This window comes from Pedobacter puniceum, from assembly GCF_009674685.1.
Lineage (GTDB): Bacteria > Bacteroidota > Bacteroidia > Sphingobacteriales > Sphingobacteriaceae > Pseudopedobacter > Pseudopedobacter puniceum.
Window position 1 is genome coordinate 1 of record NZ_WKJI01000001.1, and the last position, 922746, is coordinate 922746.

Consider the following 922746-nt stretch of genomic DNA (forward strand, 5'->3'; position numbering starts at 1 on the left):
CAGGTGTCTATATCGATGGTGTCCACCTCTTCCCATTCCGAACAGAGAAGTTAAGCCCATCAGAGCCAATGGTACTGCAGTAAAATGTGGGAGAGTAGGTCGATGCCGACTTTTATTAAATAAATAAACATAAAGCTCTTGATAGAAATATCAAGAGCTTTTGTGTTTGTATAGGCGATGCTTACGATACCGTAATATACTATACTATACTACTCTATACTAAGGGTATACATAAATCTAAGCAACCATCCTAAATATATCACCCTTAAAGCTTCAAACTTCTGAAAGCTGTGAAGCTTTTACTGTTCATGAAACTTGATTATAATAATATCAAGGCTCTTAATAAGATTAGCTGTGTGATATCCTTATCAATAGGAATAAGAGAACTCGCTTTTATAGGGATTTAACTTGATATAGTATTAAGATTATATATAAATCAAAAGCCAGTACTTTTTTGAGATACTGGCTTTATTCATAAGTAGATATAAGTATTTTGAAATGGCTATAAAATCCAACTAAATTTATATTCTAAAGATGGAGCTTTGATTCTATCAGCTATTCTTAAAAGTCTATCAGGTAATTTCATGAGGTATTCTCTTGCTTTCTCTCCGGCTTCATTTAAGTCTGTAACTTCTTCAATTTTCCAATCAACAATAAGTTCTTTAAGTATATCAACATAATCTATAGCTGTATATACTCCTAGTCTTTGTGCTGCATCAGTAAAATGACCGAATGTTTGCCCCATTTTAACGCCTATCTCTCTTAAAAAATGAGCTGGCATTACAATTTTCTTCTTCATCATGTCTTCAAAAGCAATCATTACCTCACTAGCATCTACTTCAAATGCTTTGCTTATGAAAGCTTTGTAAGCTTTTGCGTGTCTTGCTTCATCTGACGCAATTACTCCACACATTTTAGACAATAATTTATCACCAGCTTGTTTTGCTAAACTAGCGACTCTTCTATGAGAGACGTTAGTCGCCATTTCTTGAAAGGATGTATAAATAAAGTTTCTGTAAGGATCGTTACCAGTTCCAATATCAAAGCCATCTTGAATTAAATATTGGGTTGAAGCTTCCATCATTCTCATGTTAACGCGGCCTGATAAATAAAGGTATTTATTTAATAAGTCTCCGTGTCTGTTTTCTTCAGCTGTCCAAGCTCTTACCCATTTCATCCAACCTCCTTGTTCATTTCTAGAAACATCGTCTACCATAGTTAACCATGATTCGTAGGTTGGTAATGCTTCTTCAGTAATGGTATCGCCAATTAAAACAGCTAATAAGTCGTAAGAAATTTCTTTTGTATTGCGTTGTAGTTCTTTTACTTCATCAAAAAAAGTCTCTTTACTAGAGTCTGGCAAAAAGTCTGCGGGTTGCCACATCTCTTCAACAGGTTTTAAATATTCAGACATTTCATTTAACATGAAAGGTTCTAAATATGTCATTACTTCTTTTCTTGATCCTACTGGTAATTCTAGCATAAAAAATATTGATATTATATTCAAATATAAGCATCTAGCTTAAGATAATAGATAAGAAGTTTAATTTATTAAAGTAATGAATTGATTACATCGGTAAACTAATAAAATTGTATAAAAAAGGCTACTAAAAATAGTAGCCTTTAAAATTTATTTAAGAGGAATTAAGCTCCCATATTTTTTCTGATGATGTTTAATGCACCACCTGCTTTAAACCACTCTATTTGTTGTTCATTATACGTGTGGTTTACTTCTAATGTATCTGTAGTCCCATTCGAATGATTTAATACTATTTGAAGTGGTTTGCCTGGAATAAAATCATTTAAGCCAATGATATCAATTGAATCATCTTCTTGAACTTTATCGTAATCAGCAGGATTAGCAAATGTTAAAGCTAACATTCCTTGCTTTTTAAGGTTAGTTTCATGTATACGAGCAAAAGATTTAACCAATATAGCTCTTACGCCTAAGTGACGAGGTTCCATAGCTGCATGTTCTCTTGACGAACCTTCGCCATAATTTTCATCACCAACTACGATAGAACCGATACCAGCAGCTTTATATGCTCTTTGTGTAGCTGGAACTGGACCATATTCTCCTGTTAATTGATTTTTAACTGTATCAGCTTTATCATTAAAGAAGTTGATAGCACCGATAAGCATATTGTTAGAAATATTATCTAAGTGACCACGGAATTTTAACCAAGGACCAGCCATAGAAATATGATCTGTGGTACATTTTCCTTTAGCCTTTATTAAAAGTTTTAAAGCTTTAAGATCTGTACCTTCCCAAGCTTTAAAAGGATCTAATAATTGTAGTCTTGATGATTTTGGATCTACAAGTACTTCAACTTTACTTCCATCTTCTGCTGGAGCTTGGTAACCTGCGTCTTCAACTGCAAATCCTTTAGTTGGTAGTTCCCATCCTTTAGGTTCGTCAAGTTTAACTTGCTCACCTTTTTCGTTTGTTAAAGTATCAGTTAAGGGGTTGAATGTTAAATCACCGGCAATTGCTAATGCAGTAACCATTTCTGGAGAGGCAACAAAAGCATGAGTATTTGGGTTACCATCAGCTCTTTTTGCGAAGTTACGGTTGAAGGAAGTGATTATAGAGTTTTTTTCTTGTTTTTCTGCGCCATGGCGAGCCCATTGACCAATACAAGGACCACAAGCGTTTGCTAAAACAACTCCACCCATTTTGCCGAATGTATCTAAGAAACCATCACGATCTACTGTATATCTTACTTGTTCTGAACCTGGAGTGATTGTATATTCTGATTTAGCAATTAAGTTTTTATCAATTGCTTGTTGCGCAAGAGATGCTGCTCTAGAAATATCTTCGTAAGAAGAGTTCGTACAAGATCCAATTAAACCAACATCTAATTTTGCTGGCCATCCGTTTTCTTTAACGGCTGCTGCAAATTTAGAAATAGGCCAAGCCAAATCAGGAGTGAAAGGACCATTGATGTGTGGTTCTAATTCTGATAAATTAATTTCAATTACTTGATCAAAATATTGCTCAGGATTGTTGTAAACTTCGTCATCACCAGTTAAATGTTCTTTAACTGCATTTGCTAATTCGGCGATATCAGCTCTAGCTGTATTTCTTAAATAAGCTTCTGATTTTTCATCATAACCAAAAATTGAAGTTGTTGCGCCAATTTCTGCACCCATGTTACAGATAGTACCTTTACCTGTTGCAGATAAAGAGCGGGCACCTTCTCCAAAATATTCAACAATATAACCTGTACCACCTTTTACAGTTAAGATTCCTGCTACTTTAAGAATAACGTCTTTAGCAGAAGTCCAACCAGAAAGTTTTCCAGTTAATTTAATACCTATTAATTTAGGGAATTTAAGCTCCCAAGCTAAACCTGCCATTACATCACATGCATCTGCACCACCAACACCAATAGCAATCATTCCTAAACCGCCAGCATTAGGTGTGTGAGAATCTGTACCAATCATCATACCACCAGGGAAAGCATAGTTTTCTAGAACTACTTGGTGAATAATACCAGCACCTGGTTTCCAAAATCCTAAACCATATTTATTAGAAACAGAAGAAAGGAAATCGTAAACTTCTTTATTTTGGATATTGGCAGTTGCTAAGTCTTTATCAGCACCAACTTCTGCTTGTATTAAGTGGTCACAATGAACGGTTGAAGGAACTGCAACTTTTGGTCTGCCTGCTTGCATAAATTGCAATAATGCCATTTGTGCGGTAGCATCTTGCATAGCCACACGGTCTGGTGCAAAATCAACGTAATCTGTACCTCTTTTAAAGGCTGTACTAGCGTTTCCGTCCCAAAGGTGAGCGTAAAGAATTTTCTCTGTTAAAGTTAAAGGTTTGCCTACAACTTTACGGGCAGCATCAACTTTGCTTCCGTAGTTGCTGTAAACCTTTTTGATCATGTCTAAATCAAATGCCATGTTATTGAATTGATTATAAGTTTAATATACGTTTCTATGTTGGGCGGCTAATTTACAAAAAAAAGCACTTTAGAATGCCATTTATATGTACTTTTATTATTTATATAGAGTCTAAATAGGGGATATTTCAAATATTAGAGCAGATTTTTTGAAAACTCTAAAAATAATTTATTGATACGGTGAGAATTTAGTGGATTGAGTGAAATTCATATCCTTGAGCCTGCCAATGTGCTAAAGCTTTTGGTAGGGTGTATTTAAGTCTGTCAAATGCTTTTAAACTATCATGAAAAACCACTATAGAACCGTTTTTTGTGTGTTTTAAAACATTATTAAGGCATTTTTCTGGAGATAGTTGTGTATCAAAATCTCCACTTAAAACATCCCACATGATAATTTTTTGATTTTTGATTTTTGATTCTAGATTTTTGATTTGAGATTTTTTAATTCTTCCATAAGGAGGTCTGAATAAATCTGTTTGAGTTAACTCTTGGCATTTTAGAATATTATCAAGGTATTTTTTGTTGTCTGATTTCCAGCCGTTGAGATGGTTGTAAGTGTGATTTCCTATAGCATGTCCATCAGCTTTAAGCTGAAAAAATATATCTTGATGTTTGTTGATATTATCTCCAATACAAAAGAATGTGGCTTTTGCATTAAACTTTTTTAAAATTTCTAGTACAAATGGTGTAACAATAGGTATGGGTCCGTCGTCAAACGTGAGATAAATGATTTTTTTATCTCTGGATTTATTCCAAATTAAATTTTGGGGATAGAACTTTTTTAATAACCACGGTGTTTTTACCAGATACATTGCTTAAGATTGTTAAGTAATTGCAAGCAAAGATGAAAATATAAATATGAAATATATCAATCAGATTTCTGTTCATTCTAAAAACTTATTCATATTAGTTTTAGCGTTGACAATAGGATATTATAATTCGAATGCACAAGAGTCACCACAGAAAGTAGATTTGAAAGCTGTTTTAGAATCAGCCTTAGCTAATAATCTTCAAATTAAACAAGCACAATTTCAAGAAGCTGTGACAGACGAGAATTTTAAACAAAGCAGGTATCAATTATTGCCTAATTTAAATGGAAGTGTATCTGCTAATAAACAATACGGTTTATTTTTTGACCAAACTGCTGGTACTTTAATAAACGGTAGTACAGATGCTGCAAATGCTAGTTTATCCTCAAATTTATTGGTGTTTAATGGTTTTAGGCTGCAAAATCAAATAAAGCAGAATAAGAATTTATTAATGGCAGATAAGAGTAATGTAGAAAAAGTGAAGAATGATTTGACTTTAACTGTTATTAATACTTATTTACAAGCACTTACAAACAGAGATTTAATAACTGCATCGCAACAACAAGTAGATTTATCGAAAGCACAGTTAAATGTTGAGCAGCGAAATTTTGATGTTGGAAATAAAACCTTAGCAGATTTGTCTCAAGCTAAGGCACAATTAGCAACTAATGAGCTCAATTTAACTAATGCCCAAAATGCTTATGATTTATCAATCCTAGATTTAAAGCAGTTGATGGAGATTAATCCAGAAACACAAATAGAGCTTGTTGTACCAACACTACCAGAACTTTCGAGTGTAACTAAGAATTACACGGGTAAAGAAGTATTTGATCAAGCTATTAATAACTATCCAGATATAAAGTTAGCCAAGTATAATTCTGAAGCCTTTAAGTATGGGGTAAAAGCAGCAAAGGGAGGTTTATATCCATCTTTAGGTGTTGGGGGGCAGCTGTTTAATAGCTATTCTAGTAATGCTGTTGACTTCACAACTAGGAGAAGACTAGGTTTTTCAGATCAAATAGATCGAAATTTTTTACAGGTTATAGGTCTGAATCTTCAAATTCCAATATTTGATAATTACAGGAATAGATCATCATTAAACATCGCCAAAATAAGATATCAAGATGCTTTAGTAACAGAACAACTTGCTAAAAACAATTTGAATAAAATCATTAACCAAGCAGTTTTAGATTTACGATCGGCAGAGAAAAGATATGTTTCTACACAATCAAGTTTAACTTCTTCTCAGGATGCATTTGAAGTTATCAAGAAAAGATATGATGTAGGTTTGGCTAATGCTATAGAATTAAATACATCTCAAACTAACTATAATAAAGCTCAGTTTGATTTTATACAAGCAAAATACGATTTACTTTTTAGAGCAAAGGTTATCGACTTTTATTTAGGAAATCCTATCAACTTATAAGATAAATAGAAATGAATAAAAAATTAAGAAATATACTAATTGCTTTAGGTGTAGTAGCCATAGCATTAATTGTAAGTAAGAAAATGGGCTGGATAGGTAAGCCTAAAACAGTACAGGTAGCAGTTACAAAAGTAGAAGTTAAAGATGTTATTGAGACAGTTTCTGCAAGTGGAAAAATACAGCCAGAAGTAGAAGTAAAGCTTAGTCCAGAAGTTTCAGGCGAAATTGTTGAACTCAATGTTAAAGAAGGAGATATTGTAAAAAAAGGGCAGCTTTTATGTAAAATAAAGCCTGATATTTTAGCTTCTGGTTACGAGCGTACCGTAGCTTCTTACAATGCACAAAAAGCTACAGTTGCCAGTGCACAGCAGCAAATTGTACAAGCACAGGCTAATTTCAAAAATATTGAAGCCAGATATAAGAGAAATCAAACTCTTTATAAAGAAAAAGTAATATCAGCAGCAGAATTTGATGCTGTACAAGCAGAATATTTGACTGCAAAATCTAACTTAGAGACGGCTAAACAAAATCTTATTGGAGCAAAATTTGGCTTAGAGCAGTCAGGAGCAGTTGTGAAAGAAGCTAGTGATAACTTAGCCCGTACTAATATTTATGCACCCGTTGATGGAGTGGTTTCTAAACTTTCTGTAGAAAGAGGAGAGCGTGTTGTTGGAACTGCACAAATGACAGGTACTGAGATTATGACCATAGCTAACCTAAATAGCATGGAAGTTAATGTTGATGTAAATGAGAATGATATTAACAGACTAAGTTTGGGAGATACCGCTATCATTGAGGTAGATGCTTTTTTAGATAAAAAATTTAAAGGTATTGTAACAGAAATTGCAAGTTCTGCAAATGTGGTTGGTGAAACGGCAGATCAAGTAACTAATTTTAAAGTTAAGATTAGAATTCTTAAAGAATCTTATCAGAATTTAGGTCAACAAAATGCAGATGTTTCTCCTTTTAGACCTGGTTTATCCGCAACGGTAGATATCCAAACAGAAAAAACTAAAGGTTTGGTTATTCCTATACAAAGTGTAACGGTAAGGCAAGAAGAAAATAAAGATGACAAGGAGGATGGACCAAGTAATAACGATGAGAAAAAGGAAAAAAGTAAAGAAAAACCTAAGGAATATGTTTTTATTGTAGAGAATGGTTTAGCTAAACAAATAGCTGTTAAAACCAGTATTCAGGATGATCAAAATATAATTGTTTTGTCTGGCTTAAAAGCTGGTCAACAAGTTATTAGCGCTCCTTACTCGGCTATTTCAAAAACATTGAAAGATAAAACAGAAGTTGAGGTAGTTGATAAATCTAAGCTTTTTAATACCGAAAAGAAGTAGTAACAAATAAATGACTTGCAGTTAGCGATGATTTGATTATCGAGGAAAATCTGTAATTTGTCCCGTTCTGATTAAAGAGCGGGACATTTTTATTTATAAACCATTTATTCAGCAATGCAGGATAAGTTAAACAGAATAGCAGTTATAGGTGGAGGTAGTTGGGCAACAGCAATAGTGAAGATGCTGAGCGACAATTTCTTAGAAAAAGAAATCTATTGGTGGATGAGAAGTGAAGATGCTGCTGAGCATATTCGTAAATACAAGCATAATCCTAACTATTTATCATCTGTAGAAATTAAAGTTGATGCAGCTCATATCCATACTGATATTAGAAAGGCCATTAAAAACGCACAAATCTTATTGTTAAATGTGCCAGCCGCATTTCTTAAAGACGCTTTCGCTGATTTAACCCCTAAAGATTTAAAAGGTAAGAAAATTATATCGGCAATAAAGGGGATTGTTCCTGATGAAAATCAAATCATTGCTGAGTTTATTCATCATAAATACGAAATTCCTTTTCAGGATATTGTTGTCATAAGTGGCCCTTGCCATGCAGAAGAAGTTGCTTTAGAGAAATTGTCTTATCTAACTATTGCTTCTCCGGATTTGCAATTGGCAGAATTGTTTGCTTCTCAAATTAAAAACCGATATATCAAAACTATTGTTTCTGATGATATTTACGGAACAGAATACGCTGCTGTTTTAAAGAATATTTATGCCGTAGCTAGCGGTATTTGCCATGGAATAGGGTATGGAGATAACTTCCAAGCGGTATTAATATCTAATGCTATAAGAGAAATCGGAAGGTTTGTTGCTGCCATTCATCCAATTGATAGAGACATTAAAGAATCTGCTTATTTAGGAGACCTGATGGTAACCGCCTACTCTCAGTTTAGTAGAAACAGAACTTTTGGAAATATGATAGGGAAGGGGTATACTGTAAAATCTGCTCAGCTAGAAATGAATATGATAGCAGAGGGTTATTATGCAGTTAACTCTATTCATCAAATTAATAAAACCTATAAAGTGAATATGCCTATTGCTAGGGCTGTTTACGCTATTCTTTATGAAAAACATTCACCTCATATAGAAATGAAATTACTAACAGAGGTTTTAACTTGATGAATTTGAATAGAAAGTAAAAATTACAAAGTTTAAAGACTATTAAATTGTGTTTTTAAGCTGTTTTATCTGTGAAATGCCACAAATTATTTTTTTATAAAGTTATTTGTCAAATCTTTTGTGGTTTTAGCCGATTATCTTAGTTTTGCGATACAAAAAATTGACCATGAGTGTACTTGTAAATAAAAATTCGAAAGTTATTGTTCAAGGTTTTACCGGAAATGAGGGTACTTACCACGCTATCCAAATGATTGAGTACGGAACTAACGTTGTTGGAGGTGTTACACCAGGAAAAGGTGGACAAACTCATTTAGATAAACCAGTATTTAATACTGTTAAAGAGGCAGTAGAAAAAGCTGGTGCAGATGTGTCTATCATTTTCGTACCGCCTGCATTTGCGGCAGATGCTATTATGGAAGCTGCTGAAGCAGGAATTAAAGTTATTGTTTGTATTACTGAAGGTATCCCAACCAAGGATATGATTCAGGTGAAAGAATATATTGCAGATAAAGATTGCCGTTTAATTGGCCCTAACTGTCCAGGTATCATCACTGCTGATGAAGCTAAAATAGGTATCATGCCAGGTTTTATCTTCAAAAAAGGTAATGTTGGTGTAGTTTCTAAATCTGGTACTTTAACTTATGAGGCAGTAGACCAAGTAGTAAAAGCAGGTTTAGGTATTACAACTGCAATTGGTATAGGTGGTGATCCTATCATTGGTACACCAACCAAAGAAGCTGTTGAGTTATTAATGAATGATCCAGATACCCACGGTATCATTATGATTGGTGAAATTGGTGGTGGAATGGAAGCAGAGGCAGCTCGTTGGATTAAAGAACATGGAACAAAGCCAGTAGTTGGTTTTATAGCAGGCCAAACAGCGCCTCCAGGGCGTAGAATGGGCCACGCTGGTGCTATTGTTGGTGGTGCAGAAGATACTGCCGCTGCTAAAATGAAAATCATGAGAGAGTGCGGTATCAGAGTAGTTGAGTCTCCTGCTGGTATTGGTGCTGCAATGGCAGAAGAATTAGCAAAACTTGCATAAACAATAATAATCTAAAATAAACTTTAAAGGCTGGAATCTCATTCCGGCCTTTTTTGTTAAGATTTACCTTATATGCTTTTTGATAAACTTTCGTTATAAATAGTTGTTACATTAATGATGAATTACAATAAACTTACGCCAGAAGAAGAATACATTATTTTACATAAGGGTACCGAAATGCCTTTTACCGGAGTGTATACTAATTTAAAAGATGCAGGAACATATATCTGCAAAAGATGTAATACACCTTTGTATAAATCTGAAGATAAATTTGAATCGCATTGCGGTTGGCCAAGTTTTGATGATGAAATACCCGGAGCTGTAAAAAGAGTAATGGATAGAGATGGTAGAAGGGTAGAAATTGTTTGTGCAAATTGCGAAGGGCATTTAGGTCACGTTTTTGAAGGAGAGCGTTTTACGGCTAAAAATACTCGTCATTGTGTAAATTCTCTAAGTATGATTTTTGTGCCTAAAGAGGGTTAGATTTTTATTTTCGAACTAATTCTTCTATCTTCGGGTAATTTCTAATTATCTGTTAATCAATAAGTATGAAAGTTTTACTTCTTTTAAGTACGTTTTTGCTGATGAATTTCAATAATTCATTTAGTAATGATAAAGAGAAAAATCTAGTACAAAAACAGGTTAGAGCTACCTATTATGCAAGCAAATTTGTTGGCAGAAAAACCAGCAGCGGCCAAGTTTACACGCATGATAAATTTACCGCAGCACATAAAACTTTACCTTTTGGTACCGAGGTAACTGTCGTAAATCCAAAAAACGGAAAATCTGTTGTTGTTGTTGTAAATGATAGAGGTCCTTTTGGAAAAGGTTTGGCTATTGATTTGTCACAATCTGCAGCAAAAGAGATAGGTATAATGGGGCAAGGTATTGCAACGGTAGAAATTTCATACTCTCTTCCAGAGGTAGAATAGAAATCTATAAAAACATGAGGTTATTAAAATTTGTATACTGCTCAAGTGTGCTTAGTTTACTATATGCTTGTTCTCCAAAAGTTTCTCAAACGGGTAAAGCATCTTATTACGCTGATAAGTTTGATGGAAGAAAAACTGCAAGTGGAGAAATATTTAGAAATCAAAAATTAACAGCAGCTCATAAAACACTACCCTTCGGAACAAAAGTTAAAGTAACTAACCTAAATAATGGAAAAACTGTTAAGGTAAGGGTTAATGATAGAGGGCCATTTGTAGCAGGACGTATTATAGATTTATCTAAAAAAGCAGCTAAAAAAATTAAGTTGGATGAAGAAGGGATAGCGAGAGTTAAAATAACCTATAAGAAATAACTATTTAATCTCAATACCGCTAGAGTTAAATTGTAAATCGTAAAGATTTTTATAATAGCCATTTAGTCTAAGTAATTCTTGGTGAGTACCCATTTCTTTAATTTCGCCATGGTCTAAAACAATAATTCTATCGGCATTTTGTATAGTTGATAAACGATGAGCAATAACGATAGAAGTTCTGCCTTGCATCAGTTTCTCTATAGCTTGTTGAATTAGAATTTCTGTTTCTGTGTCTACAGAGGAAGTGGCTTCATCTAAAACCAAAATTTTAGGGTCGTAAACTAAGGCCCTAATAAAAGAAATTAATTGTGCTTGTCCAGAAGATAAAGTAGCACCTCTTTCTTGTACCTGATAATCATAATCGCCAGGTAGGCGCATAATAAAATCATGCGCACCAACATCTTTTGCGGCAGCTATAATTTTTTGTCTACTAATAGCCGGATTTTTTAGGGTAATGTTATTAGCGATGGTATCAGAAAATAAAAACACATCTTGTAAAACCGTAGCTATTTGGTTTCTTAAATAAGTAAGCTCAAAATCTTTAATGTTAATACCATCTATTTTAACGCTTCCTTTACTAATTTCATAAAACCTATTCAAGATATTGATGGTTGATGATTTTCCTGCTCCTGTGGCACCAACAAGTGCTAAAGTTTCTCCTTCTTTAACTTCAAAAGAAATGTTTTTTAATATCCAATCTTCATCATCAATAGTAGATTGATTTTGTTGATAAGAAAACCAAACATTTGTGAACTCAATTTCTCCTTTTAAACTCTGTGGTGCTAACTTACCTTCATTAACCGTTTGTTCTTGGGTATCCAAAACTTTAAAAATTCTGTCTGCACCAACCATACCCATTTGTAAGGTGTTAAACTTATCAGCCAGTTCTCTGATAGGCCTAAACAACATATTAACATACATGATAAAGGCTACTACAACTCCGGCAGAAATCTCATTATTAAGAATACTTTTAGAGCCGTACCAAACCAATAAACCAATAGAAAGAGCAGAAATAATCTCTACCACTGGGAAAAATATTGAATAATACCAATTAGAACGGATATGAGCATCGCGGTGCACCGCATTTATAGCTTTAAATTTTTTATATTCTTGATCTTCTCTGGCAAAATATCTGATGATACTAATACCGCTTATATGTTCTTGTAAAAAAGTATTGAGTTGCGCTACCTGAGTTCTAACATCCTGAAAAGCAGATTTTATAGCTTCTTTAAAGATATAAGTAGCTAACATTAACAAAGGCATCGGGATTAAAACAATCAAAGTAAGTTTCCAATCGGTGTATAACATCACCCCGATAATGGTAACCAGTTGTAAAATATCTCCAATAATAACAATTAAACCTTCAGAAAAAATATCGGCAATGGTTTCTAAATCAGATACGGTGCGGGTTATAAGTTGCCCTAATGGAGTTTTATCAAAATATTTTAATCTGAGTTGGGTTAGATGATTAAATACATCCTTTCTCAAATCTTTAATTACTGATTGCCCAAGCGTATTAGTTAAAAAAGTATGGTAATATTGAATAATGGTTTGAAGGATTAATAAACCAATCAGAATGATGGTCATGTTTATCAATCCCGATTTATTATTGAAAAGGATAAAATCATCAACAGTTTTCTGAATGAGTAGGGGTCTTAGTGGAGCAACCACGGCCAAACTAAGTGTCAGGAAAATAGCTAGATAAAAAAGTCTTTTATAAGGGTTGGTGTATTTGAAAAGCCTCCTAAGTAAGCTCCAGTCGTAAGTTTTTCCAGTTATTTCTGCCATTATTTTTCTTCTTCTATTGCCCTCATGATGTATGGATAATTAACCTCGGTTAAGAAAAGTCCGCAAGCAGGAACAGAAGCACCAGCGGCAGATCTGTTTTTACTTTCTATAACTTCACGCATATAATCAGGTGAGAATTTTTCTCTTCCGATATCGGTTAAAGTGCCTACGATGGCCCTAACCATATTTCTTAAAAATCTATTTGCTGTAATATGGAAGATAATTCCGTCTGCAGTTACTTCCCATTCTGCTCTTGAAACTAAACAGTTATTAGTGAAATTATCGGCATTAGCCTTGCAAAAAGCGCCAAAATCCTCGTATTCTAAAAGATATGACGCTGCAATATTCATTGCTTTAACATCTAAATTTTCTTTTACAAGCCAACTGGTGTATGTTTTGAACGGATTTTTATTAAAATGAATGTGGTATTGATAAGATCTAAAAGTTGCATCAAAACGAGCATGAGCATCTGGCGCAACCGGGTAAATGTGATGAATGGCAATATCATAAGGAAGAAGTGCATTTAAACTTCTCAGGAATTTAAGTTCTTGGTTTTCTAACTCTGTTATATCACAATCAAAATGTGCGAAAAATTGAGAAGCATGTACGCCCGTATCTGTTCTGCCACAGCCTAAAGTTTCTATTTTGCTTTTAAAGTAGATGCTTAAAGCTTCGTCAATTTTTTGCTGAACAGTAATGGCGTTTGGTTGCGTTTGCCAACCATGGTAGTTCATTCCATGGTAGCTTAACTCTAGAAAATATCTATTAACTTGATGCACTTTACAAATTTAATCTAAATAGACGTATCATTTTAGTTGAACTGGCAACATTTATGTAATTTCTTTTATAAACAATTTTAATAAGGCCAGATGTTTTTACATTTGTTTAATTATTTACTTTAAAAAGGTATCATGATACAAAGAATACAAACCGTTTACTTTTTTTTGGCGTCTTTAGCTCTTGCAGCTTTATTTTTATTTCCAATAGCTACCGTTTTTGAAACAGGCGGAGCAAAAAAAATAAGTGTTACTGGGATAACTCAAACCATTGATGGTAATGTGGTGCAAACAGAAAATTTTTTATTGCTTACCATCATTACTGCTTTATTAGCTTTAAACTCATTAGTATTGATATTCCTTTATAAAAACAGAAAGCAGCAAATGATATTTACTTATGTTCATATTGTTGTTGTTATTGCTTATAGTTTTTGGTTATCTCAGACGGTTAAGAATGCAACTAATGCTATATTAGAGATAGGGGATTATGGTATAGGGGTAGGCTTGTCGTCTATAGCGGTTTTATTTTTGGTATTAGCCGCAAAGGGGATTAGAAGAGATGAAAAACTTATAAAGTCTGCAGACAGATTAAGATAGTTTTCATAGATAAAGATTTAAAAGCTGACTCTTGAATATAGAGCCAGCTTTTTTGTTTTAAAGATTTTCTGCAACTAAAACAGGTTCAGGTCCTTTTGGCTCATGTTCAAGCTTTTCTGAAATGGCACAATAACCAGATACACCTCTGTTAAGCAAAGTATAACCTAATGTTAATTCTGTAGCAGCAATAAGTGGATGAGAAAATATATTTCTTAAACCTTTTAGGGCGATATATGTTCCCCCGGCTATAGAAAGTATTCTTTCTGTTTTACTCAAGTTTGTATTAATGTTTTCTTTTAGTAAAGAATCTTCTAAAGTATTCTTTAACTGTTCTACGCTGTTTATCATAAGAAGATGTGTTTTACTTTAGAAATACAATTATAATGCCTAAGACGATTTGCCAAATAGGATGATTTTAATAGAAATAATCAGAGGTTATAAGTTATATAATAGTACTTTTTGTAAAAATAGCGGTTTAATTTTGTTGAGATTAAATATTTAGTGATAAATTATTGAAAATTTTATATAAAATTAATGTTTTCTCTTTATATTTAGCGTCAACTACTCAAACTCTCAAATTTTAAACAAATGAAGAAAATTTTACTCTTTTTTTTAATGTTCTTTAGTGTTAAAGCCATGTCCCAAATATTGGATGATTTTTCGGATGGCAATTTTACATCGAACCCGACTTGGGCTGGTACTACAACTAAGTGGACTATTAGTGCTAATAGCACTGTTTCTATTGGGGCAACAGGCTCAAATACTTTAAGATTAAATGCAGATTCAGAAACATTAGATTATCTAAGCGTACAGAATACATTTTTATGGGGTAGCCAGCAGACATGGGCCTTTTGGTTAGGAAGGAGAGCTCAAGCAGCTACTTCTACCAATAGAACCTTTGTTTGGCTTTACAGTAGCGAATCAGATGTTACCTCAGCAACTATGGATGGTTACAGGATATCCTTCGGCGATAACTCTGGAGCCGATGAAATTGTTTTAGAGAGAGTTGATAATGGTACGGCTACAGTGATTTTAACTAGTACCGGAGGTACAACAAATGGTATAACTGACTTTGGTTTTCAAGTTAGAGTAACTAGAAGTATCAGTGGTGTTTGGAATGTTTATACCTCGACACTTCCAACCATTAATGGTAGTGGAGCTACAGCTTCAGATCCATTAACTACCATAACAACAAATATTTTTCAAGGTTCTACTAACGATAATACTTATTCATCTTTTAATGGCGGATATATCGTACTTGCAGCGCAGCATACTTCTGGAGTGGATGCAATAACAGGTTATGAATTTGATAACTTAAAATTTGAATCAAACGAAAATTCCACTCTTCCCATCCAACTATCCTCTTTTACAGCTCAAGCTATTGATAAAACCATTTTATTAAACTGGGAAACTTTATCAGAAACTAATAATTCAGGTTTTGAGATTGAAAGATCAATAGATGGAAAAAGCTTTATTAAAATTGGCTCAAAAGAAGGCTCTGGAACTACAACAACCTTAACCAAATACCGTTTTGTAGATGAAAATCCTCTGCCTGGTACTAATTATTACAGACTAAAGCAAATAGATTTTGACGGAAAAAGTGAAATATCAGCTATTAAATCAGCAATATCCAATATACCTTTCGCTACTTTAAGTGTTTTACAAAGCGCTAGTGCAGTAACAGCTCAAGTTATATCTCCCGTAAAAGAAAAGGCAAAACTAAGTTTGTTTGATATAAGCGGTAAAGTTTTGGCTCAGCAAGATGTTTTTTTAGAGAGAGGTTTAAACCAGTTTGATTTTAGTCAAAATCTTGTCAGCGGGATATATTTCTTTAAGCTCACAAGCGCTTCAAATCAAGTTAATACAAAGTTTGTGAAGCCATAAAAGTCTTACTTCTGCCTGATACATAAAAGCTATATCAGGCAGAAGTTGCATTTCAGTTATTTAAATTGTATCTTTGCGCCCTATTTGGCAATGTTGCCATATTTTATAAATTATCATGAACCCATTCAATGAATTGGGGATACGACATGATATTGTTAATGCGATAACTGAGTTAGGTTTTACCAACCCAACTCCAATCCAGGAAAGTGCCATTCCAGTTTTGTTATCAGGCAGCAACGATTTTGTCGGATTAGCCCAAACAGGAACAGGAAAGACAGCCGCATTTGGCCTTCCATTATTAGAACTGATCGACTACAGCAAAAATCACCCACAAGCACTTATTCTTTGCCCAACACGTGAACTTTGCTTACAAATCAGTAACGATTTAAAAAATTATTCTAAAAACCTTCCTAATGTTAATGTAGTTGCAGTATACGGTGGTGCAAATATCGTAAACCAATTAAGAGACATTAAAAGAGGCGTACAAATTGTGGTGGCAACACCAGGTCGTATGCTAGACATCCTTAACAGAAAAGCTATAGATTTCTCTCAAGTGAAATATGTAGTTTTAGACGAGGCTGATGAGATGTTAAACATGGGTTTTCAGGATGATATTAACGATATCCTTTCTACTACCCCAGACACAAAGAAAACTTGGTTGTTTTCTGCTACCATGCCTAAAGAGGTAAGAGCTATTGCAAATAATTACATGACCAATCCACATGAGTTAACCATGGGGACAAAAAATACCGGTAATGTTAATATTGAGCATGAGTACTATATTGTAAAAGCTAGAGACAAATACGCAGCTTTTAAACGCATTGTAGATTTTAACCCAGAGATTTTTGGTATTGTATTTTGCCGTACTAAAATAGAAACACAGGAAATTGCAGAGTCTTTAGTAAAAGATGGTTACAATGCCGATTCTTTACACGGAGATTTATCGCAACAACAACGTGATAAAGTAATGAAGCGTTACCGCGATAGAAGTTTGCAATTATTAATTGCTACTGATGTTGCAGCTCGTGGTATTGATGTTAGCGATGTTACCCACGTAATTAATTACTCTTTACCTGATGAGATAGAAAACTATACTCATAGAAGTGGTAGAACAGGAAGAGCTGGAAAAACCGGTGTTTCTATAGCCATTATCAATTCAAAAGAATTATACAAAATACGCCAAATAGAAAAAGTAATTGGTAAGCAATTTACAAAAGCAGAAATTCCAACTGGTTTTGATGTTGTTGAGAAACAATTATTTGGTTTAGTACATAAAGTTCATAATGTAGAGGTTAATGATTCTCAGATAGAACAGTACCTTCCTAGAATTATGGATGAATTTAAGGATATGGATAAAGAAGAAGTCATCAAAAGATTTGCTTCTTTAGAATTTAACCGTTTCTTAGATTATTACAAAAATGCTCCAGATTTAAATACTGTTTCTGATGAGCGTGGCGGTAGAGAAAGAGATGGCGGCAGAGCAGGACAAAGTGGATTTACGCGTTTGTTTATCAATCTTGGTTCTGTTGATGATTTTACCAGAGGAGATCTTTTAGGTTACATCTGCAATAATGCAGGTATTAGCGGTAAATCTGTTGGTAAAATAGACATGAAAGGTGTTTTCTCTTTCTTTGAAGTAGAAAATGAAATTGCAGAAAAAGTAATTGAAGGCTTCAAAAAAGTAGATTTTCACGGTAGAGCAGTAAGAATTGAAGTTTCTGGAGAAGGAAGAAGTGAGAGAAGAGGTGGCGGCGGTCCTAATCGTGGTGGAGATAGAAGAAGCTATGGTGGTGGCAACAGCAGAAGCGCCGGTGGCGAGCGAAGAGAAAGAAACGATAGAGGCGGAGATAGAAATGGTGGTGGATTTAGAGATTTTTCTGGTAAAAGAAAAGAAGGTGGAAGCGGTAGTGGCGAAAGAAGATCTTCTGGTGGAGAAAGAAAAAGAAGATATTAAATTAATATCATCACATAAAATCTAAAATTTAATAACAAAAGGTATTCTTCAATAAGAATGCCTTTTGCTTTTTATATGGTTTGTATGCTTATCAAAAAAAAATGATAATTTCACGCCTTTATCTTAATCAAATAAAATGAAGTTATTACAAGGAAAAACCGCATTAATTACTGGTGCATCTAAAGGAATAGGAAAAAGAATTGCAGAGAAATTTGCAGAGCAAGGTGCAAATGTTGCATTCACATATCTATCATCAGTAGAAAAAGGCGAAGCTTTAGAAAAAGAATTGCAACAATATGGTACGCAAGTAAAAGGTTACCGTTCTGATGCTTCTAAGTTTGCCGAGGCAGAGCAATTGATTAATGCTATTGTTACTGATTTTGGTACCATAGATATTGTTGTTAACAATGCTGGTATTACTAAAGATGGTTTATTAATGCGTATGTCTGAGGAAAATTGGGATGATGTATTGGAAGTAAACTTAAAATCAATTTTTAATACCACAAAAGCAGCATCAAAAATTATGATGAAAAACCGTAGTGGTGTATTCATTAATATGAGTTCTGTAGTTGGTGTGCAAGGAAATGCTGGTCAGTCTAATTATGCAGCATCTAAAGCTGGTATTATAGGTTTCTCTAAATCAATAGCTAAAGAATTAGGTTCTAGAAATATCAGAACCAATGTGGTAGCTCCAGGTTTTATCAGAACAGAAATGACAGCTGTTTTAGATCCAAAAGTTGTAGAAGGGTGGGAAAAGGATATTCCTTTAAAGAGAGCAGGAGAAACAGACGATGTAGCTAATGTTTGTGTTTTCTTAGCTTCTGATATGAGTGCTTACGTAAACGGACAGGTAATTTCTGTTTGTGGTGGTATGTTATAGAAAGTTATAAGTAGAAAGTCAAAGTTATAAGTATTAAGCCGTTATAAGCTTTCAGAAAAATCCCTAGCTAATTGCTAGGGATTTTTTTGTTTAAAATTTGAGCCTAAGTGACTTATGTCACCAAAATACTAATACCATTATTTCATATTTGTTATAAGAATTAAAGAAACAGTTTATGAGAAGTTTATTGCTAAATAATTGGAATGTTATGCGAATCATAAAAACCCTAGCTGGTATTTATATCGCTTATGAAGCTGTTGCTCGTGAAGAAGTGATGATAGGTGTTTTAGCAGCAATTTTACTTTATCAAGGACTTTTTAATGTTTCTGCTTGTGGTATTGGCGGGTGTAATTTACCAAATAGAAATAACCATTAAAATTCAACAATATGAAAAAGAATATGGGAGGCTTAGATAGAAGCCTTAGAGTAATTATAGCCTTAATAATTACGTTATTATACTTTAATGAAATCATAAGCGGTGCTTTAGGTATTGTATTGTTGGTACTAGCTGTAGTTTTTGTTCTAACAAGTTTAGTGAGTTTTTGTCCCTTATACGTACTTTTTAAATTTAATACTTGCAAGCGAGACTAAATGAGAATATAATGGTGGAGAAAGAGAATAATGATAAGAAGTTATTAAGCTGGTCTAATATTTCAACAGCTTTGTTAATTCTTTTCGCTTTAGCGATGGTATTTAGTCCGCAAGTTAAAGGTAAGGTGATAGAAGGCTTAATGAAAGTAGGTTTATTTCAGCCTGATTTACCTAAAGATCAAGAAATTAAGGCTCCTTTAATTGTAGAAAATGAAGTTGTTTTTATAGATAAAACAGGTAATGAAGTAAGATTGTCTGGTTTAAGAGGTAAAGTAGTGTTCATTAATTTTTGGGCTACTTGGTGCCCGCCTTGTATTGCAGAAATGCCGTCTATCCATCAACTGGCGAAGCAATTTAAGGGAAATGATAAGCTTGTTGTTTTAACTGTTGATGTGGATCAAGATTTACAGAAATCGTTAAAGTTTATGCAAAAAAGAAAATTTGATTTACCGGTGTATACACTTGCTAGTGCTGTGCCAAGTACCTATCTCGGTAATAGCATACCTACAACTATTGTTTTAAATAAACAAGGTAAATTGGTGTTCAAGCATGAAGGTGGCGCTGACTATACCAATAAAGAATTTATTGGATTTTTGAATAAGCTAAGTAGAGAATAGTTTTAAAAAAGAGCGGAGTTGAGGATTATTTTTACTTCAACTCCGCACATAACACCTTTACCCTAATTATTTTAAAAAATCTACCTGAGCTTTTATTTTTTCTTTTGTTATTGAGCTAACAGGCACTAAAGGTAAGCGTAAGTAATCTTCGCATATACCAAGTTCTTTCATGGCAGCTTTTACACCACCCGGATTACCTTCTGCAAAACATAATCTTGTAAATTCCAAAAAGTCAGAATGACTTTTTCTAGCACCTTTAAAATCATTTTTTAAGCAAGTACGCACCATTTCAGAGAACTTCAGTGGAAAAGCATTTGCAACAACAGAAATAACACCTACGGCACCTAAAGCAATCATTGGTAGCGTTACTGGGTCGTCTCCAGAAATCAAATCAAAACCTTCTGGTTTATGAGCAGCTATTTCATTAAACTGGTCAAAATTTCCTGAAGCCTCTTTAATCCCGATAATATTTTTAACTTCTTTAGCTAATCTTAAAGAAGTTTCTGCACTCATATTAGAGCCTGTTCTACCCGGTACGTTGTATAAAATAATAGGTAATTTAGACGCTTCTGCAACGGCTTTATAGTGCTGAAAAAAACCTTCTTGTATAGGTTTATTATAATAAGGTGCTACAGAAAGTATAGCTTCATATCCTTTTATAGAAAAGTTACTAACTTCAGCTACTACTTCTGCGGTGTTGTTACCGCCAATACCAGCAACTAAAGGAATTCTACCGTTTACCTTCTCAGATACAAATTCAAAAACTTTTTTCTTTTCTTCTTTAGTTAATGTAGCAGATTCTGCGGTTGTGCCTAAAACCACTATATACTCAACTTTACCATCTATTAAATGGTTAATGATTTTTTCTAAGGCGTTAAAATCAATTGTGTAATCAGCATGAAAAGGTGTAATCATGGCTACACCAGTCCCCAAAAATCTACTCATTTTATTTTCTCTAAATAATATCTCAACTCTGTAGAAAAGCCTGCAATGCTTTCCTGTTGTGTTTCAATCATGAAATCAAAAAAAGGTGCTTGCTTAGGGTTGTAAGCAGCAACTTTAAAAACCGATTTTGAAACCGCAGCTATATAAACAAGCGGGAAACATAAATCAGTACAAAGGTTTATCAAAATATCAAATTCATGATTAATGAAATTGCCTATTTTTTCTTTTTTAGGAATATAATTCCAATCAATATCCTCAACAGAAATAAGTTCTATATTGGTTTTAGATTTTAGCTGCAAGCCTTTATCTAGTACAAAACCTAGCAATTTTACCTTTTTATTGCCGGTTTGCAAAGTTTTTGCAAAATGTTCTGCTTCAACAATCTGTTCAGCATCTTTTATAGGCACTAAAATACCAATATTTTGTGCATCTTTTAATGATATAGAATGATTGTTACGTTTAAGTTTCTTGAGTTCATGCTTTAATTTTGCAAAACCAGATCTTAATCTTAAACTATTGAAGAATTTCTTCATCTCTTTCCCTTTTTTATTCCTCCAACATCTTTAAAAGAGCCGCATCAGTAATGATAGGAATGTTTAATTTATTAGCTTTTTCTAATTTAGAAGGCCCCATATTATCACCGGCTACTAAGTAATTTAACTTACCAGATATCCCGCTCAATATTTTACCTCCATTACTTTCAATAATGTCTTTAAGCTCATCTCGGCTATATTGTTCAAATACACCCGATATAACGAAAGTTTGACCAGCTAATTTTGAACTTTGTAAAATTACTTCCTTTTCTTCAATTTCAAACTGTAAACCTATTTCTTTTAAACGATTTATTTCTTGTTGATGTTTTTCATCAGCAAAATATTCTAAAATACTTTGTGCAATACGTTCTCCAATTTCATCTGCAGCAATGAGCTCTTCAAAAGAAGCGCCTTGCAAAGCCTGGATATTTTTAAAATGAAAGGCTAATTTTTTAGCAACCGTTTCTCCAATATATCTGATTCCTAAGCCAAAAAGCACTTTCTCAAAAGGCATTTGCTTAGATCTTTCTATACCTTCCAGCATGTTATTAACAGATTTCTCTCCAAACCTATCTATACTTTTTAAGGTAGCTTCGTGGTTTTTTAATAAGTAAATATCACTAATATGCCTAATTAAGCCTTTTTGATAAAGCGCTTCTATAGTTTCAGAACCTATTCCATCAATATTCATCGCCTTACGGCTGATGAAATGCTGCATTTTACCTACAATTTGTGGCGGACAACCTTCGTCATTAGGGCAGTAATGAACAGCTTCTCCCTCTTTTCTGATGAGCTGTGTGCCACACTCTGGACAATGTTCTAGATAATTGATTTTTGCAGCATCGGCTTTTCTTTTTTCTAGATTTACACGAATAACTTTCGGGATAATTTCTCCACCTTTCTCTACTAAAACGGTATCGTTTTCATGTAAATCAAGTCTTGAAATCTCGTTAGCATTATGCAAAGTTGCTCTTTTTACTGTAGTACCTGCCAATAAAACAGGTTTTAAATTAGCTACAGGAGTTACAGCCCCGGTTCTACCCACTTGGTAAGTTACTTTTTCTAAAGTAGTTTCTACTTCTTGCGCTTTATATTTATAACTGATTGCCCAACGCGGAGATTTCGCGGTAAAGCCTAACTCTTGCTGTTGTGCATAGCTATTTACTTTGATAACGATGCCATCTATATCGTAACTTAAGTTAAATCTTTTAGTTTCCCAGCTTTCTATAAAGAGTAAAACATCTTCTATGGTATTGCATAGTTTACTTTCCTCAGAAACATGAAAGCCCCAATTTTTTACAGCTTGTAAACTTTCCCAATGTGTTTTAAACGGATTTTGGTCTGCATAAAGGAAATATAAAAAACAGTCTAGCGGGCGTTTAGCAACTTCAGCAGAATCTTGCATTTTTACAGTTCCTGATGCAAAGTTTCTTGGATTTGCATAAGCTTGTTCGCCCTGTTCTATACGTTCTTGGTTAAGTTTTTCAAAAGCAGCTTTATGCATAAAAACTTCGCCACGTATCTCAAAATGTTCTGGAACATTTTGATGAGGAATACTTAGAGGGATGCTTCTTAATGTCTTGATATTAGCAGTTACATCATCGCCCTTGGTGCCATCTCCACGTGTAACGGCTCTTAGTAACTTTCCGTTTTCGTAAGTTAGACTGATAGATAAGCCATCAAATTTTAACTCACAAACGTATTGAAAATTATCGCCTATGGCTTTCTTAATTCTTTGGTCAAAGTCTATTAAATCTTGTGCATTATAAGTGTTTCCTAAGGAAAGCATAGGCCACTTGTGTACAACAGTTTTAAAAGTTTTAGTAATTTCTCCGCCAACTTTTAAAGTAGGAGAATCTGGATGTACAAATTCTGGATACTGTTTTTCAAGAGCTTCTAATTCTTTTAGTTTGATGTCAAAATCATAATCAGAAATGGTTGGCATCGCTAAAACATAATAGTTGTAATTATGTTGTTTTAGCTCTTTTACTAATGCTGCTATTTGCTCTTTTATTTGTACCGTTGACATATTGCGAAGATACTATTTTAGAGAAATATTAGAACAGACTTCTTTAACAGAACATTAAGAGTTTTCTATGATTACATCCCTAATGCAGCTCTTAATTTTGGATAACCATTTTTACTAACTGGTAGTTTTTGTCCATTTCTAAGTAAGACAATGTGGCTATCTTTTTCGTAGTTTTCTATTTTAGTGATTTGATCTAGCTTTACGATATACGAGCGATGAATCCTGATGAATTCTTTTTCAGATAAGTTTTTCTCGAAGAAGCTCATGGTTTTATTCTTAAGAAAAGCACCCTCTGTAGTATGGATGTTCACATAATCATCGTCAGCTTCTAAATAAATAATATCATAAACAGGGATGATTTTAATTTTATTTCCTGTTTTAACCACAACACGTTCATTTTGAACAGGGGTTAAAGAAGCTTCTTCTAAAACAGTTTTAAAATTTGGGGTTACCTGTTCTGATAAGCATTTTGTTATGGCTTTATTAAAACGCTGTTGATCAAAAGGTTTTAATAAATAATCTATGGCGTTTGCTTCAAAAGCTTTGATGGCATATTCTTCAAAAGCAGTGGTAAATATTACTTGAGGCTTTTGATCTAGCAGTTCAAGCATCTCAAAACCAGTTATTTTAGGCATTTGTATGTCTAGAAAAATCAAATCAGGTTCGTGTTCTTTGATAGCTTTTAAGCCTTCAAAACCATTGTTGCATTCTTCTAAAACAGTAATGTTTGGATGCGCTGCCAGATATTCTAGAATAATACTTCTAGCTAGCGGTTCATCATCAATAATTAATGCCTTTTTCATGTTTGTGGGATAGTGAGTGTAGTTATAAATTCATGATTAAGCGCTCTTGCTTCTAATAAATCTTTTCTGTTGTATATGATAGAGAGCCTTCTTTTGATACTAGCCAAACCAAAGCCTGTTCCTTTATGAGGATAAGCCGTATTAGGGTCAAACGGATTATGAATACTTATATAAAGCGTGTTTTCATGCGAGCTACAATTTATGGTTATGGTTACATCTTCTAAAGTATCATATAAACCAAATTTTATAGCGTTTTCTAGTAAAGGCTGTAATATCATTGGAGGAACTTTTAGCTCTTTATTCTCTGTATTACAGTTTATAATGGTGTTAAGCCTATGTCCAAATCTAACTTTTTCTATATCTAAATAAAGTTTCAGGTGCAATATTTCTGCTTCTAGCGTAGTTAATTCATCGTCTCTTTTGATAGTGCCTCGTAAAAAATCAGAAAGTTGCTGTATCATTTTTCTTGCTTCCTGAGGTTTTGAAAAAGTAAGTGCACTTATAGAGTTAAGGCTGTTAAACAGAAAATGAGGTTGTAATTTTTCTCTCAAAGTAGAAAGCTCTGCTTCTTTACTTAGTCTATCGGCTTCTTGCCTTCTTCTCTCTAATTCTTCTTTTTCTTGTTGATTATACCAAAGGACACCAATCATAGCCATCCACCCAATCAGTAAAAAAGAAAATCCAAAACGGATGAGGATAGAAGAGTGTAAAAAATTATGATATTCTTCTGTATCTGATGCTAGTTGAGGTAAGATAAATAACAACACCGTGGTTGATAGAAATGCTAAGACCAAGCACCAAACAATTATAAAAATGTATTTATTTTCTTTTGGTTGATAGTAGGCTAAGTTGTTTGCAATTAACCAGCAGAATAAGGCTATAATAACTAAAGAACATAAACTATCTTTAATGGCAACCATTAAGTTAATACCTAAAGAGTACAAAGTATATGTACTTAAGGCAAACCAAATGGTCCATAAAATAAAGAATGCTTTTCTGAAACTTCTATTAGAAAAAGGTAAAATAGCCAAACTAGAAATGGATTAAATTTTCTTGTGTTATCTTTTTTAAATTTAGTGCTTTTTCTTCTACTCTTTTCAAGTAAAGCTCAACATTATCAGGCTCTTCAATATGGTAATGTATTTCTTTACCCTGTTCTATTTCTCCAACATATTCTGATTCTGTTACGGCAATAAACTTCCAATTTAAAGTATGTCCGTTTTGGCTGATGATATTTTCTTGTGCCATTAAACCCACCTGATGAGCCATTTCTAAAGCATGTTCTTTACTTAATGCTTGAACAAGTCTTAGTTGTTCATCAAATTGAAAATGCTTGTTATTATCATTCACAATTTGAAAAATTAATTTTACAGCAAACCATTTCATAAGTAGTAATATTTAAAAGCTTTTAATTTCTATTCCTCCAAATACTGATGTTCCTTTAATCACAAGTACTTTACTTTTATCAGTTACTTGATTTTGGAAGACTCTTTTATCATCAATTCCGGCAAAAATTGCTGCCATCTCTGTGCTCACTTCCCATCCGTGAGGGATGATGATTTTTGTGCCTCCAAAAATTTGTACTACCTCTAGTACGGCAACACCTTGTATATCAGCATGGGTAAGATTAATCTCTGTACCACCCATAATGGTTACAATCTCGCCACCTTTAAAATTTTTAGAAAGTACATGTTTTTTAGCGCCTCCAAATACAGCAACAGAATCTATCACATCATCACCGGTGTTTAAATTATCTTTATGACTAAAATTAGCTTTCCCTTCATTTTCATCAGTTAAAGGCTGATAATCTTTTTTTTTAAATCCACCTTTGAACTCATGCATATCACATTTTTTATGCCTGCCAAAAATGAACCATAAACCCAAACCAATTAATACAACTGGCCATGTATATTCCGTAACTATTAAATCGGGGTTAATTCTTTCTGCTAAGAAAACACCACCAACTAAAATCATAAATAACCATCCCGAGTTTCTGAAGTTGTTTTTGATGCCACTTGCAAGACCAATCACAATCAGAAGCATAGGCCAGCTTATTAACCATGATGGTAAATCGGCTCCCATTTGTTTAGCTAATAAAGCCGAGCCTATTACCAGAAAGGCGCCTCCTACAACTTGTTTATTATAATTTTTTTTATTTTTTATTTCTTGATTTTCCATGACTTTAATGATTATGGTTCAAAGATGCCATACAAAGTATTAAACATTAATATGAAAATGGGGAGTCAGGGTGTTTTCTCGGTAAAGTGAGGTGAAAAGTCGGTGAAAATTTTAAGCTTAATATTTTTTAGCTTGCTTTTGGCCGATGTAGACCAAAGAAAAACTACAAATAATACAAAAAGCCATAACACCTGTCATAGGTAAAGCTGTGCCGTCATGTAAAAAACTTACAGCAAAGGATGCTAAAGCACTAAATAGCATCTGGAAACATCCTAACAAAGCAGATGCTATCCCTGCTTTTTTATCAAAAGGAGCCATGGATAGCGCTGAAGTATTAGGAGAAAAGAACCCTAATGCCGACATAAATATCCATATTAAAATTAGAGTGCTGTAAACATTTAAGAATTGTGCAGCTGATAGTATAGCGAGTAATAGAACTGCAGTTAGTTGTACCCAACTTGAGTTCTTTATAATAATCCCGATAGGATATTTCTTAAGTAATTTACTGTTTAATTGGCTAGCACTTATCAAACCAATGGCATTTAATGCGAATAACCAACCATATTGTTTTTCTGTAAAACCAAACAGTTCAATAAAAACAAATGTAGAACCTGCTATATAAGCAAACATAGCCGCTGATGCTATACCTCCGGCCAACGCATAATAGATAAAACATGGCTCAGAAAAAGCAAACCAAAAATCACTTAACACTGCTTTTGGTTTTAAAGACATGGTTTTATCTGCAGGTTTACTCTCAGGTAAATATCTATAGCACATATAAATGGTAAAGACAGCTAAAATTATTAAGAAAATAAAGATAGAGCGCCAGCCTAAGCCGCTACTCATGTAACCGCCTAATGTTGGTGCAAGAATAGGTGATACACCAATAACCAACATCAACAAAGAAAAAATTCTTGCATTTTCACTAACCGGGAAGATATCTCTTACCATAGCTCTAGAAATCACCATGCCTGCACAACTTCCTAAAGCTTGAAAAAAGCGCATTACAATTAAAGTATCAGCAGTGTTTGCAAAGGCGCATGCAACACAAGTAAGTAGGTATATAAATAGGCCAGTAAAAAGAGGTATTAATCTGCCAAACCTATCTATTAAAGGACCGTAAATAAGTTGGCCTAAAGAAATACCGATAAAATAGCTACTTAAAGATAGTTGTATATGCGGTACAGTGGTGTTTAAATCCTCTGCCATTACCGGGAAAGCCGGTAAATACATATCAATGCTAAACGGACCTAAAGCAGATAAAATTCCAAGTGATAAAATGATGTAGAACCTGTTTTTTTCTGCCATAGCTGCAAAAATAAGAGAATCAGATTTAAGCCTGAGTATTATTTCTGCTATAATTATAATGCCACTTAGATGATTTTAATATTATGATAAAACCAAGGCTGCTTAGTGAAAGCCGTTAACAAACCTTCATTTTTGATATTCTCTTTAAGTATTTTTTTAAAGGTAATCTTTATCTCAAAAGGTTTTTCAAATAGGTTGCTATTAAATTTTATAATGTTTTTATCTTGATAATTTGCAGAGACTCTTTGCTCTCCGTTATCATGAAAAAATTCAGAGTTATTAAAACCATCTCTAAAAAGAGGATGCTCATTTTTCTTATCAACCCCCGGGTTATTCATGCAAGCATAAAGAGATAAATCATCGCAAAGTTGTAATATCTTAAGTTGATAATTTAAAAAAGTAGATGTTTGTATTTTTAAGCGTTGTATTAAATGCTTTTGCCTTAAAGTTTCTCTTTCGTAAAAAGATTTTCCATACTCGGTTTCTGAGTTTGCAAAAAAACTACTGTAATGCATGCTACAAATTAGTGCAGCATAAGAGTTTGCTTGGTCTACTTGCTCAATCCCGAGCTTGTAAAAGTGTAGTTTTATATTTTCAGGATATTCTATAAAATCATAAGGTTTTTGAAGTTTATCGTTCCAAATAGGTTCAGAGTCTGGGATAATCCAAGCTCTATCATGTTGATATATAGCAAATTTTAAAGATTCAAAATGTTCTGTAGGTATAAACTCTTTCTTTAAGTTTACAAAAAATTCTCCTGAAATAGTAGCATGTTCATGCTGTGTTATAAAAATAAATGAATCTTTTGTTTCCCGCGTAATCATAGATATAATAAAGCTCAAAATTACACTTTCTTTAAAATTTAAAAAATTATAATTTGTATTATATTGATGTATTTTAAAAAAATTACAATCAAATAAAAAAAAGTTTAAACAAATAGCTGTTTTGTTAATGATTTTTTATTTATTTGTTTAAAACTTTGATAAAATGATTATAGGTGTACCTCGTGAAATAAAAAATAATGAAAATAGAGTAGGTCTAACGCCCGCTGGTGTACATGAATTAGTAAAAAGAGGGCATGAAGTTTTAATAGAAACGCATTCTGGCGCTGCAAGTGGTTTTAGAAATGATGATTATGAGGAGGCTGGGGCGAAAATTATCTTAACTGGAGATGAGGTTTGGGGTAGGGCCGATATGATTGTTAAAGTTAAAGAGCCTGAAGAACGCGAGTATAAATTGGCTAGGAAAGATCAATTGATTTTTTGTTTCTTCCATTTTTCTTCTCATCGTAAACTCACCTATGCCATGATGGATAGTGGTGCCGTATGTTTAGCTTATGAAACAGTAGAGTGTACAGATAAATCTTTGCCTATTTTAGTCCCTATGTCTGAGGTTGCTGGGAGAATGGCTATACAACAAGGAGCTAGATACCTAGAAAAACCTGTAATGGGTAGAGGTGTATTGTTAGGCGGTGTACCAGGCGTAACACCCGGAAAAGTTTTAATTATTGGTGCTGGCGTAGTTGGGGTACAAGCTGCAAAAATGGCTTCTGGTTTAGGTGCTCACGTTACCATTGTTGATACTAATATAGAACGATTAAGGTATGTAAATGATATCCTTCCGCCTCATGTGGTTACCATGTTTAGTAGCGAGTATAACATCAGAAAATTAATCACAAATCATGATTTAATTGTTGGAGCTGTTTTAGTTCCTGGTGCAAAGTGCCCAACAGTTGTTACAAGAGATATGTTAAAGTTGATGAGACCTGGTACAGTTATCGTTGATGTTTCTGTAGATCAAGGTGGGTGTATAGAGACTTGTAAGCCTACTACGCATGAAAATCCAACATACATTGTAGATGGTATTTTACATTATTGTGTAACCAATATGCCAGGTGCTGTGCCTTACACTTCAACCATTGCACTTACAAATAGCACATTCCCTTACATTTTACAACTAGCAGATAAAGGCTGGAAAAAAGCATGTTTAGATAATTACGAACTTCTTAAAGGATTAAATATTATTAACGGGGAAGTAGTTTATCGTGAAGTTGCAGCTACTTTTGATTTACACTACAAACCTGTACATCAGTTTCTAGATACCAAAGAAGAATACTAATCAATATAAAAATAACAAATTTCAATATCAGCTGTTAAATATTTAGCTTCGTAGGTAAGTTTAATATAATATGACTGTTAAAGTATTTGGTATTCCTAACTGTGGGTCTGTAAAAAAAGCAAGAACATGGTTAGAAGAAAATAACATTGATGTAGATTTCCATGATTTTAAAAAGCTTGGGATAGATGAAGAACATCTAAACAAATGGTGTAATACCCTAGGTTGGGAAAAGGTAGTTAATAAAAAAGGTTTAACTTGGCGTGGATTAGACGAAAAAGTTAAAGAAACCATAAGTGACCAACAGACTGCTGTAAAGCTGATGTTAACACACACTAGTGTTATAAAAAGACCAGTTATAGAAACCTCAAAGGCCATAATTATTGGTTACGATGAAGCAGAACTAGAAAAATTGTTCTCCTAATCAAGCGTTAAATAATGTTAATAAGTTGTTTTCTAAGGTTTATTAACAGATTTTTGACATTGTAGGATACAAAATGGTTGTTAATTTGTCAATACAACTAAACATAATTTATGAAAGGCTTCTGGTTAATTCTGTTTCTTTTAGCACCTAGTTTTTTATGCGCACAAAGCATATTAACAGGTACTGCATATGATGCTGATACAAGAAGTAAATTAAAATTGGTTTTTGTAAATAATCTTACCCAAAGGGAGGTAGACCATACAGGGCAAAAAGGAGATTTCAAAGTTAAAGCGGAGATTGGTGACTTAGTTGTTTTTTCTTGTCCAGGTTATCAAAGTGACACTTTGATAGTAGAAAGTTTAGAACCACGTATTGTTTTATTAAGAACCAGAATGATTGTCTTAAACGAAGTTATTGTATCTGCTCAAGCTAATAAAACCGATGCTCAAATTAGAGCAGCTTACTCTTCTGCTTATTCTGCTGCCAATACAACTATTTTAACCAAAGATGGTAGCTTAAGTTTATACAATGCTTTTAGTAAACAATCTCAGCAAAAGAGAGAATTTCAGAAATTTATGGATACCGAACTTAACGAACGTTTAATTGATAGACGTTTTAATAGAGAATTGGTAACCGAGCTCACTAAAGTGCGAGGGCAATTATTAGAGGATTTTATGTCTTATTATCGTCCAACATACTCACAAATTAAAGATATGAGTGATGTAGAGTTACGAACCTATATCATTAAATCTTACAATGAATACATCAAACTGCCTGCAGAAATGAGAATATACCCTCCTCTGCCTAAAACATCATTTGGTGATGGAATGTAATCATCGTTATATCAAATTTAAAATTACAAAAGCCTTATGATTTATTGTTTTGGAGAAATATTGTGGGATGTTTTTCCTCAAAAAGCCTTGCCAGGCGGAGCGTTAATGAATGTCTGTATTCATCTTCACAAATTAGGCTCCCAAACAAAGTTGATAAGTGCTATCGGTAATGATAAGGCTGGTGCTGATTTAAAAGCTTATCTACATCAAGAGCTAAAAGATGTTTCACTTATTCAAATAAAAAATCATTTAGCTACAGGTAAAGTTCTGGTAAATCTTGATGACCCTTTAAATGCTAGATATGAGATTGTAAAACCTGTAGCTTATGATGAAATAGATAATCCAACAGTTTCTTTAAAAGAGGATGATGCTCTTGTTTTTGGCAGCTTAGCATCCAGAGGAAGATATACAAAAAATACTTTGTTAAAACTTTTAGAAAAATCTTGTTTAAAGATTTTTGATATTAATCTAAGAGCGCCACACTACACAGAAGCATCATTAAAACAATTTTTAAAATTAGCAGATTGGGTTAAGCTCAATGATGATGAATTTGAATTGGTTTGTTCTTGGTATCAATTAAATCCTCAGGATGAATCAATACTTCAAATATTAGCTGCTTTGTGGGATGTTAAATTAATCTGCGTGACTATGGGAGGTAAAGGAGCTGTCTTATATATTGATGGTCAAACTTTTCAGCATTCAGGTTTTCAAGTTGAAGTTGTTGATACTGTTGGTGCAGGGGATGCCTTCTTAGCAGCACTCATCCATTCTTATCAAATAGGCTATACTCCAGAAATTATGCTAAACAATGCATGCGCTTTAGGTGCATTTGTTGCAGGTAAAAGTGGGGCCAACCCTCAATATCAAATAGATGATGTAAACTTTTTTAAATTATAACTTTGAAAGTAATTAATTCAGAAATTAAGGTATAACAGAGATTTTATTAAGTGTTTAACTTATGAAATCCCTGTTTTTTTATTGAGTTCTTGGATAAAACATCAATCCCAAATAGTTTGTACTATTATTTAGAGATTTACTAAAAAGTAGCTCTTAGGCCTAAACCGCTAGCTCCAATCATACTTTCTAATCTAACTTTTCTATAGCTTAATTTTTGTAAACCTTCATTATAAGCTTTTACTGCTGTAGAAGTGTTTTTGTTATATGCAGAAGAAAAAGGTATAGATATAACTGTTAATGCAGCCCCAACACCTAAAAGAGTCCAATTCATATCAGAGCCAGAAATAGCTGCGCCTAAAGGATATCCTATACAAAAGCCGCCTATGCTGCCAAATATGGCTGCAGGAACTTGATTCTTTTTTGCTTTTAACATAGCCTCATAAGCAACAGGATTACTTTTTGTTAATTCTAAAAGCTGTTTGGGCTTTAGCATTTTTCCATTTTGAATGTAATAAGTGCCTAAGCCTTTTTTGATGGTTATGGTGTCTTGTTTGGATTGTGAGAATCCGTAACTCATAAAAAGAGTTAAGATAAAAGATAGTAATAATTTTTTCATACTGATTATTGTTAGTACCACTAAAAGTAGGAGATTATCAACTTAATCAAAAAAATAAATGCTTTTTGTTTACTAATCTTCAGTTGAATGATATTGGTTGCTTACTTACTAATGAATAGTATCAGGTACTTAAAGTGAGATAGAACTTAAAACTTTTATTCTTTTACCTTTGCTTCTTAATTTTTATTTGATGAGTAATAACAATAACTGTCCACAATGTGGATCCGAATTTACCTACCCAGAACAAGACTACATGGTTTGTTCTCAGTGTTTTTATGAATGGAATCCGGAAGCAGAAGAAATTGAAACTAATGTTATTGATAAAGTATTAGATGCTAATGGGAATGAATTAGTAGATGGAGATACTGTAATTTTAATAAAAGATTTGCCTATAAAAGGCTCTCCTAAGCCTATGAAGATAGGTACCAAAGTGAAAAATATACGCCTTACTTCTGGTGATCATAATATTTCTTGTAAGGTGGATGGTTTTGGAGCTATGTATTTAAAATCAGAGTTTGTAAAGAAGGCTTAGATAATAAAAAAGGTTTGGCTTACAGAAGCCAAACCTCAAACAAATGTTACTGTTTTTTCTTTTTAGAGCTGCCCAATTCTTTTGCAGCTTCACTTTTCTGTGTTTTACTTGTTTTTGGGTCTTTTAACTCTTTAGAAGCCTGGCTCTTAGAGTTGCTTTTTGATGTAGGCATATTTTTCAGTTTTAAATAAATGTAAATAAGACTTTACAACAAGTTTGCCAAAAGATTATTCATACAATAATGATTATAATACTTAATAAGAGCTTTAAAAAATGCCTCAGAATTTGCCACCTAAACCCGATTGAAGCATTTGTTTGAGCTCTTTAGCAATTGGGAAATTGCTAAAAGCGAGTGCGGAAAGCGGGACAGCCTTTAATAGTAGTACTAAATGTGCTTTTCTAATTTTTAAATACATCCTAGGCTTTTAAATTAGACTTCCGGCATCGGGGTCATCGGATATTTAAACTTTTTTCACTCAACCTATTGAATATCAAAAAATAAAAACCTACTTTTGCAGTCCTTTTAAATGGGCATGGTATGCCGTGTTCAAATTTGAGGGTAGTTAAAAGAAATTTTTAAACATAAATTCATTAAATGCCAACCATTCAACAATTAGTTAGGAAAGGTAGAGTAGCTCTGGAGGATAAGAGTAAATCCCCAGCGTTGGACAGCTGTCCACAGCGAAGAGGAGTATGTACCCGTGTATATACAACTACCCCTAAAAAACCAAACTCAGCAATGCGTAAAGTTGCCCGTGTACGTTTAACCAATGGTAAAGAGGTTAACGCTTACATTCCGGGTGAAGGTCACAACTTACAAGAGCACTCTATTGTGTTAGTAAGAGGTGGAAGAGTAAAAGATTTACCAGGTGTTCGTTATCACATCGTTCGTGGTGCTTTAGATACTGCAGGTGTTGCAGGTCGTAATCAGCGTCGTTCTAAATATGGTACTAAGAGACCAAAACCAGGACAAGCAGCAGCAGCTCCAGCAAAAGGTAAAAAGAAATAATTAAACGGAGGAAAAGAACATGAGAAAGTCGAAACCAAAAAAGAGAATTATTCTTCCTGATCCAAAGTTTAACGACGTTATGGTTACCAGGTTTGTGAATAATATGATGTACGATGGAAAAAAATCTATCGCTTACGATATATTTTATAAAGCTATTGATTTAGTTGAGTCTAAAACTAGTGAAAACGGTTTAGAGCAATGGAAAAAAGCTTTAAATAATGTAATGCCAGGAGTAGAGGTAAAATCACGCCGTGTGGGTGGTGCTAACTTCCAGGTACCAACAGAAGTTCGTCCTGAGCGTAAAATTGCTTTAGGTATGAAATGGTTAATTAGCTATTCAAGAAAACGTGGTGAAAAAACCATGATGGAAAAATTAGCTGGTGAAATTATTTCTGCTGCTAAAGGTGAAGGTGCTGCAGTGAAGAAAAAAGAAGATACACATAAAATGGCAGAAGCTAACAAAGCTTTCTCTCATTTCAGATTCTAGAAACACAGATTACATAGATTAACATGATTACACCGATTTTTAGCAACTAACTGGAAATCGGTGTAATCATTTAAAAATCCTATAAATCATTTATAATGTCAAGAGATTTAAAATTCACAAGAAACATTGGAATTGCTGCTCACATTGATGCTGGTAAAACTACCACTACAGAGCGTATTCTATATTATGCAGGTGTGAACCACAAAATTGGTGAGGTACACGATGGTGCTTCTACTATGGACTGGATGGTTCAAGAGGCTGAAAGAGGTATAACAATTACTTCTGCTGCTACAACTGTAAACTGGAAATACAGAGGAAATAACTACCATATCAATATTATTGATACCCCAGGTCACGTTGACTTTACCGTAGAGGTAAACCGTTCTTTACGTGTTTTGGATGGTTTAGTTTTCTTGTTTTCTGCGGTTGATGGTGTTGAGCCTCAATCTGAAACTAACTGGCGTTTAGCTAACAATTATAATGTATCACGTATTGGTTTTGTTAACAAAATGGATAGAGCTGGTGCTGATTTCTTAAAAGTTGTTAAGCAAGTAAAGGATATGTTAGGTTCTAACGCTATTCCTTTACAAATTCCTATTGGTGCAGAAGATTCTTTCAAAGGTGTGGTAGATTTAATCAACTGGAGAGGTATTGTTTGGAATGAAGCTGATAAAGGTATGACTTTTACAGAAGTTCCAATTCCTGATGATTTAGTTGATGAAGCAACTGAGTGGAGAGAGAAATTATTAGAAGCTGTTGCTGAATATGATGAGTCTTTAATGGAGAAATTCTTTGATGACCCTTCTACCATTACAGAGCGTGAGATTTTAGACGCTTTACGTCAGGCAGTATTAGATGCTAAAATTGTTCCTATGGTTTGTGGTTCATCTTTCAAAAATAAAGGGGTACAAACTATGCTTGATTATGTGATGGAATTATTGCCTTCACCACTAGATCAAGAAGGTATCAAAGGTACGAATCCTAATACTGGCGAAGATGTAACTCGTAAGCCAGATATTAAAGAGCCTTTTTCTGCATTAGCATTTAAAATTGCTACCGATCCTTTTGTTGGTCGTTTATGCTTTATCCGTGTTTACTCAGGTAATTTAGAGGCTGGTTCTTATGTTTACAATGCTCGTTCAGAAAATAAAGAACGTATTTCTCGTATTTTCCAAATGCATGCAAATAAGCAAAACCCAATTCCTAATGTTGGAGCTGGAGATATAGCTGCTGTTGTAGGTTTCAAGGATATTAAAACCGGAGATACGCTTTGCGATGAGAAGAGCCCTATCGTTCTAGAGTCAATGCAGTTCCCAGAGCCAGTTATTGGATTAGCAATTGAGCCAAAAACTCAAGCTGATGTTGATAAATTAGGTATGGCTTTAGGTAAATTAGCTGAGGAAGATCCAACTTTCCGTGTTCATACTGATGAAGATTCTGGACAAACCATCATTCAAGGTATGGGTGAGCTTCACTTAGATATCTTAATGGACCGTTTAAAACGTGAGTTTAAAGTAGAGGTTAACCAAGGTGCGCCACAAGTAGCATACAAAGAAGCTATTACTGGTACTGTTCAACACCGCGAGACATACAAAAAACAAACTGGTGGTCGTGGTAAATTTGCTGATATACAAGTTGTTATTTCTCCTGCTGATGATGAAACTAAAGTTGGTCTTCAGTTTGAAAATGAGATTTCAGGTGGTGCTATCCCTCGTGAATTTATCCCATCTGTACAAAAAGGTTTTGAAGCTTCATTACCAAACGGTGTGTTAGCAGGTTTCCCTGTAACTTCAATGAAAGTTCGTTTAATTGATGGTTCTTTCCACCCAGTGGATTCAGATGCATTATCATTCGAATTAGCAGCTCGTAACGCTTTCCGCGAAGCGCTTCCAAAATGTAAACCGGTATTAATGGAGCCAATCATGAAAATTGAGGTATTAACTCCAGAAGAAAACATGGGTGATGTAATGGGAGACTTAAACCGTCGTCGTGGTCAGTTACAAGGTATGGATACAAGAGCTGGTGCTCAAGTTATCAAAGCCTTAGTGCCACTTTCTGAGATGTTTGGTTATGTTACCCAACTACGTACAATTACATCTGGTAGAGCAACTTCTACAATGGAATTTGACCATTATGAGCCAGCTCCAAGAAACGTACAAGAAGAAGTAGTAGCTAAAGCTAAAGGTGCTAAAGCAAACGCATAATAAGTAGAAAGTTAAAAGTAGAAAGTAAAAAGACTTGAAACCTTAAGCTTTCTACTTTTAACCTTAATAAAATAAACCCGATTATCGTTACAAATAGCTCTAACGATTAATCTTAAAACAAAAACAATGAGCCAAAGAATTAGAATTAAATTAAAATCTTACGATTACAATTTGGTAGATAAGTCTGCTGAGAAAATCGTTAAAACTGTTAAACCTACGGGTGCAGTAGTTAGTGGTCCAATTCCTCTTCCAACTGAGAAGAAAATTTACACTGTATTACGTTCTCCACACGTTAACAAAAAAGCAAGAGAGCAATTTCAATTATGCTCTTACAAAAGATTATTAGATATCTACAGTGCTTCTGCAAAAACTGTAGATGCTTTAATGAAACTTGAATTACCTTCAGGTGTTGAAGTAGAAATTAAAGTCTGATAGTCCAAATACATCGATTTTAAAGCCCTTTCCTTTCATTAGAAATGGGCTTTTTTTATCTCAAAAATAATGACCATTTTTGTCATGAATTAATTTGTCACAAAATGAACTCCCAAATTAAAGCAGCTAGAATTAATAAAGGACTAAAAGTGAGGGAACTTGCTCAGTTGCTAAAAATTGATTCTTCTTTAGTAAGTAAATTTGAGTCTGGAGTAAGAAAACCTACTAGAGAGCAAGTTATTCAAATAGCTCAGATTTTAGATTTAGATGCGCATGAATTACTCATAGATTGGTTAAGCGAGCAAGTTGTTGATCAAGTGGGTTATGGTAATTTCGCTTTGGAAGTTCTTTCTCTTGCCGAAGAGAAGATAAGATACTATAAAAAAAGCGAGTTAATCGCCTTAAAGAAATTAACAGATATTTTAGCTGAAATTGATGAGTTAAAACAAAAATTAGCACAGCATAGGGCTTTAGAAAGTTTTAAAATTATTAAAGCCTTAGAGTTAGAATATACTTTTGAAAGTAATAGGATAGAAGGAAATACGCTTACGCTTAAAGAAACAGATTTGGTAATTAATGAGGGGATTACTATTTCAGGTAAAAGTATGCAAGAACATTTAGAAGCTATAAATCATAAAGAGGCTTTAGATTTTCTTAAAGATTTAGTAAGCAGTAATAATGATTTTTCTGAAAGGCATTTATTATTGTTGCATTCGCTTATCCTTAAAGGGATTGATTCTAAATATGCAGGTGTTTATAGGGACGTACAAGTTATGATAAGCGGAAGCAGACATTTGCCTCCACAACCATACTTGATAAAGAAGCAAATGGAAGATTTGTTTTTTTGGTATCAGGCTCATAAAAAATATTTACATCCGGTTGTTTTAGCTGCAGAACTATCTGAAAGATTAGTTACCATTCATCCTTTTTTAGATGGTAATGGCAGAACTTCTAGACTTATCATGAATCTTATTTTGTTAAAAAACGGTTATGTAATTGCAAACATTAAAGGTGATGCCGAAAACCGTATGAAATATTATGAAGCTTTAGAAAATGCTCAAGTAGATAATCAAAAGGAGGGTTTCCATCTTTTTGTAGCCCAAGTAGAGTTAGAGGCTATGAAAAGATATTGCTCAATTTTAGGGGTTTAAAATCTATATCTTTTAATATCTTAGCAACGATGAATATAGGATTAATAGGTCTTGGCGATATGGGGAAGCTATATGCAAAGAAATTTGCAGCTGCAGGGCTTTCTGTTTTTGGATGTGATTTGCCAGACCGTACGCTAGAACTACAAGAAGAATTAGGTCCTTTAGGAATAATAGTTCTGAATAATGGTTTGGAAGTATCTGCAAAATGCGATTTTATTTTTTATGCGGTAGAGGCAGAAAAGATTAAAGAAGTTGTAGCTGCTTGTGCTTTTTCTACAAAAAAGGGAGCTATTGTAACAGGTATGACATCGGTTAAAACTCCAGAAGTAGAAGCATTTGAGCGTTATTTATCAAAAGATATAGAGTTAATCATAACCCATTCTTTACATGGTCCAGGTTTTAGTACTAAAGGTCAGAAACTAATTGTTGCCCCGCATCGGATATCTGCTGAGTCTTATGCAAGGGCTATTCAAGTTTTACAACTTCTAGAATCTGAAATTATTGAGCTTAATGATTATCATCAGCATGATCAAATCATGGCAGATACACAAGCGGTAACACACATGGGTTTTGAAAGCATGGGTACCGCTTGGAAAAATGCAGGAACTTATCCTTGGGAAAGTGGCGCTTATGTTTCTGGAATAGATAATGTTAAGATTTTAACCACTCTGAGAATCTTTAGTTATAAAGCTCATATTTATGCAGGTTTAGCTATTTTAAATCCATACGCCACTGCTCAGATTATTGCTTACGCTCAATCAGAATCAACTTTATTTAAAATGATGATTCAAGAGGATGAGGCTAATTTTAGGAAAAGAATTTATAAAGCAAGGGATTTTGTTTTTCATGAACAAACCAATCTTATTTTATTTGATGATAAGATTATGCAAGAATTTAGTATAGGTGATAATCAAGAATTGGCTAAACATAATTCTCACCTTAGTTTACTTGCTATGGTTGATGCCTGGCATCAATTAGGTATTAATCCATATGATAATATGATTTGCCAAACACCTCCTTTTAAACTCAGATTAGGAATTGTAGAGTATCTCTTTAAGAATGAAGCCTTATTAGAAGATACTATTCAAACAGCTTTATACGATAAGAGTATAAGAGGAGATGATTTAGAGTTTCATACAGCAGTACGAGAATGGGCTTCTATAATCAGATATAAAGATATGGAAGGTTATAAAACTCATTTTAAAGAAGCGAAAGACTTTTTTGAACCTCTTCTAGAAAAGGGGCGTATACAAAGTGCTTTATTGATTAAGCGTTTATCAACGCCTATATAACTCGTCTAATTTGTTTCTTTCGTCTTGTAAAGCTCTGGCAAGTTTTTTCTCATTATCATTAGCTTTTATTTTAAAGTTTTTGAATTCATCATTTAAATCATTAAAAAGCTTAGTTCTATATACAGCCTCATTTCTAAAGCCTTTTGTTCTAAATATTAAAAAGACAGATAAACTTGCTAAAAGAATAATTTAGGCCCACATAGTAGTTTGGTAGCTAGTTTTAGAAAGTGGAATAAATCCCAATAGTAGTATTTCATCTTTAGCATTTAATGCTGAAGTTAAGTTATCATCTTTTTCTACTAAAAGCTTTTTAAGCTGGTTTATTTCTGATTGTTGGTTCTTAAGTTGGCTTTGAGCTTGATTTAGCTTTGCTTGTTTATATTTTAAAGTATCTGTTGTGTTTTTCCAAAGATTTTTTATCTGATTTTGATTAATGACTTTATACTCTTGATAATTATTTGCCTTTTCCACTATATTTTGGTACTGAGTATCTAAACTCGTTTGTGCTTTTGAATAATTAATCGTTCCAAAGGTCAAAAGCATAAAACTATTTAAGAGATATAATTTACTTTTCATGTGTTTTAGGATTTTACATCCAATAAAACAGTGAAAACGTAAGATTATTATATTTTAACTGGTATGAGCTGAAAAATATTAAGTGAATTATTTCTGTTTTTGTCTAAATAAAATTCAAAAAGTAAATTATTAGAGCTATCTATGGCGAATCCAGTTAAAGAATCAGCAATAATTTTTATTCTTTCGCCTGAGTTTAAATTATAGTAGTGTCCGCTTTTTATAATTGGCTTTTCGAGTAACTTTCCTGTTTTCGAGGTATCAGTTGTATGGTCATCTTTAGAAGATATTCTATAACAAGCTGCTAAAGTAATTATGAAAAGAGTAATTGTTGATTTAAATACAAGTAATTTCATAATAATGAGATAGGTCAAATGTTAATACAATAATTAGTCCCACTTTCTTATGTGCCTCTTAATCTTTAAAAGAGAGATGAAATTTTAGGTGATTGGAGTCTTAAGAAAAAATATGAAAAATAAACTTATAACTGTTTGATTATTAATAAGTGTTTCTTATCTTTGCCGTCCCTTTTGGGAATATTGTATCCACCTTGAACGAAGCCCTACTGCTTCGATGGGTGTTAATTTAATTATAGAAATGTCAGGAATTATTGGAAAAAAAGTAGGAATGACCAGCATTTTCGACGCAGAAGGTAAGAATATACCTTGTACTGTTATCGAAGCTGGGCCTTGTGTGGTAACACAAGTGAGAACCGTCGAGAAAGATGGCTATGCTGCTGTTCAGTTAGCTTACGACGAGAAGAAAGAAAAAAACACCACTGCTTCATTAAAAGGTCATTTTGAGAAAGCTGGAACTACTCCTAAGCGTAAGCTTGTTGAGTTTAAGTATTTTACAGAAGAAAAATCTTTAGGTGATGTTGTTGATGTTAATCTTTTCTTAGAAGGTGATTACGTTGATGTAGTTGGTACTTCTAAAGGTAAAGGTTTTCAGGGTGTTGTAAAACGCCACGGTTTTAGCGGGGTGGGTATGCAAACTCACGGTCAGCACAATCGTTTAAGAGCTCCAGGTTCATTAGGTGCTTCTTCATTCCCTTCAAGAGTATTTAAAGGGATGAGAATGGCTGGAAGAACTGGTGGTTCTAGAGTGAAAATTCAAAACCTTCAAATCGTTAAAGTTTTTGCTGAGCAAAATTTATTAGTTGTTAGTGGTTCTATACCAGGAGCAAAGGGTTCGTACGTATTAATCGAGAAGTAAGATGGAAGTTAAAGTATTAAACATCTCAGGTAAAGAAACAGGTGCCAAGGTGCAACTTCCTGAGGGAATCTTCGGTATTGAGCCTAATGACCATGCGATTTATTTAGACGTAAAACAGTATTTGGCAAATCAACGTCAAGGTACTCACAAGTCTAAACAACGTAATGAAATTGCCGGATCAACTAGAAAATTGTACAAGCAAAAAGGTACAGGTGGTGCTAGAGCAGGAAGTATTAAATCTCCATTATTTAATGGTGGTGGTAGAATTTTCGGTCCTCAACCACGTGACTACAGCTTTAAATTGAACAAAAAGTTAAAAGAAGTTGCTCGTAGATCTGCGCTTTCTTATAAAGCTCAAGACAACAGCGTTTTAGTATTAGAGGATTTTACTTTTGAATCTCCAAAAACTAAAGACTTCATCAGCTTACTAAATGCATTAAATTTTGCAAACGAGAAAACATTAGTTGTTTTAGCAGAAGCAAATCAAAACGTTTATTTAGCAAGCAGAAATCTTCAAAAAGCTAAAGTTATTACAGCAGATCAGTTAAATACATATGATGTATTAAACGCAGGAAAATTAGTATTAACTACCGGTTCGGTAAAAACATTAGAGGAGGCACTAGCTAAGTAATATGGAAATTTTAAAAAAACCCGTTCTTACAGAAAAAGCTGCTGTGTTAACTGAGAAATTGAACCGTTATATTTTCCAGTGTGATCACAGAGCTAACAAATTGCAAATTAAATCTGCAATTGAAGCCATGTATGGTGTTACTGTTGATGCAGTAAATACTATGGTTGTGGTAGGTAAAAACAAAACCAGATCTACAAAGACTGGTATAGTACAAGGTAGAGTAGCTAAATACAAGAAAGCTATTATTACTTTAAAAGAAGGTGAAACTATTGACTTTTATAGCAATATATAATTAAAAAATGGGCTTAAGAAAATTTAAACCAGTAACCCCAGGAACACGTTTCAGAGTTGGAGCTGATTTCACTGAAATCACTACAAGAACTCCTGAAAAGACTCTTGTTGTAAAAAGCAAGAAATCTGGTGGTCGTAACAATACTGGTAAAATGACTATGCGTTATCTCGGTGGGGGTCACAAGCAATTGTACCGATTGATAGATTTTAAACGCGATAAAAAAGATATCCCCGCAACTGTAGCAACAATCGAGTACGATCCAAATCGTACTGCCCGTATCGCCCTGTTACATTACGCTGATGGAGAGAAGAGATATATCATCGCTCCAGAAGGTTTACAGGTTGGACAGAAAGTTGTTTCTGGTGACAATGTAGCTCCTGAAATAGGAAATACAACAACATTAGCGAGCATTCCATTGGGTTCAATTATTCATAATATTGAATTAAACCCTGGAAGAGGAGCTCAAATTGCAAGAAGTGCTGGTTCTTATGCTCAGTTAGCAGCAAGAGACGGTAAATATGCAACTATCAAAATGCCTTCTGGTGAAACTCGTCTGATTTTAGTTACCTGTACAGCAACTATTGGTACAGTATCTAATTCAGAACATGCAAATGAAGTTTTAGGTAAAGCCGGTAGAAAACGTTGGTTAGGCCGTCGTCCAAGAGTTAGAGGTGTTGCAATGAACCCTGTTGATCACCCTATGGGTGGTGGTGAAGGTAGATCTTCTGGAGGTCACCCACGTTCAAGAAAAGGTTTATTGGCGAAAGGTTACAAAACTCGCGACAAAAAGAAATATTCAGATCGTTTCATCATTGAGAGGAGGAAAAAATAATGGCTCGTTCAATTAAAAAAGGACCATATATAGACCATAATGTAGAAAGAAAAGTTTCTGCAATGAATGATTCAGGTAAGAAAACTGTAATCAAAACTTGGTCAAGAAGATCAATGATATCTCCGGATTTCGTAGGTCATACATTCGCTGTACACAACGGAAATAAATTCATTCCGGTTTATGTAACCGAGAACATGGTTGGTCATAAGCTTGGAGAGTTTGCTCCAACCAGAACATTTAGAGGTCACTCTGAAAAGAAAAGATAATAAGAAATGGAAGCAATAGCAAAATTAAATAATTGCCCTACTTCTCCTCGTAAAATGAGACTGGTTGTTGATTTAATCAGAGGTGAACGCGTAGAAAAGGCACTTTATATCTTAAAATATACCAATAAAGAAGCAGCAATAAGAGTTGAGAAATTATTATTATCTGCAATTAAAAATTGGGAGTTAAAAAATGAGGGTCAACGTCCTGAAGATGCACAACTATTTGTGAAAACAATTATGGTTGATGGTGGTCGTCAGTTGAAACGTTTAAGACCTGCACCTCAGGGTCGTGGTTATAGAATACGTAAGCGTTCTAACCATGTAACTTTGGTAGTAGATAGCAAAAATATAGAACCTCAAAACTAATTAAGAAGAAATGGGACAAAAGGCTAATCCAATAGGAAACAGATTAGGAATCATCAGAGGATGGGATTCTAACTGGTATGGTGGTAATAACTATTCTGATAAATTAGTTGAGGATGAAAAGATTCGTAAATACCTTTCAGTGCGTATAGCAAAAGGTGGCGTATCTAAAGTTGTTATCGAAAGAACATTAAAACGTATTACTGTTACTATTCACACTGCTCGTCCGGGTATTGTAATCGGTAAAGGTGGTTCAGAAGTTGATAAAATCAAAGAAGAGTTAAAGAAATTAACTAAGAAAGATGTTCAAATCAACATTTTTGAAATCAAAAGACCTGAACTAGATGCGAAATTGGTTGCAGATGGTGTTGCGAAACAACTAGAAGCTCGTATCTCTTTCAGAAGAGCTATGAAAACTTCTATCGCATCAACGATGAGAATGGGAGCAGAAGGAATTAAAATTATGTGCTCTGGCCGTTTAGGTGGTGCAGAGATGGCTCGTTCTGAACAATATAAAGACGGTAGAATTCCTCTACACACTTTCAGAGCTGATATTGATTATGCTTTAGGTGAAGCATTAACTACCTATGGTAAAATCGGTATCAAAGTATGGATTTGTAAAGGTGAAGTTTACGGTAAGAGAGATTTATCTCCAAATATCGGAGCTAGCGCAGGTAAAGGTGGAAAAACTGAAGGTTCTTCAAACTTTGCTCCAAGAGGTGGTGAACGTGGTGATAGAAAAGGTGGTAACAACCGTGGTGGAAATCGTGGTGGTGCCGGAGCTAATAGAGGTAAAAGATAATTCAGTTAGAAACTATCGTTTAACGATTAAAGAATAAAGTAATGTTACAGCCAAAAAGAACGAAGTTCAGAAAAATGCAGAAGGGCAGAATGAAAGGCCTAGCCACTCGTGGTGCTGAGCTTGCATTCGGTTCATTCGGAATAAAATCACTGGAAGAGTGCTGGATTACCAGCCGCCAGATAGAAGCAGCCCGTATCGCGGTAACACGTTTTATGAAACGTGAAGGCCAAGTATGGATTCGTATTTTCCCAGACAAACCAGTTACCAAAAAACCTGCTGAAGTACGTATGGGTAAAGGTAAAGGTGCGCCTGAGTACTGGGTTGCAGTTGTAAGACCGGGTAGAATCCTTTTCGAAGCAGAAGGTGTACCTTTTGAAGTTGCTAAAGAAGCTATGCGTCTTGCAGCTCAGAAATTACCGGTTCAAACTAAGTTTGTAGTACGTAGAGATTACGTAGAAGCATAAAATCAGTTTTTAGTTTTTTTTGTTGGCCGTTACCTAACAAAGACAGCTTAAACTAAACTAATTACTAATAGTAAAATGAAATACGCAGAAATTAAAGCGCTGGCTACAGACGAAATTGTTGCCAGAATTCAGGAAGAAAAAGCGACTATTACCAAGTTGAAATTTGCTCATGCAGTTTCATCAATAGAAAATCCTACTAGAATTTATAAATCTAGAAAGACTATTGCTCGCTTAAGTACAGAATTAACTCAGCGCCAAGCGCAAGCTAAGGCAGCTTCTGAAAGTAACTCATAATTTTTAGAGTCGAAATGGAAAGAAAATTAAGAAAAACAAGAATTGGGTTAGTGGTGAGCAATAAGATGGATAAATCTATTGTAGTGAGTGTGGAAAGAAAAGTTAAGCACCCAATTTATGGTAAGTTCGTAAAGACGACTACCAAATTTATGGCTCATGACGAGAAAAATGATTGCGGTATTGGAGATACCGTTTTGATCATGGAGACACGTCCTCTGAGTAAGAACAAAAACTGGAGATTAGTTGAAATTTTAGAAAGGGCTAAGTAAGATGGTACAACAGGAATCACGATTAAACGTAGCCGACAATTCTGGAGCTAAAGAAGTTTTAGTTATCAGAGTGTTAGGTGGTACCGGTAAAAGATATGCTTCTATTGGTGATAAAGTGGTAGTAACTGTGAAAGCAGCACTTCCATCAGGAAACATCAAAAAAGGAACAGTATCTAAAGCTGTAGTAGTTAGAACGAAAAAAGAAATCAGAAGAAAAGATGGTTCTTACATTCGTTTTGACGATAACGCGGCAGTATTATTAAATAACCAGGATGAACCAAGAGGTACTCGTATCTTTGGCCCGGTTGCAAGAGAACTGCGTGAAAAACAATTCATGAAAATTGTATCATTAGCACCGGAGGTTTTGTAAAATGGAAAATAAGAAAAAATCACAACCTAAATTAAATATCCGTAAAGGAGATTTAGTAACGGTTATCGCCGGAGACTCTAAAGGTCAGCAAGGTAAAGTAGTTGAAGTAAGAATTAAAGAAAACAGAGCAATCGTTGAAGGTGCTAATATGGTTTCTAAACATTCTAAGCCAAGCGCTACCAACCCTAATGGTGGTATAAGTAAAAAAGAAGCTCCTATTCATATCTCTAACTTAGCATTAGTTGATCCTAAAACAGGTAAAGCTACAAGAGTTTCAAGGAAGAGAACTGAGGACGGAAAAGTTGTTAGAATAGCTAAAAAATCTGGGGAGGAAATTAAGTAATGGCTTACGTACCAAGATTAAAAGATAAATATAAGGCAGAAATTGTTGATGCTCTTAAGGATAAATTCCAGTACAAGAGTGTTATGCAAGTGCCTAAGTTAAAGAAAATAGCAATCAACCAAGGTGTTGGTGCTGGCGTAACTGATAAAAAGATAGTTGAAGCTGCAATAGCAGAATTAACTACCATCACCGGACAACAAGCTGTTGCAGCAAAGTCTAAAAAAGATATCTCTAACTTTAAATTACGTAAAGGTATGCCAGTAGGTGTACGTGTAACTTTACGTGATAATAAAATGTACGAGTTTTTAGACCGTTTAATCGCAGTTGCTTTACCACGTATCCGTGACTTCAAAGGTATCAACGATAAAGGCTTTGATGGAAATGGAAACTATACTTTAGGTGTATCAGAGCAAATTATCTTCCCAGAGATTAATATTGATAAAATCAATAAAATCCAAGGTATGGATATCACTTTTGTAACTAGTGCAGGAACAGATGTTGAAGCCTTAGAGTTACTTAAACAATTCGGGTTACCATTTAAAAATCAAAATAAAGTTAACAATGGCTAAAGAAGGTGTAAAAGCTCGCGAAATTAAGCGTCAAAAATTAGTAGCAAAATTTGCTGCTAAAAGAGAAGAATTAAAAGCTGCTGGAGATTTTGCGGGATTAGATAAATTACCAAAAAACTCTTCACCTGTTCGTTTACACAATCGTTGTAAATTAACTGGTCGTCCAAGAGGTTACATGCGTCAGTTCGGTATTTCAAGGGTTACTTTCCGCGAAATGGCACTTGCAGGTAAGATTCCGGGAGTTAGAAAAGCAAGCTGGTAATTAAATTAAAAGAATAAAGAATTTTTTTGTACTTTTGCGGTCCAAAAAAATTCTTTTTATTTATATAACAATAAAATGTATACAGATCCAATAGCAGATTATCTTACAAGAGTAAGGAATGCCATCAAGGCCAACCATAGGGTTGTTGAAATTCCTGCATCGAACCTGAAAAAAGAAATTACAAAAGTTCTTTTTGATAAAGGTTATATCACGAACTATAAGTTTGAGGATAACGATGCGCAAGGCACAATTAAAGTTGCATTAAAGTATCATCCAATTACTAAAGTTCCTGCTATTCGCACCATAACAAGAGCGAGTAAACCAGGTTTGAGAAAGTATGCAGGTGTTAGTACTATGCCACGAGTATTAAACGGTTTAGGCGTTGCTATCATGTCAACTTCAAAAGGAGTAATGACTGATAAAGAAGCTAGACAGTTAAATGTAGGTGGTGAAGTTTTATGTTACGTTTATTAATTAGGAGGAGAAAGAGATGTCAAGAATAGGAAAAGCCCCGATTTCAATCCCTAGCGGAGTAACGGTTACAGTTTCTTCAAGCAATTTAGTTTCTGTAAAAGGACCTAAAGGAGAATTAAGTCAACAAGTTGATGCTGATATCATCGTTGAACAAGAAGATAATACTTTATTAGTAAAACGTCCTTCAGATCAAAAACGTCATAAAGCTTTACATGGCTTATACAGAGCCTTACTTAACAACATGGTTGTTGGTGTAACAGAAGGTTACAAATTAGAGCAAGAATTGGTAGGTGTTGGTTACAAAGCGTCTAACCAAGGAAATACACTAGATTTAGTTCTAGGTTATTCTCACCATATTGTTTTTGCTTTACCTCAAGAGATCAAAGTTTCAACAACTTCAGAAAAAGGTAAAAACCCAACTATCATTTTAGAATCTATAGATAAGCAATTGCTTGGTCAAGTTGCAGCTAAGATTCGTTCATTCAGAACTCCAGAGCCTTACAAAGGTAAAGGTATTAAGTTCGTAGGTGAGCAGTTAAGAAGAAAAGCAGGTAAGTCAGCAGCTAAAAAATAATTGTTATGGCAGGAAAAGTAAAATTATCCCGTAGGGAAAGAATAAAAAAAGGTATCAGAAAAAGAGTTTCTGGTTCTACAGAGCGCCCTCGTTTATCTGTTTTCAGAAGTAACAAAGGTATTTATGCTCAAATTATTGATGATATAGCTGGTAAAACTATCGTTTCGGCTTCATCAGTAGAGAAGGATTTCAGTGCAAATGGTAATAAAGTTGATCAATCAAAAGAGGTTGGTAAAAAAGTTGCAGAGAAGGCTATTGCTGCTGGAATTAAACAAGTAGTTTTTGATAGAAACGGTTACTTATACCACGGACGTATTAAGTCTTTGGCTGAAGGTGCCCGTGAAGCAGGTTTAATATTTTAATTTCAGAAGCAGATGTCAACTATCAATATAAAAAGAGTAAAAGCAAACGAGATTGAATTAAAAGATCGTTTGGTTAGCATCCAGCGTGTTGCTAAAGTTACCAAAGGTGGTCGTACTTTCAGCTTTTCAGCTATCGTAGTTGTTGGTGATGAAAACGGCGTTGTAGGTTATGGTTTAGGTAAAGCAAAAGAGGTTACTGAAGCAATTGCTAAAGGAATTGATGATGCGAAAAAGAACTTAGTTAAAGTTCCTATTATTAATTCTACTATACCTCATGAGCAAATAGGTAAATTTTCTGGAGGTTTCGTTTTCTTGAAGCCTGCTTCAAATGGTACCGGTGTTATTGCTGGTGGTGCGATGAGAGCAGTTTTAGAATCTGCAGGAATCCATAACGTACTTGCAAAATCAAAAGGTTCTTCAAATCCACATAACGTGGTTAAAGCTACAATTTCAGCATTATCTCAATTAAGAGACGCTCATACAGTAGCTCATAACAGAGGTGTTTCATTAAGTAAAGTATTTAACGGTTAATACGATGGCTAAGATCAAAATAACTCAAATTAAGAGCGTGATCGATAGAAGTGAACGCCAAAAAAGAACTATCCAAGCTTTAGGATTAACTAAAATTAATCAAAGTGTAGAGGTAGAAGCTACTCCGGCAATCATCGGAATGGTTAAAGCAGTAAATCATTTGGTAGCAATCGAAAAAGTTTAATTACCATGAATTTAAGTAATTTAAAACCTGCAGAAGGTTCAGTAAAAAATAGAAAAAGAATTGGTCGTGGTACTGGTTCTGGACGTGGAGGAACATCTACACGTGGTCATAAAGGAGCTGGTTCACGTTCTGGCTATTCTTCAAAAGTTGGTTTTGAAGGTGGACAAATGCCTTTACAACGTCGTGTTCCTAAAGTTGGATTCAAAAATCCTAACCGTGTTGAGTTTGTAGGTATTAATCTTGATGTTTTACAAGGTTTAACAGAGAAGTTTAATCTTTCTCTAATTGACTTTGATGTAATGAAAGAACATGGATTAGTATCTAAGAATGATTTGGTGAAGATTTTGGGTAGAGGCGAATTAAAAGCTAAATTAGAAGTAAAAGCACATGCATTTACAGCTGCCGCATCTAAGGCAATTGAAGCTGCCGGTGGTTCTGTTGTTAAATTATAATTAATGAAGAAGCTATTCACAACTTTATCCAATATTTGGAAAATTGAAGAATTAAGAGTGCGTATTTTATACACACTCTTAATTCTTTTAGTTTATAGAATTGGCTCATTTATCGTATTGCCAGGGGTAGATCCTGCGTCTTTAGATACAGGTGAGGCCAAGGAAGGTTTATTAGGTTTACTTAATATGTTTGCAGGAGGTTCTTTTTCTAGAGCTTCTATTTTTGCATTAGGAGTAATGCCTTATATTTCTGCATCTATCGTGATTCAATTATTAGGAATTGCGGTTCCTTATTTTCAGAAATTGCAAAAGGAAGGTGAAAGTGGAAGAAAGAAGATTAATCAAATCACTCGTTATTTAACAATTGTAATCACTGCTTTACAAGCTATAGGATACGTTAAATCTCAAATTACACCTGATGCAAGACTAATTGCAGAGCCACTTTTTAGCATTACCTCAATGGTAGTACTAACAGCTGGAACTATGTTTGTAATGTGGATGGGCGAGAAAATAACGGATAAAGGTATTGGTAATGGTATTTCATTATTAATCATGGTGGGTATTATTGCTCAGCTTCCTTATGGTATTTCAGCAGAGTTTTTAAGCAGACAAAATGGTCAAGGAGGGTTAATTGCTTTCTTTATCGAGTTTGTAGCTTTATTTGCAGTTGTAATGTTTACAGTGTTAATCATTCAAGGAACTAGAAAAGTACCGGTACAATACGCTAAAAAAATTGTTGGTAATAAACAATATGGAGGTGTAAGACAATACATCCCATTGAAGCTTAATGCTGCGGGCGTTATGCCGATTATCTTTGCTCAAGCTATTATGTTTATTCCTTCTACTATCGGACAGTTTTTTCCAGAAGCTCAATCTTCTTTATTAACTTCTTTTAGTGATTATACATCTTTAGCTTATAATTTAACTTTTGCTATTTTAATCATCCTATTCACTTTCTTTTATACAGCCATTACGATTAATCCAAATCAAATGTCTGATGATATGAAAAAGAATGGTGGTTTTGTTCCTGGTGTTAAACCTGGTAAAACAACATCAGATTATATAGACGGAGTTATTTCTAAGATTACTTTACCTGGTTCTATATTCTTAGCTATCATAGCAATTTTACCTTCTATAGCAATTATTGCTGGTGTTAACTCGCAGTTTGCACATTTTTTTGGAGGTACATCATTGTTGATTTTAGTTGCCGTAGTTTTAGATACTTTACAGCAAGTAGAAAGTCATTTATTAATGCGTCATTATGATGGATTAATGAAAACTGGTAGAATTAAAGGTCGTAATCCAGTAGGAGCAGCAACTACCGGTCCTGCAATTTAATATTCCATGCCTAGAGTTATTTTAAAGACAGCAGAAGAGATAGAGCTGATTAGGGAGAGTTCTTTATTAGTGGCCAAAACTCATGGCGAGATTGCTAAGATAATTGGGCCTGGAGTTACTACTCAGAAGTTAAATGACTTAGCAGAAGAATTTATTAGAGATAATGGAGGCGTACCAGCTTTTTTAAACTATAATGGATTTCCTTATTCTCTTTGTATTTCTTTAAATGACCAGGTAGTTCACGGTTTTCCAGGAAAGTATATTCTTAAAGAAGGAGATATTGTTTCTGTTGATTGTGGTGTAGTTAAAAATAATTTTTACGGTGATTCTGCTTATACTTTCGCTATAGGTGATATAAATGATGAAGCTAAGAAATTATTAAAGGTAACAAAAGAGTGTCTTCAAAAAGGAATAGAGAAAGCTGTAGCTGGGAATAGAATAGGTGATTTAGCTTTTGCCATTCAAGAACATGCGGAAAGCCATGGTTTTGGTGTTGTAAGAGAGTTAGTAGGGCATGGTGTTGGCCATAAATTACATGAAAAGCCTGAGGTTCCTAACTACGGTAAAAGAGGCGCAGGGATAAAATTAGAAGAAGGTATGGTTCTAGCAATAGAACCAATGATAAATGCAGGAAGAGCTGGAGTGAAATTTTGGGATGATGGATGGACCGTATCTACTGTAGATAAGAAACCATCAGCACATTTTGAACATACTGTAGCGGTAAAAAAGGGCAAGGCAGATGTCTTATCCTCATTTGCATATATTGAAGAAGTTTTAAATAATAAAATTTAAATATTAAAATTATTTTATTTAATTTTGCAGCCCGCTTTAGTGGGTAAAATTAAATACACAAAGATTATTATATGGCTAAACAATCCTCTATTGAGCAAGACGGAGTAATAAAAGAAGCATTATCTAATGCGATGTTTCGTGTTGAATTAGAGAATGGTCATGAGATCATAGCACATATTTCTGGTAAGATGAGAATGCACTACATCAAAATTTTACCTGGAGATAGAGTGAAGTTGGAGATGTCTCCTTATGATCTTACTAAAGGTAGAATTACTTATAGATATAAATAAGAAAATGAAAGTTAGAGCATCCATTAAGAAGCGCAGCGCTGATTGTAAGGTGATCCGTAGAAAAGGAAAATTATACGTGATCAACAAAAAGAACCCTAAGTACAAGCAGCGTCAAGGTTAATCGAAATTTTTAAACTATCAACAAATAATAAATGGCAAGGATAGCAGGTATAGATTTACCAAAAAACAAAAGAGGAGAGATCGGCCTTACTTATATTTTTGGAATCGGTAGAAGTACAGCACAGTCAATTTTGGCTCAAGCTGGAATCGATTTCAATAAAAAAGTTCAAGATTGGACCGATGAAGAATTAACAGCCATCCGTAACATCATTTCAGAATCAATTAAAGTTGAAGGACAACTGCGTTCTGAAGTACAATTAAACATTAAACGTTTAATGGATATTGGATGTTACAGAGGATTACGCCACAGAAAAGGCTTACCATTACGCGGACAGAGAACTAAAAACAATTCTCGTACTCGTAAAGGAAAGAGAAAAACTGTTGCTAATAAGAAAAAGGCTACTAAATAATAATTGATAGTAAAAAATGGCTAAGTCAAAAAAAGTTACTAAAAAACGTGTTGTTGTTATTGAGCCAGTTGGTCAAGCACACATCAACGCTACCTTTAATAACATAATCATTACTCTTACCAATAATCAAGGACAAACTATTTCTTGGTCTTCAGCAGGTAAGCAAGGTTTTAAAGGTTCTAAAAAGAATACACCTTACGCAGCTTCACAAGCAGCAATTGATTGTGGTAAAGCAGCACACGATTTAGGTTTACGTAAAGTTGAGGTTTTTGTAAAAGGTCCAGGTTCAGGTCGTGAGTCTGCAATTCGTACATTACAAAATTCAGGTTTGGAAGTTACAACTATAAAAGATATAACTCCTCTACCTCATAATGGATGTCGTCCTCCTAAAAGAAGAAGAGTTTAATAAATTTTAAAGCTAAGATTCTCCTAGCACTTGGTTAGGATGATACTTTAAACACAATAAAATGGCAAGATATACCGGACCAAAGTCCAAAATCGCTCGTAAATTCAGAGAGCCAATATTTGGCCCTGATAAGGCATTAGAAAGAAAAAATTATCCTCCTGGGCAACATGGTGCTTCAAAAAGAAGAGGAAAACAATCTGAATATGCTGTTCAGTTAATGGAGAAACAAAAAGTAAAATACACTTATGGTGTATTAGAAAAGCAATTCTCTAATTTATTTAAGAAAGCATCTTCAAGAGAAGGTATTACAGGTACGAACTTATTACAACTTTTAGAAGCTCGTTTAGATAACACTGTATATCGTTTAGGCATCGCTCCAACAAGATCAGGTGCTCGTCAATTAGTTTCTCACAGACACATCATGGTTAATGGTGAAGTTGTTAATATCCCATCTTATACTTTAAGAGCAGGTGATGTTATTGAAGTTCGTGAGAAGTCAAAATCACTAGAAGCAATTAGTAACTCGGTAGCTGGCCGTACTATTAATAAACATAACTGGTTAGAATGGGATGCAAAAACCTTAACTGGTAAATTATTACAGTATCCAGATCGTGATAGTATTCCTGAAAATATTAAGGAAAACTTAATCGTCGAGTTGTACTCTAAATAATGATAAAATGATTAATTGCCAATTTCTAACGAAGTTGGCAATTAGTTGTTTATCTAAGAATTAACGATAAAACATAAGGCAAATAAATGGCAATTTTAGCATTTCAGAAACCTGACAAGGTAATTATGCAGAAATCTACAGATTTTGATGGTACGTTTGAATTTCGTCCATTAGAACCTGGTTTTGGTGTTACTATAGGTAACGCTTTAAGAAGAATCCTGTTATCTTCATTAGAAGGTTACGCAATTACCTCAGTTCGTTTTTCAGGTGTATCACATGAGTTTTCTACCATCAAAGGTGTGGCAGAAGATGTTGTAGATATCATCTTAAATTTAAAACAAGTTCGTTTTAAGAAAACAGGCGAGTCTGGTGATTCAGAAAAAATCTTTGTGATTATCAATGGTCAGGAAAGTTTCAAAGCTGGAGATATTTCTAAGTTCTCTAACAATTTTGAGGTTTTAAACCCTGATTTTGTTATTTGCAACATGGAAGACTCTGTTACCTTAGAGATTGAATTAACAATCAACAAAGGTAGAGGATATGTTTCTGCAGAGGAGAATAAAAATGCTGACGCTGTGGTAGGTGTAATTGCAATTGATTCAATTTATACTCCTATCAAGAACGTTAAGTACACTATAGAAAACTATCGTGTAGAGCAAAAGACTGACTACGAGAAATTACTTTTAGATATTTCTACTGATGGTTCTATCCATCCTGAAGAAGCACTTAAAGAGGCTGCTAAAATTTTAATTCAGCACTTTATGTTATTCTCTGATGAGAATTTAGTATTAGAGTCTCAAGCAAAAGAAGAAACTAAAGAAGTTGATGAGGAAGTTTTACACATGCGTAAAATCTTAAAAACTGAATTGGTTGATTTAGATCTTTCTGTAAGAGCTTTAAATTGCTTAAAAGCGGCTGATATTCGTTCATTAGCAGAATTGGTTTCTTATGATGTTGCTGATATGTTAAAATTCAGAAACTTTGGTAAGAAATCATTAACAGAGATTCAAGAACTAGTAAAATCAAAAGGTTTATCTTTTGGTATGAACTTGTCTAAATTTAAATTAGACGAAGAATAATCTTTCAAAGATTATATAAAAGCGAAAATCTCGCATAATTCCCGGCTCGCCATAGGGGCTTGAGCTGACGGTATGCGAAAATTAATATAGTAATGAGACACGGAAAAAAAATTAATCATTTAGGTCGTACAGATAGTCACCGTAAGGCGATGTTATCTAACATGGCATCTTCGCTTATTTTACACAAGCGTATTACTACAACCTTAGCAAAAGCAAAAGCTTTACGTACTTATGTAGAGCCTATCTTAACTAAGTCTAAAAATGATACTACTCACTCTCGTCGTACAGTATTTCAATTGCTACAAAACAAAGAAGTTGTTACAACTTTATTCCGCGAGGTAGCTGAGAAAATTGCATCAAGACCAGGTGGTTACACTCGTATCATTAAATTGGGTAATCGTTTAGGTGATAACGCTTCAATGGCTATTGTAGAATTGGTAGACTTTAATGAGGTTTACGGTGCAGAAGCTAAAGTTGAGAAAAAATCAACTCGTAGAAGAGGTTCTGGTAGTAAAGCTAAAAAAGCTACTCCTGCTGCGGAGGCAGCGACAGAGGAAGTTGTTGAAGCGCCAGCACAAGAAGAAACTTCTAGCGATTCTTCTGAAGAAGAAAAAGCATAATTATCCAAATAAGATAAACAAAAAGCCCTAACCCTTTGGTTAGGGCTTTTTGTTTATAGGGCTAAGTAAGATTGTTTACAGTGTTTGAGGTAATTATAAATTGACTAGTATAGTAGAGTTAAGCAGATTAATAGTAGCAATACCTCATGTAAAATAGACCGGATAGCAATGGTATTGGCGTAGTTTACGAAGCCAATAAGAATGGATAGCCGGACTAGCGAAAGTGATAAAATACTGCTTTTGCTCTTCAAAATAAAATCTGACAACATGTCATTCAAGGGATGTGTATTTGTCTCAAAAATGTATAGGTTTTAAAATAATATATATAAAATCCTGTCAAAATTCTATTGGCATAGGCATTGATAATGTTGGTTTATTAAAGATTTGTAAATAATAAATTTATATAGTATGTCAAAAATTATTGGTATAGACTTAGGAACAACAAACTCTTGTGTTGCAGTAATGGAGGGTAATGAGCCTGTAGTTATAGCAAACAGCGAGGGAAAGCGTACAACACCATCAATTGTAGCATTTGTTGAAGGTGGTGAGCGTAAAGTTGGTGATCCTGCAAAACGCCAGGCTATTACTAACCCTACTAAGACTATTTATTCTGTAAAGCGTTTTATGGGTAACAGCTTTGATGAAGTTACTAAAGAGGTTGGACGTGTTCCTTACAAAGTTGTAAAAGGAGATAACAACACTCCACGTGTGGAGATTGATGATAGAAAATATACGCCTCAAGAAATTTCTGCTATGACACTTCAGAAAATGAAGAAGACAGCTGAAGATTTCTTAGGTACTGAAGTTACTGAAGCCGTTATTACAGTTCCTGCTTATTTCAATGATGCACAAAGACAAGCTACTAAAGAGGCTGGTGAAATTGCAGGATTGAAAGTAAGAAGAATTATTAATGAGCCTACCGCTGCGGCTTTAGCTTATGGTTTAGATAAAACCAATAAGGATATGAAAATTGTTGTGTTTGACTGCGGTGGTGGTACACACGACGTTTCTATCTTAGAGTTGGGTGATGGTGTGTTTGAAGTAAAATCTACTGATGGTGATACCCATTTAGGTGGTGATGATTTTGATCAAGTAATTATTGATTGGTTAGCAGAAGAGTTTAAAGCTGAAAATGGAATGGATTTAACTAAAGATCCTATGGCTTTACAACGTTTGAAAGAAGCTGCTGAAAAAGCGAAAATTGAGCTTTCTAGTGGTACTTCAACTGAGATAAATTTACCTTATATTACTGCTGATGCTACCGGACCTAAGCACTTGGTACGCAACTTATCTAGAGCAAAATTCGAATCGTTAGCTAGCGATTTAATTAAGCGTACTATTGAGCCTTGTAAGTCGGCTTTGAAAAATGCTGGTTTATCAACTTCTGATATTGATGAAATTATCTTAGTAGGAGGTTCTACTCGTATCCCGGCCATACAGGAAGCGGTTGAGAAGTTTTTTGGTAAAGCACCTTCTAAAGGTGTTAACCCAGATGAGGTTGTAGCGATTGGTGCAGCTATCCAAGGTGGCGTTTTAACTGGTGAGGTTAAAGATGTATTGTTATTAGATGTTACTCCGCTTTCTTTAGGTATTGAAACTATGGGTGGTGTGATGACAAAACTAATTGAAGCTAATACAACCATCCCTACTAAAAAATCAGAGACTTTCTCTACTGCATCAGACAATCAGCCTTCTGTAGAGATTCATATTTTACAGGGTGAGCGTCCAATGGCAAAAGATAACAGAACTATAGGGCGTTTCCATTTGGATGGTATACCACCAGCGCCAAGAGGAGTTCCTCAAATTGAAGTAACTTTTGATATTGATGCTAATGGTATTTTACACGTAGGCGCTAAAGATAAAGCAACAGGTAAAGAGCAAAAAATAAGAATTGAAGCATCTTCTGGATTATCTGACGAGGAAATCAAGAAAATGAAAGAAGAGGCAGAAAGAAATGCGGAAGCAGATAAACAAGCAAAAGAAGAAGCAGATAAGATTAATGCCGCTGATGCACTTGTATTCTCTACAGAGAAACAATTGAAAGAGTATGGTGATAAAATCCCTGCTGATAAAAAAGGAGCTATTGAAGATGCTCTGAAAGCACTTAAGGATGCTTACGCAGCTAAGAACTTTGCTGATATAGATGCCGCTTCTGAGAAATTAAATACAGCTTGGGCTGCTGCTTCTGAGGATATGTATAAAGCAGGGGCTGGAGCAGAAGGACAAGCACAAGGTGCGCCTCAAGACAATGCTTCAGCTGGTGCTGATGATGTTACTGATGTAGACTTTGAAGAAGTAAAAGACGAGGATAAGAAGTAATAGTTTACTGATGAAGAGAAAAGCCTGATTGAATTTCAATCAGGCTTTTCTTTTTTATATTATTTGATATTATTACTACCAAAGTTTGCTAGGATAAACACCAGTTGCAACTAGTTTATTGATGCTTTCTTGTACAATAGGTTTATCTTCTTTATAAGTAACACCAAACCATTTTTCATCAGTTGGGATAACTTTAAAAGATGCTTCTTTAGATTTGATGAGATAATCTGCAATTAAAGGGATAAAGAATTCTGCTTTTGGTTTATCTTGATTCTCCTCAACAAATTGTTTGAAAAGTTTTTCTGCAATAGGAAAAACAGAAGGAGTAAATCCCCAAAAATTCATAGAAACTGGAGTAGAAGCTGAAAGCTCTACTTTCTCATCGTTTTCTTCGTAATAAATTTTGCCATTTTCTGGATAAACTTTAGTACGCTCATTAATAGCTGCAAGTTCGCCGCTATCGTTGGTTTGGCAAACACCTCTAGAAACAGCACCGTTTTCTGATAAAGTGTTTCCAATTTTGTAACCTACCATACAATATTTATCTTCAGCAGATTCGTTATTTAAGAATTGAACCATTTTTTCAAATGCTTCAAAACCATAGTAGTCATCTGCGTTAATTACGCAAAATGGTTCATTAATTTGATTTTTAGATTCTAAGATAGCATGACCGGTTCCCCAAGGCTTTTCTCTATAGATGTCTTTATCTATACCGTATTTTTTTAAATCAAAAGTTTGAAAAACATAATCGGTTTCTACTTTTCCTTTTAGTTTAGGTTCAAAAATAGCCTTGAAGTTCTCTGCAAACTCTTCACGAATGATGAAAGAGATTTTGCCAAATCCAGCATTTATAGCATCGTAAATAGAATAGTCAATAATGGTTTCTCCATTAGGACCAAATCCATCAATTTGTTTCATACTGCCATAACGGCTGGCCATCCCTGCGGCTAAGATTAATAAAGTAGGTTTTTTCATATAAATTATAGTTCTTACCCATCTTTTCTGGGTAGCTTAAAAATTGCTCTAAATTAAAAAATTATTCTATGTTAAAGGCAAAACTTCTTGAAAGCGTTCATGTTAAATTCAACGTTCTATAGCTTTGCAATTCTCTTGCCTAAAATTGAAAAATAAGTTGGAAAATTATTTTTTTAAAGAGCTGTTGATTTGTTTAATACTTTCTCTTTTGTCCTTAACATAAGTTTTTAACCAAGTATCCATTTCCCATAACATATGTAGTACAGATTCTTTGGCTCTATAACTATGCGCCTCATTAGGTAATAAAACAAACCTACTTGTAGCACCATGACCTTTTAATGCACTAAAAAATCTTTCACTTTGTATAGGAAATGTACCCGAATTATCATCCGCTTCGCCGTGTATAAGAAGTAAAGGTGTTTTAAGTTTATCAGCATAAGAAAAAGGAGACATTTTATAATAAACATCTGGGCTTTCCCAATAGGTTCTTTCCTCTGCTTGGAAACCAAAAGGGGTAAGGGTTCTATTGTAAGCACCACTTCTAGCAATGCCAGCTGCAAATAAATTGGTATGGGCCAGTAAATTTGCGGTCATAAACGCTCCGTATGAATGACCGCCAATAGCTACTCTTTTAGGATCTCCGATGCCTAAATCATTTAATTTCTGAATAGCCGCTTGTGCATTTTCTTTTAATTGTTCAATGAAAGTATCATTTGGCTGGTCGTTACTTTCGCCAACAATAGGCATATCTGCATTATCTAAAACGGCAAAGCCTTGTGTAACCCAAAATATAGGAGAGGCCCAAGATATACGGGTAAATTGATAGGGAGAGCCTTTAACCTGACCTGCAGCAGCAGCCGTTTTAAATTCACGAGGGTAAGCCCACATCAATACGGGTAGTCTGCCTTGCGAAACCTGATAGTCTTTAGGTAAATATAAAGTAGCATTTAAATTCAATCCATCTGCTCTTTTATAGCTGATAGGTTTTTTTATTACACCAAAAAGCTCAGGATTTGGATTTGGAAAAAAAGTTAGTTGTGTTTGGTTTCTTCTATTTAAATCAATGCTGTAATAGTTTGCAGGTTCTATATTAGATTCTCTACTGATGATGAGCTTATTTTGATTGGTAAAATAAATAGGCCTTTCATAAAAGGGTGCTTTAGATCTAAAAAGCGTATCTGTAACTTTAGTTTTAACATTAAATTTTAATAGAAATGGTCTGTTTCCGATAGATGAAGCGCCTTCTGATATAGAAAAGATATTGATATTGCTAGGATCTGTAACTCTTTTAAGAGAATTATATTCTAGTAATAATACGTTCTTGTTAAACTCATTTTTAACTGTCACAAATTGTCCAGGGTCACTATATGCATCTTCGTAATACCTATCCCAAAGGTTAACACGATAGCTTAGATTTCCAGGTTTAATAAAAACACGACGCTCTGCTCTGGTTTTCCACCATCTTTCTGTAACAATAGCAATTTGATCATCTCCCCAAACAATATCATTAAATCTTAAATAGCAGGAGGTTAATTTTACAGGTTTATCATCGCTCATTAAATTTTGCATATACACAATATCTCTGATAGAAACCCGCTCTGACGGGTCTCCTTGGTCTTGTGCTTCTACCCAAATATAAGTTTGGGGCTTATCTGCTCTCCATTGAAATTCCCGTGGACCTTTTATTACAGCGTCAAAGCCAGAAGGTAATTTATCTGCTAGAGGTACCTGAGCAAGTTTTTTTGTGAGCTTGCCATATTTGTCGAAAATTTCAACATCGTAAGGGAATCTGCTTACAGGTACATAATAAGAATAAGGTTTGTTAACGGTCCAAACCATCACCATATTACCATCTGGCGAGAAGCTAAAGTTCTTGTAAATGCCAGGTCTATTAAAATTTACGGCTTGCCCGTTAAGGTAAACCATTTTAATTTGCGATGTTAAATAATAATCAAACAGCAATTCGTCATATTGATTTTTAAGTAAATCTTGATAAGTTCTGGCTGGAGATTTTTCACCTAAATTTTCTGTGATGATTGGACCATCTGGTGTGAAATCTTGTTCTGGAAGTGCTTTGCGGTTGTCTAAATTAAATTTAGCTAAGATGGCAGTACCATCTGGCGTCCATTCCATTAGTTTTCCGTAAGTGTCATTTAAAGAAAAGTTAGTTAATCTTTGTGCTATACCAGTGCTGGTAGATGCTGTCCAGAGTTGTGTTTCATTATCTAAAAATACTGCAAATGCTAGCTGATTTTCTATTGGAGAGAATACTAAATGACCAACCTGTGCATCTTTTGGAAGTCCTGTAATAGGAAACTCCTTAGAAGATTCAATGTTTTTAATTGTTACTGAAGAATATTTTGAAGTACCATTATTACTGCTATTAGTTGCGTTGATACGTAAACCTGCAAGTTTTAATAAAGGTTGAGAAATTTCTTTGATGGAAGGATAGCCTGGTTCTTGTAAAATAGCCATGTATTTGCCTTTACCACTAATCACGATATTTCTGTTTACCGTATTCTCTATGATGCTAGCAATTTCTTTTGGTGGTTTTTGGTAGCCACTAATATTTTGGGCTACTGCTTTAAAAGCAAACAAAGCCGAAATAATAAATATTCCGGCTGTAGTTAAATTTTTTTTGGCTCTAATGTTCATTACTTGATGTATCTGAAATCTTGATTCTTTTTAATATTTAACAACGATTGATAGATGAGTTTAATTACATTGTCTACATCATCTTTGTGAACCATTTCTACCGTTGTATGCATATACCTTAAGGGTAAAGAAATTAAAGCTGATACCACACCATCATTAGAATAAGCAAAGGCATCTGTATCTGTACCAGTAGAGCGAGACGAAGCTTGTCTTTGGAAAGGAATATCGTTTTTAACAGCGCTATCAATTAAAAGCTTGTTAAGGTTGTTATGTACCGCAGGGGCATAAGAAATAACAGGCCCTTTTCCGCAGGCCAATTCACCTTGAGTAATTTTACTAATCATAGGTGTAGTGGTATCATGCGTTACATCGGTAATTATAGCCACGTTTGGTTTTATTTTATGTGCTATCATTTCTGCGCCTCTTAAACCAATTTCTTCTTGTACAGCGTTTACGATATATAATCCAAACGGTAATTTAACTTTGTTTTCATGTAAAAGTCTTGCAACTTCAGCAATCATAAAGCCACCAACGCGGTTATCTAGTGCTCTTCCAACATAATAACGGTCGTTAAGCACCATAAATTCATCTTCATAAGTGATTACACAACCTACATGTATGCCTAATTTCTCAACTTCTTCTTTTGAAGTACAGCCACAATCAAGAAAAATATTTTTTAGTTGAGGAGTTTCTTCTTTCTCACCACCATGACGAGTATGTATTGCCGGCCATCCAAAAACAGCTTTTACTATTCCTTTTTCTGTATGGATATTCACTCTTTTAGAAGGCGCTATTTGATGATCTGAACCCCCATTTCTGATAACATAAATTAAACCATCACTAGTGATATAGTTTACAAACCAAGAAATCTCATCGGCATGAGCTTCTATAACCACTTTATAGTCTGCTTTAGGATTAATTACACCAACTGCAGTACCATAATTATCTACATAATGCTCGTCTATATATGGTTTTAGGTAGTCTAACCATATTTTTTGTCCTTCCCACTCAAAACCTGTAGGAGATGGGTTATTGATATATTGTTCTAAAAATGCTAGTGATTTTTTATTTACTACTTCTACTTTCTTCTGCTCTTTTTTCTTAGCCATATTGATATAAAAATGTTTAAAGCAAATATATTATTTACTTATTTGTATTAGTTTAATCTTTTTTCCATGATAATGTAATCAATACCTTTTCTGGTAAAAGCCTCCTCAGTTTCAGTAAAACCAAATTGTTTGTAGAAACTAATAGCACTTAATCTTGCATTACACCAAATTAAAGTTTTGCCTTGGCTTTTTGCTAAATCTATGGTAAAGTTCATTAATGCTTTTCCAAATCCCTTCCCTTGATACTCCTTTAAAGTGGCAAATTTCCTGAACTGTACAGATGAACCCTTATCAAAAACAGATAGTATAGAAACCAATTTATTATCCGTGAAAACGCCAAAATGTAGTCCGTAATAATCTTCTTTAAGTTTAATGTCTGATATAGGACTGCCTGGATAAAGTTCTTTTTGTCTGATATCCCAAGTAAGTTCTGGGGTAATTTGTTCAATGGTAAAGTTTGGTGTCATAATTCTGAGCTTAAAATATCACATGAGTTTAAAATTATTTATAGCGGGATGTTGCCGTGTTTTTTACGTGGCTTTTGCACCACTTTGTTTTCTAACATTTTAAAAGATTTTATCAATTTTATTCTGGTTTCTGCTGGTTCTATAACTTCATCGATAAAACCTCTTTCTGCTGCCCGATAAGGGTTGGCAAATAAATCAGAATATTCTTTTTCTTTCTCTAGCCATTTTTCTTGCGGATTTTCTGCCGTACTGATTTCTTTTTTAAAGATAATCTCTGCTGCTCCTTTAGCTCCCATAACAGCAATTTCAGCACTTGGCCAAGCAAAATTCATGTCTGCGGCAATGTGTTTAGAATTCATCACATCGTAAGCACCACCATAAGCTTTTCTGAGAATAACGGTTATACGCGGAACGGTGGCCTCGCTAAAAGCAAACAATAATTTAGCTCCATTAGTGATGATAGCATTCCATTCTTGGTCTGTACCGGGTAAAAAGCCAGGTACATCTTCAAAAACCAGAAGTGGGATATTAAAACAATCACAAAAACGAACAAAGCGAGCCGCTTTTTTTGATGAATTGATATCTAAAACACCCGCAAGAAATGCTGGCTGATTAGCAATGATACCTATGCTTTTTCCTGCTAGCCTAGCAAAACCTACCACAATGTTTTCTGCATAATCTTTATGAACTTCCATAAAGGATTGTTCATCTATAACTTCATCTATAATGGTTCTTACATCGTATGGCTGTTGTATGTTTTCTGGAAGTATGGTGTTGAGTTTCTCTCTTCTTTCGTTTCCAGCCTGATAATTTAAAGAGGGTGCAGGCTCCTCGCAGTTTTGAGGAATGTAAGAAAGAACTTTTTTGAGATGTTGGATAGCCTCAATCTCATTTGCGCAAGCAAAATGGGTAACACCAGATTTTGTTGCATGCGTTTGGGCACCACCTAATTCTTCTGAGCTTACCTCTTCATGGGTAACTGTCTTCACTACATTTGGCCCTGTCACAAACATATAGGAGGTGTTTTCTACCATGAAAATAAAATCTGTGATGGCCGGAGAGTAAACTGCCCCACCCGCACAAGGTCCCATAATAGCAGATAATTGTGGAATGACACCAGAAGCTAAGGTATTCCTGTAAAAAATATCGGCATAGCCACCTAAAGAAACTACTCCTTCTTGTATTCTTGCTCCTCCAGAATCGTTTAAACCAATAACTGGAGCTCCGTTTTGCATTGCTAAATCCATAATTCTACAGATTTTTTCGGCATGTGTTTCAGATAAAGAGCCTCCAAAAACAGTAAAATCTTGTGCGTACACATAAACTAAGCGATTGTTAATAGTGCCATAACCTGTTACCACACCGTCGCCAAGGTATTGCTCTTTATCCATCCCAAAATCGGTAGAACGATGCGTAACCATCATGCCTATTTCTTCGAAAGAGTTTTCATCTAGTAAGAAATGAAGTCTTTCTCTGGCTGTTAACTTGCCTTTTTTATGCTGTGCGGCAATTCTTTCTGGGCCTCCACCGTTTAGCGCTTCAGCTTTTTTATTATTTAGAAGATCTAATTTTTTATTCACTTGAGCTGTATTTACGATTTAAAATGAATGTATAAATTTTTACGTTAATAGTTGCGATATAAAGAGCTAAATTTATATTTGTAGCGTTATCAATCGTAAGCTTTACAATTTATTGATTTTGTGACACTAAAAAAAGTTTATTTTGAAACCAGTATCAAACATAAATGTTTGATGATAATGTTAAATGAAAAGGGCTTTATATCTTAATTTAATCAGTACATTATTCTTATTCATCTTTGCAGTGAAGATGGGTATTTCTGTAGCGCCCTTAGTTTATAGTATAGATAAAGGAACTGTAAATGCAGCTATTCTTCAATTAGAGTTAGAGAGCAATACAAAAGATCATAACTCTGATCATTCTAAAGACATTAATAAACTTTTAAAATACGGTTCAGAACTTAATCACATCTATGAGTTTTGCTTAAATCCTATACCAACGAATGGCAATCTTAAGTATTTTGTAAAACCTAGGAATTATATCAATTCATTTTACCCATCGGTGCTTACACCGCCTCCAAACCATTTGATTTAAATTATTATACGTACATTGATGATAATCAGTGTATAAGGGGGATATTTAAATCAAAAAAATAACAACATTTATTTATAATTTTTTATGGAAAAAGATAACAAGTCTTTATTTCCGGGGTTTAATGCGGCTAAATACTTTAATCCGCAAACACTAAAAAAAGATCTACCTTCTAGTATCGTAGTGTTTTTAGTGGCTTTACCTTTATGTTTAGGTATTGCATTAGCATCCGGGGCACCTTTATTTGCAGGTTTATTAACAGGTATAATAGGAGGTGTTGTTGTAGCAAGTTTTAGTGGGTCGCAACTAAGTGTGAGTGGGCCTGCTGCTGGCTTAACAGTGATTGTTTTGAATGCAATTACACAGTTAGGAAGCTATGATATTTTTATTCTTGCAGTTTTAATTGCAGGTATCATTCAAATCATTTTAGGAATAGCCAAAGCAGGTACTATTGGTAATTATTTTCCATCAGCTGTTATAGAGGGGATGCTTGCAGCTATTGGTATCATCTTAATTTTAAAGCAATTACCACATGCTTTAGGCTATGATAAAAGTTACGAAGGCGAAGAGTCTTTTAAACAAGTAAATGATGATAACACTTTTACAGCTATTATAACCGCTGTAGAGAATATGCAGTTAGGTGCAGTTATCATCTCTGTACTTTCTTTGGCTATTTTAATCTTGTGGCCAAAAATTAAGCAAGTTGCTGCTGTTCCTGCTGCTTTGGTGGTAGTGTTAACAGGTATTGGTTTAACTTTTGCTTTTCAAGAGACAGGTTTAGCACTAACTGGTGAACATATGGTGCAAATACCTATGGTAGCTAGTTTTGCAGAGTTTCAAAATTTATTTTTATTTCCAGATTTTACCGCTATAACAAATCCGAAAGTTTGGACAGTAGCAGTAACGATAGCTATAGTAGCTTCTTTAGAAACCTTATTAAGCTTAGAAGCTATTGATAAAATTGACCCGCAGAAACGCGTTTCTCCAACAAACAGAGAGCTTGTTGCCCAAGGTGTTGGGAATACAGTAAGTGGTTTATTAGGTGGTTTACCTATGACTTCTGTTATCGTAAGGTCATCAGCTAATGTTAATTCTGGGGCCAAAACTAAAATGTCGGCTATTTTTCACGGCATATGGTTGCTAGCGGCTTTATTAGTTATTCCGGGGCTTATCAATAAAATTCCTTTAGCTGCTTTGGCTGCTATTTTATTATTTACAGGTTATAAGCTTGCTAATGCCACTTTGTTTTCTAAAATGTGGCGTCATGGTAAAAATCAGTTTATTCCTTTTATAGTTACTGTTCTTGCAGTTGTATTTACAGATTTACTTACAGGTGTTGCAGTTGGTATGTTAATAGGTGTTTTCTATCTGTTAAGAGCCAATATGAGAAATCCTTATTTCTATAAGCTAGAGAAAGATGGTAAACAAAAAACGCTACGTTTAAAACTCTCAGAAGAGGTTTCCTTCTTAAACAAAGGAGCTATTTTATACACTTTAACACATATCCCTAAAGGAGCTAAAGTTATTATTGATGGTTCTAACTCTAAGTATATAGATAGAGATGTTTTAGAAATTATCGAGAATTTCCACGAGCATGCTTACACAAAGCAAATAGACGTAGAGTTGGTTAATATTCATCCTAAATACGAGCTTCCTAAGCTTCAGGATTTGATTATACAGCCTGGTGATATTGAGGAAATTGTAGATATTAACAAAGTAAATAACGAAAAGGAGTTACAAAAAAATAACTAATTTAAGATCATGATTGAAACTAAGCATATAACATACGAGTCTTTAATAGAAGGCAATAAAGAGTGGGTAGCAGAAACTTTGAAGCAAGATGCTGACTATTTTAATAGATTGGCATCCGGACAAAAACCTCCGGTTTTATGGATAGGTTGCGCCGATAGCCGTGTTCCCGCTAATCAAATAACAGGTACTCTACCTGGAGAAATTTTTGTACATAGAAATATTGCAAATGTTATTGTTCATAATGATATGAGTATGTTATCGGTACTAGATTACGCCGTTAACGTATTAAAAGTTGAGCATGTTATTATTGCCGGACATTATGGCTGTGGTGGTGTTGCTGCCGCGATGACTGATAAGCAGTATGGATTAATTGACAACTGGTTGCGTAATATCAAAGATGTTTATCGTTTACACAAAGCAGAGATTGATGCTATTGCAGACCAAGAAGAAAAGGTTAGAAAAATGGTACATCTAAACGTAATAGAAGGCGTAAATAAACTTTGCGGAACTTCTATCATTCAAAATGCCTGGGCTCGCGGGCAAGAGTTAGAAGTACATGGCTGGGTAATTGATATCGAGACAGGTTTCATCAAAGACCTAGAAGTTACTTGTAATAGTAATGACGATTTTGATCATATATTTAAATTAGCTTAATTAGAACTAAATACCAATACAGCAGCATGTTTCTTGCTGCTGTATTATTTTTTGTAAAATGAAAAAGCTTAGGTCTTTTAAATTTGACAGCTTCATATTTTACATCATTGCAGCTATTGTATTTAACTTTAGCTATGACACTCCTGATACGCTACATACCAAACGCTTGACCAATTTGGGTTTTCAAGATAATCTTCAATTAAATGATTATGAATCTTACTATGAATTCTTCTCAGAATTTATATTAGGGTTAGATAATCATATAGAAGAGCAACAAGAATCAGAACAAGAACAAACCAACATTAAATTAAAGTTGTATATCACGCTATTTACAACTCTCGAACTTTTTTATATACCGATGTTTTTATCTGATTTGATTGATTTTAACATCCAAAAGCTACCTAAAGGCAAATTACTCTCCATATTTCTTCCGCCAGAATTATCATCCTTCTTAGCAACAACTCCGTAAAGAGAATTTTTTAAAATTATTTTAATAAAAAAAAGACTGATGATAAAATATGTAATCAGGCTAATGGCATTCTTTTGCTTTTTAGCTTTATTTAATCAAGCCACTGCCAAACAAGACAGTACAAAATTCATTAAACTAGAACATGCAGAACCTCTTTATATTGATTTGATTAGAGATTTAGGAGCAAGAAAAGGAGAGAAAGAATGGAACGTGGGTTTAGGCATCCAAGATAATCTTAATTACGATGAGATAGAGCTTTTGGTAGAATATGAATGGGCAATAGCTAATCGTTTAGGTTTAGAGATAGAAGTACCTGTAAGTTTGTATAGTAAAAATGGCAAGGAAACTATTATTAAACAACCTTCTCATGCTTTTGAAGGTTTAAAAACAGCTTTTCAATGGACGTTTCTGGTGAATCCAAAGCTAAGAACCTCAATGGCTTTTGGCTATATCAATAAAGTAAAATTTACTGAGTTAAATAATATCACAACCAGAAATATGTTTGTAGGAAATAGCTTCAATCCATTTTTAGTAATAGCTAAGAGGATAGGAGCTAATTTCCATAGTTTGGTGTATACCGGGCCACAGTTTTACAAACCTTTTGTGAAGAAAAGTTGGGAGAATAGCTACGATGTAAATACAAACTTTCATTATATGATAACTAGCTCAAGAAATTTTATAGGGATAGAATTCAACAAGACCTTTAGAAATGAGGATTTTGATATGATGATAAGACCCCAAATGCGAGTAAGTATTGCTGATAATTTAATGGTTGGAATTGTTTCTGGTATTCCTGTAAATCGGGAAAATAAAAGGTTCCAAAGTTTTTTAAGGCTTATTTATGAGCCGGGCCACAAGCACTAACCATAAACAGCTTTGCAGAATTACCGCTGCAAAGCTGTTTCTTTTACCTCTAAAAGGTTATAATTACTTACAGATAATTTTATCCAGCCATAGCTGATGCTGGCGTCTTGTTTTTCTAATCTGAGGCCTATATAGTAGTCTGTTTTTGAATTCCATGTGCCAGATATAGAATCTCTTACTGCACTTGAAGGAGACCTTTCATAATAAGCCATTAAAAATTCACCACTTTCCCAGCGTTCTTTTTCTTCAATTAAATCCTTATAAGAAAAGGTTTTAGGGAAAGCCAAACTATTTATCAATGCTACTTTAAGTTTGCCGTTTAAGGTCTTTGTTTTTAAGCTTTTGATGGTTTGGCTAGTGGTATTATTCTGGCTAGCTGTAAAACTAATGTCTGCTAAAGCGTCTTCATTAATATCAATGGTAATGGTTTTATTTTCAATAGCATTTGAAAGTTTAATATCCTTAACAGGATCAAATTTTTGATAAAAAAGTAAATCGGTTCTTAAGCTATCTATCACCACATAATTGGTACGTCTGCTAAAGTTTTCATCCTCAGAACAAGCATAAAGTGCTATACAAGCAAGAAATAATACAAAATAGCCTAATCTCATTTCATAGAAATATTTCACTAAATGTATAAAAAAGCTGTCGTTTTAAATAATCAATTCTATGTCTTTTCTCTTTATGCGTTATAAGCTCTTTTCATCTTTGCATATTTTCCAAAGCAAATATCCGCCAGATAAATTGCTGATGTTTTCAAAGCCATGTTGTGTTAAAATCCTTTGAGCCAAATATCCTCGCATACCTTGTTGGCAAAAGATGTAAACAGATTTGTCTTTTGGCACTTGATGTAATTTGGTCCTAATTTCATCTAAAGGAATATTCATAGCATTTACCATACTTCCTTGCTCAAATTCTTGAGGGGTTCTTACATCAATCAATACATATTCATCTTTTAAAGCCATAAATTCATCAATACTTATGGTTTTTAACCGACCTAATAATATATTTTCTGCCGTAAAACCAGCCATATTTACAGGGTCTTTGGCCGATGAATAGGGTGGGGCATAAGCATGCTCAATCTCCATCAAATCGTAAATAGTACCTTCATTTTTGATAACTTGAGCCAGTAAATCAATTCTCTTATCAACGCCTTCTTTTCCAATAATTTGGGCGCTTAACAATTTGCCATCATCAGGAGAGAATGCAATTTGTATAGTCATCAGTTGGGCATCAGGATAATAACCCGCATGAGAATTACCATGTATAATTGATGTAAGATGTGGTATTTTAAGTTTTTGAAGATGTTTAACTGCTATTCCGGCTGTAGCTACTGTTAAATCAAATAGTTTAACAATGGCTGTTTGTATTGAACCCCTATAGAGCTGATGATTACCCAAAACAATATTATTTGCGCATATCCGACCTTGTTTATTAGCTGGTCCGGCTAGTAAGCTTAAGCTTGCTTGTTGCGATATTGGATTTTCAAATTCGACAGCATCACCAACCGCATAAATATCAGGATCAGAAGTTTGCAGATACTCATTCACCCAAATACCTTTAGCATCGCCAATTCTTAGTTGAGCAGTTTCTGCAAGCTGTGTATCGGGTTTAACCCCGATAGCTAAAATCACAATATCTGCTATTAAAGGAGCTTTGTCTTTAAGGTGTACATGAATGTTTTGATTTACTTTTTCAAAGCCAGTTACCTGTGTATTTAAAAAAAGATGCAAGCCTTTTTCTCGTAGATGTTTTTGTACAATGGCTGCAATTGGGAAATCTACAGGAGCAAGAATTTGATTTCCCATCTCCACAATACTCACTTCCAGTCCTAATTCATGAAAGTTTTCGGCCATCTCTAAGCCAATAAATCCTGCCCCAATTACTACTGCTGTTTTGGCTTTTTTAGCTGTGATGTAATGCTTGATGCGGTCTGTATCCTGAACGTTTCTAACAGTGAAAATCCCTTCTTCATGGATGCCGCTTAAAGGCGGGACGATGGGATTGGCACCAGGCGATAAAATTAGTTTATCATACGTTTCCTGATATGTTTTTCCGCTAATGAGGTTAGTTACTGTAATGTTTTTTTCTGTTGCAGAGATAGCATTAACCAAGCTGTTGGTTCTTACATCTACTTTAAAACGGATAGCAAAAGAAGCCGGACTTTGTACAAATAGTTTGTCTCTGTCTTTGATGATATTGCCAATGTAATAAGGCAAACCGCAATTAGCATAAGAGATATATTCGCCTTTTTCAAACATGATGATTTCAGCATGTTCATCCAGTCTTCTTAACCTGGCTGCAGTACTAGCACCCCCGGCTACTGCACCTATTATAATATATTTCACAATCTTGATTTTTCTTCAAAATTGCCAATGTTAGGTCTTTGCTATGGTGACAATAGTCACATAAGGAAAGTGATTGTTGTCATAAATGAGTACGGCTTAAAGTAATATTGAATTTTGAAATTTATAATGCCACGATTTCTAATTCATCTATACGTTCGAAATGCTTTTTATTTAGTGTTAAGATTGGAAGTTCATGTACAATACAAGTAGCAGCAATAAATAAATCTCTAAATTCAATCATCTTATTAGTCAATCTAAGATGATGGTATACCATTGCGGCTCTTGTTGCTATAAAATCAGTAAACGAAAGAATTGTGAAATTATCAATAATTAATTTAACATCTCTTTGCTTAGCATCTGTTGTAGCGCCCATGTAAAGCTCATAAAGTGTTACAGAGGAGATGAATAGATTATTGTTTTCTGAAATTTTATAAAGAGTAGTGGATAGCTTGTTTTTAGAGCGAAGATGCTCTATGAAAATTCCAGTATCTGCTACCGTTGTTGGGGTTTTAGATTGTCAAAAGCTGATTTGGTGTCGTCAAAAACTTTTAAATCTTCATCAGACCATACAGAAACATTCGTTAAGTTTTTTTTGAAATCTGATTGACTGATTTTTTGCTCAGCTTGAATAACAACTCCAAGTTCTTTTAAGATTTGCTTTACAAGAGTGCTTTTTGTTTCTGGGATATTGATAATCAGCCTTTCCATAATTAAATTTACTAATATTGAAGTATTAATACAATTTAAAAATCAGCTTAAACAAAAAAAGCTTTCATTTCTGAAAGCTTCTTTTTGTGCACCCACCTGGGCTCGAACCAGGGACCAAAAGATTATGAGTCTTCTACTCTAACCAACTGAGCTATAGGTGCTGAAAATCATTACTGATTTGCGGATGCAATGTTACGAATTTGCCATCAAATTCTAAAAAATAAATTTAAAATACTTGCAAAATATTCATTACGAAAACTTTACAAGCTTCCATTCTTGATTTTTGCTTTCTCCTGTTCGTCTAATTCATGGTATTTCTCAAAGCTGATGATGCTCTCGGCAGGTAAAATACGCTTGAAAGATAATTTCCGCTCTGCAATTGGAAGCTTTAATTCTTCGTAAATAAATTCATCTCCAAAACCTGCCCAATCTGCATCTGTGCGGGTGTTGCCATAATAAACTTCTGTAATATTTGCCCAATAAATAGCACTCAAACACATAGGGCATGGCTCGGCACTGGTATATAAAATTGCTCCCTTTAAATCGGCTTGTTTAAGATTCTTACAGGCCAGCCTAATGGCATTAACCTCTGCATGTGCAGTAGGGTCGTTATCTTTATTTACGCTGTTGGCAGCAGAGGCTATTATTTTACCATTTTTAACAATCACACAACCAAATGGTCCGCCGTACAATGTTTTAAGGTTTCCTTCTGCTAAGGCAATGGCCTTTCTCATCATTTCTTCGTGTATGTTACTCATGCTAGATACGCTTATTTTTGTTCTTGACGCAAAAATCTATCCATAATCAAATGAAAGATTAATACCTTTGACACATCATGAAGGCAGTAAAAACAATCATTTTCGACTACGGTAACGTTATCTTCAACATAGATTTTAAAAGAACACAGCAAGCTTTTATAGATTTAGGTATCCAAAATATTGAAGAATTTTTTGCGCATAAAGGTCACGACCCGTTGTTTGATGAGTTTGAAAAAGGAAATATTTCGGCAGCCGAGTGGCGAGAAGGTATCAGACGTAAGGCAAAACAACCGCAACTAACCGACCAGCAGATTGATGATGCTTGGAATACTTTATTGCTAGGTGTTCCCGATGGAAATCATGATTTATTGTTGAAAATAAAAGCCCAGTATCCAACTTTTTTACTGAGTAATAACAACGAAATCCATTACGATTGGATTATGAAGTATCTAAAAGCAGATTTTGGTTTAGCAGATAATTCCTCTTTCTTCATTAAAGATTATTACTCTCATTTGTTAAGGATGCGTAAGCCTAATGCCGATATCTTCGAATATGTATTAGATACACACGGACTAAAGCCTGAAGAAACATTATTTATAGATGATAGTCCGCAGCATCTTAAAACCGCCCAAGAATTGGGTTTACAAACCTATTTGATGACAGCTCCAGATAATTTACAGCTGTATTTTAGTAAAAACGGACTGTTAAGAGACCTATAAATTGTAGATGATTTTTGTAAGTTTGCGCAAATGATTGAATTTAAACTAGAAGGCGAGTTTATCCCGCTGATACAGCTCCTAAAAGCAACAGACTTAGTTTCCTCTGGGGGCGAAGCACAAGCGGTAGTGATGGATGGCTTGGTACAATACAACGGCGTTACCGATTACCGTAAGCGCTTAAAAGTGCGTAAAGGCGATACCGTAAAATTCAATAATAAAACCATTAAAATTGTATGAATCCTATCCAAAGCAGTACTTATCAGGTATATTTCGATAATAGTTTACAGGTTTTACAAGACCTTCTTCAACAAGGTAATTACTCTAAAGTATTTATCATTACTGATGAAAATACCGGACAGTTTTGCCTGCCTGTTTTACAAGAGAAATTATCAGCGTTAGATAATTTTGATATTATAGAAATCCCTTACGGGGAGGAAAATAAAAATATTGATTATTGCATAGGTATCTGGAGGATGTTATTGGATTTTGAAGCCGATAGAAATGCAGTAGTGATAAATTTAGGTGGCGGTGTAGTTACCGATATGGGAAGCTTTGCTGCATCAACCTATAAAAGAGGGATAGATTTTATTCAGATTCCTACTACGCTACTTTCCCAAGTAGATGCTTCTGTTGGTGGTAAAACAGGTATCGATATCGAAAATGTAAAAAATATCATCGGCACTTTTGCTTTGCCACAAGCAGTTATCATTTGTGCAGATTTTTTACAAACCCTGCCAGAAAGACAAATCATATCAGGTTTTGCAGAAGTTATCAAACATGGTATCATCGCTGATGCTGCTTATTATCAAGATATCATCAGCTTGGCTCATGCAAAAGATATCAGTACAGCGCAAATACATGCATCCGTAGCAATTAAAAATAAAGTTGTTTTGGAGGATCCTTTTGAAAAAGGCTTAAGAAAAATCTTAAATTTTGGACATACTATTGGGCATGCCGTAGAATCTTGGTCTTTAGAACATGATAGCAGTCCGCTTTTACACGGCGAAGCCATTGCCGTAGGGATGATATGTGAGTCGTATCTAGCTCACATGACAGGCATTTTAGAAGAAGAAGATTTTAAAGCCATTGTTCAAGATGTGTTAAAATTCTTCCCAAAATATAAGCTTAAAGAAGGCATCGAAAATGATTTACTCGCGATTATGCAGCATGATAAAAAGAACAGTGCTGGTAATATCAATTTCTCTCTACCAAATAAAATCGGGAATTGCTTGTACAATCAGGTAGTTTCTAAAGATTTGATTATAGAAAGTTTAGCTTATTATAGAAGTTTAAATAGTTAAACTTTCATTTCTAAAAATATAATCTTATTCTATTTGTAAGGTGTCTTTTTTTAGAAGGGGTGCAGGGGAAGGTCTTTCTACTCAGTACTTTTTACTTACTACTTTTTAAAAACCCATTTGCAAAGTATTCCCCTCATTGAGGGGGTGCAGGGGGAGGCTTTATTGTATTTAATTAGTAATTCCTCCCTCTTTCATTCTCCCTCCAAAGGGAGACACTGGTGGCATACCTAGTAAGTGTGTTAAATAGAATTTTATTTTCATTATAAAGTATAATCCTAGCCCATATGCAAGGTGTCCCCCTCATCGAGGGGGTGCAGGGGGAGGCTTTATTGTATTTAATTAGTAATTCCTCCCTCTTTCATTCTCCCTCCAGAGGGAGATATTGGTGGCATACCTAGTAAGTGTGTTAAATAGAATTTTATTTTCATTATAAAGTATAATCCTAGCCCATTTGCAAAGTATCCCCCTCATTGAGGGGGTGCAGGGGGAGGCTTTATTGTATTTAATTAGTAATTCCTCCCTCTTTCATTCCTCCCTCCAGAGGGAGACACTGGTAGCATACCTAGTAAGTGTGTTAAAAAGAATTTTATTTTCATTATAAAGTATAATCCTAGCCCATATGCAAGGTGTCCCCCTCATTGAGGGGGTGCAGGGGGAGGAAAACAATTAGAGCTCTCTCTTTTTCATTCTCTCTCCAGAGGGAGACATTGGCGGCATACCCTTCAAGCGAATTAAATTATTTTTTACTAACTTATGTCTTAACCCAACTGCAAGGTGTCTCCCTCATCGAGGGGGTGCAGGGAGAGGATAACATTATGATAGTATTAAATTGCTATACATTATACTTTCCATTATTAATCTTTTAAAACTTACCCAACTGCAAAGTATTCCCTCATTTGAGGAGGAGATAACGCGATACCATACAAACTCAAGTATGAATATTCTGGTATATTACTATTTTTATTAATCAATCAGCTACACTATGGACAAAGCAAATAAAGAAAATCATTTTCTGTACAACATAAATCTACGAGATTATGCAAAAGTCAACCGTAAGGAAATGACCAAGGCTGAGGCCTGTATATGGAAATTTGTATTATCTGGTAAACAAATGATGGGTTATCAGTTCCGAAGACAGAGACCCATTTTGAATTATATCGCGGATTTCATGTGTAAAGAGTTAATGCTGATTATTGAAGTAGACGGTTTAACACATCATTGGGATGAGGTGTCAAAAAAAGATGCCATTAGAGATTGGGATTTAAAATCAGTTGGTTTTCATATTATTCGTTTTTCAGATGAGGAAGTATTATCGGATATAGAAAACGTAAAAAGAGCTATCGAAAATTTCATCTTTAATCTAAAGAAATGAGGGCATAGTGATGTTCTTCCTCCCTCTTTCATTCTCCCTCTAGAGGGAGACACTGGTGGCATACCTAGTAAGTGTGTTAAAAAGAATTTTATTTTCATTATAAAGTATAATCCTAGCCCATATGCAAGGTGTCCCCCTCATTGAGGGGGTGCAGGGGGAGGCTTTATTGTATTTAATTAGTAATTCCTCCCTCTTTCATTCTCCCTCCAAAGGGAGATACTGGTGGCATACCTAGTAAGTGTGTTAAATAGAATTTTATTTTCATTATAAAGTATAATTCTAACTCATATGCAAGGTGTCCCCCTCATCGAGGGGGTGCAGGGGGAGGCTTTATTGTATTTAATTAGTAATTCCTCCCTCTTTAATTCTCCCTCTAGAGGGAGACACTGGTGGCATACCTAGTAAGTGTGTTAAAAAGAATTTTATTTTTATTGTAAAGTATAATCCTAGCCCATATGCAAGGTGTCCCCCTCATTGAGGGGGTGCAGGGGGAGGAGATTCATTAGATCATGAATTAAAATCCCATTACTTCAGAAAAAATGTAAAAAAATATTGCATAAGAAAAATAAGTATGTACATTTGCATCCAACAAACAAAAAATGAAATTCAACGCTACATATTACTTCGGTTACTTTTATTATTCAAATAAGAGCCGGGCATAGTATGTTGTAATAGACTATAAAAATACAAAGACCCGGTCTATTTAGGCCGGGTCTTTTTTTTTAATCAGCATGAGCGCAAAAAAGAGAGTTGCAATACAGGGAATTAAAGCTTCTTTTCACGAAGAAGCCGCATTTAAGTTTTTTGGAGAGGATATAGACACTATCGAGTGCAACTCTTTTAAAGAAACTTTTCAGAAGCTTAAAGCAGGTGAGGCTGACTATGTGGTGATGGCTATTGAGAATAGCATTGCCGGAAGTTTATTGCCTAATTATACTTTATTAAGAGAGTATAATTTTCCAGTTATAGGCGAAGTTTACTTGCATATTCAATTGCATTTAATGGCGCTTCCAGGAGTTAAGTTCGAGGATATTAAAACTGTAACCTCGCATCCTATTGCTATCCGTCAGTGTAATGATTTTCTGGATGATTTCCCTCATCTTAAAGTAGTAGAAAGTAGCGATACTGCTGCCTGTGCTAAGAAAATCAAAGAAGAGCAATTAACAGATACGGTTGCTATTGCCAATAATTTAGCAGCAAAGCTTTATGGCTTAGAAATTTTAGAACGTAGGATAGAATCTAATAAGAAAAACTATACCCGTTTTTTAATTCTTACAGATAAGCAGGTAGATATTAAAGATAGCAACAAAGCTTCTTTGTGTTTTCAGGTAAATAATAATGTAGGCTCTTTAGCTGCTGTATTAAATATCTTCGCCGAGAATAATATCAATATGAGTAAAATCCAATCGATGCCGGTATTGGGTAAAAGAAATGAATATAATTTTTATGTAGATGTAGAGTGGAAAGATACGAAGCAGTATGATAGAGCCATCCGCGATTCATTAAAACATACCAGCAACTTTAGCATTTTGGGCGAGTATAAAAAGAACGATAAGGTTTAAAGTCGGAAGACCGATGTCGGAAGTCAGCAAAGTCTAACAACCGACAACTATTAATCATTAACAAAAACGAACAGAATAAAATAAAATAGATATGAAACTTAACTTAAACATACAACCACTAAGCAGCTGGATGAAGGTATCTAGCGAGCCATTAATCATCTCTGGACCATGTAGTGCAGAAACAGAAGAGCAATTATTAGCAACCGCTCATTTAGTAAAAAACACAGGTAAAGTAAGTGTTTTAAGAGCAGGTATCTGGAAACCAAGAACTCGTCCGGGAGAATTTGAAGGTATCGGAAGCATTGGTTTACAATGGTTAAAAAGAGCTAAAGAAGAAACTGGTTTACCTACAGCAGTAGAGGTAGCAACCGCAAAACACGTTGAAGAAGCTTTAGCAGCAGGTGTTGATATCCTTTGGATTGGTGCTCGTTCTACCGTAAACCCTTTTACAGTACAAGAAATTGCTGATGCTTTACAAGGTGTTGATGTACCGGTAATGGTTAAAAACCCTATCAACCCAGATTTAGCTTTATGGATTGGTGCTTTAGAGCGTATCAACAGAGCTGGAATCACTAAATTAGCAGCTATCCACCGTGGATTTTCTTCTTTCGAGAAATCAGCTTACAGAAACGAGCCTATGTGGGATTTAGCTATCCATCTTAAAACATTAGCACCAGAATTACCTATCTTGAACGACCCAAGTCATATTTGTGGTACAAGAGATTTAATTCCTTACATCTCTCAACAAGCATTAGACTTAGATATGCAAGGATTAATGATTGAATCGCACATAGACCCTTCTGTGGCATGGACAGATGCTAAACAACAAGTTACCCCAGCTGCTCTAGCTGAAATCGTTAATAACTTAACCATCAGAAAAGCAGATTCTTCAAATCCAGAGTTTACCGATAAATTACAAGGTTTAAGAGATTCAATTGATAGAATTGATGATCAAATCTTACAAAAACTAGGCGAGCGTATGGCTTTGGTAGAGAAAATTGGTGAGTACAAAAGAGATAACGATGTAACCATCTTACAGGTTAACCGTTGGGAAGAAATTTTAGAGAAAAGAACCGCTTTAGCAAGTGCTTTAAAATTAGAAAAAGATTTCACAGAGAAGGTTTTAGAATTGATACACGGCGAGTCTATTCGTAAACAAACCGAAATCATGAACGCTAAAACAGAACTAAACTAATGAGCGGAAATATCCTCATCAGTAAAGCTCCAAAACAAATACAGGAGACGATTAGGTTAACAGGTTCTAAAAGCGAAAGTAATAGAGCGCTTATTATACAGGCATTAAGTGGCGGAAAGGTTAAAGTAGAAAACCTTTCGGCTGCTGCCGATACCGTAACGCTAAATCAAATCTTAAATAGTTTAGCCCAAGAACCAGCAGAAGTAAATGTTGGTCCGGCTGGTACAGCTATGCGTTTCTTGGCTTCTTACCTAACTGTTAAAGGTGTTCAGACTGTATTAACCGGTACAGAGCGGATGAAACAACGTCCTATTGGTATTTTAGTTGATGCGCTTAATAAAATTGGCGGACAAATTACTTATGTAGAAAACGAAGGTTTTCCGCCTTTAAAGATAGCTCCTGCTTTTAAACAAACGCAAAATAAGGTAAGTATCAAGGGAGATATCAGCTCTCAATACATTACTTCTCTATTATTGGTAGCAGCCGCTTTAGAAGAGGGTTTAACTTTAGACATTGAAGGCGAGTTAACCTCCAAACCTTATGTAGAGATGACTTTAGGTTTCCTAACTCAGTGTGGTATACAACATACTTGGGAGGGTAATCAAATTACTATAGCACATCAAGAGTTTGAGCGTAGTACCCTTGTGGTAGAGCCAGATTGGAGCGCAGCATCTTATTGGTATGCTTTTGCTGCTTTGGCAGATGAAGCAACCATTACTTTACCTTATTTAAGGCAAAACAGCTTACAAGGAGATAGTGTTATTGCTACTATCATGGCGCATTTTGGTATTGCTACCGCTTACAGCGAAGAAGGTATCATCATTAAAAAAGTTCCTCATCAGCTCAGCGAAAAATTCTTTGATTTAAAAGATTGTCCGGATTTAGCTCAAACTGTTATTGTTTGTAGTGCTGCACTAGGGCATGAAGCTACTTTTACAGGTTTGGAAACTTTAAAAATTAAAGAAACAGACCGCGTTGCCGCTTTACAAAACGAATTGGCTAAAATAGGAGTAAAACTTATTGAGGAAAATCTGAACTATACTTTAGACTGTAGCGGATTACATTTTCCGGATAAAATCAGTATTGCTACATATGAAGATCACCGTATGGCGATGGCCTTTGCGCCTTTAGCAAGCTTGGTTAAAGAGGTTGAAGTAGAAGAAGCAAACGTGGTAGAGAAATCATATCCAAGCTATTGGGAGGATGTAAAGAAAATTGGATTCAGTCTAGAAAGTAAAAAGTAGAAAGTAAAAAGTAGCTGGGTGTCTCTTGCGCTCGTTTGCAATACGTTTGTCTTGCGCTCGTTTGTAACGAGTGCTTAACATGGTTTAGCGATTCAATCGCTTCTTTCTTGCGCTCGTTTGTAACGAGTGCTTAATATGGTTTAGCGATTCAATCGCTTAATGATATGCAATAATAGCCTAAGATTTTAACCTTGGGCTATAAGATAAAATAGATTTTGCGCTCGTTTGTAACGAGTGCTTAACATGGTTTAGCGATTCAATCGCTTCAAAGAGATAACTAGCAACCGTCAACTGACAACCAATAACTGATAATAAATAAAAACATGGCAGGAAATTCATTCGGACAAGTATTTAGAATTACCACTTTTGGCGAGTCGCATGGAGCGGCTATAGGCGTCATCATAGATGGTTGTCCGCCCAATATAGCGTTAGACCTAGACTTTATTCAGTACGAGCTGGATAAACGTAAACCCGGGCAATCTAAAATTACCACCCAAAGAAAAGAATCAGATACTTGTCAGATACTTTCTGGGGTTTTTGAAGGTAAAACAACAGGAACACCTATTGCTATTGTTATCCCAAATGAAGATCAGAAATCAAAAGATTACGATCATAATAAGGATACCTTCAGACCATCGCATGCAGATTATACCTATCAACATAAATATGGAATAAGAGACCATAGAGGAGGAGGTAGGTCATCAGCTCGTGAAACCGCAGCTCGTGTAGCAGCAGGTGCTATTGCTAAGTTGGCTTTAAAAAAGGTAGGAATAGAGGTGGTAGCACACGTTTCTTCTGTAGGCACTATTGATGCTCCGCATATCGATTTTACTTCAGTAGAAGATTTTGAAGCATTAAGAGAAAGTAATATTGTAAGATGTGCAGACCCTGCAACGGCAAAGGAAATGATAAACCTGATTGATCAAATCAGAAAAGAAGGTGATACTATAGGAGGTAAAGTAAGCTGTATCATTAAAAATTGTCCTGTAGGATTAGGAGAGCCCGTTTTTGATAAGCTACATGCAGATTTAGGTAAAGCCATGTTGAGTATTAATGCCGTACATGGTTTTGATTATGGTTCTGGCTTTGATGGTTCTACCATGCGTGGCTCAGAGCATAATGACATTTTTGAAAAGAACCATTTGGGAAATGTCATTACCAGAACCAATTTTTCTGGCGGTATACAAGGTGGTATTTCTAATGGTATGGATATCAATTTCAGGGTTGCTTTTAAGCCTGTTGCTACCATCATGACCAATCAGCAAACCGTTAATAAGGATGGTGATGCTGCAGAAATTAAAGGAAAAGGTAGGCATGACCCATGTGTTGTTCCCAGAGCTGTTGCCATTGTAGAAGCCATGGCTGCACTGGTCATCATTGACCATTATCTGAGAAATAATTTGTATCAATAGCATAAAAAAAGCTCCAATTTGGAGCTTTTTTTATTTAGAAGAAGAATAACCTGAACTATCAAAAAGTATAATCCTATTCTATTTGTAAGGTGTCTTTTTATAGAAGGGGTGCAGGAGGAAGGTCTTTTTACTCTATACTTTTTACTTACTACTTTTTAAAAACCCATTTGCAAGGTATCCCCCTTTAGAGGGGGTGCAGGGGGAGGAAAAAAGGCAGTCTGTATTCCTCCCTCTTTGATTCTCCCTCCAGAGGGAGACACTAGCGGCATAGTTACAAAGTTGATGAATCTTCCTACTCCGTACTTTTTACTTACTACTTTTTAAAAACCCATTTGCAAGGTATCCCCCTTTAGAGGGGGTGCAGGGGGAGGAAAAGGCAGTCTGTATTCCTCCCTCTTTGATTCTCCCTCCAGAGGGAGACACTAGCGGCACAATTACAAAGTTGATGAATCTTCCTACTCTGTACTTTTTACGTACTACTTTTAAAAACCCATTTGCAAGGTATCCCCCTTTAGAGGGGGCGAAGGGGGAGGAAAAAAGGCAGTCTGTATTCCTCCCTCTTTGATTCTCCCTCTAGAGGGAGACACTAGCGGCATAATTACAAAGTTGATGAATCTTCCTACTCCGTACTTTTTACTTACTACTTTTTAAAAACCCATTTGCAAGGTATCCCCCTTTAGAGGGGGTGCAGGGGGAGGAAAAAAGGCAGTCTGTATTCCTCCCTCTTTGATTCTTTCTCCAGAGGGAGACACTAGCGGCATAATTACAAAGTTGATGAATCTTTCTACTCCGTACTTTTTACTTTTAAAAACCCATTTGCAAGGTATCCCCCTTTAGAGGGGGTGTAGGGGGAGGCAGATAAAATTAATAGTAAGCGATATTTTATCTTTCTACTAGGTACTTTTTACTTGCTACTTAACATATCTTCCCTCTTTGATTCTCCCTCCAGAGGGAGACACTAGCGGCATAATTACAAAGTTGATGAATCTTTCTACTCCGTACTTTTTACTTACTACTTTAAAAACCCATTTGCAAGGTATCCCCCTTTAGAGGGGGTGCAGGGGGAGGAAAAAAGACAGTCAGTATTCCTCCCTCTTTGATTCTCCCTCCAGAGGGAGACACTAGCGGCATAATTACAAAGTTGATGAATCTTCCTACTCCGTACTTTTTACTTACTACTTTTTAAAAACCCATTTGCAAGGTATCCCCCTTTAGAGGGGGTGCAGGGGGAGGAAAAAAGACAGTCAGTATTCCTCCCTCTTTGATTCTCCCTCCAGAGGGAGACACTAGCGGCATAATTACAAAGTTGATGAATCTTCCTACTCTGTACTTTTTACTTTTAAAAACCTATTTGTAAGGTGTCTTTTTTAGAAGGGGTGCAGGGGGAAGGTAGATAAAACTGCGTCTGGCTGAGTGGAATCGAAGAATAACAAAAAAGTTTGCTCTATGAAATATGTTGTATTTTAAGATAATCTCTCTAACCACCTAACCAACTAATACCTAACCAACTAACCAACTAACTACATCATCACCCTCTCTTTAATTTTCACAGCAGGAGCGCCCTGATAAATACTATATGCTTCTAAATCATGATGAGCTACAGAAGCCATACTCAAAACAGCATGACTTTTACAAGTAACGCCAGGGCACACAATAGCTTTTGCGCCAATCCATACACCATCTTCAAGTTTAATAGGCTTGGTAAGCAAATCAAAATTTTTGCTTTTATAGTCATGATTTCCTGTCATCAACATAGCGCCTTGGGAAACACAGCAATTAGCACCAATATGCACATGGTCCAGATTTTCAATAAAACATTCTGCCAACCAAGAATGGTCTCCTAATGTTAATTTCCAGGGGAATTTAATATGTACATAAGGTTTAACACGAACATCTTTTCCGATTTTAGCCCCAAATAATCTTAAGATCCATACTAAAACGATGCTGAAAGGAATCAATCCAGACCTAAAGAACAAGGCACTGCAAAAATACCAAAGAACTTGTTTGAGTACCGAAGCTCCATGGTCAAACTTACCTGTATCAAATTTCTTTTTAAGTTGTACTTTCTCCGACATGTGATTTTTTATTAGGTGCATTTTTTTTGTTCATCCAAAAATACATCCCTGTAAAGATGATGATATAACATATCCAATTGAATATATCATGATGGTCTACACGCATACCTGCCACTGTCTTTGCATAAAAAGCTACAACAAATAATCTCAACATATTAAATAAAGAAAATAATAAGACACTGCTTAAGATGAAAATTAGCCTGTTTTTAAACTTCTTATCAGGTACAGCTAAACCAAAAGCAATGAGTAAGCTGATGATGCCATAGCCCAAACAGCTATATACAATTTTAACTCCGCCATGCCCAATCAATAGCATAGCTGTGGCATTACTAATACTTGTTATATCAAATAGAGAAGCAATGATTTGAGACCCCGAGATTAAAAGATTCCTATACCAAGCAATAAAGTTTAGATGTTGATGTGCAAAAGGCCAATATAATCCGCCTGGAGCACAGATACCTATCCAAAACTCAAAAAAATAGTCTAAAGCAAAATAAATTAGCAGTAGCGTGAAGATAAATTTTGTTAGTTTTTGATTATAGGCCATCTTGTTGTTTTTTAAGCTCATAAATTTTGGCATCTATCAAAAATCTAAACCAGAAACACTGTAAAAAATGAAATATCAATCCTTCTTTGCCATCCAGAAATCCTAATCTAAAAAAATATCTGATGAAAAAGTAAACAAAAGGTCTTACAAATAAAGGAAAACGCTCGTATAAATTTTTCATATACCTTCTTCTAGCAATAGGATTATTATCTTGTAAAGAGCCTTTTATAACTGATCCTTGGTGTTGTGGATGAAATTGTTCGAAGGCTTCTAAATTAGACCATTTATCGTGTCTTAAAGTAAAGGTGCTTAAAGATTCTGTAATTAAATCAATAATATCTCCTTTAAGTTTTTGGGTTTTACCATCCACTTTAAAATGCTGGTCATAAAGTTTTTCTTCACATAAACCTTTGCCTTTCCTAAATAGCACAGCATGGTAGGTAGGGTAGTGGCCACCATATTTAATCCATTTATTCATAAAGATGGTTTTCCTACTGGCTAAAAATCCGTTGATATCATCGGCTATCTGCTTGTTAAAAATGCTACTTACTTCTGCTCTAAACTCTTCTGTAAGCCGATGGTCTGCATCCATATTCAAAATCCAAGGGGTATTGATAGGTAAATGTTGAATAGCCCAATTTCTTTGTTCGCTATAATTTTCAAAAGGATGCTGAACAACTTGTACTGGATAATTTTTTAGTATTTCTAAAGTAGCATCGGTAGAACCAGAGTCTACAACAAATATTTCCTCAGCAAAATCTAGAGCACTCTCTACACAAGCTTTGATATTCTTTTCCTCATTAAAGGTTAAGATGATGATACTAATAGGGATTGGTTTGGTATTCATCGTTTATGTATTTGAATGAGTTGTGATATAATGATACATTGCTTGATAATGTTGAAGAATATTGCCTTCTTTAAAGTCGTTTCTTATGGAGTTTTGCAAGCTTTCAGGCTGTATTTTATTATTTAAGATAGCCTCATAAGCTTTTTGTAAGCTAACCTTTATATCGGGAGCTGTTCTTTTACAAACCCATCCTAAATCCTTCTCTTTTACATAATCACTCAAACCTACGTTTTCGGTAATAAGTACTGGAGTTCCGCCATACAAGCTTTCAATAACTACGTTAGCAAAATTCTCATCGTAAGAAGGCAAAACAAATAAATCATGTGATGCCAATAAGTCAAACTTCTCGTCCCCATAAACAGGGCCTAACCAATGGACACGCTTAGCAAAGTCCTTCTTCTTAATTCTATATTCACTTATCCCTTCTATCTGCTCTCCACCCAGCCTACGGTCTGCGGACTTCGGTCCTCTTTCCCAACTTTCACCTTCACTCACAACTTCCTGCCGCTCTCCACCCAGTCTTCCGTCTGCGGACTTCGGTCCTCGGTCTTCTTCCAACTTCAACCTTTCAACATCACTTATCACTTCCTGCCGCTCTCCACCCAGTCTTCCGTCTGCGGACCTCAGACCTCGGTCTCCAGTCTTCGGTCCTCGGTCTCCAGTCTTCGGACCTCGGTCTCCAGTCTTCGTTCCTCGGTCTCCAGTCTTCGGTCCTCGGTCTTCTTCCAACTTCAATCTTTCAACATATTCCATTTCACCATCTCCAACAACACTCAATTCCCAAGGGAAATCTAACTCATTCAAAACTTCAAATAACAGTTCAAGTCCTTTTTTCTCCTCTATGCGAGATAAAAATATCAGTTTTAATGTGTGATCTGTTTTTTCTTTTTTGTTTAGCTTTTTCTCCCATGGGAGCTTTACAAAGTTTGGGATATTAAAAATAGACTTTGGTTTTAGTAAAGCTTGCGTATCTCCAGCCTCTTTAGTACTGGTGGTATGAAAATAACAGGCATTCAACAAATTTTTACCCAATAATTGATGAAATACCTTTTTTAATAAACTTTTATCTTTTTCGAAAGAGTATAAGCTTAGAGTACCTCTTGGACTTAAAATCACCTTTACCCCTCTAAATAAAGCTATTAAACATGAAGGCATGGTTATCAAATTCCACCAAGCATGAATATGTACCACATCAAACTGTTTTACAGTTTTCCATAAATGCCATAAAAGAGCAGGCGAAAAGTGACTATGATCTTTGGTAATACGCTTAAAGTAAGTTACTTCAATACCTTCTACAATTTTAGTTTCCCCATTCTGGTAGGGCAATTCCTCTTTCCCATTGGCTAAAGTAGTATAAACGCATACAGTTGTCGGTTGCCAGTTCTCGGTTGCCAGTTCTGAGTTATCAGTCGCCAGACTGCGGTCCTCGGTCTTCGGACTTATAGTCATCGGTTGCCAGTTCTCGGTTGCCAGTTCTTGGTTATCAGTCGCCAGACTGCGGTCCTCGGTCTTCGAACTTATAGCTGTCGGTTGCCAGTTGTCAGTGGTGTGTTCTGAGTTATGAGTCGTCAGACTGCGGTCCTCGGTCTTCGGACTATTATTATCTGTTTCCAGTTCCCTGTTTCCAGTTTTCAGTTTTACATTTATACCACTATTATCTCGCGGTCTTCGGTCCTCGGTCGTCGGACTCCCAACATCTAGCCTTCCGCTTTCCGCCTGAATTTCCTCACATAGCTTCGCTACAGACATTACTGGCCCACCGTAAACGTATGCAGGTTTATAAGAAGCTGTAATATGAAGGATTTTCATGGTTTAGGAAATAATGTAGAGTTGTTTCAGGAATTTTTTGAAATTCAACACGTTTATTCTTGTAGGGGCTTCCCTCGCTAGTCTATAAGATTTTATATTATTAAAGTATTCGTCCTCGCAATATGCTAAATACTTCAAATTTAACTGATTAGATATTGCCCAGTAATCTGTAACAACGAAGTCTGCTCCAAATATCTCAATAACGGTTGTATTAGGTTTGCAAAAGAATAAATTAACGAGACCAGCTCCATGAAAACCTATTATAGTTTTAGCATTATTAAATATGTTTGCTTGCTGCGATACATTGTAATCTTCTAGAAAAATTTCTTTAAAACCATAATTAGTAAGTTCTTTTACCAATTCATGTTCATCAGGAGAAGATCTTGATGATTTACGTCTTGAGAGGTAAATCCTCTCGTACATTAATTCTACATCATCATATCCTTTTAAAAAAAGTTCCTTTAAAAATAAATCTTCTTGTTTATCAAAAGAGGTTGAATCGCAATTTAATGCTCTAATAGAATAAGGAGGTATAATCAATTTTTTAGCATTTAAGTGCTTTATATCTTGAGTTAAATTCCAACTTTTAAAATTAAAACCATTTTTTATCAGGACTTCTTTACTAAAATCTTGATATGAATGTTTTCCTCCAGTATGTATAATATCATATTTAGAGAAATCTATATCAAGTTTTGTTAACCATAAGAATCTAGTCATATGGTCCCTGAGCCAATGACAGTAATTGTTATCAGCATATCTTGTGTCTAATAAAACTACCTTATCAAATTTTTTTAAACTTGGTAGTTTTAAAAGGTATAAAGATTGGTGCTTTTTATAGTTATTTTCATTTTTTAAAGGAGAGCATGGTAAAAATATTTTATCGTCATTAGTTATTACAGTTCCACCAGTGCTATTTGTGTACAAGTATCTTCCATTTTTTATTATCCAAGCAACTTTTGAAATAATAATAGAATTTAAGTTTATGCTAAATTTTTGTTTAACAAAGACCGAATTTGTTTCCGGCATCGCTCTTTTAAGAGTTTCTTGTTCGTAAAGTTTAGTTTCGATAATAGGAAGGTTTGTTTTTTTTTGATTATAATCAGCACTATCTTTATAAATCCCTCTTGGAGGTCCAAAATATAAAGATGAACCAGGTAGTAGATGTAAAAAATTAAAAAGAGATTTTAGATATTTTACAATTATAAATCTATTTTTTACAAAAGGTATATATTTTATTATAAAGGCTTTATAATTCACAAAAATAACAAGGTAAATATATGATTAGTATGTTAAAAAAAGTAGTATAATTAAGTAATACTATTTAGAATATTTGACCACATACTGGTATAACTCCATTTACTCAATACTTCCTTATTCTTGAATTCTTTTTTTAAAATGTCAAGTTTAAATGATGCGTCCATTGCGGCTTTTAATTCCTGATGATGTCCAAAAGTATAAGTAAATCCGTTGATGTTATTTTCAATTAAGTCTTTAGCTGCACCAACTTTATCCGAGCATATGACAGTACATCCTGCAGCCAATGCTTCTTGCACAGATACTCCCCAGGGTTCGTTTTGTGCAGCATGAATAAAAATATCACTTAACTGATAATAAGCTGGAAGCTCAGTATAGTTAACATATCCTGTAAAAATAATAGTCAAATGTGGATGTGCTTTAGCGAAATTTTTAAGATTTAACCTTTCTTCTCCGTCACCTATTAAGATTAAGCAATATTCTGGGTTATTCATTAAAACAAAGGCTTTAAGAATATCCCAGGGGCTCTCTCTTTTCATAAATTTAGCTACGGATAGCATCACTTTTTTATCTTGGATTTGATATTTTGCTATCAGTTGATTTTTCAATGGATGCGGCCTACCAAATAAATCGTTATCTGTACAATAGGAAAAGGTATGTATTTTGCTTAAAGGCACACCCATTTTTAATAAATATGCTGCACTTACTTTGCCTGTAACAAATAGCTTATCGTATCTATGATAGATAGGTCTCAATAAAAGTTGACGTAAAATAATCTGCCACCATTTTAAGTTAAATAAAACGGTATCCATTTTCAAAGCAGTAATAATTCCTTTACTTTTACAAAGTTCCTGAAATCCTTTATATTGGTTTTTATAACCATTGATAATCACTAAATCAAAGTCTAGTTTGTTTAAAAAGCTTTCAAAAGATGATAAATTATCTTCAGGCTCTAAAAAGTAAAAAGGATAACCTTCGTATAAATCAAAACCCCAACTGATTTCTTTTTTCAGTTCCCTGTCATAGTGCAGCTTATCTCGGTTCTGTAAATAAAACACAACAAATTCATGTTCAGTATCATGCTGGTAAATCCATTGATAAAAGGGGACTTCAAATTGCGTAGGGTGATTGACAATGAAAGCAATTTTCATGATTTAGGAAAGTAGAGGTTTAAAGAAATTATAGATCCGTTGGTCGTAGTCATCCCAGCGCATAATTTGGGCATGTTGCTTAACATCTTTAATCAGTATGAAGCGCTCTTCATCATTTAAAGCTAAAAACTGTAATATGCAAGCCAACAGACTATTTTCATCCAAAACTTCCATGATATAACCATTTTTTTGATGATGAATCATTTCACCTGCACCTACATAAGGCGATAGAATGTTGGGTATTCCTAAGGCCATAGTTTCTGGAACTACCATTCCAAAAGAATCGAACCTACTTGGTAAAATATGCAAATGAATGTCTTCCTGTTTTAAATATATAGCAAGGCTTTGTTGAGATAGCGGACCAGTAAAAATCACACTTTTTAAGTTTATTCCATGCTCTTTAGCAAAATCTTCTACCCATGTCTTGCTAATCTTACCAATCAAATAAAGCTTTTTATTGGGATGTTCCAATCTTTCAAAAGCAGAGAGTAAAATATCTAAACCTTTTCTTTTTTCTGTATTTGCTATGCAGGCTATATTTAGTATATTTCTATTGTAGGTAAAGTTTTCATTAATCAGCTCCTTAAAGTCTGTACCTAACCAAATTGCTTCATGTTTGATAGCGCTTGTTTTTCCTAAATAAGTTTTTTTGGCGAATTCAGAGCAATTAATACCATAGTCTATATATTGCCTCTCTAAAGTTTTAATCTTTTTGCCATAAGGCGTTTCCATAATTCCGGCATCTTCAGCAGCTTCATGGCTGATGGAAGGAAAATCCATGATGACTGGGATGTCCCATTTTTTAGCGAATTTTGCTATAGGCCAGGCTGCAGTTTCTGTAAGTACTAAGATGCAATCTTTACGCTTCCTAAATACCATAGGTAATAAAAACCAAGCAAATAGAACCTGCCATTGGTAGCGTGGGGTATGGCCTTTTTGAATACCTAAAATTTTATACAATTTAAGATGCAGTAACAATAGCAGTTCAAAGCATGGATAATGATGAACTTTGATATTTTTCGCAATGGGTTTTACCCTCTTTTTTAAGAAAGATAAATTTGAAAAGAAGCTATCTTCTTTTAGTAAAAACCAAGTATATAAGCTTATACTATTACTAGGAAAATATTTAGCTAAGGCATTAGCTGTTCTGTAAGTGTGTTGAATGCCAGGATGGATGAATAAGATATGTTTATGTGTTTTGTTCAATTTTTGTAGTTTCAGTTTCTTTGGCATGGCTTAATAACATTAGGCCAATAGCAAGATAAATAGCGCTGTAAATGTTAAATACAATAGAGCAATATAAACCTATAATAAAGAATAGGTAAATCTTAAAGCCTATACTAAAATTCAAATCTTTAATTAATGCAAATAGTAAAATAAATCTTAATAATAGTAAAAGATATCCACCTTCAATAACTGTCCTAAAAAGTTCTCCTTCATAGAAAATACTGGCTGCTTGTGGGGATTGTCCAAACAGAATATTAGCTCCCTGGTAGGTGGAACCTAGACCTATTCCAGTTAAACCATATTCATATTTACCGTCAATTGCTTCATAAATATCTTCTGTTAAACGACTTTCTCCTTCTTCACTGCTATTATCAAATCTTTTAATAAAGTTATCATAACTTTTTTCAACTCTGACATAAATATCAAGTGGGTCGCCAATTAGGGTGTTTGCAAATAAAAAAATAACACCAGCAATAAAAGTATTGAATATTGCCTTACTATTAAAAAAAGACTTTGTTTCAAATAAAAAAAACATGATAATGGTTAAGCCTACAAAACCAACTGTACCTCTTGACCCACTTAATAAAGCACCATAAAACACACTCAATAAGATTAGAAAGTTATATTTAGGATAGATTTCTTTTTTTATTAAATAAAAGCTAATAAATAAAGCTAAGAGTATAAAGGCACCATAACCGGCAATATAACTAAAGGTTCCGGTAACTCTTACTGCATCACCTACTAATGCGGCACCCGCTGTAGATTCTTCATCTACTGCATATCTATTAATGAAACTATCACCAGGCGAACTATATTGAATACTTCCAATGATAACTTGTATGGCTAATAAAACTAAAGTTGTAGAAATAAATTTTTTATCAATAAACGAAGCTTTATTTTTTTGGTAAGCCCATAAAATTCCAAAAAAGAGAAGGTGAATTAGAATCCCAAATAAACCGTGATATAGTGTATGATTCAAAGGATTCGTTGCCATAATAGCTAAGAAAAATAAATAGGTATAAAATATTCCCTTCGACAAATAATATTCATGTTTATGCTCGGATTTTAAAAAAATGAGTAGCGTTGGAATCAGTATGATTAATCCTACAAAAATATTATTTAAGGCAGAAGGTAAAGTAAGCCACTTTCTTAGAGCTCCTGAAAAAGTAGTTACATAAAGCAAGATAAATAATCCTTTATTAAAATCTAATTTAAACAATTTTCAATTAATTTATGATAACGCTCTATTACTGCATTCTGTGAATAAATTCTTAAGTGTTTTTCTGAAGATGATTCAAGTATATGATGATAATCTTGATAATTTTCCATACAATTTATCATCTTTTGCACCAAATCAGTTTGGTTGTTAGAATCAAAAGCAATACCCAAATTTCCACAAGCTTCAGTTAAACCACCTTTATTACTATAAATGGGTATACAGCCGCAAGCTATAGCTTCTAAAGCTACTACACCAAAGGGCTCTTGCCATATAGAAGGTATAACAGCTATTTGGTGTTCATTCAATTTAGCTGCTAGCTTATCGCCCTTCAAAATATCTGTAAAAGATACTTCTTTTTCTAAATGGTGTTTATTTACCAAAGCTAAAAGCTTTGGCTTATCTGGTCCATCGCCAACAATAGTTAAAGTTGCATCAGCATGCTCTTGCTTAAGCTTTGCAAAAGCTTCTATAAGGATATCACAGCCCTTATCAGAAACTAAGCGCCCAACAAAAATGAAACTCTTGTCTTTTCTTTTCAGGTGTTGGTTGTAGAATGTTTTATCATCATAAGAATTCCAAACAACATGTCCTTTTTTAGGTAATGTACCATTTACAAAATGCGAACAAGAAATATTAATGGCTAACCTACTTAAATTTCTTTTTAGCCATTCCAAAGGTTTTAATGTACCATCCCTATTAAAATAAGTAAGATGATGGATAACCATCCATTTTTTAGGAAAAAGTAATAATGGCCAAATTCCTTTTAAGCTTACGTTATGATGTATAAATAAATCACATTTTATATAAACGCTCCAAAATTCTAATGTCGAGATTTTCCTCAATATAGTATAATCAGCTTCTAGCTCCTGAACATCATTTAAATCCGTAGAGGTTATGATATAAACTTTATGTCCTTTTTTACATAAGCCTTCTGCCAGAATTTGTGCTACAGTTTCTAAGCCTCCAGTTTTAGGATAAAAGGATAAGCAATAAAAAAGGATTTTCATAGATGTAGTTAGGGCTTCTAAGGTTTAATTCTTTTAGATAGGACTTTATATCACTTGCTAATACAATGCATTTCCCCATGTAAGCCTAAATAATTAAAAGATTGTTTCTTAACAAAGCTGTTAAATATTTCTTTCGCTTCGTTGTCATGTAATTCAACGCATAAGAAACTGACCGATTTTGTCCAATTCAAGTTTTCGTTTAGAACTATTTTTTCCGTACCTTCAATATCCATTTTTAAAAAGTATCTGTATTGAGGTTCAATAATATCATTTAGCGAAATAGCTTCAATACCTTTATCAAGAGAGCATTCTAAAACTTGAAGTGCCCATTTTCCGCCATCCCCATAGTTACCAGGCACTACTTGAACATTTGTATTCTTAGACCATATTGCCATATTCAGAATCTCTACTTGCTCTTTATAGTAGGCTAAATTTTTTAATGCCATCAGGTAATTAGATTCATCTGGCTCAATACCTATAAAGCTCATGTGATGGTGCTTTTCAATTAAATATCTGATGGTATAGCCAACATTAGTCCCACAATCAATCATTTTATCCACAGTTTTATCAATCAGTTGATGAATTGCATGAAACTCTTCTTGAATAAAAATTAAATGGAAACAAGCATAATCAGAAGTGCCACATCTCATCCATATGGGATATTTATAACCATGAACTCTTACACTTACAAGATACTCAAAATTTGGAAATATACTTTTACAAATTTCTACGATATGATGTAGGAGTGTAATTTTAATATAATTATACAAACCTAAAACTTTTAGTTTTTTTTTGTCCATTAGGATTATAGTGTTTTTAATATATTGATGAGGTGTCTTCTAGATGAGAATTTATCTTTTAATATGTCTACAGAAAACTTGTATTTACCAAAAACGGAGAGAAAGAATAGTTCTACATACAACCTTATTTTTATAAGAGTTTTAATCATTTTCTCGTTCTTAACCTTATTGTGATTTCTCAATAATTTTAGTCTATTTTCATAAAACCTAATCACTCTTTTAGAAGTTAGCTGTGGGCTGCCTCCTCCTTTATGAAAAATATGTATATCATCGCAAACAGCAATATCCCATTCATTTCTAGTCATTCTCATACTGAAATCATGGTCGGCATCTAAAAAATCAAAACTTTCATCAAAGCCACCTATAGCTTCAAAAGCTTTTTTTCTAATAGCTATACCGCAAGAGTAAAGTGTCATATACTTGCTTCTTTTGGGAAACAATTTCCTGAAGCTTCTTTCTAATTGCTGCCCTAATACCAAACTCCAAACATCTGGTTCTGGTCCTCCTCTCCCAGTAGACTTCCCATGCTCATCCACCAAATTAAACCCCAATATTCCTAAACCTTTTTGTTCTTCAAAAATCTTAGGAATTAGTGCAATATCACTGATTAAATAAGCGTCAGAATCTAATAATAAACAAATGGATTGTGTAGCTTCAGCAAAGGCTTTATTTACACTTTTAACATAACCTAGATTATCCTCATTTTTAATGATTTTAACTAATGGATGTTCTTGGAAATAAACAGGTGCGTTCTGTGTAGAGCAATCATCTACCACAATAATCTCCTGAATCACTTTGGAAGGATCCGCATATTCTACAGAGCGGATACATCTTTCTGTAAGCTCCCAGGTATTATAATTGGTAATCAATAAGGAAATCATGCGTTAGCTAAGATTTGTTCTATTTTTTTTTGGATAAAAAGACTATGGTTTATTTGATTATGCTCTTCATACCATAGCTGTATGTTTTTACTGATGGTTTTATCATCACATAAAGGACTATCCAAGCTATTTTCGCTTAAATAATGTTTACCATCTACCAAGTCTTGGACGATTTTATCAGAAGAATCTGTATTGTAGGTAATTAAACCATAAGCTGCATAAGCCGCAAATATGCCCGATTTTTCCATCAAAGACGGAGGATAGTCTATCAAAGCCCAAGTATGTTTAGCAAACTCAGCAGCAATTTCTGAAGCACTTAATTTCCCTAAGATACGTTTAGGACATCTTATATAGCCTATTACTGATTTTACATCTCCAGGTCCTATATCTACAATTTCCTTAATATTTCTACTAGCTATAAAAGCATTTAATTCTTTAGCGTTTTCATAAACCTTTTTTCTTCTGTTTAAAGTACCAAAGACAATTGCGCTCCGGCTTCTTTGCTCAAAAACAATGGGTTCTACAGATTCCGGAATATTTGCAAAAACAGCTTTTTTATAAAGATTTGGATGTTGATGCTTTGCTAGAATTTTTCTTACCCTTTCATTACTGCAAAATGCTAGATCTGCAATGTTAAGCAAGTGTTTATAAATATATTGCTGTAAGGGCTTGGTCCAAAATACCAATTGCCAAGGCTTATGAGAACTTGCATTCAATTCATGAAAAAATATACAAAGCTTATAACCTTTGCTTTTGATTAATTGTAGCTCTCTTAAAAGTTTAAAAGGTAATCCTTTAGGATGATAAGCAAAATTAACGTAGTTTAAAAAGATAATATCTATTTGATGATGGCTTAAAATTTCTTGAAGGGAAGAAAAAGACCTTATACAAATATAAGGAGCTACCTCTACTGGTTCTGGCTGTTTAAAGCCAACATAAATAACTTTAAATTCTTTCTTGAAATATTCTCCAATAATACTACTGTAATCTCCTAAACCATTAGTGGCAGAAGGATATTGTGGAGAAATGATTAAAATTGATTTGTTAACCAAAGTATTTCTTAAGCTGCTTCTTTAGCATTAAATAATTGTATAATCCTAAAATTTTTTGTGACCAAATTGAATGTTTAGAACCAATGAATGAGAACTGAGATTTATATTCATTTAGAATTTTGTTTTTAATAAATAAGCCATTGATTTTATCATCAAAAAAGATATGGTAATTTAAAGTATACCTATATACAACTGAGTCTATTAATTTAAGATTTTTTGGATAAAAGGATTTAATAACTTTTTCATAAGATTCAGTACATTTTAAACTCGATAATATCGATACATGGTCTCTTCTATGACTTAATGATTGTGTATTACCTCTTCTATAAAAAGCATAACAATTTGGTGTATAAAGTAATCCATTTGCTAAGGGGATGATTCTATTCATAAATTCACCGTCATCTCCTAAAGTAATTGTTTCGTCCCAACCTGTTGATTTGTCTATTATTTTTTTAGGTATCAAATAACTATGTATAGGCATCATTCTATTAAAATAATTGTTTAACTCATACAAATAATCAGCAGAATCAAAATTTCGCCTAAAGTATTTATTTTCATTAATGTTCTTTGACTCATTATTATTAATAAAGTAGGCCCAATCACCAAAAGCTATACCATCTAAATTATTTTCTAATTTTTTTACTTGCTCGTAAATTTTATTAGGAGATATGATATCATCTGCATCTAGGAATTGAATAAAATCTCCCTTTGCATAACTGAGACCTATGTTACGAGAAGCAGAAGCGCCATAATTTTTTTGATTTCTTTTATAGAATATATTTAAATGATTAAAATTATCTAAGTTAGGTATGTCTAAATCAGAGTTATCATCAATGATTAAGATTTCAATGTTTTTATAAACTTGATTATCTAAGCTTTTGAGAGTGCTTTTAATCGTTTTACTATTGTTATAGTAAGGAATAATAATACTTACTAATCGATTAAAGCTTTCATTTGTGGTGTTATATGTTAAGGCTATAGACAAGATTAGATATAATTAACTTTTTTGCCGAGTTTAAATAAAATATTGGCAATAGAAGAGTTAAATCTACTAATGATAATAATTAACTCTTCATAGGGGTTTATTGATATGTTTTTGAATATAGCATGAGTAAATAAAGACGATATATTTTTATAAGCAGATTTATTTTTAGATTTATGTGCCTCCATCAAATCTTTAAGAATTAACTTTTTTAATTCCATTTTTAATAAAAAATCATCTTTTTTTTCTATAAGTTGAGTCATATCTAATAAAACATCATACGAATAATCCGAAATATTATATTTTGATGTATTAGAAATTCTATGTGTACTCTCATGAATCCTAATTCTACAACTATTTATATTTTTATCAAAACCAAATTTAAAATCTAGAGTATAGAGATGAAATAATAATAAAAATTCTTGTCCCCTTTTTATACCCTCGTTCCAACTTAAATTGTTTAGACAGGTCTTTTTTAATAAAAAGTTTGAAGTGGTTGGGAAATTTTTCATAAATGAGGAAGGATTATCATTGCTAATTATACCACCTCTCACTTTCAAAGGAGGACTATTATATACATCGTTATTAAAATAGTATTCTTTCCCAAAAACAATATCATGATTATTCAGAGTTAAAAAATCTATTTGTTTCTGTAAAACAAAGTTGTCGTAAAGAACATCATCTGAATCTAAAAATTTAATGTATTTTCCTTTAGAATAATAAACCCCCGTATTTCTTGCTGCACAAGCTCCAAATCCTCCATTTGCTATTATTTTAATTTTATGATTTAGATAAGGCTTAACGATTTCTAAAGTAGCGTCCTGACTATGATCATCAATGATTAGGCATTCCCAATTTTGATAAGACTGACAAATTATAGAATCTATAGTTTCTCTAATAAATTTTTCAGAGTTGTATACCGGTATTATTATAGAAATCATAACATTAAGTTCTCTTAATTTAAAAAGGAGGTAGCCCTCGTAAGCGATTGATGATAAACCTCATTCTTTTTGCATTTTTTAAGCCTATATAATAAGAAAGCTTCTGAACAAAGCGGTCACCTATCTCATGGCAGGCTTTTTTATTGTAGAGCTCTTTTTTACAAAGAAGTGCTATGTTTTCATCTCTTAGTAGCATTTTAAAGTAGAGGTAATAAAAGAACTTATCTGAAGCTTCTCTACCTTTAATACCATATTTTTCGGTAACTATATTTTTATATGTTAATGCAGAGATATACCAGGAGTACAAATGAGCTTGATCTCCAGATTTTGATAAACTAGGCAAATCATGTCTTCTATAAAAGCTTAAAACTTTTGGTATAATAACTACTTGGTCAGTTTTAGAAATTATACGATAAAAGAAATCTCCATCATCATTTCTTGTTAAACTTTCATTCCAACCATCAGTTTCTTTTATGAGCGCTCTATTTACTAACCATGTTATTGGCGGCATTTCTACTCTGGAAAGTAGCCATTCCTCTTCAGAATGATTTAACTTATTTAAAAATGGTTGGATAGGGCCAATTTTATAATCTAATGAATTAGAAAATCGCTGCCAATAGCATCCAATAAGTGTTCTTTTTGTAATTTTATTTTGTTTGATAAAATCAATTTGAGTAGCAATTTTTTCAGGAGAAATGATATCATCCGCATCTAAGTATTGTATAAATTCTCCTTTAGATAATTGAAAACCATAGTTTCTAGCTGCCGCAGCTCCTTTTCCTTTATTCCTTTTAAGAATTATATTTGAATGTAAGCTTTGATATTTATAAGCAATGCTCCAACTTTTGTCGGTTGAGTGGTCATCAATAAGGATAAGCTCAATTTTTTTGTATACTTGGTTAATTGCACACTCTAATGTATCCTGTAAAAAAGACTCTGCATTATAGATAGGTATGATGATAGAAACTAAAGGAAAGTTATTTAACTCCATAAGTCTTTAATGATATATTTTAATTTTTGTTTCCAAGGTAAGCCAGAGTTTTTCAAGGATAAGAGTCTCTCAATTAATCTAATTTTACCGCTATTGTTTTTACAAAAACTTTTATAGAATTCATTTATTTCAATTTGTAAATTATTCTTAGTGATATCTAAAGCCCCTTTTTCATCTAAATAGCCTTTATAGATATTAGTTACACCAATTAACTCTGCCCACATAACATTTTCAATAGTGTGGGTTTTCGCTTCTTGATGTTGTCTAAATAAAGAGAATAATTCATTTATACGAATTACTTTATAATTGTTCTTTATCAATTGAAGCCAAAATTCAAAATCCATACAAAATCGAAGTTGTTCGTAGAATTTTAAGTTATGGTGTCTCATTGTCCAAAACATACTGGCCTGAGGTGCTATCATTTTTTTTAATAGCGCAGCTTTTAAATCTTTTGGAAAACTTGGAATATCTAATTTTCCATCAACATCATCAAAATTAGCAGCCCAGTAACAATTTCCTATAAATAACAAGTCGGCTTCACTATCTTCTTCTAAAAAAGAATTTGCTACCTTAAATAAGGTTTTAGGATAATAACAATCATCACTATTTAAATAGGCAAATATTTCACCTGTTGCTTTACTGAAACCTTTATTTAAAGCATGACTTTGTCCTCTATCAGTTTCACTTACCCAGTATGTAATTTTATCTTGATATTTTTTTAAAATATGAACAGTATTATCTGTACTTCCCCCGTCAATAATAATATATTCTAAATTGGGATAGCCTTGATTTAGAACTGACAGGATGGTTTCTTCTATATATTGGCCTTGATTAAAGCTTGGTGTAACTATTGAGATTTTAGGCCAATATGTTCTAATAGCGTATAAGTCTTCGTTAGGTTCATGCCTCCAAGGCCAACGATTTAATGCTATCATAAATATTAGTTCGGATTTATGTACTTACTAAATACGCAATCCATTGATTTACAATAATGTTCTATTGTAAATTCTTTTTTAAAACTATTCTTCATTTTTATTTGTAACTCTCTTAGATAGTTTTTATCAATAGATATTTTTAATAAAATAGAATATAGGGCATTGAAATCGTTAAATAGTAAGCCTGTTACTTCGTTTTCTATCAACTCAGCGTTTCCACTATGATTATAACCTATAGGGATTTTTCCATAACTCATGGCTTCAACAGTTACTCTACCAAAACCTTCGTATATACTACCATTTATTAAAATATCAAATAAAGCATAAATTCTTTCAGTTTCTTTAATATGACCAGTTAATATAACATTTTCTTCTAATCGTTGTGAGTTTATATATTGAAGAATGGTTTCGTAATACTCGCCAGATCCTTCACCGATTAGGTATAATTTACAATTTTTAAAACATTTATCTTTACTCTCTAGTAGTAAATGAAAAGCTTTAATAATCTCTAACTGATTTTTATAAGGTACAATAACACCTACTACACCAAAATTGAGGTCTGTTTTAAAGTTACTGTACTCAAACTTTTTTGTTAATTCATCTTCCTTCACTACTCCATTATAAACTGTTTCACTGTTCTTATTTTTTAAGTTATAGTGATGCGTTATTGATTGTGATATGGCAATATTAAATGTATTTATACTTAAAAGTTTTTTTTGAAAATTTAACCCAAAATCTGGGATAAGTTGATAGTCCAGAGTTCCAAACTCTCTTAAGTGCCATATGTGTGGTATTCTAAGCAGTTTAGAAATGAAAAATCCGTAGTAAAGAACAGAGCTATTACTGTATATTAGTCGAGGTTCTAGATTTTTAATTAGTTTATATAGTTGGAAAATATATCTAATTTTCTTAATCGCACTTTTAAATCGAGTGTAAGCAGCGTACTCAGAATTGTTGACATTTAGAGGGTACCAATAGTATATATATTTAATATTAAGTTTGTCCAACTCAAGGCTCAATTCTCCGTTATTGGGTAAAATAACTATGAAGTTAGTTAAACAAATAGAAGTGTTTTTTAAAAAAGTTAATAATGACAGGTTAGCACCATATAATGATGTGTAATGAGTGAGGATGATTATTTTGTTTGGAGGCAAGTTTATATGGGGCTATTAACTAATTTAGAAAAGCTTTTTTCCCTTTCGATTTTTTTAAATTTAAGGCTAAAGTTTCATAATCTAATTTTGTTAAAAAAATAAGTTTCTGTAGAGATATTTTAAAGGTTTTTCTTTTAAATAATATGTTTTTTAAACATGTAAAAATTAAGCTTCTAGACTCTCTAGCAATTGAAAAGTATAGATTCGGATTTGATGTTTTTTCTATAATAGAACGTTTATAATCGTTTATTTCATTAAAATACTCATTATTACCTCTATCTTCTCTGTCATGATTTATAAATACTGTAGGGACTATGCCAATTTTTAAATTATGAAAATGAACCCTATGAACATAATTATTATCTTCTCCATAGTGAAAAAAAGAAGGATTAAAGCCGCCAACTATCTCTAAACATTCTCTTGTTATCAACCAAGCGGCTGCATTAGTAAATTTAATTGGATAGATATCTTTTAAATTATCAGAATTTAATATAAAGTCGGAAATAAGACCCGGACAATCTTCGGAATTAATATGATGAGAAAAATTTTTATCAAGCGCAGTCCCTTTACCATTTAAGTGAATTGGACTTAAAATCCCATATGATTTATCTTTATAACTCGTTGATATTAAAACTTCAATGGTATCTGGATGTACCCAAGCATCTTGATTAAGTAGAAATACATAATCTGTATTGGAATTGAGAGCATATTGTATCCCTAAATTATTGGCAGCTCCGAAACCTAAATTTTCTTTTTTCTCTAATAATTTTACTGAAGGGTATTTATTTTCTATTATGTTTAGTGTATTGTCTTTTGATCCATTATCTATGACTATTATTTCAATTTTTTTTGAAGATTTAATAAGACTATTAATACATCTTTCAATCCATTGTTCTCCATTATAGGTAACTATTATAGTAGCTACTTTCATGTTATTTATTTTCAGTTTCTTTCAATGCTTCTAGTGTTGCTTCTAGGTATTGTCTACCCCATTTTATACAGGGCTCTAAGTGGTTTCCTTCAGCCCATTCATTCCAAGCATTAATAAAAATAAAGTTTTCATCCTTTGAAAATGGCTTAAACATATTTAATTTACCTTTTAGCCATTTTTTATAAATCTTAGGGGTTGAATTCTTGAAGATTAAAGCATTAGAGCCTTTCCTCGCAGTATTGTCCCACATAGGTGAAACACAAGGATAAATCTTATAATCTTTAATAGGTGGATTATTTAAATCATAATCAATATATTGTTCTAAATCATGTGTATTTAATTGAAGTATTGGGCTATTGTAACGAGCAATTAATTTTTTAAACAGTCGAGATAATCTATTGTTTTTTTGATATTTATTAGCTTTATTTTTGATATAACTCTTAAAGTTAGCACTCATAGGCTGAAATTCTACAGCGGCATCAAATTTATTTAAAGCATTCTTGCCATTAGAACCCGTCCAACGCTCAATTCTACACCAATAAATTTCTAGATTTACTTTTTTTAATTCAGTATTCCAAAGTTCAATTGTATCATCCAAGTTGGGTATATCATCGCTTTTGTAAATGATAAACACAGGTTTATTATATACCTTGATATATCTTTTATCTTGAAAAAACGGAATTAAATAGTTAATATGTTGTATATAGTCAGCTTCAGAATAGTTTTGTTTAACTAAAACATCTTTTTCATTTCCATCCCAAGTTCTTGTCCAATTTTCATTTGCCCAACAAAACATAAATGGGAAATCTTCTTTAGGATTAGCTAGCATTCTTTCTATTGGTTCGTACATCATTGGTTTTCCATTAAACCAATAATGATAGTAACAAAAACCATATATGCCATATTGCTTCGCTAGTTCTATTTGTGCAATTCTAGCTTCTTCTAATCTTAAATCATAAAACCCTAAATCTGTAGGTAAATGAGGCTGGTAATGGCCTTCAAATAAAGGCTTAGCTTTGGTTACATTGGTCCACTCAGTAAATCCTTTACCCCACCATTCATCATTTTCTGGTATCGGATGAAATTGAGGGAGGTGAATGGCAATAGGTTTAATCTTTTTTAACATTTGCTGCCTTTTTCAAAATTTCACTTACATTGCTGAGGTATCTTGCTGAGCTAAAATGCTCTCTTGCTTTTTGATAGCCGTTTCTAGTTATATTAATATAATTGTCTTTGGAATGAAAAAGCTCTAATAGATTTGTCAAAAGGGATTGGTCGGACTTTTCATACAGATAACCATTAACTTGATGATTAATAATTTCTGGCAACCCCCCACTGTTGTTTCCAATTACTGGTTTGCTATTCATCATTGCCTCTATTACAGATCTTCCGAACCCTTCATGTTCAGAGCAATTTAGAATCACGTCTAATTGGCTATAAATATTCTCATTCTCAACAAATCCATGAAATATAACTTTTGATTCAATCTTAAAGTCTAATATCAGCTGTTTTAAAGCCCTAAAATAATCATTATCTATAACTCCACCATAGAAATGTAAATTAGCATTGGGGTAGATATCTAGAAATTTTACATAAGCTTGAAGCGCTATTAACTGACCTTTTCCAGGTGTAATTGCTCCCAAAAGACCAAGATTAATTTTTCCTTCTTGAGGGTAATTAATGGTCTTCGGTTCTAATATATCAATTCCGTTGTGAATTATTGTTGCATCAATTTGTGTATTGTTAAACCAATTTTGTTTCAACTTTTGAGAAACAAAGATACATTTGCTTTTTGCTATATACCGTTTAATAGTGTGTTTAGATGGTAAGTAAGTAAAACCATAATCAATATCTCCAAATTCTCTGATGTGCCATACGTGAGGAATTTTAAGTTTATTAGCTATATAATATCCTGTACTAACAACAGAAGTATTAGTGTAAATTACATCTGGAGCAAAAATACTTGTTAAAATCTTAAGTTGTTGCAGTGCCTTATAGTTTTTCCATAAATATCTCAAACGTATACGAAGCTTAGCAATTTGGTTTTCATTTGCTTTAAACGAAGATACACATCTAGGAAAATATATAATCTTGTATGGTATATTTTTAGCATTCAAGAATTTCTCTATTGGGCCACCATAAGGTAATAACACCATAATCTTGAACCGATTTGTATTTACTAAATGTTCTACAATACTCAGTAAAGATTGAGAAGCTCCATACAGGCCAGCGTCATGGGCGAAAATTAGTATTTTCAATATATTTTATTTAAATAATATAATTTGATTATCAAAATATTTGTTTAAAACTATCTAAAAAAATAAAATATATGTATCTGTTAATTCTTAACTGTATTTATCAATTGCTTTTTTAATTGCTTCTTCTAAACAACTTAAATGTTTCTCGATACTGAAATTTTCTTTAATATGTATTGTAGCATTTTCACCATATAATCGACATAGTTCAGGGTTCTCTATTATTTTTAGCATATTATTTGCCATCGTTTCTATATCCATCTCTTCACAAAGTAAACCTGTTTTTTCATGAATTACTACATCAGGAATTCCTGCATGATATGTAGAAATAACAGGCAATGCGGCAGCCTGAGCTTCTAGAATAGAAACCGGTGTACCCTCTGCATCTCCATTGTCAGCAACAATTGAATGTTGTACAAATGCTATAGATTCGGTAAATAATGTTTTTACTTCTTGAGGTTTTAACACACCAAGAAAAGATACATTATTTTGAAGTCCCAATATCTTCACTAAATTTTTGCAAGTATTTAAAAGTGGCCCATCACCTCCAAAAACTAATCTTGTATCTGGATGCTTATTTACAATTTTTTGGAAAGCCATAATTAATAAATAAGGAGCTTTTTTGTCTACAAACCTACCTACGGCAACAAATTGTTGTTTCTTAAGCTGTTTAGGAATTTCAAAAAAAGAGGAATGTGGTCCATATGTATTTAAGAGTACTTTCTCTTCTGGGCATCCTAACTCAATTAATGCAGATTTCATTCTTTTAGAAACGACTACAATTCTTTTTGCATAAGAGAAAACTTCTAAATACTTGTCTCGGTATTCGTCTAAAAGTTTGTATTCACTAGCGTCTGCTCCATGAAAATGAGTAATTAAAGGGATGTTTAAACTTTTAATAACATTCAAAGAATCTGCAGCAGTAACACCAAACTCTGCAAGAACTAACTGTATTCTATTTTTAGCAAGCGAATGCTTCAACGCAAGTTCCGGGATACTTAATGATTTATCAAACACATATTTTAATCTATTAATTAAATTAGTGATTTGATTTTTTACTAAATAGCCTTCGCCCTCCAAATGAGAAGGAACTGTGCCCCCATAATAAAATTTGATATGGAAAGGTAGCGTTTTGTGTGCCTTAATAAATGTCTCTGAATAAGCAGTGTTATTTGTTGATAGAATTGCAACGTTAATAATGTTAGCCAATGAGTTTTTTAATTTTATATTATTCAAAATACTTAATTATTAAATGTAAAAAGTATTTTATGTCTTCTAGTAGGGAGGTTAACTTTATATTTTGAAATTTTTCAATTTGTTTCTTAGAAATCAAGCAATTAGTAAAATATTCATTGGATATTACATCATTTTTCATTACAGTAAGCTCAGTTAATTCATTTTGAGTATTATTTTTTTTTATGATGTTCAAAGGATGTGTTCTATATAATACTGTTTTGGAGTCCAAATAATAAAAGTTATAGTTTTTGGCCAATTTTAACCAAAGAGCCCAATCGCAAAAGTATATTGTATCTTGATTAAAAAGACCATTTTCAAATAAAAGTGATTTTTTAACCAAAACAGTTGGCATTGAAATAAAATTCCACATGTAAAATAGACATTGGAAATTGTATTTCTTCATAGTTATACCGTTTCTTAATATTTTATCTCTGATCTTTTTTTTCTTATATCTATTCTTATTCCAATGTTCTTTATTGACTATTAAACCGTCAGAATTAATGATTGATATATCCGAATGTATGAGTGAAATGTCATCGTTATTATTAATGATTTCAATTTTTTTTGATAAACAATCAGGTAACATTATATCATCATCACTGAAAATATGGATATATTCTCCGCAGCAGTGCCTTAATGCAATATTGTGATTTTCTACTACACCAAGATTTTCTTGATTTTGAAAGTATTTAATTCTTTTATCTGTGAAATTTTTAACAATTTCTTCGGTATTATCCGTTGAGGCATTATCTGTGATGATAATTTCAAAATCCTTAAAAGATTGTGACAAAATGCTTTCAATTGCTTCTTTTAAATAACTAGAACGATTATAAGTGGGTATTATAACACTTACTTTTGGCATAATTTAGATATTTTTTCCTCTCAAAATACAATCATCTGTCCAGTAATATTTCCATTCTGCAAACCGTCCGGCTAAATATAAATCAGCTTCTTTAGGTGCTTTATAATTGGTCCAATCTGTCATAGGTAGTAAATCTTGTTCATTTCTTTGTAAACCATATTGGTTTAAGTAGTCTAATATTTCGTTTAAAGCATCTCGTCTTTCGTGGTCAAAAATAACATTTGCCCATTTTACCCATTTAGTATGGTAATCAATTACGGTAACTTTATTCTTAAGAATCCCCATTTCTATCAGTTCTGCCATAACTTTTTCTGCAATGGTATCAAAACTTTGGTTTATAGGTTTATACTTAGAGAAATAAACCTCTACTTGAATGCCCGTTTTACCTATAGGTGCATTCTCTGGCGAAAGTAATTCGGTGCAGTTAATTCTTGTACTCAATTTATCTTCATCATATACGTACATCCAATTATAAGATTTTAAAGTTTTATGATTAGCTGTAATATTAATCAGCAGTACCGAACTGCAAGATAGTTTCTCACTAACTTCCTTAATTTCTGTTGGTGCATCGCTTTTTTTAATTAAAAAAGGTAGTGGAATTGTTGAAATTAGCTTTTTATAGTGATGTACGCTACCATCTTTAAAACTTAGCTTTTTATCCTTAAAACTGATGTTAGTTAATTCTTTATTCAGCTTCACATTTAAACCTACTCTTAGTTTATTAGTGTATGCGAAATAGCCTCCTTTTTTAGGATAGCGTATTTTAGATATGTAATGTGTTTGATTGCTTAATGGGCCTATAGCCCCATTTTTAACATCTTCAATATTCGGATAAAAAACTCTTTCACCCACCCAATCTGTACTCAGAAGTGCAGGCCTTACTGTCCAATATTTCTCGGTATAGGCTCTGGAGAATTCTTGATAAAATTTTTCGCCAAATGCAAGCTTTAGCCATTCTTCATAATTTTTAGGGATAGCATTATTCAGTTGATTTCTTGTTTTTAAAAAATCACTTAGGCATTCTGCTCTCAGTTTTTCAGGTAGGGCGAATAAATTAGATTGAGACGGATGAGGAATCCAATTTCCGTGATAATAGTTTGCAATTTCTACTGGGTATTCTAAAAATTCTTGAGACACATTATCTGCCAATAATTCTCTTACATACTCATCTTTGGTAAAAGACACATGCGGACCTTCATCCCAAGTAAAGCCATTTATTTTTTCAGAATAAATATGCCCTCCCAGATAATTGTTTTTTTCGAAAACAATGCAATCTTCATGACCTAAATGATAGGATGCACTAATACCTGATAAACCCGCCCCTAGTATAGTGTACATTATTTTAATTTGGCTACAAAACTTTCAATTTTTGCTATCATATAATCATAGTGACTTTCATTAAGGCCCGGCCAAACACCCAACCAAAAAGCATCATTCATTACCTTATCGGTGTTCTCTAAACCACCTACTAAACGATGTTTTAAGTTTACATAAGCAGGTTGTTTTAATAAATTTCCAGCAAATAATAAACGGGTACCAATTTTATTGTTTTCTAGGTATTGTACCAATTCGTTTCTTTTAATAGGGCTTCCCTCTCTTATGGTAATCAAAAAACCAAACCAACTTGGATTACTATTTTCAGTAGATTCGGGCAATATAAAATGTTCTTCAAATGGCTTTAATTTTTTATACAGTAAAGCGTAATTCTCTCGCCTTTTAGTAACAAAAATATCTGCCTTTTGTAATTGGCTCAAACCGATAGCCGCCTGGGTATCGGTTACTTTTAAATTGAAGCCAATGTGTGAATAGGTATATTTGTGGTCGTAACCATTAGGCAATTTTCCTAAGCATTGGTCAAAACGTTTGCCGCAGGTATTATCTTTTCCTGGTTCACACCAGCAATCTCTTCCCCAGTCTCTAAAACTTTCGGTGATTTTTTTGAGGGCAGTATTATTAATCAAAACTGCACCGCCTTCTCCCATGGTAATATGATGTGCTGGATAAAAAGATAAAGTAGCTAAATCTCCAAAAGTACCTGTTTTTTGTCCATGATAAGTAGCGCCTAAACTGTCACAATCATCTTCAATTAACCATAAATTATATTTCCTGCATAAAGCAGTAACAGTAGCTAAATCAAACGGATTACCTAGCGTATGGGCCAACATAATGGCTTTGGTTTTAGGTCCAATAGCATCTTCAATCAGTTCTGATTTGATATTGTAGGTAGGGATAGCAATATCTATAAATACAGGTACACAGCCAAACTGAATCATTGGGTTTACTGTGGTTGGAAAACCCGCAGCAACGGTTATTACCTCATCACCTGGTTTTATAGCCCTTTCGCCTAGTTTAGGGCTAGTTAAGGCATAAAAAGCGGCTAAATTCGCAGATGAGCCAGAATTAACTAATAAAGAAAAACGACTGCCAAAATACCTAGCCAATTCTCGCTCAAAATCTGCTGCATATCTTCCAGTAGTTAACCATCCATCTAAAACAGCATCTACACCAGCTAATAAATCTTGTTCATCAATTACTTTCCCCGTAACGGGGATATAATCAATACCTGGAGTAATAATTTTATTGATATTTAAGGATAAAGCGCTATTTAAACCTCCCTTTAGATCTTCGTTTATATTTTTAAAATTCATAAATTCCAGTAATAGGATATGGTTTCTTTAAGTTTGGTTTTTAAATCACTAGCCTCAAACCCTAATTTTTTACCAGTTGAAGAAGCATTAAGAAATTCTTCTGTTTCACCCTCTCTATTAGCTAGTAAGCCCCATTTCCAAAATGAGGTTTGAAAGCTGGGTAGCTGAGGAGCTAAATATTCTGCAATTTCTTTAATGGAAATACTACTACCTGTACCTATATTTATACATTTTGGAAGAGTGTTCAAATCGGTTTTTTTTAATAAGTTATTGATGAAATTTGCCAAATCAACAATGTGAAAATAGTCTCTTTTTTGTAAACCGTTGCTTAATTTCAATTCTCTTTTTTCTTTTTGAGCTAAAATTAATGCAGGAATTATTTTACTAATATCTTCAAAGCTTCCGAACATACTAAAAGGTCGTAAAATTAGATAATTGTTTGAAGTAAATTTATGAAGTAAATAGTTTGAGGCTAAAAATTTACTCATCCCATAATGAGTGAGAGGTGTATTTGTACTATTTTCATATAGTTCTTTTTGTGTTAAATCATACTCAAATGCTGTCCCTATATGGATGATAAAGGTGCTAGGAGATTTGAGACCTAAATATTCATAAAAAGCAATGGTATTAATATAGTTTGTATTAAAAACTTCTTTAATATCTTGTTCTTCTTTTACAACACCATAGCCTATACAATTAATGATGATATCAACATCTAGCTGATTTATATTACGCCAAGTTTCTTTTTGTGATAGGTCAAAATAAATACTACCAATGGGTTCTTGCTTTCTAGAACTCGTAAGTACATCATAATCTTTAATCAAAGTAAGCGCAATGTTTTTTCCTACAAAACCATTTCCGCCTAACACCAATACTTTTTTTTTAAGATCAGGCATCTTCAAATAATTTAATGTCTCTAATTAATGTAGAAACTATGTCTTCCTGTTTGTTTATACTGTTTTTAAACCAATCTAAAGTTAATTTAATAGCTTTTTTGGCGCTAATTTTAGGGTGCCAATCTAACTCCTTTTTTGCTTTGGAAATATTTAATTGTAATAGTTGGGCTTCGTGATGTCCGTTATTTTCAAGTGCAAAACTAGCTTTGCCTTTTCCCCATATATCAATGGCAAAGTTTACCAATTCTTTTACTGTTAAGTTGTCGCTAGGTTCAGGTCCAAAATTAAATGCATCTGCAAATTGAATTGGATCTTCTGTTTGTTTAGCCGCTAAAGTTAGATAACCGCTTAAGGGTTCTAAAACATGTTGCCATGGTCTTACTGCATTTGGGTTTCTTACCTCGATCTCTTGCTCAGCCTGTAATGCCCTTACAATATCAGGAATAATTCGGTCTTTAGCCCAATCGCCACCGCCAATTACATTTCCTGCTCTGGCCACAGAAATTGATTTTTGATGGGTAGCATAATTTAAAGGATTAAAGAAAGATTTTCGATAAGAGTCTATCACCAATTCTGCCGCTGCTTTGCTGGCACTATAAGGGTCATATCCGCCCAAGCGATCAGTCTCTTGATAAGCGTAGTTCTTTTCTTGATTATGATAAACTTTATCTGTAGTTACCATTACTGCAATACAGGGTTTGTCTAAAAAACGCAAAGCATCTAATACATTTGCAGTACCGTTAACATTAATAGAGAAAGTTTCTAAAGGTACTTTGTAAGAAAGTCTTACTAAAGGTTGTGCAGCTAAATGAAAAATAAAATCAGGTTGAAAATCTAGAATAGATTTTTTTAATGTTTCGGCATCTCTGATATCTGCTATCTCAGATTGGCATAGTTCATCTCCTTTAATATTAGGGTACAAGTCAAAATCATTCTCTGGGTCTAAAGCATAACCTTTAACTTTTGCACCCAACAAATAAAGCCAACAAATTAACCAGCTTCCTTTAAATCCAGTATGCCCGGTTACAAATACTTTTTTATTTTGATAGATATTTTTGAAATCGTTTTTCATTAATAAAAATTCACCAGATTTTCCAAGGCGCATGGCCACTTTGCCATTCTTGCTCTAACTCATGTCTATCTCTTAGGGTATCCATAGGTTTCCAATAGCCATAATGTTTAAAAGCATTCATCTCTCCTTTGGCTGCTATTTGCTCCATAGGTTCTTTTTCCCAAACAGTTAAATCAGTTGCTATAAAGTCAAAAATTGCTGACTCACAAACAAAAAAACCACCATTTATCCATGCTCCATCACCTTTGGGTTTTTCTAAAAATGAAGTGACGGTATCTTCATTATTTAAATTGAGCGCACCAAACCTTCCTGATGGTTGTACCGCAGTTACCGTAACCATTTTTTTGTTTTCTTGATGATGCGCTACCAATTCTTTGATATTAACATTCCCAACACCGTCCCCATAGGTCAATAAAAAAGGTTCGTTTCCAATGTATTTTTGAATACGTTTAATTCTGCCTCCTGTCATGCTGTTTTTTCCTGTATCTACCAAGGTAATTTTCCAGGGTTCTGCTTCACTTTGATGAGTTTCTAAACTGTTGTTTCTTAAATCAATGGTTACATCAGACTGGTGAAGAAAATAGTTTGCAAAGTATTCTTTGATAATATAGCCCTTATAGCCTAAGCAAATGATAAAATCATTAAAGCCATAAGAAGAATAAATTTTCATGATATGCCAAAGAATAGGTTTATCACCAATATCTACCATAGGTTTAGGTCGTAGAGAAGTCTCTTCACTTAAACGTGTACCTAAACCACCAGCTAATATCACAACTTTCATAGATTTTAGTTTTGTGTAATTTCAATGTTTTGGAAATTAATGTTTCCCCATGAACTATGCCAAATAGGAATCATTTGTTTACTTTCTATATCACTATATGCTATTTCAAAAAAAATAGTCTTGTGAATAATATCAAAGTCCTTAAATCCTTCGATTTGATTTCCTTTTCCAATAGAAAAATCGAAATAATATTTGCCTTTAGCGAGTTGATGGTCTTTAAATATAACCTTTAACTTTTGAACTTCATTTGCTTTAACCTCAATGTTTTGCTCACTAAAATGAACGCCACATGGGGTGTCATTAATATTATTAACACCAACAGCTATTCTACAACCATCAATATCTTTTACTGATTTAATTTTAATTTCTAATATGATGTCTTCATTGGTTGCAAGGGCATTATTTAATGATTTATTTAGTATTTCTACTGATAAAAAATCTATATTTCTTTCATGAGAGGCAAAAAATCTTCTATAACTATCGTCAATGATAACATGCTTTTTATTGTAGTCACCATTCTCTATATCAAGTTTCGTGTAATCCTCAATGCAATTTTCAATATTACCTGAGTAACGCACCATCCCATTTTGTAAGATTATTCCACTTGAACAAAGATTTCTAATAGATGCCATATTATGGCTCACAAATAACACCGTTCTCCCTTCTCCTTTACTCACATCATTCATCTTTCCCAAACATTTCTTTTGAAATTCCGCATCACCTACAGCTAAGACCTCATCTACAATTAAAATTTCAGACTCTAAATGGGCAGCAACAGCAAAAGCTAGTCTTACATACATTCCGCTGCTGTAGCGTTTTACAGGGGTATCTATATAGCGCTCAACACCAGCAAAATCTACAATAGTATCAAAATGTTTCTTAATTTCTGCTTTACGCATACCTAATATGGCGCCATTGAGAAAAATATTTTCTCTGCCAGAAAGTTCAGGATGAAAACCCGTCCCTACTTCTAGTAGAGATGCAATACGACCTTTAACCTTTACGGAACCTGTACTTGGCCCTGTTACCCGGCTTAAGATTTTTAAGAGAGTACTTTTGCCTGCACCATTACGACCAATGATACCAACGGCATCTCCTTGTTCAATCTCAAAATTGATATCTTTTAAGCTCCAGACATAATCGCTATTGCCTTTGGTACTGCGGTCATTAGTTTCCCCAATTTTAAGGTAAGGATTCTCTTTACCTCTTACGGTATGCCACCATTTATTAAGATCATGAGCAATAGAACCTGTGCCAATTTTACCTAAGCGGTATTGTTTAGATAGGTTCTCTACTTTTATGGCTACTCCCATTTAAAAAAAAATTAAGCTGTGTTTAAGAAAAATTGTTCGAACTAAATATGTTATGATGAATCTATCTCTTAAGAGCAATTAGTATATTAAGAAAGTAGAAATGTTCTTAAACTTACCGCCTTTATACCTTCTATACTATTGCCAGTGTAAGCGTCTAAAGTAACCACTTCTTTAGGGTAGTTATCTTGGATAAGTTTCAAATTTCCAAACTCTCTATCAAACGTTTTTTGTTCGTTTAAAGATAATGCTACTTGTACATATTTTTTTTCGCCATTTCTCTCACAAAAAAAATCAATTTCTTGAGTTCCTATGATACCTATTTTTACATGATATCCGGAAGATATAAGATGATTGTAAACAACATTTTCAATGATTTTTCCTTTATCTTCTAAGCGATATCCCCAAATGCCATTTCTAATTCCTAGATTTTCAAAGTAAAATTTTTCTCCTATTTCAAATATTCGCTTTCCTAGAAGATCAAATCTGGAAACTTTATGAATTAAGAACGCATTTACCAGATGCTGAATATAAATTTGAACCTGGTTAGGGGGGATATTGGTTTTTTGGGATTTTAAAAAGTCACTTATTTTTTTTGCAGAAAATAGGCTACCCGTATGGGCAGCTAAGAAAATAACAAGCTGCTCTAAAAAAACAGTATTTCGTATAGCATATCGGTTGATAATGTCTCTATATACTATGGTATTGTAAATATTTTTTAAATATTCAAAAATCACCATGTCTGTTAAAGGCAAATTTTTAAGATAGGGTAAACCACCATATTTGATATATAAGTCTAAAGAATTATCTGTATCTGTTAAATGATGAAATTGTAAAAATTCTTCATAAGATAAACTATAAACGGTAAACTCTATATATCTACCACTTAATTTACCTGCAATATCGCCTGACAATAAATTGGCATTGCTTCCTGTACAATATAGGTCTAAATCTTGATGTAATAAAAGTGAGCGTAGTGCGTCTTGGAAATCTATAATATCCTGTATTTCATCTATGAAAACAAAAGTCTTTTTGCTAGCATGTTTCTTCGCTAATACATATTGATGTAAATCTTCTGCTGTTTTAATAAACGAAAAAGATAAATCTTCTTTATTGATGTATAAGATATTAGCATCTTCATGTTCTTTTTGAAGGAAATCAATAATTTGGAAAATTAAATAACTTTTACCAACCCTACGCTGTCCAGTAAATACTTTAATGATTGATTTTCCAATAAATGGTATTACCCGATTTAAATAATCAGTTCTTATTTCCAAATCAGCAGGAATATTCATTGTAGTTATAGCTATAATTTGAGGTAAAAATACAGTAAGTTTTAGATATAACTAAAACTTTAATATGTATTTTATAAGAACTTTCTCTTTAAATAAAAAATCAATCTTCAAAAATATAATCACCCCCTAATGAACTAGTTACTAATGAACTATTGACCAATGAACTAATGACTAAATCAAAACTAACTCCATCAAAAATAACCAAAGGGCTTCGACTCCCACTTCGACTCCGCTCAGTGTGACAATTCTTAATAATGACATCTTAGCACTCACTATAGATTACTGACCATTGTCCATCGACCATTGCTCATTGACCATTAACCATTGTCCATTGACTCCCTAACAACCTAACTCCCGATAGCTATCGGGACTAACCACCTAACTCCCGATAGCTATCGGGACTAACCACCTAACAAACTAACCACCTACACCGTATCCATAAAGCTTTTCTCCACCCTGTTAAAGATGATATAGCCTATACCAACAGAAAGAAGCATGAAAATAATACTGTATAGCATATGCAGAGGATCTACGTAACCTTTGGAAAAAAGAACATATTTAAAACTCTCTACAACGGGAGATAGCGGATTGATATCTACCAGCCAACGAAAACTTTTACCTTGTAAATAGGAGAGGGGATAAATCACTGGGGTAGCATACATGAGTAGTTGTACTGCGAAAGAAAGCAAAACAGCAAAATCCCGATATTTTGTAGTGACCGAAGAAATGATGATGCCTAAACCTAAACCGATACCTGCCATCAATAAAACAATAAAGGGTATGAACAATAAATTTGCACTCAACTGTATAGGATACCCATTAAAGTGGTAATAAACCATGACAATTATCAATAAGGCAAATTGGATAGCAAATTTCACCATATTAGAAATCACGACAGATAAAGGCATAACAATTCTGGGGAAGTAGACTTTACCAAAGATAGAAGCATTGGCAGTAAAGGTACCGGAAGTACCAGTTAAACAAGCTGCAAAATAATTCCAAATTGTCAATCCGGCCATGTAAAAAGCAGCAGGAGCAATACCATCCGTAGGAATACGAGCGATTTTACCAAAAACAAGTAAAAACATCATGGTCGTTAAAGCAGGCTGAATCACATGCCATAATGGGCCCAAGATGGTTTGCTTAAACTGCGCCACAAAGTCACGCTTTACAAACAGCCACATCAGGTCGCGGTAATGCCAAACCTCTTTGAGCTGTAAATCAAAAAGTTTGTTTTTCGGTTGTATTTCTAAATCCCACTCTTCTTGGGCTTGTACCTTCATGTTTTATTCCGTTGTTTTATCTAATTTGGTCCATCAAAAATATCATTATCTACCAATAAACTAATGACTAATGAACCAATGACTAATCCCTAAATCAAAACTCACTCCATCAAAAATATCATCATCCACTGTTATTTGCATCAAAAAATAATCTGACTATTTATCATAATGACCTAGTGCAGAAATTACGAACACAGTTACAATATCTTCTTGTACTTTGTATATTAGTCTGTCTTTTTGATTTATTCTTCTGGACCAGAAATCGGATAGTTCATATTTTAGGGGTTCTGGATTTCCAATTCCATGATAAGGAGTTTGGGCAAGCTCAATAAATATTTGCTCTATTTTTTTAATATTAGATTTATTGCCTGATTTGAAGTGTTTTTTGAGGGTTCTTCTGCAATTTTTTCTACTTTAATTGTAAACTTTCCCATAGGTTATTTGGGTCAACAGTTTTATAGCTAGGATTTTTTTTAGCCTTTTTTATCATATCTACAAATTCTGGATTATAAGGTGATTCCCCTAACTTTTTTTCAAAATTGATTTTAAGAGCCTTCATAAAAGCTTTTATAGCTGCCAATTGCTCTTTGTTCTCAGGATGTACGATTAAGGTTTCCATATGGCACAATTTTCTCTTACAAATTTACAGAAATATTTTTATTCACTATCGACCATTAACTACCATTCCAATCACTCCATCAAAACTCACTTCATCAAAAAGAATTGAAAGGCTTCGACTCCCACTTCGACTCCGCTCAGTGTGACAATTCTTAAAAAGACTATTTACTAATGACACTTTACTATCCACTAATCACTTTTAACTCATGAACCAATGAACTAATTACTAATGAACCAATGACTCCCTACTAACCAACTAACCAACCAACAAACTAACCAACTAACCCCTAACAAACTAATGAACTAATCTCCAATCCCTAAATCAAAAATCACTCCATCAAAAATATCATCATCCACTAATCCCTAATCAACTAACCACCTAATCAACTAACCACCTAACCAACTAACCACCTAACCAACTAACCACCTAACAAACCAATCCCTCAACCTCTCTCGAAAACTTTTTATATGCAAACTTCTCCAAACAAGCTCTTTGAATAGCTTTCTTTTCTTGCATGGATAATTTATGTTGACTTAAACTATTCAACGCCTCTTTAATCGCTTTGAAATCCTGAGGGTTTATTAAAATACCAGCATCAGGGTTTTGTACAGCATCAATAGAGCCATCTTGATTTCCCGCTATTACTCGCAACCCACAAGCTTGCGCTTCAATAAACACCAGCCCGAAGCCTTCCTTTTCACTAGGTAAAACAAAAGCATCAGCAGCCTGGTAATAGTTGCTAATAGCTTCATCAGCAATAAATCCTGTGAGTATAATTTGTTTTTGTACGTTTAAGCTTATAGCTAAATCTTGTATACGTTGGTATTCCGTATCCTCGTATTTGCCACCTAGTATATAATAAGCCGCTATACCTTCATCCTTTAGTGCAGCAATGGCTTGGATAACCAAATCATAATTCTTTTGTTGTTCGCTATTTTTTAAGCGAGTTAAAGCAAAAAACAAAGGAGCATCAGCCGGGATGTCATAAAATTTACGGATAGCATGTTCATCATCTTCCTTGATTTCTGGAATAACAAAATAAGGATCAAGTGCATTAGGAATCACTTTAATTCTTTCCGCAACTATATCATGTCTTTTTACTAGCTCACTTTTGGTAAAGGCGCTTACCGCAATAATTTCATCTGCAACTTCTACTAACCTTTTTTTTAATCCCTTTAACGGACGCCATACCTCAATACCATGTGTCCATAAAATAATTCTGCATTGTGGTTTTAAGAATTTAACAAAGCAGGCAATAGGAGCTAGGTTAACATGACTTAAAATGATGGTATCATATTTGATAGCTGTAAAACAAGAAAGTATAGCCCCTAATTTTGGGTATAAACCATAAGAATTAAAAAGTGATTTTTGTACATATCGTTCGTCCGGAAATTCATCGTAAAGAGAAATCATGCTAAAATGAATTTTCCTTTCCTTTTGGAAATTCTGAAGTGCAAAAGCAATGCCTTTGCATACCTTTTCTATGCCGCCAGTTAAACTAAAAGTACGAAGAGTTAGGAAAAGAACTTTTTGAGGTTTGGTAATCAAGAATTTAGGTTAATTCAAGCGGTTTAGATAAGCCCCAAAAATAAAAGAGGAAATTACAGTTGTTATGTGTGTATGAGTTAAAACTTTTAGCATGATGCACAGCTTCGCTTCCTCAGTCCCATTTTATTTAGTGCTAAGTGCTTTCGTCTGTAAAATTATCATTATTTATGAAAGCCAAAATAGGTTTTTTTAAATTTTTAATTTATTCATAGCGCCTAGTTGTTAAACCATTTGATTCTCTGCTGAGAACCCCATCTTAATCACCAATCTTTCCACTATTTTTTATATTTTATTTTCTTGCTTATCACTTAAAACAGCTCGTTGAGAATCGTTTATTTATCTTTTTGTGTTTAACGTTATTGGTAAGCGATTAAACCATCTTTTTTTACTCGTTTCAAAGTATATTCAAAAATATAGCTAACAGGGTATTAACAGGGTGCTAACAGGGTTATAACAGGGTACAAACTATATTTTAAACCCTATAAAAAACCTGTAACATACCCGTGATAACATATTAAGTATCGAATATGAAAAGCAATTACTACGGTTTAGTGTTATTTTCAGTCCAAGCGAGTCGTTGATGGAGTTTACAACTCCCCCCTTTCCCTTCCGTCTTGTTAAACAAAGTGAAACATCTCACGATAAAAGTCTACATCTTGCAAGTAACCACCCAGATCGGTGTCCTCTGGGTTCTCAGCGGTTAAAACATAACAAACACAGCGAAGCTATCTTTTCATGCAAGGCTATCCCCTCATGCAGGCTGTAAGAGACTGCCACGTACCTCGCAGTGACAAACTATGCGAACGCAGTGAAGCTATCCCATCATCCAAGGTTAAAAAGGGACTGTTTCATTCTTCGCTTGACAAGCGTATCGAAAGGAGTGAGTCAATTTCACCACCCAGCTTAGAGCACTTTGCGCCCTTTGTGATTAAAAACATGAAACTTTAGAGGTTAAAAAAAGCGATACAATCGCCACCCCATAATAAGCACTCGTTACAAACGAGCGCAAGAGGAAAAACTCATCATCACCACCCAGCTCAGAGAACTTTGCGCCCTTTGTGGTTAAAAACATGGAACTTTGGAGGTAAAAAAAGCGATGCAATCGCCACCCCATAATAAGCACTCGTTACAAACGAGCGCAAGAGGAAAAACTCACCATTACCACCCAGCTCAGAGAACTTTGCGCCCTTTGTGGTTAAAAACATGGAACTTTGGAGGTAAAAAAGCGATGCAATCGCCACCCCATAATAAGCACTCGTTACAAACGAGCGCAAGAGGAAAAACTCACCATCACCACCCAGCTTAGAGCACTTTGCGCCCTTTGTAGTTAAAAACATGGAACTTTGGAGGTTAAAAAAAGTGATACAATCGCCACCCCAAGTTAAGACCTCGTTGCAAACGAGCTCAAGAGGAAACTTCCTAAATATCCGCCTTTGAGGTTCTTTTTACTCCGTACTTTGTCTACTCTTAGGAAGGAACAAACTTTGATAAAAAACAGACTATTCCGAAGTACATGAGCAATCCCCAAGAGCCGGAAAAAAATCAAAAACAGGAGCATCAACAAAAAAGTTAGCACAACCAAGCCTATAGCGTATGCGGTTTTGCGTTCGAATTTACACTAACATTCATAAACCACAAGCGAGCAAAAATAAGTGCTCATTGTTTTTGAATTGCGGGTAAGGCATATGCGGCAAAGGCTCCTGCGGGATTGATCAAGGGTTTTGATTACTTTTGCCCTCACAAAAGTAATGGGCCCCGCCGGCTCATGAGGCGGATAATTGTTATTATTAAGATATTATAAACTAAAGTGCAATTCCGCTGTGGTTAAAAACCTAGAACCTCAGAAGTTAAAAAAGCGATGCAATCGCCACACCAATGTAAGACCTCGTTACAAACGAGCTCAAGAGGAAACTTCCTAAATATCCGCCTTTCAGGCTTTTTTTACTTTTAACTTTCCAAACTTCCAAGCTATCACAACATTTAGGAAGTCTTTCTACTCCAAAGCCCTCCCTCTTTGATTCTCCCTCCAGAGGGAGACACAGGCGGCATACCTTTCAAGTGTATGAAATAGAAAGTCTTTTTTCTTTATAAATATAGTCCTAATCCAAATGCAAAGTATCCCCCTCATTGAGGGGGTGCAGGGGGAGGCAAATAAAATTTACAAATGATATTTAATCTTTCCACCTTCCAACCTTTCAAGCTATCACAACATTTAGGCAATCTTCTAACTCCGTACTTACGCTATCTCTCACCCTTTCCACTTTAAAATCTTCTTCCACCATTGCTGTGGTCTATCATCCGTATAATAACCAGCGCCATCATAAGAACCATCGGTATAATAATAACCATAATAGTTGTCGCTATACTTGGTACTATAGTAATTAGAGTATAAAGCCTCTGTCCGGTAATCATTTAAAATGATAAAAGTATTTTCTAACTCATACTCGCTAGCTATACGATTAGGAATGGTAGCCGCAGAAGGTTTGGATTTACCTGTTCTAATGACAAAAAGGTTGATATCGCTCACACGAATGAGTGGCAAAGCATCAGAGACCAAGCCGATAGGAGCGGTATCAAATAAGATATAGTCATATTGTTGTTTCAGTTGTTCTAACAACTGCGTTAAGCGAGGGCTATACATCAGTTCTGCTGGGTTAGGAGGTACTTGCCCAGCAATGATGATATCTAAATTCTCTTGCCCGCTCTGGTGGATGATATCTTGAAGTTCATGTTGATTGGCCAGATAAGTGCTTAAGCCGGCCTGTTGTTTCAATCCAAAAGTTTTATGAATCTTAGAACGCCTTAAATCGGCTGCAATAAAAATAACTTTTTTATCAATCAAAGCTAGGGAGCTAGCCAAATTTAAACTCACGAAAGATTTACCTTCTCCAGCCACTTCGGAAGTAACACAAATTACTTTAGATTGCTTTTCTCCAGCTACAAAGCTTAAATTGGTTCTTACAGAACGTACCGATTCTGCGAACAAAGATTTGGGTTTAGAAAGGGTAAGTAATTGCTTGCTATCAGCATCTAATTTTTCAGGATAATTTCTAATCAAACCTATAATAGGGATATTCGTTAAGCTTTCGATGGTTTCCTTATCATAGATATAAGGGTTTAATAGGCGAGCTAAAAAGATTAAGCCAATACCGCTACCGATACCAATGATCCAGGCAAAGCGCCAGATAGCAGTTGGGACAGGCGTTACCGGGTATAAATTAGGTCTAGCAGGGTCAATAGATTTAGCATCTGGTAGGATAGACGCTTTCGAAATCTGAGCTTCTAATTTCTTTTCAGAAAGATAGCTAAAGATCTTTTCATTGATATTATAATCACGTTGCAAGCCAAATAATTGGCGTTCTTGAGTAGGGAGATTTTTTAAACTGTTATAAGCCTCATTAAGTTTTTCTTGATTGAATTTTTTGGTGAGCTTTATCCTATTGATGGTAGCCTGGATATTATCAGCAGCAGCTTCGCGTAAGATGTTCAATTTAGCATCTAATTCTTCGATTGGTTTGGCACCATCCCTAAAAGAATTAGATAAGGCTACACGTTCTTGAATGAGGCTATTCCATTGTCCAATTAAATTATTTAATAAAGGGTCCAAAGAACCATCTAAGTTAAAATTAAGGCTAATACTTTGGTTATTCTTTTGAAATTGTTTTTGTAATTGGCTAAGTTGCAAAAGTTGAAGGTCAATGTTTCTATTTTCGGCTTCAAAACGGGTAACTTCACTCAAAACCTGCGAAGCTTCTGCGCCTAGTTCTAAGAAATTATTGCTTTGTTTGAATTCTTTTAAGCGCTCTCCAGAATTGGTTACAGCAGTATTGAGATTAGCCAATTGTTCATCAATAAAATCAATAATCTGCTTGGCAGACTGTGTTTTGTCGCCTAGATCATTTTCGATATAAACTTTAATGATGGCATTCAAGGCGTCAGCAGCAAAATAAGGATTGCTATCGCTCTTGCTTAATACAGCTATCGAAGCAAACCGAGCGGCTTCTCCAATATTAAGACCAGCTCTCATACGTCCGTAAAAATCGCTTTTTAGGTTGAACTTAAAAAGGTATTGTGACCCCGATACAAGGGTATAGTTTTTTTTGATATAGAAGCTAATACCTGGGAGTTGGATGATATCATTATACCTTTTTTGGATTTCTTTTTCCTTACCATGATATTTATAGGTGATAAGAAACCCTTTAGAATTAGGGGTAAGGCGAATGAGAGACTTATAAAAATTTGCACTGTCTTTCTTGAGTATATAAATCAAAAAAGGTTTTTGCGGATATAAATCACTAGTTCTTACTCTGCCATCGATGAAATAGCTCACCTCCCAATCAATGTAATCTACGGCCTTCTGAAGTGTTCGATTACTCTTTAATGTCCAAGTTTCGGAAAGTATTTTATTTGTAAAACTTCTAGTTGAAGATGATAAAGTTACTGAGTTGCTTAAATTAGCCTGTTTTTCTTCGAATTTAAGAAAAGTGGAAGTGCTATAAGTTTTAGGAGTGTACCATAGATAAATATAAGCGCTCAATAAAGCAATCAAGAGCGTAAAGATAATCCAATACCACCTGCTAATGATGATATTAAAGAACTTTTTATAATCGATTTCTTGATTTATAGTATCTGTTTTTTTGTTTTGCATTCTATCGATTTAGCCGATCTATTATAATGTAAGCACTTAGTAAACTCATTCCAATTCCTAATAATGTTCTAGTAGAGGTCAGATTTTCGAGTATCCTAACATCACTTCTACTTTCTGCATATATAATGTCATTATTTTGAAGATAAATATTATTATCTGATAGACTCCTAATATCTTCTAAATTTACAAGGATTACAGTTGGATTAGATAAATCACCACGTATAATTTTGAGTTTTTTTGCATTAGCTCTTTGATTAAGCCCACCATTAGCACCTATTGCTTCTATCAAATGGGTTCTTTCATTATTCAAAGTTATATTTCCTTGTCTCGAAAACTCACCTAAGAAGATAACTTTTAAATTGGTTAAACTAACTTTTATGAGAGGATCTTTCAATAATCTTTTTGAATATTCTTTATTTAAGTATTTTTCCGTATCAGATAAGCTCATTCCTGTTAGTGAAACTTTCCCTAGATAGGGTAACGTAACACTAGTATCTGTATCCACAATATAATCTAAACCTTGTCCTTGAACTCTTAGCTCATTTTCTAGATAGCCTAGTATTGCGGTTTCATTCTGAATATTCCTTAAATTTAATCTATCCCCTGGAGAGATTAAATATTCTTTTCTATATAGGGAATCTTTATTGAAAATTAGAGTTGGCGTTTTTAAAGTCTTTATTTCATTTGGTAGTTTAAATAATATATTTCTATTTGATCTACAAGAATAAAATAAAAAGATTATGAAAATGTATAAGTATTTATGTTTAAGATAAATCATTCATTTATTTAATTTATCTTCAATAGTAATAAAAACTTTTGTTTTTAAAAAGTATGTTTTGAACTATAATTTGATTAAGTTTGTGTCAATCAGAAGATATTACAGTAACTTCCTTGATAATTAGGAGATTAATATGAGTGCCTATTTACACTTAAAGTCATTTGTAACAATACTATTTAATGTGTTGTTAAGTTCTTATGTTTTTGCGTCCTCAAGTACTGATTTTTTTAGAACTAGACAAAGTGGTTTATGGAATGATGTAGGTAGTTGGCAAAGCTCAAATGATAATGTTAATTGGATAGATGCAGATCTAGTGCCTAATTCTAATTCCAAAAGTATCACTATAAGAGCTGGTCATACGATAGAAACAACTACTAATTTGACATTAGATGATGTTTTTGTGTTAAGTGGGGGACAATTAAATGTTAAATCTACTATAACAATTGCAAATGGAGCTGCGAATAATGATTTTACCGTTTCTGGGATTCTAGAAAACTCAGGAGTTATCAATCCTACAGGGCGTTTAGTATTTAATAATGGAGGTATTTATAGGCATGCCTATACAACAACTGCAGGTTCTATTCCTTTTGCAACATGGAACAATGGTTCGGAATGTCAAGTTGTAGGATTTACAACTAATTCAGCTAGTATTATTTTATCAGGGTCTAATCATAATTTTTTTAATTTTACTTGGAACTGCCCAAATCAGCAATTAAATACAGCTCCTACGCTCTCTCATGAAATCACCGTAAGAAATAATTTTTCTATTGTTAATACAGGATTAGGGAATTTTAGGATGATTGTTAGTACTGCTAATGGAGTAACAAGAATTAGAAATTATGTTCAATCTGGTGGGACATTCTGCATAATGACTACTAATGATCCAATCAAATTAAGTCAACTGTATGTGTCTGGTGATTTTATTATGACAGGTGGAATACTCAGTAAAGGTATAGGAGTAGGTAGAGGAAAATTGGTTTTTTCCGGTTCAACAGAGCAGCAATTTCAGTATCAAGGAGGTTCTTTTGATGGAAGTCTTGAAGTAGAGATTAATCCAAATGCAATATTAAATTTCTCAAATTTTATTCTACCGTCTTATCCAGGGATCTTTCTTGCGCATTCTGGCTCCACCCTCATCACCGCTAATCCTCAGGGTTTTGCTGCTACAGGTGCAACAGGCTCTATTCAAAATACGGGTACAAGAACTTTTAGTACAGGGGCTAATTATACCTATAATGGTAGTACTGCACAACAAACGGGTACAGGATTACCCGCATCAGTAAATAATTTAACGATAAATAATCCTGCCGGCGTAAGCATGCGTAGTGGAGCTTTAGCTGTAAATGGTACTTTAGCTATACCAAATGGTTTCTTAGATATGGAGACCAATGCTTTAACCGTAGCTGCTGCCAATGGTTTTACAGGTACAGGTACTTTAAGAACGCAAAATACTTCTGCTAATCCTATATCGGCAGGGAAAAATTGGCCAGGTACGGTAGAGTTTAATGCTAGCGGCAATCAAACCATTGTTTCAGGAACTTTTAATAACTTGACAGCCAGTACCGGTGGTACAAAAACAGTTTCTGGCGCAGCAAATGTGACCAATACGCTTAGTGTAAATTCTCCGGCAATTTTAAATGCTAATGGTAATTTAACCTTACTGGCCAATGCAAATAGCAATGCTAACTTAGCCGCGTTGAGCGGTTCTGCAGATGTTACAGGCGATGTAAATGTTCAGGTGTACTTATATGGTGTGCCTAGTGGCAGAACCAGAGGCACTAAAACCATGTCTTCACCTATTAACGATAATTTAATTGCTGGGGCAAAAACCTTTGCGCAGCTTAAAAATTATATACCTATTACAGGACCCGGAAATACCGCCAATGGTTTTGATTTAGGAGGTGCAGTAGATTTAAATGCGGTAACGCTCAATTTCTATAATGAACCAGCTGCACCAACAGTCTCTGCATTTACACCTGTACCAACATTGGCTACTGCGGTAAGCCCAGGCACTGGTTTTTTAACTTTTTTTAGAGGGAATCGTGATAACATGTATACGAATCCTGGAAAATTGAATGCTCCTTTCCCTCCTGCAGAAGATGTATTGTTAACCTTTACTGGCCCTATTAATAAAGGAAACATAGATGTTCCAATTGGTTTTACCAATTTTAGTCATAGTACTGATGGTTATTATGTGGCAGGTAATCCTTATCCTGCTACCATAGACTGGCATGAAGTAAGAAATGCTTCTTCTAATTTAAGCAGTACTATTCTTATTGTAACAGGTGGTAAACCCAATGCTACTTACAATGCCGTAGGGAATGTTTCTATAAATGGTGGCTCTAGGTATATACAGCCCGGTCAAGGTTTTTATGTACAAGCTTTAAGTGGTGGTGGTACTTTAAGATTCAGAGAGAATCAAAAGAATACCACAGAAGCACCAGCAAGGTTATTGTCTCAACCAAATGAAATTGTATATACCGATTTCGGAAACTTTAAGTTACCAAGTTCTACGCAAAACTTAAGTAAACAATTGAGATTTAGTTTGTCAAGTGCAGAATTCTCAGAAGAGGCCTTGGTTGTTTTTGATGATGCTTTCACCAAACATGTAGATGAATATGATTCTAAGTACTTAGAAGGCTATAATATAAATTTAGCTACTTTATCTCCTAAGCATGAGCTTTTAGCCATTAATTCAACTTCTAGCGTGGATACTTTAAACCTTTGGGTAAATGCTGAGGAAAGCAGTAAGATGACCCTCAAGTTTGGGAACTTAGAGGCTTTTGCAAAGCAAGATATCATATTATGGGATAAGTTGTTAAATAAAAGGCTTGCAATCCATAGCGGTTATAACTATGCTTTTACAATAGATAAAACCAATCCTGCTAGCTACGGATCTGACAGGTTAGCCTTATTATTTAAGGATGCCGGAAGTTTAGCTGAAGCTGTTAAGACCATAAAAGTTTTTCCTAATCCGGTAAAAGAAGAATTAAGCGTAGATTTGGGTGGGCATCCCGCATTGGAAATATCTGTTCTTGATTTGAACGGAAGAACGATAAAAAATCTTACTTTTGTAGAAAACCAGGAAATAAAAGTTAACGTATCTGATTTAAATAACGCACTTTATATCCTGCAAATTAAAAACAGAGATACCAAAGAAGTTATTTCTCATGTGAAGTTTGTGAAGAACTAATATTTTATGATCAAAAAGGCTCTCAACACTATTTTAACACTTGCTTTATTAGCAATGCCTTTATGGTCTTTTGCTCAGGATGACCCCTGTAACGACCCTTTTAATCCAAATCCAGATGACCCCGCCTGTGATCCAGATATTTATGTTCCAATAGATGGTGGTGTTTCTGCATTGCTTGTTGGTGGAATACTTTTGGGTGTTAGGGCTTACCGTAATAAGAAGACTAAAGATGAATAGTCTTTAAATTAATTATTAACTGTGTTGCTGAATCTACAATCTCATAGCGAGCAAAGCGAAGCTATAACAATCGCTTTGTCATAGCGAACACAGTAAAGCTATCACGATTGTTTTGTCATAGCGAGCAAAGCGAAGCTATCTCTTCACGCAAGGCTTTCCTATAAGTATAATAAGAGAAGCCACGTTCCTCGCAGTGACAAACGCTTTGTCATATCGAGCAAAGCGAAGCTATCACGATCGCTTTGTCATAGCGAACCTAGTGAAGCTATCCCTTCATGCAAAGCTTTCCTATAAGTATAATAAGAGAAGCCACGTTCCTCGTAACGTTTTGTCATAGCGAACGTAGTGAAGCTATCTCTTCATGCAAGGCTATCCCTATAAGCATAATAAGAGAAGCAACGTTTTGTCATAGCGAACCTAATGAAGCTATCCCTTCATGCAAGGCTATCCCTATAGCATTATAAGAGAAGCCACGTTCCTCGCAGTGACAAAGGCTTTGTCATAGCGAACGTAGTGAAGCTATCTCTTCATACAAGACTATCCCTATAGCATTATAATAGACTGCCACGTTCCTCGCAGTGACAAACGTTTTGTCATAGCGAGCAAAGCGAAGCTATCACGATCGCTTTGTCATATCGAGCAAAGCGAAGCTATCTCTTCACGCAAGGCTTTCCTATAAGTATAATAAGAGAAGCCACGTTCCTCGTAACGTTTTGTCATAGCGAATGTAATGAAGCTATCCCTTCATGCAAGGCTATCCCTATAGCATTATAAGAGAAGCCACGTTCCTCGCAACGTTTTGTCATAGCGAACACAGTAAAGCTATCACGATTGTTTTGTCATAGCGAACGTAGTGAAGCTATCTCTTCATACAAGACTATCCCTATAGCATTATAAGAGAAGCCACGTTCCTCGCAGTGACAAACGTTTTGTCATAGCGAACGTAGTGAAGCTATCCCTTCATGCAAGGCTATCCCTATAGCATTATAAGAGAAGCCACGTTCCTCGCAACGTTTTGTCATAGCGAACACAGTAAAGCTATCACGATTGTTTTGTCATAGCGAACATAGTGAAGCTATCTCTTCATACAAGAATATCCCTATAGCATTATAATAGACTGCCACGTTCCTCGCAGTGACAAACGCTTTGTCATATCGAGCAAAGCGAAGCTATCTCTTCATACAAGACTATCCCTATAGCATTATAATAGACTGCCACGTTCCTCGCAGTGACAAACGCTTTGTCATAGCGAATGTAATGAAGCTATCCCTTCATGCAAAGCTATCCCTATAAGCATTACGAGAGAAGCCACGTTCCTCGCAGTGACAAACGCTTTGTCATATCGAGTAAAGCGAAGCTATCACGATTATTTTGTCATAGCGAACGTAGTGAAGCTATCTCTTCATGCAAGGCTATCCCTATAGCATTATAATAGACTGCCACGTTCCTCGCAGTGACAAACGCTTTGTCATAGCGAACACAGTAAAGCTATCACGATTGTTTTGTCATAGCGAACATAGTGAAGCTATCTCTTCATACAAGACTATCCCTATAGCATTATAATAGACTGCCACGTTTCTCGCAGTGACAAACGCTTTGTCATATCGAGCAAAGCGAAGCTATCACGATTATTTTGTCATAGCGAACGTAGTGAAGCTATCCCTTCATGCAAAGCTTTCCTATAAGTATAATAAGAGAAGCCACGTTCCTCGCAGTGACAAACACTTTGTTATAGCAAACACAATGAAGCTATCTCACCACATAAGTTATAGCTGTTGCATTTGTGTAAATCATGAGCAAAATATAGGTTAGATATTGATTATTGAAATTAAAATCCTTTGCTTTGAGCTAAATTGTTAATACACATGCTCATCAGTATCCTAACATCCACATATAATTCTGCTACTCATATTGAAGATGCATTAAATTCTTTTTTAATACAATCGTATCAAGAAAAAGAGTTGGTGGTGATTGATGGCGCTTCTCAAGATGATACCTGTGCAAAGGTAAAGGCTCTGGTGGAGGGACAAGTCTTTCAATTAATTTCTGAACCCGATCAAGGAATTTACGATGCACTTAATAAGGGGATCCAAATAGCAAAGGGGGATGTTATCGGAATTTTGCATTCTGATGATGTTTTTGCAAGTACCGATGTTTTGAGAAAAGTAGCTATAGCATTTGAACAAGATGAAACACTTATGGCTGTTTATGGTGATTTGCAGTACGTAAAAAGAGAAAATAAAGATGAAGTCATCAGAAATTGGATTGCAGGAACCTCTAGTATGGAAAAATTAAACTGGGGTTGGATGCCACCTCATCCAACTTTATTTATCCGTAAGACATGTTTTCTAAAATATGGAGCTTATGATTTGCAATACCGTTCAGCAGCTGATTATGATTTAATTTTAAGATTCTTATATCGGTATCAAATAAAAACAGCTTATCTTCCTGAGGTTATGGTTAAAATGAGGGTAGGAGGAACCAGTAATGTTTCCTTTAAAAATCGGTGGAGAGCTAATCAGGAAGACAGGCGAGCTATGAAAGTAAATGGCATTTCATTTCCATTCTTTGCATCATTATGGAAACCTTTGCGAAAATTAAGACAGTTTTTATAATATTGATTATATTTATATCGCTTTAATACATGATGTTTTGATTCTGGATATCCACAACTTTTATTTTATAGCTATTATTTTAATGTCAGGATTTGTGAGCCTTGCAGCAATTCCGTCTATTATGTTTATAGCCAGAGAGCGTAAGCTTTATGATGATTTTCATCAGGAACGTAAAACGCATGAAACGGGTATATCAAGATTGGGCGGGGTTGGTATTTTTTGTAGTTTTACGATTATCTCACTTTTATTTGCTAAACATGATGCTGTTTTACCTACCAATATTTTATTAACAGCCTGTATCATGTTATTTGCTGTAGGTTTAAAAGATGACCTAGCAGGTGCTGGTCCAAGTACCAAGTTTTTCATCCAATTTTTAGTAGCTGCTATTCTTGTGTTTCTAGGCGATGTGCGTTTAACCAGTATGTATGGTATTTTAGGTATTCAAGAAATCGACTTTTTTACCAGTTCTGTATTATCCATTACTACCATTATGTTTATGGTAAATGCTTTTAATTTGATAGATGGCATAGATGGTTTGGCAGGCACCTTGGGTTTAATTGTGAATTTAACTTTCGGTATCATGTTTCTTCATATGGAACAAAAAGAATTAGCTACCCTTGCTTTTAGTATGGTAGGGGCTTTAGCAGGTTTTCTTTACTTTAATTATACACCTTCACGCATTTTCATGGGAGATACTGGTAGCTTACTGATTGGATTAATCTCGGTGGTTTTAGGAATTAAATTTATCGAATTGAATAAGATTGGTTATGAGCAGATTTCACCTGTATTTATATCAGCACCTGCTACCGCAGTAGCTGTTTTAATTATTCCCTTGTTTGATACAGTTAGAGTTTTTACTTTAAGAGTCATTCAAAGAAAATCGCCATTTCAGGCAGATAGAAACCATATTCACCATCGTATCCTATCTTTAGGTTTTACACATTTGCAAGCCACATTTATCATCGTGTTAACCAATTTATTATTTATCTACCTCGTTTTAATATTAAGAGAATGGGGTAATTTTACTTTGATTTTTGTTTTCCTAGGGATTTGTATTTTAATCAATTGGATAACGACTGTTCTAATACGCATCAAGTTTAGAAGAGATTTTAAACTAGACTATTTCTGGAAGTAGGAGGTTTTTTCTCTTTATATTTTACTTGTTACGCTTCCAAATTTTGAAATAGGTATATATTATTTTAAAAATTGTAGTTAATGCATTTGCAAGGTGTCCCCCTTTAGAGGGGGCGAAGGGGGAGGCTCTTACCACTATTCAGGCATCTTTCTACTTGGTACTTTTTACTTTCTACTCAGAATATCCTCCCTCTTTGATTCTCCCTCCAGAGGGAGACACTAGCGGCATAATTACAAAGTTGATGAATCTTCCTACTCCGTACTTTTTACTTACTACTTTTAAAAACCCATTTGCAAGGTATCCCCTTTAGAGGGGGCGAAGGGGGAGGAAGAAAGACAGTCTGTATTCCTCCCTCTTTGATTCTCCCTCCAGAGGGAGACACTAGCGGCATAATTACAAAGTTGATGAATCTTCCTACTCTGTACTTTTTACTTACTACTTTTAAAAACCCATTTGCAAGGTGTCCCCCTTTAGAGGGGGCGAAGGGGGAGGCTCTTACCACTATTCAGGCATCTTTCTACTTGGTACTTTTTACTTTCTACTCAGAATATCCTCCCTCTTTGATTCTCCCTCCAGAGGGAGACACTAGCGGCATAATTACAAAGTTGATGAATCTTCCTACTCCGTACTTTTTACTTACTACTTTAAAAACCCGTTTGGAAGGTGTCCCCCTTTAGAGGGGGTGCAGGGGGAGGAAGAAAGACAGTCAGTATTCCTCCCTCTTTGATTCTCCCTCCAGAGGGAGACACTAGCGGCATAGTTACAAAGTTGATGAATCTTCCTACTCTGTACTTTTTACTTTTAAAAACCCATTTGCAAGGTATCCCCCTTTAGAGGGGGTGCAGGGGGAGGAAGAAAGACAGTCTGTATTCCTCCCTCTTTGATTCTCCCTCCAGAGGGAGACACTAGCGGCATAATTACAAAGTTGATGAATCTTTCTACTCCGTACTTTTTACTTACTACTTTAAAAACCCGTTTGGAAGGTGTCCCCCTTTAGAGGGGGTGCAGGGGGAGGAAGAAAGACAGTCAGTATTCCTCCCTCTTTGATTCTCCCTCCAGAGGGAGACACTAGCGGCATAGTTACAAAGTTGATGAATCTTCCTACTCTGTACTTTTTACTTTTAAAAACCCATTTGCAAGGTATCCCCCTCATTGAGGGGGTGAAGGGGGAGGGAAATTAAAATAGCCGATACAATCGTTACCCCATTCTAAGCCCTCGTTACAAACGAGCGCAAGATGAACTATTATATTCCATTTTGATAAATAGGCCTAAATATCCAGCTCCTTTCAACTTATAACTTTCCACTTTTAACCTTCCACTTATAACCTTCCACTTTCAACTTTCCATTCTCCATCCCCATAATCCATTCTTTTCTATTATCTTTAACACCTATTATTCCATAGCCTAGTATGTCTAAATTAGATGAACTTTATCGTTGGTATCCAGTGTATACTCATCCAAGAAGTGAGAAGAAAACAGCGGATAGCCTTATTAAAAGAGGAATTCAGGTATACTTACCTTTACAAAAAACTTTAAAGCAGTGGAGTGATAGGAAGAAGTGGGTAGAGGAGCCGCTGTTTAAGTCTTATTTATTTGTTCACATATCTAATAAAGAGTACGACCAAGTTATTCAAACCTATGGTGTGGTTAGATTCATTTATTTCTCGAGACAAATTGCCAGTATCCCTGATAAGCAAATCCAAATGTTGCAAAATTATTTAAGTGGACAAGCAGATCCTGAAATTACCTTTGAGCAATTAGAAAAAGGACAAAAAGTTAAGATTATCTCAGGAAAGCTAAAAGGGTATGAAGCAGAACTGATATCGTGGAAACAACAACAAAGAGTGATATTACGCTTGGATGCTTTAGGTCAGTCTTTAATTCTGAAGATAAGTGCCGCCGATGTTATTCCTGTTTTTGATTGAGATTTCTAATCTATAGCCCAAGGTTTAAACTTGGGCTATAAAATATTATTATTTTAAAGGTTACTCAATCTATCTACGCTGTACTTTTTACTTAAAAATCCTCCCTCTTTGATTCTCCCTCCAGAGGGAGACACTAGCGGCATAATTACAAACGTGATGAATCTTCCTACTCTGTACTTTTTACTTACTACTTTTTAAAAAAAACCATTTGCAAGGTGTCCCCCTTTAGAGGGGGTGCAGGGGGAGGAAAAAAGACAGTCTGTATTCCTCCCTCTTTGATTCTCCCTCCAGAGGGAGACACTAGCGGCATAATTACAAAGTTGATGAATCTTTCTACTCCGTACTTTTTACTTACTACTTTTAAAAACCCATTTGCAAGGTATCCCCCTTTAGAGGGGTGCAGGGGGAGGAAAAAAGACAGTCTGTATTCCTCTCTCTTTGATTCTCCCTCTAGAGGGAGACACTAGCGGCATAATTACAAAGTTGATGAATCTTCCTACTCTGTACTTTTTACTTACTACTTTTTAAAAACCCATTTGCAAGGTATCCCCCTTTAGAGGGGGCGAAGGGGGAGGGAAAGGCAGTCTGTATTCCTCCCTCTTTGATTCTCCCTCCAGAGGGAGACACTAGCGGCATAATTACAAAGTTGATGAATCTTCCTACTCTGTACTTTTTACTTACTACTTTTTAAAAACCCATTTGCAAGGTATCCCCCTTTAGAGGGGGTGCAGGGGGAGGAAAAAAGACAGTCAGTATTCCTCCCTCTTTGATTCTCCCTCCAGAGGGAGACACTAGCGGCATAATTACAAAGTTGATGAATCTTCCTACTCTGTACTTTTTACTTACTACTTTTAAAAACCCATTTGCAAGGTATCCCCCTTTAGAGGGGGTGCAGGGGGAGGCTCTTACCACTATTCAGGCATCTTTCTACTTGGTACTTTTTACTTTCTACTCAGAATATCCTCCCTCTTTGATTCTCCCTCCAGAGGGAGACACTAGTGGCATAATTACAAAGTTGATGAATCTTCCTACTCTGTACTTTTTACTTACTACTTTTAAAAAAAAAACATTTGCAAGGTGTCTCCCTTTAGAGGGGGTGCAGGGGGAGGAAGAAAGACAGTCTGTATTCCTCCCTCTTTGATTCTCCCTCTAGAGGGAGACACTAGCGGCATAATTACAAAGTTGATGAATCTTTCTACTCCGTACTTTTTACTTACTACTTTTTAAAAAACCATTTGCAAGGTATCCCCCTTTAGAGGGGGCGAAGGGGGAGGAAAATAAAATAACCGATACAATCGTTACCCCATTCTAAGCCCTCGTTACAAACGAGCGCAAGATGACCACTATTCAGGCATCTTTCTACTTGGTACTTTTTACTTTCTACTCAGAATATCCTCCCTCTTTGATTCTCCCTCCAGAGGGAGACACTAGTGGCATAATTACAAAGTTGATGAATCTTCCTACTCTGTACTTTTTACTTACTACTTTTAAAAACCCATTTGCAAGGTATCCCCCTTTAGAGGGGGCGAAGGGGGAGGAAAATAAAATAACCGATACAATCGTTACCCCATTCTAAGCCCTCGTTACAAACGAGCGCAAGATGACCACTATTCAGGCATCTTTCTACTTGGTACTTTTTACTTTCTACTCAGAATATCCTCCCTCTTTGATTCTCCCTCCAGTGGGAGACACTAGCGGCATAATTACAAAGTTGATGAACCTTCCTACTCTGTACTTTTTACTTACTACTTTTAAAAACCCATTTGCAAGGTATCCCCCTTTAGAGGGGGTGCAGGGGGAGGCTCTTACCACTATTCAGGCATCTTTCTACTTGGTACTTTTTACTTTCTACTCAGAATATCCTCCCTCTTTGATTCTCCCTCCAGAGGGAGACACTAGCGGCATAATTACAAAGTTGATGAATCTTCCTACTCTGTACTTTTTACTTACTACTTTTAAAAACCCATTTGCAAGGTATACCCCTTTAGAGGGGGCGAAGAGGGGGGGGGAAATTAAAATAGCCGATACAATCGTCCTCCCATATGAAGCCCTCGTTGCAACTAGCGCAAGAGGCAGAAAAAGCTTTCCGCTTTAAGCCTTCAGCTTCTCTAAATCCTATCCCATTCTGAAGTATCGTGGAAACTGATTTCCGGAAATTGTTTAGCTGTATATTCTAAATCCCATTGTGAAGAAGAGAAGAAAACAGGTCTGTTTTCTTTATCATAGCCAATTCTGGAAGCTTGAGCTTTTAAAAACTGTTGCATCGCGGCAGGTGTGGTGGCAGAAACCCAACTCGACTTAGAGAAGTTCAAAGGTCTGAAAATACAAGAAGCACCATATTCCTGCTTCAACCTGAATTGAATGACCTCAAATTGTAGCTCACCAACAGTACCTATAATTTTCCTGTTTCCCGGATTTACTGTAAATAGCTGTGCAACCCCTTCATCACTCAATTGGTTGATACCTTTTTCAAGTTGTTTAGTCTTCATCGGGTCTGTATTTTCTAACTCTCTGAAGATTTCTGGTGAAAAACTAGGTATACCTAAGAATTGTAATTTTTCACCCTCTGTAAGGGTATCGCCAATTTTGAAGTTTCCGGCATCGTATAAACCAATCACATCGCCTGGATAGGCTTCTTCAACCAAGCTCTTATTGTCAGCCATAAAGCTAGTAGGAGAGGCAAATTTTAGCTTCTTATCTAAACGGGTATGGTAATAAAAGGTGTTTCTTAAGAAAGTACCCGAGGTAATTCTGCAAAAGGCAATCCTATCGCGGTGGTTAGGGTCTAAGTTGGCATGTATCTTAAATACAAAGCCAGTAAATTTAGCTTCTTGAGGTTCTATTTGTCTGAGGTTAGCTTCTCTTCCTTGTGGTGTAGGTGCAATTTCAATAAAAGTATCTAAGAGCTCCTGCACACCAAAATTATTGATGGCACTACCAAAGAAAACAGGAGCTAGATAACCCGAACGGTATAAACCTAAATCAAAAGGCTCTGCTACTTCTTCAATCAGCTCTGCTTCTTCCCTTAGCTTATGAGCTGCATGCTCACCTAACATTTGGTCTAATTCTGGCTGATTTAAATCGTTGATAGCGATAACATCATCAGCAATTTCTTTTTTATTAGGACTATAAAGGTTTAAAGATTTTTTGTGGAGTTGATAAACGCCTTTAAAAGTATGCCCTATACCAATAGGCCAGCTTAATGGTCGGGTAGAGATATTTAATTCTTTTTCTAATTCTTCCAGTAAATCAAAAGGGTCTTTACCTTCTCTATCCATTTTATTGATGAAGATAATCACAGGGGTATGTCTCATCCTGCACACCTGCATTAATTTTCGTGTTTGCTCTTCAACCCCTTTCACACAGTCAACGACTAAGATTACCGAGTCTACAGCTGTTAAAGTACGGTAAGTGTCTTCAGCGAAATCTTTGTGACCTGGAGTATCTAAGATGTTGATTTTGATGTCTTTGTATTCAAAACCCATTACCGAAGTAGCAACAGAAATACCACGTTGCTTTTCTATCTCCATAAAATCGGAGGTAGCGGTTTTTTCAGCTTTGTTACGTTTTACGGTTCCTGCTTTTTGTATAGCACCTCCAAATAAAAGGAGTTTTTCTGTTAGTGTAGTTTTACCGGCATCGGGGTGACTGATAATTCCAAAGGTTCTTCTTTTGTTGATTTCTTTCTCTAACATTTTTTGAGGTGCTATTAATAGGGCGCAAAAATAAGGAATTTATTGGATGCTGAGGTAGATTGTCTTAAAACATAATTTTGGGTAAGTTAAGATTTAATGCCTACCTACCTTAAGTAAGCATTTCAATAAATCAATATGGAACGGTGTGTTTAGATGGTTTTTGGCATCTCTATAGTCGGCGAGGCTTGTTCCTTTTGTGAGGCCAAAAGAAATCAAAGGAAGCTTCGGCGAATTTATGAATGCTTTAAATCAATTAGAACTAATGAATAAAGTTTTATAAAGTGTTGCTCATGTACTTCAGCTAGCGTGTTTTTGATAAATAAAAAAATGCAAAATTTATGTTTCACTTTAGAGCAACTTTAGTAGCTTTGTAATGTGAGCAAAAATCAGAAGCACAGAAGTATAACATTTTATAAGAACTACTTTCAAGACTTCTTTATTAAACAAAACAAAAAAGTAAAAGCAAAAATTGTTTGGACTTTTGAATTGCTTGAAGATTTACAAAGAGTTCCAGAAACTTATCTTAAACATATTGAAAATACTGATGGACTTTATGAAATACGGGTTCAAATAGGTAGTGATATTTTTAGAATTTTTTGCTTTTTTGATGAAGGGAAACTGGTTGTTTTAGCTAACGGTTTCCAAAAGAAAACGCAAAAGACTCCAAAGAAAGAAATAGAAATAGCACTTAAAATAAAAGCAGAATATGAAAGCGAAAAATAAAAGCTTAACAACTCTTGAAGAGTTCAAAGAAACAAACTACGGAAAACGTGGAACAAAAGAGCGTGATGAACTTGAAGCAGGTTATGAAGTATTTAAAATTGGTGCTTTGATTCACGATACAAGAATTGAATTAGGAATGACACAAGAGCAACTTGCCGAAAAAGTAGGGACAACCAAATCTTATATTTCAAAAATTGAGAACAACATCAAAGAAGCTCGTATTTCTACACTTCAAAAAATTATTGAACTTGGTTTTGGTGGCCGACTTGAACTGAATGTAAAAATTTAGTAAAAAGGATTAGTTTCTAAATCAATCTTAACTAATACGATGAAATATCCTACTAAGCCTTATCCGTCATTACCGGATAATCCGGATCCTCCAGAATATTTACATCAATGATACCTTTGGCATTGGCTAATAAACGTCTACAATCTTCACTCAAATGTTTCAAGTGCAAGATTTTTCCTGCTTGTTGATACCTTTCTGTTAGTTTATGTAGGGCGTCTATCCCAGACATATCTGCAACCCTGCTTTCCTTGAAATCAATGATGACTACTTGAGGATCGTTTTGGATATCGAATTTTTCTGTGAAATGACTTACTGAAGCAAAGAACAAAGGCCCATATATTTCATAATGTTTGATGCCTTGTTCATCTATATATTTCTTTGCTCTAATTCTCTTTGCACTTTCCCAGGCAAATACCAAAGCAGATATCACCACGCCTATAAGCACTGCTAAAGCTAGATTATGTAGCCAAATGGTAATAAGGGCAACTAAAATACCTGTTAAAATATCTTGTTTAGGCATTTTATTGATGATGCGAAAACTTATCCATTCAAAAGTACCAATGGCCACCATAAACATGACACCCACTAAAGCGGCAATGGGAACTTTTTCTATCACAGGTGCACCTATCAAAACAATCAATAAAATGGTAAAGGCAGCAATAATCCCTGATAAACGGGCTCTTGCACCAGCAGAAAGGTTAATAAAGGTCTGGGCTATCATGGCACAACCACCCATGCCGTAAAAGAAACCATTTAAGAGGTTTGCGCTACCTAAAGCCAAGCATTCTTTATTCCCTTTTCCTTTGGTATGGGTAATTTCATCAACCAGATTGAGGGTTAACAAGCTTTCTGTTAAGCCAACACCAGCCATAATTAAAGCGTAAGGGAAAATTACTTTTAATGTTTCCAGATTAAAAGGTATCTGTGGAATATGAAAAGGAGGGAATCCGCCACTTACTGAGGCGATATCCTGTACCGTTTTGGTATCAATACCTAATGCTAAAACCAAAATAAATACAATAATTATAGCCACCAAGGAGGCAGGAATGGCTTTCGTGATTTTAGGAAAGCTTATAACTATTGCAACGGTGAGGGCTATTAAACCCAACATGGTATATAGGGCTTGTCCGCTTAGCCATACTTCTTGTCCGTTTACAACCGTTCTAAGTTGTTGAAACTGAGAGGTGAAAATAATTACTGCTAAACCATTCACAAAACCATACATCACAGGTTGAGGTACTAACCTAATAAATTTACCTAATTTGAATAAGCCCACTAGAATTTGGATTAATCCGGCCAGAGCTACTGCGGCAAGGACATAATCTAAGCCATGATCCTGCATTAATGCAATAAGCACAACAGCTGTAGCACCCGCCCCGCCAGAAACCATACCGGGTCTGCCGCCAAAAACAGCAGTTACCAAACCCATCATAAAAGCAGCATATAAACCTACCAAAGGAGGGAAACCTGCTAATATGGCAAAGGATAAAGATTCTGGAACCATGGTCATGGCTACTGTTAAACCTGCTAGTATTTCTATCTTATAATCTATTTTTTGTTTAAAATCAAAGAGTTGCAATGTGGCTTTCAAGTGGTGGGTTATTAGTTAGTTGGTAGTCAATTGTCTATGGTTCATTGTCCATAGTTTATTGTTAATTTAAATAGCTATTATAGTGGATTTTATCAGGCTTTCCGCTTTTTTAAGCCTTCATCCAATAATACAAGGCTATAAAAATAAGACTTACCAAAATGGAAAGTATCCAGAATAAGCGTTTTTCATTGCCGCTATTATCGCTTTTAAAGTGATATTTTCTTTTGTTTCCTAACATAATGTTAATTTTTATTCGTGATGATAAGGTTCTCCTTTTAGGATAGTAAAAGCTCTGTAAACTTGTTCAACAAAGAAAAGGCGTACCATTTGATGCGAAAAAGTCATTTTAGAGAGCGATAATTTGTCTTGTGCTCTTTGGTATAAACTAGCATCAAAACCATAAGGGCCGCCAACAATAAAAACCAACTGTTGTACACTACCAATCATTTTTTTATTCATAAAATCGGCAAAATGCATAGAGCTCAATTCTTTTCCTCTTTCATCTAATAACACCACATGATCGGTATGGTTTAATTGTTTAAAAATCATTTCAGCTTCCTTACTTTTTTGCTGGTCCTCGCTTAAACTCTTCGTTTTTTTTAATTCTGGTATTTCAATAATTTCAAATTTGATATAATGCTTAAGCCTCTTGAGGTATTTTTCTATCCCCTCAAGAATATATTTATCCTCGGTTTTACCAACGGTTAAGAGTGTAATTTTCATCTATGAATATTTATTTAAGACGATGATTGCCTTTCTATATTTTGAGGGCATAATATGGTAAAATGTTTTAATATCTTGCTTCAAATTTTTCATCATGTTATCAACTGATATTCTAGAAGATTATCAATCGCAAATTTCGGACCTTAAAGTGCAAAATAAAGCACTTAAAAAGTTAATCAATAAATACTCTTTTGCTCGGTTAGGTTTATTTTTATTGGCCATTATCCTCATCAAGCTCTTTTTTAATGTTGGCTTAACAGCTGTAGCTTTTATCGCCACATTTCTTTTATTGGGTTTCTTGATATTAGTTAAAATACAACAAAAAAAGGTGGATTTACTGCGCTTTCAAGAAACTAAATTAAGACTTTTAGAAAATGAAGTAAACGTGTTAGCAGGAGGCGAAAATATTTACGATGATGGTTCTGATTTCATCGATGCTCAACACCCTTATACGGATGACTTGGATATTTTTGGAGCTCAATCTTTGTATCATTACCTCAATAGATGTGTTTCTTCTCAGGCTACTGAAATTTTGGCTAGCTGGTTAAAAACACCAGCAGAGCTAGCCACCATTCAAGAGCGACAAGCAGCTGTACAAGAGCTAAAAAATGTCCAAAAAGATGGACTAGAATTTAGAACACGTTTGTTTTTATTAGAGCCAAAGCTTTTAACAACTCTAGGACATTTTATATCCAAAGATTTGGGCGTTTTATTAAAGTTCCTGAATCATAAAGGACTGAAAAATATTGTCCGTGTTTTACCATTCATCAATTTATCTGTTTTAGCTATAGCGATATTTTTAGGGAGTTTTTGGTGGAGTGTTTTAGGTTTAATTCTATTAGGAAACGGCCTGTTCTACTCTTTTTTTAAGCAAAAGATAGATGTGGTGCATCTGCAAGTTGAAAAAGCAGCAAATGCGCTAGATGCCTATGCCCGCAATGTGAAATGGATTGAAGATAAGTATTGGAAAAATAGTTTGATGAATGATTTGCTTGAAGGTATAAAGCCAGAAATACCGCTAAGCGAAAAAATAAGCAGCCTAAGAAAAATTGTTGTAAGGCTCAACTATCGTTTAAATATGTTGGTGAGTTCTTTCTTGAATCTCTTTTTCCAGTGGGACTTGCATACCCTTTTTATCCTAAAAGATTGGCATCAGCAACACCAACATAGTATGGTTTCTGGTTTTGGAGTTATGGCACAGGTAGAAGCTTTATTAAGCTTAGCTAACTTAGATTATAATCATCCTGAATGGGTTTATCCGCAATTAGAGCAAGATTTTAGTTTTAGTACCAGAGCGTTAGGGCATCCTCTTATTCCTCAAAAACAGCGAGTAAATAACCATTTTCATTTAGTTGTGCAGCCTACAACAGATGTAATTACAGGATCAAACATGGCCGGTAAATCAACATTTTTAAGAACTGTTGGAGTAAACATGGTTTTGGCTTTTGCAGGAGCTAAAGTTTGTGCTTCTAGTTTTAAAACATCCATTTTTAAATTGGTAAGCTATATGCGCATAAAAGACTCCTTACAAAATCAAACTTCAACTTTTAAGGCCGAAATAGATAGGTTAAAAATGATTTTAGATTATACCAAGCAAGAAAAACAGGCTTTTGTATTGATAGATGAAATGCTGAGAGGAACAAATAGTAAAGACAAATATTTAGGTACGAAAGTGTTTATAAAAAAGTTAATAGCACAAAAAACGCCAGGCTTTATTGCTACACATGATTTACAAATAGCTGATTTGGTAGAGGAATATCCAGAACAATTGCGGAACTTCCATTTTGATATACAAATACAAGAAAATGAAATGTATTTCGATTATCAAATTAAAGCAGGGAAGTGTGAAAGCTTTAATGCCTCTTTACTTTTAAAAGCTATTGGCTTAGATATTGATTCGGAATATAAGTTAAAATAAGCTTTACATGTTTGGGTTTATTTGTTAATTTCGAAAATTAACGCGAAAAAAATATGAATATTAGAGTGACTATGATGGCTTTATTAGCCGTTACAATTTTTTACAGCTCGTGTAAATCTAAAAAAGTAGTACCACCACCACCGCCAGAACCTGTAGCTGCAGCACCTGCTCCAGCTCCGGCACCAGCGCCTGTAGTGAAAGATACCGACAATGATGGTATTCCTGATGATAAAGACGCTTGTCCGGAACAAAAAGGAACATCTGCTAATGGTTGCCCAGAAGTGGTTGAGCAGGTATTTAACTACAAAAACATTCAGTTTGAGTTTAATTCATCAGTATTAAAAACTTCTTCTTACGAAGTGTTAGATGAGGTTGCTAGAATGATGAAAACTAAACCTGAGGCTAAATTTCAATTAAACGGACATTCATCGGCAGAAGGTACAGAACAAAGAAATATGATGCTTTCTGTTGATAGAGCTAACGCCGTAAAAGCTTATTTAGTAAACAATGGAATTAAATCAAGTAATTTAATCACTAAAGGTTTTGGAGAATCATCTCCTTTAGTAGCTAATGATACTGAAGCTGGAAGAGCAAAGAACAGAAGAGTAGAGATTAAGCCTTTATAAGATTAGTTGACGGTTATCAGTTACCAGTTATCTGTTAACAGTTTTAATAAGCTTTATAACTAAAGAAGCGAACTTTTAAAAGTTCGCTTCTTTTGTATAGGGATGTTTTAGGTGTCAGTTATCAGTTGCCAGTTCTGGGTTGTCAGTTAATAGTTGTCGATCTTATAGCCCAAGGTTTAAACCTTCGGTTATGGTATTCGTATTATTTAGAGATTAAATCGCTAAGCCAGTTAAGCACTCGTTACAAACAATCGCAAAATAATATTCTACAATACAAACCATCGCAAGAGACACCCAGCTGCTTATAACCTATAACTTTGAACTTATAACCTTCAACCCTTAATCCAAATCCACTACCGCTTTAATAACGCCATTTTCTGGATTTAGCCAAGTATGAAACTGGTCTTTAACCTCATCAAATTTTACACGATGTGTGATATAAGTAGTTGGGTCTACTTCTTTATTTTCCATAGCCTTTATCACATGCTCAAAATCTTCACGAGTAGCATTTCTACTGCTCATTAAAGTAGCCTCTCTCTTGTGGAACTCTGGGTGACTAAAGCTGATATCACCTTTTTGTAAACCTATCAAAACAAATCTTGCTCCATGCGCCATATACTGAAAAGCATTGTTGATAGCTTTTAAATTTCCGGTAGCATCAATCACCACGGTTGGCATATCGCCATTAGTTATTTTTTTTAGTTCTTCGGTAACATCTGCCTCTAAGGCATTAATGGTATAATCAACTTTTAAGCGCTCTTTACAAAAAGAAAGGCGGTTTTCATTAATATCTAAAGCAATTACTTTTGCCCCGGCTATACGAGCAAATTCCATAGTGCCTAAGCCAATAGGGCCAGCACCAATTACTAAAACAAATTCTCCTGGTGTAACTTGGGCTCTTCTTACGCCATGGGCACCAATAGCCAAGGGTTCTACCAAAGCCAAAGCATCAAAGCCTAATTGATTACCATGTAAAAGCGCATAAGATGGTACCGATACATATTCTGCCATGCCACCATCAATATGAACACCAAAAACTTGTATAGCAGCACAACAGTTTGGCTTCTGATTTCTACAAGCCACACATTTACCACAATTGAAATAAGGGATGAAACTTACTGATTCTCCAACTTTAAAATCAGGAGCGCCATCTACAGCTATAAGTTCTCCAGCCAATTCATGTCCCAATATTCTAGGATAGCTAAAGAAAGGTTGCGTACCTTCAAAAGCATGTAAATCTGTGCCGCAAATGCCTATTCTTTTTATTTTAATGATGGCTTGTCCTTTTTCTAAAACAGGTTCTGTAGCTGTTCTATAGGCAAATTTTCCAGGCTCCAGGCATTCTAATACTTTCATGAATAATCTTTGTTATATGTTATAAAATTTGGCAGCGTTTTCTCCCATCACCTTAGCTTGCTCTATACTAGATAAAGATTGGATATAGGTTTTAAAAATCTCTAAAACCTGCTTATAATCGGCAGCAACGCGGCAAACTGGCCAATCACTACCATACATCAATCTATCTGTACCAAATGCATTAAAAACAATATCCAGATAAGGCTCAAAATCTTCTTGTTTCCAATTTTTCCAGTCTGCCTCCGTTACCATACCAGAAACTTTGCAATATACATTCTCATGTTCTGCAAGTTTTCGGATGGCTTTCTCCCAATCTGTAATTTTTTGATTTTTAATATCTGGTTTAGCAATATGGTCTAGTACGAAAGCTTGGTTAGGAAAGGTTTCAACCAAAGTGCTAGAGAAGTTAATTTGGTCTTCAAAAATCAGGATATCATAAGTAAAACCAAATTGTTGAAGCTTAGAAATACCATTCATGAACTCCTTTTTCAGCATCAGCGCTCTATCTTGCTCGCCTTGTAAAACATGGCGGAAACCTTTCATGATAGGAAACTGTTGGTAATAGGCCAAACGTTCTTCTATATTATCAGCTTGTAAATCAACCCAACCTACTACGCCTTTAATAAAATTATTTTTAGACGCATTATTTAGCTGGAAATCATTTTCCTCTTCTGATTGATGAGATTGTACTGTGATACAGCCGTCTAAACCATTTTCTTTTAAAATAGGGTGTAAGTCTTCAGGTAAATGGTTTTGCCTGATGACTGACATGTCATCAGAAATCCAATCGTATTTTATAGGGTCGTATACCCAGAAATGTTGATGTGCATCTATTTTCATATCCTTAAGAAATGCTTAAACTAGGTTTTAAGGTAATTAAATTTTCTTCTTCAAGTTTTTGCCAAAAAGCGTCGCAAATGTAATCATTTGCCATGGCTATATTACCTTCAACACGTTTTGGATTGCTGGTATTAAGTGCAATACTTTTTACACCAGGTGCCGATAAGCCAAACTGTACACAAGCGCTCGCTGGTTTAACGTCAAATTCTGTACAAATTTTATAAAACTTGTCTCGCCATTTAAATAGCTCCTGATGCTGTGGCTTATCTCTACTTACCGGAACGTAGTTGTAAAAATCTCCGCCAGTTAAAAAGCCAGCGTTAAACACTGCCGAATTGATAATGCTTACACCTTTTTGGCTTAAAGCAGTCATAAAATCTAGTAATTCTTTCGGGTGACTATAAACTGTCATGCTGTTGGCTATCATCACCCAATCAAAATCTAAATCAGCACTAAGCTCTTTAATAATTTTCCAATCTTTAGCACCTACACCTATGACTTTAACTTTACCTTGTCTTTTTAAATCAAACAAAGCTTTATAAGCATCCAAAATGTTTTGATATCTTTTAGAACGATCTTCTGCAGAGCTTGCTGCAATTAAATACTCGTCTGGGTCATGTACAGAAACCATTTGTGGGATATATGGACCCAATAATTGGTTGCCTTGTTCAAAGCATTCTAAAATACCATCATAACTTATTTTTTGTACCGCATCGTTTTTAAGATTTTTCCAAACATAGGGCTCAAAAGTAGGTTCGTCGGTTTTAAGCTCGGTACGTAACCAACCTAGTTTATTACTGATGATTACTTCTTCTGGTTTAACGTTTAGCTTCTTCAGACAATCTCCTAAAGCTTCTAAAGCTAAACCAGCACCATATTTACCCGCACTATCAAATACCACAGGCTTGTCAGAATGTAGAAAGCATTGTTTAACAATTTCTAGTTTGGTGTCATCATCTAATGCTGTAAATAAATTACCTAAGCTGCTGGTTCCAAAAATTACTTTTGGTATTTGTAACCCTTCGCTACTGTTTGTACTATTCATAAAAAATTAATGAGCTGCTGTAAGTTTTAAGTTTTCTATTTTAATGTTTTTAATGGCGAAATATAAGACCATCAATAGGCAAACTGCTGGTATGGTATAAGCTATTTGTATATTGCTGATATCTGATACTGCCCCCATGATCACTGGGAAAACTGCACCCCCTACAATAGACATAATCACCAATGATGAGCCGTCTTTTGTTTTGCTTCCTAAGCCTCTTACGCTTAAAGCAAAAATGGTAGGGAACATGATAGATAGGAAGAATTGAACGGCTGTAAGAGCATAAATGGTAAACATACCGGATGTAAATACCGCTACTAATAAAAGTAAAATGACAATGATAGTATAAGCAGCAAGTAGTTTTGGTGGAGCAATAAACCTCATGAAGAAAGTGCCAGCAAACCTGCCAATCATAAAGCCTAATAAAGCACCAGATAAGTAATAAGCTGCTGATACTTCATTGATACCTACAACATAACCACAAAAGCGTATAAAGAAACTACTGATACAAACTTGTGCACCAACATAGAAAAATTGAGCTAGAACGCCTTGTATTAAGTTTTTTTCTTTAAAGATAGAACCCTTAGTTTCTAAAGAATCATCTTCTTTTATTTCTGGAAGATGGGTTCTCCACAAAAATATAGCTACCAGCAATACTACTATCCCGATTACAATAAAAGGTAATTGTACAGATTCTGCTTCCCGTTGTAAGAAGCTGTCTATTTCAGCAGGGGATAAGCCACTTTGGGTATCGGTATTAAATTCTTTTCCTGAAAGGATGAAGCGCCCACCTATGGCAGGAGCTAAGAAAGCTGCTAAGCCATTAAAAGATTGGGCAAAATTAAGACGCTGTGTACCAGTAGCAGGATCGCCCAAAACCGTCATATAAGGGTTTGCCGCAGTTTCTAGAAAGGTTAAGCCACTGGCTATGATAAATAATGCTGCTAAAAAGAATACAAAAGAACGAGTTTCTGCTGCAGGGTAAAATAAGAATGCCCCAATAGCAAACATCATTAAACCGAATATGATGCCGCCTTTATAACCAAAGCGTTTCATGAATTTTCCTGCTGGGATAGCAAATAGGAAATAAGCGATGTAAGAAGCAGAGTCTATAAAAGCAGATTGTGTATCTGTTAGCTGACACGCTTTTTTTAAATGAGGGATAAGAATAGGGTTAAGGTTTAAAGCAAATCCCCATAAAAAGAATAAGGAGGTAATTAAAATTACCGCAAATAAAGGCTTGTTATTTGATTTCATTTTTTTTGAAGGTTATAATAGGTTATGGAACAAATATAACTTATTGGAAATCGATTTCTAAAATATTATTTAATTTTTTTTAAACTGTTTTATGTAGTTTTATGGCTATTGTTCACATGGCTAAAAGAGAAAAGAGAATAACCATTTATGATTTAGCAAAATCATTAAACATTGCACCATCGTCTGTATCGAAGGCGTTAAACAATTCGCATGCTATTAGTAGTAAGATTAAAAAGATGGTGGAAGATAAAGCTAAAGAGCTTAATTATATCCATAATACCAATGCTGCTAATTTAAGAAGAGGTTTTACCCGTATTATAGGGGTTATTGTACCCAAAATAAATGAATCTTTTTTTGCCAATATCATTGCCGGTATAGAGAAGGTTTGTGTGCAGTATCAATACAGTTTAATTATTTGCCAAACAGAAGAATCGCTAGAAAAAGAAGTAAATGCGGTAAAAACTTTAATTAGGCAAAATGTGGATTGTATTTTAATTTCTTTATCTCTAGAGACACAAACTACAGCACATTTAGAAGAAATTAAAAATAACCATATTCATTTTATACAGTTTGATAGGGTATCGCCAGCCGTAGATAGCTATACTGTAGTAAACGACAATGCAGCGGCCTCTTATCAAGCAGTAAAACATTTAGCTGAACAAGGGTATCAAAAAATAGCTTATTTTGGTGGTCCTGCTCATTTAAACCTTTATCAGGAAAGAAAAAAGGGATATAAAAATGCTCTTAAAGATTTAGGTTTAACCTTTAACGAAGCTTTTGTTAAAGATGAGATTATTTCTACCGAAAATGGTAGGCAAGAAGCTTTAAGCCTGCTTCAGGCTGATGTTAAACCAGATGCTTTTTTGTGTACCTCAGATTATGTTTCTTTGGGTGTATTAGAAGCCTTAAAGACGCTAAATTTAACATCTCCTAAAGATATTGGTATCATCGGTTTTGCCAATGAGATGTTTACCCAATTGATACAGCCTTCCTTATCCTCTGTAAATCAATTTAGTTATGAAATGGGCGAGCAAATTGCTAAGCTTTATTTTGATGAGGTGATGAAAAATAAAGAAAATGATAAGGTAAAATCTGTTAAAGTAAAAACAGAAATTGTTGAGCGATCATCATCAAGCAGGTAATACACAAAAGTCTATAAAAATGTTAAGCCCCAAACCGGGGAGGAATGGAGCTTAAACTAACCAATTATAAACCTAATTTTTATGATAGGACAACCTAAAAATGTAATAATTCTTTGTTTATTACGATGGTGTAAAATTAACACTAACAGCTGGGTTTATTGTCATGCTAACGTCATGAGCATATAATGCTTTTGTTACATAAATGTGTTTTTATGGTTAAAAAAGCGATTTTTACACCTAAACATTCCTTAAAATTTATAAATTAGAGCCTCACTTTAAACCATTTTATGAAAGGAAGTTCTTCATTGTTAGTTGTTTTTCTGTTTCTGAGTGTTTTTACTGCTCTAGCAGATGATCAGTCGAAGAAGAGAAAATTTAAACTTCCTGTGGGTGTAAGTTCTAAAGATTATATTCCTAATAGTATAATTATAAAATATAAAAACATCAGTACCACAACCAGTCGTTCTGTAGAGAACAAGCTGATGGTAGGTAAACAAAAGGTGCAATTTGTAAAGCATCAGCCTATTTTAAAGGTAAATTACCTTTATGATCTTCCTTTACAAAAGCAGCTAGCTCTAGATAAGGCTGGGGTAAATAAAATTTTTGAGTTAGAATACCGTTCCTCAGCACCTATAGAAGAGGTTATTAATGCCCTATTAGAACAGGAGGAGGTAGAATACGCTGAGCCTAGATATATCTACCGTACAACTAATGCTCCTAATGATCCTTTTTTTCTACAAGGTTTTCAAAATAGTCTTTCACAAGTGAAGGCATTAGAAGCCTGGGGTATTCAGAGTTCTGCCAACGGTCAAATTATTGCCGTTATAGATTCTGGAGCCGATTTGGAACATGAAGATTTAGCTGCTAATATCTATCTAAATACCAACGACCCTATTAATGGTATAGATGATGACGGGGATGGTTATACTGATAATTACAGGGGGTGGGATTTTGTAGGTGCTTCTTTTACCGGAGGTACACCTGATAATAATCCAGATATTCCGGCAGATAGCTTAGACCATGGAATGCATGTAGCGGGTATAGCCGCTGCCGTTACCAATAATGCTAAAGGAGTGGCTAGTGTTTCCAGAGATGCCAAATTAATGATACTAAAAGCAGGTTCTGATGATAATGCTTCCGCCATTTACAGAGGCTACGAAGCTATTTTATATGCGGTAAATAAAGGTGTTAAAATTATCAATTGCTCTTGGGGAGGGCCAGGGTTTAGCTCTTTTGGGCAAGATATCATCAATTTTGCAGTGAGTAATGGTGCTTTAGTTGTTGCTGCAGCAGGTAATAGCGGAAGAGATGGTTTGGATTATCCTGCTGCTTATAAGGGTGTTTTGGCAGTAGCAAATGTAAATGCTAATGATGTTAAAGCGGGCAGCTCTAGCTATGGCTTTGATGTAGATATTGCTGCTCCGGGGCAGAATATTTTTAGCACTATTAATGGAGGAGCTTATGGCACTAAATCAGGTACCTCCATGGCTACACCTTTGGTATCAAGTGCGGCAGCTCTTGTTGCTGCAAAATATCCTAATTTATCCGGAGTTGCTATTGGTGAAATATTAAGGTTAAGTGCTGATGATATCAGTAACATTGGCGATAATGCCGCTTACCAAAATAAGTTAGGGAAAGGCAGGCTCAACGTTTTTAAAGCACTGCAAAATAATTCTTTTGTCGCTATAAGAAGACAAAATATTATTATTGAAGATAATTCTAATGGTGTTTTAGCGGCCGGAGATACAGTAAATTTAGCTGTTGATTTAAAAAGTATTCTGGGTAATGTTAATAACCTGAGCGTTACTTTACAAACAAATAATTCTGATGTTGAAGTTATTACCCCAACCTTAGTTTTAAATAGCTTAAATGAGTTAGAAGTAAAGCGTTTAGGGTTTTTTAAGATATTCTTATCACCTCAAACACAAGAAAACAGAGAAATAATTTTTACCCTAACTTATCAGTCATCCAACTATCAAGATCAGGAGTTTTTCTCTTTAAGGGTTAACCTAGATTATCTGAATATTATTAACAATCAAATTGCTACTACTTTAACCAGTAATGGAAGAGTAGGTTTTAGTTCAAATGATGCAGAAAATGGTTTGGGCTTTATCTATCAAAACAAAAATCTGCTTTATGAATCTTCTCTCATGATAGGCAATAGCGCTACCAGAATTTCCAATAATACGCGTTCGCCGCAAATTGGCAGTTCTGAAGAAGATTTTATAAAAATATCAAGACCTATAAAAAACAATGCTAATACAACGGCCTTAGAAGCCTCGGCTACTTTTAATGATTATGGCTCAAACAGTCCTTTAGATGTAGAGGTTACAAATCGGCATATTGCATATCCTAATTCTCCGGATGATAAATATGTGCTGATAGATTATATCATCAAGAATAAAAGTATTGTGCCCTTAAATGGGATTTATATTGGTTTATTTTGCGATTGGGATGTAGAAGCTAGTGATAAAAACGTAGTAAAATATCAGCCTGCTGAAACTTTAGCTTACACTTACTCTTTAAATCCGGGTAACCCTTATACTGCGGTTAAGGTGTTAAATACTGATGGGGCTATTCAGTTTTATCCGATGTCATATCAATTGGTAGGTGATGTTCTGGAGGATGATGTTTTTACGAGGGCAGAGAAATTTACAACACTTAGCAGTGGTGTCTTTAAAACAGAGTTGGGAGAAAGTTTAGGAGGCTTGGATGTGATGTATACCATTGGCGCAGGTCCTTATAATATTGCTTCAGGAGATTCTGTTCAAGTAGCTTTTGCTTTTATTGCAGGAGATAATTTAAATGACATCATAGTTTCTGCTAATGCCGCCGAGCAAAAGTTTAAGAACATTCAGTTGGTTGTTCCAGAACCTATTGATAGGTTTAAAGTATCTCAGAATTATCCTAACCCTACAAGAAGAAATACCTATTTTGATATGTTTTTGCCAGAGGCGGGTGCTGTAAGTGCAGATTTGTTTGATATTGGTGGTAGGAAACTCAAAAATATATACAATAGCACTCAGCTAGATGCAGGTAAACATACTATAGCAACGCAAGTAGATGATTTAAGTACCGGTATCTATTATGTAGAGTTTCGTTATCAAGAAAGCAGAGAAATCGTGAAAATTATTGTGACAAGATAATTTATTCAGAAGTATGGTAGCAAACTCGGCAACGTGGTTCGTAACTTTCTTTTTCTCCTAAAAGTACTTTATTGGTGTTTTCAATCAGCCTATAGCTGTAAAGTGCTGGACCTCCACATTTTACACAAACCGCTTGTACTTTAGTAACTTCTTCTGCTATAGCCATTAAAGCAGGCATAGGGCCAAAGGGTTTACCTGTAAAATCCATATCTAGGCCTGCTACAATTACCCTAATACCTTTATTGGCCAGTTTAACGCAAACATCTGGCAACTCATCATCAAAGAATTGGGCTTCATCAATACCAACTACTTGTGTATTGCTACCATAAAGTAAAATTGCTGATGAATGATCAACCGGGGTAGAGTGGATAGAATTTAAATCATGAGATACAACTGCAACTTCATCATATCTGGTATCGGTTTTAGGCTTAAAAATTTCTACTTGTAATTTAGCTATTTCGGCCCTTCTTAGCCTTCTAATTAACTCTTCTGTTTTACCAGAAAACATAGAACCACAAATAACTTCTATGCTTCCTCCCAATTCGCTTTTTCTTTTCAAGATACCGTTTTTAATGATATAATTATTTGCTTCTGAAAACGTTCAGAGAAACGAATATCAGAATTTTAATGTTATTTTTGAATGAGTATTTACCAACATCGTTGAGCCCGAGAAATATAAATCAATATGATGAATAAGCAGGAGATTTTAAAGAAAATAGGAAATATTATTCAAGAGTTAAATGAACAGCATCAATACCTAAGTCATGTTCAAAAGATAAATATTCTTGAGTTAGAGTTGTTTACTGCAAATGCCGATTTTTTAATAGATCATATAGAAATATTAAAAAAGCTAAACGATACAAAAGGTTGGCAAGAAGATACATTAGCGGCTAAGCCTATTTTAGCAGAGGTAGTTCCTGTTCAAGAAAATAAACCTATAGAAGTTGTTTTTGAGCAGGAGGCCGAAGAAGAAAATCTTATTGAAGAAGTTGCTTCTATAGAGGAAGAACCTGCTTTACCAGAGTTTAAATTTTCTTTTGATGAGCCTGAGCCTACAGAAATGATTTTTGATTTTGAAAAGAAATTGGCTGTAGAAGAAGTTTTTGATAGAGAGCTTACTCAAGAGGAGCAACGCGTTTTAGCAGAAAAGCAGCAAGCTTTAAAAGCTGTTGCAGCGCCAGAAGTACCGCCTATGGATGAAGTAGAGGAAGATACTGAAGTAGAAGAGCCGTTCATCATTCATCGTGAAGAATCAAAAGAAGTACAAGAAATGCCTTTATCAGCAGCGCCTATTGAGATTTTTCAACCTTCAACTCCGGTAGATAAAATTACACCATCCGATACAGAGAAACCTAAGTCTTTAAATGAAGTTTTATCGGCCAGTAGAGAGGGGGCTGGTTCTCATTTATACAGCAAGCCTGTTACTGATTTAAAAGCTTCTATATCTCTTAACGATAAAATGATGTTTATAAAAGAACTTTTTAATGGCTATAATTTAGCTTATAGCGAGGCTATTGAGATTTTAAACAGGTTTGATACTTTTGATGCAGCGGATAATTTTTTATTAAAGAATTATGCTGATAAAAATAATTGGGCACAAAAACAAGAAGTTGTAGACCGTTTATACGAGATTCTAAGTAGAAAATTTAAGAGTTAATACCCATACGGTTGGCATCAAGTTTTAACAAGATAAAAAGAAGTATTGTAAAACTGATTAAAGAAGAGCCTCCATAGCTTAAAAATGGTAGAGGTATACCTATTACAGGCATCAAACCAATCGTCATGGCGATGTTGATAAAGAAATGGCAAAATAGAATACAAGCTACAGAATAGCCATAAATCCTATTAAAAGAAGAGCGCTGTCTTTCTGCCAACACAACTATCCTAAGCAATAGGATGAGGTAAATAAGAATAACCGTAAAACTGCCAATAAAGCCCCATTCTTCACCTACGGTACAAAAAATAAAATCTGTACTTTGCTCTGGTACGAAGTTAAATTTAGTTTGGGTACCTTGTAAATAACCTTTCCCTAACAAACCGCCTGAGCCAATAGCTATTTTAGATTGGTTAACGTTATAGCCAGCGCCTCTTAAATCTGTTGAGATACCTAAAAGAATATCGATCCTGCCTTTTTGGTGTGATTTCAAAACGTTATTATAAACGAAATCTACACTAAACATAAAAATAATAGAGAGTATAAAGCCCGCTATAAAAGTGGTAACTAGCTTTCTGTTTTTTTGATAGTTATAAATGAGTAAACCAGTAAGGGCAATTAAAACTAAACTTACTGCCAGCTTTCCAAATAATAAGGTAGTGATGAATAAAATAATCATCAATACTCCGGAAATGAGGTAATAAGGAGAAAGTCCTTCGCGGTACAATACCAAGATGAGCGACCCAAATACCATAGCAGAGCCCGTGTCTGGCTGCAGCATAATGAGAAACATCGGAAGTCCTAAGATGGCGGCACACATTACCTGTGTTTTAAAATCGGTTAGCTTAAAATTACCAGAACTAAGGTATTTAGCTAACAGTAAGCAAGATGACCATTTAGCAAACTCAGACGGTTGAAGTCTAAAACTACCAATAGGTATCCATGCTTGGTTACCACCTACATTTCTTCCTATCACTAAAACAATGATTAAAAGAATAATGGTTATTCCGTAAAAAACAGGCGAAAAGGTACTAAAAAATTTTGCATCCATTAAAAGAATGGCAGTCCCCGTCATGATAGCTACAATAATAAATATCAGCTGTTTACCAAAATTGGTATTCATATCAAAAATAGATATGGTTTCATCAGTAAATACAGCAGCGTAGATATTAAACCAGCCAATAGCCATCAATAGCAAGAAAAGTAGGATAGTAAAACCATCTACATTGAAGAAAAAGCTGCGGTTATGGTTATTGTTCATCTTTCTTACTACTTATTTGGGCATTTACTGGTAAAGCATTGCTTGTAGCGGGTTTACTGTTTGTGCTATCTTTTTTTACCCCGGGTCTAATAACTTTCTTTTGACCGGGTAATAAATTGGCTTTTAAAATTCTTTCTGTATAATATTTTGGTCTGGTGATAGAATCTCTAAGGTATTTCTCTATCATTAAACTGGCAATAGGTGCAGACCATGTAGAGCCAAAGCCTGCATTTTCTACCACTACCGCAATTGCAATTTTAGGATTTTGTCGTGGCGCAAACGCCACAAATACCGAGTGATCTGCTCCGTGAGGATTTTGTACAGTACCTGTTTTACCACAAATTTCTATATCAGCAATCTTTGAAAAATAACCGGTACCTCCTGGGGCATTCACAACCCGGCTCATTCCTTCTATGACAGGTTCAAAATATTTAGCATCTATGCCTGCGCTATTTTTTATAGTGTATTCCTCTTTGATAATTTTTTTATCGCCAATAGCTTTTATTAGGTGTGGTTTATAGTAAAAACCTCTGTTAGCAACAATAGCCATAACATTTGCCATTTGAAGTGGTGTAATTCCTAGCTCTCCTTGCCCTATGGATAAAGAAATATTAAAGCCCGAACCCCATTTATTGCTTCCCCATCTTTTAGTGAAATAATCTGCCGTAGGTATAAGGCCATCTCTTTCGGCAGGTAAATCAATACCTAACTCTGCTCCAATTCCAAATTTCATAACAGCTTCACGCCATCTGGTATAGGCTTTGAATGGTTTTAAACCAGTTTTGTCTATCATTCGGTTATAAGCATAACCATAATAGGTATTACAAGAACCTTCAATTGATTTTTCTAAGGCAATGGTACCATGTACGTGGGTACATCCCATAAAACCTCTGGCTCCATAACGGTAACCACCTGGGCAATGGAATGTGGTTTGAGCGGTAATAGCCCCCATTTGCTGGGCAACTAGGGCATTAATAACTTTAAAAATAGAGCCTGGAGGGTATTCTGCTTGTGTAGGCCTGATGAACATGGGTTTGAAAGGATCTTTCAAGAGTTTCATGTAATTATTTCCTCTTTGACGGCCTACCATTAAGTTTGGATCGTATTTTGGACTACTTACAAAAGCTAGAATCTCACCTGTGGCAGGTTCAATAGCTACCACGCTACCAATTTTATTATTCATCAATTGTTCGCCATACAATTGCAACTCTTTGTCTAAAGAAGAAATAAGCTTATCTCCGGCAACAGCTAAAGTATCATATTTACCTTCAAAAAAGCTTCCCTGTTCTCGGTTATGTACATCAACCATGATGTTTCTAACGCCTCTTTGTCCTCTTAGTAAATCCTCGTAAGATTTCTCTATACCCGATTTTCCTATATAATCACCTTGAGTGTAAAAGCCATCATACTTTTCAATCTCTTTATCGTTAACCTCACCAATATAGCCTAAGAATTGTGCAGCGGTAGAGTCTGGATAATAACGTACAGACCTAGCTAAAACATAAAAACCTGGAAACTGGAATTGTTTTTCTTGAAAAGCAGCATAAGTTTTGGCAGAAAGCTGTTTTTCAAACAACGACGCCCGGTAAGGAGAGTAGTTATTAGCTTTTTTATATTTTTTATCAAACTCCTTTTTGGTGATATCAATTAATCGGCAAAATTCAATAGTGTCAAAAGGTTTTACCTGTTTAGGTATAATCATTAAATCGTAAACCGGTTCGTTTTGAACCAATACTTTCTCATTTCTGTCTAAGATGATACCCCGGGCAGGGTAAATGATGAGTTTTCTGAGTACGTTGTTATCTGCAGATAATTTATAACGGTCATCAATAACTTGAATGTAAAACAGGCGAGCCAATAAAACCAAAGCGGTAACAATAAATAGGCCTTGGATAATGTATCTACGAGTAAAAAAACTATTCATTTACGCTGTTTTTTTCTATAAAACAGAACTTCTGTAATTAAAATTAACGTTACTGTAAACGTTGAACTTACCAGAACCCTGCTGAAGGTATTGAGTATTTCTGCAAATTTAAAAACCTCCAGATTAAACAGAAAAAAGTGGTGAGTTATTGTGAGGATAAGTGTATAAAAGAAAAACCATCTGAAACCCATAATACCTAAAGTGGGCTCGGGGTCGCTATCATAATTATCTTTTTGTACAGTAATACTTATAAAAAACACCCTCATTAATGCTAAAACCGTACAAGCAGCAGCATGCAGACCTAAAGTATCGCTAAACAAATCTATACTAAAACCCATTAAAAAAGATAGGGTGAATAGTAGGATGTTAGGCGTTTCAAAAGGTAATAGCAGGATAAAAAGAATGTACAAAAAAGGCACATTAAGGTTATAAAACACCATATTCTTCAACAGGAAAACCTGTACAAAAAGCAAGATGATAAACCTTAAAATGTTATAAAGCAGAATTCTACTCATTTATAATTCTTTATTTTGTGCCTCTAACTGTAATTGTTCTGAAGCGAAATTATTTTTAATAATATACACATGCTGTAAAGCATAAAAATTGGTTGATAACTTCACACTGATATCTAAAAAGCTACCCCCACCCTTAACGCCAGATTTTAAAACTGTACCCACCACTATCCCTTTAGGGAATATTACACCTAAGCCAGAAGTAACTACTCTTGATTTAGGTTTTATATTAAGTTGATTTGGGATATCTGTTAAGGTAACAATTTGTGCATCCTCTCCGTTCCAGATTAATGGGCCAAAATATGGGGTTCCTTCTATAGATGAAGTGATGCGTGTATCTTCATGTAAAATAGACTGTATAGAAGAAAAATTCTCGGATACGTTCCAAATGATGCCTACCACACCCGAAGGACCAATAACGCCCATACCTTTTTTAATGCCGTGTTTACTGCCACGGTTAATGGTTAAGTAGTTATTTCTTGAAGTAATAGATTTATTAATAACCTCAGCTTCTATATACTCGTATTGTACTTTATTAATAGTATCTATTACCTTTTTGTTTATCAAACTATCGTTAAAATATGCAGATGGTAATTTACTTCTTAAGAGTGCGTTTTCGCGAGCTAAGCTATTATTTACAGCTTCTAGATTTAAATATTTACTGATATTGTTATAACGCTGGTAAAAGTTACCAATGATTTGGCTGGAAGAATTTAAAGTGCTTGAGCGCTGAAAATCATTGTTTCTAACCAGTAAAATGATGGAAGTAGTAAAGAATATGACAAATAAAAAGAGGGCATTATAATTACTAATAAACCTCCAAAGATTGCGCATATTATATTTGATTTATGATTGTTGATTTTAGATTTACGATTTTATCTGCTATAACCTATCTAAAATCGTAAATCTGAAATCGTATGTTTTGACTATTGCATTAAGAACTTAAAGTTCTGGATATTTTTTAGAGAAATGCCTGTACCTCTAACAACTGCTCTCAATGGATCATCAGCTACGTGAACAGGTAATTTAGTTTTTGAGCTGATACGTTTGTCTAAACCTCTTAGTAAAGCACCACCACCTGTTAAATAAATACCTGTTTGGTAAATATCAGCAGAAAGTTCTGGAGGTGTAATCTCTAAAGCTTTTAAAATAGCTTCCTCTATTTTAGAGATGGATTTATCTAGACAATGTGCAATTTCTGTGTAAGAAACTGTGATTTGTTTAGGTACACCCGTCATTAAATCTCTACCTTGAACTGCAAAATCAGCAGGTGGGTCTTGTAGCTCTGGTAGGGCAGAACCTACTTCAATTTTAATTCTTTCTGCAGTACGTTCACCAATCATAATGTTGTGTTGGCGGCGAATATAATTTACAATATCAGAGTCGAAATTGTCTCCAGCTGTACGGATAGATTGATCACAAACAATACCTGAAAGTGCAATAACTGCAATTTCTGTAGTACCGCCGCCAATATCAATAATCATATTACCCATTGGTTCTTCTACATCTATACCAATACCAACAGCAGCAGCCATAGGTTCGTGAATAAGATAAACCTCTTTAGCACCTGCAATTTCTGCAGAGTCTCTTACAGCTCTTTTCTCAACTTCAGTAATACCTGAAGGGATACAAATGACCATTCTTAAAGATGGGAAAAACCAGCCTTTACCACCATTAATCATTTTTATCATTCCTCTAATCATGTGTTCAGCTGCGTTAAAATCAGCAATTACACCGTCTTTAAGCGGACGAACAGTTTTGATGTTTTCGTGAGTTTTACCTTCCATTTGCATGGCTTGTCTGCCTATGGCGATAACTTTATTGGTAGTTCTATCAAAAGCAACTATAGATGGCTCATCTACAACTACTTTGTCATTATGTATAATTAGCGTGTTAGCAGTACCTAAATCGATTGCTATTTCCTGTGTAAACCAGTTGAATAAACCCATTTATTGTTTTAATATAAAGATGCAAAGGTGCAAAAAAAATAGTATTAATAATAAGTCTAATTTGACTATTTTATTGTAAACGACCTAAATTTTTTTTGCGTACATTTTGTAATGGTTGATGAATGGTTATTTGTAGTTTTTAAGAATGGTAATGGTGTAGCAGCCAGTCTTAGGTGTTTTTTTCTTAAAAAGTTCTCAGAAATCATCGATACAATCGAAAATCCATTTTAAGCACTCGTTACAAACGAGCTTAAAGAGTTTTTTACTACTATTTAGGCTCTTTTTAATTTTGAATTTTTAATTTTGAATTTTTACTTTCCACCCTCTTTCGATAAAAAAAATCTTCTAAAATAAAAAAAGCCATCCTTTAACAGATAGCTTTCTTCTTATGAAAGGATTAATCATTAATGCTTGAAATGGCGAACTCCGGTAGTTACCATGGCGATACCTTTTTCATTAGCTTTATCTATAGAATCTTGATCTTTAATAGAACCTCCAGGTTGTAAAACTGCAGTAATACCAGCTTCAGCAGCTAGTTCAACACAGTCAGGGAAAGGGAAAAAAGCATCTGATGCCATAACAGCGCCTTGTAAAGAAAAGCCAAAGCTTTCGGCTTTAATAACAGCTTGTTTCAAAGAGTCTACCCTAGAAGTTTGCCCCACACCACTAGCAATTAATGTGTTGTTTTTAGCAAAAACAATAGTATTAGATTTAGTATGTTTTACTACTTTATTAGCGAAGAAAAGGTCTTTTAATTCTTGCGCTGTTGGTTTTTGTGTAGTAACGGCAGTCATTAGCTCAGGGCCTTCAACCGTATTATCTTTGTCTTGCTCTATAACTCCGTTTAATAAAGTTTTAAATAGTTTTCCAGGTAAGGCAACATCTTTTCTGCGTAAGATGATTCTGTTTTTCTTACTTGTTAAAACCTGTTCTGCAGCAGCAGAATAAGCTGGTGCTATTAAAACCTCGAAGAATAATTTGTTGATTTCTAAAGCTGTAGCTTCATCAACCTCGCCATTACAAATCAATACACCACCAAAAGCAGAAACTGGGTCGCAGGCTAAAGCATCATTCCATGCCTCTAGTAAATTTGGTCTGCTAGCAACACCGCAAGCATTGGTATGTTTTAAGATGGCAAAAGTAGGTTCTGTAAACTCATCAATTAAAGCTACAGCAGCATCAACATCTACCAAGTTATTATAAGAAAGCTCTTTACCATTTAATTTATCAAACATAGCATCCAAATCGCCATAGAAGTAACCTTTTTGGTGAGGGTTTTCTCCATAACGTAAAACAGTTGCCTTTTGCTCACTTTGTTTAAATACAGTTAACGCATCGTCACCTTGGTTAAACCAGTTGAAAATTGCGCTGTCATAATGAGAAGAAACATTAAAAGCATTTCTTGCAAAAGCCTTACGTTGTTCTAAGCTAGTTTCTCCATTTTGTGCTTCTAAGATGTTATTTAGTGTAGTATAGTCATCTTTAGATGCGATGATGACAACATCTTTATGGTTTTTTGCAGCAGCTCTGATTAAGGAAATACCACCGATGTCTATTTTCTCAATAATATCTTGCTCTGGAGCACCAGATTTCACAGTTTCCTCGAAAGGATATAAATCAACAATTACTAAATCTATCTCTGGGATTTCGTATTGAGCAATTTGCTCTTGATCGCCACTGTGCGCTCTTCTGGTTAAAATACCTCCAAACACTTTTGGATGCAAAGTTTTAACTCTACCACCTAATATAGAAGGGTAAGAAGTTAGGTCTTCTACCGGGATAACATCCACACCTAAGTTCTTGATAAAGGTTTCTGTACCTCCGGTAGAGTAAATGTTTACTCCTAATTTTTGTAATTGTAAAATTACCGGTTCTAAATTGTCTTTATAAAAAACTGAAATTAAGGCGTTTTTGATTTTTACTGGGTGGTTCATGAATTTAAATTTTTGAAGGCGCAAAGATAGAAAAATCAATAAGTTTTAGGAAGTAAAATTCAATATTGATGAACGATGAAATAAAGCTATTTTATTTACCCATTTCTGCTCTACGCATAGGCATCACATCAATGATTTTATAAAGCGTATTTAGACTGGTTAATTGGTAAGAGCGGTATTTCTCTCCACCATCTTTGCCTACAAGAATAAGGGTAAAAGTATTGGGTTTTGTGATGAGCCTGAGTTTATCTTTTGGTAAGCCTTCATCAAAAAAATAAGTACTCAATTTAATGTCTCTCTCTGCTAAACCTTTTTCATCTGCTTTTAATACTTGTAATTGATTGATATACTTTGGGTCTTCCTTATGGGATGCTAATAAAATTATTTCTCTATAATCTCTAAATTGAAGAGGATAGTAACCGAGGCTAAGAGCAACAATAAGTAAGTTTAGAATATACATCCTTTTGTTTATGAGAGTGTTGTAGAAATAACATCCACAAGTGTGAATTGTTTATATAACATCGGTAAATAAAACAATCTTAAAAATTACAATTCTATTTCATTAGGTAATTAGGTGTATACCTTTATTTAGTTATTTTTGCCGCTTATTTTAGTAAGAGAGCTGTGGAATTTATCTTATACGTATTCGATTTTATCATTAATATAGACAAGCATTTAAGTGAGATTATCGCTAATTATCAGTTCTGGACTTACCTTATTTTATTCATTATCATTTTTGCTGAAACAGGTTTTGTAGTGACGCCTTTTTTACCAGGCGACCCCTTGTTGTTTGCCGCAGGGGCTTTAATTGCTGGTGGCGGAACCGGATTGAATATTTACCTGTTAGCATTATTACTCATTATAGCAGCTATAGCGGGTAATCAGGTGAATTATTTTTTAGGTAATTACTTTGGTCCTAAGGTATTTAAGCCAGAAAACAGGATTTTAAAATATAGCTATTATGAAAAAACACAAGTTTTTTTTCTAAAGCATGGCGGTAAATCTGTGGTATTTAGCAGGTTTTTTCCGGTATTAAGAACATTTGTACCTTTTGTAGCAGGTGTTATAAAAATGCCAATAAGCAAATTCTCTTACTATAATGTTACCGGAGCTTTAATCTGGATTATTGGATTTTTGTTTCTAGGCTATCTTTTTGGAAATTTAGATTTTGTAAAAAACAATTTCAGTTGGGTGATTTTAATAATCAGTTTATTTACCACTTTACCACCTATTATAGGGGCTATATACGCTAAAAAATCAGATAATAAGGCTGCATAATTAGGCTGGTACTAATTTTGACCATCTCAGGCATGGATAAATACCTGATGATGTTAATAGTGATAGGGGCTGCGGCTTTTATCATGACTTTTATGCCCGCCATCACAACAAAAACTAAAATTTCATATTCTCTTTATTTTTTAGTTTTTGGAGTTATTATTTACTATTTCTGGCCACAATATTTACCCTTTACCAATCCCAAAATTTATCCTGATATAAGTTTACACCTTTCAGAAATGGTTGTTATCATTTCTTTAATGGGTACAGGTATAAAAATAGATAGGCCTTTCAATCTCAAAAACTGGGCTTCCCCCTTGCGCTTGGTTACCATTGCTATGTTGCTTTGTATGCTTGGAGTAACTTTTTTGGCATATTATGTTTTAAATTTTGATTTAGCTTCCGCAATTTTACTAGCCGCTGTTTTAGCACCAACAGACCCTGTTTTGGCTTCAGATGTACAGGTTGGTCCGCCTAATGAGGAATATAAATCAGAAACTAAATTTGCTTTAACAGCAGAAGCAGGTTTAAATGATGGCTTGGCTTTCCCTTTTACCTGGTTAGCCGTTACGGTAGCTTTCATGCAGATAGGAGAGAAAGATAATTTAATAGAATGGTTTTATTTTATGCTTATATATAAAATTTTGGCAGGTATTGCCATAGGGTATTTAGCGGGTAAGTTTACCGGATATTTAATTTTTAACTTAAGTAAGCGTTTTAAATTTTTAAAAACGCAAGATGGTTTTTTAGCCTTGGCACTTACACTGTTGGTTTATGGTATTACAGAAGCTTTTCATGCTTATGGCTTTGTGGCTGTTTTTATAAGTGCCATAACATTTAGACATTCAGAAAAAAAAGATGATTATCATGATCATTTACACAGTTTTATAGACCAAACAGAACGGGTATTAATTGCCATTGTACTCTTATTATTAGGCGGTTCTTTGGTTCAACAAGGTTTACAATACCTTAGCTGGGAGATAGCTATTTGTATCCTTGCCTTTTTATTCCTCATTAGGCCGCTTTCAGCTTATATAAGTTTATATAACATGAAATTTCATGTAAAAGAGAAAACGGCTATTAGTTTTTTAGGTATCAGAGGAATAGGCTCTATATTTTATTTGTCTTTTGCCCTCAAAGAAGCAGATTTTAGCTTTGAAAATCAAATATGGTCAGCCGTGTTTTTTACCATCTTACTATCCATTGTAGTGCATGGTTTTACCGCCCCGCATATTATCAATCATCTTGGAGAAAATATTAAAAAAGAAAAAGTACCCGAATAATTTAAACCCTTTATTTTAATTTCAGATATTTGAAATCAAAATTCACAACTGGATATGGCCAACAGCTTCATAAAGCTTCTAGAAGAGAACGATTTAAAGAAAACCCAACCTCGCATAAGCGTATTAAAGGTTTTAACTTCTCGTGAGATGGCTACTTCGCAGCCAGATTTAGAGGCCATATTAGGTAAAGAAATAGATCGCGTTACGCTATACAGAACACTTAAAACTTTTGAAGACAAAGGTATCATCCACAAAGTAATTGATAATAAAGGTACAGCTAATTATGCCATGTGCTCACACCAGTGTAATGCAAAGGAACACCATCATGATCATTTGCATTTTAACTGTACCCAGTGCAATCATTTATATTGTTTAGATGAGTGTATTTTACCTCAAATTACAGTGCCAAGTGGATATCAAGTAGAAAATCTGCAATTGATAGCCACTGGTATTTGTGCTAAGTGCAAACAAGGCTAAGCAGCCATTTTTTCACATTCATCAGCACAAATTCGACAAGCTTCAGCACAAATGCGGCAATGCTCCATCCCCATTGCTGCGTGTTTTTCACATTCTTGAGCGCAGTTATCACAAGCATCGGCACAGATATTACAGATAATAGTGCTGTAAGAGCTGTTTAGGCTCATCAACTCTGCTGCCGACCGGCAAATAGCCGCACACTCTAAATCTGTTTGTATACAATTTCCCATCATATCTACATCTTCTTCTTTTAAGCATGAAGTAGCACATTGGTTGCAAGCAACAGCACAAGCCAAGCAGGCTTCTATGCATTTTCTATATTTTTCTGGTGTCATAGTTAAATGTTTTGGGTATGATGTATCAGCTATTGTGCCAAATGTGATACGGTAATGATAAAGCCATTTTGTTTTTTTGAAAAATATTACCGTAACTTTGAGGCGTGAAAAAACTATTTACGCTTACGCTGATATTTCTTTACTCGCTTTCTGTTTTAGGAGTAGCGGTAAATAAATTTTATTGCTGTGGCGAGCTAGAATCTGTTACTTTCACAACCTCGGAGAAATACTTAAAAGCCAGTAAGGCCAGTAAAGATGCTGGTTGCTGCCAAAATGAAGTAGAAACATTTAAAGTTAAAGACAGTCACTTATCAAGCTCTGCAAAATTTTTAGAGGCTAAAATTTTCGCTACGCTTTTATCACCAATCCCTGTATTTGATTTTAAAGTTGTAAACACTCAAGAAGTGGTATTGGCTTATCAAAGTCATGCACCCCCATTAGGAGCTGTATCTCCCATCTATCTACAAAACTGCAATTTCAGAATCTGATCTTTCTTCCCTTTTGCTTTACACTTATGGAGGCTATTTATTTTATAGTCTTCAAGTAAGTTTTGGTTTATTACCAATTTAAGCATATCCCCAACTTATACAATTCAATTTTTTGTTTACCAATAATATCCCTGTAAAGGGTTGATTTTAAATTTTTTAATGATGAAAAAGATAGCTTTAATTTTAATGATTTTAGGTGTTATGGTTGTAACTGCATGTAGCAATAATACTAAAAGTAATGATGCTGCCGCAGATAAAAACACTGTTTATACTTGCCCAATGGATCCAGAAGTAATTGCTAATGAGCCTGGTACATGTCCAAAATGTAAAATGGATTTAGTAGCTCAGGCTGATGTAGAAACTGATACCACACATATGCATACCGATACTACTCATCATAACCATAATCACTAAAAAAGATGATACCAGCAATTATAGATTTTTCTTTAAAAAACAGGCTCTTCGTTTTACTGATAACGGCAGGTTTGTTTGGCTGGGGGATATATGCTGTACAAGAAAATCCGATAGATGCCATCCCTGATTTATCAGAAAATCAGGTGATTGTATTTACCGAATGGATGGGTAGAAGTCCGCAAGTAATAGAAGACCAAATTACCTATCCTCTGGTAAGTAATTTACAAGGTATTCCTCAGGTTAAAGATGTTAGAGCAAGTTCTATGTTTGGGATGAGCTTTGTTTACATCATTTTTGATGATAAAACGGATATTTATTGGGCTCGTACTCGGGTATTAGAGCGATTAAACTATGCACAGCGATTATTACCAGAAGGAGTTAGCCCAACACTAGGCCCTGATGGAACAGGTGTTGGTCATATATTTTGGTATACACTAGATGCCGGTAAAATGGACCTTGGCGAGCAACGGGCACTACAAGATTGGTATATCAAACTGGCTTTACAAACCGTACCTGGTGTTGCAGAAGTAGCCTCTTTTGGTGGTTTCGAGAAGCAATACCAATTGGTGATAGACCCCTTAAAATTACAGTTCTACAACCTTTCTTTAATGGATGTGATGAATAAGGTAAAGGCAAATAATAATGATGTTGGAGGGAGGAAGTTCGAGATGAGCGATATGGCTTACATCATTAGAGGTTTAGGTTATGTAAAGAATAAGCAGGATTTAGAGAACATCGCTATAGCCAATAACAAAGGTATCCCTGTAAGGGTAAAAGACATTGGTACAGTGCAAATGGGAGGCGATTTAAGACTCGGTATTTTTGATGAAAATGGCGAGGGCGAAGCTGTTGGAGGTATTGTGGTGATGCGTTATGGAGAAAATGCCGATAAAGTTATTGCTGCTGTTAAAACCAAAATGGAAGAAGTAGAAAGGGGTTTGCCAAAGGGTGTGAAGTTTAATATTGCCTATGATAGAAGTTCTTTAATAGAAGCGGCTATTTATACCATCAAAGTAAAATTGTTAGAAGAAATTATAGTGGTGTGTATTATCGTTATTATTTTCTTGATGCATTGGAGAAGTGCTTTAAGTATTATTCTACAAATACCGGTAACTATCGCTCTTAGCTTTTTATTACTTAATGCTTTTGGTATTTCATCTAACATCATGTCTTTAACAGGTATTGCTTTGGCTATTGGTGTTATTGTGGATAATGGAATCATCATGTCTGAAAACGCTTATCGCCGATTGTCTGAATGGCAAAACAATCCAAAACATCAAAAATCATGATAAGATTCATCAAAAATATATTCAATAAGAAAAAGGAAGATTTAGGTTACACGCCTATTCCTGAAGCTACCCGCTTGCAAATTATTGCCGATGCTTGTAAGCAAGTATCAAGAGGGGTGTTTTTTTCTACCGTTATCATCATCGCATCTTTTTTGCCCGTTTTTCTATTAACAGGACAAGAAGGGAAACTATTTGGCCCCTTAGCCTATACCAAAACTTTCATTTTAGTGATAGATGCTATTTTGGTGCTCACTTTAGCGCCGGTACTCATCTCTTATTTTATGAAAGGTAGGTTCAGAAGCGAAAATGAAAACCCGGTTAACAGGAAGTTAGAAGCTTGGTACGAACCCTTGATTACCAAGTGTATACACTGGCGAAAAACTACACTAGGTGTTAATATTCTGGCTTTATTAATTAGTGTGCCGATGTTATGGAGCTTAGGTAGAGAGTTTATGCCTCCGCTAGATGAAGGCTCTATTTTATTTATGCCTGTAACGCTACCTGATGTTTCTAATGGCGAAGCCAAACGTATCCTACAAGTTCAGGATAAGATTATCAAATCTGTGCCAGAGGTTAGCTATGTTTTAGGAAAAGCCGGAAGAGCCGAAACAGCAACAGATAATTCGCCTATCAGTATGATAGAAACGATTATCCTACTTAAACCTAAACACGAATGGCGTTCTGGTATTACCAAAGATGATATCATCAACGAGTTGAATACGAAGTTGCAAATACCCGGAGTTACTAACGGTTGGACGCAGCCTATCATCAACCGTATCAATATGCTTTCTACAGGTATCAGAACAGATGTAGGTGTAAAAGTTTACGGTCAAAATTTAGATACTATTGATGCTTTCTCTCAAAAAATACGTAGCTATTTGCAAGGTATAGAAGGGGTTAAAGATTTATACGTTGAGCCTATTACTGGTGGTAAATATATTGATATAACCATTAAAAGGGATGAAATAAGCAGATACAATTTAAGTGTGGATGATGTAAATACCGTAGTTGAAAGTGCTTTGGGTGGTATGCAATTAACAACTACTATTGAAGGCCGACAAAGATTTTCTGTAAATGCCCGTTATGGCCAAGATTTTAGAGATAACTTGCAAGATTTAAAACGTTTGCAAGTACAAACCATGGATTTTGGTCCAATTCCTTTAGAAGCTGTAGCTGATATTGGGATTTCTGAAGGCCCACCCATGATTAATTCAGAAAATGCTTTACTACGCGGGACTGTTTTATTTAATGTAAGAGATAGAGATTTAGCAGGTACGGTAGAAGAAGCTCGCGAGAAGCTAGATGTCATGATAGGGCAATTACCTAAAGGTTATTTTATAGAATGGAGTGGGCAGTATGAAAACCTTATCCGTAGCGAGCGTACCATGAAATTGATTATTCCTATCGTGTTAATCATCATCTTTTTATGTATGTATTTCGCTTTCCACTCGGTAAGAGAAGCGTTTTTTAGCTTGATATCTATTCCATTTGCCCTTATTGGTGGTGCTTTTATGGTTTATTTTTGGGGTGTTAATCTTTCTGTGGCGGTGGCCGTAGGTTTTATAGCACTTTTTGGTTTAGCAGTAGAAACAGGTATTGTGATGGTAATTTATCTGAATGATGCCATGCAGCAATTGGTTGCACTAAAAGGAAACTCTAGAGAAACCATTACCAAAGAAGATTTAAGAACTTACGTGATAGCTGGCGCAGCAAAACGCTTAAGACCAAAGCTCATGACCGTTTGCGTTTCTCTGTTTGGTTTAATCCCCATCCTATGGAGCACTGGTGTAGGTAGCGATGTGATGATTCCTATTGTGCTACCTATGGTCGGTGGGGTGTTAACATCATCAACACATATATTATTAGTTACACCATTAATATTTCTGATGACTAAAGAGTACGAGTTGAAGAAGTATGGTAAAATAGAAGTTTTAGATGCTAAACACTAGATTTTAATAAGATGAAAACAAGATTAATGATGCTAGTGCTGCTTTTACAGGTGATTGTTGTAAAAGCACAAGAAAAGTTAGACTTAGCAACTATTTTGAAGCAGATAGAGCAGCAAAACCCACAGTTGAAGATGTACGATGCCGAAATCAAATCTATGGATGAGATGGCAAAAGGCGCTAAAGATTGGGAAAGTCCGCAGTTAGGAACCGGCTTATGGATGGTGCCTTACAATACTTCTATGTGGAGAAGAGGAATGGATGGAAGCACAGGAATGGGCCAATATGCCATCAGTTTAGAGCAAATGTTTCCTAATAAAAGTAACCTTAACGCCAATGCAAAACTGATGGAAACAGCATCTTCTGTAGAGCTAGAAAACAAAAAAGGTGTTGCTTTTAATTTGTTTAGCTTGGCAAAGCAAAACTTTGTGGAGTGGAAATTAGCAAAAGAAAAAGCTAAGGTTCTGGAGCAAAATCAGCAATTGCTAAGCTTTATGATTAGGAGTACCGAAATCAGATATAAAAATGGTTTAGAAAAGTTAAATACTTATTATAAAGCAAAAGCCGCTTTGGCCAATATAGAAAATATGCAGTTGATGTTGCAGAACGATATCAAGCAGAATAGAATTATGCTGAACACCTTAATGAACCGCAATAAGCTATCTAATTTTGATATCGATACGGTTTATCCTCAAAAGCAATATCAATCATCCCTTTATGATAGCACAACCTTAGCCAACCATAGAAGTGATATCAAAGCTATAGAGCAAAGTATTGTATTGAATGGTTTAGAGCAAGCCGTAGAGAAAAGTATGTTGAAGCCCGAGTTTGGTGTACGCTACGAACATATGTTTGGTTTTGGCGGCATGCCTATGCAATATTCTTTAATGGGGATGATTAAAATACCTGTGGCTTGGTCTACCAAATCTGAAAGGGCAAATATTGAAGGTTTAAAATGGCGCTCTGAGGCTTTAAGGCAAGAAAAAGATATGCTTTTAAGTGAGATAAGAGGAAGAGCTTTTGGAAAAGTAAACGATTTGCAAACCAAAGAAAAACAGCTTAAACTTTTTGAACAGCAAATAATTCCTGCTTTAAAGAAAAACTACCAAAGTTTACAACTGGCTTATGAGCAAAATACAGCAGAACTATTTATGTTGTTTGATGCCTGGGAAAGCTTAAACATGACTCAGCTTAACTATATCGATTTGCAAAAGGAGTACCTCATGATGCAAATAGAGTTAGATAGGATTTTAGAGTTAAAATAAACCATTAAACATATGAAAGATTTTAAAATGGTGAATTTAAAAGATAAAAAAGGTGTTTATGTGTTGATGATTTTGCTTTTAGCATTTTTTTCTTCTTGTGAATTTTTTGCAGATAAAAAAGCACATGAACATACCACGCAATATACTTGCCCTATGCATCCAGAAATTATTGAGGATGAATTTGGAAGTTGCCCAATTTGCAAAATGGATTTGGTGCCTAAACTTACCGAGGCAGAGCAGGTAAAAGATGTAAGTTTAGAAAGCTTATTACAGCCTACCAATAATTTGGTAGTTTCTAAAATAGGCTTAACTAAAATCAGCGAAAGTGAAGAAGAAATAACTATTGATGCTTTAGGCTTTACAGCTTATAATGATAATTATACAGGTACCGTAGCAGCAAGATTTGGCGGTAGAATTGAGAAAATGTATTTGAAATATAATTATCAAGATGTAAATAATGGGCAAAAAGTACTAGAACTTTACAGTCCGGAGATGCTTACCGCACAAGAAGAACTACTATTCTTAGTGAAAAATGATGCCGGAAATGATATCTTAATTCAAGCTGCTAAACAAAAATTACAGCTATTAGGTGTATCTGCACAGCAAATTAATCAAATCATTAAAACAAAGAAAAGCAATTTTACATTGCCGGTTTATAGTTCTTATACAGGGCATATCCATGATGTTAATGAGGAAGAGCAAGGTATGCAGCTTAATATGAATACCACTCAGCTACAGCTTAGAGAGGGTATGTATGTTAATAAAGGAGATATACTTTTTAAGGTTTATAATCCAGAGCATTTATGGGTGTTGGTTGATGTTTATACGCATCAGCAAAAGATGGTGAAAGTAGGTTCGCAAGTAAGCCTCACGGTAGAAACACATCCTGATAAGGAAATCCAAGCTAAGATAAATTTTATTGAGCCCTTTTTTAGAGAAGGAGCTAAAACTATCAAAGCGAGGATAAATATCGATAACCCTAATCAACATTTACCTGTAGGAGCGCAGGTGAAGGCTAAAATTAAAGCAGAAACTTTATCTGGTAATTGGTTGCCAGAAAGTGCTGTGATTAGTTTAGGGCTACATGAGGTTGTAATGTTGAAAACAGCCGCTGGTTTTAAAGTGCATCAAGTGGAAACTGGTTATCGTGGGAATGCTAAAGTTCAGGTTTTAAAAGGCTTAAGTGCTAAGGATGAGGTAGCAGTAAATGCTCAATATTTAATAGATAGTGAAAGTTTTATCGCAATTAAACCATAAGATGAAAATATTAAAATTGATTTCGCTAGCTGTTTTGCTTGTGGTAAATGCCTGTAGTGGCGATAAAAAAACTACAGCAGACAGCAATACTTATTATACCTGCTCTATGCATCCGCAGATTATGGAGCCAGAACCTGGTACTTGTGCCATTTGTAAAATGGATTTAATTGCAGTACAAAAGAATTCAAGTAAGAAAGTGAACGAGTTGATGTTGAGCGACCAACAAATTCAGTTGGGAAATATCCAAACCGATACTGTTAAAGCTGGTGGCGTTAATGCAGAGTTTACAGTTACTGCAACTTTAAGTACCGACGAAAATTTACAAGAAGCAATAAGTGCCAGAGTTGGAGGTAGGATAGAACGTTTGTATGTTAAGAATATGGGCGATTTTGTTTCTGCTGGATCTAAATTAATGGATATTTATAGTGAAGAGTTAAATAGTGCTAAACAAGAATATCTGGCAGCTTTAGAGAAGCAACAAGAGTTTAAAAATGGCTTGATAGATTATGGTCGTTTGTTGCAAAGCGCAAAGCAAAAACTAGTACTATGGGGGATGACAGAGCAACAGATTAAAACCTTGGCCCAACAAAAGAAGATAGATAAGTTTACTTCTTTTTATAGTAAAAAATCAGGCTACATTACAGAGCTTATGGTAACAGAGGGAGATTATGTAATGGAAGGCTCTTTGATTTTGAAACTAGCAGATTTATCTAATTTATGGGCAGAAGCTCAATTATATTCATCACAATTAGCACAAGTTAATTTACAACAAGCAGTAAAAGTGAATATTCCTGATTTTCCTGAAAAAGAAATTATAGGTCGTGTTGATTTTCAAAACCCAGAAATTAGTGCCAGTAGCAGGGTGAATTTGATTAGGATTAATGTAGCTAACAAAGATTTGCAACTGAAACCAGGAATGCTAGCTTATGTAAAGTTCAAAGGGAAAGCATCAGCAAATATATCAGTACCTATAAAAGCTGTGATAAGAAACGGTAAAACAAATGTAGTTTGGTTAAAAACCGGAAAAAACACTTATACCCAAAAAGAAGTAATTACCGGAGTAGAAAACAATAGTCAGATTGAAATTAAAGAAGGCCTAGAAATAGGCGATTTGCTAGTTACCTCTGGTGCTTATTTATTAAACAGCGAATTAGAATTTAAACAAGGGAGTTAGCTTAGGCTAACTCTTTTGCTTTTATATCTATCTCTTTTATCCTATCTTCTTAAATAGGATTCGTATTTATGATTCTTTAATTGGTAAGTTCTTGATGATAAAGATGTTAAAATGAGCTAATCCTTTGCTAAGATGACTGATTTTTTTCGAGATAATATGTCTCATATTTGAGAAAAGCCGAACCAAATTACATTTCATTTCTCCTAAATTAAGACACTCTTGATATGTGTTTGATGGCTGTTATTAGCAAACCAATTAATCATTATATGAAATCAATTTTTACTACAGTTTTAGCCTTGATGTTAGGTTTAACATTGAAAGCACAACCCTGGAGCTACAACTTTGGCAGTCAGAAAGGTGTTTTTAATGCTACGGCAGTATCAACATCTTCAAAAAGTAATCTATTAAAACCTGAATCTGGTGGAGTAGCCCGTTTTAGGTACATAGATAGTATAGGTTACGGAGAATATGTTCAAAATGCTGGTGGCTCTGCCCTAAGAATTAATGGGTCAGCAATAGGCGCTGGCACCAAGTTTTCAATCTATGATTTCCCAGGAACTAATGTTCTAGATTTAAGTTTCAAGCTGAGATTTGAGTCTGGTACAAGCGGTAATTTTTTTATTGGAATTGGAAATCATATGGCGGAGGGATCATTCTTTTCTAATAATAGCAATGTAAATCAAGAAAAGGATAAAGTATTTACTGGTTTTAGGTTTGATTTGAAAGCAAGCCCCATAAACCATTCAGTACGTTACTTAGAAGGTACATCCTATTTGGGTGTTAATGCTAAGTTGAATCCAGTTCTAGCATTAGAAAATGGTAAAGATTATCAGGTACAAATATTATGTAATAATAGCTCTAATACCACCACTTATAAGAAAAATGGTTCAAGCTATACCATAGAGCCACAAAAATATCATGTATGGATAAATGGTACGCAAATTTTGAAGGCAGCTACTGATGGTAATTTCGGAGCTTACCAAGCAAGCTCTAAAGAAGTAGTCTTAAATGCTTTTGGTTTATTCTTTAACAATGCAAAAGATAAAGCAGCTGTTATTGTTGATGATTTTATTTATAGTAATAAACTTCCTTGATTATAAACTTACATTTAAACTCAATTTTATGAAGAAAATTTTACTTTTTATTTTATTGCTAGGTTTTTTAGCTAGTGCTCATGCACAGCCATGGACTTATGATTTTGGTACTGCTACGGGTACTACTACGGCAACCATTACATCCAATACCACAAACTCTTTTCTACCAAGACCCAATCCTAGTGATAATAATACTACTACTTTTATTGCAAGATTAAGGCATGTGGCAAACCCATTGGGATATTTTGAAATGGTGAACTCTGGGGCAAGTTTTATTTCAGGATCTGCTTTACGAACTTACAGTGCAGGCAGTGGTTCTGGAACTAAATTTAGTATTTACGGAATTCCATCTCAGTCTCGCTATTTTGATTTAGCATTTGATTTCCAAGTTATATCTGGTGCAACTGGAAACTTTTTCGTTTGCGTTGGTGCAGATGGCGTTGCACCTTCATTAGTGGATAATTTTTTTAGTGACAATTCAAATACTGATATTGCTGATACTATTTTTACTTATGTTAGATTAAATTTTGCCTCACCCAATCATTCTTTAAGAGTTTCTAATTATCCTTCAGGTGGTGGAGCTATAGCACAAACTACTTTAAGTACCAGCTTAAACCCTAGCATAAGTGCTATTAATAATAGTACAGTCGGTAGACTAAGATTATTGTGTAATGCTTCTAATAATAGTGTTCAATATACTATTGCTAACACTAATTATACCATTGCTCCTCGTTCTTACCATATTTGGTTTGGTAATAATCAGCTACTTTTAGCTGCTGATAATCCAAACTTTGGTCAAACCAATCCTGATTTTCCTGCTCTAAATAGGTTAAATGCTTTTGCAATTTTTAGTAATGGTACTACAGATAATGCTAATTTTATTATAGATAATTTCGCTTATAACAATACCTTACCTAGTTTAGTAGTATTACCAGTATCCTTAACATCATTTACTGCTAGAAAAAGCAATAATCAAATACAATTAGCTTGGTCTACTGCTTCAGAAAGTAATAACTCGCATTTTGAGATAGAGCGTTCTGTAAACGGAACCGATTTTGTTAAAATTGGTGAGAGAAAAGGAGCAGGTAATAGTTCTTCTGTCTTAAACTACAGTTTTATTGATAACAATCCTGCAAGTGGCACTAACTACTACCGTTTAAAACAAGTAGATTTTGACGGTAAGTTTGAGTACTCTGATATTCAAGCAGCTTCTTTAGCTTCTACCGAAGAATTAGCACTTAAATATTTAGGTGGTCAAGATACTCATCAGGTTAAGTTTGAAATAAATACTCAGAAAAATACTAATGGTTCTTTAATCATTTATGATTTATCTGGCAGAAGAGTAGCTAAACAAGATTTGCTGCTTAAAGAGGGTTCAAATCTTGTGCCTTTATCTATGCTGAACTTAAACTCGGGGGTATATTTCGCTGCTTGCCAAGTAGATGGTAAAGTTGTAACCCAAAAATTTGTAAAATAAAATCCATAATAGTTAGTGTATACAAGGCCTTTGTAGAAATGCAAAGGCCTTTATTACTAAAATTTAAATTAAAATTTGGTTAACCAATTTTAAAAACTATATTTGGTTAACCAATTTTTTGTAAATGAGTCAGCTTACAGAAACCAAAAAAAGCATAAAATTAGAATCCCCGGTTGATAAAATCATCGGGCAGTTAAAGCACTTGATAACCTCTGGTCAGTTAAAACCTGGAGATAGGTTACCAGCAGAAAGAGTTTTATCAGAAAGTTTTGGTGTAGGCAGAAGTTATGTAAGAGAGGCTATTTTAAAACTAGAATTTTATGGGCTTTTAAAAACTAATCCGCAAAGCGGTACTTATGTTTCTGGGCTCAGCATCAACGTTATTGATAATATCATTTCTGATATCATCAAATTTAATAAGGATGATTTTAATGCCTTAATAGAAGCTAGATATCATTTAGAACTAACTGCGGTAAAATTAGCTGCGGAAAGAAGAAGCGAAGAAGATGTAGAGGAAATTAAATCGGCTTTAGAAGATTATGAAAATAAACTAAGCAGTGGTGCAGATAATGCAGTGGAGGAGGATATGATTTTTCATATCAAGATAGCTAAAGCTTCTAAAAATTCCGTTGTAGAATCTATGATATTAATTCTTATTCCTGATTTGATTAAGAATATCGTAGAAAGCAAAATTTGTGGAGAAAACCGAGGCAAAAAAGCTATAGCAGAACATCGGAAAGTGTTAGAAGCTATAGAAAAGCAGGATGTTGGTATGGCAGAACAGGCTATGGCAGCGCATTTAGATGAGATTTGGCAGATTAGCAAGGCTGGTTTTGCAACGCAACATATCATGAAGCAAGCAGCATTATAACCTGTTATAAGGATAAAACCAATAATAAATTAACATATTGATTTTCATTTATGAACTACTTAAAAACAGTGGTAATTGTAATTTTTTGCCTCATTTTTAGCCTAAATAGCTTTGCGCAAAAGCACCCTTCTTTAATGCTTACAGAGGCTCAATTACCAGAAATAAGAAATGGCGTTCAGCAATATCCATTACTTCAAACATCTTATGAAGCACTTAAAACCGAGGCAGATTTAGCTCTGAAATCGCCGTTAAACGTACCTATTCCAACTGATGGAGGGGGCGGAGTTACACATGAGCAGCATAAAAGAAATTATATCAATATTTTAAACTGCGGAGTTGCTTATCAAATCTCTCAGGATAAAAAATATGCCAATTATGTGAGAGATATCTTGCTCAATTATGCTTCACAATACCAGAAATGGCCTTTACATCCAAAGAGGAAGCCAAATCATCCGGCAGGGAAAATATTTTGGCAAGGTTTAAATGATTGTGTTTGGCAGGTGTATGTGATACAAGGCTATGATTTGGTTTACAATGCCTTAACAACAAAAGAACGCCAGCAAATAGAGCAAAATCTTTTCATGCCTATCCTTAAATTTTTAACGGTAGATAGCTATGAAACTTTCAATAAAATTCATAACCATGGCACTTGGAATGTTGCTGCGGTAGGGATGACCGGTTATGTCTTAAATCAGCCTGATTATGTAGAAATGGCAATAAAAGGTTCTAAAAAAGATGGTAAAACCGGCTATTTAGCACAAATCAATCAATTGTTCTCTCCAGATGGTTATTATATGGAAGGGCCTTATTATCAGCGCTATGCTTTGTTGCCGTTTATCCTTTTTGCAAAAGCGATTAATAATTATCAGCCTCAGCTAAATATTTTTGAGTACCGAGATAAATTGCTAGCAAAAGCCATCAATACATCTTTACAGCTTACTTATACCAACGGCGTTTTATTCCCTTTTAACGATGCTATTAAAGATAAAACTTATGAATCTATAGAGTTGGTTTATGGCTTAAATCTCGCTTACGCGGATATAAAAGAAGAAAATCATCTGTTAGAAATTGCTCAAAAACAAGGAAAAGTAATTGTTTCTGATGCAGGTTTAAAAGTAGCTAAAGCTATAACAGCTGGTAAAACCGAGCCGTTCAAATACCAATCTCAGTGGATAAGAGATGGTGGCAACGGTAATGAAGGGGGCGTTGGTATTTTAAGAGTCGGTGAGAATAAAGACCAACAAGCTTTAGTTTTAAGGCAGCATCACAGGGTATGGGACATGGCCATTTTGATAGGCTAAATATTTTGTATTACGATAATAATGCCGAAGTTTTTAATGATTATGGAGCTGCTAGGTTTATCAATATCGAATCTAAAAGAGGCGGGCATTATTTGCCAGAAAACACCAGTTGGGCAAAGCAAACGGTAGCGCATAATACTTTAGTAGTTGATGAAACTTCACACTATCAAGCCAAAGAAGAATTGGGAGAAAAACAGCATCCAGAGCTTTTATATTTTAGTAATCAGCCTCAATTACAAGTGGTAAGCGCTAAAGAAACACATGCTTACGCTGATGTTGATTTGTATAGAACTACCGCTTTGGTAAAACTTCCAGAGCTTCATAAAGCTCTTTTGATTGATGTATACCGAGCGAATTCTGCTAACAATCATCAGTACGATTTACCTTTTTGGTATAACGGTCATTTGGTAAATGCTTCATTTAAAATAAACGCAATTACCGATAATTTAAGAGCTTTAGGCAAGGCAAATGGCTATCAACATATCTGGAAAACTGCTGAAAATAACCTTGATGCTAAAGGTGGTTTTATCACTATTTTGAATAATAAAAGATTTTACACCACGCATTTCACAAGTGGGCAGGCACTTGTGGTAAAGCAATTAGCCATTGGCGCTAACGATCCAGAGATGAGCCTTTTCCCTGGCAAAGGTTTTATGCTATCACAAGAAGCTGTAAAAAATCAAACTTTTGTGAGTATTACCGAAGCCCATGGCGGGGTAGATCCTATAAATGAAACTATCACGGCAGCAGGTAGTGGCATTAGCAATTTAACCTTGATAAATAGCGATGAAAGACAAACGCAAATAAGCTTTCAGTTAAAAGGGAAAACTTATATCTATACCATTAACTATCTGGATAAGAATAATTATATCACATTTAAATAAACCAATTAATTACAAAAAAAACAATGCAAAGCAATTCATTTCAATTTGAAAACGAAACCCCTTGGGAAGATTTAGGAAATGGCATACAAAGAAAAATGTATGGTTACGATAAGCAAGTTATGATGGTAAAAGTAAAGTTTGAGGTAGGTGCAGTAGGCGCTTTACACCAGCATTACCATGCGCAAGTAACTTATGTAGAAAGCGGTGCTTTCGAAATGACCATAGGCGATGAGAAAAAGATCATTAGAACAGGCGATGGTTATTACGTAAAACCACATACCATACATGGTTGCGTATGTTTAGAGCCTGGTGTGTTGATAGATGTATTTAGTCCGCACAGAGAAGATTTTTTAGTTTAAAAAAATCAGAATAAATGAAAAAAATAATAGCCTTTTACTGCTTGATATTGATGGGGTTAACTTCAAAAGCACAAGAAACGCCAGAATTCAAAAAAGTAGAATATCCACTAGGATATACAGAGCAACTTAATGTTGTGTATACCATAGCCAATGGCTGGGAAGGTAAAATGGATTTATATCTGCCACCAAAAGATAAAGGCCCAAGTCCGGTTGTTATCAATATTCATGGTGGCGGTTGGAATAAAGGTTCTAAAGAATCTCAGACCGGTTTCAATACTTTTTTTAAGAAGGGATATGCCGTTGCGAATATTGCCTATCGCTTATCGCAAGTTGCACCAGCACCTGCTGCTGTTGAAGATACAAGATGTGCCTTGATTTATTTGATTAAGAATGCCAAGGCTTTAAATATCGATATCAACAAAATTGTAATCATGGGCGGTTCTGCCGGAGGCCATTTGGCTTTAATGGGTGGTTTATTAGGTAATGATACCCGTTTTGATACCAATTGCAAAGGGCTTAAAGATGTTAAAGTTGCGGCTATTATTAATAAATATGGTATAGCAGAACTAGGAGATTGGCCAAGCAAATCATTAAACATGTGGCTAGGAGATCAGATAAAAAATCCAGTATTTGTTCAGTCTGTTTCACCCATTTATCATGTTAAAAGGAATAGTCCGCCAGTATTTATTGTACACGGCGATGCAGACCCCGTTGTTAGCTATCAGCAATCTGTAAACCTTAAGAAAAAATTAGATGAAATGGGTGTAAAAAATACCTTTATCACGGTAGAAGGGGGCGAACATGGTAAATTCTCTAAAGAGAAAAACGCCGAAGTTAATACTGCTATCATGAATTTTCTTAAAGAATTAGGTATCCATCAGTAAAATAAAATAATATGAAAGTAAAAGGATTGCGGTGGTATATCATAGCCTTAATTGGGCTTGCAACCATTATTAATTATGTAGATAGAAGTGCTATAAACATTTTATGGCCATACATTTATGAAGAATTTGGTATTGCCGAGGCTGATAATAAAAGTGCTTTGGCACTTATTACTACCTTTTTTATGATAGCCTATGCATTAGGGCAAACTTTTACGGGCAAGCTTATGGATGCTATTGGTACGCGTTTAGGGATGACTATTTCTATCATCGGATGGAGTATTTCAATAGCCTTACATGCTTTTGCTAAATCTTTGATGTCTTTTAACATCTTTAGGTTTATGTTAGGTTTTAGCGAGGCAGGAAACTGGCCAGGTGCTACAAAAAGTAATGCCGAATGGTTTCCGGCTAAAGAAAGAGCCATAGCACAGGGTATATTTAATGCAGGAGCTGCTTTAGGCTCGGTAGTATCTGCGCCTATTATTGCGCTACTTTATATTGCTTTTGGCTGGAAATTAACTTTTGTATTAATAGCAGGTTTAGGTATTATATGGGTAGTGCCTTGGTTGGTAGTTAATAAGGCAACACCAGACAAACACCCATGGTTAACAGAAGAAGAAAGAGCACATATATTGGCGCAGCCAGAAACTTCAAAAGCAGAGCTTAGCGTAGCAGAAGCTCCTGTTTTAACATGGAGAGAGTTACTGAAATACAGAAGTACCTGGGGCATAATTATGGCTAGGTTCTTCATAGACCCTGTATGGTGGCTATTTGTAACATGGCTTCCAACCTTTTTAAAAGAACAATTTATGTTTGATATTAAGCAAATAGGGGCTTTTACTTGGTTACCTTATTTGTTTGCTGCTATAGGTAGTTTGGTAGGTGGATATTACTCCTCTCAATTGATTAAGAAAGGTTTAAGGGCAGAAAATGCTCGTAAATATGCCATTGCCATAGGCTGTTTCGTGATGATTATTTCTTTATCTGCTATTTTATATTTCTTAGGCAGTTTAAAAGATATGCCAACATTGGCTATGCTCTTAATAGGTACTACCTTATTTGGTTTTCAATTTCTCATAGGCAATTTACAAACCTTACCTAGTGATTATTTCAATGGTAAAAATGTAGGGGTAGTTGCCGGTATGGGGGGGACAGCAGCCGTTGCTGGTACTTTGTTAACCACCTGGGCAGTTCCAGTAATTACACAAACAAGTTATGTTTCATTCTTTGTCTTGGCAGCAGTTTTAGTTCCACTTTCGTGGATAAGCATTAAATACATCACAACAAAAAAATAAAATCTTAAATAAATTATATCATGCGTTTAAAAAATAAAGTAGCCATTATCACAGGCGGTTCAAGAGATATTGGAAGAGCAGTTTCTGTACAATTAGCAAAAGAGGGAGCAAAAGTTGTTATCAATTATTTAGGTAATGAAGATAATGCCAACGAAACTTTAAGATTAGTTAAAGAAGTAGGTGGCGAAGGTATCATTGTAAAAGCAGATATGACAAAAGCTGCCGAAGTAGAGCAATTAGTAGCAGAAACAAAAGCCACCTATGGCGATGAAATTCATGTCTTAGTTAATGTTGCTGGTGGTTTGGTAGCCAGAAAAACTACCCTAGAAATGGATGAAGATTTCTGGGATTTTGTAATGAGTTTAAATCTAAAATCGGTGTTTTTAGCAGTTAAAAACGTGATTCCTTTTATGCCGGCAGGTTCTGCTATCATTAATTTTTCCTCTTTAGCCGGAAGAGATGGCGGCGGCCCAGGAGCAAGTGCTTATGCAACTTCTAAAGGTGCTATCATGACCTATACCAGAGCATTAGCAAAAGAGTTAGGCCCTAAAGGTATTCGTGTAAACGCTGTAGCACCTGGTATGATAGCTACTGCTTTTCATGATAGTTTCACTAAGCCAGAAGTTAGGGCTAATGTTGCAGCAGCAACAGCTGTTAAAAGAGAAGGTAGGGCAGAAGAAGTGGCAGATTTGGTAGCTTATCTAGCTTCAGATGAGTCTTCTTACATTACAGGTAACAACATAGATATCAATGGAGGTATAAGTTTCTCTTAAATATTTATCGCTTTGAGGGAAAAACAAGCCCTCAAAGCATTCTAGGATATAAGCTTGAAGCCAATATATCCTTACCATTTCCTAAACCTTTCCATCATGAAGATTATTTTATACTTGTTAATACTGTTTTACAGCCCTTTCATTTGGGCACAAAATAAAATAGTTAAAGATGCAAATGCCTTAGAAAAGGCTGTTAAACAAGCTAAACCAGGCGATACCATATTCTTAGTCAATCAAGAATGGAAGAATGTTGCTTTAACTGTCTTTGGAAAAGGAACTACCTTAAAGCCTATTGTGATTATGCCTAAGGATACAAAAAAAATTATCATTAGCGGACAATCTTTTTTACGTATTGCGGGCGAACATTTAATCCTAAAAGGTTTACATTTCAAAAATGGTTATAGCCCACAAAGAGAGGTGGTAACTTTTAGAATTAATCATGATTTATTGGCTAATCACTGCCGACTAACAGAATCTGTGATAGAAGATTTTAGTCAGCCAGAGCGTTTTAAAAATGATGTTTGGGTAGTTTTTTGGGGAAAGCATAATCGTGTAGACCATTGTACTTTTGTGGATAAACTAAGTGCCGGACCTGTTATAATTGCCGAGTTGAATGATGAACGCAGTCAGGAAAATTGCCATTTTATTGATGCTAATTATTTTAAGGGCAGGCAACGTTTTGGATCTAATGGCGGCGAAACCATTAGGATAGGTGTTTCGCGATATTCTTTAACGGCATCTCGCACTCAAATCATCAATAACTATTTTGAAAGGTGCAATGGAGAAGTAGAAATTGTTTCTATCAAATCGGGTGAGAATAACATCAGTTTTAATACTTTTTACGAGTGTGAGGGCTCATTGGTATTAAGACATGGCTCAAATAATACAGTTGAGGGGAACTTATTTTTAGGTAATAACAAACCTTTTACTGGCGGAGTTAGGGTGATTAATCCTGGACATAAAGTTTTTAATAATGTATTTAAAGATTTAAGAGGAACAGCTTTTCGCTCTGCTTTAGCTGTCATGAACGGTGTTCCTAATTCTTTAATCAACAGATATTATCAGGTTAAAGATGCCAGTATAGAGCGTAATACTTTTATCAATTGTGGTCCGGTTTTGTTTGGTGCAGGTAAAGATGCTGAGCGGACTTTATCGCCTCAAAATGTTGCGTTTTCTAGTAATTTAATGGTAAATCCTACAGGGAATTTAATAGATGATACTAATAAAGATGGGGGTATCAGTCTTAAAAATAACGCTGTTGTAAACCTGTACAAAGCCTCATTAACAGATGGTTTTACCCTTATAAAAGTAAATCAACATAAAAAGGATGCCTTATCCATTCCTTATCATAAAAATTATGGTGCCGATATTAAAAAGCTACCATTTGTACAAAAATCACAAGCAGGAGCTAGCTGGTATGTTGAAGAAGTGTTTAGGCCATCAAGAGCTAATAAGACTTTTAATTTAGCATCGGCTCAAAGCCAACAAATTCATAAAATTATTGAAAATGCCATTTCGGGTGATACCATTTGCTTTACAGAAGCTACTTTTTATAAGGTAGACAAAGAAATAGTTTTAGATAAAATGCTGCATTTAATAGCTGATAAGATTTTAAAAGGCAAACCAATTTTAGTAAGCAGCAGCTTTAAAACCCTTCCGGCTTTTATTACCATTGCTAACGGGGGCTCTTTAGCTGTAAAGGGTTTAGCTTTTAAAGGAAATTTTGAAAGCTATGGCGATGTACAATGTGGTATACGCTCTACAGACCAAGCCATGAATAAGCATTACAACGTAAAAATAGATGGTTGTGAGTTTTATGATTATAACGAGAGCACTTTTTCTGGCTTTAAAGCAAGTAAAAGTACCTTTGCTGATACCTTATTAATAACCAACTCTTTGTTTAGAAACATTTCTGGAATGGGTATTAATTTGGCCGAGGAGAAAGAAGACAAAGGGATATATGGTGTAGAAAATACCATCATCAAAAACTGTGTGTTTACCAATATTTTAGGCTCTGCCATAAATGTATACCGTGGCGGAAATGATGAAAGTACTTTAGGGCCATTTGTAACTATAGATTATTGCACTTTTAATGAAGTAGAAAATAGAGAGCAAGGTACTGTTGTTCGTTTATCTGGTGCGCAACAGGCTGTGGTTACCAATAGTATTTTCATGAATAGCGGGCAAGGCGGTCGCTCTCTAGAGTTTAGAGAATTTAGGTGGGATGATATTAAAGTAGATTATTGTAATTTCTATAATTCTGGTAGGATAGACTCTTTTTACGGCACAGTGGCAGGTAAAAATATCTATCAAATTAAACCCGATTTTATAGACAGCTCTTCTTTTAATTTCAATCTTAAGCCAGGGTCTGGCTTGTCAGATAAATCAACAACAGGGAGAACTTTAGGCGCCAAATTATAATAAACCTCAACAACATGAAAACTAAAAATATCATCAAAATCTTATTCATCATTGGCTTAAGCAATGCTATTATGGTTCATGCTAGTACACCTAAATTGGGCTCTGACATAGAAAAGAAAACGGTTTTACAAGGGAAGGTTTATAAAATTAAATCTGTTGCCGAGTTAAGTGCCTTGATATTAAAACCGGGCGATAAAGTAGTAATGCAAGCGGGCGATTGGTCTAACCAACAATTAAATTTCAAAGGAAAGGGCACCAAAGAGCAACCTATAATTTTAACCACAGCAAGCCCAGGCAAAATAAAATTAACAGGAAGTTCTAATTTAAAAATTGATGGTGAATGGCTAGTTGTAGACGGTTTGGCTTTTGCCGATGGTTACCTAGACAAAGGCCATGTAGTACAATTTTCGGCAACATCATCTAATTGTAGATTAACCAATAGCAGTATCATCAACTATAACCCGCCTTCAAAAGAAACCGATTATAAATGGGTTTCTTTATATGGAAACCACAACAGGGTAGACCATTGCGATTTTACAGGTAAAAACCATATGGGTACAACGCTGGTAGTTTGGTTGGCAGATAAGCCTAATTATCACCAAATAGACCATAATTATTTTGGTCCTCGTCCGCCTTTAGATGCTAACGGCGGCGAAACCATTAGAATAGGAACCAGCGATTGGTCTATGCATGACTCTTATACATTAGTATCTAATAATATTTTTGATAAATGTGATGGTGAGACAGAGATTATCTCAATAAAATCTGGTCATAATACCATAAAAAATAACCTTTTTTACGAGTGCGATGGCACCCTAACCTTCAGACATGGTAATTTTTCTGAAGTGTTAGATAACTATTTCATCGGTAATAAAAAGAAAAATACAGGAGGTATCAGAATCATCGGTGAAAACCAAAAAGTAGAAGGTAATTACCTACATGGCTTAACAGGAACAGGTTTAAGAGCAGCCATTTCTGTGATGAATGCTGTTGAGAACCCAAAGCTTAACGAATATTGGCAAGTTAAAAATGCCCTTATCAGTAAGAATATGATTTTAGACTGTACAGAGGCTTTTTCCTTAGGTTCTGGAAAAAACAGTACGCGTGTTCTAGTACCTGATGGGGTTAAAATTGTAGATAATTATATTTCTAATACACCAAAGTTAACCACATTTGAGGATCAACCTAAAAACTTACAAATAGAAAATAATCAACTTGTTGGTGCTACTTTAACTAACGGTTTTATTAAAAAAACACAAGAACTGGTAAAGTCTGATGGTGTATGGCAATTTAAAAATGCGCTCAAAAAACCATTTTGGTTGACGGAGAAAATAGGGCCAGCTTGGGGAGAAGCTAGAAATAACTATTAAAGATTTTAACACTTATTTGAAAGGGATTATCGTGATGTTAATCCCTTTTTTTATTGCTCAGGTTTTCTATTAAGATTTATAATCATTAGATTGCGATATATAACCAATTTTAAAACCAATTTTCTAAACCATTAATCTCAGCATGTCAGATAATCATCTGGATAATATCGATTTTAATGCTGGCTCGCATCAAGATGAGGAAGAGCTATTTAAAACCATTTACCTAGAGTTTTATCCCTCGCTTATTGTTTTCGCTAAAGGATTTCTAAAGGAAATTGCTACTGCAGAGGATATTGTAGAGGATGTTTTATTAAAGTTATGGCATAATAGAAGCGCTATTTACGCTATCAAAAATTTAAAATTATACCTTTTTGTTGCTACAAAAAATGCTTGTTTAAACCATTTAGCTAAAAATAAAAGAATGGATTACGAAAGTTTAGAGGATTTAGAAGTTGCGATTTTAAAGGTATCTCATTCTCCAGAAGAGGCTTTTATTTCTAATGAGCAATTACACAAAATACAAGAAGAAATAAATAAGCTACCTACCAAATGCCGAGCTATTTTTATGCTGATTAAAGAAGAAGGCTTAAAATACAGCGAAGTTGCAGAACTTTTAAATTTATCTGTAAAAACAATAGAAGCGCAGATGTCTATTGCTTTAAAACGGCTTTCTGAAGCTATACAGCATGATTTTCCAAGTTTTGTGGTAAAAAAACAAAATAAATCTAGTTAAAATAAAAAAAGCTTTAGGGGTATTAAGGTCATCAGCTGTCTTTATAGTAAGATGACAGACAGGGACCGTTTTTTTGAGCTTTTAGCTAAAAAGAAGTTAAACAATTGTACACTGAGTGATATTGCAGAAATTAATCGCTTAGCAAAGGAATATGATATTGATTTGGATAATCTAAGCCAGTTAGATCATATTTTCAACTTACAATTTGTTGCTGCTGAACGTCCGTCTGTTACATCCGCAGAAAATAGCTGGTTAAAATTTAAAGAGAAACTAAAAGAAGATAAGCAGATTTACATACCAGCTGATACTGATGATAAAAAGCCAAAATATCGTATCATGAGGTATTATATGGCAGCATCTGTAGCAGTAATTTTTGTTCTGTTAGGTATTTATGTTTTTGTTTTTCAGAATCATGATGCAGATAAACTTAATATCATCAGCACCCAATACGGCTCAAAATCTAAGGTAGAAATGCCTGATGGTACACAAATTTGGCTAAATGCGGGTAGTAAAATTACCTACGATAACCAATATGGTAAAAAAACTAGAAGTATAAGTTTGGAGGGTGAAGCCTTTTTTGATGTGCATCATGATCCAAAACATCCATTCATTATTCACACCAAAAATCTAACTCTTAAAGTTTTAGGCACTGCTTTTAATGTTAGAGACTTTAAAGAAGAAAATAATAGCATCGCTACACTTATAAGAGGCTCTTTAGAAGTGTCTTTTCCTTCTAAGCCAGAGCAAAAAATCATCCTAAAACCTAAGGAAAAACTTGTTATCAGTAATAAAAATGCAACTAGAAAAGTTACAGCAGATAAAGAGCATATAGAAATGGCATTATCTCATGTTAATGATGTTGCCACCATAGATCATATGATTGAAGAGATAGCTTGGACAGAAAATAAGCTGATTTTTAGAAGTAAAACTTTTGAAGAATTGGTATTGGATTTGGAGCGCTGGTACAATATTAAAATTGAGATACAAGACGAAGCTATAAAATCTAAAAAATTTACTGGCGCTTTTAAAAATGAAACCTTTTTTGAAGCCTTAGATGCATTAAAAGAAACTTATGCTTTTGATTATAAGTTTAACAAAGCTACCAATACAGTAACCATTAAAACCCAATTATAAACTAATTACGAATCAAAAAATGAAACAATCAAACAAAAAGAAACGGGAAATACTGATATAGTATCCCCCGTAAATCGATTAAACAGCTGAAAAATTTCACATGATAAGCGACCAAACCCTCATGTGATTAACAACTAATTATTTAACCTAACATTCAAAAGTATGAAAAAAAATGTTTGGGATGACACCCCTATTCCAAAAAAACAATTAATTAAAGCCCTAGTTTACATGAAATTAACTTTTGCCTTGGTTATTGCTTTGAGCTTGCAGTTGTCTGCAAAGGTACACTCTCAGAGTATAACCTTAAGTGTTAAAAATGCTACTTTAAACAAGTTATTTCTTGAAATCGAGAAGAAGTCTCCGTATAGAATTGTTTTTAATGATGATATGCTGCCTAAAGGAAAAAACTTTAGTGTAGAAGCTGATAATGAGGATGTAAAAGAAGTGGTAGATGAATTATTAAGCAATACTAACCTAACTTTTAAGATTACGCAAAGTAATTTGATGGTTATTGTCTTGAAAGAAAGTGCCCAAAACATACAAGTAAGTGGTAAAGTTGTTGATAAGGATAATCAAGCTTTAATTGGCGTTGCTGTAAAAATAAAAGGTACTAACAGAGGCACAACAACTGATGCTAGCGGAAATTTTCGTTTAACGGTTGATAATAGTCAAACTGTTTTAGTGTTTAATTATTTAGGTTTTCAATCTAAAGAAGTAACTGTTGGCAACCAAAAGGTTATAAATGTTACCCTACAAACAGATGATAAAGCCTTAAGTGAAGTTGTTGTTATTGGTTACGGTGGTGTAAAGAAAAGCGATTTAACAGGTTCTGTAAGCTCTATCAAAAGTAAAGAATTAACAGCTTTTCCATCAGCCGGTGTACAACAGGCCATCCAAGGAAGAGCTGCTGGTGTTACCGTACAATCTAATAACGGTGAGCCCGGTGGTGGTTTTAAAATCAGAATTAGAGGTGGTACTTCTGTTAATGCTAGTAGTGATCCAATTTTCGTGGTAGATGGTTTTGCTGGTGCAGTCTTGCCTCCGCCAGAGGATATAGAATCTATGGAGATTTTAAAAGATGCTTCAGCAACAGCAATTTATGGTTCTAGAGGTGCTAATGGGGTAATATTAATTACTACTAAAAGAGGTAAGTCTGGAAAACCTCGTATAGAATTTAATACTTCTTACTCTGGCCAACAAGAAATCAATAGGTTAGATTTATTAAATGCCAATCAGTTTGCAGACTATATTAAAGAAGTAAATGCCTCTTATGTACCAGGTACTGCCAATACAGATTGGCAAGATTTAATCTTCAGACAAGGAAATATTAAAAACTCACAACTATCTTTTGCGGGTGGTAACGAGTCGGTTAAATACTATGTTTCTGGTGCGATGTATGATCAACAAGGTGTTATCATCAACTCATCATTTAAAAGATTCTCGGTAACCAGTAATCTTGATTTTCAAGCCTCCAAATGGTTAAAAATGGGCTTAAACTTCTTTGCAAGGTCTAGCCAGACAGATGGTGTTAGAACCCAAGAAGGTAGCGGTGGGGCTAATGGTACGGGTGTTATTGCCAGTGCTTTTAAATTTGGTCCAGATCAACCTGTATTTACCCCTACTGGTGTTTATACCACTGCTATTATCGGAGACCCACATGATAACCCGGTTGCTGTTGCCAGAGAGTTACAAAATAATACTAAAGGTGGTTTATATCAGTATAATTTATATGCTGAAGCCGATTTATTGAAGAACTTAAAATTTAAAACAACTTTTGGTTCTTTCTCTACATCAGAAAGAACGGGAGTATTTACACCAACTACTTTAAATGCAGGTAGATTAAATGGCGGAGAGGCAAGTATCAATCAATCTACCAATTTAAGTTACATCAATGAGAATTTCTTAACCTACAGCAAAACTTTTAATGAGAAGCATACAGTATCTGCTTTAGGTGGTTTTTCATATCAAAAATTTGTGAATGAAGATTTTGGTGCTGCTAGTCAATCTTTCTTATCTAACTCGGTTTCTTTCCAAGATTTAGATGGAGGGTCAGTTGTTTTAGCGCCCAACTCAGGTATATCAGATTCTAAATTGGCTTCTTATTACGGAAGGTTAAATTATAATTATGCAGACCGTTATTTGTTAACTTTTAATGCTAGGTATGATGGTTCGTCTAATTTCAGTATCAATAATAAATGGGCATTTTTCCCATCAGCTGCTTTTGCTTGGAATATGCATAACGAGTCTTTTATGCAAGATATCGAGTTCATCAGTAGTTTAAAATGGCGTTTAAGTTATGGTTTAACAGGTAATCAGGCGATTAGCCCTTACCAAACCTTAGCCAGATTTTCATCGGTATTTAGTGTAATAGGAAACGTACCTGTAAACGCAGTAAGACCAACCACAATAGCTAATAACGAGTTGAAATGGGAAACTACTGCTCAGCAAAACTTAGGTGTTGATATAGGTTTAATAAATAACAGAATAAATTTTACGGCAGATTATTATAAATCTGTTACCTCAGATTTGTTATTTAATGTTCCATTGCCACAGTATTCTGGTTATTCTACTCAGTTACAAAATATCGGTAAAATCCAGAATACAGGTTTAGAGCTAAGCTTAAATACCAGAAATCTTACCGGAGCATTTACTTGGAGTACAGATTTTAACATCTCTTTTAATAGAAATAAAGTGTTAGAATTGCCAAATGGTAATGATATCATTTATGCTAATGCACCAGGCCATTTAGTGGGTATTGGTAGTACATCGCAAATATTACGTGTTGGTTATCCTGTTGGTAGTTTCTTTGGTTGGGTATATGATGGTGTTTACCAAACCGGAGAGACTTTTTTACCAGGAGCAGGTTTTGAGCAAGCAGCAGGTGGAGAGAAGTTTAGAGATATAAGCGGTAAAAAAGATGCTAATGGTGTTCCCTTAAATCAACCTGATGGATTATTAAATAATGATGATAGAACTATTATTGGTAATCCAAATCCTAAATTTACTTGGGGTTTCAATAACGATTTTTCTTATAAAAACTTTGATTTAAACTTGTTTTTCCAAGGCTCTGAGGGGAATGATATGTTAAGCTATACTTTATTAGAGCTAGAAACACTTTCTGCAGGTAATAATGCTACTACAGAAGCTTTAAGAAGATGGACACCAACCAATACCAACACAGATGTACCAAGAGCTTTCACAGGAAGATCTAGAAGAGTTTCATCAAGATGGATTTTTGATGGTAGCTATATTAGACTTAAAAACATTGCTCTAGGTTATACTTTACCAAAAAGCGCTTTAAGTCAACTCAAAATTCAAAGAATGAGAGTTTTTGTAAGTGCTCAAAACCTATTTACTTCTACAAATTACAGAGGTTTTGATCCAGAAGTAAATTATCGTAGCTCAAACTTAAATGCTGGGGTAGATTATGCAAGTTATCCTAATGCTAAATCTATTACAGCTGGCTTAAACATTGGTTTCTAATTTAAATTGATAAACATGAAAAAGATATATATAGTTACTCTTGCAATCATCTCGTCTTTATTAGGAGTTAGTTGCACTAAGTTGCTAGAAGAAAAACCAGTAGGTTTATTAGCTCCCGAAGGATTCTTTAAAACAAAGAAAGATGTAGAATCTGCCATATTTGGAGCTTACGGGAGAGTGGCGTCTGAGCCTTTATTTGGAAGGCAATTTACTTGTGCCTTAATGTTTAGAAGTGATATGGTTGATATTGGCAACCGTGGTACAGGTGTAGAGCGTATCCAAGTAAATGATTTTAATATGGATGCCAGTAATGGTATGGTTGCTGCTTTTTGGCCGGTTTGGTATCAAGTAGTGTCTGCCGCAAATTCTGCTGAGGATGGTGCTAAAAAGATTGGTTTATCCGAGACCGAGACAAATCCATTAATTGCAGAGGCTAAATTTGTTAGGGCATTTGCATATTACCATTTGGTTAGAAATTTTGGCGATATACCTTATATAGACAAATTTATCTCAGACCCTGCTATTTTAAAAACCATTTCTAAAACTAAAGAAGCAGATGTATACGCTAAAATCATTGCCGATTTACAGTTTGCAAAACAATGGTTGCCAGACAGACAGCCTAATGATGTTAGAACAAGACCAACCAAAGCAACAGCTGCGGCTTATTTAGCATCTGTTTATCTTACCAATGCAAATTATCAGGCAGCTTATACAGAAGCTAAATGGGTGATAGATAATAGAGCGACCTACAACTACATCTTAGAACCAGACTTTCAAAATCTATTCAGAGCTAATCTGGGTAATAACATGAAAGAGCATATTTTTGCTGTTGATTTTATGGGGCAGTTAAGTAGAGGCTCAGAAAATGATGATTTATTGGGCCCAATGGTTGGTATTAGAGGTAGTAATATCCCAGAAAATGGATTTGGTGTTTGTGTACCTGCTTTAAGAGTTTTTACCACTTGGGATGCTAATGATTACAGAAGAAAAGTGAGTTTTAATGATAGCATTACCACTACTAGCGGAGTTAAAATTCCTTATACTGCTTATCCAAACGAGAAAAGACCACATATAGCAAAATGGATTCGTTTTCCAGGAAATTCAATTGCCAATGGTAGATATTCTGATTTTAATTATCCAGATATGCGTTATGCCGAAATTTTATTGATAGCGGCTGAAGCTGCTACAGAACTTAATGGGCCAACGCAAGAAGCTATTAATTACATAAATGAAGTAAGAACCAGAGCTAGAAACTGGCCAGGGCGTGTAACTACAGCTCCTGCTAATTTAATATTGACCAATTTCACTTCTAAGCAACAATTAATTGATGCTATTTTAGAGGAGAGAAGGTTAGAATTAGCGTTTGAATTTAAGCGTTGGTATGATATTAAGAGAAGAAGATTAGGCGATGAAGTGTTTAAAGGACCTAATGCTTTAGAACCACGCTCTAATTTTTCTAGCGATAGAGATTACTTAATGCCTATACCGCTTACAGAAATTCAAATCAATCCTAATTTAAAACCACAAAATCCTGGTTATTAATAAGGTACTGTTAACAGAAAAGACTAGCAATTGCTGGTCTTTTCTGTTTTAAATGATATTTTAGCTTAAATATTAAACCAAAATGAACCGTATTTTAATCTTTATTTGCCTTTTCTTCTTAGGCTTTAGTACTAATGCTGCTCCTCAGTTAGAAAAACAAATTACCCACGTATTAAAAAAGCAAATACTTCAAGAAGCTACTTGGGCTTTAAAAGAGCAACCTGTTACCATAACAGCAAGCATATCACCAAGAAGTGCTGGTGGCAAAAATGATTTTTATTCTGAAGGCGATTATTGGTGGCCAGACCCACAGAATCCTAATGGACCCTATATACAAAAGGATGGTTTAACCAATCCAGATAATTTTGTGGCGCACCGTTTTGCGGTGATTAGGTTAGGTAAAATTATTGGCTCTTTAGCATCAGCTTACAAGCTAACCGGAGATAAAAAATATATTAATCATGCTGTAAAACATTTAAAAGCTTGGTTTATAAATGCTGATACAAAGATGAATCCTCATCTTTTATATGCACAGGCCATAAAAGGCCGTTTTACAGGCAGAGGAATCGGTATTATTGATACCATTCACCTCATGGATGTTGCACAAGGTGTAATCGTAATGGAAAAAGGAATTTTACCAGAAGATTTAAAAGCCATAAAAAATTGGTTTACCCAATATTTGAACTGGCTAATGACACATCCATATGGTAATGCAGAAATGGAAGCTAAAAATAATCATGGTACTTGCTTTACCATGCAGGTAGCTTCTTTTGCTAAACTAACTGGCGATGAAAAGCTTCTAGAATTTTGTAGAAATAGATATAAAACTGTTTTATTACCTAATCAAATGGCGTTAGATGGAAGTTTTCCTTTAGAAATGGCTCGTACCAAACCTTATGGTTATTCGCTATTTAATTTAGATGCTATGGCCACGCTTTGCCAAATATTATCAACCCCTCAAGATAATTTATGGGCTTATAAAACAGAGGATGGAAAATCTATCCAAAAAGGTATCACTTTTTTATATCCTTACCTAACTGATAAAAGTAAATGGCCATTAAAACCCGATGTGATGTACTGGAACGAGTGGCCTGTGGCGCAACCAGCACTAGTTTTTGGGGCAAATGCTTTTAAACAAATACAGTGGTTTAAAACTTGGGCGGGCTTAAATCATCAACCTCAGGTAGAAGAAGTTATTAGAAATTTAGTTATCAAATATCCCATTATTTGGCTTTAAGCCGATGTTGGTTTGTTAAATCATCATCATAAATGTTTAAAAACTCAATATCAAAAAGGTAAAAGCTTTATCTTAGAAAAAAATCATTTTATAAATAATGGCAAGCCTTTCTGCAAACGATTATCTAAATAAATATTTCCCTCAGTTTGAACTGGCTTTAAAAGAGAAGCTAGCTCAGCACACCAGTATCAAAACATTTGAAACTGGCGAGTTGATGATGCAGCCAGGGCAATATTTTCGTTCTACCATGCTGGTAGTGGAGGGAAAGGTGAAACTTTATAGACAAGGCGAAGATGGTGGCGAATTTTTTATGTACTATCTAGAACCAGGTAATGCCTGTGCTTTGTCTTTAATTTGTGCCACTAAGCAAGAAACCAGCGAGGTAATGGCTAAAGCCGTAGAAAAGACTACGGTTTTATCTATCCCGATAGAAATTATGGACGATTTGGTTCGTAATTACAAAACCTGGTATTATTTTACACTCGAAACCTATAGAAATCGTTTTGAAGAACTTTTACAAGTGATAGATAGTGTAGCATTTAAAGGTTTAGATGAACGCTTGATGTTCTACCTCAAAAAACAAACAGAAAAACTCAATACCAAGCAATTACCCTTAACACATCAAGAAATTGCGGCCGATTTAAACTCATCCAGAGAAGTAATCTCAAGGCTACTTAAAAAAATAGAGCAAAGAGGCGATGTTATTTTGCATCGTAACTATGTAGAGTGGTTAAAATAATTTTTTTGATGTTTTTTTAACGATGTGACAAAAGTCACCAATAAGCAGTAGCCATTGCAGCATCTTTGTTGTAAATTACAATAAATGGAAATAGCAGGTTACTTAGCTTCGGCTCTTATTGGAATATCATTAGGATTAATTGGTGGCGGTGGTTCTATTTTAACAGTGCCCGTACTAGTTTATTTATTTGGGATACATCCTTTATTAGCCACTTCTTATTCTTTGTTTATAGTAGGTTTAACTAGCTTAATTGGCTCTTACAATAATTTTAAAAATAATTTGGTAAGCGTTAAAACCGCTATCTATTTTGGTGCAGCATCTATCATCACTGTTTTTTTAACAAGAAAATTTTTGGTGCCTAGTATTCCTCATCATTTATTTACGGTAGCAGGTTTTGAGTTTACTTCATCTGTTTTTACCATGGTTTTGTTTGCCATTTTAATGCTGGCAGCATCTGTAAGTATGATAAAAAACGGAAATCTAGCAGCTCCTGATAAAGAATGTACAGATTGTATTAAATTTTTAAAGCTGTTAGGGTATGGTGTAACTATTGGTATTATAACCGGTCTTTTAGGTGCCGGAGGTGGCTTTTTATTAATACCTGCACTAGTGTTCTTGGTTAAACTACCCATGAAGAAAGCTATCGGCACATCTTTACTCATTATTGCTTTAAACTCTTTAATAGGCTTTGCCGGAGACTTAGGTCATTTTAAAATCGATTGGATTTTCTTGTTAACCATAAGTACGATAGCGATAGCAGGGATTTTTATGGGAGGAATTTTAGGGAAGAAGATAACTGGAGATAAACTTAAAAAAGGTTTTGGTTGGTTTGTATTGTTGATGGGGATATATATACTGATTAAAGAAATATATCTGTAAAGTGATAAAAGTCACCAAATAAATCACAAACGAAGTCGAAATTTGAATACATAAAATAGAAAAATTAAAAAATTATATATATGACAATTGAGCAAATTTATACCGGATGTTTAGCACAAGGTGCATACTACATTCAATCAGGTAATGAAGCCGCCATTATAGATCCTTTAAGAGAAGTTGGTCCTTACATTGAAAAAGCTAAAGCTAATGGCGCTACCATCAAATACATTTTTGAGACCCATTTTCATGCAGATTTTGTATCCGGTCACGTTGATTTAAGTAAGCAAACAGGTGCAAAAATCATTTATGGGCCACAAGCAAATCCAAGTTTTGATGCTTATATCGCTACAGACGGAGAAATTTTTAAACTTGGTGATATTAGCTTCAAAGTATTACACACGCCAGGCCATACCATGGAGTCTAGCTGTTATTTACTATTAGATAAAAATGGTAAAGAAACGGCTCTTTTCTCTGGCGATACCTTGTTTATTGGTGATGTTGGTCGGCCAGATTTAGCCCAAAAAGCAGCACACATGACACAAGAAGAACTAGCAGCTACTTTGTTTAACTCGTTAAGAAATAAAGTGATGACTTTGCCAGATGAGGTAATTGTTTACCCAGCACATGGTGCAGGTTCTGCTTGTGGTAAAAATATGAGTAAAGAAACTACTGATACTTTAGGCAATCAGAAAAAATATAACTATGCTTTAAGAGCCAACATGACACAAGAGGAGTTTGTAAAAGAAGTAACAGATGGTTTAACTCCGCCGCCAGCCTACTTCCCTGAAAACGTGAAAATGAATAAAGAAGGTTATGAAAGTTTTGAGAAAGTTTTGGAAAAAGGTACACAGGCTTTATCTCCGGATGCTTTTGAAGCGGCCGCTAATGAAACAGGTGCTGTTTTACTAGATACCAGAGATGCGCAAACTTTTGCGGCAGGTTTTATCCCTAACGCTATTAATATCGGTATCGATGGAAATTTTGCACCTTGGGTTGGTTCTTTAATTCCGGATATTAAACAAGAAATATTATTAATAACCGATGAAGGTAGAGAAGAAGAAGTTGTAACCCGTTTAGCGAGAGTAGGTTATGATGCTGCTATTGGTTATTTAGCAGGCGGTATGAAAGCTTGGGAAGCAGCTGGTAAAGAAATAGATAAAATAGCATCTGTTTCTGCTGAGGAGTTAGCTGAAAAAGTAGCAACAGGCGAAGCTGTAAATATTGTTGACGTTAGAAAGGATACCGAGTATTTTGCTGAGCATATTATTGATGCCGAAAACGTAGCTTTAGATTATATTAATAACCATATGAGTACTTTAGATAAGGATAAAACTTATTATATACACTGTGCAGGTGGTTATCGTTCAATGATTTTTAATTCGATATTAAGAGCCCGTGGATTTGATAAATTAATAGATGTAAAAGGCGGCTTTAAAGCAATTAAAGAAACCGGAAAATTTAACATCAGTGCTTACGTTTGTCCAAGCACCATGAAATCTTAATAAAATGGAAACTTTAAAAATTTTAGTGCCAACAGATTTTTCTGGCACTTTTAACGCAGCAGATGCTGTAGTTAACTTACTTCAAAATAAGGTAAATACTCAGGTCACTTTATTACATGTTATACCTGCAAGTGGGAATATTTTAGATGAAGAAGCTGCAGAAAAAAAGGTATTGGCCCAAATAGAAGAAGCAAAACAAAAGTTTAAAGCTTTACAGTTAAACTGGAAGTTTGATTACATCTTGAAGAAAGGATCTATAACCTCTACCATTAACGAAATGGCAGAAGAGTTGGGTGTAGATGTTATCATTATGGGAACAAAAGGTTCATCTGGTTTGATGGAGCATTTAGTAGGTTCTGAAGCGCAACATGTTGCAAGAGGCGCTGCTGTGCCTATCATTACGGTAAACCAATATAGTACCCCAACCAAACTTCAGCAGGTTTTATTATTGTTAGATTTTGAAAAGCCAAGTACGCATCATCAATTACAGTTTATTAAAAAAATTGTAGATAAAGATGCTTGTATAAATCTCTTACACATACTAAAACCTAATGAAATAGCTTATACTGAAGATATTGAACACAATATGCGAGAGTTTGCAGCCATCAATAATTTAGAAAACTATAACGTTTTTCTTCATTCTGATGATCAGGTTGATGAAGGGGTGTACAATTTCAATAAAGACCATGAGATGGATTTGGTGTGTATAGGAACACACGGACGTAAAGGGTTTAATCATTTACTGTTTGGTAGTGTAGCAGAGCGTATCATAAACCATTGTGCAAAACCGGTTCTTACTTATCATTTAAATAGTTAATTATGTTAGAAATATTACAACAGCCATGGCCATGGTATGTATCTGGTGCGGCCATAGCTTTTATTATGATTTTATTATTGTTTTACGGAAAATCATTTGGTTTTTCATCAAATCTAAGGGCTATGTGTAGCATGGCTGGTGCAGGTAAAAAAGTTAAGTTTTTTGATTTTGATTGGAGAACTCAAAAATGGAATTTACTATTCTTATTAGGAGCAATTATTGGCGGTACTATAGCATCCACCATCTTAAGAAATGATGAGCCATTAGCGCTTTCAGCATCAACCATACAAGATTTGAAAGAACTGGGGGTAGCATTTGACGGGCAACTAAATCCGTCTCATATTTTTGGGCTAGAGTTTGCCACTTCTTTTAAAGGCATATTGGTATTATTGATAGGTGGTTTATTAGTAGGTTTTGGATCAAGATACGCTGGTGGTTGTACCTCTGGCCATGCTATAAGTGGTTTGTCAAATTTACAAATACCTTCTTTAGTAGCAGTAATAGGCTTTTTTATTGGAGGCTTAGCCATGACATATTTTATTTTACCATTAATATTCTAAGACATGAAAGGATTAAAATTTATACTAGCAGGTGTTATTTTTGGAATCATTATGGCTAAATCAGAAGCTATATCTTGGTATCGTATCCAAGAAATGTTTCGCTTTCAATCTTTCCATATGTATGGTATTATTGGTACCGCAGTAACCTTAGGTGTATTAGCCGTTTTCTTGATTAAAAAGTTAGGTTTAAGAGATACAGAAGGTAATCCAATAGTTTTTTTGGATAAAGATAAAAGCTGGAAAAAGTATATCCTCGGAGGGACTATTTTTGGCTTAGGCTGGGCTTTAACAGGTGCTTGCCCTGGGCCAATGTTCGTAAATGTTGGCTATGGATATTTTGCTATGCTTATTGTAATAGCAGGTGCCTTAGGCGGAACATATCTTTATGGCGTCATAAAAGATAAATTACCACATTAACATCTAAAACGCTTTCCAAACATCTCGAAGCTTTTGCTTCGGGATGTTTCTTTTTAATATTCATAATATTTCATGACTAAACCAATAAAATTTGGGCTTAAAGCCAACTGGAAGCAATTTACCCTATTGATTATTGTAAATGCTTTTGTAGGTGGAATGGTAGGTTTAGAAAGAAGCATACTACCCAATTTTGCTCAAGAAATATTTGGGATAGCATCTAAAACAGCTATCCTATCTTTTATTATAGCTTTTGGCATCTCTAAAGCTTTTACCAATTATTTTACAGGTAAACTAGTTAATTGGTACGGTCGTAAATCTATACTTTTAATAGGATGGCTTATAGCTATACCTATTCCTTTCTTACTCATTTATGCCCCTAATTGGAATTGGGTGATTTTTGCAAATGTTTTATTGGGTATTAGTCAAGGAATAACATGGAGTACAACCATTCTCATGAAAATTGATTTGGTTGGCGAGAAAGATAGGGGCTTGGCTATGGGGCTAAATGAGTTTGCAGGTTATTTAGCAGTTGGTTTAGCTTCCTTTCTATCATCTTATTTAGCCGGTAAATACGGTTTTACACCATATATTTTTTATTTAGGTGTTTTGATATCTATTACAGGTTTTATAATAAGTTTATGGGGTGTAAACGATACTCAAGACTTTGTAAATGCAGAAAGTAGACTGGTAGCATCTAAGAGCAGTAATAATTCTCATCATATATTTTTAGAGACAACCTTTAAGAATAAAACCTTAAGTGCTGTAACACAAGCAGGTTTGGTTAATAATTTAAATGATGGTATGATGTGGGGAATTCTACCCGTTTTTTTATTTTCTATTAAATTCTCAGCTTATGATGTAGGACTTATCACAGCAATTTATCCTATGGTATGGGGTATTAGTCAGGTTTTTACGGGTAAACTAGCCGATATCTATCATAAAAAACATATTTTGTTTTTAGGGATGTTGCTACAAGGTTTAGTGATTTTGGTAATGCCATTTATGGATGATTTTATCTCTTTATTTAGTCTTGCCGCACTATTGGGTTTAGGTACCGCATTAGTTTATCCAACTTTTATCGCAACCATTGCACAAGTAAACCATCCCCAAGATAGGGCAGAAAGTATTGGCACTTTTAGGCTTTGGAGAGATTTGGGTTATGCTTTTGGGGCTATCATTTCTGGTTTAATAGCAGATTTATTGGGTATACATGATGCAATTATTGCTGTAGGGGCTTTAACTCTTTTATCGGCTATAATCATTGGTGTTAGGATGAAAAAGTAATTTTTAGTCATCCATTTCAGCAAGTAGTTTTTTAAGGGAGACTTATTTAATGTTAAATAGCATTAGATGAGTCTCTTTTTTATTTTAATCGTGATTTCTATTTTTTTAGAACCCTAATACATAAACCAAATTATGAGTTTTGGTTTGGATTACTGAGTTCTAATTTTATATACAGTAAAATCTTTATCTGTTCATTTTTGAGTGATTAAGATAGGTTTTATAAAAATCATCCTAAAAATTTAAAATAATCACCAATCTGATTATTGCTTTAAGCATTAATTTGTTTCAACCAATTATTGTGGACGCCTAGATGTGGAACATTGCTTCTTAACTCTTCGCATCCTTTCATAAAACTTAAATAAATCATTCATGAAAACTATTACCTGGTTTTATCCATCAATAAAATCATTCAAATGAAAACAAAGACTCCTATTTCTAAACTTAAATTATTGGTATGAATAAACTTAAACTTAGTTATCGTGAGAAAATTATAACCTGCGTTAGGGTTGTGTTTTTCTTTCATCTTTTCATTATTAATGCTTATGCACAAAAAATAACCGTTAGTGGGGTTGTTTTAGATAATCAGGGAGAAACACTTCCTGGCGTAAGTGTGAAAGTTAAAAATGCTACACAAGGTACTATCACAGATAGTGATGGTAAATATTCTATTGTAGTACCAGCGCCTTCTTCAATATTAGTATTTACTTATTTAGGTTTTACCTCGCAAGAAGTTGCAGTCAATAATAGAACTAAAATCAATATTAATTTAAAACCTTCAACATCATCTCTAGAAGAAGTAGTTGTAGTTGGTTACGGAACCTTAAAACGTAAAGATGTAACAGGTTCTGTTGCATCTGTTAATATTGCTGATTTTGAAAAAGCTCCTATAACTTCTTTTGATCAAGCACTAGCAGGACGTATTGCAGGTGTACAAGTTTCTGGTAATGATGGGCAACCAGGCTCTGTTAATAACATTATTATAAGAGGGGCAGGATCTATAACGCAAGATAATTCTCCACTTTATGTAGTAGATGGTTTCCCTTTAGAAGATGCCAATAATAATGCAATAAATCCGGCAGATATAGAATCTATAGAAGTACTAAAAGACGCATCTGCAACGGCTATTTATGGTGCCAGAGGTTCTAACGGTGTTATCATGATAACTACCAAAAAGGGCAAAGTAGGCGATCCGGTAATAGGAATTAACAGCTACTATGGTTTTCAGGAAGTAATACGCACCATGAAGTTGATGAATGCCTATGAATTTGTGAGTTATCAAAATGATTTAAATCCAAGTGCAACTGCTGCTACTTATTTTACAGGTGGGAAAAACTTAGAATCTTACCGTAATGCGCCTACCTTAAACTTGCAGCAAAGTCTTTATAGAAACTCGCCTATGCAGAATTATGATTTATCTGTAAGAGGTGGAACAGAAAAAACTAAGTATTCTATTTCTGGAAATATCATAGACCAAGAAGGGATTATTATCAATTCTGGGTTTAAGCGTTATCAAGGTAGGTTGTCTTTAGACCAAACGATTAATAAAAAACTAAAGGTTGGTACAAATATTAACATCAGTAATTCTGTAAATAATGGTACCATTGTAGCGCAATCAAACTTTTCTGCTACATTAAGTTTAATGTCTTCTGTTTGGGGCTACAGGCCTATAACAAATTCTAACGTTGACCTCTTAGATGAACCGTACGACCCAGAGATAGATCCACTTTTAGCAGGTGATTATCGCTTTAACCCTATATTGAGTGCTAAGAACGAGTTAAGAGAGCTTATTAATAATAACCTAAACGTTAATGCTTATGCACAATACGAAATTACACCACATTTAACCCTACGTATTACAGGAGGTATTACAAAAATAGGTCAGGAGAATAATCAGTTTAATAATTCTAGAACCAGTTTAGGAAATCCAAGAAATATTAATGGCGTATTTGGCTCTATTAACAATAATTTATCTAATACTTGGCTAAACGAAAACACACTTACTTATAACAAAAGTTTTAATAAGAAACATAATTTAAACGCTGTTATTGGTTTTTCATCGCAGCAAAATAATAGTAAATTTTACGGTTTTCAATCTATAACAGTTCCTAATGAAGATGCAGGCTTAGATGGCTTAGATGAAGCTCCGTTTGGAAGTACCACACCAACAAGTAGAAGTAGTAGATGGACATTGGCTTCTTTCTTAGGCCGTATAAATTATAATATCAATTACAAATATCTTTTCACAGCATCTTTAAGATCTGATGGTTCTTCTAAATTTTTAGGAAACAATCAATGGAGCTATTTTCCGTCGGGCTCATTTGCATGGAGGTTCAATAAAGAGAAATTCATGAAGAATATCAAAGTTATTGATGATGCCAAATTAAGGATGAGTTACGGGTTAACTGGTAATAACCGTGTAACAGATTTTGCCGGATACTCTCAGTTAGCTTATTTGATAAATTCTGGATATACGTTTAACAATAGTTCTGTTTTAGGGGCAACATTTACTGCTTATGGTAACCGTTCTTTAAAATGGGAAACAACAGCTCAAGCAAATATAGGTTTAGACTTAGCCATGTTTAAACAACGCTTACTATTTACTGCGGATGTTTATAGAAAAACCACCAAAGATTTGCTCTTAAGAGCAGATATTCCTGCTACAACGGGTTTAACAAATGCCTTTAAAAATATCGGAAAAGTAGAAAATAGTGGTTTAGAATTATCATTAACCTCTACCAATATAAAAAGCAAAAATTTCTCTTGGGTAAGTAATTTTAATATCAGTTTTAATAGAAATAAAATTCTTCAGTTAACTGAGGGCCAAGATGCTTTGCTATCATCTGTAAGTTTTGATATTCTTTATAATAATAACCCTACTTATATAGCGCAAATAGGGCAGCCAATAGCGCAAATGTTCGGTTTAATTTGGGATGGTGTTTATCAATACGAAGATTTTGATATTACACCTTCTGGTGGATATACTTTAAAGTCTAATTTGCCAGATAATGGAGGAACAAGAGGAGGTGTAGCACCAGGTTCTATTAAATATAAAGACATTAATTTAGATGGAACTATAAATTCTAAAGATTTTGCCATCATTGGTAGGGCAACTCCTATACATGTAGGTGGGTTTTCAAATAATTTCACTTATAAAGGTTTTGATCTTAATGTTTTCTTCCAGTGGTCTTATGGCAACGATATTTTAAATGCTAATCGTTTAATTTTTGAAGGAAACGGAAACAATAGGATTAATTTAAATCAGTTTGCATCTTTTAATAATAGATGGACACCTACAAATCCTAGTAACACTTTATTTAGGGCTGGCGGACAAGGGCCTGCATTCTACTCATCCAGAGTAATAGAAGATGGCTCTTTTTTAAGGTTAAAAACGGTCTCTTTCGGTTATAACTTATCAAATAGCTTGTTAAAACAGTTTAAACTTAAAGGATTAAGAGTTTATGCTTCTGCACAAAATCTTTACACCTGGACAAATTATACAGGTTCAGATCCGGATGTTTCAGCTAGAAACTCTAACCTAACTCCTGGATTTGATTTTTCAAGTTATCCGCAAGCAAGAACATTAATATTTGGCTTAAATGTCTCTTTATAATTTATCGATATGAAACAGTTAAAAACATTAATATTTACAATTCTGGTTTTGGTAACCAGCTCTTGTGAGAAATTTTTAGATACAAAACCTACTGATTTTATAAGTCCAGAGGCTTATTACAATACACCTCAACAATTAGAAATTGCTTTAAACGGTGTTTATGACCAGTTAGGTGCAAATGATTTTTATGGCAGCTTATATATAGATTATCTGAACTGGAGCACCGATGAAAGTTGTGATAAAAATGCCTTGCCATCTATAAGAACATACAATTATGCAGCTTCTGAACCTAATATTTTTAATTTATGGAGGGGATTGTATAGCGCTATTAATAGGGCAAATAATTTATTAGCCAATATAGATAAAGTAGAAATGAATGAAGCTAGAAAAAAGGCTATTAAAGGCGAAGCACTTTTTTTACGAGCTTACTACTATTTTATTCTGGTAAGTAATTGGGGCGATGTACCTCTAATTCTTGAACCTATAAAAGAGATAAGTCCGGATGTTTCTACAGATGTTGCAAGGGCAGAAACCAGAGTGGTATACGAACAAATTCTGAAGGATATGAAGGAGGCAGAAGTATTATTAGACCGTCAAACAGCTACTTCATTAGGTGCTGGAGGCAGGGTTTCTAAAACTGCTGTACAAGGTATTATAGGCAGAGTTTGTTTATATATGGCTAGCTATCCTTTAAGAGATTTATCAAAATATACAGAAGCTATTACTTATTTAAATAAAGTAATAAATTCTCAGGAGCATGCCCTAAATCCTGATTATAAACAAATTTTCATCAATTATGCTCAAGATAAATATGACGTTAAAGAATCTATCTGGGAAGTAGAGTTCATGAGAACCTCATCAAATATTGGTGGTGATGGCGGTAGAGTAGGTAATAATGGAGGTATATTATGTAATGATCCTCAAATAGGCACATCTTACTCGCTAGCTAATGCTTCAGGTAAATTATTTAAACTATATCAGCAAGATCCTAACAGCGTAGTAACACCTTTTAAAGCTTCTTTTGATATTAGAAGAGATTGGAATTGCGCCAATTATAATTACACAACGGCAACGCCAGGGGTATTTACCAGAATTACCGATCCTTATGCCATGAGTATGGGTAAATACAGAAGAGAATATGAGTTGGTTTTTCCGAAAAATAGAAACTCCACACCTATTAATTTCCCTATTCTTAGATATGCTGATATTTTGTTAATGCTTGCAGAAGCAGAAAATGAGGTGAATAATGGACCTACAGCAGCAGCATATGATGCCATAAACCAAGTAAGAAGAAGAGGTTATGGTATATTAGAAGGTAATGTTCTAAAATCTATCACCGTAACAGCAGGTGGTTCTGGCTACAGTGCAGCCAACCCTCCAAGAGTATTAATTACCGGAGGTGGAGGCAGTGGTGCGGAAGGTACTGCAATTATTTCAAATGGTAGAATTATAGGGGTAGACATTACAAGCAGAGGAAGCTTAAGACCTGGTACTTATTTTACCTCGGCACCAACTGTTACTTTCATAGGTGGTGCAGGTTCTGGTGCAACTGCTACAGCAACTATTACACAAAGTACTGATGCAGATTTAACCCCTGGCTTAGGATATCAACAGTTTTTCCAAGCTATTCAAGATGAAAGAGCGAGAGAACTGTGCTTTGAATCTTTACGAAGGTCTGACTTAATCAGATGGAAACTGCTTATACCGGTAATGAAAGATTTAATCATCGATATTACTTCTTCATCAACAACAACAGCATTAAAGAGTAGCTTATCTACAGCCGCAAGAAATGTTGATACCAGACATTATCTTTTCCCAATCCCTATTAAAGAGATTTCTTTAAATAAGCTATTAACTCAAAATCCAGAATGGTAATTCTCTAAGCAATAATTAAAAAATGAAAAAAATAATAATATTAGCTGTAATTGCTTTTTATTTTACGGCTTGTGAAAAAACTTTAGAAGTAGAAGCACCTAGTTTTGATGCTACCTTACCCAAGTTAACTTATCGGGTAGGAGAGCAGGTAAAATTCAACTTCACAGGAAATGCTAATAATATCTCTTTTTATTCTGGTGAGACAGGATCAGAATATATCCACCGAGAAAGAACCATAGCAGAAGGTGTGCCTCAGTTACAATTTCTTTCTTTCGGACGATTTTTGGGGCAAACCAATACTTTAAGGTTATTGGCTACAACAGATCTTCAAAGAATAGATTCTACAGCTGTAGTTAATGCTAATTGGATTGATATTACAGACAGGGCAACTTTATCTACAGGTGCAGATAATACATCATCAGGTATTGTAAGTTTGGCAGATTTACTTGCAACAGGTAAACCGGTAAGCTTTGCTTTCAGGTTTACTACCAGTACAGGCTCTGTACAGCCACAGTGGACAATCAGGTCTTTTGATATTGATAATATATTGGCTAATGGTCAGGCATATCCAGTTATGAGATTAAGTTCTGGAAGTTGGGTAAGAATAAATGTGAATAATCCAACAGTTAATTGGACAGTTGGTACTACTTTATTTATAAATGGAGGTGGCTCCACATCGGCAGGAAATTTAGACTATGTGGTTTCTAGAGCTGTAAAATTAAATGAAGTTGCTCCAGATAAGGCTTTATCTATCAAAGATTTAAGTGGCAATGCTTTAAAAGAATATAACCACGTTTATAATACACCAGGCACTTATAAAGCCACTTTTTTAGCTATTAACCAAACAACTGATGAAAGGAAAACAGTTGTTAAAGAATTTGAAATTACTGTTACACCTTAGTTATCTGATACTTTAAATGAAAACAAAATTTATCAAAATCTGCGTATTGTTTATTCTTTGCAATCTAAGTTCATGGTCTAAACCCAACGAAACACCTTCTATTTATTCTAAAAATTATATAGAAAGTATGATGCAAAAAGTTTTTACATGGCAAGTAAAAAATCCATTAGAAGTTAATTTAGGAGAAGATTGGGCAAGAGCAGTTTTATACTCTGGCGCCATGAGAGCTTTTGAACATACACAAAACAAAAAATATTTAAAAGCTGCAATGAAATATGCAGATAGCGTAAATTATGTAGCGGGCAAAAGATTTAGACATGCTGATGATATGACACGTGGGCAAGCTTTTATTAAAATATATCAGGTTAAGAAAAAGCCTAAGATGTTAAACGGCATTAAAGGAAGAATAGATTCTTTAATACAAGACCCAAAACCTGGACGTGAAGATTGGTGGTGGTGCGATGCTTTATTTATGGAGCCACCTGTGCTTGTTTTATTAAGTAAAGAAACTAAAGACCCAAAATATAATAACTACCTTAATAAGATGTGGTGGGATGCTACAGATTTTCTTTTTGATAAAGAGGAAAACTTGTATTACCGAGATAAAAACTTCTTTAATAAACGTAGTGTAAATGGAAAAAAGGTTTTTTGGTCTAGAGGCAATGGTTGGGTAATGGGTGGTTTGGTGCAAGTTTTAGAGCATTTACCTAAAACAGATACTTATTACTCGCAGTACGAAAAGCAATTTACAAGTATGGCTAAAAAAATAGCTACGTTACAACAACCAGATGGTTTGTGGCGAGCTAGTTTACTAGATCCTCAAGAAATTCCTGTAAAAGAAACTAGTGGCTCTGCCTTTTATACTTTTGCATTGGCCTGGGGTATAAATAATGGGTATTTACCTAGAGAAACTTATTTACCTGTTGTTAAAAAAGCTTGGAAAGCACTAACAGATGCTGTTGAGCCTAGCGGAAAACTAACTTGGGTACAACAAATAGGAGCCAAACCAGAAAAGGTACAGCAAAGTGATAATCAGGAATATGGTACCGGAGCATTTTTAATGGCCTCTACTGAAATTATTAAATTAAAGATTAACTAGCTTAAAAGCTATTTTCCTTTAAGGCTATATGAGTTTGCTTATAATTGTTTTTTTGTTATTTTAGATATGTTACTATTCTCAATTTAAACCAAACTTGTATAGCCAATTATGAAATTAAATAGGCAATTAATAAGCCCGATATGGAAGGCTATTAAGGTTGTATTTTTAAGCTTTTTATTGGTAATAAAGATACAGGCACAACCTAACAAATTACAATTTAGTCATCTAACAGTAGAAAAAGGTCTATCGCAAAGTGGTGTAATATCTATAGTGCAAGACCGCATGGGGTTTATGTGGTTTGGCACAAGAGATGGGCTCAATAAATATGATACTCAAAAAATTGAAATCTTTAAGCATAAAGCTAATGATACAAGCTCTTTAAGTTCAAGTCTAAATATTTATGCTTTATTGAGTGATCGTAAAGGTAGATTATGGGTAGGCACTATGAGGGGGCTTAACTTATATCAGCCAGAAACCAATAATTTTAAAAGATTTATCCATCATCCTAAAAATCCTCGAAGTATTAGTAATGATGTTATAAGATGTTTATTTGAAGATCGCCAAGGTCAATTATGGATAGGTACCGATAGTGGTTTAAATATATTAAACAGTAAAGGAGAATTTAGCCGGATATTTAAGAAACAGCATCAGCATAATAGCCTTCCCGATAATAGTATCAAGGTAATTTTTCAGGATACATTCTCTAATATTTGGGTAGGTACCGGAAACGGTTTAAGCAAAATTTCTAAAAAAGGAAACAGCCTTTTATATCAAAATTTTTATGCCAATCCTCAAATAAAAGGAAGCTTAATTGATGACCATATCACCTCTATTGCTGCCGATAAAAATGGAAACCTATGGTTAGGTACGCATTCTGGGGGTATATCATCTTTTAACTACAAAACTCAAAAATTCAATAACCTAACCCATCAAGATGGTCCTAATAGTTTAGTAAGTAATATTGTTAGGAAAGTATTTTTTGATAGAAATAATAAACTTTGGATTGCCACTATACAAGGCTTAAATATTTATAATCCGGATACTAAAAAGTTCCAGCTCTACCAGAACGATTCTAACGATAGTAAAAGTTTAAATCAAAATTCTGTTTATGATATTTATCAAGACAAAACTGGTAGCATCTGGATAGGAACTTATTTTGGAGGCGTAAATGTTTATGATGCAAATTCTACTCCTTTCAAAGTTTTTAATTATAAAACATCTAGTAATAGTGTAAGTAGTAATATTGTTAGGTCTATTGTTGAAGACAGAGATAGAAACCTCTGGATAGGTACAGAAGGTGAAGGTTTAAATAAATACAATGTAAAAACAGGTAAATTTACTACCTATAAGAGTATTCCGGGTAAGTCAAATTCTTTAAGTTCTAACCTTATAAAAGCTATTTGTATTGATAAGGATAATAAGATTTGGATAGGCTCTCATGATGGAGGATTAGATATTTTCGACCCTGATAAAGAAATTTTTACTCCTTATAAAGCAAACCCTAATGATCCACTAGATTTAAAATCCAGAGATATTCAAACAATTTTTTATGATAGTAAAGGAAGATTTTGGGTAGGTACCTTTAATCAAGGGCTTTTTTTGTTTAACAAACAAACAGGAAAGTTTAAATCATTATTACTATCAAATGATGCCTTAAAATTTAAAGTAAAGTTTATTAAGAATTTATTTGAGGATAATCAAAACAATATTTGGGTTTCTACAGATAAAGGAGCTTTTCTATTAGAAAATCAATCATCAAAGTTTAAAAACATTAGTGATTTATTAAAGATTAAGCTTACGGATGTTAATCTGGTACAGCAAGATTCTAAAAACACTATTTGGATTGGCACATACAATGATGGGTTGTTTGCTTATCATCCAAAAACAAAAAAAATTACCCAATATACACAAGAGAATGGTTTACCAAGCAATAATGTATTAGGTATTTTAGAAGATAATTCTGGTTTTTTATGGCTAAGTACCGATAACGGTTTAAGTAAATTTAAGGGTAATAATTTTAAAAGTTATACGGCAAGAGATGGTTTGCCGGGCAATGTATTCAACAATAATTCTTATTTAAAAGATAAAAACGGAAGATTATATTTTGGTGGTTACATGGGCTTGGTAAGTTTTATGCCAGCAGAAATTAAGGAGAATTTTAATACTTCGTCTATAGTTTTTACAGGTTTAAAACTGTTTAATAAGCCTGTTTCCATCAATGATGAAAGCGCACTTTTAACTAAAAACATCAATCTTACAAAAGAAATCACCTTCTCTCATGATCAAAATATTTTTACTGTAGAGTTTGCACTTTTAAATTTTATAAAATCAGAAAAAAATCAATATGCCTACAAGTTAGAGGGCTTTGAGGGTGATTGGAATTATGTAAATAATCCTACTGCTACTTTTACAAATTTACCTTCCGGTACTTATCAACTCATGGTAAAAGGTAAAAATAATGATGGGTATTGGAGTAAAACTCCGGCTATATTAGAAATTAAAATAAACCCACCTTTCTGGAAAACGTGGTGGGCATTTATCTTGTATGTTTTAATATTTGCTGGTGTATTATTTCTGTTTATAAGATACTTAATTATAAGAGAGCGTTTAAAAAAGGAAAGTGAAGTTCATCAAATGAAATTAGACTTTTTTACCAACGTTTCTCATGAAATTCGTACGCCCCTAACCTTAATCATGGGCCCATTAGAAAACTTGTTAGATTATACTCAGGGTAATCAATTTGTGAATAAACAATTGCTATTGGTAAGAAATAACGCTAACAGGTTATCAAGATTAATAAATGAATTATTAGATTTTAGAAAGGCAGAATCTGGAAAACTTAAATTAAACATTACTGCTTCTAACATTGTAGACTTTACTAAAGAGATATTTCTATCTTTTCAGCATTTAGCTGCTGAGCATCAAATTACCTACAATTTTGAAACTAGTGATGAAGATATTGAGCTTTACTTTGATAAAGAGCAGTTAGAAAAGGTTTTTTTTAACCTACTTTCAAATGCTTTTAAATTTACACCAGATAAAGGTAAAATTACAGTTACTGTATCTACTGATGATGAATATACCTATATCAATTTTGAAGATAACGGGAAAGGTATTTCTGTACAAGACAAAGAAAAGCTCTTCACTAATTTTTTTCAGGTAGAAGATTTAAGTAAGCGTAATATTGGTACTGGTATAGGTTTAGCTTTGTCAAAAAAAATAGCGTTACTGCATCATGGTGATATTTTTGTAAGTACAGAAGGTTTAAATAAAGGCTCTGTTTTTACATTAAAACTAAAAAAAGGGATTAAGCATTTCCGAAAAGACGAAATCAATTTACGCTATAGAAATAGTGATGACCTTTCGCATTATACCTTAGTAGATACAACAGTTCTTCCTGAAGAGGAAATTTTTACTAAAACTGATATTAAAGATAAACCTACCATCTTAATTGTAGAAGATAATCAAGATGTAAGAAATTTTATTTTACAATCTTTAAATGGCTATCATGTTTTAGAAGCAGAGCATGGTCTTTTAGGTTGGGATTTAGCTGTAGAACATATTCCTGATGTTATTGTGAGTGATGTAATGATGCCAGAATTAGATGGTTTAGAACTTTGTAGAAGGTTAAAAACCGATGATAGAACAAGCCATATTCCGGTAATTTTGTTGACAGCTCGTTCTGGTAATATTCATCAAGTTTCGGGCTTAAAAACTGGGGCTGATGTTTATTTAACAAAACCATTTAGTGTACAGATTTTGCTATTAAATATCAACAACCTCTTGTCTTCAAGAGAGCAAATGCGCAAAAAATTTATCAGGCAAATGACATTAGAGCCAACCAATGTTTTGATAGAGTCTAATGATCAAGAATTCTTAAATAAAGTTTTAACACATATAGAAGATAATTTAAGTAATCCAGATTTTGGGGTAAACGAGCTAGCTACAAAAATTGGCATGAGTACACCAGTTTTTTATAAAAAAATTAAATCTCTAACAGATATGTCTGTTAACAATTTTATAAAAAGTATCAGGTTAAAAAGGGCAGCCCAACTTCTAGAGCAAAATGTTTTAACGGTATATCAAGTTTCTTATGAAGTAGGTTTTAATGATACCCGGTATTTTGCCAAAGAGTTTAAAAAGCAATATGGTAAATCACCCTCCTTGTATGCAGAGAAATTAACTGATGAAAAAGAGGAAGACTTATAATTATCGCCATAAAAATTTAAGATTTTCTTCTTCTTAAACTTTTTGATAAGGATACTTTTGATCATCAATAATTAAACCTTACATGCAATATTTTCTTACTTTATTATTCTGCTGTGTTTTTACTGTGGTAAATGCACAACAATCTCTTTTTAGCATTTTAGAAAAAAATGTTAAAAGTTATTATTTGATGAATGATGATAACTATAAAGAGCTAAATGAAATTATCAAAAGTCTAGATCAAGACCCCAAAGCTGTAGACCAAGTTACTGTAGAAGTTTATCAAAAAAAGAAGAGCGATTCTGTTATGGTAAACACTGCATTAAAATTGTTAAATAATGATGGTAGCTGGAGCGATATTAATTATAAAGACGACAAACTCTCCGGATGGTCGCCAAAAATACATGCTGATAGAATTCTTGCTTTGACTTTGCTTTACAGCAACTCAGAATCCGGATTTTATAAAAATCCTGATATAAAAATTGCGCTTCATAAAGCTATGGACTTTTGGTTTAAAGCTAAGCTAGTATGCCGTAATTGGTGGTATAATGAAATAGGAATACCTAAAACTTTAGGTCCTGCATTTATATTTTTAAAGAATGAGTTATCCGTAGAAGAGATGCAGCAAGCTATTGTTGTACTTAATAAATCCGGATTCAAGCAAACCGGGCAAAACAAAGTATGGCAAGCAGGAAATGTTTTATTTAAAGCTATTTTATTAGAAGATGAAAAGCTTGCTAAAAGAGCAAGAGATACTATTTTTTCAGAGCTTAGAATTACTACAGAAGAAGGTATACAGCCAGATTTTAGCTTTCATCAACATGGTCCACAACAGCAATTTGGTAATTATGGGCTCAGTTTTGTAACATCCATGAGTTTTTGGGCTCGTGTGTTATCTGGTACCACTCTAAAACTTCCCGAAGAAAGTTTAAATATTATCAGAAATTTAATTTTAGAAGGTTTTAGCTGGGTAAATTGGAAAGGTACAATGGATGTTAATGCTTTGGGAAGGCAGTTTTTTAAAGGTGCTCAAAGGTCAAAATCTTTAGCATTAGCTTACGCTGTTATTGATATGATTTATGTAGATGAAAAGTTTAAAGACAGTTACAAAGCTTATATAAGTAGCAATTATGCACCTTCAAAAGCACCTCATATTACAGGAACCAAGCATTTTTGGCGTTCAGATATGACAATTCATCGTTCTTTAAATTGGTCTTCCTCTGTTAAACTATCTTCAAACAGAATACAAGCCACAGAAGCATTAAACAGAGAGAATTTAAAAGGTTACCATGTAGGGAATGGAACAACATTTTTATATGTAGATGGAACAGAATATGATGATATTTCACCTGTTTGGAATTGGAAAAAATTACCTGGTGTTACAAATTTCCAAAAATCTGGCCCATTACCTATTTTAACAATAGAAGGGTATCGTAATAAAGGAGACTTTACAGGCGGAGTAACCAATGGTAAATTTGGAATAACTGCTTTTCAATTAAACAGAGATTCTTTAACAGCTAATAAAGCTTGGTTTTATTTAAACGATAAACTTATCTGTTTAGGCTCAGATATTAGAACAAATCTTCCAGATTCTGTTTTTACAACAATAAATCAAACTTATGCTAATGGCGATGTTTTAGTATTTGATAAAAGTCTTAAAACGTTATCAAAAGGCGAATTAAGCTCATCAAACTTTAAATGGATTTATCATAATAAAATTGGATATTATCCGCTGTCATCAACCAAGTTAAAAATAACTAAGCAATTACAAAGCGGAAGTTGGGGTGAAATAGCTTTTGTTTATGATAAAGAAAAAGAGTTAAAGAAAGATATTTTTACTTTAGAGATTGAGCATGGCAAGCAAGTTAAAGGGGCCAGCTATGCTTATGTTGTTTTGCCAGGTGTCGCTAAAGCAGAAATTATGAATTACCAACCAGATTTTTTACTGCTTGATAATAGTAAAACCGTACAATCAATCATTAATAAAGATAAAACCTTATGTATGTTAGCTGTATATCAACCTACAAAACTTAATGTTGCGGGTATTGGTGCTATTGATTTTAAACAAGCCGGTTTATATATGTTTGAGAAAAGCTTGAACGGTTGGATGCTTTACGTAGCAGATCCTACTCATAAATTATTAAAAATTGATATGAGTTTTATGGGCAAAAAAATATCTTTAAATATGCCTCAAGGGGCTGATGCAGGTAAAACAACTAGCCTCAAGATTTAAAAATTATAGCACTTTAACAGATAGCTACTCGGTAAATTAAAATCAATATTTATAGGTGTATTTCAAAGCTTCGGTTTAATCTGCCGGAGCTTTTTTATTTAGAAGCTTGTCAAAAAAAGCGTTTTAAAATTTTCAGCCTATTTAGATAAGATTTTCCTCGATACATTTTTTTGAAGCTACTTAATATTGGTTAATCAATTAATTATAAAACCTTAATTCTTCAAAAAAATGAAAAGACTTTTATTTAGTACTTTAATGGCAATCTCTTGCTTTCAACTGAAGGCGCAAACAATTTTTATGACAGAGTATGTAGAAGGCGATAAAAACCAGCATGCTATAGAAATTGTAAATAATTCTGGTGCTCCTATAGATATTTCAAGTCTAAGAATTTGCACTTATTACAATGGTGGTTTAACACATTCTAGCCCTAGTTTTGCTACCCTAGCAGATGATGGCGTTACCAATAAAATTCCTCATCAAGGTGTTTTTGTTTTCTATTTTACAGGGCAAGACGGCTTTCAAGATGCTGATGCTACATTTCCTAATGCAAAGAAATCTCAAAGAGCAGGGATTTCTAAAGGAGGCAGTTTAGGTTTTAATGGTAATGATGCCATAGAGTTACAGTACAATAATGGTAGCGGATGGAAGAGAGTTGATTTGTTTGGTAAAATAGGTGATAATCCTGATATGCAAGCTTGGAAAGTTAGTGGAACAAAACTAACAGCATCTAATAGGGCATTGTACAGAATTTCATCAGTTAAAACCGGAGTAGTAGAAAATCCTGAGGTATTTGATTTAGCTAAAGAATGGGCTTTAGTAAATAATGAAATTCCTGCTGCACCTATAAATTCTTTAGGTCAAGCTGGTCCTCCGATGAAATAATAGAACTACTACTATTATATAAACCAATTTTTATCATTTCATAATCAAGTTCCATGAGAAAATATATACTATTTTTTATGCTATCGGCTATAGCTAAGATTACTTTAGCGCAGGTTCCAAATATTTATATAACAGAGTATTTTGATGGAAGTAGTTCGCAAAATGCAATTGAAATTATCAATGCCTCTGGTGCAGCAGTAGATCTTTCTAAAATTAGAATTAGAAGTTACTATAATGGCTCCACCACATCCGCAACAGCTTCTACTACTTCTATTGCAGATGACGGAACTACATCTCAAATCCCTGCAGGAGGTCTTTTTGTCTATTATTTTACTGGTACTAATGGCTTTTTAACAAGCGAGGTAGCTACAAATTTGCCAAATGCCACAGCTTCTAAAAGAGCTGGTTTATCTACAGGCGGTGCACTTGGTTTTGGTGGAGATGATGCTGTAGAGCTAGAATATAATACTACTGGTACCACTTGGGAAAGAGTAGATTTAATAGGTTGTATAGGTGAAGACCCAGGTACCTCTTGGAGTAAAACTGTTAATGGTGTTTTTATATCAACTGCTAGCCGTTCTTTATACCGTAAGTTAAGTGTAACTACAGGTGTAAAAGTCAATCCGGCGATAGGCACATTTGATATTTCATTGGAGTGGGGGCTTAACTATGGAGCTGCACCCGTTGCTCCTTATACTTCTTTAGGTGTACTAGGAGAAACTTTACCAGTAGAGCTTGATAAATTTGAAGCAAAAGCTGGTACAGATGGTAATTATTTAAGTTGGGTAACTTTATCAGAGCAAAACAACTCCTATTTTGAAATCTCTAGCGCTAAAGACGGTAAAAGTTTTAATCCAATTGCTAAAATAAACGGAGCTATTAATTCTTCATCTTTAAAACGTTATGATTTTACAGATAAAAATGCTTCTCCAGGTGTAACATATTATATTTTAAAACAGGTTGATTTAGATGGAGTATCTAAAATATATGGTCCCATTTATGTAAATAATGCCCTTAATGGTGCTGTTTCCGATATTAAAATTATTCCTAGCCAAGAACAAGTAAAGCTTCATATATCTGCTTTGCAAAAAGAAGAAGTAAGCGTTAAAATATTTAGTATCCAAGGCCAAAATATTTTTACAAAAAGGGTTTTGCTAAATAATGGATATAATGAAACTGTTCTTCCATTATCATTAAATAAGGGTATATACCTATTAACGTTAGAAGGTAGCCACACACGTTATGGTGGTAAATTTTTGATGAATTAAAGTTAGTGCTCTCCTCATTTATTCACCTAAAATTTTAAATCAAATGAAACTAAGAATTTTCTTCGGATTGCTGTTTTGTTTTTGGGTTAATGTCTTATTTGCCCAAACAGAAACTCCCGCTTTTACTGAGTTTAAAACTCAAAGCTCAACAAATATTTTACCCGATTTTTCTTTTGCAGGTTATCATCATGGAGAAAAGAGAATACCTCGGGTAAATTTCCCTGTTTTTGATGTAACGGCTTATGGTGCCATTGCAGATGATACTGTTTCAGATAAAACAGCAATACAAAATGCTATCAACGCGGCAGCTTCAACTAATCAGCCTGCTATTGTGTTTTTTCCAAAAGGAAAATTTATCATAGCTTCTGCTACAGATGATAAATACACTCCTATTAAAGTTAATGCTTCAAACATTGTATTAAGAGGTAGTGGTTCTGGTCCAGGAGGTACAGAATTATTTATGAAAACATTTAATGTTCCGCAAGTTGTAGGCTCTAATCCTCCGGCTCCAGATACTTTAAATAACCAATGGAAAATTAATCCTGGTATTTTTCTGGGATATGATGATGGAACAAATGCCGAGACTTTTATCACCAATACCACAGCAGCATCTGCCAAAGGTAGCTTTACTATTACGGTTTCTAATGCTTCATCTTCTTTACTACAACCTGGTAAATGGGTTTTATTAACTTATTTTGATAATGATATTAATGCTATTAATGCAGAGCTTACACCTCATACTAAACAAAGCTCAATGACAAATCTTACGGCGTTAAGAATTAGCGTGTATCATCAAATTGTTGCAGTATCTGGTAATCAGATAACTTTTAAAGAACCCTTAATTTATGATATATCTGCATCTAAAAGTTGGTCTGTTAGAAAAGCTAATTACATAGAAGAAGTAGGTGTAGAAGATATTGCTTTTAGTGGAAATTGGAAAAGAACATTTTCCCATCATCGTACTTGGCAAGATGATTCTGGTTGGGTAATTTTTGATTTGAACAGAATAACAAATTCTTGGATATCTAACTGTGTTTTCAAAGATGTCAACAGAATTGGAATTACGAAAAATTCTGGATGTGTATCTTTTATTAATAATAAGCTTATTGGAAATGCTGGGCATGAAGCTTTTTCTTCAGGCGGTAGCTGGACATTAATAGGTAATAACACTGATGAAACTTATAAAGGAACTGTGTTATCTGGTCAGCAGCATTCTTATGGTATGGTAGAAAGATCCGTAGGAGCAGTTCTGTGGCGTAATACCTTTCCTGCAGCAACAGGTTTTGAGTGCCACGCTGGGCAACCCCGTAATTCGTTACTAGATGTAAACAAAGGAGGATTATATTACAATAAGGTTGGTGGGGCCGCAGAGAATTTGCCTCATCATATGCAAAATCTTGTACTTTGGAACTATAATAGAACAAACTCAAATTCTAGTGCTGCTCCAACCTCTAATTTTAGTTTCTGGAATCCTGATAATAGTGTGAATTTCAAATCAGCACCTGTAACCATTATAGGTTTAAACGGTGTAGCAACAACATTTGTATCTAATACGGTTAAAAGGTTAGAATCAAACGGAACCAAAGTTTTTCCAGAATCTTTATATGAAGCACAATTAAAATTAAGATTAGGTTATCAACCAGGATGGTTAAATGAACTTTATCAAACTAACTTAAACCAAGTTTTGGTTTATGATAAAAGTAATTTTAACGGTATAGTAGTAAACCTTTCAGAAGGTAATTATTTACAAGCAGACTTAGCAGCGCTAGGATTGTTAAATGATTCTATTTCATCTGTTAAAATACCTTTAGGATATAGTATAGAACTATACGTAGGAGACAATTTAAGCGGTACTTCTTTTGTTTATACTGGTGAAGCAAATGTTTCGGTGCTAGATGTATCAATCTTAAAGCAAGTATCATCATTAAAAATAAGTAGGGTTGCTATAGGTTACGATGAATTGAATGGTTTAGGAACTGTTAAAATGAGTTTTTTACCCGGAAATTATAGTTCTTTTCCATCAGGTTTTGATAATAAATTTTCCTCATTTTATATCCCCTCAGGGTATAAATTAACCATATTTTCAAACGCTAATTTTTCAGGTAATAGTCAAATTATTGATGGAAATAACAGTCATGTTAATTTGAATTCTCAACTCAGTAACTGGGCTAGTTCGTTAAGATTAGAACCCATTGCTACACAGCAAGCCTTACCGGTAACTCTAAACAAATTTGAAGTAAAAACTTTAGGTGATATGAATGTGCTAAGCTGGACTACTTCAGCAGAGCCAAATCACTCTCATTTTGATGTTTTAAGATATGATGATTTTAAAAGAGAAACTTTCTTAAAAAGGATAGAGAGCGATAACAGACCAGAAGACAATAAGGAATATTTTTATCTTGATAAACAACCATTAAAAGGAAATAATTACTACGTCCTGAAACAGGTAGATTTTGATGGAAAATTTAAGCTTTATGGACCAAAAGTAACAGAAAATGCTTTACAAGATATAGATAGATTAAGTGCGTATGTTAATGGCGATAATTTAATTATAAAAATTAATGCCTCTTCTCATTTAAATAAGCAAGCTACCTTAGCTCTTTTCGATATTGGCGGAAAAAGGCTTTATGAAGAATCACTTCAAATGAGGGAAGTTTTAAATCAGGTAGTTATCAAAAAGCCAGTTGCAGGTTTATATTTTGTAATGGTTAACGGGCAAGGTTTTAAAGACTATCAAAAGGTTTTGATAAACTAGATTTTAATTTATTAAATAATTAAGATTGATAGCTTAATAAAAGCTTGAAATCAAAAAAGCCACTTTTAAAGTGGCTTTTTTTGTTGTGGTAGCGGGGAGCAGGATCGAACTGCCGACCTCAGGGTTATGAATCCTGCGCTCTAACCATCTGAGCTACCCCGCCAAATGATGGTCTTTTTTAAAAGGTTTGCAAATATAAAGTAAAATACCTTTCTTTAGAAAAGTTTGTGAAAAAAACTTTAATATATTTTTACCCTAGCAATTTATAAATCTTATACATGGCTGATAAAGTTAAGTTTACATTAGAATACGAGATTAAATGCTCACCAAAAATTTTATATAGTTTCATAAGCGAACCTAATGGTTTATCGCAATGGTTTGCTGATGATGTGTTCATAAAGGACCATGTGTATACTTTTGTTTGGGATGATGGGGAAGAGCAAAAAGCTAAAATGCTTTCTTCTAAAGAGGCTAAATCAGTAAAATTTGCCTGGATAGATGATGAACCCTATACTTTTTTTGAGTTAGAAATTATCAAAGATGAGTTAACCAATGATGTAGCCTTGGTTATCACAGATTTTGCACTCCAAGAAAATCTAAAAGACCGTCAATTAATCTGGAATATCCAAATAGAAAACCTTTTAAGTGTAATAGGCGCCTGATTTTTGCTACTTTTGCAAAGTGAAAAAGGTACACCTACTCATAATTAAAGCTTTTATTAGGCCTTTTATCGTCACATTTTTTATTGTGATGTTTGTGCTATTGATGCTTTTTCTATTTAAATATATTGATGATTTAATAGGTAAAGGTTTCGAATGGTATGTAATTCTACAGCTACTTATGTATGCCGCAGCTACCAATGTGGCTATGGCACTACCTTTAGCTGTTTTGCTATCCTCCATCATGACTTTTGGTAACCTTGGAGAAAATTATGAATTGGTTGCCATAAAATCAGCAGGTATTTCTTTACAAAAAGCTATGGCACCATTGGTAGCTATGGTTGTTGGGCTTAGCATAGCTGCTTTCCTTTTTTCTGATTTTATGTTGCCAGTAGCGAATCTAAAAATGGGTTCTTTGCTTTATGATGTCAGAAATCAAAAGGCAGCTTTTTTAATAGAAGAAGGTATTTTTAATAATAGCATACCAGGATATTCTATCCGTGTTAAACAAAAACTTCAAACAGATAGTGGCGATGTTTTAAAAGATATTGTGATTTACGACCAATCTAAAGGCACAGGAAACACCAATGTTTTGATGGCGAACGAAGGAGAGATGTATAAAACTGAGGATAAAAAGTTCCTGATTTTAAAATTAAAAGACGGTGTACGCTATGAAGAGAGCAATGGAAAAGGCTATGACCCCAGAGAGCGTTTAACACGTTTCAATTTTAAGGAGACAGAGCAGCGTTTTGATTTATCATCATTTAACTTCAAAAGGGAAGATGAAAATTTGTTTAAAAACAACTTCCAAATGATGAATTTAAAAGAATTAGATTCTGCGGAGAAAGATACCCGAGTAAGGTACGATAGCATCAGAATGGTAGGTGCAAAATCCTTAGAATCTTATTATAAAATATTTTATGGCACTGCCAAGTATAACACAGCGGTTGGTAAATCGGGTTTAAACTTTAAAAAAGATGGCGTTTTTGCAGGTTTAGACAGTACACAATATGCTTCTGCTGTAACATCTGCTTTAGATAATGTAAGATATGCTAAAGATGGTTTAGAACCTCATATATTTCAAGCAGATGAATTTATGAAAACTATCAGGAGGTATTTGGTAGAATACAATCGTAAGTTTACCCTCTCTGTTTCTTGTTTAGTACTTTTCTTCATTGGCGCTCCATTAGGTGCAATTATTAGAAAAGGAGGTTTAGGTTTACCTGTAGTGGTTTCAGTAATTTTCTTTTTAATTTATCATATCATCAGTACGGTTGGTGAAAAATCGGTAAAAGAGGGCGGACTTTCTCCGGTTGTTGGAATGTGGATTGCCATAATTGTACTTACACCTCTTGGTTTATTTCTTACCTATAAAGCAACTGTAGATTCGGCCTTATTTGATGCAGATTTCTACAAAAACTTTTTTAAAAGATTTTTTAAGAAGAAAGAAAAAAGTACCTTATAATTATTGCATAGGCCTGACTTTACAATGAGTTAAAAATCAAAAGGCGTATTAAAAATCATTAAATTTGTCTGTATCAAAAACTAAAATGAGTAGCCAATTTGTTTACGTTTTAGATATTTAAATAATAAAACATGCTTAATACAATAGAAGAAGCAATTGAGGATATTAAAGCGGGTAAAATTATCATAGTTGTAGATGATGAAGACCGCGAAAATGAGGGTGATTTTTTAACAGCTGCTCGTAACGCCACACCAGAAGTTATCAACTTTATGGCTAAGCATGGAAGAGGTTTAATTTGTGCCCCCATCACTACAGACAGAAGTAGAGAGTTAAATTTAGATTTGATGGTGGGTAAAAATACTGCCACTTACGAAACCAATTTTACTGTTTCTATAGATTTAATTGGTCATGGTTGTACTACTGGTATCTCAGCATCAGACCGTTCTAAAACCATTATGGCACTTATAGATCCTAAAATTAAAGCAGAGGATTTAGGCAGACCAGGCCATATTTTTCCTTTAATTTCTAAAAATGGCGGTGTTATTAGAAGAGCCGGACATACAGAAGCTGCTGTTGATTTAGCAGAATTAGCTGGCTTTGAACCTGCCGGAGTGATTTGCGAAATCATGAACGAAGAAGGAGAAATGGCTCGTTTACCAGAACTGCTAGAAATGGCAAAAAAACTGGATATGAAGATTGTTTCTATTCAGGATTTAATTACCTATCGTTTAAGAACAGAATCGCTAATTAAGAAAGAAGTTTCTGTAAAATTACCAACCGAGTGGGGCGATTTTGAAATGGTTGCTTTTACACAGGTAAACACCGGAGAAAACCATTTAGCTCTCGTAAAAGGTAGTTGGGAAGAAGATGAACCTATCTTGGTAAGAGTCCATAGTTCTTGTATAACAGGAGATATTTTTGGCTCTTGCCGATGCGATTGTGGTCCGCAGTTACATAAAGCCATGGAGATGATAGAGAAAGAAGGGAAAGGCTTAATTGTTTATATGAACCAAGAAGGTAGAGGAATTGGTTTAGTAAACAAACTAAAGAGCTATAACCTTCAAGAAAATGGGATGGATACTTTTGAAGCCAACATAGCTTTAGGTTTTGGTATGGATGAGAGAGATTATGGAGTTGGAGCTCAGATTATTAGAAGCTTAGGCGTTAGAAAGATGAAATTAATGTCTAACAACCCTACAAAAAGAGCTGGTTTAATAGGTTATGGTTTAGAAGTAGTTGATAATGTGCCTATAGAAATTGAATCTAACAAGCATAACGAACTTTATTTAAAAGCTAAAAGAGATAAAATGGGGCATACCATTATGAAAGAAAGATAATTTAGATTGAAAGAGGAAGGTTAAGAAATTAATTTTCCTCTTCTTCTTTTGGGGTAACTATAATAGGTTTGCTAAGTGTTTTTCTTCTGTCCTCAGCATTTTCCTTGCTTTCTGCTTCTCGTTTTCCTCTGGCAAAAGTATTTCTAATAAATTCTTTAAATGTATCGTATTCTTGGGTATAAACCAATCCAAAGCCGTTTACATATAAATCTGTATTCAAGTTAAATAAATCCTGATTGGTTGGCCTCTGGAAAGATTTAGCTACAAAGCTTCCATCCTTATTAATATTAAAAGACATTTCCACATCTCTGGTTAAATCATTCAAATTAGAATTTAACAAGTTGTTGTTTAACACGTCATTAGAGTATCTGTTATTAACGAAGTTTCCTGTAATTCTTAACCTGTTATTGAAAAAGCTATAACTACCACCAATTTCATTTTGTGAACGTACGTTAATATCTAAGTTTTTAATATTTAAAGATTGGGAGATGATATTATTGATTTTACTAAAAGCAAGCTCTAAACCAGATCCCAATAAATCATTATTAGTAAAGCCAATACCTGCACCAGAATTACCGTTAAAACTGTTTCTTACTACCAAGTTAATTACTTGTTGCGCTTCATTATCTTCGTTATCTAGATAGCCTTGTAAACGTGTTTTAATATCTGTATTATTTGGGAAAGCTAAGTTGAAAGTAATATCAGGATTTAATAAAGAGCCTTTAAGCATCATCTCAGCCTCAGCTAAAACACGTAAATTTCTTTGGTCATCCGGAAGGGTAGTTCCGGCAGCTTGGTAAAGTGGTAAAAGGCTAGTTCTGGTACTATAAACTGCATTTAAATTGATGTTTGCATCGCTAGGGTCGCCAGTCCAGCGTATGGTACCACCTTTTCTAATGTCAAAGGTTTTATTAATAACGTTATTGGCCGTAAAATCAAATTTACCTTCGTTAATGATATAATCACCAAACATTTCAAAATCACCTAAACTGGTAATTCTTAGTCTTAACTGCCCATCGCCTTTACCAGAGAGGTTTCCTACCTCGGTTAAAATATTGGTTACAGAGCTTTGCCCTACTTCAAGCTCAAACTCCATGGTTAAACCATTAAAGAAGTTCTCTTTTTTAGTTTTATTTAATGAAGTGTCTTTTGCTACATAAGTAATAAAATCATTATTTCCTACGGTTGATGCATTGTTTAGCGGAATGGTAAATACAGTACCTTCTTCTGTTTTAGCTTTGATATTGATGTTCATGGCATCTGTACGGCCTTTGAAAGTAAAAGTACCCGTTCCAAATGCAGTACCATAATAAATTCCATTATCCTTAGAGGTGGTGTTAAGTGCCATAAAATTATTGGCTTTCACACTTATATCAAGCAATGGATTTGATGGATTTTTTAAATCTACACTGCCATTTGCTATGGCTTTATTTTTAAAAGCATCAACAATTTCTAAATCTTCTATTTGTATAAGGCTATTATCTATACTAACATCGTCATTAATGGTATAAGCTGTTTTTAGATAATTAACCATAAACCCGGCATTAATTAACTTCACATCTCCATCAATTTGTGGATTGCTAAACTTGCCGGTGATTTTTAAATCTGATGATATATTTCCTTTAAGTTTGGTGATTAAGCTTTTCACAAAGGGTTCAAACAAAATAAGTTCTGTTTGGTCTAAGCTCATTACCAAGTCTAAGTTATTGGTCTCGCTTTTAAAATCGATAATGCCAGTAATGTCTGTGGTTTTCTTTTCGTTTTTTTCTACACTTGCTTTGATATTGATATTATTTTCTTCATTATCATAAGCAGAAGTCAAGTTTACAAATCCTATTTCTGTTCTGTTGTAACGTAAAGAATCTACTGTAATATCTGCTCCAATATTGGGGTTGCCCAAAATGGCCGACATGTTAGCTGTACCATTCATCACACCTTTTAACTCTACTCCAAAGTTTTTGGTAAGCTGGCTCAAAGAAGACATTTGTAGATTTTCTATAACTACTTCTAATAAATCATCTTCTGAGGCTGATATAGCACCATTAACGGCTACCAATTGGGTGCTGTTAGATAGCTCAAAACCTTCTATAATGGTTTTATTTTCTTCAAATTTAATACTGGCTTTATCTTCAACTTTCCATATCTGATTATCAATAATAATATCAGATGGTAATACGCTAACTTTAGCTAAAGTATCACTACCAAATTCTACTAAACCGTACAAGTCTAACTGGTTAACAGCATCTTTATCAGATAATTTAACGTTAAAAGTTAAGCTGTCACTCTTTAATGTATTCTGAAGAACAATGTTTTGAACAAATAAGCCATTTTCAGAAAACTCTACTTTATCTAATGATAAAATAGCCTCAAAAGATTTAGGATTAGTATTTTGGTCGATAATCAAATTATTAAAAACCATATTGTTGTACTTAATGGTTTTTACATATCCGTTTAAATTAACCAAGTTGTTTTTTGAATCGAATTTTCCGTTAAAAACACCTCTTTCCGGAATTTTAAGTTGTGGAAAGAAGATATTAGAAACATAATCGAAATTCTTTAAATCAATATTAAACTCAAAATTTTGATCTTTTGGAGGTACAATTTTAGTTTTTAAAGATGGGATATACTTTTTGATTACTGTTTTAAATGCCGATGGTAGTGTTGCCAAATCATACTGACCTTTTATGCTGGCATCACCAATATCAGAACTAAGTGCGAGCAATCTATCTTTACCAATTCCTCTAGCTCTTAAATAAACAGAATCTATTACAAAAGAACTGTCTTTTGTAGTGGCTTTAACTTGGCTAAGTTCTAAGTTTCCTTGTATATTATCTAAGCTGTTACCTGTAAAATCTGTGGTAAAGTCTGCATCAATTTGTATGGTGTCTTTATAAAGGTTAAGCTTATGAAGATTTGCTTGTCTTATTTGAGCTTTGAATTTAAACTCGGGTAAGCTTGGGTTAAGATTAGCTATACCATTAAAATCAAGCTTTAAATTTTTATCATTAACTTTTACTTTACCGTCAAAAAGTTGCTTGTTAATGGTGCCATCAACCTTAATATTGCTGTAACGATAACCTTTAAAATCAAAATATTTTACAGATGCTGCAACTTCTTCATAAAGGTTATTCAGCTCAAAATCTCTTCCTTTTACATCAACCGTAAAGCTTGTACGATTTAAAGTAGACTGGTTTGTGAGCTCCCCAATATTAAAATCAAAAGCTTGTAAGTTACCCGTATAAGAAGGAATACCAGCTTTGTCAATTTTCATGTTGATGTCTGATTTTAATCTGCCTAGTTTAGTTTTAAACTCTCCATAGGCAATAAAATCATTTTGGAAACCGGTAAACTGTCCATTGAAATTGATGTTACCAAATTTATCAATAATAGCAGGGATTGCTTTTACTTTATGAGCAGTAGCTTTTCCTAAGATATAATCAATATCTTTTTTATTGCTATAAACTTGGTCAAACCTGAGGTCTAAGAAAGTGTTATCCCAATCTGGTAAACCTCGTAAATTAAAGTCTCCTTTTATATAAGTTGCTTGCCCGGCTTTTATGGTTAAATCTCTGGCCTTTAGATTATTAATGCGCCCTTTTATATTTCCAGTTACATCTAAAACTAATTCCATTTTAGCCAACTGTGGGGCAAAATAGGCGATATCTTTAGCTACAACTTTTGCGTTTTTAAAATGTGCTTCAACAGTTACTTTATTATTAAAATCCTGAAAATCTTTAAAGCTTTTAAAACGCATACTATAATAATCAGTTAGCGTGGTGCTTGGCGTTTGTAAAAGCATATTTTCTACCGTAATGCTATTGGTATCAATAGTTAAAGCGCCAGTAAGATTATTTAAAACAAAACCTGTTTTCTCCTTAAATCGGAGTTTATTGATTTGAGCTTTGAAAAGATGGTTTTTGGTGTCTAAATCATTAATATCTGCACTAAAATTCCATAAATGTATATTGTTATAATCAATACCTTCTTTATAAACTATTTGAGATAGGTAGTTGATATACCTAAAGTCTAAATTTTTGATGATAATGTTGTTTAGACTAAAGTTGAAGGGGCGTTTTTTAGTGGTGTCAACTTTGCCAGAATCAAAGTAATTGATGATAAAGGTTAAGTTAGTAGTGCTATCTTTATAAGATTTCAAGAAGAACTTAGCATCGGTAAGTTCTACATAGTCTAAATCAATTTTTCTTTCAGAAAATGGAGCAAAATAATCTATATCAACTTCTAGTTCTGGCGCTAGTAAAAGTGTATCACCTTCTAAATCCTCAACCAATAGCCCCTCTAATACTAAAGATTTGAAGGGCTTTAAATACAAAGAATTAATTTCTATACGGGTTTTAAGCTCATCAGCTAAGAAAGAAGCGGCTTTTTTTGCTGCCCAAGTTTGTACAGGTTTAAATTGCAAAGAAAAAATAAGTGTTCCTATCATCAAGATGATAGTTAATAACACATAAAGCGATATTTTGAATACTTTTTTAATAATTTTGCTTTTAAACTTTATCTAATAACTTGTGGCAATAATTCTCGGAATAGAATCTTCTTGTGATGAAACCTCGGCATCTGTATGTATAGACGGCGTAATAGCATCTAATATTATAGCAAACCAAACTATTCATCATCAATATGGTGGTGTAGTACCAGAATTAGCTTCCAGAGTACATCAACAAAATATTATTCCGGCTGTTCACCAGGCCATAGTTGAAGCAAAAATAAATAAAAATCAGATAGATGCAGTAGCTTTTACACGCGGCCCTGGTTTATTAGGCTCTTTATTAGTGGGAACCTCTTTTGCCAAGGCTTTTGCTCTAGCAAATGAAATACCATTAGTAGAGGTAAACCATATGCAGGCACATATTTTAGCTCATTTTATCCCCAACCAAAGAGAGGATAAAAAGCTTCCTGAGTTTCCTTTTATTTGCTTAACAGTTTCTGGAGGGCACACCCAAATTGTTTTGGTTAAAGATTATTTTGAGATGGAGATTCTAGGAGAAACTACAGATGATGCCGCAGGCGAAGCTTTTGATAAAACAGCAAAAATTCTTGAACTGCCTTATCCAGGAGGGCCTTTAATAGACCAATATGCTAAAACGGGTAATCCACACGCTTATCAATTTCCAGAACCACAAATACCGGGCTTAAATTTTAGTTTTAGCGGCTTAAAAACTTCTATTCTGTATTTTGTTAGAGATAACGTAAAGCAAAACCCCAATTTTATTCAAGAAAATCTAGCCGATATTTGTGCTTCAGTACAGCATCGTATTGTCTCTATCTTGTTAAACAAGCTTAAAAAAGCTGCTCAAGAACATCAAATTAAAGATATTGCCATTGCTGGCGGAGTATCAGCAAATTCTGGCCTACGTACCGCTTTAACAGCCTTGGCGCAGCAAAAAGGCTGGAATGTTTTTATCCCAAAATTTGAATATTGTACAGACAATGCGGCCATGATTGCCATTGCTGGTTATTATAAGTTTTTGAAAAAAGATTTTGTTGGCCAAGATGTTGCGCCTTTAGCTCGTATGCCTATCGTATGAGGTATTTTACCCATAAAAGAAAACTAAGCGGGCTTGCTATTATTTTAGCTGGATTTTTTCTTTTGGTTTTTCAGCACTTATTTGCTTACACCGGACATTTTGGTTTTGATGATTTAAATTATGCAGAGCTAGCTCATGCTTTTTTTCAAAAGCAGCCTATCTGGGATAATACTTTTACATTTCGATTTGGTATTGTCGTTCCTTTAGGGATTTTATACTGGCTTTTTGGTGTTTCTGATGGTGTTTCTATCATTTTTCCCATGTTGGTTTCCTTGGGTTTATTGCTATTAGTTTATGATCATCTAAAAGGAGAAACCTATAAAACTTGGATAGCCACAGCTATTTTACTTTCAAACCCTTGGATAACTTTTTATAGCGACAAAATTGGAGTAGATATTCCGATTACCTTTTTCATATTGCTAGCTATTACTTTCTTATATAAAGTAAAATATAGTGTTTATTGGCAAAGAAAGCAGGTTTTAAGTGGTCTCCTGTTTACAAGTACTATTTTCTTAGGTTTATTAACCAAAGAAACTATTTGGTTTATATTTCCGCTAATTGTTTTTTTCTTTATTGTTGATTTAGTAAGACTTCAGCGAGTAAAATTTTGGTTTAGCGCTATACTTTCGTTGAGCTTATTATTGGCTGTTTATTTTTATTGGCAATATTTACAATTTGGTAATTGGTTTTATAGGTTCGAACTCATCCAAAAATATGATAATACCAATTTATGCTCTTACGATAGACAACCTTTAGAGGTGGTTTTAAATCGTGTTAGTTACGAGTTATTTCTTCACTTTTTTAAAGAAGCTGCTTTTATATTGCCTGTTTTAGCGGTGTTTTTATGCTTAACCAAACACACTTTTACCAATAGCAGAACTAAAGAGAACTTTTGGCTTTTAAGCGCTATCATTCTTATTTTAACTGCTAATTTTTGGAGTATTTCTTATCATTCTTACCATCCGTTATGCGTTGATATCAGACATTATTTATTCATTATGCCTGTATCTGCTATAGCTATTGCTCATCATTATAAAAAGCTGTTTAGATTTTGGCCAATTATTTTCCTTTTGGCTACAAGTATGCTCGTTATTATTTTGGATGAATACTGGGATATAAAGACTGTTGCTATCTATCAAGCAGTTTCTTTAATTCTAATTTTTGGTTTGATGCTAGTATTTAAGAAACATCAAAAGTATATTTTCTTAGGTATTGCTTTGTTGCCTTTGCTTAATGTATTTGTTCAGAAGAAATCGTCTGATGAGTATAATTATGCTGAACAAAGATTAATAGCTCAAAAATTCATCAGAGATAAGAAAAATACAACGGTTTATGCTTCAGAGACCCAAATTAGACTGTTTAAATATTATTTAGGTTTTCAATTTGATAGGATAAAATTAATTCCATACGAAAACTTCCAAAAGCTTGAAGATGGCTATCATTATTGGAATTATCATGCTGCTTATGCTGCTGGAGAATTAGATTTTGTGCCCCCTCAAGTAAATCACTTTTCTGCATCAGAAAATCAACTTTTAGATACACGTGATATAAAGATTTGGCGCATCAATAAAAAAGATTTAGAAGATAAGCAAGAATTTTACGAAGCTAAAAAGTCTTCTTTATGGGAGGGCTTTACAGCCGATACAGTTGTGATAAAACCTCAAGATGAGTTTGGTCCAACTTTTAAAACAACCATTAATCCGGATACGAAAAGAATAAATATCTCAGTTAAATGGAGATTAAGAAAAAGGGATATGAAAGGGGCAACCTTGATTTTTACTTTAGAAGAGCAAGGTAAAATGATTTTTTGGAAGCCATTTAGTATATATTCTGATAGGGCCGTGGTAGATAATTGGTATGTATTGTATAAGTCTGTTAGGTTTGAAAATTTTAAGATTTCTAAACAGGCAGAACTTAAAGTTTATATTTGGAATAATTTTAAAACAGAATTGGAAATTGCCGAAGCTAGCGTTTCCTTAGTAAGAGCTCATAAAGATTAAAGATGAAATACCTAATTGTTGGTCTTGGAAATATAGGTCCTGAGTATGCTGATAATCGCCATAATATAGGTTTTATGGTGTTGGATGAATTAGCAAAACAAGAAAATGCTAAATTTTCTATGTTAAAGCTAGCTTATTATACAGAGGTTTCTTTTAAAGGCCGAATGCTGCATCTAATAAAACCAACTACTTATATGAATTTGAGTGGCAAAGCTGTTAGTTATTGGATGAAAGAACTAAAAATCCCGATAGAAAATGTTTTGGTAGTTGTTGATGATTTAGCCATTCCTTTCGGTTCTATCAAGCTGAAACCAAAAGGCAGCCCAGCCGGACATAATGGTTTAAAAAGTATTGAAGGTTTGTTAGGTTCTAACGAGTATAGTCGCATTAAATTTGGTATTAGTGATCATTTCCCAAAAGGCCGCCAGGCTGATTATGTTTTAAGTGGTTTTGACCAAGATGAGCTACCCGATTTACCCGCTTTGATAGAGCGTTCTATTGCTATCATCAAGAGCTTTGTAACAGTTGGTGCAGAACTTACCATGACTAATTTTAATAACTTGAAACTGCCTAAGTAAGCTTTTTATTTTTGTGGATTTAAGAAAAACTAACTATTACGCAAAGGGCTTTCTTACCCTAGCCGGGTATCGGCTTCTTTCTTTTCCTTGATGAAAGGAAACAAAAACGAGGAACGAGTTTATGAATGCCTAAGAAAAACTATAAACAAAAAATGAATAAATCAAGGCTGATGAATATTTGTTGTTTCATCTAAATAAATCTTCATCCACAATCCTGAGTGGTGGGAGTGGTTTTACTTGATGAAGGTATCTACAACACCCGTCGGATTGTTTTCTGCCAGTTTTTTATTAAAGTTTATGCAAAAGATTTATTTGACTCCAATCCAAATCTTCATAGGCCATCATTCGTTGTAGGTAAGTTTGATTTAATATGAGTGGAATTTCCTAAATATTCGCTCTTGACTTACTTTCTACTCAGTACTTTATACTTTCTACTTCCAGAAAGGAACAACCATTCAAAAATCACAGCCTAACCCGAAACGCATGAGCAATCCCCCAGAGCCGGAAAGACGAAAAATCAGAAGCAGAAATAATTACAATCTTGCACAACCAAGCCTATAGCGAATGCGGTTTTGCGTTCGAGTTTATAAAAACTTTCATAAAGCATAAATGAGCAAAAATAAGCGCTCACTGTTTTTGAGTGTACATAGGCCTTGTGCGGCAAAGGCTCCTGCGGGATTGTTCAGGACTTTTGGTTCCTTTTGGTCCCGCAAAAGGAACGAGCCTAGCCGGCGATAGAGGCGGATAATTTTTCTTATAAAAGATTCCTAAACTATAATATGGTTTACGACTCATCGATGTAATCGAGAAACCATATTAAGCACTCGTTACAAACGAGCGCAAGAAAAGAATTTTCTTATAAAAGATTTCTAAACTAAATATGGTTACGACTTTATCGATGTAATCGAGAAACCATATTAAGCACTCGTTACAAACGAGCGCAAGAAAAGAAGAGCGGATAGTTTTTCTTATAAAAGATTTCCAAACTATAATATGGTTACGACTCATCGATGTAATCGAGAAACCATTTTAAGCACTCGTTAGAAACGAGCGCAAGAAAATTTTCTATAAACTCAATTGAAGCTTATCAAGCTCGGTACTGATAAACTTAATCTCTTCTTTTGATAATTGTACCCTTGCAGCTTTAGCATTTTCTACCGCTTGTTTTGCGTTTCTGGCACCAACTAAGGCTATGGTAATACCTGGTTGTTCTAACGTCCAACGGAGTACAATTTGAGAAACCAACATATTTCTTTCATCTGCTAAAGGTTTTATCTTATTTAAGAAAGCATCAACTTTAACTAAGTTTTCATCTTTAAAGAAATATATTCCAGCTCTATGGTCGCCTTGATTAAAAACATGACCTGGTTTCATTTTACCTGTAAGTAAGCCTCTTTCTAAAGGGCTATAAGCCAAAATGCCTTTGTCATGAGCTAAACAATAAGGAACTATTTCTTGCTCAATATCTCTTTTAACCATGCTATATGGTATTTGATTAGAAGCTAGTTTGATGTATTTCTCCGCCTCAGTCATTTGTGCTACATCGTAGTTACAAACACCCGCATACCTTACTTTCCCTGCTTTAATTAACTCTTCCACGGCTTCCATGGTTTCTTGTATTGGCGTTGTAACATCTGGCCAATGAATTTGATAAAGGTCTATATAATCTGTACCTAATCTTTTAAGAGAATCTTCACATTCTTTAATGATACTTTCTTTGGCAGCATATTTATAAATATCTATATCCTTACCAAAATTATCTACACTTTTAAAACCAAAATCGCCTTTGTTATCATCCCAACGCATCCCAAATTTGGTGAGTATTTGTACTTTATCTCTGTTTAATTCTTTTAGAGCTTTACCTACCAAAACCTCACTATGGCCTTGCCCATAAATAGGAGCTGTATCAATTGCGCTTACACCTTCATCATAAGCAGCCAGCATAGCTTTAATAGCTTCTTGGTCATCTGCACCACCCCACATCCATCCGCCAGCTGCCCAAGCACCAAAAGTAATTACGGGTAATTCTAAATCTGTATCTCCTAGTTTTCTGTATTGCATAATTTTAATTATTTACCATTTTAATGCCAGCCCAGCATAGTAGTTTCTAGTTGCAGCCGGATTAAAATATCGGTTACCAAAAGCATTAATATCATTACCTAAACTGTATTGTTCGTTTAATAAATTATCAACAGCAAAAGTAATGTGTAGCTTAACTTTACTAAAAGGCACTATATAATTAAGCTTAGATTGTATTAAATGGAAGCTATCAGCAAAAACGGTTTCTGCATCGTTTAAAGATGTTTTACCATTGTATTGATGTTGAATAAAAAGATTAAGCCTATCTAAAATTAAGACATTTAAACCATTAACCCAGTTAAGTTTAGGTACTCCTGTAAGCATATTTCCAGAGAAATTGCTGTTGCCGATGATGTAGTCTCTAAACTCAAATTTAGAAATGGTTATAGCGTTATAATAGTCTAAGCTTTTTAATATTCTCCTTTCAGATTTAATGATATTAGCATTCAACTGAATTTCTGCACCTAACTGATTAGTACCACCTGCATTAACATAAAAATCTTCATCATTAGTATTAACCCTTCTCACAATAGCATTGTCTAAGCGGTAATAAAAAGCACTTACATCAGCATAAATGCGTTCATCTCTAGTTCTAACCCTTAAACCAGCTTCATAATTCCAGCCTTCTTCTGCGTTTAAAGAAGTATTAATAATTCTGTTTGATGGTCTTATTTCATCTTTAGTAGGTGTAGAATAGCCTTTACTTACTAAGGCCCTTAAAGAAAAATGCGGAGTAACTAAATAAGATAAAGCAAGTTTAGGCATTAATGTTGGGTCAAAATTTACATTACCTTGTGCTGCTATTTGCGGTGATTGTGGAAGCGTTCTAAAATTAAATCTGTTAAAGTTTAAACTTACAGAAGCTTCTGCTTTAAATTGAGGCGATAATTGAACAGCGACCCGGTTAAATATAAACTCGTTAAAATTTTTAATTTCGTCGGCATCTCTTAAAGTTGTTGGATTACCTGCTTGGTTACCATAATTAAGGAAATCTGTCTTAGTTCTTTGGTATTCGTAACCTAAGTTCCATTGCAATTTAATAGGACTGGTTTCTTTATTTTTTAATTCTAAATATGTTCTTAAGGCATAAGAATTCTCATCTCTAAACTCGTAATTGGTAAAGAAAGGGTTTTTAAAATCGGTTATTAAACCCGATATTCCAATATAATGTCTTAAGCTATTGGTTATTTTATAATCATGACTTAAACCTAAAAACACACTTTTATTATAAATACCAGTATTCAACTCTTCTGCTCTAGCTCTTGCTGCTCTAGGATTTTCTACTAATTGTACTTCTGTTAAACCACCTGGCGTATTATAATTCATATCAGCATAAAAGCCAGAAAATTTTAAAGTTCCATTTTGGTTGTACTTCCACTTTTGTTGAGTTTGAACAAAAAGTCTTCGCATGGCGCTATTGATACGGTAGCCATCTGCTTCTTGGTATGCTTGGTTAAAACTATATTCATAATTTTTAACCTGATTTTGCACACCAAAATGTTGTCCAAATAAGCCAAATGAGCCTCTTCTGGCGCTAAATTCTGATGTTTTTTCTGCTGATGAGGAATTAATTAAGACTACACCTCCAGAGTTTGCTCCAAACAAACTCCCGTCTGGGCCTTTCAAAATTTCTATTCCCTTAACTGTATTTTGGTCTATTAAATTCAAGTAAGTATTACCACCAGCATCTGTTAAAGGAAAATCATCATAATAAACTTTTACATTTCTTACCCCAAACGGAGAGCGGATTAAACTACCTCTGATAGATAAACGATAACTACCTGGTGAACGTTCTTCCATTTTTACACCACTAATGCTATTTAAAGCGGGTAATAAGGTGTTTTGCGTACGCTGCTCTAGCTGTGCTTTATTAATAATGGTAGCTGTTGCTGGTAAGCTGATGAGGATTTGCTCGCCCAAATAAGCATTTATTTTAACTTCATTAAGTGTTTTAGTGCTATCTAATTTTTGAGCCTGTGTTGTACCAGCTACTATTGTAGCTAGTAATAAAAGATGTAGTTTCAAAGCGTTATGTTATGGTTTATTTGCTGATATTTTGAAAATAACTCCTGCGGCATCATCTGCAACCAATAAATTTCCATCTTTTAAAAAGCATAAGCCAACCGGTCTTCCGTATACTTCTGAGGTTGATGAGTTAGCAATAAAGCCTGTTAAAAAATCTTGTGGTTTGCCTTTTGGTTTGCCATTTTCAAACGGCACAAATATAACTTTATATCCCGAAAATTCTGAGCGATTCCAAGAACCATGTTGGCCTATAAAAGCTGCATTTTTATACACGTTCGGAAATGTGTTTCCATTGTTAAAAGCTAATCCTAAAGATGCTGTATGAGCTCCTAAAGCAACTTCTGGGACTATTGCTTTAGCAACAAGTTTTGGTTTAGGGTCATCTTTCCAGCGTGGGTCTGGGTGTTGTCCAAAATAAGAATAAGGCCAACCATAAAAACCATCTCTTTGTACACTAGTTATGTAATCGGGTACTAAATCATCACCTAAATTATCACGCTCATTAACAGCAGTCCAAAGGGTAGAAGTGCCAGGCGCCCAATCCATACCAACAGGATTTCTTAAGCCCGTAGCAAATACTTTTTCACCTGTTCCGTCCGGATTGATTTCTATAATACACGCTCTTCTTACTTCATGCTCCATACCGTTCTCGCCAACATTACTTCCAGAGCCTACAGAAATATAAATTTTCTTGCCATCTTTACTAGCAATAATATTTCTAGTCCAATGGTTATTATAACCTCCGGCAGGAAGACTTAAGATTTTATCTCCTTTTTGAGATATTTTATTTTGTGATGTTTGATAAGGAAACCTCATTAAGCCATCCGTATTAGCAACATAGAAATAGTTATTTAAAACCAGCATCCCAAAAGGCTGATTTAAATTCTCTAAATAAGCTAGTTTAACATCGGCAACACCATCATTATTGGTATCTTTTAATAAAGATATTCTGTTGGCGCTTTTGCCTGTACCAGATTCGGCTACAAAAATATTTCCGTCATCAGCTTGGTAAATCCAACGGGGGTTATCTAGTTCAGTAGCAAATTTTGTTACGGTAAATCCTTCTGGTGCTATTGGGAGTTTATCGCTAGGCCAGCCTATAACTTTACTGATTTTTGTACTTGGTTGTGTCTCAAAAGGATTTGGTAATGCTAAAGAATCTTGTTGCTGACTTTGCTGTTTGTTGGCAGAACCACAGCCAGCTAATATCAATGTAAGTAAGGTAAAAACTGTGTTTTTCATATTTACTATTTTAAGGGTAACTGATAAATTTAATTTTTGTTTTTGATTGTGATGAATCAGCTATTCAAACAATTATGCCAAAGAAGTGTATAAAATAGGTAAATCATTAAATTAAACTCATTATGAAAACACTAAAATTAGGATTAATTGCAGCAGTTTTTTTAACAGCTTGTTCTAATAATCCAAAAGGAGACAAAGCGGCTACCGCTGATGCTGAAGCTGTTCAAACTGTTGATGGTGAAACTTTAAATGTAGACCCTGCTACCTCTAGTGTAACGTGGACAGGTAGTAAGGTTACGGGTAGCCATACAGGAACTATTAATATCCAGTCTGGAAATGTAGTAATTGATGAGGGTAAGTTGGTAGGTGGAGAGTTTATTATTGACATGGCATCCTTAACAAATAAAGATTTAGAAGCAGATGCAGAAAACAAGGCAAAACTTGAAGGTCATTTAAAAGCTGATGATTTTTTTGCTGTAGAGAAATATCCAACAAGCAAATTTGTAATCACGAAAGTGACTTATAAAGAAGACGGTAAAGCAGAAATAGCGGGTAATTTAACTTTAAGAGATATTACTAAAAACATTTCTTTTATTGCTGAAGCACCTGCTGCAACTGAAGATGGTTTTCATGCTATGGCAGATTTTAATATCAATAGAAAGGATTGGGGTGTGATGTATGAAGGAATGAAAGACGATTTAATTGCCGATGAAATTAATCTGAAAGTTCATTTAATGGCAAAAAAGTAGATGCCTAAATGATGTATAAAGAGAGGTCGGGATAATCTAAAAATCCCGACCTCTCTTTTTTAAAGCTTTGGTGTAAATTTTAAACAAACTGGTGCGCCAACATTTACAGTCTCTCCCGTATAAGTTAAAAGACCGGTTTTTGTGTCTCTTTTAAAAACAAAAATATCATTACTATCTTGATTGGCTACTAAAAGAAATTTATCTGAAGGGTCTATATTAAAGTTTCTTGGTGTTTTTCCTTTGCAGCTAACGTTGTCAATTTTAGTTAAAGTGCCATCAGTTTTATTGACTTTAAAAATCACTATTTCATTTGCACTACCACGATTTGTTGCATATAAATAATTTCCATCTTGTGATAAATGAATATCTGCAGCGCCATTAGTACCTTTAAAATCAGGTGTATTCATGCTGATTCTTTGTACTTGCTTTAACGCTTGGTTTTGATAGCTGTAAACACTAACATGTGCAGTAAGTTCTTCTACCAGATACGCAAAAGTTCCTTTATTATTAAAGATAAAATGTCTTGGTCCGCCACCAGGTGTAACGGTAGTAAAAGCTTGTTTAGCAGGTACAAGAGGTTTGCTTGCATCGGCTTGGTATTGGTAAGCAAAAACTTTATCTGCGCCTAAATCAGGCACATAATAGTGGCTACCATCTACAGATGGGTAAATACAATGTGCATGAGGTTTATTTTGTCTCCTTTCGTTGATGCTTGTACCTTCATGCTGTATAAGCTGGCTTAAGGGTTCTACTTCTCCACTAGCTTTAACAGGGAAAACGCTAACACTACCACCACCGTAATTAGCTGTAAAAACATGTTTACCATCATGAGTTAATGAAATATAACATGCTCCAGGACTAGTAGTAGGCTGAAAGTTCTTGTGTGTAATTTCTCCAGTTTTATTGTTGAACTCAAAATAACTCACACCCGAGGCTTCCTGCTCACTCACACTGTAAACTTTAGTACCTTCTTTGTTTATAGTTAAATAAGATGGGTTTTTGATACCTTCTGTAGTGTGTTCAAGTTTAAGTTTTCCGGTTTTACTATCAAACTCGTATACAAATATGCCTTGGTTCTGGGTTCTGGTATAGGTGCCAACTAATAAATGATAATAGCGTTGCTTTTTGTTTTGAGCGTTTACTGATAAACTTAAAGCACAAATTAAAAAGGTAAATAGGTTTAATAAGAGATTTTTCATACTCCTAAAATAGGAAATTCAACCAGATATAAATCTAAATTTGAGCAGAAAAATGATTTGCTACAGTCTGATAGTTCAATAATGTTGAATTATAATTTGGAACATCTGCATTAATAAATAAACATGTTTTTCCTTTGATTAAGTTTATCACTTGTTGATTTAGCTCTTGAGGTACAGCAGGGCAACCATGGCTTCTACCTAATCTTCCGTGTTTACTAATAAAATCAGCACTTACATAATCTGCACCATGTACAACAATAGCTCTGGCTCTAGCTAAATCATTGATGCCTTTATCTAAACCATCTAACTTTAAGGATAGTCCATGTTTGCCAAAATAAGTTTCATTGGCAATATAAAAGCCTAAACTACTTTGATGAGATTCTGCCTGATTAGAGAATCGTATTGCTTTATCATCACCACTTCCTCTGCCATGTGCTACATAACTATGCAGTAGTAATTTTTGATTTTTGATATCAATTATCCACATTCTTTTAGATGTACTTGGCAAATCAAAATCTATAATGGTTAAAATATTTTTATCACGATTTAACAGATTTGCTAATTGCATATTTAAAAAACCTGTGAAAGCTTTTTCAAATACAGTTTCTGATAAACCAACTTCTTTAAGATTAATTTTTTGATAAGTAGCCTGTATAAAATTTTGATAGGTTGCAGCAGTATCTACAGAAGTTTTTTGAAGTGTAGTATCTTGAATAGAAACTTGTTTGTTTTTTAAAACTGGGCTTTTCCAACTGATATTGGTTAAGGTGAAAATAGCTAAAAATAGTACTAAAATGGTAACAGAATAAATGTTGAATCTTTTTTGTATTCCTCTCATAATGAAGATGTTTTTCTTTGTATTCCTAAATATATACCTTTTTAAACCAAAGGTAATCATGTTTGTCTTGAAGCTGACTTAAAATCAACTTTCGGCTTACCTTTAAATGACCTTTGCGTATAAATACTGGTAATTTTTTCTCTTTAATACACTTTTTTTGCTGTGATATAACCTATATAAGGCCAACTTATCTAAAAGCGGAATAGCCTTATTAGAACGTACTTCTTGTTGATGTTGAAGACTTTTAAAGATAATGTTAGCCAGCATATTCTCTTGTTTAAAAGATATATTAGAATGCCCCAATAATCCTAAAGCATGTAATAATTCATGTCTTAATACTTCATGTTTTTTAGGATAAATAAGTGCCGGATGCAAGTAAATAGCGGCATTAAAAATTTGCTTCTTGCTAATAGTTGGTTTCATATAACCTAAAGGGCAATTTTGCTTTAAAGTTTCAAACCTATTATGATAACTTGTCGTATCTGCATCAAAATGTATTTTTAAATTACCCTGATTTTTAACCAAGCTTATATTAACATTTAAATAGGGTTTAATATCTTTTATAATTTCTTGTACAGTTAATGCATCCTCTAAGCTGTAAATGCCAGATAGTTCTACTTGAATAGGTTTTTGCCATTTAGCATAGCTATCCTGTTTATAAAAAGTGGTTTCAGCAAAATAAAGCAACTCCGTATCGCTATATTCATGCTTTACGATATTAAAAGGTAAGGTTATAAATAAGATGATAAATTGTAACAAGCTGATAATCTTTATTCTTTATACGTAAAAGAAAAAGAAATATTACTTTAGTTTATATATTTAGGTATAGTAAATGAAAATGTACTGCCTTGGCCCAGAACACTTTCTACCTTAAATTCTCCGCCACATTTCTTAACTAAATCATTACAGAAGTATAAGCCTAGCCCAGTGCCTTTCTCTTTTTTAGTGCCTAATGTACTTTTGTTTTTGGTGGTAAATAAATTATCAATTTGTTCTTGAGACATCCCAATACCACTATCTTTTACTTTAACCTCATAATTATTTGGATGCTCTTCTAGTTGGATGATGATTTCTTTATTTTCATCAGAAAATTTAATAGCATTTAGAACCAAATTTCTAATAATAATCATGTTTAACATAGCATCCAGCTTAAGCCTAAGCTCAGGATTTATTTGGTTAATGATATTGATATTTTTCTCTTTTGCAAAAGGCTGTAAAGAAGCTGTTTTTTCATTTATAAAAGTGAATAGGTTTTGCTCAGTGATTTTTAAACTAAATCCTTTAAGTTGAGATTTGGCCCAAAAAAGTAAGCTGTCCAGAATTTCAGAAGTGTCTTTTACGTTTTTGGATATTTGTGGGATAAAACTTTTAAAATCATCCGCATCTAAAATATTGTTTTCTAAAAGTTCTAATACAGATGAAAGATGTCCAATAGGTTTCCTTAAATCATGAGAAATGATAGTAAATATCTGATCTTTATGATTATTTAAGTCAGAAAATGCTTGAGATTGTTTATTTAATTCTATCTGACTTATTTCTATTTCATGGTTTTTTTGAGCTAAATCTTCGTTAATCCTTTTCTGCAGTTGATGATTTCTAAAGCTGATAAAAGTAAATATCCCTAGTGTAATAAGAATAAAAATGACCAAAGCTAGGGTATACCTCTGGGTTTTTATTTTTGATTCTAATACTTTTTGTTCTTGATTTTTGAGGAGATTTTCTATTTGACTTTTTTTATCATAGTCTCTTGTTGCAATTAATACAGCAATCTGCTTTAAATTATCTTCTAGCTTTAAAGATTCTTCTAGTTTTAATGCTTCTTCTTGGGTAGCAAATGCTTTTTCAAACATTTTTTGTTTAGCATAGGTTTCCTTCAAGAATTCTAAAATATTTATTTTTAAAGGAGTTTGCTCTGTATTTTTACAAAGCTCTAAAGCCTTTAAGGCTACATCTTCTGCCTCTTTTAATTTATTCTGCTTATTTAACAAATCTATCTGATGAGCTAAAGCAAAAGTTTTGTGAAAAGTTAAAGATTTTTGGTCTGCAATATTTAGTGCTGTATCTAAATAGGCTTCAGCTTTATCAAGAGTTTTGTTTTTAATAGCTAGCATTCCCAAATTGCTATAAGTTAAACTCACAATCTCATGCTCTTGTAAGTTCATCGCTTTTGCTAATTTTAACGCTTTTTCTAAATAAAATTTAGCTTTTAAAAGCTCGTTTTTACTTAAGTAGTTTGCTCCTAAGTTTTCATAAGCATAACAAAGCGTAGCCGTATCTTTTAAACTGATGGCAATAGCTTCACTCTTTTTGAGGTAATAAATAGCTTTATCGTAAATTTTTAGTGTAGAAAAAAGCTGACCTAAATTACTAGATGATGTACCTAATGCTTCGTTATTTTTTAGAGCCTTATTTAAAGTATAAGATTCTAAATAATGTAGAATAGCCTTTCCATAATCGCCACTGTAATCATAACTAACGCCTAAATTGGTATGTACATCGGCTATTAATAATGTGTCTTTTTTCCCTTTATCTAGGCATTTTTTGTAAGTTTCAACAGCTTTAGAAGTTTCATCTAAAGATTGATAGCAATAAGCAATATTAAATAAAGCTTCTGCTTCAGAAATATCAGACTTTAAAAATTGTGCATTTTCATAGGCTAATTGAAAGTTATCAAGGGCTTTTTTGTATTGATAATCGTCTAAAAGAACATTTCCTTTAAGAAAATAACCTTTAAACAGGCCAAATTTATATTGGTGTTTCTTAGAAAGCGTTATAACATCTTCGCTTATTTTAAACACCTCTTTTTTATTTTTCTTTATAGCTTTTGCTTCTTTAATGAGCTTATTAATTTCAATGGTGTCTTTTTGTATGTCATAGCCGTAAGAAGCACTTACCAGAAACATATGAACAATGAGAAAGAAAAAAAAGTTATAAAGCGTAAATCTTTTACAAAACAACGCTTTAAACGCTTTAAAAATTAGGTTATGAATTTCTTTTTTTCTCATTATCAAATCAGCGGAGCTAAAGTACTTGTTTTTAAAAGATTAGAAAAATAGATTTAAATTATTTTAACTGTTTTTTAATTTTTTAACTCTGATATTGCTTTTAAGCATAAAAAAAGGGATAAATTTCTTTATCCCTAATCTATAAGTTTATTTGAAAAACTTAGTTCAATATATTCTTCCAGCTTACAAGTTTTGCAATCATATTCTCTAATTCATCAATAGCAACACGTTCTTGTTCCATGCTATCTCTATGTCTTATGGTTACGGTATTATCTTCTAAACTTTGATGATCTACCGTAATACAGAAAGGCGTACCAATAGCATCTTGTCTTCTGTAGCGCTTGCCGATAGAGTCTTTTTCATCATAAGCCATATTAAAATCTAATTTTAAACGGTTCATGATTTCTCTGGCTTTCTCTGGCAAACCATCTTTTTTGGTTAACGGTAAAACAGCAGCTTTGTATGGCGCCAATGCCGGGTGCAGGTGTAAAACACTTCTAGAATCTTGCTTATCAGCTGTGCTTAAATCTTGCTCTTCAAAAGAGTTTATCAGCGTAAGCAAAAAGAAACGGTCTAAACCAATAGAAGTTTCTATCACGTAAGGAACATAGTTTTGATTAATTTCTGGATCAAAAAACTGCATTTTTTTACCAGAAAACTCTTGGTGTTGACTTAAATCAAAATCTGTTCTAGAATGTATACCCTCAACTTCTTTAAAGCCAAAAGGGAATTCAAATTCAATATCTACGGCCGCATTTGCATAATGCGCTAGTTTGGTATGGTCATGAAAACGGTATTTATCAGGATTGGTACCTAATGCTAAATGCCATTTTAAACGGGTTTCTTTCCAATGCTTGTACCATTCCATCTCTGTGCCAGGGCGTACAAAAAATTGCATCTCCATTTGTTCAAACTCACGCATACGCATGATAAATTGGCGAGCTATAACTTCATTTCTGAAAGCTTTACCAATTTGCGCAATCCCGAAAGGTATTTTCATCCTTCCAGATTTTTGAACATTTAAAAAATTCACGAAAATACCTTGTGCAGTTTCTGGTCTTAAATAAACTTCATCAGAACCATCTGCCATAGCACCCATCTGGGTAGAAAACATTAGGTTAAACTGACGAACATCCGTCCAATTTCTTGTACCAGAAACAGGGCAAACAATTTCATGTTCTTCTATCAAAGCTTTTAAGCGTGGTAAATCTTCTGCTTTTAAAGCTTCATCCATATCCTGCTGAAGTTTCTCTGCTTTATCAGTTTTACCGTCTTTCTCGTATCTGCTGATTTTATCCTCTAATAATTGGTCGGCTCTGTAACGTTTTTTAGAGTCTTTATTATCAATCATAGGGTCGTTAAAGCCATCTACGTGTCCACTGGCTTTCCATATTTTGGGGTGCATAAAAATTGCAGAATCAATACCTACAATATTTTCATTCATTTGCACCATGGCTTTCCACCAATAGGTTTTGATGTTATTTTTCAACTCGGCACCTAATTGCCCATAATCATAAACAGCGCTAAGTCCGTCGTATATTTCACTGCTTTGGAAAACAAAACCATATTCTTTAGCGTGTGATATTACATTTTTAAAAAGTTCGTCGTTATTTTTTGCCATGATGCTGCAAATATAACATTGCAGTAATTTTTAACTCTATTTTATGCTAATTTTTTTTAATGTATGGATAAAGGCTTATTTATAAACCTCGCTGAATAATAATATATTAGCAAAACCAATTTTAAACCAACAACATGAAAAAATTATTACTTGCTGTTATTCTTATAGCAAGCCTGCAACAAGCAGTTGCTCAAAATTTATTGAGTGCTAAATACAATACGGAAGCTTTAAAGCAGTTACTCATCTCGCAATCTACTTGGAAACCATTTCCAAAAATTGAAGAACGCCAAGAATGGGCAAAAGCAAATCAAGAAACTTTAAAAGATAATCTTGTAAAAGCAGAAACTTATCTAGATTATGAGTGGCCATCTATACCTGCTACAATTTCTTTGTTGATAGAAAGAACTGGAGATAGGGAACAATATCAGAACATAAGTTTCAAAAAGAGAGAAATTTTACTGGCGCTCTTATTTGCAGAGATTTATGAAAATAAAGGTCGCTTTACAGATCAAATTATCAATGGTATTTGGTCTATCAGCGAAGAATCTTTCTGGGGAGTATCGGCGCACTTACCAAAGAAAAAGGAAAATTCTGGCTTGGTTGATGTTTCTGAGCCTTTTGTTGATTTATTTGCCGCAGAAACCGCAACCTTACTTTCTTGGGTTGATTATTACTTGGCAGAAAAACTGGATAAAGTCTCTCCACAACTCAGAAAGCGTATTTATTTTGAGATTAATCAAAGAGTTTTAACTCCGCTGATGACAAAAAATCATGGGTTCATGGGTAATAATAATGATGGTAGAAGACCTAATAACTGGAACCCATGGATTTGCTCAAACTGGTTAAATACCGTTTTATTAATAGAAAAAAACGAGGATAAAAGGGCAGAAGCTGTACATAAAATCTTAAGCGTTTTAGATAATTTCTTAAATCCATACCCTTTAGATGGCGGTTGTGATGAAGGTCCGGGTTATTGGGGTGCCGCCGCTGCATCTTTGTATGATAACCTTTCTCTTTTAAACTTAGCCACCAATAATGCTTTTAGCTATTCTTATCAAGATGAAAAAGTCAAAAATATGGCTGCATTTATTTATAAAGCACAAATTAGTGAAACCTATTTTATCAATTTCGCTGATGCAAATCCAAAACCGAGTATGGATGCTCCTATGATTTACCGTTTTGGAAAAGCCATAAATGATGAAAACATGAAGAAATTTGGAGCCTATTATTATAAGCCAGGTACTAAAGTGTCTAGGTTTCATATTTTTAGAAATTTCTTTGAACTTTTCTTAGATGAAGAATTAAAGAAGGTACCTAAACAGCTTCCGCTTCCTAAAAGTGTTTGGTTACCAGAAACTGAAGTGATGTTAGCTCGTGATAAAGCAGGCAGCACTAGAGGATTTACCGTAGCGGCAAAAGGTGGCCATAATGATGAAAGCCATAACCATAATGATATTGGAAATTTTATTGTTTACGTATATGGAAATCCTTTATTGATAGATGTTGGTAGTGGTACTTATACCAGAAGAACATTTTCTGGTGATAGATACGATATTTGGTTTAATTCATCTGATTATCATAATACACCTACTATTAATGGCTGTGTACAAATGCCAGGTAAAGATTTTAAAGCAACCCATGTAAGTTTTGAAGAAGCTCAATCTAAAGTTGTTTTCGCCTTAGATATTGCTAAATCATATCCAAAAGAGGCTGGGATAACCAGTTGGAAAAGAGCTATTACTTTAAACAGAGGGAAAAACGTTCAGATTAGAGATACTTATCAACTAAAAGCTGAAGGGAAGTTTATCAATCATTTGATGACTTGTTATCCGGCAGAACTAAAAGCGCCCGGTGTAATTATCCTTAAATACGAAACCAAAGAAGATAAAAAAGATTATACCATAACTTATGACGCTTCTTTGTTAAACGCCAGTATAGAAAACGTGAAATTAGGTATTCCTGAAGATAAAAGTGTAAAACGTAATTGGGGAGATAGTATTTACCGTATCAACTTAAGTTTAATAAAACCATCTGAAAAGGGTAGTCTTAGTTTGATGATAAAATAAAATATAACATCATCAAAACTCAAAAAATAAAATATTATTAATTATAGAGGTTTTTATTTATTTTTAAGTTAATTTACATTAAATTTTTATTATATTAATGATGTTGAGATAGGTTTTTTTGTAATATTATTAACTTTGTAAAAATATGGAATAACTACTCTCATGAATAAATTAACATTCACTCTTTTATGCTTTAGTTTGGTTCTTTTTTCTTGTAAGAAAGAAAATATAGATACGCCTAATGATGATGTAAATGCTGAAAAAATCATCAAAATCGATAATAACCCAGATTTTTCAAGAGTATCGCAAGGAAATGGTTTTGTAGATTTCACTACAGAAAATAGTGTCTCTTCTTTAAAAGGAAATAGAACATCGTCAACATCATCAACAAGATTAGTTTTTAAAGGTAGAATAAGTGCTTTACAGCATAATGGCGAGCCCTTAAGTGCTATTCAAGTAGCAGCTTTCGGTAATTTATTTGCTGTTTCTTATCTTAAGGCCGGAGATGAATTTTCTGGAGGTCTAGATGTTTTTAGACTTAATAATGGTGTTCCACAATTATTGTCAACCATAAAAACTCCAGATGCAGATATTACAAGTATTACTTCCGGTGGAGGTAAATTTTTTATGGGTGCAGATCTTAAAAATTTCGAATCATTCAATTATCAAGCCCCAGCTACGGTTGGAGTAGTTAGTATAAATGGAGGTAATTTAACTAATCCTCAAATCATTCCTTTAGCAGGTTTTTCTGTTAAAGATTTATTGTATCATCAGGCAAACCAAAAATTATACGTAGCAACTAGTACCAGAGGCGGACTAAGTATTATATCTTTTAATAATAATGGTATAGGTTCTAGAACAAACTTTACCAATTATGATAGGTTAAGGTCTTTAGTGGTTTCTAGAAATCAAATTATCGGCACTACAAGTACAGAGTACAGAACCTTTAATATTAATAATGGTAGATTAGTAGGGAACAGTAGATTGTGGCCTATTCCAAGCGATATTAAAGAGATTGGACGACTAAACATTCTATCAAATGGGAATTTGGTTTTTGGTAATAACTTTTCTCTCATTTACGTTAATCCTAATAACAATCGTCTTATAGATGAAATTAAAGTTGGAGGTTGGATAAATTCTATTACAGTATTGAATGATGAGTTATACATAACTACAGGTAATAGCATTATACTAGCTAGAATAGAAAACGATAAGATAAAAATTGTAGCAAAAGCACATTTATATTCACTATTTCCCGGAATTAATTTTAACGTAGTTAGCCTAAAAGTGGTGGGTAATTATGTGGTTGCAGCTTGTGGTACAGCAGGTGTTTATGTTTTTGAGTTAACTCAAAGGCCCATTTAATAAGTCTTAATTCTTATATTTTTAACTCCCAAAGAAAGCAATATTTAGAATAGATATTTCTATTTACTAAATTGCGCCTATGTCTGTAAAGGTATCGGGTTTATTTAAAGTTTATGGCGTTCAAAAAGCGGTTAACGGAATTTCTTTTGAGGCTTTCCCTGGCAGGGTATTAGGTTTTCTTGGGCCTAATGGTGCAGGTAAATCCACAACAATGAAAATTTTAACGGGTTATTTACCTCAAACTAGCGGGAAGGCTAGTGTTTGTGGTTTTGATGTAAATACCCATACCCTTGATGCTAAAAAGCATATTGGTTATTTGCCAGAAAGTAATCCTTTATATCCAGAAATGTATGTAAAAGAGTTTCTAGCTTTTGTTTGCGATATGCATCAAATAAAAAATCCTAAAACACGCATTCAGGAAGTTATACAACTTACAGGTTTAGGGCCAGAGCAGCATAAGAAAATCGGCCAGTTGTCTAAAGGATATAAACAAAGGGTTGGCTTGGCTCAAGCTATCATCCATGACCCCGAAGTACTTATTTTAGATGAACCAACATCGGGCTTAGACCCAAACCAACTCATAGAAATTAGAAAGTTGATTAAAGATTTAGGGAAAACGAAAACCGTTATTCTATCAACCCATATTATGCAAGAAGTAGAAGCCATTTGTGACGATGTCATCATCATCAATAAAGGTGAAATTGTGGCCCATGACCGTTTAGATACACTATTACAAAAGCATCATACCCAAAATATTGAACCTATATTTGTGGCTTTAACTAAAGAGAATTAATGCTAACGATTTTTATAAAAGAACTTAATTCTTATTTCAGCTCATTAGTGGCTTATATCACTATTGTGATTTTTCTTACAGCAATGGGCTTATTTTTATGGCTTTTCCCAGAAACGAGTATTTTAGAATATGGCTATGCAGGTTTAGATAGCTTATTCGATATAGCGCCATACTTATTCATGTTTTTGATACCAGCTATAACCATGCGTTCTTTGGCTGAAGAGAAAAAAGAAGGCACTTTTGAGCTATTGGCAACCAAACCACTTACAGATTGGCAAATTGTATTGGGTAAATACTTAGCAGCCTTAGTTTTAGTCGTGATAGCGATATTACCAACCGGAATTTATTATTATACTGTTTATCATTTAGGCGCAGTTGAAGGAAATATTGATTCTGGGGCTGTTATAGGCTCTTACATTGGGTTAATTTTATTAGGCGGAGCTTATGTGTCAATAGGTGTTTTCTGTTCATCTATAACTAAAAACCAAATTATAGCTTTTGCTATTGCAGTTTTTTTAAGCTTTTTCGCTTTCAGCGGATTTGATTCTATCAGTCAGCTTTTATTTTTACAAAAAATAGATGATATCATTATCAATTTAGGTATTAATCATCATTATCAAGCTATCAGTAGAGGGGTTTTAGATACCAGAGATTTATTATATTTCTTAAGTGTAATTACTGTTTTTTTAGTGCTTACGAAAACTATTTTGGGAGGTAGAAAATGGTAAATCAAAAGAAAAAAGACCTGCTACATTTAGCTCTGGTATTACTTGTAGTTGTTTTGGTACAAGTTTTTGCTCAGTTTTTCTTTACTAGGATAGACTTTACCAAAGAGAAAAGATTTACCCTATCAGCAACTACAGAAGAAATATTACGCAATTTAAAAGAGCCTGTTAAAATAACGGTTTATTTGGAAGGAGATTTTCCGGCTGGCTTTAAAAGGTTAAGAAGTGCAACTAAGGATTTATTAGGTGATTATAAAGCTTATGCAGGCTCAAACCTTCAATTTGAGTTTATAGACCCCGCTGCTGATAAAAATCAGCAAGAGCAACAAGTATTTTTTGAGGAGCTTTATAATAAAGGGATAGAACCCACAAACCTTAGCGTTAAGCAAGAAGGTGGTTTAACGCAAAAACTCATATTCCCTGCGGCCATGGTAAGTTTTAATGGTAGAGAAATACCAGTTAAACTTTTACAAACCAGAATAGGTTTAAATCCTGAAGAGGTTTTAAATAACTCTATCCAAAATTTAGAATACGCTTTTACATCAGCTATAAAAAAAATAACAGCAGGCGGTAAACCTCGTGTAGCTTTAACAGAAGGGCATGGCGAACTTACTGATTTGCAACTTCAGGATGCTATGCAGGCCTTATCAGAAGGTTATGAGGTAGGTAGGGTAGATTTAAAAGAAATCACTTGGGAAGGTTTAAAAAAGATAAAACTTCTCATCATCCCTAAGCCTAATGAAGAATTTACAGAGTTAGAGAAATTTAAAATAGACCAATATCTGATGCAAGGCGGTAAGGTATTTTGGGCTATAGACCAAGTACATGCCGAATTGGATAGTATGCAAAGAGGCGATGGCGAGCAGCTTGCATTTCCCAAGAAATTGAATCTTGATGATCAATTATTTAAATATGGCATCCGCGTAAATTATGATTTGGTTGGCGATATGAATTGCATGCAAATTCCGCTAAATGTAGGTAATATAGCAGGAGAGGGGCAAATACAAATGGTTCCTTGGTTGTTTTATCCTATCATTATGCCTTTTTCTCACAACCCAATAGTTAAGAATTTAGAAGGCATCAAAACCGAGTTTATCAACACCATAGATACCATTGCTGTTGATGGTTTAAGGCAAGAAGTATTATTAACAACGTCTCCTTTTAGTAGAAAGTTAAATACGCCTACCTTAATTTCTTTAAACATGGTTGAGCAAACACCAGATCCTAAAACTTTCCAAAGCGAGCCCAAGCCTGTATGTGTTTTAGTTGAAGGTAAGTTTACTTCTATATTTAAAAACAGAATGTTGCCAGATGGTATTCCAGCTTCGGCTTTTATTCCAGAAAGTAAGTTTACCAAAATGGTAGTCTTTAGTGATGGCGATGTACTTAGAAATCAGATAAGTGCTACAGATGGTTCTGTTTTTCCATTAGGTTACGACCGTTACACACAACAAACCTTCGGTAACAAAACCTTTTTACTCAATTTAGCAGATTATTTAACTAACGATGCCGAACTTATTAAGCTTCGTAGCAAAGAAATTAAGCTAAGATTATTGGACAAAGCTAAAATTGTAGAAGAGAAATTAACATGGCAGCTTATAAATATGCTGTTTCCTATTGTTTTAATTGTAGTTTTTGGAATTTTTCAACATATTTATAGGAAACGCAGGTATACTGCTTAAAATTTATATTTTTGGTACTTAATAATAGCATTAAACACAACCGATAAGATGAGATTCATTGTTTCTACGTCAACGTTATTAAAACATTTACAAGCAGTAAGTGGCGCATTAAGCAGCAGTGCTGTTTTACCCATATTAGAAAACTTTTTATTTGAGATAAAAGAAGGTAGTCTGGTTATATCTGCAACAGATTTACAAACCAGTATGATTACTTCTTTGGCTGTAGAGTCTAAAGAAGGCGGTAAAATTGCAGTGCCATCAAAAATATTATTAGATACTTTAAAAACACTTCCTGAGCAGCCAGTTGCTTTCTCTGTAGATGATAAAACTTTTGCTATTGAGATTAGCGCCGGAGACGGTAAGTATAAACTAAGTGGAGAAAACGGTGACGATTTTCCAAAAATTCCTACAGTTGAAAATGCAGCTACAGTTAATTTACCAGCATCTGTTTTAGCAGAAGCTATTAATAAAACCATTTTTGCTGTAAGTAATGATGAACTACGCCCGGCTATGACAGGTGTTTTTTGTCAGCTATCTCCACAAAATATTACTTTTGTTGCTACTGATGCGCACAAATTAGTAAGATATAGAAGAAATGATGCACAAGCAGAAAGCGCAACATCTTTTATCTTACCTAAAAAAGCTTTAAACCTTTTAAAATCATCATTACCGGCAGAAGATGTTAATGTAGCAGTAGAATATAATGCAACTAGTGCTTTCTTCAAATTTGCTAACATCAGTTTAATTTGTAGGTTGATAGATGAGCGTTACCCAGATTACGAAGCTGTAATTCCTCAAAACAACCCTAATAAATTAACTTTAGACAGAGGTTTATTCTTAAACTGTTTAAAAAGGGTAGTTATTTTCGCTAACAAAACTACACACCAAGTAAGATTAAAAATCAGCGGTAGCGAATTACATATTTCTTCAGAAGATATTGATTTCTCTAACGAGGCTCACGAGCGTATTGGCTGCCAATACGATGGTGAAGATATGGAAATAGGTTTCAATGCTAAATTCTTAATAGAGATGTTAAACAACTTATCTGGCGAAGAAATTACTTTAGAAATGTCTACTCCAAACAGAGCAGGTTTGCTTTTCCCAAGTATTAAAGACGAAAATGAAGATATTTTAATGTTGGTTATGCCAGTAATGTTAAATAATTACGCATAATTACTTATTAAAGTTCTAAAAGTAAATGGCCTGATGTTTATCAGGCCATTTATATTTTAAAATAATCTATAAAAAGCAATACCTTTGTGCCTTATTAAGGTTTAACATCGGCGGCAGCCTTATGAAAAATAGAGTTCAAATTATTGTATTTTTTAGTATGGTAGTATTAGGCTGGGTTTCTTGTACAGACCCAACCGAGGTTATACCTCAACCTACTACAGCAACACGTATCATGCTTATTAACGCTTCTCCTGATATTGGTGCTATAGATTTTTACCTTAATGGAGAGAAAATAAATGCTTCCCCATTGGCTTTCAGAGATAATACGGCTTATTTAAACGTTGCTCGTAGCGGTACATTTACTGCAGAGGCAAAGCAAGGGTCAAGAACACTATTTAGCCAGACTATATTTTTGCAACCCGGCAGAAGTCATTCTTTGTTTTTAACAGGTGCTGTTGCAGATACTTCTTTGTTTTATGTAGCAACTTTAGATAATATTGATACGCCAGCATTAAATAAAGCTAAGCTCAGATTCATCAATTTAAGTCCAAATTCTCCAACTTTTAATGTTATAAATTCTGATAGCACTGCCTTGTTTAACAATGCTGCTTACAGAACAGCTTCAAACTTTTTGGAATTGGATGCGCAAACTTATAGTTTAAGAGTTTTAGCATCTAACAATAGATTATTATGGCTTAATTTGCCAACTTATAATTTCGAAAACGGCAGGATATATACCCTTTTTGTGAGCAATTTAGTTGATACCGCAAGCAGAACAGGTTTAAGAGCCGATACCATTATAGCTCAATATTAAATCAAATTTCAGTGGAACTTATTAAACAATTAATAGATTTTATACTTCACATAGACCGCCATTTAAGTGAAATCATCAGAGATTATCAGTTTTGGACATATCTCATTTTATTCCTTATCATCTTTGCAGAAACAGGTTTTGTGGTAACTCCTTTTTTGCCTGGAGATTCTTTGCTGTTTGCCGCTGGTGCTTTAATAGGTACAGGTAATACAGGTTTAAATATCTATTTGTTGGCAGTGCTGCTTTTTATTGCTGCTTTTGCTGGCGACTCTCTAAATTACGAATTGGGCAAGCGTTACGGCATAAGAGCATTTAACGGTAGAATACCTTTCCTTAAAAAAGAGTATTTGGTAAAAACACAAAACTTTTTTGCTAAGCATGGCGGTAAAACCATCATTTACGCCAGATTTGTACCTATTGTGCGCACATTTGCACCTTTTGTTGCCGGTATTGGCGAAATGGATTATAAAAAATTTGCTTCTTTTAATGTTATTGGAGCGTTTTTATGGATCGTGATTTTCCTCTTTCTAGGATATTTCTTTGGTAACTTAACCTTCATACAAAAGAACTTCAGTTTAGTTATTCTAGCTATCATTATTGTATCTATTATGCCGCCAGTAATAGAGGTTATAAAATCAAAAATAAAAGAAAGTAAGGCTAGTTAATATTAATATCCTGACAGTTGCTTTGGTTTAAGAAGTGTAAAAATAAAAAAGCAGCGTTTCTAAAAAACGCTGCTACAAAAAATAAGATATAATTTTTTAATTCTCAGGCCTACCCAGAGCTTTTCCTTTTTGGTAAAGTTGCTCTTCTTTTTCTACCAATTGTTTCTCTTCTAAAGATTGGTCTTTTCTAATTAAGTTCTTCATGTCTGGCTGTCCTGCATCTACCCAGGCCGAGTACCAAAAGCTACCTACTGCCAAAATTGATTTTCGCATTTGCCGCTCTACCATACCATTTAAAGCTTTATGGTAAGCCTCAGAGTACTCTGCCGAATATTCCTTAATAACTTTATTATTACGTTCGCTATAGCTGTATTTCCTGTCAGAAGGGAAGCTTTTACTCAACTGTTTCTCAAATAAAAGTGTAGAATCTAACATAGTATAGGTGTTTTCTACAATTCGCCATGCTTCATTCAAAGGATTATCAATATACTTTGCCTTGCCAACAAAATAATCATATCGGTCTGCAAATAATTCTGGTAATCTGCTTTCCCAAAAACCATGAATACCTGTTTGCCCGGTTAATTGCCCGTTATAATTCTCAGTAGTGTGTAAAGGCACATGCGCATCAGCTATATAATGTCCAATATCGGCAGAATGACGTAATATTTGTACCGAGTCGCGGTCTTTAAAAGCTTTTACCAGTCTATAGTAAACACGTTCTATATGCCAAGGCACAATACCATAAGCTTTTAAAGTGTCTTCGGTATACTTTTTAACCGCATCATTCCATTTCTTAGGGATACTATCAAAAGGAGCTTTGCCATAATGGTCTGCATCTAAATAATGTCTTGGCGCCTCTAAAGAATCAGCATACCTACGCTTATCAGGGTCAACAGCATGGTCCGTTATGTAGTTAATATTACTTTTATAAAAGCTAATTAAATCCTTAGGCAAAGTAAAAACAGCTAATCTGTTAATTCTTTTATGAGCAAAAAATCCCCAAGAGCAAAGTACAATTGCCGCAGGTAAAAGAATGAGGAGTAGTTTTTTAGTATTCTTCATAATCAAATGTAAGGCTTGTATATTTATTTAAATAGGCTGTTGTTTAAATTTTTTGTAAAGGTTCTGTTGTGTTTCTTAGTTACTGATAGTCCGGTGGGGCAGTTCATCCCTTCGGGACTTTCTGCTAAATGCCGCTTTGGGGCGGCATACCGCTGCCAATCCGGTTTATTTTACATAATTTTGTGCACAAATGAGCGGTAAATCATGATGAGAAAAAAAATAGAATAACCCTTTGTATTTTAATTTTTTCAATCTATATTTGCATCCCCAACAGGGAAAGATATTAATAAAGGAATAAAAAGCTTAAGATGGCAAATCATAAATCGGCATTAAAAAGAATTAGATCAAACGCAGCTAAGCGTTTACGTAACAGATATCAAGCTAAAACTACTAGAACTTTTATTAAAAGATTACGTAGTGCAGTATCTAAAGATGAAGCTTTAGCATTATTACCTAAAGTAACTTCTATGTTAGATCGTTTAGCTAAAAAGAACGTTATCCATAAAAACAAAGCAGCTAACAACAAGTCTAAATTGACTAAGTTTGTTAACTCACTATAAGATATAGATATTCCTTTTATCTGAAGAGGCGGATTTTTTAATTAAAATCCGCCTTTTTATTTGTGTTTTTGTAGGTTTTTGTATTTTTAATTAATGAAATCAACCTATGAACAAAACTTGCCTATTACTACCTGGGCAGAAGAAGACCGTCCGCGTGAAAAATTACTTGCTCAAGGCAGAAGATCTTTATCAGATGCTGAGCTTATTGCTATTTTAATAGGTTCGGGCAGCAGGTCAGAATCAGCAGTAGATTTAAGTAAAAGAATCTTAAATGCCTACCAAAATAACCTTAATACCTTAGGGAAACTCAGTGTACAAGAACTATCTAAATTTAAAGGAATCGGCGAAGCCAAAGCTATTTCCATTATTGCAGCCCTAGAACTAGGTAGAAGAAGAAAAGAAGTTGATACGCCAGAATTAAAATGTGTTTTTAGCTCATCCGATATATTTTATGTTTTAGAGCCATATTTCGCAGATTTATTGCATGAGGAGTTCTGGATTATTTTACTCAATAAAAGAAATGCCATCATCAATAAGATATTGATTTCTAAAGGTGGTTTGGCAGGTACCGTAGCAGATCCAAAAATTATATTTAAAGCTGCTTTAGAACATAATGCAGCTAGCATCATATTGGCTCATAACCATCCCTCAGGAAATCTAAAACCAAGTCCAGCAGATATTAAGCTCACCAAAAAAATTGTAGAAGCAGGTAGAATGTTAGATATTTCAATCTTAGACCATGTAATTTTCTGTGATAAGAAATATTACAGCTTTGCTGATGTTGGAGAGTTATAAAGGTAAGCCATAAATAGCTTTAGCAAAACTTAATGAAAGCCTCTTTGCTAATATTTTCCTCGTTAAGCTTTCTTTTCCTATTTTTGCGCTTTCGCGAAAATACAAATACATGAAGATATCATACAGCTGGTTAAAACAATTCCTAGATACAGATTTAAAGCCCGAAGAAATTTCGACCATACTTACATCCATAGGTTTAGAGGTTGAGAGTTTAGAGCGTGTACAAGCAGTACCCGGAGGTTTAGAAGGTTTGGTTATAGGTTATGTAAAAGAGCGCTCGCAACATCCTAATGCAGATAGATTAAGCATCACCAAAGTTGATGTTGGTGCTGGCGAAGATTTACAAATTGTTTGTGGTGCACCAAACGTAGCAGCTGGTCAGAAAGTTGTGGTCGCAACTGTAGGTTGTACCGTACATCCAACAAGTGGCGAGCCTTTTAAAATAAACAAATCAAAAATAAGAGGCGAAGTGTCAGAAGGGATGATTTGTGCCGAAGACGAAATTGGCTTAGGAAAGTCGCATGATGGTATCATGGTCTTGCCAGAAGATGCGCCAATTGGTAAAGAAGCAAAAGAGTTTTTTAATCTTCAGGATGATTTTCTTTTTGAAATAGGCTTAACACCAAATAGGGCAGATGCCGCTTCTCATTTAGGTGTTGCTCGGGATATAGCAGCTTACCTACAAATTGATATTAAAAAACCTATTGTTGATAGTTTTAAAATAGCAGAAGAGACATCAGCTATAGAAGTTATAATTGAAGATGCAGTAGCTGCACCAAGATATTCTGGTTTAACTATCAGTGGAATAGAAGTTAAAGAATCTCCAGATTGGCTAAAAGAGAAATTAGCTGTTATAGGCGTAAGAGCAATTAACAACGTTGTAGATGTTACCAACTATGTTTTGCATGACCTAGGGCAGCCTTTACATGCTTTTGATGCCGATGAAATTAAAGGAAATAAAGTTGTTGTAAAAAAATGTACAGAAGGTACTTTATTTAAAACTTTAGATGAGGTAGAGCGTAAGCTTTCTGCTGATGATTTAATGATTTGTAATGCTCAAGAGCCTATGTGTATTGCCGGAGTTTTTGGTGGTATAACATCAGGTGTAAAAGCTACAACAAAAAATATATTCTTAGAGAGTGCTTATTTTAACCCTGTAAGCGTAAGAAAAACAGCTAAAAGACATGGTTTAAAAACCGATTCTTCTTTCCGTTTTGAGCGTGGTACAGATCCAGAAATTACTGTTTACGCTTTAAAAAGAGCGGCTTTGTTGATACAGGAAGTTGCTGGGGGTACTATTTCATCTCAAATATTTGATCATTATCCACAACCAATCCCCTATTTTGAGGTTGATTTAAGCTTAGATAGGGTAAATAAAATCATTGGACAGGTTATTCCTGATGAGGAAATCATCAGTATCATTAAATCTTTAGGAATTACCATTGTTAAAGCTGAAAACAGGTTACTTCAATTACAAGTGCCAAGTTACAAGGTTGATGTAACTAGAGAAATTGATGTAATAGAAGAAGTGTTAAGAATTTATGGTTACGATAATATCGATATACCAGGTAAAGTTAATGCCTCTTTAAACTATTCATCTAAACCTGATAAGGAAGCGGTACAACATACCATTGCCGATTTATTATCAGCAAATGGATATTTCGAAATTTTATCTAACTCTTTAACAAAGAAGGCTTTTACTTTAGAAGAAGAGAAAGTCGTACAAATTTTAAATCCTCTAAGTTCTGATTTAGATGTGATGCGACAGTCTTTGTTGTACTCGGGCTTAGAAGCTATTGCATACAACAGCAATAGAAAACAAGCAGATTTAAAGTTGTACGAGTTTGGGAAGACTTACTTTTTAGAAGAAGAGAAATATCAGGAAAATAATTGCTTAGCTATTTTTGTAACGGGTAAAACACCTGCTAACTGGCAAAATGCAGCTAAAGAATACAGCTTCTATCAAATTAAAGCCACAGTTGATGCTATCATTCAAAAGCTAAATGTTTCTAATTTGATATCAGAAGACTTAAAAGATAGTGAGTTTGCTTATGGTATCACCTATAAAAAAGGACAAAAAACTTTAGTAAGGTTTGGTGCAGTAGAGAACGCTGCTTTAAAGAAAGCAGATGTTGATAAAACCGTTTTTGCAGCTATCTTCAATTGGGATTTAGTATTTACCATCATCAGAAATAATAAAATCACTTACCAGGAGATTTCTAAATTCCCTGCGGTTAAAAGAGATTTATCAATGCTGTTAAATGCTGATATTAGTTTTGAGCAGTTGAAGAAGATAGCCCTTAAAACAGATAAGAAATTACTGAAAGCTGTTGACGTTTTTGATGTTTACCAAGGAGATAAACTTCCTGAAGGAAAAAAATCTTATGCTTTAAGCTTTATTTTGCAAGATGAGGAACAAACCTTAGCAGATAAACAGATAGATGCGGTGATGCAGAAATTAATTACTAATTTCGAAAAAGAAATAGGTGCAGAAATTAGAAAGTAATTTTTATAAATGATGTGTTTCCTATTTTAACTTTTGAATTTTTATTTTAGAATTTTAAAATATTATGTCTGTAATAGCTCAAAAATTAGATCAGGTTCTGGACCGCACCCAAAAACTGGTAGAGTTGGCAAAGGCTTTACAAGAGCATAATGACCTTTTAAACCTTGAAAACCAATCGCTTCAAGTAGCACTTAATACCAGCGAAACCAAGCGAAAAGAGTTGGAAGAAAAGCTTAGAGTTTTAAAGTTAGCGAAGAGTTTAGAGGGTACAAGTGAAAAAACACTTGACATCAAGAAAAAAATTAACGAATTTGTGCGGGAAATAGATAAATGTATTGTATTGCTGAAGAAGTAATACAGTAGTGAACCTAAGCTCAATGGGAGAAATCTCCATAAAAATAAATATTGCTGACCGTGTTTATCCTTTAAAGATAAACGTGGAGGAAGAGGAAGTTGTGAGGCGAGCTGCTAAATTAATAAATGACCGCATAAAAGAATTTCAAGAAAATTATGCAGTTAAAGATAAACAAGATTTGCTCTCTATGTGTGTGCTGTATTATGCTACAGCAACCATAAAGGCCGAAAAAAATGCCAGTAATGAAGATACAGAGGTGGCAGAGAAAGTTTATCATTTAGATAGTTTATTGAACGATTTTTTCGCTAAACAAAAGTAATAGCGTTCTTTATATAAGAGTTTTAAAATTTAACCGCAGTTAAATTTTAGGTTTCACTATTAAAAACTTAACACTTCGATATTTTGAAGGTAAGTATAGATAATGCCGATTTTTTGCCATCAGCAACACCTCGGTTATTTGTACCTTTAACCTGTAATTGAAGTTTACAATACATGAAATCTAAGAGTTAGTTGCGGTTTTTTTATTTTATTTAACGACATTTTATGGAGATAATGATTTACCTCGCTATTGCAATTGTTGCTTTTGGTGGAGGAGTTTTAACAGGAAGAGTACTACTTCGTCAGCTACTAAAACAACAAGAAGTAGCAGCACAATCTAAAGTAAAGAAGATTTTAAAAGATGCTGAAAATAATGCTGAAATCTTAAAAAAGAACAAATTATTAGAAGCTAAAGAGAAATTCTTGCAAATGAAAGCAGATCACGAGCAAGAAATCAATCAAAAAAATATTGCCATTTCACAAAGAGAGAACACTTTAAAACAAAAGGAACAGTCTCTCAATCAGAAATTAGAAAATCAAACCAGAAAAGAGCAAGAGCTTGACAATCTTAAAAAGAAGTTAGAGCAACAAACAGAAATTGTTGTTAAAAAACAAGAAGAGGTTGAGGCTATCAAAAATCAACATATCAAAGAATTAGAAACTATTGCTGGTTTATCTGCTGAGGAAGCTAAAACGCAACTAGAAACTAATTTAAAAGAAGAAGCCAGAACCAATGCCATGGCTCAAATTAAAGATATTGTTGATGAAGCCAAAATGACTGCTGCTAAAGAAGCTAAAAAAGTAGTTATACAAACCATTCAACGTACAGCTACTGAGTCTGCAATAGAAAATACCGTATCTATTTTCAATATCGAAAATGATGAAATTAAAGGTAGAATTATAGGTAGAGAAGGCAGAAATATCAGAGCTTTAGAAGCTGCAACAGGTATAGAAATTATTGTTGATGATACGCCAGAGGCTATCATCCTTTCTGGTTTTGACCCTGTAAGAAGAGAAATTGCCCGTTTAGCGCTTCACCGTTTGGTAACAGACGGACGTATACACCCTGCCAGAATTGAAGAGGTGGTAGCCAAAACTCAAAAACAAATTGAAGAAGAGATTATTGAGATAGGCGAGCGTACCGTTATTGATTTAGGTATCCATGGCCTTCACCCAGAGTTAATCAGAATGGTGGGTAGAATGCGTTACCGCTCTTCTTACGGACAGAATTTATTACAACACTCTAGAGAAGTTGCCAACTTCTGTGCTACTATGGCATCAGAACTAGGGTTAAACGCTAAATTGGCTAAAAGAGCTGGATTATTACATGATATAGGTAAAGTGCCTGATGATAATCCAGAATTGCCACACGCAATTTTAGGTATGCAGCTAGCAGAAAAATATAAAGAACACCCTGAAGTTTGCAACGCTATTGGTGCACACCATGATGAGATAGAAATGACTTCTATGATATCTCCTATTATCCAAGCTTGTGATGCCATTTCTGGTGCAAGACCAGGCGCAAGAAGAGAGGTAGTAGAAAGCTATATCAGAAGATTAAAAGAGTTAGAAAGTTTAGCTTTATCTTACCCTGGGGTTGAGAAAACTTTTGCAATACAAGCTGGTAGAGAGTTAAGGGTAGTTGTAGAAAGTGAAAAAATAAGTGATGCGCAATCTGAAATTTTAGCAGCTGATATCTCTAACAGAATTCAAACTGAAATGACTTATCCTGGTCAAATTAAGGTTACCGTTATCAGAGAGACTAGGTCTGTAGCATACGCGAAATAAGTATAAGGTAGAAAGTAAAAAGTACAGAATATAAAGTATTCAGATATTTGAAACTTAAACAAATCATATCAAGCGGTGGATTTATCCATCGCTTTTATATTAAAATGAAATGGCTAAAGTAAATCAAGAAGAAAAAAGAGAAATAGACGTTTTATTTGATGAGTATTCAAAATCGCATCAGCATCCCACAAATAAACTTATTCATTGGATATGTGTACCACTTATTTTATTTAGCATCATTGGTTTAGTAACCGCCATACCTTTTCCTCACATTGCTTTTCTAGGAAAATATAATACTTACATCAATTGGTTTTCTTTTCTATTAGCAGGTAGCATCTATTACTATTTAAAACTATCACCTTTACTTTCTTACTTGATGTTATTTGTAGTGGGTGCTATGTATTATTTTATTGTACAGCTAGAATATGTAGAACAAGCTGGTGGCCCAACTTTATGGCAAGTAAGCTTAGCAATATTTATATTATCTTGGATAGGGCAATTTATAGGACATAAAATTGAAGGTAAAAAGCCTTCTTTTATTACAGATTTAAAGTTTTTATTGGTTGGGCCTATTTGGTTACTTCATTTTATTTTAAAACGGTTCAACATCAGATACTAAGGTTAAGTGTTAACCTTTTCTTAACACATCAATTACTGTTACTTAATTTTAAAGTAACAACCACGTAACATGTAGCTAATACTTTTGCCATAATTAAACAAAGCAAAAGTGAATCAAAAATTATTTAGCTCATTTTCTATCATTAGCGTTCTGCTAATTACTTTATCAATTAATGTTTTTGCGCAAACTGGCAAAATAACAGGTAAAGTTACTGATAAAACTACTGGTGAAACATTAATAGGTTTGTACGTAGGTATTGATGGTACAACTAAAGGTGCTGTTACAGATGTTGATGGCCGTTATACTTTGTTAAATTTAGCACCAGGTAAATACAATTTAGTATTCAAATATTTAGGTTATCAAACCAAAAATGTAAGTAATGTAGAAGTAAAGGATGGTGTTGTTTCTACATTAAATATCATGATGGAAGAAGCTGCCACACAAAGCTTAGGCGAAATTGTAGTTACTGCAACTTATAGTAGAGAATCTGAAACAGCTCTTATCTTAAACCAAAAGAACTCTATAGAAATTAAACAAGGGATAGGAGCGCAAGAATTATCTAGAAAGGGTATTGGTGATGTAGAAGAAGGTTTAACCAAAATTACTGGTATAACTAAAGTTGATGGTAGAGGCTTATTTGTTCGTGGGCTTGAGGATAGATATAATAATTTACTTATCAATGGATTAGCTGTTCCGTCTAATAATCCTTTTAAGAAAATTATTCCACTAGATCTTTTTCCTACAGACATTGTAAGTGTTTTAGAAACATCTAAGACTTTTAACTCCAGTTTATATGGTGATTTTGCTGGTGGTACATTTAATATTGTAACATCTAAAGGTGAAAAGCCAGTCACCAAAATTAGTATCGGGACAAGTTTTTTATCTAACACAACTTTTAGGAAGTTTTTAAGAGCAGAAGATGCAACTTCTTTAGAGAATTATGTAGGTTTTGGCGCCGATACAAGATCGCTACCTAAAGCTTTTGGAAGCAGGCCATCTGCTTACATGATGTCTGCTAGTGAAGCACTTTCTCAATTTGGTTCTGGTTACGATATAAACAACGGAAATGCACCTTTAAATACAAGTTTGAATCTTCTTCATACACAAAGATTTCAGTTAGAAAAAGATCGTTCTTTCCAATATCTTTTTTCGTTAAATACGGATAATAATTTTCAATATAGAGAAGGTGTAGATAGGTTCTTTAATACAGCACAAGGTATATACGATAACAATCTTTACACAACTATAAACAGATTTTCTACCAATTCATCTGTATTGTCTGCTATAAACTATGGCACTAAAAGATTAAGTCTTAATATGAACGCCTTTTATTTGAGAGGTACAGAAAATACTATTCAAGATCAATTGGGTTATACCAATAGTCAGGCAACTGTTTCCAATGCATTTATTAGATTAAATCAACTACAAAAAACAGATTTCTTTACAGGTCAGCTTTATTCTACTTATAAGTTGACTAAAAATGATGCCCATAGCATAAAAGCAGGTATTTCTTATTCAAAAACTAAATACCAGTTGCCAGACAGAAAATCTTTTAGAGGTTCTCGTGTTGATGAAAATACTACTTCTATAAACTATTCTGGAAATAGCTTATACAGACAATACATGGATTTTGATGGAGATTTCTTTGGGTCTGGGTTAGTAGAGTATAATTGGAAGTTTGGTAATGATGATTTAACAAAGGCTCATAAATTAAGCTTAGGATATAACGGTTCCTTTAATAAAGTAGCATCAAATTCAAGATTTATAGTATCTCAGAATTTAGCATCAAATAACATAAGCTTTAATACCAATGCTCCAGATGCTACTTTGGCAAATGAAATAGCGAATGGTAATTTCACTTACAGAGAAGGTAGTAATGCTACTTATGCGGCCACCATGCAAGAGGGTGTAAACGCAGGTTATGCAGATTTAGCTCTTCAATTTAATAATAAGTTGAATATTAATGTAGGAGCTAGAGTTGAACAATCAGAGCGTTTAACTAGGTTTAGAAATCCAGGGAGTTTTAGTGATCCTTTTCAAAGAATCAAGCAGAATAATTTAAATGTTTTGCCGGCTGCCAATCTAAAATATAGTTTAACAGACAAAGCAAATTTAAGATTCTCGGCTTCAAAAACTTTAACTAAGCCTGTTATCATGGAAGCTTTTCCTTTGGAATTTGTTAATCCTGATGCTACTATAGAAAGCGGTAACCCTAATATCATTAATAGTGACAACTATAACTTTGATGCTAAGTACGAGTTCTTTCCAACAAACAAAGAAATGTTTGCTTTCACTGCTTTTGCTAAGTATATAGAAAATCCTATAGAACGTTTGTTTCTACAAACAGCAGGTAGTGGTGGTTTACAAATAACTTACAATAACTCAAAACAAGCTATACTTTATGGTGCTGAAATAGAATTCTTGTTACAGTTATCTAGACTAAGCGAATCTCTTTCAAACTTTTCGGCTGGGTTTAATACATCTTTAATGTATACCAGAACAACGATTGATGTTCTTAAAAATAGTGTTGAAACTGCGGCTATTGGAGATAATAATACACGTAGACTTCAAGGTGCATCACCATGGTTAATAAACGCTGATATCAAACATGAAACAGATTTTAGCAAAAAATGGAAAAGTACCATGACTATAGCTTATAGTATTTATGGAGAACGTATTTATGCGGTTGGAACCAATGGCTTAGATAATTATTATGAAAAACCATTTGGAAAGCTTGATTTTATTTGGAATAATAAAATCTCTACTAAATGGGATGTGAAATTGGGAATAGAAAATATCCTGAACCCAACTTACAGAATAGATTTAGGTGATGAAAGTACTATTCAAATCTTTGAAAATGATTTAACAGTAAAAGATTTCAAAAGAGGTATAGGTGTATCATTAGGTTTAGGTTATACTTTCTAAAGAGTTTACAATTTGTTAACTCAAGTTTGATGTAATGATAAAGCTAAGTTAATCTCTTCAAAATATTTGAAAATTAAGTTTGCACTATAAAAAAACAATAACAATGAAAAAATTACTTTATGCAATTGCAATTTCAGCTACAATTTTCACTGGCTGTTCTGATGATGAAGAAGAGGTTCCTGTAAAAACTCCTGTTCAAGGTGAGATTACTGGTGATATTACTACCAATAGAACATTGGCTTTTGGAAATTATACTTTGAAAGGTTTAGTTAAAGTTCAACCAGGTGTTACTTTGACCATTGAAGCTGGAAGTACTTTTACAGCAGACCAAGCAGATGGCGAAGATGGATTAGTAATTTTAAATGGTGGTAAATTAATTGCTAACGGTACAGCAAACGAACCAATAGTTTTTACTGCTAAAACTAAAATAGGCGGACAGTGGGCAGGTATTATTATGTATGGTGATGCACCGATTGTAAATTCTGCAACGGCTCCTACGCCTCAAACAGCATTATCTGAAGATGGTCAATCTATAACTTATGGTGGTAGTAACGCTACCCATAATGGTGGCTCATTAAAATATGTAAGAGTAGAATATGCAGGTTTAGTGTTTAATAACAACACAAGAGAGCATAACGGATTTTCATTTTATTCTGTAGGGTCAGGAACTGTATTAGAGAACTTGGTAGCTTATAAAGGAAATGATGATGGTTTTGAATTCTACGGTGGTACAGTAAGCGCTAAAAACTTAATTTCTTATGGTAATGCTGATGATTCTTTCGACTGGCAAGACGGTTGGAGAGGGCAAGAAAATACCAATTGGTTTGCTTATCAAACTGGTATTGCTAACTATGGTATGGAGATAGAAGCAAAAGGTGTTAATAATACATTCTTTCCTAAAATAACTAATATAACCCTTAAAAGAGCTGCAAATACAGCTACTGAGTCTCAGAACGAGAAGCAATTTGATGCTATCCAATTTAAATCTCAAGGTAATGGTGATTTTAGCAATATTTTTATTGATGGATATGCTTCAGTAGAAGCTGGTTTTGGCTCAGCTATTCAAGTACGTGATTTAGCTACTTATAACAATCAAGTTGTTGGAGGTAAAATTAAACTTCTTAATGTTAGACTAGCAAATACCCCAGTTACTTTTCTTTCACAAAATTCTGGAGGTAATTTTACTGTAAATGCAGCTAGTTTTGGTACAAACTTCACAACTTCTACAACTGCAACAGGAGCTTCTTTAATTGCTGGAATATGGGCGAATGTTGATGGAGTAAATTTATTAGCTAACTTATAGTTTTACATTAAAAATACTAACAAAAAGGTTGCATACTATGCGGCCTTTTTGTGTTTTTAAAGAATCTAGTATTTATTTCTTTTATAGATGTATGAACCATAACCATTGCTTTTTCTCTTAGATGACACATACATCATACATACATCACACATACCAATCCGAAGGAACACCGAAGGAAGAAAACACCAAAAAGCAAATTTTCTACTATTTTCTATTCGTTCGAACAGTAAGAGTAAAGAAAGCATTAAAGCCTAATAGTTCTATTTTGCTCTAAACAGGTCGCATAAGGTTCTATTTTGTTCTTTTAGCCTTATCATACTTGGAGGGTATGATTTATTTATAGGCTTATAAATTCTTTCCTAATTTCTCTATCATATCCTGAGGTATATTCTCTAAATCCAAAACCAAAAATCCATCTAAACTATCAGAAAACTTAGGGTCAATATTAAAACAAATAATCTTTGCATTTAATGCAATGTACTGTCTCAATAAAACCGGAATCTTGATATGATTACTTTCTACCTCAGCTATTAAGCTGTCTAAGTTTTTTAGAGAGTTGCTGTTAGCAGTTAAAATATCAGCATCAATTTTAGAAAAATCTACTTTAAACTGTTTTCTAGGTTTCACCATTTGAGCCATTTCATGGTCGAAATGATTTCTGTAAATGAAATTAACAATTAAAGATTTAGAAAACTTACTAAAAGTATTACTGATAGAAACTGGTCCAATAAGATATTTATATCTAGGATTATCTATCAAAAATTTTAAAATACCTTTCCAAAGTAAAAATAGAGGTAAAGGCTTTTGTTGATATTCTTTCCTTATCCAAGAACGGCCAAGTTCTAAGCTATTTCTTAAGACCGTACCAAACTGCGATTTTATTTTAAATAACTCGGCAGTGTAAAAGCCTTTTTTGCCATAGCTGTAAAAAATTTCATCACCCTTACCAATCCTGTAAGCGCCAACAATCATTTTTTGCTCAGTATCCCAAATAAATAAATGATTGTAGTAAATATCATAGCTATCTAAATCGATAGACTTATTTGTGCCTTCACCAACCTCTCTAAAGGTAATTTCTCTTAATCTTCCTATTTCTTTGATAATGTTAGGGATGTTTTGAGTGGGCGTGATGTAAACCTCATAATTCTTCTCTGTCCACACTAAACATTCGCCACGCAAGTCCTCAATTTCCTTTTCCATCAAAGGTGTTGCAATGGGAGGAATAATGTCCTGAGATTGCTTTAAAATCTTAAATAAATTGGTACTGCTAAAAATTTTTCGTTCATTTTCTAGCCCGGCACCTAAAGCATAAGTTTTGGCTCTTAGAAAAGCTAATAAAGCGCTATTATTATCATTATTAGGTATCTCTTCAAATTTTATAGGTTTCCCTATTCTTACGTGGATAGTATGCCCTTTCTTATTGAATAATTCTGAGGGTAGCTTGGCTGTTCTTAAAGTTGGGTGTATTAAGGATATTAAATTAAATAACAAACCATTATTACCATGAAAATAAATAGGCACCACGGGTACTTTAGATTTTGATATCAGTTTACCAACTACCGGATGCCATAACCTATCGGTTACCTGCTGCTGTTCTAATTTAAAGGTAGATACTTCTCCTGCAGGGAATATCCCGATAGGTGTACCGTTATTTAATAAACCCAAAGTTGTTTTGATGCCACTAATACTAGAAGAATGATCTATATTTTCAAATGGATTAACTGCTACAAAAAAATCACTTAAATTAGGTATTTTCTTCAGTAAGAAATTTGCCATCACTTTGGCTTCTGGTCTTATGGTGCAAAGTATCTTAATCAAAACCAAGCCTTCAATACCTCCATAAGGATGATTGGCAACACTTATAAAAGGGCCATCAAGTGGGAGATTTTTAAAATCACTTTCTTTTATCTCTACCTTAACGCCCAAAAGTCTTAAGATTTCATCTACAAAAGCCACGCCTTCAAAATCAGCAGCTTTAGCAAACGTTTCGTTAATATCGTTTATTTTCATGATTTCCATTAACAAGGAAGCCAATCCAGGCATTCTCAACTTGTTAATTTTGGTAGCTTTCGCAAATTCTTCTGTGGTGATAATTTTCATCAGAATTGGTCGATTTTTTTGTACAAATATCAACTCTTTTAGCAGATATTAACTAATTAAATTTTTATTGATTTTGTTAAAAATAATTCCTTTTTTTGGATTATATCTACGTATGAATCAAAAATTTAAAGAATACTTTGGTATTTCTCGTCAGGAATATAGAGGTTTCATAGTGCTTTTTATCCTATTAGGGCTCATTTACGCGGCTCCTTATATTTATGAACGTTTCTTTTTCAAGCCTTTAGAAATAAAAATAGAAAATATAAAACCAGCTTTATCTCAAATTGATAGCTATAAAAACATTGTTGATGATAATCAAGAAGAATTTCATAAACCTGTTTTATTTAAGTTCAATCCTAACCATTTGCCTGTTGAAGATTGGATAAAGCTAGGGCTTTCAGAAAAACAGGCTCTTTCTATCAAAAAATATGAAGCTAAAGGAGGCAAGTTTTACAAGAAGGAAGATGTTAAAAAAATGTATGCTATTTCTCCTGTTATGTATCAAAGACTAGAGCCTTATATAGACATACCAGAAAATAAAACAAAACCTTATAATACTTACGAAAAGAAAGAAGCTCACCCTAAAAAGACTTTGGTTATTGTTGATGTGAATAATGCAGATTCATTACAGTTATTAAACATCAAAGGAATAGGACCTGCATTTGCTTCCAGAATTATCAAATATAGAAATAGGTTAGGCGGCTTTATAAGAAAAGAGCAACTCATGGAAGTTTACGGATTAGATTCTGTTAAATACGCTCAAATAGAAAATCAGATTTTGATAGATAAAGAGAAAATTACACCCATCAATATCAATACAGCTGAATTTGCAGATATAAAGAGGTTTCCATATCTGTCTTATAAACAAATGAATGCTATTATCGCCTACCGTAAGCAGCATGGTGCTTATAAATCTATTACAGATTTAAATAAAATCCACATCTTAAATCCCGAAATAATCAGTAAAATTGCTCCATATATCCAACTCTAATGATAGAACAACAAATTAAGGAAACCGTAAGGGATGTTATGGATTTTCCGAAGCCCGGTATCGTTTTTAAAGACATTACGCCAATTCTAAAAAATCAAGAATTATGCACCCAAATTATTGATGCTTTTGTAGAACGATTATCCGGACTAGAATTTGATGCCATAGCAGGAATAGAAAGTAGGGGTTTTTTATTTGGATTGATGCTGGCTAATAGGTTAAATAAGCCTTTTATTCCCATTAGAAAAGCAGGTAAACTGCCTTATAAAACTGTAAAGCAAAGCTATAACCTAGAATATGGCTCTGCTACCATAGAAATGCATGAAGATGCTTTTGAGCCTGGTACCAAAATCTTAATTCATGATGACTTATTAGCCACCGGAGGAACTGTTGAAGCTACATCCTTATTGATACAAAAAATGAAAGGCGAGATAGCAGGCTTTTCTTTTATTATTAGCCTAGATTTTTTAAAGGGTAAGGATTTAATTAAACCTTACGCTGATAAAGTGGTGGCTTTGGCTGAGTATTGATTGAAAAAGTTTAATCAAAATTTAAATATGAAAAACAGCTTACTATTACTATCAGGTGCTACACTTACTAACGCCCAAGACCTTTCTAGAAAAGGCTTTTTTAACAAAACAAAATTAGGCGTAGCCATACGAACCAATACAACTCCACCTTATTCTGGTGTTTTTGGAGATGAAGGTAATGGTACAGAAATTACAACTATAAATGGTTGGCATTTAAACCAGCATATTTCTTTGGGTTTAGGTATAAGTGCATCTACTTATATCAATCCAACTTTATCATCATATCCTATATTTGTAAATACACATTACTATTTTAAAGAAAGCTTTAAAACGCCTTATACTTTTGCAAATTTAGGCTATGGCATTACATCTAACAGATATAATGGAGGCTTACTATACGAGATAGGCGCAGGCTACAATCTTAAATTAGGCAAGAAAACAGCCCTAACACCAGAAATATCTTACAAATATCAAGATTTTAGATATAAAACTTCTGATAGTAAAATAGCTTTAAGTTCTATAGCATTAGGTATAGGCATTCTTTTTTAAACTTCAATGATTTATTAGAGCGTTTAAGTATTAACAGCTTAAACGTTTTTTACACCTATGAAATCTAAAATAATTATTGCCACTTTATTTGTTTTACTCTTAAACAAAAGTGCCCAAGCGCAGCATTATTTTTATACACATCTAAAAGTTCCATTTTTTGAATATTTAAATAAGTCAAATAAAGGGCGGCCCGACAGAAATACTGATGGAATAGCTTTAAATGCAGGCTATGCTATCCAGTTAATGCCCGATTTTTACCTAGAAACAGGTATAGATTATTTATTAGGAAACTCTTTAACCAATAAAAGCTACACCGATAATACTTTAACAGAATTAAAATCAGAAACAAGTCTGAGCAATCAAGCATTTTCTTTACAAATAAGGCCTACCTATAAAATTTCTATAGATGAGGATGATGAAACCTATTTGGCACTAGCTTGTGGATTAAATTACCAAAAGCTCTATACAGATGCTTCTTTTACCATGTATGCTAAGAATAGTCATAACCAAACAAGCACCCAAGAAAAGCAAGCGACTGCTAAAAGCAACTTCTATTTAGCGCTAGAGCCTAAATTGGCTTTAGAATTTAAAACAGAAAAGAAAATAGCTTATCGTTTTGGATTTAATTATACCCGTATAAATTGGGATAGAACTATCCAGAAGCTAAATTTTAATGATGTAGCTTATCAACAACCCAAGCACAAAACCTCTACCATTTTCTTTTTTGGAGGTTTTGTGTTTTAAAATTATATTTATCAAATATCATCAAAAATGAAATTTATGAAAAACATCACCAAAAGAGACTTGAAAGCCTTTTTATTAGGCTTTGCAACAATGCTTCTAATTGAGCTAGCTTTAAATTGGGGCGATTTGGAACGAGGTTTTAAAGATGGTTACAATGGTGGTAAACCCTATCCTAAAGAGATTGATAAATAGCGTTTTAAATAAATCATTTTAAACTTGCAAAATACAAAGTCACTCGCTACCTTTGCAGTCCATTAAAAGTGAATAGAAGGGTGGTATTTAAAAAATGATTATTATCAACGTAAAAGACGGAGAATCAATTGATAGAGCTTTAAAGCGCTTCAAGAAGAAATTCGAAAAAACAGGTGTTTTAAGAGAACTTCGTAGTCGACAAGCTTTCGAGAAAAAATCGGTAGCTAGAAGAATGGAAGTTAAACACGCTATTTACAAGCAAGGCTTAAATTTAGAATCTTAATAAATAATATTTTCTTATAAGATTCTTACATTATATAAAAACTATTTGTATATTCAGTTTTGAATAAAACAAATAGTTTTTTATGTTTTTAGAGCGTTTTTTCAATTATCTACAGTATGAAAAAAGGTATTCCCAGCATACCTTAACCGCTTATAAAAACGATTTACTTCAATTTGAAAATTTTCTAAAAGAATTTGAATCAGATTTTCTAACCGTTAATCACCAGCAAATAAGAACATGGATGATTACCTTGTTAGATGATGGTATAGAAGCCAGATCTGTTAATAGAAAAATATCAACCTTAAGAGCTTTTTACAAATTCTTGGTCAAAGAAGAAATACTTACCATTAACCCTGTTTTAAAAGTACAAGCACCAAAAGTAGCTAAAAAGCTACCAGCTTTTGTAGAAGAGGCTAAGCTTATAGGCTTATTAGATAGTGCTAGTATTTTTGAAGGTGGTTTTATTGGTGTTAGAGATAAACTAATTCTAGAATTATTATTTGGTACAGGCATACGCTTAAGCGAGCTTCTGGGGTTAACCATAAGTGCTATAGATTTAAACAGCCAAACCATTAAAGTTCTAGGTAAAAGAAACAAAGAAAGAATAATTCCCATCAACCATTCCTTGGTAAATCAAATAAAAGATTACTTAAGAGAAAGAATAGTTGTTGTTAAAGATACAAATATGACATCCTTTATCGTTACAGAAAAAGGAGAACAAGCTTATGCAAAACTAATTTATAGAATTGTGCATCGTTATTTAAGTTTAGTAACCACACAAGACAAAAAAAGCCCTCACCTATTAAGGCATAGTTATGCAACATCATTATTAAACCATGGTGCAGACATAAATGCTATTAAAGAATTGTTAGGGCATGCAAGTTTGGCTGCTACACAAGTATACACGCATAATTCTATAGAGAGAATCAAAACAATTTATAAACAAGCCCATCCAAAGGCTTAAAAACAGGAGGTAAAATGAAAATCGGAGTTCAATCCATCCACTTCAATGCCGACAAAGATTTATTGGCATTCATTCAGAAAAAAGCAAACAAACTAGATTTGTTTTTTGACCAGATTATTGGGGGAGATGTTTATCTAAAACTAGATAATGTCTCGGATGAAGCTAATAAAATTGCGGAAATTAAGCTGATGATACCTGGGAATACTTTATTTGCCAAAGAGCAATGTAAAAGTTTTGAAGAAGCAACAGATTTAGCAGTAGAATCATTACGTAAGCAAATTCATAAGCATAAAGAAAAAATTAAAGCTCATGAGAGTAATCATAAACAAATTATTTCTCAAGCTATAAATTAGCTATATAATTCATTATCAATAGCCTTCCAAGGCGCTTAATCGATGATTCAAAAAATCATCGATTTTTTTTTAAAAAAAATTTTGTTCGAATAGTAATTTTTGTACTTTTGCAGTCCCTCAAGCACAGGTCTTCAGGGATAAAAAAATAAAGTTCTTTAATTTCAACAAAAGCCTCCTTAGCTCAGCTGGTAGAGCAACTGACTTGTAATCAGTAGGTCATTGGTTCGATTCCGATAGGAGGCTCTTAGTGCGGGGGTATCGCATAGCGGCAATTGCGGCGGACTGTAAATCCGCTCCTTCGGGTTCAGTGGTTCGAGTCCACTTACCCCCACAAAAGTAACAAGCGGAAGTAGCTCAGTTGGTAGAGCGATAGCCTTCCAAGCTATAGGTCGCGAGTTCGAACCTCGTCTTCCGCTCCACTTATTAAAAAACTGATATAGCCGCCTGTTTTAAAAATTAGGCAGGGCTTTTTTTGTTTAAAAGCCGATGTAGCTCAGCGGTAGAGCACTTCCTTGGTAAGGAAGAGGTCATGGGTTCAAGTCCCATCATTGGCTCGATAAGATAGAGATTAAGAAAATAAAGTATATAAAATTAACCTACTAATAAGTATAAAATCATGGCAAAAGAAAAATTTGACCGTAGTAAACCACACTTAAACATCGGTACAATCGGTCACGTTGACCACGGTAAAACTACATTAACTGCAGCTATTACTAAAGTATTAGCTGATGCAGGTTTATCTGAGGCTCGTTCATTTGATTCAATTGACTCTGCTCCTGAAGAAAAAGAAAGAGGTATCACTATTAATACTGCACACGTAGAGTACTCTACAGCTAACCGTCACTACGCACACGTTGACTGTCCAGGTCACGCGGATTACGTGAAAAACATGGTTACTGGTGCTGCTCAAATGGATGGTGCTATCCTTGTTGTTGCTTCAACAGATGGTCCAATGCCTCAAACTCGTGAGCACATTCTTTTAGCTCGTCAGGTTGGTGTACCAGCTCTTGTTGTTTTCATGAACAAAGTAGATATGGTTGACGATCCAGAGTTATTAGAACTTGTTGAAATGGAAATCCGTGAGTTATTATCTTTCTATGATTTCCCTGGTGATGACATTCCTGTAATCCAAGGTTCTGCTTTAGGTGGGTTAAATGGTGATGCTAAATGGGTTGGTAAAATCATGGAATTAATGGATGCAGTAGATAACTTCATTCCAATTCCACCAAGATTAACTGATCTTCCTTTCTTAATGCCTGTTGAGGACGTATTCTCAATCACTGGTCGTGGTACTGTTGCAACTGGTCGTATTGAAAGAGGTGTTATCAATTCTGGTGATGCAGTTGATATCTTAGGTATGGGTGCTGAGAACTTAAAATCTACAGTTACTGGTGTTGAGATGTTCCGTAAAATATTAGATAGAGGTGAAGCTGGTGATAACGTAGGTTTATTATTACGTGGTATTGAGAAAACTGATATCCGTCGTGGTATGGTTATCTGTAAACCAGGTTCAGTAACTCCTCACACAGATTTCAAAGCTGAGGTTTACGTATTATCAAAAGCAGAAGGTGGACGTCACACTCCATTCTTTAACAAATACCGTCCTCAATTCTATTTCCGTACAACAGACGTAACTGGTGAAATCACTTTACAAGAAGGTGTAGAAATGGTTATGCCTGGTGATAACGTAACAATCAATGTTAAATTGATTAACGCTATCGCAATGGAAAAAGGTCTACGTTTCGCTATCCGTGAAGGTGGTAGAACAGTAGGTGCTGGTCAGGTAACTGAAATTGTAGCTTAATTTTAAGCATTATAAATATTTGAAAGCTAAGGTATTTATTGCCTTAGCTTTCTTTAACAAAAACGGGAATAGTTCAACGGTAGAATAGAGGTCTCCAAAACCTTTGATCAGGGTTCGAATCCTTGTTCCCGTGCTAAAGCAATACAAATGGCTAATTTTGCAGAATATATAAAAGAATCTTACACAGAGCTTACTGAAAAAGTAACTTGGCCAACTTGGGGTGAATTGCAGAATAGTGCTATCATAACCTTAGTGGCTTCTCTTATTATTGCATTAATAATTTTTGCAATGGATGAGTCTGCAGGTAATCTGATTAAATTAATTTATAAGTCATTCGTATAATATAATTAAAGATGAGCGACCAACTAAAGTGGTATGTAGTAAGAGCGGTAAGTGGGAAAGAAAAAAAAGTTAAGCAATATATAGATGCTGAAATCAGCCGTTTAGAGCTTACACATTTGGTTCCTCAGGTTTTAATACCTATGGAGAAATACTATCAGATGCGTGATGGTAAAAAAATCGCTAAAGAAAGAAACTACTACCCAGGGTATGTTTTAATAGAAGCTGCTTTAAATGCAGAATTAGAATTAATCATTAAAAATATTAATAGTGTTATTGGTTTCTTAGGAGATAAAAGCGGAAATGCCGTTCCTCTAAGACCCGCTGAGGTTAACCGTATTTTAGGTAAGGTTGATGAGATGGCACAACAAGGAGAGATGATTAACATTCCTTATTACGTAGGCGAAAATATCAAAGTAATGGATGGTCCTTTCAATGGCTTCTCTGGAGTAATTGAAGAGGTAAATGAGGAAAAGAAAAAGCTAAAAGTTATGGTTAAGATTTTTGGAAGAAGAACTCCATTAGAACTTAACTATATGCAAGTAGAAAAAGAGTAAAAAGTATAAAGTAGTAAGTATAAAGTATCAAGATTAGATAGGTACTAAATACTAATAACTAGATACTTAATACTAATAAAAAATGGATATGAGCTCAACAGAAGAATGCTTCCACATTAATTAACGTTGAGAAATAAATAAATAGAAAATGGCAAAAGTAGTCAGTGCGTTAATCAAATTACAAATCAAGGGTGGCGCTGCAAATCCATCACCTCCAGTTGGTCCAGCATTGGGAGCAAAAGGGGTGAATATTATGGAATTTTGCAAGCAGTTTAATGCTCGTACCCAAGATAAACCAGGAAAAGTTCTTCCGGTTGTAATTACTGTTTACGCAGACAAATCTTTCGATTTTATCATTAAAACTCCACCAGTAGCTATTCAATTAATGGAAGTTACTAACTTAAAAAGTGGATCTGCAGAACCTAACCGTAAAAAAGTTGCTAGCGTAACTTGGGAACAGGTAGAAGTTATTGCAAAAGATAAAATGCCTGATTTGAATGCATTCACAGTAGAATCAGCGATGAGAATGGTAGCTGGTACCGCCCGTAGTATGGGTATAAACGTTACAGGAAACGCTCCCTGGAACAATTAATTAAACAACAAAGTTAAAGACAGTGGCTAGATTAACAAAAAATCAAAAGACAGCACTTTCCAAACTTGAAGCTGGTAAAGCTTACTCTTTAAAAGAGGCAGCTAACCTGGTTAAAGATATCACAACAACTAAATTTGATGCATCAGTAGATATTGATGTTCGTTTAGGTGTTGATCCACGTAAAGCCAATCAAATGGTTCGTGGTATTGCTACTTTACCACACGGTACCGGTAAGACAGTACGCGTTTTAGCATTAGTAACTCCTGATAAGGAAGAAGAAGCTAAGGCTGCTGGTGCTGATCACGTAGGTTTGGACGAGTATATTGCTAAGATTGAGAGTGGTTGGACAGATATCGATATTATTATTACTACTCCTAGCTGTATGGCTAAAGTTGGTAAACTAGGTCGTATCTTAGGTCCACGTAACTTAATGCCTAACCCTAAGTCAGGTACTGTAACCCAAGAAGTTGGTAAAGCAGTTGCTGATGTTAAAGGTGGTAAAATCGACTTTAAAGTTGATAAAACAGGTATTATCCATTGCTCAATAGGTAAAGTATCTTTCCCTGCTGATAAAATTTATGATAATGCTTTGGAGGTTCTTCAAATCATTTCGAAATTGAAACCATCAGCTGCTAAAGGAACATATTTCAAGAGTATTCATTTATCTTCAACTATGTCTCCTGGAATTGAAATTGAAACTAAAACAGTAGCGGGAATTTAATATTATGAGAAAAGAAGAAAAACATGAAGTTGTTTCTGCTTTAGCTGAACAAATGAAAGAGTACGGTAATTTCTATATTACTGATACATCTGATTTAACAGTGGCAAAAATCAATAATATTCGCCGCAAATGTTTTGAGAACGAAATTGGTATACAGGTAGTAAAAAACACGCTAATCAGAAAAGCTTTAGAGCAATTAGATGGTGATGTGGCTCCTTTATTCAATGTTCTTAAAGGTTCATCTTCTGTGATGTTTTCTACAACAGGAAACGCACCTGCAAAGCTTATTAAAGCTTTAAGAAAAGAAGGTGATAAACCAGTTTTAAAAGCAGCATATATTGATTCTACTGCATTTATCGGAGATAACCAATTAGACGCTCTAGTTAATCTTAAATCTAGAGAAGAGCTTATTGGAGATATCATCGGTTTATTACAGTCACCAGCGAAGAATGTTGTTTCAGCACTTCAGTCTGGAGGAAACAAATTGGCAGGAATTGTCAAAACTTTACAAGAAAGAGGTTAACCAGATACCTAAAATTTGGAATTAATAAAACAAAAAGTAAAATTTTAAAAATTAAATATAATGGCAGATTTAAAAGCGTTTGCTGAGCAGTTAGTAAACTTATCAGTTAAAGAAGTAAATGAGTTAGCTCAAATTTTAAAAGATGAGTATGGTATCGAGCCTGCTGCTGCTGCAGTAGCTGTTGCTGGTCCTGCTGCTGGTGGTGCTGATGCACCTGCTGCTGAAGAGAAAACATCTTTTGATGTAATCTTGAAAGATGCTGGTGGTCAGAAATTAGCAGTTGTTAAATTAGTTAAAGACTTAACTGGTTTAGGCTTAAAAGAAGCAAAAGATTTAGTTGACGGTGCACCTAAAGAATTAAAAGCTGGTGTTGCTAAAGACGAAGCTGAAGCTCTTAAAAAACAATTAGAAGAAGCAGGAGCTGTTGTTGAGATTAAATAATTAAAATCTCTCCACAAGATATAGCCTTAGACTCCCTCCGTTAAAACGGATCGGAGTCTATGGCTTTTGGTGTATATCACCAATTTTAATGAAAATGCTGGATGGCTGTTCAGTATTAATCGAATTTTCGGTTTAGTTTAACTAAAATTTTAGACCCTTGGCAAACAAAAGCAATCAAAGGATAAACTTTGCTCAAAGTAAGCATGTAATTGATTATCCTGATTTTCTGGATGTTCAAATCCAATCGTTCAAGGAATTCTTTCAGTTAGAAACTACTTCAGATAACCGTCATACAGAAGGGTTATTTAAAGTTTTTGCTGAAAACTTTCCGATCTCAGACTCGAGAAACATATTTGTTTTAGAATTTCTGGATTATTTTATTGATCCACCTCGTTATGATATACAAGAGTGTATTGAGCGTGGATTAACTTATAGTGTACCTCTCAAGGCAAAATTAAGATTGTCTTGTAATGATGAGGAACACGAAGACTTTGAAACAATCGTTCAGGATGTTTATCTAGGAACTATTCCTTACATGACTCCGAAAGGAACTTTTGTTATCAATGGTGCAGAGCGTGTAATCGTTTCTCAATTACACCGTTCACCAGGTGTGTTTTTTGGTGTAAGTCGTCACACTAATGGTAGTAAATTATATTCTGCCCGTGTTATTCCTTTCAAAGGTTCATGGATAGAGTTTGCTACAGACGTTAATAATGTGATGTATGCTTACATAGACCGTAAAAAGAAATTCCCTGTAACCACACTTTTAAGAGCAATTGGTTATGATTCTGATAAAGATATTTTAGAATTATTCGACTTAGCTGATGAAGTTAAGGTTAGCAAATCAGGACTTAAGAAATATGTAGGTCGTAAACTTGCTGCAAGAGTTCTTAAGAAATGGGTAGAAGATTTTGTGGATGAGGATACAGGTGAAGTTGTTTCTATTGATAGAAATGAAATTATTCTAGAAAGAGAAACTATTTTAGAAGATGATCATATCGATATGATTGTTGATGCTGGTGTTAAAACTTTAATCCTTTCTAAGGAAGATAGCAACAGCGGAGACTATACTATCATTTATAATACATTACAAAAAGATACTTCTAACTCTGCTAAAGAAGCGGTAGAACATATCTACAGACAATTACGTAATGCTGAACCACCTGATGAGGAAACCGCTCGTGGTATCATAGATCGTTTATTCTTCTCAGATAAACGTTATGATCTAGGCGACGTTGGTCGTTACCGTATCAATCGTAAGTTAAAATTAGATACTCCTGTGGAGACTAAAGTTTTAACTAAGATGGATATCATTGCGATTGTTAAATACTTGATCAAATTAATTAACTCTAAAGAGGATGTTGATGATATCGATCACTTATCTAACCGTCGTGTTCGTACTGTAGGTGAGCAGCTTTATGCTCAGTTTGGGGTAGGTTTATCAAGAATGGCTAGAACCATTCGTGAGCGTATGAATATCCGTGATAACGAGGTATTTACTCCAACTGATTTGATTAATGCTCGTACATTATCTTCAGTAATCAATTCATTCTTCGGAACAAACCAGTTATCTCAATTTATGGATCAAACCAATCCATTAGCAGAGATTACTCATAAACGTCGTTTATCGGCTTTAGGTCCTGGTGGTTTATCAAGAGAAAGAGCTGGTTTTGAGGTGCGTGACGTTCACTACACTCACTACGGTCGTTTATGTACCATTGAAACTCCAGAAGGGCCAAACATTGGTTTGATTTCTTCTCTTTGTGTACATGCTAAAATCAATAACCTTGGATTTATAGAAACACCTTACCGTAAAGTTGTTGATGGTAAAGTAGCAGTAGACCAACCGGTGATTTATTTAAGCGCAGAAGATGAGGATGGTATGACCATTGCTCAGGCTAATGCGCAATATGATGAAAAAGGAAATTATGTTGATGATAAAGTAAAAGCTAGATATGAGGGTGACTTCCCGGTAATTGAGCCAGAAAAACTTGATTATATGGATGTTTCTCCAAATCAGATTACTTCTATCGCGGCATCATTAATTCCTTTCTTAGAGCATGATGATGCGAACAGAGCTTTGATGGGATCTAACATGCAACGTCAAGCTGTACCATTATTACGTCCAGAAGCTCCTGTAGTAGGTACAGGTTTAGAAGGTCGTGTAGCTCGTGATTCAAGAACGCTAATTAATGCAGAAGGTAATGGTGTGGTTGAGTATGTTGATGCTAATAAAATTACCATTAAATATGACAGAACAGAAGATGATGCTTTAGTATCATTTGATGGAGAATCTAAATCATATAACTTAATTAAGTTCAAGAAAACCAACCAAAGTACTTGTATCAACTTAAAGCCAATTGTTAAAAAAGGACAAAGAGTTGAAAAAGGTCAAGTTCTTTGTGAAGGTTATGCAACACAGGATGGAGAGTTAGCTCTTGGAAGAAACTTAAAAGTTGCTTTCATGCCTTGGCAAGGTTACAACTTTGAGGATGCTATCGTAATTTCTGAAAGAGTTGTTTCTCAGGATATCTTCACTTCACTTCATATTGAGGAATTTGAATTAGAAGTACGTGATACTAAACGTGGTGAAGAGGAGTTAACTCCAGATATTCCTAACGTTTCTGAAGAAGCTACTAAAGATTTAGATGAGAACGGTATCATTAGAGTAGGTGCTGAAGTTAAAGAAGGCGATATCCTTATCGGAAAAATAACTCCTAAAGGAGAATCAGATCCTTCACCAGAAGAGAAACTTTTAAGAGCAATCTTTGGAGACAAAGCTGGTGACGTTAAAGACGCATCTTTAAAAACTCCTCCATCAATTAACGGTGTTGTTATTGATACTAAATTATTCTCGAGAGCTAAGAAAACTTCTAAAGCAGAAGAAAAAGCTCAATTAGATAAATTAGAAGCAAGACACGAGAAAGCTGTAAGAGAACTTCGTGAAGCGTTGGTAGAAAAACTATTTACCATTGTAAATGGTAAAACTTCACAAGGTGTTTACAATGTTTATAAAGAGCTTTTAATTGCTAAAGGCGTTAAGTTTACGCAGAAGTTGTTAATGGAATTGGATTATAATCATATTAATCCAACTAAATGGACAACTGATGAAGATAAAAACGAATTGATTAAAGCGCTTCTACATAACTTCAATATTAAAGTTAACGAAGAATTAGGTGCTTACCGCAGAGATAAATTTGCTATTAGTGTGGGTGATGAGCTTCCTTCAGGTATCGTTCAAATGGCGAAAGTTTATGTTGCTAAGAAACGTAAATTAAAAGTTGGTGATAAGATGGCTGGTCGTCACGGTAATAAGGGTATTGTTGCTCGTATTGTTCGTGATGAAGATATGCCTTTCCTTGCTGATGGAACTCCAGTTGATATCGTGTTAAACCCACTAGGTGTACCTTCTCGTATGAACCTTGGACAGATTTACGAAACTGTTTTAGGTTGGGCAGGTAAAGAATTAGGGTTGAAATTTGCAACTCCAATTTTTGATGGTGCATCTCATGATGAGGTTGAACATTACGTGAAACAAGCTGGTGTACCAGAATCAGGAAGAACCTACTTATATAACGGTTTAACAGGTGAGCGTTTTGACCAACCAACAACTGTAGGTATCATCTATATGTTGAAACTAGGTCACATGGTTGATGATAAAATGCATGCTCGTTCAATAGGACCATACTCATTAATTACACAACAACCATTAGGTGGTAAAGCACAATTTGGTGGTCAGCGTTTTGGTGAGATGGAGGTTTGGGCACTTGAAGCGTTTGGTGCTGCTAACATTCTACAAGAGATATTAACAGTTAAATCTGATGATGTTGTAGGAAGAGCAAAAACTTACGAAGCAATTGTTAAAGGTGAAAATCTTCCAACTCCAGGTGTTCCAGAATCATTCAACGTATTGGTTCATGAACTAAGAGGATTAGGTTTAGATATTACATTAGACTAATAAGTTCAAGGTTTAAAGTTGAAGGTTTAAAGTTTAAATACTTTGCTTTCAACTTTGGACTTATGACTTTCAACTTAAAGAAAGAATATGTCTTACAAAAAGGATAATAAAATAAAAAGTAATTTTACCTCAATTACCATTAGCTTATCTTCTCCTGAAGCAATTTTGGAAAGATCAAGTGGTGAGGTATTAAAGCCTGAGACAATCAACTACAGAACGTATAAGCCAGAACGTGATGGTTTATTCTGCGAGCGTATTTTTGGTCCGGTTAAAGATTACGAATGCCATTGCGGTAAATATAAGCGTATTCGTTACAAAGGAATCGTTTGTGACCGTTGCGGTGTTGAGGTTACAGAGAAAAAAGTACGTCGTGAGCGTATGGGACACATCAATCTTGTTGTTCCTGTGGCGCACATTTGGTATTTCAGATCTTTACCTAATAAAATTGGTTACTTATTAGGTTTGCCAACTAAAAAATTAGATTTAATCATTTACTACGAGCGTTACGTAGTTATTCAATCTGGTTTAATGGCAGATCAAGGTATCAATTACATGGACTTCTTAACAGAAGAAGAGTATCTTGATATCCTAGATAAATTACCTAAAGAAAATCAGTATTTGGATGATAAAGATCCAAATAAATTCATCGCTAAGATGGGGGCTGAGGCTTTAGAAGATTTGTTAAAACGTCTTGATTTAGATACTTTATCTTACGATTTACGTCACCAAGCAGCTAATGAAACTTCTCAGCAACGTAAAAACGAAGCCTTAAAGCGTTTACAAGTTGTTGAAGCTTTCCGTGGTTCTCAAGGTCGTATAGAGAATAATCCAGAGTGGATGATTGTTAAAATTGTTCCTGTTATTCCACCAGAATTACGTCCATTAGTGCCATTAGAAGGTGGTCGTTTTGCAACTTCAGATTTAAATGATCTTTATAGAAGGGTAATTATCCGTAATAACCGTCTAAAAAGATTGATGGAAATTAAAGCTCCAGAAGTAATCTTACGTAACGAAAAACGTATGTTACAAGAAGCTGTTGACTCTTTATTTGACAACTCACGTAAAGTGAATGCTGTTAAAACTGAAGGTAACAGAGCTTTAAAATCATTATCAGATATATTAAAAGGTAAGCAAGGGCGTTTCCGTCAAAACTTACTAGGTAAACGTGTTGATTATTCTGGTCGTTCTGTAATTGTGGTAGGTCCTACTTTAAAATTACACGAGTGTGGTTTACCTAAAGATATGGCAGCAGAGCTATTTAAACCATTTATCATCCGTAAGATGATTGAAAGGGGAGTAGTTAAAACTGTTAAGTCTGCAAAGAAAATTGTTGATAGAAAAGACCCTCTAGTTTGGGATATTTTAGAGAATGTATTAAAAGGACATCCTGTTCTTTTAAACAGGGCACCTACGCTTCACCGTTTAGGTATTCAAGCATTCCAACCTAAATTAGTTGAAGGTAAAGCTATCCAATTACATCCATTAGTTTGTACTGCATTTAACGCGGATTTTGACGGTGACCAGATGGCTGTTCACGTACCACTAGGTAATGCTGCTGTTTTGGAAGCCCAAATCTTGATGTTAGCATCGCACAACATTCTTAACCCAGCTAACGGAACTCCGGTAACGGTACCTTCTCAAGATATGGTTCTTGGTCTTTATTACATGACCAAAGGTCGTAAGTCTGAGCCAGGACACCCAGTAAGGGGCGAAGGATCTATTTTCTATTCTTCTGAAGAGGTTACAATTGCTTACAATGAGAAGAAAATTGATTTACATGCTTGGATCAAAGTAAAAGCTAAGGTTAAGGCTAAAGATGGTTCAATCGAAGCTAAAACTATTGAGACTACAGTTGGTAGAGTATTATTTAATGAAGTAGTACCAGAAGAGGTAGGTTTCATTAATGAGTTGCTAACTAAAAAATCTCTTAGAGATATCATTGGAGAGGTAGTAAAAGTTACTGGTATGGCCAGAGCAGCAAACTTCTTAGATGAAATCAAAACTATGGGATTCCAGTATGCTTTCAGAGGAGGTTTATCTTTCAACTTGAAAGACTTAAATATCCCTACAGAGAAACATACTTTATTAGAGCAAGCTCGTAAAGAAGTTGATGAAGTAATGAATAACTATAACATGGGTTTCATTACCAACAACGAGCGTTACAATCAAATTATCGATATCTGGACTCGTATCAATAATAAATTGACATCGCATGTAATGCACCAGCTAACTAACGATAACCAAGGATTTAACTCTGTTTACATGATGTTGGATTCTGGAGCTCGTGGTTCTAAGGAGCAAATTCGTCAGCTTTGTGGTATGAGGGGATTGATGGCGAAACCACAAAAATCAGGTTCAGGTGGTGAGATTATAGAGAACCCTATCCTTTCTAACTTTAAAGAAGGTTTATCAGTTCTTGAATATTTTATCTCTACTCACGGTGCTCGTAAAGGTCTTGCGGATACAGCGTTAAAAACTGCTGATGCTGGTTACTTAACTCGTCGTTTACATGATGTTGCACAGGATATGGTGATTAAAGCACACGATTGCGGTACTTTAAGAGGTATGTTCACAACTGCATTAAAAGATAACGAGGATATTGTTGAACCATTATATGATAGAATTTTAGGTCGTACTTCTTTACATGATGTTTATCATCCATTAACTAATGAATTATTAGTTGGTGCAAATGAAGATATCACTGAAGAAATCGCGAAAGCAATAGAAGAGTCTCCACTAGAAGGTGTTGAAATACGTTCTGTATTAACTTGTGAAGCTCCAAGAGGAGTTTGTGCATTATGCTACGGAAGAAACTTAGCTTCTGGTAAACGTGTTCAGATGGGTGAGGCGGTTGGTGTAATTGCAGCACAGTCTATTGGTGAGCCAGGTACGCAGTTAACACTTCGTACATTCCACGTGGGTGGTACTGCATCTAACATTGCGGCAGAATCTCAAATCAATGCTAAGTTTGATGGAGTTATCGAGTTTGAAAACATCAGAACTGTTGAGTATGAGACAGAAGAAGGTAAAGTAGATGTTGTATTAGGTCGTTCTGGAGAGTTTAAAATTGTAGATCCAAATAGCGGAAGAGTTATTGTAACCAATAATATCCCTTATGGTTCTTATTTATATGTTAAAGAAGGAACTAAGTTAACTAAAGGAGATAAGATTTGCTCTTGGGATCCGTACAATGCGGTAATTATATCTGAGTTCTCTGGTAAAGTAGAATTTGAATCAGTAATTGAAGGTGTTACCTTCCGTGAAGAGTCTGATGAGCAAACCGGACACAGAGAGAAAGTTATCATTGATACTAGAGATAAGACCAAAAACCCTGTTGTTAAAATCGTTGACAAAAAAGGTGGTTCTATTAGAGAATACAATATTCCAGTAGGGGCGCATATTGTTGTGGATGAAGGCGACGAGGTTAAAATGGGTGAAATCTTAGTTAAGATTCCTCGTACAACTGGTAAAACTAGAGATATCACCGGTGGTTTACCTCGTGTAACTGAATTATTTGAAGCTAGAAATCCATCTAACCCAGCTGTTATTACAGAGATTGATGGTGTTGTAACTTTAGGAGGTGTTAAACGTGGTAACCGTGAGGTAACTATCGAATCTAGAGACGGACAAGTTAAAAAATACTTGGTGCCATTATCTAAACATATTTTAGTACAGGATAATGACTTTGTTAAAGCTGGTATGGCATTGTCTGACGGAGCAACCTCTCCAGGCGATATCTTATCAATTAAAGGTCCTGCAGCCGTACAAGAGTATCTTGTTAATGGAATTCAAGAGGTTTACCGTTTACAAGGTGTGAAAATTAACGATAAACACTTTGAGACTATCGTTCACCAAATGATGCAGAAAGTAATGATTGAAGACGCTGGTGATACGAAATTCTTAGAAAAAGAAGCAGTAGATAGATTTGATTTCTCTATTGAGAATGATAGTATCTATGATAAAATGGTAGTTGAAGATCCAGGAGATTCTAATACTTTAAAACCTGGTCAGATTATTTCTGTACGTAAATTACGTGATGAGAACTCACAATTAAAACGTAAAGATTTAAAACTGGTTACAGCAAGAGAGGCTCGTCCTGCAACGGCAAGTCCAATGCTTCAAGGTATTACCAGAGCATCTTTAGGTACTAAATCGTTTATCTCTGCTGCATCGTTCCAAGAAACTACTAAGGTTCTTAACGAAGCTGCCATCGCCGGTAAGCGTGATGATTTATTAGGCTTGAAAGAAAACGTAATTGTTGGTCACTTAATACCTTCTGGTACAGGTTTAAGAGATTACGAAAGAATTATTGTTGGATCTCAAGAAGAGTATGATAGATTAATGGCTTCTAAAGAAGAGGAAGAAGAGATTGAAGCATAATAATATCTCTAAATAATGAAAAGCCTGCTAGAAATAGCAGGCTTTTTTTGTTTTATTGTCAGCTTTGTTTATACTTGATATTTTAAGAGCAAAATACAATGGAAGAACCACAAGATAACCAATTAAATATAGAATTATCAGAAGAAATAGCAGAAGGTGTATATTCTAACCTAGCCATCATAACTCACTCTAATAGCGAGTTTGTACTTGATTTTATTAGGGTAATGCCTGGCATACCTAAGGCAAAGGTAAAAAGTAGAATTGTATTAACACCAGATCATGCAAAGAGGCTATTATTAGCTTTAGAAGATAATATTGCCAAGTTTGAAATGATAAATGGACAGATAAAAGGCGGTGGAGAACCTAATAATGGAATGCCTTTTAACTTTGGAGGGCCTACCGCACAAGCTTAATCATGAGGAAGAGAGGTTATTTCTTTTTCAATAAACGAAATAACCTTTTTTTCTTCTTCTGGGCTAAACCAATGTATATTTTCTGTTTTCCTAAACCAAGTGAGTTGTCTTTTAGCAAACCTTCTGGTATTTTGCTTAATAGCATCAATAGCTTGTACTAAAGTTATTTTACCTTCCAAAAAGTCAAATATTTCAGAATACCCAACCGTATTGAGGCTATTTAAATGCTTGTATTCTTGTAGGGTTTTTACTTCATCAATTAAACCTTGGGCTATCATTAAATCTACTCTTGTATTGATTCTTTCATAAAGTTTCTCTCTTGGCATATCTAAGCCAATGATGATAGTTTTAAAAGGGCGTTCTTTTTTTATACCGCTACGGAAAGAAGAAAATGTTGTACCTGTAGAGTGATAAACCTCAAGAGCTCTTATGATACGCTGTGGGTTATGTATATCAACTTCTGCGTAGTAAGCTGGGTCTATTGCTTGTAATTCTTGTTGTAGAGGGATTATGCCCTCATTTAAAAGTTTATCATTAAGACTTTTTCTTATATGTTCTTTAACTGGAGGCAGTTCATCAAAACCATGAAGTACGGCATTGATATATAAACCAGAACCGCCTACCATAACTAAGACGTCATGACTTTGAAAAAGTTGATGTAATAGTTCTAAGGCTTCTTTTTCGTAAGAACCTACACTTACTTGTTCTTTTATACTGTGCGAGTTGATGAAATGGTGTTTGGCAGCTTGAAGTTCTTCATTCGTAGGTTTTGCAGTTCCAATACTCATTTCTTTAAAAAATTGTCTGCTATCTGCAGATAAGATTTCGGTATTAAAATGCTGAGCAATTTTTATGGCAAGGGCAGTTTTACCTATCGCTGTTGGGCCTGCAATTACAATAAGAACTTTGGATTTATTCATGCTGTTTTTAAACAAAAAATCCGGTTTAAACCGGATTTAATATATTGTTTTAAGGTTATTCTCTATCATAATCATCTTGATCATAATTCTCATTATCAGAGAACTCATCAGAAAATTCGTCGCTTTCCTCTTCCTCGTCTTCACCTTCCTCTGTATCAGAATTTAAAGCTTCTAATTCATCCTCATCGGCAATTAAAATGGTTTCATCATCTAAGAAATCTGGATCTTCGTCGCCGGTAATTTCATCTGGGGAACCTAAAATATTACTGATAATTTTAGGAGCTTCACCCACAGATTTGAATACCAAAGGATAAATTTGGGTAGGGTTATTTTCTAAAATTTTAATCAGCTCTACATGAAAATCAAAAGGTTTTTCGAAATTATAGATATAGTAGAATTTTTGATGTGGATCATCAATATGACTGCTTAGTTTAGCATTTTCCATTAAACTCACTCCACGGTCTATTTTTTTCTCACTAGGAAGGTAAGCTATTTCTTCGTTCTTTATCCAATGATCATTACTTACATAAAAGGAAGAAGATTTTTCTGGATCATATCCTATAGATTTGTGGATTGCATAATGTAAATCTTTAAATGTTTGGTTTGATTTAATATCAATCTCTCTGATTACATCATCGTAATCCTCAAAACTTACCCTGAATCTGTAAACTGCCATGCTGCAAAAATAATTTTTATGAGGGATTTTTCTTAATTTATTTAATCTTAGTTGATAAATTGGATGAAAATCTAATCTAGTTCTTTTTCAATTTTTAGCCCAAGTTCTATGCCTGTTTTTTTCATGAAATAAAGTGCTTCAGAACGGTTATTGGCTATATCTCCTTCTAAAATAGCTTCTCTAATCTTATTTTTAATGATTCCAACTTCTTTACCAGCTTGTAAATTGAAGGTTTTCATAATGTCTTCACCAGTAACCGGAGGCTGCCAATTTCTTATCTTATCTCTTTCTTCAACGTCTTTAAGTTTTTGTTTTACCAGCTCAAAATTGTTTCTATACTTTTTAATCTTATACTCGTTTTTGGTAGTAACATCTGCTTGGCATAAGAGCATTAAGGCTTCTGTGTGTTCGCCTGCTTCAAATAGTAATCTTCTTACGGCAGAATCTGTTACTACCTCTTGCGCCAATACAATAGGGCGAAGATGAAGCTGAACCAATAGCTGTACAAACTTCATTTTATCGTTAAGAGGTAGTTTTAAATCAGCAAATATTTTAGGAACCATTCTAGCTCCTTTGTCTTCATGACCATGGAAAGTCCAACCATGATTTTTTTCAAAACGTTTGGTTGCTGGTTTGGCTATATCATGTAAAATAGCTGCCCATCTTAACCATAAATCCTCAGATGTTTTGGCAACATTATCTAAAACTTGTAAGGTATGGTAAAAATTATCTTTATGTCCTTTACCCTCAATTACATCTACACCGTAAAGTGCTACCATTTGAGGGAAGATAAGTTTCAGCAAGCCGGTATCAAACAAATAGTTAAAACCTATGGATGGCTTAGGCGATAGAATAATTTTATTCAGTTCATCTGTAATACGCTCTTTCGAGACTATTTTAATACGCTCTAAGTTAAGTTTTATGGCATCAATAGCGTCTTGACTGATTTTAAAATTAAGTTGAGTAGCAAAGCGTATAGCTCGCATCATCCTTAAAGGGTCATCAGAAAAAGTCTCATTAGGATTTAAAGGCGTAATGATTTTTTTTTCTTCCAGATGTTTAATACCATCAAAAGGGTCTACCAGTTCACCATATTTATGAGGATGAAGGTGTATAGCCATAGCATTGATGGTAAAATCTCTTCTTTTTTGATCGTCTTCTAGAGTTCCATCTTCAACAATGGGCTTTCTAGAATCTGCCCTGTATGATTCTTTTCTTGCACCAACAAATTCTACCTCTAAATCTTTGTAGCGTAGCATGGCGGTTCCAAAATTTTTAAAAACAGCAACTTTGGTTTTTAAAATTTTACCTACTTCTAAAGCGAAATTTGGGCCATTACCTATGACTAAAATATCAACATCTTTAGAAGTTCGATTTAAAAATATATCTCTTACAAAGCCACCTATTACATAAGTTTCGGCATTTAAATCGCCAGAAATTTTAGAGATAATTTTAAAAATAGGATGTTTAAGGTGTTGCTTCATATTTGATTTGGGTAATGCAAACTTATAGAGAGCATATTCCCTGAAATTTTTAATCGCTACCAAAGATAATTCTTTAAACCGAAGGCTGAAAGCTTATTTCCTGATAAAGGCAAAGGCACCATTTGCTTCTAATTTCATGATGGTGGATGGCTTTTTAGCTTGATGATTATCTTGTTCTAATTGTACAATATAATCTACTCCATCTTTGATGATTTGAGGTATTTGAGAAAAGTTATTAGGGGTAGGCTCACCACTTAAATTTGCTGATGTAGAAATTATGGGTTTCCTAAACCTTTGTACTAATTCTTTGCAAAATGGATGTTTAGTGATTCTAATACCGATACTGCCATCGGCATTGATTGCATTTTCTGCCAAGTTCTTAGCCCCAGAGTAAATAATGGTGAGTGGTTTTTCGGTATATTCAATCAAATCGTAAGCAACATCGGGTATTTCTTTTACATAACTTGGTAGCTTAGCATCAGTATCTAATAAAATAATTAGGCTTTTAAATTCTTCTCTTTTTTTAAGCGCAAAAACTTTAGCAACGGCATCTTTATTGGTAGCATCGCAACCAATTCCCCAAACGGTATCTGTTGGATATAGAATTAAACCACCATTTTTTAAAACTTCTAAAGCTTTATTAATTTCTTCTCTTTGCATGCTCGATAGTTTTTTGGTAAACGCTGTTTAAGTTTTTTGCAATACTTTCATCGTTAAAATTTTCTGCATAGGCTAAGCCTTTTTTAATCATGTTAGCTTGTAAAGCTTCACTTTCGAGAACTCTTTCAATAGCTTTAGCGAGTGCAGTATCATCATCAGGATGAATATACAGACTATCTGGTCCACCAGCTTCTTCTAAACAAGAACCTGTTGCTGCAATTACAGGAATCTTACTATTTAATGCCTCTACAATAGGTATCCCAAAACCTTCAAATCTGGAAGGGTAAATGAAAATTTTAGCTCCTTGATAAATAAGTGGTAAGTCTTGAAAAGGTACATTTTCTAAGAAAATAACTTGCTGTGTTAGATTGTTTATATGTATAAAATCTAAAATTTGTTGTTTATAAGCGGTTGCTTTACCTACTATCACCAACTTTTTGTCTTTGGATAGTTGTTTTAACGCTTTACAAATTAATAATTGATTTTTACGTGTTTCTATGGTGCCAACTGATAAAAGATATTCTTGGGGTAGTTTATATTTCTGTTTAATATCTTGTATAGCACTTTCTGTGTGTATGAAACAAAAGGAAGCGTCACAACCTTGATAAACAACATCAATTTTATTGGGGTTGGTATTGAAATATTGAATGATATCTCGTTTTGTTTGTTCACTAATGGCAATGATGCGGTCTGCATTTTTACAAGCCGCTTTAAATTTGTATCGATAAATTTGTCTATCAACCCATTTGAAATAATGCGGAAAACGAAGGAATATCAAATCATGAATGGTAACAACGCTGGCTATATTAGATTTTTTAATATTAGCCGGAAGCTCGTTACTTAAACCGTGAAAAAGCTTTATATCATCATTAATTAATGATTTTGTAAGCTGAAAGCTTCGCCAATATGATTTTAGAATTTTTACAGGAGCGGTTTTAACCGATACATTAGGAAAAGGGTCAACAAGTGTTTTCCTAATTTTATTATTGTCTTGTGGAGTATAAAGTAAATATAGGTTTTGAGGGTAATACTTGGCCATAATACTAATTACAGCCCTGCTATAATTACCTAAGCCGGTAAAGTTTTTAAATGCTCTTTTGGCCTCAAAACCTATTTTCATATTTTTAAGTTAAAGTAAAAAGTTAAAAGTAAGAAGGTTTTTGACTGGTGTTCATCTAAATTCTACTCTTAACTTTAAACTTTTACTTTGAACTTTCCACTCTAAAACTAAATCGCTACGTTGTGCTCTCTTAAAGCGTCGTTTAATGATGTTTTTTTATCGGTAGATTCTTTTCTCTTACCAATAATTAAAGCACATGGCACTTGGTACTCACCTGCAGGGAATTTTTTAGTATAGCTACCAGGAATCACAACAGAGCGCTCTGGAACATACATTTTGTGTTCTACAGGCTCTTCACCAGTAACATCTATAATTTTAGTTGAAGCCGTTAATACAACATTAGCACCCAAAACGGCTTCTTTACCTATTCTTACACCTTCTACAACAATTGCTCTAGAACCTATAAAGCAGTTGTCCTCAATAATTACAGGAGAAGCTTGAACTGGTTCTAATACACCGCCTAAACCAACACCACCGCTTAAGTGAACATTTTTGCCTACTTGTGCGCAAGAACCTACTGTTGCCCAAGTATCAACCATCGTACCTTCATCAACAAATGCACCTATGTTAACATAAGAAGGCATCATGATAACGCCTTTTGCTAAATGCGCACCATAACGAGCAATACCATGAGGTACTACGCGTACGCCTCTTTCTTTATAGTCGGTTTTTAATTTCATTTTATCATGAAACACAAATGGACCAACTTCAATTTCTTCCATTTCTCTGATAGGGAAATAAAGAATTACTGCTTTCTTTATCCAGTCGTTAACAGCCCAACCATCTAAAATAGGTTCTGCAACTCTTAGTTCTCCTAAATCTAAATGATGAATAACTTTTTCTATTGCATTACGGTACTCTTTGAAATTCAATAAATTTCTATCTTCCCATGCGTCTTCAACGGCTTTTTTTAGTTCGGCAATCATATTAAAATTTTTGTTTGCAAATTAAAGGTTTTTTTAGCTAATAATCTGATTTTTGAGTTATTTTGAAAACATTTATGGTAGAAAAAGTAAGGATAGATAAATACCTGTGGGCAATAAGGTTGTTTAAAACAAGAACCTTGGCTACAGAAGCTTGTAAGGCTGGAAGGGTGAAGAAATAGTTAAATTCAATAGTTAGTTGTTATTGAGATTTCCTAAATCAGCTTGTATTTTTTATTTAAAATCTTCCAATTTCTGATTCTTAATTTAATCAAACATCTAACGCAAATAGACTGCGTTAACCACATTTACCTTTACTTCATATTTAAGAATATGTCAGAACTTTTATCTAAATCAGACTATAAAATAGGGGCTTCTTGTGCCAAGAAACTCATCTACAAGAAATCAAAATACCCAAGTACGTTAGCTAATAATGAATATATGCTAATGTTAGCAGAAGGAGGGTACTTGATTGGTAAGTATGCAATATTGCATTTTCCTGAAGGTATAGAAGTAGAGGATGATATTGAATTAGGAGAAATACAAACTACAAACTATTTAAGGGAACAGGAAAATGTTACGCTTTTTGAAGCTACAGTAGTTAACAATCAAAAAATTATCCGGATTGATATTTTACAAAAGGAAGGTGGAGTACTGAATTTAATAGAAGTAAAATCAAAGTCTTTTGATAGTGAATCTGGAAATATAAAAAAAGAGTTAAGTTCCGAACTAGAAGATATTGCTTACCAAAAATTAGTTTTACAAGATGCTTATCCTAATTTTAAAATTAATTGCTTCCTATTCATCCCGGATAAAAGTAAGTCATTAAAAATAGATAACTTAATTTCTTGGTTTAGTGTTGATGAAACTAAAATATCAGAAAATCAAAATTTCAAAAAGCCTGATATAGCTTTTCTTTACAGTCTACATTCTCCTGAGCATCAGTTTTTAATTGAAAAATCTTTTTTAAGCCTTATTAATGTAAACGACGAGATTGACGATATTTTACCAACAGTAAAACATAAGTCTAACAAATTATTAAATGTTTTAAATTATGGAATTAATCCAGATGACATTGAGTTAACGACTAAATGTTTTTCTTGCGAATATCAAGCTGAAAATAAAAGTGGCTTTAAAGAATGTTGGGGTAAGTTAGCTGATATTAAACCGTCTATTTCTTCTTTATATCATTTAGGAACTTTAGGAGGAAAGATAAACCCAACTGCTGATGTAATGATAAAAAATGGGCAGGTAAGTTTTTTTGATTTGAAGCCCGAATATTTCTATAAAGCCAATAAGGTTGATATAGGGAGCAGAGGAAAAAGGCAAATAATACAATATGAAAACACCTTAAATAATACAGAGTGGTTTTCTAGCAGTATGAAGGATGAATTAGAAAGTTGGATATATCCTTTACATTTTATTGACTTTGAAACTTATGCTGGCGCAATGCCTCATCATAAGGGGATGAGACCTTACGAAATTGTAGCATTTCAATGGAGCTGTCATACCATTATAGAACCTGACGCAGCTCCAATTCATTCTGAATGGATTAATACAGAAAACACTTTCCCAAACTTCAGATTTGCTGAAAGTCTAATGAAACAGATAGGTTATGATGGGACTCCGTTAATGTGGGCCACCCATGAAAATACGGTATTAAGGACTATTTTATATCAAATGGAAAGTTTTAATTATGAAAATGAAGAATTAAGAAATTGGCTTCTAGGAATTACTAAAGATAAGCAAGATGGTAGAGAAGGAAGGTTATTAGATATGAATGCTTTTACTTTTAACCATTATTTTCATCCACAGATGGAGGGAAAAACATCTATTAAAAAAGTATTGCCTGCCATTTGGAATAATAATGAGTATCTCCATCAGATAGAATGGCTAAAAGAATATGTAGGTTTTGATGTGGCAGGTATAATAAAATCTCCTTACGATAAATTAAGTGGTTTGATGGCTGATTTAGAAAAAATGGAAGCTGTAAAAGATGGAACAGCAGCGATGAAAGCATATTACGATATGCAGTATGGTTCTACCAGTAAGGATAATATCAAGAAAGAAACACTTAAACAGCTACTTCTACAATATTGTAAACTAGATACTATGGCTATGGTAATTATTTGGAAATATTGGATGGATAAATTAAATGACAAAAGCTAAGCGATTAAAAAAAATGAAGGTCATCCAAAAAGAAGTGAAAAAATTTGAAGATAGGCTTTTTCATCATTCGGTGGATTTAATGCTTGATGAAACGCCAACATTAAAAAAGTTTTTGGATAGAAATAAGGATTTGTCTTTTTCTCTTATTGAAGATGATTTTAATACTTGTCATCAGGTGTTTACAAAAGCCGTTTATCAGCTTTTTATGTTTACAGAAGAAATAAACCAGTTTTTAAAAGAATTAATAGAAAAGGAAGATGATGATTTACCTTTTTAAAAAGAAAAATAAAAAATAGAGTAAAATTATGGAATCAAAACAAGCTAAAGAACTTACAAGTAGAATTTTTAGAGAAATAGAGTCGGCTACCTCTATTGATAAGCTAGAACATATAAAAAATATTGAAGAACTTAAGGTGAATAGGATGAAAGAGGAAAAGTACCCACCTATTAAATTTGAAATTAGCTATTCTGAAATAAAGAAATTCTTAGATAATGAAAACAACTTATTAAAAGACTCCTCAATAATAACTGATCCTCTAGCAAAAATACTTTACGCCTTAGCCTGGAAAAATGGTGATTTACAAAAGATAAAACATATTGTAGAAGGTATTAGAAATATTGATTCATACGATGAAGATATGAAGAATGATGGATTGGTATTTTATCAATTTGGGAAATATCTAACAAAGAAAAATAATGAACCTATTATTGATCAGCATGTTATTAGAGCATTTGCAGTTAGAAATGCTGAAAAATACAAAGTAGATATTGATACACTTAGAAGAATGTCACTTCTTAATTCAGAAACTCATAGAGGTTATATCAAAGATTATAAGTGTTGGTTGATTTCAGATGATATTCAACCATCTTTAAAAAAAGAAAAAGATTATATCTATCACATAGACCAGATACTATTTGCGCTAGGTAAAACTATCAAGCTAAAAAAATAAATAAGAATCACACCTTATTTAATCAAACAAATTACTAACCAAAAAACTATTAATGAAGTATGCAAAGAAAATTGTTTAGTGTGCGCTTAAATAATTACGATCTCTTTTTTGTTATAGCAAATAGTCATTCAGATGCTATTAAAAAGGTAGAAAGGAAAGTAAATGTTGATCAAATTTTCAAAAATATCATTCATAAAGATGGCTCTTTAGAATTACCTGATGATAAAGACTTAGAGATTTTGGAAGTAACTAAGCTTAGCGATGAGTTAATCTTTTAAATCATGCAATTCAAATATTATAAAGACCAAATCATAGAAGTAGCTTCTTTACTAGAATATTTTAATGAAGAGTTGATAGAAAAGCTAATTAATATTGCTTTAGAGGGTGAAATGAAAGAGCTAGACGATGTTTACAAGTCAGGTAAATTCAATTTTCAAGTTGAAGAGTTTTATCAGTTTGATAATCCTGTACTCAATCAACTTTGCGAATTAAGTGAGCATATAGAAAAGGTTAAAACTTTTTTAGAAGATACCTACCCAAATCAAGAAAACTTTTATGATATACCAGATGATGTTTAACATTTAATATAACCAATAATGGAAATAACAAATCAACATACCTATTGGACAGGTTATTGTCCTGAATGCGGCTTAAATAGAGAACAAGTTAAAATGCGTTTAAATCATTATGATTTCTATGAATGTGAGAAATCTAAATTGCAAATAGCAGTATTTCCTGGTGCACAAGCTATTATTATGAAAACCAGAGGATTGGGGAAGTTCAGAAATACAATTACTTATGGGCATGAAATAGTTAATGGAGAGTTGTTGAGCCCCCAAACAATAGATAGGCATCCTTTTAATCATGAAGGTGAAGTTTTTAACGAGCTTGAAGATTTAATTAATTATCTAAATAATTTAAAGTAATGAGCGATTATAAATTTCAAGTACTCAAGACCATTGAGGCTTTAGAAGAAATAGAAAGTATTCTTTATACTCGAATGCTAAATTTAGCAGCAGAAGGAGAGCTAAAAGAAATAAGTGATGCTTTTGAAGTTGGTGATGTTGTGCCATTTAAGTATGAGGATTTAAAGAATATTCAAGATCCAAATGTTAACCTCCTGATGAATATTTTTAATGATGTGGTAAATGCAAAGGAGAAATTTGAGAATTTATTTCCTGATACGAGTGCTATTTAAAATAACCGAAAAGAAATAATGTTCATATAATAAAAATACTTTTTTATAGTGTAAATTTTAGAAAATGAAATTGATAACAAATGTTCAAGAATTAGAAAAAATTCTTGAAGAATTAAAAGCCAATCCAATATTTTATGCTTTTGGTGAGAATAAAGAAAATTTTCATAGTAGTTTTTGGAAATGGATGTTTCATGAAAATGCTAAGGAAACGATTCTAATCCTTACAGGGGTAAATGAGAATGAGGATTTGAATTTGAATAATTCTTTTTTAGAAAGAGAACAAAATGCTTCAAATAGCGATAAGGAACATAAATATAAGGCTAGGTATGATGTTTTAATAACTATAAATGGTATACGAAAATATATTATAGAAACAAAAGTTAAATCATTTCCTACTTTGGAGCAACTAAGAAGAATAGAATATGCAACAAAAGATAAACATAAAATTAAGTTCTTTTGTATCCATTTATATCCATCTAATACTTTAGAAAATTTAAAAAGTACTCTTAATAATTGGTTTTTTTACGACTTTGAAAGTCTATCCAAAAGAATTAACATTGAAAAGTTCAGTCCAATTAAAAGAGTATATATAGAGGATTACAAAAAAATGCTTATTGGTTTAAGTGATTTATTTAGATTATTTTCTTTTAATCAGACACGTCCTAATTACGATTTTGTCTGGAAAAACGCTAAAAATCAAGAAGATAATTTTGATTTGCAAGCAAAGCTAGAGGAATATAAATTATGGGAATTATTTCTTCACTATAGATCAAAACATTTTTTTTATAGCCTTCAAAAAGCAATAAACGAAAGTGAAGAGATTAGTGATAAAATGAAGAAGTTATTGGTTTATGAGTCAAGTATCAATAATAAAAAAAGTACTATTTCTATAGGTTATATTTTGCAGGGTGATAGTGATTTAGTTAATTACAGTCTCAATGAAATAGATCGTAGAATAAATAAGTCAAATCAATCAGATACAAAGATTGTTGGAATTCAAATTGAAGATGAACAATTTAGGCAATTTGTTTTGTCAAAGAAAGATAGTGAAAAGCTTTTTCAGAATATGGAAAAACAAGGTTTCTTTGAGAATTGCCATGACTTACAAAAAGATAAACTTTTTTGTAAATATGGAGATACTTTTAAATATAGGTATACTAAGCTTCAGATTAGTGATTTTGACGGTATCCTTTACCAAGTAGTACAGTATTTTAATAAAGTAGAAAGACTTGAGTCAAATCTTTTACAGATATAATAATCTTAGAAATTCTCCAAAGCGTAGATCAACCTTTTTTTAATAGCTTTTTTAAGGCTTTCAGGGTGTTGAATCACAAGAAAATTGGCATAACCACATATAAGGGTTTCTAATTCTACATTATGTACTACTTGTAATTTGATGTGTAAACCTCTTTCATCCTCCTTAATAATTACTTGAGAATGGTGTAAAGGTTGTGTTTTGATATAATTAGAGAAAATGGGTTTTACAATAATTTTTACTTCTTGTATGGTATCTGTAGGATTAGAAACACCAATAACATTGCTGAAAAAGCTTTGCGCATTTATATTATTGGCTTGATATATTTCAGTTTTTAAAATTTCTATTTCCTTTATACGATCTAGGGCATAAGTTTTTAAAAAATCAAAATTTGGATTAAAACCTAAAACATACCAACGATTCTTAAACTCTTTCAATAAATAAGGGTGTAAAGTATTCTTTTTAATAACTTCACTATCAAATTTTTGATAAGTTATTTTTAGTACTTGTTGGTTCTGAATAGCATCTAGAATATTGTTTATATAATTGGTTCCTGTAGGTAGGTAAGTGTCCTCAAAATGTATAAACTTATTTAAGTTTTTATGTAATTGTATTGCAACTCTATGTTCTAAACTTTCAAAAGAGTTTTTTAAATTATCAAAAAAATGAAAGCCTTTATATTGCTTCAAAGTTTCAATGGCTAGGGCTATATTTCTGATGTCTTTTTGAGTCAGTGATGCATTTTTGATAGAATAATTTCTGTCAGAGTAGCTGTATAGACCCTTTCTACACACTATTGGGGCATTGTATCCTAAAATATTACTACGTAAAACTTTTATATCATTCTCTATGGTTCTTTTGCTAACTGTATTTTTATCTGATCTATATCTTACTTCATCTAAAGCATCAAAACATGCTTTTGCTAAGTCTTCCCATGTCCACTCTCGATAAAAATTTTGCAAACATTTATCTATCGTATGATATCTAATTAAAGCATCCAGATTAACAGGCATAGATTTTCAATATTGTTAGAGTATTTTATAGGCAATATAAGTGATTATAGCTAAATTATTTATTATAGCTTTATCGATTTTCATAAGAATATTAAATTAAAGGTTTTTTTAGCTAATAATCTGATTTTTGAGTTATTTTGAAAACATTTATGGTAGAAAAAGTAAGGATAGATAAATACCTGTGGGCAATAAGGTTGTTTAAAACAAGAACCTTAGCTACAGAAGCTTGTAAGGCTGGAAGGGTGAAGAAAGATGGTACCAATATTAAGGCAAGCTATGAAGTTAAGGTGGGTGATGTTTTACAGGTTTCTAAGAATATTGAGAAGAAGCTGATAAAAGTTACAGCTTTATTGGCTAACCGTGTAGATGCTAAAAAGGCAGTTTTGCATTATGAAGATATTACGCCTGTAGAAGACACAATTAAATTTAAATCTATGTTTAGGATGCCAGTTCTGGAGCGAGATAGAGGAACAGGCAGACCAACAAAAAAAGATAGAAGAGAAATAGACGATTTACAGGATAACTTCTTCATGGATGAAGATGATGATTAAAAAAAAATTTCAAGATTTTCTAACAAAACGTTCTATAATTTCTAATCCTAATAAGGCTTCTTCTAGCGAACATGGATTTTCTTCCTCACCTCTAAAATAAGCAATGGTTTTAGTAATCATTGGTCGTTGTATATTAATGGGGTGTTCATATTCTTTATAAATAGTTTCTCCGTTTTGGGTAATACTTAGTTTATTACCGAAAATATGGAAAGTTATTTTCCCTCTTGTACCGATAATTTCGCAAAACTCCTTTTCTTGTTCTGGCAATACATCAAAACACCACAATCCATTAAAAATAACATTGTTCTCAAATTTAATTTGGCCACATACAATATCATCAGCATCACTTTTTAGAGATTGGTTGGCAGATACACCATTATAATAAACAGGTTTGCCGAAAAAATAAAGCATTAAATCTATAGCATGTGGTGCTAAATCATGAAACAAACCACCACCAGAGATACTTGGGTTTAAGCGCCAGTTTTCTTCACTTGCTGCAATCATATCAGAACCACTTCTCTGTAAAGTTTGTAGGTTCACAAATTTTACCTCGCCAATAGCCTGCTCGTCTAGAAGTTTTTTTACAGCCTTAAAATAAGGTACTTCTCTTCTGTAGTGCGCTACAACTACTTTTTGTTTGTAATGCTTTTGGGCTTCAATAATAGCTTTACAAGCTTCTGTATTAATGGTGACTGGTTTTTCAATATAAACTGGTTTACCTACTTTTAAGGCTTCAATAGCATAATCATGATGCTGAAGAGGAGGTGTAGCAATATAAATGGCATTTATATCATCATCCAGAATTAAAGCAGAAGCATCCTGATACCACTTTTGTATATGATGCCTTTTAGCATAATCAGCAGCTTTTTCTGCATTTCTTCTCATTACTGCTACAACTTTAGAGTGTTCTTGTTTAAAAGCAGGACCACTTTTAACCTCTGTAACATTACCACAGCCAATAATTCCCCAGTTGATATTTGTCATCATCATAATCTTAATAATCTGTTTTATTGGTTGATTGCTGCCACATTTCAAAAGCTTTTAAGGCTTCATCTCTTAATAATTGTTGAGAGGGTAATTTCCGGTTCTCAGGTTTTAAATCTATTTCTTGATAAATAAAATCATCATCAAAATTAATGGCTGAGGCATCTTTTTTAGTGTTTGCATAATACAATTTGTCAATCCTAGCCCAATAAATTGCACCTAAACACATGGGGCAGGGTTCGCAACTGGCATAAATAGTGCATCCTTCTAAAGAAAAGGTGTTTAGCGTTTGGCAGGCTAACCTAATGGCCGCAACTTCAGCATGTGCTGTTGGGTCGTTTGTAGTAGTTACTGTATTTGCACTTTTGGCTATAATTTGGCCGTTTTTAACGATAACGGCTCCAAACGGACCGCCTAAATTGTTTTTAACATTATCTTCAGAGAGGGCAATAGCCATTCTCATAAAATCTTCATGCTCCATAGCTGTAAATTAAAAAAGCTCAACATCAGATGCCGAGCTTTTGTTTATATTTCAAGAATGAAAATATTACTTTTTGTCTTTTTTGTAAGCTTCATTTAAGCCTTTGATTACTTCTTTAGTAACATCTAAGCTTTCATCAGCAAATAAAATAGCGCTATTACCTTTAGAGTAAGTTAGAACCATTTTATAACCTTTTTCTTTAGCATAGATTTTAAGGTAATCAGCTACTTTATCATAAAGTTTTTCATTTTCTGCCATTTCCTCGCTTTGTAAAGCAGAGCCTGCATTTTGCTGATAAGCTTGTAATTCTTGTTGTTTACGAGCTAAACGTTGTTCAGTATTCGCTCTTTCATCGGCACTCATACCTTGTGCGCTTTGTTGGTATGCAGCAACTTCACGTTGGAAAGCAGCGCCTTTAGTTTTTAAATCAGCTTCAGCTTTTTTTGATTTATCTTCAAATTTAGATTTGATTTCTTTGAAATACTCGTAGTTATTTAACAATGAATCTGAGTTTACATATACAACTGTAGCGCCTTGTTCTTTAGCAGATGCTGATGAGGTATTAGTAGCTTTTGTTTCTGTCTTATTGTTACAGCTTACTACAGCAACAGCTAATAATAAGCCTAAACCTGCTTTAGTAATGTTAGAAAAATATGGTGTCATTTTAATTTATTTTTACACAAAGATATACTTTCAATAAAAGTATCCTAATAAAATAAAAAAAGACCTTTCATAATCATCGAAAGATCTTTTTTTAATATCTTATGGATATATTAAGCCATTTGCTTGCTTAATTTTTCTGCTAAAACAGATTTTGGCACTGCACCAATTTGTTTGTCTACAATTTCTCCGTTCTTGAAAAATAATAAAGCAGGAATATTTCTGATACCAAATTTCATTGAAATTTCTGGATTGTGGTCTACATTAACTTTACCAACAACAGCTTTGCCATCATATTCTTTTGCTAACTCTTCTACAACTGGTCCAACCATACGGCATGGTCCGCACCACTCTGCCCAAAAGTCTACCAAAACTGGTTTATCTGATTTTAATACTAATTCTTCAAAGTTAGCATCTGTGATTTCTAAGGCCATAATATCAATTATTTAATAAAAATTTCTTTTTTAAGACTTCAAATATACATACCCAAACATTCTGCCACAAATAGATTCTAGTAATCTTACCATAGGATGAAGCTATAGTTGAGTTAAAGGTGATGTTTTTTTAAGCGATAATCTTTAATAAATGCTGTAATGGCGCATAATTTGTTTATAATAGTTCAAGCATAAAATTTTGATTTTTTGAACAAATACCTATCACTTTTTTTAAAAGCAATTCTCTGGATTTTTGCCGGTATTATTACTTTATTTCTGCTTATAGTAGTTCTTATTCAAGTTCCTGCTATACAAAACATAGTGAAAAATGAAGCAGTAAGCTATTTGGAAGAGAAAATAAAAACGCCTGTTCGTATTGCTAAGTTAGAAATTGGCTTACCTAAAAAGATTGTGCTGCGTGGTGTTTATTTTCAAAGTCAGGATAAGGATACTTTGCTAGTAGGAGATAAACTGGCTGTAGATATTAGTCTGTTTAAATTACTAGACAATAAGTTAGAAATTAATAGTATTGATTTAGAAGGAATTACTGCCCACGTAAAAAGAAATCAAGATTCGGTTTTTAATTTTGATTACATCATCAAAGCATTTGCAGCACAGCAGGCTAAAGAGCCAAAGCCGCAAGATACCAGTGCTACCATGAAATTTTCAATAGCGAAAATTAACCTCGATAAAATAAACGTAAAGTTTGACGATGCTATCACTAAAAATAATCTTAAGGTTTACCTCCATCATTTTGATACAAAAATCAAGAAATTCGATTTAGATAGCTTAGATTTTGATATCCCAAAAATTACACTAGATGGTTTAAATTTAAATCTGAAACAAGGAATTGTAGAAGAACTGGTAAAGAACACTCAAGAAACTGTTGAAGCAGTAGCAAACACTCCGTCGTTAAAATTAAAGCTAAAAGAGATTGATTTTTCTGCCATAAAAATCAATTATAATAATGAAAGCAGCAGCTTAAAAACCTTTTTAGATCTGGGTAAGTTGAACGTAATTTTTAATACGCTTAATTTACAAAAACAACTCATCAACATAGAAAAAATAGTTTTAAAGCAAACCAAAGGAAGTTTAGCCTTAGGTAAAATAAGTACCAAACAAGCTACGGTTACTACAAAAAAAGGCTCTCAGCCCGGCTGGAAAATTGGTTTACAAGAAGTGGCTATAGCACAAGTTGATTTTAAGTTTGATGATTTTAATAGCAAGCCTTTAAAAAGAGGTATAGATTATATGCATCTTGATTTAAAAGGCCTCTTGCTAAATGCAGATGAAATTTATTACAGCACCGATACCATTTCTGGTAAAATAGCAAGTTTAAAAGTTGCAGATAAGAGCGGTTTAAACATTCAGGATTTTAGAACATCGTTTTTTTACGGGCCTAGGTTTGCTTATTTAGAAGATTTATATATCAAAACACCCAAATCACTTATTAAAGATGAAATTAAAATCGCTTATCCATCTATTGCAAGTTTATCAAAGAATTTAAATGAACTTTATCTAGAAGCATCGCTAAATAAAAGTAGTATCGCTTTCGCTGATGTTTTACTATTTGCGCCAGATTTAGCTCAAAATCCTCCATTTAAAGGAAACCCTAATGCTATATTAAGGGTGAATAGCATTGTAAAAGGGAGGTTAGACAATCTAAATATCCCTAAACTAGAACTTAGTGGAATTGGTCAAACTAATATAGTTGCCAATGGCAGGATAAAAAGACTTCCAAACGTTGAAAAGGCGTTTTTTGATCTTAATATCAAAGAATTTAGTACCAGCGCCAAAGACATCAATAGCTTTATTCCTAAAGGTACTTTACCGGCTAATATTCAAATTCCAGAGCGTTTATCATTAAATGGATTTTTTAAAGGAGCCATAAATAATTTTAATACGCAGTTGTTTTTAAAAAGTAGCTCAGGAGATGCTCATGTAAAAGCTAATTATGACCAACGCTTAAAAAACAGAGAACGTTACCAAGCCACGGTAGAGGTAAAAAATTTCCATGTAGGGCAATTGATTAAAAATGATTCTATCGGCAGGATAAGCCTAAATGCACAAATAAGTGGTTTGGGTTTAAATCCTAAAACTATGGTTGCTGGTGTAAAAGCTCAGGTTTTAAAAGCTCAATACAATGGTTATACCTATAATAATTTAGATGTTAAGGGAAATATCAAAGTAGGAGTATATCAGGCTACAGCCAAAATGGAGGATAAAAACCTTGATTTTGATTTAATAGCTAAAGGAAATTTTAATCAGCAATATCCAAGTTTATCTTTAAAAACTAATATTGATAGCGCCAATTTTGGAGCTTTAAACCTGTATAAAGGAAGCTTAAAATTTAGAGGTAAAATAGATGCTGATATAGCAACGCTAGACCCCGATTATCTGAATGGGAAAATATCTATAAACAATATGCTTGTTGCAACAGAAACAGAGCGGTTTCCATTAGATTCTATCAATATCATCTCGAAAGCATCGGTATCACAAAATTCTTTAGATATCAAATCTCCTTTTTTAAATGGAAGTATTAAGGGTAAATATCAGTTTACGCAATTGGCTACAGCCTTAAGCAATACCATAGCTAAGTATTATGATACTAGCCAAGGTGTAGAAAAAGAGCCTGTTAAGCCTCAATATTTTGCCTATCAATTATCGGTTCAAAATCATCCGGCATTAATAGCATTTGTTCCGGGTTTAACCCGGATAGAGCCTATCCAAATAAACGGTCGCTACAATAGCGAAGGCGATACTATTTCAATGAAAGCTAATATCCCTAAGGTAATTTATGGCTCAAATATTATTACCAACGCCGTTTTAAATGTTGAGCCAAGAAATGATAGTTTGGCTTATAGCTTTATTATTGATGAAGTAAAAAGCAGTCAGTTTTTGCTTCCTTATACCGCATTAAGTGGCAACATAGCCAATAATATCATCAATTACCGTTTGCAGGTTAAAGATATACAAGATAAAGAACGCTATTTAATTGCCGGAACCATGCAGGCCATTAAAAACGATACTGAGTTTAAACTGGCTTTAGAAGGGTTAAAACTTAATTACGAAAGGTGGCAGATTAATGAAAATAACCTCCTAAGTTTTGGCGAAAGCGGTATTTATGCTAATAATTTCGAGCTTCGTAATCAATCTCAATCTATTAAAATACAATCAGCAGCAAGGGCTTTAAATGCACCTATGACGGTTACTTTTGAGGATTTTAAAATAGAAACCTTAACCAGTATCATAGAGAAAGATTCTTTATTGATAGGTGGGACTTTAAATGGCGAGGTTCTGTTAAAAGATTTAGATCGGGACTTTTCTTTTACCTCAGATTTAGCTATTCAAAACTTCAATTTTAGAACAGATACTTTAGGAGATATTAGCCTAAAGGTTAATAACCAACAAGCTAATACTTTTGCCGCACAGGTAGCCATAACAGGGCAAGGGAATGATGTTAAATTAGATGGCCTTTACCGTACTAATAACAGTAGTTTTGATATGGATTTGGCTATAGTAAAGCTGAATCTTAAAAGTATAGAAGGTTTTACTTTTGGTAATTTAAAAGAGAGTAGCGGTTATTTGACAGGCAATTTTAAAATATCTGGTACAGTAACAGCACCAAAAGTTATTGGCGATTTACAGTTTAATAACGGAGCTTTTAGGGTAGCACCTTTAAACTCTTATTTTCAATTGTTAAACGATAAAATATCTTTCACCCCAGAAAGTATAAATTTCAACAGATTTAGTTTATCAGACTCGGCCAATAATAAACTCACCGTAAACGGAGCAATTTATACCAGCAATTATCAAGATTATAAATTTAATATTGATGTAAATGCCAATAATTTTAAGGCTGTTAGCTCTACTGCTAAAGATAATGAGCTTTATTATGGTGATTTATTTTTAAACACCCGATTAAGAATTCGTGGAGATTTAAACCAACCAGAAGTAGAAGGAACATTGAAAATCAATAAAGATACTAGGTTTACCATTGTTTTACCACAATCAGACCCTGGTATAGCCGATAGAGAAGGGATTGTAGAATTTATAGACCAGGATAATCCGCAAATGGCAGAAACTTTTGCTTTACCAGATTCCCTCAACAAAAGTGATATTATTGGGATGGATGTTTCTATGAATATAGAGGTTGACCCAGAAGCAGAACTCACCATGATTATTGATAAAGGAAATGGTGATTTTGTTAAGCTTAAAGGCGAGGCAGAGCTAACCGGAGGCATGGATCCATCAGGGAAAATAAGTCTTACGGGTAGGTATGAGCTTAAAGAAGGCAGTTATGAAATGTCTTTCAATTTTATCAGAAGGGTGTTCACCATTAAAGAAGGCAGCTCTCTGGTTTGGACAGGAGAGCCAACCACCGCTAATATAGATATCACCGCTATTTATGAAACAGAAACAGCCCCTTTAGATTTATTGGATAATCAATTAGGTGGACAATCTGCCGCAGTACGTAATACTTATAAGCAAGAAATTCCTTTCCAAGTATTACTCAATATGGATGGCGAGTTGCTTAAGCCAGAAATAAGCTTTGATATTGTACTACCAGAAGGGAATTATAATGTTTCTCAAGATATCATCAGCAATTCAAGAACCCGATTAGAGCAGTTAAGGCAGCAACCATCAGAGCTTAATAAACAGGTTTTTGCATTGTTATTGTTAAACAGATTTGTGGGCGAAAATCCTTTTGCAAGCGAAGCTGGTTCTGGTGGCGTGGAATCAATAGCCAGACAAAGCGTAAGCAAAATTTTATCAGAACAGTTGAATAACCTTGCCGGTGATTTGCTTGGCGGCGTAGAGCTTAATTTTGATTTACAAGCTACCGATGATTATACCACCGGACAAAGAGAAAACCGTACCGATTTAAATGTTGGCCTATCTAAAAGATTGTTAAATGATAGGCTAAAAGTTACCATTGGTAGCAATTTTGGTTTAGAAGGTCCGCAACAGGCAAACCGCCAAACCAATAATATTGCGGGTGATATTGCTGCTGATTATCAGCTTTCTAAAGACGGGCGATATTTGTTACGAGCCTATCGCAAAAATCAATACCAAATGGCTATACAAGGGCAGGTTATAGAAACTGGTTTAGGTTTTATTTTAACGATGGATTATAACCAGTTTAAAGAGATTTTTGAGAAATCTAAATCGCCACGAAGAAGAAATAATTCAAGATGATGAAGAGATATTTGATAGTTTTTATACTTTCTTTTTTGATGTCTGCTTGTAGCAATATCAAGTATTTGCCCAAAGGCGAGCAGCTTTATGTTGGCGCAGAAGTTACCATTACAGATAAAGAAGTTACCAAAAGCGAGCGTAAAAGCTTAACATCAGAATTGGAGGGGCTATTAAGACCAAGACCAAACTCGAAAATTTTAGGCTTAAGACCAAAACTATTTTTTTACAACATTGCCGGAACTCCAAAAAAGGAAAAAGGTTTAAGAAATTGGCTCAAAAATAAAGTTGGCGAGCCTCCGGTATTAATGAGTAAAGTAGATTTAGACTACAACGCTTCCATTATCCAAAACCGTTTAGAAAATAAAGGATATTTTTTAGCACAAACAAGTGCTGATTCTACTGAAAGAAACCGAAGAGTAAAAGCCCAATACTCGGTGCAAACCAAAAAGCAATATAAAATAAGAAAGGTTGTTTTTCCTCAGGATTCATCGGTAATTACCAAAGCCATCAAAGAAACGGAAGTTAATACCTTTTTGAAACCAACGGAAGCTTACGATTTAGACAAAATTAAAGCAGAGCGTGAGCGTATAGATGTTCGTTTAAAAGAAAAAGGCTTTTATTATTTTGGGCCAGATTATCTTATTGTAAAAGTAGACAGTACCGTTGGAAACCAGCAGGTAGATTTGTTTTTAGAGGTAAAGAAAGAAACTCCGGCAAACGCCAAACAGGTTTACACCATTAATGATATTTTTATCTATCCAGATTATTCTTTAAGAAAAGAAAGAAGATCAAATAAAGATTCGGCAGTTGTTTATAAAGATTTTAAGATTATTGATGATGGCGAACCACTTTTTAAACCTCAGGTTTTTGACCGTACTTTATTTTTCCATAAAGGGGATGTTTACAATCGTACCGACCATAATTTGTCACTTAATAGGCTAGTTAATTTAGGTGTTTTTAGGTTTGTTAAAAATCAATTTAAGGAAACAGATTCTATCCAAAACGTTTTAGACGCTTATTACTATTTAACGCCCAGAGAGAAAAAATCTATCCGTTTTGAATTGTTAGGGAAAACAAATTCTGCCAACTATACTGGTACAGAAGTTAATATAAATTGGAGCAATAGAAATACTTTTAAAGGGGCAGAACAGTTAACTATAACAGGTTTTGGTGGGGTAGAAACGCAAGTATCAGGACAAAACCAAGGTTTTAATGTTTACCGTTTTGGTGCTGATGCTAGCTTGATTTGGCCACGTTTTATCACACCTTTTAATATTAACGGTACCAGTGCTTTTGTACCAAAAACCAGAGCAACTTTGGGCTACGAGTTTCAAAACAGAGTAAAATTATATTCTTTAAATACTTTTAAAGGCTCTTTTGGCTATTTATGGAAAGAAGAAATTCGTAAAGAGCATCAACTTAATGTAATTGATATAACTTATGTAAATTCTTTTAACGTTTCTGATTTATACAGACGTCAGATTGATAGCATACCTTCTTTAGCAAGGGTAATAGAAAAACAATTGATCTTTGGTCCAACTTATAGTTTTACCTTTACCAATACCACAGAAACCAGTAAAACACATACGTTTTATTATAAAGGCTCTATAGATTTATCTGCAACCATTACAGGTTTGATTAAAAATGGTAATGTAAAAAGAGGTGATACAGCTACTATTTTAAATGTTCCTTATAGTGAGTTTGCAAAAACCGAACATGATTTTAGGTATTATCTAAGACTAAATGATAGAAATAGAATAGCTAGTAGAATTATTATAGGGGCGGGTTTACCTTACGGAAACTCTAGTTCTTTACCTTTTATTAAACAATTTTTTTCTGGCGGTACAAATAGCATCAGGGCATTTAGAGCTCGCTCTTTAGGTCCGGGTACTTTCCGTTACGATGTTGATGAGAATAGCTTTTTGCCAGACCAATCTGGAGATTTTAAATTGGAGTTGAATGCAGAATATAGAGCAAAATTATTTTCTATTGTAGAAGGCGCAGCTTTTATAGATGCAGGTAATATCTGGATGGCAAATGAAGACACAAACCGACCTGGAGCCGCATTATCAAAAGATTTTATGAAAGAATTAGCCGTTGGAACAGGTGTAGGTTTACGTTTTGATTTATCCTTTTTGATTTTGAGAGGAGATTTAGCTTTTCCTATCCGTAAACCTTATTTACCCGATGGCGAACGCTGGGTTTTTAATCAAATAGATTTTGGTAATAGAGAGTGGCGTAGAGAAAATTTGGTTTTCAATTTAGCTATTGGGTATCCTTTTTAAGGATATCTAAATTTTTTGGACAAATTTAAAGTCGCACTTTAAATTTGTCTATTTAGTCATAAATAACTGGTTTTTAGACTTTTGTTTTATACTACTTGGGTAATTTGCGAAGAGCTGAAATCAACTGTTTTAATAAAATTAGAGGCTTGGCGGTGTTAAGACAATAGAATAGCGTTTAGTAGCATTTGTCAATCCTTTTAACTAAAGCAAAATAGTGGTGCAAATTTTATTACTATTCCGTCAAGCCTTAATATTGCAAAACCTTTGTTTGCTATGAGTTATTGAAAAGGCTTGAGAAGTGAATCGATTAATTCAGAGTCTAGAGCAAGTTGAGCGTTCTGAAAGTCGTTTTTCTTCAGATAATTTAATCTAGCTTGTTGAAGTCGTAGCTTTTTAATAGAGTTTAGGTCAATCTTAATCAATTGGTCTACAAGTTTAAAAGCTTGATAATAGTTATTGCTATTATTTTTGAGATTTTTTAAAAGATATTCTTCATTTTTATAAACTGAAGAAGTAGTTTTGATTGAAAAATAAGTAGATATACCTTCATTTATTACAAGCATTTCACTTTTCTTTAGACTTGGGAATTCTATGCTAGGATAAAATAGGTGGCATAATTCGTGAGCGAGTTGAAAAACATATTGAACCTCATTATTCTTAGCTTCCAAGGATAAAGAGATTGCTATTTTCCCCTCTTCTGGATAATAAAGCAAATGAGGGGAATCATCATTAAATTCAATACCAAAAAACTCCCAATCTTTTATTGGGTCTCCAAGTAAATCATTTGCATCTTGGAATATTTTTTCTTCTAAACTCATTTATAATGAAATGATGTGCCTCTATAATTTACAGCCAATTAGCTATTAAACGCAAACAATTTTCCATTATCAAAACCCTTCAATCCCTCTTAATTCAAAACATAATCTACTTCCAGTTCATCAAGCTGGCTTAAAAGCTCTTTACAAATGTTTATTTGTTTGGTCTTGCTTTGCATATCAACTTTTAAACGGTCTTTTTTATCCAAAATAACAAAGCTCAATTTTTTAGAACCACTATGGCTTGATATCACTTGATTTAAGCTCTGAATAAATTCATCACTTATCTCACTGATATCAACACTGATATCAATCTTGGTAGATTGTTTCTCTAGAACATCTCTTAAATCGGTAAAATCTGTATAAGTAATTTTTGCTCTTTTTGAACCATCTGGGTTAGAGAAATAGCCAACATTACCTTTAATATAGAGGTAGTTGTTTACTATCAAATGATGTTTAAATTTTAGATACTCATCTCTGTAAATAGTAAATTCATAAGCATCATCATAACCTTCCAATTTAAAAATTCCCCAGCCTCTGCCGTCTTTGGTAGTCATGTGTCTGATAGAAGTAACAATACCTCCAACTTTAAATTGGAAATCGGCACCTTTTTCAATTTCATTAAATATGGTGAGATTACCGCTAGAACAGTACTTATTTAGCACCAATTTATATTCATCTAAAGGATGCCCTGAGATATAAATGCCTACCACTTCTTTTTCTTTAGCCAGTTTTTCCATAGCACCCCACTCTTCGCATGGGGAAAGGCTAGGTTCTGCTATTTCTACATTGCTAGAGCCTCCAAATAAACTTCCTTGAGAGGAGTTTTCATTTTCTTTATGCTTAGCACCATATTTAATAGCCTTCTCCAGTGGTGATGATCCATCACCATCATCATAAAAATATTGAGCTCGGTGAGTATTTTCAAAACAATCAAATCCCCCAGCTAAAACTAAATTTTCTAAAGCTTTCTTGTTAGCAGCTCTTAAATCAATACGTTTAGCTAAATCAAAAATAGATTTGTATTTGCCAGTTTTACGGTTTTCTACAATAGTTTCTACAGCTCCGGCTCCAACACCTTTAATAGCACCCATGCCAAAACGTATAGCATATTGCTCATTTACGGTAAACTTATAGTAAGATTCATTAACATCAGGGCCTAAAACTACCAAGCCCATACGTTTACATTCTTCCATAAAGAAAGTCACCTGCTTAATATCATTCATGTTGTTTGATAGTACAGCAGCCATATACTCGGCAGGGTAGTGGGCTTTTAGATATGCAGTTTGGTAGGCAATCCAAGCGTAACAGGTAGAGTGAGATTTGTTAAAAGCATAACTCGCGAAAGCTTCCCAATCTTTCCATATTTTTTCTAGTGTTTTAGGGTCATGACCTTTCTCTGCTGCTTGTTGCACAAATTTGGGTTTCATTTTATCCAAAACATCTTTCTGCTTTTTACCCATAGCCTTACGTAAAACGTCGGCCTCACCTTTGGTAAAACCAGCAAGCTTTTGCGAAAGAAGCATCACCTGCTCTTGGTAAACTGTAATACCGTAGGTTTCTTTTAGATACTCTTCACAAGCATCTAAATCGTATTTTATTTCTTCTTCGCCATTTTTTCTTCTGATAAAACTTGGGATATACTCCAGTGGTCCTGGTCTGTAAAGCGCATTCATGGCAATTAAATCGCCAAAAACTGTTGGCTTTAGCTCTTTCATGTACTTTTGCATTCCGGGCGACTCGTACTGGAAAATCCCTACTGTTTCACCACGTTGGAAAAGTTCATAAGTTTTTACATCATCAATAGGAAATGTGTCAGGGTCTAAGTCTATATTTAATCTATGTTTAACCAGTTTAACGGTATCTTTTATCAGCGTAAGCGTTTTAAGCCCTAAGAAGTCCATTTTTAATAGACCAGCACTTTCTACTACCGAGTTATCAAATTGGGTAACATATAAATCAGAGTCTTTAGCTGTAGCAACCGGAACGAAATTGGTAATATCATCAGGTGTGATGATAACTCCGCAAGCGTGAATACCGGTATTTCTTAAAGAGCCTTCTAGTACTTTTGCTTGCTTAATGGTTTCTGCACCCAAATCATTTCCTTCTGCTAAGGCTATCAATTGCTGAACGTTTTCCATTTCTTCAGAACGTAGCGCACTCCTGAGTGCTTGTTCATCCATATTGAAAATCTTATTCAACTTTAGGTTAGGGATGAGCTTAGCTATTTTATCAGCCTCAAAAAGTGGTAAATCTAGCACACGGGCAGTATCTCTGATAGAGGATTTTGCCGCCATAGTGCCATAAGTGATGATTTGAGCTACTTGGCTGGCACCATACTTTTTGATAACATAATCCATTACTCTTCCACGACCTTCATCATCAAAGTCGATATCAATATCGGGCATGGAAACCCTATCTGGATTTAAGAAACGCTCGAAAAGTAAATCGTAAGCAATAGGGTCTATGTTGGTGATGCCTAAACAATAGGCTACTGCCGAGCCCGCCGCAGAACCCCTTCCTGGGCCTACAGAAACATCCATTTCTCTAGCTTTGGCGATAAAATCCTGAACAATTAAGAAATATCCCGGGTAACCGGTATTTTCAATGGTCTTAAGCTCAAAATCTAAACGTTCTCTAATTTCTGGAGTGATTTCTTCATAACGTTTTGCTGCGCCAACATAAGTTAAGTGACGTAAATATTTATTCTCGCCTCTTTTACCGCCATCTGCTTCGTCTTCTGGTACTAAAAACTCTTCCGGAATATCAAATTTAGGAAGCAAAACATCGCGGTAAAGCGAGTAAGTTTCTACTTTATCAATCACCTCCGAGATATTGATGATAGCTTCTGGAATATCCGAAAATAGCTTTTTCATCTCATCGGCAGATTTAAAATAGTACTCGTCGTTTGGTAAGGCATAACGGAAACCTCTTCCACGTCCTTTTGGAGTAGAAAATTTCTCGCCATCTTTTACGCATAATAAAATATCATGCGGATGAGCATCTTCTTTATTGATGTAATAAGTATTATTGGTAGCAATAAGTTTAACCTGATGTTTTTTAGCTAAGCTTATTAAAGTTTGGTTTACCCGATTTTCATCTTCCTGATTGTGGCGCATCAGCTCTATGTAAAAATCATCTCCAAAGGTTTGTTTCCACCAAATTAAAGCTTCTTCAGCTTGGTTTTCGCCCATGTTTAAAACCTTGCTCGGGATTTCGCCATACAAGTTTCCAGAAAGTACAATAATATCTTCTTTGTACTGTTCTATAATTTGCCTGTCTATTCTTGGTACATAATAAAAACCGCTGGTATAGGCGATTGAAGACATTTTTGCTAGGTTATGGTAGCCTTTTTTATTCTTTGCCAAAAATACTACTTGGTAGCCATTGTCTTTTCTGCTTTTGTCTTTATGGTTATCACAAACAAAAAACTCGCAACCTACAATCGGTTTTATAATGGTTTCTGTAGGTGCTTCACCATTTTCTAAGGCGGCTTTATTTTTTGCTTCGGCGGCTTTATTATGGTTTAAAACATTACTCACAAAATGGAAAGCCCCCATCATATTGGCGTGATCTGTAATGGCAACAGCAGGCATTTTATATTTTGCAGCTGCCTTTACCAAATCTGGCACAGATGCCGTAGATTGTAATATGGAAAACTGTGTGTGGTTATGTAGATGTACAAAATCAACATCAGTTAGACTAGCAAAACTGTTACTGTTAGCTTGTACAGCATCATTTTGTTGCTGACTATTTTTTCTAATAGCCTCAGAAGCTTCTTTTAGGTTGATATGTTTTAAACCAACAGGGCGAATAGCTTCTGGATTAGCAGTTTTAAACTGAGTTAGATAAGCTTCATCAGCCTGAAGCTCTTGGGTAGTGAAAACATCTTTTCTAAGAAGTTCAAAAAAGCATCGGGTGGTAGCTTCAACATCGGCGGTGGCATTATGCGCTTCGCCAAAAGGTACTTGAAATAAATATTGATGAAGCTCTGTTAAGGTTGGGAGTTTAAATTTTCCACCTCTACCGCCGGGTAATTGTAAAAGGTTGGCTGTAACTTCTGTACAGGTATCTAAAATAGGTTTATTGTTTAGTTCTGTAGCTATTTGAAAGCGGTGGAACTCGCAACCCATAATGTTTAAATCAAACTTGATGTTTTGCCCTACAATAAATTTAGCTTGTGCAATGGCTGCATTAAATTTTACCAAAACATCTGCCAAAGGTAAACCTTGTTCTGTAGCTAGCTCGGTAGAAATACCATGAACTTTCTCGGCATCGTAAGGGATGTTAAAGCCTTCGGGTTTAATTAAGTAATCCTCATTTGAGATGAGTTTCCCCATATCATCATGCAATTGCCATGCAATTTGAATACACCTCGGCCAGTTATCTGTATCGGTAATAGGGGCGTCCCATCTTTTAGGTAATCCAGTGGTTTCGGTATCAAAAATTAAATACATTGTAATTATATGCTTGTGTTAATGAGGAGCTTAGTAGGAATAAGATTTTCTATCCGACTAAGCTCAAATTTACCAAAAAAAATGTGTGATTTTGTGGTGTTGATAACTTGTTTCTTATTTAAACTATCAACATTATTTTGAATTTTTTCATTTAATAAGCATATTTAGTAACTATGAAAAAACATGTTTCAAAACCTATAGAAGTAGGTGTTATTAAATCTACTGCAGTATTTATACTCTTTATTTGGATTTCTTTCTTGCATGTTCATGCTCAAACACAAAATTTTAATTATGTAAGCTTCAAAACTAGCTTAAGAGATACCGTTATTTTAAGCAAAAAAGATAGTTTGGAGGTAATTAAACATCTTTCAGGAGACTTTGATAAGTACTATAATTATAGATTGAAAATAAAAAGAGAAATAATCGAATCTTATTCTTGGGATAGAGCATCTTTTTATCTAAACAAACCTATTAAAGAAGTTAAAGCTTATGCTAAAGAACTCAAAATTGATAGCCCTTATTATTTGGTAGCTTTTGTTTCGGATACCCAAATTAAACATCCTTTAAAAAAGGAAATCATCAGCGATTTAAAAAATAGTTTTTATGAAATAAAGAAAGATTCTTCTGTTTATAACTTAGAAGGTGTGGGCTTATTGAATGCTTTTTTTACTATCAGGATGAAACCTAGAAGTGAGAAACAGCATAAACTCATTTATCAAATAAAAAATAAGCCAGACATTGCTTTAATAGAACAGGTTTTCTTAGTAAAACAAGATGATTTAAAGCCCGAAATGCGTCAGGATTCTTTACAATTGAAACAAATAATTGTTAATCCATCTTCATCTAAGAAAAGCTTTGATGATTTAATGGAACTATCTAAAATACGCTATAAAGCCATGTATCCAGCTAAAAAAGATGTTTCTGATATGAATAGTTACAGGTATTATTTATACAGAATAAATGACTATTCTTTTAATGCAGTTGGTGGGTATGATTTAAGTGTAGAAGATTAATTTTGAATACCTAGAGAGATTAAATTCGTCGTCTTGTAGCGTATGGATTTTAATTTCGTATTGTTCTTCAAAATCAATGTTATGAAAAAACTCATGCTCTTATTTATTATCATCACTGGTTTAAGTGCTTGTAGCGATAAATTAGTAGTAGAAAATAATAGCCTTATTGGTGATTGGAATTTAACTTCTATTTATGCAGATCCTGGAGATGGTAGTGGTAAATGGAACGATGTAATGATAACCGTTATACAACGTATATCTTTTAAAGCTGATGGTAAGTTTGAGAAAGAAACCATAAACGGTTTTGATTATGTGAGCTATCAATTAAAAGATAAAGAAAAAATAACTTTTAAAAGTGCAAGTGGAGAAGAAATTACCATGCGTTTTGCCTTAGAAGGAGATGTTTTAACCATAACACCGCAATGTATTGAGGGCTGTGGTTTTAAGTTTAGGAAGATGAGAAAATAGGTGTGAAAAAGTATATCGTGGTTATTGGTATGGTGTTTTTATTCTCATGTAAAGAGCTTTATAATTGTGAAGAAAAAGTATGTACTCTCGTATTTGTTTCTATTGGTGTAACTTATAAGAATTCTGCAAATGAGTTTGTTGAGGTTGAGGGTTTTAAAGTTTACAATACCAGAACTAATACTTATATCACAGAAGATGTTTATAAAGATCCCGTTTGGAGTAAAGGTAGATATGTAATTATTAGTGATGCTTCTTTAGGTAAGCTGTCTGAAAAAGGCGATAAATTAATTGTTTCTGCTAAAAACCCGGTAACGAATACGATAAACGAAACAGAATTTGTAATTAGTGGTGGAAACTGTAATTGCCATGTGGAGAAAATAGCTGGTCCGGATGAAATTATTTTGCAGTAACTGTTGTTTACTGCGTGAGGGATTGCAATGAAAATCCTTTTTGTTCCTTCGGCTTTGCTTAGGGCCAACAAAAAGATTGTAATGAAAAGCCCGGCCCTTTTTTAGGGACACGCCCCAAATATTTTATTTCAATCCTCATTTAAAAGAATTATACACTAACATGACGATTATCTGCTTATCTATTTCATAAAAGAATTGCTTTTTATTAACTTCGGGCGACATTTAAACAATTAAACATTTCAATATAAAATCATGAAAATTACGGTAGTAGGAGCAGGCGCAGTAGGTGCAACCTGTGCAGACAATATCGCTAGAAGAGAATTAGCAGAAGAGTTAATTTTATTAGACATTAAAGAAGGTTTTGCAGAAGGTAAAGCTATTGATATGATGCAAACCGCTTCATACTTAGGTTTTGATACCAAAATTAAAGGTGTTACCAATGATTATGCTGCTACTGCTGATTCTGAAGTTGTTGTTATTACTTCTGGTTTGCCACGTAAACCCGGAATGACTCGTGAGGAGTTAATTGGTACAAATGCAGGAATTGTAAAATCGGTTACAGAAAATATTCTTAAATATTCTCCTAATACCATCATCATTGTGGTTTCTAACCCAATGGATACCATGAATTATTTAACCTTAAAAACCTCTGGTTTACCAAAAGAGCGTATTTTAGGTATGGGTGGTGCTTTAGACTCTGCTCGTTTTAAATATTATTTAAGTCAAGAGTTAGGTTGCTCTCCGGCAGATTTAAACGCTGTGGTTATTGGTGGCCACGGAGATACAACTATGATTCCTTTAATTAAACATGCAACTTGGAATAGTATTCCGGTTACAAAATTCTTAAGTCAAGAACAACAAGATAAAATTGTTGCCGCTACTATGGTTGGTGGTGCTACTTTAACTAAGCTAATTGGAACTTCTGCATGGTATGCGCCAGGTGCAGGAACTGCTGCAATGGTAGAGTCTATCGTTCGTGATGAGAAAAAATTAATCTCTTGCGGTGTTGCTTTAAATGGCGAATACGGTCAGAGTGATATTTCATTAGTTGTACCAGTAGTTTTAGGTAAAAACGGTTGGGAAAAAATTGTAAACTTTGATTTATCTGAAGCAGAACAAGCAGAGTTTAACAAGAGTGCTGATGCAGTTCGTAATATGAACAATGTTTTAGAATTGTAATGATGTTTAGCTGTGAAAGGCTAAAACAATAAATCATAAGATTTGAGTAATAATCAAGCAAACAACTCTCTTTCAATTAGAGAATTTGTTATACCGCTTCAACTTATTAATCTACAAGGCGACGGCTTCCACCTTTTGGTGGAAGTTGTTGTTTATGGGCAAAATTTTCAAGCTGTTTTAGATACTGGAGCTTCTAAAAGTGCTTTTGATAAAGAAATTATTGAATCTTTAGCTGTAGATGATATTATTTATATGCCAGACCAACACGCTATTGGTTTAGGTACAACTACCATGGAAAGGTACGTAGCTCATTTTCCAGAATTAGAAATAGGCAATCTCATTATTCAAGATTACGAAGCACCAGTTTTTGATTTATCAGCCGTTAAGTATGCTTATGAGCAGTTAAACTTGCCGCCTGTAATAGGTGTTATAGGTGGAGATATTTTAATGGATTATCATGCTAAAATTGATTATGAATCTTTAACTTTAGTATTAAAAGGCGCAAACTGATATAAATCATTTTTTCTGGTTGATATTTTGTGGATGTTTGATTAAAATGGAAATACTATGAAAAGAGATATTACAGCTATAGAAGATATTCAATTATTGGTAGATACCTTTTATGATAAGGCTGTTAAAGACCCACAACTAGGGTATATTTTTAATGATGTTGCTAAAGTTAATTGGGAGCATCATTTACCTATCATGTATAAATTTTGGGCTTCTGTTTTGTTAGGAGAAACTGGTTATACAGGTAACCCTATGGATGCACATTTCAGACTCAATGAAAAAGTGCCTTTAACTCATGATGCTTTTAATAGCTGGAAAAATATATTTATGCAAACCGTAGATGAATTTTTTGAAGGCCCTATTGCTGATGAAGCAAAAAAGAAAGCTGTAAGTATAGCAGATTTAATGTTTTATAAAATCCATAATTATGACCAGTCTGCAGGTGTAAATATTGGTAAAGTGAGAAGGGATTAGTAAAAAGTAAAAAGTAAAAAGTAAAAAGTAAAAAGTAAAAAGTATAGCTTGTATTGGCTTTAAATAAAAAACCAGATGAATTATTCATCTGGTTTTTTTGTTGCTATTAGATAAATTTTCAAATAGTAGTACTAAAAGTGCCTCTCCTTTAGAGGGATTTAGGATACAGCTTCTTTTTACAAATCTATATTAGCGTATTTTGCATTCTTTTCAATAAACTCTCTACGAGGGGCAACTTCATCGCCCATTAACATAGAGAAGATATGATCTGCTTCAGCAGCGTTATCAATACTTACTTGTTTTAAAGTACGTGTTTTAGGGTTTAAGGTAGTTTCCCAAAGCTGCTCGGCATTCATCTCACCTAAACCTTTATAACGTTGTACATGTACGCTATCTTCTTTGCCAGCTCCTTTTAATCTTTGTATAGCTGCATCACGTTGTGCATCATTCCAGCAATATTCAAATTCTTTACCCTTTTTAACTTGATAAAGTGGAGGTGCTGCAATATAAATGTTTCCAAACTCTATCAGCGTTTTCATATATCTAAAGAAGAAAGTAAGAATCAGGGTAGTGATGTGAGAACCATCAATATCAGCATCTGTCATGATGATGATTTTATGGTATCTTAATTTCTCAATATTTAACGCTTTATCATCATCCTGAGTGCCTATACTTACACCTAAAGCAGTAAATATATTTTTAATCTCATCGTTCTCGTAGATTTTATGTTCCATGGCTTTCTCAACGTTCAAGATTTTACCTTTTAACGGAAGAATAGCTTGAAAATCTCTATCTCTACCTTGTTTAGCGGTACCACCCGCCGAGTCACCCTCAACTAAATAAAGTTCGCAAAGCATTGGGTCTTTATTAGCACAATCGGCCAATTTGCCAGGTAAACCAGAACCACCCATCACATTCTTACGCTGTACCATTTCACGGGCTTTACGAGCCGCGGCTCTGGCTGTAGCAGCAATAATAACTTTGTTTACAATAAGCTTAGCCTCTTTAGGGTTTTCCTCTAAGAAATTACCTAAGGCTTCACCAACAGCAACGTCAACCGCACCTGTAACTTCGTTGTTTCCTAATTTTGTTTTGGTTTGCCCTTCAAACTGAGGTTCTTGTACTTTTACAGAGATAACTGCGGTTAAACCTTCTCTAAAGTCATCTCCAGTAATTTCAACTTTTAAATTTTTTAAGAGACCAGACTTCTCAGCATATGATTTTAAAGTACGGGTTAAGCCTCTTCTAAAACCTGCTACGTGAGTACCACCTTCTATGGTATTGATATTGTTTACATAAGAGTGTACGTTTTCGCTGTAAGAGTTATTGTAAGTAAAAGCAAGCTCTACAGGAATACCATTTTTCTCACCCTCAATATAAATAGCTTCTGGGATAAGAGGAGTACGAGTTTCATCTAAATATTGAACAAATTCTCTTAAACCGCCCTCGCTGTAGAAATGTTCTGTTAAGAAAGAACCATCTTCATTAACTTCTCTTTCATCAGTTAGGTTAAGTTTGATGCCTTTGTTCAAGAATGCTAATTCTCTTAATCTGCCTGCTAAAGTGTCAAATTTGTATTCTGTTGTTTGGGTAAAAATGCTAGCATCCGGAGTAAAAGTAACTATCGTTCCGGTGATATTGGTTTCGCCAATAGTTTTAACATCGTATTGTGGTTTACCACAAGAATATTCTTGTACGAAAATTTTTCCATCACGATGAACTTCTGCTTTTAAATGGGTAGAAAGTGCGTTAACGCAACTTACCCCAACTCCGTGTAAGCCACCAGAAACTTTATAAGTGTCTTTATCAAATTTACCACCAGCGTGTAATACCGTCATTACAACTTCAAGAGCAGATTTTTTCTCTTTAGAGTGCATTGCGGTAGGGATACCTCTACCATTATCTTTTACGGTAATGGAATTATCTTTATGGATGGTGACAAAGATATCAGAACAATATCCTGCTAAAGCTTCATCAATAGAGTTATCAACTACTTCATAAACAAGGTGATGCAATCCTTTAAAACCTGTATCACCAATATACATCGCCGGACGCTTACGTACGGCTTCTAAACCTTCTAATACCTGTATATTATCTGCCGAATAATTTGACTTGTCTTCTTTTTCTTCGCTCATGATTTAAATTAGTAATTAATCAAAAATAAGCTTTTTACATGAATTTGATTCATAATGTGGATAAATAAAAAGGAGTTTGTGTGAGTATTTTAAATAATTGATATACAGTTGTTTAAATATGATTTTTTAAGTAAAAATTATCAACTTTTTTGATGTTGAATTTTTGGAAATGAGTTGTTAAAATATATCTTAAAAATTAACGCTTATTTTATTTAAAAGCACTAGTTTTAAAAATGGCATTTCAAGAGATTAAGCAAGAAGATTTATTAACTTTTGGTAACTTAGAAATTTTAGCTCAGCAAGTTGTAGAAGGCTTTATTACGGGCTTGCATAAAAGTCCTTTTCATGGTTTTTCTGTAGAATTTGCAGAGCATAGGCTGTATAATGCCGGAGATTCTGTTAAAAATATTGATTGGAAACTATTCGCCAGAACAGATAAATATTTTACCAAAAAGTTTGAAGAAGAAACCAATCTACGATGCCAGGTTTTAATAGATGCTTCATCTTCTATGTTTTATCCCCCGGAAGGGATAAATAAATTTCAATTTTCAGTTATGTCTGCGGCTTGTATCATTAATCTATTAAAAAGACAAAGAGATGCCTTTGGTTTAACCGTTTTTGCTGAAGATATAGAGCTACATACGCCTGCAAAATCTACTCCAGTACATCAAAAATACATTTATCACGAGTTAGAGAAATATCTTCAGCAAAAAGCAACTCAAAAAAAAACGCAATTGGTTAAAAATTTACATGCTATTGCTGATCATATCCCTAAGCGTTCTATGGTAGTTTTGTTTTCAGATTTGTTTGAGAATTTTCTTCAAAACGAAGATTTAGAACACATTTTTGCAGCTTTACAACATCTTAAATACAATAAACATGAAGTTATTATTTTTAATGTTGCCGATGATAAGCATGAGCTAAATTTCGATTTTGATAACAGACCACACCATTTTATTGATGTAGAAACCGGCGAAGAATTTAAGCTGAATCCTAAAGATTACGCTGAAATATACCAACAAAGAATGGAGCGTTATCGTAAAGAAATAGCTTTAAAATGCGGGCAATACAAAATTGACTATCTAAATACTAGTTTAGGGCAAGGTTATTATCCTACATTACAAGCATGGCTGTTAAAAAGAAATAAAATGCTTTAATCTTTTAAAGTTTTGTGCATATGGTACAAGTGAAGGTCTCTCTGAGGGAAAGGAATAGAGATACCTGCTTTATCAAATGCTTTCTTTATTTCTTCTAATTTCTCTTGGTAAACATCCCAATATAAACTGTTTTCTACTAAAGCTCTCACTTTTAAATTAACAGCATTATCTGCTAAAGCGCCAACGTAAATATATGGCTTATCTCTATTCAGCACTCTTTCATCGGTAAAAACAACCTCTTTTATGATACTTTTAACTTTATCTATATCATCTTGATAACCAACACCAAATATCCATTCTACCGTACGATTTGCTTCGGTAGAATAATTAATGATTACATCGTTATAAAGTGGTCCGTTTGGAATGATGATAGTTTTATTATCAAATGTTTTTAATACAGTATGAAAAATCTGTATTTCTGTTACAGAACCAATAACACCTTGTGCTTCAATTATATCAGTAACTTTAAAAGGCTTAATTAATAAAATTAAAATACCGCCAGCAAAATTAGATAAGCTACCTTGTAGAGCTAAGCCCACAGCTAAACCAGCAGCCCCTAAGATGGCTATAAACGATGTCATCTCTACCCCTAAAGTAGAAAGTACGGTTAAAATAAGTAAGATGATAAGAGCGTCTTTAAATAAGCTACTTAAGAATACTTGCAAAGAGGGTTCAACTCCTTTTTTAATGATGATATTCTTAAACATTCTGGATAAAAACTTTACTACTTGCCAGCCAATAATTAAAAGTAATAAAGCTTTAATAATGGTGAGCACAATATCGGCCCCTCGGGCAATAAAGAACTCTTTTGCGTCTAAAAGGTATTCCATATGTAGTTAAATACCTGCAAAAATACTTCCAGAAATAAGGATTGAGGTTTTTATTCTTCTACTTCATCTATAACTTGAAGAATGATATCACAAGCTTTTTTTATTTCTTCATGGGTAATGATTAATGGTGGTGCAATTCTCATAGCGGTATCACAATGTAAAAACCAATCTATGATAACGCCTTTTTCTATACATTTTGCGCTTACTTGTTCAACTTGTTTAAAACTATTCAATTGTATAGCTAACATGAAGCCTATGCCTCTAATTTCTTTTATTTTTGGATGTTTTAGCAGCTCTCTAAATAAGTTTTCTTTCTCTTTTACATGATGAATATAACCTTCTGCTAAAATAGTTTCTAAACTTGCTAAGCCAGCGGCGCAACTTACCGGATGCCCACCAAAAGTAGTGATATGACCAAGAATGGGGTTTGCTTTAATGCAATCCATAATGTCTTTTGAAGCTATAAAAGCTCCAATAGGCATTCCACCGCCCATGCCTTTGGCTAATAATAAAATATCAGGTTCTATATTAAAATGCTCAAAAGCGAAAAGTTTTCCTGTTCTGCCAAAGCCGGTTTGTATTTCATCTAGAATGAGTAAAGTACCCGTTTCGTTACATTTGGCTCTTAAGGCTTTTAAGTATGCTGTTTCAGGAACTCTTATCCCAGCTTCACCTTGTATGGTTTCTAATATAACAGCAGCTGTTTTTTTTGTGATTTGATTGATTTGCTGCTTTTTGTTAAGCTCAATAAAATGTATATCTGGTAATAAAGGGCGATAGGCTTGCTTATAATATTCGTTACCCATAACACTTAATGCACCATGTGTACTTCCGTGGTAAGAGTTTTTAAATGCGATGATTTCTGTTCGGTTGGTATATCTTTTAGCTAATTTTAAGGCACCCTCAGTAGCCTCTGCGCCAGAATTAGTAAAATAAACAGATGAAAGTTGTTTTGGCAAAACTTGAGCTAGCTGGGCAGCAAATTTAACTTGAGGCGCCTGCACAAACTCGCCGTAAACAGTTAAATGCATGTATTTATCTAATTGATTTTTAATTGCATCAATTACTTTAGGGTGCCGATGCCCTAAGTTACTTACAGCAAAGCCAGAAACGAGGTCTATATGTGCTTTCCCTTGAGTGTCATAGAGGTAAATACCTTCTGCTTTTTCTATTTCTAATAGGCGAGGGAAATCGGAAGTTTGGGCTGTATTAAGTAAGAATAATTGCTTTTGACTCAACATGTTCAAATATAAACATATTATTAAGCAGCATAAAGCTATTTACTTTTTCAGATGTTTAATTAGCTCTTCTCTAAATTCTCTTTCTGCTATATATAGCGTTTTAATTTGTTCTGGCGATAAAACCTGTTGGAATCTTTTTCTATATTGCTTTTTTAGCTGAAACATTTTCTCATCATAATAAAAATCATCATCAACAAGTTTTTGAGGGTTGTTTTTATTAATCTCTCTAGCTTCTTTTTTCTGGCGAAGTAGAAGATTAACTTCTTGTAAATAAGATTTATACATGAAAGCAAAGCTTTTAGAGTCTTCTTCGTTAAGCTCTAATTTTTTTAAAACAAATTCAATTTTTAAGGCTTCAATTCTTTCTCCTTTTTTTTGAGGAGCTTGCGTTTGAGCAAAGTTAGTGGAAGCTGTAAAAATTGAAATTAGAATAATGAATAGTAGCTTTTTCATGCTTTGTTAATTGCTTATCTCCTGACTTATATCGCTCTCAAAGGTAGAAACATCATCTAGATTTTCTATAATTAAGTTTACATCATTAGCGTCAGAATGAAATTTTAGATAATTAACAATCTCTTCGTCTGGTATGGTAGATAATTTATGATCTACGGTTTGTGTATGCTGATAATTTAAATAAATGCCAAAACTTAATGCCAATAAAACAACTGCGGCAGAAGCATATTTAATAATGTTTAATGTAAATATGCTTGTTTTTTTAATAGTTGATTTTGAAATTGTTTTTTCTTCAAGTAACTCAAAATAATTTTCAGGAACTTTAAATAAATCTTTACTCTCTTGTTTTAAGGCAAGTAGTTTTACTTCACTTAATAACTGTTGAGTGAGATTTTCTTGATAAGCTTCAGGAGTTGTAAAACCAACATCAGTTGGTTTAGGTAGTTTAATTTGAGCAAGAATACCTTCTTGAAGTTGATTGAAATAATTTTCATCTACAACAAATGGGTTTCTTTTTAAATCATCATTCAAAAAGGCGCTATCTATATCTCTTTCCTTATTTTCCTCTCTGTCCATATTCTTAATGATTGTTTTTTTTAGCAAAGGTTTAATCAGATGCTAATAAAAATTGTTCTATTTTCTTAACTGCTAAATGATAGGAGGCTTTTAATGCACCTACGCTAGTTCCTAAAATGTCTGATATTTCTTGAAACTTTAAGTCGTCATAATACTTCATGTTGAAAACCAATCTTTGTTTTTCTGGAAGTGTTAATAGCGCTTTTTGTAACTTCTTTTGTATTTGATCTCCTGTAAAGTAATTATCATCATTTAAGCTTTCGCTTAGTTTTTCTGAAAGCTCTTCAAAAGACGAATTGAATTTTGTTTTCTTTTTATTTAAGAAGGTTATACTCTCATTAGTAGCAATTCTGTACAGCCAGGTATAGAGTTGAGAGTCTTGCCTAAAAGATTCTAAGTTTTTCCAAACCTTTATGAACACATCTTGGACAACGTCATCAGCATCTTCATGCTCAATAACAATTCTACGGATGTGCCAATAGATTTTTTGTTGGTACTTATTTAATAGCAACTTAAAACCCAATTCTTGGGTTTGCGGATTGTTAAACTTTTCTAATATTTCTGAATCCTCTATTTGCATCTTAACCAAATATAAAAAAGCCGAAGCATAACTTCGGCTTTTAAATAATATGTTTTGAAGATTATTTTCTCTTCATTACTTTTTTAACGGCTTCAATAATATTAGAACTATCTAATCCGTATTTTTTCATTAAGTCAGCTGGAGTTCCGCTTTCTCCAAAAGAATCATTTACGGCAACAAATTCTTGAGGAGTTGGAAGTTGTGTTGCTAAAAGCTGAGCAACGCTTTCGCCTAAACCACCATATCTATTATGCTCCTCACAAGTTACAATACAACCAGTTTTTTTAACAGAATTTAAAACAGCCTCTTCATCTAAAGGCTTAATGGTGTGTATATTGATAATTTCTGCATTAATCCCTTCTTCAGCCAGTTTTTCGCCGGCTAAGATAGCTTCCCATACTAAATGACCAGTTGCAATGATAGTTACATCAGTACCTTCATTAACCATCCAAGCTTTACCAATTTCAAACTTTTGGTCGGCAGGGGTAAATACAGGAATTACAGGACGACCAAAACGTAAATAAACAGGGCCTTCGTGTTCTGCAATAGCTAAAGTAGCAGCTTTAGTTTGGTTATAATCGCAAGGGTTTATAACAGTCATGCCTGGTAACATTTTCATCATCCCAATATCTTCAAGAATTTGGTGTGTAGCACCATCTTCACCTAAAGTTAAACCAGCATGAGATGCGCAGATTTTTACATTTTTATCAGAGTAAGCCACAGATTGTCTAATCTGATCATAAACTCTTCCTGTAGAAAAGTTGGCAAAAGTTCCGGTGAAAGGAATTTTACCACCAATAGTCATACCTGCAGCAATACCAATCATGTTAGCTTCTGCAATACCAACTTGCACAAATCTATCAGGGAATTCTTTTTGAAAATCTCCCATTTTCAATGAGCCAATCAAATCGGCACAAAGCGCAACAACATTTTCATTTTTTCTACCAGCTTCTAATAATCCAGCGCCAAAGCCAGAACGGGTATCTTTTTTTTCAGTATAAGTATATTTTTTCATTATAATTTTCAGTTAAGAGGTGGATTAGAAATCGCCAAATGTTTCTTCTAGTTGAGTAAATGCCTCTGCAAGTTGCTCTGCATTTGGTGCTATACCATGCCATTTATGAGAACCTTCCATAAAATCAACACCTTTACCCATTTCTGTTTTCATTAAAATCATGATAGGCTTACCATTTCCTGTTTTTGATTTAGCTTCTTCTAAAGTAGCTACCAACTCGCTCATGTTATTGCCGTCTGTATGCATAACATCCCAACCAAAAGCTAAGAATTTAGCTTCTAAACTTGTTAGGTCTAATACTTTAGATGTTGGTCCGTCAATTTGTTGACCATTTACGTCTACTGTACAGATTAAATTGTCTACCTTATTAAAAGGAGCGAACATAGCGGCTTCCCAGTTTTGTCCTTCTTGTAATTCTCCATCACCATGTAAAGAGAATACAATTCCGTTATCTTTATTTATTTTTTTTGTTAAAGCAGCACCAATAGCAACAGACATACCTTGACCAAGTGAGCCTGATGCAATTCTAACTCCTGGTAAATGTTCGTGTGTAGTTGGATGACCTTGAAGTCTTGAATTTAGTTTTCTAAAGGTTTTAAGTTCTGCAACGTCAAAATAACCTGCTCTTGCTAAAACACTATAAAAAACTGGCGAAATATGTCCGTTAGATAAGAAGAATAAGTCTTCTCCTGTACCATCCATATTAAACTCCGGATTGTGTTTCATTACTCTAAAATATAGTGCAACTAGGTAGTCTGCACATCCTAATGAGCCTCCTGGATGCCCTGATTGGCATTCATAAACCATCTTAATAATATCTCTTCTCACCTGAGAAGCCATTTTTTCTAAGTCGCTGATTTCTTTAGTCATTTGTTGGTTATTGTAAAAATTAAACTAAAGTAAACATTTTGGGGAAAATGAAGATATTAGAAATGTTAAGAAATTAACATTTTAATGTTGAAAACTTTATTGTAGTTTTGACTATAATTAAAATAATCTTTGTTTAGATAAATAAAATAAAGATTTTTTATTTTTAAAAATGTTTATAACTTTATGTTGATAACTTAATAAGCTATATGAATAAATTACTACTTCCGTATACTCTCTCTCTTCGTTCATTTCTTTTTACATGTTTAACTGCTTTGCAATGTTTGCTTTTTAGTTCAAGCTCTGTTCATGCGCAAGCAGTTGGTGATGTAGGGATAGGAACCAATACACCTTACCAAGGTGCGGCTTTAGATATATCATCCACAACTAAAGGTTTATTGATCCCGCGTTTAACTACAGCGCAAAGAGGGGTTTTGCAGACAAGTTTTGGGGCAAATCTGGCGGCAGCTAATGGGATGATGATTTACAATACAACAACATCGAGATTTAATTATTGGAATGGAACACAGTGGAATGATGTAGGGGTTACCTCAACGCCATTAAATGGAACGCAATGGTTTGTGGGTGCTGGGATTCCTCCGGGTGGTTTAGCTCCAAATTTAAGCTCTTTAGGTAATAGTGGCGATTTGTATTTGGATGGTTTAACAGGTTTTGTTTATGTAAAGCAAGGTAGTAGTTGGGCACCGCTAAGGGTTGGTACGGCTAATATTCATGTCAATCTTAAAGGAATAAAGGCTACTCAAGCGATTGTTGCTGGTCCTGTTTCTGCTAATTCTTCTTTAAAACAAACTTATGTAGTTACTGGAGCTTTGGTTGGTGCTGCTGTTTCTGTTTCGCCAGATGTAGAACTTCCAGATGGTTTGTTAATAGCCTATGCTAGAGTTTCGGCTGTTGATACTGTTGAAATAAAATTTGTTAATGTTACCGGTTCCGCAATTTCATTGCCTACTGGAAATTTATCTATTGTAGTAACAAACTAAGATGAAAAAAAGATTAATACTTTTTTCTCTCATTTTTACTGGAACCATTTTTCTTGAGGCCCAAGCCCAATTTGTAAGTAACGGTATTTTGTCTGTCAGGAGCACCGGTTTATTATCTGTAAAGAATGATTTTATAAAAACAGGTAATGGTGTTATATTAAATGATGGGTTGATTAATATTACGGGTAACTGGATAAATAATTCATCAGGGGCAGCTTTTAACGTGGTTTCTGCTGGAAGTGTAGTGCTTTCTGGCGATAATCAGTTTATTAGTGGGTTATCTGTGACACGTTTTCCTGGTTTAACTCTTGCGGGCACTGGAGCTAAAACTCTTGCTATCAATACAGATGTTAATGTTGGGTTAGATTTAACAGATAGAGAGCTTAAACTAGAGGATAAAACCCTTACTATATTAACAGGAAGGGCAGATGCTGTAAAAGCAACTACTGGTTTTGTAAGTACCAATACTGGAGGTAAATTTCAAAGATTAACCAATCTTACCGATAGCTATTTATTTCCCTTAGGTTCTGATGAAGGTGGTACACTAAGACTTAGTCATTTAATTGTAAGTCCTAAAGATAATACAGATAATATTTATGGTGTTACTTTCATCAATAGAAATCCTTCTGATGATGGTTATGTAACTACCCAAAAAAGGTTTGATGTTAATACTGTAAATGATAAATACTATTATGTTTTAGATCATCCTTCGGGTAATACTCCAGCCGATTTTACTTTGCTTTATAATGCAGTTAACGATGGTAGTTTTAATCAAATTGTAAGCTGGCTTAAGCCGCTAATAGGGTGGGAAAAAGCAGGTATATCAAATTTTCAAACCATAACGGGTAATACAAATAATTTAGATGCTTCCCTAACTTTTTCTTCTTTAAAATCATTCACCAATATACCCGTAACTTTTGCTGGTACTTTAACTAATAATGATCCTTTTACGTTCTTCAATACATTTACGCCTAATGGGGATGGAAAGAATGATAGATGGGAAATCAAAAACATTGATTTATTTCCGGATAATGAATTGATTATTCTGAATAGATGGGGGGCAGAAGTATTTAATATTAAGAATTATAATAATAGCAAGGCTTGGGATGGTTCTGGCTTAAGTTCTGGTACATATTATTACTTGTTAAAAGTTAATGTGAACGGAGAGCCAAAAGTTTACAAAGGATTTATTGCTTTACTTAAAAATGAATAAGAAATGAGAAAAATCCTTTTAAAATTCATTTTACTAGTAGCTAGTTTAAATGTTTGGGCCCAACAAGATGCTCAATACAGTCAGTATATGTTTAACAGTTTAGTTATAAATCCAGCTTATGCTGGGTATAAAGAAACAGTTAACCTTAGTTTATTATACAGAAATCAATGGGTTGATGTACAGGGGGCGCCTAAAACCCAATCTTTAGTTTTAGATGCTGCAGTTGCGGATGATAAAATTGGATTAGGTCTTAGCGTTGTTAATGATAAATTAGGTATACAAGATCAATTTTCAGCTTTTGCTAATATCGCGTATCGTATTCCCTTAGCAGGAGAGTCAAGATTATCTTTTGGTTTAGGTTTAGGTTTTACCCAGCTAGGTGTTAATGGTAATGCAGCTATCATAGATGATATTTCTGATACTGAGTTCTTATCTGGTAAATCTACTGGTTTGGCACCTGATATAAGATTCGGTATTCATTACAGTACTGAAAAGTTATATATAGGTCTATCAGCTATCAACTTGATGGAGAAGGCTGTAGATTTTAGTACATCATCTCAAACTCTACAAGTTAAACAAAGTCAAAACTATTTTTTTACCGCAGGCTATTTGATAGAAGCTTCAGATTTTTTAAAGTTTAAACCATCTATTATGGTAAGGGAAGATATTAAAGGCCCAACTAATCTTGATATCAATAATTTCTTCTTATTAGGAGAACGTGTTTGGTTAGGGGCTTCTTACCGTACTTCATTAAAATTATGGGATAAGCCAGCTGTTATTGGTGCGCCAAGTTCTAATAATGCAGTTGTTGGTTTGGTAGAGTTTTTTGCAGGTAAATCATGGAGGATAGGCTATGCTTATGATTACTCTTTATCAAATATAAGAGGTTATAATAATGGTACGCATGAAATTTCTCTGGGTTTAATTATTAATGGTGGAAAGAGAGATTTAACAATTTTATCACCTAGATATTTTTAGATATGAAATTTAAGAATCTATTTATAATAGGAGTAAGTATTTGCATGATAACCTTAGGAGTTTTAATTGCTCCTAAAATGCTTAAATCTGATGATTTAGGTAAAGCAAATAAATATTACGAGAAGTACGATTACAAGTTTGCTATAGATATTTACGAAAAGCTTTTAGAAAAAAGTCCAAATTTAGAGGTTGCGCAAAAATTAGCTAACTGTTATAGATTTGTTAATAATACTATAGCTGCTGAAAGAGCCTATGCTACTGTTTTAACGTTTCCTGGTTTTGATCCAATAAACTATATCTATTATGCTGGTATCTTAAAGCAAAATGGCAAGTTTGACCAAGCCAAGCGAAATTATTTGATGTATGCAGAGCGTGTGCCCGAGAAAAGTGATTATGCAGTAAAATTAGCTAATAGTTGCGATGCAGCTAGGTTATGGCTTCAAAATCCGGATGTAAATGTTGATATAGAGAATGAAAATTCTTTCAATTCTGAGCATGCTGATTTTTCTCCAATAGCGTATGCTAATGGTTTTTTATTAATTTCAGACAGATGGTTTTTAAAATCTCCAGAGAATGATAAAAATGCAAAAGTCTATGGTTGGACAGGTAATTCTTTCCTTAAAATCTATCAGGCCGAGCAGGCAAAAGATTCTGCCTCAGGAGTAATGCAATTAACACTTTTACCAGAACAGATTAATGATAAATACCATAATGGTCCGGCTACTTTAAATGCTGATGGTAGTGTTATTTATTTCACAAGAGCTGGTATGGCAGATGATGCTGATTTAAAACATCCAAAAGATGTTGTTTTTAGAAAAACCATTTACATTGCTTCAAAAAGAAATGGAGTATGGTCACAAGCTACACCTTTTCCTTACAATAGTCCTTATGAGTATTCTGTACAACACCCTGCTTTAAGTGCAGATGGTAACATACTTTATTTTGCTTCTGATATGCCAGGTGGCTTTGGTGGAATGGATTTATATTATTCTGAAAAATCTGCTAATGGTTGGTCAAAGCCAATAAATTGTGGTAATATTATCAATTCTGAAGAGGATGAAGTATTTCCTTTTGTTAGAAAAGATGGTACTTTATATTTTTCATCAAGAGGGCATATAACCATCGGTGGATTAGATATTTTCTCATCAAAAGGAGAAAAAAATACATGGAAAGAGCCAGAAAATCTTAAATCGCCCTATAATTCTACTAGAGATGATTTTGGAATTTTCTTTTTTCAAGATAATCTAAGTGGTTATTTATCTTCTAATCGTCCAGGGGGTAAAGGTTCTGATGATATTTATAGATTTTATCAAAAACCAAAAGAACAATTTTTTGCTGTTGAGGGTAAAGTTACAGAGAAGGGAACAGGTAATCCATTGTCTGGTTTGAAAATTTTCTTAATAAACAAGAAAACAGGCGAAGAAAAAACTACACTTTCTGCAGAGGATGGTTCTTTTAAATTTTCTTTAGAAAAAGAGACAGATTACACTGTTAGGGGAGATATGGATAAGTTTTTCTCTAGGCAAGAAGGTGATATTACAACCAAAGGTGCTACAGAATCTACGGTGTTCAATGTGAAATTTGAAGTAGAAAAAGTAGAAGAAGCTTATCTGGTAAGACTGAAAAATATTTATTATGATTTTAATAAATACAATATTAGAAAGGATGCAGAGCCAGAATTAAATAAGGTTGTAGCTTTCTTGAATAATACACCTAGTGTGAATATCGAGTTAAGATCTCATACAGATGCCAGAGGAAAGGCTGCTTATAACCTTAAATTATCAGAATTGAGGGCTGCATCAGCAAAAGACTATCTAAAAAATAAGGGTATTGCAAAAGAACGTTTAAGTTCTAAAGGTTTTGGAGAAACACAGCTATTAAATACTTGTGCAGATGGTGCTAAGTGCTCTGAAGAGCAACATCAATTAAACCGTAGAACAGAGTTTAAAGTAGTAAAGGTAAGTCCTGTTTTATCATACTTACCCGCACCTTTAAAGAACTTTAGATAAGATTAACCTTAACCATAAACAAAAAGCCTTTTTCTGATTAGAAAAAGGCCTTTGTTTTTTATAAAAAACCTTTTTAAGCAATAGCTTCTAATAGCTGTGCAGAAGCATTCTTTGTGTCTACTTTTGAAATTATTGTTTGTATAAGGCCATTTTCATCAATTACAAAGGTTTTTCTATCTGTACCCATATACTTCTTACCGTACATGCTTTTTTCAACCCAAACACCATATTTTTCTACAATATCTTTTTCAGTATCAGCAAGTAAGGTAAAAGGTAACTCAAATTTGTCTACAAATTTTTTATGCGATTTTTCATCATCTGTGCTAACACCTAAAATTTCAAAACCTTTAGCTTTTAAACTTTGATAATTGTCTCTAAAATCGCAAGCTTCGGCAGTACAACCAGGTGTATTATCCTTTGGATAAAAGTACAATACAACTTTTTTGCCTCTAAAATCGCTTAAAGAAATTGTATTTCCATGCTGGTCTTTTGATGTAAATTCAGGGGCTTTATCTCCTTGTTTTAATTCCATTTTAATTTATTTTTAGCTTTATCTAAAGAAGGTTAATTGAATTGTTTTTGTATTCTTTTTCATATCGCTAACAACTAAGGTAAAGGTATGTTTGCCAAAACCTGTTCTTTCGTCAAAGTTGTGCCAAAGCAGCCCTTTTTTATAATCGTATTCCATTAAAATCCATTTGCCATTAATGTATCCTTTAAAATCTCTTATTCCTGATAAATTATCATTTATTTTTACAGAAATAGCTTTTTGTAAAGAAAGATTAGCGTTATTGCTGATGTTAATAGGCATTACACTAGGGGCAATAGTATCAACCTTTAAATAAAACTTACCAAATGTTTTTGGATACGCTCTAATATAATCATTTACAATATCTCCACCTTGGTAAACACCGTTTTCATTTACAATAACTAATTTATCTTTTACCTTATTTAAAGAAGTATCAGCTTTTATTAAAAGTTCAAAAGCTTGATGTAAAGGAGTTAATTTATTATGAATGGTATGTACAGGCGATAAGCTAAAGGCTGTTTTTGGTGATTTAGAATAAGTAAAATCAACATCATCATAAAAGCTTCCTTTGGCAAACTTGATAACGATGTCTTCCTTAGTAATGATGTTTTCTTGTTCTTGATTTAGCAGTGTTTCTTTAACTTTGTAAGGTGCGGCTAATTGGGTATCGATACTTTTAATTTTAAAGTTTAAAACAGATTCATTTCCGTTTGCATCTTTAATTAAATATTTGATATCATGTATGTTGTTATCCTGTAAATAAATAAGTCCATTATTTACTAAGGTTTTATGGAAGCTTGTTTTGCCTCCTTTAGTTATAAAACCTTTCTCTATCATTCTGCCTGATGATATTTTACTTGGATAATCTATGTAAGCGTTTACGGTTCTGGTTTGGTCAAAGTAAAATTGGTCTGCCTGGGTTTCATAAATTTTCTCATTATCTAACCAAATGGTAGTGCTATAAACACCATTTCTATTTCCAGATCCATTCATGATATCATTAGTCATAATACCTAATCCAATCTTTCCGGAAACGTTAATTACACTAACCTTGTTTAAAGTATATTTTCCATTTGCACCTATGGTTTGGAAGTACTGTTTTTGGGTAAACTCGTTAAACGGAGCATTATTAATTTTATAAATGTACAATCCGTTGATTTGAGGTTTTATATCATCTTGAATTTTAACACCCAATAGTAAAGGATTTAAAGTTTGTTCTGTCTTAGTATTTCTAAGTTCAAAATGTAAATGCGGACCTGCAGAACCTCCGGTATTGCCAGACCATGCAATGATTTCTCCTTTTTTAACAGGTATTTCTATAGGGGTGAGTGGGAAATCTGCTTCAAAAGTTTCTTTAAGATACTGATAGTTTTTAATCGCCAGGCTTATTTTATCATTAAACCTCTGCAAATGCGCATAAACACTAGTTAATCCGTTTGGATGATTGATGTAAACTGCGTTCCCAAAGCCACCAATTTGTACTCTTAATCTCGAAATATAGCCATCTGCGACAGCATAAACAGGATAACCTTCTCTTTGATTAGTTTTAATATCAATCCCAGAATGAAAATGATTTGTTCTTATCTCTCCAAAAGTTCCTGATAAAAGTAATTTGATATCTAAAGGATTTATAAAATAATTAGATGGTATTTCTGGAAGTTTATCTTGCTGAGAAAAAGAACAAATTGGAGATAAACAAAATAAAAGTAATGCGGCTTTAACCAATCTCATGAGAAATATTATTATTTAATTTCGAAGTTCAAAAGTTCCTGATCTTCAATATAACCTTTTAGTTTATCGCCAATATTAATTTTACCTACACCTGCAGGAGTACCTGTAAAAATTAAATCGCCTTTTTTTAAAGTGAAATATTGTGAAGCAAAACAAATGATATCATCAAAACTAAACATCATTTGGCTTGTATTTCCTTGTTGTTTTAGCTCGTTATTGATTTTTAAAGAGAAATTTAAATCGTTCAAATTTTTAAAATTTTGGATAGGCAAGAATTCACTTATAGGTGCCGAGTTGTCAAAACCTTTGGCTAATACCCATGGTAATCCTTTAGATTTTAATTCAGATTGTAAATCCCGAGCGGTAAAATCTATGCCCAAACCTATTTCTTCATAATATTTATTTGCAAATTTCTTAGCAATATGTTTTCCCTCTTTTGAAATCTTCAAGACCAGTTCAATTTCATAATGAATATCTTTAGAAAAATCTGGATGATAGAAAGGTTTGTTACCTTTTAGTAAAGCTGTATCCGGCATCATAAAGATTACGGGCTTTTCTGGTACATCGTTATTTAATTCTTTTGCATGCTCTGCATAATTACGTCCAATGGCTATTATTTTCATATCATTAAGTGTGTTGATAAACAAAAAAGCCCCAATTGTATTACAATTGGGGCTTAAAGTTAAATCTTTATTTATAATACCGAGATTCTTTTGATAACTGATTCTGAACCAGCAACTACTCTAACAAAATATAAACCGCTACTTAGTTTAGTGTTTAAATTAAAAGAGTTTATCTGCTCGCCAGCAGCAACTTTTTGAGATAGAAGTGTAACCACTTCATTTCCTAATACATCTAAGATTTTTACCGTTACCTGGTTTTCTTTACTAAGCGTGTAGGCAATATTTATTTGCGTTGAAATTGGATTAGGATAGATTCTAACATTATCTAGAGGCTTTTGAGCATCTAAATTAGTATTTATACTCTTATTGCTTTTTAATGTTAAGTTTTTATTTGAAGTATTGATAGATTTTATAGCAGAAACTTTTATCATAAATGATTGAAAATCTGCGGCAACCGGAGGTAAGAAAATTGGTCTATTTGGCCTGCTATCTTTTAACTTGATAGTGGTTTTAGTAGTATCAATAATACTTTTTAGATCGTTTACAACAGCAAAAGATACACTAGTGTAAAGCACAATAGTGATAGCCATTATTAACGTAACTAAAGAGTATTTATTTTTCATACCTTATATCTCACCTCAAAAATATAAATAAAATTATAACAATAATTAAACTTCCGTAAAAAAGGCTGTTTTTTTAACAGAATTTAACATCTTAAAATCTTTAATTTTTAACTCGTACGTAAAAATGCGTCTAAGGTTGTGTTTGTTAAGAAGTTGAATTACTTTTGTGCCTAACTAAACAAATTAATGTGTCTGCACATAAAGATTTAAATAAATTAACCGCGGCTGGTGTTCTCATCAGTTTAGGTATTATCTACGGTGATATTGGTACTTCTCCTTTATATGTTTTTAAAGCAATTATTGGAGATAGAGTGATTACTAAAGAACTCATTTATGGTGGTTTAAGTTGTGTTTTTTGGACTTTAACCTTGCAAACTACTCTTAAGTATGTAATCATTACTCTAAAAGCTGATAATAAAGGTGAGGGTGGGATTTTTTCTCTTTACTCATTAGTTAAAAGAAAAGCTAAATGGCTTATTGTCCCGGCTATTATAGGCGGTTGTGCTTTACTTGCAGATGGTATAATTACACCTCCAATTACAGTTTCATCTGCTATAGAGGGACTAGAAATTCTTTATCCAGGTTTACAAACTATTCCTATTGTAATAGGAATAATAACAGGTTTATTTATCATTCAACAATTTGGAACTTCATTAGTAGGTAAAGCGTTTGGACCAATTATGTTTATTTGGTTTAGTATGATGGGTGTTTTAGGTATAAGTTATTTGATGAAGTCTCCTGATATTATTGAAGCAATAAATCCCTATTATGCTTATAATTTGCTAGTAACTTATCCAGAAGCATTGGCAATTTTAGGAGCTGTTTTTCTATGTACAACCGGTGCAGAGGCTTTATACTCTGATTTAGGGCATTGTGGTAGAAGTAATATCCGAATTAGTTGGATATATGTTAAAAGTTGTTTATTACTAAATTATTTAGGTCAGGGTGTTTATTTAATGCGCTTACAGAATGAGTTATTAGATGACAGAAATCCATTTTACAGGATGATGCCAGACTGGTTTCTAATAGTTGGTATTGCAACGGCTACTGTAGCAGCTGTCATTGCTAGTCAGGCGTTAATTTCAGGCTCTTTTACTTTAATTTCTGAAGCAGTAAGATTAAATATTTGGCCAAAAGTGAAAATTAATTATCCAACAGAACAAAAGGGTCAATTATATGTGCCCAGTATGAATTGGTTGTTATGGGTAGGGTGTATAGTAGTCGTTTTATACTTTAAAAAATCAGAGCATATGGAGGCAGCCTATGGACTTTCCATAACTATTGCTATGCTCATGACAACTATTTTATTATCAACTTATCTCAGTAAAAAGAAATATCCCATTTATCTTATTGTCTTATTTTTGGCGGTTTACATAAGTATAGAGGGCGTATTTTTTGTAGGTAATATGGCTAAATTCTTTCATGGGGGCTGGTTTACCGTATTACTTGGTGGTATATTATTTTCTGTCATGTGGGCTTGGTATTCAGCAAGGAAAATCAAAAATAGGTTCTTGAAATTTGTTGAGATAGAGCAATATTACGATATTATAAAAGAGCTTAGTGAGGATGAATCTGTGCCTAAATATGCATCGCAATTAGTTTATCTTACAAGTGCTAATTTCCCGTCAGAAATAGAATCTAAAATTATATACTCTATTCTTCAAAAGAAACCTAAAAGAGCTGATGTTTACTGGTTAGTTCACGTTGATGTTGTTGATGAGCCTTATAGATGTGAATATAAAGTGGAGCATCTGGTTGAAGGTAAGTTAATCAGGATAGATTTTAAACTAGGTTTTAGAATAGAACAAAAAATTAGTGCTTTGTTTAGAAAAGTAGTAGAAGATTTAGTTAAGAACGATGAGGTTGATATTACCAGCCATTATAAATCGCTTAACAAGCATAAAATAGTTGGCGATTTTAGATTCGTAGTTTTAGAAAAGACACTTTCTAGAGCTAACAATTTATCTTTTTGGGATAAGCTTATTATGGGGTATTACTTTAACCTGAAAAAGGTCAGCTTATCTGAAGAAAAAGGCTTTGGCTTAGATTTAAGTTTTGTAACCCTTGAAAAAGTTCCATTAATGGTTACGCAAACAGAGAAAATTGATATTGTGAGAATAAACTAGGTGCTTACAACCTAGTTTATTCTTAATATTACTGAGTGAGCATTTAGTGTTTCTAAGCTTGCTCTTTTTGTGATTTCTTTACTTTTATTTCTTTTTGATTTTAGGATTAGCGCTGCTTCATCTTTAGATTTTGCAAATCCTTCAGGGTTTGTTTTTTTCCAATAATACTCATTCATGCAATAATAAACCCCGCTACAAGTTAAAAAAACTGATATAATTAAAACTTTCATATTGTATTAGTTTAGGATTAACTATAGTCAATTTTAAGTCCTAAAAATTTAAATGATTATTTCAAAAGAAATTTTGAGTCATGTATTTTTTGTAAAAGACTGATATTCAGTACTTTAGCTATGTTTTGTCTTAACTTGTAGGTAAGAATGAGAAATGGTTGCCCTAAAATGTAGAATATTCTCAATAACCTCCTTAAACTTTAAATTTTAAGAGATTTTAGGTCTATGAGTAATATTGTTGAATATTGGGGAATTTATTGGCTTTGTCTCTAATTTATCTGTTGGTTAAGTTTGCTTTTTCTTATACCATAGCAGAAGTAAACAATAAGACCTATACCTAGCCAAATCAAAAATCTTAGCCAATTGGTATAACCAAGTTCAGTCATTAAATAACTACAGCTTAAAAGCCCTAAAACAGGTATCAGGGAAAGATTTTTTGCGTAGGATAACACCGCCATACATACAGCTAAAATTACAAAGAGATAGAAAGGAATTTGTTCTTTAATGAAATCCCAACCTTTGGTAAATGAGAAAAGAGTTAATATTTCGTTATAAAAGGCTATTCCTAAAATAGTAATCAATAAAGGTATGATGTATTTTCCGTTGATATAAGGCATTTTAAATCTCTTTCTACTGCCTTCAGTTTCTTGTTCTTTTGGTAATAGTAAAACGCCGCCACAAACCAATACGAAGGCAAATAAGGTACCTATACTTGTTAAGTCTGTTACCTCTGTTAAGTTCATAAATAAAGCGGGTATAGCTACTACAAGTCCAGTTACTATAGTAGAAAAAGATGGTGTTTTAAACTTAGGATGTATTCTAGAAAATGCTTTTGGTAAAAGCCCATCTCGACTCATACTCATCCAAATTCTAGGTTGCCCCATTTGAAATATCAGTAAAACACTTGCAGTTGCTATAACAGCACTTACCGAAATGATATAGCCAATTTGATTTAGCCCTACTCTTTCAAAAACAAATGCCAAAGGGTCTGCAACTTGAAGCTCTTTATAATTTACCATACCGGTAAGTACTAAAGCAATTAATATGTAAAGTACAGTACAGATTACTAAAGAATAAATCATCCCTTTTGGAAGATCTTTTTGAGGGTTCTCACATTCTTCAGCAGTAGTTGATATAGCATCAAAACCTATATAAGCGAAGAAAACGCCAGACACACCTTTCATCATACCGCTAAACCCATTAGGTAAAAACGGATGCCAATTTGCAGGTGTTACATAAAAGAAACCTACTACAATAACAGCTAAAACCACAAGTATCTTTAGAATAACCATTGCATTTGTAGCTTTTTTAGTTTCTTTAATTCCAATATAAACCAAAAATGTTATTAAAAATACAATTAATAAGGCAGGTACATCAGCGATGATTTTTAAGCCTCCAATGCTTGGGGCGCTTGTCCATGCTTGGGCTGCATTTAAGGTGTTTTCACTTAAAGTACCTAATGAAGAACCACTTTTGCTTAAAGCCATTACTTCTTCATTAGCCTTAAAAGCACTTAGATAATCCATGGTAAGATAAGCAGGTATGTGGATGTTAAATCCTTGTAAAAGATTTACAAAATAACCACTCCATGATATAGCTACTGCAATATTACCAATAGCATATTCCATTAATAAATCCCAGCCAATTATCCAGGCGATGAGTTCTCCGAAGGATGCATAAGCATAAGTATATGCACTGCCAGAAACTGGTATTCTTGATGCAAATTCTGCATAACAAAGAGCAGAAAAACCACAAGTTACCGCTGTTAAAATAAAGAGTATTGAAACACCTGGGCCTCCATTATAAGAAGCTTCACCAATTGTAGAGAATATACCTGCCCCAATAACAGCAGCTATACCCATAAAAGTGAGGTCTTTTACTTTTAAAACTTTATTTAGTCCATGATTTTCTCCGTCGCCGAAGCCTTCTTGGCTATCTTGAAGTATTTTGGCAATACTTTTCTTCCTTAATAAATCTTTCTTCATATTGAAATCTCAACAAAATAAAGATTATTGAACCATTTAGAGAAGGAAAATGAAAAAATGAGCTATAATTTTTACATCCACTCTATCAGTGATACGCCTAAACCTACAATTGTTTGTTTATGGTTGTAGTCTATCATGGTTTCGCCATAACCTTCAAATAATTGTAAATGTCCTTTTAAATAGCCTTTTATAGGGAAAGCCCAATCTAGTTGGATGTTCCCTCTGTTGGATTTATTTAATGAATGACGACCAATAAGTGTAAAGATGTGTTTGCCTTTAGAGTGTATAACTGTCATATCTCCTCTGCCGGTATAATCTGAAATAGATGGATTTTCGTCTTCTTCGTCTTTAAGTCTTAACCATGGTCTGATATAAACTTGCCAGTTTTGTTTTTCAAATGCGGTATGAAAAATAATTCTGTTCCAGCTTCTAGATAGAGGAACAATTCTTCCGTTTGATTGATGGTTTAAAGCAATTCCAATCATTTTGTTTTCAAAGCCTAATAATTTAAATTTTGTAGGAAAATTTAAAATAACTTCCGGCTCGTAATTGGTTTCTCTAAAAGGTCTTGATAAATCTGAATTATAAACCTGCCAGTGTGATTTTTGGGTGTAAGCAACCCATACATCTCCATAACCATTAAATAAGCCTTCTATAACTTTTGATTTAAAACTAAGTTGGATTTTAGCTTCTACCTTGTTGTAGGGTACTACAAGAGGTAAGACATAATCGGGGTTTTCACTAGCTGGTTGGAAATTTGGATTTGTACTAAATCTAGTAGGTAGAACGTAAGTTGGCTTGTAAGGAAGAATTAAAAAAGTACCTTTTCTTGTGGTTGAGTCTAATTCCCAATTATCAGACAAGGTTCTTCTGAGGTCTCCATTTGCAAAAACAGGATCAAAGGCTTGAGCAAATATATTTGTATAAATAGCAATTAAGAAAAAGAAAAGTGAGAGTATGGAAAATTGTTTCATAGAAATTATTTAAATAAATATAAAACAATTTTTGTTTGAAGTATCCAAGAAGTTGGATGATTACAACTTCTTGGATTATTTTCTTAAAGAGAATCGTAAATGATTACCTTTTCAAATAAAACTCTAAACTCGTCTAAAAAAGCTAAATGAACCGGATGAGTTTGATAAACATCATGGCCTGCTAAGTCCTCAAATAAAGTAATTAATGAGAAAGTGTAAGTGGTATCTACCACAGCTCTTTCTATAGGTGCTGGTGTACCAACAAAAATAGATTTAACAGTTTCTACTTTTTCTAAAGATTCTAGTCCTTTACGGAAAGCACTTTTTTGTTCTTCGGTTGTATCGGCTTTAAGCCAAAATAATACGTGATGAGTAAGCATAAAGAATAAATTTTTGCCAAATATAGCGTTTGGAAAAAATAAATTAGTATCGTTTGATAGTAAAAATATAAATACCGATATTTGTGGGATGTGGGAAGTAGATTTATCATATAGAGAAGATTATAACTTAGTTTTTGAGCGGCTAAACTTTAAGCTAGAAAAACTTAAGGCTAGTAGGCCTTTACCCACAAGTGCTCTTAATAAAATAAGAGAGAGCTTAGTGCTAGAATGGACATATAACTCTAACTCGATAGAAGGTAATACGCTTAATTTAAGAGAAACTCAGCTGGTAATTCAGGAAGGGATTACCATCAAGGGGAAATCTTTAAGAGAACATTTTGAAGCTTATAACCACGATAAAGCTATTGATTATTTATATGGGCTTGTTGATGAAAAGTACCGGTTAAGAGCCATCGATATTCTTTCTTTACATGGTTTGGTACTAAAAAGTATTGAGGATGATTTTGCTGGGAGGTTAAGAAATGCTGGTGTAAGAATTTCTGGAGCTAACTTTATTCCGCCTAATGCAAATAAGGTTTCAGATTTGGTTGATGAACTTATTGATTTTGTTAACAATAATCCCTTAGGTTTAAATGATATTGAATTGGCTACGGTTTTTCATCACAAATTTGTTTGGATTCATCCTTTTTTTGATGGTAATGGAAGAACAGTACGTTTAGCCATGAATTTATTATTAATGCGAAAAGGTTTTCCTCCCGCCATTATTTTAAAAAACGATAGGAAAAAATATTACGAAGCACTAAATCAAGCTAATAATGGTAATTACGGTAAATTAATTTTATTGATTACCCAAGCTTTAGAGCGTACACTTAATATTTATTTAAATGCAATGCCAGGTGCTGATGATGGCTTTATGGAAATAGCTTCTTTGGTACAAGAACCCGATTTTGGTTATGGCCAGGAGTACATAAGCTTACTTGCTAGGAGAGGTAAGATTGATGCCTATAAAGAAGGTAAAAACTGGCTTACTTCTAAAGAAGCTGTATTGGAATATATGGCAAATAGAAAGCGTAAAAGGTAGTTTTGACTTATAAAATAAAAAAGCCGGCTAAACCGGCTTTTTTGTTAATCTAATTTTTTAAGTTCTTCTTTAATAAAAGATGCTAAATCTTTTACATAATTGGCACTAAAATTAAATTCTATACCGGCTGTTTTATATATTTCTTTGATAGATTTGGTATATCCCAACTTTAAAGCATCTAAATAATTGTTTAAGCCTTTTTCTGGGTTTTCTTTATAATTCTTCCAAACAGCTATGGCGCCTAATTGAGCAATAGCATACTCTATATAATAAAAAGGAACTTCAAATATGTGTAGTTGCTTTTGCCAAAGATTTTCTAATGCTTCGTTATGTTCTGTCCAATCCACAAAGTTGGCTCCAAATCTGGTAAATATTTCTTTCCAGGCTTGGGTACGTTCTTGCGTAGTATGTTCTGGGTTGGTGTAAATCCAGTGTTGGAAAGCATCAACTACGGCAACCCAAGGAAGTGTTTTTAAAACATCTTTTAGCTGATATTTCTTCGCTCTTTTTAATTCTTCTGGGTCTGAGAAAAACTCATCCCAATGGTCCATAGAGATTAATTCCATAGACATAGAAGCTAGTTCTGCTACTTCAGAAGGGCAGTGTTTAAAATCGTTCAACTCTAAATCTGCAGTAACAAAGGTATGTATGGCATGCCCGCCTTCATGTACCATGGTTGTTAAATCTCTAAAAGAACCAGCAGAGTTCATGAAAATGAACGGAGCGCCAGTTTCTGCTAAAGGATAGTTATAACCACCTGGGGCCTTACCTTTTCTGCTCTCTACATCAAAAAAGCCATTGGCTTTCATGATGGCAAGTTTTTCGCCTAAGACAGGGTTTAATTTGTTAAAGCATTGGATAGATTTATCAATCAATTCTTGGCCGTTTTCAAAAGGTTTTAAAGCGGGTTTACCCGATGTATCAACCTCTGTATCCCAAGGTTTTAAGTTAGATAATTGAAGTGCTTTTTTTCTTTCTACTGCTTGGTCTGCTAAAATAGGTACAATCTCTTTTTCTATAGCATCATGAAAATTAAAGCAATCTTGTGCATTGTAATCAAACCTGCCTAAAGATTCAAACATGTAATCTCTAAAGTTATCAAAACCTGCATTTAAAGCTACTTGATGACGTAAAGCTTTTAGTTTGTTAAAAAGCTCGTCTAATTTGTCTTTATCTTCTAAACGACGCTTTGTAATACTTTCCCAAGCCTCTTTTCTTGTTTGTCTGTTTAAATCTTTCAAGAAATTTGAAGCTTGCTCTAACGTATATTCTTGTCCGTTTAAGGTTACAGACATGCTACCGGTTATAGCCTGATACTTTTGCTGTTCTACTTGTAGCTCTGTTTGTAAAGGGATGTTTTCTTCCCTAAAAAGGGCTAAAGCTTTCTTAACTCCTCTTAAGTAAATGAAATATTTATCTTGATTTAATTGATTTAAAAAAGGAGAAGCAACCAATTTTTCATTTAACTGATTACTCAATGGAGCTATTTGCGGCTCAATTTCAGTAGCAAAATATTGGAAACTTTTAACTAAATCTTCATTGGAGGTATCACAAGTCATTTTTATATATCGCCAAGCAAAATCTTCTTCTAAAGCGGCTTCAAGTTCGCTTCTGTTTTTTAGCCATGTTTCTAGTTCATCTGAAGATTTTATTTCTCTTTGCAACAATTCCTGAAAAATAGGTTCTAAATTATCCCATTTAATTTCAAGATTTTCAGGAAGATAAGTTCTTTTTTTCTTTTCTATAATCATAACGAACGGTAGTAAATATCAAATAAAAAGCAAATTGCAAAAGCAACAGATGCAATGCCATTGGTAGTCATAAAAGCAAAATTTACTCGGCTTAAATCATTTGGTTTAACCAATTGGTGTTGGTAAACAAGCATACTAATGAAGATGACTAAACCTAAATAATATGGCCAAGAAAAGTTATCGGCAGCAATGAAAATTGGTGCTATTACAAATAAGGCAGATAAAATGTGTAAAATATTACTTATCCATAAAGCTTTACTTCTGCCAAAATAAGAGGGTATAGAGTGTAATTTTTCACCACGGTCAAACTCTTCATCTTGTAAAGCATAAATAATATCAAAACCACTTACCCAGCATAACACGGCTAAAGAAAAAAGTATCGGCAAAAGAGCAAATTCTCCGGTTACAACCAAATAAGCGCCAATTGGCGCTAATGATAAGCCTAAACCTAACACCAAATGGCATAGAGCGGTAAATCTCTTAGTAGCGCTATAACCTAAAATAACTAGTAAGGCTATCGGCGAAAGCCAAAAACAAAGCCTGTTAATGAACCATGTTGTAGCTATAAAAAGTAAGCAGTTAACTACAGTAAATAGGAGTGCATTGGTAGCTGATATTCTTCCGGAAGGTATGTCACGCACTTTTGTTCTTGGGTTTTTAGCGTCAATATCTCTGTCTAAATATCTGTTAAACGCCATGGCAGCATTTCTGGCAAATACCATACATAATACCATTAAAAGCAATTTAAACCACGAAAAAGAATGATTTGTAGTGTTTACAGCCAAAAAAAAACCAATAAAAGCAAATGGCATTGCAAAAATGGTGTGCGAAAAGGTTACTAATGATAAATATTTTTTCATGCTTTATTCCTGTTCTTCTTCCTCTTCAAAATCAAATTGTGGGGCAATAAAATTTTGATTAACTTCTTGGATAAAGTTTAATACATCATCTTTCCCTAAATGTTTTTCTGATGATGTTAAAATCATTTGTGGTATTTCTTCAAAATAGGCCAGCAAAGCTTTTTTAAATGCGGCCATATTTTGTTGCGATTTTACACTAGATTGTTTATCAGCTTTAGTGAAAATTAAGATAAAAGGAATGCTTCTTTCGCCAAGCCAACAGCAAAATTCAATATCAATTTTCTGAGGTTCAAGTCTGCTATCTATTAAGACAAAAACACATTGTAAACTTTCTCTTTTTTCTAAGTAGTTTCTGATGAATTTTGCCCACTCTTGTCGGTTACTTTTAGAACTTTTAGCATAGCCATAGCCAGGTAAATCTACTACGTACCAAGTTTTATTAACTAAAAAGTGATTAATTAATTGTGTTTTACCAGGTTTCTGGGATGTTTTTGCTAAACCCTTAGCATTTAAAAGCATATTGATAAGAGATGATTTACCAACGTTAGAACGGCCAATAAAAGCGTATTCAGGCAATATTGGTGGTGGTAACTTGCTTATTTTGGTATTGCTAACGGTAAACTCTGCCGACTTTATAATCATCCTGCAAAGGTAAGGTTTAGTTTTTTAGTTCAATATATACGGCCTATTTATTAGTTTTTTGCTTCTTGAATTTAAGAATTTATCATTTTAACGAACAAAACAGATGCGTTTAAGGTTTAAATTTGCGAGTATTTAGCGTTGGATTTAAATCATCATTTAAAAAAATCGTAGCTCGTAAAATATATTTTATCTTTGCGCACAATAATGGCAGAAAACGTTACCCCTTATAAAGATCAGCAGGCTACAAAAAAAGAGCAAGTAGCTACCATGTTTAATAATATTTCTAAGACATATGATTTCTTAAATCATTTTTTGTCTTTAGGTATTGATATTATATGGAGAAAAAAAGCAATAAAAGAGCTTTTGAAAGATAAACCACAACATATTTTAGATGTTGCTACTGGTACTGGTGATTTTGCTTTTGAGGCTTTAGATATTTTAAAACCTAAAAAAATTATTGGTGTAGATATTTCTCAAGGTATGTTAAATATTGCTGATGAGAAAATCATTAAAAGAAATAAAAGTGAAGTCTTTGAAGTAAGACTTGGAGATTCTGAAAAGCTTTTATTTGATGATAATACGTTTGATGCAGTAACCGTTGCATATGGCGTAAGAAATTTTGAAAACCTTGAGAAAGGTGTTGCCGATATGTTGCGAGTTTTAAAACCGGGAGGTAAGGCTGTTATTCTAGAGTTTTCTAAGCCTAAAGCATTTCCCATAAAACAATTATATAATTTTTATTTCCACTATATAACACCAACAATTGGTAAAATTTTTTCTAAAGATGCTAGTGCTTATAGCTACTTACCAGAATCTGTAGAGGCTTTCCCGGATGGAAGTAGGTTTACAGATTTGATGGAAAAAGTTGGGTATAAAAATACCAAATGTCGTCCGCTAGCGTTTGGCATTTGTTCTATATACACAGGAGTTAAATGATAAAAAGTTTATCAGTTCTATTATCGCTTATTTTTCTTGCTATTGGTGTACAAGCGCAAGGTAATTGGGGTGGCGGTGTAGATGATGAACCTTTACATTTTGGCTTTACTTTTCAATACATTGGCTCAGAATATAAAATCCAAAAGGGCTTAAACTGGCGAAACAATTTAGTAGATAGCGAATCATCACCGCCTAAAACAGAACGCTTAAAAAGTATTAGTTCTAGCTTAAATCCGGGTTTTGGAATTGGCTTGTTAGCCAATTTATATGTTACCAGGCATCTAGATTTAAGATTTACACCAACCTTAGTTTTTGCCGATAGGGTTATAGATTATGAGTTTGAAAGCAGTAATTCTTATGAGCAAGAAACAGTAAAATCTCCTGAAGGGTTTACGAGAAGAGCTGTTTCTTCTACCATGGTAGATTTTCCTTTGTTACTAAAATTAAAATCAGAACGTAAAGGGAATTTTAGGGCTTATCTTATTGGTGGTTTAAAATACGGTTTTGATATTGGTGCAAAAAAGAATACCGATGATGCAGATAATACCTATTTCAACAAATTATTAAAAAACCAACAAGGTATTCTTTCTTATGAAGCAGGCTTAGGCTTTGATTTGTATTTCGAGTTTTTTAAGTTATCTCCAGAAATAAAAATCGCTAATTCTGTAAATAGTGTTTTACGCAGAGGTAACGATCCATATTCTACCCCATTGGACAAACTTTTTCTCAGAAACTTTATTTTTAGTTTATATTTCGAGTAAGAGCCATATTTTAAATCATATTTTCGCAAAAAGAATTGCTATGTCTAAAATTGTATTGATAACAGGTGCTACGTCAGGTATTGGTGAAGCTTGTGCAAAAGCTTTTGCTCAGCTTAACTATAATATCATCATCACCGGAAGAAGAAAGGATAAACTTGAACATTTAAAGCAAAACCTTGAACAAGATTTTGGAATAGAAGTTATAGCCTTAAATTTCGATGTTAGGGATTGCAAAGCCGTTACCCAACATTTGCATGATTTACCTGAAGCATGGCGAAGCATTGATGTTTTAATTAATAATGCAGGCTTAAGCCAAGGTCTTGAGCCTATACACCAAGGCAGCTTAACAGATTGGGAAACTATGATTGATACCAATATTAAAGGACTGTTGTATGTTTCAAAAATAGTTTCTTCTTGGATGGTTAATAGAAAATCGGGCCATATCATAAACCTAGGTTCAATTGCCGGAAAAGAAGTTTATGCCAATGGAAATGTTTATTGTGCTACCAAACATGCTGTAGATGCACTTAACAAAGCTATGCGAATTGATTTATTACCACATGGTATTAAAGTAAGTGCTATACATCCTGGTGCTGTAGAAACAGAATTTTCTATGGTAAGATTTCATGGCGATAAAGAAAAAGCAGCCAAGGTTTACGAAGGTTATGAGCCTTTATTGGCATCAGATATTGCAGAAACCATAGTTTTTATAGCTACAAGACCTGCGCATGTTAACATAAATGATTTGGTGATTATGCCAACTTCGCAAGCAAGTACTAGTCATCATCTAAAAAATATTTAATTTAGCTTATTAATTTCAGGAAAAGAGGTTTTAATCCTAATTATCATTATGTCTTTAGAAACTACTATCAATCAAGATATTAAAGCTGCTATGTTGGCTAAAAACGAAGCTCAATTAAGAGCTTTAAGAGCCATAAAATCGGCTCTATTATTAGCAAAAACAGAAAAAGGTGCTTCAACAGAAATAACAGAAGAAGCAGAAATTAAGGTTCTTCAAAAGTTAGTTAAACAAAGAAAAGAATCGGCAGATTTTTATAAAAGTCAGAATAGAGAAGATTTATACCAGATAGAAGCAGAAGAAATTGAAGTAATAGAGCATTACTTGCCCAAACAACTTTCTACAGAAGAATTAAATGCTTATTTGAAACAATTAATAGCTAAATTAAATGTAACTTCTGTTAAAGAAATGGGTAAAATAATGGGTGTTGCTAGTAAAGAGCTTTCTGGTAAAGCAGATGGAAAAGCCATATCAGAAAGTATAAAAAGCTTATTATCTTAAAAATTTATTGAAATAGTTCTTTAACAAACCGCTTAAAAGATTAATTTTATAAACATTTAATAAGGTTTTGTACCCAAATTCAAAACAGACTATTAATTTAGCAATTGATACACATTATCGAGATATAATTTTTTATGGAGTTTACAATTAAAGAGGAAAACGGTTTCAAGTACATAGAAGAAGGAGAAGGTGAGGTTTTATTGTTACTCCATGGTTTAATGGGTGCCTTAAGTAATTGGGAGGAAGTTATACTTGAATTTAAAGATCGTTATAGGGTAGTTATTCCTATGCTGCCTATTTATGATTTACCTCTGTTAACTACCGGCGTTAAAAGTCTGGCCAAGTTTGTACATAAATTTGTGAAATTTAAGAAATTTCAAAACGTTATTGTTTTAGGAAATTCATTAGGAGGCCATGTTGGTTTAGTTTTTGTTACATCTCATCCAGAATTTGTTAAAGCATTGGTTTTAACTGGGAGTTCTGGTTTGTATGAAAACTCTTTTGGAGGTTCTTTTCCTAAAAGAGAGAATTACGATTTTATAAAGGAAAAAGTAGAATTTACTTTTTATGACCCAGCTACAGCTACCAAAGAATTGGTTGATGAAGTTTTTGAAACCGTAAATGATAGAAATAAAGTTATCAGGATTTTAGCTATGGCTAAATCAGCAATTAGACATAATATGTCTAAAGACTTGCATAAGATAAAATTGCCTGTGGCTTTAATTTGGGGTAGAAATGATAGAATTACACCACCAGAAGTAGCAGATGAGTTCCATAATTTACTGCCAAATTCTGAGTTATATTGGATAGATAAATGCGGCCATGCACCTATGATGGAACAGCCAGCAGAGTTTAACCAAATTTTAAATAAAGTTTTAGAAAAGATAGATAATCAATGATTGCAGCGCAACTCATATCAGATGCGATACCACCCATCAAAACCTCTGATACTATTCAGAAAGTTGAGGATCGCATGGCTGAGTTTAGGCTAAATCATTTGCCCATCGTAAATGAAACTCAATTTTTGGGTTTAATTTCAGATGAAGATATCATTGAAATTCCTGATTACGATACCACAGTAGGAAACATAAACTTATCTTTAATAAATCCATTTGTTTATGAAGATCAACACATTTACGAAGTTATCAGACTGTTTTACGAGCAAAAATTAACAGCAGTACCAGTTCTTGATAGTAGTATGAATTATCTGGGTTTAATTTCTATCAATACTTTAACAGAATATTTTGCTAAGATTACTTCAGTAGCAGAGCCTGGCGGGATTATCATATTAGAAATTAGCAACCGTAACAATTCTTTATCTCATATAGCACAAATTGTAGAGTCTAATAATGTACAAATTTTAAGCTCTTATGTAGATACGGTGGTTAACTCTACCAAACTAGAAATTACCATAAAAGTTAATAAAACAGATATCAGCCAAATAATTGCTTCTTTTTTAAGATACGATTATACAGTTAAAGCTACTTTTAATCATTTACAACGCGATAATGATTCTAAAGATCGTTTTGATTCTTTGATGAATTATTTGAGCTTTGATTAAGATTAGCCAATTAAAAAATTAATCCTCATTCATTGATATAAAATAAAAGTAATGATCATTGGAATTTACGGCAGACAATTTAATAACTCGGTTTTACCCTACGTACAACAAGTTTTTGATTGTTTGGTAGAGCATGAGGTAGAAGTTTTAGTCTATCAGGATTTTTTTGAATTTGTAAAGGATAAATTATTTCTCCCTAAACAGTTTGGTACGTTTAAAACTCATTTAGACATCAAAAATAAAGTTGATGTGATGATAAGCCTTGGCGGTGACGGAACCATGCTTGATACCGTAACTTTTGTTAGAGATTCTGGTATCCCAATGGTTGGTATCAACTTTGGTAGGTTGGGTTTTCTTGCAAGTGTAAGTAAAGAAGGTATTAAAACAGCTATAGAAGGCCTCATCAATCATAAATTTACTTTGGATGTAAGACGATTACTAAAAGTAGAATCAAATCAAAACCTTTTTCAAGATCTTAATTTTGCACTTAACGATTTAACTATACATAAGAGAGATAACTCTGCCATGATGCTTGTTCATTGTTATTTGGATGGCGAATTTTTAAACTCTTATTGGGCTGATGGTTTAATTGTTGCAACCCCAACAGGTTCCACCGCTTACTCTTTAAGTTGTGGTGGTCCTATTGTATTCCCGAGGTCAGGTAATATGGTGATAACGCCAATTTCTCCTCATAATCTTAATGTAAGGCCTGTTGTTTTGTCTGATGCTCATACTCTTACTTTTGAAATAGAAGGTAGAAGCTCTAAGTACCTCGTAACCTGCGATTCTAGAACAGAAATTGTAGACACATCTATAACTTTAAGTGTTAAAAGAGCAGATTTTGACATCAACCTAGTAAGGTTAAACAATGAAACCTATTTATCTACGTTAAGAAACAAATTACTTTGGGGTATAGATACCAGAAATTACTAAATCTTTAAATGATTAAACCTCTCAAGCTCCTTTTATTACTTTGTTTTTTAGGGCCTTACCAAGTTTTTCCCCAAACTTGGGAGTTGGGTATTAGTGCAGGAGGTATGGCTTATCAAGGAGATTTAAATCAACATAAGTTTTATAAGTTTAACAATTTAGCTTTAGGAGGTTCTGTTAAAAGAAATTTCGACGGTTTTTGGTCTTTAAAATTATCTGTGCTTAACGGAAAAGTGAGTGCTAATGATGCAGATTCTGATTTTGCACAAGACCGAGAGAGAAATCTTAACTTTTACTCAACTATAACAGAGGGAAGTTTATTAGTTGAGTTTAACTTTTTTGATTACGGTTTAAACTTTGGTCAGTCTAGAATTACTCCTTTTATATTTACCGGTTTATCTGTTTTTGGTTTTAACCCCAAAACAGATTTTAGAGGAGAAACTTACGAGTTAAGATTGTTTAATACAGAAGGGCAAACTTCTGGCGAAGCCTATAAAACAATTTCAACATCTATACCTTTAGGTGCCGGGGTAAAATATAGAATTAACGAAAAACTCAATATAGCGGCAGAATTTGGATTTAGAAAAGCCAATACAGATTATTTAGATGATGTAAGCCAGAGATACCCAAATATAGCCTATGGAGGTACTAGAGCTGCACTTGCAGACCGTTCTTTAGGGCAAAATAAATTAGGTAATCCGGCTACACCAGATGCAAAAGGCATACAAAGAGGTGATTTTAGAAAAAAGGATACCTACCTATTTGCGGGTATTACCTTATCTTATACCTTTGTGCGTCAAAATTGTCCGTTATTTTAGTTAAAAATATCTTACATAAATAGATGAGTTTCAGGGATCAAATTAACGTTTCAAAATTACCAGAACATGTAGCCATTATAATGGATGGCAATGGAAGATGGGCTAAGGAGCAAGGGAAATTACGAGTATTTGGTCATAAAAATGGTGTTTTAGCCGTTAGAGATACAGTAGAAGGAGCTGCAGAATTAGGTGTTAAAAACCTAACCTTATATGCTTTTTCTACAGAGAACTGGAATAGACCAAAATTGGAAGTTACGGCTTTAATGGAGCTTTTGGTAAGTACCATCAGTAAAGAAACTAAAACCTTAATGGAGAATAATGTAAGATTAAATGCTATTGGGAATTTAGAAGCATTACCATCAAGATGTTATAAAGAGCTAAAAGAAGCAATGGCAAAAACGGCAGGTAATACACGTTTGACCTTAACTTTAGCGTTATCTTATAGCTCAAGATGGGAAATTACAGAAGCATCAAAAAAAATTGCTGCTGATGTTGCTGCTGGTAAAATAAAAGAAGATGATATTACTGAAACTTTGTTTTCATCTTATCTTTCTACACATAATTTACCAGACCCAGAATTAATGATAAGAACCAGTGGAGAATATAGAATTAGTAATTATTTACTTTGGCAATTAGCTTACGCCGAATTATATTTTACTAATAAGCTTTGGCCAGATTTCAGGAGAGAAGACCTGTTTGAAGCCATATTAGATTATCAACAAAGAGAAAGAAGGTTCGGTTTAACAAGCGAACAAATTAGCTAAATTTTACTTTTAACAAATTTTAACAAAGAATAAAGTTAATTTAGCCACGATACGTAAATAAATGAAGAAATTATTTTTAGCCATTATATTCATCAATCTTTGTTTTTCTGGATTTGCGCAACTACGTCCGTCCTCAAGAAATAACACTCCAAAAGCTTCAGATGATGAAATAGGATACCTAAATCCTAAAGAATATACCATTGCAGGTATTAAAATCAACGGAGTAAATTATTTAGATACTGCTGTTTTATTAACCATCTCCAAATTGGCTGTTGGCGATAGAATTATGGTACCAGGTGAAGCTACTTCTGCCGCAGTAAAAAACTTATGGGATCAACGTTTATTTGAAGACATAGAGCTTTCTATTGCTAAAATTCAAGGAGACTCTGTTTATTTTAATCTTAATTTAGTTGAGGTACCTCGCGTATCATCTATAAAATTATCAGGTTTAACAAAATCAGAAACTACAGAAATCCAAGAGAAACTAAATAATCAAAAAAGTAAAGTAGTTAATGAGAATTTAAACAAAACCATTAATGCTATTATTAAAAAGCACTTTTTTGAGAAAGGCTATCTCAATACAGAAATAGATATTACTTACAAAGCTGATACTTCTGACTCTAACAGTAAAATTGTTTTTGTTAAAGTAGATAAGAACAATAAGGTAAAAGTAAACGCTATCAATATTGAAGGTAATAAAGAGTTTACCGATGCTAAGCTTAAAAAATTCATGAAGAAGACTCATGAACAGGCATGGTATAAAGTTTTTGGCTCAGGTAAATTTATTCAAGAGAAATACGAGGAAGATAAAGATAAACTGGTAGCTAAAATGCGTGAAAAAGGCTACCGAGAAGCTGAAATAGTGTCAGATACTATTTATCCGAACAATAAAAAGTCTATCAATATAGATATGAAGGTGCATGAAGGGCCTAAATACTATTTTGGAAATATAAACTTTGTAGGTAATGCTAAATACCCAACATCTATTTTAAAACAAGTTTTAAAAATTGAAAAGGGCGAAGTTTTTAGCGAAGAAAAATTAGAGAAAACACTACGTTCTAGCCCTAATAGTGACGATGTTTCTTCTCTTTATTTAAATGATGGTTATTTAACTTTCAATGTAGACCCCGTACAAACAAAAATCTATAATGATACCATTGACTTGGAAATCAGAATATTTGAAGGTCCACAGTATACTATTAATAAAATCATTTTAAAAGGAAATGAGCTTACGAATGATCAAGTGGTTTTAAGAGAGATTAGAACTAAACCTGGTCAGAAATTCTCTAAAGACGCATTAATTCGTTCGCAAAGACAAATTACTCAATTAGGTAATTTTGATGAGCAAAAAGTTGATATTAAGCCAATACCTAACCCAGCAGACGGTACCGTAGATATTCAGTATACTGTTGTTGAAAAACCATCAGACCAGATAGAGCTTTCTGGAGGTTTTGGTGGTGGCAGGGTAGTGGGTACTTTGGGTTTAACGTTCAATAATTTTTCTGCAAAGAACTTATTTAACCTAAAAGCTTATAAGCCATTACCAAAAGGAGATGGACAAAAATTAAGTATCAGAGGACAAACCAACGGTAAATTCTATCAATCCTACAGTTTCTCATTTTCTGAGCCTTGGTTTGGAGGTAAAAAGCCTATTTATTTTGGTATAAGTGCATTTACATCTTTACAAAGTAATGGTTTAGCAAACTCTAATCCTATACAGCAAAAAATCCGTCTAAATGGTTTAACATTTAGTTTGGGTAAGCAGTTGAAATGGCCAGATGACTTTTTTAGAGTAGATTATTCTGCCAACTTACAACAATTTAAATTAAAGAACTATGCGGGTTATTTGTTTGAAAATGGAGATTCTTACGATTTAAGTTTATCTCAGGTTTTCAGTAGAAACTCCATTGATGCACCTATATTCCCAACATCAGGTTCAAATATTAAATTTACAGTACAGGCAACTTTACCTTATTCATCTTTCAACGGTAAAAATTACGACAACTTGGCTACATCTGAAAGGTATAAATTTACTGAGTATCACAAGTGGAAGTTTGAGTCACAATTTTTCCAAAGAATTTATGGAAAGATGATTTTAAAAGCGCAAGCTCAATTTGGTTTCATCGGCTTCTACAACAAAGCAGTTGGCCAAGCCCCATTCGGAAGATTTAGATTAGGTGGGGATGGTTTACAAGGGTTTGACTTTTTACAAGGTTCTGAGGTTATTGGTTTAAGAGGTTATGCAAATAACTCGGTAGTACCAGAAGGTGCACCTACTACAGCTGGTAGCCCAATATTTAACAAATATGTTTTAGAGTTAAGACATCCTATTACTTTAAGTGAATCAGCACAAGTTTTTGCCTTAGCATTTATGGAGGGTGGTAATACTTGGAACAGATTTGCAGATTTTAATCCGTTTAACGTGAAAAGATCTGTTGGTGTTGGTGCCAGAATATTCTTACCTATTTTTGGTTTATTAGGTATAGATTACGGTTACGGTTTTGATAGAATTATAGGTAATAGCGAAGCCAATAAAGGGCAGTTTCACTTTAGTATAGCACAACAATTAGGTGGGTTTAACTAATTAAAATCATGAAATATATAATATCTGTTTTATTAATCGTTATAAGTAGCGTTGGAGCATTTGCACAACGTTTGGCTTATGTAGATTCAGACTATATATTAAAACATGTTCCAGAATATTCATCAGCACAAAAACAGCTTGATGGTTTATCAGAACAATGGCAAAAAGAAATTGACAAGAAATTTATAGAAGTAGAAACTTTAAATAAGGCTTATTTAGCAGATCAGGTTTTATTAACCGATGAAATGCGTAAGAAGCGTGAAGAAGAAATACAAATTAAAGAGAAAGAAGCTACAGATTTACAACAAAAGCGTTTTGGTTTTGAGGGAGAGCTTTATCAACAAAGAGTAAAATTAATTAAACCTATTCAAGAAAAAATAGGAAAGGCTATAGAAGAATATGCCGCTAGAGAAGGTTTAGACATTATTTTAGACAAAGCCTCTGTTACCATGCTTTTTGCAAGACCAAGTTATGACAAGAGTAATGATATCATAACAAGATTAGGATATAAGCCAGGTTCATTTGCTAAATAGGAAAATTTATTATAAACTCGTAAAAACAAAAAAATATAAATAGAAATGAAAAGATTATTTAAGATTGCGTTAGTAGCAGGATGTTTATTTTTTGCTGGGAATGTGGCTAATGCACAACAGAAAATTGCCTATATCAATTCTGCAGAGCTTATTAAAGCTATGCCAGAGGTAGTAACAGCAGACAAACAATTAGAGACTTATAAAACTACTTTAGATACAGATGGTAAAACCATGTATTCAGAGTATCAGGCTAAAGTTCAAGATTACCAGTCTAAAGAAAAAACTTTAAGCGATGCTATGAAAGAGATGAAAATCAAAGAAATTCAAGACTTAGAGAAAAGAATTCAAGAGTTTCAACAAAAAGCAGGTGAAAATTTTGAGAAAAAAAGAGGTGAGTTATACGATCCAATTCTTAAAAAAGCAGAGGATGCTGTAAAAGCTGTAGCTAAGGAAAAAGGTTACGCTTATGTTTTTGATACTACACAGCCAGGTATTGTTTATTTTGACGGGGGTATAAATATCCTTGCAGATGTTAAAACTAAATTAGGTTTAAAATAATATTGCTTTAGCGATATACGATATTTAAATGCGAAGCCAATTAAAGGCTTCGCATTTTTTTTGTTTTATTTGTAGCTTGTATCCTATTACATGAAAGAAACACAACCTATAGGTATTTTTGATTCTGGTATCGGAGGCTTAACTGTAGCTAGTGCTATCAGAAAAGTTCTTCCTCACGAAAAAATTATTTATTTTGGAGATACAGCTCATATGCCTTACGGCGATAAATCTCCGGAAGCTATAAAATACTATAGTCTTAAAATAGGCAAGTTTTTACAAGAAAAGGGGTGTAAAGTAATCGTAATAGCCTGCAATACGGCATCATCCTTAGGTTATCAAGATTTAAAAGATTTTTTAGGAGAAGAGTTACCCATTTTTAATGTGATAGACCCTGTGGTTGATTTTATTGTGAATCATCAGCAATACCAAAAAGTTGGTGTAATAGCAACCAAAGCTACCATACGTTCTAATGTTTATGCTTTAAAAATTCAACAAGCAAAACCTACTGTTGAAGTTAAATCTTTAGCTACGCCTTTATTAGCGCCTATGATAGAGGAAGGATTTTTCGAGAATAACATCAGTCAAACTATTATCAACTCTTACTTATCATCGCCAAAGCTAAAAAAAATAGATTCGCTTATTTTAGCTTGTACTCATTATCCATTAATAAAAAAGGAAATTAAAGCTTATTATCACGAAAAAGTTGAGGTCTTAAGTACCGCAGATATTGTTGCTGATGATGTTAAAAGGCAGTTAGAAGTACTAAATCTCATCAACCCTACTGAAGAGTTGCCTAAAGATGAGTTTTATGTTTCTGATAAAACGCCATCTTTTGAGCAGAGTACTAAATTATTTTTTGGTGATAAGATTAACCTTGTTCAAAAAAATATTTGGGATAAATAAGCTATTTTATCATTCATAGGGGCATTTTAGAATCTAAATCATTAAGTTTGCAATCTTAATAAACTAAGCTGTTTAAGATTGGACTTTTACATCCTCTATATACTTACCGCAAGCCTTATTTTTGCATTTATTGCAGTGTTTTCTCTATTTGGCGTTTACGCAGAAAGAAAGATATCTGCTTTTATTCAAGATAGACTTGGCCCTATGGAAGTGGGTAAGTTTGGTTGGATGCAAACTCTCGCCGATATTCTTAAGCTTATCCAAAAAGAATTTATAGTTCCTACCGTGGCAGATAAAGTGCTGTTTACTTTAGCTCCAGTCATCATATTTGTTGCTGTTTATTTAGGCTTTGCCGCTTTACCTTGGGCGCCTGGTTTAACACCTGTAAGTATGAATTTGGGTGTTTTTTACGTTTTTGCTATCATTTCAGTAGAAGCTTTAGGGATTTTAATGGCCGGCTGGGGTTCAAACAATAAATACAGTTTAATTGGTGCGGTACGTTCTGTAGCTCAAATAGTTTCTTACGAGATTCCCATTGGCTTCGCTATTATAGCTGCGGTAATGATAGCTCAGACGCTAGATTTGCAACTCATTGGTTTAAATCAAGGTGTTTTAGCACAACAAGAAATAAGATTTTTTGGTTTTTGGGATGTTAAAGCCATTGGTGGCATTTTAGCATGGAATATTTTTCAAGCTCCGCATTTAATCATTGCCTATATCATTTACTTTATTGCATCTCTTGCAGAGTGTAATAGGGCGCCTTTTGATATCCCAGAGGCAGAGTCTGAGTTGATAGGCGGTTTCCATACAGAATATACAGGATTAAGATTTGCCTTTATCTTCTTAGCAGAATATGCTATGATGTTTTTGGTTGCCATGTTTGGTGTTACTTTATTTTTAGGAGCATGGAATACACCTTTGCCAAACATTGGGAGCTTAAAACTAGCAGACTACACCACTGGTATGTTTTGGGGCATATTTTGGGTGTTGATAAAAAGCTTGCTTGTAGTTGCTGCTCAAATGTGGATTAGGTGGACTTTACCACGTTTACGTGTAGATCAGTTGATGAGCTTATGTTGGAAAGTACTTACGCCTTTAGCGTTTGCATGTTTAGTTATTTCAGGTTTATGGAGGCTGTTGTTATTTTGATATGATAAAAAGAGCTTTAAACGGATTTACAACAGCCTGGAAAGGTTTATCCTTAACTCTAAAACACTTTTTTAACGCTAAAGCGGATAAGAAAATAAAGTCTGTAGAGCATAGCGGATATTTTGACCAAACAGAGGGTATCGTAACTGTTCAATATCCAAAAGAAACTATACCTGTGCCAGAAGTGGGTAGGTATCAACTACATGTAGAAATTGATGACTGTATTGTATGCGATTTATGCGCAAAAATATGCCCTGTTAATTGTATCGATATAGAATCTATTAAAGCCACAGAAGCTATAGGAAAAACATCCGATGGCTCTGTAAAAAGATTATATGCGCCAAAGTTTGATATAGATATGGCTAAGTGTATGTATTGCGGTTTATGCACTACAGTTTGCCCTACTGAATGTATCACCATGACAAGCGAATATGATAGAAGTGTGCCTCATATTTCTGATTTGAATTATAAATTTGCGAATATGACAGAGGCTGAAGCAGAAGAAAAAAGACAGGCATTAGAACAACAATTGGCAGAGCGTCAAGCAGCTAAATTAGCAGCACTTAAGCAGGATAATAAAGAATAAATACATTTCTTTTGTTTGACGATGAAGTCATCCATCAGAAAAATATAATATGGTAGAACAGATAGTATTTTACGTTTTTGCAGCGATAGCCATTTTAAGTGGTGTTTATGTAGTAGCTAGTCAAAACTTGGTACGTTCTGTTTTTATGTTTTTTGTTACCCTGTTAAGTGTAGCAGGATTATATGTTTTTGCCTTAGCAGATTTTGTAGCTTTAACTCAAATTGTTATTTACGTTGGTGGCGTGTTGGTTATGCTCTTATTTGTTTTTATGCTTTCCTCAAAAGATTCTTTAGACAATATTGTGAACCTAAAGAAAGAAGCACTATCTGCTAACAGAATTCCAGCTACTATAATCACTATTGCTTTATTAGTTATTTTAATATACGCTATTTTATTAGTTGATTTTGAGCAATTAGATTGGATAAAATCAAATAAACTATTGATAGACAAAGCACAAACCAGTAATGTTCATAATATTGGTGTTAACATTATGGGGAGGTTTTTATTGCCTTTCGAGTTGATTTCTATTTTGCTGATGATGACTTTGGTAAGTGCTGCTCATTTAGCAAGAAAGGAGCCTAACAATGATTAGTTTGCAGCATTTTCTATTTATTGCAGCTGTTTTATTTTGTTTGGGTATCTACGCAGTTATCACTAGAAAAAATGCTATACAAGTTCTAATTGGTATAGAACTAATGATAAATGCCTCCATTCTAAATCTCGTAGCTTTTGCTAAATACGACGTTATCAATAACAACGGACAGCTTTTTGCATTATTTGTTATTGTATTGGCTGCTGCTTCTGTAGCCGTTGGTTTGGTTATCATATTAAACTTCTTTAAAAGGGTAAAAACCATCGACCCTAATAAAGCTAATTCTTTAAGAGGTTAATGGATAGTATCATCAACATATCAAATCAAATGGTGCTAATTTTAGCTTTCTTACTTATTTGTGCTCCATTAATATCATTTTTCTTTAGTTTAATTTTTAAGCGTTTTGCTTCTCTTATAGCTATAACAGCTATATCCATAAGTTTTATCGCAGCTATTATCCTATTTATAAAAGTTTGGTTTAGTAAAACGCTTCATTTTTCTATCCCTTGGATAGCTTTTAATAATTTTGATATCCGGTTAGGCTTCTTATTTAATGACCTTACGGTGCTCATGCTATTATTAATCACCTTAATAGCATTATTGGTACATATTTATTCAGTAGAGTATATAAGGAAAGACAAACTTAAGCCACGCTATTTTGCCTATTTAAGCTTGTTTTGTTTCTCTATGCTGAGCTTGGTTTTGGCAGATAATCTTTTCTTAATTTATATATTCTGGGAATTAGTAGGTTTTTCTTCTTACTTATTGATAGGTTTCTGGTTTACAAAGGAAAAAGCTGTTTCAGCAAATAAAAAAGCTTTTATAATGAATAGGCTTGGCGATTTAGGCTTTTTAGCCGGTATCATGATTATGCTGAGCCATTTCCACACTTTAGATATTGATGCTTTATTTGGTAGCGGTAATTTAATTGCATCATCTTTTACAAGCAACGGCATGTGGGTAAGTCCGTTTAACATGATGCCCGATTATTGGCTAACTATCGCAGGGCTTTGTTTCTTTGCTGGAGCGGCTGCAAAATCGGCACAATTTCCTTTACATACTTGGTTACCCGATGCTATGGAGGGGCCAACGGCCGTTTCATCCTTAATACATGCTGCAACCATGGTAGCTGCGGGTGTTTTTTTATTGGTAAGGATAGCACCTTTGTTTAATGAAAGCGTTTTAATTATAATAGCATCAATAGGTGTATTTACAGCTTTTATGGCTGCTACTATAGCGCTTACTCAAAATGATATCAAGAGGGTTTTAGCTTTTTCAACCATCTCTCAATTAGGTTTTATGATGTTGGCTATTGGCGTAGGCGATGAAGCTTCTGCAATTTTTCATCTCGTTACCCATGCTTTCTTTAAGTGTTTACTGTTTTTAGGGGCAGGTATCATTATTCATGAATTACATCACTTAAAAGAAAAACATCAACTTCAGTTTGATGAACAAGATATGACTTTCATGGGCGGACTTTTCAAAAGTATGCCTATAACAGCCATTGTTTTTATTATAGCTGCTATGGCTTTATCAGGTTTACCTTTTACCTCAGGTTATTTATCAAAGGATGCTATTTTGATTAGTGTTTTTGAGTGGGCTGATGTAAAAGGAGGTGTCTTTTGGATTTTCCCCATCATTGTTTCATTAACCTCATGGCTAACTACTTTTTATATTTTCAGAGTAGTTTTTAAAGTTTTCTTTGGCGATTTTAGACTACCTCAACTATTAGAAGCAGATCATCATCAATTTAAAATTCATGAAGCTAATGTCTGGTTAAAATATCCAGTAATGGTTTTAGCTGTTTTTTGTGTGACTTTTGTTTTCTCTTTTCAGCCATTTAGTTTAGAGGCTTCTTGGTTATTTAATGAGTTGGCACCACAACAGCATGTAGGTGGTATTTATCATATTCTAGTACCTATTTACATCAATATTTTAAGCTTAGGTTTGCTATTGATTACTTATTTAGCTTATGCAAGAAACAAATTCAGTTTTGGTTTAGAACAAACCTGGATTTTTAAATTTTCTTATAAACAATGGTACTTTAATGAGATTTATGATGCTGCCATCGTAAAACCAACTTTACTAAAAGCTAAAGCCTATTATTGGTTTGATAAAAATGTGATAGACGGTTTGGTGAATTCATCGGCCACAGCTATTATACATATTTCAAGTCTAGCAAACTGGTTTGATGTATATATTATTGATGGTTTAGTTAATGGTGTGGCTAGTGTGGTAGAACGTTTGAATATTTGGTTTAGAAATGTTCAGAACGGAAAAGTACAGCATTACATCGTATGGATGCTTTTAATTATGATTACTTTCTTTATATATCTAATGATATTTTAAAATGGGTTTATTATCAATTTTAATATTTGTGCCTTTACTTTTTGCTTTAATGATTTTGTTATTGCCTAAAAAGTATAGTCAATCTTATAAATATTTTACCGTTGCGGTGGCTGTAATACAGTTAGCCATAACTGCTTATTTGTATTACCAGTTCAAAACCGGGACAGCTTTTACAGGGGTAAATCAATTAGATAGCTATCAGTTTAAAGAATATTTACCTTGGATACGTTTAGATGTAGGGAAGTTTGGCGCTTTACAAATAGATTATTTATTAGGTGTTGATGGTTTTTCTATTCCACTTTTATTTTTGTCTGCATTGGTTATGTTAATTGCGGCATTATCATCATGGGAAATAAAAGAAAATCATAAAGGGTATTTTTCTTTAATGATGTTGTTGAACACCGCCATTATGGGTGTTTTTTGTGCTTTAGACATCTTTTTATTTTACGTTTTTTACGAGTTAATGCTACTTCCTTTATATTTCCTTATCGGGATTTGGGGCGGAGTAAGAAGAGAGTACGCAGCTATTAAGTTCTTCTTGTACACTTTATTAGGTTCGGTATTTATGCTATTGGTTATTGCAGGCTTGTATTTTTCTGTTATAGACCCGGTAACAGGTAACCATACCTTTGATATGGTACACATGATGAACCCACAAAACTATGTACCAGACGGTATATTTTCTTTCTTAGCGCATCAAGATATTTTAGGTATCCCGGCAAGGTTGTTAGGATTTATAGTCGTGTTTATAGCTTTTGCAATTAAAGTACCTATTGTGCCTTTTCATACTTGGTTACCCGATGCCCACGTGGAAGCACCAACGCCAATTTCTATCATATTAGCAGGTATTTTATTGAAAGTAGGAGGTTACGGTATTATCAGAATTGCTTATAGCATATTCCCCGATGTAGCTTTAAATCTTTCTTTTTATATAGGTTTGTTAGGTGTTGTTTCTATACTTTACGGAGCTATGGTTGCTTTAGCACAAACAGATTTAAAACGCTTAATTGCCTATTCATCTGTTTCGCATATGGGGTTTGTTCTGTTAGGTTTAGCATCTCTTACCTCAGAAGGTATTAGTGGCGCCATGATGCAGATGATTTCTCATGGCTTCTTATCGGTGATGTTGTTTTTTATAGTAGGAGTTATTTACAATCGTGTTCATGATAGGTATATCTACAACTTTAGAGGCTTAGCCACGCATATGCCTATCTACACAGGCTTTGTGATGGTTGCTTTTTTTGCTTCCTTAGGCTTACCGGGCTTCTCGGCTTTTATTGCCGAGGCGTTTTCTTTAATAGGTGCATTTAATTCCGAAAGCATAAATGGTCTTATTCCACGTTGGATGGCTATTTTAGGTTCTTTTGGCATATTATTAGGGGCAGCCTATTTACTTTGGACATTGCAAAGAATGTTTTTTGGGCAGTTAAGGGTAAAAGAAGAAAGCTGGCTTATAAAATTGAAAGATTTAAATGCCAGAGAAATATTAACACTTGTACCGCTAGCATTTTTTGCCATTTTATTGGGCGTAATGCCATCTTTGGTATTTAATATCATCAACTCATCTGTAAACCAGTTTATTCTATTATTTACATAATGAGAACAGGTTTAGATATAGCGCAATCAACAGAGAATATCATAGCTTCTCTGTCTTACTTTGTTCCGGAGCTTATTATAAGTGTAGGCTTTCTGCTTATAATTTTAATAGACTTATTTATCAAAAGGGCAGAACGTTTGGTTTTTATTGCAAGTCTTGTTACGCTCTTATTTGCTGCTATTGCTTATTTTATTCAGTTAAATATCATCCAAACCAATAGTTTATTATTGTTTAATGGGATGTTTTTACATAATAGCTATGTTATTGGGTTTAAGCTATTGGCTTTATTTGCATCCTTATTGTCATTAATATTTTTCAATCAGGATAGAGATTTAAAAAATCATCCAAAAGGAATAAATGATTTCTTTACCATTTTCCTAGGTGGTGTATTAGGTTTGCTTACGCTGATATCATCTGCAAACTTATTAATGCTATTCTTATCAATAGAGATACTTTCTATAGCTTCTTATCTGATGGTTTCTTATACCAATAAAGAAAAGCTACAAGCAGAAGCAGGAATGAAATATGTGCTTTTTGGAGCTACAGCTTCGGCTATCATGTTGTATGGTTTAACATTTTTATATGGTTTTTCTGGAAGTCTAAATTTGTATAACGAAAATATTTTTATAGCCTTTGAACATATAAATAGCTTTTCAGCAAGTTTAGTTTTGTTGATGATACTAGCAGGTATAGGTTTTAAATTATCATTTGTTCCTTTTCATTTCTGGACACCCGATGCTTACCAGCAAGCTCCTACTTCTGTAAGTTCTTTTTTATCAACTGTACCAAAAATTGCTGTTTTTTCGTTTTTATTCAGATTGGCAGCGCCATTTCAACTTGTTTCTATACATTTTTCAAGCATCATTTTATTTGCCGCAGGTTTAACCATGCTGGTAGGAAATGTTATGGCAGTTTTTCAGAAAGATTTAAAAAGATTATTAGCTTATTCTTCTATTGGGCATACAGGTTTTTTATTAATGTTATTGGTTTTGCCCAATGATAGTATCATGTCTAGTAATTTATGGTTTTATCTTTTCGCATACAGTATCACAAATATTGGTGCTTTTATGAGTGTTGCTGTCTTAGATACTAATTTTAATGTTAAAACCTTAGAACAAATGAAAGGGTTGGGGAAATTAAATACCCTGATAGCTCCATGTTTAGTTATATTTATGGTTTCCCTAACTGGTTTACCACCTACAGTTGGTTTTATAGCTAAATTTGTGGTATTTTCTTCCTTAATTTCTGAAACTACAGCAATAAGCTTTCTTGTTCCTATACTTATAGTAGCAGTATTAACTACTGTATTGTCTTTATTCTATTATTTTAATATTCCACTACATATATATCTGAAAAAACCAGAAGGATTAATCATTAAGAAGCAAAAGCTTATCTTCTTGGATTTTATTATTGTAATTCTTGCCATAATAGTTCTAATTGCAGGCGTTTTTCCGGATTTCTTTAAAATATTTTAGACATTGTTGATAAAATTCGACTTTAAGTCATACTTTTTGATGTTTTTTTGAATAAAAATTACTTAAAATATGATTTGTGGAATGAGTTTTTTTGAAAAAATCATAAAAAATATCCCTGATTTTTTTAACGAATTTCATTTTTGTTGCAAATAAGAGTGAGTTTTTTGATAAAAAACTAAAAAAACTCAATATTTAGTATAAATCATATAATTATTCCTAATTTTCGGCCGTAAATAAATCCAAATTTTAAACAATGGCTAAGAAATTATCAAAAGTTCCGTTTATTTTTCTTGCAATTATTGCATTATTAACGATTTTTTATCCTTCTGTACCGGGAGAAATGTTTGCTGGCGAGTATAACTCATCAGATATTGCTTGGATGCTATGTGCAACCGCTTTAGTTTTAATTATGACACCTGGATTAGCATTTTTCTATGGTGGTATGGTGAAAAAGAAAAATGTGATATCAACAATGTTGCAAAGCTTTATTTGTATGGCAATTATCACTGTTATTTGGGTAGTATTTGGTTTTAGTTTAGCTTTTGGAGATTCTATTGGCGGTATCATCGGCGATCCTAGAACATTTTTCATGATGGGAAATATTATTGATGGAAAACCTTGGGTATTAGCACCTACTATTCCTTTAGTTTTGTTTGCTATTTATCAACTAAAATTTGCCATTATTACACCTGCCTTAATTACCGGGGCATTCGCAGAGCGTATCAGATTCATCTCATATTGTTTATTTATTTGCTTGTTTTTTATTGTAATATACGCTCCTTTGGCACATTCTACTTGGCATCCAGAAGGTTTATTATTTAAATTAGGTGTGCTTGATTTTGCGGGTGGTACTGTAGTACACATGTCAGCAGGTTGGGCTGCTTTAGCTTCAGCTTTATATTTAAAAAAGAGAAACGAGCCAAGTCATTCACCGGCTAGAATTACCTATGTATTATTAGGTACTGGTCTTTTATGGTTCGGATGGATAGGTTTTAATGGTGGTTCTGCTTATGGTGCCGGAACATTAGCTACAGTAGCTTTGGCAAATACTATGGCAGCTTCTGCCGCAGCTGCTCTTGCTTGGATATTTTTTGATTCTTATAAAGGAAGAAAGCCATCTGCGATGGGTACTTGTATTGGTGCAGTAGTAGGTTTAGTGGCTATTACACCAGCAGCTGGCTTTGTTACCATTCCTCACTCTTTAATTATTGGTGTTGTTGCAGCTGTTGTAAGTAACTTAATTGTAGATTGGAGAACACGTACTTCTATAGATGATACTTTAGATGTATTCCCTTGTCATGGCGTGGGAGGTATGGTTGGTATGCTATTAACTGGTGTTTTTGCGCATCAATCTATTAATGGCGCTAACGAGACAGGTAACGGTTTAATATTTGGTGAAACCCATTTATTCTTGGTGCATTTAGGTGCTTTAATAGGGGTGTCTATATTTGCTTTTTTTGGTTCTTGGTTATTGCTAAAATTAACTGATATGATTAGTCCGTTAAGAGTTTCAGAAGAAGATGAAGATGCAGGTTTAGATATCTCTCAACATGGTGAAAAATTGTAATTTCATTAAGTCAATAGTATAAAATAAATAGGAATCCTTCTACCTCATGGTAGAGGGATTTTTTATTTAAAAGGCTTAATCCCAAACCACTAAATGGATAATATTTAATAATTCAACTGCGATGATTTTTTTAATTTTTTTAATTTCCGCATTTAGTAAGAATTCCTAATTTTGCAGACTTATCAAATAGCTTAGATGAGCGACTCTATTAAACACGAATGCGGAATTGCATTCATCCGCCTACTCAAACCATTATCATTTTATCAGGAAAAGTATGGAACATCACTTTATGGCTTAAACAAGCTGTATTTGTTGATGGAGAAACAGCACAACCGAGGGCAAGATGGCGCTGGTATTGCCACTATTAAACTGGATATTAAGCCAGGAAATAGGTATATCAGCAGGTATCGTTCTATGGAGAAAAATGCTGTTCAAGATATTTTCTCTTACGTGATGAAGAAATTTGCCGCCGTAGAGAAAGAAAATCCGGCTTTACTGAAAGATGCAAATTGGTTAAAAGAAAATATCAGTTTTACTGGCGAAGTATTATTAGGGCATTTACGTTACGGTACACATGGTAATAATAGTGTTGAAGCTTGCCATCCTTTTCTTCGCCAAAATAACTGGATGACACGTAATTTAGTTATTGCTGGTAACTTCAACATGACAAATGTTGATGAACTTTTGCAGCAACTTTATGATTTAGGCCAGCATCCAAAAGAGCAAGCAGATACGGTTACCGTTCTTGAAAAAATTGGTCATTTCTTAGATGATGAGAATCAGGAACTTTTTGATCATTTCAAGAAAGAAGGACATGGTAATGCAGAAATCTCTCATTTAATAGCTCAACATCTTGATGTAGGTAAAATTTTAAGGAAATCTGCTAAAACATGGGACGGGGGCTATACTATAAGTGGTATTTTTGGTCATGGTGATGCTTTTATTTTAAGAGACCCTGCTGGTATAAGACCAGCATTTTATTACCAGGATGATGAGGTTGTTGTTGCTGCGTCAGAAAGACCGGCATTACAAACAGCTTTCAATATTAAAATAGGGCAGGTGAAAGAAATAAAACCCGGCCATGCTTTAATTATTAAGAAAGACGGTACTGTAACAGAAGAAATGTTTACAGAGCCTGTAGAGAAAAAATCATGTTCTTTTGAGCGTATTTATTTTTCTAGAGGTAGCGATGCTGATATCTATAAAGAGCGTAAAAAACTAGGTCAGTTATTATGCGATAAAATTTTAGAGCATGTTAATCATGATTTAGAACATACCGTATTTTCTTATATCCCAAATACTGCAGAAGTAGCTTTTTATGGTATGGTAGAAGGTTTACATACCTACAACCGCAAAATACAAAGAGATGCTTTGATAAATAGTCGTCATAACTTAACAGACGAAGATTTAGATAGGATTTTAAAAACTACACCAAGAGTAGAAAAGTTAGCTATCAAGGATGTAAAGATGCGTACTTTTATTACGCAAGATGCCGATAGAAGTGATATGGTTTCTCATGTCTACGATACTACTTATGGTTTGATTAAACGTGATGTTGATACCCTTGTAGCTTTAGATGATTCTATTGTAAGAGGTACAACTTTAAAACAAAGTATTCTAAGAATTTTTGATAGACTAGGGCCTGTTAAAATTGTTATTGTATCATCGGCACCTCAAATCAGATATCCAGATTGTTATGGTATAGATATGAGTAGGATGGGAGAGTTTGTGGCATTTGAAGCAGCTATCAAACTTTTAAAAGAAAGAGGCATGGATCAATTAATACATGATGTTTATGCTAAGTGTAAAGCACAAGCAAATGCTCCTAAAGAAGAGGTTATCAATCATGTAAAAGAAATTTATGCACCTTTTACACCAGAAGAAATTTCAGCTAAAATTGCTCAAATTATTACACCGCCAGAAATTGGTGCTAAAGTAGAAGTGATTTATCAGACACTAGAAAATTTACATGAAGCTTGTCCTAATCATTTAGGAGATTGGTATTTCTCAGGAGATTATCCAACACCAGGTGGCAATAAAGTGGTAAACAGAGCTTTTATGAATTGGATGGAAGGCAAAAATGCAAGAGCATACGTATAGTTTTCTATAAACTTTTCAGGAGAAAGTCGGTTGGAGTAAAGCGCTAACCGACTTTTTTTATTGGCATACATTATGATTTTAATGGGTATGATTTCATTAACCAAATTTTCAATTATAGTATTTTTTGTCCTGTTGTTTACTGCTTGTACAGAAAATAAGCTCAGTCAAATTGATAAAGAAAAGTATGAATCGCTAATAAGAGAAAATGACAGCTTAAAAAGGCTTTTAAATGCTCGAGATAGTTTGATTAAAGCTCAACAGCATACAAAAATCAAAGACACAATTAGCAAACAAACTTTAAAAGCCGGAAAACATCCTATTACTTTACAGTGGATAAGTTGGGATAAACCTGGCTATGTTGAGGTAACTCCTTTAACAAATGGCTGGTATCTGATAGCAGGCACTCAAAACAATACTAATGGAGATTATCTTAAAATAGAAGGTAAAATAAGACGCTTAAGTGAAAAAGAACTTGAGTTTGAAGGTAGAATAGAAACTTTAGTAAGTAGTATTAACAAAGGTGAACCTTGTATTAAAGAAGGTAAACAAACTTTTTATGGAAAAGGAAATCGTAAATACTTTAGGTTGCAAAATATGACCAGTTGCGAAGGGGGTATGGTAGTAGATTATATCGATATTTATCCGGGAACGAGTAGCTTATAATTAAATTAAAGTTTCGGTAAATATCAGGTTATAAACCAATTTCAAAGCAAAAGTTATAATTAAAATACCCGCTATCCTATTTACTTTTTGGATAGTTTGCTCTCTTATTTTATGTCTTAACCGATGAGCGAAATAAGCTTTTAAAGTATCCATCCCGAAAAGAGTAATTAAGATAGTTCCAAAAAACGGAATAATTTGTTCGCCTTTAAGTTCTCCGTTTAAAGAGTAAATTCCACTAGTAACACTTATCCAATACAATAAAATAAAAGGATTGAAAATGCACATGAAAAATCCTTTAAGGAAATAACCAGCGTTTTTTCTGGATGAAGGAATTGGTTCATAAGTAATTTTAACTTTTTTAAGCAAATAATAAAGACCAATTCCAAAAAGAATAGCACTTCCTAATATCCCGATAGGTAAACGATACTTGTTTTCAAAGTTAAGGAGTGAGGAACCAAATAAAGTTACAGCCACATAAACTGCATCAGAAATGACTACGCCTAAAGCTAGGGAAACTCCTGCATGAAATCCTTTCTCGATACTCGTCTTAATCAGCGCAAAAAATACAGGTCCTGTTACAAAAGAGAGTACTATCCCTAACCCTATACCCGAAATAATCAATTCTAACATTTAATAAAGGTTCTTTATGTGATGCTATTATGCGAATATGCAATTTTATTGGTTAAAATTAGCTGTAAAATTACATTAGTTACAATTCAAATAAATTTAGATAAATGAACAATAAAATGTAGAAGTAAGATGACGTTTGATGATTAAAACAACAGAATCTAAAAATTAACGGTAAAGCTTAAGTGTTATTGCTATTTTAGCGCATCAAATAATAAGCAGGAAACATTAAGCATATATGAAACTAAGTTTCGATTCTATATTCATGAATTTAGCTTCTGATTTAGCAAAGCGTTCGCATTGTGTAAAAAATCAGGTTGGTGCGGTACTTACCAAAGATACACGTATTATATCTATAGGTTATAACGGTCCGCCAGCTGGTACACATAATTGTGATGAAGAGTGGCCGCAAGATGGTTGCCCTAGAGATTCTAGAAATAGCTGTTCTTTGGCTTTACATGCCGAGGAAAACGCAATTTTATATGCTGTTAAAAACGGTACACAAATACAAGATTCTACTCTATACACCACATTATCACCTTGTATTGCTTGCGCTAGATTAATTTTATCATCAGGCATTAAGCATGTATATTTTAGAGATTCTTATGCAGCTTATAAAGGTTTACCTTCTGACGAAGGCGTAGATTTTTTAAATAAGTTTGGTGTAATTTGTGAGAAGTTAATCGATTAAAAATAAAACAGGCAAGTTGTTTTAACAACTTAACCTGTTTCTTTTGCGGGGGTAAAGATTTTTACAAAGAAGCAGGAAATGCTACTACACGCTGTAGTTCTAAATTAAAAGTTATAGCAGCACTGTTTGTGATCTTCCCTTTATCATCATAAGCTTTAGCAGTTATAGTATTAGAGCCAGCTACAAAAGGAGAACCTTCAACATAAGTAGAATATCTTCTAGAATAATCGATAGGAGCCTCAGTAGCTGAAATAGTTATGCGATTTTTAGCATTCATACGTTCTTTTCGGCTATCGGGAATAATCTCTGTAGCTACTAATGTAGTACCTCTGTAAAATTCTACTTTAGCAATAGTTCCATCGTTATCATAAGCTTCAGCAGTTATTTCAACATAAGGTTGTGCACCAAAATAGGTATAAGTTGTTGTAGGCGAAATAATACTTACAACCGGAGCCTGGTTATTGTCTTCATCTTTTTTACAAGAAAATAAGCTTAGTATTAAAGCAATAGATAGTGTGGTTTTAAATAAATTTTTAATCATGATGTTTTTAGTTTAAAATGATAAGGCAAAAATATCATGAAGTATTAAACGCTGTACTACCCGTAATGGGTAGGTTTTTTTAATTATAGTTTTTAATAAAGTTATAATAGAACATAATCCCTTTTTTAAATTCTGTTACTTTTATTCTTTCATTTACTCCGTGGAAACCTTCAGGGTCTGTAAAAGGAGTAAACCTAAAAACTTGTGTAGTTAAATCGCCAAAAAACCTGCTATCTGTTGCACCTAGAACTAAATAAGGTGTTACAATAATTTCTTCCTGAAAAGCACTTATGGTTTTTTGTAAATAATAAAAAGTTTTATCGTTAATATTGGCAATTTGTGCTGTTGCAGAACTGCCTTGCCTTAAGCTAATTTCAATCTTGGGGTTATTAATTACTTTTTTAATATGATTGATGACTGCTAAAGTATCAACACCTGGTAAGGTTCTGAAATTTATAGTAGCACTTGCCTCACCGGGGATAAGATTTTCTTTTAAACCAGCATTAAAAATGGTGGTAGCTGTAGTAGTTCTTAAAGTAGCGCTTCCGGCAGCAGTTTTTTCATAATTACTTTTAATGATAGATGAAAATAGCCAACGGTTTGCCATAGCCATTTTATTCACAAAAGGCATCTCTGGGCCAACATAATCCATAAAAAGATTTGTTACTGGGCCTAATTCTAAAGGAAATTGGTTTTCTTTAAGTTTTACAATGGCTTTAGCAAGCTCATCAATGGCGGTTTGTTTTTCGGGCATAGAAGAGTGTCCACCTGCAATTCTTGCTTTTAAATCTACTGTTACATAACCTTTTTCTACAATGCCAACAACAGCAGCTGGTTTATCTAAACCTGGCACTTTATAATGGGTAATAATACCGCCTTCATCCAAAACCAAAGCAGGTTTTATACCTCTTTGCTTAAATAATGCAGCAATTACTTTTGCGCCTCTTTTACCAGTAACTTCTTCATCATGGCCAAACACAAAATAAATATCGTTTTCTGGGATAAAATTATCTTTTATAAGAAGTTCAACACTTTCTAAAATCGCTATTAGACTTCCTTTATCATCAATGGTTCCTCTTCCGTAAATAAAATCGTCTTTTAAAGCTCCAGAAAATGGATCGGCATGCCAATTCTTTCTAGTAGCTTCTTCAACCGGAACAACATCCTGATGAGCCATTAAAATGATAGGTTGTAATGCCTTGTTTTTACCTTGCCAGTGTAATATCAGACTTAAGTCGTTAACTTTTTCTAGTTTTAATTTAGAGAAAGTTAAAGGGTAAGCTTGTGCTAAAAAAGTATGAAAATCTAAAAAGGCAGCGCTATCTATTAAATTGGCTTGGTCGTAAGAAATAGTTTTAAACCGAATAGCTTTTTGCAAATTTCCTATGCAACTTTGTGGTACATTTAAAAATTCTGCCGGTTCAACAGCAATTTGTTTGCTTTTAAAGGTAAAAGTGTTGATTAAAACTACTATTGCTAGCAGTAAAAAAGCCCCTAAAAGTATAAATGATAATTTCTTCATGCCGTTTAGATTTTATACAAAATAGCAAATTTACGATTAGCATCAAACTGCGTAAGATTTAGAGGAATACTAGATTTTAACTAAACTTATTTACCTTATTTATTAGTTACAAAGCTTTAAATTTTTACCTTTGCGCATGCAAGAGAAAATCCTCATTCTAGATTTCGGCTCGCAATATACCCAATTGATAGCCCGTAGGGTAAGAGAGCTTAATGTTTACTGCGAAATCCATCCTTTTAACAAGGTTCCAGCAATTGATGAATATACAAAAGGTGTAATCCTATCCGGAAGCCCATCTTCTGTAAGACAAGCCGATGCTCCACAAGTAGATTTCAAACAGTTTCATGAGAAACTACCTTTATTAGGCGTTTGTTATGGCGCACAGTATATGGCTCAACATTCTGGAGGACAGGTTGTAGCTTCAGAAATTAGAGAGTATGGAAGAGCAAATTTAGAGTACATTCATGCTAATAATCCTTTACTACATGGTATTCCTGCAAAATCTCAGGTATGGATGTCTCATGGAGATACCATCAAAGAAATTCCTTCCAATTTTGAAGTTATTGCCAGCACAGATACTGTAAAAGTTGCTGCTTATCAAGTAAAAGGAACGCAAACTTACGGTATACAATTTCATCCAGAAGTAACCCATTCTACAGATGGTAAGCAACTATTGCAAAACTTTTTGGTAGATATTTGTGGCTGCTCGCAAGATTGGACTCCACACGCTTTCGCGGATATTACCATTGAGGATTTAAAAAGCCAATTAGGTGATGATAAAGTAGTTTTGGGTTTATCAGGAGGGGTAGATTCATCTGTTGCGGCATTGCTTTTGCATAAAGCTATTGGCAAAAATTTACATTGTATTTTTGTTGATAATGGCTTACTACGTAAGAATGAGTTCGAATCTGTTTTAGAATCGTATAAAGATTTAGGCTTAAACGTAAAAGGCGTTAATGCTAAACAATTATTTTACGATGCCTTAGCCGGTTTAACAGATCCAGAGCATAAAAGAAAAGCTATTGGACGAGTTTTTATTGAGGTTTTTGATGATGAAGCGCATCAAATTTCTGATGTAAAATGGTTGGCACAAGGTACTATTTATCCAGATGTGATAGAATCAGTATCAGTTAACGGTGGTCCATCTGCAACTATAAAATCTCATCACAATGTGGGTGGTTTACCAGATTTTATGAAGCTTAAAATTGTAGAGCCTTTAAAATCACTGTTTAAAGACGAAGTTAGAAGAGTTGGTAAAGCATTAGGTTTGCCAGAGAATATCTTAAACAGACATCCTTTCCCAGGGCCAGGTTTAGGTATTAGAATATTAGGAGAGGTTACTCCAGAAAAAGTAGCTATCTTACAAGAAGCAGACTATATCTACATAGAAAACCTAAAAAAAGCAGGTTGGTATGATAGAGTTTGGCAAGCAGGAACCATTTACTTACCAATACAATCTGTTGGGGTTATGGGAGACGAAAGAACTTACGAAAACGTTGTAAGTTTAAGAGCTGTAGAATCTGTAGATGGTATGACTGCCGATTGGAGTCATTTACCTTACGAGCTATTAGCTAAAATATCTAATGAAATTATCAATAATGTTAAAGGTATAAACCGGGTAGTGTATGATATCAGTTCTAAACCGCCTGCTACCATTGAGTGGGAGTAGGGTTTATAGATTACTATTTTTAGCTTTCTTGGCGGCTTGCTCGCCAAAAACTACTCCTAAAGTTGTAGAGCGTATAGAGCCTGCACCAGATAGAGAAGTTAAAATAAAGCCTAAACTAGAGACATTACCTGAAGAAAAACCAGTGGAGAAGCCAGAAATGGTTCTTTCACTGGTTCTTCCTTTTGAACTTACCAGTATTAATCATAAAACTGCGGGCTTAAAAGATATTGCCAAAGCAGAAATTGCTATAGATTTTTATCAAGGCTTTAAAATGGGGCTAGATTCTGTAGCTCACAATCAAGGAGGCAATTTCAAATTACAGGTTTACGATTCTAAAGATGACCCAGCTAATATTGCCATTCTAGCAGCTAAAGCGGGCATCAAAAACTCCGATTTAATTGTTGGTCCTATTTTTCCTAATGGGATAAAAGCTTTTGCTACTTACAGCAAGAATATGCAAAAGTTAGTGGTTTCTCCCTTAGCAGCAGCCAGTCCAGAGCAGTTTAACAACCCCTATTTAATTACCGTAAATAATTCTTTAGAACAGCATACTTTAAGTGCTGTTAATTTTATCAAATCTGATTTAAAGCCTAAGAAAATCATCATGATTAGAAGTGGGCAGGCAGATGAGTTTAAATTTGCTGTTCCATTTAAGAAATATCGCGATAGTTTACTTAAACAAACCGCATTTTCTGAAATTGGTATAAAAGCCATAGGTTACGAGAATGTATATAAACATTTAAATCCGGTTGGTTTAAATGTGATTGTTTTGCCAGCTACTGATAGGAATTTCTTGCTTTCCATTACCAAAGAATTATGGAAGCTAAGTTCAAATTTTCAAATTGCTGTTATTGGTCACCCAGGCTGGGAGAAACTACAGTTTTTGGATGCTACAACCATGCAAAAACTAAACACGCATATAACCTCATCTTACAAAGTAGATTATAAAACCCCTAGAGTAGAGCAGTTTTTAGCTAAATACCGAGCGAAATATAGTTTAGAACCTAGCGAGTATGCTATTAAAGGTTTTGATATTGCTTATTATTTTGCTTCTTTAATGAGTAAAAAAGGTAAGGCTTTCGCCGATGACTTAACTAAAACCTCATTAGAAGGTTTACATAACCAACTTGATTTTGTGAAGGATGCTAAATTGGGCTATTATAACCATAGCTTAATGATTTTAAAGTATCAGGATTTTCAGCTTAAGAAGGTTAAATAAATGAAAGCTATTCACCAATTGGCTACGGTAGAGCAAATTTTAGCTCGTTACCAGCAAGACCAGCCTTTGCATCGTTTTTTAGCGGTTTACTATCGTCAAAATAAGCAAATGGGGTCTAAAGATCGTAAAATAGCCAGTAGGTTGGTTTACAATTACTTTAGGCTAGGTCATGCTCTTCAGCAAGAATCTTTAATAAATCGTTTAATTGTTGCCGAGTTTCTTTGTAACACCCTTAGCAATTCATTTATTGCTTTTTATAAACCAGAATGGGAAGTTTCTATCCATTTAACCCTTGAAGAAAAGCTTGCTTTAGTAAAGCGAGAGTTTTCTGATTTTAATGTTCTAGCTATTTTTCCTTTTCATTATCATCTATCAGAAGGGATAGATACCACTTTATTTTGTAGTAAAATTTTGGTGCAGCCAGATTTATACATCAGGGTTAGAAAAGGGGCTGAGAAGCGTTTTACAGGAACTTTACTAGATGCTGGTCTAAATTTTCAGCATCTGGGAGAACAAACCTATGCCTTAGCAAATGGCACCAAGCTAGATCATTTATTTACTGATAGAGGTTTGTATGAGGTGCAAGATTTATCCTCGCAACAAGTAGGAAATTATTTTAAACCGCAGAAATGGGATAAATGGTGGGATTGCTGTGCAGCATCTGGCGGTAAATCATTGCTATTGCATCAGCAACAGCCAGATATTAAACTTTTAGTTTCTGATATTAGAGCTTCTATTTTAGATAATTTGGATGAACGCTTTTTACATGCAGGTATCAGAAACTATCAGAAAAAAGTACTTGATTTAACCTTAGACCAATCTTTATACTTACATGATTATGAGTTTGATGGTATCATCCTAGATGCACCTTGTAGTGGCTCTGGTACCTGGGGAAGAACTCCAGAAATGATTAATCAGTTTGAAGAGCATACCATACAGTTTTTTCAAGATTTGCAGCGGAAAATCATCCGTAACGTTATTTCTTACCTAAAACCTGGTAAGCCTCTTATTTACATCACTTGTTCTGTTTTTAAAGAAGAAAATGAAGCTCAGGTTGCTTGGATAAAAGAAGAGTTTAAATTGCAAGTAGAAAGTCAGGAACTTATCAAAGGCTATCAACATAAAGCCGATACCATGTTTATAGCTAGGTTAGTTAAGGCATAAATTAAAATCACTTAAGCGAATATTTTACAAACCTGTATTTGTTCTAAACAGTTTTATTGCAATAGCTAAAAGAATAATACCAAAAGCTTTTCTTAAAATATGTAAACCTGTTGTGCCAAATAGTTTTTCTAAACGTAAGGTATTTTTTAAGATGATATAAACAAACAGCATATTTAGCACAATCCCCACCACAATATTTTGTGTAGCATATTCTGATTTTAGAGAGAGTAGGGTAGTCATGGTACCCGCACCTGCAATTAAAGGGAAAGCTAAAGGTACAATAGATACCGTTTCCGGAATTTCTTCTTTAAAGAAGTTGATACCCAAAATCATTTCCATAGCGATAAAGAAAATCACTAAAGAACCCGCAATAGCGAAGGATGATATATCTAAACCTATAATTTTTAGTAGCGCTTCGCCAACAAATAGGAAGATAATCATCAATACCAAAGCTACAAAACTTGCTTTTTCAGATTGTATATGACCTGCTTTTTGTCTTAACTGCACAATAACCGGGATAGAGCCTAAAATATCGATGATAGCAAATAAAATCATCGTTACTGATAAAATCTCGTTAAAGTTGAAAAAGCTATTCATAACAAAAATGTTTTTGGTAAAACAAAAGGTTGTCTCAAATTAAAATTTCTGAGACAACCTATTAAATTTATTGATGATAAAGAGTGTTTATTGTTTTAAAGAATCAGCGTACTTTTTTCTTACTACTGAATTTTTCTTGCTATAGGTAAAGTAAATGGTTACACCTAAAGCCATCCAAATGGCAAGTCTAATCCAGCTTTCGCCGGGTAAAGAATACATTAAATAAATACAAACTAATATACCAGCAATAGGAACAAAAGGTACCCATGGAGTTTTAAAAGGTCTAGGTAAATCTGGTGATGATTTTCTCATGACTAAAACACCAACACATACCAATACAAATGCAAATAAAGTACCTATAGATACCATATGACCTAAATCAGAAACCGGTACGAAGCCAGCAAAAATACTCACAAATACCATGAAAAATAAGTTTGTTTTCCAAGGGGTATTAAATTTTGCATGAATAGAACTAAAGAATTTAGGTAATAATCCGTCTTTAGACATAGTATAAAATACTCTTGATTGTCCCATTAGCATTACCAAGATAACTGAGGTATAACCTGCTAAAATTGCAATAATTAAACCATCTTGTAAGAAAGAATATCCTGTTACAGCAAATGCTGTAGCAGCAGGTTTTGCATCGCCAGCAAAGTCTTTATAGTTTACCAAGCCTGTCATAACGTGTGCAAATAATACGTACAAGATTGTACATACAATGAGTGAACCTAATATACCAATTGGCATTCCTTTTTGTGGATTTTTAGCCTCTTGTGCTGCTGTTGATACAGCGTCAAATCCAATAAAAGCGAAAAAAACTACAGCTGCACCAGTTGCAATACCTGTAATGCCAAATTGTTCATAGATACCTGTATTTTCTGGGATGTAAGGGGTATAATTATCAGGGTTAATATGAGACCAACCCAAGGTGATAAATATTAAAACTACTGCCACTTTAACAATCACAAGGATGTTATTCATCGTGGCCGATTCTTTAGTTCCTCGCATTAAAACCAAAGAAAGCATACAAACAATAAAAATTGCTGGTAGATTAATGTAACCACCTTCAATTACAGTCCCGTCGCCTAATTTTAAGGTTTCAAAAGGAGAAACAATTAATTTATGAGGTAGATCCAAATCGTATTTATGGAGAAATTCTAGCAAGTATCTAGACCAAGAGACAGAAACCGTTGCAGCACCTAAAGCATACTCTAAAACTAAATCCCAGCCAATAATCCAAGCCATAAATTCGCCCATGGTGGCATAAGAATAGGTATAGGCCGAACCAGCAACAGGAATCATACTGGCAAACTCTGCATAACATAAACCTGCAAAGCCACAAGCAACTGCTGCTAATACGAATGATAAAGTTACTGCTGGTCCAGCATTTTCTGCAGCTGCAATCCCTGTCAATGAAAATAATCCAGCACCAATAATAGCTCCAATACCAAGAGCAACAAGATTAAAGCTAGATAGCGTTCTTTTTAAACTTCCCTCACCAGTTTCGGCTGCCTCGGCAAGTAGCACATCTAATGGCTTTTTAAAATTCATAAATGTTTGTTTAGTTAGTTAATTTCTATTTGTGTGTAATTTTAAAAGCTAATATATCAAAAAATGTCGTAGAGATTGGGCTTTTTAAAAATCACATCAACTATAAGCTTAAAAATCATGATTTATAACATTTTTGAGCTTTTATGAAAGTGTAAAAATTATGATAAAAGACTTTTAGGAGCTTTTAAGAGGGAAATTCTATGTCAAGTAAGTTTAAAGCTCTTTTAAATTCTGCTTGAAGAGGAGCTTTTAAATGGAGTTTTTCATCGGTAATAGGATGATTAAATTGTAATACTGATGCATGTAGCAACATACTCTCCATTTGAAAATGCTCTTTAAAAAACTTATTTTGTTTATTACAGCCATGAGGTCTATCGCCAATAATAGGATGGAAAATATGAGCGAAATGCCTTCTTAACTGATGCATTCGCCCTGTTTGTGGTTGTGCTTCTACTAAAGAATATCTGGATGTTGGGTGTTTGCCTACCGCTAGTGCAATTTCTGTACGAACTAAAGTTTTAAAATAAGTAACAGCATCTTGTAAAGTGCCATTTTCTTTTTTCAAGGGGTAATCAATCAAAAGTTCATCAGGGCTGTGGCCACGTAATACAGCTAGATATTTTTTTTGTACTTTATTCTCCATAAACTGTTGCTGCATTAGTCTATCAGTTTCTTTGTTTAAAGCAAAAAGAAGTAGGCCACTGGTTTTTCTATCTAAACGATGGACAGGCCAAACATGTTGCTGTATTTGATCTCTTAAAAGCTGCAGTGCAAATTCTTCGGCATTTCTAGCAATGGGCGATTGATGAACCAACAAGCCATGAGGTTTATTAATGGCTACTAAATGCTCATCCTGATAAATTATCTCTAACATGACTTGCAAATTAGGAATTTATAAGTAATTGCAAGCTTCTAAGTATTATTTCGATACTTTCTCATATTAAACCAATTGATACTTAACCAAACCAAACTTATCAGTACCAAAAACAGGGGTAATGCTCCTGGTTCATCTTCAACGGTGATGGTAAAAGTCATCAGCAGGAAGCCTATTGCTAAAATTATGAATGGTATTATGTTTTTATTTTTCATTTTAAAAGTACTTTGTAAAACAAAGTAAGTGATTAAAATTATCTAATCCAAGTTTATTTATACTTAAAAGGGATAATTAATCTAAATGTTGAAATGCTTTTTTAAGAAGTAAAGGAGTAGTAAGCGTAGTTAGCACACCCATAATTACTAAAATAGAAAAGACTTCAGTACTGATTAAGCCATTTTTATAGGCAATATTAGCAATTACAAGTTCCATAATACCACGGGCATTTAGCCCAATACCCAAGGTTAAAGAAACACGTTTGTTAAGTCCGGCAAGCGTACCACCAAAATAGCCGCCTGCAATTTTAGATAGGTAAGAAACCGCTATAACAGCTATCAATAAACCCACATTGCTAATAGACGAAAAGTTGAATTCTAGACCGATACCAGCAAAAAATATAGGTGCTAAGAAGCCCATAGCCATGCTACTGGTGGTAGTTTCTATAGCTTTTAAATTATGTTTACCGATGAGAGAATCGCTAATGAGCATTGCTGCAAAAAATGCTCCTACGATGAAATGTAAACCAAGCGACTCTGTAAAGGTTGAAAAAAGTAAAACAAAAGCAAAAAACAGCGCAAAAAGTGGCTCTTTACCTTTTAATACGGAAACTATTTTATCTAAAGATTCTTGAATATAATCGCCTTTTCTTAAAACCTTTTTAATGAGGATGTATACCAAACTTAAAAGCGCAATAAAAACGAAAAGCTTTAATAAAGATATAGAACCAGCTTTTATAACTGCTGATGCAGACATATCGGTGTCTTTTAAATTAAGTAAAACACCTAAAATAGAGAGCGCTAAAACATCATCAAAAATGGCAATAGAAATTATTTTTTGCCCTACTTGCGAGTTTATTTTTCCTAAATCCATCAAGATTCTGATACTTACAGGTAAAGCCGTAATAGCTACACATAAACCTATAAAAACTGTTGTCATGATATCTTGCTGGAAATAATGCCCCACTGTAATACCACCAAATATGGGTACAAAGAACGCCATGATGGAGATTATGATATTCTTTCCTTTTAAAGATTTCAGGATATCATCAATATTAATTTCTAATCCGGCTATGATAACCAATAAAAAAATACCTAGTTCAGAAATAACTTTAATATCCTCTGTTCTGTGGATTAAATTTAATAAGCTTGGTCCGAGAATGATACCTGCTATAATTTCGCCAATCATGGCAGGTTGTTTAAAACGCTCAAAAATTTCCCCAAAAATTCTTGCTGCTACCAATAAAATAAGTAGGTTGGTGAAAAATGGAAGTTCGAAGTGTGGGGTTTCTATGGGCATTTAAATCCTATTTAAACTTGTATTAATTAATACTTAAATAACTATTTTTTCAGCCGCTAAAGTAATAGAAAGGAGTGATATAACATAAATACCTTTTATCAAGGTTTTGTTAAGTTTATTTGCTTGATGCTGAGATTACTTCATATAGATTTTAAGAATTATTTATTTCGATTTTTATACTCATCATGCAAACCTATACCGTTTAAAATTTGGTTTTTATATTTTGCTATTCTGCTTATCCGAGTTTGACTTTGCTTGGGTTGAGAGAAATGGATAATATAAGCTCTTTGTCTACCCGGTGTTAAAGCATGAAATGCTTGGGTGAAGGCTAAATCAGCTTTAAAAGCTTCTTGAAGTTCTTCTGGAATAGGTTCAGGATTTTTGTTAAGCGCTACTTTTTGTCCGCTTTCTTCTAAAGCAATAGCTTCTTTTATGTAAGTAATTAAAATACTTTGTACTTTTTCAATTTCATCAATATGCTTAAATCTGATGATTCTAGCAGCTTGCACATTGCCCTGTTGTTGTAAAATTTTGTGTTCGTCTTTTAGTAAAGCACCTTTAAAAAAGCCAATATTGGCCGATTCTTTTAAAGCATTTACCAGAATAACATTTTTACCTTGATGTGTGTAAACCGGAGCACCCCATTTTATCTCCTCTTTAAGACCAGTTTCTAACACAATTTGTCTGAGTAGTTCAAGCTCATCTCGCCAAAGGTTGACTTTACATTTAGGTGTAGCGCCATATTTACAACGCATACAGCCATCTATTAAATATTTATCAACTTGCGGGTTTAGTACTATACTCATGAGAAGGTATTTTATATAGATGTTTTGTGCTTTTGTTTATGAGATGAAATTAAGGAAAAATTTGGTTTTCTATGTTTTAAATGTCGTCCTTTTTAACAGTAAAAAGCATAGTACAAGCAGCTAAAATTAAAAAGAAAGCCGGTATGTAAGGAGGCTTGATTTTTAACGGTAAAACATCAGCCGATACATTGGGGTGTAAATGAACGTATATACCTGTTAACATCATCATGATGATAGCAAAAAAAGAAATACCTGTGATTAGTTTATAAGTTGATGTAGATATTTTATGCTTAAAGTTTAAACAAATTAAAAGTGTTAGTCCAACCATAATTTCACCAGCAATACCTAATGGATAAGCTAATGAGCCTAATTCTGATTGGCTAATTTGTACACTATACCACGTTTTAAACGGATGGATAAATTTAAGAACCCCAAATATAGACATAGACAGGGCTAAAAACCAAGACGCTATTTTATAATACTTCATTTGATAATTGTTTTTAAAATTCTGCTGAATTGCATGACGCAAAAATGATTCTAAAAAACAGGAATAGGTTAGGATAAAAAGTCCAAAAATTAGGGAGAAAGGTTCAGGTTTTATTAAAGGTATTTTTGTATTGAGATGGTGTATGGCCATACTTTGATTTAAACAACTTACTGAAGTGCGAAATATCATTAAAGCCAATTTGATAGCATATTTCACTGATAGATGCATCGGAAGTGCAGAGCAACATGGCAGCTTTTATAAGTTTTTGTTCTTTGATATAATGTGCGGGGCTGTCTTTAAAATAGCTTTCAAAATCTCTTTTGAAGGCCGATAAGCTGCGTCCAGAAAGTACAGCTAATTCTTTAGTAGAAAGATTATTATAAAGATGGTTTTGGATAACTTCTTTAAAATTTGCTTGGCGGGGTGTGAATAAGTGTGAAAACAAGCTCTTTAAATCTTCTGCGCTGTTGGTTTGCAGAAGCAGCAGGATAAGTTCTTTGATTTTAAGTTTTAATAAGTCATCATGAACGATGCTTGGGTTTTGAAAATAAAATTCTAAGCTTTTAATGAAATGGATGATAATATCTTGTTTCTCTATCTTATTAGCGAAGTGTTTTTTAGTTGTGGATTGAAGGAAATGCGGAACTTCATTTTTGTACAGTTCTTTTAAAACATCTGTATGAAGATGAACAGCAAAAATCTCACAATTTTGTCCTTCTCTTTGTGGTAATAATCTAGCGAAATAGCTGCCACATTTAAGGAGTACACTTTCAGAAACTTGAATGTGTATATGCTCTGTAGGCGACTGGAGTATACTTTCCCCTTCTTTTACAAAGATGAAACAAGCTTCATTTTCAAAAACAGCAGGGTGTTTAAAAGGTGTTTTTATCACCAATCTTTCTATAACGCTCTTGTTGTTTAAAGAGAAATGATTTCTTTCTAGAATCATAGGAACAGATTTCTGAGAAATTTAGCAGTTTGTAGGTTTAACTATAAAAAATTATCTCAAAAAAATAATGAAAGTAAGACGCATTAAAAGATGTCTTTTAGTCAACAAATGTTTCTCTAATCACACGTTTACATTCAAGTATTTCATTCTCTGTAAGCGAACCAAACTTTTTTATAATACGAATTTTATCGATTGTTCTTATTTGATCAATTACAACCCAACCTTCTTGATTATTGTGTTTTACTTTTACTCTGGTTGGATATCTTCTGCTTGAAGAAGTCATTGGTGCAATAACAACAGTTTTTAGATTGTCATTAATTTCATTTGGTGAGATAATTACACAAGGTCGTGTTTTTTGTATTTCACTACCCAAAGTTGGGTCGAGATTAACCAAAACTATCTGATACTGTTTTATTTCCATTCTTCAAAGTTTTCATCCTCAAAAACATCGTCTATTAGAAGCTGGTCATCACCATTTTCATGCATCTTTTGAAATGCTTTATCCCAGCCTTTACGAGGTTCAGAAATTGGGCGCAAAATGATTTGTCCTTTTTCAAGAATCAATTCTATTTTATCTGTAATGTTGTACTTTTCTAAAATTGCTTTGGTTAACCTAAGCCCCTTTGAATTTCCTATTTTAATGATTGAAACCTCCATAACTATTATCTATGTAATTACAAAGTTATTACAAATAGTTCTATTCACAAAGTTTTTGAGGCTAACATTTTGTTAGATACCTTTTACAGCTAATGCTTATATTGTTGTATGCATTGTAGGTAAACTGCGAGATGTGGACGGCTGGTTGCGTAACCGCCTGCGCTATTGCATTTGGACGGACTGGAAGAAACCCGAACGTAAAAGGAAAAACCTGATACGATTAGGAGTAGATGCCGACCATGCTTATGCATGGAGCAGGACAAGAAAAGGGGGATGGCGAATAGCCCAAAGCCCAATCCTTAATACGACCATAACTATTAAACGGTTAAAGCAAAAAGGCTACATACCCATGCTAGAGATTTACACAAAACTCAACCCATCAGTTTACGAACCGCCGTATACGAGAACCGTACAGCCTGTCCCGATTTTTCATCGGGATACGGTGGTGTGAGAGGCGCACTCTGTCAGGTTTCTGGCAGAGCCGTCTACTCGATTAGCACCAGTTTTTATTTTTTCTTTTTTGTGTCAAGCTCGGTTATAAATTCTTTAAGAGTACTTTTTAGTTTGTCTGCACCAGAAATACTGTCTTGGTAAACAATTATTCGATAATGTCTTAAATCAAAAGGTATGTCACTCAAATTTTGTGTTAAAAGAATAACGTCCTTTGTGAGTGCATGTGCAAGCCCTAACTCATAAAACACATTAGGATTTCTGTCAGTCAAGTCAGCAATAAGAAATTTACTTTTCTTGATATTTAGCCATATGTCATCGATGATTGGCTTTGAAGTAAATATCTCGTCAGCTCTTAATGGATTATACTTCAAATCCTTTAATACAACTTTGATAATGCTTTCATAAATTGGATTTAACTTATCATTAAACGGCATAATAACAAAACATAACTTCGGGTCAATTTTAATTTCTGACTTTTCAAAAGTTGGCGATTTGTCCGGTGTTGCTATCGTAGGTGTAAGTAATTTGCTTGAAAACGCTTGCTTTATACTTTGTATTTGGTCTTCAGGCATTTTGAGTTGCTCTAGGTTTTCAACAACTTTTGATAGGTCTGTTTTTCCTTTGTCCCATCTAATAAAATCAGTTAATGTAAGTTCTAAAACATTGAAAAATCCTTTATTGTCCTGTTTATATAAAGCATTTAAGATAAGTTGATACGCTTCTTCGTAGTCTCCAGATGGGTCAAACCCAATAAATACAACATTACTGCTATCCCTAACTGCTTTTTTTCCTTGTTCCCAGAGATTGTCAAAGTTGTGTTCAAGAGTCAAATGATTAAAGTCACTCGTTTTAAGATAACGTCCAATATTTATCCTTAGTAGGTTTGCTACTAGCGGTTTTATCTGTGGGTCTAAGTTTATTTCCATTTGTGAAGTATGTCGTTATAAAATTGGTGCTAACTTATATATATGTGTAGTTTTACTTCCGTAATACACCCAATATTGGATGTGTTACGGAAGTTTTTATTTCTTTTTATTTGATAGCTTCATCATTTTAACAAAGTCGTAAAATAACTTTTTATGTTTGATTTTAATAAACAAATAGCTGTTATAGTATAAGTATTTTTCCTCTAAATTTAGGATTTATGAAAGTTAAATATTGATTTTCTCTTCGGCACTATAAGCAATAGGTAGATTTAACTTTAGCGATAAAGATATAGAATTAAATCAAAAATTCACAAAACTATAAGAACAAGAAATTACCCCAAACCCACCAAACCTGTGTAACTAAACCGGGGCGGCAGCGGTATCTTTTTGCCTTCGGTAATTTTTTGTGATATGATTACTTTATGGCAAAAAATTTAGCAAAGCACCGGATTGGCGGTTCAAAACTGTGATGCTATTGCTTTCAAAAATTCAAAAGTAAAAATTACAAAAGTGTAGAAATCTTATTCTAAACAAAAAGAGGATGCCTTTTAAGAACACCCTCTTTTCTAAAATTATTTATAACAATTACTTATGCTTAAACCTATCAGCCATTCTAGGTTTTGCGCAGCATGCTTTTACCTCGCCACTTTTCATAGCGGTTTGGCAATGCTCTGTTTTGGCTTTAACCTGTGTAGTTGGTTGGGTAGCATTAATGGCTATATAAGGTGCTATTACCAAAGATACAATAGACATTAATTTGATTAAGATATTCATAGATGGGCCAGAGGTATCTTTAAACGGATCGCCCACGGTATCTCCAGTTACTGAAGCTTTATGTGGTTCTGATTTTTTATAGTACATTTCGCCATTGATTAAAACACCTTTCTCGAAAGATTTTTTAGCGTTATCCCATGCGCCACCTGCGTTAGATTGGAAAATCCCCATTAATACACCTGATACGGTTACACCTGCCAATAAACCTCCCAATACCTCAGGGCCAAAAATGAAACCTACTACAACTGGTGTAATCAATGCTATGGCACCTGGTAACATCATTTCGCGGATAGAAGCTGTAGTTGAAATGGCTACGCATTTTTCATACTCTGGCTTGGCTTTATATTCCATTATACCAGGTATCTCACGGAATTGTCTACGTACTTCTTGTACCATATCCATAGCAGCTCTTCCTACAGCTTGTATACATAATGCCGAGAAGATGAAAGGAATCATCCCACCAACAAATAAACCAGCTAAAACAGGTGCTTTGTAAATATCAATAGCTTCTATACCAGCTATACCCACAAAAGCGGCAAAAAGTGCTAATGAGGTAAGTGCGGCAGAAGCAATAGCAAAGCCTTTTCCGGTTGCTGCTGTGGTGTTACCTACGGCATCTAAATTATCGGTGCGCTCACGTACTTCTGGAGGTAATTGGCTCATCTCGGCAATACCACCAGCATTATCAGCAATTGGTCCGAAGGCATCAATAGCTAATTGCATGGCTGTAGTAGCCATCATACCGGCAGCAGCAATAGCTACACCATATAAGCCTGCAAAGTAGTAAGATGTCATGATGCCAGCAGCTAAAACAATTATCGGGATTACGGTTGATTTCATACCTACTGATAGGCCTGCGATAATATTAGTTGCATGTCCTGTTGATGATTGTTGTACAATAGAATCTACCGGAGCTTTGCCCATAGCGGTATAATACTCGGTAACAATACTCATGATAGTACCTACTACTAAACCCACAATAATGGCATAGAAAACATTAATACTAGAAAACTCGTAACCTCTTAGGTTTAAGGTTTCTGGCAACATCCATAAAACAATAAAATAAGACGCGATACCAGTTATCACGATAGATGACCAGTTACCTAAGTTTAGGGCGTTTTGTACGTTTGAGGTTTCGTCTTTAATGGTAACAAACCAAGTTCCGATAATAGAGAAGATGATACCTAAACCACAAATAACCATAGGTAATAATATAGGCGACATGCCACCGAAATTATCTGTAACAATGATTTCTTGTCCTAATACCATGGTTGCTAGGATGGTTGCTACATAAGAGCCAAATAAATCGGCCCCCATACCTGCAACATCACCCACATTATCGCCTACGTTATCTGCAATGGTTGCAGGGTTACGTACATCGTCTTCAGGGATTCCGGCTTCTACTTTACCAACCAAATCTGCACCTACATCGGCAGCTTTAGTATAAATACCACCACCAACACGGGCAAAAAGCGCAATAGACTCTGCACCTAAAGAGAAACCTGTTAGTACTTCAATAGCGGTTTTTACGGTGTGCTCACCTAAATCGGCAAACATAGAAAGAAAAACAATAAATAAGCCTCCTAAGCCTAAAACTGCTAAACCAGCAACGCCTAGCCCCATTACTGTGCCGCCTGTAAAAGAAACTTTTAAAGCTTGTTTTAAGCTAGTGCGAGCAGCATGTGTTGTTCTTACGTTTGCTTTTGTAGCTACACGCATACCGATATAACCTGCTGTTGCAGAGAAAACTGCACCAATAACAAAGGCAATAGAAATAATCCAGCTAGAGTGTATTTCTTTTCCGTTAACTTCATGTATAGAGCCCGAGTATGCTAAAAGAATACCTGCAAATAATACGAAGATGCTTAATACTCTCCATTCGGCTTTTAAGAATGCCATAGCACCATCTGCTATGTAGCCAGCAAGTTCGGTCATTTTTTCATCTCCTGAAGGCTGTTTAGATACCCAAATGGATTTAGAAATCATCACGAGAATACCAATAAGTCCTAATATTGGTACAACATAAATTAAATTAGTTTGTAAGAAGTCCATACATGTAATCGCTTTTTTTTTTTAATGGTTTATAATTGTATAATCTCAAATTTAGCAGGGTATTTCATAAAAGCAAATTTTTAAGGATAATATTATGTTTCAGGAGGTTAGTTTTTATTTTATTTATTGAGTTTGGTAGTTTTTGTAAGGCAAGTTTAATGTTCAAAAGAACTTCCTAAATATCTACCATTAGGAGGCTTTCTATTTTATACTCTTAACTTCGATCATCGGGCATCAGACATCAGACATCATACTTTCTAATTTTACCTTTCCATTATCATTAAATAAAATCAACTATATTTAAAATTATAAATAGTTAAAATATGCAAGAAACCACCATGAAAAGAGAGTTAGGCCTTCTAGACTCAACCATGATTGTAGCGGGCTCTATGATAGGCTCAGGGATATTTTTAGTAAGTTCTGATATCGCTAGACAAGTAGGCTCTCCCGGTATTATTCTGTTGATTTGGCTTATTACAGGTGTTATTACCTTAATAGCAGCTTTAAGCTATGGCGAGTTGGCTGGTATGATGCCACAAGCAGGCGGTCAATATGTTTATTTAAAAGAGGCTTATAATCCTATGATAGGTTTTCTTTTTGGATGGACAGTTTTTACGGTTATACAAACCGGAATTATTGCTGCTGTAGCCATTGCATTTGCCAAATACACTGCAGAAATTATTCCCTTTTTTGATCAAAGAAATATTTTATTCAGTTTAGGAGGCTTTAGTTTAAATCATACGCAATTGTTGGCCATTGTTATGATATGCTTTTTAACTTTCATCAACCTGCAAGGGGTAAAAAGTGCCAAAGTTGTACAAACAATTTTTACTATTGCAAAGCTTTTGGCTTTGCTAGGACTCATTATCGCTGGTATTTATGTGGGTTTAAATAGCGAGGCTTTCTTTTCTAATTTGGATAATTTTTGGACTCCCTACCAAACTAAAGTGAACGAGGATGGAACAATTTCTACCGAGTTGCTTGGTGGTGTTTTACTTTTTGGAGCTATGGGTGCAGCTATGGTGGGTTCTTTATTTTCATCAGATACTTGGAACAACATTACTTATATAGCTGGTGAAGTAAAAAATCCAGAAAAGAATATTCCATTGAGTTTACTGTTTGGAACTTTAATCGTAACCATATTATATATCTTAGCCAATGTAGCTTATTTGATGCTATTACCTGTTAGTGGTTCGCCAGATGGCGCAACAGTTTTAGAACGCGGAATCATGTTTGCCTCACAAGATAGGGTAGGTACAGCCGCGGCTTCTGTTATTTTTGGAAGTGCGGCAGCAGCTATTATGGCTCTCTTAATTATGGTTTCTACTTTTGGTTGTAACAATGGTTTAATACTTTCTGGTGCTAGATTGTATTATGCAATGGCTCAAGATGGTGTGTTTTTCAAGAGAGCAGCAACTTTAAATAAAAAAGATGTACCGGGTTTTGCACTTATTCTACAGGCTTTTTGGGCTGCTTTGTTATGTTTATCAGGCACATACGGCCAGCTTTTAGACTATAGCGTTTTCTCTGCTTTACTATTTTATATTATTACCATTGCTGGGATATTTATTTTAAGGATAAAAAGACCAGATTGGAAAAGACCTTACAAAGCTTTTGGTTATCCTTTTTTACCTGCGCTATATATACTTTTAGCTTCTGCTATTTGTATTGATTTATTGATTTACAAACCAGATACCTGCGGCTGGGGTTTAGGAATAGTTGTTTTAGGAATTCCAGTTTATTATGTTTGGAAATATTTTGATAAGAAATAAACAAAGCCTAACCTATGAAAAAACTTTTATTTATTGTGGCGATAGCTTTTGCTAACGCTAAAGGATTTGCGCAAACCGAAACACCAAAAACTAATTTGCCTGCTGTTACCAGAGAAATTATAGTGGTAGATTCTACAGGCCTGCCTTATTCTACAGAATATTGGAATAAAGCAGTAAAATCTGGTAAATATAAGTTAGAACGCATGTATGAAATGGGACAGCAACCCAAATTTCTACTGAAGCAGCTAACAGAAGAAGAACTAGATGAGAGGTTAGATAAATCTCTAAGACCCCGCTTAAGTAAGTGTTTTAAAGATGGAGACACCTTTAAATATTCTAATTTAACAGATATTACTGGTAAGAAAATAGCGGCTAAAGACTTAGTAGGAAAGATATTAGTGATAAATTTTTGGTTTATCGCTTGCCCACCATGCAGGCAAGAAATACCAGAGTTGAATGATTTGGTTAAGAAATTTGCCAATGAAAAAGATGTAGTTTTTGTAGCCGTTGCTCTAGATAAAGCTGAGCAAATTGAAAACTTCTTAAAACTATTTCCTTTTAATTATACCCAAGTTCCAGATGCGAGGTATTATGCTGAGAAATTTGGCGTTACCCAATATCCCACCCACGTTATTATAGATAGAAACGCTAAAGTAAGTTATCATTCTGTTGGCGGTGGTGCGGTTAATACTTATTGGTTAAAGAAAACCATCAAGGGCTTATTATGATTCTCATCTTGATATCATCTATGATATAATCTCATTATAATCCATACATAATTGTTAATTTTGCGGCCGATTAATAATCTGTGGAATGAATAAAAATGTAAAAGTAGGTATGGTACAGATGTCTTGCACATCAAACAAGCAAGAAAATCTAGATAAAGCCATCCAAAAAGTTAGAGAAGCTGCAGCAAAAGGCGCTCAAATTGTTTGTTTACAAGAACTTTTTACATCTCTATATTTTTGTGATGTAGAAGATTATGATAATTTCAAATTAGCAGAAAGCATTCCTGGTCCTTCTACAGATGCTTTGCAAAAAGTAGCTGCCGAGCTTGGTGTGGTTATCATAGCTTCTTTGTTTGAGAAAAGAACCGAAGGTTTATACCATAATACAACAGCGGTTTTAGATGCAGATGGTACTTATTTAGGTAAATACCGTAAAATGCATATTCCAGACGACCCTGGCTTTTACGAGAAATTTTATTTTACACCTGGAGATTTAGGTTATAAAGTTTTCAAAACCAAATTTGCTACGATAGGTGTACTTATTTGCTGGGATCAATGGTATCCAGAAGCCGCTAGGATTACCTCTTTAATGGGGGCAGAAATTTTATTTTATCCTACTGCTATTGGTTGGGCTAATACCCAAGACGAAGCAACTAATACAGAGCAATATAACGCTTGGCAAACCATACAGCGCTCTCATGCTGTAGCAAATGGCGTACACGTAGTAAGTGTTAATAGAGTAGGAGAAGAAGCTGGGTTGAGATTTTGGGGAGGTTCTTTTATCTCTAACCCCTTCGGGAGCTTAATTTACAAAGCTTCACATGATGATGAAGAAATTATTGTAGAGGAATTAGATTTAGCAAAATCAGATAATTACAGAACACATTGGCCTTTCTTACGTGATAGAAGAATTGATTCTTACCAGCCTATTGTGAAAAGGTATATTGATGAGGAGTGAAAAGTCCGAAGTCCGAGGACCGAAGTCTAATCGAACTCGAGAAAAATTATAAAATCTATTATGGCGTTTAAATTTGAAGAACTTAAAGTTTGGAAAAGAGCAATAGATTTATCAGCAGAAATTGATTTACTTACTAAATCATTTCCTAAAGATGAACTTTATGTATTAACATCTCAAATTAAACGAGCCTGTGATTCTATTTCACTAAACATCGCAGAAGGTAGTACTAATCAATCCAATGCGGAGTTTGCAAGATTTCTTACTTATTCAGTTCGTTCAAATATTGAAGTTGTAAGCTGTTTGCATATTGGGAAAAGAAGAAACATTATTGAATCAAAATGACTTTGAAAGGCTTTATTCAGAATGTGAGCAAATTCATTTCATGTTGATTGCATTGAAAAAATCTTTAAAATAAATGAACAATTTAAATAAACAACCAGTTTCCAACTTCGGACCTCGGTCTTCTAACTTCAAACTTCCTAATGGCTACTCTTTCCCACCAGAGTGGGCGCCACATGAAGCAACATGGCTTTCTTGGCCGCACAAGGAAGCAAGTTGGCCAGGTAAAATCGATAGTATTTATCCTAGATATGCAGAGTTTATCAAATATTTAGCGCTTTCTGAAAAAGTTAGAATTAATGTGAAGGACGAAGCAATGAAGTCTTTTGCGTTAAAATATATTGAGGCCGCTGGGGCTGATTTATCTCAAATAGAATTTTATTTTCATCCTACTAATGATGCTTGGTGCAGAGACCATGGTCCGGCTTTCTTGATAAACCCAAATGCAGTTCAGAAAAAAGTTATTGTTGATTGGGATTTTAATGCTTGGGGTGGTAAATATCCCCCTTTTGATTTAGACGACGTTATTCCAACTAAAATTGGGGCTCATTTTAATATTCCAGTTTTTCATCCGGGTATTATTATGGAAGGCGGCTCTGTAGAATTTAATGGTGCTGGCACTATTTTAACTTCCAGAAGTTGCTTGTTAAATGAAAATAGAAATCCGCATCTTAACCAAGAACAAATAGAACAATACCTCGAAGATTATTATGGTGCCCAACAAATTTTATGGGTTAGCGATGGTATAGTAGGAGATGATACAGACGGCCATATTGATGATACGGTAAGATTTGTGAATGAAAATACAGTTTTAACTGTGGTTGAGGATAATCCGGAAGATGAAAACTACGAACTCTTACAAACCAATTTAAGGGAGTTGAAAGAAATGCGGTTGTTAAATGGAGATGCACTTAACATCATAGAATTGCCTATGCCAGACGCTGTTATTTTTGAAGATACGCGTTTACCTGCCTCTTATGCTAATTTTTACATCAGCAATGGTCATGTAATAGTGCCAACTTATCGTTGTAATAAAGATAAAATTGCTTTAGAAATTATAGCTAAATGCTTTCCTGATAGAGAAACTATCGGGATAGATTCAACAGATATTATCTGGGGATTAGGAAGTTTCCATTGTTTAAGTCAGCAAGAACCTTTGGTTTAAGATTAACCCATAAAAAAAAGCCTCGAAATTCATGATTTCGAGGCTTTTTTTATATAATTAGGATATTTCTTTATTTTCTGTAATAAGCTGCTGCTTCTGGTAGATATTTTTTAATATCATTGATACGTGTAGCATCGCTAGGGTGGGTGCTTAAAAATTCAGGTGGTTTTTGGCCGTTGCTTTTAGCAGCCATTCTTTGCCAAAAATCTATGGCACTAGCAGGGTCATATCCGGCCATAGCCATAAAAGTTAAACCCAATCTATCAGCTTCAGATTCTTGTCTTCTAGAGTTTGGTAATAAAACTCCGGCTTGTGCGCCAATTCCAAAAACTTGTTGGAAAACACCATATCCTGCTTCTGATTTGGTTACCGCAGCCCCTGCTAAAGTACCTAAGCCTTGCGCTATCATAGTTTGCGAGTAACGTTCGTTAGAATGTTTTGCAATAGCATGAGCAATTTCATGTCCCATAACAGTAGCTAAACCAGCATCGGTTAAAGTTACTGGTAAAATACCTGTATAAACAGCTACTTTACCACCTGGCATACACCAAGCATTAACATCAGGACTCTGAACCAAGTTAAATTCCCATTGAAAACCAGCAATTTGATTTCCATAACCATTATCATTCATGTATTTGGTTACCGCAGCTGCTATTTTATTACCAATATCTTTAACTTTTCTACTTTCAGCAGTATTGGTAACAACTTTAGTTTTTGGGTCAGATAGAAACTCGCGATAGCTCTGCGCTGCCATTTGGTTCATTTCTGTATCACTTACCAAATTTGCTTGTCTTCTTCCTGTTAAAGGAACTGTTGAACAAGCAGTAAAAAAAGCTGCTAGTGCAGCTACAGATAAAATTTTAACGGTTTTGTTCATAAATAATGAATAAATTATTTTTTCTTGAACAGATTTACTTTGGATTCTTTGCCTCGTAATAGACGTTCTATGTTTTTCTGATGAGTAACCAATATCAAAACACAAATACACATTCCGTAAATAACGATAGCTTTAACAGATACCTGATATACGAAAATAACACTCAAAGGAAAGGTAAAACCTGCCGATATAGAGCTTAATGATACGTATTTACTAACCAAAAGTACAACTGTAAAAACCAGAACACAAAGCAATGCTGCTGGCAGGTGAACGGCTAAAATCATACCAAAGAGGGTTGCAATACCTTTACCACCTCTAAAACCTGCAAAAACAGGAAAAAGATGTCCCATCACTGCAACTATGCCTAAAGCTAATTGGTAATTTACATATTGTACAGAATGCTCTGGTCCGGTTACAGATAGTCCAATAAAATAGGCAAGATTTGTGGCTGTCCAACCTTTAAGTATATCAATAATCATGACAGGAATACCTGCTTTTTTACCTAAGACTCTAAAAGTATTAGTTGCTCCTGCATTGCCACTGCCATATTCTCTAACGTCTATACCGTAAAAAGCCTGACCTATCCATACTGCTGAAGGTATAGAACCGAAAAGATAAGCTAATATGAGTGCTCCTATAGAGTATGCTGATATCATGTATTTGCAATTATATTAAATAGCTTCTTCTTTCTTGAATAAAAATGAAACTCATTTTATGAAATTAAAGCTTTAAGACTCATATCTAAGCTTTTAACAGAATGTGTTAATGCACCCATAGAGATATAATCTACACCACATTCAGCATATTTTATAGCATTTTCAGGTGTAATACCTCCAGAAGCTTCTGTTAAAACACTTTTATTAACTAGCTTAACAGCAGCTTTTAAATCATCAAAACCAAAATTGTCTAATAAAATTCTGTCTATACCACCGCAAGACAAAACTTCTTCTAGTTCTTTGATATTTCTTACCTCAATTTCAATTTGTAAATTTTTTTGATGTTGTTTGATGTAAGATTTTGCTGCCTGTATGGCTTTTTTAATTCCTCCGGCATAATCCACATGATTATCTTTAATCAAAATCATATCATAAAGACCAAAACGGTGGTTAACGCCTCCTCCAATTTTAACAGCAAGTTTTTCTAGGTAACGTAAATTAGGTGTGGTTTTTCTAGTATCTAAAACTTGGGTAGAGCTACCTTTTAATTTTTCAACAATTTGGTTGGTGGTGGTAGCTATACCGCTCATTCTTTGCATGGTGTTTAAAACCAATCTTTCAGCCATTAGTATAGAGCGTACGCTTCCAGTAACTACTAAAACAATATCGCCATGCTTAACTTTTTCTCCGTCTTTAATAAAAACATCTACGGTTAAACCAGCATCAACTTCTTTAAAGATTTCTAATGCAATTTCAACACCTGCTACAATGCCTTCATCTTTGATTAAAAGCTTGGCTTTACCTGTTGCCTCTTCCGGAATAGTTGATAAAGAAGTATGGTCTCCGTCTCCAATATCTTCACTTAAAGCTGTCTTTATAAATGTTCCAATAATCTCTTTATCCAATTCCATAAAAAATTTGAAAGCGCAAAAGTATAAAAATTTAAAAATTGCTAGCCTTTATTTTCTTCTATTCTTATTTGGTTAATTAAGAATTTACCTCCCATATTTTTAAGTTCATAACTTACCCTAAAGTTACCTTTAGAAGTTGTTAATACCAATACTCCAAACTTGTAATTTGCATTGGAAATTACTTTGTGGATGATTTTTGTAGCGATAGGAGGGTGTTTTAGAAAGAAATCTTTTAAAATAATTTCGGCTTGTGAGCCAGAGTAAATTTCTTCCTCATTTAAAATACTTAATTCTATAGTAGAAGAAAAATATTTTGATAATTCTTTGCTATTACCTGTTTTAAAGGCATTAGAAACTTCATCGATAACATCAAAAGAGAGCGCAGTTTTAAATAAAAAGAGTAATAAAATAGTTAATGCTGGTTTCATAAATGTTTGATTAATGTGTTAAAACTACATAAAAGATGCCATAAAATATTCTATTAATATAGCAATTTAAGCTTATAGCACTTGTCTTAAAATTATATATTTGCACTGTGAAAAATAAAAAAGTTGCACTCATTATTCTTGACGGTTGGGGATACGGCCGTAAAGATACCTCAAACGCCATTAATGTGGCTAACACTCCTTTTTTTGATTCTTGTCTTCAAAAATATCCAAACAGTACATTAGAGGCTTCTGGCTTAGCTGTAGGTTTACCAGAAGGTCAAATGGGTAACTCAGAAGTTGGCCATATGAATTTAGGTGCTGGTCGTGTTGTTTATCAAGAATTAGGTCGTATAAATAAAGCTGTAGCAGATAAAGAATTTACTTCTAACCAAGCTATCAAAAGTGCTTTTGAATATGCAAAGAAAGAAAACAAGGATGTTCATTTCATAGGTTTAGTTTCTGATGGTGGGGTACATTCACATATTAACCATCTCAAAGGATTATGCGATACCGCTCAAGATTTTGGTTTAGAGAACGTTTTTATTCATGCTTTTCTTGATGGTAGAGATACAGATCCAAATTCTGGATTAGGTTTTATTACCGAGTTAAATGATCACTTACAGCATACATCAGCAAAATTAGCTTCTGCCATTGGTAGATATTACGCTATGGATAGAGATAATCGTTGGGAGCGTGTAAAATTAGCTTATGATTTGCTGGTTAAAGCAGAAGGTAAAAAAGTTGATGCTATTACAAATGGTATTCAAGAATCTTACGAAGCAGGTGTTACCGATGAATTTATTAAGCCTTTAGTAGTTTGCGATAAAGATGGTAATCCTACAGCTACCATCAAAGATGGAGATGTGGTTATTTGTTTTAACTTTAGAACAGACCGCGGACGTGAGATAACTTTAGCCTTATCGCAAAAAGCATTTCCAGAGTACGACATGAAGCCACTGGATTTGTATTATGTTACCATGACTAGCTATGATGAAACTTTTCAAAAGGTTAATGTAGCTTTTGGTAAAGATGATTTGGTGATGACCCTGGGCGAGGTAATAGAACAAGCAGGTAAAAATCAAATCAGAATTGCTGAAACAGAGAAATATCCACATGTTACTTTCTTCTTTTCTGGTGGCAGGGAGAAAGAGTTTAAAAATGAGAAAAGATTATTAATTCCTTCTCCTAAAGTAGCTACTTATGACTTACAGCCAGAAATGAGCGCTCACGGAATCACCGATGCTATCATTCCTGAATTAGTTTCAGAATGGCCAGATTTTATTTGCTTAAACTTTGCTAACCCAGATATGGTTGGCCATACCGGCGTTTTTGATGCTGTAGTTAAAGCTGTAGAAACCGTAGACCATTGTACAGAGCAAGTTGTTAAAGCTGGTTTAGAACACGGCTATTCTTTCATCGTCATTGCAGACCACGGTAATGCAGATTTTATGGTGAACGAAGATGGTTCTGCCAATACTGCTCACAGTACAAACTTGGTTCCTTGTATCTTAATTGATGAAGATTATAAGCAAGTTAAAAATGGTAAACTTGGAGATATAGCGCCAACCATTCTTAAAATAATGAATATTGATATCCCGGCAGAAATGACTGGCGATGTATTGGTATAAATGATTAGGATACTATTTTTTATATCCGCTATATGCTTAACAGCCTGTTCTTTCTCTAACAAAAAAAAGGAACAGGCTGTTAATTATTACAATCTGCAAAAATACTTTTCTGAGGAAGCTACTAGGTTAAATAAAACCAAACCAAACATCAATAAAACAGTAAAGCACAATAATGCTTCTGAAACGCAATTCATAAAAATTGATGATTGGGCACAAGAATTGGCTCTTTTTATAGAATCAGACATTAATAAAGCTGCTTGGAAAAATAGCTATCAAAAAGATAGTACGAGCACTAAAATAACTTACACTGCTAAAGAAGAAAACTTAAGAACAAGAAGAATCATTATCCTACTTAAAAGAAATAAACTATCAAAAATTAGCATCACCAACCAAACAAAAAACAACCTTTATCATACCAAAGAAGAGCTTATTTATATTCCAGATTCCCTTTATCAGATAGAAAAATATCAGGATGTAAAAGTTTTAGGTATTAATAATTATGAGGTAAAAGGTGTTTTTAACTAGTTTTTGATGTTGATAAGCAGTTGCTTAGATTTTTCTATCTGCGAAACGATATCTTTTCTGGCAGCGTTTTCGGCTAATACTTTCTTTAAATCGGTTATAGATGAGTTAGCAGCAGAAATAGCAGCGTTTTTGTTATAAATGTCATTCACTTTCTGACTTTTAAAAACGCTATACTCTTGATAAGCTAAACCTCTGTTCTGATAAAACTTCATGTCATTTGGAGTAAGTTCAATCCCACTAGAAAAATCTTTAATAGCACCTAGTAAAAGGTCTTCTTTTTCGGGATTTTTATAATCTTTTATTTGGGCGCTCATTAACATTTTAGCTTTACCTCTGTAATAATAAGCAATAGCTTCAGAAGGTTTATAAGCAATCAACTTATCAAAAGATTCTATAGATTTTTTATAGTTAGATGAATGATAATAAGCATAGCCTAAAAGATAAAGCGCATTCATATTACCATGATCTTGTTTAACAGCTTGTTCAAAAAAAGTAGCGGCTGTATTAAAATCACCATTCATCATGGCTTTTTGTCCAAGTCTTTCAAACGGAGTTTGCGCAAGTATAGTAAGGGGTAAAATAAGGGCTAAAACTGCTAAAATTTTAAATTTCATGAATATAACTGTTACCTTTAATAATCGTAATTTGTGAAAATATTAACGATTTTAAAATTAAAATATTTCTTTTTCTAAACTTTAAATTACCTGACTATTTTTCAGTTTATAAAGATGAGGATTAAAGAAATTAGCCATATAAAGTAATTATTAACCTAAAATTACCATTGGCATAACTGTTGAACTTCTAGATAACTCAAAAATAATAGGCTTATAGGTAGGTTTACTCTGCCAATTTGACTTTATTAAAAATATAAGATAATATGAGCAAATTCGATCCGTTCGATTTTAACCAAGCGATGCCACTGATAAATGAAGATACAGAGTTTTTTCCGCTGATGTCTCAAGAAGATGAGGAAGAAATGAATAATGAGCAAACACCTGAAGTTTTGGCTGTTTTACCATTAAGGAACACTGTACTATTTCCAGGTGTTGTGATTCCTATTACCGTTGGCAGAGATAAATCCATCAAACTGATAAAAGATGCTTATAAAGGGGATAGGGTTATAGGTGTTGTAGCGCAGTTAGATGTAAGTGTAGAAGACCCAAAATTTGACGAGCTTAATAAAGTTGGTACAGTAGCTGTTATTGTTAAAATGCTACAAATGCCTGATGGTAATACCACCGTCATTATACAAGGTAAAAATCGTTTCGAGCTGGTAGAGCAAGTACAATCAGAACCTTATATAAAAGCTACAGTAAAGAAATTTGAAGAGGTAAGACCTAAGGTTGATAAAGAATTTAAAGCCATGGTATCATCTATTAAAGAGATGGCTATGCAAATTATTCAGTTTTCTCTTAATATACCTTCTGAAGCCGCTATTGCTATAAAAAATATAGAAAGCGTACCTTTTCTAATCAATTTTATCTCTTCTAATATGAATGCATCTGTTGCAGATAAGCAAAAGATGTTAGAGGTTGCAAATTTGAGAGATAGAGCTCAAATGGTTCTAAGCCATTTAAGCACCGAGCTACAATTATTAGAGCTTAAAAATCAAATCCAAAATAAAGTAAAGGTTGATTTAGATAAGCAGCAAAGAGATTACTTCTTAAACCAGCAACTTAAAACCATTCAAGAAGAATTAGGTGGTAATTCTCCAGATATGGAAATTGAGGAGCTGCGGAAAAAAGGGAGTAAGAAGCAATGGTCTAAAGAAACAGCTAATCATTTTAATAAAGAGCTAGATAAATTAGCCAGAATGAATCCGGCTGCAGCCGATTACTCTGTTCAAATTAATTATTTGGAAGTGTTGTTAGATTTACCTTGGCAACAGTTTACCAAAGATAATTTCGACCTAAAACGAGCTCAAAAAATATTAGATAAAGACCATTACGGTTTAGATAAGGTTAAAAAGCGTATCGTAGAATATTTAGCTGTTTTAAAGCTAAAACACGATATGAAAGCGCCTATTTTATGCTTAGTTGGCCCTCCGGGAGTTGGTAAAACATCCTTAGGAAAATCTGTTGCAAAGGCTTTAGGTAGAAAATATGTAAGAATGGCTTTAGGGGGTGTAAGAGATGAGGCCGAGATTAGAGGACATCGTAAAACTTACATTGGTGCTATGCCGGGGCGCATTATTCAGTCTATCAAAAAAGCAGGAAGCTCAAATCCGGTTTTTGTTTTAGATGAGATTGATAAAGTAGGTAACGATTTTAGAGGCGATCCTTCATCGGCATTATTAGAGGTATTAGATCCAGAGCAAAATAATGCTTTTAATGACCATTTTGTAGAGTTAGATTATGATTTATCTAACGTGATGTTCATTGCAACCGCTAACTCTTTAAGTAGTATTCAGCCTGCTTTGTTAGATAGGATGGAAATTATCGAAGTAAATGGCTACACGATTGAAGAAAAAATAGAAATAGCTAAAAAGCATCTTTTACCAAAACAGAAAGAACAACACGGCTTAAAAGCTAAAGATGTTAATCTAAAATCGTCAGTAATAGAAAAAATTATTGAAGATTATACTCGTGAATCTGGTGTTAGAGGTTTAGAGAAAAAAATAGGTTCGGTAGTGCGTGGTGCAGCCACTAAATTAGCGATGGAAGAAGCTTATAATGTTAATTTTACAGCTAATGATATAGAAGAAATCTTAGGTCCACCTATTTTTGATAAAGATTTTTACGAAGGTAATGAAGTAGCTGGTGTGGTAACAGGCCTAGCATGGACACAAGTAGGTGGCGATATCTTATTTATAGAAGCAAGCTTAAGCCCAGGAAAAGGTAGGATGACTTTAACAGGGAATTTAGGTGATGTGATGAAAGAATCTGCTACCATTGCCATGGCTTATATAAGAGCACATGCCGTTAATTTTGGTATAGATTATCGTGTGTTTGATCAATGGGATATTCATATCCATGTTCCTGCTGGTGCAACTCCAAAAGATGGTCCTTCGGCTGGTATAACCATGTTAACAGCATTAACATCAGCGTTTACGCAAAGAAAAGTTAAAGAGCATCTGGCTATGACAGGCGAGATTACGCTACGAGGTAAAGTTTTACCTGTAGGCGGTATTAAAGAGAAAATTTTAGCAGCTAAAAGAGCAAATATTAAGGATATAATTTTATCAAAAGCAAATAGAAAGGATATTTTAGAGATTAAAGAGTCTTACATTAAAGATTTAAATTTCCACTATGTATCTGAGATGACAGAAGTTATTAAACTTGCTTTGTTAGATAAGAAGGTGAAAAATGCTTTAGATATTGTTTATAAAGAACCTGCAAAACAAAATCAAGAATAATCAAAACCCGGTTTATCCGGGTTTTTTGTTTATGAGATAAATAAATATGACTTCACTCATATTTTATTATATATTTAAAAGCTATTTTTATCGTATATAAGCTATTTATCAATTACATCATGATTAAGATTCTTGTTACTACCGATTTTTCTGCCAATTCTAAGGCAGCTATAAGATTTGCAATTAAATTTGCAGCCCAATATCCTGAGGTTTCTTTAACTTTTTTCCATTCTTATCATATTTTAAAGCCCACTTCCTTTAGTGATGCTAAATTTGAAGCTTATGAAAAGGCGCAAAAAGAAAATATCCATAAAAGGTTAGAAAAGTTTGTTAAAGATGTTTACCATACTTCCGGGGTAAAGTCATCAGAAGTAAATTGTGTTTGTAGAGAATCTGTAGTAGCGCACAGTAATATCATGAACTATGCTAAACAAGAAGGTTTTAATTTTATTTCAATAGGTACTAGAGGAGCGGGTAAAATAGAGAAACTATTTGGTACACATACCTCTTATGTCATTAGTCAGTCTTCTATTCCTGTAATTGCCGTTCCAAAAACTTACAAATCAAAAGATATTCAAAGTATTTTATACGCTTCAGATTTGATTAATTTGGATAAGGAATTAGATCAAGTCATTGATTTTGCTAAACCAATTGATGCCAAAATAGAGGTTGTGCATTTTGGTTTTCCTTCTGATATTGAAAAGAAAGTAAAATTAGCAGAAGAAAAAGTTAAGAATCATTCTGATTATCCTGTAGAATTTCATGTTCAACCGAGTGATTTTATAAAATCTTTGGTTGATAATATAGAAATAGCAGTAAAGAAAAGTAAACCTTCTATTTTAGTGATGTTTACCGATCAAAAAGTTTCTTTTTTCAAGAAGATGTTATTCTCCGGAAATACAGAAGAATTTGCTTTAAACACAAGAGTTCCTTTATTAGTTTATCCAAAATAAATTGAAGAGAATTTTTGTTTGTTTACTGGGTTTGATATTATTCAAAGCAGTTATAGCTCAATCTCAAGAGACTAATTATAAAAGTGAGTTTGGCTTTAGAAGTGAAAACGATGCTTATTTAGCTATTGGCCAAGATAAGTATTATACCAACGGTTTGTTGGTAACTTTTAGATCGGCTTTAAATCCTGCCAAAAATCAAGATACCAGCAAGCTTGTAAAGAAAATATGGGCTTTAAGCATAGCGCATAAAATGTACAATGCAAGTTCTGGAAGTGTTGTAAATATATCTAGAGTTGATAGACCGTTTGCAGCTTATGCTTATGCCTCAACTTCTTTAAATTATTACTTTAAGAAGGAAACTGTTTTAGGTGCAGAACTACAAGGCGGTATTCTTGGCCCTTCAGCTAAGGGAGAGGAAGGGCAAAAATTCTACCATGAAGTTTTTGGTTTTTATGATATTAATGGTTGGCAATTTCAGGTTAAAGATGAAATAGGGGTGAATCTTCTACTTAATTATCAAAGCCTTTTATTTCGTAACCAAAAACGTACTTCTGATTTTAGTTTGCCTATAGAAGCTAGAATAGGTAATACTTTTACAGGTTTGAAAGCGGGGCTTTTGTTTAGAACGGGTACATTAAATCCACTTTATCATAGTGTGGCTACAAATAGTTTTGTATCTACTTATAAAGAAGCTCATGCTAAAGAAAAAGAGCTATATTTCTTTTTAAAACCATCTTTAGATGTAGTTATTTATGATGCTACTATTTCTGGTGGTTTATTTAGAGATGATAAAGGACCGGTAGTTTATGATATTAGGCCTTTGGTGTTCTCGCAAGAGTTTGGACTTGCCTATGCGCAAAAAAGGTGGACTTTTAATTTCTCCTTAATCTTTAAATCAAAAGAATTAAAAAGTGCCGCTAAAGCACATCAATATGGGATTATAGATTTGTATTATAGGTTTAACTAATCCCAAATTATATTCCTATTTATTTTCTTAAGAGCTTGTTTCTTTTTACTTTCTAATCGTTTATGAACGGCAGCTTTACTTGGTTTAGTAGGTTTCCTTGGCTTTTCTTCTATTAAACTTTCTTTAATCAGCTTTAAAAGTCTTTTAATAGCAATTTCTTTGTTTTTGTATTGGCAACGGTCATCATCAGCTACAATATGCAATAAACCTTCTTTGTCAATTCTGTTGGCAAGCTTTTGTAAAAGGAGTTGTTTTTGATGTTCATCGCAAGCAGCTGTTTGGTTAATATTCCAAATCAATTCAACTTTAGAAGAAACTTTATTTACATGCTGCCCACCTTTACCACCACTTCTAGAAGTTTTAAAGGTAAGTTCTTGAATAAGAATCTGAAAATCTGGTTTCTTCGGCATAACTAAATATCTAAATCTCTTTCAAAGGTTTCGCAATTAATTTAATTTAGCAATTATAAATGCAGAATTTTAAAATATTACTGTTTTTTCTCCTTTTTACTAGCGTTCAGCTTTTTGCTCAAAACGGGGGTAATGGCGTATTTCAGTTTCTTAATTTACCTAACTCTTCCAGAACAGCAGCTTTGGGTATGGGGTATCAGGTTGCGCCAGTGCAAGACATCAGCGTAAGCTTTATAAACCCATCTTTATTATCAACCAAACAAAAAAATACAGCTTTATTAAATTATAGTAATTATGTTTCTGATATTAATTTAGGGGCCTTGCAATACAATTTTTCAGTTCAAGATATTCCTTTATCTGCCACATTATTGTATGTTAACTACGGTAATTTTAATGAAACTAATATCATTGGCGAGCAAACAGGCAATACTTTTTCAGGTGGTGATTACCTCTTTAACATAGGAGTTGGCCATAACTGGAATAAGCAAATTTACTACGGCTTAAACTTTAAGACCATATACGGTGCTTATGATATCTACAGGTCTTTCGCCTTAGCGGCTGATGCTTCTATCACCTATCAGGATACAGTTAATAATTTTTCGGGAGGTATTATTTTAAAAAATATGGGCTATCAGCTACAGCCTTTTAATAACCAAAGAGAAAATTTACCTTTTGAGATAGCCTTAGCTATATCGCAAAAGCTTAAATATGCACCTTTCAGGTATCATATCACTTACAATCATCTACAACAATTTGATTTAACTTATCAGGATTTAGAAAATCCTGATAACCCGGCCGATTTAATAACTGGAGAACCAATAGCAACTCAATATTCCAAAACGCAAATGTTAATGAGGCATTTTATTTTTGGCTTAGAATTAATGCTTTCTGATGCTTTTCAGATACAATCATCCTATAATGTTCGCAGAAATAAGGAATTAAGTATCATGAATACAGGTGGTGCAGCTGGCTTATCTTTTGGTTTTGTTTTGCAACTTAAAAAGTTGAGTTTTTCTTATGCACATTCTAGACTAAACGCTGCTGGCGGAAATAATTATTTTACCATCCAACTAAAGCCTTCAATTTTTAGCACTAAAAAATAATGTTAATTCGAGGGCAATTATATAGCTTTGTCTCTCGGGATGAGTAAAAATATAATTGTAGCTATAGATGGCTATTCTTCTTGTGGTAAAAGTACTTTAGCTAAAGCATTAGCTAAAAAATTACATTTTATATATGTAGATAGTGGTGCCATGTATAGGGCCGTTACCTTATATTTTCTTCGTAACCAAACAGATTTAAGTAATCATGATATAATTATTGATGCCTTAGAGCATATAGATTTAAATTTCCATTCGAGAGATTATCAATCTCACATACTTTTAAATGGTGAAGAAGTGTCTGAGGAAATTAGACAGATGCCTGTTTCTGAAAATGTAAGTAAGATAGCCGCCATAAAAGAGGTAAGACAAGCCATGGTAAAGCAACAACAGAAAATGGCTAAATCTAAAAATATGGTGATGGATGGACGCGATATTGGCACCACTGTATTTCCAAATGCACAGGTTAAGCTATTTATGACTGCAGACCCAAAAATAAGGGCCGAACGCAGATATAGAGAGTTGCTTTCAAAAGGTGAACAAGTAGAACTAGAAGAAATATTTGAAAATCTTGCGCATAGAGATTATTTAGATACCACACGCGAAGAAAGTCCACTAGTAAGGGCAGATGACGCCATTATTTTAGACAATACAAACTTGTCAGAAGAAGAGCAATTAAACTTTGCTTTAGATAAAATCAAACCTTTTCTTATTACCCTATAATCATTTTGAAGGTTTTTTCTCATACTGTTGTTCATCAGCAGGGATATCTTGTATAGATTTTACACCTTCGCTTTCTGAAGTAAAATCTTTCATAGAGGCCACTTTTTTAGAAGCATTTTTCTCTTTTAAATCAAGTTCTGTGGTTATCTCATCTTGGTTCTGCTGTTTAATTTGAGTTTTTATTTTGTTTTTCATAACATTATATTTAGCTCTATAGAATTAAGCAAGTACTATACCTAAAATGCAAATGCTTAAAAATCAATAAAAAAAGCTTTTTATTTCTTTTTCTGTAAGAATATATTCCTACCTTTGCAATCCCCAAAGCGGGAAAAAAGGAGACAAATTATTTAATGGCAAAAAAACAAGTAGCAGAAAAGGAGTTAAAAGCAAAAGAAGCAGAACTTCAAGAGACTGTAAAAAGAGAAAAAGAGGTATTTGAATCAGAAGCTGATTCATTATCTATTGAAGACATTAAATCTTCATCACTCGTAGCAGACCCTAACGATTTTGATTGGGATGCAGACGATAAAGTGTTTGGTAACTACAACCAAGCAGACAGAGAAAAAATGGAACAGATGTATGCTGGTACATTCAACTCTGTAGAAAAAGGAGAAATTATTTCTGGAACTGTTGTAACTATCAACAGTAAAGATGTGGTTTTAAACATCGGTTTCAAATCTGATGGTTTAGTTCCTTTAAACGAATTCCGTGATACACCAGACTTAAAAGTTGGTGATACAGTTGATGTATTTGTTGAACAAAGAGAAGATGCTAACGGACAGTTAGTTTTATCTCGTAAGAGAGCAAAAACTCAACGTTCATGGGAGATGATTAATGAAGCTTTAGAAAACGATACTATCATTAACGGTTATGTGAAGAGCAGAACTAAAGGTGGTTTAATCGTAGATATAATGGGCGTAGAAGCCTTCTTACCAGGTTCACAAATTGATATTAAGCCAATTCGTGATTACGATGTTTACGTTGGTAAGACTATGGAATTCAAAGTTGTTAAAATCAACCACGAATTTAAAAACGTTGTTGTTTCTCACAAAGTTCTTATCGAAGACGATTTGGAAAGCCAAAAAGTTGAGATTGTTTCTAAATTGGAGAAAGGACAAGTTCTTGAAGGAACTGTTAAAAACATTACAGATTTCGGTGTATTCATTGATTTGGGTGGTGTTGACGGTTTACTACACATTACCGATATCTCTTGGGGCCGTATCGAGCATCCAAAAGAGGTATTATCTTTAGATGAAAAAGTTAACGTTGTTGTTCTTGACTTTGATGACGAGAAAAAACGTATCGCTTTAGGTTTAAAACAATTAACTTCTCACCCTTGGGAGTCTTTAAATACTGATTTAGCTATCGGTTCTAAAGTAAAAGGAAAAATCGTAACTGTTGCAGATTACGGTGCATTCTTAGAAATCATCCCTGGAGTAGAAGGTTTAATTCACGTTTCAGAAATGTCTTGGTCTCAAAACTTACGTAACCCACAAGAGTTTATGAAAGTAGGAGATGAGATTGAAGCAGTAGTTTTAACCTTAGATAGAGATGAGCGTAAAATGTCTTTAGGCATTAAACAATTAACTCCTGATCCTTGGGAAAAAGCGGCAGAAAGATATCCAATCGGAAGCAAGCACAAAGCAGCTGTTAAAAACATGACTAACTTTGGTGTATTTGTTGAAATTGAAGAAGGTATTGATGGTTTAATCCATATTTCTGACTTATCATGGTCTAAAAAAGTTAATCACCCTAACGAATTCACTAAAGTTGGTGAAGAATTAGATGTGGTAGTTTTAGAACTTGATGTTGATAACCGTAAATTAAGCTTAGGTCACAAACAATTAGAAGAAAACCCTTGGGATACTTTTGAAACTATCTTCACTTTAGATTCAATCCACGAAGGAACTGTAACTAAAGTAACTGATAAAGGAGCTTTAGTAGCATTACCTTACGGTGTTGAAGGTTTTGTACCAACAAAACATTTAAGCAAAGAAGATGGTTCTGTATTGAAAAATGATGAGACTTCAGAGTTCAAAATCATTGAGTTCAATAAAGATTCTAAGAGAATAGTTGTTTCTCATGCTCGTATATGGGAAGAAGTGAAAGCTGAAGCTGTTGCAGAAGAAAGAGCTAACAAGAAAAAAGAAGCTAGCGCAGCAAGCAGTGCAGTTAAGAAAGTTAAAGACTCGGTAGAGAAATCTACTTTAGGAGACTTAGACGTATTGGCACAATTGAAAGATAAGATGGAAGGCGATGCCAAAAAAGCTGCTAAAAAGAAAGAAGAAGCTAAGTAATTAGCAATTCTATCATAAACGAAGCCCCTTTGTGAAAGCAAAGGGGCTTTTTTGTTGAGCATATGCGAGGGAATAGAAAACGAAATTTAAAAATTTCACCTCTTTTATCTTATTTTTTCTATTTTTGACCAAACCAAAAGACTGATGCAAAATTTAACCCTTCTTGACGGTCAAAAATTTCAAATTACTTTAAAACGCCTTTGTCATCAGTTAATAGAAAATCATAACGATTTTTCTGATTCTGTTATCATTGGTATCCAACCGCGTGGTCCTTTTTTGTCTAATAGGATTGCTAGTGAGTTAAAGCAAATTATCCCTCATGCAACCATCAATCATGGTAATTTAGATATTACTTTTTATAGAGATGATTTTAGAAGAGGAGATTCTCCATTACTACCAAATAGTACACACATAGATTTTATTATAGAAGGCAAAAAAGTGATTTTGGTAGATGATGTTTTATGGACAGGCAGAACCATTAGAGCTGCTATGGATGCCATGCTTGCTTTTGGTAGGCCGGCAAAGGTAGAGCTATTGGTTTTAGTAGATAGAAGATACTCTAGACAGTTGCCAGTAGAACCAGATTATATTGGAATACAGGTAGATTCCATATCATCGCAAAAGGTGGTTGTAAGTTGGAAAGAAGCAGATGCAGAAGATAAAGTTATTTTGATATCAGACAATAAAAAGTAAAATGCCAGAACAAGCAAATAGATTAAGCAGTAAGCATCTTTTAGGAATTAAAGACCTTAATACAAAAGATATCGAACTTATTCTTGAAACTGCTGATACTTTTAAAGATGTGATAAACAGACCTATAAAAAAAGTTCCATCTTTAAGAGATATCACCATAGCAAATATCTTCTTCGAGAATTCTACCAGAACAAAGCTTTCTTTTGAGCTGGCCCAAAAAAGACTGTCGGCAGATGTAATCAATTTTGCAGCTTCCAGTTCATCTGTAAGTAAAGGAGAAACTTTAATAGATACGGTAAACAATATCCTTTCTATGAAGGTGGATATGGTAGTCATGAGACATCCTTATGCAGGTGCTGGTGTTTTCTTAAGTAAACATATCAATGCACAAATTGTGAATGCTGGAGACGGGGCGCATGAACATCCAACCCAGGCTTTATTAGATGCTTTTTCTATCAGAGAGAAATATGGTGATGTAGCAGGTAAAAAAGTAGTTATTGTTGGCGATATTTTACACTCAAGAGTAGCTTTGTCTAATATATTGTGTTTGCAAAAATTAGGTGCAGAAGTTAAAGTCTGTGGTCCAACAACATTAATTCCTAAATATATTCACACGCTTGGAGTAAAGGTAGAGCATGATTTAAGAAAAGCTTTAAACTGGTGCGATGTTGCCAATATGTTGAGAATACAATTAGAGAGGCAAGATATCAAGTATTTCCCATCGTTACGAGAATACTCCATGATGTATGGATTAAACAAGCAGATTTTAGATTCTCTAGATAAGGAAATTACCATTATGCATCCTGGTCCAATTAATAGAGGAGTTGAAATTACCAGCGATGTTGCAGATAGTAAGCAATCTATCATCCTAGATCAGGTAGAGAACGGAGTTGCAGTAAGAATGGCTGTTTTATATTTATTAGCTAGTCAAAAGCAATAATACTATGGACGCAGAAGAATTAGCTTTTTTGAAAGATTGGGAGGTTAGAAGAAAGAGATGGAGTTGGGGTAAAGTTTTCTTTAATACTGTTCTTTATGCGGTTGTTCCTATGGTCTTAACCATTGATTTTATAAATTTTTTCATTATTGCTGATACAAATTTTGGCTTTTTTAGTTGGGAGCATTTATGGGAGTTTATAAAAACACTTTTTATTTTTTCTTTAATAATTGGCTCGTCTTTTGGAGTGTTCTATTGGTATTCTAACGAGCTAAAATTCCAAAGACTTACCCGAAAACAAGAAAAAGAGAAGAAAAACACTCATTAAAAATTAATGTTATTAGTTTTATATTAAATGTCTGTTAAATTCGTTCAAACATTTAATAATTATTTTTTGGTGCGTTTGCTTTAAGACAAATAACCTTTAGAATGTTAAATAACTATGCTAAAAAAAATTACTGTATTAACATCATTCATATTTTTTGGTTTACAAATTCAGGCACAAATTCCGCTTCAATATGATTTAAATAATAAGTATAAAAAAGCTTTAGAGCTATTAGAGCAGAAAAAGTATGTAGCAGCTTCTTCTATTTTTCAGGAAGTAGAGAAAATAAGATATACCACCTCTACACAAGTTGATGCCAGATTAAACATCTCAGAGATTAAGATTAATGCGCAGTACTACAGAGCTTTATGTGCATTAGAACTCAAAAATGAAGATGCTGAGGAACTGTTTCTCAAATTTATCAGGCAACATCCTGAAAATGCTAAAACAAAACAGGCATATTTTCAAGTAGGTAAATCATATTTTCAGCAAGGTAAATATCAGGATGCTTTAAATTGGTTTACAAAAGTAAGTTCGATAGATTTGGTTGGTGAGGATGAAACCGAATATAAATTCAAAACCGCTTATGCATATTTTGAAACCAAGGATTATGCAAATGCAAAACCTTTATTTGGTTTAGTTAAAGATCGTCCGTCTGTTTATCAAGAGCAAGCCATATATTATTATGCTTATATCTCTTATCTCGATAAAGACTATAAAGTTGCCTTAACTAATTTCGAGAAGCTTAAAAATTCTAAAAACTATGAGTCTAGCTACCCATATTATATCTCCGCTATTTATTTCTTAGACAAGCGTTACGATGATGTTTTAGCTTATACTATTCCTATTTTAAACACTACAAAGCAGCAGTACGAGACAGAAATGTTCAGGATTGTAGCTGCGTCTTATTTTGCTAAAGAAAATTACAATGAAGCGCTTAAATATTATGAGCGTTTTATGACTAATGATAAAGGTAAGACACAAAACAATCAAGACTCTTATCAAATAGGCTATACTTATTATAAGCTAAAAAATTATAATAAATCTATAGATCAATTAATCAAGCTTAATAAAGACTTAAATAATTACAGCCAATATGGCTTATATACTTTAGGGGATTCTTATATCCAAACCAATAACAAACAAGGTGCAAGAAATGCTTTTTTAGAAAGTTCTAAGCTAAATTTTGATAAACAAATTAAAGAAGATGCGCTACTTAATTTCGCTAAGCTTTCTTACGAACTTCAGTTTCACAACATCGCACTAGATGCTACTCAAGAGTACATTAAAACTTATCCGCGTTCTGCTAAAATTAATGAGGCCAAAACCTTATTGGCTAATGTATTATTAAGTACTAAAAACTACCGAGATGCTATCGATATTTTAGAAACTATCAATAATAAAAATGAAGATGCACAGGAAGCTTATCAAAAGGTAACATATTATAGAGGTTTAGAGCATTTTAATGAAAGAGCTTTTGAGAATGCCATTGGTATGTTTTTGAGGTCTAATAATTTTCCTTTAGATAAAGATATACATGCTTTGGCTACTTACTGGTGTGCAGAAGCTATGTATGAAGTGCGGAAATTTGGGGAATCTGTAGATTATTTCGAGAACTTCTTGAAAATGCCAGCAGCAAGGAAAACAGATTTATTTAACTATGCCAATTACGCCTTAGGTTATGCTGCTTTAGAAGGAGAAAATTATCCAAAAGCTGTTACTTATTATAACAGGTTTTTAAATGGTAGCGAGAAAGATAGTAAGACTATTAATGATGCTACATTAAGACTAGCTGATGCTTATTTCGGCGCTAAAAACTATGGTAATGCTTTAACTTATTACAACAGAATTATAGCGCTTAATACAAGCAGTAAAGATTACGCTTTATTCCAAAAAGGAATCATTGAAGGCTTACAAAATCAGCCTCAAGCTAAAATTGCAACTTTACAATCTTTGTTGAGCCAATTTCCTAATTCTAATTATGCTGATGATGCTGGTTTTGAAATTCCTTATACCTACTTTTTAATAGGTGAGGGAGAAAAAGCTAAAGCAGATTTAACCGCCTTTATAGCTAAATATCCTAGAAGTGCTTACGTTTCTAGAGCGCTTATTACCATTGGCTTGGTACAATATGACCAGAAGAATGATAATGAAGCTTTAGCTACTTTCAAAAAGGTAGTGAGCGATTACAAATCAACTGACGAGGCTCAACAAGCTATAAAATTAATAGAGAGAATTTATGTTGACATGGGTAACGCATCAGCATTTATAGATTATGCTAATTCAACCTCTATAGGAAACTACACTTTAGCAGAACAAGATAATATCATGTTTCAGGCGGCTAATAATATGTATTTAAGAGGAGATTGGGCAGGTGCTGTAGAATCTGTAAATGCATATTTTGATAAATTCCCTAAAGCCATCAAAGATAAGCATGCAAAATTCATCAGGGCAGAGAGCTATAAAAACTTAGGTAAATTTGCTCCAGCTATTATAGATTATGAGTACATCCTTAACGATTGGACAAGCGAGTTTACAGAGAAAGCCTTAATCAGTATCTCAAACATCTACTTAAAAAATAAACAATATAACGAGGCTATTGTACACCTTAAAAAGTTAGAAATTGCTTCTGAATATAAATCAACCTACCAATTTGCTATCAATAATTTAATGGTGGCTTATGAAGGCTTAGCAGTCCCAGATCAAACTTTAAAGTATGCTCAAATTATAAAAGACTACGAAAAATCATCAGAACAAGATAAAAACTTAGCTACTTTATATGCAGGTAAGGCTTATTTGCTAACCGCAGATACAACAACGGCTGTTAAAGAATTAACTTTCTTGTCTAAAAATGCTAAAACTATTCAAGCGGCAGAGGCAAAATATCTTTTAGCCAATATTCAATATTTGAAAAAGGATTATAAAGAATCTCAAAAAACATTATTTGATTTAATTAATAACCTGCCAAATTATGATTATTGGGTAGCTAAAAGTTTTATCCTTTTAGCCGATAATTATATTGCTTTAAAAGATGTTTTTCAAGCTAAAAGCACTCTACAAAGTATTATAGAGAATTATGAAGGAGATGATGATATCCTGCCAACAGCTAAAGAGAAACTTCAAGCCATCACCAATAAGTAAAGAATTTATTTTATCAGCATTTCTACAATAAGAAGTACAATTAGATGATAAACATGATATTAAAATATAAGATAAAAGCACTTTTAAGTTTAGGATTGATGGTTTCTTTACCTGTTTTTTTACAAGCACAGGTTAAACCAGAAGAGCAAAAACCTAAAGCCACTCAGCAGCAACCTACAGAGGAAGAAAGCAAAACATCTGTTACAGAGGAAATAGAGGTTGTTAGAGAATATAAGCCTATTTTGGCTGATGCTGTTAAAATAAGACGTAATCCAGATTTAAACAGTAACAAAGCTTTTAATCCTAGAGTTCGGTATAATTTATTAGACAAAAGATTAGAGCTTAACTCAGAAATCAGGACTTTAGAAGCGCAGCAATTAAAGCCTATTAAAGATGAAGATTTGCAAAATAACTACGCAAAAGCTGGTTTAGGTAATTTGGGGACTACTTTGGGTAGTTTACATTTAGGTACTGGCAGAGACCAAGCGCTACAAGCTGGTTTTAATTTTGACCATTGGAGTATGAGTGGTAAGTTAAATCAGCAAAAAATGTCTGAACAAGATTTAGGTATTTACGGTAGAAGTATAGGCGAGCAAATTGTATTAGATGGAAAGATTAATTATAACCGTAGAACTAATTATTTTTATGGTTTAGACCCGGCAGGTTCTTTTACCAATTCAGACCCAGTTAAGCAAAGATTTAATTTTATTGAAGGTAAGGGCGAACTTTATAATCGTGTTGATGCTTATGATGAAAATAAACTAGCTTACGCTGCTCAGTTATACGGTTATTTATTCAATAATATTTTTGAAGGGAAAGAAAATACCATTATTGTTTCTGGTGGTTTAAGCAAAAACATTAGTAAGTTTCAAATTGGTGCAAATGCCAATTTAGATTTTACCACCACTAGAGATAGAGGATATGGTTCCTTAAATAATCATATTTTAAAATTAAATCCTTTTGTTAAAATAGATGGCGAGCAATTTAAAGTTGTTGCAGGTATCAATTACGTGAATGAATTTGGTGGCGATAACCAACGTATGAACTTATTTCCTGCCGCTAGTATAGATTTTACCCTTATTAAAAATTACCTGTCTGTTTTTGGTGTTTTAGGTGGCGATGTTCAGAAAACTCGTTTAAAAGATTTAAGTTATACCAATCCATTTTTAAATGAGAATATCAACATTAGAAACCAAATAGAAAAATTTAGTATAGAGGGAGGTGTAAAAGGTACTTTATCTGCCAATATTGGTTATAAAGCATCTGTACATTATAAAACGATTGGAGATTTTAGTTATTTCGTAAATGATTCTACCAGATTACAAGCTTTTCAAGTTGAATATCTAACAGAAAACAGTAATATTTTAGGTTTAACAGGCGAGCTTAACGTTCAATTTTCAAAAGCCTTTAGGTTAGATGGTAAGCTAGAGTTAAATCAATACAACTTAAAAAACGAATTAAATGCTTGGTATTATCCTGGTGTTAGATTAAGCTCTACGGCATCATTTAATATTACCGAGAAACTTAAAATAGATGCTGACATTTATTTACAAGGAGAAACTAAAGCGAAGTTGTATACCACATCATCAGCAGACCCCAATGATTTTCAAGTAAGAACCATCAAAGCTTTCGCTGATTTAGGTGCTGGAGCATCTTATCAGATAAATAAAAAGTTTGGTGCATTTTTAAGAGTTAATAACTTATTAGGTACTGCTTATGAGCGCTATTTGTTTTATCCAAACTACGGATTTAACATACTTGGTGGTGTAAGCTATGGTTTTTAAGGGCAATATTTTTTGATAGGATAAAAAAGACTATTTTTACAACATCAATGGATATTTCCTTCAATATAAAAGATATTTTAGAAAAGAATAATCTGGCAATTTTTCCAGGTTTAGGTGTATTTTATAAAAAAAGACAAGAGGGTTTTTTTGATGAAAATTTACTTGTTTTTCATCCACCCAAAGAAACCATTCAGTTTTCTACCATCACTCCAGAAGAAGTTGAAAATCCTGTTTTAGATTATATTTGCTATACTCGCAAAGTTTCTCCAGCCTCAGCAGATTATTTATTAACCCAGTTTGTAACGCAGTTAAAAGATATTTTAGCTCAGCAAAAAGAATTGCCATTAAATGGCTTAGGTAAATTAGTAGCGCATGATGGTGATTTGGTTTTTGAAGAAGAAAAGGCTTTAGAAACCAACTTATCTTATTTCGGGTTACCACTGGTAAATATAAAGCCCGATGCGATAGTAGAATCTAAAGTTCTTTTAGAGGATTTAGAAGAAGAAAAAATAGAAGAACAAGCGTCTTTTTCTTTGGCAGAGCAAGCGCTTAACGCTTCTTTATCTGGATCAACAGAAGTAAAGGAAAAAAAGAAATCTAAAAGATGGTTGTTTATTTTAATTCCTGTTATGCTAGTTTTAATTTCTGCTATTGCTCTTTATTTCTTTAACCCTGATTTGTATAATCAATATTTCAATCCAAATCTTAACAATAAAGATGTTAAAGTGGTTATGCCATTAGGTGTGCCAAAAGAGCAGCAAGATAATGCTATAAGTCGGCAAGATTCATCTTTAGCAGACTCTGTTTACAGTGAAATTGAAAAAAATGCTAAAGCACAAGGTTTAGAGATAGAAAAAGTAAAAGATTCTACTAATGTAACTGTTAGCAATAAAGCTGTACCAAATAAGGCAGGTATACGTTATGAGATTATTATTGCCGCTTGGCAAACTAAAGCTAAAGCAGAGCAGCATGTTAAAAAGCTAAAAGAAAACGGAATTAATGCTTTTATTGTAGAAGATGCGGATGGCCCTATGATAAAAATAAGTGCCGCTACTTTTTACAATAAAGCAGAGGCAGATGCCGAGTTAAAAAGAATTAGAGAAGAATTAAATCCAGAAGCTTTTATAAAGCCTATAAAACCTTTAAAATAAATTATACATATGTTTTTACAAGATATCGGAGTAGATACTTTATCAAATACTATTCAGGCTATGCAAGCCCCACAGCAAGTAGAAGAATTGAGCTTGTTTAATTTATTAACCAAGGGTGGGTGGGTAATGATACCACTAGCTATATTAGCCTTATTAGGTTTAATTATATTTTTTGAGCGCTATTTTACTATCAGAAAAGCTGCAAAGGATGAATCTCAATTAACCATGCAAGTGCGTTCTAGCATAAAAAGCGGTAACCTAGACTCTGCAATAGCTATCTGTAAAAGTAGTAATACACCTATTGGCAGAATGCTACAAAAAGGTTTGTTAAGAATAGGAAGGCCCATTAAAGATATTGAAGGTGCTATAGAAAATGTAGGTAAACTAGAGGTTTCTAAGCTTGAAAAAAATATAGGCATTTTAGGTATCATAGCTGGTATTGCACCCATGTTAGGTTTCGTAGGTACAATTATTGGGGTAATTACGATTTTCCATGATGTATCTGTAAAGGGAATCATAGAAATTGGTACCATTTCTGGAGGTTTGTATGTAAAGATGATTTCATCTGCAACTGGTCTTATCATAGGCATTATTGCTTATATTTTTTATAATATCTTAAATATCATGGTTGATAAGGTGATCCTGAAAATGGAGACAGATTCAATAGAATTTATTGACTTGCTAGAAGAACCAGGAAGATGAATTTAAGAAAGCGAAAAAGACCACATGTAGAAGTACATACGGCAGCGTTAAACGATATTATGTTTTTCCTGTTGTTGTTCTTTCTTTTGGCTTCTGCGGTAGTGAATCCAAATGTGGTAAAATTATTTTTACCAAGATCTAGTTCTGGGCAAGCTGTTCCGCAAAAAACAATTAATGTTTCTATAACCAAAGAATTAGAATATTTTGTTGAAAAGGAGCAAGTACCTTTTGAACTTCTAGAGCAAAAGATTTTACCTTATCAGCAAGCTAATCCAGATTTAACCATTATTTTATTTGCCGATAGAACCATAGCTATAGAAAATATTGTGAGTTTAACAGATATAGCCAACAAACTTAAAATAAAGCTTGTTTTAGCAACAGAAACTAAGAAATGATTGACCTCTTAAAATCAAATTCTGATAATAATTACCCAAAGGCAATAGCTTGCTCTTTAGGCATTCTTATTGGTTTTTTGGTGTTAAGCATTTTTTATATCATCAATACCGCTGAGCCACCTGAAGAAGTTGGTGTAGGCGGAATTATTGTTAACTATGGTACTTCTGACGAAGGTATGGGTAGCGATTATATGAGTATTGAGGAACCTTCTGTAGATCCTAATGCAAATTTAACAGCTCCTGATAAGATTGTACCTGATGCTAATACGGCCGAAACGCCTACGACCCAAAATAATGCTAATGATATTGTAACTCAGGACATGGAGGATGCGGTGGCTGTTAAAACTAAAACAAATGCTAGTAGTACTGCCCCAAGTCAAAATACAGATGTAAAAGAAAGTAAACCTACCATTAACCAAAACGCTTTGTACAAAGGCAAAAAGAATAATGGCTCTGGTGCTGGCGATGGTATTACAGGAACACCAGGCAATCAAGGTAAACCAACCGGAGACCCTTTAGCTAATAATTATGATGGTACAGGGTCTGGTAATGGCGGTGTGGCTCTTGATCCAAAATCTAGGAGATGGTCAGTCAGACCAACTATCAAAGATGATGGACAAGAAAACGGCAGAGTTGTGATAAAATTTAGAATTGATAAATCTGGAAATGTAATTTTGGCTCAAAACGACAGAGGTACGACTATCAGCAACACGGCTTTAATTGAAAAATGTGAGCAAGCTGTTCTTGCTTCAAAACTAATACCCGTTGAAAATGAATCGAGTTTTCAAGATTATCAAGTGATATTTAAGTTTATTTTAAAGTAGATGAAATTTATTTTAAATATGAAGTGCTCATTTTGAACAATCTAACACACTTTATAAGCATCTCAAATCTCATATCGCAATACGCATATCTAAAAAGGCATCTCAATACTCACTTCTCAATACGCATATCTAACAAAAGTGTCTCCATACTCAAATCAAAAAAAATATCAGCAAACGCTGGATTATTTATACGCTAAGTTGCCGATGTTCACTCGTATCGGAGCTGCGGCTATAAAGAAAGATTTAACCAATACATTAGCCTTTTGTGAGGTTTTGGGTAATCCTCATCAAAAAATAAAAACCATACATGTTGCGGGTACCAATGGAAAAGGTTCCGTATCACACATGCTGGCAGCCGTTTTACAAAAAGCTGGTTATAAGACGGGTCTATATACCTCGCCACATTTAAGAGATTTTAGAGAGCGTATTAAGATAAACGGAGTAATGATGTCTGAAGATGATGTTATTCGCTTCGTAACGCTTCATCAACAAGTTATTGAGCATATATCACCTTCTTTTTTTGAGGTTACGGTTGCTATGGCTTTTGATTATTTTGCCCAACAAGAAGTAGATATAGCTATTATAGAAGTAGGTTTAGGTGGTAGATTAGATTCTACCAATATCATCACTCCAGAGCTTTCTGTTATTACCAATATTGGTTATGACCATATGAATATTTTGGGCGATACTTTAGCGCAAATAGCATCTGAAAAGGCAGGTATTATCAAGAAAAATGTACCGGTTGTTGTAGGAGAATATCTAGATGAAACATTGCCTGTTTTTATTGCGAAAGCTAAGCAAGAAAATGCTACTATACGTTTTGCTTCTGATGAGCTTGAAGTAAAAGTCATTAACCAAACAGCGCAAAAGATGGCGCTTGAAGTACAAAGCGAACTCATAAATGCTCAATTTAACTTAGATTTGGCAGCAACCTATCAAATTAAAAACTTAAAGACTGTCTTATTAGCTGTTGATGAACTTCAAAAGAAAGGTTATCAGATTAAAATCGATGATTTAAAAGTGGCACTTTCTGCAGTAAAGCAAATAAGTGGTTTAATGGGGCGTTGGCAAGTTTTACAGCAAAAGCCTTTAGTTATTTGTGATACCGGCCATAATGAAGATGGTATAAAAGAAGTTCTAAAAAATATAGCGCTTACACCTCATCAAAACCTACACATGGTTATAGGTATGGTTAAAGATAAAGATATTGCTAAGGTCTTAAGCTTATTACCGCATAATGCTATTTATTATTTTTGTGCACCTCAATTAGAAAGAGCTAAACCTGCACAAGAACTCGCTCATGAAGCAATGTCTTTAGGTTTTAAAGGCAAAGTGTTTACTTCTGTTTTGGATGCCTTAGAAGCCGCTAAAAATGAAGCGAAAAAGGATGATTTGGTTTTTGTAGGAGGCAGTACATTTGTAGTGGCGGAGGTGGTGTAGATTTTAATTAGTTTCCACACTTCCATTAACACTTGCTAGCATAGCACTAATTTTTAATAGACATTCTTCATATTCGTTTTCTGCATCAGCGTAAAACGTGATAGCGCTACCAGCATGAAAAGAAAGATATTTAGAGTTTTTATCATATAAAATACTCCTGATGACTACATTAAAATCAAAATCTTGATTTGGGCTGATATAACCTATAGCTCCGGAATAAATACCTCTTTTACTTTTTTCATAGTTTTCCATCAATTGCATGGCTTTAATTTTTGGTGCACCTGTCATACTTCCCATAGGGAAAGTGTTTTTAATAATTTCTGTTATACTCAACTTTTCATCTACTTCACAAACAACAGTAGAAATCATTTGATGCACCTGCTTAAAGCTGTAAATACCAAAAAGTTCTTCTACAGCTACAGTTCCTTTTTTTGCTGATTTAGTTAAGTCATTTCTTACCAAATCAACAATCATGACGTTTTCTTGCTGCTCCTTTGGATGATTTGCCAAGGCTTCTTTGATGGCCTTATCTTCTTCTGGGTTTTTTCCTCTTTTGGCAGTTCCTTTTATGGGTTGCGATGTTATTTTATTCCCTCTTTTTGCTAAAAAGCGTTCTGGACTAGCACATAAAACGTATTTATCTTTCCATTTAAAAAAACTAGAAAATGGGGTAGGAGATAGTTGACTTAACCTTTCATAAACTTGTACCGGATTTAAGCTTGTAAGTTCTTTATAAAACTCGATACAAAAATTGGTTTCATAAATATTTCCGGCTACTATTTCTTGCTGTATTTGTTTTACAGTTTTGATATATTCTTTTTTAGAGAATTTGCAGTTGATTTCAATAGGAGGTAGGCTTTGCTCTTCTTCTATGCTGGTGTTAGAAATAGCGGTTAAAACTTGTTCAGCATCATTACTAAAGATAGCCAAATCATCACCTTTAATAAGGATAAGGTGTTTGGGTACAAAGAAAAATAAGTCTGGAAAAGCTAATGAATCTATGTTGTGAGATGTTAAATCCTCAACCTCATTTTTTAAATCGTACGCTAAGCCACCAATTAACCAGTTTTGGTGCTTGTTTTTAAATGCCTCTAGTTTAGTAAAAGCATCCCCGTAAGGAGTTTCTAAAGTAGCGATGCTATCTACAGCTATTAATAAATCAAAAGTAGAATAGGGGTCTTGATATTGGTGCGAATCAAAAACGGCGCAGTATTCATGCTGGTTTCCCCATCTTAAAGCTTGTTGTTTAAATACAAACTTATCCTCTATCTTTAACTGCATCATTTGCTGCAAACTTAGGCAAGAAAATAAAAAATCCGAAGGCTTAGCTTCGGATTTTTTTATTTAACACATGGTTAGTGTTTGTGTTCTGTCTGGTCCAACAGATAAATATTTAATAGGAACTTCCAAATGCTTTTCTAAGTAAGCAATGTAGTTTTTTAATCTAACAGGCACTTCTTCTGGTGAGCGTATACCTGTTAAATCTTCATTCCAACCTTCTAATTCTTCGTAAACAGGTTCTGGCTGTATACTGCAAATATCGTATGGCATATAATCTATGGTTTCGCCATTATAATTATAATGGGTACAAGCATATATTTTGTCAAAACCGCTTAAAACGTCGGCTTTAGTCATCACCAATTGGGTAACACCATTTAATAAAATAGCATATTTTAAGGCTGGTAAATCAATCCAACCGGTTCTTCTTGGTCTGCCTGTTGTAGCACCAAACTCATTACCAATTTTTCTTAATTCTTCGCCCATTTCATTATCTAGCTCGGTAGGGAAAGGGCCGCCACCAACACGTGTGCAATAAGCTTTAAATATACCAATTACATCGCCAATATTTTTTGGTGCCACACCTAAACCTGTACAAGCACCTGCAGTAGTAGTGTTAGATGAAGTTACAAAAGGGTAAGAACCAAAATCAATATCAAGCATGGTACCTTGTGCACCTTCTGCCAATACGGTTTTTCCTTGTTTTAGATAATCATTCACCAAATGCTCGCTATCTACAAAAGGGAATTTTTTAATCAGTTCAATCGCTTCAAAAAAAGCAGCTTCTTTTTCAGAGAAATCTTCAACTTCTCCGTAGTGGGCCAAAATACTTTTGTGTTTTTCTACTAGTTTTTGGTAACGTTCTTTAAAATCAGGTAAGCCAATATCACCAATTCTTAAGCCGTTTCTACCGGTTTTATCCATATAGGTTGGTCCAATTCCTTTAAGGGTAGAACCAATTTTGCCATCTCCCATTTTATTTTCAGACGCGGCATCTAAAAGTTGGTGCGTAGGTAAAATTAAATGTGCTTTACGACCAATAAATAGGTTTTTCTTTGCTAATAAATCGTGTCCAGCATCTTTTAATTTATCTAATTCTCTTTTTAAGATAATAGGGTCTATAACCACACCATTACCTATAAGATTTAAAGTGTTTTTCTCGAAAATTCCGGAAGGGATAGTATTAAGAACGTATTTTTTGCCATCAAACTCTAAAGTGTGCCCGGCATTAGGGCCACCTTGGAAACGAGCGATTAGGTCATATTGAGGTGCTAAAACATCAACAATTTTTCCTTTACCTTCGTCGCCCCATTGAAGGCCTAATAAAACATCAACAGCCATTATAAATTAATTAGTTTTTATTGTTGTAAGATTCGCAGTAGCCACTACTTAGTTTGGTACAATTACCATAAAGATTTAAAGAGTGGTGCTGGATATTAAATTTAAGTAAATCGCCCATCATGGTTTGTATTTGTTGAACACGAGGGTCGCAAAATTCTACTACCTTCCCGCAATCAAGGCAAATAATATGGTCATGTTGTTTGTAACCATAAGATTTTTCAAACTGAGCCATATTTTTACCAAACTGGTGCTTGGTAACTAAATCACAAGATAACAAGAGTTCTAACGTGTTATAAACAGTAGCCCTGCTTACACGGTATTTCTTGTTTTTCATGTGTATGTAGAGAGATTCTACATCAAAATGATCTGTTCTGGAGTATATTTCTTCGAGTATGGCAAACCTTTCGGGAGTTTTTCTAAGATTTTTATTCTCCAGATAAGATTCGAAAATTTTTTTTACCATCTCAATGGTTTCTTGTACAGCCATAGCGATTGTTAGAGTGTCAAAGTTATCAAAATTTACAATATAGCTAAATGCTTTTTAGTTTTTTACTGATATTGTTTCCTCAGAAGAGTCAAAACGTAGTACATCTGTAATACCTTTTACCTCTTTTATCTTCTTAATTAAATTCTCAAGGTGTTGAGTATCATTAACATATATCATGATAGTGCCCTGAAAAATACCGTCTTCGGTATCCATCGTAATAGAGCGCATATTTACCTTAAAATCATTAGAAATAACCTGTGTTAAGTTATTGATCAAGCCAACTTCATCAATACCTGTGATTTTAAGTCCGGTAAGAAAGGCTAATTGCTTCTGACTGTTCCATTTAGCCTTTACAATTCTATAACCAAAGCTCGACATGAGTTTGGTTGCATTAGGGCAATTGGTACGGTGTATTTTTATTCCGTCTGATACGGTTACAAAGCCAAAAACATCATCACCTGGGATAGGGTTGCAACAATTAGATAACTTATAATCTATCTTTTGCATATCCTCACCAATTAATAAAACATCACTATCGTTAGATTTAACTTGTTTAATAATGTTTTGTATTTTCTCAGAATCTATATTTTGCTGAGGTTTTTGCTCTACTACTTTTTCTGATGCGGCAAATTCTTTAAGATCTTTTAAATCGATAATACCTTTAGCTACATTATAGAACAAATCTTGTGTAGATTGTAGCTTAAAAAAGTAGCTTAATTTGTAAATATTATCAGAGTTGTAAGTGATTTTTAGAGATTTCAACTTACGCTCTAAAATCTCTTTACCATCTTCAGCTATTTTGCGTTTTTCTTCCTTTAAGGATGATTTAATTTTAGCTTTAGCTTTTGCGGTGACCACAAAATTTAGCCAATCTTCTTTGGGTGTTTGTTTACCTGAGGTGATAACCTCTACTTGGTCTCCGTTTTGGAGTTTGTAAGATAAAGGAACCAGTTTATGGTTTACTTTTGCACCAATACATCGGGCACCAATATCAGAGTGGATTTCAAAAGCAAAATCTAGCGCAGTGGCTTCAATCGGGAGCTGAATTAAATCGCCCTTAGGGGTGAAGATGAAAATCTCATCAGAGAATAAGTTCATCTTAAAATCATCTAAGAAATCTAAAGCATTAGCTTCCGGATTGCTTAAAAGCTCTCGTACTTTTTGCACCCATTGGTCTAAACCACTGTCTGATGATGATTCTTTGTATTTCCAATGTGCGGCAAAACCTTTCTCAGCAATCTCATTCATACGTTGTGTTCTTATCTGAACCTCAACCCATTGCCCTTTAGGGCCCATAACGGTTGTATGTAAAGATTCATAACCATTTGCCTTAGGCGATGAAATCCAATCTCTTAAACGGTCTGGATTTGGACGATATAAATCTGTTACAATAGAATAAGCTTTCCAGCTATCTGCTTTTTCACTTTCTGGTTTGCTATCCAGAATTATCCTAATTGCAAATAAATCATAAACCTCTTCAAATGGAATACCTTTTTTCTTCATCTTAGTCCATATAGAATGGATAGATTTTGGCCTTCCTACAACATCAGCATGTAAATCTTGCTCAGCTAAAATTCTTTTAATAGGGCCTATAAAATCTTTAATAAATAGCTCTCTCTCGGCCTTTTTTTCATTCAGTTTTTGAGCAATAAATTTATAAGTTTCTGGTTCCATGTATTTCATGGATAAATCTTCCAGTTCGGATTTTATGGCATATAAACCTAATCGATGTGCTAAGGGAGCATATAAATAAACTGTTTCAGAACAAATTTTAAGCTGCTTATCTCGCGGCATAAAATCCATCGTACGCATATTGTGTAGGCGGTCTGCTAGCTTAATTAAGATTACCCTAACATCATCAGCTAAGGTTAATAACATCTTTCTGAAGTTTTCTGCTTGCATAGAACTGTTTGCATCAAAAACTCCTGAAATTTTAGTTAAGCCATCAATAATTTTAGCACACTTTTTACCAAATTCTCTTTCAATATCTTCTAAAGAAATATGGGTATCCTCAACTACATCGTGTAATAAAGCGCAAACAATAGAAGTTGTACCCAAGCCAATTTCTTCTGCGGCTATTTGTGCTACGGCAATAGGATGGTAGATATAAGGCTCGCCAGATTTACGGCGCATATCTTTATGATTTTCAACAGCCATATCAAAAGCTTGTCTAATCATCTTCTTATCGCCTTTCTTCATTGTTGGTTTACAGGCTCTTAGCAAGGCTCTGTAACGTTTCAATATCTCTGATTTTTCTGCTTCTAAATCTATTATGTAGTCTTTCATCTAAAAAATATCTGTAGCACAAATGATTTTACTTTCTCCTAACAATTATTGGGTTACTTATTATGTAGAAAGGTAATTAATAAGTGATAAATTTGTATATTAAAATTATGAAAATCAAAGGTTTTTTTCTAGGAATCATTTTCTCCTTAATGTCATTTTACACAATGGCACAAAAACCTGTTTTACCTATAACCGGCAAAAACGATACTATTAAAGTAGCACTCGCAGATGTTGATGGTATACTAGTGCCTTGGGTAGTTCTAAATGAGGTTTCTGTTGTAGACAGAAGGATATTTAGATCTCCAGAAGATTTAGCAAAATATAGAAGATTAAAATATAATGTTCTAAAAGTATTGCCTTATGCTCGTTTTGCCGGACAAAGATACAGACAACTAGAGAAAGATTTAGCACTCACTTCTAATAAAAGAAAACAAAAAGAGTTAATTAAAGGTTGTGAGAAAGAGATTAAAGATTTGTTTAATCGTGAGATTAAAAATATGACCATTACACAAGGAGATATTTTAATTAAGTTGATTGATAGAGAAACAGGTAGTTCTAGTTTTGATCACTTAAAAGAGACCAAAGGAAGGGTTCCTGCATTCTTTTTACAATCTGTAGCAAAAATGTTTGGTCATGATTTAAAAGCCAAATACGATGTACAGCAAGAAAGAGATATTGAAGCAATTATTTTAGCTTCAGGATATTATACTTATCAGTAATGAGCGAAAAGACAGTTTATCAGTTCCGAGTAGAGAATATAAAAGGAACTGAAGTGAGTATGGATGCCTATAAAGGAAAAGTTTTATTAATTGTTAATACGGCATCAGAGTGTGGTTTTACTCCTCAACTAAAAGATTTAGAAGAGCTTAGACAAACTTTTGAAGGTGAAAAATTTGAAATCTTAGCTTTTCCAAGTAATGATTTTGGGCAGCAAGAGCCACTTGAAAACGAAGCAATTGGTAAATTCTGTAGTATAAACTATCATACTAAATTTTCTATTTTCAAAAAAGTTAAAGTAAGAGGACCTTATGCTCATCCCTTGTTTAAATTCTTGTCTAGTAAAGAATTAAACGGTAAAGTAAGCTCTACACCAAGATGGAATTTTCATAAATTCTTAGTAAATTCTAAAGGAGAGGTTGTAGACTTTTTCTATCCTTTTACCAAACCTAATACTTCTCGTGTGAAGAAGAAAATTCAAAAGCTATTAAGCGTTACCAAATAAACATGAAGTTAGATTTATTATTTATTGCCGTTCATCCTGATGATGTTGAATTAGGTGCCGCTGGAACTATTCTTAAGCATAAAGCTATGGGTAAAAAGGTGGGCGTGGTAGATTTAACCAGAGGAGAACTAGGCACTAGAGGCTCTGCAGATTTGAGAGATAAAGAAGCGGCAGAAGCATCTAAAATTTTAGGTCTTGATGTTCGTGAGAATTTGCATATGCGAGATGGTTTTTTTCAAAATGATGAAAAGCACCAGCTTCAAATTATTGAAGTGATTAGAAAATATCAGCCAGAAATAGTTGTTACTAACGCTCATTATGATAGGCATCCAGACCACGGAAAGGCTTTTCAATTGGTTAATGATGCTTGTTTTTTAGCTGGTTTATCAAAAATTAAAACCACTTATCATGATGCTGAGCAAAAGGCTCATCGACCTAGATTATTACTTTCTTTTATTCAGGATACCTATATAAAGCCAGATATTGTTATAGATATTACACCATATCATCAGCAAAAATTAGAAGCTATAAGAGCTTATAAAACTCAATTTTATGTTCCAGGCGTTACACTGGATGAACCTGAAACGTATATCTCTAACCCAGACTTTTTAGAAGTTATTATTGGAAGAGCCAGAGAAATGGGTAAATCTATTCAAGTGCCTTTTGCAGAAGGTTTCCTTTCTAAAAAAATATTAGGTGTAGACAATCTTTTTGATTTAAAGTAATTATCATTTCTTAATCTTAAAGCTTTAAAAAAAACAACCAGAAAGGTATCTTGTTAATTAATAAACCAATTTTCAAGATATGTCTAACGTTTTTTCAAAAGTAAAAAATATTTACCAGCTGTTTAAATCTGTTGACTTTAAGCAGTTAGAAGCGCTTTCTCAAAAAGTAGATTTAAAAGAAGTCATGAATCAATTTAGCAAGCTTGATGAAAAACAGCTTGCAGGATTGATGAAAATGGTTGGTGGCAATAAAAAAGTTAAAGAATTACCTCCTATAAATGGAGATTTTTACGAGCTTTCTGATTCCCTATCTCCTGAAGATAGAGCTTTACAATTAAAAGTAAGGGCTTTTATGGAGACTGAAATTAAGCCTATTGTTAATAAATATTGGAACAGGGCCGAGTTTCCTCATGAGATTATACCCAAAATGGCCGAGTTAAATATCTGCGGATTAACCTACGAGGGTTATGGATGTCCTAACCGTTCTTTTTTAATGGAGGGTATTCTAGCTACAGAAATGGGGAGGATAGATGCATCTATAGCTACATTCTTTGGAGTACAAAGTGGCTTGGCAATGGGTTCTATTTACATATGTGGTTCTGATGAGCAAAAACAACGTTGGTTGCCAAAAATGCAGAAAATGGAATTGATAGGTTCTTTTGGATTAACCGAGCCAGAAATTGGTTCTGCAGCAGCAGGCGGTTTAACTACAACAGCTAAAAGAAATGGTGATACATGGGTTTTAAATGGCCAGAAGAAATGGATTGGCAATGCCACTTTTGCTGATGTTAATGTTATTTGGGCTAGAGATTTAGATGATAATCAGGTAAAAGGATTTGTTGTTGAAAAAGGTAATCCTGGTTTTTCTGTAGAGAAGATAGAAAATAAAATGGCTTTAAGGATTGTACAAAATGGTCTTATCACTTTAAAAGATTGCGTTGTAACAGAAGAAAACCGACTGCAAAACTGTAACTCTTTTAAAGATGTTGCCAAAGTTTTACAGATGACTAGGGCAGGTGTTGCCTGGATGGCTGTAGGATGTGCTAGAGGTGCTTATGAAAGTGCCTTGAAATATACCAGAGAACGTGTTCAATTTGGTAAGCCCATAGCCTCTTTTCAATTGATACAAAATCATTTAGTTGAGATGTTATCTAATGTTACAGCTATGCAAACTCTAGTTTTTCAACTTTCAAAGCTGCAAGATGAAGGCAAATTAACTGATGAACATGCTTCCCTAGCAAAAGTATTTTGTACCATGCGTACCCGCGATGTAGTAAGCAGAGCAAGAGAGGTGATGGGTGGAAACGGAATTTTACTTGAATACGATGTAGCTCGTTTTGTTGCAGATGCTGAAGCTATTTACTCTTACGAAGGTACAAAAGAGATAAACTCCTTAATAGTTGGTAGGGCAATTACGGGCTTTAGTGCTTTTGTTTAATTTTGAGTTATGTTTTAGCGCAGGTATTAATGCCTGCGCTAAAATTCTTTTAAAGCTCTTTTAATACTTTTCTCATTACCTCCATACCTTCATCTACATGATGTTTTTGCAAAATTAAAGCTGGTCTAAATCTTATGGTGCTATGACCACATCCTAAAAACATCACTTTGTACTCCATTCCTTTAGCTACAAAATGGTTTCTTTGTTCTTGTTTATCAAAATCAAAGGAGCATAATAAACCTTTTCCTCTTACGTTTTTTACGCGTTCATCTTCTTCGGCTATCTGTTGAAGCTGTTCATGAAGATAATTTCCAACTTCAGCAGCGTGAGCACAAAGCTGGTCTTCTTCAATAATTTCTAAAATTTTTGAAGCTCTTACCATATCTACCAAATTACCACCCCAAGTAGAATTAATTCTGGATGGCACTGTAAATACATTATGTTCTACTTCATCAAGCTTTTTACCGGCTAAAATTCCACATACCTGCATTTTTTTACCAAAAGCAATGATGTCTGGTCGGGCAAGTTCTCCAAAATGCTCGTGACACCAAAATTTACCTGTTAAACCAACGCCAGTTTGTACCTCATCATAAATAAGTAGTGCTTCATTTTCATCACAAAGTATACGCACTTGTTCTAAAAACTCTTTTCTGATATGGTTATCGCCACCTTCTGCTTGTATAGGTTCAATAATAACGGCGCAAATATCATCCTGATGATTTTTAAAAGCGTCTTTTATTTCTTGGATAGATTTAGCCTCTCGCTGAATTAAATCTTGTAAGTTTTCATCCGTTAAAGGATATTTTACTTTAGGGTTCGATACCCGAGGCCAATCAAACTTTGCAAACCATTTTGTTTTATTAGGTAAGGTATTAGTTAAACTAAGCGTATAACCAGTTCTTCCATGAAAAGCTTGTTCAAAATGTAAAACTTTAAAACCTTTTTCTTGCTTATAACCTTTGGCAAAATTCTTTTGTACCTTCCAATCCATTGCAGCTTTTAGCGCATTTTCTATGGCTAAGCCACCACCAGCTATGAAAAATGCATGCGGTAAATAATCTGGGATACCTACCCTAGAAAAAGTTTGCACAAACTGAGCATATTGGGCAGTATAAATGTCAGAATTTGATGGATTGGTTAATGCTGCAAGCATAAGGTTTTGCTTAAAACCTTCATCTGCTAACATTTTTGGATGGTTATAGCCTAAAGGGACAGATGCAAAACAGGTGAAAAAATCCAATAAGGTTCTATTATGTTTGCTATCATAAATATGTACGCCATTACTTTTTTCCATGTCAAAAAGTAAATCATAACCATCTGTAAGCAAATGTTTACTTAAAACCTTTTCTACTTGTTTTGGGGCTATATTAATTTTATACATAACTCTAGGATTTGGTTATAATATACGAAAACAGCCCATAAAACCCAAATGATTTAATGTAGATGAAGATGTTACGCTAGAATTTGTCTAGCATACCTAATATCCCAAAAATCCCTCCGGTATGTATCATTAAGATTTTACTATTGGCTTTAAAGAAGTCTTGTTGAGCTAAATCTTGTATAGCAAACATAGCTTTCCCGGTATAAACCGGGTCTAATAAAATACCTGTTTTGGATGTAAAATCCTTGATGAACTGTATCAGTTCTGGAGTAGTTTTAGCATATCCACCAAAGTGGTATTGATCTAATAAAAGATAATTAGAGTTATTTATTAATAAAGGTTCAATATCATTTTTTAAGAAAATACCACCTTTTAATACAGGTACCATAACAAATATGCTATCTAATTTATTTAAGTCAATAGCATTAATAATACCTGCGGATGTTGTACCGGTGCCGGCAGCACAAAAAATATAATCATAGTTTTGTTTAAGCTCGGTTATAATTTCTCTACAACCTAATTCTGCTTCTTTTCCAGCACCACCTTCATCAATAAAATAAGCTTTTGGGTTATGAGAAAAGTGTTCATCAAAAAGTTGTTTTTTATTTTTATAGGCATCTCGGCTGGTGAAAATTAAATGCATGCCATGTATTTTGCACAAACTTAATAAGCTGTTATTAACCTCTTCGCCTCTTACAAAAGCAGTAGTTTTAAAACCAAATTTAGATCCAGCTGCTGCAGTAGCTAATAAATGGTTTGAGTATGCACCACCAAATGTTACTAAATGGTTTTGTTGGTTTGCGGATGCTTTTAAGAGGTTATATTTTAATTTTCGCCATTTGTTACCAGAAATAAAAGGGTGTATCAAATCGTCTCTTTTTACAAAGAGTCTGATATTTTTCTGCTCAAAAACTGGGTAAAAAACTTCTTCCTCAGGACTATAAAACTGTAAGTTAAGCATCATGCAAAATAAAAAAAGCCATCCTGATTAAAGAATGGCTTTTAAATGTTTTTATGGATGTGATTATTTCCCTATTCCAATGCCCAAACCAGCTGTAACGGCATTGTATTCTCCAATGTTATAAGCTCCGTATAATCTAAAAATAGCGAGGTGTAAAGAGAAGCCTACGCCTGCTCTCATTCCTGAAATATCTTTTTGATTTATTTTAATAGGGTCTGTTATGGTTTCTTTATCATTAATGCCAGAGCCAGTTTTAATAATATAATCACCTAAAGCACCTATTTCTGTCTTTGCTGTATTATAACCCACACTAACAAAAGGAGTAAAAATGGCTAACTTTTTAGATAAAATAGCATCAACAGTATAGCCTGATAATTTTGCTTCTATTCTTTGGTTAAGGTCTTTTCCTGCATTTGGTCCAGGAATTAAACCTTCGTTATCAGCATTAACTTGGTCTGCAACAGCAATTTTGTAATCAATGTTTACTTGGTTATAGCCAAATGCTAGTGAAATATCTACAGGAATAACTTTTTCAGACTTTCCTGGTAAAAAAGAAGTAATTTCTTTTTTAATACCTACTCCCCATGAGTTTATTTGACCTCCATCCCCAATTTTTACTGATGGTACAAATCTTACAGATACATCTGTATTTTTAATTAAACCTACTGTTAATTGAACCTGCGGAGAAGGTGCGATATTGAAACCTGTACCTTGTGGCATTTGAAATTCTGCAGCTACATCTCCATTGTCGTCTAATACTTCAATAGTTGTAGCAGAATTATCATCACCAAAAATAGTTGGGGTAAAATTACTTTGCCCAGCTTTAACTCTTGCATTTGATAAACCTAAAGAAGATATATTAAAGCGTTGGTCTGCTGGTGGTACAAAAGCACCTGTAGCTTGTATTCTCAAATCAAATTTGCCTAAATTTTTTGTTTTGGCAGAGTTGAACCAGCCGCTGTTCATACCAAAACCGAAGCCCTTAAAAAAAGGATTTAAATAGGCCTGAGTAAGTTTTGTAGCGTCTTCTTTGCCCGCTCTTACTAGCTCGCCGATATCATCTTGAGCAGATACGGTTGAAAAAGCGCCCAGTAATGATAGTGTTAAGGCAGAAGTTTTAAAAAAAAGTACTATTCTTTTCATTTTAGGAATGATTTAATTCAATTCCTAAAGTATATCTTTTTAATAAGAAATGGAAAAAAGTTAAGTACGAACACGAATTTTTTAGTAAAGTCTTTCATAATTTGTTTTTCTAGTTTTGATAGTACGTTGCCGAGCTCAAATGTGATACCATTTTTTTCTAATTGATTGAAAATAATTTAAAAGGTTTAATTTTGTTTATGGATTTTAATGAAGAAGCATCAGATTTAGAAGAGAGTGACCTATATGAGCACCTGAGAATTAAGGTTGATAAAGGACAGTCTTTACTAAGAATAGATAAATTTTTGATGCACCGTGTAGAAAATGCTTCAAGAAATCGTATCCAAAATGCTATAGAAATGGCTAATGTGCTGGTAAATGATAAACCAGTGAAAGCCAGCTATAAAGTAAAACCCAATGATGATATCTCGATTGTATTACCACATCCGCCAAGAGACACTACCGTTTATCCAGAAGATATTCCTATTGAAATAGTTTACGAAGATGATGATGTGCTTTTAGTTAATAAAAAAGCTGGGATGGTGGTTCATCCTGGTTTTGGTAATTGGAATGGCACTTTGGTAAATGCTTTAGTTTTTCATTTCACACAACTGCCACAATTACCCGGAAATGATGGCAGACCAGGCTTAGTTCATCGTATAGATAAAGATACTTCTGGTTTGTTAATCATCAGTAAAAACGAAAGAGCCATGACTTTCTTGGCCAAACAATTTTTTGATCATAGTATCAGCAGAAGGTATATTGCCTTAGTTTGGGGAGATTTAGAAACCGACGGTACCATAAGTGGTTATATTGGCAGAAGTGCTAAAGACCGTAAAGTGATGGATGTTTATGATGATCCTGAAAAAGGAAAATGGTCTGTTACGCATTATAAAGTTTTGCAGCGTTTTAATTATGTTACTTTAGTAGCTTGCGAGTTAGAAACAGGCAGAACCCATCAAATTAGAGCGCACATGAAGCATATTGGACATCCTTTATTTAATGATGCTGCTTATGGTGGAGATAAAATAAGAAAAGGAACTTTAGTGGCTAAATACAAAACTTTTATAGAAAATTGTTTTCAGGCTATCCCGAGGCAGGCGCTACATGCTCAATCTTTAGGTTTTATACATCCGGTAAGTAAACAGTTTAAACATTTTGAAACAGAATTACCTGATGATTTTAAGCAGGTTATAGAAAAATGGACGAATTATATTCAGCATCATTAAAATCTTATTAAAAAAGAAACGTTCAATTTCTAAATTTGTAGCATGGTCAAACGCTTTATCAATTTTAACGGAGAGATTTATCAAGAAGACGAAAAGCTACTGACTATAGCAAATAGAGGCTACAGGTACGGAGACGGTATTTTTGAGACCATGCGTATGTCTAGAGGTAAACTAAATTTTGCTGATTTACATGCCGATAGGTTGCAAAGTGGGATGAAGACTTTGAAAATTGAAGGCTACTCGCAATTAGATGCTTATTTTTTAAAAGATAAAACAGAGGAGCTTTGTAAGCGAAATAAGATTCTACAGAATGCCAGATTTAGATTAACCATTTATAGAAATGCTGGAGGTTTATATACACCAGACCAAAATAAAAACGGCTATAGTTTAGAAGTTAGTCCTTTAGATTCTCCGTATTATGATATCAATACGAAGGGTTTGATTTTAGATGTTTATGAGGATATTCCTAAAGCAGTAAACAGATTATCTAACCTTAAAACTTGTAATGCTTTAAATTATGTGATGGCAGGTTTGTATAAGAAGCATCATAAATTAGACGAGGCTTTTATATTGAATCAGCATGGTTTTTTATGCGAGGCTATAAGCGCAAACGTCTTTATTGTTTACGAGGGCAATTTATATACACCTGCTTTAAGTGAAGGCTGCGTTGGTGGCGTGATGCGCCAAGTAGTGATGCAACTGGCACAAAAAAATGATTTAAAGGTTGTTGAAGCACAAATAAACCCAGAAATACTAAATATGGCAGAAGAAGTTTTTTTAACCAATGCTACCAAAGGTATACAATGGGTAATGGGCTTCAACAGGAAAAGATATTTTAATGAAGTATCAAGGTTTTTAGTAGAAAAACTTAACCAAGAAATTTAAATAGCAAGCTATAACTATCAGGTCTAACCAACTAACAACCTAACCAACTAACAACCTAACTAACTAAAGCTTAACACCCCTCAAAAACTCATCTATTTGCATTCTCTTTTTGCCTTCTAGTTGAATTTCTTTTACAGATATATAGCCGTCTAAAGCGGCAAATTTTAAAAATGTTTTGCCGTCTGTTAGGTATTCACCTGGCTGTATGTTAACAGTAGCATTTTCTTTCAGGCCGGTGAAAATTTTGAAAGTTTTGTCTTGTAAATAAGTGAAAGCAGCAGGGTATGGGCTTAAACCTCTAATATGGTTATAAACTTTTTGTACGGGTTGGTTCCAATTGATTTTACAATCGTCTTTAAATATTTTTGGAGCATGTTTAAGAACAGCAATATCAAATTCATCTTGTGGTTTTTCCTCGTAATTACCTTCTTTAATAGCTTTTACAGTTTCTGTAAGTAATTTAGCACCTATCAACATCAGTTCATCGTGTAACTGTCCGGCAGTCATATCGTCAGTAATATCTACTTTTTCATAAAATAAAATATCACCAGTATCTATTTCATGTTTTAAGAAAAAGGTAGTTACGCCAGATTCTTTTTCGCCATTTAAAATAGCCCAATTAATAGGCGCAGCTCCACGATATTGAGGTAATAAAGACGCATGAAGGTTTATAGTTCCTAGCTTAGGCATGTTCCACACGGCTTCTGGTAACATTCTAAAGGCAACCACAACTTGCAAATCGGCTTCTAAGGCTTTTAGTTCTTTTAAAAACTCTGGAGCCTTTAATTTTTCTGGTTGTAAAATATATAAATGATGTTCTTTAGCATATTTTTTTACGGCAGATTCCTGTATTTTTTGTCCTCTTCCTGCTGGTTTGTCAGGCGTTGTAATAACCCCAACTATATCAAAACCAGCTTTTACTAAAGCATCTAAAGATGCTACAGCGAAATCTGGTGTGCCCATAAATACTATTCTCATGCTTATATTTTCGATTTAATTATATAATAAATATTTTTTTCTGAATTTCTTATAAATTTCGAGTCCGTTTGCCCAGCTTTTTCTTATTTCAGCTTCTGTTTTGCCGTCTTTAATTTGTTGCATTAGTTTAGCGTTACCTGCTAATTTATTAAAGAAAGGTGTGAAGAACTTTTCTTTATCGGGGAAATCCTGATAAAGCTTTAATAAGATACCTATATTAAGTTGTTTTTGATTTTGAATGTCTTTTATAGCAGTACCTCTAAAATCAATACCATAACAAATCTGATTCTCTAAAGGAGGATTTTTACTCATCCCAACAATACTTATTGGAGTGAAACTAAATTCGTATTTGCCTTTTAAAGCCGGATGTCCTAAAACTTGGAAAGGATAAAGCGTTCCTCGGCCCTGGCTAATAGCTGTACCTTCAAACATACATAAACTTGGGTACAAATAAATAGATAAAGCATTAGGTAGGTTAGGAGATGGCTTAACAGGCAGACTATAAACCATGTTATGACTATAATTTTTAACCTTAACAATTTTTAATTCACATTGAGCGCCCTTGGTAAGCCATTTCTCTCCGTTTACCATTTGTGCAAATTCTGCAGATGTTAAACCATGGCCTATAGGTATTTTGTGCATTCCTACTCCAGATTTAAATTCTGGTTCTAAAATAGGGCCATCTATCAATTGCCCGTTGGGGTTTGGTCGGTCTAGAATAAGTAGTGGTATTTGATTATCGGCGCAAGCCTGCATTACATAAGCTAAGGTGATGGTATAAGTGTAAAATCTAACGCCAACATCCTGAATGTCATAAACTAAAACATCTATATTGGCTAAATCTTCTTTGGAAGGGGCGTGTTTCTTACCATATAAAGAAATCACTGGAAGGCCAGTTTTTTTATCGGTATAATTTCCAACTTTTTCGCCAGCATCCGCATCGCCTCTAAAACCATGTTCTGGTCCAAATATAGCTTTAATATCAACTCCTAAGCTTTTCAAAGTATCTACTAAAGAAACCTTGTTAATTTCAGCAGTTTGGTTAATCACCAAACCTACTTTTTTACCTTTTAAATAGGGCAAATAAACCTCTGTTTGTTGTGCGCCAGTAAGTATAGTTTTTTCTTTTTGAGCTTCTTTAACTGTGATAGAATTTGGCTTATTACCTGCTATGCAACCATAAAAAGATAGTACGAAAGCTAACAAGAGACTGATTTTAAACATAGATACTAATTAACGTGTTTTTTTGCGTAAATGGTCGCATATTTGTGGCTTACAAATAAACAAAAAGAATTTTTGAATCTTGCATTTTTTATAGCCAAAAGGCTTTCCTTTAAAGCAGAGCGTACATTTTCAAAACTAATTGTACGCATAGCTATCTTAGGCATAACGCTTGGTTTATGCGTAATGTTATTGGCTATCGCTATTATGAAGGGTTTTAAAACCGAAATAAGAGAAAAAATAAGAGGTTTTAATGGCGATATTCAAGTACTTAAATACGATTTAAACTCGTCTTACGAGAACTCATCTTTTAACCTTGAAAAACAAAATCTCAACAAAATTAAACAGCTTTCTAACGTAGCTGTGGTTGATGCTTTTGCTACCAAACCAGGTATTATAAAAGCTAATGATGAAGTAGAAGGGGTTGTTTTTAAGGGTGTTGATAGTGCTTACCATTGGGATAATTTCAATAAAGTTTTAATAGCAGGTAAGGTTATAGATTTTACCAAACCCGGTCATCAACAGCAAATTCTGATTTCTGAACTTGTTGCTAAAAAGCTGAATTTAAAGGTTGGGGATAATTTTTTGATGTACTTTATTCAAGAATCTTTACGTAAACGTAAGTTTGAAATTGTAGGTATCTATCGTACTGGAGTAGAAGAAGTAGATAAGATTTTTGTGATTGGAGATATGGATTTGGTGAGGAGGTTAAATAAGTGGGACGACAATCAAGTGGGAGGTTACGAGCTAAGAATTAAAGATTTTAACCAGCTTGATGCTACTAGTTATGAGGTTGGAGATGAATTGCCTACACAACTTAAAGCAGTTTCTGTAACTACCAATTTCCCTAGTATTTTCGAGTGGCTTTCTTTACTAGATATCAACGCTCAAGTGGTTTTGGTTTTGATGTTGATGGTAGCCATCATCAATATGATTTCTGCTTTGCTTATTATTATTTTGGAGCGTACACATATGATTGGTTTGTTGAAAGCATTGGGCGAATCTAATTGGGGAATCAGAAAAATTTTTCTTTATAATGCCGTTTATTTAGTTGGTTTTGGGATGCTTATGGGTAATATTTTTGGCTTAGGCTTAGGTTATATTCAACAGCAAACTCATTTTTTTAAGCTAGATGAAGCTTCTTATTACATGAGTTTTATTCCTGTCCAATTTGAATGGTTAGATATTATACTCATCAATATAGGAACGTTGGTTATTTGCCTAGCTGTTTTAATTATTCCATCTATGTTGGTAAGTAAAATATCTCCGGTTAAGGCACTATCATTTAAATAAAGACTTATTTAAATTTAGCCTAAAACTTACACCACTCGAGCCAATTTCTAGTTGTTCATTACCAACTGTTCTTATTGGATATTTGATAAAAGGTTCTATAGCTAAAGAAGTTACATTTTTAACTGGGATATTAACGCCTACAGATAAGTTTAAGGTACGAGCTAATTGTAGGTTAGAAAATAAGTTATTATTATTTTCTTCTTTTAAAACTATATTGTTGGTTTCTACACCAGCAAAACCATAATTTACAACAGAAATATTGTTTAGATAGCGCTCATTTAACAAAGTATACGAACTAAAACCACCGGTTACAAACCAATTGATTTTTTTAGAGCTCGAGGTATATTTTAATTGTAATGGAATATCAATACCAACTAATCTAGCATTAGAAAAATTTTGTGTAACTACTGTTGCCATCGCACTAGCAAAAGCTTTTTCTGTGGCAGCATTATTTTGTTGTGGATTATTACTTATAAAGGCAGCAGTTTGTTTATTGAAGTTAAAACCAGAGCTTAAACTAAACTTATTCGATAATCTATATTCGGATATTACCCCTATAGCTAAGTTAATGTCTTCGTTAATGCCCTCTTGTGTAAAATTCATAAAAGTTGAAGCATCTAAACCTAATTTCATCTTTTTTAAAGCTTTAAAAGGCTTATTTACTGCTTTATTTATATCTCCTGCATAAGCATTTTGTGGGGTAGATGTTAAAGCGAGTATAGGTGTATTTTGATTATACTGGCGCTTATTATTGTTGCTTTTATCTGTATTTATAATTTCACTGGTTGATGGTATAAAATCAATTAAATGAGTTTGATGGGTAAGCTGATTAATGATACTGATATTTTTTGCGTTAATTTCTAAAGGTTTAGCAATTGTATCATTTAAGAAGAAGTAATCATCTACTACAAAATTACTAGCTAGCTTGGTTGAATTTTGCTTTCTAACCTTTTGATAAGTAATGGTCTCTTCAGTTTGCTTGTTGATATCGTATGATTTTTTGATAATTTGATTATCAGCTGCTATTTTAATGTTTTTTGAGCTTATTTTATCTTCAATACTTTCTGATGGTTTTTGTAAGCTATTTTTACTGAGTTTAATTGGTTTTAAGTCTTCTTGAGTTTCTGTTTGTACCGTAATGTTTAATAACCAAAATATAGCTAGCGCTGCAGCCATACCGCTTGGTAAGCTCCATAATAAAAAAGCTCTTATTTTTTTACGCTGTACTTTCTGTTGATATTTTTTCCAGCCGTCATCAGCCATTTGATCATTGTAAATATCAAATGTATCTTTAATATGATCTCTCAGCTCTTTATCAAATTGCTCGTTCATAACTTAGATAAAAATGGTTATTTACTAATTTTCTTAATCTATCTTTTGCTCTTGATAAATATACCCTAGAACTGCTAGAAGGGATATCTAAAATATCTGAAATCTCTTCATGCGAATAGCCATCAATCTCGTAAAGGTTGAAAATTAAGCGATGTATTTCTGGCAACTCATCTAGTAATTTTAGAATATCTTGGGCATTTATTTTAGAGATGATTTGATTGTTAGCAGGCTTTTCTTCGGCATATTCTATGTCTAAAACTGTAGAATGTTTAAGATTTTTTCTTCGGCTATCAATAGCCGAGTTAACAACAATTTGTCTAAACCAAGGCTTTATCAATCTTTCATTTTCAAAAGTTTTGATGGTTTTAAACAGCTTCATAAAAGCATCGTTTACGGTTTCTAAAGCATCATCTCTATTAATACAATAACGCAAAGAAATTCCCATAGCATAAGCATAAAAGCGTTTGTAAAGCATTTCTTGAGCCTTTACATCGTCTTTTCTGCATTTTATAATAAGCTCTTGATCGCTTAAACTGCTATAAGGATGCTTCATGGTTATTTTTCCAGTTTATAAATGTAGCTGGAATTTTCGTTTACTTTCTTTGTTAATACTAAATATTTGGTATCACTACTGATTTCAAAGGTACCATTAAAGATAAAATTCCAATCGAAATCCGCTGTCCAGTAATTTTCATCTCTAAAAATAGCTTGATTACCTTCTACTGTAAAAGAACCGCTTCCCCCTCGCATGGGCGAGTTTTGGCCCGGAATAAAAGTGTATTTGCCTTCTTTTATTTTGAGTACAAATGGGCTAGGGGTATAGTTATATGAGCTATGCTGTAAATAAAAAACTCCTTCGTAATCTTTTTCAAGGAGCTCTACCCTGCTGGTTTTTTCACAGGCGGCAAACCCTATAAACAAAATAAGAATAAGACTGAAAACAGTGGATTGCAGATTATTCAAATACATAAGAGAGTAATTTTATATTACTACTTACGTATGTTTTTTATTTACTGATACACAGGTATTAAAGTTTTTTTGCTTGGTTCCAAAATACATCCATTTCTGCTAAAGACATGTCTTTTAACGATTTACCCATTTCTAAAGCTTTACTTTCTAAATATTGGAATCTTTTAATGAATTTTTTATTTGTTTTCTCTAAGGCGTCCTCTGGGTTAATGTCTAAAAAGCGGGCATAGTTGATAAGTGAAAACATTAAATCTCCAAATTCACTTTCGGCCTTTTCTTTATCTACTTCTTGGTTATCAGCAATATTAAATTCGTTTTTAAATTCTTGTAATTCTTCTTCAACTTTTTCCCAAACTTGAGTTTTATCATCCCAATCAAAACCTACTCCGCGAGCTTTTTCTTGAATTCTGGATGCTTTAATTAACGCAGGTAATGATGATGGCACACCACCCAGAACAGATTTATTACCTTCTTTCAGTTTAATTTTTTCCCAATTTTGCTTTACTTCTTCTTCTGTTTCTGCTTTAGTATTGCTGTAAATATGCGGATGTCTGTTAATAAGTTTATCGCAGATGCCGTTTAAAACATCAGTAATATTAAAATCTTTTGTTTCTGAACCTATTTTAGCATAAAAAACTAAATGCAACATCAAATCGCCCAGTTCTTTTCTAATTTCTTGCATATCTCCTTCTAAAATAGCATCAGAGAGTTCGTAGGTTTCTTCAATAGTTAAATGCCTTAAAGTTTCCATGGTTTGTTTTTTATCCCAAGGACATTGAGATCTTAAATCATCCATGATAGCTAATAACCTTTCAAAAGAAGTGGCAGGAGTATATTGGGTATCAAATACGTTCATGGTTTAAAAATAGTTATTATCATCACATTCTTAAATAATATTACGGTATAACCTTTGATAGTTATGTATATATCTGCAATTTATGAAAGACATGAACCAAGACCCCATTCATTTAATAATAAAATTAGATGGTGAAGAAACTCAGCTAAATGCTAGAAAAGAGGAAACTACCGATGGCATTAGCTTTTTTAAAATAGAACAACAAGGTAAACTCATTACGCAAGTAAGAAAAATAGATAACGAGTGGGAACAACTTTGGGGCGATTTACATCAACAACAAATTGATGAAATAGGTACAGCATTGGATAGGGAAGAAGATTAGTTTATACAGAATATAGAAATTTAGAACCTCCGTAAATTTTTATTACGGAGATTCTAAACTTAATCTGTTGAAAAAAAATCAACCCCAAGTAGGAAACTGTGTTTTGTTTAAATCTAAGGCGGCAATAGTAGCCATATCAGCTTTGCTTAGTTTAAAATCAAAGATGTTGAAGTTTTCAATGATATGTTCTTTTTTAGAACTTCTAGGGATAGCAATAACACCTCTTTGGTAGTGCCATCTTAAACTTACTTGTGCGTTGGTTTTATTATATTTTTTGCCAATTTCAGCTAAAACAGGGTTGGTAAATAGTCCGTTTCTACCTTGTGCAAAAGGTGTATAAGCTTCCATTTGTACCTTATTTTGTTTTGAATCTTTATAAGTATCTACCTGATGGAAAAAAGCATGAGATTCTACTTGGTTTACTGTAGGGACTATTTTAGCTTCTTTCATAAAATCAGCATATTGAGCTGGTGTAAAATTACTAAGGCCAATAGCTCTTATTCTACCTTCTTTATACAGCTCTTCCATCATCTTCCATGAGCCTTTAAAATCTCCTCTTGGACGGTGGATAAGATATAAGTCTAGATAATCTGTACCCAGTTTTTTCAAAGAGGTTTCAAAAGCAATTTTAGATTTTTCGTAGCCAGAATCAGTTACCCATACTTTTGAAGTGATGAAAAGCTCTTCTCTTTTTATGCCGCTTTCTTTAATAGCTGCACCTACGTATTCTTCATTTCTATACAAAGTAGCAGTATCAATTAGTCTATAACCTACAGCAAGTGCCTCCGCTACACTTTGCTGGCAAACAGATTCTCTTAACTGAAAAGTTCCGAAACCTAGGACAGGCATTAAGACACCGTTATTAAGTTTAACATTTGGTACCGATTTAGTCTTTAGAGGAGGGTTTACAAAGCCGTATGTATCTTCACTTAAAAAAGGTAATATTAAAGTAGAAGCAGCAAACAAGGCACTTTTCTGAATAAAAGCTCTACGCTGTATATGATTTTCTTTTTCTTCTTTCATCTTGTTCATGATATTGGTTTAATAAAATGATGAATTGCTTTAGGAAATGAGAAATAACCTATAAGTGCAAATCTGAAAAGCAATTTAGAGCAATTCTACATCAATACATTATACTTGATGAGCAATAACATAAGATAGATTGGCATTTTTTCTATTGATTGATTTTGTATCAGTTGCCAGTTTTCGGCTCCCTGTTACCAGTTGAATATCATTTTGGACATTCCTAAAGTTTTTTGAATTTTTAATTTTTCCTTTTGAATTTAATTCAGTTGCGAGTTTTCAGTTTCCTGTTACCAGTTCTCTAGGAGTTCCTAAAGGTTTTTGAATTTTTAATTTTTCCTTTTGAATTTAATTCAGTTGCCAGTTTCCTGTTACCAGTTGAATATCATTTTGGACATTCCTAAAGTTTTTTGAATTTTTAATTTTTCCTTTTGAATTTAATTCAGTTGCGAGTTTTCAGTTTCCTGTTACCAGTTCTCTAGGAGTTCCTAAGGTTTTTGAATTTTGAATTTTTCTTTTTTACTTTTTAATTCTTTAGCCTTTCACAGCTCTAAGCATTTCGCGTTTTCCAGCTGCCCCAGGAGCTTTTTCGATTTTCATGTTTAAAGATTTCATGATGCGTTTTAAATCGCCAGTAATGGCATAAGTAACAAATACGCCGCCGGGTTTTAAGAAAGATATGGTTTTAGTGATAGCTTCTTTGGTCCACATTTCTGGTTGGTTAGAAGATGCAAAGGCATCAAAATAAATGACATCAAAAAGCTGTGTGCTAGAGAAATTTTCTAGTGTAATAGGTGCAATATGCAATTTGCAAAACTCATTTAAAATAACATTTTTTTGCAAGGCTTCATCATATAGTTTGGTAAACATACTCCAAGTATTGGCAGAAACTATTTCTTGGTAAGCTGTTTCTTCAATCAAGTTTAGGTTTAAGGGATAAGCTTCAATACCAACATAATCAAGTTGTATTTCTTTGCCTTTACAAAAATCAGCAGTTAGTAAAAAGTTTAAGCCAGTACCAAAGCCAATTTCTAATACAGCAACCTCAGTATGTTGTTTATCTGCTAAGTAATAACGTAAGCCTGAGTTTAAAAATACATGGTTGCTTTCTTGTAAAGCTCCATTTCTACTATGGTAATTTTCTTTTATAATAGGGTGATAGATGGTTTTAGACCCATCTGCAGTAGTAACAACTGTTAGCCTATCAGGCTCTAGCATATAATAATGATATTTAAATTAAAAAACTTTTGTGCCTCTTGATACCCATTTAGACCACTTTTTGTTATAAGTATGTACTTCAGAAGTTTGTACCCCGTCTGACTTATATACCGGATAACCGTGGTTTACCCATTCAAATATACTTCCGTAAAGATTAAAAACATTTTTATAACCAGCTTTTATAAGCTTTTCGCCAATTTTCTCGCTTCTATAACCTACAGAGCAATATACTACAATGGTGGCATCTTTAGGGATGTCATAAACATCACGCATATCAAACCAAATATAACCTACGTTACGAGCATGTTTTAAGTGGCTAACGTTAAATTCTTCTTTCTCTCTGGTATCTAACAAATAAACATTTTTAAGTTCTTTTAAAGAGTCAACGCTGATTAAAGGTACGCTATGATGGTAAATACTATCAAGCATGTCTTTAAAATCCGGATTTTTTATTTGTGCAAATAAAGATTGTGGTAAAACTAGAAGGAGTAAATAGTAAAACTTTTTTAACATCATGAATTAACACTATAACGAGAATTTGCATATAAATATACGCAAGCAAATAGATTTTTGTTTGCTCTATATTACGTGTTTTTTACTTTTTGCTAAAATGAAAAAGCCGCTTTCAAAATATATAAGATATTTAAAAAGCGGCTTTAAAAATAAGAGATTGATTACCAGATTTTTATTCTGTTTTCTGGAGCTTTGTAAAGTTTGTCTCCAGGTTTTACATCAAATGCAGTGTACCAAGCATCCATATTTACAACTGGACCTATGGTTCTAAATTCGTTTGGTGAGTGTGTATCTACAATAATTAATTGAGCAGCTGTTTCTGGTAAAGAGCTGCCTCTCCAAACTTGTGCCCATGATAAGAAAAATCTTTGATCTGGGGTGAAGCCATCAATTTTGGTATTTGATTTTCCTTGCTCGGTCATTTTAAAAGCCTCATAAGCAATGTTTAATCCGCCAAGGTCACCAATATTTTCTCCTAAGGTTAATTTGCCGTTTACCGGGATGGTATCTAGCACTTTATAATTGTTGTATTGCTGTACTAAATCTGCAGATTTTGCTTTAAATCTTGCTAAATCATCAGCTGTCCACCAGTTACGTAAAGCACCATCTTTATCATATTGGCTACCAGAGTCATCAAAACCATGAGACATTTCATGCCCAATAACAGCACCAATACCTCCGTAATTGATCGCATCATCTGCATTAGGGTCAAAGAATGGGAATTGTAAAATACCCGCTGGAAATACAATTTCATTCATCACTGGACTGTAATAGGCATTTACCGTTGGTGGTGTCATTCCCCATTGTGTTTTATCTACTGGTTTTCCTAATCTGCTTATCATTTTGTTATAAGCCCACTCGCCAGAGTTTCTAACATTTTGGAAGTGCGTATTTGGTTTAATTACTAAGCCATCATAAGTTTCCCACTTATCGGTATAACCAATTTTAGGTGTAAAAGCATGTAATTTATCTAATGCTTTCACTTTGGTTTCTTCGCTCATCCAATCTAAAGCTTTAATTCTTTTTTCAAATGCAATAGAAAGGTTGTTTACTAGTTCTTTCATTCTTGCTTTAGCCTCTGGCTTAAAGTGTTGCTGTACATATAATTGTCCTAGCAAATCACCAATGGTACCATCAGTTAAAGAAGACATTCTTTGCCAGCGTGGCGTTTGTACTTTTTGGCCGCTTAAAACTCTTGAATATTCAAAATTTGCCTTTACAAAGTCTGAACTGAGGTGTGAAGCAGCATTTTTAATGATATTCCACTTTAGATAAGTTTTTAAATCAGCAACAGCAGTTTGGGTTAATAAGCTATCAGCAGATTTGAAAAATTTAGGATTGCTTACTAAAATGGTGTCCTCTCCCTGAACTTTCATTTTTGCTAATAAATTCTTCCAATTTAGGTTGGGTGTGGTTTTAGAAAAATCTGCAACAGCAAACTTATTGTAAGTTTTATAAGGGTCTCTCATTTCTAAACGGCTCATTTGTGCCGCAGCGAATGATTTTTCTAAATTAAAAATAGTAGCAGCATGTTTTTTGGCTTCTTCTACCGATGAACCTGTAAGTGTAAATAGCTTTTGTACGTATTGGTTATAAGCGTCTCTTATTTTTACACTTCGAGCATCATCTTTAAGGTAATAATCTCTATCAGGTAGGGTAGTGCCACCTTGGCTTAATTGAGCTACCATTAATTGTGGGTTCTTCCTATCTTGACCAATATAAAAGCCAAAAACTGGCGAAGCTATACCTTGTGTACGTAAAGTAGCAATAGCATGAATGATATCATTGGTGCTTTTTAAGGCGTCTATTTTAGCTAAATCTGCCTTTATTGGATTGTAGCCCAGCTTTTCTATGGTTATACTATCCATAGCGGCTTTGTAGAAATCTCCAACTCTTCTTTCTGGCGAACCAGCAGGAGCGTTAGTTTTGGCCGCAGCATTATTTAATATGGTTTTTACGGCATTGATGTTGAAATCTCTCAATTCGTAAAAACTACCCCATCTGGTTTCTTTAGCTGGAATAGGATTATTTTTAACCCAAATACCATTGGCATATTGTGCAAAATCATCGCCTGGCTTCACACTAAAATCCATATTGGCAGGGTCAATAAATTTTTTTACTTCTTTTTTGCTCTTGTCATCAGAGCTTTTGGGCTCTGTAGCAAATAATGTTAAGGCAGCCATACTTAATCCTATGGCTGATAGGGCAATGCTGAATTTCATAATTCTGTTAGTTAATTAGCTGACTAAATTTACCTTTTACACCAACAAAATGTTTAAACATCAATAATTTTGTTACTAACGATTAAACCAGTTATAAATAAATCTTAAACCTGTTTTAGATAAAAAGGCATCAAGAATGTGTGTATTCATTCTTATTTTCATGGTGATACGAGATTATACAACTATTAACTCATGATACATAAAAATATTGTTACAAGGATGAATAGGCGTTAAGAATTGATGAATAGCATTTGCTGATGATATAAATCTCATAAGAAACCGTATTTTTGCGCTTTATTAAGATTTCCGTAAACATAATATGAGCATTTCTAAAACCTATAACCCAAAAGAGGCAGAAGCAAAGTGGTACCAGTATTGGCTAGATCATAAATTCTTTAAATCCGTTCCGGATGAGAGAGAACCTTACACTATAGTCATTCCTCCGCCAAATGTTACTGGGGTTTTACACATGGGGCACATGCTTAACAATACCATTCAAGATGTATTGATACGCAGAGCCAGAATGAAAGGTAAGAATGCTTGTTGGGTACCAGGTACAGACCATGCCTCTATTGCTACCGAGGCAAAAGTTGTTGCCATGCTTAAAGAGAAAGGCATCAACAAAAAAGATATTTCTAGAGAAGAATTTCTGAAATACGCTTACGAGTGGAAAGACAAATACGGAGGCATCATCCTAGAGCAATTAAAAAAGCTAGGTGCTTCTTGCGATTGGGACAGAACTGCTTTTACCATGGATCCTGCTTTGTCTGAAGCCGTGATAGATACTTTTATCCATCTACATAAACAAGGACTTATTTACCGTGGTGTTAGAATGGTAAACTGGGACCCGAAAGGTTTAACAGCCGTTTCTGATGAGGAAGTTATCCGTAAAGAGGTAAATCAGAAGTTGTACTATATTAAGTATGCTTTAAGTCCACAGTCAGCAGACGGAAGTATGCAATCTGAAGAGTCTCAAATCTCAAATCTCAATACGCAATACTTAATAATTGCTACTACCCGTCCAGAAACCATCATGGCTGATGCCGCCATTTGTATCAATCCAAATGATGAACGTTACAGCCATTTAAAAGGTAAAAAAGTCTTTATCCCACTAATTAATAAAGAGATTTCGGTTATAGCCGATGAATATGTGGATATGGAGTTTGGTACCGGATGTTTAAAAGTAACGCCAGCACATGATTTAAACGATTATGAATTAGGTATTAAACACCATTTAGAGGTTATTGATATTTTAAATGATGATGGTACTTTAAACGAAAAAGCACAAATTTTAGTAGGCGAGGATAGGTTTATCGCTCGTAAGAAAATAGCTAAATTACTAGAAGAAGCAGGGCATTTAGAAAAAGTTGAGGATTATAAATCTCAAATAGGTTTTTCTGAACGTACCGATGCAGCCATAGAACCTAAACTTTCTATGCAGTGGTTCTGTAAAATGGCAGAAATGGCTGGCCCGGCTTTAGATTATGTAAACAACGGTGATATTAAGCTGATACCAGACAAATTTATCAATACCTACCGCCATTGGATGGAGCATGTGAAGGATTGGTGTATTTCTCGTCAGTTGTGGTGGGGCCAGCAAATACCGGCTTGGTATGCGCCTAATGGAGAAGTTGTGGTTGCTAAAACAGCCGAAGAGGCTCTAAATCAGTTTAAAAATCTAAAATCTGAATTCGCAAATCTAAAATCGAGCGATTTACGCCAAGACGAAGATGTTGTAGATACTTGGTTTTCTTCTTGGTTGTGGCCAATATCGGTTTTTGATCCAACGGTTTGTGGTCATCCAGAAGCTAAAGGAAATGCTGATGTAAATTATTATTACCCAACTAATGATTTGGTGACTGCACCAGAAATTTTATTTTTCTGGGTAGCTCGAATGATTATGGCTGGTCACGAGTTTAGAGGCGAAGTACCTTTCAAAAATGTTTACTTAACGGGTATTGTTAGAGATAAAATAGGCAGAAAAATGTCTAAATCTTTAGGCAACTCGCCAGATCCATTAGATCTAATAGCTCAATACGGTGCCGATGGTGTACGTGTAGGAATGCTTTTATGCTCGCCAGCAGGTAATGATATCATGTTTGATGAATCATCTTGCGAACAAGGAAGAAACTTTGCTAATAAAGTATGGAATGCCTTTAGATTGGTTAAAGGTTGGGAAGTTGATGAAACTTTACCCAATGTAAATGAAACTACCATAGCTTGGTTTGACAGTCGTTTTAACGAAGCTTTAGCAGAAATAGAAAGCAATTTTAACCAGTACCGCTTATCAGAAGCATTAATGGCTTCTTATAAATTGGTTTGGGATGATTTCTGTGCTTGGTACTTAGAAATGGTAAAACCAGCTTACCAGCAACCTATTGATGCTGCAACTTATAAAGCTACTGTTGCTTATTTTGAAAACATTCTAAAGCTATTACATCCGTTTATGCCTTTCTTAACAGAAGAATTATGGCATGATGATGTTTTTGGAGAGCGAGCTTCTACAGATTGTTGTATCATTGCTCAAATGCCAGAAAGTAAGGCTGTAAATACACAGTTATTGAAAGAAATAGAGGTTGTAAAACAAGTGGTATCAGAGATTAGAAATATCAGAAATACCAAACAAATTTCGCCTAAAGAAGCTTTAAACTTGGCTATAAAAGTAAGTTCTGATATCAATTTCGAATCTTATAAAGCTATTATTGCTAAGCTGGCAAACATCAGCGAAATGTCTTATACGCAAGATAAATTAAGTGGTGCTGCTACTTTCTTAGCAGGTAGAGATGAGTTTTTTGTTCCTTTAGCAGGAAATATTGACACCGAAGCAGAGAAAGAAAAAATCAATAAAGAAATTGCCTATTTAGAAGGTTTTTTAAAAGCTGTTGATGCTAAATTAAGTAACGAGCGTTTTGTACAAAATGCAAAACCTGAAGTAGTAGCTAACGAGCAAAACAAAAAAGCCGATGCCGAAGCAAAAATCAAAATATTAAAAGAAAGCTTAGCGGCTTTTTTGTAGTATAAAGTAAAGAGTAGAAAGTATAAAATACAAAGTATAAAGAAGCAATCCATATAAATGAGATTGCTTCTTTTTTTATAAAAAAATTCAAAAGGAAAAAATCAAAATTCAAAAACCTTTAAGAACGCCATATTAGCCATCCAGAACTGAAAAATTCAAAAGGAAAAAATCAAAATTCAAAAACCTTTAGAACGCTATATTAGCCATCCAGAACTGAAAACTGGCAACCGAAAATTGGCAACTGGTACAAAATCTATCAATCTCTCATTCAAAAATCAATCCTTCAATCAATATAAATGTCAATCTCTCATTCAAAAATCAATCCTTCAATCAATATAAATGACATTGCTTCTTCGTTCCTCATTACAATGAACTAATGAACCAATATTTAATGAACTACTCCTTAACCAACCAACAACCCATCTATGTGGTTTACAGGTTTTAGTTCTTCTATATGATTTCTTAAAAATTCTTTGATTTCCCAACGCTTCGTATCGCACCTCACATTGTCTAAACCAACGCGATAGGTTTCTCCGTTTTGATGGTGAAAAATAACGGCGTTAAAACGTGTTTCAAATCCTTTTAAAGATGTAAAAGACAACTTCAAATCTTGTTGTTCGGTACCCGAGTTATCTTTTATCAGCAGAAATTCATCTGTAATAAGGATAAACTGGTTCTCCTCAATCTTGAAAATGTAATAGAGGTGAAATACCAATAAGGTAACAATAGGGCTGATGGTATAGACCAAATAAGAGAATAAATCTTTTATCAGCACTTGGTTAAAAAATAATAAGCTGGTAATGATACCAATGTTGAGAGTCGTGAGATAGATTAAAATTTGATGCTTAGAAAGTTTAGTTTCCTTGCATTTGATGTAAATTTTATCACTCATGATTTATTGTTTAATTATACGTTTATACGGAGTGATTCCATAAAAGGTTATTATCACCTATAAAAATCATTTCAAACAAGCTGAATCATGATTTATTTATATATAAAGGCAGTTCTTCTAAGAATTGATAAGTCTGATTCACGTAATCCATTCTACAATAAGCATGTGTAATACCATTGGTAACCACCAAATAATTCACCTGATGGATCATGTTATATCTTGCAGCTTGGTCAAAAACATCTTGATTTATTTTTACATGGGTAGCCTTACATTCTACTAAAACATCGGCTTTACCATCTTTATCAAAAACAACAATATCAGTACGTTTTTTTAATTGATTTAGGTTTAAACCTCCCTCTAATTTGATTAAGCCTTTTGGGTATTTTTTTTGGATGATGAGATATTGCACAAAATGCTGTCTAACCCATTCTTCTGGTGTTAACACCAATTGCCTTTTCCTTAGCTCATCATAAATAAAAAGCTGCTCTTCTTTTTGCGTAAGCTTAAAAGGGTAGGGCGGAAGGTTTAAAGGTACAGGTTTAAACATGCTGCTAAATTAGAACGAATTTTAAATATGCTGAATTATTTTGATGATTATAGCTAATTTCGTTCATCATGACGGCAGAAGAAATCATCAAAGATATTAAGGCGAGAAAGCTAAAACCTATTTACTTGTTGCATGGCGAAGAAAGTTATTATATAGATTTAATTGCCGATGCGCTTGAACAGCATGTCTTGTCTGATGCCGAAAAGGGCTTTAACCAAACCATTTTATACGGTAAAGATACCGAAGCTATACAGGTAATTAACGCTGCTAAGCGTTACCCTATGATGAGTGATTATCAATTGGTTTTGGTAAAAGAAGCGCAGGAATTGAAATTGGATAAAGCTGCCGACCAGTTTCAGGCTTATTGCGAAAAGCCCTTGCCTAGTACCATTTTAGTGCTTTGCCACAAATATGGGAAGTTTGATAAGCGTAAGAAAGTTTATAAAGTTTTAGAGAAAACAGGGCTGGTTTTTGAATCTAATACCATTTATGAGAATAAAGTTCCTGCTTGGATAGAGGATTTCATCAAAACCAAAAAGTACCATATTAATCCCAAAGCATCAGCGCTTTTAGCAGAATATTTGGGTAATGATTTAAGTAAAATTGCTAATGAGCTAGAGAAATTGATGCTGAATGTGCCGCAAGGACAAGAAATTACCACCAAAGAAGTTCAGGATAATATTGGTATCAGTAAGGAATTTAATGTTTTTGAGCTGCAAAATGCTTTAGCCAGAAAAGATGCTTTAAAAGCCAACCAGATTATTAATTATTTTGAGGCTAATCCAAAATCGAACCCTATTGTATTGGTAATGGGTAATTTAAATACCTGGTTTACCAAAATATTGAAATACCATTACGTTCAAGATAAATCTCAATTAGCTAAAGAACTAGGTGTAAACCCTTATTTTGTAAAAGATTATGATTTAGCTGCTCGTAACTATAGTTTAGGTAAAACATTTCAGGTGATTTCTTTATTAAGAGAATACGATTTGAAATCTAAAGGAGTAGAATCTACTGGCAATACAGAACACGGCGATTTAATGCGAGAATTGGTGTGGAAGATATTGCATTGAGATAGGGTTATTAAGTTTTAGTAATAAAATCCCTTTTATTAATTTCAATCTTGTTAATTAAGTATAAATACGTAAAAAATGAATTATTGGTTAGTTAAATCAGAGCCATTTAAATACAGCTGGGAGCAGTTTAATAAAGATGGTAGAACTTTTTGGGATGGTGTGCGTAATTATCAGGCCAGAAATAATCTAAAAGCCATGAAAGAAGGCGATTTAGTGATGTTTTATCATAGTAATGAAGGTAAACATGTAGTAGGTATTGCTAAGGTGGTAAAAGAATTTTATCAAGACCCTACAACTGAAGATACCAATTGGGTAGTGGTAGATTTAGCTCCGGTAGAAACCTTAAAAAATCCGGTTACACTAGAAACCATCAAAAACGATCCGTTTTTAAAAGATATTTCTTTAGTAAGACAAGGTAGATTGTCTGTAATGCCACTCAAGCAAAATGAGTTTGATAGAATTATAGAATTAGGTTCTTAAGTAGAAAGTAGAAAGTAGAAAGTAAAAAGTATAAAGTACAGAGTATAAAGTATAAAGACCCTAAAAAGCAGATATTTAGGAGCCGCCTTTAAAAATCAATCTGTCTTTCCGAAGAACGAAAGACGGCCTATGAATATTTGGCAGGAAAGCCCCAAATCTTTTGCTTTTTCCTTATTCTAAAGAAGGTGGTATACATAAATGTATGCTTGTGAAACAAGTAAGTTTATTTTACAGAATTAAAGCCAATAATGTAGAACTTTTGGTTTTTGGGATACACGCCAAGATCCAGCTAAATTAGTTTTATAGAGTTGTTTTTAATTTTTGCGTTTTTGATGGATTCCAAACCTCATAAATCAAAAATACCATCAACAAACCATACTCTATCATTACTAAAACCATACTTTCTTGATAAGGCCGAGTGCTGTAAGTATAATAGCTTAGACAAATCAATAAACTCCAAACTACACCAAAGCGCCATTTTACAAAAGGGCTTAGTGCAACCAAAAATAAGATATACCAAGGGTGTACAATAGCTCCTAAAATATTGTAAATGAAAATCAACCAGAAAATACCTTCAAGCAAATTTTTGCTTTTAATATAGGTGATGATAAAGCCCGCTAAAGTAAGAGCAATAAGTAACTTACTGGTTTTTGCAATGGGGTTATAGTTGTAAATTTCCCATCCTATAGTTCTAAATAATTGATAAAAGCTTCCGTTAAACTCAAATTTGCCGTAGTAAAGATTTAAGCTCTCCCTAAAATTCATCCATAATTTTTCTGTGTGCAAAAAAGGTAAGAATAGCAGTAGACAAACAAAGCCTGTAATCAGACCGATGAAAATCGTTTTTTTTAAACCTACTTTTTTGATCAACAAAGGGATAAAAATGATAGGTAAAAGTTTGCTGCAAATAGCCAATGCTAAGGAGATAGCAGCTAAAATCCATCTGTTTTTTAATAGCATCCAAACAAATAGGAGAGTAAAAAATATCATCACCGCTTCAAAATGCAGGTTCCCGGTAAATTCAATAATGACTAAAGGATTTAAAGCATATAAGAAAACCAATCGTTCATCTTTTTGATAATGTTTTAAAAGCTTTTTAATAAGGATGATATTTCCGATATCAAACAAGAGAATAAAACTTCTCAGAATAACAATAGATGTCATTAGAGACTCTTTGCCCGGTATGGCACTCAAGAAAAAAGCTAACTGATTTACAGGTGGATAAACCGAAAAATAATCTGGAGAATTCATGTTGTTAAACAAGAATGTGTCTACCCAAGGAGCTGGGTTTCGTATAAAATCAGAAGGTTTATTCCCAAACGGGTTAATGCCTTGATGTAGTAATTGCCCATCCCAGATAAAACGGTAAACATCATCACTTAATATCGGGAAGCTAAAAAGCAAGAGAAACCTCGCTAATAAAGAACTTTTGGTTAAAACCTTATAATGAATATCGGTATCCATATAAAGTAAATAATATGAGACAAAAGCTATAGCTAAGCTCATCCATAGCAGATAAATAAAACTTCTATCTGTTATTCCGTATGAAACATAAGTTAGGCTACCTAAGAAAATAATAATCTTAATTAAATGAATTGTTTTTATGGCTTTAATATTTAAATTCATGTAATAATAGAATAAAATTTATATTTGTATTTTAATTATAAGTGAATAATTAAAGCAACTCTCTTTAAATTTTTTATGACGCACTATCAAGCTATCATCGTTGATGATGAAGCTAAAGCCCGCTCTCTATTGAGAAATTTTTTGGAGGAATATTGTCCTCAAGTTTCTGTTCTAGATGAAGCTCCCGATGTAAAAACTGCGGTAAAGCTCATCAATAAAAATGAAATTGACCTTGTTTTTTTAGATATTGAGATGCCTAATGAAAACGGCTTTGCTTTATTTGATTATTTTAACTCGCCTAAATTTAAAACTATATTTTGTACCGCTTACTCAGAATACGCAATTAAAGCTTTTGAAGTTTCTGCAGTAGATTATATTCTTAAACCTATAGGCGTCCAGAAATTAAAGGATGCCATTGCTAAACTTAGCGAATACAATTTTCATAAAGAAAACCATATTCAAATACTGCAAGACAATATACTTGAAAAGCGCATCAAAAAATTAGCAATCCATATTGGAGACGGAATGGTGTTTTTAGACTTAAATAAGGTCTTATATTTTGAAGCTGATGGTTCTTATACTCATGTTTACCATGAAGAGGGTAAGCATTTGGCGGTCAAAAAGATTAAATATTTTGAAGATTTGTTAAATACAGATAATCGCTTTTTCAGAATTCATAGGTCGTATTTAATCAACACAGAATTGATTAAGAAATATAGTAAGAAGGAGGGGTTATTTGTGACTTATGATGATAAAACGATGCTGCCGATATCCCGAGAACGGAAAGAAGAATTTGAACAATTTATGCAACATAATAATCTCTCTTAAATGAAATACATCATCATCTTTTTTTGTTTTTTGGGTTTAATAACTCCTTTAAAAGCAAGTGTTCAACCAGATTCTTTATTACAAAACATTGCTCAGTATAAAAAGCAAGATACCAACCGTGTTAATTTACTGGTTGACTATTGCATAGCCAACATCTTTACAGGAGATAAAAAAGCATTAAAATTTGCAAAAGAGGCCTATGATTTGGCTAGAAAATTAAAATTTACAAGTGGAGAAACAGCCGCATTAAATTGTTTGGGTAATTTCTATTATCAACAAGCTATTTATGATAAAGCGGTGGTTTACTATACACAAGCCTTACGTATAGCAGAAAAAGAAAATAATAATAACAACATTGTTATTGGTAAAAGTAATTTGGCCAGTTTGTACACCAGGATTGGACAACAGCAAAAGGCTCTTAAAGCGTTTAAAGAAGCAGATACCATTTTATTGAAAATGGGTGCTGGTTTATCTCAAAATAGAGCAGCCATTTTAACCAATATGGGTGCGGCATATTCATCTTTAGGAGATCATAAACAGGCCGTTATGTATCATCAGAAGGTTTTAAACATCTGTGAGAAGCTTAATATTTCTTATGGAATAGCCTTATCAAGAGGTAATATAGGAGAAGAGCTCAACTCTTTAGGGAAATACAAAGAAGCGCTTGTTTACTTAATTCCATCTGTAGCAATTTCAAAAGAAAACGGTTTTAGTAAGCTTTTAGGTAGTGCTTATAAAAATATAGGCGAGGCTTACTTTAAATTAAACCAGCTGAATGAAGCAATCAAATATCTAAAGAATGCTTTACAAATAGCAAAGAAAGATAATGATCAGAATACACTTCTTAAAATTAATAAAACGCTATTAGAAGCCTATGAAAAACAAGGAGACTTTAAGAGGGCTTATCAATCAACTTTAGATTATATAGCAGTAAAAGATAGTGTGTATGGTAAAGAGAAAGAACAAATTATTGCCGATGTAAGCACTAAATATGAAACAGAAAAGAAAGAAGCCACTATTAGAAACCTAAATCAAAAGCAAAAAATCACCGAGTTACAGTCTGCTCAAAAAAATATTTACATCTATAGTATCATCGGAGCTTTTATAGCAGTTGTGGCTATTGCTTATTTCTTATTCTCTAGGTATAAAATCAAACAAAAGAACCATTTATTACAAACCAAGTTAGTAGAAGCAGAAAAGCTACTTTTAGCAGAGAAGAAAGTGACGGAGAGCGAACTCAAAGCATTGAAGAGTCAAATGAATCCCCACTTTATCTTTAATGCTTTAAATAGTATTCAAGAGCAGTTTATGTATGGCGATAAACTAGTGGCTAATGAGCAGCTCAGTAATTTCACCTATTTAACTAGGCAGATTCTGGATGTATCAGGTAAAAAAAGTATCAGTTTAAGTACTGAAATTGAGATTCTAACTAAATATCTGGAGCTAGAAAAAATGCGTTTTCAGCAAGATTTTTCTTATCAAATACACGTAGGTGAAGATTTGGATGATGATTATTTGAAAATACCACCTATGCTGATACAACCTTTAGTAGAAAATAGTATTAAGCATGGTTTAATGCATAAAAGTGGGGATAAGTATTTAGAAATTGTTTTCCGTTTAACTGATGATGAAGCTTATATCTTGTGTGCTATAACTGATAATGGTATCGGAAGGGTAGCATCTGCTCAGATGAAAGTAAACCAGCAAAAGCATGAATCGTTTTCTACCAATGCTATAGCACAAAGACTAGAGCTTTTAAATCCTACACTTTCTTTGAAAGAGATATTTAATTATACAGATTTGAAAGATGAGCAAGATCTCTCAATAGGGACAAAAGTAGAAATGATGATTCCTGTTATGTTTAACAAATAAACTTGATGAAATAAAAAATACAGTTCATGAAGCTAAACTTAGGTTTCGTGAACTTGTACTTTTAAAAATGTTGATTTTAAACACTTTTGGATAAACAAAATCAAAATCTAAAAGTCATGAAAAAAATTCAACTCTTATTTTTAATGCTTGTTACCTTAACGGCAAGTTTAACTTTTACATCTTGTAAAAAAGATGAAGAACCAAGCAACCAAACCTTGTTAGTTAAGAAATGGTATTATAAGTCTTATGTAACCAGTGGATATAGTACTACTGCTTTTTATGCAGATGACTATTGGGACTTTAAAGCTAATGGTACTTTTGAAGAAACTTGGGATTGGGGCGATGGTAATTATACTTTAATAAATGATCAAAAAACCATTTCTATAAGTTTTCCCGGTCCTCGTAAAGCTGTAGCCAATATGAAATTAGGAAATCATGTATCAGGAGTTACCAATGGTACTTTAGCTTCGGAGATTAGAACTTTTGAATTTAACATCACCAAATTAACAGCTACAGAATTAGAGTTTACTTATGGAAGTGGGGCAGAATTACAAACTTACAAGTTTTCAACATCGCCAAACCCTGAAAGAGCTGTAAGATAATTTTATAATAAAGTGTAATTTAAGTCGGGGCTATTTAAAGTCTCGACTTTCTTTTTTTGTAGTTTTGTTATTCATGCAAAACAAAACATTTACAGACCAACTAGGCAGAACAATTAATATAAATTATCTGCCCAAAAGAATCATTTCTTTAGTCCCATCACAAACAGAGCTATTATTTGATTTAGGTTTGGATGAAGAAGTTGTTGGCATCACTAAGTTTTGTATTCATCCTAAAGAACAGTTCAAAAAAAAGGTTAAAATAGGAGGTACTAAAACCCTCAATATAGATAAAATAAGGGCTTTAAATCCCGATTTGATTATCGCTAACAAGGAAGAAAATCAGCAAGAGCAAATAGAAGCCTTAACACAAGAATTTCCAGTTTGGATAAGTGATATCAATACCTTAGCAGAAGCTTTAACGATGATAAAGCAAGTAGGGGAGCTTGTAGCAACCAAAGCTAAAGCAGCTCAAATTGCTGATACCATCAAAGCTAATTTTGATAATTTAATACCTTCATCAAAACCATTAAAAGCAGCTTATTTCATCTGGAAAGACCCTTATATGCTGGCGGGTAAACATACTTTTATTGATGATATGTTAACTTACAGCGGTTTTGAGAATGTGTTATCAGAAAGCCGCTATCCGGAGATAGATTTAGAAACTTTACAGCAATTACAACCGCAAGTTATTTTGCTTTCTACTGAACCTTATCCATTTAAGCAAAAACATATAGAAGAGCTTCAAAAATATTTTCCAAGAGCTTTTATCACTTTGGTTGATGGCGAAATGTTTAGCTGGTACGGCAGCAGATTATTAAAAGCACCAGCGTATTTTTCTAACCTTTATAAAAATCTAACCATAAATTTACCTATCAAATAAGCTTTATTCTGCCTAAGTATTGGCTATCAGATTGTCTGGAACGGTCGGCAGCCATAAAGCCTATATAAACATCAACTTCCCGTTTAGCAAAATCTAATGGTAGCTGTAAGCTAAAATTTTCACTTTTACGCAATGCTCCATCATATACCACGCTTATTCCCTCTTTAGCTACAGGGTCATAAACCAAAGCGAGTAATTGGTCTGCTAATCCTATATTTTGTGTTGCATCCCATGAAAATTGTAATACTCCCTGCTGGGTATGGTTAAGATTAGGGTTTAAGGCCTGTTCAAGGTCTCCACCGCTTATCTTAAATAAGGCTGGGTCTATATAAAAGCCTGCATCATCAGCCACCAAAGCATGTTTTCTCGTATAGGCAATGGCAGCCCGATAGCCGCCAGTTTTGGTGAAATACCCTTTATATCCAACTGTTAAGAGTTCTTGGACAGGCTTAAGATAATCCTGTATCAGTTTAAACTTAGCTTGATTAAGCAATTCTTTTTCTGTGAAAACAGTTCTTTTTCTTGGTAAAGAGCGCATATAATTGCCTCTGCTACTTTGTACGCCTACCACTGTTCCTACTTTTCCGCTGAAGGCACCTAGTATGCCGTCTTTTATTTTTCCCATAGTTTGATGTAGATTGATCTATATAAAACTAGTTAATTAATATGTAATTACAAAGTATTTATAAGTAGCTTATAGGGTTATAAAACGAATGAGTACCCTGTTATCACCCTGTTAGCACCCTGTTAGTACCCTGTTAGCTGGGGAAAATTGCTAAGTAAATTACGATATGTTGGTTGTTGTTCACCTCAGGAAATTGGATTTTCGGCTTATCTTTATTAGGCTAACTACCATTTATATCCTCCGTGTTTAGAGCTTTTGAAATAAATCTGGTTATTTTAGTAGCAGTTAAATGATGATATATTCATCAAAATATCCATAAAGATTTTAAAAAGATGGAATTTAAAATATTGTTTAAAAGAATTTTATTTTATAATTAAAATTCATAAAATTAAGCCACTAAGTATATCCCAATAGAATAACAAATACAAGTAAATGAACTCCACTGAGATAAGAAATAGCAACCTTTTAAAACGATACCGAGCGTTTGGAATACTTGTTTAAAATGTATGAAAAAATATTGCAGAAGCATACACTTTTTGCGAAGCAGAAGAAAAGTCGGAACCGTTGATTGAATCTGATTAATATGATGAATTATGATTTTTGATTAAGTGATTATATTATGATTGACATAAAGAATAAAATTCTATGATTGAAAATACTAACAATATAAAATCAAATGAATCAGATAAATCACAAAAATCAGTGGTTAAGACAAATTATAAATATTCTGAATTAACAGGCAAAATTATTGGCTGTGCAATGGAAGTGCATAAGATATTGGGGAATGGTTTTCAAGAAGTTATTTATCAGAGAGCATTGGCAAAAGAAATGATGTTGCAAGGTATTGGGTTTTCAAGGGAACACGAAATGCCTATTTTTTATAAAGAAGAGCAAATTGGAACAAGAAGAGTAGATTTTTTGATTGAAGACGTAATTTCTGTAGAATTAAAAGCAGTAACAAAAACCGAAGACGTTCATTTGGCTCAAGCTATCAATTATTTGGAGGCTTATAACTTAGAAATTGGTTTGTTGATGAATTTTGGAGCTAAAAGTTTGGAATTTAAACGACTCATCAATTCAAAGTTCAACCAAAAATCAATTCAATCAAGAACATCAATATAATCAGTGGTTCAGACAATGGGAAGCGAACTTATACTATATAAAAATGCTGAGGGGAACATTAAAATTGATGTTCAACTTGAAGGAGAAACTGTTTGGCTCATCCAAGATCAAATGGTTACTTTGTTCGGTAAAGCCAAATCAACCATTAATGAGCATATCAAAAATATATATACGGAAAAAGAACTTGAAGAAGCTGCTACAATGAAGAAATAGCATGATTACAACTTACCAACAAATTTCATAAAAGCATTTTTTATCCATTCAAGAAAATAAATATCTTCGCATCCAAAAATTAATAGACATTATACTTATGAAGAAAAATTTACTTATTGCAATGATAATTGCTAGTGCTACTGTTTTAAAAGCACAAACAACAACAGGTTTAGCTCCAAAGCCAGTTATGGCTAAAATAACTGATAGTTTAAAGAAAGACAGTGTTGCAAAGCCAATTGCACCAAGTTTTTCTAAATTCAGATTAGGTGTAAGCGGAGGTTTAAGTTTTTTATTAGCTAAAATTAGCGACCAAGTACCTGCTGAATCTAAAGAGTATGTAAGAGGTCTTAAATCTGGCGCTCATTTTAGTGTAGATGCGAGTTACTTTTGGAAAGAGCAAATTGGTTTAGGCTTAAAATACATCAATTTTACCTCTAGTAATGAAGGTAGAATTTTCTATGATGATGGATCAGGTTTTGGACCTTCTCTTCAATACTTAGAAGATAATATTACTACACAATTTATTGGTCCGGTACTTTATAGCAGATACTATTCTAAAAACAGGAAAACAGAATTGGTAACAGGTTTTGGTTTGGGTTATTTAGATTATAGAGATAATGGTAGTCTAAATAATACTTATGTAAACATAAAAGGAGGTACTATAGGTTTAAATGCCGACATAAGCGCAGATTTCTACCTTACAAAAAAGCTTTCTTTGGGTTTAGGGATTGGATTAGTAGGGGGGACACTTAGAAAGTTAAAAAGGCAAATAGGAAATATGACCCAAACACTTGAACTAGAAGAAGGTAATTACGAAAGCCTAACTAGATTAGATATTTTCACCGGCTTAAGATGGAAGTTATAAATCTGTAAAGCTTAATGTTTTGCAACCTCTTGATGTAGAAATGTTTAACTGTTTAATCTTAGGTATATCTTTTAAAAATCAAAAAAAATAAGAAAAGCATTTGATTTAAATAAGACAAATTATATCTTTGCAGTCCCAAAACGTTAAAGCCTTTTGGAGAATAAAATCCTAAATGCGGAAGTGGCGTAATTGGTAGCCGCACCAGACTTAGGATCTGGCGCTTCACGGCGTGGGGGTTCGAGTCCCTTCTTCCGCACAAACCAATCCCTTTCAAGAAATTGAGAGGGATTTTTGTATAGAGTCGTATCATTTAAAAAATACTCAGAAATGAACATTACACAGGAAAAGACCGGTGATCTTAATGCAGTGGTAACCGTAAAAATCAGTCCTGATGATTACCAGGAGAAAGTAAATAAAGCCATCAAAGAACAGGCTAAAAAAGCTAAAATTCCAGGATTTCGTCCAGGAATGGTTCCTCCTTCACATATTAAAAAAATGTATGGTAAAAGTATTTTAGTTGATGAAATCAATACCTTGCTTTCTGATACTGTAAATAACTATTTACAACAAAATAACATTGAAATCTTAGGTCAGCCTCTTCCAAAAGAAGATGACAGCCAGTTTAACTGGGATTTTAACGATGAGTTTGTATTCAACTACGAACTAGGCTTAGCACCAGAAATTACTGTTGAGTTTACTTCAAAAGACAAACTAACTCAATACGTAGTAAAAGCAGATAAAGAAACTTTAGATGCTCGTATCAAAAACATCAGAAGAAGTTATGGTAAAATGACTAATCCTGAAGTTGTAGAAGCAGGTGATGTTATTTTTGGAGAGTTTGTTCAGTTAGACCAACATAACGAAGTTTTAGAAGGTGGTATCAATGTAACCTCTTCTTTGAGATTAGAGATTGTAAGTGATGCAAAAGCTCAGAAATCTTTAATCGGCTTGAAAAAAGGCGATGTTGTTGAAGCTTTTGATTTGGTGAATGCTGTTAATGACAATACACAAATTGTTAAAATCTTAAAATTAGATGAGGAGAACCCAATCATCCCTCAAACTAAATTTAAGTTAACCGTTAAAAACATCAACAGATTAGAAGAAGCTGATTTAAATCAGGAGTTTTTTGATAAACTGTTTGGTGAAGGTGCTGTAACCACAGAAGCAGAATTTGTAGCTAAAATTACTGAAGAAATTGAAGCTATGATGGCTCAAGATGCAGACCGTAAGTTAGCAGCAGATTTATACCAATACGGCGCTTCTAAAGCAGATATGCAATTGCCTGATGATTTCTTGAAAAGATGGTTAAAAATGACCAACAAGGAGTTAACCGACGAAGAATTAGAAAAAGGTTATGATGATTTTGCTAAAAACCTAAGATGGACTTTAGTAGAAAACAAAATCATCAAAGATAATAGCATCGAAATTAAATACGAGGATGTGTTAGAAACTGCAAAACAACGTTTAGATGCGCAGTTTAGAATGTACAGCCCTCAAGCTTTAACAGAAGAACAATTAAACCAATACGCAGTACAGTTCTTACAAACAAAAGAAAATGCAAATCGCATTTTTGATGAAGTAAAAGCACAAAAAGTATTTGATTTCTTAAAAACTGTTATCACTTTAGACAAAAAAGAAATTGATTACGTGAAATTTCAAGAATTAGCTTAATTAAACGGCTATCTCATGCAAAAAGCAGCTTCAAAAGAGCTGCTTTTTGTATTTATAAAAAGACATGTAAAGACAATAAACTTTCTTTGCGAAGAGTTGTTAGAGTGATAGTGTATATTTCTAACATCTAAAGAAATTTTATTCTTTTACATTTAAATAAATATTACATATAATTGATGCTAATATTCTTTTTCTTTTAGAAGTTTTAAATAACTTGTCGTAGTTTAAAATCCTTGAAAACGAATTAGAATCTCTAAAATCAAAAATAATTAGGTTATGAGTATAGATAAAAACGAATTCCGTAAATATGCCGTTAAGCACCACAGAATAGGTGGTATGCATGTAGATAAGTATATCAGTAATGTAGAGGGTATCATGATGCCAAAATCAATGACACCTTATATCATAGAAGAGCGTCAGTTAAATGTGGCTCAGATGGATGTTTTTTCAAGATTAATGATGGATCGTATCATTTTCTTGGGAGATGCCGTATATGACCAAAATGCAAATATCATTCAAGCACAGTTGTTGTTCTTACAATCTACAGATGCTAAACGTGATATTCAGATATACATTAACTCGCCAGGAGGTTCTGTATATGCTGGTTTAGGTATTTATGATACCATGCAGTTTATATCGCCAGATGTAGCAACCATTTGTACAGGTATGGCAGCTTCTATGGGGGCGGTATTAATGTGTGCTGGTGCTAAAGGTAAAAGAGCGGCTTTGCCTCATGCCCGTATCATGATTCACCAGCCGTCAGGTGGTGCGCAAGGTGTTGCTTCAGATATGGAGATTAATTTAAGAGAAATGCTGAAGCTGAAAAAAGAACTTTATGATATCATTTCTAAACATTCTGGCCAAACTTATGACTGGGTAGAAAAAGCATCAGACCGCGATTACTGGATGAGAGCAGACGAAGCTAAAGAGTTTGGAATGATTGATGAGGTGTTAAGCGTAAATTCAAATAAACAATAATGAGTAAAAATCAAAAAGATATCAAATGCTCTTTCTGTGGTGCTGGTAAGCAAGATTCTTTAATGCTTATTGCCGGATTGGATGCGCACATTTGTGATAAATGTGTTGCTCAGGCTAATGATATTCTGGCAGAAGAATTTGCCTTAAGAAAAGGTAAAAACGCACATGCCACACTTACTTTATTAAAACCACAAGAAATAAAAAACCATATAGACCAATATGTAATAGGGCAAGATAGCGCTAAAAAAGTATTGTCTGTTGCGGTTTATAACCATTATAAAAGGCTAAACCAAAAAGTTGGTAAAGATGAAATAGAGATTGAAAAATCTAACATCATGATGGTGGGCGAAACAGGTACAGGTAAAACCTTATTAGCTAAAACCATTGCCAAAATTTTAAATGTACCTTTTTGTATTTGTGATGCTACCGTTTTAACCGAAGCAGGTTATGTTGGTGAAGATGTGGAAAGTATATTAACCCGCTTATTGCAAGCTGCAGATTATGATGTAGCTGCCGCAGAAAGAGGTATCGTATATATTGATGAGGTTGATAAAGTAGCTCGTAAAAGCGATAATCCATCTATCACCAGAGACGTATCTGGTGAAGGCGTACAACAGGCCTTGTTGAAAATTTTAGAAGGTACTATTGTAAACGTACCTCCTCAGGGCGGGCGTAAGCATCCAGACCAGAAAATGATTCCGGTTAATACCAATAACATCTTATTTATTTGTGGAGGTGCTTTTGATGGTATCGAGAAGAAAATAGCTAATCGTTTAAGAACACAAACTGTTGGTTATAAAATTAAAGCCGAGGATAGTGAGGTAGATTTAGATAATCTTTATAAATACATTACTCCGCAAGATTTAAAATCTTTCGGGATGATACCAGAGTTAATTGGTCGTGTGCCGGTATTAACTTACCTCAATCCTTTAGATAGAGAAACTTTATTAAACATCTTAACAGAACCTAAAAACTCTTTAATTAAACAGTATAAGAAACTGTTTGAGTATGAGGATATCAGTTTAGAGTTCACTAAAGATGTATGTGAATTTATTGTAGATAAGGCACTAGAGTTTAAATTAGGAGCCCGTGGTTTAAGGTCTATTTGTGAAGCCATCATGATAGATGCGATGTTCGAGATACCATCGCAGAAGCAGAAGTCTAAAACTTTGCTGATAGATATTGATTATGCCCGGGAGAAATTCGAAAAATCAGATCTCAAAAAATTAAAAGTTGCATAATAAAACGCCCCGGATATAAATGACGGGGCGTTTTTGTTATCAACCATGGTTATACTTAAATAAGAAATTTATGAATGAAGAGAAAGACGTGAAAAAGAAGACGGTAAAAGTACCGCAAAATGAAGTTAATAGCCCGGTAAAAGTTGGATTGAAATCTAAAGATGATATTGTAAAAAACTGGTTGCCACGCTATACCGGAAGAGCATTAGATGAATTTGGAGATTATATCATCTTAACAAATTTCTCTAAATATGTGCAGCTATTTTCAGAATGGCATAACGGAGCGCCTATATATGGTTTGGATAAACCTATGCAAAGCGTTACCGCAGATGGTATTACCATTATCAATTTCGGTATGGGTAGTGCATTAGCTGCAACCATGATGGATTTATTAACAGCTATCAAACCTAAAGCAGTAGTTTTCTTGGGTAAATGTGGAGGGTTAAAAAAGAAAAATCAAATAGGCGATTTGATACTCCCTATTGCAGCGATAAGAGGTGAAGGAACTTCCAATGATTATTTACCAGCAGAAGTGCCAGCCTTACCAGCCTTCGCATTACAAAAAGCTATTTCTACAACCATCAGAGACCATTCTAGAGATTATTGGACCGGAACTGTTTATACAACCAATAGAAGGGTATGGGAGCATGATAGAGAGTTTAAGAAATATCTAAAAGGCCTAAGAGCTATGGCTATTGATATGGAAACGGCAACGATATTTACTACCGGCTTTGCTAATAAAATTCCAACAGGTGCTATTTTACTCGTGTCTGACCAACCCATGATTCCGGAAGGTGTTAAAACCGCAGAAGCAGATGCCTCACAAACAGCTGTAAAACATGTAGAATCTCACTTAAAAATAGGTATAGACTCTTTAAAACAACTAATTAATAACGGTTTAACGGTTAAGCATTTGAAGTTTTAAAGATTAAATTTTTAGTTTTATTTAAAGGGTATTGGCATTTTATGGTGATACCCTTTTGTTTTTATATAAGCTTATAAAAAATGCTTTGTCTATTCTCTTTTATAGATATTTATAAGCAATTTTGCCTTCGTCCATCAAATTAAAGAGGCTATTTTAGCACATTAAATATATTTTTATGCAACATATAGGCGAGTTACTGCTGTCAGTTCTTCCAAAAGAAAGAATCAAAACTAGGCTGATAGATTTAGTAGCTTATGCTTCAGATGCAGGTTTTTACCATTTACAACCTAAAGCCGTTGTACAACCTGTTTCTGTTGATGAGGTTATTGCACTTTTTCAATTTTCCTTAAAACATCAAATTCCTTTAACCTTTAGAACTGGCGGAACAAGTTTATCTGGCCAATCCATCACAGATGGTATTTTGGTAGATTTAAGTCAGTATTGGGATAAAGTTATTGTAGAGAACGAAGGTAAATATGTAAGGGTGCAACCCGGGGTTATTGGTGCTAAAGTAAATCATACCTTAAAGAGATACGGTAAAAAAATGGGTCCTGATCCATCTAGCATCAATTCTGCTATGATGGGGGGGATACTTTCTAATAACTCTAGTGGGATGTGTTGCGGTGTTAAACATAATTCTTACCATACCACTAAATATATCCGCTTTGTATTGCCAAACGGCTTAGTTTTCTCAACCGAGCATCAGCAAGATTACCAAAGGTTTAAAGAAGAGTGTCCGGCTATTTATCAGCAAATCATCCATTTAAAAGCTCAAATTACTGCCGATGAAACTATACAGGATTTCATCAGAGCTAAATATCAAACTAAAAATACGGTAGGTTATTCTGTAAATGCTTTTATAGATTATGATGAGCCTTTAGACATTTTAGCACATTTATTAATTGGTGCAGAAGGAACTTTAGGCTTTATAGCCGAAGCAGTTTTAGAAACTTTAGATGATTACAAAGAGAAATCAACCGCTTTACTTTACTTTCCTAATATTTATGAAGCCTGTAAAGCTATTATCCCGTTAACGGTTTCTGGAGCAGAAGCTGTGGAATTGATGGATAGGGCTTCTTTACGTTCTATAGAACACATTAAGGGTGTACCCGATATTTTAAAATCTTTACCAGAAAGTGCGTCAGCTTTACTGATAGAATATCAGGCAAATACGCAGGAAGATCTGCAATTAAAAATTAACCAGTTTTTTGCGCTAGCGCCAGATTTAAAGCTTTTAAACAGTGCCGAGTTTACTACAGATCCTTACCAGCAGGAGTTTTTATGGAAGCTACGTAAAGGTATGTTCCCATCAGTAGGTGCAGTAAGAGCAAGCGGCTCTACGGTAATTTTAGAAGATGTGGCTTTCCCAGTAGCTTATTTGGGCGATGCTATTTCTGATTTACAGGTGCTTTTTAAGCAATATCAATACTATAACGCCATTATTTTTGGTCATGCTAAGGATGGTAATATCCATTTCGTTGTAACACAATCTTTTAACACACCAGAAGAAATAAAACGTTATGATAGCTTTTTAAAAGATGTTGTTGATTTAGTTATCCGTAAATATAAAGGTACTTTAAAGGCCGAACATGGTACAGGAAGAAACATGGCGCCATTTGTAGCTACCGAGTGGGGAGAAGATATCTACCAAGTGATGAAAGCTTTAAAAGAGCTGATAGATCCTCAAAACTTATTAAATCCGGGTGTTATCATCAATGCTAACAAACAAGCTCATATCCAATATTTAAAAGATTTACCTTCTGTAGAAGAAGAGGTTGATAAATGTATGGAGTGCGGTTATTGCGAGTATATTTGCCCTAGTAGAAATATTACCCTAACTCCTCGTCAACGTATCGTTGTGAGGCGTGAGTTGGCTAACTTACGTGATAAAGGAGAATATCAAAAACATCAAGAGCTATTACAGCAGTTTCAATACGATGGTATGGATACCTGTGCTGTTGATGGTTTATGTGCTACTGCTTGCCCAGTAGAAATTAATACCGGCGATTTAATTAAGCGGCTGAGAAGAGAAAGCCATAACAGGTTTGCCAATAATACAGCGCTATGGGTAGCCAAAAACTTTGCTTTGGCAGAAACTTTTGCCGGTTTAGGGGTGAAAGTTGGAGAGGGTTTAAATGCTGCTTTTGGTAAAAACAGTATGCGCAACTTTACCCAAGCTGTTAAAAAGCAAATCCCGAGTTTCCCTTTATGGTCTAATCAATTAAAATCTGCCGGAAAAACTGCTATTTTTAAGCAAAACAACACTTTAAATGGTGTAGTTTATGCGCCTACATGTATCTCTAGAACTATGGGAGGCAGCATAGAAAAAGGGAAAAAGAATATTATCTCTACCATGGCTGCTATTTCAGAAAAAGCAGGGTTAAGTTTTATTATTCCAAAAGAGATTGATGGTTTATGTTGCGGACAAATTTTTTCTTCTAAAGGCTATCAGGATGCTTACCAATATACCAGTAATAAAACCATAGAAAAATTATGGGCAGCTACAGACGGTGGAAGATTACCCGTGATGTTAGATATAAGTTCTTGTACTTATACTTTGCAGGGATGTAGAAGAGTGCTGACAGAAGCTAATAAATTAAAATTTGATGCACTCAAAATTATTGATAGTATTGATTATATAGCCGATTATGTAATCCCAAGGTTAAAGAACATCCGTAAAAAAAGAAACATTGTATTGCATCCAGTTTGCTCATTAAAGAAGATGGGTTTACAGCAAAAGTTTATAAAAGTAGCGCAGTTTTTTGCCGATGAGGTTACTGTTCCTTTTAGCGCAGGCTGTTGCGGTATGGCAGGAGATCGTGGCTTTCTTTTTCCAGAGTTAACAGCTTCTGCAACTTTACCAGAAGCCCAAGAAGTTAATGCTTGCGGTACTTTTGATGGTTACTATTCTAGCGGAAAAACTTGCGAAATGGCTATGTCTGAAGCAGTAGGGCATAACTATGAATCTATTGTGTATTTGGTAGATGAGTGTTTGGAGGGGTAGTTGGTTAAGTTTTAGTTGGTTAGTTTGTTAGGTGGTTAGGTTCTAGTTTGTTAGGTGGTTAGGTTCTAGTTTGTTAGATGGTTAGTTCTAAAATATGGGGACTTATCTTGCGCTCGTTTTTTATCTTGCGCTCGTTTGTAACGAGTGCTTAATGTGGTTCTACGATTTCATCGTTTTTAATCTTTAAGGCTTAATTTTTAACCACAAAGTTCGCAGAGGACACAGAGCTGGGTGGTAAGTTTTATTGATTGATTTTTGAATGAGAGAATAATTGATTTTGCAGAAGTTATTGTTTGTAGATTACCGGTTACCAATTACCAGTTACCACTTCTGGGTAGTGAGTTTCCTATTTTTAATTTTTCCTTTTTAATTTTTCTGCTCCTTATCTTGCGCTCGTTTGCAACGAGTGCTTAATATGGTTTTACGATTTCATCGTTTTTAACCTCCGTGGTAAAAATATAAAACAGTGTTCTCCAAGAAGAATATTAAGCTTTATAAATCTTGGTGAACACTGTGGTTTAAAACAAATTACTTCTTATTCTCTATAAAAGGTTTTAAAAACCTTACCGGGCTATTAAACTCTTTTGTGGTTTTTACCACATAATCCTGAAAAGAAGCTGCTGTATTTAAAACTGCTCCATCTTTCCAAGCAGCAAATATGGCATATTCAAAACTATTCTCCTTTGGTGCTTGAATTTTAAAAGTGTGGTTACCACCACGGTCTGCCGAGAATTGGTATTGTGGTTTGTAAACATCTTTCACAACAATGGCTTTTCCTATAAAATCCATCATGTATTCTGCTCTGTCATCTATCTTCTCTGGGTCTTTAATACCTTCTGGTCCAGAGGATATAATGATACCATTTTGTTGAAATAAATCTTCTTTACCCGGTTTTTTACGAATACCACATCCCATTAAAACATCTAAGTTTTTGGGGAAAAACCTGGTGTAGTTTACTTGGCAAGTGCTATAGTTTTGATGCGCATAAGCTGTGTAAAATTGTTCTAGCTCATAAAAGCCTTTACCAGAATCCCAGTTCATGGTTTTTATTTTGATGATGGAGCGCATAGGACCGTTTACTACAACATCATAAGCATAACGGGTATCACTTATTTGCCCAGCATTCCACATACTTTTAGGTGCTAAAGCCGCTTTTGCAGGTGTAAAACGAGGTCGGGTGACAGAGTCTGGCTTTGCCGGATTTTCAAAAAGGCAGATAGCACCACCTCCAAAACTATCTCCTACACTTTGTATATCAGAACCTAAATCTTTAGAGATATTACTTACTCCGTAACCATCTAAATTTTCCATATATAGGCGTTGTGCCATCAGTAAAGGTTTTCTTTTAGCAAAAACATCTACCGAGTTTGCAAACCATATTTTCCAGCCTACATGTTCTGATTCCCAGAAAGGCATAATATGTCTGGTATAACTGCCAATGTTTGCATGAGTATAATGTTTATTCCAACCTCTAATATTCTCGCCCATATAAATGTAAATGGTTTTACTTTCTTTAGGCTTTAAATCGGTCATGAAAAATAATTCATCCCAAATGCCATCTTTATCCAAATCATCTAATTGATGAAAAATGGCATGTCCGTTGGTTTCTTTCCTTAGCTCATGCCCGCCTTGGTTTCTTAGTTGCTGTTCGCTAGGTTCTGGTGCTGGGGGTAAAGAAGGGTCTACCACAGTTATCCACATTTCATGAATATCAGGAAGGGGGAAATCTTTTCTTTTGATGATGATAGGGCAGTTTTCTCTGCTGATATCAAGATCATTTACTAAAGTATAAGCAATTCTTTGTGAAGGATAAAAATCGCCTTGCGTGTACCATGATTTATTTTGTGCAGAAGCAAAAACACTACAAAGCAATAACAAAGCCGATAGGATGGATTTTGTGAACATGTTTTAAAATATGATGTAAAAAAATTGGTTTATCGATATAGAAATCGATTTCAAATATAGCAATATTTTAAAAAGATGTTTTATCGGTAATAGAAATTAAAATTTCTTTCAAAACTATCTAAGCCTCCAAATAAGATATCAAAAATTTGTTCTGTACTTAGTCCTTTCTTCATCATATTAGCCATTTTACCAATTAACAAAGGGTTTTGTTTGATGATGTAATAAACCATACAGTAAGAGATGGTGTACATGTCTTTCACTTTGTTTTTGTCTTGCCAGCTGTTATGGCTGTTTAAGAAAGCACTGATGTTTGTAGGAGTATTTCTATTATCGACTTTCATTTTATCCAGATAATGAAATTGAGCATTCACTTGGATTTTATAGTTTTCTTCTTTTAGAGATTCTAAAAACTCTGCTAAACCTTCATTAAACCATCTGGGTGGGTTTTTGATGCTATGCCTTAGTAGGGCATGGCTCATCTCATGTAAAATAATCTCTATATCTGCAACGCTCTGGTAAAGTACGTAGGATTGGTTGGTTATGGGCGAATAAAATCCAGATTCTGTGAGTCCTTTTAAGCCAAATTCTTGTAAAAGGGCTCTAAAGTCTTTTCCTTTGTTATATAAGTTAATGTTGATAGTTAAGCTGTCATTTTCTGCATCCTTAAATAAACCATTAAAAATTTTCACTTCATAGGTTGCTAAGCGTTCTATTTTAGCTCTTTCTTCTGGTCTTAAGCTAAAACCAATTTCTTTAATTGCTAATTTCTGACTGTAACAGCCAAAGCTGCAAAGCAATAGTGATATAATGATAGATAGTTTCACGAGTTTTAATTTTGCCACCATTTTGTTGTTTTATCCATATTTGTTAAGGATAATGGTTCTCCTATACGTGGCGTTTGTAAGCTAAGGTTTTTTGCTTTAGCTACATAAGTTAGCTTATTTATAGGTTCTGTCCAGTTGTGTAAGGCTAAGCTAAATTTAGCCCAATGAACAGGCAGAAGTTGTTTGGTTTTTAAATCAGCGGCAGCTTGCGCAACTTGCTCTGGAAACATATGAATAAGCGGCCAGTTAGTGCCATATTGCCCACATTCTAGAATAGCTAAATCAAAAGGGCCGTATTTATCGCCTATAGTTTTAAAATGGGTATCATAGCCAGAATCTCCACCCAAGTAAATATTTAATTTATCACTTTTAAAAACAAAAGAGCTCCATAAAGTATTACCTCTGGTAAATTTCCTGCCAGAAAAATGTCTTGCCGGAGTAGCCGTTATCTTAAAATCTAAAAGCTGAGTTTCATCATGCCAATCTAAAGATTTGATAGCTTCAGTGTTTGCTCCCCAGTGGATTAAATGGGCTTCAACACCTAAAGGAACAATGAAGTTTTTCGTCTTCGGAATTAATTTTTTGATAGTTTGGTAATCTAAATGGTCATAATGATCATGTGTGATGATTAAAATATCAATCTCTGGAAAATCAGCAGCGCCGTAATCATAGCTAAACTTAAATGGTTTCCCGAAAAGTGGGATAGGAGAGGCTCTGTTGAAAACAGGGTCAACCAGAATGGTTTTTCCATCAATAAGCATCAAATAGGATGAATGCCCGAACCAAATGATTAAGGGTTCATCAGATTTAAGGTTTTTTAAATCGGTTTTAACAACTTCAATTGGTTGCTTAGGCTCTGTTTCTTCTTTGTTAAAAATAAACTCTTGTAAAACTTTAAAAAAAGATGATTCTGGCAAGCTTACTGTAGTTGGTGAAAGGTTTTGGAAGCTTCCATCTTTGTAATTTGGTGAAGCTTCTATTCTTTTGATTTGTGTTTCGTTTGGTGAGCCACCAAAAACCGCCGACTGTAAAAATAGGTAAGTCGCAATTGCTAATGAAGCAATAAAAACTAAGAAGTATAGCATCATTTTTTTAAATACCCGCATCGTTAGAAACTCCTTTAGCTATACTCTCTGCCCAATCTTGCTCTCCTTTACCTTGTGCTATAGCGCCGAGTAAGCGGTTATAAACCAAGTTAAGTAATGGAGCAGGCATTTCTGCATCTAAAGCCATTTTAGAGGCTAAGCGAGCATCTTTAAAGCCCAGTGTAGATTTAAAACCTACCGGTTGATAATTGTTGTTGGCAATTAAAGTTCCGTAGTTTTTATAAATAGGAGCATTAAAAACTGTATTTCCAAAGAAATCAGCTACCTGCTTACGGTCTAAACCATTTTTTTCTGCCAGAGTAAAGGCTTCTGCCATGGTTTCCATAGAAGCCATAATCATGAAATTGCCAGTAAGTTTAAGCACATTGGCGGCTTTAACATCCTCACCAAAATCATAAACGGCTTGTCCAACTTGTTCTAACAATGGCTTAGCCAATTGTTTAGCCTGTTCTTGCCCTGATAAACAAATGAATAATTTTGCTTCTGCGGCAGCGGTTGGTCGGCCAAAAACAGGGCTACTTAAATAAAAAGAGCCATTTTTTTGGTGCATTTCATTTAAGTTGGCAGCGGTTTCTGGCGCTATAGTACTCATGCTGATGTGTATTGCACCTTTTTTTAAAGCTAAGATAAAGCCGTTTTCACCTTTACATACTTGATTTAAAGAGTCATCATCAGCAAGCATGGTAAAAATAAAATCTTTATCGGCAACAGCTTCTGCTGGGCTACTTGCCAGTTGAAAATTTCCTGTAAGTTGTTGTGCTTTTACGGCAGAGCGGTTATAGACACTTACTTCATGCCTGGCATTAATGAGGTTTTGTGCTATGGGAATACCCATATTTCCTAAACCAAGGAAAGCTATTTTCTTTGTCATTTTAACTGATATAATCTCGGTCTTCATCACTTAAACCTTTTTTGTCATTATGATTTAAGTAGTCGTCATTGGGGTTGTTTACTTCAAAAGGAATATCTCTTGCACTTTCTGTAGCTAAAGGTGTTTTCTTTTTTGGTCTGGCAATAATTAATCCCAGTATAAAACCAAACACGGTTACAATGAGCATCATGAGGAGTTTAGAAACGTAAATTTCTTTCCAGAGGATGGTGAACAAAACTTCATCGGTGTTTTGCATAAAAACAACGGTAATTAAGACCGATAGTATGATAATTGTTAATGTTTTAAAGCTCATATCAATAATTTAAAATCAAACCAAATTCGAATATCGGTTTTTTGTTGGTGCTTTCTTCAGCAGGCATAATAATTTTTGTACCGAAGTCTACATTTGGTAAGTAAAATCTCAGAATATTTAAGTCAGTTCTTAACTCGGCACCATAAGACCTTAACCCATTTCCTTTTCCTATATTTTCAAAATCAGTGAAAACGCCGCCTTTAAAACGTTTGATATAAGCTAGTGGTCCAACCTCCCAATCGGGGTAAGCAATAGGGAAACGGTAATCAAGTAAGAAAGAGTTATGCAATTTTTGAAGTGCAGGTAAATTAAGAAAGCCGCTTGCTCTAGCAATATCAGTATTAAACCTATAAACGCCACTGTTGCTTTGCCAGTTAAAGTTAAGCTGTAAACTGTGGTTGCTAAACAAACCTGGTGTATTTACAGAAGTTTTTAAAATGAGGTTGCTGCCATCAAAATTATTATCAAATGGTAAATGCTCATACAGGATGTTTAAATTAACCAGCCAAGGCGTAGCTAAATCTCTCTCGCTTCTTAAAGTTCCTAAGCCCATATAAAATTGATATTTCATAGGGAAGCTTATTTGCATAGGGAAATTATTAGGTTGTAAACTTAAATCGTATCTGCTAGTATAGCCGCTACTGATGTTAAAGCCCGTAGAAAAGCCTTTATTTAACCAATTGGTTGAAAAAGGAATAGTGATACCAAAATTACTTACATGTTCTCTCCAGGTAAAAGGCACAACGGTTTCTCCGTTAGGTCTAACCAATCTTACATAGCTAAGTCTTCCACGGTTTTCATAATCAGCAGTAAAAATAGGGTAGTACTTTTTGAAGCTTATGGCAGCCCGGTACTCGTTGGTTCTTAATCCCGCATTATAGGCATATCCTAGGGTTGATGAAAAAGTATTGAGCTTATTGTCTGATGCTAAATCAAAACCAATCACGTATTGATTGTCTATTTCACTTTCTGTATTTGTAGGTCTTAAACTGTGGAAATAAAATAAGTGAGCTGCTTCTTTGTAGGGTTTAACTGGATATTCCTTTTCAGGGATGTCTTGAAAAACGTTAGAAGTGTTTTCCTGCGATATGAGCGGTTTAAAATATTCTAAGAAGTAATTACCCTCGTTTGAGCTTAAAGTTGCTCTAGTGTTGTTTAAATCAATTGATACGATGCGATGACCGGTGTGTTGATAATCGCTAAAATATATTTTTTGATTTTTAACATCATAAGAAGGTTGGTAAGCGCCAAATTGAGCATCGCTGATTCTGCTTATTGCTTTTGTTGCCAAATCAAAACTGTAAATATTATCTGTACCGTTAAAGTGGGCTTTAAAAAGAATTTGCTGGTTGGCAAACGTAGGTCTGGATATTAATTGCCTTACCGGAGCAAATAATTTCTCTATAGCACCATTTTCTAAATTATAAACCAGTAAGGTTTTTCCATCTTGGTTTAACGCTGTTACCACTACTTTTTTACTTGCATTATCATATTGTGGTGTTTGTAAAATATATTTTTCGGGGTTTGGATAGCTTTTTAATTCTTCTCCATTTTGCGCACTTAACTCAACTAAAGAAAATTGATTGTCATAACTAACTTTTACTGCGATTATTTTTTTACCATCTGAAGATAGGGCAGGAGAGAAGTATCTGCTCTTATGAGTTAACTGTTTAAATGTTTTGTCTTTGAGGTTGTAAATACAAATAACATTAAAAGACTGCTTACCGTATCTTTTATCCTGACGGTATTCATCCCAAACCAATAGGTTAGCTGCATAATGCAAATTAGGCTCTAACTGAAAACCTATTCTTAAAAGTGTTTCTTCTTTTTTGTTTTTGATGAGCGTGATAGCAGGTGTCTCTGCATAAGACTTTTTTATGCATACCAATTCACCTTCGGCTGTTAGGTAAGGTAGTTGATAAAAAGTGGGTATCTCGGCTTCTTCATGGTAAGCTGTTTGGTATAAAGTTTTACCCGATGTATTTGACTGCTTTGTCCAAAGCGAGTCTAGCTCTTGCATGGTGTTTTTATAAAGTTGATGAGTACCTATGCCAGCATGTTTTTTTAGGGAGGATGAGAAGTTATAAGGGCGTATAGGAAAGCGGGCCATTCTACTTAAAGTTTTATCTAAAATTTGCTCGCCAAAATCTCTTCTTATTTTGCTGGTGAGGAAGTAGCCCAAGGTGTAATAATTGGGTACGATATCTTTGAACGAACCCAGATAATTTTTGGAGTAGGAGTAGTTTTTGTTACTACCTAAGTTGGTTCTTAAAGCAAGTTCAAAATAGGGTTGCCTGCCTCGTCCTCCGGGGCTTAAAACTGTCTCCGTAACAACGGCATCTCCTTCAAAAAACCAAGGTGGTAAATTAATACCGAAGAGTGCCAATTTTAACTCTTCAAAAATTGGAGCGCCTAAACTCGGTACTAACTTATCAAACTGTACAACGTGTCTAAGCTCATGTAAAGCCAAACCATTTAGCCAGTCTTGCGAGTCGAATTCCTGAGAAGGGATAGTGTAAAACTCTGACCTTCTTGGGGCCATTTGCACAAAGCCATTTGATACCACGCCACGGTTCTGTAGGATGATAGAGATAGGCTTTGGTTTACGACCTAAAGACTTGCTTACATCATCTATCATTTTCTCTAGCAAATTGGCCATTCGTTGCGCATCTTTTTCTAAGAGGGTAGGGTAGATGATTTGAAACTGTGGCGTGTTAATTTGATTAAACTTTACACTTGGTGGGTTTTGTTCGCTACTAAAAAGTTGTCCAAAAACCTTATATGAATTAAAGGTTGAGATTAATAAAGTTAAAATACTGATTATAAATATTTTATGTTGATTTTTTGCTCTCATCTAATCTTTATGCTAATTATTTTAGTATTAAGGTTTTTTGATGTTTTTATTTATTTGAATTTATATTTTATTTGAATTTTATAAATATCTGATTTTTAAATTTTTATAACTATTTATATGAAATCAAAAATAAGATGTTTTTGTGTTTAAGAACGTCTATTTTTTATTAAAATAGGCCTCTTTTTACCTTTCCAATATAGTCTTTTTAAGTCATTAAAAAAATACACTAAGAAGAAGTTTTGATGTTCTTTTTTCTTGTTCAAGGAAGCTCTAAAAATTTTTGTTTTTTAAAAATTGTATACAAAATGGTCAAGCTGATCAACTTGGATTTGATATTTACGATTTGTATTTGTCGTCGTTTTTCTTTTGGTATGAGCTAAAAAGTAGGTTCAATTTGAAGCTGCTATTTTTGAATTTAATAAAGATTTTTACTGATACTTAGTGTATTTGTGTTGGTTTTTATGAATGAATAATTAAGTTAATATAATTAAGCTAGGATGTTTTACCAGAGCTTAAGAATAGGCGAGGTTAAAACAAGAATTAATGTCTTAAATATGATTATAGGATGATTATGATGAGGCTTATTCTTGATATGAAACACATCATTATTAAGCTTAAGAATAGGATATATTAATAAGAAAATAAGCCCCAAAGCAAGCCATGAAACTGTTCAAGAAATAAGAGATAAATAATCTTTTTAAGGGTGTAAATTCTTGCTTAATTTTCTTTTCTCGAGTCTAGTTTTTACAATGGGATATAAGAAAATTGTTGCTAAAATAATGCTTGCTCCGGCGTAAAATCCGTTAGTCATTTGCTCGTCTTTTCCGAAGATAAATAAGGCTAAAATGATGGCGTAAACAGGTTCTAAATTGGTGATTAAAGCTACCCTAAAAGCACTCAATTCTTTCATTACCATTACCCCTGCAACGTATGCTACTGAGGTACAAATAATACCTAAAATGAGTAAATAAATAATGTCTGAAAGGTTTAAAATCATGGCTTTAGTGTAGCCATTTGTAAGTAATAAATAGAAAGAAATCCAACAAAAAGCGCCTATCAATTCATAATAAGTAATAACTGTTGCAGCTCTATTTTTTACTTGTTTAGAGTTGATAATAGAGAAAATACTGGCACAAAAGGCACTTGAAATCCCCATAATAATACCAGTTTCGTACTCGGTTTCAAACTTAAAAATCATGTAAATTCCTAAAATAATTAGAAAACCGACTAAAATCTCGAGTTTGGAAACAGATTTGGAGCTAAATAAAGGCTCTAGAACGGCTGTAAATAAAGTTAGGGATGAAAGGCACACCATAGCAACAGATACGGTAGAAGCTTTAATAGAGCCAAAAAACAAGATCCAGTGTAAGCCAACAATTCCACCAGTTAAAAAAAGCTTTAAAAATTGTTCTTTATTAACTCTAAAATCTATCTTTTTATATTTAAACCAAAGGTATAAAGAGCTAAAGGCTATTAATACTCTGTACCATGTTAAATGTGTTTCATTGATAGATATAAGGGCTCCTAAAATAGCAGTAAAACCCCATACAAACACAGTTAAGTGTAAGATTAGCACATTGTTTAGCTTAATTTTCATGATTATTTTGGCGCTTTAATAGCTAAATATATGCCTAAAAGTGCGAAAATTATATTTGGTATCAGAACTGCTACAATTGCCGGTAAACCTCCTTTAAGGGCAAAAACATTAGCAAATTGTATAAATAGGATATAAACAAAACTCAATAATATACCTAAACCAAGTGGTAAACCAACTCCGCCTCTAACTTTTCTTGATGATAAAGCTACACCAATTAAGGTTAAAACATAGGTAGAAAAAGGATAGGTCCAGCGTTTGTATTTCTCCAGTTCTAAATTTACCATCACTCCTGTGCCTCTTATTTTCTCTTTTTCAATCTTGTCATTAAGTTCCCAGTAATTCATGGCAGAGTAAATATTATCCCTAATATCAAAATCTATAGGTTTCATATCTAGGGTGGTATCTTTTTCTACTCCTTTTTCCATACGCTCTTTTAAACCATTAACGTATCTGATGCTATAATTCTGAATTTTCCATTTTCTCGATACAGAATCCCAGCTAATTCTATCGCTCATGAGCTTCATTTTAAGCTCTTTACCTTTAAATTTTTCTAAAGAAAAACGATAACCTGTGTTGTTCAAGTTATCAAAAGACTCCATATAGATGTAAGTATTCTCGTCTAGTTGCAAGTGTACATTTTCTCTAGAGGTATCTTTGATTTTGGTATAAGTGTTCTCAAAATTTATCATCAACCTATTAGTTTCGGGGATAATAAATAAATTGAAAATCATGTTTACAATAAAAATAACTGTAGCAGCGATGAAATAAGGGCGTAAAAAGCGGTTAAAGCTTGCTCCACCACTTAAAATCGGGACAATTTCTGTTTGGTCGGCCATTTTAGCGGTAAAGAAAATAACCGAAATAAAGTTGATTAAAGGCGATAAAAAGTTGAGATAGAAAGGGATAAATCCGCCGTAATACTCAAAAACAATCTGACTAATAGTGGCTTTACTTTTTAAGAAATCATCAAGTTTTTCTGAAATATCAAATACAACAGAAATAACAACAAAAATCCCCAATGTAAAAACAAAAGTTCCTAGGTATTTCTTAATGATATACCAGTCTATCAGCTTGATGTAATTGTCTAAAAATTTCATTTATAGTCTTTGAGCAAGCGCTTTAACCATTTTATTTTTCCAATCGTAAAACTCTCCTGCAATAATTTTTTCGCGGGCTTCTTTTACCAACCACAAGTAAAAATGTAAGTTATGCAAAGTAGCAATTTGTGCGCCTAATATCTCTTTAGAGTGGATTAAATGCCTTAAATAAGCTTTGGTGTAAAACTGGTCAGAAAATAAATCGCTATCAGGGTCAATAGGCGAGAAGTCATCCTTCCATTTCTCATTTTTGATATTGATAATACCATGCCTAGTGAATAACATACCGTTTCTAGCATTTCTGGTAGGCATTACGCAGTCAAACATATCAATACCTAAAGCTATATTTTCTAATATATTGATAGGGGTACCCACACCCATCAGATAACGCGGTTTATCTTGAGGAAGTATTTCGCATACCACCTCTGTCATGCCATACATTTCCTCTGCCGGTTCACCAACAGAAAGCCCACCAATAGCATTTCCTTCACGATTTTGTTCGGCTATAAACTCGGCAGATTTTCTTCTTAAATCTTTATAAACAGATCCTTGTACAATAGGGAATAAGGTTTGCGAGTAGCCGTATTTAGGCTCTGTACTATCAAATCTATCAATGCAACGCTTTAACCAGCGATGCGTCATATCTACGGATTTTCTGGCATAAGTATAATCACAAGGGTATGGTGTACATTCATCAAAAGCCATAATAATGTCAGCACCAATAGTTCTTTGGATATCCATCACATTTTCTGGCGTAAACAGATGCTTAGAGCCATCAATATGCGATTTAAAAGTAACGCCTTCTTCTCTTATTTTTCTTACTTCTGTTAAAGAATATACTTGATAGCCACCACTATCGGTTAAAATAGGTAAATCCCAGCCATTAAATTTATGTAAACCGCCAGCTTTTTCTATCACATCTAAACCCGGTCTTAAATAAAGGTGGTAGGTGTTTCCTAAGATAATTTGGGCTTTAATATCATCTTTTAGCTCACGCTGATGAACTGCTTTTACCGTTCCGGCAGTACCCACAGGCATAAAAATTGGTGTTTGAATGGTTCCGTGGTCTGTAGTAATCTCTCCTGCTCTGGCTTTGGATAAAGGATCTTGCGCTTCTAATTTAAACTTCATTAATAGTTTTTGATGATAAAATACCTGCAAAAGTAAGAAAAAATAAAGCATTTGAGGATAGCTAAAGACTGTGTATAGCCTAATTTTAATTTATATAGGTTAATACTATTTTTTAATACACATACGCTTATTTTTATGAAACAAATAATAAGGATGTTAAACAAAAATTTGATTTTTGGCTAAATTTGAGAACTTTGCAAATCTTATTCATTCATATTGGAAGCTTATCTATATTACACTTTATTTATTCTGCTGCAAGTTGCCTTTATTATCCAATTGTATTATTTATGGGTTGTTCAGCATAAATTTATTAATTATACTATACCAGAAATAATAAAAAGCAGTAGTCAAAAAGTTTCTGTTATTATATGTGCCAGAAACGAAGCCAAAAATCTGAAAGAAAACTTACCCTATATCCTTCAGCAAAAAGGATTAGATTATGAAGTTGTAGTCGTAAATGATTGCTCATCAGACCAAAGCGATGAGGTTTTAAGATTATTTCAAGCCCAGTATCCAAACTTAAAAGTGGTTGTCAAAGAAGAGCATCCGCGTTTTAAAACTGGTAAAAAGTTTGCAGCTACGTTGGGTATAAAAGCAGCAAGTCATGAGATATTAGTGTTTACTGATGCAGATTGTAAGCCATCCTCTGATTATTGGTTGGTGAATTTATGTGAGCATTACGATAACCCCCAGATAGAAATTGTTTTAGGTTTTTCTCCTTACGAAAAGAAAAGTGGGCTTTTAAATAAGCTCATCAGATATGAAACTTTTCAAACAGCACTTAATTATTTTTCTTTTTCCCTTTCGGGAGATACTTATATGGGTGTTGGAAGAAATTTATCTTATAAAAAATCGTTGTTTTTTAAAGGAAAGGGCTTTGCAGCTCATATGCATATCCCATCTGGAGATGATGATTTATTTGTCAATCAAAATGCTACGACTACCAATACAGCTATAGAGATAAGGCCAGAAACCCATATGCTAAGCGAGCCTAAGCTTACCTGGAGTGCTTATTGGATACAAAAAATGAGACATTTAGGGGCTGGTAAATTTTATAAAGCTTCTCATCAAAGAAGTTTGAGTTTACAGGTTATTTCCGCAATTTCTTTTTATATGCTTTTGTTAGCATGTTATGTGCTGCAAATAGAGGTTATTATCATCAGTGTTTTACTGTTTTTGAGACTTTTAGCACAAATTTTTATCTTTTATAAATCTATGCTTAGGTTAAAAAGTAAAGATTTAATATATTGGGTACTCATTTTAGACTTATTATATTACTTATATCTTAGCATTTTAAGCATAAGAGGCTTGTTTAGAAAGAAAATTGTATGGAAATAAATCCAAACTTTTCGGAAAATGCCAGAAACGACTATCATCTGGTTTTAAGCGCTAAAACAGGCAGCCAAAAGGCCTACGCAGAGTTGATGCATCGCTATAAAGACTCTATCTACTTTATGGTTTTAAAAATGGTTAATAATAAAGACGATGCAATGGATTTAACCGTTTCTACCTTTGCTAAAGCTTTCGAAAATATAGAAAAATATAAACCAGATTTTGCTTTTAGCACCTGGTTATTTAGGATAGCTACCAATAGTAGTATAGATTTTATCAGGAAAAAGCGTTTACAAACAACTTCTTTAGATAGTTTTTCTAATGAAGAAGGTGAGGAGCGGATTTTTGAAATAAAAAGTGATGTTTTAAATCCTGAAGAATCATCTATCAAAAAGCAACAAACAGAGCAGTTAAAAGAAATTATAGATAAACTGCCTATTCGTTATAAAACTTTAATCATATTGCGTTATTTTGATGAGTTATCCTACGAGGAAATTTCTGTTCAATTAGATTTACCTTTGGGTACGGTAAAAGCTCAGCTCTTTAGAGCCAGAGATTTATTATCAAACATATTAAATAAAAGAAAAAAAGACCCTGGTAGTGACTTCTAGTATCATATCTCAGTATTTTCCGGATTTAACCGATAATCAAAAACAACAATTTGATCAACTGTTTGGGCTATATTCTTTCTGGAATGCTCAAATAAATGTCATTAGCCGTAAGGATATAGATTTATTATACGAGCGCCATATCTTACATTCCTTAGGTATCGCCAAAGTTTATGCTTTTAAGCCTGGTCAACACGTTTTAGATGTAGGAACTGGCGGAGGGTTTCCGGGTGTACCTTTGGCTATTTTATTCCCTGAAACCGAGTTTTTATTGGTTGATTCTATTGGTAAAAAAATAAAAGTTGTTAATGAAGTAGCACAAGGTATTGGATTAAAAAACCTAAAAGCTGTACATAGCAGGGCCGAGCAGATTAACCAAAAGTTTGACTTTATTGTTTCCAGAGCGGTAACGCAGCTTAAAGATTTTTATCCTTGGATAAGAGGTAAATTTAAAAAACAAAATACTGATGGTTTAAAAAATGGAGTTCTTTATTTAAAAGGTGGCGATTTAACTCAAGAACTTCAAGAATCTGGACTTAAACAAATTAAACTTTACCCCTTACAAGATTATTTTAAAGAAGGATTTTTTGAAACTAAATATGTAGTTTATTTGCCAGCACAGTAATATTTACCAAAATCTATTTAAAACATGCTCTATGAAATTGGTCTAACCTTGATAAAAGGTATAGGAGATGCTACCATTAAAACTTTATTAAGCTATTGCGGTAGCCCAGAAGAAATATTTAGAACCAGTAAGCAGCACTTGGAGAAAATACCAGGTATAGGTTCTAAAACTGCCGATTTAATTATCCATCATTCATCATTTGATAGAGCCGAGAAAGAACTGAAGTTTATAGAAAAATACAAAATACAACCTATTTTTATTCAGGATGAGGATTATCCAAAACGCTTAAAAAGTTGTTATGATGCTCCGGCTATGCTGTACTTTAAAGGTAATGTAAAGCTTAATCAGCAAAAAGTTATAGCTATTGTGGGCACCAGAAATGCCACCGCTTATGGTAGACAATTCTGTGAGAAATTGATTAGCGGTTTAAAACATCATCAAATTTTAATAGTGAGTGGTTTAGCTTATGGAATAGATATAGCAGCGCATAAAGCTTCATTAGAACATGAAACCAATACTATTGGCGTATTAGGACATGGCTTAGATAGGATTTACCCGGCTTTACATCGTTCCATTGCAGAGAAAATGATTCATCAAGGTGGTTTACTAACCGAGTTTAGGTCAGAAACTAATCCAGATAAACAAAACTTTCCTAAGCGAAATCGTATTATAGCCGGTATGGCTGATGCTACTTTAGTTGTAGAGGCTACTAAAACAGGTGGAGCACTTATCACAGCAGAGATTGCTAATTCTTATAATCGAGATGTTTTTGCTGTGCCTGGCCGTGTTGATGATGAACTTTCTGAAGGATGTAATTTCTTAATTAAAACCAATAGGGCTCATTTATTAGACCGAGTGGAGGATTTAGAATACATTATGGGTTGGGATAAAGATGAGGTTCAACCTGTAAAGCAACTTCAAATTTTACCTAATTTGAATAAAGATGAAGAGAAAATTGTGGCGCTGATAAAAGAGAATACTTCAATTGCAATTGATGATTTACAAGTTAAATTGGATATGCCACAAAGTAAATTGGCTATGCTCTTGTTAAATCTAGAGATGCAGTCGGTAATTATATCTTTACCCGGTAAAATATATAAAATGAATCACTAAAAAGCTTCAAAAGAGTTCTTAGGATAATCGAAAAGCACCATATTTCCGGTGTTCTGACTAACTATTTTCCAACTATCAAAAGGGAATTCTATTAAAACCATACCACAAGTTGGGATATTATAGAGGTCTGCATTGCTGAGGTACACAGCTAAATCTGTTATACCATTATTATGTCCGAAAAGTGCTATGGAATTATATTTATCATCAAATTGATTTACAACTTTTAATAAAGTTTGATAATTAGCTTCGTAAATTTTAGGCTCTTGTACAATCTCCGTTTCCGGATATTGAATTTCTTTAGCGATAATTTTACAGGTAGTAATGGCTCTTAAAGCCGGACTAGAGACCAATTGTTGTGGGATTAGTTTTCTAGAAATTAGCCTTTTACCCATTTCTGGAGCGTTTAATAAACCTCGGCTATTTAACGTACGATCAAAATCTTTTGTATTTGCAGCCCCCCAATCAGATTTGGCATGTCTAACAATTAAAAGTCTTTTCATCTGTTACTAAAGTTTATAATTTCTTCTTCTTTAATCTGATTCATGCAATTAAAATGCCCTAAAGGACATTTCTCTAAACCAAATTTAGAACATGGCCTGCAAGCTAAGTCAACATCAACAATTAGAGAATCCTTAATTTTATAAGGTGATACGCCTAATAATTCTGGAGTTGTGCCTCCCCAAATAGAAACCAAGGGCTTGTTAAAGGCTTCAGAAATATGGGTTAAACCTGTGTCAAAGCCAATAACGGTGTGTGCTTGTGAAACCAAATAAACCGATTGATCTAGGTTTATTTTACCACAGGTATTAAATATTTTTTCTCCAACAGCTTCCTCTATAGTTTTTGCATTTTGTGCTACATCATCGCCCCCTAATAAAACAATAGGTTTTGCTATTTCTTTACAGGTTTTGATGATTTTCTCAACCGGCATTCTTTTGGTAAAATGCGTTGCCCCAATTATAAAAGCTACATAATCTTGTTGATGGGAAGAAGGTAATAAATCTGTTTTCTCATAACTCCCATTGATGTAATAATCTATAGGTTTATCATCGTTTTTAACACCTAAAAACGCAACTGTTTCCAAGTAACGTTCTACCAAGTGCTTAGGATTAATAAAACGCTCGCTTTTAAACTTCAAAGCCAGCCATTTTTTAATTCTTTCTTTTTTATAAGTTGATGCTGGTATCCCAGTTCTTAATTTAATGATGCTGGTTCTTAGATTGTTATGTAAATCTATGATATAATCAAAGTTTTCTTTTTTGATATCAGCAATAGTTTCATTTAAGCTAGGTTTTAAGATATGGAGTTTATCTAGATAAGGATTATTGTTATAGATATACTTGAACTGTTGCTTGGTTAAAAAATGAATTTCTGCTTCTGGCAATTGCTCTTTTAGGCATCGTACAACAGGTGTGGTGTAAATAATATCACCCATAGAACTAAAGCGAATCACTAGAATTTTCTTAACCATTTAACAAAGCTTTAGCTGTTCTTAATTTTATCTATAATAGATGTACTAGAATAGCCCGGTAAAAAGCTTAATGTTTGTACCTCGCCACCGTTTTCTAGTACTTCTTTTGCGCCTACAATATTATCTAAAGTATAATCTCCGCCTTTAACCAAAACATCCGGAAGGATTTGTCTTATTAAATTTTGAGGAGTTTGTTCTTCAAAAATTACAACTGCATCAATAAATTGCATAGCTGCTAGTAGGAGGGAGCGGGTTTTCTCATCATTTATAGGTCTTGAAGGGCCTTTTAAAACCTGAACAGATTTATCGGCATTTAAACCTATAATTAATTTGGTTCCTAAAGCGGCGGCTTCACTTAAATAAGTAATATGGCCTGCATGTAGTAAATCAAAACAACCATTGGTAAAAACTACTTTTTCGCCAGCAGCTTTCCATTCTTGGCTAAGTTCAATCGCTTTTTCTAAGCTTATAATTTTGTTGTTTATAGTCATGCTGTCTTAAAAAGTATCATCTACAGCTTTACAAAATATATGCCCTATCAAAATATGCATTTCTTGGATTCTGGCAGTAACATCATCAGGAACTACGATGTTTAAATCGCAAATTTCATTCATTTGGCCACCATCTCTTCCGCTAAGACCAATAATTTTACAGCCCAATTTTTTTGCAGCATGTATGGCTGAAATAATATTTTCACTATTGCCACTAGTAGAAATAGCTATAAATAAGTCGTTTTCTTGTGCATAAGCATTTATTTGTCTGCTAAATACATTTGCAAAACCATAATCATTACTAATAGCTGTTAATGCAGAAGTGTCAACAGTTAAAGCTATAGCTGGTAAAGCTTTTCTTTCTTTTACAAAGCGTCCGGTAAATTCTGCAGCAATATGTTGGGCATCAGCGGCACTACCACCATTACCTGCCAATAAAATTTTGCGACCCTTTAAGATGCTTTCTTTAACTAACTCGCAGCCTTTTTCAATATCGGGAACCAATTGTTCAATAACTTTATTGATGGTAGTTTGGTGTAATTTTAACTCGTTTAAAACCATGTTAATCTTCTATTTCACTAATGATTTCTTCTATAGATGTGGTAGCGCTACCTACGTGTTTAATTACAATAGCAGCGGCATAATTAGCAATTTGGCAAGCCTCATGCAAGTTAAAACCTAATGCTAAACAGTAAGCCATTGTTGCAATTACGGTATCGCCAGCACCTGTAACATCATAAACTTCTGTAGCTTGCACAGGCAATACTTCACAAGATTGAGGCGTTAAGATAGCCATTCCTTCTTCTGATAAGGTTACCACCAGATGCTCTGTATGGGTGTTCTTGAAAATAACATCAGCAGCAGCTCTTAACTTTTCCTGATTGTTGATATTTTCTATTCTAGAAGTTTCTGATAACTCTTTACGATTAGGTTTTATTAAAAAAGCTCCTTTATACTTACTATAATCTATGCCTTTAGGGTCTATTAAAACTTTTTTATAGTTACTATTAGCGTAGCTAATGATGTTTTGGCAAAGGTTGAAGGTGAGTAATCCTTTGTTATAATCAGATAGAATAATGATATCAGCATCTGAAATCAAAGGTTTTACAGCTTCAAAAATTTGTTGTTCTAGCAAACTGTTTATTTCATGAAGATTTTCTCTATCTATCCTAACAATTTGATGATTGCTTGCTAAAACTCTGGTTTTAATGGTGCTACTTCTACTATTATCAAAAAATAAAGCATCGCTATGGATATTTTTATCTTGTAGAATATTCTTTATTTCTTTTCCAAAATCATCAGCACCTGCAACACTTGCTAAACTAACTTTTCCACCTAAAGCTGTAATGTTGTTGGCAACATTACCTGCACCTCCAATAATTTTAGATTCGTTTTTAACATTTACCACAGGAACTGGCGCTTCTGGCGATAAACGATTAGCATTACCAAAAATGTAATGATCTAACATGACATCGCCAATAACCAATATATGAGGTGTTTTTTGTTGATTTAAATCTGATAATTTCTTGGAAAGCATTTCTTCTCTTTGATTCAAATATAGCTAAAAGATGTTTTTATAGCGTTTGTTTTTTATTCTTGAAGTATGTATTGATACTGGCTAAATCAAAAGCATTAAGGCACTTTTCTTTAGTTAAACCACCTTTTCTAGCTACATATACGCCATAGTTCATGTCGTAAAAACCTTCGTTACGGTGTGCATCTGGATTTATAGCTAATAAAACTCCTTTTTCTAATGCGTATTGATGCCATCTCCAATCTAAATCTAAGCGTAGAGGATTTGCATTAATTTCTATAACTACTTGGTTTGCAGCGCAGGCATCAATAATTTTTTTATAATCTAAAGGATAACCGCTTCTGCTCAATAATAAGCGACCTGTTGGGTGGCCTAAAATAGTAATATATGGGTTTTCTATAGCTTTTATTAAACGTTGAGTAGCTTTTTCTTCATCCATTTTTAGGTTTGAGTGTACAGAAGCCACAACAAAATCAAATTTTGCAAGGATTTCATCAGGGTAATCTAAACTTCCGTCTGATAAGATGTCTGATTCTATACCTTTGAAAATTTTAAAAGGAGCTAATTTTTGGTTTAACTTTTCTATTTCTTCATGTTGCTGTAGAACACGTTCTATACTTAAACCGTTAGCATAAACTGCTGTTTTAGAGTGGTCGCACAAGCCTAAATACTCAAGTTTTAGTGTATCTCTGCAATAAACTGCCATTTCTTCAATACTATGTACACCATCACTCCAGGTACTGTGGTTGTGCAAGGTGCCTTTTAAATCTGCATAAGTAATTAAAGAAGGTAGTTGCTTATTTTGAGCTAAGGATATTTCGTTAAAATCTTCTCTTAATTCTGGTTCTATATAAGATAATCCCGCAGCTTCATAAATCGCAGTTTCTGTAGCGTATTGATTTTGGTTAGCAGGTAAAAGTGCTTTAACTTTTTCTATATGAGCATTAACACCTGTAGTTTCAAATAAACGATAAGCTAAAGTAGTTTCATCTGCTTCAAAGCATTTTATGCTTAGGCTGTTCTCGTCTTTAAATCTGATGCTGTTATCTGTAATTTCAAGATTGGAGATACCTTCTATTTGTTGAATTTTATCAGTGAAAAGTTTAAAATCTGCATTAACGATGATAAATGATAGCTCATCAATAATTTCACACTTCCTTCTAAACTCTCCGGTTACTAATATTTTAGTAGCATTGCTAAGTTTAATCAGTAAGTCTTGATATTGTGTAACGATAGGTTCCAAACGGGCATATAAAAAACGACCATTACTTGCCATCTTAAACTCAATAGCTTTTTTTATTTCTTCTTGAGTTTTTAAGCCAAATCCTTTTGCTTCTATTAAACGGTTTTCATTACAAGCATAATAGAGCTCGCCAACATTTTCAATACCTAAACTTTTCCAGATAATGATGATTTTTTTAGGCCCTAAACCTTTAATGCTTAGCATATCTAAAATCCCGATAGGGGTAATAGCAACCAAATCGTTTAGTTCTTTTAAGCCTCCGGTATTAAAAAGTTCTATAACTTTAGTAGCTATACTTTTTCCAATACCATCAATTTTATCAAGCTCATCATGGGCTTTATCTTTTAATTTGAATGGAAGTTTATCAACCTTAAAAGAAGCATTGGCAACAGATTTTATTTTAAATGGATTTTCTTCATGAAGCTCCATCAATTGAGCTAATAACTTTAAGGTTCTAGATATCTCTTTATTTTCCATGTTGTTTTAAAAAAGATATCAAAGGTAAGATAATGAAGCAAAATCATCATGCTAAATCTCTTTATAAAGGAAGATTATTTCTTTATCACTTTAAAAACTTCAGGTTCTTTATTCACATACTCAACTTGAAGTATATATAAACCAGGGGCATCATCTATATAAAAATCTGCCAGCTGTTGGCCTGCATCAAAAAACTTGCTATGCTTTTGTAAAACCACACCATTTAAGTTGGTGATTGTAAATTTTACTAATCCTTTTTCTGGGTTATGAAAGCTTAATTTAAAATCACTCTCAAAAGGATTTGGGAAAATTGTGGCATGCTGATTAGTAGCCAGAATATCTTCTTTTTTTATTGTTGAAACATCTCGAGATGATATGGTTTTTATACTATCAAGATTAGGTTTTAGGCTTGCCAATTGTTTTTCATTTCTAAGCTGTTTAATGACCAAATCATCCATTTCCCATACCGATTTTAAACATTGCTGCATGCCAATATGAGAACCTTTGATAGGATTAATTTTATGTGTAAGCACTATAACATTATTTATTTTAACAATTAAACGCTCGTTCTCTTGTTTTAATTCATAAGTGTTGCTCTTCGTTTTATCAAAATTTTGATTTCTCAAAATATGGGATATATCTTTATAAACCATGTAATTCCAAGCATTATTGAAGAAAGCTAACCTGATTTTACCTTTAAAATCAAAATCAACTTGAAATATTTCTCTACTATTTCCCTTTCCTTGGGTAATGGCATTTCCCCATTGGAAATCAATCATATCGGTATGGTCTCCACCGCTGATATAGTTGGCTTTAAAGGAGATAGAGAAGTCTCGTTCAGTATTAAAACCTTTGATGTTTTGCGTTTGCCATTGGCAACCCCGATTAGTAAAGTTGATAAACTTCTTTTCTAGTTTAAGCTTTCCGTTGATTATAGATACTTTAAAATCTTTATTGTCTTTAATGCGCCATTGGTTGCTATTATTCTTAAAGTTTTCTTTAAAGATGATTTTTTCCTGAGCAATTGCTTTACCCAAAAAGAAGAAGAAGAGGATAGGTAACAATATTTTCATAGGTTTAATATGTTTTATAGGGTGTTAAAATAAAAAAATCCCCTTAATAAATTCATTAAGGGGATGATTAAATTCTTGTAACTCGTTATTCTACAACTAAATTATAAGGCATTTTTGCTTGTATACCCTTTAGCTGAGTAATCTCTTTAATGTTTTTGTAATGAATATAGCTATCGCCTAGTTCTTGTTTTACAAAGTAGGTTTTGATGTTTTCTCCAGATTTATCTAGAAAACCTAGGAGACCATCTTTCTTCTCAGGATAATTGACAATTCTATACTCTTTGATTTTAGCTTTTTTAGCAGCAGCTTTAATAGCATCTTCAATATGCCCTATACGGTCTACTAAGCCTAACTTTACTGCTTGTTGGCCTGTCCAAACGCGACCTTGCCCAATACTATCTACATACTGCTGAGAGATTTTTCTGCCATCGGCAACTCTCTTAGTAAAATCATTATAAGTACGGTTTACTTCTTTTTGTAGAAGCATTTTTTCTGCCTCTGTTAAAGGCCTAGAGATATTTCCTAAATCTGCATATTCGCTGGTTTTAACTCCATCAAACGTTACCCCAAGTTTCTCATTAAAGAAGCCTTTCATGTTAGGTAAAATTGCAAATACACCTATAGAACCCGTAATGGTATTAGGCTCGGCAAAGATAGAATCTGCTGCACAAGCAATATAATATCCTCCAGATGCAGCATAATCTCCCATGGTAACCATAATAGGTTTAACTTTTTTAGTTAATACCACCTCTCTCCAAATAACATCAGACGCTAAAGCACTACCACCTGGACTGTTTACTCTTAATACAACAGCTTTAATTTTATCATCCTCACGGGCTTTCCTTAATGCTCTAGATACAGTTTCAGAACCAATAGTATTTTCATCACCCTCACCACCCATAATATCACCATTAGCATAAACTACCGCAATTCTGTCTTTTGCAGTACTGGTATTTTTTATAGATGAAACATAGTCTGATAAACTAATCGTAGTTAAATCATCTTTTAAATCTGTTTTAGTGAGTTTTTTTAATTCAGCAAGTACTTCATCTTTATACTTTAAGCCATCAACCAGCTTAAGTTTAACAGCATCTTCAGGAGAACGAGATTGTAATTTATTAGCGATAGCATACACGCTATCCTGAGGTATTTTTCTGCTAGCGGCAATTCCTTTAGTGAAATTTTCAAATAAAGAGCCTAATAAAGCTGTCATTTGTTGCTTATTAGCATCGCTCATGCTTTCTAAAATAAAAGGCTCAACGGCACTTTTATAAGTTCCTACCTTAATAATTTGTGGCTCAATAGCTAATTTTTCTAAAGCGCCTTTAAAAAAGCTAATTTGTGAACTAAAACCTTTAAGTTCTAATATACCTTGAGGATTCAAATAAACTTTGTTAGCTACTGATGCCAAATAATAAGCACCCTGACTGTATACTTCGCTATAAGCAATGATAAATTTGCCAGATTTTTTGAAGTTAATCAGCTCATTTCTGATTTCTTCTAACGTTGCCATACCTGTTAAAACATAGCTTACATCAAGATAAATACCTTTTATTTTATCATCGTCTTTAGCGTTTTTAATACTTTTTAGGATATCATTTAATCCTAATACTTTTTCACTTTTTAAAGGACCAAAATCAACATCCTCAAAGGGGTTATCTGCTGAACGCTCAGTAATAGGGAAGTTAAGGTTTACATAAAGAATACTATTTTCTTTAACCTCAGCAGTTTTTTCTGTACTACTTACCAATGCAGTAATTCCACCAATAACGATAACAGTAAATATGAGTAAGGTTAGGAAAAAACCTAACATTGATGCGAAAACAAATTTGAAGAATTGTTTCATAAAAAGAATTATTGTTTTAACTATGCAAAATACAAATATAAGTTTTAGACAAGCAAGGTTTTCATTTGTTACAACATTTATGTGTCAGGTTTACTTGGGTTTAGGTACAAATTTAGGAGATAGGTTAAATAATCTCGAAACAGCTGTAGCTTCAATTGCAAAAAAGGTAGGAAAGATTATTGCTTGTTCTTCAATTTATCAGACTGCGGCATGGGGAAATACCAATCAACCAGATTTTCTTAATATGGTTGTGGGTGTAGAAACAGCTCTTAATCCTAAAAATTTATTAGAAAATACCCAACAAATAGAGTTAGAAATGGGTAGAGTACGTAAAGAGCATTGGGGAGAACGTAATATTGATATAGATATATTGTTTTATGAAGAAATAGTTTTAATTTCAAGTAACCTTTCTATCCCGCATCCGTATATTGCGGATAGAAAATTTGTTTTAGCACCTTTGTTAGAGCTCATTCCAGATTTTAAACATCCCATACAAAATAAAACAGTTAGAAATTTGTATTTAAACTGCGAAGATAGGATGGAGGTACTTAAAACAAACTTAATATTAAATTATTTACATGGATCATAATCAAATTATTATTGACCTTTCATATTTAAGAGAAGTGGCTAGTGAAAATATAGAATTTATGGTTGAGATGATTGATATATTTCTTGACCAAACACCAGGTTATTTAAGTAATCTGAGTGATGCTATTGAAAATAAAAATTGGCAGAAAATTGCTGAATCAGCACATAAAATAAAACCAACATTGGGTTTTATGGGTATAGAGTCTGCTAGAGAAACTATGGCGGAAATAGAGCTTAACGCCCGTAAACAAGAGGATTTTGAAAATATAGTTTTAAAGTACAACCAAATGCAAGAAGTCTTTAAAACTATATTTATTAAGTTAGAAGAGAAGAAGCAAGAGCTTCTTGCTCAGGATAATTAAATTTCTTTTATCTCGAAATTATAGCTTTCCATAATTAGGTTAGCCAAAAGTTTTTTACAAGCTGTTTCTACTTTTTCAGAAGCAGCTTCTTTACTTTCTGCCTCTACTTCTAAAGTAATGTGTCTGCCAATTCTTACGTTGCTAATTTCTGGAAGACCTAAATTTTTCATGCTTCCGGTTACTGCTTTACCTTGAGGGTCAAGAATCTCTTTAAGTGGCATTACATCAATCTCTGCTAAAAACTTTTTCATTTTATTGTTTAAGGATAATGTTTGATTAAGTTCTTCACTTAACCAAAGAATTTAATTTTTTGAATAACTAAAATGTATTTGTGATAATATAATATACCAAACTAAAATAAGCGGTATGGCGGCAAATTTAAGAAAAGCAAGGCATACTACAGAAATAATCAGGAAAATGAATTTATATTGATTTTCTTTCCATCCTAAGTTGCTGATTTTCATAGAGAATAATCTTATCTCGCTTACTAAAAGCCAGCACAAAACAAGCGTTAAGCTTATTAAAAACCAAGGCTGGCTTACAAAAGCAAAGCTATCTGCTAAATAAGGAAGTGAAATAACTAGAAAAGTATTCATAGGTGTGTTTAAACCTATAAAATCTTCAGTTTGGCGTTCATCTACATTAAATTTAGCTAATCTTAAAGCAGAGAAAACGGTAATCAAGAAACCAGCATAAGCTAAATAGGGAATGGATACATCTTGCAACATTTGATAAATGATAACACCTGGTAAAAAACCAAAGCTAATCACATCGGCTAAAGAATCTAACTCTTTACCTATTTCTGATTTTACATGAAGTAAACGAGCTGCAAAACCATCAAAAAAATCAAATATTCCTGAGAGTATAACAAAAAAGGCAACCGTTTTAAGGTCGCCATTAAATGCGTAAATGATTCCTATACAACCAGAAAAAAGGTTGGCACAGGTTAACATATTAGGAATGTGCTTTTTTATCATGCTAATTAGGATGAAAGAGTAAAGAAAAAAGACAATTATAATTCTCTATCCTTATTTTTTACTCTTTATTCTCTATTCTTAAAATTAGCTATTCATGGATACTAAAAACTCTTCATTAGATTTTGTTCCTCTAACCTGAGTAAGCAAGAATTCCATAGCTTCCTGCGAATTCATGTCTGCTAGGTGGTTTCTTAAAATCCAAACTCTTTGTAGTGTTTCTTTATCTAACAATAAATCGTCTCTTCTGGTGCTTGAAGCTGTAAGATCAATAGCAGGGAAGATACGTTTGTTAGAAAGTTTTCTGTCTAACTGAAGCTCCATGTTACCGGTTCCTTTGAATTCTTCAAAGATAACCTCATCCATTTTAGAACCTGTATCAGTTAATGCAGTAGCTAAAATAGTTAAAGAACCACCGTCTTCTATATTTCTTGCTGCTCCAAAGAACCTTTTTGGTTTGTGTAAGGCGTTAGCATCAACACCACCAGAAAGTATTTTACCAGATGCTGGCGCTACAGTATTGTATGCTCTTGCTAAACGAGTGATAGAGTCTAGTAAGATAACTACATCGTGGCCACACTCTACCATTCTTTTTGCTTTTTCCAATACGATATTGGCAATCTTAACGTGTCTTTCAGCAGGTTCATCAAAGGTTGATGAAACCACCTCAGCTCTTACGTTTCTAGCCATATCTGTAACCTCCTCAGGGCGTTCATCAATCAATAAAATAATTAAATAAACCTCTGGGTGGTTTGCAGCAATAGCATTAGCAACTTCTTTAAGTAAGTTGGTTTTACCTGTTTTAGGTTGCGCTACAATTAAACCACGTTGACCTTTACCTATAGGTGTAAACAAATCCATAATTCTGGTAGAGTAATCTCCAGGTTTTGTGAATAAGTTTAGTCTTTCTGAAGGGAAAAGTGGTGTTAAATAATCAAAAGGAACGCGGTCTCTTACCTCTGCAGGTACTCTTCCGTTAATAGATTCTACCCTTACCAAAGGGAAATATTTTTCGCCTTCTTTAGGTGGTCTTATGCTTCCTCTAACAGTATCACCAGTTTTTAAACCAAAAAGTTTAATTTGAGATTGTGATACATATATGTCATCAGGAGAAGTTAAATAGTTATAATCAGAAGATCTTAAGAAACCATAACCATCAGGCATAATTTCTAATACACCCTCGTTGGTAATAACATTATCAAAGTCAAAAGCAGATTCTTGTGCTCTTTGTCTGCCATTATTATTTGGTGTTCTATCTTTCTGATTTTTCTGATCAGCTTTAGCTTCTGGAGAAGTAGCTTCTACACTTTCTACTACCGTTACCTCTGTAGTGGCTTCTTTTTTTGGCGCTTTTTCAAGCGTAACTTTCTCCGCTTTAACTGGCTCTGGATTATCAAATAAAGATACTTCTTGTGCCGGGCTTAAATCTTTTTTAGATTTTACTTCAACCGGAGAAGCTTTTACTGTACGAGCTCTTTTTTTAGGTTTTTCTTCTGTAACAACAGCATCTTCTACCAAGCCTGCAGATTTTGCAGCAGTAATTAATTCGTGTTGTTCTTTGATTTTGGTAATCAATTCTGCTTTACGCAATTCTTCGGTATTGTCTACTCCAAAGCTTTTTGCGATTTCACGTAGCTCTGACACAAGCTTGTCGTTCAATTCGTTTATATCAAACATTCAAAATGAATTATGTTCAAGGATTTTTATTGTTAGAATTTACCCCTTAAGCTTTTGTTAAGATTTCTAAGATTTGATATTAGAAAACTAATTAAAAAATCCGTAGACAAGGATAAATTGAGATTTCACTGCAATTGTAGATATTTATTTTTTAAGTTCAAATTTTTTTCCAATTATTTTTTAAAATACTCAGCTTATTTTTAACAAATTTGCAGCCAAAATCAACAGAGGTCATGAACAAAGCAGAAATTATTAGAGAAATCAAATCAAAAAAATCTTTTTTAAGTATTGGCCTCGATACAGATATCACTAAAATTCCTAAACACTTACATAAATACGATAATCCTGTTTTAGAATTTAACAAGCAAATTATTGATGCTACAGCAGATCTTTGTATTTCTTACAAGATTAATACCGCTTTTTATGAGTGTAACGGTTTAAAAGGCTGGGAATCTTTAATTAAAACTTATCAATACCTACCAAAAAATATATTTTCTATTGCCGATGCTAAAAGAGGTGATATAGGAAATACATCATCTATGTATGCAAAAGCTTTTTTTGATGAAAGTTCATCTGAAATGAGTTTTGATGCTGTAACAGTTGCGCCTTACATGGGGAAAGATTCTGTAAGTCCGTTTTTAGCATTTAAAGATAAATGGGCTATTTTATTGGCCTTAACTTCTAATGAAGGTAGTCATGATTTTCAGCGTTTGAAAGACCACAATGCGATGCTGTTTGAACATGTGATTAAAAAATCTCAAGAATGGGCAACAGATGAAAATATGATGTACGTTGTGGGTGCTACTAGAGGGGAAGCATTCTTAGAAATTAGGAAACATGCACCTCATCATTTTCTTTTGGTGCCTGGGGTTGGTGCACAAGGAGGTTCTTTAGCAGATGTATGTAAATATGGAATAACAGCCGACTGTGGTCTGATTGTTAACTCTTCCAGAGCCATTATTTATGCATCAAACGGAGAGGATTTTGCAGAAGCAGCAAGGGAGCAAGCCTTATTGGTACAACAAGAAATGGCTGTTGAACTTCAAAAAATAGGTATCAGCTAACAAATAATTTTCTTTATTAGAAATTAGGAGCGTTATTTTGTTTAAAAAATAATAATCTTAATTTTAACTATGCTGCACTATGAAAAAATCCTTCATTATATATGGAGGTTTAGATTATTTAATTTCCATGATTTAAGAACTTCTAAAGGAGATTTAGTAGAAATCATTCATCCAGGTAATGCTAATGTTGATGCTGGTCCGGATTTTTATGATGCCAAAATAAGAATAGGAGATACCCTATGGGCCGGAACCGTAGAGATACATTTATCCTCATCAGACTGGTTAAAACATCAACACCAACATGATAAAGCTTATGATAATGTTATTTTACATGTAGTTTGGGATGATGATACGGCCATACAGCGTACTGATAGAACTTTTATCCCAACTTTAGCTTTAAAGCATAGGGTTAGCGAAGCAACTATACAGAAAATAGAAGTATTAGCTTGTAGTAGTGAATCAATTCCTTGTGCTCAGCAGCTTAAATTGGTTGATGAATTTTATATCAAACAATGGCTAGATAGGATGCTGGTAGAGAGGTTAGAGGAGAAATCGGCTTATTTTGAAGCACTTCACAAGCAATTAAAAGGCAGTTGGGAAGATACTTTTTATGTAGGATTAGCAAGAAGCTTTGGGTTTAAAGTAAATAGTTTGCCTTTTGAGCTACTTGCTAAAAATCTTCCTCAGCAGATTTTAGCCAAGCATAAACAAAGTGCTTTACAAATAGAAGCTTTAATTTTTGGGATATCTGGTTTATTGCATAAGCATTATCAAGATGAATATCCGAAAAGGTTGAAAACAGAATTTGATTTTCTTCGTCAGAAATATCAGTTAAATCCTTTAGAGCCATCGGTTTGGAAATTTTCAAAAACAAGGCCCGATAATTTTCCAACCCTTAGATTGGCTCAATTTGCAGCTTTAATTAATCAATCTCAGCACTTATTTTCTAAAGTAACAGAAGCTCCAGATGTTAAAACTTTAAAGGCCTTATTTAGCAATTTAAATGTGCATTCTTACTGGTCAAATCATTATTTGTTTGATGAAGAAGCTGTAAAATCATCAAGAAATATAGGTGATGCATCTGTTAATCATATCCTCATCAATACCATTGCCCCATTATTATTTAATTATGGAAAGCAAATATCAAATCCTAAATTTGCTGATAGCGCAACTACATTACTTGAAAACATTAAGGCCGAAAAAAATGTTATCATAAATAATTTTACCAATATAGGCCTGAAAATTGCAAGTGCTTCTGAATCACAAGCAGTTATACAATTAAAAAAATACTATTGTGATGAAAAAAAATGCTTAAATTGTGGAATTGGAATTAAAATTTTAAAAGTGTAAAAACATGTTTCAACGTATTATTACTTTTTTTGAAAGGCATTCTTTTGGGGTTTGTACCTATTTGGGTGAGCGATTCCATATTTCAATTGCCAAAATCAGACTGTTTTTTATTTACAGTTCATTTTTAGCTGTAGGTTTTCCTATCATCTTTTATTTTTTAGCGGCGTTTACTTTAGATATACGTGGCTATGTAAGAAAAATTAGGTTAAAATATTGGGATATTTAAATAGCTAATATTTCGGCTATTTCTAAAAAACCTTTATCTCGGGCAAGGTCGGCAGGTAATTTGCCGCCTTCCATTCTCACATCAACTAGAGCGCCTTTTTCTAAGAGCATAATGATAAGTTCAATATTGCCATTTTGTGCTGCAGAGTGTAATGGTGTAATGCCAGATTGTTGTACTACGTTTACCGCAGCTCCATTTTCTAGCAGCATACGACAAATGTTGGTGTAGTTGCCTGCCGCTGCAGAATGCAAAGGAAAAACTTTAAATGAATTATTAGCAGGTAAATTTACATCTGCACCTTTTAAAACTAAATAGCGGGCAATTTCCTCATTACCAAAATAACAAGCTAATCCTAAAGCTGTAAAACCGTCTTCAGAAAAGTTATTTATAACTTCTGGGTTTTGGAATATTTTGTGGGCTACGGTATCAAATTTATCGGCAGAACAAGCTTCAAAAAAGTTAATATCTTCAGAAAAATCAAGAAATAATTTAATGATGTTATCTTTTTTATAATAGCAAGCTAGCATGAGTGGAGATACGCCAAGGCTTGTTTTTTCTTTTAAAGCATGTGGATTTTGCTGTAAATACGCTTTAATTTCTTCTATGTTGCCTTTAACTATTAAATCTTCTAAGCTATAATGCTGCATGTTTCTGTCTAATAAAGAATAATATTAGTGCATAATTTTTTAACTTCCAACAATTAGTTTGAGATTTAAATTTAGATGATGATAAATTCTAAATAAAAAGCTGATAATTTTATAAAAGCTTTTGCTTTAAATTATATTTGTTCCTGAAGTAAAACTTGTAAGAATGCCCATTAGAGGAAATCAGTTTAAAACCAATACGTTTAGAGAGGAGAGGAAACCAGCTGCTGAGGCAGATGGAGGCTCGCCTTATAAGAAAGAGAAGAAGGAATATTTTCCGGCTATAAGTTTTAATAATGACCGTTTTGTAAAAATTGTTGGTCTGTTTTTACTCTTGCTAGCTGTGTATTTTGCCGTAGCTTTTAGTTCTTATTTATTTACTTGGGAAGAAGACCAAAGTTATGTAAGTGATGCTAACGGTGGTTGGGCAAATTTATTTAGAACTGTAGAAGAATTAGCTTCTAATGGGGTTTTAAACCCCGATATACAAAATTGGGCTGGTAAATTAGGGGCTTTATTAGCCAATCAATTTATCTATAAATGGTTTGGTATAGCATCGTTCTTATTCATCTTCATTTTTGTTGTCTTAGGATACAGACTATTATTTAAGGTAGTACTTTTTCCTATATCAAGAGTTTTTGGATATAGCTTCTTTTTATTGGTTTACAGTTCTTTATTTATTGCCTATTTTCATCATTTTATAGCAGAGTATCCTCACTTTTTAGAAGGTGAATTTGGTTTTTATCTCAATCAAATATTGGTTGCGCAAATAGGTTCTGCGGGTGTGGGCGGCTTATTGGCATTTGCAGGTTTAAGTACTTTGGTTATTGCTTATAATATTGATTTTAATTTACCAGAGAAAAAAGTTAAAGCTCATCAAGAACAAGAAATAGAAGAAAAGCAGGAAGAAGAAGGTGATATTTCAAACATCAGAATTGCAAAACCAGAAATTGAAGAAGAATATCCATCAGAGCCGGTGGAGTTTCCTTTAAATACAAAGAGACAACAACAAGAGGTTATCATCCCAACAAAAGCTCCTATAGAAATAGAAGAGTCCGAGGAAGATGTTGTAGTTCAGGAGTTTGAAGCCCCAGTAAATCAACTATTAAAAGAACAGCCGCTAAGAAATACGCCAAATCTGGATTTAGAAACCATCATCCCAACGGTAGAAGATACAGAGGAAGAAGTAGAGCTGATGGTAGAAAAAACGCCAGAGGAAGCTAAGGCAGAAGAATTGGTAGAACAATTTGGTGCTTTTGACCCTACTTTAGAGCTTTCTTCTTATAAAAACCCAATTTTAGATTTATTAGAGCAATACGGTAGTAATAAAATTTCTGTTGATGCAGAGGAGTTAGAATCAAATAAGAATAAAATTGTTGAGACCCTTAATAACTATAATATCGAGATAGAAAAAATTAAGGCTACTATTGGTCCAACGGTTACTTTATATGAAATAATCCCTGCACCGGGGGTACGTATCTCTAAAATTAAAAACCTAGAGGATGATATTGCATTAAGTTTAGCAGCTTTAGGTATCAGGATTATTGCACCAATGCCAGGAAAAGGAACTATTGGTATAGAGGTGCCTAACCAGCACCCAGAAATGGTTTCTATGCGTTCTATCATCGCTACAGAAAAATTCCAAAATACTACGATGGATTTACCTATTGCCTTGGGTAAAACCATCTCTAACGAAGTTTTTATTGCTGATTTAGCCAAAATGCCGCATATGCTGGTAGCTGGGGCAACTGGGCAAGGTAAATCTGTAGGTATTAATACCATATTAGTTTCTTTACTTTATAAAAAGCATCCATCACAACTAAAACTGGTATTGGTAGACCCTAAAAAGGTGGAGTTAAGCTTGTTCAGAAAAATAGAAAGACATTTCTTAGCTAAACTTCCTGGGGAAGAAGATTCTATTATTACCGATACTAAAAAAGTTATCCATACCTTAAATTCTTTGTGTGTAGAGATGGATCAGCGATATGATTTACTGAAAGATGCGGGGGTAAGAAATTTAAAAGAGTATAACGAGAAATTTATCAAGCGTAAGCTAAACCCAAACAATGGACACCGCTTTTTACCGTTTATTGTTTTGGTGATAGATGAGTTTGCAGATTTAATGATGACCGCAGGAAAAGAGGTAGAAACACCAATTGCCAGATTAGCACAATTAGCCAGAGCTATTGGTATACACTTGGTTTTAGCTACACAAAGGCCATCGGTAAACATCATTACAGGTACTATTAAAGCCAATTTTCCGGCTAGGTTAGCCTTTAGGGTTACCTCTAAAATAGACTCGAGAACCATTTTAGATTCTGGAGGTGCAGACCAATTGATAGGGAAAGGAGATATGTTATTATCTACCGGTAGCGATTTAATTCGTTTACAATGTGCTTTTGTTGATACGCCAGAGGTAGATAGGGTAACCGAGTTTATTGGTAACCAAAGAGGATACTCATCGGCTTATTTATTGCCAGAATATGTTGGAGATGATAGCGACCCTGGTAGTGTGAAAGATTTTGATCCATCAGACCGCGACCCTATGTTTGAAGATGCTGCTCGTTTAATTGTGATGCATCAACAAGGTTCTACGTCTTTAATCCAGCGTAAGCTTAAATTAGGATATAATAGAGCCGGTAGAATTATAGATCAGCTAGAAGCTGCAGGAGTAGTAGGGCCTTTTGAAGGAAGCAAAGCGAGAGAGGTTTTAATTCCTGATGAATATGCTTTGGAACAGTTCTTGGATAATATGAACAAATAAAATTTTATGTTGAAGATGAGGATAAGCCTGTTAATTGCTGTTTTATTATTTGTTTTTAAGGGTGCTTTTGCCCAGCCAGATGCAAAAGCAAAAGCTATTTTAGCCGATGTAAGTAAGAAATTTAGGAGTTATAATGTGGTGAAAGCAGATTTTACTTATTCTTATTTAAACAGGCAAAACAATACCCGTGATAACCAAAAGGGAACTTTATACATACAATCTAAAACCAATAAATTTAAAGCTATTTTGCCATCGCAAGAACTTATCTCTGATGGTAAAGTACAATGGACCTATCTGAAAGAGGATAAAGAAGTACAGGTTAGTGAGATTGATAATAGTCCTGATGCTCTAAACCCGGCACAAATTTTTACCATTTACGAAAAAGGATTTAAATATGTGTATACGGGTGATGTAAAGGCAGGTACTAAAACCTTGCATAATATAGAGCTTGCTCCGCTTAGCAACAGGTCTTTTTCTAAAATTAAATTACAAATAGATAAGCAAAGCAAACAGTTGTATTCTTTCTCTGTTTTTGATAAGAATGGTAATATATATGCTTATACCATCCAAACTTTTGTACCTAATGTAAAAGTATCGCCCAGCTTATTTACATTTGAAGCAGCAAAATATCCAGGCGTTGAAGTAGTTGATTTAAGATAGGTTTATGTCTTTAAGCATCACCCAGCATACATTAGAAAAATTAGAAAATCTTTTAAAAGATTTTGGCTACAAAGTAAGGTACGAGAAGGGTAATTTTAAAACCGGATTTTGTATCATAGAAACCAGTAAAATGGTAGTTGTAAATAAGTTCTCTAATTTAGAAAGCAAGATAAATGCTTTAGCAGAATTAATTAAAGGCTTAGAGTTAGAAGATAGCCATTTAAGTGATAAGCAGAAGCAATTTTATTATTCGTTAAAACAAACCAAACTACAGTTTTGAAAGTCACGTTTTTAGGCACAGGTACATCACAAGGAGTTCCGGTAATTGCTTGCGATTGCGCAGTTTGTACTTCTTTAAGTGCTTATGATAAACGTTTGCGTAGTAGCATTTTGGTAAGTTCTGATAAAACTACTTTAGTGATAGACTCTGGTCCGGATTTTAGATATCAAATGTTGCGTAACCAGATTCAGCACTTAGATGCGGTTGTTTTTACACACGAGCATAAAGACCATATTGCAGGTATGGATGACATTAGAGCTTTTAATTATAAGCAACAGGCTGCTATGGAGATTTATGCAACGGAACAAGTTCAGCATGCACTTAAACGCGAGTTTTATTATGTTTTTTCTGATTTTAAGTATCCTGGAATTCCGCTGGTAAACTTAAATACCATTCATGATGAGACTTTTATGGTGGGCGATATAGCACTTTTACCTATAGAGGTAATGCATTATAAGCTCCCTGTAAAAGGTTTCAGAATTAAGGATTTTACTTACATTACGGATGCAAAAACAGTTTCAGAAGAGGAGATAGCTAAGATTAGAGGAAGTAAGATATTGGTGATAAATGCTTTGCAGAAAGAAAGACATATCTCGCATTTTACTTTGGATGAGGCTATTGCTTTTGCCGAGTTGATTGGAGCTGAGGAAACTTACTTTACACATATCAGTCATAAATTAGGTTTACATGATGATGTAAGTTCATCATTACCTAAAGGTATCAAATTGGCTTACGATGGCTTAAGTATTAATATTTAAAGCTTGTCTGATTTTTAAATAAAAAATTATATTTGCAGCATATACCCAAGTGGCGAGTCCGGATAGCTATCGGCTCCTTAGCTATCGGGCTGGTAGCCGAGTAAAAAGTTATTAAATACCCAGGTGGCGAAATTGGTAGACGCACCATCTTGAGGGGGTGGCGCCTTACGGGCGTGGCAGTTCGAATCTGCTCCTGGGTACAATTGGCAGTTCGAGCCGATAGCTATCGGCTCTGCTCCTGGGTACAATTGGCAGTTCGAGCCGATAGCTATCGGCTCTGCTCCTGGGTACAATTGGCAGTTCGAGCCGATAGCTATCGGCTCTGCTCCTGGGTACAATTGGCAGTTCGAGTCGATAGCTATCGGCTCTGCTCCTGGGTACAATTGGCAGTTCAGCTAAATTATTACCGAGCCAGCGGCTTACAATCCATAATTATCATTTCTACTTTTGAAAAAAATATATAAAATATGGCTACTGTATATATTTTACATTCTAAAATCTTAAATCGTTTTTATATAGGTAGTTGTAAAGATTTATCTTTCCGATTAGAACAGCATTTAAACAAAGTTTTTGAAAATAGTTTTACGTCTAAAGTTAGGGATTGGACGCTTTTTTATCATATTGAAAATCTTGAATATAAGCAGGCTAGATTGATAGAGCAGCATATTAAACAGATGAAAAGTTCAGTTTATATAAGAAACTTGAAAAAATATCCTGATCTTAAGCTTAAACTAATAGACAAATACAAATATTAGGCACTTTTTAGGCTTGGCCCCTATGACTATAGGACCAATAATTATTGAGCCAACAACTATCATGTTTATTCTTGTATAAATATTTTAAGTAAGTTATTTATGACCCAAACAAAAATCAATCACCCAGACGAGTACATTGCTCAACTACCTTTAGAAAGACAAGAGGTGATGCAGAAATTAAGAACCACCATTCTGGGTAACTTACCAGAAGGATATACCGAGGAAATGAGCTACGGAATGATAGGTTTTGTTGTGCCACATTCGCTATACCCTAAAGGCTACCATTGCGACCCTAAATTGCCTTTGCCTTTCATAAGTTTGGCATCTCAAAAGAATTTTATAGCGCTATACCACATGGGTTTATATGCTGATGAAAATCTATTGCAATGGTTTAAAGAAGCTTACCCTCAACATAGTAAAGCTAAATTAGATATGGGGAAAAGTTGTATCAGATTTAAGAAAATTAATGAAATTCCTTTTGCTTTAATAGCTGAGCTTGTACAAAAAATGAGTGTGCAGGATTGGGTTAAAATTTATGAGTCTACCTACAAATAAAAAGATAGTTTTATGTTATTTATAAAAGAAAATAGCCTTTTGTATAGATAATTCAGCTTAATTTTTGCGCAATCGTTATCGTTTCTTTTTTATATGCAAAAATTTATTTTAAAGAATTTTATTTTTCATAAAAGCGCTATTTATTTCTTTAATTGTTGTTTTGAGAATGTGTAATTTGTATGTTTCACCATTACACATCTACAATAAGATTACCACGTCTTTCCTAACTCTCTTCAAATGAATATAATTGTATTGACCATTTGAAGGCATAAGTACTTTGTAAATCAGGTAATTATATAATAGTAAATATTATCTGTCTACCAAGTACCTCAAAACCTAAGAAATACAATTAACCAATTTATAAACAACTATTAATTTAAAATCTAATGAAAAAAAATCTACTCTCTTTTGGGTTTATGAAACTCATGCTATTTTGTTTTTTGATAACTTTTAGTGCTAAATCTTTTGCACAAATAGGAACTGGTTGGGGAACAGCGGTTTCTTTAGATCAACAAGTTCAATTAGAGAATTATTCGAATCCTTCTGGTGATAATACAGACTTTACTTGGCCAAGAACAAGTGCTTACATTGATGCTCAAGGTAATCCAGAAACATCAGATAATAGTGATGTTACCAGTAAGTATAATTACAATTCATCTACAGGTGTTAGTACTTTTACGCTTAAAAAGTATCCAGGTAATCGATCAGAGTTACGTGTGTTTGATGTTAACAGCAGTACTAGAAATTATACTAGTGGTACACGTCAGTTTGAAGGTTATATAACAGTTGGAGATAAAATGTTTGATAACGCTATTTTCCAATTATTTGGAGGGGAAGATAATGCGACAATGTTACAAATAAGATCTAACTCTTATGATATGGATGCAGCTGATTCTAAATTTAGGATTTTTTATGATCCTAATTGTTTCAATGTGGAAGGTAATAGAGATTTAGAATTTAATGTTGTAAATAGGAAAATTAAGTTGAATGTGATTCATATTCAACAAACCTCATCAACACCTGGAAAAGTTTATATCCTTATAGATGATGAATTAAAGTTTTCTTTCTCAGAGGAAATAACTACAGCAAATTACTTCAAATATGGTATTTATGGTAGGGAGAATGATCCTGAAACCAATGGAATTACAAATGCTGCTGTAGTTTGGGAGGATGTAAGAATTTGGAAAGGGGGAACATTTGATCCTAATGCTAGTTCTACACCGCCTGCAGCTCCTTCAAATTTAACAGCAACAGCTGTTTCTTCAAGTCAAATCAATCTAAGCTGGACAGATAACTCTAATAATGAAACTAAGTTTTATGTGCAGCAATCAAATGACGGCGGTACAACTTGGTTTGGTATTGGTAATCCAGCAGCTAATGCTACTTCTTTATCAGTTACCGCCTTAAATGCTAATACATCTTATTCTTTCAGAGTAAGGTCAGAAATTGATGCGAGTAGGAAATCTGCTTATAGCAATACGGCTACAGCCACTACTACTGGAGCTGTACCAAATGCGCCTTCAAACTTAACAGCAACTGCAGCTTCTGCAAGTTCAATAACTTTAAGTTGGCAAGATAACTCGTCTAACGAAACTAAGTTTTATGTACAGCGTTCTAGCGATAATGGCGCAACATGGGTTGGGTTAGGTAATCCAGCAGCTAATGCTACTTCATTTACCGCAACAGGTCTAAGTGCGAATACTCCATATTGGTTTAGAGTGAGGTCTGAGATAGATGCCAATTCTAAATCGCCTTATAGTAATACCGCAACAGCTACAACACAAATAGCATATTACCGTTTCAGATTAAAAGCTAATACTAATTTAGCTCTACAAAGTAATGATGCTACTATCACCACTAGTGAAAATGTTAACGTGGGAACTTATTCTTCTAGTAGTCAAACACAACAATTCCAAATTGTACCTACAGATAATGGTTTTGTAAGAATTATCCCTCGTTTAGAGAGTAGTTTCGCTCTTTCTTCTTTAGATGGTGCTGCAAATGATGGTGATAATGCAGAGTTAGATCCTTACGCTTCTTACAATCGTCAGCAATGGAAATTGGTTCCTATTGCAGGTAGTGATGCTCATAAAGTAGAATTACGATTAGCATCTGCGTACGCACTAGATTGTGCTGATGTTACACCTGTAAACGGCTCAAATGTTCAAATCTGGATTTACAACACTGCTAATACAAATTTACGCCAACAATGGGTGATAGAGCCTGCTAATGGTGGTGCTGCAATCATGGCAGCTAAAGAAAGTAGTAGGTTAAATTTATTGCAGGTAGAAGAAAGTCAAGCACAGCACTTAAGTCTTGCATTAAAGAATCAGGAGGTTGTTTTCTCTATTCCGCAAGATGGTTTTACTACAGTTAAAGTTTATAATATCAACGGTCAGTTATTAAATAGTCTGGTAGGTAAGTCTTTAACAAAAGGTGAGCACAAGATAAATTTCGACTCATCAAAATTAAAAGGTTTATATCTTATCAGATTGACTTCTGGTAATCACGTTAAAACAATTAAGGTATTGTTTTAATAGCATAAACTTCATTTTATAAGCCAGTATTATGAATAATACTGGCTTATTTTTTTATATCAATTAAAAATCTTATTATACTTATTCCTATACGCGATAGGCGTTAAGCCAGTTATTTTTTTGAAGATGGTTCTAAAGGCTTTAGTATCGGTATAACCAATATCATACATCACTTCATGAATATTTTTACGGCTCGATTCAAAACTGCGTTTAGCATACTCCATTTTTACCCTATTGATATAGGCAAGTACCGAGTTATTGGTAGCCATTTTAAACCTCCTCTCGAAACTTCTTCTACCTAATTTTACCAAATCTGCAAGTTCATCAATGGTTATTTTTTCTTGGATATGGAGGTCTATAAAATCTTGTGCTTGTTTAATAGCTTCATCCTGATGGTTTTTTTGTCCTTGAAACATGGCAAAAGCAGCCTGACTTTCCCTGTCAATATCAACGGCGAAATATTTTGAAGCTAAAATAGCGGTTGGTCTATCCGTATATTTTTCTACCAAGTGTAATAGTAAGTTCCAATAAGAATTAGCGCCACCGCTAGAGTATATGCCATTTTCTTCGGTAATGATACTACCATCAACCACTTCAACATCAGGAAACATCATCCTAAATTCATTTTGAAAACCCCAATGAGTAGAACATTTTTTACCAGCCAATAAGCCAGTAGAAGCCAGTAAAAAAGCCCCCACACATAGCGAAGCTACTTCTGCACCTTCTTGATATTGTTGTTTTATCCAAGGTAAAAGTTCTTCATTTTTAGCAATTGCGGTTTTCATATCTCCAAATAAAGCGGGTATCACCACCAAATCTGTTTTTGCTACATCTTCTAAAAGTTTTGATGTATTTACAGAAAATAAGCCACCATTAAGTTTTACTTCCTTTTTTAAACCTACCAGCTGAACTTCAAATAAAGGGCTTTTGCCCGCAGCCATCATAAACTGGTTCACGGCCGAAAATAAATATTGAGGGTCTGCTATGGCTTGTAAAACAGAGCTTTCTGGTACTAAGATGCTAACACGTTTCATATTAGAGGATTAAATGCTTTTTCTAAGATAAAATTATTTGTCGTAAATAGCCCTTTATTTGACATTTATACAGGTTTCCTTTTTTAAAGGAAGTACCCATATTTGTATCGTAACAACATCAAAATATAAACCTATTAAAGCTTAAGAAAATGGAAAAAGCAAAAATTACAGTTCAAGCAAATGTTAACGCCCCACTAGAAAAAGTATGGGATTATTATACCCAACCTAAGCATATCGTTAATTGGAATTTTGCCGATACTAGCTGGCATTGCCCCGCTGCAGAGAATGATATGCAGGTAGGAGGTACCTACAAAGCCCGTATGGAAGCCAAAGATGGCAGTAATGGTTTTGATTTTGAGGCTGTTTATACAGAAATTGTAGAAAAAGAGAGCTTTACTTATACCTTTTGGGATAGAACAGCTACTGTTACTTTTCAGAATTTAGGCGCTCAAACCTTAGTTACTGTAATTTTTGACCCTGAAGATGAAAACCCTATTGATATGCAACAAGCGGGTTGGCAAATGATTCTAAACAATTTTAAATCTTATACAGAAGCTTCTTAAACCTTAAAAATATGAATAACCTCATTTACCCTTGCTTATGGTTTAACCATGAAGCCAAAGCAGCAGCAACTTTTTACAGTGCTATATTCCCCAACTTTAAAATTTTAGATGAAAATGAATTAGTTGTGGTTTGGGAGCTAAATGGTACAAGATTTATGGGCTTAAATGGTGGTCCGCAATTTAAGTTTAGCGAGGCAGTTTCTTTTGTTATAGAGTGTGCTACACAAGAAGAAATAGACCATTACTGGGATAAGCTTACTGCCGATGGTGGCTCAGAAAGTATGTGTGGATGGTGTAAAGATAAATATGGCGTTTCTTGGCAGGTAGTACCTCAAGTATTAGGAACATTAATGTCTGACCCTAATAAAAGAGATAGAGTAGTGGCCGCATTTATGCAAATGAAAAAATTCGATATACAAACCTTAATTCAGGCAGCAAATGGTTAGCAATAAGTTTGAAATAGAAATTAATGCCTCAGCAGCACAAGTTTGGCAGGCATTAACCAATACCACTGTGTTAGACAAGTGGATGAAAAATGTTAAAGTAGAAACAGCTTGGAAAGCTGGTGCTGCCATTACCTATACCTGTTACGACGAAAACGGAGATGTATTTGTCTGGAATGGGCAAAAAATGGTTTGGGATGGTATCATCAAAGTATTTGAAGAAAATAAAGAATTTACCTGTTCTTATCCTGATAAAAGTACAGGACTGGTAGAAGAAAGCTATATTTTAGAAACCTTATCAGCTCATAAAACTAAATTGCTTCAATTACAAGTTTTTGAGCAGCAAGAAGTGGCTGATGCTTACCAAGAGGGCACTTTAGAAATGCTTAACTTACTAAAAGCTTATGTAGAAGCTCATCATCATGTTTAAAATTTCTGCTTATTTAAGTTTTAGAGGTAATTGCCGCGAGGCCATGTTGTTTTATCAGCATTGTTTGGGGGGCAGGCTCAGCTTTCAAACCGTAGGAGAATCTCCTATGGCAGCACAGCTACCTCAAAACATTAAGGATTTTATTTTACATGCCATGCTCATTACCGATAATTTTGCGCTCATGGCTAGTGATATCAGTCCAGAAAGCGGACTTTTAAATGGTAATGCGCTTTCGCTGATGCTGGATTGCCATCAGGAAGAAGCTATATATACCGCATTTTACCAATTATCAAAAGGAGGCATCATTAAACAAGCCCTTCAAGAAACCCACTGGGGTGCATTATTTGGCGAACTAACCGATAAATATGGCCATCATTGGATTTTAAACTTTAATAAGAACCAACAACTATAAACATCATGAAAAAAGAAAAAATTATTTATTGGGTAGCCACCAGCATCATCGCCTTATTTGAAGGTGTTATGCCTGCACTTACCTCACAAACAGAACTTGCTAGAGAAGGTATCAGGCATTTAGGTTATCCAGCCTATTTTGGAAATGCTTTAGTAGTCTTTAAGATAGTAGGCGTTTTAATCCTTATCATCCCTCAAATCCCTAAAAGAATAAAAGAATGGGCCTATGCCGGTTTTACTTTCAACTTTATTTTTGCGGCCATTAGCCACGGTTTTGTTGATGGTATCAACTTTCAAACCTTCTTCCCATTTATCATTTTAGGTATTTTAATGCTTTCTTATGTTTATTACCATAAGCTGCAAACAAGACAGGAATTTTAGGGATATTAGCCATATCTTTGACATGTAGACTATTAAAAACATCAACCTAAAATGCAACAAACACCTCAGCAACTTTTATTAAATGGTGCAGCCAAACCTTTTGCACAAACTTATTTTCACGGTACCAAAGCAAACCTTCAACTAGGTGAATATATAGCCGTTGGTTTTAATTCTAATTATGGACAGCAAAAAAATGCACAATACATTTTTCTATCTGCAACTTTAGATGCTGCAATTTGGGGTGCAGAACTAGCTTTGGGAGAAGGCAGAGAAAGAATTTATTTGGTAGAGCCTACCGGCGAACTAGAAAATGATCCGGATTTAACAGATAAAAAGTTTCCCGGAAACCCTACGCAGTCTTATCGTTCTAAACAACCATTTAGAGTAGTAGGAGAGGTAACGTTATGGCAAAGACATCCCGATGAGCAAATTGAAGCTATGAAAGCAGCTTTGGCCAAGCTTAAAGCCGAGGGAGTCAATTCTTTAAATGATGCTGAATAATCATCCTAAATAAGTTTTAATATTTAAATTGTAACCTCATTTAAGATGCAAAATATGTTTACAGTAGAACAGATTCAAACAGCACATGCTAAGGTAAAATCTGGAGCTGATTTTCCGGCTTACATTAAAGAAATCAAAGCATTAGGCGTTACACATTATGAAGCTTATGTAGCAGATGGGCATATAGACTACCATGGCAGAAATGATTATACTGTAAAAGTGCCGGCCAAATATGAAGCAATGCTTATCAACCATGATTTAAAAGAGGAAGGGTTTAAAGCTCAACTGTTGGCGCATCAACAAGGAAAAACAGATTATCTTACCTTTATACGCATGTGTGCTGATACAGGTATTGAACATTGGAAAATCAATATCAGTAACATGACTTGTAGCTATTATAATCTAGCAGGAGAAGAAGTATTAACAGAACATATACCACAATAATAAACATCAATGTCAATCACCAACGAAACAGAGCTATTAGGCATGAAAAAGGTTAGTGAAGCTGTTGCCTTCACTTTAAAGGAAATGTGTAAATATGCTCAACCCGGCATGACTACCAAAGAACTAGACGACTTTGGAGGGAAAATACTGGCCGACTTTGGGGCCTTTTCTGCACCTTTTAAAACCTATCAGTTCCCAGGGTATACTTGCATCAGCGTTAACCAAGAATTTTGTCATGGTATCCCTTCTGAACAAAGAAAACTAAAAGAGGGTGATTTAATTAATATTGATGTTTCTGCAGAACTCAATGGCTTTTGGTCTGATAATGGGAACTCCTTTGTTTTAGGAGAAGATATTTATCAGCATCAAACCCTTATCAATGCCTCTAAACAGATATTGCATAAAGCTATACACAACATCAAGGGCGGTGTTCGTATTTCAGATATAGGGTATTTGATAGAAACAGAAGCCAAGAAAAGAGGTTATCAAGTCATTAAAAATTTAACAGGCCATGGTGTAGGACGAAGCCTTCATGAAGAACCAAGCGAGATTGCCAATTACAGAGACCGTTTCAACCTTACAAGATTTAGAAAAAATACTGTTGTGGCTATAGAGACTTTTATTGCAACAAAGTCAACCTATGCAGAAACGCTTTCAGACGGTTGGACTATGGTTGGTAATAAAGGAGGATTTATGGCTCAACATGAGCATACCATTGTCGTAACTGATGGAAAGCCTATCATACTCACAGAAATGAACGAGATTTGGAATTAAAACTCATAGTAAAAAAATGGCAGCAGAAATTTTCTATACCACACCAGCCCAAGAGATTGTAAGCACCAGAGTTTTTAATACCACACAGCAAAACCTTTTTCAAGCTTGGGCCAATCCTAAGTACCTTAAAAACTGGTGGGGTCCTAAAGGTTTTACCAACACTTTTAATGAGTTTGATTTTCGAGAGGGAGGTAAATGGAGTTTTATCATGCATGGTCCAGATAAGGGAAATTATGCTAACGAGTGCGAGTTCATCAAAATCATAGAACCCTCTTTAATAGCATGGAAAAGACATTCTAAACCGCTCTTTCAGGTAGTAGCTAGCTTTGAAGAAATAAGCCATCAGCAAACTAAACTCGTATTTAAAATGATTTTTGATACAGCCGAGGAATGTGAAAAATTAAAACCTTTTGTGGTAGATAAGAACGAGGAAAACTTTGATAAGCTAGAAGCGGTCCTGTTAAGTATGAAGGTTTAGGTAAAGAGCCGAAATCTGGAAAATCACTAACTAAAAATAAAATCATGGCACAAATCAATCCTTATATCAATTTCAATGGCAATGCCGAGGAGGCTTTTCACTTTTACAAATCAGTATTTGGCGGCGAATTTTTAAGAGTTATGCGCCTTAAAGACCTTTCTAGCCCAGAATTTCCAGTGGCAGAACAGGATGCAAATAAAATTCTACATATTGCCCTGCCTATTGGAACTAACATTTTAATGGGTAATGATGTTCCTGAAAGTTTAGGTCCGGTAAACGAAAACGAAAATAGGAGTAAAATAGCTATCAGCGCAGAAAGCAAAGAGGAAGCAGATAAACTCTTTAACGGACTTTCTGCAGGCGGACAGATAGAAATGCCTATCGCTGATAGCCCATGGGGTTCTTATTTTGGTATGTTTAGAGATAAATATGGTATCGAGTGGATGGTAGATTATGATCCAAATTTTAAAGGATAAGGGCAGGGGCTAAGGCTGTTTATTTTGTGTTTTAGCCTTACATCTTAATCATCTCTATAAGAGGTTAAAAGGTATAATTTCCACCAAATTATCTTGGATGTTACAGCTATAAACAAAAATGTTTTTAATCAGAAACGAGCTAAATTATGATACATAAACAAAATAAAGCAGATACATTATTTCTTAAAGCAGGAGAAGGTAGGGAGTATAATTGCGGTAATATGAAAGCTGTTTTTAAGGCAGATGAAAATGAAACTGCCAATCAATACAGTATTTCAGAGTGGTGGCTTGCACCACAAACGCCGGGGCCAGGTGCCCATCAACATGAAGACCATGACGAAGTGTTTTATGGAATTGAAGGGGTAACCTCTATATTGGTAGGCAATAATTGGTTATCCTTAGAAAAAGGTGATTTCTTAAGGATACCAGCAAAAACGATACACGACTTTGAAAATAGAACAAACGAAAAAGCCGGAGTACTTAACTTTTTTATTCCAGGTGGTTTCGAGAAAAATATGCCAGCCATAGTAAAGTGGTTTGAAGAAAATGGCTAAACATAGATAATCTTAAGGATAGCCCACTTTGTCATAGCAGACCACGCTTTATCATCGCGAACGCAGTGAAGCGATCCCTTCATACAAAGTATAAAATAGAAGCCACGTACCTCGCTTGACAAACAAACCATCACTTTGTCATAGCAGACCACGATTTTGTCATCGCGAACGCAGTGAAGCGATCTCTTCATATAAGGTTAGCCCTGTATGTTGGATACTTTGATATCGCAATTTGCGATATCAAAAATTTCCATTCCTCATTTATTACCTAAATTCAATGCCTAGTCGTAATTATAAGTTACATTTAGAAAACAACAACTGGAGCAGTTTCAGAGAAAGCTCCTGATGAATTTGCTGTAACATCTATAGGTGTGCCTACTAATTGATTTCCTCTTTTAACAGTTAGGGTAACTTTTTGTCCGGCTACACCGCCGTTTCCTACTAATGCTATAGCGGCAGATGTTACATTACTAGTGTAAGTAATTTCTTTTCTCCATGGTAATGAGGTAATTTGCTCATTGGTAGTACCACCAGTTGCCGTAGTATAGGCAGCAAAGAAGGTTCCGGTAAAATTTCCGCTTATTTCATAAGTAAGCGTTCTTGAACTATTGTTGCTATTATTTTCTTCTTTTTTACAAGAAAGCAAAACACAAGAAAGGGCAATGCATAATAAGATGATGTTTTTCATGATAATGTTTTTTTAATTTTAAGATAATGGTATTTGTTTTTTTAATGAGAGATGTAAGGTTGTTAGTTCAATTTAAATGCTACTCCAATTCTTGCATTGGTACTACCAATAGCGCCTAGTTCTGCAAATAAACCTATATGCTTATTGATGTAGTATCTTCCTCCAATATAAACGCCTAAAAATAATCCGCTTCCATAGTCGTCTCCTAAATTTAGGTCTTCGTCCTTCCATGAAAAGCTCCTGTAACCTAAAGTTGGGCCTCCGTAAAGGTCTATTTTATCATTTTCTATATGCAGTAGCTTATTAACATGGTAAGAAGCTCTTAAACCAACATAAATAGCCGTAAATTTTACAGAAGCATAATCTGCTGATAAATAATCTGCTTGTGCTCCTAAGCTTATATTTTCTGTAATACCTTTTTCAAATGATGCTCCTAAAGGTATTCCACCATCGTAATAAGAATTAACGCCAATACCTATGTTTAACAATTTATCGCCTTTGGAATACGCTCCATTTTGTGCAAATGAAGAAATGGTAAGGATACTTAAAATAAATGTGCTTAAGATTTTCATGTTTTTCTGTTAAAGTTTGTGATTATATGTTCTTATCAAATACAATCACAAAATTACAGCAAAGACATGTTGCTATTCATGAACTTAAGTTAACAAATCCAGAATGTTAGCTTATGGTAAATAGCCTAAGCTTTTGGTTTTTTACCAAATTAAAAGGAGCTAAATTTTAGATGATAAATTAAATAGCCACCTTATGAAGGTATTGTTCTGTTTTTACTAATCTTTTTCTGATACGACTTAAAGATTGCGGTGTTAAGCCCAAATAGCTAGCAATTTGGTATTGAGGTACTCTTTGTAGTAGATCTGGTCTGCTACTAACAAAATTCATATAACGTTGTTCTGGCGAAGCAATCTTGAAATGGTCAAAAGCTGTTTGTTGTTTCACCAAAAGTTCTTCAGAGTAAAGTCGGCATATTTTTTCAAACCTTGGGAACCTTTCTAGCATCATTTTTTCTGATTCTGGGGTGCCAATGCTCACCAAGCAATCCTCTACACAAGCTACATAATGCTCAGATGGTTTATTGGTAATGATGCAGGAGGGAGAGAACTGTTCATTTTCAGTAAAAAAAGCTGTTATTTTTTCTTCTCCATCAACTAAATAATAACTTCTTAAGCAGCCTTTTATCAGATAATAACTGGTTTTAGAAAATTGTCCTTCTTTCAGCAGAATTGTTCCTTTTTTGTAAGCTCTAAAAATATTTAAAGAATGAATAACTGCTAGTTCTTCTTCAGAAAAATTCAACAGCCTAGTCATTTCTTTAAGGTATTGTGTTTTTAATATTTCAATGTCTTTCAAGTTCATTTTATAATCTTCAAAAGGTAAAGGTCAAAAATGCTAATTTTTTTAAAAGCTTAATTATACCTGTTGTTTAATATCTGCAATTTTCAAAATAACATTACCCGTTTTCTGTCCAGTTTCAACATAGTAGTAGGCTTCTTTTATTTCATCTAAAGTATAATAGCAATCAATAAGAGGTTTAAAATAACCCTGTTGGGCAAGTGTTGCCAGAAATTTGATATCTTGTTTAGATAAACTAGGAGGTATAGGGAACAAAACTTTTTTACCTTTTAAGAGAGGACTTAAGATAGCTAAAAAAACATTCTGAGCGTATTTACCTAGTTCTGTAGAAATATAAATGCCATCATTTTTAAGCAGTGGCTTACAAATAGAAAAAGAACTTTTTCCTACAGCATCAAATATAAAATCAAACTGATAAGGGCATTTTAAAAAATCTTCTTTTTCGTAATCTATAACCTCATCTGCACCTAAATTTCTAACAAGCGCTATATTTTTGCTATTACAAACAGCGGTTACGTAGGCACCAAAATATTTTAAAAGTTGAACCGCAGAAGAGCCAATTGCTCCGGTAGCACCATAAACCAAAACTTTTTGGCCTCTCTGCACCTTTGCCGCTCTTATAATGTTTAAAGCGTAATGCGAGCCCTCGGTAAGGGCAGCTGCTTCATATACAGTTAAATTTGAGGGTATACGTTCTAGGGCATCTTGCTCCTTAACCGTGATATATTCTGCATGCCCACCAAAGGTTTTATCATTATATCCAAAAACTAAATCGCCCACCTTAAATTCAGATACCTGTACTCCACAGCTTTCTACCACACCAGCAAATTCACTACCTAAAATAGGGTATTTAGGCTTAAATAAACCACTCCAAAATCTTGAAATAACATACTCGGCACTTCTAAAGCCCGCATCAGTGCGGTTTACGGTAGAAGCGTAAATCTTTATCAAGAGTTCATCATCTTTAGGTCTAGGCTTTTCAAGCTCTGTTAAAAACACAACTTCAGGAGATCCGTATGTTTGATGAATAGCTGCTTTCATAAGCTTTAATCATGATAAATATAGTTGTAACCTATCCATAAAAGATATTTTACACTGGTGCTTTTATATAAGTTTTTTAAAAGCAAGATAGCTTAAGTTTATAAGTTAATCATGAACTTAAGTTAATAAATTCTTCTAAGAAGGATAATATTCATCATCATCATTTTTCTAAAATCATTAAGGTTCATTTCTTAACTTAAGTGAACCTTTAACTTGTTTTACCTATCTACTTTTGCTTTATCGTTAAACATATCATCAAAAAAATGCAAAAGAAAATTTTATTTATAGGGTTTATCCTGATGTTGATCACTCTTCATCTAAAAGCTCAATACAACCAAACAGACAGTACATATAAACGCTGGTTTATAGGTAGCACCATCTTTTTATTGGGTAATTTAGCTACTACCAATCCTCCCGACTTTGTTCAACTCAATATAGGCTACCGCATTAGCGGAAAAGATGCGATAACCTTAGAACCCAAAACTTGGAAATATGCTTGGCCCAATGGTATTCATCCATTTTTAAATAAGGCATATGGTAAAGAAGAAGAAAAATTTCCTGGTTATGTAAGAGAGTATGGTATTTCTGTAGCCTATCAAAGATTTTTTTGGAAGGCTTTATATGCCGAACTCAATATTATGCCTAGCCATCAAGTTTTTGTAAATAATGCGGGAAATAAAATAGATAATGGCTTCCAGATTTTTAATACTTACCGTATTGGTCATCATATTAAATTCTTTAAAGACAAATTTTTTATTCAACCCTCTATAGCCATTACCCACCGTTTTTATCATACAGAACTGCCCAACGGATTTAAACAACTAGACGATAAATGGTCTAAATTTGTCTTCGGAGAGCCGGGTTTTCATTTTGGGTTTAATTTTTAGCTAATCGTTTTTAAATTGACAAGAACTGTATATTAATCACTCAAAGTGATTTTATAGCGTCTTATTATTGATGCTTTATTTCCAGTTTTTAGTTGATAAATCATGATTTCTTTACTTACAATAATCTTTGCATGGTAATTGTATATTCCTAATTGTCTAAAATGAAGACATCTAATTAATCACTATCTATAAAAACAAACATCATGGAAAATCAAAATCAAAACGAGTTTAATGAACAAACTCAAGGTCAACCGGGAGAAAGAAACAACGATCAAGAAAACGAAAACAATCCAAGAGTTTTTGAAGAAGCAGGGGAAGAAGATGAAGATATTGGTCCTGTAAATGAAGACGAGTCTATCTTACCAGAAGAGTATGATGAAGATGCAGAGGAGGAAATAATGGAAGAAGATGGAGAAGACTTTGGCGAGGATGACGAGCTAGAAGATGACGAGCTATTGGATGACGAAGATGAAGAAGAAAACGATAGCCAGTCTAGTATCTAAAAATTTAAAAATCTTATTGGAAAGGCTTGTAGTAATACAGGCCTTTCTGCATTTATTTGCTGCTTAAAAATCCACACACAAGAAATTTATTCACATTAACCTGCTTAATCAATTATTATCATAAGATTTGTACCCTTATCAGTATAAATCTTAAATGAAACTTGTTATAGCCGAAAAACCATCTGTAGCCCGCGAACTAGCCAAAGTTTTTGGAGCCACCAATAAAAAAGGTGGTTATATAGAAGGAAAAGGCTACAGTTTTACCTGGGCTTTTGGTCATTTATTACAATTGGCACCTCCACAAGATTATGGCTTTTACGGTTGGAAGCAACAAAACTTACCTATGCTTCCGCATAAATTTAAGCTGGCCGTAAGGAAAATTAAAACCAAAGATGGGGTAGTAGAAGACCCTGCTGTAAGAAAGCAATTAGATGTTATAAAAGCCTTGTTTGATGAGTGTACAGAGATTATAGTTGCCACCGATGCTGGGCGAGAAGGAGAGCTTATTTTTAGATATATTTATTATTATCTGAAATGTAAAAAGCCATTCCGCCGTTTATGGATTTCTTCTCAAACAGATGCTGCAATTAAAGAAGGTTTTAGAAACCTTAAACCTGGGACTGATTATGATACGCTTTTCAACTCTGCCCATTGCCGCTCAGAGTCTGATTGGTTGGTAGGCATGAATGCTACCCAAGCTTTAAGTATCTCGGCAGGAAACAAAGCCGTACTTTCTTTGGGAAGGGTGCAAACGCCAACCTTAGCCATGATTTGCCAGCGTTACCTTGAAATTCAACAATTTGTACCACAAATATATTTTCAGGTAGCCATACAATTGAATAAAGATGGTCATCTTTTTAGAGCTATCTCTGCGGTGAATTATAAAAGCAAAGAAGAAGCAGAAACTGTTTTAGGTCAGGTTTTAGATGTTGCAGCTGGGCATCCAACAGGGGGGCATATCACCAAAGTAGAAGCAAAAGCTAAAAAAGAACCACCACCTTTGCTACATGATTTAAGTAGCTTACAGCAGGAAGCTAATAAGAAAAAAGGTTACACGGCAGACCAAACCTTAAGCATTTTACAACAATTGTATGAAAGTAAGTTGGTTACCTATCCGCGTACAGGAAGTAGATACATTGGAGATGATATTTTTGCTGGTATACCAGCTTTAATTGCCAAATACCAGCAGCATCAACAATTTGGTAAACAAGCCGAATATTTAGCCACCGTAAAGCTGAATAAGCGAAGTGTGAATGCTAAAAAAGTAACAGACCACCACGCTATTTTACCAACAGGCGAAAATGCTGGCTATTTATCAGAAGATAAGCAAGCTGTTTATGATATGGTTGTTGGTCGTATGTTAGAAGCTTTTCATCAAGAGTGTATTAAAGAAACAACTAAAATTAGTGTAAGCTCTGGGGCTGATTTTATTGCAAACGGTACGGTGATACAATCAGCTGGTTGGCGTTCTGTTTTTAATGATCCTGATGATGAAAAGAAAGAGGGCGAAAATGCATCTTTACCCAAAGTACTTAAAGACGAGTATTTACCCGTAACTAACAAAGCAGTTTTAGAAAAGCAAACCAAGCCAAAACCTTTATATACAGAGGCTACCTTACTTAAAGCATTAGAAACGTGTGGTAAGGATATAGAAGATGAAGAGTTACGTTATGCAATGAAAGATAGCGGTTTAGGCACACCTGCTACCAGGGCTTCTATTATAGAAACACTAATTAAACGAGATTATATTGGTAGAGAGAAAAAGAATTTAGTACCTACTAAAAAGGGCTTAGCGGTTTATGAGGTGGTAAAAGATAAAAAAATAGCACATGCAGAGCTTACAGGGCAATGGGAAAAACGCTTAGAAGAAATAAGGTCTGGTGCTTCTGTTCAAGATTTTAAGGCCGAAATAACAGCTTACACCAAAACCATAACACAAGAACTGCTAGCAGCAGGGCAGGGCTTACATCAAGTTTTACAAGAAGCTTAGTTATATCCCTATTTTTAGGGAATTATACTTGTTTTATTACTTTTAAATTAGATTATCGCATTTGATCATTAATACCGGCCTCAGTTCTCTTTCAGAACTGGGGCTTTTTTATGCAAAATGATTTTAGAGAAATAGCAATTTATCATGAACTTAAATCGTTAACTTTAAGCTATGTGGTATAATAATATTCTCGAAACCATAGGAAATACTCCTTTGGTAAAGCTCAACAAAATAACTAAAGATATTGATGCTACTGTTTTAGCAAAAATAGAAACCACCAATCCGGGCAACTCTATTAAAGACCGTATGGCTTTAAAAATGATAGAAGATGCAGAGAAAAGTGGTAAGCTTAAACCAGGAGGAACTATTATAGAAGGAACATCGGGTAATACCGGGATGGGCTTAGCAATAGCAGCAGTTATTAAAGGTTATAAATGTATTTTTACTACTACAGATAAGCAATCAAAAGAAAAGGTAGACGCTTTAAAGGCTTTTGGTGCCGAGGTTATTGTTTGCCCAACAGATGTTGAACCAGAAGATCCACGTTCTTACTATGCTGTTTCAAGTAGGTTAGAGCGTGAAACTCCAAATTCTTGGAAGCCCAATCAATATGATAATTTATCAAATTCTATAGCTCATTACGAGCAAACCGGACCAGAAATTTGGGAGCAAACAGAAGGGAAAATCACTCATTTAGTTGTAGGTGTTGGTACTGGTGGTACTATTTCCGGAGCGGGTAAATATTTGAAAGAGAAAAATCCGGATATTAAATTATGGGGTATAGATACCTATGGTTCTGTATTTAAAAAGTATAAAGAAACAGGAATATTTGATGAAAAAGAGATTTATCCCTACATCACCGAAGGTATTGGAGAAGACTTTCTACCCAAAAACGTTGATTTTGATTTAATTGATTTATTTGAAAAAGTTACCGATAAAGACGCCGCTTTAATGACACGGGAAATTGCTCGTAAAGAGGGCATTTTTGCAGGTAATTCTGCCGGTGCTGCTATTGCTGGTTTACTACAATTAAAGCATCATCTTAAAAAAGATGATGTGGTGGTGGTTATCTTCCACGATCATGGCTCTAGATATATGGCGAAAATGTATAATGATGATTGGTTGCGTGAGCGAGGCTTTTTACAGGATGAAAAATTAACGGCAAAATCTATCCTTGCAAAAAGAGAAAAACAAGAAATGGTGACTATTGATAGCAATAAAACAGTTTTAGAAGCTATTCAAACCATGAAGACTTTAAATATCTCTCAAATCCCGATGACACAGCAAGGTATGGTTATAGGTAAAATTACCGAAGGAGATTTGCTTAATGCTTTGTTAGAAAATCCGTCTATCAAGTCGGCTAAAGTAGAATCTATTGCAACTGCATCTTTTCCTTTTGTAGATTTAAATACTTCAATAGATAAAATCTCTGGGATGATTAATAAAGAAAACTCAGCAGTTTTAGTTGAGGATGAAACAGGAACAATAGAAATCATCACCCAATACGATATTATTAATGCTATTTCGGGCTAACTGAAGTAGAAAAGTACAAAGTATAGAGTAGAAAGTACAAAGTACAAAGTAAAAAGATGCTTAAAAAGCGATATTTAGGAACTTCCAATAATATTAAATCAGAATTTCCGAAGAACGAAGGATGGGCTATGAAGATTTGTATTGCAGGCAAATAAATCTTTTGCATAAACTTTCACTAAGCAGTATCGAGAAACAATCCAACGGGCGTTGTAGAAGTAATCATCAAGCAAAACCATCCACACCACTCAGGATTGTGGATAAAGATTTATTTAGACAGAACGACAAATATTCATCAGCCTTGCCTGCCTGCCGGTAGGCAGAATTTATTCATTTTTTGTTTATGTTTTTTCTTAGGCATTCATGAACTCGTTCCTTGTTTTTTGTTCAATTTTTTTCAAGAAAAATTGTCTAGGGCTGGTCGCCTATGAGGCCCAGAGACGCTTGTTCGTGAATGCCACATATCCTCATTCAATCTATCTCATAACGCTCAATTTTAGCATAAAGCGTTTTTCTATCAATATTCAAAAGCTTGGCTGCTTTAGATTTATTATAACGTACTTTTTCTAAAGTTTGCGTAATCAATAACTTCTCATTTTGCTCGTTAATAGCTTTTAAATCTGATGTTGGGTTTTGCTGTTTTATGAGTTGCCTGTTCACCGTAAAAAGCATTTCATCTGGTAAAGAACTTACTTCTGCCGTTTCGGTAGAGCTTAAAAGTACCATTCTTTTAATCACGTTTTTAAGCTCTCTTAGATTTCCTGGCCAAGAGTAACGCAATAATAAATCTTTAACCTCTGGCGACAGCTGTTTTACATTTCTTTTTAATTCTTGATTAGATAATTGAATAAAATGCGTGATAAAAAGTTCTAAATCTTTTCCTCTTTCTCTTAAAGGGGGTAATTGAATTTTAAATTCGTTTAAACGATGATAAAGATCTTCTCTAAAATCTCCACGAGCAACGCTATCCGTTAAATCATCGTTGGTGGCGGTTAAAATTCTAACATCAACTTTAATTTGTTTAGTACTGCCTAAAGGTTGTATGGTTCTTTCTTGTAAAGCCCTAAGTAGTTTTACTTGTACTTCGTAACTTAAATTTCCAACCTCATCTAAAAATAAAGTACCACCATTAGCAACTTCAAATTGTCCTTTTTTATCTTGTAAAGCACCAGTAAAAGCACCTTTAACATGCCCGAAAAGCTCGCTAGCGGCTAGATCTTTAGACAAAGCACCACAATCTATTGCAATAAAAGGTTTATGGTTTCTATTACTTTGGTTATGAATGGTTCTGGCTGCATATTCTTTACCTGTCCCGCTTTCACCCTGAATAATAACCGACATATCCGTAGGGGCAACTAAATCTATATAACTGTATAATTTATTAGCCTCATGGCTGTTACCCTTAATAACAGTTTCTGAAGTAGGATTTTTTTGATGTAAACTTTCCACCTTTTTATTTAAGGCATTACTCATAATCATGAGTAACTCATCAGGATTAACTGGTTTGGTGATATAATCAAAAGCACCTAAACGCATCGCTTTCACGGCAGTTGGTACATCGTTAAAACTGGTCATGATGATAGCAGAAATACCAAGATTTTTACTGGCAACGTGGTTTAAAATATCTAAACCTGTACCATCTGGTAAACGGTAATCTAACAATAATAGGTCAAAAGAATTTTCATCAAGCAGTTTAAGTCCGCTTTTAATAGTATTTGCAGCCTCTACTATATGTTGGTGTTTTTTTAAAAAACCTTGTAAAAGTTGTGAAAATGTAATATCGTCTTCAACGATAAGTATTTTTGCCATAAAAACCCTGTGCTGTACAGGTCATAAATCGCAAAAGCCGGACCAAAATCCGGCTTTTTGCTTCATATATGTGTGTTAATTGTTAAAAATAGGTAGCTTTTATTGTACCACTTTACCGTCTGCACCAATTCTAATTGCTCTCACTTCTTCACCTTTTTTTACCTCTATCTGGTAATATTCTTTATCTTCTGATTTTACTAAAGTTGCAGAACTAGGAACCCACTCTTTAAAAATGTCTGCTTTTAAAGTAGTTTTAACAGCCTCAGGAAGGTCTTCCATATTTACCGGATTAGACTGCTCTGTAGCTGGTGTTTGTTGGGTAGGTGTTTGTTTTGTGGTGTCTTGTGCAACTTCTGCATTACCTGTTAATGATTCTTGTGGGGCAGGTGTTGTTTTCTTAGTAGTGTCTTGTTTGGTAGTATCTTGCTTGGTGGTGTCTTGTTTGGTAGTATCTTGTGCAAACACTACTTTTTCAAAAGATAAAGATTTTGCTTCTGCGGATGCTAATCCTGCGAATGCTACTACTGCTGCTGTTAAAATGAACTTTCTCATAACTTATATATTTAATTTTTAATGTTTAACGATACTATCCTAGGTTTGATAATAGTGCCAAACAAAAATTAATATCATAAGTATTTGATAGTGAGTTTGTTAATTTTTTTTGTAATAGATGTATGCTGTAGAGAAACTCCACAACTTGTTGCATATTACAGCGTATTAATGCGGCGGATGATGAGGTGGTGGTGGAGGGCCTTGCTCAGGACGACCTTCTGGTTTGTTTCCCATTAAATGGTGCAGAATTCCCGCTATCATTTCATCAAATTTTTGCTGTTGCTGAGGATTGCAAAGGGCTCTTACTTTGCTAAAATGCTCAAAAGTAACTTCTTCAAATACTTTTTGGTTTTGACTGATTTTAGCTATTAGAACCTTACTTTCGTCTTGATTTACGGTACTATCTTTAAGAAGTGAAAAAAGTCTTTGTCTGAGTAAACGGTTTTCTTGTTTTAAGGCTTTATTAACCTTTGCATGCTCTTTTTTTAATGCTAAGAAAGCTTTTTCTTGTTTAGCATCAAATTTAAGCTCTTGTATAATGCGGTCATTATTTTCTGGTGTAGCTAAGCTAGCTGGTTGCGGGTTGGTATGTTTTAATAAATACCAAAGCACTACGCAATTCAGTAAAAAAAGAAATACGAAGCCTATTTTAAAGAAATTATCTTTGTTTTTATTATTCATAAATTTCTGTTTTTTCAAGCATATTTTGCCCTATTCCATAATCATCAATAATAGCTTTGTAGGTGCTTTGTGCTTCTTGCCTTTGCTTGTAAATTTTAACTGCAATAATATTTAAGGTTAGAAAAATAACAATAAAAGAGGCCAACGCGTATTTCCAAATAACCGCTGTACTGTGGCTATGTTGGTGAAAAGAATAATTGGCTAAACGGTATTGTAAAGTCAAGGGAGCTTCTTGTTTTTCAACAACATCTAAGGCATTTAAAATGTCTTCAACATGCTTTATATCTTGATTTTTCATATGATTAACCTTTATCTTTAAGTTTATCTATCAGTAACAATTTTAACTGTTGTTTTGCTCTCACCATAATGGATTCTACCGCAGAGACCGATTTATCTAAAATATCAGCGATTTCTTGCTGCCCCAATCCTTCCAATTTATGAAGTACAATTACTGTTCTATAGTGTTCTGGTAATGCCAGTAAAGCTTCATTTAAGTATTGATGATGTTCTTTATTTTCTAGTTTAATACCTGGATGTTCAAAATCGCTATACTTATCAATTTCTGTTTGATAGTTTGAGTCAAAAATACTGATGATAAAAGCCATCCTCTTTTTTCTTTTTCTCCTTCTAAGTTCTTCCAAACATTTGTTAATAGTTATTCGGTATATCCAAGTAGAAAGTTTTGCCGTTTCTTTAAATTGATGAATGTTATGGTAAACATCAATAAATACTTCTTGTACCAAATCCTGCGCATCATCGTTATCCTGTAAAAAACCTAAAGCCGTATTATAAACTTTATGCTGATAGCTTTTTACTAAGGTTTGATAAGCTTGTCTTTCGCCTTTTTTTAGTTGAAGTATAAGTTGCGCTTCGGTCAATTTAAATGTTTATTAAATTGGCCTCAAATTGCATAAATTTATTTAATCATTCTTCTCCTTTTTTAAGGGTCTTTATATCATTTATTAATTGCGTAATTTCTAAAGGAAGTGTACCATTGTAAATTCCTCTAATCCTTTGCGATGCATCTACCAAAACAAAATGTTCTGTATGTAAAAAGTCTGAGCTATCTTTTGTAAAACCTAAATCTTCTTCTGCGAAATAAGATTTTCTTGCTAAATCATAAATCTTTACCTTATCACCGGTTAATAAATGCCAATTTTTACTGGTGATGTTATTTTGTGCTGCATATTTTTTTAATCTCGGAACGCTATCTATCCAAGGGGTAACGCTATAAGAAAGTATAGCAAATTGTTCATCATCTTTAAAAGCCTCGTACACTTTGTACATGTTTTTAGTCATCACCGGGCAAATACTACCGCAGCTGGTAAAAATAAAATTGGCTACATGTATCTTCCCTTTAATGTTCTCTGCTGTTACTATTTGATGATGGTGGTTAGTAAAACTAAAGGCTCCAATTTGATGTGTAATTTTACGCTCAACATCATCCGGATTTGATATAAAATGCGGTGTAAAGTCTGGTGTATTATAATAGGGGAGCTGTTGCTGGCTTTGTTGCTGGCAAGCCATCATCCCTAAAAAACTTATCGTAACTATAAAAATTTTAAAAAATACTATCCTTAACATTTACACAATTTTTAGTTCCTAATAAGCCAAATCTTCTTCCGTTGATGATTTGATAATTGGCCTTTATTTTTCCGTTATCGTACCACAGTTGCTGCAAACCTTCTTCATAGCCTGCTTTATAGTTCATAACTCTGATGAGTCTGCCTTCAGGGTTCCACTCTCTTGATTCTCCTTCATACTCATCATTTTCAAATCTATAAATAGCTTTTTTAGTACCGTTTTCCCACCATAAACGATACTCTCCAATTTTTTTACCAGCTGCAAAAACTCTGCTTTCTTTTAATTTTCCACTTTCGTAAAATTGTTTCCAAACCCCTTCTTCTTTGCCATTAACAAAGCTTCTGATACTGGCTGTATCTTTACTTTCGGGATAAAAACCTATCACTATACCGCTAAAAATGCTATCATTTAAAGTAGTGATGCCACCATTGGTAAAAAGGTTGATATCATCTTCATGATAAATTTTTAGCTGGGGGTTTTTACAAGCCATCAACCAAAAAAAGCATAAAAAACTACTGCGTAACAGTGCCTGCCGTACCATAATAGCCACTTCCGTTAATGTAAGGATCTGTACTGGTGATATGATAATGATAAATTCCGTTTGGATAATCAGCAGTTGCATGCGTATGTCCGTGGAATTCATCTAAATCTGCATTTACAACCGTTCTGTTATTCTCTAATGGTCCATACACCGGGAAACCATCTAAAAGAAAGCCTAATAAAGCATTTTTACCTTTTGCAGTAGTTAAATAAGTAGGCTCTACGTGGTAATGGTAAGCACCTTGCTGTTGCGGATGTCCTGCATATTGGTCAAAACTATTAATCTCGCCAGTTAAAGGCTGATTATTTGGTCCGGCGTATTGATTATAAATAGGCACTCCGTTTAAAGAAACGCCAATAGCACCTAATGCTGTAGCCCGGTGCGTAGTGGCTACCTGCGGGTTTAAAGGGATTTTAAAAGTATAGTTAAAAGAGGCAATTTTATTTGGATTCTTATTAAAAGCAGCGTTTGTGCCATTGTAAGCTTCGTATTTACTGCTCCAAGTTGTGTTTTGATAATAAGGGCTGTTGTGGTCTGGTAAACCATTCACTTTAATAACAACAAAGTTGCCTTCAATGTAAATGTCTTGTGCACCATAAATTTTCTTATATACATCTGGTACAGTTGTGGTGTTGGTGTTTGGCGTTGCCTCTTCGCTGGTGGTCGAGCTTTTTTTGCATGCTAATGAAAGAATGATAAAGCAGGAAAATAATAGTTTAGTTTTCATATCTTTTTTGTTTTGATATGATTTAGATGCCATCCCTACAAAATTCCTGCGCTGTTTTTTGTGTTTATTCTTATGATACTGATTATCAATGATTTTAATTTGTGTTTAGCTGCTTTTGCTCTAAAGATGAAAAGTAATTTTCTAAATCCAGAAGCTCATTTTCTTTCATTACCCGAGGTATTTTTACCTGTCCGCCCATTTTCTTGGTTTCATCACTCCATAAATAAAAATAGTCTACAGGTACTATGCGAACCTCAATCGCTTTAAGTGCTTTAGAGCGAGCCACCGTATAGTTTTTATTTAAGTTTTGTAAGCATTTATCTAAAAAGGCAGCTATAGCCTTTTCATCATCATCTTTATGGCATCCTAAAATCCATTGGTGAACAAAAGCATCATCTTTTTTTACGGCGCCAACAACAAATTCTTTAATTTCTAAATCAAATTCTTGCTCTACCATAGCAATGGCTTTATTCATCTGGTGGACAGATAATTGCGAACCTACTACGTTTAAAAAATGCTTTGTTCTACCTGTAATTTTTATTTCGGCTTTTGTTTTATCTGTAATCATCACCGTATCACCAATCATATAACGCCAAGCACCTGCAACTGTAGAAATCAGCAAAACATATTCTTTATTTTCTTCTGCATGTTCTAAAGTGTAAACAGGTGCATCTTGTTTTACAGCGCCATTTTCATCTAAAAATTGTTCTTCAAAAGGCACAAATTCAAAGAAAATACCATTGTTGCAAGTTAAGGCCATTGCTGTTGTATGAGGTCTTTTTTGCATTGCAATAAAACCTTCAGACGCTAAATAGGTATCGATATAAATTAAAGGATGAGCCAATAATTTCTCCAGACTATTTCTATAAGGTTCAAAGGCAACGCCACCAGTAGTGTAAACCATTAAATTAGGCCAAATTTGGTGGATGTTTTGAAGCTGATGTTTTTCTATAATGGCTTTTAGCATCAGTTCTATCCAAGCAGGAATACCTGATAGACTGCCAATATCCCAGTTTGGGGCTTCCTCTGCAATTTTTTCTATTCGTAAATCCCAATCTTCAATACTGGCAATTTCTTGTCCGGGTTTATAATATCCTTTAAACCATACAGGAAGATTGGCTGCGCTAATACCACTAATTTCTCCCATTAAAAATTCGCCTTGTTTAATTAGTTGTGTGCAGCTTCCCAGCATCAAGATTTGTTTTTCAAAAAATGAGGCAGGTAAATCAAAATTTCTCAAACTTAAAACCTGTTGTATGCCTGCTTTTCTAATGGCTTCTAATAAATCATCCGTTACCGGGATTTGCTTGCTATGACTGGTAGTGCCGCTACTTAAAGCAAAATATTGCTGTGTGCCCGGCCAAGTAATATTTTGATGGCCTTTAGCTAAATAATGCCACCAATCGGCATGTATTTTATCATAATCATGAATGGGTACTTGCGCCTGAAAAGCCTGTTCTAAAGCATCAGCATTTAAAACATCTTCAAAATGATAATGCTTACCAAATGCCGTATGTTTGGCTTGTTCTAGTAGTTTTTTTAAAACTTCTTTTTGTGCCTTTGCAGGATGTTCATCGGTACTTACCCATCCCGAAAGGGATATAGCTTTCTTTATTAATTCGCCTATAACCGTCATAGTAGATGTAGATGTTTAGACCTAGAAATACAATTTTAATACCGTTGTTTTTACGGTGCAAGGCCTTTAATTTCTTCTAGTCTAAATTTATAAGCCATACGAGTGGTTTTGATAGGAAGTTTGAGTTCTTCGCTCATGGTTTGTATAAAGCAAGCGCCATAATAAAAAATAAAAGACGAGTAAAAAATGTACAGCATAACCAACAAGATAGCGCCAGAAGTACCATATATTTCATTAATGTTTGAGTTAATGAGGACTGCTTTTAAAATGATTTTTCCTACTGTAAACAGTATAGCTGTAAAAGTGCTTCCTAAAAAACTGATACGCCAATATGGTCTGCCATCAGCAATGAACCTAAATGCAATGCTAAACCAAGTGGTGGCTACGGTTAAAAAAATCAACTCGTTAAGAAAATTTCCTAAAATGGGTAGGTAGCCAAATTCTTTTTCCAGATAAATTCTTATCCCTTCTAACAAAAATACTATAAAGAGTAATAAGCCACCTAAGCTGATAATCCCTAAAGATTTTGCCCTTTGCTTGATATGAAATTTAAATCCGGGATGTTCTTTTACTCGGATACTCCATAATTGGTTTATGGTGTTTCTGATGATGATAAATAGGGTAGTAGAGACAAAAAGCAGGAAAATAAACCCCAAAACGGTGATGTACCAAGTCTCACTCATGGCATAAATATTTCTTAGGATACTTCTTATCTCATCTGCGCTAACTGTCCCCAAGTTTTCAGAGAGCTTTTCTAGGATATTTTGCCCAAATTCTCTTCGGTTAAAAAACATCCCAAACAATTGTAAAAGCACAACAATGATAGCAGGGAGGGCAAAAGTTGCAAAAAAAGCTGTGGAGGCGGCTAAACGTAAAGGGTCGTTTTTCTTAAAATTCTCAAAAGCAAGTCTGGCAAATAAAGTAAAATGTTTTAAATGCTTTATAAATCTCTTTCTTTTAGATTCCATACCATGAGTTAAACAAAAATAGAACCACTAAAAAAGCAGCTTTAATTGCACTGATTTAACCTAATTCAATTCAAATTTTTATAGTTTTACGCTTCAAATAAAAATAGATTGAAGAAGCCCATAATCGTTATCAAATTTGGTTCGGCATCCATTACCACTAGTAAAGGAGAGCTTGATGAACTGGTAGTGAGTGAAATAGCTCGTCAGGTTGCGCTATTGCATCAAAATTATAATATTGTTTTAGTTTCTTCTGGTGCTGTGGCAGCCGGTAAAAAGCATTTACAACAATATGCAGGTACTTTAATAGAGCGTAAAGCGGCAGCTGCAATTGGTAACCCTTTGTTATTGCAAACCTATTCTAAATATTTTGCGCCTTTTCAATTAGCTATTGCACAAAGCTTGTGCGAGCGTCATCATTTTTCTAACAGAGACCAGTTTTTACAGCTTAAAAAAACGTATGAAGAGCTCTGGAAAAACGGTATTATACCTGTTGCTAATGAAAATGATGTGGTAAGTAACCTCGAACTTAAATTTTCTGATAACGATGAATTGGCAACCTTAATAGCCGTTGGTTTTGGTGCCGAGCAGATTTTATACAGCACCTCTGTACCAGGTGTTTTAGATGCTGATGGACAAGTTATCCCAGAGATAAAAGTGATAGATAAAGAAGCTTTATCGCTAGCAAAGAAAGAGAAATCTGCCGTTGGTTTAGGCGGGATGACATCTAAGTTGAATTTTGCCCGTTTAGCCACCCAAATGGGTATAAAAGCTGTGATTTTTGGTGTACGCACACAAGATGGTATTTTAAAAGCCGTTAAAGGAGAAACAGGTACGGTTTGTTTGGCACAACCTTGTAACATTCCGTCTAGAAATAAATGGTTGGCCAGCGGTAGTTTGGTTACCGGAAAAATTCAGGTGGATGATGGTGCACAAAAAGCCTTAAAAGCAAGACATAGTTTACTTGCTGTAGGTGTTAAAAAAGTATTGAGAGATTTTGAGGCTGGCGAGGTATTCGAGATTTTAGACGAGAAAGGCCTAGCATTCGCGGTAGCAAAATCTAAAATAGATTCAAAAATTTTAAGTTCAGATACCAAAAAGCAAAACTTGGAAATTGCACATGCAGATGACATCGTTTTACTTTAATATTTATAAGCAATGGAAAATATTCAGGATATATTAAAAGCAGCATCCAAAGCAACAACAGTTATCAGAAACCTGTCTGCCGATAAAAAGCAGGCTGTTTTGCATGATTTGGCTAAAGATTTAATTAAACATAGTGATTTAATTATTACCGAAAACCAGAAGGATTTAGAGAAAATGGATGATACCGACCCTAAAAAGGATAGGTTGCTACTTTCTGCCGATAGAATTATTGGTTTGGCTAAAAGTGTAAATGAAGTAGCTGTTTTGGAAGATCCAACAGGGGTAATTTTATCAGAAAAAACTTTACCTAACGGACTTAAAGTGCAAAAGAAAACAGTTGCCTTGGGTGTTGTGGGGGTAATCTATGAATCGAGACCGAATGTAACCATAGATGTAGCTGCTTTATGTATACGCTCTGGTAATGTTTGTTTGCTAAGAGGTGGTACCGATGCTTATTTTACCAACATCTGTTTGGTAGATATTATCCGTAATGTTTTAAAGGCACATCAGTTAAATCCTGATATTGTACAGTTAATGCCGGTAGACCGTAAATATGTGCAAGAATTGCTTACAGCAACCAAATATGTAGATATTATTATCCCTAGAGGCTCGCAACAACTCATAGATTTTGTAAGACAAAACGCTAAAGTACCTGTTATAGAAACTGGTGCTGGTGTTTGCCATACATATGTAGAAAGTACTGCTAATTTAGAAAAGGCATCAAAAATCATCACTAATGCTAAAGTGAGCAGGCCATCTGTTTGTAACTCTTTAGACACTGTAGTGGTTGATAGAAGTGTTGCTGCAGATTTATTGAAATTGGTTGCCGATGATATGCTGCCTTATGCAGTAGAGATTTTTGCTGATGATTATGCTCATCAAATCTTGAATGATTTAAAATATCCTTTCTTACAAAGAGCAGAGGCTGAAGATTTCGGTCGCGAGTTTTTATCCCTAAAATGCTCTGTTAAGGTTGTGGATGGGATAGAGGAAGCTTTAGCACACATCAGCGAGTTTTCTTCTAAACATTCTGAAGCCATCATCTCAGAAGACCAAGCATTGATAGAAATATTTATGAATGATGTTGATGCAGCGGCTGTTTATGCTAACGCCTCAACCCGCTTTACCGATGGTGGCGAGTTTGGTTTAGGTGCTGAAATAGGTATCTCTACCCAAAAATTACATGCTCGTGGTCCTTTTGCATTAGAAAAACTCGTGACAGAAAAATGGTATGTGACGGGTAATGGGCAGGTGAGGTAAGTTGGGGAGTCCGCAGTCCGTGGTCCGCAGTCTGAAGTTTGGGTGCTGAGTTTGAAAGTTGGGTAGACAGCTGTTCGTAGTCCGTGGTCCGCAGTTTGAAGTCTGGATGTTTAATTTAGGTGGTTTTTGAAGGGTTGAACATTAATAGCAATAGTTTGTTCATCATATATCAACATTTAAAAGAGATGAAACATATACTTATCATATTGGTATTATTTTGCTTTTCTTGTAAGGAGAAAGCGCAAACACAAGACAAAAAAAGAAATCAGTTTGCAACCATCAGTTCTTACTTTCATCAGGATTGGGCCAACCAAAAACATTGGGATGATGGCTTAGCAGAAGTAGCTGTTTATGAAGCAAAACGCAGCATTTATGGTAAAGTAAGAGATTTTGATTATACCTACATCACCGTATCAGAAGATTTTAATAAAGCTTTTAGGGTTAAAACCGATGATTACCAGCGTAAAGACCTTTATAAAGTGTTAAAAGTAAATGCTTTTGCTCGTATCCCTACGGATAATTATCCTTATCATTTCTTAACTTCTATGTTTTTCCTCAGAGAAAACGCTTTGGTATTGGATAAAATGACTACCAGCTCGCAAGAATGGTGTGGCAATACTTTTAAAGAATATCTTCAAGACAGTAAAGGCATTAACTTAAATTATCACTCTTATTGGGATAACGAAGGCGATGGTAAAACCCAAATAGCAGCAGGCGTTTTACTAGAAGACCAATTGCCATACACTTTAAGAGCTTTAAAATTTCAAGATGGCTTAGCTTTCTCTGCTTCGGTTTTAGAAAGTCAAATCTCAAGTAAAGTAGGTAAATTAACGGTTTACGATGCCAATTTTAAAATTATCGATGATAAAGCTTCCAACACTTGGAAGGTTGAGCTTACTTTAGAAAGTGGCAAAGTTAATAGTTATTATTTTGCTAAAGCTTATCCTAATGTTCTCATGAAACAAACTACTTGGGACAGTAGAAATCTCATTTTAAAAGACCTTTCTAGATATGCGTATTGGCAGCAATAAAATACTACTCGTTTTTGCTTTGCTGTTATTCTCTTGCTCACAGGCCGAGTCTCAGAAGAAAGATGCCGTTTGGGTAAAAGATAAAATCAACGGGATAAGTTTTGTTGCGCCCCCACGTGTGGTTGACGATACTTGGTCTAAAGAAATTAAAAGTATTCATGCTGGTTGGGTAGCCATTATTCCTTATGCTTTTTCAAATGTAAACGAGCCTGCCGTTATTTATCATCCTGAAAGGCAGTACTGGGGCGAGTCTTTAGAAGGTGTAAAAGCCACCATTAAACAAGCCCATGCTAACGGATTAAAAGTAATGGTAAAACCACAGGTTTGGCTACAAAGAGGCGCATGGATAGGCAGTTTTGATTTAGTCACCGAAGCCCAATGGCAGCAATGGGAGCAAGATTATGAAAAGTATATCTTAACTTTTGCACAACTAGCCAAGCAAGAGCAAGCCGATATGATTTGTATTGGTACCGAGTATAGAAATGCAGCCATTAAACGCCCAAAATTTTGGTTAAAGCTTATCGCGGATATCAGAAAAGTTTACCAAGGGAAGTTAACCTATTGCGCAAATTGGGATGATTACCAACAAATTACCTTTTGGCAAGCTTTAGATTTTATAGGTATTAGCGGCTATTTCCCAATCTCAGAAGCTAAAGAACCTAGCGTTAAAGAACTGGTTAAAGCCTGGAAACCCTACCAGCAAGAGCTAGCGAAATTTAGTAAAGAGGTAGCCAAACCCATCTTGTTTACAGAATATGGTTACCGCAGTATGGAGCAACCTGCATGGAAATCTTGGGAAGCAGAACATCAAAAAAGAAATATCAACCAACAGGCACAAGCCAATGCTTACGAAGCACTTTTCTTGAGTTTATGGAAAGAACCTTGGTTTGCAGGAGGTTTCGCATGGAAATGGTACTCCTCTTTCAGAAGAATAGACCCCATCCAAAACAACGACTGGACCCCACAAAACAAAAAAGCGCAAGCCGTTATAAAAGCTTACTATCAGAAGTATTGATTGAGTGTATAATAAGACTATATGATCTTCAACTTCCGGAAAAGGGATACTTCTACCGTTTATCTTACAGAATCATAGATCCCTAAACGAGCAGGTTTTGTTAAAACGATATGCCAAAGGTGATTTTTTCTAGACCTGAAAGATGCAGCGCTAGCACATAGGAAATATCGCCACATTCGATAGAAGCGTTCATCGTAACTATCTTTTAAGCTATCCCAGCTTTCCTCAAACTTCTTAAGCCATTGCATCAAAGTTGGGTCATAGTATGTGCCGAAGTTATGCCAGTCTTCTAATACAAAAAGACCTTGCCATGCTTTTGATAATTGACTTGCAGATGGTAACATTCCATTTGGGAATATATATTTATCAATCCATGGGTCGGTAGTTTTAGCATCATAATTACCCCCAATAGTATGTATTAAAAATATGCCATCATCTTCAAGATTCTTAGCAGCAACTTCCATATAGGTTCTAAAGTTTCGGTAGCCAACTGCTTCAAGCATAGCAATAGAAACAACCCTATCAAACTTTTCATTTACTTCTCTATAATCTTGTATTCTAATTTCAACAGGCAAATCTTTATTAATTTCTCTTGCTAAAATTGCCTGTTGTTCTGATATGGTAATACCAACAACTGAAACCTCATATTTTTCAGCTACGTATTTTGCAAAACCGCCCCAGCCACAGCCAATCTCTAAAATTCGCATTCCTTTTTCTAATTTTAACTTACGGCAAATCAAATCTAGTTTTGCTTCCTGGGCTTCCTCAAGGTTATTTGCATTTTCCCAATAAGCACAAGAATACATCATTCTAGAATCGAGCATTTTCTCAAAAAGATTATTACCTATATCATAATGTTTATAAGCAACCTCTTTTGCTCTAGTTTTATCCTGCATATTTTTAAACTTTGCATTTAAATAATAAAACAGGGTATTTAAATCTCTAGGTAGTTTTTTATCTAAACGATGGTATAAAACACGGTGCAAAAATTCATCAACAGCTTCACAGTCCCACCAGCCATCCATATATGCCTCACCAAAGGCTATAGAGCCACCAGATATAATTCTATTGTATAGTTTAGGATTATGAACTTGTATATCCCAAGGCTGTTTTCCATTAACTGTAATACCAACTGATGCAAAAGCTTCTGTGAAAATCTGACTTAGCGAGATCATGAGAGATGATTTATGTTTTTTGGTCAAATATATATTTTTTTATTCTTAGGGTTTATTTAATTCTAAAATCATTTAAAATATTTAAGTAGCTGTTTAGCACAAGTTTTTAAAAAGGGCTAAAGAGAGTGATGATTTGTGCTTTTGGGTAATAGATTTTTGAAGGCAAGCTCATTCAAACGTAATATGATATATCTTTTGTGAATTATCCGAGTATAAAAGACTAGTTTGTGTTTATATAAATGATTCTGATATGGAAGATTATTTTAATAGGTTGAAGAGCTATAAATTTAGGAAGTAAATGTTCTGCAAATTTGCGTCTGCCGTGATTTGTATTTAGTAAAATATGCTTTTCAGGATATTAGCTCACAAATTCTGAAATCATGATAAACAGGTTTATTCTAGTACTGTAAAATAAAGCACTACAGCTAACAACCTAACCAACTAACCAACTAACCAACTAACACCTAACCACCTACACCAAAATTCTCTCAATCCTCGCTAGTTCATCCTCGCTAAATGCAATATTTTCCAAAGCTTTCAAAGAGTCTTCTAGCTGCTCGGGCTTGCTTGCACCTACCAAAACAGAAGTAACACGATGGTCTTTTAACAACCAAGCAATAGCCATTTGTGCTAAGCTTTGGTTTCTGCTTACAGCAATATCATTTAAGGCTTTAATTTGGTTCAATCTTTCTTCTGTAATATGCTCTGCTTTTAAGAAGCCGTGAGATTTTGCAGCCCTAGAATCTTGAGGGATGCCTTTTAAATATTTATTGGTTAATAAACCTTGGGCTAATGGCGAGAAAGGAATACAACCTACACCTTCTTTGCCTAATAAATCTAATAAACCATCCTCAACCCAGCGTTCAAACATCGAGTATTTAGGTTGGTGGATGATACATGGAGTACCTAAATCTTTTAAAATTTGTATGGCTTTAGCACATTCTTCTGGTTTATAATTAGAAAGACCAATGTATAAAGCTTTTCCTTGGCGCACTATTAAATCTAAAGCGCTCATGGTTTCTTCTAGAGGTGTTTCTGGGTCTGGGCGGTGATGATAAAAAATATCCACATAGTCTAATTGCATACGTTTTAAACTTTGGTCTAAACTAGCAACTAGATATTTTTTAGAACCCCAATCGCCATAAGGGCCATCCCACATGGTATAGCCAGCTTTAGAAGAAATAATCAATTCATCGCGGTAGCTGCTAAAATCTTTTTTAAGTATATAGCCAAAATTTTCTTCAGCAGAGCCCGGAGGCGGACCGTAGTTATTAGCTAAATCAAAATGAGTAATGCCGTTATCAAAAGCAGTTTTAATGATATTTCTACCATTTTCAAAAGTATCTACACCACCGAAATTATGCCACAAGCCTAATGATAATGCCGAAAGTTTAATGCCACTTTTACCACATCTGCGGTAAAGCATCTTATCATATCTGCTTTTTTGAGGAATATAATGCATGTTTTTAGATTTTAGAATGCCAAAATAGTAAATTAATAACATCTTAGAGGCGCAAAAAATAAATAAGTTGCAGCATCATAATTAAATCATAATTTTCTACAGATTTGTGTTTTTAGCTGCTAACATTAACTTTGCATCTCAATCATAAACAAAACAATGACAGAAGAATTAGAACACGTTAAGTGCTTAATTATAGGATCTGGTCCTGCGGGCTATACTGCTGCTATTTATGCTGCTAGAGCTGATTTAAAACCTGTAATGATTACAGGTATGCAAATGGGTGGGCAGTTAACACAAACCACTGATGTTGAGAATTTCCCAGGTTACCCTGGAGGTGTAATGGGGCCAGAAATGATGGAAGACTTTAGAAAACAGGCAGAACGTTTTGGTACAGATATCCGTTTTGGTTACGTATCATCAGTAGATTTTACAGGTCCTGTTCATAAAGTTGTGGTAGATGATTCTAAAACAATATTAGCAGATACCGTGATTGTTTCTACAGGAGCATCGGCGAAATGGTTAGGTTTAGAGTCTGAGCAAAAATATAACGGTTTTGGTGTTTCTGCTTGTGCTGTTTGCGATGGATTTTTCTTCAAAAACCAAGATGTAGCTATTGTTGGGGCAGGAGATACCGCGGCAGAAGAAGCTACCTATCTGGCTAAATTATGTAATAAAGTTTACATGATTGTTCGTCGTGATGAGTTTAGAGCATCAAAAGCCATGGAAAAACGCGTATTAAATACCGCAAATATTGAGATTTTATACAACTCAGAAACCCAAGAGATTTTAGGCGATGGCAAAAATGTTACGGGCGTTAGGGTTATCAATAACAAAACACAAGAAACTAAAGATTTAAATGTTACAGGTTTCTTTGTAGCCATTGGTCATAAACCTAATACCGATATTTTTAAAGGTTGGATAGATATGGATGAAACAGGTTATATCATCACTAAGCCAGATAGTACCGCTACTAATATCCCTGGAGTTTTTGTTTCTGGCGATGCACAAGATAAAATTTACCGTCAGGCAGTAACCGCTGCAGGTTCTGGCTGTATGGCAGCTTTAGAGGCCGAACGTTATTTAGCTGCTTTAGAAGACGCAGAGTAACATTGTGATCATCTGAAATAAGAAAGCTCAACTATCTTTTGATGGTTGAGCTTTCTTATTGATATTACTTTGGTATTAAGTTTATTGGATTCAAATAGTTCGATTATAGAGCCTTAGCATTAACAACCGTTTACGCTTAATTCCGCCTTGGCGATTGCGGCATCTACAAAACTAGACTTAGCAGAACCTTTAAAAGCAAGCGGCGCAGCGGAGAGTTTATTCAATTAGCTTATTGTTTTTTAAAGGCTTTCATGTGTTCGCTTTGCTCGGGTTTGGATACTTTTTGCGGAAACATGCAAAGCATTCATGAAGGCCAAAACATAAAACTAATACTTTGAATAAAAGTATCTTGACATGGCCGGTCAAGAGGCCGGAAAGCCAGAGCGTGAATGCCTGATTTTGATATAATAACACCAATGTTAATTAAGTCGAAAGATATAAATTAACCTATTCCATACAAACTGCCACCTTTATCCCATAACCTATCAATTTTCTTTTCAACTTCTGGGTTTTGAATTAGTGGAGGAGCGTGATGAGGTTTTATTCTAGCATCAATCACAATTGGGCCTTTACAACCCCAATGTTTATGTTCTATAAAGCTGTTAATACCATAAATATCATGTGAAGGATTACTTCTGGTAAAACTCACCCAAACAAAATTATTAGGAGTTTTAGCTGTAAACTCAGCATCATCACATAAAATAATAAGACCTAAGCCACCCAAATCCTGTGTTTTTAAATAGTTATTTAGAATCTCAGTTTCTTCCTCAGCTTTTTTATAATCTGTAAAAACTGGTGCTTGTATGGCTATTACACCTGGCATCACCATTTTAAATCCTGAATATAGATTTGGGATACTAAAACTAGCAGGAACTTCATTCCATAAAGTACGTTTTACCTCTCCGGCAATAGCTATAGCTACTTTAGAACCTGCGTTAATATCTGTACCGCTATAATCTAAAGTATCAATAGTGGTTTTGGTGTAAAAATGTAAATCGCGGGTAAAATCTATCCTTTCCAAAACATGCTGCATAAAGGCAGGAATATCATGGATATCCAGCTCAGGATTATCTTCTTTGGCACAAATAAACAAGTATTTAGCTAAGCTGAGTTGGTTTTTACCTAAAACATGGTTAGCAATGGTTAATATTTCCTGAGGTTTACGCTCTTTTAAATACGGAGTATAGCGTTCGCTTCCTAAGGCAAAAAGTAGAGGGTGAACGCCGGCTGCATCTACCGCATTTACGGCATGCAAGCCTGGTACTTCTTGCGGAATGGCAGCTCCGGTAATTTCATGAATAAGCGCACCAAAGCTGGTATCTTCTTGTGGCGGTCTGCCTACAACAGTAAAACTCCAAATAGCATCTTTTTTATGGTAAACCTGATGCACTTTCATTAAAGGGAAAGGATGTGTTAAACTGTAATAACCTAAATGGTCACCAAAAGGTCCTTCAGGTTTGTTTTCTTGCGGATAAACAGTCCCAGTAATCACAAAATCAGCATCGGCAGAAATGCAAAAACCTTCTTCATCATAAAAATATCTAAACCTACGATTGCCTAAAGCACCAGCAAAAGTCATTTCAGATAAACCTTCTGGTAAAGGCATAACAGCAGCTAAAGGATGTGATGGTGGGCCACCTACAAAAATACTTACTTTTAAAGGTTGTCCTAAAGCATTTGCCTTGGTTTGGTGTACTCCAATACCTCTGTGCAATTGGTAATGTAGGCCAATTTCCTTATCGGTGATGTATTCGTTTCCACTGAGTTGTATGCGATACATCCCTAAGTTAGCATTCATGATACCGGGTTTGGTGATGTCTTCCGTATAAACCTGTGGCATAGTCACAAAAGGGCCGCCATCCATTGGCCAATTTACAATAGGGGGGATATCAGAAATTTTTGCTCTACCATAATTGATAGGACTATTTCTGCTGGTTTTCATAGGTAAGGCAGAAAGCGCTGTTAAAGAAACATCCAAATATTTAAAAGGCGCTTTTAAAGCTCTCATGGGGTCTCCTTTTAAATCTACCAACACTTTAAGTTTCTCTAAGGTATCTCTAAACATAAACTTGCTACGCTCTAGCGTACCAAAAAGATTAGATACGGCAGGAAACTTACTACCTTTAATATTCTCGAAATACAGTGCTGGTCCTTGCTGTTCGTAAACACGATGATGAATGGCTGCAGCTTCTAAATAGGGGTCTACTTCTTCCTTAATCCTAACTAAATGTCCGTTACGTTCTAAATCGTTAACGCAATCTCTTAAACTATGATATCCCATGATAGACAAATATCATGATAATGAATTTTGTTTTCAGGAAAAGATTAAATTTAGTAGAAAGTTTAAAGTATAAAGTCTGCAGACCGAAGACGACTGTCCGATGTATGGGGTGGAAAGCGTAGGAAGTGCAGAGTAGAAAGACCTTTTAAAGCGGGCATTTGGGTGCTGCCTTTAATATTAAAACCAAATCTTGACGAAGAAAGAAGCCGCTATCTGGCTAGAGTATCTCTACTTAAAAGAAAAAAGGCAAATCCTTAAAAAAAGAAATTCTTTGCTTTAGGATATACTTTTTATAGATAAAAGTGCTTAAAACAGCGAAGTTATATAAGGCAAATATCAAGATTAGGATAAGGGTAGCTGTATCTGTCATACCATAAATATAGTTTAATATGTTAGTGAAAACAAAAAAGCCTCAGGAAATTTCCCGAGGCCTCAAACTATAATTTAAAAAGAGTATTTACTAAAATTTCACACCTAAAGAAAGGTAAGCAATACGACCATCAGCAGGCATGATACCAGGACCTGGATAACCACCAGCTCTACGGGTAAAATAACGCTCATCTGTTAAGTTATTAACCCCAGCTTTAATGTTATAGTGTTTTAAGAATTTATAACTTGCTGATAAATCTTGTACGCTATAAGCTGGAATTAAACCTGTTGTAGCAGCAGCATTTGGTGCTACTGTATTAGAAGCATCGGCGAAAGCCTCACCAATTTTACTTAACTGCCATGTCATAGAGAAACCTTTTAAGCTATAAGTAGCACCAAAACGGTTAATGCTTCTTGGAGCATTTTCTACTCTTTTTCCTGCTAAGTTGCCCTCCACAATTTGATTACTGCTATTTACAGATGTAGTTTTAAAATCTTGATAAGTAGCATCAATATGAGCTAATGAAGCAAATAAGCTTACATAACCTACTCTAGAACGTTTGAAAATTGCTGTAACAGGGTCTACTTCAACATAGGCTTCAAATCCTTTACTTACTGATCTACCTAAATTTGTACGGAATTGGAAGTTTTGCGAGTTACCATTTGATTGTGTAATTGTTCCAATACGATCATCATAGTTTAAATAGAAATAATCGATATCAAAATTTAGGAAATTACTTACTTGACCACGGTAACCAAAATCAAAATTGTAACCTCTAGCATCTTTTAAATTAGGGTCAATAACATCTGTTGTAGCTGGTGGCGTTAAATCAGAAATTAACACCGGACGATAAGCTTGTGAGATATTAGAATAAAATTTAGTTGTTGGTGTGATTTTATACTCAGCACCTGCACCAACAAGTAAGAAGTTACGTTTGCGTGTAGCAGGAGTTAAGTTTGAAGTAGCGTTAAACTGACCTTCCATAGTAGAGCTGATATTCTCTAAACGCACACCACCAGTTACTAAGAACTTATCGGTAATATGGAAAATGTTTTCAAGAAATGCTGCTGAGTTTACATTAGCAAAATCAAGATTACGTGGGTAAACACCGCTGGATAAGTTGAAATCCATATCGGTACCGTTAGTACCAACACCTTGTTGCTTACGGTCAATATGCCCATTAAAATATCTTACACCTGCTGCTAATGTATTATTTAAGCCTAAAGCTCTATATTCTGTTAATAAACGTAACTCAGAACCGTAAGTAGTATAATAATCGCGGTCTACTTGTCTGTTACCTAAATTATCTGGGGTAGTAATGGCGCTTACAATACCAACACTATTTCTTTCTGCAATAGTTCCAAAAGCTTTCCAGCTAAGTTTAGTTTTCTCGTTAAATATGTATTCTGCATTCAAAGATGGTACTAACCAAGGTGTGCTAAACCAGTTTCTGCTTCTATTACTCTGACGAGCATCTTGGTTAAACTGAACATCAGTTAAACCACCTGGTTGCTGACTTTCGGTAGTCATATAAGTAATCTCTGTACCTATTTTAAACTTCTTAGAAACTGCGTAGCTTAATTCAAAATGTGCGTGGTCAGTATCAAAGAATCCATTATCTCTCCAACCATCACCTCTTCTTTTTTGATAGTATGCAGTATAACTTAAACGGCCAACAGTACCACCTATGTAATTAAAAGTACTAAATAGGCCGTTACTACCTACAGTGTTTTGAGATTCAAATGTTAAACGGGTAGAAATATCTGGTTTGCGTAATACGAAATTCATTAAACCACCAAACTGAGGGCCATACTGTAATGATGAGGCACCACGGATAATCTCAATACGGTCTACAACTTCCATTGGCGGAGTATAGTAAGCTTCAGGATAACCCATTGGGTCTGGCGTAATATCATAGCCATCCATTCTTACGTTAAATTCCCAAGAACGGTTAGGACTTAAACCACGCGAAGCAACACCCAATTGTATCCCAGAACCATCATTCTCCCAAACAGAGATACCTGGTGTACGACCAAAAATTTGGCGACTATTATTCATCGCTAGGTTAGCGTTGATGTTATCTAATTTAATCAGTTCATTTTTCTTGGCTGCATTAATTCTGAAATCAGTAACATCAGGAAGAGTCTCATTGCCTTTTATACCTCTTCTGGTAGATACCTCAATTTCGTTTAGTAAAAGACCATCGTCTTCAAGCTTAAAATTAACAGTACTGTTTTGGTTGTCTGATAAGGAAACTTCTGTAGTTTTATTTTTCATACCTACGAAGCTTAATATTAAGGTGTAGTTACCTTTTTCAAGACCTTTGATAACATACTCTCCTTTAACGTTGGTTTGTGCGGCTCTAACTGTCCCTTTTAAAACTATGGTAGCACCGGCAACTGGATGATCATTACCATCAACAACTTTCCCATTTATAGATGCTTTTTGTGCAAATACTATACTTGTGAAACAAACAAAGCTTAGTAGTAGACTAATACGCAATTTCATATACGCTTGATTAAATTAGATTAATTATAAATAATGCGGCAAACGTATATATTATTTAGATTAAATCCAAATAAAAAAGATTAGAAATTTAATTTTTTTAAGAGAAGAAATCTCTAATTATAAATTTCACAGAAAGTGCTTTAAATGATGTTTAAAAGAAGTTTATTATGAGAAAAGCAGAGTTCCAGACCATCAGGAGATGGTAACGAAGTCTCTGCTTTTCTAAAACAAAATGTTTTATTATTTAACCAGCTCTAAGCCAAAATTTCTGCCTTTTTCTACAGCAGGAACACCTTTTGCCATCCAAACTGGGGCTGGGGAGTCTTTTAAATAATGATCAAAAAACTGTAATTCTCTTATCGAGATGTCTTTACGATTTTCTCTTTTAATAAGATTATGTGCTTCGCCATTGTATTGCAGCATCCAAACTGGTTTACCCAACCTTCTTAAAGCGGTAAACATTTCAATACCTTGATACCAAGGCACTGCGCCATCAGCATCATTAGCCATAATAACTACCGGCGTCTCTACTTTTGGTAAATGAAAAAGAGGCGAGTTTTTAATATATAATTCTGGTTTTTCCCATAATGTGCCACCAATCCTACTTTGGGTATGCTCGTACTGAAATTGTCTGCTCATACCAGATTCCCAACGTATACCTCCATACGCCGATGTCATATTTACAACAGGTGCACCAGACCAAGCCGCAGCATACATATTGTTGTGTGTGATGAGGTACGCTACTTGATAACCTCCCCAACTTTGCCCTTGTATACCTATTTTAGAGCCATTTACCCAACTGTTCTTTTTTAAATGGTCTACGCCAGAGTTGATGAATTCTACCGCAGAAGCACCTGGTTCGCCAATGGTATAACTAATATCTGGTGTAAAAACCAGATACCCATTGCTAGCAAACATGGCAATATCTAAACGAGATGGAGTAGGTGCTGGGGCTTGATAACGGTATAAACCATCAGATAGTTTCTCATAAAAATAAACCACCATTGGATATTTTTTTGTTGGATCAAAATTTTCTGGTTTGTATAAAATACCAGTTGCTTCGTAGCCTTTTGGTGTTTTCCAATTCACCAATTCAGAACTAAACCAATTGTATTCTTTTTGTTGAGGATTAATATTACTCAGTTGAACTTCTTTTCTAAAATCGGTACTGCTATATAAATCTGCTGGTTTAGCAACGTTAGATTTCGTGTAGATATAAACATCAGCATCTTTAGCTTTTATAGCTTCAGAATATCCCATAGGTACAAAAGGTAGCTGAATAGGATTTTTTAAACTTGAAATATTCTTTTTATAATATGCCCATTGCTTATTGATGGTATTTTGAGCTATTAACCATAAATCTTCTTTAGCACCAATAAAGTATTGTTTATCAACCGGGATGTTGTACCTGATAGTTGTTTTGGTTGAACGACCTAAATTATTAGTAAAATTCTGACTTTCTGCTGTTGCAGGATTGATTTTCCAGATATCATAACGGTCGTAAATTAAAACAGCTTCATCATTTTCTGTCCAAGCAGCTATACCATATGGTTGCGGGTCGTCTGGCGAGTCATTTTCTTCATCACTAAAAGAAACCGTTATTTTACCCGTAAGATTAACCGTTTTACGGGTAGCTGTAGCAAATGAGAACCAGTTTTTCTGTTCATAATCATACCAAATAACGTATTTACCTGCTGGTGATAGTTGAAACCTACCTTTTGCAGCCTTAGAGTTTATTGCAATGCGCTCTCCGGTAATAGTAGAAATTAAATATGCATGTTTTAGTGTATTGCCTTTCCATTGCATAGATACTCTTTTACCTGTATCTGTTACAGCTAAGATGTATTCTGCATGGTTAAGCTGGGCTACGTAAGAATCAGAAAGGTATTCATCCTCTAGCTGAATAAATTTTTTGTCTTTTTGCTGAGGATAAATAACCGCTAAATAATTTTTTTGTAAATCTCTACGCAGATTTTTTAGCTGCATGGGTTGTAAATAATCATCCTGATAATGCCAAATGTCTAGTTTGGCAGTTTCAAAATCAACCTGAGTGGTGTCTTGTGGGATAGGGTTGGGTGCAGTACCGAAATAAAGTTTAGCTCCATTTTTATCAAAACGTAATCTAGAAAAGCCACTAGGCGACCAATTTTCTTTCAATTGCTTAGCATTATTTGCCATAAGAATTTGAGCCGTATCACTCACGAAATCATAATAGTACAAACTAAAAGGTTTTGATAAAGCCTTTTCAGGATATTTCTCTGCTACAAAAGCAAATTGTTTAGCTTGCTCATCAAAAACTAAACTTTTATAAGTTCCTTTTCCAGAGCTAATTAATTTTGATTTTCCAGCTAACACATCATAGATGTATAATCCAGATTTTACCTGCTTATTGTTTTTAGGAGCAGCAATTACATAAGCTATTTGGTTACCTTGTTTACTTATCTCATAATCTGTAACATGTTCAATTTCTTTGATGCTGCCATCTTTTAGATGAACAATTTTAAGAACAGCACCTGCTTTTTTACTTTCTAAAAGTTGGTCGCTTATTTTCTTAACTGTATCTGCAGCTGGTTTTTTTAAGGTGTCTTTTAGGGGAGTTTTAGTAGCTAAAAATGCTAAAAAAGCACCTTTTTCTGCTAATTTAAATGATTTCGCATCCGGATATTTTTGAAGCTTACCTGTTTCTAAAGCAAAAATACCAATAGAATCTTTTGGCATTTCTTCTGGTTTCTTCTTCTTGATTTTTGCCTCTCGGGTATCTTTATACCAAGGTTTTATAGTAAAAATGGCGTATTTAGAATCAGAAGTGAATAGGGCAGAGTCGCCACGACTTACAGTTTGCAGTATTTTATTATTCGCTGTTTTGATGTACAAATGAGCATCTCCTTGTTGTGGTCTTACTTGATAAAGTATATATTTTCCATTATTACTTATTTTGGGGCTTGCTACACTTTGCCATTGGTCGTAAACGCTATGGTCTAGCGGTTTTTTAGAATTTTGCTGCGCAAAGCCAATTTGATAAAGCAATAAGCTGAAGCTTAGGAGTATAAATTTCTGCATGATATATTCGTTTTAACCAAATGTAACGAATAAGGCAGGTGGACATCTCTAAGAAACAGAAAAATTACTTAAGCAGAGCGAGCGGCTTTATAAGATATAAAAAAAGCCATCACAATTGTTGTGATGGCTTTGTAATGACTTTAAATGTTTAATTATATAAAAAGCTGCAATTAAGCAAGTCTTACATTAGCAGCATTTAATCCTTTTTTACCATTTTGAAGGTCGAAAGTAACTTCGTCATTTTCTCTGATATCATCTACCAGACCCGAAACATGTACAAAATACTCATTGTTTGTTCCGTCTTCTTTAATAAAACCAAAACCTTTGGTAGAATTAAAGAACTTTACTGTTCCATTATTCATGTTATAATTTTTAATTGAGGCAAATATAATAAAAATAAAAATGTAAAACTAATTTTTAATAAATTTAATATTTGGTTAAAATAAAAAGCTATATATTATTTTATTAATTCTTTAAGCTGATGTTATAAACTTAGTTAGCTAGAAGGTAGAGAGGCTCTTAAATCAAAAAAGCCCTCGTTTCATAGAAACGAGGGCTTTGATGACTTTAAATGTGATCTATATTAAGAGACCTGCAATTAAGCAAGTTTAACATTCACTGCATTTAATCCTTTTTTTCCGTCCTGTAGGTCGAAAGTAACTTCGTCATTTTCTCTGATTTCGTCAATCAGACCTGAAACGTGTACAAAGTATTCTTTGCTCGTTCCATCTTCTTTAATAAAACCAAATCCTTTGGTTGAGTTAAAGAACTTTACTGTTCCATTGTTCATTTGTGATTGTTATTAATTATTTCAAATGTATATATAATAATTTAGAATAACTATTGTTTTAAGTTTTCTCCAAAAAAATGACAATAAAAAAAGCCATGATTATACATCATGGCTTTTTTTATCTAAATGGTTATTTTTTAGATTTCAAAAGAGAAATCGTCATCTACTTTCTGAGGGGCTCCATCAGGATTGTATTCGTATCTTTTTTCAACAACTTCTTGATGTGCTTTAATGTAATCTACTGTTTCTGCAAGACCTTCAGCAAATTTTTCAAAATCTTCTTTGTAAAGGAAAATCTTATGTTTTACAAATACACCGTCTTCTAATCTTTTTTTGCTTTCGGTTACAGTAATGTAATAATCGTTTGATCTTGTTGATTTTACATCAAAAAAATAAGTTCTTTTTCCTGCTCTTACTTTTTTAGAAAAAACCTCTTCTCTCTCTTTGTTTTCGTAATCTCCCATTGCTGTTGTCAAGTTTTTAGTTTTGATTGGTTAAATAAAGAAAGAAAAAACTAAAGTTCCAAATAATTGTTAAAGCAAATTCATTAAAACTCAGCTAATCTGTTCTTCTTCTAGCAATTGCTTTTCATATAAATCAAAATACAACCCTTTTTTTGTTAATAAATGCTCATGATTTCCGATTTCTGCAATCTCTCCATCATCTAATACAATTATTTTATCAGCATTTTTAATGGTAGATACCCTATGCGCAATGATAACACTTGTTTTGTGGCGCATAATTTTTCCTAAGTTATTCAAAATTGTTTCTTCTGTTTTGGTATCAACAGCAGATAAGCTATCATCGAAAATGAGTATTTGTGGCGAGTTAATGATAGCTCTGGCAATAGAAACTCTTTGCTTTTGCCCTCCCGATAAGGTAATGCCTCGTTCGCCAATAAAGGTTTCAAATTGCTGGTCAAACTCCATAATATTATGGTAAACAGCGGCGTCTTTGGCGGCTTGTTCTACTTTAGGCATATCCATTTCATCTAAACTAAAAGCAATATTACGGGCAATAGTATCAGAAAATAAGAACACCTCTTGCGGTACAAAACCAATTTGGCTACGGTAGTTTTCTAAATTTAACTGATGGATAGGAGTGCCATCAATTAAAATTTCTCCTTTATCAATATCATACATTCTTAAAAGAAGATTGGCTAGTGTAGATTTTCCTGATCCTGTTTTGCCAATTATAGCTAATACTTCGCCTGCTTTTAGCTCAAAACTTATGTTTTTTATAGCTTGTATACCGGTATCTGGATAAGTAAAACTAACATTTTTAAAGCTAATATCTCCAGAGATATTTTTTATGATTGCTTGGGATTCACTGTAAATATCTGGCTTTATACTTAAAAAATTATTGATTCTTTTTTGTGATGCTGCAGCCCTTTGGATTAAAGAAGTTACCCATCCTAAAGACATCACCGGAAAGGTTAATTGGTTTACATAAATGATAAATTCTGCAATATTACCTGCTGTAATTTTTCCTTCCATAACCTCAATACCTCCCATGTAAACGGTTATGATAGTACTTAAGCCAATCATCAGCAACATAAATGGATAAAATAAAGCTTGTACTTTAACTAGGGATAATGATTCTGATTTATAACCTTCGCTTTCTTTTGCAAAACCTGCTCTTATTTGTTCTTCTCTGCCATAAGATTTAATTACCCTAATGCCTGCAAAAGATTCTTGTACGTAAGAAGACAAATCGCTTTAGCGTTCCTGTATTTTCTCGCTTTTTAAGTTGATGATGCTGTTTACATAATAAATAGCAATGGCTAATATTGGTAGAGGAGCTAAACAATATAGGGCTAGTTTTAGGTTAACACCTACCATAGCTATAATAATAAGTGCAAACAGTACTATGGTGTTAATGGCATACATAATAGCCGGACCTACATACATTCTTACTCTGCTTACATCTTCAGTAACGCGGTTCATTAAATCGCCAGTGTTATTTTTTCTGAAGAAAGCCATATCCAGCTTTTGATATTGGTTGTAGATGTCGTTTTTTAAATCGTACTCTATATGTCTGGAGGTAAGGATAATGGTTTGCCTCATGAAAAACAGAAAAATACCACGTGTTAAGGCCATCAACAGTACTAATAAACCAAAAAATAAAAGACTAGTACCAAATAAATCATAAATAATTTCTTGTCTATTAAAGCCAAAGAATAGCCTATATAAAGCGATATTTTCATTAACTAAGTCTAGCGCTAAACGAATAATTTGGGCTGGTACAACGGCAAAAAAGTTTGATATAATAACAAATATGACACCGGGGATTAGCTTCCATCGGTACTTAAAGAAAAATTTATTGAGATATGCTAGTTCTTTCATGGATTGCATCCAAAGTTACAGCATTATTTTGGTTATCATATCCTGTGTTTGGAATCAAGATATAAAACTGCTTATCCATTAAAATTGTTACGCTCTTAGGTTATACTGTATTAGAAATTCAAAAAAAACAGCTACTTTTGCCAAAGATATTCAGTTTCAATTTATTGATTTTATGTCATCTGTTCGTTTAGAAGAAAGTTCCGTATTTAGCCAATTAGGCTTGTTAAATCACCAGCAAGTTGTATTTTGTAATGATGAAGAAACTGGTTTAAAAGCTATCATAGCTATACATAATACAGTTTTGGGGCCAGCCCTTGGCGGAACAAGGATGTGGGCTTATTCCACAGAAGCTGAAGCTTTAAATGATGTTTTGCGCTTGTCACAAGCCATGACTTATAAAGCAGCCATCACCGGTTTAAATTTAGGAGGTGGTAAAGCAGTAATAATTGGCGATAGCAGAAAAGACAAAACTGAAGTGATGATGCGCAGATTTGGGCGTTTTATCCAAAACTTAAACGGTGCTTTTATTACCACACAAGATGTAGGAACTAGTCCTAAGGATATGGAATACATCCGTATGGAAACTAAATATGTAACAGGTATTCCTGAAGTAATGGGTGGAAATGGAGACTTATCCCCTGTTACAGCAAAGGGTGTCTTCATGGGTATAAAAGCCTGTGTAAAAGAAATGTTTGGTACTGATTCTTTGGCAGGAAGAACCGTTGCAGTACAAGGAACAGGCCATGTAGGCGAAAACTTAGTAAGTCTTTTAAGAGCAGAAAATGCTAAAGTTTATGTTAGCGATATCAATGAAGAAAGATTGATAAAAGTGGCTCGACAATATGGTGCAGAAGCGGTAAATAACAGCCGTTTATTTGATATAGATTTTGATATTTACGCACCTTGTGCTTTAGGTTCTACCGTAAATTCAGAAACTATAGCTAAGATGAAATGTGCTATTATAGCAGGTTCTGCCAATAACCAATTGGCGGATGAAAAAGCAGATGGGCAACTTCTTCTAGAAAAAGGAATTTTATACGCTCCAGATTACTTAATTAACGCCGGGGGGTTAATTAATTGCTATTCTGAGTTAGAAGGTTACTCAAGAAAAAGAACTATGCAACTGGCAGAAAATATTTACGAGGCCACCAGAGAAGTATTAAAAAAATCAAAAGAAGAAGAAATACCTACTTACTTAGCTGCTAATAAAATAGCAGAGAAGAGAATTGAAGATATCAGAAAAATAAAATCATCAAATTAATTATACCCATATACAAATTAGGTTTTTTTAAGCCAAATCGTTCTTTAAAATATGTTAAATAGAAGGCATTTAAGAGTAAAAGTAATGCAAACGCTTTATGCGTTTCAACAAACCGAGTCTACAGATTATAGGCTGCAAGAGAAAAACTTGTTAGCAAGTGTAGATAAAGTTTACGAAATGTATATTAGCTTGTTAGCTTTAATTAATGATGTTGTGCAATATGCAGATATTGATGCAATAGAAAGGGCTAATAAACATTTGCCTTCAGAGGAGGATTTAAATCCAAACCTTAAAATTTTAAACAACTTATTCATTAAACTTTTATTAGCGTCTGAAGAGTATCAACAAGCTATAAAAAAGTATAAAACTTCATGGGATTTTGATCCTGAGTTGGCTCGTTCTTTATTTGCGTCTTTAAAAGCTTCTGCAGAATATCAAGACTATATCAAGACAGAGGGGCAAGATTTACATACGGATAAAGACATCATTAAATTTATTTTCAAAAAAGTAATCTTAAAATCTTCTTTAGCACAATCTGCCTTAGAAGAAAAGCATATTAACTGGCAAGTAGATCAAGATGTTTTACAAGCCATGATAGCTAAAACATTGAAAAATTTCTCTTCTTTAGAAGGAGATCATAAATTAGCACAAATTAGTTCTAACTGGTCTGAGGACAAAGAGTTTATCACAGATTTATTTCATAAAACTGTTGCTAACGAAAGCACTTTCCAAGAGCTTATTGCTGGTAAAACCAAAAATTGGGAAGCAGATAGGATAGCCATGATGGATGTCATCATCATGAAAATGGCTATTGCAGAAATGATATATTTCTCAAGTATCCCGGTTAAGGTTACCATTAATGAATATCTGGAAATAGCAAAAGAATTTAGTACACCTAAGAGTAATTCATTCATAAATGGTATTTTAGACAAAATATTTGAGGAGTTAAATGCTCAAAATAAAATTAGAAAATACGGAAGAGGTTTAAATTAAGAAGCGATATGAAAAAATGTTTTTTAGTACTAGGAGTTGCTATTTTTCTTTTTACAGGATGTAGCAATAATGGTTCAACAAAAAGTGACGCTAACAGTACCGATACCACCAGTACATCTACAAAAGGTGCTGCTGCAATGACTTTTAAGGAAGAAACTTATGATTTTGGGAAGATAAAAGAAGGCGAAAAGGTATCTCATGATTTTATTTTTGAAAATACTGGAGAAGCACCATTAATTATCTTAAATGCTACTGCAACTTGTGGCTGTACCGTTCCAGAATGGCCAAAAGAACCTATTGCTGTAGGTGGTACCGCAAAAATTACTGTAGTGTTTGATAGCGCAGGCAAAGTTGGTTTACAAGATAAAGTAGTAACTATTCTTGCCAATACAGTTCCAAATACAACACAAATACACCTGATAGGTGAAGTAACTCAATAAATTAAATGATAGATATGTTAAATTTTGTTTTATTACAAGCAAGCAGTGGGGTAATGCAATTCCTTCCAATGCTATTAATCGTTGTGGTTTTTTATTTTTTCATGATAAGACCGCAAATGAAAAAAGCTAAAGACCATAAAAAGTTTGTTGCTGAATTAAAAAAAGGAGATAAAGTAATTACTACTGCAGGTATACATGGTAGAATTGTTGATTTAAATGAAACTACCATCGTTTTAGAAACAGAAGGCGGTGGCAAAATCAGATTTGAAAAAGCGGCAGTTTCTTTAGAATCTTCTAAAGGCTTAAATAGCTAATCAAAAAAATAAATTAAAGGTGCCGTTTTGATATATTCGAAACGGCATTTTTGTTGTAAATAAACAAATAGCCTTAATTTTTAGTATATGGCAATCATCAGGTTATCTGCAGCAGAGCGTAAAAGAATAAGTATATTTTTTACTTGTTTGCTTTTAGCTGTTACCGCCTGGATGTTTTACTCTTTGTCTCTTAAATATGATTATCAGCTTAAAACGTTGGTAACATTCAAAAATCTTCCTCAAAACAAAGCTTTTTATCCTTTACAATCTGATACCGTTATGCTCAACGTACAAGGCACAGGTTGGCAGCTTTTATTTAATAGGATTGGCGTTGGCTCTAAGGAAATAAAAGTAGATTTAGCTTCTTTAGAAAAACAGCATTTTATAACCTTTACAGAGCAACTACCCACAATTAATAGGCAATTTTCATCTTTACAAAAGATTGTAAGCATACAGCCTGATACCTTGTTTTTTGATTTTACGACTAGGAAAGTTAAAAGGATACCAGTAAAATTTGTCTCAGATATTAAGTATAAAAAGCAATTTGGACAATCAAAAGATACCAAACTTAAGCCTGCTTATATAACTATTACAGGCCCTCAAGACCAGCTACAAAGAATTACATATTGGGAAACAGATACTTTTAAGAAGAAAAATGTTGATGCTTCTTTATCTGCTAAAGTGTATTTAAAAGAGCCTTCAGAGCCTAATATCAGCTTATTCCCCTTATCGGTAGAAATGCAGCTACCTGTTGAGGAATTTACCGAGAAAGTGATAACTATACCTGTTAGAGTTATCAATAATCCAGATTATCAACAGGTAAAAATTATTCCAGAAAAAGTTACCCTTACGGTGATGGTAGCCCTTTCTTATTATGCAGACATTAATGAGGATGATTTTACCGTAACAGCAGATTTAAGTTTATGGCGAAAATCCGGAGCTAGTAAACTCCCGGTAGTAGTCAAAAATAAAAATGCTTATGTAAAAATAAGCCAGATAGTGCCACAGCAAGTAGATTTTATGATTCTTAAATAATGATGAAGGTAGGAATTACAGGAGGTATTGGCAGCGGAAAAACCACAGTATGTAAGTTATTTGAGCTTCTGGGTATTCCTGTTTTTTACGCAGATACAGCAGGTAAAGAATTGATGGTACATAATTTAGGTGTTAAGAAAGCTGTAGTTAATTTATTTGGAGAAGCTGCTTATTTTCTGGATGCTAGCCTAAATAGAAAATATATAGCTGATATTGTTTTTAAGGATGAGCAAAAACTAAACGCTTTAAATGCTATTATTCATCCCGCTGTAAAAGATGCTTTTTTAATTTGGAGCGAGAAACAAAAAACGCCTTATGTATTAAAAGAAGCAGCTTTACTTTTTGAGAGTAAATCTTATTTAGATAATGACTATAATATCTTAGTTTCTTCGCCGGTAGAGTTACGTATAAAAAGGGTAATGGAAAGAGACCAAACCAGCAGAGAAAAGGTTTTAGAACGTATAGAAAAACAGCTTCCAGAAGATGAAAAGGAAAAACTTGCTGATTTTTTTATCCTCAATAACGAGGAATTACATTTAATACCACAGGTCTTAAAAATACATCAGCAATTGGTGCTTTTAGCTCAACAGAAATGATTATAGATGATTTTTTAGTCCTTAAACCAGAAGGAATTTATTGCCGATACGCCGATTTTTATTTAGATCCACAATTGCCTGTACAGCAAGCTGTCATTTCTCACGCACACGGTGACCATGCAAAGGCTAATAACCATAACGTTTATTGTACTGCATTTACCAGAAAGTTAATGGAGCTTCGTTATAAAAAGCAAGCTGCTAAAGACTTTAATATTATCCATTATCATCAAGAGTTTTTTATTAAGGATGTGAAGCTAACTTTTTATCCAGCTGGACATATTTTAGGCTCTGCCATGGTAAAAATGGAGTATCAAGGTTGCTCTTATTTATACACTGGCGATTATAAGCTACAAGAAGACACTACCTGTGAGCCAGCAGAATTAGTTAAAGCCGATGTTTTGATTACTGAAACTACCTTTGCAAATCCAGAAGTACAGCATCCAAACGTAGAGGATGAGATAAAAAAGTTAAATGAAATAGAACAAAATATTATTCTTGGAGTATACGGTTTAGGCAAAGCACAAAGAATTACGAGTTTAATTAATCAGTTTTGTCCACAAAAAGAAGTTCATCTTCATTATGCTATTTATCCAATACATCAGCTTTATGAAACTTTTGGGTACCAATTAGGTAAATATCAATTATATAATAGAAAAAGTTTAAAACAAAATCAGTTACAACAAGTATATTTAGTGCCACCATTAACTTTTAATAGTTATACAAGAGCTAAAGAAGTAGCCAGGATATTTGCATCAGGTTGGAAATATTTACAAAAAAGTAACGATGCTGCTTTATACATTTCTGACCATGTGGATTGGAATGATATTTTACACACTATTAAAGAGGTGAGACCTAAAGAAGTTTGGACTTTACATGGTGATGGTATGGCGCTTAAACAATATTTTAAAGAGGATTTAGTAGTTAAGTTGCTTTAATGTTGGTAGAAAATATTGATTATTACATTAACGAAGACGGTAATTTTGTATTTACAGAAGCTTACCATTTAAAGCGTGGTTATTGCTGTAAGAATGGCTGTAAACACTGCCCTTGGTCTTATAAAAAGGAAAAGCCAGAAAAAAATATAAAGAAGTAAATTTGCTCAAATTATGGAATTAGAAAAAGAGATATTTAGCAAAGGTTTCGATAGCTTTTACAATAAATCTATCGTAAATATTCTTTACACACATGGTTGGTTAAGCAATCATTTAAAAAGTGAGTTAGATAAATTTAATATTACTCCGCAGCAGTACAATGTTCTAAGAATTTTAAGAGGGCAACTTCCAAATCCGGCCACTATAAACTTATTAAAAGAACGTATGTTAGATAAAATGTCTGACGCCTCGCGTATTGTAGACCGTTTGGTTCAGAAAGAGTTGGTAAAACGCTCTATCAATAAAAAAGATAGGAGAGCTGTAGACATTATTATTACTGATAAAGGACTTAAGCTATTGGAAACTATCCAAATGGAAGATCATGTTACCAATATCTTAAAAAAGAATCTATCAGAAGAAGAAGCTAAACAACTGAGTGATTTATTAGATAAGTTTAGAGGTTAATTAATGTAAAAGATAGCCTGCTAATGCCAGTATAATTCCTAAAGCTACAGCTAAAGTCTTTTTTAAAGTAAAACGATGATCTACCGTAGATTCAAATAATATGGTGGTAGAAATATGTAAAAATATACCAATTACTATACCCATTATAGACGAATAGTACTCTCCCAAGAAAGCCCCATTTTTAAGAGAGAAGCTAAATAAATAACCAAAAGGCGACATTAGAGCAAAAATAACCAGCAAAATAGAGGTTGTTTGTTTACTAATGTGGTTGCTTAATAAAACACTTCCTAGCGCAAAAGCAGCCGGTATATGGTGAATAGCAATTCCTAAAACAAGCTCTTGATTATTAGCCGCAGCAATGGGCATTCCTTCTAAGAAAGCATGCAAACTTAAGCTCAGCATGATGCCCCAAGGAAAGCTTTTCTGGTGACTATGTTTATGGATGTGGCCATGTTCAATACCATCAGAAAATTGCTCTAAAAGTATCTGTAAGATAAAACCTCCTAAAATAAATAAACCAACCTCATGGTTATTACCTTGATAAACATCTGGTAAAAGATGTAAAACAGTTATAGCAAATAAATAAGCGCCGCTAAAAGCTAAGATAAGTTTAAGTCTTTGCGGATGGTCTTTTTTAACAAAGAATACAGCAAAACCGCCAATAATTGCCCCAATGGTAAGGATAAGGATGATTAAATAATTCATGATTGCGTAGAAAGAGCAAAATATTTTTGAAACAATTTAGCTATGCCAAAGCCAATAAAAGAACCTAATAAAGCACCAACAGTTATATCTATAGGAAAATGTACACCAACATAAACTTGTGCAATAGCTATAGAAGCCGCCCATATAAGACCAGTAGCAAGGGTATATTTCCAGCGTTTTCTAAATATGGTAATCAGAAATACAGCTATAGCAAAATGGTCGGTAGCATGGGTAGAAGGGAAACTTAAACCAGAACCGCAAGGAACCCGACTGATAACTTGTTCTTTAAGCTCTATATTATTGCAAGGCCTTACTCTTTTAAAGGCGGGTTTTAAGATAGTGGCACTACCAAAATCTGCAATAGAAACGCAAATAGCTAAAAAAACAACTAGGTATAAACCTTTTATTTTATACCATTTGATAGCAAAAAATATAATAGCTAAATAAAGTGGAATCCAAGTATATTTATTACGCAAAATAGGCATCAGAAAATCAAATACCGGATTACTTAAGCCTTTATTAATGGCAAAAAATAACTGATGATCTAGTTGTACAAGCTGTTCTATCATATTTTTTTACAAACAAAAATAAGTCTATCAGATTGATTGATGTCAAACTTATTTAACTGATAATCGCCAAAGGTATGAGATATTTCTAAGCCGGCCAGTTTAAACATCCTTTCAAAATCTGAAAGTTTAAAATCTCTTACTTCTTCTTTAAAGGAATATGGTTTAGCATGATGCTCAAAATCTATGGTTTTGATGATTTTACCATCTTTAACTGTTCTGCTGATATGAAACTCTATACCGTCAACCTCTTTAATTTCTCTTAAAACTAGTTTATTAATGATTTTCTGACTGTTCATATAATCAAAAACTAGTTTTCCATCCGCTTTAAGCGATTTACGGAAACTTTTAAGCGCATTTATATGCTCTTTTTCTGTCTCAAAGTAACCAAAGCTGGTGAATAGATTAAAAGCAAAATCAAAGTAATTGATGTAAAATAGATGGCGCATATCATGCACTAAAAAGTGCAAGCGGCTATTTTCAAAAGAGTGTGCGTATTTTATATTGGCAATAGAAAGGTCTATCCCGGTAACGTCAAAGCCTTTTTTATTAAGGTAAATGGCATGTCGGCCTCTGCCGCAAGCAATGTCTAGCATTCTTGAGTCTTTGGCAGGTTTTAGCAAAGTACAAAGGTTATCAATAAAAAGTTCTGCCTCTTCCTCATCTCTTTGTTTGTAAAGAATATGATAGAAAGGCGAGTTAAACCAATTCTGAAACCACTTTTTCGGCATAAATATCAATATTATAATAGTTGCAAATATAGCTAATTAAGCTTTCAATTTGTTTTTATCCCCAATATTAAGAATTGCAAATGCTTATGTTTATTTTTGCCCAAAATATACGATCGTGACTTTAATAAAATCAATCTCAGGAATAAGAGGTACTATAGGTGGTAAGGCTGGAGACGCTTTAACCCCGTTTGATGTGGTGAAATTTACAGCTGCTTTTGGTAGTTGGGTAATACAACAAGGTGGAAATAAGAAAATTGTAGTAGGAAGAGATGCTCGTATTTCTGGCGAGATGGTGAGAAACCTTGTGGTAGGTACTTTACAAGGTTTGGGTATTGATGTTATAGATTTAGGTTTATCTACTACACCAACGGTAGAAATTGCCGTACCGGATGAACAAGCAGGTGGAGGTATTATTTTAACCGCTAGCCACAATCCAAAACAATGGAATGCCTTAAAATTATTGAATCATAAAGGCGAATTTATTAATGATGAAGAGGGTAAAAAAGTGCTTGAAATTGCAGAAAGCGATGCTTTAAGTTTTGCTGATGTAAATGATTTAGGTACGGTTAAATTTGATGATTCTTATCTTCAAAAGCATATCGATAAGATTTTAGCATTGCCTTTGGTTGATGTTGAAGCTATTAAAAAAGCTAATTTCAAAATTGCAGTAGATGCTGTTAATTCTACTGGAGGTATTTTTGTTCCTGCATTGTTGAAGGCCCTGGGAGTAGAAACTGTTTACGAACTTTATTGTACGCCAGATGGGCATTTCCCTCATAACCCAGAACCATTACCAGAAAATTTAACCGAGATTTCTAAAGTAGTGGTACAAAACAGAGCCGATTTAGGTATTGTTGTAGATCCTGATGTTGATAGACTATGCTTTGTTTGTGAAGATGGTTCTATGTTTGGCGAGGAATACACTTTGGTAGCTGTTGCTGATTATATCCTAAAAAATAATCCAGGAAATACAGTTTCTAATTTGTCTTCTACCAGAGCGCTAAGAGATGTTACAGAAGCTGCTGGTGGTGTTTATAAAGCTTCTGCTGTAGGCGAAGTAAATGTTGTTAACTTGATGAAAGCAGAAAACGCTGTGATAGGTGGCGAAGGAAATGGTGGAATTATTTATCCTGAATTACATTACGGAAGAGATGCTTTAGTTGGAATTGCTTTGTTTTTAACACATTTAGCTAAATATGGTAAATCTATTTCTTTGTTGAGAAAGAGCTATCCTTCTTATTTCATTTCAAAAAATAAAATCACGCTTACACCAGAAATGGATATTGATAACTTGCTAAAGCAAGTTGAAGAAAAATATAAAAATCAGCCTTATTCTACTATAGATGGTTTAAAAATAGAGTTTGACAAACAGTGGGTTCACCTTCGTAGGTCTAATACAGAGCCTATCATCAGAATTTATTCTGAAGGAGATTCTGAAACTGTTGCAGATAACCTAGCTAATAAGATTATTGCAGATATTAAGGAGATATTGAAGTAATATTGATTGATTTTTGAATGATAGAATGATAGATTAGATATTAAAGTAATATTGATTGATTTTTGAATGATAGAATGATAGATTAGATATTAAAGTAATATTGATTGATTTTTGAATGATAGAATGATAGATTAGATATTAAAGTAATATTGATTGATTTTTAAACAATAGAATAACTGATTGTATATAGTGATTAACTGATTAGAATTAATAAATGGAACGGATAAGTAAATCTGAATTTGCAGATGTTTTTAAGTCTAGAACTAAGCAATTCGTAATAGACAATATTGCACTTTTCAGGTTGCTTCCTAAAACAGAAGAAGCTAAAATAATAGGTAAGCAGTTATTAAGGTCTTCATCTTCAGTCGGTGCAAATTACAGAGCAGCTTGTAGAGCAAGGTCAAAAGCAGAATTTTATTCTAAATTATCAATTGTAGTAGAAGAGGCTGATGAAAGTGCATTTTGGTTAGAGGTTTTGGTTGAAAGTCAAATTTTAAAAATTGTACAAGTAGAACGACTTTTAAAGGAAGCAAATAAAATCTTAAAAGTAGTTGCTTCAGCAAGAAAAACAGTATCAGTAAATAATAAGTAATTATTTATCATTCAATAAAAACTCAATCAATCATTCAATAATTATTCACTAAATCAAAACTCAATCAATTATTCAATAAAAAAATGACCCGAGTATATTTAGATAATGCTGCAACTACGCCGCTTGATAAGGAGGTGATGAAGGCTATGGTAGAAGTGATGGAGCAAAGTTATGGCAACCCGTCTTCTATACATGCGCATGGTAGGGAAGTAAGAACTATTGTGGAGAAGGCAAGGAAAAACGTAGCCAACTTGCTTCATACTGCGCCGGCAAATATATTTTTTACTTCCGGAGGTACCGAGGCTGATAATACGGCTATACGTTCTGCTATTCAGGATTTAGGAATTACTCACGCCATCACTTCAAAAATAGAGCATCATGCTGTTGGGCATACTTTAGAAATGCTAGAGAAAACAGGTAAGATAAAACTTAGCTATGTTAATATTGATAGCAAAGGAAATATCGATTTTACTCATTTAGAAGAGCTATTAAGCAAAGCTGATAAATCTTTAGTGTCTTTAATGCATGCTAATAATGAGATTGCTACCATTACCGATATTGAAAGAGTAGGAGAACTCTGCGAGCAATATGGCGCTATCTTTCATTGTGATACGGTGCAAACCATGGGGCACTATGCTTTTGATGTAAGTAAGTTAAAAGTACATTTTATGGTATGTTCTGCTCATAAGTTACATGGCCCAAAAGGAGTAGGCTTTTTATATGTTCATCCATCCATAAAAATAAATCCTATGATTTATGGTGGTTCGCAAGAGCGTAATATGCGTGGCGGAACAGAAAATGTTTATGGTATAGCAGGTTTATCTAAAGCGCTTTCTATCGCTCATGAGCATATGCAAGATCATCGAGAGCATATACAATCGCTCAAAACATATATGATGGAACAGTTAAAAGCAGTTATCCCAAATATCCATTTTAATGGAGAAACAGCGCCTGATAAAAGCTTGTACACTGTTTTAAGTGTTTGCTTTCCTGAAATGGATATGGCAGATATGCTTTTATTTAATTTAGATATCAATGGTATTTCTGCATCAGGTGGTAGTGCATGTTCATCAGGAACAGATATTGGCTCTCATGTACTTACAGCTATAGGTGCAGATGCTAACCGACCATCAGTTAGGTTCTCTTTCTCGAAACTTAATACCAAAGAAGAGATTGATTATGTGGTAGAAAAGGTTAAAGAAGTATATAAGCTATAAATCTACTGGCAAGCTATTTGTTTTAACGTCCTGTATAAAATCTATTAATTAAAACATGATGTTATGGAAAGTAAAGTAGAAAAGCTAAACGAGCTTAAAGAAAAAGAGCTAAAGTTAAAAGAAGAGCTGTTAAAAGAAGGGCATGAGGATATAAAAGATAACAATCCAGACCCTGTTGTAGATAGTAAGGATACGTTTACAGTATCGCCAGCAAATAAATCAAGAGCGCATAAAGGACATATCGGGCCTGATAAAGAACCCGGGACATTTTAAATATCATAGAGTCTACAACAAGTAGACTCTTTTTTTTTAGAACATTTTATCCTGCTCAACTGTAGTATGCTTGTAAACTATTAAGCGTATGAAAAGAAGAGATTTCATTAAAACTGGAACTTTAGCAGTTGCAGCTTCTCAAATGCCAGGGAAAGTTTGGGCTTCTTGGTTCGGAATGGCCGATTATCAAATCAGGATGTTAAGCGGCAATCTGGGCGTTTTTACAGAACAAGGTGGTACTATTGCATTTTTAAAGTCTAAAAGTGGTATAGTAGTCGTGGACTCTCAGTTTCCAAATCCGGCTCAACATTTAATTGATGAGTTGAGGAAAAGATACGATGAAACTCCTTTTCAATTATTAATTAATACACACCATCATGCCGACCATAGTAGTGGTAATATCGCTTTTAAAGGATTAGTGAAACATGTGGTGGCACATGAAAACTCTGCTAAAAATCAAATTAGAGTATCAGAAGAAGCTAAAAAAGCTGGTAAAGAAAGCGTGATTTTAGCTCCAGATAAAACTTTTCAAACTACGTGGAATTATAAATTAGATAAGGAAAATATCAAGCTTTATTATTTTGGAGCAGGGCATACCAATGGAGATTCATTTGTGCATTTTGAAAATCAAAATACTGTACATACCGGGGATTTAGTTTTTAATAGAAGATTTCCTTATATCGATAAATCAGCTGGAGCAGATATCCAAAATTGGATTAAAGTTTTGGATAAAGCTTTGGATACCTTTGACGCAAAAACGCAATATATTTTTGGTCATGCTTTAGACCCACAAAAAATTATTGGAACACAAGAAGATATTAAAGCCTATCAGAATTATTTAGAAAAGCTTTTAGAATATGTTGCTAAAGAGAAAAAAGCAGGTAAAAGTTTAGAAGATATTTCCAAAGTAAAAATTATACCCGGTGCAGAAGAGTGGCAGGGGCAAGGAATAGAGCGAAGTATAAATGCCGCTTATCAAGAGCTGTAAAACAAAAAGAGCCGATTTAAAATCGGCTCTTTTTGTTTAGTTATTCATGATTCTGATGAAAGTAGAGAGTTTGTTTTTAATTTCTCTTCTATCAACAATAAAATCAAGGAAACCATGCTCTAAAACAAATTCAGATGTTTGGAAACCTTTTGGTAAGTCTTTTTTGATAGTTTCTTTAATAACCCTTGGGCCTGCAAAGCCAATTAAAGCACCTGGTTCTGCAATATTAATATCGCCAAGCATCGCATAAGAAGCAGTTACACCACCTGTTGTAGGGTCTGTTAATAAAGAAATGTAAGGGATTTTTGCCTTGCTTAATAAAGCCAGTTTTGCCGATGTTTTAGCCATTTGCATTAAAGAGAATGCCGCTTCCATCATCCTTGCTCCGCCTGATTTAGAAATCATCAGGAAAGGGATTTTGTGCTCGATACAATAATCTATAGATCTAGCAATTTTTTCTCCTACTACAGAGCCCATAGAGCCTCCAATAAAGTTGAAATCCATACAAGCAATTACTAAATCTTGACCGTCTATTTTGCCATGTGCGGCTCTTATAGCATCTTTTAATCCAGTTTTCTTGTAACTTTCAACTAATCTGTCTTTATATGATTTCGTATCTGTAAAATTAAGGGGGTCACCAGAGGTTAAATTTCCAAATAATTCTGCAAAAGCATTATCATCAAAGAAAATCTCAAAATACTCTTTAGAACCAACTCTTAAATGATAATCGCAATACTGACAAACGTATTTATGCTCAACCTGTTCTGAGTAATGGAGTGCTTTTTTACAATTAGGGCACTTATTCCATACGCCATCTGGTGCTTCTTTTTTATCCTCTGTAGAGGTAAATATTCCTTTTGTACTTCTTTTAAACCAAGCCATTCTTTTAAAAAAGTGAGAATGCAAATAAACAAAAAATTGATGAATACTTAACCCCTAATGTTTTTTAGTAGGTATAGAAATTACAAAAGGCTTATTTTCAATAACTATTAAGCCGGTTTAATAAATTTTTTTAACTTCGAGTCTTAGAAAAATTGAAATAGAAAATGAGTTTAAAAGATTTTAAAGGGGTAATTACCGGAGAGCAAGTTCAAGAATTATTTGAAGCCGCAAAAAAACACCAGTTTGCTTTACCTGCTGTTAATGTGATTGGTACCAATTCTATTAACGCTGTAATGGAAACAGCTAAAGCTGTTAATTCGCCAGTTATTGTGCAACTATCTAACGGAGGAGCACAATTTTACGCAGGTAAATCTCTTGATAATGATAAATTACAAGCATGTATCTTAGGTGGTATTTCTGCTGCTCAACACGTACATTTATTAGCAGAACATTATGGTGTTGCCGTTATTTTGCATACCGACCATTGCGCTAAGAAATTATTACCTTGGTTAGATGGATTGCTAGATGCTGGAGAGAAATTTTACGCACAACACGGTAAACCATTATTTTCTTCACACATGATAGATTTATCTGAAGAGTCTATTGAGGAGAATATAGAGATATGTAAAACCTATTTAGAGCGCATGAGCAAAATGGGTATGACATTAGAAATAGAATTAGGTGTAACCGGTGGTGAAGAAGATGGTGTTGATAATTCTGATGTAGATTCATCTAAACTATATACACAACCAGAGGAAGTTTCTTACGCTTACGAAGAGTTAAGCAAAATAAGCCACAGATTTACTGTTGCAGCAGCGTTTGGTAACGTACATGGTGTTTATAAGCCAGGAAACGTAAAACTACAGCCTGTAATTTTACACAACTCACAAGAATATGTAAAACAGAAATTTAGCTTAGCTGCTGAGAAACCTATCAACTTTGTATTCCATGGTGGTTCTGGTTCTTCACAAGAAGAAATCAGAGAAGCTATTTCTTACGGAGCTATTAAAATGAATATCGATACCGATATGCAATGGGCATTCTGGGAAGGTATCTTAAATTACTATAAAGGAAAAGAAGGTTATTTACAAGGTCAAATTGGTAACCCAGAAGGTGATGATTCTCCAAACAAAAAATACTACGACCCAAGAGTTTGGTTAAGAAAAGGTGAAGAGCAATTTGTAAAGCGTTTAACCGCAGCATTTGAAGATTTAAATTGCTTAGATGCAAATTCAAAACTTTAATCAAAATAAATAAGAGGAGAGGGTAGAAGAAATTCTACCCTTTTTTATTTGCTAAAAATGCCAGAATAAGATAAGTTTAAGTTATGATAGAAGTTAAGAAGGTTACAGCGCAAGAAGAACTAGATGAAGTTTTTGCTATAAGAAAAGAAGTTTTTGTGGTTGAACAAAACTGCCCGCCAGACTTAGAATGGGAAAATGAAGATGTTTCTCATCATTTTTTAGCCTTATTAGATGATAAGCCAGCAGGTGCTTGCAGATGGCGTAAAACAGATAAAGGTTATAAATTAGAGCGTTTTGCTGTTTTAAAATCATGTAGAGGTAAAGGAGTAGCGCAGGCTATGCTGAAAACAGTTCTGGCAGATTTACCCAAAGATGCTGATTATGTTTATTTACATGCACAAATAACCGCTATGGGCTTATATCAGAAATTTAACTTTGAAGCTGTAGGCGATATTTTTGAAGAAGCTGGTATACAGCATTATAAAATGGTTTTAAATAAATAGTTAGATTTTGTATTTTACTAAAATATAAAATTGTATTTTAGTAAAATACAATTTTGTTGATTTTTTATATTGCATAATGGTTATTAAAGAAGATATTGAAAAAGCTTATTTATTACAGAAGCAAGTAATAAGAAATAACCATACTATTATTTTTAGAGATAAATTTAAGTATTTAGAAAAGAAGTCAGATTTTGTTCAAATTGTTTCTGGAATAAGACGTTGTGGTAAAAGTACTTTATTACAGATTATCATGTCTGAATATAAAAATATAGCTTATATTAATTTTGAAGACCCTAGGCTATTTAACTTCGAAGTGACTGATTTTCCCAAACTTGAAGCTATTTTTCCAGAAGATACCGAGGCATACTTTTTTGATGAAATCCAAAACGTAGAAAACTGGGAAATTTATATCAGGCAATTACATGATTTAGGAAAAAAGATTTATATCACAGGATCTAATGCCTCATTATTAAGTAAAGACTTAGGTACAAAACTCACAGGAAGATATCTGAATACAGAATTATTTCCATTCTCCTATGTAGAGTATTTACGTTTTCTAAAATCAGAAACTTCTGACCAAGCTATAAGTGTGTATTTAAAACAAGGAGGATTCCCTGAGTTTTTAAAATCGGAAAACGAAGAAGTTCTACAAAATTTATTTAAGGATATTTTATTAAGAGATATTGCAGTAAGATACGGTATCCGGAACTCTAAAGTGCTGTTTGACTTAGCTTTGTTTTTAATATCTAATGTTGGAAAAGAAGTTTCATACACCAAATTGAAGAATACTTTTCAAATAGGTTCTACCAATTCTATTATAGATTATTTAAACTGGATGGAAGACGCTTATTTGCTATTCTTTTTACAAAGGTTTAGTTGGTCTGCTAAAAGTATGGCTATTAATCCTAAGAAGGTATATGCTATTGATAATGGTTTAATCAACGCTAACACAATTAGTTTTAATGATGATGCAGGAAGGAAGTTGGAGAATGCCGTATTCATTTACTTTAGAAATAAAGGGAAAAAGCTGTATTATTTTAGAGAAAAGGGTGAATGTGATTTTTTAGTTTTTGAAAAACAAAAATGTATAAAAGCGGTACAAGTTTGTTATGAAATAACATCAGACAATTTAAATAGAGAGTGTAATGGTTTATTAGAAGCATTGTTGTTTTTTGGTTTAGAAGAAGGCTTTATTATTACCTTCAATCAAAAAGATACATTTATAAAAGAGGGTAAAACTATCTATCTATTACCTATACAAGAATTATTTTTAGAATAAATTCTATTAGAGTCAAAATCAATTATTAACCTTATGATAAAAAGAAGAGCATTTTTAAAAGGCACCTCTATGGCAGGTGTTTTAGCTTTAAGCATACCCGACATTGTACAGGCTGCTATGCCTAAAGCTGCAGGGATAAAACTCCAGAAAGGTGATGTTATCCTTTTTCAAGGAGATTCTATTACTGATGCTGGTAGAAAAAAAGATGATTTAAATTTTAATACACCTAATAGCTTAGGTGGAGGTTATGCCGTACAAGCAGCAGCAGAAATGCTTCTAAAACATCCTGATAAAGAGCTTAAAATTTATAATAAAGGTATCAGTGGAAATAAGGTTTACCAATTAGCAGAAAGATGGGAAAAAGATTGTTTAGAGCTAAAACCTCAGGTTTTGAGTGTTTTAATTGGTGTTAATGATTATTGGCATAAACACAACGGTAAATATGATGGCACTATAGAAACCTATAAGAAAGATTTTAGAGCTTTATTGAGTAGAACTAGAGCTAGTTTACCTAACATTAAGTTTATTATAGGTGAACCTTTTGCTGTTAAAGGTATTAAAGCTGTTGATGAATCTTGGTATCCGGCTTTTGATGAATATAGAAAAGCAGCTAAAGAAATAGCAGACGAGTTTCAAGCTGTATTTATCCCTTATCAAAAGGTTTTTGATGAGGCACAAAAATCTGCTCCGGGTGTTTACTGGACTTATGATGGTGTACATCCTTCTTTGGCTGGGGCAAAGCTCATGGCCGAAGCTTGGTTAAAAGCCATATAATTTTCTCGCCTCAGATGAATACTACTCATCTGAGGCTAATTTTAAAAACATTTTATTCTGCAATCGGTACAATTCATCCATTAAAATGGCTGCTTCAGTAGGTTAAGCAAATCTAATTTTCGTCTTTAAAGTTATTTGAGCATAACATAAAACGAAAAATTATGAGAAGCACAGTAACAAAAAAATGGATGAAATTAGGCATCATCACTAGCCTAATTCTAGTAACAGTTTCTTTTACAGGATGTAAAAAAGACGATGAACCAGTACAACCACAAAACAACATTGTACAGTTGGTAGTAAACAACCCAGAGTTTAGTTTCTTAGAGGCTGCAGTAATTAAAGCAGATTTAGTAGGTGCATTAAGCGGTGCAGGCCCACTTACTGTATTTGCGCCAACCAATCAAGCTTTTATTAATGCAGGTTTTGCAAATGAAGCAGCGGTTTCTGCCTTATCAAAAGAGACTTTAGTTTCTATTTTAACTTATCATGTGGTAGGCAGTCGTATTCTGTCATCTCAGATTCAAACAGCAGCTAATTCACCGGTACAAACCTTAGCACAAACCAATGTTTTTGTTACGAAAGACCAAAGAGGTGTTTTTGTAAATGGAGCACAAGTAGTACAAGCAGATGTACAAGCTTCAAACGGAGTTATCCATGTAATTAATAAAGTTTTGATGCCAGCAGTTGGCAACATTGTACAAGCAGCACAAGGTAATGCCAATTTAAGCTATTTAGTAGCAGCAGTATTAAGAGCTAGTGAAGGGACTACCAATGTAGCAGCAGCATTATCAGCAGCTGGTCCTTTAACTGTATTTGCACCAACCAACCAAGCTTTCATTAATGCAGGTTTTGCAACTACAGCAGCCATTCAACAAGCTAGTCCTGCTACTTTAACCAGTATTTTAACTTACCATGTTATCGGTGCCAGAGTTTTATCTACAGATTTAACAGAAGGCGCAACACCAACTACACTCAATGGCGGTACCGTAACTATAAGTTTATCAGGTGGAGCCAAAGTTAGAGGTGCAGGTAATACTTCAGCATCTAATATAACATCTGCAGATATCATCACTACTAATGGTGTGGTACATGTAATAGATCAAGTATTATTGCCTGCAAGCTAATTAATCAAGAAAAATTCATAGTATTGATGTAAGAAATTTTCTAATATGTTTGGTTTAAAATATAGGTATCTAATCATCGTAGCTTTAGGATTTTATTCTTACATCAATACCTATTTCACAGACTTTTTTAATCATTATCAAGTTAAGGCTTCAACAGAAGCCTTAATACTTTCTTTTATACTTATTGTATTTTTTGTTTGGGAATTAAGTAGATTGGCAGAGCTAACGTTAAAGCGCTATTTTAAAACGCCATCAGCTGTTAAATTTCTTGCTCTATTATTTGTTCTCAGTTTACCACTTACGTTTATTTCTGCTATCGCAGTAATTGCTATTGCAGGTATTTGGTATTCTGGTTATCAACCTACAGAAATCCAAACAGAAATAAAACTTACGCTTTTATTGGCTTTTAGAATCAATTTATTCTTACACTGTATCAATTCTATAACATACTTCTTTAAGCAACTAAGAGCAAAACAATTAGAAGCAGAGGAGTTAAAAAGAGCACAAATTCAGGCTCAACTCCAACAAATCAAAACACAAATTAATCCTCATTTTTTATTTAATAATCTTAATGTATTAGCCTCGCTTATTATGAATAAAAGCGAAGAAGCTAATCAGTTTATAGAGAGTTTTTCTGAAGTTTACCGTTATATTTTAAGAAATCAGGAAAAAGAATTGGTGAGCTTAAAAGATGAGCTTAAAGTGATGGATTTATACATCTTCTTATTAAAAAAGCGCTTTGCAGAAGCCATTAAGTTTAATATTTCTTTTGATGAACATCGCTTAGAAAATACCTACATAGTACCTGCAACCCTCCAAATTTTAATAGAAAACGCCATTAAGCACAATATTGCATCTTCAGCAAAACCACTTTGCATAGATATTGTTATAGAAAACGATACCATGATGGTGCGGAACAATTATCAGCCTAAGCAAATACTAGAAAAATCTAGTCAGATAGGATTGAAAAGCATCAATCAGCAGTATAAAATAATCTGTGGAAAAGAAATTACCGTGAAAAACCAAGATGATTATTTTGAAATAACATTACCTGTTTTAAAAGTAGAAAACTATGAAGTTTTTAATTATTGAAGATGAACCACTTGCGGCAGAAAGATTAGGTAATTTATTACTACAGCAATATCCTCAAATAGAAAAACCCATAACTTGTGACAGTGTAGAAAGTGCAGTATCATGGCTTAAAGACAACCCTATGCCTAGCTGTATTTTTATGGATATTCAATTATCAGATGGTTTAAGCTTCAGCATCAGTCATGATGTTGAAATTACTTGCCCTGTAATATTTACCACAGCTTATGAAAACTATGCTTTAAAAGCTTTTGAGCTTTTTAGTATAGACTATTTGTTAAAACCGGTAACCTTAAAAAGTCTTAAACAAGCCCTCCATAAACTAGAAACATACACTTACGCAACACTTAATGCTCAACAAAATTTACTAGATATTTCAGAATCAAAATATAAAAACCGCTTTTTGATAAAAGTAGGTAATAAAATGTTTTTTGTTGATGTAAAGGATATAGCCTATTTTATGTCTGATGACAAATCTGTCTACTTATATACTACAGATGGTAAATCATTTATTATTGATTATACTTTAGATGGTTTAATGGAGCTTTTAAATGAAAAGGAATTTTTTAGACTTAATAGACAAGTTATCGCTAGAATAGATGCCATTAAGGATATTAAATTGTATACCAATAGAAGATTAAAACTAACGCTAAATAGTGGCAATGCAGTAAACGATGTTATTGTGAGTAGAGAAAGAGTATCTGCATTTAAAACTTGGGCAGGAAACTAATTATACCTCATTTTTTATCATGAAGCTTCAACTACTCTCATTAATTTTTATTTTTTTATTAAGTCTTCCAAGTTTTGCACAGAAAAAAGAAGATGTTATATACCTGTTAAATGGCTGGGTGATACGTGGTAAAATTATCAGTAAAGAGCAAGACAAAATCAGTATACAGTCTGTAGATAGAAACGTATATGTTTTTACAACTAAAGAAGTAAAGCAAATTACTGAAGAAGAAATTCCTGCAGTTTTTAATATCAAACAAAAAGGCTTTGGTCATTTTACCGAGTTAGGGCCTTTAGCCTCTCAAAATACGGGCGAGCTTAATGTGAATACATCGGCATTTTCTTTTCAAACCATTAATGGTTATAAGTTTAATCAATACCTTTTTACCGGTATAGGGGCTGGGATAGATTTATACGCTACACAAACTTTTTTTCCGGTGATTGGTACTATTCGTGGAGATTTTAAAGCTGGTAAACAATTTGTACCCTTTTATTTTACTGATTTTGGCTATGGTTTTAACGGTACTAAAAATACCATTACAGGTGTTTCTTATGAAGGTGGGACTGTTTTTGCAGCAGGTCTCGGTTTAAAAATTGGCTTAAGTAATAATGCTGGCGTGATGATTAGTATTGGCTACCGCGATCAACGCTATGGTACCGTTCAACAAAATATCAATCTTCAAAATAATTATCAAAGAATAGCTTTAAGGGCTGGTTTTTATTTGTAGGAGGTGTTTTACTAGCCTAAAAGAATACTCCGTATATTAAACGTTAATTTTAATACTTTTGCTCTTCAGATTTTAGGATAATGAGTAACGCAAACGATTTACGTTTAAATAAAGCTATCAGCGATACAGGTTTTTGCTCTAGGCGAGAGGCCGATAGGCTAATAGAAGAGGGTAGGGTAACGATAAACGGTAAAACTGGTGTTTTAGGAGATCGTGTAAATCATGAAGATGATGTAAGGGTAGATGGTAGGAGGATAAAGTTTAAAAGTCCTGAGCAAGATATATATATCGCTTTCAATAAACCAAGGGGCATAACTTGTACTACAGAAAGGAATGTAGAAGGAAATATCATTGATTATATCAACCATCCTAAAAGAATTTTTCCTATAGGGAGGCTAGATAAACCTTCTGAAGGTTTGATTTTCTTAACTAGCGATGGGAATATCGTGAACAAGATTTTAAGAGCGGGCAATAACCACGAAAAGGAGTATGTGGTTACAGTGAATAAACCTATTACGACAGATTTTTTAAGAAAAATGGCCGCTGGTGTACCTGTATTGGGTACTATCACCAATAAATGTGTGATTAAGAAGGAAAGCGATTTTATTTTTAGAATAATTTTAACCCAGGGCTTAAACAGGCAAATCAGAAGGATGTGCGAGTATTTGGATTATGAAGTTACCCGTTTAAAGCGCATTAGGATTATGAATGTTTCTTTACAAAATATTCCCTTGGGTAAATGGCGTAATTTAACAAAAGAAGAACTAGCAGAAATTATGCAGATGGTAGCCCAATCAAGTAAAACAGAAGAAGCATCCATCATAAGCAAACCTAAGCAAAGCTACAAGCAGTTTAAGAGTAAAGGGAGCTATCATCAAAAAAGAAATAAACCCAAGTCTTAATTTAAGCTTTGATAAGAAAGACAAACTGAAAAGCCCCGCAAATTCATGCAGGGCTTTTCTTATTTTTCTTGTAGTTGTAATGATTCGTTGAATGATGCAAGGTAAGTATTTAAAATCAAATTTTAAATAGCTTCTGCTTCTTCTTTCATTAAATCTCTATCAAACTTTCTGATTATCAATCGTGTACCTCTATCGTAACTGAAATAGTTAACAATCCAATTCATCAGGGTAACCATTTTATTTCTAAAGCCTACCAAGAAAAGTAGGTGAATAAACATCCAGGTTAGCCAAGCAAAAAAGCCTTGGAACTTCCAGTATTTTAAATCAACAACTGCTTTATTTCTACCAATGGTAGCCATAGAACCTTTATCATAATAATCAAAAGCTTGGGTAGGTTGGTTATTGATGATTCTAACTAAGTTTTTAGCCAATTGCTGCCCTTGCTGTATAGCTACCTGAGCTACACCGGGATGACCATATGGATATTCAGGACTTTCTATAGCAGCTAAATCTCCAATAGCGAAGATATTGTTGTAGCCAACAATCAAATTATCGGGCTGTGTTTTAATACGGCCACCTCTAACAATTTGTGCTTTATCCAATCCTGGAATGGTAGCACCTTTAACACCAGCGCTCCAGATAACTGCTTTGGTAGGTAAAATTTCACCATCTTTTAAAACTACTCTATCGCCATCATAAGCAGCAACTAGTTTTTGAAGCATCACGGTAACGCCCATATTTTCTAAAAACTCTTGTGCTTTGTAAGAAGCTTGTTCAGAAAAAGGTGTTAAAACACGTTCAGAATTCTCTATCAAGAAAATACGCATCCTTTGTATATCCAGTTCTGGATAATCAGCCGGAAGTACGTGGTTTTTAAGTTCAGCTAGTGCACCTGCAGTTTCTACGCCTGTAGGGCCGCCACCTACTACTACAAAATTTAGAAGCGCATCTCTCCTGATGGGGTCTTCTTCAATAAGTGCTTCCTCTAGGTTCTGTAGAATTAAAGAACGTAAGTTTAAAGCTTCAGGAACGGTTTTCATCGGCATGGCATAATGCTCTATCTCTTTCTGCCCGAAAAAGTTAGTCTCAGACCCCGTTGCTAAAACCAAGTAATCATAATCAAAATCACCAATACTGGTACTAATGGTATTATTTTCTGTATGGATAGCTGTAACATTTGCCACCCTAAAGGCTAAGTTTTTTTGTTCGCGAAATACTTTACGGATAGGGAAAGCAATAGAATCTGGCTCTAAACCACCTGTGGCAACCTGATAGAGTAAAGGTTGGAAGGTATGGTAGTTATGCCTATCTAGCATCAAGATGTTTACTTCTGCATGTCTGAGCTTTTTAGCCAGTTGGATACCTCCAAATCCACCACCAATGATGATGACTTTTGGGAATTTTTTATCGCTTTTCATATCGTGATTATTAAGCTTCTTCGCCTCTAATTTTTACTTTGATGCCATCCAATTGTTCATTAACCTTCAACTGACATGCCAATCTGCTATCAGTACCTGCATCTGGGAGGGTGTCTAGCATATCTAGTTCGGTATCTTGGGCATCTGTCAATTGTTCTAAGCCTTCTAAAACCTGTACATGGCAAGTGGCGCATAAGGCCATGCCTCCGCAAGTGGCTAATACATTATATTCAGAAGCTTTTAAAACTTCCATTAAGTTGAGGTTAATATCCGTAGGAATTTCAATCTCTTGCTCTGTATCGTCTCTATCTACAACTGTTAGCTTTATCATATTTAAAAAGTGTTTACACCATAAACGGTAGTATATTTAAAAGATAATTTTTGATCGGGATAAACATATTTAAAAGCGCTCTGGCACATTAAAGCTGCCTCGTGAAAGCCACTTAAAATGAGTTTTAGTTTACCCGGATAGGTGTTGATATCGCCAATGGCATAAATTCTTTCTACGTTGGTAGAATAGTCTTCTGTATTTACTGCAATAGCCGATTTTTCAATATTTAAACCCCATTCACCAATCGGGCCAAGTTTTGGACTTAAGCCGAATAAGGGGATAAGATAATCTGCATCCAATATTTTTTCTTCTTTAGCTTTGGTAAGCAGATGTACCTTTTCTAAATGCGTATCGCCATTAATTTTATTGAGGTGAGCAGAAAGAATCAGGTTAATTTTACCCATTTCTGCAAGCTTAAATACTTTTTCTGCCGAGTCTGGTGCACCCCTAAAAGTATCACCACGGTGTACTAAAGTAACTTCTTGTGCAATATTAGCTAAGAAAATAGTCCAGTCTAAGGCAGAGTCTCCGCCACCAGCTAGTACTACTTTTCTATCACGATAAAGCTCTGGATCTTTCACCATATAGCTTACTCCTTTACCTTCAAATAATTGAAGATTTTCTATATCAGGTTTACGAGGTTCAAAACAACCTAAGCCGCCTGCAATAACCACTACTTTACAGTGGATGCTTGTCTTATCACTGGTGATGACATGATAACTGCCATCTTCTTGCTTATCTAAACGTTCAACTCTTTCTCCTAAGGTAAAGCCTGGGTCAAAAGGTTTAATCTGTTCCATCAAATTATCTACCAACTCTTGAGCTTTAATTTCAGGATAACCCGGGATGTCGTAAATAGGTTTTTGAGGATATATTTCTGATAATTGTCCGCCTACTTGTGGTAAAACATCAACTAAGTGGCAACGCATTTTAAGCAAACCAGCTTCAAAAACGGCAAATAAGCCAACCGGACCTGCGCCTATAATGCAAATATCTGTACTAATTTGTGTGTTCATATTTCTAGAGATTGATAGATGGTATTTAAAATTCTTTTTAAGTCTTCGTAATCTTTTTCGGTGAGGTTCTCCCAGGCTTTCATTCTTATTTCCGCAACTTTTGGAGCCCATTCTTCCATTTTTTGTTTCCCTTTATCAGTAAGGTGTATGGTAAAACAACGCCTATCACTGGGTAATTGTCTTCTCTCTACCAATTCTTTTTTACACAGTAAATCAATAATACGAGTGAGGGTAGGATTGTCTTTACCAATCTGCTCTGCCAACTCGCTTTGGTTTTGGTCGTTTTCTTGGTTTAATGATTTTAAAACCAACCATTGGTCTACCGTAATATCAAAACTTTCTTCTTTGAACTTTTTTTGTGCGAACTGTTTAATTCTTCTATTCGTACGGTCTAGGAGGTAGGAGTAAGTATTAAAGGATTCTTTTGTCATAACAATAATTAGTACAACAAATATATAAGAATTGTTTTAAACTATACTATTTTGGTAGAGATTAATTTGATAAATGATTTTGGATAGACAATAAGACGGGGAGAGTTAGTGTTTTACAAAACAAAAAAGGCTTTCCAAGAATCTGGAAAGCCTTTTTACTATGTTTGGGAGAGAGAATTAGTTTTTATTTCCCTCTTTTTTTCTCATAAACTCTACAACTACCGGAGTAGCTACAAATAATGAAGAGTAAGTACCTACTATTACACCAATTAACATAGCGAAAGAGAAGCCTCTTAAAATCTCGCCACCAAAGATGAATAAGATAATCAATACAAATATGGTAGACATACCCGTAACAACTGTTCTACTTAATGTGCTATTAAGTGCGTTGTTAATGATGGTTCCCATACTTTCATTTTTGTTTCTGTTATCGTTTAAGTACTCTCTAACCCTATCAAAGATTACAACCGTATCGTTGATAGAATAACCAAGAACTGTTAAGATAGCAGCGATAAATGATTGATCAATATCTAAAGAGAATGGTACAAAACCGTTTAATAAAGAGAAGAAGGCTAGTACCACTAAAACGTCGTGAGCTAATGCTACGATAGAAGCTAAACCAAATTCTAATCTTCTAAAACGGATGAAGATATAAATGAAGATGGCCAAGATAGCAAGTAAAACAGCATAAATAGCAGATGTTTTAATATCATTAGCTACTGTTGGTCCTACTTTCTGAGCATCCTTAATTTCGTAAGGAGCATTCAACTTTTTAAGACCTTCGTTAAGTTTGTTTTCAACAATTTTTTCAGTATCAGCACCTTCATCGGTAATTAAGTAATCTGTTGTTACTCTTACACCGTTACCATAGCTTTTTACCTCAGGAGCATCATTTTCAAATGCTTCAGTTAAAACATTTCTTACTTCTAAGGTGCTTATTTCTTTCTGGAATTCTATCACGTAAGTTCTACCACCTTGGAAATCTACACCTAAGCTGAAACCTCTGGTAAATATAGAGATGATACCTGCAATGATGATGATAGAAGAGATGATATAGAATTTCTTACGTTCTTTTACGAAATCAAAAGTAGAACCTTTGAATAATTTTTTAGTAAAAGGAGTAGAGAAAGGTACATTTTGGCCTTTTTCAACTTTTTGGTCTAATACCAATCTACTGATGAAAATAGCTGTAAATAAAGAACAGATAATACCAATAACTAAAGTGGTTGCGAAACCTAAAATTGGCCCAGAACCCATCACCATTAAAATAACACCTGTTATTAAGGTTGTGATGTTAGAGTCTAAGATAGCCGAGTAAGAGTTAGAGAAACCATCGGCAACAGCCAATCTTAAAGATTTTCCAGATTCTAATTCTTCTTTAATTCTTTCATATATCAATACGTTAGCATCTACTGCCATACCTATGGTTAGTACCAAACCTGCAATACCAGGTAAAGTCCATACAGCACCTAGAGATGCCATAACACCAATTAAGAAGAATAAGTTAGCTAATAGTGCAAGGTTTGCAATCCAACCTGCTCTGTTATAATAGAACAGCATGAATAGTAATACTACTAATAAACCTGCTACAGAAGATGCTAAACCTTTATCAATAGATTCTTTACCTAGAGTAGGACCTACTACGTATTCTCCAACAATTTTAGCAGGAGCAGGTAATTTACCCGCTTTTAATACGTTAGCTAAATCTTTTGTTTCTTCTGGTGTGAAGTTTCCTGATATAGAAGAAACACCATTAGGGATTTCACCAGATACTCTCGGAGCGGTATAAACCATGCCATCTAAAACAATAGCGATTGATTTATTGTCTTCTTCGCTTTGTGCAGAACCTGCGGCCGCAGCTGTGATTCTTTTCCACTCACGAGCACCTTCTGAGTTCATCACCATCACTACCTCAGGATTTCCTTTTTGGTCAAAGTCATCACGAGCGTTAGAGATAACGTCACCTTCTAAAGCTGGTTCTCCGTTTAAGCCGGTAGCTTTAATAGCATATAATTCAAAAACTTTATCAGTTTCTGAGATAGCTTTTACGCCCCACATTAATTTAACGTTAGGAGGGATAACAGCTTTGATATCTTGCTCTGCAAAAATAGCGTTGATTTTAGCAGTGTCTCTTTGGTTGGCATAACCTACAACGGCACCTGGTCTTAAACCTTGCTGGCCATTAGCACCTTGGAAAGTTGCCGGAGCCAATAAAGCAAACAATGGGTTAGATTTGGCTAATGCCGCACTTGCAGCAGCAGAATCTTTGGCAACTGTATCTTTTTTAGCGCTTAATAAGGCAGGTTTGTTACCTGCTTTAGCAAGGCTATCAGCACTTTTAACCGCTGGTTTTGCTTCTTCTTTAGGCTGTTTAGCAGCTAAAATATTATTGATATTTTGAATAAGAGGGAAAATCTCTTGGTTTTCAAAAGTTTCGTAGAATTCTAATTTTGCAGAACCTTGTAATAACTTACGAACACGTTCTTTATCTGTTACACCTGGTAGCTCAACCAAAATTCTGTTAGAACCTTCTTGTAATTGGATGTTTGGTTGTGTTACCCCAAATTTATCTATACGAGTTCTTAAGATGTTGAAAGATCTTTCAACAGCAGAGTTTGCTTGTTTATCTAAGAAAGTTTTTACTTGAGCGTTGGTAGCATCTAACTTAAGCTCGGCAGCGTTTTCTTTTGTTGAATAAAAAGTTGCTAATTTACCGCTAGGGCTTAATTTTTCATACTCCTGTACGAAAAGTGCTACTAAACCTTCCTGACTGGTTTTTAATCTGTTTTGAGCATTTTTTAATGCCTGATTGAAATTGGCATCATCCGGGTTGTTGGCTAAACTTCTAATCAATGCAGATAAATCTATCTCCATGGTTACGTTCATACCACCTTTTAAGTCTAAACCTAACTGTATTTCTCTTTCTTTTACATACTGGTAAGTATGACCAAGTAGAGGGTAAACAGGTTGTGAAGACATAGAATCTAAATAGATTCTTTCTTTTTCAGGATCGCCTTTTGCATACTCTTTAGCATCACTTTCTACCTTGTTGGCAAAAAATGTAAAAGAAAGGGCATACAAACTCAGTAATGTTAAAATAACTGCTGCAAACTTAATTACTCCTTTGTTTTGCATTTTGTTTTTAATTGATTATTAGTACTTCTCTTTTATATAAGACGGCAAAGCTAATTAAATTTTTAAATTATAAAATTTCTAAAATTAATTTATTTATATATGTATCAAGGCTTTTGCAGTATCAGGAAAGAATAATCATAAGCATGCTTCTCATCCTTAGTAAAATCTTCTCTGCTTATAATATTCCAATCTTCTAATTTTAAGTCGGTTAGATAGGTGTCTGCTTCAAAAACATGGTGTACAAGGGTTAAATAAATCTTATGGGCTAGGCCTAAAGATTGTTTATAAATTTCTGCTCCACCGATGATAAAAACTTCATTTTCGTTTTTAGTTTGCTTTAAAGCTTCGGCAAGGCTGCTGTAAACCTCGGCACCCTCTATGTGTAAATCTTTTTGGCGGGTAATTACTATATTTCTTCTATTAGGCAAGGGTTTACCTATAGAATCATAAGTTTTACGCCCCATAATGATGCTATGACCAGATGTTGTTTTTTTAAAAAACTTTAAATCGTTGGGTAAATGCCATAGTAATTGGTTGTCTTTACCAATGGCATTGTGTTGGTCTACAGCAACTATTAAAGATATATTTTGAGCTTCCTGAGCCTCTTGGTTCTGCATATTTTCTAATGAATGCTTTATCTATTTTATTGATGAACTTTATACGGCTACTTCTGCTTTAATATGTGGATGCGGGTCGTAATTTAATAAAGTAAAATCTTCGTATTTAAAGCTGAAAATATCTTTCACCTCTGGGTTAATTTGCATGGTTGGCAGAGGTCTTGGTTCTCTACTTAATTGCAATTTGGTTTGCTCTAAATGGTTATTGTATAGATGGGCATCGCCAAGGGTATGTACAAAATCGCCAGGTTTTAAATCGCAAACTTGTGCCACCATCATGGTTAGTAGGGCATAAGAAGCAATATTAAAAGGCACACCTAAGAAAATATCAGCGCTACGTTGGTACAGCTGGCAGCTTAGTTTACCATCAGCAACGTAAAACTGAAAAAAGCTGTGGCAAGGTGGCAAGGCCATGTTTTCTATCTCGGCAACGTTCCATGCAGAAACAATAATTCTTCTAGAATCGGGGTTGTTTTTAATTTGGTTGATGATTTGCGAAATCTGGTCGATATGCCTACCATCTGGCGTAGGCCAAGAACGCCATTGCGAACCGTAAACCGGACCTAAATTACCGTTTTCATCGGCCCACTCGTCCCATATTCTTACCCCATTATCTTTTAAGTATTTGATATTGGTATCGCCACTTAAAAACCAAATCAACTCGTGGATGATAGATTTAAGATGCAGTTTTTTGGTGGTTACCATAGGGAAACCTTCTTCAAGGTTAAAACGCATTTGATAACCAAAAACACTGATGGTTCCGGTACCCGTTCTATCATGTTTTTGTGTGCCATTTTCTAAAACATGGCGCATTAAATCTAAATATTGTTTCATTTGGAATATACTGAACCTACAAATTAAAATAATCTATATTTGCTATCCTATTAATGTGCAAAACTCTTAATTGTTAATATCCATGATAGCCTTTCCAAATGCTAAAATAAACATTGGTTTAAATATCATCAGTCGTAGAAATGACGGTTACCATAACCTAGAAACTGTTTTTTACCCTGTACAAATTAAAGATGCTTTGGAAGTTGTGGAAGCTAGCGACATGAGTTTTGAATCATCAGGGATAGAAATTCCGGGACATGCCAATGAAAACCTTTGTTTAAAAGCTTATGATTTACTAAGGAAAGATTTTGATTTACCCAATATTAGCATTCATTTACACAAGCAAATTCCTATTGGCGCAGGTTTGGGCGGAGGCTCGGCAGATGCCGCTTTTTTCTTGAAATTGATAAACGAGAAATTTGACTTAGGCTTAAGCCTAGAGCAGCTGCAAGGCTACTGCCGTAAGTTGGGGGCAGATTGTGCCTTTTTTATAGAAAATAAACCACTTTTTGCACATGGAAAAGGAGATTATTTTGAGCCTATAGCCTTAGATTTATCTTCTTATTATATGGTTTTGGTGATGCCTCCTGTACATGTTTCTACTGGCGAAGCTTACCGAGGCGTAAAACCACAAGCGTCTGCCATTTCTTTAAAAGACCTTGTACAATTACCTATTGAAGCTTGGCAGGGTAAAGTTAAAAACGATTTTGAAGGGCATATTTTGGAAGCCCATCCTGCTATAAGAGGTGTAAAAGCTGCTTTACTAGAAGCAGGCGCTTTGTTTGCTTTGATGAGTGGGAGCGGAGCTTCTGTGTATGGTATCTTTAAAGCAGAACCAGATTTGAGTGCTTTAGCTAAGGATAATCTTATTTTTAAAGGGATTTGAGGGGTATCAGTTTCCAGTTGTGAGTTTCCTGTTCTCAGTTCTGGGTGGAGATTTTTATTTATTGAAGGATTGATTTTAGAATGATTGATTGAAGCTTTCCGCTTTATGCTTTTAGCCTTCAGCTTTTGTTGGTTGATTTTTGATGGATTGAATGATTGAATCAGTTGTCGGTTTTGAGTTTCCTGTTTCCAGTTCCGGATCTGAGTGTTATTGATTGATTTTTGATGGATAGAATGAGTGATTCAGTTGTCAGTTGTGAGCTTCCTGTTTCTTGTTCTGAGTGATGACTTTCCTGTTTTTGAATTTTTAATTTTTCCTTTTGAATTTTTCGTTCAGTTATCAGTTGGGAGTTTCCAGTTCTGGATGATGACTTTTTTATTTTTGATTTTTGAATTTTTCCTTTTGAATTTCTAATTAATTTTTATAATAATTTAGAAATAAGAAATTATTAGTGTTTCACCCTAGGATCACCCTACTATCACCCTAGGATGGACCTACTTTCATCCTTGTCTGAAATAGCTAAAAATCACTCTAATTTTGACTTTTACTAAATATTTACTTATTTAGAGTTAAAATCTAATTTATGAAAATGCCTGTGAATTTGGATGTACGATATAAGTGATTTTAAAGCTGTTTTTATAAGATATTTTTGTAATAAGAATAAATAAAACTTCCCTAATACAGCCAGTTTTGGGTGTGTTACGGAAGTAAAACTATACATATATACTAGTTGTAGGCAATTTGGCGAAACCAACAAACACAAAATGAAAATATATTTATTAGTCATATTATTTCTCATTCAATCAATAAACGGATTTTCTCAAAAACTAACGACTGAACTAAAAACCAAAATTGATTCAATTGTAAATCCATATATAAAGCAATACTCAATTGTAGGAATGTCTATTGGAATTGTTGATGATGATAAAAGTTATACAGTTAACTACGGACAAACCGCTCAACAAAACGGATTTCCTGTGACGGATAGCACAATGTTTCATATTGCCTCAATTACCAAAGTTTTTACGGCAACTGCCATAATGCAACTTGTTGAACAAGGGAAACTTTCATTAGACGATAAACTTGTTGAAATTTTACCAGACTTTAAACTAAAAAGCAAAGACTACGATAAAATTACAATTAAACATTTACTAACTCACACTTAGGGTTTACCTTGGACAAATGAACAAACTAATCTTCCTGATGACAGTACCTCAATCCCTCTTTTTATCAAAGGTTTGCAAAAGGTTAAACTGAATTTTACACCAGGAACAAAATTTTCGGGCGACACATACAGCAATATTGGATTTGACTTGTTAGGGATTATTGTATCAAAAATATCCAAACAACCTTTTCACAAATACATTTATGAAAATGTACTTTCCAAATTGGGTATTAACCAAGCGACCTATTTTTATGAAGAAATTGACTCTTCAAAATTAGCACTTCCGCAAGTAGTAGCAGGAACTTCAAAAAGAATCGAACAATTTAATATATACAGAATTGACGATAAGAAAAATCCGATTTTAAATGGGAAACCTTTGGAGTTAAGAAACTACGAAACTTATGGAGAACCTTACATAGACAACCCAACAGGTAATTTAATTACAACGTCTTCTGAACTAAACAAATGGACAAAGTATTTAATTCAACTAAATAACGGTACCACAAGCTCCTCGGAAAATGTAATTAAACAAGAGACATTAAAAGATATGTGGACAGTTACAGAATCCATTCCAAAATATAAAATTTCATTGGGCTTAACTTGGTGGATTTTTGACAACTCTAATTTGGGAAGATACATTTGTCATTTTGGAAATAATCCGGGATTTTGCTCAATACTGTTTATCTTTCCCGAAAAGAATTTTGGAATAAATATATTGTGTAACGGAATGTTTGCACAAGATGCAGTGTTTGACAAAATACCACTTGAAATCGCAAACCTAATGATGAATAAATGAATAAAACTGCCTACAACATCGTATTGGCAATAGGCGGGCTGAACGGCTTCGTATCAACTGAAGTGCAAAATTCAACTTCTGTTCTTCGATTGAACTTTAGTGCTAAAATTCCCGCCCATCGCCAATACGTAAACCGTTACCAGTAATGCTAAAAGACAGATTTGCTAATTTCGACCGAAAACGCTTATGATTGAAAAAAGCAAAATTAAAAGTCGAATAAGAATCAGAAATCGAATAAATTTTTTTCTATTTCTCATTGGGATTTTATCATTTATTTCCGCGGTTTATTCACTCAGACAATTTAAACTTACAATTATCGACGTTAAGACGGTCTTTGTAATCCATATATTTTTTGGACTACTTTGTGGTGCACTAACCTTGGAATACAAAAGGCAAGTTCATAAACTTAATTTCAATTTTATATTTCACTTTGTTTGGGCAACAGTTGTTTACGGATTTCTTGCAACAGGAATCTTTTATTTTGCAAATGATTTTTTTGCAAACAAAACCGAAATGATCACATGGAAATTGGAAATCTTGTATAAAGGCCAGACTTCATATAAAAGCACTGTAACATATGTAACGGTTGAAATAGATAATATGGAAAAGGATATCTCTTTACCCGAGATTAATCTTGAACACTTAGAAAATGTGAATTATATATATATAAAATTTATAAAAGGAAAATTTGGGTATAAAATTATCAAAGACACAAATATTGGCGACTACCGATATGAAGAGTGATACATCACTACTGGTAACAACAGGTTTAAAAAATTGCGGGCGAAGTGCTTACACTTCCTTTACTTCTTTTTATTAAATTTAGTGCGGGCTGACAGAGTTCTTGTAAATAAAACCGCAAATTCTTAAACCTGCAAAACGTTATATGCCATTTTAACCTGACAAAATCTACTATGAAATATAATTTCTACTTTATTATATTAGTGTTTTTAATAGCTTGTAATAGCGACAAACCTAAACATGAATCGACGCAAGAAGACAGCGTAAAAACTCAAAAAAGTCTCGACGTTAAAAACAAGATTTATTTCCAAGACAAATCACTGTATTCAAAAGCTTTCGTTTCTGAACTAATTGAAAAAGGCTATACTTCTCCGATAAAAATCATAGACGACTATTTATTGGTTAAAGGCGACACTGTTTATTTCCCGACCAACCTGAAGTTAAATAAAGAGTATAAATTTTTCGCGACAGACAGCAACCAAAATCTCGAACTGAAAGTTAGGAGAATAAATTACACGACTCTAAACTTCAATTTAACTTCGAAAAATAATGACACTTTATTATTCAGCAAATCGGGTTCTGCCGACCTAAGTGTTTATTTCTTTCTTGCGTCCGAAGTTCCTAATGACGATGAAACAGGAAGTAGTTATGGAGCAAATGAATACACAGGGAGAATAGACAACTGTGAGTTAAAAATCGGGATTGGAATCGGAAAAGACGAACAAGGTAGGCTTCGAGCATATATAGACCAGAACTGTGATAACAAATCAAATATTCTAGAATTGAATGGCAACAAAACATTCCGTACAGGAAAAAACGCCTTATAACCACAGGTTTAAAAAATTGCGGGGCGAAGTGCTCTATGTGCCTTTACTTCTTTTTATTATATTTACTAAAGGCGGACAAGTTTCTGCAAGTAAAACCGCAAATTCTTAAACCTGCCAAACGTTGTGCGTAAGTTAACCGACGACCAAACTATTATGAAGGTTTTGACAATACCACTTTTACTGACACTTTCATCTGGATTGTTTGCTCAAGACAAAGTTGTTGGACGGTATCGTAATTATTTTGGAAGTCGCATTCAGCTAAATACTGATAAAACTTTTAGATACACCTGGAACTTTGACCTGTCTGGAAGTTGGACCAAAGGCACATGGACATTGAAGGGAGACACTCTCTACCTTCACATGATACCGACATATGACACAATTCAAAACAAAAGCAGTAATGGAAAAATCTTTGATACTCTAATTTTATCATCAGACGAAATTCCAGAGCGTATTGCTCCAGAACAGAGCGTAGCAACTGTATTATCTTCAGGTGGACAAAACAGAATGGCTCATCCAGAAAAATTGGTTTATAAAAAGGGTAGGTTATACAATGTCGTAAACGGTAAACTGGTAACCAAAAAGCAGAAAGGCATTTTGAGTAACAAAAAGTGGAACCCTTGGTATTTTAGGAGTGATGATTAAAACAACCTGTGTAAGCTCCCCAAAAACTAGTACCGTTTAAAACTATAACAATTCACTTTTAAACCAAAAAAGCCAAATCACTTCTAAAATGATTTGGCTTTGTATATACTAACAAAAACATTTACCAAAGCTGGTGAACATCTGCTTTGATATAGGTATCATAAATGTGTTTAATCGTATCTTTTTGTTGTTGTGTTAAAGCTGGTGCGTCTTCTACTTTTAAGTTGTTTAATATTTGTTGCGGGCTAGAGGCGCCTGGTATCACACAGCTAATCTCTTCAAACTCTAATATCCATTTTAAAGCTAAAAGAGGTAAATCATAATCAGGGAAATGCTTTTTAAGTTCTTCTACAGCATCTAAACCTTTGTTATAATCTATACCAGAGAAAGTTTCGCCCTTATCAAAAGCTTCGCCATTTCTGTTGAAAGTTCTATGGTCGTCTTTACCAAAAGTGGTTTCTTTAGTGAATTTTCCGGTTAATAAACCACTTGCTAGAGGTACACGAGCAATAAGACCGATGTTTTTCTTTTTGGCTTGCTCAAACAAAAGCTCTGTTGGGCGTTGTCTAAAAATATTAAAAATCAGTTGCAGGCTGCAAACATTGTCAAATTCTATAGCTTTTAATCCTTCCTCAATTTTTTCTACACTAACACCAAGATTTAAGATTTTACCTTCGTCTTTAAGCCTGTCAAACAATTCAAAAATTTCTGGGCGGTACAAAACCTCAGTAGGAGGGCAGTGTAACTGAATAAGATCTATTTTTTCTAGATTCATATTCTTTAAGCTGCTTTCTACAAAGTTCCTTAAAGCTTTTACCGTATAAGATTGGTTAATATGTGGGTTAAGTTGGCGGCCACACTTAGTAGCCACGTAAATTTCTTCTTTTCTGGCTTTTACAATTCTGCCAACGGCTTTTTCACTTTCGCCATCCCCGTAAACATCGGCAGTATCAATAAAGTTAATACCAGCATCTATGGCTGCATTTAAGATTTTATCGGCATTGCTGTGGTCAAATGCATCTCCCCATCTGCCACCTACTTGCCAGGTTCCTAAGCTAATTTCGGAGATTTTTAAGTTTGTTTTTCCTAAAATTCTGTAGTTCATGTATAATTAAAATTGGTTTATCTTTTTGCTGGTTTTACTTTACTTGATAACGATAAATAGAGCGTCCAAAGTTGCCATTTTTATCCATACCTTCAATAACAATTTTACGCGGACCTTTATCATCGCTATTAAAAAACTCGAAGCTAGCTTTTCCGTCTTTATCGGTGTTTATAAAAGGATTCCAGTAAATAGTAGAACGTATATCTTGTGCTTGTAGGCTAGTTCTTGGACCGGTATATTTTGGTTGATAGAATTGTCTTTCTACCGCATAACCTTTAGGTTTAATGGTGATAACGTTAGTTGGGGCAAACAATTCTTTAATCTGAGCCTGTGTAGCAGGTACTTTTTTAATCTCTTTCATGATGATAACTAAAATACCACTGGTATTGGTTCTTCTATTGATACCTGATAAACCATCATTATTAAAAACTTGAACAGATTCTATTCCTTTGGCATCCAAACTATTGAGGTAAGCAATGTCTACAGGCATATCGTTTACGTAAATTTCTACAGGTATTCTTATCCCTTGGTTATAAGTTCTGGTAATGTATAAGTTATTATCTACGAAAGTAAGCCCAGATGTGGCTAAGCAATTCACCAATAAGCCACAACCAGTAAGCTGGTCGCCGGTTGTAGTTCTATCAGCCATCATATTTAAACCTGATAGTGCAGCAAAGTCTAAATGACTTTTTTTAGTTGTTGCGGTAGATTTTACCACAACTTCCCTCAGCATCAGCGAGTTATTATTAATCATTTTACTGTTTCTGAGGTAAGTATTTAATGTACTATCTATATTTAAAACATCATCAGCAGCGTTTACATTGGCATAAACTGCAGGGAAAGCTTCGCCATCTACTTGAATTCTTAAATCTTTAGAATTGAGGTTATTGCGGGCATTTACTATTACCTCGGCAGAATCTTTAAAAACCATATTACTGAACTTGAATTTACCTTCAGCATCTGTCATGGTAGTGGTAGAATAGTATTTCTCTGGAATTTGTAAAAGTAATCGGCCTTTATCTAAAGGCATACCATTACTTTTTCTGATAGTTCCGGTGATATCAATACCTTGCTCTGGTAAAAAAGTAAGATTTGGCGCTTTATCAGCGATGATATCTTTATAATTAAACCTTCTATAGCCCTGGGTAAGCATTAATAAATCTAGATGAGCAAGTTTTTGAGCATCCATTTTATTGAAATAATAATTAGGTTTTTCTATATACCCCTCTAGGTTAGAGCTTAGTAGTAAATTGCTGTAAATGGTGGTTTCGGTATCTTCATCTACCGGAACTTTAGTTTCATCTATCACGGCAACAGAAAAACTTCCTTCGGCAATTTCTGTTCCGCCACTATTGGCAATGTTTACTTTAACTTTTTGTCTGCTATTATAAGCTTGTAAATCTGTATTTACATTGATTTTTAAATCATCATTACGTTTTAAAAAGATAATACGCTCGCTTAAAGGCTCTCCGGTTGAAGAAATCAAGGTAACTTGTAAAATACCTGTTGGAAATTTGTCTTTAGCTATTTGGCCAGTAAAAACGGTGCTTTTTAAATTACTTTGAGCAGCATAATAAACCACACCAGCACTTTTTGCAATGATATAAAAAGTTTTATTCAAGTTTTTATCTACATATTTCTGGTTGGCATAAATTTTTAAAACTAGATTTTCATCGATGGTTTTAAGTGAAATGCGCATACCTTCTGCTTTAACTTCTGGTAATGATATGGTTTTCTGGTTGCCATCGGCAAAAGTAACTTTTGCCTGATATTTTTTATTTAACTCTGGAACAAAAGAGAATACACCCATACCTAAGTGCTGTGAGGCAAATTGAGCTATCTCTTTACCGCTTTCATCCACAATAACACCTTTAGAATTAATACCTAAGCCGTCTGATTTTATGGCCTTAAAAGCCACTTGTGTAGGTATGCCATCAATTAAGTCGCCTCCCTCAGGAAAAAACTGAATATCATGTTCTAATAAAGCTGTTTTTAGCGGAAAAGAGGCTTTGTAATTGGTAGTACTATTAATTTCTACAGTGGTGAAAAGTTCTCCGCGGTTAATGCCAACCTTGGGCGAAGTACTTATCTCTATATTCACGAATCCTTTATCGTCAGTAGTTTCTCTGCCTTTGGCAACACGTTCAAAATCTGCCATAACTTCCCAGCTTACCTTTTTATTAATAATGGGCATACCACGGTCATCTTTAAACTGAATTCTAGAGTTTATTTTAATGGCTTTATCTGTAAAAGTGCCTTTATAAGCAATATTGGTATTTAGATTTTTATTGATGGCATCGCCAATAACTATATTTTTACTGAATAAATAAGCCTGATTTTGGTTTAACATCCATTTGGTATAGGCTCTAATGCGGTAGTTACCTTGCTTGTAATTAAGGTAATTTAAAATTAAGCTACCCTGGGTTACGCTATTTTTAACAGGTAGCTTTAAACTTTCTACCAAAGAGTCTTTGCTATTGATAAGCTCAACATGTAAAACTTTACTGAGCGGCGATGGTACATGCTGTTCTAAAGTAACATAGGCTTTAAACCAAATGGTATCACCAACCGCATAATAAGGCTTGTCAAAATGTAAGTGTACTTTCTCTGCCGGATAGGTTTGATAATGTTTAGCAGTTTTTTCTAAAATATCTTTTAAAGGTATTTCTGTTTGAGCCGAAGCTGTAAGAACTTGGCAAAAAGAAAAAAAGAAAAGCAGTACGAATTTAATTTTGTTCATCAGGAAAAAATATAAGCTAAAACAAAGTTTAAATATAAAGATAGCAGCTAGTAAAACAGGATGTTTTAACATTTTTTTACAATGCTATTTTATTTCTAAACAATTTTGAAATGATTTTGTGGTTTCTCTTAGAACTAAGTTTTTTATAAATAACACCAATTTTAAACGACCATAAAATGATGAAAACGAGGTTAATATTATTTATGCTTTTGATAGCAAGTTTAAACAGTTTTGCACAAAACGCTGATGCTGTTATAGGTAAATGGCTTAATAAGGATAAGAATGCACATATCCAGATTTTTAAGAAAGGAAATGCCTATTTTGGTAAGATAGTATGGTTAAAAGAACCTTTAAATGAGGCTAAAAAGCCAAAAGTTGATGAGCAAAACCCAAACGAAAGTTTAAGAACTAGGCCAATTCTGAATTTAGAAATTTTGCAAAATTTTAAGTTTAATAATGGTATTTGGGAAGAAGGAACTATTTATGACCCAAAATCAGGGAAGACATATAGTTGTAAAATTTCTCAAGAGGGAAATGATAAACTTAATGTTAGAGGTTTTATAGGTATCTCTTTGATAGGTAGAACAGATACTTGGACCCGAGTAAAGTAGAACTCACTACATTTTAAAATACAGTTATAATGCCTCATTCCTTCGGGTTTGGGGCATTTTTTATAACATTATTTTTACAAGGGTATAGTAATTGTCTTATACAGCTTAAGTATTCACATTTCAATATGAAATATGCTATTAAAATAGTGTAGGATGCTTTTTATCATATAATTAAGAGATGTATATATTTTTTGAAATGGGTATAATTGTAGAGATTATTTCTAAGCGAGGAAATAATTACACATAAATAAAAAAATAATAAGTCTGTTTAGGATTTATTTACGTATTAAGTTTTACACATAATCATATTTGCGAAGATGGCTAAGATTTTAATTATAGAAGACGAGGAGCTCATGTTAAAGGCATTAGAGTTTAGACTAAAGAAAGATGAGCATGAGGTAGTAGTAGCTAAAGACGGTAGAGAAGCCTTGCAAAAAGTACAGTCTGATACTTATGATTTAATTATAACAGATATTATGTTGCCCTTTGTAAGCGGCTTAGAAATTATAGGCAAGGTAAAACAAACGCCTCATTTGGCTCATGTTCCTATGATTGTCTTGTCTGCTGTAGGCTTAGAAAATGTTGTTTTAGAAGCTTTTGAATTAGGTGTTGATGATTTTATTACCAAGCCTTTTAATTTAACAGAGCTTACCATAAGGGTTAAAAAGCTACTTAAAAAATAAGCATGTTAATTATTCTTTCTACAGGCCCTTATTTAGAAAATCTGTTTTTGCACAGGTTACCATTCTTTCCTGATAATATCAAGATATCCTTGTTTATTATCATGTTTTGTACCATAGCTACTGTAGAAATTTACTTATATGTTTTCTTAAAAAAAGCTAAGATGAAGCGAGACAAGTATCTAGATGCTAAGTGGAAAGAGAAAATAAGTAATATGCTAAGTAATATTATTATTTATGGCGATGAAGATGATGGTTTAGAAAAAGTTGTTAATCATTTTCTTCCACGCTTTAAAAAGTTGCCTTTAAATAACAAAAGGGTAAGAGAAATATTGATAGAAGAGATAAGGATATATCATGCTAATTTTACAGGCTTTACTGCCGATGTTTTAAAAGAACTTTTTGTAAGGTTAAAGCTTTATAAATACACCTTAAAAAAACTAAAAAGCCGACTTTGGGAAGTACAAGTAGAAGGTGTTAGAGAGGTAGCTCAATTTTGGCTTTATCAATATGATAGTTTGGTTTTTGCTTTAACAGATCACGAACATGAAATTGTGCGTATGGAAGCTCAAACAGCATATGTTCGGTTAAATAAGGAGCATCCTTTTAGATTTCTAGACCATATGCGAGGAAGAATCCTACCTTGGCATCAACTTATTCTTTTTGAAATTATCACCAAGGCTCAGCATGTTAAAATACCATCTTTCTCTAAATGGCTAAATTCTGATAATGATTCTATCATTATTTTTTGTTTGAAACTGATTAGCCATTACCAGCAGTTAGATGCCATAGGCGAGTTAATTAGGCTCTTGAAGCATCCTAATGAAGAGATTAGAAGAATGTCTGTATGGGTAATAGGGAAATTAGAGGCCGAGTTTGTAGAAGAAGAGCTATTGCATATTTATCATCAGGAAACTTTAAAAGTAAAAGTAGAAATTCTTACCACTATTGGTAGAATATCATCAGGAAACTATTTTGATTTTCTAAAAGGATGCTTAGATTCAGATCTCTTCGAAGTGAGAATGGCTGCCATGAAAGCTATACTTGGTCATGGTAAGAAAGGTAAAATTATGTTAGAAGAATTGCTAGATAGAGTTTCTATTCCTAATCAAGGGATTATAAGCCATGTTTTAGATACTAGGATATAATATTAGATGGACGCAGGTTTTTATTTTTTTGAGCAAATCTTTAACAGTGCGATATTTTATTTCGCTCTGGTAGTGATGTGCTCTTACATTATCCTTTGCTTTTTTTCTGCATTGGAAATGAAAGCCTACATGCGTAAAAATAGTTTTATAGATTATCGCGAAATTCTTGTTTCTCCTTATGCGCCTTCTGTTTCTATTCTGGCTCCTGCTTATAATGAAGAAGCAACTATTGTTGATAATGTAAAATCTATCATGTCTTTACATTATGGCAATTTTGAAATTATCATTATCAACGATGGCAGTAAAGACAGCTCTCTGCAAAAGCTTATAGATGCCTACCAATTAGAAAAGGTTAATTTTTGTGTAAATGAGCAATTGCATCATAAACCTATACGAGGTATTTATAAATCTAGAAATTCGTCTTATTCTAGATTAATAGTTATTGATAAAGAAAATGGAGGTAAATCTGATGCTTTAAATGCAGGTATAAATGTATCGTCTAAAGACTTATTACTATGCATTGATGTTGATTGTATTGTAGAGCAAGATGCTTTATTGAAATTGGTAAAGCCTTATCTGGAAGAAAAGAAAAGGGTTATTGCTACAGGTGGTGTAGTACGTATAGCCAATTCTTGCGAGGTAGAAGATGGGCGCTTGGTTAAAGTTCATATGCCAAAGAATATCATCTCCAGATTTCAAGTGCTAGAATATATAAGGGCTTTTTTAATGGGAAGGATGGCATGGAGCCGCCTAAATGGCTTACTTATTATTTCCGGAGCTATGGGCTTATTTGATAAGGAGATTGTTATCAAATGCGGAGGTTATAGCCATGAAACCGTAGGAGAGGATATGGAACTGGTGGTGCGGATGCGCAGGTATATGCATGATCATAATTTAAAATATCAGGTTGTTTATATTCCAGATCCTTTATGTTGGACAGAGAGTCCTATAGATTTTAAGGTTCTAGGCCGACAAAGAAACAGATGGACAAGAGGTACGATAGAAACTTTATGGACACATCGAGACCTGTTCTTTAACCCTAAGTATAGCATATTAGGTTTATTAAGTTATCCTTATTGGTTATTTTTTGAGTGGTTAGCACCAATATTAGAAGGTATAGGTCTTATCTCTTTTATACTATTGGCTTCGTTAGGTAAAATAAATTGGGAGTTTTCTGGTATATTGTTTTTTATGGTATATGCTTTCTCTATTTTATTATCTACCATAGCCGTACTTTTTGAAGAGCGTTCCTATCACCAATATACCTCAGGTAAAGATGTTTTAAAGTTATTGTTGCTAGCTTTTATTGAACCTATAGTTTACCATCCTTTAACCATTTATTGGTCTATAAGAGGTAATATAGATAAATTTACAGGCAAAAAAACCTGGGGTACCATGACCAGGGCTGGCTTTGCTGGTAATCAGAAAAAGACAGAAGTTACGGCCGTTTCGCAAGCTGTAGATATAAAAGAACAACAAAATGTTTAACCCAATTGAATGATGATTAAAGACCCATATAATTTTGATGAAGAAAACTTATTAGTTAAAAAAACAAAGCGAGCTATACTGCAATTTGCTCATGTTTCCTTAGCTTTCTTCATCCTTATTTTGTTGTTGCGGTTGGTAGAAGTTGGGGTAATGGTTAAGAGTTACCAGAGTCCGGAAAATTGGTTCCAGGTTTCTATATATGCTTTCTTACTAGATTTTTTGTTATTTCTTAAAATAAGTTTTTTCTTATTCATCATTTATTTGGTTGCGGTACAAATGGTAGTTGGCGATAGACGCACCCAAACTTATATTTACGCTGGTGTAACCAGTTTTACTGTTGTTGTAGCCTTACTTTTAACTAAATATTTCTATACTACTTTATTGCCTCTTGGCGATGATATTTACGGGTATTCTTTTTCAGAGATTAGCCAAACAGCCTTAGCAGGTGCTTCTGTTGATGTATTTTCTATCCTGTTTTTTTTAACCTTATTAGGCTTATTATGGATTTTAGTTATTTACTTCAGTAAATTGGTCTTTATCCCGTTTAAAGCGGCTGTGGGTTTTATTTTAGCGTCTTTTTTAGCTATTTTATCTGGTATAAGCTTTTTGCCAGAGTCTAAAAGATTCAAATCAGAATTTGATTATAATTTAGCGGTTAATAAAACCGGATTTTTCTTTCAAAAGTCTTATGATTATTTTACTAGAAATGAGCCAGAAGTTGATATATATGCAGAAAATTATATTGAGGATGCGGTACAAGGCAGCAATTTAGAAGGTATTAATTCTTTCAAATATGTAGATGCTAAATATCCATTCTTAAGAGAAAATGATGCAAAAGATGTCTTAGGCAATTTCTTCGATAAGTTTGATGGACCTCCAAATATCATTTATATACAAGTAGAAGGTTTAGGTAGGGCTTTTAGTGGAGAGGGTGCTTATTTAGGTAGTTTCACACCTTTTCTAGACAGTTTGGCGCAGAAAAGTTTATATTTCGAGAATTTCTTAGCTGCCCAAGGTAGAACTTTTGCATCCTTACCATCTGTTTTGGGCTCTTTACCTTTCGCAGAGCATGGCTTTGCCGATTTAGGTAATAAAATGCCTCATCATTTAAATTTAATTAACATTTTAAAAGCCAATAATTACCATACACGCTTTTTATCTGGTTTTGATTTGGCTTTTGATAATGAAGGCCTTTATCTTCAAAAAAGTAATATAGATGAAACGGTATCTATCAGTAATTTTGGTTCTGGCTATAAGCAAATGCCTAGTAATAGCGGCGGCTTTACTTGGGGTTATGGCGATATGGATTTAATGCTGAAAAGTGCTCTTTACTTAAATAAAGTGCCATCAAAACCTGGTTTAACCATTATTCAAACTGTGAGTATGCATACGCCTTATCAAGTACTAAACCAACCGCAGTATGTAGAAAAGTTTGAAAAACAATTAAATGCTTTGAGGCTTTCTGATGATAAAAAAGAAGATTATAGAAAGTATAAAAGCATCTATTCCACTATATTATATAGCGATGATGCTGTAAGGGCTTTTATCAATAATTATTCAAAAAATCCGGCTTACAACAACACCATTTTTATTATTTCAGGAGATCATCGTTTACCTGAGATTCCTATAGCGACTAAAATAGACCGTTACCATGTGCCTTTATTGATATACTCACCAAAATTAAAGCGTACAGCTCGTATAAAATCTATATCTAGTCATTTAGATATTACACCATCTATTTTAGCTTTTTTAAATGTCAATTATAATTTAAAAGTTCCAAAGCTGGTAAATTTTATAGGTTCTGGTTTAGATACAGTAAGGTCGTTTAGAAGTGTGCATAAATATCCACTCATGCAAACTAAAAATGAACTTAATGATTTTGTTTATGGTAAATTTTTCCTCAACCAAAATACCTTATATGCAATAGATGATAGAATGGGATTGGAGCCAGTGGAAAATGAACAAAAGAAAATACAGCTTTTAAACGAATTAAAACAATATAAAACCATTAATAACAACGTTTCTAAAGGTAATAAGTTGTTGCCAGACTCTTTATACTTGAAGTTTAGTAAATTCTAATTTAGAATTAGATTGTAATGTTAGTTGTAATTTAAGTTTTGATCTTTTGAAAACTAGTTATATACTGGATATACATTTAATCTTACATATTTAAAGTCAGATTATTTATCATGATAAATAATCTGGCTTTAACTTACTAATAACTATCCTTTAATATCTATTATTTAAGTTCAATATTAGGTGTCATATTATTAAAATTCTATCCTGGATAAAAAGTAAGAGTTACATTTCCTTGTAGATTATGTAGTTGCGAAGGAGACGGTATTAATAAACCATTTCTTGTCGCCCCTGCATTTATAGTGTAAGCTTTTACAAAATTTCCTTTTATATAAACCTCCATTACGTATCTCGTAGTTCCTAGATTTGTAACATCTACTTCCATTCTCCACATAGGTAATTGCTTTAGATTTTTTAAGGTATTTAAATTAGCTGAAAAAGTTTGTGAATCAATTAAGGTATTTGTTGAGTCATAAACTCTAACTTGTCCACTTAGTGGTTTTGATGGAGCGTTATTTACCTTAAAACTTATTAAATGAGGTAAGGGTCTTATTAATCTCGATTCTTTTAAAGCGAAGAGTTGATATCCATAAACTTTATCATCACTTCTAACAAAATCATCCCAAAGACGGCCGGAAATATTAGAAAATGCAGTTTTAAAAGAGTTGTTTGTATAGAATATTGGAGCCTGACTAGGATAGAAAATGATTGTTTGCGGGTAAGGTTTACTCGCTCTTAATGAAGCATTATAAAATTCATTAATTCTATCTTGAAGATAAACAGGATAAAAATTTATGATTGTATCTTGTATCTCATGTGAAATTAATATTTCGTCTGAATATTTTACTAAAGTATCGGATGCATCGGTATTACTAGCAGGAATATTGTTGAATCTGCCAAAATACAATTCTACAGAGACAGAAGGATTCTGTGAAATCGCCCATGATTTCATTTTTTTTAGTAGTTCTAAAGCATCGTAATAGTTAGAAACATTTTTAGAACTTTGCCACCATTCGTCCTCTATTTGTATAGATGTAAATTTAGCTGTTAAAGGCTGAGCATTGTTATAGCTCTTTATTAAATTTAGCGTATTTTCACTTGCTAAAGTAGCAGTGTGTTTGGGTATACCTTGGTTTTTTGCTTTCGTTATAAAAGCAGAAAGTTGTGTTTTTTTTGTAATTGAAGAAAGGATATTTGCCATTTGGTAATAACTAAATTTATTGATAGCATTACTATTGGCCCAGTTGATCAAGCTATCTTCTTTTACACTGTTACCTAGAATAATTAAAAATGTTGAATCTAGATATAGCCCTTGTATTCTTTGTATGTTCGTATATTGAGTAGAAGATACAAATAAGTTGTTCTTACTTTTAGTATTTATTTCGGTAGTTTCTATCGTGTTTTTTGTACATGAAAGAATTAGAAAAATAATTAGATAATAAAATATAGATTTTTTCATAAGTATAATTTTTTTAAAGCTACAATTTTTTGATTAAAAATCCACCAAACATCATAGTTATCTTAAACTCCTCTGCCATCTCTTCAGAAACATCTTCTGCATATACCTTTATTTCATTTTCTATACAGAAACCAGCCTTTTGTAAAACAGCTAATATGTCTGGGTAATTTCTAAATAGGTATAAATGATCTATAGCAGGGGCATTGGTTGGCGTAGTTAAGAATAAAGTACCAGATGGTTTAAGAAGATCTTTTACTTTTAACAGTAATTTAACTGGGTCTTCAACATGTTCTAATACCTCACCCATGGTAATAAAATCATATTTGTTTTTTGGATGAAAATCAAATACATCAGTATGAATGAAATTTACTTTTTCATTATTTACAAAATGCTTAGCCATGTTAATAGAGCTTTCACTGATATCTACCACATCAAAAGTTGTATCTTCTGAAAAAGCATTTAAAGCTTCATTTACATATAAGCCATGTCCGCCACCAATTTCTAAATAAGATTTAGCCGTAACGTAATGAGCTAAATTTTCTATATAATATTTAAGTAGTACATAATGATGTTTCCAAAGAAATTGCGAAACCAGTAAACCATGCATATAATACTGCATGATTTCTGGATTTGCATAAACTCTTTTGTTTACTTCATCAAAAGAGGTACTAGAGTATTTTCCTGTTTCCCTAAATATTAAACCTTCATGTGTATAGTCTGCCAATAATTTTAAATAACAATCAATAGCATACTTTCTGGTTTTACCATTATTTTCTAATAGCTGGTCGTATTTGTCAAGAAAAGTAGTTGCTCGTTCAAAGAAGTCATCCTTTTTTAATTCCTTAATGTTTTTTAAGGCTTTTTTGTAGTGTATAGGATTTTGCTCTTTAATATAAGCTAAAGTATAATCTATAAAGGATTCCATCATGAAACGAGTATTTGATAATTAATTAGCTTTTAACGTAGTGTAAAATTTCAGTTCTTGCTCGGTTGGTTTTACTTTGTCTTTTTTACGACTAAATCTTAGTCTTTGTGTAAAATACTCTGCAGCAATATCTTCTCCGTTAGATTGTAATAAAATTACATCTGGTTGTAAGTATTTGATTTTATCTTGCCATTGAGATAAATAATCATCTATAGAATATCCCCAGTTAGCGGCATTGCATATTTCTTTATCTGGGAAGATGGTTTGTAATTGTCCAGAAATGGTGTTTTCATTATCTACAAAAGGAGAAAAGAAACCAGAATCTCCCATCAATAAAATACGTTGTTTTGTTTTTGGATATTTTAAATCATAGTTCATTCTTAAACCTTGTTTGTTGGTAACAAGTTTATATGGTAAACCTTTACCTCCGTCAAGAATTTCATTTTTATTAGCTTCAAAATCTCCAAACGTTTCAGGTATATCGCTCTCTTGATAGTTGATGGTAGATTTTACTTGGGCATAATTTTTAACATAACTAGCCAGAGTTTCTGCCACTAGCAAAGAACCTTTTTTGTTTAAGTGTCCATCAACTGGCATAAAAGTTATTTCTTTAGGATCTTGACCAATGATTGCCGGATTTAAATCAATAAAATCTACGCCATTTTCTTTGCAAAGTTGCTCTATGAAAGCTCTGCCGACTACTTGCATAGGTATATTAGGCTCTGATGTTATCCAACAAAAAGCTAGTTTAGCTCCTGATGCTTTAACCTCATTTGATAAGGTTATAAATGCTTTTTTATACCTTTCTTTTAAGGTATCTAACATAATTTTTGCTTCTTCGCTATCTGCATAAAGCTCATCAATAGGTACAATAGGATATTTAGAAACCAATTTCTCTGCTTCGTATTCTGCTAAAAGTGCTTTGGATGCTGCCGAGCTTACAACGCTTTCGCTATCCTGGCTTTTAGTGTAGAAAAAATAGGCTAAACCACCTATAATAACTAGTGCAAATAAAATTTTAGTAATGTTATTTTTCATAATTTAAAATTGAAAGTATATAAACTGAGATTGATTATTAAGATTGTCTGATGAAAAAATGGCTACAATAATGGCTGCATAAGCTGTCCACCTAATGTAGTATGGTAAATCTTGTATGGCTAAGCCATATTCTTTGTTCCGTTGATACCATTCTACAGTAATTAGTAATAATGGCCATAAGAATATTGTAGGTTCTATATCCGGGATTTTCAAGTTAGAGAAATCTGCCAACCCGTTTAATAAACCCCAAAAATGGGTTAGGGATTCTGATCTGAAAAGCATGGATGTAAATACCCAGAATGAGAAAGTAGCTAATCTGCTAAAAGCCGCATAATAATCAGGGTGATAAGTTTTAGCCCAACGTTTTCTTATTTTTTTGGTGTTGATTTCGTAAGCAAAAGCAATCCCGTACAGTAATCCCCAAAGTACAAAAGTCCAGTTTGCACCATGCCATAATCCGCTCAAAATAAAACTTATTAAGGTGGCAAACATCAATCCCCATACGCCCCAGTCTCTTTTGCTAAAAGCTAGCGGTGTAAATATATAATCGTTCATCCATGTTGTAAAAGAGATATGCCATCTTCTCCAAAACTCTGTTGCACTTTGCGCAAAAAATGGATAGTTGAAGTTTTTAAAGAGCTCAAACCCCATCAGTTTTGCGCAACCTATAGCAATGTCTGAATAGCCAGAAAAATCACAATAAATTTGAATAGAAAATAATAAAGCACCTGTTGCAATGGTTACAGCATCTAAGTTCTCGTAATTTAGAAAGATATAGTTTACAGGTAATGCAATTGTATCTGCAACTACTATTTTTTTGAAAAAGCCCCATAGCATTTGTCTTAAACCATCTCTAAACAAAGGAGCGCTAACAGTTCTTTCTTTTAAGAATTGAGGTAATAAATGGCTAGCTCTTTCTATTGGTCCTGCTACTAACTGCGGAAAGAATGCTACGTGAGTTATAAATTCAAAATATTTATCAGAATAGCTGTATTTTTTTTGATAAACATCTACCATATAACCAATTAAATGGAATGTGAAAAAGCTGATGGCTAAGGGTAAAACTATATTTGGAGGATTGAAAGCAATATTTATATGGCTAAATGATAATAAAGTTAAGATAGACTGAACAAAGAAGACAAAATACTTAAAATAGCAAAGTATACCTATATGTACCGCTAGCCCAAAAAGTAGCAAATAATACCGTTTCTTTTCATGATTTGTTTTGCCAATTAAACGCGTTATCAAAAAACAAAAAGAAGAGCTAAAGAGTAATAAAACGCCAAACCAATAATTCCACCAACAGTAGAAAACATAGCTACTAATGAGTATAATTAAGTTTTGTAATACTAAGTTTTTTCTAAATAACCAGTATAAACCTAGTACTATGGGTAAAAAAATAAAGAAAGTAAATGTTGTAAATAACATTAAGCTGATGTTTTTTGGACAATAATGTTTGTTAAATCATCAATGTTTTTTAAGTTCTGAATTTCTGTAAGTGTAAACTTAAAAGTATATTTTTTTTCAATTGCCGCTAAAATTTGGATATGATTTAAAGAATCCCAACCATCGATATCATTAGCTGTGGTTTCTGGATTTAGCATAATTTCGCCTTCATCTATGATATCAGTAAAAATTTCATTCAAGTCTAAAATGATTTGTTGCTTTTGGTTCATGTGTTATAGATTATTAGAAATAGTGGTTGATAATTGATAATAAGTATTAATTTTTAAAATCCATTGGTTGTTAAATACATCTTCGAAACCTAAAGAAGGATAAAGGTTTTTTACAAGTTCATTTTTTGCGGTAGGGATATATTCTCCAACAAGTTCTTCATAGTTGTTTTTCGCGGCAAAATCAACTAAAGTATTCATAATAAAGTTTTCCATACCTCTTTTAAGAACTCGGCAACTCATAGCCCAATTTTCTATAAATAATTGATTTGAGTTTAATTCTTTTAAAAGGATGATAGCAATAAGACCGTGATCACCAAATTTGTCTTTTAGGCTAAAATTGATAACAAATTGCCCTTCAGTGTTTTTGTAGCTGAGAAGTTCTTCTTCAGAAAATCTTAGTGTTCTTAAATTAAATTGATTTGATCTTAGCGTAAGCTGAGATGCCCGAGGTAAATTGTATTGATTTAAAGGGTCTACCTGCGCTATCATATTTAAGTCTCTTAAATACGATTCTTCGTCTTTAAATAAAGACGCATGTTTTAACCTTGCACTCTCTGTTTGATACTTCTCTGTTCTGTTTTCGTCTAAACTAGATACTTGGGTAGTCTCAAAAAGATTTAAACTTTTTAAATAAGCTAAATATTCTGACGGGTCTTCTGGTAGCTCTGGTACTAGAATCTCAGGAATATTTTCTTTAACCATATTTCTTTCAAAAGGATTATCATCAATAAAAACCATACTATCAAATCCAATATTTAAGATTTGCTGTATTTTTTTGATGTTACTTACTTTATTATCCCAGTTGGCTATAAAAACGGCTATATCATCCATTTTTAAAATCATATCCGGATGTTTTAAAAAAGGTTCTAAGGCTATATTTTCTGTGTTTTTACTAACTACACAAAGAATAATACCTCTTTTCTTAAGTTCTTTTGCCCAATATTGTATTTCTGTGAATACTTTACCGATACCAAAATTTCCTATTTGAATTTTTTCTACTCCATCATCCCCAATAATTCCTCCCCAAAGTGTGTTGTCTAAATCAAATATGGCACACTTAGTTATGATACCTAGTTGCGCTTTTATTTGGTCTACAATAATTTTAGCAATAAGAGGTAAACTTTCAAGACTAAAAACCATATCGGCTTTGATATAATTTTTGAAATCAAAAAGATAATCTATACCATACTGTGCTTGTTTGGATAAAATATCTACAAGTTGGAACTGAGATAGTTTAGCCGCAAGTTGCATTAACCCTATATTAATTAAACGGGTTTGATAAAGCAAAGAGCCTACGTAACTACTGGTATAACTACCATAAATAGCATCATCAACTTCTAAAAAATTAAAATACAGCAGTTTTGCATTTAGGCTATGAGAAACTATAGCATGATAACTTTCTACTTCTTGAAGTTTTTCTTGAGCGAAACAAGGTTTAGTATCTGGAGGTGTTACATAAAAGTTTGATGCAAGTTTTTTGTGGTTTTCAAAAATGATTACGTAATCAGGTTCAAACTGGTGTAAATACGACTGTGGATTTTGTAATTGAAGGTGTATTTGATTATAATCTGCTTCATAAATGCTTAAATCTATACGATTTTCTAAAGCAAATCCTTTTAGGGCAATACAAAGCAACTGAGTTGCAGAGTCTCCTAAAACAGCAACTTTTAATTTGTATTTACAAGAAAACTCTTTCTTTAAGTTTTTTTTTAAAGAATTGAAATCTGAATACATAAAATGAGAGCCAATTAATTTTTTAGTTAGCTATTATAAGCATAATATTGCTGAAATTTGTTTTAAATTAAAAATATTTTCATTTTAATTTTAGCTATGAAGGACTTAAAAATGCATCATGTTGGATGCTTGGTAGATAGTATATTTAATACTTTTCAAAGTTATCAATTTTTATACCCTAATGCTCAACTATCAACTATTTATAGTATTGATAGCCAAAAGGTTAAGGTTGCGTTTTTAGATTTGGGTTCTGATGTTTTCATTGAACTTGTTGAAGTGGCTGAAGATAACTCTTCTTTAATAAAGATGATGAAAAAAGGTGTATCTTTTTATCATTTAGCGTTTATAGATTCAAATTTTGACGAAAGACTTGATTTTTTGCAGAATCAAAATTTTAGATTGATATCTATTTTTAACTCCGAAGCTTTTGAAAATAAAAGATGCGCATTTCTTTATTCACCAGAAATGCAGTTGATTGAAATTATTGAGCATTAGGTTGGAGTTTTAAGTCTTTTTCGTAGTTTGTAATAATGGTGTTGATTAATGGATAATAATATTCCCAGAAGAAACTCACCCTTTCAGAAGCAATACTTCTATCGTAAAAGAACTTTCTAAAGAAATGAATTCCTTTGAAGCTTGAAGCATTTAAAGCGATAGGGTTATCGGCAAAATCACCTGCGAAATAGAAGAATTTATAGTCATCTCGATAATGCTCTATAACAGCTGGGAATTGAGGTGGAATACCATTGTCGTCTAAAATTTTCTTACCCTTTTCGTTTACCTTTAAATCATAAAAAGAAACAATGTGATTATCTCTAGAGGTTTGCATAATATCAAACCAAAAAGGATATTTCATACTTAAGGGAATATTGTATTTTTCTCTTTCTTCTTTAGCTGTTAAAATGTAAGGAACCTCAGCATCTAAATGTTCCACATTTTCTAAGATTAAAATTTTATCATCTTCATTCACAAAAGCAATCCCAGATTTTTCGAAAGGCCATTTAAAATTATTTTGAACTAAGTAATTATTAATAAGCCATCTTGGTAATTCTTTGTTTTTATTGGTGTCTAAAGAATCAAAATACCTACCTACCCAGCCAGTCCATTTTATTTTGAACTCTTTTTCAAACTGTTCTCTTATTGGTTTTGTAGTTGGTGTACCAATACAGTTAAATTCAGTTAAAACAAGCTTATTTTGGGATTTCATTTTTTTTAGAAAAGTTAAATCAGGAATAGACATTCCACCATAAATAAGCTTAGATCTCTCGGTACTTTCTGTTAATTCTAACCATTCTTTTAAATAAATCCCATAAGTATCTGTGAAATAAGTTAAGTCACTATCATCGGCTAATTTTTGCAATTGGGTTTCATCAAATCTTTCTAATCCTTTAAGGGTATATTCTTGGTTGGGTTTAGGGAAAAATCCGAAATAGTCATTCCCTACATTGTACAGCTTTTCTGATGTTTTAGAATATTTATTATACCTTAAAAACCAAGTTAAAGACGCATGTTCTTGGCCTTTTTTGTTGAGTACTGTTTTATCTACAATAGCAATAACCAATTTGGTTTTTGGCCATAAAACCCAGGCTAAATACATCCATAAGGGTAAAAACACAACTGCAAAGAATAAAATAGAGTTAAGTTTAAATTTAGGTCTTTTCATGCTTAAAATCTGATATTGTAGCTTAAACCAAAACTAAACTGATTACCCCAAGTTTCTGTTGCATATTCTTCATTAACCCAACTTATGTCTATTCCTATGAGATGTTTTCTTTTTAAAACTCTATTATAGCTAATGGCGGCTTTGTATGATTTTAAATTTGCAAAACTATTGATAAAGAGTACTCGTACAGGGTCGTCTGGCGATACACCTGTTCCTGCAGCAAGATTCAAGAAATCATCCATATCGTCTGAGAAAAATAACCTTGCTGATGCTGTAAAAGAGTAAGACCATGCGGTTTCTCCTGGTGATACAAAAGAGCGGAGATTATAGAAATTATTTCCTAAATACTTTCCAATAGCACCGGTAAATAAAAAGGTGTTTTCAGAAAATCGTAAATATCTAAATCCTATCTCGCCCTCAAAGCTTCTAGGTAAAGAAGCAAATAAAGAATATCCCGCTCTAAAGCGAGGGAATATAGGCGATTCTGAAACGGCAAAACCTATATATTGGTAGCCTACATTTTTTAAAGTTGGATAAGCTTCTATTTCTCCCTGAAGACCTTTAGAACCAAAGCGATCTGCATAATAAAGTCTGGCGTTTACCCTTCCCAAGCTTTTAGTCCTGTAACCGTAGCTTAAGGTTATAAAGTTCCAAGGCTCATCAAAGCGTTTGTCAAAATCTACATACTCATAGCTTAAACCAATTCTATTTCTAAGATTAGTTAGTTTTAAATCGTCTAAGTAAGCTTTTGCAGCACTATCTTTTAATATTTTAGGGTTAGCTTCTAGAAAATCTATGGCATCAAAAGGTTTTAATTGAGCGTTAATGACTTTAGCTTTTCTCACATAAAACAAAGCAGTATCAGGATGATAATTTATACCTAATTCTGCCGTTTTTAAAGCTAAATCATACTTATCTACATAATAATCAGCATCATAAATACCACTTAAAGCATCAATATCATCATATTGTTTGAGCAATACTTTCTGAAATTCGTTTTTAGCGCTATCTGTTTTATCGCTAAAGGTGTAGAGTCTGCCTAGTAAAATTCTTAAATCTTTATAATCTGGACTTTGCTTAATGGCTTGTTTCATTAAAGCAATAGCTTTAGGATAATTGTTATTATCGTAGGCCTCTTTTTTAGCTAAAATCATTAAAGAATCAGAACTTAAAGTAACCGGATTATCCCACATCTTTTTTCTTTCTTGGTAAGCAAGTTCCGCATTTTGCACTACAGTTATCTCGGCTTTAAACTTCTCTTTGATAAGGTTATTAAGCTTGCTTGATTCACTAATGTCATCATTTAACAATAATGCTTTTAATTTTTTGATATAAAATGAACTAGAGTCTGGGTAAAATTGGATACCTACATCGGCAGCTTTAACAGCTTGTGGGTAAAGATTATTCCAATAAGAAACATCATAAAGACCATTGATAGCATCAATATTATTAGGTTCTTGCTTCAAAACTAAATCAAAAGCATTTTTAGCGCTATCTATTTGGTCTGAGAATGTGTAAATTCTCCCCAATAGCACTCTTATATCTGAGTAATTGGGGCTTTTTATCAACGCTTTTTTTAATAATTCTATAGCTACAGGGTAATTATTATTGGTATAAGCCTCTTTTTTTGCCAATAGTAATAAAGAATCAGAACTTAACTCTTCTTGAGCAGTGGTGATTTTAGTTGATAAAAGTATAATTAGAGAGAGTATGGAAAGATTTTTAACGACTGTGGTCAATATTTGCATTTTAAAAAAAGCTGAATTCTAGATGAAAAAGTATTCAAATGCTGTTCCATATAATTTTCTTATTTATAATGATTCTAATTATATTAACATTCTTGATATAATTATACGTAAAACTAAGGGTTTTGTATTTTTGTAGATAAAATAAATGAATATATTTTTTTAAAACCTATAGCTAAGCAAAACATTGTTAAAGTCAATAGGTTTAAAGAACAATAAAGATAAAGAGATGAAAAAGAGTTCAATTATTGGGATGGTTATCATTGCAATTGCAATTGGTGTTATCATGAGTACTTATGCAGATAGCAGTACTTATGGTTCATTTGGCGATGCACAAGAAACTCAAAAAGAATTGCATGTTGTTGGTACTTTAGTTAAAGAAAAAGAAATGGTTTACAACCCTGAAAAGGATGCAAATTACTTTTCTTTTTACATGCTAGATAATCAAGGAAAAGAGTGTAAAGTGGTTTTTAGTGGTGCAAAACCTCAAGACTTTGAACGTTCTGAGCAAATTGTTTTAACCGGACAGATGGTTGGTTCAAGTTTTCATGCCAATAAAATTCTGATGAAATGCCCTTCTAAATACACAGAAGATCAAGTAGAGGTTGTTGAAGTTAGTGCTCAAGCTAAAATTTAAATTTTTTTAATGGATATACAATTTGCAGGTGAAAACCTGTTGCCGGGTAAGCTCGGCCAGTTCTTTATTATACTTTCTTTTGGTACTTCTTTATTATCATTAATTGCTTATTATGCAGCTACCGTTAATAAAGATAAAAGTGATTTATCGTGGTCTAAAATTGCTAGATATAGTTTTTTTGTAAACATTCTAGCTGTTATTGGTATAGGAGCTTGCTTATTCTATATCATTTATAATCATATGTTTGAGTACCATTATGCGTGGGCTCACTCTTCTACCAAACTTCCTGTTTATTACATTATCTCTAGTTTCTGGGAAGGTCAGGAGGGAAGTTTTTGGTTATGGGCTTTTTGGCAAGCAGTTTTAGGTCTAATCCTAATTAAATATGCTAAAACATGGGAAAACGGAGTGATGACTGTAATTGCATTATCTCAGTTATTCTTATGCTCTATGCTATTAGGTGTAGAGATTCTAGGCGTTAAAATAGGCTCATCTCCGTTTATTCTTTTGAGAGAAGCTATGGAAGCACCAATTTTTTCGAGAGCTGACTATCTTTCTCTTATCCCTGATGGAAACGGTTTAAATCCACTTTTACAGAATTATTGGATGGTTATACATCCTCCAACCTTGTTCTTAGGTTTTGCTTCTATGATAGTACCTTTTGCTTATGGTATAGCGGGTGTTTGGGAGAAAAGATATCAAGATTGGGTAAAACCAGCTTTACCTTGGTCTTTATTTGCTGTAATGATATTGGGAACAGGTATCATTATGGGGTCTTTTTGGGCTTATGAAGCATTAAACTTTGGTGGTTTTTGGGCTTGGGATCCGGTAGAAAATGCTTCTATTATTCCTTGGTTAACTTTAATTGCAGGGGTACACGTACTAATTGCTTATAAAAACTCTGGTCATAGCTATTTTACAGCATTGTTCCTGATTCTTATCAGCTTCATATTGGTTTTATACGCTTCTTTCTTAACCAGAAGTGGTATTTTAGGAGAAACTTCTGTTCACTCTTTCACGAGTTTAGGAATGTCTGGTCAGTTACTTGTTTACATATTTGTATTCGTAGCTATATCTGTATTTCTTATTGTAAAACACTGGAAAAACTTCCCTATTACCAAGAAAGATGAAGATACTTATTCTAGAGAGTTTTGGCTGTTTATAGGCGCTATAACACTTTCTGTTTCTTGTATTCAAATTATTGCCACCACCTCTATACCTGTTTTTAATGCAGTTTTTGGTACAGAAATAGCACCTCCAACAGATGTTATCCAGCATTACAATAAATGGCAAATTGCATTTGCGGTAGCAGTAGCTGTAATCTCTGCTTTCTCACAGTTCTTGAAATATAAAAAGACAGATGTACGTAAATTCTACATCAGCATAGCTGTTTCTTTTGTAGTTTCTTTGTTGGTAACAGCGGCAGTGGTTTACATCACTAAAGTTTATACCAATTTCATGCACATTGCATTAACGTGGGCATCTGTATTTGCTATTTTATGCAATGCTAAAATTTTAGGTGAAGCCTTTAAAGGAAAATGGAAGCTTTCTGGCTCTGCTGTTGCGCATATAGGTTTTGCTTTATTATTAATAGGTGCTTTAGTTGCTGCAGCTACCAACAAAGTAATTTCTATTAACAATACCAGTATAGGTTTTGGAGAAGAGTTTGCCAAAAATAATAATCCAAGAGAGAACATCATTCTGTATAAAAACGATCCTATTAAAATGGATAGGTATACAGTTACCTATCTAGGCGATTCAACATCGGGAGTAAATACCTATTATAAAGTAAATTATAAAGCTTTTGATGATGAAGGTAAAGTAAAAGAGAACTTTAACTTATACCCTAATGCTCAGCAAAATGCTAAGATGAGGCAAATTATTGCTTCGCCAGACACTAAGCATTATTTATTACATGATGTTTACACCCATGTAAGTAGTGTGCCTTTAAAAGAAGAGGAACATGTGCATGATGAGCATACAGACCATTCTGAGGATGAGCATTATGAAGAGCCCGTACCTCATGAAGTTTCTATTGGCGATACTGTAAGATTTAGAGAGGGGATGATTATTGTAAGAGGTGTTAATAAAAACGCCGAAATAGAAAATATTGCCCTTACCAAAAATGATGTTGCCATTGGTTTACAGCTAGATGTTATTACAGAAAGCAGCACCTATAAATCAGAACCTATATTCCTGATTAAGGGTAACGCTAAAGTGGATTTTGGTAAAAAGGTTGATGAAGCTGGTTTAAAATTACGTTTTACCAATATTATGCCTGAAAAAGATAAACTAGAGCTTACTGTTTATCAAAAACCTAAACAAGATAAAAAAGACTGGATTGTGATGAAAGCCATCATGTTCCCTTATATCAATTTATTCTGGGGTGGTACCATCATTATGGTTATTGGCTTTATCCTTTCTATCTTCAGAAGACAAAAGGAATTAAAATAGGATGAATATTGCTGTTTTAGGAGCAGGAAATATTGCCTGGCATTTATCAAAAGCTTTGATACATGCCGGGCATCCCGTAAAACAAATCTGGAACAGAACATCAGAAAAAGCGGTAGCTTTAGCTCTAGAAATTGGTGCCGATTCTATCTCCACTTTAAACCAAATTGATACCGATATTGATTTAATCATCATTGCTGTAAGTGATGAAGCGATTGAATCTGTTGCTAAAGATTTGCAATTACTACCACATCAGTTATTGGTACATACATCTGGCTCAACCGCCTTAGATGTATTACTAACATACACCCAAAAAGCTGGCGTAATTTATCCTTTACAAACATTTTCTAAAGCTGTTCAGGTAGATTTTTCTCAAATACCGATTGGTATTGAAGCTTTTGATGAAGGTAGTACACAGGCTCTATTCAATTTAGCAAAAACATTATCAACCAAAACTTATTATATCAATTCTCAGCAAAGGTTAGTATTGCATGCTGCTGCAGTATTTGCATGTAATTTTACTAATCATTTCTACAGTATAGCACAGGAATTAATACAGCAATCTGGTCTTGATTTTAATTTGATAAGACCTCTTATACAAGAAACTGCTGCCAAAGTGCAACAAGTTTTACCTCAAGAAGCACAAACTGGTCCGGCAAAAAGAAATGATCAGCTTACCATCCAAAAACATCTTGATTTATTAAAAACTAATCCTGCTTGGAAGTTGTTGTATGAACAAATAAGTCAAGACATAGTCAAAATGTATTCAAAAGACACGTCTTCGCTTAAATAAATTATTACTTTTGCCAAGGCATGAATATTTACAAGATTAAAATAAATTTCGAGGAAAAAGGTTTAGAGCCAAGAGAACTGGCCATTGCAGAAGGTGAATCTGTTTTAGATGTTTGTTTGGATAATGGTATAGAGCTACAGCATAATTGTGGTGGTGTTTGTGGATGCAGTACCTGCCATGTTTATGTAAACAAAGGTGAAGACAATATTCAGGAAATATCAGATAAAGAAGAAGATTTTATTGATAGGGCCGTAAATCCAAGGATAAACTCCAGACTAGGTTGCCAATGTGTAATGATAGATGGAGATATAGAAATTACAATTCCAGACCAATCTCAATTCTTAGGTCATTAATATAATTATACATGAATAACGATAAATACGCTTTACCCATTCATTGGAATGACTATGAAGATATAGCCATGGGACTTTACGAAAAGTTTGGTGATGAATTTGGAGAATCTAAAATATACCGTATACGCTTTACAGACTTAATGACTTGGGTATTAGAATTACCTAATTTTGCAGGTACCAAAGAAGAGTGTAACGAAGGGCACTTAGAGCAAATACAATCTGCTTGGGTTTACGAGTGGAGAGATAACCAATAAGCTCTCTTATTCCTCATGCTAGATAAACTTAAAGATATAAGTACTTTCATTTTTGATGTTGATGGTGTTTTAACCAATGGTAATGTTTTAGTAACAGAAACTGGAGAGCAGTTAAGGCAATTCAACATCAAAGATGGCTATGCGTTACAACTAGCAGTAAAGAAAGGTTATAACATTATTGTTATTTCTGGGGCAAAATCTACCGGAGTAGAAAAAAGACTTTTAGGCTTAGGTATCAAACATATATTTTTAGGTATATCAGATAAAATAGCCGTTTATCATCAACTTATTAAAGAAGAAAAGCTTAAAGCTGATGATTTTCTTTACGTGGGTGATGATATTCCTGATTTACCTATCATGCAAATAGCGCCTTTAGCCGTTTGCCCGGCTGATGCTGTTGATGAAATAAAAGCAGTGGCGCATTATATATCTCCAAAAGATGGCGGTGCTGGCGTGGCTAGAGATATTATAGAGAAAGTACTTAAGATTCAGCATAACTGGTTTGACGCTCAGCCTAGTGCACATGATGGATCTATCAGCAAGTAATATCTTTTAAAACATAATCCCATTTAAAATTATAAAGCCACTTTATATCCTTTTTAGAGGAGTAAAAATTTGGTGTTGATGTTTGCTCATCAACCTTTATATGAGCTAAAATGGTGTTCAGTACTCTTCGGATACTTATCATACAACGCTCTACACCAAGTTTAGAATATCTATCTGTTTGGTATTTAGGGTCATCGGTAGTTTTTAAATTCATGATAACACTTTCTTCACTGCTATCAAACTCGTGGTTAAAGGCTATACTTTCTATCTCTAACCAAAAGATGTTTTTTTGAGAAAAGCAATTATTTAAAATTTTTATATAATCACCAACTTGGGCTGTTCTTTGTACCTCGTATCCAAAGCTATCATGTAAGATAAATTGAGCGTTTAAGCTCTGTAAATAGTGCTTACCCCAATCGTTAACCATCAATAAACGCTGCCTGCAATTTCTGTATAATTGCCAAATTTGCGAGGTATTATCCATTCTTATAAACTCTTTAAACTCTTTTTCTTGATGGCTAGTAGAATTAAGAATGGGTTGAAATTGGTTTTTCATGTTTCAAACTCCATAGGTATCTGTAAAACCATTAACATAATTGATACCAAAAAATAAAAATTTAAAATAGCTGTTTATTTGGGCTATTTTTGTAGGCTAAAAGGCTATAATTTACTACATGAACAAAAAAATTTATCTGGCATCAAAATCTCCAAGAAGACAAGACTTATTAAACCTTATGGGTTATAGTTTCGAGCTGCTTTTAAAAGATGTAGATGAAAGTTATCCTGATGATTTAGCACTAACAGAGGTTGCCGCTTATATTGCCGATAAAAAAGCTGCTGCTTTTGATATTCCTGATGATGGCGTATTAATTACCGCAGATACCATTGTTTTAATAAATGATGAGATTTTAGGAAAACCTGTAGATGAAACTGATGCTATAGCCATGATTGGGAAATTGGCAGGCAGAAAGCATCAAGTAATTACAGGAGTAAGTATTAAATCGGCGGTTAAGCAAATTACTTTTAGCGAGGAAACTTTGGTTTATTTTAACCCTTTAAGTCTTGAAGAGATAAGCTATTATGTAAAAAACCATAAACCTTTTGATAAAGCTGGAGCCTATGGTATCCAAGATTGGATAGGTTTAGTAGCCGTAAATAAGATAGAGGGTTCTTATACCAATGTAATGGGCTTGCCAACAGATAAATTAAGAAAGGTTTTAGAAACAGAATTTTGACTTATAAGAAGATGAAAATCAAAATATAAGCCCCTGTTTTGATGAGATACTTGAAGAATTTGGGAATATCTCATGAAAATAAGTATCACTAAATTAATCAAAACAGGGAACTTATGATGTACAACAGTTAATCGTTATTTGTTAATCTCGGCCTTTATTTTTTCCATTCCCATGGCCTTTTCCTCTGTTACCACGATGATGCTCTCTATAATCTCTATCATAAGAAGCATATCTTGATCGATTATCATCATCATGATGTCTATACCTTGGATGTCCTTTTACTATATAATATCTAGGGTTATTACTTCTGTAAATGATAGCCTGAGACCTATTATGTTTATACCTAGAGTATTTAACTCTATGCTCTCTAAAATGTAAATAAGGTCTGGGCGAGTTAATAACTACTTTGTAACCATTATATAAATTGTAATTTCTATATCTGCCAGGTAAAGAAGTTGCAAATACCCAGTTACCGTTACTTAGATAAATAAATTGTCTACTTGGTACATAGTAGTAACTTTCAATATCTGGTAAGTAATAATAATCTACATGGTCATATCCAACGGGCCCCCAAGCCGGTTGAGCACCTATATTTACATTAATATTTACTTGGGATTGTGCGCTATGAGCGATAAAACCTATCATCGCTAAAGCTAAAAAAAATATCTTCCTCATCTTTCTATCTCCTTCTAATTTAAATGATTAAAAGGCAGGCTTATTCATCACCTGCCTTTTTGATATATAATTAAGGTTTAAGTGTAATCGTTCCTAAACTCTTTATTTGGCCAGCCGTTACACTAACATTAGTGATGGTAGAATCTTTAAAGCCTGCCACAGGTACAAATTTTACCGCATAGGTACCAGTTTTTAATCCACCAACGATGAATGCACCAGTTTCTGCATTAGGTACGGTACCCACAGTATCAGTACCTGATATTACTAAAACCTCAGGGGCACTCTCTAAAGGCAAAACTGTACCAGAAATTAAACCTGTTGTAGCAGCAGTTATACCTCTTACTACAGGTTTTAAGATATATTTATTATTACCAGTTTTAACAATAGATTTAGCAGCATCAAAATCTAATAATAGGGTATAAGCTGCGCCAGATAATAATTCTGGATTTTCTGTTAGTTTAACTTTAAAGCCTGATGATTGTCCGCTTGGAGTTTGTAATGGCAATTCTTCACCATCAACTACTATAGTATTTCCTTCATCAAGTACCAATCTTATTTCTGTAATTTCTCCGGCAGGCATTTCTCCTGAAGCCACTAAAATATCAGGGTTACTAGTACCAATTCTAAAATCAAGGATATTAAAAATATTGGTTGTAACAGGAAATACATAAGTCTCATCGCCAGAAAGCAATACAATCTCTTTAACATCTAGATTAATAGCGTCAAAACTACCTGGCGCATCAGTCATCCTGATTTCTACTTTACTTTTACCATCAGCAATTTCATCCTTTTGGCAAGCAGAAAATAAACCTAAACTTGCTACAAGTCCAAGTACGGCGTATGTGAATTTCTTTTTCATGTTTTTAATATTTAAACGGTTATATCATAAGTTTTACATGGTCAAAGTTGTAGGGCAAACATGAAAAGAACATGAAAAAGAAATTTTTTTTTATTTCTAAAATTTCATCAAAATTTCATTTAAGGGATACATCTTTGTTGTACTTAACGAACTCCATGTTAAGGATAGGTAGATGAGTTTGTCTCCTTAGGGAGACAAACTTTTTTATATTTACATCATGAATAGGATTTTCTCTCTTCGGTTTTTGGGTTTAGCTGTGTTATTTAGCTTGTATACTAGAGTGGTTGCTGCTTCTGATGTTGTTTTTTATCAAGAAAAAGATAAAAAAACGGTAGAAACCAAACAAGCAGATCCTAAAGAGACTCAAGTAAAACCATCACAACCAGAGATTAAACAAGTTCCTAAAGCTAAAAGACAACTTAAGCCTGCTAGTGTGAAGCCTAAAGTGCAACCTCAAAAGATTAAGATTGTAAAGCCAAATATTAAGAAACGATAATTAATATATCTACCTCATGATTAGGAAAATTATATTTCTACTCATGCTAATGAATGTTATAACCGGAACTTTAAAAGCGCAAACAGACACTTTAAAAGCATCTAAAACATTAACATTAGCAGCTTTATATAATAGTAATATAAGTTATTACGGACAAGTAACCTCAGAAAGGTTGCCTTATGCTTTACTTAACGCAACTTTAAGATTTCCATCTGGTTTATACCTTTCTGCGGGTTCATATAGGTTGTTTAGTGATAGCTCTTTTGTTTCGGAAGGCGATTTGGGTATTGGTTATGATTATGAAATTAATGATAAGTTAAGCGTTGGTCTTTCTTATTATAAATTCTTTTATCCTAAAAATTCGCCTTTACTACAAGCCGCCAATACCAATAATTTAAGTTTCATGGCAACTTATCATTTTCCTTGGTTTAAAAGTGTTTTTAGCACCGATTATTCTTTCGGTAAGGCAGATGATATTTTCATGAGTTTAGGTCAATCCAAAGATATTTCTTTGTTTAACATCACAGAAAATGATTTAATATCTATTGAGCCTTGTATAGAGTTGGTTGCAGGTAGCCGAAATTTTTTTGAAACTTATACCATAGAGCAGGAAAAAAGAGGGAAAGGGAATGGTAAAAATCCTAATGCAGGAAATGGTAATGCAGGTAATACTACTACCACAACCGAAACAATTGAGGCTTCTACTTTTAGTATGTTAGCCTATAATTTTAAACTACCTATAAATTACAGTAGGGCAAATTATTTAGCAGAACTTAGTTACCAATTTACCCTTCTTGGGCATGAAACAGAGCCTGGGGTAAAACGAAATCAGTCTTTTTTTGGTTTAGCATTTTATTATCAATTCTAATTCATTATGAAAGTTTTAATCATAGAAGATGAAAAAACCTTGGCTTACGAAATGGAAACCTTTCTTAAAAAGGCTTTTTATGTTTGTGATTTGGCACACACCTTTCATGACGGATTAGAAAAAGCACAAGTTAACAGCTATGATTTTATCTTGATAGATTTAGGTTTACCCGATGGTGATGGACTTGATATTTTGAAAAAGATAAAAAAATCGCATCCAGAAGCGGCATTTATCATCATCACAGCAAGAGGGAATTTAGAAGATAAAATAACAGGTTTAGATTTAGGTGCTGATGATTATTTAGCAAAACCTTTTTACCTCTTAGAACTACAATCTAGAATGCAGGCTATTGCCCGTAGGAAGTTTAACGTTCAAGATGAGTTATTAACTATAGGAGATTTTGAGATAGATATACAAAAACGCTTGGTGATCTATAACGAGCAAGAAATAGAGCTATCAAGAAAAGAATTTGATTTGTTAAGCTATTTACTTTTGCATAAAAACAGGGTATTAACACGTATGCAATTAAGCGAGCATATATGGGGTACTTTTGCCGATGTAGATTACGATTCTAACTATATTGATGCACACATTAAGAATATCAGAAAGAAATTGAATGTTTTAGCCTCTACAGAATGGCTAGAAACCGTTAGGGGTGTAGGTTATAGAATAAGAAAATAATGAAGCTAGCCACCAAGTTACTTTTATTTATTGCAGGTTCTAAGCTTGTTGTTGCGGCTTTATTTATTCTGTTATTACCATTTTTGGTAGATCAAATTGCATCAGAATACACCAATTATATTTTAAAAGAGCAGCAAGAAAAAGTGATGGATATTGTTGCCAAAAATGGTATTCAGTATTACCTGCAAGGCGAGAAAAGTTATGGTAGTTATACCCTGTTAAAAGAAGAATATATCGCCCTAGAGCCCTACACAGATAAAGCAAGTTTAGACACGATAAAAGATACCAAAAGAATTATTGAAGGCGATACACTTAACTATCGGGTGTTAAGCCATACTTTCTATGATGAAAATAAGCCATACCTATTAGAAGTAGGTAAAACTATAGCAAGTATTCATCAATATAACCAACCTTTGCAACGTTTTGCGCTGTATGTGCTCATCAGTTTAATTGTTTTTACGGTTTTAATTGATGTTACTTTTACGCGTTTATTGGTTAAACCTCTTGGGCAAATTATTAAAAGTAGATTGGTTAATAGGAAATTCCCTTTTAAAGAGCAAGAAGCTAAAATTAAAACCAGTACTACAGATTTTAGTTATCTGGACGAATCTATCTTAATTTTAATGAGGCAAATAAATGAAGCTTTTGCCAAAGAAAGAGAGTTTACTGCTAATGCTTCGCATGAGTTGATGACGCCTATCAGCATCTTACAACATAAACTTGAAAATTTGTTGAGGGATGAAGATTTATCAGAATCTGCTGAATTAGGTATTCTTGAAACCATGAAGACTTTAGATAGGTTAAAGAAGATTTCGAGCTCTTTATTGCTTATCTCGAGGATAGATAATGAGCAATTTGTGAAAAGGGATGAAGTAAACCCCGTTGTATTGTTACAAGAAATTCTGGAAGAAATAAGTCATCGTTTAGAAGAGAAAAACATTCAAATCCATTTGGACATAAAAGAAGAGCTTTTGTTAAAACAGGTTAATCACGATTTACTTTTTCAGCTTTTTTATAACCTTATTAATAATGCTATCAAATTCAATAAAGAAAACGGAACTATTGAAATTTTTGACGAGTTATTAAGCTTTAATCAATACCAGATAACGGTAAAAGATACGGGCAAAGGCATCGCTAAAGCACAAATCCCTTTTATATTTAATAGGTTCAGAAAAAGTGATCAGGCAGAAAACCCAGGCTATGGTTTAGGCTTGGCTATTGTAAAAAGTATTGCCGCTTATCATCAGATAGATATACAAGTAAATTCTGAGGTAGATAAAGGAACTAGTTTTAGAGTTATATTTAATTTGTTTAATGATGCTTGATAACTTTAAAAATTATATCCAAAACCATTCTGATATTACTGATGAGCAATTTTTAGAAATTAGCCATTATTTAAAATCTAAATCCATAAAAAAGGGAGAATTTGTATTAAGACATGGAGAAGTTTGTGGTTATTCTTTCTTTGTTTCTAAAGGTTTGTTGCGTTCTTATACCATTGATGAGCAAGGAAAGGAACATATCATCCAATTTGCACCAGAAGATTGGATTATTGTAGATAGAAGCAGCTATTTTTTTAATGAACCTTCAGAATTGTTTATTGATGCTGTAGAAGACACAGCATTGGTGATGCTAAATGAAGATTTTATTACCCATGCCTGTAACATAAGTACGGTTTACAGAGCTTTTAACCATAAAGCATTGCATAGCCATATCAGGCATTTACAAAAAAGAGTGAACCTATTATTAGGCGCTACTGCAGAGCAACGTTATCTAGATTTTATAAAACTTTATCCAGAACTTACTTTACGTTTACCGCAATGGATGATAGCTTCTTACTTAGGGCTTACTCCGGAATCTTTAAGTAGGGTGCGTAAAGAGCTAGCCAGAAGAAATTTCAAGCCTCATTAATTTCTTATCATACATCAATGCCTAGCTTTTTTCTTTCATGTAAATTTGAAGTATAAAATTAAAGAAGATGAAAACTAAAAGCATTGAACATATTTTTACTCCACCAGCCCCACATATGGTAGGCGATGGTTTTAGAGTACACAATTTTATCCCAGGAAGCTACGGTTTAAGTATGCAAAGGATGAGTCCTTTTATCATGTTAGATTATAATTCTAAATTTTATTTCCCTCCAACAGATAAGCCAAGAGGGGTAAGTGTACACCCACACCGTGGTTTTGAAACTGTAACTATAGCCTATAAAGGGAAAGTTGCTCATCATGATAGTGCTGGAAATAGCGGTATCATAGGTGAAGGCGATGTACAATGGATGACAGCCGCCTCAGGAGTTTTACACAAAGAATATCATGAGCAGGAGTTTAGCAAAGCTGGTGGAGATTTCCAAATGGTACAGCTATGGGTTAATTTACCTGCTAAGGATAAAATGTCTAAGCCTAAATATCAGGAAATCACCAAAGAAAATATTCAGAAATATGCTTTGGATAATGATGCAGGTACGATAGAGGTTATTTCTGGTGCTTATCAAGATACACCTGGTGCGGCGTCAACCTTTACGCCGGTTCATCTGCAAAATGCAAAACTTAATACCGGTGGAAAAGCGAAATTTTCTTTCCCAGCTCATTACAATACGGCATTATTGGTGGTAGAGGGCAGCATTAAAGTAAATGATGAGAAAACTGTAGCAACAGATAATTTCTTGCTATTTAAAAATGAAGGGGAAGATTTTACCCTAGAAGCATTAGAACAAAGTGTGGTTTTAATTTTAAGCGGAGAGCCTATTTTAGAGCCTATTGCAGCTCATGGTCCTTTCGTGATGAACACACGAGAAGAAATTATCCAAGCATTTGAAGATGTGAATCTAGGTAAGTTTGGTTATTTAGAGTAGTTGGTTAGGTATTAGTTTGTTAGTTTGTTGGGTGGTTAGTTTGTTAGGTTTTAGTTTGTTAGATTTTAGTTTGTTAGGTGGTTAGTTGATTAGGAACTGGGTCATTAATTTGTTAGTTGATTAGGCCCGAGCTATCGGGTATTAGGTCATGGCGATGAGGAACGAAGAAGCAATCTTTTTTTATGGGTTGCTTTTTCCTGCTCTTGCCACCCAGAATTCAGACAGCGGTCTGCAGACTATCAACTTCCTACTCTTTCCACTCAGGCTTCGGACAGCGGTCTTCGGACGCTCGACTTTCAACTCTTTCCACCCAGACTTCAGACAGCGGCCCATTGCTTCAGACTTTCAACTTATGCTCAATCCTAATCCTATTAACCAATAAATGTGCTAATCGGGTTGGTTCTGGGATGCGGTATTTGGTAATACAGTTTTTTATTATTTCTACGCTTTGGTTTAAAGAAATTTTATGACCTGGCGATACAAAAATAGGTTTGCACTTGGCTTTGCTTCTAAAGGCAAAGCCAAGTGTTTCTTGTTTACTTAATAGGGGAGTTTTATCAAAAGGCTTACTACCTGGTTCTTCATAAAGACCATGCAACCTGCTCTTTGCCGAGCCAATGCTAGGTATATCGGTTAATAAACCAAAATGTGTAGCTATACCCAATCTTCTTTCGTGTGCTATTCCTTGTCCGTCTAATACCATTACATCTGGCAATTGTTTCAGTTTTTTAAAAGCCTCTAACAAAGCTGGTATTTCTCTAAAAGCTAATAATCCGGATAGGTAAGGAAAAGTGGTGCTAGAAATAGCGGTAGCTTCTTCAATAACGATCAAATCTGGGTAAGTTAAAATCACAATACCAGCATAAACAGTTTCTTCATATTTATTAAAAGAAATATCAGCGCCAGCGATATAGCGTATAGGTTTATCAAGCTCTTGAAGATTAATCAAGGCTCTTAATTCTTTTTGATAAGCTATGGCTTCTCTAGGGCTTAAATCCTGATATTTTTCTGGTGCTATCATCTTCATTTCTATTTGTAGCGCTATCGCAATAGTAATACCATATTAAATTTTGCGTTTATGCATCAGTAAATTATTAATTTTAAGCATGCAAAAGAGGATATTACTTTACTTCCTTTCTACCTTTCTATTTATTTCCTGTTCTTCTAAGAAAAACCTTACACAATCATCTAAAAACAGTACGACTGTTGTACAAAAATATGCCCGTTTAATGGATGTTCCGAAAAAGAAAATCAAAAATCCAGAGCTGTATCAGTTTATTGATGAATGGTTAGGGACAAGATATCAATTCGGCGGATTAAGTAAAAACGGCATAGATTGCTCTGGTTTTACATACCTGCTTTATAAAGAAGTTTACAATAAAAACATCCCCAGAAATACATCAGAACAAATAAACATCATCAAAAGGAAGTATGAAGGGCAGCTTAAAGAAGGTGATTTAGTTTTCTTTGATTATGATAAAAAGAAATTTAGCCATGTAGGTGTATTTCTACAAAACGGTTACTATGTACATGCCAGCACCAGAAAAGGAGTGATGGTTCAAAAACTTAAAGACCCTTACACTTATAAGTATTTTTCTAGAGGTGGTTCTGTGAAATAATACCTTTTACAACAAAAGAAAATTTTGCTTTCTATAGCCATATAAATTACCCACCTTTGGTACAGGTTTATGAACAAAGACGATAAGGGATATAATTTTTGGGGCAAATACAAGCAATTTGCGTCTAATGAAATATTGCTTTATCTTATTATGGTGATAGGAATATTGTTAGGCATCCTCATATTTGGTTAAGTGTTTATCTCAACCTATATCATATTTAGGTTCATAAATTTCCATCTTTTAAGAACAAAATAAATGAAATTAAAGCTAAAGCGCCCACTGGCATTTTTTGATTTAGAGGCAACAGGAGTAAATGTTGCGTCAGACCGTATTGTAGAAATCTCTATTCTAAAGGCTATGCCAGACGGTACCGAGCTTATTAAAACGCTTAAAATAAATCCTCAAATGCCTATTCCTTTAGCGTCTAGCTTGATACATGGTATTTATGATGAAGATGTAAAAGATGCGCCAACTTTTAAAGATGCAGCACAGGAAATTATAGATTTTCTTGGCGATGCCGATTTAGCTGGTTATAATTCTAACAAGTTTGATATCCCGATGTTGATGGAAGAGTTTTTAAGGGTAAAAGCTCCTTTTGATATTGATAATAGACATTTTGTAGATGTACAAAATATTTTCCACCAGATGGAGCAACGCACTTTAAAAGCGGCGTATAAGTTTTATTGTGGTAAAGATATTATTAATGCGCACTCTGCCGAAGCAGATATTAAAGCCACTTACGAAGTTCTATTAGCGCAAATAGAGAAATATGAAGGACAAGATTGGGAGGATAGAAACGGTAAAATATCAAAACCAGTAGTTAATGATGTAGAGGCTTTACATCAATTTACCAACCTTAACAAACCTGTAGATTTTGCAGGTAGAATGGTTTTTAACGATGATAATATAGCTTGCTTTAATTTTGGTAAACATAAAGGAAAAACAGTTTTCCAGGTTTTTGATGAAGAACCTAGCTATTATGCCTGGATGATGAACGGAGATTTCCCTTTATACACCAAAAACCGTTTAGAAAAACTCTGGACAGCATACAAAAACCAAAAGAACGAAAACAGGCAACAACAGCCAAAGCCACAACAAGGGCAACAAATAAAAGCACAGTTTAATAAGCCTGTAGCTAAAGCTCAAGATCCAGATTTGGCTAAGCCAGCAGATGAAGACATGTTGAAAATGTTAGCCAGCAAATTCAAAAAACTTTAATCTTTACACCTATGATAATTTTAGAAAACAGTCAGCTAAAAGTTACCATCAACATGAAAGGGGCAGAGCTAAGCTCCCTTTTTGATAAAGAAAGTCAAACAGAATATATCTGGGATGCACAGGCAGCTATTTGGGCCTATCATGCGCCAAATCTTTTCCCCATTGTAGGTAACTTAAAAGACAATACACTTTTGGTTGATGGTAAAACTTATCAAATGAATAGGCATGGCTTTGCCAGAACCAGCACTTTCAGAAGGATAGAATCTGCACCAGACCATGCTCATTTTGCTTTGCGTTATAACGAGGAAACCCTACAACAATATCCTTATAAATTCGAGTTTCAAGTGGTTTATCAGCTTAAAGGGCGCTCTTTAAAGGTGATGTATAAAGTCATCAATTTAGACGATAAACGTGTGTATTTCTCTTTAGGTGCCCATCCCGGTTTTAAAGTTCCATTAACAGCTGGTGAAGCTTATGAAGATTATACCTTGTTTTTTGAGCATCCAGAGCATTTAGAAAGTTCGCTCCTTTCTACCAAGGGCTTATTTAACGGTAAAACCATACCTGTGGCAGATAAGGGCGAATTAAACCTGACTAAAACGCTATTTGATGCTGATGCATTGGTGTTTAAAACTTTAAAATCAAGAAGCGTAACTTTAAAAAGCCAGCGAGGAGATAAGTTTGTTAGGCTTGATTTTCCGCATTTCACTTCTTTAGGTGTTTGGGCAAAACCTGGAGCAAATTTTCTTTGCATAGAGCCTTGGTTGGGTTATGCAGATAGCGATGAAGACTTAAAAGATATTAGTCAAAAAGAAGCGATACAATTTGTAGAACATGGCCATGTTTTCGAGACAGATTTTACCATCAGTATCTAAAAAAATTAACCATTTCTTCATCTTAAAGAAATGCCAAGTTTATAAGTTATCGTTACTTTCATACATCATTAAAATAGAGCATGATGTATAATTGGTTTATAAAATATCTGGATAAAATAAAAGAACTGTTGTTTTTAAAAAGGATGCGTTCTTTATTTACGCACTAATTTTTTTTATCATAAGATGATGTTTTGGGCGTTTTAACACGCTGTCCGCTGTATCTTTTTGGCAAAAAAAGCCAAAAAGGATGCCGCTTCCATCGTTAACGCAAATCAGAATAGAAGGTATGTGCCAGCTACTATCATCAAAAATAAATCATAATCATTTCACTAAATCTCCAATTTATTTTGATATCTAATTTTTGGACGTATTTTGCAGTCGTAATTTTTGTTAAGGCATGCCATTAAATCCAGAAGAATTTCCACCTAAAGAAGCATTTGGTCCTCATTTTAAATGGGGAGTTTCTGTTGCAGCCTATCAAATAGAAGGTGCTTATAATGCCGATGGTAAAGGCCCATCCATTTGGGATGTTTTTACCAGCAAAAGGGGGAAAGTTTTAAACGGAGATCATGGTAACATAGCCTGTGATTTTTATCATCGCTATGCAGAAGATATTACCTTCATCAAAAAGCTAAATATTCCCAATTTTAGATTTTCTATTTCTTGGTCTCGTATTTTACCAAAAGGTACTGGTGAGGTAAACCCTGCAGGCATAGCCTATTATCATCAAGTTATAGATGAATGCTTGGCCAAAGGCATAACCCCTTGGATTACCCTTTACCATTGGGATTTACCTCAAGAATTAGAAAAACAAGGTGGCTGGACAAATAGGAAAGTTATCACTTGGTTTGAAGAGTTTACCAAATTATGCATCAATACTTTTGGAGATAAAGTACACAACTGGATAGTGATGAATGAGCCTGTAGTATTTACCGGAGCAGGTTATTTTCTAGGCTTACATGCCCCGGGTAGGCGAGGGATGAGAAATTTCCTGCCGGCTATTCATCACGCTACTATGGCTATTTCGGCTAGCGCCAGAATCATCAGGCAAATAAAGCCAGAAGCTCATATAGGAACTACCTTTTCCTGCTCTTATTTAGAGCCCTATCGTGATTTAGAAAGAGATAGAAAAGCGGTAGCTCGTGTAAACGCATTGTTAAACCGTTTGTATATAGAGCCTTTATTAGGCTTAGGTTATCCTGTAAAAGAGCTGCCTGTGCTAAAAGGCTTACAGAAATATATATTAGCCGGAGATTTGGAACAGCTAAGCTTTGATTTTGATTTCATCGGTATACAAAATTATACCCGAGAAATCATTAAAAACTCGTGGTTAACACCCTATATTGGTGCTTCCCTAGTCAAAGCCGAAAAAAGAAAAGTACCCATCACCAGTATGAAATGGGAAGTTTACCCCGAAGCTATTTACCAAATGATAAAGCAGTTTAACGCTTATCCTCAAATAAAAAAACTCCTGATTACAGAAAATGGTGCTGCTTTTCCTGATGTTAAAAAAGACGGACATATTCATGATGCAGAAAGGTTGAAATACCTTCAAGACAATATCAAACAGGTTTTAAGAGCTAAAGAAGAAGGTTATAAAGTTGATGGCTACTTCGTTTGGACCTTAACAGATAATTTCGAATGGGCAGAAGGCTATCATCCTCGCTTTGGCCTTGTTCATGTAGATTTTGACACCCAAGAAAGAACCATCAAAGATTCTGGTTGGTGGTTAAGTAGATTTTTGTCTTGATTGGAAGATCGAAGACTAAAGATAGAAGACCGAGGACTTCATTTTAGGATTTCTACTTTAGCCAAATAGAACCATTTTTTATAGTATGTTTCTTTAGATTTCTTTTTTCTGTTAGTTCATTTAAAAACACTTCACTTTGTTTTCTAGGTATTTCGGTAAGTTCTGAAAACTCTTTAGCAGTTAAAGAATGATAAATAGAAAAAAGTGTTTCCCAATCTTTTGCATAATCTTTTTTGGTAGCATCAGGATAAAGTTTCAAAATCGTGTTTTCATAAACAGAGTAAGGTTTAGAGCCATAAACCAATTCTTTTTGTCCTTCCTTATTTATAAAAAATATAGTAGGGAAGCCCCTTACGCCGTTTTGTTTAGCAAGTGCTAAATCTTCATCAAAAAGTGCTTTAGCTTGTCCTTCAAAATCAGTTTTTAACTTGATGATGTTTAACCCTACTTTTTGTCCTGCCAGTTCAAGATGTTCCCATTTGGTAATATTTTTCTTTTGCATGAAAACCATTTCTCTTAGCTCTCTTAAAAATAAGATAGCTTTTTCCTCATCTTGAATTTGTGCAGCTTTAAAGGCTATAGAGGGTGGGTAAGATGATGGTAATGGATCTTCTAACCAAATATCACCATCAATAGGCATGTCATAATAAATACTTACTTCATCCCAATGCCCAGCAACATCCGAGGGTTTACTAATTCCACCGCTATTATAAGTCCAATTAGGTAATAAACCGCCCATCCTATATTCTATGTCTAAAATATGGGCATAATGCAACTTTAACTTCCTTAATTGTGGCTCAATAGCCCAGCAAGAAGAACAAATAGGATCAGTAAAATAAATAAGTTTTAAAGGTTTTCCTGCGCTATTCATCTCGACTTGTGTATGTACTGAATCTCCCGGTATCTCACAAAAACCAGTTTCAGGATTACATAAAAGTGGGTTATTTTCCATATTATAATAAGCAAAAAAATTTTAAGAACTTTTTTTAAGGCTTAATCAAAATTAAGGCGGCTTTGCTGTATTTTGGCTATGGCTTTCCTTTTAGAAAGTACTTTCCTATAGGAAACTATCTATAAGATGAATAACTTTACTTAACCAATTTAAGTAGAGATGAAGAAAAATGCCGAAATAAATGCTACGCCGGTTTGCCAGCTTAGAATGCAAGCCATTAGTGATGCCATGAGTCTTTTATCAGGTAAATGGAAATTTCATATTCTAGGTACGCTTATGGAAGGCCATAAGCTTGGTTTTATGGATTTGCTGAGAGAGATAGAGGGAATTGGTACTAAAATGCTTTCTAAAGAGCTTCAAGATTTAGAAATGAATAATTTGGTGAGCAGAACAGTTTTAGATACCAAGCCTATTACAGTCAAATACGCTATTACAGATTATGGTAAAACACTTTCACCCATTATAGATGAATTGGCTAATTGGGGAATTTCTTATAGAAAAGCAGTGTATGGGAAGGTTTAGTATAACTCTATAAATGAAGATTATATAGCCATAGGTTTAAATGGTGGCCATTTAGTGTTTAAATTAGGATAAAAATTAGACTTGAAAATTTTCTACTTATTACTTGTTGCTTTCTTTGTTTTTGCTGGATGTCATACTCCTGAGCAAAAAAATAAGAAAGATTCTGCCGGATTTCAGCTTTTAGATACAGCCTTCAACTTTTTAGATTCTGGAAAATATAGGCTTGCTTTTTCTTATTTCAATAAGGCTAAAGAGCAGTTTTTGTTAAGTAAAGACAGTCTTGAAGTAGGCTCTTGTCTTATCAATATGGGGATGATTGCTACCGAGCAAGGAGATAACTTTGGGGCTAGAGAACTAGCCCTAAATGCTATTCCTTACCTTAATTTTAAAAATGAAGAACATCATCCTTACATCAGATCTAACTTTAATAATCTAGGTATTACTTCCTTTAACCTCAAGGAATATGATAAGGCTATAGCATTTTATCAGGAAACTTTAAGCTTTACAGCTGATAGCGATGCTGTAAGAGTAGTGAAAAATAACATCGCCAATGTATATAGAAAACAAAAGAAATATGCAGAAGCTTTAGCGATATACCAAGAGATTTTAAAGAAAGAAACCAGACCTTTAAACTTAGCAAGGGTTATTTCAAATTCCGCATTCACCAAATGGGAACAAAATCCTACTTATTTTGCTCTACCAGAACTTCACCAAGCTTTAAGTATAAGAAAGAAGGAAAAAAATATCAGTGGGCAAAACTCTAGCTACATACAACTTACGCAATACCATATACAGAAGCAAGCTGATTCGGCACTGTACTATGCCAAGTTAAGTTATCAAACAGCTCATGAGATGAATAGTGCGGATGACTGTTTGCTTGCCATTCAGAATTTAATCAAGTTAAGTCCGCCACAAGAAGCCAAAGCTTATTTTAATCTCTATCAAAACCTAAACGATAGCTTACAAACAGCTAGAAGTACAGCGAAAAACCAGTTTGCACTTATCCGTTACGAAACGGAGAAACATAAGGCAGACAATCTTATCCTGCAAAGAGAAAAAACAAAGCGTAATAGCTGGATTGCGCTTTTAATTTTCTTGATGATTACTGGAAGCGTCATTACTCTCATTTGGCAGAAAAAGAAGAAAGAACGTCTAGAACTGGAAGCAAAAAATGCGATACGTGAAAACCAATTAAAAACATCTAAAAAGGTGCATGACGTGGTAGCTAATGGTTTATATCGCTTAATGTCTGAGATAGAAAATGGTATACCCTTAGCACAAGATAAACTTCTTGACCATATGGAGATGCTTTACGAGCAATCTAGAGATATTTCTTATGATGATACTCCTGATAGCACCCAAAGTTTTGAAATCGCTATTGCTACACTTCTTAATTCTTTTGCCTCTGCTCAAACTAAAGTGATTATCATAGGCAATACTCCTGAATTTTGGAATAGGGTTAAAGCTTTAGATAAGTACGAGCTAAAACAGATACTTCAAGAGTTAATGGTTAATATGAAAAAGCATAGCCATGCCAATCAAGTAGCATTAAGGTTCGAGCAGGCAGAAGAAAACGTATTGAAAATTCATTATACAGATAATGGTATAGGTATTCCAGAAGGAAAAATTTTTGGAAACGGATTGCGTAATACGGGAAACCGTATAGAGCAAATAGGTGGACATATTACTTTTGCAAAAGGTGTAGAAGGAGGCTTAAAAATTCTTATCCTTTTCCCATCTGCTTAAAATAAGATTATGTTTCATAAAGTATTAATAGCCGAAGATCACGAAAGTTCAAATGTTTCTGTAAGGAAAACTCTTGAAGATGCAGGAGTAAGTATATGCGACTATACCTATTATTGTGATGATGCATTTCAAAGAGCTCGGAAAGCCTTATTAGCAAATGAACCTTACGAATTATTAATTACCGATTTATCTTTCGAAGAAGATTATCGAGAGCAAAAGCTTAAGAATGGGGCCGATTTAATTACCGAAATCCGTAAAATTCAACCTCATATCAAAGTTCTGGTATTTTCTGCAGAAAGTAAGGTTTCTATCATCGATCAGCTTTTTCGTGATTTAGATATTGATGCCTATGTACGTAAAGCCCGCCGAGATGTAGAAGAACTGAAGAAAGCACTAGAGGCCCTAAGCAAAGGAAATAAGTATATGCCTTTTGCCTTAAAGCAAGCGGTCAAAACCCAAAACACCTACGAATTTAGTGATTACGATATTATTCTGCTTACACAGCTCTCTCATGGTATGCTCCAAAAGGATATACCTTATTACCTAGAAAAAAACGGATACAAGCCATCAGGCTTAAGCAGTGTAGAAAAACGTCTAAACCTGATGAGAGAAACCCTTGGCTGTTCTAAAAACGAGCAGCTGATTGCCTTTTGTAAAGACTTAGGTATCATATAACTCCGATTCTTTATGAAATTTTTTAGCCATAGACTAAGAAGGTCAATGGCTTTTTGTATTCCTAAAACTTCTAAAAATAATTCCTTCTTTACGGTTTCCCGTAAAAACAGAAAGACTAGCACTACTAATTTTGATATGATTATAAAAAGAAAAATCGATATCCTTAATTCATAAATTTATAAGATGAGTCTTTATTACGTTAACCACCAAGCCCAACCCAACGGAGATCATGAAGTACACAAAGAAGATTGTATCTATTTGCCCTATGTTAAGAAATTTCTAGGATCATTTAGTAACTGTGCCGATGCTGTAAAAGAAGCGAAAAAGACTTATACACAATCTAATGGTTGCCGTATTTGTTCTAAAGCTTGTCATACTAAATAGCTATCTACATAAGAAGATTTCTTTTTAAATAATATTTATTACACCCTACATTTTACACTACAAAACATCTTTTATCTTATTAATTTGAATCAGTTCTTACTTTAATGAGTAAGTACTGATTACAAATTAGAAAATATACAATTTTACCATTCAGCTAATCACCAACTAGCTCGCAATAACTATTGGGGGGCTAAACAAATAACCTCAACAATTTAACCGACTAATACCTAACCACCTAAACCCTAATCACACTCCGGAACGGTAAAAGTCCAGGTTTGTACTTCACCATCTGGTACTAAATAGTTCTCGGTTTTACTGTATTGCCACCAGAATTTACCTCTAGGCTGTATGTTATCTCCTAATTCTCGCATGGTTTCACCTTCAAATAAGCGGCCATTCATCATCACATATTGGATACTTTCTGTATTTCTGATGTCTTCCAATGGGTTTTCATTCAGCACAATTAAATCGGCTAGTTTGCCTTTTTCTAGAGAGCCAATTTCTTTACTCATACCCAAATAATCTGCACCATTAATGGTAGCAGCTTTAAGGGCTTCATGAGGGCTCATTCCGCCTTGTGCCAACATCCACAGCTCCCAGTGGGCACCTAAACCTTGTAATTGCCCATGCGCACCTAAATTTACTTTAGTCCCACCGGCAGCAAGTTGGTTCACGGCTTTAGAAACTTCTATATGACCGTAATCGCCATACTCAGAAGTATTTCTTCTTCTAGACCTAGGGTCTATAATAGAGCGAGGAACAAATTCGCCCAGTTTTTCATTCTCCCAAACATTGGTTCTATCGTACCAATAATTTTCGCCTGATTGCGAGCCATAAGAAACAATTAAAGTTGGGGTATAAGCTGTTTTACTGGCATTCCAGAAAGTAGTCACGTCTTTATAAATAGGTACCACAGGGATATTATGCTCTATACCGGTATGTCCATCGGCAATCATATTCATATTATGAAAGAAAGTAGAACCGCCTTCTGGCATCACTTCCATTTTAAGTTCTCTAGCCGCTTGTAAAACTTGCTGTCTTTGCTCTCTTCTAGGTTGGTTATAAGATTTTACTGAGAAAGCGCCAACCGCTTGCATCCTTTTTAAATGAAATCTAGCATCATCAATACTATTGATAACGGCTTTAAAATCACCATCTGCACCATATAAGATGGTTCCTGTAGAATATAATCTTGGACCTACTAAACGGCCTGATTTAATCATTTCTGCCTGACTAAACACCATTTCTGTATTGCTTGAGGGGTCATGAGCGGTGGTAACGCCATAAGCCAAATTAGCAAAGTAAGACCAATCTTGTTGTGGGCTGATGCCATCCGGACTGGTATGTAAATGGGCATGAACATCAATTAAGCCAGGGATGATGGTTTTTCCATAAACACCGTAAACTTTTGCATCGGCAGGAATTATTACTTCGCTTTCTTTTCCTAAGGCAATAATCTTATTTTTTTCGATAAGAATGGTGCCATTTTCTATCACCTCATTATCTTTCATGGTGATGATTCTAGCGCCTTTTAAAGCAATTTTACCACTAGGTATGGCAGTCTTAAGTTTTAAATCTAAAGGTAAACCTAGGCTGTCTGTTTTGGTGATTTTACTACCCGGCTCATCAATAAAATCAAAAGCATCTTTAATCTCTCTGGTATAGTATTTAGGACCTAAAGTCCAGTGGATAGCTTTACTGTCTTTACTCCAATGTACATAGCTACCTGCATCTTTACTTAGTTTTTTAAGAGGATAAGCTTTTTGGTTAGCAGATAAATCTATGTTTTGAACGTTTTGTAGCAAAGGCACTAGGTATACGTTAAACAATTCCTGAAAAGCTAGCCATTTACCATCCGGACTAGGGATAAAATCTGTGGTATAAGTTGAGGTATAATGAATTTTGGTGTGGTTACCATTTAAATCGCAACTGCTTAATGTTTTTTTACCGTTTTCTCTGGCTTGGTAATAAATACGGTTGTCTTGTTCATTAAACATAGGTTTAACACCTTTTTTGGTGATAAATTTTGCTTGTCCGCCGTTTGCTGATACCACATAAATACCTGGATTTTTACCATAAGTATATCCTAAAACATCATTACCAACACCTTTTACATATACAATTTGATCGCCTTTATTATTGAATTTTGGCGAATAATAAAAGCCACGTTCAGGACTAATAGTGGTACTTCGTTTGGTTTTTAAGTCTATTTTTTGGATGCTTCCGCGGAGTTCATCGTTCCAAGTGGTGTAAACGATAGATTTTCCATCAGGGCTAAAAGAAGGCTCGAACTCCCAATCGTTACCATCAGTTAATCTTTCAACTTTACCATTAGGTAGGGTTTTGGTATAGATGTATCCAGCAGCATTAAAAGCTACCATTTTACCATCCGGAGAGGTAGCCAATTGTCTTACCATTTTAACATCAAAATCATCAGTAAAAACAGTTTGGTTAAACCTTACCGCATCAGCAATGTTTTGTTTTACATTTACTTGAAAAGGGATATCAGAAACGATTAAGCTTTGTACATCAACTTTTTTGATTTTTCCTTTGGCATAAAATATTAAAGAGTGATTATCTGGTGTCCAATTAAAGTTAGGATAAAGTCCAAAAATAGCCCATGCTTCTTGTTGGTCCCTTGATAAGTCATCAAAAACAGGGTATTCTTCCCCGGTTTCTAGGTTATGAATGAAAAGCTGAGATTTTAAACGTACCCTTTTTACAAAAGCTAGCATTTTGCCATCTCTTGAAATTTGCGGTCTAACAGCACCGCCCGGGCCACCAACAACAGTTTCTATACTACCATCGTTAAAATTAAGCTTTTTGATGGCGTAAATATCCCCATTAGGGTCTTTATTGTATTGGAAATATGGTCCCGGACTAACATCCTCACTAAAATAGACTGATTTACCATCAGGAGCGGTATGAGGTTCGCCCAGATCTTGCTGGTCGTTTTTTCTTTTGGTAAGTTGGATACCTTCTAAGCCGCCAGAAATATGGTACATCCAGAGTTCGCCAGCACCTAAAGAACGATAGCCCGTATAGTGCTTCCTAGCGATGATGTATTTGCTATCCGATGTCCAAACGGCATTATTTAATAAACGGAAATCTTCTTTGGTAACTTGTTTTTTGCCTGTACCATCGCTATTCATGATCCAGATATTATCTCCACCACTTTTATCGCTGGTAAAAGAAATGAATTTTCCATCGGGCGAGTAGCGGGGTTGTACTTCCCAAGCAAAACCTCCGGCTAGCAATTCTGCACTTCCTCCGGTAATAGGTATTCTGTAAATATCACCTAAAAGGTCAAATATGATGTGTTTTCCATCCGGACTAACATCTAAATTCATCCAAGTTCCTTCATCAGTAGTGAAAGAAAGAGGTTTTAAAGCAGTACCGGGTTTTTCTATATTCCATTTTTGATTTTCTTGTGCTAAAGCAGATGAGGCAAAAGCACAAAGAAAAAGACTTAGTTTTAGAAAATTTTTCATCACAAATACATCTTATTAAAGCTGCAATTTAATAAATTTTATAGCTTTGGTAGGATGCGCTTTTTATGACGATACACGAAATTTTAAAGCAATATTGGGGTTATGATAGCTTTAGGCCGCTTCAGGAGGATATTGTAACATCTGTATTAAACAAAAATGATACATTGGCTTTGCTGCCTACCGGCGGAGGTAAATCTATATGCTTCCAAGTGCCAGCCATGGCTATGCCAGGTATTTGTATTGTGGTGTCGCCTTTAATTGCCTTAATGAAAGATCAAGTAGGTAATCTGCAAAAAAAGGGTATTAACGCTATGGCTATCATATCGGGTATGGGAAAACGGGAGATTGATATTGCTTTGGATAATTGTGTTTATGGGCCTGTAAAATTCTTATACATATCGCCAGAAAGATTAGCTACAGATTTGGTACGAGAGCGTATCAAATACATGAAAGTGAATTTGTTTGCGGTAGATGAAGCCCACTGCATATCACAATGGGGTTATGATTTTAGACCTCCTTATTTACAGCTTACGGCTCTAAGGGCTTTACATCCCGATGTACCTATGTTGGCCTTAACAGCATCTGCAACAGAGCAGGTTCAGGCAGATATCATGCATAAGCTAGAGTTTAAAAATCCAAAGGTTTTTAGAAAAAGCTTCGAGCGAAGTAACCTTTCTTACTCGGTTTTAAACCTAGAAAACAAGCTTCAAAAACTGATAGAAGTTTGCCGGAAAGTACCCGGAAGCGGTATTGTTTATGTGAAAACCAGAAAAGATACTGTTGAAATTGCCAAATATCTTTACCAACATGGTATTAGCGCTAGTTATTATCATGCCGGTTTAGATGCCGATGCTAGAAGTAAAGCCCAACAAATGTGGATTAGCAATCAGCTTAGGGTAATAGTGGCTACAAACGCTTTTGGTATGGGTATAGATAAACCCGATGTGCGTTTTGTGATACATTATGAAATGCCCGAGAGTTTAGAAGCTTATTACCAAGAAGCGGGTAGAGCAGGTAGAGATGAGAAAAAGGCTTTTGCTGTCTTGTTTTATCAAAAAATAGATAAAATATTATTCGAGAAGCGTTTTGAACAAAATTTTCCGCCTTTAGAAGAGGTTAGAAGGTACTATCATTTACTGTGTAATTACTTACAAATACCTTTTGAAGCAGGGGAAGGTGTGATGTATGAGTTTCATGTTGGGGATTTTTGTCAGAAATTCCAGTTGGATGTTGTTACAGCTTTAAGCGCCATTAAAACTTTAGAGCAAAATGCTTATTTAGCTTTAAGCGAGCAAGCCTTATTACCCAGCAGGATACAGTTTTTGGTTAACGGAGAAGATTTATATAAGTTTCAGGTAGAGCAAGCCCGTTATGATTTATTTATCAAAAGTATTTTAAGAGCTTACGGTGGTGCTTTTGATTATTTTGTTGCCATAAAAGAGGTTGATTTGGCCTCGAAAAACCAAATCAGGTTTGATGATGTGGTGAAAATGCTGCAAGAATTGCATGATTTAGAAGTTATCAGCTATATCAAAAAAACAGATAAACCCTTGCTTACCTTCTTGAAGCCACGCTATAAAACAGAAGATTTATATCTTGATTTTAACTTTTACCAAGAAAGAAAAGCCATTTACCAAAGTAAAATGACAGCCATGTTGGCTTATGTAGAGCAAGATAAATGTAGAAGCGAGCAAATTTTAGCTTATTTTGATGAAACAGATACCAAAGCTTGTGGCGTTTGCGATGTTTGTATCAATAAAAAAAGAGCACTCTTAAAAGATGAGATGATGACAGCGGTTTTAGAAACTCTGGCCATAAAACCGCTAAGCTTAGAAGAATTGGTAAAGGCTGTAAAAATGGGCTCAGAGAATGATAAGCTTAATGTGATAAGACTTTTGTTAGAAGCTGAAGAGATTCAGAAAGTCGAAGATCAGTATCAGCTTAAAAAATAATCTAACTGCAATAGCTTATAAAATTGTAGTTTTTTAAGGCTTAGAAAGTTGGGGTTTTCTTGTTCTAGGCTTTTTCTTAAGTAAGGCTTCAAATTTTTAAATAAACCTAATAAGCTGGTTTTCTTTAATTTTAAATAATAGCAAACAAGCGGAATTTCTTTTAAAAGGTTTTCATAACGAGGCTGTTTCATCAGTTGGGCTAAATTCTTTAAAGCAGCATCAGTATCAGTAATAAATTCTTTATTTGTTTTTAATTGCAAATGTATCACGGGGTTATATAGGTTTTTAATTGTATAACCCTTTGTTTTAGCCATTAGACCAAAAAGGACATCTTCATAGCCATATTGGCTTAAGGATTCATCAAACTTTGTATCCTTAAAAACCTCTTTTTTGATAAAGAAATTGTTGCTATGGAAAGCTTCTTTAGCCGCAAATATTTCTGTTTTGATACCATAGTAATGATGTAAAGCTTTTTCTTTTTTTATTTTTTCAGGATAATTACGTAAACCACAAATTATATCAACATCAGGGTTTTGATGATGGAAATTGATATAGTTAATAATGAAATTTGGGTTTGTAATGTAACTATCCCCATCTAAAAATAATAAGAAAGGGTAGGAGGCTTCAGCTGCTAAAAGATTTCTAATGGCTGCTCTTCCTATGTTTTTCTCTAACAGGATGATTTTAAAATTTGCTTTCTTAAACTGTTGAAGATAAGTTTTTTGTGTCGGTATAGAAGCATCATCAATAATAATAATCTCAAAATTTAAGTGCAGATTTAAGCATTGCTGTTCTAATTCTGTAAACAGCGCCTCATTCTTGAAATTATAATGTGGTACAACTATAGAAAGCACTTTGCAAAATACAATTCTTTCATCTTAAATAGATAATACTCTAAAACGTAAAATTTTTATCACTATTCAATTTATTGAATAAGAGTATTTTATAATTTGTTTAAAGATGCGTAAATTTAAGATAATAAGTTGCGGTACTTTATATGCAAAGGTTAAACAAAAGGTGCCGTAACTTATTCAAATCATTTTTATTCTATCTATCCAGGGAGAGTTCTGCTTCTGGAGCTCTCTCATTTTTTTAGAATAATCTTAATAATAAAAATCACAAGCATTAAAAATACCATCCAAAAACCGATAATGAGGTAGTCAATATCATGAGTGTAGATGAGGTTAAATGCGATGAAAAATATAAGAATGGTAAGAATAAGTAAGATGATAATAATGCGCATAAAAGGAGATATGCTACAATAATAACCGCATCTTTCTTTTTATTTAAGCTTTTGCTTAATTAGACTATTAACATATGCTTATGAATTAAAAATGATGGAGCGATGTTTTTTAGCCAAAGATTTTATCTGTTGCGATAGCTCTTTTGGGTTTAAGCCATAAGCCTCTTTAAAAATCCTAGAAAAATAACTTTTATTAACGATGCCAATTTGCTCGGCTATCTCGCTGATATTTAATTCACCTAGAATAAGTTGGTCGCGGGCAAACTCTAGTCTTAATTTTCTTAAATAATTATTTACCGATACACCAAACATATGCTGGAAACCTTCTTGTAATTTAGTGGTGTTTGTGCCTACTGTTTTTGCTAAGTCTTTTATGGTAATAGGGTTGGCAAGTTCTTCTTTTAGGATTTTAACTGCATGCTCAATTTGTTTTAAATCAGCTTTTCTCAGAATTTTTTTTCTAGAATCATTCTGTTGGTCGTCTTCAAAATCTTGAATTTGTATACTTAAAATTTCATTTGCTTTACCCTCTAGCAAGAGTCTTCTGGCAAAACCTGTTTGTTTAGAAGAATTAATATCTTGAATACATTTTGCCATGGCCAAACTATAATTACCATGATAGTAAAAAAGATGTTTGGCTCTTAAATCTTTAAAAACACTTCTTAGTCTTCTGTCTAGATTATCGATATCGCAATCTATTTTAGTCTTAAAATCAGTACGGTTAATTTCTAAACTATTCATTCTAATATGAATATTTCTAGGAAATATTAAAACGTGTCCATTACTAGAAGAGCTAGAAACCACTACATTTTGAAATTGATCTATTTGATGGATGTCTTCTTTTTCTTCAAAACGATGTTTTAAAAAACCTTCACTACAATAAATAAATTTTAAAGGGTGTATGTTATTTAAAGAGAAATGGATGCTTACTTCTTCTTTAAAAAAGCAGTTATACTCTATCAAACCAAAACCAAGAGTGAAATTGATGCCTCTAATCAATCCTTTGCCATAAGCTGCCGGTATATTCAAGATATACTCATTGCAGTTTTTATCATAAGAAGTTTTCATTTCTTCTGCTAAGTTGGCAATCACATCTTTAAGTGGTAAAGATCTTACAAAAAGCTCCATCATGGCAAGGGTAGTTATAAATTTGTTATTTAAGTCAAATAAATACTTTACAATTTAATTGCCAGAAATGGTAATTAGAAGGCCAGTGATACTTAAATTATTTAAAGAGAAGATCTTATGCTTTTTGGAACGGTTTTTTAAGTAAGAGATATACATTTATCAATAAAACATACCACTATGAAAACTGTAATTTTAACAGCGGCAATATTTGCCAGCTCCGTAGCCTGTGCTACAAACATGCAGCAGATGTCTTCTAATGAAGCCACCTATCATGAGTTTCCGTCTGATACAAGCGATACGACTAAGAAAAACAAAAAGGGTAAAATGGATAGCGATACTACGAGTAAGCCTATTTTAAAATCAGCGCCAGTACCAGGCAAATCTACTATTCCTGATCCTAAATATCCGGTGCCTAACAATCCAATAGATACGCCAAGGGTAAACCCTGATGCGACAAAAGACCCTAATAGGTCTCCAGTTTTACCAACTCCGGTTCCTACGCCAAGTCAGCCTAATCCGCCCACATCATCTCCGGCACCTATACAGCCAGGTACGCCACCTCAACCTTAGCAATAAGCAATAAAAAAGGGATGTACTGTAAAGCACATCCCTTTTAAAATGTTTTAATGAGATTTTAAAGCGCCTCAGAAACAACTTCTTTAACCTCAGGAACCATTCTTTGCAATAAACTTTGGATACCAGATTTTAAAGTAATGGTAGAAGAAGGGCAACCACTGCAAGAACCTCTTAGCTCTACAGTTACTACACCATCTTCAAAAGATTTATAGCTGATAGCGCCACCATCTTGTTCAACAGCAGGTCTTACATAATCATATAAAATTTGCTGAATCTTAACTTCTACCTCCGTACCTTCAAAGTTTACATTTTCTTCCTGTGCTTTTTCTTGTACGTTATATTCTGATTCTACAGCACCTTTAACAAACTCTTTTAAAATAGGCTCAATATCATTCCAATCCGCATCTTCTGCTTTAGTTATGGTAACAAAGTTACTGGCAAAAAACACACCATTAACAAAGCTAAATTTGTATAGTTCTGATGCGAATTTTGATACAGAAGCACTTTCTTTAGTAGGGTAATCAACACTTCCGTTAATTAATAACTTGTTAACAATGAATTTCATTGTTGACGGGTTTGGTGTTGATTCTGTATATACTGTAATGTTCATGTCGTTGATATTTTTAACAAAAATACTATCATTATAACTAACCCTATCATGTAGATTTAGTTTTTACCTCTTCATGACTGTTTAAAAAACAAAAAGCCAATTTGAAATATGATCAAATTGGCTTTTTATATGGTAATTTTAAATTAAAATATCCCAGTATAATTAGACGGAGTTATCTTTTTTAACTCTGCTTTTATAGCATCAGAAACATCTAAAGTATTCACAAAATCTGAAATAACAGCGGCATTAATACCTGTATTGGTACGTGTTAAGGCTTTTAAAGCTTCGTAAGGATTAGGATAGTTCTCTCTCCTTAAAATTGTTTGAATAGCTTCTGCTACCACAGCCCAATTATCTTCTAAATCTTGAGCTATAGCATCTTGGTTTAATAATAATTTATTTAAACCTTTTACTGTTGATTTTAGGGCAATTAAAGTATGCGCTAAAGGTACACCTATATTTCTTAAAACGGTAGAATCTGTTAAATCTCTTTGTAAACGGCTAACCGGTAGTTTAGCTGCTAAATGCTCATAAAGGGCGTTTGCAATACCTATATTTCCTTCAGAGTTTTCAAAATCTATGGGGTTAACTTTATGTGGCATAGCCGATGAACCAACTTCTCCAGCTTTTATTTTTTGCTTAAAGTAGTTCATAGAGATATAAGTCCACATATCTCTATCTAAGTCTAAAATGATATTATTGATTCTTTTTAGCGCATCAAATTGTGCTGCCAGATTATCATAATGCTCTATCTGTGTGGTATATTGAGAACGACTTAAACCTAATTGTTGGTTTACAAATTTATTACCGAAATCTTGCCAATTGATGTTGCCATAAGCTACATGGTGAGCATTAAAGTTTCCGGTAGCGCCGCCAAATTTAGCCGCAAAAGGAATAGCTTTTAGTTGTTGATATTGTTTCTCTAAGCGCTCTACAAATACCAAAATTTCTTTACCTAATTTAGTTGGCGATGCTGGCTGCCCATGCGTATGTGCTAGTAAAGAAATATCTTTCCAATCGGCAGCTAGTTGTTTTAACAGCGCAATTAAAGCTTCTATTTCAGGATAAATAACTTGTTCTAACCCTAATTTTAAAGAATAAGGGATAGCTGTATTGTTGATATCTTGAGAGGTTAAGCCAAAATGGATAAATTCTTTAAAATCTGCTAAGCCTAATTCATCAAACCTGTTTTTAATGAAGTATTCTACGGCTTTAACATCATGGTTAGTAGTTTTTTCAATCTCTTTAATTTCTAAAGCATATTCTTCTTTAAAGTCTTGGTAAATCTTTCTTAAATCAGTGAACTTTTTAGCATCAAAGTTTTGAAGTTGCGGAAGCTTTACTTCGCATAAAGCGATAAAGTATTCTATTTCAACAAAAACACGGTATTTTATTAAACCAGCCTCAGAAAAAAACTCACCTAATTGTTTAGTTGCTTGATGATATCTGCCATCAACCGGAGAAATTGCGTATAAAGAAGATAAACTCATGTTAAAAATTTTTGCAAAAATACAAAAATGAGTGGGATAGGCTAAGGAAAGATGAAATGATTCTTGAAAAATCCCTCGTTGAATTATGAAAAATAAAATTTTTATTGGAAACTTTGGAAATGATAAAAGTTTCCATAGTTTTGTCGGCGATTAGAAATTATGGAAGAAGTGCAGTTATACATCATTAAAGAAGCAGAGAAACTGTTTATGAAATACGGTTTGCGCAGTGTTACCATGGATGACATTGCCAAACATTTAGGTATGTCTAAAAAAACACTCTATGTAAATTTTAAGGATAAGAATGATTTGGTAAACCACATGTTTACCACCATTTTAAAGGAAGATGAGTGTCAGTTAGATTGCTGTAGTGCCGAGGCCGAAAACGCTATAGACGAAATGTTTAAAATCATGAATTATCTAAAAGATAGCCTTTCTGGTATCAATCCGATAGTTTTTTACGATTTAGAGAAATACCATGCAGAAGCAAATGGTATTATGAATGATTTTAAGAAGGGGCATATTTTCAATAAGTGTAAAGCCAATTTAGAACGTGGTATCAAAGAAGGTTTATATCGTGAGGATTTAAATATCGAAGTCTTATCAGCATCAAGGGTAAGCCAAATAGACTGGATTTTTGAATCAGAATTGGTACGTGGTGGAAAATATAGCCTTTATGAAGTTATCAATGAAATTACTTACCACTTTGTTTGTGGCGTGGTTAATGATAAGGGATCAAAATTAATTAATGAATATAAAGATAAGTACAAATAGATAAACATATGATAGCCAACAGAATGCTGCTTGCAGCAATTTTAAGTTTAATTTCTTCTTCTGTTTTGCTGGCCCAAACAGATACGGTAACCACGCATAGTTTTACCTTAGAAGAATGTATACAATATGCTTATAAACATCAAACAGATGTATTAAATGCAGATATAGACCAGAAAATAGCCGATGCTAAAGTAAAAGAAACCATTGGTATAGGTTTACCTCAAATTAGTGGAAATGCAAGGTTTCAGGATTTCTTGAAGATACCAACCTCTTTAATACCTTCAGAAATTTTTGGTGGAACACCAGGGACTTTTACTCCAGTACAATTTGGCGTAAAGTACCAATCAACTACAGGGATAGATGTTAGTCAGTTATTATTTGACGGAAGTTATATAGTAGGTTTACAAGCTTCTAAAACTTTTAAAGAGCTGTCTCAAAGAGCTTTTACCAGAACCAAAATAGAAACAAATGTAGCGGTAAGAAAAGCCTATTATATGGTTTTGGTTAATAATGAGCAACTAGACTTATTAAATGCTAATATCATGCAGTTAGGAGATCAGTTGAAGCAAACAAAAGCTTTGAATGAGAATGGTTTTGCAGAAAAAATAGATGTAGATAGGTTAAATGTATTGTACAATAACCTAATTACAGAAAGAGAAAACATAAAGCGTTTATTGGCATTAGGAAACCAAATGTTGAAGTTTCAAATAGGAATGCCTGTAGAGCATACTTTAATAGTAGAAGGTAAAATTGCTGATGTTAACCTTACCAATACTGAAGAAGTTGTTTTAGATACTACAGCTTACAAAAGCAGAATTGAGTATAGCTTAACTCAAACACAAATTAAATTGAACGAGTTAGATTTAAAGAGATATAAGTCTCAATACTTACCTAGTTTAGCTGCTTTTGGCTCTGGTGCGTACCAATTTCAAAGCAATAATTTTAGCGAGCTTTATGATAACAGGTTCCCAACTGTTGTAGTAGGTTTACAGTTAAATGTGCCTATTTTTAGTGGTTTCCAGAAAGCAAACCGAGTAGCACAGGCAAAGCTTGAGTTACAGAAATCTAACAATAGCTTGTTTCAGGTTAAAAACTCTATCAATTTAGAAATTAAAAGTAGTGCTGCCAACTTTAGAAACAGTATAGCCTCTTTAAACAACCAAAGAGCTAATTTAAACCTGGCTAATGAAATCTTAAGGGTTTCTAAAATTAAATACGAGCAAGGTGTGGGCTCTAGTATAGAAGTTACACAAGCGCAAACATCATTAAAAGAAGCAGAAAATAACTACATCAATGCTTTATATGATGCTTTAGTAAATAAAGTAAACTTAGACAAGGCAAGCGGTAAAATCAATGAATAATCAAAAAAATATAATCCATAATACAATGAGAAATTTTATATACCTAATCGTTATCGTGTTTTTAGCAGCTTGCGGAAGCGGCGATAATAATAAGAAAGCTCAGTTAGATAAGCTTAAAAAAGAACAAGCAGAGATAAATGCTAAAATAGCTAAGCTAGAGGCCGAGCTAGGTTCTAACAAAGATACTTTGTATAAAGATGTAAATGTTCACGAGGTTAAATCATCAACCTTTAAAAACTATATAGAAATACAAGGTAGGGTAGATGCAGAGGAAAATGTACAAGTTAACCCAGAAGCTGCTGGTGTGCTAACTAAAATATTTGTAAACATTGGTCAAAATGTTTCAAAAGGACAAGTTATTGCACAGATAGATGACGCTGTTCTTCGTCAGAGTATGGCGCAATTACAAACACAATTAGACCTAGCTACTAATTTATACAACCGTCAGAAAAACCTTTGGGATCAAAAAATAGGTACCGAGGTACAGTTCTTAAATGCTAAAACTCAAAAAGAAGGTTTAGAAAAACAAATGGCAGTTTTAAGACAGCAAGCTGCTATGTATAAAGTAAAATCACCAATTAATGGTACTATAGACCAATTAGATTGGAAAATTGGTATGGCTGTACAGCCAGGTGCACCAGGTGTAAGAATTGTAAATGCTAACGATTTAAAAGCAAAAGCTTTATTGTCTGAAACTTACGCATCAAGAATAGATAAAGGTGATGAAGTTGAAATCATCATCCCAGATGCTAAAGATTCTTTAACTACGAAACTTTCTTTCACTTCTAAAGTGATAGATCCATCTTCAAGAAGTTTTAGTGTTGAGGTAAATCTGCCAAGCAAGAAAATTTATCGTCCTAATATGTTAGCAGTTTTAAGAATTGTTGATTACGAAAAAGCAAATGCGCTAACTGTACCTATTAAAGCAGTACAAAAGTCAGAAGCGGGAGATTATTTACTAGTTGCTGATAACGGAAAAGCAAAACGTGTAGCCGTTAAAATAGGTAATGTTTATAACGGTATGGCGGAAGTGTTAAGTGGTTTAAATGCAGGTGATAAAGTTATTACCATAGGTTTTAATAACCTTAACGAAGGTGATTTAGTTAAGTTTTAATCGTACCATAAATAACATGTTTTTGCCTGTTGATAAAACAGGGTTGATTAAATAAACAACAATGAAAGACGTACAAAAAGAATTTAAACCCGCCAGTTGGGCAATAGATAACAAAACAGCTATCTATGTCCTTACGGTGATATTATTAATAGCAGGTTACTTTGCTTATGTAAGCCTGCCTAAAGAAAACTTCCCAGAGATTTCTATTCCTAAAATATTTGTAACTACAGTTTATCCGGGTACTTCTCCAGAGAATATGGAGAATTTGGTAACCAAGCAACTAGAAAAACAGATAAAATCCGCACAAGGCTTAAAGAAAGTTACTTCTAACTCTTATCAAGATTTCTCTTTTATTATAGCAGAGTTTAATGCGGATATTGATATTAAAGAAGCTAAGCAGCGTGTAAAAGATGCGGTAGATAAAGCTAAGCAAGATTTGCCTAGCGATTTACCAGACGATCCAGAGGTATTGGATATTAATTTATCTGATTTACCTATCATGTATCTCAACTTATCCGGAGATTATGATTTGAAAACTTTAAAGCAATACGCCGATGATTTAAAAGATAGGGTAGAGTCATTACCAGAAATTTCGGGTGTTGATATTGTAGGAGCTTTAGATCCAGAAGTTCAAATCAATGTGGATATGAACAAAATGGCGGCGGCACAAATATCTTTTTCAGATATAGAAAGAGCAGTAGGTTATGAAAATATTTCAGCATCTGGAGGTACTGTTCCTATGGACGGGGTTAGACGTACTTTAAATATTAAAAAAGAATTTGCTTCTGCCGAGGAGATTGCCAATATCGTTGTTAAAAATCCAGTTGGATCTTCTATTTATCTAAGAGACATTGCACAGGTTGTAGATGGTTTTAAAGAGCAAGAATCTTACGCCCGTTTATATGGTAAGAACGTAATTACCCTAAACGTTAAAAAGCGTTCTGGCGAGAACTTAATTGAAGCCTCAGACAAAATAGAAGCTGTAATTGCAGAAATGAAGGCAAAGCAGTTCCCTAAAGGGTTAGAAATTGTTACCACCGGAGACCAATCAGATCAAACCCGTGTTACTCTACACGATTTAATCAATACCATCATCATTGGTTTTATTTTGGTTACCCTGATATTAATGTTCTTTATGGGAGTTACCAACGCATTTTTCGTGGCATTATCGGTGCCATTATCTATGTGTGTGGCTTTCTTACTGATGCCTACCATTGGTTTTACCATGAACATGATTGTATTGTTCTCTTTCCTACTCGCATTAGGTATTGTTGTGGATGATGCGGTGGTGGTTATCGAAAATACACACCGTATTTTCGATAATGGAAAGGTGCCGATTAAACAGGCTGCTAAAACGGCTGCGGGCGAGGTATTCTTACCAGTATTCTCTGGTACCATGACAACCCTAGCTCCATTTATTCCTTTAGCATTTTGGCCAGGTATTATAGGCGAGTTTATGTTCTTCTTACCTATAACATTAATCATTACTTTGCTAGCTTCTTTGTTAGTAGCTTATATCATTAACCCGGTTTTTGCGGTTGATTTTATGACTGCTCATGAGCATGATGATACACATAAGCCAACTTTTGATAAACAAGTTAAAAAAGTACTTAAATATTTTGCGGGTGCTGCCGTTTTAGCTTATATCATAGATTTTGGCTTTGGTAACTTGGTAGTTGTATTAGCATTGTTTTACTTATTACAGCATTTTTATCTTAACAGGGTTATCTATAAATTTCAAAATCAAGTATGGCCAAGGTATCAAGATAAATATGCCAATTTCTTAAAATGGGCCTTACATAGGCCTTATACTATCTTAGGAAGTACTTTAGGTTTATTGGTGTTTTCTATCATCTTCACCATGATTATGAAACCTAAATTTGTATTCTTCCCAGAGGCTGATCCTAACTTTACTTATGTATACATCAGCTTGCCAGTTGGTACAGACCAAGCTTATACTAATGAAGTAACCAAAAAGGTTGAAGCTAAAGTTGCAGCCGTAGTAGATAGTATGGGGAAACACAATGTTTCTTCTATCATCTCTAACGTAACTAAAGGTGTAACCGATCCTCAGGATGAAGATCAAGGTGATTATCCAAACCGTGGAAAGGTTACCGTGGCTTTTGTGGAGTTTGGTAAACGTAGCGGCAAGCCAACAACAGAGTACATGGCTGCTATAAGAGAAGCTGTAAAAGGTGTTCCTGGGGCAGAAATTTCTGTTACGCAAGAGCAATCTGGTCCGCCAACTGCTAAACCTATCAGTATAGAAATTACTGGTGATGATTTAGATTCTTTGGTAGTAACATCAGAAAGATTAAAAAAATATTTAGTAGCTAAAAATATACCTGGGGTTGAGGAGTTAAAATCAGACTTTCAAAACAACAAGCCAGAAATTATTTTTGATATTGATAGAGAAAGAGCAAACCGCGAAGGTATTTCTACCGGACAAATTGCTATGGATTTAAGAACGGCTCTTTATGGTAAAGAAGTTTCTAAATTCCGCGATTTGGATGAGGATTATGAAATTAACGTAAGAGCTCAGGAAGACCAACGTAATAGCTTAGAAGCTTTAAGAAACTTAAAAATCACTTATCGTGATATGGGTATGGGCGGCATGATTCGTCAAGTGCCAGTTTCTTCTTTTGCTGATATTGATTATGTAAATACTTACGGAGGCATCAAGCGTAAGCAACAAAAAAGAATCATTATTTTATCATCAAACGTATTGTCTGATTATAATGAGAACGAAGTTGTAGCCAATATTCAAAGAGAAATTAATCAGTTTAACGCTCCTGATGGCGTATTGGTAAAAATGGCTGGTGCACAAGAAGAACAGGCAGAAACGGCAGCTTTCTTAGGTTTAGCCTTAGGAGTAGCTTTCTTCTTGATTTTGATTATCTTGGTTATACAGTTTAATTCTATAGGCAAGCCAATCATCATTTTAAGTGAAATTCTGTTCAGTATCATTGGGGTATTGTTAGGTATTAGTTTGTTTAAAATGGAGATGTCTATTGTGATGATGGGGGTAGGTATTGTTGCATTAGCTGGTATTGTGGTGCGTAACGGTATCTTACTAGTAGAATTTGCCGATTTAATGATTGAGCAAGGTATGAAACCTTTTGAAGCTGTTTTAGAGGCGGGTAGAACTAGGATGACGCCTGTATTACTTACCGCAACTGCAACCATGTTAGGTTTAGTGCCATTGGCAGTAGGCTTAAACTTAGATTTTGCTAAGCTCTTCTCAGAAGGTAATCCACATATTTATTTTGGTGGAGATAACGTGGCTTTCTGGGGGCCTTTATCATGGACTATGATATTTGGTTTAAGTTTCGCTACCTTCTTAACCTTAATACTTGTACCTTCTATGTACTTGATTAGGATAAGAATAAAAGAAAGATTATTCAAAAATAAAACTCAAGAAGTTGAGGCATAAAAAAAGGGAGCGAAAGCTCCCTTTTTTGTTTTTAATCATCAGATAAATCTGTTATCTCTATTTTATTTCTTCTTCTACTGTACCGCAAGATAACATGGCTTCTCCGTAATAAGGGTTTTTGATTTCCTTCTCACTTGCTAACCAAAAACCTCCCTTGCCATCATTAGCCATAGGGCAATGTTGTTTGTAAATGGTTCCACCGCTTACTTTAGTACGTATTTCTTTTAAGATATTCTCTGTAAAATCATTAAAAGCTAATCTTTTATCGGCAACGGTAGCAGCTGCACTAATTTTACCTGCTTGTGCTGCTAAAGAGTCGTTAGTAGTTTTTAAAATGCCTTCTAAATTAGCACTTGCCTGTTTTGCATCTTCCTCGTTATTGGCAACTAAAGCATTTTTTAAGCTGATATAACCTTGATAAATACTATCAGCTTTGCTGTCTTTAAAAGTTACTGGTACACTGGCTTCTGCCGTTACCGCTGTAGAGTCTTTTGTTTCTGCACTTGATTGTTGGTTGTTACAACTATAGCTTGCTAGTAAAGTAGCACATAGTACAGTGTGGATATAAATTTTCCTCATGATGTGTGATGATAAATTAATTTGCTAATTGTAAATGATGAAGAAATGTTATTTCCTCATCTGATTAAGAATAACTTTCAAGCCTTCTTTAAGAAGTGGGAACAAAGAAAAGCTATTGTTGTTTTCTTCTTGTTCTTCTTTTTCGTCAGAGCTAAAGCTAATGAAATCTTTAAAATAGCTAGGTGAAGGATTTTCTTTTTTAGCTTCTTGTGGTTTTACCGTTTTTGTAGTTTTCTTTACAAGCGAAGAGTCTTTTTTAACAGATGCTAAAGAAGTATTTATGTTTTGATGATTTTTCTGCTGATTGATAAAAGGATATATACCCGCTACTACTGATGATACTAGGAGTAGCACAGCAATGAATAAAAGTGATATTCTTTTGGTAGAAAAATTCATACACTCAAAAATAGAAATAATAATCTCAATAACAATTATTTCTTATGTAATTTTTTAGCTATTATACTGATTCTTATCTGGTTAATTTTTAGAAAAAGAATTAATACATGTATGGCTTGATTTTTAGCTAAATAATTTAGTATTTTTGAATAAAAAAACTAATTATATTAGTTTTAAAATAAAAGAATTTGGAGAAGATGGAAAGGCAAATCATACATATAGATTTAGATTCTTTTTTTGTTTCGGTAGAATGTCGTAGTAATCCACGTTTGTTAAACAGGCCAGTGGCTATAGGCGGTTCTGGAGACCGTGGTGTAGTGGCTTCTTGTAGTTATGAAGCCAGAAAGTACGGTGTACACTCGGCTATGCCAGGTAAATTGGCCAAACAGCTTTGTCCTGATTTAATTTTTATCCGTGGTGACTATGAAAGTTATAGCAAAGCATCTTTAGAGGTTACTCAGATTATAGATGAGCAAGTTCCGGTTTTTGAGAAAACTTCTATAGACGAGTTTTATATAGATATGACAGGTATGGATAAGTTTTTTGGTACTTTAAAACATGCCCGAGAGTTGAGGGAAAAAGTGATACAGGAAACCGGTTTGCCTATATCTTTTGGTTTATCAAAAAATAAAACGGTTTCAAAAGTAGCTACTGGTTTAGCTAAACCCAACGGTTATAAGCATGTGGATTATGGTACAGAACGACCTTTTTTAGCACCTTTGCCCGTTCAAAAAATACCCATGATTGGCGATAAGACAGCAGAAAGTTTACGAAGAATGGGCATACAAAAAGTACAAACTTTACAAGAAATGCCTTGTAAGTTATTAGAATCTGCCTTTGGGAAATCGGGTATTACGATATGGGAGAAAGCAAATGGTATAGATTTGAGTCCGGTAGTGCCTTACACAGAACGTAAATCTCTATCCAGCGAGAATACCTTTGAGCAAGATACCATGGATACAGAAATGCTAGAAGCTTTACTGGTAGCCATGACAGAAGATTTATGTTCTAAAATGCGAAAAGAGCATTTTTTGTGTGGATGTGTAGCTGTTAAAATACGATATTCTGATTTTAATACCCATACACAACAAATTAAGGTTCCTTATACCTCGGCAGATCACCTGCTTATCCCACAAGTAAAAGAGCTTTTTAAGAAATTGTATAACCGCCGCATGCTCATCAGGCTCATAGGCGTACGTTTTAGTAATTTGGTTCATGGGCATCATCAAATTAATCTTTTTCAAGATAGCGAAGAGCAAATTCACCTTTACCAAGCTATGGATAAACTTAATAAAAGATTTGGAAGCAAAACCGTATTCAGGGCAATAGGTATGGGTATAGAAAATAGAAGTTTTAATCCGTTTAATGGAATTATGTGAGGCGAGAAGTATGGAGTCCGTAGACCGCCGTCCGAAGTCCGATGTCTGAAGACCGCCGTCTGAAGTTTTCCTTATCGCAATAAACTAATCACCTAATGAACTAATGACCAATGAACCAATTCCTAGCCACCTAACAAACTAACCACCTAAATGTACCTCCACTGTCAAACCTACTTCAGTTTTTTGTACGGCACTATTAAACCTCAGGATTTGGTGCAACAGGCTAAGAGTATAGGTTTAGAGCGTTTGGTTGTGGCAGATATCAATAATACATCGGCAGTAATAGAGAGTGTAAGAGTAGCCGGTAGTTTAGATATCATCCCCGGTATAGATTTTAGGAACGGTGTGAAGCAGCAATTCATCGGTATAGCCAAAAATGAAAAGGGTTTTGAAGAACTTAATCGTTTACTATCATCCTATCTAAAAGAAAAAAGTGCCATTCCTGAGAGATGTCCTTACTTGAAGAATAGCTTTGTAGTTTATCCTTTTCATCCCGATAAGGTATTTACGGTGCTTCAAAATCACGAATTTATAGGCGTAAAGCCTGCTGATTTACGCTACATCCACCTACCACGATACCATAAAATCCGTCATAAAATGGTATTGCTGCATACGGTTTGTTTTAACGGAACTAAAGATTGGCAGCTACATAAATTATTGCGTTGTATAGATGAAAATACCATTTTATCTAAAGCACCAGAGCTAACAACTAACGGAAAAGAAGTTTTTTTAGATGAAATGGCTTTCGCCGATGCTTATCAAGATTACCCACACATTTTGGCTCAAACAGCCCAACTGTTATATGCTTGTAAACCTGTAGATTTTAAGCTGGGCCAACATAAAAATAAAGCCATTTTAAGCTCGCATCTGCAATTTGAAGAGGCGCTAAATCTGGATTTTGAAAAGCTGAAAAAACTTACTTACGAAGGAGCTAAAGAACGTTATAAAGATATTACAGCAACAATAGAAACGCGTATCAAAAAAGAGCTAAACCTCATTAAACAGCAGCGTTATGTTTCTTATTTCTTAATCAACCATGAGATTATTTCTTTTGCTAATAGACGTGGTTTTTACTACATAGGCAGAGGTAGCGGTGTCAATAGTATTGTAGCTTACTGTTTAAAAATTACCGATGTAGACCCTATCAAGCTCGATTTATATTTTGAGCGTTTCATGAATATGTATCGCAAAACGCCACCCGATTTTGATATCGATTTTTCTTGGCAAGATAGGGATGAAATCATCCAGTTTATATTTGATACTTATGGTACAGAGCATACCTGTTTACAAGCAACTTATACCACTTTTCAAGTCAAATCTGCCATTAGAGAATTAGGGAAAGTTTATGGTTTACCCGTTGCAGAAATAGAAGAAATTTTAGCTCGTTTAGAATTGCCAAATTCTTTGGAACCATTACATAAAGAAATTGTGCGTTTTGCTAAAACCTTGCATGATTTTCCGCGTAATTTAAGTATCCACGCCGGTGGAATTTTAATTTCTGAAAAGCCTATTTATTGTTATACAGCTACTTCGCATCCGCCTAAAGGCTTTCCTATCAGTCAGTTTGATATGTACAATGCAGAAGATTTAGGGCTATATAAGTTTGATATTTTAAGTCAGCGTGGTTTAGGACATATTAAAGATACCATCGCCATAGTTCAAGAAAATAGGGGTGTAACTATTGATATTCATAATATCCCTCGTTTCATGGAAGATGAAAAGATTATAGCACACTTAGAACGTGGTAATCTGATGGGCTGTTTTTATGTAGAATCTCCAGCCATGCGGATGTTGCTAGCAAAATTGGCTTGTAACGACTATATCACTTTAGTTGCGGCAAGCTCCATCATTAGACCAGGTGTGGCACAATCTGGTATGATGCGAGAGTATGTATTAAGGCATCAAATGCCTGATAAGGGAAAATCTATCGCCCACCCAATCATGTGGGATTTGATGGAAGAAACTTATGGGATTATGGTTTATCAAGAAGATGTTATTAAAGTAGCGCATGAATTTGCCAAACTAGATTTAGCTGAAGCTGATGTTTTACGTAGAGGGATGTCTGGTAAATATCGTTCTAGAAACGAATTTCAGATGGTAAGAGAAAAATATTTTAACAATTGCCAGCAGTTAGGTTATGAGCCAGGTTTAGCAGCAGAAATATGGCGACAGATAGAGTCTTTTGCAGGATATTCTTTTGCCAAAGGGCACTCGGCTTCTTTTGCGGTAGAAAGCTACCAAAGTATGTTTTTAAAAGCACACTTTCCTCTAGAATTTATGGTTGGTGTTATCAATAACTCGGGTGGTTTTTACCAAACCGAGTTTTATGTACACGAAGCCCGCAAGGCTGGCGCAACTGTAGAACTGCCGTGTGTAAACCAAAGCCATTACCTTACTCGTATAACGCAAACTACTATTTATTTAGGTTTAAGACATATTGGTAATTTAGAACAGCGTAGCATAGCAATACTTTTACAAGAAAGGCGAAAGGGTAATTATTTAAACCTAGCAGATTTTGTAGAACGTACAGCCATGAGTTTAGAGCAAATCATTATTTTGATCAGAATTGGCGCTTTTAGGTTTACCAAAAAATCAAAACAAGCATTGTTGTGGGAGGCACATTTTTTATTGAATAAACCTCTACAAACCCCTGTACAAGATACGTTGTTTAGGCAACCTATAAACAGCGATTTTAAAATGCCAGCCTTGCATTATGATGAGCGTAATGATATGATAGATGAACTAGAAATTTTAGGTTTTACCATTAGCCCACCTTTTAAATTGATTGATGAACCCAATATGCAAGGAATAAAAGCTAAAGATATTCCTCAATATATGAACCAAGAAATACAAATCATAGGGCATTTAGTGACTACCAAATACGCCCGTACCAAACATGGTGAAGTGATGTATTTTGGTACTTTTTTAGATGAAGAGGGGGATTGGGTAGATACTGTTTTGTTTCCTGATGTTGCTGCTAAATATACTTTTAAAGGGAAGGGCTGTTACCTTTTGAAAGGAAAAGTAACTTGTGAGTTTAATTTTTATACGTTAGAGGTGAGCTATATGCGTAAGCTAAGGTGGTGGAATGCCAGAGATTAATAACAACTCATGGATTTTTTGTAAAGCTATTGTACTAAAATTTATGAAACAAAGCGGTAAAATCTATAGGAATTCTCAGTTAAAGTTGATAATTTCGGGTACGTACACAGTAATTCATAAATGAATCGTTAATGGCCAATCAATTAAAAATTATTCATGCAAAAGTTATTTTGCCATCTCAGATTTTAGAAGACGCAACGCTTCTGATATGCGATGGAGTAATAACGGCCATAAGTGATAAAGATTTAGATGCATCTTTAGCAGATGTCTTAGATGCAGAGGGTAACTACTTGTCACCTGGTTTTATAGATTTACATGTACATGGTGGTGGTGGATACGATTTTATGGATAGGAGTGTAGATGCATTCTTAAAAATAGCAGAAACACATCTTAAATATGGAACAACTGCTATGTTCCCTACTACATTAACCAGTACTACAGAAAAACTTGTAGAAACTTTAGCTTGCTATGAGGAAGCTCTTAAACTTAACCATAAAGGTGCACAACTTATGGGGATGCACTTAGAAGGGCCATATTTTGCCATGAGCCAAAGAGGCGCTCAAGACCCAAGATATGTCAGAAATCCAGATCCAAAAGAATATCAAAAAATTTTGAAGACAGCTGGGCATTTGATAAAAAGATGGAGTGCGGCACCAGAACTAGAAGGAGCAATAGCCTTTGCCAAGCAATTAAAGAAATATCATATTTTACCTGCCATTGCACATACAGATGCTATTTATGAAGAAGTTATAGAAGCTTTTCGTCATGGCTACACATTGGCAACCCATTTTTATTCGGCTATGTCTGGTGTAACACGTAGAAATGCTTATCGCTATGCTGGTGTGGTAGAAAGCGGTTATTTGATAGATGATATGGATGTCGAGATAATCGCAGATGGTGCTCATTTGCCTGCTCCATTACTTAAACTGATTTATAAAATTAAAGGTCCCTCCAGAACAGCTTTGATTACAGATGCTATACGAGCTGCTGGTATGCCAGAAGGAGAAACTATTCTTGGAGATATTGAAGATGGAATTAAAGTAATTGTAGAAGATGGCGTTGCAAAGCTTCCGGATAGAAGTGCTTTTGCAGGTAGCGTAGCAACAGCAGATAGACTAGTTAGAACCATGATTGAATTAGCAGAGATACCTTTACTTGATGCTATCACCATGATAACGGCTACACCGGCCAGAATTATGGGAATTCAAGAACAAAAAGGTTCAATTGAAATAGGGAAAGATGCAGATTTAGTGGTTTTTGACGATGGAATTAATATCAAAGCTACAATTGTAAAAGGAACTATTTTATACCAAAAACATCATTAGGTTGCTATCTATCCAAAGTAAAATTTAACATTAGCATTTTGAAAACAGTTATTTTAGAAAACAGAGAGGAACTAGGGAAGACTGCTGCTATAGCTGCGGCGACTTGTATTCAGCAATTATTGCAAACCAAAGATTATATCAATCTTATTTTTGCCGCTGCACCATCGCAAAACGAGTTTCTATCTAATTTATTAAAGCTATCTATTAATTGGGAAAGAATAAATGCTTTCCATATGGATGAATATGTGGGTTTATCAGAAGATGCTCCACAAGGTTTCGGTAACTTTTTAAGAAGAAATATTTTTGATCAAGTTCACTTTAAGAGCGTTCACTTTATCAATGGTCAAGCAGTTTCTGCTCAAGAAGAGTGCGCTAGGTATACAAAACTTCTTCAAAAATTTCCGCCAGATATAGTATTAATGGGAATAGGAGAGAATACACATATTGCTTTTAATGACCCTCATGTTGCTGATTTTCAGGATAAAGAAATTGTTAAAGTTGTTGATTTAGATAGCGCTTGTAGGCAACAACAAGTTAATGATGGGTGTTTTTCTAGTTTAGTTGAAGTACCTCTTTATGCTATCACATTAACAGTTCCAATTTTGGTGTCAGCACCTCATATTTTTTGCATGGTACCGGGTGAAAAAAAATCAGAGGCTGTTTTACATACGCTCAAAAGTGAAATTTCTGAGAAATATCCATCAACAATTTTGAGAACTCATCCCAATGTGAATTTGTTTTTAGATAAAGATAGCGCCAAACTGCTTTAATAGTAATCCGATGAACTTTCTTTTGATAAGAACCAATTAAACTTTAGTTTAGTTTAAAGAAACCGAAAAATTTAAATGGGTAAAGATTCTGAAAAAGAGCTGGTAGGCGTAAAAGAAATAGCAAGAAGAGCAAATGTTTCTATAGCAACGGTTGATAGGGTTTTGCATCATAGATCTGGTGTATCAGAAAAAACAAAAGCAAAAATCCAAGCTATTATAGAAGAGCTTGATTATAAGCCTAACATTCTTGCTCGTAGGTTAGCCTCAAAGAAAGTTCTCCATTTAGCCGTTTTAATTCCTTTAGTATCTCAAGAAACAGATTATTGGAATGCGCCTTTGATGGGCATTACACAAGCCGAAGAAGAAATTGCTTCTTATGGTGTTAAAATTCATAAATACTTTTTCGATTTAAACGACAGAAGTTCTTTTGTAGAGCAAGCTAATTTAATTGCAGATAGCCAATGCGATGGTGTTTTGCTAGCGCCTATGTTTATAGAAGAATCAAAAAGTTTTATTCAAAGCTGTATTTCAAAAGATATGCCTTATGTGCTTATCAATTCTGATATTCCAGAGCAAAATAGCTTGTGTTATATAGGCCCTAATTTATATGCAAGTGGTTATTTGGCGGCTCATCTTTCTGGCTTTTTGTTAACAGAAACAGATCAAATATTGATTGTAAATATCTCTAAAGAAATAGATAATCATCACCACTTATTAAGAAAAGAAGAAGGTTTTAGAGAGTATTTTTCGGTTAATAAAAGAGCTAATGATATTTTTAAAATAGATATTAGACAAACCACTTATGAATATGTAAAATCAAGTATGCAAAATGCGCTAGACAATAAAAACATTAAGCTAATTTTTGTTACCAATTCTAGAGTGTCTTCTGTAGCTAGGTTTCTAGAAGAAACAAACATTCATGGTATAAAGGTTATAGGTTTCGATTTCTTAAAAGACAATATAGAATTTCTAAAAAAAGGCACTATAGACTTTTTGATTTGCCAAAAACCAATCGAACAAGGTTATAAGGGCATCATGACATTGTACAACCACTTGGTTTTTTCTCAAGAGGTAGAAAAAGTATATCATATGCCAATAGATATCATCACTAAAGAGAACTATCTTTATTATAGAAACTAAAATTTTGGTTTTTAGGTATTTATATCAAATCTATTTCATAAAACTTGTATTTCTTAGCCATAAATTATTTGTAAATTTTAAAATATTCGTTAACTTCGGTTACGTACACGAAACTAGTCAGAATTATAAACCATGTCTCATAGAAAGCCAATTACAAGAAGAAAATTTATATCAGGTAGCGCTTTAACCTTGGCAACTTTAAGTACAATGAACTTAACTTCTTTTGCTCAAGAAAAGTCTAAAAAAATAAGATTAGGACTTATTGGTTTTGGACAAAGAGGGGCCGGAATTGTTAGTATTACTAAAGATATTCAAGGAATCCAATTTGTAGCTTTTTGCGATAATGATACACGTAGATTAGCAGAAGCCAAAAAATGGGGCAATGCACAAACACAATACTTTTCTGATTATAAAAAGATGCTTGCCCAAGCACAAATAGATGCAGTTATTATTGCTAGTCCTTTGTTTATGCATTATGAAATGTGTTTAGAAGCTCTTAAAAATAAGAAGCACATTTTTGTAGAAAAAACAATGACTTTTAACATAGACCAAGCATTATCTTTAGTTAAAGAAGTTCAAAAAACAGATTTAGTTTTTCAAGTAGGTCATCAATATCGTTATTACGATTTGTATTATAAGGTAAAAGAAATTATAGATAAAGGTTGGCTAGGTAAAATATCACATATTGAAAGTCAATATAATAGAAACTCTGATTGGCGCAGGCCTGTTTTAAGTGGTCAGGAAGAGCGTGTGATTAATTGGAGATTATATAGAGAGTTTTCTGGAGGTTTAGTTGCCGAACTTTGTGCTCATCAAATTGATGTAGTTAATTGGTTATTAGGTTCAAATCCTAAAAAAGTTATGGGTTTAGGCGGAATAGATTATTGGAAAGATGGTAGGGATATTTATGATAATATTAAAGTGATTTATGAATATGAAAACGGCATAAAATCTTGCGTTACTTCTGTTTCTAATAATCAGCATAATAGTTATGCTATCAAAATATTAGGCTCTAAAGGCACCTTAGATATCAAGCGAAATAACATTTATTTTTATCCTGAGCCTGTAAAAAAAGAACTAGGAGTGGTAGATGGGGTTACTGGCGCAACTTTAGAAGCTATAAAGCCTGGTGAAGCTAAAGAAATTAAGTTTTCATCTCCTGATGGTGAAGATAGAGACCCAACTGTATATGCTTTATTAGATTTTATCAACTGCATACAAAATAATAAAAAACCTTTCTGCGATGTTGTTGCAGGTAAAAATGTAGCTATAGCTGTTCACATGGCAAATGCAGCTATGGATACTGGTAATACACAATACTGGAAAAAGGAATATTCTTAGCAGGATGTTTTATTTTTTACGTTTACTTAAATACATAAACTATCAGTTATCATAAATTTTAGGCATATTAAACTCCATTATCATTAATATTTGAGCGTATAATAAATCATCATGAAACATCCTTACAGCAGAAGAAAATTTATTCAAATGGCAACTATAGCAGGTACAAGTATAGGTTTATCGGGAGCGCTACATCCATTAATGGCAAAAAATATTAACCAAAAAGGGAAAAGAGTAGGTATTATAGGTTTAGATACTTCGCATGTTGTAGCATTTACTAAAACATTAAATACCGAGGATTCAGCTAACACATATCTTGGTTATAAGGTAGTTGCGGCTTATCCTCATGGTAGTTTGGATATTAAGAGTAGTGTAGATAGAATTCCGGGTTATACAGAAGATGTTAAGAAGCTAGGTGTAGAAATTGTATCTTCCATAGATGAGCTGCTAAAAAAAGTTGATGTTGTTTTATTAGAAACTAATGATGGTAGAAGGCATTTAGAACAAGCTTTACCTGTTTTAAAAGCCGGTAAGCGTATGTTTATTGATAAACCTATTGCAGCATCTTTGGCTGATGCTAAAGCCATATTTAAAGCTTCCGAAAAATATAAAACTCCTGTTTTTTCATCTTCATCATTAAGGTATGTAGAAGGGTTAGATGATGTTAGAAATGGTAAATACGGAAAAGTGTTAGGTGCAGAAACCTATAGTCCTGCTCTTCTAGAGCCAACCCATCCAGATTTTTTCTGGTACGGAATACATGGTATAGAAATGCTTTTTACCATTATGGGAACAGGTTGTAAATCAGTTTCAAGAGTACATACTGAAGATACAGACCATGTTGTTGGTATTTGGGAAGGAAATAGGATAGGAACTTTTAGGGGTATAAGAGCCGGTAAAAGAGATTATGGCGCTACAGTTTTTGGCGAGCATAGTATTATAGAATTAAAAAATTACAAGGGTTATAATCCTTTGTTGCAAAAAATAATACAGTTTTTTGATGCAGGAGAAGTACCTGTAAGTATGCAAGAAACCTTAGAAATTTGTGCATTTATAGAAGCTGCTGATGAAAGTAAAAGAAATAATGGTGCTAGCATAAGTATAGAAGCTGTTTTTGATAAGGTAAAGTAAATTTATTTTAGATATGGAAAAAGGCAGCAACAACACCAGAAGAAGTTTTATCAAAACCGCAGTAACAGGTACAGCGGTAGTTACTTTTGGTGGTATTTTACCGGGCTTTAGTGCTAAAAGCTATGCTAGTATTTTAGGAGCTAATGAAAGGGTAAGGGTAGCCATGATGGGGGTAAACGCCAGAGGTTTAGCCTTAGCAACAAATTTTGCCATGCAACCCAATTGTGAAGTTATCTATGTTTGTGATGTTGATGAAAGAGCCGCCCAAAAATGTATTGCCAAAGTAGAAGAAACTCAAAATAAAAAAACTAAGGCACAGCCTGATTTTAGAAAGGCTTTAGAAGATAAAAATTTAGATGCTTTGGTTGTGGCTGCGCCAGACCATTGGCATGCTCCTGCGGCTATCTTAGCATCAAAAGCTGGTAAACATGTTTATTTAGAGAAGCCTTGTAGCCATAACCCTCATGAAGGAGAATTGTTAGTTGCTGCGGTTGATAAGTATAAAAATGTAATCCAAATGGGTAACCAAAGGAGATCATGGCCAAATGTTATTGCAGGAATTAAAGAGCTGCATAATGGCATAATCGGTCGCCCATATTTTGCTAAAACTTGGTATACAAACAATCGTAAACCTATCGGGATTGGAAAAGAAGCAGCTGTGCCATCTTGGTTAAATTATGATTTATGGCAAGGTCCAGCTCCGCATAAAGCTTACAAAGACAATGTTATACACTACAACTGGCATTGGTTTTGGCATTGGGGAACGGGTGAAGCCTTAAACAACGGAACGCATATGGTGGATATTGCCAGATGGGGTTTAAAGGTAGATTATCCTACAAAAGTTAGCTCAAACGGCGGAAGGTATCATTATAAAGATGATTGGGAAACTCCAGATACCCAAATCATCAATATGGAATTTGGTCATGATAAATTCATCAGTTGGGAGGGAAGAAGCTGTAACAGTGTGCCTGTTGAGGGTAGTACAGTTGGCGTGATTTTCTATGGCGAAAACGGTTCTTTACAAATTGACGGCTCTAATGCCTATAAGGTTTTTGATTTAAAAGGTAAACTTTTGAAAGAAGTGAAAGACGATACCAAAGTTGAAGCTACCAGTCTAACCAATCCCTCGCAAGTATTAGACGCTTATCATCTCCAAAATTTCTTTGATGCTATAAAGAAAGGAAGTTTTTTAAATTCTGATATCATCAGTGGTCACCAAAGTACACTGTTGGTTCAGTTAGGTAATATTGCTTTAAGAACTGGTACTAGCCTAAATATTAATCCTAAAAACGGAAGAATTATAGATAATCCAGAAGCCATGAAATATTGGAGCAGAGCTTATGAGCCAGGTTGGGAGCCTACCATTTAATCAAAATCAAGCATGAAGAATCATTTAGCATCAGTTGATGTAAACTCATTAAGTAAGCGTGATACCACAGTTTCTATCATGATTATAGCGGTATTATTCTTCATTTTTGGTTTTGTGAGTTGGATAAATGCTATCCTTATCCCATATTTTAAAATCGCTTGCGAGCTTACAAATTTTCAATCTTATCTGGTAACTTTTGCATTTTATATATCCTATTTTGTGATGTCTGTACCATCGTCTTTTCTTTTAAAAGAGTTTGGATTTAAAAGAGGGATGATGCTAGGTTTCTGGACAATGGCAATAGGTGCTTTTATTTTTGTGCCTGCCGCTTTTACTAGAACCTATGAAATCTTTTTAATCGGATTATTCACCTTAGGTTCTGGTTTAGCCATCTTACAAACAGCAGCAAACCCATATATTACCGTATTAGGCGCAAAAGAAAGAGCTGCACAACGTATCAGTATTATGGGGATATGCAACAAAGGGGCGGGAATATTAGCACCTTTAATTTTTGCAGCTGTAATTCTTAAAGCTACAGATGGAGAACTGTTTAAGCAACTTCCTACGATGGATGATGTCCAGAGGGATGCAGCTTTAGATGAACTTATTAGAAGGGTAATAGTACCTTATTCTTGTGTAGGTGCTGTACTATTTGGATTAGGCTTATTTGTAAGGTATTCACCTCTACCAGAAATAAATACCGAGAAAGAAAGTGAAGAAGTTGCTCTAGCTAATTCTGATAAAACAAGCATTTTTCAGTTTCCACATTTAATATTGGGCGCTATTGCTATATTTTTACATGTAGGTACACAGGTAATTGCTATTGATACCATTATTGGCTATGCTGGCTCTATGAATATTCAACTCCTAGAAGCTAAAGTTTTTCCGTCTTACACTTTGTTTTTAACTATTTGCGGCTATTTATTGGGTATAATTACCATTCCAAGATTTGTTAGTCAGGTTAATGCTTTAAGAATATGTACTTTATTGGGTACTATTTTCACCTTAGCTATTATTTATACCGAAGGAAATATTAATTTTTTAGGTCATGATGCCGATATCTCTATCTGGTTTGTGGTGCTTTTAGGTTTAGCTAATTCTTTAGTATGGGCGGGTATTTGGCCTCTTGCTTTAGATGGTTTAGGTAGGTTTACCAAACTAGGTGCTTCTATCATGATTATGGGTTTATGTGGCAACGCAATAGTTCCTTTATTTTATGGTTATTTTGCTGATGAATTTGGTTTGAAACAAGCTTACTGGGTGTTATTTCCATGTTATTTGTACCTCGTATTTTATGCAGTAAAGGGATTTAAAATAAGGCGATGGAGCATTTAAACCGTCATTTATAATGAAAAACAACTTCATAAAATTATCAGCTATTATTGTTCTTGTTTTAATTTGCTCAGCTTGTAGGGTACAAAAAAACAGCAAATTAGGTATGATTAAACTTTTAACCTTAAATCCGGGACATTTTCATGCAGCCTTAGTTCAAAAAGTAATGTTTGATGAGGTAAGTAAAGAAGTTAATATTTATGCCCCAAACGGCCCCGAACTAGCTGCACATCTTAAGCTGATAAATTCTTATAATACGAGAGAAAATAATCCTACCAACTGGCAATTAAATGTCTATAAAGGCGAAGATTATCTTCAAAAGATGTTGAGTGAAAAGAAGGGCAATGTTTTAATCTTAGCGGGAAACAACCAGAAAAAAACTGCTTATATCAATGAAGCCGTTCAAGCTGGGTTAAATGTCTTAGCAGATAAACCTATGGCTATTGATAAAAGAGGATTTGAAATCCTTGAAAAAGCTTTTCAAAAGGCAGAAGCTCATGATTTACTTCTTTTTGATATCATGACAGAACGTTATGAAATTACTAACTTATTGCAAAGAGAATTAGCCCAAAATCCAGAAGTTTTTGGAGACATACAGAAAGGCAACCTGCAGCAACCTGCTGTGGAAAAATTAAGTGTACACCATTTTTTTAAATATGTTTCTGGTGCACCATTAATAAGACCAGCTTGGTATTTTGATGTTGAACAAGAAGGTGAGGGTTTGGTAGATGTTACTACCCATTTGGTTGATTTAATACAATGGTCTGTTTTTCCTGAGACGGTTTTTGATTATAAAAATGATGTGGTAATACTTTCTGCACAAAAATGGTCTACGCCTTTAAGTTTAGCAGAGTTTACTAAGTCAACCAGATTAGATACTTTTCCTGATTATCTTAAAAAATATCTTAAAAACGATGTTTTACATGTAAATGCCAATGGAGAAATGATATATACTTTAAAAGGTGTATATGTAAAAGTTGGTGTGAAATGGGATTTTGAAGCACCTAAAGGAAGTGGCGATACGCATTACTCTTTGATACGTGGTACAAAAGCAAATTTGTTTATTAAACAAGGTAAAGAGCAGAATTTTAAGCCTATTTTGTATATAAAACCATTAAAGCAAACAGCGGCTTATACAAAGCAATTAAATCAAAACATTAAAAAACTAAGTTTAAAGTATCCCGGTATAGCTTTAAAACCTTCTGATGAAGGCTGGGAAATTGTTATACCAGAAAAGTATCATGTAGGACATGAAGCTCATTTTGCAGAAGTTGCCAAGAAGTATTTTTCTTATTTAAAAAAAGGCCAGCTTCCGGCTTGGGAAAAATCTTATATGCTTACCAAATATTATACAACAACATCCGCTTTAAGTAAAGCATCGTTAAAATAGGTTTATGTTGGATACACACCCTAGCATTTTTGTGCCTCATATTTCTGAAGATATAAGCATTTTAGATTTAAATATTATAGCTAAACAACTAAATACTTTAAAACCTCATAAGCTCATAAACTCCTCTTGGGCTAATTTCAAAACAAATACAGAATCGTCTTTTAATATTGCCCATTTACAGGATACTTTACTATTAAAATTTCAAGTTTCTGAAACCTATTTTAAATCGCATGCTAGAAAAACTAATGATGATGTTCATTTAGATAATTGTGTTGAGTGTTTCATATCTTTTTTGGATGATGAAAATTACTATAACCTAGAATTTAATTGTTTAGGAAGCTTAAAAGTAGGTTATGGTGAAGGTAGGTTTAATAGGAAGCTATTGCCAGAACAAATATTAAAATCGATAAAAACGCTTACTAAGCTTCAAAATGATAAGACATTAAATCAATTTAATTGGGAAATATTGATTTTAGTACCGATAGATGTTTTTGTTTTTTCTAACTTAAAGACTTTCAGGGGTTTATCGGCAAAAGCTAATTTTTATAAATGTGGAGATGATTTACCACAGCCAGATTATCTCTCTTGGACTTTTATTGATACTCTTGAACCAGATTTTCATCAGCCAAAATTTTTTGGTGATATTTTTTTTAGCTGATTAAAAAACAAACAAAGGGAGCCATTATGGCTCCCTTTGTTTGTTTTAATTTCTAAAGGTATTAGCTTAAAAAGCAAATCCTACATAGAAAGATAAAACACGGTTATTTTTCTCTACGTTAGTAGCGCTTGTACTACCGGGACGTAAATTGGTTAAACCTAAACCATAACCTGCGCCAATGTTAAATCCAGATGAAAATTGATATCCTGTTAAGAAATTGAAACCAAAATCTATAGGTTTTATGTCATCCCCAGAGTCATTACCAATATTCATATCTGTTTCTCCTTCGTAATCAATACCAAAGAAAGAACCTTCGCCTTTGTACTGGCCTGCTACGTTAAAACCAGCATAAGGGCCGGCACCTAAAAAGAATTTACCTGGTCCGGCTGGTACATTTAAAACAAAGTTTACAGGTACTTCAACAGCTAAAACATTTTCTGTAAGTTCATTATTTCCGCTAGTATATTTAGCACCTTTACCTTGTAAAGAAATACCAGGTTGTACAGAGAACATCCCTGATAAAGGAACATCGGCATAACCTGTTACATGAAAGTTTACAGCACTCTCGGTATCGTTAGAAGTGTTAGCGTCATCATCAGTAAACTGATACTTTGGTAAGTTAACTCCTGCTTTCAAACCAAATTTGGTTGCTCCGGCAGAAGATGTTGTAGTTGTTTGTGCATATACAGTGCTCCCGAAAATGAAAGCTGCTGCTACTAAAAAAACTTTTTTCATAATTGTGTTATTTAAGATTAAATAAGTTCGATACCCTTTGTTCAATATCAGGTCCAATTGGCATAGTTTATCTTGTTTTTGTATTATCTAGCTGAAAATGAGCTTGATTTTTGCTTTAGATAGGATGTTAGACTTTTTAATTTTTGTAGTCTATAAAATACATTTGTGTCACTTTTACGTTACAAAATGTCGACTAAACTATAATCTATCTTTAATTTTGTTTTTATGCAGGAGCTCAGGAACATCAGCGTAAGCGAAGAAGAAAAAAATAAATGGCTAGGAGGGCAACATAAAGAAGAATTTTTTTTGTTTCTTAAAAACAAAGAGACTTTAATACACGATTTAATTTTTAGCTATCATTACCACAAAAAAGAAAGGGTGTATGATTTGGTACTGCAAGAAAATCAAATATTTTATCAAACTGCTAATAGCGGATATTTTATAGTTCATTATCAGATAGGTTTTTTTAATGCTTGTGCAGATTTAGACCATCATGCGCCAGAAAAAATGAAAATTGATTTTAATTTTACCGATACTACTTTACAACTGAAGGGAGAGTATATCCCTGAAAGAGAACCAGATGAAATTTAATACGAAAAACATGAGAAACTACATTTTTTACACACTATCACTGTTAATAATTATATTATCTTCTTGCGGAGGGTCTGGCTGTATAACCGGCTCCGGAGAGCAAATTGTAGAACAAAGAAGCATTGGCGATTTTTCTAAATTAGAAATATCAGGAGATTTTAAGGTATTGATATCCCAATCAGATTCTTTTACAATGAGCATCATGGCTGATGACAATGTTATTCCTCATGTAAAGCAGAAAATATCTGGCGATGTACTTACTATTACCTTGGATAAAGATATATGCGATGGTGGTCCGGTTGCTATAAGTTTATCTTCTAAAACTTGGAATGCTATTAAAGCATCCGGTGCGGTAGAAGTGATAGGAGAAAGTAAAATTATAGCTCAAGATTTTGAATTAGATTTAAGCGGTGCAACAGATGTAGCTTTGGTGTTAGAAGCTGCAAGATTAACTACTAATACATCTGGATCTGCAGAAATTAGTTTAAAAGGACAAAGCAGACAGCATTTTATAGAAACCAGCGGTTCTAGCACTATTAAAGCCTTTGATTTTGTAGTAAGTGATTACAGGCTGGAAAGCAGTGGTGCAAGTGATGCACAAATAAATGTTTTAAATAGTTTAGAAGTAAAATCATCTGGGCAAAGCAATATCATTTATAAAGGAAATCCAAAAACCATTAAGAGAGATGAAAGTGGTGCTGCAAGCATCACGCAAGCAAATTAAGCTTGGGAAATTGCCGTGTTAGAATTATAAAATATTTCTATAATTTTAAGCCCAATGTTTAAAGACAATAAAAAAACCATTCGTTCATGGGCTATGTTCGATTGGGCAAATTCTTCTTATAATCTGGTTATAACATCAACTATTTTTCCGGCTTATTATACGGCTATAACCACTACAAAAACAGCAACAGGCACAACAGATAAAGTTTCTTTCTTTGGTTTAGAGTTTGTAAACACGGCTTTATCTAATTACGCTTTAGCTGTAGCTTATTTAATTATTGCTATAATCACCCCTTTTTTAACCGCTACTGCCGATTATCGTGGTAACAAAAAGGTTTTCTTGAGATTATTTACTTGGTTAGGAGCTTTATCTTGTGCAGGTTTATACTTTTTTAAGTCTGATACATTAGAACTTGGCGTTATTTTATTTGCCCTAGCAGCTATAGGTTATTGTGGCGGAATTGTATTTATTAATTCTTATTTGCCAGAAATTGCCAGTAAAGAAAAACAAGATGCCGTAAGTGCCAAAGGTTTTGCTTATGGTTATGTGGGCAGTGTTATTTTACAAATTATTTGTTTTGTTTTTGTATTGATGCCTGATCTTTTTGGTATTACCGATGCTACTTTTCCTGCTCGTTTATCTTTTCTTTTAGTAGGTATCTGGTGGATAAGTTTTGCGCATATCTCTTTTAGCGTTTTACCTAAAGGCAGCCCCAATTTTAATAAAGTAGACAAAGCCAAGATACATAGTGGTTTTCAGGAATTATTAAAAGTTTGGAAGCAGGTAAGTCAGATGGCGGTTTTAAAACGCTTTTTATTGGCTTTCTTCTTTTATGCTATGGGGGTGCAAACCATTATGTTGGTTGCTGCAAACTTTGGTGAGAAGGTTTTGCATTTGGGTACAGAAAAGCTTATCATCACCATCCTAATTATTCAGTTGGTAGCAATTTTAGGAGCTATTTTAATGTCTAAACTATCTAAACGCTTTGGCAATATACAGGTACTTATTTTTGTGGTAAGTATTTGGATATTGGTTTGTATAGCAGCCTATCATATCACAAATCAGACAGAATTTTTTGCTTTAGCGGCTGTTGTAGGTTTGTTTATGGGGGGTATACAATCTTTATCACGCTCAACGTTTTCTAAATTTATTCCAGAAAATACACCAGATACGGCTTCTTTTTTTAGTTTTTACGATGTTACAGAGAAGCTGGCTATCGTAGCTGGTTTATTTAGTTTCGGATTGATAGAAGAACTTACAGGTAGTATGCGAAATTCAACTTTAGCTTTAGCGTCTTTCTTTACCGTAGGTTTATTGGTACTTTTTACAGTTTTAAACTCACAAAAGAAGCATAAAAATCAGGCTAATATACAGGCAATTTAAAATTGCCTAATACTTTTTAACATATATCCTTTACTTTTGAGCTTTTAACGCCCACAAATGAACGTAGAACTATTTATACCTTGCTTTGTTGATCAGCTTTATGCAGAAACAGCACATAATACCGTAAAACTTCTAGAAAAAGCAGGTTGTAAGGTAATTTATAATCCAGAACAAACTTGCTGTGGGCAGCCAGCTTATAATGCTGGTTTTTGGGATGAAGCTAAGGAGGTAGGAAGTAAGTTTTTAAATGATTTTTCTGAACAGAATTATATCGTTTCTCCTTCTGCTTCTTGTACCGGGATGGTGAAAAATGCCTATAATAACTTATTTTTTAATACCGCTATCCATAATAAATGCAGAACAATTCAAAGTCATATTTTTGAGTTATCAGACTTTTTAGTGAACATCGCAAAGAAAGATTATTTTGGTGCCGAGCTAGAAGCTAAAATTGTTTATCATGATTCTTGTAGCGCTTTAAGAGAATGTAAAATTAAAGAAGAACCACGCTTATTGTTAGCAAAAGTGCATGGTTTAGAGCTGGTAGAGATGAAAGATAATGAAACTTGCTGCGGTTTTGGTGGTACTTTTTCTGTTAAATTTCCTGATATTTCATCGGCTATGGCCGAGCAAAAAGTACAAAATGCTTTAGATACTGGTGCCGAGTACATTGTTTCTACAGATGCTTCTTGCTTATTACAACTACAAGCTTATATAGATGCGCATCAATTACCTATTAAAACTATGCATTTAGCAGATGTTTTAACTACCGGTTGGATGGAAGATGCTTCTTTATAAAATAAAAATCTCTTAAGGGATGATTTTCTAACATCCCTTAAGAAATGGTATTTATTCTTTCACTTGAGGGCTTTCTATTTTATTTTCTACAACAATTTTAGTTGCACCAGCTCTTTGAGACATCACTTGTTTACCAAGTTCTTGTAAACCTTTACTTTCATAAATTTTCATTGCCGTAGAAACGTCTATTGCTTGTCTGGTTTGCTCATCTAAATCAAAAGTTAGGGTAATAAAATTTAGTCTAACACCAAGTGGTTCAAGTATTTTATTGCTTTTGTTTAGTAAATGAGCTTCAATTTCAGATTGGTCTAACTCAACAATATCTTCATTGATAAAAACGGATTTTGCAACATCTTTAATTCTTTTATCAATCACCATATTTTCAGCACTTTCAAAAGCTTTTTCATTTATAGCGTCTGGATCATCCGCATTAGCGTTTGCTCTGCCAATATGCTTAGCTTGTTTTATAAATGCTAGAGGCTCGGTAATAGAGTAATCATAATCAATGTGAACGTTTGCTCTAACCCTGTCTTTAAGGTTAGAAATAAATTTACTCTCGCCTTGCATAGGGTAGTTAGGAATTACAACCTTCATGTAACAAGCGTTTAAGCCGCCTTTGGGTACAGCATCGCCGGCATTAATTTTTTTCCAACTCATGCCACAGTCGTCAGAAACAACTACCTGCTGGTTTGATTTTGCATAATTGCAGCTTTGTACAGTAAATAAAACAGCTATAGCACATAAAGTCCAAACGTATTTAGCACCTTTTACAAAAGCATAAATGGCTAAAGAAACACCTAAAAGCATGAAAATGCCATTGATAGGGTTGTTAATCATGTAATTTCCTAGTATAGCTTTTGTAACACTGTAGATTAAGATGCTTATTATAGCAACAGCTATTGCGATGAGGAAGAGTTTAATGGTTTTGTTCATATGAGTTTAATTAGTGAGTATGATATTGAGATTCTTAATTCTTGTTTTTATTACAATTATAGTCCATTAATTTTCTATTTTTTTTGTTGGTAACTGATTTGTTAAACGTCAGTAGATAAACAAATATAAGATAGCGGGTAGCTGATTTTAAAAATCGTAATAAATTCTAATAAATTTTTAAGCTTGTTCACCAAAAGTTAACAAGTTAAAATCAGGGTCTAACAAGGCAAATTCTTTTTGTCTCCAAGGTTTGATTTCTAAAGGTCCATTAGGATGTATTTCTACTCCATGTTTGATAAAGCTTTGGTAGATTTCATCAATAGCCTTTACTCTGATGTAAACTTGTCCGTAATTAGTCTTAGGGTCTAGTGCTTTAAACTCAAAAAAATGTATTTCAATCTGGTCTTTTGTTAAAATCAAATAATCACCATAATCTCCTGATACTTTAAAACCAAGTTTATTTACATAATAATCTGACGTTATAGTTTTATTACGCATAGGGAGTTTGGGGCAGGCGGATGTTAACATAATTTTGGGTTGAATTAATTTTTCATTTTAAGCTTATGCTTATCAATATTACAAAAAATAAAACCCAATCATAAAAACACCTCATCAAAAATTAAATTCTTATTAAAGTTTAACGCACTTCAATAACCTTCCTATTACAGAGATAAGATGCTATAATTCTTAGAGAAAAACCTACAAAGAATAAGCCTTTTAATAACCTATTTTTGAATTTCATATGCTTAATAGCAATTGTTGTTAAGGTTTTTATAAAAATCTGCAAACCTAAATTATATATGAAGTTCATTCTCAGATTTACAGGATACACTGTTTGTATGATGTTTTCTTTGCTGCTCAACTCGGCGATAGCCAAAACAGCTAAAGAAAAAATTAATGTTGTGATACCTGCACAAGCTAGCTCAAGGGTAATATTTGGTGCTACACAATTGGTAAAACATCTTAATCAATTAGATTATCAAGCCCAAATTGCAAAGAACAATAAGCCTAACGCAAGGGCGAAAAATATCATCTTAACCAATCAAAAAACAAATGGTAAAGAAAGTTATGCGATTGTTTCTGATGCGAAAGGAAATATAAATTTAGCTAGTGGAGATGAATCTGGCGCTTTATACGCTTTTATTACTTTAACAGAACAAGTTAAAGCACAAGGTAAATTGCCTGAAAACCTACAAATTAAAGATAAGCCAGAAATGGTTTTGCGTGGTACGGCTATAGGTTTGCAAAAGCCAGATTATCTGCCTGGTCGTGATGTTTATGAATATCCATACACACCAGAAACTTTTCCTTGGTTTTATGATAAGCAACAGTGGATAGCCTACTTAGATATGATGCTGGCTAACCGTTATAACTCTTTGTATTTATGGAATGGACATCCTTTTTCTTCTTTAGTAAAGCTAAAAGAGTATCCTTATGCTTTAGAAGTTGATGAAGCTACTTTTAAAAAGAATGAAGAGATTTTTAAATTTTTAACCGAGGAGGCCGATAAACGCGGAATTTGGGTTATTCAGATGTTTTATAACATCTTGATACCAAAACCTTTTGCAGAAAAACACGGATTAAAAACTCAGGATAGAAACCGCCCAATTATCCCAGTTATTGCAGATTATACACAGAAATCTATTGCTGCTTTTGTACAAAAATATCCTAACGTAGGTTTATTGGTTACTTTGGGCGAGGCTATGGAAGGCGTAGGGCAAGATGATATTAATTGGTTCACGAAAACCATTATTCCGGGTGTGCAAGATGGTTTAAAAGCGCTAGGAAGTAAAACCGAGCCACCTATTGTATTAAGAGCGCATGATAGTGATGCGCCTGCGGTTATGAAAGCAGCTTTACCATTGTATAAAAATTTATATACCATGGCTAAATACAATGGCGAGGCTTTAACAACTTATACACCACGTGGTAAATGGGCCGATTTACACCGAAGCCTTAGCAGAATAGGAACCGTACATGTTCAAAATGTACATATTTTAGCTAATCTAGAGCCTTTTAGATATGGCTCGGCAGATTTTATTCAAAAATCTGTACAGGCAATGCACTATGTTTATGAGGCTAACGCTTTGCATCTATACCCGCAAGCATCTTATTGGGATTGGCCTTATACAGCCGATAAAGCACCAAATAGATTGATGCAATTAGACCGCGATTGGATTTGGTATAAAGCCTGGGCCAGATATGCTTGGGATTCTAAAAGAGAGCGCTCAGCAGAAATTGCCTATTGGTCTAAAGAGTTAGGCGCAAAATATGGTGCTAACCAAGAAACGGGTAAACATATTTTAGATGCTTACGAAGAATCAGGAGAGATTTCCCCTAAATTATTAAGACGTTTTGGTATTACCGATGGAAATAGGCAAACCCTTACTTTGGGGATGCTTACCACACAATTTATAAATCCTTTCCGTTACGGAGTTTTTACTTTGATGTACGAGTCTGAGGCGCCCGAAGGCGAGATGATTATTGACTATGCCGAGAAAGAGTGGAAAAAACAAGGTCATATAGGCGAAACGCCTGTTCAAGTTGCTAAAGAAGTGGTTGAGCATGGTAGAAAAGCAATTGCCGCAATAGAAAAAGCAAAAGCTGGTGTAAAGGCAAATCAGGATGAGTTTGATAGATTGCTTAACGATATGTATTGCTACGATGCTATGGCAAACTTCTATGCCGATAAAGTAACCGCAGCATTATGGATTTTGAAATTCAAATATTCTAACGATGTTAAAGATTTAGACCAAGCATTACCATTCTTAGAAAGTAGCGTTCAGCATTATCAGAAATTGGTTAAACTAACAGAAAATCATTATTTATACGCCAACAGCATGCAAACCAAGCAGCGTAAAATACCTATGCGTGGTGTTGATAAAACTTTTATCCATTGGAAAGAAGTATTGCCTGTTTTTGAAACCGAATTGAAGAATTTTAAACATAGCATTGATTCTTTAAAAAGTACCAAAACAGCAAGTAATATCGCCGTTAAGGCTTATGAAAATGCAGTAGTTAAATTTCAAGATAAGCAATTGTATTATACTGTAAAAGAGCAAGCTAAGGCTTTCGCCGATGAAGATTTGAAAATAAAAGCTTTAACACCAGAGCTTATTGGTTTAAACGCCTTACAATTATCAGCGGAAGCGCAAATAAAAAATGGTACGCAAATTACCTTTACCAATGCTAAACCTGTAACCGTTTTGGTAGGATTTTTTAATAAAAAAGACGCTCAGTTCTCGCCAACGCCAGAGTTAGAGACTGATGCCAGTGCTAACAATTACGGACAAGCAGAAAGTAAAATTTCTAATGCCATCATCATAGAAAATTATCCGGCTATAAATGTACATGCTTATACTTTCCCTGCCGGAAAAAATACCTTAAGTTTAGCTAAAGGAAAAGCCTTAGTTTTAGGTTTTATAGATGCAAATCAAAAAATTAAAATTTTTGATGCAGGTTTAAACGGCAATGGCAGAGATATAGATTGGCTTTTTGGTTATTACGCACCAACTGATGTTAAATTGTAAACGGATGAAGAAATTACTTTATAGCTTTTTAATAATCTTAGCTGCTAAAACCGAAGTTTTAGCACAGCAGGTAAACCTTGGTCAAAAATTAAATCAATACGTTAAGCAATTTAATGCTGATGATAACGAAGCGGTAAAAAATTTAGTGCCTAATGCCGATGCCTATCTGTGGTTAAATGAGAATATCCCTTTATTAGATTTTCCGGATAAAGAGATAGAAGAGAAGTATTATTTCCGTTGGTGGTCTTTTAGAAAACATCTAAAACAAACACCTGATGGCTATATCTTTACCGAGTTTATAGAACCAGTAAAACATGCCGGAAAGCATCAATCTATCAGTTGTGCTTTAGGTCATCATATCTATGAGGGTAGGTGGTTAAAAAATCAAGAATACATGAAGCAATATCTTAATTTTTGGTTGTATGATGCTGATAAAGGACAATCAAAACCACGTTTCCATCAGTTTAGTAGTTGGGTAGATGATGCTGTTTTAGCGCAATACATGGTTCATCCTGATAAAGCATATCTCCAAAAGATACTACCCGCTTTAGATGCCGATTATGAAAAATGGGAGCAAGAGCGCAAACTTAAAAACGGTATGTTTTGGCAACATGATGTTAAAGATGGCATGGAAGAATCTGTTAGCGGAAGCAGGAGAGACGAGAATATGCGCCCAACCATTAACAGTTATATGTATGGTAATGCAAAGGCTTTAGCTTTGTTAGCAAATGAAGTTAATAACCCAACATTAACGCAAAAATATGCTAGTAGAGCAGCTGTTTTAAAACAATTGGTTCAGGATTCTTTATGGGATGCTAAAGAGAAATTTTTTAAAACCAAAATGGCTAAAGGAGATACTTTACATGGTGCTAGAGAAGCTATAGGTTTTATCCCTTGGTATTTTAATTTACCTGCCGATAAGAAGGAATATGCTAAGGCTTGGAGTCAGTTATTAGATACTGCTGGTTTTAAAGCTAAATGGGGCTTAACAACTGCCGAGCGTAGAGAACCTACCTTCAGAACTCGTGGAAGCGGCCATGGCTGCGAGTGGGATGGTGCTGTTTGGCCTTTTGCTAGCTCGCAAACCTTACGTGGTTTATCCAATTTGCTGAATAATTACAGCAAAAAAGGTAAAATGAATGCATCTGTTTTTTACAACGAGTTACATAAATATGCTTGGTCTCAGCAAATGTACGGTAAGCCTTACATTGGCGAGTATCAGGATGAAAGTAATGGCGAGTGGTTAAAAGGAGATCATCCGAGAAGTAAATTTTATAACCACTCTACTTTTATGGATTTGGTTATTCAGGATTTAATCGGCTTAAAGCCACAGCTTGATAACTCAATTATTATTAAACCCTTAATCCCGAAAGGTAAAGTAGATTGGTTTCAACTAAGTCAGGTGCCTTATAAAGGTAAAATACTCGCCATCATTTGGGATAAAACCGGAGAGCGCTATCAAAAAGGAAAAGGTTTAATGCTTTTTGCTGATGGTAAACTTATAGCTCAATCTAAAAAGCTTCAAACTTTAAAAGTTAATTTATAAATCTTACAAATTTTCATCAACATCACATGTTAAAGATATTTAAAAGCATAAGTTTCATTTGCTGCTTAAGTCTTTGCTTAAATGCTTACTCGCAAAACTTCTACAATGTTGTAAAATATGGTGCAAAAAACGACAGTAGCAAGCTAGCCACACAAGCCATAAGCAAAGCTATAGCAGCAGCTTCAAAAGCAGGCGGTGGTACGGTTTATTTTCCTGCTGGGAAATATTTAACAGGTCCTATTCACTTAAAAAGTAATATTACCATTTTTATTGATGCTGGTGCCGAGCTTCATTTTAGCGATAATTTTGATGATTATTTACCGATGGTGAAATCTAGATGGGAAGGTACCGAGGTTACCAATTTCTCGCCATTTTTTTACGGTTATGAATTAGAAAATATTGCCATTGTAGGCAGAGGGAAAATAGATGGACATGGTAAAAAATGGTGGGCTTTTTCTGAAGTTCATGTAAAGAAATTAACAGAAGATTCTAAATGGCAAAAAGAGTTTAAAAGGTTAAATAAAGATGTTTTAGCTCCGGATTTACCGGGCTGGATAGAAAGAGGATTTTTACGTCCGCCTTTTATACAATTTATGTATTGCAAAAATGTACAAATTAAGGATATTACCATTGTAAACTCTCCGTTTTGGACGGTTAACCCACAATTTTGTGAGAATGTAACTGTTGATGGCGTTACAATAGAAAATCCACCTTCACCAAATACTGATGGTATAAATCCAGAATCTTGCAATAATGTACATATTTCTAATTGCCATATTAGCGTTGGTGATGATTGTATAACGATAAAATCTGGTAAAGACCGCTCGGGCCGAAAATTAAATGTACCGGCAGAAAATTATACCATTACCAATTGTACCATGTTGCGTGGTCATGGTGGTGTGGTTATAGGTAGCGAAATGTCTGGCGGTGTTAAGAAAATCACCATTTCTAATTGTGTTTTTGATGGTACAGATAGAGGCTTGCGTATTAAAACCGCTCGTGGTAGAGGTGGCGTGGTAGAAGAAATCAGGGTGGATAATATCATCATGAAAAATATCAGAGATCAAGCCATTGTTTTAGATATGCAATACGCAAAAACAGATGTAGAGCCTATTTCAGAAAGAACTCCGGCATTTAGAAATATACATTTTAGTAATATCACCGCTCAGGTAAATCAAGCTGGATATTTGAATGGTTTAGAAGAAATGCCTATAGAAAATATCAGTTTTAATGATATTAATATTGATGCAAAAAGTGGCTTTAAGATCAAAAATGCAAACCGCATTTCTTTCCATAATGTGCAAGTAAATACCAAAATGGGCTCTGCCATAACAGCAGAAAATGTAAAAGACTTAGTTATTGATGATGTTAAATCTTACAGTCCTATAAAAGGTGTTCCTTTAATTGATTTTATGAATGTAGAAGACGCTTTTCTTTACAATTCTTATCCTGTAAAAGGAACTGATATTTTCTTAAGATTAAAAGGCGAGTTAACCAAAGATATTACTGTTAAAAACAACTTATTAAAGCATGTTGTAACGCCAGTATTAAAAGAAAAAGAGGTAAAGATTGATGTTGTTGCCGATTAATTATTTAGTTGTTTTAAACCCCGATTTTATGTCAGGCTGAGCGGAGTCGAAGCCTTTTCTGAGTATATCAAAGAGAGCATGTTTTGACTACGCTAGAAATGGTTTATGGTTTAAGATAGCCTCAAAATTCTGATTCATGAAAAATGTAATTCTAAAATACGGGTTTCTAATAAGCATCGCTTTAAGCAATATCACTTATGCCCAGCAAAGCCAGCAACTTTGGTACAAGCAAGCTGCTGCAAAATGGACAGATGCTTTGCCTATTGGTAACGGTAGGCTAGGCGCTATGATATTTGCTGGCGTTGCAGAAGATCATATCCAATTTAACGAAGAAACATTATGGACTGGCCAACCACGTCATTATAACCGAGAAGATGCAGCAGCTTATTTGCCAAAAATAAGACAGCTTTTGGCCGATGGTAAACAAAAAGAAGCCGAGGATTTGGCTGCCCAGCATTTTATGGGCTTAAAAAGTAAAGAAGGAGATAAAGCTAGTTGGACAAAAGCTGTAAGCACTCAAAAATCTTTTGCTGAGGTAAATTTTAACGATAGCCAATGGAAAACTTTCCCAGTTCCTACTTATGAAGGTTGGGAATCTGCCGGATTAGAAGGTTTAGATGGCGCTTTATGGTTTAGAACAACTTTTACATTACCAGAAAAGCTTGTCAATAAGAAACTAGTTGTAGATTTAAACAGAATCAGAAATTACGATTTAACCTATATCAACGGTAAATTAATTGGAAGCACAGAAGGGGATGGAGCTAGAAGATACAGCATCCCGGCAGGTTTATTAAAAGTTGGTAAAAACACCATTGCCGTACAAGTACTCAATTATTATGATAAAGGCGGAATTGCTGGTTTTAAAGATACTTCAAGGCATATTGGCATTTATCCAGAAGGAGAAAGTATAAAAGAAGGCATTTCTTTAAATGGCAATTGGAAATATTTTGTTCAAGATAATAATCCGCCAGAAGTAGCACAATTTCAGGCAGCTTATCAGCCTTTTGGCGATATATATTTGCGTTTTAAAGGGCATGAAAAGTATCAAAACTATAGAAGAACTTTAGATTTAGAAACCGCCATTAGCACCACCAGTTATACCGTTAACGGAGTAGATTTTAAAAGAGAATATTTTGCTTCGCAGCCAGACCAAGCTGTAGTTATCAGGTTAAGTGCTAATAAAACTAAGAGTTTAAATCTCGAGGCTGTATTGGCATCAGTACATCAAAATTTTAGCTTAAGTAAGATTGATAACCAAACAATAGCTCTAAAAGTAAAGGTGAAACATGGCGCTTTACATGGCGAGAGTTGGTTAAAAGCAACAGTTAAAGATGGTATTATCACTCAAAAAAATGGTAAACTTATCATCAATAATGCTAGCGAAGTGGTTTTGTATTTACTTGCAGCTAGTAATTTCCAGAACTATGAAAATGTAGGAGGAAATCCTCAGTTGTTATGTCAGCAAGCTATGCAAAAGCTTCAAAGTAAATCTTATGAGACTATTTTATTATCCCATTTAAAAGAATATCAAAGTTATTATAACACATTTTCTATCATACTTGGGCAACAAGATTTGAGCCATTTACCCACTGATGTAAGGATAGACAAATTTGAAGAAGGCAAAGACGCAGATTTAGCAGCACTTTACGTACAATACGGAAGATATTTATTAATTGCTAGCTCTAGACCGGGTACACAACCTGCTAACTTACAAGGTATTTGGAACGATTTACTATCGCCACCATGGGGAAGTAAATACACCACCAATATCAATGCGGAGATGAATTATTGGCCAGCAGAAGTTCTTAATTTATCGGCAACGCATCAAGCATTTTTAAAAATGGTTGAGGAATTGGCTGTTAGAGGTACAGAAACTGCACAAAAATATTATGGCGCAAGAGGCTGGGTTTTACACCATAATACAGATTTATGGCGAGCTACGGCTCCTATAAACGCATCAAACCATGGTATTTGGCAAGGTGGTTCTGGCTGGGTAAGCAGTCATTTATACGAGCATTATTTGTTTACACAGGATAAAGAATTTCTGAAAAACAAAGCCTATCCTTTAATGAAAAGTGCGGCTCAGTTTTATGTTGATGTATTGGTAAAAGATCCAAAAACGGGGTGGCTCATCAGTACACCATCAAATTCGCCAGAGAATGGGGGCTTAGTTGCGGGGCCAACTATGGATCATCAAATCATAAGAAATTTATTTAAAAGTTGTATAGTTGCCGCTGATGTTTTGGGTATTGATACAGATTTTAGAGATACTTTAAAGCAAAAATATCTGCAAATAGCACCTAACCAAATTGGTAAGCATGGGCAGTTACAAGAGTGGTTGCAAGATATAGACGACCCGCAAAATAAACACCGTCATGTTTCGCATTTATGGGCTGTGCATCCCGGAAATGAAATCAATTACGATGAAACACCAGATTTAATGAAAGCCGCTAAACAATCTTTAATTTACCGTGGCGATGAAGGTACAGGCTGGAGTTTAGCTTGGAAAATTAATTTCTGGGCTAGGTTTAAGGATGCTGAGCATAGTTTCAAAATGCTTAAAATGCTCATTAAACCAGCAGAAAAAGGTGGTGGTGCTTATGTAAATTTATTTGATGCGCATCCGCCATTTCAAATTGATGGCAATTTTGGAGGTGCTGCTGGTATTGCAGAAATGCTATTGCAAAGTCAGTTAAATTACATCGATTTATTACCTGCTTTACCAACAGCTTGGTCTAGCGGAGAAGTTAAAGGCATTTGTGCCCGTGGTGGTTTCGAGCTTAGTTTTAGCTGGGCAAATGGTAAACTTAAAGAAGTTAAGGTTTTATCTAAAGCTGGGCAACCTTGTGTACTCAAATACGGAAATGCACAAATGACTATCCATACAGAAATAGGTAGAACTTACACATTAAATCAAGATTTAAAGCCATTATAATTTTCTGATTTCTAAATCATGATAAAAAACATCCCGAAAGGTTATACATTATTTTTAGTTATCTTTTTACTGCTAATGAGCTCGGTTTTAAAAGCGCAAGAGCCTCGTACGAGCATTTCTTTAAATAGCAATTGGCGCTCAGTTGCAGATGATTATAACTCTAAGAAATATGACGGATTTGAAAATCCTGATTTCAAAGATCAGGCTTGGGAAAAAGTTCAAGTTCCGCACAATTGGGATAAATACCATGGTTATAGGCGTATGCTACACGGCAACAGACATGGTTATGCTTGGTATCGTAAAAGCTTTAAAATCAATCAACAACAAAAGAATAAGCGTTATTTTTTATATTTTGAAGGTGTAGGTTCTTATGCTACGGTTTGGTTAAATGGTAAAAAAGTAGGTTACCATGCTGGCGGAAGAACAACTTTTACTTTAGATGTATCTGCAGTTATCAAACTCAATGGCGAAGAAAATATTTTGGCCGTAAGGGCAGACCACCCTGCAGAAATTCGTGATTTACCTTGGGTAGATGGTGGATGCTCTACAGAACGAGGTTTTTCTGAAGGTTCGCAGCCTATGGGGATTTTTAGGCCTGTACATTTAGTGGTTACCGATGCGGTAAGAATAGAACCTTTTGGTGTACATATCTGGAACGATAAACAAATATCAGCGAAAGCGGTAAAACTATTCATCAATACCGAACTTAAAAATTACAGCGCCAAGAAAGAAGATGTTTTAGTGCTACAAGAATTTAAAAATCATGAGGGTAAAGTGGTTTTTACTTTACGTCAACAGGTGGCTTTAGAACCTCAAGCTACTAAAATAGCCAAACAAGAAACTACTATTCAGAACCCGCGGTTATGGTCTTTAGAAAATCCGTATTTGTATCAATTACAAACCAAAATCATTAGAAATAAGAAACTTACCGACAAGCTAACTACACCATACGGCATCCGTTGGATTAGCTGGCCTATAGGCGAAGATGCCCGACTTTCTAAACAGTTTTTGTTAAACGGAAAACCTGTTTTTATCAACGGAATTGCAGAATATGAGCATTTAATAGGTAACAGTCATGCTTTTAGCGATGAGCAAATACGGTCTAGGGTTTTACAAATGAAGGGGGCAGGTTTTAACGCTTTCCGCGATGCTCATCAGCCACATAACCTTTTGTATCAAACCTATTGGGATAAACTAGGCATATTATCTTGGACACAAATGGCTGCGCATATTTGGTTTGATAATGAAGCTTTTAGAACCAATTTTAAAAATCTACTAAAAGATTGGGTGAAAGAACGAAGAAACAGCCCTTCTGTTGTGCTTTGGGGTTTAGAAAACGAAAGTACTTTACCCGAAGATTTTGCTAAAGAATGTTCAGAACTGATACGTTCTTTAGACCCAACAGCATCATCGCAAAGAAAAATAACCACTTGTAATGGCGGTAGCGGTACAGATTGGGATGTACCCCAAAACTGGACAGGAACTTATGGTGGCAACCCGCTACATTATGGCGAGGATTTAAAAAGACAAATTTTGGTAGGGGAGTATGGCGCATGGCGAACATTAGATTACCATAGCGAAGGCCCACATTTACCTAATGTGAGCGATTATAACGAAGACCGTTTTACCGAGCTGATGGAAACTAAAGTAAGACTGGCAGATTCTGTAAAAAATGAAGTGGCTGGGCATTATTTCTGGTTATGGACATCGCATGATAACCCGGGTAGGGTACAAGGTGGCGAAGGTTTAAGAGAGTTAGATAGAATTGGGCCGGTAAATTATAAAGGCCTATTAACACCTTGGGAAGAGCCTTTGGATGCTTATTATATGTTTAGGTCTAATTTTGCGCCCAAAGATAAAGAGCCAATGGTTTACATTGCCTCGCATACTTGGCCACAAAGGTGGACGAGCCCTGGTGTAAAAAACAACATCAGAATATATTCTAATTGCGATGAAGTAGAACTTTTTAATGATTTAAATGCATCTTCTTTAGGCAGAAGAAAGAAAAATGGTATAGGTACACATTTCCGTTGGGATGGAGTGATGATTAAGTACAATATCCTTTATGCTATTGCTTATGTTAATGGAAAAGCCGTTGCCCGGGATACTATTGTCTTACAAAATTTACCTAAAGCACCAAATTTCAATCATTTATATGAAGGTGCTCAAAATATAACAGCATCAGCGAAAGCGTATAATTACTTATATAGGGTAAATTGTGGTGGTCCAGATTATCAGGATGAAAACGGACAAACTTGGATGGCCGACCATCAGTTGCAAGACAAAAACTTATGGGGTTCAACATCATGGGCAGCAAGTTTTGGTTTGCAACCAACTTTTTTTGCTAGTCAGCGTAGAACTTTTGACCCCATAAGAGGCACAAAAGATTGGGCTCTTTTTCAGGATTTTAGGTATGGAAGGGACGAGTTAAGCTATCATTTCACAGTACCAGATGGTGAGTATTTGGTAGAGCTTTATTTTACTGAACCTTGGCTAGGTACAGGCGGAGGGATAGATTGTACAGGCTTTAGATTGTTTGATGTTGCCGTAAATGATGAAGTTGTGATAAACGATTTAGACATCTGGAAAGAAAGTGGACATGATGGAGCTTTAAAAAAATCTATTAAAGTACAGGTGAAAGGTGGGCTGCTTAAAATACATTTCCCCGAGGTAAATGCGGGTCAAGCTTTAATTTCTGCTATCGCTGTAGCAAGTTTGAATCAGGAGGTAAAGCCTGTAACTGCAAAGGCTTCTCTCATTAAAGAATTAAATGTTAAAGGCGATAGTTTTGAAGAAGCTAGCTGGTTAGATATTGGTCAGCAACAATTTAGTTCTGGTAACGATACTTTTGTGAGTTTACCTTCTGTATTGTATGGAGCACATTGGTTAAAAAACTCAGGAAAAGCATTTGATGCATTAAGCTTCAAGGCTAAACAAAAACTCGATTTTTATATAGGAATTAAAAAGTCTTCAACCTTACCTTATTGGATAAAAGATTTTGAAGATAGTCAAGCCTTTATCACCAACAGTAGCGGGGCGCAATATCGTGTTTACAAAAAGAAATTAGCTGAAGATGAATTATTTTCTATCAACGATTTTAAGCAAGAAAAAGGAATTTTTATCGCTTTTATGCCAGAAAATAACTTACAACCAGCTTTCGATTTAAAGAAGAATACTTCTTATAAAGCAGCGCTTACATTGCTACATAAAGGTGTAGAAAAACACCAATTGATGAATCAAGAAAGGCTAATATTTAAAGAAAACAATGCGCAGGTTAAGTTTGATATTAAAGTTGGCGTAGCAGATGTTTATTCATTAACGGTAAAATATCATAATCCTTTTAAAGAAGTTAAACAAGCCACTATTAGTGTTTTTGCTGCAGATGGTATTTTAATGAAAACAGCAGAATTGTTTGATTTAGAGCCTAGCAAAGAAGGTAAGTGGAGCTATTTTAGCACTACAACCGGTACCATGATAAACGCTGGTTCTTATCAGGTGATTATTACAGCAAAAGAGGCAGTTGGTATAAGTTTAGACGCTTTAGATGTACAATAAGCGTTAACTTCTATCTAAGTATTTCTTTTTATAATCTAACGGAGTCATACCTGTTACTTTTTTGAAATGCCTGTAGAAATTAGATACATTGTTAAAACCGCAATCAAAGCAAATAACTTCTGTTGGAAGTTTATTTTCTACCAATAAACGGCAGGCATGGCTAATTCTAATCTCAATCAAGAAATCGTAATAAGTTTTCTTGGTCATGAGTTTGAAATACCTACAAAACGAGGTTACACTTAAATTACTGATAGAAGCAATTTCCTCTAAAGTAATATCCTTTTTATAATTACTGTGAGTATAGTTAAATACTTTATTTAGTCTTATCGTGTCAGATTCGTTTGACTGATAGAAAGAACCTTGTCCGTTTACAATAGGTTCATATTCATTAGTTTCTGCCAGTACTTTTAAGATAGAGAGTAGCAAAATGATTTTGTCTAAACCTTCGGCTTGTGCGGTATTGCGCATTAAATCAGCAACTTTATCTCTAGCTTTTCCTTTAATAATCATTCCGCTTTTAGCTTTTTCATAAAGCTTTAAAAGCTGATAAGTTTCTGGTAAGGTAAGTAAGGTTTTACCCAAGCAGTCTGGTAAAAACTGCATTACAATACCTTCAATATTTAAATCTGTATTATTTTGATAGTAAGCCTCATTGCATCGCCAAGCATGGGGTAAATTTTCACCAAGTAAGATAATTTCTCCGGGAGTGAAATTGCTAATATTATCACCAATAAAGCGTACACCTTCTCCAGCAATGTTGTAGTGCAATTCTAGTTCTGGATGATAATGCCAAACATTGCCATAGTTGGGCATAATGCTATGTTTGATATTAAAAGAGCTTTCTATTTCTACAGATACTTTTCTGAATAAAGGCTTCATAAAATGGTATTAATTAGAAAATAGGTTTATACTTTATTGTGATTATTAAAAGTAAAATTAACAATTTTAGATGACAACATCCTATAAAAAATTGATAAAAATAAATAGGAATCACTTTTTATTATTGATGTACTTTGTATAAGACCACGAGGTAGCCAATTTATTATAAATTTATCAGTCAGTACAAATGAAGTTTATTTCTCAATCATTGCTTTTTCTTCTATGTTTAGGATTTGTTAACGCAGAGGCACAAAATAAAAAGCAAGACCAAGCAGCTTATCAGCAAGTTATTACCAAAAGAGCCGAAAAAATTGTAGCGCAGTTAGGTATCACAGATTCTATTCAATATAAGAGAGTAACATCAATTATTGCAAATCAATATTCAATAATAAATGAGCATCACGAAGAAATAGATGCGACTAACAAAAAACTTAAAGCTAATTTAAAAGACAATAAAGTTCAGTTAGAAAAACAATCAAAAGCTTATCAAGAAAAAGCAGAGAAGAAGCTTTCTAAAATTCATAAGAATTACATTAAAGCTTTAGAGAAAGAACTTAATGCAGCACAAATAGAGCAAGTAAAAGATGGTATGACTTACGGTGTTTTGCCTATAACCCTTAAAGGTTATCACGAAATGTTGCCAAATTTAAATGAAGAGCAGAAAGCGCAAATAAAAGCATTTTTAACTGAAGCTCGTGAGCATGCTATGGATGCACCATCATCAGAAAAGAAGCATGCTTGGTTTGGAAAATATAAGGGTAAAATCAATAATTATCTTTCTGCCCAAGGTATAGATATGAAGAAAGCTGGACAGGAGTGGGAACAGCGTATAAAAGAAGCAAAAGAGAAGAAAAATAAGGGATGATAAAATGCTATAATATTTTGAAAAAATGCTATACAAAAGCAGAGTTTTTGCCCCCTATATTTGATGTATAAATGTTGTAACCAATATTTTATAACCTAAATTATCATAAACGTATTTGAAGATTATAAGCTATAACTAATCGGTATATAATCCAGTATAAAAAAGCAATAAAAAACTTTATAAAGCAGTGAAGATGTGGTATCTTATAATACTGTTTAGTGTTGCTTATTGCCTAAAAAGAACTAACCAAAAACGAATAATAACCAATTGAATCAAGAAGAACTATGAAGTTATCTTTACAAAAGCCACTAAACAAACGCAATGTAATAAGGGCAGCTTGCGCTCCTTTATTATTAGCGCTGTTTTTGCCAGGTTCTGGTGTGGCTGCAGAGCGAAACGCCGGGTTGTCACTTAATATGGGTGCAACAAGTACTGCATCCCGCTGGGTAAATGTTACCGGTACAGTAAAAGACAGTAAAGGAGAGCCATTACCTGGTGTAACTGTTAAAATTAAAGGAACCAATACAGGTACAAGTACTGATGTAAATGGCGTTTTTAGGTTAAACCTACCAACAGGTAATGAAACTTTAGTTTTTAGTTTTGTTGGTTTTAATTCTATAGAAGTGCCAGCTGCTGGTAGAACCAGTTTCAATGTTGTAATGCAAGAGAGTGTGAATGCAATGGATGAAATTATTGTTACTGGTTATGGTGAGAAAAAACGTTCAGAAATTGTTGGTTCTGTAGCTACTATAACAGGACAAGAAATTCAAGATATTCCTGCTCCAAATATTGCTGGTGCTTTAAGAAACAGAATTGCAGGTGTTGGCGTTAGTCAGGTTTCTGGAAGACCAGGAGCTCGTATTACCTTAAATATAAGAAGTTCAACTAATTCAGAGACAGCTGCTCGATTTGGTACTACAGACGAACCTTTATACATTATAGATGGTATTACCGTTGGCCCAGAGGTATTCGAAAACCTTGATGCATCAATGGTGGAAAATATTTCCATCCTAAAAGATGCTTCAGCAGCAATTTACGGTGCTTCTGGAGCAAAAGGTGTTGTTTTAGTAACTACAAAAAGAGGAAAACAAGGTAAACCTTCTATTAGCTATAATGGATACTATGGAGTTAATGATGCAGCTAAAGAACCAGAATTTTTATCGGCAGTAGAATTAGCTACTTTATTGAATGATGGTTATAAAATATTAGGTACAACCACTGGAGGTACAAGAGCAAGTGATTTCTTTACTGATGCTGATTTAGAAACCATAAAAAATTTAAATTATAAAAGTTGGTACGATCAATTATGGAGCGCATCAACCATGCAAAGGCACAATTTAAACATATCTGGTGGTAGTGATAAAATTACATTTTTTGTTGGAGGTAGTTTTCAAAACGAGGATGGCAATTATGAAGGTTTAAAGCAAAATAGATTTGGTTTTAGAAGTGGTATGACTGCTAAAATTACAGAAGGTCTTAGTGCAGATTTAAATTTTAACGTAGACCAAAGGTTGATGAATAGCAAGAACCCAAGTTCTGATGCTGATCAAAACTTTTTTGAAACCATAATTTCAATGCCTCAATGGATACCATTAGAAATTAATGGTTTACCAGTGAATATCAATAACGGTTCACCAAGAAACCCTTTAGGTGTACTTCGTTCTGGTTATTATAATAATACCAAATCTCAAGGATATAGAATCAATGCAAGTTTAACTTATCAACCGAAGTTTTTAAAAGGCTTATCTGCGAAATTTCAATTTTCTCAAGGTGGTAGTAAAGAAAACAACAGAATCTATCAGCCGCCATACAAACTTTATGACTTTGTTAGAACAGGAAATAACTTAGCACTTTATTCTAATACATTATTGCCGGGCGTTACTTCTGCAAATGTTCCTAATTATGAGTTTGCTGCCATAACACCTCTTAATGCATCCATAAACCCTAGGTTAACAGAAAGAAATAGCTATCAAGGATTTTTAACTTTAAGTTATAACAGAACTTTTAAAGCTCATACTATCAGTGCTTTAGTTGGGGGCGAACAAACAGAAGGTAACAGTGAGGTTTTAGGAGTTAGATGGACAAATCAAATAATCCCCGAAAGAGATGACTGGTGGGCGTTTGATCCGACTAAATTAGTTATAGATAACAATACTATATTTGAAGAGACCAAAAGATCTTTCTTTGGAAGATTTAGCTATGATTTCGATAAAAAGTATTTAGTAGAAGGTGTTATAAGATTAGATGCTTCATCAAACTTCGCTAGAGGAAATAGATGGGGCGTATCTCCTAGTATAGGTTTAGGTTGGGTTGTTAGTCAGGAAGATTTCTTTAAAGACAATGTGCCGTTTATCAACTTCTTGAAGTTTAAAGCTAATTACGGTATTACCGGTGACGATAGAATAGGTTCAAGATTTTGGCAAGAGCGTTACACTATCGATACCTCAAATGGTTATTTATATGGTGACAATACAAATACCAACGGTTTAAATCCAAGTATTTACCCAAATCCATTAATAACATGGGAGAAAAAAGAAACTATGAACTTAGGTATGGAGATGTCTTTACTTAATAATAAGATAGATTTAGGTATAGAGGTTTTCAGAAATCGTAGCTATGATGTGTTTGATAGAGGTAACGAGAGAATGTATCCATTATATTCCGGATTTCAAGGTCCCATTGTAAATTATCGTATATATCATAATTGGGGTTCAGAATTTAATATTGGTTATAAAGCTAATCTTACCAAAGACTTAAAGCTTAACACCAGTATGAATTTTGGTTATGGAAACTCGGTGGTAGAAAGAATTATCTATCCGGCGGGAGATTTATTAGAGCTTAATCTAAATTCAGGAAACTATTTAGGAAATAAATTCGGAACAGATCCAAGAAAGTACAACTCTTCTAACATTGGGTTAAGAAGCAGAGGTATGTTTAGAACTCAGGCAGAAGTTGATGCTTTTATGGCTGAAAATCCTAACTATAAAATTTACGCAGCTACACCACAACCAGGTTGGTTAAATTATGAAGATGTTAATGGCGATGGTATCATCAACGATTATGATATGGTTCCATTATTTGATAATACTAATTCTTTCTTCTCAACAGGTTTATCAATAGGCTTGTCTTATAAAGATTTTGCTTTAAGCACAAATATTTTTGCAAGATTAGGAGGTAAAGTGTTTTTTGATTCGAGAGCGAGAACAGCACCTTCTTTAACCAGAAATGTTATTCCTATCTGGACAGACCGTTGGACGCCTGAGAACCCTCAAGAGGGTAAATTTCCAAGATTTGATGATCCTTCAATCTCTAGAAACTCAGATTTCTGGGCAGTTGATGGTACTACCATTAGGGTAAACAATATGACTTTAAGTTATAAAGTGCCTGCTAAATATGCTAGTAAATTAGGTTTATCTAATGCTAAGCTTTTAGCAACGGGTAATAATTTATGGACATTGGTTAATCCTTTCCCATATAAAGATCCATATACCTCAAGTGCATATGATTATCCAACAATCAGAACTATATCTTTTGGTTTAAGTTTAAGTTTGTAAAATTAAAGTTATGATTAATAAAAAATATATGATTAAAGTAAAAGCAATGTTTGCTTTGTTAATCAGCACTTCAATAATAGTATCTTGTGTTAATAAAGATGAGTTTTTTGAATTAAAAGATAGAGGTGGAGTTGGTCCAGATTTATGGAGCACAGAAGGTACCATACAGTTACACTTAAATAGAGCTTATGATGTGGTTATGCCTCAGTTCTTGTTTCAAGATCATACTACTAGTAATATGCAAGGTAGATACGGTATACACTTTGCAAGTGATGAAAGTTTTTTTCCAAATGCAGATTCTTGGGCAGCTAGAGCTTTAGGGATGGGCGAACCCTTAGATAACCATAGTGTTTTCTTTACAGGTAACCTTTATACAGGTAATGCCGGAGGTAATAAATATTTTGACATTGCTAGATGTAATAATGCCATAAAATATATTCCAGAAGGTACTTTACCAAGATCTGTTTACAGACAATATTTGGGTCAATACTATGCTTTAAGAGCTATGGTTTATTTTGAGTTAACCAAAGTATATGGTGGTGTTCCACTTGTTTTAGAGCCTCAAAGCCCTGATTATATGACGGTAACTGGTAGAGCTAGTGCTAAAGAGTGTTTTCAGACTATAGTAAGAGATTTAGATTCTGCTATGGTATTATTAGATGGTATTACTTTTCCTGATGCTACAGGTAGAGGTAAAATCACTAAAGCAGCAGCAGCAAGTTTAAAAGCAAAAGCCTTATTATATTGGGCTAGTCCGCAGTTTAATCCAAGAAATGATCCAAAGCATCCGTATGAGCAAGAAAGGTGGAATGTTGCTTTACAAGCTAATAAAGAAGCATATGATATTTGTATAGCTGCTGGTAACAGATTACACAGCAATTATGCTACTCTATTCCAGACAGAAGGTACTGCTAATCCTGAAGTAATTTTAGTGAGACCATATAGCAGTTCTATTGAGAGAAGAGGGCATGATGCAGAAAGAAGAAGTCGCCCTTCTTCTGAAGGTGGTTCACCAAATCAAGGATACCGAGCAACTATAAATTTAATGGATGCTTATCCGATGAAAGATGGTAATAGAATTTCTACAACAGGAGCCTATACATATGACCCTGTAATGTTCTGGCAAAATAGAGATCCAAGATTTACAGCAACTTTTGCTTATAACGGTAGTGTTTGGCCTTTAAGTGGAAAAACTACTCGTAGACAATGGACTTATGTTAATGCTGCACAAGAAAGTGCTGGATGGGGTGTTTATTGTAAAAGATTTTCTACCGCTAGTTTAGCGGCAGGTTCAGTTCCGTATACTTCAAATTTAGGCGGTAATGGAATGGATTGGATAGAAATGAGATTTGCAGAAGTGATGTTAAACTATGCAGAGTGTTTAAATGAAACAGGTAATCTTGCTTTGGCTAAAGATTTAGTAAGACAAATCAGAATCAGAGCAGGAATAGAGCAGGGGGCTGCTGGTAATGATTACGGTTTAGGTGCTGCAACAAGTGTAGATGCTATGCGAGACCTTATTTTTAATGAACGTTTTATAGAGTTTGCTTTTGAAAACAAACGTAATGCAGATTTAAGAAGAATGAGAAGAATGCACTTGTTAACGGGTACCATGTCTGCAATGACTATTGAAACACAAACTTCTGGTACAAGAGCTACACTAGAAGCTGTTGTAAATCCTACTACAGGGCAAATGTTTAGAGATAATTTAAATATAGAAGATAAAGCAACTTATCTAACTTATTTTAAACCTTATTCTATAGTTCAGCCGATTTCACGTCCTTACAGTGTTCCAGAATTCCACTATTTCTACACTTTCCATAATGATTTTGTGTATAGTGGTGTAAATATTCAACCAACAATAGGTTGGGCCGGGGGTACATTTGATCCACTAGATTAATCAATTGTATTCTTTAAATTTTAATAATAATAAGATGAAAAATAATAAAGCCTTAAAAATATTTTGCAGTATGCTAGCATTGCTTACTGTATTAACATCTTGTAAGAAAGAGGTGCCTAATATATTTAACATGCTAACAGATGTTGAATTAGAATATAAGAGCACTTTAAATCAAGGTGAAGTTTATGTAGAGTTCACTGCTGCTTTACCTACTTCAGGGGCAAACAGCACTAAGAACATGTCTAAAATAGAATTAACAGAAGTTGGAAGTACAACGCCAGCAAGAACTATTCAGTTAACAAGTGCTCAAACAAAAAGTTACAATTCTGGAGTATTAATTCTTACAAGTGCAAATCCTCAAACGGTAACCTATAATATAAAAGTAATTGACGATACCAATGCAGATATTACATCGTTAGTCACCATAACTTATCCTTCTGGTAACCAAGTAGTCAATAATCCAATCTTAGTTACAGAAGTGGATACCAAAACTGTTAATCCGGGAGATAATGTTTATTTAGATTATACATTAACATCTAAAAAGGATATGAGAAATGTTGTTTTTGAAACCTTTGCAGGAAATGCTCAGCCAACAAGAACAAATATTGTATTGCTGCCAGATGCTAACAAGAATAATTATAGAGGCGTTGTTAGAATTAATATGACTCGTAACGGATTAAGCAGATATAGAATTTATGCAACAGATGTTTTAAATGCTTTTATAGGCGATGATTATAAAAATATAAACATAAATGTTAGTAATGATCATACCATCATCACCAACAGATTTCTATATGCGCCAAGCTTAGATGCAACAAATCAGAATCCAGATGTTACTTCGGCCAGTTTTTATTCTATTACTACAGGAGAAACTTTCAATTACACAAATGGCAAAAACAATTCGGCTAAGATAGATTTTGGTATTTATATTTTGCCACCCGTAGCACCAAGTGTAGTGCCTAGCCTTAACTTGTATACACTAAATAATCCTACAAACCCTATGGCGGGTAAGTATGATTTTACAGATTGGACAAAGAGAACTACTGTGTTTACGCCAGGAATAACAGCTAATGCCAAAACAGTATTTGATAATACCTTAACATCTGGCTTAAGTATACAAACGGAAGCTTTAAAGCTTTCATCAGCTTTAAATAGAACTTCTGTAACCAATATAGCTGCCGGAAGTATTCTTTATTTCCGTACACAAGAAGGTAAATATGGGGTGCTTTATGTAAATGGTTTTACTAGAGATTATTTAAATAGATGGTTTGCTAATATTGATGTTAAAATTCAGAAATAGAGATTTTTTTTCTTAATAATAAGTGTAAAGGCTAATGATTATTCATTAGCCTTTATTATTATTAAAATTAATTTTTATGTATTTTATTTTCTTTTTCTTATTTACTTGTTCTAGATTGATGATTAATGATAAAATCCAAAACCTATTTAGTTAAATTATTGATGATAAATGGTTTGTTTGTTTTTTTATTCAGTTCAAGAAAGGTGCTTTGTAAAAGTTATTCAAGATATTATTTTGATAATATCCTACAATAATCGGGGAAAATCTCATAATATATGATGGATGTTTGAGGTTAAATTTGATTTGATTATAAACTAAATTATTAAAGAATTAAAGAAGTAAATATGAAAAAACTATTACTTTCTACGTCCATTTTTCTAATAGGATTTTTTACAGTTAAAGAATCTAAAGCTCAAGATTTTGATTTAGACTTTTACCAATATTTTAATGCTAATATGGCTGCTTATGGTAAGACAACAGCTAAGGATGCAGCAACGGCTTGGCGAGGAAGTGCTACCGATGGAAGAATTGGTCCAATTGTTACTATGAATAATATTTCATCTAGAGTAATACAAAATAATAGGATAAACAATATTTCAGTCGGTGATGACAATACCACCACAAATAATTATGTGAGATTTCAACTAGGTAACGATGATTGTAAGATTGTTTTAGAATCTACAGTTGATATTAAAACAATTGCGGTACAATACAGAAGTTCTTCCACAACACCAGCTGGTATCAAAATTGCTTATGGCGATACTGAGGCAAATGTAAATACTTTTGGAGGTACGATTGTTAATCTTGCTAATTACGATAGTTCAAGCCCTTCTCCTGGACAAACAGTGTTTTTAAATATACCTGAAACAGGGATTAGATTTGTGGTAATAAGCAGGAATGCTGGTACCTCACCTAAGCTTTATAGAATAGCAGCTTCATCAACTACATTTACAACTTTACCTTTAAACTTATTATCATTCACAGCAAAATCTGATGCTTTTGGTAAAGCAGTAAATCTTAATTGGAAAACTACTAATGAGGTTAATACAAAAGAATTTTCTATAGAAAGAAGAACCGATAATTCAGATTTTGTTTCAATTGGTACCATAACTAGCAAAAATACTGATGGTATTCATAACTACAATTTTACGGATAATAATGCTGTAGCAGGAAACTCGTATTATCGTTTAAAGCAAATTGATAATGATGGGAAATTCCAATACAGCGATATTCAATCAGTTAAAATAGATGGAGGAGTTAGTTTAAGTTTATATCCAAACCCAACTACAGACGAATTAAATATCTCTCATGCTTTAGCTTCTAATGCTTCAATAAAGGTGTTGAATATACAAGGTAGTACTGTTTTAGAACAAAAACTGGGTCAAGGCACTACTTTAAGTAATATCGGTGTATCTCAATTATCTCCAGGTACTTATATATTAATGCTAAATAATAGCGGACAGCAATCGACTATTAAGTTTATTAAAAAGTAATTTCTTATCCATTTTAAGCAAAGAGGCTATCTCCTAAAAGATAGCCTCTTTCTGTATTATCTAACCATAACCCTAATACAATATGAAAATACCTTACATCTTTAAGTTTTTTATTTTATGGATGATTGTCTTTTTTGAGGTTAATATCGTTAATGCCCAAACCCCGGTTATAAAAGTAGACTTAAATCATTTTAGTGGTAGAGATGATCAAAATACAGAAAATGGTTATACTCCATGGCGTATTCCAACAGTAGAGGCAGACAGCTTAACTGTACAAGGTGTTAAAATAAGATTTAAGCGTATTGGTACACAAGGTACAAGTCTTACAACCAATTGGTATAAAGCAGGTGCAACCACTTCAGGTGCGCAATTAGTTTCTGATGGTGTTACTGTGAGTAATGGTAATAGCGGTGGCAAAATAGAAATGAGAATAAGCGGTTTAGCAGCAGGGGCACATAATTTATTAGTATATTTAAATGCTGTGGATGGCTATCTAGCAAGTGATGTTGGTCCGGTTGATGTTTATCTCAATAATGTTTTAGTAGCCGATAACGTACAACCAACTGTAAGAGCAACAAACTCCACTGCAACATTTGTTTATTTAAATCTTGAAGCTCAAGAAAATAAAGATATTGTTATAAGATTTGAAGCAGAAATCAATACATCAGCTTTATATAAAAATGTTTTTATCAATGCATTTGGTATAAATCTAGGCGATATGGGTAGCCAAGCTAAAGATCCTATCCCTTACAATGCAGATGAACATGTTGAATTGGTAGGCGGTGCAACCAATTTAAGCTGGACAGCCGCTTCTGGCGCTTTATCTCATGATGTTTATTTTGGTACTAGTGAACAGGCTGTGTTTTCTGCTGACCGGTCTTCGCCTTTATATAAAGGTAATTTTTCGGTCAATACTTATAATGCTTCAAATTTATATACTGGCGATACCTATTACTGGCGTATAGACGAAGTGTTTGCAGGCAGAACAGAAAAAGGTAGAGTTTGGTATTTTAGACCAGGACAATTAGCATTCCCCGGAGCGGAAGGTTTTGGTAGATATGCCAGAGGTGGCCGGGGTGGTAAAGTTGTGTATGTTACCAATCTTAACGATAGTGGTCCGGGTAGTTTAAGAGAAGCTATTACCAATGATATTGGACCTAGAACAATTGTATTTAATGTAGGTGGTGTTATTCAGTTATTATCAAGATTAACATTAAGTAGCCCATATGTTACCATAGCAGGTCAAACAGCACCTGGTAAAGGTATATGTTTACGTAAATCTCCTTTTGGTTTTGGTGCTAATGATGCTATTATCAGAAATATGAGGTTAAGATTAGGATCAGGCCCAACGGCAGATGGGATGGGCTTAACCGGAGATCATAGTATCATGGATCATTGTTCTATCAGTTGGACGATAGATGAAGCATTTAGCTCTAGAAATGCTAAGAACATCACATTGCAAAGAACACTTATTTCCGAAGCTCTTAATATAGCTGGTCATCAAAACTATCCAATAGGTACAGAGCATGGTTATGCAGCAACTATTGGTGGGAATAAAGGGAGTTTTCATCATAACTTATTAGCGCATTGTTACGGACGTAACTGGAGTTTAGGAGGGGGGCTTGATAATAATGGATACTTAGCTGGTAAATTAGATATCAGAAATAACGTTGTTTATAATTGGGGAAGTAGAGCTACTGATGGTGGCGCAAATCAAGTAAATTTTGTGAATAATTATTATAAACCAGGTGCAGGTACAACTCTTTTTTACGCTTTAACAGCACAGTATGAAAATATTGGCTTGGGTACTCAACAATATTATTTCAATGGAAATGTAATGCCAGGTAGGTTTGATGAAGCTACACAAGTAAATGGAAGAAGAGCTGTTTATACAAATGGCGCAACAAAAACTTATGAGCCATTTTTAGATCAACCATTTTTTACAGCACCTGTAACTACCCAAACTGCTTTTCATGCCTATAAAATGGTTTTGTCTGATGTTGGAGCTAATCAGCCTGTTTTTGATTTACATGATACAAGAATGGTAACAGAAACCTTAAATGGTACTTACTCTGTAACAGGAAGCATATCAGGTAAAAAAGGATTTCCAGATTCTGAAATGGATTCTGGAGGTTATGAGTTATATCCAGAAGTTTACAGAGCCTCTAATTGGGATACGGATAAAGATGGTATGCCAGATTGGTGGGAAAATATAAAAGGCTTAAATGTAAACTCTTCGGTTGGCGATTTTTCTGATGCAAATGCAGATAATGATAGAGATGGATTTACTAATCTAGAAGATTACTTACAATGGATGGCAGAGCCTCATTATAGTGCCATCACTGGGCAGGCAACAGCTATTGATATTAAGGAGTTATCAAAAGGTTTTACCAATACACCTGTCTATACCATCTCAAATATTCTAAATGGTAGTGCAAGCCTTAGCAACGGTATTGTAACTTTTACAGCTTCAAATAATGGTTTAGCTGCTTTTAATTTTACGGTAACAGATGCAAACGGACATAACATGACAAGAAAAGTTAATCTTGTTAGTGGCGCAACTTTAACTTTACCAGTTACAATTGTTTCTTTTGAAGCTTCTAGAAAAAATACAAAAGAAGTTATTTTAAAATGGAAAACAGCCCAAGAAGTTAACAATAGTCATTTTGAAGTTTTAAAATCAAACGATGGTGAGAATTTTAAAAACCTAGGTATAAAGATTAACTCAAAAGCACCACAAGGACAAAGTAATCAACCTTTATCTTATGATTTTATAGATCAAAATGATGATATAGCTGATACTTATTATCAGCTTATTCAAAAAGATAAGAATGGCGAAACAGCATATTCTTCTATAAAATTTGTAAAAGGTAATGAAACTGCTTTTAAGGTTTGGCCAATACCCTCAACAGGAGAGGTTTCTTTGATGGCTGGTGAGTTAAAAGAAGATGCCCAATTGTTTATTTATGATATGTCTGGTAGAGTAATCCAGAATGCTGTGGTAGTTTCTAACAATACGCAAAAGTTATTTATCAAAACACCGGGTATTTATATTTTAAAAGTGAAGAGTTTGTTAAACCAAAAAGAGTTATTTACTCAGAAATTAATCATTAACTAAACCTTCTATATATTTTAATAGAAAAGAACTTTATCTTAGATAAGGTTCTTTTTTGTTTTAAGGATTAGAAATTGTTTTTGAATGATGTTTGCGATAAAATCATATAATAATTTGTAAACATGGTATAAATAGGGCCATACATTAATATTTAAATTTGAAATATTATACTTTATCAACATCGTATAAGCTCTAAATTAAATTAATCAAATGAAGAAACTGATGAAGTCTGCACTGCTGGGGGCAGTGGCTATGGTGAGTACTTATCAAGCGCAAGCGCAGTACCCAAGCATACCAGACGATGTACAAAAAGCAACTGCCGAATTAATGAATCAAGCTTTAAAACAGTCTGATTTAGCTTGGCAAAAAGCACTACCTATTATAGAGCAAGAAGCAAAACAAGGAAAGCCTTATGTTCCTTGGGCCGGTAGGCCAACAGATTTACCGCAGGCAGATATTTTAGCTTTTCCTGGTGCAGAGGGTGGCGGTGCATATTCTTTTGGTGGTCGTGGCGGTAAAGTTTATGTAGTTACCAATTTAAACGATAGCGGACCCGGCTCTTTACGTTGGGCATGCGAGCAGGGTGGTGCTAGAATAGTAGTTTTTAATGTTGCGGGTATCATCAGATTAAAAACTCCTTTAATCATCAGAGCACCTTATATAACCATAGCGGGTCAAACAGCTCCCGGAGATGGGGTTTGTGTAGCAGGAGAATCAGTTTGGTTAAATACCCACGATGTAGTAATTAGATATATGCGCTTTAGAAGAGGCGAAACCTATGTTGGTAGAAGAGATGACGCTATTGGTGGTAATCCGGTAGGAAATATCATGATAGACCACGTATCAGCAAGTTGGGGATTAGATGAAAACATGTCTATGTATCGTCATATGTATAATGATAGTACCGGTAAACCCGAAGTTAAATTAGGTACGGTAAACATCACCATCCAAAACTCTATTTTTTCTGAGGCTTTAGATACCTGGAACCACGCTTTTGGTAGTACTTTAGGAGGAGAAAATTGTGCTTTTGTTAGAAACCTTTGGGCAGATAATGCTGCAAGAAATCCATCAATTGGTTGGAATGGTATTTTTAATTTTGCTAACAATGTGATGTTTAACTGGGTGCATCGTTCTATAGATGGTGGCGATTATACAGCACAATACAATATCATCAATAATTATTTTAAACCAGGGCCATTAACACCAAAAACAGAGGCTATTTCTTATCGTATTTTAAAGCCAGAATCTGGTCGTAGTAAATTGCCTTATGTAGTTTTCGGAAGAGCACATGTTGAAGGTAATATTGTTGAGGGAAATACAAAAGTTAGCCAAGATAATTGGGCTGGTGGCGTACAATTAGAAAATAAAAAAGGCGAGTCTATGACTTATGATGAGGCAAAACCATACTTTGCTGCTATGCGAGTTGCTAAGCCTTTGCCTATGCCAAAGATGACTATTATTCCGGCACAACAAGCTTATAGCTATGTGTTAGATAATGCAGGTGCTACTTTACCAAAGAGAGATCCGGTAGACACTAGAATTGTAAAACAGGTAAGAACAGGAGAAATAGAATTTATAAAAGATGTAAAACTTCCTGAAGCTGATTTTAAACATCGCAGATTACCAAAAGATTCTTACAAAGGAGGCATCATTACAGATATCAGTCAAGTAGGAGGTTATCCAAAATATGAAGGCAAACCATATAAAGACGCAGATCAAGATGGTATGCCAGATGATTACGAAACAAAAAATGGTTTAAATCCTAAAGACGCTTCTGATGCTGCTAAAATTACCGCATCAGGTTATTCAAACATAGAAGTTTATTTAAACAGCGTGGTTGATATTAAGCGTGTAACACCAAACTAGTTCAATTTTTCTTTCTATTCATAATCTCCGTTTGTATTATACATTCGGAGATTTTTTTTGCCTATAATTTTCCTCGGATCCTTTTCTTTAGAATATTCGTATAATAGAAAATGAAATTTATTTGTTAATCATCAACTATTTCTTTTAATGAATTTGAAATATTAGAAATAATATTTTTAATTTAAGTTTTGAATAAATTAAAAGTCTTAAGAAGCCAATCTTTCTATTATAATTAATTCATACTTAACAAGCTTATAAGTCTTATGCTATATGCAGAAGTTCAAAATTGATAAATATCTACCTAGTTTTTTAAAAAACTCGCACACCTATGCAGTCGTTGTTACAGATTTAGAAGGTTTTTATACCTATGTTAACCCTTACTTCGCAGAAAAATTTTCTTTCATTACGAATTACTTTATTGGTCTACATTCATTTTTAACGATATATCCAAAAGATCATGAAGCTTGTACTCAGGCTGTGCGTCAGTGTTTTACTTGCCCAAATGATATTATAAAAGTCTCTTTAAGAAAGCCAGAAAATGTTTTAAGTGAATTTTACTGGACTTCTTGGGAGTTCTCTTTAATGAAAGATGAAAACCAAGATATTTTAGGAGTACTTTGCGTTGGGCATGATATTACAGAAACAGAGCTAGCTAGTAAAAGAGCCTTAGAATTTTCACAAAAAGTAGAAACCATTTTAGATAAAATGAGTGATGGGTTTATTCAGCTAGATCAAGAGCTTAAGCTTTTAAAAATAAATAAAGTTGCCCGAGATATTTTTTATCCTAACCATACTAAAATTATAGGTAATGATATTTTAGATACCATAAATAAAAATTTGTCTATTAGATATTCAGCGTATTTTCAAGAAGCTTTAGATACTCATGTCTCTATTTCTTTTGAAGATTTTCATGAGCAAACTAATCATTGGCTTAATTTAGTTGTACATCCATCATCAGAGGGTTTAAGTATTTTTATAAGAGATATATCTCAAGAAAAGAAAAGCCAAATAGAGTTAAGTAAGTCTGAGTATAAACTTAAAGCTATATTAGATAGCACTACAGATAGTAACATCCTAATTAATCCTGAAATGAAAATTATCAGTTTTAATAAACCTGCTTTAAAGGATTTTAGCTCTTATTACAAAGGCGAACTTAAAGAGGAAATAGATGTTAGGGAAGTACTAGCCAGCCAAAATAAAAAGTTTTTTGATGTTTATTTTCCTTTGGCATTAAAAGGTGAAAAACATACTATAGAAATAGAAAAGGAGATAGATGGCCAAAAGCAATGGTTTGAAGTATCTTATTTACCAGTTTATAATTCTACCGCTCAATTGATAGGCGTCTCAAAAAACACCAGAAATATTACTAACAGAAAGTTAGAAGAAATAAAAATTGTTAAACAAAATGAAGCTTTTAGGTCTATCGCTTGGCAACAATCTCATGAGTTAAGAAGACCAGTTGTTAATTTATTAAGCCTTTGTGATTTATTGATAAAAGATAGAGACGAAAAAGAAGAGGTTAAAGATTTTTATTTAGATAGCATTTTAAAAAGCACACAAGAGTTAGATGAAATTATCAAAGCGATTATTCTATTGGCTAGTGAAAATGAGTTTATGAATAATCAAGAAAATAGGTCTAATTTATCATAAGAATCAAATCTTAAAGCTTTGATTAAAGTCTCATATATTTTTTATTTAGGGCAATAAAAGCTTGATAATATCCTACATTTTTTAGTGAAAATTATACAGAAAACAAGTGCTTGTAACATCTACATTTGCTTTATGTTTATTATCATTCAATAGTAAACATAAAATAATGTTTTGTACTGTATGATTTTTTCATTTTTTAAAGTGCTAAATACAAAACATTTATACAAATAATTTTCTTAGTCGAGTGGTTTCACTAAGAATTTTTTAACTCATATTTTAGGTATATTGGTTGGCTTAAAAAGAGGAGAACTGCCCATCAGTTTCTCCTCTTTTTTGTATTAAATTATTATAAGTTCCATTTTTAGCTATCCCAAATGTAACTTTATAAAATTGCTAATATGCCTTTCAATATAACATAAGTGGCTTTTTTATTGATTTTAGAAGCTTTTAACTACTAATGGTAAAATTGTATAAGACATAGAGAAAATGCTACAAAAATAACAGTCCTTTAACCATTAAATTTGTAATGAAATGTACCAATTTATACAGGTAAGGCCTAATTTAAGCTTAAATGATTAATTTGCTTAATGAATGTTTTTACCTCTTGTAAATTGAACCTAAATGACAATTACTTTGCTTAAAAAAATACTTCAATCTGGTGTAAAAAATAATATCTTAAAGCCTTGTTTTTTAAGTGTTTATTTGTTTTTTGCATTGTTTCCATCATCAGTTGAAGCACAAAAAAAAGAAGCTCCAAAATCTCCTGTTTATCTTCAAAAAGATGGTAAGCTTGCCTACACACCAGATGCTTTAGGTAATCGTATCCCTGATTATTCTTACAGTGGCTACCAAGCAGGTGAAAACGCTATTCCAAATGTTCCTGTGAAAGTTGTTGTGCCAACCATAGTAGGCGATGCAACCGCCACTATACAAGCAGCTATAGATGAAGTAGCTAAATTACCTTTAGATAAAAATGGTTTCAGAGGTGCTGTACTCTTGCAAAAAGCTGTTTATCAAGTTTATGGAACTATCAAAATAAATGCTTCAGGTGTTGTTTTAAGAGGTAGCGGATTTCTAGAAAATGGTACTAGCATTTTGGGCAAAGGCACAAACAGAGAAATATTAATTCGGGTTTTAGGAAAACAAAATCAGGTAAAGCAAACACCTGTTTCTATTGTAGATGATTACGTACCTGTTAACGCCTTTCAGTTTAAGCTTGCCGATGTGAGCTCATTTAAAGTAGGAGATCAAATCCTGATCCATCGTCCATCTACACAAGAATGGATAGCTAAACTAAATACCGTAACCTTTGGTGGTGGTTTAAGTAGTTTAGGATGGAAGCCCGGTCAAAGAGATATTTTCTGGGATAGAAAAATTACTGCTATCAATGGTAATACCATCACCATTGATGCGCCTATTACTACAGCTTTAGATAAACAATTTGGGCAAGCCACTGTAGCCAAATACCAATGGGATGGCCGCATAACCAATATCGGAATAGAAAACCTGCAATTAGCATCAGATTACAATCAACTCAATAAAAAAGACGAAGATCATCGCTGGAATGCCATCAACATAGAAAATGCGGCCGATGTTTGGGTAAGACAAATCACTTTCAAGCATTTTGCTGGTTCTGCAGTTTATGTAAACCAACACAGTAAGCGTGTTACTGTAGAAGATTGTAAATCTTTAGCTCCTGTATCAGAAATTGGTGGCGAACGTAGGTATACTTTTTATACCAAAGGGCAACAAACCTTATTTCAAAGGCTTTATTCTGAATTTGGTTACCACGATTTTGCGGTAGGTTTTATGGCAGCTGGGCCAAATGCTTTTGTACAATGCCAAGCCATGAACCCTTATAGCTTTAGTGGAGCAATAGACAGCTGGGCTTCAGGTTCTTTGTTTGATATCATGAATATAGACGGCCAAGCTTTAAGTTTTGCAAATAGAGGTCAAGATGGGCAAGGAGCAGGATGGACAGCCGCTAATAGCCTTTTTTGGCAATGTAGCGCTGCTAAAGTGTATAATGAGCAGGCACCAACAGCACAAAATTGGGCTTTTGGTACTTGGGCACAATTTGCTGGCGATGGTTTTTGGGATATGTCTAATGAGCATGTAAATCCAAGAAGTTTTTATTATGCACAGTTAGAAGACCGTTTAGGAAAATCGGCAACAGCCAGAAAATTTTTATTGCCAGTAGCATCAGAAGCATCTTCTAGTCCTTCTATAGAAACAGCTTTAGCATTAACGCAGCTAGCAGCAAAACCTGTTTTACAATTAAGTCAGTTTATTGATGATGCTGGCTCAAGAACACCTATAAATACCGATGCAAACGGAGCTAAAATTTTAAAGCCTATTATCGCTAAAGAAAATCTTAAAGCTGGCGATATGAAGTTGAAAAACGGTTTTATCATTTATAAAGACAAGGTTGTTACAGGTGCCAAGCAAGATATACAATGGTGGTCTGGCAGTGCTAGACCATTCGCTTTAGATAAAATGCGTCCACATATTACCCGTTTTGTACCTGGCGAAATTGGTAATGGTTTAACCGATGATTTAGAAGAACTTACCACAAGCATGCAACAAAAAAATGTGGTTGCAATGGATCATAACTACGGTTTATGGTACGAGCGTAGGAGGGATGACCACCAGCGTGTAAGAAGAATGGATGCTGAAGTTTGGCCGCCTTTTTACGAGCAACCTTTTGCCCGCAGCGGCCAAGGTATCGCCTGGGATGGCTTAAGTAAATACGATTTAACTACGTTTAACAAATGGTATTGGGGTAGGTTACAGCAGTTTGCCAACCTTGCTGATGAAAAAGGTCTTGTGCTTTTACATCAAAATTATTTTCAGCACAATATTCTAGAAGCTGGGGCACATTATGCAGATTTTCCTTGGCGACCAGCAAATAATATCAATGATACAGGTTTTCCAGAGCCTGTACCTTATGCAGGCGATAAACGCATTTTCATGGCAGAGCAGTTTTACGATGCTAATCATCCCGTAAAGAGGGCTTTGCACCGTAATTATATCCGCCAATGCTTAGAAAATTTTAAAGATAATTCATCAGTTATACAACTTACTAGTGCAGAGTATACTGGGCCAACGCATTTTGTAGCTTTTTGGTTAGATGTAATTAAAGAATGGGAATTAGAAACAGGTAAAAAACCTATCATTGGTTTAAGTGCTACTAAAGATGTACAAGACGAGATTTTAGCAGACCCCGAGCGTTCTAAATATGTTGATGTTATTGATATCAGATATTGGTTTTACCAAGAAAACGGTGTGGCTTATGCACCAAAAGGCGGACAAAATTTAGCGCCAAGGCAGCATGCTCGTTTAACTAAAGTTGGTAAATCTTCTTTTGAGCAGGTTTATAGGGCTGTGGCCGAGTATCGTTCTAAATATCCAGATAAAGCGGTTATCTATAATGCAGGTAATTACGATAGAATGGGTTGGGCAGTATTCATGGCTGGCGGGTCTCTGGCAGATTTGCCTCTTATTGCTGATGTGAATTTTTTAAGAGACGCTGCAAGCATGAAACCGCAGCCACAATCGCAAAAAGGCGTTTATACTTTGGCGAATGCATCATCGGCTATTGTTTACCAAAATAATCAAGCAGAGGTAAAACTAGGAAACGGTACTTATGTGCTCAGCTACATCAGTCCACAAAGTGGTAAAGTTGTAAAGCAAAGCACTATAAAAATTAATAATAAAGCCATCAAAACAGAAGATTTAAAAAGTGATGTGGTGGTTTGGATAAAGAAAAAATAGATAAAGATGAAGAGAATCATAAACATTGTTTTTTTGATAGCGATAGCATTTACTGCATGTCAAACTACTGAAGAGTATCATGGAGTGCAATTGCTTAAAATATCAGAAAACAAGAGGTATTTAATGACAGAGGATGGAGAACCTTTCTTCTGGTTGGGGGATACCGGATGGTTATTATTCAATAAACTAAACAGGGCAGAGGCAGAAACTTATCTTGAAGACCGCAAGCAAAAAGGCTTTAATGTGGTACAAGCTATGGTTTTACATACCGTTCCTTCGGTAAATGTTTACGGAGACTCTTCTTTAATAAACGCAAATGTTGCTACGCAAGATACCACAGCAGGAAACAACCCGCAAGATTCTTTGGCTTATGATTATTGGGATCATCTAGATTTTATCATCGATAAAGCTAGCGAAAAAGGTATTTACATGGCTTTAGTGCCTGTTTGGGGTACTAATGTTAAAGATGGAAAGGTTAGCGTAGCACAAGCAGAACAATACGCTAAATTTTTAGCTAAGCGATACAAAGACCGCAACAATATTATTTGGTTAAACGGCGGCGATATCAAAGGCAGTGATTCTTTAGCTGTATGGAAGAAAATAGGTGAAACTTTAAGAACTCATGACGATAGGCATTTGATAACTTTTCATCCGAGAGGCAGAACGGCTTCATCAGACTGGTTTCATAAAGAAAGCTGGTTAGATTTTAATATGGTACAATCTGGCCATAGAAGGTACGACCAAGATACTTCAAAAAAAGAAGTGAAGCATTACGGCGAAGACAACTGGAAGTTTATGGAAGCCGATTTAAAATTAAGTCCACTTAAACCAACTATAGATGGAGAACCTTCATACGAGGGCATCCCGCAAGGTCTACATGATACTTTAGAACCACGTTGGACAGATGCTGATGTTCGCAGATACGGCTACTGGTCGGTTTTTGCTGGTGCTTTTGGGTATACTTATGGGCATAACTCGGTGATGCAAATGCATCAAAAAACAGATTCTACAAGCGCTTATGGCTCAAAAGAATTATGGAGTCAAGCTATTAATGCACCAGGAGCTAAGCATATGGTTCATTTAAAAAATCTAATGCTGTCTAAACCTTATTTCAATCGTATTCCAGATCAAAGCTTAATTGCAGAAAACGGTGAAAAATATAACCGATTGATAGCTACCAGAGCCGATGATTATGCCATGATTTATACCTATACGGGTAGAAATATGAAAATCAATATGGGTAAAATTAAAGGTGATGAGGTGAAAGTTTCTTGGTTTAACCCACGCGATGGTAAATACAAAGAAGAAGCTAAAGTAGAAAATAAAGGTGTAAAGGAGTTTAACCCACCGGGCGATGTTAAAGAAGGGAATGATTGGGTGTTGGTTTTGGAGAGCTTTTAAGAGTAGAAAGTATAAAGTACAAAGTAGAAAGTATAAAGTACTGATTATAAAGTAGAAAGAACTGGGTAAAGAGAGTAATAGATAGTAAATAAGAATAAACAATGCAAAGAATTAATCATATAAGGAAATTAAACAAGCAAGCATGGCAATTCTTCTCCTTTAGAGAGGGATTTAGGCTGATGTTTCTTTTTTTCTTAGCGATGTTTTTTTCTTCATGCAACCCAAATGTTTACATGTTTACTTCTTTTCATGAGCCAGCAACAGATGGCTTAAGATTGCTTTATAGTAAAGACGCCTACCATTGGGAAGATTTAAATCAGGTTTTCTTAAAGCCAGAGATAGGTTCCCAAAAAGTAATGAGAGACCCATCTATTGTACAAGGTCCAGATGGGGTTTACCATTTAGTATGGACAAGCAGCTGGAAAGGCGATAAAGGCTTCGGCTATGCCAGTTCTAAAGATTTAATGAATTGGTCGGCACAGCAATTTATTCCAGTAATGCAGCATGAAGCAACCACTGTAAATGTTTGGGCGCCAGAGTTGTTTTATGATGATGAGGAAAAGCAATTTATCATTATCTGGGCTTCTACCATTCCTTATCGCTTTGAAAAAGGAATAGAGGAAGAGCAGAACAACCACCGTATGTATTACACTACCACTAAGGATTTTAAAACTTTTACGCCTACAAAATTATTTATAGACCCCGGTTTTAGTGTCATAGATGCTGTAATTGTGAAAAGGGCTCAACAAGATTATGTTTTGGTTTTGAAAGATAACACTCGGCCAAACCGAAACATGAAAGTAGCTTTTGCTAAGCATCCTTTAGGGCCATATAACCAAGTTTCTGATGCCTTTACGCCTCATTTAAACAGAAGGTCCATCGGTAGTAAAAGTAGCTAACAACTGGCTTATCTATTACGACTCTTACGGAGATAAAAAATATGCCGCAGTAAGTACCCAAGATTTCAGAAGCTTTAAAAATATCAATACAGAAATTAAACTGCCTGAAGGGCACAAACACGGAACTATTTTTAAAGCCAAAGCAAAACATCTGAAGGCCATCATCAATAAAGCCGAAAAAAATTAATATGAAAATCATTCAGACCTGTATAGCCATAGCATTAAGCACCTCTAGTTTGCTAGCACAGCAAGACACGGTGAGATATATTGGAAAAACGCTTTCTAATGTAGATTACCACCATGGGCAGTTAAGCTTGGCGGTAGGTGTACATAACATACAAGTGATGCGAGCAAACAGAACGCATCCAGAATATAACGCTGGTCATAATTTTACTTATAACCACCAACCCATGTTGGCTTATTGGAACAATACTTTCTTTTTAGAGTATTTGAGTAACCCCGTGGGTGAGCATATCGCAGAAGGTAAAACCTTGCTGCAAACATCTAAAGATGGCTACCTATGGTCTGCACCAGCAGTAGTTTTTCCGCCTTACAAAGTGCCAGATGGCTTTACAAAACCCAATCATCCCGGTAAGGCTAAAGATTTATATGCCATTATGCACCAACGTATGGGATTTTATGTAAGTGCCAGCAATAGGTTATTGGTTTTGGGTTATTATGGTGTGGCTTTAGATGCTAAAGACGACCCTAATGATGGTAATGGCATTGGCCGAGTAGTGCGTGAAATTTATAAAGATGGCACTTATGGCCCTATCTATTTCATCCGTTTTAATGCTTCTTTCAATACCAAATTGGCTCAATATCCTTTCTATACAAAAAGTAAAGATAAAGGCTTTGTAGCAGCTTGTAACGAGTTACTTGCTAAACCTTTATTGATGCAGCAATGGTCTGAAGAGGCTGATAGAAACGACCCTTTAGTGCCTTACAAAAGAGCTATTAAAGCTTTTAGCTATTATACTTTACCTGATGGCAGAATTGCTGGCTTTTGGAAACATGCTTTAACCAGCATTAGCACCAATGGAGGTAAAAGCTGGCAATACGATGCTGTAAGAGCACCAGGTTTTGTAAATAGTAATGCTAAAATATGGGGACAAAAAACTTCCGATGGTAAATATGCTACGGTTTACAATCCTTCAGAATACCGTTGGCCTTTGGCTGTTTCTGTGAGTGATGATGGTTTAAATTATCACAATTTATTATTGGTAAATGGCGAAATATCTCCTATGCGTTACGGAGGCAATTATAAATCTTACGGGCCACAGTATGTAAGAGGTATTATAGAAGGTAACGGCATCCCGGCTGATAAGAATATGTGGGTTGGCTACAGCATGAATAAAGAAGATATGTGGGTAGCAAAAATTCCTGTTCCGGTTAAAGATAAAGTAGAAACGCCTGTAAATGATGTTTTTGCAGATTTAAAAACTGGCGAAGAATTAAAAGAATGGAATATTTATAGTCCGCTTTGGGCTTCCGCAAAAATAGAGCAAGCTCCTAATGGTAAAAAAGCTTTGGCTTTACGCGATAAGGATTTGTACGATTACACTAAAGTAGAAAGAGTCATCCCTTCGGCAGAGCAAGTTTCTATCGAGTTTTCTTTTACGCCGGCTCAGGCTGATAAAGGCTTGTTACACATAGAACTATTAGACCAAAAAGGTATTGCCGCAACCCGCATTATTGTTGATGCTGATGGTGAATTGAAATCTAAAGCAGGTTATCGCAACAGTGGGATTGCTAAATACGAAGCCGGTAAAACCTATAATTTAAGATTAGAGGTAAATACTAAAACCCGTTCTTACAAACTGTTTTTAAACGGACAAGAGAAGGGGACAAAACTGTTTTTTGCTCCGGTAGCAGAAATTAGTAGGGTAGCTTTTAGAACAGGTGAAGTTCGTCGTTTTCCAGATGCGGATACACCAACCGATCAGGATTATGATTTAAAAAATCCGGGCGAGCCTGTAGCAGAAGCCGTTTATTTTATTCACGCTTTAAAAACATCAGCGCTAAGCAAATAATCATGTTCAAGAGCCTAAACATATATTTTACTTTGATTCTGTTTTTGATAACAGCTGGTTTATCTGCGCAACAAACAGAAAAAATTATGCTTTCTGGAACTGGTTTTGGCAATACTAAAAACTGGGATTTTTTCTGTACCGATGGTGCAAACTCTGGCAAATGGACAAGCATCGCCGTACCTTCTAACTGGGAGTTACAGGGCTTTGGTAGATATAATTATGGCTTTAATAAAGAGGTAAATAAAGGCAAAGAAAAAGGACTTTATAAATATAGTTTCACAGTTGCCGATGCTTGGAAGAACAAGAAAATCAATTTGGTTTTTGATGGTGTGATGACTGATGCCGAAGTTAAAATTAACGGAAAAGTAGCAGGAGAGATACATCAAGGTTCTTTTTATCAGTTTAAATATGATATTACCGAGCTAGTAAAATTTCAGGAAAGCAATTTGTTAGAGGTTACGGTAAGCAAGCATTCTGCAAATAAATCTGTTAATGCAGCAGAACGTGAAGCCGATTACTGGATTTTTGGAGGCATTTTTAGACCTGTTTTTTTAGAAGCTTTACCAAAACAACATATCCAACAAGTTTCTATAGATGCTAAAGCCGATGGCTCTTTTCAGGCTAAAGTTGCACATCAGGGCGAAGCCCAAAAACTAGTTTTAGAAGTTTTTGACAAAGCTGGTAAAAGGTTAGGGAAACATCAACAAGCACTATCGGGTAATTTAAATCTTATTAAAACAACATTTAAAGCCCCTAAATTATGGTCGGCAGAGTTTCCAAACCTGTACAAAGCTGTTTTTTCTTTATACGATGGTTCTAAATTGCTTCATCAAATCAGTAAAAATGTTGGTTTCCGTACGGTAGAGCTAAGGGAGCGTGATGGCGTTTACATCAATGGCGTAAAAATCAAATTTAAAGGGGTTAATCACCATTCTTTTTGGCCAGAATCTGGTAGAACAACAAGTAAAACCATCAGCATCAATGATGTAAAACTTATCAAAGAAATGAATATGAATGCTATCAGGATGGCACATTATCCGCCTGATAGTCATTTACTTGAAGCTTGCGATTCTTTGGGTTTATATGTGATGAACGAGCTAGCTGGCTGGCATGGGCATTATGATACGCCTACGGGTACTAAACTGCTCAAAGAAATGTTTGCTAGAGATGAAAATCATCCATCCATTATTTTTTGGGCAAATGGTAACGAGGGTGGCCATAATACAGATCTAGATCCATTATTTACACAACTAGACATCCAAAAAAGACCTGTTGTACACCCATGGGAAATTTACGGAGGTTTTGAAACTACGCATTACCGCGAATATAATTATGGCATCGGCAATTATGACCAAGGTAGAAATATCATCATGCCTACCGAGTTCTTACATGGGATGTTTGACGGTGGTCATGCCGCTGGTTTAGAAGATTATTGGAAAGCCATGTGGAGCAATCCGCTATCGGCAGGTGGTTTTCTATGGGATTTTGCTGACCAAGGCGTGGTACGTACCGATAAAAATGGAATATTAGATACCGATGGTAACCACGGTGCCGATGGTATTGTTGGTCCGCATCACGAAAAAGAAGGTAGCTTTTATGCTATAAAAGAAATTTGGTCGCCGGTTTTTATAGAACGCAGAGAAATTACCCCAGCTTTTGATGGTAAACTCCTAATAGAAAACCGCTACCATTTTACCAATCTTAACCAATGCAGTTTCAGTTATAAACTAAGCAGATTAGCCACACAAGGCGAAAACTTGGTTAAAACAGGTCAAATAGAAGCTCCAAATCTAAAACCTTTAGAAAAAGGGGCATTACAAATACTTTTACCATCAGACTGGAACACTTTTGATGTTTTATTTGTAACGGCTAAAGATGTATACGGACAAGAAATTTTTACCTGGAGTTTCCCTATCACCAGGCCAGAAAATACCTTGAAAATAGCTTTATCTAATTCATTAAAAAACAAGGTAGAAGCTACAGAAAGTGCTAATGCTTATGTTTTAAAAGTTGCCGATTTACAACTCAGCATCAATAAAACAACAGGAATTTTAGAGCAGGTACAAAACCAAAAAGGGGTAATTCCTTTTAACAATGGCCCTTTTATACAAGAAGGAGCTACAAACTTTAAAAATTTCAGCTTAAAGCAAGACGGCGATAATATCATCATCTCTTCATCTTTTGATAAAAAGGAAAGCTTTAACACTTTACAGTGGACAATATATCCATCGGGAATGGTGAAAATGCAGGTTAAATATTTCCCCGAGAGCTATTTTACCAGATATGTAGGTGTAAACTTCTCTTTTCCAGAAGAGCAAATAAAAGGGGTAGAATTTATGGGCTTTGGTCCTTACCGTGTTTGGAAAAACCGTATGAAAGGTAACCAATTTGGCATCTGGAAAAAAGATTACAACGATAATTCTACCGGAGAAATTCCTTTTGAATATCCAGAGTTTAAAGGTTATTACGCCAATATGTACTGGTGCAAATTCATCACCAAACAACAAAGCTTTAAGGTTTATACCGATAAGGAAGATATCTTTTTAAGGTTGTTTACACCTAAAAAGCAAAAAGATACCGAGTGGGAAAATATGCAAATGACTTTCCCTTTAGGGGATATTTCTTTCATGAATGGTATTGCAGCTATAGGTACTAAAACTCAAAAACCAGAAACTACTGGTCCAATGGGGATGAAACATATTTATTATGATTTTGAGAAAGAACCTAAAAGAGCTTTAGATATGACATTGTATTTTGATTTTACAGGGAAAGATTAAAGATGAAAAAGAACCTGTTCAACTATAAGACTTTTGTATTAACGCTGTTATGGCTCATAACAGCTGATGTATGCTTAGCGCAAATAAGTGTACAAAAACTAAGATGCGAGTCTTTAGAAAACCCGTTGGCTATAGATAATACCCAACCTCGTTTAAGCTGGCAAATTAGCAGTCAGCAAAGAGGGGTTATGCAAACAGCTTGGCAAGTTTTGGTGGCTTCTTCACCTGAAAAATTAACAGAAAAAGATGCTGATTTATGGAACTCTGGTAAAGTAAATACCAGCGAGTCTTTACACAACCCCTATGCAGGTAAAACTTTAAAAGCCAGAGAAAAATGCTTCTGGAAAGTTAAAGTTTGGACAAATAAAGGCGAAAGCGCTTGGAGTGAAACGGCTAACTGGACAGTTGGTTTATTGTATTATAAAGCTTGGAATGGTCGCTGGATAGGTTTCGACCGTCATTTTCCTTGGGATAATGAGGAGGAACAAAAGTTATCTGCTCGTTATTTCCGCAAAGAGTTTGAGGTAAAAAAGCAAATCAAATCGGCAACAGCCTACATCATGGGCTTAGGTTTGTATGAGTTTTATGTAAACGGACAAAAAATTGGCAATCAGGTTTTAGCGCCTGCCCCAACAGATTATCAAGAGAATATCCAGTACAATGCTTTTGATATTACTTCAAACATGAACCAAGGCAAACAGACTATTGGTGTAATTTTAGGGAATGGTAGGTATTATGCCATGCGTCAGGCTAAGCCTTATAAAGTAAAAACTTTTGGTTTTCCTAAGTTATTGATGCAAATCCACGTACAGTATACAGATGGAACCTCAGAAACTATTAAAACTGATGAAAGCTGGAAAGGTACTGCAAACGGCCCGATACTAGCCAATAACGAGTATGATGGCGAAATTTACGATGCCAGAAAAGAATTTATAGGCTGGGCACAAGCTGGTTTTAATGATAAAGAATGGCTTAAAGCCGAGTATGTGCAAGAGCCAGAAGGGAAATTTGAAGCTCAAAAAATAGCTCCAATGAAGGTGATGCAGGATATTTATCCTGTTAGCATCACGCCAAAAGGAAATGGAAGGTATTTAATAGACTTCGGGCAGAATTTTTCTGGCTGGATGAAAATAAGTGTACAAGGTACAATTGGTGATACCATCAAAATGCGCTTTGCAGAGTCTCTACAAAGCAATGGCGAGCTCTTCACCACTAATTTACGTGATGCTAAAGTTACAGATACTTATATCCTTAACGGAAAAGGTAAAGAAGTTTGGGAGCCTAAATTTGTATATCACGGTTTCCGCTATGCAGAAGTAAGCGGTTTTAAAGGGCAACCTAGCAAAGAAAGTTTTGTAGGTAGGTTTGTTTATGATGATATGGCTACTACCGGAACTTTTCAATCATCAAATGCATTATTAAACCAAATTTTTAAGAACTCTTGGTGGGGTATAGCATCCAATTATAAAGGGATGCCGATAGATTGTCCGCAACGTAACGAGCGCCAGCCTTGGTTGGGCGACCGTACCGTGGGTGCTTACGGCGAGAGCTTTTTATTTGATAATGCTACATTTTATACCAAATGGTTAGATGATATCAGATACGCACAAAAAGAAGATGGTGCTATACCAGATGTTGCTCCAGCTTTTTGGAGGTATTATAGCGATAATGTAAGCTGGCCAGCAACTTTAACTTTGGTTACCGAGATGCTTTACCGCCAAACAGCTGATGTTAAGGTTTTAGAGCAAAATTATCCCGCTATAAAAAAATGGCTTTCATACATGAAAGACCGATACATGAACGATAAAGGTATCATCACTAAAGATAGCTACGGCGATTGGTGCGAACCACCTTTAACAGCAGAAGACGGACGTGGTGTAAATGCAGATCAAAAGCACCCCAGTGCTTTAATTTCTACGGCTTATTACTATCATTTGCTTACCATCATGACCAAATTTAGTGTCTTAACAGGTAATACTCAGGATAGCTTGTATTTTAGACAAGAGGTTGCTAAAATGAAAAAAGCCTTTAATCAGGAGTTTTATAAAAACGGTTATTATGGTGCTAATAAGTTAACCGATAATCTTTTACCATTAGCTTTCGGCATAGCAGAAGGAGAGCAAAGAAAGCAAGTAATTGCTCAGGTAGTAGACATCATCGAGAATAAAAACAAAGGGCATTTAAGTACAGGCGTAGTGGGTACGCAATGGCTTATGCGTACGCTAACCCAAATCGGAAGAAACGATTTAGCTTTTAAAATAGCTACCAATACCACTTATCCATCTTGGGGCTATATGCTAGAAAATGGCGCTACCACCATTTGGGAGTTATGGAATGGCAATACAGCAGCACCAAAAATGAATTCGCAAAACCATGTGATGATGCTGGGCGATTTACTCATTTGGTATTACGAAAGTTTGGCAGGCATCAGTTCTGATACACAGCAAACTGGCTTCAAAAAAATCATCATGAAACCAGAAGAAATCAATGGGCTAAACTGGGTAAATGCAAGTTATCAATCTCCTTACGGCGAGGTTAAAAGTTATTGGAAGAAAGAAAAATCATCATTTAGCTGGCAAATAACCATTCCTGCAAATAGCAGTGCTTTGGTTTACATCCCTGTAAAGGATAAACAAGAGGTAAAAGAAGGGAACCAGAAAATTAACGATTCATCAAACATCAAATACATTAAAACAGAAGGCGGCAAGGCTATTTACGAAGTGCTTTCTGGTAGTTATCATTTTAAAGTGAATTAATATGAAAAGTCTTAAATACATCATGCTGTTATGGCTGGCACTACCCATTTTGGTAAACGCCCAAACAGAGCAAGAGCAAAAAGCTGTAGAATGGGTAAGCAGCTTAAATTTAAATGATGCTGCCAAAGAAAATCGTGTAAAAACGGTTATTGCAAAGCATTTAACAGCTGTAAGAGATTGGCACAATAGCCACCCGGCAAGCACAGTTCCGGCTGGTATAAACCCTATTACAGGCGAAAAATTAAGCGATTTGCATCGTGAGATTATTGCTGATTCTGCCATGCCAGATAGCGTACACAAAAACTTAATGACTGGCTTAAGAGCCGATTTATCTCCAGAACAAGTAATTGCCATTTTAGATAAATACACCATCGGTAAGGTAGCATTTACCATGCAAGGTTATAAAGCTATTGTACCTAACATGACAGCTACTGAAGAAGCTTTTATCCAAAAGAATTTAGAAGAAGCCCGCGAAATGGCTGTTGATTATAAAAGCATGAAACAGATATCGGCCATTTTTGAGATTTACAAAAACAAGTGCGAGCAGTATTTAAACAACAATGGCAGAAACTGGCGACAAATGTATAAAGACTATGTAAACGCCCAAAAGGCAAAGAAACAAGCAGAAGCAAAAAAGTAAAACCATGTTAAAAAGACATATCATTTTCCTATTCATATGCTTTGGAGTTTCATCGTTGGCAACAGCGCAAGAAGCCAAATGGCGTAAAGGCATTTTAGTAGATGAATTTATTTACGAGAAAGCGCCTTTTCCATCTTGTCACTCGGCTACTTTAGCAGAAACTCCTGAAGGTTTGGTTTATGCTTTTTTTGGAGGTACCAGAGAACGCCACCCTGATGTTGAAATATATGTAAGCAGACAGGTAAATGGTAAATGGACAGCTCCGGTATCGGCAGCAGATGGTGTACAGCCAGATGGCACAAGATTACCAACATGGAACCCCGTATTGTACCAAGTTCCAGGTGGCGATTTATTACTATTTTATAAAGTTGGGCCTAAACCATCAGAATGGTGGGGGATGTTAAAAACATCAAAAGACAATGGTAAAACATGGTCTGCAGCACAAAAACTGCCTGATACTTATATCGGCCCTGTAAAAAATAAACCTGTTTTATTAAGCAATGGTAATTTGTTTTCTGCAAGCAGCACAGAAGGTAAGGGTTGGAAAGTTCATTTTGAAGTAAGTTCTGATTTTGGTAAAACTTGGAGAAAAATTGGTCCGCTAGATGCCGGAAAAGATAGCTTAAATGTAATACAGCCAAGTATTTTAGACCATGGCAATGGTAAACTTCAAATTTTAGCCAGAACAAGAAATAGGGCTTTAGCAGAAGCATGGTCTTACGATTATGGCGAAACCTGGACAGCACTTTCTAAAACCAATTTGCCAAACAATAACTCTGGTACTGATGCTGTAACGCTAAAAAATGGTAAACATGTTTTGGTTTATAACCATGTTTTACCTCCCGGCGATTTAGCAAAAGGCCCAAGAACACCTTTAAACGTAGCGGTTTCTAAAGATGGTAAAAACTGGAAAGCGGCGCTTATTTTAGAAGATTCGCCTATCAGCCAGTATTCTTATCCGGCAGTTATCCAAACCAAAGACGGGCTTTTACATTTTGCCTATACCTGGCGAAGAGAGAAAATGAAGCATGTAGTGGTAGACCCATCAAAACTAAAATTAAAGAAAATAAAAAACGGACAGTGGCCTGCTTTAAAAGGCTATGAAGCACCTGTTTTAAAAGAAACTAAATCAGAAGAAGAATAAAATCAACCATCATAAAATGCAGTTATTAAACATACATTTCCCAGGTAAATTGGTTTTCGGAAATGGTTCATTACAGCAGTTAACCAATGAAATTTTACAGCTTTCCTGTAAAAGAGTGTTGCTGTTAACTATTGAGCCGCTGTTAGCTACTTTAACAGATTTGAAAACCCAATTAGAACAAGCTGGGGTAGCATTAAAGATTGATAACAGTATTATCCAAGAGCCTACTTTTCAGGATTTTAGGAATTTACTGGCGGATAGTAAAGATTTTAATGCTGATTTAGTGTTAGGAATTGGTGGTGGTAGCGTTTTAGATATCGCCAAATTAATAGCTGCACAACTAGACAATACTCAAACTTTAGAAGAAATTGTAGGGATAGGTTTCCTTAAAGGCAGAAATATTAAATTGATATGCGTACCTGCAACATCTGGTACCGGAAGCGAGGTTTCTCCAAACGCTATTTTGGTTGATGATGAAGGCCAAAAGAAAGGTATTATCAGTCCGTATTTAGTGCCAGATATGGTTTATGTAGACCCATTATTAACCATCAGCGTACCAGCAAGTATTACTGCCGCAACTGGTTTAGATGCTTTAACCCATTGTTTAGAAGCCTTTACCAATAAGTTTGCTCAGCCATTTATAGATATGTATGCCTTTGAAGGTATGCGCTTGATAGCTGCCAATTTGGTAGATGCTGTACAAGACGGAACAAATAAAACAGCCAGAGAACAAGTTGCCATGGGAAGTTTGTTAGGCGGCTTTTGTTTAGGCCCGGTAAATACAGCAGGTGTACATGCACTTTCTTATCCTTTAGGAAGCATGTTTCATTTGCCACACGGACTTTCAAATGCGCTTTTATTGCCTTATGTGATGGAGTATAACTATCCGGCAGACTTAAAAAAATACGCACAGGTAGCACAAGCCTTAGGTTGCGAAAATCAAGATAATGATGAAAAAATGGCCTTAGCCGGAATTGCCAAAATCAAATCGCTGATAGCGGCTTGTGGTATTCCTGCTAAACTTAGTGATTTAAATATACCCAAAGATAAAATAGCCGAAATGGCAAAAGACGCAATGCAAATACAAAGATTATTAAAAAATAATCCGAGAGAGATAACTCTTGAGGATGCAGTTTCTATTTATACAGCAGCTTATTAATACATGAAGACAGAAAAGAAATTTCAAGGAACCATTGTTCCGGTTGTGGCGCCACTAACGCATGACTTTAAGCTGGATAAGGAGGCTGTAGAAAGAATTTTCTCTCACCTATATAAAAGCAATGCTTCTCCTTTTATATTGGGTACAACCGGAGAATCTGCTTCTTTACCTCAATCTTATAAAGAAGATTATATAAAAGCAGCTGCAAAAATAAGATCTACAGATGTAAAACTCTATGCAGGTATTTCTTCTAATATTCTAGCAGAATCTATAGAATTTGCAAAGCTATGTTTTAATGAAGGTGTTGATGCTGTGGCGGCTACTTTGCCTACTTATTACCATCTATCTGAAGAGCAAATGAAACGCTACTTTTTAGAGCTGGCAGATGAAATTCCAGGGCCTTTAATCATCTATAACATCCCGGCAACCACGCATATGTCTATTCCGCTTTCGCTGATGGATGAATTAAGTTTACACCCTAATATCGTAGGTGCAAAAGATTCTGAACGTAGCGAGAAAAGATTAGATGATTCTTTAAACCTTTGGAAACACCGACCAGATTTTAGCTATTTCTTAGGTTGGGCGGCAAAATCTGCCCATGCACTTATCAACGGTGCCGATGGTTTGGTACCAAGTACCGGAAATATAACACCATCTATTTATGCAGAAATGTGTAAAGCAGTATTAAAAGGAGATGAAGAATTAGCTTTCCATTATCAATCACAGTCTGATAAATTAGGCCATTTATACCAGCATGACCGCTCTTTGGGCGAGTCTTTATGGGCTTTAAAAGTATTGATGAATGAACTAGGCTTATGCGAAAGTCATATGATGCCGCCGCTTTGCAGCTTATCCTTAAAAGAGGAAAACGAATTAAGAAAAGGTTTCCACGAGTTAATTAAAAAAGAAAAAATTACCCTGAATTTATTAAGCCATGCCTCATAAACCAATCATCGGAATTACCATGGGCGACCCGGCCAGCATTGGGCCAGAAATTGCCGTAAAAGCACTTCTTGATTTTAAAATCTATGATTATTGCCGTCCTTTATTAGTTGGTGATGCTGCCGTTTTTAAGCACATCATTAAAAAGTTAGGTTTAATGGCACAAATAAATCCTATACAAAACGTAGCCGATGCCCGTTTTGAAATGGGTAAACTAGATGTTTTTGATCTTCAGAATGTAGATTTAGAAAAGCTAGAGTTTGGTGCTATATCTGCCATGGCAGGCGAAGCATCTTTCCAAGCGGTTAAAAAAGTAATAGAATTGGCTTTAGCCGGAGATATTGATGCAACCGTAACTGGGCCTATCAATAAAAAATCTATCAATGAAGCTGGTCATCATTACGCTGGCCATACAGAAATTTATGCCGATTTAACCAATACAAAAAAATACGCCATGCTTTTGGTAGAAGATAACATGAAAGTTATCCATGTTTCTACCCATGTTTCTTTAAGGCAAGCTTGTGATTTGGTTAAAAAAGAAAGAATTATAGAAGTTGTTGAGCTTTTACATCATGGCTTAATCTCTTTGGGCGAGAAGAATTTAAAAATCGGTATAGCAGGTTTAAATCCACATGCAGGAGATTCTGGTCTTTTTGGTACCGAGGATGATGAGGAGATTTTACCAGCCGTACAACAAGCTTTAGCTTTAGGTTATGATGTTGAAGGTCCTGTACCGGCAGATACTTTATTCTCTAAAGCTGCAACAGGTTATTATGGAGGTATCGTTGCGATGTATCACGATCAAGGGCATATTCCGTTTAAGCTTTCTGGTTTTAAATGGAACCCGCTTAAAAAGCAAATGGATAGCGTTAAAGGTGTAAACATCACGATGGGTTTACCTATCATCAGAACATCTGTAGACCATGGTACAGCTTTTGAAATTGCAGGTAAAGGCATTGCCAGTTCTGATGCCATGACTTTAGCCATAAACTCTGCTGTACAATTAGCAGCATACAGAAAAGCAGAAATCCAACAAGATTAGCTTCATGATGATAGCCGTTATTGCAGATGATTTAACAGGAGCAGCAGAAATTGGAGGTATTGCTTTAAGATACAACCTCACGGTAGAAGTGGTGTCTGCTTTGCAATATGCCAAAAAAGCTGATGTAATTGTGGTTAACGCCAATACCCGTTCTTTAACAGAAGAACAGGCTAGGGCTGTTATCAAAAGCATTTTTACTGATTTGCAAAAGCTAAATCCGCAGCTGGTATTTAAAAAGATAGATTCTGTTTTACGTGGTCATGTACTGCCAGAAATAGAAGAGCAAATGCTAACATCGGGTAAACGAAAAGCTTTAATATTGGCTGCTAGTCCGGCTTTAGGCCGAGCAATCAAAAAAGGTCATTATTATATAGAAGGAAAACCTATTCATGAAACAGGCTTTGCTCAAGATCCAGAATATCCTGCAAAAAGTTCTTCTGTAAAAGACCTTTTACGTGTCACATCATCAGTTTTTCCGGTGCATGTTCAACATCACGAGAGTACTTTGCCAGCAATTGGAGTAACTGTAGGAGAGCTAGAGACTTTTAATGATTTTAACCACTGGCTAAAACATACCAACCATGATGTAGCTCTGGCTGGTTCGTCAGCATTTTTTAATGCGCTATTAGCACAACGCTACACCAATTTATCGGCAAACCGTAAAGAACGCTTGATGCTTAAAATCCCCATCATTTACGTTTGCGGAAGTAAGTTTGATAAAAGTATACAATTAGTAAAGCAAGCGCAGCAGCAAGAAGTAGTAAGCTATATGCCCGCTGCATTAGCTTATGATGTAAAAAATCAAGCTACTTTATTAAAGCAATGGCAGCAAGAAATCATCCAAATATTACAATCTAAATCTAAAGTGATAATTGCTGTAAATACTTTAGAACAAGCACAAGAAGCCAAGCCTGAGGATATCAAAAACCTGATGGCAGGCGTTTTAGAAATGGTATTGCAAGAGGTAAAGGTTAAAGAATTTATAATAGAAGGTGGTGCTACGGCATCGGCTATATTAGATAAACTTAAAATAAACCGTTTGCTCTTGGTGCAAGAAATTGCCCAAGGTTTAACCAGAAGTATTGCAAAAGATCAAAAAATAAATATTACTTTAAAGCCAGGTAGTTATACCTGGACAAATAATATATGGAAGTTCTAAACTTCTTATAGCAACTAACCAATAAAAATGACTAAACCCGTTCTAGGAATAATTGATTATTGTATCATTATTGCCGTTTTACTAATTACCCTCTATTTTGGTTTGCGCTATGCCAGAAACCAAAAAACTACCGAGGCTTATTTTTCTGCCAAGGGTAGGGTGCCATCTTGGGCTATAGGGATGTCTTTATTAGCAACCTTAATCAGTAGCGTTACCTTTTTAGGCTATCCCGGCGAAGGTTTTTCTAATAACTGGATATTGCTAGTGCAAGGTTTAATGGTTCCAATTGTTTTGTTGGGCACCATTTGGTTTATTGTGCCGCTGTACAGAAAAGTAATTGGCCTAAGTACTTACGAGTATTTCGAGAAGCGTTTTGGCTCTTTTGCCCGCTATTATAGCTCTATAGCTTTTGTTTTAAGGCAGTTTTCTGGTATGGGAACCGTGTTTTACCTCTTAGCCGTGGCGCTTTCTAGCATGACAGGTTTTAACACTTTTTGGGTAATCATTGTAGTTGGTTTAATCATCATCATTGTAAATTTATTAGGGGGTATAGAAGCTGTAATTTGGTTAGATGTTTTCCAAGGTTTTATGCTTTTTGCTAGCGGTATATTGGTTCTATTGGTGATTATCTTCTCTGTAAACGGTGGTTTATCAACCATTTGGGATGTAGCATCGGCCAACGGAAGAACAGGTTTTGGCCCTTATGATGTAGATTTTACCAGACTTACCTTTATCGTTATGGCTATAAACGGGATGTTTTATGCCATTCAAAAGTATGGTACAGACCAAACCGTTATTCAAAGATATTTAACCGCTCGGTCAGATAAATCGGCAATAAAAGCTTCTTTATTAGGTATTTTATTAACTGTTCCTGTTTGGTCTTTGTTCATGTTCATTGGTACCGCCTTGTTTGTTTATTATCAACAACAAAGCCTTCCGGCAGATGTAAATGCTAATAGTGTATTCCCATATTTTATCATGACAGAGCTTCCTACTGGCGTAGTAGGTTTTATTTTAGCCGCCATGATTTCTGCCGCTATTTGTAGCCTAAGTGCCGATTTAAACTCCCTGGCAGCTGTAGGTATAGAAGATTATTATAAAAAAATTCGTCCGGGTAAGATAGATAATGAATATTTATTGGCAAGCCGTTGGATGGTGGCCTTATCTGGTTTTATAGCTATAGGGATAGGCGCTATTTATATTAATGTAGGTGGCGAGGGTGTTTTAGGTATCATCTTTACCTTGTATGCAATTTTCTCTGGTGGTATTGTGGGGATATTTTTATTAGGTGTTTTCTCTGCCCGGGCAAATAGGCAAGGGGTAAATATTGCTATTTTAGTTTGTATTCTTTTCACCTCCTATGCTTTTTTAACCTCAACTAAAATTGGCTTAGGAGAAGAGAAATTCTTATTGCTAGATATGGGCCCTTATAATTTCACTCACGATAAATTAATGTTAGGCGTTTACAGTCACCTTATTGTGATAGGTGTAGGCTATATAGCCAGCTTATTTTTTCCTAAACCAATACTAGACCGTAATTTGCTTTACAGCGGATGGATTGCCGGCAGGAGAGAAGAGAGAGCACAAAATCTGGCAAATAAAAATCAATAGGTTTCATCATGAAAAAGATTCTTTTAATACTTCTTGTAGCTGCTTGTCATATGCTTTATGCACAGCAAGATAGCGACCATCAATACAAAAGGCCCTTAAAAGAGGTGATTTCAGAAATAGAAAGACGCTTTGATGTTAAAATAAAATACAGCGAAAATCAAGTTGCAAACAAATGGCTAAGCTATGCCGATTGGCGTTTTAGACCTAGTTTAGAAGAAACTTTAGACAATATTTTTAAACCTTTAGACTTAAAACTCAATAAAGAGAAAGACAAAGTTTATAAGCTTAAAGAGTACGAGTATTACCGTTGGGAAGTGCAAGACGGTTGGGATAATTTAGACAGATTAGCTGCTTTATATAACAATAAAACGTCTTGGGAAGCCCGTAGAGATTCTATTCGTCCACAACTTTATAAAGCACTAAAACTATCTCCCTTACCGGCATTGCCTAAAAGTAAACCTATCCTTACACCAAAAAGAGTGATGGACGGTTATACGGTAGAAAATATCGCTATAGAAATTATGCCGGGCTTATATGTAAATGGTTCTATTTATAAGCCATTGAAAATGAAGGGTAAAGCGCCGGTTATTTTAAGTCCTGATGGGCATTGGTTTGATCATCGCTTTAGAGCCGATTGCCAAATTCGTTGCGCAATGACGGCTAAAATGGGGGCCATCACCGTAAGCTATGATTTATTTGGCTGGGGCGAATCTGGCTTGCAATTTAAGTATGAAGATCATCGCAGAAGCCTAGCCCAAACCGTACAAACTTTAGGCGCTATCCGTTTGCTTGATTACCTCTTAACCTTAAAAGAAGCCGATAAAACCCGCGTTGGTATCTGCGGAGGTTCTGGCGGTGGCAGTCAAACTGTATTAATGGCCGCCATGGATCCAAGAATAAATTTAAGCATCCCGGTGGTGTCTTTATCATCTTATTTTTATGGAGGATGCCCTTGCGAAAGCGGTATGCCGGTACATCTTTGTGGCGGAGGAACCAATAATGTAGAGTTAGCAGCTATCACAGCGCCAAACCCGCAACTAGTTATTTCTGATGGTGGAGATTGGACAGCCCATTTCCCTCAGCATGATTATCCTTACCTCAAAAAAATGTATAGCTACTATGGTAAAGAGTCACAAATACAAAACATTCATTTACCAGAAGATAAACACGATTTTGGTTTCTCTAAACGTAAAGCCGTTTATGATTTTTTAATTGCTCAGTTTAAGCTGGATGCTAAAGCCGTTCAGGATAAAAATGGTAATTATGACGAGTCTAGCTGCACCATAGAGAAGAAAGAAGCCTTGTATGTATTTGGTGATAAAGGCGAAAAACTTCCTAAAAATGCCATCATGGGTTATGAGCAGTTAGAAAAGCTTTTTAAATAATCATTCCAATCAAATATGTCTAATCGTCGTTATTTTATTACTCAGCTTGGTGTTTTGGCTGCTGCTGCCTGTATGCCTCAAAGGCTTTTGGCTTTCGCCGATGTACCAAAACAGCGTTATAAAATAGCGGTCATAGATTTGATGATTCTAAAACGCCAGAAAATTTCTGCATTTCAACTCGCCAAAGATATTGGCGCTGATGGTTTAGAGCTAGATATGGGAGGCCTTGGCAACCGCGAAACTTTTGATAATAAACTTGCCGATGAAGCCACAAGAGCAGCTTTTTTAGCGAAAGCTCAAGAATTGCAATTAGAAATTTGCTCGCTTGCCATGACAGGTTTTTACGCACAATCTTTCGCTACCCGGCCAACCTATCAAAAAATGCTTCAAGATTGTATAGATACGATGCAAGCCATGCAGGTGAAAGTAGCTTTTTTACCATTGGGTGTTCAAGGAGATTTGGTTAAAAACCCCGAGCTAAGACCCGCTATTGTAGAACGGTTAAAAGTTGCAGGTGCTATGGCTAAAAAGGCTGGTATTATCATCGGTATAGAAACATCATTAAGTGCCACAGAAGAGAAAAAGCTTTTAAAAGAAATTGGTTCTAAGCATATTCAAATCTATTTCAACTTTTCTAATCCGCTAAAAGCAGGTAGAGATTTGATAGCAGAATTAAAAATCTTAGGTAAGAAACGCATCTGTCAAATCCATTGTACAGATGAAGATGGCGTTTGGCTACAAGATAATCCGCGTTTAAATATGTATAAAGTAAAAGAAACCTTGGATGCTATGGGCTGGCAAGGTTGGTTAGTGATAGAACGCTCCCGCGATGCCCGTTTCCCAACTAAAGTACTCGATAATTTCTCGGCCAATACCGCTTTTATGAAAAAGGTTTTTCAGTTATAAGTATAAAGGTACAGAGCAGAAAGTTATAGGTATAAAGTACTGATTAGAAAGTAGAAAGATGCCTTAAAAAGTCAAAAGTAGAAAGTAAAAAGAGCCAAAAAAGTGGATAATCAGGAACTAACTTTAACTACTAAAAAAATCTCTCCTAAGAACGAAGACGGCCTATGAAGATTTGGACGTGTAGTCAAATAAATCTTTTGTATAAACTTTCATAAAACACTAGCAGGAAACAATCCGACGGGTGTTGTAAATACTTTCATCAAGCAAAACCATTCACACCACTTAGGATTGTGGATAAAGATTTATTTAGACGGAACGACAAATATTCATCAGCCTTGATTTATTCATTTTTTGTTTATAGTTTTTCTTAGGTATTCATGAACTCGTTCCTCGTTTTTGTTTCTTTTTCATCAAGGAAAAGAAAGAAGCCGCTACCCGGCTAGGGTTAGAAAGCCTTGTGCGCAACAGCCCATCATAATATTTTATCCGCCTCTATCGCCGGCGAGGCTCGTTCCTTTTGCGGGACCAAAAGGAACCAAAAGTCCTGATCAATCCCGCAGGAGCCTTTGCCGCACAAGGCTTACCCACACTCAAAAACAGGGAGCGCTTATTTTTGCTCGTTTATGCTTATTGAAGGTTAGTGAAAGCTCGAACACAAAACCGCATGCGCTATAGGCTTGGAAGTGCAAGATTTTTTAATTTCTGCTATTGTTTTTTCGTTTTTCCGGCTCTGGGGGATTGCTCATGCACTTCGGGATAGCCTGTTTTTTTATGAATGGTTGCTCTTTTCTGGAGTATAAAGTAAAAAGTACAGATTAGAAAGTAGTAAGATGCCTTAAAAAGTCAAAAGTAGAAAGTAAAAAGTAAAAAGAGCCTAAAAAGTGGATAATCAGGAACTAACTTTAACTACTAAAAAAATCTCTCCGAAGAACGAGGATGGCCTATGAAGATTTGGACGTGTAGTCAAATAAATCTTTTGCAAAAACTTTCCTTAAGCAGTATCGGAAAACAATCCAACGGGTGTTGTAAATTCTTTCATCGAGCAAAACCATTCACACCACTCAGGATTGTGGATAAAGATTTATTTAGACGGAACGACAAATATTCATCAGCCTTGAATTTTTGGGGACTTTTTTTTCAAGAAAAAAGTGCCTAGGGCTGGCCGCCTATGAGGCCGGAGAGCCTTGTGCGTAATAGCCATAACAAGAAAAGAAAAAGCTACTACCCGGCTAGGGTTAGAAAGCCTTGTGCGAAAACACCATTTCCAAAAGCTTTGTATACGCTTTATCTTTAACACAATCACATCCAATCTTAAAGCTAACATCCTATAAAACAAAGAAAATATCTTACACGATAGACGCAGTTTTCTATACTAAATTTGAAAGATAAACCTTTTGATAATCAAATTTTATCATCGTACAGGTAAATCAACCATTTAAAAGAAAGAAAACATGACATTTAAAGCATATCATGCTTATTTAATTGCCTTTTTATTATGTTTCAGTTCTTTCATGCCTTTACAGGCGCAAACATTAGCTCCTCATATTCAAAAAATAAATCATGAAGCAAAACCTTGGGTGTTTTGGTATTGGATGCATGCATCTTTCTCTAAAGAAGGTATCACTGCCGATTTAAAAGCCATGAAAGAGGCTGGTATAGCCGGTGCTTATATTGCACCTATTAAAGGCAAAACCAATCCGCCTTTGTATGAGCCTGTGATAGAAACCTTAACACCAGCCTGGTGGGATATTTTCAAATTTGCTTTAGAAGAAGCTAAAAGATTTGATATTAAAATAGCCCTTTTGCCTAATGATGGCTTCGCTACCGCAGGTGGCCCTTGGATAACGCCTCAGCTATCTATGCAAAAAGTGGTTTACAGCACCACAACTGTAAAGGGAGGTAGCTTGTTTAATACTACTTTAAAACAGCCAGAAGCTTACCAAAATTATTATCAAGATATAGCGGTTTTAGCGTTTCCAACACCGGGTGGTAAAACACAAAGTACACAAGAAATAAAACCTTTCATAAGCACCAGTAATGGGCAAGATGCTTCTTTTTTAGCCGAAACGGGGCATAAAAGGAACTTTGGTAGTAATGAGCCTTGCTGGATACAATACGCTTTTGATAAACCTTTTCTTTGTCGTTCTATTAAAATAAGCGTTAATAATTTCAATCATCAATCTAACAGATTATGGGTAGAGGTGAGTGATGATGGAAAAAACTTCAGAAGCTTAGGTCGTTTACAAGCTCCAAGAACGGGGTGGTTAGATTGGGATGCTCCAGTAACACACGAAATAGAGCCCGTAAGTGCAAAATATTTTAGGTTTGTGTACAACCCAGAAGGTACAGAACCCGGTGCCGAAGATTTAGATGCTGCTAAATGGAAACAAAGCTTAAAAATTAACGGAATAGAGCTTTCATCATTACCAAAAATACATCAGTTTGAAGGTAAAAGTGGTTTGGTGTGGCGAGTAGGCGAACATACTAAAACCATTCCTGATGATTTAGCCATACCCATTGCAACAGTACTCAACATCAGCGATAAGCTAGACGCTAGAGGAAATTTAAAATGGACAGCGCCAAAAACAAATGCCGAGTGGACAATCATTCGTATAGGGCATACTTCTACCGGACATAAGAACGAGACCGCTGGTGCTGGTAAAGGTTTAGAAGTTGATAAGTTTAATCCCGAAGCAGTAAAACTACAGTTTGATAAATGGTATGGCGAGGCTTTACGTGTAGCTGGTGCTGATTTAGCCAAACAAGTACTAGGTGTTTTCCATGTGGATAGCTGGGAGTGTGGTAGCCAAAACTGGTCGCCGGTGTTTATGGCCGAGTTTCAGAAAAGGAGAGGTTATGACCCTACGTTGTTCTTGCCAACTTTGGCGGGTTTCCCTTTAGCAAGCCCTGCAAAAGCAGAACAGTTTTTATACGATATGCGCAAAACCATAGCCGAGTTGATGCATGATAATTTCTTTGTTACCCTTAAAAATTTAGCACAGCAGCATGGGGCCATTTTTACTGCCGAAACTACAGCTCCGGTAATGATGGGCGATGGTTTAAAACATTTTGGTACGGTAGATGTGCCTATGGGCGAGTTTTGGGCTAAAAGTCCTTCTCATGATAAACCTAATGATATGTTAGATGCCATTTCTGGAGCGCATATTTATGGTAAAAATATCATTCAGGCAGAGGCTTTTACTACTGTAAGGATGGAGTGGGATGAGCACCCCGGAAATTTAAAAACTTTGCAAGACAGAAATTATGCTTTAGGTGTAAATAAACTGGTTTATCATGTTTATGTACACAACCCTTGGTTAGATAGAAAACCCGGTATGACCTTAGATGGCGTAGGTTTATACTTCCAAAGAGACCAAACCTGGTGGGAGCAAGGCAAAGAATGGGTTGCTTATGCAGAGCGTTGCCAATCTTTATTACAACAGGGTAAGCCAGTGGCAGATTTAGCTGTTTTCGTTGGCGAAGAATATCCATCAAGAGCTATATTGCCTGACCGTTTGGTAAATACCTTACCGGGCATTTTTGGAGATGAAAGAGTAGCTGCCGAAGCGCAAAGAATGGCCAATAAAGCTTTGCCTACACAAAAAGTAGCAGGTGTAACAACTTCGGCCAATATGGCCCAGCCAGAGCGTTGGATAAACCCTTTAAGAGGTTATGCTTATGACTCTTTCAATGCGGATGTTTTACAGTTGGCTAGCTTTAAAAATGGTAAAGTTGTGTTTGCTAGTGGTGCCGAGTATCGCATTTTGGTTTTGCCCTTAAAACATCAGTTAAATCCTAACCAATATTATACAGAAACATCATTAGCTAAAATTTTAGAATTGGTAAATGCAGGGGCGCTATGTATCATCGGCGATAAGCCACAATTTAAAACAGGTTTAAAAGCCGATGAAAAGCTATTTAACCATGTAGTGGAAGCTATTTGGGGTGGTACTTTTGAAAATATTAAAGTAGCAGGAAGCTATTACGAGTTTAAAAATTCAGGCAAAGGAAAATTCATTAAAGCTCCTTTTTTACCTCAAGATTTTAGCTTTTTAGGTGCTCATCAAGATGTTTTGGTAAAAGATACTAATGGAAAAGAAGCTCCTGCAATAGCCTGGAATCATCGTAAAACCGCAACAAAAGATATTTACTTTATTGCTAACCAATTAGATAAAGAAAGAAATTTAAGTTTTGCTTTCAGCGTAAGCGATAAACAAGCTCGTTTATACGATGCTGTAAGCGATACCAATATTCCGTTAAAGCAATATCAAGTTAAAGATGGTTACACGCATATCTCTATAAAACTCCCGGCAAACGGTTCTTTATTTGTAATTTTTGAAGGGTCTTCATCCCTAAAGGAAATAAATAAAGGCTTCAACTATATCCAATATCAAAACCTAAAAAATATTTCTACTGCATGGAAGGTTAAGTTTAACCAAAGCCACGGTGGCCCTGCAGAAAGCATCATGTTAGATAGCTTACAAGATTGGAGCACCCACAGCAATCCGCAAATTAAATACTATTCTGGTACGGCTACTTACAACAATAGCTTTACACATAAAGCATCAAAAAACGAAGAAATATGGCTCGATTTAGGCGAAGTAGCCAATATTGCCAGTGTAAAAGTAAATGGTATAGATTGCGGTATTGTTTGGACACCTCCGTACCGAGTAAACATCAGCAAGGCTTTAAAGAAAGGCCAAAATCAATTAGAAATTAAAGTAAGCAATACTTGGGCAAATCGTTTAATTGGCGACCAACTATTGCCAGAAGATAAAAGAATCACCAAAACAACAGCCCCTTTTAGGTTAGAAGGTAAAGCCTTAAATAAAGCAGGCTTATTGGGCACTGTTTCTTTATTAAAAGTTATAGAATGATGAATAAGAAAATTTATATCAGCTTATTAGCTGGCTTTTTAGCTTTAAATAACAGTTACGCACAAACCAAAGCCATGGTTAATACAGCTGCTAGTCCTTACGCTAAGCTAAAAAGCCTTGATATGGGTGCTGTAAACTGGACAAATGGTTTCTGGGCAGAACGTTTTCAGGTATGTAAAGAAAGCATGGTGCCGCAATTATGGAAAGTTTATACCAGTGCAGACATCAGCCATGCTTACAGAAATTTTGAAATTGCTGCTGGTTTAGAGAAAGGAAACCATAAAGGTCCGTCTTTTCATGATGGCGATTTTTATAAAACCTTAGAAGCAGTAGCTAGCTTATATGCTTCTACCAAAGATGAGCAATTAAATAAAATGATGGATGAGGCTATCGCTACAATAGCTAAATCTCAGAGAGAAGATGGCTATATCTATACTAAGGCCATGATAGAAGAGCGAAATACGGGTATTCGAAATCAATTTCAAGACCGTTTAAGTTTCGAGGCTTATAATATTGGCCATTTAATGACAGCCGCTTGCATCCATTACCGGGCTACTGGAAAGCGTTCTTTGTTAAATGTGGCAGTAAAGGCCACAGATTATCTGTACAATTTCTATCAAAAAGCATCGCCAACTTTAGCCAGAAACGCTATTTGCCCATCGCATTATATGGGTGTGATAGAAATGTATCGTACCCTTGGTGATAAAAGATATTTAGAGTTAGCCAAACACCTGATAGATATTAAAGGAAAGATAGACGATGGTACTGATGATAACCAAGATAGAATTCCGTTTAGAGAACAGAAGAAGGTGATGGGCCATGCCGTTAGGGCTAATTATTTATATGCTGGCGTTGCCGATGTTTATGCCGAAACAGGCGATGCTACCTTAATGAGCCAATTAGATAAGATGTGGCATGATGTCACGCAGCATAAAATGTATATCACCGGAGGTTGCGGTTCTTTATACGATGGTGTATCGCCAGACGGAACTTCTTACAACCCTACCGAAGTACAAAAAATACATCAGGCTTATGGCCGAGATTACCAATTGCCCAATTTTACAGCACATAATGAAACTTGCGCCAATATTGGTAATGTTTTATGGAATTACCGTATGCTACAGCTTAGCGGAGAGGCTAAATATGCCGATGTGATAGAACTAGCACTTTATAACAGCGTATTATCAGGCATTAGTTTAGATGGTAAACGTTTTTTATATACCAATCCTTTAAGCTATAGCGATGCTTTACCTTTTAAACAGCGTTGGTCTAAAGATAGGGTAGAGTATATTTCATTATCTAATTGTTGTCCGCCTAATACCGTACGCACTCTAGCAGAAGTAAGTAATTACGCCTATAGCGTGTCTGATAAGGGTGTTTGGATAAATCTGTATGGCGCCAACGAGTTAAAAACTACTTTAAAAGATGGTTCTTCTTTATTAGTTAGCCAAGAAACAGCTTACCCATGGAATGGCGATATTAAATTAACCGTTAAAGAGAGTAGCAAAAACCCATTCTCTTTCTTTTTAAGAATACCAGGTTGGGCTTCAAAAGCTAGTATCCTAGTAAATGGTAAAGCACTTGAAACGCCTGCTAAACCTGGCACATATGCCGAAATTAATAGAAATTGGAAAAAAGGAGATGTTATAAGTTTAACTATCCCTATGGAAGCCGAGCTGATAGCAGCCAACCCATTGGTAGAAGAAAATAGAAACCAAGTAGCCGTAAAACGTGGCCCTGTGGTGTATTGTGCCGAGTCTGTAGATATGCCACAAGGTACCAGTGTTTTTTCTTTAACTATACCAGCAAGCGCCCAGTTTAAAGCCGTTCCTTTACAATTTGCAGATAGTAAAATGATGGCTTTAGAAGCCGATGTAAAAATGGTAAAAGCACAAAACTGGACAAACCAACTTTACCAAAAAATAAACACCCAAACAGAGCAAGTAAAAGTAAAATTGATTCCTTATTATGCATGGGGCAATAGAGGTCATGTAGCCGAAATGTCTGTATGGTTACCTTTTAGTAGATAATGTTTATTGATTTTTGATGGATTGAATGATTGATTAAACTTTCCGCCTTCTGCTTTTTTTATTGATTGATTTTTGATGGATTGAATGATTGATTGAGCTTTCCGCTTTCTGCTTTTTTTATTGATTGATTTTTGATGGATTGAATGATTGATTGAGCTTTCCGCTTTCTGCTTTTTTTATTGATTGATTTTTGATGGATTGAATGATTGATTAAGCTTTCCGCTTTCTGCTTTTTTTATTGATTGATTTTTGATGGATTGAATGATTGATTGAGCTTTCCGCTTTCTGCTTTTTTTATTGATTGCTTTTTTTGTGATTGAATGATTGATTAAGCTTTCCGCTTTCTGCTTTTTTTATTGATTGATTTTTGATGGATTGAATGATTGATTGAGCTTTCCGCTTTCTGCTTTTTTTATTGATTGCTTTTTTTGTGATTGAATGATTGATTAAGAGATTTTCTCTGTCTTTGCGATGTGGAATGAAGAAGCAATCTTTTTATCAAACAGTGACGGTTTTTGGTTAACAGTTTCTAGTTTTAGATGTAGAGTTTTCTGCTTTTAATTTTGAATTTTCCTTTCAAATTTTCTTCTTTAAACCACTTGCTTTATAATTAATTTTTATAATAATTTAGAAACAAGAAATTTTTAGTGTTTCACCCTAGGATCACCCTACTATCACCCTAGAATGAGCCTACTTTATGCTTGGTAAAGAAATGGTAAAAATTACTTAATTTTTGACTTTCAATAAATATTTACTTACTTAGAGTTAAAATCTGATTTATGAAAATACCTATGGAATTGGATGTAAATTATAAACAAAAAAAAATAATAATAACATGATGACTTGCACCTATACCACTGTTTTATGTTGTATTTGTGCAACTTTATTGGATATATATACTAGTTATAGGCAACCCTAAAAGACGATAAAATGAGAGTATATTTTTACATAGCGACATTAGTTTTTCTTGCTTCTTGCGGACAGACAAACAACAATTTGGACAAAAACGAAGTAAGTAATATTGACACTTTAACAAAATCAAATGAAAGTGCATCTTCTCAAAACTATACATTAACGGACAAGACAATAACTTTTTTAAGTCGTGATACAAATAGCTCAATTGTAATAAATGAAGAATTTTGTAAAACTATAACAGAACCTGAAAGAGCAGCATTAGGTTATGTTGCGACTTTCATCGGTAACGAATGTAATTGGGACGGAGACTACACGGACGACAGAAGTAATTTAAAATGTAAAATATTGACTGCGCTAAACTTGGGTTATCAATGCTCTGAAAAACATTTGGGCTTTCTAAGACAGATGTTTAAAAACGACAACAAAGTGTTGGAAGAACTTAAATCTGACAACTGCCCTACAACACCAGACGGTGCGACAATCCAAGACACTTTTGATGAAATTACTCTTACTGTTAAAGGCAACGAAATTTTAGTTTTCTTTAGGGCAAGCGGTATAAATATGAGAGAAGGAGACAGTTGGAGTTGGACAGAAACTGACCGTTTTCAACTTGACAAAGACAACATTAAACTTATAAAGAAAGACGAATCAAAAGTAAAAAGAGAAAAATTCGACACGGGTGAATAACAACGGAAGAAGGGCAGCCTATAATCGAGTAGACGGCTCTGCCAGAAACCTGACAGAGTGCGCCTCTCACACCACCGTACGTACGGTTCTCGTATACGGCGGTTCGTAAACTGATGGGTTGAGCTTTGTGTAAATCTCTAGCATGGGTATGTAGCCTTTTTGCTTTAACCGTTTAATAGTTATGGTCGTATTAAGGATTGGGCTTTGGGCTATTCGCCATCCCCCTTTTCTTGTCCTGCTCCATGCATAAGCATGGTCGGCATCTACTCCTAATCGTATCAGGTTTTTCCTTTTACGTTCCGGTTTCTTCCAGTCCGTCCAAATGCAATAGCGCAGGCGGTTACGCAACCAGCCGTCCATATCTCGCAGTTTACCTGCAATGCTACTTCCTTTAAAGTAGGTAAGCCAGCCTCGGGTAATCTCATTGATTTTATTAATGCGTTCTGATAGACTTTTGGGTGACGTTTTCCGAGTAACTTCCTTTAACTTCTCTTTCAGCTTTGCCCATGCTTTTTCTCCTACTGTTAACTGGTATTGTCCTTTTACTCCTTTTTGGTACGTGGATACAAATGTAAAGCCTAGTATGGTAAAATTACTGGGTTTTACTATTCCGCTCTTTGACTTATTGACTTTCAGCTTTAGCTTGTTTACCAAGTATTTGGTAATGGCTTTGCTTGCCAGTTTTGCATCAGAGGGGAGTTTGCAATAGATACTGAAATCATCGGCATAGCGTACAAACCTTAGCTTTCTCCTTTCCAATTCTTTGTCCAACTCGCCCAGCAGGATATTAGAAAGTAGGGGGCTTAATGGGCTGCCTTGCGGCACTCCTTTGCTTCGTTTTACTAATTTGCCGTTAATCTGTATCGGTGCTCGTAGCCATTTCCGTATCAGTCTTAGCGTAAGCGGGCATTTTACCTTTTGGTAAATCAGGTTTAGTAGCAGGCAATGGTCTACCTCGTCAAAGAATGTTTCTAAATCGATAGCTACGATGTGGCTATAACCTTCGTGGATATTGCTCCATGCTTTTCCTACTGCTGTTCTAGCATTTTTGTAGGGTCTAAAGCCGTAGCTATTTTCATGAAATTCATGCTCGAACTTTGGTGTCAAAACTTGTGATACGGCTTGTTGTAGCAGGCGGTCTACAACCGTAGGGATACCTAATAAACGAAGTTTTCCTCCGCCTTTGGGTATCTCTACTCCTAAAATTGATTGAGGCAGGTATTTGTTCTCTTTTATTCTCTCCAGTAGCGCTTCCCTATGTTTTTGGACATAGGATTTTAAATCGGTGGTTTTTAAACCATCAATACCAGCACTTCCTTTATTAGCTATTACTTGTTGTAATGCCTTTTGGAGGTTTTGGGGGCGTAATACTTGTGCAATCAATTCTTTTACTTTTGTTTTAATTTTGTTCTTCCTGTTCCGCTTCTACAGGGCTATGGCTTACGCCAGTCCTTTGTAAATTAAGAACCAATTTACGTTCGGTCCTTCCTTGTTTGTGAGACCTTGTATCGTTTGTTGATACCTCGTTGCCTCAAGTACTACGACCTCTGCTGACTTCTCTTTATGATTAGCTCGTAATCTAAGAGATCTCCCTCGGTAAGATAAATATCCTTCAATCTACTCCTGCTGAATCTACATCGTTGAGCTTTTGGTTTTCTTTGAACTTCGATGTGCTGTGCCATCTCATCCGCTCAATGATGCCTCTTATCCAGTTTCTGTTCGTCAGTGCAGACTTTTGCAGTCTCGCTTACTTTAGTGTATCGCTCACGCTAAGCCACCTTGCGACTTGCTAATTCTTCCAGGCGTTACCCCAGCGAATAAGGGACTTGCACCCTCTGGAACTCTTTAATCTTTATATTTAAAGAACTATATTTACCATTCAAGGCGCACACACGGGTTTGGCAAAAGTGGCGGTTCAGTGCTACGCAGACACATTTGTGGTTAATCAAAGTTTGGTTCACCGCATCAACATCTGTGGTGAAAATCGCCACCTTCGCCAAGCCCGAAACCGTTATGTGCCATTTTAAGACAACCGACATGAGATTAACACTTACCTTTTTAATTGCTTTGTTTCTTCAGTCCTGTTCTGACAATTACGAACAATCATATGCTGACTATTCAAGTTTTAATAAATCATCAGCAACACAGCAGGGATGGTTTCCCGGCATTGTGGGGCAAGACTGTTTTGACTTTAAAGAAATTCACAATCTTGACAACAATAACTCTTACGGAACTTTTGCATTCACAAACGGAGACAGAATTGATTCTTTACTAACTGACACCTTAAGGTTTGAACAGATTAAGAGTAATGAGGTTGAATCCCTTTTAAACAAAATTGTTTCTCCCAAAAAACCTGAATGGTTTATAAAAGACATTTCAAGGAACTATCTTGACTTTTATAAACAAGAACTGACTTGCATAATTAAAGATAGCGGGAATAAAAGAATATTTTTTGTATATAATTCACTTTGACAGCAACGGCCTGCCAGATAGAAGCAGAGGCTTTAATGTTTTGCATAATGTAAAAAAATGTAAGCAATGAGTGGTGCTAGAGATTATTGCGGTATGTTAGGTAAAATAGAAATATTAAAACTTGAAGCAGACCTAAAATAAGTATGATTTAGCAAACCAGGTACAAGTATCCAACACACAGGGTTAAGGCTGCATACTTGTGTCAGAGATGTTATACCTAATGCTATCCAACCACAGAGAAAAGGACTAAGCAACGAATTTTCAATCTATTTTAGTAAATTAGTGTTGTGAAAAAACAGAAAGAAATCGGACTTGACTTTGTCATCGACAAGCTCACAAACTCAATTGAAAATGTGATAACTGGAGACAGCTTTCCTACTGAAATCTCTGTTCTGACAACACAAGACATTAAAACAATCACAAAGAATAACGGCTGGCTTTTTGACTGGAAATCAGAATTTAAGAATCCAGTTAAAGAAGTTTATAAACTGACTATATGGAACAATCCTAACATTATTCAAGGGTTAGTTTGTTTAGAAGTAAAAACCGACCATGTTTACATGCATTTGGTAGAAAATGCTCCATTCAATAAAGGTAAGAATAAAATGTATGCTGGTGTAGCAGGGAATTTAGTTGCATTTGCTTGTAAACTATCTTTTCAAAGAGGACATGAAGGAAATGTTTCATTTATCTCAAAAACTCAGTTAATCGACCATTATGAAAAAACTCTTGGTGCATTTCATTTTGGTGGAAGATTAATGATTATCGAGACAAAATCAGCACTTGTTTTAATCAATAAATATTTTCAAAATTCATAACATATGAAAACGACAATAAAAGAATTAGAAGTTGACTTTATAGGCGGACAAGAACCTTTAACAGTTCAAGAAGAAAATGCCTTATCAGCGTATTTCAAAAAGAAGAAAACAGAAAAAGTAAATTCGACCGAAAAGAAGAAAACAAAATTGCATAAGGTGAATTAAAAAAAGTACCAGGCATAACAGCAAATTTGTATAAAAATGGCTAACCTACTTAAAAAAAACCTCAATGGCGCCAGACAGAAGCAGAGGCTTTAATGTTTTGCATAATATAAGAAAATGTAAGCAATGAGAAGTGCTAGAGATTAAAACTTGAAGCAGACCTAAAGTAAGTATGGTTTGGCAAACCAGGCACAAGTATCCAACACGCTGGGCTAAGGCTGCGTACTTGCGCCAGAGATGACCGAAAATAATAACAAGGATTACAATGAACATTGACCATATTTTTATATTCACTGACGACAATGGAAAAGTTGCTGACGAATTAGTGGACTTCGGTTTGACAGAGGGAAGTAACAGAATTCACATTGGACAAGGAACAGCAAATCGAAAATTCTATTTCGAAAACTTTTTCTTGGAAATTTTATGGGTTCATAATATAAACGAGCTTACAAGCGACAAAACAAAGCCTATGGGACTTTGGCAACGAGCAGAATATAAAAACAACAATTTTTCGCCTTTTGGACTTTGCCTAGTAAACGCTGAAAACACTGAAGCAATTTTCAATAATGCTTTCAAATATCAACCTGATTATTTTCCACAAGGAATGGAAATTGATATCATAAAAAATGAAGACCAGACAGATTTACCATGGACATTTAGATTGCCGTTTAAAGGTCAAAAGAAAACCGAAAACGAGCCTTTAAGACATAAAAATGATATTTCTGTTTTAACAAATGCGATTTTTGAGTGCGAATCAATTTCTCAAAATACGTTTTTAGAGCATTTAAAAAATCAAAATCAAATTCAATTTACTGAGTCTTCAAGAAATTGGCTGAACTTGATTTTCGACAATGGTAAACAAAGGAAAAAACGAGATTTTGAGAAACTTAAATTGACAATAGAATACTAATAATAAAATAGTAATAATAAAAAATTATGCATAAGAGCTTACATTAGCGTAAGATTAAAAAAAGAAATTGAAGCAAAGACAAATTATCGCTAATGTTCAACGGAAGAAAACTCATCATCGCTACCAAGCATCATAAAGAAAAGCTTATTGCACCTATTCTGGAGAAAGCATTGGGGCTTACTTGTTTTGTAGATGAAACTTTTGATACCGATACCTTAGGGACATTTACGGGCGAGGTAGAGCGTACTTTAGACCCCATAGCAACAGCTCGGGAGAAATGCTTACAAGCTATGCGTAAAAATAATTGCGATTTAGGCTTGGCTAGCGAAGGTTCTTTTGGTCCGCATCCATCGTTGTTTTTTGTTCAAGCCGATGATGAATTTCTGATTTTCATAGACCATAAACATGGTATAGAAATTATTGCTAGGGAGTTAAGCACTGCAACCAATTTTAATGCTAAAAGCATTGCTAATGAGGAAGAACTTCTAGCATTTGCAGCAGAAATTGGCTTTCCTGAACATGCTTTAATCCTGAGGCCATCAAAAGATAATTTTACAGCTATACATAAAGGCATTAACGATGCTGAAACATTAAAGAAAGTATTCCATCAGCTCAACAAGGAATACCAAAGTGTTTATGCCGAGACAGATATGAGGGCCATGTACAATCCCACCCGAATGGGGGTGATAGAAAAAGCTACCTATAAACTGCTAGAAAAAATACAATCGCATTGCCCACAATGCCAAATGCCAGGTTTTACGGTAACAGCAGCCAAGCCTGGGTTAAAATGTAGTTTATGTGGTTTGCCAACCAAATCTACGCTGAGCTATGTTTACAGTTGCCAGCATTGCCATTTTAGTAAAGAAGAAATATATCCTAACCAAAAGCAAACAGAAGACCCTACTTATTGCGATTATTGTAATCCTTAAGTTTTCTAAGACAACATAATTGTCTGGGCAACGTATTAATGATTATATTTTATGTAAATTAAGAATATGAAAAACATCAAACTATCTACGCTTATTTATTTCTTTTGTTTAATATGCTCAACATCTACCTTGCGAGCGCAAAATTCGGTTTCTTATTTTATTTCTTTAAGAGGAGAGATTAGTATCAAGATAGATAAAGCCGACTTTTTTGTTTGTATCTCCACAACAGGGGAAATAGTTAATTTTAGTGCCTTGGCTGATGGAAATATCTCTCGTAATTTTAATGAAAAAATAGATAGAATAGGTAAAGTAAATATTGCTTATGACATTCATGATAGAATCTCTAAAATTGGTGACGAATCAATATCTTATGATATTCATGGTAGGGTGGGGCAAATAGGTGAGACAAGAATAAGCTATAATATCCATGATAAACTTGATTATATAGGTGATAAAAGAGTTTATTATGATATTCATGGCAGGATAGAAAGAATTGGCCAGATAAGAGTTTCTTATGATATCCATGGACGTTTAGATAAACTTCAAAAAGAGGAAGATTTATTTTATCATCCTCTAAATTACGGAAGCCTAAATGAGCCAGTTTATGTAGATATCATAGAAAAATGAAATTAATAAGCTATTTTAACTCCTTAACCAGCTCTTCTTCTTTCAATTCTTTTAAGGCCTTTGTTCGCCAGTAATTGGCTAAAATAGAACCCGAAATATTCATCCAAGGACTAAAAACTGCTGCTGCAAGTCCAACAGTACCCAATTTACCCATAGTACCAGCTAAGCCAGAAGCCATACCTCCGTTTTGTAAGCCTACTTCAAAAGCTATAGTACGGGCAGATGGCTTATCCATCCCCAATAACCTACTAAAGACATAGCCAAAAAAATAACCTGCTGCGTTATGAATCACAGCTACTAAAAACAAAATCAAGCCTACTTGCATTAAATTATCTCTGCCGGCGGCTGTGGTTACAGTTGTAAAATAAATAATACCAGCCATAGAGATATAAGGCATCATCCCATCTAAATTTTTAAATATGTAGGCTAATTGATGATAAGCAAAACCGATGATGATAGCTCCCGCAAAGAAGTTTAAAATCTCTACAGTTTCTAACAATGGTAAAGATAAATAAGTGCTAAAAATGGTCCATAAACCAGCTGATTGAGCTGTTAACCATAAGACAGCCATAATACTAAGGAATTTTACTTTTTGGGCTTCTTTTACAGATGCTGTTTTTAAATAATCATGAATTAGAGCTGCCATGATAGGGACAATCACAATTTTGATAATCTCCATCATCATGTTGATGAATTTAATTTCTATAAGCGTACCTGCTAATAATTTCATCAAAAAGGGTGTCATTAATGGAGCGAATAGGGTAGTGATAGCTGTTACCGTAACAGAAAGCACCAAATTGCCTTTAGCGATGTAAGTCATCACGTTAGAAGCCAAACCACTAGAGCAAGATCCTATCAGGATGATACCGGCAGCAATTTCAGTTTCAAAATGAAATATTTTAGTGAGGATAAAACCCATAATCGGCATCACGGTAAAATGGCATAATAAGCCAATGGTAATGCCTTTCCCGGTTTTGCTGATGCCTGTAAAATCCGAAATTCTCATGTGCATGCCCATTCCAAACATCACCAATTGTATCACGATGAGGATGAGCCATTTGTTACGTAAATCAAAATCGCCCCATTTCTGGAAAGAGGCCGGAAAAATCATCCCGGCAACAACAGCCGTAATAATCCAAGCGGTATATTGATAGCCTTTTAAAGCAGGTAAAGCACCTATACCAATAGCTGTGGATATAGCTAGGCCTAAGGCTGCATATTTCCAAAGATGCGGAGCTTGTAAGCTTAAACCAATAACTAAAACGAGTAAGGCTATAAGAGCCAGAAACAAGCAAATTTTGCGTAACATCAGCATGGTAAAGTTATTTAGGAGTTGATGATTTTAGCCAATTCTTGTATCGCAATAGCAGGGCTTGCCAATATGGGTACAATTTTATCTTCGGCACTTAAGCCATCAACCACACGGGCCATAGAAGCTTGCGCCAGCAAGATTACATCTACTTCTTTACTTAATGCTTTTAATGCAGTACCAACCATTTCATCGTGTTTAGCGGCATCTCCGCTCATCAAAGCTTCAAAAGCACCATCACAAAGCTTAGCAACCAAAGTAATTTCTTTGCCTGCAACTACGGCTCTTCTTCTTACCAAATCGCTAGTAGGCTCTAAAGTGGTGGGTAGGGTAGCAATAACGCCAATGCTTTTACCAGTTTGTACAGCTTGGTCTGCCATGGCTTGGTCTACCCTAATTACCGGAACTTGCGAAAGACTAGCGGCTGTTTCTACCGCAGCACCAATAGAAGAACAGGTTACCAAAATATAATCTGCTCCGGCTGCTTCTGCCGATGCTACCTGATTAACTACTCTTTTTGCCGTTGCAGGCGTAAGTGTTCCCTTGCTGATGACATCTTTAATCAAGCTATCATCAACCATGTTAAAAACTTTGGTGTGGGGTAAATGGGCTTCGCAAAGTCCTTGAAATAAAGGCACCAAGGTAGCAGAGGTATGGATTAATCCTAATGTTTTAGTTTGCATATATGTATGTCTTATGAAATTTTTCCTGATTGTATTTGTTCAAAATAGTTGGGTGCACCTACTTGTCCGCCTTTAAAGTTTATTTCAATGCCATTGGCTGGCGAGTTGGGCGCATAAGCTTTGCATAAAGGAGCTCCGGGACTCATTGGAGCTATCATTTCTACGGCTTCTATGCCTAAAGCTCTGGCAGCATAGCTAGAAGTGTCTCCGCCTGCTAATAGCAGTCTCTGTAGTTTAACTTCTTGTAAAATGGCTCTAGTGATATTGCCTAATGTAGTACCCAATAGGGCAGCAGAGGTTAGCTGCTCATCCTGTTTTAAGATTTGCCCAGTAGTGGCTAAACGGTCATCATCCGGACCTTTACTGGTATGGATAACCACATTTTTTTCTGCTTTTAACAAAGCAATAGCTTTAGCAATAACATCTTTCACTTCTTTATCTTGATGTTTGGCTATGGCTACCGTATCTAAAGCAATTTCTTCAAAACCATGGGCTACAGCCATGTTAATTTGCTGTGCAGTAACGGGCGAACAACTGCCAGAAACAACCAATAAAGGCTTTACAGCGCTAGGCTGAGGCCAATTTTCTTTGTTTTTGATGCGCCCAACCTTGTTCCAATGTAAGCCTAAGGCCATTTCTATACCAGATGATCCTACAGAAAAAAGCGGACAATCTTGAGGGGCGATATCCACAAGTAACTCGCCAATACTTTCCATATGTGTGGCGTCAATAGCATCAAAAAGTATCACTTCGTTTTCTTCTGCTATAAGTGCTTGAAGCTTTTCTTTTCTTTGATTGCTTTCTTTAGCGATATCCAAAATATCAAACAAGCCAGTTTTTACCCGACTTTGTTTAGCCAGATGCAAGCGTAAATCACTCTCGGTTGCTGGCGTAGTAGGATGCTTGCTCATAGAGGGGTGGCGGTCTAAACGGTAAATTTGTCCTTGGCTACCTATCCCCATACGGGCATATAAATTACCAAAAGTACAATACCTGCCTAGGGCCGGGGCAGCAACCACTAAAGGTACTAACGTTTTAAAAACAGCCTTGCCTATTTCTATAGCCCTACCAATGTTTCCTCTTTCTGGCGAAGAGTCAAAAGTAGAGCAAACTTTATAATGCACATGCTCTGGATTGATAGCTTTTAAGGCCTCAAAAGCTGGTTGTAGTGTTTCTTGCATAGCTTGTGGATGCATGGTCCTGCTCATGCCGGCAATACCAATAGCTTGTAAATCTGGGTATTGTTGCAATTGCGTTTTGCTTGGCGCCGATATAAACAGCATAGTTTTAATACCTGCCTTACTCAAAAACTCAAGCGCATCTGTAGAGCCAGTAAAGTCATCCCCATAAAATGCTAGTAATAACCTTTTTGATGCTACGCTCATGCTTTTTTGCCAAATTTTTCTACAGAAAGGGCAAACTCTGGATATTGTTGTACCGCTTCCGCGATGCTTAAACCATTTACAGCTGCTTCCCATGCTTGTTTTAATGCCGTAACACCAGCACTAGCACCTTGTGGATGCGCTAAAATACCACCACCTGCCATGTAAAGAAGATCGGTAGTTTGGGTACGCCTATAAGTTTCTGGTGCTTGGCCACCCCATTGCCCTGATGATACCACAGGCAAAATATTGTAGCCGCCTAACAAAGGTTTCTGACATGATTTGATAGATTTAACCACAGAATCGTCAGACTCCCAAAACTTATTTTGTATACCATTAACATGGATTTGATCAACCCCAACCAAGCGCCATAACTTTTGGTAAGCCGGAAATTCTATCCCCAATAAAGGATGACGGTTAAGCATTCCCCAACCGTTTCTATGTCCGTGGATACACAACTGTCTATTGTCGCAAAGTTTCTTAACACCTGCTAAGCCAACACTATTTAAGCTAATCATGGCGCAGGTACCTCCATGAGCAAGAATGGTATCGTAATTTCTTTGCATCTCATCTAGCTCATTGCTGATATTGAAGGCATACATTACTTTTTTACCTGTTTTATCAGCATGTTCATTAATCACCCTCATTGCTGCTTCTACTCTTTTAGCAAAAGGCGAATTGGCAGAGGACGACATCAATTCATCATCCTTAATAAAATCTATACCGGCAGTTACCAAAGTTTTTACCAAATCTGCGGTTTGCTCTGGCGACATGCCAATGCTAGGTTTGATGATGGTGCCTATCATAGGTCTATCGTAAACCCGAGTGAGCGCTCTAGAACCTGCAACACCAAAAGCAGGACCTTCAAAATGCTGTCTAAAAGAATCCGGAATTTCTATATCCATCAGCTTTAAGCCCGTAAATTGGGTAAGCTCATATAAATTTCCTTGCAGGGTAGAAATCATCACCGGAAGGTTATAGCCAAAATTTTCTATCGACCATGATATTTCTAAATTAGCCCTGTGGTATTTTTTGCCAGCAGTCATGATACCCGGAATAGCAGGTTCATCTACGGTTTCTAAGTATTGGATATTTTCTACCCGGGCAGCAAATCTATTTTTTAGCTCTTCGGTTTCGCCGGGTACAGCCACAAAAGTCCCTGATGATTGTTCGCCAGCCAATATTTGCGCTGCTTTTTCAATCTCTAAAGGTGTTTCTATGTAATAATGTGCGGTTACTCTTTCCATATTATTGCTCAATAAAATTGATGATATCTTTTTTTCTGTATTCTGGTGTTACTTTCAAGTGTTTTAGTTTGCCGTTTTCCAAGGTGGCCTCAATGGTGGTTTGCTTGGGTGCATGTAGTTTAAAGCTTACATCTTTAGTTTTAGGCCAAGCGGGGAAAATCATAATTTTATCTCCATCGCATTGCATCAGCATTTCCTGTAAACCTATCATGCCAGAGCCTCCCCAGTTATGGTCTGGTGTCCAATCAAAACCTGGCCCCCAAAAGGCCGGAAATCTTCTGCCAGAGTCTTTCAATTTTAAAGTGGTTAAGCGGTAAGCTTCATCTGTTAAACCTAAACGGGCGGCAAAAATATTATCCTGTTTCCAACCTACATGACTTCTAAATTTAAGCGCATCGGGGTCGTATTTGTAAGTATTGATAGCCGTATCTAAGCCTGTTTTTCCTAGTCCAAATATCCCCCAAGGGTAAACCGGATATAGCTGAGGTGTTTCTGTATTGTTGATACGCTCCCAAAGTTTAGCTGGGGCAATGGTAGTTTTACCCTCAACCTCACGATAAGTAATAGGAGGGATACGCTTCAACATGGTCTCCCATTGGGCTTTTTGTGTGGCAGATAAATAATTATCAGGCAAGGCCAGTAAACGTTCTAAAACTGTTTTTAGAGCGGCTATGGTAGCGTTAGCATTATAAGCCATTTTATAGGTCTCGGCAGCAGAACCTGGGTATAAAATCAAATGCCCATGAGCATCTAAAGTTTTGCTGCCTCTTTGCTTAGCTAAATAAGTATAATGCTCGTTAAAAAAAGTTAGGCAACTCTCTATAAAAGGTATGTATTTTTGGATGTCTTTACCCGCATATTTTTCTTGCTCTAGCATCATCATGCAAAACTCTAAAACGGTATCCCACTCGTATTCTAGCCAAGCATTATACTCCATACCTTTATCATAATCGGCAGGCCTTTTCCAGCCATATTCTGCCGGATTTGGCAGTCCAAAATTTTCTAATTGCTCTGTAAAAGATGCTCCTTTATGCTTCCAGTAAAATTGGGTGCGTAGCTCGGCATTTTTTAAAGCATTCAGGTAGAAATTAAATTGCGGCAACATCAAATCAAAATCTCCTGATTTTAACATGGGCCAATACACCAATCTTTGGTTTTGAGCGGTATGCGTACCACCACCCCAATTCCTAAAATCTGGAGTAAATTTTTGTGTGCTATCTGTTAAAGAAGGATCGTAAGTAAATAAGCCACCGTTAAATTTAGTAGGCCATTGCCCAAAAGCATTACAGCCAAGCATATACCTAAAAAGCTGATAATTTCTACCTATTTGCCAATCCTCGGTATTTTCTTGGGCTTTGGTGTAGATATAAGAACGTTGCCAATAGTTGCGCCACCATTGTATGGTGTTTTCTTGTGCTTTCTGGTCTTTGATAGCCTTAAGCTGAGCAGCTTTTAATTCATTTTTCCAGCTGTTGATGTCTGGCTTTTGCGCCTGGTATAAAGTAATATTGATTTGCTGATATTTACTGGCTTTGATGCTACTTAAGCTCCAACCTTTAAAATCAGTATCCAGATATTTGCCTGTATGCATTCCGCTGGCTTTCATATTGCTTGCGCTGATGATTCCGCCTGAGGTTAAATACGCTAAAGGATTGTATAAACTATCTTGAATAGCTGCCAAACCTTGCTGTTTAACGGTAGCATCAAAAACAGTTTGCTTACGGTTTTTATGGTAAAAAAGGATGTTATTTTGCTCAAAATTGATACTATCGGCATAAACAATAACGGGTTCTTGTGGTGCCCATTTCCAAGAGTTGGCATTGTTGGCTTTCCCTTTTAATGCCCTGTCTTGGTAGCGCCAGCTTTCATAAACCAATTGGGTGTGTATAGCTTCCTTACTTTTTACTTCAACCCTAATATTCGGATGAAAAACATCTACACTTATTTTTACAGTTGTGCCTTTAGCTCCATCAATGGTAATAAAACCCTCTTTTAAATGAAGCTCTTGCTTAAAAGTACCATCAGCAAAAGGGTTTGGGCTTAGTTTTATTCTTACCCTGCCCAGCTTTAAAAGCATGTTATGCTCGTCAAAAGTACCGCTTTTAGATAAGTAAAAAAGGATGTCATTTCCCTCTGTCCAAACGTTTAAACCTATATCTCCACCTCCGCAAGGCATAGACTCTCCTGAATTTTTACTTTGCGTAAACCACACTGGGTGGTAAGAAGAAATATCTTGCGCAACAGCAGTTAACTGCAACGCTAAAAGGAAAATGAGGCTATATAAAGTTTGTTTTTTCATTTAAAAATCATCAGTTCTGAAAGATGAAAGCGGTAAGCCTTCGGTAGAAAAAAGTTCGCCTACAACAAAATCTTTAAAAGCATACCTTACTGCAACAGGCTCTTTTACCATAGGAGAAGATACAACAACAGTACTGCCTTGTATGCTGGCTTTCGCCGGATAATATTGTTTATTGGCCCCGGCAACTTCAAATTGTTGTAGCTCTTTGCCATAGCTGGTTAGGCCGTTAGGGGCGTTTTTAAATTTTACAGTGATAACGCTTCCGCTGATTTGGGTGCTTTCTACTGCCGGACTAGCATAACCAAAGCCTTTTAAGCCATAAGTTTGGGCCAATGCTAATAAAGCCAAGCGGGTTCCAACTGGCTCTTTATGCATGGGGTGGATGTTGTTCTCTTCGCCAATATCTAACAAAACCGCCATGGCCGAGTTGCTAATCTTAGCTTCTGCTTTACGCTGGGCATCTCTAATATAGGCCGAATTATACTTGCCACCGTAATGGTAAGGAGGTAGCTGTGCATAGTTATAAGGGGCTATTTGCGCATAATAGAAAGGAAAATCTCCTTGTTTCCATTCGCTCCTCCAATGTTTTACCATAGCTGGGAATAAAGACTCGTACTGGTCTGGTCTTTCGTAGTTAGATTCGCCCTGATACCAAATACACCCTTTTATCGCATAAGGAATAATAGGTTTTAGCATGGCATTGTATAACAAAGTAGCTGTACGGTTAGGAGACTTTATACTATCTTGCCTTTGCGGGATGTTGATGTCCTTAAAATCCTGAAGGGCTTGTTTGCTCATCCAGGCTTCTGCAACAGAGCCACCATAACTGCAATTAATTAAACCGATTGGCACTTGCAGCATTTCTTGTAAAAGCCTGCCAAAATAATAGCCCGTAGCACTAAAATTAGCAATGCTTTCTGGCTGTGCCACCTTCCAAAAAGAAGTTTTGCTGGTGTCTTGTGGTAATAATTGTGAACCTCTGGGTACGGTATACACCCTAATATTTGGGTTAGCTGATTTTAGTACCGCGGCATTTGCACCCCAAACAGGTTGGCTTTTAAAGCCTTTCATGGGCATTTCCATGTTTGATTGCCCACCACATAACCAAACTTCGCCAATAAGAATATGCTGTAATTTTATATTTCCTGATGTGCTCTTAACCTTAATTTCCTGCTCAGTGAAGCTAGCTTTGGGTGTTTGTAATTGTACCCACCATTCGCCTTTACTATTGGCTTTTATAGTTTGCTGTTTATTATCCCAACTGCTATAAATGGATAGTTTTTCATTTGGCTTGGTCCAACCCCAAAGCTTTACATCTGCCTGCTGCTGTAAAACCATATGGTTTGTAAAAACACGAGCCAATTTCACCTGAGCCTTTAATGAAAGACTGAGGAAAAGCAAACTCAGCACAAAGCTGTAAAAGCGTAAAATCATTGTTAAAAGAGATATTTAAGGTTTATTTAATGAAATTAAGCAAGTTGTACGTTATAGAGAAGTTTTTGCTAAGATGATACAGAACTTGGAGAAAATGGTATAATGGTTAGGGGGAGGGAAGTCCGATGTCCGAAGACCGATGTCCGCGGTCAGATGTCCGCTGTCCGAAGACCGATGTCCGAAGACTGAAGGGAGTGTCAAGACTAAATCCGTAACGCTCAACCCAAAACTGATAACTAACAACCGGCAACCAACAACTAATAACTGGCAACCGATAACCGGCAACTAACAACTGGCAACCGATAACCGACAACTGATAAATAAATATGGGACTTTTTCCATCTCATCGGTCATGATATAAAAGCCAAGGCTTTTAAAAGACCATAATTCCTTTTAAATTTAAGATATGAACAAGATTTTATTAATGGCAAAACAGGGGTTTTATTACTTGAGTACTTTGTTTTTAGTATTGGCACTAAACGGTCATGCGCAGGATGATTTCGTAAAGAAAAGCTTTGCTACGGCGGCTCCGCTGTACGAAAATCTATTGAAAACTACTGAAGGAAATTTCAAAGATTATCCGCACTCTTTATACCCTGATGGTAGGTTGAAATATCTTCAAATAGACGAGTGGACAGGTGGTTTTTGGCCGGGTGCCTTATGGTATATGTACGAGTTTACTAAAGACGATAAATGGCGTAAACATGCGGAAGCTTGGACAAATTCATTAGAAACAAACCAGTACAATACCCAGCATCATGATATTGGTTTTATGATGTATTGTAGCTACGGAAATGCCATCAGGTTTAACCCAAATCCAAAATATCAAGAGATTTTGGTGCAATCTGCTAAGTCTTTATGTAAAAGATATTCGCCCGTGGTAGGCAGCATCCAATCTTGGAACAAGCGTAAATCAAAAGGGAATATCAATACTTGGGAATATCCGGTGATTATGGATAACATGATGAATTTAGAATTGCTGTTCTATGCTTCTAAAGTAACGGGCGATACCATTTATAAACATATCGCTATTAAGCATGCCGAGCAAACCATGAAAAATCATATTAGGCCAGATTATAGCTCTTTCCACGTTGTAAACTACGACCCTAAAACCGGAAAAGTATTACATCAGCAAACTTTACAAGGTTTTTCTGATAACTCTACTTGGGCTAGGGGGCAAGCCTGGGGCATTCATGGTTTTACCACTACTTATCGTGAAACCAAAGACAAAAGATTTCTTAAAACAGCTATCGGTTTGGCAGATTTCTTCATCAAACATCCAAACCTGCCAAAAGATAAAATACCTTATTGGGATTTTAATGTTGGACAGCCAGGCTATAAACCCGATTGGAATTTTAACCCTCAGCAATACCAGCCTATACCAAGAGATGCATCGGCAGCAGCCATAACCAGTTCTGCCTTGTTAGAGTTAAGTACTTATGTAAAAGGAGCAAAAGCTAAATTGTACAGAAACACCGCTATCCAGATGTTAAAGTCTTTAAGCTCTGATGTTTATCTTAATACCGATAAAGCTAATCCTTACTTTTTATTGAAGCATAGCACTGGTAATTTACCAAGTAATAACGAGGTGGATGTGCCACTTATATATTCAGATTACTATTTCCTAGAAGCTTTATTGAGGTATCAAAAACTAACAGCTAAATAAAATGAGAAAACTGATTGCTATAGCGCTCTTGCTTTTAACTTTCACCAACTTAATGGCGCAACAGCAAGAGCTATCACTTAAAGTGATGTCTTTCAATATCCACCATGCTAACCCACCAGCAGAGGAGCAAAGTGGTAAAATAGATATAGATGCGATTGCAAATACCATAAAACAAGCAGATGCAGATATCATTGCCCTACAAGAAATTGATGAAAACACCCAGAGAAGTGGCAAAGGCAACCAAGCAAAGCTGATAGCGAAAAAGCTAGGCCTAAAAGTATATTTTGCTAAAGCGATAGATTTCCAAGGGGGGGCTTATGGGATAGCCATATTATCTAAATTCCCGATGAGCGAGCATCAAATATACCGCCTTAGCAATCAAGCTGATGCAAAAGCAGAACCTCGTATCTTACAAATGGTAAAGCTAAAATTACCTGGAAAACGTTACATCCGCTTTGCGAATACCCATCTTGATTTTTTAAAGACAGGTAACCGCGAGTTGCAAGCGCAACAAATTGTAGACATCGCTAAAGCAGAAAAATTGCCTTTAATTATAGCGGGCGACTGGAATGCTAGTCCGCAAAGTAAAACCTTAAATATCATGGACAGCGCCTTTATCAGAACCTGTACAGATTGCCCTACAACCTATCCGGATGATCAACATAGTGCCGCTATAGATTTTATCGCTTTTGATAAAAGAGTAAATATTAAAGTAAAAAGCCATCAAGTTTTAAACCAGGTACAGGCATCAGACCATTATCCTATAGTGGCAGAACTGGTTTTGAATAAGTAATTCATGAAAAGATGATCAGCAGCGTTTCCCAAAAAGAGCGCTGCATCTAACCACCTAACCACCCAACCACCTAACCACCCAACCCACTAACCACCTAACAAACTAACCAACTAACCACCTAACCACCTAACAAACTAACCATCCAACCAACTAACCACCTAACCACCTAACCATCCAACCACCTAACAAACTAACCATCCAACCACCTAACCACCTAACAAACTAACCATCTAACCACCTAACCACCTAACCACCTAACAAACTAACCATCTAACAACCTAACCATCTAACCATCCAACCACCTAACAAACTAACCACCTAACAAACTAACCATCTAACCACCTAAGCCCCATAAAGCCTATGCATCACTATAACATGTGGTAAGGTAATCAGCGAAAGCAGGATAAAGGCTTGTCCGATATTAAAATCAAAGAAATAGAGGTAGAAGCCAAATCCCGCAAGGGAAATAAAGCTAAAAGGTAGCATGGCTATAAAGAAATCTCTTTTAAGCTTTTGATAATGTTGGGTATAGAAAATCACCTGATGCTGGGTAGATTGTAAAGCATGCCACAAGCAAAAAACTACAATAAAACCAAATAATAAAGGCGTGAAAAGATACCATAAGGTTACCAAAACAAGCTGTAAGCAATATTTAAAAAAATGCTGCTTTTGGTAAATATAGATGCTGATGAGGTAAGCAGCACCGAGTAATAATAAGGTTGCTATTTGCCAGTTAGTTAAAGAAAGCGGACTGGTATCATAAATAAATTCGTTAAAATTACCTTTGCCAATCATGGCTTTGAAGATAAATAGTGCTTCTTCCAAATGTAAAACTACAGGGAAAGCTAGTAAAATAACTCCCCACAAAATAGAGGGTATGTATTTAACATGCTCATTCTCGAAATTAGACTGACCAAAATGATGGAAAGAAACCATGAAAAATATAAGCAAAGCTGCTAAGGGTATAAAGTACCATAAAAGCGCATAAGCAGCTATAATCCCTAAATAAAGCGCAAGAAATTTTAGCATTCCCCACCAGTTCTGCTCTTTACGGTATAAATGGTCGTTAGCACCATGCGGAATACCTATAGTGCATAATAAAATGCCGGCCAAAAGAACCTGCGTAATAGGGCCAAAGGGGAAGAAATAAAAAAGCAGCAGCAATGCAAACTGCAAAATCATTTGTAGGTTAAACAATTTAGAGTTGATGTATATCATAGGTTTATTTGATGAAATAGCGAACTAATGATTTTAAAAACAACAAGATAGGTAATTTTGAAAATATCATCATCTCTTCTTTAATGCTGGTCTCTTCGTCCAGAAACTTTAATATTCTTGGGGTAGGTTGTTTTTTAAAAAGTGTCTTAAAAATTTCTTTACCACGCTGCGGCTGCGCTACTAAAATTTGTAATAACAAAATATCATAAAGTCTAAATCGCCAAGGCCTATAAGTGGTAGGTATGGCACTATGGCTAACCAAAGCTTTAGCTACATCATCTGCATATTTAGCCATTCTTTTAAATCCGTAGCCTGTGGTAGGTTTAATAGCTCCGGCTAAGGTTCCTAAATAAATAACATTTTCATGCTTATCTAAAGTTTTACGTTTATTGTCAAAATGGGTAGTCATGGGTATAGCACCAACTTCTGTTTCTATAATCTCGAAAGATGTGTTTTTGCTTGCCAAGTAGTTTTTTAAGATTTCCTCGGCTTCAGTGATACTCAGTTTGGCTTCTCCAAAACGGGTTAGTTCTACCAAAGATTCGCTATCAGAAAAGGGCAATTCATACATAAATTGGGTATGGCCAAGCTGTGGTATCTCAAAATCCATTAAAGTCATCCGTGTAGCATCAAAACTGGCATGCTGCATTTTAATCCTCCAACCCACAAAAGATTGCCATATTAAAATATGTTGCTCTCGTTTCTGGTTTAAATAAGTTTTAAGTCTTTTAGAAGAAAAAATATCTTCCCTTTCTGGTAGGGCAGATAAAAATAGTCTCTCGGTTTTCCAAGAGCTGTCTTTAGTTTTGATGCTTAAATCAGGGTTTTGCTGATAGTTTTCAAATGAAGTATACAGCCAGGTAATATTTTCGCAGCCCGATAAAAGGCCTTTCATCTTTTTATAAAAATCCTGACTTCTGATATGGTAATAAGCATATGGGTAAATGCTACCACTTTTAGAAGTGATATGAGCATTGTGAGAATAATGCCAAACTTTATCTGCCAAAGGCTGCGGATAAAGCTCTTCTTTAGCCCAATAGCACCAAGTTCTATCATTAAATTTTTGCGAGTCTTGTTCTACCAAAACAAGCGTTTTATCTTTTAATAAACCATGTTTATATAAAGCATAAGCCATCCATAAGCCAGATGCACCAGCGCCAATAATGGTATAATGATAAAAAGGATTTGTTGTTTGCATACAACTGGCTAAAATTGGCTTTAAACAAAAACGGAACTTGCTTAAGGTTCCGTTTTCGAGTTAGTTAGTTAATGTTAATTAAGCTTTTTTGCTATTGATAGCGATGTTATACACCACTAAACCAAAGCCAATTTTGTTAATAGCATCTGCAATGTTATAAAGTAAATCTACATTGCTAGATTCCCATCCTAAACCGGTATTTAACCATCCACCAGGCATACACATGTAACCAATTGGATAAATAGCCCAACCCACTAAAACAAACCATCCTAAGGTATTGATACCTTTGATAACGGTACTGTCGCCAGTGTTTTTTGCCAATTGAGCAACTTCGCCATACCATGCTGCATACAATACATACACATAGCCAATGGTAGATAAAGCACCCCATAAAGCAACTTGGGTACTGTCTCCGCCAGAGAATGCCTCTCCAATGTATCCAGTTACCAACATAAATACCGAAGCAATAATTAACTTCCATAATAAAGAAGTTTTAGCGCCAGCAGATTTAGTTAATAAATAGAACTCCACACACATCAACGGCACTGTTAAAGTCCAGTCAATGTATCTCAAAGCAGTAGGTGTTTGGCCAGTTGCTAAATAATAGTCTCTCATGTAGTAGTAATGTACTGCAGCAATCCCCGTAATTAATGCAGATACTAACATAGAAAGTTTCCATTTTCCGTCTACACTTCCTCTTTCAAAGAAGAAGAAAACAGATGCAGCTAACATAGCCATGTACCCTGTAAAGAAGGTAAAAGCAACTGGGTCATCCACTGGGATGGTTACCACGTTTAAAATTGTTGAAATCATAAAATTTTGTTTAAGGTTTTATAATAATTGTTCAACAAAATTAAATACAAAAAGTTTTAATTGTTTGATTTTTAGGTGTTTAATTTATTAACAAAATTTAGGTATTTTTTAAAAATGTGCCTTTTTGCCTATATAAAGCCTAATTGTAGCGGGGAATAATGTGTAATTTTTACCTCAAAAATTTTCATAATAAGCTAAAATTATCTTTAAAATAGATGTCTTTGGTCTTTATTTTCAGTTGCCAACTGCCAGTTTTTTAGTTGTGAGTTTCAAGTTCTGGGTGTAGAATTTCCTGTTTTTTACTTTTGAATTTTCCCTTTTCCCTTTTGAATTTTCCCTTTTTAACCAGAAAAGCCCATTCCATACTACTATCATCCGCCAGTCCGGTGCTTTGCTTAACTCCTCGTCCATTTTCCGCAAAAGCTCCAAATGTCCTGTGGGGTATCGCCCTCGCCCCGGTTTAGTTGGGGTAGGGTTGGTGCTAAACGCAGCTAAAAGTTTAAAACCTTAGCTATTGGAAAAAGACTAACTGTTTGTAGTGAGAACTTCCTAAGGTTGCATCCTCATTATTGTCTTTATCACATGATTATTATAGCCACGGGTTTAAACCTGTGGCTATAGAAACAATATGAGAATTGTGATTTGCTTTCATTCTTTGAACTACTGATATTTACAACAATACCAAAGCGGACAACCTGTTTTAGACTTAGTTGTGATTTGCTTTCATTCTTTGAACTACTGATATTTACAACAACAAACTGCTCATCTATAATATCTGTTGCTGAGTTGTGATTTGCTTTCATTCTTTGAACTACTGATATTTACAACAACGTTAGCATACGTTCTGCTACTGCAAGTCCGTTGTGATTTGCTTTCATTCTTTGAACTACTGATATTTACAACAACACAGCTTTCGTTTTGTGTGCAAGTGCAAGTGTTGTGATTTGCTTTCATTCTTTGAACTACTGATATTTACAACAACTGAATCTGCGCAAAGAAAGTTAAGCTATTAGTTGTGATTTGCTTTCATTCTTTGAACTACTGATATTTACAACAACGTACTCTCTTTATGCCGTACTCTTTATTCTGTTGTGATTTGCTTTCATTCTTTGAACTACTGATATTTACAACAACGGACAACCTGTAAACGGTTTTCCTCCTTCGGTTGTGATTTGCTTTCATTCTTTGAACTACTGATATTTACAACAACGGTGGTAAAACTGGTGTTAGTGGTGAGGTTGTTGTGATTTGCTTTCATTCTTTGAACTACTGATATTTACAACAACCCGAGTTCCTCCCCTTGTTTCTTTTTTATTGTTGTGATTTGCTTTCATTCTTTGAACTACTGATATTTACAACAACTTATATTAGAAGCACTAATGTAGCCTTGCTGTTGTGATTTGCTTTCATTCTTTGAACTACTGATATTTACAACAACTCTAAAATCGCCAGCGATGCGGTCGTTTTGTTGTGATTTGCTTTCATTCTTTGAACTACTGATATTTACAACAACCTCTAAAATCGCCAGCGATGCGGTCATTCTGTTGTGATTTGCTTTCATTCTTTGAACTACTGATATTTACAACAACGGTTTTGTTTTCTGATGTTTCTTGTTGAAGGTTGTGATTTGCTTTCATTCTTTGAACTACTGATATTTACAACAACTTTCCAATTGACTTTAAGTTTCGCGGTAGCGTTGTGATTTGCTTTCATTCTTTGAACTACTGATATTTACAACAACCCAAACAGTTATAACATAGCAAAAGAATTTGTTGTGATTTGCTTTCATTCTTTGAACTACTGATATTTACAACAACAAAAGAAAGCGGATTACAGTTATCAAAGCAGTTGTGATTTGCTTTCATTCTTTGAACTACTGATATTTACAACAACTTTTAAAGCTGTAAGGGTTTGGGGTGGTTTGTTGTGATTTGCTTTCATTCTTTGAACTACTGATATTTACAACAACTTTATGTCCTGTAAGCAAACTTAACGAGGCGTTGTGATTTGCTTTCATTCTTTGAACTACTGATATTTACAACAACAACATCTAGTTTGTTGTTTAGGAATTTACCGTTGTGATTTGCTTTCATTCTTTGAACTACTGATATTTACAACAACCAGCTTGCACCTCTTCCAATACCAATCCCCGTTGTGATTTGCTTTCATTCTTTGAACTACTGATATTTACAACAACAACATCTAGTTTGTTGTTTAGGAATTTACCGTTGTGATTTGCTTTCATTCTTTGAACTACTGATATTTACAACAACTGTAGGGCTTTGGAGCGGTAATCGGCTGAAGTTGTGATTTGCTTTCATTCTTTGAACTACTGATATTTACAACAACAAATAACAAGGCATTACAACGTAGGAACTCGTTGTGATTTGCTTTCATTCTTTGAACTACTGATATTTACAACAACACATTTTTTCCTGCAATTCGGCAATGTTTAGTTGTGATTTGCTTTCATTCTTTGAACTACTGATATTTACAACAACGGCTCTTTCTTTGGTGTTGCAAGCACCTAGTTGTGATTTGCTTTCATTCTTTGAACTACTGATATTTACAACAACTCTCGGTAAGGGCTTTTTAAAACCATCAATGTTGTGATTTGCTTTCATTCTTTGAACTACTGATATTTACAACAACCTCTAAAATCGCCAGCGATGCGGTCATTTTGTTGTGATTTGCTTTCATTCTTTGAACTACTGATATTTACAACAACTAATAACTCTAAGTTACCTGCTTCCCTACTGTTGTGATTTGCTTTCATTCTTTGAACTACTGATATTTACAACAACTTTTAACTCGGCCTTACTTTGTGGATCTATGTTGTGATTTGCTTTCATTCTTTGAACTACTGATATTTACAACAACAACGAGGATTAATAATACTGTTTACACCAAAACGTTGTGATTTGCTTTCATTCTTTGAACTACTGATATTTACAACAACAAATAACAAGGCATTACAGCGTAGGAACTCGTTGTGATTTGCTTTCATTCTTTGAACTACTGATATTTACAACAACATCCGTTTGAAACATCGGTATACTTTCCGTGTTGTGATTTGCTTTCATTCTTTGAACTACTGATATTTACAACAACTTGGGCTTTGTTTTTGTGCATTTCGTTTCCGTTGTGATTTGCTTTCATTCTTTGAACTACTGATATTTACAACAACGTTGTAAGAAATGCTTATAGGCAAATTACTGTTGTGATTTGCTTTCATTCTTTGAACTACTGATATTTACAACAACAATAGTAATCATAGAAGACACTGTTTACAAGTTGTGATTTGCTTTCATTCTTTGAACTACTGATATTTACAACAACTTGAAGACGCTCTACTTTGTCCATGTTATCGTTGTGATTTGCTTTCATTCTTTGAACTACTGATATTTACAACAACGCCCCAGCGGTAACTGTTTTAGTTTCATCGTTGTGATTTGCTTTCATTCTTTGAACTACTGATATTTACAACAACGTGTCCTATAATACAAGACTCTAAACCTGTGTTGTGATTTGCTTTCATTCTTTGAACTACTGATATTTACAACAACGCAGAGTTATTCAATCTTGTAGCATCGTTAGTTGTGATTTGCTTTCATTCTTTGAACTACTGATATTTACAACAACCTAATCTGTCTTGTACAGACCTAGAGTCTAGTTGTGATTTGCTTTCATTCTTTGAACTACTGATATTTACAACAACATAGAACTACAGCTATATATTATACAGACAGTTGTGATTTGCTTTCATTCTTTGAACTACTGATATTTACAACAACCCACCAAGTCCTCTGGGTAGTCTTCATTATGTTGTGATTTGCTTTCATTCTTTGAACTACTGATATTTACAACAACTACGTATAATTTATTTGGAGCTGAAACTATGTTGTGATTTGCTTTCATTCTTTGAACTACTGATATTTACAACAACTCATAAAGCTATGGCAGTACTTTACAGACCGTTGTGATTTGCTTTCATTCTTTGAACTACTGATATTTACAACAACCAAATTTACCTTTAAGATTAAAACCCCTTGGTTGTGATTTGCTTTCATTCTTTGAACTACTGATATTTACAACAACTTATGAAGGTTTTCCTGTAATTAGACATTGGTTGTGATTTGCTTTCATTCTTTGAACTACTGATATTTACAACAACACAAAGAATTGGCACATGGTAGCCTCCATTGTTGTGATTTGCTTTCATTCTTTGAACTACTGATATTTACAACAACTACAGTTACTACCGTACCATTTTGTACATTGTTGTGATTTGCTTTCATTCTTTGAACTACTGATATTTACAACAACCACTTGGGAAAGGCTCTACTGGTGTAAATGGTTGTGATTTGCTTTCATTCTTTGAACTACTGATATTTACAACAACCACGCAATAAAAATGGCTTTCTTTTCTGTTGTTGTGATTTGCTTTCATTCTTTGAACTACTGATATTTACAACAACTGGTAATGGTTTTCATCCTACTACCGGGCGGTTGTGATTTGCTTTCATTCTTTGAACTACTGATATTTACAACAACTGGGTGGTACTTCTGGCAGCTCTTGCCGGCGTTGTGATTTGCTTTCATTCTTTGAACTACTGATATTTACAACAACTTGTTTATTGATATTCTTTTGTTCTTGGCTGTTGTGATTTGCTTTCATTCTTTGAACTACTGATATTTACAACAACCAGCCTTTAACCTTTTTACCTCATCCACATGTTGTGATTTGCTTTCATTCTTTGAACTACTGATATTTACAACAACAAAGTCAGGAGACCTGCCTAATCGCTCTTTGTTGTGATTTGCTTTCATTCTTTGAACTACTGATATTTACAACAACAAAGTCAGGAGACCTGCCTAATCGCTCTTTGTTGTGATTTGCTTTCATTCTTTGAACTACTGATATTTACAACAACAAATCAATCTATTTGCTGGCTCTGATTTGTTGTGATTTGCTTTCATTCTTTGAACTACTGATATTTACAACAACGCATAAAGTCGTTAAATGCTTCTTTGGATTGTTGTGATTTGCTTTCATTCTTTGAACTACTGATATTTACAACAACTATCAATCCAGAAGGAAAGACTGTTTATTCGTTGTGATTTGCTTTCATTCTTTGAACTACTGATATTTACAACAACGAACTTCGCTGATTACTACAGGGTTCGAATGTTGTGATTTGCTTTCATTCTTTGAACTACTGATATTTACAACAACCAACATACGCTATAGAATGTTGAGTCACAGGTTGTGATTTGCTTTCATTCTTTGAACTACTGATATTTACAACAACTAACGTAATTGTTACCAATCCTCTGTTTGTGTTGTGATTTGCTTTCATTCTTTGAACTACTGATATTTACAACAACTGTTTAAGTATCCTGATGTTTCCTTTTGATGTTGTGATTTGCTTTCATTCTTTGAACTACTGATATTTACAACAACCAATATAAGAGTTAACAACGTTAATAATAGGTTGTGATTTGCTTTCATTCTTTGAACTACTGATATTTACAACAACTTGGTTGGCAATCATCCACATAGGTATTAAGTTGTGATTTGCTTTCATTCTTTGAACTACTGATATTTACAACAACCACGCAATACCAACTCTTTTTGTTTGCTCTGTTGTGATTTGCTTTCATTCTTTGAACTACTGATATTTACAACAACATGTTGCGTATTAGGCTCATCAAGAAGTCTGTTGTGATTTGCTTTCATTCTTTGAACTACTGATATTTACAACAACTGTAACATCTTTATGTAAAAGCTTTACATCGTTGTGATTTGCTTTCATTCTTTGAACTACTGATATTTACAACAACTTTTATTTGCCTATCTAATGCTTGTTGTGTGTTGTGATTTGCTTTCATTCTTTGAACTACTGATATTTACAACAACGGTGGCGGAATTGGTAGACGCTGGGAGTGTGTTGTGATTTGCTTTCATTCTTTGAACTACTGATATTTACAACAACTCAGGGCTTATTGGTTTAACAGAGTCAAGCGTTGTGATTTGCTTTCATTCTTTGAACTACTGATATTTACAACAACCATTATGAGGCAAGTAGAGCGAGATTTGGTGTTGTGATTTGCTTTCATTCTTTGAACTACTGATATTTACAACAACGGTATATCATCTAAAACCTTGTATAACATTGTTGTGATTTGCTTTCATTCTTTGAACTACTGATATTTACAACAACGGTATATCATCTAAAACCTTGTATAACATTGTTGTGATTTGCTTTCATTCTTTGAACTACTGATATTTACAACAACGATTATCCTTTATGTATTTGTTCAATTAGTGTTGTGATTTGCTTTCATTCTTTGAACTACTGATATTTACAACAACAAAACTTTAGCAAATAGGTTTAAAAAAGGTGTTGTGATTTGCTTTCATTCTTTGAACTACTGATATTTACAACAACTATACATGAATACAACCCTATTGAAAGGTAGTTGTGATTTGCTTTCATTCTTTGAACTACTGATATTTACAACAACTTGATTGATGAGGTAAAAGAAAAAGGTTGTGTTGTGATTTGCTTTCATTCTTTGAACTACTGATATTTACAACAACTAAATTCTTAATTGTTACTTGCTGCGTAAGTTGTGATTTGCTTTCATTCTTTGAACTACTGATATTTACAACAACATGATTGACCTTGACCGGTAATTTCAATCCGTTGTGATTTGCTTTCATTCTTTGAACTACTGATATTTACAACAACCAGGCCCTTTAATTGCTGCAATGGAATAGTGTTGTGATTTGCTTTCATTCTTTGAACTACTGATATTTACAACAACAATGGCTTCTTCTACGGTACCATCTTTATGGTTGTGATTTGCTTTCATTCTTTGAACTACTGATATTTACAACAACACCAGTGCATAAGCTTGATGAGAGCATTTTGTTGTGATTTGCTTTCATTCTTTGAACTACTGATATTTACAACAACATAAAAACTCTTCTTCATTACTGGCGTTTCGTTGTGATTTGCTTTCATTCTTTGAACTACTGATATTTACAACAACTTCTAGGGAATTTATTTGAAGGTATCAAGTGTTGTGATTTGCTTTCATTCTTTGAACTACTGATATTTACAACAACCAAAATCATATAATATAACAGGCTTAGGCTGTTGTGATTTGCTTTCATTCTTTGAACTACTGATATTTACAACAACTAAAAGACATCGAAAACAAAATAGATAAAAGTTGTGATTTGCTTTCATTCTTTGAACTACTGATATTTACAACAACATCGAAGCGATGGACAAAATCTCTAAATCTGTTGTGATTTGCTTTCATTCTTTGAACTACTGATATTTACAACAACTGTCAATCTAAAAGCAGCATCCAAATCCCTGTTGTGATTTGCTTTCATTCTTTGAACTACTGATATTTACAACAACAAATCTGCTTTTGCTACAGGAGCACAAGCAGTTGTGATTTGCTTTCATTCTTTGAACTACTGATATTTACAACAACTATTTTCTGGGTTAACAAATAAAGAGTATAGTTGTGATTTGCTTTCATTCTTTGAACTACTGATATTTACAACAACTAAAGCCCTGGCATCTTCATTGGGTACATCGTTGTGATTTGCTTTCATTCTTTGAACTACTGATATTTACAACAACTAATTTTATATTGATTAATACATTTTAATTGTTGTGATTTGCTTTCATTCTTTGAACTACTGATATTTACAACAACAGCTTAATGAAAATGTAACAAAATCCTCGGTTGTGATTTGCTTTCATTCTTTGAACTACTGATATTTACAACAACCAATGGTTCTAAAACCTTTTTGCGGTAAGGGTTGTGATTTGCTTTCATTCTTTGAACTACTGATATTTACAACAACCGGTTTTCTTTTCAGAGTTAGACTGAATTTGTTGTGATTTGCTTTCATTCTTTGAACTACTGATATTTACAACAACTACACCCATACACAACCAAAATAAATGATAGTTGTGATTTGCTTTCATTCTTTGAACTACTGATATTTACAACAACTATCCGTTAAATCTACCCTACCACCTTTAAGTTGTGATTTGCTTTCATTCTTTGAACTACTGATATTTACAACAACGGTTACCGCTATTATGCGCCCACGCAATCCGTTGTGATTTGCTTTCATTCTTTGAACTACTGATATTTACAACAACTTAATCTATGGTTTTGAAACATTCTACATGTTGTGATTTGCTTTCATTCTTTGAACTACTGATATTTACAACAACTTCTTTCTTTAGCTCAGCTATTCTTTGTTTGTTGTGATTTGCTTTCATTCTTTGAACTACTGATATTTACAACAACTATCGTTCCTTATTTTCGATTTGTCCGAATGTTGTGATTTGCTTTCATTCTTTGAACTACTGATATTTACAACAACTGTAATTTGATTTTCTTCTATCTCAACTTTGTTGTGATTTGCTTTCATTCTTTGAACTACTGATATTTACAACAACGTAACCTTCTAAGCCGGCAAGATTGTTTCCGTTGTGATTTGCTTTCATTCTTTGAACTACTGATATTTACAACAACGCAACATTAGCTAATAACAAAGAAGAAGCTGTTGTGATTTGCTTTCATTCTTTGAACTACTGATATTTACAACAACCTTACTTTATCTAACCAGGCTATGGCAGCGGTTGTGATTTGCTTTCATTCTTTGAACTACTGATATTTACAACAACTTTTCCAGAGTTTAAATCATCAGATAGTGAGTTGTGATTTGCTTTCATTCTTTGAACTACTGATATTTACAACAACACTTTCTTTGGGTGTGCTGTATCTGGTGTAGTTGTGATTTGCTTTCATTCTTTGAACTACTGATATTTACAACAACTGCTAAAGGCAAGGAATTAACATCAACCTCGTTGTGATTTGCTTTCATTCTTTGAACTACTGATATTTACAACAACGTAAAAAAGCTTCGCATGCGGTGGCTATGGGTTGTGATTTGCTTTCATTCTTTGAACTACTGATATTTACAACAACAAAACCGCCTGAATTAGCATCGTAAACAGTGTTGTGATTTGCTTTCATTCTTTGAACTACTGATATTTACAACAACTCCAACTTTAAATGATGTGGCTACATATAGGTTGTGATTTGCTTTCATTCTTTGAACTACTGATATTTACAACAACAAATGTCAGTTGCACTTGCTCCACCTCCAGGTTGTGATTTGCTTTCATTCTTTGAACTACTGATATTTACAACAACACATGTCACCAAATTATGAACATATGGTGAGTTGTGATTTGCTTTCATTCTTTGAACTACTGATATTTACAACAACCTTATGCTGATAAGGCCCAATCGAATCTTGTTGTGATTTGCTTTCATTCTTTGAACTACTGATATTTACAACAACGTATGTTGAAGTAAGCGTTTTAACTATTGAGTTGTGATTTGCTTTCATTCTTTGAACTACTGATATTTACAACAACGCTGTCTATCTCTTTACCAAAGGCTGTGGCGTTGTGATTTGCTTTCATTCTTTGAACTACTGATATTTACAACAACAGAATGGACATTATTAAAAAATAATAATGAGTTGTGATTTGCTTTCATTCTTTGAACTACTGATATTTACAACAACTTTCAATTTGCATTTGCAATTTATCAGCAAGTTGTGATTTGCTTTCATTCTTTGAACTACTGATATTTACAACAACCTGAATACTTAACTAACACTAATTCAGATGGTTGTGATTTGCTTTCATTCTTTGAACTACTGATATTTACAACAACATCCGCCCTGGTTTGCAACTTCATCCCATTGTTGTGATTTGCTTTCATTCTTTGAACTACTGATATTTACAACAACACATTATCAGATTAAACTAGGTAAAGGATTGTTGTGATTTGCTTTCATTCTTTGAACTACTGATATTTACAACAACGTTAATAGTTGATGAAAGGGAGGCGGATATGTTGTGATTTGCTTTCATTCTTTGAACTACTGATATTTACAACAACAAATAGTGTTAATATTACTGCTTCCCACATGTTGTGATTTGCTTTCATTCTTTGAACTACTGATATTTACAACAACCTTTTATGACGCTAACACTGTTGTTTCTAAGTTGTGATTTGCTTTCATTCTTTGAACTACTGATATTTACAACAACAAAGTATAAAAGAGATGCCTATAGCTCTTGTTGTGATTTGCTTTCATTCTTTGAACTACTGATATTTACAACAACTGATTTTTCTATTCAGGCATCTCAAAATAGGTTGTGATTTGCTTTCATTCTTTGAACTACTGATATTTACAACAACAGTTTTACCCAAAGTATTATTGTATTGTTCGTTGTGATTTGCTTTCATTCTTTGAACTACTGATATTTACAACAACTTCCACAGGCTAAGCAAGTTTCATCCGCAAGTTGTGATTTGCTTTCATTCTTTGAACTACTGATATTTACAACAACTAGGCATGCCTTTACCCACACCCATATCTAGTTGTGATTTGCTTTCATTCTTTGAACTACTGATATTTACAACAACCCCAACCCAAGTATCACCATAGCCAAAAGCGTTGTGATTTGCTTTCATTCTTTGAACTACTGATATTTACAACAACCCTCGCTTAGTTGGTGGCGAAGAGATAGAGGTTGTGATTTGCTTTCATTCTTTGAACTACTGATATTTACAACAACGGATTTTCATTTACGTAATTGTTTTTTAGGGTTGTGATTTGCTTTCATTCTTTGAACTACTGATATTTACAACAACGCTGTTGTGAAAATGTCGGTGGCAATTACTGTTGTGATTTGCTTTCATTCTTTGAACTACTGATATTTACAACAACTTGTTATTTTGAAGTTGTCGAAGCCGTAGTGTTGTGATTTGCTTTCATTCTTTGAACTACTGATATTTACAACAACTTCTTTATTTCGGTTGTGTGTGGTTATGCCGTTGTGATTTGCTTTCATTCTTTGAACTACTGATATTTACAACAACGAAATTTCATCCCAAACAATATGATTTCCTGTTGTGATTTGCTTTCATTCTTTGAACTACTGATATTTACAACAACATACCTTGGTTTAAAAAATTGTAAATCAGTATTTTAAATGTAAAATCAGGAATAAAAAAATCCGGTCAGTTTATCTTCCGGATTTTTTTATGTTCAATTTTTTTCTTGCTATCAACTTGCTTTAAAATAATTCTAATTGCTGTGGGGTACTAGGTAGGTTCTTTTCTTCCTTACCGTAAAACAATTCCATCATTCCAAATTGCTTATCAGTAACGGTCATGATACCTATATGTCCTTTAGCTGGAAGTAGGTTTTTCACCCTTTTTATATGTACTTCCGCATTTTCTCGGCTACTACAATGCCGTAAATAAATAGAAAATTGAAACATAGTAAAGCCATCTCGCATGATGTCTTTTCTAAAGCGAGTATAAATCTGCCTTTCTTTTTTAGTCTCAGTAGGCAAATCAAAAAATACCAATATCCACAAAACGCGATATTGGTTTAAGCGCATTTCCTAAAAAGGTAATTCGGGCTCGTCTGTACTTTTTTTATTTCCATATTTTATGGTTTTTTCAGCGGCATAACTTATAGGGGTATCATCAATATTTTTTAGGTATCCTATTCTTTTGGCATCAAAATCTTTTATAATAGGGTAGTTAATTTTTCTTAAAGTGCCCTCATAGCATTTAGCTAATGATGCTGTAGTATACTGTAAGCCAACCATTAAGGGGCTTGTGCCTTTTTCAAAACTTACATCAACACTAGCAATGCTTAATAACTGAGATTTTATGGCGGTGTTTAATTCTAAGAAATTCTCACCATTATCTATAATTTTAAGTACAATTTTATCTACAAAAGGGCGGTAGGGCTCCATAATATCATCGGCCAAGCAATAAGCATTATATTTATTTCTATGATGTATTCCTAAAGTGGGTAACAGCCCCGAGGAGACTAAAGCTCTAGCTACAATAGCTCTTAAAATAGCATAACCATAGTTTAATAAATTATTAGGTGGGTCGCCATCTCTGCCCCTAAAGAAGTCTAATTTTTTAGGGAAAACGTTTCTCCAATAATAGGCTGCTGCTCGGCCTTCGTAATTATCAGGGTCGCCAGAGCGTACTGCTCTAGCCCAATGAATCATATTTTCGCAAGCTATTCCTCTTTCAAATAAAACTGCCGCCTGGTTTAAAATCTTAGCTTGTACTGTTTGCTGCCACAATTGTTTTTTTAAAGGTAATGAGGCATCTATTTGATATCTAAAACGCTCACTTTGCGTATCATGTCCATCCAAAGGGAGCAACATTCCTATAGGATGATGGCTTTTATCGCAAGTAATTACCGCTACTTTATTCTCTAATAAAGCAGCAATACTGGCATGTGTTATGGTTATTTGCTGATTGTCTAAAATAATAACACCTATATCTTCAATAGGTACCAATTTTACGGATTCTTCTGTTCCCAAAGTTTTTAAATGGGGGAGGTCTATCTGTAATTGCCTATCTTTTAAGTTGAGATAAGCCGGGTTACTGAAGTAGAGGGTTCTTTTAATCATAGGTCATTCATAGTGTTAGGATTTGATTTTCTATGTGGAGGTATTCTTTAAAGCAATCACGTTTTTCTTGATGATGATTTAAATAATCGGTAGTTGTACCAAATAACTCTGAACTTAATTTTGGCTGTTGACTATTTAAATGATGAAAAGATGACCATTCCCACTCTGTAAGCTCATTTGTAAAGCCATGTTTAATAGGATTGAGGTGAATATATAAAATAAGGTGGAATAAATAGTTTTGATCTTCAACCTCTTTTCTTTTAAAATTTTTCAGAAATAATGAACCTCGTCTCTGGTAAACCTTATTAAATGATTGGGTATAGGAGCTAAAAAAGTTGGCAAACTGTTTAGATAATAGGTAGGAAAGTTGGAGTTGTTTTTCTTCGGAACTTAGATTTTCCAAAGTTCTGAACTTTGGAAAATCTCGTTCTAATTCTTCTTCATCTTTTATACGCACCAACAGGTGGAAATGGTTAGGCATTAAACACCACGCAATTGTTTCTGCTATAGGGTCAATATGAATATGATACTTCGATAAGAAAAATGGATAATTCTTAGCTTCTCTAAATAAATTATCATCGCCGTTAGCATGGTTGTAAATGTGGTAATATTGATTAATTTGGAGATTTTCCATGATTTTTATTCTCCAATTTTTGTAATTTCACCTAAATGGTTCAAACGTACTTTTATTGGGTTCTTAGATAGAAATGCTCCAACACTTTTAAATAAGTAAAATCTTCTACTTTCTTTAGCGCCCAATGTTACCTTTAATTCAGAGTTTTTAGTCTCTAAATGATGTCTAAACCAGTATTGATTATCACCAATACTCCAAACTAAATACAAGTGTTTACTTAATAAGGACTTGTTGTTTTGTCGCATTGCTTCATCAAATTCTTCTTTTGATAATCCTAGTACAAACATTTCATTTTGTTGCATACTAAGTTGTAGCTCCAAATTATCAGCAGGAAGTTTATCTAAAAATGGTTGAGGTAATTCTTTGTTGATTAATTCATTCCAAAGAGTATTTGTATTTTTAATGATATAAGGAATTTTGAACTTCTTACGCTCTACTGCATGCCAAAAGGTACATAAGTGTTGTATATATTTACCTGTGTCATCCCTATATAAAGCTATATGATGATTGTTTCCAGTTTTTGCAAAACCAATTTCTTTGCCATTATCATCTTTTTTGATGGCTTCAACTGCGGAAAGACCTGTAAAACATCTAACTGTTAATATAGGTATTTTTTTATTTTCATTAAACCAGAGTGTATCTTTAAATGCTTCTTTTTCCTTACCATTGTGAGCATCTAATCTCTCTTGAACCAATTGCTTTACTTTTTCATCGATAATATATTTTACATCATCCTTTTTTAAATCTGTGATTTTATATTTAATCACAAATTCATCCTTATAACAATGAGAAGAAGTCAGTAATATAGTTTTGCCTAAGTCAAGGTAAATAGGAGACTTTTTTAAGGATTCAATAGACTTTTTGATGTCATTATTGAAATCAAGAAGTCTTTCTTTCACTTTTATTTTAATGAGTGGTTCAGCAATCAGATTTGGGTTTTCAAAGAGATACTTAATAGGATATTTAATTAATGTACCTGTCTTGAAATCCTTAGAGATAGTTTTAATTTTTCCATAAACAAACTGTTCATGCAAAGCACCTCTTGGCACAATCACACCTGTTTTTTTATTTTCGCCTACAGCTTTATATCTGCTGATAGTTGCTACTTTTTTTCCTGCTTTAAAAGATACTAAAATCTTGTCTGCTTCATGTTCAATTTCTTCAGTTGAGAAAGGCTTTTTCTCTACTAAATAATTTTCTAGTAATGTTAATCGTTCGTTGTAAACAATTCTATCTTCTTCCAATTCTTTTCTCATTCCATCTTTTACATCGCTACTACTCAGCGTATTTATGCGTTGTATAAAGCCTTGTTGAGTACAAGCTATAACTAGGGCATCTATTGCATGATGGCGATGGTCATCTCTTTTTGTCCAAATTTCTTTGTCGATAATTTCTTTAGTATGCTTTCTATTGCCATGATCACTAGTCCAAGTCTCCAACTTTGTTTGGTTTGCATATTTAAATCTTTCAAATTGTAAGTTCATTAATACATCTTCCCAACCCCAAAGTTGTCGTAGTTTTGCAGTAACATTTCCCTCTGTGCTCGTCACATTATGGCAAACTTTTCCTAATATTTCTTTTGCTTTTCTAGCAATGTAAGCTGTTTCACGTAATTGTCTGTCAATAAAGTTTTCCCACAACCTTTTATCAGCTTCTGTTTCTTTACCGACTTTCTTACGTTCTTGATATTCTTCAAATGAAACTTTTAAACGTTGCATTTTTCCGTAAGAAATTATTCCTCGTTTAAACCAATCATCTACTCTGGTAACATAAGCGTTTAACGCTTCATTCCCTTTTTTAGCAATATAGTCGTAAGCTGTATTGTTTGTTTTGGTAGCGTTACAACTTCTATGCACCAGTACTTTATTAGTTTGCGAATCATCAAACAATAATGCTTTTGGTACTATATGATCTACATCGAAGTTATCTCCACTTAGTGCTTCGGTCAGATTGAATGTTTCACCACAATAAATACATTGATTTGCAACTTGGGCTTCTTTCCAGTTTTTATCCTTTGCCGGAAAAATAAACTTATATTTTTGAATGTAGCGTTTGGTTGTCGGTAGTCCAAGTTCAGTAAGTTTAGTTGCGACTAATTCATTAAGTTTTTTATTAAAACCATTTAGCTTATCAGCGTCTTCTCGCTCATCTTTACTTTGTTTTAATTCTCTAGCAAGCTCAACTCTAATCTCCTCAGGTTTTCCATATTTCTGGATAATTGCATTTACTACATTTATCATTTGGTTAAGAATTTTTTCTACTACTGGTTGTCGCAAGCTGTTTTTAGCCAATAATTGCAAAGGCTCATCTGAAATATTTTTTGATTTTTCTTCTTTAGTAAATTTTCTATTATAACCAGCAAAACTTTCAGCATCAGATTGGTTGTAACCTAACATTAAATAAGGTAACATTTTTCGCATTGCTTTATTAGATTTATTCCCAAATGCTGGCTTGTTAAAATCAATTTTAGAAAGTCTTTCTGCAATTTCTTCTTCAAAGTTAAAACGCTTCATTAAGGCATTTTTGCACTCATCTAACTCTTTTATAGAATAAATTGTATGCCATAATTGATACAAAGGTTCTTGTTCTAAAGCTGAACTTAATTCTATGCTATCTCCCTCGTCTAAAATTTCACCAGTTTTTTTATCTAATAAAATAGCTAAATGTTTTGATGGTACAGTATGAATATCAAATTTTAGATGTTCACTATTACCTATGATTTTATGAATAGCTGAAAAGGTTATATTGCCTTGAATACCTTTTAATATCTGTTTATTGGCATAAACCTGTTCTTTTTTGAGCCCTAAAATTTTAAGTAATTCTACGAAACTTAAATTTTCATTTTCTAGCAGATAATCTGCAATTGTTTGTTTTTCTTCAATAGTAGGTATTCTATCGCCCCACTTATATTTACTTCCTTCTGGATTTTTAATTTTTAGTGAAATGTTATTCACAACTTCCCATATTTTGCAGAGTTGAAATAATGGAGATGTTCTTGGGGCAACTTTTGGTCCTGTAAATATGGTTTTATTTTGTTGTGTTTTTTCATCAAAATAAGTAGTTTCAAAACCTTCGAATTCACAAACGTTTACTAAGCCCTTTTGTGATTTTAGCTTACGTTGGTAGTAGATGATTTCATTACGTAATGAGTGAATGACATCATCAGTTAAAAATGAGTGTTTAGGTTTTTGTGTATTAATTATAGCATCAAATTCTTCGATATAGGCTTCCCTAGGATAGACCTTTTCTTTAACTCTAAAATAAGTATTATTTTGATTTGCTGCAGATAATTCATTATAGAAGTATTGCCCTAAAGTTTGGTTTTGTTCTTTTAATAATTTATATCTTCCCTTTACTTCTGCCACATAATCAGTGTCTTTTTTGTCTGCATTAGCTTCACTTCTTGCTGATTTATATCCTCTTTTTTGGTTGAGCATATAAAGTATTCTACCTAATTGTTTAGGAGTTATATTTTCAATGTCAGAAACCGCATCACTTCTTAGTTTCCATAAATCGAGAGTGGGTAATTTCATTAATTCTTCGGTAGGGAAGATGTCAAGTTTCTCTAAAATCTTTTTCAGACTATATTTAAAATTATCAGATTTTTTTAGTTGTTTTCTATCATAACCTTTTCTTTGAGTCCTAGCTGTAGTTCTATCTTTATTTTTTGATATAGCTTGTCCTTTTTGAAATTGGTCTCTATCGTTTGAATACAAAGGAATTATTCGTGAACCCATTGCAATTATTTTAATCGGAACATTATTATCATCCACTTTGATAATTGCCCAACCAATAGAATTGGTCCCTAAATCAAGGCCTAATATATGTTTTGTCATAGTAGTTAATAAATTGTCTTGCTAAATATATAAATATTTTTTTTACAGTTTATGTTTTTCCGTATTTGTAATTTAAAAATAAATTATACCTTTGATTTTGAAAGCAAATCACAATAAGGATTATTCCGTTGTGAAAACATTCAAGGCGGGGCAACTCGCCTTTTTTTGTACTAAATAAATTAAAAGGATTATTCTGTTGTGAAAACATTTAGTGCCTCGACTATCTTCGGGGCTTTTTTATTTCTTCCAATCTCTTTCATAAACCACTCAACCACAAAAATTATATAACACTTTCCTAAAACTGTATAACACTTTCGCTATTAAAGCCCATAAATTTGTGTTATGAAAAGGAGGAAAAGATGGCAACAACAATAAAAACCCAAAACTTCCCGGTAACAGGGATGACTTGTGCGGGTTGTGCGGTAAGTGTGGAGAGTATGCTTGCAGCACAAGAAGGCGTTCAGCAGGCCGAGGTAAATTATGCCAATCAGTCGGTTAAGCTAAGCTTTAACCCAGAGCAGGTGAAGCCACAAGATTTACAGAAAGCTTTACAAAGTGTGGGTTATGATATCATTATAGACGAAGAAAATGCGCAAGAAAAGCAGGAAGAAGTGCAGCAGCAGGCTTATCAAAAGTTGAAGTATAACTTTATTCTGGCAGCTATTTTAACCATCCCCGTGGTGGTGATAGGAATGTTTCTGATGGATATGCCTTATGCCAATGAGCTGATGCTGGTTTTAAGCACACCTGTTTTGTTCTTTTACGGACGAAGTTTTTTCATCAATGCTTATAAACAGGCTAAACATGGCAAAGCCAATATGGATTCTTTGGTGGCTTTAAGCACAGGTATAGCTTATATTTTTAGCGTTTTTAATACTTTTAACCCACATTTTTGGCATCAAAGAGGTTTACATCCGCATGTTTATTTTGAGGCGGCGGCAGTAGTGATTGTTTTTATCATGCTGGGGAAATTGCTAGAGGGCAGGGCAAAATCTAGCACCTCTACAGCCATAAAAAAGCTTATGGGTTTACAGCCTAAAACGGTTATACGTTTAGGCGCTAGCGGAGAGGAAGAAGTTCCGATTAGCCAGGTGCAGGTAGGAGATTTAATTTTGATAAGGTCGGGTGAGAAGATACCTGTAGACGGCAGGCTAGCAGAAGGTAATTCTTTTGTAGACGAGAGTATGATTAGCGGAGAGCCTATTGCTGTAGCCAAGCAAACCGGAGATACGGTTTTTGCAGGCACCATAAACCAAAAGGGTAGCTTTAAGTTTACAGCAGAAAAGGTAGGTCAGGATACCTTATTGGCGCAAATTATTAAGCTGGTACAAGATGCCCAAGGATCTAAAGCACCTGTACAGAAATTGGTAGATAAAATTGCCGGGATATTTGTACCGGTGGTGATGCTGATAGCCCTTTTAACCTTTGCCATTTGGATGCTTTTTGGCGGAGAGCATGCTTTTACCCAAGGCTTAATGGCTATGGTAACGGTATTGGTTATTGCTTGTCCTTGTGCTTTAGGTTTAGCCACGCCAACCGCCATTATGGTGGGTATTGGCAAAGGAGCCGAGCAGGGTATCCTCATCAAAGATGCCGAGGCTTTGGAGGCTGGTCATCAGGTAAATGCTATCATTTTAGATAAAACAGGCACCATTACAGCAGGGCATCCTCAAGTACAGCAAGTGTTATGGGCAAAAGCAGCCCTCCATAAGGTAGCAACATACGAGGCGGTTTTATTAGCTATAGAGCAGCAGTCTGAACACCCATTGGCAGAGGCTATTATCAGCCATTTAAAGCAAAAAACATTAGCTGCAGTGCAGCTAAGCCAATTTAACAGCCTAACCGGTTTGGGTGTAGAAGCGGTTTTTGAGCAGGAAACTTATACAGCAGCTAGTCATAAAATACTAAAGCTTAAAAATTTAGCCATCGCTGATGATTTGCAGCAGCAATTACTGGCTTTAAAAGAGCAAGCCTATACACTGGTATATTTTGCAAACAGTAAAGAAGTTTTGGCTGTAGTGGCTATTGCCGATGAGGTGAAAGCAGGTTCTAAAGAAGCTATACAACAATTACAGCAGCAAGGTATTTCGGTTTATATGCTTACCGGAGATAATGAGCAAACGGCCAGAGCTATTGCCCAACAAACGGGTATCACACATTACCAAGCTGATGTTTTGCCTGCGGATAAGGCAGCTTTTGTAGAGAAATTACAGCAAGAAGGTAAAGTAGTAGCCATGATAGGCGATGGTATCAATGATAGCCACGCTTTAGCGCAGGCCAATGTATCTATTGCTATGGGTAAAGGTTCTGATATTGCCATAGATGTAGCTAAAATTACCTTGGTATCCTCAGATTTGAGGTTGATACCTAAGGCTTTGCAGCTATCATCACAAACGGTAAAAACCATCAGGCAGAATTTGTTTTGGGCCTTTATTTATAACCTTATCGGGATACCCCTTGCAGCAGGAATTTTATATCCCTTTAACGGATTTTTATTGAACCCGATGCTAGCAGGTGCAGCAATGGCTTTAAGCTCAGTATCGGTAGTAACAAACAGTTTACGCTTAAAATTTTTAACATCATAAATACAAGAACATGGAAACTATAAAATTTAAAACCAATATTAAATGTGGTGGATGTATTGCCACTGTAACGCCTGCTTTAAATGCCTTAGCAGGTATAAACAAATGGGAAGTAGATACCGCTAATGCGGATAAAATACTAACGGTAGAAGCAGAGGGTCTAAGCGCACAAGAAGTTGCAGATACAGTAAAAAAGGCCGGCTTTACAGCAGAGCAAATTTAAGTTTAGACTTATACAAGTATTAATGCAATTATGTTGCATTAATGTTTTGCTGATATTATATTTGCTTCAAAATAGAAGTAGATATGAATAAGAAGTTGCCTGTAACAGTTTTAAGTGGTTTTCTTGGAAGCGGGAAAACCACCTTGCTTAACCATATTTTACACAATAAAGAAGACTTAAAAGTTGCTGTGATTGTGAATGATATGAGTGAAGTAAATATTGATGCCCGTTTGGTTAAAAACGAGGCTACCCTTTCTAGAACAGAAGAGAAATTGGTGGAGATGAGTAATGGCTGTATTTGCTGCACCTTAAGAGAGGATTTGATGATAGAGGTAGAAAAATTAGCTAGTGAGGGCAAGTTTGATTACCTTTTGATAGAGAGTACAGGTATTTCTGAGCCTATACCTGTAGCACAAACTTTTGCTTTTAAGGATGAAGAAAAGGATATAGACCTTTCACGCTTTAGTTATATCGATCAAATGATTACGGTGGTGGATGCTTATAATTTCTTTAAAGATTTTGGAACAGCAGAACTATTGAAAGATAGGCAGCTAACAGACATGGAGGATGATAACCGTACCATTGTAAACCTATTAACAGACCAAATAGAGTTTGCCAATACCATCATCTTAAACAAAATAGATTTGGTACAGCCTGGAGATGTAAAACTCTTAAAAGCTTTAATCAACAAACTTAATCCCGAAGCAAGGATTATAGAAACGGTATTTTCTAAGGTTAACCTTCATGATATTCTTTTTACCCATCAGTTTGATTTCGAGAAGGCATCCTCATCTGCAGGATGGCAAAAAGAATTGGAAAATGAGCATATCCCAGAAACAGAAGAATACGGTATCAGTTCTTTTGTTTTTAGAGATAAAAGACCTTTTCATCCAGAAAGATGGATGGCTTACCTGCAACAAGAATTTCCGCATAACATCATCAGGTCTAAGGGTTTGTTTTGGATGGCCGATAAACCTCAAGAAGCTTATAATTTTTCGCAAGCAGGTGGTTCATCCCGTTTAGAAGGTGCTGGAGTTTGGTGGGCTAGCATGCCTTTTGCAGAGCGTATCCAATATCCAGACTATATAGAAAACAAAGATTATATAGAAAGTAAGTGGGATAAAAGGTTTGGCGATCGTTTAAATGAGTTGGTATTTATTGGTCAGGATATGGATAAAATACAAATACTTAAAGACCTAGAAGCTTGTTTACTTCAAGACGATGAGTTATTGGCTTTTCAGCTTTAGGCGATGTATACAAACCCAATTGAGGGTGGGTTTAAAAGGTGTCGAAGTCTCCTGATTTTCGACACTATTTTTTTTAGACTTTTCGATTAGCCACTCATGATGTACTAAATTTAATTTTACGAGGAAAATAAAAACGTCGATAGCATTTGGTGCTACCGACGTTACAAACTTAACCTAAAAAAATCAGTTAATTAAAGAACCTAAAAGCCACTCTTTCTTGAGCTTATTTTTAAGGATCTTATTTTGAGTTTCTATCAGCTTCTCCTGAGCTTCTATCAATTTACTTTCACGAGCATTGATGAGGAATAAAGAGCTGTCACCAAATTTAAAGCGCATTTCTTCACCATCTAATAGCTTTTGGTTGGCTACCAAAGCAGCTTTAATTGTTTGTAATTGTTTCTGTAAAGTATTGGCTTCAGCTAAATTCTGACTCAGTTTTACGTTTAAATCATTACGTACCAAATCTTGTTCAAGCTCGGTATTTCTAATTTTAATTTTAGCTTCTGCCAATTCTCCTCTAGCGGCAGAGAAGGTGAGGGGCATCGCAATTTGAAAACTTACCTTATTGTTTTGCTCCCAATATCTTCTGTTTACATTTCTTAGAAATTGCGTATCGCTGTTTAGTAAGCCCACTTGTAAATCTATGGTAGGCCTTAAACTTTCGGCTTTTAAACGCCTTTCTATTTGTAAATCACGCAGCTTAAAGTCATAACTTAAAAGCTTAGGGTTATTAGCAATATTTAATTCGGCACTTTCTGGTAAAGCTATATTAGCCTCTTGTGGCAAAGCATTTAATTTTTCAATATCTACAGGCGTATTATCTTCAAGCCATAAAAAAGAGGCTAAAAGGTATTTTGCTGTTTGTAATTCTAAAGCAGCCTGTTGGTATTGTACTTCACGTTGCTGTACTTGTGTTAAAGCTTCTACGGTATCAATAGCCGGACGATCTCCTCCTCTAAATCCTTCTTTTACAGCTTCAAACCTGATGGTGCTTAATGCTAATGCTTGGCGATATACTTCGGCAATTTTATATTGATTTTGCCAGCTTAAATAAGCTTCACCAGCATTTAAGATTAAATCGTTAATGATTAAGACCTGTTCATTTTCGCTAGCTTCAGTAAAAATACGAGCCTGTTTTAAAGCAGCCCTTCTTTTATCCATCAATAAACCTTTACCCAAAGAGAAGTTAAGTCCTACAGTGCTTAAACCTTCCTTAGGAAGCTTATTTTCTGGGTTAAGATAAGCACCTTCTGCGGTAGCATAATTTCCTTTCAACTCAATGCCATACCATAAAGGTATTTTAACTTCTGGTGTAACAAACTGATAATACTCGGTACCATCAAAAGCTTTTCTATCATAATCCACAGAAAGTTTAGGGTCAAAACCTCCCCAGGCTTGTAGCATACGAGCTTTTGCTAACCTGCCAACCAAATTAGCTTGTTGTGCTACCGGGTGGTAAGACCTGATAATTTCTTTAAAAGCTTCCCATTTAAGGGTGTCAGCAGGCTGTTGTTGCGCAAAAGCCGGCAGCAAAAACGCTATCAGAATAAAAGAACCTAATAACCTTTTCATTTTTTATCGCTTTTTCCTTTATCCTTACTATCGTTTGATTTATTTCCTGTACTGTTAGCTACATAATACTCAGGCGGGAAGCCATTTAACTGACGCCATAATTCGTAAATAACAGGTACATCTTTCAATAAGGCTATACCTTTAGCTCCAGTGCCATAGCTCAGTTGTGGTGGCCACGGTTTATCATTTTTATCTGGGCGTACCCATGCTCTAAATTTACCGTTTACACTGATGGATGGATCTACCGCAGCGATAACACCACCAAAAGTACCATAAGAGGTGTTTGGCCAGCCAGAGAATACAATAGCAGGGAAACCATCAAACTGTAAACGCACTTTTTGCCCTTTATTAATAAGGGGTAAATCTAGTGGGTCTACAAATATTTCTACCGCAACATCAAAATTAATAGGTACTATTTCTAAAAGTGGGTCGCCTTCTTTAACCGTCTCGCCAATACCTGCTTTAGTGGTTCTGATAACTTGGCCAGATTGAGGTGCGGTAATAACATAAAAGCCTCGTCTGATTTCGTAGTTAGACAATTGGTTTTTAAGTTTAGCAACCTCGCTTTGTGTAGTAGCCATATCAGATAGGGTAGATAGCCTATCGCCATTGGCTTTTAATACTTTTTCTTGATATTCTTGTTCTACAGCATTTTGCTCCAGGCGGATGATCAATAGTTCGTTACGACTGTTATAAAACTTATTTTCTGCTCCCATCTTTTTAGATAGCGCATCCTGATAAGCTTGTTGTCTTTGCTCGTACTCGGTTAAAGATTTTAAACCAGCATCATACAATTGTTTCTGTCTTTTAAGCTGCTCATCAGCAATTCTGAGTTGGTTTTCTGCAGCTACATAGCTAATGCTATCAGACTGTACAATTAAAGTATACTGTTTAAGCTTGTTTCTAAGCTGACTTAATTTTAAAGTTCTAGCATTTTCTATGGCAATAGCTTGGTCGCCAGTTAATTTAGCCTTGTTCTCATAAAAGTCTATAGATGCTGATTTAGCTTTGATTTGCTCATCAACACGTATCAATTGAGAAGGGTCTAAATATTCTTCTTTTACCTCTGTTATTTTAAGTAAGGTATCGCCTTTTTTTACAATATCACCGTCTTTAACATACCACTTTTCTATTCTACCAGCAATAATGCTGTTAATCTCTTGTGGCCTTTGTTGTGGGTTTATGGTCGAAACTACGCCATCGGGCTGTATATTTTGAGTCCATGGTAAACATAAAATAACCAAAATAATGATTAGGGTTATGGTAAACCACTTTCTTCTTTTGGATTTGCCATCGCGGTCACGCATAACTCTTCCAAAAGATTGATATTTTGTGAAATGGTCTGAAGGTATCTTGCTATCTAAAAACATAGGTTTAAACTTAATTTTCTACTAACTGGCCATTTTCTAAATATAAAGTTCTGGTGCACTGGCTGGTAAAAGCCTCATCATTACTGATGGCAAGCAGTGTAAAAGCATGATCAGGATTGGTTAAATAATTGATAACCTGCTGTCTGATTTGCGGCTCTATACCATTCCAATTGTCTTCTACCAAAATAAGCGATGGCTTGGTTACCAAACAACGGGCTAATAGTATTTTTTGGATGATATTGAAAGGTAGTTTTTTACCTTGAGGATCTACATAAGTTTCATAGCCTTGCTGTTGTTTACTGATATAATCATCTAAGCCAACAATTTTACAAACCAAATCTACATCCTGAAAACTAACTTCTTTATTTCCTACACATATATTATCTAATATAGAACCACTAAATACATCTTCATCTCCCAATAAAGAAGATATGTTTCTATTTAGTACTTGCGAGTTAATCATTTTCAAAGGCGTATTATTATATAAGATATTACCTTTAAAGTCTTGATAAATGCCTGATAATATGCGTAATAAAGTTGATTTTCCGGAACCTTCTGAACCTAAAATACATACTTTCTCACCAGCATTAATTTTAAGGTTGAGGTTTTTAAGTGTTAAAGATTCATGAGGATATGCAAAATCTAAAGACGTAATTTTTATTTCTAAGCCAGGGCTAGGGGTAAAAGCCAAGCTTTGTTGTTCGCTAGCCTCATCATCTTGTGGTTTTGCCAATACCTTGTTTAGTTTTTCTAAAGCTGTAAGTACATCATAAACAACCTCTAAACTTAAAATCATTTTTTCTATAGAGTTTAAAATGGTAATGATGATGATTTCTGCCGCGATAAATTGCCCTAAGTTAATTTGCTGCTCTATAAATAAATAAGAACCCAAAATAAGCATCGCAGCAGTAGTTACTACTTTAAAACCTATTAAAATCCTGTATTGAAATAACAATACAGAAAAGTGTTGATCTCTTGAAGTTAAATAACCATTAACCAACTTATCGGTTCTTTTAAGGTGTAGCTCGTGATGCCTGTTAAGTTTAAAAGGTTTTACGGCTCTAGATATTTCTTCTAACCAGTGTGCTACATCATATTTGTAATCTGATTCTTTCATACTGGTAGCGAAACCTTTATCAGAAGAATAATAAAGGATTAATATAACCAATGTAAATACCGTAACTGCAAAAATGATAAAAACCGGGTGGTAGAAACACAGCAAGGTGAGTCCGAATAAAATTTGAATACTTGCCGCCGGAAAGTCTAATAATAGTTTTGAAAAGCCTTTTTGAAGGTTTGAAGTATCAAAAAAGCGATTTACCAATTCTGGAAGATAATAAGAATCAACACTTAATAAATTGAGCTTTGGGATACGATAAGCATAAGCAAAAGTTAAACGGGTAAATATTTTTTGTTGCAAACGTTCTGTGATACGCATTTGGGCAATTTGTAATATACCCGTTAATAAAACGCCACCAATAACCACCCCTATAAGAACAATTAAGGAGGTACTTACGGTGCCTCCAAACAGTAAATTTACTATTGCTTGTATGCCTAAAGGTAGTGAGAGTAGTATGAAACCGTTGATGATGGCATAGAAATAAACATTGCTTATTTCTCTTTTCTCTAAGTTAACCAGTTGGTTAAACCGTTTTATAGCACTTTTAATTGAGTAGTTTTCAGCGTTCGCCATATTTCTTGTTTCGCTTCTTTTATGTTTTTTTAAGGCCTGCAGCTTTAGCTACACAGCAATTACAACATTTTTTTTGTTATGAAGTTTAAAATAATATTAATTTTCTGTGCAACCTAGTACTTTTTCTTTGGTTGAGCTAATTTTCTAATAAATTTTAATGCAATTCTAATTCTTTTGTATTTTTCTTATTGTAAAACAGCCTAATCATTAGTTTTTATAAATGGTTTTTAAACTTTTAAAGCAGGCAGCTTGTGCTGCACTGCTTTAACAACATTTATTTGGGGATAAATTTTAACTAATGATGCTTTTCTTGAGCTACTTAGTATGTTTTTTATTTAGTTACGCTAATTTTTTTAAATTTTAATGCTTTTCTAATGTTTTGTTGACTTTATTTAAAAAAAAATGAATGTTTTTTAATATTAAGGCAGGCAGCCTTGCGCTGCTCTGCCATAACAACATTTATTTGGGGATAAAATTTAAGCTGATGCTACTTTGAATGTGTAAATCAACATTTTTTTTCTTAGCAATATTAATTTGCGCTCTGATATTCTTTAAAGCCTCTTCTAGCTCTTTTATTCTTCTCTGGTCTTCAACAGGAATAGATTTTTGTCCTTCATGATTAATCAAAGACTGTCTGTTATGATATTCTAATTTTGCATTATACAGTGTAGAAAGCATATGAGCGGCATCTTCTGCGCTATAAGTCCAATCTATTAAAGAATATTGTTTCTCTTCCATGTGATTTGCTTTAATTTTAACATCACAAACATATAAGGTCTATTTCATATATTATTATTTATATTTGATATGAAATACATAACTAATTTTTATGAATTATACGCTGCATCAATTACAGGTTTTCCTTAAAATAGTAGAAACAAAAAGTATTACTAAAGCCGCACATGAGCTTTTTTTAACCCAGCCTGCTGTATCTATTCAGTTTAAAAATTTCCAAGACCAGTTTGATATTGCTTTAACGGAAGTTGTTGGTAAACAGGTGTATATAACTGATTTTGGTTTTGAAATAGCCCATATGGCGCAAAAAATTTTAGATGAAGTAAATGCCATCAACTATAAAACTCAAGCGTATAAAGGTATCTTATCTGGTAGGTTAAAGCTTGCTGTGGTTTCTACAGGAAAATATATTATGCCTTACTTTTTAACTGATTTTTTGAAAGAACACCCCGGCATTGATTTAACAATGGATGTAACCAATAAGTCTAAAGTGCTAGAAAGTTTAGAAAATAATGAGGTTGATTTTGCTTTGGTATCCGTATTACCACAACGGATCGCTGTTCATGAAGAGGTGCTTCTAGAGGATAATTTATACCTATTAGGTAATAAAGAACATCAGTTTAATAGCGGACCTTACAAGAAAAGTATTTTTAACGAGATACAATTAATATATAGAGAAGTAGGCTCTGGTACACGCTTTATTATGGAAAGCTTTTTTGAAAAAAGCAAAGTTAACATCAGAAAAAAACTAGAATTAACATCAAACGAAGCTGTTAAGCAAGCGGTTATTGCAGGTTTAGGTTTTTCTGTAATGCCTTTGATTGGTGTGCATAATGAAGTAATGCTTAAAGATTTAAATATTATACCAGTAGCCGGTTTGCCTATTAAAACCAAGTGGCGTATGATTTGGTTGAAAACTAAGAACCTATCGCCCGTAGCAGAAACCTTCTTAGAGTATACCAGAGAGCATAAGAAAGAAATACAAGACAAGAGCTTTAGCTGGGTTAAAGAATTGAACTTAAAATAAGCTAATGCTTTAAAAATTCTTAATTTAGGCTTTTTAAAAAATTTAAAATGGGGACGAAGTATTTTTTTAGCTTAATTTTATTAGGATGTATTAGTTTGTTTTGTGTTGAAGCGAATGCTCAAACAGAGGTTGATGAGCGTTCTATGCAGTTTAAAGGACTTAAATATACTTCTAAAGACTCTCTGTTTTTTATAAACTTTAGGTTTAGAATGCAAAATAGAATGGGCTTCGTAACTGAAGATGCTGAAGATTTGGGTATTAGAGAATGGGATACTCGTGTGAGAAGACTAAGGCTAAGAGGTGATGGTTATATATTAGGAGAGAAACTAGCTTACAGCGTACAGTTATCTTTTTCTCGTGGCGATCAAGATGCCGACAATACAGGAGTAGCTAATATTGTACGCGATGCGGTTATTTTTTATCATTTTACTAATAACTTTTATGTAGCCTTTGGGCAAAATAAACTTCCAGGAAACAGGCAGCGTGTAAATTCATCTGGGCAATTACAATTTGCAGATCGTTCTATTGTAAACAGTGCTTTAACCATAGATAGAGATTTTGGTTTAAAGGCTTATTATACCAATAAGTTGGGAAATGCAGTTTATCAGTTAAAAGGAGCTATTTCTACTGGGGAAGGTCGTTCTGTAAATACAACAGATAAAGGTTTAGCCTATACAGGAAGGGTAGAGTTCTTACCTTTTGGAAGTTTTACCAACGATGGTGATTACTCTGAGGGAGATTTGGAAAGAGAGCAAAAGCCAAAATTGAGTCTTGCAGGTGGATACTCATATAATAAGGCTACCACCAATACCGGAGGACAGCTAGGTAAAGATTTATTTAGCCCTGTAGATATGAAAACATTCATGTTAGATGCTATTTTTAAATATAATGGATGGGCTTATGCTGCCGAGTTTATAAAAAGAGATGTAAATAATCCTTTAACTTATAATAGTGATGGCGATTTAAGCTATGCTTATGAAGGACATGGTTTGAATAACCAGTTTTCTTATTTATTTAAAAACAACATAGAAACTGCTTTTAGATATTCCTACCTCATTCCATCTAAAAGGATAGCTAACTTTGAAGATACTCGTGAAGTTTACGAATTAGGTTTAACCAAATATCTAAAAGGGCATAAAGTAAAAGCACAACTTAATTTAAGCTATAATGTTGGCAACCAAAATCATAGTTTAAGCAATGATAAAAATTATTGGGGTACCATGTTCCAGATAGAACTTGGAATCTAATAAGAAGGCTGCTACATCATGAAGACCTATATCAAACCCGCTTTGAAGCGGGTTTTGTGTTTCATTAACATTTAAACACCATTGAAATGAAATTAAGTGACTTTGGACACAAAAATTGTATTTTAAATCACTTTTTTTAATCCTTAAGGTCATTCTTTACCCGTGTGGGTCACTATACCTTTGAACTATAAATCAAATAGTTCAATAGATATGAAACTTAACATCCACAATCTCACCAAAACAGCTTACATGGCATGTGTAGTGTTGTTCACGTTTATTTACCTTCCTACAACATCAGCTCAAAATACTTATAAGATTGGTACCGGTTCGCAAATAAAAGTTATCGGTACATCTAATATACACGATTGGGATATGACCGCAGTAAACTTTGCTTTTGATGCAAACTTTACCGTAAAAGGTACTGATGTACTAGATGTTTCTTCTTTAAGTTTTGTACTTCCTGTAAAGAACTTGAAAGGTAAAGAAGATTTATTAAACAGCAGAGCTTACAAAGCCCTTAAAGAAGAGCAGTTTGATAAAATATCTTTTAAACTGATAGATGCAACTATAGTTCCACAACAAAGAATTATTAAAGCAACAGGTAACTTAACCATTTCTGGCGTAACCAAAAAGGTACTTATCCAAACTACCTATACCGTAGGTGCAGATGAAAGTATCACTTGTAAAGGTTCTAAAGCTATTAAAATGAGCGAGTTTAATATTAAAGCACCAACCTTTATGATGGGAGCACTAAAAGTTGCAGATGATGTAACCATCGATATCCTCTTAAAACTTAAAAAATAAACATAAATAATCAATTGTTCTATAATCACTCAATAATAACAATCATGAAAACTAGATTACTTTCAAACCTAAAATTTGGTGCAGCAGCGTTACTAGCTGTAGCAGCAAGCAATGCTTTTGCTCAAGAAACAGAAGTTGCAAATCTTCGTCCTTATGATAAATCAGGTATTAACGTATTTGAGGCTCCAAAAGAAAACGATGCGGTTTTTAATAAACTAAAAGTAAGATTTGGTGCAGGTTTTACACAGTCTTTCCAAGGCTTAAAACATGAAAATAAAGCTGGTGGATTATATAAAATCTCTCCGGGATTTAATACAGCTAACGCTAACCTTTACATGGATGTTCAATTAGCAGATGGTATCAGATTAAATTTAACCAGCTACTTATCAGCAAGACACCATAATGAAACTTGGGTAAAAGGTGGTTATATCCAATTTGATAAACTACCATTTAAAGGACAGTTCTGGTCTGATTTGATGAAAAACACAACCATCAAAGTGGGACACATGGAAATCAACTACGGAGATCAACACTTCCGCAGATCAGACGGTGGGCACACTTTGTACAACCCATTTGCAGAAAACTATATTGTTGATGCATTTACAACAGAAATTGGTGGTGAAATTTTATATAGAAAAGGCGATTTCTTTGGACAGGTTGCAGTTACTAACGGTATGATTAAAGGTAACGTTGATAGTTTAATTGCTACTCCGCAAGATAAAAACATCCACAAATCTCCTGCTATTTACTTAAAAGCTGGTTTTGATAAAAAATTAAATGATGATTTAAGATTACGTTTAGCGGCTTCTTATTACACCAACAAAAGCTCTGGAGGTCAAACCTTATATGCTGGAGACCGTACAGGTTCTAACTACTTCCTTGTCATGGAAAAATTAGGAAGCACAGCAACAGCTCAATTTACATCAGGTCGTTTAAACCCTGGTTTCAGTAAAAAAGTAGACGCTTTCCAATTAAATGGATTTGTTAAAGCTAAAGGTTTAGAATTATTTGGAACTTATGAGGCAGCACAGGGTCGTACCAAAACAGAAGTTGATGAAAGAAAAATGTCTCAATATGCTTTAGATGTGATTTACAGATTTGGAAGCAAAGAGAACTTATTTGTAGGAGCAAGATACAATGCAGTAACAGCTAGATTAGCAAATGTTGCAGCAGCAGGTACAGCACCAGCAATTACTTACAATGATGACATCGAAGTTAACAGAATTGCATTTGGTGCAGGTTGGTTCTTAACAGATAATATCTTATTAAAAGGAGAGTACGTTAAACAACAATACAAAAAATTCCCTACAGCAGATTACCGTAATGGTGGCGAGTTTAGCGGATATGTAATACAGGCAGTGGTTGGTTTCTAGGCCTGGGTATAATAGGTGAGTGAAGGGCGTTCGGTTTTAATTTGAAAAATTAAAAAATCCGGATGCCCTTTTTTTTAGATTTAATACAATGAAACTTTTAAAGCTTTTAATCATTTTAGTAGGAGGGGTATTGGTAGCTTTCAATACTAAAGCACCTGCAAGTAAATGGGTGATTTATAAAGCTTGTTCTTTAAAAGTAAATGGTAGTACCAATGTTAATAAGTTTGATTGTGTTATTAATAGCTATTACAAACCTGATACCCTATGTTTTATACAAAATAGCCAGCAAGAACCTGTGAGAATGACTGGGGCAATGAAATTAGATATCAACAGTTTTGATTGCCATAACCCCATGATGACAGCAGACTTAAGAAAAACACTAAAAGCAAAGCAGTTTCCTAAACTCATTATTAAATTTATCAGTTTAAGTAAGTATCCTCAATTAAAAGGGCAACAAATAACCGGGTTGGTGCAGATAGAATTAGCAGGTGTAAGTAAAAAGTTTCAGGTTGATTATCAGCTTATTCCTTCAGGTGCAAATGCTTTACAATTGAAAGGCTTAAAAGAAATCAAGTTTTCTGATTTTAACATAGAACCGCCTAGAAAAATAGGTGGGATGATAAAAACAAACGACGAATTAGATATAGAATTTAATCTTCACATTAAAATTATTAACGATATATAAGAAGAATTTTTACAAACCTAATGTTATGAAAAAAGTGTTATTATCTGGTCTTGGTGCCGGATTTATTTTATTTCTAATGAGTTATTTCGGACTCATGATAGGAATAAGATATTTCCCAGAGTTATTTGTAGAATACAATAACCCTCTATTTAATTCGGATGGCAGTAGAGATTTATTATTTTTTATGCATCCTTTTATCATGAGCTTTGCCTTATCTTGGTTTTGGGCTCGTTTTAAAAAGCTATTTCGTGGAGCTATCTTTTTAAGAGGCTTAGAGTTTGGTTTTGTTTATGCTATAGTAGCATTGCTACCCGTGATGTGGATAACCTTTAGCTCTTTAGATATTACCTTTTTAATGATATCAAGCTGGTTTTTGTATGGCTTTTTTCAGTCGGTAATAGCAGGTTTATTATTTGCAAAAATAAATCCTTAAGCTATTAAGTGAAGTATTTCGCTTAAAGGTTGATCTATTTCTATCTTAATTCCATGAACACCTGCGGCATTTGCGGCTTCTACATCTGTTACTTTATCACCAATAAAATAGCATAAAGAGGGTTCCAGATTATGCTCTTGTATGCCTTTTAATAGCATGCCAGGCTTAGGTTTGCGGCAATCACATTCGCCCGTAAAATTAGGGTGATGCGGGCAATAATATACCGCTGTAATTTCTATGCCGTGTTTAAGATATTCGTTTTTCAGATGCTCATGCATTTCGTTAAGAATATCAACAGTATACCAACCTTTAGCTAAGCCACCTTGGTTGGTAGCTATCATTAATAAATAACCTCTGTCTTGTAGTTCTTTTAAAGGCTTAAAATTATGTTCATGCACATGAAAGTCTTCAAACTTACATACATAATCTCCAAGTTCACGGTTTAAAACACCATCACGATCAAGAAATATAGCCTTATTTTTTTGCATGATTTTTTATTAATTTTTTGCGAAGGTATAAATTTATCAATAGCTTAAAAAGTCTATTTTATAGAGAAGTTTAAGAGCTCAAAAAAGGGGTTGAAAATCAGAGTTTTTACAGCTTTTTACTGAAAACATGCCTTTTAAGATGATTTAAGCTAGGTTTGAGCTTTTGTAAAGTTTGTAAAATAGAAGCTTTAAATTGAAGGATTTGTAATTTAAGGGGTGTTGTATTGTTAATAAATTAAGAAAATGAGTTTCAATTCGCTTTTTTATTACGAAAATTATAAAAATATTAGCAATGTGCTATTTGGGCAGAAAAATTCGTATTTTTCGGTTTCAAACCGAAACTATAATTTATATTAATGAATCAATCTGATCAATCTCAGCAGGGCTTATACGATCCGAAATTTGAACATGATGCATGTGGGACAGGATTTATTACCAATATCAACGGTAAAAAATCGCACCAAATTATTCAGAATGCTTTAACTATTCTGGAAAATATGGAACACAGGGGAGCTTGTGGCTGCGATCCTGATTCTGGAGATGGTGCCGGAATTTTAATGCAAATTCCACATGAATTCTTTCTAGAGGAATGTAATGAATTAGAAATTGACTTAAAAGAACCAGGTCAATATGGTGTGGGTATGATGTTCTTGCCAAAGGACTCATTAGCGAAGAAAGCAATACGTAAAATTATTACTGATTGTGCAGCACAGCTAAATATTCCTATTTTAGGATTTAGAAAAGTGCCTGTAAATTCTTCTGTTATTGGAGAAACTGCAAGAACGGTAGAGCCACAAGTGAAACAGCTTTTTGTGGCTAAGCCAGAGCATGTAAAAGACAATGATGAATTTGAACGTAAATTATACGTATTAAGAAGATTAATTACCAGAACCGTTTCTGAAGAGGTAAAAACAAATGCAGATCAGTTTTACTTTACTTCATTATCATCAAGAGTGATTGTTTATAAAGGACAATTAACTACTTATCAGGTTCGTCAATACTACGCAGATTTACAAGACGAGCGTTTCATATCAGCTTTTGGTATGGTTCACTCTCGTTTCTCAACCAATACTTTCCCTTCATGGAAATTGGCTCAACCGTTTAGATTTATATCTCATAACGGAGAAATCAATACCTTAACCGGAAACCTAAACTGGTTCTATTCTGGCGTAAGATCTTTAGTATCACCTTATTTTACACAGGAAGAGATGGAAATTCTTTTACCTGTTATTGATAATAACCAATCAGACTCGGCTTGTTTAGATAATATCGTAGAGGTATTAACACATTCAGGCAGATCATTACCACATGTAATGATGATGTTGGTGCCAGAAGCTTGGGATGGTAATGAAGCTATGGATCCATTAAAGAAAGCGTTTTATGAGTATCACGCTACGCTGATGGAGCCTTGGGATGGTCCGGCTGCATTAACTTTTACTGATGGTAAAAAATTAATTGGTTCTATTTTAGATAGAAACGGCTTACGTCCTTTACGTTATGTAATTACTTCTGATGGTACTGCAATTGTTGCTTCTGAGGCGGGTGTATTAACTATCGACGAAAGTACTGTACTTAGAAAAGGTAGGTTACAACCAGGTAAGATGTTCTTGATTGATATTGAGGACGGCAAAATTATTACCGACGAAGAGATAAAAGCACAAATAGCTGGCAGACAGCCTTATGGCAGATGGTTAGAGAACTACAAAATCAGGATGGAAGAGCTTCCTGAGCCTCGCGTTTCTTTTACTAATCTTACTAAAGAATCTGTTTACCGTTACCAAAAAGTGTTTGGTTATAGCCGTGAGGATGTAGAGACAATCATCAAGCCTATGGCTTTAGATGGTAAAGAGCCTGTAGGTTCTATGGGTACTGATGTTCCTTTGGCTATCCTTTCAGACAGACCGCAACATTTATCAAGCTATTTCAAACAATTCTTTGCGCAGGTTACCAACCCACCAATAGACCCTATTCGTGAGCGTTTGGTGATGAGCTTGGCAACTTTCATTGGTAACAATGGAAATATTTTGGATGAAGATAAAATGCACTGCCACTGTGTTACTCTAAAACATCCAATTTTAACAGATAAAGAATTAGAGAAACTTAGAAGTATAGATACAGGTTTATTTAATGCTAAAACCTTACAAACTTACTTCAAAGCAGATAATGTTTCTGGAGCTTTAGAAAGAGGTTTAGAGCGTTTATGCCGTTATGCAGAAGATGCTGTTAATGATGGTTTTGAGGTTCTAATCTTATCAGATAGAGCTATAGATTCTGAACATGCTGCTATTCCTTCTTTATTAGCAGTATCTGCAGTACACCACCACTTAATTAAAAAAGGACTACGTGGGGCTGTAGGTTTAGTTGTTGAGGCTGGCGATGTTTGGGAAGTTCATCATTTTGCTTGTTTATTGGCGTTTGGTGCAACAGCTATTAACCCTTATTTAGCTTTAGCATCTATCCATACCTTAAGAGAAGATGGTAAATTAGAAACTACTTTAGACGATAAAAAACTCGTTTATAATTATATCAAAGCCGTTTGTGATGGTTTGTTGAAGATATTCTCTAAAATGGGTATCTCTACTTTACAATCTTACCATGGTTCTCAAATTTTTGAGATTTTAGGTATCAACAAAGAAGTTGTAGAGAAATACTTTACAGGCGGTATTACCAGAATAGAAGGTTTAGGTTTAGATGAAATTGCTAAAGAAGCATTAAGTAAACATATTAATGGCTTTAAAGGCGAAGATGCTGATAGCCATTTATTACCAGAAGGTGGTATTTACCAGTGGAAAAGAAGAGGTGAAGCTCACTTATTCAATCCAGAAACTGTACACTTATTACAACACGCAACTCGTACAAACGATTACGAAGTTTATAAGAAATACGCAAAAGCAATTAATAACCAGGCAGAGCGTATGTATACGCTACGTGGTTTAATGGACTTTTCTCATCACAGAGAGCCAATTTCTATTGATGAAGTAGAACCGGCAGAAAATATCATGACCAGATTTGCTACCGGTGCGATGTCTTTTGGCTCTATTTCTCATGAAGCGCATAGTACTTTAGCTATCGCGATGAACAGAATTGGAGCAAAAAGCAACACAGGTGAAGGTGGTGAAGATGAGATGAGATATACACCACTTCCAAATGGAGACTCTATGCGTTCTGCTATTAAGCAAATTGCATCAGGAAGATTTGGAGTAACCATCAACTACTTAACTAACGCCGATGAGTTACAAATTAAGATGGCTCAAGGTGCTAAACCAGGTGAGGGTGGCCAGCTACCAGGGCATAAGGTTGATGAGTGGATAGCAAAAACACGTCACTCTACACCAGGAGTAGGTTTAATTTCTCCTCCACCACACCACGATATTTACTCTATTGAAGATTTAGCGCAGCTAATATTCGACTTGAAAAATGCAAACAGAGCAGCTAGAGTGAACGTAAAATTGGTTTCTAAAGCAGGTGTAGGTACTATCTCTGCTGGTGTTGCCAAAGCACACGCTGATGTTATCTTAATTGCAGGTTATGACGGTGGTACTGGAGCTTCTCCAATAAGTTCTGTAAAACATGCTGGTTTACCTTGGGAACTTGGTTTAGCAGAAGCACACCAAACTTTAGTTAAAAATAAACTAAGAAGTAGGGTGGTTTTACAAGCCGATGGACAGTTAAAAACCGGAAGAGACTTGGTTATTGCAGCTTTATTAGGTGCTGAGGAATGGGGTGTTGCAACAGCAGCTTTAGTAGCTGGCGGTTGTATCATGATGAGAAAATGCCACTTAAATACTTGCCCTGTAGGTGTTGCAACACAAGATCCAGAGTTAAGAAAATTATTTAGCGGTAAGCCAGAGCATGTTGTAAATCTGTTCAGATTTATGGCAGAAGAGATGAGAGAGATTATGGCTGAACTTGGTTTCAGAACCATTAATGAAATGGTTGGCCGTGTGCAGTTCTTAAAATCAAGAGATAATATTACCCACTGGAAAGCTAAGAAAGTAGACCTTTCTGCTATCTTACACCCAGTATCATTCCCTAAAGGAATGACTTTATATAACAGCGAGTCTCAAGACCATGGAATGGATCAAATCTTAGATTGGCAGTTAATTAAAGAAGCTGAACAAGCTATCAAAGATAAAACTCCGGTATTTGGTACTTTCAATGTTAAAAATACCGACCGTACCATTGGTACCATGTTGTCTAATGAGATTGCTAAGGTTTACGGTTCTGCTGGTTTACCAGACAATACCATCAATTACAAGTTTAAAGGTTCTGCCGGACAAAGTTTTGGTGCTTTCGCAGCAAAAGGTATCTCTTTTGAGTTAGAAGGCGAAGCAAATGACTATGTTGGAAAAGGTTTATCAGGTGCTCAATTGGCTATTTATCCTGCTAAAGAAAGTAAGTTTAAGCCAGAAGAGAACATGATTGTTGGTAACGTAGTATTGTATGGTGCTACTTCTGGAGAGCTATTTATCAGAGGTATGGCTGGTGAGCGTTTTGCGGTACGTAACTCTGGTGCAACAGCAGTTGTAGAAGGTGTTGGAGACCACGGTTGCGAGTACATGACTGGTGGTAAAACATTAATTATTGGTAAAACAGGAAGAAACTTTGCTGCTGGTATGAGTGGCGGTATCGCTTGGATTTATGATATTGATGGCGACTTTGTAGATAATTGTAATCGTGAAATGGTTGATTTGGATCCTTTATCTCCATCAGATGAAGAAGAAATCATCAATCTATTACGTAAACATCATCAATTAACACAAAGTACAGTTGCTAAATTTTTAATTGAAAATTGGGGCAAAGAGTCAGTTAAATTTATCAAAGTATTCCCTCAGGAATACAAAAAAGTATTATCGCAAAAGCAAAAATTGGAGTCGATTAGCTAAGAGTCATGGGAAAAGTTACAGGATTTAAAGAATATCAAAGAGAACTTCCAGAGAAAGTTCCTGCCCAGGAAAGGGTAAAAAATTATAAAGAGTTTGTTGGTATGTATAGTGATGAAAAGCTTAACCAACAATCAGCAAGATGTATGAATTGTGGTATCCCATTTTGCCACTCGGGTTGTCCGCTAGGGAATGTTATTCCAGAGTTTAATGATGCCGTTTATAAAGCAAATTGGGAAGAAGCTTATCAAATATTAAGCTCAACCAATAACTTCCCTGAGTTTACAGGCAGAATTTGTCCTGCACCATGTGAATCTGCATGTGTATTAGGAATCAATAAACCTGCTGTAGCTATTGAAGAAATAGAAAAGCATATCATTGAGATTGCATATTCTAAAGGATATGTTAAACCTCATGCACCATTAATTCGCACTGGCAAAAAAGTAGCTGTTGTAGGTTCTGGTCCAGCAGGTTTAGCAGCGGCAGCACAGTTAAACAAAGCTGGTCATGAAGTAACTGTTTTTGAAAGAGACAGCCAACCAGGTGGTTTGTTAAGATATGGTATTCCTGATTTCAAATTAGAGAAAACTGTAGTTGAGCGTAGAGTAGAAGTGATGAAAGAAAGTGGTATTATATTTAAATGTAATACCGAAGTAGGTAAAGATATCAACGCAAAGGAATTAACTAAAGAATTTGATGCTGTTTTATTAGCTGGAGGTTCTACCATACCAAGAGATTTACCTATAAAAGGTAGAGAACTTAAAGGTGTTTACTTTGCCATGCAGTTTTTAAAACAACAAAACAAACGCGTAAGTAATGAGCCTGTAACTGAAGAAGAAATTCTTGCTACTGGTAAAGATGTGGTTGTTATTGGTGGTGGTGATACTGGATCTGACTGTGTTGGAACTTCAAACCGTCAGGGTGCAAAATCTATCTTACAATTTGAATTGATGTTTAAGCCATCAAAAGAGCGTACAGATAATATGCCTTGGCCTACTTACCCAATGTTGCTTAAAACAACAACTTCACATGAAGAGGGGTGTGAGCGTTACTGGGGTATCAATACTAAAGAGTTTATTGGCGATGAAAATGGCGAATTAAAAGAGCTTCGTATTGTAGATGTACAGTGGGAGGTTGATGCCATGGGTAGACCAGTTAAATTTACTGAAGTTGAAGGTACAGAAAGAGTTATTCCTTGCCAAAGAGTATTCTTAGCCATGGGATTTGTGAACCCTCAATATGATGGTATGTTAGAACAGTTAGGTGTTGAACTTGACGGACGTAAAAACGTACTAGCTACAGAAGGTGTTTACAGAACCAATGTAGATAGGGTATTTACTGCAGGAGATATGAGAAGAGGACAATCACTAGTTGTTTGGGCAATATCAGAAGGTAGAGAAGCAGCTAGAAAGATTGACCAATATTTAATGGGGCACTCTAACTTAGAAAGCAAAGAAGCAGTAAATATGTTTGAAGAAGTAATGTAATCATCAAACATATAGAAATAAGAAAGCCGACTAAATGTCGGCTTTTTTTATTTTAATTATTTACCAATACTGTAAATGTGGGCGTACCGTTACCCGATATGAATAAGGTATAATTCTTATTTGCTAGAAAGTTATAATTAGTAGTTAACAGGGGAGTTGTACCACTAGAAGGAAATATTCTTAAGATAGAGCCTGGTTCTACCTCAATATAACTAGAAGCGGTTTTAAAACCTAAGTTACTAATTAGGGCTACATCGCTTGCGTTTCTAACCGTAATACCTGTGTTTTGGTTGGCATAACTAAAATGTATGAACCTTATTCTGGCATTATTTAATGCAGATGGTGTGCGGCTATCTTCTACTTGTAAAGCTGTGTTTTGACTTCCTCCGCTAAAGAAATAGGTATAATACCTATCTGCTGTAGTTCTTAAAGAAGATGAAGAGTTTACAAAAGCTGTTCCTGTATTTTTAAACTCTATTTTACGGTTGCCTGCAGGCAAAGCGCTATAACCAGTACTTTCTAAATAGCCTAAAGGTGTCATGGTAGATTTTACATCATCAAAATAAATATCTTGCTTCGCAGAGCCTTCCAAAACGTTAATGATATTTACTTGTGCGGTACCGCTAGTGACAGAGCCATCCTCAGAACTACAAGAAGTAAATAAAAGAGCTATCAATAAAAGCTTAAAAATATGATTCATAGCGTGTTGATTATTTATGGAGTTTACTGTAAAAATCCCAAAGTACAATACCTGTACTGATAACGATATTGAAAGAATGTTTAGTGCCAAATTGAGGGATTTCTAAACAAGTATCCACTTCTTTCATCACTTCATCGCTTACACCATTTACCTCATTACCAAAAAATAAAGCAAATTTTTGATCACTCTCTGGTTGATAATCTAATAAAGAAACGCTGTTTTCTGCTTGTTCAATAGCTACAATTTGGTATGATTGTGTTTTTAGTTCTTCAAGAGCATCAGCAACACGTTCGAAATACTTCCATTGGATAGATTGCGTTGCACCCAATGCCGTTTTTTCTATTTCTCGGTGTGGTGGTTGCGCCGTAATGCCACATAAATATAAAGCCTCAACTGCAAAACCATCAGCCGTTCTAAAAGCCGAGCCTACATTGTGTAAACTTCTTACATTGTCTAAAACTACAATAATGGGTAGTTTTTCTTGTTGTTTAAATTCTTCGATTGATGGTCGGTTAAGTTCATCAAGCTTAAGTTTTCTCATGCCCTAAAGATACTATGCTTTTTCTTTATCAAATTGCTGTAAACAGATAAATTTAAAAGATATTTGCTTTTTAAATACAAGTTATGCTAAAAGAGCTCCTTCAAAAATTACAAATAACAACATTAAACGAAATGCAAAATGCCGCTTTAGAGGCTATTGCACAAAAAAATGATGTTATGGTGCTGTCTCCAACAGGTTCTGGGAAGACATTAGCATTTCTATTGCCTTTGGTTCAAAAACTTAATCGTCAAATAAAAGGGGTACAAGCTATTGTTGTAGTACCTTCTAGAGAATTGGCTATGCAAATAGACCAGGTTTTTAGGCAATTACAATCAGGCTATAAAATAACTTGTTGCTATGGCGGGCATTCTACTAAAGTAGAAAAAAGTTCATTGTCAGATGCTCCGGTAATTATAGTGGCTACTCCAGGTAGGTTGGCTTACCACATCAGAGAAGGAAATTTTGATGTTTCTTCTGTTAAAACTTTGGTATTAGATGAATTTGATAAATCTTTAGAGTTGGGCTTTGAGGAAGATATGTCAGAGATTGTATCTTCATTATTTAAGTTGGAACAGAAAGTTCTTACATCGGCTACCCAATTAGAAGATTTTCCAGCATTTTTGCAGCTTCAAAAGCTAAAAACACTTAATTTCTTAAAAGATTTAGAGGCTATCCCGGATATTAAAACCGTTATCCTACAATCAAAATCAAAAGATAAATTCAATATTTTGATGGATGTTCTTTACAGAAATAAAGATGGTCAAAGCTTGGTTTTCTGTAACCATAGAGATGCTGTAGAACGGATTACCTTGATGTTGGCTGATAAAGGAATTGTAAATGGCGTTTATCATGGAGGTTTGGTACAGCAAGATAGAGAAAAGGCACTTTTTAAGTTTAGAAATGGAACCTATAATATATTAGTTACTACAGATTTAGCTTCCAGGGGTTTAGATATTCCTGAAATAGAAACGGTTATCCATTACCAAATTCCGCATACGCTTGATGCTTTTATACATAGAAATGGTAGAACAGCAAGAATGAAAGCTAGTGGTAAAGCTTATTTGTTACTATCCGAAGAAGAAACTGTTCCTCCGTATTTGAAAGAATATGAATTTACAGATACAGTGGTAGAAGAAAGGGAAATAAATTTAAACCATACCGGATGGGTTACCTTTTACATTGCAGGAGGTAAAAAAGATAAGTTGAGCAAGATGGATATTGCAGGTCTTTTATATAAAAAAGGTGATTTAGCTAAGGATGAAGTGGGCTTAATAGCTATTTACGACCAAATGTCTTATGTGGCTGTAAAAAGAAAAAAAGCAAGAGAGGTGTTGAAGAAAGTTAGCCAAGAAAAAATTAAAGGGAAGCGATATAAAATAGGGATAGATGAGTAATCTATTTTAAATATATTTGCAGCTCCAATTTTTTTTATAAATAATGTGTGTTAGTCAATGCATTTAGCTCTATTAATTTAATGACACAAGAAGAGTATATTAAGCTTTATGAAAAATATCAGGAGGGGAAACTAACTGAGGATGAAGAGCAAAGCCTTTTAAATTATCATGATGATTTTGAACTGGCTGAATACCAGTGGGATGAGGAAAAAATGGGTGTTAAAGCTAATGTGCAGGCTGAAATCTATAACCAAATTTCAAAAGAAATTCATAAAACTTCTTCTAAGAGAAACTTTACATGGTTGGCAGCCGCATCTATATTATTAGCTGTTTTTTCTTTATTTTATTATTTCCAATCTCAGGATAAAAACTTAAACGATAACCAAATCGTAAAAAAAACGCTTATTCAAGAAGAGTTAAAACCCGGTAAAAATGGGGCAATCTTAAAACTTTCTGACGGCTCTGAAATTGTACTTAATGAGACAAAAGATGGTTTTGTGAAGTATGATGGTAATGCAAAAATCAATAAACAAAACGATTTATTAAGTTATAAAAGTGGCGATAATACCAATGAAAGCGTATTTAACATGATTTATACTCCTAAAGGAGGGCAATATAAAGTTGAGCTAGAAGATGGCACAAAAGTTTGGTTAAATGCGGCATCGTCTTTACGTTTTCCTACTGTTTTTAACGATGATAAAAGAGTTGTTGAACTTCAGGGTGAAGCTTATTTTGAAGTAGCTAAGAATAAAAATAAGCCTTTTAAGGTTTTAGTAAATGATGCCTCACATCATAAGAAAATGGAGGTTGAGGTATTAGGAACACATTTTAATATACAAGCCTACCATAATGAGGATTTTAAAACCACACTTGTGGAAGGTGCGGTAAAAGTAAATAATCAATCTCAAAACAGTTTTATTCTTACCCCTGGTGAGCAATCAACCCTATCTTCAAAATCCGAAAAGTTAGTGGTTAAAAAAGCAAATGTTAAAGAAGCTTTAGCTTGGAAAAATGGTTTATTTATTTTTGATAAGGAGCATATTTACACGATCATGAATAAGATTTCTAGATGGTATGATGTTGAAATTGTTTATGAGGGTAATATGGAAAATAAAGAGTTTGTAGGCACCATTTCCAGAGATGAAAGCCTTTCTGAAGTACTAAAAACACTTGAACTTACTGGTACCATAAAATTTAAGGTAGAAGGTAGGAAAGTTATTGTAAAATAGCGTATCTTGTTGTTTTACAATTGCTGTTAACCAATTAAATTAAAAGGTCTTATTTCGTGAATTACTTTAGAGATGGCGACCGCTTTAGTCAATTTCATGGGCCGTTTAAAATTTTTATAAGCTTCGGTTTCTACAGGCTTCTGATGCTGGTATGTTTTCTTCTGTTAGCAATAACAAAGACACATGCTCAAAAAATTTCTTTGTCTGAAAGAAAAGCATCCTTAGAAAATATCTTTCAACTGATAGAGCAGCAAACTTCCTATCGCTTTGTTTTTAATACCATTATTCTAGAAAAAGCAAAGCCCGTAGATATCAAAATAAAAAATGCCGAGATTGGAGAAGTCTTGGATTTAGTCTTTAGAAATCAACCTCTTACCTATACCATTGTTAAGCAAAATATCATCCTTAAAGAAAAAGAAGTAAGTAGTCCAGAAATCATGGTTATTTATGGAATTGTTACGGATGAAAAAGGAATTGGGTTTCCAGGGGCCAGAATTGGCATTAAAAGTAAGAATATCAATACCATTACAGATGAAGAAGGAAAGTATAAACTTGTTATCAATGATGTAAAAGATCAAATCATAAGTTTTGAGGCTTTGGGATATCAAAAACAAGAAGTTATTATCCAAGATAATTTTAATATTGATATTCAATTAAAGCCAGATCTGAAAATACTAGAGGAAATTATAATTGTAGGTTATGGAGAGGTAAATAAAAGAGATTTAACAGGCTCTGTTGGTGAAGTAAACATGAAAGATTTAACAAAAGCACCTGTAAAGTCTTTTGATGATGCTTTTGCAGGACGTGTTGCAGGTGTACAAGTTACCTCGCCTGATGGGCAGCCGGGCGCAGTGCCAACCATTATTGTAAGAGGTGGTAATTCTGTAACTCAAGATAATTCTCCACTTTATGTGATTGATGGTTTTCCAATAGAAGATTATAATATAAATGCTATACACCCAGATGATATTGCTTCAATTGAGGTTTTAAAAGATGCTTCATCTACAGCTATTTATGGCGCCAGAGGTGCTAATGGTGTTGTTATTGTAAGTACTAAAAAAGGTATAAAAGGAAAGTCGGTTTTCTCTTTTAATAACTATTATGGCTTGCAAGGAAATACCTCGCAGATAGAGCTTATGAAACCATATGAGTTTGTAAAATATCAATTGGAGTTAGACTCTATTAGAGCTGCAGGTATATATCTACAAGATGGTAAAACTTTAGAAAGTTATCGAAATGAAAATGGCATCAATTGGCAGGATGAACTTTTTAGAGAAGCACCTATGTTGAGTTCTTATTTTGCTGTTAGAGGCGGTAATAAAGATAATAGCTATGCTTTTTCAAGCTCTTTGTTTGACCAAAAAGGAACAGTTATAGCCTCAGGATTTAAACGTTATCAAGCCAGATTGGTGATAGAGCAAAGTTTGAATAAACGCTTTAAAGTTGGAGTAAACGCTAATTTAAGTAGCTTAAAAAGCTATGGTACTATTTTTACAGGTACCAGAAACACATTCCTAAATATTTTAATTAATACTTGGCAGTATAGGCCAATTGCAGGTAACTTCTCTTTAGATGAGCTTTTAAATAATGCGCAAGATCCGGCAGTAGCATCTGCAACCAATTACCAATGGAACCCAGTACTTACTGCTACAAATGAGTTGAGAGACCGTATGAATAGCCTTTTAACCTCAAATGTTTATGGCGTTTACGACATTAGTAATGCTTTAAAATTAAGAGTAACAGCAGGTTTAAATTTAAGTAAGCTCAGAAATGATGAGTTTAATAACTCTAAAACTAGGCAAGGAAGTAGCGCTAGTCCGTTAGGGCAACGTGGTGTTAATGGTGCTATAACTTTTACGGAGCTCAGCAATTTAATTAATGAGAATACACTTACTTATCAAAAATCAATCAATAAAGAGCATTTCTTTACATTACTTTCGGGTTTTACCATTCAGGAAAATAAATTTGCTTACTATGGTTCTGGAGCTATCAGAATACCTAATGAAACTTTAGGTATCGGAGGGTTAGCCCAAGGTGTACCAGTTGCTATTCCTTCTCAAAACTCAGAAAATAGGCTGCTTTCTTTTTTAGGTAGATTAAACTATAACTATAAATCAAAATATTTATTCACAGGAACTTTTAGAGCAGATGGTTCATCAAAGTTTACCGGTAATAATCAATGGGGCTATTTCCCTTCTGGATCTTTTGCGTGGAATATAGCGCAAGAGAAGTTTATGCAGGGGCTTCATTTTTTATCAGAAACCAAATTAAGATTAAGCTACGGTTTAACAGGAAATAACAGAATTAGTGAGTATGCATATTATGGTGCTATTACCCAAGGAGGCAATAATTCTTATATGCCAGGTGGGACTTTTATAAGTGGTGCTTATGTTTCTAATTTAAGTAATCCCGATTTAAAATGGGAAAGTACAGCAGAATTAGATTTTGGTTTAGATATTGGTTTTCTTAATCAGCGTTTTACTTTAACAGCAGATATTTATAAAAAGAAAACAAACGACTTATTATTAAATGCACAATTACCTACTTCTAGTGGATTTAGTAATGTTTTCCAGAATATAGGTGCTGTTGAGAATAAAGGTTTAGAGCTTACTTTACAATCTTTTAATATCAGAAATGAAAAAATAAAGTGGAATACTTCTTTCAACATATCTTTCAATAGAACAAAATTAGTAGGCTTAGCTCAAAATCAAAAAGAGTTATTAAGTACAGTGAGGTGGAACTCTGGGAATGATTATGCGCAAAATCCAGCTTATGTAGCCCGTATTGGGCAGCCTGTGGCTATGTTTTATGGTTTTGTTTGGGATGGAGTTTATCAATTTTATGATTTTGATAAAACACCTACAGGTACTTATGTACTAAAAGCAGATATTCCTAATAATGGTAATCCACGACAAAATATACAACCCGGTGATATCAAGTATAAAGATATTAATGGTGATAATGTTGTTGATATGCAAGATAGAACAGAGATAGGAAACCCTAATCCCAAGTTTTTTGGAGGTTTAGCTAATAACCTCAGCTTTAAAAATTTTGATGTTCATGTTTTCTTGCAGTTTGTTTATGGTAATGAAGTGATGAACGTAAACAGGTATTTAATGGAAGGTGGTACCACTACATTGGGTGCTAACCAATTTGCAAGCTACCAAAATCGTTGGACGCCAGAAAACCCATCAAATGAGCATTTTAGAACAAGAGGATGGGGGCCATCAGTTTATTCATCAAGAGTTATAGAGGATGGTTCTTTTATTAGATTAAAAACCATAAATTTAGGTTATAAAGTAGAAAATAAACTTTTACAGCGTTTAGCAATAAGCAATTTTAGAGTTTATGTAGCCGCTCAAAACCTAATTACATTAACTAGATATTCAGGTAATGACCCAGAAGTTTCAGTATTTGATTCTGCTTTAACACCGGGTTTAGATTATTCTGCATATCCAAGAGCAAAAGTGGTAACATTAGGTTTAGATATTTCTTTTTAATATGAAAAGTCTAACATCCATAGCGTTTTTGTTTTTAATACTACATAGTTCTTGCGAGAATTATTTAGAAACAAAGCCTATTAACTTTGCTACACCAGAGACTTTTTATAATAATGAACAAGAACTAACAGCTGCTTTAATGGCTGTTTATTCTGAATTGGGAAGCACTAATGAAGGCACTTACTCTAGATTTTTATCTTTAGAAGCACCTGCTTCAAATGATGAGATTTTAAGAAGAGGCGCCAATACAGAAGCTGCCGCTGATGCTTATAATGCAAGTGCCTCTTATGATAGGTTTTTTAATTGTTGGACAGCTCTTTACTCTGGCATACAAAGAGCTAATTTGTTACTTGAAAATATCAATAAAGCACAAGTTTCTTTAGATGTAAAGAATAAGATTAGGGGAGAAGCTATGTTTTTAAGAGCTTATTATCATTTTATATTAGTGTCTTATTGGGGCGATGTACCATTAAAATTATCATCAACAAATTCTTTAAATCAAATTTATATTGCTAGAACTCCTGCCAAACGGGTTTATGAAGCGGTTATTCAAGACATGATCAATTCTTATGATTTAGTAAATGATATAACCTCTTATAATCATGCTGGTAGGGTCTCTAAAACTGCTGTTGCAGGTGTTTTAGCAAGAGTTTTTTTACACGCGGCAGGACGTTTGCAAGATGCCTCATATTATCAAGAAGCAAAAGATTGGGCTTTAAAAGTAATACAATCAGGAATCCACAGTCTAAATCCTGATTATAAGCAAATATTCATTAACCATAGTGCTGATATTTATGATATAAAAGAATCTATTTGGGAAGTAGAATTTGAGCAAGATAATAATTCACAAAGAAACGAAGGAGAGCGCTTTGGCTCTACTATTGGCATCAGGAATAACGACGATAGGACAGGGTTTATGCAAGGTAATTATACAGCTACAGGAGTATTGTATAATTTATATGGTATAGGTGATTTAAGAAGAGATTGGAATATAGCCCCGTTTTATTATCCTAATTTTGATAGAAATAACCCGCCAGTAATGTATCCTGCAAATTATAGATGGGGGCGTTATGTAGCAAAGTGGAGAAGAGAATATCAAACTAAAGATTATAATAAAAACTTTGGTGGTACAAATTGGCCTTTATTAAGATATGCCGATGTCTTATTGATGTTTGCAGAGGCAGAAAATGAAATTAATGGGCCTACAGCAGAGGCTTATCATGCCGTAAATATGGTGAGAAGAAGGGCCCACAGACTCCCAGCAGAGCAAAATAGTACTGCCGCTGATTTACCTTCTGGCTTAAATAAACAATCTTTTTTTAATTGGATAAAAGATGAAAGAGCTAGAGAGTTAGCTTTTGAAGGTCATCGTAAGTTAGATTTATTACGTTGGAATTTATTAAGCACTACCATGCAACAAATGGTAAGTATAATTTCTACTTCCGCACCATCAGCCTCAAATACGGCTTTGGGCTATTCAGGCAGGACTTCTTCTTTAAGACCTTATCAGAATTTTAGTAGTAGAGATTTGTTTTTTCCTATTCCTACTCAAGAAATATCATTAAATAGTCTAATGGTACAAAATACAGGCTGGTAAATAATCCGCAAAAAAAACATTTGGTTTATGTGTGTGCTATACCCAAATAAGCTCTTTACAATTATAACTTATTAAACCAATTTTAAATCTGTATCTATAAAAGTGAAGATATTCTCCTCACGATGATAAATAAGATTTAGGCTTATAATTATTAATCTAATAAACACTCTCATGGGGTTTAAGGCCCGTTTTATTGCGATTAATTAACCAATTATAACCTAAAAATTAGAAAAATGATTCAAAAACATCAACCAAGAAACATGGTTTCTTTGTCTTTGCTTTTTATAGCAGGACTATTCACTGCATGTGAAAATGATTTACAACCGCTTATTGGCGAACAAAATGAAGCCACCCAGGCAAGAGCTATTTACAGTACCAGAACCGTAAATTGGAATAACCTTTCTGATGGCACCTATACAAATACCGAAGCTGTTGCAGATTTTGGTAATGTAACCGGATGGAATGAAGCCAGAGCTTATATTTCTTCTGGTACAGCTCGTGTAAAATTAGAACCTAATGCCTTATCAGGTGCTGGCGGAATGATATCAAACATTGATATTTCTGATGGCAGCGAATATGAACTACAGTATGATGTGAAATTCCATAGCCAGTTTGATTGGAGTCGTGGCGGAAAAGTAGGTTTCGGTTTTAAAATTGGCGATGGTAATACCGGATGTGATAAAGCTGATGATGGCAATGGAGGAAGTGCCAGAATGATGTGGTATACCGATAATAATGGTGTTACAAGATTAAAGCCTTACATCTACTATAAAGATATGCCAGGCACTTGCGGATATGATTTTGGTAAAGGATATCCCGCATCAGGAAGTATACAGAGAGGAACCTGGTATACGGTTAAGATTTATGTTAAAAGTAATACCGGAACCAACACAAATGGTTGGCTAAGAGTTACTGTTGAAGGACAAACTATTTTAGATACTGCAATTAGATGGACAACCAACGATGCTAAACGTTTGATCAATACCATGGCTTTTACCTCATTTAGAGGAGGAAGTGATTCTTATTGGGAATCTAGCACAGTAGGTTATATCTATTACGATAATTTATCGTGGACTAAAATAAACTAATCACACAATCACCATAAAAGGTTAATTAATCAAAGCCAGATTCTGAATATTTTAGAGTCTGGCTATTTTAAAATATGAAAGCACTTAAATTACTTCTTTTATTAGTTTTCTTTAAGAGCGGTTTACAAGCGCAAAACTATTTAGAAGTAGATTTTTCTTCGGCTTACCAAACAGATGATTTTAAATGGTCTATTGCAGGTAATAGTAGGGGGCAAAATCCTAATATTTTATCAGAAGTAAGTTGGCAAAACCTAAAAGGTACTGCCTTTAATTTGGATATTCACTTTCCTATGGGTTCTAAATTTGCGCTAAAAGCTAGTTTAGGCCAGTTCTTTATTCTTAATGGGCGGGTAAACGATACTGATTATTTAGAAGATAACCGTAAAAGCCCATCATTCTCGGCAGATTTAGAAAGTAATAAAGGTTACAGCAGAAATTATCAATTGGGCTTGAGTTATCAAGTACATTTAAAGAATATCAGGCTAGAGCCTATGCTAGCTTATGGTTTAACACAGCAACTACTTTATCTACAAGATGATAATAGCTTAAATAGTACTTATAAAGCCAATTGGTACGGTATAAGTGCTGGATTTAATATGAAACATCCTTTACTTAAAAGCTTAGAGCTTAATCATACTGTTAATTATCATCAGTTAAAATATAGAGCAACTGCCAATTGGAATTTAATAGAAAATTTTGCTCATCCAGAGAGTTTTAAACATGATGCAAATGGCTATGCGCTATCTGGAGAAACTAAAACAGTGTATCTTTTTAATCATAAGATTAATCCATTTGCTTATTTCAGATTCCAATGGTGGAATACAGGTAAAGGAATTGATGAAGTCTTTTACGCTAACGGAACGCAATCATACACCCAATTACAAGATGTGGCAAGAAAAAGTGCTGCATTAGGAGTTGGTATCCATTATAAACTAAAATAAACCCATAAAATGCTGAAAAAAATTACGCTTATCTCATTACTTCAAATTGGTTTAGGAAACGCTTTTGCACAAGAAGTATCACCATTATGGACCGATTTTCTAAACGCTAAAAAGACAGGTAAAGAGGCTGTTTTACCTGATTTTTCTTTTGCAGGATACCATTTTTCTGAGAAAAATATTCCTGATGTTAGCAAGCACAAATACTTTAATGTGAAAGATTTTGGTGCTTTACCTAACGATGATAAATTTGATGATGAAGCTATCCAAAAAACTATAAAAGCGGCTGAGGCGTTTAACAAACCTGCTGTTGTGTTTTTTCCTGCTGGTAAATACCTTATAGCGCCTGATGAAGATTCTACCAAGCATATTAGAATCAGTAAAAGCCATATTGTTTTAAAAGGAGCAGGAAGTGGGGTTAATGGTACAGAAATATATCAGGCAAATAAAAGAATCAATGGTCGTCAGTTTATTTTTAAGCCCGAGGATAGTAAGCCTACCAGAATAACTCAAATTACAAAAGATGCTAAAAGAGCAAGTTTTGAGGTTGTAGTTGCTGATGCCTCGAAATTAAAAGTTGGGCAAGATGTGGTTATCAACCATAGAAGCGAGGCTTATACCAAGCAGTATTTTGCTCCTTTAAATTTAAAACCACAGTGGACAAGGTTATTCGGCGATAATGGTGGGATGCAAATTTTTGAAATCCATACCATCACTAAAATTGATGGAAATAAATTAACCTTTAAAAATCCAATTCACTTAGATATAAAGATGATAGAAGGAAAAAGCTGGAACATCCTTACTTATCCATCTATTGAAGAATGTGGTATTGAGGATATATTATTTAGTAGTAATTGGAAAAGTTATCCTGAAGAATTTGTGCATCATAAAGATTTAATTCATGATTATGCTTATGAGGCCATAGGGATGGAGTTTGTGAAAAATAGCTGGGTAAGAAATTGTGTTTTTCAGGATTGGAATGAAGGGATTAATATCCGTTCTGGTTACCAGGTAAGTGTATTAAATACTCATTTTAGAGGTAAAAAAGGTCATGCTTCTGTACATGCTAGAACAGGTTATGGCGTCTTAATCAAGAATTGTTCATTCAATGGTGCACAACATCATGGTGCAGGTAACGGTTATAGTGCAGTAAATACGGTTATTACACAATGCACTTTGGGTAAAGATCAAAATTTTGATATTCACTCGGGCCAACCCATTGCAACTTTGTTTGATGCTATAGACGGTGGTGTATTTTATAATCTTGGAGGTCCGGAACCGGGCTATCCACATCATGGTAAGGATTTAGTACTTTGGAATTTTAACCACTTGGCAGATAAAAATCAGCATTATAACTTTTGGGATGAAACCAGAAGAAGAAATAATACTATAGCACAACCCATTTTGGTTGGTTTTACTTCAAACACCACGGTTACTTTTGAGAAAGTAGGAGTAAACGAGTCGCAAGGAAAGAATGTATTGCCAAAATCATTATTTGAAGCACAACTTGAGTTAAGATTGCGTAAATAATCTTCTAATAATTATCCATTATTCTGAGTAAAACCAGGATAATGGATAAATCTTTTAAACAATTTCTCAAATGTTTTAAAGCGTGTGTTAACTGGTTTTCTACCGTACGTTTAGAAATATTAAGCTTCTCAGCAATTTCGTCATTAGAAAGGTTTTCTTTTCTGCTCATGATAAAAATCTCTCTACAACGTTTTGGTAAGTTGGTTAAATAAGTGTCAATTCTGCTTTCTAGCTCTTGGTATTTTATTTTATCATCAATAGGGTTGCCATTTTCTGGCTTATCTATTAATAAGTCGTAATTTTCTACCAGTTCTAACGGAGATGTCTTTAAGGCTTTTAATTTTTTATAAACATGGTATCTGGCAGAACTTGTTAAATAAGCTTGTAAAGATTCTATTTCTAGCTGTTCTCTTTTATTCCAGATGTTTAAAAATAAATCATTAACAATCTCGGTACAAGTATCTTTATCTTTTAAATACCTAAAAGCTGTAGTAAAAACTTTAGACCAATACATGTCAAATAAAGCTCTAAAAGCTTTTTGATCATGCTTTTTTATCAATTTCCATAATTCGTTATCCGTCAGTTTATCGTATCCTAGCATTGCTTTTAGCTTGTACGCTCTTGATCATCTAAATACTCAAAAATCAATGATATTACTATAAGATATTAAAAGTCTTATAGGTATTTATCTCTGCTAAAGTTCTAATTGGTGTCCAAATAAAGTAAAATATAAAGTCTTAAAAAAATTTAAAATTTTTATGTGTGTGCCAACCTCTTTAAGTCTCTACTATTTTAGTGAGAAGCCCAACTCAAGGCTTAAGCTGTAAAACCAATTAAACTAAAGATAATACTTCTGTTTGATGAAATAGTAGAATGAATAGAATTTACTTTTTGGTAAATTTTATTTCGCTGTTTTCTTAAGTGATGTATGATTTATAAACTGATTTAATTAAGTTGATGATGAGACCACAATTACTAAAAGTTACTTCAGGACCTGTACATTCTTTTACAGTAAGACAGGATTTATTACCTAACATTGATAAGCTACATTATCATCAAGAGATTGAGCTTATTCAAATTGTAAAGGGTAAGGGTACCCAGTTTATTGGCGATAGTATCAAAAGATTTGAGGCCGGAGATATCTTTCTTATAGGCTCTGGTTTACCTCATAACTTAAAGTATGATGAGCCTTATGTGCAAGAGTCGGGGAAATCATTAACAGAGTCTAGAGTTATTCAGTTTCATGAGAATTTCTGGGGAGAATCTTTTCTAAACTTACCTGAAAATAAAATCATCAGAGATTTATTGGAGCAATCTAAACGTGGTATACAAATTCAAGGGATAGCCAAAATAAAAATAGCCTCATTTTTAGATAAATTAGTAGATGCAGAAGGGCCAGAAAGAATATTATTGTTACTTACTATTTTACAAACCTTAGCAAAAGCGCCTCATGATGTTTGTTTATTATCATCTATAGGTTTTAATAATGAGGTTAAAGATTTTGAAAATCATAGAATGAGCTTAATTTATGAGTATACTTTAGCTAATTTTAAAAAGAAAATCCAATTAGAAGAAATCGCTAAAATAGCACATATCAGTCCGCATTCATTTTGCCGATATTTTAAATCAAGAACTAAGAAAACCTATTCTCAGTTTTTATTAGAGGTAAAAGTTGGCCAGGCTTGTAAATTACTAATGGAGAATGATTTAAGTATAAAAGAATTGTGTTATGAAAGTGGGTTTAATAATTTTGCTAGTTTCCATAAATATTTCAAAATCATCACAGGCTTAAGTCCTTTGAGTTACAAAAAGGAATTTAACCAAAGAAAACCAGCAGCATAATTTTTTGGGCTACCAATTTAAACCATATAATGATTATAAAGTATCTAAAAGCAAGACGTTTTATTATTAAACAATTAACAGCTTTTTTTACAATTTGCTTAGTTTCTATTTCTCAGTTGGTTTGGTCTCAAGAAAAGCCCAATGTATTATTTTTAGTTATTGATGATTTAAACGATTGGGTTTCTATTTCTAAGAAATTTCCGGGAGTTAAAACACCAAACATAGATAGGTTAGCCAAATCAGGAACTTATTTTGAAAAGGCTTACAGTCAGGCGCCACTTTGTGGCCCTTCAAGAGCTTCTTTCTTATCTGGTTTATTGCCATCTAAAACAGGTGTTTATCTTCAAATAAAAGATACCGACCTAAAACAATACCTAGATGATAAATTTCAGGTTGATTTTCTGCCTAATTATTTCTCTAAAAACGGATATAAAACTTTAGGAGTAGGTAAGATTTTCCATAACGGAGAAGGCATAGATGCTTTTGATGAGTATGGTGGAAAGTTTGAAGCTTATGGTCCTTTGCCAGAAAAACGTTTCAATTACGACCCTGCCTGGTTTGGGCAAAAAGGAACACAAACAGATTGGGCTGCTTTTCCGGAGAAAGATGAGCAAATGCCTGATTATAAATACGCTAACTGGGCTGCTAGTCAATTAGCTAAAAAGCATGAAAAGCCGTTTTTTATGGCAGTTGGTTTTATAAGACCACATGTGCCGTGGTATGTACCTCAAAAATGGTTCGATTTGGTGAAGAACTCGCCAACGCAAATGCCTCCATACCTTAAAACAGATATGGATGACATCCCACAAATAGGGAAATCTATTACTGAGGTTTTAGAAATGCCAACTACAGAATGGGCCATCCAAAAAAATAACTGGAAAGATATGGTACAGGCTTACTTGGCGTGTATTGCTTTTGTAGATGCTCAAGTAGGTAAAGTGCTTGATGCTTTAGAAAAATCGGCTTATAAAGACAACACTTACATTGTTTTATTATCAGACCATGGTTATCATTTAGGTGAGAAAAATAGGTTTGCCAAGCATTCTTTATGGGAACGTTCTGCCCATGTTCCACTAATTATCAGTGGCCCAGGTTTACAGCAAAACAAGTTAAATCATAATCCTGTAGGCTTAGTAGATATTTATCCAACCTTACTTGATTTATGCGGCTTACCAAAAAATAAGCAAAATGATGGCAGAAGTTTAACTCCAGTTTTAAGAAATCAGGCTAAGCATTGGGATTATCCGGTTTACGCATTTTATGGAACCAACAATATCTCTGTTTATAAAAGCAAATATCACTACATCAAATACGAAGACCTTTCAGAAGAGTTTTATGATTTAGAGAAAGACCCACAAGAGTGGAGAAATAAAGCCTCAGATTTAAAAGAATCTGTTTTATTAAATACTTTCAGGAAGTTGGCACCTGCAAAAACAGCAGCATATGCACCTAATTCTCTCATGGATGGTAATGCTTATTTCAAGTCTAAAAAACCTTAAAAATTGTTGTTTTGAAGTATCTATTGCTATATCTTATCATCGTTCTAAATACTGCTTTTGCGCAAGATTTAGCTAAAGCTGATTTTAAAAACATCAATGAATTATCAGGCTGGAAGTTGTCATTTCAGGATGATGGAACAAAAGCTTGGCAAAAAAACTGGTTCTTAGATGGTTTAAGAGCAAAAATTGAAAACTCCGAACGTGGTTTATTATTTAGCGCCGGAGATGTTGAAGGTGATGATGCTTGTCATGCTGTATTATGGACAAAACAATCTTTCTCTGGCGATATTAAGATTACCTACAATTATACCCGTACCGATACAAGGCAAAACTGGGTTAACATTGTTTACATCTATGCAACCGGAATTGGAGAAAAACCTTACAACAAAGATATTTCTACTTGGAGCAATTTAAGGATGATACCTTATATGTCTTCCTATTTTAAATACATGAATGCTTTGCACATTAGTTATGCAGCTTATGACGATGAGTTACCTAAAGGACAAGATTATATCCGTTTAAGGAAATACCCGGTAGCACCTAAAGCAAATTTCTCTAAAACTACAGAAATAGCACCTTCTTACTTTGATACCGGTTTATTTATACCAGGGCAAGAGTATCAAATTACACTTATAAGGAAAGGAAATTGCTTTTATTTTCATGTAAAAGGAGACAAGCAAGACAAATTATATACTTGGGATATTTCATCTGCAACAAACATTACAGAGGGAAGAGTAGGTCTAAGGCATATGTATACAAGATCATCTCTATATAAAAATTTCAAAATTTATACTCACAATTGATATGAAGAAATTAGTACTAGGCAGTTTATTATTAAGTTTTTTTATGATTGGATTGTGCCAACGTTTGCACAGTCAAAATTATTATCAAAATCCTATTCTCAAAGGTTTTTATCCAGATCCGTCTATATGCCGTGTTGGTAGTGATTATTATATGGTTACTTCAACATTTGAGTACTTTCCGGGTGTGCCTATTTTTCATAGTAAAGATTTAGTGAATTGGAAACAGATTGGACATGTTTTAAGCAGACCATCACAACTTAATTTAGATAGTGTTAGAATTTCTGGAGGTATATACGCACCAACCATCCGGTATCATAACGGAACTTTTTATATGATTACCACCTTAATAGGAACTAAGCAAGGCGGTAATTTTTTCGTAACAGCAAAATCTCCGGCTGGGCCATGGTCAGACCCACAATGGTTGCCTAAAGAAGCCATAGGTATAGATCCATCTTTGTTTTTTGATGATGATGGTAAAGTATATTATACCGGAAATAAAAAACCTATTAATCAAGCTCAAGAAACTAGATATAGACAAATTTGGCTTCAGCAGGTTGATTTAGAGAAAAGAACATTTGTAGGTGAGCGTAGTATTATCTTAGAGGAAGGTGCTTTACATGGTGCACATAATGCTGAGGCTCCGCATATCTATAAAAAAGATGGTTATTATTATTTGGTTATAGCCGAGGGTGGTACTGCTGATAACCATGCAGTAACCATTTTTAGAAGTAAAAACATAAATGGTCCTTACGAAGGGAATAAGAAGAACCCAATTCTTACACATCGCCATTTAGGCGTAAATTATCCTATAACCGCAACCGGTCATGCCGATTTTGTTGAAACTCAAAACGGCGAATGGTGGATGGTTTTACTAGGAATAAGAAAATACGGTGGTTTACATTATAATTTGGGCCGAGAAACCTTTCTAGCTAAAATAGAATGGCAAGACGGTTGGCCTATTGTTAACCCTGGAGAAGGAAAAGTTTTAGCTCAGCAATTGAAGCCTAACTTACCAGAATTTAACATCACACAAGAGAATTTAAGGGATGATTTTTCTGCAGATACCCTTTTCTATTACTGGAACTTCTTAAGAACACCCAGAACAGATTTTTGGTCGCTATCTAAAAGAAAAGGTTTTTTAAGACTACAATTAGGAAAAGCACAAGTTACAGCGTTAGCAGCACCATCTTTTGTTGGAAGAAGACAACAAGATAGCTCTTTTACAGCCGAAACATCTTTGCAGTTTAATCCTAAAAAAGAAAATGAGCTTGCCGGAATGGTTTTGATGATGAATGGTAATTTCCAATATCGTTTAGAGAAAATATTGCAGAAGGGAAAACCACATGTGCAATTAATTAAAAGGTTTAAAGGTGTGGATGAAGTAGTGAACACCATAGCTATAGAGAAAGGCGATTTAGTGATGGGGATAAATGCTCAAGGACGAGATTTAGATTTCTATATCAAACAAAATGGAAAGAAACAAAACTTGGCTACAAAAGCAGATGGTAGGATATTAAGCGTGGTAAATGCTGGTGGTTTTACAGGAGTTTATATTGGTCTTTATGCTAGTTCTAAAGGTATTCAGTCAAGCAATTATGCTGATTTTGATTGGTTTGAATATAAAGGGTTATAATTTTTATTTCTGTAATCATGCTCAATAAAAATATAAGATACATTTTGATGCTAAGTTTAGGTTTTACTTTGCAATCAAACCAATTTCTTAAAGCACAGGAAAAAGTAAAGCATCCAAATATTTTATGGATTACCTGTGAGGATATGAGTGCTAATTTATCCATGTATGGCGATTCTACCATACAAACACCATATTTAAGCAAGTTTTCTCAACAAGCTGTGAAATATACTCGTATGTATTCGGTTGCTGGGGTTTGTGCACCAAGTCGGTCTGGTATTATTACAGGTATGTACCCTCCAGCTATCGGGACCCAACACATGAGAACAGGTACAGGTGGAGAAAAAGACCCATCTATACCAAGTTACCAAGCGGTAACACCGCCAGAGGTAAAAGCTTTTCCAGAGTATTTAAGAGCCGCAGGTTATTACTGCACCAATAATCAAAAAACAGATTATCAAATAGGGGAACCATTTACCGTTTGGGATGATTGTAGTAAAGATGCACATTGGCGTAACAGACCAAAGGACAAACCTTTTTTTGCTGTTTTTAACATCAATGAAACGCATGAATCTATGATCTGGAGAAATGCGAACAGACCTTTAAGGGTAAATCCTAAAGACATAAAATTACCACCTTATTATCCAGAGAGTGATATTATTAGAAGAGATATAGCTCGTTATTACGATAATATTATGCTGATGGATAGCATTGCAGGCAGCATTTTAAAACAGTTAGAAGATGATGGATTGGCAGAAAATACCATTGTTTTCTTCTTTAGCGACCATGGTGCTGCTTTACCTTGGTATAAAAGAGAAATTTATGAAAGAGGTTTACATGTGCCTTTTATGGTGAGATTTCCTGATGGTCAACTGGCCAATACAAGCGATAATCAGTTGCTAAGTTTTATGGATTTAGCACCAACCGTTCTTTCATTAGCCAATATTCCGTTGCCTAAGCATTTTAACGGACAAGCATTTCTAGGAAATCAAAAAGCTGAAAGTCCAAGGCGATACATATTTGCTGCTAGAGATAGATTAGATGAGCATTATGATTTAGTGAGAACTGTAAGGGATAGCAAATTTCAATATATCCGTAACTACCAACCAGAAAAATTGAACTATATGGATGTTGGTTTTCGTAAGCAAATGCCATTAATGGCAGAAATTCTTAAGCTTAGAGACCAAAAGAAGCTAGATAGTATTCAAAATAGATGGTTTAAAAGTAAGCCTGTAGAAGAACTTTATGACCTAGAAAAAGACCCTTTCGAGTTAAATAATTTGGCAGAAAACCCGGATTATGCTACTAAATTAAATGAATTAAGAGAGGTGCAGAATAATTGGTCTTTACAAATTAAGGATAAGGGCTTCATGTCTGAAAAAGATATGGTTCGTTTGATGTGGCCCGGGGGATTACAACCAACAACAGCAAAACCAACTTCACAAATTAAGCAACAGAAACAACTAACTCAAATTGCTTTAAGTTGCCCTACAAACGGAGCTTCTATAGGCTATAAAATAGGTGATTCTGGTTCTTGGGAATTATATCATCAGCCTATAGAGGTGAAAAAAGGAGTTAAAGTGTATGCCAAAGCTGTTCGTTATGGCTATAAAGAGAGTGAAGAGATTATCATTACCACAAATAAATAATACATGAAGCGCTTTATTGCAATTTTATATGTTACATTTTTGATGTCAATCTTGAACAATATTTCAGGATTGGCCCAAACTAAATCAACTTTTCAAAATCCTATTTTAAAAGGTTTTTATCCAGACCCATCTATTTGTAGAGTGGGAGATGATTATTATATGGTTACTTCTAGTTTTGAGTATTTTCCGGGAGTACCTATTTTTCATAGCAAAGATTTAGTGAATTGGCAGCAGATAGGTCATGTATTAAACAGGCCATCTCAATTAAATTTAGATAAAATTCATCCTTCAGGGGGGATTTTTGCACCTACAATCCGTTATCATAAAGGAACTTTCTATATGATAACCACCTTAATCACCAATAAAAACAATACAGGAACAAATTTTTATGTGACAGCTAAATCTCCTTATGGCCCATGGTCTGAGCCCAACTGGCTTGAAAATGCCCCAGGTATAGACCCCTCTTTGTTTTTTGATGATGATGGAAAAGTATATTATACAGGAAACAGAACTCCTGATGATAAACCAGCTGGTTCTAAATACAGACAAATTTGGATTCAGGAATTAGATACTGTAAAGAAACAATTAGTGGGTAAGGTTACCGTTGCTGTAGAAGAAGGTGCTTTACATCAAGCAGTAGTGGCAGAGTCTCCTCATATGTATAAAAAAGACGGTTATTATTATATCATGATTGCAGAAGGAGGCACTGGAATAGACCATGCAGTAACCATTTTTAGAAGTAAAAATCCACTTGGACCTTATGAAGGAAATAAGAAAAATCCTATCATTACACATCGTCATTTAGGTAAGCAATATCCTGTAGCTTGTATAGGGCATGCAGATTTGGTAGAAACACAACAGGGAGAGTGGTGGATGGTACTACTTGGTGTTAGAACCTATGGAGGTTTTCATTATAATTTGGGTAGAGAAACTTTTCTTACACCCATTAACTGGCAAGAAGATTGGCCTGTTGTGAATATAGGAGTTGGTAAAGTATTACTTGAAGAAAGAAAACCTAACTTACCAGCTTTCACCGCTAAAAAAGAAAGTACTTTTGATGATTTTAATAGTGATAGCTTACATTACTATTGGAATTTTTTACGTACGCCAAGAAGCAATTTTTGGTCTTTAACGGATAAAAAAGGATATATATCCTTACAATTAAGACCAGAGACATTAATAGATATCGCTCAACCTTCTTTTATTGGAAGAAGACAGCAAGACACCTCTTTCTTTGCAGAAACAAAAATGCTTTTTGAGCCTAAAGCAGCACACGAAAGTGCTGGTTTGGTAGTCATGATGAACAATAATTTCCATTTCAGGCTAGAAAAGATATTAGAAAACAGCAAACTTTATCTAAAACTCATCAGAAGACATGCTGGAAAAGAGGAACTTTTGGCTAAGCAAGAAGTTTTAAAAGGAGAGCTTGTTATAGGTGTTAAAGCTATCGGTCAGGATTACTCTTTTTATGTAAAGCAAAACGATAAAACCGTTTTTCTAAAAGAAAATGTTGATGGCAGAACGTTAAGTAGGGTAAATACCGGAGGATTTACCGGAACATATATAGGTTTATACGCCTCATCAAATGGTTTATCATCAAAAAATAAAGCATTTTATGATTGGTTAAACTATCAGCAAATAAAATAATCCAACATCATATGAAACCTAAATTTTTAGCTTTTTTAAGCTTAAGTTTCTTGTTTTTAACAACTGTTATTGCACAAGAACAAAAGAAACCAAATGTTTTATTCATTGCGGTAGATGATTTAAAACCTTATTTAAACTTTTATGGCTATGCGGCTGTAAAATCTCCAAACTTAGATAAGCTAGCAGAAAAGAGTACTGTTTTTATGAGTAATTATTGTCAGCAAGCAGTATGTGCCCCAACAAGAGCTAGTTTATTAACTGGTTTACGCCCAGATAGAACTCAGGTTTGGGATTTAAAGACACTCATCAGAGATAAAGTGCCACAGGTAGTTACTTTGCCACAACTTTTTAAAGAAAATGGTTACACTACGGCTGCATTAGGTAAAATTTTTGATCAAAGAAGTGTTGATAAGAAACATGATGAAATATCATGGTCTGAGCCTTATAAAAATAAGTTTAAGTTTCCTGATGCTTATGGTGCACCAGTAGCTGGTCATTATCAAAATCCAGAACTGAAAAAGAAATATGGCGATATATTAGAAGAAACACCTAACAATCCTAAGGTAAAAGAAAATATAAAAGTTTCTACAGAAGCTTTAGATGTGCCAGATGAAGCTTACGCTGATGGTGCTATGGTAACAGAAGCTATTAAAGATTTAAAAAAATATGGCAAGGCAGGCAAACCATTCTTCTTAGCAGTTGGCATTCGTAAACCACACTTGCCGTTTGTTGCCCCAAAAAAATATTGGGATTTGTATGATAGAAGCAAAATAGAGCTTGCAAAATGGCAAAAACCATCTATTGACGGACCTGCTATAGCTTATCATAATTCTGGCGAATTAAGAGGATATAATGATATTGTACCTTTAAATAATAATACAGAACAGTTAAGTTTAAATGAAGATAAACAGCGAGAACTTATACATGGTTATTACGCAAGTATCAGCTATATAGATGCACAAATAGGAAGGTTACTAAATGAGTTAAAAGCATCTGGACTAGATAAAAACACCATTATTATTCTTTGGGGAGACCACGGTTGGCATTTTGGCGATCACAACCTTTGGAACAAACACTCTAATTTTGAGCAAGCTACAAGAACTCCTTTAGTTATTTCAATTCCAGGCCAAAAGGAAAAAATTTTATATAATCATTCTACAGAGTTTGTAGACGTTTATCCAACTTTGGCAGAGCTAGCTCAAATTAAAACTCCTCAAGGTCTTGATGGTAAAAGTTTAGTTCCTGCTTTAAAAGGAGTACAAACGCCAATCAAAGATTTTGCTATAAGCCAATATCCACGTAAAGATAATCATATGGGTTATGCCCTAAGAACTAAACAATATCGTTATGTAGAGTGGGTTAAAGATTTTAGAACTACAGGCAATTTTAATGCAGCTAATGTACACGCTATAGAGCTATATGATTATGAAAAAGACCCTTTAGAAACAAAAAATGTTGCTAACGACCCAGCCTACAAACAAATAAAAGAAGATTTAAGCAACAGAATGCATAAATTTTATGCAGAGCAAGCAGCAAAAGTTAAAAAATAAGCTAACCATCAATATATCTCAAGAATGAAAAATTTAAAATTATTAGTAAGTGTTGTATCCCTAGGGTTTTTAAGTGAAGTTTCTTATGCTCAGGATGTTAAAAGTGCTTTTACTCATGCCGAGCTACAAGCAACAGAAATGCTAAAGCAAGTGAAACTGGCAAAAGAAAAAACTCCCACAAACAGTAAAAATGAGCCATTGGTATCTCCACGTACTTTAGAACACGGAGAACTAAAACTTGTAACTTCTAAAGACTGGACAAGCGGATTCTTTCCGGGTGAGTTATGGTATTTATATGATTATACCAAAAACCCTAAATGGTTAAATGCTGCAAAAGCTTTTACTGCTGATATTGAAAGAGAAAAGTTAAATGCAACTACCCACGATATGGGTTTTAAAGTGTTTTGCAGTTTTGGTAATGCATACCGCTTAACAAATGATAATTATTATAAAGATGTTATCATTCAATCAGCTAAAACCTTAGCTACTAGATTCAATCCTAAAGTAGGTGCTATCCGTTCTTGGGACCATAACTCTGATAAATGGGATTTCCCTGTTATCATAGATAATATGTTAAATCTTGAGCTTTTATTTGAAGCTACCAAGCTAACAGGCGATTCTTCTTTCCATAAAATTGCTGTAACACATGCTAATACAACTTTAAAAAATCATTTCAGACCTGATTATAGTACTTACCATGTCATCAGTTACAATCCACAAACAGGTGCTGTAGAAAAGAAAAATACGCATCAGGGTTATTCGCATGAGTCTGCATGGTCTAGAGGGCAAGCTTGGGGATTATATGGCTATACTTTATGTTACCGATATACAAAAGATAAAGCTTACTTAAAACAAGCAGAAAATATCGCTAAATATATTTTTACACATAAAAACTTACCAGCAGACTTAATTCCTTACTGGGATTTTGATGCTCCAGGAATAACAAATGAGCCAAGAGATGTTTCTGCCGCAACTGTAATAGCATCAGGTCTTTACGAGCTAAGTAAATACAGTAATAATAGTAAGTTCTATGTAGAAAAGGCAAATACCATTTTGAAAAATTTAAGCACAAAGTACATCGCACCAAAAGGTACTCATAAAGGTTTTGTATTGTTACATAGTACAGGGTCTAAGCCACATAATGGCGAGATTGATGTACCAATTATTTATGCAGAATATTATTATTTAGAAGCTTTATTAAGATTTAAAAATTTATAAGAAACAGATATGAAAAAGTACTTAAGTATAACTGCTTTATTAATTGTTGTGACTTTAGTTGCAGCTAGTTTTCAAACACCTAAAAATGTTTTAATTATTGGTGATTCTATTTCTATAGGATATACACCATTTATCCAAAAAGCTTTAACAGGTGTTAATGTTGAGCATAATCCCGGTAACGGAGGCCCTACAACAAGAGGAGTACAAAATATAGAGAAATGGGTTGGAGATAGAGAGTGGGATGTTATCACCTTTAATTTTGGTTTACATGATATGGTTCATAGAGATTCTTCAAATAAATATGATGTTGTAAAAGGTAAAATCAGTGTTCCTTTAGAAGATTATAGAAAGAACTTACAAATCATTGTAGATAAGTTAAAAGAGACTACAGCAACTATAATTTTTATCAATACTACAACAGTACCAGAAAATGCAGCTGGCAGAAAAGTAGAATCTCCGGCTCAGTATAATAAAGTAGCTCTAGAGGTGATGAAAAAGAATAAAATTGAAGTTTTAGATCTTTACAAGACATCTTTAACAGTACACCCAGCAAATTCTAAACCGGGTAATGTGCATTATACAGAGCAAGGCTACGAGTTATTAGCTCAGCCTATTATAGAAAGAATAAAATCTCATTTAAAAAAATAACCCATGCTCAGCAACATAAAAATAGTTAAAGCTATGCGCTCAATACATAAAATGGGTATTGTGTTATTAAGCTTAATAATACTCTCTTTTACTTATTACAAAGAGTCAAAATTTTACACCGTAAATAAAGACGGAACGCTAACCTTTAGGCCTGATGAGAAAGGAAATATCATCCCAGATTTTAGCAGGGTAGGTTACCATATGGGAGATAAAGAAATTCCTGATGTTAAGGTAGTTAAAACCATTTCGCCTGCTAGCGATGGAAGTAGCCAAGAAATCATCCAAAAGGCAATAGATCAAGTATCGGCTATGAAGCCTGATAAAGATGGTTTTAGAGGCGCTATTCTACTTAAAAAGGGTGTTTATAAAATCCCTGGAGCTATCACTATTAAAACCAGTGGTATTGTTTTAAGAGGAGAGGGTAATGATGCCAACGGAACTAAATTAATAGCTACCGGTAAAGATAGAAGAGTGCTTGTGCAAGTTTCTGGTGAGGGCGCACCTAGAGAGGTTAAAGGTACCAGAACTACTGTAACAGAAGACTATGTACCTGTGGGTAGGTTTTATTTGGAGGTAGAAAAGCCTGAGAATTTTAAAGTTGGCGATGAGATTATCATTTACAGACCAGGTACTGATGCTTGGATTAAAGACCTTCAAATGGATAAAATTATAGAAAGACCGGGTACTATCCAATGGGATGCTAAAAGCTATAATTTAACTTTTGAGAGAGCTATTACTGCTGTAAAAGGTAATAAAATTTATATCAATCAACCTATTGTAATGCCTTTAGAGAAAAAGTATGGTGGTGCAGAAGTTTATAAATTTACTTTCGCCGGAAGAATACAAGAAGTAGGTGTAGAAAATATATTATTCGAATCTGAATATGCTTCGGATACAGATGAAGAACACTCTTGGAAAGCCATAGAATTTGATAAAATCGATAATGGATGGGTAAGAAATGTTATATCTAGATACTTTGCTACTTCTTGTGTAAATGTGGATAGATATGCCAGATATGTTACCGTAACAGATTCTAAATGTTTAGATCCAAAATCGGTTATTACCGGAGGTAGAAGATACAGTTTTAATGTTGATGGTGCTTTTAATTTGGTTAAAAACTGCGAAACCACAGAAGGAAGACATGATTATGTAAGTGGCGCTAGAACCATGGGGCCAAATGTGTTTTACAATTGCAAAGCATCTAATACCCATGCAGATATTGGTCCGCACCACAGATGGTCTGCTGGTGCTTTGTACGATAATATTGTAACAGATGGCGAAATCAATGTACATGATCGTGGTAATTGGGGTTCTGGACATGGTTGGGTAGGTACTACCCAAGTTTTATGGAATTGTACTGTAAAAAGAGCTGCCGTACAAACACCATGGATTTCTGGTAAAAATTACTGTATTGGTTTAGTTGGACAAAAATATGCTGGTCGTTTAGAGGGTAAGCCCGATGGAGAATGGGAAAGTTTAGGTCAACATGTTAATCCGCAATCATTATACATAGCTCAACTAAAAGCTAGAAAAGGCAATAAATAATTTCAATACTGTTATATTTATAAAATAAACTTTATCCAAAAAGGGTAAAGTTTATTTTTTGTATGATGAAAAAGCTATTTACCCTATTACTGCTGACATTAATCAGTCAGAAATTTTACGCACAACAATTACCAGCGCCAGAAAAGCAAAGAAGCTATATGGTGAAGGCAATGTTGCAAATTGCCGACCCGGTTTTGCAAGCGCTTAGTAAAAACGAGCTAAAACAAACCATGCCTGTTGAGGCTAAGTCTCCAAACAATGCAAAATGGACTCATTTAGAAGCTTTTGGTAGAACCTTAGCTGGTATTGCACCTTGGTTTGCCTTAGGCGCTGATGATTCTCCGGAAGGAAAATTAAGAGCAAAATATATTCAATTAGCACAGTTGTCGCTTAAAAATGCTACTGATGAAAATGCTAAAGACTATCTCAATTTTACTGATGGTGGCCAACCTTTGGTAGACGCAGCTTTTCTTGCACAAGCTTTATTAAGAGCGCCAGACCAATTATGGAAACCTTTAGATAAGCAAACACAAGCTAATATTATTAAAGCTCTAAAGACTACTCGTAAAATCAAACCTTATTACAATAATTGGCTTTTATTTAGCGCAACAGTAGAAGCTGCCTTACTTAAATTTGAAGGTAGTTGCGATTTAATGCGTGTGGATTATGCCATAAAAGAACATTTAAACTGGTATAAAGGCGATGGTGTTTATGGCGATGGACCAGATTTTCATTGGGATTATTATAACAGTTTCGTTATCCACCCGATGTTTTTAGATGTGTTACAAACGCTTATAGGCGCAGGCATTAAAGAGCAAGAAACTTATGCCAAAGAACTTAAAAGAGCAGTACGTTATGCCGAAGTTCAGGAACGTTTAATAGCTCCGGATGGTACTTATCCTGTTATAGGACGTTCTATGGCTTACCGTTTCGGGGCTTTTCAATTATTATCACAAATAGCTTTAATGAAGGCATTACCTAAAAATGTATTGCCTCAACAAGTGAGATGTGCATTATATACTATGGTTAAAAATCAAATTGAGGCGCCCAATACTTTTGATAAAAATGGTTGGTTAACCATTGGTGTTTATGGGCATCAGCCAGAACTTGGCGAAACCTATATTTCTACCGGTAGCTTATACCTTTGTTCTCAAGTATTTTTGATTTTAGGTTTACCTGATACTGATGAGTTTTGGGTAGCACCCAATGCCAATTGGACATCTAGAAAAGTGTGGTCTGGTGAATCTATTGCTATTGATAAAGCTTTGAAGGAATAAAATGTCTTGGATAAGTTTTATTTACTTCTAAAATTTCTTTTGAATAATAGTGACTTATAAGTTACCTTTGTTGAAATGAAAGTAAGAGAAGTTGTAGCTTTTAAAGATTATTTTGAAAATTTCTTACGTGAACAACCAATTAAAGTTCAGGATAAGATTTTTAAAATTATTGAAGCTATTGAAACTCTGGAAAGAGTTCCCTCTAATTATTTGAAATTCTTAGTTGGAACAAATGGCCTTTATGAAGCAAGAATTCAGCTGGGTTCAAATATTTGGCGTGTATTCTGCTTTTTTGATGATGATAAGCTTGTGATTCTTCTTAATGGCTTTCAGAAGAAAACTCAGAAAACTCCTAAGAATGAAATTCAAAAGGCTCTTCATTTAATGGATGAATATTTTAACTCAAAAATGAAAGGATATGGAAACAAAAAGCTGGAAAGAGATTAAAGATACTGTCTATGGTATTAAGGGTACAGAAAGAAGAGATGAGTTAGAAAGAGATGTTGAAGGTTTTAAAATAGGTTTATTACTTCGTAAAGCTAGAGAGGATAAACATTTAACTCAATCTGAACTAGCAGACCTAGTAGACAAAAAAAGAGAATATATCTCAAGAATAGAAAATAATGGTAGTAATTTAACCTTGAAAACCCTTTTTGATATTGTAGAAAAAGGGCTAGGAGGTAAGGTTAAGATATCTATTGAACTCTAAAAATAAGTGGAATAGATTAAGCATTCAATAATTTATTCCACATTTGTTCATCAACAGGAATACCCTTTTCGGTGTTTTCTTTTCTGATGTGGAGGGTTCTTTCTCCGGGATAGTAAATTTCTTGTCCTTCAATAGTTTCTGCGGATTTGGTATAAGCCACAATTTCATCAATGATATTTTGGCTGTTTGGAAATAGCTTAGTATCTATACACATATAAACTTGTGAAATACCTGTTTCTTTCTCGCTTTGGGTAATTTTAGCAGTAGAAGAGCCTCCGCTTAAAATACTTACTAATAAATCTAGCATAATACTTAATCCAGAGCCTTTCCACATACCAACAGGTAAAGTTCTTCTGGTTTTATATATAGCTGATGGATTTTTAGTTAACTCGCCAATAGCATCATAACCACCAAAATAGGGTAGCTCTTGCTCTTTAAGTTTGTATTCCTGAAGTTTTCCGTAAGAAAACTGCGACATCGCCATGTCTAAGACAATATGTCCGTTTGGATGCGGTACTGCAATAATAAGCGGATTGTTACCGATAGTTGGCTTTTTTGCGCCCCAAGGAGGCATGATAGCAATGGTATTGGTAAAACTGATACTGATACATCCTGCTTCTGCAGCTTGCCAGCCATAAGTGCCGCCACGCATCCAGTGGTTGGTATTTTTTAAGGCTATACAAGCTATGCCGTTTTCTTTAGCAACATCAATAGCTCTTTGCATACAAAAACTAGCGTTCAGCATACCTGGTCCAAAATTGCCATCCCATTGTTCTAATAAACCGTGTTTGGTTATTTGAGTAGGCTCTGCATCAACATTTACCAAACCTTGTTTTACATAGTCTGCAAATACTTCAAACCTATTTAAACCATGAGAATAAACGCCATCTAAACTATTATTAGTGAAAATTTGGGCACAAGCTTGGGCTTTTTCATCTTTAAAGCCTAGTTTTTTTAATACCCTTACAAATTCTTGATAAAGTTCTTGATAGCTTACTCTTTTCATGTTTTAAAATTAATACTTTAATCTCCTTTAAAAAACAAAAACCCGATTGTTATTTCTAGCAATCGGGTTTATGAATATCAAAATTAAAGCCTATTTGTAAAGCGCTTCTTTTTGTTCTTTTATAGCTTCATTGCTGATGTAATCATCATAACTCATTAATTTATCCAAATTACCTTTTGGAGAAATCTCTATAATTCTGTTAGCAACAGTTTGCGTTAATTCATGATCTCGTGAGGTGAATAAAATAACACCTTTGAAATCAACCATACCGTTGTTTAAAGCTGTAATAGATTCTAAGTCTAAGTGGTTAGTTGGTTCATCCATCATCAACACATTGGCACCTTCTAACATCATTTTAGAAAACATACAACGCATTTTTTCTCCTCCAGATAATACGCTACATTTCTTTAAAACTTCTTCACCAGAAAATAACATCCTACCTAAAAAACCTCTTACAAAGGTTTCGTCTTTATCTGCCAAAGAATACTCTCTTAACCAATCAATAAGATTTTCTGATTTACCATCAAAAAAGTCGTGATTATCATTAGGTAAATAAGATGACACTACAGTAACACCCCATTTAAATTCGCCTTTAAAGTCTTTGTCTTTGCCAGAGATGATGTCATAAAAAGCATTGGTAGCCAATGAGTTATTAGATAGTATAGCGATTTTGTCTCCTTTGTTTACAGAGAAGCTAACATCTTTAAATAAAACCTCGCCATTAACAACTTTAGTAAGATTTTCTACTTGTAAAACCTGGTCGCCAAGTTCTCTTTGCATCTGGTTAAACATAATGCCAGGATACTTTCTGCTTGATGGTTTAATTTCATCAATATTAATTTTTTCTAATGCTTTTTTACGGCTGGTAGCTTGTTTAGATTTTGAAGCATTGGCAGAGAAACGTCTGATAAATTCTTGTAACTCTTTCACCTTATCTTCCATCTTTTTGTTTTGATCAGCTCTTTGTTTTAGTGCTAATTGAGAAGATTCATACCAGAAAGAATAGTTACCTGTAAAGATATTCATCTTACCAAAATCTATATCCACAATGTGGGTACAAACGGTATCTAAGAAGTGTCTATCGTGAGAAACAACTAATACAATATTCTGATAATCAGCTAAAAAATCTTCTAGCCAAGCGATAGTGTCAATATCCAAATCGTTGGTAGGCTCATCCAGAATCAAAATATCAGGGTTACCAAATAAAGCCTGGGCGAGTAAAACCCTTACTTTCTCGTTACCATCTAATTCTTTTAATAATTTATAGTGTTTATCTTCTGTGATACCTAAATTGCTCAATAGGGTTGCAGCATCATTCTCTGCATTCCAACCATTCATTTCTGCAAAAAGGTTTTCTAACTCTCCGGCTCTTACACCATCGGCATCAGAAAAATCTTCTTTCATATAAATGGCATCTTTTTCTTTCATGATATCGTACAGTTCTTTATGCCCTTGCAGTACGGTTTCTATTACCGAAAAATCATCAAAAGCATAATGATTTTGGTTTAAAACAGCCATACGTTCGCCCGGAGTGAAACTTACAGAACCGCTGGTTGGGTCTACTTCGCCAGCAAGTATTTTCATAAAGGTCGACTTTCCAGCTCCGTTAGCGCCAATTACACCATAGCAATTGCCATGTGTGAATTTGAGGTTAACATCTTCAAAAAGTGTGCGTTTTCCAAAACGTAATGATAAATTAGAAACAGTAATCATGTAAAATCCTTATTTTGCGCAAAGGTAAGGTTTATCTGTGATAAATAAGGCTGGCTTTTATATTAATTGATGGATAAAGAACAATTAACCAACTTTTTAAAGCATCATTACCATAAACAAAAAACTATTGATTTAGCAAAACAGGTAGAAAGTGGTTCTATCAATATGGATGATGTTTTACAGCTTTGCTTTCAGCAAGATAAACAAATTGCTTTTAGAGCGGCTTGGCTTTTAGAATATGCAGAAATTGAAGCTCCTGCTGTTTTTAAACCATTAGTTCATCATTTTCTAAAACTTTATAAAATTACAGATAACCCTAGCGTACAAAGACACTTTTCTAAAATAGGAATGCGATTGGTGCATCGCAATTGGAAAGATTTTTATCAATTAACAACTCAAGATTTAAGTATCTTATTAGAACCATCTTTTGATTGGTTGATAAATCCTAAAGTACCAGTTGCCGTGAAATGTAATTGCCTAGATATCATTTATGCACTTTCTGATGAGCAAGATTGGACTTTAGAAGAACTTAAAGTTGTTTTACAGAATTTTTTAACTTCTTCTTCTCCAGCTTTAATTTCAAGAGCAAAAAGAGTATTGTATAAAATAAAGAGGAAAGAGCAAAAGCGTTAATTTATCTAGCAGTTCTGCGTTTGCCTTCTGCTGATAATGCAAAGCTATTGCTTCGAGTAAGTTTTTTAATATAATCAGTTTTTCTAAAACGTAAAGCGCTCCAATCTTCATCAATAGCTATTTGCCTCACAGGTTCTAAATTATATTTTCCTATGGCTTTCCAACCGTTATCCCTGTTAAATTCACAAGTGTACTTTTTTGATGTTCCTTTTGGATAGCAGTACCATAAAATAGCATCTCCCTCAAGTTTTGGATAAATGATGGAGATGCTATTGTCTATTTCTTCTTGCTTGGTTGCAAACACCATAATGAAGTTAATTTCTTTATCATCCAAAGCTTTATGAATTGCTGTAAATTGCTTCATAACTTCTAATTCATCATCAAGGCTTTTTGGAGCATTAATGATATAAATAGCTTTCTGATCTTTGAAATTTAATTTCTTAAATAATGGTGTCATTTGTTTTGGTTTATGCCATCACTTGTTTTTTAGCCAAAAGTTCATGGTAAACACCATCCCAAAGTTGTATGCGTTTTTGTAATGATGCTATGGTTGCCGTTTTTGCTTCTTCCCAATATTGCTCATCATCGCCACATAAATTGGCTGTCATTTGTAAGGCTAAATGACTGTGATGATCTCCATCAACTTCTATATGCCTTTCTAAATAATACTTGAAAATAGAAATATTATCTGGGAATTCTTTATTGATATCGTTAATGATAGACATAAACATACCCGGAATTAAATCTTCTCTGCCAAACGTAAAAATTGCCGACTGTAAATGACTTTTTTCGCTGGCAATCGTTTCAAAAGTGAAGTTTACGAAAGCTTTGGCTGCTTCCGAAGTATGTGCAATATCAAAAGCTTGATTTAAATCTTTGCCGCTTTTTAGGGCATCAATAAAAGTATTAATTTCACTTACATCGGCACCGCATTGTTGCATAGCATCTAAGTAAATTTCAAAATGACTTTTACGTACACCATGCATATCTACATCCGATTCTTCGCCAACCACAATCTCGTTAATAAGAAAACGCGTATCAGCATCACCAACCGGAAACCAAGGCGTGTTTACACAGGTAAGACTATTTTGTAGGGTTTTTAAGAGCGACATAAAATCCCATACAGCATAAACATGATATTTCATAAAAAGCTTTAAATCATCTAAATCTTTAATAAGATGATAAACTTTATGATTGATGATTTCTTGTCTTAAAGGCTCTATTTCTTCTTGAATTTTTTGAATTTGATATTGCATGTTCTAATGTTTAATATTCTTCAATCATTAGTTTAAAAACGAGGGTATGAGGGTATTGGTTTTGAGATTATTTAAATTTTACCATTTAGAAAACCATTTGCTATCTGCATAAAAAGTTCCGAAAGGTACTAATGAAACCAAAAATGCTAAAGTCATTTGCCAAAATTTCCATTTTAAAACATAGCTAACTCTTAGCAACAGGAATACATAAAGCACAAAAAGAAGTCCGTGTGCCATACCCACCACATAATTGGGTTGTGGCATAGCAAACTGATATTTTAAAATCATGGTGAAACCTAGTAAGATATAAGACCATCCTTCTAAAATGGCTATAGATCTAAATTGTTGGAGCGGCGTTTTAAATTGCATAATTATAATTGTTCTGAAACTCTTTTGAAAATGAAGGCACTTAATCTTTTATTAATTTCTGATGCGTTTTGTAAATAAAAATCTAATTCCTCAGAAGTTAAAAAACCGGCAATTACACCAAATAACATCGTTTTTAATTGGATGTTTGATTTTAAAGCCTGCTGTAAAAGTTTAACCTTATCTAAGCTTTGCTGCTGAGAGAAATTTTTATAGTTTTTTTGTAAGAAATCTGTACAAATACGAACTAAAACGTCATTCTGAAGTTTTAAAACGGCTCTTAAGGTGAAGTTTTGAAACTTGCTTAAATCTTCTGCTATGCTTTCTGGGTTTTCAATAACAATTGCAGGTCTGTAATGTAACAGAAATTCGTCTCGGTTCATCTTAAATTAATTTTTTAGAAAGCTTTTGAAAACGTAAAAAGAGGAGAATACTGGCTACTAATAAGCCCAAAGTAAGACCTATCCAAATGCCACTTACGCCAAAATTTAGTGTTATACCTAAATAGTATCCAACCGGCAAGCCAAATACCCAATAAGCCATAAATGTAATGAGGGTAGGCAAGTTTACATCGCCCATACCTCTTAAAATACCTAAGCCAACTACCTGTGCGCCATCAAATAATTGGAAAATAGCAGCTATTAATAATAAACCAGCGGCAATTTCTATTACAGCTGTATCTTTAGAATAAAAAGCTGGTAAAATATTATTAAGTCCCATGAAAAGAGCTGCTGTAATACTCATAAACACCAATACAATGTGGTAGCTGCTAATGGCAGATAAGCGTAGGTATTGGAAGTCACTTTTACCAAAATTATTTCCGGTTTTAATAGTGGCTGCTGCCGATATTCCGCTGGCCATCATGTAAGTTGTTGCGGCTAAATTGATAGCAACTTGGTGTGCAGCTTGCTCAACGGCACCAATGGTTCCAATTAAAATAGCGGCCCCACTGAAGGCACTCACCTCAAAAGTATATTGCATGGCCGTTGGTGCACCTTGCTTAAATATTCTTTTTAACCTTATTTTATCGATAAAATTCCAAACAAAGTTTTTAAGATATTTTCTGAAGTAAACCGACTTGAATACATAAATCACCATTATAATGGCCATAATACTTCTATCAATAAGGGTACTGTAGCCAACACCTTTAACACCCATTGGGCTGATACCAAATAAGCCTTTTACAAAGATTATCCCTAAAATAATATTGATAACATTTCCCCAGATAGAAATCATCATAGCTTGTTTGGTAAAGCCTAATCCCTCTGCAAACTGCTTAAAAGTTAGAAATACCATTAATGGGATAACAGATAAGCCTAATAAATTGAGGTATGGCTTGGCGTGGTAAACAACCTCTGGCGCTTGGTCTAAATGATCAATAAACAATACCGAGCCAAAGTAGATGAAGCAAAACAAAGCAATACCTGTAAATATATTGATGATTAAGCTGTTGCTTAATAGTTTACCACATTCTTCAAAATTGTTTTTGCCATTTTCTTGAGCTACCAAAGGGGTTAAGCCATAAGAAATTCCTATGCCTAATACCATGATAATCATGAAAATGCTATTAACCAAAGAAACAGCGGCTAGTGGTATAGTACCTGCAAATTGGCCAACAATAATACTATCTGCTGTATGTACTAATGTATGTCCTAGTTGAGAAATTACTACCGGAATAGCCAGCGTTAGATTCTCTTTATAGTGTGGTTTATATTTATTGTAAATTTTTTTCATGATGTAAACCCCTTTAAGAGGCTGTATAAAATTCTTCTTTTTCTGTTGTATGCACCCTAATAACTCCCGATAGAATAAGGTTAACCATAATTCTAGATGCTCTTCTTCTAGAGATATTCATCATTTTCGCATATTCTTTAAGGGTGATACGTTCGTTCTCCTCTAGATATTCTAAAAGGGCTTTTTCTTTAGAAGAGTAAGTAATCATAACGCCTTCCTCATCTTGTTGTTTACGTAAAACATCTACAACAATTTTACTTGCTAAAACACTTTTATCTTTTACCCTAATGTAAACCCACCATTTTTGGTCTTCGCCAAGTGCATAATGTGGCTTGGTATCGCTTGAGGATATTGAAACTACCAGTACCAATTTATCTTCAACATAAACTTCTTCAAAAATGGGCTCTAGCATAGGTTTTGCATAAAAAGTACAGGCTTTCTCAATCATGTACTTTTCTTCATCTTCTGCTTTTACACCTTTAATTGTCCCATCATCAGCCACGCCAATTAATAATTTACCGCCTTTGTTATTAGCAAAAGAAACCATGGTTTTAGCAATTTTCTCGCAAGAGGTAATGGTTCTTTTAAAATCTAACGCTACACCTTCGCCTTCAAAAATAAGCTGCTTAATATGGTAAGGTCTTAGCATGTTAATGAGTTTGATATGGCGTTAAAATCTCTAAAAATCTATCTGCTGCCTTTAAAGGCTCAAAACCAAATTGCTTGTATAAACCATGAGCATCTAAAGTAGCTAGTAACCATCTTTTTATCCCTTTTAAATCATCATTATTGATAATAGTTTGCATCAACCATTTAGATAAACCTTGTTTTCTATAATCTGGTAAAACAAATACATCGGCTACATAAGCAAAGGTACTTTCATCGGTAATTAAACGAGCAAAACCTATTTGCTTTTGCTGATGATAAAGTCCGTAACAGATAGAATGCTGAATAGCTTTTTCTAAACGTTCTTTACTGATACCTTTTGCCCAATAGGATTCTTGGCTCAAGAAATTAAATATCGCTTCAAAATCTAGCAAAGATTTATCTGTAGAAATGTTGAAACCTTTTTTTAAGAAGGTATCATCATTCATAAAAGTTTTTATGATTCCCATCTAATAAGCAATTGTGTGGTGTTCTCCCTGATATAAATTTCTAACGTAAACTTCATTACTTACTACCGCACAAACTTCTCCTTTTTTATTGGTAATAGATATAGGTAATGCTTTTACAAATTTACCTACTGTTTTAAGCTGATGTTCTGCTTCTGCAATATCTTCATCAGAAATAGAAATTTTGAAATATAAATCTGTATTACCAGGTTTTAAATATTGTATATGAGCACTTTTGAGCCAAACTCTGGTTTTATAGCCTTTTTTTCTAAAAATCTGATCGAAAAGTAAAGCATAAAAAGGGTCTGATGCACTAAAAATAGTTCCCCCAAAGATGCTTTTATTGTAATTTGTGTTAAAAATGCTTTTGATGATTTTTACCTCTACCGATTTAAAATCGCAACTAAACTTTTGCACCCAAATCCTTTGAAAGAATAAGGGAGGGTAAAATCTGAGCGCCCACTTTAAAGTTTTTGGAGATACCTTCATGAAGCATAAATATCCACAATATAAACAGCACCATGAAATTTAGCCCGCTTTATGAGCTAAATTTTACAAAGCCTTAATAGATATCTTGCATACTAAAGAATTTGCGTTGAGTTTTTACTTCTGCAATTAAGGCATCAAATTCTTGTTGATAATCAAACTGTAAATCTTCATCTAGCTTAGGAATAAGCTTGTAAATTCTTTTTAATTGCCTGTATAATAAGCCAATTAGAGGTTTATGGCTAGTATGGCATATCCCAGCATTTAAAAATAGTCGACAAAAATGTATGCTAATGTCAAGCTCGAAAACTTTAACACCTATAAATTTAATATGCTTATTCATGATTCTGATGGTTTTTCTTAAAACCTTAGTACAGGTATAATCAGAATAGGGGAGCTTCTTAAAATCTTCGTCTAACAACTTTTTTACATCTTCAACATAATCATCTGCTCGTTGGTTAAAAAAGAGCAGAAAGTTTAGTAATTCTTTATTCTCTGTCTTGTATTTGGACAATCTTAAACAATATTCTGCTAAAACCTCTTTAGGTAATTCTTGTAGCTCTTTTCGTATCAGATTTAATTTTGGGGCTTCCATCAGGATATGCTTTTGTGCTGTAAGCCAAAATAGTTACTTTTGTTGAATTCCCAACAAGCAATGCATGAAATTTAAAGCAAGTACTTTATTTACGCTCATCAGTATTTTTGTAGCGGCACTTCTCACCTTATTAAATCATTATCAAATAGTAGCTATAGATAGCCAGGTTCTTATTGGCTTTAGATGGTTAGCTATTGTAGGTTTGTTTTTATATGGTTTGAGGAAAAAATCTTTAACATCATGGATATTAATATCTATGGTAGTTGGGGCCGAGATTGGAAATGATTTTCCTAACATCGGGATGGAATTGCAGGTTTTAAGTAAGGTTTTCCTTAAAATGATTAAAACCATTGTAGCCCCTTTATTATTTGCTACGCTGGTTTTCGGAATAGCCGGACATTCAGATTTAAAGCAAGTAGGTAGAATGGGCTGGAAATCTCTAGTTTACTTTGAGGTTGTTACTACCATTGCACTTTTCTTAGGTTTGGCTGCTATAAACATCTCTAAAGCAGGTGTAGGCATTGGTAACCCACCCGGTGCTGTTGAGGAACTTCCTAAAGTAGAGGCGCAGACTACCTCTGATATTATTTTGCATATTTTTCCAGAAAACGTTGCAAAATCTGTAGCAGAAGGTCAGGTACTACAAATTGTAGTTTTCAGTATCCTATTTGGTATCGCTTTAGCAATGGTAAGAGAAGATAAACGTCAACCTATGTTGAAGTTTACAGAAAGCTTATCAGAAGTGATGTTCAAATTTACCAATTTGGTCATGTATTTTGCTCCTATTGGGGTTGGTGCAGCCATAGCTTACACCGTTGGGCATATGGGTCTAGGTATTTTGGTGAATTTATTTCAGCTATTAGCTACTTTATATGTGGCTTTAATAGTGTTTCTAGTGGGCGTTTTATTCCCAATAGCACTTATTGTTGGTGTTCCTATTAAGAAGTTTTTAAAGGCAATTGCCGAACCTGTTTCTATTGCATTTGCCACTACAAGTTCAGAAGCTGCGTTGCCAAGAGCGATGGAAGCTATGGAGCGCATTGGAGTGCCACGTAAAATTGTTGCTTTTGTAATGCCTACAGGTTATAGTTTTAATCTGGATGGGACTACGCTTTATTTGTCTCTAGCAGCTATATTTGTGGCGCAAGCCGCCGGGATGGAGTTTAGTTTTGGACAACAATTGGTTATTGTGTTTACTTTAATGTTAACCAGTAAAGGTGTTGCAGGTGTACCTAGAGCTTCATTAGTGATATTATTAGGTACCGCAGCTTCTTTTGGGATGCCTGTTTGGCCAATATTTATCATTTTAGGTATAGATGAACTGATGGATATGGCCCGTACTTCTGTAAACGTAATAGGAAATTGTTTAGCCACCGTAGTGATAGCGAAATGGGAAGGCGAGTTTGATGAAAATGCAAATAACGAAGAGATAACCACGATATGAGTAACAAAGCAAAAAAAATATTCTTAGCATTAAGTATTGTAGTACCCTTTCTTTTATACTGTGTTTTTTACTACAGTAAAATGATTAGTAATGCCCCTTATAAATACTCTGAGTTTACCTCTATTACCTTAAAAGCGGGTTTAGGTAAAAATTATGAGAAGACCTTTAATTCTAAAACCCAAGATTTTCAATATATAGATGTAAATGATTCTTTAGTTAAAACGAAGGTTCGTTTAAATAAAGATGATTTACTTTTCTTGCACAGAAAAGCAGCTGAATTGGGTTTTTGGGATTGGCCTGAGCAAATGATAGGCGATGAAACTGGTAAAGCTCCACGCTATTATCTGGAGTTTGAATACCAGCGTAAGAAAAAGTTTATGGAGATAGATGCCGAGTATAATGAAAATACGAAGCTAAGAGATGCAGCCTTACAGTTAGTTAAAACTGTTGATCAAGCCATTTTGGATGCTCAAGACCGAGAAAATAAAGCTAAATAATAGATAAAAATTAATTGTTTAATAGCTTGTTTTAAATAATTATATGCGTATATTTGCACCTCATTTTAAAACAAAATAAATTATTTAACCATGTACGCAATAGTAAATATAGCAGGACAGCAATTCAAAGTTGCTAAAGACCAGCATCTTTTTGTACACAGATTACAAGGTGATGAAGGCGCTAGTATTGAATTTGACAATGTGTTATTAGTTGAAAACGAAGGTAAATTTACCGTAGGTACACCTGCTGTAAAAGGAGCAAAAGTTTCTGCTAAAATCGTGTCTCATTTAAAAGGTGATAAAGTAATCGTTTTCCACAAGAAAAGAAGAAAAGGATATAAAAAGAAAAACGGACACCGTCAGTTCTTCACTAAAATCCAGATTGATAGCATTACTATATAATTAATTAGGTAACAAAACGTTAAACATCGTTTAGCAAAATAGATATAAAACCATGGCACATAAGAAAGGAGCCGGTAGCTCTAACAACGGTAGAGAATCACAAAGTAAGCGTTTAGGTATTAAAATTTTTGGCGGACAAGCTGCTACTGCAGGAAACATCATTGTTCGTCAGCGTGGTACTAAGCACCATCCTGAGAAAAACGTAGGAATTGGTAAAGACCATACTTTGTTTGCTTTAATTGATGGTAAAGTAGTTTTCAGAAAGAAAGCAGATAATAAATCTTATGTTTCTGTAGTTCCTTTTGAAGTAGCTGCACCAGTTGTAGAAGATAAACCAGCTAAAAAAGCTGCTGCACCTAAAGCAAAAGCAGAAGTAGCTGTTGAAGCTGCTGCTGAAGAGCCTAAAGCAGAGAAAAAAGTAGCTGCTAAAAAAGCACCTGCTAAAAAAGCTGATAAAGCAGAAGACGCAGAATAATTAAATTCTTAAAGAAATATAAAAGCCTGTTAGGATATGCTAACAGGCTTTTTTTGTATATAATCGGTGAATCAATTACCCATTTGGTTGAAAGTGATTAATTACCAACTTTATATTTTCCGTTTATTAGTTGTTGGTTTTACAGTACTATTTTATAAATGGCTAATTTACTGGATGAAATAAACTTGATAGATTTTCTTATCAATAATCTAAATAATCTTGGTAAATCCCTTGCATCATAGCTTTCGCTTTTAATAATAATGCCTCTTGTTTTTCTGGGCTTACGGACTTAGGTTTTTGATAAATAATAGTTTGACTAATAGGGTCATAAGAGATAGCTTGGTTATCTTCAACTATTCCAAATCCATTATCCCAATTATAAAAAGAAAAACCTTTGGTAGCTGTATTAAGCAGGTTATTACTGTACTTATAAGCTTGTGTTTGTAAACTTAATTGACCCATTAAGGTTGCAGCAATATCTGTTTGATTCCCAATTTTATCAATCACTTTGCCTTTGTACGTTTCTTGTAGTGCACCACCAAAAACTAATAAAGGGATATGGTATCGCTCGGTCATAAAGCTTTCATAAATATTTTTTGGTAAACGATGCCCGTGGTCTGCCACAACAACAAATAAGGTGTTATTGTACCAAGTTTCTTTTTTAGCTTCTTCTACAAAATTTAATAAGCATTCTGCTGTATAATGGCTGGTACTTCTAAATTTGTTTTCTATATTTTGTTTACCAAAAGCTCCTTCTTGCGGAAGTTCAAAAGGTTCATGATTGCTTAAAGTTAAAAGGGTAGAGAAAAATGGCTGATTTTCATGATTTAAAAACTGAAGTTGTTTTTTAAAGGTAACTTCATCATAAGCACCCCATTTTGATGTTAAATCTTCACTGTTAAAATCAGAAGCATCTTCTAATTTATGAACTTGACTGCTTATTAGGTAGGATTTAAAATTAGAAAATTCTGTGTCTCCACCATAAAAAAATGATGTTTTATAACCCGCTTGGCCCAAGGATTTAATTAAAGAAGGTAGCTTTTCTTGTTTATCGTTCTCTTTAATGATGCTTCTGATGGCTTGTGAAGGAAAACCACTTAGAATTGCTATCAAACCTTTGTCTGTTCTATCTCCAGAGGAATAAATATTACTAAACAATAAACCTTCTTTAGTTAAAGTGCTAAATGCAGGAGTAATGCCTTCTTCTCCACCTAGTTCTTGTACCACATCAGCTGTAAAGCTTTCTAGAATAATTAAAACAACGTTTGGTTTATTTACATTTAAAATCTTGAGTGTGTTTGTAGAATCTGTTTCTGGATAAAGCTCCTTTAAAATAGCCTCTTGCTGTACCTTATCTAGATATTGATATGGATTTTTCTTATCTGCTTTTTTAATATAATTTGAAAGTAAAAGCCAATCGGTATTAATAGCTGCATGGTTTAAAATAGGTTTTTCGCTAAAATAAACTTTACTTGGGTTCATAGGTGCAATTCCCCAACCACCTCTTATAGCTAAAAAAGTTAAACCTAAAATCAATAAAGCTATAGGGAACTTTACTAGAAAATAAGATTTATTTAAATCTGGTTCTTGCCTAAAGATGATTTTATTGCTGAGATAAAATCCAAACATACTTAAAGCAAAAACTATAAATAAGCTACTAAAAAGGGGAGAAGAAGCTGCCGAAGCCATAGCCTCTGATGGAGATTCGAACAAAAAATCTACTGCTCTAGCATTAATTTTTGTGCCCCACTCGGTATAAATGTTAAAATCTACAGCTGTAATCACAGCTGTTAAAAAAGTGAAAACAAATGTGTAGTTAAGGATAATTTTGCCTTGCAAAGGTATTTTAGGAATTAACCAACTGATGATAAATAGGATAAATGGTATAACTGATAAATAACCCGCCATGGATGCATCCATATGCATACCGTATAAGAAAGACAGGAAGATTTCATCGTTTGACACATCATCCAATCGTTCTATATTCCACCCGAAGAATACAATACGATTAACTAGAAAAAAAACTATCCAGAAAAGGAAGTACCTGATAAAAAAAGAGAGGCTTTTAAGCATGCTGCAAGTTAAATAACTTACATTTAGCTTAAAAGCCTTTTGTGAAATTTTAAGGAAAATTATCTTCCAGACATACTCATCAACTCTTCCATAGTCATTTGAGTATAACCTTCTGGAATGGTAAGATTTAAGCCTGTTACCGTTTCTGCTTTTAACTCTTTGAAGCTTAACTTAACTTTCATACCGTTCATATTGGTAACAAAAACCAAAGGTGTACCTTCTATTTTGTCTTTAAAAGCTTGGGTAAAGCTATTACTAGGTATTTCCAAATCTTTGGTAGTCCAAATCTCTATTTGATTACCTGTTTGTTTGTCTTTGGCATTGTATTTAATGGTGTTGTATCCTGATATCACTTTACTTTCTGTTGTTTTAGAAAATTCATAATCAGGCATCATTTCTTTTTGTTTTTCGTAATCAGCCTCAGTAAATTTTACTGCAATTTTTTGTTTAGCCATTGGGATATCCATCAACATTAAACCAGTATTGGTTTTGCTGTCTGATGTCATCTGATTGGTCATCATCCCTAAATCCATTACAAATTTGCTTAAGTTTTCTTTGTAATAAATTTTGTATTCTTTTGGAAGCATAGCAGCTGCCATTTGCTGGTCTGGTGGCAAATCATATTCAGCAGCATAGCTGATATACCCTTCATTAACTTTTTGCTGAGCTTGTGTAGCTAAGGACCCTAGGCAGATGAATGCGATAAGACCAAGTGTTATCTTCTTTATCATAAAATTGTTTTTTTTATAATATGAAAATAGTGATTTTATTTTATCAGCACTATTTTTAGCTGAAAATAAGTGCATTTAGACTAAAAAATTATAGGTTTATCTCTAATGCTGGCTTTCTTTTTAAAATATGAGTATAAATTCCATGTTTTTGAGCTTGTTTTGACATAGTTTCTATCTTGTAGTCTTTGTTTTTTCCATCAATAATAAAGCTTTTTGTTTGATATAGTTTTGCTAGCTGAGGTAGATTAAATATTTTATCTCCACTTAAAAGCAGCCAATCATGTTTGGTTTGGTCATCATCTAAGTGCCGCATAATTTTTAAGCTTTTATTTTTGGTCTTGATGATGCTATTATATGCTTGGTTATGGGTATTGATAATTGCCAGTTTGGTAATTCTACAACTATCTAAATAAGGTTTAACAGAAAATTTATAAGTATAATCATCAGGATTTAAATCTGTAAATAAAGTAGCTGTTCTTCCTTTTAGCATCGCAACAGCGGTATTTTTACGTAAGGTAAAGAATATGATTTTTTCTTGTTGTATGTGTTGCAGGGTATGATAACTGTGCATACTGACTAAAACGAGTGTTAAAACAATTATGATTTTTAGCTTTTGGCTAGCAGATACTAGCTTCAATAAAAGCAATAATAAAATGATATACATCAAAATGGTTTCTGTTTGATAAAGCCATATTTGTGTGATATTAGCATGAGGGATTTGTTCTATCAAAATCAAAAACTTATTGGTAAAATAAATGATTTGATTGAGGCATTCGCCTATGATTTCTGCTAAGATTTCTGAAAATGAGGCGATTACTAAAAATCCCAAACCACCATACATAATTACCAAAGCTGGTAAGGCCATATATAAATTGCTGATGATAAAGTACAAAGGGAACTGATGAAAATAATATAAGCTGATAGGTGTAGTGGCTATTTGTGCAGCTATGGATACACTGACGCATTGCCACATCCAATCTAAAATTCTGTTTTGCGGTTGAAAGCATTGGTAAATAATAGGTTGTATATGTACCAAGGCCATCACCGCTAGGAAGGAGAGCTGGAAACCAATATCCATCAAATTAAACGGATTAATGATTAATATAACAAATGCGGCAATGCCTATCACATTAAATATATTGGTTTTAATGGTTTGATATTTGGCAACCAAAATTAGCGAAAGCATTAAAGAAGCTCTTAAAATAGAGGGGGCTAAGCCTGTTATAAGCGCATAAAACCATATTAAACTTAGCATCAGCGTAAGCTTTATAGTTTTTCCGTAAGGTAATTTTTCTAGCGGCTTAAAAAGAAGATTTAAGAGTAATACCACAATAGCCACATGCATGCCAGAAACAGAAAGAATATGTAAAGTACCCGTGTTGGAATAAGCTTGAAGGATTTGCGGGTCTAAATCTGCCCGGTAACCTAAAATTAAGGTAGAAGCAACTGCCTTAGAATCTTCATAAGCCAAATATTTTTTAAACTTTTCTACTTGTTCTTCTCTAAATTTTAAGGCAAAGCTGATGATAGGATTCCCTTTTTCTGATGTAAGTTTAACTGTTTCTTTAAGGTGAATAAAGCTTTGATGATAGATTTGTTTATGCGCTAAAAACCTTTTGTAGTTAAATTCGGCTGGGTTATAGGCGGGTTCTGTTTCTTTAATTTTTGATTTGATGAGTAGTAAATCGCCATACCGATAAGGGAATTTTTTAGTGGTATCATAACGCATGGCTAATAGTAAATTGCCTGATGCTTTTATTAGCTTTTGATTTAATACGTTATTTTTTACCTTAACAGTAAACCTTGCAATATCTCCTTTTAGTTTAGGTTGTTCTGTAACGATAACTATATGATGATTTGCTTGATGCTTAGAAAAATGATGACTGTGATGAATTTCTTTAGAGGAGGTGCAAAAAATAATACCTGTTAAAAGAAATTGAAGTGCAATTAAAAATGTAGGTAAATAATTATATTGATAAAGCTTAAAGCGCTTTGTTATAAATAAGTAGGCGGTTAAGATGAGGATATTACTCGCCCATAAGATAAACCAAAAATTATGTGGTATTAAATCTAGGCCAATAGCCAATGAAATACCAATCACGAAAAACCATAAATACCTAAAAAAAGGAATTTCTCCTTTAAAATATGCTATCATAGGGTAGAAGAATGAATTGATTTTTTGTAGATGAAAAATCAATTCCTATAAACGTTTAATTAAAATTGATACCTAATTTGCACTTTTACTTCTGATCTTAAATTGCCATCTATTTGGTCTAAACCAGAGCCAATAGTTTCTAAATCTGTATAATGTGTAAAACTGTATTTTAACCAAAAATCAACACCTCTTTTTAAGGTATATCTGCCGTTAAGGTAAAATCTTATACCTTTATTTTGCAAGCCTGGGATAGAAAATCCATATAATACATCGTTTTCATAAGCATATATTCTGGTATCAAAACCTTCGGTATTGAAATACGCTATCCTAGCATTTCCTGATAATTTAGAGCTAAGCGGATTATAAAGTACATCCTGATAAAGCAATAAACCATAAGTATTCTGTGTGCTTTCTTTTTTGAACTGCGTAACTTCTGCTCTGTTTCTTAAACTGAAACTCTTGTTGAGAGCATATTGTACCTCAAAACGATAATTTTGTCTTCTAATAGTTTCTAAAGTGTTTATAGGTGTAGTTGCTCCGGAAACATTTTGTTGCTTTTCTTCTATACGATACCTCAGGATAAATTTTGTTGTTCTTTTTGGCGAATATGTAAACTGACTAAAAAGCTCATGCCCTACAGAGGGGGCATCAACCCTAAACCTTAGCCACGGGAACTTAAATAAATCTGTATAAACATTAAACTCATATTTCCTTCCAGATTTATATTGCAAACCACCAAAAAAACCTCGCTCATTAAAGGCTAAGCTACCTTCACTAATTCCTTGGTTAAAATAAGAGTAATAATCTTTCTGATAATTTCTGTGAAATACTAAAGCAGAAATTTGGGGAGTTAAACTAGCAATAGCGCCATTAATAAAAGCAACGCCCGAGTTTACACTATGGGCCAATTCTCCAAATAGGTAAATATTGTTTAGGGTATAATTGTAATGAGCACCTAAATTAGTGAGTCTTCTTCCGGTAAACTCAAATTGGTTATATACAGCGTTTCCGGGTGCAAAATTCTCGCTATAGTTAGATTGATATGCTGTTAAACCAAGTGATAGCTTGCGATAGTTATATTGTAAATTACCTCCTAAAACTAATTGACTAATACGGTTTTTGTTGGCTAACTCGTTTTGGGTACGGTGTAAACCACTTATCTGTAAAGATGTTATTTCTGATAAATTGGTAACTGCATTTAGACTACTTCCTGCATCTAGCCTTCTAAAGGAGATGAAAGGTGTAAAATCAAACCTGCCAAAATTAATTTGCGTAGCTAAACCTCTAAAGAAAGAAAACTCATTGATAGAGGTATAAGGTCTTAAACCTAAATCTTGTTTGGCGATAGAAAATAAATCGGCACCTTTACCAAAGCTTAAACCACTCCATAAGGTTAAACCTTGTCCAAATTGTAAGGAGAAATCACCTAAAACAATTTTTTTAAATTTAGATACATCTTTAACATATAAACTGGCCGATACAAAATCTGGTCCTATAGACCTACCTTGGGTAGTCCAAAACTGCTCGCCTGCATCTTTATCTAAGTTTAAAGAAAACTGCAGGTTATTAAGGTAATTAAATCTGTAACGAGTAAAAACACGGTCTGGGGTGCCCAAGTAGCGTGAGCGACCAGTTTCTTCTGGTATGTTGAAGCCTGCTTGTTCTTCTAAAATACGTCCGTATCTTACAATTAAATCACTCCGGCCTTCTTTCTTTAAATTAGCCCAATTGAAGTTTTCAAAGCCGGTGGGCGAGTTTATACTGCTAAAATTCAATAAAGTTCTTATGGTTTGTAAATCAAAACCATCAATACTTTGAAGTTCTAAAATATCAATGAGTTTACCATTAACAGCGATATGGTCTAGCAAGTTGCTAATTTGTAAAGGATTTAAAAATACCAGTTCCTGCAACTCATCTCTACTGGCTTTATTAAGGTTTAGCGGGTTTCTACGATAAAAATTTAAACGCTCTACAAGCTCTGTATAATCAAAATCTTCTGATTGATTTTCGGCAATAACTTCTAGTATGTATTCAATGATAGGGTCGTTAGATTGCTGTGCCTGGAGTCCAAGACTTAGGCAAAGAAATCCCGTTAGGAGTAAAATTTTAATTCTAGAAAGCATATCCAAGAGCAATTTGAGGTGAATAGCCTAGTATAGGGTGCGAGCTGATAGCAAAATCAAGATTTATTTTTTGATAAAGGATGCCAAAACCACCAAACTGCTGAAAAGTATTAACAGATGTACCACCTCTTAAAGCCAAAAATGGGGCAATCTTATATTCTAAGCCAGTTTTAAAATCTAGCTTTCCATCTACAACTTGTTCAATTTCTGAAGTGACTAAAAGTTTATCTGTAAAAGTATAACTAGCTCCAATTTGATATAAAGCAGGTAGGGTATTACTTTCTGTTTCTGTATATTGGCTTTTGTTAGGGTTGGCTGCATGTGCTGCTACCCAAAAATTTTTAAATACTTGATATTGGAATCCCACTTGAAAGCTAAAAGTGCTAGTATTACCATAATTTTGAATGCTTAGCTGGTGATAGTTAAGTGTTAAGGCTGTTGAAAAATTTTCGCCAAAAGCTTTGGCTAAACTAAGGCCCGATTTTAGCTCTTGATACACTGGCGAACCATAAGATTGAAATGATGCTCCTAAGCTGTATTTTTTTAAAGGAATTACTACAGCCGCAGATTTAGTGCTTAGTTCTTTTACAGAAAATCTGTTTTCATAAGCAATGGCAAAAGCAGTATTTTCAATTGAAGTAATGCCAGCAGCGTTATTTTTAAGTGTCCAGATGTCTTGCATTGCAACGCCTGCATTTGCCATAGCCTGAATACGCGGACCGTTTAGATTTTGGGCAAAAACAGTGCAAGAAAATAGTGTAAAAATGAGAGTAGTGTAAAATTTTATCATCCATATTAAGTTGACGGATTGAAAATAGTAAAATGCTCGATAAAAAGTGAAAAAATTAATAAGAACGGCAATAATTTTCTAATGCTTAATAATAATTTAACATTTGAGGTACTTTTAATAGGAGATTCTGGTAATATTAGCAGAAATAAACCTGATGCTGCCTTAGAATTACTTAAAAATCATTTGCCACAGCATGAAAACTCTGCTGTTATTTTTCTTGGAGATAATATTTACCCCAATGGACTACCAGCACCAGGTACCATTTTGAGAGAAGATGCAGAAACAGTACTCAAAAAGCATCATGATGCTTTAAAAGATTATAAAGGCAAGGTTGTTTTTATATCGGGTAATCACGATTGGAATAAAGGAAAAGCCAATGGTTTAGCCTTTGTTTTAAGGCAAGAAGAATACCTAAAGCAATTGTTTGATGATAAATTTTCTTATTTACCACCTCTGGGTTGTCCGGGGCCATCAGAAGTTATTTTAAATGATGATTTGGTGCTGATAGCCATTAATACGCAATGGTGGGTGCAAAAAGGAGTGAGGCCTATTGGCAAACAATATGGCTGTGATGTAGAGAACGAAGCGCAATTTTTTACTAAGCTAGAGCAACTTTTAAGCAAACATCAATCAAAGAAAATTTTAGTCATAGGGCATTACCCTATTTATAGTTATTCTTTACATGGCGGGAAATATAAGCTTAAGCATCATTTATTTCCGTTCACTTTATATAAAAAGAAAGCCTATTTGCCACTGCCTTTTGTAGGTTCTTTATTGCCACTTTACCGTAAATATGTTGGGGCTAGGGAAGATTTAGCTCATCCAAGATTTAAAATTTTAAGAAAGCGTTTAAAAGAGATATTTAGAAAATACCCGGGTTTAATTTATGCAGCCGGGCATGAGCATAATCTGCAATACATAGAAAAATACCATAACCATTACATTGTAAGTGGTGCAGCATCAAAAGCTACCTATGTTTTAGATGGTAAATATTCTAGGTTTGGGATATCTGGAAAAGGATTTTTTAAACTTAGGCTTTATAAAAATATGAAGATTAAAACAGAGGTTTTAATTACAGATAAAGACAACCCTTTGGGCGAGTTAGTCTATCAAGGTTGGATAGTTTAAATGAGCAGGTATAATCACTTGTAAAGCAGCAGGTAAACAAGTTAAGTTAATTTCTTTTGTTCTACCTATTACCTCGCCATCTATTTGTAAAAGTGTTCTTCTCTTACTTCTTATGATAGCTTTTTTACAGCTAATGGTTTCAAAATAAGCCGAATAATTCAGTCGGTTTCTAAACATTTTTATAGCAATAGAAAACAAGTGGATTTTAGCAAAAGGTTTAATAATGCAAATCTCAAACAAGCCATCGTTAAGTTTTCCTTCCGGATTAATGACTGCACCTGTACCATAGCGGGTAGCATTAGCAAAAGTTAAAGAAACAGCTTTTACTTTTCTGGTTTTCTCTTCTGTTTCTATCAAAAAGCTTCTGGATTTGATGAAGAAAATCTCGTTAAATAAATGCTTAGCATAGGTTATCAATCCGCGTTTACGATCTAACTGAAACCTTTTTACAATTCTTGCATTTAGGCCAACATCAGCTAAATGGGCTGATATATTTTGGTTAATGCTTAATAAATCAATGGTGACTGTTTTTCCGGTTTGTAGTAATTTGATACATTCATCCGCAGCAGCGGGCATATTAAATTCTTTAGCCATACCATTGGCAGATCCATTGGGGATAATCAATAATTTAATAGGTGTATTTTTGATGATACTTGCTACCAAATTAACTGTTCCGTCACCTCCGGCGGCAGCCACAATAGCTGGTTCATATTGCTGAATAGCGCTTTTAATACCTTGTTCAGGATTATCTCCTAAATAATAGATGTGAAATTTGTAGTTTAGTTGCTTACTTAAATCAACAATAATGTCTTTAAGATTAGTTGGTTTATCATCACCTGCTTTATGGTTTATAATAAACAAGATATTCTGCATCGTGGGCTTTTTTACGAAGAATGATAAACAAGAATCATACCCGCTTTATAGCTCTTCATTAAGGTTAAGCATAAAAGCTTTTAATTTTTCTAAAGAGTCTATAATCTTTTGGTTTTCAGCAACTTCATTTCTGTTACCTTTCATGTAGTCTTTAGCTCCCTGTAAGGTAAAACCTTTATCTTTTATGAGGTGGAATATGATTTTTAAGTTCTCAATATCTTCTGGCCTAAATAAACGATTGCCCTTAGCGTTTTTCTTAGGTTGCAGTATTTCAAATTCCTTTTCGTAGAATCTAATCATTGATGTATTTACCTGAAACATATCTGCAACTTCACCTATTGGGTAATACAGCTTGTTTATTTCTTTCTCTTTATAAGGCATTTTTAATGATATTGATGAAATGAAAATCAAAATTAATCAAAAGATTGGTTTTCTCTTGATGCTACTTCTAACATGGCCATATATTCTGATGGTGTTAAATCGTTAAAGAAGAAATTAATAGGATTAATAGGTTTACCACCTTTATAAACTTCATAATGCAGGTGTGGCCCGGTAGAAGCGCCAGTATTTCCTACATAACCAATAATATCGCCACGCTTAACTCTTTGTCCTTTCTTAACTTTAAACCTGCTCATGTGTGCATATTTGGTAGAATAACCGTAACCATGACTAATAATTACCCTGTTGCCATAGCCTCTTTCATTACCAACTGCTGCTATATAACCATCGCCAGTAGCATAAATAGGAGTGCCAATTGGAGCGGTAAAATCCATACCTTCATGCATTTTTCTAATTTTATAGATAGGATGTATCCGATACCCAAAACCAGAAATAGCACCTTTTAACTTCCTGCTATCCACAGGTTGTACAGCAGGGATAGAAGCCATCATTTTTTCTTTAGAATTTACAGCTTTTGCCAGCTCATCATAAGATTTTGATTGTACGTAAAGCTGTTTAGAAAGAATATCAACTTTTTTAGTAGCCTCAATCATCAGGTTGGCATAGTCGTAATTTTCTAGGTTTTTATATCTGTTTATCCCACCAAAACCAGCATTTCTAACTTCTTTAGGTATCGGCTCTGCCTCAAAAATGACGCGGTAAATATTGTCATCTCGCTCTTGCAAATCATCCACAACAGCATTCAATTGCTTTAAACGATCTTGTAAAATCTCGTATTGTAAGCTCAATTGGTTAATCTCTCTTTTCAATTGCTTTTCCTTTGGCGAATCAAAAAAAGTATAAGCAAAGGCAATAATAATGAAAGAGAACACCAATGCGGTAGAAATAAAACCTAGTGCTTTTAAAACTTTAATCCCAAGACTAAGCCTTACCTTTTCATATTTAAGGGTTTGGGTATTAAAATAGTATTTCGTTTTTGCCATTTCTGATTTATTGTAGCTAGCATGAGCATGCGCTATCTTTCAAATTTAATTAAAATATTGAAAACGTATCAATTTGTGAAAAGGTATAAGGCTAAGATTTATGCGCTAAATTCGCTAACATTTAATATTTGATTATTTTTGCCCCATGAATTTTTTACCAGCAGCCATAAGCCAAGCTTTCAAAGCTTTATTTGATATTGAAATTGCAACAGCACAAATTAGTTTAGAACAAACTAAGAAAGAATTTGAAGGTCATTTTACTTTGGTTGTTTTCCCTTTTGTAAGACAAACAAAAAAATCTCCGGAACAAACGGCAGCCGCTATTGGCGAATATTTAAAAAACAATTACCCAGAAGTTGCAGATTTTAATGTGATAAAAGGCTTTTTAAATATTGTTTTAGCCGATGCTTTTTGGTTAAATGTTTTGCAAAATGATATCGCCAAAGCAGGGTTTGGAAGTGTTTCTCCAAATGGTAAAAAGGTAATGGTAGAATATTCATCGCCAAACACCAATAAGCCATTACACTTAGGACACGTTAGAAATAATCTTTTGGGTTATGCCGTTGCCGAGGTTTTAAAAGCCAATGGTTACGAGGTCACCAAAGCCAATTTGGTTAACGATAGGGGAATACATATCTGTAAATCTATGTTGGCATGGCAAAAATTTGGTGCTGGTGAAACGCCACAATCATCTGGTTTAAAAGGCGACCATTTGGTGGGTAAATACTATGTTATTTTTGATAAAGAATATAAAAAGGAGATAGATGCTTTAAAACAAGCTGGTAAAACAGAAGACGAAGCTAAAAAAGAAGCCCCTTTAATGAAAGAAGCCCAGGCTATGCTGCTAAAATGGGAAGAAGGAGATGAGGCCGTAATCTCTTTATGGAAAACCATGAATGGCTGGGTTTATGAAGGTTTTGATAGCACTTACCGCAAACTTGGGGTAGATTTTGATAAATATTATTACGAGTCTAATACCTACTTATTAGGTAAAGATATAGTTGAAGAAGGTTTGGCTAAAGGTGTTTTCTTTCAAAAAGAAGACGGCTCTGTATGGATAGATTTAACCAGCGATGGCTTAGATGAGAAATTGGTTCGTAGGTCTGATGGTACTTCGGTTTACATTACCCAAGATTTAGGAACAGCACAGTTAAAATACGATGAATTTGGTGTAGATAAATCTATTTATGTAGTTGGAAATGAGCAAGATTACCATTTTAAAGTGCTATTCTTAATCTTAAATAAATTGGGTAAAACCTGGGCCGATGGTTTATACCACCTTTCTTATGGCATGGTAGATTTACCTAGCGGTAAAATGAAATCAAGAGAAGGTACTGTGGTTGATGCTGATGACTTGATACGTGAAATGGAAGATACCGCCAGAGAAAAAACAGAAGCCTTAGGCAAAGTAGACCATTTTAGCGATGAAGAAAAAGCTAAATTGTTCTATATGATAGGTATGGGTGCTTTAAAATACTTCTTACTAAAAGTAGAACCTAAGAAACGCCTTTTATTTGACCCTAACGAGTCTATAGATTTCCAGGGAAATACAGGGCCTTTTATACAGTATACACATGCCAGAATACGTTCTGTAGTAAATAAAGCTAATTTTAACGAAGAAGCTACAACAGCTTTCCAAAACATCAATAGTTTAAAAGAAACCGAATCTGAATTGATACAGATTTTAAGTCGTTACCCACAGGTTTTAGCTGTAGCTGCCAGAGATTATAACCCGGCAGCCATGGCCAATTACGCTTATGAGCTTGCAAAAAGCTATAATAAATTCTACCAAACAGAAAGCATTTTAAAAGTAGAAGAGGAAGATATTAAAAACTTTAGACTATTACTTTCTTATCATACTGCCTTAACCATTAAAAAAGCAATGGGTTTATTAGGTATTGATGTTCCCGAAAGGATGTAGAGGGGGATTCAGTTGTTGGTTGTCTGTTGCCGGTTTCCAGTTATGGGTGGTGAGTTTTATTGATTGATTGATTGATTGATTGATTGATTGATTTTTGAATGAGTGAATGCTTGAAGACAAGTTTCCTGTTTTTGATTTTTACTTTTGAATCAGTTATCAGTTGATAGTTTTGAGTTCTGGGTGGTGAGTTGGCAGTTTTTTAATTTTTAATTTTTCCTTTTGAATTTTCACTTTTGAATTTTTCCTTTTTAATTTTTCCTTTTTCCTTTTGAATTATATTTAACCACAGAGTTCGCAAAGAACACAAAGCTGGGCGGAGAACTTCATGATTGATTAACTACGGTATTAAACGCCAAGCTAGGTTTACGGCTTTTAGGAAACTCCGAGAACTCTGTGCCTCCGTGGTTAAAAATACTATTCTACAGATTGGTAAGCTTCCGTTTTATTAGGCATTGGGTGTCTATAATTTTGACTTTCAATAAATATTTACTTATTTAGAATTAAATCTACTTCATGAAAAATACCCATGAGATTTGATAACAAATTATATTTAATAGAATTAAATAATAATATACAAGGTGTACGTATACCACTGCTTTATGTTGTATTTGTGCAACTTTATGGGATATATATACTAGTTAGCGACAAGTTTAACGTACCGCAAAAGCATAACTTAAACCGACAGTAACACATTGAACAAAATCTTGATTCGTAACATTAACAAGCGAAATGCCTTAATAGTAATTGGCATCAATTTTCTCTTACTCCTTATTTATTACATTGCTCATACTCATATACAACATTTAAGGTTCGCTACATTTTCGTTAACAATCTTAATTCTTCCATTTATACTAGGTGGTTCTCTTTATTTACTGAAAAAAATCTACTCTTGGAAATTGACTTTTTATAGTGCTTTAGTAATTACTTTGCCTCTAAGTTTGTTTATATTGTATGCTTATAAGTCATCAGATGTTACTGATTTATATTTTGACGAAAACAATATTCACCCTCAACAGTGGACAGCTGAAGAAAAAGTAAGAAAATTTATCCTTAACAACGCTGCCTTCCCGAATTCTTACCATTCAATTAAATTTGGGAATTTATCAAAAGACCAAATTTATAAAGCCGATAAGAGTTACGATTTAAACATTTTAAAGAATGAATTAGACAGAGATCCAAGGTCAACTTTAGATGAAATTTTAAATACTAATACAAAGCAAAAGTTAGACGATATAAGCTATTCCATAACACATACATATGAGTTGGCTGACAATAGTGGTGTAAAACATAGATGCCAGTCACATATTACATTTGACAGCGTCATGACAGTAGTTTTCTTAGTCAATAATGAAGATTTTTTAGTTAAGCTGTGGAATGAAAAAAATTATAAATCAACAAGTTGGGAGAAGCAATATGGAAAGCAAACCAGCCGCTAACAACGGGTTTAAAAAATTGCGGGTGACGTGGTTTTACTTCCTACATCTTAATTCATTAAGTTTGTACGGGCAGACCAATTTTTGCTTTCTATGCCTTTGCAACACAAATTTGCAAAAACGTTAGAATCGGTAAACACATCGTTGAATTTGAGCAAGGCGGTAAGGAAAAAGCAGCGTATGGAACTTTTCTATTTGAACAACTTTCCAAAGATTTAACTCGACTTTACGGAAAGGGATTTAGTAGAGCTAACTTGTTGTATATGAGAAAGCTTTATTTAAACTTTCCAAAAAGTGAGACACTGTCTAACGTATTGAGTTGGAGCCACTATTTTGAGATTCTACGTTCCGACAACAAACTTGAAATCAGCTTCTACACTAAACAAGCCTCAATGGCGCAAGAATGAAGACCTAGGCAAGCGGGCAAAGGCTTCTTGTGCCGCCATATAGCGTAGATACTTTAATATTTTGCATAGATTACCCATCATTATTTTGACCACTAACCTAAATGACACTATCTCTTTTCTTAACCCTAGCACCAAACCTACGAACATAAACCGGGGCGAGGGCGGTACCCCGCAGGACATTTGAAGCTTCTGCGGAAAATGGACGAGGAGTAAAGCAAAGCACCGGACTAGCCCTTTAATAGCTGCAATAGCCCTGCTTTTCTAAATAAAAAACAGCTTTTATGGTTTATTGATGTTGTTTTGGTGTAAGAAACGCTATAAGAACTACCTAAACTTCTCGGCCACTACTAAATCTTTAGTGCCATGTTGGTAATTATAAAAACCTTCGCCAGATTTAACGCCTTTTTTACCTGAAGTTACCATGTTTACCAAAAGCGGACATGGTGCATATTTAGGATTTCCAAAGCCTTCGTGTAATACTTTAAGGATGGCCAGGCAAACATCTAAGCCAATAAAATCTGCCAGTTGAAGTGGCCCCATAGGATGAGCCATGCCCAATTTCATCACAGTATCAATTTCTGTAACGCCTGCAACGCCTTCATACAAAGTATAAATAGCTTCATTTATCATGGGCATTAAAATCCTGTTGGCAACAAAACCGGGATAATCATTCACCTCGACAGGTATTTTATCTAGCTGCTGGGCAAGTGCCATGATTTTTGCAGTGGTATCGGCAGAGGTTGCATAGCCATTAATGACTTCTACCAGTTTCATCACCGGTACTGGATTCATGAAATGCATACCAATAACTTTGTCTTGCCTTTGCGTAACGGCTGCAATTTGGGTGATAGCTATGGAAGAAGTATTGCTGGCTAAAATGGCTTCTGGCTTGGCATATTTATCAAGCTCTTGAAATATTTTCTCTTTTAAAATAGCATTTTCTGTGGCTGCTTCTACTACCAAATCTACATCTTTTACAGCCTCGGCTAGGTTGGTATAGGTAGTAATATTTGCTAAAGTTTGCTGTTTATCTGCTTCTGTAATGAGGTTTTTAGCTATCTGCCTGTCTAAATTTTTAGCTATAGTAGCGAGGGCTTTTGTTAAGGCATTGGCTTGTACATCTACCAAAGCAACTTTAAACTGATGTTGTGCAAAGCTATGTGCTATGCCATTTCCCATGGTACCAGAACCAATAACTGCAATACTTTTCATGTGCAAAAAAGGTTTATAATGTGAGGTGTTTCCCTGCTTCTTTAACGCTGTTTTTATCTAAATTGTTTAGCACCGGGATAGTTCCTAAATGTTTAAGCTTGGTATATTGGGTAATATAAGCTTCAGAATCTGGATTATGACCATTAAAAAGAATACCTTTTACAGGGATGTTTCTGCTTTTTAACAATTCGTAACTTAAGAGTGTATGGTTAATGCTGCCTAAATAATGTTGAGATACTAAAATTACTTCTGCTTTTAGCTGAGCTATTAAATCTACTATCAAAAACTGCTGATTTAGCGGAACCATTAAGCCACCAGCGCCCTCAATAACTAAGGTGTTTTGCGTTTCTGGTACTTTAATAGTGTTGATGTTTATTTCAATACCATCTAAACGGGCTGATAAATGTGGCGAAAGAGGCTGTGTAAGTTTGTAAACTTCTGGATGAAAATAAGTTTTATCGTTACTTACCAATTGTTTAACGGTGATGGTATCAGAATTTTCTAAATCTCCTGATTGTATGGGTTTCCAATAATCGGCTTTTAAATGCTCTGTTACGATGGCTGATGTTACGGTTTTCCCTACGCCTGTGCCTATACCTGTGATAAAAATGGGTTTCAACATATTATATTTTAGCTAAAGCTTCACTTAATTTTTCTATTTCTTCGTCTGTATTAAAGGTATGTAAACAAATTCTTAACCTTTCTTTGCCTACCGGAACAGTTGGACTTAAAATGGGTCTGATATCAAAGCCGCTTTCGTTTAAAGTTGCAGCTGCTTGTCGGCAAGCGGTATTGCCCGGGATAATTATCCCTTGGATAGCGCTATTGCTTGGCATTAATGCAATACCTAATTTGCTGGTTAATTGTTTGAAATAAGCTATTTTTTTCTGAATAAGAAGTGTATAATCGCTACTTTTTAATTGCTCATAAGCTGCTTTTATGGTGTATAAGCTGTGTGGTGGTAGGGCAGTGGTGTAAATAAAAGAACGGGCGAAATTGATGAGGTAGCTTCTAAGTTCATCGTTACCTAATACCATAGCTCCATGGCAGCCCAAAGCTTTACCGAAAGTAACTACGCGGGCAAATACTTGATTTTCTAAACCCAACTCGCACACCAAACCTCTACCATGTTTGCCAAATATACCCGTAGCATGTGCTTCATCTACGATGAGGTAAGCACCATATTGTGTTGCAAGTGCGGTTATTTCTTTTAAAGGTGCATGGTCTCCGTCCATAGAAAAAATACTTTCTGTAACGATGAAAATATTCCCTTGGCTGTTTTTAATTTTTGATTCGAGATGCGCTAGATCATGATGTTTAAAGGTATAACGTTGGGCATAGCTTAGTCTAGCACCATCAATAAGACTAGCGTGGATAAGTTCATCGCAAATAATGGTATCGCCTTTTTGGGGCAGGCTAGAAAGCAAACCTATATTGGCATCATAACCCGAGTTAAAGATTAAGCCTGATGCAGCCTGATGAAAACGAGCGATTTCTTTTTCTAAGGTTTCTGTAAAACTTGAATTTCCGGTGATGAGTCTAGAACCGCCAGCACCATTTCGTAATTTTTGTGAGTAGGCAATTTCATCAACCCATTCTTTTACAGATAAAGATTTAGCAAAACCCAGATAATCATTAGAAGAAAAATCAATAAGATTATTCTCGCTTTTTAAGGTTCTTAAAGCGTTAGCGGCAATTCTTTCCTGTAGTTTTTGATGGATGAAATTCAAGTTTTTTTATTCAAAAATAAAGAAAGATTTTGAAATGATTATTTCGTGTTTAGGCTGAGGTCTAATATCTACCTGCCGCAGGCAAGTATTTAATATAAATGATGATGAAATGACGTGTTTAGGTAATTCGATAGTCGAGCCTAAGCACAAACAACCGTTTACGCCCAATTCCACCTTGGCGGTTGCGGCATCTACAGGACTAGCCCTAGCAGAACCTTTAGAAGCAAGCGGCGCAGCGGAGAGTTTATTCAATTAGCTTATTGTTTTTTTAAAGGCTTTCATGTGTTCGCTTAGCTCGGGTTTGGGTACTTTTTGCGGAAACATGCGAAGCATTCATGAAGGCCAAAACATAAAACTAATACTTTGAATAAAAGTAACTTGACATGGCCGGTCAAGAGGCCGGAAAGCCCTGTGTGAATGCCTGATTTTTAATGTTTATTAATAGCTTCAATGATAGCGGAGTTGAAGCCTTTTAATCCCTCGACTCCGCTCAGTATGACAAACTCTTCGTTAAGGATAATAATTCTGTTCGTACATTAAATTCCTATTTAATAAAGTAGTTATTCCTGTATAGTGATGATTTTTAATACATTCTTCTATCTATTAATTTATTAGTTCGGTTTGTTTTTTTGCATTTCTACTAAAGACTTTTGCATTTGGGCCATCATGCTGGTTAGAGTCTCCATGGTAGGCTCTGGCATTGGCTGTGGTAATTCTGTAGAAATAAATGCTTTTGCCTTCCAAATTTCTAAAATATCTTCGGCCTCTATGGTATAAGGTTCGTAAACAGGGTTGTCTGATGATAATTTTAAGCCTTTATCTGGTCTGAATTTGCTGCTTAACCTTTTATAAACTACGCCTTCGTTTTTACTAATCACAATAGCAGTTTCGCCAACTTTAATATCGTTACTCCAATTTTCTACATATTCTGCAATAATGATAGAACCAGAAGGTAGCGGTAACATAGAATCTCCTTTAATTTCAAAAGCCCTGTAAGTGCCTTGTTTAAAAATAGGTAAAGAGAAACGGGGTAGGGTGCTTACATATTCAGGGTCGCTATAACCATTAAGGTAACCTGCACTAGCCTTAACCTGTACCAATTCTATGTTTTCTTTATCATCTTGGTCTACCGTAATACTTAGTACACGAAGGTTAGAAGGGTCTCCTTTAGGTTTGGGTGCCCATTTATCATTTATCTTTTCATTGATGAAATCATCAATACTTAACTCAAAAAAGTCTGCGAATTTTTTTAGCAAATCATATTTTGGTTCTGCCCGGTCTTCTTCGTAGGCGCCAATTAAAGATCTTTTAATTTCCATAACATCAGCAAATTGCTGTTGTGTTAGGCCTTTTTTCTTTCTGAGGTATTTTAAATTATCAGATATTTTTCCCATTTCTAAAAATATTTGCAAATACTAAAATTATTAGTATTTTTATGCTCATAAAATTAGCAATAAAAAATTAATAGCCAAATAATAATGTTAAAGAATTTAAATGCAGATCAAATGAAGAATATCGTTTTTATAGTTACAGACAGAAATAGAAATAATTTACATGTTGGTTTAAGTGCTGATTTAATAAAAACCATGAACTTCTACCGTAAAATGCCGAACCTATTTTTTGATGCCGGGCAACAGTTAACTCGCTTAGTTTATTTTGAAGAGTTAAGTTCTGAAGCTATGGCAGCAGAGCGTTTTAAAATGATTAACAAATTTACCAGGTTACAAAAAGAGAAGATGATAAGAAACGTTAATCCGGATTGGATTGATTTAACTACCGGATTAGACTATGAGAAGATGTTAAAAACAGGCTTCCAAGTGAAACCTGTTTTTAGCTTTATGTCTTAATTATTGTTTGATAAATTTAAGCGCTGCCGAATTGATGCAGTATCTTAAACCTGTAGGAGCGGGGCCATCATCAAAAACATGGCCTAGGTGTAAACCTGTTTTAGCTTCTACAACTTCATCCCTAACCATGCCATGGCTGTTGTCTTTTACCCAAATAACAGCTTTATCATTAATGGGTTTGGTGAAACTTGGCCATCCGGTACCAGAGTCAAACTTGTCTTCAGAACTAAAAAGTGGTTCGCCTGTTGCGGCACTTACGTAAATCCCTTTTTCATGGTTATTGTAAAACTCATTCTTAAAAGGAGGCTCTGTCCCTTTGTTCACCATAATTTCATAAGCAACAGGAGATAATATTTTCTTCCACTCGCTTTCTGCTTTTTGAACAGGGAATACCAAAGCTTTTTGCTCATCTTTTTTAGAAGATGTATGATTATTTTGTCCGCAAGCAGCTAAACTGAACACTGCTAAACTAAATACGGTTGATATAAACTTTTTCATACTATTATATACGTTTATAAGGCTATATCAGTTTTATATTACCATCCTGGTGCAAAAGCTAAACCAAATACAGGTTTCTGAATATCCACACGGTTAAACGGAATTGCCAGATATGGTTCTAATACAAAATATCCAAATACGTTAACCCTGGCAGATATACCTGCACTTAAAGCTGGTACTCTTACATTATCTTCGTAAATAGGTGTATTTGTTGTTGCATCTGTTCCTATTCTACGTGGAGCTTTTCTGTCCCATGCAATCCTATCACCTTCATTCCAAGAAACGCCGGCATCAAAAAATAAGTTTAAATCAGAGAATAAGAATTTAGATGGGAAAGCAGCTAATTTCTCTGGCCCGGTGAAAGGTAACCTCACCTCAAAGTTAGAGATTAACATTCTGTTACCAATTAATTGGTTAATGTTAAAGCCGTTTTGTTCTCCGGTTAAGTTTCTACCATTGTAAAAGCTATTAGCTTCATAACCTCTTATCAAGAAAGGCATCCCTATAAATAAAGGGAACAATTGGTTGTTTACGTTTCCTATACGACCGTAACCATAAATCCTACCTGCAAAAGTTACTGGTTTTACCCTCACATATTTTCTTAAATCAGCAATTGGAGCGGTATATTGGAAAGTACCAAAGTTTTGTTCTATTCCTATTCTGTACCTATAACCGCCTAAAGGAGCTGCTACACCCGAGTAAGAATTATCACCTACTAAAGCTGTATTTAGCTGGAAAACTGTGAAAGATCTTAGATTGAAACCTTGGTCTTGTAAAAATTCTTCTCTTGATACTTTTCTTCTATCTTGAAAAAGAGGGAAGCCTGTATTAGGATCGTAATAAGTACTATATCTATCAACGCGATACGAGTAATATGAGGCACCTGCACCCAACTCAAAACGGGTTGTTTTAGAGAATGGATAAGAGGTAAAGCCTTGTACAGATTCTTCAAATGTTCTGATAATGTCTATATATTCCTCAACAGTTGGCGTAGTTCCTCCATTTTCAAGAGGTAAATCGGTAGCTTTTATACCAAATAAGCCCGATTGAAAAGGTAAATGAGATACAGAAGCCCCCCAGTTCCATCTACTTTCTTGGTTGATATAGGCAAACTGTGCACCAAAATCATAAATTTCACCATTTACAGCTGCAGCAGCAAAGATTTGGTTTCTGCTTAAAATATCGCTAAAAATAGCCTGTACTCCAGATTGCATACCAGTTCCAAATCTGCTGGTAGCCACACCAACACCATTACTAGCAATATAATCTAGTTGAAATTGAGATTTAAAAGGAATAGCTTTAACAGAGTCTACAGGTGTATCATCATATGCAAGGAAATTATCTAAGTTTTTATTGATGATATTTACACCAACAGAACTTGGTGGAGGCAAAGTAGCTGCTGTAAAATCTACGGCGTTGCTGTTTACTAAAGTGCCTTTAAATTCATTAACATGTGCATTGTAAAGCGTATAACGTTGAGAACGATAATAGGAGTAAACTATTTCGTTATTTTTTGAGATGCTTAAAGCTGGCGAACTTTCTGTAATACCACTTATACCCGTGAAATAATCTGTTAATTGCTCTACAGTTTGCTTGGAGATATTGTAACGATACATGTTCCTAAAGCCATCTCTGTTAGATAAGAAATAGATATTTCTATCATTAGCATCAAAAACAGGATTTAAATTATTAGCTTTTGGAAAAACATCGATATTGGTAATTTTCTTAGTGGCAACATCCAATACGGCTAAGCTCATGCTGATGAAAGCGCTTAAATCTTTTCCTAAATTTAATCTATCTGTAGAGAAAACAATTTTTTTACCATCTGATGAGTAGCTAGGCTGATAATCTGTAAACTTATCATTAGTAAGCTGTGTTAACTCTTTAGTTTCTAGGTTGTAAGAGAAAATATCGCTTTGTCCATCTTTAAGACCAGAAAAAGCTATTTCTTTACCTGTTGGAGACCAATTTAAATTGCCAAACTGTTCTACCTTACCCATTGATTTTTGTAGAACTGTTTTTCCGTTATCAATATCTATGATGATAAGCTTGTTTCTGCCTTCAGAAAACGCACTTAAAGCAAATTGTTTGCTGTCTGGAGACCATGAACCGGCAGATTCTATATAGTTAAACTCATCTATATGACTGTTTTTTATTTTGGATGTTAATTTCCGGATGATTTTTCCGGTTTTTGCATCAGCAAGAAATAAATCAATTGAAAAAAGCTCTCTTTCTGAAAGAAAAACAACGTATTTACCATCTGGGCTGATAGCAGGGGCTAAGTTCATTTCTCCACCGTTTTCATTATCTATCAGTTTGTTGCCAATAGGTTTTTGTGTTGTGTCTTTTAAATAGGGAGTATAAGCATTCTCTAAAGAGCTTTTCCAAAGGCTAGAGAGTGTTTTTTCATCGTAACCAAAAGTTCTTCTGATAGCCATCTCATAACCAAACTTTGCAGTAGATTTAAAGAAAGGCATAATAATGGTATCACCATAGGTAGAACCTATAAAAGCCCAGAAAGCTTGTCCGTAACGATAAGGAAAATACTTGCTGTTGGTGGTTAAATCTCTTAGCGTTGGAATATCTTTATTCAGCACAGCATCACGCATCCACATGGCTGTATTAGCATCTACTTTACCTAAAGAAAGGTATTCTGCCATTCCTTCAACCATCCATAAGGGTAAATTTCCGATATTTTCTAGTTGCGTAGAATCTCCTTCTATTAAAGAGTGATACTGGAAAGCATGAACCAACTCGTGGCCAAGGACGTGTCTGGTTTGGAAATTACTTTCTTGAATAGGCATAAAAACCCTGTTTTTTAAACCTTCGGTAACACCACCTGTTCCTACACCAATTTCAGAATTGATGATAGTTGTTTGTTGAAATTCTGGCGAGTTTCCATAAAGGATAATAGGGTTGGGGCGTTTAAAAGTATCTCTAAAAATTTGTTGATGTAAAGCATACCAAGCTTCACTTTCTTTTGCAAAATTCTTGATTAAGCTATCATTTTCTGTGTAATAGTAGAGGTGAAAATGTGGTGTCTCATAAACCTTAAACTTAAGATTTTTATATCTTACTTTGTTTTGCCCGAAATACTGTGCCTGTGTATTTCCAGCAAATAATAAGAATAGGAAGCTAAAAAATAAGGTAGTGTAAGTTTTAGCTTTATTAAATTTTAAATTCTTTACCATGGTTTTGAGCTATAAATCTTAATCATTTGTATGGATGATTTACTCTTGTTCTTCTTTTCTTTTTTCTCTCTGCAATTTTCTTTCTTCCTTTTTACTTAAAGGTGCTTCTGCTTCTTGCTTTTGAGTAGTAACACCTTGTTTAACATCAGGAGCTTTATTCTGGTTTTTATTTTCGGTTTTTATTTCTGTTTCAGGATTTACTTCCTGGTTCTGCTGTGCATCAGGATTTTCAATTTCCATTAACATCAAAGAATCTACCGCTAAGCTATCTGTGCTATTGGTATCTACTACAATTCTCGGACTAGGGCATATATAAGTACGAGTAATTTCTACATCTGGTTTAGGGAAAGGCCCTGGCGTAATGCCTGTTTTAGGGTCTCGGTATACTTTTTCCATAAATTTACCAAAAATAGGCAAGGCCGTTCTGGAGCCTTCGCCTGTTTGTGCGTCTTTAAAGTGTATACTTCTGTCATCAGCACCAACCCAAACACCTGTTACTAAATCTTTGGTGATACCCATGTACCAACCATCAACATAATCTGATGATGTACCTGTTTTACCACCAATTTGGTTGTTTTTCTTCCATAAATCCCATTCCCATAAAGCTTGAGAAGTACCTCCAGGTTCTTCCATACCGCCTCTAAACATGTATAACATTAACCATGCTATTTCTTCGCTTAGCACCTGTGTATGCTTAGCTTTAAATTCTTCTATAAGGTTACCATCCAAATCTGTAATTCTTTCTACCAAAATAGGGTCTACTCTTTTACCTTTATTTAAGAAAGTACCATAAGCCCTAACCATTTCATAAACACTAACATCATTAGAACCTAAGCTTACAGAAGGTACGGATTGTAGTTTACTTTCGATACCGCATTCATGCGCTAATTCTACTACTTTATCCCAACCTACTTGTTCTGTAATTTGTGCGGTGATAGAGTTTACAGATTTTCCCATGGCCCAGCGTAAAGACATTTCGCGGTAAGAGAAGTTCCAATCGGCATTTTTGGGTTCCCAAACTTCTGTTTTAGAACCTAGCTTATATTCTATTTTAACAGGTTTATCGGTAAACTTATCGCAAGGGTTTAAACCACTTTCTAAAGCCGCTAGATAAGCAAAAGGCTTAAAGGTAGAGCCCGCCTGACGCTTAGATTGCTTTACATGGTCGTATTTGAAGTAGTTATAATTATCGCCACCAACCCACACTTTTATTTTACCAGAGAATGGGTCTAAAGTCATCATACCTGTATTTAACATTTTGGCATAATAGGTTAAAGAGTCTATGGTAGAAAACTCCACTTCTTTATCGCCATCCCAAGTAAATACGGTCATTTTCTTAGGTTTGTTTAAGTAATAATCAATAGAATCTCTATTGTTTTTAAGGCGCTTTTTAAAATCGGCATACCAAGGCAGTTTTTCTAAATTATTTTCTATAAAATTAGGGATAACATTACCTTCAGAATCTCGCCATGGCTCTTCATCTCCCCAAACGTTATTAAATCTTCTTTGCAAGATTTTCATGTGGTCTTGTACCGCTTCTTCGGCATATTTTTGCAGCCTAGAATCAATAGTGGTATAGATTTTTAGGCCATCTTCATATAAATCATAGCCGTTTTCATCACACCATTCTTGTAGCCATTTAGCAACCGCTGTTCTTAAGTAAGAGTCGCCATCGTTTTTTCCAGTATCTTTACCTAAATTAAGTTTTAAAGGTTTTTTTACTGTTTTTTGATAGGTAGCATCGTCTATATACTCGTACTTAAGCATTTGTGCCAAAACAATGTTTCTTCTGTCTAATGCTTTTTCTGGGTTTTTAATAGGGTTGTAGGTTGATGTTGCTTTAAGCATCCCTACCAATAGGGCTGATTCTTCTAACTTAACCTTATCTACAGCTTTGTTAAAATAATGCTTTGCTGCGGTGTTGATACCATAAGAATTATTACCAAAAGGTACGGTATTAAGGTACATCGTGATGATATCTTCCTTAGAATAATTGGCTTCTAATTTATAGGCAGTTAGCCATTCTTTAAATTTAGAAACTAAGGTTCTTACTACTGGTATATGTTTAATTAAACCTTGTGATTTATTATTTCTGGTTCGATATAAGTTTTTTGCTAATTGCTGTGTGATTGTACTTCCACCACGTTTATCTCCGGTAACGGTAGAGATAATTCCTGAACCTATAGAAAGGAAATCAACCCCAGAGTGTTTGTAAAACCTGGCATCTTCGGTAGCAATTAAGGCATTTACAATGGTACTATCAATCTGATTGAAATTAACTGGCGTACGGTTTTCTTTATAGTATTTACCAATGAGTTTACCGTCTGAATAATAAACTTCTGATGAAAGGCTTAGCGATGGAAATTTAATGTCTTTTTTTACTGGCGAGTAACCAAAAAGCCACAAAAAATTAAGTTCTACCGCACAAATGAAAATAATAAATAAGTAAATAACAATACTGAAGTATCTGAGGGGCTTATTGGGTATTTCTTTAAACATATATAAAGATGAAAAAAAGATGCTTTGATTTATAAATAGCTACAAAAATAATTAGCCAGCGAACTAAAACGCTAAATTATGGCTAAAATTTCAGTTTGCTAAATTTTAAATGTTAAATCAAGTTAAAATCATCAGCATCTTTTAAGAAAGGCATCTCTGTTCTTACCCTTTCTACTTCGGCTTTATTAATGGTAAAGGTATAAAGGTCTTCTTCGTCTCTTTTATAATAGATAACATCACCAGCCGGGCTTAAACAAGTGGTGTCTCCGCTATAATATATTTGTTTACCATCATAACCTACACGATTTAAAGCGATGATAAATGATTGATTTTCAACTGCTCTGGCAGGGATAAGCATACGCCAGTGATGTGCTCTTTTCTCGGGCCAATTGGCTACTACCAAAAGTAAATCATACTGTTGTTGATGGTTTCTTAGCCATACCGGGAAACGTAAATCATAACAAATGGCTAATCTTATTTTCCAACCTTTAAGCTCTACAACAACTTGTTTATTGCCTGCAGTATAAGTTTTATCTTCTTCTCCTAAGCCAAATAAGTGCTTTTTATCATAGGTTTCATAGCTTGCATCCGGACGCATCCAAACCATACGGTTATAGAAATTGCCATTTTCTTCTATGATAAGGCTTCCGGTAACCACAGCATTGAATTTTCTAGCCGTGTCTCGCATCCAGTTAACGGTTTTACCATCCATTTTTTCTGCGTTATCAACAGCATTCATGGTAAAACCTGTATTAAACATTTCTGGTAACACAATTAAATCTGTACGCTCTCTAATATCAGATAGCTTCAAACTTATATTTTGGAGATTCTTGGCAGAATTTTCCCAAAACAGATAGGCTTGTAAGAGCGTAACTTTTAATTGTTCCATCTTTTAAATTTTAACTAGGTTATTAACGGCTTTTTCTAAAGTTTCTTGCTTTTTCGCAAAACACAGCCTTAAGGTTTTGTAATCTGTAGTTTTAGAATAAAATGGAGAGGCAGGTATACTGGCTACTTTATATTCTTTTAACAGTTTTATAGCCATATCGGTATCTTTATCAAAAGATATCTTCTCGTAGCTAACCATTTGAAAATAAGAGCCTTCACAAGGTAATAAAGTTAATTTAGTTTCTTGCAATAATTTTCTAAAAAAATCTCTCTTTTCTTGATAAAAGCTAGCCAATCCTAAGTAAACATCGGGTTTTTGCATATACGTATTTATGGCATATTGCATGGGTGTGTTTACAGAAAATATCTGGAATTGATGTACTTTTCTAAATTCTTTCATCAAAGCTTCTGGGGCGCAGCAATAACCAATTTTCCATCCTGTGGTATGGAAAAGTTTTCCGAAACTGGCTGTAACAAAGGTTCTTTCTTTCAGCTCGGGATAAGCTGCTAAGCTTAAATGTTTTCTGCCATCGTAGGTTAAGTGTTCATAAACTTCATCACTCACGATAATAATATCTGTATTTCTGGTGATATTGATGAGTTCTTTAATATCGGTCTCATTCAGTGTTCTGCCTGTAGGGTTATGAGGTGAGTTTACGATAATCATTTTTGTATTAGCAGAAACTAGTTTTTTTACCGTACTCCAATCAATTTCATATTCTGGAGGTGCCATTTCATAAGCCTTAACTAGGCCGCCCAAAAGTCTTACCATGGGCGCATAAGCATCGTAAGCAGGCTCAAAAATAATGACTTCATCATTTGGTCTTAGAATAGCAGTGATGGCTGTAGAAATGGCTTGCGTACCGCCCGCTGTAATGGTTATCTCTGTTTCCGGATGGTAATATGACTGATGTAAATTTTCTATTTTAGCGCTTAAAGTTTCTCTTAAAGCTAATAAACCAGGCATTGGAGCATACTGGTTATGGCCTTTTTTCATTTCTTTAAAAACCAGTTCTTTGAGTTTTTCATCACAATCAAAATCTGGAAAACCTTGAGATAAATTAATGGCATCATATTCTTGAGCCAAAGCACTCATTACAGAAAAAATAGTCGTAGTAACGTTAGGTAACTTTGAAATAATATTAATCACGAGCTTTAAATTAGAACATCCCAAAATAATATTATTTTTAAACTAACAGAAACCTAATCTTTTTGTTATAGAAGAATTATATAAACTAAACCATGGACAATACCATAAGCTATCAATCTAAAGCCAATAAATTATACATCATTTTAGGCGGTTTTTTTATTGCCAATGCCATACTTGCCGAATTTATAGGGGTAAAAATATTTTCTGTTGAAGAATCTATAGGCTTTAAAAAGTTTGATATAGATCTTTTTGGGGTAGAGGGTTTATCTTTTAACATGTCTGCAGGGGTACTAAACTGGCCTTTTGTATTTATCATGACCGATATTATAAATGAATATTATGGTGTTAAAGGCGTAAAATTCTTGTCCTATTTAGGTGCTGCTTTAATAGCTTTTGCTTTTTTAATGGTAGGTTTTGCCATGTCTTTAAGTCCTGCAGATTTTTGGTTAATCCAAAATATTAACGGAGAAGCTTTAAATATGAATAATGCCTTCTCGGCTATTTTTGGGCAAGGTATGTGGATTATTGTAGGCTCTATCACCGCATTTTTAATAGGGCAGGTGGCAGATGTTAGCGTCTTTCATAAGATAAAGAAACTAACGGGCGAGCGTAATTTATGGCTAAGAGCCACGGGTTCTACCTTAGTTTCGCAACTGATAGATAGCTTTGTAGTTATTTTTATAGCTTTTTATCTGAACCCACAATACAGCTGGAGTTGGCAAATGGTAGCTGCAATAGGTTTGGTAAATTACACCTATAAGTTTATTGTAGCTTTATTATTAACGCCTATCTTATATGTTTTACATAGTGTTATTGATAGGTATTTAGGAAAAGATTTGGCGCAGCAATTGATAGCCAAAGCTGCTCAGTAGTCCTCTATAATAGCTACAATTAAAATGATTAAAAACACTTATCAAAAGCTGGTTAAAACCTTGCTTTTGCTTTTTTCAGAAACGGCAGTTCTTTTTTTATTATTGTTTACCGCACTTATCGTTTTTCTGTTTACTGCAAAAATGGTGTTTATTGATGAACGCCTGGAGTTTGACTTATATGTTTTTAAGCTTTTATCTGGGCATGTAAACCCAACTTATACGGCCATCATGCTGTTTTTTACGCAATTGGGTAGCTCGGTAGTTATCACCACAGGAAATATTTTATTGATAGCCTATTTCTTGTTTTTAAAAAAGCGGCGATGGTTTGCCTTAAAAGTACCCGCGGTATCTTTAAGTAGTTTAGCCTTAATGTTAAGCTTGAAAAGCCTTTTTAACCGACCAAGACCGCTATCGCCTTTGCTTTACCAAGAGCTAGGCTTAAGTTTCCCGAGCGGACATGCCTTAAGTGCTGTAACTTTTTATGGCTTAATCATCTATTTAATCTCCATCAGCAGCTTAACCAAACAAACCAAGTTCTTTATTAACAGTCTTTTAGTTTTCATCATCTTTATGGTAGGTTTAAGCAGAATATATCTAAGGGTACATTATACCAGCGATGTAATTGCCGGTTTTTGTGCTGGTATTTTATGGCTTTGGTTAGCTGTTAAAATATTAAACGGCATTGAGAAATTTAGCAGGAGGGAGTTGGGGGGGTAGTTTGTTAGGTGGTTAGGTGGTTAGTTTGTTGGGTGGTTAGGTGGTTAGTTTGTTAGGTGGTTAGTTTGTTGGGTGGTTAGGTGGTTAGTTTGTTAGGTGGTTAGTTTGTTGGGTGGTTAGGTGGTTAGGTTTTATTGATTGATTTTTGATGGATTGAATGAGTGATTAAGCTTTCCTAGATTTTTTAATTTTTCCTTTTTCCTTTTGAATTTTTCCATGTCGTTGCGATGAGGAACGAAGAAGCAATCTATTTTTAATTTTTCCTTTTGAATTTTGAATCAGTTGTCGGTTGCCAGTTTTGAGTTTTTAGTTCTGGGTGTGAATGTTATTGATTGATTTTTGATGGATTGATTTTTGATTGAATGATTAAGAGATTTTTGTGTTATTGCGATGAGGAACGAAGAAGCAATCTATTTTGAATTTTGAATTTTTAATTTTCACTTTTTAATTTTTCCTTTTGAATTTTCCAAAAAAAACGAAAAATTTTAGTTTTCCACACTTGTAAATGTTTGTTTATCAGTGTTATATTTTATTTTTTATTGTTTTAGCCGTGTTTAAGAATTTGCCTGTTTAAAACTCCATATAGAAACTCTTTAACTGCTATTTAAATTTGTATTGATTGATGTAATCAGATACAAATAGCTATGAGAAAAATGCCGATATCTTCCGTTTCTATAAGCCAGCGTGGTGTTGTGGGTATACCTAAATCTAACTCTGAACTTGTTTTTAGGGGAAGATTAATTTTAAAGAATATTTATTTAACCTATCATTTTTCTACCGAGAAAGAATTAAAAACGGGTATGCAAATGCCCGAGGATTATTTCTTAGCTATTATTCCTTTTTTAGAGGAAGAGGGTTTAGATGCTGCTCATGAATATTTAAGCTTTAGTGCTGCTGGTATTGCTATTAAAGGGTTTGAAGGTGGTTACAGTCATTACAGCAGGGAAAAGTTGGCGCTTCTGTACATCATCATTAATTACGAGTTGGGGAGAAAGCTGCAAATTAATGCTTTAATTAAAGATGAGCTTATTGGTATTAAGAGCATGGCAGATTTGGTAGACTGGGTAAGTAACTATCAAAACGAAAAGGATATGCAGCGTATTTTAGAAAAAGATAATTTAAGTACAGCTACTGCTAGGCCGCATAAATCTAATCCTATAAGCCCAGATGATTTACTTACCCGAAAGGAGTTGGCTAGTAAATTAAATATCTCTACCAGAACCATCAGCAGGCATCCCGATAAGTTTGTTCCTATTTTAATAGGTAAGCGTTACCATTACAGTTTGCAAGATAGTTTAAGGTATAAAAACGTAAAACTTTAGGCTTCATAAACTCAAAAATAGCTATCTCTTATTCCTTCATTCTTAGCTGCCCGGCTAGATAAATCATTCTAAACAAGGCTTAATTTCATCCTGGCTAAGCCTAAAAAAATCCTTCATCATTAAGCTTTTAGTTTTTGTCAACTTTTTTGATAAAAAAAGGTCTTAAATCTGTTATTTTCTTCAAGCTATGTTCACCCTAGGATCACCCTACTATCACCCTAGGATGAACCTAGCTTAATTGAGCTTTTAAATGATGACACAAGTAGGAAAATAATGGACAAAAGATGACAAATTGATACAATTGAGACAGTTTTTAGTCAATAGTGTACATGTTTAGACATAGTATGCCAAAATTCTGGAAGCCTAAAATTAGCCTCTACTTTTGGGATATGAAGCAATGGAGCTTCTGTAAAATTTATTAAATATGGCTATAAGTCAGAACAACGTTATTACCCACGGTTTAACGGGTAAAATTGGAGATTTGCTTGTTTTTAAAAGGCAATTTGGTAAAACAGTAGTTACCAAGATACCTGCAAAAACCACTATTGCACCTACCAGCAACCAAACCGAGGTTAAAGATAGGTTTACCTTAGCTAGTAAGTTTGCTAAACAAGTATTACAAGACCCTGTATTAAGCTTGCAGTATACTACTATGGCTAAAAAAGGGCAAAGGGTTTACAATGCAGCTTTTGCCGATTATTTTGTAGCCCCAAGTTTAAGCGACCCTAGAGGTGTTTATGATGGGGGAGTTGGTACCCAATTGGTGATTAAAGCCATTGATAACTACGAGGTAAAAGAAGTGCAGTTGGCTATTTATGATAGCACCGGCGATTTGGTAGAAGAAGGTAATGCTACTTTACTAATAAGCGGGGTAGACTGGCAGTTTACATGCACTACTGCTTTTGCCAACCCCACTGGCTGCAAACTTTTATGGAGCGCTACAGATTGGGCTGGCAATACCACAGAACTAGAAATTACCGTGTAATTTAAAACTTATGCTAAAATTGTGAACGGCTACCAAAGATGATTTGGTAGCCGTATTGTTTTGGGGTATTTTTTTTAACTACAAATTAGAATTTAGATAATATTATTATATTCGTTTGCTTGAAAAATTTAAACATCTATTTACTCGATATAAATGTCTTGATAGTTAATTAGAAAGTGTTTGTGAGCTGGATATTTTTATAGAGTTTATACAACCGTGTTAGAAAAAGTAGGTTGATAAGTAATGATGTTTTTAGCTGTATATTGAAGACAATATTTTTTGCAATATGTTATTTATTATAAGAAGGATTTTCGCTTCTATCCCTTACGCTGGATAATGATATAAATTAGTTTTAAAATGATTTTACCAGAATCAAAAGAATTACCTGTAAATTTATTAGCTGCTTGTTTCAATAAAACTAGTGCTACTTATAAATTTTACTGGCTTCTTTCAATTCTACAAGCAGTTGAAAATGGAACTTTAATAGTTACTAAAAGAGAATTGTTTTCGAGAATGATTTCTAATTCTTGGTTTACTGTAAACTATTTTAATGTATCGTTTGGTAAACAAGATTTAATACAAGACGCTATTCGCTCAATAAATAGTTTCGAATCCATTACAATTGACGAGAAAAGAGAAATAGTTTTTCAAAAACTTCTTACAACAAAAAATTCAGAAACAGAAAGACTACTTTGGCATTTTAATAAAAATGTTCCTCACTGGTTTTTAAGTCCTTGGTTCCCAAAAAAAGAAAATGAAACAGACTCAATTAGAGAAAAAAGAATTTATTCTGATTCTCAAAGATTTGAATCAAAAAGTTTATACGCATTATATCAAGATTATATTGAAATAAATCCCTATTGGGTTAATTATTTGATTTCTAATGCAAGAGTATTGAAGGATTTCTGCTTTTGGAATTTGGCTTTATTTTTACAATCTAAGAATCCAAATGTACCTGATATTCCTAATAAACTAATAAAACCAGCAACTAGAAACGGATTAAATAAACAAAGAACTCAATTTTGGGATGTTGTTTTGGATGAATTAGGTTCGGTAAATTGTATTTATACAGGAGAAAAATTAATAAAGGGAAATTATGCGGTTGAACATTTCATTCCTTATTCATTCGTATCTCACGATTTAATTTGGAACTTGATACCAGCAAATAAATCTTTTAATAGCTCAAAAAGCAATAAACTACCTATTCTTGATAAGTACTTTGAACCGTTCTATGAGTTGCAAAAAAAAGCTTATGAAATTGTAAGAAGAAGAACGCCTAAGAATAAATTACTTGAAGATTATCTGACCGTTTTACAAATTGAGGAAGACAGTATTAATCATGATAAGTTTAAAGAAATAATACAGCCTTTAGTATCAATTGCTTCCAATAATGGTTTTGAATTTATGAAATAATGCAACAATCTAACCTCCATAGTCATTTAACAGCAAAAAAAAGAGATACACTTTCCTTTCCAGCGAAACTTTTGCTCAATAAAAACTTATTGGTTGACGATGTTTTGGATTTTGGTTGTGGTTTTGGAAAAGATGTTGAATTACTAAAAGCAAAGGGGATAAATATAGAAGGCTACGATAAGTTTTATTTTCCAAATTATCCAAATAAAAAATTCAACACCATTATTTGTTTTTATGTGCTGAATGTTTTGTTACCCGAAGAACAAGCTACAGTTTTAATGGAGCTCTCGCAATTGTTAAAACCAACTGGAAAGGTTTATATAGCAGTTAGGCGAGATTTGCAATTTGAAGGTTATAGAACACACAAAATTTATCAAAAGAAAACTTATCAATGTAATGTTGTTTTAAATTCAAAAACATTTTTCAAAAATGAAAATTGCGAAATATATGAATATCAACATTATAACCAAATAAAAAGAACTGAAAACACAGATTGTCCATTTTGTAATCCCAATTCTGAACATGAACTTATAGTGGAGTCCGCAACCGCTTATGCCATCTATGATAAATTTCCTGTAAATGATGGTCACGTGTTGATTATACCAAAAAAGCATTGTTCCAATTATTTTGATTTATCTTTCAAAGAACAAGCAGCTTGTATCTTTATGTTGAATAAATTGAAGGAAGTAGTTGCAGCAAAGTTCAAACCAGATGGGTTTAATGTTGGAATTAATATTGGTGAAAAAGCTGGTCAAACTGTTAATCACGTTCACATACATTTGATCCCAAGATATGATGGAGATGTAGAAGAACCAAGAGGCGGCGTCAGAGGTGTAATTCCTAACAAACAGAAATATTAATAATGGCAGACATTTCTCAAATACTAAATACTTTAGACAGTTCTCCAAGTGTTAGTTTGCTACGTTTACGAAACAGAGAAATGATTATTGAATTTCTCATCAGGACTTTTGTAAATAAACAAAGTTCAATTTCATCGGAAAATATTCATTCTCAATTAGCTGATTTTATAGAAGGACAAAGAATTGAAATTGATGAAGATAGTGAAATCAATATTTTGGACACTTATGAAGAAAAAGCCAAAAAATATATCCAAAACTGGACTAATAATGGCTTTTTGACGAATTATCCTGATGAACAAGGTGAAGTTTTTTATGAACTTTCTTCACATTCAATCAAAACCATAGATTGGTTGACAAGTTTGAAAAAGGAAGAGTTTGTTGGTACTGAATCTAAATTCAATAACATACTAAATCAATTGAAAGAGTTGGTAGAGTTTACCAATGAAGATGCTGAAAAACGAGTTCAGTTGTTAGAAGAGAAAAAGTTAGAAATTGAACAACAAATTCAACGAATAAAAATTGGCGAAGACGTTAAGGTATTTGAAGAATTTGAAATTGTACCTCGTTTCAACCAACTCAACCAATCCGCTAAAGAATTACTATCTGACTTTAAGGAAGTTGAAGATAACTTTAAAGAAATTACAAAGGGAATTTATCAAAAACACACAGACGGAAGTTTATCCAAAAGTGATATACTGGAATTTACTTTTGATGCACTTGAATCATTGAAAGAAAGCCAACAAGGAAAAAGCTTTTATGCTTTCTGGTCATTCATATTAAATCCAGATTTACAGCAAAAATGGGAAAGTCTGACTAAGGATTTATACATAACTTTGGAACAAAAATCAATCCCAGTAAGGGATACATTCCTGATAGGAATGAAAAAGCATCTCCACAGTTCTGGACAAAAAGTTTACAAAGCCAATGATAAAATGGCTGAAAAACTAAGTCGTATAATTCGTGAAAATGAAAGTTCTAAATCAGAAGCCACGAAAAAAATAATTCAAGACATCAAGAAACAACTTGTAGAAATCAGTAAATCAAAGAACAAACCTGATATTTCAATTGAGCTAGAAACTTCAACGGAAATAAATATTTCATTTGAACGCAAACTCACGAAAGAGCAATCCGAAGAAGTTACATACACTAACAAACCAAAAATTGCCAACGAAGACATTACATCATCTAATCAATTAGGAAGGCTCTTTTCACAATCTAACATTGATAAAGAATTATTGAGAAAAAGGATAAAAGATATACTTAGAGAAAAATCGCAGACCACACTTTTAGATGTTGTAGAAAATTATGGTGGTCTTGAAAAAGGATTGCCTGAGTTGTTCGGTTATATAGGCATTGTGAAAGAATTCAAACACATTATCAATCCTGATAAGACTCAAAGTATCATTTTTGATGCTACCAACCGCAAGCAAATTAAAATTCCTGAAATTATTTTGACCAAATGAGCAGTTTAGAAAAACATATTACCCCTTATAGCAAAGCCATTGTGAGGTTGTTGAAATCAACCGTAGAACGAAACTCCAATGTATGGGATGATGTAATAAATTATCAAAATGAAATCCAGGATTACATTAGTAAAATTGGATTAGAGTTAATCGTTAAAAAAGATGAAGGATTTGCTTTTTTAAAACAACTTGAAGATAGTGAAGGTAACACTCTCGGATTAGTTCAAAGGCGACAAATCGGTTTTGAAACGTCTATTGTGCTCGTTGTTCTAAGACAAAGCCTAGAAGATTTTGACAGCAATCCTACACAATTGGCAACCGAAAAATTTATTACAAATACAGAAATAAAAGACGAGTTAGAATTATTTCTACCAGGAAAATATAACAAGGTCAAATTCATTAAAGAACTTGATAAATATATCAATGCAGCTGTTGATTTAGGCTACCTAAAAGAAATCAGCAAAAAGGAAAATGAAACGAAGTATCAAATACATAGAATTATTAAAGAAAAAATCACTATTGATATTTTACAAGATTTTGAAAATAAGTTAAAAGATTATGTTGAGTCTGTTTAGTACAAGTTCCGACAAAGCGGGGTTCAGACTTCAATATATGGAAGTTTACAACTGGGGAACATTTAATGAAAAGGTTTTTAGAATAAATCCGAAAGGAAATAATTCACTTCTGACTGGTGCGAACGCATCTGGAAAGAGTACATACATTGACGCATTGCTTACTCTAATTGTTCCTGCAAAGAAAGACCGTTTTTACAATCAATCTTCGGGCGTTGAGAAAAAAGGCGACCGTACCGAAGAAACCTATGTGTTGGGGCATTACGGAAATATTCAAGAAGAAGGAAAAACTTCTACTTCTACACAAAAATTGCGTGATACAAACACATATTCCGTAATTCTTGCTTCGTTCTCCAATTCCGACCAAAAACAAATTACACTTTTTCAAGTACGTTGGTTTTCGAATAATGAATTAAGACGGCAATTCGGAATTGCTCACGTTCCTCTTGAAGTAGAATCTGATTTTGGTCAATTCGATTCAAAAGGGAATTGGAAAAAGGTTTTAGATAAAAAGTATAACTCAAATGTTACAAAAAAGAAAATTGAGTTTATAGATGGTCCTACTGCTTATGCAGAAAGATTGGCGGACTTATTTGGAATGCGTTCCACAAAAGCGTTGACTTTATTTAATCAAGTTGTTGGAGTAAAGGTGTTGGAAGACTTAGATGATTTCATAAGAACTAATATGTTGGAAGAACAAGATGCAGAAGCTGAGTTCATTCAACTAAAAGAGAGTTTCTTGACTTTAATGGATGCTAAAACCAACATAGAAAAGGCTAAAGAGCAAATCAAACAATTGACTCCAATCAATGAAATTGCATTAGCACTAACCAATATTAAGGCGGATTTATTTCAATTAGAAACGTCAAAAGAAACGGCAGTTTATTGGTTTGCCAAAAAAGGTGTTGAGTTAGGTGAAAAAGAATTGGGGAAATGCAATGAAGTATTACAACGATTAAATGATGAGCTAATTGAATTACGAAATAAGGAAGAAATACTAAAAGAAGAAGAACGGACAATTTCGATTTCCATTGAAAAAGATGAAGTCGGAAGTAAAATCAAAGATTTAGAGAGGGATATTAGAAATCTTCAAAACTTAAAAGATAACAGAAGTCGAAAACTTGATGAATACAATAAAATAGCCCAAAACTTAAATTTTAGCACTAACCCAAGTGAAGATGCTTTCATCACAAACAGAGAAAGTGCGAAGCAATTAAAACAAACCACGCAACAAGAGATTGAGTTAGAAAATGAAAATCTTCGAACCTTAAAAAATGAAGAAGATAAACTCAAACAAGATACCGAAGATTTAGTAAAAACAATAAAAACGCTTCAAGAAAATAAAAATAATATTGCTGGGCGTGAAGCTGAAATACGAGATGAAATAATTGCACACATTGGAGCAAGTCGAGAAGAAATCCCTTTCATTGGAGAATTGATTAAGGTAAAGGATGATGAAATGAAGTGGGAATTATCAATTGAGAAAGTACTTCACAATTTTGCCTTACGATTGATTGTTCCACCAAAGTACTATTCATTAGTGAATCAATATGTTAACAGCAATAATTTGAAAGGTAGAATTCGTTACGACAAGTATGAAGACCAAGACTATCTTAAAAATTTTAAAAACAAGATTCTAATTGAAAAGTCATTAATCAACAAAATTGAAATTAAACCTAAAACGCAATATTATGATTGGATTGAGAACTATTTAGGATCACAATTTGATTTTGTGTGCGTAGATAATCTTTCGGAATTTGAGCAATTCTATGAAATGGCAATAACTCAAAATGGTTTAATAAAATTCAAAAGGGGTAAACACGAAAAAGATGACCGACCACATATTACTCGAAAAGAAAATTTTGTATTGGGATGGGATAATAAAGAAAAACTATCTTCATTAAAGAAAGAATTAATCAATCTTCAAACTCAACAAACTGAAAATAAAAAAGCGATTGCAAGTAAAATAACCGAGATAAAAAACTTAGGGACTTTTAGAGATGATTGTCAGAGCCTGTTTTCAAAGTTCGACAAATACGATGAAATAAACTGGCAATCGTATGCTAACGAGATTCAAGAAAAAACAGAACAGAAAGATAAACTAGAAAAAACAAACAATCGAGTAAAGCAACTTCAAGAAGATTTAAAAAAGGTTCAAGACGCTTTGAAACAGCTTTCTGATGTTCAAATTTTTAATAAGGGACAAGAAATATTTACCAAGAAAAATGAAGTTGTCACGATTGAACAATCAATCAGGAGTAACAAATCTATTTATGAGCCATTAGGAATTGTTGATGTTTCAATGTTTGAAAAACAACATTCCGATTTGCTGAATATTGAATATGCAACCTTTGAAACAAGTCGTGAGAGATTCCAAAAGGAAAATTCAAGACAAACAAGAGAGCTTGAAGAACAAAAGCAAAGGAAAGAACGAGAAGTAATCATAAAGATAAACGATTTTAAACAACCTTCAGAAGCTATATTAAGCAAATTTAAGGATTGGCGTTCTGATGTTAATTCCCTACCTGATTCAACACATTTAGAGTTAATCAGTGAATATCAGAATTTCTTAGCTAGGTTAGAAAATGATAATCTTCCAAAGTTTGAAAAGAAATTCAATGATTATTTACAAGAAACTATTACCAATAAAGTTGGTGATTTTAGAATGTTCTTTGAAAACTGGTCAGACTCAATCAAGGAAAACATAAAGCATTTGAACGAATCTTTAAAAGAGATTGATTTCAAAAATAAACCCCAAACCTACATTCAACTTGTCGCACCTAACAAGATTAATGATGAAGTGAAAGAGTTTAGAAAACTTTTAGAAGAAGCCGTTCCCAATGTTTACCAAATGGAAAAAAATATTGAAGGCAGGAAACATCATTTTAATAACTACATTCAACCATTTATTGAGAGATTAGACAAAGAAGAATGGCGAAAAAAAGTAATAGATGTTCGTTCTTGGTTTAGTTACAAAGCGGAAGAGTTTTACAAAGAAACAAATCAAAAGTTTAAGACTTATGAAGCAATGGGACAACTATCAGGTGGTGAAAAGGCTCAACTTACCTATACTATTTTGGGTTCTGCTATTGCTTATCAGTTTGGTTTAACACGATATAATCAAGGATTAGAATCTAAATCTTTTCGCTTCATTGCCATTGACGAAGCATTCAAGGCTCAAGATGAAGACAAAGCAAGGTACTTAATTACACTTTGTAAACAACTTCATTTGCAATTACTAGTCGTTACACCAAGCGATAATATTCACATAGTAGAAAACGATATTTCATTTGTTCACTTTGTTGAGCGTAAAGAAGAAAGACATTCGTGGCTGTATGATATGCCAATTGAACAATTCAAAGAAGAAAAAGCAAATTATCTGACTAAATGATTACACCAAAGGAAATAAAGGACAAAACAGAAAGAAAGTACATTTCATTTCTTCAATCTTTGGTTGAACAGCGACCTTTTGAGAAATTGGTTATTCGTGGCGATAAGACGTACACCAAATCTTCGCTGTCGGAATTTGAGAGAGAAATTCAACAAATTCATAGCCATTCAAAGGAGAAAAAAGGTTTTGGCTATACATTGGAATTTCAAAAAATAAAGACAAAGCATTTAGGAACTCAAGATTTGCCAATTTCAATTTACTTTGATAATGAAAAAGATTTTTTGAAATTCTTAGGTAAAGAGTATGAGGTTGATTCCTTCAAGTTAAATTTTGAGATAATCCTTCGGGAATTCCCTGAACTCAGAGAATGGATAATTAAAAATCCCAAAAAGGTCATTGACAATGCAAATGAATGGAAAAATATTTTGCAAGTGTGTCAATACTTCAAACAAAATCCAAAACCAAATTTATACATAAGAGAATTGCCGGTAAAAGTTCACACAAAATTTGTCGAGAGAAATAAAAGCATTATCAAGGAACTGCTAGATGTTCTAATATTGGAACACGTAAAAAGTGAAGAAAAAGAATTTGAAAATAGGTTTAATTTAAAATACGTAGAACCTCAAATTCGATTTAAAGTTCTTGACAAAACAATATCGAACAGATTTTTTTCGGGAATTAATGATATTGCAATTCCAGTTAGCCAATTTGAAAAATTGGATTTACCAATCTTTAAAGTATTGGTTGTAGAAAACAAGACAACACTTTACACCACTTTGACACTTCCGAAAATGAATGACACCATTGCAATTTTTGGTAGTGGATTTAGTGTTTTCAATCTTAAAAATGTACGTTGGTTTGACAAACTTAAATTACTTTATTGGGGCGATATAGACGTTCAAGGCTTTGAAATTCTTTCACAATTCAGGACTTACTTTCCGCAGACTAAAAGTGTTTTAATGGACAAGCAAACCTTTGATAAGTTTTTTGAAAACGACAATGGAAGACCGACAAACATTTCCATGAAACTTAACTTGACTGACGAAGAACAAGAGCTTTACGAGGTTTTGAGAACAAACAACTGGAGACTTGAACAAGAGAAAATTCCATTAGAATATGTAAACAAATACTTTGACACTGAATAACTCAACCTTATTAATAAATCATGTGTGGCAAAGAGAACTTGTAAATATAAGTGTAAGCTCCCCTGTTTTTTAAGCCATTCAAAAGTTTCCTTTTGAAGATAAAGTGAGAATAGACTTTAAACTAACCCATTTAATAAAACGCAGAAAGCAAAAACAAGCCATTTAGGCTAAATTATTATATTATACAAGGTTAGGCTAAAAAACGATACAATCGCCACCCCAATTAAGCACTCATTACAAACGAGTGCAAGATGTTTTCCTCCCTCTTTAATTCTCCCTCCAGAGGGAGACACTGGGTGGAATACCTTGCAAACGCATAGATAGTTTTCTTTAAAAAGATTAGTCCTAACCCATATGCAAAGTATCCCCCTCTTGAGGGGGTGTAGGGGGAGGTGTAACAAAAATTAAGTTAAAATATCTGCGATAAGCAATATAAAAAACGATACAATCGCCACCCCAATTAAGCACTCGTTACAAACGAGCGCAAGATGGTAAGATAAAGTTCAAGATGAAAAACACAAAAAAGCCAAGAGTTTCATACCCTTGGCTTTTTAAGAAATTACAATTTTCTTATCTGTTACTGACCAATTTTAATCAGTTCAATTTCAAAAATTAAAGTGCTATAAGGAGGAATATCTTGTCCGGCACCATTTTCTCCGTAGCCTAGTTTATAAGGAATATAGAATTTGTATTTAGAACCTACAGACATCAGTTGTACACCTTCTGTCCAGCCCGGGATAACCCTATTTAATTGTAAGTTGATAGGCTCGCCACGGTCATAAGAGCTATCAAATTGCTTGCCGTCTAACAAAGTACCTTTATAATGTACAGTTACAAAATCTTCTGCTTTGGGTTTTGCACCAGTACCTTCGGTAATTACTTCATATTGCAAGCCGCTTGCAGTTTCTTTAACACCAGCTTTTGCTTTGTTTTCTGTCAAGAATTTTTCATTAGCTGCAATAGCTTCGCTAAATTTTGCTTTGGTAGCTGCTTGTAAAAAACTGCCAATAGCGTTAGAAGCCTGCTCATCTGTTAAAAGGGCAGAGTCGCCTTTAAAAACATCTTCCATAGCTTTAGAAAGCATGGCATAGTTTAAAGAAGTTACACCATCTGCTTTTAGGCCTTGAGCTATTTTAAAACCAAAAGAATAGCTGGCAGAGTCTACCGCTGTTAATGCAGGCGCTACAACTGCTGCTGGCGCTTTTGTAGCTGCTTTCTTTTTAGATTTAGTTTGTGCGTTAATACTTGTAAAGCTTCCTACTAAAAGTAAAGCTGTTAAGGTTAAATATGTTCTTTTCATTTAATTAAAATATGGCTAAATATATAAATAACAAACGAATCTAAAATTTTACTGGGAATAGTTTTTTTGTTTGTGATGATTTGCTAAATAAATTAGTATTTTAGCTGTATGGATAGGTTGTATGCAATTGTGGATATAGAAACTACTGGAAGTCATGCTAGTGCCAATGGCATTGCAGAGATTGCTATAGTGATATTTGATGGCACAAAGGTGATAGAAAAGTTTGAATCTTTAGTAAACCCGCAACAAACCATACCGCCCTTTATACAATCCCTTACCGGTATTGATGATGAGATGACTGCCCAAGCACCTTTGTTTGAAGATTTAGCTCCACAGATTTTCAATTTATTAGAAGGGAAGGTGTTTGTAGCACATAACGTAAATTTTGATTATTCTTTTGTTCATTACCATTTAAAAAAGGCGGGTTATCAGCTCAATAGCAAAAAGTTGTGTACAGTACGTCTAGCCAGAAAAATACTACCCGGTTTTCCGTCTTACAGTTTAGGTAAACTCTGCAAGCAATTAGATATCAGTATAGAAAATAGACACAGAGCCATGGGCGATGCCTTTGCTACAGCTTCTTTATTTAAGATACTCATCAACAGAGACCATTCTGATGTGATTGCTTTGGCACTAAAAGCAAATTCTAAAGAGCAGATTTTACCACCACTTTTAGATAAAGAGCAGCTTCAAAAGCTACCGCATGCGCCAGGTGTTTACTATTTTAAGAATAAGCAGAAGAAAATTGTTTATGTGGGTAAGGCTGTAAATATTTACAAACGTGTTTGTAGTCATTTTGCCAATAACAATCCGGATGAAAAGAAACAAGCTTTCTTAAAGCATGTCAAGTATGTAGATTTTGAAGTCTGCGGTTCAGAGTTACAAGCTTTAATTTTTGAGGCTATAGAAATTAAAAGATTATGGCCCAAAGAAAATAGGGCTTTAAAAAATCCGGAGTTGAGGTTTGCTTTGTATGTTTACGAAAATCAGGCAGGTTATCTTACTCTTGGAGTTGGTAAAAAGATAAAGTATCTGAAGCCTTACCATAGCTTTAACAGCAAAGCAGAAGCTGTTTTGTTCCTCAGAAAATTGATAGAAAACCACGAGTTATGCCCTAAGTTTTGCGGGTTTAAAAGTGTTTTAATTACAGAAAATCCTGCTACTATGTGTTGTGATGCTTGCTTAAAACAAGAAGATGCGCTTACCTATAACCAAAGGGTTGATGCTGCTTTAAATTCCATTGCTGATGAATTTAAGAGCTATCTGATTATAGATGAGGGAAGAGACGAACATGAAAAATGCTGTATCTTGATAGAAAAAGGAGATTTTTATGGGATGGGCTATATACCTAGTCAGGAAATTGTGTGTCAGTTAGATGATATCAAAACTAAAGTAACACCTTATCCTTCTTACAGTTTTATCCAGAAAACTGTTTTTGATTTTGCATTCAAAAACCCTGATAAACTAATCTTGTTACAATAAGATTTAAAATAAGATGTTTATCTTCATCAATATGAAAAGAATATTTTTAACTGCTGCCATCGTGGGCGTTTCCTCGGTTATTTTTGCTCAGGATCAAACGCCTGTAAAATATGCACAAAGCATAACTGTTGCAGATGCTACCAAAAAATTAAGTGTTTTAGCTGCCGATGATTTTGCTGGTAGAGAAACTGGCGATTTAGGTGCACAAAAAGCTGCTGATTATATCAAAAATCATTTTAAAAGTTTAGGACTAAAAGCTCCGGTTAACGGAGATTATTTTCAGAAACTAGATTTAAGAGAGCAATATCTTTCTAAAACCAATGTGATTGCTAATGGCGAGGCTTTAGAGTTTTTTAAAGATTTCTACATCAGTGGGGTATCACAAGCTAAGCTCCAAAAGACATTTAAAAACTTTGTTTTTGTTGGCTATGGCATCGCATCAGAGAAGTATGATGATTTAAGTAATCTTAATTTAGAAGGTAAAGTTGCTATTATATTGCCTGGGGAGCCTTCCAAAGATGGAAAATCATTGATTACGGCTAATGGTAATTATTCTGATTGGACAAGCAACCGAACCAAGAAAATAGATGCATTAAAAGCCAAAAAGCCTCAGGCTATTATCATTGTGAGCGATCAGGTAAACCGTATGTCGCAAAACGGAACTCGTAAAGACCGTCCGGCTTTGATGTTAGGCGATGCTAAATCTAATACTCCTATTATTTATTTAACCAAAGCTGCTTTAAGCAAGTTGATGGGGGGTACTAAGAAAGATCTAACAGCAGAAACGAATCAGATTCTTAACGGATTAAAACCTGCTTCATTTACCTTTAATGGTAATTTAGATGTTGATGTGGAGCTTACCATCAAGCCTCTAGAAGCTCATAATGTTTTAGGATTTTTAGAAGGTACAGATGAAAAGCTGAAAAAAGAAGTTGTGGTTATTACGGCACATTACGACCATATTGGTGTTGCCGATGATGGCGATGTTTATAATGGAGCTGACGATGATGCATCGGGTACAACAGGTGTAATGGAGTTAGCAGAAGCTTTTGTACAAGCTAAAAGAGAGGGTAAAGGACCTAAAAGAAGTATTTTATTTATGACCGTAGTGGGCGAGGAGAAAGGTTTATTAGGCTCTGAGTGGTATTCTAGAAATCCTGTTTTTCCTTTAGCTAATACCATCACCAATTTAAATATTGATATGATTGGTAGAGTAGGTGATATTTATAAAAACAATCCAGATTCTGCAAATTATATATTCGTAATTGGTTCTGATAAGTTAAGTACTACTTTAAAGGAGATTAGTGAAAAGGCTAATAAAACCTACTCAAAAATGGTTTTAGATTATCGTTACGATGATCCATCAGATCCAAATCGTTTTTATTACCGTTCTGATCATTACAATTTTGCTAAGCATAACATCCCGGTTATTTTCTATTTCAATGGTACACATGAAGATTATCACAAAAAAACCGATGAAATAGGAAAAATAAATTTTCCTTTATTAGTGAAAAGAGCGCAGTTGGTGTTTTACACTGCCTGGGATTTGGTTAACAGAGCAGAACGCCCGGCTGTAGATAGGCAAAATGATATGCCTAGTAATAGATAGTTTTTAGGACAGTTAGGAAACGCTGATATGACTTTTAATAATTTCTAGCTGATTTCTTTATTTGGTACAATTTTTAATAGCATTAGAATAGTTTTATTAATAGCTAAACTTATCAATATGAAAAGATTAATTTACTTCGCATTAACAGTATTCATGTTTATGGGTTCTGTAAATGCTTTTGCATCTGGCGCAGAAAAACGTAACCCAGAATTAACAGAACGTCAGAAAGTAAGATTACAAGAAATTTCTCAACGTGTTGAGGAAATCAAATCTTTAGATCGTTCTAAACTAAGTAGAGAAGAGCGTAAAGAAATTAAAAATGAGTTGTTAGAGATGAAAAAAGAATCTAAGGCATTGTCTGGAGGTGTTTATTTATCTGCAACAGCTATTATCATTATTTTATTAGTATTGATTTTAATTTTCTAGAATTATATCTCTTAAGGTAAAAAAGCTCGATTTTAATCAAAATCGAGCTTTTTTATGATGTTGATTTTAGTGATTGTTTTTTTATGGGGAGTGAAGATTTATTTATGTTATATAAGTTTTTCTTACCCTAGTAGGTTAGAGGCTTCTTTTTATTGGCTATTGCGCTCAAGGCTTTTCGGCCTCATAGGCGGCCAGCCCTATTTACTTTTTTCTTGATAAAAAAGTAAACAAAAACGAGGAACGAGTTCATGAATGCCTAAGAAAAACCATAAACAAAAAATGAATAAATCAAGGCTGATGAATATTTGTCGTTCCGTCTAAATAAATCTTTATCCACAATCCTGAGTGGTGTGTAAGTTTATGCTTAGTGAAGGCTTGTACAACACCCGTCGGATTGCTCCCTGATACTGCTTAATGAAAGTTTATGCAAAAGATTTATTTGCCTGCACTTCCAAATCTTCATAGGCCGTCCTTCGTTCTTCGGAAACATGAGTTTTATATTTAAAGGCAATTCTTAAATATCCGCTTTTTAGGTTCTTTTTGCTTTGTAATCAGTACTTTATACTTGAAATCCCTCCCTCTTTGATTCTCCCTCCAGAGGGAGATACTGACGGCATACCTATCAAGTATATTATAAACAGAAATCTTATTTTAATAAGACAAATCCTCATCCATTTGCAAAGTATCCCCCTCTTGAGGGGGTGTAGGGGGAGGTTCTTTATACGCTACCTTCTACTATATCTAAATTTCAACTATAGAGATTTTTTACCTTATAATCCGTACTTTTCTACTCCCAGAAAAGAACAACCATTCATAAAAAAAAACAACCTAAACCGAAGCAAATGAGCAACAATAAGTTTATTCGTTAATAGTTTATGAGTTTGTTAGGCTGAAATATCCAATATTTAGGCATCTTTTTACTTTATACTTTTTACTTAAATAAAGCTTATAGCGAATGCGGTTTGCGTTCGAGCTTACACTAACGTTCATAAACCGCTTGCTAGCAAAAATAAGCGCTCACTGTTTTTGAGTGTGGGTAAGACTTGTGTGGTAATGGCTCCTGCGGGATTGTTCAAGGATTTATTCATTAGTTTTTATTGATTTTTAAAGGTCTTCATGAATTCGCACAGGCTCATTTTGATTACTTTTTTCCTCTAAAAAGTAATGGGCCTCGCCGGCTCGTGAGGCAGATAATTATTATCATTAAAGATTACTGAACTAAGCTTTAGGTGATTGATAACTGCCCTAGTCTATTTAAACTAACAATACTTATTATTTCACAAAAAAGCTCAGTTTAAGTAAAAAACCGAGCTTTTTGTAAATATTGGTTTGGTTTAATTAGCCTAAATAATGCACTAAGCTTAAATCTCTTAACTTTTTAGCAGCTTGTTCTGGCGTAATATCTCGTTGTGGGTTGGCCAACATTTCATAACCTACCATAAACTTCTTCACCGTAGCAGAGCGCAACAAAGGCGGATAAAAGTGCATATGCCAATGCCACTCCAGATGGTCGCCATCATTTACGGGTGCTTGGTGCATACCAGCAGAATATGGGAATGAGGTCTCAAATAAATTATCGTATTTGATGGTTAATTGCTTTAAAATTTCTGCTAAAGCAGTTTTTTCAGCCTCGGTAAATTCAAGAATATTTTGAACTTGTCTCTTACTGATGATAATGGTCTCGTAAGGCCATACTGCCCAAAAAGGCACTAAAGCAACAAAATGTTCATTTTCCAAAATCACACGTTCTTGGCTTTCTAGTTCTACCTCCAAATAAGCGCTTAATAAGCTTTTTTTATTTTCTTGGTAATATTTTAGAAACTGTACACCTTCTTTTGCAGGCTCTACCGGTACCGAGCTTTGCGCCCAAATTTGTCCGTGAGGGTGGGGGTTACTACATCCCATCACATCGCCTTTGTTTTCAAATATTTGAATGTGTTTTATCCAGCTATGAGAGGTAGACAAGTCTTTAAACTCTGTTTGCCATAAAGTAATAACATCTTCTATAGCTTTTACTTCCATCTGCGGAAGCGTAAGATCATGTCGTGGCGAGAAACAGATAACTCTGCAGATGCCACGTTCGCTAGTGGCTTGTAATAAATCACTTTTATTTACTTTTCCTTCCGGAGTATCTTGTAATAAAGAAGAAAAATCATTGGTAAATGCATATGGACCTGTGTATGCAGGGTTTACAGAACCATCAGAACGGGTATTACCTGGACATAAATAACAGCTTGCATCGTATTGCGGTCTTGGGGTATTGTTAACCGTTTCTACTTTACCTTGCCATGGTCTTTTAGTCCGGTGCGGAGAAACCATTACCCATTCGCCAGTTAATATATTTAAACGCTTATGCGGATGCTCATCAAAATTAAATTCCATTATGCTAAAATTCTTGTACCGTCTTCTATTTGCGATATGTAAACATTCATTCCTTTGTTTAGCTTATTAAAATAAGCTTCTTTCACTCTTTTGATAACTTCGTCTAAATGCTCTTCTTTCACTAAAGAAATCACGCAGCCTCCAAAGCCACCGCCCATCATCCTGGCACCTAAAATAGCGTCCTCTTTTTTGGTGCAGCTTACGATAAAATCAAGTTCCGGACAGCTTACTTCATACAATTCGCTTAAACCAGTATGGGTTTGGTACATTTTCTGGCCAAAAGCTTCTATGTTTCCGGCTTCTAAATCAGCGCAAGCGGCTAACAACCTGTTATTTTCTTCTACTACATATTTGCAGCGGTTATAAATATCCGGACTAGCATCATGCAAGCATTCCTCAACCATTTCTATGGTAGCATCTCTCAAAAATTTAACTTCAGGATATTTTTGTTGGATGATAGAAACACCTTCTTGGCACTGACTGCTTCTTACATTATATTCTGATGAAGCTAAAGAATGCTTTACCATAGAATCAAAAAGCACTATTTTAATTCCTTTTAACTCGAAAGGAACGTATTCGTATTCTAAAGAGCGACAATCTAACTTAATCACATGGCCTTTTTTACCAAAAACACTAGCAAATTGGTCCATAATACCACATTTAACACCTACAAATTCGTTCTCGCCTTTTTGTGCAATTTTAGCAATATCCATTTTAGATAATTGCAAATTGTATAGCTCGCTTAAAGCAAAAGCAACCGCACATTCTAAAGCAGCTGATGATGACATGCCGGCGCCTAAAGGAACATCTCCAGAAATAACGGCATTGAAACCTTTAATTTGCTTATTGGCTTTTAAAAGCTGGTCAACAATACATATAACATAGTTAGGCCATCCTTTTTCAGAGAAGCTGTAGTTGTTTAATGAGGTTTCAATCTCATCATCCATATCTGCAGCTACCAATACAATTTTATCATCGTCTCTTTTAGATATAGCTATATAAGCAGCCTTATTTACCGCAGCGGGTAGTACAAAACCCATGTTATAGTCTGTATGCTCTCCTATAAGATTTACCCTTCCTGGCGAGCAAACAACCAAAGGTTGCTCATTAAACTTTTCTTTAAATGTTTCTAAAACAAGTTCGTGTGAATTCTTCATATATATGGTGTTAACCTTTACAAAATTGGTTTTCATAATTTAGGGTCTTAATGGAATGTGCAAATAAGATACCCAAAAACTATGAGTTTTGAAAGTGTGAAATTAGAGGAAAGAAATAGCAACATAATGGATTATATGATGAAGTTATTGTAATATTTTATGTAGTTTTGGGTTTAAAAATTTAAAATTGAAGAAGAAAAAACAAGGCTTTGAAGGCGAGAGAATTCTTGAAATAACAGCCAGCAGACGTCATTTAATTGATAATCCTCAATTTTTGAGTTTTTCTGGGATGGGCTTTTTCCCTAAAGCTAAGTACCATGCAGATGAGCAGCATAAAGGTTATAATTATTATACCTTGATATATTGTGTACAAGGTTTAGGTAAGGCACAAATTTTAAATGAGGATTTAGCTATTAAAGCCGGAGATTTTTTCTTCATCCCAAAAAATACTCCTTTTAATTTTAGAGCAGATAATCAAACGCCATGGACAGTTTTTTGGTTTAATTTTGATGGCAGTTTAGCCGATGATGTTCTTCAGTTATTTTATCAGCATAACCAATCTTATAAAGGCTTTTTAGCTTATGAGGAAGAACGTATTTTATTATTTGATACCATATATAAGAATTTAAAAAGAGGTTATAGCAAAGAAGTAATGACGCTATTAAATATGGGTTTATTACATTTTTTAACCTCTTTTATCATCCACATTAGGCCTAAACAAAAAGATAAAAACCAAGATTTGGTAAATCAGGTGATAGATTATTTGAAAAAGAATCTAGATAAGAATATTACTTTAACAGAGATGGCTCAATATATTAATATTTCTGTTCCTCATTTTTCTACGGTTTTTAAAAAGAAGGTAGGTGTATCTCCGGTAGATTATTTTCTGCAATTGAAAATGCAGCGAGCTTGTCAGTATTTAGAATATACCGATGCTTTGGTAAAAGAGGTAGCCTTTAAGGTAGGTATAGAGGATGCACAATATTTTTCTCGTTTATTCTCTAAAATAGTAGGATTGTCTCCCAATGCCTACAGAAAATCTTTAGGGCGTAGTTAGTTTTTTATTCCGATGATACTTTAGTTTCTGTTTATTAAACGCTTCATTTACTAGAAGATAGGTTAAAAGTGAAACCAATAGTTGTGCTTTGGTCTGCTCTTTGTTTAAGCCTGTTTTATTAAACAAATACAATATGAAAAAAACTATGATTAAAATGTTTATTGCAGTAGCTGCAATAACATCATATTTCTCCTTAAATTACGTACAGGCACAAACTACAAATCCTGATGGGTCTAGAACCCGATTAGGTGTTGGCTTAGGTATAGGTGTACCTACCAAAAGTAATGTAGCAGATGTTGTTATCGCACCTGATTTAAGATTACAACATGATTTAGGTGCTCGTACATCTTTAACTTTAACTACTGGATATTATGGTTTTATTGGTGACAGAAAAATCAATGGAGAAAGCTTCGTTTCAGATTTAATTCCCTTAAAAGCAGGAACTAAGTTCTTTTTTGGAAATACTTTTTATTTACAGCCGGAAGTAGGTATAGCTTTTTCTACTAAAAAAGATTATCAACATCCTTTTGTTTGGGCGCCCAGCGTAGGTTACGCCAATCAGAAGTGGGATTTTGCTTTAAGATATGAAGGTTTTGAGTACAATAGAAATTCTACAGGAATGGTAGCTTTAAGAGCAGCATATTCTTTTAATTTATCCAAATAAGAATTTTTTTAAAATTTTTGTAAAAAAGTCGACGAAAGTTGGCTTTTTTTGTTTCTAGACAAACAATTTTTGAAATATATGCTTATACTTGAGGCAATAATAGAAATGCCTATATAAATATTACAAAAAGAAGATATTTCTAATAGAATATTAATACAATAATAATTTTTTAATTAATTGATTTAATTAAATTTGTTGCGTAACACCAATTTTATGTCAGAAACAGCAGAACTTAAATTAGATGGTAAATCTATTCAGTTACCAGTTTTAGAAGGAACCGAAAACGAAAAAGCAATTGATATTTCAAAACTAAGAGATCAGACAGGTTATGTAACCTTAGATAGTGGTTTTAAAAATACAGGTGCAACTAAAAGTGCAATAACTTTTTTAGATGGTGAGCAAGGTATTTTAAAATATAGAGGTTACGGTATAGAAGAGCTTGCAGAGAAATCTACGTTTTTAGAAGTTGCCTACCTTTTGATTTACGGTAATTTACCAACTAAAACAGAGATTGAAGATTTTCAGCATAAAATCAGCAGACATACATTGGTGCATGAAGATATGAAGAAATTTTTTGATGGTTTCCCATCAAAATCTCATCCTATGGGGCAATTGTCTTCATTAGTATGTTCTTTATCTTCTTTTTACCCAGAGTCTTTAGACCCACACCAAACTAAAGAGGAGTTTGAGTTAACCATTATTAAATTGTTAGCTAAAATGCCAACCATTGTTTCTTGGATTTACAAAAAATCTTTAGGACATCCGGTTATTTATCCTCAAAACAAATACGATTATGTTACTAATTTCTTGTACATGACTTTCGGTCAGCGTACAGAGGAAATCACGATAGATCCTGTGGTTATTGATGCAATGAACAAATTATTGATTCTACATGCAGACCACGAACAAAACTGTTCTACCTCTACGGTAAGAATTGTAGGTTCATCAGACTGTAACTTATACGCATCTATTTCAGCAGGTGTTTCTGCACTTTGGGGTCCATTACATGGTGGTGCTAACCAAGCGGTGATAGAAATGCTAGAGAAAATTAAAAACGATGGTGGTGATGTAGATAAGTGGGTAAATAAAGCTAAAGATAAAAACGATCCTTTCCGTTTAATGGGCTTTGGTCACCGCGTTTACAAAAACTTTGATCCTAGAGCAAAAATCATTAAAAAAGCTTGTGATGATATTTTAGCTAAATTAGGTATCAATGATCCTGTATTAGATATTGCTAAAAAATTAGAAGAAGTAGCTTTAAACGATCCTTATTTTGTAGACCGTAAATTATATCCAAACGTTGATTTCTATTCTGGTATCATTTACAGAGCTTTAGGTTTCCCTACAGAAATGTTTACGGTATTATTTGCTTTAGGCCGTTTACCGGGATGGATTGCACAATGGAAAGAAATGAGAGAAAACAAAGAACCTATCGGAAGACCTCGTCAGATTTATGTTGGTGAGAAAGATAGAACTTTCGTTGATATTGCTTCAAGATAATAACTATTAGATATAGAGTAACAAAGCCTGATGAGTTTCATCAGGCTTTGTTGTTTTAATGTAGATAGGGTATAAAGTATAGAGTAGAAAGTATAAAGTAAAGAGTAGAAAGTATAAAGATGCCTAAAAAGCGATATTTAGGGACTGCCCTTTGAGTATAAAGTACAGATTATAAAGTAAAAATACCTCAATAGCTTAAATTCAGATATAGTAGAGGGTAGTTTATAAATAACCTCCCCCTACACCCCCTCAAGAGGGGGATACTTTGCAAATGGGTGAGGATTTGTCTTATTAAAATAAGATTTCTGTTTATAATACACTTGATAGGTGTGCCGTCAGTATCTCTCTCAGGAGGGAGAATCAAAGAGGGAGGGATTTTAGTAGCAAGTAAAAAGTACAGAGTAGAAAGTACAAAGTACAGAGTAGAAAGTATAGAGTATAAAGTAAAAAGATCCTCCCCCTACACCCCCTCGAGAGGGGGACACTTTGCAAATGGGTGAGGATTTGTCTTATTAAAATAAGATTTCTATTTATAATACACTTGATAGGTGTGCCGCCCAGTGTCTCCCTCTGGAGGGAGAATCAAAGAGGGAGGGATTTTGAGTAGCAAGTAAAAAGTACAGAGTAGCAAGTAAAAAGTACAGAGTATAAAGTATAAAGTACAGAGTAGAAAGTATAGAGTATAAAGTAAAAAGATCCTCACCCTACACCCCCTCGAGAGGGGGACACTTTGCAAATGGGTGAGGATTTGTCTTATTAAAATAAGATTTCTATTTATAATACACTTGATAGGTATGCCGTCCAGTGTCTCCCTCTGGAGGGAGAATCAAAGAGGGAGGGCGTTTTTTGGGTAGAAAGTACTCTTCTTGCGTTCGTTTGTAACGAGTGCTTAATATGGCTTTCGATTATATCGATTGATTTGAAAATTCCTAAAAATCAAAAACCTCTTAACCCAAAAGATTATTCGTAAACCTCATTTTTATACCTGCTTGAAAGTTTTCTATCGTCTTGAAAATTTCTTTTAGAGTTACCTGCTCTATACGGGTGAGGTTTTTAAGTTCTATATAATTATTTGGTTTTATTTTCTCATGAATTACTTGCGATGCTTGATTTTTTAGCCTTAAACTCATTAAATAATAATAAGACTGCATCAACTCATGAAACTGAGTTTCAGAAAAAATACCTTTTTCTTGTAAGGCTTTTAGTCTTTCGCCTGTATTAAGCTTGAAAATTCTGTTTTGCAAAGCATAAACACGCACCAAATCTACTACAGGTGTCATGGCGTTTTTTATATCAAAAACTTCTGATTTTCCTAAAGTTTGTGTCCTGATATTATTAAAGAAAGTTAAAGGAGGATTGTACTGAAGCGCATTTTTTGCAATAAAGACAAAGAATCTTTCCATCGGGTTCTTTAGTTCTTCATCTAAAAAGTCTTGCAACTCGTTCATGATTTGCTCATCGCCGTAAAGGTATCTGCAATCAAAGAAAGTAGAGAATTTAATGGCGCTTTCTGGTAAAGATTCTTCCATCCAACTCTTATAATTGCGCTTCCAATGCGATAAAGAATGTGTCCATTTAGGGTTGCTAGCCATATAACCGCCCTCGCAATACACAAAGCCAATATCATTTAATTTATCAGAAACACGTTTGGCAAATTCTAAGAAGTAGGAGCGTACCAATTCACGCTGCTCATTAGCCTTATCTTCATAAATGATAGCATTATCTTGGTCGGTTTTAAGGGTTTGCTCTTTTCTTCCTTCGCTACCTAAAACCATGTAAACAAATTTTGCAGGTGGCTTACCTAGTTCTCCAATCACTTCTTCTATAACTTTTTGGGCAATGGTATCGGCAATGGTGGTAATGACTTGGTTTACAATTTCTGCTTGTACGCCTCTGCCTAATAATTGGGTAATAATCAGCGGAACTTTCTCCCATTTCTGCTTTAATTCTTTAGAATTTAAAGCCAGCTTAACCGATTGGATAAATACTAAAGGAGATTGTGCTTGCTCGCTCAATAAGCGGTTTCTACTCAAGAAGCCTATATATTCACCATTTTTTTCTACCACCAAGTATCGGGCTTTGGTTCTAAACATCAATAAAATAGCCTCATACACATAAGCATTGGTAGAAATGGTTACAATGGGGTTATCCATAATGGTTTGGATAGCCTGTTTAGCATCTATACATTGGGCTATAACACGGTCTCTTAAAGTAATATCAGTAACAAAACCTATGATTTGTTGTGTGTTATCTTTTACAAACAAGCAACTTACTTTCTTGTCGGCCATAAGCTTAGCAGCCTCGCAAATAGGAAAATCTGGTTTGCAACTGATTAAATCACGATAAGCAACGGCCTCAATTTTTCTGGAATATAATTGTTCTGATGCGATATAACTTTCCTCAAATGAAGGTGGTTTTTTAAAGAAATGTGCAAATTCTTCATCCTGCATCCGGTTGCCAAAATCGGTTGTGAAGTATTGAAAAAAGTCTTCATAAGCACTACATAAAGCTCTAAAATCTTTCCTCGGTAAAAAATAAACTAAGGTACCTTTCTTAACAATAACGGATTTTAATGCCTTTTTTCTGTTTAATAGTACCGATATACCACCAAAGCAATAGCCCGTATGGTGTATCTCTACAGAGCGTTTATTGTTTTGCCCATCATAAAAAAAGGTTTCATATTCGCCCTCAGCAATAATATCAACACCTTTCATTTTGGTAATCTCTTGCCTGTATGCAAGCGTTTCCTTATTATATCTTATTTCCTGTAAGCTATCTGCTATGCTCAGCAAAACATCATCAGGCAACAGATTAAAAGGAGTAGTGTTTTTTAAAATGGTTAATCTTTTTTCAATCATCATTTTTATGATTAAGCTTAAAACAAACTAAATGGCCAAATAGACTTCGGTTTAGCTTTAGTTTGTTTCATTTTAAAATTAAACTGTTGCGTTTCCATTTGTTCTGCTGTAATATCGCCACGTTTTAGCATCTCAAAAAAGCAGGCTGCTGTGGCTTCTGCATCTTTTAAGGCATGGTGCTGCTGTTCCATTTTCTCATCAAGTAAAAAATGATACAATTCGCCAAGTCTTAAGAAATTAACCGTTGGATTATGAACATATTTTGCACTGGCCAACATGGTACAAAACAAAGGACTATTTTCTATAGGGTTTTTAAGTTTAGCCCGGTAAGCATCAACACCTACAATATGAAAATCAAGCTCCATAAAATGAGCTATCAATAAAGGGTTGTACTTTTTAACATCATAGGCGAATTTTTGTAGCACCTGTTTCCGTTTAACGCCATTTTCTTCTAGAAAAGTAGGAGTAATACCGTGTATTTTATAGGCAGAATCTTCTATTTTAAGGTCTTGCAACTTGATGTAGAAGTTTTCTCGTTTCACTTCTTCGCCACTTTTATGGTAGATAATCCATGCCAGTTGGATACAAGTAGGCCAGTTATCAGTATCCTGATAAGGCTTATCCCATTTTTTAGGTAAACCTGATGTTTCTGTATCTATAAAAAGAAGGTAATCTTTCACTAGCCCGAAATTAGAATTTTATTACTCATATTTTAAATTATTAAAAGATATACCAAAAAATAGGTACAATTTTTAGTGTTATTGATGATGATTTAAATATTTATCTATCATTAACAAAAATCATCTATGAATATAAAAGTATATCCGGGTAAGCCATACCCTTTAGGGGCTACTTGGGATGGCAAAGGCGTAAATTTTACCCTTTATGCCGATAATGCCACAGGTGTTGATTTATGTCTATTTAACACTACAAAAGACGAAACAGAATCGGTAAAAATCAGGATAAAAGAAAGAACTCATCAAATTTGGCATTGCTATGTGCCGGATATTGAACCCGGCCAACTTTATGGTTTTAGAGTTTATGGCCCTTACGAGCCAGAAAATGGTCATCGTTTTAACCCACATAAATTATTGATAGACCCATATGCAAAAGCCATAGCTGGTACTTTACAGTGGCATAATGCTTTGTTTGCTTATCAGGTAGGGCATGAGGATGAAGATTTCTCTTTTAGCGAAGAAGATAGCGCACCTTATATCCCTAAAGCTGTAGTGATAGACCCCGCATTTGATTGGGAAGATGATAAATCACCTAACACTTCTATGCATAAATCTATCATTTACGAAACCCATGTGAAAGGTTTTACCATGCAGCATCCGGATATACCGGAAGAAATAAGAGGTACTTACAAAGCTTTAGCTCACGAAGCCACCATTGCTTATTTAACAGATTTAGGTATTACAGCTGTAGAATTAATGCCTGTTCACCATTTCGTGAGCGATAAGAATTTGCAAGACCAAGGTTTAAACAATTATTGGGGCTACAGTACCATAGGCTTTTTTGCACCAGATGTAAGGTATTCATCATCAGGAGTATTGGGCCAGCAGGTACGCGAGTTTAAAGAAATGGTTAAAGCCCTACACAAAGCAGGTATAGAAGTGATTTTAGATGTGGTTTATAACCATACAGCAGAAGGAAACCATTTAGGGCCTACCTTATCTTTTAAAGGTATTGATAATTGTAGCTATTATAGGCTAACAGAAAATCCGAGGTTTTACATGGATTATACCGGAACTGGTAATACCTTAAATGCCCGTTTACCTAATGTTTTAAGGCTTATTATGGATAGTTTGCGTTATTGGATTACCGAAATGCATGTAGATGGCTTTAGGTTTGATTTAGCGTCTACGCTTGCCAGAGAACTTCACGAGGTACAGAAATTAAGTTCCTTTTTTGATATCATCCACCAAGATCCAATTATTTCGCAAGCTAAATTAATAGCAGAGCCTTGGGATGTTGGCGAAGGTGGTTATCAGGTGGGGAAATTTCCTCCGGGTTGGGCCGAGTGGAATGGTAAGTACCGAGATTGCATTAGAGATTATTGGATTGGTGCTGATAGTATGTTAGGAGAGTTTGCTGATAGATTTACTGGAAGCTCAGACCTTTATCAGGATGATTACCGTAAGCCTACAGCCAGTATCAATTTTATAACCGCTCATGATGGTTTTACTTTGCATGATTTGGTTTCTTATAACGAGAAGCATAATGAAGCTAACGGAGAAAACAATCAGGATGGTGAAAGCCATAACCGCTCTTGGAATTGTGGTGCAGAAGGCAATACAGATGATGAAGCTATCATCACCCTAAGAAATCAGCAAAAAAGAAATTTCTTAACTACGCTATTTCTTTCGCAAGGCGTACCCATGATAGTTGCCGGAGACGAGTTTGGCAGAACCCAACAAGGTAATAACAATGCCTACTGCCAAGACAATGAGATTTCTTGGCTCAATTGGGATAATATGGATCATGAGCTTCAGCAGTTTACCGCATCATTAATCAGGTTAAGGAAAGAACATCCTACTTTTTGCAGAAGAAAATGGTTTCAAGGGATGCCTGTAAAAGGAATAGGTTTAGAAGATATTGCTTGGTTTTTACCAGAAGGTACAGAGATGGATGATGAGCATTGGCAACATGATTTTGCCCGTTCTTTGGCTGTTTATTTAAACGGAAAAGGTATCAGGTCTTTAAGTGAGCAAGGCGAAAAAATTATAGATGATGATTTTTATGTGATGTTTAACGCCCATCATGATACCATTATTTATCATTTACCACCAGATAAATACAGCAAAAAATGGCAGAAGGTTTTAGATACATCTGAGGCTAAGTTTGATGAAGAAACCGTATTGAAATCAGAAGACGAAATCCCGGTAAAGGGTAGGTCGGTAGTTTTACTTAAAGCCATATAAGTATGCCAAAAGCTTGCAGAAAAATAGGAGTAAACTATTGCCACGGTACAACAAAGATTAATTTATGGTGCCCCAATGCAAACAAAGTATCGGTTCTAAAGCCTAAGGATGAAACCATTATCCATTTAGAAAAGGCCGATTTTGGTTATTGGCAAAAAACAACAGATTTACTACAGCCAGAAGATGAATATTTTATTCTGCTTGATGATAAAACTTTGCCAGACCCTACAGCTTTGCAGCAGCCTGATGTTCATCAAGCCTCAAAAGTAGCCAATTTACATGCTTTTGAGTGGACAGATGAGCATTGGCAAATTCCAGCCATGCAAGATTTAATAATTTATGAGCTACATGTTGGAACTTTTACACCCGAAGGAACATTTGAAGCCATCATCCAAAAACTAGATGATTTGCTTGAATTAGGTATCAATGCTATTGAATTAATGCCTGTGGCTCAATTTCCTGGCAATAGAAATTGGGGTTACGATGGCGTTTTTCCTTTTGCGGTACAAAATAGTTATGGTGCTTATACTGGTTTGCAAGAGCTGGTGAATGCTTGTCATGAAAAAGGTATAGCTGTTATTTTAGATGTAGTTTACAACCATTTAGGCCCTGAAGGAAATTATTTAAATGATTTTGGGCCATTTTTTACCGATAAATATCAAACTCCTTGGGGTAAAGCCATCAATTTTGATGATGCCCATTGCGATGCTGTACGTACTTTTTATATCGAAAATGTATTGCTATGGCTAAGAGATTTTCATATGGATGGCCTACGTTTAGATGCTGTACATGCCATTAAAGATTTTAGTGCTAAGCATATTTTGGCAGAAATTAAGGAGCATGTAGATGCTTTTAATCAGGAACAGCAAAAAACACATTTTTTAATTGCCGAGTGCGATTTAAACGATAGAAGATATTTAGAACCTTTGAGCCAAAATGGTTTTGCGATGGATGCCCAATGGATAGATGAGTTTCATCATGCATTAAGGGTAAGTGCCGGGGGAGAGAAAAATGGCTATTATGAAGATTTTAACGGAATTTCTTCTTTGGCTAAAGCTTATCAAGATGCTTTTGTTTTTGATGGTTTATACTCGCCGCATCGTAAAAAGAAATTTGGTAGTAGTGCAGTTGGATTGGCAGGAGAGCGCTTTGTGGTTTTCTCTCAAAACCACGATCAAGTGGGCAACCGTATGCTTGGAGAGCGAAGTAGCCAGCTTTTTAGTTTCGAGATGCAAAAACTCATGGCTGCCGCAGTTTTTATTTCGCCTTATATCCCCATGCTGTTTATGGGCGAAGAATGGTCGGCAAGTTCTCCATTTCAATATTTTATAAGTCATACGGATGAAGACTTGATAGAAGCCGTAGAGGAAGGTAGAAAGAAAGAATTTGCAGCATTTGTAAGCCAACAAGAAGTTCCAGACCCGCAAGCTATCTCTACTTTTGAGGCTTCTAAACTCCGCTGGGACGAGCTTAACTTACCGCAGCATAAAACCATGTTGGCCTACTATAAAGCCCTCATACAGCTTCGTAAAACGCACCCGGTATTTAAAAATACCCAAAGAACAGGTTTAAAAGCTTACGCTGATGAAACTCGGCAAATGCTTTACCTCAGCAGAAGTAGTAAAGATGTAAAGGTTTTATGCGTCCTCAATTTTTCAGCTAGGCAACAAAGCATTCAGGATTCAAAAATTCAAGCTTATGAATTGATTTTTGATTCTGCCGATGAAAAATGGGCTGGTTATCCTGTTGGGAAGGATGAAATTAGCCCTACAGCTATCAAAATCTATCAATCTAACTCATGAAAAACGCAACGCTACCTATGAAATATCCTGCTCAAACTTATCGTCTACAGTTCAACCATCAATTTACCTTTCAACAGCTTAAAGAAGTGTTAAACTATTTCAAAAAGATGGGGGTTGATACCCTTTATGCTTCACCCATTTTTAAAGCTGTTAAAGAAAGTGTACATGGTTATGATGTGGTAAATCCGCATCAGATAAATCCAGAAATAGGCTCATTATCAGAATTAAAAGCTATCCAAAGCTTTTTAAAAAAGAACCAGATGATGTGGTTGCAAGATATTGTACCCAATCATATGGCTTTTCATCCGGATAACGAGTGGCTAATGGACGTTTTAGAGAAAGGGAATAAATCTAGGTTTAGAAGCTTTTTTGATACTCCTTTTAGCTCTAATTTCCTTAACGGAAAACTGATGGTACCTTTTTTAGGTAGACCTTTGCAAGAGGTCATCAAGAAACGGGAGCTGCAATTAATTTATAAAATGGGTAGGTTTTATTTTCAATATTTTGATGCCTGCTACCCGCTCAATTTAGCTTCTTACAAAAGTTTAATTAAATATGTAAAGCTAGATAAGCTGCTACAACAGCTAGAAGATTTAGAGGATATTAAAAATAAAGAAGCCTTTGCTAAATCTTGGGAAAGTTTTATTCAAGAAAGTCATAAGAAATTAAAAGATAAGAAGATACAGGTTTTATTAAATCAAACACTTCAAGATATTAACCAATCGCAAACCTTATTAAAAGCCATCATCAATAAGCAATATTATGAGCTTTGTTATTGGCAACATACCAGTCAGCGTATCAATTACAGGCGTTTTTTTACCGTCAATGGCTTGCTTTGTTTAAACATTCAGGATGAGGTAGTTTTTAAATATTATCACCAGTTTATCAAGAACCTTTTAGATCAAGATCTTATTCAAGCTTTACGTTTAGACCATATTGATGGTTTATATAACCCCACAAAATACCTGCAACAGCTTAAAAAGCTTGTTGGTGATAAATATATTGGCGTAGAGAAAATCCTTGAAAAAGGTGAAGAATTACCTTCAGAATGGGAAATAGCAGGAACTAGCGGTTACGATTTTTTAGGTTTGGTGAATAACTTGTTGACTTACAGCCCTTCAGAGGAAACATTTAATGCTTTATATCAAGAAATCATCCCTCAAGAAAAAAGTTTTGAAGAACAGGTACAGGAGAAGAAAGCTAATTTTCTGTTCCAAAATATGCAGGGCGAGTTGTATAACCTTTGCAAATACTTCCATACTTTAAAATTAGAAACAGATGCTAGTGCCGAAGACATCAAACAAGCCATTGCTTGGTTTTTGGTTTATATGCCTGTGTATAGGTTTTATGGGGATAGTTTTCCATTAGCAGAAGAAGAGTTTAAGCGTTTACAAAGCATTTTCATCAGGCTTAAAGCCGATAAACCTGAATACCTTTTAGGGTTTAATACTTTAGAGGGTGTTATTTTAAATAGGTCGCAACAACAGGAAGACAAGCAAATAAGAAGCACAGCAAGTTTGTTTTATAAGCGTTTAATGCAGTTTAGCGGCCCATTAATGGCCAAAGGTGTAGAAGATACCTTGATGTATAACAATTTTAGGTTTATTGGACATAATGAAGTGGGCGACCATCCCGAATGTTTTGGCATTTCTACCGCTTATTTTCATGAATGGATGCAAAAGCGACAAGCGCTAATGCCTTTAACTTTAAATACCACTTCTACCCATGATACCAAAAGGGGCGAAGATGCCCGGGCAAGGCTAAACGTTTTAACGCATTTACCCAATTTATGGGTAGAAAAAGTTAGGCAATGGCATAAAATGAATCAGAATTTGGTGTTGAGGTTTAAAATACAGCCAAATGATGAGTATTTCATTTACCAAAATTTAGTAGGTAATTTCCCCATGCAAGGTAGTATTTCAGACAATTTCTTGCCACGCTTTGAGGCTTATTTGATAAAAGCTTTAAGAGAAGGCAAAATACAATCAGACTGGAATAAACCCAACGAAAGCTATGAAAACAGTGTGAAGCAATTTGTGGCTGCGCTATTAAATCCAGAGCATCTGTTTATGGTAAGTTTTCAAGAATTTCATCAGAAAATAGCCCCTTATGGGGTTTATAATGCTTTGGTGCAATTGTTATTAAAATTTACTTGCCCCGGTGTGCCAGATGTTTACCAAGGTACAGAGCTTTGGGACTTTACTTTTGTAGACCCAGATAACAGACAACAGATAGATTTTAAGCTTAGAAATCAATATCTGGATGAGATACAAGAGCTTAAACCTCATCAAATCAAAGATTTATTAAATTATCCCAATGATGCTAAAATCAAATTATGGTTAACGCAATTTCTCATTCATCAGCGTAAGCGAAAAAAAGAATTTTATACCCATGCTAACTACCAAGCTGTAAGTATAACGGGAAAGTTTAAAGAGCATTTAATTGCTTTTAAAAGGGTGTTTAATGAGCAGGAAGTTTTGGTTGTTGCGGTATTGCATCCGGCATTGTTGTGCGAAAAACATCAGTGTAAACTAGAAGATATAGATTGGGGCGATACACAATTGCTTGACACCCAAAACAAGCCCTGGAGAAATTTAATAACAGAAGAAACCACTGAAGCTGTTTATGTTAAAGATGTTTTAAGCTATTTACCTTTTGCCATTTTAGAAAGTAAAAAGCAAAATCAGCGTTCTGCTGGGGTGCTTTTACATATCAGTTCTTTGCCTTCTGCCTATGGTATGGGCAATTTAGGCGAGCAAGCCTACCAGTTTATAGATTTTTTAAAACAGGCCCAACAGCGCTATTGGCAAATATTACCACTCACGCCTTTGGCAGCTTCAGAGTCTTTCTCGCCTTACAGCAGTTGGAGCAGTATGGCCGGTAATAATTTGTTTATAGCCTTAGAACCGCTGGTAGAAGAGGGCTATCTGCAACAAAAGGATTTAGATAAGGCTGCTATACATCCGGGAAACCGGGTAGATTATCTGCAAGTAGAAAAGCATAAAAAGTTACTCTTAAAAAAAGCTTGGCAGCAGGCCAAACAGCAATTACCACCTGCTTTTGAGCAATTTTGCCAGCGAGAAAGCTACTGGTTAAATGATTATGCACTTTTTATGGCTTTACATCAGCAATATAAAAAGCCTTGGTACCAATGGCCTAGCGCTATAAAAAAGCGAGAATTGAAGGCTTTAACGGTAGAAACTGAAAAGCACCAGGAAGCCATTACAGAAATTAAATGGCAACAATACCTGTTTGATTTGCAATGGCGACAGTTAAAAGCCTATGCCAAGCAAAATGATGTGGAAATTATTGGAGATTTACCTTTTTATGTCAACTATCAATCGGCAGATGTATGGGCGCAGCAAGATATTTTTGCTTTAGATGAAGAGGGGAAAATTAAAGGTATTGCAGGTGTACCGCCCGATTATTTTAATGAAGATGGTCAGCTTTGGGGGATGCCCGTTTTTAGGTGGGATGTTTTAAAAAAGCAAAATTACGATTGGTGGTTAAAGCGCTTGCAAAAGAATATCCAATGGTTTGATGTTTTGAGACTAGACCATTTTAGGGCTTTTTATGATTATTGGGAAGTACCAGCAGGAGCGCAAACGGCTAAAGATGGTACTTGGAAGGAGGGACCGGGAGCTGATTTTTTTGATTTTATTTTAAAACATTTCCCAGAAAAACCTTTTATAGCTGAAGATTTGGGCGATGTAAACCAAGGTGTTTTTCTACTAAGAGACCAATTTGAACTAGCTGGGATGAAAGTTTTACAGTTTTCTTTTGGTGATGATATGCCACAATCTTTACACACGCCGCACCATCATCAAGAAAATTTCTTTGTTTATAGCGGTACGCATGATAATAATACCTTGTTGGGATGGTATAAAGAAGCCGGAAATAACATCAAAGCTAACCTGAATTTGTATTGCAACAAGAAAATAAGCCAGCATAATGTGGCAGAAGAAATCATCCGCATGGCTTATGCTTCGGTTTGCAAAACGGCCATCATACCTTTACAGGATATTTTAAATTTAGATGAACAAAGTAGGATGAACTTACCCGGTACTACAGAACAAAATTGGTCTTTTAAGCTCGTGGGCGATGAATTAAAGCCTCAAATAGCGGCTAAATTGGCTGTGCTGACTAAAATATTTCATCGCAGTTAGCAGCCCTGATTAAATTTAATTGTCTTTTTCTTTAAATTTGATGTAGATTAAAGCCTATATGAATATTAAAGATATCACAGCTAAAGAAAGAAGTACCACTACAGAGCTACTTGTTATTTTTATTAAGCTTGTTGTTTATGCTACTTTGGTATATTTTAATATTAACCAGCCAGAAATTTATGCTAAAGTGCCCATTATTGGTAAAGTAGCTTACTCTTTACTGATTGTTACGGGGGCAAGTTTCTCTATTTCGGTGGTGCGTTTAATCATCATTTATTGGTATATCCGTAAGAATAACCTCAAGGCTAATATCAAAGACAATTTTATTTTGGGTATTAACCGCATTGTTTCGGTTTTAAATACAGTTTTCCTTATCATAGCCATTATGGTTTTTATGGGGATAGACCCTATCAAGTTTCTAACTAGCATTACCATTGTTGCGGCAGCTATTGCTTTGATATTTAAAGAGTACGTAACCAACATGATTAACGGCTTAATCATCATGTTTTCAGACCGTTTGTCTTTAGGAGATCATATCAAAGTGTTAGACCAAGAGGGGAAAATTTTAGACATTACCTTAATCAATATCATCATCCAGAATGAAGATAACGATATGGTGCTGATACCTAACTCGGTTATTTTTACTTCTTTAATTGTTAATCAATCTAAGCAAAATATTAAAAAACTTACGGTAGAGTTTGAATTGGATGTTAACTTAAACCAAACCCCAGCAAGTTTAGAAGCACATCTAGAAAACATCATCAAACCTTATGAAGATTATACCATGAAAGATGGTTTTTCTGTAAAAACCCTCGAAATCAGGAAGGATTATACCAAATTTAAAGTGCAAGTATTGCTCAATTACCACGACAGAGCCAAAGAAAAAGAAATCAGAAGAAAGCTAAATACGGCAGTGTTAGAGTTGAGAGGTGGAGTGTAGTTTGGTTTAGTTGGTTAGTTTGTTAGAGTGTATTATTGATTGATTGATTGATTGATTCTTTTTTTAATTTTTAATTTTGAATTTTTTATTGATTGAATTTTGATTTGTGTCGTTGCGATGAGGAACGAAGAAGCAATCTATTTTTAATTTTTCCTTTTGCTTTCCACTTTTACATACACCTTCTCCGTACCATGTTCGAGACTTGTTCGAGAAATAGCCCCATTTTTCCGAAGGTGTTACGAAGAAGTCTTGGAGAAGCCTCGAAGGAAGTATGGAGAAAACGTGGATAAAAGGTGGGGTATAGGTGGGCTATACGTGGACTTGTGTTAATAAATTTTCTTAATGATATAGGTGCTTGTAGAAAAGGTTAAACAAACATAGTGAATATAGTAGGTAATTAAAACAAAAATAGCAGAAATAGGAAAACTTATTACATAAACTAGATTTATATTTAATTTTTGACTTTCAATAAATATTTACTTACTTAGAATTAAAATCTAAATATGAAAATGCCTGTGAATTTGGATATTCGAGATAATTGTTTTTAAGCTATTTCATAAGTTGTTCTTTGTATGAAGAATAAACAAAAATCCGTAATACAACCAGTTTTGGGTGTATTAAGGAAGTAAAACTATACATATATATATAAGTTGGCAGCAAGTGTCGGGGACAGTGCAAACCATAAACTTAGGTGCTTGACAACAAACAAAAAAGACTAGACATAAACGAAAAATAAATTAGTTCCTTTGTAAAAGAAATAATCAATATGCCGATAACTTCACAAATAGAGGTAAGTAAGTTAAAACTTGACCTTAAAAACTTTAGAACTGTTCCTCAAAAAAAGGAAATAGATGCAATAAAAGCAATGATTTCAATTAAGCCTGACAGGTTTTATGCTGTTATGGAAAGTATTATTGAAGACGGCTATTTGCTCACAGAAAACATAATCGTTTTGAATGATGGAACTGATAATATAGTTAAGGAAGGAAACAGGCGAATCGCAGCATTAAAACTTATTCATGGCCTTTACAAACTTTCAGACTTTGGTTTACCCACCTCCATTACTGACAGTATTAATAAAATTGACGCGAAATGGAAGGCTGAAAATCTTAAAGTTCCTTGCACAGTATTCTCAATAAAGGAAGTAGATAAAGTTGATAGAGTGGTTACACTTGCACATGGTAAAGGTGAAAAAGCAAGTCGTGACCCTTGGAATTCAGTAGCAAGAGCAAGACATAATAGAGATGTAAAAGGAGCCTACGAGCATGGTCTGGACTTACTCGAAAAGTATTTAAAAAAAGGAGCTAATTTAAATAATCAGCAACGAGAAAGATGGGGAGGTGAATACCCATTAACAGTTTTAGATGAAGCATTAAGAAAATCGTTTGCTAGACTTGGTTTTGCTAATGTAGCTGACTTAGTCAAAAAATACCCACTTAATAATAAACTAGCTGAATTAGAAAACATCTTACTTGAAATCGGACTTGAACAAATAAAATTTGAAACAATAAGAAACATACAACTTGATTTTCCAACTAATTACGGGATACCACCTATTATTGTTCCTCCCACTATTCCTCCAGTTGTTCCTCCAGTGAATATGACACAAACAGTTGTAACAGGAACAAGCACAAATACACCGCAACCAAACCAAACAAATACTAATAATCAAAATACGTCTACTAATCCAACCCCAACAACAACAGTAAATAACGCAAATACATCAACTACACCAACTACACCTGCTCCAACTTCTCCTAAAGCGGTTGCCGTAAATGACCCAAAATATGTTGCGAGTCTCTTAAAAAAATTCACACCTAGAGGAACTAATAGACAAAAGGTTGTAACACTGAGAGACGAATTGAGAAAATTAAAAATTGCGGATAATCCAATAGCTTTCTGTTTTATTCTCCGAAGTATGTTTGAAATATCAGGCAAGGCATATTCGGCCGACCATGGTTTGAGTATGACCAAAACAGGGGGTAAAGATAAGACTTTAGTCGAAGTTCTAAGTGGTATTACTTCACACTTGACTAATAATAATTCCAATAAAGCAATGGTAAAAGTTTTACATGGTGCAATGACTGAATTAGGTAAACCAGATGGACTGCTATCTGTTACCTCAATGAATAATTTAGTGCATAGTCCGATATTCACAATCGCACCTTCCGATTTGTGCAATGTTTTTAGCAATATTTATCCACTTTTAGAAGCTATGAATTAATGGGAGATTTTAAAACACCTTTGCGTTATCCAGGAGGTAAACAGCGACTTTCTCCTTTTATAGAGGAACTAATAATTGAAAACAATATTACTGATGGCAATTATGTTGAACCTTATGCAGGTGGTGCAGGTGTTGGTATTCAGCTTTTGTTAACACGGAAAGTTTCAAACATACACTTAAATGACTCGGACTTCGGTATCTATTCTTTTTGGCACTCTGTAATTAATAAGCCAGAGGAATTGTGCAAAATGATTTTATCTGCATCAATGACAGTTGAAGAGTGGCGAAGAAGAAAAGAAATTGTAAAAAAGTGTGACAAAAGAAAAATTTTGGAATTAGGTTTTAGTGTCTTTTACTTAAATAGATGTAATCGTTCAGGTGTTTTATCAGCCGGTGTAATTGGTGGTTTAGACCAAACAGGTAATTATAAAATGGATGCTAGATTTTCTAGAAATGATTTAATAAGAAGAATTGAAGCAATTGCAAGATTTAAAGACAATATATTCTTAACAAACTTTGACGCTGAATATTATATCCAAAATTACATTCCAAATTTACCAAAGAATACTTTAGTCTATTTAGACCCACCTTATTATGAAAAAGGCAGTGAATTATATCTAAATGCTTATAAAAAGACTGACCATGCAAGAATTTCAAAAGTTATTCAATCCGAAATTAAACATAATTGGGTTCTTTCATATGATGGTGTTCCTGACATAGTAAACCTTTATAAAAAAAGGCGACATTTTCTTTACGACCTTCAGTATTCAGCAGCTAAAGTTTATAAGGGTAAAGAAATATTTGTTTTTGACGACAAATTAAAATTGCCTAAACAATGTAGTTTGAAACATATCGACATTGGACTTAACAATCTTGTGAACGCATGACAAGTGAGCCGATAGAAAAAAACACCAGCTGCCACCAGCAGCTATAAGAAATTGGCGGTTCAGTGCTTAAATGAAGCTTTGTGCTTCTTATCAAGTTTAGTGCTGGTAGACATTTAGTGCTTCGAAATCGCCAACTTCTTGTAGCTGCAAAACGTTATAGCTAATAGTAGGACGACCGTTCCAACGATAACAGACCGATTAGATTTTAAACCTTATCACATAGACAAGCCATTTAACCTCAAACCCTTTCCGTTCTATTCACAAAAGCTATTTTAGTACTTTTAAACTCTTTTTGATAAACAATTTTAGTAATCGAACTATAGCTAATCTCGAGATTGAAAGCGTGTTCTAAAGGGAAATCTAGTACATAAGCTAGAATAGAGCGTATCACACCGGCATGGGTTACTATCACAATATCTTTGTTTGGTGTTGTTAAAATATCTTCAAAAAAAGCGGTAGAGCGTTCATAAAGTTCTAAGAAGTTCTCTCCATTGTTGATTTTATAATTTACAAAATCGGCCATCCAAGGTTCTAGCTCTTTGGGGTTAATTTTATCCCAAGCTTGCATTTCCCAATCTCCAAAATGTAGTTCAGCAATACGTTCATCTGTAATAAAGTTACCGTTAGATAGGTAATCGGCAAGTTTGCTACATCTTCTAAACGGACTGCTGTAAAAAGCTGTAGGGCTTTCAAGCGAACTTTCTAAGCTATCTTGTAACCAATCGAAATGTGCAGTAAAATTCTCTGCTAAAGGAATTTCTGATTGCCCATAACAAAGTTTGTTGGGGTTGTAAACCTCTGTATGTCTAATGAAATAGATATTCATGATTAACCAAAATATTTAAAAATGAGGATGGTACTAAGGTAAAATACCACTTCAGAAACTTGTTGTACAGTACCTAAGCAATCGCCAGTGTAGCCGCCAATCCATTTGTTAAAATACCTACTGAAATAAGCTTTTACCAAAAGTAAAGGGATGATGCTTAATAAAATCCATAGATTAGGAAAAAACAGGAGAGGTGCAATACCAAAAATTATAGCGATGAAGAAATCATCTTTCCTCATTTTAGTAGCTAGGGGTTTAGCTTTACTCAATAAATCTTCCCGGGCATATTCATCAGTATAAATCAAGATAGCACTATTTAAACGACTAATAGCATGTCCAGCAATTAAAACCGGAATGATAAAGCTTGGTCCGATTTCTTTTAGAGCGGTGAATTTTAAAGCTAAAATCAATACTAAACCTGCAACACCATAAGTACCAACTCTAGAGTCTTTCATGATGGTGAGGATTTTCTCTTTGGTCCAGCCGCCACCAAAACCATCGCAAACATCGGCAAAGCCATCTTCATGAAAAGCACCTGTGATGAGTAAAGAAGCTACCATGCTCAGAAGTAAAGATAATTCTAAAGAAAAGGCAAAAGAAGCCAGCCAGAACACCAAAGCACATAAAGACCCTACAATGATACCAATAAGAGGGAAGTACTTGCTAGAGCGATTTAAATACTCCTCAGAATGGTCTGTAGAAGGCGGACAAGGTATTCTGGTAAAGAACATCATCGCGGTAAAAAATATCCTGATTTCTTTTTTCATTGTTGTGTTAGGTGATTAGTTTGTTAGTTGGTTAGTTGGTTAGTTTGTTAGGTGATTAGTCATTAGTTCATTATTCATTAGATAAAGAGTGCTTTAGTTTGTTAGGTGATTAGTCATTAGTCATTAGTTCATTATTAATTAGATAATTAGGCGTCTCTTACTCTCCACCCAGTCTTTCTACTTTTTACTCTCCACCCAGACTTCGGACAATAGTCCTCGGACTTCAAACTCTCCACCCAGACTTCGGACAGTGGTCCACGGTCGTCGGACTTTTACCCCAGACTTCGGTCATCCGTCTTCGGTCCTCAGACTCTCCACCCAGACTTCGGACTACAGTCATCGGTCCTCCGACTCTCTCACTCCAGCACTTTCAAAGCTAGACATTTCATTGATAAAGTTTACCGATGCTTGGATGATTGGCAGAGCTAATGCGGCACCAGTACCTTCGCCTAAGCGCATATTTAAGTTTAAAAGAGGTTTTGCTTTTAAGAATTGGAGCATTTGTTTATGGCCGGTTTCGTCTGATTGATGAGCAAAAACACAATAGTCTAAAATTTGTGGGTAAAGTGCATGTGCAATTAACAGCGCAGAACTCACAATAAAGCCATCTACCACAATCAGCATTTTTTGTTGTGCAGCGCTAAGCATAGCACCTACAATCATAGCGATTTCAAAGCCGCCAAAAGTTTGTAAAATCTCCTCAGGTGTATAAGCAGGGTTGTTGATGATAGCTTGTTTGAGAATAGCAATTTTCTTTTCCAGTCCTTCATCATTTAAGCCCGTTCCTCTGCCAGCGCAGGCTTCCATAGCAATGCCTGTAATTTTATGCATGATGGCTGCTGCGGCAGAAGTGTTACCAATACCCATTTCGCCAAAGGCTATACAGTTGCTGCCCTTAGCATGAATTTGTTTAACCAAGTTGGTACCTTTCTCTAAAGCTTCATCTAGTTGTGCTTTCGTCATGGCGGGGCTATGTAAAAAGTTCTGTGTTCCCTTAGCAACTTTTAAATGTTGTAAAGGTAGGGCTGGGTCAAAGTCGTGGTTAACCCCAGCATCAACTACCAAAATATCCCAACCATTTTGTTTGGTAAAGACGTTGATGGCTGCACCACCAGCTATAAAATTCATGACCATTTGCCAGCTTACTTCTTGTGGGTACGGACTAACACCTTCTTGGGTGATGCCATGATCGCCAGCAAAAACTACCACAGTAGGAGATGCAATTTTAGGTGATACCGTTTCTTGGATAAGACAGATTCTTAGTGCTAAATCTTCTAAAATTCCGAGGGCACCAAGAGGCTTTGTTTTATGATTAATGATGTGTTGTACTTGCTCTTTGATTTGGGGGTTAAGGCTATTAATTTCGAACTTACTTATCATTTATTTGGCGTTTTAGTAGTGCAGAATTATATTTTTTATGATTATTTAAAAATTTGTATTACAGTATTTTATAAATTCTATTTAATGTGTTTGTTTTGCTTTATAGACGTTTTGAGTCTTTGTTTGCTAAATATCACAAAATTATATTCTGTTTAATGGGTTTTAAGTTTGTAACTATCTATTTTATAGGTTTTTATGTGTTTTGTGTGAAGTGCTAATTATACTTTTTCCAAGTAGCCATAAAATCGGCTCTCATGTCCTGAAATCTGGCACTTACTCGCTTGATAAAGTCTTCATCTAAGAGTTCAAATACGCTATCAACTCCGTTGATTAAATCCATTTCAGAAAGCTTGTAAGTTTGCTCTAAAGTACCTTGCTCAAACTTGATGATATACTTCATGTTCATAGAAAAGATGGTAATCTTACATTCCGGATGTGGTAATTCTGCTACTACTCGCATAAGGGTTATTTATCAGTTTTAAGTTGTCGGTTATCAGTTGTTGGTTGATAAAAAATTCAAAAAGAAAAATTCAAAATTCAAAATCGCTTAATCAATCATTCAATCAAAACTCAATCCATCAAAAACCAACGGCAACCGGGTTTTTGCCCATCAAAGTGCCTTCGCTGCTGATGATTCTGAAGCGGGCAAAAAGCTCTTCGCTGTACCAGTCTTCGCTACGGGTAAGTTTTACCACATCGGCGTGTTCTTTATCGCGGTAAGCGAATTTTTTTACGTCTTCTAAGGAGTTCCAAACAGAAAAGGTGGCTTGCCTAATAAAAGGAGCTTCGCCAATACCTACCGAGGTGATGAAACCTTGTGAGCTATTCATGATAGCAGAAACTTTTGGTACGTTGGCCCAGAAATTTTTAAGTTTTGATGGTCTAATGGTTGCCCTGGTTAGGACGCCAACCATACCTTCATGACCTTTAATTTTAGGTTTCCCGAAAGGTTCTTTGCCATCCCATTTGCCATGGGCATCTACAGGTTCGCACAAAACCGTCCATTGCTCGGTGGTGAATTTTTGCCACCATTTGGCTATGAAAGAGCTGTTTTGAAATTTTCTGAAATCATCTTCATCTTTCCAAACAGCAAATAAACCCCACTGCTGGTAATCTGGGTTAATATCGAAGGTGCCGTTTTTGCCACAGCCCATCAATTTCCAGAATGTACATGCTTTGTTTATCCAAAGAGGAAAGCGATGTATCGCCATAGCGAAAAAGGCTAATGGAATATAGCGTTTAGGGTATCTTACAATAGTGATAGAAACAATCATGGTTGGCTAATTTCGGGAATTTAAAGCCAACCATGATGTAAAGTTGATAAGTTTTTGAATGTTAAGAATTAATGTGCTTATACACCTAATTCTTTTAAGACGCCGCTTGCCTTATCTATTTTAGATGCTACCCAAAGTACATAGCGGATATCTACACCTATAGAGCGACTGTAATTTTCGTTCCAAGCGTAATCATTAATGGTTGCTTCGTAAGCTCTATCGAAGTTTACGCCAATAAGCTCGCCATAAGCATTTAAAACCGGAGAGCCAGAATTGCCACCCGTAGTATCCATATCATATAAAAAGCATACAGGAACATCGTTTAGCTCGGCCATTTTAAACGGGCCGAAGTCTTTCTGCTCCCATAAGGTTTTAATTTGTTCTGGGTATTGATAATCTACATTTCCGCTTCTTCCTTTTTCAATAATGCCTTTAACGCTGGTGAAGGGAAGCATATAGCTGCCGTCAACAGGAGAGAAGCCTTTGATATGGCCGTAAGTTAAACGTAAAGTGCTATTAGCATCGGGGATAAAGTTCTTTTGTAGGTACTGTTCTTTAACCGTCACATAATCAGCCATGAGCTTGCTTAACTTTGCTTCTCTTTTATCTTGCGTAAGCTTTTTTAAAGCTACTTCTTTAGAGAGCTCTTGCTCAAAACTGAGGAAAGGATCATTATAAACCACCAATTGCTTGATGTCTTTGATTAAGGTTTTGGTGAAATTCTCATTGCTTAATCGGCTATAAGCAAATAGGTTATTGATGAATTTTTGAGCTTGCTCTGAGCTGTTAAAGCCTCGAGTATTTTTATCTATAACAGCTATTTTTTGGTTAAGTGGAAGTTTAGATGCTCTCTCTAACATATTATTTAGTAGTTTTTTATCTACATCAATATCATAAGAGTCATATAAACTAGCGATGGCTTTTTCTAAGCGAGGAAGATTAGTGTTGTAGAAAGTCTCTCGTTTATCCAAAGGTTGTTTTAACAAAGCATCTTTAAAACCATTAATTTGTGCTGCTACTCTTAACAAATTACTTGAACCATAAACTTGAGCATACCATAACTCTTGATAAGCACTGTTATTGATTTGTTTGTAGATATCATCTATCTCATACATTAAATTACCATATAGCTGTTTTAAATTAGCATTTTGGTTGATGTAGCTTACCAGTTGATTGTCTTCTTCTTGTTTTTGTTTTAACAGCTCGATGTTATTTAAGCCTTTTAACTTGCCACGATAATTTTTTAAAACGTTGGCATTGCGTTTAATACGTGTTGCCAATTTTAGTTCTGTTGTACGTCCTTTGCTTTTACCAACCTCTTCCATGGTTTTATTTTGGAACTCGTATAAATCTGCCGTATAAGGTAATTGGTAATTTTGTTGGTAGGCAATAAATTGAGCTGGGCGATGCCTAAACGTTCTGCCAGGATAGCCCAACATGAAGGTAAAATCGCCATCTTTCACACCGCCAGCATTTATTTTAAGATGCTTTTTAGGTTTATAAGGAACATTTTCTTTAGCGTAGCTAGCTGCACTACCATCAGGTGCCACGTAAGCTCTCATGAAAGAGAAATCGCCAGTATGTCTTGGCCAAACCCAATTATCGGTTTCGCCACCAAATTCGCCTACATTTTGTTTAGGTACGTAAACCAATCTAACATCTTTAATGATTTTATATTTGAACAAAACATAGCTTTTGCCTATAAACATTTCAGACACTTCAGCATCAATACTTTTATCTGCTGCTTCTGTTCTGGCTTCTATAATTCTTATTTTTTCCTGAATTATTTTCTGGCGTTGCGATACATCATCAACTCCGCTAACTGCTGTTAATATTTCTTCAGATACATTCTCATAAGAATCTGTAATACGGCAGGTTAAGCCTTTTGCTTCAATTTCTTGTTCAGGTTTGTTGGCCACAAAACCATGGGTTAAATAATCATTTTCGGCAGTACTGGCCAACTGTACGGCAGAGAAAGCGCAATGGTGGTTGGTAATGATTAACCCGTTCTCAGAAACAAAAGAACCCGTACAACCGCCAACGTTAACCAAAGCGTCTATCAAGCTGGTACTATCGGGGTTATAAATTTCTTTCTGTGGGATTTTTAACCCGGCTTTTTGAAGATCTAGTTTAGAAACCTCGCTTAGCGGAAACATACCTTCATCAAAAGGTTTGGTACTGATGTTTCCTAAGGCTAAAGCACTTAATGAAAATGTAAAAAGGACTTTTTTAGTTATCATCATGATAAAAATTATAAACGTGAGATGGAGAAAATTAAGTAAAATAGCCTACATAGCATTTATTAATTCTGTTACAATTGTAAAAAGGAGCTATTTTTCTAGATTTTTAAACGCTTTACAATTAGCGATGTTATTTTTGTGCTATGGCAGAGGATTTAAAAATAATTAAAGGGCATAAGGAGGCACAGTACCAATCTATTTACCCACAAATAGAGGCATTGTTAGGTGGCGAGACAGATGTGATTGCTAATCTGGCTAATATCGCGGCAGCGTTAAAAGAACAGTTTAATTGGTTTTGGGTAGGTTTTTATTTAGTTAAGGATGAAGAACTGGTTTTAGGTCCGTTTCAAGGTCCGGTAGCTTGTACCCGAATACAAAAGGGCAGAGGCGTTTGCGGAACATCATGGGCACAAGCTAAAACGCTTATTGTAGAAGATGTAGATGCTTTCCCTGGGCATATTGCTTGCAGCAGCTTATCAAAATCAGAAATTGTTGTTCCCTTAATTAAAAATGATGTAGTTTGGGGTGTTTTAGATGTAGATAGCGATACTTTAACCGCATTTGACGAACTAGATAAATTGTGGCTAGAGAAAATCATCAACTTATTATAGAAAATATCATATAAACCTATTACATGATTAATTATAACCCTAAAGAGTGGTTCACTTTTATTTTTCAGATACATAAAGCAGACACTTTTAGAAAGCTTTTACCGCTTATGTTGGCTGTTAGCGTATATGCTGGTTTGGTAGCTTACTTAGAATTAGAATATTGGCAACTATCAGAAAGTAGTCATGTGAAAAATTTAAGCCTGATGCACAGTATGCTAGGTTTTGTAATTTCGCTTTTATTGGTTTTTAGAACGAATACGGCTTATGATAGGTGGTGGGAAGGCAGAAAACAATGGGGAGCTTTAACCAATAATTCTAGAAATTTTGCCATCAAATTAAAAGCTTTTTTAGCTGCTGATGATAGGAAGTTTTTTAATAACATGATTCCTAATTATGCTTTTGCTCTTAAAAGCCATTTAAGAGAGAATGAAGATTACCATGAAATAAATCCTGAATTAGATCTACATAAAGAGAAGCATTTACCCAATCAAATTGCTCATGCCATGTATGATAAGCTCTTTAAATTGCATCAAGAGCAGAAACTTTCAGCAGAGCAATTATTGATTTTGAACAGCGAGGCGATGTCTTTTACCGATATTTGCGGTGCTTGTGAAAGAATTAAAAATACACCAATACCTTTTTCTTACAGTGTTTTTATCAAGAAGTTTATTTTCTTTTTTGTGATGACTTTACCCTTCGGTTGGGTTTTTAGTTTGGGCTATTATATCATCCCGGTAGTGGTTTTTATTTTATATGCCTTTGCCAGTTTAGAGCTTATTGCAGAAGAAATAGAAAACCCTTTTGGTACCGATGCTAATGATTTACCTCTTGATGCCATTTGTATCAATATTAAAAAGCATGTTGGTGAGATTTTGGGTTAAGTTTTAGCGTGTAATTTTATAACCAAAAAAGCCTTAAAATTATAAGATTTTAAGGCTTTTTTATGCTGGGCGGAGAGTGAGGGATTCGAACCCCCGGACCTGTTACAGTCAACAGTTTTCAAGACTGCCGCAATCGACCACTCTGCCAACTCTCCGCCGCAAAAGTACAAACTCAAAGCAAATCTCCAAAGTAGAAAATGTTATTTTTCTATTTTTTAACTTAACTTTTTATTTATCAATACATTAAAATTATTAAAAAGCTACTTGGCTTACTTTTAAGAGATGAAATCTTCTCTTAAAGGGTTAAATACATCAACTAAAATACCATCTTCTAAGCATTTTACGCCGTGTATAGTATCGGGTTTAATATAAAATCCATCGCCTTTTCTTAGTATTTGGGTTTCATCACCAATATAAACTTCAAAGCTTCCTTCGGCAACGTAACTCACTTGTACATGAGGGTGGGCATGTAAATCGCCAATAACATCTTTCTTGAAAAATACTTTAACCATCATCACTTGGTCATCATAACCAAAAATTTGTCTGCTTAATCCTTCTTTAATTTGTTCTTCGGCAATTAAACTAGAAAACTGGTAAGGGGCTTGTTTTGTTGTCATATTAAGGTGTTTTGATTTTGTTTTGAGGCTCTGATTTGAAAGAGTTAAATCGTGGCTTTACAATTTTGATACTCCTTTTTGATAAATCTAAACTGGCATTTAGCTCGAAACCAATTAATAGAATAAGCGAGTTGATGTAAAGCCAAATCATCACCACTAGCAAAGTACCAATGGAGCCATATAATTTGTTGTAAGCTCCAAAATTATTGATGTAATACGAAAAACCTATAGTACTAATGATGGCAAGCAAGGTAGCTAGCCAAGAACCAGCACTAAATAACTTCCATTTCTTAGAGTTTGCAGGGCCATATCTATAAAGTAAAGAAGTGGTAATAAAATATACAGCTATAATGATAATCCATCGGGTAATGGTAATTAAGAAAATCCAAAAGCCATTACTATCTAAATTTAAACCTGTTCTAAAGGTGTTGATAATAAACTCGCCAACTATAAGAACGGTTATCCCCAAGATAATAGAAAAAGCGATAAGAACAGTAAGATTAAAAGCAACAATTCTTTGTTTTAACCAGCCTCTTGTTTCTATAATCAAAGATGATTTATTAAAAGCCTGCATTAAGGTATGTATACCATTGGTGGCAAAAAATAAGGCCAAAATAAAACCTAAGGATAATAATTTGCCATTTTGATTTTTAACAATATCCTCAATGGTTGATTCTAAAGCTAAATAAGCATTTTTAGGCAATACCAAGGCTATAACCGTCATCAATTGGTCTTGAAAATTATCTATAGGGATATAGGGGATAAGCGTAAAAAGAAAAATGATGGAGGGGAAAATAGCCATCATAAAATTGTAAGCAAGTGAAGATGCTTTATTTACTAAAGAGTCTTTCTTAATTTCTTGGAAGAAAAATACGGCTACGGTATAAAAGGGTAGCGGACTAAAGCCCGGTAAAATTAAAACCTTTGTCCATTCTATAATATGCTGATAAAATCTAAACCTATATAAAAAGTTATGTAGCCACTGCATTTAACGAAGTTAATCAAAAAATACACTAATTTTTTCCATGAAGTTATTTGGTGGCGAGCATGGCTTATTCTTTTGCATGTCTACAAAAACCAAAGTTGTTTCGCCTGTATTGAGGTGTTCTTGTTGTTCATTAAACATGTCGTAATGAAAAACAATTCTTACTCCTGGTTTTTCTTTGATGGTTACTTTAACAGTGATGTTTTCATCGTATTTTGCGGGTTTAAAATATTTAGTTCGCATTTCTAATACGGGCATCATCACGCCATCTTGTTCCATAGACTTGTATGTCATGCCTAAACTTCTAAGCATTTCTGTACGAGCAACTTCATAAAAAGCTGCATAATTGCCATAATAAACATAACCCATTTGGTCTGTTTCGGCATATCTTACCCTGATTTTGGTTTCGTAGCTAAACATGCCTTATTTTTTGATGTTTCTTTGATTTAATGCTTGTTGAAATTTGCGAGCATTTGCTAAATGGTCTGCTAAATTATCGGCAAAGTTATGGTAGCCAGAAAAATCTTCTTTAGCACACATATAGATATAATTGTGCTTTTCGTAATTTAAAACAGCATCAATCGCATTGATAGAAGGCATCATGATGGGCCCCGGAGGCAAACCAGTTACACGATAAGTATTATATGGAGACGCTTTAGTCAAGTGTTTATTTAATACTCTTCTAATGGTAAAATCTTGATTAGCAAAAATCACGGTAGGATCTGCTTCTAATTTAATACCTCTTTTTAGTCTGTTTAAATATAAACCTGCAATGGTAGGCATTTCTTTATCCATTAAAGCTTCGGCATCAACAATAGAGGCTAAAATAGATACTTCTTGCTGACTTAAATTTAAAGCTTCTGCTTTTTGTTTACGTTCTGCATTCCAAAAGCTGCTGTATTCTTTATGCATCCTGATGAAGAAATCTTCGGCAGAAACATTCCAGTACATTTCATAAGAATTGGGTATAAAAAGGGTATATACATTATCCCTGTTAAAGCCATATTTCTCTATAAATGCTGTAGAATCTAACAATTGCATAAATTGTAGAGAATCAAACTCTAGTTTCTTTGAAATAGCAGCTGCTAAATTTTCTTTTAATCTTAAGTTTCTGAAAGATACTTGAACAGGTTCTTGGTTACCGGCAATCAACATATTGATGATAGCTCTATTGTTCATGCCGGGTTTTAAGGCATATTTACCAGGTTTAAATTTCTTTTCTAAGTCACGTTCTTTTGCTAAATCGTAAAAATACTCTGGACGCTTAAATTGCGCTTTAGCATCTAAGGAATCTTTAACCTGCTTAAAATCTGCATTAGAAGGGATGTACAAATAAGTTTTTTCGCTAATGTTTACATTATCTGCGATGAATTTGAAGTATATTTTGGGTAAAATAAAAGCACTAGCAGCAAATACAATAATGAATAATGCAATGGCAATTTTTCTTAAATTGGATGTTTTTTGTTGAGCCATGTTGGGTAAAAGGGTAATTTATATCTGTCTTAATTTTAATAATCCACCGATAAGATTTCTAACGTTTTTAAAACCGTTTTGGTTTAAGATGCTTTTAGCTGTCTTACTTCTTAAGCCTCTTTGACAAATAACAATGATGGTCTGTTCTGTATCAAAATCAATCTCCTCTTCATCAATAAGGTTTTGTAATTTTCCTAACGGGATGTTTATACCGCCTATATTGTGTGTATGAAATTCTAAAGGTTCTCTTACATCTAAAAGTAAATAGTTTTCCAAGGCTCCAGACTGTTGCAGGGCTATAAATTCTTCTGCTAGAATATCATCCATAAATAAACTATTGGTTAGATAATACCAAATTGATACGTGTACCGATGCTTACTTTTACTACCGAATCTTGAACAGAAGGCGTTTGTGAGATTACGATAGCATTAGAAGTATCGCTTACATTACCCTCAAATAAAACATCACCCAAAGTTAAGGATGAGCCTTTTAAAGAGAATCTGGCTTCGCTTAAGGTAAGTCCGCGTAAATCTGGCACTTCAATTTCACTAGCACCCATACCATCTCCTAAAACCAAATCAATTTTAGAGCCTTTTGGTATTTTTTGACCAACCCGCAAAGGTTGTCCAGCATAGGAATAAGCTAGAACAGCATCTCGAGCTATATCTGCTTTATAGGTAGTATCGCCAAGTTTTAAGCCATAGTTGGCTAAAATAGCTTGTACTTCTACTAAAGTTTTATGGTCTATATCCGGGAAACTTACATCGGGTGTTTGTGAGCTTACAATGGTTAAATAAATAATACGATTGGTTTTTACATTCGTCTCTGGGTCTGGGTCTTGTTCTAAAACTAAGCCCGGTTTCTTATCCATCACAAAAACAGAATCTATTTGATATCTGAAGCCATCTGCCTCTAATAATTTAATAGCACTTTCTATATCTAAACCTTTAAGATTTGGAACTGGTAAACCTTCGCCATGGCGAGTATAATATCTTAAACTTAAGAATACACTAAATAATAAAATCACAATGGCGGCAAAAGCAATGATTAATTGTTTGCGAAATTCGGGAGTTGCCAGGTACTTGAAAAATTTATTCATTTAGTAAAATTGAATCAAAAATAATACCTCAAACTTAGCCAAAATTCAGGAAATAGAATCAATTTTTTTTAGTTCACTAAGAGTTATATGTTATCATTTAAAATTATATTTGGCCCATGATGAAAAAGAATGTTGCCCTAGTTGCCGGAGGTTTTACTGGCGAAGCTGTAGTATCTTTAAGAAGTGCGGCACAGGTAGAAGAAAGTTTATCTAAAGCACCTTATCAGGTTTATAAAATTATTTTAGAAAAAGATAAATGGTACTACCAAGCAGCAGATGGTACTGTAACTTTTGTTGATAAAAATGATTTTAGCATCCATGTAAATGGCGAGAAAATAACATTTGATTGTGCTTTTATTATTATTCATGGTGAGCCTGGTGAAGATGGAAAACTACAAGGTTATTTTGATTTAATAGGTTTACCTTATACCAGTTGCGATACTACCACTTCTGCTATTACCATGAATAAGGCTTATTCTAAAGCTATTGTTAGGGATGTAGATGAATTGTTTACGGCGCAGTCTATCCAATTATTTGGAATGGATGAATACAATCAAGATAGAATTAAAGCGAAACTAAAACTACCTTTATTTATAAAACCTAATAATGGCGGTAGTAGCATTGGCATGTCTAAAGTGAATGATTGGGCAGATTTAGATGAAGCTGTTAAAAAAGCTTTCGCTGAGGGGTCTGAGGTTTTAATAGAAGAATTTGTATCAGGAAGAGAATTTACTGTTGGTATTTATAAAGAAAAGGGCGAGATTAAGGTTTTACCTATTACTGAGATTAAGACTCAGAAAGAGTTTTTCGATTTTGAAGCAAAATACACCGATGGTATTACCGAAGAAATTACTCCTGCAGAAATTGATGTTAGCGTAAAGGATAGGGTAAGTAGAATAGTTTCTAAAGCATACCAAAAACTGAACTGCAAAGGTATGGTGAGGATAGATTTTATATTAGAATCTAAACAACAAGATTTTTATTTTATCGAGATTAATACCATTCCGGGGCAATCTGCTAATAGCATCATTCCGCAACAGGTGAGAGCTACAGGCCAAAGCATGCAAGATTTTTATTCTTTATTGATAGAGGAGGCGTTGGCGAAGTAGGTAGGGAGTCTGATGACCGAGGACGATTGTATGAGGTTTAAAGTATAAAGTACAGCGTAGAAAGCAAAAAGAGCCTGAAATAGTGGCTTTATTAAAGTGTAAAGTATAAAGTACAGAGTAAAAAGATGCCTAAAAAGCGGGTATTTTAGGAATTATATAAAGTACAGAGTAGAAAGTAGAAAGATGCCTAAATATTGGATATTTCGGCCTAACAATCTAACCTTTCTTGCGCTCGTTTGCAACGAGTGCTTCATTGGTTTTTCGATTTTACGCCTCTATCGCCGGCTGGGCTCGTTCCTTTTGCGGGACCAAAAGGAACCAAAAGTCCTGAACAGTCCCACAGGAGCCATTGCCGCACAAGGCATTCCCACACTAAAAAACAGTGAGCGCTTATTTTTGCTAGCAAGTGGTTAATGAAAGTTAGTAGAAACTCGAACGCAAAACCGCGTTCGCTATAGGCTTGGTTGTGTAAGATTTTTTAATTTCTTCTGTTGTTTTTTAGTCTTTCCGGCTCTCGTGGATTGCTCATGCGCTTCGGGATAGCCTGTTTTTTATGAATGGTTGTTCCTTTCTGGGAGTAGAAAGTAAAAAGAGCCTAAAAAATGGATATTTGGGAGACTGCCTTATACACTTAAACAAAATCTTTCCGAAGAACGAAGGACGGCCTATGAAGATTTGGAAGTAAAGTCAAATAAATCTTTTTTAGAAACTCTCATAAGGCAGTATCAGGAAACAATCCGACGGGTGTTGTAAATACTTTCATCAAGCAAAACCCTTCACACCACTCAGGATTGTGGATAAAGATTTATTTAGACGCAACGACAAATATTCATCAGCCTTGATTTATTCATTTTTTGTTTATAGTTTTTCTTAGGCATTCATGAACTCGTTCCTCGTTTTTTGTTCAATTTTTATCAAGAAAAAAGTGAATAGGGTTGGCCGCCTATGAGGCCGGAAAGGCTTGTGCGAAAATGTCATTATAAGAAAAAATAGAGGCCGCTATCAGGCTAGGATTGGAAAGCCTAGTGCCAATAGCCGCTAGAAGAAAGAAGCCAATTTATCAAATAGAATATTTAGCAATCATTTCATCGCTTACTTCAACACCTCTACCAGTTTTCAAATCTATCATCACAAAATCAAACCAACCATCGGCACTTAGTTTGTTGTTTTTTAGGTTTTTAATTTCAAAACTTACTTTGCAGCCTCTATGGTTAATATCCACTAAGCCTGTTGTAACGCTATAATGGTCTCCTAAACCTAAAGGTCTTTTAAATGCTATTTCTACTTTTTGCACCACCCAGCCATAACCTAGCTCTAAAAACTTCTCCATAGACATGCCGTAATGCGTGTCCATTTGTTCGTATCTGGCGGCTAATACATAATCTAGGTACTTACTGTTATGTACATGGTTAAACATGTCTATATCGTCTGGTCGTACTTTATGGTTGGTGGTAAACCTGCTAAAATTTGTCATCTAAAACGGAAAAAATATGGGTATGGTTATCAATAAAATAACCATCAAAATTAAGGTTAATAAACCACCTATTTTAACAAAATCAAAGAATTTGTATTTGCCTGGCCCATAAACTAAAATACAAGAAGGCTCAAATGGGGTAAGCAGCGAAACGGAAGCTGCCATCATAATACCAATAGCAAAGGTGATAGGATTAATTTGTAATTGTGCTGCAGTTTGCAAACCAATAGGTAAAACTACCAAAGCAGCAGCAGCATTGCTTAAAGGCTGAGTTAGCAAAACGGTTAATAGGATAAAGCCACCTAAAATACCATAAGGGCCTAAAGGTTCAAAAATCTGAATGATAAAATCTGCTACAAATTTATCTGCTCCGGTTTTTGTCATGGCGATACCAAAAGCGCTCATGCCGCCAATTAAAACCAATAAACGCCAGTCTATATCTTCATATATTTCATTAGCATTGATACATCTAAAAGCTACTGTTAAAAAGGCTCCGAATAAAAATGCAATAGCTAAAGGCATGATAGCGGTAGTTCCTAAAATAATAGCAAGTAAGAAAAAAGATAGCGTTAAAATACCTTTCTTACGCAAGTTTAAATTCGGTTTATAATCTTCAAGAATAATAAAATCATCTATTTCTGTACGAATAAGATCTATACTTTCTTTATTACCTTGTACTAATATCAAATCTCCAATTTGTAAACGTAGTTTCCCTATTTTATCGCTTATGGTTTTTCCTTTGCGGAAAATAGCTAAAATACTTATGCCATAACGCTGTCTAAAGTTTAGTTTTTCTACGGTATTTCTAATCACGTCAGATCTGCCCAAAACCATCAGTTCTGCTAGGTGTAATTCATCATCTTTGGTATTAAAATCTAATAAATCGGCTTTTATCTCAACACCAGGGATATCTTTTATTTTCAAAAGCTCATCAATATCTCCTTTTATAATTAAGGTATCGCCTAAGCTTAATCTGGTATATCTGTTGGGGATAAACTTTGTTTTATTTCTGATGATAGAGATGATGCTAAAGCCCATTTTTGCAATCTCAGATTCTATCATTTTTTGTCCAACCATGGGCGATTTTTCTAGAATAACAGCTTCACTAAGGTATTTTCTTACAGCATAATCTTCCTCTAAATCTTCTTTAGAATTAACCGGTAGCATTTTTTTGCCAATGGTTAGCATAAATAATATCCCTACACCTAATAAAATAAAACCTATAGGAGCAATATCAAACATGCCAATTCTTTCTAGTCCTTGTTTAGCTATATAACCACTTACCGCTACATTGGTAGAAGTGCCAATTAATGTACAAGTGCCCCCTAAAATTGATGCAAAAGCCAACGGCATTAAGACTTTTGAAGGAGCTAAACCTGATAATTTGGATAATCCTATGGTTGGATTAAGCATTAAAGCAGTAATCGTGGTATTATTCATAAATGCCGATGTTAAGGATGCAAACAGCATAATGATGACGGTAAGTACCGTTGGCGATTGTTTTTTTACGTTGATTACTCTTGAGATGAAAGTATCAATAACTCCGGTCTTTTTTAAAGCGCCAACCATTACAAAAATTGAAGCTAATATGATGATGAAATCACTTGAAAAACCCTCAAAGGCTTCTTCAGGAGTTAAAATCCCCAAAAGGGATAAAGAAATAAGAAGAAAGATGGTCACCACATCAACAGAAACAATTTCTGTAGCAAATAAAATGATGGCTAGTAAAAGTAATCCCAAGACTAGGGCTATTTCCATAAATTGCTTTTAAATATTAAATGAAATTCTTTTAGTTTTAGGTTTTGATATTCATGGTATACCGCGTTTTTCATTTCCTATTTAGTTTAGTTGTTAAAGTTTATTTTAAAAAAATATACACTCATGCACTAAAAGCTATACCTCAAAATCAAGCATTAATTATTTGTAGTAACCACGGCAACTCTTTCTTAGATGCGGTTTTATTAGCAGTTCTTATACCTAGAAAAATTCATTTCCTGGCTAGAGCCGATGTTTTTAATAGTCCGATAAAGCGGTGGTTTCTAACAAGACTAAATATGATGCCAATTTATAGGCTTAGGGATGGGAGAGAGGCTTTAACACTCAATAATGAAATTTTTGATAGATGTGCCACTTTACTCAAAAAAAATGAAGCTATACTTATTTTTCCGGAAGGAAACTGCGTGGTAGAAAAAAGGTTGCGAGACTTTAAAAGCGGTATAGCAGATTTAGCTTTAAGGGATGATCTCAAAAATATAGCAGTTTTATCCCTAACTATTGATTATGAGCAAGCTTATGAGTTACAAACACAGGTAAGTGTAACTGCATTGCCTTTAATTTTAATAGATGAATTAAACCCTCAAGATGAATTAAAAAATCGTAAACAATTACTTTTAAAAAGTATTCGCTCTAGCATTACTGCTCAAATGTTGATTATTCCTAATACTGCTGATGATAGCTTTTATGAATTTATGTTTGAGCTTTCTAAACAAAATTTGGCTGATGAACCTTTTGTAAATCGCTCGAAAAAAATAATTACTCATTTTGAAACACAGAAAGAAGAAAACCAAAGTCTGTTTATAGCTACCAAGAATAAAGTAGAAGAATTAAAAAATCTACTTTATGTAAATAGCATCACGTTAAAAGCTTTTCATAATCTAGGTATTTTAAAAGTATCGATATTGATTTTTATGCTTCCATTGGTGCTAATGGGTTTTATAGTTAATTATCTGCCTAGCTTTGGGGTAAGTCAAATTTTAAAACAGATAAAAGATAAACAGTTTATAAGTGCTGTAAGAATGGTTTCCGCTACTTTTATTTACATCATTTACATGATACTTATTGTTCTTTTATTTGTGATGATTGATGTTGATAGTTTCTACATTGGGGTTTTGCTTTTTACGAGTATTTTACATTATTACTTGTCAGAAAACTACCTTATCATAATAGGTAAAATGAAGCTCAAACTATTAAAAATGAAACATCCCGATAAATACCAATGTATTAAAGAGCTTCATCATGCATTATTAAGAACACTTCACTCGGTTTAGCGCTAGTAGTTTCACCATCCAATCTGGTAAGTTCTGATGTGGATTTCTGTTCTTTAAACTTAAGAATAAACCTAGTTTTTTAATGATAGGTACTTTGTGAGTTTCTACAAATTCGATAAGTGTAGCATCGGGGTCTTCAATATAAGAGAAATGACCAGCAGCTTTCCCCATGTCAAAGCTATCGCAGCTATCTACAGTAAAATTAAATCCTGCGGCAGCGCACTCTGCTTTTAAGCTTTGCATACCAATAACATCAAAACAAATATGTATAAAGCCAGTATCGCCCCAAAACCTGTCTTTGTAAATTTTAACACCTTGTTTATCTTTTCTTTCGATAAGCTCAATTTCTGTTGAACCTAGAAGTTTGCTAAAGCCACCAGATTTTGCTTGGCTATGTCTTAATAAAACTCTTCTAAAAACGGTGTTTCCATCGGGTAAACCGCTAAAATCTTCAAAAATGCTGCTTATATCATAAATTATATCATCATAACCTAATATGTCTTTATAAAGCTTTAGAGATTGATTTATATCAGAAACGCCAATAACTACACCGGCAACGCCTCCTGTTAGTTGTTTTTTTAAATTGAACCAGTTTTTACTCTCTATAATTTCAAAAATATTTTGATAAGGGTCTGCTACATAAAAGTGTAATTTGCCTTCCGGCGATTTCATCAGCGGACTAAGTAAATTCAGATTTTCTTTTGTATAGAAATCATATACTTTTTGTACATCAGGGCTTTTAATTTTTACAATTTGGATGCCTAAATCTCCCATTTTAATGGCTTCTTTAGGGTTTTGAGGCTCTCGGTTTTTAAATTGCCAAAGCTCAAAACCACCTCCACCTTGCATATTCATAGCTAAAATAGCATGTCGGTTAAAAACTTGTCCACCGGTATATTTAGTCATGAGTTTTGCTTCTGCCGTATCTTCAAAAACGGGTACATCCATACCAAAATATTTGATATACCACTTCCAAGACTCCGCAATGTTTTTGTAACCTATACCTATTTGCTGTATTCCGCAGATATTTTTTTTTGTCATGCTAATATTTTAGTTCGCTTTCTTGATGGTTCAGCATTTTTCTGTAAAAGTTTATCATCTTATCCTGGTTTACTTTTAAAAAGAACATGATGAAAACAGCTAAATTGGTGATGTTAACTTTGAAATAGCTGTTATGGTCGTACTTTCTTGCAGATACGATAATATCTTTAGGAATGATTTTAAATGCGTACTTTTTTCTTGCTCTAATGATGATATCATAATCTTCCATAATTTTATAATACTCATCATATCCTTGAAGTTCGTCAAAAATCTTTCTAGTTATAAATAAAGATTGGTCACCGCCCCGGCACATCAACCTATCAAAACGGGTAAAATAAGCGTTAACTTTTAAAATCTTTTTGGGCGAGTTAAATTTAAATCGATAACAGCCAATAGGGAAACCATCTTGAATAGCATTTTTAATATCGGCAACAAAAGTTAAAGGCGGCAAACTATCTGCATGTACAAAATACAAAATAGAGCCTTTAGCATGCTTAGCTCCAAAGTTTAGTTGTTTGGCTCTAGATTTTTGTCCACCTTGTAAACATGTAAATCCTTCTGTTTCAATAATCTGCTTGGTTTTATCTGTACTACCACCATCACTTACCAATATTTCTATCTCTTGGAAATTTTCTGCCTTTTTTAAGTGCCTAAGCAATGTTTGTATGTTGTCTTCTTCATTGTAAGTAGGAATAATTACGCTGATAGATACCATAGATATAATTTAATAAAACCAGATTAGTGATAATTACGTCTATATTAGAGATTAAGATTTGAAAAATAAAACATTTGAGATGAATATTGTTACTAACCTGATATTTACCCTTGTATTTACTTTAGGAATGGTTTCTTGCGGAGTAAAAAAAGCAAACTATCTGCAAAGTAAAGTTACCGGTACTTCATACAATAAGCTCTCAGAAGAAATGTTGATAAAGCTTAAAGAAGGGAAATCAGTAAAAGATATTCAAGATAAACTAGCCAAAACAAAACAGGATGAATTGATAAAAAAATTGGTTAATGATAACCAGCGTATGGCTTTTTGGATAAATATTTATAATGCTTACATCATAGCAATTTTAAAAGAGCAACCAGATAAGTTTAAAGATAGAAGTGATTTTTTTACAGCTAAACAAATTAGAATTGCAGAGCATGATTTTAGTTTTGATGATATAGAAAATGGTATCATCAGGAAATCGCAATTTAAGTTTGGTTTAGGTTATATCAGTAAAATATTTCCTCCTAAAATAGAGCAAGAACTAAGAGTTTCAGAAAGAGATTATCGTATACATTTTGCTTTAAATTGTGGTGCAAAAAGTTGTCCTCCTGTAAGAATTTATAAGGCAGAAACATTAGACAAGCAGTTGCAAGAGGCAACAAGGTCTTATCTAACTGAGGTTGTAAAGTATCAATCTTCAGAAAACAAAGTTATGGTAAGTCCATTAATGAGTTGGTTTAGGGGCGATTTTGGTGGTAAAACAGGTGTTTTAAAGATATTGAAGGATTTTAAGCTCATCCCACAGGATAAAAAACCTCCAATTAATTATGCTGATTATAGCTGGGAATTAGACATCAACAATTATGCGGAATAATGATTTGATATTTAATTTTTTAGCCTTACCTTTGCAGGCAATTAATTAATTTTTTTACGCTTTAATATTATTCAAGTAATGTATTTAAGTTCAGAGAAGAAGAAAGAAATCTTCAAACAACATGGTGAGGTAGAAACCAATACTGGTTCTGCAGAAGGTCAAATCGCATTATTCACTTACAGAATTGCGCATTTAACTGGTCACTTAAAGAAAAACAAAAAAGATTACTCTACCCAGTTAGCACTTCAGAAACTGGTTGGTAAGAGAAGAGCTTTATTAGCTTATCTTTTCAAAAAAGATATCAGCAGATATAGAGCTATCATCAAATCATTAGGATTAAGAGATATTATTAAATCTATATAATTCTTAAAGAGCTAAAATCTAAAAAGCCGCTTCGATATTTATCAAAGCGGTTTTTTTTATATAAGAATCAAAACTAAAACATTTCTTCTACAATTTCTTGATGGTCTTTTTCTGTGAGCGGGTAAACCATACCGCTTACTTTATTTTGAGCCAGGTTATTTAATATCCTTTGCTTTTCTTTGATATTTATACCTGCCTCAGTTAAACTAACTGGCGAATTCATTTCCTTAAAGAAAGCTTCTAAAGCTGCAATAAAATCTAAACCTAGTACTTCATCATCAATAGAAGTAAACTCAAAAATATGTTTTGCTAAAAAGGCAAGTTTTTCTTTAATTTTTGGCAGTTGAATTTTTAACCAAGCCGGGTAAACAATAGACAAGCCTGCCCCATGCGGAATATCATAAAGCACACTTAAAGTATGCTCTATATTATGTACGCCCCAATCTCCCGGACTTTTACCTGCTCTAAGTGTTCCGTTTAAAGCGTTGGTAGCCAGCCACATAATTTGTGCCCTAGTATCGTAGTCTTCTGGCTGTTCCATTACTTTACGGCCATAGCTCATGGCTAATTTGATAATATCGGCTGTGTAATGGTCTGTTAAAGGGGCATTTCCTTTTCCGAAAAACTGCTCTAAAGCATGTGCTATTAAATCAACAACACCATAAGCTGTATAATGAAGCGGTACAGAGGTGGTTAATGCTGGATCTAAAAATGATACTTTAGGATAAAGTAAATCGTTAAGAATAGCTGTTTTTATGCCGTTTTCACTATCCTGTAAAACAGTAGCATTATTCATTTCTGAACCTGTTGCTGCTAGGGTAAGGATAGTAAAAATTGGTAAAGCTTTGGTTGGTGTTGGGGCTTTTCTTAAATAAAAATCCCAAACAGAGTGCTCTACATAAAAACCAGCTGCCACAGCTTTTGCAGTATCTATAACAGAGCCACCGCCTAGCGCAACAATCATATCTACTTGTTTTTCTTTAGCTAGTTTTACAGCAGCGTCAGCATCCTGAAAAGTTGGATTAGATTTTATGCCTTCATAAGTGTAATGTTCTAAACCGCAAATATTCATTAAGGACACCACACGAGCGTAAACACCATTCTGTTTAACAGAACCTTTTCCTATGATGATGAGCGCTTTTTTACCATAAGGCGAAATTTCTTGACAAATATCATCCACTACATCTTTTCCGAAAAGAATTTTAGTAGGATTATAATGTATGAAGTTTTCCATTCACCTATAAACTAAAAAAAAATAAAAATGTTTAGGTTTTAGTGTTATTTTCTTAAACAAAACCAACTTGTACTTTCTTAAATTACTTATTTACTTTCATAATAAGATGTAAATCTTATTTTTGCCGCTCACTTCCAGCTTTTTATGAATCCGTCGAAGAATAGAAACGTAACCTTACTTATTATTGTAGCCGCACTAGGCTATTTTGTTGATATCTATGACCTGGTCTTATTTTCTGTTATCAGAGTAGCAAGTTTAAAATCTATTGGTGTTGCCCAAGAAGACCTACTTTCTGTAGGCGTTACCTTAATTAATGCGCAAATGATAGGGATGCTTCTGGGGGGTATTTTATGGGGTATTTGGGGAGATAAAAAAGGCAGGTTACAAGTATTATTTGGCTCTATTTTAATGTATTCTTTAGCAAATATTGCCAACGCATTTGTTACTGATGTACCTACTTATGCTCTTATAAGATTTATTGCTGGTATTGGTTTAGCGGGCGAGTTAGGTGCAGGCATAACCTTGGTAGCAGAAAGTATGAGTAAAGAAAAAAGAGGTTATGGTACCATGTTGGTTGCTGCTATAGGGCTACTAGGTGCTGTTGCTGCTGGCTTAGTTGGCGATAAATTTACCTGGCAAACAGCATACCTTATAGGTGGTGGAATGGGTCTTTTACTTCTAGTGCTACGCTTAGGCGTGATGGAATCTAGTATATACAATAAAATTCAACATAAAAATGTAAGCAAAGGCAATTTTTTAATGTTATTTACCAGCTGGCCTCGTTTTAAAAAATACATCAACTGTACTTTAATTGCCTTACCAACATGGTTTGTGGTAGGCATATTGGTAACATTTGCTCCAGAATTTGGTATTGCTATGGGGGCTACCGAGCCACTTAGTGCAGGAAAAGGGATTATATTTACTTATTTGGGTATATCTGCCGGTGATATTTTAAGCGGTGTTTTAAGTCAGTATTTTAAAACGCGTAAAAAAATTGTTTTTGTGTTTTTAGTAGCCACTTTAGCCAGTATATTATTTTATTTATTCTCTAAAGGTATTGATGCTTCCACATATCATCTTATTTGTTTTCTTTTAGGCGTTTCTACTGGTTTTTGGGTTATCTTTGTTACCATTGCTGCCGAACAATTTGGAACAAATTTAAGAGCTACTGTTACCACTACGGTTCCTAATTTTATAAGAGGTTCTTTAGTTTTAGTAACATTTAGTTTCGAGTATTTAAAGCATCAGGTGGGTATTGTTAACTCGGGTTTGATTGTTGGAGTTACCACTTTAATTATTGCATTTATAGCAGTTTATAACCTCGAGGAAACTTATGGCAAAGATTTAGATTATGTAGAAGAATAGTATGAAGTTTTGGAACCAGCATAAATTTATCATCAGGTCAATTCACCAGCGTCTTAGCAGAAATCAGTTTTTGATATTATCTGGTGTGTTGGTTGGTTTATCTGCTGGAACCGCAGCTATCTTGCTCAAATCTATGGTACATTATATACATGTACTGGTAAATAGTCAATTAGAAGTTTTTAACTATCCATATCTTAATCTTTTTTTACCCTTAACGGGGATATTGATCACCGCTTGGGTGGTTCAAAAGTTTTTAAAAGGTAAAGATGGGAGAGGTGTAGCCAATATCCTGTTAGATATAGCGCAAAGGTCTGGCGTGATTCCTAAGTTTAAAATGTATAGCCAAGTAATTACAAGCGCTATAACCGTTGGTTTTGGTGGTTCATCGGGTTTAGAGGGGCCTATTGCTGTTACGGGTGCTGCTATTGGGTCTAACTATGCCAGAACTTATAGATTAACTTACCGTGAGCGTATTTTATTATTAGCCTGTGGTGCATCAGCAGGTATAGCAGCGGTTTTTAATGCCCCCATAACAGGCTTAATGTTTGCTGTTGAGGTTATTTTGGTTGGTGTTGTTTTCTCTGATTTTATCCCCCTAATTATCTCTGCCGTTTCTGGTGCTTTAATCTCTAAAATCATTTTAAATGATGATATTCTTTTCGAGTTTAGGAGCTTAAAAGAGTTTGACCATAGTAATGTACCGTATTACATCCTTTTAGGTGTATTTAGCGGTTTGGTGGCTGTTTATTATTCTCGGGTATCTAGAAAAATAGATTATATTTTTCATCACCAACTAAAATGGAGTCCTTATAATAAGGCTATTTTAGGAGGCTTAACCATCGCTTTATTATGTTTTATATTTCCACCATTGTTTGGCGAAGGTTACGGAGCTGTAAAATTCTTAGCTTCAAACAATCCGGAAGGGCTACTTAATGGTACTTTTTTTAACATCCCAACAGAAAATAGCTGGATGATTATTCTTTTTACTGGCTTAATTTTTCTTACAAAGGTTTTAGCAACCAGTTTTACCTTGGCAAGCGGTGGTAGTGGAGGAAATTTTGCACCTTCTTTATTTACTGGTGCTTTTATGGGCTTCTTTTTTGCTTCCTTGTTTAATAAAATGGGTTTCCATACTTTACCTGTTAATAATTTTACATTGGTAGGGATGTGTGGTGTACTTAGCGGCGTAATGTATGCACCTTTAACAGGGATATTTTTGATAGCTGAAATTACGGGGGGATATGAGTTAATGATTCCTTTGATGTTGGTTGCTACCTCTGCTTATGTGATTGCTAAGGTTTTTGAGCCTCATTCTATGGATGTTAAAGATTTAATAGAGGATAAGAAGATATTTACCGAAAATTACGATGAGAATATCCTGAGTTTAATTAAAATTCATGAGATATTAGAAACAGAATATGATGAAATTTCTACAGATAGTAAATTGATAGATTTATTAGCTGTATTTAAAAATTCTGACCATCAATTGATTATTTGTAAGGATAAACATCAGAAATTTGCAGGCTTTATATGGTTTGATAAAGTTAAAAAGGTTTTATTAGATACCGATTTGCAAAATAAGTTGACGGTTGAGGAGCTCGTAAGCAAAACATCTGTTAAACTAAATATAGAAGACAATATTTCTAAGATGGTTGATTATTTTGACCAAACTGATATGTTTTATCTTCCTGTTTTTGATAAAGAAGTTTTTATAGGCGTAATTTCTAAAACCAAATTATTAGCCGCATATAGGAATAAATTAAGATTAACATTAAGCTGATGCTAAAAAAAGAACACATAGCCGAAGAGTACAAGAATATTCAACAAGAAATAACCGATGCCTTAGAAGCATTAGATGGTGCTGCTTTGTTTGAAGAGGAGAACTGGGAGCGAAACGGAGGTGGCGGTGGTAGAAGCAGGGTTCTACAAAACGGTGCTTTGATAGAAAAAGGTGGTGTTAATTTTTCTGCTGTACATGGCAAACTTCCTGATGCTATTAAAAAAGCCTTTAAAACCGATAAAGAAGAGTTTTTTGCTACAGGAGTTTCTATAGTTTTACATCCGCATAATCCTTGGGTGCCTATTATCCACATGAATATTAGGTATTTTGAAATGGAAAGCGATGGCCAAGAACCTATCCGTTGGTTTGGTGGTGGTATAGATGTTACTCCGCATTATGTAATCCCTGAGGATGCTAAATTCTTTCATCAAACCATGAAAAAAGTTTGTGATGATACCAATCCTGAGTTTTATCCAAAATTCAAAAAATGGGCTGATGATTATTTTTTCATCAAGCACCGACAAGAAACCAGAGGTATTGGCGGTATTTTTTACGATAGGTTAACGCCTGAAAGTACTGGTAATAGCTGGACAGAAATATTTGATTTCTCAAAAGCTGTTGGTCGTTCTTTTGCCAATGTTTATGCTCATTTAGCTAATCAAAACAGAGCTAAACACTTCACTTTAGAAGAAAAGCAATGGCAATATCAACGGAGAAGTAGGTATGCCGAGTTTAATTTAGTATACGACTCTGGAACAAAATTCGGATTAGAAACCGATGGACGTATAGAATCTATCCTGATGAGTATGCCACCAATGGCTGCTTGGGTTTATGATTATAAAGCGCCAGCGGGTAGTAAAGAAGAAGAAACTTTAAACTTTCTTAAAAAAGATACCAACTGGGTTTAATCGCTATGGAACAGTCTTTGTATTTCTACTACAAAAACAAAGACTATGGAAAACCAACAAACATCAGAAAACAACCATACCCAATCTTTATCAGGTAAAGAAGCTATTGCTAAACTTACCGAATTGGCAGAGGGTGCAAAAACTTGCTTCTTTTGTACTAATATAAAAACAGGTTTGCCCTTAACAGCTTCGCCTATGGAGTTGCTAAAAGTAGACGAAGAAGGCAATCTTTGGTTTATGAGTACTAAAGACAGCCAAAGAAATCAAGAATTACAAACCGACCCTTTCACACACCTTTTCTTTCAAGAGCATCAGCATGCTGGCTTTTTAAATGTTTATGGTATATCAGAAATTATCTTAGATAAAGCTAAAATTGAAGAGTTATGGAAACCTTTACATAAAGTTTGGTTTCAAGAAGGTGTTGATGACCCAAATATTAGTCTTATAAAAGTTGTACCTACACAATCTTATTATTGGGATACCAAAAACGGGCAAATAGTGGCTTTTGCAAAAATGGCACTGTCTTTGGTAACAGGTAAAACAATGGATGATAGTGTAGAGGGTAAATTGGAATTATAAAAACATCATAAAATAAGTTTGGGACTTAAGGCTTCGTTATAAACGAGGCCTTATTTTTTTACTTAAAATTATAAACCTATGACATGAATTTGATGTTAATTTTATGTAAATTTAGAATAACCAATTTGTTAACACGTCGTGAAAGGTTTTACAAGATATTGTATTTATGTCTTCTTTTTGATGTTTTTATCTCTTTTAAAACAAGAGGTGAAAGCACAAAATTTTGCCTTTCAATTTTATGATGAAACCTTTAATTTCTCTACAGATGCATCTGTAAATATTCCATTTGAAGATGGACTTTCTTCAGCATCTATTATCCAGTTTTACCACCGTTTAAACAAGGGGAATTATCAACCTATCATTCAAACTTTAACACAATACAAAGAAAAAAAACAGCTTAATGATTGGTTTTATTATCAATTAATCAGGAAAACAGCGCAACAAATATCCCCAAAAGAAGATAATTACGAGCGTTACACGCTTTATAAATGGTTTTTGTTGGCAAAATCTGGTTATGATACTAAACTTGCTATAGGCCCTGGACAATTACTGTTTTATGTGTGGAGTGATGAAGATATAGCCGATATACCTTATTATTTAGACGGAAATAAGCAAATGATGTGTTTAAATTTTCATGATTACAAACATGCTGATTATGCAAAAGATAAAATCATCCCGGTAAAATTAAATGTACCCGAAGCTACTAAAGCCTTTTCTTATAAGGTAACTCAAATACCAGATTTTAAGCCAGAAGATTATCGTGAAAAACAACTGGCTTTTAATTACAGACAAAAAGCTTATCATTTTAAAATTAAGCTGAACGCCGATATTCAGGCTATTTTTAAGAACTATCCGGGTGTTACTTTTGAATCTTATTTTAATATTCCTTTAAGTAGAGAAACCTACAGCTCTTTAATTCCTTACTTAAAGCATAATTTGAAAGGAATGAGCCAAAAGAAAGGCGTTGATTATTTAATGAGGTTTACCAGGAATGCTTTTTTATATGAGAATGATGAGCAAAATTTTGGTAAAGAGAAACGCTTATCTCCAGAGCAAACCTTGTTTCAAGAATATAGCGACTGCGATGATAGGGCAGCCTTATTTTTTTATCTGGTAAAGGAGATTTATAATTTACCCATGATAGCTTTATTGTATCCTTCGCATATTACCATGGCGGTTAAATTTGATAAACCTATTGGAGAAGCCATAGAATATAAAGGAGAAAAATATAGCGTTTGCGAGCCCACTCCACAGAGAAAAGACTTAAAAATTGGTCAAATAGCTCCAGAGTTTCAGCATCAAAACTTTCAGGTAGTTTATCAATATCACCCTGGAAGTATCAACAACTAAATCGTTAGTTCTGATTAGCTAAAGCCAACTTATTTTTCTCTTCGTCAAATTCTTTCTCACTTTTGGCAACCACAATTGCAGCTACGCCATTACCAATTAAATTGGTGATAGATCTTGCCTCGCTCATAAACCTATCAACACCAAGAAGAATAGCTAAACCTTCTGTTGGGATAACTTTTAAGGCCGTTAGGGTAGAGGCTAATACAATAAAACCACTTCCTGTAACTCCGGCAGCACCTTTACTGGTAATCATTAAAATTCCTATGATGGTGAGTTGCTGTGTAAAACTTAAATCAACACCAAATACTTGAGCTAAGAAAACGGTACACATCACTAAATAAATGGTTGTTCCATCTAAATTAAAAGAATAGCCCGTAGGTATAACTAAACCAACCACAGATTTAGAACAGCCAAAACGCTCCATTTTGTCTAGCATATTTGGTAATACAGATTCTGATGAAGATGTACCCAAAACGATAAGTATTTCTTGTCTGATAAACTTGAGATACTGCCACAAACTAAATTTATAGAAATAGCAAATCAGGTTAAGCGCTATGAAAATAAACAAGGCCATAGTGGCATAAACAGATACCATCAGTTTTCCTAAAGGCATTAATGCATCTAAACCATAAGTTCCAATGGTGTAGGCCATCCCACCAAAAGCACCAACCGGAGCAAGTTTCATGATAAATTTCATGATATTGAAAAATACCTTAGAAAGCCTATCAAAAGTTAATAGTAAACTTTGCCCTGTTGTACCCATCTGGGTTAAAGCCAAACCAAATAAAATAGAAAAGAAAAGCACCTGCAAAATATCGCCCTCGGCAAAAGCATTAATAACATTAGAGGGTACTATATGGGTAAAAAACTCTAGCCATTTAATACCTTCTGCAGTTTCAACATATTGGTTTACCTTTTCATTAGCTGTACCATTAAAGGCAAAACCATCTCCGGGTTTAACCAAATTCACAATAAAAAGTCCGAAGAAAAGGGCAAATGTGGTAACAACCTCAAAATAAAGTAATGCCTTACCACCAACACGACCAACTTTTTTCATATCGCCCATGCTTGCAATACCTAAAACAATGGTGAAGAAAATAATAGGCGCTATCACCATCTTTATCATATTGATGAATGTTTCGCTTAAAATGCGAGCGGTATCGGCAAACTCAGGAAAGAATATACCGGTTAAAATACCAGCAACTATAGCAATTAATACTAATGCTGTTAAGTTTTTAAAAATTTTCAATTTCTTGTGATTTGGTTTTATATCTAAAGTAAGGAATAAAGTAATACGCTGAAAATTCCTCTTAAGATGTAACACTAATATTCCACCACATACGCAATCAAATCTTTAACCTTTTTCTTTACCATAACATCGGGTTTAATACCAGTGGCGTCATAAGAATATTTAGGTAGTCTTGATGATCTGCTGGTTGGTACAGAAAAATACCATAAGCCAGAAGGCGAGTTTACAAAGTTTAAATCGCCATAATCTATTCCTCCGGCTGTTGCCGTGTAGCCAAATATGCTTGTTTTTTTACTTTGTTTAGCTTTTAACAAAAAGCCTTCGGTAGCGCTCATGCATAGGCTATCAACCAAAATACTAACCCTTTTTGGAGATGCTAAAATATCCTGATGGTAAATGGTGTCTGTATTTTTATCGTGATATGGAATAAAGCTGCCGGGTTTTTTACGGGCTTTTGCAACTATTTTAGCTATGCTTTCTTTGTCTTTTGCAGTTAAAAACTCGTTACTTAATAATTGCTCAAACATTTTGATATTATTTTCAGAAGCCCATAATTCTGAATGATACACTACAATAGGGTTGGTGTATAAATAGGGGATGATATTTGTAAACATAGCATCACCACCGCCACCATTGCCTCTTAAATCTAAAATAAGATGCTCTTTACCGATGATGTTTTGATGGTTTAATTTCAATAAAACATCAAGTGTATCTTTAAAAGATAAATCACAGGTAGGTATTTTAAGATAATTGGTAGTATGATTTAGAACTTTAAAAGCTGGGGTTAAATTGGTCTTAATTTCTTCTTTTTCTTCTTTGTTTAGCGGGTTAGCATAAGTTGTCCCAAAAAAGACATGGCTATTATCTAAATACTTGATAAAAGCGGCAAGCAACTCATTACAAGCTTTAATATCTGTTATTCCGATAGCCTTTTTATTAAACTTAGTTACTTGTTTTGTAAAGTTAGGATGCTGCTTTTTAAAATCCTGCATGCCAGCATAGTCATGTTCATAAGTAGTGCTAACAAATTTCATTTCCTGCTCGCAGTTGCAATTTTGCGCAGCTAATTTTTGAAAGCTTATGATGCTGATGAAGAAAAATAGAAATATTACTTTTTTCATTTGTATGGATGTTTTATAACGTTTTATATTCCAAAGAATAAGAATCTAAAATACTAAAAACTCTTAAAGCCGTTCCAGATTATCTATAAATTTGGCATTAAAACTGTCTTGCTAAACATAATCATTAGCATATTGTTAAATCTGTATCATGAAAAAAGTAAGAACATTAGCTTGGCTAAACTTGATAGTTTACGTTTTGGCCTTTACCGTTTCTCAGTTATCGCAACTTAACCTTATTGGAAATGGTAATATGGGCGATATTTCTAAAAAATACGACACTGTTTTCACCCCGGCGGGCATAACTTTTGCCATTTGGGGAATTATTTATCTAGGTTTATTCGCCTTCACGATTTATCATCTTAGACAAGCCTACCAAAAAGATATCCATGCAGAGCCTAATCAAGTAATACAAAAAATAGGTTATTGGTTTATCATTAATAATGCTACAACTTTTGTTTGGGTTTTTGTTTGGTTAAACGAATATATTGGTCTTGCTTTAGTGATGATGATTATACAGTTGATTTCATTAATAAAAATCAATATCCGTATCAATACATTTAACCCAGCTAAAAGCTTATCATCCAGATGGTTTACCCAAATCCCTTTAAGTATTTATTTCGCTTGGATTTGCATAGCCACCATCGCCAATACATCCGTCTTTTTATATAGCATCAATTGGGATGGAGGTCTTTCTGGCTCCTTATGGACTATTATCCTGATAGCTGTAGCTTCATTATTAGCTTTTTATATCATCCGCTTTAAGCGAAACCCCTATTTTGGTTTAGTTGTGATTTGGGCTTTTTATGGTATACAATTAAAAAGAACGCAGGTAGATGCTGCTATGTATGAAAATGTTATTCATACAGCTTGGTTCGGATTAGGCTTTGTAAGTATTGCGGTTATCATTCAATTCATCAGTAACTATTATATATCCAAGAGAGAAAAACCTGC

General features: G+C 34.3%; 809 protein-coding genes, 10 tRNA genes, 1 rRNA gene, 3 pseudogenes and 1 CRISPR repeat array (1 of these 824 only partly in view). Of the genes and pseudogenes, 497 read left to right on the plus strand and 326 right to left on the minus strand.

The annotated features are described in order from the left end of the window. The first annotated feature begins 2 nt into the window (after positions 1–2). Positions 3–111, plus strand: a 5S ribosomal RNA gene (gene rrf / locus GJJ64_RS00005). Positions 112–502: 391 nt separating this feature from the next. Here the strand turns inward: rrf and GJJ64_RS00010 are convergent. From GJJ64_RS00010 to GJJ64_RS00020, 3 genes are all read right to left on the minus strand, one after another. Further along, positions 503–1483 carry an acyl-ACP desaturase gene (locus GJJ64_RS00010; RefSeq protein ID WP_154285759.1) on the minus strand — a complete coding sequence of 327 codons (981 nt, stop codon included), beginning with the start codon at positions 1481–1483 and terminating at the stop codon, positions 503–505. A 161-nt stretch (positions 1484–1644) separates the two neighbouring features. Next, the gene (locus GJJ64_RS00015) at positions 1645–3912 is read right to left on the minus strand and encodes an aconitate hydratase (RefSeq protein ID WP_154285760.1); all 2268 of its coding nucleotides are present in this window, start codon (positions 3910–3912) and stop codon (positions 1645–1647) included. Positions 3913–4099: 187 nt separating this feature from the next. Then, positions 4100–4723, minus strand: a complete 624-nt coding sequence (locus GJJ64_RS00020) for a polysaccharide deacetylase family protein (protein WP_154285761.1) — start codon at positions 4721–4723, stop codon at positions 4100–4102. 46 nt (positions 4724–4769) lie between these two features. Between GJJ64_RS00020 and GJJ64_RS00025 the strand changes: the two genes are divergently transcribed. From GJJ64_RS00025 to GJJ64_RS00055, 7 genes are all read left to right on the plus strand, one after another. Further along, positions 4770–6146 carry a TolC family protein gene (locus GJJ64_RS00025; RefSeq protein ID WP_154285762.1) on the plus strand — a complete coding sequence of 459 codons (1377 nt, stop codon included), beginning with the start codon at positions 4770–4772 and terminating at the stop codon, positions 6144–6146. Between the two features lie 11 nt (positions 6147–6157). After that, positions 6158–7492: an efflux RND transporter periplasmic adaptor subunit gene (locus tag GJJ64_RS00030; RefSeq protein WP_154285763.1), complete on the plus strand. Its 1335-nt coding sequence runs from the start codon at positions 6158–6160 to the stop codon at positions 7490–7492. A gap of 114 nt (positions 7493–7606) precedes the next feature. Next, positions 7607–8614, plus strand: coding sequence for an NAD(P)H-dependent glycerol-3-phosphate dehydrogenase (locus GJJ64_RS00035; RefSeq protein WP_154285764.1), 1008 nt, complete (start codon positions 7607–7609; stop codon positions 8612–8614). Between the two features lie 166 nt (positions 8615–8780). Beyond that, positions 8781–9659 (plus strand): succinate--CoA ligase subunit alpha, encoded by an 879-nt coding sequence (gene sucD / locus GJJ64_RS00040; RefSeq protein WP_154285765.1) that lies wholly within the window; start codon positions 8781–8783, stop codon positions 9657–9659. A 114-nt stretch (positions 9660–9773) separates the two neighbouring features. Continuing rightward, positions 9774–10142 (plus strand): methionine-R-sulfoxide reductase, encoded by a 369-nt coding sequence (locus GJJ64_RS00045; protein WP_229655415.1) that lies wholly within the window; start codon positions 9774–9776, stop codon positions 10140–10142. 65 nt (positions 10143–10207) lie between these two features. Next, positions 10208–10591 (plus strand): septal ring lytic transglycosylase RlpA family protein, encoded by a 384-nt coding sequence (locus GJJ64_RS00050; RefSeq protein ID WP_154285766.1) that lies wholly within the window; start codon positions 10208–10210, stop codon positions 10589–10591. A gap of 14 nt (positions 10592–10605) precedes the next feature. Further along, a complete protein-coding gene (locus GJJ64_RS00055) occupies positions 10606–10962 on the plus strand; it encodes a septal ring lytic transglycosylase RlpA family protein (RefSeq protein ID WP_154285767.1) in 357 nt (118 codons plus the stop codon). On the opposite strand, the gene GJJ64_RS00060 is transcribed toward GJJ64_RS00055, so the two are convergent. Continuing rightward, on the minus strand, positions 10963–12750 hold the full coding sequence (locus tag GJJ64_RS00060) for an ABC transporter ATP-binding protein (protein ID WP_154285768.1): 1788 nt from the start codon (positions 12748–12750) through the stop codon (positions 10963–10965). It lies immediately after the preceding gene. After that, a complete protein-coding gene (gene truA / locus GJJ64_RS00065; RefSeq protein WP_317162883.1) occupies positions 12750–13529 on the minus strand; it encodes a tRNA pseudouridine(38-40) synthase TruA in 780 nt (259 codons plus the stop codon). Before truA ends, GJJ64_RS00060 begins: the two co-directional genes overlap by 1 nt. Before the next feature lie 132 nt (positions 13530–13661). Here truA and GJJ64_RS00070 point away from each other — a divergent pair, with 132 nt between their 5' ends. Then, a complete protein-coding gene (locus GJJ64_RS00070; protein WP_154285769.1) occupies positions 13662–14123 on the plus strand; it encodes a DUF4293 domain-containing protein in 462 nt (153 codons plus the stop codon). A 57-nt stretch (positions 14124–14180) separates the two neighbouring features. Here GJJ64_RS00070 and GJJ64_RS00075 read toward each other — a convergent pair whose 3' ends face one another. Beyond that, positions 14181–14471: a hypothetical protein gene (locus GJJ64_RS00075; protein ID WP_154285770.1), complete on the minus strand. Its 291-nt coding sequence runs from the start codon at positions 14469–14471 to the stop codon at positions 14181–14183. A gap of 288 nt (positions 14472–14759) precedes the next feature. Between GJJ64_RS00075 and GJJ64_RS00080 the strand changes: the two genes are divergently transcribed. The 6 genes from GJJ64_RS00080 to GJJ64_RS00105 all read left to right on the plus strand — a co-directional run bounded on the left by GJJ64_RS00080 (position 14760) and on the right by GJJ64_RS00105 (position 20049). Continuing rightward, positions 14760–16007, plus strand: coding sequence for a T9SS type A sorting domain-containing protein (locus GJJ64_RS00080; RefSeq protein WP_195759193.1), 1248 nt, complete (start codon positions 14760–14762; stop codon positions 16005–16007). A gap of 115 nt (positions 16008–16122) precedes the next feature. Further along, complete coding sequence (locus tag GJJ64_RS00085) at positions 16123–17961, plus strand: DEAD/DEAH box helicase (RefSeq protein WP_154285772.1); 1839 nt, start codon at positions 16123–16125, stop codon at positions 17959–17961. A 136-nt stretch (positions 17962–18097) separates the two neighbouring features. Further along, complete coding sequence (fabG, locus tag GJJ64_RS00090) at positions 18098–18841, plus strand: 3-oxoacyl-[acyl-carrier-protein] reductase (protein WP_154285773.1); 744 nt, start codon at positions 18098–18100, stop codon at positions 18839–18841. Between the two features lie 175 nt (positions 18842–19016). Next, on the plus strand, positions 19017–19217 hold the full coding sequence (locus GJJ64_RS00095; RefSeq protein ID WP_154285774.1) for a hypothetical protein: 201 nt from the start codon (positions 19017–19019) through the stop codon (positions 19215–19217). Between the two features lie 11 nt (positions 19218–19228). Further along, positions 19229–19432, plus strand: a complete 204-nt coding sequence (locus GJJ64_RS00100; RefSeq protein WP_154285775.1) for a YgaP family membrane protein — start codon at positions 19229–19231, stop codon at positions 19430–19432. 11 nt (positions 19433–19443) lie between these two features. Beyond that, positions 19444–20049: a TlpA family protein disulfide reductase gene (locus GJJ64_RS00105; RefSeq protein WP_154285776.1), complete on the plus strand. Its 606-nt coding sequence runs from the start codon at positions 19444–19446 to the stop codon at positions 20047–20049. Between the two features lie 66 nt (positions 20050–20115). On the opposite strand, the gene dapA is transcribed toward GJJ64_RS00105, so the two are convergent. The 9 genes from dapA to GJJ64_RS00150 form a co-directional block, all read right to left on the minus strand. After that, on the minus strand, positions 20116–20994 hold the full coding sequence (dapA, locus tag GJJ64_RS00110) for a 4-hydroxy-tetrahydrodipicolinate synthase (RefSeq protein ID WP_154285777.1): 879 nt from the start codon (positions 20992–20994) through the stop codon (positions 20116–20118). Next, entirely contained in the window at positions 20991–21527 is a 537-nt protein-coding gene (locus GJJ64_RS00115) for a DUF6913 domain-containing protein (protein WP_154285778.1), read from the minus strand. The genes dapA and GJJ64_RS00115 overlap by 4 nt, the downstream gene beginning before the upstream one ends. A 13-nt stretch (positions 21528–21540) precedes the next feature. Next, positions 21541–23556: an NAD-dependent DNA ligase LigA gene (ligA, locus tag GJJ64_RS00120; RefSeq protein ID WP_154285779.1), complete on the minus strand. Its 2016-nt coding sequence runs from the start codon at positions 23554–23556 to the stop codon at positions 21541–21543. A gap of 71 nt (positions 23557–23627) precedes the next feature. Beyond that, positions 23628–24359, minus strand: a complete 732-nt coding sequence (locus GJJ64_RS00125) for a LytR/AlgR family response regulator transcription factor (RefSeq protein ID WP_154285780.1) — start codon at positions 24357–24359, stop codon at positions 23628–23630. Beyond that, on the minus strand, positions 24356–25390 hold the full coding sequence (locus GJJ64_RS00130) for a sensor histidine kinase (protein ID WP_229655416.1): 1035 nt from the start codon (positions 25388–25390) through the stop codon (positions 24356–24358). The genes GJJ64_RS00125 and GJJ64_RS00130 overlap by 4 nt, the downstream gene beginning before the upstream one ends. 1 nt (position 25391) lies before the next feature. Beyond that, positions 25392–25745, minus strand: coding sequence for a DUF4288 domain-containing protein (locus GJJ64_RS00135; RefSeq protein ID WP_154285781.1), 354 nt, complete (start codon positions 25743–25745; stop codon positions 25392–25394). Between the two features lie 12 nt (positions 25746–25757). Beyond that, a complete protein-coding gene (locus GJJ64_RS00140) occupies positions 25758–26537 on the minus strand; it encodes a LiaF transmembrane domain-containing protein (RefSeq protein WP_154285782.1) in 780 nt (259 codons plus the stop codon). A gap of 117 nt (positions 26538–26654) precedes the next feature. Then, positions 26655–27845: a multidrug effflux MFS transporter gene (locus GJJ64_RS00145; RefSeq protein WP_154285783.1), complete on the minus strand. Its 1191-nt coding sequence runs from the start codon at positions 27843–27845 to the stop codon at positions 26655–26657. Between the two features lie 65 nt (positions 27846–27910). Further along, positions 27911–28669, minus strand: coding sequence for a DUF3891 family protein (locus GJJ64_RS00150; RefSeq protein WP_154285784.1), 759 nt, complete (start codon positions 28667–28669; stop codon positions 27911–27913). A 163-nt stretch (positions 28670–28832) separates the two neighbouring features. On the opposite strand from GJJ64_RS00150, the gene ald reads away from it, so the two are divergent. The 4 genes from ald (at position 28833) to GJJ64_RS00170 (ending at position 32114) form a co-directional block, all read left to right on the plus strand. Next, the gene (ald, locus tag GJJ64_RS00155; protein WP_154285785.1) at positions 28833–29963 is read left to right on the plus strand and encodes an alanine dehydrogenase; all 1131 of its coding nucleotides are present in this window, start codon (positions 28833–28835) and stop codon (positions 29961–29963) included. Between the two features lie 70 nt (positions 29964–30033). Continuing rightward, the gene (locus GJJ64_RS00160) at positions 30034–30384 is read left to right on the plus strand and encodes an arsenate reductase (RefSeq protein ID WP_154285786.1); all 351 of its coding nucleotides are present in this window, start codon (positions 30034–30036) and stop codon (positions 30382–30384) included. A 110-nt stretch (positions 30385–30494) separates the two neighbouring features. After that, a complete protein-coding gene (locus GJJ64_RS00165; RefSeq protein WP_154285787.1) occupies positions 30495–31217 on the plus strand; it encodes a hypothetical protein in 723 nt (240 codons plus the stop codon). 36 nt (positions 31218–31253) lie between these two features. Further along, positions 31254–32114, plus strand: a complete 861-nt coding sequence (locus tag GJJ64_RS00170; RefSeq protein ID WP_154285788.1) for a carbohydrate kinase family protein — start codon at positions 31254–31256, stop codon at positions 32112–32114. A 139-nt stretch (positions 32115–32253) separates the two neighbouring features. On the opposite strand, the gene GJJ64_RS00175 is transcribed toward GJJ64_RS00170, so the two are convergent. Then, positions 32254–32691 carry a hypothetical protein gene (locus GJJ64_RS00175; RefSeq protein WP_154285789.1) on the minus strand — a complete coding sequence of 146 codons (438 nt, stop codon included), beginning with the start codon at positions 32689–32691 and terminating at the stop codon, positions 32254–32256. Between the two features lie 229 nt (positions 32692–32920). On the opposite strand from GJJ64_RS00175, the gene GJJ64_RS00180 reads away from it, so the two are divergent. After that, positions 32921–33262, plus strand: coding sequence for a zinc ribbon domain-containing protein YjdM (locus tag GJJ64_RS00180; RefSeq protein ID WP_154285790.1), 342 nt, complete (start codon positions 32921–32923; stop codon positions 33260–33262). A gap of 46 nt (positions 33263–33308) precedes the next feature. Here GJJ64_RS00180 and GJJ64_RS16965 read toward each other — a convergent pair whose 3' ends face one another. Next, positions 33309–33434: a hypothetical protein gene (locus GJJ64_RS16965; RefSeq protein ID WP_262884799.1), complete on the minus strand. Its 126-nt coding sequence runs from the start codon at positions 33432–33434 to the stop codon at positions 33309–33311. A 423-nt stretch (positions 33435–33857) separates the two neighbouring features. Here GJJ64_RS16965 and rpsL point away from each other — a divergent pair, with 423 nt between their 5' ends. The 6 genes from rpsL (at position 33858) to GJJ64_RS00210 (ending at position 39837) form a co-directional block, all read left to right on the plus strand. After that, the gene (gene rpsL / locus GJJ64_RS00185; RefSeq protein WP_026904284.1) at positions 33858–34271 is read left to right on the plus strand and encodes a 30S ribosomal protein S12; all 414 of its coding nucleotides are present in this window, start codon (positions 33858–33860) and stop codon (positions 34269–34271) included. Positions 34272–34290: 19 nt separating this feature from the next. Continuing rightward, positions 34291–34758 carry a 30S ribosomal protein S7 gene (rpsG, locus tag GJJ64_RS00190; protein WP_026904285.1) on the plus strand — a complete coding sequence of 156 codons (468 nt, stop codon included), beginning with the start codon at positions 34291–34293 and terminating at the stop codon, positions 34756–34758. 95 nt (positions 34759–34853) lie between these two features. Beyond that, positions 34854–36962 carry an elongation factor G gene (gene fusA / locus GJJ64_RS00195; RefSeq protein ID WP_154285791.1) on the plus strand — a complete coding sequence of 703 codons (2109 nt, stop codon included), beginning with the start codon at positions 34854–34856 and terminating at the stop codon, positions 36960–36962. Positions 36963–37088: 126 nt separating this feature from the next. Further along, the gene (gene rpsJ, locus GJJ64_RS00200; protein ID WP_013633190.1) at positions 37089–37394 is read left to right on the plus strand and encodes a 30S ribosomal protein S10; all 306 of its coding nucleotides are present in this window, start codon (positions 37089–37091) and stop codon (positions 37392–37394) included. Positions 37395–37498: 104 nt separating this feature from the next. Further along, positions 37499–38545 carry a Fic family protein gene (locus GJJ64_RS00205; RefSeq protein WP_154285792.1) on the plus strand — a complete coding sequence of 349 codons (1047 nt, stop codon included), beginning with the start codon at positions 37499–37501 and terminating at the stop codon, positions 38543–38545. 29 nt (positions 38546–38574) lie between these two features. After that, a complete protein-coding gene (locus GJJ64_RS00210) occupies positions 38575–39837 on the plus strand; it encodes a prephenate dehydrogenase (protein ID WP_154285793.1) in 1263 nt (420 codons plus the stop codon). 189 nt (positions 39838–40026) lie between these two features. Here the strand turns inward: GJJ64_RS00210 and GJJ64_RS00215 are convergent, their stop codons facing one another. Further along, on the minus strand, positions 40027–40413 hold the full coding sequence (locus tag GJJ64_RS00215; RefSeq protein WP_154285794.1) for a hypothetical protein: 387 nt from the start codon (positions 40411–40413) through the stop codon (positions 40027–40029). 47 nt (positions 40414–40460) lie between these two features. Next, positions 40461–40766 (minus strand): hypothetical protein, encoded by a 306-nt coding sequence (locus GJJ64_RS00220; protein WP_154285795.1) that lies wholly within the window; start codon positions 40764–40766, stop codon positions 40461–40463. Between the two features lie 241 nt (positions 40767–41007). Between GJJ64_RS00220 and rplC the strand changes: the two genes are divergently transcribed. The 30 genes from rplC (at position 41008) to dnaK (ending at position 58003) form a co-directional block, all read left to right on the plus strand. Next, positions 41008–41625 (plus strand): 50S ribosomal protein L3, encoded by a 618-nt coding sequence (gene rplC / locus GJJ64_RS00225; protein ID WP_026904290.1) that lies wholly within the window; start codon positions 41008–41010, stop codon positions 41623–41625. 1 nt (position 41626) lies between these two features. Further along, positions 41627–42256, plus strand: coding sequence for a 50S ribosomal protein L4 (gene rplD, locus GJJ64_RS00230; protein ID WP_154285796.1), 630 nt, complete (start codon positions 41627–41629; stop codon positions 42254–42256). Between the two features lies 1 nt (position 42257). Beyond that, positions 42258–42548, plus strand: coding sequence for a 50S ribosomal protein L23 (gene rplW, locus GJJ64_RS00235; protein WP_154285797.1), 291 nt, complete (start codon positions 42258–42260; stop codon positions 42546–42548). A 7-nt stretch (positions 42549–42555) separates the two neighbouring features. Then, entirely contained in the window at positions 42556–43380 is an 825-nt protein-coding gene (rplB, locus tag GJJ64_RS00240; protein ID WP_154285798.1) for a 50S ribosomal protein L2, read from the plus strand. Then, positions 43380–43646 (plus strand): 30S ribosomal protein S19, encoded by a 267-nt coding sequence (rpsS, locus tag GJJ64_RS00245; RefSeq protein WP_154285799.1) that lies wholly within the window; start codon positions 43380–43382, stop codon positions 43644–43646. The genes rplB and rpsS overlap by 1 nt, the downstream gene beginning before the upstream one ends. Before the next feature lie 6 nt (positions 43647–43652). Next, a complete protein-coding gene (gene rplV, locus GJJ64_RS00250; protein WP_154285800.1) occupies positions 43653–44012 on the plus strand; it encodes a 50S ribosomal protein L22 in 360 nt (119 codons plus the stop codon). Positions 44013–44022: 10 nt separating this feature from the next. Beyond that, positions 44023–44811 (plus strand): 30S ribosomal protein S3, encoded by a 789-nt coding sequence (rpsC, locus tag GJJ64_RS00255; RefSeq protein ID WP_026904296.1) that lies wholly within the window; start codon positions 44023–44025, stop codon positions 44809–44811. Positions 44812–44852: 41 nt separating this feature from the next. Next, positions 44853–45275, plus strand: coding sequence for a 50S ribosomal protein L16 (gene rplP / locus GJJ64_RS00260; protein ID WP_026904297.1), 423 nt, complete (start codon positions 44853–44855; stop codon positions 45273–45275). 75 nt (positions 45276–45350) lie between these two features. Continuing rightward, the gene (rpmC, locus tag GJJ64_RS00265) at positions 45351–45569 is read left to right on the plus strand and encodes a 50S ribosomal protein L29 (RefSeq protein ID WP_026904298.1); all 219 of its coding nucleotides are present in this window, start codon (positions 45351–45353) and stop codon (positions 45567–45569) included. Between the two features lie 14 nt (positions 45570–45583). Further along, positions 45584–45838 carry a 30S ribosomal protein S17 gene (gene rpsQ / locus GJJ64_RS00270; RefSeq protein ID WP_154285801.1) on the plus strand — a complete coding sequence of 85 codons (255 nt, stop codon included), beginning with the start codon at positions 45584–45586 and terminating at the stop codon, positions 45836–45838. A gap of 1 nt (position 45839) precedes the next feature. Then, positions 45840–46208: a 50S ribosomal protein L14 gene (gene rplN / locus GJJ64_RS00275; protein WP_026904300.1), complete on the plus strand. Its 369-nt coding sequence runs from the start codon at positions 45840–45842 to the stop codon at positions 46206–46208. A gap of 1 nt (position 46209) precedes the next feature. Further along, positions 46210–46551 (plus strand): 50S ribosomal protein L24, encoded by a 342-nt coding sequence (gene rplX / locus GJJ64_RS00280; RefSeq protein ID WP_154285802.1) that lies wholly within the window; start codon positions 46210–46212, stop codon positions 46549–46551. After that, the gene (rplE, locus tag GJJ64_RS00285) at positions 46551–47120 is read left to right on the plus strand and encodes a 50S ribosomal protein L5 (protein WP_154285803.1); all 570 of its coding nucleotides are present in this window, start codon (positions 46551–46553) and stop codon (positions 47118–47120) included. Before rplX ends, rplE begins: the two co-directional genes overlap by 1 nt. Next, a complete protein-coding gene (gene rpsN / locus GJJ64_RS00290) occupies positions 47113–47382 on the plus strand; it encodes a 30S ribosomal protein S14 (RefSeq protein ID WP_026904303.1) in 270 nt (89 codons plus the stop codon). Before rplE ends, rpsN begins: the two co-directional genes overlap by 8 nt. A gap of 75 nt (positions 47383–47457) precedes the next feature. Continuing rightward, positions 47458–47856, plus strand: a complete 399-nt coding sequence (rpsH, locus tag GJJ64_RS00295; RefSeq protein WP_026904304.1) for a 30S ribosomal protein S8 — start codon at positions 47458–47460, stop codon at positions 47854–47856. Positions 47857–47872: 16 nt separating this feature from the next. Next, entirely contained in the window at positions 47873–48430 is a 558-nt protein-coding gene (gene rplF, locus GJJ64_RS00300) for a 50S ribosomal protein L6 (protein WP_154285804.1), read from the plus strand. Between the two features lie 5 nt (positions 48431–48435). Continuing rightward, positions 48436–48792 carry a 50S ribosomal protein L18 gene (rplR, locus tag GJJ64_RS00305; RefSeq protein ID WP_026904306.1) on the plus strand — a complete coding sequence of 119 codons (357 nt, stop codon included), beginning with the start codon at positions 48436–48438 and terminating at the stop codon, positions 48790–48792. Positions 48793–48804: 12 nt separating this feature from the next. Beyond that, a complete protein-coding gene (gene rpsE / locus GJJ64_RS00310) occupies positions 48805–49323 on the plus strand; it encodes a 30S ribosomal protein S5 (protein ID WP_154285805.1) in 519 nt (172 codons plus the stop codon). Between the two features lie 4 nt (positions 49324–49327). Continuing rightward, positions 49328–49507 (plus strand): 50S ribosomal protein L30, encoded by a 180-nt coding sequence (rpmD, locus tag GJJ64_RS00315; RefSeq protein WP_154285806.1) that lies wholly within the window; start codon positions 49328–49330, stop codon positions 49505–49507. A 5-nt stretch (positions 49508–49512) separates the two neighbouring features. Further along, positions 49513–49959, plus strand: a complete 447-nt coding sequence (gene rplO, locus GJJ64_RS00320; RefSeq protein WP_154285807.1) for a 50S ribosomal protein L15 — start codon at positions 49513–49515, stop codon at positions 49957–49959. Between the two features lie 3 nt (positions 49960–49962). Beyond that, on the plus strand, positions 49963–51297 hold the full coding sequence (gene secY, locus GJJ64_RS00325; RefSeq protein ID WP_154285808.1) for a preprotein translocase subunit SecY: 1335 nt from the start codon (positions 49963–49965) through the stop codon (positions 51295–51297). 6 nt (positions 51298–51303) lie between these two features. Then, the gene (gene map, locus GJJ64_RS00330) at positions 51304–52089 is read left to right on the plus strand and encodes a type I methionyl aminopeptidase (RefSeq protein ID WP_154285809.1); all 786 of its coding nucleotides are present in this window, start codon (positions 51304–51306) and stop codon (positions 52087–52089) included. 71 nt (positions 52090–52160) lie between these two features. Continuing rightward, the gene (gene infA, locus GJJ64_RS00335; protein WP_013633164.1) at positions 52161–52379 is read left to right on the plus strand and encodes a translation initiation factor IF-1; all 219 of its coding nucleotides are present in this window, start codon (positions 52161–52163) and stop codon (positions 52377–52379) included. Between the two features lie 4 nt (positions 52380–52383). Further along, positions 52384–52500 (plus strand): 50S ribosomal protein L36, encoded by a 117-nt coding sequence (gene rpmJ, locus GJJ64_RS00340; protein WP_081659260.1) that lies wholly within the window; start codon positions 52384–52386, stop codon positions 52498–52500. A gap of 31 nt (positions 52501–52531) precedes the next feature. Beyond that, entirely contained in the window at positions 52532–52909 is a 378-nt protein-coding gene (gene rpsM / locus GJJ64_RS00345; RefSeq protein WP_154285810.1) for a 30S ribosomal protein S13, read from the plus strand. Positions 52910–52925: 16 nt separating this feature from the next. Next, the gene (gene rpsK, locus GJJ64_RS00350; RefSeq protein ID WP_026904313.1) at positions 52926–53315 is read left to right on the plus strand and encodes a 30S ribosomal protein S11; all 390 of its coding nucleotides are present in this window, start codon (positions 52926–52928) and stop codon (positions 53313–53315) included. Between the two features lie 61 nt (positions 53316–53376). Next, positions 53377–53985, plus strand: a complete 609-nt coding sequence (rpsD, locus tag GJJ64_RS00355) for a 30S ribosomal protein S4 (RefSeq protein WP_026904314.1) — start codon at positions 53377–53379, stop codon at positions 53983–53985. An 86-nt stretch (positions 53986–54071) separates the two neighbouring features. Next, positions 54072–55064 carry a DNA-directed RNA polymerase subunit alpha gene (locus GJJ64_RS00360; RefSeq protein ID WP_026904315.1) on the plus strand — a complete coding sequence of 331 codons (993 nt, stop codon included), beginning with the start codon at positions 54072–54074 and terminating at the stop codon, positions 55062–55064. A gap of 92 nt (positions 55065–55156) precedes the next feature. Further along, positions 55157–55684 (plus strand): 50S ribosomal protein L17, encoded by a 528-nt coding sequence (gene rplQ, locus GJJ64_RS00365; RefSeq protein WP_154285811.1) that lies wholly within the window; start codon positions 55157–55159, stop codon positions 55682–55684. Between the two features lie 408 nt (positions 55685–56092). Further along, positions 56093–58003, plus strand: a complete 1911-nt coding sequence (dnaK, locus tag GJJ64_RS00370) for a molecular chaperone DnaK (RefSeq protein WP_154285812.1) — start codon at positions 56093–56095, stop codon at positions 58001–58003. A gap of 75 nt (positions 58004–58078) precedes the next feature. On the opposite strand, the gene GJJ64_RS00375 is transcribed toward dnaK, so the two are convergent. From GJJ64_RS00375 to GJJ64_RS00395, 5 genes are all read right to left on the minus strand, one after another. Continuing rightward, positions 58079–58978, minus strand: a complete 900-nt coding sequence (locus GJJ64_RS00375; RefSeq protein WP_154285813.1) for a nucleotidyltransferase family protein — start codon at positions 58976–58978, stop codon at positions 58079–58081. A gap of 165 nt (positions 58979–59143) precedes the next feature. Continuing rightward, positions 59144–61633 carry a S9 family peptidase gene (locus GJJ64_RS00380; protein WP_154285814.1) on the minus strand — a complete coding sequence of 830 codons (2490 nt, stop codon included), beginning with the start codon at positions 61631–61633 and terminating at the stop codon, positions 59144–59146. Next, positions 61633–62742, minus strand: a complete 1110-nt coding sequence (locus GJJ64_RS00385) for a M42 family metallopeptidase (protein ID WP_154285815.1) — start codon at positions 62740–62742, stop codon at positions 61633–61635. The genes GJJ64_RS00380 and GJJ64_RS00385 overlap by 1 nt, the downstream gene beginning before the upstream one ends. A gap of 47 nt (positions 62743–62789) precedes the next feature. Beyond that, positions 62790–63209 carry a GNAT family N-acetyltransferase gene (locus GJJ64_RS00390; RefSeq protein WP_154285816.1) on the minus strand — a complete coding sequence of 140 codons (420 nt, stop codon included), beginning with the start codon at positions 63207–63209 and terminating at the stop codon, positions 62790–62792. 38 nt (positions 63210–63247) lie between these two features. Further along, entirely contained in the window at positions 63248–64789 is a 1542-nt protein-coding gene (locus tag GJJ64_RS00395) for an acyl-CoA carboxylase subunit beta (RefSeq protein ID WP_317162884.1), read from the minus strand. Between the two features lie 184 nt (positions 64790–64973). Here GJJ64_RS00395 and GJJ64_RS00400 point away from each other — a divergent pair, with 184 nt between their 5' ends. From GJJ64_RS00400 to GJJ64_RS00420, 5 genes are all read left to right on the plus strand, one after another. Beyond that, positions 64974–65321, plus strand: a complete 348-nt coding sequence (locus GJJ64_RS00400) for a hypothetical protein (RefSeq protein WP_154285817.1) — start codon at positions 64974–64976, stop codon at positions 65319–65321. Between the two features lie 84 nt (positions 65322–65405). Further along, entirely contained in the window at positions 65406–67070 is a 1665-nt protein-coding gene (locus GJJ64_RS00405) for a SulP family inorganic anion transporter (RefSeq protein WP_154285818.1), read from the plus strand. Positions 67071–67079: 9 nt separating this feature from the next. Next, positions 67080–67724: a carbonic anhydrase gene (locus tag GJJ64_RS00410; protein ID WP_154285819.1), complete on the plus strand. Its 645-nt coding sequence runs from the start codon at positions 67080–67082 to the stop codon at positions 67722–67724. A gap of 58 nt (positions 67725–67782) precedes the next feature. Then, complete coding sequence (locus GJJ64_RS00415) at positions 67783–68193, plus strand: hypothetical protein (RefSeq protein WP_154285820.1); 411 nt, start codon at positions 67783–67785, stop codon at positions 68191–68193. A gap of 39 nt (positions 68194–68232) precedes the next feature. Beyond that, positions 68233–69057: an HAEPLYID family protein gene (locus GJJ64_RS00420; protein ID WP_154285821.1), complete on the plus strand. Its 825-nt coding sequence runs from the start codon at positions 68233–68235 to the stop codon at positions 69055–69057. A 20-nt stretch (positions 69058–69077) separates the two neighbouring features. Here GJJ64_RS00420 and GJJ64_RS00425 read toward each other — a convergent pair whose 3' ends face one another. The 6 genes from GJJ64_RS00425 to GJJ64_RS00450 form a co-directional block, all read right to left on the minus strand. Beyond that, on the minus strand, positions 69078–69668 hold the full coding sequence (locus GJJ64_RS00425; protein WP_154285822.1) for a hypothetical protein: 591 nt from the start codon (positions 69666–69668) through the stop codon (positions 69078–69080). A 78-nt stretch (positions 69669–69746) separates the two neighbouring features. Further along, on the minus strand, positions 69747–71405 hold the full coding sequence (locus tag GJJ64_RS00430) for an FAD-dependent oxidoreductase (RefSeq protein WP_317162885.1): 1659 nt from the start codon (positions 71403–71405) through the stop codon (positions 69747–69749). 121 nt (positions 71406–71526) lie between these two features. Next, the gene (locus GJJ64_RS00435) at positions 71527–71886 is read right to left on the minus strand and encodes a type II toxin-antitoxin system VapC family toxin (RefSeq protein WP_317162908.1); all 360 of its coding nucleotides are present in this window, start codon (positions 71884–71886) and stop codon (positions 71527–71529) included. Between the two features lie 11 nt (positions 71887–71897). Then, a complete protein-coding gene (locus GJJ64_RS00440) occupies positions 71898–72113 on the minus strand; it encodes a hypothetical protein (RefSeq protein ID WP_154285823.1) in 216 nt (71 codons plus the stop codon). 87 nt (positions 72114–72200) lie between these two features. Beyond that, positions 72201–72274 (minus strand) — tRNA-Ile (locus GJJ64_RS00445). A gap of 99 nt (positions 72275–72373) precedes the next feature. After that, positions 72374–72871, minus strand: coding sequence for a nucleoside deaminase (locus GJJ64_RS00450; protein WP_154285824.1), 498 nt, complete (start codon positions 72869–72871; stop codon positions 72374–72376). Positions 72872–72948: 77 nt separating this feature from the next. On the opposite strand from GJJ64_RS00450, the gene GJJ64_RS00455 reads away from it, so the two are divergent. From GJJ64_RS00455 to aroC, 8 genes are all read left to right on the plus strand, one after another. Next, a complete protein-coding gene (locus GJJ64_RS00455) occupies positions 72949–73590 on the plus strand; it encodes an HAD family hydrolase (protein WP_039453658.1) in 642 nt (213 codons plus the stop codon). Between the two features lie 30 nt (positions 73591–73620). Next, entirely contained in the window at positions 73621–73827 is a 207-nt protein-coding gene (locus GJJ64_RS00460) for an RNA-binding S4 domain-containing protein (protein WP_154285825.1), read from the plus strand. Further along, a complete protein-coding gene (aroB, locus tag GJJ64_RS00465; RefSeq protein ID WP_154285826.1) occupies positions 73824–74891 on the plus strand; it encodes a 3-dehydroquinate synthase in 1068 nt (355 codons plus the stop codon). The genes GJJ64_RS00460 and aroB overlap by 4 nt, the downstream gene beginning before the upstream one ends. A 982-nt stretch (positions 74892–75873) precedes the next feature. Then, positions 75874–76263: an endonuclease domain-containing protein gene (locus GJJ64_RS00470; protein WP_154285827.1), complete on the plus strand. Its 390-nt coding sequence runs from the start codon at positions 75874–75876 to the stop codon at positions 76261–76263. Positions 76264–76994: 731 nt separating this feature from the next. Then, positions 76995–77825 carry a prephenate dehydratase gene (locus GJJ64_RS00475; RefSeq protein ID WP_154285828.1) on the plus strand — a complete coding sequence of 277 codons (831 nt, stop codon included), beginning with the start codon at positions 76995–76997 and terminating at the stop codon, positions 77823–77825. 91 nt (positions 77826–77916) lie between these two features. After that, entirely contained in the window at positions 77917–79020 is a 1104-nt protein-coding gene (locus tag GJJ64_RS00480; protein ID WP_154285829.1) for a chorismate mutase, read from the plus strand. After that, a complete protein-coding gene (locus GJJ64_RS00485; RefSeq protein WP_154285830.1) occupies positions 79020–80264 on the plus strand; it encodes a 3-phosphoshikimate 1-carboxyvinyltransferase in 1245 nt (414 codons plus the stop codon). The genes GJJ64_RS00480 and GJJ64_RS00485 overlap by 1 nt, the downstream gene beginning before the upstream one ends. A 323-nt stretch (positions 80265–80587) precedes the next feature. Beyond that, positions 80588–81676 (plus strand): chorismate synthase, encoded by a 1089-nt coding sequence (gene aroC, locus GJJ64_RS00490; RefSeq protein ID WP_154285831.1) that lies wholly within the window; start codon positions 80588–80590, stop codon positions 81674–81676. Between the two features lie 1520 nt (positions 81677–83196). Here the strand turns inward: aroC and GJJ64_RS00495 are convergent. From GJJ64_RS00495 to GJJ64_RS00670, 36 genes are all read right to left on the minus strand, one after another. Beyond that, positions 83197–83751 (minus strand): WcaF family extracellular polysaccharide biosynthesis acetyltransferase, encoded by a 555-nt coding sequence (locus GJJ64_RS00495; protein WP_154285832.1) that lies wholly within the window; start codon positions 83749–83751, stop codon positions 83197–83199. Then, positions 83729–84298 (minus strand): exosortase/archaeosortase family protein, encoded by a 570-nt coding sequence (locus GJJ64_RS00500; protein WP_195759194.1) that lies wholly within the window; start codon positions 84296–84298, stop codon positions 83729–83731. Before GJJ64_RS00500 ends, GJJ64_RS00495 begins: the two co-directional genes overlap by 23 nt. Then, positions 84288–85145, minus strand: coding sequence for a glycosyltransferase family 2 protein (locus tag GJJ64_RS00505; RefSeq protein ID WP_154285834.1), 858 nt, complete (start codon positions 85143–85145; stop codon positions 84288–84290). The genes GJJ64_RS00500 and GJJ64_RS00505 overlap by 11 nt, the downstream gene beginning before the upstream one ends. Positions 85146–85148: 3 nt before the next feature. Then, positions 85149–86594 carry a glycosyltransferase gene (locus tag GJJ64_RS00510; protein ID WP_195759195.1) on the minus strand — a complete coding sequence of 482 codons (1446 nt, stop codon included), beginning with the start codon at positions 86592–86594 and terminating at the stop codon, positions 85149–85151. 363 nt (positions 86595–86957) lie between these two features. Further along, complete coding sequence (locus GJJ64_RS16860) at positions 86958–88211, minus strand: glycosyltransferase family 61 protein (RefSeq protein ID WP_154285836.1); 1254 nt, start codon at positions 88209–88211, stop codon at positions 86958–86960. A 50-nt stretch (positions 88212–88261) separates the two neighbouring features. Then, entirely contained in the window at positions 88262–89359 is a 1098-nt protein-coding gene (locus GJJ64_RS00520; RefSeq protein WP_154285837.1) for a glycosyltransferase, read from the minus strand. A 3-nt stretch (positions 89360–89362) separates the two neighbouring features. Beyond that, a complete protein-coding gene (locus GJJ64_RS00525; RefSeq protein WP_154285838.1) occupies positions 89363–90592 on the minus strand; it encodes a glycosyltransferase family 4 protein in 1230 nt (409 codons plus the stop codon). Further along, entirely contained in the window at positions 90549–91805 is a 1257-nt protein-coding gene (locus GJJ64_RS00530; RefSeq protein ID WP_154285839.1) for a hypothetical protein, read from the minus strand. Before GJJ64_RS00530 ends, GJJ64_RS00525 begins: the two co-directional genes overlap by 44 nt. After that, complete coding sequence (locus tag GJJ64_RS00535; protein ID WP_154285840.1) at positions 91793–92812, minus strand: glycosyltransferase family 4 protein; 1020 nt, start codon at positions 92810–92812, stop codon at positions 91793–91795. Before GJJ64_RS00535 ends, GJJ64_RS00530 begins: the two co-directional genes overlap by 13 nt. A 50-nt stretch (positions 92813–92862) precedes the next feature. Then, entirely contained in the window at positions 92863–93612 is a 750-nt protein-coding gene (locus tag GJJ64_RS00540) for an FkbM family methyltransferase (protein WP_154285841.1), read from the minus strand. 5 nt (positions 93613–93617) lie between these two features. Beyond that, positions 93618–94493 carry a glycosyltransferase family 2 protein gene (locus GJJ64_RS00545; protein WP_154285842.1) on the minus strand — a complete coding sequence of 292 codons (876 nt, stop codon included), beginning with the start codon at positions 94491–94493 and terminating at the stop codon, positions 93618–93620. Beyond that, the gene (locus GJJ64_RS00550; RefSeq protein WP_154285843.1) at positions 94490–95545 is read right to left on the minus strand and encodes a hypothetical protein; all 1056 of its coding nucleotides are present in this window, start codon (positions 95543–95545) and stop codon (positions 94490–94492) included. Before GJJ64_RS00550 ends, GJJ64_RS00545 begins: the two co-directional genes overlap by 4 nt. Beyond that, entirely contained in the window at positions 95538–96530 is a 993-nt protein-coding gene (locus GJJ64_RS00555) for a glycosyltransferase family 2 protein (RefSeq protein ID WP_154285844.1), read from the minus strand. Before GJJ64_RS00555 ends, GJJ64_RS00550 begins: the two co-directional genes overlap by 8 nt. 2 nt (positions 96531–96532) lie before the next feature. Further along, positions 96533–97468, minus strand: a complete 936-nt coding sequence (locus GJJ64_RS00560; protein WP_154285845.1) for a glycosyltransferase family 2 protein — start codon at positions 97466–97468, stop codon at positions 96533–96535. A 19-nt stretch (positions 97469–97487) separates the two neighbouring features. Further along, positions 97488–98459, minus strand: a complete 972-nt coding sequence (locus GJJ64_RS00565; RefSeq protein WP_154285846.1) for a glycosyltransferase family 2 protein — start codon at positions 98457–98459, stop codon at positions 97488–97490. Then, positions 98450–99394 carry a glycosyltransferase family 2 protein gene (locus GJJ64_RS00570; protein WP_154285847.1) on the minus strand — a complete coding sequence of 315 codons (945 nt, stop codon included), beginning with the start codon at positions 99392–99394 and terminating at the stop codon, positions 98450–98452. The genes GJJ64_RS00565 and GJJ64_RS00570 overlap by 10 nt, the downstream gene beginning before the upstream one ends. Before the next feature lie 5 nt (positions 99395–99399). Continuing rightward, positions 99400–100548, minus strand: coding sequence for a glycosyltransferase family 4 protein (locus GJJ64_RS00575; RefSeq protein WP_154285848.1), 1149 nt, complete (start codon positions 100546–100548; stop codon positions 99400–99402). Positions 100549–100567: 19 nt separating this feature from the next. Further along, complete coding sequence (locus GJJ64_RS00580; RefSeq protein WP_154285849.1) at positions 100568–101479, minus strand: glycosyltransferase family 2 protein; 912 nt, start codon at positions 101477–101479, stop codon at positions 100568–100570. Position 101480: 1 nt separating this feature from the next. Beyond that, positions 101481–102605: a glycosyltransferase WbsX family protein gene (locus GJJ64_RS00585; protein ID WP_154285850.1), complete on the minus strand. Its 1125-nt coding sequence runs from the start codon at positions 102603–102605 to the stop codon at positions 101481–101483. After that, a complete protein-coding gene (locus tag GJJ64_RS00590; protein WP_154285851.1) occupies positions 102589–103737 on the minus strand; it encodes a glycosyltransferase family 4 protein in 1149 nt (382 codons plus the stop codon). The genes GJJ64_RS00585 and GJJ64_RS00590 overlap by 17 nt, the downstream gene beginning before the upstream one ends. Before the next feature lie 87 nt (positions 103738–103824). After that, positions 103825–104970, minus strand: coding sequence for a glycosyltransferase family 4 protein (locus tag GJJ64_RS00595; RefSeq protein WP_154285852.1), 1146 nt, complete (start codon positions 104968–104970; stop codon positions 103825–103827). Next, entirely contained in the window at positions 104963–105832 is an 870-nt protein-coding gene (locus GJJ64_RS00600; RefSeq protein ID WP_154285853.1) for a glycosyltransferase family 2 protein, read from the minus strand. Before GJJ64_RS00600 ends, GJJ64_RS00595 begins: the two co-directional genes overlap by 8 nt. Positions 105833–105835: 3 nt before the next feature. Further along, positions 105836–107170 (minus strand): protoporphyrinogen/coproporphyrinogen oxidase, encoded by a 1335-nt coding sequence (locus tag GJJ64_RS00605; protein WP_154285854.1) that lies wholly within the window; start codon positions 107168–107170, stop codon positions 105836–105838. After that, positions 107170–108480 (minus strand): lipopolysaccharide biosynthesis protein RfbH, encoded by a 1311-nt coding sequence (gene rfbH / locus GJJ64_RS00610; protein WP_154285855.1) that lies wholly within the window; start codon positions 108478–108480, stop codon positions 107170–107172. The genes GJJ64_RS00605 and rfbH overlap by 1 nt, the downstream gene beginning before the upstream one ends. Continuing rightward, on the minus strand, positions 108477–109376 hold the full coding sequence (locus GJJ64_RS00615) for an NAD-dependent epimerase/dehydratase family protein (protein ID WP_154285856.1): 900 nt from the start codon (positions 109374–109376) through the stop codon (positions 108477–108479). Before GJJ64_RS00615 ends, rfbH begins: the two co-directional genes overlap by 4 nt. Continuing rightward, positions 109369–110448 carry a CDP-glucose 4,6-dehydratase gene (gene rfbG / locus GJJ64_RS00620; protein WP_154285857.1) on the minus strand — a complete coding sequence of 360 codons (1080 nt, stop codon included), beginning with the start codon at positions 110446–110448 and terminating at the stop codon, positions 109369–109371. Before rfbG ends, GJJ64_RS00615 begins: the two co-directional genes overlap by 8 nt. 10 nt (positions 110449–110458) lie before the next feature. Continuing rightward, positions 110459–111229, minus strand: a complete 771-nt coding sequence (gene rfbF / locus GJJ64_RS00625; protein WP_154285858.1) for a glucose-1-phosphate cytidylyltransferase — start codon at positions 111227–111229, stop codon at positions 110459–110461. A 5-nt stretch (positions 111230–111234) separates the two neighbouring features. Continuing rightward, entirely contained in the window at positions 111235–112542 is a 1308-nt protein-coding gene (locus GJJ64_RS00630; RefSeq protein ID WP_154285859.1) for an ABC transporter ATP-binding protein, read from the minus strand. 86 nt (positions 112543–112628) lie between these two features. Beyond that, a complete protein-coding gene (locus GJJ64_RS00635; RefSeq protein WP_154285860.1) occupies positions 112629–113834 on the minus strand; it encodes an ATP-binding protein in 1206 nt (401 codons plus the stop codon). 425 nt (positions 113835–114259) lie between these two features. After that, complete coding sequence (locus GJJ64_RS00640) at positions 114260–115117, minus strand: ABC transporter permease (RefSeq protein ID WP_154285861.1); 858 nt, start codon at positions 115115–115117, stop codon at positions 114260–114262. 156 nt (positions 115118–115273) lie between these two features. After that, entirely contained in the window at positions 115274–115471 is a 198-nt protein-coding gene (locus tag GJJ64_RS16865; protein WP_317162909.1) for a Txe/YoeB family addiction module toxin, read from the minus strand. A gap of 55 nt (positions 115472–115526) precedes the next feature. Further along, entirely contained in the window at positions 115527–115736 is a 210-nt protein-coding gene (locus tag GJJ64_RS00650; protein WP_154285862.1) for a DUF2683 family protein, read from the minus strand. Between the two features lie 426 nt (positions 115737–116162). Then, on the minus strand, positions 116163–117284 hold the full coding sequence (locus tag GJJ64_RS00655; protein WP_154285863.1) for a glycosyltransferase family 4 protein: 1122 nt from the start codon (positions 117282–117284) through the stop codon (positions 116163–116165). Between the two features lie 1037 nt (positions 117285–118321). Beyond that, positions 118322–118621, minus strand: a complete 300-nt coding sequence (locus GJJ64_RS00660; protein ID WP_154285864.1) for a hypothetical protein — start codon at positions 118619–118621, stop codon at positions 118322–118324. A gap of 911 nt (positions 118622–119532) precedes the next feature. Beyond that, a complete protein-coding gene (locus tag GJJ64_RS00665) occupies positions 119533–121932 on the minus strand; it encodes a polysaccharide biosynthesis tyrosine autokinase (RefSeq protein ID WP_154285865.1) in 2400 nt (799 codons plus the stop codon). Position 121933: 1 nt separating this feature from the next. Next, a complete protein-coding gene (locus GJJ64_RS00670) occupies positions 121934–122710 on the minus strand; it encodes a polysaccharide biosynthesis/export family protein (RefSeq protein ID WP_154285866.1) in 777 nt (258 codons plus the stop codon). Positions 122711–122843: 133 nt separating this feature from the next. Between GJJ64_RS00670 and GJJ64_RS00675 the strand changes: the two genes are divergently transcribed. The 6 genes from GJJ64_RS00675 (at position 122844) to GJJ64_RS00700 (ending at position 133911) form a co-directional block, all read left to right on the plus strand. Continuing rightward, the gene (locus GJJ64_RS00675) at positions 122844–125903 is read left to right on the plus strand and encodes a T9SS type A sorting domain-containing protein (RefSeq protein ID WP_154285867.1); all 3060 of its coding nucleotides are present in this window, start codon (positions 122844–122846) and stop codon (positions 125901–125903) included. Positions 125904–125909: 6 nt separating this feature from the next. Further along, entirely contained in the window at positions 125910–126140 is a 231-nt protein-coding gene (locus GJJ64_RS00680; RefSeq protein WP_154285868.1) for a PID-CTERM protein-sorting domain-containing protein, read from the plus strand. A 1865-nt stretch (positions 126141–128005) separates the two neighbouring features. Beyond that, the gene (locus GJJ64_RS00685; RefSeq protein WP_154285869.1) at positions 128006–128755 is read left to right on the plus strand and encodes a glycosyltransferase family 2 protein; all 750 of its coding nucleotides are present in this window, start codon (positions 128006–128008) and stop codon (positions 128753–128755) included. Between the two features lie 82 nt (positions 128756–128837). Next, on the plus strand, positions 128838–129890 hold the full coding sequence (locus GJJ64_RS00690; protein ID WP_229655417.1) for an MraY family glycosyltransferase: 1053 nt from the start codon (positions 128838–128840) through the stop codon (positions 129888–129890). Between the two features lie 1410 nt (positions 129891–131300). After that, entirely contained in the window at positions 131301–131816 is a 516-nt protein-coding gene (locus GJJ64_RS00695; protein ID WP_154285870.1) for a UpxY family transcription antiterminator, read from the plus strand. Between the two features lie 1600 nt (positions 131817–133416). Further along, positions 133417–133911, plus strand: a complete 495-nt coding sequence (locus tag GJJ64_RS00700) for a hypothetical protein (RefSeq protein WP_154285871.1) — start codon at positions 133417–133419, stop codon at positions 133909–133911. Positions 133912–133924: 13 nt separating this feature from the next. Here the strand turns inward: GJJ64_RS00700 and GJJ64_RS00705 are convergent, their stop codons facing one another. Beyond that, positions 133925–135511 (minus strand): peptide chain release factor 3, encoded by a 1587-nt coding sequence (locus tag GJJ64_RS00705; protein ID WP_154285872.1) that lies wholly within the window; start codon positions 135509–135511, stop codon positions 133925–133927. 375 nt (positions 135512–135886) lie between these two features. On the opposite strand from GJJ64_RS00705, the gene GJJ64_RS00710 reads away from it, so the two are divergent. Continuing rightward, positions 135887–136234, plus strand: coding sequence for a type II toxin-antitoxin system RelE/ParE family toxin (locus GJJ64_RS00710; RefSeq protein ID WP_149073574.1), 348 nt, complete (start codon positions 135887–135889; stop codon positions 136232–136234). Continuing rightward, positions 136218–136523: a helix-turn-helix domain-containing protein gene (locus GJJ64_RS00715; RefSeq protein ID WP_154285873.1), complete on the plus strand. Its 306-nt coding sequence runs from the start codon at positions 136218–136220 to the stop codon at positions 136521–136523. The genes GJJ64_RS00710 and GJJ64_RS00715 overlap by 17 nt, the downstream gene beginning before the upstream one ends. 52 nt (positions 136524–136575) lie before the next feature. Here GJJ64_RS00715 and GJJ64_RS00720 read toward each other — a convergent pair whose 3' ends face one another. Further along, entirely contained in the window at positions 136576–138114 is a 1539-nt protein-coding gene (locus GJJ64_RS00720) for a SulP family inorganic anion transporter (RefSeq protein ID WP_154285874.1), read from the minus strand. A 249-nt stretch (positions 138115–138363) separates the two neighbouring features. Then, the gene (gene rlmH / locus GJJ64_RS00725) at positions 138364–138837 is read right to left on the minus strand and encodes a 23S rRNA (pseudouridine(1915)-N(3))-methyltransferase RlmH (protein WP_154285875.1); all 474 of its coding nucleotides are present in this window, start codon (positions 138835–138837) and stop codon (positions 138364–138366) included. Positions 138838–138931: 94 nt separating this feature from the next. Between rlmH and GJJ64_RS00730 the strand changes: the two genes are divergently transcribed. Next, positions 138932–140755, plus strand: a complete 1824-nt coding sequence (locus GJJ64_RS00730; protein WP_154285876.1) for a MutS-related protein — start codon at positions 138932–138934, stop codon at positions 140753–140755. Between the two features lie 53 nt (positions 140756–140808). Then, a complete protein-coding gene (locus GJJ64_RS00735; RefSeq protein ID WP_154285877.1) occupies positions 140809–141381 on the plus strand; it encodes an OmpA family protein in 573 nt (190 codons plus the stop codon). A gap of 339 nt (positions 141382–141720) precedes the next feature. On the opposite strand, the gene GJJ64_RS00740 is transcribed toward GJJ64_RS00735, so the two are convergent. From GJJ64_RS00740 to fucP, 4 genes are read right to left on the minus strand one after another with little or no spacing between them, the layout of a single operon-like run. Further along, positions 141721–142737 carry a zinc-binding alcohol dehydrogenase family protein gene (locus GJJ64_RS00740; RefSeq protein WP_154285878.1) on the minus strand — a complete coding sequence of 339 codons (1017 nt, stop codon included), beginning with the start codon at positions 142735–142737 and terminating at the stop codon, positions 141721–141723. A 12-nt stretch (positions 142738–142749) separates the two neighbouring features. Then, entirely contained in the window at positions 142750–143577 is an 828-nt protein-coding gene (locus tag GJJ64_RS00745; protein ID WP_154285879.1) for an amidohydrolase family protein, read from the minus strand. Positions 143578–143581: 4 nt separating this feature from the next. Beyond that, positions 143582–144622, minus strand: a complete 1041-nt coding sequence (locus tag GJJ64_RS00750; RefSeq protein WP_154285880.1) for an aldo/keto reductase — start codon at positions 144620–144622, stop codon at positions 143582–143584. A gap of 6 nt (positions 144623–144628) precedes the next feature. After that, positions 144629–145879: an L-fucose:H+ symporter permease gene (gene fucP, locus GJJ64_RS00755; RefSeq protein WP_154285881.1), complete on the minus strand. Its 1251-nt coding sequence runs from the start codon at positions 145877–145879 to the stop codon at positions 144629–144631. A 101-nt stretch (positions 145880–145980) separates the two neighbouring features. On the opposite strand from fucP, the gene GJJ64_RS00760 reads away from it, so the two are divergent. Both GJJ64_RS00760 and GJJ64_RS00765 read left to right on the plus strand, forming a co-directional pair. Next, positions 145981–147021 carry a LacI family DNA-binding transcriptional regulator gene (locus GJJ64_RS00760; RefSeq protein ID WP_229655418.1) on the plus strand — a complete coding sequence of 347 codons (1041 nt, stop codon included), beginning with the start codon at positions 145981–145983 and terminating at the stop codon, positions 147019–147021. Between the two features lie 287 nt (positions 147022–147308). Further along, positions 147309–150167 carry a S8 family serine peptidase gene (locus tag GJJ64_RS00765; RefSeq protein WP_154285882.1) on the plus strand — a complete coding sequence of 953 codons (2859 nt, stop codon included), beginning with the start codon at positions 147309–147311 and terminating at the stop codon, positions 150165–150167. Between the two features lies 1 nt (position 150168). On the opposite strand, the gene GJJ64_RS00770 is transcribed toward GJJ64_RS00765, so the two are convergent. Next, complete coding sequence (locus GJJ64_RS00770; protein ID WP_154285883.1) at positions 150169–150726, minus strand: thymidine kinase; 558 nt, start codon at positions 150724–150726, stop codon at positions 150169–150171. Between the two features lie 126 nt (positions 150727–150852). Here GJJ64_RS00770 and GJJ64_RS00775 point away from each other — a divergent pair, with 126 nt between their 5' ends. After that, positions 150853–151824 carry a hypothetical protein gene (locus tag GJJ64_RS00775; RefSeq protein WP_154285884.1) on the plus strand — a complete coding sequence of 324 codons (972 nt, stop codon included), beginning with the start codon at positions 150853–150855 and terminating at the stop codon, positions 151822–151824. Here GJJ64_RS00775 and rodA read toward each other — a convergent pair. From rodA to GJJ64_RS00810, 7 genes are all read right to left on the minus strand, one after another. After that, entirely contained in the window at positions 151814–153082 is a 1269-nt protein-coding gene (gene rodA, locus GJJ64_RS00780; RefSeq protein ID WP_154285885.1) for a rod shape-determining protein RodA, read from the minus strand. The two genes, GJJ64_RS00775 and rodA, sit on opposite strands and share 11 nt — an antisense overlap. Further along, the gene (gene mrdA / locus GJJ64_RS00785) at positions 153072–155006 is read right to left on the minus strand and encodes a penicillin-binding protein 2 (RefSeq protein ID WP_154285886.1); all 1935 of its coding nucleotides are present in this window, start codon (positions 155004–155006) and stop codon (positions 153072–153074) included. Before mrdA ends, rodA begins: the two co-directional genes overlap by 11 nt. Continuing rightward, positions 155003–155521: a rod shape-determining protein MreD gene (locus GJJ64_RS00790; protein WP_154285887.1), complete on the minus strand. Its 519-nt coding sequence runs from the start codon at positions 155519–155521 to the stop codon at positions 155003–155005. The genes mrdA and GJJ64_RS00790 overlap by 4 nt, the downstream gene beginning before the upstream one ends. Further along, on the minus strand, positions 155522–156352 hold the full coding sequence (gene mreC, locus GJJ64_RS00795) for a rod shape-determining protein MreC (protein ID WP_154285888.1): 831 nt from the start codon (positions 156350–156352) through the stop codon (positions 155522–155524). A 92-nt stretch (positions 156353–156444) separates the two neighbouring features. Beyond that, positions 156445–157467 carry a rod shape-determining protein gene (locus GJJ64_RS00800; RefSeq protein ID WP_026904572.1) on the minus strand — a complete coding sequence of 341 codons (1023 nt, stop codon included), beginning with the start codon at positions 157465–157467 and terminating at the stop codon, positions 156445–156447. Positions 157468–157871: 404 nt separating this feature from the next. After that, a complete protein-coding gene (gene purH, locus GJJ64_RS00805) occupies positions 157872–159401 on the minus strand; it encodes a bifunctional phosphoribosylaminoimidazolecarboxamide formyltransferase/IMP cyclohydrolase (RefSeq protein WP_154285889.1) in 1530 nt (509 codons plus the stop codon). 91 nt (positions 159402–159492) lie between these two features. Continuing rightward, positions 159493–159861 carry a DUF4174 domain-containing protein gene (locus GJJ64_RS00810; protein ID WP_154285890.1) on the minus strand — a complete coding sequence of 123 codons (369 nt, stop codon included), beginning with the start codon at positions 159859–159861 and terminating at the stop codon, positions 159493–159495. 164 nt (positions 159862–160025) lie between these two features. Here GJJ64_RS00810 and GJJ64_RS00815 point away from each other — a divergent pair, with 164 nt between their 5' ends. From GJJ64_RS00815 to GJJ64_RS00825, 3 genes are read left to right on the plus strand one after another with little or no spacing between them, the layout of a single operon-like run. After that, on the plus strand, positions 160026–160679 hold the full coding sequence (locus GJJ64_RS00815; RefSeq protein ID WP_317162886.1) for a DedA family protein: 654 nt from the start codon (positions 160026–160028) through the stop codon (positions 160677–160679). A gap of 32 nt (positions 160680–160711) precedes the next feature. Beyond that, a complete protein-coding gene (locus tag GJJ64_RS00820; protein WP_154285891.1) occupies positions 160712–161959 on the plus strand; it encodes a cation:proton antiporter in 1248 nt (415 codons plus the stop codon). A gap of 54 nt (positions 161960–162013) precedes the next feature. Beyond that, entirely contained in the window at positions 162014–162436 is a 423-nt protein-coding gene (locus tag GJJ64_RS00825) for a Fur family transcriptional regulator (RefSeq protein WP_154285892.1), read from the plus strand. On the opposite strand, the gene GJJ64_RS00830 is transcribed toward GJJ64_RS00825, so the two are convergent. Then, on the minus strand, positions 162433–162771 hold the full coding sequence (locus tag GJJ64_RS00830) for a four-helix bundle copper-binding protein (protein WP_154285893.1): 339 nt from the start codon (positions 162769–162771) through the stop codon (positions 162433–162435). The genes GJJ64_RS00825 and GJJ64_RS00830 overlap by 4 nt on opposite strands. A 104-nt stretch (positions 162772–162875) precedes the next feature. Here GJJ64_RS00830 and GJJ64_RS00835 point away from each other — a divergent pair, with 104 nt between their 5' ends. The 39 genes from GJJ64_RS00835 (at position 162876) to GJJ64_RS01020 (ending at position 216486) form a co-directional block, all read left to right on the plus strand. Continuing rightward, positions 162876–163259 (plus strand): HYC_CC_PP family protein, encoded by a 384-nt coding sequence (locus GJJ64_RS00835; protein WP_154285894.1) that lies wholly within the window; start codon positions 162876–162878, stop codon positions 163257–163259. A gap of 159 nt (positions 163260–163418) precedes the next feature. Further along, positions 163419–163673, plus strand: coding sequence for a heavy metal-binding domain-containing protein (locus tag GJJ64_RS00840; protein WP_195759196.1), 255 nt, complete (start codon positions 163419–163421; stop codon positions 163671–163673). Positions 163674–163678: 5 nt separating this feature from the next. Beyond that, entirely contained in the window at positions 163679–164962 is a 1284-nt protein-coding gene (locus tag GJJ64_RS16975; RefSeq protein WP_154285896.1) for an efflux RND transporter permease subunit, read from the plus strand. After that, positions 164959–166911 (plus strand): efflux RND transporter permease subunit, encoded by a 1953-nt coding sequence (locus tag GJJ64_RS16980; RefSeq protein WP_154285897.1) that lies wholly within the window; start codon positions 164959–164961, stop codon positions 166909–166911. Before GJJ64_RS16975 ends, GJJ64_RS16980 begins: the two co-directional genes overlap by 4 nt. 11 nt (positions 166912–166922) lie before the next feature. Then, positions 166923–168173 carry a TolC family protein gene (locus GJJ64_RS00855; protein ID WP_154285898.1) on the plus strand — a complete coding sequence of 417 codons (1251 nt, stop codon included), beginning with the start codon at positions 166923–166925 and terminating at the stop codon, positions 168171–168173. Between the two features lie 12 nt (positions 168174–168185). Next, positions 168186–169430 (plus strand): efflux RND transporter periplasmic adaptor subunit, encoded by a 1245-nt coding sequence (locus GJJ64_RS00860; RefSeq protein WP_154285899.1) that lies wholly within the window; start codon positions 168186–168188, stop codon positions 169428–169430. A gap of 1 nt (position 169431) precedes the next feature. Continuing rightward, entirely contained in the window at positions 169432–170604 is a 1173-nt protein-coding gene (locus GJJ64_RS00865; RefSeq protein ID WP_154285900.1) for an efflux RND transporter periplasmic adaptor subunit, read from the plus strand. 266 nt (positions 170605–170870) lie between these two features. Beyond that, on the plus strand, positions 170871–171698 hold the full coding sequence (locus tag GJJ64_RS00870) for a hypothetical protein (protein WP_154285901.1): 828 nt from the start codon (positions 170871–170873) through the stop codon (positions 171696–171698). A gap of 28 nt (positions 171699–171726) precedes the next feature. After that, complete coding sequence (locus GJJ64_RS00875) at positions 171727–173175, plus strand: T9SS type A sorting domain-containing protein (protein WP_195759197.1); 1449 nt, start codon at positions 171727–171729, stop codon at positions 173173–173175. Between the two features lie 124 nt (positions 173176–173299). Next, on the plus strand, positions 173300–174046 hold the full coding sequence (locus GJJ64_RS00880) for a FadR/GntR family transcriptional regulator (protein ID WP_154285903.1): 747 nt from the start codon (positions 173300–173302) through the stop codon (positions 174044–174046). Positions 174047–174096: 50 nt separating this feature from the next. Continuing rightward, positions 174097–175347: an alginate lyase family protein gene (locus GJJ64_RS16875; protein WP_229655419.1), complete on the plus strand. Its 1251-nt coding sequence runs from the start codon at positions 174097–174099 to the stop codon at positions 175345–175347. Beyond that, entirely contained in the window at positions 175320–176231 is a 912-nt protein-coding gene (locus GJJ64_RS16880; RefSeq protein WP_229655420.1) for a heparinase II/III domain-containing protein, read from the plus strand. Before GJJ64_RS16875 ends, GJJ64_RS16880 begins: the two co-directional genes overlap by 28 nt. A gap of 23 nt (positions 176232–176254) precedes the next feature. Continuing rightward, positions 176255–176590 (plus strand): cupin domain-containing protein, encoded by a 336-nt coding sequence (locus GJJ64_RS00890; RefSeq protein WP_154285904.1) that lies wholly within the window; start codon positions 176255–176257, stop codon positions 176588–176590. A 14-nt stretch (positions 176591–176604) separates the two neighbouring features. After that, the gene (locus tag GJJ64_RS00895) at positions 176605–177474 is read left to right on the plus strand and encodes an alpha/beta hydrolase (protein WP_154285905.1); all 870 of its coding nucleotides are present in this window, start codon (positions 176605–176607) and stop codon (positions 177472–177474) included. Positions 177475–177485: 11 nt separating this feature from the next. Beyond that, the gene (locus tag GJJ64_RS00900; RefSeq protein WP_154285906.1) at positions 177486–178766 is read left to right on the plus strand and encodes an MFS transporter; all 1281 of its coding nucleotides are present in this window, start codon (positions 177486–177488) and stop codon (positions 178764–178766) included. A gap of 20 nt (positions 178767–178786) precedes the next feature. After that, on the plus strand, positions 178787–179539 hold the full coding sequence (locus GJJ64_RS00905; RefSeq protein WP_154285907.1) for an SDR family NAD(P)-dependent oxidoreductase: 753 nt from the start codon (positions 178787–178789) through the stop codon (positions 179537–179539). Between the two features lie 96 nt (positions 179540–179635). Then, complete coding sequence (locus GJJ64_RS00910; protein WP_154285908.1) at positions 179636–181960, plus strand: chondroitinase-B domain-containing protein; 2325 nt, start codon at positions 179636–179638, stop codon at positions 181958–181960. Positions 181961–181974: 14 nt separating this feature from the next. After that, positions 181975–183330: a polysaccharide lyase 6 family protein gene (locus tag GJJ64_RS00915; protein ID WP_229655421.1), complete on the plus strand. Its 1356-nt coding sequence runs from the start codon at positions 181975–181977 to the stop codon at positions 183328–183330. Positions 183331–183472: 142 nt separating this feature from the next. Beyond that, a complete protein-coding gene (locus tag GJJ64_RS00920; protein WP_154285909.1) occupies positions 183473–184063 on the plus strand; it encodes an RNA polymerase sigma-70 factor in 591 nt (196 codons plus the stop codon). A gap of 51 nt (positions 184064–184114) precedes the next feature. Beyond that, positions 184115–185197 (plus strand): FecR family protein, encoded by a 1083-nt coding sequence (locus GJJ64_RS00925; RefSeq protein ID WP_154285910.1) that lies wholly within the window; start codon positions 184115–184117, stop codon positions 185195–185197. Positions 185198–185359: 162 nt separating this feature from the next. After that, a complete protein-coding gene (locus tag GJJ64_RS00930) occupies positions 185360–188680 on the plus strand; it encodes a SusC/RagA family TonB-linked outer membrane protein (protein WP_229655422.1) in 3321 nt (1106 codons plus the stop codon). Between the two features lie 15 nt (positions 188681–188695). Further along, complete coding sequence (locus GJJ64_RS00935) at positions 188696–190222, plus strand: RagB/SusD family nutrient uptake outer membrane protein (RefSeq protein ID WP_154285911.1); 1527 nt, start codon at positions 188696–188698, stop codon at positions 190220–190222. A gap of 82 nt (positions 190223–190304) precedes the next feature. Beyond that, positions 190305–191459 (plus strand): alginate lyase family protein, encoded by a 1155-nt coding sequence (locus GJJ64_RS00940; protein WP_154285912.1) that lies wholly within the window; start codon positions 190305–190307, stop codon positions 191457–191459. Positions 191460–191556: 97 nt separating this feature from the next. Beyond that, a complete protein-coding gene (locus tag GJJ64_RS00945; protein ID WP_154285913.1) occupies positions 191557–192198 on the plus strand; it encodes a Crp/Fnr family transcriptional regulator in 642 nt (213 codons plus the stop codon). 84 nt (positions 192199–192282) lie between these two features. Then, positions 192283–193077: a sulfite exporter TauE/SafE family protein gene (locus GJJ64_RS00950; protein ID WP_154285914.1), complete on the plus strand. Its 795-nt coding sequence runs from the start codon at positions 192283–192285 to the stop codon at positions 193075–193077. 80 nt (positions 193078–193157) lie between these two features. Beyond that, on the plus strand, positions 193158–194579 hold the full coding sequence (locus GJJ64_RS00955) for an MBL fold metallo-hydrolase (protein ID WP_154285915.1): 1422 nt from the start codon (positions 193158–193160) through the stop codon (positions 194577–194579). A gap of 4 nt (positions 194580–194583) precedes the next feature. Then, on the plus strand, positions 194584–195396 hold the full coding sequence (locus tag GJJ64_RS00960; protein ID WP_154285916.1) for a universal stress protein: 813 nt from the start codon (positions 194584–194586) through the stop codon (positions 195394–195396). A gap of 2 nt (positions 195397–195398) precedes the next feature. Next, the gene (locus GJJ64_RS00965; protein ID WP_154285917.1) at positions 195399–195956 is read left to right on the plus strand and encodes a YeeE/YedE family protein; all 558 of its coding nucleotides are present in this window, start codon (positions 195399–195401) and stop codon (positions 195954–195956) included. Between the two features lie 3 nt (positions 195957–195959). Continuing rightward, positions 195960–196373, plus strand: a complete 414-nt coding sequence (locus tag GJJ64_RS00970) for a DUF6691 family protein (RefSeq protein WP_154285918.1) — start codon at positions 195960–195962, stop codon at positions 196371–196373. Between the two features lie 72 nt (positions 196374–196445). Continuing rightward, positions 196446–197657: an MFS transporter gene (locus tag GJJ64_RS00975; RefSeq protein ID WP_154285919.1), complete on the plus strand. Its 1212-nt coding sequence runs from the start codon at positions 196446–196448 to the stop codon at positions 197655–197657. A 454-nt stretch (positions 197658–198111) separates the two neighbouring features. Next, entirely contained in the window at positions 198112–201267 is a 3156-nt protein-coding gene (locus GJJ64_RS00980; RefSeq protein WP_154285920.1) for a SusC/RagA family TonB-linked outer membrane protein, read from the plus strand. 9 nt (positions 201268–201276) lie between these two features. Continuing rightward, positions 201277–203142 (plus strand): RagB/SusD family nutrient uptake outer membrane protein, encoded by a 1866-nt coding sequence (locus tag GJJ64_RS00985; protein ID WP_154285921.1) that lies wholly within the window; start codon positions 201277–201279, stop codon positions 203140–203142. A 22-nt stretch (positions 203143–203164) separates the two neighbouring features. Then, complete coding sequence (locus GJJ64_RS00990; protein WP_154285922.1) at positions 203165–204043, plus strand: DUF5017 domain-containing protein; 879 nt, start codon at positions 203165–203167, stop codon at positions 204041–204043. A 16-nt stretch (positions 204044–204059) separates the two neighbouring features. Further along, positions 204060–205142 (plus strand): glycoside hydrolase family 88/105 protein, encoded by a 1083-nt coding sequence (locus GJJ64_RS00995; RefSeq protein ID WP_154285923.1) that lies wholly within the window; start codon positions 204060–204062, stop codon positions 205140–205142. Between the two features lie 108 nt (positions 205143–205250). Then, positions 205251–209351, plus strand: coding sequence for a hybrid sensor histidine kinase/response regulator transcription factor (locus tag GJJ64_RS01000; protein ID WP_154285924.1), 4101 nt, complete (start codon positions 205251–205253; stop codon positions 209349–209351). Between the two features lie 82 nt (positions 209352–209433). Then, positions 209434–211581: a polysaccharide lyase family 8 super-sandwich domain-containing protein gene (locus GJJ64_RS01005; RefSeq protein ID WP_154285925.1), complete on the plus strand. Its 2148-nt coding sequence runs from the start codon at positions 209434–209436 to the stop codon at positions 211579–211581. Positions 211582–211809: 228 nt separating this feature from the next. Beyond that, positions 211810–212463, plus strand: a complete 654-nt coding sequence (locus tag GJJ64_RS01010) for a hypothetical protein (protein ID WP_154285926.1) — start codon at positions 211810–211812, stop codon at positions 212461–212463. Between the two features lie 53 nt (positions 212464–212516). After that, entirely contained in the window at positions 212517–213731 is a 1215-nt protein-coding gene (locus tag GJJ64_RS01015) for a lamin tail domain-containing protein (protein ID WP_154285927.1), read from the plus strand. A gap of 43 nt (positions 213732–213774) precedes the next feature. After that, positions 213775–216486, plus strand: a complete 2712-nt coding sequence (locus GJJ64_RS01020) for a DUF4955 domain-containing protein (RefSeq protein ID WP_154285928.1) — start codon at positions 213775–213777, stop codon at positions 216484–216486. 86 nt (positions 216487–216572) lie between these two features. Here the strand turns inward: GJJ64_RS01020 and GJJ64_RS01025 are convergent. Then, positions 216573–216649 (minus strand) — tRNA-Met (locus tag GJJ64_RS01025). Positions 216650–216764: 115 nt separating this feature from the next. Here GJJ64_RS01025 and GJJ64_RS01030 point away from each other — a divergent pair. The 3 genes from GJJ64_RS01030 (at position 216765) to GJJ64_RS01040 (ending at position 219947) form a co-directional block, all read left to right on the plus strand. Beyond that, entirely contained in the window at positions 216765–217148 is a 384-nt protein-coding gene (locus GJJ64_RS01030; RefSeq protein ID WP_154285929.1) for an START-like domain-containing protein, read from the plus strand. Positions 217149–217167: 19 nt separating this feature from the next. Next, positions 217168–218610 carry an LptF/LptG family permease gene (locus GJJ64_RS01035; protein WP_317162887.1) on the plus strand — a complete coding sequence of 481 codons (1443 nt, stop codon included), beginning with the start codon at positions 217168–217170 and terminating at the stop codon, positions 218608–218610. 131 nt (positions 218611–218741) lie between these two features. Continuing rightward, positions 218742–219947: a bifunctional 3,4-dihydroxy-2-butanone-4-phosphate synthase/GTP cyclohydrolase II gene (locus tag GJJ64_RS01040; RefSeq protein ID WP_154285930.1), complete on the plus strand. Its 1206-nt coding sequence runs from the start codon at positions 218742–218744 to the stop codon at positions 219945–219947. 28 nt (positions 219948–219975) lie between these two features. Here GJJ64_RS01040 and GJJ64_RS01045 read toward each other — a convergent pair whose 3' ends face one another. Then, positions 219976–224391: a translocation/assembly module TamB domain-containing protein gene (locus GJJ64_RS01045; protein WP_154285931.1), complete on the minus strand. Its 4416-nt coding sequence runs from the start codon at positions 224389–224391 to the stop codon at positions 219976–219978. A gap of 82 nt (positions 224392–224473) precedes the next feature. On the opposite strand from GJJ64_RS01045, the gene tsaD reads away from it, so the two are divergent. Genes tsaD through pth form a run of 3 tightly spaced genes read left to right on the plus strand, consistent with a single transcriptional unit; the run spans position 224474 to position 228071 of the window. Beyond that, positions 224474–225493 carry a tRNA (adenosine(37)-N6)-threonylcarbamoyltransferase complex transferase subunit TsaD gene (tsaD, locus tag GJJ64_RS01050; protein ID WP_317162888.1) on the plus strand — a complete coding sequence of 340 codons (1020 nt, stop codon included), beginning with the start codon at positions 224474–224476 and terminating at the stop codon, positions 225491–225493. Then, positions 225490–227493 (plus strand): ArnT family glycosyltransferase, encoded by a 2004-nt coding sequence (locus GJJ64_RS01055; protein WP_154285932.1) that lies wholly within the window; start codon positions 225490–225492, stop codon positions 227491–227493. The genes tsaD and GJJ64_RS01055 overlap by 4 nt, the downstream gene beginning before the upstream one ends. A gap of 2 nt (positions 227494–227495) precedes the next feature. Further along, a complete protein-coding gene (gene pth / locus GJJ64_RS01060; protein WP_154285933.1) occupies positions 227496–228071 on the plus strand; it encodes an aminoacyl-tRNA hydrolase in 576 nt (191 codons plus the stop codon). A 1065-nt stretch (positions 228072–229136) separates the two neighbouring features. Here pth and GJJ64_RS01065 read toward each other — a convergent pair. Genes GJJ64_RS01065 through GJJ64_RS01075 form a run of 3 tightly spaced genes read right to left on the minus strand, consistent with a single transcriptional unit; the run spans position 229137 to position 233417 of the window. Beyond that, positions 229137–230132, minus strand: a complete 996-nt coding sequence (locus GJJ64_RS01065; RefSeq protein ID WP_154285934.1) for an aldo/keto reductase — start codon at positions 230130–230132, stop codon at positions 229137–229139. 12 nt (positions 230133–230144) lie between these two features. Continuing rightward, positions 230145–232175, minus strand: coding sequence for a TonB-dependent receptor (locus tag GJJ64_RS01070; protein ID WP_154285935.1), 2031 nt, complete (start codon positions 232173–232175; stop codon positions 230145–230147). 9 nt (positions 232176–232184) lie between these two features. Continuing rightward, complete coding sequence (locus tag GJJ64_RS01075; RefSeq protein WP_154285936.1) at positions 232185–233417, minus strand: PQQ-dependent sugar dehydrogenase; 1233 nt, start codon at positions 233415–233417, stop codon at positions 232185–232187. Positions 233418–233539: 122 nt separating this feature from the next. Here GJJ64_RS01075 and GJJ64_RS01080 point away from each other — a divergent pair, with 122 nt between their 5' ends. Beyond that, positions 233540–234166: a YceI family protein gene (locus tag GJJ64_RS01080; protein ID WP_154285937.1), complete on the plus strand. Its 627-nt coding sequence runs from the start codon at positions 233540–233542 to the stop codon at positions 234164–234166. A gap of 59 nt (positions 234167–234225) precedes the next feature. Here GJJ64_RS01080 and GJJ64_RS01085 read toward each other — a convergent pair whose 3' ends face one another. The 5 genes from GJJ64_RS01085 to GJJ64_RS01105 all read right to left on the minus strand — a co-directional run bounded on the left by GJJ64_RS01085 (position 234226) and on the right by GJJ64_RS01105 (position 240829). Next, positions 234226–235365: a lactonase family protein gene (locus tag GJJ64_RS01085; protein WP_154285938.1), complete on the minus strand. Its 1140-nt coding sequence runs from the start codon at positions 235363–235365 to the stop codon at positions 234226–234228. Positions 235366–235399: 34 nt separating this feature from the next. After that, positions 235400–236203 (minus strand): murein L,D-transpeptidase catalytic domain family protein, encoded by an 804-nt coding sequence (locus GJJ64_RS01090; RefSeq protein WP_154285939.1) that lies wholly within the window; start codon positions 236201–236203, stop codon positions 235400–235402. A 102-nt stretch (positions 236204–236305) separates the two neighbouring features. Further along, positions 236306–236962, minus strand: a complete 657-nt coding sequence (locus tag GJJ64_RS01095) for a hypothetical protein (protein WP_154285940.1) — start codon at positions 236960–236962, stop codon at positions 236306–236308. Positions 236963–237009: 47 nt separating this feature from the next. Beyond that, complete coding sequence (locus GJJ64_RS01100; RefSeq protein WP_195759198.1) at positions 237010–239106, minus strand: tetratricopeptide repeat-containing sensor histidine kinase; 2097 nt, start codon at positions 239104–239106, stop codon at positions 237010–237012. 262 nt (positions 239107–239368) lie between these two features. Further along, on the minus strand, positions 239369–240829 hold the full coding sequence (locus GJJ64_RS01105) for a glycine--tRNA ligase (protein ID WP_154285942.1): 1461 nt from the start codon (positions 240827–240829) through the stop codon (positions 239369–239371). A gap of 134 nt (positions 240830–240963) precedes the next feature. Here GJJ64_RS01105 and GJJ64_RS01110 point away from each other — a divergent pair, with 134 nt between their 5' ends. The 8 genes from GJJ64_RS01110 to GJJ64_RS01145 all read left to right on the plus strand — a co-directional run bounded on the left by GJJ64_RS01110 (position 240964) and on the right by GJJ64_RS01145 (position 250112). Then, positions 240964–242895, plus strand: a complete 1932-nt coding sequence (locus GJJ64_RS01110) for a heparinase II/III domain-containing protein (protein ID WP_154285943.1) — start codon at positions 240964–240966, stop codon at positions 242893–242895. Positions 242896–243057: 162 nt separating this feature from the next. Next, the gene (locus tag GJJ64_RS01115) at positions 243058–244260 is read left to right on the plus strand and encodes a hypothetical protein (protein ID WP_154285944.1); all 1203 of its coding nucleotides are present in this window, start codon (positions 243058–243060) and stop codon (positions 244258–244260) included. 79 nt (positions 244261–244339) lie between these two features. Beyond that, positions 244340–245053, plus strand: a complete 714-nt coding sequence (locus GJJ64_RS01120) for an ATP-binding cassette domain-containing protein (protein ID WP_154285945.1) — start codon at positions 244340–244342, stop codon at positions 245051–245053. Beyond that, positions 245053–245781, plus strand: a complete 729-nt coding sequence (gene gldF / locus GJJ64_RS01125; RefSeq protein ID WP_154285946.1) for a gliding motility-associated ABC transporter permease subunit GldF — start codon at positions 245053–245055, stop codon at positions 245779–245781. The genes GJJ64_RS01120 and gldF overlap by 1 nt, the downstream gene beginning before the upstream one ends. Then, positions 245775–247460 carry a gliding motility-associated ABC transporter substrate-binding protein GldG gene (gldG, locus tag GJJ64_RS01130; protein ID WP_154285947.1) on the plus strand — a complete coding sequence of 562 codons (1686 nt, stop codon included), beginning with the start codon at positions 245775–245777 and terminating at the stop codon, positions 247458–247460. The genes gldF and gldG overlap by 7 nt, the downstream gene beginning before the upstream one ends. A gap of 48 nt (positions 247461–247508) precedes the next feature. Beyond that, entirely contained in the window at positions 247509–248633 is a 1125-nt protein-coding gene (gene dnaN, locus GJJ64_RS01135; protein WP_154285948.1) for a DNA polymerase III subunit beta, read from the plus strand. Positions 248634–248754: 121 nt separating this feature from the next. Then, on the plus strand, positions 248755–249447 hold the full coding sequence (locus tag GJJ64_RS01140; RefSeq protein WP_154285949.1) for a DUF4397 domain-containing protein: 693 nt from the start codon (positions 248755–248757) through the stop codon (positions 249445–249447). A gap of 11 nt (positions 249448–249458) precedes the next feature. Next, positions 249459–250112 (plus strand): DedA family protein, encoded by a 654-nt coding sequence (locus GJJ64_RS01145; protein ID WP_317162889.1) that lies wholly within the window; start codon positions 249459–249461, stop codon positions 250110–250112. Positions 250113–250208: 96 nt separating this feature from the next. Here GJJ64_RS01145 and GJJ64_RS01150 read toward each other — a convergent pair whose 3' ends face one another. Then, positions 250209–251174 (minus strand): zinc dependent phospholipase C family protein, encoded by a 966-nt coding sequence (locus GJJ64_RS01150; protein WP_154285950.1) that lies wholly within the window; start codon positions 251172–251174, stop codon positions 250209–250211. Between the two features lie 308 nt (positions 251175–251482). Between GJJ64_RS01150 and rpsT the strand changes: the two genes are divergently transcribed. From rpsT to GJJ64_RS01195, 9 genes are all read left to right on the plus strand, one after another. Beyond that, complete coding sequence (gene rpsT, locus GJJ64_RS01155) at positions 251483–251734, plus strand: 30S ribosomal protein S20 (RefSeq protein ID WP_154285951.1); 252 nt, start codon at positions 251483–251485, stop codon at positions 251732–251734. Between the two features lie 93 nt (positions 251735–251827). Continuing rightward, positions 251828–252529: a RadC family protein gene (gene radC, locus GJJ64_RS01160; RefSeq protein ID WP_154285952.1), complete on the plus strand. Its 702-nt coding sequence runs from the start codon at positions 251828–251830 to the stop codon at positions 252527–252529. A gap of 109 nt (positions 252530–252638) precedes the next feature. Further along, positions 252639–255035, plus strand: coding sequence for a phenylalanine--tRNA ligase subunit beta (gene pheT, locus GJJ64_RS01165; protein WP_154285953.1), 2397 nt, complete (start codon positions 252639–252641; stop codon positions 255033–255035). Between the two features lie 64 nt (positions 255036–255099). Beyond that, a complete protein-coding gene (locus GJJ64_RS01170) occupies positions 255100–255390 on the plus strand; it encodes a phenylalanyl-tRNA synthetase subunit beta (RefSeq protein WP_026902908.1) in 291 nt (96 codons plus the stop codon). Between the two features lie 22 nt (positions 255391–255412). Then, complete coding sequence (locus tag GJJ64_RS01175) at positions 255413–255709, plus strand: cell division protein ZapA (protein ID WP_026902909.1); 297 nt, start codon at positions 255413–255415, stop codon at positions 255707–255709. Positions 255710–255933: 224 nt separating this feature from the next. After that, the gene (gene rny / locus GJJ64_RS01180) at positions 255934–257496 is read left to right on the plus strand and encodes a ribonuclease Y (RefSeq protein ID WP_026902910.1); all 1563 of its coding nucleotides are present in this window, start codon (positions 255934–255936) and stop codon (positions 257494–257496) included. A gap of 109 nt (positions 257497–257605) precedes the next feature. Then, the gene (locus tag GJJ64_RS01185) at positions 257606–258115 is read left to right on the plus strand and encodes an Mpo1 family 2-hydroxy fatty acid dioxygenase (RefSeq protein ID WP_154285954.1); all 510 of its coding nucleotides are present in this window, start codon (positions 257606–257608) and stop codon (positions 258113–258115) included. Between the two features lie 108 nt (positions 258116–258223). After that, a complete protein-coding gene (locus tag GJJ64_RS01190) occupies positions 258224–261040 on the plus strand; it encodes a TonB-dependent receptor (RefSeq protein WP_154285955.1) in 2817 nt (938 codons plus the stop codon). A gap of 103 nt (positions 261041–261143) precedes the next feature. Then, positions 261144–262343 (plus strand): hypothetical protein, encoded by a 1200-nt coding sequence (locus GJJ64_RS01195; protein ID WP_154285956.1) that lies wholly within the window; start codon positions 261144–261146, stop codon positions 262341–262343. Positions 262344–262688: 345 nt separating this feature from the next. On the opposite strand, the gene GJJ64_RS01200 is transcribed toward GJJ64_RS01195, so the two are convergent. Further along, the gene (locus tag GJJ64_RS01200) at positions 262689–264443 is read right to left on the minus strand and encodes a lysophospholipid acyltransferase family protein (RefSeq protein ID WP_154285957.1); all 1755 of its coding nucleotides are present in this window, start codon (positions 264441–264443) and stop codon (positions 262689–262691) included. 112 nt (positions 264444–264555) lie between these two features. On the opposite strand from GJJ64_RS01200, the gene GJJ64_RS01205 reads away from it, so the two are divergent. The 23 genes from GJJ64_RS01205 to GJJ64_RS01315 all read left to right on the plus strand — a co-directional run bounded on the left by GJJ64_RS01205 (position 264556) and on the right by GJJ64_RS01315 (position 282774). Then, positions 264556–265434, plus strand: coding sequence for a ComEA family DNA-binding protein (locus tag GJJ64_RS01205; RefSeq protein WP_154285958.1), 879 nt, complete (start codon positions 264556–264558; stop codon positions 265432–265434). Next, entirely contained in the window at positions 265434–265961 is a 528-nt protein-coding gene (locus tag GJJ64_RS01210) for an adenine phosphoribosyltransferase (protein ID WP_154285959.1), read from the plus strand. Before GJJ64_RS01205 ends, GJJ64_RS01210 begins: the two co-directional genes overlap by 1 nt. 27 nt (positions 265962–265988) lie before the next feature. Continuing rightward, on the plus strand, positions 265989–266510 hold the full coding sequence (locus GJJ64_RS01215; protein WP_154285960.1) for a hypothetical protein: 522 nt from the start codon (positions 265989–265991) through the stop codon (positions 266508–266510). A 57-nt stretch (positions 266511–266567) separates the two neighbouring features. Next, positions 266568–267254, plus strand: a complete 687-nt coding sequence (locus GJJ64_RS01220) for a hypothetical protein (RefSeq protein WP_154285961.1) — start codon at positions 266568–266570, stop codon at positions 267252–267254. Positions 267255–267290: 36 nt separating this feature from the next. Then, positions 267291–267446 carry a hypothetical protein gene (locus tag GJJ64_RS01225; RefSeq protein WP_161792115.1) on the plus strand — a complete coding sequence of 52 codons (156 nt, stop codon included), beginning with the start codon at positions 267291–267293 and terminating at the stop codon, positions 267444–267446. A 94-nt stretch (positions 267447–267540) separates the two neighbouring features. Further along, entirely contained in the window at positions 267541–267729 is a 189-nt protein-coding gene (gene rpsU / locus GJJ64_RS01230; protein WP_039450240.1) for a 30S ribosomal protein S21, read from the plus strand. An 82-nt stretch (positions 267730–267811) separates the two neighbouring features. Then, positions 267812–268693, plus strand: a complete 882-nt coding sequence (locus tag GJJ64_RS01235; protein ID WP_154285963.1) for a tyrosine-type recombinase/integrase — start codon at positions 267812–267814, stop codon at positions 268691–268693. 14 nt (positions 268694–268707) lie between these two features. Then, positions 268708–269046 carry a ribosome hibernation-promoting factor, HPF/YfiA family gene (gene hpf / locus GJJ64_RS01240; RefSeq protein ID WP_154285964.1) on the plus strand — a complete coding sequence of 113 codons (339 nt, stop codon included), beginning with the start codon at positions 268708–268710 and terminating at the stop codon, positions 269044–269046. Between the two features lie 170 nt (positions 269047–269216). Continuing rightward, a tRNA-Thr gene (locus GJJ64_RS01245) sits at positions 269217–269289 on the plus strand. Between the two features lie 8 nt (positions 269290–269297). After that, positions 269298–269377: transfer RNA gene (locus GJJ64_RS01250), tRNA-Tyr, on the plus strand. A gap of 12 nt (positions 269378–269389) precedes the next feature. Continuing rightward, a tRNA-Gly gene (locus GJJ64_RS01255) sits at positions 269390–269465 on the plus strand. 63 nt (positions 269466–269528) lie between these two features. Beyond that, positions 269529–269600, plus strand: a tRNA-Thr gene (locus tag GJJ64_RS01260). Between the two features lie 62 nt (positions 269601–269662). Next, positions 269663–270850: an elongation factor Tu gene (tuf, locus tag GJJ64_RS01265; protein ID WP_154285965.1), complete on the plus strand. Its 1188-nt coding sequence runs from the start codon at positions 269663–269665 to the stop codon at positions 270848–270850. A gap of 62 nt (positions 270851–270912) precedes the next feature. Beyond that, positions 270913–270983: transfer RNA gene (locus GJJ64_RS01270), tRNA-Trp, on the plus strand. Positions 270984–270997: 14 nt separating this feature from the next. Continuing rightward, a complete protein-coding gene (gene secE, locus GJJ64_RS01275; protein WP_026902987.1) occupies positions 270998–271192 on the plus strand; it encodes a preprotein translocase subunit SecE in 195 nt (64 codons plus the stop codon). 11 nt (positions 271193–271203) lie between these two features. Further along, positions 271204–271746, plus strand: a complete 543-nt coding sequence (gene nusG / locus GJJ64_RS01280) for a transcription termination/antitermination protein NusG (protein WP_026902988.1) — start codon at positions 271204–271206, stop codon at positions 271744–271746. 148 nt (positions 271747–271894) lie between these two features. After that, entirely contained in the window at positions 271895–272338 is a 444-nt protein-coding gene (rplK, locus tag GJJ64_RS01285; protein WP_154285966.1) for a 50S ribosomal protein L11, read from the plus strand. A gap of 22 nt (positions 272339–272360) precedes the next feature. Next, a complete protein-coding gene (gene rplA, locus GJJ64_RS01290; RefSeq protein WP_026902990.1) occupies positions 272361–273059 on the plus strand; it encodes a 50S ribosomal protein L1 in 699 nt (232 codons plus the stop codon). A 4-nt stretch (positions 273060–273063) separates the two neighbouring features. Next, positions 273064–273582, plus strand: coding sequence for a 50S ribosomal protein L10 (rplJ, locus tag GJJ64_RS01295; RefSeq protein WP_154285967.1), 519 nt, complete (start codon positions 273064–273066; stop codon positions 273580–273582). A 60-nt stretch (positions 273583–273642) separates the two neighbouring features. Then, entirely contained in the window at positions 273643–274023 is a 381-nt protein-coding gene (gene rplL, locus GJJ64_RS01300) for a 50S ribosomal protein L7/L12 (protein ID WP_154285968.1), read from the plus strand. 157 nt (positions 274024–274180) lie between these two features. Continuing rightward, a complete protein-coding gene (rpoB, locus tag GJJ64_RS01305; protein WP_154285969.1) occupies positions 274181–277981 on the plus strand; it encodes a DNA-directed RNA polymerase subunit beta in 3801 nt (1266 codons plus the stop codon). Positions 277982–278068: 87 nt separating this feature from the next. Continuing rightward, the gene (rpoC, locus tag GJJ64_RS01310; RefSeq protein WP_154285970.1) at positions 278069–282361 is read left to right on the plus strand and encodes a DNA-directed RNA polymerase subunit beta'; all 4293 of its coding nucleotides are present in this window, start codon (positions 278069–278071) and stop codon (positions 282359–282361) included. Between the two features lie 98 nt (positions 282362–282459). Then, positions 282460–282774, plus strand: coding sequence for a DUF3467 domain-containing protein (locus GJJ64_RS01315; RefSeq protein WP_154285971.1), 315 nt, complete (start codon positions 282460–282462; stop codon positions 282772–282774). Here GJJ64_RS01315 and miaA read toward each other — a convergent pair. The 6 genes from miaA to GJJ64_RS01345 form a co-directional block, all read right to left on the minus strand. Further along, positions 282771–283694, minus strand: coding sequence for a tRNA (adenosine(37)-N6)-dimethylallyltransferase MiaA (miaA, locus tag GJJ64_RS01320; RefSeq protein ID WP_154285972.1), 924 nt, complete (start codon positions 283692–283694; stop codon positions 282771–282773). The two genes, GJJ64_RS01315 and miaA, sit on opposite strands and share 4 nt — an antisense overlap. A gap of 55 nt (positions 283695–283749) precedes the next feature. Then, a complete protein-coding gene (locus tag GJJ64_RS01325) occupies positions 283750–284370 on the minus strand; it encodes an IS1096 element passenger TnpR family protein (protein WP_154285973.1) in 621 nt (206 codons plus the stop codon). 71 nt (positions 284371–284441) lie between these two features. Beyond that, the gene (locus GJJ64_RS01330; RefSeq protein WP_154285974.1) at positions 284442–285854 is read right to left on the minus strand and encodes a CCA tRNA nucleotidyltransferase; all 1413 of its coding nucleotides are present in this window, start codon (positions 285852–285854) and stop codon (positions 284442–284444) included. A gap of 93 nt (positions 285855–285947) precedes the next feature. Then, a complete protein-coding gene (locus GJJ64_RS01335; protein WP_154285975.1) occupies positions 285948–286514 on the minus strand; it encodes an L-threonylcarbamoyladenylate synthase in 567 nt (188 codons plus the stop codon). Then, positions 286495–287634, minus strand: coding sequence for a glycosyltransferase family 4 protein (locus GJJ64_RS01340; protein WP_154285976.1), 1140 nt, complete (start codon positions 287632–287634; stop codon positions 286495–286497). The genes GJJ64_RS01335 and GJJ64_RS01340 overlap by 20 nt, the downstream gene beginning before the upstream one ends. Positions 287635–287741: 107 nt before the next feature. Beyond that, on the minus strand, positions 287742–288560 hold the full coding sequence (locus tag GJJ64_RS01345) for a 2,3,4,5-tetrahydropyridine-2,6-dicarboxylate N-succinyltransferase (RefSeq protein WP_154285977.1): 819 nt from the start codon (positions 288558–288560) through the stop codon (positions 287742–287744). 74 nt (positions 288561–288634) lie between these two features. Here GJJ64_RS01345 and GJJ64_RS01350 point away from each other — a divergent pair. From GJJ64_RS01350 to GJJ64_RS01390, 9 genes and pseudogenes are all read left to right on the plus strand, one after another. After that, a pseudogene (locus tag GJJ64_RS01350) lies at positions 288635–288733 on the plus strand (S4 domain-containing protein); the annotation flags it as partial. 157 nt (positions 288734–288890) lie between these two features. Continuing rightward, positions 288891–290726, plus strand: coding sequence for a DUF2779 domain-containing protein (locus GJJ64_RS01355; protein WP_154285978.1), 1836 nt, complete (start codon positions 288891–288893; stop codon positions 290724–290726). Positions 290727–290739: 13 nt separating this feature from the next. After that, positions 290740–291003 carry a hypothetical protein gene (locus GJJ64_RS01360; protein ID WP_154285979.1) on the plus strand — a complete coding sequence of 88 codons (264 nt, stop codon included), beginning with the start codon at positions 290740–290742 and terminating at the stop codon, positions 291001–291003. Positions 291004–291031: 28 nt separating this feature from the next. Beyond that, positions 291032–291676 (plus strand): hypothetical protein, encoded by a 645-nt coding sequence (locus GJJ64_RS01365; RefSeq protein WP_154285980.1) that lies wholly within the window; start codon positions 291032–291034, stop codon positions 291674–291676. 59 nt (positions 291677–291735) lie between these two features. Further along, positions 291736–291954 (plus strand): hypothetical protein, encoded by a 219-nt coding sequence (locus GJJ64_RS01370; RefSeq protein ID WP_154285981.1) that lies wholly within the window; start codon positions 291736–291738, stop codon positions 291952–291954. A 3-nt stretch (positions 291955–291957) separates the two neighbouring features. Continuing rightward, positions 291958–292254: a hypothetical protein gene (locus GJJ64_RS01375; protein WP_154285982.1), complete on the plus strand. Its 297-nt coding sequence runs from the start codon at positions 291958–291960 to the stop codon at positions 292252–292254. A gap of 18 nt (positions 292255–292272) precedes the next feature. Next, positions 292273–292602 (plus strand): hypothetical protein, encoded by a 330-nt coding sequence (locus GJJ64_RS01380; RefSeq protein WP_154285983.1) that lies wholly within the window; start codon positions 292273–292275, stop codon positions 292600–292602. Continuing rightward, positions 292602–292874: a hypothetical protein gene (locus tag GJJ64_RS01385; RefSeq protein WP_154285984.1), complete on the plus strand. Its 273-nt coding sequence runs from the start codon at positions 292602–292604 to the stop codon at positions 292872–292874. Before GJJ64_RS01380 ends, GJJ64_RS01385 begins: the two co-directional genes overlap by 1 nt. Positions 292875–292938: 64 nt before the next feature. Continuing rightward, positions 292939–294129, plus strand: coding sequence for a hypothetical protein (locus GJJ64_RS01390; protein ID WP_154285985.1), 1191 nt, complete (start codon positions 292939–292941; stop codon positions 294127–294129). Between the two features lie 5 nt (positions 294130–294134). On the opposite strand, the gene GJJ64_RS01395 is transcribed toward GJJ64_RS01390, so the two are convergent. Next, positions 294135–295142, minus strand: a complete 1008-nt coding sequence (locus GJJ64_RS01395) for a helix-turn-helix transcriptional regulator (protein ID WP_154285986.1) — start codon at positions 295140–295142, stop codon at positions 294135–294137. A 149-nt stretch (positions 295143–295291) separates the two neighbouring features. Between GJJ64_RS01395 and GJJ64_RS01400 the strand changes: the two genes are divergently transcribed. Then, entirely contained in the window at positions 295292–295693 is a 402-nt protein-coding gene (locus GJJ64_RS01400) for an RNA-binding S4 domain-containing protein (RefSeq protein WP_154285987.1), read from the plus strand. A gap of 9 nt (positions 295694–295702) precedes the next feature. On the opposite strand, the gene GJJ64_RS01405 is transcribed toward GJJ64_RS01400, so the two are convergent. The 4 genes from GJJ64_RS01405 to trxA all read right to left on the minus strand — a co-directional run bounded on the left by GJJ64_RS01405 (position 295703) and on the right by trxA (position 298252). Beyond that, positions 295703–296683, minus strand: a complete 981-nt coding sequence (locus GJJ64_RS01405; RefSeq protein ID WP_229655423.1) for a Gfo/Idh/MocA family protein — start codon at positions 296681–296683, stop codon at positions 295703–295705. A gap of 4 nt (positions 296684–296687) precedes the next feature. Further along, entirely contained in the window at positions 296688–297158 is a 471-nt protein-coding gene (locus GJJ64_RS01410) for a nucleoside deaminase (protein ID WP_154285988.1), read from the minus strand. Between the two features lie 66 nt (positions 297159–297224). Then, positions 297225–297821 (minus strand): OmpH family outer membrane protein, encoded by a 597-nt coding sequence (locus GJJ64_RS01415; RefSeq protein ID WP_154285989.1) that lies wholly within the window; start codon positions 297819–297821, stop codon positions 297225–297227. Positions 297822–297931: 110 nt separating this feature from the next. Continuing rightward, complete coding sequence (gene trxA, locus GJJ64_RS01420; protein ID WP_154285990.1) at positions 297932–298252, minus strand: thioredoxin; 321 nt, start codon at positions 298250–298252, stop codon at positions 297932–297934. Positions 298253–298459: 207 nt separating this feature from the next. On the opposite strand from trxA, the gene GJJ64_RS01425 reads away from it, so the two are divergent. Further along, on the plus strand, positions 298460–303451 hold the full coding sequence (locus tag GJJ64_RS01425) for a translocation/assembly module TamB domain-containing protein (RefSeq protein ID WP_154285991.1): 4992 nt from the start codon (positions 298460–298462) through the stop codon (positions 303449–303451). Continuing rightward, positions 303448–305736, plus strand: coding sequence for a translocation and assembly module lipoprotein TamL (gene tamL / locus GJJ64_RS01430; protein ID WP_229655424.1), 2289 nt, complete (start codon positions 303448–303450; stop codon positions 305734–305736). Before GJJ64_RS01425 ends, tamL begins: the two co-directional genes overlap by 4 nt. 278 nt (positions 305737–306014) lie before the next feature. On the opposite strand, the gene GJJ64_RS01435 is transcribed toward tamL, so the two are convergent. Together GJJ64_RS01435 and dnaE are read right to left on the minus strand one after the other, a co-directional pair. Next, entirely contained in the window at positions 306015–306554 is a 540-nt protein-coding gene (locus GJJ64_RS01435; protein WP_154285992.1) for a hypothetical protein, read from the minus strand. Between the two features lie 89 nt (positions 306555–306643). Next, positions 306644–311008 carry a DNA polymerase III subunit alpha gene (gene dnaE, locus GJJ64_RS01440; protein WP_154285993.1) on the minus strand — a complete coding sequence of 1455 codons (4365 nt, stop codon included), beginning with the start codon at positions 311006–311008 and terminating at the stop codon, positions 306644–306646. Positions 311009–311181: 173 nt separating this feature from the next. On the opposite strand from dnaE, the gene GJJ64_RS01445 reads away from it, so the two are divergent. The 6 genes from GJJ64_RS01445 to GJJ64_RS01470 all read left to right on the plus strand — a co-directional run bounded on the left by GJJ64_RS01445 (position 311182) and on the right by GJJ64_RS01470 (position 315062). Then, positions 311182–312021, plus strand: a complete 840-nt coding sequence (locus GJJ64_RS01445; protein ID WP_154285994.1) for a hypothetical protein — start codon at positions 311182–311184, stop codon at positions 312019–312021. An 81-nt stretch (positions 312022–312102) separates the two neighbouring features. Then, positions 312103–312489: a putative periplasmic lipoprotein gene (locus tag GJJ64_RS01450; RefSeq protein ID WP_154285995.1), complete on the plus strand. Its 387-nt coding sequence runs from the start codon at positions 312103–312105 to the stop codon at positions 312487–312489. A 2-nt stretch (positions 312490–312491) separates the two neighbouring features. Continuing rightward, entirely contained in the window at positions 312492–312899 is a 408-nt protein-coding gene (locus GJJ64_RS01455) for a hypothetical protein (protein ID WP_154285996.1), read from the plus strand. A 252-nt stretch (positions 312900–313151) separates the two neighbouring features. Further along, a complete protein-coding gene (gene mdh / locus GJJ64_RS01460; protein ID WP_039450308.1) occupies positions 313152–314078 on the plus strand; it encodes a malate dehydrogenase in 927 nt (308 codons plus the stop codon). A gap of 42 nt (positions 314079–314120) precedes the next feature. After that, a complete protein-coding gene (locus tag GJJ64_RS01465; protein WP_154285997.1) occupies positions 314121–314588 on the plus strand; it encodes an aspartyl protease family protein in 468 nt (155 codons plus the stop codon). A 57-nt stretch (positions 314589–314645) separates the two neighbouring features. Next, the gene (locus tag GJJ64_RS01470; protein ID WP_154285998.1) at positions 314646–315062 is read left to right on the plus strand and encodes a group III truncated hemoglobin; all 417 of its coding nucleotides are present in this window, start codon (positions 314646–314648) and stop codon (positions 315060–315062) included. A gap of 176 nt (positions 315063–315238) precedes the next feature. On the opposite strand, the gene gyrB is transcribed toward GJJ64_RS01470, so the two are convergent. Then, positions 315239–317197, minus strand: coding sequence for a DNA topoisomerase (ATP-hydrolyzing) subunit B (gyrB, locus tag GJJ64_RS01475; protein ID WP_154285999.1), 1959 nt, complete (start codon positions 317195–317197; stop codon positions 315239–315241). A gap of 233 nt (positions 317198–317430) precedes the next feature. On the opposite strand from gyrB, the gene GJJ64_RS01480 reads away from it, so the two are divergent. Then, the gene (locus GJJ64_RS01480) at positions 317431–318354 is read left to right on the plus strand and encodes a DUF58 domain-containing protein (protein WP_154286000.1); all 924 of its coding nucleotides are present in this window, start codon (positions 317431–317433) and stop codon (positions 318352–318354) included. Here GJJ64_RS01480 and GJJ64_RS01485 read toward each other — a convergent pair. The 7 genes from GJJ64_RS01485 to GJJ64_RS01515 all read right to left on the minus strand — a co-directional run bounded on the left by GJJ64_RS01485 (position 318351) and on the right by GJJ64_RS01515 (position 323919). Next, complete coding sequence (locus GJJ64_RS01485; protein ID WP_154286001.1) at positions 318351–319184, minus strand: mechanosensitive ion channel family protein; 834 nt, start codon at positions 319182–319184, stop codon at positions 318351–318353. The genes GJJ64_RS01480 and GJJ64_RS01485 overlap by 4 nt on opposite strands. Positions 319185–319234: 50 nt before the next feature. Further along, entirely contained in the window at positions 319235–320425 is a 1191-nt protein-coding gene (locus GJJ64_RS01490) for an aspartate aminotransferase family protein (RefSeq protein ID WP_154286002.1), read from the minus strand. 39 nt (positions 320426–320464) lie between these two features. Then, the gene (locus tag GJJ64_RS01495) at positions 320465–320878 is read right to left on the minus strand and encodes a hypothetical protein (RefSeq protein ID WP_154286003.1); all 414 of its coding nucleotides are present in this window, start codon (positions 320876–320878) and stop codon (positions 320465–320467) included. A 6-nt stretch (positions 320879–320884) separates the two neighbouring features. After that, complete coding sequence (locus GJJ64_RS01500; RefSeq protein WP_154286004.1) at positions 320885–321454, minus strand: hypothetical protein; 570 nt, start codon at positions 321452–321454, stop codon at positions 320885–320887. Positions 321455–321485: 31 nt separating this feature from the next. Beyond that, complete coding sequence (locus tag GJJ64_RS01505; protein WP_449421285.1) at positions 321486–322028, minus strand: RNA polymerase sigma factor; 543 nt, start codon at positions 322026–322028, stop codon at positions 321486–321488. Positions 322029–322095: 67 nt separating this feature from the next. Then, positions 322096–323049 (minus strand): transketolase family protein, encoded by a 954-nt coding sequence (locus tag GJJ64_RS01510; protein ID WP_154286006.1) that lies wholly within the window; start codon positions 323047–323049, stop codon positions 322096–322098. A gap of 24 nt (positions 323050–323073) precedes the next feature. Then, complete coding sequence (locus GJJ64_RS01515) at positions 323074–323919, minus strand: transketolase (RefSeq protein ID WP_154286007.1); 846 nt, start codon at positions 323917–323919, stop codon at positions 323074–323076. 206 nt (positions 323920–324125) lie between these two features. Here GJJ64_RS01515 and GJJ64_RS01520 point away from each other — a divergent pair, with 206 nt between their 5' ends. Genes GJJ64_RS01520 through GJJ64_RS01535 form a run of 4 tightly spaced genes read left to right on the plus strand, consistent with a single transcriptional unit; the run spans position 324126 to position 329117 of the window. Beyond that, a complete protein-coding gene (locus tag GJJ64_RS01520) occupies positions 324126–324917 on the plus strand; it encodes a hypothetical protein (RefSeq protein ID WP_154286008.1) in 792 nt (263 codons plus the stop codon). Position 324918: 1 nt separating this feature from the next. Then, on the plus strand, positions 324919–326130 hold the full coding sequence (locus GJJ64_RS01525) for a gliding motility-associated C-terminal domain-containing protein (RefSeq protein ID WP_154286009.1): 1212 nt from the start codon (positions 324919–324921) through the stop codon (positions 326128–326130). A gap of 3 nt (positions 326131–326133) precedes the next feature. Then, positions 326134–327108 (plus strand): PorP/SprF family type IX secretion system membrane protein, encoded by a 975-nt coding sequence (locus GJJ64_RS01530; RefSeq protein ID WP_154286010.1) that lies wholly within the window; start codon positions 326134–326136, stop codon positions 327106–327108. A 2-nt stretch (positions 327109–327110) separates the two neighbouring features. Then, positions 327111–329117, plus strand: coding sequence for an OmpA family protein (locus tag GJJ64_RS01535; protein ID WP_154286011.1), 2007 nt, complete (start codon positions 327111–327113; stop codon positions 329115–329117). A 73-nt stretch (positions 329118–329190) separates the two neighbouring features. On the opposite strand, the gene bcp is transcribed toward GJJ64_RS01535, so the two are convergent. From bcp to GJJ64_RS01555, 4 genes are all read right to left on the minus strand, one after another. Beyond that, entirely contained in the window at positions 329191–329649 is a 459-nt protein-coding gene (gene bcp / locus GJJ64_RS01540; RefSeq protein WP_154286012.1) for a thioredoxin-dependent thiol peroxidase, read from the minus strand. Positions 329650–329667: 18 nt separating this feature from the next. After that, positions 329668–331377, minus strand: a complete 1710-nt coding sequence (locus GJJ64_RS01545) for a M23 family metallopeptidase (RefSeq protein ID WP_154286013.1) — start codon at positions 331375–331377, stop codon at positions 329668–329670. Between the two features lie 11 nt (positions 331378–331388). Then, entirely contained in the window at positions 331389–332000 is a 612-nt protein-coding gene (locus tag GJJ64_RS01550; protein WP_154286014.1) for a fumarylacetoacetate hydrolase family protein, read from the minus strand. A gap of 71 nt (positions 332001–332071) precedes the next feature. Then, positions 332072–332623: a T9SS type A sorting domain-containing protein gene (locus GJJ64_RS01555; RefSeq protein ID WP_154286015.1), complete on the minus strand. Its 552-nt coding sequence runs from the start codon at positions 332621–332623 to the stop codon at positions 332072–332074. A 188-nt stretch (positions 332624–332811) separates the two neighbouring features. On the opposite strand from GJJ64_RS01555, the gene GJJ64_RS01560 reads away from it, so the two are divergent. After that, positions 332812–334749 (plus strand): KUP/HAK/KT family potassium transporter, encoded by a 1938-nt coding sequence (locus GJJ64_RS01560; RefSeq protein ID WP_317162890.1) that lies wholly within the window; start codon positions 332812–332814, stop codon positions 334747–334749. Positions 334750–334760: 11 nt separating this feature from the next. Here GJJ64_RS01560 and GJJ64_RS01565 read toward each other — a convergent pair whose 3' ends face one another. The 4 genes from GJJ64_RS01565 to GJJ64_RS01580 all read right to left on the minus strand — a co-directional run bounded on the left by GJJ64_RS01565 (position 334761) and on the right by GJJ64_RS01580 (position 338318). Next, on the minus strand, positions 334761–334979 hold the full coding sequence (locus GJJ64_RS01565) for a hypothetical protein (protein ID WP_154286017.1): 219 nt from the start codon (positions 334977–334979) through the stop codon (positions 334761–334763). A 269-nt stretch (positions 334980–335248) separates the two neighbouring features. Beyond that, positions 335249–336964 (minus strand): amino acid permease, encoded by a 1716-nt coding sequence (locus tag GJJ64_RS01570; RefSeq protein ID WP_154286018.1) that lies wholly within the window; start codon positions 336962–336964, stop codon positions 335249–335251. Between the two features lie 71 nt (positions 336965–337035). Further along, positions 337036–337938, minus strand: a complete 903-nt coding sequence (locus GJJ64_RS01575; RefSeq protein ID WP_154286019.1) for a phospholipase A — start codon at positions 337936–337938, stop codon at positions 337036–337038. Between the two features lie 83 nt (positions 337939–338021). Continuing rightward, a complete protein-coding gene (locus GJJ64_RS01580; protein WP_154286020.1) occupies positions 338022–338318 on the minus strand; it encodes a Dabb family protein in 297 nt (98 codons plus the stop codon). Positions 338319–338331: 13 nt separating this feature from the next. On the opposite strand from GJJ64_RS01580, the gene GJJ64_RS01585 reads away from it, so the two are divergent. Next, positions 338332–339360 carry a Fic family protein gene (locus GJJ64_RS01585; protein ID WP_229655425.1) on the plus strand — a complete coding sequence of 343 codons (1029 nt, stop codon included), beginning with the start codon at positions 338332–338334 and terminating at the stop codon, positions 339358–339360. Positions 339361–339404: 44 nt separating this feature from the next. Here the strand turns inward: GJJ64_RS01585 and GJJ64_RS01590 are convergent, their stop codons facing one another. The 3 genes from GJJ64_RS01590 to yihA are packed head-to-tail and all read right to left on the minus strand — an operon-like array spanning position 339405 to position 342613. Further along, a complete protein-coding gene (locus GJJ64_RS01590) occupies positions 339405–341111 on the minus strand; it encodes a M3 family oligoendopeptidase (RefSeq protein ID WP_154286021.1) in 1707 nt (568 codons plus the stop codon). After that, positions 341108–341971: a UbiA-like polyprenyltransferase gene (locus GJJ64_RS01595; protein WP_154286022.1), complete on the minus strand. Its 864-nt coding sequence runs from the start codon at positions 341969–341971 to the stop codon at positions 341108–341110. The genes GJJ64_RS01590 and GJJ64_RS01595 overlap by 4 nt, the downstream gene beginning before the upstream one ends. Positions 341972–341974: 3 nt before the next feature. Beyond that, positions 341975–342613, minus strand: coding sequence for a ribosome biogenesis GTP-binding protein YihA/YsxC (yihA, locus tag GJJ64_RS01600; protein ID WP_154286023.1), 639 nt, complete (start codon positions 342611–342613; stop codon positions 341975–341977). Positions 342614–342817: 204 nt separating this feature from the next. On the opposite strand from yihA, the gene ubiE reads away from it, so the two are divergent. The 23 genes from ubiE (at position 342818) to GJJ64_RS01715 (ending at position 366339) form a co-directional block, all read left to right on the plus strand. Then, a complete protein-coding gene (gene ubiE / locus GJJ64_RS01605) occupies positions 342818–343549 on the plus strand; it encodes a bifunctional demethylmenaquinone methyltransferase/2-methoxy-6-polyprenyl-1,4-benzoquinol methylase UbiE (protein WP_154286024.1) in 732 nt (243 codons plus the stop codon). Continuing rightward, on the plus strand, positions 343546–344310 hold the full coding sequence (porT, locus tag GJJ64_RS01610) for a type IX secretion/gliding motility protein PorT/SprT (protein ID WP_154286025.1): 765 nt from the start codon (positions 343546–343548) through the stop codon (positions 344308–344310). The genes ubiE and porT overlap by 4 nt, the downstream gene beginning before the upstream one ends. A 40-nt stretch (positions 344311–344350) precedes the next feature. Then, entirely contained in the window at positions 344351–345112 is a 762-nt protein-coding gene (locus GJJ64_RS01615; RefSeq protein ID WP_154286026.1) for an SDR family oxidoreductase, read from the plus strand. Between the two features lie 48 nt (positions 345113–345160). Then, positions 345161–345610, plus strand: a complete 450-nt coding sequence (locus tag GJJ64_RS01620; protein ID WP_154286027.1) for a GatB/YqeY domain-containing protein — start codon at positions 345161–345163, stop codon at positions 345608–345610. Between the two features lie 134 nt (positions 345611–345744). Continuing rightward, a complete protein-coding gene (locus GJJ64_RS01625) occupies positions 345745–346509 on the plus strand; it encodes an alpha/beta fold hydrolase (RefSeq protein ID WP_154286028.1) in 765 nt (254 codons plus the stop codon). Continuing rightward, a complete protein-coding gene (locus GJJ64_RS01630) occupies positions 346506–347171 on the plus strand; it encodes a CBS domain-containing protein (protein WP_154286029.1) in 666 nt (221 codons plus the stop codon). The genes GJJ64_RS01625 and GJJ64_RS01630 overlap by 4 nt, the downstream gene beginning before the upstream one ends. Before the next feature lie 51 nt (positions 347172–347222). Continuing rightward, positions 347223–348104 carry an NAD kinase gene (locus GJJ64_RS01635; protein WP_154286030.1) on the plus strand — a complete coding sequence of 294 codons (882 nt, stop codon included), beginning with the start codon at positions 347223–347225 and terminating at the stop codon, positions 348102–348104. Positions 348105–348112: 8 nt separating this feature from the next. Then, positions 348113–348919 carry a type IX secretion system protein PorG gene (porG, locus tag GJJ64_RS01640; protein WP_154286031.1) on the plus strand — a complete coding sequence of 269 codons (807 nt, stop codon included), beginning with the start codon at positions 348113–348115 and terminating at the stop codon, positions 348917–348919. Between the two features lie 23 nt (positions 348920–348942). Continuing rightward, complete coding sequence (locus GJJ64_RS01645) at positions 348943–349683, plus strand: isoprenyl transferase (protein ID WP_154286032.1); 741 nt, start codon at positions 348943–348945, stop codon at positions 349681–349683. Positions 349684–349744: 61 nt separating this feature from the next. Then, a complete protein-coding gene (gene bamA, locus GJJ64_RS01650; RefSeq protein WP_154286033.1) occupies positions 349745–352267 on the plus strand; it encodes an outer membrane protein assembly factor BamA in 2523 nt (840 codons plus the stop codon). A gap of 8 nt (positions 352268–352275) precedes the next feature. Next, positions 352276–352800 carry an OmpH family outer membrane protein gene (locus tag GJJ64_RS01655; RefSeq protein ID WP_154286034.1) on the plus strand — a complete coding sequence of 175 codons (525 nt, stop codon included), beginning with the start codon at positions 352276–352278 and terminating at the stop codon, positions 352798–352800. Positions 352801–352845: 45 nt separating this feature from the next. Next, the gene (locus GJJ64_RS01660; RefSeq protein ID WP_154286035.1) at positions 352846–353358 is read left to right on the plus strand and encodes an OmpH family outer membrane protein; all 513 of its coding nucleotides are present in this window, start codon (positions 352846–352848) and stop codon (positions 353356–353358) included. 90 nt (positions 353359–353448) lie between these two features. After that, entirely contained in the window at positions 353449–354261 is an 813-nt protein-coding gene (gene murI / locus GJJ64_RS01665) for a glutamate racemase (protein WP_154286036.1), read from the plus strand. Between the two features lie 78 nt (positions 354262–354339). After that, the gene (locus GJJ64_RS01670; protein ID WP_154286037.1) at positions 354340–355410 is read left to right on the plus strand and encodes a complex I subunit 1/NuoH family protein; all 1071 of its coding nucleotides are present in this window, start codon (positions 354340–354342) and stop codon (positions 355408–355410) included. 1 nt (position 355411) lies between these two features. Continuing rightward, the gene (locus GJJ64_RS01675; RefSeq protein WP_154286038.1) at positions 355412–355996 is read left to right on the plus strand and encodes a 4Fe-4S binding protein; all 585 of its coding nucleotides are present in this window, start codon (positions 355412–355414) and stop codon (positions 355994–355996) included. A 49-nt stretch (positions 355997–356045) separates the two neighbouring features. Next, complete coding sequence (locus GJJ64_RS01680; protein ID WP_154286039.1) at positions 356046–356588, plus strand: NADH-quinone oxidoreductase subunit J family protein; 543 nt, start codon at positions 356046–356048, stop codon at positions 356586–356588. Beyond that, entirely contained in the window at positions 356581–356886 is a 306-nt protein-coding gene (gene nuoK, locus GJJ64_RS01685; protein ID WP_026903937.1) for an NADH-quinone oxidoreductase subunit NuoK, read from the plus strand. Before GJJ64_RS01680 ends, nuoK begins: the two co-directional genes overlap by 8 nt. Continuing rightward, positions 356886–358937, plus strand: a complete 2052-nt coding sequence (gene nuoL, locus GJJ64_RS01690) for an NADH-quinone oxidoreductase subunit L (protein WP_154286040.1) — start codon at positions 356886–356888, stop codon at positions 358935–358937. Before nuoK ends, nuoL begins: the two co-directional genes overlap by 1 nt. A 1-nt stretch (position 358938) precedes the next feature. Continuing rightward, the gene (locus GJJ64_RS01695; protein ID WP_154286041.1) at positions 358939–360534 is read left to right on the plus strand and encodes a complex I subunit 4 family protein; all 1596 of its coding nucleotides are present in this window, start codon (positions 358939–358941) and stop codon (positions 360532–360534) included. Then, positions 360534–362009 carry an NADH-quinone oxidoreductase subunit N gene (locus GJJ64_RS01700; protein WP_154286042.1) on the plus strand — a complete coding sequence of 492 codons (1476 nt, stop codon included), beginning with the start codon at positions 360534–360536 and terminating at the stop codon, positions 362007–362009. Before GJJ64_RS01695 ends, GJJ64_RS01700 begins: the two co-directional genes overlap by 1 nt. A gap of 253 nt (positions 362010–362262) precedes the next feature. Then, on the plus strand, positions 362263–363576 hold the full coding sequence (locus GJJ64_RS01705) for an ammonium transporter (protein ID WP_154286043.1): 1314 nt from the start codon (positions 362263–362265) through the stop codon (positions 363574–363576). 195 nt (positions 363577–363771) lie between these two features. After that, the gene (locus GJJ64_RS01710; RefSeq protein ID WP_154286044.1) at positions 363772–365676 is read left to right on the plus strand and encodes an amidophosphoribosyltransferase; all 1905 of its coding nucleotides are present in this window, start codon (positions 363772–363774) and stop codon (positions 365674–365676) included. Between the two features lie 87 nt (positions 365677–365763). Continuing rightward, complete coding sequence (locus GJJ64_RS01715) at positions 365764–366339, plus strand: hypothetical protein (protein ID WP_154286045.1); 576 nt, start codon at positions 365764–365766, stop codon at positions 366337–366339. Here GJJ64_RS01715 and GJJ64_RS01720 read toward each other — a convergent pair whose 3' ends face one another. Continuing rightward, the gene (locus GJJ64_RS01720) at positions 366340–366969 is read right to left on the minus strand and encodes a LysE family translocator (RefSeq protein ID WP_154286046.1); all 630 of its coding nucleotides are present in this window, start codon (positions 366967–366969) and stop codon (positions 366340–366342) included. A gap of 235 nt (positions 366970–367204) precedes the next feature. On the opposite strand from GJJ64_RS01720, the gene GJJ64_RS01725 reads away from it, so the two are divergent. Continuing rightward, entirely contained in the window at positions 367205–367657 is a 453-nt protein-coding gene (locus GJJ64_RS01725; protein ID WP_229655426.1) for a deoxycytidylate deaminase, read from the plus strand. 61 nt (positions 367658–367718) lie between these two features. Here the strand turns inward: GJJ64_RS01725 and GJJ64_RS01730 are convergent, their stop codons facing one another. Next, positions 367719–368198 (minus strand): Ig-like domain-containing protein, encoded by a 480-nt coding sequence (locus GJJ64_RS01730; RefSeq protein ID WP_154286047.1) that lies wholly within the window; start codon positions 368196–368198, stop codon positions 367719–367721. A 79-nt stretch (positions 368199–368277) separates the two neighbouring features. Then, on the minus strand, positions 368278–369720 hold the full coding sequence (locus GJJ64_RS01735; RefSeq protein WP_154286048.1) for a M20/M25/M40 family metallo-hydrolase: 1443 nt from the start codon (positions 369718–369720) through the stop codon (positions 368278–368280). A 136-nt stretch (positions 369721–369856) separates the two neighbouring features. Here GJJ64_RS01735 and guaA point away from each other — a divergent pair, with 136 nt between their 5' ends. The 3 genes from guaA to GJJ64_RS01750 are packed head-to-tail and all read left to right on the plus strand — an operon-like array spanning position 369857 to position 373772. Further along, the gene (gene guaA / locus GJJ64_RS01740; RefSeq protein ID WP_154286049.1) at positions 369857–371389 is read left to right on the plus strand and encodes a glutamine-hydrolyzing GMP synthase; all 1533 of its coding nucleotides are present in this window, start codon (positions 369857–369859) and stop codon (positions 371387–371389) included. Further along, entirely contained in the window at positions 371346–372608 is a 1263-nt protein-coding gene (locus GJJ64_RS01745; protein ID WP_154286050.1) for an ABC transporter substrate-binding protein, read from the plus strand. Before guaA ends, GJJ64_RS01745 begins: the two co-directional genes overlap by 44 nt. After that, the gene (locus GJJ64_RS01750) at positions 372609–373772 is read left to right on the plus strand and encodes an RsmB/NOP family class I SAM-dependent RNA methyltransferase (protein ID WP_154286051.1); all 1164 of its coding nucleotides are present in this window, start codon (positions 372609–372611) and stop codon (positions 373770–373772) included. 24 nt (positions 373773–373796) lie between these two features. Here the strand turns inward: GJJ64_RS01750 and GJJ64_RS01755 are convergent, their stop codons facing one another. The 3 genes from GJJ64_RS01755 to GJJ64_RS01765 form a co-directional block, all read right to left on the minus strand. Next, the gene (locus tag GJJ64_RS01755) at positions 373797–374369 is read right to left on the minus strand and encodes a MarC family protein (protein WP_154286052.1); all 573 of its coding nucleotides are present in this window, start codon (positions 374367–374369) and stop codon (positions 373797–373799) included. 87 nt (positions 374370–374456) lie between these two features. Beyond that, on the minus strand, positions 374457–375920 hold the full coding sequence (locus tag GJJ64_RS01760) for an amino acid permease (protein WP_154286053.1): 1464 nt from the start codon (positions 375918–375920) through the stop codon (positions 374457–374459). 184 nt (positions 375921–376104) lie between these two features. Beyond that, positions 376105–376794, minus strand: a complete 690-nt coding sequence (locus GJJ64_RS01765) for a pseudouridine synthase (protein WP_154286054.1) — start codon at positions 376792–376794, stop codon at positions 376105–376107. A gap of 75 nt (positions 376795–376869) precedes the next feature. Here GJJ64_RS01765 and GJJ64_RS16760 point away from each other — a divergent pair, with 75 nt between their 5' ends. Continuing rightward, positions 376870–377037, plus strand: a complete 168-nt coding sequence (locus GJJ64_RS16760; protein ID WP_195759199.1) for a hypothetical protein — start codon at positions 376870–376872, stop codon at positions 377035–377037. 48 nt (positions 377038–377085) lie between these two features. On the opposite strand, the gene GJJ64_RS01770 is transcribed toward GJJ64_RS16760, so the two are convergent. The 8 genes from GJJ64_RS01770 to GJJ64_RS01810 form a co-directional block, all read right to left on the minus strand. After that, complete coding sequence (locus GJJ64_RS01770; protein ID WP_154286055.1) at positions 377086–378309, minus strand: cation:proton antiporter; 1224 nt, start codon at positions 378307–378309, stop codon at positions 377086–377088. 158 nt (positions 378310–378467) lie between these two features. Beyond that, positions 378468–379115: a YdeI/OmpD-associated family protein gene (locus tag GJJ64_RS01775; RefSeq protein WP_154286056.1), complete on the minus strand. Its 648-nt coding sequence runs from the start codon at positions 379113–379115 to the stop codon at positions 378468–378470. Between the two features lie 76 nt (positions 379116–379191). Further along, positions 379192–379602 (minus strand): hypothetical protein, encoded by a 411-nt coding sequence (locus GJJ64_RS01780; protein WP_195759200.1) that lies wholly within the window; start codon positions 379600–379602, stop codon positions 379192–379194. 103 nt (positions 379603–379705) lie between these two features. Further along, on the minus strand, positions 379706–380551 hold the full coding sequence (locus GJJ64_RS01785) for a helix-turn-helix domain-containing protein (RefSeq protein ID WP_154286057.1): 846 nt from the start codon (positions 380549–380551) through the stop codon (positions 379706–379708). 97 nt (positions 380552–380648) lie between these two features. Beyond that, a complete protein-coding gene (locus GJJ64_RS01790) occupies positions 380649–380972 on the minus strand; it encodes a type II toxin-antitoxin system PemK/MazF family toxin (RefSeq protein WP_154286058.1) in 324 nt (107 codons plus the stop codon). Beyond that, entirely contained in the window at positions 380963–381208 is a 246-nt protein-coding gene (locus tag GJJ64_RS01795; RefSeq protein ID WP_026904345.1) for an AbrB/MazE/SpoVT family DNA-binding domain-containing protein, read from the minus strand. The genes GJJ64_RS01790 and GJJ64_RS01795 overlap by 10 nt, the downstream gene beginning before the upstream one ends. A gap of 506 nt (positions 381209–381714) precedes the next feature. Next, positions 381715–382587 carry a hypothetical protein gene (locus tag GJJ64_RS01805; protein ID WP_154286059.1) on the minus strand — a complete coding sequence of 291 codons (873 nt, stop codon included), beginning with the start codon at positions 382585–382587 and terminating at the stop codon, positions 381715–381717. A 585-nt stretch (positions 382588–383172) separates the two neighbouring features. Continuing rightward, complete coding sequence (locus GJJ64_RS01810) at positions 383173–385413, minus strand: sodium-translocating pyrophosphatase (RefSeq protein ID WP_154286060.1); 2241 nt, start codon at positions 385411–385413, stop codon at positions 383173–383175. A gap of 323 nt (positions 385414–385736) precedes the next feature. Here GJJ64_RS01810 and GJJ64_RS01815 point away from each other — a divergent pair, with 323 nt between their 5' ends. From GJJ64_RS01815 to GJJ64_RS01835, 5 genes are all read left to right on the plus strand, one after another. After that, positions 385737–387185, plus strand: coding sequence for an APC family permease (locus GJJ64_RS01815; RefSeq protein WP_154286061.1), 1449 nt, complete (start codon positions 385737–385739; stop codon positions 387183–387185). Between the two features lie 14 nt (positions 387186–387199). Next, on the plus strand, positions 387200–387913 hold the full coding sequence (locus tag GJJ64_RS01820) for a TlpA family protein disulfide reductase (protein WP_154286062.1): 714 nt from the start codon (positions 387200–387202) through the stop codon (positions 387911–387913). An 85-nt stretch (positions 387914–387998) separates the two neighbouring features. Next, positions 387999–388871, plus strand: coding sequence for a carbon-nitrogen hydrolase (locus tag GJJ64_RS01825; RefSeq protein ID WP_154286063.1), 873 nt, complete (start codon positions 387999–388001; stop codon positions 388869–388871). A 60-nt stretch (positions 388872–388931) separates the two neighbouring features. Further along, a complete protein-coding gene (locus GJJ64_RS01830) occupies positions 388932–389213 on the plus strand; it encodes a four helix bundle protein (RefSeq protein WP_229655427.1) in 282 nt (93 codons plus the stop codon). Positions 389214–389286: 73 nt separating this feature from the next. Beyond that, positions 389287–390375: an agmatine deiminase family protein gene (locus GJJ64_RS01835; protein ID WP_154286064.1), complete on the plus strand. Its 1089-nt coding sequence runs from the start codon at positions 389287–389289 to the stop codon at positions 390373–390375. A gap of 70 nt (positions 390376–390445) precedes the next feature. On the opposite strand, the gene GJJ64_RS01840 is transcribed toward GJJ64_RS01835, so the two are convergent. From GJJ64_RS01840 to GJJ64_RS01855, 4 genes are read right to left on the minus strand one after another with little or no spacing between them, the layout of a single operon-like run. Next, positions 390446–391252, minus strand: coding sequence for a M48 family metallopeptidase (locus tag GJJ64_RS01840; protein WP_154286065.1), 807 nt, complete (start codon positions 391250–391252; stop codon positions 390446–390448). A 14-nt stretch (positions 391253–391266) separates the two neighbouring features. Beyond that, positions 391267–391908: a glycerol-3-phosphate 1-O-acyltransferase PlsY gene (gene plsY, locus GJJ64_RS01845; RefSeq protein ID WP_154286066.1), complete on the minus strand. Its 642-nt coding sequence runs from the start codon at positions 391906–391908 to the stop codon at positions 391267–391269. Between the two features lie 56 nt (positions 391909–391964). Beyond that, positions 391965–392819: a carboxylating nicotinate-nucleotide diphosphorylase gene (nadC, locus tag GJJ64_RS01850; RefSeq protein ID WP_154286067.1), complete on the minus strand. Its 855-nt coding sequence runs from the start codon at positions 392817–392819 to the stop codon at positions 391965–391967. Positions 392820–392860: 41 nt separating this feature from the next. Beyond that, positions 392861–393247 carry a DUF4783 domain-containing protein gene (locus GJJ64_RS01855; protein WP_039449558.1) on the minus strand — a complete coding sequence of 129 codons (387 nt, stop codon included), beginning with the start codon at positions 393245–393247 and terminating at the stop codon, positions 392861–392863. A 107-nt stretch (positions 393248–393354) separates the two neighbouring features. Here GJJ64_RS01855 and gpmI point away from each other — a divergent pair, with 107 nt between their 5' ends. Beyond that, the gene (gene gpmI / locus GJJ64_RS01860) at positions 393355–394875 is read left to right on the plus strand and encodes a 2,3-bisphosphoglycerate-independent phosphoglycerate mutase (protein WP_317162891.1); all 1521 of its coding nucleotides are present in this window, start codon (positions 393355–393357) and stop codon (positions 394873–394875) included. Continuing rightward, complete coding sequence (locus tag GJJ64_RS01865) at positions 394876–395400, plus strand: hypothetical protein (protein ID WP_154286068.1); 525 nt, start codon at positions 394876–394878, stop codon at positions 395398–395400. On the opposite strand, the gene GJJ64_RS01870 is transcribed toward GJJ64_RS01865, so the two are convergent. Then, positions 395397–396014, minus strand: coding sequence for a tetratricopeptide repeat protein (locus GJJ64_RS01870; protein ID WP_154286069.1), 618 nt, complete (start codon positions 396012–396014; stop codon positions 395397–395399). The genes GJJ64_RS01865 and GJJ64_RS01870 overlap by 4 nt on opposite strands. Positions 396015–396277: 263 nt before the next feature. Here GJJ64_RS01870 and lon point away from each other — a divergent pair, with 263 nt between their 5' ends. From lon to GJJ64_RS01885, 3 genes are all read left to right on the plus strand, one after another. Continuing rightward, entirely contained in the window at positions 396278–398755 is a 2478-nt protein-coding gene (lon, locus tag GJJ64_RS01875; RefSeq protein ID WP_154286070.1) for an endopeptidase La, read from the plus strand. A gap of 119 nt (positions 398756–398874) precedes the next feature. Next, a complete protein-coding gene (locus tag GJJ64_RS01880; RefSeq protein WP_154286071.1) occupies positions 398875–399708 on the plus strand; it encodes a universal stress protein in 834 nt (277 codons plus the stop codon). A gap of 1 nt (position 399709) precedes the next feature. Continuing rightward, positions 399710–400675: a lipid A deacylase LpxR family protein gene (locus GJJ64_RS01885; RefSeq protein WP_154286072.1), complete on the plus strand. Its 966-nt coding sequence runs from the start codon at positions 399710–399712 to the stop codon at positions 400673–400675. Here the strand turns inward: GJJ64_RS01885 and arfB are convergent. Then, the gene (arfB, locus tag GJJ64_RS01890) at positions 400672–401085 is read right to left on the minus strand and encodes an alternative ribosome rescue aminoacyl-tRNA hydrolase ArfB (protein ID WP_154286073.1); all 414 of its coding nucleotides are present in this window, start codon (positions 401083–401085) and stop codon (positions 400672–400674) included. The genes GJJ64_RS01885 and arfB overlap by 4 nt on opposite strands. Positions 401086–401144: 59 nt before the next feature. Here arfB and porQ point away from each other — a divergent pair, with 59 nt between their 5' ends. Both porQ and cmk read left to right on the plus strand, forming a co-directional pair. Continuing rightward, positions 401145–402188, plus strand: a complete 1044-nt coding sequence (gene porQ, locus GJJ64_RS01895) for a type IX secretion system protein PorQ (RefSeq protein ID WP_154286074.1) — start codon at positions 401145–401147, stop codon at positions 402186–402188. Between the two features lie 39 nt (positions 402189–402227). Further along, the gene (cmk, locus tag GJJ64_RS01900; RefSeq protein ID WP_154286075.1) at positions 402228–402908 is read left to right on the plus strand and encodes a (d)CMP kinase; all 681 of its coding nucleotides are present in this window, start codon (positions 402228–402230) and stop codon (positions 402906–402908) included. Here cmk and GJJ64_RS01905 read toward each other — a convergent pair whose 3' ends face one another. Beyond that, the gene (locus tag GJJ64_RS01905; RefSeq protein WP_154286076.1) at positions 402909–403103 is read right to left on the minus strand and encodes a hypothetical protein; all 195 of its coding nucleotides are present in this window, start codon (positions 403101–403103) and stop codon (positions 402909–402911) included. It lies immediately after the preceding gene. Between the two features lie 155 nt (positions 403104–403258). Between GJJ64_RS01905 and rpsA the strand changes: the two genes are divergently transcribed. From rpsA to GJJ64_RS01960, 11 genes are all read left to right on the plus strand, one after another. Continuing rightward, complete coding sequence (gene rpsA / locus GJJ64_RS01910; RefSeq protein WP_154286077.1) at positions 403259–405205, plus strand: 30S ribosomal protein S1; 1947 nt, start codon at positions 403259–403261, stop codon at positions 405203–405205. Positions 405206–405349: 144 nt separating this feature from the next. Further along, positions 405350–405898 (plus strand): bifunctional pyr operon transcriptional regulator/uracil phosphoribosyltransferase PyrR, encoded by a 549-nt coding sequence (pyrR, locus tag GJJ64_RS01915; protein ID WP_154286078.1) that lies wholly within the window; start codon positions 405350–405352, stop codon positions 405896–405898. 1 nt (position 405899) lies between these two features. Then, the gene (locus GJJ64_RS01920; RefSeq protein ID WP_154286079.1) at positions 405900–406838 is read left to right on the plus strand and encodes an aspartate carbamoyltransferase catalytic subunit; all 939 of its coding nucleotides are present in this window, start codon (positions 405900–405902) and stop codon (positions 406836–406838) included. Positions 406839–406842: 4 nt separating this feature from the next. After that, complete coding sequence (locus tag GJJ64_RS01925; protein ID WP_154286080.1) at positions 406843–407163, plus strand: hypothetical protein; 321 nt, start codon at positions 406843–406845, stop codon at positions 407161–407163. A 114-nt stretch (positions 407164–407277) separates the two neighbouring features. Further along, positions 407278–410301: a tetratricopeptide repeat protein gene (locus GJJ64_RS01930; RefSeq protein ID WP_154286081.1), complete on the plus strand. Its 3024-nt coding sequence runs from the start codon at positions 407278–407280 to the stop codon at positions 410299–410301. Between the two features lie 53 nt (positions 410302–410354). Further along, complete coding sequence (locus tag GJJ64_RS01935; protein ID WP_154286082.1) at positions 410355–412085, plus strand: TonB-dependent receptor; 1731 nt, start codon at positions 410355–410357, stop codon at positions 412083–412085. A 47-nt stretch (positions 412086–412132) separates the two neighbouring features. Further along, the gene (locus GJJ64_RS01940) at positions 412133–413236 is read left to right on the plus strand and encodes an SPOR domain-containing protein (RefSeq protein WP_154286083.1); all 1104 of its coding nucleotides are present in this window, start codon (positions 412133–412135) and stop codon (positions 413234–413236) included. Between the two features lie 9 nt (positions 413237–413245). Then, complete coding sequence (locus GJJ64_RS01945; protein WP_154286084.1) at positions 413246–413938, plus strand: MotA/TolQ/ExbB proton channel family protein; 693 nt, start codon at positions 413246–413248, stop codon at positions 413936–413938. After that, a complete protein-coding gene (locus GJJ64_RS01950; protein ID WP_154286085.1) occupies positions 413935–414333 on the plus strand; it encodes an ExbD/TolR family protein in 399 nt (132 codons plus the stop codon). The genes GJJ64_RS01945 and GJJ64_RS01950 overlap by 4 nt, the downstream gene beginning before the upstream one ends. Next, complete coding sequence (locus GJJ64_RS01955; RefSeq protein WP_154286086.1) at positions 414330–415157, plus strand: energy transducer TonB; 828 nt, start codon at positions 414330–414332, stop codon at positions 415155–415157. Before GJJ64_RS01950 ends, GJJ64_RS01955 begins: the two co-directional genes overlap by 4 nt. Positions 415158–415361: 204 nt before the next feature. Then, positions 415362–416597 carry a bifunctional folylpolyglutamate synthase/dihydrofolate synthase gene (locus GJJ64_RS01960; RefSeq protein WP_154286926.1) on the plus strand — a complete coding sequence of 412 codons (1236 nt, stop codon included), beginning with the start codon at positions 415362–415364 and terminating at the stop codon, positions 416595–416597. Between the two features lie 3 nt (positions 416598–416600). On the opposite strand, the gene GJJ64_RS01965 is transcribed toward GJJ64_RS01960, so the two are convergent. Genes GJJ64_RS01965 through GJJ64_RS01980 form a run of 4 tightly spaced genes read right to left on the minus strand, consistent with a single transcriptional unit; the run spans position 416601 to position 421989 of the window. Further along, a complete protein-coding gene (locus GJJ64_RS01965; RefSeq protein ID WP_229655428.1) occupies positions 416601–417881 on the minus strand; it encodes an anthranilate synthase component I family protein in 1281 nt (426 codons plus the stop codon). Positions 417882–417941: 60 nt separating this feature from the next. After that, positions 417942–419216, minus strand: coding sequence for an adenylosuccinate synthase (locus GJJ64_RS01970; RefSeq protein ID WP_154286087.1), 1275 nt, complete (start codon positions 419214–419216; stop codon positions 417942–417944). Positions 419217–419226: 10 nt separating this feature from the next. Beyond that, on the minus strand, positions 419227–419703 hold the full coding sequence (locus GJJ64_RS01975; protein WP_039449498.1) for a Fur family transcriptional regulator: 477 nt from the start codon (positions 419701–419703) through the stop codon (positions 419227–419229). Positions 419704–419757: 54 nt separating this feature from the next. After that, entirely contained in the window at positions 419758–421989 is a 2232-nt protein-coding gene (locus GJJ64_RS01980; protein WP_154286088.1) for a RelA/SpoT family protein, read from the minus strand. A 164-nt stretch (positions 421990–422153) separates the two neighbouring features. Between GJJ64_RS01980 and GJJ64_RS01985 the strand changes: the two genes are divergently transcribed. The 4 genes from GJJ64_RS01985 (at position 422154) to GJJ64_RS02000 (ending at position 425374) form a co-directional block, all read left to right on the plus strand. Beyond that, complete coding sequence (locus GJJ64_RS01985; RefSeq protein WP_229655429.1) at positions 422154–422708, plus strand: DUF4294 domain-containing protein; 555 nt, start codon at positions 422154–422156, stop codon at positions 422706–422708. After that, a complete protein-coding gene (locus tag GJJ64_RS01990; protein ID WP_154286090.1) occupies positions 422708–423211 on the plus strand; it encodes a glutathione peroxidase in 504 nt (167 codons plus the stop codon). The genes GJJ64_RS01985 and GJJ64_RS01990 overlap by 1 nt, the downstream gene beginning before the upstream one ends. A gap of 2 nt (positions 423212–423213) precedes the next feature. Further along, a complete protein-coding gene (gene bshB1 / locus GJJ64_RS01995) occupies positions 423214–423936 on the plus strand; it encodes a bacillithiol biosynthesis deacetylase BshB1 (RefSeq protein ID WP_154286091.1) in 723 nt (240 codons plus the stop codon). 79 nt (positions 423937–424015) lie between these two features. Continuing rightward, the gene (locus GJJ64_RS02000) at positions 424016–425374 is read left to right on the plus strand and encodes an acyl-CoA dehydrogenase family protein (protein WP_154286092.1); all 1359 of its coding nucleotides are present in this window, start codon (positions 424016–424018) and stop codon (positions 425372–425374) included. Positions 425375–425423: 49 nt separating this feature from the next. Here GJJ64_RS02000 and lat read toward each other — a convergent pair whose 3' ends face one another. The 3 genes from lat to GJJ64_RS02015 form a co-directional block, all read right to left on the minus strand. Continuing rightward, positions 425424–426755 carry an L-lysine 6-transaminase gene (gene lat, locus GJJ64_RS02005; RefSeq protein WP_154286093.1) on the minus strand — a complete coding sequence of 444 codons (1332 nt, stop codon included), beginning with the start codon at positions 426753–426755 and terminating at the stop codon, positions 425424–425426. Positions 426756–426831: 76 nt separating this feature from the next. Further along, positions 426832–427719, minus strand: coding sequence for a 1-aminocyclopropane-1-carboxylate deaminase/D-cysteine desulfhydrase (locus GJJ64_RS02010; protein WP_154286094.1), 888 nt, complete (start codon positions 427717–427719; stop codon positions 426832–426834). 60 nt (positions 427720–427779) lie between these two features. Then, on the minus strand, positions 427780–428859 hold the full coding sequence (locus tag GJJ64_RS02015; protein ID WP_154286095.1) for a DUF6588 family protein: 1080 nt from the start codon (positions 428857–428859) through the stop codon (positions 427780–427782). A gap of 197 nt (positions 428860–429056) precedes the next feature. Between GJJ64_RS02015 and GJJ64_RS02020 the strand changes: the two genes are divergently transcribed. Together GJJ64_RS02020 and GJJ64_RS02025 are read left to right on the plus strand one after the other, a co-directional pair. Further along, positions 429057–430085, plus strand: a complete 1029-nt coding sequence (locus tag GJJ64_RS02020; protein ID WP_154286096.1) for an RluA family pseudouridine synthase — start codon at positions 429057–429059, stop codon at positions 430083–430085. Positions 430086–430127: 42 nt separating this feature from the next. Beyond that, positions 430128–430970 carry an aminotransferase class IV gene (locus GJJ64_RS02025; RefSeq protein WP_154286097.1) on the plus strand — a complete coding sequence of 281 codons (843 nt, stop codon included), beginning with the start codon at positions 430128–430130 and terminating at the stop codon, positions 430968–430970. 63 nt (positions 430971–431033) lie between these two features. On the opposite strand, the gene fmt is transcribed toward GJJ64_RS02025, so the two are convergent. Together fmt and GJJ64_RS02035 are read right to left on the minus strand one after the other, a co-directional pair. Further along, positions 431034–431948, minus strand: a complete 915-nt coding sequence (fmt, locus tag GJJ64_RS02030) for a methionyl-tRNA formyltransferase (RefSeq protein WP_195759201.1) — start codon at positions 431946–431948, stop codon at positions 431034–431036. A 15-nt stretch (positions 431949–431963) separates the two neighbouring features. Further along, positions 431964–433172 carry an exo-beta-N-acetylmuramidase NamZ family protein gene (locus GJJ64_RS02035; RefSeq protein ID WP_154286098.1) on the minus strand — a complete coding sequence of 403 codons (1209 nt, stop codon included), beginning with the start codon at positions 433170–433172 and terminating at the stop codon, positions 431964–431966. A 72-nt stretch (positions 433173–433244) separates the two neighbouring features. Here GJJ64_RS02035 and GJJ64_RS02040 point away from each other — a divergent pair, with 72 nt between their 5' ends. After that, positions 433245–434462, plus strand: coding sequence for an ABC transporter permease (locus GJJ64_RS02040; RefSeq protein ID WP_154286099.1), 1218 nt, complete (start codon positions 433245–433247; stop codon positions 434460–434462). Here GJJ64_RS02040 and GJJ64_RS02045 read toward each other — a convergent pair. The 4 genes from GJJ64_RS02045 to mazG are packed head-to-tail and all read right to left on the minus strand — an operon-like array spanning position 434451 to position 437619. Further along, the gene (locus GJJ64_RS02045; RefSeq protein WP_154286100.1) at positions 434451–435794 is read right to left on the minus strand and encodes an outer membrane beta-barrel protein; all 1344 of its coding nucleotides are present in this window, start codon (positions 435792–435794) and stop codon (positions 434451–434453) included. The genes GJJ64_RS02040 and GJJ64_RS02045 overlap by 12 nt on opposite strands. Next, positions 435778–436347, minus strand: a complete 570-nt coding sequence (locus GJJ64_RS02050) for an RNA polymerase sigma factor (protein WP_154286101.1) — start codon at positions 436345–436347, stop codon at positions 435778–435780. Before GJJ64_RS02050 ends, GJJ64_RS02045 begins: the two co-directional genes overlap by 17 nt. Before the next feature lie 2 nt (positions 436348–436349). Next, a complete protein-coding gene (locus GJJ64_RS02055; protein WP_154286102.1) occupies positions 436350–436763 on the minus strand; it encodes a hypothetical protein in 414 nt (137 codons plus the stop codon). A gap of 58 nt (positions 436764–436821) precedes the next feature. Continuing rightward, positions 436822–437619: a nucleoside triphosphate pyrophosphohydrolase gene (mazG, locus tag GJJ64_RS02060; RefSeq protein ID WP_154286103.1), complete on the minus strand. Its 798-nt coding sequence runs from the start codon at positions 437617–437619 to the stop codon at positions 436822–436824. 82 nt (positions 437620–437701) lie between these two features. On the opposite strand from mazG, the gene GJJ64_RS02065 reads away from it, so the two are divergent. Beyond that, positions 437702–437941 (plus strand): hypothetical protein, encoded by a 240-nt coding sequence (locus GJJ64_RS02065; protein WP_154286104.1) that lies wholly within the window; start codon positions 437702–437704, stop codon positions 437939–437941. A 78-nt stretch (positions 437942–438019) separates the two neighbouring features. Here GJJ64_RS02065 and GJJ64_RS02070 read toward each other — a convergent pair whose 3' ends face one another. The 4 genes from GJJ64_RS02070 to GJJ64_RS02085 form a co-directional block, all read right to left on the minus strand. Further along, a complete protein-coding gene (locus GJJ64_RS02070) occupies positions 438020–438973 on the minus strand; it encodes an aldo/keto reductase (RefSeq protein WP_317162892.1) in 954 nt (317 codons plus the stop codon). A 525-nt stretch (positions 438974–439498) separates the two neighbouring features. Next, complete coding sequence (gene mnmD, locus GJJ64_RS02075; protein ID WP_154286105.1) at positions 439499–440182, minus strand: tRNA (5-methylaminomethyl-2-thiouridine)(34)-methyltransferase MnmD; 684 nt, start codon at positions 440180–440182, stop codon at positions 439499–439501. 18 nt (positions 440183–440200) lie between these two features. After that, positions 440201–440698: a rhodanese-like domain-containing protein gene (locus GJJ64_RS02080; protein WP_229655430.1), complete on the minus strand. Its 498-nt coding sequence runs from the start codon at positions 440696–440698 to the stop codon at positions 440201–440203. Between the two features lie 158 nt (positions 440699–440856). After that, positions 440857–442917: a M13 family metallopeptidase gene (locus GJJ64_RS02085; protein WP_195759202.1), complete on the minus strand. Its 2061-nt coding sequence runs from the start codon at positions 442915–442917 to the stop codon at positions 440857–440859. A 319-nt stretch (positions 442918–443236) separates the two neighbouring features. Between GJJ64_RS02085 and GJJ64_RS02090 the strand changes: the two genes are divergently transcribed. Next, positions 443237–445933 carry a valine--tRNA ligase gene (locus GJJ64_RS02090; RefSeq protein ID WP_154286106.1) on the plus strand — a complete coding sequence of 899 codons (2697 nt, stop codon included), beginning with the start codon at positions 443237–443239 and terminating at the stop codon, positions 445931–445933. Between the two features lie 403 nt (positions 445934–446336). Here the strand turns inward: GJJ64_RS02090 and GJJ64_RS02095 are convergent, their stop codons facing one another. After that, positions 446337–446825 (minus strand): hypothetical protein, encoded by a 489-nt coding sequence (locus GJJ64_RS02095; protein ID WP_154286107.1) that lies wholly within the window; start codon positions 446823–446825, stop codon positions 446337–446339. 85 nt (positions 446826–446910) lie between these two features. Beyond that, positions 446911–447372 (minus strand): type I restriction enzyme HsdR N-terminal domain-containing protein, encoded by a 462-nt coding sequence (locus tag GJJ64_RS02100; protein WP_154286108.1) that lies wholly within the window; start codon positions 447370–447372, stop codon positions 446911–446913. Positions 447373–447440: 68 nt separating this feature from the next. Between GJJ64_RS02100 and holA the strand changes: the two genes are divergently transcribed. Next, positions 447441–448445, plus strand: coding sequence for a DNA polymerase III subunit delta (gene holA / locus GJJ64_RS02105; RefSeq protein ID WP_154286109.1), 1005 nt, complete (start codon positions 447441–447443; stop codon positions 448443–448445). A gap of 78 nt (positions 448446–448523) precedes the next feature. Then, complete coding sequence (locus GJJ64_RS02110; RefSeq protein WP_154286110.1) at positions 448524–448928, plus strand: EVE domain-containing protein; 405 nt, start codon at positions 448524–448526, stop codon at positions 448926–448928. Positions 448929–449228: 300 nt separating this feature from the next. Here the strand turns inward: GJJ64_RS02110 and mptB are convergent, their stop codons facing one another. Further along, entirely contained in the window at positions 449229–450554 is a 1326-nt protein-coding gene (mptB, locus tag GJJ64_RS02115; protein WP_154286111.1) for a polyprenol phosphomannose-dependent alpha 1,6 mannosyltransferase MptB, read from the minus strand. 75 nt (positions 450555–450629) lie between these two features. On the opposite strand from mptB, the gene GJJ64_RS02120 reads away from it, so the two are divergent. The 4 genes from GJJ64_RS02120 (at position 450630) to GJJ64_RS02135 (ending at position 454736) form a co-directional block, all read left to right on the plus strand. Continuing rightward, complete coding sequence (locus GJJ64_RS02120; protein ID WP_154286112.1) at positions 450630–451382, plus strand: LytR/AlgR family response regulator transcription factor; 753 nt, start codon at positions 450630–450632, stop codon at positions 451380–451382. Further along, the gene (locus tag GJJ64_RS02125) at positions 451383–453254 is read left to right on the plus strand and encodes a tetratricopeptide repeat-containing sensor histidine kinase (RefSeq protein ID WP_154286113.1); all 1872 of its coding nucleotides are present in this window, start codon (positions 451383–451385) and stop codon (positions 453252–453254) included. Positions 453255–453370: 116 nt separating this feature from the next. After that, positions 453371–453856 (plus strand): hypothetical protein, encoded by a 486-nt coding sequence (locus GJJ64_RS02130; RefSeq protein WP_154286114.1) that lies wholly within the window; start codon positions 453371–453373, stop codon positions 453854–453856. Positions 453857–453929: 73 nt separating this feature from the next. Continuing rightward, on the plus strand, positions 453930–454736 hold the full coding sequence (locus tag GJJ64_RS02135; RefSeq protein WP_154286115.1) for an ABC transporter substrate-binding protein: 807 nt from the start codon (positions 453930–453932) through the stop codon (positions 454734–454736). On the opposite strand, the gene GJJ64_RS02140 is transcribed toward GJJ64_RS02135, so the two are convergent. Continuing rightward, positions 454729–455361 carry a DUF6266 family protein gene (locus GJJ64_RS02140; RefSeq protein ID WP_154286116.1) on the minus strand — a complete coding sequence of 211 codons (633 nt, stop codon included), beginning with the start codon at positions 455359–455361 and terminating at the stop codon, positions 454729–454731. The two genes, GJJ64_RS02135 and GJJ64_RS02140, sit on opposite strands and share 8 nt — an antisense overlap. 645 nt (positions 455362–456006) lie before the next feature. On the opposite strand from GJJ64_RS02140, the gene GJJ64_RS02145 reads away from it, so the two are divergent. The 9 genes from GJJ64_RS02145 (at position 456007) to GJJ64_RS02185 (ending at position 465380) form a co-directional block, all read left to right on the plus strand. Beyond that, on the plus strand, positions 456007–456483 hold the full coding sequence (locus GJJ64_RS02145) for a GxxExxY protein (protein ID WP_154286117.1): 477 nt from the start codon (positions 456007–456009) through the stop codon (positions 456481–456483). Between the two features lie 15 nt (positions 456484–456498). Further along, positions 456499–456696, plus strand: coding sequence for a hypothetical protein (locus GJJ64_RS02150; protein WP_195759203.1), 198 nt, complete (start codon positions 456499–456501; stop codon positions 456694–456696). A gap of 97 nt (positions 456697–456793) precedes the next feature. Continuing rightward, positions 456794–457561 carry a hypothetical protein gene (locus GJJ64_RS02155; protein WP_154286118.1) on the plus strand — a complete coding sequence of 256 codons (768 nt, stop codon included), beginning with the start codon at positions 456794–456796 and terminating at the stop codon, positions 457559–457561. Between the two features lie 174 nt (positions 457562–457735). Beyond that, positions 457736–457817 (plus strand) — tRNA-Leu (locus tag GJJ64_RS02160). 71 nt (positions 457818–457888) lie between these two features. Next, the gene (tig, locus tag GJJ64_RS02165; protein ID WP_154286119.1) at positions 457889–459232 is read left to right on the plus strand and encodes a trigger factor; all 1344 of its coding nucleotides are present in this window, start codon (positions 457889–457891) and stop codon (positions 459230–459232) included. A gap of 276 nt (positions 459233–459508) precedes the next feature. Beyond that, a complete protein-coding gene (locus tag GJJ64_RS02170; protein WP_154286120.1) occupies positions 459509–460210 on the plus strand; it encodes an ATP-dependent Clp protease proteolytic subunit in 702 nt (233 codons plus the stop codon). Further along, entirely contained in the window at positions 460210–461451 is a 1242-nt protein-coding gene (clpX, locus tag GJJ64_RS02175; RefSeq protein WP_154286121.1) for an ATP-dependent Clp protease ATP-binding subunit ClpX, read from the plus strand. The genes GJJ64_RS02170 and clpX overlap by 1 nt, the downstream gene beginning before the upstream one ends. A gap of 70 nt (positions 461452–461521) precedes the next feature. Beyond that, the gene (locus GJJ64_RS02180; RefSeq protein WP_154286122.1) at positions 461522–462376 is read left to right on the plus strand and encodes an AMP nucleosidase; all 855 of its coding nucleotides are present in this window, start codon (positions 461522–461524) and stop codon (positions 462374–462376) included. 175 nt (positions 462377–462551) lie between these two features. Next, positions 462552–465380: an FAD-binding and (Fe-S)-binding domain-containing protein gene (locus GJJ64_RS02185; RefSeq protein ID WP_154286123.1), complete on the plus strand. Its 2829-nt coding sequence runs from the start codon at positions 462552–462554 to the stop codon at positions 465378–465380. Positions 465381–465908: 528 nt separating this feature from the next. Here GJJ64_RS02185 and GJJ64_RS02190 read toward each other — a convergent pair. The 9 genes from GJJ64_RS02190 to tgt form a co-directional block, all read right to left on the minus strand. Next, positions 465909–467285: a DUF4861 family protein gene (locus GJJ64_RS02190; RefSeq protein ID WP_154286124.1), complete on the minus strand. Its 1377-nt coding sequence runs from the start codon at positions 467283–467285 to the stop codon at positions 465909–465911. Between the two features lie 80 nt (positions 467286–467365). Beyond that, on the minus strand, positions 467366–468130 hold the full coding sequence (locus GJJ64_RS02195; protein WP_154286125.1) for a DUF1570 domain-containing protein: 765 nt from the start codon (positions 468128–468130) through the stop codon (positions 467366–467368). Next, entirely contained in the window at positions 468115–469197 is a 1083-nt protein-coding gene (locus GJJ64_RS02200; protein ID WP_229655431.1) for an MBL fold metallo-hydrolase, read from the minus strand. Before GJJ64_RS02200 ends, GJJ64_RS02195 begins: the two co-directional genes overlap by 16 nt. A gap of 4 nt (positions 469198–469201) precedes the next feature. Further along, positions 469202–470086 (minus strand): NAD(P)-dependent oxidoreductase, encoded by an 885-nt coding sequence (locus GJJ64_RS02205; protein ID WP_154286127.1) that lies wholly within the window; start codon positions 470084–470086, stop codon positions 469202–469204. 1 nt (position 470087) lies between these two features. Beyond that, positions 470088–470399 (minus strand): hypothetical protein, encoded by a 312-nt coding sequence (locus GJJ64_RS02210; RefSeq protein ID WP_154286128.1) that lies wholly within the window; start codon positions 470397–470399, stop codon positions 470088–470090. A 1-nt stretch (position 470400) separates the two neighbouring features. Further along, positions 470401–473253, minus strand: coding sequence for a hypothetical protein (locus GJJ64_RS02215; RefSeq protein ID WP_154286129.1), 2853 nt, complete (start codon positions 473251–473253; stop codon positions 470401–470403). 697 nt (positions 473254–473950) lie between these two features. Beyond that, positions 473951–474850, minus strand: coding sequence for a DMT family transporter (locus GJJ64_RS02220; protein ID WP_154286130.1), 900 nt, complete (start codon positions 474848–474850; stop codon positions 473951–473953). 2 nt (positions 474851–474852) lie between these two features. After that, on the minus strand, positions 474853–475947 hold the full coding sequence (locus tag GJJ64_RS02225) for an LptF/LptG family permease (protein WP_154286131.1): 1095 nt from the start codon (positions 475945–475947) through the stop codon (positions 474853–474855). Next, positions 475948–477078, minus strand: coding sequence for a tRNA guanosine(34) transglycosylase Tgt (gene tgt, locus GJJ64_RS02230; protein WP_154286132.1), 1131 nt, complete (start codon positions 477076–477078; stop codon positions 475948–475950). A gap of 216 nt (positions 477079–477294) precedes the next feature. On the opposite strand from tgt, the gene GJJ64_RS02235 reads away from it, so the two are divergent. From GJJ64_RS02235 to dprA, 4 genes are read left to right on the plus strand one after another with little or no spacing between them, the layout of a single operon-like run. Continuing rightward, positions 477295–478416: a glycosyltransferase gene (locus GJJ64_RS02235; protein WP_154286133.1), complete on the plus strand. Its 1122-nt coding sequence runs from the start codon at positions 477295–477297 to the stop codon at positions 478414–478416. Further along, complete coding sequence (locus GJJ64_RS02240) at positions 478407–479021, plus strand: RNA polymerase sigma factor (protein ID WP_154286134.1); 615 nt, start codon at positions 478407–478409, stop codon at positions 479019–479021. Before GJJ64_RS02235 ends, GJJ64_RS02240 begins: the two co-directional genes overlap by 10 nt. Continuing rightward, positions 479011–479643 carry a 16S rRNA (guanine(527)-N(7))-methyltransferase RsmG gene (gene rsmG / locus GJJ64_RS02245; protein ID WP_317162893.1) on the plus strand — a complete coding sequence of 211 codons (633 nt, stop codon included), beginning with the start codon at positions 479011–479013 and terminating at the stop codon, positions 479641–479643. Before GJJ64_RS02240 ends, rsmG begins: the two co-directional genes overlap by 11 nt. Positions 479644–479667: 24 nt before the next feature. Beyond that, entirely contained in the window at positions 479668–480756 is a 1089-nt protein-coding gene (gene dprA, locus GJJ64_RS02250) for a DNA-processing protein DprA (protein ID WP_154286136.1), read from the plus strand. Here dprA and GJJ64_RS02255 read toward each other — a convergent pair. From GJJ64_RS02255 to sppA, 8 genes are all read right to left on the minus strand, one after another. After that, positions 480753–481256 (minus strand): SixA phosphatase family protein, encoded by a 504-nt coding sequence (locus GJJ64_RS02255; RefSeq protein WP_154286137.1) that lies wholly within the window; start codon positions 481254–481256, stop codon positions 480753–480755. The two genes, dprA and GJJ64_RS02255, sit on opposite strands and share 4 nt — an antisense overlap. Then, entirely contained in the window at positions 481253–482227 is a 975-nt protein-coding gene (locus GJJ64_RS02260) for a glycosyltransferase family 9 protein (RefSeq protein ID WP_154286138.1), read from the minus strand. Before GJJ64_RS02260 ends, GJJ64_RS02255 begins: the two co-directional genes overlap by 4 nt. A gap of 11 nt (positions 482228–482238) precedes the next feature. Beyond that, positions 482239–482718, minus strand: coding sequence for a D-glycero-beta-D-manno-heptose 1-phosphate adenylyltransferase (rfaE2, locus tag GJJ64_RS02265; RefSeq protein ID WP_154286139.1), 480 nt, complete (start codon positions 482716–482718; stop codon positions 482239–482241). Positions 482719–482724: 6 nt separating this feature from the next. Next, entirely contained in the window at positions 482725–483279 is a 555-nt protein-coding gene (locus tag GJJ64_RS02270; protein WP_154286140.1) for a D-sedoheptulose 7-phosphate isomerase, read from the minus strand. A 1-nt stretch (position 483280) separates the two neighbouring features. Further along, positions 483281–484273, minus strand: a complete 993-nt coding sequence (rfaE1, locus tag GJJ64_RS02275) for a D-glycero-beta-D-manno-heptose-7-phosphate kinase (RefSeq protein ID WP_195759204.1) — start codon at positions 484271–484273, stop codon at positions 483281–483283. A gap of 19 nt (positions 484274–484292) precedes the next feature. After that, on the minus strand, positions 484293–485972 hold the full coding sequence (locus GJJ64_RS02280; protein WP_154286142.1) for a DNA polymerase/3'-5' exonuclease PolX: 1680 nt from the start codon (positions 485970–485972) through the stop codon (positions 484293–484295). Between the two features lie 74 nt (positions 485973–486046). Next, complete coding sequence (locus GJJ64_RS02285) at positions 486047–487045, minus strand: T9SS type A sorting domain-containing protein (protein ID WP_154286143.1); 999 nt, start codon at positions 487043–487045, stop codon at positions 486047–486049. Between the two features lie 85 nt (positions 487046–487130). Then, positions 487131–488891 carry a signal peptide peptidase SppA gene (sppA, locus tag GJJ64_RS02290; RefSeq protein WP_154286144.1) on the minus strand — a complete coding sequence of 587 codons (1761 nt, stop codon included), beginning with the start codon at positions 488889–488891 and terminating at the stop codon, positions 487131–487133. Positions 488892–488913: 22 nt separating this feature from the next. On the opposite strand from sppA, the gene folK reads away from it, so the two are divergent. Together folK and GJJ64_RS02300 are read left to right on the plus strand one after the other, a co-directional pair. Continuing rightward, positions 488914–489480 carry a 2-amino-4-hydroxy-6-hydroxymethyldihydropteridine diphosphokinase gene (gene folK / locus GJJ64_RS02295; protein ID WP_229655432.1) on the plus strand — a complete coding sequence of 189 codons (567 nt, stop codon included), beginning with the start codon at positions 488914–488916 and terminating at the stop codon, positions 489478–489480. Beyond that, positions 489470–489841 (plus strand): Hpt domain-containing protein, encoded by a 372-nt coding sequence (locus GJJ64_RS02300; protein ID WP_154286145.1) that lies wholly within the window; start codon positions 489470–489472, stop codon positions 489839–489841. The genes folK and GJJ64_RS02300 overlap by 11 nt, the downstream gene beginning before the upstream one ends. On the opposite strand, the gene purS is transcribed toward GJJ64_RS02300, so the two are convergent. From purS to rho, 3 genes are all read right to left on the minus strand, one after another. Continuing rightward, a complete protein-coding gene (gene purS / locus GJJ64_RS02305) occupies positions 489838–490092 on the minus strand; it encodes a phosphoribosylformylglycinamidine synthase subunit PurS (RefSeq protein ID WP_154286146.1) in 255 nt (84 codons plus the stop codon). The two genes, GJJ64_RS02300 and purS, sit on opposite strands and share 4 nt — an antisense overlap. Positions 490093–490143: 51 nt before the next feature. Further along, positions 490144–490818 (minus strand): CDP-diacylglycerol--serine O-phosphatidyltransferase, encoded by a 675-nt coding sequence (gene pssA, locus GJJ64_RS02310; RefSeq protein WP_154286147.1) that lies wholly within the window; start codon positions 490816–490818, stop codon positions 490144–490146. 84 nt (positions 490819–490902) lie between these two features. Next, positions 490903–492492 carry a transcription termination factor Rho gene (gene rho, locus GJJ64_RS02315; protein ID WP_154286148.1) on the minus strand — a complete coding sequence of 530 codons (1590 nt, stop codon included), beginning with the start codon at positions 492490–492492 and terminating at the stop codon, positions 490903–490905. A 233-nt stretch (positions 492493–492725) separates the two neighbouring features. On the opposite strand from rho, the gene pyrF reads away from it, so the two are divergent. The 3 genes from pyrF to GJJ64_RS16885 all read left to right on the plus strand — a co-directional run bounded on the left by pyrF (position 492726) and on the right by GJJ64_RS16885 (position 495132). After that, positions 492726–493556 (plus strand): orotidine-5'-phosphate decarboxylase, encoded by an 831-nt coding sequence (gene pyrF / locus GJJ64_RS02320; RefSeq protein WP_154286149.1) that lies wholly within the window; start codon positions 492726–492728, stop codon positions 493554–493556. Positions 493557–493625: 69 nt separating this feature from the next. Continuing rightward, a complete protein-coding gene (locus GJJ64_RS02325) occupies positions 493626–494906 on the plus strand; it encodes a DUF2851 family protein (RefSeq protein WP_154286150.1) in 1281 nt (426 codons plus the stop codon). A gap of 4 nt (positions 494907–494910) precedes the next feature. Then, positions 494911–495132, plus strand: a complete 222-nt coding sequence (locus GJJ64_RS16885; protein WP_039449321.1) for a PspC domain-containing protein — start codon at positions 494911–494913, stop codon at positions 495130–495132. Here GJJ64_RS16885 and GJJ64_RS02335 read toward each other — a convergent pair. Further along, entirely contained in the window at positions 495129–495779 is a 651-nt protein-coding gene (locus tag GJJ64_RS02335) for an ankyrin repeat domain-containing protein (protein ID WP_154286151.1), read from the minus strand. The genes GJJ64_RS16885 and GJJ64_RS02335 overlap by 4 nt on opposite strands. Positions 495780–495942: 163 nt before the next feature. Between GJJ64_RS02335 and GJJ64_RS02340 the strand changes: the two genes are divergently transcribed. The 8 genes from GJJ64_RS02340 (at position 495943) to GJJ64_RS02380 (ending at position 504085) form a co-directional block, all read left to right on the plus strand. Further along, on the plus strand, positions 495943–498540 hold the full coding sequence (locus tag GJJ64_RS02340) for an FtsK/SpoIIIE family DNA translocase (protein ID WP_154286152.1): 2598 nt from the start codon (positions 495943–495945) through the stop codon (positions 498538–498540). A gap of 15 nt (positions 498541–498555) precedes the next feature. Further along, positions 498556–499200 (plus strand): LolA family protein, encoded by a 645-nt coding sequence (locus GJJ64_RS02345; RefSeq protein ID WP_229655433.1) that lies wholly within the window; start codon positions 498556–498558, stop codon positions 499198–499200. 4 nt (positions 499201–499204) lie between these two features. Beyond that, on the plus strand, positions 499205–499480 hold the full coding sequence (locus tag GJJ64_RS02350; RefSeq protein ID WP_026902500.1) for a hypothetical protein: 276 nt from the start codon (positions 499205–499207) through the stop codon (positions 499478–499480). Beyond that, a complete protein-coding gene (locus GJJ64_RS02355; protein WP_154286154.1) occupies positions 499477–500238 on the plus strand; it encodes an MBL fold metallo-hydrolase in 762 nt (253 codons plus the stop codon). Before GJJ64_RS02350 ends, GJJ64_RS02355 begins: the two co-directional genes overlap by 4 nt. Positions 500239–500355: 117 nt before the next feature. Beyond that, positions 500356–500438, plus strand: a tRNA-Leu gene (locus tag GJJ64_RS02360). A 267-nt stretch (positions 500439–500705) separates the two neighbouring features. After that, positions 500706–500993, plus strand: coding sequence for a GIY-YIG nuclease family protein (locus GJJ64_RS17055; protein WP_154286155.1), 288 nt, complete (start codon positions 500706–500708; stop codon positions 500991–500993). 99 nt (positions 500994–501092) lie between these two features. Beyond that, a complete protein-coding gene (locus tag GJJ64_RS02375; RefSeq protein WP_154286156.1) occupies positions 501093–501548 on the plus strand; it encodes a DUF1801 domain-containing protein in 456 nt (151 codons plus the stop codon). Positions 501549–501934: 386 nt separating this feature from the next. Beyond that, positions 501935–504085: a fibronectin type III domain-containing protein gene (locus tag GJJ64_RS02380; RefSeq protein ID WP_154286157.1), complete on the plus strand. Its 2151-nt coding sequence runs from the start codon at positions 501935–501937 to the stop codon at positions 504083–504085. 59 nt (positions 504086–504144) lie between these two features. Here GJJ64_RS02380 and GJJ64_RS02385 read toward each other — a convergent pair whose 3' ends face one another. After that, positions 504145–505119 (minus strand): GlxA family transcriptional regulator, encoded by a 975-nt coding sequence (locus GJJ64_RS02385; RefSeq protein ID WP_154286158.1) that lies wholly within the window; start codon positions 505117–505119, stop codon positions 504145–504147. A gap of 149 nt (positions 505120–505268) precedes the next feature. On the opposite strand from GJJ64_RS02385, the gene GJJ64_RS02390 reads away from it, so the two are divergent. From GJJ64_RS02390 to GJJ64_RS02440, 11 genes are all read left to right on the plus strand, one after another. After that, entirely contained in the window at positions 505269–505682 is a 414-nt protein-coding gene (locus tag GJJ64_RS02390; protein WP_154286159.1) for an SRPBCC family protein, read from the plus strand. A gap of 11 nt (positions 505683–505693) precedes the next feature. Further along, positions 505694–506128, plus strand: a complete 435-nt coding sequence (locus tag GJJ64_RS02395) for a VOC family protein (RefSeq protein ID WP_154286160.1) — start codon at positions 505694–505696, stop codon at positions 506126–506128. Further along, positions 506121–506555 carry an SRPBCC domain-containing protein gene (locus GJJ64_RS02400; protein ID WP_154286161.1) on the plus strand — a complete coding sequence of 145 codons (435 nt, stop codon included), beginning with the start codon at positions 506121–506123 and terminating at the stop codon, positions 506553–506555. Before GJJ64_RS02395 ends, GJJ64_RS02400 begins: the two co-directional genes overlap by 8 nt. Next, positions 506548–506967, plus strand: a complete 420-nt coding sequence (locus GJJ64_RS02405) for a VOC family protein (protein WP_154286162.1) — start codon at positions 506548–506550, stop codon at positions 506965–506967. Before GJJ64_RS02400 ends, GJJ64_RS02405 begins: the two co-directional genes overlap by 8 nt. A gap of 5 nt (positions 506968–506972) precedes the next feature. Continuing rightward, positions 506973–507347, plus strand: coding sequence for a DoxX family protein (locus GJJ64_RS02410; protein WP_154286163.1), 375 nt, complete (start codon positions 506973–506975; stop codon positions 507345–507347). A 51-nt stretch (positions 507348–507398) separates the two neighbouring features. Then, complete coding sequence (gene arr / locus GJJ64_RS02415) at positions 507399–507848, plus strand: NAD(+)--rifampin ADP-ribosyltransferase (protein WP_154286164.1); 450 nt, start codon at positions 507399–507401, stop codon at positions 507846–507848. Positions 507849–507902: 54 nt separating this feature from the next. After that, complete coding sequence (locus GJJ64_RS02420; RefSeq protein WP_154286933.1) at positions 507903–508292, plus strand: DUF1398 domain-containing protein; 390 nt, start codon at positions 507903–507905, stop codon at positions 508290–508292. A 9-nt stretch (positions 508293–508301) separates the two neighbouring features. Then, positions 508302–509066, plus strand: coding sequence for a type I methionyl aminopeptidase (map, locus tag GJJ64_RS02425; RefSeq protein WP_154286165.1), 765 nt, complete (start codon positions 508302–508304; stop codon positions 509064–509066). A 16-nt stretch (positions 509067–509082) separates the two neighbouring features. Then, on the plus strand, positions 509083–509544 hold the full coding sequence (locus GJJ64_RS02430; RefSeq protein WP_154286166.1) for an SRPBCC family protein: 462 nt from the start codon (positions 509083–509085) through the stop codon (positions 509542–509544). Positions 509545–509588: 44 nt separating this feature from the next. Next, complete coding sequence (locus GJJ64_RS02435; RefSeq protein WP_154286167.1) at positions 509589–510020, plus strand: VOC family protein; 432 nt, start codon at positions 509589–509591, stop codon at positions 510018–510020. Between the two features lie 146 nt (positions 510021–510166). Then, entirely contained in the window at positions 510167–510574 is a 408-nt protein-coding gene (locus tag GJJ64_RS02440; protein ID WP_154286168.1) for a cupin domain-containing protein, read from the plus strand. 304 nt (positions 510575–510878) lie between these two features. Here the strand turns inward: GJJ64_RS02440 and GJJ64_RS02445 are convergent, their stop codons facing one another. From GJJ64_RS02445 to GJJ64_RS02460, 4 genes are all read right to left on the minus strand, one after another. Beyond that, positions 510879–511262, minus strand: a complete 384-nt coding sequence (locus GJJ64_RS02445; protein ID WP_154286169.1) for a hypothetical protein — start codon at positions 511260–511262, stop codon at positions 510879–510881. Positions 511263–511324: 62 nt separating this feature from the next. After that, positions 511325–511834, minus strand: coding sequence for a hypothetical protein (locus GJJ64_RS02450; RefSeq protein ID WP_154286170.1), 510 nt, complete (start codon positions 511832–511834; stop codon positions 511325–511327). Between the two features lie 178 nt (positions 511835–512012). Next, on the minus strand, positions 512013–512636 hold the full coding sequence (locus GJJ64_RS02455) for a Crp/Fnr family transcriptional regulator (protein ID WP_154286171.1): 624 nt from the start codon (positions 512634–512636) through the stop codon (positions 512013–512015). A gap of 54 nt (positions 512637–512690) precedes the next feature. Then, positions 512691–513674, minus strand: a complete 984-nt coding sequence (locus GJJ64_RS02460; RefSeq protein WP_154286172.1) for an NAD(P)-dependent alcohol dehydrogenase — start codon at positions 513672–513674, stop codon at positions 512691–512693. Positions 513675–513937: 263 nt separating this feature from the next. On the opposite strand from GJJ64_RS02460, the gene GJJ64_RS02465 reads away from it, so the two are divergent. The 4 genes from GJJ64_RS02465 to GJJ64_RS02480 all read left to right on the plus strand — a co-directional run bounded on the left by GJJ64_RS02465 (position 513938) and on the right by GJJ64_RS02480 (position 518587). Next, positions 513938–514561 (plus strand): hypothetical protein, encoded by a 624-nt coding sequence (locus GJJ64_RS02465; protein ID WP_154286173.1) that lies wholly within the window; start codon positions 513938–513940, stop codon positions 514559–514561. Between the two features lie 203 nt (positions 514562–514764). Beyond that, the gene (locus GJJ64_RS02470) at positions 514765–515064 is read left to right on the plus strand and encodes a hypothetical protein (protein ID WP_154286174.1); all 300 of its coding nucleotides are present in this window, start codon (positions 514765–514767) and stop codon (positions 515062–515064) included. Positions 515065–515218: 154 nt separating this feature from the next. Beyond that, positions 515219–517054, plus strand: a complete 1836-nt coding sequence (locus tag GJJ64_RS02475) for a DNA topoisomerase 3 (protein WP_154286175.1) — start codon at positions 515219–515221, stop codon at positions 517052–517054. Between the two features lie 171 nt (positions 517055–517225). Beyond that, positions 517226–518587: a pyridoxal-phosphate dependent enzyme gene (locus tag GJJ64_RS02480; RefSeq protein ID WP_154286176.1), complete on the plus strand. Its 1362-nt coding sequence runs from the start codon at positions 517226–517228 to the stop codon at positions 518585–518587. 468 nt (positions 518588–519055) lie between these two features. On the opposite strand, the gene GJJ64_RS02485 is transcribed toward GJJ64_RS02480, so the two are convergent. From GJJ64_RS02485 to GJJ64_RS02530, 10 genes are all read right to left on the minus strand, one after another. Beyond that, on the minus strand, positions 519056–520393 hold the full coding sequence (locus GJJ64_RS02485) for a sigma-54-dependent transcriptional regulator (protein WP_154286177.1): 1338 nt from the start codon (positions 520391–520393) through the stop codon (positions 519056–519058). Between the two features lie 99 nt (positions 520394–520492). After that, positions 520493–520945: a hypothetical protein gene (locus tag GJJ64_RS02490; RefSeq protein ID WP_052176898.1), complete on the minus strand. Its 453-nt coding sequence runs from the start codon at positions 520943–520945 to the stop codon at positions 520493–520495. Positions 520946–521110: 165 nt separating this feature from the next. Then, the gene (locus tag GJJ64_RS02495) at positions 521111–521626 is read right to left on the minus strand and encodes a Spy/CpxP family protein refolding chaperone (protein WP_154286178.1); all 516 of its coding nucleotides are present in this window, start codon (positions 521624–521626) and stop codon (positions 521111–521113) included. Beyond that, positions 521619–521924, minus strand: coding sequence for a hypothetical protein (locus tag GJJ64_RS02500; RefSeq protein ID WP_154286179.1), 306 nt, complete (start codon positions 521922–521924; stop codon positions 521619–521621). Before GJJ64_RS02500 ends, GJJ64_RS02495 begins: the two co-directional genes overlap by 8 nt. Positions 521925–521928: 4 nt before the next feature. Next, on the minus strand, positions 521929–522504 hold the full coding sequence (locus GJJ64_RS02505) for an RNA polymerase sigma factor (protein WP_154286180.1): 576 nt from the start codon (positions 522502–522504) through the stop codon (positions 521929–521931). 46 nt (positions 522505–522550) lie between these two features. Continuing rightward, on the minus strand, positions 522551–523210 hold the full coding sequence (locus tag GJJ64_RS02510; protein ID WP_154286181.1) for an SCO family protein: 660 nt from the start codon (positions 523208–523210) through the stop codon (positions 522551–522553). Then, positions 523188–523700, minus strand: a complete 513-nt coding sequence (locus GJJ64_RS02515; protein WP_195759205.1) for a toxin-antitoxin system YwqK family antitoxin — start codon at positions 523698–523700, stop codon at positions 523188–523190. Before GJJ64_RS02515 ends, GJJ64_RS02510 begins: the two co-directional genes overlap by 23 nt. 22 nt (positions 523701–523722) lie before the next feature. Further along, positions 523723–524478: a YHYH protein gene (locus tag GJJ64_RS02520; protein ID WP_154286183.1), complete on the minus strand. Its 756-nt coding sequence runs from the start codon at positions 524476–524478 to the stop codon at positions 523723–523725. 94 nt (positions 524479–524572) lie between these two features. Then, entirely contained in the window at positions 524573–526114 is a 1542-nt protein-coding gene (locus tag GJJ64_RS02525) for a GH3 family domain-containing protein (protein WP_154286184.1), read from the minus strand. 50 nt (positions 526115–526164) lie between these two features. Then, positions 526165–527082 carry a YihY/virulence factor BrkB family protein gene (locus GJJ64_RS02530; RefSeq protein ID WP_154286185.1) on the minus strand — a complete coding sequence of 306 codons (918 nt, stop codon included), beginning with the start codon at positions 527080–527082 and terminating at the stop codon, positions 526165–526167. A 108-nt stretch (positions 527083–527190) separates the two neighbouring features. Between GJJ64_RS02530 and proB the strand changes: the two genes are divergently transcribed. The 4 genes from proB (at position 527191) to GJJ64_RS02550 (ending at position 531531) form a co-directional block, all read left to right on the plus strand. Next, the gene (proB, locus tag GJJ64_RS02535; protein WP_154286186.1) at positions 527191–528225 is read left to right on the plus strand and encodes a glutamate 5-kinase; all 1035 of its coding nucleotides are present in this window, start codon (positions 527191–527193) and stop codon (positions 528223–528225) included. A gap of 12 nt (positions 528226–528237) precedes the next feature. After that, positions 528238–529485 (plus strand): glutamate-5-semialdehyde dehydrogenase, encoded by a 1248-nt coding sequence (locus tag GJJ64_RS02540; protein ID WP_154286187.1) that lies wholly within the window; start codon positions 528238–528240, stop codon positions 529483–529485. Positions 529486–529670: 185 nt separating this feature from the next. After that, complete coding sequence (locus GJJ64_RS02545) at positions 529671–530516, plus strand: hypothetical protein (protein WP_154286188.1); 846 nt, start codon at positions 529671–529673, stop codon at positions 530514–530516. Then, the gene (locus GJJ64_RS02550) at positions 530497–531531 is read left to right on the plus strand and encodes a glycoside hydrolase family 113 (RefSeq protein WP_154286189.1); all 1035 of its coding nucleotides are present in this window, start codon (positions 530497–530499) and stop codon (positions 531529–531531) included. Before GJJ64_RS02545 ends, GJJ64_RS02550 begins: the two co-directional genes overlap by 20 nt. Positions 531532–531590: 59 nt before the next feature. On the opposite strand, the gene cfa is transcribed toward GJJ64_RS02550, so the two are convergent. Both cfa and mgrA read right to left on the minus strand, forming a co-directional pair. Next, the gene (gene cfa, locus GJJ64_RS02555; RefSeq protein WP_154286190.1) at positions 531591–532706 is read right to left on the minus strand and encodes a cyclopropane fatty acyl phospholipid synthase; all 1116 of its coding nucleotides are present in this window, start codon (positions 532704–532706) and stop codon (positions 531591–531593) included. A 472-nt stretch (positions 532707–533178) separates the two neighbouring features. Further along, positions 533179–534168, minus strand: coding sequence for an L-glyceraldehyde 3-phosphate reductase (mgrA, locus tag GJJ64_RS02560; protein WP_154286191.1), 990 nt, complete (start codon positions 534166–534168; stop codon positions 533179–533181). 156 nt (positions 534169–534324) lie between these two features. Here mgrA and trxB point away from each other — a divergent pair, with 156 nt between their 5' ends. Beyond that, on the plus strand, positions 534325–535275 hold the full coding sequence (gene trxB / locus GJJ64_RS02565; protein WP_154286192.1) for a thioredoxin-disulfide reductase: 951 nt from the start codon (positions 534325–534327) through the stop codon (positions 535273–535275). Between the two features lie 442 nt (positions 535276–535717). Here the strand turns inward: trxB and GJJ64_RS02570 are convergent, their stop codons facing one another. The 7 genes and pseudogenes from GJJ64_RS02570 to GJJ64_RS02600 form a co-directional block, all read right to left on the minus strand. Continuing rightward, on the minus strand, positions 535718–537556 hold the full coding sequence (locus GJJ64_RS02570; protein ID WP_154286193.1) for a UbiD family decarboxylase: 1839 nt from the start codon (positions 537554–537556) through the stop codon (positions 535718–535720). A gap of 460 nt (positions 537557–538016) precedes the next feature. Then, positions 538017–540434 (minus strand): TonB-dependent receptor, encoded by a 2418-nt coding sequence (locus tag GJJ64_RS02575; protein ID WP_154286194.1) that lies wholly within the window; start codon positions 540432–540434, stop codon positions 538017–538019. A 240-nt stretch (positions 540435–540674) separates the two neighbouring features. Continuing rightward, on the minus strand, positions 540675–543494 hold the full coding sequence (locus GJJ64_RS02580; protein WP_154286195.1) for an alpha/beta hydrolase family protein: 2820 nt from the start codon (positions 543492–543494) through the stop codon (positions 540675–540677). Between the two features lie 170 nt (positions 543495–543664). Then, on the minus strand, positions 543665–543856 hold the full coding sequence (locus GJJ64_RS02585; RefSeq protein WP_026904784.1) for a cold-shock protein: 192 nt from the start codon (positions 543854–543856) through the stop codon (positions 543665–543667). A 236-nt stretch (positions 543857–544092) separates the two neighbouring features. Continuing rightward, a complete protein-coding gene (locus GJJ64_RS02590) occupies positions 544093–544284 on the minus strand; it encodes a cold-shock protein (RefSeq protein WP_026904785.1) in 192 nt (63 codons plus the stop codon). Between the two features lie 137 nt (positions 544285–544421). Continuing rightward, the gene (locus GJJ64_RS02595; protein WP_026904786.1) at positions 544422–544748 is read right to left on the minus strand and encodes a DUF3276 family protein; all 327 of its coding nucleotides are present in this window, start codon (positions 544746–544748) and stop codon (positions 544422–544424) included. 90 nt (positions 544749–544838) lie between these two features. Next, positions 544839–546629: pseudogene (locus GJJ64_RS02600) on the minus strand (ABC transporter ATP-binding protein). A gap of 172 nt (positions 546630–546801) precedes the next feature. On the opposite strand from GJJ64_RS02600, the gene GJJ64_RS02605 reads away from it, so the two are divergent. The 9 genes from GJJ64_RS02605 to GJJ64_RS02640 all read left to right on the plus strand — a co-directional run bounded on the left by GJJ64_RS02605 (position 546802) and on the right by GJJ64_RS02640 (position 552824). Further along, complete coding sequence (locus GJJ64_RS02605) at positions 546802–547890, plus strand: Glu/Leu/Phe/Val family dehydrogenase (RefSeq protein ID WP_154286196.1); 1089 nt, start codon at positions 546802–546804, stop codon at positions 547888–547890. Between the two features lie 51 nt (positions 547891–547941). Continuing rightward, positions 547942–548883, plus strand: coding sequence for a transcription antitermination factor NusB (gene nusB, locus GJJ64_RS02610; RefSeq protein ID WP_154286197.1), 942 nt, complete (start codon positions 547942–547944; stop codon positions 548881–548883). A gap of 8 nt (positions 548884–548891) precedes the next feature. Next, positions 548892–549323 (plus strand): DUF1573 domain-containing protein, encoded by a 432-nt coding sequence (locus GJJ64_RS02615; RefSeq protein ID WP_154286198.1) that lies wholly within the window; start codon positions 548892–548894, stop codon positions 549321–549323. Between the two features lie 14 nt (positions 549324–549337). Beyond that, complete coding sequence (gene yajC / locus GJJ64_RS02620; protein ID WP_154286199.1) at positions 549338–549637, plus strand: preprotein translocase subunit YajC; 300 nt, start codon at positions 549338–549340, stop codon at positions 549635–549637. Between the two features lie 87 nt (positions 549638–549724). Next, positions 549725–550672: a CdaR family protein gene (locus GJJ64_RS02625; protein WP_154286200.1), complete on the plus strand. Its 948-nt coding sequence runs from the start codon at positions 549725–549727 to the stop codon at positions 550670–550672. After that, complete coding sequence (coaE, locus tag GJJ64_RS02630) at positions 550672–551268, plus strand: dephospho-CoA kinase (protein ID WP_154286201.1); 597 nt, start codon at positions 550672–550674, stop codon at positions 551266–551268. The genes GJJ64_RS02625 and coaE overlap by 1 nt, the downstream gene beginning before the upstream one ends. Continuing rightward, positions 551265–552203 carry an MBL fold metallo-hydrolase gene (locus GJJ64_RS02635; protein ID WP_154286202.1) on the plus strand — a complete coding sequence of 313 codons (939 nt, stop codon included), beginning with the start codon at positions 551265–551267 and terminating at the stop codon, positions 552201–552203. Before coaE ends, GJJ64_RS02635 begins: the two co-directional genes overlap by 4 nt. Next, entirely contained in the window at positions 552203–552361 is a 159-nt protein-coding gene (locus GJJ64_RS16765; protein ID WP_195759206.1) for a DUF5522 domain-containing protein, read from the plus strand. The genes GJJ64_RS02635 and GJJ64_RS16765 overlap by 1 nt, the downstream gene beginning before the upstream one ends. Positions 552362–552374: 13 nt before the next feature. Beyond that, a complete protein-coding gene (locus GJJ64_RS02640) occupies positions 552375–552824 on the plus strand; it encodes a MarR family winged helix-turn-helix transcriptional regulator (protein ID WP_154286203.1) in 450 nt (149 codons plus the stop codon). Here the strand turns inward: GJJ64_RS02640 and GJJ64_RS02645 are convergent, their stop codons facing one another. The 3 genes from GJJ64_RS02645 to GJJ64_RS02655 are packed head-to-tail and all read right to left on the minus strand — an operon-like array spanning position 552825 to position 554826. Beyond that, positions 552825–553529: a ZIP family metal transporter gene (locus GJJ64_RS02645; protein WP_154286204.1), complete on the minus strand. Its 705-nt coding sequence runs from the start codon at positions 553527–553529 to the stop codon at positions 552825–552827. After that, on the minus strand, positions 553526–554098 hold the full coding sequence (locus GJJ64_RS02650; protein WP_154286205.1) for a phosphatase PAP2 family protein: 573 nt from the start codon (positions 554096–554098) through the stop codon (positions 553526–553528). Before GJJ64_RS02650 ends, GJJ64_RS02645 begins: the two co-directional genes overlap by 4 nt. Continuing rightward, complete coding sequence (locus GJJ64_RS02655) at positions 554095–554826, minus strand: SAM-dependent methyltransferase (RefSeq protein WP_154286206.1); 732 nt, start codon at positions 554824–554826, stop codon at positions 554095–554097. Before GJJ64_RS02655 ends, GJJ64_RS02650 begins: the two co-directional genes overlap by 4 nt. A gap of 115 nt (positions 554827–554941) precedes the next feature. Here GJJ64_RS02655 and glmM point away from each other — a divergent pair, with 115 nt between their 5' ends. The 5 genes from glmM (at position 554942) to GJJ64_RS02680 (ending at position 559394) form a co-directional block, all read left to right on the plus strand. Then, complete coding sequence (gene glmM / locus GJJ64_RS02660; protein WP_026904799.1) at positions 554942–556324, plus strand: phosphoglucosamine mutase; 1383 nt, start codon at positions 554942–554944, stop codon at positions 556322–556324. A 214-nt stretch (positions 556325–556538) separates the two neighbouring features. Beyond that, on the plus strand, positions 556539–556916 hold the full coding sequence (locus tag GJJ64_RS02665; RefSeq protein ID WP_154286208.1) for a four helix bundle protein: 378 nt from the start codon (positions 556539–556541) through the stop codon (positions 556914–556916). A gap of 83 nt (positions 556917–556999) precedes the next feature. Next, on the plus strand, positions 557000–558133 hold the full coding sequence (locus tag GJJ64_RS02670) for a cysteine desulfurase family protein (protein ID WP_154286209.1): 1134 nt from the start codon (positions 557000–557002) through the stop codon (positions 558131–558133). Between the two features lie 63 nt (positions 558134–558196). Continuing rightward, positions 558197–558406, plus strand: a complete 210-nt coding sequence (locus GJJ64_RS02675) for a hypothetical protein (protein ID WP_154286210.1) — start codon at positions 558197–558199, stop codon at positions 558404–558406. Positions 558407–558494: 88 nt separating this feature from the next. Further along, entirely contained in the window at positions 558495–559394 is a 900-nt protein-coding gene (locus GJJ64_RS02680) for an MBL fold metallo-hydrolase (protein ID WP_154286211.1), read from the plus strand. Between the two features lie 36 nt (positions 559395–559430). Here the strand turns inward: GJJ64_RS02680 and accD are convergent, their stop codons facing one another. Next, a complete protein-coding gene (gene accD / locus GJJ64_RS02685) occupies positions 559431–560276 on the minus strand; it encodes an acetyl-CoA carboxylase, carboxyltransferase subunit beta (protein WP_154286212.1) in 846 nt (281 codons plus the stop codon). A 164-nt stretch (positions 560277–560440) separates the two neighbouring features. Between accD and fbaA the strand changes: the two genes are divergently transcribed. The 9 genes from fbaA (at position 560441) to rluF (ending at position 568648) form a co-directional block, all read left to right on the plus strand. Continuing rightward, a complete protein-coding gene (gene fbaA, locus GJJ64_RS02690; RefSeq protein ID WP_154286213.1) occupies positions 560441–561520 on the plus strand; it encodes a class II fructose-bisphosphate aldolase in 1080 nt (359 codons plus the stop codon). Positions 561521–561603: 83 nt separating this feature from the next. Continuing rightward, a complete protein-coding gene (locus GJJ64_RS02695; protein WP_154286214.1) occupies positions 561604–562023 on the plus strand; it encodes a GNAT family N-acetyltransferase in 420 nt (139 codons plus the stop codon). Between the two features lie 76 nt (positions 562024–562099). Continuing rightward, complete coding sequence (locus GJJ64_RS02700) at positions 562100–563302, plus strand: ATP-binding protein (protein WP_154286215.1); 1203 nt, start codon at positions 562100–562102, stop codon at positions 563300–563302. A 33-nt stretch (positions 563303–563335) separates the two neighbouring features. Continuing rightward, complete coding sequence (locus GJJ64_RS02705; protein WP_154286216.1) at positions 563336–564076, plus strand: SGNH/GDSL hydrolase family protein; 741 nt, start codon at positions 563336–563338, stop codon at positions 564074–564076. A gap of 161 nt (positions 564077–564237) precedes the next feature. Then, positions 564238–565200 carry a fasciclin domain-containing protein gene (locus GJJ64_RS02710; RefSeq protein WP_154286217.1) on the plus strand — a complete coding sequence of 321 codons (963 nt, stop codon included), beginning with the start codon at positions 564238–564240 and terminating at the stop codon, positions 565198–565200. Between the two features lie 45 nt (positions 565201–565245). Beyond that, positions 565246–566292 (plus strand): sensor histidine kinase, encoded by a 1047-nt coding sequence (locus tag GJJ64_RS02715; RefSeq protein WP_154286218.1) that lies wholly within the window; start codon positions 565246–565248, stop codon positions 566290–566292. Further along, positions 566273–567019 carry a LytR/AlgR family response regulator transcription factor gene (locus GJJ64_RS02720; protein WP_154286219.1) on the plus strand — a complete coding sequence of 249 codons (747 nt, stop codon included), beginning with the start codon at positions 566273–566275 and terminating at the stop codon, positions 567017–567019. The genes GJJ64_RS02715 and GJJ64_RS02720 overlap by 20 nt, the downstream gene beginning before the upstream one ends. Before the next feature lie 19 nt (positions 567020–567038). After that, positions 567039–567746 (plus strand): hypothetical protein, encoded by a 708-nt coding sequence (locus tag GJJ64_RS02725; protein ID WP_154286220.1) that lies wholly within the window; start codon positions 567039–567041, stop codon positions 567744–567746. Positions 567747–567826: 80 nt separating this feature from the next. Further along, positions 567827–568648, plus strand: a complete 822-nt coding sequence (gene rluF, locus GJJ64_RS02730; protein ID WP_154286221.1) for a 23S rRNA pseudouridine(2604) synthase RluF — start codon at positions 567827–567829, stop codon at positions 568646–568648. A gap of 122 nt (positions 568649–568770) precedes the next feature. Here the strand turns inward: rluF and GJJ64_RS02735 are convergent, their stop codons facing one another. From GJJ64_RS02735 to GJJ64_RS02765, 7 genes are all read right to left on the minus strand, one after another. Beyond that, a complete protein-coding gene (locus GJJ64_RS02735) occupies positions 568771–570066 on the minus strand; it encodes an NAD(P)/FAD-dependent oxidoreductase (protein WP_154286222.1) in 1296 nt (431 codons plus the stop codon). A 10-nt stretch (positions 570067–570076) separates the two neighbouring features. After that, the gene (locus GJJ64_RS02740) at positions 570077–570397 is read right to left on the minus strand and encodes a 2Fe-2S iron-sulfur cluster-binding protein (protein ID WP_154286223.1); all 321 of its coding nucleotides are present in this window, start codon (positions 570395–570397) and stop codon (positions 570077–570079) included. A 2-nt stretch (positions 570398–570399) separates the two neighbouring features. Next, a complete protein-coding gene (locus GJJ64_RS02745) occupies positions 570400–571413 on the minus strand; it encodes an NAD(P)/FAD-dependent oxidoreductase (RefSeq protein ID WP_154286224.1) in 1014 nt (337 codons plus the stop codon). Then, positions 571410–571844: a MarR family winged helix-turn-helix transcriptional regulator gene (locus GJJ64_RS02750; protein WP_154286225.1), complete on the minus strand. Its 435-nt coding sequence runs from the start codon at positions 571842–571844 to the stop codon at positions 571410–571412. Before GJJ64_RS02750 ends, GJJ64_RS02745 begins: the two co-directional genes overlap by 4 nt. A 177-nt stretch (positions 571845–572021) precedes the next feature. Continuing rightward, a complete protein-coding gene (gene secDF / locus GJJ64_RS02755) occupies positions 572022–574979 on the minus strand; it encodes a protein translocase subunit SecDF (RefSeq protein ID WP_154286226.1) in 2958 nt (985 codons plus the stop codon). A gap of 104 nt (positions 574980–575083) precedes the next feature. Further along, complete coding sequence (locus GJJ64_RS02760) at positions 575084–575596, minus strand: dihydrofolate reductase (RefSeq protein WP_154286227.1); 513 nt, start codon at positions 575594–575596, stop codon at positions 575084–575086. A gap of 39 nt (positions 575597–575635) precedes the next feature. Further along, entirely contained in the window at positions 575636–576430 is a 795-nt protein-coding gene (locus tag GJJ64_RS02765) for a thymidylate synthase (RefSeq protein ID WP_154286228.1), read from the minus strand. Positions 576431–576512: 82 nt separating this feature from the next. Here GJJ64_RS02765 and ispE point away from each other — a divergent pair, with 82 nt between their 5' ends. The 4 genes and pseudogenes from ispE (at position 576513) to GJJ64_RS02790 (ending at position 581490) form a co-directional block, all read left to right on the plus strand. Next, positions 576513–577316: a 4-(cytidine 5'-diphospho)-2-C-methyl-D-erythritol kinase gene (gene ispE, locus GJJ64_RS02770; RefSeq protein ID WP_154286229.1), complete on the plus strand. Its 804-nt coding sequence runs from the start codon at positions 576513–576515 to the stop codon at positions 577314–577316. Between the two features lie 764 nt (positions 577317–578080). Then, positions 578081–579277 (plus strand): annotated as a pseudogene (locus GJJ64_RS02780) (serine hydrolase domain-containing protein). Positions 579278–580191: 914 nt separating this feature from the next. Further along, positions 580192–580845 carry a hypothetical protein gene (locus tag GJJ64_RS02785; RefSeq protein WP_154286232.1) on the plus strand — a complete coding sequence of 218 codons (654 nt, stop codon included), beginning with the start codon at positions 580192–580194 and terminating at the stop codon, positions 580843–580845. Positions 580846–581205: 360 nt separating this feature from the next. Then, complete coding sequence (locus GJJ64_RS02790) at positions 581206–581490, plus strand: hypothetical protein (protein ID WP_154286233.1); 285 nt, start codon at positions 581206–581208, stop codon at positions 581488–581490. 121 nt (positions 581491–581611) lie between these two features. Here the strand turns inward: GJJ64_RS02790 and GJJ64_RS02795 are convergent, their stop codons facing one another. Continuing rightward, complete coding sequence (locus tag GJJ64_RS02795; RefSeq protein ID WP_154286234.1) at positions 581612–582595, minus strand: aldo/keto reductase; 984 nt, start codon at positions 582593–582595, stop codon at positions 581612–581614. A 34-nt stretch (positions 582596–582629) separates the two neighbouring features. Continuing rightward, positions 582630–585335 (minus strand): carboxypeptidase regulatory-like domain-containing protein, encoded by a 2706-nt coding sequence (locus tag GJJ64_RS02800; RefSeq protein WP_229655434.1) that lies wholly within the window; start codon positions 585333–585335, stop codon positions 582630–582632. A 176-nt stretch (positions 585336–585511) separates the two neighbouring features. On the opposite strand from GJJ64_RS02800, the gene GJJ64_RS02805 reads away from it, so the two are divergent. The 5 genes from GJJ64_RS02805 to GJJ64_RS02825 all read left to right on the plus strand — a co-directional run bounded on the left by GJJ64_RS02805 (position 585512) and on the right by GJJ64_RS02825 (position 591341). Next, entirely contained in the window at positions 585512–585946 is a 435-nt protein-coding gene (locus GJJ64_RS02805) for a DUF2147 domain-containing protein (RefSeq protein ID WP_317162894.1), read from the plus strand. Between the two features lie 317 nt (positions 585947–586263). Continuing rightward, the gene (locus GJJ64_RS02810) at positions 586264–586629 is read left to right on the plus strand and encodes a response regulator transcription factor (RefSeq protein WP_154286235.1); all 366 of its coding nucleotides are present in this window, start codon (positions 586264–586266) and stop codon (positions 586627–586629) included. A gap of 2 nt (positions 586630–586631) precedes the next feature. Further along, positions 586632–587774: a HEAT repeat domain-containing protein gene (locus tag GJJ64_RS02815; RefSeq protein WP_154286236.1), complete on the plus strand. Its 1143-nt coding sequence runs from the start codon at positions 586632–586634 to the stop codon at positions 587772–587774. 117 nt (positions 587775–587891) lie between these two features. Continuing rightward, positions 587892–589262 carry a glycosyltransferase family 2 protein gene (locus GJJ64_RS02820; protein ID WP_229655435.1) on the plus strand — a complete coding sequence of 457 codons (1371 nt, stop codon included), beginning with the start codon at positions 587892–587894 and terminating at the stop codon, positions 589260–589262. A 9-nt stretch (positions 589263–589271) separates the two neighbouring features. Continuing rightward, positions 589272–591341 carry an LTA synthase family protein gene (locus GJJ64_RS02825; protein ID WP_154286237.1) on the plus strand — a complete coding sequence of 690 codons (2070 nt, stop codon included), beginning with the start codon at positions 589272–589274 and terminating at the stop codon, positions 591339–591341. 199 nt (positions 591342–591540) lie between these two features. Here GJJ64_RS02825 and GJJ64_RS02830 read toward each other — a convergent pair whose 3' ends face one another. Genes GJJ64_RS02830 through GJJ64_RS02855 form a run of 6 tightly spaced genes read right to left on the minus strand, consistent with a single transcriptional unit; the run spans position 591541 to position 598170 of the window. Further along, positions 591541–592797 (minus strand): hypothetical protein, encoded by a 1257-nt coding sequence (locus GJJ64_RS02830; protein WP_154286238.1) that lies wholly within the window; start codon positions 592795–592797, stop codon positions 591541–591543. A 19-nt stretch (positions 592798–592816) separates the two neighbouring features. After that, positions 592817–593725 carry a class I SAM-dependent methyltransferase gene (locus GJJ64_RS02835; protein WP_154286239.1) on the minus strand — a complete coding sequence of 303 codons (909 nt, stop codon included), beginning with the start codon at positions 593723–593725 and terminating at the stop codon, positions 592817–592819. Between the two features lie 18 nt (positions 593726–593743). Then, positions 593744–594760, minus strand: coding sequence for a hypothetical protein (locus GJJ64_RS02840; protein ID WP_154286240.1), 1017 nt, complete (start codon positions 594758–594760; stop codon positions 593744–593746). Positions 594761–594763: 3 nt separating this feature from the next. Further along, a complete protein-coding gene (locus GJJ64_RS02845; RefSeq protein WP_154286241.1) occupies positions 594764–596188 on the minus strand; it encodes an MBOAT family O-acyltransferase in 1425 nt (474 codons plus the stop codon). After that, positions 596188–596436 (minus strand): acyl carrier protein, encoded by a 249-nt coding sequence (locus GJJ64_RS02850; protein WP_154286242.1) that lies wholly within the window; start codon positions 596434–596436, stop codon positions 596188–596190. Before GJJ64_RS02850 ends, GJJ64_RS02845 begins: the two co-directional genes overlap by 1 nt. A gap of 3 nt (positions 596437–596439) precedes the next feature. Then, entirely contained in the window at positions 596440–598170 is a 1731-nt protein-coding gene (locus GJJ64_RS02855; protein ID WP_154286243.1) for an HAD-IIIC family phosphatase, read from the minus strand. Positions 598171–598266: 96 nt separating this feature from the next. Here GJJ64_RS02855 and GJJ64_RS02860 point away from each other — a divergent pair, with 96 nt between their 5' ends. Then, positions 598267–598665, plus strand: a complete 399-nt coding sequence (locus GJJ64_RS02860) for a VOC family protein (protein WP_154286244.1) — start codon at positions 598267–598269, stop codon at positions 598663–598665. On the opposite strand, the gene GJJ64_RS02865 is transcribed toward GJJ64_RS02860, so the two are convergent. Further along, positions 598652–599833: a hypothetical protein gene (locus tag GJJ64_RS02865; protein ID WP_154286245.1), complete on the minus strand. Its 1182-nt coding sequence runs from the start codon at positions 599831–599833 to the stop codon at positions 598652–598654. The genes GJJ64_RS02860 and GJJ64_RS02865 overlap by 14 nt on opposite strands. A 2-nt stretch (positions 599834–599835) precedes the next feature. Continuing rightward, positions 599836–601581 (minus strand): YaiO family outer membrane beta-barrel protein, encoded by a 1746-nt coding sequence (locus GJJ64_RS02870; protein ID WP_154286246.1) that lies wholly within the window; start codon positions 601579–601581, stop codon positions 599836–599838. Between the two features lie 226 nt (positions 601582–601807). Here GJJ64_RS02870 and GJJ64_RS02875 point away from each other — a divergent pair, with 226 nt between their 5' ends. The 6 genes from GJJ64_RS02875 to GJJ64_RS02900 are packed head-to-tail and all read left to right on the plus strand — an operon-like array spanning position 601808 to position 606612. Further along, complete coding sequence (locus GJJ64_RS02875; RefSeq protein WP_154286247.1) at positions 601808–602215, plus strand: cytochrome c maturation protein CcmE domain-containing protein; 408 nt, start codon at positions 601808–601810, stop codon at positions 602213–602215. Positions 602216–602224: 9 nt separating this feature from the next. Further along, on the plus strand, positions 602225–604669 hold the full coding sequence (locus GJJ64_RS02880) for a heme lyase CcmF/NrfE family subunit (protein WP_154286248.1): 2445 nt from the start codon (positions 602225–602227) through the stop codon (positions 604667–604669). A gap of 1 nt (position 604670) precedes the next feature. Beyond that, the gene (locus GJJ64_RS02885; RefSeq protein ID WP_154286249.1) at positions 604671–605459 is read left to right on the plus strand and encodes a Rossmann-like and DUF2520 domain-containing protein; all 789 of its coding nucleotides are present in this window, start codon (positions 604671–604673) and stop codon (positions 605457–605459) included. Between the two features lie 20 nt (positions 605460–605479). Further along, the gene (locus GJJ64_RS02890; protein ID WP_154286250.1) at positions 605480–605812 is read left to right on the plus strand and encodes a 2Fe-2S iron-sulfur cluster-binding protein; all 333 of its coding nucleotides are present in this window, start codon (positions 605480–605482) and stop codon (positions 605810–605812) included. A gap of 11 nt (positions 605813–605823) precedes the next feature. After that, entirely contained in the window at positions 605824–606066 is a 243-nt protein-coding gene (gene iscX / locus GJJ64_RS02895) for a Fe-S cluster assembly protein IscX (RefSeq protein WP_154286251.1), read from the plus strand. A gap of 15 nt (positions 606067–606081) precedes the next feature. Next, the gene (locus tag GJJ64_RS02900) at positions 606082–606612 is read left to right on the plus strand and encodes a KdsC family phosphatase (RefSeq protein ID WP_154286252.1); all 531 of its coding nucleotides are present in this window, start codon (positions 606082–606084) and stop codon (positions 606610–606612) included. Here the strand turns inward: GJJ64_RS02900 and GJJ64_RS02905 are convergent. Continuing rightward, positions 606602–607168 (minus strand): hypothetical protein, encoded by a 567-nt coding sequence (locus tag GJJ64_RS02905; RefSeq protein WP_154286253.1) that lies wholly within the window; start codon positions 607166–607168, stop codon positions 606602–606604. The two genes, GJJ64_RS02900 and GJJ64_RS02905, sit on opposite strands and share 11 nt — an antisense overlap. Positions 607169–607286: 118 nt before the next feature. On the opposite strand from GJJ64_RS02905, the gene GJJ64_RS02910 reads away from it, so the two are divergent. Continuing rightward, a complete protein-coding gene (locus tag GJJ64_RS02910) occupies positions 607287–607847 on the plus strand; it encodes a Maf family nucleotide pyrophosphatase (RefSeq protein WP_154286254.1) in 561 nt (186 codons plus the stop codon). Positions 607848–607988: 141 nt separating this feature from the next. Here GJJ64_RS02910 and GJJ64_RS02915 read toward each other — a convergent pair whose 3' ends face one another. Then, a complete protein-coding gene (locus GJJ64_RS02915; RefSeq protein WP_154286255.1) occupies positions 607989–608522 on the minus strand; it encodes a hypothetical protein in 534 nt (177 codons plus the stop codon). Positions 608523–608592: 70 nt separating this feature from the next. Further along, a complete protein-coding gene (locus tag GJJ64_RS02920; RefSeq protein ID WP_154286256.1) occupies positions 608593–609381 on the minus strand; it encodes a DUF4382 domain-containing protein in 789 nt (262 codons plus the stop codon). Between the two features lie 217 nt (positions 609382–609598). On the opposite strand from GJJ64_RS02920, the gene GJJ64_RS02925 reads away from it, so the two are divergent. From GJJ64_RS02925 to GJJ64_RS02950, 6 genes are all read left to right on the plus strand, one after another. Further along, on the plus strand, positions 609599–609877 hold the full coding sequence (locus GJJ64_RS02925) for a hypothetical protein (protein ID WP_154286257.1): 279 nt from the start codon (positions 609599–609601) through the stop codon (positions 609875–609877). A gap of 49 nt (positions 609878–609926) precedes the next feature. Then, complete coding sequence (locus GJJ64_RS02930; protein ID WP_229655436.1) at positions 609927–610745, plus strand: hypothetical protein; 819 nt, start codon at positions 609927–609929, stop codon at positions 610743–610745. A gap of 6 nt (positions 610746–610751) precedes the next feature. After that, complete coding sequence (locus GJJ64_RS02935) at positions 610752–611426, plus strand: response regulator transcription factor (RefSeq protein ID WP_154286258.1); 675 nt, start codon at positions 610752–610754, stop codon at positions 611424–611426. Beyond that, the gene (locus tag GJJ64_RS02940; RefSeq protein ID WP_154286259.1) at positions 611426–612751 is read left to right on the plus strand and encodes a sensor histidine kinase; all 1326 of its coding nucleotides are present in this window, start codon (positions 611426–611428) and stop codon (positions 612749–612751) included. Before GJJ64_RS02935 ends, GJJ64_RS02940 begins: the two co-directional genes overlap by 1 nt. Beyond that, positions 612741–613337: a Crp/Fnr family transcriptional regulator gene (locus GJJ64_RS02945; protein WP_317162895.1), complete on the plus strand. Its 597-nt coding sequence runs from the start codon at positions 612741–612743 to the stop codon at positions 613335–613337. Before GJJ64_RS02940 ends, GJJ64_RS02945 begins: the two co-directional genes overlap by 11 nt. 67 nt (positions 613338–613404) lie before the next feature. Further along, positions 613405–614280 carry a pirin family protein gene (locus tag GJJ64_RS02950; protein WP_154286261.1) on the plus strand — a complete coding sequence of 292 codons (876 nt, stop codon included), beginning with the start codon at positions 613405–613407 and terminating at the stop codon, positions 614278–614280. A 337-nt stretch (positions 614281–614617) separates the two neighbouring features. On the opposite strand, the gene nfi is transcribed toward GJJ64_RS02950, so the two are convergent. After that, positions 614618–615301 (minus strand): deoxyribonuclease V, encoded by a 684-nt coding sequence (nfi, locus tag GJJ64_RS02955; RefSeq protein WP_154286262.1) that lies wholly within the window; start codon positions 615299–615301, stop codon positions 614618–614620. A gap of 85 nt (positions 615302–615386) precedes the next feature. Between nfi and GJJ64_RS02960 the strand changes: the two genes are divergently transcribed. From GJJ64_RS02960 to GJJ64_RS02975, 4 genes are all read left to right on the plus strand, one after another. After that, a complete protein-coding gene (locus GJJ64_RS02960) occupies positions 615387–615899 on the plus strand; it encodes a C40 family peptidase (protein ID WP_154286263.1) in 513 nt (170 codons plus the stop codon). Positions 615900–616154: 255 nt separating this feature from the next. Continuing rightward, a complete protein-coding gene (locus GJJ64_RS02965) occupies positions 616155–617117 on the plus strand; it encodes a 3'-5' exonuclease (protein ID WP_154286264.1) in 963 nt (320 codons plus the stop codon). An 11-nt stretch (positions 617118–617128) separates the two neighbouring features. After that, positions 617129–617992: an aldose 1-epimerase family protein gene (locus GJJ64_RS02970; protein WP_154286265.1), complete on the plus strand. Its 864-nt coding sequence runs from the start codon at positions 617129–617131 to the stop codon at positions 617990–617992. 397 nt (positions 617993–618389) lie between these two features. Then, positions 618390–619742, plus strand: coding sequence for a GH1 family beta-glucosidase (locus tag GJJ64_RS02975; RefSeq protein ID WP_154286266.1), 1353 nt, complete (start codon positions 618390–618392; stop codon positions 619740–619742). A 52-nt stretch (positions 619743–619794) separates the two neighbouring features. Here the strand turns inward: GJJ64_RS02975 and GJJ64_RS02980 are convergent, their stop codons facing one another. After that, positions 619795–620694 carry a ClpXP adapter SpxH family protein gene (locus tag GJJ64_RS02980; protein WP_154286267.1) on the minus strand — a complete coding sequence of 300 codons (900 nt, stop codon included), beginning with the start codon at positions 620692–620694 and terminating at the stop codon, positions 619795–619797. A gap of 159 nt (positions 620695–620853) precedes the next feature. Between GJJ64_RS02980 and GJJ64_RS02985 the strand changes: the two genes are divergently transcribed. From GJJ64_RS02985 to GJJ64_RS03000, 4 genes are all read left to right on the plus strand, one after another. Continuing rightward, positions 620854–621216: a winged helix-turn-helix transcriptional regulator gene (locus GJJ64_RS02985; RefSeq protein WP_154286268.1), complete on the plus strand. Its 363-nt coding sequence runs from the start codon at positions 620854–620856 to the stop codon at positions 621214–621216. Between the two features lie 81 nt (positions 621217–621297). Beyond that, positions 621298–622962: a tetratricopeptide repeat-containing sensor histidine kinase gene (locus tag GJJ64_RS02990; RefSeq protein WP_154286269.1), complete on the plus strand. Its 1665-nt coding sequence runs from the start codon at positions 621298–621300 to the stop codon at positions 622960–622962. 9 nt (positions 622963–622971) lie between these two features. Beyond that, positions 622972–623637 (plus strand): response regulator, encoded by a 666-nt coding sequence (locus tag GJJ64_RS02995; protein ID WP_154286270.1) that lies wholly within the window; start codon positions 622972–622974, stop codon positions 623635–623637. A gap of 183 nt (positions 623638–623820) precedes the next feature. Next, positions 623821–624021 (plus strand): hypothetical protein, encoded by a 201-nt coding sequence (locus GJJ64_RS03000; protein ID WP_154286271.1) that lies wholly within the window; start codon positions 623821–623823, stop codon positions 624019–624021. A gap of 242 nt (positions 624022–624263) precedes the next feature. Here the strand turns inward: GJJ64_RS03000 and GJJ64_RS03005 are convergent, their stop codons facing one another. After that, a complete protein-coding gene (locus GJJ64_RS03005) occupies positions 624264–627512 on the minus strand; it encodes an amidohydrolase family protein (protein WP_154286272.1) in 3249 nt (1082 codons plus the stop codon). 65 nt (positions 627513–627577) lie between these two features. On the opposite strand from GJJ64_RS03005, the gene GJJ64_RS03010 reads away from it, so the two are divergent. After that, positions 627578–629464 carry a RecQ family ATP-dependent DNA helicase gene (locus GJJ64_RS03010; protein ID WP_154286273.1) on the plus strand — a complete coding sequence of 629 codons (1887 nt, stop codon included), beginning with the start codon at positions 627578–627580 and terminating at the stop codon, positions 629462–629464. On the opposite strand, the gene GJJ64_RS03015 is transcribed toward GJJ64_RS03010, so the two are convergent. After that, positions 629449–630318, minus strand: a complete 870-nt coding sequence (locus GJJ64_RS03015; RefSeq protein ID WP_154286274.1) for a glycosyltransferase family 2 protein — start codon at positions 630316–630318, stop codon at positions 629449–629451. The genes GJJ64_RS03010 and GJJ64_RS03015 overlap by 16 nt on opposite strands. Before the next feature lie 467 nt (positions 630319–630785). Continuing rightward, on the minus strand, positions 630786–631838 hold the full coding sequence (locus GJJ64_RS03020) for a helix-turn-helix transcriptional regulator (protein ID WP_154286275.1): 1053 nt from the start codon (positions 631836–631838) through the stop codon (positions 630786–630788). 174 nt (positions 631839–632012) lie between these two features. Here GJJ64_RS03020 and GJJ64_RS03025 point away from each other — a divergent pair, with 174 nt between their 5' ends. After that, complete coding sequence (locus GJJ64_RS03025) at positions 632013–632405, plus strand: hypothetical protein (protein WP_154286276.1); 393 nt, start codon at positions 632013–632015, stop codon at positions 632403–632405. A gap of 64 nt (positions 632406–632469) precedes the next feature. On the opposite strand, the gene GJJ64_RS03030 is transcribed toward GJJ64_RS03025, so the two are convergent. Together GJJ64_RS03030 and purB are read right to left on the minus strand one after the other, a co-directional pair. Then, positions 632470–633021 carry a NifU family protein gene (locus GJJ64_RS03030; RefSeq protein WP_154286277.1) on the minus strand — a complete coding sequence of 184 codons (552 nt, stop codon included), beginning with the start codon at positions 633019–633021 and terminating at the stop codon, positions 632470–632472. A 143-nt stretch (positions 633022–633164) separates the two neighbouring features. Further along, positions 633165–634511 carry an adenylosuccinate lyase gene (purB, locus tag GJJ64_RS03035; RefSeq protein ID WP_154286278.1) on the minus strand — a complete coding sequence of 449 codons (1347 nt, stop codon included), beginning with the start codon at positions 634509–634511 and terminating at the stop codon, positions 633165–633167. Between the two features lie 159 nt (positions 634512–634670). Here purB and GJJ64_RS03040 point away from each other — a divergent pair, with 159 nt between their 5' ends. The 4 genes from GJJ64_RS03040 to GJJ64_RS03055 all read left to right on the plus strand — a co-directional run bounded on the left by GJJ64_RS03040 (position 634671) and on the right by GJJ64_RS03055 (position 641190). Next, a complete protein-coding gene (locus GJJ64_RS03040) occupies positions 634671–635282 on the plus strand; it encodes a TetR/AcrR family transcriptional regulator (RefSeq protein WP_154286279.1) in 612 nt (203 codons plus the stop codon). Between the two features lie 8 nt (positions 635283–635290). Further along, positions 635291–636643, plus strand: coding sequence for a TolC family protein (locus tag GJJ64_RS03045; RefSeq protein ID WP_229655437.1), 1353 nt, complete (start codon positions 635291–635293; stop codon positions 636641–636643). 25 nt (positions 636644–636668) lie between these two features. Further along, positions 636669–637757 (plus strand): efflux RND transporter periplasmic adaptor subunit, encoded by a 1089-nt coding sequence (locus tag GJJ64_RS03050; protein WP_154286280.1) that lies wholly within the window; start codon positions 636669–636671, stop codon positions 637755–637757. A gap of 61 nt (positions 637758–637818) precedes the next feature. Next, positions 637819–641190: an efflux RND transporter permease subunit gene (locus GJJ64_RS03055; RefSeq protein ID WP_154286281.1), complete on the plus strand. Its 3372-nt coding sequence runs from the start codon at positions 637819–637821 to the stop codon at positions 641188–641190. Between the two features lie 57 nt (positions 641191–641247). Here GJJ64_RS03055 and GJJ64_RS03060 read toward each other — a convergent pair whose 3' ends face one another. Both GJJ64_RS03060 and GJJ64_RS03065 read right to left on the minus strand, forming a co-directional pair. Then, positions 641248–641769 (minus strand): DUF3347 domain-containing protein, encoded by a 522-nt coding sequence (locus tag GJJ64_RS03060; protein ID WP_154286282.1) that lies wholly within the window; start codon positions 641767–641769, stop codon positions 641248–641250. A gap of 48 nt (positions 641770–641817) precedes the next feature. Beyond that, positions 641818–642165 carry a hypothetical protein gene (locus tag GJJ64_RS03065; protein WP_154286283.1) on the minus strand — a complete coding sequence of 116 codons (348 nt, stop codon included), beginning with the start codon at positions 642163–642165 and terminating at the stop codon, positions 641818–641820. 197 nt (positions 642166–642362) lie between these two features. Here GJJ64_RS03065 and dinB point away from each other — a divergent pair, with 197 nt between their 5' ends. The 11 genes from dinB to GJJ64_RS03120 all read left to right on the plus strand — a co-directional run bounded on the left by dinB (position 642363) and on the right by GJJ64_RS03120 (position 657102). Continuing rightward, complete coding sequence (gene dinB, locus GJJ64_RS03070) at positions 642363–643544, plus strand: DNA polymerase IV (RefSeq protein ID WP_154286284.1); 1182 nt, start codon at positions 642363–642365, stop codon at positions 643542–643544. A 150-nt stretch (positions 643545–643694) separates the two neighbouring features. Next, positions 643695–646646 carry a DNA polymerase III subunit alpha gene (locus GJJ64_RS03075; protein WP_154286285.1) on the plus strand — a complete coding sequence of 984 codons (2952 nt, stop codon included), beginning with the start codon at positions 643695–643697 and terminating at the stop codon, positions 646644–646646. Between the two features lie 131 nt (positions 646647–646777). Further along, a complete protein-coding gene (nagA, locus tag GJJ64_RS03080) occupies positions 646778–647971 on the plus strand; it encodes an N-acetylglucosamine-6-phosphate deacetylase (protein WP_154286286.1) in 1194 nt (397 codons plus the stop codon). A gap of 38 nt (positions 647972–648009) precedes the next feature. Then, positions 648010–648741 (plus strand): glucosamine-6-phosphate deaminase, encoded by a 732-nt coding sequence (locus tag GJJ64_RS03085; RefSeq protein ID WP_154286287.1) that lies wholly within the window; start codon positions 648010–648012, stop codon positions 648739–648741. Between the two features lie 75 nt (positions 648742–648816). Next, positions 648817–649881, plus strand: coding sequence for a LacI family DNA-binding transcriptional regulator (locus tag GJJ64_RS03090; RefSeq protein ID WP_154286288.1), 1065 nt, complete (start codon positions 648817–648819; stop codon positions 649879–649881). Between the two features lie 132 nt (positions 649882–650013). After that, positions 650014–651222 carry a Gfo/Idh/MocA family protein gene (locus GJJ64_RS03095; RefSeq protein ID WP_154286289.1) on the plus strand — a complete coding sequence of 403 codons (1209 nt, stop codon included), beginning with the start codon at positions 650014–650016 and terminating at the stop codon, positions 651220–651222. Between the two features lie 111 nt (positions 651223–651333). Continuing rightward, entirely contained in the window at positions 651334–652353 is a 1020-nt protein-coding gene (locus GJJ64_RS03100; protein ID WP_154286290.1) for a Gfo/Idh/MocA family protein, read from the plus strand. Positions 652354–652366: 13 nt separating this feature from the next. Beyond that, positions 652367–653722, plus strand: coding sequence for a Gfo/Idh/MocA family protein (locus GJJ64_RS03105; RefSeq protein ID WP_154286291.1), 1356 nt, complete (start codon positions 652367–652369; stop codon positions 653720–653722). Positions 653723–653734: 12 nt separating this feature from the next. Then, on the plus strand, positions 653735–655057 hold the full coding sequence (locus GJJ64_RS03110) for a sugar MFS transporter (RefSeq protein ID WP_154286292.1): 1323 nt from the start codon (positions 653735–653737) through the stop codon (positions 655055–655057). Positions 655058–655070: 13 nt separating this feature from the next. Next, positions 655071–656444 (plus strand): putative oxidoreductase C-terminal domain-containing protein, encoded by a 1374-nt coding sequence (locus GJJ64_RS03115; RefSeq protein WP_154286293.1) that lies wholly within the window; start codon positions 655071–655073, stop codon positions 656442–656444. Positions 656445–656448: 4 nt separating this feature from the next. Next, entirely contained in the window at positions 656449–657102 is a 654-nt protein-coding gene (locus GJJ64_RS03120; protein ID WP_154286294.1) for a carbohydrate-binding family 9-like protein, read from the plus strand. Positions 657103–657168: 66 nt separating this feature from the next. On the opposite strand, the gene GJJ64_RS03125 is transcribed toward GJJ64_RS03120, so the two are convergent. After that, positions 657169–657837, minus strand: a complete 669-nt coding sequence (locus GJJ64_RS03125; RefSeq protein ID WP_154286295.1) for a porin family protein — start codon at positions 657835–657837, stop codon at positions 657169–657171. Between the two features lie 225 nt (positions 657838–658062). Between GJJ64_RS03125 and GJJ64_RS03130 the strand changes: the two genes are divergently transcribed. The 4 genes from GJJ64_RS03130 to GJJ64_RS03145 are packed head-to-tail and all read left to right on the plus strand — an operon-like array spanning position 658063 to position 661330. Continuing rightward, positions 658063–658428 (plus strand): hypothetical protein, encoded by a 366-nt coding sequence (locus GJJ64_RS03130; RefSeq protein WP_154286296.1) that lies wholly within the window; start codon positions 658063–658065, stop codon positions 658426–658428. Positions 658429–658438: 10 nt separating this feature from the next. Continuing rightward, positions 658439–659152, plus strand: a complete 714-nt coding sequence (locus GJJ64_RS03135) for a head GIN domain-containing protein (protein ID WP_195759207.1) — start codon at positions 658439–658441, stop codon at positions 659150–659152. Positions 659153–659206: 54 nt separating this feature from the next. Continuing rightward, the gene (locus GJJ64_RS03140; RefSeq protein WP_154286298.1) at positions 659207–660535 is read left to right on the plus strand and encodes an MFS transporter; all 1329 of its coding nucleotides are present in this window, start codon (positions 659207–659209) and stop codon (positions 660533–660535) included. Positions 660536–660592: 57 nt separating this feature from the next. Beyond that, complete coding sequence (locus tag GJJ64_RS03145) at positions 660593–661330, plus strand: (Fe-S)-binding protein (protein ID WP_154286299.1); 738 nt, start codon at positions 660593–660595, stop codon at positions 661328–661330. A gap of 51 nt (positions 661331–661381) precedes the next feature. Here the strand turns inward: GJJ64_RS03145 and GJJ64_RS03150 are convergent, their stop codons facing one another. Together GJJ64_RS03150 and GJJ64_RS03155 are read right to left on the minus strand one after the other, a co-directional pair. Continuing rightward, on the minus strand, positions 661382–662263 hold the full coding sequence (locus GJJ64_RS03150; protein ID WP_154286300.1) for an SPFH domain-containing protein: 882 nt from the start codon (positions 662261–662263) through the stop codon (positions 661382–661384). Between the two features lie 177 nt (positions 662264–662440). After that, on the minus strand, positions 662441–662761 hold the full coding sequence (locus tag GJJ64_RS03155) for a bleomycin resistance protein (RefSeq protein ID WP_229655439.1): 321 nt from the start codon (positions 662759–662761) through the stop codon (positions 662441–662443). 302 nt (positions 662762–663063) lie between these two features. On the opposite strand from GJJ64_RS03155, the gene GJJ64_RS03160 reads away from it, so the two are divergent. The 5 genes from GJJ64_RS03160 to GJJ64_RS03180 all read left to right on the plus strand — a co-directional run bounded on the left by GJJ64_RS03160 (position 663064) and on the right by GJJ64_RS03180 (position 675418). Next, a complete protein-coding gene (locus tag GJJ64_RS03160; RefSeq protein WP_229655440.1) occupies positions 663064–665793 on the plus strand; it encodes an alpha-d-galacturonidase in 2730 nt (909 codons plus the stop codon). Between the two features lie 4 nt (positions 665794–665797). After that, positions 665798–667339 (plus strand): MGH1-like glycoside hydrolase domain-containing protein, encoded by a 1542-nt coding sequence (locus GJJ64_RS03165; RefSeq protein WP_229655441.1) that lies wholly within the window; start codon positions 665798–665800, stop codon positions 667337–667339. Between the two features lie 26 nt (positions 667340–667365). Further along, positions 667366–668928 (plus strand): glycoside hydrolase family 28 protein, encoded by a 1563-nt coding sequence (locus GJJ64_RS03170; RefSeq protein WP_154286303.1) that lies wholly within the window; start codon positions 667366–667368, stop codon positions 668926–668928. A 136-nt stretch (positions 668929–669064) separates the two neighbouring features. Beyond that, positions 669065–671863, plus strand: coding sequence for a glycoside hydrolase family 95 protein (locus tag GJJ64_RS03175; protein WP_154286304.1), 2799 nt, complete (start codon positions 669065–669067; stop codon positions 671861–671863). A gap of 18 nt (positions 671864–671881) precedes the next feature. After that, positions 671882–675418 (plus strand): malectin domain-containing carbohydrate-binding protein, encoded by a 3537-nt coding sequence (locus tag GJJ64_RS03180; protein WP_154286305.1) that lies wholly within the window; start codon positions 671882–671884, stop codon positions 675416–675418. 3 nt (positions 675419–675421) lie between these two features. On the opposite strand, the gene GJJ64_RS03185 is transcribed toward GJJ64_RS03180, so the two are convergent. Continuing rightward, entirely contained in the window at positions 675422–676297 is an 876-nt protein-coding gene (locus GJJ64_RS03185) for an AraC family transcriptional regulator (RefSeq protein WP_154286306.1), read from the minus strand. A gap of 187 nt (positions 676298–676484) precedes the next feature. On the opposite strand from GJJ64_RS03185, the gene GJJ64_RS03190 reads away from it, so the two are divergent. The 26 genes from GJJ64_RS03190 (at position 676485) to GJJ64_RS03315 (ending at position 724177) form a co-directional block, all read left to right on the plus strand. Then, a complete protein-coding gene (locus GJJ64_RS03190; RefSeq protein ID WP_154286307.1) occupies positions 676485–677162 on the plus strand; it encodes a DUF3826 domain-containing protein in 678 nt (225 codons plus the stop codon). Between the two features lie 284 nt (positions 677163–677446). Then, complete coding sequence (locus GJJ64_RS03195; RefSeq protein WP_154286308.1) at positions 677447–680716, plus strand: SusC/RagA family TonB-linked outer membrane protein; 3270 nt, start codon at positions 677447–677449, stop codon at positions 680714–680716. 10 nt (positions 680717–680726) lie between these two features. Beyond that, positions 680727–682616, plus strand: coding sequence for a RagB/SusD family nutrient uptake outer membrane protein (locus GJJ64_RS03200; RefSeq protein WP_154286309.1), 1890 nt, complete (start codon positions 680727–680729; stop codon positions 682614–682616). Between the two features lie 34 nt (positions 682617–682650). After that, entirely contained in the window at positions 682651–683916 is a 1266-nt protein-coding gene (locus GJJ64_RS03205) for a hypothetical protein (RefSeq protein ID WP_154286310.1), read from the plus strand. 344 nt (positions 683917–684260) lie between these two features. Continuing rightward, positions 684261–685409 carry a T9SS type A sorting domain-containing protein gene (locus GJJ64_RS03210; RefSeq protein ID WP_154286311.1) on the plus strand — a complete coding sequence of 383 codons (1149 nt, stop codon included), beginning with the start codon at positions 684261–684263 and terminating at the stop codon, positions 685407–685409. 82 nt (positions 685410–685491) lie between these two features. Further along, on the plus strand, positions 685492–688527 hold the full coding sequence (locus GJJ64_RS03215) for a T9SS type A sorting domain-containing protein (RefSeq protein WP_154286312.1): 3036 nt from the start codon (positions 685492–685494) through the stop codon (positions 688525–688527). Positions 688528–688734: 207 nt separating this feature from the next. Beyond that, complete coding sequence (locus tag GJJ64_RS03220) at positions 688735–690390, plus strand: pectate lyase family protein (protein WP_154286313.1); 1656 nt, start codon at positions 688735–688737, stop codon at positions 690388–690390. Positions 690391–690660: 270 nt separating this feature from the next. Then, on the plus strand, positions 690661–692040 hold the full coding sequence (locus GJJ64_RS03225) for a PAS domain-containing protein (protein WP_154286314.1): 1380 nt from the start codon (positions 690661–690663) through the stop codon (positions 692038–692040). Positions 692041–692661: 621 nt separating this feature from the next. After that, positions 692662–695814, plus strand: a complete 3153-nt coding sequence (locus GJJ64_RS03230) for a DUF6298 domain-containing protein (protein WP_154286315.1) — start codon at positions 692662–692664, stop codon at positions 695812–695814. Between the two features lie 6 nt (positions 695815–695820). Continuing rightward, positions 695821–697215 (plus strand): glycoside hydrolase family 140 protein, encoded by a 1395-nt coding sequence (locus GJJ64_RS03235; RefSeq protein ID WP_154286316.1) that lies wholly within the window; start codon positions 695821–695823, stop codon positions 697213–697215. Positions 697216–697448: 233 nt separating this feature from the next. Further along, positions 697449–698114, plus strand: a complete 666-nt coding sequence (locus GJJ64_RS03240) for a family 43 glycosylhydrolase (RefSeq protein ID WP_229655442.1) — start codon at positions 697449–697451, stop codon at positions 698112–698114. A gap of 188 nt (positions 698115–698302) precedes the next feature. After that, complete coding sequence (locus GJJ64_RS03245; RefSeq protein ID WP_154286317.1) at positions 698303–700147, plus strand: exo-alpha-sialidase; 1845 nt, start codon at positions 698303–698305, stop codon at positions 700145–700147. Positions 700148–700149: 2 nt separating this feature from the next. Then, the gene (locus GJJ64_RS03250) at positions 700150–702924 is read left to right on the plus strand and encodes a glycoside hydrolase family 2 protein (protein ID WP_154286318.1); all 2775 of its coding nucleotides are present in this window, start codon (positions 700150–700152) and stop codon (positions 702922–702924) included. A gap of 2 nt (positions 702925–702926) precedes the next feature. Then, positions 702927–705680, plus strand: a complete 2754-nt coding sequence (locus tag GJJ64_RS03255) for a glycoside hydrolase family 78 protein (protein ID WP_154286319.1) — start codon at positions 702927–702929, stop codon at positions 705678–705680. Between the two features lies 1 nt (position 705681). Further along, a complete protein-coding gene (locus GJJ64_RS03260; protein WP_154286320.1) occupies positions 705682–706320 on the plus strand; it encodes a DUF3826 domain-containing protein in 639 nt (212 codons plus the stop codon). A 4-nt stretch (positions 706321–706324) separates the two neighbouring features. Then, positions 706325–707464, plus strand: coding sequence for a sialidase family protein (locus GJJ64_RS03265; protein ID WP_154286321.1), 1140 nt, complete (start codon positions 706325–706327; stop codon positions 707462–707464). A 16-nt stretch (positions 707465–707480) separates the two neighbouring features. Beyond that, entirely contained in the window at positions 707481–708623 is a 1143-nt protein-coding gene (locus tag GJJ64_RS03270) for an iron-containing alcohol dehydrogenase (protein WP_154286322.1), read from the plus strand. Between the two features lie 3 nt (positions 708624–708626). Next, entirely contained in the window at positions 708627–709568 is a 942-nt protein-coding gene (locus GJJ64_RS03275; protein ID WP_154286323.1) for a dihydrodipicolinate synthase family protein, read from the plus strand. Next, positions 709558–710607: a 4-hydroxythreonine-4-phosphate dehydrogenase PdxA gene (pdxA, locus tag GJJ64_RS03280; protein WP_026903137.1), complete on the plus strand. Its 1050-nt coding sequence runs from the start codon at positions 709558–709560 to the stop codon at positions 710605–710607. Before GJJ64_RS03275 ends, pdxA begins: the two co-directional genes overlap by 11 nt. 4 nt (positions 710608–710611) lie before the next feature. Then, complete coding sequence (locus GJJ64_RS03285) at positions 710612–711766, plus strand: four-carbon acid sugar kinase family protein (protein ID WP_154286324.1); 1155 nt, start codon at positions 710612–710614, stop codon at positions 711764–711766. 27 nt (positions 711767–711793) lie between these two features. Continuing rightward, positions 711794–713377 (plus strand): sodium:solute symporter, encoded by a 1584-nt coding sequence (locus GJJ64_RS03290; RefSeq protein WP_154286325.1) that lies wholly within the window; start codon positions 711794–711796, stop codon positions 713375–713377. 8 nt (positions 713378–713385) lie between these two features. Continuing rightward, positions 713386–714762, plus strand: a complete 1377-nt coding sequence (locus GJJ64_RS03295; protein ID WP_154286326.1) for a DUF4974 domain-containing protein — start codon at positions 713386–713388, stop codon at positions 714760–714762. 15 nt (positions 714763–714777) lie between these two features. Then, complete coding sequence (locus tag GJJ64_RS03300) at positions 714778–715668, plus strand: sugar phosphate isomerase/epimerase family protein (RefSeq protein ID WP_154286327.1); 891 nt, start codon at positions 714778–714780, stop codon at positions 715666–715668. Between the two features lie 1451 nt (positions 715669–717119). Continuing rightward, positions 717120–720545: a glycosyl hydrolase gene (locus GJJ64_RS03305; protein WP_229655443.1), complete on the plus strand. Its 3426-nt coding sequence runs from the start codon at positions 717120–717122 to the stop codon at positions 720543–720545. Continuing rightward, on the plus strand, positions 720542–722575 hold the full coding sequence (locus GJJ64_RS03310) for an aceric acid hydrolase (protein WP_229655444.1): 2034 nt from the start codon (positions 720542–720544) through the stop codon (positions 722573–722575). Before GJJ64_RS03305 ends, GJJ64_RS03310 begins: the two co-directional genes overlap by 4 nt. A 930-nt stretch (positions 722576–723505) precedes the next feature. Beyond that, positions 723506–724177: a hypothetical protein gene (locus GJJ64_RS03315; RefSeq protein ID WP_154286328.1), complete on the plus strand. Its 672-nt coding sequence runs from the start codon at positions 723506–723508 to the stop codon at positions 724175–724177. A gap of 66 nt (positions 724178–724243) precedes the next feature. On the opposite strand, the gene ltrA is transcribed toward GJJ64_RS03315, so the two are convergent. Then, the gene (ltrA, locus tag GJJ64_RS03320; RefSeq protein WP_154286329.1) at positions 724244–725560 is read right to left on the minus strand and encodes a group II intron reverse transcriptase/maturase; all 1317 of its coding nucleotides are present in this window, start codon (positions 725558–725560) and stop codon (positions 724244–724246) included. 654 nt (positions 725561–726214) lie between these two features. On the opposite strand from ltrA, the gene GJJ64_RS03325 reads away from it, so the two are divergent. The 6 genes from GJJ64_RS03325 (at position 726215) to GJJ64_RS03350 (ending at position 730095) form a co-directional block, all read left to right on the plus strand. Next, complete coding sequence (locus tag GJJ64_RS03325) at positions 726215–726649, plus strand: hypothetical protein (RefSeq protein ID WP_195759208.1); 435 nt, start codon at positions 726215–726217, stop codon at positions 726647–726649. 287 nt (positions 726650–726936) lie between these two features. Beyond that, on the plus strand, positions 726937–727467 hold the full coding sequence (locus tag GJJ64_RS03330; RefSeq protein WP_229655445.1) for a hypothetical protein: 531 nt from the start codon (positions 726937–726939) through the stop codon (positions 727465–727467). Positions 727468–727470: 3 nt separating this feature from the next. Continuing rightward, the gene (locus GJJ64_RS03335) at positions 727471–727632 is read left to right on the plus strand and encodes a hypothetical protein (RefSeq protein WP_154286331.1); all 162 of its coding nucleotides are present in this window, start codon (positions 727471–727473) and stop codon (positions 727630–727632) included. 262 nt (positions 727633–727894) lie between these two features. Continuing rightward, complete coding sequence (locus GJJ64_RS03340) at positions 727895–728539, plus strand: VOC family protein (RefSeq protein WP_154286332.1); 645 nt, start codon at positions 727895–727897, stop codon at positions 728537–728539. Between the two features lie 92 nt (positions 728540–728631). Continuing rightward, positions 728632–729468, plus strand: a complete 837-nt coding sequence (locus GJJ64_RS03345; RefSeq protein ID WP_154286333.1) for a DUF6671 family protein — start codon at positions 728632–728634, stop codon at positions 729466–729468. 66 nt (positions 729469–729534) lie between these two features. Next, the gene (locus tag GJJ64_RS03350) at positions 729535–730095 is read left to right on the plus strand and encodes a hypothetical protein (protein WP_154286334.1); all 561 of its coding nucleotides are present in this window, start codon (positions 729535–729537) and stop codon (positions 730093–730095) included. 10 nt (positions 730096–730105) lie between these two features. Here the strand turns inward: GJJ64_RS03350 and GJJ64_RS03355 are convergent, their stop codons facing one another. The 6 genes from GJJ64_RS03355 to GJJ64_RS03380 are packed head-to-tail and all read right to left on the minus strand — an operon-like array spanning position 730106 to position 738449. After that, a complete protein-coding gene (locus GJJ64_RS03355) occupies positions 730106–731404 on the minus strand; it encodes a bile acid:sodium symporter family protein (RefSeq protein WP_229655446.1) in 1299 nt (432 codons plus the stop codon). A gap of 17 nt (positions 731405–731421) precedes the next feature. Beyond that, positions 731422–732087, minus strand: coding sequence for an aspartate/glutamate racemase family protein (locus GJJ64_RS03360; RefSeq protein ID WP_154286336.1), 666 nt, complete (start codon positions 732085–732087; stop codon positions 731422–731424). A gap of 11 nt (positions 732088–732098) precedes the next feature. Beyond that, a complete protein-coding gene (locus tag GJJ64_RS03365) occupies positions 732099–733472 on the minus strand; it encodes a four-carbon acid sugar kinase family protein (RefSeq protein WP_154286337.1) in 1374 nt (457 codons plus the stop codon). Then, positions 733469–734716, minus strand: a complete 1248-nt coding sequence (locus GJJ64_RS03370) for a ribulose-bisphosphate carboxylase large subunit family protein (RefSeq protein ID WP_154286338.1) — start codon at positions 734714–734716, stop codon at positions 733469–733471. Before GJJ64_RS03370 ends, GJJ64_RS03365 begins: the two co-directional genes overlap by 4 nt. Position 734717: 1 nt before the next feature. Further along, the gene (locus GJJ64_RS03375; RefSeq protein WP_154286339.1) at positions 734718–737015 is read right to left on the minus strand and encodes a DUF5703 domain-containing protein; all 2298 of its coding nucleotides are present in this window, start codon (positions 737013–737015) and stop codon (positions 734718–734720) included. Then, complete coding sequence (locus GJJ64_RS03380; RefSeq protein WP_154286340.1) at positions 737016–738449, minus strand: sialate O-acetylesterase; 1434 nt, start codon at positions 738447–738449, stop codon at positions 737016–737018. It abuts the gene before it with no gap. Between the two features lie 406 nt (positions 738450–738855). On the opposite strand from GJJ64_RS03380, the gene GJJ64_RS03385 reads away from it, so the two are divergent. Continuing rightward, complete coding sequence (locus GJJ64_RS03385) at positions 738856–740115, plus strand: glycoside hydrolase family 88 protein (protein ID WP_229655447.1); 1260 nt, start codon at positions 738856–738858, stop codon at positions 740113–740115. Between the two features lies 1 nt (position 740116). Beyond that, on the plus strand, positions 740117–740908 hold the full coding sequence (locus tag GJJ64_RS03390) for an endonuclease/exonuclease/phosphatase family protein (protein WP_154286341.1): 792 nt from the start codon (positions 740117–740119) through the stop codon (positions 740906–740908). A 342-nt stretch (positions 740909–741250) separates the two neighbouring features. On the opposite strand, the gene GJJ64_RS03395 is transcribed toward GJJ64_RS03390, so the two are convergent. The 7 genes from GJJ64_RS03395 to cas9 form a co-directional block, all read right to left on the minus strand. Further along, positions 741251–742126: a Brp/Blh family beta-carotene 15,15'-dioxygenase gene (locus tag GJJ64_RS03395; protein ID WP_154286342.1), complete on the minus strand. Its 876-nt coding sequence runs from the start codon at positions 742124–742126 to the stop codon at positions 741251–741253. Between the two features lie 4 nt (positions 742127–742130). Beyond that, positions 742131–743324: a lycopene cyclase family protein gene (locus GJJ64_RS03400; RefSeq protein WP_154286343.1), complete on the minus strand. Its 1194-nt coding sequence runs from the start codon at positions 743322–743324 to the stop codon at positions 742131–742133. A gap of 78 nt (positions 743325–743402) precedes the next feature. After that, positions 743403–744137 carry a bacteriorhodopsin-like gene (locus GJJ64_RS03405; protein ID WP_154286344.1) on the minus strand — a complete coding sequence of 245 codons (735 nt, stop codon included), beginning with the start codon at positions 744135–744137 and terminating at the stop codon, positions 743403–743405. Between the two features lie 634 nt (positions 744138–744771). Next, a CRISPR array of direct repeats spans positions 744772–755220; the repeat unit is 46 nt; unit sequence GTTGTGATTTGCTTTCATTCTTTGAACTACTGATATTTACAACAAC. A 121-nt stretch (positions 755221–755341) separates the two neighbouring features. Continuing rightward, the gene (gene cas2, locus GJJ64_RS03450) at positions 755342–755671 is read right to left on the minus strand and encodes a CRISPR-associated endonuclease Cas2 (protein WP_039454440.1); all 330 of its coding nucleotides are present in this window, start codon (positions 755669–755671) and stop codon (positions 755342–755344) included. Between the two features lie 3 nt (positions 755672–755674). After that, positions 755675–756712 (minus strand): type II CRISPR-associated endonuclease Cas1, encoded by a 1038-nt coding sequence (gene cas1 / locus GJJ64_RS03455; protein WP_154286353.1) that lies wholly within the window; start codon positions 756710–756712, stop codon positions 755675–755677. A gap of 7 nt (positions 756713–756719) precedes the next feature. Then, the gene (locus GJJ64_RS03460; RefSeq protein WP_154286354.1) at positions 756720–757346 is read right to left on the minus strand and encodes a transposase; all 627 of its coding nucleotides are present in this window, start codon (positions 757344–757346) and stop codon (positions 756720–756722) included. 5 nt (positions 757347–757351) lie between these two features. Beyond that, positions 757352–761182 (minus strand): type II CRISPR RNA-guided endonuclease Cas9, encoded by a 3831-nt coding sequence (cas9, locus tag GJJ64_RS03465; protein ID WP_154286355.1) that lies wholly within the window; start codon positions 761180–761182, stop codon positions 757352–757354. Positions 761183–761541: 359 nt separating this feature from the next. On the opposite strand from cas9, the gene GJJ64_RS03470 reads away from it, so the two are divergent. From GJJ64_RS03470 to GJJ64_RS03480, 3 genes are all read left to right on the plus strand, one after another. Further along, entirely contained in the window at positions 761542–763767 is a 2226-nt protein-coding gene (locus tag GJJ64_RS03470) for a heavy metal translocating P-type ATPase (RefSeq protein ID WP_154286356.1), read from the plus strand. A 10-nt stretch (positions 763768–763777) separates the two neighbouring features. Continuing rightward, positions 763778–763987 carry a heavy-metal-associated domain-containing protein gene (locus tag GJJ64_RS03475; protein ID WP_154286357.1) on the plus strand — a complete coding sequence of 70 codons (210 nt, stop codon included), beginning with the start codon at positions 763778–763780 and terminating at the stop codon, positions 763985–763987. Positions 763988–764070: 83 nt separating this feature from the next. After that, positions 764071–765234 (plus strand): GTP-binding protein, encoded by a 1164-nt coding sequence (locus GJJ64_RS03480; protein WP_154286358.1) that lies wholly within the window; start codon positions 764071–764073, stop codon positions 765232–765234. 183 nt (positions 765235–765417) lie between these two features. Here GJJ64_RS03480 and GJJ64_RS03485 read toward each other — a convergent pair whose 3' ends face one another. From GJJ64_RS03485 to GJJ64_RS03500, 4 genes are all read right to left on the minus strand, one after another. Next, positions 765418–766806 (minus strand): TolC family protein, encoded by a 1389-nt coding sequence (locus GJJ64_RS03485; protein ID WP_154286359.1) that lies wholly within the window; start codon positions 766804–766806, stop codon positions 765418–765420. Then, entirely contained in the window at positions 766803–768176 is a 1374-nt protein-coding gene (locus GJJ64_RS03490; RefSeq protein ID WP_154286360.1) for an HlyD family secretion protein, read from the minus strand. Before GJJ64_RS03490 ends, GJJ64_RS03485 begins: the two co-directional genes overlap by 4 nt. A 10-nt stretch (positions 768177–768186) precedes the next feature. Then, positions 768187–769869 (minus strand): peptidase domain-containing ABC transporter, encoded by a 1683-nt coding sequence (locus tag GJJ64_RS03495; protein ID WP_154286361.1) that lies wholly within the window; start codon positions 769867–769869, stop codon positions 768187–768189. A gap of 459 nt (positions 769870–770328) precedes the next feature. Beyond that, entirely contained in the window at positions 770329–770607 is a 279-nt protein-coding gene (locus GJJ64_RS03500) for a hypothetical protein (protein WP_154286362.1), read from the minus strand. Between the two features lie 91 nt (positions 770608–770698). Between GJJ64_RS03500 and GJJ64_RS03505 the strand changes: the two genes are divergently transcribed. From GJJ64_RS03505 to GJJ64_RS03530, 6 genes are all read left to right on the plus strand, one after another. Then, positions 770699–771631, plus strand: coding sequence for a LysR family transcriptional regulator (locus GJJ64_RS03505; RefSeq protein ID WP_154286363.1), 933 nt, complete (start codon positions 770699–770701; stop codon positions 771629–771631). A 47-nt stretch (positions 771632–771678) separates the two neighbouring features. Beyond that, on the plus strand, positions 771679–772878 hold the full coding sequence (locus tag GJJ64_RS03510) for a porin (protein ID WP_154286364.1): 1200 nt from the start codon (positions 771679–771681) through the stop codon (positions 772876–772878). A 210-nt stretch (positions 772879–773088) separates the two neighbouring features. After that, positions 773089–773682 carry a YceI family protein gene (locus GJJ64_RS03515; RefSeq protein ID WP_154286365.1) on the plus strand — a complete coding sequence of 198 codons (594 nt, stop codon included), beginning with the start codon at positions 773089–773091 and terminating at the stop codon, positions 773680–773682. A 44-nt stretch (positions 773683–773726) separates the two neighbouring features. Continuing rightward, positions 773727–775055, plus strand: a complete 1329-nt coding sequence (locus GJJ64_RS03520) for a hypothetical protein (RefSeq protein ID WP_154286366.1) — start codon at positions 773727–773729, stop codon at positions 775053–775055. Positions 775056–775143: 88 nt separating this feature from the next. Continuing rightward, positions 775144–775740 carry a YceI family protein gene (locus tag GJJ64_RS03525; RefSeq protein WP_154286367.1) on the plus strand — a complete coding sequence of 199 codons (597 nt, stop codon included), beginning with the start codon at positions 775144–775146 and terminating at the stop codon, positions 775738–775740. 25 nt (positions 775741–775765) lie between these two features. Next, positions 775766–776173 (plus strand): hypothetical protein, encoded by a 408-nt coding sequence (locus tag GJJ64_RS03530; RefSeq protein WP_154286368.1) that lies wholly within the window; start codon positions 775766–775768, stop codon positions 776171–776173. Here the strand turns inward: GJJ64_RS03530 and GJJ64_RS03535 are convergent. Further along, positions 776170–776661 carry a D-glycero-alpha-D-manno-heptose-1,7-bisphosphate 7-phosphatase gene (locus tag GJJ64_RS03535; protein WP_154286369.1) on the minus strand — a complete coding sequence of 164 codons (492 nt, stop codon included), beginning with the start codon at positions 776659–776661 and terminating at the stop codon, positions 776170–776172. The genes GJJ64_RS03530 and GJJ64_RS03535 overlap by 4 nt on opposite strands. Before the next feature lie 356 nt (positions 776662–777017). On the opposite strand from GJJ64_RS03535, the gene gltB reads away from it, so the two are divergent. Both gltB and GJJ64_RS03545 read left to right on the plus strand, forming a co-directional pair. After that, on the plus strand, positions 777018–781547 hold the full coding sequence (gene gltB, locus GJJ64_RS03540; RefSeq protein WP_154286370.1) for a glutamate synthase large subunit: 4530 nt from the start codon (positions 777018–777020) through the stop codon (positions 781545–781547). Between the two features lie 5 nt (positions 781548–781552). Further along, complete coding sequence (locus GJJ64_RS03545) at positions 781553–783031, plus strand: glutamate synthase subunit beta (RefSeq protein ID WP_154286371.1); 1479 nt, start codon at positions 781553–781555, stop codon at positions 783029–783031. Positions 783032–783083: 52 nt separating this feature from the next. On the opposite strand, the gene GJJ64_RS03550 is transcribed toward GJJ64_RS03545, so the two are convergent. Beyond that, complete coding sequence (locus GJJ64_RS03550) at positions 783084–783731, minus strand: DUF4397 domain-containing protein (protein ID WP_154286372.1); 648 nt, start codon at positions 783729–783731, stop codon at positions 783084–783086. Between the two features lie 10 nt (positions 783732–783741). Continuing rightward, a complete protein-coding gene (locus GJJ64_RS03555; protein ID WP_154286373.1) occupies positions 783742–784272 on the minus strand; it encodes an RNA methyltransferase in 531 nt (176 codons plus the stop codon). 83 nt (positions 784273–784355) lie between these two features. Between GJJ64_RS03555 and GJJ64_RS03560 the strand changes: the two genes are divergently transcribed. The 7 genes from GJJ64_RS03560 (at position 784356) to GJJ64_RS03590 (ending at position 795548) form a co-directional block, all read left to right on the plus strand. Continuing rightward, positions 784356–785666: a DEAD/DEAH box helicase gene (locus GJJ64_RS03560; RefSeq protein ID WP_154286374.1), complete on the plus strand. Its 1311-nt coding sequence runs from the start codon at positions 784356–784358 to the stop codon at positions 785664–785666. A gap of 80 nt (positions 785667–785746) precedes the next feature. Next, positions 785747–786895, plus strand: coding sequence for a FecR family protein (locus GJJ64_RS03565; RefSeq protein WP_154286375.1), 1149 nt, complete (start codon positions 785747–785749; stop codon positions 786893–786895). Positions 786896–787095: 200 nt separating this feature from the next. After that, complete coding sequence (locus GJJ64_RS03570; protein WP_195759220.1) at positions 787096–790395, plus strand: TonB-dependent receptor; 3300 nt, start codon at positions 787096–787098, stop codon at positions 790393–790395. A 1-nt stretch (position 790396) separates the two neighbouring features. Next, on the plus strand, positions 790397–791992 hold the full coding sequence (locus GJJ64_RS03575) for a RagB/SusD family nutrient uptake outer membrane protein (protein WP_154286377.1): 1596 nt from the start codon (positions 790397–790399) through the stop codon (positions 791990–791992). Between the two features lie 233 nt (positions 791993–792225). After that, entirely contained in the window at positions 792226–793080 is an 855-nt protein-coding gene (locus GJJ64_RS03580) for a polysaccharide lyase (RefSeq protein WP_229655448.1), read from the plus strand. Between the two features lie 74 nt (positions 793081–793154). Continuing rightward, positions 793155–794021, plus strand: a complete 867-nt coding sequence (locus GJJ64_RS03585) for a hypothetical protein (RefSeq protein ID WP_154286378.1) — start codon at positions 793155–793157, stop codon at positions 794019–794021. Positions 794022–794030: 9 nt separating this feature from the next. Beyond that, complete coding sequence (locus GJJ64_RS03590) at positions 794031–795548, plus strand: DUF4955 domain-containing protein (protein WP_154286379.1); 1518 nt, start codon at positions 794031–794033, stop codon at positions 795546–795548. A 4-nt stretch (positions 795549–795552) separates the two neighbouring features. Here GJJ64_RS03590 and GJJ64_RS03595 read toward each other — a convergent pair whose 3' ends face one another. Then, positions 795553–796149 carry an RNA polymerase sigma factor gene (locus GJJ64_RS03595; RefSeq protein WP_154286380.1) on the minus strand — a complete coding sequence of 199 codons (597 nt, stop codon included), beginning with the start codon at positions 796147–796149 and terminating at the stop codon, positions 795553–795555. A gap of 356 nt (positions 796150–796505) precedes the next feature. Here GJJ64_RS03595 and GJJ64_RS03600 point away from each other — a divergent pair, with 356 nt between their 5' ends. The 13 genes from GJJ64_RS03600 to GJJ64_RS03660 all read left to right on the plus strand — a co-directional run bounded on the left by GJJ64_RS03600 (position 796506) and on the right by GJJ64_RS03660 (position 811565). Continuing rightward, a complete protein-coding gene (locus GJJ64_RS03600) occupies positions 796506–797390 on the plus strand; it encodes an AraC family transcriptional regulator (protein ID WP_317162896.1) in 885 nt (294 codons plus the stop codon). A 29-nt stretch (positions 797391–797419) separates the two neighbouring features. Next, entirely contained in the window at positions 797420–798889 is a 1470-nt protein-coding gene (locus GJJ64_RS03605) for a sulfatase (protein ID WP_154286382.1), read from the plus strand. An 11-nt stretch (positions 798890–798900) separates the two neighbouring features. Continuing rightward, positions 798901–799692: a DUF1961 family protein gene (locus GJJ64_RS03610; RefSeq protein WP_154286383.1), complete on the plus strand. Its 792-nt coding sequence runs from the start codon at positions 798901–798903 to the stop codon at positions 799690–799692. Between the two features lies 1 nt (position 799693). After that, positions 799694–801325 carry a glycoside hydrolase family 43 protein gene (locus GJJ64_RS03615; protein ID WP_229655449.1) on the plus strand — a complete coding sequence of 544 codons (1632 nt, stop codon included), beginning with the start codon at positions 799694–799696 and terminating at the stop codon, positions 801323–801325. Positions 801326–801342: 17 nt separating this feature from the next. Next, positions 801343–802971: a sulfatase-like hydrolase/transferase gene (locus GJJ64_RS03620; protein ID WP_154286384.1), complete on the plus strand. Its 1629-nt coding sequence runs from the start codon at positions 801343–801345 to the stop codon at positions 802969–802971. Positions 802972–803022: 51 nt separating this feature from the next. After that, a complete protein-coding gene (locus tag GJJ64_RS03625) occupies positions 803023–804618 on the plus strand; it encodes a glycoside hydrolase family 43 protein (RefSeq protein ID WP_229655450.1) in 1596 nt (531 codons plus the stop codon). Between the two features lie 11 nt (positions 804619–804629). Beyond that, positions 804630–806168, plus strand: coding sequence for a sulfatase (locus tag GJJ64_RS03630; protein WP_154286385.1), 1539 nt, complete (start codon positions 804630–804632; stop codon positions 806166–806168). A gap of 24 nt (positions 806169–806192) precedes the next feature. Further along, positions 806193–807386, plus strand: a complete 1194-nt coding sequence (locus GJJ64_RS03635; RefSeq protein ID WP_154286386.1) for a glycoside hydrolase family 88 protein — start codon at positions 806193–806195, stop codon at positions 807384–807386. A 9-nt stretch (positions 807387–807395) separates the two neighbouring features. Further along, positions 807396–808034, plus strand: a complete 639-nt coding sequence (locus GJJ64_RS03640) for an SGNH/GDSL hydrolase family protein (protein WP_154286387.1) — start codon at positions 807396–807398, stop codon at positions 808032–808034. Between the two features lie 3 nt (positions 808035–808037). Continuing rightward, the gene (locus tag GJJ64_RS03645) at positions 808038–809579 is read left to right on the plus strand and encodes a hypothetical protein (protein ID WP_229655451.1); all 1542 of its coding nucleotides are present in this window, start codon (positions 808038–808040) and stop codon (positions 809577–809579) included. A gap of 62 nt (positions 809580–809641) precedes the next feature. Continuing rightward, positions 809642–810856 (plus strand): DUF2264 domain-containing protein, encoded by a 1215-nt coding sequence (locus GJJ64_RS03650; protein ID WP_195759221.1) that lies wholly within the window; start codon positions 809642–809644, stop codon positions 810854–810856. Positions 810857–810931: 75 nt separating this feature from the next. Further along, entirely contained in the window at positions 810932–811303 is a 372-nt protein-coding gene (locus GJJ64_RS03655; RefSeq protein ID WP_154286390.1) for a type II toxin-antitoxin system RelE/ParE family toxin, read from the plus strand. Further along, entirely contained in the window at positions 811275–811565 is a 291-nt protein-coding gene (locus tag GJJ64_RS03660; protein ID WP_154286391.1) for a helix-turn-helix domain-containing protein, read from the plus strand. Before GJJ64_RS03655 ends, GJJ64_RS03660 begins: the two co-directional genes overlap by 29 nt. Before the next feature lie 16 nt (positions 811566–811581). On the opposite strand, the gene yiaK is transcribed toward GJJ64_RS03660, so the two are convergent. After that, entirely contained in the window at positions 811582–812571 is a 990-nt protein-coding gene (gene yiaK / locus GJJ64_RS03665) for a 3-dehydro-L-gulonate 2-dehydrogenase (protein WP_154286392.1), read from the minus strand. Positions 812572–812661: 90 nt separating this feature from the next. Next, entirely contained in the window at positions 812662–814284 is a 1623-nt protein-coding gene (locus GJJ64_RS03670; protein ID WP_154286393.1) for an ABC-F family ATP-binding cassette domain-containing protein, read from the minus strand. Positions 814285–814353: 69 nt separating this feature from the next. Between GJJ64_RS03670 and GJJ64_RS03675 the strand changes: the two genes are divergently transcribed. Next, positions 814354–814917 carry a hypothetical protein gene (locus GJJ64_RS03675; protein ID WP_154286394.1) on the plus strand — a complete coding sequence of 188 codons (564 nt, stop codon included), beginning with the start codon at positions 814354–814356 and terminating at the stop codon, positions 814915–814917. A 1-nt stretch (position 814918) separates the two neighbouring features. Here GJJ64_RS03675 and GJJ64_RS03680 read toward each other — a convergent pair whose 3' ends face one another. The 9 genes from GJJ64_RS03680 to GJJ64_RS03720 all read right to left on the minus strand — a co-directional run bounded on the left by GJJ64_RS03680 (position 814919) and on the right by GJJ64_RS03720 (position 820466). Then, on the minus strand, positions 814919–815374 hold the full coding sequence (locus GJJ64_RS03680; protein ID WP_154286395.1) for a hypothetical protein: 456 nt from the start codon (positions 815372–815374) through the stop codon (positions 814919–814921). A 10-nt stretch (positions 815375–815384) separates the two neighbouring features. Beyond that, on the minus strand, positions 815385–816173 hold the full coding sequence (locus tag GJJ64_RS03685; protein WP_154286396.1) for a DUF3050 domain-containing protein: 789 nt from the start codon (positions 816171–816173) through the stop codon (positions 815385–815387). A gap of 78 nt (positions 816174–816251) precedes the next feature. Continuing rightward, on the minus strand, positions 816252–816542 hold the full coding sequence (locus GJJ64_RS03690) for a DUF3817 domain-containing protein (RefSeq protein WP_154286397.1): 291 nt from the start codon (positions 816540–816542) through the stop codon (positions 816252–816254). Positions 816543–816544: 2 nt separating this feature from the next. Beyond that, positions 816545–816922 (minus strand): hypothetical protein, encoded by a 378-nt coding sequence (locus GJJ64_RS03695; protein WP_154286398.1) that lies wholly within the window; start codon positions 816920–816922, stop codon positions 816545–816547. A gap of 1 nt (position 816923) precedes the next feature. Then, on the minus strand, positions 816924–818273 hold the full coding sequence (locus GJJ64_RS03700) for an MATE family efflux transporter (protein ID WP_154286399.1): 1350 nt from the start codon (positions 818271–818273) through the stop codon (positions 816924–816926). Positions 818274–818286: 13 nt separating this feature from the next. Beyond that, a complete protein-coding gene (locus GJJ64_RS03705) occupies positions 818287–818922 on the minus strand; it encodes an RNA-binding domain-containing protein (protein WP_154286400.1) in 636 nt (211 codons plus the stop codon). Between the two features lies 1 nt (position 818923). Then, positions 818924–819388 (minus strand): GNAT family N-acetyltransferase, encoded by a 465-nt coding sequence (locus tag GJJ64_RS03710; protein ID WP_154286401.1) that lies wholly within the window; start codon positions 819386–819388, stop codon positions 818924–818926. Beyond that, a complete protein-coding gene (locus GJJ64_RS03715) occupies positions 819389–819874 on the minus strand; it encodes a DUF4442 domain-containing protein (RefSeq protein ID WP_154286402.1) in 486 nt (161 codons plus the stop codon). A gap of 73 nt (positions 819875–819947) precedes the next feature. Next, on the minus strand, positions 819948–820466 hold the full coding sequence (locus GJJ64_RS03720) for a hypothetical protein (RefSeq protein ID WP_154286403.1): 519 nt from the start codon (positions 820464–820466) through the stop codon (positions 819948–819950). 64 nt (positions 820467–820530) lie between these two features. On the opposite strand from GJJ64_RS03720, the gene GJJ64_RS03725 reads away from it, so the two are divergent. The 4 genes from GJJ64_RS03725 to rpmA all read left to right on the plus strand — a co-directional run bounded on the left by GJJ64_RS03725 (position 820531) and on the right by rpmA (position 823284). Continuing rightward, complete coding sequence (locus tag GJJ64_RS03725; RefSeq protein ID WP_154286404.1) at positions 820531–821910, plus strand: dicarboxylate/amino acid:cation symporter; 1380 nt, start codon at positions 820531–820533, stop codon at positions 821908–821910. Positions 821911–821990: 80 nt separating this feature from the next. Then, complete coding sequence (locus GJJ64_RS03730) at positions 821991–822407, plus strand: hypothetical protein (RefSeq protein ID WP_229655452.1); 417 nt, start codon at positions 821991–821993, stop codon at positions 822405–822407. 90 nt (positions 822408–822497) lie between these two features. Beyond that, a complete protein-coding gene (gene rplU / locus GJJ64_RS03735) occupies positions 822498–822809 on the plus strand; it encodes a 50S ribosomal protein L21 (RefSeq protein WP_026903110.1) in 312 nt (103 codons plus the stop codon). 52 nt (positions 822810–822861) lie between these two features. Then, entirely contained in the window at positions 822862–823284 is a 423-nt protein-coding gene (gene rpmA / locus GJJ64_RS03740) for a 50S ribosomal protein L27 (RefSeq protein ID WP_154286406.1), read from the plus strand. A gap of 201 nt (positions 823285–823485) precedes the next feature. Here rpmA and GJJ64_RS03745 read toward each other — a convergent pair whose 3' ends face one another. The 5 genes from GJJ64_RS03745 to GJJ64_RS03765 all read right to left on the minus strand — a co-directional run bounded on the left by GJJ64_RS03745 (position 823486) and on the right by GJJ64_RS03765 (position 831156). Then, positions 823486–825357 (minus strand): LTA synthase family protein, encoded by a 1872-nt coding sequence (locus GJJ64_RS03745; RefSeq protein WP_154286407.1) that lies wholly within the window; start codon positions 825355–825357, stop codon positions 823486–823488. A gap of 59 nt (positions 825358–825416) precedes the next feature. Beyond that, the gene (locus GJJ64_RS03750; protein WP_154286408.1) at positions 825417–826088 is read right to left on the minus strand and encodes a hypothetical protein; all 672 of its coding nucleotides are present in this window, start codon (positions 826086–826088) and stop codon (positions 825417–825419) included. An 88-nt stretch (positions 826089–826176) separates the two neighbouring features. Continuing rightward, positions 826177–828243: a ComEC/Rec2 family competence protein gene (locus tag GJJ64_RS03755; RefSeq protein ID WP_154286409.1), complete on the minus strand. Its 2067-nt coding sequence runs from the start codon at positions 828241–828243 to the stop codon at positions 826177–826179. 59 nt (positions 828244–828302) lie between these two features. Next, positions 828303–830366, minus strand: coding sequence for a hypothetical protein (locus tag GJJ64_RS03760; RefSeq protein WP_154286410.1), 2064 nt, complete (start codon positions 830364–830366; stop codon positions 828303–828305). Further along, the gene (locus GJJ64_RS03765) at positions 830356–831156 is read right to left on the minus strand and encodes a PorV/PorQ family protein (RefSeq protein ID WP_154286411.1); all 801 of its coding nucleotides are present in this window, start codon (positions 831154–831156) and stop codon (positions 830356–830358) included. Before GJJ64_RS03765 ends, GJJ64_RS03760 begins: the two co-directional genes overlap by 11 nt. A gap of 81 nt (positions 831157–831237) precedes the next feature. Between GJJ64_RS03765 and GJJ64_RS03770 the strand changes: the two genes are divergently transcribed. Next, positions 831238–832284: a metallophosphoesterase gene (locus GJJ64_RS03770; protein WP_154286412.1), complete on the plus strand. Its 1047-nt coding sequence runs from the start codon at positions 831238–831240 to the stop codon at positions 832282–832284. Here GJJ64_RS03770 and GJJ64_RS03775 read toward each other — a convergent pair. Genes GJJ64_RS03775 through GJJ64_RS03785 form a run of 3 tightly spaced genes read right to left on the minus strand, consistent with a single transcriptional unit; the run spans position 832258 to position 834539 of the window. Then, positions 832258–833157, minus strand: coding sequence for a diacylglycerol/lipid kinase family protein (locus GJJ64_RS03775; RefSeq protein WP_154286413.1), 900 nt, complete (start codon positions 833155–833157; stop codon positions 832258–832260). The genes GJJ64_RS03770 and GJJ64_RS03775 overlap by 27 nt on opposite strands. A 45-nt stretch (positions 833158–833202) precedes the next feature. After that, entirely contained in the window at positions 833203–833538 is a 336-nt protein-coding gene (locus GJJ64_RS03780) for a MerR family transcriptional regulator (RefSeq protein WP_039453233.1), read from the minus strand. A 32-nt stretch (positions 833539–833570) separates the two neighbouring features. Continuing rightward, positions 833571–834539, minus strand: a complete 969-nt coding sequence (locus GJJ64_RS03785; RefSeq protein WP_154286414.1) for a M23 family metallopeptidase — start codon at positions 834537–834539, stop codon at positions 833571–833573. A 145-nt stretch (positions 834540–834684) separates the two neighbouring features. On the opposite strand from GJJ64_RS03785, the gene argS reads away from it, so the two are divergent. The 3 genes from argS (at position 834685) to GJJ64_RS17060 (ending at position 838300) form a co-directional block, all read left to right on the plus strand. Continuing rightward, positions 834685–836460 carry an arginine--tRNA ligase gene (gene argS / locus GJJ64_RS03790; RefSeq protein WP_154286415.1) on the plus strand — a complete coding sequence of 592 codons (1776 nt, stop codon included), beginning with the start codon at positions 834685–834687 and terminating at the stop codon, positions 836458–836460. Between the two features lie 704 nt (positions 836461–837164). Further along, a complete protein-coding gene (locus GJJ64_RS03795) occupies positions 837165–837896 on the plus strand; it encodes a hypothetical protein (protein WP_154286416.1) in 732 nt (243 codons plus the stop codon). 125 nt (positions 837897–838021) lie between these two features. Then, positions 838022–838300: a DUF1016 N-terminal domain-containing protein gene (locus GJJ64_RS17060; protein ID WP_394350010.1), complete on the plus strand. Its 279-nt coding sequence runs from the start codon at positions 838022–838024 to the stop codon at positions 838298–838300. A 324-nt stretch (positions 838301–838624) separates the two neighbouring features. On the opposite strand, the gene GJJ64_RS03805 is transcribed toward GJJ64_RS17060, so the two are convergent. The 5 genes from GJJ64_RS03805 to GJJ64_RS03825 all read right to left on the minus strand — a co-directional run bounded on the left by GJJ64_RS03805 (position 838625) and on the right by GJJ64_RS03825 (position 842636). Next, positions 838625–839512, minus strand: coding sequence for a 3-hydroxyacyl-CoA dehydrogenase family protein (locus GJJ64_RS03805; protein ID WP_154286417.1), 888 nt, complete (start codon positions 839510–839512; stop codon positions 838625–838627). Between the two features lie 13 nt (positions 839513–839525). Further along, positions 839526–840134, minus strand: coding sequence for a dethiobiotin synthase (bioD, locus tag GJJ64_RS03810; protein ID WP_154286418.1), 609 nt, complete (start codon positions 840132–840134; stop codon positions 839526–839528). Between the two features lies 1 nt (position 840135). Beyond that, positions 840136–841242 carry an aminotransferase class I/II-fold pyridoxal phosphate-dependent enzyme gene (locus tag GJJ64_RS03815; protein WP_154286419.1) on the minus strand — a complete coding sequence of 369 codons (1107 nt, stop codon included), beginning with the start codon at positions 841240–841242 and terminating at the stop codon, positions 840136–840138. Positions 841243–841248: 6 nt separating this feature from the next. Further along, positions 841249–841494 carry a hypothetical protein gene (locus GJJ64_RS03820; RefSeq protein WP_154286420.1) on the minus strand — a complete coding sequence of 82 codons (246 nt, stop codon included), beginning with the start codon at positions 841492–841494 and terminating at the stop codon, positions 841249–841251. A gap of 359 nt (positions 841495–841853) precedes the next feature. Further along, positions 841854–842636 carry an XRE family transcriptional regulator gene (locus GJJ64_RS03825; RefSeq protein WP_026902454.1) on the minus strand — a complete coding sequence of 261 codons (783 nt, stop codon included), beginning with the start codon at positions 842634–842636 and terminating at the stop codon, positions 841854–841856. Between the two features lie 84 nt (positions 842637–842720). Here GJJ64_RS03825 and GJJ64_RS03830 point away from each other — a divergent pair, with 84 nt between their 5' ends. Further along, positions 842721–843089, plus strand: a complete 369-nt coding sequence (locus GJJ64_RS03830) for a GIY-YIG nuclease family protein (protein WP_317162897.1) — start codon at positions 842721–842723, stop codon at positions 843087–843089. On the opposite strand, the gene msrB is transcribed toward GJJ64_RS03830, so the two are convergent. The 5 genes from msrB to GJJ64_RS03855 form a co-directional block, all read right to left on the minus strand. After that, positions 843090–843587, minus strand: a complete 498-nt coding sequence (gene msrB, locus GJJ64_RS03835) for a peptide-methionine (R)-S-oxide reductase MsrB (RefSeq protein ID WP_154286421.1) — start codon at positions 843585–843587, stop codon at positions 843090–843092. A gap of 38 nt (positions 843588–843625) precedes the next feature. Beyond that, entirely contained in the window at positions 843626–846778 is a 3153-nt protein-coding gene (locus GJJ64_RS03840) for a peptidase MA family metallohydrolase (RefSeq protein WP_154286422.1), read from the minus strand. A gap of 39 nt (positions 846779–846817) precedes the next feature. Then, positions 846818–849277, minus strand: coding sequence for a transglycosylase domain-containing protein (locus GJJ64_RS03845; protein WP_154286423.1), 2460 nt, complete (start codon positions 849275–849277; stop codon positions 846818–846820). Positions 849278–849389: 112 nt separating this feature from the next. Beyond that, positions 849390–850166, minus strand: coding sequence for a nitrilase family protein (locus GJJ64_RS03850; RefSeq protein ID WP_154286424.1), 777 nt, complete (start codon positions 850164–850166; stop codon positions 849390–849392). Between the two features lie 3 nt (positions 850167–850169). Then, positions 850170–851315 carry a methionine aminotransferase gene (locus GJJ64_RS03855; RefSeq protein ID WP_317162898.1) on the minus strand — a complete coding sequence of 382 codons (1146 nt, stop codon included), beginning with the start codon at positions 851313–851315 and terminating at the stop codon, positions 850170–850172. A gap of 92 nt (positions 851316–851407) precedes the next feature. Here GJJ64_RS03855 and GJJ64_RS03860 point away from each other — a divergent pair, with 92 nt between their 5' ends. The 10 genes from GJJ64_RS03860 to GJJ64_RS03905 all read left to right on the plus strand — a co-directional run bounded on the left by GJJ64_RS03860 (position 851408) and on the right by GJJ64_RS03905 (position 864055). Then, positions 851408–852187, plus strand: a complete 780-nt coding sequence (locus GJJ64_RS03860) for a queuosine precursor transporter (protein ID WP_154286426.1) — start codon at positions 851408–851410, stop codon at positions 852185–852187. Positions 852188–852211: 24 nt separating this feature from the next. Further along, complete coding sequence (locus GJJ64_RS03865) at positions 852212–852904, plus strand: phosphatase PAP2 family protein (protein WP_154286427.1); 693 nt, start codon at positions 852212–852214, stop codon at positions 852902–852904. Between the two features lie 653 nt (positions 852905–853557). After that, positions 853558–854226 (plus strand): hypothetical protein, encoded by a 669-nt coding sequence (locus GJJ64_RS03870; RefSeq protein ID WP_154286428.1) that lies wholly within the window; start codon positions 853558–853560, stop codon positions 854224–854226. A 424-nt stretch (positions 854227–854650) separates the two neighbouring features. Continuing rightward, positions 854651–855211, plus strand: a complete 561-nt coding sequence (locus GJJ64_RS03875; RefSeq protein ID WP_154286429.1) for a hypothetical protein — start codon at positions 854651–854653, stop codon at positions 855209–855211. Between the two features lie 357 nt (positions 855212–855568). Beyond that, a complete protein-coding gene (locus GJJ64_RS03880; protein WP_154286430.1) occupies positions 855569–856624 on the plus strand; it encodes an HNH endonuclease domain-containing protein in 1056 nt (351 codons plus the stop codon). Continuing rightward, positions 856624–857484 (plus strand): bifunctional class I SAM-dependent methyltransferase/HIT family protein, encoded by an 861-nt coding sequence (locus GJJ64_RS03885; protein WP_154286431.1) that lies wholly within the window; start codon positions 856624–856626, stop codon positions 857482–857484. The genes GJJ64_RS03880 and GJJ64_RS03885 overlap by 1 nt, the downstream gene beginning before the upstream one ends. Positions 857485–857486: 2 nt before the next feature. Beyond that, a complete protein-coding gene (locus GJJ64_RS03890; protein ID WP_154286432.1) occupies positions 857487–858947 on the plus strand; it encodes a DUF3375 domain-containing protein in 1461 nt (486 codons plus the stop codon). Further along, positions 858944–859522: a DUF4194 domain-containing protein gene (locus tag GJJ64_RS03895; RefSeq protein WP_154286433.1), complete on the plus strand. Its 579-nt coding sequence runs from the start codon at positions 858944–858946 to the stop codon at positions 859520–859522. The genes GJJ64_RS03890 and GJJ64_RS03895 overlap by 4 nt, the downstream gene beginning before the upstream one ends. Positions 859523–859559: 37 nt before the next feature. Next, positions 859560–862910 carry an ATP-binding protein gene (locus GJJ64_RS03900; RefSeq protein WP_229655453.1) on the plus strand — a complete coding sequence of 1117 codons (3351 nt, stop codon included), beginning with the start codon at positions 859560–859562 and terminating at the stop codon, positions 862908–862910. Beyond that, positions 862907–864055 carry a Wadjet anti-phage system protein JetD domain-containing protein gene (locus tag GJJ64_RS03905; RefSeq protein WP_154286435.1) on the plus strand — a complete coding sequence of 383 codons (1149 nt, stop codon included), beginning with the start codon at positions 862907–862909 and terminating at the stop codon, positions 864053–864055. Before GJJ64_RS03900 ends, GJJ64_RS03905 begins: the two co-directional genes overlap by 4 nt. A 577-nt stretch (positions 864056–864632) precedes the next feature. Here GJJ64_RS03905 and GJJ64_RS03910 read toward each other — a convergent pair. Further along, the gene (locus GJJ64_RS03910) at positions 864633–865355 is read right to left on the minus strand and encodes an FKBP-type peptidyl-prolyl cis-trans isomerase (protein WP_154286436.1); all 723 of its coding nucleotides are present in this window, start codon (positions 865353–865355) and stop codon (positions 864633–864635) included. A gap of 108 nt (positions 865356–865463) precedes the next feature. Between GJJ64_RS03910 and GJJ64_RS03915 the strand changes: the two genes are divergently transcribed. The 3 genes from GJJ64_RS03915 to GJJ64_RS03925 all read left to right on the plus strand — a co-directional run bounded on the left by GJJ64_RS03915 (position 865464) and on the right by GJJ64_RS03925 (position 868872). Further along, positions 865464–866837, plus strand: coding sequence for an exonuclease domain-containing protein (locus GJJ64_RS03915; RefSeq protein WP_154286437.1), 1374 nt, complete (start codon positions 865464–865466; stop codon positions 866835–866837). Positions 866838–866868: 31 nt separating this feature from the next. Further along, positions 866869–868446, plus strand: a complete 1578-nt coding sequence (locus tag GJJ64_RS03920; protein WP_154286438.1) for a M28 family peptidase — start codon at positions 866869–866871, stop codon at positions 868444–868446. A gap of 117 nt (positions 868447–868563) precedes the next feature. Continuing rightward, complete coding sequence (locus tag GJJ64_RS03925) at positions 868564–868872, plus strand: hypothetical protein (protein WP_154286439.1); 309 nt, start codon at positions 868564–868566, stop codon at positions 868870–868872. A gap of 1338 nt (positions 868873–870210) precedes the next feature. Here GJJ64_RS03925 and GJJ64_RS03930 read toward each other — a convergent pair. Further along, complete coding sequence (locus GJJ64_RS03930; protein ID WP_154286440.1) at positions 870211–871254, minus strand: UDP-glucose--hexose-1-phosphate uridylyltransferase; 1044 nt, start codon at positions 871252–871254, stop codon at positions 870211–870213. Then, positions 871254–872411 (minus strand): galactokinase, encoded by a 1158-nt coding sequence (gene galK / locus GJJ64_RS03935; RefSeq protein ID WP_154286441.1) that lies wholly within the window; start codon positions 872409–872411, stop codon positions 871254–871256. Before galK ends, GJJ64_RS03930 begins: the two co-directional genes overlap by 1 nt. Before the next feature lie 187 nt (positions 872412–872598). On the opposite strand from galK, the gene GJJ64_RS03940 reads away from it, so the two are divergent. The 3 genes from GJJ64_RS03940 (at position 872599) to GJJ64_RS03950 (ending at position 875632) form a co-directional block, all read left to right on the plus strand. Beyond that, the gene (locus tag GJJ64_RS03940) at positions 872599–873468 is read left to right on the plus strand and encodes an AraC family transcriptional regulator (RefSeq protein ID WP_154286442.1); all 870 of its coding nucleotides are present in this window, start codon (positions 872599–872601) and stop codon (positions 873466–873468) included. A gap of 133 nt (positions 873469–873601) precedes the next feature. Next, complete coding sequence (locus GJJ64_RS03945) at positions 873602–874132, plus strand: hypothetical protein (RefSeq protein ID WP_154286443.1); 531 nt, start codon at positions 873602–873604, stop codon at positions 874130–874132. A gap of 213 nt (positions 874133–874345) precedes the next feature. Next, positions 874346–875632, plus strand: a complete 1287-nt coding sequence (locus GJJ64_RS03950; RefSeq protein WP_154286444.1) for a citrate synthase — start codon at positions 874346–874348, stop codon at positions 875630–875632. A gap of 947 nt (positions 875633–876579) precedes the next feature. On the opposite strand, the gene GJJ64_RS03955 is transcribed toward GJJ64_RS03950, so the two are convergent. Together GJJ64_RS03955 and GJJ64_RS03960 are read right to left on the minus strand one after the other, a co-directional pair. After that, positions 876580–878493 (minus strand): DUF294 nucleotidyltransferase-like domain-containing protein, encoded by a 1914-nt coding sequence (locus GJJ64_RS03955; RefSeq protein ID WP_229655454.1) that lies wholly within the window; start codon positions 878491–878493, stop codon positions 876580–876582. 14 nt (positions 878494–878507) lie between these two features. After that, the gene (locus tag GJJ64_RS03960; protein WP_317162899.1) at positions 878508–879170 is read right to left on the minus strand and encodes a 3'-5' exonuclease; all 663 of its coding nucleotides are present in this window, start codon (positions 879168–879170) and stop codon (positions 878508–878510) included. A 126-nt stretch (positions 879171–879296) separates the two neighbouring features. On the opposite strand from GJJ64_RS03960, the gene glgX reads away from it, so the two are divergent. The 6 genes from glgX to GJJ64_RS03990 all read left to right on the plus strand — a co-directional run bounded on the left by glgX (position 879297) and on the right by GJJ64_RS03990 (position 891433). Continuing rightward, positions 879297–881414, plus strand: coding sequence for a glycogen debranching protein GlgX (glgX, locus tag GJJ64_RS03965; protein WP_154286446.1), 2118 nt, complete (start codon positions 879297–879299; stop codon positions 881412–881414). A gap of 2 nt (positions 881415–881416) precedes the next feature. Next, positions 881417–883216: a malto-oligosyltrehalose trehalohydrolase gene (gene treZ, locus GJJ64_RS03970; RefSeq protein WP_154286447.1), complete on the plus strand. Its 1800-nt coding sequence runs from the start codon at positions 881417–881419 to the stop codon at positions 883214–883216. After that, on the plus strand, positions 883213–887382 hold the full coding sequence (treY, locus tag GJJ64_RS03975) for a malto-oligosyltrehalose synthase (protein ID WP_154286448.1): 4170 nt from the start codon (positions 883213–883215) through the stop codon (positions 887380–887382). Before treZ ends, treY begins: the two co-directional genes overlap by 4 nt. Positions 887383–887440: 58 nt before the next feature. Further along, a complete protein-coding gene (locus tag GJJ64_RS03980; protein WP_154286449.1) occupies positions 887441–888322 on the plus strand; it encodes a mechanosensitive ion channel family protein in 882 nt (293 codons plus the stop codon). Between the two features lie 766 nt (positions 888323–889088). Next, entirely contained in the window at positions 889089–890546 is a 1458-nt protein-coding gene (locus GJJ64_RS03985) for a hypothetical protein (protein WP_154286450.1), read from the plus strand. Continuing rightward, on the plus strand, positions 890546–891433 hold the full coding sequence (locus GJJ64_RS03990) for a DNA adenine methylase (protein WP_154286451.1): 888 nt from the start codon (positions 890546–890548) through the stop codon (positions 891431–891433). The genes GJJ64_RS03985 and GJJ64_RS03990 overlap by 1 nt, the downstream gene beginning before the upstream one ends. A gap of 238 nt (positions 891434–891671) precedes the next feature. Here GJJ64_RS03990 and cobC read toward each other — a convergent pair whose 3' ends face one another. The 6 genes from cobC to GJJ64_RS04020 all read right to left on the minus strand — a co-directional run bounded on the left by cobC (position 891672) and on the right by GJJ64_RS04020 (position 897917). Continuing rightward, positions 891672–892259, minus strand: coding sequence for an alpha-ribazole phosphatase (gene cobC, locus GJJ64_RS03995; protein ID WP_154286452.1), 588 nt, complete (start codon positions 892257–892259; stop codon positions 891672–891674). A gap of 2 nt (positions 892260–892261) precedes the next feature. Further along, the gene (locus tag GJJ64_RS04000; protein WP_154286453.1) at positions 892262–893026 is read right to left on the minus strand and encodes an adenosylcobinamide-GDP ribazoletransferase; all 765 of its coding nucleotides are present in this window, start codon (positions 893024–893026) and stop codon (positions 892262–892264) included. Positions 893027–893362: 336 nt separating this feature from the next. Then, a complete protein-coding gene (gene cobT, locus GJJ64_RS04005; RefSeq protein WP_154286454.1) occupies positions 893363–894406 on the minus strand; it encodes a nicotinate-nucleotide--dimethylbenzimidazole phosphoribosyltransferase in 1044 nt (347 codons plus the stop codon). A 214-nt stretch (positions 894407–894620) separates the two neighbouring features. After that, positions 894621–894866, minus strand: a complete 246-nt coding sequence (locus GJJ64_RS04010) for a hypothetical protein (RefSeq protein WP_026904744.1) — start codon at positions 894864–894866, stop codon at positions 894621–894623. 118 nt (positions 894867–894984) lie between these two features. Further along, entirely contained in the window at positions 894985–895680 is a 696-nt protein-coding gene (locus tag GJJ64_RS04015; protein ID WP_154286455.1) for a DUF3291 domain-containing protein, read from the minus strand. Positions 895681–895757: 77 nt separating this feature from the next. Then, positions 895758–897917 (minus strand): S46 family peptidase, encoded by a 2160-nt coding sequence (locus GJJ64_RS04020; protein WP_449421286.1) that lies wholly within the window; start codon positions 897915–897917, stop codon positions 895758–895760. A 146-nt stretch (positions 897918–898063) separates the two neighbouring features. Here GJJ64_RS04020 and GJJ64_RS04025 point away from each other — a divergent pair, with 146 nt between their 5' ends. Both GJJ64_RS04025 and GJJ64_RS04030 read left to right on the plus strand, forming a co-directional pair. After that, positions 898064–898531 carry a GAF domain-containing protein gene (locus GJJ64_RS04025; RefSeq protein WP_154286457.1) on the plus strand — a complete coding sequence of 156 codons (468 nt, stop codon included), beginning with the start codon at positions 898064–898066 and terminating at the stop codon, positions 898529–898531. A gap of 23 nt (positions 898532–898554) precedes the next feature. Further along, positions 898555–899412 carry a bestrophin family protein gene (locus GJJ64_RS04030; protein ID WP_154286458.1) on the plus strand — a complete coding sequence of 286 codons (858 nt, stop codon included), beginning with the start codon at positions 898555–898557 and terminating at the stop codon, positions 899410–899412. A 70-nt stretch (positions 899413–899482) separates the two neighbouring features. Here the strand turns inward: GJJ64_RS04030 and GJJ64_RS04035 are convergent. From GJJ64_RS04035 to GJJ64_RS04065, 7 genes are all read right to left on the minus strand, one after another. After that, positions 899483–899567, minus strand: a tRNA-Ser gene (locus GJJ64_RS04035). Positions 899568–899687: 120 nt separating this feature from the next. Then, positions 899688–900029: a cupin domain-containing protein gene (locus GJJ64_RS04040; protein WP_149074135.1), complete on the minus strand. Its 342-nt coding sequence runs from the start codon at positions 900027–900029 to the stop codon at positions 899688–899690. 1 nt (position 900030) lies between these two features. Beyond that, a complete protein-coding gene (locus GJJ64_RS04045; protein WP_149074136.1) occupies positions 900031–901017 on the minus strand; it encodes a YihY/virulence factor BrkB family protein in 987 nt (328 codons plus the stop codon). 9 nt (positions 901018–901026) lie between these two features. Then, positions 901027–901434 (minus strand): acyl-CoA thioesterase, encoded by a 408-nt coding sequence (locus tag GJJ64_RS04050; protein ID WP_154286459.1) that lies wholly within the window; start codon positions 901432–901434, stop codon positions 901027–901029. Positions 901435–901437: 3 nt separating this feature from the next. Beyond that, a complete protein-coding gene (gene mltG / locus GJJ64_RS04055; RefSeq protein WP_154286460.1) occupies positions 901438–902487 on the minus strand; it encodes an endolytic transglycosylase MltG in 1050 nt (349 codons plus the stop codon). An 18-nt stretch (positions 902488–902505) separates the two neighbouring features. After that, positions 902506–902814, minus strand: coding sequence for a rhodanese-like domain-containing protein (locus GJJ64_RS04060; protein WP_154286461.1), 309 nt, complete (start codon positions 902812–902814; stop codon positions 902506–902508). Between the two features lie 7 nt (positions 902815–902821). Then, the gene (locus GJJ64_RS04065; protein WP_154286462.1) at positions 902822–903586 is read right to left on the minus strand and encodes a PASTA domain-containing protein; all 765 of its coding nucleotides are present in this window, start codon (positions 903584–903586) and stop codon (positions 902822–902824) included. A gap of 116 nt (positions 903587–903702) precedes the next feature. Between GJJ64_RS04065 and GJJ64_RS04070 the strand changes: the two genes are divergently transcribed. Beyond that, entirely contained in the window at positions 903703–904695 is a 993-nt protein-coding gene (locus GJJ64_RS04070) for a D-alanine--D-alanine ligase (protein WP_317162900.1), read from the plus strand. Positions 904696–905755: 1060 nt separating this feature from the next. On the opposite strand, the gene GJJ64_RS04075 is transcribed toward GJJ64_RS04070, so the two are convergent. Both GJJ64_RS04075 and GJJ64_RS04080 read right to left on the minus strand, forming a co-directional pair. Continuing rightward, entirely contained in the window at positions 905756–906169 is a 414-nt protein-coding gene (locus tag GJJ64_RS04075; protein ID WP_039455186.1) for an acyl-CoA thioesterase, read from the minus strand. Further along, the gene (locus tag GJJ64_RS04080) at positions 906170–907927 is read right to left on the minus strand and encodes an SLC13 family permease (RefSeq protein ID WP_154286464.1); all 1758 of its coding nucleotides are present in this window, start codon (positions 907925–907927) and stop codon (positions 906170–906172) included. Positions 907928–907980: 53 nt separating this feature from the next. Here GJJ64_RS04080 and GJJ64_RS04085 point away from each other — a divergent pair, with 53 nt between their 5' ends. Beyond that, a complete protein-coding gene (locus tag GJJ64_RS04085; RefSeq protein WP_154286465.1) occupies positions 907981–909216 on the plus strand; it encodes a 1-acyl-sn-glycerol-3-phosphate acyltransferase in 1236 nt (411 codons plus the stop codon). Here GJJ64_RS04085 and GJJ64_RS04090 read toward each other — a convergent pair. Together GJJ64_RS04090 and GJJ64_RS04095 are read right to left on the minus strand one after the other, a co-directional pair. Then, complete coding sequence (locus GJJ64_RS04090; protein ID WP_154286466.1) at positions 909193–910257, minus strand: VOC family protein; 1065 nt, start codon at positions 910255–910257, stop codon at positions 909193–909195. The two genes, GJJ64_RS04085 and GJJ64_RS04090, sit on opposite strands and share 24 nt — an antisense overlap. 1 nt (position 910258) lies before the next feature. After that, positions 910259–910972 (minus strand): TIGR04283 family arsenosugar biosynthesis glycosyltransferase, encoded by a 714-nt coding sequence (locus GJJ64_RS04095; protein ID WP_154286467.1) that lies wholly within the window; start codon positions 910970–910972, stop codon positions 910259–910261. Positions 910973–911030: 58 nt separating this feature from the next. Here GJJ64_RS04095 and GJJ64_RS04100 point away from each other — a divergent pair, with 58 nt between their 5' ends. Together GJJ64_RS04100 and rpsO are read left to right on the plus strand one after the other, a co-directional pair. Next, complete coding sequence (locus GJJ64_RS04100) at positions 911031–911846, plus strand: DUF547 domain-containing protein (RefSeq protein ID WP_229655455.1); 816 nt, start codon at positions 911031–911033, stop codon at positions 911844–911846. A gap of 78 nt (positions 911847–911924) precedes the next feature. Further along, positions 911925–912209 carry a 30S ribosomal protein S15 gene (rpsO, locus tag GJJ64_RS04105; RefSeq protein WP_154286468.1) on the plus strand — a complete coding sequence of 95 codons (285 nt, stop codon included), beginning with the start codon at positions 911925–911927 and terminating at the stop codon, positions 912207–912209. A gap of 73 nt (positions 912210–912282) precedes the next feature. Here the strand turns inward: rpsO and GJJ64_RS04110 are convergent, their stop codons facing one another. Next, the gene (locus GJJ64_RS04110) at positions 912283–913443 is read right to left on the minus strand and encodes an iron-containing alcohol dehydrogenase (protein ID WP_154286469.1); all 1161 of its coding nucleotides are present in this window, start codon (positions 913441–913443) and stop codon (positions 912283–912285) included. 144 nt (positions 913444–913587) lie between these two features. Between GJJ64_RS04110 and GJJ64_RS04115 the strand changes: the two genes are divergently transcribed. The 5 genes from GJJ64_RS04115 to GJJ64_RS04135 all read left to right on the plus strand — a co-directional run bounded on the left by GJJ64_RS04115 (position 913588) and on the right by GJJ64_RS04135 (position 919425). Beyond that, a complete protein-coding gene (locus GJJ64_RS04115; protein WP_154286470.1) occupies positions 913588–914808 on the plus strand; it encodes an MFS transporter in 1221 nt (406 codons plus the stop codon). A 1-nt stretch (position 914809) separates the two neighbouring features. Further along, complete coding sequence (locus GJJ64_RS04120) at positions 914810–916588, plus strand: chloride channel protein (protein ID WP_154286471.1); 1779 nt, start codon at positions 914810–914812, stop codon at positions 916586–916588. After that, positions 916588–917496 carry an oxygen-dependent coproporphyrinogen oxidase gene (gene hemF, locus GJJ64_RS04125; RefSeq protein WP_154286472.1) on the plus strand — a complete coding sequence of 303 codons (909 nt, stop codon included), beginning with the start codon at positions 916588–916590 and terminating at the stop codon, positions 917494–917496. Before GJJ64_RS04120 ends, hemF begins: the two co-directional genes overlap by 1 nt. A 45-nt stretch (positions 917497–917541) precedes the next feature. After that, entirely contained in the window at positions 917542–918075 is a 534-nt protein-coding gene (locus GJJ64_RS04130) for a pyridoxamine 5'-phosphate oxidase family protein (protein ID WP_154286473.1), read from the plus strand. A gap of 207 nt (positions 918076–918282) precedes the next feature. Beyond that, positions 918283–919425: a hypothetical protein gene (locus GJJ64_RS04135; RefSeq protein ID WP_317162901.1), complete on the plus strand. Its 1143-nt coding sequence runs from the start codon at positions 918283–918285 to the stop codon at positions 919423–919425. A 4-nt stretch (positions 919426–919429) separates the two neighbouring features. On the opposite strand, the gene dctA is transcribed toward GJJ64_RS04135, so the two are convergent. Together dctA and GJJ64_RS04145 are read right to left on the minus strand one after the other, a co-directional pair. Next, the gene (gene dctA, locus GJJ64_RS04140) at positions 919430–920674 is read right to left on the minus strand and encodes a C4-dicarboxylate transporter DctA (RefSeq protein ID WP_154286475.1); all 1245 of its coding nucleotides are present in this window, start codon (positions 920672–920674) and stop codon (positions 919430–919432) included. Between the two features lie 74 nt (positions 920675–920748). After that, positions 920749–921795: a S41 family peptidase gene (locus tag GJJ64_RS04145; RefSeq protein WP_154286476.1), complete on the minus strand. Its 1047-nt coding sequence runs from the start codon at positions 921793–921795 to the stop codon at positions 920749–920751. Positions 921796–921943: 148 nt separating this feature from the next. On the opposite strand from GJJ64_RS04145, the gene GJJ64_RS04150 reads away from it, so the two are divergent. Beyond that, on the plus strand, positions 921944–922746 hold the 5' portion of the coding sequence (locus tag GJJ64_RS04150) for a hypothetical protein (protein ID WP_154286477.1). The gene runs 16 nt beyond the window's last position; 803 of the gene's 819 nt are visible here — the first part of the coding sequence; its start codon is at positions 921944–921946; its stop codon lies beyond the right edge, outside the window.

Excerpts from the sequence above, each read along its gene's own strand:
- GJJ64_RS01100 (WP_195759198.1), bottom strand. The coding sequence starts at position 239,106 with ATGTTTCTGGTAAGTGCTTCTTACGGCTATGACATACAAAAAGACACC.
- GJJ64_RS01520 (WP_154286008.1), top strand. The coding sequence starts at position 324,126 with ATGAATAAATTACTACTTCCGTATACTCTCTCTCTTCGTTCATTTCTT.
- mrdA (WP_154285886.1), bottom strand. The coding sequence starts at position 155,006 with ATGAATAGTTTTTTTACTCGTAGATACATTATCCAAGGCCTATTTATT.
- GJJ64_RS03470 (WP_154286356.1), top strand. The coding sequence starts at position 761,542 with ATGGCAACAACAATAAAAACCCAAAACTTCCCGGTAACAGGGATGACT.
- GJJ64_RS02225 (WP_154286131.1), bottom strand. The coding sequence starts at position 475,947 with ATGAAATTTTTAGACAATTACATCAAGCTGATAGACTGGTATATCATT.
- GJJ64_RS00660 (WP_154285864.1), bottom strand. The coding sequence starts at position 118,621 with ATGTTTTTAACTACAAAGGGCGCAAAGTGCTCTAAGCTGGGTGGTGAT.
- GJJ64_RS01405 (WP_229655423.1), bottom strand. The coding sequence starts at position 296,683 with ATGATGATGACAAATATCAACTGGGGAATTATTGGCTGTGGTAATGTT.
- GJJ64_RS03105 (WP_154286291.1), top strand. The coding sequence starts at position 652,367 with ATGGAAAAAGGCAGCAACAACACCAGAAGAAGTTTTATCAAAACCGCA.
- GJJ64_RS01210 (WP_154285959.1), top strand. The coding sequence starts at position 265,434 with ATGATAGAACAACAAATTAAGGAAACCGTAAGGGATGTTATGGATTTT.
- mdh (WP_039450308.1), top strand. The coding sequence starts at position 313,152 with ATGAAAATTACGGTAGTAGGAGCAGGCGCAGTAGGTGCAACCTGTGCA.
- GJJ64_RS04120 (WP_154286471.1), top strand. The coding sequence starts at position 914,810 with ATGAAGTTTTGGAACCAGCATAAATTTATCATCAGGTCAATTCACCAG.
- GJJ64_RS01645 (WP_154286032.1), top strand. The coding sequence starts at position 348,943 with ATGAGTTTCAGGGATCAAATTAACGTTTCAAAATTACCAGAACATGTA.
- GJJ64_RS01990 (WP_154286090.1), top strand. The coding sequence starts at position 422,708 with ATGAGCGAAAAGACAGTTTATCAGTTCCGAGTAGAGAATATAAAAGGA.
- GJJ64_RS04085 (WP_154286465.1), top strand. The coding sequence starts at position 907,981 with ATGGTATACCGCGTTTTTCATTTCCTATTTAGTTTAGTTGTTAAAGTT.
- GJJ64_RS03870 (WP_154286428.1), top strand. The coding sequence starts at position 853,558 with ATGCCGATATCTTCCGTTTCTATAAGCCAGCGTGGTGTTGTGGGTATA.
- GJJ64_RS00615 (WP_154285856.1), bottom strand. The coding sequence starts at position 109,376 with ATGCCTGATCTTAAAAAAAAAGTATTGGTGTTAGGCGGAAATGGTTTT.
- nuoL (WP_154286040.1), top strand. The coding sequence starts at position 356,886 with ATGGATAGTATCATCAACATATCAAATCAAATGGTGCTAATTTTAGCT.
- GJJ64_RS01575 (WP_154286019.1), bottom strand. The coding sequence starts at position 337,938 with ATGAAACAATTTTCCATACTCTCACTTTTCTTTTTCTTAATTGCTATT.
- GJJ64_RS02475 (WP_154286175.1), top strand. The coding sequence starts at position 515,219 with ATGAAACTTGTTATAGCCGAAAAACCATCTGTAGCCCGCGAACTAGCC.
- GJJ64_RS03690 (WP_154286397.1), bottom strand. The coding sequence starts at position 816,542 with ATGCAATTTAAAACGCCGCTCCAACAATTTAGATCTATAGCCATTTTA.
- GJJ64_RS03220 (WP_154286313.1), top strand. The coding sequence starts at position 688,735 with ATGAAGAAACTGATGAAGTCTGCACTGCTGGGGGCAGTGGCTATGGTG.
- GJJ64_RS02720 (WP_154286219.1), top strand. The coding sequence starts at position 566,273 with ATGAAGTTTTTAATTATTGAAGATGAACCACTTGCGGCAGAAAGATTA.
- GJJ64_RS00145 (WP_154285783.1), bottom strand. The coding sequence starts at position 27,845 with ATGGCAGAAAAAAACAGGTTCTACATCATTTTATCACTTGGAATTTTA.
- GJJ64_RS02725 (WP_154286220.1), top strand. The coding sequence starts at position 567,039 with ATGAAGCTTCAACTACTCTCATTAATTTTTATTTTTTTATTAAGTCTT.
- GJJ64_RS02845 (WP_154286241.1), bottom strand. The coding sequence starts at position 596,188 with ATGTTATTTACAACATTTACTTTCTTTATTTTTTTACCCATAGTACTA.
- GJJ64_RS03595 (WP_154286380.1), bottom strand. The coding sequence starts at position 796,149 with ATGCTAGGATACGATAAACTGACGGATAACGAATTATGGAAATTGATA.
- purB (WP_154286278.1), bottom strand. The coding sequence starts at position 634,511 with ATGAGTTTATCTTCTTTATACGCAATTTCTCCGGTTGATGGCAGATAT.
- GJJ64_RS03120 (WP_154286294.1), top strand. The coding sequence starts at position 656,449 with ATGTTGGATACACACCCTAGCATTTTTGTGCCTCATATTTCTGAAGAT.
- pyrR (WP_154286078.1), top strand. The coding sequence starts at position 405,350 with ATGCAAAATTTAACCCTTCTTGACGGTCAAAAATTTCAAATTACTTTA.
- dnaN (WP_154285948.1), top strand. The coding sequence starts at position 247,509 with ATGAGATTCATTGTTTCTACGTCAACGTTATTAAAACATTTACAAGCA.
- GJJ64_RS00650 (WP_154285862.1), bottom strand. The coding sequence starts at position 115,736 with ATGGAAACCTTAATCGTACATCCTGAGAACAAAGAGCAATTGGCAGCT.
- GJJ64_RS01185 (WP_154285954.1), top strand. The coding sequence starts at position 257,606 with ATGGCTAAAGTAAATCAAGAAGAAAAAAGAGAAATAGACGTTTTATTT.
- GJJ64_RS04050 (WP_154286459.1), bottom strand. The coding sequence starts at position 901,434 with ATGTTTAGCTACGAAACCAAAATCAGGGTAAGATATGCCGAAACAGAC.
- GJJ64_RS03275 (WP_154286323.1), top strand. The coding sequence starts at position 708,627 with ATGAAGACAGAAAAGAAATTTCAAGGAACCATTGTTCCGGTTGTGGCG.
- GJJ64_RS00665 (WP_154285865.1), bottom strand. The coding sequence starts at position 121,932 with ATGCAAAACAAAAAAACAGATACTATAAATCAAGAAATCGATTATAAA.
- hemF (WP_154286472.1), top strand. The coding sequence starts at position 916,588 with ATGCTAAAAAAAGAACACATAGCCGAAGAGTACAAGAATATTCAACAA.
- GJJ64_RS03780 (WP_039453233.1), bottom strand. The coding sequence starts at position 833,538 with ATGCCTTATAAAGAGAAAGAAATAAACAAGCTGTATTACCCAATAGGT.
- GJJ64_RS01700 (WP_154286042.1), top strand. The coding sequence starts at position 360,534 with ATGAGAACAGGTTTAGATATAGCGCAATCAACAGAGAATATCATAGCT.
- GJJ64_RS03680 (WP_154286395.1), bottom strand. The coding sequence starts at position 815,374 with ATGACACCATTATTTAAGAAATTAAATTTCAAAGATCAGAAAGCTATT.
- GJJ64_RS00450 (WP_154285824.1), bottom strand. The coding sequence starts at position 72,871 with ATGAGTAACATACACGAAGAAATGATGAGAAAGGCCATTGCCTTAGCA.
- GJJ64_RS01930 (WP_154286081.1), top strand. The coding sequence starts at position 407,278 with ATGCTAAAAAAAATTACTGTATTAACATCATTCATATTTTTTGGTTTA.
- GJJ64_RS00880 (WP_154285903.1), top strand. The coding sequence starts at position 173,300 with ATGAGTCAGCTTACAGAAACCAAAAAAAGCATAAAATTAGAATCCCCG.
- GJJ64_RS02020 (WP_154286096.1), top strand. The coding sequence starts at position 429,057 with ATGGATTTTAATGAAGAAGCATCAGATTTAGAAGAGAGTGACCTATAT.
- GJJ64_RS00840 (WP_195759196.1), top strand. The coding sequence starts at position 163,419 with ATGATGAAAAAGATAGCTTTAATTTTAATGATTTTAGGTGTTATGGTT.
- GJJ64_RS01940 (WP_154286083.1), top strand. The coding sequence starts at position 412,133 with ATGGATATTTCCTTCAATATAAAAGATATTTTAGAAAAGAATAATCTG.
- GJJ64_RS03340 (WP_154286332.1), top strand. The coding sequence starts at position 727,895 with ATGAACATTGACCATATTTTTATATTCACTGACGACAATGGAAAAGTT.
- GJJ64_RS03335 (WP_154286331.1), top strand. The coding sequence starts at position 727,471 with ATGAAAACGACAATAAAAGAATTAGAAGTTGACTTTATAGGCGGACAA.
- GJJ64_RS00375 (WP_154285813.1), bottom strand. The coding sequence starts at position 58,978 with ATGAAAAAACCTACTTTATTAATCTTAGCCGCAGGGATGGCCAGCCGT.
- GJJ64_RS02680 (WP_154286211.1), top strand. The coding sequence starts at position 558,495 with ATGAAAAGAAGAGATTTCATTAAAACTGGAACTTTAGCAGTTGCAGCT.
- GJJ64_RS02995 (WP_154286270.1), top strand. The coding sequence starts at position 622,972 with ATGTTTCATAAAGTATTAATAGCCGAAGATCACGAAAGTTCAAATGTT.
- tamL (WP_229655424.1), top strand. The coding sequence starts at position 303,448 with ATGATGAAGAGATATTTGATAGTTTTTATACTTTCTTTTTTGATGTCT.
- rplR (WP_026904306.1), top strand. The coding sequence starts at position 48,436 with ATGGCAGGAAAAGTAAAATTATCCCGTAGGGAAAGAATAAAAAAAGGT.
- GJJ64_RS01780 (WP_195759200.1), bottom strand. The coding sequence starts at position 379,602 with ATGAAGTATTATAAAATAGCGTCTTGGTTTTTAGCCCTGTCTATGTCT.
- GJJ64_RS03185 (WP_154286306.1), bottom strand. The coding sequence starts at position 676,297 with ATGAAGCCTTTATTCAGAAAAGTATCTGTAGAAATAGAAAGCTCTTTT.
- GJJ64_RS03520 (WP_154286366.1), top strand. The coding sequence starts at position 773,727 with ATGAAAACTAGATTACTTTCAAACCTAAAATTTGGTGCAGCAGCGTTA.
- bioD (WP_154286418.1), bottom strand. The coding sequence starts at position 840,134 with ATGTTGAAACCCATTTTTATCACAGGTATAGGCACAGGCGTAGGGAAA.
- plsY (WP_154286066.1), bottom strand. The coding sequence starts at position 391,908 with ATGATATCAGCATACTCTATAGGAGCACTCATATTAGCTTATCTTTTC.
- GJJ64_RS01055 (WP_154285932.1), top strand. The coding sequence starts at position 225,490 with ATGAGGTATTTTACCCATAAAAGAAAACTAAGCGGGCTTGCTATTATT.
- GJJ64_RS02325 (WP_154286150.1), top strand. The coding sequence starts at position 493,626 with ATGCTGCACTATGAAAAAATCCTTCATTATATATGGAGGTTTAGATTA.
- GJJ64_RS02760 (WP_154286227.1), bottom strand. The coding sequence starts at position 575,596 with ATGCAGAACCAAGAGGCTCAGGAAGCTCAAAATATATCTTTAATAGTT.
- GJJ64_RS02670 (WP_154286209.1), top strand. The coding sequence starts at position 557,000 with ATGACCCGAGTATATTTAGATAATGCTGCAACTACGCCGCTTGATAAG.
- GJJ64_RS03100 (WP_154286290.1), top strand. The coding sequence starts at position 651,334 with ATGAAACATCCTTACAGCAGAAGAAAATTTATTCAAATGGCAACTATA.
- bcp (WP_154286012.1), bottom strand. The coding sequence starts at position 329,649 with ATGGAATTAAAACAAGGAGATAAAGCCCCTGAATTTACATCAAAAGAC.
- GJJ64_RS00525 (WP_154285838.1), bottom strand. The coding sequence starts at position 90,592 with ATGCCAAAGAAACTGAAACTACAAAAATTGAACAAAACACATAAACAT.
- GJJ64_RS03705 (WP_154286400.1), bottom strand. The coding sequence starts at position 818,922 with ATGCTAAGACCTTACCATATTAAGCAGCTTATTTTTGAAGGCGAAGGT.
- GJJ64_RS02450 (WP_154286170.1), bottom strand. The coding sequence starts at position 511,834 with ATGAAAATCTTAAGCACATTTATTTTAAGTATCCTTACCATTTCTTCA.
- GJJ64_RS03270 (WP_154286322.1), top strand. The coding sequence starts at position 707,481 with ATGCAGTTATTAAACATACATTTCCCAGGTAAATTGGTTTTCGGAAAT.
- GJJ64_RS02740 (WP_154286223.1), bottom strand. The coding sequence starts at position 570,397 with ATGATAAAGCTAACAGTTGTAGATAGAGACGATACAGAGCAAGAGATT.
- GJJ64_RS01590 (WP_154286021.1), bottom strand. The coding sequence starts at position 341,111 with ATGATTATAGAAAAGAAAAAAAGAACTTATCTTCCTGAAAATCTTGAA.
- GJJ64_RS00560 (WP_154285845.1), bottom strand. The coding sequence starts at position 97,468 with ATGATTTCTATAATAATACCGGTATACAACTCTGAAAAATTTATTAGA.
- GJJ64_RS00870 (WP_154285901.1), top strand. The coding sequence starts at position 170,871 with ATGAAATCAATTTTTACTACAGTTTTAGCCTTGATGTTAGGTTTAACA.
- GJJ64_RS03045 (WP_229655437.1), top strand. The coding sequence starts at position 635,291 with ATGATAGCCAACAGAATGCTGCTTGCAGCAATTTTAAGTTTAATTTCT.
- GJJ64_RS02865 (WP_154286245.1), bottom strand. The coding sequence starts at position 599,833 with ATGAAAAGACCTAAATTTAAACTTAACTCTATTTTATTCTTTGCAGTT.
- GJJ64_RS01655 (WP_154286034.1), top strand. The coding sequence starts at position 352,276 with ATGAAATATATAATATCTGTTTTATTAATCGTTATAAGTAGCGTTGGA.
- rplB (WP_154285798.1), top strand. The coding sequence starts at position 42,556 with ATGGGCTTAAGAAAATTTAAACCAGTAACCCCAGGAACACGTTTCAGA.
- GJJ64_RS00765 (WP_154285882.1), top strand. The coding sequence starts at position 147,309 with ATGAAAGGAAGTTCTTCATTGTTAGTTGTTTTTCTGTTTCTGAGTGTT.
- GJJ64_RS01905 (WP_154286076.1), bottom strand. The coding sequence starts at position 403,103 with ATGAAAAACAAAATAAAAACTCAAATTAAACAGCAGAACCAAGATGAG.
- GJJ64_RS01785 (WP_154286057.1), bottom strand. The coding sequence starts at position 380,551 with ATGATTCTAGAAAGAAATCATTTCTCTTTAAACAACAAGAGCGTTATA.
- GJJ64_RS00895 (WP_154285905.1), top strand. The coding sequence starts at position 176,605 with ATGAAAAAAATAATAGCCTTTTACTGCTTGATATTGATGGGGTTAACT.
- GJJ64_RS03250 (WP_154286318.1), top strand. The coding sequence starts at position 700,150 with ATGTTCAAGAGCCTAAACATATATTTTACTTTGATTCTGTTTTTGATA.
- rpmC (WP_026904298.1), top strand. The coding sequence starts at position 45,351 with ATGAAATACGCAGAAATTAAAGCGCTGGCTACAGACGAAATTGTTGCC.
- GJJ64_RS01675 (WP_154286038.1), top strand. The coding sequence starts at position 355,412 with ATGATAAAAAGAGCTTTAAACGGATTTACAACAGCCTGGAAAGGTTTA.
- cas2 (WP_039454440.1), bottom strand. The coding sequence starts at position 755,671 with ATGCGCTTAAACCAATATCGCGTTTTGTGGATATTGGTATTTTTTGAT.
- GJJ64_RS02035 (WP_154286098.1), bottom strand. The coding sequence starts at position 433,172 with ATGTTTAAAATCAGTCTCTTGTTAGCTTTCGTACTATCTTTTTATGGT.
- mgrA (WP_154286191.1), bottom strand. The coding sequence starts at position 534,168 with ATGCATTATATTCCTCAAAAAAGCAGATATGATAAGATGCTTTACCGC.
- gyrB (WP_154285999.1), bottom strand. The coding sequence starts at position 317,197 with ATGAGCGAAGAAAAAGAAGACAAGTCAAATTATTCGGCAGATAATATA.
- GJJ64_RS01235 (WP_154285963.1), top strand. The coding sequence starts at position 267,812 with ATGTTTTTAGAGCGTTTTTTCAATTATCTACAGTATGAAAAAAGGTAT.
- GJJ64_RS03480 (WP_154286358.1), top strand. The coding sequence starts at position 764,071 with ATGAATAAGAAGTTGCCTGTAACAGTTTTAAGTGGTTTTCTTGGAAGC.
- GJJ64_RS01795 (WP_026904345.1), bottom strand. The coding sequence starts at position 381,208 with ATGGAGGTTTCAATCATTAAAATAGGAAATTCAAAGGGGCTTAGGTTA.
- GJJ64_RS01855 (WP_039449558.1), bottom strand. The coding sequence starts at position 393,247 with ATGAAACCAGCATTAACTATTTTATTACTCTTTTTATTTAAAACTGCG.
- rpsJ (WP_013633190.1), top strand. The coding sequence starts at position 37,089 with ATGAGCCAAAGAATTAGAATTAAATTAAAATCTTACGATTACAATTTG.
- GJJ64_RS00705 (WP_154285872.1), bottom strand. The coding sequence starts at position 135,511 with ATGTTAGAGAAAGAAATCAACAAAAGAAGAACCTTTGGAATTATCAGT.
- nadC (WP_154286067.1), bottom strand. The coding sequence starts at position 392,819 with ATGGAATTGGATAAAGAGATTATTGGAACATTTATAAAGACAGCTTTA.
- GJJ64_RS01450 (WP_154285995.1), top strand. The coding sequence starts at position 312,103 with ATGAAAAAACTCATGCTCTTATTTATTATCATCACTGGTTTAAGTGCT.
- GJJ64_RS02490 (WP_052176898.1), bottom strand. The coding sequence starts at position 520,945 with ATGAGAAAGTTCATTTTAACAGCAGCAGTAGTAGCATTCGCAGGATTA.
- GJJ64_RS00170 (WP_154285788.1), top strand. The coding sequence starts at position 31,254 with ATGATTTATTGTTTTGGAGAAATATTGTGGGATGTTTTTCCTCAAAAA.
- GJJ64_RS03865 (WP_154286427.1), top strand. The coding sequence starts at position 852,212 with ATGATTAAAAACACTTATCAAAAGCTGGTTAAAACCTTGCTTTTGCTT.
- cobT (WP_154286454.1), bottom strand. The coding sequence starts at position 894,406 with ATGATAAGTAAGTTCGAAATTAATAGCCTTAACCCCCAAATCAAAGAG.
- GJJ64_RS03180 (WP_154286305.1), top strand. The coding sequence starts at position 671,882 with ATGATAAAAAACATCCCGAAAGGTTATACATTATTTTTAGTTATCTTT.
- GJJ64_RS02395 (WP_154286160.1), top strand. The coding sequence starts at position 505,694 with ATGAATAACCTCATTTACCCTTGCTTATGGTTTAACCATGAAGCCAAA.
- GJJ64_RS02945 (WP_317162895.1), top strand. The coding sequence starts at position 612,741 with ATGATGCTTGATAACTTTAAAAATTATATCCAAAACCATTCTGATATT.
- GJJ64_RS02510 (WP_154286181.1), bottom strand. The coding sequence starts at position 523,210 with ATGTTAAGGATAGTATTTTTTAAAATTTTTATAGTTACGATAAGTTTT.
- GJJ64_RS04130 (WP_154286473.1), top strand. The coding sequence starts at position 917,542 with ATGGAAAACCAACAAACATCAGAAAACAACCATACCCAATCTTTATCA.
- GJJ64_RS03600 (WP_317162896.1), top strand. The coding sequence starts at position 796,506 with ATGATGAGACCACAATTACTAAAAGTTACTTCAGGACCTGTACATTCT.
- GJJ64_RS02110 (WP_154286110.1), top strand. The coding sequence starts at position 448,524 with ATGAATTATTGGTTAGTTAAATCAGAGCCATTTAAATACAGCTGGGAG.
- GJJ64_RS03945 (WP_154286443.1), top strand. The coding sequence starts at position 873,602 with ATGAAAAAAACTATGATTAAAATGTTTATTGCAGTAGCTGCAATAACA.
- GJJ64_RS02335 (WP_154286151.1), bottom strand. The coding sequence starts at position 495,779 with ATGCAGCATTATAGCTTAGAAGATTTAATAGTTAAAGGCAACATAGAA.
- GJJ64_RS02380 (WP_154286157.1), top strand. The coding sequence starts at position 501,935 with ATGAAAAAAAATCTACTCTCTTTTGGGTTTATGAAACTCATGCTATTT.
- GJJ64_RS02480 (WP_154286176.1), top strand. The coding sequence starts at position 517,226 with ATGTGGTATAATAATATTCTCGAAACCATAGGAAATACTCCTTTGGTA.
- GJJ64_RS02910 (WP_154286254.1), top strand. The coding sequence starts at position 607,287 with ATGAACAAAAAAATTTATCTGGCATCAAAATCTCCAAGAAGACAAGAC.
- GJJ64_RS02205 (WP_154286127.1), bottom strand. The coding sequence starts at position 470,086 with ATGACAAAGAAAATAGCTTTCCTTGGTTTAGGAAATATGGGTATTCCC.
- GJJ64_RS00440 (WP_154285823.1), bottom strand. The coding sequence starts at position 72,113 with ATGGAAAGGCTGATTATCAATATCCCAGAAACAAAAAGCACTCTTGTA.
- GJJ64_RS02880 (WP_154286248.1), top strand. The coding sequence starts at position 602,225 with ATGGATATACAATTTGCAGGTGAAAACCTGTTGCCGGGTAAGCTCGGC.
- GJJ64_RS03950 (WP_154286444.1), top strand. The coding sequence starts at position 874,346 with ATGTCAGAAACAGCAGAACTTAAATTAGATGGTAAATCTATTCAGTTA.
- aroC (WP_154285831.1), top strand. The coding sequence starts at position 80,588 with ATGGCAGGAAATTCATTCGGACAAGTATTTAGAATTACCACTTTTGGC.
- GJJ64_RS01835 (WP_154286064.1), top strand. The coding sequence starts at position 389,287 with ATGAACAATTTAAATAAACAACCAGTTTCCAACTTCGGACCTCGGTCT.
- GJJ64_RS02870 (WP_154286246.1), bottom strand. The coding sequence starts at position 601,581 with ATGCAAATATTGACCACAGTCGTTAAAAATCTTTCCATACTCTCTCTA.
- GJJ64_RS03635 (WP_154286386.1), top strand. The coding sequence starts at position 806,193 with ATGAAAAATTTAAAATTATTAGTAAGTGTTGTATCCCTAGGGTTTTTA.
- GJJ64_RS00580 (WP_154285849.1), bottom strand. The coding sequence starts at position 101,479 with ATGAAAGTAGCTACTATAATAGTTACCTATAATGGAGAACAATGGATT.
- GJJ64_RS02520 (WP_154286183.1), bottom strand. The coding sequence starts at position 524,478 with ATGAAAACTAAACTATTATTTTCCTGCTTTATCATTCTTTCATTAGCA.
- GJJ64_RS04080 (WP_154286464.1), bottom strand. The coding sequence starts at position 907,927 with ATGGAAATAGCCCTAGTCTTGGGATTACTTTTACTAGCCATCATTTTA.
- GJJ64_RS02950 (WP_154286261.1), top strand. The coding sequence starts at position 613,405 with ATGAAAACTAAAAGCATTGAACATATTTTTACTCCACCAGCCCCACAT.
- GJJ64_RS01445 (WP_154285994.1), top strand. The coding sequence starts at position 311,182 with ATGAAAAAACATGTTTCAAAACCTATAGAAGTAGGTGTTATTAAATCT.
- GJJ64_RS00220 (WP_154285795.1), bottom strand. The coding sequence starts at position 40,766 with ATGAAATTACTTGTATTTAAATCAACAATTACTCTTTTCATAATTACT.
- GJJ64_RS02615 (WP_154286198.1), top strand. The coding sequence starts at position 548,892 with ATGAAAAAATGTTTTTTAGTACTAGGAGTTGCTATTTTTCTTTTTACA.
- GJJ64_RS03200 (WP_154286309.1), top strand. The coding sequence starts at position 680,727 with ATGATTAATAAAAAATATATGATTAAAGTAAAAGCAATGTTTGCTTTG.
- GJJ64_RS02885 (WP_154286249.1), top strand. The coding sequence starts at position 604,671 with ATGAATATTGCTGTTTTAGGAGCAGGAAATATTGCCTGGCATTTATCA.
- GJJ64_RS04000 (WP_154286453.1), bottom strand. The coding sequence starts at position 893,026 with ATGAAAAAAGAAATCAGGATATTTTTTACCGCGATGATGTTCTTTACC.
- GJJ64_RS04095 (WP_154286467.1), bottom strand. The coding sequence starts at position 910,972 with ATGGTATCTATCAGCGTAATTATTCCTACTTACAATGAAGAAGACAAC.
- GJJ64_RS03190 (WP_154286307.1), top strand. The coding sequence starts at position 676,485 with ATGAAGTTTATTTCTCAATCATTGCTTTTTCTTCTATGTTTAGGATTT.
- GJJ64_RS03955 (WP_229655454.1), bottom strand. The coding sequence starts at position 878,493 with ATGATGATTGAAAAAAGATTAACCATTTTAAAAAACACTACTCCTTTT.
- GJJ64_RS00990 (WP_154285922.1), top strand. The coding sequence starts at position 203,165 with ATGAAAAAAATAATAATATTAGCTGTAATTGCTTTTTATTTTACGGCT.
- GJJ64_RS00900 (WP_154285906.1), top strand. The coding sequence starts at position 177,486 with ATGAAAGTAAAAGGATTGCGGTGGTATATCATAGCCTTAATTGGGCTT.
- argS (WP_154286415.1), top strand. The coding sequence starts at position 834,685 with ATGAATTTTTTACCAGCAGCCATAAGCCAAGCTTTCAAAGCTTTATTT.
- GJJ64_RS02470 (WP_154286174.1), top strand. The coding sequence starts at position 514,765 with ATGGAAAATCAAAATCAAAACGAGTTTAATGAACAAACTCAAGGTCAA.
- GJJ64_RS02260 (WP_154286138.1), bottom strand. The coding sequence starts at position 482,227 with ATGGTTAAGAAAATTCTAGTGATTCGCTTTAGTTCTATGGGTGATATT.
- dnaE (WP_154285993.1), bottom strand. The coding sequence starts at position 311,008 with ATGTATTTAATTTTTGATACCGAAACCACTGGATTACCTAAAAGATGG.
- trxA (WP_154285990.1), bottom strand. The coding sequence starts at position 298,252 with ATGGCCTTAGAAATCACAGATGCTAACTTTGAAGAATTAGTATTAAAA.
- GJJ64_RS03165 (WP_229655441.1), top strand. The coding sequence starts at position 665,798 with ATGAAGAAATTACTTTATAGCTTTTTAATAATCTTAGCTGCTAAAACC.
- GJJ64_RS03150 (WP_154286300.1), bottom strand. The coding sequence starts at position 662,263 with ATGAACAAAACCATTAAACTCTTCCTCATCGCAATAGCTGTTGCTATA.
- GJJ64_RS00205 (WP_154285792.1), top strand. The coding sequence starts at position 37,499 with ATGAACTCCCAAATTAAAGCAGCTAGAATTAATAAAGGACTAAAAGTG.
- GJJ64_RS02200 (WP_229655431.1), bottom strand. The coding sequence starts at position 469,197 with ATGATGCTATACTTCTTAGTTTTTATTGCTTCATTAGCAATTGCGACT.
- GJJ64_RS00035 (WP_154285764.1), top strand. The coding sequence starts at position 7,607 with ATGCAGGATAAGTTAAACAGAATAGCAGTTATAGGTGGAGGTAGTTGG.
- rpsU (WP_039450240.1), top strand. The coding sequence starts at position 267,541 with ATGATTATTATCAACGTAAAAGACGGAGAATCAATTGATAGAGCTTTA.
- GJJ64_RS00700 (WP_154285871.1), top strand. The coding sequence starts at position 133,417 with ATGACCACTATTCAGGCATCTTTCTACTTGGTACTTTTTACTTTCTAC.
- GJJ64_RS03380 (WP_154286340.1), bottom strand. The coding sequence starts at position 738,449 with ATGATTTTACGCTTTTACAGCTTTGTGCTGAGTTTGCTTTTCCTCAGT.
- GJJ64_RS02385 (WP_154286158.1), bottom strand. The coding sequence starts at position 505,119 with ATGAAACGTGTTAGCATCTTAGTACCAGAAAGCTCTGTTTTACAAGCC.
- GJJ64_RS02155 (WP_154286118.1), top strand. The coding sequence starts at position 456,794 with ATGAAGAAAAATTTACTTATTGCAATGATAATTGCTAGTGCTACTGTT.
- GJJ64_RS02590 (WP_026904785.1), bottom strand. The coding sequence starts at position 544,284 with ATGAACAATGGAACAGTAAAGTTCTTTAACTCAACCAAAGGATTTGGT.
- GJJ64_RS00915 (WP_229655421.1), top strand. The coding sequence starts at position 181,975 with ATGAAAACTAAAAATATCATCAAAATCTTATTCATCATTGGCTTAAGC.
- GJJ64_RS03160 (WP_229655440.1), top strand. The coding sequence starts at position 663,064 with ATGAAGTTCATTCTCAGATTTACAGGATACACTGTTTGTATGATGTTT.
- GJJ64_RS02935 (WP_154286258.1), top strand. The coding sequence starts at position 610,752 with ATGAAAGTTTTAATCATAGAAGATGAAAAAACCTTGGCTTACGAAATG.
- GJJ64_RS04090 (WP_154286466.1), bottom strand. The coding sequence starts at position 910,257 with ATGACAAAAAAAAATATCTGCGGAATACAGCAAATAGGTATAGGTTAC.
- GJJ64_RS02665 (WP_154286208.1), top strand. The coding sequence starts at position 556,539 with ATGGAACGGATAAGTAAATCTGAATTTGCAGATGTTTTTAAGTCTAGA.
- rplL (WP_154285968.1), top strand. The coding sequence starts at position 273,643 with ATGGCAGATTTAAAAGCGTTTGCTGAGCAGTTAGTAAACTTATCAGTT.
- GJJ64_RS00670 (WP_154285866.1), bottom strand. The coding sequence starts at position 122,710 with ATGATTTATCTTAAACATAAATACTTATACATTTTCATAATCTTTTTA.
- GJJ64_RS01380 (WP_154285983.1), top strand. The coding sequence starts at position 292,273 with ATGGAAATAACAAATCAACATACCTATTGGACAGGTTATTGTCCTGAA.
- GJJ64_RS00810 (WP_154285890.1), bottom strand. The coding sequence starts at position 159,861 with ATGTATATTCTAAACTTACTTATTGTTGCTCTTAGCCTCGGTTACTAT.
- GJJ64_RS03605 (WP_154286382.1), top strand. The coding sequence starts at position 797,420 with ATGATTATAAAGTATCTAAAAGCAAGACGTTTTATTATTAAACAATTA.
- GJJ64_RS01615 (WP_154286026.1), top strand. The coding sequence starts at position 344,351 with ATGTCTAAAATTGTATTGATAACAGGTGCTACGTCAGGTATTGGTGAA.
- radC (WP_154285952.1), top strand. The coding sequence starts at position 251,828 with ATGAAATCAACCTATGAACAAAACTTGCCTATTACTACCTGGGCAGAA.
- coaE (WP_154286201.1), top strand. The coding sequence starts at position 550,672 with ATGATGAAGGTAGGAATTACAGGAGGTATTGGCAGCGGAAAAACCACA.
- GJJ64_RS03205 (WP_154286310.1), top strand. The coding sequence starts at position 682,651 with ATGAAAAATAATAAAGCCTTAAAAATATTTTGCAGTATGCTAGCATTG.
- GJJ64_RS00965 (WP_154285917.1), top strand. The coding sequence starts at position 195,399 with ATGTTAGAAATATTACAACAGCCATGGCCATGGTATGTATCTGGTGCG.
- GJJ64_RS03060 (WP_154286282.1), bottom strand. The coding sequence starts at position 641,769 with ATGAGGAAAATTTATATCCACACTGTACTATGTGCTACTTTACTAGCA.
- GJJ64_RS01980 (WP_154286088.1), bottom strand. The coding sequence starts at position 421,989 with ATGAAAGACTACATAATAGATTTAGAAGCAGAAAAATCAGAGATATTG.
- GJJ64_RS00635 (WP_154285860.1), bottom strand. The coding sequence starts at position 113,834 with ATGAATATTCCTGCTGATTTGGAAATAAGAACTGATTATTTAAATCGG.
- GJJ64_RS03550 (WP_154286372.1), bottom strand. The coding sequence starts at position 783,731 with ATGAATCATATTTTTAAGCTTTTATTGATAGCTCTTTTATTTACTTCT.
- GJJ64_RS02850 (WP_154286242.1), bottom strand. The coding sequence starts at position 596,436 with ATGAACCAAAAGCAACAAATCATTTTAGACTTGAATGAAATTTTTACT.
- tig (WP_154286119.1), top strand. The coding sequence starts at position 457,889 with ATGAACATTACACAGGAAAAGACCGGTGATCTTAATGCAGTGGTAACC.
- cobC (WP_154286452.1), bottom strand. The coding sequence starts at position 892,259 with ATGAATATCTATTTCATTAGACATACAGAGGTTTACAACCCCAACAAA.
- GJJ64_RS03020 (WP_154286275.1), bottom strand. The coding sequence starts at position 631,838 with ATGATGGAGCTTTTTGTAAGATCTTTACCACTTAAAGATGTGATTGCC.
- GJJ64_RS00865 (WP_154285900.1), top strand. The coding sequence starts at position 169,432 with ATGAAAATATTAAAATTGATTTCGCTAGCTGTTTTGCTTGTGGTAAAT.
- GJJ64_RS00045 (WP_229655415.1), top strand. The coding sequence starts at position 9,774 with ATGATGAATTACAATAAACTTACGCCAGAAGAAGAATACATTATTTTA.
- rplE (WP_154285803.1), top strand. The coding sequence starts at position 46,551 with ATGGCTTACGTACCAAGATTAAAAGATAAATATAAGGCAGAAATTGTT.
- mreC (WP_154285888.1), bottom strand. The coding sequence starts at position 156,352 with ATGCGCAATCTTTGGAGGTTTATTAGTAATTATAATGCCCTCTTTTTA.
- GJJ64_RS02050 (WP_154286101.1), bottom strand. The coding sequence starts at position 436,347 with ATGAAGCATCCTTATAGCAGTTTAAGCGATCAAGAGCTTATTATAAAA.
- fabG (WP_154285773.1), top strand. The coding sequence starts at position 18,098 with ATGAAGTTATTACAAGGAAAAACCGCATTAATTACTGGTGCATCTAAA.
- secDF (WP_154286226.1), bottom strand. The coding sequence starts at position 574,979 with ATGCAAAACAAAGGAGTAATTAAGTTTGCAGCAGTTATTTTAACATTA.
- cas1 (WP_154286353.1), bottom strand. The coding sequence starts at position 756,712 with ATGATTAAAAGAACCCTCTACTTCAGTAACCCGGCTTATCTCAACTTA.
- GJJ64_RS02875 (WP_154286247.1), top strand. The coding sequence starts at position 601,808 with ATGAAAAAGAGTTCAATTATTGGGATGGTTATCATTGCAATTGCAATT.
- GJJ64_RS01555 (WP_154286015.1), bottom strand. The coding sequence starts at position 332,623 with ATGAAAAATAAATACTCTTTAGTTACGTTAATAATGGCTATCACTATT.
- GJJ64_RS03565 (WP_154286375.1), top strand. The coding sequence starts at position 785,747 with ATGACACAAGAAGAGTATATTAAGCTTTATGAAAAATATCAGGAGGGG.
- GJJ64_RS01435 (WP_154285992.1), bottom strand. The coding sequence starts at position 306,554 with ATGAGTTTAGAAGAAAAAATATTCCAAGATGCAAATGATTTACTTGGA.
- GJJ64_RS03925 (WP_154286439.1), top strand. The coding sequence starts at position 868,564 with ATGAAAAGATTAATTTACTTCGCATTAACAGTATTCATGTTTATGGGT.
- bamA (WP_154286033.1), top strand. The coding sequence starts at position 349,745 with ATGAAGAAATTATTTTTAGCCATTATATTCATCAATCTTTGTTTTTCT.
- GJJ64_RS03895 (WP_154286433.1), top strand. The coding sequence starts at position 858,944 with ATGAGCAGTTTAGAAAAACATATTACCCCTTATAGCAAAGCCATTGTG.
- GJJ64_RS02700 (WP_154286215.1), top strand. The coding sequence starts at position 562,100 with ATGGTTATTAAAGAAGATATTGAAAAAGCTTATTTATTACAGAAGCAA.
- GJJ64_RS00975 (WP_154285919.1), top strand. The coding sequence starts at position 196,446 with ATGACTAAACCAATAAAATTTGGGCTTAAAGCCAACTGGAAGCAATTT.
- GJJ64_RS01625 (WP_154286028.1), top strand. The coding sequence starts at position 345,745 with ATGGAGTTTACAATTAAAGAGGAAAACGGTTTCAAGTACATAGAAGAA.
- GJJ64_RS02765 (WP_154286228.1), bottom strand. The coding sequence starts at position 576,430 with ATGAAACAATATTTAGATTTAATGCGCCATGTTTTAGAAAATGGCACA.
- rpsC (WP_026904296.1), top strand. The coding sequence starts at position 44,023 with ATGGGACAAAAGGCTAATCCAATAGGAAACAGATTAGGAATCATCAGA.
- GJJ64_RS01115 (WP_154285944.1), top strand. The coding sequence starts at position 243,058 with ATGAATAAATTAACATTCACTCTTTTATGCTTTAGTTTGGTTCTTTTT.
- GJJ64_RS01760 (WP_154286053.1), bottom strand. The coding sequence starts at position 375,920 with ATGAATTTTAAAAAGCCATTAGATGTGCTACTTGCCGAGGCAGCCGAA.
- GJJ64_RS00970 (WP_154285918.1), top strand. The coding sequence starts at position 195,960 with ATGAAAGGATTAAAATTTATACTAGCAGGTGTTATTTTTGGAATCATT.
- GJJ64_RS01495 (WP_154286003.1), bottom strand. The coding sequence starts at position 320,878 with ATGAAAAAGCTACTATTCATTATTCTAATTTCAATTTTTACAGCTTCC.
- GJJ64_RS02715 (WP_154286218.1), top strand. The coding sequence starts at position 565,246 with ATGTTTGGTTTAAAATATAGGTATCTAATCATCGTAGCTTTAGGATTT.
- GJJ64_RS03750 (WP_154286408.1), bottom strand. The coding sequence starts at position 826,088 with ATGATAAAGAAGATAACACTTGGTCTTATCGCATTCATCTGCCTAGGG.
- GJJ64_RS03880 (WP_154286430.1), top strand. The coding sequence starts at position 855,569 with ATGATTTTACCAGAATCAAAAGAATTACCTGTAAATTTATTAGCTGCT.
- GJJ64_RS02825 (WP_154286237.1), top strand. The coding sequence starts at position 589,272 with ATGATGATTAAAGACCCATATAATTTTGATGAAGAAAACTTATTAGTT.
- GJJ64_RS00585 (WP_154285850.1), bottom strand. The coding sequence starts at position 102,605 with ATGTTAAAAAAGATTAAACCTATTGCCATTCACCTCCCTCAATTTCAT.
- GJJ64_RS01080 (WP_154285937.1), top strand. The coding sequence starts at position 233,540 with ATGAAAACACTAAAATTAGGATTAATTGCAGCAGTTTTTTTAACAGCT.
- secY (WP_154285808.1), top strand. The coding sequence starts at position 49,963 with ATGAAGAAGCTATTCACAACTTTATCCAATATTTGGAAAATTGAAGAA.
- GJJ64_RS03675 (WP_154286394.1), top strand. The coding sequence starts at position 814,354 with ATGGATAAAGAACAATTAACCAACTTTTTAAAGCATCATTACCATAAA.
- GJJ64_RS02410 (WP_154286163.1), top strand. The coding sequence starts at position 506,973 with ATGAAAAAAGAAAAAATTATTTATTGGGTAGCCACCAGCATCATCGCC.
- GJJ64_RS01880 (WP_154286071.1), top strand. The coding sequence starts at position 398,875 with ATGATTAAGATTCTTGTTACTACCGATTTTTCTGCCAATTCTAAGGCA.
- GJJ64_RS02430 (WP_154286166.1), top strand. The coding sequence starts at position 509,083 with ATGGCAGCAGAAATTTTCTATACCACACCAGCCCAAGAGATTGTAAGC.
- GJJ64_RS03475 (WP_154286357.1), top strand. The coding sequence starts at position 763,778 with ATGGAAACTATAAAATTTAAAACCAATATTAAATGTGGTGGATGTATT.
- GJJ64_RS01725 (WP_229655426.1), top strand. The coding sequence starts at position 367,205 with ATGAAACTAAGTTTCGATTCTATATTCATGAATTTAGCTTCTGATTTA.
- GJJ64_RS02585 (WP_026904784.1), bottom strand. The coding sequence starts at position 543,856 with ATGAATAATGGAACAGTAAAGTTCTTTAATTCTACCAAAGGTTTTGGT.
- GJJ64_RS01470 (WP_154285998.1), top strand. The coding sequence starts at position 314,646 with ATGAAAAGAGATATTACAGCTATAGAAGATATTCAATTATTGGTAGAT.
- GJJ64_RS00675 (WP_154285867.1), top strand. The coding sequence starts at position 122,844 with ATGAGTGCCTATTTACACTTAAAGTCATTTGTAACAATACTATTTAAT.
- GJJ64_RS01570 (WP_154286018.1), bottom strand. The coding sequence starts at position 336,964 with ATGAAGAAAGATTTATTAAGGAAGAAAAGTATTGCCAAAATACTTCAA.
- GJJ64_RS02215 (WP_154286129.1), bottom strand. The coding sequence starts at position 473,253 with ATGAGAGCAAAAAATCAACATAAAATATTTATAATCAGTATTTTAACT.
- GJJ64_RS03400 (WP_154286343.1), bottom strand. The coding sequence starts at position 743,324 with ATGCAAACAACAAATCCTTTTTATCATTATACCATTATTGGCGCTGGT.
- GJJ64_RS00855 (WP_154285898.1), top strand. The coding sequence starts at position 166,923 with ATGAAAACAAGATTAATGATGCTAGTGCTGCTTTTACAGGTGATTGTT.
- GJJ64_RS01355 (WP_154285978.1), top strand. The coding sequence starts at position 288,891 with ATGTCAGAACTTTTATCTAAATCAGACTATAAAATAGGGGCTTCTTGT.
- GJJ64_RS03065 (WP_154286283.1), bottom strand. The coding sequence starts at position 642,165 with ATGAATTTTTCTACCAAAAGAATATCACTTTTATTCATTGCTGTGCTA.
- GJJ64_RS00995 (WP_154285923.1), top strand. The coding sequence starts at position 204,060 with ATGAAAACAAAATTTATCAAAATCTGCGTATTGTTTATTCTTTGCAAT.
- GJJ64_RS00400 (WP_154285817.1), top strand. The coding sequence starts at position 64,974 with ATGAAAAGGGCTTTATATCTTAATTTAATCAGTACATTATTCTTATTC.
- GJJ64_RS02045 (WP_154286100.1), bottom strand. The coding sequence starts at position 435,794 with ATGAACGAGCAATTTGATAAAGAGCTGAGAGATCATATTAAAGATACA.
- GJJ64_RS04065 (WP_154286462.1), bottom strand. The coding sequence starts at position 903,586 with ATGAATAAATTTTTCAAGTACCTGGCAACTCCCGAATTTCGCAAACAA.
- sppA (WP_154286144.1), bottom strand. The coding sequence starts at position 488,891 with ATGAAACAATTCTTCAAATTTGTTTTCGCATCAATGTTAGGTTTTTTC.
- GJJ64_RS02485 (WP_154286177.1), bottom strand. The coding sequence starts at position 520,393 with ATGGCAAAAATACTTATCGTTGAAGACGATATTACATTTTCACAACTT.
- GJJ64_RS02000 (WP_154286092.1), top strand. The coding sequence starts at position 424,016 with ATGTCTAACGTTTTTTCAAAAGTAAAAAATATTTACCAGCTGTTTAAA.
- ligA (WP_154285779.1), bottom strand. The coding sequence starts at position 23,556 with ATGTCAACGGTACAAATAAAAGAGCAAATAGCAGCATTAGTAAAAGAG.
- GJJ64_RS00695 (WP_154285870.1), top strand. The coding sequence starts at position 131,301 with ATGTCTAAATTAGATGAACTTTATCGTTGGTATCCAGTGTATACTCAT.
- GJJ64_RS00945 (WP_154285913.1), top strand. The coding sequence starts at position 191,557 with ATGGCAAGCCTTTCTGCAAACGATTATCTAAATAAATATTTCCCTCAG.
- porG (WP_154286031.1), top strand. The coding sequence starts at position 348,113 with ATGATTAAACCTCTCAAGCTCCTTTTATTACTTTGTTTTTTAGGGCCT.
- GJJ64_RS02440 (WP_154286168.1), top strand. The coding sequence starts at position 510,167 with ATGATACATAAACAAAATAAAGCAGATACATTATTTCTTAAAGCAGGA.
- GJJ64_RS02965 (WP_154286264.1), top strand. The coding sequence starts at position 616,155 with ATGAAATTAAAGCTAAAGCGCCCACTGGCATTTTTTGATTTAGAGGCA.
- GJJ64_RS00390 (WP_154285816.1), bottom strand. The coding sequence starts at position 63,209 with ATGACACCAAACTTTACCATTGAACAAATTACCCCAGAACTTACTTGG.
- GJJ64_RS03575 (WP_154286377.1), top strand. The coding sequence starts at position 790,397 with ATGAAAAGTCTAACATCCATAGCGTTTTTGTTTTTAATACTACATAGT.
- GJJ64_RS04075 (WP_039455186.1), bottom strand. The coding sequence starts at position 906,169 with ATGACAAATTTTAGCAGGTTTACCACCAACCATAAAGTACGACCAGAC.
- GJJ64_RS01755 (WP_154286052.1), bottom strand. The coding sequence starts at position 374,369 with ATGAATAGCTTTTTCAACTTTAACGAGATTTTATCAGTAACGATGATT.
- GJJ64_RS03460 (WP_154286354.1), bottom strand. The coding sequence starts at position 757,346 with ATGGAAAATCTCCAAATTAATCAATATTACCACATTTACAACCATGCT.
- GJJ64_RS03025 (WP_154286276.1), top strand. The coding sequence starts at position 632,013 with ATGAAAACTGTAATTTTAACAGCGGCAATATTTGCCAGCTCCGTAGCC.
- GJJ64_RS02100 (WP_154286108.1), bottom strand. The coding sequence starts at position 447,372 with ATGTTTAAACCTGTACCTTTAAACCTTCCGCCCTACCCTTTTAAGCTT.
- pheT (WP_154285953.1), top strand. The coding sequence starts at position 252,639 with ATGAAGATATCATACAGCTGGTTAAAACAATTCCTAGATACAGATTTA.
- GJJ64_RS02840 (WP_154286240.1), bottom strand. The coding sequence starts at position 594,760 with ATGAAAAATAACATTACTAAAATTTTATTTGCACTAGTTATTATAGGT.
- GJJ64_RS00685 (WP_154285869.1), top strand. The coding sequence starts at position 128,006 with ATGCTCATCAGTATCCTAACATCCACATATAATTCTGCTACTCATATT.
- GJJ64_RS01065 (WP_154285934.1), bottom strand. The coding sequence starts at position 230,132 with ATGCAATACAGAAAACTAGGAGATACAGATTTAGAATTACCCGTAATT.
- rplF (WP_154285804.1), top strand. The coding sequence starts at position 47,873 with ATGTCAAGAATAGGAAAAGCCCCGATTTCAATCCCTAGCGGAGTAACG.
- rpmD (WP_154285806.1), top strand. The coding sequence starts at position 49,328 with ATGGCTAAGATCAAAATAACTCAAATTAAGAGCGTGATCGATAGAAGT.
- GJJ64_RS01335 (WP_154285975.1), bottom strand. The coding sequence starts at position 286,514 with ATGCAAAGAGAAGAAATTAATAAAGCTTTAGAAGTTTTAAAAAATGGT.
- GJJ64_RS03515 (WP_154286365.1), top strand. The coding sequence starts at position 773,089 with ATGAAACTTAACATCCACAATCTCACCAAAACAGCTTACATGGCATGT.
- GJJ64_RS01175 (WP_026902909.1), top strand. The coding sequence starts at position 255,413 with ATGGGAGAAATCTCCATAAAAATAAATATTGCTGACCGTGTTTATCCT.
- dprA (WP_154286136.1), top strand. The coding sequence starts at position 479,668 with ATGCTCTATGAAATTGGTCTAACCTTGATAAAAGGTATAGGAGATGCT.
- GJJ64_RS00890 (WP_154285904.1), top strand. The coding sequence starts at position 176,255 with ATGCAAAGCAATTCATTTCAATTTGAAAACGAAACCCCTTGGGAAGAT.
- GJJ64_RS03710 (WP_154286401.1), bottom strand. The coding sequence starts at position 819,388 with ATGGGAATCATAAAAACTTTTATGAATGATGATACCTTCTTAAAAAAA.
- GJJ64_RS01215 (WP_154285960.1), top strand. The coding sequence starts at position 265,989 with ATGAAAAACAGCTTACTATTACTATCAGGTGCTACACTTACTAACGCC.
- GJJ64_RS00360 (WP_026904315.1), top strand. The coding sequence starts at position 54,072 with ATGGCAATTTTAGCATTTCAGAAACCTGACAAGGTAATTATGCAGAAA.
- rplJ (WP_154285967.1), top strand. The coding sequence starts at position 273,064 with ATGAGAAAAGAAGAAAAACATGAAGTTGTTTCTGCTTTAGCTGAACAA.
- GJJ64_RS02090 (WP_154286106.1), top strand. The coding sequence starts at position 443,237 with ATGAGCATTTCTAAAACCTATAACCCAAAAGAGGCAGAAGCAAAGTGG.
- GJJ64_RS03825 (WP_026902454.1), bottom strand. The coding sequence starts at position 842,636 with ATGGGAAAAATATCTGATAATTTAAAATACCTCAGAAAGAAAAAAGGC.
- GJJ64_RS01530 (WP_154286010.1), top strand. The coding sequence starts at position 326,134 with ATGAGAAAAATCCTTTTAAAATTCATTTTACTAGTAGCTAGTTTAAAT.
- GJJ64_RS01075 (WP_154285936.1), bottom strand. The coding sequence starts at position 233,417 with ATGAAAAACACAGTTTTTACCTTACTTACATTGATATTAGCTGGCTGT.
- GJJ64_RS03915 (WP_154286437.1), top strand. The coding sequence starts at position 865,464 with ATGGATAGGTTGTATGCAATTGTGGATATAGAAACTACTGGAAGTCAT.
- pssA (WP_154286147.1), bottom strand. The coding sequence starts at position 490,818 with ATGATAAAAAAGCACATTCCTAATATGTTAACCTGTGCCAACCTTTTT.
- GJJ64_RS02145 (WP_154286117.1), top strand. The coding sequence starts at position 456,007 with ATGATTGAAAATACTAACAATATAAAATCAAATGAATCAGATAAATCA.
- GJJ64_RS03770 (WP_154286412.1), top strand. The coding sequence starts at position 831,238 with ATGCTTAATAATAATTTAACATTTGAGGTACTTTTAATAGGAGATTCT.
- GJJ64_RS03590 (WP_154286379.1), top strand. The coding sequence starts at position 794,031 with ATGCTGAAAAAAATTACGCTTATCTCATTACTTCAAATTGGTTTAGGA.
- GJJ64_RS03580 (WP_229655448.1), top strand. The coding sequence starts at position 792,226 with ATGATTCAAAAACATCAACCAAGAAACATGGTTTCTTTGTCTTTGCTT.
- GJJ64_RS01705 (WP_154286043.1), top strand. The coding sequence starts at position 362,263 with ATGGCTAAGAAATTATCAAAAGTTCCGTTTATTTTTCTTGCAATTATT.
- clpX (WP_154286121.1), top strand. The coding sequence starts at position 460,210 with ATGAGTAAAAATCAAAAAGATATCAAATGCTCTTTCTGTGGTGCTGGT.
- rny (WP_026902910.1), top strand. The coding sequence starts at position 255,934 with ATGGAGATAATGATTTACCTCGCTATTGCAATTGTTGCTTTTGGTGGA.
- GJJ64_RS03585 (WP_154286378.1), top strand. The coding sequence starts at position 793,155 with ATGAAAGCACTTAAATTACTTCTTTTATTAGTTTTCTTTAAGAGCGGT.
- GJJ64_RS02125 (WP_154286113.1), top strand. The coding sequence starts at position 451,383 with ATGAAATACATCATCATCTTTTTTTGTTTTTTGGGTTTAATAACTCCT.
- GJJ64_RS01660 (WP_154286035.1), top strand. The coding sequence starts at position 352,846 with ATGAAAAGATTATTTAAGATTGCGTTAGTAGCAGGATGTTTATTTTTT.
- GJJ64_RS02605 (WP_154286196.1), top strand. The coding sequence starts at position 546,802 with ATGTCATCTGTTCGTTTAGAAGAAAGTTCCGTATTTAGCCAATTAGGC.
- GJJ64_RS01515 (WP_154286007.1), bottom strand. The coding sequence starts at position 323,919 with ATGACTAAAGAAATCAGCGACTTAGAAAAAATGGCTTCTCAGGTGAGA.
- GJJ64_RS03720 (WP_154286403.1), bottom strand. The coding sequence starts at position 820,466 with ATGGAAGCCCCAAAATTAAATCTGATACGAAAAGAGCTACAAGAATTA.
- GJJ64_RS00640 (WP_154285861.1), bottom strand. The coding sequence starts at position 115,117 with ATGAAGGTACAAGCCCAAGAAGAGTGGGATTTAGAAATACAACCGAAA.
- GJJ64_RS03670 (WP_154286393.1), bottom strand. The coding sequence starts at position 814,284 with ATGATTACTGTTTCTAATTTATCATTACGTTTTGGAAAACGCACACTT.
- GJJ64_RS02015 (WP_154286095.1), bottom strand. The coding sequence starts at position 428,859 with ATGAAAAGAATAGTACTTTTTTTTAAAACTTCTGCCTTAACACTATCA.
- GJJ64_RS03370 (WP_154286338.1), bottom strand. The coding sequence starts at position 734,716 with ATGGAAAGAGTAACCGCACATTATTACATAGAAACACCTTTAGAGATT.
- GJJ64_RS03830 (WP_317162897.1), top strand. The coding sequence starts at position 842,721 with ATGTTAAAGAATTTAAATGCAGATCAAATGAAGAATATCGTTTTTATA.
- rho (WP_154286148.1), bottom strand. The coding sequence starts at position 492,492 with ATGTTTGATATAAACGAATTGAACGACAAGCTTGTGTCAGAGCTACGT.
- GJJ64_RS04030 (WP_154286458.1), top strand. The coding sequence starts at position 898,555 with ATGATTAATTATAACCCTAAAGAGTGGTTCACTTTTATTTTTCAGATA.
- GJJ64_RS03235 (WP_154286316.1), top strand. The coding sequence starts at position 695,821 with ATGAAGAGAATCATAAACATTGTTTTTTTGATAGCGATAGCATTTACT.
- GJJ64_RS03760 (WP_154286410.1), bottom strand. The coding sequence starts at position 830,366 with ATGCTTTCTAGAATTAAAATTTTACTCCTAACGGGATTTCTTTGCCTA.
- rplW (WP_154285797.1), top strand. The coding sequence starts at position 42,258 with ATGGAAATTTTAAAAAAACCCGTTCTTACAGAAAAAGCTGCTGTGTTA.
- GJJ64_RS00605 (WP_154285854.1), bottom strand. The coding sequence starts at position 107,170 with ATGTACACTATACTAGGGGCGGGTTTATCAGGTATTAGTGCATCCTAT.
- GJJ64_RS03130 (WP_154286296.1), top strand. The coding sequence starts at position 658,063 with ATGCAGGAGCTCAGGAACATCAGCGTAAGCGAAGAAGAAAAAAATAAA.
- GJJ64_RS01710 (WP_154286044.1), top strand. The coding sequence starts at position 363,772 with ATGAGCGACTCTATTAAACACGAATGCGGAATTGCATTCATCCGCCTA.
- GJJ64_RS01715 (WP_154286045.1), top strand. The coding sequence starts at position 365,764 with ATGATTTCATTAACCAAATTTTCAATTATAGTATTTTTTGTCCTGTTG.
- GJJ64_RS03300 (WP_154286327.1), top strand. The coding sequence starts at position 714,778 with ATGTCTAATCGTCGTTATTTTATTACTCAGCTTGGTGTTTTGGCTGCT.
- rpsM (WP_154285810.1), top strand. The coding sequence starts at position 52,532 with ATGGCAAGGATAGCAGGTATAGATTTACCAAAAAACAAAAGAGGAGAG.
- GJJ64_RS03650 (WP_195759221.1), top strand. The coding sequence starts at position 809,642 with ATGATGAAAAAGCTATTTACCCTATTACTGCTGACATTAATCAGTCAG.
- trxB (WP_154286192.1), top strand. The coding sequence starts at position 534,325 with ATGACAGAAGAATTAGAACACGTTAAGTGCTTAATTATAGGATCTGGT.
- tgt (WP_154286132.1), bottom strand. The coding sequence starts at position 477,078 with ATGAAGTTTAAATTAGAAGCGCAAGATCCTTTATCCAAAGCCAGAGCA.
- rplD (WP_154285796.1), top strand. The coding sequence starts at position 41,627 with ATGGAAGTTAAAGTATTAAACATCTCAGGTAAAGAAACAGGTGCCAAG.
- GJJ64_RS01825 (WP_154286063.1), top strand. The coding sequence starts at position 387,999 with ATGAATAAAAATGTAAAAGTAGGTATGGTACAGATGTCTTGCACATCA.
- GJJ64_RS02960 (WP_154286263.1), top strand. The coding sequence starts at position 615,387 with ATGCAAAAGAGGATATTACTTTACTTCCTTTCTACCTTTCTATTTATT.
- folK (WP_229655432.1), top strand. The coding sequence starts at position 488,914 with ATGCAAAATACAAATATAAGTTTTAGACAAGCAAGGTTTTCATTTGTT.
- GJJ64_RS03730 (WP_229655452.1), top strand. The coding sequence starts at position 821,991 with ATGATTAGTAATGCCCCTTATAAATACTCTGAGTTTACCTCTATTACC.
- GJJ64_RS00920 (WP_154285909.1), top strand. The coding sequence starts at position 183,473 with ATGTCAGATAATCATCTGGATAATATCGATTTTAATGCTGGCTCGCAT.
- GJJ64_RS01340 (WP_154285976.1), bottom strand. The coding sequence starts at position 287,634 with ATGAAAATAGGTTTTGAGGCCAAAAGAGCATTTAAAAACTTTACCGGC.
- GJJ64_RS01510 (WP_154286006.1), bottom strand. The coding sequence starts at position 323,049 with ATGAAAAAATATACTTATACTGAAAAAAAAGATACCCGTTCTGGCTTT.
- rplQ (WP_154285811.1), top strand. The coding sequence starts at position 55,157 with ATGAGACACGGAAAAAAAATTAATCATTTAGGTCGTACAGATAGTCAC.
- GJJ64_RS00745 (WP_154285879.1), bottom strand. The coding sequence starts at position 143,577 with ATGAAAATAGATGCACATCAACATTTCTGGGTATACGACCCTATAAAA.
- GJJ64_RS03505 (WP_154286363.1), top strand. The coding sequence starts at position 770,699 with ATGAATTATACGCTGCATCAATTACAGGTTTTCCTTAAAATAGTAGAA.
- GJJ64_RS02710 (WP_154286217.1), top strand. The coding sequence starts at position 564,238 with ATGAGAAGCACAGTAACAAAAAAATGGATGAAATTAGGCATCATCACT.
- GJJ64_RS03545 (WP_154286371.1), top strand. The coding sequence starts at position 781,553 with ATGGGAAAAGTTACAGGATTTAAAGAATATCAAAGAGAACTTCCAGAG.
- GJJ64_RS00150 (WP_154285784.1), bottom strand. The coding sequence starts at position 28,669 with ATGATTACGCGGGAAACAAAAGATTCATTTATTTTTATAACACAGCAT.
- GJJ64_RS03055 (WP_154286281.1), top strand. The coding sequence starts at position 637,819 with ATGAAAGACGTACAAAAAGAATTTAAACCCGCCAGTTGGGCAATAGAT.
- GJJ64_RS02465 (WP_154286173.1), top strand. The coding sequence starts at position 513,938 with ATGCAAAAGAAAATTTTATTTATAGGGTTTATCCTGATGTTGATCACT.
- GJJ64_RS02070 (WP_317162892.1), bottom strand. The coding sequence starts at position 438,973 with ATGAACAAGATGAAAGAAGAAAAAGAAAATCATATACAGCGTAGAGCT.
- GJJ64_RS01955 (WP_154286086.1), top strand. The coding sequence starts at position 414,330 with ATGATTGACCTCTTAAAATCAAATTCTGATAATAATTACCCAAAGGCA.
- GJJ64_RS01090 (WP_154285939.1), bottom strand. The coding sequence starts at position 236,203 with ATGAGAGGAATACAAAAAAGATTCAACATTTATTCTGTTACCATTTTA.
- GJJ64_RS00075 (WP_154285770.1), bottom strand. The coding sequence starts at position 14,471 with ATGATAAACAGCGTAGAACAGTTAAAGAATACTTTAGAAGATTCTTTA.
- GJJ64_RS00160 (WP_154285786.1), top strand. The coding sequence starts at position 30,034 with ATGACTGTTAAAGTATTTGGTATTCCTAACTGTGGGTCTGTAAAAAAA.
- GJJ64_RS04145 (WP_154286476.1), bottom strand. The coding sequence starts at position 921,795 with ATGAAAAAAGTAATATTTCTATTTTTCTTCATCAGCATCATAAGCTTT.
- rplN (WP_026904300.1), top strand. The coding sequence starts at position 45,840 with ATGGTACAACAGGAATCACGATTAAACGTAGCCGACAATTCTGGAGCT.
- GJJ64_RS00955 (WP_154285915.1), top strand. The coding sequence starts at position 193,158 with ATGACAATTGAGCAAATTTATACCGGATGTTTAGCACAAGGTGCATAC.
- GJJ64_RS01000 (WP_154285924.1), top strand. The coding sequence starts at position 205,251 with ATGAAATTAAATAGGCAATTAATAAGCCCGATATGGAAGGCTATTAAG.
- yajC (WP_154286199.1), top strand. The coding sequence starts at position 549,338 with ATGTTAAATTTTGTTTTATTACAAGCAAGCAGTGGGGTAATGCAATTC.
- GJJ64_RS00010 (WP_154285759.1), bottom strand. The coding sequence starts at position 1,483 with ATGCTAGAATTACCAGTAGGATCAAGAAAAGAAGTAATGACATATTTA.
- GJJ64_RS03530 (WP_154286368.1), top strand. The coding sequence starts at position 775,766 with ATGAAAAAAGTGTTATTATCTGGTCTTGGTGCCGGATTTATTTTATTT.
- GJJ64_RS02905 (WP_154286253.1), bottom strand. The coding sequence starts at position 607,168 with ATGAAAAACCAATTTCAACCCATTCTTAATTCTACTAGCCATCAAGAA.
- GJJ64_RS01580 (WP_154286020.1), bottom strand. The coding sequence starts at position 338,318 with ATGCTTACTCATCACGTATTATTTTGGCTTAAAGCCGATACAACCGAA.
- GJJ64_RS00910 (WP_154285908.1), top strand. The coding sequence starts at position 179,636 with ATGAAGATTATTTTATACTTGTTAATACTGTTTTACAGCCCTTTCATT.
- GJJ64_RS01410 (WP_154285988.1), bottom strand. The coding sequence starts at position 297,158 with ATGGAGCATGAAGATTTTATGAGAATGGCTATTGCCCTCTCTGAAGAT.
- GJJ64_RS16980 (WP_154285897.1), top strand. The coding sequence starts at position 164,959 with ATGATAAGATTCATCAAAAATATATTCAATAAGAAAAAGGAAGATTTA.
- GJJ64_RS03785 (WP_154286414.1), bottom strand. The coding sequence starts at position 834,539 with ATGGCAAAAACGAAATACTATTTTAATACCCAAACCCTTAAATATGAA.
- GJJ64_RS01385 (WP_154285984.1), top strand. The coding sequence starts at position 292,602 with ATGAGCGATTATAAATTTCAAGTACTCAAGACCATTGAGGCTTTAGAA.
- GJJ64_RS04070 (WP_317162900.1), top strand. The coding sequence starts at position 903,703 with ATGATGAAAAAGAATGTTGCCCTAGTTGCCGGAGGTTTTACTGGCGAA.
- GJJ64_RS02300 (WP_154286145.1), top strand. The coding sequence starts at position 489,470 with ATGGATCATAATCAAATTATTATTGACCTTTCATATTTAAGAGAAGTG.
- GJJ64_RS02255 (WP_154286137.1), bottom strand. The coding sequence starts at position 481,256 with ATGAAAAGACTTTTAATTGTTAGACATGCCAAATCTGATTGGGGGGCT.
- GJJ64_RS00830 (WP_154285893.1), bottom strand. The coding sequence starts at position 162,771 with ATGACACCAGAAAAATATAGAAAATGCATAGAAGCCTGCTTGGCTTGT.
- GJJ64_RS03685 (WP_154286396.1), bottom strand. The coding sequence starts at position 816,173 with ATGCAATATCAAATTCAAAAAATTCAAGAAGAAATAGAGCCTTTAAGA.
- GJJ64_RS03040 (WP_154286279.1), top strand. The coding sequence starts at position 634,671 with ATGGAAGAAGTGCAGTTATACATCATTAAAGAAGCAGAGAAACTGTTT.
- GJJ64_RS02815 (WP_154286236.1), top strand. The coding sequence starts at position 586,632 with ATGTTAATTATTCTTTCTACAGGCCCTTATTTAGAAAATCTGTTTTTG.
- GJJ64_RS04025 (WP_154286457.1), top strand. The coding sequence starts at position 898,064 with ATGGCAGAGGATTTAAAAATAATTAAAGGGCATAAGGAGGCACAGTAC.
- GJJ64_RS00410 (WP_154285819.1), top strand. The coding sequence starts at position 67,080 with ATGATTGAAACTAAGCATATAACATACGAGTCTTTAATAGAAGGCAAT.
- GJJ64_RS00680 (WP_154285868.1), top strand. The coding sequence starts at position 125,910 with ATGATCAAAAAGGCTCTCAACACTATTTTAACACTTGCTTTATTAGCA.
- GJJ64_RS16885 (WP_039449321.1), top strand. The coding sequence starts at position 494,911 with ATGTTTCAACGTATTATTACTTTTTTTGAAAGGCATTCTTTTGGGGTT.
- rpsN (WP_026904303.1), top strand. The coding sequence starts at position 47,113 with ATGGCTAAAGAAGGTGTAAAAGCTCGCGAAATTAAGCGTCAAAAATTA.
- GJJ64_RS00500 (WP_195759194.1), bottom strand. The coding sequence starts at position 84,298 with ATGGCCTATAATCAAAAACTAACAAAATTTATCTTCACGCTACTGCTA.
- GJJ64_RS00215 (WP_154285794.1), bottom strand. The coding sequence starts at position 40,413 with ATGAAAAGTAAATTATATCTCTTAAATAGTTTTATGCTTTTGACCTTT.
- GJJ64_RS02940 (WP_154286259.1), top strand. The coding sequence starts at position 611,426 with ATGAAGCTAGCCACCAAGTTACTTTTATTTATTGCAGGTTCTAAGCTT.
- gldF (WP_154285946.1), top strand. The coding sequence starts at position 245,053 with ATGCTAACGATTTTTATAAAAGAACTTAATTCTTATTTCAGCTCATTA.
- GJJ64_RS01965 (WP_229655428.1), bottom strand. The coding sequence starts at position 417,881 with ATGATGCAGTTAAAGATAGAGGATAAGTTTGTATTTAAACAACAAGCT.
- rfaE2 (WP_154286139.1), bottom strand. The coding sequence starts at position 482,718 with ATGACTATAAACAACAAAATTATAAGCTTAGAAAAAGCGATTGAACTT.
- GJJ64_RS00415 (WP_154285820.1), top strand. The coding sequence starts at position 67,783 with ATGAAAAAGCTTAGGTCTTTTAAATTTGACAGCTTCATATTTTACATC.
- GJJ64_RS02525 (WP_154286184.1), bottom strand. The coding sequence starts at position 526,114 with ATGACGGTTATAGGCGAATTAATAAAGAAAGCTATATCCCTTTCGGGA.
- GJJ64_RS02375 (WP_154286156.1), top strand. The coding sequence starts at position 501,093 with ATGACCCAAACAAAAATCAATCACCCAGACGAGTACATTGCTCAACTA.
- GJJ64_RS03230 (WP_154286315.1), top strand. The coding sequence starts at position 692,662 with ATGACAATTACTTTGCTTAAAAAAATACTTCAATCTGGTGTAAAAAAT.
- GJJ64_RS00630 (WP_154285859.1), bottom strand. The coding sequence starts at position 112,542 with ATGGGAGTAGCCATAAAAGTAGAGAACCTATCTAAACAATACCGCTTA.
- GJJ64_RS00730 (WP_154285876.1), top strand. The coding sequence starts at position 138,932 with ATGTTATCAACTGATATTCTAGAAGATTATCAATCGCAAATTTCGGAC.
- GJJ64_RS01360 (WP_154285979.1), top strand. The coding sequence starts at position 290,740 with ATGAAGGTCATCCAAAAAGAAGTGAAAAAATTTGAAGATAGGCTTTTT.
- GJJ64_RS03560 (WP_154286374.1), top strand. The coding sequence starts at position 784,356 with ATGCTAAAAGAGCTCCTTCAAAAATTACAAATAACAACATTAAACGAA.
- GJJ64_RS00385 (WP_154285815.1), bottom strand. The coding sequence starts at position 62,742 with ATGGCTAAGAAAAAAGAGCAGAAGAAAGTAGAAGTAGTAAATAAAAAA.
- GJJ64_RS02065 (WP_154286104.1), top strand. The coding sequence starts at position 437,702 with ATGAAAGACATGAACCAAGACCCCATTCATTTAATAATAAAATTAGAT.
- GJJ64_RS01330 (WP_154285974.1), bottom strand. The coding sequence starts at position 285,854 with ATGAAGCAACACCTTAAACATCCTATTTTTAAAATTATCTCTAAAATT.
- GJJ64_RS03725 (WP_154286404.1), top strand. The coding sequence starts at position 820,531 with ATGAAATTTAAAGCAAGTACTTTATTTACGCTCATCAGTATTTTTGTA.
- GJJ64_RS00055 (WP_154285767.1), top strand. The coding sequence starts at position 10,606 with ATGAGGTTATTAAAATTTGTATACTGCTCAAGTGTGCTTAGTTTACTA.
- GJJ64_RS04045 (WP_149074136.1), bottom strand. The coding sequence starts at position 901,017 with ATGCAGTGGCTACATAACTTTTTATATAGGTTTAGATTTTATCAGCAT.
- GJJ64_RS03290 (WP_154286325.1), top strand. The coding sequence starts at position 711,794 with ATGACTAAACCCGTTCTAGGAATAATTGATTATTGTATCATTATTGCC.
- GJJ64_RS01010 (WP_154285926.1), top strand. The coding sequence starts at position 211,810 with ATGAAAAGACTTTTATTTAGTACTTTAATGGCAATCTCTTGCTTTCAA.
- GJJ64_RS03325 (WP_195759208.1), top strand. The coding sequence starts at position 726,215 with ATGAGATTAACACTTACCTTTTTAATTGCTTTGTTTCTTCAGTCCTGT.
- GJJ64_RS02540 (WP_154286187.1), top strand. The coding sequence starts at position 528,238 with ATGGAAAATATTCAGGATATATTAAAAGCAGCATCCAAAGCAACAACA.
- yiaK (WP_154286392.1), bottom strand. The coding sequence starts at position 812,571 with ATGAAAAGAGTAAGCTATCAAGAACTTTATCAAGAATTTGTAAGGGTA.
- GJJ64_RS01810 (WP_154286060.1), bottom strand. The coding sequence starts at position 385,413 with ATGGACTTCTTACAAACTAATTTAATTTATGTTGTACCAATATTAGGA.
- GJJ64_RS04115 (WP_154286470.1), top strand. The coding sequence starts at position 913,588 with ATGAATCCGTCGAAGAATAGAAACGTAACCTTACTTATTATTGTAGCC.
- GJJ64_RS02095 (WP_154286107.1), bottom strand. The coding sequence starts at position 446,825 with ATGAGTGATAAAATTTACATCAAATGCAAGGAAACTAAACTTTCTAAG.
- guaA (WP_154286049.1), top strand. The coding sequence starts at position 369,857 with ATGCAAGAGAAAATCCTCATTCTAGATTTCGGCTCGCAATATACCCAA.
- GJJ64_RS00380 (WP_154285814.1), bottom strand. The coding sequence starts at position 61,633 with ATGAACATTAGAGCCAAAAAAAATTTAACTACAGCCGGAATATTTATT.
- GJJ64_RS02180 (WP_154286122.1), top strand. The coding sequence starts at position 461,522 with ATGAATGAAGAGAAAGACGTGAAAAAGAAGACGGTAAAAGTACCGCAA.
- GJJ64_RS01935 (WP_154286082.1), top strand. The coding sequence starts at position 410,355 with ATGATATTAAAATATAAGATAAAAGCACTTTTAAGTTTAGGATTGATG.
- GJJ64_RS03930 (WP_154286440.1), bottom strand. The coding sequence starts at position 871,254 with ATGGAATTTAATTTTGATGAGCATCCGCATAAGCGTTTAAATATATTA.
- GJJ64_RS02545 (WP_154286188.1), top strand. The coding sequence starts at position 529,671 with ATGAAACATATACTTATCATATTGGTATTATTTTGCTTTTCTTGTAAG.
- GJJ64_RS17055 (WP_154286155.1), top strand. The coding sequence starts at position 500,706 with ATGGCTACTGTATATATTTTACATTCTAAAATCTTAAATCGTTTTTAT.
- GJJ64_RS03095 (WP_154286289.1), top strand. The coding sequence starts at position 650,014 with ATGTCTCATAGAAAGCCAATTACAAGAAGAAAATTTATATCAGGTAGC.
- GJJ64_RS01200 (WP_154285957.1), bottom strand. The coding sequence starts at position 264,443 with ATGAAAATTATCACCACAGAAGAATTTGCGAAAGCTACCAAAATTAAC.
- ispE (WP_154286229.1), top strand. The coding sequence starts at position 576,513 with ATGATAGCCTTTCCAAATGCTAAAATAAACATTGGTTTAAATATCATC.
- GJJ64_RS03620 (WP_154286384.1), top strand. The coding sequence starts at position 801,343 with ATGCTCAATAAAAATATAAGATACATTTTGATGCTAAGTTTAGGTTTT.
- GJJ64_RS00820 (WP_154285891.1), top strand. The coding sequence starts at position 160,712 with ATGGATAAATACCTGATGATGTTAATAGTGATAGGGGCTGCGGCTTTT.
- GJJ64_RS03345 (WP_154286333.1), top strand. The coding sequence starts at position 728,632 with ATGTTCAACGGAAGAAAACTCATCATCGCTACCAAGCATCATAAAGAA.
- GJJ64_RS02790 (WP_154286233.1), top strand. The coding sequence starts at position 581,206 with ATGATACCGACATATGACACAATTCAAAACAAAAGCAGTAATGGAAAA.
- GJJ64_RS03700 (WP_154286399.1), bottom strand. The coding sequence starts at position 818,273 with ATGAAAAAAATTTACAATAAATATAAACCACACTATAAAGAGAATCTA.
- rplO (WP_154285807.1), top strand. The coding sequence starts at position 49,513 with ATGAATTTAAGTAATTTAAAACCTGCAGAAGGTTCAGTAAAAAATAGA.
- GJJ64_RS01375 (WP_154285982.1), top strand. The coding sequence starts at position 291,958 with ATGCAATTCAAATATTATAAAGACCAAATCATAGAAGTAGCTTCTTTA.
- GJJ64_RS03775 (WP_154286413.1), bottom strand. The coding sequence starts at position 833,157 with ATGCAGAATATCTTGTTTATTATAAACCATAAAGCAGGTGATGATAAA.
- rpmJ (WP_081659260.1), top strand. The coding sequence starts at position 52,384 with ATGAAAGTTAGAGCATCCATTAAGAAGCGCAGCGCTGATTGTAAGGTG.
- GJJ64_RS03125 (WP_154286295.1), bottom strand. The coding sequence starts at position 657,837 with ATGAAAAAAGTTTTTTTAGTAGCAGCAGCTTTCATTTTCGGGAGCACT.
- GJJ64_RS02640 (WP_154286203.1), top strand. The coding sequence starts at position 552,375 with ATGGAATTAGAAAAAGAGATATTTAGCAAAGGTTTCGATAGCTTTTAC.
- GJJ64_RS03555 (WP_154286373.1), bottom strand. The coding sequence starts at position 784,272 with ATGAGAAAACTTAAGCTTGATGAACTTAACCGACCATCAATCGAAGAA.
- GJJ64_RS00875 (WP_195759197.1), top strand. The coding sequence starts at position 171,727 with ATGAAGAAAATTTTACTTTTTATTTTATTGCTAGGTTTTTTAGCTAGT.
- msrB (WP_154286421.1), bottom strand. The coding sequence starts at position 843,587 with ATGAAAAAGTTTATATCAACCGTATTTAGTTTAGCAGTGTTCAGTTTA.
- GJJ64_RS03695 (WP_154286398.1), bottom strand. The coding sequence starts at position 816,922 with ATGAACCGAGACGAATTTCTGTTACATTACAGACCTGCAATTGTTATT.
- GJJ64_RS03715 (WP_154286402.1), bottom strand. The coding sequence starts at position 819,874 with ATGAAGGTATCTCCAAAAACTTTAAAGTGGGCGCTCAGATTTTACCCT.
- ubiE (WP_154286024.1), top strand. The coding sequence starts at position 342,818 with ATGGCAGAAAACGTTACCCCTTATAAAGATCAGCAGGCTACAAAAAAA.
- porT (WP_154286025.1), top strand. The coding sequence starts at position 343,546 with ATGATAAAAAGTTTATCAGTTCTATTATCGCTTATTTTTCTTGCTATT.
- GJJ64_RS01020 (WP_154285928.1), top strand. The coding sequence starts at position 213,775 with ATGAAACTAAGAATTTTCTTCGGATTGCTGTTTTGTTTTTGGGTTAAT.
- rpsH (WP_026904304.1), top strand. The coding sequence starts at position 47,458 with ATGTATACAGATCCAATAGCAGATTATCTTACAAGAGTAAGGAATGCC.
- GJJ64_RS03535 (WP_154286369.1), bottom strand. The coding sequence starts at position 776,661 with ATGCAAAAAAATAAGGCTATATTTCTTGATCGTGATGGTGTTTTAAAC.
- GJJ64_RS00420 (WP_154285821.1), top strand. The coding sequence starts at position 68,233 with ATGATAAAATATGTAATCAGGCTAATGGCATTCTTTTGCTTTTTAGCT.
- cas9 (WP_154286355.1), bottom strand. The coding sequence starts at position 761,182 with ATGACAAAACATATATTAGGCCTTGATTTAGGGACCAATTCTATTGGT.
- GJJ64_RS00950 (WP_154285914.1), top strand. The coding sequence starts at position 192,283 with ATGGAAATAGCAGGTTACTTAGCTTCGGCTCTTATTGGAATATCATTA.
- GJJ64_RS03645 (WP_229655451.1), top strand. The coding sequence starts at position 808,038 with ATGCTCAGCAACATAAAAATAGTTAAAGCTATGCGCTCAATACATAAA.
- GJJ64_RS02130 (WP_154286114.1), top strand. The coding sequence starts at position 453,371 with ATGAAAAAAATTCAACTCTTATTTTTAATGCTTGTTACCTTAACGGCA.
- GJJ64_RS03140 (WP_154286298.1), top strand. The coding sequence starts at position 659,207 with ATGTTTAAAGACAATAAAAAAACCATTCGTTCATGGGCTATGTTCGAT.
- mazG (WP_154286103.1), bottom strand. The coding sequence starts at position 437,619 with ATGAACGTATTTGATACCCAATATACTCCTGCCACTTCTTTTGAAAGG.
- GJJ64_RS01195 (WP_154285956.1), top strand. The coding sequence starts at position 261,144 with ATGAAAAAATTACTTTATGCAATTGCAATTTCAGCTACAATTTTCACT.
- aroB (WP_154285826.1), top strand. The coding sequence starts at position 73,824 with ATGAATCCTATCCAAAGCAGTACTTATCAGGTATATTTCGATAATAGT.
- rpsA (WP_154286077.1), top strand. The coding sequence starts at position 403,259 with ATGGCAAAAAAACAAGTAGCAGAAAAGGAGTTAAAAGCAAAAGAAGCA.
- rpsK (WP_026904313.1), top strand. The coding sequence starts at position 52,926 with ATGGCTAAGTCAAAAAAAGTTACTAAAAAACGTGTTGTTGTTATTGAG.
- GJJ64_RS02445 (WP_154286169.1), bottom strand. The coding sequence starts at position 511,262 with ATGAAAAACATCATCTTATTATGCATTGCCCTTTCTTGTGTTTTGCTT.
- GJJ64_RS01110 (WP_154285943.1), top strand. The coding sequence starts at position 240,964 with ATGAAAAAATTATTACTTGCTGTTATTCTTATAGCAAGCCTGCAACAA.
- GJJ64_RS03655 (WP_154286390.1), top strand. The coding sequence starts at position 810,932 with ATGAAAGTAAGAGAAGTTGTAGCTTTTAAAGATTATTTTGAAAATTTC.
- GJJ64_RS01680 (WP_154286039.1), top strand. The coding sequence starts at position 356,046 with ATGGTAGAACAGATAGTATTTTACGTTTTTGCAGCGATAGCCATTTTA.
- GJJ64_RS00750 (WP_154285880.1), bottom strand. The coding sequence starts at position 144,622 with ATGAATAGTACAAACAGTAGCGAAGGGTTACAAATACCAAAAGTAATT.
- GJJ64_RS02405 (WP_154286162.1), top strand. The coding sequence starts at position 506,548 with ATGTTTAAAATTTCTGCTTATTTAAGTTTTAGAGGTAATTGCCGCGAG.
- GJJ64_RS03845 (WP_154286423.1), bottom strand. The coding sequence starts at position 849,277 with ATGTTTAAAGAAATACCCAATAAGCCCCTCAGATACTTCAGTATTGTT.
- GJJ64_RS02240 (WP_154286134.1), top strand. The coding sequence starts at position 478,407 with ATGGAAATAAATCCAAACTTTTCGGAAAATGCCAGAAACGACTATCAT.
- GJJ64_RS02860 (WP_154286244.1), top strand. The coding sequence starts at position 598,267 with ATGAAGGACTTAAAAATGCATCATGTTGGATGCTTGGTAGATAGTATA.
- GJJ64_RS01775 (WP_154286056.1), bottom strand. The coding sequence starts at position 379,115 with ATGAGTATAGTACTAAACCCGCAAGTTGATAAATATTTAATAGATGGC.
- GJJ64_RS02140 (WP_154286116.1), bottom strand. The coding sequence starts at position 455,361 with ATGGGAAAAATAAAAGACGGCATACTAGGTGCCTTCAGCGGAAAAGTA.
- GJJ64_RS02890 (WP_154286250.1), top strand. The coding sequence starts at position 605,480 with ATGAATATTTACAAGATTAAAATAAATTTCGAGGAAAAAGGTTTAGAG.
- GJJ64_RS03385 (WP_229655447.1), top strand. The coding sequence starts at position 738,856 with ATGAACAAGATTTTATTAATGGCAAAACAGGGGTTTTATTACTTGAGT.
- holA (WP_154286109.1), top strand. The coding sequence starts at position 447,441 with ATGACGGCAGAAGAAATCATCAAAGATATTAAGGCGAGAAAGCTAAAA.
- GJJ64_RS03910 (WP_154286436.1), bottom strand. The coding sequence starts at position 865,355 with ATGAAAAGAACATATTTAACCTTAACAGCTTTACTTTTAGTAGGAAGC.
- GJJ64_RS01735 (WP_154286048.1), bottom strand. The coding sequence starts at position 369,720 with ATGAAGAAATTATCATTTATACTTTTAGGGGCTTTTTTACTGCTAGCA.
- GJJ64_RS04010 (WP_026904744.1), bottom strand. The coding sequence starts at position 894,866 with ATGCGAGTAGTAGCAGAATTACCACATCCGGAATGTAAGATTACCATC.
- GJJ64_RS02810 (WP_154286235.1), top strand. The coding sequence starts at position 586,264 with ATGGCTAAGATTTTAATTATAGAAGACGAGGAGCTCATGTTAAAGGCA.
- GJJ64_RS02280 (WP_154286142.1), bottom strand. The coding sequence starts at position 485,972 with ATGGAAAATAAAGAGATATCTAGAACCTTAAAGTTATTAGCTCAATTG.
- GJJ64_RS03175 (WP_154286304.1), top strand. The coding sequence starts at position 669,065 with ATGAAAAATGTAATTCTAAAATACGGGTTTCTAATAAGCATCGCTTTA.
- GJJ64_RS00095 (WP_154285774.1), top strand. The coding sequence starts at position 19,017 with ATGAGAAGTTTATTGCTAAATAATTGGAATGTTATGCGAATCATAAAA.
- GJJ64_RS03265 (WP_154286321.1), top strand. The coding sequence starts at position 706,325 with ATGTTAAAAAGACATATCATTTTCCTATTCATATGCTTTGGAGTTTCA.
- GJJ64_RS01015 (WP_154285927.1), top strand. The coding sequence starts at position 212,517 with ATGAGAAAATATATACTATTTTTTATGCTATCGGCTATAGCTAAGATT.
- rpsQ (WP_154285801.1), top strand. The coding sequence starts at position 45,584 with ATGGAAAGAAAATTAAGAAAAACAAGAATTGGGTTAGTGGTGAGCAAT.
- yihA (WP_154286023.1), bottom strand. The coding sequence starts at position 342,613 with ATGATTATAAAGTCGGCAGAGTTTACCGTTAGCAATACCAAAATAAGC.
- GJJ64_RS00540 (WP_154285841.1), bottom strand. The coding sequence starts at position 93,612 with ATGGACAAAAAAAAACTAAAAGTTTTAGGTTTGTATAATTATATTAAA.
- cmk (WP_154286075.1), top strand. The coding sequence starts at position 402,228 with ATGAGTAAAAATATAATTGTAGCTATAGATGGCTATTCTTCTTGTGGT.
- GJJ64_RS03030 (WP_154286277.1), bottom strand. The coding sequence starts at position 633,021 with ATGAACATTACAGTATATACAGAATCAACACCAAACCCGTCAACAATG.
- GJJ64_RS03110 (WP_154286292.1), top strand. The coding sequence starts at position 653,735 with ATGAAGAATCATTTAGCATCAGTTGATGTAAACTCATTAAGTAAGCGT.
- GJJ64_RS01750 (WP_154286051.1), top strand. The coding sequence starts at position 372,609 with ATGAAAGCTATTCACCAATTGGCTACGGTAGAGCAAATTTTAGCTCGT.
- ald (WP_154285785.1), top strand. The coding sequence starts at position 28,833 with ATGATTATAGGTGTACCTCGTGAAATAAAAAATAATGAAAATAGAGTA.
- fusA (WP_154285791.1), top strand. The coding sequence starts at position 34,854 with ATGTCAAGAGATTTAAAATTCACAAGAAACATTGGAATTGCTGCTCAC.
- nusB (WP_154286197.1), top strand. The coding sequence starts at position 547,942 with ATGTTAAATAGAAGGCATTTAAGAGTAAAAGTAATGCAAACGCTTTAT.
- GJJ64_RS00100 (WP_154285775.1), top strand. The coding sequence starts at position 19,229 with ATGAAAAAGAATATGGGAGGCTTAGATAGAAGCCTTAGAGTAATTATA.
- GJJ64_RS00495 (WP_154285832.1), bottom strand. The coding sequence starts at position 83,751 with ATGTCGGAGAAAGTACAACTTAAAAAGAAATTTGATACAGGTAAGTTT.
- rpmA (WP_154286406.1), top strand. The coding sequence starts at position 822,862 with ATGGCACATAAGAAAGGAGCCGGTAGCTCTAACAACGGTAGAGAATCA.
- GJJ64_RS01565 (WP_154286017.1), bottom strand. The coding sequence starts at position 334,979 with ATGAAAGTTTTAATTATATCAGTTTTTTTAACTTGTAGCGGGGTTTAT.
- GJJ64_RS00505 (WP_154285834.1), bottom strand. The coding sequence starts at position 85,145 with ATGAATACCAAACCAATCCCTATTAGTATCATCATCTTAACCTTTAAT.
- GJJ64_RS03050 (WP_154286280.1), top strand. The coding sequence starts at position 636,669 with ATGAGAAATTTTATATACCTAATCGTTATCGTGTTTTTAGCAGCTTGC.
- GJJ64_RS01815 (WP_154286061.1), top strand. The coding sequence starts at position 385,737 with ATGCAAGAAACCACCATGAAAAGAGAGTTAGGCCTTCTAGACTCAACC.
- GJJ64_RS02345 (WP_229655433.1), top strand. The coding sequence starts at position 498,556 with ATGAGGATAAGCCTGTTAATTGCTGTTTTATTATTTGTTTTTAAGGGT.
- GJJ64_RS03755 (WP_154286409.1), bottom strand. The coding sequence starts at position 828,243 with ATGATAGCATATTTTAAAGGAGAAATTCCTTTTTTTAGGTATTTATGG.
- GJJ64_RS01695 (WP_154286041.1), top strand. The coding sequence starts at position 358,939 with ATGGGTTTATTATCAATTTTAATATTTGTGCCTTTACTTTTTGCTTTA.
- GJJ64_RS02025 (WP_154286097.1), top strand. The coding sequence starts at position 430,128 with ATGGTCAAACGCTTTATCAATTTTAACGGAGAGATTTATCAAGAAGAC.
- pth (WP_154285933.1), top strand. The coding sequence starts at position 227,496 with ATGAAATACCTAATTGTTGGTCTTGGAAATATAGGTCCTGAGTATGCT.
- GJJ64_RS00905 (WP_154285907.1), top strand. The coding sequence starts at position 178,787 with ATGCGTTTAAAAAATAAAGTAGCCATTATCACAGGCGGTTCAAGAGAT.
- GJJ64_RS01545 (WP_154286013.1), bottom strand. The coding sequence starts at position 331,377 with ATGAGATTGGTTAAAGCCGCATTACTTTTATTTTGTTTATCTCCAATT.
- GJJ64_RS01620 (WP_154286027.1), top strand. The coding sequence starts at position 345,161 with ATGTCTTTAGAAACTACTATCAATCAAGATATTAAAGCTGCTATGTTG.
- GJJ64_RS01345 (WP_154285977.1), bottom strand. The coding sequence starts at position 288,560 with ATGATTGCCGAACTAAAAAAAGCCGTTGAAGACGCATGGGAAGATAGA.
- rplV (WP_154285800.1), top strand. The coding sequence starts at position 43,653 with ATGGAAGCAATAGCAAAATTAAATAATTGCCCTACTTCTCCTCGTAAA.
- GJJ64_RS01390 (WP_154285985.1), top strand. The coding sequence starts at position 292,939 with ATGAAATTGATAACAAATGTTCAAGAATTAGAAAAAATTCTTGAAGAA.
- GJJ64_RS00535 (WP_154285840.1), bottom strand. The coding sequence starts at position 92,812 with ATGAAAATCCTTTTTTATTGCTTATCCTTTTATCCTAAAACTGGAGGC.
- tuf (WP_154285965.1), top strand. The coding sequence starts at position 269,663 with ATGGCAAAAGAAAAATTTGACCGTAGTAAACCACACTTAAACATCGGT.
- GJJ64_RS02220 (WP_154286130.1), bottom strand. The coding sequence starts at position 474,850 with ATGAAAATTAAGCTAAACAATGTGCTAATCTTACACTTAACTGTGTTT.
- purS (WP_154286146.1), bottom strand. The coding sequence starts at position 490,092 with ATGAAAAAGTTTTTAGCAGAGATTGATGTAATGCCACTTAAAGAGATT.
- GJJ64_RS02800 (WP_229655434.1), bottom strand. The coding sequence starts at position 585,335 with ATGAACAAAATTAAATTCGTACTGCTTTTCTTTTTTTCTTTTTGCCAA.
- GJJ64_RS02985 (WP_154286268.1), top strand. The coding sequence starts at position 620,854 with ATGAAGAAAAATGCCGAAATAAATGCTACGCCGGTTTGCCAGCTTAGA.
- GJJ64_RS00180 (WP_154285790.1), top strand. The coding sequence starts at position 32,921 with ATGAGTAATAACAATAACTGTCCACAATGTGGATCCGAATTTACCTAC.
- GJJ64_RS02570 (WP_154286193.1), bottom strand. The coding sequence starts at position 537,556 with ATGGGATATCATAGTTTAAGAGATTGCGTTAACGATTTAGAACGTAAC.
- secE (WP_026902987.1), top strand. The coding sequence starts at position 270,998 with ATGGCTAATTTTGCAGAATATATAAAAGAATCTTACACAGAGCTTACT.
- GJJ64_RS03010 (WP_154286273.1), top strand. The coding sequence starts at position 627,578 with ATGACGATACACGAAATTTTAAAGCAATATTGGGGTTATGATAGCTTT.
- GJJ64_RS03135 (WP_195759207.1), top strand. The coding sequence starts at position 658,439 with ATGAGAAACTACATTTTTTACACACTATCACTGTTAATAATTATATTA.
- GJJ64_RS02190 (WP_154286124.1), bottom strand. The coding sequence starts at position 467,285 with ATGTTCACAAAATCCATCCTATCGGCTTTGTTATTGCTTTGTAGTGTT.
- map (WP_154285809.1), top strand. The coding sequence starts at position 51,304 with ATGCCTAGAGTTATTTTAAAGACAGCAGAAGAGATAGAGCTGATTAGG.
- GJJ64_RS00480 (WP_154285829.1), top strand. The coding sequence starts at position 77,917 with ATGAAACTTAACTTAAACATACAACCACTAAGCAGCTGGATGAAGGTA.
- porQ (WP_154286074.1), top strand. The coding sequence starts at position 401,145 with ATGCAGAATTTTAAAATATTACTGTTTTTTCTCCTTTTTACTAGCGTT.
- GJJ64_RS00210 (WP_154285793.1), top strand. The coding sequence starts at position 38,575 with ATGAATATAGGATTAATAGGTCTTGGCGATATGGGGAAGCTATATGCA.
- GJJ64_RS03805 (WP_154286417.1), bottom strand. The coding sequence starts at position 839,512 with ATGAAAAGTATTGCAGTTATTGGTTCTGGTACCATGGGAAATGGCATA.
- GJJ64_RS02340 (WP_154286152.1), top strand. The coding sequence starts at position 495,943 with ATGCCCATTAGAGGAAATCAGTTTAAAACCAATACGTTTAGAGAGGAG.
- GJJ64_RS01490 (WP_154286002.1), bottom strand. The coding sequence starts at position 320,425 with ATGTTGAGTCAAAAGCAATTATTCTTACTTAATACAGCCCAAACTTCC.
- GJJ64_RS02835 (WP_154286239.1), bottom strand. The coding sequence starts at position 593,725 with ATGATGGAATCCTTTATAGATTATACTTTAGCTTATATTAAAGAGCAA.
- GJJ64_RS03155 (WP_229655439.1), bottom strand. The coding sequence starts at position 662,761 with ATGCGTAATAAAACTATAACGTCAGATTATTATGTAAATAAACTTGGT.
- GJJ64_RS03360 (WP_154286336.1), bottom strand. The coding sequence starts at position 732,087 with ATGCAAACTAAAACATTAGGATTAATCCATACCTCTGCTACCTTGGTG.
- accD (WP_154286212.1), bottom strand. The coding sequence starts at position 560,276 with ATGGCTTGGTTTAAAAGAAGTACAAAAGGAATATTTACCTCTACAGAG.
- GJJ64_RS00775 (WP_154285884.1), top strand. The coding sequence starts at position 150,853 with ATGATGAATAAGCAGGAGATTTTAAAGAAAATAGGAAATATTATTCAA.
- GJJ64_RS03510 (WP_154286364.1), top strand. The coding sequence starts at position 771,679 with ATGGGGACGAAGTATTTTTTTAGCTTAATTTTATTAGGATGTATTAGT.
- GJJ64_RS00985 (WP_154285921.1), top strand. The coding sequence starts at position 201,277 with ATGAAACAGTTAAAAACATTAATATTTACAATTCTGGTTTTGGTAACC.
- GJJ64_RS01745 (WP_154286050.1), top strand. The coding sequence starts at position 371,346 with ATGATATCAGTTCTAAACCGCCTGCTACCATTGAGTGGGAGTAGGGTT.
- GJJ64_RS02920 (WP_154286256.1), bottom strand. The coding sequence starts at position 609,381 with ATGAAAAAGAAATTCACATACGCCGTACTTGGACTTGTAGCAAGTTTA.
- GJJ64_RS01925 (WP_154286080.1), top strand. The coding sequence starts at position 406,843 with ATGGACGCAGAAGAATTAGCTTTTTTGAAAGATTGGGAGGTTAGAAGA.
- GJJ64_RS16765 (WP_195759206.1), top strand. The coding sequence starts at position 552,203 with ATGTTGGTAGAAAATATTGATTATTACATTAACGAAGACGGTAATTTT.
- GJJ64_RS03660 (WP_154286391.1), top strand. The coding sequence starts at position 811,275 with ATGGAAACAAAAAGCTGGAAAGAGATTAAAGATACTGTCTATGGTATT.
- GJJ64_RS03485 (WP_154286359.1), bottom strand. The coding sequence starts at position 766,806 with ATGAAAAGGTTATTAGGTTCTTTTATTCTGATAGCGTTTTTGCTGCCG.
- GJJ64_RS01500 (WP_154286004.1), bottom strand. The coding sequence starts at position 321,454 with ATGGACAGAGAGGAAAATAAGGAAAGAGATATAGATAGCGCCTTTTTG.
- GJJ64_RS03860 (WP_154286426.1), top strand. The coding sequence starts at position 851,408 with ATGGACAATACCATAAGCTATCAATCTAAAGCCAATAAATTATACATC.
- GJJ64_RS03885 (WP_154286431.1), top strand. The coding sequence starts at position 856,624 with ATGCAACAATCTAACCTCCATAGTCATTTAACAGCAAAAAAAAGAGAT.
- GJJ64_RS01865 (WP_154286068.1), top strand. The coding sequence starts at position 394,876 with ATGATTAGGATACTATTTTTTATATCCGCTATATGCTTAACAGCCTGT.
- GJJ64_RS04110 (WP_154286469.1), bottom strand. The coding sequence starts at position 913,443 with ATGGAAAACTTCATACATTATAATCCTACTAAAATTCTTTTCGGAAAA.
- dapA (WP_154285777.1), bottom strand. The coding sequence starts at position 20,994 with ATGAGTAGATTTTTGGGGACTGGTGTAGCCATGATTACACCTTTTCAT.
- GJJ64_RS01730 (WP_154286047.1), bottom strand. The coding sequence starts at position 368,198 with ATGATTAAAAATTTATTTAAAACCACACTATCTATTGCTTTAATACTA.
- purH (WP_154285889.1), bottom strand. The coding sequence starts at position 159,401 with ATGAACCACCCAGTAAAAATCAAAAACGCCTTAATTTCAGTTTTTTAT.
- nagA (WP_154286286.1), top strand. The coding sequence starts at position 646,778 with ATGGCCAATCAATTAAAAATTATTCATGCAAAAGTTATTTTGCCATCT.
- GJJ64_RS16965 (WP_262884799.1), bottom strand. The coding sequence starts at position 33,434 with ATGCCTACATCAAAAAGCAACTCTAAGAGCCAGGCTTCTAAAGAGTTA.
- GJJ64_RS04040 (WP_149074135.1), bottom strand. The coding sequence starts at position 900,029 with ATGACAACAAAACAAGCCCCTTACCAGTTTTCTAGTTTAATTGCCGAA.
- GJJ64_RS00105 (WP_154285776.1), top strand. The coding sequence starts at position 19,444 with ATGGTGGAGAAAGAGAATAATGATAAGAAGTTATTAAGCTGGTCTAAT.
- rplX (WP_154285802.1), top strand. The coding sequence starts at position 46,210 with ATGGAAAATAAGAAAAAATCACAACCTAAATTAAATATCCGTAAAGGA.
- GJJ64_RS02530 (WP_154286185.1), bottom strand. The coding sequence starts at position 527,082 with ATGGAATCTAAAAGAAAGAGATTTATAAAGCATTTAAAACATTTTACT.
- GJJ64_RS00930 (WP_229655422.1), top strand. The coding sequence starts at position 185,360 with ATGAAAAAAAATGTTTGGGATGACACCCCTATTCCAAAAAAACAATTA.
- GJJ64_RS01205 (WP_154285958.1), top strand. The coding sequence starts at position 264,556 with ATGAATCAAAAATTTAAAGAATACTTTGGTATTTCTCGTCAGGAATAT.
- GJJ64_RS00740 (WP_154285878.1), bottom strand. The coding sequence starts at position 142,737 with ATGAAAGTATTAGAATGCCTGGAGCCTGGAAAATTTGCCTATAGAACA.
- GJJ64_RS00030 (WP_154285763.1), top strand. The coding sequence starts at position 6,158 with ATGAATAAAAAATTAAGAAATATACTAATTGCTTTAGGTGTAGTAGCC.
- GJJ64_RS02420 (WP_154286933.1), top strand. The coding sequence starts at position 507,903 with ATGTTTACAGTAGAACAGATTCAAACAGCACATGCTAAGGTAAAATCT.
- rfbF (WP_154285858.1), bottom strand. The coding sequence starts at position 111,229 with ATGAAAGTTGTGATATTAGCTGGTGGTTTAGGTACACGTTTAAGTGAA.
- GJJ64_RS01975 (WP_039449498.1), bottom strand. The coding sequence starts at position 419,703 with ATGGCTGTACAAGAAACCATTGAGATGGTAAAAAAAATTTTCGAATCT.
- GJJ64_RS01525 (WP_154286009.1), top strand. The coding sequence starts at position 324,919 with ATGAAAAAAAGATTAATACTTTTTTCTCTCATTTTTACTGGAACCATT.
- GJJ64_RS04015 (WP_154286455.1), bottom strand. The coding sequence starts at position 895,680 with ATGATTGTTTCTATCACTATTGTAAGATACCCTAAACGCTATATTCCA.
- mnmD (WP_154286105.1), bottom strand. The coding sequence starts at position 440,182 with ATGCTAGAGCCTGATAGGCTAACAGTTGTTACTACTGCAGATGGGTCT.
- rpsD (WP_026904314.1), top strand. The coding sequence starts at position 53,377 with ATGGCAAGATATACCGGACCAAAGTCCAAAATCGCTCGTAAATTCAGA.
- rlmH (WP_154285875.1), bottom strand. The coding sequence starts at position 138,837 with ATGAAAATTACACTCTTAACCGTTGGTAAAACCGAGGATAAATATATT.
- GJJ64_RS00860 (WP_154285899.1), top strand. The coding sequence starts at position 168,186 with ATGAAAGATTTTAAAATGGTGAATTTAAAAGATAAAAAAGGTGTTTAT.
- GJJ64_RS01945 (WP_154286084.1), top strand. The coding sequence starts at position 413,246 with ATGTTTTTACAAGATATCGGAGTAGATACTTTATCAAATACTATTCAG.
- GJJ64_RS01550 (WP_154286014.1), bottom strand. The coding sequence starts at position 332,000 with ATGAAAATAATAGCCATTGGACGTAATTATGCAGAGCATGCAAAAGAA.
- GJJ64_RS02595 (WP_026904786.1), bottom strand. The coding sequence starts at position 544,748 with ATGGGAGATTACGAAAACAAAGAGAGAGAAGAGGTTTTTTCTAAAAAA.
- GJJ64_RS02435 (WP_154286167.1), top strand. The coding sequence starts at position 509,589 with ATGGCACAAATCAATCCTTATATCAATTTCAATGGCAATGCCGAGGAG.
- GJJ64_RS03005 (WP_154286272.1), bottom strand. The coding sequence starts at position 627,512 with ATGAAAAATTTTCTAAAACTAAGTCTTTTTCTTTGTGCTTTTGCCTCA.
- GJJ64_RS03905 (WP_154286435.1), top strand. The coding sequence starts at position 862,907 with ATGATTACACCAAAGGAAATAAAGGACAAAACAGAAAGAAAGTACATT.
- sucD (WP_154285765.1), top strand. The coding sequence starts at position 8,781 with ATGAGTGTACTTGTAAATAAAAATTCGAAAGTTATTGTTCAAGGTTTT.
- GJJ64_RS00470 (WP_154285827.1), top strand. The coding sequence starts at position 75,874 with ATGGACAAAGCAAATAAAGAAAATCATTTTCTGTACAACATAAATCTA.
- GJJ64_RS00475 (WP_154285828.1), top strand. The coding sequence starts at position 76,995 with ATGAGCGCAAAAAAGAGAGTTGCAATACAGGGAATTAAAGCTTCTTTT.
- GJJ64_RS02705 (WP_154286216.1), top strand. The coding sequence starts at position 563,336 with ATGATAAAAAGAAGAGCATTTTTAAAAGGCACCTCTATGGCAGGTGTT.
- GJJ64_RS00715 (WP_154285873.1), top strand. The coding sequence starts at position 136,218 with ATGAAAGCGAAAAATAAAAGCTTAACAACTCTTGAAGAGTTCAAAGAA.
- GJJ64_RS01400 (WP_154285987.1), top strand. The coding sequence starts at position 295,292 with ATGGTAGAAAAAGTAAGGATAGATAAATACCTGTGGGCAATAAGGTTG.
- GJJ64_RS01485 (WP_154286001.1), bottom strand. The coding sequence starts at position 319,184 with ATGGAATACCTTTTAGACGCAAAAGAGTTCTTTATTGCCCGAGGGGCC.
- GJJ64_RS03315 (WP_154286328.1), top strand. The coding sequence starts at position 723,506 with ATGAGAGTATATTTTTACATAGCGACATTAGTTTTTCTTGCTTCTTGC.
- treZ (WP_154286447.1), top strand. The coding sequence starts at position 881,417 with ATGCCAAAAGCTTGCAGAAAAATAGGAGTAAACTATTGCCACGGTACA.
- GJJ64_RS00980 (WP_154285920.1), top strand. The coding sequence starts at position 198,112 with ATGAATAAACTTAAACTTAGTTATCGTGAGAAAATTATAACCTGCGTT.
- miaA (WP_154285972.1), bottom strand. The coding sequence starts at position 283,694 with ATGAATAAATCCAAAGTTCTTATTGTAATTGCAGGCCCAACAGCGATA.
- fmt (WP_195759201.1), bottom strand. The coding sequence starts at position 431,948 with ATGAGAATAGTATTTATGGGCACACCAGATTTCGCTGTAGCATCTTTA.
- bshB1 (WP_154286091.1), top strand. The coding sequence starts at position 423,214 with ATGAAGTTAGATTTATTATTTATTGCCGTTCATCCTGATGATGTTGAA.
- GJJ64_RS02645 (WP_154286204.1), bottom strand. The coding sequence starts at position 553,529 with ATGAATTATTTAATCATCCTTATCCTTACCATTGGGGCAATTATTGGC.
- GJJ64_RS00565 (WP_154285846.1), bottom strand. The coding sequence starts at position 98,459 with ATGGAGTTAAATAACTTTCCTTTAGTTTCTATCATCATACCTATCTAT.
- GJJ64_RS00545 (WP_154285842.1), bottom strand. The coding sequence starts at position 94,493 with ATGATTTCCTTATTGATTACCAATTATAATACCTGGGAGCTTACAGAA.
- GJJ64_RS03305 (WP_229655443.1), top strand. The coding sequence starts at position 717,120 with ATGACATTTAAAGCATATCATGCTTATTTAATTGCCTTTTTATTATGT.
- GJJ64_RS02855 (WP_154286243.1), bottom strand. The coding sequence starts at position 598,170 with ATGTATTCAGATTTCAATTCTTTAAAAAAAAACTTAAAGAAAGAGTTT.
- GJJ64_RS02390 (WP_154286159.1), top strand. The coding sequence starts at position 505,269 with ATGGAAAAAGCAAAAATTACAGTTCAAGCAAATGTTAACGCCCCACTA.
- GJJ64_RS02150 (WP_195759203.1), top strand. The coding sequence starts at position 456,499 with ATGGGAAGCGAACTTATACTATATAAAAATGCTGAGGGGAACATTAAA.
- GJJ64_RS02500 (WP_154286179.1), bottom strand. The coding sequence starts at position 521,924 with ATGAAAAATCAAGATATAAAGCATGTTGAAGACATTTTAAATGCCTTA.
- GJJ64_RS03850 (WP_154286424.1), bottom strand. The coding sequence starts at position 850,166 with ATGGAACAATTAAAAGTTACGCTCTTACAAGCCTATCTGTTTTGGGAA.
- map (WP_154286165.1), top strand. The coding sequence starts at position 508,302 with ATGTCAATCACCAACGAAACAGAGCTATTAGGCATGAAAAAGGTTAGT.
- GJJ64_RS03240 (WP_229655442.1), top strand. The coding sequence starts at position 697,449 with ATGTTTACTTCTTTTCATGAGCCAGCAACAGATGGCTTAAGATTGCTT.
- GJJ64_RS00050 (WP_154285766.1), top strand. The coding sequence starts at position 10,208 with ATGAAAGTTTTACTTCTTTTAAGTACGTTTTTGCTGATGAATTTCAAT.
- GJJ64_RS00115 (WP_154285778.1), bottom strand. The coding sequence starts at position 21,527 with ATGAAGAAATTCTTCAATAGTTTAAGATTAAGATCTGGTTTTGCAAAA.
- GJJ64_RS01920 (WP_154286079.1), top strand. The coding sequence starts at position 405,900 with ATGCCAGAACAAGCAAATAGATTAAGCAGTAAGCATCTTTTAGGAATT.
- murI (WP_154286036.1), top strand. The coding sequence starts at position 353,449 with ATGAAAGAAACACAACCTATAGGTATTTTTGATTCTGGTATCGGAGGC.
- GJJ64_RS01950 (WP_154286085.1), top strand. The coding sequence starts at position 413,935 with ATGAATTTAAGAAAGCGAAAAAGACCACATGTAGAAGTACATACGGCA.
- GJJ64_RS03405 (WP_154286344.1), bottom strand. The coding sequence starts at position 744,137 with ATGATTTCAACAATTTTAAACGTGGTAACCATCCCAGTGGATGACCCA.
- GJJ64_RS00015 (WP_154285760.1), bottom strand. The coding sequence starts at position 3,912 with ATGGCATTTGATTTAGACATGATCAAAAAGGTTTACAGCAACTACGGA.
- GJJ64_RS02400 (WP_154286161.1), top strand. The coding sequence starts at position 506,121 with ATGGTTAGCAATAAGTTTGAAATAGAAATTAATGCCTCAGCAGCACAA.
- GJJ64_RS00690 (WP_229655417.1), top strand. The coding sequence starts at position 128,838 with ATGTCAGGATTTGTGAGCCTTGCAGCAATTCCGTCTATTATGTTTATA.
- rplU (WP_026903110.1), top strand. The coding sequence starts at position 822,498 with ATGTACGCAATAGTAAATATAGCAGGACAGCAATTCAAAGTTGCTAAA.
- GJJ64_RS02750 (WP_154286225.1), bottom strand. The coding sequence starts at position 571,844 with ATGACAAAAGAATCCTTTAATACTTACTCCTACCTCCTAGACCGTACG.
- GJJ64_RS02975 (WP_154286266.1), top strand. The coding sequence starts at position 618,390 with ATGCCATTAAATCCAGAAGAATTTCCACCTAAAGAAGCATTTGGTCCT.
- GJJ64_RS01225 (WP_161792115.1), top strand. The coding sequence starts at position 267,291 with ATGAAAAACATCACCAAAAGAGACTTGAAAGCCTTTTTATTAGGCTTT.
- GJJ64_RS16875 (WP_229655419.1), top strand. The coding sequence starts at position 174,097 with ATGAACTACTTAAAAACAGTGGTAATTGTAATTTTTTGCCTCATTTTT.
- GJJ64_RS00070 (WP_154285769.1), top strand. The coding sequence starts at position 13,662 with ATGATACAAAGAATACAAACCGTTTACTTTTTTTTGGCGTCTTTAGCT.
- rpsE (WP_154285805.1), top strand. The coding sequence starts at position 48,805 with ATGTCAACTATCAATATAAAAAGAGTAAAAGCAAACGAGATTGAATTA.
- GJJ64_RS01720 (WP_154286046.1), bottom strand. The coding sequence starts at position 366,969 with ATGTTAGAATTGATTATTTCGGGTATAGGGTTAGGGATAGTACTCTCT.
- rpsS (WP_154285799.1), top strand. The coding sequence starts at position 43,380 with ATGGCTCGTTCAATTAAAAAAGGACCATATATAGACCATAATGTAGAA.
- GJJ64_RS03500 (WP_154286362.1), bottom strand. The coding sequence starts at position 770,607 with ATGGAAGAGAAACAATATTCTTTAATAGATTGGACTTATAGCGCAGAA.
- GJJ64_RS16975 (WP_154285896.1), top strand. The coding sequence starts at position 163,679 with ATGATACCAGCAATTATAGATTTTTCTTTAAAAAACAGGCTCTTCGTT.
- GJJ64_RS02515 (WP_195759205.1), bottom strand. The coding sequence starts at position 523,700 with ATGGCTTGTAAAAACCCCCAGCTAAAAATTTATCATGAAGATGATATC.
- GJJ64_RS02085 (WP_195759202.1), bottom strand. The coding sequence starts at position 442,917 with ATGAAATTCAGCATTGCCCTATCAGCCATAGGATTAAGTATGGCTGCC.
- GJJ64_RS02550 (WP_154286189.1), top strand. The coding sequence starts at position 530,497 with ATGCGTATTGGCAGCAATAAAATACTACTCGTTTTTGCTTTGCTGTTA.
- GJJ64_RS03195 (WP_154286308.1), top strand. The coding sequence starts at position 677,447 with ATGAAGTTATCTTTACAAAAGCCACTAAACAAACGCAATGTAATAAGG.
- GJJ64_RS00960 (WP_154285916.1), top strand. The coding sequence starts at position 194,584 with ATGGAAACTTTAAAAATTTTAGTGCCAACAGATTTTTCTGGCACTTTT.
- gltB (WP_154286370.1), top strand. The coding sequence starts at position 777,018 with ATGAATCAATCTGATCAATCTCAGCAGGGCTTATACGATCCGAAATTT.
- GJJ64_RS00425 (WP_154285822.1), bottom strand. The coding sequence starts at position 69,668 with ATGAGATTAGGCTATTTTGTATTATTTCTTGCTTGTATAGCACTTTAT.
- GJJ64_RS03145 (WP_154286299.1), top strand. The coding sequence starts at position 660,593 with ATGAACGTAGAACTATTTATACCTTGCTTTGTTGATCAGCTTTATGCA.
- infA (WP_013633164.1), top strand. The coding sequence starts at position 52,161 with ATGGCTAAACAATCCTCTATTGAGCAAGACGGAGTAATAAAAGAAGCA.
- GJJ64_RS00085 (WP_154285772.1), top strand. The coding sequence starts at position 16,123 with ATGAACCCATTCAATGAATTGGGGATACGACATGATATTGTTAATGCG.
- GJJ64_RS01120 (WP_154285945.1), top strand. The coding sequence starts at position 244,340 with ATGTCTGTAAAGGTATCGGGTTTATTTAAAGTTTATGGCGTTCAAAAA.
- GJJ64_RS01005 (WP_154285925.1), top strand. The coding sequence starts at position 209,434 with ATGCAATATTTTCTTACTTTATTATTCTGCTGTGTTTTTACTGTGGTA.
- GJJ64_RS02455 (WP_154286171.1), bottom strand. The coding sequence starts at position 512,636 with ATGAACTTGAAAGACATTGAAATATTAAAAACACAATACCTTAAAGAA.
- rodA (WP_154285885.1), bottom strand. The coding sequence starts at position 153,082 with ATGAACAATAACCATAACCGCAGCTTTTTCTTCAATGTAGATGGTTTT.
- GJJ64_RS01040 (WP_154285930.1), top strand. The coding sequence starts at position 218,742 with ATGCTTAATACAATAGAAGAAGCAATTGAGGATATTAAAGCGGGTAAA.
- GJJ64_RS03260 (WP_154286320.1), top strand. The coding sequence starts at position 705,682 with ATGAAAAGTCTTAAATACATCATGCTGTTATGGCTGGCACTACCCATT.
- GJJ64_RS01960 (WP_154286926.1), top strand. The coding sequence starts at position 415,362 with ATGTTCACTCGTATCGGAGCTGCGGCTATAAAGAAAGATTTAACCAAT.
- GJJ64_RS03075 (WP_154286285.1), top strand. The coding sequence starts at position 643,695 with ATGTACCTCCACTGTCAAACCTACTTCAGTTTTTTGTACGGCACTATT.
- GJJ64_RS02575 (WP_154286194.1), bottom strand. The coding sequence starts at position 540,434 with ATGAAATTGCGTATTAGTCTACTACTAAGCTTTGTTTGTTTCACAAGT.
- rplK (WP_154285966.1), top strand. The coding sequence starts at position 271,895 with ATGGCAAAAGTAGTCAGTGCGTTAATCAAATTACAAATCAAGGGTGGC.
- GJJ64_RS00025 (WP_154285762.1), top strand. The coding sequence starts at position 4,770 with ATGAAATATATCAATCAGATTTCTGTTCATTCTAAAAACTTATTCATA.
- mptB (WP_154286111.1), bottom strand. The coding sequence starts at position 450,554 with ATGAATTTAAATATTAAAGCCATAAAAACAATTCATTTAATTAAGATT.
- GJJ64_RS01830 (WP_229655427.1), top strand. The coding sequence starts at position 388,932 with ATGGCGTTTAAATTTGAAGAACTTAAAGTTTGGAAAAGAGCAATAGAT.
- GJJ64_RS03115 (WP_154286293.1), top strand. The coding sequence starts at position 655,071 with ATGAAAAACAACTTCATAAAATTATCAGCTATTATTGTTCTTGTTTTA.
- GJJ64_RS03495 (WP_154286361.1), bottom strand. The coding sequence starts at position 769,869 with ATGGCGAACGCTGAAAACTACTCAATTAAAAGTGCTATAAAACGGTTT.
- GJJ64_RS02785 (WP_154286232.1), top strand. The coding sequence starts at position 580,192 with ATGAAATATAATTTCTACTTTATTATATTAGTGTTTTTAATAGCTTGT.
- arr (WP_154286164.1), top strand. The coding sequence starts at position 507,399 with ATGCAACAAACACCTCAGCAACTTTTATTAAATGGTGCAGCCAAACCT.
- GJJ64_RS01395 (WP_154285986.1), bottom strand. The coding sequence starts at position 295,142 with ATGCCTGTTAATCTGGATGCTTTAATTAGATATCATACGATAGATAAA.
- GJJ64_RS02695 (WP_154286214.1), top strand. The coding sequence starts at position 561,604 with ATGATAGAAGTTAAGAAGGTTACAGCGCAAGAAGAACTAGATGAAGTT.
- pdxA (WP_026903137.1), top strand. The coding sequence starts at position 709,558 with ATGCCTCATAAACCAATCATCGGAATTACCATGGGCGACCCGGCCAGC.
- GJJ64_RS01870 (WP_154286069.1), bottom strand. The coding sequence starts at position 396,014 with ATGAAATTTAAAATTTTAGCAGTTTTAGCCCTTATTTTACCCCTTACT.
- GJJ64_RS00600 (WP_154285853.1), bottom strand. The coding sequence starts at position 105,832 with ATGCCAAAAGTAAGTGTTATAATACCCACTTATAATCGTTCTAGTTAT.
- GJJ64_RS01220 (WP_154285961.1), top strand. The coding sequence starts at position 266,568 with ATGAAATCTAAAATAATTATTGCCACTTTATTTGTTTTACTCTTAAAC.
- hpf (WP_154285964.1), top strand. The coding sequence starts at position 268,708 with ATGAAAATCGGAGTTCAATCCATCCACTTCAATGCCGACAAAGATTTA.
- GJJ64_RS02915 (WP_154286255.1), bottom strand. The coding sequence starts at position 608,522 with ATGAGGAAGATATTTTTTTTAGCTTTAGCGATGATAGGTTTTATCGCT.
- GJJ64_RS00485 (WP_154285830.1), top strand. The coding sequence starts at position 79,020 with ATGAGCGGAAATATCCTCATCAGTAAAGCTCCAAAACAAATACAGGAG.
- GJJ64_RS03900 (WP_229655453.1), top strand. The coding sequence starts at position 859,560 with ATGGAAGTTTACAACTGGGGAACATTTAATGAAAAGGTTTTTAGAATA.
- rpsO (WP_154286468.1), top strand. The coding sequence starts at position 911,925 with ATGTATTTAAGTTCAGAGAAGAAGAAAGAAATCTTCAAACAACATGGT.
- GJJ64_RS01765 (WP_154286054.1), bottom strand. The coding sequence starts at position 376,794 with ATGTTAGAGATAATTTATCAGGATGAGCATTTAGTAGCCATTAATAAA.
- GJJ64_RS02210 (WP_154286128.1), bottom strand. The coding sequence starts at position 470,399 with ATGAGCTTTAAAACATTAACAATTATCATACTATCGGTCTTAATTACC.
- nfi (WP_154286262.1), bottom strand. The coding sequence starts at position 615,301 with ATGATAGCACCAGAAAAATATCAGGATTTAAGCCCTAGAGAAGCCATA.
- GJJ64_RS00460 (WP_154285825.1), top strand. The coding sequence starts at position 73,621 with ATGATTGAATTTAAACTAGAAGGCGAGTTTATCCCGCTGATACAGCTC.
- GJJ64_RS02170 (WP_154286120.1), top strand. The coding sequence starts at position 459,509 with ATGAGTATAGATAAAAACGAATTCCGTAAATATGCCGTTAAGCACCAC.
- GJJ64_RS00760 (WP_229655418.1), top strand. The coding sequence starts at position 145,981 with ATGGCTATTGTTCACATGGCTAAAAGAGAAAAGAGAATAACCATTTAT.
- GJJ64_RS02185 (WP_154286123.1), top strand. The coding sequence starts at position 462,552 with ATGCAACATATAGGCGAGTTACTGCTGTCAGTTCTTCCAAAAGAAAGA.
- rpsG (WP_026904285.1), top strand. The coding sequence starts at position 34,291 with ATGAGAAAGTCGAAACCAAAAAAGAGAATTATTCTTCCTGATCCAAAG.
- rplP (WP_026904297.1), top strand. The coding sequence starts at position 44,853 with ATGTTACAGCCAAAAAGAACGAAGTTCAGAAAAATGCAGAAGGGCAGA.
- lat (WP_154286093.1), bottom strand. The coding sequence starts at position 426,755 with ATGTATAAAATTAATATAGCCCCAAAACAAGTAGAAAAGGTTTTAAGT.
- treY (WP_154286448.1), top strand. The coding sequence starts at position 883,213 with ATGAAAAACGCAACGCTACCTATGAAATATCCTGCTCAAACTTATCGT.
- GJJ64_RS00060 (WP_154285768.1), bottom strand. The coding sequence starts at position 12,750 with ATGGCAGAAATAACTGGAAAAACTTACGACTGGAGCTTACTTAGGAGG.
- GJJ64_RS01365 (WP_154285980.1), top strand. The coding sequence starts at position 291,032 with ATGGAATCAAAACAAGCTAAAGAACTTACAAGTAGAATTTTTAGAGAA.
- mltG (WP_154286460.1), bottom strand. The coding sequence starts at position 902,487 with ATGGCTCAACAAAAAACATCCAATTTAAGAAAAATTGCCATTGCATTA.
- GJJ64_RS01030 (WP_154285929.1), top strand. The coding sequence starts at position 216,765 with ATGGCTGATAAAGTTAAGTTTACATTAGAATACGAGATTAAATGCTCA.
- GJJ64_RS01325 (WP_154285973.1), bottom strand. The coding sequence starts at position 284,370 with ATGGCAGTTTACAGATTCAGGGTAAGTTTTGAGGATTACGATGATGTA.
- GJJ64_RS03000 (WP_154286271.1), top strand. The coding sequence starts at position 623,821 with ATGAGTCTTTATTACGTTAACCACCAAGCCCAACCCAACGGAGATCAT.
- GJJ64_RS01480 (WP_154286000.1), top strand. The coding sequence starts at position 317,431 with ATGGCATTTCAAGAGATTAAGCAAGAAGATTTATTAACTTTTGGTAAC.
- GJJ64_RS02350 (WP_026902500.1), top strand. The coding sequence starts at position 499,205 with ATGTCTTTAAGCATCACCCAGCATACATTAGAAAAATTAGAAAATCTT.
- GJJ64_RS03355 (WP_229655446.1), bottom strand. The coding sequence starts at position 731,404 with ATGTTACGCAAAATTTGCTTGTTTCTGGCTCTTATAGCCTTACTCGTT.
- GJJ64_RS03390 (WP_154286341.1), top strand. The coding sequence starts at position 740,117 with ATGAGAAAACTGATTGCTATAGCGCTCTTGCTTTTAACTTTCACCAAC.
- GJJ64_RS00125 (WP_154285780.1), bottom strand. The coding sequence starts at position 24,359 with ATGAAAAAGGCATTAATTATTGATGATGAACCGCTAGCTAGAAGTATT.
- rluF (WP_154286221.1), top strand. The coding sequence starts at position 567,827 with ATGAGTAACGCAAACGATTTACGTTTAAATAAAGCTATCAGCGATACA.
- dinB (WP_154286284.1), top strand. The coding sequence starts at position 642,363 with ATGGAAAGGCAAATCATACATATAGATTTAGATTCTTTTTTTGTTTCG.
- lon (WP_154286070.1), top strand. The coding sequence starts at position 396,278 with ATGAGCAAATTCGATCCGTTCGATTTTAACCAAGCGATGCCACTGATA.
- GJJ64_RS00570 (WP_154285847.1), bottom strand. The coding sequence starts at position 99,394 with ATGATAGCATTAAATCGTTGGCCTTGGAGGCATGAACCTAACGAAGAC.
- GJJ64_RS02930 (WP_229655436.1), top strand. The coding sequence starts at position 609,927 with ATGAATGTTATAACCGGAACTTTAAAAGCGCAAACAGACACTTTAAAA.
- GJJ64_RS00520 (WP_154285837.1), bottom strand. The coding sequence starts at position 89,359 with ATGAAAATTGCTTTCATTGTCAATCACCCTACGCAATTTGAAGTCCCC.
- GJJ64_RS02625 (WP_154286200.1), top strand. The coding sequence starts at position 549,725 with ATGGCAATCATCAGGTTATCTGCAGCAGAGCGTAAAAGAATAAGTATA.
- nuoK (WP_026903937.1), top strand. The coding sequence starts at position 356,581 with ATGATTAGTTTGCAGCATTTTCTATTTATTGCAGCTGTTTTATTTTGT.
- rpoC (WP_154285970.1), top strand. The coding sequence starts at position 278,069 with ATGTCTTACAAAAAGGATAATAAAATAAAAAGTAATTTTACCTCAATT.
- GJJ64_RS01770 (WP_154286055.1), bottom strand. The coding sequence starts at position 378,309 with ATGCCCATAGAAACCCCACACTTCGAACTTCCATTTTTCACCAACCTA.
- iscX (WP_154286251.1), top strand. The coding sequence starts at position 605,824 with ATGAATAACGATAAATACGCTTTACCCATTCATTGGAATGACTATGAA.
- GJJ64_RS01085 (WP_154285938.1), bottom strand. The coding sequence starts at position 235,365 with ATGAAAAATCTCTTATTAAACCTATTTACCTTTTTAATTTGTGCTTTA.
- GJJ64_RS01315 (WP_154285971.1), top strand. The coding sequence starts at position 282,460 with ATGGAAGAACCACAAGATAACCAATTAAATATAGAATTATCAGAAGAA.
- GJJ64_RS03920 (WP_154286438.1), top strand. The coding sequence starts at position 866,869 with ATGAAAAGAATATTTTTAACTGCTGCCATCGTGGGCGTTTCCTCGGTT.
- GJJ64_RS01150 (WP_154285950.1), bottom strand. The coding sequence starts at position 251,174 with ATGAAGAATACTAAAAAACTACTCCTCATTCTTTTACCTGCGGCAATT.
- rpsL (WP_026904284.1), top strand. The coding sequence starts at position 33,858 with ATGCCAACCATTCAACAATTAGTTAGGAAAGGTAGAGTAGCTCTGGAG.
- GJJ64_RS02820 (WP_229655435.1), top strand. The coding sequence starts at position 587,892 with ATGAAAGCCTACATGCGTAAAAATAGTTTTATAGATTATCGCGAAATT.
- GJJ64_RS03375 (WP_154286339.1), bottom strand. The coding sequence starts at position 737,015 with ATGAAAAAACAAACTTTATATAGCCTCATTTTCCTTTTAGCGTTGCAG.
- GJJ64_RS02675 (WP_154286210.1), top strand. The coding sequence starts at position 558,197 with ATGGAAAGTAAAGTAGAAAAGCTAAACGAGCTTAAAGAAAAAGAGCTA.
- GJJ64_RS02270 (WP_154286140.1), bottom strand. The coding sequence starts at position 483,279 with ATGGTTTTAAACGAGTTAAAATTACACCAAACTACCATCAATAAAGTT.
- GJJ64_RS02135 (WP_154286115.1), top strand. The coding sequence starts at position 453,930 with ATGCAAAACAAAACATTTACAGACCAACTAGGCAGAACAATTAATATA.
- GJJ64_RS03090 (WP_154286288.1), top strand. The coding sequence starts at position 648,817 with ATGGGTAAAGATTCTGAAAAAGAGCTGGTAGGCGTAAAAGAAATAGCA.
- GJJ64_RS03990 (WP_154286451.1), top strand. The coding sequence starts at position 890,546 with ATGGGAGATTTTAAAACACCTTTGCGTTATCCAGGAGGTAAACAGCGA.
- GJJ64_RS02795 (WP_154286234.1), bottom strand. The coding sequence starts at position 582,595 with ATGAACTACAGAATTTTAGGAAAAACAAACTTAAAAATCTCCGAAATT.
- GJJ64_RS01170 (WP_026902908.1), top strand. The coding sequence starts at position 255,100 with ATGTCTGTAATAGCTCAAAAATTAGATCAGGTTCTGGACCGCACCCAA.
- glgX (WP_154286446.1), top strand. The coding sequence starts at position 879,297 with ATGAATATAAAAGTATATCCGGGTAAGCCATACCCTTTAGGGGCTACT.
- GJJ64_RS03350 (WP_154286334.1), top strand. The coding sequence starts at position 729,535 with ATGAAAAACATCAAACTATCTACGCTTATTTATTTCTTTTGTTTAATA.
- GJJ64_RS03890 (WP_154286432.1), top strand. The coding sequence starts at position 857,487 with ATGGCAGACATTTCTCAAATACTAAATACTTTAGACAGTTCTCCAAGT.
- GJJ64_RS03980 (WP_154286449.1), top strand. The coding sequence starts at position 887,441 with ATGAATATTAAAGATATCACAGCTAAAGAAAGAAGTACCACTACAGAG.
- GJJ64_RS02900 (WP_154286252.1), top strand. The coding sequence starts at position 606,082 with ATGCTAGATAAACTTAAAGATATAAGTACTTTCATTTTTGATGTTGAT.
- GJJ64_RS03295 (WP_154286326.1), top strand. The coding sequence starts at position 713,386 with ATGAAAAAGATTCTTTTAATACTTCTTGTAGCTGCTTGTCATATGCTT.
- GJJ64_RS02010 (WP_154286094.1), bottom strand. The coding sequence starts at position 427,719 with ATGATGCTTAACTTACAGTTTTATAGTCCTGAGGAAGAAGTTTTTTAC.
- GJJ64_RS03985 (WP_154286450.1), top strand. The coding sequence starts at position 889,089 with ATGCCGATAACTTCACAAATAGAGGTAAGTAAGTTAAAACTTGACCTT.
- GJJ64_RS03225 (WP_154286314.1), top strand. The coding sequence starts at position 690,661 with ATGCAGAAGTTCAAAATTGATAAATATCTACCTAGTTTTTTAAAAAAC.
- GJJ64_RS00140 (WP_154285782.1), bottom strand. The coding sequence starts at position 26,537 with ATGGAAAATCAAGAAATAAAAAATAAAAAAAATTATAATAAACAAGTT.
- GJJ64_RS01820 (WP_154286062.1), top strand. The coding sequence starts at position 387,200 with ATGAAAAAACTTTTATTTATTGTGGCGATAGCTTTTGCTAACGCTAAA.
- GJJ64_RS01595 (WP_154286022.1), bottom strand. The coding sequence starts at position 341,971 with ATGAAAAAATATTTATCATTAGTAACCTTTTCGCACACCATTTTTGCA.
- GJJ64_RS03840 (WP_154286422.1), bottom strand. The coding sequence starts at position 846,778 with ATGGTAAAGAATTTAAAATTTAATAAAGCTAAAACTTACACTACCTTA.
- GJJ64_RS00940 (WP_154285912.1), top strand. The coding sequence starts at position 190,305 with ATGAACCGTATTTTAATCTTTATTTGCCTTTTCTTCTTAGGCTTTAGT.
- GJJ64_RS02830 (WP_154286238.1), bottom strand. The coding sequence starts at position 592,797 with ATGAAAAAATCTATATTTTATTATCTAATTATTTTTCTAATTCTTTCA.
- GJJ64_RS00020 (WP_154285761.1), bottom strand. The coding sequence starts at position 4,723 with ATGTATCTGGTAAAAACACCGTGGTTATTAAAAAAGTTCTATCCCCAA.
- GJJ64_RS01535 (WP_154286011.1), top strand. The coding sequence starts at position 327,111 with ATGAAATTTAAGAATCTATTTATAATAGGAGTAAGTATTTGCATGATA.
- GJJ64_RS03525 (WP_154286367.1), top strand. The coding sequence starts at position 775,144 with ATGAAACTTTTAAAGCTTTTAATCATTTTAGTAGGAGGGGTATTGGTA.
- GJJ64_RS03490 (WP_154286360.1), bottom strand. The coding sequence starts at position 768,176 with ATGTTTTTAGATAGCAAGATACCTTCAGACCATTTCACAAAATATCAA.
- GJJ64_RS02655 (WP_154286206.1), bottom strand. The coding sequence starts at position 554,826 with ATGCCGAAAAAGTGGTTTCAGAATTGGTTTAACTCGCCTTTCTATCAT.
- GJJ64_RS01415 (WP_154285989.1), bottom strand. The coding sequence starts at position 297,821 with ATGACACCATATTTTTCTAACATTACTAAAGCAGGTTTAGGCTTATTA.
- GJJ64_RS00790 (WP_154285887.1), bottom strand. The coding sequence starts at position 155,521 with ATGAGTAGAATTCTGCTTTATAACATTTTAAGGTTTATCATCTTGCTT.
- GJJ64_RS02580 (WP_154286195.1), bottom strand. The coding sequence starts at position 543,494 with ATGCAGAAATTTATACTCCTAAGCTTCAGCTTATTGCTTTATCAAATT.
- arfB (WP_154286073.1), bottom strand. The coding sequence starts at position 401,085 with ATGCCGAAGAAACCAGATTTTCAGATTCTTATTCAAGAACTTACCTTT.
- GJJ64_RS00925 (WP_154285910.1), top strand. The coding sequence starts at position 184,115 with ATGACAGACAGGGACCGTTTTTTTGAGCTTTTAGCTAAAAAGAAGTTA.
- GJJ64_RS02120 (WP_154286112.1), top strand. The coding sequence starts at position 450,630 with ATGACGCACTATCAAGCTATCATCGTTGATGATGAAGCTAAAGCCCGC.
- rplC (WP_026904290.1), top strand. The coding sequence starts at position 41,008 with ATGTCAGGAATTATTGGAAAAAAAGTAGGAATGACCAGCATTTTCGAC.
- GJJ64_RS00825 (WP_154285892.1), top strand. The coding sequence starts at position 162,014 with ATGGCCAACAGCTTCATAAAGCTTCTAGAAGAGAACGATTTAAAGAAA.
- GJJ64_RS03310 (WP_229655444.1), top strand. The coding sequence starts at position 720,542 with ATGATGAATAAGAAAATTTATATCAGCTTATTAGCTGGCTTTTTAGCT.
- GJJ64_RS01985 (WP_229655429.1), top strand. The coding sequence starts at position 422,154 with ATGGCACAAAAACCTGTTTTACCTATAACCGGCAAAAACGATACTATT.
- GJJ64_RS00800 (WP_026904572.1), bottom strand. The coding sequence starts at position 157,467 with ATGGGTTTATTCAACTGGTTTACACAGGAAATAGCAATCGATTTAGGT.
- GJJ64_RS02745 (WP_154286224.1), bottom strand. The coding sequence starts at position 571,413 with ATGAACACACAAATTAGTACAGATATTTGCATTATAGGCGCAGGTCCG.
- GJJ64_RS03255 (WP_154286319.1), top strand. The coding sequence starts at position 702,927 with ATGAAAAAGAACCTGTTCAACTATAAGACTTTTGTATTAACGCTGTTA.
- rpsT (WP_154285951.1), top strand. The coding sequence starts at position 251,483 with ATGGCAAATCATAAATCGGCATTAAAAAGAATTAGATCAAACGCAGCT.
- GJJ64_RS02460 (WP_154286172.1), bottom strand. The coding sequence starts at position 513,674 with ATGAAAGCAGCTATTCATCAAACATACGGATCTCCTGAAGTTGTGTTT.
- GJJ64_RS00175 (WP_154285789.1), bottom strand. The coding sequence starts at position 32,691 with ATGAGTTACGGATTCTCACAATCCAAACAAGACACCATAACCATCAAA.
- GJJ64_RS00735 (WP_154285877.1), top strand. The coding sequence starts at position 140,809 with ATGAATATTAGAGTGACTATGATGGCTTTATTAGCCGTTACAATTTTT.
- GJJ64_RS02980 (WP_154286267.1), bottom strand. The coding sequence starts at position 620,694 with ATGGAAAATAACCCACTTTTATGTAATCCTGAAACTGGTTTTTGTGAG.
- GJJ64_RS16880 (WP_229655420.1), top strand. The coding sequence starts at position 175,320 with ATGGGACATGGCCATTTTGATAGGCTAAATATTTTGTATTACGATAAT.
- GJJ64_RS02080 (WP_229655430.1), bottom strand. The coding sequence starts at position 440,698 with ATGATGTTAAAAAAGTTTTACTATTTACTCCTTCTAGTTTTACCACAA.
- GJJ64_RS03215 (WP_154286312.1), top strand. The coding sequence starts at position 685,492 with ATGAAAATACCTTACATCTTTAAGTTTTTTATTTTATGGATGATTGTC.
- GJJ64_RS02635 (WP_154286202.1), top strand. The coding sequence starts at position 551,265 with ATGATTATAGATGATTTTTTAGTCCTTAAACCAGAAGGAATTTATTGC.
- GJJ64_RS03745 (WP_154286407.1), bottom strand. The coding sequence starts at position 825,357 with ATGCTTAAAAGCCTCTCTTTTTTTATCAGGTACTTCCTTTTCTGGATA.
- GJJ64_RS04060 (WP_154286461.1), bottom strand. The coding sequence starts at position 902,814 with ATGGATGATATTCTAGCAGAAGAATTTATAGCCCTGCAACAGTCTGGA.
- GJJ64_RS00165 (WP_154285787.1), top strand. The coding sequence starts at position 30,495 with ATGAAAGGCTTCTGGTTAATTCTGTTTCTTTTAGCACCTAGTTTTTTA.
- rfbH (WP_154285855.1), bottom strand. The coding sequence starts at position 108,480 with ATGAATTTTAAAAATATAAACGAAGATCTAAAGGGAGGTTTAAATAGC.
- GJJ64_RS02285 (WP_154286143.1), bottom strand. The coding sequence starts at position 487,045 with ATGAAAATATTGTTACCTATCCTCTTCTTCTTCTTTTTGGGTAAAGCA.
- GJJ64_RS01105 (WP_154285942.1), bottom strand. The coding sequence starts at position 240,829 with ATGGCAAAAAATAACGACGAACTTTTTAAAAATGTAATATCACACGCT.
- GJJ64_RS02195 (WP_154286125.1), bottom strand. The coding sequence starts at position 468,130 with ATGGTGGCAAAATTAAAACTCGTGAAACTATCTATCATTATATCACTA.
- gldG (WP_154285947.1), top strand. The coding sequence starts at position 245,775 with ATGGTAAATCAAAAGAAAAAAGACCTGCTACATTTAGCTCTGGTATTA.
- GJJ64_RS01635 (WP_154286030.1), top strand. The coding sequence starts at position 347,223 with ATGATCATTGGAATTTACGGCAGACAATTTAATAACTCGGTTTTACCC.
- GJJ64_RS02495 (WP_154286178.1), bottom strand. The coding sequence starts at position 521,626 with ATGAATAATAAAAACAAAGATAATTTCTTTAAAATAGGCTTCGTATTT.
- GJJ64_RS01140 (WP_154285949.1), top strand. The coding sequence starts at position 248,755 with ATGAAAAATAGAGTTCAAATTATTGTATTTTTTAGTATGGTAGTATTA.
- galK (WP_154286441.1), bottom strand. The coding sequence starts at position 872,411 with ATGAAGAATTCACACGAACTTGTTTTAGAAACATTTAAAGAAAAGTTT.
- GJJ64_RS01840 (WP_154286065.1), bottom strand. The coding sequence starts at position 391,252 with ATGAACAAAACCGTTAAAATTTTATCTGTAGCTGCACTAGCAGCTTTT.
- GJJ64_RS02805 (WP_317162894.1), top strand. The coding sequence starts at position 585,512 with ATGATGAAAACGAGGTTAATATTATTTATGCTTTTGATAGCAAGTTTA.
- GJJ64_RS03875 (WP_154286429.1), top strand. The coding sequence starts at position 854,651 with ATGGCTATAAGTCAGAACAACGTTATTACCCACGGTTTAACGGGTAAA.
- GJJ64_RS03285 (WP_154286324.1), top strand. The coding sequence starts at position 710,612 with ATGATGATAGCCGTTATTGCAGATGATTTAACAGGAGCAGCAGAAATT.
- GJJ64_RS01045 (WP_154285931.1), bottom strand. The coding sequence starts at position 224,391 with ATGATAGGAACACTTATTTTTTCTTTGCAATTTAAACCTGTACAAACT.
- GJJ64_RS00080 (WP_195759193.1), top strand. The coding sequence starts at position 14,760 with ATGTCCCAAATATTGGATGATTTTTCGGATGGCAATTTTACATCGAAC.
- GJJ64_RS02735 (WP_154286222.1), bottom strand. The coding sequence starts at position 570,066 with ATGAAAAGCGATAAAAAATTCCCAAAAGTCATCATCATTGGTGGTGGA.
- GJJ64_RS00135 (WP_154285781.1), bottom strand. The coding sequence starts at position 25,745 with ATGAAATGGTTTGCTGTAAAATTAATTTTTCAAATTGTGAATGATAAT.
- GJJ64_RS02055 (WP_154286102.1), bottom strand. The coding sequence starts at position 436,763 with ATGTATTTGAATAATCTGCAATCCACTGTTTTCAGTCTTATTCTTATT.
- GJJ64_RS03210 (WP_154286311.1), top strand. The coding sequence starts at position 684,261 with ATGAAAAAACTATTACTTTCTACGTCCATTTTTCTAATAGGATTTTTT.
- GJJ64_RS03630 (WP_154286385.1), top strand. The coding sequence starts at position 804,630 with ATGAAACCTAAATTTTTAGCTTTTTTAAGCTTAAGTTTCTTGTTTTTA.
- GJJ64_RS03170 (WP_154286303.1), top strand. The coding sequence starts at position 667,366 with ATGTTAAAGATATTTAAAAGCATAAGTTTCATTTGCTGCTTAAGTCTT.
- GJJ64_RS03640 (WP_154286387.1), top strand. The coding sequence starts at position 807,396 with ATGAAAAAGTACTTAAGTATAACTGCTTTATTAATTGTTGTGACTTTA.
- GJJ64_RS03395 (WP_154286342.1), bottom strand. The coding sequence starts at position 742,126 with ATGATATACATCAACTCTAAATTGTTTAACCTACAAATGATTTTGCAG.
- GJJ64_RS00510 (WP_195759195.1), bottom strand. The coding sequence starts at position 86,594 with ATGACTATAAGTCCGAAGACCGAGGACCGCAGTCTGGCGACTGATAAC.
- cfa (WP_154286190.1), bottom strand. The coding sequence starts at position 532,706 with ATGATCTCGCTAAGTCAGATTTTCACAGAAGCTTTTGCATCAGTTGGT.
- GJJ64_RS00405 (WP_154285818.1), top strand. The coding sequence starts at position 65,406 with ATGGAAAAAGATAACAAGTCTTTATTTCCGGGGTTTAATGCGGCTAAA.
- GJJ64_RS02925 (WP_154286257.1), top strand. The coding sequence starts at position 609,599 with ATGAATAGGATTTTCTCTCTTCGGTTTTTGGGTTTAGCTGTGTTATTT.
- fbaA (WP_154286213.1), top strand. The coding sequence starts at position 560,441 with ATGAGTTTAAAAGATTTTAAAGGGGTAATTACCGGAGAGCAAGTTCAA.
- GJJ64_RS01805 (WP_154286059.1), bottom strand. The coding sequence starts at position 382,587 with ATGGAAATAAACTTAGACCCACAGATAAAACCGCTAGTAGCAAACCTA.
- rfbG (WP_154285857.1), bottom strand. The coding sequence starts at position 110,448 with ATGAAAAACGATTTCAAAAATATCTATCAAAATAAAAAAGTATTTGTA.
- GJJ64_RS03765 (WP_154286411.1), bottom strand. The coding sequence starts at position 831,156 with ATGATAAAATTTTACACTACTCTCATTTTTACACTATTTTCTTGCACT.
- GJJ64_RS00455 (WP_039453658.1), top strand. The coding sequence starts at position 72,949 with ATGAAGGCAGTAAAAACAATCATTTTCGACTACGGTAACGTTATCTTC.
- dnaK (WP_154285812.1), top strand. The coding sequence starts at position 56,093 with ATGTCAAAAATTATTGGTATAGACTTAGGAACAACAAACTCTTGTGTT.
- GJJ64_RS02970 (WP_154286265.1), top strand. The coding sequence starts at position 617,129 with ATGATAATTTTAGAAAACAGTCAGCTAAAAGTTACCATCAACATGAAA.
- GJJ64_RS01790 (WP_154286058.1), bottom strand. The coding sequence starts at position 380,972 with ATGGAAATAAAACAGTATCAGATAGTTTTGGTTAATCTCGACCCAACT.
- GJJ64_RS03615 (WP_229655449.1), top strand. The coding sequence starts at position 799,694 with ATGAAGAAATTAGTACTAGGCAGTTTATTATTAAGTTTTTTTATGATT.
- nusG (WP_026902988.1), top strand. The coding sequence starts at position 271,204 with ATGAGCGACCAACTAAAGTGGTATGTAGTAAGAGCGGTAAGTGGGAAA.
- GJJ64_RS01370 (WP_154285981.1), top strand. The coding sequence starts at position 291,736 with ATGCAAAGAAAATTGTTTAGTGTGCGCTTAAATAATTACGATCTCTTT.
- GJJ64_RS01630 (WP_154286029.1), top strand. The coding sequence starts at position 346,506 with ATGATTGCAGCGCAACTCATATCAGATGCGATACCACCCATCAAAACC.
- pyrF (WP_154286149.1), top strand. The coding sequence starts at position 492,726 with ATGAACAAAGCAGAAATTATTAGAGAAATCAAATCAAAAAAATCTTTT.
- GJJ64_RS00935 (WP_154285911.1), top strand. The coding sequence starts at position 188,696 with ATGAAAAAGATATATATAGTTACTCTTGCAATCATCTCGTCTTTATTA.
- GJJ64_RS03365 (WP_154286337.1), bottom strand. The coding sequence starts at position 733,472 with ATGAGCGTAGCATCAAAAAGGTTATTACTAGCATTTTATGGGGATGAC.
- GJJ64_RS02650 (WP_154286205.1), bottom strand. The coding sequence starts at position 554,098 with ATGATAGAACAGCTTGTACAACTAGATCATCAGTTATTTTTTGCCATT.
- GJJ64_RS03245 (WP_154286317.1), top strand. The coding sequence starts at position 698,303 with ATGAAAATCATTCAGACCTGTATAGCCATAGCATTAAGCACCTCTAGT.
- GJJ64_RS01970 (WP_154286087.1), bottom strand. The coding sequence starts at position 419,216 with ATGGCTGTTGATGTTTTATTAGGCCTTCAATGGGGCGACGAAGGTAAA.
- fucP (WP_154285881.1), bottom strand. The coding sequence starts at position 145,879 with ATGAAATCAAATAACAAGCCTTTATTTGCGGTAATTTTAATTACCTCC.